This window comes from Enterobacter sp. R4-368 (assembly GCF_000410515.1).
GTDB lineage: Bacteria > Pseudomonadota > Gammaproteobacteria > Enterobacterales > Enterobacteriaceae > Kosakonia.
In genome coordinates this window covers 3,616,336-4,539,081 of the sequence record NC_021500.1, presented here as the reverse complement: position 1 = coordinate 4,539,081, position 922,746 = coordinate 3,616,336, and the positions used below count along the sequence as shown (strand labels likewise).

The following is a 922,746-nucleotide window of genomic DNA, read 5'->3' as shown; positions in this document are numbered from 1 at the left end:
ATAGAAAAACCAATCAAAATCAACATGATAAGTTTGACCAGAAGGCTAGCCTTCAGGAACAAATCAAGGATGTTCATGTCAGTCACTGCTTAAACTCCGCGACAATAGACTTGGGAAGCGCACGAGGCTTCATTAAGAGTGGATCAACACAGACAATCAGCGCTTCAGCTTCGTTCAGCACTTTATTCTCTGCATTGACAATCCGCTGCGAGAAAACCATCGAGGTTCCGCGCATTGATGTAATTTCCGTTTGGACTTCGAGCATGTCGTCGAGTCTGGCGGGTGCAAAATACTCCAACGTCATTTTGCGTACCACTAACGCAATGCGTTCAGCCAGCAGAGCCTGTTGACTCAAGTGATGGTGACGCAGCATCTCAGTGCGGGCTCTTTCATAAAAAGCAACGTAGTTGGCATGGTAAACCATGCCACCGACATCGGTATCTTCGTAATAGACCCGAACCGGCCATCGAAACAGCGTTGTATTCACTTTACATCCCGGTAATGCAAAAAAAGTTAGAGCTTTTAAACTTCGCTACTATACGCGCGGGCAAGATGCTTTGGAATGGGTTGAGGTAAACGGAGAGTAAAAATTTATGGGCTTTTGCAAGCCCATGAGGATAGCGGATATTTCTTATTCAAAAGAAGAAGAAAACAAGCCCGGCAAGCATTACGACAAAAGCGACTGGCGGGCAGAAAAAACCCTGCCAGTGAAGCGCGCGCGGGCGAAAGCCAACACCGTGAACAACACCGGCGCATACCGCCCACATTAATAACAGCCCGTGCCAAATCTCCAGCTCGCTGGTTTTGGCCGCGAAACGGGAGGGATCCCAGAAGATACAGCCCGCCAGCAGTAATGCCATTATTAAGGAAAGGGCCCTTAACGGGCCCTTGTCCATTACCGCATAGAGTTTTGCGATAATTTTTTCCATCAGTGTTCTTCTTTCCCGGCTTTGGTCGCTTCAACATGTTCCAGCGCCAGCGCGGTAATCACTCCGAAAGCACAGGCAAGAAGCGTTCCTAAAATCCATGCGAAATACCACATATTCTGCTCCTTACTTAATACATAGAGTGGGTATTGCTTTCAATGTGCTCTTTGGTAATGCGACCGAACATTTTCCAGTAACACCAGATGGTGTAAAGCAGGACAATCGGTACAAAAACCAGCGCCACATAAGTCATCAGGTTCAGCGTCAGCTGCGTCGATGTCGCGTCCCACATGGTCAGGCTTGCTTTCAGCATGGTGCTTGACGGCATGATGAACGGGAACATCGCGATACCCGCAGTCAGGATGATGCATGCCAGCGTCAGTGAAGAGAACACGAACGCCCAGGCGGCTTTATCCAGACGCGCCGTCAGCACGGTCAGCAGTGGCAACACCACACCCAGCGCCGGCACCAGCCACAACACAGGCATGTTGTTGAAGTTAGTCAGCCAGGCTCCCGCCTGTACCGCCACTTCTTTGGTCAACGGGTTAGACGCGGCATGATGATCTATCGCGGAAGTCACCACGTAACCGTCGATACCGTAAACCACCCACACGCCCGCCAGTGCGAAGCAAACCAGCGTAACCAGCGCGGCAATTTGCACCGTGGCACGAGCACGCAGATGCAGTTCGCCAACGGTACGCATTTGCAGGTATGTCGCGCCCTGGGTCAGGATCATCGCCACGCTCACCACGCCGGCCAACAGACCAAACGGATTCAGCAACTGGAAGAAGTTACCGGTGTAGAACAGGCGCATATCGTTATCAAGATGGAACGGCACACCCTGCAGCAGGTTGCCGAATGCCACACCGATCACCAATGGCGGAACAAAGCTGCCGATGAAGATGCCCCAGTCCCACATGCCACGCCAGCGCATATCTTCAATCTTCGAGCGGTAATCAAAACCAACCGGACGGAAGAACAGTGAAGCGAGCACAAGGATCATCGCCACATAAAAACCGGAGAACGCGGCAGCGTAAACCATCGGCCAGGCCGCAAACAGCGCGCCACCAGCGGTGATCAGCCAAACCTGGTTACCGTCCCAGTGCGGCGCGATGGAGTTGATCATCACGCGGCGTTCGGTGTCGCTACGACCCAGCACACGGGTCAACATCCCCACGCCCATGTCGAAGCCGTCGGTGACCGCAAAACCAATCAGCAGAATGCCAACCAGCAGCCACCAGATAAAACGTAATATTTCATAATCAATCATTTGACGACTCCTGTCTTAGCGTGCCGGCTGAGAAGCCACGGTGGACTGCTCGTAGTGATAGCGACCTGTTTTCAGACTGCTCGGCCCAAGGCGAGCAAATTTGAACATCAGGAACACTTCCGCCACCATAAACAGCGTATAAAGGCCGCAAATCAGAATCATGGAGAACAGCAGATCGCCAACGGTCAGCGATGAGTTCGCAACCGCGGTCGGCAACACTTCACCAATCGCCCACGGCTGACGGCCATACTCGGCAACAAACCAGCCCGCTTCAATAGCAATCCACGGCAGCGGGATGCCATACAGCGCAGCGCGCAGCAGCCATTTTTTCTCACCGATGCGGTTACGAATCACGGTCCAGAAAGAGGCAGCGATAATCAGCAGCATCAGCACGCCAGCGGCCACCATTATACGGAACGCGAAGTACAGCGGCGCAACGCGCGGGATGGAGTCTTTGGTCGCTTGCTTGATCTGCGCTTCGGTCGCGTCTGCCACATTCGGCGTATAGCGTTTCAGCAGCAGGCCATAACCAAGATCTTTCTTGATGTTATTGAACTGGTCACGAAGGGCCTGATCGGTAGAACCTGCGCGCAGTTGCTCCAGCAACTGATACGCTTTCATACCGTTACGGATGCGCTCTTCGTGCTGCACCATCAGATCTTTAAGACCAATAACCGGCGTATCAACAGAACGGGTGGCGATGATGCCCAGCGCATATGGGATCTGGATAGCAAATTTGTTCTCTTGCTTATCCTGGTCCGGCACGCCAAACAGGGTAAACGCCGCCGGTGCAGGCTGGGTTTCCCATTCGGCTTCAATCGCAGCCAGTTTGGTTTTTTGCACGTCACCCATTTCGTAACCGGATTCGTCACCCAGCACGATAACAGACAGCACTGCGGCCATACCGAAGCTGGCAGCAATAGCGAAGGAGCGTTTAGCAAAAGCGATGTCGCGACCGCGCAGCAGATAGTAGGAGCTGATACCGAGGATAAAGATGGCACCGCAGGTATAACCAGACGCAACAGTGTGAACGAATTTCACCTGCGCTACCGGGTTAAGTACCAGTTCAGCGAAGCTCACCATCTCCATACGCATGGTTTCAAAGTTGAAATCAGAAGCAACCGGGTTTTGCATCCAGCCGTTTGCCACCAGAATCCACAGTGCGGACAAGTTGGAGCCAAGAGCCACCAGCCAGGTCACTGCCATGTGCTGTACTTTGCCCAGACGATCCCAACCGAAGAAAAACAGACCTACAAACGTAGACTCGAGGAAGAAGGCCATCAGACCTTCAATGGCCAGCGGCGCACCGAAGATATCCCCAACATAATGGGAATAGTAAGACCAGTTAGTCCCGAACTGGAACTCCATCGTCAGACCGGTAGCCACGCCCAGTGCGAAGTTGATACCAAACAACTTGCCCCAGAACTTGGTCATATCTTTATAAATCTGTTTGCCGGAGAGGACGTAGACCGTTTCCATAATTGCCAGCAGGAACGCCATACCGAGCGTCAGTGGCACAAACAGAAAGTGGTACATCGCGGTCAAGGCAAACTGTAAGCGCGACAGTTCGACTATATCTAACATTATGACTCCTTGCTCATCGCATGAAGACTCCGAGAGTAAACCCCGTTAGCGAAGGTTCACACGCATGCCCCAATACAAAATTGCTGCACTGTTTTATTCACGTCACATAAAGCGTGACAATGAATGAAAAAAGTTACAACCAGGTTAATAAAAAACTCGAATTGATCTCTCGAATATATTACTCCGCAAATCCCTTACAATAAAAAGGTTTTTATTGAGTTAGTTTTACGTTTTTCGACAGTGATCAATTTATAGCGAATTTACCACTTTTGCACCAATTTGATCGGCGACAATTTAACGATTTTCAGCATCTTTTCCAAGCTTTTAAATATTGATTTAAATCAATTTTATTCAGCATTGTTAATTTTGTATCCGGTGTAGAATCACAGTAAAAACATTGTTAACAACATGTTCATTTTAACGCCATTCATGGTTATCAATCGGCGGGTAAAGATAAATAATGGCGACTTTATTTAACGTTTATCATTCATGTAAAAAATGAGACAACTGCGGCAACTTAAAGGGGGCGTAAAATTAGAGCGGATGATTATCTTGTTTATTTTACAATTATTTCACTTTCGCGATTATCATACTTAACACCGCGCAGTGATTATTCGTTATATTTCCTGGGACATTAATACCCTTTTATTTTACAGGTTATTACTGACAAGCATCCAGCGCCGGGTTGCCCCCCAGACGATAAGCGCCAGCAACGTCACTGCTGCGCCAAGCAAGCAAACCCCCTGCCAGCCGAAAACAGCATAAATCGCCGTCGTTGCCATGGCACCCAGTCCGCTGCCGAGAGCGTAAAACAGCATATACAACGCCACCAGTCTGCCGTGTTGCGAGGCGTGGGTACGCAAAATCAGGCTCTGATTGGTGACATGCAGCGCCTGGCCGCCAAGATCGAGCAAAACAATACCGAGGATAAATAACGCCAGAGAGTGTTGTAACTGTGACAGCGGCCACCAGGCCAGCAGCAACAAGAGGAGCGCCAGTAAACTCGTGCGCTGCGCATTGCCGCGATCTGCTTCGCGCCCGGCTTTTGCCGCTACCAGCGCGCCCGCAACGCCCGCCAGGGCAAACAAGCCAATTACCGTATGGGAGAAACCAAACGGTGCGGTACTTAACGGCAGCACCATTGCGCTCCAGAAAATATTAAAAGCGGCAAACATCAACAACGCCAGCACACCACGGATTTGCAATACGCGATCCGTGCGTAACAGACCCAGCATTGAGGCCATCAAACGTAACCAACTGACAGAAATCATCGCGCTGCGCATAACAGGTAACCGCCGCCAGAGCAGCAGCAATAACACCAGCATCAGCGATGCCGAGACGCCATAAACCGCGCGCCAGCCCGCTAAATCGCTGATAATACCGGCAAAAACTCGCGCTAACAGCAGACCGATAAAAACGCCGCCTTGCGCCGCACCCACTACCCTGCCCCGTTCCTGTTCATTAGCAATGCTGGCTGCGCTGGCAATCAATCCTTGTGTCATTGCCGTGCCCAGCAACCCTGTTGCCAACATGCCGGCAAGCAACACCGCTGCCGATTGTGCCAGCGCGACAGCGGCGAGCGCACCCACCAGCACCAGCAACTGCACTAACAATAACCGACGTCGCTCAACAAGATCGCCTAATGGCACCAACAGCAGTAAGGCCAGCGCCGATCCCACTTGCGTTGCCGTCACCACGCCGCCGACAGCCGCCTGGCTGATCGCAAAGCTCTGTGCCAGTGCATCCAGCAACGGCTGCGCGTAATAGACATTCGCCACACATAAACCGCTGGCCACGGCAAACAGGGCGATGACACTGCGCGGCGTTGCCTGTGCGTTTTTATTCATACTTCCATCCCGGTTGCAAAACGAAACTAGTTGAAGGGTAGATAAACCAGTTTTAAAATGCAACCAGAATACTAACCGGAGATTCACCATGCCACTGAATACTCAACCTTGCCCCGTCGCGCGTTCTGTCGATTTGATTGGCGATCGCTGGGCACTCCTTATCGTGCGTGACGCTTTTGATGGTGCGCGACGTTTTGGCGATTTTCAGCGAGGTCTTGGCGTGGCGCGCAATATTCTTACCGACAGGCTACGCAAACTGGTGGAAGCGGGTATTTTCACCACGCAGCCAGCGTCAGACGGCACGACGTATCAGGAGTATGTGCTGACCAAAAAAGGCGAGTCGCTGTTTCCGGTGGTCGTGGCGCTACGCCAGTGGGGCGAACAGCATCTTTTTGCACCGAACGAGCCGCATTCCGTGTTGATTGATAGCCAAAGCGGCGAAGTCATTCCGCCGATGCAACCGCAGGCGGCAGACGGGCGTATCCTTAGTGCGGCAAATACGCAGGTACGTAAACTGCAGCCATAAAAAAGGCCGCTACGGGAGCGGCCAACCATGTCGAAAGGATACTTGCTCCCCTACATGGAGGAGCAATGAGGTTTTATTTGATAACAGATTTCAGCGCTTCGCCGATATCGGCCAGGCTACGTACGGTTTTCACACCCGCCGCTTCCAGAGCAGCGAATTTCTCGTCTGCGGTGCCTTTACCACCGGCAATGATGGCGCCTGCGTGGCCCATACGTTTGCCTTTCGGCGCGGTCACACCAGCGATATAACCCACAACCGGTTTAGTCACGTGATCTTTAATATACGCCGCAGCTTCTTCTTCCGCGCTGCCGCCGATCTCACCGATCATTACAATCGCTTCGGTCTGCGGATCTTCCTGGAACAGTTTCAGGATATCGATAAAGTTTGAACCCGGGATCGGGTCACCGCCGATGCCCACACAGGTGGACTGGCCGAAACCGTAATCTGTGGTCTGTTTAACCGCTTCATAGGTCAGCGTACCGGAACGGGAAACAATACCGACTTTACCAGGCTTATGAATATGGCCAGGCATGATACCGATTTTGCACTCGCCTGGGGTGATAACACCCGGGCAGTTCGGGCCAATCATGCGCACGCCAGCTTCGTCCAGCTTCACTTTCACCGTCAGCATATCCAGCGTCGGAATACCTTCAGTAATGGTGATAATCAGTTTAATGCCCGCATCGATGGCTTCGAGGATCGAGTCTTTGCAGAACGGTGCCGGAACATAGATCACGGTAGCCGTCGCGCCAGTTGCTTCAACCGCTTCGCGCACGGTGTTAAACACCGGCAGGCCAAGGTGCGTGGTGCCGCCTTTGCCTGGCGTAACGCCGCCAACCATCTGGGTGCCATAGGCAATTGCCTGCTCGGAGTGGAAAGTCCCCTGGCTTCCGGTGAAGCCCTGGCAGATAACTTTGGTGTTCTTATCAATCAAAACAGACATTATTTCCCCTCCACTGCGGCAACAACCTGCTGTGCTGCATCCGTCAGACTTTTCGCTGCAATAATATTCAGGCCGCTGTCCGCCAGGCGTTTCGCGCCCAGTTCAGCATTGTTACCTTCCAGACGCACAACCACCGGTACGTTAACACCTACTTCTTCTACCGCGCCGATGATACCGTCAGCGATCAGGTCGCAACGCACGATACCACCGAAGATGTTAACCAGTACCGCTTTCACGTTCTCATCGGAAAGGATAATTTTGAACGCTTCGGTCACGCGCTCTTTGGTCGCGCCGCCGCCCACATCCAGGAAGTTCGCCGGTTCGCCACCGTGCAGTTTCACGATGTCCATGGTGCCCATCGCCAGACCTGCGCCGTTGACCATACAGCCGATGTTGCCATCCAGTGCAACATAGTTCAGTTCCCAGTGCGCCGCCTGCGCTTCGCGCGGATCTTCCTGCGACTGGTCGCGCATTTCGCGCAGTTCCGGCTGGCGGAACAGAGCGTTGCCGTCAGCACCCAGTTTGCCGTCGAGGCAGATCAGATCGCCCTGTTTGGTGATCACCAGCGGGTTGATTTCAATCAGCGCCAGATCGCGCTCAAGGAAAATGGTCGCCAGACCCATGAAAATCTTGGTGAATTGCTGAACCTGCTTGCCTTCCAGACCCAGTTTGAACGCCAGGTCACGCCCCTGATACGGCATCGGGCCGGTCAGCGGGTCGATGGTGGTTTTGTGGATCAAATGCGGGGTCTCTTCCGCCACTTTCTCGATTTCCACGCCACCTTCAGTGGACGCCATGAACACGACACGGCGAGAGCTACGGTCAACCACCGCGCCCAGATACAGCTCTTTGTCGATATCGGTTGCCGCTTCAACCAGAATCTGGTTTACCGGCTGGCCGTTCGCGTCTGTTTGGTAGGTCACCAGGCGTTTGCCCAGCCAGTTTTCCGCGAAGGCGCGAATATCTTCTTTGCTGTTGACGACTTTTACGCCGCCCGCTTTACCACGGCCGCCGGCATGGACCTGGCATTTAACCACCCAAGGGCCTGCACCGATTTTGGATGCCGCTTCTTCGGCTTCACGCGGGGTAGTACAGGCGTAACCAACCGGAGTCGGCAGACCTGACCGGGCAAACAGTTGTTTCGCCTGATACTCGTGTAAGTTCATGTGTTCTATCCATCCTTCATTTAATTTGTCACGCCGGATGACGGCCTACAAAGCAGGTGTTCGTTATAGTGGCCCGGCAACGGACGTCGCCGGGCTAAGGACACTAGACGTCCAGCAGCAAGCGAGTCGGATCTTCCAGCAGCTCTTTGATGGCTACCAGGAAACCAACGGATTCGCGACCGTCAATCAGACGGTGATCGTAAGAGAGCGCCAGGTACATCATCGGCAGGATCTCAACCTTGCCATCAACCGCCATCGGGCGATCTTTAATGGCGTGCATGCCCAGAATCGCACTCTGCGGCGGGTTGATGATCGGTGTAGACATCAGCGAACCGAACACCCCACCGTTGGTGATGGTGAAGTTACCGCCAGTCAGATCGTCAACGGTCAGTTTGCCGTCACGGCCTTTCACTGCCAGCTCTTTGATTTTCTTCTCGATATCCGCCATGCCCAGCGTATCGACATCGCGCAGCACCGGTGTTACCAGACCACGCGGCGTGGAAACCGCCATACTGACATCGAAATAGTTGTGGTAAACCACGTCATCGCCATCGATGGACGCGTTCACTTCCGGGTAGCGTTTCAGCGCTTCAACCACTGCTTTCACGTAGAAAGACATAAAGCCCAGGCGGATACCGTGACGTTTTTCAAACGCGTCACCGTACTGCTTACGCAGATCCATAATCGGCTTCATGTTGACTTCGTTGAACGTCGTCAGCATGGCGGTAGAGTTTTTCGCTTCCAGCAGACGCTCGGCAACGCGTTTGCGCAGACGGGTCATCGGCACACGTTTTTCGGTGCGGCCAGCCAGCGGTGCCACCGGGGCGCTCGCCGGAGCAGCAGCTGGTTTTTCCTCTTTCGCCGGTGCTTTCGCCAGATGTTTCTCAACATCTTCGCGTGTAATACGACCGCCAACGCCCGTGCCTTTGATAGCGCTGGCTTCGAGGTTGTGCTCAGCCAGCAGGCGACGGATCGCCGGGCTCAGTGCATCATTGTTTTGCTCTTCCAGCGAGGCCTGCTGGCGCTGTGCCGGTGTGGACTCTTTCTCTTCAGATTTGGCACTGCTCTCTTTACCAGAGCTGTTGCCCTCTTTCAGGCGGCCCAGGATCTGGCGGGAGGTCACAGTGGTGCCTTCATCTTCCAGCACCGCGTCCAGAATACCGTCTGCCGACGCCGGTACTTCCAGTACCACTTTGTCAGTTTCGATTTCGACCAACACTTCGTCGCGTCGTACGCTATCGCCTGGTTTTTTGTGCCAGGTCGCAACGGTCGCGTCAGCAACGGACTCGGGCAGATCGGGAACAAGAATATCTACGCTACTCATTATTTATCCTTTAATTAATCGACGTTCAGCGCGTCATTTACCAGATCTTGTTGCTGTTTCTGGTGAACGGACAGGTATCCCACCGCCGGAGAGGCGGAGGCCGGGCGACCTGCATAACGCAGAGCGGCCCCAAACGGAATCACATCACGGAAATGATGCTGGCTGCAGTACCAGGCGCCCTGGTTAAGCGGCTCTTCCTGGCACCAGACAAAATCATGTACGTGAGCGTAAGGTTTCAGCGCTTCCTGCACCGACTGGTGCGGGAACGGGTAAAGCTGTTCGATACGCACAATCGCGACATCTTTCTGGTCGTTTTTACGACGCTGTTCCAGCAGATCATAATAGACCTTACCAGAGCAAAGGATCACGCGCTTAACGCCTTGCGGATCAAGATCATCCACTTCGCCAATCGCCGGCATAAAGGTGCCGTTCGCCAACTCATCCAGCGTGGAAATCGCCTGCGGATGACGCAGCAGCGACTTCGGCGACATCACCACCAGCGGACGACGCATACCGCGCAGCGCCTGGCGACGCAGCATGTGGTAAACCTGCGCCGGGGTAGACGGCACGCAGACCTGCATATTTTGCTCAGCGCACAGTTGCAGATAACGCTCCAGACGCGCGGAGGAGTGCTCCGGGCCCTGGCCTTCATAACCGTGCGGCAGCAGCATCACCAGGCCACACATACGGCCCCATTTCTGCTCGCCGGAGCTGATGAACTGGTCGATAACCACTTGCGCGCCGTTGGCGAAATCGCCGAACTGCGCTTCCCAGATGGTCAGCGTGCGCGGCTCTGCCGTGGCATACCCATATTCAAACGCCAGTACCGCTTCTTCGGAGAGCACGGAGTCCCACACGCGGAACGCCCCCTGCGAATTGTGTACATGGCTCAGTGGCGTATAGGTAGAACCGTTCGCCTGGTTGTGGATCACCGCATGGCGATGGAAGAAGGTGCCGCGACCGGAGTCTTCACCGGACAAACGTACCGGAATCCCTTCATCCACCAGCGTGGCATACGCCAGTGTTTCTGCGCCGCCCCAGTCGAACAACTTCTCGCCGCTCGCCATCAACTGGCGGTCAGCGTAAATCTTCGCCACGCGGGACTGCATTTCGATGGCTTCCGGCACCGTACTGATGCGTTTTGCCAGCTCCTGCAAGCGCTTCATTTCCACCTTGTTCGGGTAGCTCTCATCCCACTCGTGGTTGAGGTACGGCGACCAGGTAAAGGAGTGCATATTCATCGGACGCCATTCGGCGACCACACACTCACCCGCATCCAGCGCATCGCGGTACAGGTTTACCATTTCGGTGGCATCTTCCAGCGTAATGGTTTTTTCCTGCTCCAGGCGATCGGCGTAGATTTTGCGCGGCGTCGGGTGTTTTTTGATTTTCTGGTACATCAGCGGCTGGGTTGCGCTCGGCTCGTCGGCTTCGTTGTGGCCGTGACGGCGGTAACACACCAGGTCGATAAAGACATCGCGTTTGAAAGTATTACGGAAGTCGAGCGCCAGGCGAGTGACGAACGCCACGGCTTCCGGATCGTCCGCATTAACGTGGAAAATCGGCGCCTGCACCATCTTACCGATGTCGGTACAGTATGGCGTAGAGCGCGCATCCAGCGGGTTCGAGGTGGTGAAGCCCACCTGGTTGTTAATGACGATACGCACCGTGCCACCCACTTCGTAGCCGCGTGCTTTCGACATGTTCAGGGTTTCCTGCACCACGCCCTGGCCCGCAACGGCGGCGTCGCCGTGAATGGTGATTGGCAGCACTTTATTGCTGCTCGGTTCGTCAAGGCGGTCAAGACGCGCACGAACGGAACCGATAACCACCGGGCTGACAATCTCGAGGTGTGACGGGTTAAACGCCAGCGCCAGGTGTACCAGGCCGCCTTCCGTTTCCACATCGGACGAGAAGCCCATGTGGTATTTCACGTCGCCGGTGCCGAGGTGTTCTTTATGTTTACCGGCGAATTCGTCAAACAGATCCTGCGGCTGTTTACCCAGCACGTTAACCAGTACGTTCAGACGTCCGCGGTGCGCCATACCCAGCACCACTTCACGGGTACCGCTCTTGCCCGCATGACGGATCATCTCTTTGAGCATCGGCACCAGCGCATCGCCGCCTTCCAGCGAGAAGCGCTTCGCACCGGGGAATTTCGCGCCCAGATAACGTTCAAGACCTTCTGCGGCCGTCAGTTCAGTCAGGAAGCGTTTTTTCTCTTCGCTGCTGAAGCTGGATTTACCGGCTGCGGATTCGATGCGTTGCTGGATCCAGCGCTTCTCTTCGGTGCTGGTGATATGCATATATTCCGCACCGATCGAACCGCAATAGGTCTCTTTCAGTGCGTTAATCAATTCGCCCAGCGGCATGGTGTCTTTGCCAATCGCAAAAGACCCCACGTTAAAGCTGTTCTGGAAATCGGCTTCCGTCAGATCGTGATAAGCCGGATCGAGATCGGGAACCCTCTCTTGCTGCCACAATCCCAGCGGATCGAGGTTCGCATGTTGATGACCACGAAAACGGTATGCGTTGATAAGTTGCAGGACTTTAACCTGCTTCACATTGGTGTCGGGGTCGGAAATAGAGGAAGAGTAACGTGAAGCATCTTTCGCCAGCTGACGGAAATAATCACGCGTCTTGGAGTGGAACTGATCCGGTTTGACTCCGGTGCCCGGTAACTGCTGGAACATAGAACGCCAGTTTGCATCTACCGAGTCAGGATCGGTTAAGAAGTCTTCATAGAGCTGTTCTATCCAGCTCTGGTTCGACCCAGAGAGGTAAGAAGAGTCCAGCCAGGCTTTCATTGCGCCGTTCTGCATCGTGATCCCTTAAGCATTGTTATGCTTACTTCGCCGTGGATAACTACGACGTACACCCGTTAGCGCACGTCCCAGGGTTCACTTGCGGGCTCTTGGTGGCCCGCGAAGGAACCTTTAAAAACTGCCTAATCTTCGCTGTCCGGGCTGCGACTGCGTTGGCTACCTTTGCTTACTCTGGTCACATAGTTGACTATGCTCCCAGGGATGCGCTCAGTTGCCGCCTTGTCTCGCACCAGACATCTCGATTATGTCTACTGTGGCGGTTTTTAAAGGTTTCCTGCTTCCTTGTTACCCGGCGGCGCTAACGCTGCCGGGCAAAAAAAACATCACTATTAATGTAGGCCGGATACGCGTCAGCGCCATCCGGCACTGACATTTATGCGCTTCGTTGCAACAACATCGACTTAATATGGCCGATGGCGCGCGTCGGGTTCAGCCCTTTCGGGCATACACTGACGCAGTTCATAATGCTGTGGCAGCGGAATACACTGAAAGCATCGCTTAACCCTTCCAGACGGTTATCGGTTTCCGTATCGCGGCTGTCGATCAGGAAACGGTACGCCGCCAGCAGACCGGCCGGGCCGATAAATTTGTCCGGGTTCCACCAGAACGACGGGCAAGATGTCGAGCAGCAGGCGCAGAGAATACATTCATACAAACCGTCGAGTTTTTCACGCTGATCAGGTGACTGTAAGTGCTCTCTTGCTGGCGGATTTTGCCCATTATTCAATAAGTAAGGCTTAATCTTCTCATATTGGGCGTAGAATTGTCCCATGTCCACCACCAAATCGCGGATTACCGGCAGACCAGGCAGAGGACGGATCACAATCTTCTGTTTGCCGTTGCCCAGAGCGGAAATCGGGGTGATACACGCCAGACCATTCTTACCGTTCATGTTCAAACCATCGGAACCACACACCCCTTCACGGCAGGAGCGGCGGAACGACAGCGTAGGATCTTTTTCTTTCAGCTGCATTAACGCATCCAGCAGCATCATGTCACGCCCTTCTTCGCCTTCAAGGGTGTAATCCTGCATGCGCGGCGCGTCATCAACGTCCGGGTTATAGCGATAAATCGAAAATTCGAGTTTCATTATCCTGTCTCCGCATTAATAAGTACGAATCTTCGGCGGGAATGCCGGACGCAGTTTCGGTTCCATATTGACGCTGCGACGCGTCATGGACTCCGTTTCTGGCAGATACAGGGAATGGCACAGCCAGTTTTCGTCGTCACGATCCGGATAGTCGAAGCGGCTATGCGCGCCACGGCTCTCAGTACGGAAGTTTGCGGAGACCGCCGTTGCATACGCGGTTTCCATCAGGTTATCCAGCTCCAGGCACTCAACGCGCTGGGTGTTAAATTCGGTGGAGGTATCGTCCAGACGGGCGTTTTTCAGACGTTCGCGGATCACTTTCAGTTGCTCAAGCCCTTTCGCCATCGCATCGCCTTCGCGGAAGACCGAGAAGTTATGCTGCATACACTCTTGCAGCGCTTTACGAATGGTGACCGGATCTTCGCCATTGCGGTTGTTGTTCCAGCGGTTGAGGCGCTCAAGGGAACCTTCGATATCAGACTCGCTGGCATCGCGCAGCGCGCCCTGCTCGGCGATAGACTCTTGTAAATGCAGACCTGCCGCGCGACCGAACACCACCAGATCCAGCAGCGAGTTACCGCCCAGACGGTTAGCACCGTGTACGGATACACAGGCAATTTCACCTACGGCAAACAGCCCCGGAATGACGACATCTTCGCCTTTCTCGTTCACCGTCAGCGCCTGGCCAGTGACTTTGGTCGGAATACCGCCCATCATATAGTGGCAAGTCGGGATGACCGGGATCGGCTCTTTCACCGGGTCGACGTGTGCGAAGGTGCGCGACAGTTCAAGGATCCCCGGCAGGCGCGATTCCAGCACCTCTTTACCCAGGTGATCGAGTTTCAGTTTCGCGTGCGGGCCCCACGGGCCGTCACAGCCGCGACCTTCACGGATTTCGATCATGATGGAACGCGCCACCACATCACGACCCGCCAGGTCTTTGGCGTTTGGCGCATAACGCTCCATAAAGCGCTCGCCATGTTTGTTCAGCAGGTAACCGCCTTCCCCGCGGCAACCTTCCGTTACCAGCACACCCGCGCCCGCGATACCGGTCGGGTGAAACTGCCACATTTCCATATCCTGCACCGGTACGCCTGCGCGCAGCGCCATACCCACGCCGTCGCCGGTATTGATATGTGCGTTGGTGGTGGACTGGTAAATACGGCCCGCGCCGCCGGTCGCCAGCACGGTTGCACGCGCTTTGAAGTAGACCACTTCACCGGTTTCAATACACAGTGCGGTACAACCCACCACCGCGCCATCCTGGTTTTTCACCAGATCCAGCGCGTACCACTCGGAAAAGATCGTCGTGTGATTTTTCAGGTTTTGCTGATAAAGGGTGTGCAACAGCGCATGACCGGTACGGTCCGCTGCGGCTGCCGTGCGCGCCGCCTGCTCGCCGCCGAAGTTTTTCGACTGGCCGCCAAACGGGCGTTGATAGATACGGCCATCATCGAGACGGGAGAACGGCAGACCCATATGTTCCAGCTCAAGAATCGCTTCCGGGCCGGTTTTACACATATATTCAATGGCATCCTGGTCACCGATGTAATCGGAACCTTTTACCGTGTCGTACATGTGCCATTCCCAGTTATCTTCATGGGTATTACCCAGCGCAACGGTAATACCGCCCTGCGCAGATACGGTGTGAGAACGGGTTGGAAAGACTTTAGAGAGCAGCGCACAGGTTTGCCCGCTCTGGGAAATTTGCAGCGCCGCGCGCATACCTGCGCCACCGGCACCAATAACAACAGCATCAAATTCTCTGACTGGCAGTTTCATTACACACCCCACACCACAACGAATCCATAAATCACGTAAGCCGCGAGTGCAACGACGATAGCCAGTTGCAGAACCAGGCGCACAGCCAGCGGTTTAACGTAGTCGGTCAACACCTGCCACATGCCAATCCAGGCATGGATCAGAATCGAAAACAGCGCCAGCAGCGTGAAGACTTTGGTGAAAGCGGAGGAGAAAAACCCAGTCCATACCACCCAGGTCAGATCGCCGTGCGTGGCAAAAAAACCGACCATATAGATGATGTATAACGTCAGGACGATGGCAGTAGCACGGACAAGAATAAAATCATGTACGCCGTTGCGTCCTAATGCGGAGGCGTTGCTTACCATACGAGGACTCCTGCGAGAATTGAAAGCACGACAGTGATTGCAAAAGAGAGATTAGCGGAACGCTTTCCTGCTTCGAAGGTTTCTTCCAGCCAGCCAAAATCCATTAACATATGGCGAATACCGCCCACAGCGTGATAAGCCAGCGCTGTCAGGATGCCCCAGAAAATGAATTTAACGAAAAAGCTGCTCATGATGGCAGAGGCGGTCAGGAAGCCCTCTTCGGACGACAGCGACAGGCCCAATAACCACAGCAGAATGCCAACCGCCACGAAAGTAATGACGCCGGAAACGCGGTGGAGAATGGAAGCTATAGCCGTAACAGGAAACCGAATTGTTGTCAGATCCAGATTGACAGGTCTTTGTTTTTTCACATTTTTTATCATGAATAACGCCCACATGCTATTCTTATAGTTTCCTTCCTCCGGTCTGCGTGCGGGTCAGACAGCGTCCTTTTCTATAACTGCTCGTCATGCAAAAAATTAGCTTCCAGATGCTAAACGACAGGTTACAACGCTGGGTGGCTCGGGATTGCAGGGGTATTCCGGAGACCTGGCGGCAGTATAGGTCGTTCACAAAATCATTACAATTAACCTACATATAGTTTGTCGGGTTTTATGCAGAACAGTGACCCCCATCACGATAACAACATTCTTTTAAATTTTAATCATCTGATTTGACAAAAGTTAAACATTCTTGTTACAAACTACGCCAGAAAGGGCTTATAATTCGCAAAAGTTATGGGGTCTTACTTTCACCTGAGAATAAGTTATGTAACAGTGTGATGGTATTGACCGATGTAATCAGGACAGTTATTAGTGGTATACAGGTTTGATAAATTCGGACTGCTAAGACGCTGATTTGCTGTTTTTTCACTGTGTTTTCAATGTGTACTTGCACGCGCCCATCGCTCTGTACCCTGGTACCTCCTCTCAACAGAGCTGCGAGCTAAATAACAAACTGGTAACGTTGACGGGCAGTTGAATGCAAATCCGGTGACTGGCGGTCTTAAGCAATAAGGCGCTAAGGAGACCGTAAATGGCTGATAAGAAAGCAACCATCACCTACAATGGTGACGCTGCTATTGAACTGGATGTGCTAAAAGGCACGCTCGGTCAGGATGTGATTGATATCCGTAGTCTCGGTTCAAAAGGGGTATTCACTTTTGACCCAGGTTTTACCTCTACCGCATCATGCGAATCGAAAATCACCTTTATCGACGGTGACGAAGGTATTCTGCTGCACCGTGGTTTCCCTATCGACCAACTGGCGACCGAATCCAACTATCTGGAAGTCTGCTACATTCTGCTGTACGGCGAAAAACCGACGCAGGAACAGTTTGACGAATTCAAACTGACCGTAACGCGCCATACCATGATCCATGAGCAGATCACCCGTCTGTTCCACGGTTTCCGTCGCGACTCGCACCCAATGGCGGTGCTGTGCGGTGTGACCGGCGCGCTGGCCGCGTTCTACCATGACTCACTGGATGTTAACAATCCGCGTCACCGCGAGATTGCCGCGTTCCGCCTGCTGTCGAAAATGCCGACCGTTGCGGCGATGTGTTACAAATATTCCATTGGTCAGCCGTTCGTCTACCCGCAGAATAACCTCTCCTACGCCGGTAACTTCCTGCACATGATGTTCTCCACGCCGTGTGAACCGTATGAAGTGAACCCGGTGCTGGAACGCGCAATGGACCGCATTCTGATCCTGCACGCCGACCATGAACAAAACGCTTCCACCTCTACCGTGCGTACCGCTGGCTCTTCTGGCGCGAACCCGTTCGCCTGTATCGCTGCGGGTATCGCCTCCCTGTGGGGACCGGCACACGGCGGCGCCAACGAAGCTGCGCTGAAGATGCTGGAAGAGATCAGTACCGTGAAACACATTCCGGAATTCCTGCGCCGCGCCAAAGACAAAAACGATTCGTTCCGTCTGATGGGCTTCGGTCACCGTGTCTACAAGAACTATGACCCGCGGGCGACCGTGATGCGTGAAACCTGCCACGAAGTGCTGCGTGAGCTGGGCACCAAAGATGATCTGCTGGAAGTGGCGATGGAGCTTGAGCACATTGCGCTCAACGACCCGTACTTTATCGAACGTAAGCTCTACCCGAACGTCGACTTCTACTCCGGTATCATTCTGAAAGCGATGGGTATTCCTTCTTCCATGTTTACCGTTATCTTCGCGATGGCGCGTACCGTGGGCTGGATTGCACACTGGAACGAAATGCACGACGACGGCATTAAAATTGCCCGTCCGCGTCAGTTGTACACCGGTTATGAAAAACGCGAGTTCAGCTCCGATCTGAAAAAAGATTGATAGCTAACCCGCAGAAAAAACGCGCCTTCAGGCGCGTTTTTTATTTCAATGCTGACAAGCCGGGCACCAGTAAAACGGCCGGGACGACATGGTGGTTTTCGCAATTATCCCGCCGCAACGCTCGCACGGTTCGCCTGCGCGGTGAAACACCTTAAAGCGAAACAGCGCGCCGTGGTGTTTATTCTCATCCACCACGCCGCGTGTCTGGTACGACAAACGCGGAATATCCAGCAGCGCATGCGCTAACACGTCGAGTTGTTCTTCGCTTAGCTGCGAAGCGTTACGCTGCGGTGCCAGGGCGCTTTGCCAGAGAATTTCGACGCGCAGGTAATTTCCCAGCCCGGCAAGAAAGGCCTGATCGAGCAATAACCCGGAAAACTGGCGACGGCGAAAACGGGGAGATAACAACCGCGCTTTTACCTGCTCTACGGTTAGCGTCATATCCAGCACATCCGGGCCAACACGCTGTAAAAACGGATGCTGCGCCAGTTGTTCCGGTGTGAGTAACGCAATGTCCGACGCGCTGTACAGCAAAATCGCCTTCTGCTCCGTTTGCAGCCGCACACGCAGCACACGGTTGGTTTGCGGGATCTCACCTGCCCCGACCACACGCCAGACGCCGTAAAGCTGGTTATGGCTGTAAAGCGTCAGTCCACCGGAAAAATGCGTCAGAAGCGCTTTTCCCCGCGTTTCAATGTTCTCAACGTACTGCCCCACAAGATCAGCGGCGAAACCTTTCAACGACGGCAGGCCAAACCAGACATCCGTCAATGGTTTGCCTTTAACAGCGGCTTCAAGCGTATCCGCCGCCCGGCGGATCTCCGGTCCTTCCGGCATAAAAACTCCTTGCGTTAGTGGGCGGAAATCATCACACCACGTTGGGCAAAGGCACCGTGTAAGCGGCGGGCAAACAGCAGCGCGTGCTCGCCATCACCATGCAGGCACACCGTTTGCGCCTGCACATTAACAAACTCACCGGTGACACACCTCACCCGCCCTTCCAGCACCATGTCCAGCGTTTGCGCCAGCGCCAGATTGTCATCATCAATCAGTGCGGCAGGCTCACTGCGCGGCACCAGCCGACCATCGCGAAGGTAGCCGCGATCGGCAAACACCTCCTGGCGCGTACGCAAACCATAACGCTCTCCGGCACGAATTAACTCGCTGCCCGCCAGCCCAACCAGAATCAATGCGGGATCCGCATCGTAAACCGCTCCGGCAATGGCATCGGCCAGCGCCACTTCATCCGCCGCCTGGTTGTAGAGCATACCGTGCGGTTTCACATGGTGCAGTTTGCCGCCTTCGGCACGCACCATCGCCGCCAGGGCACCAATTTGATACAGCATCTGCGCATAGACAATATCCGGTGGCAGGTGCATCGGCGTACGGCCAAAATTCTCCCGATCCGGAAAAGAGGGATGGGCGCCCACCGCCACACCGTTACGCAATGCTTCGCGTACACAGCTCAGCATGGTTTGCGCATCCCCTGCGTGAAAACCGCAGGCGATATTGGCGGAAGAAACAAGCTGGAGCAGCGCCGCATCGTTGCCGCAGCCTTCGCCGAGATCGGCGTTTAAATCAATCTTCATTGTGCAGACGCCATGCCAGTTGATCGAGATAGATACGCTGCTCGCGCCGCGCCTTCAGTGCCTCATCCAGCGAGCACTGGACAAAGTGTATCGGCTGCCCGAGTGGGATTTGCGCCAGATGGTACATATCCGCCTCGATAATGCAGGCAATTCGCGGGTAGCCGCCTGTGGTCTGGGCATCATTCATCAGCACTATCGGTTGCCCGTTAGAGGGAACCTGCACGACGCCCGGCAACAAGCCGTGGGAAAGCAGTTCGCGTGACGTAGTGCGCACCAGCGGCTGGCCCTGCAAACGATAACCCATGCGGTTACTCTGCGGGCTTATCTGCCACGGCAAACGCCAGAGCGCCTCCTGCGAGGCGCTGTCAAATTCGTGATACTCCGGCCCAGGCAATGCGCGAATACGGTTGCCCCACAGCAACTGTTTTACCCCTTGCTGCGTGTGAAAATGACGGACAGGTTCGCCCAGTGGCAACACATCGCCATCGCGCAATAATCGCCCTTCCAGCCCGCCGATAGCGGTTTTCAGATCGGTACTGACCGAGCCCATCACCGCAGGTACTGCAAAGCTACCCGCTATCGCCAGGTAACTGCGCACGCCATGCAGCGGCCTTTTCAGTACCAGCCGCTGCCCGGCTTTTGCCGCAAATCGCCAGCCGGTCCACACCGCTTTGCCGTCAAGTTTCGCCTCACAGCCTGCGCCAGTGAGCGCAAACCAGACATCGCGACCAAACTCCACTTCGCACTGACCGAAGGTGATTTCCAGCGCCGCCGCCTCCGGCGCGTTTCCCACCAGCGCATTGGCAATTTGCAACGCGGGTTCGTCCAGCGCGCCACAATAACTGACGCCGGACTGGCGCAAGCCAATACGTTTGCCGCCCTGCAAGGTGGTATACATTCCCGCGCGGATAATGTTCAGCATACGCCCTCCTTGCGCGGCACAAACCGCAGCGTATCGCCCGGACGTAATAGCACCGGCTCCGGCAAGCGCGGGTTGAATAACGCCAGATCGGTACGACCAATCAGGTTCCAGCCGCCGGGTGTTTCCAGTGGGTAAATGCCGGTTTGCGCGCCGCCAATGGCGACAGAGCCGGCGGGAACGCTCACTCGCGGTTCAGCGCGGCGCGGTGTGGCGAGCGCCTCCGGCATCCCGCCCAGATAAGGGAAACCAGGCTGGAAGCCAAGAAACCACACCACGTAATCGACAGAAGCATGCAGCTCAACAACCTGCTTTTCCGTCATCCGGCAGTGTTCCGCCACCAGCCCCAGATCCGGCCCGGCCGCTTTGCCGTACAGCACCGGGATCTCAATGGATCGTGACTCGGGCTCCAGCGCCTCGCTCTCTTCCCACCAGCGCTGTAAACGCTCAATAGCGTCGAGCGCCAGCGAATGCGGATCGCGCAGCACCACCGTAATGTTATTCATCCCCGGAATGGCTTCCACCACGTCCGGCACGTCCGCCAGCCGCTGCGTCAGCCGCCAGATACGCTTTTGCGTCGCCAGTTGTACCGGAGGCTCCAGCTCCAGCACCACCGCGCTTTCACCTAACAAATAACACCGTGCTCGCTGCACTTGTACTCTCCTTACGCCGGGTTCGGAATATCGATAAACGTGACGTCAAGATCGGTATTTTCATTCAGCCAGTCGCTGAGCGCGCGAATACCACCGCGCTCGGTAGCGTGGTGACCCGCAGAGTAGAAATGCAGCCCCTGTTCACGGGCAGAGTGAATGGTCTGCTCGGAGACTTCGCCGGTGATAAACGCATCAACACCGAAACGGGCCGCTTTATCAATAAAACCCTGCCCGCCGCCGGTACACCAGGCAACGCGGGTGATTTTTTCCGGCCCGGTATCGCCACACCACAGCGGCTTGCGCCCGAGACGCGCTTCAATCCACGACGCCAGCTCCAGCCCCGGAACCGGCATGGAGAGTTCGCCCCACGGCAGCAACTCTTCAATTTCGCCCATTACGTTAATGCCGAGCAACGCCGCCAGTTGAGCGTTATTGCCAAGCTGTGGGTGCGCATCAAGCGGCAGGTGCCAGCCGTACAGGTTGATGTCATTGGCCAGTAACGTTTTCAGGCGATTACGCTTCATCCCGCGAATGATCGGCGCTTCGTTTTTCCAGAAATAACCGTGATGCACAATCACCGCGTCCGCCTGCTGGCGTACCGCTTCGTCCAGCAATGCCTGGCTTGCGGTCACGCCGGTGATAATTTTCTGTACCGTTTCCCGCCCCTCAACCTGTAGCCCGTTCGGGCCGTAATCACTGAACGCCGCACTGTTAAGTTTTTCGTTAATCACTTTTTCCAGCTCGGTATTTTTCATCATCACTCCTTTACGCTTTACGGGCAGCTTCATAGGCCGCCAGCGTGGCGGTACGCGCCTGTTTATGGTCAACAATCGGGCGGGGATAATCGAGTTTTACCCGGTGTTTATCCGCCCAGTCCCAGGGTTGATGCACCGATTTTTCCGGCACATTTTTCAGCTCCGGTAGCCAGTGGCGAATAAACGCGCCGTCAGCATCAAACCGTTCGCCCTGCGTGGTCGGGTTAAAAATACGAAAATAGGGAGCCGCATCGGTGCCCGTCGAGGCCGCCCACTGCCAGCCGCCATTGTTTGCCGCGAAATCGCCATCGATCAACTGCGACATAAAATAACGCTCCCCATGGCGCCAGTCGATAAGTAAGTCCTTGACCAGAAAGCTCGCGGTTATCATCCGTAAGCGGTTGTGCATCCAGCCGGTAGCGTTCAACTGGCGCATCGCCGCATCAACAATAGGGTAGCCGGTATTGCCGCGTTGCCAGGCTTGCAGATGCCCGGCGTTTTCCTGCCACTGCACCTTATCAGTCCAGGCTATAAAAGGACGATGCTTACAGAGTGCCGGATGATAGGTCATCAGATGGCGATAAAATTCGCGCCAAATCAGCTCATTCAGCCACACGGCTCCCGGTCCGCCGTCGAGCGCCCGCGGTTGTTCAGCCAGCAGACGATGCAGGCACTGGCGCGGTGATAACGCGCCAGTCGCCAGACACACCGACAAGCGGCTGGTGCCTTCGATTGCCGGGAAATCGCGCAGCTGCTCATACGCCGCCGCCTGCTGCTGGCAAAACTGACGAAGCCGTGCGAGAGCGCTTTTCTCATCGGCCGGGAACAAGTTTTCGTCAAATTCCTGCTGCGGATAATCAAGCGTAATCGGTTTTATTGCGACCTCGACGCCTTCACGCGGGTGCGGTGCGGCGACACACTGAGGCAGATCCGCTTTCAGCCGACGCAGAAAGGCATTTTTAAAGGGCGTAAAGACTTTATACATCTCATGATTGCCGGTCATCACGCTACCAGGTGCCAGCATCACGCTGTCGTCAAAACCCTGGCAGGCAACATTTGGCAGTGCCTTTTCGACGGCCACGTCACGCTGTCGTTCGTTAAATTCGTATTGATAGTTATAAAAAAGATGGCTGACTTGCTCGCGCCCACAGACATCCACCACCGTTTGTACGCTGTCGGTAAAATCTGCCGCTTCCCGGTAGATCAACGGAATGCCCTTTTCCGCCAGCGCCTGCTGCAAGGCGTTGAGATGCGCATTGAGACAGGCAGCCTGGCGTGGCGCCATATTATGTTGCCGCCACTGTGCCGGCGTGGCGATAAACAGGGCTTTTACCTGCGCGTTATCGCTGCGACAGGCAGCAGCAAGCGCAAGATTGTCGTGCACGCGCAAATCCGCGCGAAACCAGACCAGATGGGTGGTCATACCGCTCCTAATATCCTTAATGTAAGCACCGCGCCTTTGGCCGGGGAGTTGACATGGCGTAGCCCGGCCAGGGACGCGTCGGGAAATTCAACCATATAGTGTTTGAGTAAGGTCTTCGGTGCAAGCCGTGGCTGGGGTCGCTGGCGATAACATTCAATCAGCGTGGAGAGAGCTGGCTGCTGGCGGGCATAAAGCGTTTGATAAAAACCAGGCATCAACGCCCTGGTATGATTGCGCCGCGTGGTTAGCGCCAGGCGGGTCGGAGCAAATATCTGGCGGGCAGAGAGCGACTTAGCCGCGAGCGCAAGCCCTGTATAACAACCGTAAAAAAGACGGGTTTCCCGGACAAACAGGCATGAATGCCAGCGGGGATGTTCTCGCGCATTACGGCTCCTTTTTCTACCCCGGTAAGGGTAGTCACAGGCCGCAGATAAAAAAAAGCCACCGCAAAAGCGGTGGCGATGAGGTTTGCTGTGTGTCGTCGATTAATAAAAGTCGCAGGCTACTTTCTCTGCCTGCTCCATCCACACCGGTTTATCGCTGGTTTTTGCCCAGACGCGATGCAGATAGCTATAAAAACGTGCGCGGTCTTTCCAGAACAACATTACCGGCAACGCCAGCACACCCGCCAGAACGGCGAAAGCACGTCGCATCAACACAATATGAGCCGGAAACGCTTTGTATGTGTCCATAATTCTCTCCCCTTTGTCAGGCCGGTAAGCAGCACCGGAAAATAATTAGCCCCCACTGAAACTCACTAACGTAAAAACCAGGGCGGCACTGAAATCTGGTTAAAATAGTACCGTTTTGTTTGTAATTTTACTACTCATCCGACCACTATTTTTTGTCAATTTAGGCTTTATTTACATTGAGCCGGTAAATAAGTTACAAAATGGTTAAATTAATACTAACCATCAGTTAAATTGTGGATTATTTGATAAGCAGGGCTGCCCGGGGAAAGGGACAACGCGCATTCACACCACTCCCCCTGCTCATTCCGCGCGATTTTTATATTTTTTTTACACCTCGCCCGCCGATTTTTGCGAAATCTTTGCGTCGAAAATTCTACTTTTTCTGCACATCGTTAAATCACCCCGGAGGTGGATTGTGAGTGCAGGCGTAGTAATCGGCATCGTGCTGGTTTTCCTGTTATTGGGCTATCTGGTTTATGCCCTGATCAACGCGGAGGCTTTCTGATGGCCGCTCAGGCGTTTCTTCTGATTGCCAGCTTTCTGCTGGTATTGTTTATCCTCGCGCGTCCGCTCGGTTCGCTGCTGGCGAAAATGATCGCCGGGCAGCCGCTGCCCGGCGTGCGCGGTGTGGAAAACCTCCTCTGGCGCGGGCTTGGTATCGATACCCGTGAAATGAACTGGCGGCACTATTTACTGGCGATTTTGTGGTTGAACATCTTCGGCCTGGTGCTGCTGTTTGCGATGCTGATGCTGCAAGGCATTCTGCCGCTTAACCCACAAAACCTGCCGGGGCTCTCCTGGCACCTGGCGCTGAACACCGCCGTCAGCTTTATCTCCAACACCAACTGGCAGGCGTACTCCGGGGAGAGCACCCTGAGCTATTTCAGCCAGATGGCGGGACTGACGGTACAAAACTTCTTATCCGCCGCGACGGGTATTGCTGTGGTCTTTGCGCTGATCCGCGCTTTTTCACGTCGCAGTATGGAGACGCTCGGTAACGCCTGGGTTGATATCACGCGCATTACCCTGTGGCTGTTGCTGCCCATCGCACTGCTGATTGCTCTGTTTTTTATTCAGCAAGGGGCGCTGCAAAACTTTTCGCCGTACCAGGCTTATACCTCGCTGGAAGGTGTGCAACACCTGATGCCGATGGGGCCTGTTGCGTCGCAAGAAGCGATAAAAATGCTCGGCACCAACGGCGGCGGCTTCTTTAACGCCAACTCGTCGCATCCGTTTGAAAACCCTACAGCCTTAACCAATTTTGTGCAGATGCTGGCGATCTTCCTGATCCCGGCGGCGCTGTGCTTCGCTTTTGGCGATGCGGTCGGCGATCGCCGCCAGGGACACATGTTGCTGTGGGCAATGTCGATTATTTTCGTCATCTGCGCCGGGATTGTGATGTGGGCGGAGTTGCAGGGTAACCCGCACTTCCTGACGCTCGGCGGCGACAGCGCCATCAATATGGAAGGGAAAGAGAGCCGTTTCGGCATTCTGGCCAGCAGCTTGTACGCCGTGGTCACCACCGCGGCCTCTTGCGGCGCGGTCAACGCCATGCATGACTCGTTTACCGCGCTTGGCGGCATGATCCCGATGTGGCTGATGCAGATTGGCGAAGTGGTGTTCGGCGGCGTGGGTTCGGGTCTTTACGGCATGCTGCTGTTTGTGCTGCTCGCAGTGTTTATCGCCGGGTTGATGATTGGCCGCACACCTGAATTCCTCGGCAAGAAAATCGACGTGCGTGAAATGAAAATGACCGCGCTGGCGATCCTCGTCACCCCGGCTCTGGTGCTGATTGGCACCGCGCTGGCGATGATGACCGACGCCGGTCGCAGCGGCATGTTCAACCCCGGTATTCACGGCTTTAGCGAAGTGCTGTACGCCGTCTCATCTGCCGCCAATAACAACGGTAGCGCCTTTGCGGGCTTAAGCGCCAATACGCCGTTCTGGAACTGTTTGCTGGCGTTTTGCATGTTCTTTGGCCGCTTTGGTGTGATTGTGCCGGTGATGGCGATTGCCGGTTCGCTGGTGGCGAAGAAAATTCAACCGACCAGCTCCGGCACGCTGCCAACGCATGGTGCGCTGTTTATCGGCCTGCTGATCGGCACCGTGTTACTGGTCGGCGCTTTAACCTTTATTCCAGCCCTGGCGCTTGGCCCGGTGGCGGAATACCTGCAATTTTAAGAGTGGCGGAGACGCGTTATATGAGTCGTAAACAACTGGCGCTTTTCGAACCGAATCTTGTTCGCCAGGCGCTGATGGATTCCGTGACCAAGTTAAGCCCGCATGTGCAGTGGCGTAACCCGGTAATGTTTATTGTCTGGATTGGCAGCGTGTTAACTACCCTGCTGGCGCTGGCAATGGCGACCGGTCATCTCGACGGCAGCGCGTGGTTCACCGGCGCGATCAGCGTGTGGCTATGGGTGACGGTTCTGTTCGCCAACTTCGCCGAAGCGCTGGCCGAAGGCCGCAGTAAAGCGCAGGCCAACAGCCTGAAAGGGGTGAAAAAGACCGCCTTTGCCCGCAAACTTCGCGCCCCGCAGCATGACGCGCAAATCGACCACATTCCGGCGGAAGATCTGCGCAAAGGCGACATCGTGCTGGTGGAAGCAGGCGACATTATCCCCTGCGATGGCGAAGTGATCGAAGGCGGCGCGTCGGTGGATGAGAGCGCGATCACCGGGGAATCCGCACCGGTGATTCGTGAGTCCGGCGGCGATTTCGCCTCAGTAACCGGCGGTACGCGTATTCTCTCTGACTGGCTGGTGATCCAGTGCAGCGTTAACCCTGGTGAAACCTTCCTCGATCGCATGATCGCGATGGTGGAAGGCGCGCAGCGGCGTAAAACGCCGAACGAAATCGCGCTGACCATTTTGCTGGTGGCGCTGACGATCGTGTTCCTGCTGGCAACGGCAACGCTGTGGCCCTTCTCCGTATACGGCGGCACGCCGGTGAGTGTCACCGTGCTGGTTGCCCTGCTGGTATGTCTCATCCCAACCACTATCGGCGGACTGCTTTCCGCGATTGGTGTCGCGGGGATGAGCCGCATGCTGGGGGCAAACGTGATTGCCACCAGCGGTCGCGCGGTGGAAGCGGCGGGCGATGTCGATGTGTTATTGCTGGATAAAACCGGCACCATCACGCTGGGTAACCGCCAGGCGTCAGACTTCCTGCCCGCCCGGGGCGTGGATGAAAAAACGCTGGCCGATGCCGCGCAGCTCTCCTCGCTGGCGGACGAAACGCCGGAAGGCCGCAGTATTGTTATTCTGGCGAAACAGCGCTTTAACCTGCGCGAGCGCGACATGCAGAGTCTGCAAGCGACCTTTGTGCCGTTCACCGCGCAAACCCGGATGAGCGGGATTAACGTGCAGGACCGGATGATCCGCAAAGGTTCCGTCGATGCCATTCGCCGCCATATCGAAGCGAATGGCGGTCAGTTCCCGGCTGATGTCGAAGCGCTGGTCGAACGCGTGGCGCGCCAGGGAGCAACGCCGCTGGTGGTTGCCGAAGGGGCAAAAGTGCTGGGCGTGATTGCGCTGAAAGATATCGTCAAAGGCGGCATAAAAGAGCGTTTTGCTCAGTTACGCAAAATGGGTATTAAAACGGTGATGATCACCGGTGATAACCGCCTGACCGCCGCCGCGATTGCCGCTGAAGCGGGTGTCGACGATTTTCTGGCCGAAGCGACACCGGAAGCCAAACTGGCGCTGATCCGCCAGTATCAGGCAGAAGGCCGGCTGGTAGCGATGACCGGCGATGGCACCAACGACGCCCCCGCGCTGGCGCAGGCGGATGTGGCGGTCGCGATGAACTCCGGTACACAGGCGGCGAAAGAAGCGGGCAACATGGTGGATTTGGATTCCAACCCCACCAAGCTGATTGAAGTGGTGCATATCGGCAAACAGATGCTGATGACGCGTGGTTCGCTGACCACCTTCAGTATCGCTAACGATGTGGCGAAGTACTTCGCCATTATCCCGGCAGCGTTTGCGGCGACCTATCCGCAACTGAATATGCTCAACGTGATGCACCTGCACTCCCCGGCGTCGGCGATTTTGAGTGCCGTTATTTTTAACGCGCTGGTGATTGTGTTTCTGATCCCGCTGGCATTGAAAGGGGTGAGCTACAAACCGCTGACCGCCTCTGCCATGCTGCGTCGCAACCTGTGGATCTACGGGCTGGGCGGTTTGATCGTGCCGTTTATTGGCATCAAAGCGATCGACCTTATTCTCACGCTGTTCGGCCTGGTGTAAGAGGAAGATAAAAATGGCTTTATTACGTCCCGCATTTCTGCTTTTGATACTCTTTACCCTGATTACCGGCGGGCTTTATCCGCTGCTGACTACCGCGCTGGGGCAGTGGTGGTTTCACGATCAGGCCAACGGCTCACTTATTCGTGAAGGCGACAATGTGCGTGGCTCTCGCCTGTTAGGCCAGGATTTTACCCAGCCGGGATATTTTCATGGTCGCCCTTCCGCCACGGCGGACGCGCCTTATAATCCTATGGCGTCCGGCGGCAGTAACCTGGCGGGTAGCAACCCGGAGCTGGATAAAGCAGTGGCGCAGCGCGTCGCGCAACTGCGGGCCGACAACCCGCAAGCGGATACGCATGTACCGGTAGAACTCATTACCTCCTCGGCCAGCGGCCTTGATGGTCAGTTATCTCCGCAGGCCGCGGAATGGCAGATCCCGCGGGTGGCGCAGGCGCGTAACCTGCCGGTGCAGGTGGTGGCGAAACTGGTGGCGCAGCACACCTCAACGCCGCTGGTGAATTTTATCGGCCAACCGGTGGTGAATGTGGTGGAACTTAATCTGGCGCTGGATGCGCTCAAGGACAAATAAAGCATGACTGATGAGCCTTTGCGCCCCAATCCCGACCGCCTGCTGGAGCATGCCGCCACCGCGCACCGGGGCAAGCTAAAAGTCTTTTTTGGCGCCTGCGCCGGGGTGGGGAAAACCTTTGCGATGCTGCAGGAAGCACAGCGGCTGCGGGCGCAAGGGCTGGATATTCTGATTGGCGTCGTGGAAACCCATGGTCGAAAAGAGACCGCCGCGCTGCTGGAGGGGCTGGCAACGCAGCCCGCCCGGCGTATTCACCATCGCGGACGCTTAATTCAGGAGTTTGATCTGGACGCCGCCCTTGCGCGGCGTCCGGCGCTTATTTTGATGGACGAGCTGGCGCACAGTAACGCGCCCGGCTCGCGCCACCCGAAACGCTGGCAGGATGTCGAAGAGCTGCTGGAAGCGGGAATTGATGTTTTTACCACCGTCAACGTTCAGCACCTCGAAAGCCTGAATGACGTGGTCAGCGGCGTGACCGGGATTCAGGTGCGCGAAACGGTGCCGGACCCCTTCTTTGACAGCGCCGATGAAGTGGTGCTGGTGGATTTACCGCCGGATGACCTGCGCCAGCGTCTGCACGAAGGCAAAGTCTATATTGGCGGTCAGGCGGAACGCGCGATTGAGCACTTCTTCCGTAAAGGCAACCTGATTGCCCTGCGCGAACTGGCGCTGCGCCGCACAGCCGATCGGGTGGATGACCAAATGCGCGCCTGGCGCGACCGCCAGGGCGAAGAAAAAGTCTGGCACACGCGTGATGCGATTTTGCTTTGCGTCGGCCACGGCGCAGGCAATGAGAAGCTGATCCGCACTGCCGCACGCCTGGCGGCCAAGCTCGGCAGCGCCTGGCATGCGGTGTATGTCGAAACCCCAACGTTGCATAAACTGCCGGAGCCGCAGCGGCGGGCGATTTTAAGTTCGCTGCGTCTGGCGCAGGAGCTGGGCGCAGAAACCGCCACCCTTTCCGATCCGGCGGAAGACCGCGCCATTTTGCGTTACGCGCGCGAACATAATCTCGGCAAAATTCTGATTGGCAGACGCAACAAACGCCACTGGTGGAGCCGGGAATCCTTTGCCGACAGGCTCGCCAGGCGCGCGCCGGATCTCGATCTGGTGATTATCGCGCTGGAAGATGCGCCGACTCCCCTGCCCGCCCGCGCTGGGGATATTCGCCCGTTTATGGATCGCTTTCGCGTGCAGCTTAAAGGCTGTCTCGTCGCGCTTGCGCTTTGCGCCGCCATTACCCTGATAGCTATGCAGTGGCTGACGGCATTTGATGCCGCCAACCTGGTGATGATCTATCTGCTTGGCGTGGTGCTGGTGGCGCTGTTTTTTGGCCGCTGGCCCTCCGCTTTCGCCACGGTAATTAACGTTGTCAGCTTCGATCTCTTTTTCATTGCCCCGCGCGGCACGCTGGCGGTGTCCGATGTGCAGTACCTGCTGACCTTTGGCGTAATGCTGACGGTAGGCCTGGTGATAGGCAACCTGACGGCCGGTGTTCGTTACCAGGCGCGCGTGGCGCGCTACCGGGAGCAGCGCACCCGTCATCTGTATGAGATGTCAAAAGCGCTGGCGGTTGGACGTAGCAATCAGGATATCGCCGCGACCAGCGAAACCTTTATCCACTCCACGTTTAATGCGCGCAGCAAACTGCTGTTGCCGGACAGCCACGGCCAGCTGGCGGCTGTGACGCAGACGCACGGCATGACGCCGTGGGATGACGCCATCGCCCGCTGGAGCTTTGATAAAGGCCAGCCTGCCGGCGCGGGCACCGATACGCTGCCCGGCGTGCCGTATCAAATTTTGCCGTTAAAAAGCGATCAAAAAACCCATGGCTTGTTGATTGTTGAACCGGCGAATCTGCGCCAGTTAATGATCCCGGAACAGCAGCGCCTGCTGGAAACCTTCACCCTGCTGGTCGCCAGCGCGCTGGAGCGCCAGGCATTAGCCACCAGCGAAGAGCAGGCGCGGCTTGCCAGCGAGCGCGAAAGTATTCGCAACTCGCTGCTGGCGGCGCTGTCTCACGATCTGCGCACGCCGCTGACCGTGCTGTTTGGTCAGGCGGAGATCCTCACACTGGATCTGGCGAGCGAAGGTTCAGCACATGCGCCGCAAGCTAACGAAATCCGCCAGCATGTGCTGAACACCACGCGGCTGGTGAACAATTTGCTGGATATGGCGCGCATCCAGTCCGGCGGCTTTAACCTGAAAAAAGAGTGGCTGACCCTCGAAGAGGTGATTGGCAGTGCGTTGCGAACGCTGGAGCCAGGGCTTGGCGGCCAGCATATTGCGCTCGACCTGCCCGATCCGCTGATGCTGGTGCATGTTGACGGCCCGTTGTTTGAGCGCGTGTTGATTAATCTGCTGGAAAATGCGGTGAAATATGCCGGGCATCGCGCCGAAATCGGCATTACCGCACACAGCACGCCGGACCAGTTAACGCTGGATGTGTGGGATAACGGGCCGGGGATCCCAGCAGGTCAGGAAGCGGCGATTTTCGATAAATTTGCCCGCGGAACCAAAGAGTCTGCCATTCCCGGCGTTGGGCTGGGGCTGGCGATTTGCCAGGCGATTGTCGAGGTGCATGGCGGCACCATCGCTGCCCGCAACCGTCCGCAAGGCGGCGCGCTGTTTTGTGTTACACTTCCACGGGAAACACCGCCGCAACTGGATGAATTACCTGAGGATCTGTGATCAACGTTCTGATTGTTGAAGATGAACAAGCTATCCGCCGTTTTCTGCGCACCGCGCTGGAAGCCGAGGGGCTGCGCGTCCATGAAGCAGAAACACTGCAGCGCGGGTTAATTGAAGCTGCCACCCGCAAGCCGGATCTGGTGATCCTTGATTTAGGGTTGCCGGACGGTGACGGGCTCGACTTTATTCGTGATCTGCGCCAGTGGAGCAACATGCCGGTGATTGTGCTCTCTGCGCGTACTGAAGAGAGCGACAAGATCGCCGCGCTGGATGCGGGTGCCGATGATTATCTCAGCAAGCCGTTTGGCATTGGCGAATTGCAGGCGCGCCTGCGCGTCGCGCTGCGCCGCCATGCAGCAGCCACACCTGATGAGCCGGTGGTCACTTTTTCAGATATCCGCGTCGATCTGGCTAACCGCCGCATTCAGCGCGGAGAGGAAGAACTTCATCTCACGCCGATTGAGTTTCGCCTGCTGGCGGTGCTGCTCAATAACCACGGGAAAGTCCTGACGCAGCGCCAGCTGCTTAGCCAGGTCTGGGGTCCTAACGCCGTGGAACACAGCCATTACCTGCGTATTTATATGGGGCATTTGCGGCAAAAGCTGGAGGTTGATCCGGCGCGCCCTCGCCATTTACTGACGGAAACAGGTATCGGCTACCGGTTTATGCTCTGACGGCGTATCCTTCTGATTTTTTGGGAGGGGAATCATGAGTACCTGGTTAATTTATGCCTTGCTGTCGGCGCTGACCGCTGCGCTGGTCGCCATTTTCGGCAAAATCGGTTTACAACATCTTGATGCCAATACCGCCACCGCCATCCGTGCGGTGGTGATGGCGATTTTTCTGGTTGGCGTGGTGGTGGTTCAGGGCAAGCTGTCGCTGATTTCGACGGTATTCGCCGATAAAAAAGCGTTGCTGTTTGTGGTGCTAAGCGGCGTAGCCGGTGCGCTGTCGTGGCTGTTCTACTTTATGGCGATCAAAACCGGGAATGTATCGCGCGTGGCGCCGATTGATAAGCTCAGCGTGGTATTTGCGGTGATTCTGGCGGTGGTGCTGTTTGGCGAGAAAGTTTCTCTCATTTCTGGCGCGGGTGTGGCGTTGATTACCGCCGGTGCGCTGATGGTGGCGCTGGGGTAATTAAAAACAGGCTCCGGGAGGAGCCTGTGCGAATATTATCGGGATATTTGACGACTAAACATTCGGGAGAAAAGGCCGCCTTTCTTCGTTGGAGTTGTAGGAGGTGAATTAGGTAACCTCATCTTAAATACAATCCGTTGAGTGGAGGGTTTATCCTTCGTCTGATAGGTTAATAGTCTGCTACCTGAAGCATCGAAATTCGTCGCGTCAAGATATGTCGTTTGTTCGACTGTCGCGCTAAAACTCCCCTCTGCCAGATATTCTTCAGTATCCATATTTTTCATTTCGAACTGTTGCCTGGAGGTGATGCGGTACACATCCCCCTCATGAACGATTAAATGTTCAGGTTTGCTGTCACGTTTAGCCGAAAACGTGTTGTCATCATCAACACGCCTTACGCCATAAAGCTCAATAGCAATATCTGCAAGGTGCCCCTGATGAGCCACCGTAGAAAGGATTTTTTTATTTTGCGGAGAGAAAAACTGATCAACGTCTGCCGCTGAGAATGGAATATCCATACCGAGTGCGGCATAGGAAGTAGTATAAACAGAGCGATGGAGATCTTTGGCAAATGCCTCAGAAACAGCAGCCCCTTCTTCAACCAATTCTGATTCGTGCGTGGGCTGAAAATGAGGGATTTTTCGTTCCCAACTGATAGTGATACTACGCGAGCTGGTTTCACTCCCCTCAGAAGCGGGTTCATCCTGGATATTTCCTCTCACTATCACCGGGTTGTTTTCCGATTCGATAAAGCTATCTGGTACATGAAGTAATCGATCCAGTGCAGCGAATTCATTATTACCGATCAGTTCCCCGAAACTTCTGGAAGCTAAGATCGGCGCTCGCCCATCCGGATCTTTTAGCGTCAAGGGATTGTTATGTACCATGCAGAATAAATTTAGCCCTCCCTCTGGGTCCGCACTGAGCCAACGTCCGCCCCACGGCTGATAATAGCGATAGCCGTAATAATACAACCCTGTGGCGTCAAGCTCTTTGCTCGAATAACGTAAGGTTTTGTAGCTGGCTTCCGTTTGATTACGGGCCACCAGTAGCGCCGTGCCGCCGAAGGGATAATACTCTTCCTGACTAATGAGGTATCCGTCCCCATCGACCTCCAACTGGCAGCTACCGATCAGGTTGCCATAGCTCCAGCGTAGTTGGTCATTTGCGCTAATATCGCCTGGTAAGCCACTTTCCCAATGCAATGCCCTCACTTGTACCTGGTCGGCAACGCTGGTAGTGATCACCTGTAAATTCTCCGTCACGGTGCCGCCATTGGTGGTTGTTCGCCATTCAAGACCAGGCAGGTAAATCACCTTTTGTGACCGATAACCGCCACCAGTCTGTTGACTAGTCACTTTGATAATACGCTGGCTGCGGGCATCGTAACGATAGCTTTCGCTGTCATCGCTGCCACTGTTGCGCACGACTGGCACAACTTTCTGTAGTTCGCCTCGCGGGGTCCAGGTCAGTGGCTGACCAGAGAAGAGAACGGTTTGCTGACCGCCATAGGTGAAAAGAGTATCTACTTGCGCAGGATCCTCTGTCAGACTACTCAACACGGCCCGATTGCTACTATTGCTGACAGTCATCGTCGTGGTATAGCTATTGCCGGAGGCGGGTGCGCTTTGTTGAATCTGTATCAGATTGTTGCCGGTATCATAACGGTATGTGCGGCTGTAGTTAGTGTAAGTAGCATCATCGAAGGAAGAAAATACAGGGAGAGCACTGCTTTGTTGCCTTGCATCCGCCATTTCACGACCAGTTGCCCTGATCAATTGATACAGGCTGTCATAGCGGTAAGTACACCTGGGCACGATTTCTTGATTACGCCAGAAGCGTGTCTCTTCTGCATCGTTGCTGACCACCAGTACATTACCTACTGGATCATATTCATAACGCAAATCTTGCAGTACTTTCGCACCGGAAGGGTGAGTCGTTGGACGCTCGGTTTTAATACCAACCAGGCGCTGAGTTTCCTTTTCGTAGGTCCAGGTCGTCATCACACCATTACCGTGTAGTTCTACGAGCTTTTGCCCTGCGGCAGAATAGGTTATTGATGTGACAATGGGCTGCTCTTTACCACCGTTGATTGTCAGCCAACATGATTTCACCAATCCTGCCACATCGTAAGCAATGCGTTGCACATTGCCGACAGCATCAATGGTGGCGAGGACACTTCCGATGGCATCAACGGTAGTCAACGTGGTGTAATTCTCACTCGCCAACGAATCGTTCCAGACAGAAATATCACTGCCCTGCCAGTCTGCAAAAGTATTTGCATCTTCAGCACCCCGCAACAATCTGCGTGTAACGGATAGAGGAACGCCATGAAGTGAAAAAACCTCCACCTGGACCAGGCCTACGGGATCATAATGGCTGATACACTGGCCAGAGAGATTGTTATCCTGCTCACTTTGCGTATTGCTACCGTAGACAAATCTTTCCATTACTCGAGCATTATCTCCCGCTACCTGCTCCGTCAAACTCAGCAAGCGGCCAGGCAAAGTACTTTTCTCATACTGCCAGGAGCGGGTCAGTGAACGCTCACGTTCACCATGGAAACCAATATTTGTAACGGAAAGAAAAATACGTCCGGCATTGTCGTTCAACGCAATTGTGGTTCCCGCATCAGAACTCTGCTCACAGAGTACATGCCCTAACAAATCGGTCATGTAGATAAAATTCACCTCCCCGTTAACATATAAACGAGGGTCTGCACTCTGTTGCAAAAAGCCCCGCGCATTGAACCCATGCCTGGCTATACGTTCGCTGGTAACTGCCGGGGTGTCGGGGTGCCGGCAGTACGCAATATTGCGGACATTTAGTCCACGGTTATCAAGGACTTTGACTGATGGGGTTTTTCCAAAAATCGTCAACATAAGCATTCTCCTGTCGTTTTTATCGAGGCGCGAAATCTGCGGATCGATTCAAAATGAGTTAATGGCAAAATAATAAAGTTCGCCACTCAAGCACAGGAAAGGAGGGGAAAGTCACTGAGGTAACATCTTAAAAAACAAAACAAAAAAACGGGAACGCTAAACGTTCCCGTACAAATTAAGATTTTTCATTACCCTGGGGGTATGTTGAGCTATGCGTTTTTCAGCACTTCGCTGACAATCTCTACCGCTTCTTTTTCGATCTGCTTACGGTGTTCAGCACCGAGGAAGCTTTCACAGTAGATTTTGTAGGCGTCTTCGGTGCCTGACGGACGCGCGGCGAACCAGCCGTTGTCGGTCATCACTTTCAGCCCGCCAATGGATGCGCCGTTGCCCGGTGCCGCAGTAAGACGCGCGGTAATCGGATCGCCTGCGAGGGTGCTGGCGCTAACCATTTCCGGAGAAAGCTTAGACAGTGCCGCTTTCTGTGCGGAAGAGGCAGAAGCCTGCAAACGGTTGTAGCTCGGCGCACCGAAACGTTCTGCCAGCTCATCGTAGTGCTGCTGCGGGTTTTTCCCGGTGACGGCGGTGATTTCCGCAGCCAGCAGGCACATGATGATGCCGTCTTTATCCGTTGACCACGGGGTGCCGTCGAAACGCAGGAAAGAAGCACCCGCGCTCTCTTCGCCACCGAAGCCGAAGCTGCCATCGTGCAGACCATCAACAAACCATTTAAAGCCGACCGGAACTTCCACCAGCTTACGACCCAGGTCATTCACCACGCGGTCGATCATCGCCGAGGAAACCAGCGTTTTACCAACGGCAACGTCTTTGCCCCACTGCGGACGGTGCTGGAACAGGTAGTTGATCGCCACCGCCAGGTAGTGGTTCGGGTTCATCAGACCAGCCGGAGTAACAATGCCGTGACGGTCGTAGTCCGGATCGTTGGCGAAGGCCAGATCGAACTTGTCACGCAGCGCCAGCAAGCCCGCCATGGCACACTCGGAGGAGCAATCCATACGGATAACGCCATCTTTATCGAGATGCATGAAGCGGAACGTCTGATCGACCTGATCGTTAACAATGGTCAAATCCAGCTTGTAGTGCTCAGCAATACGTTTCCAGTACTCGATACCGGAGCCGCCCAGCGGGTCAACACCCAGTTTCAGGCCCGCTTTCTGGATAGCCGCCATATCGACGATATCCGCCAGCCCTTCAATAAACGGCTGTACCAGATCTTTTTCCGTCACATGACCAGACGCCAGTGCGGCATCAAGCGTAATGCGTTTTACGCCTTTCAGGCCATCTGCCAGCAGTGCGTTAGCGCGATCCTCGACCACTTTGGTGACGTTGGTATCAGCCGGGCCACCATTGGGTGGGTTGTATTTGATACCACCATCTTCCGGTGGGTTATGCGACGGCGTAATAACGATACCGTCCGCCTGCGCGCCGCCGTTTTTGTTGTGAACCAGGATAGCGTTTGAGACGGCAGGCGTCGGCGTGAAGCCGTTATTTTCCTGCACGATAATGTCCACACCGTTGGCTGCCAGCACTTCCAGCACAGAGATAAACGCCGGTTCAGACAGCGCGTGGGTATCTTTACCCACATAGCACGGGCCGGTAATACCGTTTTTCGCACGCTCTTCGGCGATAGCCTGAGCGATGGCAAGGATATGCTGCTCGTTGAAGCTGTGGCGACCTGCGCTGCCACGGTGGCCGGAGGTTCCGAACTTCACCGCATGTTCTGAATTTCCGACTTCCGGTTTCAGCACGTAATACTGCGCAGTAAGCTGCGCGACGTTGATTAAATCGCCCTGTTGTGCAGGTTGACCCGCACGCGGATGGTTAGCCATTGCCTGGTCCTTTCAATGCAAGGATTAAATTGTGCCGCAAACTTTTTCAATCAATTCCGCGGGGAACTGCATTGATTGCATGATGTGCTCGATCATGCTGCATTTACGACCCGTATTGGTATTAGTGATGACCCAGTAAGGGGTGTTCGGCACCTGTTTCGGCTTGGTTTGATTGCCGTTTTGCAAAAGCGTTTGCTCGTTCGCGGCAAAGTATACGCGGGTGCGCCCATGCAGAGACTCAGTGGATTCCGTAAACCCTTTTTCATCCAGTAAGTAGAGTGTAGACAGCACCAGCAGGAAACGATTGACCGCCTTTTTCTGCTCGGCATATTCATCAGACAGAAGCAGCTCGCGAACGGCACGGACTTTGTCTTTGGCGGTGTTGGCCGGTTTACTCCCTTCAACGGTGCTGACAGTACGCGTCTCTTTTACCGGCGCGAGGGAAGCGGCAGGCTGTGATGATTGAGGTACGGCGGAAAATTTTAACATACGCCGTAAAATGTCGGATGCGCTCTCGCCAATGTGCTTCGTGTGGCTGGCAATATAACTGTAGAGCTCATCATCAACTTCGATCGTTTTCATCTTAATCCAGTGCGATATCTTATCTGAATACAAGTGTTGGGATTATAAAGTGAAATCTCAACAGCGGATAGCGTCAAACCAGGATGGCGGCAAAACTAAGAGTAATTCTTAACCTTGCGGCCGGGCGGCAGAATGTTCAACATAATAACCTAACCCGAATGAGTGAAAAAAAGAACTTTGCCATGAAATTGAATACGCGCGCGCAAACTGCGCAACATCCGCACAACAATTCTCCGATCGTCCTTGTCCACGGTCTTTTTGGTAGCCTCGATAACCTTGGCGTGCTCGCCCGTGAGCTGGTTCAGGATCATGATGTGTTGCAAGTGGATATGCGTAACCACGGTCTTTCAGAACGCGCTTCAGAAATGAACTACCCGGCCATGGCGCAGGATCTGCTGGATACGCTGGATGCCCATCAGCTTGATAAAGCGACCTTTATTGGCCACTCCATGGGTGGTAAAGCGGTGATGGCGTTAACAGCGCTTGCGCCGGAGCGTATTGATCAACTGGTGGCGATTGATATTGCACCAGTGGATTACCAGGTGCGACGCCATGACGAAATTTTTGCCGCCATCAATGCGGTGAGCGATGCCGGGGCATCCACTCGCCAGCAAGCCGCTGCCCTGATGCGCGAACATATAAATGAAGAAGGTGTCATTCAGTTCCTGCTGAAATCCTTTGTCGACGGCGCATGGCGTTTCAATGTGCCGGTGTTATGGGATCAATACCCGCATATTGTCGGCTGGGAAACGATTCCTGCATGGCATAAACCGGCCCTGTTTGTTCGCGGGGGAAACTCCCCTTACGTCACTGAAGCCTACCGTGACGCGCTGCTGGCGCAGTTCCCGCAGGCGCGAGCACATGTGATTGCAGGTGCAGGTCATTGGGTACATGCCGAGAAACCCGATGCGGTTTTGCGCGCTATCCGTCGCTATCTCGCTGAAAAGACAAATTGATTAAAAAGGCGGCGACTGGTCGTTTCAACGCGCCCGGTCGTTGGCGTGTCCGTTGTGCTGATGTATGATGGCGCGCTATTCAGCCCGGGCGCGCCGCCCGATTGCTTGTTTTTCCCGTAGTATGTTTAGACCATGGCTAAAGAACAAACGGACCGTACGACACTAGATCTGTTCGCGAATGAGCGTCGCCCGGGACGGCCGAAGACAAACCCGCTCTCGCGCGATGAACAGTTGCGCATCAATAAACGCAATCAGCTAAAACGCGATAAAGTTCGTGGGCTTAAGCGTGTCGAATTAAAACTCAACGTGGAAGCCGTCGATGCGTTAAACGAGCTGGCAGAAGCGCGAGATATGAGCCGCAGCGAGCTTATCGAAGAGATGCTGCTGGCGCAGCTGAAAGCATTGCGCGGCTAGCGAATCCTCCGAAACATCATCGAAATAACACTTTCATGTGTCATACAGTGCAGTCCGACGCGATAGCAGTTTCCGCGTGCTTCCCTGTTCTGCTATGATTGCCCTTATCTGTGGGCGTAGCGCCACCACCATACTCATTAAGTTTCAAGAGGTTATTTTACTCATGGCAATTACAGGCATTTTCTTCGGCAGCGACACCGGTAACACCGAAAACATCGCGAAAATGATTCAGAGTCAGCTTGGTAAAGACGTTGCCGACGTACATGACATTGCCAAGAGCAGCAAAGAAGATATCGAAGGGTATGACATTCTGTTGCTCGGCATTCCTACCTGGTACTATGGTGAAGCGCAGTGCGACTGGGATGACTTTTTCCCGACGCTGGAAGAGATCGACTTTAACGGTAAATTAGTTGCGCTGTTCGGCTGTGGCGACCAGGAAGATTACGCGGAATACTTCTGCGATGCGCTGGGCACCATTCGCGATATCATCGAACCGCGCGGCGCGACCATCGTTGGCCACTGGCCGACCGCGGGCTACCATTTTGAAGCCTCTAAAGGTCTCGCGGATGACGACCACTTCGTTGGCCTGGCGATTGACGAAGACCGTCAACCCGAGATGACCGCAGAACGCGTACAGAAATGGGTAAAACAGGTTCGTGAAGAGCTGCACCTGGACGATATCATTAACGCCTGATTTTCTACGGCGTAATCTGTGGGTTACGCCGTATTAATAGATAAAAGCAATGGAAATAATTGCTACAAATTTTTAACTTTTTTCTCCATCGCTGTACAATGAGCCCTGCTAAACTGGGTGCCGTCGCAAAGGACTTTGCTGGCGACACCACGTTTTATAAGCTTACTTTACTTGAGGGCTTGCAGTTTTCATCCAGCCATGGCAGTTCTATAATGAGACGCATTACCCCAGGTGCATTCCTTATAACTTCCGCTAAGGAAGTGAATCGTATAGCAACAGGACAGATTCCGCATGACTGACAACAATACCGCATTAAAGAAGGCCGGCCTGAAAGTCACGCTTCCTCGGTTAAAAATCCTTGAAGTGCTTCAGGAACCGGATAACCATCATGTCAGTGCGGAAGATTTATACAAACGACTGATCGACATGGGCGAAGAGATCGGGCTGGCAACGGTTTACCGTGTACTGAACCAGTTCGACGACGCCGGGATTGTGACCCGTCATAACTTCGAAGGCGGCAAGTCCGTTTTTGAACTGACTCAGCAACATCACCACGATCACCTGATCTGCCTCGATTGCGGCAAGGTGATTGAATTTAGTGATGACTCCATTGAAGCGCGTCAGCGTGAAATTGCCGCGAAACACGGCATTCGCCTGACTAACCACAGTCTTTACCTTTACGGCCACTGCGCCGAAGGTGACTGCCGCGAAGATGAACACGCGCACGACGCGAAATAACTGCTTTTGAAACCTAAAAAGCCAGCCTGACGGTTGGCTTTTTTTTGCCTGCAACATTGGCAATAAAAGAAAAAACCCGGCAAGCTCGCGCCGCTGGGTTTAATCGCTGCATCACATTACGCTTTTACGCTATCGACACGGCTAAAGCGTTTACCGTCCGGGCTGGCGGTGCGCACCTGCACTTCCCCGCTCACCTGCGGACGCGCTTTATCGTCGTAGCGCTGCCAGTTTTTGCCGCCGTCGGTTGAGAACTCAACCACCATGCCAGGGAAGCTGGTATTGGCTTCAAGTTTTCCACCGACCACGCGCGCGCCCGGTACTGGCAGGCGGTAATGAACCCCAGCCTTATCCAGTTTCGCCAGTTCGCGATGACCTAACAGGTTCGCAAAGCGTTGCCAGTCACGTTCCAGCGCTTTCACATCCACCATATGTGTCACGCCGCCTTTGTATTCACGTCCGGCTTTGTAATCCTGCTCCCAGCCCGCACGATGCCATGCGCGTTCAGCCACCGAAACCATACGTGGATAGATCATGTACTCCATCTGCTTATCGGTGCGCACCACTTCGCTCCACAGCTGCGCGGAAAGGCCATACGCGCCCGGCCACGGTTTATCGGACTTCGCGCTAAACGGGTTGCCATCGCGATCGAGCGTGGTTTCCGCGTTCTGCGGCATGTTGTCCGGGGCGAAGCTGAAAATCTTACGTTCATCGCTAAAACGCGTGCCCCAGTAATAGCCGCTTTCCGCCGGGTTGACCTCATTCGGGAAGTCGAGATACACGTAATCAGGATTGGAGACGACAACACGGAAACCTTTATTCGCCCAGTCATTCACCGAGTCAAAACCGCCCCAGTAGAGCGTATCCCAGAAGTTAACATTGACATGATCGGTGGCGAACACCGACGCGTCTTTGGCATCTTTCAAACCGTCCTGCCACGCCTGCATAGTATCAATGCCGTGTGCTTTCACCAGCTTGCTGACTTCCACGCCGAAATAGCTGGAGAGATGTTCAACATCGGCAACTTTGCCCTCTTTGATCATCGCCTGGCAGGCTTGCGATTTCGCCCATGGCTTATCCTGATTGCTCTGATCGATAATGCCTTTGCCCGCTTCCGGTTTTTTCTGATCCGTATAGCCTGTACCCAGATAGATATTTTTCGCTTCGTCACCGCCAAAATGCCAGGTATTCAGCGGCAGCCCGGCTTCTTTATGCATTTGCTGGATTTCGCCAATCACTTTGTCCACAAAGTTACGCGACGAATCAAGGCACGGATTGAGATAGCCGGTACGGTTATAGAACTGCACACCGGTGGTGTTCGAGGTGTCTGTCGGATCCAGCAGACGATATTGATTCGCCTCTTTCTCTTTGCCCGCTTTCATCAGGCGATCGTAACGCGCTTCCATCGCGATCACCGCTGCACGCGCATGAGCTGGCATATCGATTTCCGGGATCACCTCAATCTGTCGCGCTTTGGCGTATTTGAGGATCTCGATGTAATCCGCACGGCTAAAGTGGCCGCTGCCGTTGTTGTTACTATCCGGCCCGGAGCCCAGCTGTGGCAACAGGCACGTTTTCTCACTCAAATCATGACAACGTTTGCTGCCGATATCGGTCAGTTCCGGCAAGCCGGGGATCTCAATACGCCAGCCTTCATCATCCGTAAGATGGAAATGGAATTTGTTGAGTTTGTACGCCGACATCTGATCCAACAGACGCAGCACCGCCGCTTTACTGTGGAAGTTGCGACCGACATCCAACTGAATGCCGCGGTAGTCAAAACGCGGCGCATCTTTCGCTTCAAGCGCGGCAATCTTCATCTCGCCCGTAACAGGAACGAGCGACAGCAGCGATTGCAAACCGTAGAACACGCCCGCCTGATCGTAGCCGGTCACCACGGTTTCCTTCGTGCCAATGTGCAGACGGTACGCGCCAGAAACCGCCTCATCGCCGCTAAAGACGTTGCTGGCAATTTCAGTCCGCAGCGGATAACTGCCCTCTTTCACCCCCAGCAATGCAAAACGCGATTTCACTGCATCCTGTGCATCGGCACTCAGAGCTGAGAGATCCAGTTTCACGCCCTTACTCAGGTCGACATCCTGCCCGTGGATGTTAACGTGCTGCGGTGTTGGCACAATCTGACCACGTAGCGATGCGAGGTTTAGCGTTTTCACATCACTATTTTTCTCAAAGCGCGCCTCGGCAGTCATCAGGATATTTTTGTCGTCCGGCGTGCGTTTCCACTGATTATCAAGCGGTGTAACGAAGCGGGATAAATCTTCCGTGTCCGTATTGGCAATGACTTTCGCCGTCGCGCCGTCGGCGGTGACGTACCAGCGCGGCAACACATCGGTGATAAACAGCTGCCAGTATTCATTGATAATCGGGATCTCTATCGCCTGCCTGGCCGGGAAACCGGTGAATTTGTCGGTAGGTTCCAGCTTATGCAGGTCGCCCATAATGTGGGTTACTTTGAACTGCTCGTTTGCTACCTCCAGCACCGGGCGAATGCTGTGAAAATAGATGGCCCACGCTTTGTCGGTTACCGCGTCGCCATTATTGGTCAGTGTGATCACCGCTTTGTTGCAGGAAGCCCAATCGGCGCCGAGTTTCGCGCAGTCAACGCCGTGTTGCGCGGCGAAATTATCTTTCACCGCATAGTTAAGATGAAACTGGCTGATAGCATCCACGGTACTCTGATTCGCCAGCGCCGCAGTGCTGCCCAGCATCGCCAGTACGGCACTGGCGAGCATACTTAAACGAACTGTTTTCATTACGTATTCCTTGTAGTTTGCCGGGCCGAACCCGGCATGCGCTCATCAGAAAATGGTAAACGGTGCGATAACCATAAACTTCACATCGCGCTCATCCTGGAAGATGTTGCCATAACCGCCGCTGTAGCTCGGGATGTCGGAATGGTTGTCGTACTGGGTGAAGTGCAATTTGAACATCGTGCCTTTCGCACGCCCTTCCTGCAGGGTGTAAATCGCATCGAGGCTGTAAGAAGACTCTTTCAGGCGGTAGTTCGGATCGTAATAGGCATCTGGCGTTGCCATATCTGCGGGTTTCGCATCCCAGGCGTAAGCGTAAGACGCGCCCACCGTCCAGCCCGGCAGGTTCCAGTTTTTCAGGTCGTACATCGCACCGAAGAACACCGCTTTTTCGCCGTTGGCGTTAAAGTCAGAGCGGTTATCCCACCAGATATCCAGCCGACCGTTGGATGAAGCGTAAGTCGGCGTCATACGTTGCAGGAAGTAGCCCTGCTGACCATCCGCTTTTACCCACGTTCCTTCCAGACGCAGATCGACCTGCCCCACTTTGTAGCCAAATGTCAGCGCCTGCAGCCACGCCGTGCCGTCATAAATATCGTTTACGCCGCCATTACTGACTTTGTCGCGTGTGCCATAGAACTGGTAACTGGTGCTCAGCGGGCTGCCCGCGATATCGAATTTGTAGCTGGCTTTTGCGAAATATTGATCGACATACCCCTGAGCCTGACCAAACGCGGCTTCCAGGATCAGATCGTTTTTAAAGTCATATTTCGCGCCAACCGAATGCAGGTAATCAACTTTGGTCTTTTTATCGTTTTGATAGAACTTGTCCATCTCGATATGCCACGGCGATTTGTACTCGTTGGTCCACATGTAGGAGAAACTCAACGCCCCGGCATCGCCGTAGTCAAAATTCGCCCCGGCTTCAGCGCCCTGATAAGTGCCTGGCATAAAGCTCCAGTGCGGCGCTAACAGCGTCTGGCCGGTTGGCTGGATGTAACCTGCGCGCGCCCATACCGGGCCATATTTAAATTTCGCCGCGGCTTTATACAGGCTGACCCCGCTCTTATCACCTGACCAGTCTTCTTTGTAGGCTTTATTGCTGGAGGAGAAAGCGATTTCGTTCGGATGCGCGCTGTCGCCGTTTTCCGCCATCTCGATGGCGGTGAAGGCAGCAATATCCAGACCAAACATATCGGCGGCGTAACCGGACTGGAAATCCAGGTTCGCGTTCCATGTCGAGTGGGAAAGGTTGGTTTTGTATTTATCTTCCAGAACATCTTTGCGGTCACGTTCACGCTGCCAGTAATAGATACCGCCGGTGAGCGTGGAATCATCGATAAAGCCTGCTGCATGAGCCTGTGGAGAGACAACCCAGCCCGACATTGCTGTGACACCGGCGATTGCCAGCGCCAGCGTACTACGTTTGCCACTAAACGTACGCATGAGTGATTCCTTCTAGACGTATTAAAAAATCGCCGGAGATGACGAAAAAAGGTCAAATAGTTTAGGTAGTTACGAAAACCCCCGAATTCACTACCGACTTAAGACTATTTTTCGCGACGCGAATTATCAATGTTTTTTAGCGGCAAAATGACAGGATTATGACGAAGAGCACATATTCCGTAGTGTTTTGAAACATGTTACATAAAACAGGAAAACAACAAATAAAAATCGAAAAAACAAAGACATTAATACTAATTGATAGCGATTACACATTAGAATCGACTTTTAAAACCACAAAAATGCTTTCCATCTGTTCAGTAAAAGCATCAATGAGAAGACACATTAATTCGCGTCGCGAATGTATATAAAGTGTAACAAGCTAATGGATAAGCAAAAAAAAGCGCCGCTGAAAGCGGCGCTTTAACCCAATTGTTTCTGGTTGACTTACTCAGTCGCCGATTTTCGCCCAGGTATCGCGCAGACCCACGGTACGGTTGAACACCGGTTTGGAAGCGGTTGCATGACGGCTATCAAGGCAGAAATAACCTTCACGTTCGAACTGGTAAGCTTTGCCCGCCTCTGCTTCTTTCAATGACGGTTCGGCGTAGCCTTGCTTAATAACCAGCGATTCCGGGTTGATGGTCGACAGGAAATCTTCGGCCGCCCCCGGATTCGGGACGCTGAACAGACGATCGTAAAGGCGGATTTCGACCGGCAGCGCATGCTGTGCGCTCACCCAGTGAATAACCCCTTTCACTTTGCGACCATCGGCCGGATCTTTGCTCAGCGTGTCCGCATCGTAAGAACAGAAAATAGTGGTGATGTTGCCGTCGGCATCTTTCTCCACGCGTTCTGCTTTGATGACATAAGCGTTACGCAGACGAACCTCTTTACCCAGTACCAGACGCTTGTACTGTTTGTTGGCTTCTTCGCGGAAATCTGCGCGATCGATCCAGATTTCACCGCTAAACGGCACGTCACGTGTGCCCATTTCCGGCTTATTCGGATGGTTCGGCATGCTAACGATTTCGCTGCTGCCCTGCGGGTAATTTTCGATAACCAGCTTCACCGGATCGATAACCGCCATTGCACGCGGTGCGTTTTCATTCAGATCTTCACGGATGCAGGACTCCAGAGAAGCCATCTCAATGGTGTTGTCCTGTTTGGTGACACCGATACGTTTGCAGAATTCGCGGATAGAGCCTGCGGTGTAACCACGGCGGCGCAGACCGGAGATGGTCGGCATACGCGGATCGTCCCAGCCTTCAACATGCTTGTCAGTGACCAGCAGGTTCAGCTTGCGCTTGGACATCACAGTGTATTCCAGATTCAGGCGCGAAAATTCGTACTGGCGCGGGTGAACCGGAATGGTGATGTTATCCAGCACCCAGTCATACAGACGGCGGTTATCCTGGAATTCCAGCGTACACAGTGAATGAGTAATGCCTTCCAGCGCATCGCTGATGCAGTGGGTAAAGTCGTACATCGGGTAGATGCACCACTTGTTACCGGTCTGGTGATGTTCGGCGAATTTAATGCGATACAGCACCGGATCGCGCATCACGATAAACGGTGACGCCATATCGATCTTCGCACGCAGGCACGCTTTACCCTCTTCGAAGCCACCCGCGCGCATTTTTTCAAACAGCGCCAGGTTCTCTTCCACGCTGCGATCGCGATACGGGCTGTTCTTACCCGGTGCCGTCAATGTACCGCGATATTCGCGGATCTCATCAGCGGAGAGCTCGTCAACGTAGGCCAGGCCTTTGTTGATAAGCTCGATCGCGTATTCGTACAGCTTGTCGAAATAATCCGAGGAGTAGCAGATATCGCCAGACCAGTGAAAGCCCAACCATTGCACGTCGTTCTTAATAGATTCAACGTATTCGATGTCTTCTTTTGCAGGGTTTGTGTCATCGAAACGCAGGTTGCACTGCCCCTGGTAATCCTGGGCGATACCAAAGTTCAGGCAGATCGATTTCGCGTGGCCAATGTGCAAATAACCATTTGGCTCCGGCGGAAAACGGGTATGGACGGTAGTGTGCTTACCACTGGCCAGATCTTCATCAATGATCTGGCGAATAAAGTTAGTCGGGCGGGCTTCTGCCTCACTCATCACAGGTTCCTCAAGGCGTAAACAACATATAACGGCATATGATCTAATAAGAGGACGCAGGAAACAACCTTTACTTATACAAATCACTGATGCCCGGAAGAAAGGTATTCAGCTACGTCCTGCGCTTGTCGGCAGCGTAAATCTTGCGTGGTCGGTTTAAGGATGACCGGGCTCGCTATCTCATCGCCCTCGCCGTTTTGCGGAACATAACCCGGCGCTTCAATACACCAGCCCCACGAGTAGAAATTCGTCCCGTGCAAAAAGAAAATCATATTTTCCCACTGGGATTTTTTCTCCACGTCGATATGCCCTTGCCGATCGGCTCGAAACGCTTCCGGCGGCGGATAGTACCCCGGCGGTGAACGCCCGGTGCTGACCCACATCATTGCCGTTGAGATCGGTTCCCCGGCCGGATTACGCACATCCACTTCATAGTGTGGACGCAGCGTGGCGTAACGTGGAATACAGCCGCTTAACGTCAGTGCGATAAAGAACGCGCAAATTATCCTTTTCATATCATCCCCTTGATAAAAGCGACATCAGTATGGCACTGATTAAATGCAAGGCAAAAAAAAGCGGCGGAGGATATTCCCCCGCCGCTTAAGGCATGAAAGCTTACTCAGGAGCTATTAGCCTTTAATTTCATACAGCGGAGTCTGACCAGCAACCACCGCGCCCTGCGCCTTGATAACCAGACCGCTAAAGTCGTCGATATTGCTGACCACCACCGGGCTAATCATTGAACGGGCATTCGCGTTGAGGTATTCCAGATCCATTTCGAGGATCGGCTGTCCCGCTACCACTTCCGCACCTTCTTCAACCAGGCGAGTAAAGCCCTGGCCGCCCAGCGCCACGGTATCAATGCCCATATGGACAACGATTTCCGCACCTTTCTCGGTTTCCAGGCAGAAGGCATGGTTAGTGTTGAAGATTTTCACAATGGTGCCCGCAGCCGGAGAAACCACGGTTTTATCCGTCGGTTTCACTGCCACGCCATCACCCACAGCTTTGCTGGCAAAGGCTTCATCCGGCACTTGATCCAGCGCCACCAGTTCACCGGTTACAGGCGATACCAACTCAGCGATGGTTATCGCGTTCGGTACCGCCTGCGGCTTTACCGATGCCGCCGGAGCCGCTGCCGGAGCAGCATTGGCTGCAGCCGGGACATCACCTGCCGTTCTCATCGCGTCGGCAATTTTTTCCGCCACGAAACCAACGATAATCTGCACGCCGGTTTTGTTCAGGCGAATAACGCCTGAGGCGCCAAGACGTTTCGCCATGGATTCGTTCACCAGCGAAGAGTCTTTCACCGTTAAACGCAGACGAGTGATACAGGCGTCAATACCAGTCAGGTTAGAAGACCCCCCAATCGCGGCGATATACTGACGCGCCAGGCCACTCACATCCTGCTCGGTGTTACCGCTGACATTCATATCCTGACCATCCGCTTCGTCGCCGGAAACAGCCAGTTCGCGACCCGGAGTCAGCATGTTGAACTTGGTGATAGCGAAACGGAAAACCACGTAATAGATAACGAAGAACACCAGACCTTGCGGGATCAGCATCCACCACTGGGTCGCCAGCGGGTTACGCGAGGAGAGCACCATATCCACCAGACCGGCGCTGAAGCCGAAACCGGCAATCCAGTGCATGCTCGCGGCGATAAATACGGAGATCCCCGTCAGCACTGCATGGATCACATACAGTACCGGCGCAACGAACATAAAGGAGAATTCCAGCGGTTCAGTGATACCGGTAAAGAACGAGGCAAACGCGCCCGCCATCATGATACCCAGAACTTTGGCTTTATTTTCCGGACGTGCGCAGTGGTAAATCGCCAGCGCCGCGCCCGGCAGGCCGAACATCATGATCGGGAAGAAACCGGCCTGGTAACGGCCAGTGATACCGACCACCGCTTTACCGGCTTCGATAGACTGCGCGCCACCAAGGAAGTTAGGAATATCGTTAATACCTGCTACGTCAAACCAGAACACGGAGTTGAGCGCATGGTGCAAACCGACCGGAATTAACAGGCGGTTAAAGAAGGCGTAAACGCCAGCGCCCACGGAGCCGAGTTTCTGAATGCTTTCACCAAATTCCACCAGACCGCTAAACACGACCGGCCAGATATACATCATGATGAAAGCAACAACGATCATAACAAACGAGGTGAGGATCGGCACCAGACGGCGACCGCTAAAGAAGGAGAGCGCTTTCGGCAGCTCAACGCTGCTAAAGCGGTTATAGAGTTCAGCGGCAATAATCCCCACCAGAATACCGACGAACTGGTTTTTGATTTTGCCAAACGCGGCCGGAACTTGATCCGCCGGGATTTTTTGGATCATTGCCACTGCTGCCGGTGAACAGAGCGTGGTCAGAACCAGGAAGCCGACAAAGCCAGCCAGCGCCGCAGCACCATCTTTGTCTTTTGACATACCGTAAGCGACACCCACCGCGAACAGCACGCCCATGTTATCGATAATGGCGGAGCCGGACTGGATGAAAAACGCCGCCAGTGCGTTTTGACCACCCCAGCCAACCGGGTCAATCCAGTACCCGACACCCATCAGAATTGCCGCCGCAGGCAGCGTGGCGACAGGCACCATTAGCGCACGGCCGATCTTTTGCAGATAACCTAGAATACTCACTTTTATTCCCCCTATGAACCCGATGAGAGCTCACTGAAACAGTCGTTTTTTATTGTGTCACTAACCCTGAAATCACGGCTATTTTCTCACTACCTGACAGAGTGTGTGAAAAATTAATTCGCCTCGCAAATTAAAAGCGTATTTTCTGTGATTAAAATCACTAAGTATCGTCAATCACCCTCCCAATCACTGGCAAACAGGTAAAACTTATTTTATGATTAAAAATATCAGGACGGATTGCTCCCTTCTCTCTGTCGCGAACCAGGTTACGCTTAACGCTGAGTTAGCACGCATTCCGCCAACTTTCTTCATTTAACTTTAGAGGTGAACAATGAGACTGATTCCCCTGGCGACAGCTGAACAAGTCGGCAAATGGGCAGCCCGCCATATCGTCAATCGTATCAACGCGTTCAAACCAACCGCAGACCGTCCGTTTATTCTCGGCTTACCAACCGGTGGAACTCCGCTCACCGCGTACAAAGCGTTAGTTGAGATGCACAAAGCAGGCCAGGTTAGTTTCCAGCATGTTGTCACCTTTAACATGGATGAGTATGTCGGCTTGCCGAAAGATCACCCGGAAAGCTACCACAGCTTTATGCACCGAAATTTCTTCGATCACGTTGATATTCCGGCTGAAAATATTAACCTGCTCGATGGCAACGCGCCGGATATTGACGCAGAATGTCGCCGTTATGAAGAAAAAATCCGCTCTTACGGCAAAATTCACCTGTTTATGGGTGGCGTAGGCAACGATGGGCACATCGCGTTTAACGAACCGGCGTCTTCGCTGGCCTCGCGCACCCGTATTAAAACCCTGACCCATGACACTCGCGTGGCGAACTCTCGCTTCTTTGACGGCGACGTTAATCAGGTGCCGAAATACGCACTGACCGTTGGCGTGGGTACGCTGTTGGATGCGGAAGAGGTGATGATCCTGGTGCTCGGCGGCGTGAAAGCGCAGGCGCTGCAGGCGGCTGTTGAGGGCAACGTTAACCACATGTGGACTATCAGTTGCCTGCAGTTACACCCGAAAGCCGTCATCGTCTGTGACGAACCGTCCACGATGGAGCTGAAAGTGAAAACGTTGAAATACTTCAACGAGTTGGAAGCGGAAAATATTAAAGGTCTGTAAGTCAGTTCCCGCTCCGCGAGGCGGATCCTGCGGAGCGGTGTACCTAGTTAACCGGGGGTCGTTATGTATGCTTTAACCCAGGGCCGAATCTACACCGGCCATGAAATTCTGGATGACCATGCGCTGGTCATTGCCAATGGTCTGATTGAACGCCTTTGTCCGCTGGCTGAGCTGCCAACAGGAATTGAACAACGCTCGCTGAATGGTGCCATCCTTGCCCCCGGTTTTATCGACGTGCAGCTCAACGGCTGTGGCGGCGTACAGTTTAACGACACCGCAGAAGCCGTTAGCGTAAAAACGCTGGAAATCATGCAGCAAGCAAATGAGAAATCCGGCTGCACCAGCTACCTGCCGACGCTGATTACCACCAGCGATGAATTAATGAAACAGGGCGTGCAGGTAATGCGCGATTACCTGGCTAAATACCCGAATCAGGCGCTGGGCCTTCATCTGGAAGGGCCGTGGCTGAATATTGTTAAAAAAGGCACGCACAACCCGGAATTCGTGCGTAAACCGGATCCGGCATTAGTCGACTTCCTGTGCCAGAACGCCGATGTGATCACCAAAGTTACGCTGGCCCCGGAAATGGCGGGCACCGAGGTGATTCACCAGTTAGCTGACGCGGGCATCGTGGTTTCTGCCGGTCACTCCAACGCAACGTTAAAAGAAGCAAAAGCCGGTTTCCGCGCCGGGATCACGTTCGCCACACATTTATATAATGCCATGCCGTACATTACCGGCCGTGAACCCGGTCTGGCAGGCGCAGTGCTTGATGACACAGACGTTTACTGTGGCGTGATTGCAGATGGCCTGCATGTCGATTACGTTAATATCCGTAATGCTAAGCGATTGAAAGGCGACAAACTTTGCCTGGTAACTGACGCGACAGCACCAGCAGGCGCGAATATTGAGCAGTTCATTTTTGCTGGCAAAACAATATACTACCGTAATGGACTGTGCGTGGACGAAAACGGAACGCTGAGCGGTTCCTCCCTGACGATGATCGAAGGGGTGCGAAATCTGGTAGAGCATGTCGGCATTGCGCTGGATGAAGCGCTGCGTATGGCAACCCTCTACCCCGCTCGCGCCATTGGCGTTGACGAAAAGCTGGGAAGTCTCGCCGCGGGGAAAGTGGCGAACCTGACGGCGTTCACGCGCGATTATAAAATCATCAAGACCATCGTTAATGGCAACGAGGTCGTCACTGCATAAAGAGACGGTATGACATCAGGCGGACAAGCTCAAATCGGTAACGTTGACCTCGTAAAGCAGCTTAACAGCGCGGCGGTTTACCGCCTGATTGACCAACACGGCCCCATTTCGCGCATTCAGATTGCCGAACAAAGCCAGCTTGCTCCCGCCAGCGTGACAAAAATCACGCGCCAGCTCATCGAACGCGGGCTGATCAAAGAAGTCGATCAGCAGGCCTCCACCGGGGGCCGCCGCGCTATCTCCATTGTTACCGAAACCCGCAGTTTCCAGGCTATCGGCGTGCGCCTCGGGCGTTACGACACCACCCTGACCTTGTACGATTTAAGCAGCAAAGTGCTGGCGGAAGAGCATTATCCGCTTCCCGAACGTACCCAGGAAACGCTGGAACACGCGCTGCTCAATACCATCAGCCACTTTATTGAAACCTGCCAGCGTAAGATCCGCGAACTGATCGCGATTTCCGTTATTCTGCCGGGCCTGGTAGACCCGGAAAGCGGTGTGATTCGCTATATGCCGCATATTCAGGTTGAAAACTGGGCGCTGGTGGAAGCCCTTGAAGAACGTTTCAAATTGACCTGTTTTGTCGGGCATGACATTCGCAGTCTGGCGCTGGCCGAGCACTATTTTGGGGCAAGCCAGGATTGTGAAGACTCCATTCTGGTGCGCGTGCACCGCGGGACGGGCGCCGGGATTATCTCTAACGGGCGCATTTTTATCGGTCGTAACGGCAACGTCGGCGAAATTGGACACGTGCAAGTCGAGCCACTGGGCGAACGCTGCCACTGTGGCAATTTTGGCTGTCTGGAAACTATCGCCGCCAATGCCGCAATAGAACACCGCGTTCGTCACCTGCTGGAACAGGGCTACCAGAGCCGCCTGACGCTGGAAGATTGCTCTATCAAAACCATCTGCAAAGCCGCCAACAAAGGCGATGCGTTGGCCTGTGAAGTGATTGAATATGTTGGTCGCCATTTGGGTAAAACCATCGCCATTGCCATTAACCTGTTTAACCCGCAGAAAGTGGTGATCGCCGGGGAAATTGTTGACGCAGAAAAAGTGCTGCTCCCGGCCATTGAGGCGTGCATTAACACTCAGGCGTTAAAAGCGTTTCGCAAAAACTTGCCGGTGGTGCCTTCCGCGCTGGATCACCGCTCGGCGATCGGCGCGTTTGCGCTGGTAAAACGCGCTATGTTGAACGGTCTGCTGCTGCAACGTTTGCTGGAAAACTAACAGCGTCTATCGTTAATACTTATTTTTTATCCGGACAGTCCATGACCATTCAGAATGTAATCTGTGATATTGACGGCGTGCTGATGCACGACAACGTTGCCGTACCGGGTGCTGCGGAGTTTATCTCCCGCATCCTTGAAAAAGGCATGCCGCTGGTATTACTGACCAACTACCCTTCGCAAACGGGCCAGGATCTGGCGAACCGCTTTGTCTCCGCGGGGATTGATGTGCCTGCCAGCGTCTTTTATACCTCGGCGATGGCGACCGCCGATTTTCTTAAACGCCAGGAAGGGAAAAAAGCCTATGTGGTGGGCGAAGGCGCACTGATCCACGAGCTTTACAAAGCTGGTTTTACCATTACCGATATCAACCCGGATTTTGTCATCGTTGGCGAGACCCGCTCCTATAACTGGGAAATGATGCATAAAGCAGCGTTCTTCGTGGCGAACGGCGCGCGCTTTATCGCCACCAACCCTGACACCCACGGTCGTGGATACTACCCAGCCTGCGGTGCGCTGTGTGCAGGTATTGAAAAAATTTCCGGCCGCAAACCTTTCTATGTCGGCAAACCCAGCCCGTGGATTATCCGTGCGGCGCTCAACACTATGCAGGCGCATTCCGAACAGACGGTGATTGTGGGCGATAACCTGCGCACCGATATCCTGGCGGGCTTCCAGGCCGGGCTTGAAACCATCCTGGTACTCTCTGGTGTGTCGCGCATCGATGATATCGACAGTATGCCGTTTCGCCCGTCGTGGATTTACCCCTCGGTCGCGGAAATCGACGTTATCTAAACTTCACCACGTCTTCGGGCGTGGTTTTTTATTTTCACCCCTGCCAAAAAGAACACCATTCAATAAAAAGCGCATTATTTTGCCGATCCATCAATAACAGAGTCTTATGCATACTCTTTTTTCAGCATTCAATAATCATCATTGCACTTTTTACTTTCAGCGCGGTAAAAGGCTTGCGCGCTGCCCCGTTTTTGCGGCATTTTGACTGCAAGCACACAACATTACAGCTTTGCACTCAAGGTTAACGGAGAAGTCTATGTGTTCAATTTTTGGCGTACTGGATATTAAAACCGACGCAGTCGAATTACGTAAAAAAGCGCTGGAATTATCCCGACTGATGCGCCACCGCGGCCCGGACTGGTCCGGTGTTTATGCAAGTGATAAAGCCATTCTGGCGCATGAACGTCTGTCTATTGTTGACGTTAACGCCGGGGCACAGCCGCTCTACAACGAGAAGAAAACACATGCGCTGGCAGTGAACGGTGAAATTTATAACCACCAGGCGCTGCGCGCAGAATATGGCGACCGTTACGCATTCCAGACCGGTTCTGACTGTGAAGTGATCCTCGCGCTGTATCAGGAAAAAGGGCCGGAATTCCTCGACGACTTGCAAGGTATGTTCGCTTTCGCCCTGTACGACAGTGAAAAAGATGCTTACCTGATTGGCCGCGACCATATCGGCATTATCCCGCTGTATATGGGGCACGACGAACACGGCAACCTGTACGTGGCGTCAGAAATGAAAGCGCTGGTGCCGGTTTGCCGCACCATTAAAGAGTTCCCGGCAGGCAGCTACCTGTGGAGCAAAGACGGTGAAATCCGCTCTTATTATCAGCGCGACTGGTTTGACTACGATGCAGTAAAAGACAACGTGACCGACAAAGCGGAACTGCGCCAGGCGCTGGAAGACGCGGTGAAAAGCCACCTGATGTCCGATGTGCCGTACGGCGTGCTGCTTTCGGGTGGTCTGGATTCTTCGGTCATTTCCGCGATCACCAAAAAATTCGCAGCCCGTCGCGTTGAAGATCAGGAGAAATCAGAAGCCTGGTGGCCGCAACTGCACTCCTTCGCCGTGGGTCTGAAAGGCGCGCCGGATCTGAAAGCGGCGCAGGAAGTCGCCAACCATCTTGGCACCGTGCACCATGAAATTCATTTCACCGTGCAGGAAGGACTGGATGCGATTCGCGATGTGATTTACCACATCGAAACCTATGACGTGACGACGATTCGTGCCTCGACGCCGATGTATCTGATGTCACGTAAAATCAAAGCGATGGGCATCAAAATGGTGCTCTCCGGCGAAGGTTCCGATGAAGTGTTTGGCGGTTATCTCTATTTCCATAAAGCGCCGGATGCCAAAGAGCTGCACGAAGAAACCGTGCGTAAACTGCAGGCCCTGCATATGTTTGACTGCGCCCGTGCAAACAAAGCGATGTCCGCCTGGGGCGTGGAGGCGCGCGTGCCGTTCCTGGATAAAAAATTCCTCGACGTGGCGATGCGTATCAACCCGGAAGACAAAATGTGCGGCAGCAACGGCAAAATGGAGAAACACATTCTGCGCGAATGTTTTGAGTCCTACCTGCCGGCAAGCGTGGCATGGCGCCAGAAAGAGCAGTTCTCCGACGGCGTGGGTTATAGCTGGATCGATACGCTGAAAGAAGTTGCCGCGCAGCAGGTTACGGATCAACAACTGGCAACGGCCAGCTACCGTTTCCCGTACAACACGCCAGCATCGAAAGAAGCGTATCTGTACCGCGAAATTTTTGAAGAGCTGTTCCCGCTGGCAAGCGCGGCGGAATGTGTTCCCGGCGGCCCGTCCGTTGCCTGTTCTTCCGCAAAAGCGTTTGAATGGGACGAAGCCTTCAAAACCATGAACGATCCGTCAGGTCGCGCGGTTGGTATTCACCAGTCAGCTTATTAATAAGTAATGGTTATTCTTACAGGCCCTGCGGGGCCTGTTGTTTTTTGTGCGCTGATTTAATGAATAAAATCAATTTTCGCCCAATAAAGCGTCATGCTGTTCGCAACCTAACCAAACAGTCACATTCCGGCAATTTTCGATGAAAAAGGTATTGACGCTGTAAGGCCCAATACGCATAATGCGCCCCGCAACGCCGATAAGGTAACGCGAAAAAAGATGGCTACGTAGCTCAGCTGGTTAGAGCACAGCACTCATAATGCTGGGGTCACAGGTTCGATTCCCGTCGTAGCCACCATCTTTTTTGCGGGAGTGGCGAAATTGGTAGACGCACCAGATTTAGGTTCTGGCGCCGCAAGGTGTGCGAGTTCAAGTCTCGCCTCCCGCACCATTCCCAGGTAAGCGTTGCACGGATGGGGTATCGCCAAGCGGTAAGGCACCGGTTTTTGATACCGGCATTCCCTGGTTCGAATCCAGGTACCCCAGCCATCTCTTCTTCGACTCCTGCGAAACGCACTAGTCGTTGGGGTATCGCCAAGCGGTAAGGCACCGGTTTTTGATACCGGCATTCCCTGGTTCGAATCCAGGTACCCCAGCCAGTCGATGACTGGAAAAGCAGTAAAACTTGGCTACGTAGCTCAGCTGGTTAGAGCACAGCACTCATAATGCTGGGGTCACAGGTTCGATTCCCGTCGTAGCCACCATATTTAAGGTCTAATGTTAAGACGTTAAACCTGAAAAAAGATTTGTTGGGGTATCGCCAAGCGGTAAGGCAGTGGATTCTGATTCCACCATCCCGAGGTTCGAATCCTCGTACCCCAGCCATCTCAAAGACGTTTGCTTTCGCGAACGCACTTTTGGGGTATCGCCAAGCGGTAAGGCAGTGGATTCTGATTCCACCATTCCGAGGTTCGAATCCTCGTACCCCAGCCACACAGTGCAAAAAAGCTCGCTTCGGCGGGCTTTTTTGTTTTCTGCACATCCCCGGATGTTGGTAGTTAATCACTGCATAAACCGTATGGTAATTTACCCGCCTCTCTCCTCTGAGCCAGCATGATGAACTATCAAAACACTGCCCTGTTAATTTATGCCCCGCTGTATTTACTTTTTGTGGTGACCGGTTTCGGTCTTGCTTTTATGGGCCTCTCCGCGCCGATCTTTTATGGCCTCTGTATTGGGTTGATCTTCCCGGTTGTCATATCCATGCGTCTGCATACGCTGAGCGAAAGCGGCCAGGCCCTGCTGCTGAAAGAGACAACTCACTGGACGGTGTATGTGCAGGGCATTCCGGTGCAGGAAACACGCTCATCGCTGAAAAATCCCTGCTTTTCTACGCCACAGCGCCTTCAGCAATTCTGTATGCGGACACTGCTCGCCAGGCTCGTGCTGCAAGTTGCGTCTGTCGCGCTACTGGTGCAACAGGCCAGCGCAAACCCGCTCTCCCCTGGGTATGGGGCGGCAGCCTTCGTGGCGCTGATTATTCTGCTGGTGCCGCTTTACCGCACAGTGCTGTTGCTGCGCAAAATGCACAATGGTGAATGGGCGCTGCAACAGCTTGAAGGGATTGATGGGTATCAGGCCTTTTTTATCGACAAAAAAGGCGCGCACACGGCACTGGATAAGTTATTGGCCATTATGTGAGTACTGCGGGCGCTGCGCCCGCAGACCTTTTATAATCCTAATGCGTACTTCAGCGCCTGCCGTTTCAGCACACCGGCGCGATCCGCCGCCATCAGACCGATATTGCGCAGCAGCCGCACCGGACCGAGGGAGTTACTGAATCCGGCGTAAAACAGATCCATCCCGCTTTGCATAATAAAGTTATCCGCCATACGTCGCGTCTGATAACGCTTCAACACCGCGTGGCTGGCCCAGGCTTCCGCCTGCACACGCGCGCTGGTCAGCACATCCAGCAGCGCATCCACATCGCGATACCCCAGATTAACGCCCTGCCCGGCCAACGGATGAATGGTATGCGCTGCGTCGCCCACCAGCGCCAGCCCCGGCCTGACATACTGCAGAGCATGGCGGCGAGTCAGCGGAAAAGAGGCCGCAGCAACCGGTTTAACGGCACCTAAGCGCGCCGGGAAATGTCGGGCAATCTCCTGCTCCAGTTGCGCCATCGTTAATGTCTGCAACTGACGAATACGCGCCGGGCTGTCATACCACACCAGCGATGCCCAGTTATCAAACAGCGGTAAAAAGGCATGCGGACCAGCAGGCGTGAAATGTTGCCAGGTGCTGTCACCCGCTTCGTGTTCGCACTGAACGGTGATCAACATGCAGGATTGCTGATACTGCCAGGCGTGAATGCCAATTCCCGCCGCTTGTCGTACCCAGGAATTCGCGCCATCGGCCCCTACCACCAGTTTCGCGGTTAACGTATCACCATCCGCAAACGTTAATTGCTGATGCGCATCGTGCGCATGCAGCGCGGTTAATTCTTTCGCCGTAAGTAGCGTTACCTGCGGGTGCGCCTGTAACGCCTCCCACAGCGCACGCTGGAGCACCGTGTTTTCAACCATGTAACCGAGCAGCGGCAACTTCAGCTCGCGAGCGTCGAACAGCACATGCGCATTTTCCCACTCCCAGGTTTCCAGTTGCCGATAAGGGTGACAGCGCATGGCCTGAATGTTCTCCCAGACGCCCAGCCCGCGGAGTAACGCCACCGATGCGGCACTGATTGCCGAAATACGTACGTCCGGCGGTAACGTTGCATCAAACGCCGCGGGTTCCTGTTTTTCAATCACGGTCACGGCAAAACCATGTTGCGCCAGCCCCAGCGCCAGCGCTCCGCCGACCATTCCGCCGCCAACGATGGCAACTTCAGTGGATTGATTTGTCATGGCTACTTGTCCTTCAACGAGAATCCGTTAAGTTTACCGGATTTTTTACCCCTTGAGGCTGACAACCGTCATACTGGTCAGCACGCGACCAAAGCATTACAATACGCGGCCTGCAATCCTGGCTGATACCCGTCATACTCAGGGTATACGAACTTAAGCAAGAGCAAGTCGATGACAAAAAAACTCCACATAAAAACCTGGGGCTGTCAGATGAACGAATACGATTCATCGAAGATGGCCGATCTGCTGGATGCCACGCACGGCTATCAACTGACCGAGGTGGCGGAAGAAGCGGATGTGCTGCTGCTTAATACCTGCTCAATCCGTGAAAAGGCTCAGGAAAAAGTCTTCCATCAGTTGGGCCGCTGGAAGCTGCTGAAAGAGAAAAACCCCGATCTGATTATCGGTGTTGGCGGCTGCGTGGCGTCTCAGGAAGGCGATCATATTCGCCAGCGCGCGCACTATGTCGACATTATTTTTGGGCCACAAACCCTGCACCGCTTGCCGGAAATGATCAACTCCGTGCGCGGCACCCGTAGCCCGGTAGTCGATATCAGCTTCCCGGAAATTGAAAAATTCGACCGTTTGCCGGAACCGCGCGCCGAAGGTCCGACCGCGTTTGTATCGATCATGGAAGGCTGTAACAAATACTGCACTTACTGCGTGGTGCCTTATACCCGTGGTGAAGAAGTCAGCCGCCCTGCCGATGACATCCTGTTTGAGATCGCGCAACTGGCGGCGCAGGGCGTGCGTGAAGTGAACCTGCTCGGCCAGAACGTGAACGCCTGGCGCGGTGAGAACTTTGACGGCAGTATCGGCACCTTTGCCGAACTGCTGCGTCTGGTGGCGGCGATTGATGGTATCGATCGCATCCGTTTCACCACCAGCCACCCTATTGAGTTCACCGATGACATCATTGACGTCTATCGCGACACGCCGGAGCTGGTGAGCTTCCTGCATCTGCCGGTGCAAAGTGGTTCTGACCGCATACTGAATCTGATGAGCCGCACGCATACCGCGCTGGAATACAAAGCGATCATCCGTAAGCTACGCGAGGCGCGCCCGGACATTCAGATTAGCTCCGACTTTATCGTCGGCTTCCCGGGTGAGACCACCGAAGATTTCGAAAAAACCATGAAGCTGATTGCCGATGTTAACTTCGACATGAGCTACAGCTTTATCTTCTCCGCACGCCCGGGCACGCCCGCTGCCGATATGGTAGATGATGTGCCGGAAGAGGAGAAAAAACAGCGCCTGTACATTCTGCAAGAGCGTATTAACCAGCAAGCGATGGCCTGGAGCCGCCGTATGCTTGGCACGACGCAGCGCATCCTGGTGGAAGGGACTTCGCGTAAGAACATCATGGAGCTGTCCGGCCGCACCGAAAATAACCGCGTGGTGAACTTCGAAGGCAAGCCAGAGATGATCGGTAAATTTGTCGATGTGGAAATCGTCGATGTCTACCCGAACTCCCTGCGCGGCGTGCTGGTGCGTACCGAAGAAGAAATGGGTCTGCGTGTGGTGGAATCGCCACAATCTGTTATTGCCCGTACGCGTAAAGAGAACGACCTCGGCGTCGGTCTGTACCAACCGTAATACCACCGGCCTGCCATTTCTGGCAGGCCTTGCTTTTCCCCTCGCCGACCCCAACATCTTGCGCAATGCTTGCGACTTCTTTATATGCCGTGAATAATTCCCTAATGGGCATAGCCCTCGACACATCGAAAAGAGGAACAGTTTGAATATAGATACGCGTGAAATTACCCTTGAGCCAGCGGACAATGCACGTCTGCTAAGTCTGTGCGGCCCGTTTGACGACAACATCAAACAACTGGAGCGGCGACTGGGCATCGAAATCAACCGCCGCGATAATCACTTCAAACTCACCGGACGCGAAATTTGCGTTAATGCCGCCGCCGATATTCTGCGCACCCTGTATGTCGATACCGCGCCGATGCGCGGCCAGATCCAGGATATCGAACCGGAACAGATCCATCTGGCTATCAAAGAAGCGCGCGTGCTGGAGCAGAGCGCCGAGAGCGTGCCGGAGTACGGCAAAGCGATTCATATCAAGACCAAGCGTGGTGTGATTAAACCGCGCACGCCGAACCAGGCGCAGTACGTCGCCAATATGCTCGATCACGACATCACCTTCGGCGTTGGCCCGGCGGGAACCGGTAAAACTTACCTCGCGGTCGCCGCAGCAGTGGATGCACTGGAACGTCAGGAAGTACGCCGCATTCTGCTGACGCGCCCGGCGGTAGAAGCAGGTGAAAAACTCGGCTTCCTGCCCGGCGATCTCAGCCAAAAAGTCGATCCTTATCTGCGCCCGCTGTATGACGCGCTGTTTGAAATGATTGGCTTTGAACGCGTCGAAAAGCTGATTGAGCGCAACGTCATTGAAGTCGCGCCGTTAGCCTATATGCGCGGTCGTACGCTAAACGACGCGTTTATCATTCTTGATGAGAGCCAGAACACCACCATCGAACAGATGAAGATGTTCCTGACGCGTATTGGCTTTAACTCCAAAGCGGTGATTACCGGCGATGTCACGCAGATTGACCTGCCGCGCAACACCAAGTCCGGTCTGCGTCACGCCATTGAAGTGCTGGCGAACGTCGACGAAATCAGCTTTAACTTCTTCCACAGTGAAGATGTGGTGCGCCATCCGGTGGTTGCCCGCATCGTTATCGCCTATGAAGTCTGGGAAGAGGCCGAACAGAAACGTAAAGCAGAACTGGCCGCCGAGCGCAAACGCGAAGCCCAGGAGCAGGAGCAGAAATGAGTCAGGTGATCCTTGATCTACAGCTGGCATGTGAGGATAACAGCGGCCTGCCGGAAGAAGCGCAGTTCCAGAAGTGGCTTGACGCCGTTATCCCACAGTTTCAGGAAGAAGCGGAAGTCACCATTCGCGTGGTCGACAATGCGGAAAGCCATGAACTGAACCTGACCTACCGCGGGAAAGATAAGCCGACTAACGTGCTCTCTTTCCCGTTTGAAGCGCCGCTGGGCATCGAAATGCCGCTGCTTGGCGATTTGATCATTTGCCGCCAGGTTGTGGAACAGGAAGCCCAGGAGCAAGGCAAACCGCTGGACGCACACTGGGCGCATATGGTGGTGCACGGTAGTTTACACCTGCTCGGTTACGATCATATTGAGGATGATGAAGCCGAAGAGATGGAAGGGATCGAGACAGAGATAATGCTTGCTCTGGGCTATGAGGATCCGTACATTTCCGAGAAAGAGTAAGTTGGCGCGCAGATTGCTGCGCTCCACTCGCTAAAAATGCCGTCCGGCGCTGAGTTTACGCGCGACGAGCGACAGATTAACCAACACGAGAACCCACACGACGCCATGAGCGACGATAACTCACACAGTAGCGACAACACCACCAACAAAAAGGGATTCTTCTCCCTTTTACTCAGCCAGCTCTTTCACGGCGAACCGAAAAACCGTGATGAACTGCTGGAACTGATCCGAGACTCCGGGCAGAACGAGCTTATCGACAACGATACGCGCGACATGCTGGAAGGGGTAATGGATATTGCGGACCAGCGCGTTCGCGACATCATGATCCCCCGCTCCCAAATGATTACCCTGAAACGCAACCAGACGCTGGACGAATGTCTCGATGTCATTATCGAGTCTGCCCACTCGCGTTTCCCGGTGATCAGCGAAGATAAAGATCACATCGAAGGGATCCTGATGGCTAAGGATTTGCTGCCTTTTATGCGCAGCGACGCCGAAGCGTTCAGCATGGAAAAAGTGTTACGCCAGGCGGTAGTGGTGCCGGAAAGCAAGCGTGTTGATCGCATGCTGAAAGAGTTCCGTTCCCAGCGCTACCATATGGCTATCGTTATTGATGAGTTCGGCGGCGTTTCTGGTCTGGTGACGATTGAAGATATTCTCGAGCTTATTGTCGGCGAAATCGAAGACGAATATGACGAAGAAGAAGATATCGATTTCCGCCAGCTTAGCCGCCACACATGGACAGTACGCGCACTGGCGCCGATTGAAGATTTCAATGAAACCTTCGGCACCCACTTCAGTGATGATGAAGTAGACACCATTGGCGGTCTGGTGATGCAGGCGTTTGGTCACTTGCCTGCGCGCGGCGAATCGATTGACATTGATGGTTACCAATTCAAGGTCGCTATGGCTGATAGTCGACGTATTATTCAGGTCCATGTCAGAATGCCGGATGATTCTCCGCAACCGAAACTGGATGAGTAATGTAAATGGTATTTGCCGCATTGTTTGAGCGCCAGCGCATACGTCTGCTGCTGGCGTTGTTATTCGGAGCCAGCGGAACGCTGGCTTTTTCTCCTTATGACTTCTGGCCCGCCGCACTTATCTCTCTGATTGGTCTGCAGGGTTTAACCCTGAATCGCCGCCCGTTGCAGGCTGCCTGGATTGGTTATTTCTGGGGGCTTGGCCTGTTTGGCAGCGGTGTGCACTGGGTATATGTCAGCATCGCCCAGTTTGGCGGCATGCCTGGCCCGGTCAATATCTTCCTCGTGGTGCTGCTGGCGGCCTATCTGTCGCTCTACACCGGGCTATTCGCCGGTATTTTGTCGCGTCTGTGGCCGCATACTACCTGGTTGCGCCTGGCCGTTGCCGCGCCGGTTGTCTGGCAAATTACCGAGTTCCTGCGCGGCTGGGTGCTGACCGGTTTCCCGTGGCTCCAGTTTGGTTACAGCCAGATAGATGGGCCGCTGAAAGGTCTTGCGCCGGTGCTTGGCGTTGAAGCAATCAATTTCTTACTGATGGTGGTGAGCGGTCTGGTGGTACTGGCGATAGCGCAGCGTCGCTTGCGCCCGCTGGTTGTCGCCGTCGTGTTGTTTGCTCTGCCCTTCCCACTGCGTTATATCCAGTGGTATCAACTGCTGCCGGAGCGCACCACTCAGGTGTCGATGGTGCAGGGGAATATTCCACAATCAATGAAGTGGGACGAAAACCAGCTACTCAATACGCTGAAAATCTACAGCGAAGCCAGTGAGCAGGTGATGGGTAAATCGCAGCTGATTATCTGGCCGGAGTCTGCCATTCCGGATCTGGAAATTAACCAGCAACGCTTTTTAAGCGCCATGGATAATCTGCTGCGGGCAAACAACAGTACGCTTATCACCGGGATTGTCGATTCACGTCTCAATAAGCAAAACCGTTACGATACCTACAACACCATCATTACGCTGGGCAAAGACAACGCTTATAGCTACAGCTCAAGCGATCGCTACAACAAAAACCATCTGGTACCGTTTGGCGAGTTTGTACCGCTGGAGTCGATTCTGCGTCCGCTGGCCCCCTTCTTCGATTTGCCGATGTCCTCATTCAGCCGTGGCGCTTATGTGCAGCCTCCGCTGTCGGCGCATGGGCTAACGCTGACGGCGGCAATCTGCTACGAAATCATCCTTGGCGAGCAGGTACGTGATAATTTCCGTCCGGAAACCGATTTCTTGCTGACCATCTCAAACGATGCCTGGTTTGGCAAATCCATCGGCCCGTGGCAGCACTTCCAGATGGCACGGATGCGTGCGCTGGAACTGGCGCGCCCGCTGTTGCGGAGCACCAATAATGGCATCACGGCGGTCATTGGCCCGCAGGGTGAAATCCAGGCGATGATCCCGCAATTTACTCGTGAAGTATTAACCGCGAAGGTGACGCCAACCTCTGGTCTCACGCCGTATGCCCGCACGGGTAACTGGCCGCTGTGGATTATCACCGCCTTGCTGGGCTTTGGCGCCCTGGTGATGGGCTTGCGTCAACGCCGCCGTTAATCCCTCTCCTCGTTGTTCTGCCCGGTGGCGATCTGCTTGCCGGGCATCCTCTCTTCGCTACACAAAATTTACGATTAGGCCGTTTTGGCATGCGGTTTGCTTATATCTATCAGGCAGCTATGTAATCCGCTTATGTGCAACTTATGTCGCACCAGCAGGAAACAGTAGCAGCACCAATCTGGTGCAATGGAAGATTTTTGCCTCTAAACGGTGCGGCGCGCCTCGCAAAAATAAACAATACCGCAGCAAAATCTTTACATTAAGCCAGACTGAATGTAACAAACACACACGACACTGCACGATATTGTCGCAGAACAACAAAAACACAATACACACAATGGGTATCAATACGCGTCTCTGGCGCTGACGATAAAGGAGTCTGGATATGCAATTACGTAAACTGGCCGCCGCGATGCTGGTGATGGGACTGTCCGCCGGTCTGGTGCATGCTGAAGATGCAAAACCTGCCGACGCAGCGCCGGCTGATCAACAAGCTACACTGGCTAAAATTGCTAAAAACGGCGTTATCGTCGTCGGTCACCGCGAATCTTCCGTACCGTTCTCCTACTACGACAATGAACAAAAAGTCGTGGGGTACTCCCAGGACTACTCCAACGCTATCGTTGAAGCGGTGAAGAAAAAACTGAATAAGCCGGATCTGGCGGTAAAACTGATTCCAATCACTTCACAAAACCGTATCCCGCTGCTGCAAAACGGCACCTTCGATTTTGAGTGTGGTTCCACCACCAATAACGTTGAACGTCAGAAACAAGCGGCGTTCTCTGACACCATTTTCGTGGTTGGCACACGTCTGCTGACCAAAAAAGGCGGCCCGATTAAAGACTTCGCCGACCTGAAAGGCAAAGCGGTTGTTGTGACTTCCGGCACTACCTCAGAAATCCTGCTGAACAAGCTGAACGATGAGAAGAAAATGGATATGCGCATTATTAGCGCGAAAGACCATGGCGACTCGTTCCGTACGCTGGAAAGTGGTCGTGCGGTGGCCTTTATGATGGATGACGCCCTGCTGGCGGGTGAACGTGCGAAAGCGAAAAAACCGGATAACTGGGACATCGTTGGCACACCGCAATCGAAAGAAGCCTACGGCTGTATGCTGCGTAAAAACGATCCAGAGTTCAAAAAGCTGATGGATGACACCATCGCTCAGTTGCAGACATCCGGTGCGGCGGAAAAATCCTTCGATAAATGGTTTAAAAACCCAATTCCGCCAAAAAACATGAACCTCAATTTCGATCTCTCTGACGATATGAAAGCGCTGTTCAAAGAACCGAATGACAAAGCTCTGAACTAATTAAAACCATTAGGGGCGGGTTTACCTGCCCTCTCGATTGTCGAAGTAGCACGGACAGACTATATGCTGAGTGGTCGTTCCCCACTCAACACGAAAACTCGCTCTTCACACAATCTTCGAGGGTAGCGCTGCTACCCTTTTTTTTCCGGAGTAGATTTATGTCCATAGACTGGAACTGGGGGATCTTCCTGCAACAGGCCCCGTTCGGCAACACCACCTATCTTGGCTGGCTATGGAGTGGTTTTCAGGTCACTATCGCGCTTTCCGTGACGGCCTGGATTATCGCTTTTCTGGTCGGTTCCCTGTTTGGCATTCTGCGTACCGTCCCTAACCGTTTCTTGTCCGGCATTGGCACCCTTTATGTCGAACTGTTCCGCAACGTGCCGCTGATTGTGCAGTTTTTTACCTGGTACCTGGTGGTACCGGAACTACTGCCAGAAGATATCGGCATGTGGTTCAAATCAGAACTGGATCCGAATATCCAGTTCTTCCTCTCATCAATGATTTGTCTTGGGCTGTTTACCGCCGCTCGCGTTTGCGAGCAGGTACGCGCGGCGATTCAGTCGCTACCGCGCGGGCAAAAAAATGCCGGTCTGGCAATGGGGCTGACGCTGCCGCAAACCTACCGTTATGTGTTGCTGCCAAACGCTTATCGCGTGATTGTGCCGCCGATGACCTCGGAGATGATGAACCTGGTAAAAAACTCGGCCATCGCCTCCACTATCGGCCTGGTCGATATGGCCGCGCAGGCGGGGAAACTGCTGGATTACTCGGCACACGCATGGGAATCCTTCACTGCCATCACCGTCGCGTATGTGGTGATTAACGCCATCATCATGCTGGCGATGAACCTGGTTGAACGCAAAATTCGCCTGCCGGGCAATATGGGGGGCAAATAATCATGTATGAGTTTGACTGGAGTTCTGTGATCCCTTCCCTGCCCTATCTGTGGGCCGGGCTGGTGGTGACGCTGAAAATCACCGCTATCGCTATTGTGGTCGGCATAATCTGGGGAACGCTGCTGGCGGTGATGCGCCTGTCGACTTTCGCCCCGCTGCGCTGGTTCGCCAAGAGCTACGTGAACGTGTTCCGCTCCATTCCCCTGGTCATGGTGCTGCTGTGGTTCTATCTGATTGTGCCGGGCTTTCTGCAAAACGTGCTTGGCCTGTCACCGAAAACCGATATCCGCCTGATTTCCGCGATGGTGGCCTTCTCAATGTTTGAAGCGGCCTACTACTCAGAAATTATTCGCGCCGGCATCCAGAGTATCTCCCGCGGGCAGTCCAGTGCCGCACTGGCGCTGGGGATGACGCACTGGCAGTCGATGAAGCTCATCATTCTGCCGCAGGCGTTTCGCGCCATGGTGCCGCTGCTGCTTACGCAGGGGATCGTCCTGTTCCAGGATACCTCGCTGGTGTATGTCCTGAGTCTGGCGGATTTCTTCCGCACGGCCTCAACAATTGGCGAGCGTGATGGTACGCAGGTCGAAATGATCCTGTTTGCCGGTGCAGTTTATTTTGTTATCAGTCTTAGTGCTTCGCTGTTGGTCAGCTGGCTGAAGAAAAGGACCGTCTAATGATTTCCCTGAAAAATGTTTCTAAATGGTATGGTCACTTTCAGGTGTTGACCGATTGCTCCACCGAAGTGAAAAAAGGCGAAGTGGTGGTGGTTTGTGGGCCGTCCGGCTCCGGTAAATCCACGCTGATTAAAACCGTCAATGGTCTGGAACCGGTGCAAAAAGGCGAGATTCTCGTCAACGGCACCAAAGTGAATGACAAGAAAACCGATCTGGCAAAGCTGCGTTCTCACGTCGGGATGGTGTTTCAGCACTTTGAACTGTTTCCGCACCTGTCGATTATCGAAAACCTGACGCTGGCGCAGGTAAAAGTGCTCAAACGTGATAAAGCCGCCGCACGGGAAAAAGGGCTCAAGCTGCTGGAGCGCGTTGGTTTGTCAGCGCATGCGAATAAGTTTCCGGCGCAGCTCTCCGGCGGCCAGCAGCAACGTGTGGCGATTGCCCGTGCGCTCTGTATGGATCCGGTGGCGATGCTGTTTGATGAGCCGACTTCCGCACTCGATCCAGAGATGATCAACGAAGTGCTGGATGTCATGGTTGAACTGGCAAACGAAGGCATGACGATGATGGTGGTGACCCACGAAATGGGCTTTGCCCGCAAAGTAGCGAACCGGGTGATCTTTATGGATGAAGGGAAAATTGTCGAGGATTCAGAGAAAGACGCCTTCTTCGATAATCCGAAATCCGAACGTGCAAAAGACTTTCTCGCAAAAATCCTGCATTAATAACCTGCGCCTGCCCGCTCCGGGCAGGCGCTTTCTGGATTATGGTTCGAACGGGCGGCGCTGGAATTGGTCATGTCCGCATTTCGGGCATAACGGCAACACATCCGGCGTATATACCGCCAGATGAAAGTGGCACTTCTCGCAGACCAGATTCCCGAGTCCTACCACTTCGCCGCTGTGATACACACCGTGGTGATTGAGATCCTGGAATACTTCACGCCACTCAAGCTGCGTTTTATCGGTGATATCCGCCAGTTCCTGCCAAATACTCTCTTTAATCACCCGCATAAATACGCTGTCGGTGACTTCTTCCTGGCTTTCGCTGTAACTGAGGGCGAACTCCTCCAGATCGCGGCGAATGGCGCGCATCAGCTCGTCAACCTCGGTGCGCGTTAACTCACCGGTCTTCGCCACGCGCAGGCGCGCTTGTTCAACCAGGGCGTCAATATCACGCTCTCCATTGCGTAGACGCTCGGTCAACGCCGCCACCAGTTCACGGTAAAAATGAGCAACCTTGTTCATCGTTTCGCCTCCCGGTTCAGTAACTCTCTCTAATGGTAGACGTTATTTCTTCCTCGCTGTGCCGACTCGCCCGCACTGTCGACAAAAAATTCGCCGCCAACGGCTGCGGCAATTTCATTCCCGCCTCGCGGAAAGGCTGTTTTGAGAGTGGCGTTTGGGCTATGCTATGCCTTTCGAAAAATCACGTAACAACGCTACATTTGTAGCTGTAGCAAAAACAGGACTACTGGCTGCCATGCAAGAGCAATACCGCCCGGAAGATATAGAATCCAAAGTACAGCGCCACTGGGAAGAGAAGCGCACATTTGAAGTCACTGAAGACGAGAGCAAAGAGAAATACTATTGCTTGTCGATGCTCCCCTATCCTTCTGGCCGACTACACATGGGCCACGTCCGTAACTACACCATCGGCGATGTGATCTCCCGTTATCAGCGCATGCTGGGTAAAAACGTGCTGCAGCCGATTGGCTGGGATGCGTTTGGTCTGCCGGCTGAAGGCGCGGCGGTAAAAAATAACACCGCACCGGCACCGTGGACTTACGACAACATCGCGTACATGAAAAACCAGCTCAAAATGCTGGGTTTCGGCTATGACTGGAGCCGCGAGCTGGCGACCTGCACCCCGGAATATTACCGTTGGGAACAGAAGTTCTTCACCGAGCTGTACAAAAAAGGTCTCGTCTATAAGAAAACCTCCGCGGTGAACTGGTGCCCGAACGATCAGACCGTGCTGGCGAACGAACAAGTTATCGACGGCTGCTGCTGGCGCTGCGATACCAAAGTTGAACGCAAAGAGATCCCGCAGTGGTTTATTAAAATCACCGCTTATGCTGACGAGCTGCTGAATGACCTGGATAATCTGGATCATTGGCCGGATACGGTGAAAACCATGCAGCGCAACTGGATTGGCCGTTCTGAAGGCGTGGAGATCACGTTCGACGTGCAGAACAGCGACCAGAAACTGACGGTCTACACCACGCGCCCGGACACGTTTATCGGCGCAACTTATCTGGCCGTTGCGGCAGGCCATCCGCTGGCGCAGCAAGCCGCCGCGAGCAAACCGGAGCTGGCGTCCTTTATCGACGAATGCCGTAACACCAAAGTTGCGGAAGCCGATATGGCGACGATGGAGAAAAAAGGCGTTGATACCGGCCTGAAAGCCATTCACCCGCTGACCGGGGAAGCGATTCCGGTATGGGCGGCAAACTTTGTGCTGATGGAATACGGCACCGGTGCGGTGATGGCCGTTCCGGGTCACGATCAGCGCGACTACGAATTTGCCACGAAATACAATCTGCCGATCAAGGCGGTCATTCTCAACGCTGACGGCAGCGCGCCGGATCTGAGCGAACAAGCGATGACCGATAAAGGCGTGCTGTTTAACTCTGGCGAATTCGACGGTCTCGACTTTAACGCTGCTTTTAACGCCATTGCCGACAAACTGGCGGCCAAAGGCGTGGGCGAGCGCAAAGTGAATTTCCGTCTGCGCGACTGGGGCGTTTCCCGTCAGCGTTACTGGGGCGCGCCCATCCCGATGGTGACGCTGGAAGATGGCACCGTTATTCCAACGCCGGAAGATCAACTGCCGGTTATCCTGCCGGAAGATGTTGTCATGGACGGTATCACCAGCCCGATTAAAGCCGATCCTGAGTGGGCGAAAACCACCGTCAACGGCCAACCGGCGCTGCGCGAAACCGATACCTTCGACACCTTTATGGAGTCTTCCTGGTACTATGCGCGTTACACCTGCCCGCAGCACAACGAAGGCATGCTGGACCCGAAAGCGGCAAATTACTGGCTGCCGGTAGATATTTATATTGGCGGCATCGAACACGCCATCATGCACCTGCTCTACTTCCGCTTCTTCCACAAACTGATGCGCGACGCGGGCATGGTGAACTCCGATGAGCCTGCGAAACAGCTGCTGTGCCAGGGCATGGTACTGGCCGATGCGTTCTATTACGTGGGTGAAAACGGCGAGCGTAACTGGGTTTCGCCGAAAGATGCCATTGTTGAACGTGACGAAAAAGGGCGCATTGTCAAAGCGACCGATCCGGCAGGCCACGAGCTGGTTTATACCGGCATGAGCAAAATGTCCAAGTCGAAAAACAACGGTATCGACCCGCAGGAAATGGTTGAGCGTTACGGCGCGGACACCGTGCGTCTGTTCATGATGTTTGCATCGCCAGCCGATATGACACTGGAGTGGCAGGAATCCGGCGTAGAAGGCGCGAACCGCTTCCTGAAACGCGTCTGGAAACTGGTTTATGAACATACCGCTCGGGGTGCTGTTGCCGCACTGGATCTGGCTGCGCTGAGTGAAGACCAGCAAGCCCTGCGTCGCGACGTGCATAAAACTATCGCGAAAGTTTCCGATGATATTGGTCGTCGTCAGACTTTCAACACCGCTATCGCGGCGATTATGGAGCTGATGAACAAACTGGCGAAAGCGCCGCAGGAGAGCGAGCAGGATCGCGCCTTAATGCAGGAAGCCCTGCTGGCGGTGGTACGTATGCTTAACCCGTTCACCCCACACGCCAGCTTCACGCTGTGGCAGGAACTGGGCGGCGAAGGCGACATCGACAACGCACCGTGGCCGGTAGCTGATGAGAAAGCGATGGTTGAAAACACCACGCTGGTTGTCGTCCAGGTCAATGGTAAAGTGCGTGGTAAAATTACTGTTGCCGTTGACGCGACGGAAGAACAGGTGCGTGAACGCGCAGGCCAGGAACATCTGGTAGCAAAATATCTTGATGGCGTGACCGTGCGTAAAGTGATTTACGTACCGGGTAAACTGCTTAATCTGGTCGTTGGCTAAGCGCGGGAGGAAGCGTGCGATATCTGGCTACATTGTTCGTATCACTGGCGGTGCTAATCACTGCCGGATGTGGCTGGCATCTGCGTAATACCACGCAGGTGCCGAGCGAAATGAAAACGATGATCTTTGACTCCGGGGATCCGAATGGCCCACTGAGCCGCGCGATCCGCAGCCAGTTGCGTCTGAACGGTATTAGCTTGCTGGAGAAAGGATCAACGCGTCAGGACGTGCCTTCGCTACGTCTTCTCGCATCAAGTATCACCAGTGACACGGCTTCTGTTTTCCAGGATGGCCGAACTGCGGAATATCAAATGGTGCTGACCGTAAACGCCAGCGTACTGATCCCGGGTCATGATATTTACCCGATCAATACCAAAGTTTATCGTTCCTTCTTTGATAACCCGCAAACGGCACTGGCGAAAGCCGCAGAGCAGGAGATGATCGTTCAGGAGATGTACGACAAAGCAGCCGAACAACTGATTCGTAAACTGCCTAGCGTACATACGGCAGATGCGAAAAGCACGCAGGACGCCGCCACCTCGACGACTGGCTCCTCTTCCACGCAACCGGGTAGCTAATGCTCAGGTTGTATCCGGAACAACTCCGCGCGCAGCTTAATGAAGGGCTGCGCGCGGCGTATTTACTCCTCGGTAATGATCCGCTGCTGTTGCAAGAGAGCCAGGACGCCGTGCGTCAGGTCGCCGCTGAACAGGGCTTCATCGAACACCATACCTTTACACTGGATGCCAGCACGGATTGGGATGCGATTTTCTCCATCTGCCAGGCATTGAGTCTGTTCGCCAGTCGCCAGACGTTACTGTTACAGCTGCCCGAAAATGGCCCAAACGCGGCTATCAATGAACAGCTGGCAAAGCTGGTTAGCCTGCTGCATGACGACCTCATTTTGACGGTGCGCGGAAACAAGCTGACCAAAGCGCAGGAAAACGCGGCATGGATAACGCAGTTAAATAATCGTGCCGTGCAGGTAAGCTGCCAGACGCCGGAGCAGGCGAATCTGCCGCGCTGGGTTGCCGCCAGAGCAAAGCAAAACAAACTGGAACTGGACGACGCCGCCAATCAGTTACTTTGTTATTGCTACGAAGGAAACTTACTGGCACTGGCACAAGCGCTGGAACGCCTGGCGCTGCTGTGGCCGGATGGCAAACTCACCCTGCCCCGCGTGGAACATGCGGTAAACGACGCGGCGCACTTCACACCTTTCCACTGGGTTGATGCGCTACTTGCCGGGAAAAGCAAACGCGCGTTGCACATTCTCACCCAGTTGCGACTGGAAGCGTGTGAGCCTGTGATCCTGCTGCGTACCGTGCAACGCGAATTGCTGTTACTGGTGACATTAAAACGCCAGTCAGCACATACGCCATTGCGTGCGCTGTTTGACAAGCATCGGGTGTGGCAAAACCGCCGGGGTGTCACGGGCGATGCGCTTAATCGCCTGAGCCTCGATCAGTTACGCCAGGCAGTCCATTTGCTGAGCCGCATTGAGCTGATTGTGAAGCAGGATTTTGGGCAGTCGGTCTGGGCCGAGCTTGAAGGGCTTTCTCTGCTACTCTGTCATAAGGCACTGGCAGACGTTTTTATTGATGGTTGATATGAATCAGTTGCAGGCACTGTTTGGCGGTACATTCGATCCGGTCCATTATGGACACCTGAAACCTGTGGAAGCGCTGGCGAACCAGATTGGCCTTTCCAGGGTGATCATCATGCCCAATAACGTGCCGCCACACCGCGCACAACCGGAGGCCAGCAGCCAGCAACGCAAAAAAATGGTCGAGCTGGCCATTGCCGACAAGCCCTTATTCACCCTTGATGAACGCGAACTTCGCCGCGACACCCCATCATACACGGCGCAAACCTTACAAGAGTGGCGGGAAGAGCAAGGTACGCGACACCCACTGGCGTTTATCATTGGCCAGGATTCACTGCTCACCTTCCCCACCTGGCATCACTACGAGACCATTCTGGATAACTGCCATCTGATTGTCTGCCGCCGCCCGGGTTACCCGCTGACGATGGAGCAGGAAGCGCACCAGCAGTGGCTGGAAGCCCATCTCACCACCAATCCTGAAGAGCTGCATGTTTTACCCGCCGGACGGATTTACCTTGCCGAAACGCCGTGGTTCAACATTTCGGCAACGCTTATCCGTGAACGGCTGGAGCACGGTGAAAAGTGTGATGATCTGCTCCCTGAGTCCGTCCTGGCATATATCAACGAGCAGAGTTTGTACCGCTGATCACCGCCGCCATGGCAGCGATGAGCCGATCATTCTCCCTTTCGCTTCGCACCGCCACACGATAATAGCGCGCATCGAGCCCTGGATAATTGGCGCAGCTACGAATCAAAATATGGCGGGAAAGCAAGGCCTGTTGTAACTCCAGACCCGGCACGTCACAGCGCAAAAAAAGATAGTTTGCACAGCCAGGCCAGACCGTTAACCCCGACAGCACACTTAGCGCGGCGAACAGACGCGGACGTTCGTTATTGAGCCAGTTCCAGCTTGCCTGCTGATAGTCACTGTCCTGCAAAATTACCTCACCGGCGAGCGCGGCAAAGGCATTGATGGACCATGGCATCTGCGCATCGCGCATAGACCGGACTTGCTGTTCGTTGCTGCCCAGCACATACCCCAGTCGCAGGCCAGGAATGGCGTAAAACTTGGTGAGTGAACGCAGCACCCAAACGTGCGGATTGTTTGCCAGATAAGGAATAAAACCTTCGCGTTCAGCAATAAAATCCATGAAGGCTTCGTCGAGGACAAGCGTAATTTCCAGCGATTTACAACGGGCGGCAATCGCGTGCAGCAGAGCCTCGTCCGGCAACAAACCGGTGGGGTTATTGGGTGTACAGAGAAATAAACAGTCGAGATCGGCGGTCAGCGCGCCCAGCAACGCATCAGTAAGCTGCCAGCCATCACTCTCACGTAATTGATAGTCGCGAATCCCGCAGTCCACCAACGCCAGCGCCCGGCGATACTCGGCAAACCCAGGCGTTATCAGCATCACTTGACGTGGCTTAAGCATGTTGACCAGCGCAAAGATCGCTTCCGTTTCACCATTTCCGGCAAGTATCCATGAAGCGGGCACCTGGTGATGAGCCGCCAGTACCTGATGCAGACGCTGATACTCAACATCCGGGTAGCGCTCGGCGAGCGACAGATTATTTTGCAACGCATGTTTAAGCGATGCCGGCATGCCAGCCGGATTAATGTTGGCACTGAAATCAAGCAACTGCTCCGCTGATATCCCCAACAATTCTGCCGCCTCACGCGTGTTGCCACCATGCGCACTGTGAAACAAAGCCATCTTCCGCTCCGGTTAAAAGCCGTTATCTTAAACGAAAAAGAGGCCGTGATTGAGGGCGCGATGGTAAACTTTGCGCACAAATCCAGACGGGAGACCATCATGCGACTCTGGCTGATACGCCACGGAGAAACCGAAGCGAATGTCGCCGGGCTTTATAGCGGTCATTCACCGACTCCGCTGACGCCCAAGGGGCTGGCGCAGGCGAAAACTCTGCGCGATCTACTCGCTCATGTACCCTTCGATTATGTGCTGTGTAGCGAACTGGAGCGCGCGCAGCAGACGGCCGCGCGCGTGCTGGAATCGCGCACGCTGACCGTTCATACCACACCATTACTCAATGAGATGTTTTTTGGCGACTGGGAAATGCGCCATCATCGCGATTTAACGCGAGAAGATCCGCAAAACTATGCCGCCTGGTGTACCGACTGGCAGCACACCGTTCCTACCAATGGTGAAGGATTTCAGGCATTTTCTGCACGAATTGAGCAAGTTATTGCGCTCGTTGCCGATATAAAAAGTCAGCACAAGAATGTGTTGATCGCCAGCCATCAGGGAGTTTTGAGTTTGTTGATCGCCCGCTTGCTCAACATGCCTGCTGCATCACTGTGGCATTTTCGTGTTGATCAAGGGTGCTGGAGCGCTATTGATATCCATGATGATTTCGCCACGCTGCGGGTATTAAATAGCCGGGCAGCATGGCACGCGGACGATGCATAGCCTGTTTTTCATGCATCCTATTCACACCACTGATTCGGTCATTGACACGCCCTCACAGGCTGTTATCCTCCGCGCGCAGAAATTGTTTTACAAAAATGGCAATGCAATCACGCGCCCGTGATGGGATGATAGCCAACTTTTAAACTTGCCGGGTCTCTCATACCCCGACAATCGATGCAGTTCAGGTATAATGTCAGGCCGTTCATTAACAGTACATTTTTTACTCACCCCAGGGGGAACACTTGCAGGGTAAAGCACTCCAGGATTTTGTTATCGACAAAATTGATGACCTGAAAGGTCAGGATATCGTCGCCATTGACGTTCAGGGTAAATCCAGTATCACCGACTGCATGATTATCTGCACCGGTACATCTACGCGTCACGTTATCTCTATTGCGGATCATGTGGTGCAGGAATCGCGCGCCGCCGGCATGATGCCGTTGGGTGTCGAAGGTGAAAGCGCCGCGGACTGGGTCGTTGTCGATTTAGGCGATGTGATTGTCCACGTCATGCAGGAAGAGAGCCGTCGCCTGTATGAGCTGGAAAAACTCTGGGGTTAATGCGTGAAACTGCAACTGGTCGCCGTCGGCACGAAAATGCCGGACTGGGTACAGACAGGTTTTAGTGAATACCTGCGCCGCTTTCCAAAAGATATGCCGTTCGAGTTAATCGAGATTCCGGCGGGAAAGCGCGGCAAGAACGCAGATATCAAACGCATTCTCGATAAAGAGGGTGAACTGATGCTAGCCGCGGCTGGCAAAAATCGTATCGTTACCCTTGATATTCCGGGCAAACCCTGGGATACGCCGCAGCTGGCAAACGAACTGGAACGCTGGAAGCAAGACGGGCGCGATGTCAGCTTGCTTATTGGCGGGCCGGAAGGGTTATCCCCGGCCTGCAAAGCGGCGGCAGAACAAAGTTGGTCACTCTCTGCGCTAACGTTACCTCACCCGCTGGTGCGCGTGCTGGTTGCCGAAAGCCTGTATCGCGCATGGAGTATTACCACCAACCATCCTTATCACCGTGAGTAACGACGAGTCTTGGGTAGATTAAGCAGCGGATGAAATTACAGAATTCTTTTCGCGACTATACGGCTGAGTCCGCGCTGTTTGTGCGCCGGGCGCTGGTCGCTTTTACGGGGATTTTGCTGCTTACCGGCGTGCTGGTAGCCAACCTTTATAACCTGCAAATCGTCCGTTTTGCGGACTACCAGACCCGCTCCAACGAAAACCGCATCAAGCTGGTGCCTATCGCGCCCAGCCGCGGCATTATCTACGATCGCAACGGCACGCCGCTGGCGCTGAACCGCACCATCTATCAGGTCGAGATGATGCCGGAGAAAGTTGATGATGTGCAGCAAACGCTGGATGCCCTGCGCGATGTGGTGGATCTGAATGACGACGATATCGCCAACTTCAAAAAAGAGCGCTCACGCTCGCACCGCTTCACCTCAATCCCGGTAAAAACTAACCTGACGGAAGTCCAGGTGGCGCGCTTTGCGGTAAACCAGTACCGTTTTCCCGGCGTTGAGGTCAAGGGCTATAAGCGCCGCTTTTATCCGTATGGTTCCGCGCTGACGCACGTTATTGGCTACGTGTCGAAAATTAACGATAAAGATGTCGAACGGCTGGATAAAGAGGGCAAGCTGGCAAACTACGCTGCCACCCACGATATCGGTAAACTGGGTATTGAGCGTTATTACGAAGATGTGCTGCACGGTCAGACCGGTTATGAAGAGGTGGAAGTCAACAACCGCGGCCGCGTGATCCGTCAGCTCAAAGAGGTGCCGCCACAGGCAGGTCACGATATCTACCTGACGCTGGATTTAAAACTTCAGCAATATATTGAAACGCTGCTCGCCGGCAGCCGTGCCGCTGTGGTCGTGACCGATCCACGCAATGGCAGCATTCTCGCGCTGGTGTCGATGCCAAGCTACGACCCGAACCTGTTTGTCGATGGCATTTCCAGCAAAGATTACTCTTCACTGTTAAACGACCCAAATACGCCGCTGATCAACCGCGCCACACAAGGGGTTTACCCGCCTGCGTCGACGGTGAAACCGTATGTGGCCGTTTCCGCACTCAGCGCCGGGGTGATCACGCGCAATACCAGCTTGTTCGATCCCGGCTGGTGGCAATTACCCGGCTCGGAAAAACGTTACCGCGACTGGAAAAAATGGGGTCACGGCCACCTGAATGTTACCAAGTCGCTGGAAGAATCCGCCGATACCTTCTTCTATCAGGTCGCCTATGATATGGGCATTGACCGCCTGGCAGAATGGATGGGCAAATTTGGCTACGGTCACTATACCGGCGTTGACCTCTCGGAAGAGCGCGCCGGGAACATGCCAACCCGCGAATGGAAACTGAAGCGCTTTAAAAAGCCGTGGTATCAGGGCGATACCATTCCAGTAGGGATAGGCCAGGGTTACTGGACAGCAACGCCATTGCAGATGAACAAAGCGATGATGACGCTGATTAATGACGGCGTTGTTAAAGTGCCGCACCTGCTGATGAGCACGGTAGAAGATGGCAAACAAGTGCCGTGGCAACAGCCGGCACAGCCGCCGGTGGGTGATATTCACTCTGGCTACTGGGAGATTGCCAAAGATGGGATGTATGGAGTAGCCAACCGTCCGAACGGTACGGGTCATAAGTATTTCGCCAACGCGCCGTACAAAGTCGCGGCGAAATCCGGTACCGCCCAGGTCTTTGGCTTGAAAGCCAACGAAACCTATAACGCCCACCGTATTGCCGAACGTCTGCGCGACCATAAACTAATGACGGCATTCGCCCCTTACGACAACCCGCAGGTCGCCGTCGCCGTCATTCTGGAAAACGGTGGCGCTGGTCCGGCGGTGGGTACGATTATGCGCCAGATCCTCGATCACATTATGCTTGGCGATAACAACACCGAGCTGCCAACGGAAAACCCGTCCACGGCAGCAGTGGAGGACCAATAACATGACGGATAATCCGAACAAGAAATCGTTCTGGGATAAAATCCACATCGATCCGGTGCTGCTGCTGATTATCCTTGCGCTGCTGTTTTACAGCGCGATCGTTATCTGGAGCGCCAGCGGCCAGGATATCGGTATGACCGAGCGCAAAATCGGCCAAATCGCCATGGGGCTGATTATCATGGTTATCCTGGCGCAGGTGCCGCCACGCGTCTATGAAGGTTGGGCGCCCTATCTCTACATTTTCTGCGTCGTGTTGCTTGTCGCGGTGGACGCTTTCGGCGCTATCTCAAAAGGCGCGCAGCGCTGGCTCGATTTGGGCGTGGTGCGTTTCCAGCCTTCAGAAATAGCCAAAATAGCCGTACCGTTGATGGTGGCGCGCTTTATTAACCGCGATGTCTGCCCGCCTTCGCTGAAAAATACCGCAATCGCGCTGGCGCTGATTTTCGTGCCGACGCTGCTGGTGGCGGCGCAACCGGATTTGGGAACCTCGATCCTCGTGGTGCTCTCCGGGCTGTTTGTGCTGTTTCTTTCCGGGTTAAGCTGGCGATTGATTGGCATTGCCGCAGTGCTGGTAGCGGCATTTATCCCCGTGTTGTGGTTCTTCCTGATGCATGATTATCAGCGCCAGCGCGTGATGATGCTGCTCGATCCGGAAACCGATCCGCTCGGCGCGGGCTATCATATTATTCAGTCAAAAATCGCCATCGGCTCTGGCGGTCTGAGCGGTAAAGGCTGGCTGCATGGAACCCAGTCGCAACTGGAGTTTCTGCCCGAACGCCATACCGACTTTATCTTTGCCGTGCTGGCAGAAGAGCTGGGCCTCATCGGCATCCTGATTTTGCTGGCGCTATATGTGTTGCTGATTATGCGTGGGCTGTGGATTGCCGCCCGGGCGCAAACCACGTTCGGACGCGTTATGGCCGGTGGTTTAATGTTGATTTTGTTCGTTTATGTGTTCGTAAATATTGGTATGGTGAGTGGTATCCTGCCAGTGGTGGGCGTTCCGCTGCCACTGATCAGTTACGGGGGTTCTGCCCTGATCGTACTCATGGCCGGGTTTGGTATCGTTATGTCGATCCATACCCACAGGAAAATGTTGTCAAAGAGCGTATAAGAGGTGGGCAATGCGTAAGCAATGGCTTGGGATCTGCATAGCAGCAGGATTACTGGCGGCATGTTCGAACGATGATGGTCAGCAGCAGACGACCGTAGCGCCGCAACCTGCGGTGTGTAACGGCCCTGTCGTTGAAATTAGCGGTGCGGAGCCTCATTACGAAGCGCCTGTCGCCACGGCGAATCAGGATTATGAACGCGACGGTAAGCGCTACAAAATTGTGCAGAATCCGGCGAACTTTAGCCAGGCGGGTTTTGCGGCGATTTACGATGCCGAACCCGGCAGTAATTTGACCGCCTCCGGCGAAGCGTTCGATCCGATGCAGCTTACCGCAGCGCATCCGACACTGCCCATACCGAGCTATGCGCGTATCACCAACCTGGCGAATGGTCGCATGATCGTGGTGCGTATTAACGATCGCGGCCCCTACGGTAACGATCGCGTAATTTCCCTGTCGCGCGCGGCAGCGGATCGACTGAATACCTCCAATAACACCAAAGTGCGTATCGATCCGATTATCGTTGCGCAGGATGGTTCCCTTTCCGGCCCGGGTATGGCGTGTACGAAAGTTGCACAGCAAACCTACGCCTTGCCAGCGCGTCCCGATCTTGGCGGCGGTCTTGGCAGTGTCTCTTCGGCTCCGCAGCCTGAAGAACCGCAGGGCAACGTACACGCGATCAGCAATGATACGCTGAAAAGCGACGACACCACTGCTGCGCCGGTACGTAGCGGTGGCTTCCTGGGCGCGCCAACCCCACTCGCCGCTGGCGTACTGGAAGGAAGCGCTAATACTTCCACCGCGACAGTAGCGCAACCTGCAACAACATCTGTGACGCCAACGGCTACGCCGGCCGCGCAGACTGCTCCGGCTGTACAAACTTACACACCGACGCGCACTTCGCCCGTTACAGCACCGGGTTCGGTACAGGGCAACGTACATACGGCCGCGCCTGCCAGTAGCGCTGCGGCGGCAAGCAGTGGCGGTTATATGGTGCAGGTGGGAGCCGTCAGCGATCAGACCCGTGCTCAGCAATATCAGCAGCGCCTGGCGCAGCAGTTTGCGGTTCCTGGCCGCGTCACGCAAAACGGTGCTGTCTGGCGCGTACAGTTAGGGCCGTTCAGCAACAAAGCGGACGCCAGCGCGTTGCAGCAACGTCTGCAAAACGAGGCGCAATTGCAGTCATTTGTCACGAATGCCCAGTAAACTTGCGAAGGTGTCTGACTTTGTCAACTTATGTCAGCAACATTAACAAAGTCATGCTGAAAGTCAGATGCCTGCATGTATAGCTTTTGCTATAGTAAGGCACTTTTTTAACTCCATCACGGATGTCGTTGTTCGACCATGAAGACCACTTTTTCCGTTCGTTTTATGCAGCGCCTGGCGCTCACCACGGCGCTGACTGCAGCCTCTCTTTCCGCTGCGCATGCCGATGACCTGAATATTAAGACCATGATCCCGGGCGTTCCGCAGATTGACGCGGAATCCTATATCCTGATCGACTATAACTCCGGCAAAGTGCTGGCTGAGCAAAACGCCGATGCGCGCCGCGATCCGGCAAGTCTGACCAAAATGATGACCAGCTATGTCATTGGCCAGGCCATGAAAGCGGGCAAATTTAAAGACAGCGATCTGGTCACGATTGGTAACGACGCCTGGGCGACCGGCAACCCGGTGTTCCGTGGCTCTTCCCTGATGTTCCTGAAACCTGGTATGCAAGTGCCAGTTTCCCAGTTGATCCGTGGTATCAACCTGCAATCCGGTAACGATGCCTGCGTGGCGATGGCCGATTATGTGGCGGGCAGCCAGGACGCGTTTGTCGGCCTGATGAATAACTATGTGAAAGCACTGGGCCTGCAAAACAGTCACTTCCAGACCGTACATGGCCTGGATGCTGATGGTCAGTACAGCTCCGCGCGTGACATGGCGCTGATTGGTCAGGCGCTGATCCGCGATGTGCCGAACGAATACTCCATTTATAAAGAGAAAGAGTTCACCTTTAACGGCATTCGTCAGACCAACCGTAATGGCCTGCTGTGGGATAACAGCTTGAATGTTGACGGGATTAAAACCGGTCATACCGATAAAGCGGGTTATAACCTGGTGGCGTCAGCGACCGAAGGCCAGATGCGCCTGATATCTGCTGTAATGGGTGGTCGCACGTTTAAAGGCCGTGAAACCGAAAGCAAGAAACTGCTGACCTGGGGCTTCCGTTTCTTTGAAACTGTAAGCCCAATTAAAGCCGGTAAAGAGTTTGCTTCAGAGCCTGCATGGTTTGGCGACAGCGATCGTGCTTCGCTGGGTGTTGATAAAGACGTGTACCTGACCATTCCGCGCGGCCGTATGAAAGATCTGAAAGCCAGCTATGTGCTGAACACCAGCGAGCTGCACGCACCGCTGCAGAAAAATCAGGTGGTTGGCTCTATTAACTTCCAGTTGGATGGCAAAACCATCGAACAGCGCCCGCTGGTGGTGCTGCAGGAGATCCCGGAAGGTAATTTCTTCGGCAAAATCATTGATTACATTAAATTGATGTTCCATCACTGGTTTGGCTAAAAATTGAACACTTGAAAGTGTGATTTCCGTCCCCATATACTTAGCATCTCAGAAAAACTCCTGCCCTTGCGGCAGGAGTTCTTATTTTTTACGCCGGAGCTGACATGAAAACCAATCTTAAAGAACTGCTTGAATTCCCGACTCCTTTTACTTACAAAGTGATGGGTCTGGCGAAACCAGAGCTGGTTGATCTGGTGGTTGAAGTGGTACAGCGCCATGCGCCAGGTGATTACTCTCCGCAGGTAAAACCGAGCAGCAAAGGCAATTACCACTCGGTATCCATCACCATTAACGCTACGCATATTGAGCAAGTTGAGACGCTGTACGAAGAACTCGGCAATATCGAAATTGTTCGTATGGTGCTGTAATTGTTCATCACGTTACCCGGAGCCATTCGGGTAACGTTTTCGCTGTGATATACTTCCCCCACTCTTTTTCTCCCCCGGGGATGCCGTTTTGTCTCAGGACACCATTCTTATCCGCAATCTTGGTTTGCAGCCTTATGATCCGATTTCTCGGGCAATGCATGAATTCACAGATGCTCGCGACGAGACGACGCCGGATGAAATCTGGCTGGTAGAACACCATCCCGTCTTTACGCAAGGCCAGGCTGGTAAAGCCGAACATGTGCTCGCCCCGGGGGATATTCCTGTGATCCAGAGCGATCGCGGCGGCCAGGTAACCTACCATGGACCTGGCCAGCAGGTAATGTATGTACTAATTAATCTGAAGCGGCGCAAAGTAGGCGTGCGCGAACTTGTCACATTGCTGGAAAATACCGTTATCAATACGCTGGCCACACTCGGGATTAACGCACAGGCGCGCGCTGACGCACCGGGTGTATATGTGCAAGGCAAGAAAATCTGTTCCCTGGGTCTGCGGATCCGTAAAGGGTGCTCATTCCATGGCCTGGCGCTGAATATCGATATGGATTTGGCGCCGTTTATGCGCATCAATCCTTGCGGTTACGCCGGTATGGAAATGACCCAGGTCAGCCAACTGGTGGAAAATAGCGATATGGATAAATTAAGGACGATTCTTATCCAGCAATTTTTAGCGCTACTAAACAATCCACCGCATCAATATATGAGCGCTTAATATATCATGTATAGAAGCCCGCATTTTGTGCGGGTAGTTATTTATTTGGCCTGTTAGCGCTTTACAATAGAAGCTATATTCTCTATTTTCAACCTGCCTGCTTTGTCGGGAAAATTAGCATTAAAGCACGTTGCCAGGCTTTGTATACACGCTCCAGTCCAATCTTTTTTTAGTGTATTGTCTGGCCTCGCGATGAAAAACTACGTCATGATGACGAGAGACAGGATGTTTACTCAAGTTAATAATCAACAAAAAAAATAAATTCAACTATCATTCAGATTTTGAATGAATACGGAGCACAAGCGTGGATAATAATAACCTGCAGGAAAAGCGAATAACCGTGCGCCCCGACGATGATAAGCCGCAAGTCTTCAGAACGCTGCGCAATATTGATCTCAATTTACTGACTATTTTTGAGGCAGTATATGTGCACAAAGGGATAGTCAACGCGGCGAAAGTGCTCAATTTAACGCCTTCCGCAATTAGCCAGTCCATTCAAAAATTACGCGCAATATTTCCCGATCCGCTTTTCATTCGTAAAGGTCAGGGCGTGACGCCTACGGCTTATGCTTCCCATCTGCACGAATATATCAGCCAGGGACTGGAGTCTATTCTTGGCGCATTAGATCTGACCGGCAGCTATGACAAACAACGTACGATTACCATCGGCACGCCACCATCGATTGGTGCATTAGTTATACCTGTTATCTTCCAGGCAATAAAAGAGAGTTCGCCGCATCTGATGATGCGTAATATTCCTGTTAATGATGCGGAAAGCCAGCTCAGCCAGTTTCAAATCGATTTAATTATTGATACGCATATTGCAGGCTCTCGTACCATTAATCATCACGTCCTCTATAGCGACCGTGTCATGCTGGTTTGCCGCAAAGGGCACCCTTGTTTAAATGGGCCGATTAATGAAGCGGTTTTACAACAGTACGAACACACGCTGCTCATGCTGGAAGGGCAAAATCTTAGCGGGCTTCGCCAGCGTGTACAGGATCTTTTCCCTGAGCGTCAGGTAAGCTTCAGTAGTTACAATATGTTTACGATTGCGGCACTGATCGGCAACAGCGATATGCTGGGATTAATGCCGGCGCGGCTGTTTAAGTTATTCAGTTGCTGTTGGCCGCTGGTTGAAATTGATTACCCGCCAATCAGTAACGAGCACCTTGAAATCTCGCTTTTTTACAATAAGTTGAGCCTGCGTGATCCGGTGCTGGAAAGCGTTATTAACGTTATACGACGGGCTTTTTAACGCCCGTCCGTGCCAGGCGAAAGCGCTAACCCTTATTGGGCATTTGGCACAAAACAACAACTATTTTACAAATTGCCCCGTTGTCAGGCTGCTTTCTATCCCCCATCAATGGTATACTGCACGCAAGTTAATTCAAAAATAGTTGATAAATACAACATTCATTTGAATTGAAATGCTTACTTCGTTATCCGCAACTGGAACACGCACGCTATGAGTAAACCCATTGTGATGGAACGCGGTGTTAAGTACCGCGATGCCGATAAAATGGCGCTTATCCCGGTTAAAAATGTGGCGACAGAGCGCGAAGCCCTGTTAAGAAAACCGGAATGGATGAAAATCAAACTCCCGGCCGACTCCTCCCGTATCCAGGGTATTAAAGCAGCCATGCGCAAAAACGGGCTGCACTCTGTGTGCGAAGAGGCTTCCTGCCCGAACCTTGCTGAGTGTTTCAACCACGGTACGGCAACCTTTATGATCCTTGGTGCTATCTGCACGCGCCGTTGCCCATTCTGCGATGTGGCACACGGACGTCCTGTGGCGCCGGATGCCAACGAACCGCAAAAACTGGCGCAGACCATTGCTGATATGGCGCTGCGTTATGTGGTTATCACCTCTGTAGACCGTGACGATTTGCGTGATGGCGGTGCTCAGCATTTTGCTGATTGCATTACCGCCATCCGTGAAAAAAGCCCATCGATCAAAATCGAAACGCTGGTGCCGGATTTTCGAGGCCGCATGGATCGTGCGCTGGATATCCTCACCGCCACGCCGCCGGATGTCTTTAACCACAATCTGGAGAACGTGCCGCGTATTTACCGCCAGGTTCGCCCGGGCGCGGATTACAACTGGTCGCTGAAACTTCTGGAGCGTTTTAAAGAAGCACATCCGGAAATCCCAACAAAATCCGGTCTGATGGTTGGCTTAGGTGAAACCAACGCAGAGATCATTGAGGTTATGCGCGATCTGCGCCGTCACGGCGTGACGATGCTGACGCTGGGCCAATATTTACAGCCAAGCCGCCATCACCTGCCGGTACAGCGCTATGTCAGCCCGGATGAGTTTGACGAAATGAAAGAGGAAGCACTGGCGATGGGCTTCACCCATGCGGCGTGTGGCCCGTTCGTTCGTTCCTCTTACCATGCCGATCTGCAGGCAAAAGGCGTGGAAGTGAAGTAATACTTGCTTACACAGCAGACAAAAAAACCGGCTTCTGCGCCGGTTTTTTTTCGCCTGTCAAAGCCGCTGTTACTCTTTGTGAGAGAGTTTTTCTGCTGTGACTTCGTCAGCTTTTTTCGCTGCATCATCATCATTCATGGCTTTTTTAAAGCCCTTGATGGCTGCGCCCAGGTCACCGCCGAGCGTACGCAATTTTTTGGTTCCAAACAGCAGAACAACCAGTGCGGCCACAACCAGCAGTTTGGTAATACTAATCTCACCCATAGATACCTTCTTTCGTAAAACAGGCTGCAAAAAACGCCATTATAACCGGACTTCATTAACGGTCATTCGACGCGCGCACACAATAGCAATGTGTAACGAGATGAATCAAGTGTTGTTTAAAAAAACATCACACTAAATGTGGTGCAGCGAAACGGCGATTACGTAACACCGGCAGTGCCTCGCGGGTCTGCACCACACGTTCAGGCGAGACCTCGGCGAAAATAAGCTGTGGCACTTGCGCCGCCGCCGCAACCGTCACGCCCTGCGGATCAACGACCCGGCTCTGCCCGATATTTTTATTGCCGCATTCGCCTGCCGCGACAATATAACATGTTGTGTCCAGCGCCCTTGCCGAGAGCAGCGTCGCCCAGTGCTGCTCCTTGAGGGGACCGCGTACCCAGGCGGCAGGCAACACCAGCAGTTCTGCCCCTTGCAACGCCAGCGACAAAGCCAGCTCCGGGAAACGCAGATCGTAGCACGTCATCAACCCGACCTTCATGCCCTCCACCTCAATCAACGGCGGAATATCGCGCCCGGCGTCCACCCGCGCAGATTCCTGCATGTTGAATGCGTCATACAAATGCAGCTTGGCATACTGCGCGATCACCTCTCCACCGCGCAATACCACCAGCGTATTAACTGCCCTGCCCTCGGTTGACGGAACATGCACCGTCAACACCGTCGTCAACGCATTACGCTGGCTCTCCGTACGCAACAGGCTCAGAAAGCCGCCATCAAGCGTCTGCGCCGATTTGACCGAAAGGTGTGGGTCAGCATCATCTCTTGCCAGTAATGCCTCTGGCAGCACCAGCAGCGACGCCTGACGAGCTGCCGCCTGTGCCATCAACGCAACACACGTCTGCGCATTGGTCCGCCAGTCTGGCGTGACCGCAAATTGCCCGGCTGCAACAATCATCTTTAGTCCTCTCGCTTCGTCGCGATAGCCAGAAAATAGCCGCGACGCTAAACTCAACACTCTAACAAATCAAATAGCAGGATCTCACGGTGTTACAACTTCTTTTAGCGGTATTTATTGGCGGTGGAACCGGCAGCGTTGCGCGCTGGATGTTAAGCATGAAACTTAATCCGGCGCATCAGGCGATCCCTGTTGGGACGCTCACCGCCAACCTGCTCGGCGCGTTTATTATCGGTATGGGGTTAGCGTGGTTCAATCGGATGACGCACATCGATCCCGTCTGGAAAGTACTGTTAACCACCGGTTTTTGTGGCGGTCTGACTACCTTTTCTACCTTTTCCGCGGAAGTGGTGTTCTTGTTACAGGAGGGGCGAATTAACTGGGCGCTGCTGAACGTGGCGGTAAACCTGCTGGGCTCGTTTGCTATGACGGCACTGGCGTTTTGGCTATTTTCCTCAGTTAACGCAAACTGAAAGGATAAAAAAACCCGCCTTACGGCGGGTTTTGGAATTCTTACTGTACGTACGTAGCTGAATTAAACAGGCATTACGTTCGCAGCAGATGGGCCTTTGGCACCGTTAGTGATTTCAAACTCAACGCGCTGACCTTCAGCCAGGGTTTTGAAACCATTGCTCTGGATTGCAGAGAAGTGTACGAACACGTCTTTGCTGCCATCTTCCGGAGTAATGAAACCGAATCCTTTGGATTCATTAAACCACTTAACGTTACCTTTAATCTTAGACATCAAAATTACCTTTACATGAAAAATCGACACAAATGCTGTGTCGGGTATCAGTACAACAATTGTGACGACTTTTGTCCAGTCGTTATTCGTGAAAAAGTGATAAATGTCGCTAACTTTTTTGCAAAAGTGAGTTTATTCCGCGTTTTAGGCGATGATTAAAATTTGTACATCGCCTTAACACCGCATTTGCAGCTAAAACTGAAAGCGCATCCAGGCAAAGTAAACGTTCCCGTTGTTATAGGTGCCCGGAATGTAGGTCATCTGGAAGGTCGCCGGGCCATAACCGATAGATGCCAGCGGCAACAGCACCGGAACGGGAATGTACTTCCAGTTATCACGCGCGGTAAACCCGGCCGTATAACCCAATCCCAGACGGAAGTTATCATCTGCCAGCGGACGCCATGTTTTCTCCCATCCGTAGCCGCCAATCGGCTCCCATTTGTTAAATGAATCTTTAAATGCCATCAGATAGAGGCCGTGCCAGTTCCCTTTTTCGTCCCAGCGTGACTGACCAAAACCCGCGCCCCATGGACGTTCGTTATAGCGGTCCGTTTTCTCCTTGTCATAGGCGAAACGCGCATGCCAGGTGATAGCAGGAACATAGAGATCATAATGCTCTGGCTGCTGCCAGGTTTGCTTCACATTGTCAGTAAAACTCGAGAACCAGGAATTCTCTGCAGCAAGCGCTGTGGTAACCACCGAAAACTGGCAAAATAAAGACAAAATAATAGCTAAAAACTTCTTATTTACAGACACCGTATTTATTCCATGTTATGCAACAACGTATATTCTTGGGCATGTTATCTGAATGGTTCCTTAACAAGATCGGATTAATTCTGAAAAAACCTACGGAATAATCGCAGTATTACGTCACTAAACACAGAATATCGTTCAATGCGCCCCATCACAGGGGCGCAAAAAAGCGACTAACGTTTGCGATGCAGTAAGAAATAAACTGCCGGGATAACCAACATCGACAGCAAAGGTGCCGTTATCATGCCGCCAATCATTGGCGCAGCGATACGGCTCATCACCTCCGAACCGCTGCCACCGCCCCACATAATGGGAAGCAGCCCCGCCATAATCGTCGCAACCGTCATTACCTTTGGCCGCACGCGGAGTACCGCACCTTCATGGATTGCCTGTAGCAGTACCTTATTTCCCCCCTCCGGTTCACGTGTGCGATATTTCTTAAGCGCGTGATTAAGATAGAGCACCATAATAACGCCGAACTCTGCCGCCACGCCGGCCAGAGCAATAAAACCGACCGCCCCCGCAACGGATAAATTATATCCCAGCAGCCACAATAACCAGACACCGCCAATCAACGAGAATGGTAATGTCCCCATTATTAACAGGGCATCAGATATACGCTTAAAGGTAATAAATAGCAGGACGAAGATAATCATTAGCGTTACCGGCAAAACGATTTTCAATTTTGCCGTGGCGCGTTCCAGATATTCAAACTGTCCGGACCACGAGAGCGTGACCCCCTGTGGCAGTTTCACCTGCTGCGCTACACGCTGCTGCATCTCGTCCACTGCCGATTTCAAATCGCGACCGCGCAGGTCAACGTAGATCCAGTTTGAGAGGCGCGCGTTCTCGCTTTTCAGCATGGGCGGCCCCTCTTTCACCACGATATCCGCCAGTTCACCTAACGCGATCTGGCTGCCATTTTCGGTGATCACCGGCAATTTACGCAAATCATCGACGTTATCTCGTATTTCTCGCGGGTAACGTACATTGACAGGATATCGCTCCCGCCCCTGCAGCACTTCGCCAATATTTTCCCCACCAACCAGCGTAGAGACCAGCGATTGCAACTCTTTTACCGACACACCATAACGCGCAGCCTGCTGCCGGTTAATGTTGATATCGACGTAGCGCCCCCCCGCCAGACGCTCGGCCAGTGCCGATGTTACGCCTGGCACTGTTTTCACCACCTGCTCGATTTGCTGCGCCACACGTTCAATATCAGCAATATTATTGCCGTTCACCTTAATCCCCACCGGGCTTTTGATCCCGGTTGCCAGCATATCCAGGCGGTTACGGATAGGCGGCACCCAGACATTGGCAATGCCCGGCACCCTGACGGTTTTATCCAGTTCTTCCACCAGTTTTTCCGGCGTCATGCCTGGCCGCCACTGGTCGCGTGGTTTAAAGCGAATAGTGGTTTCCAGCATGGTTAATGGGGCAGGATCGGTCGCGCTCTCTGCTCGGCCTGCTTTACCAAACACGCTCGCCACTTCCGGCACGCTTTTAATCAGCCGGTCAGTCTGCTGCAATAAACGCCCGGCTTCCCGCGCAGAGATCCCCGGTAACGTCGACGGCATATACAGTAAATCGCCTTCGTTGAGCGGCGGCATAAACTCACTGCCCAGCCGACTCAACGGCCATAACGTTGCCAGCAACAGCAACAACGCCACCGCCAGTGTCGCTTTCGGCCACGCCAGCACTTTATCCAGCAGTGGCTCATACAGGCGAATCAGGAAACGGTTAATGGGGTTGGCTTTCTCATCAGGGATCTTGCCGCGAATAAACAAGCCCATCAGCACCGGAACCAGCGTGATACCAAGCCCGGCCGCTACAGCCATCGCCCAGCTCTTGGTGAATGCCAGCGGCGAGAACATACGCCCTTCCTGCGCTTCGAGTGAAAACACAGGAATAAACGACAAGGTAATGATCAGCAGGCTGCAAAATAACGCCGGCCCCACTTCGACTGCAGCCAGTTCTGAAAAATGCCAGTAATCCGCTCCGGTCGGCTGTCGATCAGGGTTATCGTGCCGCCACTGCTCCATCACCTTGTGCATATTCTCGATCATCACAATGGCCGCATCCACCATTGCGCCGATAGCAATCGCAATCCCGCCAAGCGACATGATATTGGCGTTGATGCCCTGGTAATGCATGACGATAAACGCGCCGAGGATCCCCAGCGGCAGTGACACAATTGCCACTAATGCCGAACGGAAATGGAACAGGAACAGCGTGCAAACCAGCGCAACAACGATAAATTCCTCAATCAATTTATGCGTCAGCGTTTCAACCGCGCTCTCAATCAGTGTCGAGCGATCATAAACCGGTACGATCGCCACACCGTCGGGCAGCGTTTTTTGCACCTCGCTGAGTTTCGCTTTCACTGCATGAATGGTATCGAGCGCGTTTTTGCCATAACGCATAACGATAATGCCGCCCGCGACTTCACCTTCGCCATTATATTCCGCCACGCCGCGGCGTAGCTCAGGCCCCAGGCGCACCGTCGCTACATCTGAAAGCATCACCGGTACACCATCCCGGCTGGCGATCACTATCTGGCGAAAATCCGCCAGTTGCCGCAGGTAACCGGTGGTGCGCACCATAAATTCGGCTTCGCCCATCTCCAGCAGCGCACCGCCGCTCTCCTGGTTCGCCGCCTGCACAGCGCTGACGATCTGTTCATGGGTAATATTCAGCGCCCGCATTTTCGCGGGATCCGGCACAATCTGATATTGCCGAACCATACCGCCAACACTTGCCACTTCCGCAACGTTCGGCACGGTTTTAAGTTCAAATTTCAGCGTCCAGTCCTGCAACGCGCGCAAATCCGCCAGATTATGTTTACCGCTGCGATCCACCAGCGCGTACTCATAAATCCAGCCCACACCGGTTGCATCCGGCCCTAACCCAACGTTCACGCCTGCAGGCAATGAAGACTGGATTTGGCTTAAGTTCTCCAGCACACGAGAACGCGCCCAGTAGAGATCGGTATCATCATCAAACAGCACATAGACATAGGCATCGCCAAACATCGAGTAGCCGCGCACCGTTTTCGCCCCCGGCACGGAAAGCATGGCGGTAGTCAACGGATAAGTCACTTGATCTTCAATAAGTTGCGGCGCTTTACCCGGATAGCTGGCACGAATAATCACCTGTACATCGGAGAGATCCGGCAGAGCATCCAGCGGCGCGCGCTGGATTGACCAAATCCCCCAGCCGGTGAGCACCAGCGCAGCCAGCAGGATTAACAAGCGGTTACGCAGCGAGGCGCGAATCACGGCAGCAATCATTTCATCGTCTCCTGCGTGGGCATCAGATGAGTAATGACAGCACCCTGCTCGTCATCGAGCGTAAAGCTGAACATCACCTTATCGCCCACTTTGATGGCGGGTTCAGGCTGTTTAAGAACGAAGTCCATCGTCATCGCTCCCCAGTTCAGCGCCGGGATCGGCTGGTGCGACAGCGTGATGCTGCCAGCATCAATTGCTTTCACCACACCGGTTGCGTCGTAGGTTTGCACTTTCTTCGCGGGAGTTTGCGGCGCCTGTTGGTGCGGCAGTGCGCTACGCAAGCTCGCTTCTGAGTCAATCAGGAACTGGCCGGAGGTCACGACCTTATCGCCCTCCTGCAATCCGGACAGCACTTCGGTCCAGCCCTCTGCCTTACGCCCGGTGGTGACGTTAACGGCCTGGAAATGCCCGTCACCCGTCGCCAGTAACACGCGGCTTGCCGCACCGGTTTCAATCAGTGCCTCTTCCGGAATAGCCAGTACCGCGGGCTGTTGCGCCGAAGCAGGCTGCGTTACGGTCAGGAACATGCCGGGTTTAAGTTTTTGCTGTGGGTTATCCAGCACGATACGCGCTTTCAGCGTCCGGGTGGTGGTTTCAAGCTGCGGCAACAACTCACTGACGCGGCCGTGAAACTGCTCACCCGGCCAACTACCCGATGTGGCAATAATTTCGCTACCCGTAGTAAGCGCCTGCGCCTGGCTTTGCGGATAATCGACCACCAGCCAGACAGGATCAAGGTTCGCCAGCTCAAAGAGAACTTGCGTAGCGGCAACTTGCGCGCCTTCACGGGAATCAAGTTTCACCACATAGCCGTCACGATCGGCGCGCAGCGTGAGCCGGGTTTGCGGTTTCCCGCTACGCTCAACCGCGCGAATAATGGCATCCGGCATAAATTGCAACGCCAGCCGCTCGCGGGCGGCGCGCGTCAGTTCGCCATCGCCCAACTGGCGCACCGCCAGATACTCCTGCTGCGCCGTTGTCCATTGCGGGATCCACAGTTGCGCCAGCGCTTCGCCTTTCTTCACCCACTGTTGCGGCGCGCGGACAAACAGTTTTTCCACCACGCCCGCCGCCGGAGACGGCACGCTCTGAATGCTGCGCTCATCGGTGGTTACCGTGGCAAAGGCGGAAAACTCGTCAGCAAGCGCGCGTTTTTCCACCTTCGCCGTCGTCATCCCCAGGTTTTGCTGCTGCTGCGCACTGACGCTAACACCGCCGCTGGCAGGTGTTTCATCGGCATAACGCGGCACCAGGGGCATATCCATAAACGGGGATTTACCCGGCTTGTCAAAACGCTGATCCGGCACCATCGGATCGTACCAGTAGAGCACTTTTCGTTGTGTTGTTTGCTCGCCTGAAGCCGCAGGCGCACTATGCTGGCGACCGGCGAAATACCCTACGCCCGCCGCCAGGCAAGCCGCAATCACGACGGCTAAAATCGTTTTTTTCATTACCTTAACTCCTGCGGGATCAGCCAGCGGATTGCGGCCCATTTCTGCGCCATCTCTTTCTCGGCCTGGTTCACGGCCAGTTCGCTATCGAGCACATTACGTCGGGCCTCCAGTAACCCGGAGAGATCCGATTGCCCCGAACGGTATTGCGCCGCCAGTAACGTGGCCCGCTGACGAACCAGCGGCAGCACCTCGTCACGCTGGCGCATCCACAGCGTTTGCGCGGCGTTATATTCGGCAATGAGCGAATGCAGCTGTGCGGCGTGATCGCGCTCAGCCAGCGCCAACTGGTCGTTAGCCTGCATAGTGCGGGAAACATCAGCGGCGTGATCTTTATCCTGACGGTGCGACTGGAACAGCGGCAGATCGACGGTAAACATCACCCCGGCCATATCTTCATACCCTTCGGCGCGGCGTCCGTACCACACTTCCACCTCGACATCCGGAATGGCGGCAATGGCGGATTCGGCGGAACGGGCTTTCGCGCTGTTAGCCATACTGGCCGCAGCGATAATGTCCGGATGCTGCGCAATGCCCTGCTCCAGCGTTTTTTCATCCGCGGGCAGACGTTGATACCGTGGAATCTCGCCGGAAACGGCACTCACATCCTCGCCAGTCAACTGCGCCAGGCGAGTTTGCGCCAGTTGCACATCGCGTTCGGCGAGCGTGAGCTTGTCGCGCATTGCACTCAGGCCAACCCGGAAAGCCAGCACGCTGTCAGGTGCAGCATTGCCAGCTCCCACGCTGGCGCGCTGCGCGCCCTGCTGGCGTTCGGTTTCTGCCAGCAGTTTGCGTGCGGTCTGCAACGCCTGTTGTGAAAGCGCTAAGTCGAGCCACGCCTGGGCGGTGTCGCGCTGTAAATTGGCGCGCACGACGGCAGATTTGGCGCTAACACTTTGCGCTTCGGCTAACAACGTATCGGCTTTACGATCGCGTTTTTCGGCGCTGACATACTGCTGCATGATCCCGATCCGCTGCATCGTCATCCCTTCGCGGGTTAAACGGCGATCGTTGTTGCCCTGTACCGGGACGTTTTCAATACCGAATTTCAGCTTCGGGTCGGGTAACTGGCGGGCAGAATCTGCCATCGCATCCAGCGCCTGCGCTTCGTTGCGGTTAGCGGAAAGTTCGGCGGAATAGCGCTCAGCGGCGGCAAGGGTTTGCGTCAGCGTCAGTGACTCCGCCTGCGCGGCGGAGCACATCAGTCCAAGCAACACCCCGCCGAGCCGCAGGCTCAGCGAGTAACGTTTCATTGTTGCCCCCGGTTAGCGTTGCGGCGTTAATGAAACGAGCTGGTAGCCGTTTTCGCTTTGTACAAAGCTGAACTCGACCTTATCGCCCACGTTCACCGGTGCAAACGTGCTGCCTTTGGCCAGGGCAAACTGCATGGTCATTGGCGGCCAGTTCAGCGCGGGAATAGCGTGATGGGCAATAGAAATCGCATCGGGGGTAATTTTCTTGATAACGCCCTGGCTTTGATAGGTCTGCGCTTGAGCGTGCATGGCACCATGCGAAGACATATCGTGCATGCCGTGCATTGCGGGCATATCTTCCGCGTGAGCGGCAAGGGAGAAAAACAGCACGCCAGAGAGCATGCAAAGAAGAGAAGAACGCATAATAAAACTCCTGTTAAACAATGAAATTAATAAAATTCAAGGGATTAACAGGTTTTTATTCACGGAACCGGCAAAAACGAATCGTTGCCGGCGGGCCTATCGCGGGAGGGGTTAACGACCATCCGTCATGCGCGACGGGGGAACAAACAGGTTCAGCGACCACCAGCGTCAGCGAAACGGGCAGCGCTACCAGTGAAGCGTTATCGGTATCTTTTTGCGCCAGATCCGGTACACAATGCTTTTCGCACAGCGGCGTTTTCATCATGTCCATATGCGGCGCGCTGTCCGACATCATCATTCGATGGTCCATATGCTGAACCAGCATATGTTCACCCTGCACGCTGACACTGCAGTCATGGGAAGCGAGCGCCACCTGGCTTTGAATCAGCAGCCAACCAAACGCCAAAAGCAGCATCAATAGATGCCGCTTAATAAAGCGCAATCGGTATAGCCAGCCTGCGTGCATAACGTCGCCATGGGTGAAAGGAAAGTAACGGCGAGTATAAGCAGCATTATTTTTAATTTTAAAGCGTTTTTTAACTAATTTACGCCCGGAAATAAAGCGCAACCGAAACCGTTAAATTCATTAACTTATCAGCACCTTTTAAATAACAAATTTATCATTTCCTATTAATCCCAGTTATTGCTTAAGCAGTATTAATTAAGTGGGGTGATAACAATTTGACGCGATTATTCGCTCAACACATCGCTTTGTTGATTTTAATCATCTACCCGCTGGCTATTATTCGGCACATTGCGTTGCCAGTTTTTTTACTTACTTTTCATTCAGGTCAACCTCCGGGGCCAACAACATGTTATTAACACTCATTGAACTGCTGATAGGCGTGGTGGTGATTGTCGGCGTGGCGCGCTACATCATCAAAGGCTACTCCGCCACCGGCGTGCTGTTTGTCGGCGGTCTGGCGCTATTAATTGTCAGCGCACTGATGGGCCACAAAATATTACCAGGCAGCGCCGCCAGCACTGGCTACAGCGCTACCGATATTGTCGAATACATTAAAATCCTGCTGATGAGTCGCGGTGGCGATCTCGGCATGATGATCATGATGCTGTGCGGGTTTGCCGCTTATATGACCCACATCGGCGCCAATGATATGGTGGTGAAGCTGGCTTCGCGGCCGCTGCGCTTTATCAACTCGCCTTACCTGCTGATGATTGCCGCCTATTTTGTCGCTTGCCTGATGTCGCTGGCGGTCTCTTCCGCAACCGGCCTTGGCGTGCTGTTGATGGCAACGTTGTTCCCGGTGATGGTCAACGTCGGTATCAGCCGTGGTGCGGCGGCAGCCATTTGTGCTTCTCCGGCGGCAATCATTCTTTCGCCCACCTCCGGTGACGTAGTGCTGGCCGCGAAAGCCGCAGAGATGCCGCTTATCGACTTCGCGTTTAAAACCACCCTGCCCATCTCTATCGCGGCGATTATTGCCATGGCGATTGCCCACTTTTTCTGGCAGCGCTACCTGGATAAAAAAGAGCATATCGTCAGCGAAATGCTGGATGTGAAAGACATCACCACCAACGCGCCCACCTTCTACGCCATCCTGCCGTTTACGCCGATTATCGGCGTGCTGATTTTCGACGGCAAATGGGGCCCGGAACTGCATATCATCACCATTCTGGTGATTTGTATGTTGCTGGCGGCAGTGCTGGAATTTTTACGTGGTTTCAATACACAAAACGTCTTTTCCGGGCTGGAAGTGGCTTATCGCGGTATGGCTGACGCGTTTGCTGGCGTGGTGATGTTGCTGGTCGCCGCCGGGGTTTTCGCCCAGGGGTTAAGCACCATTGGCTTTATCCAGAGCCTGATTTCGATTGCCACCTCGTTCGGTTCAGCGAGCATTATTTTGATGCTGGTGCTGGTCACGCTGACCATGCTGGCGGCAATGACCACCGGTTCCGGTAACGCGCCGTTCTACGCCTTTGTCGAGATGATCCCGAAACTGGCGCACGAATCCGGTATCAACCCGGCTTACCTGTCGATTCCAATGTTGCAGGCATCCAATCTTGGTCGCACCATCTCTCCGGTTTCCGGCGTGGTAGTTGCCGTGGCGGGGATGGCGAACATATCCCCGTTTGAAGTGGTAAAACGGACTTCGGTACCAGTGATCGTCGGTCTGATTGTGGTGATCATCGCCACCGAAGTATTAGTCCCGGGTGTCGCAGTACATTAATTTATAAATGCCATTTATGAAAAAGCGCCTGCCCGGCGCTTTTTTTATGGTTTAATAACGCATGGCAATTACCCGGATACATCCATCAGGAACCGATATGTTTATAAAGGGATTCTTCACCTGCGCAAGCCTTGCCGCAACGCTGTTCTCCGTCGCTTATGCCGCACCGCTCAAGCCCACACAGTATGGTGACTTTGACCGCTATGTTCTGGCGCTCTCCTGGCAAACCGGTTTTTGCCAGAGCCTGCACGCGCAAGGTCGCAATGAGCCCGATGAGTGCCGGCCGCAAAAAGAACCCGCCAACAAAGCCGATTATCTGACCGTGCATGGCCTGTGGCCTGGCCTGCCAAAATCCATCGCCGCGCGCGGTGTCGACGAGCGCCGCTGGATGCGCTTCGGCTGCGCTACACGCCCGATTCCAAACATGCCGGAGGCGAAAGCCAGCCAGAAATGCGCCGCGGCGGAAACCGGCCTGTCGCTGGAAGTTGCTAATAAACTCAACGCCGTCATGCCGGGCGCAGGCAGCACCACCTGCCTTGAGCGTTATGAATACGCCAAGCACGGCGTCTGTTTTGGCTTCGATCCGGACGACTATTTCGGCGCGATGGTACGCCTGGACACAGAAATCAAACAGAGCGCGCTCGGCCAGTTTCTGGCGGAAAACTACGGGAAAACCGTCACCCGTGACGCATTCAACGCCGCCGTCGCGAAAGCCTACGGCGATCAAAGCGTGAAAGCGGTGAAGCTGACCTGTAGCGGCAACCCGGCGTGGCTGACGGAAATGCAGATCGCCATCAAAGCCGGGGCGATAAATGCACCGCTCGCAGCCACCTCTTTGCTGCCGCAACCGCACCCCGGCAACTGCGGAAACAGCTTCGTGATTGATAAAGCGGGCTACTGATAAATCATAATTCCGGCAAATGTGCGCGGCATCACTTCACAGCGCGCTGCCGTGTCAGTATTATCCCCTTTAGACAAACCCTCGCTGCCAGTCGGCGAGGGTTTTTCTTTGGATCAATCACCTGACATGGAGTACCAGATGTCCAGACCTGCCATTATCATTAATGAGCGAGACGCCGAGCGCCTCGACCGTCTGCTTGAGCAGCCCGCTCACGCTAACCTGCCGGTCGCGGATGCGCTAAATGAAGAGTTGGATCGCGCCCAGATGTGCGCGCCAGAAGCGATGCCACATGATGTGGTGACGATGAACAGCACGGTAAAATTCCGTGAGCTGAAAAGCGGTGAAGAGCGCGTGCGCACGCTGGTTTATCCGGCGAATGTGACCGACAGCGCCAGCCAGCTTTCGGTGCTTGCGCCTGTCGGCGCAGCGCTACTGGGTTTGCGCGTTGGCGATACCATTCACTGGGAACTGCCGGGCGGCACCACCACCGACCTAGAAGTACTCGAACTGCTGTACCAGCCCGAAGCCGCAGGCGATTTCATGCGCTAAGCCCCGCCCTGCGTTGTTATGCAGAGGATGCGCCCGCATCCTCTTTCCGTTCCCGCCCGTTTATTCTTCAGATTTGCCATCCAGGCAGCAAAATATTCCTCCCGTTTATGATTCAATCAGAAGGACATAATCTACAGGGAGAAACGTTTATGTATCAGACAATCATTATGCCGGTCGATGTTTTCGAAATGGAGTTAAGCGACAAAGCCGTGCGTCACGCTGAGTTTCTCGCGCAGAGTGAAGGCGTTATCCATCTTTTGCATGTACTACCCGCCTCCGCCAGCCTGAGTCTGCACCGTTTCGCCGCTGATATACGCCGTTTCGAAGAGCATCTGCATCAGGAAGCGCAAACACGCCTTAGTACCATGATCACGCACTTTCACATTGATTCTTCACGCATTCATGTTCATGTCCGTTCTGGGAACGTGCGCGATGTGGTCAATGAGTTAGCCGAAGAGTTGAACGCTGATATGGTGGTGATTGCCTCGCGCAATCCGTCCATCTCCACCCACCTGCTCGGCTCGAACGCCGCGAATATCGTGCGCCACGCGCACATTCCGGTGCTGGTGGTCAGATAAAGACGCTCTGGCGTGAAAAAAAGAGGCTACCGTTGGTAGCCTCTTTACATTTGCAGGTATTGTTTACTTTCTTATTTTTGCTTACGCAGTTTTCGTGCGGATAAGGTAGTCAAAGGAACTCAGAGAGGCTTTGGCACCTTCACCCGTGGCAATAATGATCTGTTTGTACGGCACCGTGGTGCAGTCACCGGCGGCAAACACGCCTTTCACGCTGGTTTCGCATTTCGCGTCGATAATAATTTCGCCCATGCGGTTGCGCTCAATCGCGCCTTCCAGCCAGGTGGTGTTCGGCAGCAGACCAATCTGCACAAAAATCCCTGCCAGCGCCACGCTGTGAACATCGCCGCTCACACGGTCGCGGTACTCAAGGCCGGTCACTTTGCTGCCGTCGCCTTTCACTTCGGTAGTCTGCGCGTTCAGAATAATGTCGACGTTTTTCAGGCTGCGCACTTTGTCCTGCAACACCTGGTCAGCTTTCATTTCCGGGGCGAATTCAAGCAATGTTACGTGCTCGACAATCCCCGCCAGATCGATAGCCGCTTCCACACCGGAGTTACCACCGCCGATCACCGCCACGCGTTTGCCTTTAAACAGCGGGCCGTCGCAGTGCGGGCAGTAAGTCACACCTTTGGTGCGGTATTGATCTTCGCCCGGCACATTCATGTTGCGCCATTTCGCGCCGGTGGCAATGATAATGCTGCGCGCTTTCAGTACCGCGCCTGACGCGGTTTCAATCTGGTGCAGACCGCCTTCCACCGCCGCAGGCACCAGTTTGCTGGCGCTCTGGCTGTCAATCACATCGACGTTGTAATCCGAGACGTGCGCTTTCAGCGCGCCCGCCAGTTTCTGGCCTTCTGTTTTCGGCACAGAAATGTAGTTTTCAATATCCACGGTATCCAGTACCTGGCCGCCGAAACGCTCGCCCATCAGGCCGGTACGAATGCCTTTACGCGCTGAGTAAACCGCCGCCGCCGCACCCGCCGGGCCGGAACCGACAATCAGCACGTCGTAAGCGTCACGCTTGTTCAGCTCTTCCGCCGCGCGTTTTTCCGCACCGGTATCAATTTTGGCGACAATTTCGGTCAGCGTCATACGCCCCTGACCGAACTCCTGGCCGTTAACGAACACGGCCGGCACACCCATCACGTTACGATCGGTGATTTCGTTCTGGAACGTACCGCCATCAATCGCCGTGTGTTTAATGCGCGGGTTCAGCACCGCCATCAGGTTCAGCGCCTGCACCACGTCCGGGCAGTTATGGCAGGAGAGCGAATAGTAGGTTTCAAACTCAAAATCGCCATCCAGATCGCGGATCTGCTCAAGCAGCGCCTGCGCCTCTTTTGACGGATGACCACCGGTCCACAGCAGCGCCAGCACCAGAGAAGTAAATTCGTGACCCAGCGGCGAACCGGCAAAACGCGGGCCGTTATGCGAGCCAGGGTTAGTGATCAGGAACGACGGTTTACGCACCGCCAGGCTATTGTCTTCTTTAAAGGAGACCTTGTCTGACAGTTCAGCGATTTCGCCCAGCAGTTCTTTGATTTCTGCCGATTTCGCGCTGTCATCCAGCGTAGCAATCAGCTCAACAGGTTTAGTCAGTTTCTCAAGGTAGGCCTTGAGTTGGGTTTTCATAGTAGTGTCGAGCATAACGTTCTCCCTTAAAACATCATCATGCAAGCCGAATTGTTTAAGGCTGCATCAATGCAACTTGCATCATGGTGCTGAATAAAACGGGCACCCAAAAGTACCCGTTTGCCAGATAATTTCCCCAGTATTTCGCGCCAGAGCAAGGCGGCTAGCCTGAGCGTCCCCGGGAGCTTACACCAGTAAGTGACCGGGGCGAGCAGGCGACGCCAACGCCGCTATGGCGTGAAAGACGACAGGAAATTTAGATTTTACCAACCAGATCCAGGGACGGAGCCAGCGTCGCTTCACCCTCTTTCCATTTCGCCGGGCACACTTCACCTGGGTGAGAAGCCACGTACTGTGCTGCTTTGATTTTACGCAGCAGGTCAGATGCGTCGCGGCCGATGCCTTCAGCGGTGACTTCGATAGCCTGGATGATGCCCTGCGGGTCAACAACGAAGGTGGCGCGATCGGCCAGACCTTCATCTTCACGCATGTTGTCGAAGTTACGGGTCAGGGCGCCAGTCGGGTCGCCGATCATCGCGTATTTGATTTTCGCGATGGTTTCGGAGCTGCTGTGCCACGCTTTGTGGGTGAAGTGGGTATCGGTGGAAACAGAGTAAACGTCCACGCCCAGTTTCTGCAGCTCTTCGTAGTGGTCAGCCACGTCGCCCAGTTCAGTCGGGCATACGAAGGTGAAGTCAGCCGGGTAGAAGAAGAAGACGCTCCAGCGGCCTTCGGTATCTTTCTCGGTTACTTCGATGAACTCACCGTTTTTGAACGCCTGGTTTTTAAAAGGTTTAATCTTGGTATTAATTAAGGACATCTATACTTCCTCCGTGTTTTCGTTGGGGTGTAAGTTAACGAACTTCGATTGATTGAGCCAATGCGTTTGCTTTATCAAATCAATAAGTGTTAGCTAACAACCCGCAACGAGCAACCTTGTGAACGGCTGAATTGCCAAAAGTAAAAAGGCCACCGCGACGGGTGGCCTCGATACCTGAAATACCCGTGGGTAACTTCAGCGCCAGCAAGCTGGCTTTGCGTTGCGCTCATAACCTGTTGGTCATCAAGCGTTGTTGATTACACCACTGCGGGCACGTGAGGACAATGCCTTGCCCGGCGGTCTTACCGATGGTTGTGATAGGTTTTCTCTACCCTTGCTCTTTCCCACTGTTTTTATAAGGATTTTTATGCTCAAGCGCCTGTTAATGCTGACCCTGCTCCCGCTGACTCTGCACGCCGAAGAACTGCCCGCGCCGGTAAAAGCCATTGAAAAACAAGGCATCACCATCATTAAATCCTTCGACGCGCCGGGCGGCATGAAAGGCTATCTCGGTAAATATCAGGAAATGGGCGTCACCATTTATGTCACGCCGGACGGCAAACACGCTATCTCCGGCTACATGTACGACGATGCAGGCACCAACCTGAGCGAAAAGCTGATCGCCAAAGAGATTTACGCCCCGGCAGGCCGTGCACTGTGGCAGCAGATGGAAAAAGCCGACTGGCTGCTGGATGGCAAAAAAGAGGCACCGCGCGTGGTGTACGTCTTTGCCGACCCGTATTGCCCGTACTGCAAACAGTTCTGGCAGCAGGCACGCCCGTGGGTGGAATCCGGCAAAGTGCAGATCCGCACGCTACTGGTTGGCGTGATCAAACCGGAAAGCCCGGCAGCCGCAGCAGCGATTATGAGCGCGCAGGATCCGGCAAAAAGCTGGCACGACTTTGAGCAGTCGAACGGCAAAATGGCGCTGACGTTACCGAAAAGCGTACCGCCGGAAATGATGAAAAAGCTCAACATCAACCAGAAAATCATGGATGACCTTGGCGCGAACGCCACGCCTGCCATTTACTACATGAATGAAGACAATGTGTTGCAGCAGGAAGTCGGTTTGCCGGACGCGGAAAAACTGAACACGATTATGGGCGAGAAGTAAAAGCAGTCACGGCGGCGCAGGCAGCACCGCCGTTGACCTGTTACAGCTTACACAGGCGCTCTGCCGCCGCCAGCAGCGTCGATTCCTGTTTCGCGAAGCACAGACGAATCAGTTTGTGCGGGAAAGGATCGGCGCAGAACACCGACAGCGGGATCGCCGCCACGCCAACTTCTTTGGTCAGCCACTGGCAGAAACTCACATCGTCCAGATCGGAAATCGCACTGTAATCCGCCAGCAGGAAGTAGGTGCCTTCGCACGGCAAAATCTCCAGCTTGCTGCGGCTGAGTGCATTGACCAGCACATCGCGCCGCGCGCGGTAAAACTCCGGTAGCTCACGATAATGTTCCGGCTCGGCGCGCAGCATATCCGCCAGAGCCAGTTGCGCCGGAGTATTCACCGAGAACGTCAGATACTGATGAACCTTGCGCAGCTCCGCGCTGATGGCGGCAGGCGCCACGCAGTAGCCCACTTTCCAGCCCGTCATATGGTAGGTTTTGCCAAATGACGACACCGCCACCGCCCGCTCGCGCAATTGCGGATGCGCCAGCACGCTGGCATGTCCCTCTTCGGCAAAACAGATGTGCTCGTAGACTTCATCGCTCAGCACATAAATTTCGTGTTCGGCAATCGCCTGCCACAACGCAGCGAAATCCGCCTTTTGCCACACCGTCGCCGACGGATTGTGCGGCGTGTTCAAAATCACCAGCCGCGTGCGGTCGCTGAGCAACCCCGCAAACTGCTGCCAGTCGACGCGAAAATGCGGCGGTTGCAGCGCAATGCGTTTCAGCACCCCGCCGGAAAGCTCGACCGCTGGCGCGTAACTGTCATAGCTCGGATCAAAGCAGATCACCTCATCGCCCTGGCGCACCAGCGCAGTAATCGCCGCGTACAACGCTTCGGTCGCCCCGGCGGTGACGGTGATATCGGTATTCACGTCCGGTTTATGCCCGTACAGCTCGGCGGTTTTATCGGCAATCGCTTCACGCAGCGCCTGCACACCGGTCATCGGCGCGTACTGATTCGCCCCCTGTGCCACATGAAACGCCAGCCGCTCCTGCAAATAGCGTGGGCCGTCGAAATCCGGGAAGCCTTGCGACAGATTAATCGCCTGGTGCTGCTGCGCCAGGGCGCTCATTTGCGTAAAGATGGTAGTGCCAAGCGCGGGAAGTTTACTTTGTGGAATCAGTGCATTATTGCTCATTATTAGCTGCCTGCCTGTGATACGCGTGTTGCCGCCACTATAACACGATGCTAGTATTTGGCAATCAAGACGCTTAGACGTCTATACGATAACAATATTCCTTATAAGGAAGGGTGATGACAGACAACCTGCAACTCCAACAACTCGTTGCCGCCTGCCACTGGATAGGCGCAAAAGGCTGGGCACCCGCTACCGGCGGGAATATGTCCGTACGCCAGGACGCCGACTGGTGCTGGCTGAGCGAATCCGGCAAAGACAAAGGCAGCCTGACCACGGCGGATTTTTTGCAGGTGTCGATTGCCGATAACCATGCCCCTTCCGGTCGTAAACCCTCGGCGGAAACTGGCCTGCACACCTTGATTTACCGCCTCTACCCGCAGGCCAACGCAGTGCTGCACGTACACACTGTGAACGCGACGGTGCTGTCTCGGGTGGAGAAATCCCCTGCCCTGCTGCTGAACGGTTTTGAGATGCAAAAATCCCTGAGCGGCCAGACCACGCACCTGGACACCGTGCCGGTGGCCATTTTCGACAACGACCAGGATATCGACGCGCTGGCGGCTCGCATCGCCGAGTATGCGCAGACCCATCCGCTGCGCTATGGTTTTCTGCTGCGTGGCCACGGGCTAACCTGCTGGGGGCGCGATGTCGCCGAAGCCCGCCGCCACCTGGAAGGGCTGGAGTTTTTATTTGAATGCGAAATGCAGCGTCGCCTGCTGGAGAGACCATGATCCGCGCTATCGTTACTGATATTGAAGGCACCACCAGTGATATCCGCTTTGTGCACAACGTCCTGTTCCCTTACGCCCGCGAGCGCCTGGCAGCGATTGTCACAGCCGAGCAGTACAACGAACCGGTGAGTACGATCCTGGATAATCTGCGGGAAGAGATCGCCCGGCCACAAGCCAGCACCGCCGAACTGATTGACGTGCTGTTTGCTTTTATGGATGAAGATCGCAAATCAACGGCGCTGAAAGCGTTGCAGGGCATTATCTGGCGCGACGGTTATGTGAACGGAGATTTCAAAGGCCATCTTTACCCGGACGTGTTGCCCCAGCTTGAGAAATGGAAAGCGCAGGGTATTGATCTGTATGTATATTCCTCTGGCTCGGTGGCGGCGCAAAAACTGTTATTTGGCTACAGCGACGAAGGTGATATTACTCCTCTGTTCAGCGGGTATTTCGACACGCTGGTTGGCGCGAAACGCGATGTGCAGTCGTACCGCAATATTGCTGCGCAGATTGGGCTGCCGACCGCGTCCATTTTGTTCCTCTCCGATATTCACCAGGAGCTGGACGCCGCCGAAGCGGCAGGTTTTCGCACCACGCAACTGATTCGCGGCGATGATGACGCAGCCAGCCATCATTACCAGGTTCCCTCTTTCAGCAACATTAAGCCGGAGCAGATCCCTTCATGAGCGCACTGACGATTTACACCGATACCGATGCCAGCACGCCGGTGTGGCACAGCACCGACGCCACAGAGATCCAGCAAAAACTGAACGCCAAAGGTGTGCGTTTTGAACGCTGGCAGGCCGACCGCGATCTCGGCGCAAACCCGACACCGGAAACGGTGATCACCGCTTACCAGCACGCCATCGACAAATTGGTGGCCGAGAAAGGTTATCAGAGCTGGGATGTGATCAGCCTGCGCGCCGATAACCCACAGAAAGAGGCGATGCGCGCCAAGTTCCTCAATGAACATACGCACGGCGAAGATGAAGTGCGCTTCTTTGTGGAAGGCGCGGGCTTGTTTTGCCTGCACATCGGCAGTGACGTTTACCAGGTGCTGTGCGAGAAAAACGACCTGATCTCCGTTCCCGCCGGAACCCCGCACTGGTTTGATATGGGCTCAGAGCCGAACTTCACCGCCATCCGGATTTTTGATAATCCAGAGGGGTGGATCGCGCAGTTTACCGGCAGTGAAATTGCGGATGGGTATCCGCGGTTGGGGTAGTAAGTAATATAAAACCCAACCTACCGGTTGGGTTAAGTCATTGGCATAGATTAAATATCATATATTATACTTCGATTATTATTTAACGCTTATAGGCACTTAATTTTTAATTGGATAAATACATAATTTTAACTATTTGTAAGTACAGGGTTTTCTGTTAAAGTTTACATGTAGAAATATATAGTTTACTTTGGTGGAGTTATCGTATGGACGTAAAACAATGGTTACCCGAATTTCAAGTATCAGCAGAATCTGACACTCATCTACAAAGTTATTTTCTTCAGCGACCAGAAGTTGACAAAATTATAAATGGAACCTCGTGGTTAGTTTTAGGTAGAAAAGGAGTTGGCAAAACAGCAATATATGAATATTTGAAAAACAGCCAACCCACCAAACTTAACAATTACAATACTATTTGCATTAACTTTAATGATTACCCTTGGCCTGCTCATAACCTTTATAAAGAAAGCTTGGCTGGCGAATTATCTGCGTATCAGAAAAGTTGGAAATACCTTTTTTATATTAAAGCCTTAGCAAAACTAATTGAGATAAAACAAACAAAGAACGAACCCTTAAACAAAGAATTAAAATGGGCTCTAAAATATCTCAATGAAGTATATGGAAACCCAGACCCCACACTCACTGAAGTTATAATTTCCAAAATTATAAGAATTAGTAAAATCAAAGGTCCTGGCGTAGATACAGATGAAATAGATTTAGATATGGGAGAAATTTCTTTTGAAGACATTCCTGAAAATGCACAGCTAAAACAAAAACTTCGCTCCAATGCGTTCTCCTTGCTTTCATATTTTGAAACTATCTTTCAAAATAATTCCGGTCAACATAAAATCATAATTGCACTGGATCAACTTGACGAGAACTGGTTATCGGGTGAAATTGAGGAATATAGTAAAGTATTAATTAACCTACTCAATGTTTGCAGGAATATTTCCCAAGATTTCAAAGTAAATAAAAACCTCAAGATAATAACTTTTTTACGCTCCGATATATATAATTCATTGAAATTTAACGATAAAAATAAGTTACTTCAAGACCGTTCAGTAACTATTTCATGGGATAATGATAGCCTCGATGAAATGTTCTATGAAAGAATAAAAAAATATGCACCTAAAAATTTTGATTTAGGAGAAAGCTCAGGTCAAAAAACCTCATGCTTATTTGAAGCTAAGTTTGTCAGACAAGGAACGCCGGTATTCAAATATGTCACAAGACGCTCCTTTTTTAGACCAAGAGATGTAATAGTTTATTTAAACAAAGTAAGAGAAAACCATCGTACTAATAGTAGTGGACTATATACCACACCTGAATTGTATGATGCTGATCATGACGCTTCTGCAAGTGTATATAATGAGTTGATTGATGAGTGGTCAAATCAATTCCCTGAGATAGACGATCTTCTCAGCGTATTACAACTTATTCAAGTAGAGTCATTTACCTACGACGATTTTGTTAATAAGCATAGCTCAATTTTCTCTTGTAACTCCCCCTCAAAGGCACAAGAACATCTTTATTTTCTTTTCAATAATTCAATCATTGGACAGAAAAAACAGGGGCGGTGGGAATATGTATGCAGCACGCCCGAATTGAAACTAAACATCGAAAGAGAATTTCGAACTCATCACGCTTTAAAATATAGATTACAACTTCTTGAAAGTCGGCCAAACCAAAATATCTAACCAATCAGATAAAGAACAAGAACCTCATTAGATTGAGGTTCTTGCTTCAAATACCCCTAAATAATGCGAGTTATATATTGCACCGGATGTTCCTTTTTATTTCTCTTGATTTTATTTAGAAGAAATTTTCCGTTTATCCAATTCCCTACGCAGTAGCCGCTTGATCCACCCGGCTTTGTTGTCATCGCCGTCTTCTTTCATCGCAATTGCCAGCCTCTCTGACAAATCAGCATCCAGACGGAGTTGCACCACGTATCTTTCTTTTTGGTTTTCTTTGGTTGACATTGGTTGTCACTCCTGTATATTTTAAATGCTGGTGTTCAATGTACACCAACGTAGTGAATTTCTAAAGCAACGCCCCGAAGTGCGGGAACACTGTCGAGGCGTCTAACCACATCATTACTGGAGGTAATGTATGGCTGTTGCCAATGGTATCACGCATGGGTATTCAAAGCCCAACCCCTTCTCAATTAACGCTTTTGTTTGTCTTTCTGCTGTTCGTTTCTCCGCTTTGCCGGAGGTGCGCTATGCTGCCTGACACCGATATTCTCTCTTCTGAAATGAGCGATATTTTTCGCAAACTGGACACCTCAAACCTGAGCGAAGAAGAGATGCTGCAACTGGCAAACGGTTGTGAAGATCACATCGCCGGGCTTTGCCACGGTCTGCACTTTTTGGGCAAAACCTTCGTCTCCTTCGCCGACAGCGACGTGCTGGAGTTTTCCCGCGAAAGTCTCTGCCAGTTAGGTCACGGATTAAAAACCACTGCTACGCTTCTTCCTGCGCTGATGGAGCTTCATCAAATCACTGAACGGAAAATCCACGCAGAAGAGTATCTGATCTAACCCCACAAGGCTCCCGTTAGCTCTTTTGGGAGCCTGCTCGGTTTTTCATTTTCCACGCCTTGCGATAAGCCCCCATTTTGCGTTGCAATTCGCGCTGTCCAATCTTATCTTTATGTACGGATTTAATCCGTACATAAACTGACAAGATTATTGGTAGATCTGCATAAAGCAGGCTGCCGGGGAGAGTAACGCTATGCCCGCACTGAAAAAGCAGCGCATCGATCTGCGATTGACCGACGAGGATAAAAAAATGATCGAAGAAGCGGCGGCAATGACCAACCAGACGATCACCCAATTTTTGGTGAGCAGCGCCTCGGAACGCGCCGCAGAAGTCATTGAACAGCATCGCCGTCTGGTTCTGAATGAAGCGTCATGGAACCGGGTGATGGACGCTATCGAAAACCCACCCGCACCGAACGACAAGCTTAAACGCGCCGCAAAACGTCTGCAAAACAGGGAGTGAATCGTGGACAAGCTGACCATTGAGATGTTCTCAGGAGAGACAGAGTATGAAACGGGTGGTTTTGATTGTGGTGAGATCTCGCTCAATACCTTTTTAACCCAGCATCTCAAGCGCCAGCATGACGGAAAAATTTTACGCGCCTATATCCTGCAAACAACAGCTTCCAGGCCGCGCGTTTTTGGTTATTACACATTGTCGGGCGGGAGTTTCGAGAAAGAGCAACTGCCAACCAAAACGCAGCAAAAAAAAGTGCCTTACCGCACTGTTCCGTGCGTGATGTTGGGTCGTCTGGCTATCGATAAATCACTCCAGGGAAACGGCTGGGGAGAAATGCTGGTCGCACATGCCATGCACGTGGTTTACAACGCCTCACTTGCTGTCGGTGTCCATGGATTATTTGTCGAGGCTCTCACGGACAGTGCCAAAAATTTTTATGAAAAACTGGGCTTCATTCCGTTAGCCGATGGTAATCAGCATTCGCTGTTCTATCCGACAAAATCTATTGAGCGCCTGTTTGAAGAGTGAACGCTCTCCAGCCATAGCGAATTACCCTATACCCTTCACTATCTCCTCTGGCTCCAGCCCTACCAGTCTTGCCAGGTGGACAAATTCCACCACATCCAGCCTTCTCTCACCTTGCTCGATTTTGGCGATAAAGGATTGTGGGCGACCAGGCGCTTCGGCAAGTTGCGCCTGCGTGATCCCCCGTGTTTTGCGAGCTTTTTTAAGCGCCGTGATAACGTGTCGGTACTCTTGCGCATAGACAGTTGTCATTTGCCACACTCCTTTTCACACTTTCGAAACGGCTTCTTCCTGTCTCTTTAGCATCGCAACACTTGCTACCTGTTAACGCTACCTCATGACCCCCCGCCGCGTCTTTTTGTCGCCAAACATTTGTGATCCCTGCGTAATAGACCACGCCCCGCACTGGCAATCTCCCACGCCACCGGCGACACTCTTTAAGCCGCCAGCACAGATAAAGGAGCGAAACATGACGGGTGATTTTTACTGGATTAACGAACCGCAGCAGTGGCGTGAAACGCAGGGCAAAATGGAAGTGGTCACGGATGGCAGCACCGATTTCTGGCGCAAAACCTGGTACGGGTTTGAGCGCTTCAGCGGCCACGGTTTTGTGCGCGATGTGACGGGTGATTTCACCTTTCAGGTACGGATTCAGGCGCGTTTTTCCGAGCTGTATGACCAGGCGGGCGTGTTGTTGGTCGCCGACGAACAGAACTGGCTAAAAGCCGGGATTGAGTTTAACGATGGCGCGCCCGCCATCGGCAGCGTGCTGACGCAGGGTTATTCAGACTGGGCGACCGGTATTTTCCCCGGCGACGCGGGCAATTTCTGGCTGCGCCTGAGCCGCAAAGGCGACGCGCTACGGCTGCAATACTCCACCGATGGTCACATCTGGCCGCTGCTGCGGCTGTGCCATTTTCCCCACTCGCGTTGCGCGGTTGGCATGATGTGCTGCACACCGGAACGCAGCGGTCTGGAAGTCGTCTTTTCTGAAATGGCGTTCACGCCGCTGCTGGAAAAAGATCTCCACGATCTGAGCTAGGTTCACCAGCATATCAGCGCCTCAAGTACAACGCAGGCAGTCGACGCGTTATTGACGTTACAGGCTGCCTTACCCAGCCAGGCCGAGAAAAATATTCACTCATAAATATCCTTTTCTAATAATTCCGTTGATAAACTTTTTCTTGTGCTACACATTATTTCAGTTTTACTAAACTCTCGCGTTAAATAGTGGTAAAAATACAGAATATATTATTCACTCAATAACAACACGCTTTGAATATATTATATAGATAATACTTTTAGCCATTTCATTAAAAATTTAGCGCTTGTATTTAAAGGTTATTTTCCCGAACACTTACCAAGCTAATGAAAAAGTAAAACTCACCTCTCTTTTTATTCATTTCGCTATGAAGGTTTCACTTTAGTCGCCGATAAAAATAGTGTTCCCCTGGATATGGAAAGTACCTGAGGCTGTTATGACCATTATTAAGAAATTATTAGTCGTGTTTGCTATAACATTTGTTGCCATGATTGTGCTCGGTGGTCTTAGCATCCGGGCACTAGATAATGCGCAATCACGTTTCGATTACGTTGTTGAAAATAGCTTACCGAGTATCAGTAAGCTCAGCGAGGCGCTCCAGCACCGCGAAGAGGCGCGTCGACAAATCCTGATGTCACTGTTGGTCACCGATGAGGCAGTGTTTACCAAACATATGGCGCAAGCGAAAGATGAGCTAAATAAAACCAACGAGATATTTAAATATTATCGTGAAAAGCTTATTAGTGACGACATTGATGCACAGCAATTAAAAAAGACGCAAGATTCCTTTGATGACTATTTGCAAAAAGCAGAATCCATGGTTGGTGTTTATCACAGCGAAGGTGTTGAAGCGGCTCGAAAAATGGTTTCTGATGGCGGTATAACTGCCAATGCCTCTGTTGCTCTGAGCGCAAATATTAAAGATATGCTGATTCATAATTATAATATTGCTGCTAAATACGCCGAAAATAACCATGCACAATATATCAATACTTTTTGGCTATTAGTGGGAACCATTATCTTTTTGCTGGCGTTAATTGCCGTATTTGCTTCGTCAATTCTGAGCTATTTAAACAAGGGTTTAAAAAGCCTGCAAAAAAGTATGGAAACCATCAGCAGCACGCTGGATCTGACGCTTAAAGTTGATCTGCATAAAAAAGATGAACTGGGTGCAACTGCCAGCAGTTTTAATAACCTGATGGAGAAAATCCGCGAAGTGTTGAGCAGCGTAAAAGATGCCAGCAATGAAGTGGATGTCGCGGCGAGCGAGATCGCCAAAAGCAATGATGACCTGTCATCCCGCACCGAATCGCAGGCCTCGTCGCTGGAGCAAACCGCCGCCAGCATGAACGAATTGTCAGCCACGGTGCGCCACAATATGGATAACGCCCAGGAGGCGAATGCCTTTATTGGTCGCGTACAGTCGATGGTGAATGAAAGCCATCGTGAGCTGAGTTCCCTGCAAAAATCCATCGACGATATTTCCGCCTCTTCGGCCAAAATCTCTGAAATCACCGATATTATCGACGGCATCGCCTTCCAGACGAACATCCTCGCGCTCAACGCAGCGGTGGAAGCCGCCCGTGCCGGTGAGCAGGGCAAAGGCTTTGCGGTGGTGGCCGGCGAAGTGCGATCGCTCTCGCAGCGTTCCTCGGTGGCGGCACGCGATATTCGTGGTTTAATCGATGAAGCCATCAAGAATGTCGGTCAGGGCGTCAGCTATGCGGCCAACGTGACCACGCGGATGAACGAGGCGCTGGGCGCGGTTGATGAAACCACGGTACTGATTAACCAGGTGAATAACTCTTCAACCGAGCAGAGCCACGGTATTGAGCAGGTTAACGTGGCGGTCAGCCAGATGGAGGGCAACCTGCAGCAGAATGCCGCCATGGTTGAAGAGATGGCCACCGCCGCGAACTCACTCAGCCACCAGGCCGGTAAACTGCTTAACGATGTAAACGCCTTTAAGCTGTAACCCATCATTGTCAGGCAAGTGCCCCCTACGCACTTGTCTGACAATCTTACCTCTCTCCGGCCTTCCTCGATAAATCCCCCAAATATTTACTTTCGATGCATTCCCCCTGAAACTGCTTAGCAGCAGTGCCAGACTCTGCTTTGCAACGCAACACAAACAGAAAATCACACAGGCCTACTTTGACATGGTATTGCGGGGCGCTGGGCCATAAAAACCCTGGCGGTTTGCGTAGCTAAAACGATAAAAAAATCGTTGAGTTAATTCGTAAGCGTGGTTTTTATATACCCTTTGAAGCGAACAGAAAAAGGATTAGCCTTCTGCCATGCAAATCATAAAAATTGCACTTGTCATCGTATCGCTATCAATTTTCAGTGCGGGTGCCATCACGCTTGATTCAGGCAAAGCTATCCAGCAATGCCTTACACTGCCTGCCTATGGTGATGAAAAAAACCAGACACAATGCAAAGAGGACTTAAAAAATAAATCAGAAAAATCACTACAAGAAACAATCACTAAGATAAAAACACGGATAAACAACGATTACGATACGCCCTATCACCTTAATGATCCTGAAGGCAGTGAGATAAAAGATCTGTTTTGGGAGAGATTTAATAAATCTCAACAGCTTTGGATCGCATCACGAAATGAGTTCTGTGCAGCGTCAGCGTTATTAGTTGGCGAGTGGGCGGCAAGTCAGGATGATTTACAGACGCAATGCATTATTAATCAAAACACTGATCGCGAGCAGTTATTAAAGGCGACCTATATAAAATAAGCCGCCAGGCGCCTTTATGCCGGAGTATTTTTGCTGTCGCAGGAAATAAATCTGGTGGTGATCTTCCCGGCTTCTACAGTAAGCCTAACGCTTCCGGTAAATGGCTCATAAACGCGGTTTTATCGGCTGGATAGTACCGCGATAACTCAATAAATATCGCCGTCAGGTGATGTTTATCATCTGCGTTTAATGTTTGCAGTTCAGCGGCAACCTGCTCCAGCGCGTTGATGGCGGCGTCCTGATCCAGTTGGTTTTCATCGGTGAACTCAAGGAAAATAGCCAAATCGGCGACCACCTTCGCCAGCGCAATTTCACAACGTGTTGGCAATTTCACCTCTCCTTATGGATGCATTTTCAGTTTTTTCGGCGCAAATATCACAAAGCGGAACCGCCTTCTTTAACAATCAGCGCTTTCATATGTTCAATACTGAAAACACCCCATTTACCGCCGTAGTCGTTAAAAATCTCTACGGCAAGGCGGTACTCCTCTTCGCTGATGGGCGCGTCTTCTTCGACGATATAATCGCAGATTGTTTCAAATGCTAAGCCGCTTTCACCGAAATCGACATATTCAATGGCAAAGCGCAGTTTCTCTGCATTCACGCGGCCAGCAAAACGCGCACCAAAGGTTTTAATGCCCTCGCGCATTATGATCCTCTTTTTTCCCGCGATTCGTTGACCAGCGCGCAAACCACCGGCACAGATACCGCCAACAAAAACAGCATGATGCTGATCATTGCGTTACCCGCGTTTTCACGCCAGTTACCAAGCAGCGCCGAAAGCAGAAAAAAACCCACACCGCAGAGCAGCATCACTTTGCCAAAAAGGCGGTTTGCCCGATACCAGGCCGTGTCATCCCGCAAGGTTAGCGCGGTGCGCACACCGTAAAAACGATTGGGTTTAATACGTTGTCGCGCCAGCGGAATAGCAATCGCCATTAGCACCAGCATCCCAACGCTGAGGGAGAGAAAGATGTCGTTCATTGCAGGCTCCTTATGCTGAGCAGACATACATTCCGGACGTTTGTTATGGCAAAACATCATGTGCCCGACAACGGGATAAAGCAACGGCTATCCCTTGAGCGGGATCGCGCATATGTTTAGCGGAGGGATAGAAACCCGCACACCGGATGGTGCACGGGAAAGTGCGAGGCTTAGAAGAAGGTCAGCAGGCTGAGGTTAAAGCGGTTGTCCTGCGATTCGCCGCTTTGATTGCCGCGCGCGTACTCCAGCGTTAGCAAGGCGCTGTTCGGGCTCGCGGCCTGGCTGGCGCTCAGGCGCAAACCGGCACCATACGCGCTACCGTGCACCTCTTTTTTCTCCAGCGCCGTCGGTTTTGCCTGGCTTACCGAACCCAGCGAACCGAAGACGTATGGCATTACCGCGCTGCCAAAGTCGGGTGCCCAGGAGAACGCACCCAGCGGCTGCGGTAAGCCAACTTCAGCACGCGCGGCCAGGGCGCTATCTCCGCTGACTGTGCCGGAATCAAACGCCGACAGCCAGCTGCTGCCGCCAAGTGAAGCCTGCTCAGAGGACGGCAGGGCCTGGTCAAACGAGGTCTGCGCCAGGCCAGAAAGGGAGAGTTGTACTTTGCCATCCACCAGCGGCTGCCTGTAGTTCATGGTCAGCTCCAGTTTCTGGAAATCGGGATCGGCACCGTTTCGGCTCATCGGCAGATCGATGGTGCCGTGGCGTGCGCCCAGGCCGTCGATACCAAAAGAGGCTGTCAGGCTGGAGGCGAAACGCGCGTCAAAATCGGTGGTGTAATCCATCGACTGCGCCACGCGTACAATGCGCAGACGATCCTCGGTAAACGGCACGTCGGTGTTATTGAACTGCAAGTGCTGCGTTTCGTTTTGCACATCCAGCGACAGCAAAGTCGAGGTGTTAAAATCACGCGCACGCACCCAGTGGTAACCCAGGCGTGTCGACAGGCGCTGGAAATGATCGCGCGAGGTCAGCCCGCTGTCGGTTTTCGGTTTGGTGCGGCTGTCCACCCCTTCGACGTTCATCCACAAACCATCTGTGCCAAGCGGTACAACCACGCCGAGCGCCCACTGGCGGTTACGCGGCTGCGTATCCGTAAACGGGTTATCGCCGCGCGGGTAACCGTTCAGGCGCGCGTATACCTGCTCGCCAAAACCCGTCAGGTTATTAAGCTGCCCGCCAAGCCCGAGTGAGTATTTACCCAGTTCGTCAGAAAGGCCGTTATCAAAGGTGACCAGCCCGGCAAGCGGATCGTAGCGGCCATCAACAATCAGCACCGTTGAGCCCGGTTTGCTGCCCGGTTTGAGGGTCGATTTCAACATCACGCCCGGCGTGTCACCCGCCAGCAGCAAACGCCGCTCGAGCGCTTTACGGGTTAAATGTTTCTCGCCCACCAGCGGTTGCAACAGGCTTTCCACCCGGCGGCGCGCGGTGTCCGGCAGCGCAGAGGCATCCACTTTTTCCACGTAACCGTCGGTTACCACCACGCGCAGCGGCGCACCATCTTTGATTTGTTGCGGCGGCAGGCTGACGCGCGCCAGCAAGTAACCCGCTTTGATGTAGGCGGTTTCCAGTTCCTGCGCGGCGGCAAACAAATTCGCGGCAGAGACGCGGCGACCTTTGACGCGCGATTCAATGCGCGCCGTTTCGCTCGCTAACTGCGGAAAACCGCCTTCAACCAGCAGACCGGCTGGTGTGACAAACAGTTTTTCCGCGCCGTTCGGCGCAGTAAGCCCGGTGGTGGCAGGCAGCGTAATGCCGCCGCCAGTGTGCTGCTGAACCGGCGCATAAGAGGGTTGCACCAGTTGGCCGGCGCTGGGAGCCGCCATCGTGGTTCCTGCGTGTAAGCTCGCGGCGATACTCAGGCTCAGCAATGTCGGTGCTAAAAGTGAAGAGTGTGAAAATAAACGCATGAGTTATCTCTTATTTTTACTTGCCGGAGCAGGAAAGGGCTAAATCGGCGCCCATGGAACAAACCGCACCCGCCAGGCGAGGATCCGCCGTGGCGATAACCGCGTTATCCGCGCTACCAGCGCTGCTGGCATCATGGGTCACCAGCATCGTGTTACCGGTTAACTGACGCGTCACATCCTGCGCAAAGACACGGTTGCCAATGGTGGCGGCTAACGGCGTCGCTACCGGTGTTGATGTCGGAGTTGGGGTTGGCGTGCCCGGCTGGTCATTTACCACAAGCGTACCGTCGATATAGTTGATGGTGTAATTACCCAGCCCGTTACCGGTGGCATTGGCGGCAATCACCGCGTAACTGCCCGCAATGGCGGTGCTGTCTGCGCCGTCACTGGTGACATCCACGTGCGCGATCGCATCGCTGTTCAGCAGGCCGCTGGCGCTATAGCCCAGTTGCGCAGTACTACCGACCGTTTTGCTGCCACTATTCGCGGTGATGGTCAGCGCAGCAGGTGTCACGTTCAGCGTGCCGTTGTAGCTAATAACGTAGTTGGACAAACCGCTGCCGGTTGCACCGCTACCATTGATGCCGTAACTGCCAACATTAGCCGTCGCCGCTGCACCTGCGCTGCTCAGCGCCACGCCGGTCACCGTGTCGCCATTGAGCAGGCCGAGCACGCTGTAATCGCTCAGGCTGATAAGGTCGCCGTAGGTTTTGCTGGCGTTGCCGGCGTTAATCACCAGTTGTGCTGGCGTCACGTTCAGCGAGCCTGCACCGTAGCTGATGGTGTAATTCGACAAGCCGCTGCCGTTCGCATTGCTGGCGTTGATGGCATAACTGCCCACGCCTGCGGTGATGGCGGCCCCTGCGCTGTTAAGGGCGACATTCGTTACCGTATCGCCGTTTAACAAGCCCACAATGCTGTAGCCACTTAGGTTCGCCGCATCGCCATAAACCTTGCTGGCGTTCGCGGCGGTGATGGTCAGCGTCGCGGGTGTGACGGTCAGGTTGCCGTTGCGATAGACAACGTTGTAGTTACCAAGCCCGGTGCCTGTCACGTTGCTGCCCACAATGCTGTAGCTGCCAACGTTAGCCGTGGTGGCAAAGCCCAGGCTGGTATAGGTCAAGCCGTTCACGGAATCGCCATTGACCAGGCCTTGCGCGGAGTAATTCACACTTCCCGGGAACTGACCATACACTTTGCTGGCGTTAGCCACGTTAACGGTCAGCGTAGCTGGCGTCACCGTGGCGCCAACGCCCACAATGCTGGCTGGCTGCCCGTTGGGTTTAAGCGCGCTGACACCGGTAGTGTCCAGTGCATAGCTGCCGACGTTATCGGTGCTCTTAAGCCCGTTTGTCAGACTGCCGCTGATAGCGTTCCAGAACCCGGCACCGTAGTAAGTTGTAATCGGGTTCGTACCGTAGATAGCAGTTTGCGCCACGCCAACAATACCGGACACGCCGAACAGCGCCGGTGTAGCGGAACCGGTGGCCGGTGCCCAGACTTTATTATCCAGCCCGATAAAATTCGCGCTGTTGTTCATTTGCGCGGTGGTTAAACCGGTGATCGCTTCCGTACCGTTGGCACCGCGCCCAATGCCTGCCGCGACGTTATCGCTATTCCAGTAGAGGTTACTCTGCGTTCCGCTACCGCTTTTGGAACCCACCACCCCGCCAATCGCGCTGGGTGTGGAGGTCACGTTGATGGTATTGGTTGCAATGCTATTGCTGATCGTTCCGGTGTTACTGCCTGCCAGTCCGCCTGCCTGCGCGTTCAAACCGGCGTTAATCACGCCGGAGGAGTAGACGTTGTTGATACTCCCGGCGTTATTACCGGTCAGCCCGCCGACATAACCAATCGCACCGCCCATCCCGCTGCCGGTAACGCTACCGGAAACGTAGCTTGCGCTAATCGTGCCGCCCGCCATGTTGTAGCCGGTCAGACCGCCGACATACTGCAAGCCGTTGCCGCTGGTGCCGGAGAGATTCAGGGAGCCGTCGAAATAACTTTGCGTAATGTTTTTGCTGTTCTGCCCGACCAGACCGCCCCAGTAAGACCAGTTAGAGCTGTTCGTCGCGCTAATTGACGCCCCGGAACGGCTGTAGGAGATCTGCCCGGCGTTGTTACCCACCAGCCCGCCCATGTAGGCTGTGGCATCGGACGAGCGGGTCAATGAGCCAAGCACCGTAGAATAGGCGATAGTGCCGGTGTTGTAGGCTGCCAGCAGTCCGGCGTAGAACGGCGATGTCGAAGACGCGGTGAGCTGCGCCGAGTTCAGCCCCATATTGCGGATGGTGCCGGTGTTATAGCCAAACAAGCCAACATAGGTATCCGCACTGTTAATGGTCAGGCTGGAGATGGTGTGCCCAAGCCCCGTGAAGATGCCGCTAAACGGCGCACTGGACGAGACGCCAACCAGTGAAGAGGTATATGTGTTGCCAATAGCAAGAATGTTTTGCGCCAGCGCGTATTTGCCGCCAAGCCCGGTGCTGTCAATGGCATCGAGATCCGCCATCGTGCGGATCAACGTGTAATTCTGCCCACCAATGGTCAATGAGGCATTCGCGCCAGGTATTGTTATCTGTTTGCCGGAGAGCAGCGTGTAATCTTTGCCGATGCCATAGTTCAGCGCCAGGCCCGCATTCGCTCCGGTCGCCGAGATATTACCGTTAAGAATGATGTTGCCAGCCGCCGCCAGCGTTAAGGTGGTGTCGGTCGTCCAGCCAAGGTTCGTGGCAAGCGTGATGTCGCCATTCTGGCTGCCGGTCGAGCCGGTGGAAACCGTGACGTTGGCGGTCGAGAGCGCGTTTTGTAACGTGGTTACGTTAATAACACTATCGTCCGCGCTGGCGCTAAAACCGGAGCCACTATCCGCCGCCGAGGAGATGACCACGTTATGCGGATCCAGCAGCAGATTGCCGAATTTGCCGCTTTGCGCAGAGAGATCGGTGCTGCCGCTATAAGCCAGTTTGGCTTTGCCGGAGACTTCCGCTTCGCCACCTTTACCGGTGCCCGCGCCGCGTGCGCTGATTTTACCGCTGAAGGTTGTCTGGTTATCCGACCACACCACCACATCGCCGCCATTGCCCTGGGCTGTCGCATCAGCGGTGATACGGCTGGCGCTGTCAATGTGTGTATCCGTGGCGCGTTGCGTGCTGCCTTTGCCCTGACGCTCGCCGCCAATGTTAATGTTACCGCCGCCGGTTTTGCCGGAAGCGTCCACTTTCGCCCCCGCCAGTGTAATGTTATCGCCGGTGACAGTGATTTTCCCGCCTGCGCCGTCGCCCGATTTCGCGCTCAGCGTGCCGGAAAGCACCACATTGCCGCCTTCACCGCCGCCAATGACGATGGAGCCGTTCTGGCCGCTGACGCTGTCGGCTTCGACCACGCCGCTCAGGTTGATGGCGTTACGCGCCGCATTGCGCGCCGTGGCGGCTGTCATCACCACCGAGCCGCCCTGTGCCGACACCGTGCCGCTATTTTGGATCAGCGCCTCTTTCATGCCGGAATTACCCGGTACAGCGACCTGCAGGAAGCCATCGCCGGAGAGATCCAGGGTGGCAGATTCGCCCGCGCCAAGCCCCACTTTGCCGACCGGGACGTTGATTAAGCCGTCGTTTTTGACGTTGCCGCCAATCAATGCGGCATAGCCGCCGCGACCAACGCTTATCACGCCTGCGTTGCTCACTTCAGCCGATGAACCGTTGCCGGTGAAGACGCGCTTCCCTTTGAGGAAGTCTTCATCTTTGATGTCCAGCGTCGAGGCAACAAAGCCGCCGCCGGTTTTCACCGTGCCACCCGGTGTAATGGCGATACCGTTCGGGTTCACCAGGTAGACCTGACCATTAGCCGTTATCGAACCGGCGATGGTGGATTTTGTTGTGCCTGTGACGCGGTTAAGAATGGCGGAAGAGCTGCTCGGCTGAACGAAATCGACCGAATTGCCCTTGCCGACGGAGAAACTGTTCCAGTTAACGATCGCCGTGCCGGAGTGCTGGTTCACCGTGACGGCGGAACCATTTTGCCCAATGGAGACCTGCCCCGCCGCGACATTCGCACCGGTGGGCAACTCGCCCGCCAGCGCCGGTGCGGCGCAAAGGGCACTGACAAACAGCGCGATAAAACGTTTTGTAAAAACCGGTGGCGTATTACTGCCCTGGTGCTGAGCTGAAGAACGGCAAAACGATGATGTCATGAGCATCATTCCTGTGATGGCAAGAAGAGTAATGGGGTGTTTACTCGCAAGCTGCTCTTTGCAGAGCAACGTTACATCCCTTGCAGATCAACAGGTCTGAACTGTCGCTATCGCAGAATTATGTAAATGCGCCGTAACAATAAGGTTATCGTCACCTTAAGATAAATCTTTATCATTTCGGACATATCTCGTTGCATATTTTCACAAACAAAAATAAGCGATTGATTAGCTGAATGTTCTGCCGGGTAGCAATGTGCTGACCCGGCCAGCCGGAGTGATCAATGCTGGGGCGTTACGCGGTTGATGCCCATCGCCATCACCTGTGCCGGGTCGAACAGCGACAAACTTTCCACCTGCGAAAGCAGCAGTACTTTGCGAAAATCGAGCGCCGAGCGTGGTTCTGAAGCAAGGTCGATACCATGCTCGTCATACCAGGCGCTGTAGTTATGCTCGACGTGCAGATCGAGGGTGTTTTCATCGCGATAGCCGCTAAGCATGGGGATCAACACAATGTTGTTCGCATCGCCGCTATCAAAGGTGGCCGTGTGGATCATGCCAATGTAAATGCGTTGTGACTTGAGGGTGATCCACGCCAGATCGCCCTTCTCCATACACTGATAAATCAGCCCTTCCACGCCGTTAGCGCGCGAGAGGTGTTTATACAACTCGCGCCGACCGTTGCTGTCGAGCCTGGCGCTACCGGACCAGTTCGAGCGCCACAGGCAAAACAGCACTGCAAACGCGAGCATAATCACCACCGGCGCCTGGATGCCTAAAAAGCTCCAGTTCATAAAGCTCATATGCAGGTGGTGCTGCTCCGGGCCAAACACCGCTGGCCACGCGTTCATCACCGTAGAGGTGATCAACAGACACAGCCACAGTAGCCCCGTCGCCAGAATCCCCTGTAACACGAAGACGCAGCCATACAGCGCCACGAGGAAGTAAACATCCCAGCCGAAGCTGCGTTTGAATTTAAAACGGGTGGAGAGATCGTGCGAGGTATACCAGTAGCCACAAACCATTAACACCATAAAGATAGCGGTTCCCATGCTACGCCCTCTTCAACGTGTCGACGTGGCGTTTGAAATCTTCCTGCACGCGCTGGCAATGAATATTCACCGAGGTATTGCCATCGGCATCAACCACAATGCGTTCGCCATCTTCAATGGCATCCTGAATGTCGTTGTGACTCATCACCTGTAACAATCGGTCCGGGCTTGCGAATAATGAATACAGCATTTTTTTCATTTCGTACCTCCGCAGCCAAGTATAGAAACCCTGCCGCGTGTATGGCGTTTTTCATCCGGATTCTTACTGCCGCACGGCTTTTCGCTCAGGTTGTCACTTTTACGCAACAGGTTGTCCGTTACGCGGGGGCGACGAATAGTCGCGGCGTGGAAACTGACACCACACCCTGCGGAGACCCGAAAAATGTTAATGACCCCTGCTGAAAAATATCAACGCCACATGCCTGTAACGCTGCGCGATCGCCGCTGGCCGGATAACACGCTGACCCGCGCTCCGCGCTGGCTCTCGACCGATTTGCGCGACGGCAACCAGGCGCTCGCCGAGCCCATGGACGCCGCGCGGAAACTGAAATTCTGGGAATTGCTGCTGGACTGCGGTTTTAAAGAGATTGAAGTCGCTTTCCCGTCCGCGTCGCAAACGGATTTCAATTTCGTGCGCCAGTTGATTGAGGAACACCGTATTCCGGACGATGTGACCATACAGGTGTTAACCCAGGCGCGGGAAGATTTGATTACCCGCACGTTCGCCGCGCTGCAGGGCACGAAGCGCGCCACCGTGCATCTGTATAACGCCACCGCCCCGGTATTCCGCGAGCAGGTTTTTCGCCAGAGCCGCGAGGAGATCGTCGCGCTGGCGGTAAACGCCGCGCGGCAAATTCGTACCCTTTGTGAAAACGCGCCAGAAACCGAGTGGGTTTTCCAGTACTCGCCGGAAACCTTCTGCTTTACCGAAGCGGAGTTTGCACTGGCGATTTGCGAAGCGGTGGCCGATGTCTGGGAACCGGGGGCGACACGACCAATGATCGTTAACCTGCCCGCCACGGTGGAAGTGAGCACGCCAAATGTCTATGCCGACCAGATTGAGCATTTTTGCCGCCACTTCTCGCGCCGCGAGCAGGTGTGCATCAGCGTGCATACCCATAACGATCGCGGCACCGGGATTGCCAGTGCGGAACTGGCGCTGCTCGCCGGTGCGGAGCGCGTGGAAGGTTGCCTGTTTGGCAACGGTGAGCGTACCGGCAATGCCGACCTGGTGACGCTGGCGCTGAATCTTTATACCCAGGGCATCGCGCCGGAGCTGGATTTTAGCCAGATGAAAAAGGTGGTTGAGATCGTCGAAGAGTGCAACCAGTTGCCGGTAGCGCCGCGTCATCCCTATGCCGGAGAACTGGTGTTCACGGCCTTTTCCGGCTCTCACCAGGATGCGATCAAAAAAGGCTTTGCCGCGCGGCAAAACACCCCGAATGCCTTCTGGGAAGTGCCCTATTTGCCGCTCGATCCGGCGGATATTGGCTGTAGTTATGAAGCGGTTATCCGCGTCAATAGCCAGTCAGGCAAGAGCGGTGCGGCATGGCTGCTGGAGCAGAACCACGGCCTGAATTTGCCGCGCAAACTTCAGCAGGAATTCAGCCAGCATGTGCAAAACGCGGCGGATGCGAACGGAAAAGAGATGTCGCAAATGGCTATCTGGAACCTGTTTCGCCAGACTTACGGGCTGGTGGAACATCCGCCACTGCAACTGATTGAATATGTCTGCACCAACCAGCCAGGGCAGCGCACCACGTTACAGGCGGAGATCCTTTGCCACGACAAAAAACTTAAACTCGACGCCAGCGGCAACGGCTTTCTTTCCGCCGCCATCACCGCCCTGTGCCGCAGCTTGCAGGTGGAGATCAACATTGAGAGCTACCACGAGCATACACTCGGCAAGCACAGCGACAGCCGCTCGGTCGCCTATATCTGCTGTGAGGATAAACACGGCGCGCGCGCCTGGGGTGTCAGTATCGATAGCGACATTACCCGTGCGTCGTTGCAGGCGGTGTTAAATGCCGCTCAGCCGTTCATTACGAAGTAAAGTAATCGCCGGGCGGCACGCCCATTACCCGGCGAAACATGGCGCTGAAGGCGCTGGGGTTGGCGTAGCCGCACTCCAGCGCCACCTGCGTGACCGGCTCACCCTGCGCCAGCCGGGTTAACGCGGCCAGCAAACGCGCCCGCCGTAACCATTCGCTGAACTGTAAACCGGTCTGCTGGTAGAAATGGCGCGACAAGGTGCGCCCGCTCATGTTGACCTGGCGGGCAGCGTTTTCCAGCGTCCACTCACCCGCCGGATCGCGCCGCACCGCGTCACAAAGCTGCCTTAACCGCGCGGAAGTGGGTTCCGGCAGGCAAAACGGCAGCGTATTCATCAGGCGGATTTCATCCAGAATCAGTTCGTAAATGCGCTCCGCACGGCTGCCAGCCTGATACGCCTGTGGCAATTCCAGCGCATTAAGAATCAGCGCGCGCAGCAAATCGCTGACCCGCACCACCTGGCAGACCACCGGTAAATCAGCCCGCGCCAGCGGTTCGACAAACACGCCGCGCGCCTGCACTTCCCCGTCAATACGCAGCGCATGAGACACCTGCGCTGGGATCCACACGCCACGCCCTGGCGGCACAATCCACATGCCCTGCTGCGTTTCCACGCGGATCACGCCACTCAGGGTGTGGATCAGCTGATCGCACGGGTGAGTGTGCCAGTGCTCATGCTCCCCGTGCCGGTAATCATGGGCGTAGGGGATCACTGCGCGTTGGGAAAAATCGAGGGCAAATGTCTGTTTCACGGCGCGACCGTTGTTATGTTGCAGGGTGACATTACCTTAATCACCGCCGCGCTCGCTGTCATTTATTTCTCCCGGCACAGCGGGCAGTTGTGGCAATATTCCACTGGCGTTGAGGCTTTGTAATAAAAACAGCAGGTGCGGCGAAAACGCACCATCTTGCCCGCTGCGCTCTTTTGCGCAGGCCGACGAAAGCGCCTGAGCGGATTCCAGGGCGCAGCAAACAGATCGGGTGTGGCGGCGTCCAGCAGCCAGGCGAAATCCGCCTGCTGGCGCTGCGTCTGCTGCGCGTTCAGCCCCTCCATTCGCCCCTGGTAGAGCGAGTAAACACGCACGGCGGTGTTTTCCCACAAAATAGCTTCCGGCAGGCCGCTTACCCGCGCCAGGCTCTGCCACAACGGCGATAAATAGTCGCGAAACAACGCGCCAACCACCGTTTCGCGCCATGCGTCGCGCTGGCCGGAAAGGTAATGCGTTACGTCAACATCCACCGGCAGCGACGAGCTCCACAGCCCGTTGTCGTGCGCATACTCCACCCGGCTGGCGTCAAGGCTTAACGGCAAGCCTTTATCAAACACGCTCATTGCGTACAGCACATTGCCGGTCGCGAGGAATGCCAGCCGTTTGGCGAGCAGCGACGCGGCAATCGCCAGATCGGGCGCGCCAATCAGCGGCATCACCCGCGCTAACAGCGCGCGACAGCTTTGTGCATCCAGTAGCGCCTGTGCCGGTACGCTGCGCGCATCGGCTTGCGAGCGCGAACGCAGACGGAAAGTGTGTTGCAGGTACGAACGCTCTTCAACCGTCAGCATCGGACGCTCCCGGAAAAGGAATGCACAACGGTGTGTGGAAGAAAGGATCGTCGATGATGCGACAGCGCAGATTAAACACCTCGTTGACCAGCGTTTCGGTCATTATCTGCTGCGGCGCGCCCTCGGCATAAACCCGCCCGTCATGGATGGCGACGAGGTGATCGGCATAACGGCAGGCGAGGTTGAGATCGTGCAGCACCATCACAATGGTTTTGCCCTGCTGCCGGTTGAGCTGGCGCAACAGTTCAAGGATCTCAATCTGGTGCGCCAGATCGAGATAGGTGGTCGGTTCATCCAGCAAGAGTGTCTCCGTGGCCTGCGCCAGCGTCATGGCAATCCACACGCGCTGGCGCTGCCCGCCGGATAACGCATCCACCGGGCGATGCTGCAATGCGTCGGTTGCGGTCAGGCGCAGCGCGGCATTCACCTGCTGCTCATCCTCTTGCGACCACTGGCGCAGCCAGTTCTGATACGGAAAACGCCCCAGACTCACCAGCTGACGCACCGTGATACCTTCCGGCGCGACAGGCGTTTGCGGCAAAATGGCCAGCTTGCGGGCAATTTCCGCCGTATTGCTGGCGTGAATGTCCAGGCCATCGAGAATAACGGTGCCGGAATGCGGCGTCAGCAAGCGCGCCATGGCTTTAAGCAGCGTGCTTTTGCCGCAGCCGTTGCTGCCAATCAGCACCGAGACTTTCGCGCCAGGCAGGGTTAAATCCAGCGCGTTAATCACCTGCCGCTGTTGATAGCTGACGCTCAGTTTTTGCGTTGAGAGAGACACATTTTCCCCATCAGATTACGTCCGCTGCCGAATCAGCAGCCACAAAAAGAACGGCGTACCGGCCAGCGCCACAAAAATCCCTGCCGGTAAATCAGCAGGCCGGAATAGCGTTCTGGCGAACAGGTCAGCGATAACCACCATACTGCCCGCGCTACAGACGGTGACATACGCCTGGCCGAAAAAGCCATTGCGCACCACAAGCCTTGCCAGGTGCGGCGCAATCAGCCCGACAAACGCCATCGCCCCCACCTGCGCAATCGCCCCGCCGGAGAGCACCACACAACTTAGCAGTAACAGCACCCGCAGCGGCTGCACCCGTACGCCAAGGCCGGTGGCCAGCGCGTCGTCCAGTTGCAGGGTTTTCAGATAGCGCGCCAGAAACAGCAGCACCGGCAACGCCCACACATACACCGCCAGCAGGCGCAGCACTTTGTCCCATGTAGCGGCATACACGCTGCCGCTCAACCATATCCAGGCGGAAAAGGTGGTGGTCAGCGGGCTGAAGACCAGCACCAGCGTCACTACCGCGCCCGCCAGGGCTGAAACGCCAACGCCGGTGAGGATCAGCCGCAAGGGTGTCAAACCGCTGCGCCACGACAGCAGAAAGATCAGCCCGACGGCGCAGGCCGCGCCGCCCATCGCCGCATACGGCAAGGGCGCGCTGCCATATTGCAGGCTGAAAAAGGAGAGCCACAACAACGCCCCGGCACTCGCCCCGGCGGTCACGCCGAGCGTATCCGGCGAAGCTAACGGGTTACGCACCAGCGTTTGCAGGATCAACCCGGCAAGTCCCAGCCCGCCACCTGCCAGCATCGCCAGCGCCACGCGCGGCAGACGCAACTGGTGCAGAATAAAGCTGTGCGCGCTGGCATCCGGCTGCACCAGCAGCCGAAGCGTTTGCGCCAGCGAGATCGCCACATCGCCAGTGTTCAGTGCCACCAGTGCGACCAGCAAAGTCATCGCCGTACAGCCGAGTAATCGCGGCAGTAAACGCCGGGAGTAGTGGTGGGAAAACGGCCCGCAGCGCAAAAGCTGACTATCCGGCATGATTCCCCCTGCGTTGCGCCAGCAGGATAAAAAACGGCGCGCCCATCAGTGCGGTCATCACCCCGACCGGCAGCTCCTGGGGCAAAATAACCACCCGCGCGGCGATGTCGGCGGCCAGTAGCAGTAACGCGCCGAGCAGCGCGCAGGCCGGAAGCGTATAGCGCAGGTCGCTGCCAAATAACTGGCGCGCCATATGCGGCACCATCAGGCCGACAAAACCGACATTTCCCGCCAGCGCCACGGCGCAACCCGCCAGCCCCACTACCAGCATGCTCGCCAGCAGACGCACCAGCGCAATGTTCAGCCCCAGCCCACGGGCAATCTCTTCTCCGGCGTTGAGCACGTTCATCTGCCCGGCGAAAAAGCAGGCGGCAACCACCAGCAGCGCACCGGGGAGCAGCATCGGGTAGACGAGCTGTACGTCATTGCCCGCAAGGCTACCGGCCAGCCAGAACAACATGGTGTCGAGACTTTCCTGATCGATAACAAGAATGGCCTGGGTAAAGGCATTGCACAGCGCAGTGATCGCCACACCCGCCAGCACCAGCCGCAGCGGATTAAGCTGCCCGTTGCTGACTTTACTGGTAAACCACACCAGCGTGCCGGTGGCGCAGGCACCGCTAAACGCCAGTAACAGCGTGATCCACGGGTCGCCGATGGCAAAAAAACTGCCCGCCAGCACAATTAACAGCGCCGCGCCCGCATTGACACCAAACAACCCCGGCGAGGCCAGCGGATTGCGGGTCAAGGCCTGCATCAACGCCCCCGCCACGGCGAGAAATGCACCAACGCCAACAGCCAGCACTGTGCGCGGCAGGCGCGAGGTGCGAATAATAATATCCACCGCGCTGGTGGGATCGGCATGCAGCAGCGCCTGCGTCAGTTGGCTGAGTGAATAAAACCGCGCGCCGGTCATCATGCTGAGCAACATCAGCATTACCAGTAGCAGGCCGCCGAGCAGAAAACGCCCACTCATACGCGCCCCCGGTTGAGTGCCTGTTCAACATCACGGAGGATCTGGTTGGCGCCAAGAATGCCGCCGGATAAGCTCCACGGCACGCTATCCACTTCCCACAGTTGCCGCGTTTTCACCGCGCGCAGTTGCTGCCACAGCGGGTGCGCGGTGAGGGCGTGGTACTGTCGCGTGATGGCCGGGCTGTTGGCCCGCAGCAAAATAAAAAACAGATCGGCATCCAGCAGCGGGATATTTTCCATGCTGGAAAAGCGCAACGACGCGCTGTGCGCCTGCATGGCCTGCACATTCCAGGCAAATCCCACTTCAGACATCACCGAGCCGGGAAAGCTGTTCGCCACATAGCTGCGAATGTGATCGGGGCGCACTTCAATTACCGACACCTGCGGCGCACGCTGCCCGGCAAAACGTTGTTGCAGCAAGCTGCGCAGCGTGGCGATACGCGCATCCCAGTGCTCAAGGAGTTGTGCGGCGGAGCTGGTCAGGGCCATTTTTTGCGCCACCACCGTCAGCGTTTTTTTGAATTCAAAGACATCGTCGAGCAGCGTAACAGGTGCGATTTTCGCCATCAGCGGCGCGACATCCTGATGGCGAAAGCGGGAAGCGAAAATGATATCGGGTTGCAGCAGCGCGATTTTTTCCAGCGCAGGCTGCGTCTCCAGCCCCAGTTGCGGCACGCCGGAAAGCTGCGGGCGCAAATAGCGATACACCGGTTTTTCCGCCCAGGATTCAACAATGCCGCAGGGCGTAACGCCCAGCGCGGCCAGGCTGTCGGTGGCCCCCTGAAACAGAGAAACCGCGCGCGGTACGCCGGGTTTGGCAAACAGCAATGGTGAGACACTGCACAACAGTAGCGCCTGTAAGCTGCGTCGGCGCGAAAGAGAGAAAGCGAGTTCGTTTTTCATCATCCACTCAAACCGCCCCGCTAACCGGGGCGGTGACACTCAAAAATCGAGACTGTAGCCCAGCGTCGCGGTGCGACCCCGACCGGCGAAATAGCGATCCGGATCGACAGACGCGCTTTGCGAATAGTAGGTGATGTACTGTTTATTCAGCAGGTTAGAAACCCCAAGGCTCACCTGCCCGTACGGCAGCTTGTAGCCGACCGCCGCATCCACCAGCGCATAACCGGAAAAGTCTTTTTCCGCATCGTCGAATGTCTTGCTGAGCGCCCAGTTGGCTTGCAGGAAGGTGCTCAGTTGCGCATTCCAGTTTGCCGACCAGCTGGCGATGATGCGATCCGGGGCGATATTTAAGCCATCGAGTTTCGCATCCAGGCTGCCGTTGTCATCGCTGTCATACCGGCCGCGCATGTGTGACCACGACAAGGTCAATTTGTGATCGGCATTCGGGCTGTAACCGGCGCTCACTTCCACACCGTCAATCTCGGTCTTTTCGCGACGGGCGACAAACGCATCGTTGACCAGCTCAACGCGGCTGCCGAGCTTCGAGGTGGACTGGTAGTAACTGGCTTCGAAATCAAACGGCGCGTGTTGTACGCGAAAACCGATTTCGCTGTTTTTGGTGACGATCGGTTTCAGACCGTTGTAGTCATCCAGTTTGATGCCCGGCGTGTCGATGCCGCGCAGCACGCGTCCGACATCCGGCACGGTAAACCCTTCGCTGTAGCTGGCAAACAGGCTTAACGGTTCAACCGGTGTCCAGACCACACCGGCGTTATACAGCGTCTGGTCGAACGATGGCGTGCCCCCTTCTACCGTCACGCGGTCGTTGGCCCACACGGTTTGATAACTGTCGATATTCAGCCGGGCATATTCATAGCGAACACCGCCGCTTAATTTCACCGATTCAACCGGCGTGTATTCCAGTTGCAGGAACGGAGACAGATCGGTGTAGTTAATTTCCGGAACGTAGGTGCGCCCGGTAGCCCATAAATCCTGTTTCGAGTTATCAAACAGGGTATCGAAACCCACCGTCGCTTTAATGCGGTCATCCCAGAGATCGTCTTTGGTGAGCGCGATTTTGCTGCCGTACTTATCGGTATACGCACGGCTCTGATCGTACAACGTGCCGAGGGGAGCAATAGCCGGATCCTGGAACGACGAGGAGTTGGTCGCGCCGAACAGCGCTTCATAGCGCTGATAATAGGCCAGCGCCGTCAGCTTCATGCCTGCCAGATTGTAGTTATCGTAGGTGGCTCCTACCGTCCACACATCGTTATGCGGCGCGCTGCCCGGCGGGTTACCTTTTTTCGAGGTGGTTACTTCACCGTCATCGCGATCGCCTCGCACGCTGACATAGTTATCTTTGTTTTTCAGGCGGTAACGGTTAAGGCTCAACTGTACGCGCTGATCGTTATCCAGCCAGTAACCCACTTTCGCCAGCAGATCCCAGGCGCGGGAGTCCATCAAATCGCCCTGCGTGTTATCTACGCCAATCGCGTGGTTATTGGCGTCTTTGAACAACCCCTGATCTTCGTAGCTCAGGGCGAAGAGGTAATCGATGTACTCTTCGCTGCCGTTGATGCTGTAGTTGGTTTTATAGGAAAGCGTATCGCGGTTAAATTCCGCGGTGGGCGTGGTGGTTTCCACGCTGACATGCTGGTTGACGGTGCCCGGTTTCGCGCGTTTGGTGATGATGTTGATCACCCCGCCCGTCGCGCCGACGCCGTTGCTGGCGTTCGCCCCTTTGATCACCTCAATGCGCTCGATCATCGAGGCGTCGATGGTATGCATTTCGCGCCCGGTCGGGCGCAGCGGGTTTGATTGTGGGATCCCGTCAATCATCACCAGCGGTGTGCGCCCGCGCAGCGTTTCGCCGCTGCCGGACATTTTCTGCCGTGACGGTGAAAACGACGGCAGCAGGTTGCTGAGGATCTGCGAGGTATCGGAGGTAATTTGCCGCTGCTGGGCAATCTCTTTTTCGCTGATGACTTTGATGACCTGCGGGGAATCATTACGCGAACCGTCGGTGCGGGTGGCGGTCACAATCAGTTCATCATCACTGTTTTTCGCATCCTGCGCATAAAGTGGCGAGGCGAAAAGCAGAGCCATCGTGCCGTATAAAGGGGAAATTCTCATCTAAACAACCCTCAATTTTTATTATTCCCCACCGTTTGCGGGGATCATTCCGTAACAAAATCAAATGACAACAATAAGAAACATTTTGATACCGATTATCATTATCGATAAAAGAATGTAAAGTGAATATTTTCCAGGCGAAATTGAGGGCCGCCTGAAGAGCGAGACGTGAATGGAACAAACACAACACATAAGCAAAATTAATTAAATTTTGTGTAAGCGGTCTACCCTTTAACAAGCAGATCCTGTGGCTTATCCCGATTGTTTCCACCAAAAGGAACGACCAATGCAAACACTCTCCGGGCCATCGCGCGCGACGCTTGCGCTTTACGAACTCTTTAATCCGCTGCCTACCGGCTTTTTTGTGGCGGCGTGGATCTTCGATATTCTGTATCTCAAAACCTTTCAAATTATGTGGACCGACGCGGCAAGCTGGCTTATCGCCATCGGTTTGTTGATTGCCATCCTTCCCCGGCTCATCAACCTTGTGCAGGTTTGGGTAACGCAGCGCCATAGCGTTACAAACGCGGAAAAAATCCATTTCTGGCTCTGGATGCTGGCGATTGTGCTGGCGATTTTTAACGCCTTTGTGCACAGCCGGGATGCTTACGCGGTGGTGCCGCTTGGCGTGATCCTCTCAACGGCGGTAGTGATTTTGCTGCTGATTGCCCATCTTCAACTCGCCCTGCGCATGCGTGTCCAGTAAGGAAACAAACCATGAATATGCCTAATCGCTTACTGACCGTTGCCGCGCTCACCGCCCTGCTCACCGCCTGCGATCAGGGGGCAAACATAGACCCGATGAAACAAATTGGCTCAGAGCCAGAGTTGCCAAAAGCACAGAATTTCCTGTTGCCGCCTATGCAGGTGCCGGAGGGCGTGGCGTGGAAAGCGGGAGAAACGCCAACAGTCCCGCAGGGGTTAAAAATCGAAAAAATAGCGGATGGCCTGCTGCACCCACGCCAGCTGTACGTTTTGCCGAATGATGACATTCTGGTCGCCGAAGCCAATGCCCCGGCAAAACCGACCACGCGCCCAAAACAGCTGATTATGGGTCTGGTGCAAAAAGCCTCCGGCAAAGGCGGCCCCGGCGGTAACCGCATCACGTTGTTGCGTAACGCTGGAGGCACATGGCAAAAGCACACGTTTATTGAAAACCTGTACTCGCCGTTTGGCATGCAGTTGATTGGAAATACCTTGTGGGTCGCCAATGCCGACAGTCTGGTGAAATTCCCGTATCAACAAGGAGAAACCACCCTCAGCGTGCCGGGAGAAACCGTCACCGAACTGCCCGGCGGACCGATTAACCACCACTGGACAAAATCCCTGCTCGCCAGCCCCGACGGCAGCAAACTCTATGTAGGCGTGGGTTCCAACAGCAATATCACCGAAAACGGTATCGGCGCGGAATATCGCCGCGCGGCGGTGCTGGAAGTGGATGCCGCCACCGGCGCGAGCCGGATCTATGCCAGCGGGCTGCGCAACCCGACCGTGCTGCAATGGGAGCCAGAAAGCGGTGCGTTATGGGCGATCGTCAACGAACGCGACGAAATTGGCTCCGATCTGGTGCCGGACTACATGACATCGGTAAAAGAGAAGGGTTTCTACGGCTGGCCATATAGCTACTTTGGGCAGCACGTGGATGAGCGCGTCAAACCACCGCGCCCGGACTTAGTGGCGCAGGCCATCAAACCGGATTACGCGCTTAGCTCGCATGTCGCACCGCTCGGGTTCTTGTTCTATACCGGCGACAATATGCCGCAATATCGCGGCGGCGCGTTTATCAGCGAGCACGGAAGCTGGAACCGGAAGCCGCTCAATGGCTACCAGGTGGTGTGGGTGAAATTTGCCAACGGCAAACCGGTTGGACAACCGCAGCCGGTGGTGACCGGTTTTCTTACCGATGATCAGAAACAGGTGCGCGGGCTACCGGTCGGGCTGGCGATGGATAAACAAGGCGGCGTGCTGATTGCCGACGATGCCGGTAACGCCATCTGGCGAATCAGCGCGCGCTAATCTTGTCGCTGCCTGTTCCCTGCTTTATAACGTTCAGACACGCTTAATGGATGAAAACGATGGATAGCAGATTGCAGGCAGCGATTGCGCTGCGCAAACAGGGTCAACACGATAAAAGCCGTCAGGCGCTGCAAGCGCTGGCAGAAGAGCCCGCGCTACGTGCGCAGGCGTTGCTCAATATCGCCTGGTCGTATGATAACGAAGGCAAAGAGCGCGACGCCGAGCCTCATTACCTGGCGGCGCTTGCGGCCGGATTAAGCGGTGAAGATAAGTTCGAAGCGCAGTTTGGGCTGGCGTCAACGTGGCGCTGCCTGGGCAAATACGCACAGGCGAAAAGCTTGTTTGAAGAGATCATGGCAAGCTGGCCGCAGGCCACCGAAGTGCGGCCATTTTATGCTTTGTGTCTGCACAATCTTGGCGAACACGACAACGCCATTGCCGTGCTGCTGGCGTCGATTATTGAGCATCCCGACGCCCGCACCGAACCCTATAAAGCCGTGCTGCAGCATTACGCGCAGCATCCGCATCAACGCTGGTGACCGGTGTAGCGGTGCTGTTTGCCGCAGTGGACGGCGCGCTGGGACTAGCTTGCCTGATGGGTTAAACCGTCAATAATCACCTGCTTCATCCCTTGCGAGCAGGGTTCCACGCGCCCGCGTACACCGTAGACCTGCGCCAGACTTTCCGGCGTTATCACCTCGCCCGGCACGCCGTTCGCCACTAACTCGCCTTGCTTCAGGATCAGCACATGGTCGCCGTGGCGCAGCGCGATATTGATATCGTGCACCACCACCACGGTGACGATATTGCGGCTGCGCGTTTCCCGCTTCACCAGATCCATCACGTGGAACTGGTAGTTGAGATCCAGCGCGCTGAGTGGCTCATCGAGCAACAGCAGTGAAGGTTGGCGGATCAGCGATTGCGCCAGCCCGACTAACTGTTTCTGCCCGCCGGAGAGCTGATCGAGGTAGTGCAGCGCCAGATGCTCGATACCGAGCTGGCGCAATAGCGACATCACTTCGGCCTGCTTTGCCGCGCTGTGTAAGCCGCCGGAAGCACGTTGTGCGACGATAATCGACTCCAGAACATGCAAATGAACGCCCGCTGGCAGCGATTGCGGCAGATAGACGACCTGCTCGGCGCGTTTTGCAAACGGCTGGCGGAGCAGGTCTTCGCCATCGAGCAGCAATTCCCCTTCTGCTTTGTTCAGCCCGGCCATTGCCCGCAGCAGCGTCGATTTGCCGCTGCCGTTTGGCCCAAGCAGAATTGTCACTTTGCCGCGCGGCAAATGGGAAATATTGAGATCGCGAATAATCTGTCGCTTGTGATACCCCGCGCCAAAACCGCGCAGGCTCAGGCCGCTCTGGCTCATACACTCCCCCGGTGGCGCACAATGATGGTGATAAAGAACGGCACGCCAACCAGCGAGGTGACAATGCCCACCGGAATAATCACCCCATCGATCAGGTTTTTGGAAACGATAGAAGCCAGCGATAACACCAGCGCGCCAATCAACGCGCTACCCGGCAGATAAAAACGGTGATCCTCGCCAAACAACATGCGGGCGATATGCGGAGCGACCAGGCCGATAAAACCAATCGGGCCGACAAACGCTACCGACAGCGCCGACAAGATACTGATGCGCAAAAGCGTTGCCAGCCGCAGACGACGCACGTTAATGCCAAAACTTATCGCCCGATCTTCGCCGAGGCGCAGCGAGGTCAGTTTCCATGAACTGAGCATCGACAGCGGCATGATCACCGCCAGCGCCAGTAGCAAAATGCCAAGTTTCTCCCACGACGCGCGGGCAATGCTGCCCATGGTCCAGAACACCAGCCCCTGCAGCGTGTCTTCGTTGGCGATAAATTGCAGCATCGACACCAGCGCGTTGAAGGTAAACACCAGCGCGATACCGAACAGCACCACGCCGGAGGTCGCCACCTGCGTCCAGCGGGTAATACCGTCCAGCAACAGCGCCGCCAGCAGCGCAAAAAGAAACGCGTTCGCCGAGATAAACCACTGCCCCGGAACGCCGGGAATACCGATACCAAGTACAATCGCCAGCGCCGCGCCAAACGCCGCCGCCGACGACACACCCAGCGTAAATGGGCTGGCTAACGGGTTATTCAGGATGGTTTGCATCTCCGCGCCCGCCAGCCCCAGCGTCAACCCAACAATGATCGCCATCAGCGCGTACGGCATGCGGATATCCCAGACAATCACCCGCGTTCCGGCATCGGCGCTCGCCGGGTCAACCAGCGTTTGCCACAGCGTATCCAGCGGCAAACCAGAGGGGCCGAGGGTGAAATCCAGCAGCATTGAGGCGGCAATGAACACCATCAGCAGCGCCAGCAAACTGACGCGGCGGCGAAGGATCACGCGGTAATTGAGCATCAGGCTGTCCGCAGCCGTTTCCTGCCTCTGCTCGTTTGTTTCCAGAATGGTACTCATTTGCCCTGCTGCCAGCTATAGACGAAGTTGTTATCCGGCAGTTTGGTGAAGTTTTTGATGATGTGATGGTAGGTCGCATCCGGGTTCAAATCCGCAAACGCCTGCGGATAGATATCTTTCGCCAGATATTCCATACCGACAATGTTGTACGGATGATTGTAGAAGTGGTGGTAAACGCCATACACACGTTTTGCGCTGACCGCCGGGATCTGCGCGACACCGGTGCGTTGCAGCAGCACCTGCGCCTGTTTATTGACCTCATCTTGTGAGACGTTCAGCCCGAGCGGCAGCACCTGGCTGTTGCCCCGTTTAGAGCCGGTCATGATATAGACATCCGGGTTGGCGCTGATGAGTTTTTCAAGCGAGATAAACCCGGTTGCGCCCGGTAGCAGCTCAGAGCCAAGGTTCTTCGCGCCGACCGCTTCAACCAGCCCGCCCCAACCGCTGTGCCCGTGGGTAAAGCAGCAGCTATCCGCGTTACCGGCCAGCGCTTCGACGAATACCTTCGGTTTCGGGTTGATGGCGGCGGTTTTCTGCTCAATCGCTGCTAATTGCTGGCGATAATAGGCGGTGTACGCCGCCGCGTTGCTTTCGCGGTTAATCACTTTACCCAGCAGATCGATACTCGGCGCAGTGTCTTTTGCCGGGTTCACTTCGTAATCAACAAACAGTACCGGAATGTGCAGCGCGGTCAGTTTAGCCAGCACGCCGCTATCGGCCAGCGCCGGTTTCGCGCGCAACTGCGCAATCATCAGATCTGGCTGTTTCGCCAGCACGCTTTCCAGATCAACATTGCCTTTATCGCTAAAGCCCATGTCCATAATGCGGGTCGCTTCCGGCCACTGGGTTTTCAACATTTCCCAGGTGGCAATGTCCTGTTTTTTCGCCAGATTGTTCCATGCCACCAGCCGTTTAAACGGATTGTCGCGATCCAGCAGCGCCATCGTCATGATGTCGCGCCCGTCCTGCAAAATAATGCGTTGCGGTTCGTGTTCAATGGTCACTTTGCGGCCATCGAAATCGGTTACGGTGAGCGGATATTGCGTGGCGTGCGCCAGCATGGGAACAGCGAGTAAAGCGGAGAGCACGAACGTAAAGATTGATTTCCCTTGCATAAAAAAACAACCCTGCAGATAGTCAGATATTAATGATTTTGATAATTATTATCATGTCAAAATAAACGAAACATATACAACATCAAAAAACAGGCTGACCGCAACCCCGCGTTAACATCCTGATTCGTTTTCTCTTTTGCTGACATCGTTTCTTACGGATTTTCACCGCCGCGATGGATTACCTTCGTGCTTTGCCAAAAACCTGCGGAAACCGCCGATGAAATACTCCCTGCTTCTCTTGCTGATAACCTTTATCTCCAGCGTGCGGGCGGATGATGCCGTCCGACTTCACTGCCCGACACGCGGCAACCTGACGGTCTCTTTTTTTGACTACAACCTGATAACCATGAAGTGGAGCGACCATTTTCAGGTCGCGGCGGGCAAAGAGCGCAGCAAAACCAAAGCGGGCGTCCCGTTCTGGAGCACCACGTTTGGTAACGGCGACAACTTAGCCTTTTTCCCGGATTCCGGTCAGTACTATCTTTTTTATGCTGGCGCGAATGCGCCTGAACAGTGCAGCGAGCTGGGCAGTTTTGTCTACCCGGTGATCACCCCGCCGCGCTATGACAAAAACGCCAGTACGCCGCAAAGCCAGGCCAGCACCATTGATAAGGATGTGATTTTGCTGCACCCGGCGACCTGAATTTCCCCTACCCAATCCAGTAGCCTCCCTTTGTGACACGCCGCAAGGCGTGTATGCTGCCAGCGCCGCTGCGGCATACAGGGAGGTCATCATGCAAAAATTCATTATGTTGATAGTTATCGTGCTGCTTTCGGGCTGCGCGACGACGTCGCCAATGCCGGAATGGGACAACATCACCGCGCTGGAAGTGCGCCAGGATCGCATCACCGCCTATTCCGACCATTACGCCTACAACTTCATCCGTAACGATCCGCATGCTGATGCCTACGCCCGGTACGCTGAGTTTTATCAGGAGTTTGCCAGCCATGTTCCCGGCGTTGCCGTGAACTTTGTGGTGAAAGATAAAAAGGTGACGGCTGAGTACAAAGCGCTCGTTGATGCCTCCGGGCTCAGTGCCGCGCAAATTGAGCGCCTGCGTTATCACTACGGGGCAAACATTATTGAGCCGAATAAAAAGCTGGCGGTGACCTTCAGAGCGCAGGGTGACGTGGTCTACATTCTGCAACACCCGTACGGCCCTGATACCCGTACGCTGGAAAAACCGGTGACCGTCACGATTAACGACACCACCAAACAGCATGTCTCGTGGACGGCGCCCCTACTGATCCCGGCGTTTCCACTGATTATGATTTACGGCTGCGCCACCGGGCCGTGCGTGTGATCGGCGCCGTTTCCCGCATAGAGAGTTACCGCCGTCTGGCAAGCAAACAGCGGTGTTAAGCCGGTACGTTGGTAATTAGCGTGGCTGGAAGATCCCGTTCGCCACATCAGCAGGTGTCACCACGCCGCTGTCAAGTACCCAGCCGCTGATGAGCGCCGCCGGTGTGACATCAAATGCCGGGTTGTAAACCCGCGCATTTTCCGGCGCCCAGTTCACTGCGCCAAAACTCCCGGCCACCCCGGTCACTTCCGCGGCAGCGCGCTGCTCAATGGGAATGGCATCGCCATTCGGGCAGTGCGGGTCGAGCGTGGTTTGCGGCGCAGCCACATAAAACGGGACGTTGTGGAATTTCGCCAGTACCGCCAGCGAATAGGTACCGATTTTGTTCGCCACATCGCCATTGGCGGCAATGCGATCGGCACCAACCCATACCGCATCCACCTGCCCTTTCGCCATCAGGCTGGCGGCCATGGAATCAGTAATTAACTGATACGGCACCCCCAGCTCGCCCAGTTCCCAGGCCGTTAGCCGCCCGCCCTGTAATAATGGGCGGGTTTCATCCACCCATACATGGGTAATTTTTGCCTGCTGATGCGCCCGCGCAATGACACCCAGCGCGGTACCGACACCCGCTGTCGCCAGCCCACCGGTGTTGCAGTGGGTCAGCAGTCGGCTGCCCGCTTGCACCAGCGCGCTGCCCGCTTCGGCAATGTTGTCGCACAACTGTTTATCTTCTTCGACAAGCCGCAGCGCTTCGGCGGTTAACGCCGCCACAAAGTGCTCCTGCGTGAGCGCCTGTTTCATGCGATCAAGGTTATTCATCAGGTTCACCGCCGTCGGGCGCGCCGCGCGCAACGTTTCCAGCGCCTGCGCCAGTTGGTCGCGGTTTGCGCCCTGTTCTGCCAGCAGCGCCAGCAATAAGCTGGCAGAAAGGCCAATCAACGGCGCGCCACGCACCCGTAGGGCATGAATATGGCCGACAAGATCCTCTACCGTGCTGGCCGGTAGCCACTGTTTCTGCTGCGGTAAGGCCTGTTGGTCGAGAATAAATAATTGATTGTCGGCGACTCGCAGGCTGGTGGTCTGTAATGGCTGCATTGCGTTAAATCCCTGTTGCGTTGTTGTAGCGTATTGTGTCAGGATGACATTCGGATGTATAGACGTCCAAATGGCTTTATTAGCAAAAGAGGATCGAGGCAATGTCGCAATACCGTACCTTCTCCGCCCGCGATGCCGTGGCGTATGCACGACAATTTGGCGGCCTGGACAACCCGTCCGAACTGGTGGACGCACAGGAGGTGGGCGACGGTAACCTCAATCTGGTGTTCAAAATCTTCGATACCCAGGGTGTGAGCCGCATTATTGTCAAACAGGCGCTGCCCTATGTGCGCTGCGTGGGTGAATCCTGGCCGTTAACGCTTGATCGCGCCCGGCTGGAAGCGCAAACGCTGGTCGAACATTACCAGCACAGCCCGCAGCATACGGTAAAAATCCACCACTTCGACCCGCAACTGGCGGTGATGGTAATGGAAGATCTCTCCGATCATAAAATCTGGCGCGGCGAGCTCATTAACAATGTGTTTTACCCGCAAGCGGCTGCGCAACTGGGCGAATACCTGGCGCAGGTGCTGTTTCACACCAGTGATTTTTACCTCCATCCGCATGACAAAAAAGCACAGGTCGCACAGTTCATTAACCCGGAAATGTGCGAAATCACTGAAGATCTGTTCTTCAACGATCCCTACCAGGTTCATGAGCGCAACAACTACCCGGCTGCGCTGGAAACGGAGGTCGCCGCCCTGCGCGATGACGCGCAACTGAAACTGGCGGTCGCGGCGCTTAAACACCGCTTCTTCTCTCACGCCGAAGCACTGCTGCACGGCGATATTCACAGCGGCTCGATTTTTGTCGCCGACGGTAGCCTGAAGGCGATTGACGCCGAGTTTGGTTACTTTGGCCCCATCGGTTTTGATATCGGCACCGCCATCGGCAACCTGCTGCTCAATTACTGCGGTTTACCAGGGCATCTGGGCATTCGCGATGCGGCCAGCGCGCGTGAACAGCGTCTGACCGATATTCAAACCCTGTGGACCACCTTTGCCGAGCGCTTCCAGGCGCTGGCGCGAGAGAAAACCCGCGACGCGGCGTTAGCGCAACCGGGTTATGCCAGCGCCTTCCTGAAAAAAGTGTGGACCGACGCGATCGGTTTTTGCGGCACGGAGCTGATTCGCCGCAGCGTTGGGCTTTCACACGTCGCCGATATCGACACCATCAACGATGAAGCGATGCGACACGCCTGCCTGCGCCACGCCATCAAGCTCGGTAAAGCGCTGATTGTCATCGCCGAGCGTATTGAGAACGTCGATGAGTTGATTGCCCGCGTGCGTCAGTACAGCTAACGCAGCCCTCTCCCCCTGTCGGGGGAGAGAACCTCACTACCCGAGATACTCGATTATCGACAACCCGCCGTTGTAATCGGTGCTGTAGATAATGCCGTTCGCATCAACAAACACATCGCAAGACTGGATCACGCGCGGGCGTGCAGGCCGCGTATCCATCATCTTCGCTGGCGCGGCAGGCACCAGCGCGCCGGTTTCCACCGGACGATACGGGTTAGAAATATCGTAAGCCCGCACGCCCGCATTCTGGTAAGTGGCGAAAATCAGCGTCGAGCTGATAAAGCTGCCAGGGCGATTTTCGTGCAGGTTGTGCGGCCCGAAATGCGCCCCTTTCGCCACATAATCGGTTTCGTCCGGCTGCGGGAACGTCGAGATGCTTACCGGATTTGACGGCTCACGAATATCAAACAGCCAGATCAGCTTCTCGCCATCTTCCTGATTGTCGAGCACCGCTTCATCCAGCACCACCAGCAAGTCCCGGTCCGGTAGCGGCAGCGCGGTGTGCGTACCGCCGCCAAACGGCGGGCTCCAGTTGCGGTGGCTGATCAGCTTCGGCTGGGTTCTGTCTTTCACATCCAGTAGTGTTAACCCGCCGTCGCGCCAGCTGCCGTACGCCGTATCCCCGGCGATAATCGCGTGGTGTAGCGCATAGCGTTTGCCTTCCGGCCACGCTGGCGTTTCCCCTGCGGCCTGGTTCATTCCCGGCAGCCACCAGCGCCCGGCAACCTGCGGTTTACGCGGATCGGCCAGATCGATGGTCAGGAAAATGTAGTCGGTAAAGCCGTCGATCAGCGCCGAGACATACGCCCAGCGCCCGCCCACATACCAGATACGGTGAATGCCGATGCCGTTGAGCGACAGAAAGCTGATTTCGCGCGGTTTATCGGGCGTGGAGATATCAAAAATGCGCAGCCCGGCGCTCCAGCCTTTGTCCTGCACATCGCTGACCGTCTCGCCGACCGAGCGGGTGTAGTAGACCTTTTCATCGGCAAAGCGCGCATCGGCGAACAGATCGCGCGCGTTGATTACTAAAAGCAGATCGTCATGGGCTTGCAGATGCACATTCCAGGTGCCCGGCGGGGCCGGGACGTAGCCGGCGGCTTTCGGTTTTTTCGGGTCGCGCACATCCACTATCGAAAACCCCTGCGACACCATATGCCCGATATAGGCAAAGCCACGGTGCACCATCAGTTGCACACCGTCCGGGCGACCGCCCTGATCGCTGTGACCAATCAGCCGCATATTGCGGCTGTATTCAGGACGCGGTAATTCACTCGCCATGTCCGTTCCTTACTTGTTTTTCGCTTCCAGCGTGGCGAACCACGGCGCGATAAAATCTTCCGTCTGGCCCCAGCCGGGAATGATTTTGCCGAGCGACGCCACATTCACCGCGCCCGGCTGGCTTGCCAGCAGCGCTTGCGGAATGGCAGCGGCTTTAAAATCGTAGGTGGCAGGGGTCTGTTCACCGGCAATTTTATTGGCGATGAGGCGCACATTGGTGGCACCAATCAGTTTCGGATCCACCGCCACGCTTACTTTCCACGGGCTGCCCGACTCGCGCATCAGTTGCAGATCCTGGTTGGAAACGTCGATGCTGTAGAGTTTGATCTCGGTGCGACCGTTCTCTTTCAGCGCTTTATACGCGCCCTGGCTGAAGGCATCCCAGGTGCCCCAGATTGCATCAATCTGCCCTTTCGGGTATTTCGCCAGCACCGCGCCCACTTTGTTGGCCGTGTCGCCCTGCACATCGGAAGAGACCGCGCCAATCGACTCCAGCTCTTTAATGCCTGGATTGGCTTTCAGCAGCTCGGCGTAGGCGGCCTGGCGGCGCTCCATCGGCGGGAAACCGGCGACCCACAGTTTGATAATGTTGGCTTTGCCGTTGAAATCTTTCACCAGCTCGCCAAAGGAGAGTTTGGTTAGCGAGGCGTCATCCTGCTGCGTCACCGTCACGCCCGGAATTTCACCGTTAACAGCGGTATCAAACACCGCCACTTTGATGCCCGCAGCGACCGCTTTTTTAATCAGATCGGTGGAGTACGGATCGCGCCCCTGCGACAGAATAATGCCGTCATATTTCTGGCTGATCGCCTGGTTAACGAAATCCTGGAATTTGGCGTCGTCACCGTTGCTCAAAAAGGTGCTGATTTTAAAACCGAGTTTTTTACCTTCCTGCAACGCGCCGGAGACAAACTGGGTGGTATTATCGTCTGAACCCAGGTTGCGGATAAGCGCAATGCGTATCGGGCCGTGGTGATTAGCAATGGCGTCCGGCACCGGCGCAGGTGTCGTGGCGTGTCCTGGCAGCGCGCTCAGTAAGCCCAGCGCCAGCAGTGAGAGTGCAATTTTTTTCATCTGTTTTCCCCTGAAGAATTAACGACGCTGGAAGTAAGTCAACGCAAGGGCACCGGCCAGCACCAGCCCCTTAATAATGTCCATCGCGTAATAGGGCACCGACAGCATCACCAGCCCGTTTTGCAGCACACCGAGAATAACCGCTCCCACCAGCGTGCCGAGCGCATTCGGTTTGCCGGAACCGGCGAGCGAGAAACCGATCCACGCCGCCGCCACCGCATCCATCAAATAACCGCCACCGGCGTTGACCTGCGAAGAGCCAATGCGTGACGCCAGCAGAATGCCGCCCAGCCCCGCCAGCAGCGAGGCGATAACATATGCCGCCACTTTATAGCGCGTGGTACGAATGCCGGACAGGCGCGCCGCTTCCGGGTTGCCGCCAATGGCATACATGCGACGACCGTGGGTGGTCAGCGACAAACCCAACTGCGCGACAACCGTCACCACCAGCATAATGATCACAATGGTCGGCACCTGGCCGAGCAGACCAAACGCCGCCGGAATGGTGCCCTCCGCCATATCGCCGCTCGGCAGCACCATATTTTCGGTAATCGAACCGCCATAGCTGTAGGTCATTGCCACACCCTGAATCACAAACAGGCTGCCAAGCGTCGCCAGCATGTCGGGAATGCGCAGCACCACAATTAAAAAGGCGTTGAACAAGCCCACCAGCGTACACAGTGCCAGCGTGATAATGATGGCTTCGGTGGTACCAACGCCGTGCCAGACAAACAGCGAAATCACCAGCGCATTCGCCAGTGAGGCGGTGGAACCGACCGACAGATCAAACCCGCCGATGGTCAGCGAAATAGAGACACCAATCGCAATCACCGTGACGATGGCGATCGAGCGCAAAATGTTGATGATGTTGAAGGGATCGAGGAAGTTGTCCGACGCCACGCCAAAGATGGCGATAAGCGCGACCACGGTAAGCAACATGCCCCATTTATAGAGAAAATCAAAAAACTGCTGGCGGGGCGTCGCCGCCGCATTGACTGACAGGGCCTTACTCACGGCGCCGTTCCTCCGGTGGAATAATAAAGAAGCGTCTCTTCGCGGGCATCCTCGCCCTGCACTTCCGCAACAATGCGCCCATCCCACAGCACACAAATCCGGTCACACAACCCCACCAGTTCGGCGAATTCACCCGAGGCGTAAATCACCCCTTTGCCTTCGCGCGCCAGGCCATCAATCAACTGGAACAGGTCGGTTTTCGCTTTCACATCCACGCCTTTGGTCGGCTCATCGAAAATCACCACATTGGCGTGACCGCGCAGCCATTTGCCAATCGCCACTTTTTGCTGGTTGCCGCCGGAAAGACGGCGCAGCGTTTGCCCCGGCCCGGTAGTGCGTACGCCAACGCGGGCAATCACTTCCTGCGCCCAGCGCCAGGCCTGGCGATGCGCAAAAAAGCCCCAGCGCGAGAAACTGTTATCCGCGCTAATGGACAAATTCATACTCACCGGCTCATCAATAAAAATGCCCTCTTTGCGCCGCTCTTCCGGCACCAGCGCCAGCCCGCGCATCACGGAATCGGCCGGATCGCGCGGCCGCCACGGTTGGTTATTCAGCTCGCCACGGTTGATTCGGCTTTTACTCGCACCGAACAGCGCTTTACACAGCTCGGTTTTCCCCGCCCCCGCCAGACCGGCAATGCCGAGAATTTCCCCTTTACGCAGGCGCAGCGAGATATCTTTCAGCAGCCCCTCGTCGTGCAAGCCGTCAATGCTTAGCAGCACTTCATCACTGTGCGGTGGACGGGCTGGCGGGTAGATGTCGCTCAACTCATGACCGAGCATCTTCTCGACAATCGCTTCGCCGCTCAGGGTGTGCATCGGGCCGGATTCAATCAGTTTGCCGTCGCGCAGCACCGTTAAGGTGTCGCAAATCGCGTTCAGTTCGTGGATGCGGTGCGAGATAAACACCACGCCAATGCCCTGCTGTTGCAGGCGTTTGACCACGGTAAACAAGCGCTCACTTTCATGCTGATCGAGCGGTGCGGTGGGTTCATCAAGAATTAAAAAACGGCAGTGGTGCGAAAGCGCGCGCGCCAGCAGGATCTGCTGCTTCTCCGCCAGCGTGCAGCTATCGATCGAACGTTTTACATCAAACATCACATCGAGTTGCGCCAGCGCCTCGCGCGCCGATTTTCGGATCTCGCCCCAGCGGAAACGATGTCCGCCTTCCGCCAGCTTATCGAGCATGATGTTCTCGGCAATGCTCAAACCCGGGATCAGCGCAACATCCACTTCCTGCTGCACCAGATGAATGCCCAGCTGTTTGGCATCGCGCGGGGTGCGAATCGCCACCGCCTGGTTATTGATGGCGATTTCGCCTTCGTAATGGTCGTATGTGCCGCACAGCACCGCCATCAGCGTCGATTTCCCAGCGCCGTTCGCGCCGGTTAAGGCATGCACCGAACCGCCGCGCAGGGAGAAATTGACATGCGACAGCGCCTTAAAGCCGCCAAAGGCCAGGCTTATGCCGCGCATTTCGAGGTGGTTGCTGCTCATTCGCACGCTGTTCCTGCAATTAATAGGTTGATTTAACGAATTTTTCACAGCCTCGCTTGACTGGCAACGACAGAAAATGCATAAGATAAAGCTAAATATTATTAGCCATCCGGATGTCCAGACATAACATCGGGTTAGCGATCACGCACAAGGACACAACACATGAGCAGCACTGATATCCGCGTCGTACCCGGCCCGGCCAACTACTTTTCCCACGCTGGCAGCCTCGCGCGGTTGCATGATTTCTTCAGCGCAGAACAACTGGCGCGCGCGGTATGGATCTATGGAGAGCGCGCCTTTGCCGGGGCAAAAGCGTTTTTGCCGCAAGGGTTTAACACGCCGGGCGCGAAACACATTTTGTTTAAAGGCCACTGTAGCGAGCACGACGTGAACGAACTGGCGCAGCAGGCGGGCGACGATCGCGCGGTGGTGATTGGGCTTGGCGGCGGCGCCTTGCTGGATACCGCCAAAGCGGTGGCGCGCCGTCTTGGTTTACCGGCGGTCGCCATTCCGACCATCGCCGCCACCTGTGCGGCGTGGACGCCGCTGTCGGTGTGGTATAACGACGCTGGTCAGGCGCTGCACTTTGAAATTTTCGACGACGCCAATTTTCTGGTGCTGGTTGAACCGCAAATCATCCTGAATGCGCCTGCGGAATATCTGCTGGCAGGCATCGGCGATACGCTGGCGAAGTGGTACGAAGCGGTAGTGCTGGCACCACAACCAGAAAAGCTGCCGCTCACCGTACGTCTGGGGCTAAACGGCGCGCTGGCGATCCGCGATGTGTTGCTACAGAGCAGTGAACAAGCTCTTGCTGACCAGCAGCGCGGCGAGGTGACGCAGGCGTTTCGCGATGTGGTGGATGCGATTATCGCCGGGGGTGGGATGGTCGGCGGGCTGGGCGAGCGTTACACCCGCGTTGCCGCCGCACACGCGGTGCACAACGGTTTAACCGTGTTGCCGCAAACGGAGAAATTCCTGCACGGCACCAAAGTAGCGTATGGCATTCTGGTGCAGAGCGCCCTGCTCGGCGAGGACGATGTGCTGGCGCAGTTGATTAACGCCTATCAGCGTTTCAACTTGCCGACCTCGCTGGCAGCGCTGGACGTGGACATTAATAACCGCGCGGAGCTGGATAAAGTGATTGCTCACACTCTGCGCCCGGTGGAGTCGATTCACTACCTGCCGGTGGAACTCTCCGCCGATACGCTGCGCGCGGCGTTTGAAAAAGTGGAAGCGCTGTCGCGCTAATCGCCCTTCTTTGCGTAATGCCGCCGGTAAACGCCTTACCGGCGGCATTTTCTTTTACGCCCGCAGCGGTGTACCGCGAACCGGGCGATCGCCCGCCACGAAATAATCCGCATTGCTGCGCGGCAGCGGCGTGCGGCCACGGATGTTATCGGCAATCTTCTCGCCAATCATAATGGTGGTGGCATTGAGGTTACCGGTGATGATCAGCGGCATGATCGAGGCATCCACCACGCGCAAGGCTTCCAGCCCATGAACACGCCCTTCGCCATCGACGACCGCCATCTCATCGCTACCCATTTTGCAGGTGCCGCACGGGTGATAGGCGGTTTCGGCATGGTTACGCACAAACTCATCCAGTTGCTCATCGCTCTGGCACTCAATGCCCGGGCTGATTTCCCGCCCGCGATATTTGTCCAGCGCCGGCTGGTTGATGATCTGCCGGGTGATACGAATCGCGTCGCGGAATTCGTGCCAGTCCTGCTCATGGGCCATGTAATTAAACTGAATGGCCGGATGCTGGCGCGGATCGCGCGATTTCAGACGCACAAAACCCCGGCTTGGCGAGCGCATCGAACCCACATGACACTGGAAGCCGTGCGCTTCTACTGCATTTGAGCCGTTGTAGTTAATCGCCACCGGCAGGAAATGGTACTGAATATTCGGCCAGGCGAACTCCTCGCGGCTGCGGATAAACCCGCCGCCCTCGAACTGGTTGCTGGCCCCAATACCCGTGCCGTTAAACAGCCACTCCGCGCCAATTTTCGGCTGGTTCCACCACTTCAGCGCCGGATAGAGCGACACCGGCTCCTTGCACTCATATTGCAGGTACATTTCCAGGTGATCCTGCAAGTTTTCGCCCACGCCCGGTAAATCATGCACCAGCGGAATATCGAACTGCCGGAGCAGCTCAGCGGCACCGACGCCGGAGCGCTGCAAAATTTGCGGCGAAGCAATCGCTCCGGCGCAGAGCAACACTTCCCGGCGCGCATGCACCTCATGTGCCGTGTCGCTGGAGCCCTGCAAATAGGCCACGCCGACAGCGCGTTTCCCCTCAAACAGAATGCGATCGGTGGTGGCATGGGTAATGATTTTCAGGTTCGGCCGCGTTTTTGCCATGTCGAGATAGCCGCGTGCGGTGCTCGAGCGGCGGCCTTTCGGCGTGACAAAGCGATCCATCGGGCCAAAACCTTCCTGCTGGTAGCCGTTAAGATCGTCAGTGCGCGGGTAACCGGCCTGCACGCCCGCCTCAATCATCGCGGCGAACAACGGGTTGTTGCGCGGCTTGCAGGTAGTGATGCTGACCGGGCCGTCGCCACCGTGGTAATCGTTCGCGCCGATATCGCGCGTTTCCGATTTACGGTAATAGGGCAGACAGTCGCGGTACGTCCAGTGCTCAAGACCCGGCTGCTGCGCCCAGTTATCGAGGTCCATCGCGTTGCCGCGCACGTAGCACATGCCGTTAATCAGCGATGAACCGCCCAGCCCTTTACCGCGCCCGCACTCCATGCGGCGATTATTCATGTGCGGCTCAGGTTCTGTTTCATAGGCCCAGTTGTAGCGCTTGCCCTGCAACGGGTAAGCCAGCGCCGCAGGCATCTGCGTACGGAAATCAAAACGGTAATCGGGACCACCCGCTTCGAGCAGCAGAACATTCACATCGCTCTCTTCGGTCAGTCTTGTTGCCAAAACGTTCCCTGCGGATCCGGCTCCAATGATGATGTAATCAAATTCCATTCGTCGCTCCTCAGGTTAAAACTTTATTCAAAATACGGACTGAAAACGGCTCAGCTCGAGCTGGACGGATTTGACCTGCGTATAGTTTTGCAGCGTCATCAGGCCATTTTCGCGCCCAACGCCGGAGTGCTTGTAGCCGCCCACCGGCATTTCAGCGGCGGATTCCCCCCAAGTGTTGATCCAGCAAATACCGGCTTCAATCTGGTGAATGACGCGGTGCGCACGGTTAAGATCTTGTGTCACCACGCCCGCCGCCAGGCCGTAATCGGTAGCGTTGGCGCGGCGCACCGCTTCCTCTTCGCGCTCATAGGTCAGAATCGACATCACCGGACCGAAGATCTCTTCACGCACGATGGTCATCTCATCGCGACAGTCGGTAAATACGGTGGGTTCGACCCACGCCCCGTGGTCGAAGTCACCGCCGGTCAGACGCTTACCGCCGCACAACAGGCGCGCGCCTTCGTTGATACCGCTTTCGATATAACGCATCACGTTGTCGCGGTGCGCAAAACTGACCAGCGGCCCGAAATTGGTGTTCAGATCGTTGACATTACCGGCCTTAATGCGCGCCACGCGCTCAACGATTTTTGCTTCGAACGCCTGCTGCAAGGCCTTCGGAATAAACACGCGCGTGCCGTTGGTACACACCTGGCCGGAGCTGTAGAAGTTCGCCATCATGGCGATATCGGCGGCGAGATCGAGATCGGCGTCGTCAAAGATAATCAGCGGCGATTTACCGCCCAGCTCCATGGTCACGTCTTTCAGCGTTGAACCAGCTGCATTCGCCATCACTTTCTTGCCGCTGGCAACGCCGCCGGTGAAAGAGACTTTGTCGATGCCCGGATGGTCGGTCAGCAACTGTCCGGTCACCGCGCCGCTGCCGTTCAGCACGTTAAATACGCCGTCTGGCACGCCAGCTTCGCTGTAAATTTCCGCCAGTTTCAGCGCCGTGAGCGGCGTGACTTCGCTCGGTTTAAAGATCATGGCGTTACCGGCCGCCAGCGCAGGCGCAGATTTCCACAGCGCAATCTGGATCGGGTAGTTCCACGCGCCAATCCCGGCCACCACGCCAAGCGGTTCACGGCGTGTGTAGACAAACGAGGTGTCGCGCAGCGGAATTTGCTGGCCTTCAAGAGAGGGGATAAGCCCCGCGTAATACTCGAGTACGTCCGCGCCGGTGACGATATCAACGGCCTGGGTTTCGCTCAGCGGTTTGCCGGTATCCAGCGTTTCCAGCGCCGCCAGTTCATCATTGCGCTCGCGCAGAATATCGACGGCGCGGCGCAGGATGCGCGAGCGCTCCATGGCGGTCATCGCGGCCCAGATTTTCTGCCCTTTTTGCGCACTGGCAACGGCGCGATCGACATCGCCCTGCCCGGCTTCGTGCACCTCGGCCAGCACCTCGCCGTTCGCCGGATTGATGGTCTGGAATGTGTTACCCGCCGCAGCCGGGACGTATTGACCATGGATATAGAGCTGCTGTTCTGCGAATCGGGACATACTTCCTCCTTCTCAGTGATTCGTCGCGCCAGCCAGTTGCTGGCGAATGAATTGGGTGGTGAGCGTTCTGGCAATGTCCAGGTTAAAGGGTTTGCCGCTCAGCGCCGCGCGAAGCCAGAGGCCATCGATCAACGAGGCAAGGCCATGCGCCGCCAGCCGTGCCTGTTCACGCGGTAGATCGCGGCGAAACTCCGCCGCCAGCGTGGAGAACAGTCGGCGGCTGCTGACGCGCTCCAGGCGACCAAGCTGCGGCTGATGCATACTGCTGGCCCAGAAATCGAGCCAGGCTTTCATCGCCGCGCTGTGTACCTGGCTGTCATCAAAATTGCCTTCGACAATCGCCAGCAAACGCGTTTCGGTACTGGCCTGCGCGAGCGGTTTTAATCGCTGCGCCACGGCGTCGCGCAACTGGCGGGTGATGTCGCGCATGGTCGCTTCCAGCAGACCATTTTTGTCCCTGAAGTAGTGGCTGATGATGCCGGTCGATACGCCAGCGCGGCGCGCAATTTGCGCAATCGTGGCGTCGTTAATTCCTACTTCGTTAATGGTACTCAGGGTCGCATCAATCAGCTGCCGACGGCGTATCGGCTGCATTCCCACCTTTGGCATGGCTCCATCTCCACCGCAATGTAAGGGCCTTATTTAATCTTTTTTTGATTGCACGTTCAATATAAAAAAAGATTTTGTTAGGATACTGTGCTTCAATTGTTAAATAAACGAAGCGGGAATGTATAAGCTAAATACGGCGACGCAAACCGTGAGAACAGAGAGGAGCAAACGCGATAAAACAACCGATGTTTGGCGTTAATCTTTTGAAAAATTACAGGAAATTAACCAGAGGTAACCGATGATTAATCCACCTGCCAGTGAAAAAGACAGAATCAATCCCGTGGTGTTTTACACCTCTGCCGGACTGATTCTGACATTTTCACTGGTCACCATTTTGTACAGCGATTTCGCTGCGACCTGGATCCAGACTACCGTTAACTGGGTCTCCTCCACCTTTGGCTGGTATTACATGCTGGCCGCGACGCTCTATATCGTCTTTGTTATCTATATGGCCTGCTCGCGCTACGGGGCGATTAAACTCGGGCCGGAGCAGTCCAAGCCGGAGTTCAGTTTGCTGAGCTGGTCGGCGATGCTGTTTGCCGCCGGGATCGGTATCGACCTGATGTTCTTCTCCGTCGCAGAGCCGGTGACGCAATATATGCAGCCGCCGGAGGGCGCAGGCCAGACGATGGAAGCCGCGCGCCAGGCGATGGTGTGGACGCTGTTCCACTACGGTTTAACCGGCTGGTCGATGTATGCGCTGATGGGGATTGCGCTGGGCTACTTCAGCTACCGCTATAATCTGCCGCTCACTATTCGTTCTGCGCTGTACCCTATTTTCGGTAAACGCATTAACGGCCCGATTGGCCACACGGTGGATATTGCGGCGGTGATCGGCACCATTTTTGGTATTGCCACTACGCTCGGTATTGGCGTGGTGCAGCTTAATTACGGGCTGAAAGTGCTGTTCGACGTGCCGGAAGGGCTGACCGCGCAGATGGCGCTGATTGTGCTGTCGGTGGTGATCGCTACCATTTCGGTCACCTCCGGGGTGGATAAAGGCATTCGCATCCTTTCGGAACTGAACGTGGCGCTGGCGCTCGGGCTGATCCTGTTCGTGCTGTTTATGGGCAAGACCGATTTCCTGCTCAACGCGCTGGTGCTCAATGTTGGCGACTACATCAACCGCTTTATGGGCATGACGCTCAACACCTTCGCGTTTGATCGCCCGACGCAGTGGATGAACAGCTGGACGCTCTTCTTCTGGGCCTGGTGGGTCGCATGGTCGCCGTTTGTCGGGCTGTTCCTTGCACGTATTTCCCGCGGGCGCACCATTCGCGAGTTCGTGCTCGGCACGCTGATTATTCCGTTTACCTTCACCCTGCTGTGGTTGTCGGTGTTTGGTAACGCCGCGCTGTATGAAATCATTCACGGTGATGCGGGGTTCGCCCAGGAGGTGATCGCCCATGCCGAACGCGGGTTCTACAGCCTGCTGGCGCAATATCCGGCGTTCAAACTCAGCGCTTCTGTCGCCACCATTACTGGCCTGCTGTTTTATGTCACCTCGGCGGATTCCGGCTCGCTGGTGCTGGGCAATTTCACCTCGAAGCTGAAAGATATCAATAGCGATGCGCCGAACTGGCTGCGGATTTTCTGGTCGGTCGCTATCGGCGTGCTGACCATGGGCATGCTGATGACCAATGGCATTTCCGCGCTGCAAAATACCACGGTGATCATGGGCTTGCCGTTCAGTTTTGTGATCTTCTTTATTATGGCCGGGCTGTATAAATCGCTGAAGGTGGAAGATCACCGCCGTGCCAGCGCCAGCCGCGAAACCGCACCTTATATTCCGGCGAGCAACGATCGCCTGAGCTGGAAAAAACGCCTCTCGCGGCTGATGAATTATCCGGGTACGCATTACACCCGGCAGATGATGGAAACGGTGATTTACCCGGCAATGCAGGATGTGGCAAAAGAGCTGGAACTGCGCGGCGGACGGGTATCGCTTGAAAATGTCGCGCCGGAAGAAGGCCAGCCGCTGGGCTACCTGGATCTGCGCGTCCACCTCGGTGAGGAGCAGGATTTTGTCTACCAGGTATGGCCGCAGCAATACTCCGTACCGGGCTTTACCTACCGCGCACGCAGCGGCAAATCGCACTACTTCCGGCTGGAAACCTTCCTGCTGGAGGGCAGCCAGGGCAATGATTTAATGGACTACAACAAAGAGCAGGTGATCATCGACATACTGGATCAGTACGAACGCCACCTGAACTTTATCCATCTGCACCACGAAGCGCCGGGCAATAATATTGTTTTCCCTCAGCCATAACGCAACGGGCCACTTCGGTGGCCTGTTTTTACGGCGCAGGCCACAATCCCATTGCCATACGCGCAACGCCGAGCAGAGTTTCCCGGCTCGCGCCATCGCGCGCCTGAATCGACATCCCCTGCTGAATGCTGACATACAACCGGGTCAGCGCATCGATATCGGTGGTCTCAGGTAACTCGCCGCGCTGCTGCGCCTCGCTCAGGCGCGCTTTTAGCTGCGCAACGCCGCCATTACGCAACTGACGAACCCGCTCGCCCAACCGTTCATGGCCTTCGCTGGCAACCGCTGACAGCGTCACCATGCAGCCATGCGGCAAATCGCAGCGGGTTAACACCTCGGCCGATCGCTCCAGCCACGCCGCAATGGCTTTTTTCGGCGATGGCTCGCTTGCCATATCGCCCCAGATCGCTGGCGCAACGCACTGTTCGTAGTGCTGCAACACCTCGTCGTAGAGATCTTCTTTGCTACCGAACGCCGCATACAAGCTGGGCGATTTAATGCCCATCGCCTCATACAGATCGTTCATAGATGTCGCGGTGTACCCCTTCTGCCAGAAGAGTTTCATCGCGTTGTTCAGCGCCTCGGTACGGTCAAATTCCCGTGGTCTTCCCCGGCTCACTTTCGCCTCCTCGCATTTTGTGCTGATCGGTATATTAATAAGATTGACGAATGTATGGAAGCCTGTTTATTTTAATTATGTATCAATCGACACATAATTACGGAGCCACCATGTCACATTCACTTGCAGGAAAACGCGCGCTGGTCACCGGTGCGAGCCGCGGTCTGGGAAAAGCCATCGCCTTAACGCTGGCGCGGGAAGGAGCGGACGTCGCCATCACCTGGGAGAAATCCGCCGATAAAGCACAAGCCGTTGTGGAAGCGATCCGCGCGCTGGGGCGTAACGCCGTGGCGATCCAGGCCAACAGCGCCGAACCACAAGCTGCCCGCGCCGCTGTTGATCAAACCGTGCAGCAACTCGGCGGGCTGGATATTCTCGTTAATAACGCCGGCATCGCGCGCGGTGGCCAGTTAGAAGCGATGTCGCAGGAGGATATCGATGCGATGATCAACGTGAATATTCGCGGCGTGGTCTACGCCACCCAGTCGGCCATTGCACACCTGCCCGACGGCGGGCGCATTATCAATATCGGCAGTTGCCTCTCCGATCGCGTGCCGTTTAAAGATATCGCCATTTATTCGATGACCAAATCCGCGCTGAACTCATTAACACGCGGGCTGGCGCGGGATTTGGGCCCACGCGGGATCACCGTGAATATGGTGAAACCCGGTTCGACGGACAGCGATATGAACCCGGCGGACGGCGAAGGCGCGGAAGAGCAGCGTCGTATGATTGCGCTGGGGCATTATGGTGAAGCGCAGGATATCGCCGAAGCGGTCGCTTTCCTTGCAAGCCCGGCGGCGAAGCAGATTACCGGGGCCGATATTGTTGTTGATGGCGGCACCAACGCCTGATCCTGGCGAAAATAACCGGCCTATAGCTGAAAGCTTTCCGGAAGCACCAGCCTGGCTGGGGGTTTTCTGTAGATAAAGAAAAGCGGCGCATGTGCGCCGCTTTTTGAGCAAGACGAGAGTTAACAGCAGCGTGCGCCGCCCTTTCCACCGTAGCGCGCATCCTGGCGCTCGCGGAAAAACTCCTCATAAGTCATCGGCGTCTGCTCCGGGTGCGTCACGCGCATATGCTCGACATAGTTGTCATAATCCGGAACGCCAATCATCATTTTCGCCGCCTGGCCTAAATACTTCCCGGCTTTTGAAAGCGTATCGAACATAAACCCCCCGCGTTACGCGATTAATGCACACTTTTTGCCTGGCCGACAATCTGCTCAACGTCGCCCGTCATTTCCTGGTACGGCGTCTCGTTCGCGGTCGGTTGATCCTCTTTCAGCGCCGCCAGCGCGGTTTTCAGCGAGTAGAACGCCAGTACCACCACCACGACCATAAAGAAGATGGTCAAGCCAGCATCGAGACGGTTGTTAAACACCAGTTGCGCCAGTTGAGACTGGGTATATTGCGCCGGAATATTGCCGCTGTCGATCATCGCCTGGAACTTGTTGGCGATGGCCAGGAAGCCGACTTTCGCATCCGGGCTAAAGGCTTTTTGCCAGCCTGCGGTGAGCGTACAAACCAGCAGCCAGGCGGTTGGCAGCAGTGCCACCCACGCGTAACGCTGGCGTTTCATCTTGAACAGCACCACCGCACACAGCATCAGCGCCATGCCCGCCAGCATCTGGTTGGCGATGCCAAACAGCGGCCACAGGGTGTTAATACCGCCGAGCGGATCAACCACGCCCTGGTGCAGGAAGTAGCCCCACGCCAGCACACACAGCCCGGTCGCCAGCAGGTTCGCGGGCAGCGATTCCGTGCGTTTGAGGTTCGGTGAAATCACGCCCAGCAGATCCTGCAACATAAAGCGCGCCGCGCGTGTCCCGGCATCCACCGCCGTCAGAATAAACAGCGCCTCAAACAGAATGGCGAAGTGATACCAGAACGAGACATCCATCAGACCGCCGAGCGCGCCGTGCAGGATATAAGCCATGCCCACTGCCAGCGTCGGCGCGCCGCCGGCGCGTGAAATGATCGACTGCTCGCCCACTTCGCTGGCAATCTGCCTGAGCGCATCCGGGGTGATACTAAAGCCCCAACCGCTCACCACCTGCGCCGCCGACGCTACTACATCGGTGGTGCCCGCAGGGGCTAAGACCGCCATCGGGCTGTTCATCGCAAAGTAAACGCCCGGATCGATAATGCACGCCGACACCAGCGCCATGATCGCCACGAACGACTCCATTAGCATGCCGCCGTAACCGATAAAACAAGCCTGCCCTTCGCTGGCGAGCATTTTCGGCGTGGTGCCGGAGGAAATCAGCGCATGGAAACCGGAAACCGCGCCACAGGCAATGGTAATAAACAGGAACGGGAACAGATTACCGGTCCACACCGGGCCAGTCCCATCAACAAACTTGGTCAGCGCAGGCATGGTCAGCGTCGGGCGCATGATCAGAATGCCAATCGCCAGGCCGATAATGGTGCCAATTTTCAGGAAAGTAGAGAGGTAATCACGCGGCGCCAGCAGCAGCCACACCGGCAGCACCGAGGCGACAAACCCGTAGCCCACCAGCATCCACGTCAACTGCACGCCGGTGAAATCAAAGTACGGTGCAATCGCCGGGTTTGCGGCCACCCAGCCGCCAGAAATAATGGCGAACACCAGCAGTACCAGGCCAATCACCGACACTTCGCCAATCCGCCCGGGGCGCAGATAGCGAATGTAGATACCCATAAAAATCGCCAGCGGAATGGTAAAGGCGACAGTGTATGTTCCCCACGGGCTGTGGGTCAGCGCTTTGACGACAATCATCGCCAGCACCGCAAGGATAATCACCATGATCATAAAGGTCGCCACCAGCGCAATCACGCCAACGGTCGGCCCCATCTCCGCTTTCACCATCTCACCGAGCGAACGCCCGTCCCGACGGGTGGAGATAAACAGCACCATGAAATCCTGCACCGCACCGGCCAGCACTACGCCTGCGAGGATCCAGATCATGCCCGGCAAATACCCCATTTGCGCCGCCAGCACCGGCCCTACCAGCGGGCCTGCGCCGGCAATCGCCGCAAAATGGTGACCGAACAGCACTTTTTTGTCTGTTGGCACGTAATCAAGACCATCGTTGTAGCGCACCGCCGGAGTCATGCGCGTCGGGTCAACCTGTAGCACACTTTTAGCGATATACAGGCCGTAAAAACGGTAAGCGATAAGGTAGATACAGACCGCGGCCACCACGATCCACAGCGCGTTGATCTGTTCGCCGCGGTTAAGCGCGATATAGCCGAGGGCGAATGCGCCAACCAGCGACAGCACGCCCCAAATAAGGTATTTCCCTGAGTTGTTCATAGCGGGTATCCGTTGAGAGACAGAGAGATGTTACATTTTGTATCTATATCAACTCGCGGATTTTAACAACTTTGAAACATGGGAAATTTGCCCTGCCACCAGGCATTTACCTGATTGTGTTACCGGGATCGCAAGAATGCGCCCTCTCCTGTCAAAGAGAGGGCGAGATTACCCCAGCACCGCCGTGCTGAGACGACAGGTGCAGCAGCGTCGGCCTTGTTCGTCAAACACCACAATTTCCCAGCTTTGGTTCTGCCGGCCAAGATGCAGCGGCTGGCAAACGCCGCGCACTTTTCCCTGCGAAACCGGGCGATGATGGGTGGCGTTTAATTCCGTGCCCACCACGCACTGGCCGTCGCGGGTCATCAGGTAGCCCGCCATCGATCCCAGCGTTTCCGCCAGCGCCGCCGAGGCACCACCGTGCAGCAGACCAAACGGTTGATGCGTGCGGCTGTCTACCGGCATTTCCGCTTCAAGGAAATCACCGCCGATGCGGGTGTAAGTAATCGCGAGATGCGCCACCAGCGTGTTTTCGCTGGTGGCGTTCAGTTCATCAAGGGTTAAATGACGTTTCCAGATCATCTACGCCCCCAGCGTCGAGCCGCCATCCACCACGATATCCTGCAATGTGATATGGCTTGCCAGATCGGAAGCGAGGAACAAAATGGTGTTCGCCACTTCCTGCGGGCGGGCGATTTTCCCCAGCGGGATGCCGAGCTTGAACTGCTCGCCAAAACCGCGAATACGCTGCTGTTCGGCGTCATCGCTCACCCACAGCAAACGCTGCATGTCGGTGTCGGTCGATCCCGGTGAAACCACATTGCAACGTACATGGCTTGCCGCCAGCTCAAGGCCAACGGTGAGTGCCAGGCTTTTGAGCGCCGCTTTCGATGCGCCATACGCGCTCATGCCGATACGCGGCGTGTGCGCCGCGTCGGATGCGACGGTGACAATCGCCCCGCTCTGCTGACGCCGAAATTGCGCCATCGTCTGCTGAAACAGGTTAAACGCCCCGCCGACGTTAACAGCGAAGGTGCTGTGCCAGGCGTCTGGTGTCAGTTCATCAGTGGCGGCCATGTGCAACACCCCGGCGGCGTTGACCAGCACATCCAGCCGCTCGCATTGCGCCAGCACGCGCTGGCAAACCACCTGAACTTGTGCGGCGTCGGCAACGTCCAGCACTTCACAGGAGAAAGGGTAATCCGTGCCGCCAAAGGCGAGATCGAAACCGATCACGTGCGCGCCCGCCCCGACAAACGCCTTCGCCGTGGCATAACCGATGCCTTTACCGGCCCCGGTCACCCAGACAATTTTGCCGGTAAAATCCAGACCAACCATTACTTCACCTCACGCGAAAGCAGCGTCCACCAGGCGTCAATGGTCGGGTTTTTCGCCAGCATCACAAAGTCGATATCGCCATGTACTTTGCGCCAGCGCGCGGCGAGCGCCATCATGCGCACGGAATCGAGGCCGTAGTCGATGAGATTCTCGTCATCTAACGGTTCGTCGGACTCATCCAGCAGCGGCAGGATCAGCGTGCGTAATGCCGCTTTGCTGCCCGGCACAGCCAGTAATTCTTGCGTCATCACCACGCGACCAGCACGCCCGGCGACATAATTAAGCGACATCAAATGCTCTTCGCGGCTGAAATCCGCCAGCGCGTCGGCAACCATAAACGGTTTGATATCGCGCATAAACGCATCGGTGGCGGTGATCATGCAGCCAATGTGTGAATACACCCCGGTGATGAGTAACTGGTTACGGCCGGTCTCTTTGAGCATCTGCTCCAGCGGCGAGCGGTGAAACGCGCTGTAGCGCCACTTCACCAGCACGGTGTCGGCCTCATCCGGCGCGAGCGCAGCAACAATTTTTTGCTGCTCCGGCGAGCGGGTTAAGCCTGGCCCCCACATATCGTTGAGCAGCGCCCGGTCTTCATCGTTCTGCTCTTTCGGCTGCGCGGTGTAGTACACGGGAATAGCGTTTTGCTTGCAGAAATCACGCAGTGCGGCGATGTTCGCCACCACTTGCTGCATCATCGGGCAGTTTTCGCCCCAGAAGTTAACAAAGTAATCCTGCATATCATGGATCAGCAGCGCCGCACGTTCCGGCTCAAACGGCCAGCTCACTTTGTTTTGCGGGATATCGGCCGCGCCAGGCAGCGCGTAGCCCTGTAGTTTTGGAATCGCCATCTTCTCTCCTTTACGCCGGTGCGCGTTGCGCTAACCACTGACGTAACTGTTTTTTATCGACCTTACCCACCGGCGTCAGCGGCAGCGCGTCCACGCACTCCACACGATCCGGCAGTTTGAACTCGGCAACGCCCTGCTCTCGCAGAAAGCGGCGGACAGCTACCGCGCGCAGCGGCGTTTTCACCACCAGGTAAGCGCAGCTTTTTTCACCCAGCAGGCTGTCTTCCATACTGACCAGCGCGGCGTGGATCACCGACTCATGGCGCAGCAGCAGGTTTTCGATCTCCTCGGCGGCAATCTTCTCGCCCCCACGGTTGATCTGATCTTTTTCCCGTCCCTGCACGGTGATATAGCCCTGTTCGTCGATCGAAATCAGATCGCCGGAGCAGTAAAAACCGTGTTCGTTAAAGGCGCTGGCATTATGTTCCGGGCTATTAAAGTAGCCGCGAAAGGTGTACGGGCCGCGCGTCATCAGGCGGCCAACGTGGCCTGGCGGCAGCAGATTGCCGTTTTCATCCGCCACCCACACTTCATCATCCGGGCACATCGGGCGGCCTTGCGTGTTGATAATGCGGTCAAAGGGATCGTCCAGACGGGTGTAGTTCACCAGCCCTTCCGCCATGCCAAATACCTGCTGCAACTGGCAGCCGATCTCCGCCGGAATACGCGCCGCAAGCGTTGCCGATAAACGCGCCCCGCCGACCTGCAACAGCCGCAGCGAGGCGAGTTGCGCATTGCTGCCCCACTCGGCGATCGCCTGTAACCACAGGCTTACCGCCGGCGGCACCAGCGCGGTAACGTTAATCTGGTGTTTTTCAATCAGCGGGAAGCAGAGCGTGGCGCTCGGATCGGCAGCCAGCACCACGCAGCCTCCGGCGTGGAAGACGCCAAGCGCGCCGGGTGAACTCAACGGGTAGTTGTGCGCCGCCGGCAGCGCGCAGAGGTAACGGGTTTGCGCGTTAAATCCGCAGATCTCGTTACTGCGCACAATGCTGTAGTAGTAATCATTGTGTGTGCGCGGGATAAGTTTTGGCGTGCCGGTGCTGCCGCCAGAAAGCTGGAAAAACGCCACTTCATCGGCGGGCGTTGGCGTGGCGATAAAATTATCTGCCGGGCGGGCAATGGCGTCTTCCAGCGCCTGCTCGCCGCTGTCGCCGCGCAGCAGCACAGTGCGCACCGACGGGTGCTGTGCAACAAACGCGGTGAGGAAATGGTCATTCTCAAATAGCGTATGCGCGCGATCGGCAATCAGCAGCGCCGGTGCGATTTGCGCGGCATACGCGTTCAATTCGCTGCGCTGATGGCTGAACAGCGCGTTGACTGGCACCACGCCGATTTTCAGCAGCGCGAAGAAAACAATGTAGAACTCGCTGACGTTGCCCAGCTGCACCAGCGCGGTTTCCCCGCGCCTGATGCCCTGCGCCTGTAACGCCGAGGCCAGATTGTCTGCGGCATCGTTAAGCTGGCGGTAGCTCAAGCGGCGTTCGCCCTCGATCACCGCCGTGGCATCACTGCGCGCGTGGCGGGTCAAAATATCGGTCAGCGGTAAATCCTGCCAGTAGCCCTTTTCACGGTAACGCTCGGCGAACTCGTGCGGCCAGCGGGTAAACGGAATGGTCATGGTTGATCCTCAGTGCAAACCAAATGCGTTCAGCATGGTGGTCAGCTTGACGCCGGTTTCGCGCCACTCGGAAAGCGGCGAAGAGGCCGGAACAATCCCGGCACCGGCGAACAGACGAACATGGTTATCGTGAAGCCGCGCACAGCGAATAGTGACCACCCACTCGCCGTTACCCGCGGCGTCGCACCAGCCAACGATGCCGCCAAACAGCTCACGGTTGAACGGCTCCAGCTCGGCAATCACCTGTTTCGCCACCTGGTGCGGGAAGCCGCTCAGCGCGGGCGTCGGGTGCAGCAGGCACGCCAGCGTCAGCGCGTTTTCCCCGGCGACTGCAGTGCCGGTAATCGGCGTGGCCAGGTGCCATAAAGTGGGGGTAGTGACCAGTTGTGGTGATTCCGGCAATGTCAGGGTTTGGCTGCGCGGCTGCAGCACGTTTTTCATCGCCTGCGTCACCAGTTCGTGCTCGTGCCGATCTTTTTCCGAAGCCAGCAGCTTGTTACCCGCTTCGCGGTCAAGAATGTCGTCCGGCTGGCGGCGGGCGGAACCGGCTAACGGCAGCGAACTGAAGTGCTCCTGCTCTTTGCGCAGCAACAGTTCCGGGCTTGCGCCCAGCAGTACGCCGCCATCCGGTAGCGGAACGTGGAAGTTGTAACTGGCCGGGTTCTGGGCAATCAGGCGTTCTAACAGCACGCCGCTGTCGATACGGCGGTCGGTGGTTAACTCAATCAGACGCGAGAGCACCACTTTATCGACTTCCGGCGTGGCGGTGCGCGCGGCGGCATTCGCCACCATCTGCATAAACGTCTCCTGCGATGGGATCGCCTGCTGCGCTGTGACGTTCGGCATCGCGCCACTGGTGAAATAGCGCGCGGATCGCTGTTTCTCCGGGCGGGAAAAGGTTTGCCAGCTGTGCGGGATAAACAGCGCAGATGGCTGGGTGGTGTCGAAGGGGATCGCGCCAACCATCACCGGGTGGGCAATGCCCTGCGCTTTCGCATCGGCAAACGCCTGAGCCAGTTTTTGCTGGAAAGCACTCTCGGGCGCATCGCCGCCCGCGGCAGGCTCGCAAAAACGCGCCACGCACCCGGAGGTGGTGAAACTGCGGTACGGCGACATAAAGAAAAACTGATCCGCGGCCAGCGTCTTCGCAGACTGCCGGGTTTCCTCAGCCAGGGACGTATCCATATCATCCTCCAACAGTGATAAATTAACTAATAATGATTATCATTTGTGTTTTTGAGTCGGTAAGATAAAAAGTTATTGCCCGCTCTGTCAACAGCAGATTGTTCTCTCGCGCGGCGAATGCTTGCATCTGCTTCATTCAGATATGAAAATGAGAAGCATTAACTTCAACAAAAACAGGATATGCGTTGTGAGATGCTCTTTTTTGCGCTGTAAGCCCTTAGTGTTTTTAGGAATTTTTGTTTTAGGAATTACCTCAGCGATGGCGGCAGAGTGGCCTCGCCAGGTCACGGACAGCCGTGGAACGCACACGCTACCGACTAAGCCGCTGCGTATTGTTTCCACCAGCGTGACGCTCACCGGTTCGCTACTGGCGATTGATGCGCCAGTTATCGCCAGCGGCGCGACCACGCCAAATAACCGTTTTGCCGACGAACAAGGCTTTTTGCGCCAGTGGGGGGAAATTGCCCGGCAGCGTAATGTCGCGCGGCTTTACATTGGGGAACCCAACGCTGAAGCCGTCGCTGCACAAATGCCGGATTTAATCCTGATCAGCGCCACCGGCGGCGACTCCGCGTTGCCGCTGTATGATCAGCTATCAACCATCGCCCCGACGCTTATCATCAACTACGACGACAAAAGCTGGCAGGCGCTGTTAACGCAGCTTGGTGAAATCACCGGTCACGAAAAAGAGGCGGCGGCGCGTATCAGCCAGTTCAATCAACAGCTTGCGGACGTTAAAGCACGCATGAAACTGCCGCCGCAGCCGGTCAGCGCGCTGGTCTATACCCCGGCGGCACACAGCGCCAATCTGTGGACTGAAGATTCCGCGCAGGGCCAATTGATGCAGCAACTGGGCTTTACCCTCGCGCCGTTACCGGCGAATCTGCACGCCAGTCAGAGCCAGGGGAAACGTCATGACATTGTCCAGTTAGGCGGCGAGAATCTGGCCGCCGGGCTGAATGGCGAGGTGCTGTTCCTGTTTGCCAGCGACCAGAAAGACGCGGATGCGCTCAGCCAGAACCCGCTGCTGGCGCACCTGCCTGCGGTGCAAGATCACCGCGTGTACGCACTCGGCGCGGAAACTTTCCGCCTTGATTACTACAGCGCCACCCGCGTGTTACAACGCCTGGCGGCGCTGTTTAGTTAATCAGGCTTCGGCGGCGGGCTGCACCTGGCGAAAACGCCGCAGCTCGCCAAGCACCACCACCAGCAACACGCCCACTATCGCCAGCACAAAACCGCTGATGCTCGCCGATGCGGCGGGCGTCATCATTGACCCCATCGCGCCCAGCAGCGCGGCACCAATGGCGTCACCCGTGACGTTTTGCGCCGTCCATAAACCGTTAATTCGCCCGAGCATCGCTTCCGGAGTTTGCGTTTGCAACAGCGTGTATTGCAGCAGCGAACTCACCGCCGTCAGCCAGCCGCACAGCGCCAGAAACAGCACGCCCAGCGCCCAGACGGGCATCAGGCTGAATAAACCGATGGCGATAAACGCGCCAACGGACGCCAGCAGCATAATCACGCCGGGGCGCTCACTGTGCGCCAGCTTGCCGCTGGTTAACGCGCCAATGGCCGCGCCGAGCGGCAGCGCGGCATACAGCAAGCCAATTTCTGCCGCCGACATGTTCCAGCTTATCGCCAGCGCCGGGTAGAGCACGCGCACCGCGCTTGCCATCGTCAATAACCCACCAAGCAGCGCGATGCCGCCAATCAAAGGGTTGTGCAGTAAAAATTGCAGGGCGCTAAGTAGCGATTTCAGCGGGTGCTCGCGCGGTTGTGGCGGTGGCGGTAATGCAGGCAGGCTCAGTAACGGCAACAAGGTGATAAACGTGCCCGCCGCCGCCAGCCCGTAGTTCCACGCCACACCGCCGGTTGCCAGCAACAAACCGCCGCACATTGGCGAAATAACGGAACCCAGCCGCACCGTCAGCATGGTAATGGCGCCAGCGTGCATCAGGTTTTCCCGCCCGACCAACGCAGGTGTCGCCGCCAGCAGCGCCGTTACGCCCAGCGCGCCGAAAAAACCATCCCACAAACCGAGCAGATAAATTGCCAGCAGCGAAGGCTCCGGCAACAACGCATTCAAATACAGGCCAATAAAACCGACGCCGCAGGTGGAACGCGCCAGCAGAATCAGTTTCTTGCGTTCAAAACGATCCGCCAAAACACCACCAAACATCAGGCCGACGAACATGGCGCTACCGGTCAGCGTAACGGCAAGGCCAACTTGCCAGCTGGAGTGGGTCATCGCCTGGATTTGTACCGGCACCGCTACGCCCAACAAGCCCAGCGAGAGAATCGAGATAAAACGCGCCAGAAATACCGCGCGAAAAGCCGGATGCGTACGCAGCAGACTCAGGTTCAACAGCCAGGATTGTTGCTTCATTCCAATGCCTTAAATACACACTTTCTATGTCCATTCGCAGGCTGTGCATGGTAACATACCAAAACAAGATCGATAACGATAATTAATATCATTATCAAATTTGGGACGTTTTATGTCGTGTTCTGCTTTCCCGGCGCGCCCCGTTACCCTCGCCGGGTTATTGATATTGCTGGTTGTCGCCATTGCACTCAGCCTGTTTATTGGTGCAAAACCTCTGCCCGCCGCGGTCATCATCGACGCCCTCACTGGCGTCTGTCAGAGCGCGGACTGCACCATCGTCAACGATGCCCGTTTGCCGCGAACGCTGGCAGGTTTACTCGCGGGCGGCGCACTGGGCATTGCCGGGGCGTTAATGCAAACGCTCACGAGAAATCCGCTCGCCGATCCAGGCTTACTCGGCGTTAACGCCGGTGCCAGCTTCGCCATTGTGCTCGGCGCGGCGCTGCTGGGCGCTGTCTCCCCTGTCGAACAACTACTGCTCGCCTTTTGCGGCGCACTGGCGGCGTCGCTGCTGGTCGCTTTTACCGGCAGCCAGGGCGGTGGGCAACTCAGCCCGGTTCGCCTGACGCTGGCGGGCGTAGCGCTGGCGGCGGTGCTGGAAGGATTATCCAGCGGTATTTCATTGCTTAACGCCGACGTTTATGACCAGTTGCGCTTCTGGCAGGCCGGTTCGCTGGATATCCGCACCCTGCAAACGCTAAAAATTGTTCTGATCCCGGTGCTGCTGGCAGCGTTCATGGCGTTGATGCTGAGCCGCGCGCTTAACAGCCTGAGCCTCGGCAGCGACACCGCCACGGCACTGGGCAGCCGCGTGGCGCGCACGCAGTTGCTCGGTTTAGTGGTGATCACGGTGCTGTGCGGCAGCGCGACGGCGGTTGTCGGCCCGATTGCCTTTATCGGCCTGATGATGCCGCACATGGCGCGCTGGCTGGTGGGCGCGGATCACCGCTGGTCGCTGCCGGTCACACTGATTGCCACCCCTGCCCTGTTATTGTTTGCCGATATCATTGGCCGCCTGCTGGTGCCGGGCGAACTGCGGGTTTCCGTAGTCAGTGCCTTTATCGGCGCGCCGGTATTGATCGTGCTGGTGCGCCGCGCACGCGGAGGCAACTTATGATGGCGCCCTCCCGCCGCCTGCTCGGCAGTTGCGTGTTTATGGTTATCGCCGCGTTGCTTTTAGCCAGCTGGGGTTTACGCAGCGGTTCGGTGACGCTGGCATTTTCACAGGTGCTTGACGTGCTCACCGGCGACGCGCCGCGTGCCATGCAACGGGTCGTGATGGAGTGGCGCTTGCCGCGCGTGCTGATGGCGCTGCTGGTGGGCGCAGCGCTTGGCGTGAGCGGCGCGATTTTCCAGTCGCTGATGCGTAACCCACTCGGCAGCCCGGATGTGATGGGTTTTAACACCGGTGCATGGAGCGGCGTGCTGGTGGCGATGGTGCTGTTTGGTCAGCATCTGGCCGCTATCGCACTGGCGGCGATGGTCGGCGGTATGCTCACTTCGCTGGTGGTCTGGCTACTGGCCTGGCGCAACGGCATTGAGACATTCCGCTTGATCATCGTCGGTATTGGCATTCGCGCGATGCTGGTGGCGTTTAATACCTGGCTGTTGCTGCATGCCTCGCTGGAAACCGCGCTCTCCGCCGGGCTGTGGAACGCCGGGTCGCTCAATGGCCTGACCTGGGCGAAAACCGTCCCTTCCGCACCGATCATGCTGGTGATGTTTCTTTTTGCCGCCCTGCTGGCGCGCCGTATGCGGCTACTGGAAATGGGCGATGACAGCGCCTGTGCGCTCGGTGTCAGCGTTGAGCGTTCGCGCCTGATGCTGATGCTGGTGGCCGTTGCACTCACCGCCGCCGCAACAGCACTGGCGGGGCCGATTTCGTTTATCGCACTGGTCGCGCCACATATTGCCCGGCGCGTCAGCGCCACTGCACGCTGGGGATTAACCCAGTCCGCGCTGTGCGGTGCGCTGTTGTTGTTGCTGGCGGATATGATTGCCCAGCAAGGTTTTACGCCTTATCAGTTGCCGGTCGGCGTGGTGACCGTCAGCCTCGGTGGCATTTACCTTATCGCCTTGTTAATTCAGGAGTCTCGCAAGAAATGACCGATTTATCTGCCCGTTTGCGCGGCGAAGCGCTCACTCTTGGCTACGGCAAAAAAGTGGTGGCTGAACACTTAAGCGTGGCGATCCCCGACGGCCATTTCACCGCTATTATCGGCCCTAACGGTTGCGGGAAATCCACCTTACTGCGCACGCTGAGCCGCCTGATGACGCCCGCGCAGGGCCATGTTTATCTTGATGGCGAGCAGATCCAGCGCTATGCCAGCAAAGAGGTGGCGCGTCGCATAGGGTTGCTTGCGCAAAACGCCACCACACCCGGCGATATCACCGTGCAGGAACTGGTCGCGCGCGGGCGCTATCCGCACCAGCCGCTGTTCACCCGCTGGCGCAAAGAGGATGACGAGGCGGTGCAGCGGGCGATGCGGGCCACCGGGGTGGAAAGCCTGGCCAGGCAGAGTGTCGATACGCTCTCCGGCGGGCAACGCCAGCGCGCATGGATTGCCATGGTGCTGGCGCAAGAGACGGCGATCATGCTGCTTGATGAGCCAACAACCTGGCTGGATATCAGCTACCAGATCGACTTGCTGGAACTGTTGAGTGAGCTGAATCGCGAGCAGGGCTACACGCTGGCGGCAGTGCTGCATGATTTGAACCAGGCTTGCCGCTACGCCACGCATCTGATTGCGCTGCGCGACGGCAAAATTGTGGCGCAGGGCGCGCCAAAAGAGATTGTGACCGCTGAGCTGATTGAGGCGGTGTATGGCATGCACTGCATGATCATTGACGATCCCATCGCCCATACCCCGCTGGTGGTGCCGCTCGGGCGTTGCGGGCGGTAATCACATCGGGTGTTATTTACATAAGATCGGTATTACCGCTAAGCCCCCGCATTTTGCGTCATCGTTCTCTGAACGTGTTTACTGACAAATTTTTTGGGCACCAGCACCTGAGGCCGGTACATGACCGAAAGCACGAGATCAAACTCCTGCGGTGTTCTGGCGCTCAATCTTTTTTTCTGCCCCTCTGCGTATAAATTTTTCGCACTATTGACTATTCTGTAAGCCAGGCCCTCTTTAAGATCTTTAATATCAAAAACGGTTTGATTAGCCGCTTTCGCTATTTTTTTCCGATTTAAAAAATTTATATCTGACTTATTCTTCAGTAGAGCGAGTTGCCTTTCCAGCCCCGTTTTTTTATGGCGGACATCAAACAGTAAGGTATCGTTAATGGCGACATGTGCATAATTCATATATTTATAATTCACGGTTTCACGTAGTGGAATTTCATATTTATTACCCCCCAGCGCACTGGTTAACTTACCTTTCGCCCCTACGACTTCCAGTGAAAAAAAGGAAAAGTCGTCCGTTTTTAATTGTGAAATATCTACCGGCGTGCTATTCAATTCATTAAAAATTATTTTTTTCTTTTCCAATTCGACTCTTGAATAAAAAACACCTTTAGATAAATCTGCATTAGAAAAGTGAACCAAATTAAAATCTATTCTCTGAAACCGATTAATAAAGCCAGCTGCTTCAGGTGATAAAATCTTATTGGCTGATTTTATATCTTTTAAATTCTGTTTTGCTCGTTGCAGAAAGGATGCATAATCACTGAACCCACTCCATAATTCGCCTTCCGCCATTCTCTGGTAACTTAAATTCGCCCGTTTCTCTGGAGAAATACCCCACCATTTAAATGAGAACAGACCTGAATCATCGCTTAATACAATGGGATTGTTATTAACCATCTGATAGATGTTTATCCCGTCCACCGTCCCCGCCGGGTCAGCGCTCAGCCATCTTCCTGCCCATATACTTGCAGTTCAATTACACGGCCTTGTGGGATGCGTTGGGCCGGGAGCAGAGCAATACGCTGACAACGGCGCTGCATGACAATCGACGATCCAGTCGCGCATACCCTGCCGGGACGGGGTATGCGACAGTGCCATTTATTTGCTGAATTAAAGAATGGTCGCTCTCCTTAAGCTTAATTGCCGCTGATGCTGTGGGGTGATGACATAGCGTTTATTCACTTTGATTAATCCCCAATCCCCGGATCCGAAACGGGGCATTTTGTTCCAGTGTCGCGGCTGTGAGATAAGATTCTCACGGAAAAAGCCCCGCCACTCATCTTCATCTTCCGCTATAGTCCATTCACCATCTTTAACAATCGCCACCGGGAAGGGACCCGGCATAGCGACATCACGAATATAGCCCCCATGTTCCGCAACATCCTCAAACTCTTGCTGCCACATATAGGGAACGAAATTATTCTGTGCCCCGTGACGCACAGGATTCATATGAATTTTTTCGTAAGGGCGAGCGGGATCGAGGATCGAAATATATCGGTTGATACTGTTGATAATTTGCTTCTCTTCGGCACTACCGACACCAGGCGGCCTGCGGGTACGTTTTAAGATGATGTCATGCATATCGTAATCCCCGGTATAGGGAACAATATCTCCTTTACTGCGGGCAAGATTAAAAGCATGCAGATCCTCTGAACTCGTTAGCGATAAAGGAAAAGGCTCATCCACCCCTGCCTTAACATTGTGTACCCAGACACCGCTAATCGCGTTGCCCTTACCTTTCCAGTTTCCCACCAGACCAATTAATCCGGCCTCTGTGGCAATATCGCGGATCTCATCCGCCTTTTCACCATATGCCGCTTCCAGCGAGCGAGTCTTGATAGTTTTCTCGAGAATGTTATGGCCTTTCGCTGCGGCTCCGCTATTAAGAGCGTCAATGGTATAAACACCCGCCTCTCTGAAGCTAATAATAGCTTCATGCAGTTCCGAGACGACTTCTATCGCAGCCATGTGTTGAGAGGCAATGAACTCCATCGCTACCTGCCTTCTGGCGGCGTTTCCGGTCGCAATGAGCCCGTTGTCATCGCGTTGACTGGCAGGGTTATTGCGCACCATCTGGAACAGGTTCAGCCCGTCCACCGTCCCCGCCGGATCTGCCGAGAGCCACCGTCCCGCCCACGGCTGATAATAGCGGTAGCCGTAGTAATAAAGCCCGGTGGCGTCCTGCTCCTTGCCGGAATAACGAATCGTTTTGTAATCCGCCTCCAGCTGGCTGCGCGCGGCAAACAGCGCCGTACCGCCAAACGGGTAATACTCCTCCTGGCTGATAAGCTCACCACTGCTGTCCACTTCCAGACTGCTGCTGCCGGTCAGGTTGTCGTAGCTGTAGCGAATCTGGTCATTGCTGATGCCTTCAGGCTGCCCGCTTTCCCAGTGCAGCACCCGCACCTGCGCGCGTCCGGCCACGCCGACGGTTATCACCTGTAATTCTTCGGCTGCGCTGCTGCGCAGCTCCAGACCCGGCAGGTAAACCACCCGTCTGGTCTGCGTGCTGTTGCCGGTCAGCTGCGCGGTGATTTTGACGATGCGCTGGCTGCTGGCGTCGTAGCGGTAACGTTCGCTGTCGTCCGCTGCACCACTACGGGTGACGGGCGTGACTTTTTGCAGTTCCTGACGCGCCGTCCACAGCAGGCTCTGCCCCGGTAAAAGCTCTTTCTGCTGACCACCGGCAGTGAACAGCGCCTCCACATCCGCCGGGTTTTCGGTGAGTGTGCTGAGTACTGCGCGGTTACTGCGGTCGCTGACTGTAACTGATGTCGTGTAGTTATTGCCGGATGCGGGCGCGCTGTGCTGAATTTTCGTCAGATTACCGGCGTTATCGTAGGTGTAAGTGCGGGTGTAGTTTGTGTACGTGGCGTCATCAAAAGAGGAATACGCCGGAAGGTTGCTGCTCTGCTGTACCGCACTGGCCATTTCACGCCCGCTGGCACTGACCAGCTGGTACAGGCTGTCGTAGGCGTAGTGATTTTCGGGAACGACTTCCTGATTGCGCCAGAAACGGGTCTCCTCGGCATCATTAGTAATCACCAGCACATTGCCCACCGGGTCATACTCGTAGCGCAAATCCTGCAGTACTTTTGCATTCGTCGAACGTTCAGTTTTGATACCGACCAGACGTTGGGTTTCGGCTTCATAACTGTATGTTGTCACCACGCCGTTGCCGTGCTCCTCGCGCAGCTTCTGCCCGGCGGCGGACCAGGTCAGGGATTTCACAATAGTCTGCTCTGAACCGCCATTCACCGTCAGCCAGCTTCCCTTCAGCAGCCCCGCAACATCATAGGCCACGCGCTGGATATTACCTTTCGCATCGGTGGTGGTGAGTACATTCCCGGCGGCGTCCACCGTGCTGGTTGTGGTGTGGGTTTCGCCCGCCAGCAGGTCGTTCCACACGGAAGCATCCGCACCCTGCCAGTCTGCTTCGGCATCGTCCGGCAGCAGCTGGCGGGTAACGGCAAGCGGCACACCGTTCAGGGAAAGGCTGGTCGTGGAAAGCAGGCCTGCCGGGTCGTAGTGGCTGACAAGCTGGCCGGCAAGGTTGTGGCTCTGTTCATCTGCGGAATGACCGCCCCGGACAAACCGCTCCGTGACGCGCGCGCTGCCACCGGCAACCTGCTCGGTAATGCCGAGCAACCGCCCCGGCAGGTCTGCCTCTTCATACTGAAAAGTGCGGGTAACGGCGGCGGTGCGGTCATTCTCTGAACCAATATTGCTGACCTGCAAAAACGCCCGCCCGGAGGCGTCATTCAGGGCAATCGTGGTTCCGGCATCGGCACTTTGCGTGCGCAGCGGTGCGCCGTCCAGGTCGGTGAGATAACTGAAATTCGCCCGCCCGGCGGCATACAGACGCGGGTCGGCGCTCTGTGACGGCAAACCGCGCGCATCAAACTGATGGCGGGTGATGCGCTCGTCGGTGGTGTCCGGCGTTTCCGGATGGCGGTGATAAACGATGTCACGCACCGCCAGGCCACGGTTATTCAGCACCACGACGGTCGGGGTTTTAACATAGAGGGAAGTCGTCACAACGCACTCCGGGCGAGTGAAAATACTGCTTAAATTATAAGCAGCAAAAAAAGAACAGCCGTGGGATTTGCTACATGAAACATCTGAAATGCAGACCCCTCCTTACCGAGAGGCCCGCGGAACATCACTGCGCTAATATTTCCCTTAACACCGGCCCAATATGCTCAAACGCCTGCGGCGAGATAATCTCGACGTGGGCGCAATCCTGACGGTAAACCTCCAGTTCACGAACCCACGGTGCCCAGGTTGTGTGCGGATCGGTGCCTGCGGGTAAGGTGCGCCCGGCGACAAACAGCGTTGCTTTCCCGTCAAATGGCAGGCTGTGGGCGGTGGTCAGCAAGCGAACCGCATCGGCATAGTTGCCCTCGATAACGGAGAACAGCTCGCCGGAGGCTTGCCCCTGCTGCGCGGCGAGAAACGCCTGACGCTCGCGTTCAATCTCTGCCAGCACTTCCGGATCCAGCCCGTTTGCCTCTTTCTCTGCCCAGTTTTGCGTTTCCGGCGGCCAGGTATCGAGCAGCCCGAGGAACGCCACGTCCTCACCCCGCTGCCGCAGACGCGCGGCAATGCCCTGCGCTAACGTGCCGCCGAGCGAATACCCGAGCAGGTAATACGGCCCGTGCGGCTGCTGCGCAAGTAGCGTCGCCAGGTGTTGCTCACAGGCTTCGTCTAACGTCGCGGCCTGTTGCAGCGGGCCATCCGGTCGCGGTGACTGAATACCGGTGATCGACCAGCGCGGCGCAAGGTGACGGGCCAGCACGCTAAACTGCCAGGCAAAACCGGACGCCGGATGGAAGCAAAACAGGGTCGGCCCGTCGCTCTGCCGCAATGGTAGCAAGGTTTCCAGCCCCAGCCGCCCGGTCTGCTCCGCCGAAAGCGCTTGTTCGAGCAACGCGGCAAGTTTTTCTACCGTGGAAGCGACCATGATTTGCCCTGGCGTGACCTGCCGTTCGCACTCGCGGCTCAGTTGCGCCGCCAGGCGCATCGCCAGCAACGAATGCCCACCGAGCGCGAAGAAATCCGCCTGCGCGTCGTTCACTTCGCATCCGAGCAAACCGGAAAATGCCTGCGCGATCAGCGTTTCCATACCGGCGTTGAGCGGGCGACCGCCCTGCTGCACCGCCAGTTCAGGCAGTGGTAACGCTTTTCTGTCGAGTTTACCGTTGGCGCTCAGCGGCAACGCGTCCAGTTGCACCAGCAACACCGGCACCATATGCGGCGGCAGTTGCTCACGCAGTTGCGCCAGTAGCGCCGTTGTCTCCAGCGGCTGTGCGGAGGCAGAAACCACATAACCGACTAACTGGCGTGCATCGCCGCCGCTGGCGGTGGCCTGATTGAAGACACAGGCATGTGCCACCGCCTGAGCCACGTCTGGCAGCGCCAGCATAGCACGGTCGATTTCACCTAATTCAATGCGCTGACCGCGAATTTTCAGCTGGTCGTCGCTGCGCCCGAGGTATTCAACCGCGCCATTTTCCAGCCAACGTGCGACATCACCGGTGCGATACATGCGTTCGCCTGCGGCAAACGGATCGGCGATAAAGCGGCTGGCGGTGAGATCCGAGCGACCAAGATAGCCCTGCGCCAACTGGATGCCGGTAAGGTAGAGATCGCCCGCCACGCCCGGCGGCACCGGACGCATCATCGCATCCAGAATGCGCAGCCCGGTGTTCCAGACCGGGAAACCAATCGGCACGCTGTTGCCGCGTACACCCGCCAGCGCTTCGCCATAAGCCGGATACCAGCTCACATCCACAGCCGCTTCCGTCGGGCCGTATAAATTATGCAGCGGCGCGCCAGTCAGCTGCTGCCATTCGCGACAGAGCTCGGCAGGCAGCGCTTCGCCACTACAGAACACCTGTTTTAGCGTGCGGCAACTGCGCTTTGCGCTTTCCGGCGTGAGTGAGGCGACAAACGCGGCCAACATAGACGGCACAAAATGCGTGGTGGTCACGCCGTAATGGGTAAAGAAGTCCTGCAACGCTTGTGGATCGCGGTGCGCATCCGGTTCCGCCATTACCAGCTTTGCCCCGGCGATAAACGGCCACCAGAACTCCCACACCGACACGTCAAAACTGCACGGCGTTTTCTGCGCCACCACATCCTGCGCGGTGAGCGGGTAGCTTTCCTGCATCCACAGCAGACGGTTGACGATAGCGGTTTGCCCGACCATCACCCCTTTTGGCCGCCCGGTGGAGCCGGAGGTGAAAATGATGTACGCGGTATGCTCCGGACGCGCCAGATTGAGCGCGTCGCTGCCGTGGGTTTCCAGCGGGGCTTCGTAGCAAAAATGACGAAGCGCGGGAATATCGGCAAAGCGCGCCCGTTGGTTCTGCGCAGTGATCAGCAGACGCGGTTTGGCATCGTCGAGCATCATTTTCAGCCGCTCGTCCGGGTAACCGGTATCCAGCGGTAGCCAGGCGGCACCTGCTTCGACAATGCCGTGTAGCGCCAGCGTCAGGAACACCGAGCGCGGCAGCGCCACCGCCACGCTGTCGCCGGGCTGAACACCAAGCTGGCGAAGCTGGTGCGCCAGCGCCACAACCTGCTCGCGCATTTCGCGATAGCTAAATTGCCACTGCGCATCTGCCAGCGCGGGGGCATCCGGCGTTTTCGCCGCCTGCGCGGCAACCAACGCGCTTAAGGTGGTAGTCGGCAGTATCTTGCCGGTATCGTTAATGTCTGCCAGCCGCTGCGCTTCTGGCGATAAGAGCAGCTCAGCATCACCGCAGCGCAGATGTGGATTTTCGGCAAACTGCCTGAGCAGATGCGCCAGCCGCCCGACGTGTGTTTTTAAGGTGGATTCATCATAACGGCTGCGGTTCGCCAGCACTTCCAGCGATAACCCACCCTCTTCGTGCGGGAAGAGAGCGATTTCCAGATCGTTCACGGGGCCGGTCGCCAGCGTGTGCGTGGTGCCTTTAATGCCATCAACATCCAGCAGATAATCAAACATTTTGACGTTAAATACCGGGCCGAACAGCGGCTCGTCGCCCGCTGCACGCCCGACGTCACGCACAATTTGCTCGGCGTCATAACGCTGGTGGCGACGCATCGCTTTCAGGCTGCCTGCAAGCGTTGTCGCCAGCGCGGAGAGCGTTTGAGTACCATCCAGATGAATGCCCAGCGGCAGTACGTTGAGCACCGGCCCGGTAGCGGTTAACGCCGCCGAGCCCATGCGGCGCATAAAGATAAACCCGGCGGCATAGTCGGTGCGTCCGCATAGCCGACCAAGCCACAGTGCGGCCAGCGCCAGCGCCAGATCGGCGGGTGAATGGTGGCTAAAAGCCTGGGTTACGCGGCGAAATGCCCCGGCCTCCATCGCCACGTTGAGACGTAAAATATCGGTTGTTGCCGCGCGCCCCGGCAGTGGCGTGTCGGAAAGGGAGACCGGAGAGGGTAACGCGCTGCGCTGCTGCGCCCAAAAAGCGCGGTCACGCGGCCAGGCATCGCTTTCACGGTAGCGCTGATACTCTTCCACCACCCCGGCAAACGGCGTAAAGGGCGATGCCGGTGTTGACTCACCGCGTCGCCATGCGCTGTAAATGGCGGCAATCTGGCGGGTAATTGCCGGAAAACTGAAGCCATCAACCAGTAAATGGTGATAACGCTGATACCAGTACCAGTGCTGCTCGCCCACGCGTAACAGTTGGTGGCAAACCAGCGGATTACCACTCTCCACGCGCAGGTTTTGCGCCAGGTCGGCCTGCATTATCTGTAATGCAGCAACGTGCGGTTGGCGGCTGTCACGCAGATCGACGATCGCCGGCAGGGCAAAGACATGAGCCTCGTCGACCCACTGCCACACTTCGCCGTTCTCCTCTTCAAAGCGCATACGCAGCATATCGGCCTGCGACAAACCGCTGGCAATCGCCTGTGCCAGCAGCGCGGCGTCGATATCGCCCTTCAGTTCAACATAGTGCGCCACGCTCCAGGCGTTGGGCAGCGTGGAGAGTTTTTCCGCCATCCAGATCCCCGGCTGTGCGGCGACCAGCGGTAAACGTTGGGTCATTTTCCGCTCCTCATTGCGCATGGTGCGCCGGGGTTAATGTTTGCCAGTTTGCCGCCAGCCAGGCGTTGCAGTCGTCCTGCGGTTGCGGCTCGCACACCACGTTCCAGCCTGCGGGAAGCGCGCACTGCGCGGGCCACAGGCTGAACTGCCGCCGGGTATTTTGCAGAATATAAAATTGCCCTTGCGGGTTATCGAAGGGGTTGGTGAATTCCATAGCAAACTCCTGTCGTAGAAAGGTGCGTTTAACGGGCGCGGGTAAGCGGCTGCCAGAGGGTGATAAGCCCGGAGGTCAGCCCGCCGCGCCAGCAAAGCGCATCGTGTCCGCCGTCAACCTGACGCCAGAAAACCGACTGCTGTGTGCGTTGTAACAGGGGAAAAAGCGCCTCGTTGGCGCGAAAAATCAGCGGTTCGCGCACCCCGGCCTCCAGCACAATGCGCAGGCCTTGCGGGTTCAACTCACCATTTTTAAGGTGTTCGATAATGATGCCGTCACGCTCGCCGCCGCGATGCGGCCACCAGAACGATCCGGACTGGCTCAACACGCAGCCAAACCGCTGCGGCCAGTGCAGCGCGGCATAAAGTGACGACAGGCCGCCAAAACTCTGCCCGGCCACCACGGTGCGATCCGCGCTGTCGCTGAACGGCGCAATGGCACGGACCTGCGGTAATAACTCGTCCTGTACCGCCAGCCAGAAATCGGCATTGCACGGCAGCTCCAGGCTGCGGTGGGCGTTATCAATCACATCAATCAGCACATACACCGCCTCCGGCAATTGCCCGGTGTTGGTCAATGCAGCCAGCGCAGGCCATACCGGCATACTTTGCGCCCAAAACTGCCCGTCGAGCAGGATCGCCAGCGGGCGTTCAGCGCTATGGCTGTTGCCGGTAGTGTAAACCCAGACGCGGCGCGTGTTGTTCAGGCGCGTACTGCGCCACAGGTGTTGCGGTTCGTTGAATGGCGTATCCGTTTCGCGCCAGCCAGGCTGTAACGGTGCATCGGGCATTTCCAGCGCCGAAACGGGATGGCCACGCCCGCCGCGCCAGCTTTGCGGATTGAGCGGATCGGCAATTGCGCGCGGCAATAGTTTTCGCCAGCCTTCGCGCAGCGCGGTGCGATCCGGCGGCGTAAGCGTGAAAACGTCGGCGGCGAAATCGTCGCTGTTTTGCGAAGGAATCAAGCAGTAGCTGCCGCGCCAGCTGGCGGCAAGCGTGGTTTTCCAGTACCAGACATCGGTTCCGGCAATGCGCGTCAGCGATTGCGGCGTCGATTTTTGATGGTGATCGGTCACGCCGGTAATGTAGATCCACACCTGGCGCACGCGGGAGGTTGCTTCTGTCCCGGCGGGATCGCGCCACCAGAAAGTGACCTCATAATTTCCCTGCGCGTTTTTGACCCATTCGGGCCCCTGTTTCGACTCCCACCAGGCATCACTTCCCGTTGTTGGCGTCACGGCTTTCACCTCAAATATGCTGTGGAAATTTTTGCTTGCAGATCAAAAAATATCGATAATATTATTGATAATTATTTTCATTTGCAATAGCGTGTTGGCGCGCTGTGGGAAGCGCGTCTTTCACTTAAAACGGCCGCCGTGGGCGAATTTTCTCAGGAGTGAGCGCCTCGCTACGAGCTGGCTTCATCATGCCGCCTCCTCTCCCCTGGGAAAGGAATTGCCGGGGATGCGGCGACGAAATGCAGGTAAAAAATGAATAACAAAATCAAATCCCTGGCCGTTCTGGTCAATCTGGGGATCTACGGCGTTGCTGTGCCAGCGTTGGCGGCAGAAACCCGCACCGCTTCTGGCGAAGAGACGATTGTTGTCACAGCTGAGCAGCAAAATTTGCAGGCACCGGGCGTTTCCACCATCACGGCAGACGAAATTCGTAAGAACCCGCCTTCCCGTGATGTCTCCGAAATTATCCGTACCATGCCCGGCGTGAACTTAACCGGTAACGCCACCAGCGGTCAGCGCGGGAACAACCGCCAGATCGACATACGCGGCATGGGCCCGGAGAACACGCTGATTCTGGTGGATGGCAAACCGGTCACCAGCCGTAACTCCGTGCGTCTTGGCTGGCGCGGCGAGCGCGACAGCCGGGGCGACACCAACTGGGTGCCGCCGGAGATGATCGAGCGTATCGAAGTGATTCGCGGCCCGGCGGCGGCGCGCTACGGTAACGGCGCGGCGGGCGGTGTGGTGAATATCATCACCAAAAAAGAGAATACTGGCGAATGGCACGGCTCGTGGAATACCTATTTCAACGCGCCGGAACACAAAGATGAAGGGTCAACCAAACGCACCAACTTCAGCCTGAGCGGCCCGCTCGGTGGCGATGTTAGCTTCCGCCTGTACGGCAACCTCGCCAAAACCCAGGCCGACGCGCAGGACATCAACAAAGATCACCAGTCGGAACGCACCGGCACTTACGCCAACACCGTCGTTGCCGGCCGTGAAGGTTCAATCAACAAAGACATTACCGGCGTCGTGCGCTGGGATTTTGCCCCGATGCAGGCGCTGGAGTTGCAGGCCGGTTACAGCCGCCAGGGCAACCTCTACGCGGGCGATACGCAGAACACCAACAACGACAGCAGTACCAATAACTACGTCAATGAAAACTATGGCAAAGAGACCAACCGTCTCTATCGCCAGAACTACTCGGCGACGTGGACCGGCGGCTGGGATAATGGCGTCACCACCAGCAACTGGGTGCGTTATGAACACACCCGTAACTCACGCATCCCGGAAGGGCTGGCGGGCGGTACGGAAGGCCTGTTCAACGCGCAAAAATTCTCTGATATCGACTACAGCGATCTGTTGCTGCACAGCGAAGCGAGCGTACCGTTTGAACTGCTGTTCAAGCAGAACCTGACGCTCGGCGCCGAGTGGGATCACCAGAGCATGAAAGATTCCACCTCGAATACCCAGACCTTTATGGGTGGCAATATTCCGGGTTACAGCAGCACCGGCCGTAGTCCCTACTCCAATGCCGATATCTTCTCGGTGTTTGCCGAAGACAACATTGAGCTGACCGACAGCACCATGCTCACTCCGGCGCTGCGCTTTGATCACCACACGATTGTTGGCAACAACTGGAGCCCGTCGCTGAACTTGTCTCAGGGCCTCGGCGACGATTTCACCCTGAAAATGGGCATCGCCCGCGCGTACAAAGCACCAAGCCTGTACCAGACCAACCCGAACTACATTCTCTACAGCCGTGGTCAGGGTTGCTACGCGGTCACCGTGGATGCTAACGGCCGAGACATCGGCTGTTATCTGCAAGGTAACGACGATCTGAAAGCGGAGACCAGCATCAACAAAGAGATTGGTCTGGAGTTCAAACGTGACGGCTGGCTGGCGGGTGTCACCTGGTTCCGTAACGACTACCGCAACAAGATTGAGTCAGGCTACTCGCCGGTTGGGCAAACCTCTATCAAGAGCGGCAACTCAAACCTGAACACCTATATCTACCAGTGGGATAACGTGCCGAAAGCAGTGGTGGAAGGGTTAGAAGGTGCGTTGAATGTACCGGTAAGCGAGACGGTAAACTGGACCAACAATGTCACCTACATGCTGCAAAGCAAAAACAAAACCACCGGTGAGCGTCTGTCGATCATTCCTGCATACACCTGGAACTCCACGCTGAGCTGGCAGGTTACTCAGGATGTTTCGCTGCAATCCACCTTTACCTGGTACGGTAAACAGCAGCCGAAGAAATATGACTACAAAGGTAACCGCGTCACCGGTTCCGCCACCAACGAAGTGAGCCCGTACAGCATCGTTGGCCTGAGTGGCACCTGGGACGTGACCAAAAACGTCAGCCTGACGGGCGGTGTCAGCAACGTGTTCGATAAACGTCACTGGCGTGAAGGTAACGCCCAGACCACCGGCGGCGGCGCAAACTGGATGTACGGCGCGGGTGCCGCAACGTATAACGAGTCGGGCCGCACCTGGTATATGGGGGTAAACACCCGCTTCTAACCGCTATCCGCCCTCTCCCCCGCCGGAAGATCCCCCGCTTCCCCACGGGGAGAAGGGCACTTACGTTATCAAGCGATGGCAAAATGAAACGGCACGCCACCTGAAACGGTGCGCGTGCCGGATTTATCTTTTGCCCGGACAACGCCACCGGGCGGGGTTTATCAGAACGCTTCCCAGTCATGTTCCGGCGCTTTGCTGCCGCCTGCAAGCGCAGGTCGGCGCAAGGCTTTCCCCGCTTTTGGCGCAGCCGCTGACGGTTTGCCGGTAGCCCCCTGCTCTGCATCGCCTGGCAGTTTAAACACCGAGACAATTTCCGTTAACTGGAACGCTTGATGCTCCAGCGAAGCGGAAGTGGCGGAAGATTCTTCCACCAGCGCGGCGTTCTGCTGGGTCACGCTGTCCATTTGCGAAATCGCCGTGCCAACCTGACTAATCCCTTTGCTCTGCTCCACGGACGCCGAGGCGATCTCGCCCATGATATCCGTTACGCTGGTGACGGAACGCAGGATGTTGTCCATCGATTCGCTGGTCAACGTCACCTGGTCAAAACCGTTATTGACGTTCGTGACCGACTCATCGATCAGCACTTTGATCTCTTTCGCGGCTCCAGCGCTTCGCTGCGCCAGATTACGCACTTCGCTGGCGACCACCGCGAACCCGCGCCCTTGCTCACCGGCACGCGCCGCTTCAACAGCGGCGTTGAGCGCCAGGATATTGGTCTGGAACGCAATGCTGTCGATGACGTTAATGATGTCGGTGATTTTCTGCGAACTGTTGGTGATATTTTTCATGCTGGCGATGACCGCCTGCACGCGCTCTTCCCCTTTGTTCACGGCGGCTGACGCCACGTGTGCAAGGTTGCTGGCTTCGCTGGCGTTGTCGGCGTTCTGTTTGACCACCGCGCTCAGCTCTTCCATGCTGGCGGCGGTTTGCGTCAGCGCGGCGGCTTGTTCTTCTGTGCGCGAAGAGAGGTCGGTGTTACCGGACGCAATTTCGCTCGCCCCCTGGTAAATTTCACCCGCGCTGTTACGGATCTGCGTAACGGTGTTCACCCAGTTGTTCTGCATGGTTTCCAGATAGGGAATCAGTTGCCCCACTTCGTTGTTGCCCAGATCTTTTGTCGGCTTATCCAGCTTGCCCACCGACAACACCTGCAGATGTTGCTTAACCCACTCCAGCGAGCGCGCCAGGCACAGCGCCAGGTAACGCTCGGACATCACCAGCATCGCCAGGCCAATGATCATGGCGATGATAATGATGGCGCGCGTCAGCGAAACCCAACTGGCAATACGCGCGTTAGCGGCGGATTTCAGCTCGTGAATTTGCTGGTTATACGCGACGATCGCCTGTGAGAATCCGCTGCGCAGCGGGCTGAACTGCGCTTTCGACAACTGGTTATAACTCTCGGCATTGTCGGCTTTAACGGCGGCGAACATCGGCGTAATGGCCTGATTAAACAAGTTCAACGAGCTGTTATAGATATTATCGATGGCCTCGGTGCTGATATTCGCATGATCGGTCACTTTGAACTGATTCAGACCGTTTTGCAGAAAATCGATATCTTTGCCGATACGATCGAGGGTTTGCTGGTAGTTTTGCGTATCGTTATTAGCCTGGAAAACCAGCGCGCGGTCCATCAGCAGTTTGACCTGGTAATAGCGATCGCTGGCGTTGTTGATGATGTCGCCGTTAATTTGCTGAACGTTGGTGAGTTCCACTTCATCGGTTAAGGCGCTCAACGCATGTAACGAATAAAACGAGACACCGCCCCAGAGCAAAGTGAAAATGACCAGGATCGCCAGCATTGCGACCTTGATTTTTAAATTTCGAATAAAGTGCATAAAAAACCCCGGTAAATAGTTGTGAAATAACGTTTTAAAGCAGCGTTCTCCTCGCTGTCATAAACCCCATCGGCTAAGTTTCCGGGTTAATTAAGAATAAAAAGAAGTAAGGCAATAACCTTTCTATTGAAATGGTGATAACACGTAGTTTACCGTGACTTAACTTTTGAAACGGAAGTAAAGTGGTAATTTGGCAAGCGTTTACCCGGTAAAAGATGTCGAATTGCGTGGCGCGCGGAAGGGGTAAAGCGGGGGCATCGGCGGATACCGATGCCACGTTCATTAAGATGACGAGGGAGCAAAGAAGGCGCTGAGTTTTTGTTTTTGCCTGCCCTGCTCGTCAAAGTTACTGGCCGCCAGCCAGGCGGAAATCGCCGCGTCGCGCTGCGGCCATTCGCTATCCAGCATGGATAAATAGTCGGTATCGCGGTTGCGCCCTTTACGCACCATATGCTGGCGAAAACGCCCTTCCCAGCTAAAGCCGAGACGTTCGGCAGCGCGGCGGGAAGCGACATTGAGCGTGTCACACTTCCACTCTACGCGGCGGTAGTTGCAGGCAAACGCGTGGCGCAGCATCAACCAGATGGCTTCCGTTCCCAGCACGCTATTTTTCATGCGCGGTGACCAGGTGACATGGCCGATTTCCACCGAGCCATTTTGTGTGTTGATGGCAAGCCAGGCGACAACGCCGAGCGCCTCACCGCTGGCACACTCCACCACGGCGAAAGGCGCGATGGTGGTGTCGATCATTTTACCCACCACCCATTGCGCCATGCTGTCCACGGTTTGTGGGCGCTCACCCGCCAGCCATGTCCAGTCGCTCTCGTTTTCCGCCTGAGAGTAAGCGCGCAAAAGATCGTGCGTGTGTACCCTGGCGTCAAGCGGTTCCAGCCGACAGTATTGTCCGTGCAACACGCTGCGCGGCAGCGGCTGGACGCCGTGCCAGTGCGGCAACATGTCACCGACGGTTTGACCATAATGATTCAATTCCGGCACTTTTTTCTCCCAGGCAAAAAAGTTAAACAGAAAAAGAGTGTTTTAACAGCAGTTAAGCCCGGAATATAGTGCCTAAAATTGGGGGGGGAGTGGAGAAAAATCTCTTTGAAATCAGAGGACTGACCAGATTTGGCATCAGAATAGTCTGATGCCTTTACATTTACTGACCAAAGTGACCAAATTGAGCCAAAACCTGGTCAAAAATGGCCATTCCCTGCTGGACTTCTTTCGCGCTCATTATGCAAGGTGGCACCACATGAATGCGGTTTTCGACAACAAAAGTTAACATTCCGGCTCCGGTTAGCGCCGCCTTGATCGCAGCCATCTCTGTCGCGGCTAAAGGCGTTTTGGTTTTGCGGTTGCTCACCAGCTCCAGCGCCTGGAACATGCCGCGACCGCGCACCTCGCCAATCAGCGGATGTTTTGCTGCCAGAGCCTCCAGCGCAGGACGCAGAACGCCGTTGCCGATCTCTGCCGCATTCTGCACCACGTTCTCCTCTTTCATCGCATCAAGCGTGGCGACAATCGCCGCCATCGCCAGCGGATGCCCGGAATATGTCAGCCCACCGGCGAAGAAATGGTCGTCAAAGTAGTGAGCAATCGGCGCGGAAATCAGCACACCGCCCGCCGGCACATAGCCCGCATTCACCCCTTTGGCGAAGGTGATCAGATCCGGCACGATGCCATCCTGTTCGAAAGCAAACCAGCTACCGGTACGGCCAAAACCGGCCATCACTTCATCAAGGATCAGCACAATGCCGAACTCATCAGCCAGCGCGCGCACGCCCTGCATATACCCGGCTGGCGGCACCAGAATGCCCGCCGTGCCGGGAATGGACTCCAGCAGGATCGCCGCAATCGACGACGGCCCTTCGCATTCAATCATGCGGCGCAGATGCGCCAGCGCGCGTTCGCACTCTTCGGTTTCACTGACGGCATTAAATTCGCTGCGATACAGGTACGGGTTAAAGAAGTGAACATGCCCGCGCGAATACTCATTTGGCACACGTCGCCAGTCGCCGGTCGCCGCAATGGCGCTGCCGGTGTTGCCGTGATAAGAGCGATAGGCAGAGAAAATTTTGTCACGCCCGGTGTACAGCCGTGCCATGCGAATGGCGTTTTCGTTGGCATCCGCCCCGGCGTTGGTGAAAAAGACTTTGCTGAAGCCTTCCGGTGCCAGCTCCACAATGCGTTTTGCCGCTTCGCCACGCGCCAGGTTGGCGGTGGCCGGCGCAATGGTTACCAGCGTTTCCAGCTGCGCTTTCATCGCCGCCAGCACGCGCGGGTGTTGATAACCAATATTGACGTTCACTAACTGGCTGCTGAAATCGAGGTAGCGGTTACCGTCGTAATCCCACAGCTCGCAGCCTTGCGCCCCGGCAATCACCATCGGGTTGAGGTTGCCCTGCATCGACCATGAATGAAACACATATGACCGGTCCAGTTGACGCACGTCGTCGTTCGTTATCGCCATCTCGTTGTGAAGTGCCAGTTTCATGCCAGATCCTCTCATGCCGTTGTTGTTGTCTGCATCATGCTGCGCGCCATAAAGAGGCGGGTAGAGCCAGTCGGCTTCGCGGGATGTGACACCCGTGTCACACGTCAGTGGCGTAACTGGCACTGTCTGGCAGGCGTGAGGATTTTTATAGTGGCGCAATAACCCTGCACAGGAGAAGAGAACAATGGCAGCGAAAAACGTGGTGTTCATTACCGGCGCGACCTCCGGATTTGGCGAAGCGGCGGCGCAGGTTTTTGCCGACGCGGGATGGGCGCTGGTATTGAGCGGGCGTCGGCTTACGCGTCTGGAAAACCTAAAAGAACGCCTGCATGGCAAGGTGCCGGTGCACATTATTGAACTCGATGTCCGCGATAACGCCGCGGTAAAAAAAGCGGTGGCCGAACTGCCTGCAGCATTTGCCGATATCACGACGCTTATCAACAACGCCGGACTGGCGCTCGCCCCACAGCCCGCCCAGAAAGTGGAGTTGCAGGACTGGCAAACGATGATCGACACCAATGTTACCGGGCTGGTTAACGTGACACACGCGCTACTGCCCACGCTGATTGCGCACGGTGCGGGGGCATCGATTATCAATATTGGCTCTATCGCCGGGCAGTGGCCCTACCCTGGCAGCCATGTGTATGGTGCGACCAAAGCCTTTGTGAAGCAGTTTAGCTACAACCTGCGCTGCGATTTACTGGGAACGGGCGTGCGGGTAACCGATCTTGCGCCGGGGATTGCCGAAACGGAATTTACCCTCGTCCGCACCAAAGGCGACAAAGCGGCGTCTGATAATTTGTATCGCGGCACAACGCCGCTCAGCGCGCAGGATATTGCCGGGCAGATGCTCTACATCGCCACCCTGCCGGATCATATGAATATTAACCGTGTAGAAGTGATGCCGGTGCGCCAGGCCTGGCAGCCGTTTGCCATCGACAGGGATTAAGCTGGCGTGGTCTGAGCCACAAAATAAAACGCCCCGGCATAAATGCCGGGGCCTGCTTTTATTCTTTTTTCCTGGGTGTTTAATCGTTTTACCCCGCCCGGCGCTTATCTCCGGCACTCACTCTTAGGTGGCGTTAGCTCTTTATGGGGTGAGACCACAATAGTCCATCGGAATGTTCTGAACAATAGTCTTTTGGTTGCAATTTTCGGTTTTTTGATGCTCATCATAATTTGCCGGATCCTCCCGGAAACCCGCGTGACGACGGTCACTCATCAGCAGGCGCTAACAATTTTCGAGCCGCAGAAAACAGACGAAGCGTGACGCGTATCGCGATGCGAGCGCAAAAGTGATGAATTTTTCGCCGCCATTGTCGATAAAAGAGGCAATGCGTTATGATTGCGCCATTCGGAATTTGACTTAAATCCTTCAGACGTTTACAAAAGATACTGCCTTCCTTAAGTCCGACTTGCGTCTTTCCCGTTTTCGTCCAGGCTTCCATTTTACCCAGCGTAAAAATGGTGCGGATTGACCGGTTCAGATTTGCGTTTTACCGACTATTTTAAGATTTGCAGGCATCTGTAAGTGGAGTATCGCATGTTCTCTTTTGTCGCCCGGCAGGCGATTTTTGATGCAAATATGAACACAGTCGGTTACGAGTTGTTGTTCAGAGACAGTATGACGAACCGGTTTCCCGACGTTACGCCGGAGTACGCCACTGCCCAAATTATTGTCGAACAGTTTCTGGGCGCACCGCTGGGCCGTCTGAAAGAGTACAGCGCGATCTTCGTTAACTTCCCCTATGAACTGCTGATACAAGGGATGGCGGAAACGTTGCCGAAAGACCGCGTGATTGTGGAAATCCTCGAAACCGCCAAACCCACGCCTCAGTTGCTCAACACGGTAAAAAAACTCTCTGCGCACGGCTTTCGTATCGCGCTGGATGACTTCGCGTTAGGCGACACCTGGAACGCGTTTTTACCTTATATCAGCATTATCAAATTCGACGTGCGGGAAAATACGCCGGACGAGATCAGCGGCTATATCAATGCCAAAGCCCATTTGCTGAAAGACACCATATTTCTTGCCGAAAAGGTGGAAACCCAGGAAGAGTATGAGTGTTTCCGTAATATGGGTTGTACGCTGTTTCAGGGGCATTTTTTCAGCAAGCCGGTGATCCATTCAACCAATAAACTGTTTCAGAATCAGGAAATCACCTTAAAACTGATGAAAGAGGTGAATGCCGACTCGCCAGATTTTGGCCGAATCGAAGCCCTGCTGAAACAGGATCTGGCGCTGTCGTTTAAGATCATGCGCTATGCACAAAATATTGTCTTCAACGCGCGCGGGATTAAAAACTTCCGCAGCCAGTCGTTAAAGGACGTTATTTTTTACCTTGGCACCAATGAGTTACGCCGCTTTGTGCTGGTTTCCTGCCTGACCTCGGTCAACAAAGTAAAGACCGACGACATTTACTACCAGAGCCTGATCCGCGCCAAGTTTTGCGAACTGGCCTCGGCGCACTCCATCAGCCGTCACTCAGCCGATGACGCGTTTATCGTCGGTCTGTTTTCACAGCTCGACAGGATTTTTGAAATGCCGATGGCAGATTTATTAAGCCAGATTGATATTTCCGCCAGCGTCATGATGGCGCTTAAAGAGCAAAAAGGCCCGCTCTACCCTTACCTGCAACTGATTGAGCTGTACGAAAATCACAACTGGGAAGAGGTCAGCGCGCTCGGTCACCGGCTGGGTTTTAACCGCAGCATGGTGGCAGAGCTGATTAAAGCCGCCACCAAATGGACCAACGCTATCCCGTCAGACGTCAGCTAAGCATTTCAGTTTTCGCGCCGGAAAGCCGATTTAATCAGTAGGGTGTTACTTACACCGCTACTTTGTTTCACTCGGCTGATCACTGGACGCACATCATGGAAAAGTTAACGGTATATGGATATCGACTCGGTAACGAATATCAGGTGGAATTCGTGCCTTATAAGCAAAGTCTGACGACCTGCGCGATCCCCGGTAGCTGCACCTATTTACGTAACACCATGAGCAACCTGCTGACCTATCTGCTGGCGCACGCCGTGGGGAATATTGTGGCCGACAAAACGCTGCAGATTCAGGTATGGGAAAATAATGGATTGAGTTGCTCAAGCCAGCGGCTGTGGCAAGTGATGAACAACCTGAAGCGTAAACTGGCGGTATTCGGTTTGCCCGACGACTTTATTCTGCGCGTGGCCGGCAAAGGGTATCTTATCCCGCCGGAAAAGGTGCTGACGCTGTATTGCCGGGAGACGTTTTTTCAGCAACACCTCGCGGTAGATTACTCCGCCCTGTAAGGCCAGATAATTAAGCATAACGCAGCGCGTCAATCAGTAAGCTAAACGCGGCAGTGTGCTGTTTACGGCTGGGATAATAGAGGTAATAGCCGGGGAACGGTTCACACCAGTCGTCGAGTACCGTTTCAAGTTTGCCTTCGCTAACAGCCTGCGCCACGCAATCTTCCGGTACCAGCGCCAGCCCCATACCGCTGGTTGCCGCTTCGACTCTGGAAGCCAGGTTATTAAAGGTTAATTGCCCTTCCACACGCACGCGCATTGGCTGGCCGTCTCTGGAAAACTCCCAGGCATACAGCCCGCCAAGCGTCGGCAGACGCATATTAATACAGTTGTGCTGCTGTAAGTCATGCGGCGTTTGCGGTTTACCATGACGGGAAAAATAGCCCGGCGAGCCCACAACCACCATGCGCCAGTCGGGACCAATTCGCACCGCGACCATATCTCTGGCAACCTGTTCACCAAGGCGAATACCGGCATCGTAGCGCTCACTGACAATATCCGTCAGGGTGTTATCGATAGTTAATTCCACTTTCACATCAGGGTAAGCGTCTAAAAAAGGCTTAATGGCTGGCCACACCGTCGAATGCAATGCGTGTTCGCCAAGCGTGATGCGGATATTGCCGGCCACGCGATCGCGCATATCGGTTAAGGCAATGAGTTCTTCCTCAATCTCTTTAAAGCGCGGGTCAATGCTATTAATTAATGCCTCGCCTGCATCGGTGGGCGCGACGCTGCGCGTAGTACGGGTAAGCAGACGAATTTGCAGACGCTCTTCCAGCCCGCGAATAGCATGGCTGAGCGCCGATTGCGAGACACCTAATTTTGCTGCCGCGCGAGTAAAGCTACGTTCGCGGGCCACCACAATTAAATAGAAAAGATCATTAAAATTATCTTTCAGCATTTCCGCCCCGTGACCAGACCATGAAAATAGCGTTTATGCTACACTTCGGCTGCGTTTTAATATATGTCTATAATTCACTAATCCCGCAATAAAAGGGCTCTGATCGTGAAGCAGGTCACCTCTTTTTATGTTAATAAGCGCCAGCGCCCTTCTTTTTAATGAGCCACATTCATAACCGCAATGAACCATATTACTTAATCAATACGCTTTATTATTCACCACGCATAAACGCACTGAACACCATTAAAATTAACCATGCAGCAGCGGCAGATATTTAATAATTAAACATCCGCTTTTATTACCCACCTTAAATAACCACTTAATCAACCTGCATATTTAACCGCACCTTTTGCCAATAAAAGCCGGGGGGAATTACCCCCGGATAGGGAAAAAAGTAACAGTAGACACAAAAAATGCAATGAGGTTAATAAAGCGTCTTAACGGTAACCGATCAAACGCGGGTTGATATTAGCGATCTGTGCGATTAAAAATAACCCCAAAAAAAAGTTCCAACCGATATTTGTCAATATGTGCTAAAAAGAATTTAAATATTTACACCAGAAGAACTCAGATGATAAACAATATCCTGCAACCTGAATAATCCATGAACCACTCTCATAATTGGCAGTGTATTCTTGTTGTTATTAAAAAACACAGTGGCAAACATCAAGGGTTTATTTATATGAAAATCTCTCAACTGAGTCTTTTCGTCTCTGCTGCGGTACTGTGCTCGTCAGTACAGGCGGCGGAAATATATAATAAAGACGGTAATAAGTTAGACTTATATGGTTTGGTATCAGCAGAACATTATTTTTCTGATAACAGCGGTTGGGACGGCGACCAGACTTATATGCGTCTTGGCTTTCGCGGTGAAACGCAGATTAATGACCAACTGACCGGCTACGGCCAGTGGCAAATGCATATTGACGCTAATAAATCGGAAGGTGATACCAATACGCCACGCACGCGTTATGGCTTCGCCGGGTTAAAATTCGCCAATTACGGTTCAGTGGATTATGGCCGTAACAAAGGTGTTTTATATGACTCCCTCGGTTATACCGATATGCAGCCCGAATTCGATGGCATGACATACGGTTCCGACCAATTTATGTTTAGCCGTGGCAACGGCATGCTGACCTACCGCAATACGGATTTCTTCGGTCTGGTTGACGGCCTGAATTTCTCCCTGCAGTACCAGGGCAAAAATGATGGCGGCGGCGAATCCGGCGCCGGTCGAAATGTATTACGCCAGAACGGCGACGGCTACGGCTTATCCGTGGAATATAACATTGGCGCGGGCGTAAGCGTTGTTGGTGCCATGACCAGCGCCAAACGGACAGAAGAGCAAAATACCGCCACCAATATCCTCGGTAATGGCGATCGCGCCGAAGCCTATTCTGGCGCAATTAAATATGACGCCAATAATATCTACCTGGCGGCGATGTTTACTCAGGCTTATAACGCTTCGCGTTTTGGCAGTGCTTCCGATACGACGACCGCCTACGGCTACGCTAACGAATCACAGATTTTTGAAGCGTACGCCAGCTACCAGTTCGACTTTGGCTTGCAGCCATTCGTGGCGTATAACGCGCTGAAAGGGAAGAATATTGGCAGCAACAGCGCAGGTGATAAATATGGCGATCAGGATATCGAAAAATATGTCGATCTCGGTGCCACCTATTACTTCAACAAGAACTTCAACATGTTTGTTGATTATAAAATCAACCTGATTGATGAAGATAAATTCACCGCCGCCGCCGGTATCAACACCGATGACGTGGTGGCAGTGGGTATGGTTTACCAGTTCTGAACCAGCAAAAAGGCGGCACAAGCCGCCTTTTATTCACCGTCTTTTCCCGCACGTTTTCCTTTCATTACGCTTTTTTCCTTAGCGCTGATGCTGGCGTCGCCAGACGCCGGGCGGCATCTGGTATTTGCGCGTAAAGGTGCGTGTAAAAGTCTGCTGCGAGTCATAACCGTATTTAGTGGAGATAGCCATAATCGACTGCTCAGTCGCCAGCAGTTCATGCGCGGCGCTTTCCAGCTTTTTCTCGCGGATATAGATGCCAAGCGGTATCTGAATCACTTGCTGGAACAGGCGCTGAAGATGCCATTTCGAATACCCCGCCCGCGTGGCGACATCCTCGATCCGTAGCGGCCTTTCAAGGTTATCGTCAATCCATTGCTGGATCTCAAGAATCACCGCGTGTTGCATACCCATGGTTGAAACCTCCTTGAGAACAGGAGCATCCACCTTAGCGGAGTGATACTTACGCAAACATGACGCGAAAATAATAATTTTGTCAGAAATGTCCCTGCCGCAACGCCATATGGCATGGGGCAGCGCGCCCGTCGCGCGGAAACCTGTCAGCGCGTACGCCATCCTGACTGGCCTGCAATGCGCAAGGGAGGCGGCTGAGCGCAGCCTCCCTGTTGCCGTTTTCGGTCAGGCTATAGCGCTTTTGCCTCCCCCGCCCATTCGCGCAGGAAATGCGCGGAGCAAAGAGCTGGCTCGATAACCGCAATATCGACGCTGACCAGGCCAAATTTAACAAAAGGATCGCGTTCTATGTCATTTTCCAGACTCTGGCTGTCGCTGGCCGTCGCCAGGATAAATCCACCCGGTTTATTTTGCAGCGGCCCGGCGAAAATAATATGCCCTTTTTTGATCATCTCGCCCAGCCACAATTTGTGCGCATCAACATACGCACCGAGAATATCCGGTTCACTGGCGTAAGTAAGCGTAATTGCATATAACATAATTTATTTTCCGCAGGTTAATGTAATGGCAGCGCAGCAATAATGTTATTAATTGCCGATCGCGCGGCGGCAATGTGCTGGTGTTTAATGTCATCCCCTTTCGAGGTACCTTCCGCGCGGATAATATGAATAGCGTCAATACCCAGAAAACCGAAAAAGGCACGCAGATATTTCTCCTGGAAATCCATGCCATCAAAAGGCGGCTGTAAATAAAAGCCGCCGCGGGCTGAAATAATCAACACCTGTTTTCCCTCCGCCAGCCCTACCGGCCCGGTGGCGGTGTACTGAAAGGTTTTTCCCGGTTGCGCAAGCCTGTCCAGCCAGGCTTTTAACTGACTGGAAACGGAGAAGTTATACATTGGCGCCGCGATAACAATCAGGTCATGCGCCAGGAATTCATCGACCAGTTGCTGTGAAATCTGGTGCTCCGGCTGCCTGTCGCTTGTCGGTTGACTACCGGGAACAACGCGAAATCCGGCGGCAATATCTGCGGTTAAATGGTTTATTTCGTCGCGAACCACATCGCGATAGGTTATTTCCGCTTGCGGATAATGCGCTTTTATTTCCCGCATAACATCAGCGGAAAGTGCGCGAGTGACGGAATGGTCACCCGAAATACTGGAATCAATATGCAGAATCTTCATCATACTCTCCGACAATAAACACAGCAGTTATTTAAAGGATTTAGCAGCAGTATCGATAAATTTCGCCACCGCTTCGGGTTGCGAAACCATAGACAAATGTGAACTGTTAACGCTATATACCGTGGCGTGGATCTGTCTGGCTATTTTCTGCTGAACGGCGGGTAACAAAGCATGATCGTTTTCGGTCAGCAAATACCAACTCGGTTTATTTTCCCAGGCGGCATGAGTGATTTTTCCCTGAAATGCCGCGAGGGCGATCGGTTGTGAAACCGCAGCCAGCGCCCGGACATTGCTGGTTGAAATATCGTTCGCCATCACCTGTTGAAACTGGCTGGCATCATCTAACCACACCAGCCCTTGCGCATCCGGCGTTAACCCTCTCATTGGCGCGTTAAGCCGCGCCAGTAAATCCGTCACCGATTCCCCCGTAGCCGGTGCCAGCGCCGAAAGGTAGACCAACCCCCGCACGTGGCTGTTATTACCAGCCTGGCTGATAACCGCACCGGCCCACGAATGACCGACCAGCAGCACATCGCCGTGCTGGCGTGCCAGCACACGCCCGGTGGCGGCGACATCATCATCCAGCGAGGTCAGCGGGTTTTGTACCGCCGAAACGTGGTAGCCCATGTTTTGTAAGCGCTCGGTCACGGCGGCCCAACTGGAGCCGTCCGTAAACGCGCCGTGTACCAACACAATATTTTTAATCGGCTGCGCGGCCACCTGCGCCGACATCACGCTCAACATGGCCGCACAAGATGCCGCCGTGATAAACCGTTTTCCTTTGCGAAAAGCGTCCCGCATGTTCTCTCCCGCCACGTATTGATGAAGTTATAAACACCATGCGCAGAGTGTAATCAGGGGTTTCTGGCGTGGTAAGATGGCGAACTTGACATTAAACAGGCAAAATCAGACATAACGCGGAGAACCACAATGCAGATAGCGATAATGGCCACGGCAGGCAGCATGATGTCTGCGATTAGCGGGCTTGCGGATATGTTCTGGATAACCAACCAGCTTCTGCCCGCCAGCATTGAAGCCAGCCGGTTCAGGATCGCCATTGTCAGCCCTGACGGGAAGCCGGTCGCGGACGCGCAAGGTCGCACGATTGCGGTGGATGGCGCGTTTGCCAGCATAACCGCGCCCGATGTGATTCTGGCCTGCGGCATGGCGCTTGGCGGCAATAAACTGCCTGCGCTGACCAGCCCGGAAGCCGTCGCGTGGTTGCGCCAACAGCATCAGCGCGGTGCGAAAATTGGCGGCGCCTGCGCCGGGGGGTATCTGCTGGGTGACGCCGGATTGCTGGATGGCAGAGAGTGCGCCACCACGTGGTGGCTGTATCCCACTTTCCGCGCCCGCTATCCGCGCGCCAAAATGGTGTGGGGCAAAGCGTTAATCGAAGAGCGCAACGTGATCACCACCGGCGGACCGCTATCGTGGGTGGATCTGGCGCTGCACATTATTCGCCAGCATGCCGGGGACGAAGTGGCAAGAATGGCAGCAGATATGACCGTTGCCGACAGCCAGCCAATCTCCCAGCAAATCTATGCGCCGCGCGGCTTTTTAAACACCATTGATCCGCTGTTACTGCGCGCCGAACAGCTTATCCGCTATGAAAATCCGGCCATCACCGTCGAAGCACTCGCCAGCGCGTTGAATCTCAGCCCGCGCACCTTGCACCGAAAACTGGCCGATTTAACCCACGAAAGCCCTAAACATTTTATTACGCGTGTGCGCATAGAATCAGCCTGCCTGCTGCTTGAAAACCCGTCAGCCAATATCAGGCACGTCGCCGCCGCGTGTGGCTATACGGAAGATACGGCGTTTCGCAAAGCCTTTAGCCAGCTCATCAACATGACACCTGCGCAGTACAAGCACTGGGCTGCCGCGCGAAACACGAAGCACGGGCATTAACGCCCCGCCGTTGCGGCATTTTTGTCGTCATGGCGGGGTTATCTGATCGTTTTACGAAACGCTGCATGTCCGGTTACGGGAATTCTCTTCACCGCCAATGTGCCTACAATGGGCGGCACCTGCACAACAAGAGAGAATAACCATGGTATTTCAGGCTGGGCTGTACTGGATAATCGATCCGCTCTGCGGCTGGAGTTATGGCGCACTGCCGCTGATTAACCGCACGGCTGAACACTTCACTGAACGACAACATATTTTGCCCGGCGGCCTGTTTATCGACGCGCAGCGCCGCCGCCTGGACGCCGACTGGCTGGCCCATGTGCACGAACATGATGATCGGATCGCGAAATTAACCGGTATGCCGTTTGGCCGTGCTTATAAAGAAGAGTTGCTCGCCCGCCACGGGTTGCTGCTCGACTCGCTACCGGCCACTCGCGGTTTGTTAGCCTTACAGCAATCTGGCGAACCGGCTGACGCACTGCACTTTCTTAACGCCATTCAGACAGCCTGGTATCGGGACGGCCGTGATATCACCCGCGATGAGGTGGTCAATGCGGTGATTCAGCACGCCACCGGTCTGCCTGTTGTCAACGGTCAGGTGGCGGAAAGCGAAGCCCGCGCCGCCATTCAATATGGCCGCATGGTCATGGCACAAGCCGCCGGAGCGGGTTTCCCCTGCGCCGTGTTGGTGCAGGAAGATGGCCGTTACACGCGGCTTCCGGTCGGCCAGTATTACGGCAATCCGGATGCATTTATGGCGCTCGTAAAAACATATCGTTAAAGGAACTCCACCATGAACCGTAAACTACCCGGCGTATTGCTGATGCTCGCCAGCGCCTCTTCTGTTGCCGCACCGTTACAAGTGCAGGTTTATAACCCGCAGGAAAAGGCGATTTTCGCCGTCTCATCCACGCTGGTTTCTGGTCCTACGGAAGCCATTTTGTTTGATGCGCAATTCAGCGTGAAAGATGGCGAAAAACTGGTGGAGATGATCAAAGCCAGCGGCAAAACGCTCAAGCAAGTGGTGATCACCTCCGGCGATCCGGATTTCTATTTTGGCCTTGAACCGATCGTTAAAGCCTGGCCGCAGGTCATGGTGGTTGCTTCGCCGGCGGTGGTGAAACATATCGAAGCGACAAAAGAGGCCAAGCTGGCGTACTGGGGACCGCAGATGAAGGACGGCGCGCCGCACACCTTAACCGTACCGACAGCGACCACGGCGACCCACTTTACTATCGATGGTGAAACGCTGGAGCTGCGCCATCCGCAAAGCTATGCGGCTTATGTCTGGATCCCGGCGAATAAAGCCATTCTCGGCGGCACGGCAATTTCCAGCGGCATCCACGTCTGGAGCGCCGATACGCAAACTCCGGCTGCACGTGCGCAGTGGCGTGACGTACTGGGCGAAATGCAGCGCCTGAAGCCGCAGCAGGTGATCCCCGGTCATTACCTGGGGGCGCGTCCCGCCGGTGAGCAGGCCATTACGTTTACCCTTAATTACCTCGATACCTTCGAGCAGGCGCTGAAAGCGAATAACACCTCGGCGGGCGTTATCAAAGCAATGAGCGCCGCTTATCCGAAGCTGGCAGAAGCGGGTTCACTGGAGCTGAGCGCAAAAGTGAACACCGGCGAAATGACGTGGTGATCGTCACGCGGAATCCTGATTTCCCAGGGCAGAATTTACGCATCATCTGCAATATTGTTCCGCACACGCCGGGCGCGGCGTGATGAATTAAACGCCGCGTCATGAACAAGATAAGGGGGGCCACTGCGTCCCCCTTATCCATTCCTGCAGCTCCCGCAACTCGCACTATGCTCACCTTCCGCGTGCCGATCGGCTGTCGGCTCGCGTCGGGATGACGCGTCCCCTCACACCTTCCGGTGCGATCAGACATTGTGTTTTAAATCCTCAAAAGCCCTGGCGTGGCGAATTAAAAAAGCGTCACCGTTAATTGGCAGGCGTAGTCGTCGTCGTTGTGCTGGTTGAGGTATTGCTGCCGTTATCTCCCCCGCCCATTGATAATAAAAGCAAACCGGCTACGGCAGAAACAACTGCCACGCCGGTGACGGCTGAACTGCCAACTGCATATTCCGCTGCATTCTCCCCGGCGGCTTTTCCTTCTTCTGCGGGCGCTGCGTAGCAAATTTCAGAAATAACAAATACGAAAGCGATAATAATGTATTTTAAAAGCACCATAATCCTGTCCTCATATTTATTTGGGATCATCTGCACTTTAAATCGCCATCGCAAAAACGGATCGCAAAATAGGACATTCCTCGACAATATGAAAACAAATGGGAGATTCCTCAGCGAAACCAAATTATCTCAACGGATGCACATTTCGCTTAAAAATAAAAATAAGATAATCCTCAGTTAACAATTTTTTAGCAGTATGATAGAGATCAAAGAAGACATAGAAGAACACCACAAAGGATTGAGAAAAATTTCAAACTGCAAATTTTACACACGCACATCCAGACGCTCCAGGAGGGTGTAATATGGAAAGAAAAATAGATGTCATATTATGCAAAATCACCTGCTCTTATACCAAAAAAGGCATCACGCAATTAGTTAATGAAATCAGAAACGGCAGTGGTTTGCACATTGGAATTAACTTTACAGCTCCTTATTCTGGCCGGGGAACATTAGTGGTAACCAAAGGTAATTTTATACCCTTTACGTTGGCACATACACCTATGATTGTGATACCCGATAAAGTTCCGGTCAGCGTTTTAATGGACATATTAACCGAATTTGTTTACGGAAGAGTCAGCCAGCATGTTAAGACGATCCGTCTGGGAAGGCGCGAAATTGCGATTCTTAAAGAGATGATTTTCGAAAAAAGTGACGAGGAGATTTCAACGCTATTAAACATCAATAAAAAAACCGTTTCATCGCACAAGGACAACATAAAAAAGAAAATCTCCGCGAGTACAAAGATTGACATTTTCTATGCGTTTAGCATTTTTTCCTTTACCGACTCCACATTAAATGAGAGTACGAGTGAAGATCCACTTTTTATGCCGCCGGGCGAGCAAATAAATAGAATGGTCGCTTACGGCTAAGAAAGAAAAATAACTACAACACTCAGCAAAATAAAAACCAGGACGCAACATGAAATTGCCTTTTTATCCCATCGATAAAAAGGCAATTCACATTAAATACCGTTAAGTCTTCTTGCCGTATTTACGCGGTTGACCCACTTTTCTTGAGCGTACAAGTCGAAAGTGCCTGTAAAAAGAATACGCGATAACGATCAGCAGCACGCCTATCAAGGCCAGGTTCATCATCACCATTTTAGTTTCACTCACAACGGGCGGGCTTTCATTTAACCGATAAATAACCGCAGCCGTCAATAGCTGACCAAAAAATAAGACTGGCCTCAACAGCACAAATAATTAAATGCTAATGATGAGATTAAACCTAAGGAAAACAATGGCGCTGCCGCGCATTGCCAGCACGAGTACGCAACACCGCTATTATCTTTAGATTTTTCATCGTTATTACCCGGCGAATTCCCCACATAAAATGGCTATTTATTCTGGCACGCTGGTTAACTGCTGGCGGATAGCATCAATAAACAACCGCAGCGCGGCGTGTTGATGTTCCCGAGACTGATACAGGCCATAAATCCCCAATCGTTGCGGTTCGAGATCGGGTAACACCCTGACCAGTTGGCCATTATTCAGCGCCTCCTGCGCTTCCCGTTCCGGCACCAGCGCCAGCCCGCACCCGGCAATCGCCGCATCGCGCAGCACCGCCGAGATCCCCGCGCTCAGATTACCGTTCGCCATCACTTGCCACGTGTTTTGTGCGCTGTCGGTGAAGTGCCACGACTGCCCGGCGAAACCGCTATAGTGAAGACAATTGTGGTGCTCAAGCTCGTGTACCGTGTGCGGAGTACCGTGCAGACGCAGGTAATCCGCCGATGCGCAAAGTACCGAGCGGCACTCGCCGAGACGGGTGGCTATCGCCCCTGCTTCCGGGTTATTGGTGATGCGAATCGCCAAATCGATGCGTTCACCAATCAGGTTGACCGGGTGGTTTCCCACTTCGACTTCGATTCTTAACGCCGGGTAACGCGCCAGAAAATCCGGCAGTACCGGCCCGATAATGTGGCTGGCCGTGAAGTGGGCACAGGCGACACGCAATGTGCCGGAGGGTGTTTCCCGCGTCGATTGCCCTTCGATATCGCCAAACAGCGGCGCGAGTTGCCGCGTCTTTAGTAGCGTATTTTCCCCGGCAGGCGTAAGCGTCAGGCGGCGAGACGAACGATGAATAAGCCGGGCGCCCGCCCATTTTTCCATCTCATCAAGGTAGCGGCTAACCATCGGGCGAGAAATACCCAGCGCCCGCGCAGCGGCGCTCAGGCTTCCCAGCTCGCAGATGCGATTAAACACCACCACCGCCATCACTCTGTCCATCTGTTCACCTGTTCGGTTTGTGAAACGTAACGCGCATTGTTTCAGAAATGTGCCAGGCAAAACAGCCTTCCTCGCATACCTTGTGTTTTGAGTACCGCGCGCGCTTCCCGCTTTTTGTGTAAGTCCGCGTTCTGTGACGCTGCCGTTTTAACGTCACATGGTGATGAAATGGCTGTCATGCCAACGAAGGCGCATGACATCTGGCGATTTTTCAACCAACAATGTCAGTCCTTTGCGCACGATGTTACTCATCGGTGTACTGCGCTTTACGACACCTTCTTATCTTCGCGCCTGCAATTTATGCATAAAGTTTACAGGCGGTGTGCCGTTAGTCATATCGGTGGGCCAATGCTTTGGCAATGCAAATACCTGAATGTGTTTTGAGCGGGAAACCGTGGATGAGAAAAATGATACGAAAAATATTGTTACTGCTGTCTGTTTTATCGATTGGCTATTACGCCTACTCATATTCTACGGTAATGGCAGATTTACCTTTCACGTACCAGGTGCAGAATGTCTTCACAATAGTCATGTGCTCGGTGTTTGCAGCACTGTTATTTGTATCAAACAATAAAGAACTATTGTTTTTGCTAAATCGTTACTATTGCTCATTCAGCATAAGAAAAACAAACGATAGCGATAACTACACCATTTTATTCTGTTTCATGTTTCTGTCTTACGCGCACTATTATCTTTCCAGCCTGTTCTTCAGGTTAATACTGGATGTAATAGTAAAAATCAGCTCACTGGACTCCTTCCTGGCGATCAATATTTACACTTCACTGTTATTTGCAGCAAACTGTTTATTGTTTGTGGTTTACGCAATCCCTGTTGTGCGGGCACTTATAAAGCGGAACGCTGAAAAAACGTCTGTAGTTTCTACCCAACAGGACGAATAAACAGACCTGCGATGCAACGATCGCTCCTTTGCAGCCCATAAAAAACTGGCGCGAGTTCGCCAGCACTTTTTTGTTAGCCGGGGTGCCATTTCAATATTTTTTCACTTCTATTCAGTAAGTTACCTACATTCTGACCGTTTGGATTATGTTTGTGCTTTCCGCGCACGCGCAGAGTTATGCAATCAAATGGATACGTTACCCTCCCCGGATAAAAGGTCTACGCCAAAAACCCGATTTGTTTTTTTATTTCCACCGTTATCTTTAAGTGATTATCGGATGAACACAAGGTAGCGGATAATATTTAAATCAGCTCAAATGGGTTGATATAAATATGACGTCACTATACCGACCGTTTATCTCCAGTGAGAGGCGCGTTGTTTTTTTTGATGCGCATCCGATAACCAAAATTAAATACCAGCAGTGCACGATAAACACCCATCGTAATCATGAGGAGATAAAGAGATGCCATCTATTTATTATCGCGGTGATAACCGTGTTATTTCAGAAATACAAAAAACCGGGTTCCAACCGCGCATTGAATCGTGCCGCGGGCGAACTCCAGCCCAGGCAATTGCCTATATTCAGCAGCTTATTGTCACCAACGGTTTTAAAAACCTTGTGGATATTGGCGGTTACATCATAAGTAATTCTAAAGGGGATTCTGTCTCGACCTCCTGTATTGAAGATGGCGCTTCTTATGGCAAACATAAATATCGCATCACCGCCCCGAAGAGTGCGCTGTTTTTTGAATTTAATCTCGACGGCAGCGTGGGAGCACAACTGCCCGATCAAGGGCATATGTATGGACGCAAGCCGTACTATATTTTAACCGACGCGAACCCTGACTTAAGCCAATACGTTATTGTTGGCACCAGAACAGCCACGCAGGAAGCCACCTTTTTTACTGATATACCCAGCGACTGGATCTCGTTACTCAGCTAACCGGATCGTGCAGCCCGGCTCGACGCGAAACAGTGCTCTCCTGTTTAGTGAGGGCACCGCTTAGGCATGAATTACCCCATGACATCACTGTGCCAGGTTTCCCTTTTCGTTAATCCGCACCATGGCATTCTGCGCACCGGTTTGCCGCGCTGAACAGCGAATAAGTGCATGTCACAGCCGGACGGCTGCGATCATGCTGTGCAACGTCCTGCCGGCGTCTGATTCACACCGTGAAACGACGCGCAATGCGCATCCCGTTCTGTGCCTGCCCCCCCTTTTAGTAAACGCTGGTTAAACGGCACGCCGCTAAATCCCTGGCCGCAGTGTAAATTTTCCGCGTCCACTGCCGATAGCAATAGCAGAAGTGCCACTTTGACATTGACGTTGAGCAGAACACATTATGAAAAGACATCCCCTTTCCTGCCGCGCGCTGCGCGCCGCCGGATACGATCCAAACTCCTGCGTACTTGAGCTTGAACACAGCAACGGCCGGGTTGAGCAATATCTTGGCGTGCCCCCCAAAACCTGGCAGGCATTTTTGATGAGCCACGAGCAGGAAAACTATTTTCGCGAGCATATCGCCAGTAGCTACCTGAAAATTACCGTCGAGCAGGCAAATCGCAGCCGTTTTTAACCGCTGATGCGGTAATTTTTTGCCCGCGTTTGTGCTAACGTTGTCTGCCCGCAGACGATGCGGTTTGGTGCGTGTTCATGCTGGCGACAGCGTAACGAGGTGTTATGAGAATTGGTATTGCGTTTCCTATCCTGGTTTTTATTGTCGCCGTCGCCTTTCTGACGTGGTTTATCGCTGGCGGTTACGCCACGCCAGGCAGCTAACGCCCGGCGTGTTGCGCCATCGGGCGACAGATAAATATCATGGCCAGTGCGCTGAGCAACGGGATCAGCGCCAGCCACAACCAGGCGATACTCGCTGCCGCAGAAGGGGTCAGCGCGTTATCCAGTTGCCCACCTAACAGGAAGTTTCCCGCAAGCACCGTCACGCCCCCCATCGACGCCAGTGCGCCATAATGCGCGCCGAGGTTCTGGTTATCCGCGAACCATGGCACCAGATCTTTCCCCACCGGAACAATCAGCATTTGCCCGAGCGTTAATAGCGTCACCATGCAGGCGGCGGGTACATAGCGCTGCCAGGTTTCCGGTGCCGGCGTCGCGGCAAACAGTGCAACGCTGATAAATGACGCAGCCAGTAGCGCAAACCCCACCGGCAACATGCGTGCCGCGCCAACACGGCGGGCAAGCCGCGCCAGCGGCATCTGTAACGTGATGATGAGCACCGACGCCAGCATAAAGAGCGGGCCGAGGGTTTTCTCGCTGCTGCCCGAGCGGCTCAGCTCAACCGGCAACGCCAGGTAAAGCTGGTTATAGCTGAACAGATAAGCACTGTAGGCCACCATAAACGCGACAAAACGCGGTTTGCGAAAAGTTTTCCACCACGGTAGCACATGCAGCGTTTCCGTTTTCCCGTTGCCACCCGGCAGACAGAAAAAGAGCACCAGCAGCGCAACCATAAACACGCCCGCTCCGGCCAGCGCCACGCGCTGGAAACCAAAACCGGCAAGCAGCGAACCCAGCAGCGGCCCGAGCACCGTGCCCAATTCGCCGCAAATGGCGAACAGCGCGAACCACTCAGCGCGGCTGCGCTTTCCCGCTTTTTCACTCTGCGTGCCCGCTTTCGCCAGCAGCGCTTCGATGGACGGGGAAAACAGCGCCCCGCCAACGCCGGTTAAACAGGCGCCCAGTACCACCGGCAGCAGCTCCCCGCCAAACGCCAGCAGCAGATACCCGCTGATACGCACCACGCAGCCGCACAGAATAATGATCCTTGCGCCAAAGCGGTCGGATAACGCGCCGCCTAATAAAAACATGCCCTGCTGAGAGAAAGTGCGCAGACCGATGATCAAGCCAATCAACGAGCCAGAAAGCAGCAAATCGTCGCGCAGATAGATCGCCAGAAACGGCACCACCGCATAAAAACCGATATTAAAAATCAGCTGGCTACCGGCGAGCAGATACGGCGAGGTCACTTTCGACGGGGCAGAAATTTGGGCAAGCATGAAGGATCCAGGTCAGCAAAACGCGCAAGGGTCTTTAATACCGGGGAAATTTCCTGCTGGCAACTCTCTTTAAACACACATTGAAAACAAGGTGTTCATTGATAATCCCCCATATTGACAAGGCCCATGCCGCTCGGTATAAGAGCCGCCATAAGAATGATTTGCATTTACAAAACTAATACTTTCTCAAGGTCATGATGATGCCAATGTTTAAAAAATCGTTGTTTGCACTGGGGATGTTGTTTGCGGGTTCCGCTCTGGCGCAAGCCACCCATTATCCGCTGACCATTGAAAACTGCGGAGTGCAGGTTACGTTCGACAAAGCGCCGCAGCGCGTGGTGGCGCTGGGGCAGAACACGGCAGAAATCATGCTGCTGCTTGGTTTGCAGGACAAAATGGTGGCCAGCGCGTTCTGGCCGACCAAAGTGCTGCCGCAGCTTGCCGCGCAGAATGCCAAAGTGAAAGTGCTGACGGTCGAGATCCCAACGCTTGAGTCGATCATTGCCCAGGAGCCCGATTTCGTGGCCGCCCAGTTGCCGATCCTGCTGGGGCCGGACAGCAAAGTGGCGAAGCGCGAAGATTTGTCCGCCATTGGCGCAAACAGTTATCTCTCACCGGGAGTCTGCGCAACCAAACAGGATAACGGCGATATTTACGGTAGCCGCCATACCCTGTGGAACCCGTCGCTGCTTTATAAAGAGATCAGCGATCTGGCCGAAATTTTCGATGTACAGGATCGCGGCGAGAAGCTGATTGCCGGGTTTAAACAGCGCGAAGAGGCGCTGCGCAGTAAGTTCGGCCACGGCAAGAAAAACCTGTCGTTTGTCTTCTGGTTCTCCAGCGCCTCGCCCTCGGCGGATGCCTATGTCGGCGGCAAGAATAGCGCTTCCGGTTATATCGCCAGCCTGCTTGGCGGGCACAGCGCTATCACCTCGGAAAGCGAGTGGCCGACACTCAGTTGGGAAAGCATTATTGCTTCTAACCCGGATGTGATTGTTGTCTCCAGTCTCGATCGTAACCGCTGGGCGCTGGACAGCGCGGAAGAGAAGATCAAATTCCTGAAAAGCGATCCGGCGGTCAGCCAGCTTGAGGCGGTGAAAAAAGGCCATATCGTGGTGATGGACGGCCAGGCGATGAACCCGACCATCCGTACGTTCTACGGCGCAGAACAAGTGGGCGCACAACTGGAGAAGTTGGGGCTGGATAAATGACCACGCCCTCCCCGGCACTGCTTAAAAAAACGCAGCACGCGGTACTCTTGTTGTTATCGCTGGTGCTGCTCGCACTGGTGATTGCTGTCAGCGTCGGCGTCGGCGAACTGGCGATTCCGCTGAGAACCACCTTTTACGCCGTCAGCAATAAACTGGGGCTGACCAGTGAGCCGCTAAACCGTATCCACGAAACGGTGATTTGGGACTTCCGCCTAAGCCGCGCACTGGTTGCCGCCTGCTGCGGCGCCGGGTTAGCGATTTGCGGCGCGGTGCTGCAAAGCCTGCTGAAAAACGCGCTGGCAGAACCTTATGTGCTGGGCGTGTCCGCCGGGGCATCCACCGGCGCGGTATCGGTGGTGGTGTTAGGTCTCGGCGCAGGCGCGGTGTCGCTCTCTGCCGGGGCATTTGTTGGCGCGTTTGCCGCCTTTTTGTTTGTCGCCGTGCTGACTAACGGCGCGCGCGGCGGTAACGAACGCACCATTCTCGCCGGGGTCGCGGCGTCCCAGCTTTTCAACGCCATCACCGCATACAGCATCAGCACCTCCGCCAGCGCGCAGCAAGCGCGGGATGTGATGTTCTGGCTGCTGGGCAGTTTCAGCGGCGTGCGCTGGCCGGAATTCCAGCTGGTGTTAGTCGTGGTTATCGTTGGTCTGCTGGCGTGCCTGTATCACGCCAAAGCGCTGGACGCTTTTACCTTTGGCGATGACGCTGCCGCCTCGCTGGGCATTCCGGTAGGTGCGGTACGCTTGATTCTCTTTTCCGTTACCGCACTGATCACCGCCACCATTGTCAGCATGGCGGGTTCCATTGGCTTTGTGGGTCTTGTGGTGCCGCATGTGATGCGCTATTTCATCGGGCCGCTGCACCGCCAGTTACTGGTAGCGTGTGCGATGGCCGGTGCGATTTTGATGGTGCTGGCGGATATTGCCTCGCGCACGCTGATTGCGCCGCAAAGCCTGCCGGTTGGCGTGGTTACCGCGCTGGTGGGCGTGCCGTTCTTCGCGGTTATTCTCTATCGCTCAAGGAAATTCGCATGAGTATCAGCGCCAAAAATCTCTGCTGGCGGGCAGGGAAAAAAACCATTGTCGATAACGTCTCGCTTGAGGTAGCAAAGGGCCAGACGCTGGGCCTGCTGGGGCCGAATGGTTCAGGGAAATCCTCGCTACTGCGCATTCTGGCCGGCCTGCGCCGCCCGGATGACGGCAGCGTGATGCTGGATGGCCGCGATGTCGCAACGCTGAGAAAAAAAGCGCTGGCGCAGCGGGTGGCGTTTGTTGAGCAGCATGCGGCGACGGAAGCCAACATTCGCGTGCGCGATGTGGTGAAACTGGGGCGCATTCCGCACCACTCGCCGTTTAGCCCGTGGTCGCACAGTGATGATGAGATAGTCACGGCGGCGCTTGATCGCGTGGGCATGCTTGAACACAGCGAACAGGGCTGGCAAAGCCTCTCCGGCGGCGAACGTCAGCGGGTGCATATTGCCCGTGCGCTGGCGCAAGCGCCGAGCGAAATTTTGCTCGACGAGCCTACCAACCATCTCGACATTCATCATCAAATGCAGTTAATGCGCCTTATCAGCGAACTGCCGGTAACCAGCATTGTCGCGATCCATGATTTGAACCACGCGGCCATGTTCTGCGATGCGCTGATCGTGATGCAAAAAGGGCAGATTGTGGCGCGCGGCACGCCGGACGAGGTGCTCACGGAAGCGATGCTGGCCGAGGTGTTTCAGGTGCGGGCACGCATTGAGATCTCACCCGATCATGGCAAAAAGCATATTCACTTTTTATGAACGCCATTGCGCCAGAACGCGGCACGGTTCTGGCGCAAAACAGGTTTACAGATCGATAACGTTGCGGCTGTCCTGCAATGTCGCATGTAACGATTTCAGCGACACCACCGAAGATTGCTGGGTGATGGCCACAATCGCGCCTAACGATTTATCTAACAGGTCCAGATTGTTCGTTTCCAGCGCTTTGTCCAGCACGGCAAACGTCTGGGTAAGCGAGGTCTGGCGCAGCGCGAAATCCTGATTCAACGCCTCCAATAGCACCTCTTTTTGCGCCTGAATCCGCGCAATTTGCACATCGGTTTCCCTGGTGATTTGATGGCGAGCCGTTTCCTGCTCCGCACGGTATTTTTGTAAATCACGCCAGGCGTCAAAAATCTCTTTCGCCGCCGAGGCCGCTTGTAACGGCGACGCTTTTGCCGCCACTTTCGAGGCGTTAAACAGTGCTTTCATATTATGCCCACCAGAATAAATAAGCTGCGTATCCCATCACGGCCAGAATGCCCGTCCCCACCAGCCCTGAGCTGTCAAAATTAAACAGACGACCTAACGCCCCGGAAAAGCCAGTGAAACTGAACAAAAAGGCAACAAGCGAGGTGTAAGTCCACTCAATGCTGTGCAGGTAATACCCCAGCGCGCCAAAAAGAAGGCACAGCACGATCCACACCAGAAACGAAGGTTCATCATCATCGGCAGTTGCCTTGCGCCGCTGGCTGTCTGCCAGCCAGAAATAGAGCGCGCTCTGCTCGCCAGGTGCGAGAGAAGAGACATCGCTGGTCGTGGTCATGTGATCATTTGCGGCGATCAGGTTTGTCACCAGCGTATTCACACGCTCCTCGGTGAAGGCCTGCGCATGGGAAACCACCGTCACGGATTCCTGCGTTGGGCTATTCTGATCATCCACCAGACGTATTGCCAGCAACTGTTTCATCGCTTTTACCAGCAGTACGGTCTGGAGTTTCAGGAAAACGACACGCTCGTGCGCAACGTTAGTTGAGAGTGCCTGATCCAGCATCTGGTAACTTGTTTTCAGGCGCTGAGCAATACCTTCAATGGTCGAGGCATACAGCGAAATATGCTGGTTAATGGCCTGCGCTACTTCGATTACCGCATTGATTTTTGCCACTTCCTTGTTAACCGCACTGCGATATTCATACGCTTCGGTCAGTTTTTTTTCCGCATTCTGGCTGTATTTCAGCATCGCGAAAATGGCGACCGGAGCCAGCACAATGCCGCCCAGTACCATGGTGCCACCGGCGATCCCTGCGCCACCGGCCGAAAGCGCACCGCCGCCAAACCAGGCCAGCGTGGCGTTACTGGCGGCAGCGCCGGAAAGCGACGCGATCGCAGTGCCGGTAGAGGCCGCGCCGAATGTCGAAACCGCGCTCATCGAGCCGAGGGCGAGCGCCGCGCCGGTCGCTGTCCCTTTCACCCCGGTACCAATGATTTCGGTCATTTTTACCGACTGGGTTTGCAACTGCGGCGCGTCGTAGCGGGCAAAATTATCTAACACATCCTGTGAGACTTTGGTCTCCAGCCGGTTAACTTTTTGGCACTTCTCCAGCACCGACAAGGCCTCAGGGATAATGACATCCGCATAGCGTTGCTTCTGATCGAGCAGCGTGTTGATGAGCGTTGACGATGTATTTCTGGCTTCTTCCAGCCCCTCTTCCGCCAGCCGCGCTTTAAAACGCGCATTCACCACAATCTCTTCTGCTTCTTTTTTTTGCTTGTGTGCTTTAAAAATATTCAGTCCCATCGGTAACCTCGAATCATCCCACTGTGTTCCAGGCATAAAATTGGGTTATCGGCATAATCGGCTGAACGTTAAGTGAAATTTTCCCGACACCGACCACTGCTATGCCGACCGTTCTTTTTATTGCGCGGCCTATCTCTTTGTATTTGTTGCAGAATGCCACGTTTCGCGGGGCTTTATTGCGCCACCTACCAGATCACGTAGCTCGGGTAAAACTGGCGACTCTGCAAAGAAAATAAGTAAATACAATGGGGTGAAAGCGGCGGCCAAACCGTTGCCGGGTGTACTATAGCGGTGAAAACATTCACCGGAGTCAGTAATGAATATCATTGAAATCATCATGTCGGCGGGCAAGGTTTCCGTAGATGTTGCGCTGTATACCTTGCTGCCCATCATGGTGGTGATGCTCATCATGATGAAATACCTGGAGGAGAAAGGGGTTTTAGATGGCATCGTGCGCCTTACCTCCCCCGTTCTGAAACCTTTTGGTATCAGCGGAATGGGGATTTTCGCCCTTATCCAGCTTAACTTTGTCAGTTTCGCCGCGCCTCTCGCCGCCCTGGCGATTATGGAAAGAAGAGGCACCTCCGACCGCCATCTCGCCGCCACGCTGGCCATGTTGTTCGCCATGGGTCAGGCCAACGTCTTTTACCCGCTAACGCCGTTCGGCCTGCACTGGGGGATGGCGATTGTGATTTCGCTTATCGGCGGGCTTGCCGCCTCCACGCTGACCTATTATGTGTCGGGGCGAAAACTCTCCGCTGCCAGCCTGCGCGACGAAGAGGGCGAATTGCACCAGGATAAACCGCGCGCGGGTTTGATTGCGGTGATTAACGGCGCAGGGGCAGATGCCATCCGCTTGTCGCTGGGTTCACTACCGATGCTGCTGCTGTCGTTAACGGTGGTGGGGTTACTGAAAGCCGCGGGCGTAGTGGAAGCCTTAACCACGCTGCTCACGCCGCTGCTGTCGTTTTTCCATATTTCGACGGTGTATGTGTTGCTGGCGTTAACCAAATGTCTGGCGGGCGGGACGGCGTATTTTGGCGTGGCATCCGAAATGGTGCAGCACGGGCAGTTAACGGCTGAGCAAATCAACGCCTCGGCGGGTTTTCTGGTGCAGACGCTGGACTTGCCCGGTATCGGCATCTTTCTCGGCATCGCCAGCCGCTTTGTGCGTCTGTTCCGCTTTGCGCTGCCGGGCGCGATTGTCGGGATACTGGTGCGCACCGTCTTGCATACGGTGATGTTTTAAGCGTACGCCGGGTGACGCATTGCGCACCCGGCAGCCTGTTCTATTTTTTCACCGTATCTTCAAGGAAGAAACGTCCCAGCGGATTCTGGTAGAAACCTTCAATATTCTTCCGCGTCACATTGCGATAGGGGCTGTAGTAGAGATCGATCCAGTTCACATCAGCTTTCGCCATTTTTTGCAGCTCGATATACATCTGTTCACGTTTTTTCGCATCCATTTCTACACGTGCCGCCGCCACCAGCGCTTTCACTTTGTCGTTCTTATAACGCGTCATGTAGTTCATGTTCGTGTCATGGCCGAGCACAAAGGTGGTTTTCTGATCCGGGTCGAGAATGTCGTTGGTCCAGTACATCACCGAAATATCGTACTCACCGGCCACCAGCATGTCCCAGCTCTGGCTGGGGTCAACTTTCTGCAAGTTCACCTTCACGCCCGCTTTCGCCAGCTGCTGTTGCAGTAAAATGGCGATTTGCTCATCCACCTCATCCCCGGCGTTAACCACATAATTCAGCGTCAGATCGCCCGCGCCCGCCGCTTTCAGCATCTGTTTCGCTTTTTCAGGATCGTAAGGGCGACGCAAGTTGTCGTTGTAGTGATAGAGCGCACCGGCCGGAATATAGGAGTTCGCCACCTGGCCGTAACCAAAGGTCACGGTTTTGACAATCGCGTCTTTATCGATGGCAAAGTCCAGCGCCTGGCGCACCTCTACTTTGCCAAGCGCGCCGTGCGAATGGTTGATAAGCAGATGATCTTCGCGGGTTGACGGATCCAGCTCCACTTTCAGGTTGCTATCTTTTTGCAGCGAGGCAATGCGCGAGAACGGCACCGTCAGCGCGGCATCCAGTTCGCCGGCCTGCACTTTCAACATACGCGTGTTGTCATCCGGGATGGTCAGCCAGTCCACTTCATCAAGGCTGACATTCTTCGCCTGCCAGTAGTTCGGGTTCTTCACCAGCACGATTTTTTCGCCGCGCACCCACTCTTTTACGCTGAACGCGCCGGAACCGACCGGTTTTTCCGCGAAGGTTTCTTCGCCTTCGGCTTTCAGCGCTTTCTCGGAGATCACCGACGCGTTCGGCAGCGCCAGCTGTGACAGGAACGGCGCAGAGGGCGATTTCAGCGTCACCACCAGCGTGCGCGCATCCGGCGCTTCGGCTTTATCAATAATGCTGTACGAGTCGCGCCAGAGCGATCCTTCATCACTACGAATGCGCAGCAGGCTGAAAGCCGCGTCGCTGGCGCTTACCGGCGTGCCGTCAGAGAATTTGGTATCGCGGATTTTAAAGGTATAGACCTTGCCATCCGGGGAAATTGTCCAGCTTTCCGCCACGCCCGGTTCCAGTTTGGTGCCGGTTTTATCGACGCGCACCAGCGGATCAAAAACGTTGGAAAAGACCCAGTTATCCGCGTTCTGCGCCGATTTGATCGGATCAAACGTGGTGCTGTCTTCCCGACGGCCAATCGTCAGAACGCCAGCCGCCTGCGCCATTTCACTGACCACACTGAGCGCCAGAAAAACGCTGGCTGCCAATAACTTAACTTGCTTGTGCTTCATCAAAGGATCCCTCAGTCAAAGGAAAAACACTCTTCTCGCCTGCGTGCGTCAGCACACAGGTCCAGGCGTGATCGGCAATCTGCCGGGTCGGGGGTAATGCGCCAGTGCGGCACTGCACCTGCGCGTAAGGGCAGCGCGGATGAAACGCGCAACCTTGTGGAATGGCAACCGGGCTCGGCGGCTCGCCCGTAAGCGTCTCCTGCGGCAACGGTTTATCCGGGTCGATTTCCGGGATGGCGGAGACTAGCGCAGCGGTATAAGGGTGGCGCGGATGGGTAAAGACGGCTTCTGCGGGGCCTTCTTCGACGATCCGCCCGAGGTACATCACCGCCACCCGATCGCACAGGCGGCGCACAATCGCCAGATCGTGGGCAATAAACAGGATCGCCAGCCCCATTTTTTCACGCAGATCCATCAGCAAATTGACGATCTGCCCCTGAATGGAGACATCCAGCGCCGCCACGCACTCGTCGGCGACGATCAACCGGGGTTCGATCGCCAGCGCCCGCGCAATCCCCGCCCGCTGGCACTGCCCGCCGCTCAGTTGGCCGGGTTTGGCTGCGGCGTGCTCCGGGCGCAAGCCGACCAACGTCAGCAGTTCTTCAACCCGTGCGCTAATCCGGTCGCGCGGCACTTTCTGGTGGACGCGCAGCACTTCGCTGATGCTCTCACCTATTGTCTGCCGCGGGTTAAGCGAGGCGAACGGATCCTGAAAAATCATCGCCGTTTGCAGACGCAGCCGCGCGATGTCGCTTTTCAGACCGTGAGTGACGCGGTGGCCGTCGAAACGCACTTCACCATCATTGATCTTTTCTAGCTGCAACAGCGCCCGCCCCAGCGTGCTTTTGCCGCTGCCGGATTCGCCCACTAATCCCAGCGTTTCACCCGCGTGGATTTTGAGCGTCACCTGGTTTACCGCGTGGACCACGCGTTTTTTGCTGAGCAACCCGCCGGAAACCGGAAACGTGACTGAGACGTTATCCGCTTCCAGCAAAGGCCAGTTTGCCGGTGTCGACATTATCCCTCCCGCTGAGTCAGTGGCTGTAAGGCGTGATGGCACGCCGCCGCGTGCGTCAGGCTGTCGCGCCCGAACAGTAACGAAGGCTGCTGCTGACATGCGCTGCTCGCCTGCGGGCAACGCGGGTGAAAGCGGCAGCCGGTCGGGAAGCTCCCTGCCAGCGGCGGTTGTCCATTGATGGTGACCAGCCGTCCCTGCCCGCCTTCGCTGGAGGGCTGGCAATCAATTAACCCGCGCGTGTACGGGTGCAGCGGCTGCGCCAGCACTTCACGTTTGCCGCCCACTTCGCATAAACGCCCGCCGTACATCACCGCAATGCGATCGCAGGTTTGCGCCACCACGCCGAGATCGTGGGTGATCATCACCACCGCCAGGCCTAACTGCTTGCGCAGGGTGCTGAGCAAACGCAGGATCTGCATCTGCACGGTGACATCCAGCGCGGTGGTCGGCTCATCGGCAATCAGCAGCGACGGTTCCGGCGCCAGCGCCACAGCAATCATCGCGCGCTGGCGCATACCGCCGGAAAATTCGTGCGGATAGTTGTTAATGCGGTTTTGCGGATCGGGAATGCCCACCTGGCGCAGCAACTCTTTGGCATCCTCTTTTGCCTGCCGACGGTTAACGCCGAAATGCAGGCGGCGGCTTTCGGCAATCTGCTCGCCAATGGTCATTACCGGGTTTAAGTGGCTGGCCGGATTCTGGAAAATCATGCCAATTTCCCGTCCGCGCACCGCCGACATCTGCGCTTCGCTAAGCGACAACAGATCGCGCCCGCCAAACCACACTTCGCCACCGCTAATCGTCAATCCCTGCCCCGGCAGCAGTCGCATTAGCGCCCGGCAGGTCACGGTTTTTCCGGAACCGCTCTCGCCCACCAGCCCCAGCATTTCCCCGGCCTGCAGCCGGAAAGAGACCTTATCCACCAGCGCGCCATCATCCCCCCGGGAAATGGTCAGTTGCGAGACGTTTAGCAAACTCATACGCGCGCTCCCAGTTTGTCGCCAAGACCATCCGCCAGCAGGCTGAAGCCCATTGCCAGCAGAACAATCGCCAGCCCCGGAAAGGTGGTTATCCACCAGGCAGTAGTGATAAAACTCTGCCCTTCTGCCACCATCACGCCCCACTCGGCCGTCGGCGGTTGTACGCCAAGACCGAGGTAGCTCACCGCCGCGCCGTTTAACAGCACCAGCACGCAATCCGACATGGAAAACACCAGCGCGCCGGTCATGGCGTTAGGCAGCAAGTGGCGAAACAGAATGCGGGCATGACCATAGCCGAGGCTACGCGCCGCCAGCACAAAATCACGCTGCTTGAGGGTTAATACCTGCGCCCGCACCAGCCGGGCGTAAGAGACCCAGCCAACCATCGCCATCGCGATGTAAAAACTGCCAAGACCCGGCCCGAGAATGGCGATAATCGCCAGCATCAACACCAGAAACGGGAACGCCAGAACGATATCGATAATGCGCATGATCAGCGCATCCACCGCGCCACCCAGGTAGCCTGACAGCGCGCCGAGCGTGGTGCCGAGCAGAAATGGAAAGATAACGCCCAGCAGACAGATTTGCAGATCCACCCGCGCGCCCCACAGCACGCGGGAGAAGATGTCGCGGCCAAAGTTATCCGTGCCAAAAAGATGTGCGCTCCCTGGCGGCAGCAAGCTGGCGGTCGCATCCTGGGTTATCGGATCAAACGGTGCCAGCCACGGGGCGAATAACGCGACGCACAGCCACAAGCCGACAATCAACAGCCCAACGCCCAGGGCATGCTGCTGTGGAATAGCGCGGCGACGCAACACGGTCAGTACGCTGATAGCACTCATAGTTTCACCCTCGGATCCAGCGCTACCGTCAGTACGTCGGCCAACAAGTTGACGGCGACTGTGGCAAGGGCAAATACCATCACCACACCCTGCACCACCATGTAGTCACGGCTGAAAATCGCTTTTACCAGCAGTTGCCCCAGGCCCGGAATGGCGAACACGCTCTCAATCACCACCGTGCTGCCAATCAGCCAGCCGATATTCACCGCCAGCAGGTTTAGCGTCGGCACCAGTGAGTTGGGTAACACATGCCGCCAGAAGATGCGGTTTTCCCGCTGCCCGCGCGCTCTGGCGGCCATCACGTAATCGCTGCTCATCTCCATCAGCAGGCTGGCGCGCAGGTTGCGGATCAACACCGCCGACAGCGCCAGCGCGACGGTCAGACACGGCAGCACCATATGGTGCAACTGGTCGGCAAAATCGCTGCCGTAACCGGAAACCGGGAACCAGCCCAGCACCACGCTAAAAACTATGATCATCATGATGCCCAGCCAGAAGGCGGGGAAACCGAGCCCGGCGGTGGTGAACAGGCGAATAAGCTGGTCGGCGATGCGCCCACGCTGACGCGCCGCCAGCGCTGCCAACGGCACCGTAAAAATAACTGCCAGCAGCACGCTGCCAAGCACCAGCCACAAGGTGGGCTCAAGGCGGGAGTTAATCAGTTTTAGGGTATCGATGCGGTAGACGATCGATTTTCCCAGTTCGCCCTGCACCAGATTGCGCAGAAAGTAGCCATACTGTACCCACAGGGGTTCATCCAGTCCGAACTGCGCACGAATGCGCGCCAGTGCCGCTGGCGTGCTGCGCACACCAAGCAGGATGCGCGCCGGATCGCCGGGGATCGCGCGCACCATCGCAAACGTGATGATGCTTATCCCCAACAACACCGGCAGCAGCTGCAATGGTCGGAATAACAGAAAACGGTAACGGTGCATCAGCATTCTCCTGTGGTGCATGCGGGGTCGTAAGGTTAAAAAAACGCCTCGCGATGGTGCGCCACTCCCCTGGTTATCCGCGCCCGGCCTTGTTTGTCGGGCGTTTTCTTTACGCTAGCGGCATCCATGGAGGCTGGGTAGTTAGCAAAAATACTAGTTTTGCTTCTCCCGCGTGACGGCACCGGAATTGCATACCTTCCTCACGCTACGGGAGAAGTCTGCACAAAGCGTGCCCGTGGCGTGGCACCGTCAACCATGAGGGGGAATGATGCGAATAAACATTGAAAACCCTGCTGCTGCTAATGGCAGCAGGCTTGAGGAGGCGTTTGCCGGGCTATTTACCCAGACGCAGGCGCTGGGTTTTGACGCGGTGATTTATGACTACACGCCGGTTCCGCGCTCGCTGGAAGGGGCGCTTATCACGCCGTCGCTGCTGGAGATGCGTAATGTGCCGGAGGATATGCGCCGCTTGTGGTGCGAGCGCGGTTACTACCAGGTCGACCCGGTGCAGCACTTCGCGCTGGAGAGCTGCGCGCCGTTTGTCTGGTCCTATCAACGCCCGGACAGCGGGGCGCTGCATGGCAGGCTGGATGATAACGCCCAGGAAGTGACGCATTACATGCGCGACCACAATATGCCCTGCGGTGCCACGGTGCCGCTGCATTTGCCGCACGGCGGGTTTGTCACCCTGACCGGCATTGTCGCCAGCCAGCAGCAAGCGCGCGATATCAGCGACACGCTGGCGCAATTAACCTTTATCGCCCACCGTTTTCAGGAGTCTGCCTTTCCGCTGTTTGACGCCTCGATGCTCACTTGCCGCCATGTCAAATTAAGCAACCGCGAGCGCGAGTGCCTGGCGTGGTCAGCCGAAGGATTAACGGCGAAAGAGATAGCCCGCAAGCTGCACCGCTCGGTGGCAACCGTGACGTTGCATCTGAATACGGCGGCGAAAAAACTTGGCGCGACCAACCGCGTACAGGCGGTGGTGCGGGCGTTGCACTACCGTCTGCTCGACAGCTAATAACTAGCAATTTTGCTAGTGTTCAGCGCCGCCTTCGGCGTTCTACCCTGAAAGCCAGTTCACTTAACAGGGTAGACGTCAACTATGTATACCATTCGCGAAGGCTACGTTCCCTTCCGGGAGTATCAGACCTGGTTTCGCATCTGCGGCGATCTGCAAAGCGGGCAGACGCCGCTGGTAGTGGCCCATGGCGGCCCCGGTTGCACTCACGACTACGTTGATGCGTTCAAAGATATCGCTGAAACCGGACGGGCGGTGATCCACTACGATCAAGTGGGTAATGGTCGTTCAACCCATCTGCCGGATAAAAGCCCCGATTTCTGGCAACCCGGTCTTTTTCTTGATGAGCTCAATCATCTGCTGCAGGCGCTGGAAATTGCCGATAACTACGCGCTGCTCGGCCAGTCCTGGGGCGGCATGCTGGCGGCAGAACATGCGGTGACGCAGCCACAGGGGCTGAAAGCGATGGTGATTGCCAACTCACCGGCCTCGATGGCGCTGTGGCTGGAAGGCGCGGCGAAGCTGCGCGCGCAATTACCGCCGGATGTGCAGGACACGTTGTTGACCCATGAGGCGGCGGGTACGGTGGATAGCGCAGAGTATAAAGCGGCAAGCCAGGTATTTTATCAGCGTCATGTGTGTCGGCTCGACCCGTGGCCTGCGGAGGTGCAACGCACCTTTGACGCCATGGAGGCTGATCCCACCGTTTACCACGCGATGAATGGTCCCACCGAATTCCACGTTATTGGCAGCATGAAAAACTGGACGATTATCGACCGGTTAAAGCAAGTGCGCGTGCCGACTTTGTTGATTTCCGGGCGCTACGACGAAGCCACGCCGGACGTGGTGCAACCCTTCAAAGACCATATTACCGGGGCGCAGTGGGTGATTTTTGAATCCTCAAGCCACATGCCCCACGTCGAAGAGCGGCCGTTGTGTATGAAGACCGTCAGCGACTTTTTACTGGCCACATGCTGAGGCTGTTTGCCCACACCAGGTTGTGTTGTTAAGCGCCGGCCAGGCGCTTTTTTTATGCGCGCATTGCGGTGTAGAGCGAACAAAGCGCCTGCAAACTTTTGGTGCCGGTGCGCTTCATTAACCCGTTGCGCTGCACACTGACGGTGGTCGGGCTGACACCGCGAATGCGGGCGATATCCTCCACCGAATGTCCACGCAGCAGCAGGCGCATAATTTGCTGTTCGGCGCTGGTGAATTTAAATGTGCCGTGGTTGTAACCCGGCTGCTGATTCTGTGCCGATAACAAACTCATCACTTCCAGCGCCTGACGCAGCTCTTCTACGCGTAACCTTTCGGCCAGACAGAGTTTCACAAGACCAGGGAAAAGTAGCGACAGCGAGTCAAAATGGCGTTCTGAGGAGATAAAAATAGAGTAGTGCGCGGGGGGGCGGGTGAAAAACAGCGAGTACATTTCCACAATGTCCATTCCCGTGGTGACATATATAGCAGGCGCACCACTGCAAAAACGGCTGCCCTTTTCCCGGTTAAGTTGTCTGAGTATTTTCTCAATACCATAAATGAAAAGGCGATCCTTCCCGTAGATAGTCATGTAGGTACTCCAGAGGGTAATGTTTTATTATTTTCCTCTCCGCTAACGGAGGCATGGTCTTTTTTCCTGAATGTGCGGGATGTGTTCAGTCAGATCAAGCGTGATTCTGGCTCGTTTAATGTTTGTTTAGTTTGCGACAACATAAATCACCCTGATTTTCCTTTCCATACTCTCCCTGATGTGCTCAGTGTATTGCATTTTGTGTCAAATGTTCGCCTTTTATTCCAGGAATAAATTTACTGCGCTATTTATTTGGCGGGTAAACCTTACAAAGTTGCATACATGCACCCTTGTATATTTTTTGATTAATTTATTGATTTTAAAGAATTTTAATAAATTAGGATTATCTTTATAATCAGCAAAATAACAATTTTCATTCTACTTTTAAATGTTCGATCTCAGTCTCAAAACATCATTTCAAAATGTGTAAAAGTCCGTTCCACTTGATAGGATAAAGATATCTTGATGCAGACAAAACCGTATTTTGTGTGGTGAATCCCCCTAAGCGGAGGGGTCATGCTGATATGAGGTTATTCTCAATAAAGTTTCATTTTTATGGACGGATTGAGGCGATCGGCACTCAATTCACCGGGAGGCACCCGGCACCACACGCCACTTTAAAAGTAACGTGAGCGTTGCTGTTGTTATCAGCAATCACTGCACCGAAACTATATTTGGCATAATTATTATGCTTGCTAATTATATCAATTTGCACTGAGAGCGAATAAACCATTCCTCTTTGAATTAAAACCATCTGCATTTTTCGCAGAGAACATCTTGTACCTTTTGACTATAAATAATAGGGGATATTATGTTGCGCACTTTGTTATTAGTTACTGTACCTTTTATGAGTATTGCCGCCCAGGCGGTAACATTTGATTATCGCCACGAATTAAATGATAGCGGCGGTAATAATCACAAAGATCGTTTATTAATGTCGCACCGTTTTGCTAACGGTTTTGGTTTATCGCTGGAAGGCAAATGGAAAGGTTCACAAAATAAAGATAAGGCGTATCACGAGACGGTAAGTAATGGTACCGAAGTGGTGGCCAGCTACGTCTATAAAATTAACCCCACCTTCCAGATTGAGCCGGGTTTCTCACTCGACAGTAGCTCCACGTCGAACAGTTATCGCCCGTACCTGCGCGGCAAAGTGAACTTCAGCAATGACGTTGGCGCAACGCTGCGTTACCGCCCGTACTTCAAACGTAACTCCAACAACATCGGTACGGCAAAAGATACCAGCGAAAACGGCTATAACCTGACGGCTGCGGTGTCATGGAAAATTTTCGGTGATTACCAACTCGATTACGAGCTGGATTACAAACATGCCACGTCCGCCGGCGTACTGATTGCAGATAATGAAAACTACGACTGGACGCACGATCTCAAACTGACATACAAACTTGATAAAAACTGGTCTCCGTATATTGCCGTGGGCAACGTTTCCGGCAGCAAATATACCGATGAGCGTCAGACCCGTTATCGTGTCGGTGTGAAATATAATTTCTAATAAATAATTGCAGGGCAGCAAACATAAATAAGGGTTTCGGCAGAAATCCTTATTTTATCTAAGAGGCGAATAATGAAACTGTCAAAAATAGCACTGGCGGTCGGTCTTCTCGGTACCTTCTCCTGCACGGCATTTGCGCAGGAGAGCGCGCGGTTAAGCAGTGTAAAAGCGTTTGCCGATACGGTCATTGATAAAGCCGGTGACAAATATCACAGCAATGTGCCGCTGCTGGCGGATGGCGTGGATCCACGCACCGGTAAGCAGATGGAGTGGGTCTTTCCGGATGGAAAAACGGCGGTACTTTCCAACTTCTCCGCACAGCAGAATCTGATGCGCGTGCTGGTTGGCCTGAGTAACCTGACGGGTGACGCGAAATATAAAAAGCGGGCGGAAGATAATGTCCGTTACTACTTCCAGCACTACCAGGACAAAAGCGGGCTGCTGCTATGGGGTGGGCACCGCTTTATTGATCTGAAAACGCTTGAGCCACAAGGGCCAAGCGAAAAAGAGATGGTCCATGAACTGAAAAATGCCTACCCATACTACGACCTGATGTTTGCCGTGGATAAACCGGCAACCGCCCGCTTTATCCGCGCGTTCTGGAACGCACATGTGTACGACTGGAAAATCCTCGAAACCAGCCGCCACGGCGAATACGGCAAAGAGATGGGCAAACTGTGGGCCAGCCATTTTGAACAGCAACCGCCGTTCTTCGCCACCAAAGGTCTGAGCTTTCTTAACGCCGGCAATGACTTAATTTATTCAGCTTCGCTGTTGTATCAACACGATGGCGAGAAAGGCGCGCTCACCTGGGCGAAGCGACTGGCGGAGCAGTATGTGTTGCCACGCGATAAAAAGACCGGGCTGGGTGTTTATCAGTTTACGCAAGCGCTGAAACGCGCCGAAACGACCGACGACACCGATACCAACTCAAAGTATGGCGATCGCGCACAGCGCCAGTTTGGTCCGGAATTTGGCCCCGACGCGCTGGAAGGCAATATGATGCTCAAAGGCCGCACCAGCACGCTCTACTCCGAAAACGCCCTGATGCAGTTAGCGCTGGCAAAATCACTGGGCGCGGATGGCAACGACATCAAAAAATGGACGCTGGATGGCCTGAAAGCCTTTGCGCATTACGCCTATGATGAGAAAACCAACACCTTCCGCCCGATGCTGGCAAACGGCACCGACTTGTCGAACTACACGCTGCCGCGCGATGGTTACTACGGCAAGAAAGGCACCGTGTTGAAGCCTTACCCGGCGGGGAATGAATTCCTGCTCTCTTATGCCCGCGCCTGGACACTGGCACCGGACGCAGAGATGTGGAAAGTGGCGCGCGGCATCGCCAAAGGCCAGGGGCTGGGTGATATCGGTGAGCCGGGCGGTAAAAACAGCAAGCTGGATCTGAACACTAAAAACAGCGAGCCATATGCCATTTTTGCGCTGATCGATCTCTGGCAATCTACTGGCGACAAAGGATACCTGACGCTGGCTGATAAAGTGGCGGACAATATTCTGGCAACGAAACGGCTGAATAACTTTTTCATCGATGATCCGCAATTTATCTATGCCAATGTCGACAATATTGCGCCTTATGCACTGCTGGCGCTGGAAGCGGCCATGCGCGGCAAACCCGATGCGGTTGCGCCATTCATTAACGGCGCGGGCTTTACCGAAGGCGCATATCTGCTGGCCGATGGCACCGTGCGCTACTCCACGCGTGATGATGAGTTGTTCATGCTCAAACCGGGTGAGCAGTTGAAACCTAACGGTAAAAAGTGATCCCTTCACCTCTCACGGTGCGCCCGTGGGAGGTTTTCTTGCGCCGTTTTTTTCCCTTCGCATGCTATTCTGGCGGCGTTCATGACGCCTTATCAGCGATAATGTCGAACAAAAAATGTATTAATCTCCGCAATCCCGGATATAACAATCCGGCATTTCTCTTGCGTATTATTAGCACGCAATTTTATTTTCCGCAGATTAAATAAGATAGCGACCTTATTATCCGGTCACTAAGAAATAATCATCAAATTGAATTTAATAATACTTAATTCAAATCAAATATTGGTAGCCGATAGAAATAACCTTTTCAAGTAATTGTTGAAAAATAATAGACGCCTGTTATGAATTCAGATAGTTTATGTGATCGAAGTCCAGGAATAATATTCTGCACTCTGATTAATTATATTTAAGTTGATTGAAATCAACATTCACAAAATAGAACATCTTTTCAAAAAGTTAAAAGACCGTTTTATTAACGCCAATCGCGTTCTGGTCAAAATGTCATGGAGGGTGAAATAGCCAGAGAGCTGGGCCAATGCCAACCTGAGGGTAATTTTTATTACCGGGGAAACAACATGAAAATACTTCGCGACATAACTATCCGCAAAATGCTGATCATCATTTTATCGCTTTTCAGCATTATTTGGGGACTGGCAACCGTCCTGACATTTCACAATTTTTCTACTATTGACCAATTACTGACGCAAAACGCCGGGCAAAAAAATGTCTACGCCTTGTTGGTGAAAGGAAACGATCAATATTTCCGCACCGTGACCCGCATGCTGCGCGCCATGGATTACCAGCAAACCGGCGACGACGAAAATGCGAATAAAACATTCGCCTCCGCTGAAAAAGCACTGGCCATTACCCAGGATATGCTGGCAAAGTTTCGCGCCAGCCAGCACCCAGGTGTTGATAGTGAAACCGTTGCCGCCATGATCCGCGACTGGGACGCCCTGCTTAATAACGGCATTGTGCCAATGCTGAATGCAGCCAAAAATAAGCAAACGGATACTTTTCGCGACTTATTTCGTAAAACCTATCCTCCGCTGAGCGTGCAGTTTGGCGCAACCGCGGAAAAATACACACAATCGATTCAGTCCAACGATTTACTGGATCAAACACAAGCCAAGGTGATTTTTAATAAATACGTGCTCGCTGCCGCCTTAATAGCCGGTATCTTCACGCTGTTTCTCACCGACCGCTACCTGGTGAATTTCCTGGTCAAACCGATTCGTGCGATTCAGACACATATGGAAACCATGGCCGCCGGTAAACTGAATCACGAATTGCACGAATTTGGTCGTAACTGTGCGGGCCAGTTGATTCCTTTCATCCGCACCATGCAGGAAAACCTGAGAACCACGGTGGAAACTATCCAGGAGAGTTCGACCAGCATTTACCGCAGTACCAATGAGATCCGAGAAGGCAACGAAGAGCTTTCCGGGCGTACCGATCAGCAAGCCGCCGCGCTGCAACAGACCGCCGCCAGCATGGAAGAACTCACTTCCACCGTGCGTAACAACGCGGAGAACGTGCGCGAAGCCCGTAAACTGACGGAAAACGCTCAGCAGACCGCGCAAAAAGGCGGCGAGATCACCGCGACCGTGGTGAAAACCATGCACGGGATTTCCGAAAGCTCGCAGAAAATTGCTGATATTACCAACGTGATCAACAGCATTTCGTTCCAGACCAACTTGCTGGCGCTGAACGCGGCGGTTGAAGCGGCTCGCGCCGGGGAGCAAGGCCGTGGATTTGCCGTGGTAGCCAGTGAAGTACGTGCGCTGGCAAGCCGCAGTGCGCAGGCGGCAAAAGAGATCGAAACGCTGATTCATGAATCCGTCTCCCGCGTAAAAACCGGAGCCGAACAGGTTCAGGAAGCCGGTGGTGCCATGTCGGTAATTATCAACTCCATTGAACATGTGAATAAACTGATGACGGAGATTTCCGTCGCCTCCGATGAACAAAGCCGTGGTATCGACCAGATTGGCCAGGCAATGACCGAAATGGACGGCGTAACACAGCAAAACGCCGTGCTGGTGCAGGAAGCGAAAGCTAACGCCGTCTCGCTGGAAAAAGAGGCCGAGCGCCTGAATAAAACCATCGCCATGTTTGATTCTGGCCTGAAAGAGAACCGCCGTAGCGCGCAGCCAGGCCGAAGCACGTTACGCCAGTCGCCGCAGCTCGCGCTGGCGTCCTCATCAACAGGTGAGAGCCGTGATAACTGGCAATCTTTCTAAGTAAATCGCTCTCCTTTCACCATGCCCGGGGCTTCACGCTTCGGGCTTTTTTATTTATATAACAGCCACCTAACGCATTAATAATGCAGTGATTTTGATAAATGGCGGAAATATATCTGTGTGCTAAATTTCTCTGTAGACAAATCGGGGAGGGATAACGCATGAAGTTCAATGATGAGCACACGGGACTCATTGGATTAGCCATTGGCGCGGCCGTGATTGGCCTTGTTTCAGAACGCAAAGCCATTAACCGTGACAGCATCGTGCAGGAGATTGAACGGCAAGGCAGAAACCGGGGCGATGGCGTAGAAGATGACGTATTCCTCAAAGCGGCGGAGTTGGTGCGTAAGGGCGTTTAACGCGCAATAGCGGTGAGCCTGGCGGAATAGCAAGCTCACCGATGCATGCGTTATTTAACCGTTCCTTTCACACCGTGCGGTTCGGCACGGCGATACTGCGGCGCGATATGTACCGCACCATGCAACGCGGCGGCGGCGTGCCATGGCCAGCGTGGATCGTAGAGCGCGCCTCGTGCCAGCGCGATAAGATCGGCCTCCCCTTGCTGCAAAATAGCTTCTGCGTGCTGTGGCTCGGTGATCAACCCCACGGCGATAACCGGCATACGGGTCTGCTGGCGCAATGCTTTGGCAAACGGCACCTGATAACCCGCCGTCACCTTAATGCTTTGCAACGGCGAAAGCCCGCCGCTGGAGACGTGAACATACGCGCCGCCCAGCGCTTCAATTTTTTTCGTCAGTACCACCGATTGTTCCAGATCCCATCCACCTTCTACCCAGTCCGTCGCCGAAATGCGAATGCCTACCGCAACGGAAGCCGGTACCGCTTCACGCACGGCGCTAAACACTTCCTGGGTGAAACGCAGGCGATTTTCAAGGCTGCCGCCATACTCATCACCGCGCTGGTTAGAGAGCGGCGAGAGAAACTGATGCAACAAATAACCGTGCGCCGCGTGGATTTCAATCACCTCTATTCCCAGCGCTACCGCCCGCAAGGCGCTGTCGACAAACGCCTGTTTAACCCGCGCCAAATCTTGTTTCGTCATTTCAAGCGGTGGACGTTCTGCCGGATCGTGCGCCAGCGCGGAGGCTGAGATCGTTTGCCAGCCGCCCTCTTGTGGCGAAAGCTGTTTGCCCCCCAGCCAGGGCGCGCTGACCGACGCTTTACGCCCGGCATGCCCAAGCTGGATGCCGATTTTCACCGGCGAGTACTGCCGAATATCCTCCAGCACCACGCGCAGCGCCTGCTCGGTTTCGTCATCCCACAGGCCGAGATCCTGCGGCGAAATTCGCCCTTGCGGCTCAACGGCGGTGGCTTCGATTATCAGCAGCCCCGCGCCGGAGAGCGCCAGATTACCTAAATGAATGCGATGCCAGGCGGTCGCTTTTCCTGCTTCGGCGGAATACTGGCACATCGGGGCAATAACGATGCGGTTATCCAGCGCAACGTCGCCAATAGTAACTTCGGTGAATAACTGACTCATATCTCATCCTTTTCCGGTTTCGCAAATGGCACTCCCGGACGGCTACAGTGTGAATGGTTTGCATGACTTTCAGCCAATTTTCCGGGCTTGTCTTTGGCGGCATGTGCCCTTTTCACGGCATTCACCTTTGATAACACAATGAAATGACTGACGAATTATAGCTGCGTGACGCCGCGTGCTGCGGCCTCATCCCGCCATCTCAACAACAAAGAATAGTCCTGTCGTGTGACCACGCTAAAACCGCCAATCAATACCGCGGCACAGATGTCGTGAAAACGCGCGTCGCTGACCAGTTGCTGCAACGCCTCTCTTAGAGATGCGAGCGTGGCGGCGCTGCTCTGCTGCGCGGTGATCAGCGGCAACCCCGGCGCTAACGGGCTTTGCGCTATCACACGCAGCCCACGCAACAGCGAAGGTTCGTGGCGTTGCAATAAGGCGAACGTCACGCAGTCGATGGCGGCGATATCCGCCGTACGGTTGTGCAGCACCACCAGCGATTGCCGGTGGCTGCCGCTGAAATGGGGAGCATCGGCGAAAAATCGTCCTTCGCCCGCACGTTGCGAAACCAGATAACGCAGCACGTTATAACCTGATTGCGAATCGGCGGAATTACACACTGCGCGACGACCGCGAAAATCCGCCAGCGAAGTCGCGCGTTCCTCATCACGCGTCACCAGCAGGCTGCGATAGCGAAAGCCTTCACAGCCTGGCGCAAGGTAGTGAAAGCAGCCAACCAGTTGCACATCCGGTAATTGCGTTACCAGCGGGTAGCCGCAGGTCTGGCTGAGCAGCACATCGTCATGCCGCCAGTGGGATGGCAGGTCGCTTTGCGGCCAAATCTGCTGCGCCGGAAGCCCGCGCTCCGCCAGCAGTTCGCACAACGCCTGGCCCAGCGCGGCGGTTTCTGGCTGCGCGACGTTATACATCGGCAGGGCAATGTTATTCACTGCGTACTTTGCTTGCGGGGTGTGCATTGACCTCTACCGGGGTAAAGAAAAACTGCCGTAACCATTCACTATAGCCGCGCACCAGAAACCCGCTATTGCGCTGCTGGTACGCCGCTTTGTCACGCAGGTAAACCGTTCGCAGGCCGTACCACGGCACAGCGGGCAGATCGTGATGCACGGAATGGTAGTTGAGGTTAAGAAACAGCAGACGCCACGGCCATGCGGCTTCGTTGATCACCGAACGCGCTAACGGATCGTCGGCTGCGCGGTGTTCGAGAAAAGAACGCACTTTCGTGATAGCCAGCGCCGGGTAGCTCACCGCCAGCACAAACCAGATAACGGAAAAATTACAATGGCTTATCCAGGCAAAGGTCACACCCAACAGCGCACCGTGTACCAGCCACATCAGCATGGTTTTACCTTGCCGCACGCGAAATGCCGCTACCATTCCTGCAAGCAAGTGCGCAATATCCAGCGCCGGAGCCAGCAGTAAACGGCCAGCAAAGGTATTACGCAACTCAATCAGTTTTCGCTGCCAGCGCGTCAGGCGATGCCAGTGTTGGGTGGAAAAATAGTAGGATTCAGGATCATCTTCCGGCAGTGTCAGTAAGTGCGTACGGTGGTGAGCCAGGTGCGAATCGCGATAAATGCCGTACGGATACCACACCGCCAGCGGCATTACCCCCAGCAGTTGGTTAAACCAGGCCCAGCGCGTGGGATGCCCGTGGATCAGCTCATGTTGCACCGACAAATACCAGGTGGTGAAAAGGATCAGAAGCGCGGTGGCCGGCAACAGGCCGAGCGTTTTCCACTGTGCGAGCGTGCCGAACCAACCGCCATACACGGTAACAATCACCAGCCACGTAGGCAGCTCGCTGCGCCACAGCCAGCTGCGTGATAACCGCCGGATGGCGTCCCGTTGTTGTTCATCTAAATAGACCGCGCTGCTTTTCGCCATTCACTCATTGACTCCCCGCATTCTCATGTCGCCACGATGTGAGAGAACGTCGGAAATGACAAAGTATTTAAATGGCTTAGCTATTGCTGAAAATCGCTTAATACGACGGCAACTCAGGCTACTTTGCCACGCGGATCATCCACGTGTTGCAGGGCAACATCGTAGCGAACACCCTGGCGGTTAAGGATGCGCACATTTTTAACTACCGTCGCCAGAGCCTGCAGAAAGGTTGTCGCGTTTTCATGGCGCTGATGGAAGACTTCATCTTTCCAGCCTGCCACCAGGTGATAGGCGTTGGCATCGGCCAAATCCTGCGCGAAAGCATAATAGATACAGCCCGGCAGTTTGCGCGCCGCCGCCATTTCCGGCACCACAGCATCAATAAAGTTTTGCCCGTCCTCAGGATGAACGTGGTAGTAAGTGCTGACAACAATATCGCCAGCCAGGAACCGGTTATGTCGGCACTGGAAAACTCAGGTTTACCGGTATGTTGATAAGGGTTTCTCAGTGGGCAATGAATGGTGCGGCTTGCCGACCGTTACGGCGTGTTAATAAATACCCACAGGCTGGCAAGCCTGCCATCGCGCACGGTGAAAATATCCTCACCGCGGATCAGATTCGGGTTCTCCTGCGGGCCATAACCCCAGCTAACGCGCCCTAAACCGTGGTTCCACGTCACCGGATCGGGGGTGAACGAAAACCCCGGATGCTCACGCTGCACGCGAGAAATCAGTGCCGCGACGTTCTCGAACCCGGTTGCCACATCGGCATAATCCGCCACGAAAAAAGCGTCGGCATAGACATCAGAAAAGGTGGTGACCTGTTGTTCAGGATGTGCGCTATTCCAGATAGTAAAATGCTTGTCGATCAGTTGCTGAGCAACCAAAAGTGCAGAAGTGTGCATGTTCTGCTCCTGCGTTGCGGGCTGGCGCAGCAATGGCCAGCCCGGCGTGGTGAATTAGATTTGCGCCATGCCGCCATCGACGAACAGCTCAGCGCCATTGATAAAGCTGGAAGCATCAGAAGCGAGAAACGCGACCACTTTGCCAATCTCTTGCGGTTCACCTAAACGCCCCAACGGAACCTGGGCTGCCAGCGCGTCAAACAAGCCCTGACGATGCTCATCCGGCACCAGTTCACCTAAACCCGGCGTGCGGACAGGGCCTGGGCTGACCACGTTAACGCGGATACCGCGCCCTTGCAGATCCAGCGCCCATGAACGGGCAAAGTTACGCACCGCCGCTTTACTGGCGCTGTAAACGCTGAAACTGGCGGTGCCTTTCACCGATGTGGTCGATCCGGTGAGAATGATTGAAGCGTTGTTTACCAGCAGCGGGAGCGCTTTTTGCACGGTAAACAGTACGCCGCGCACGTTGGTGGCGAAAATGCGGTCGAAATGCTCTTCAGTAATCGCCCCCAGCGGCAGCATGTCGCCACCACCGGCGTTGGCAAACAGGATGTCGAGTCGCCCGGCGCTTTTCGCAATCTGGGCAAACACGGCATCAAGATCCGCCATTACCGACGCATCGGCGCGAATGCCCGTGGCGCTGGAACCAATACGTTCAACCGCCGCGTCCAGTTCTGCCTGGCGACGACCGGTAATAAAGACGCGCGCCCCCTGCTCTGCCAGTTCTTGTGCGGTTGCCAGACCAATGCCGCTTGTCCCGCCAGTCACCAGTGCGATTTTGCCATTCAGTTGTGTGCTCATGTGGTATTCCTCGGTTCAGTTAAGGGATGTGCCTGCGGCAGACCAGCCTGCCGTCTCAGGTATGGCGCAACTCTACCTCCCCCGTTTTTATTGAAAAATACCGAAAAATTAAAATGACTATTCACCACTATGTATAATCAACATCACAGCAACGGAGGAACTCGCATGGATCAATTACTGGCAATACGCGCTTTCGCCCGCGTGGTCGAGGCGGGGAACTTTACCCGGGCGGCGGATTCGCTGGAGATGCCCAACGCGACATTGAGCAAACTGGTGCAGGAACTGGAAGCCCACCTTGGCGTGCGGTTATTGCAGCGCACCACCCGCCGCGTGACGGTTACGCCGGAAGGGCGCGACTATTATGAAAAAACAACCCGTATCCTGCGCGATCTCGAAGATGTCGACGGTTCATTCAATGCCGCACGCGGAACGCCAGGCGGACAGCTTCGCGTCGATATTGGCGGCTCAACGGCGAAAGATGTGTTGATCCCCGCCCTGCCGGATTTTCTGGCGCGTTATCCGGACATTCGTCTTGATTTGGGCGTTGCCGATCGCCCGGTGGATCTGATTAGCGACAATGTGGATTGCGTGATCCGTGGCGGGCCACTGGACAGCTCCTCGCTGATTGCCCGCCGTATTGGCGCCGCCACGCTCATTACCTGCGCAACGCCGGCATATCTGAAAACATTTGGTACGCCGGCCTATCCCGAAGAGCTAAAAAACGGCCACCGGCTCGTCAGCTACCTCTCGCCACAAACCGGCCGAGCGTTTCCGTTACGCTTTGAGCGCGATGGCGAAAAAACCGAAATTAAAGTGCCGCACCGGATTGGTATTAATGAGAGCAATGCGCATCTCGCCGCCGGTATGGCGGGGCTGGGGATTATCCAGACCTTCAGTTATTCACTCGGTGCGGCGTTAAAAGCGGGCACGCTGGTGGAGATCCTACGCCCGTGGCGGCCAGAGCCGTACCCTTTTCATGTGGTGTATCCACAAAACCGCCACGTTACGCATCGTCTGCGCGTGTTTATTGACTGGCTGCTGGAGATATTTCCCCAGCGAGTGGGGAAATAACCGCAAAATAATCCGCAACGCTTTTATCTGAATCTGTTTATTTGTGCGGGAAAGCGCCAACGCAGCGATAGCGCGTTTCTGCGGCTGCGATTGGCAGCAACGTTATGGTGATATTGAACGGTGAATTTATCGCGCCGCGCATTTTCTCGCAGGCCGACCCCGTTAAAAAACAGGATAGCGATAAGATCTGCAGTTTCAGTTTAATATCAGCAAAACCTGATAACAGGATAAAACCTGCACTTCATCATTTATGCGACACGCTGCGTGCAGCGCAACAAGCGATATCCAGCAATGCAATTATTACTGCACGTAATTAAAAGTTGAGTATGAAAAAGAAACCCCAGCGGAGGGTCAATAAGGTCGATTTTATGACCTCCGATATGAACTGGAGCGTGCTGTGCTTGCTACTAATCGAGAATATTCTCAACAGCGTCTGACGCGGATCAAATTTCTTAGCAGCTTATTGTGGAGAAACCTGAGCCATCAATATGTGGTCATGTTTAATGGAACATTTAGCCATGCTGAAATTGCCGCTTGCGCTAACGCAAATCAAAAAGAAAAAATGCGTCAGTTCAGAGATAACGTTTACCGTTTGCCACAGGCGCTATACCTGTAATGCCTCTTTGTTAAGAAAAATCTGCACCCGGCAAGCGAAAGTCAATGCGAAGATATAGGTTATTTTATGATGAACAAGCGGCATTAACTAACGATTCCGATAAAAATAACCCTTAAATTCTGTGGCTTTTTTAATGCCGCATTGTGACTAAATTAGCCAGAGCCAGATACCCACAAAGTCATAGGGTTGCACAATCACATATATATTTGCTAAAACCTATAATTCCGTATTGATTTTTATGTCGTTATCACTAAAAATTAATTCCGATAGATTATTCATTTTTCCGCACACGGAGTGACGCTATGTCAGAAGCACTTAAATCACTTAATAACATTCGCACCCTGCGAGTTCAGGCCCGTGAGCTTACCCTTGAAGCTCTTGAAGAGATGCTTGAAAAACTGTCAGTTGTTGTTGAAGAACGTCGTGAAGAAGAATCTTCTCTACGTAAAGAACAAGAAGAGAAAGAAGCCAAGCTGGCTGCATTTCGTCAAAAACTGCTGGATGAAGGTATCGATCCAACCGAACTTTTATCCTCGCTGAAAGGACAAACGACGAAATCAAAATCTGTTCGTGCACCACGCCCAGCCAAATATAAGTATATTGATGAAGACGGCACGGAAAAAAGCTGGACCGGCCAGGGCCGCACACCGAAAGTGATTGCCAAAGCACTGGAAGACGGTAAAAAACTGGAAGATTTTGCCATCTAAAAATAAAGGGTTTGTCTTTATCCCACCCTGCATTTTTATCGCTTTCTAACGCAACATCTGCATGCGTTATTGTTCCCCGCCGCCACGGCGGGGATTCTGTTTTTGTTGTTCAAAAGACCACTTCAGCCTGCACGCCAAAACTTATTTGATAATCCTTACCGTCGTTAAAGGTCTGGTTATCGATCTCATGCTCTAACGCTTTCAGGTAAGTACTATAGAGGCGAAGCTCCGGTCGGGAATTAAGAATGCTGGTATCCACTTTATACACCTGCGCCAGCGTCACCTTATAACCAGATTCATCCAATGTGGAATTATTGACACGATTTTTCTGCGTGAAATACCCCAATTCCAGCGCCGTCTGCATGTTTTGATTCCAGATCCATGACGGACGAATAACCGCGCGCGCGGTAGTAAAGTCCGTATGCGCCCCGGTATATGTCGAGTAAAGATCGTGGCCGCGACCATACACCAGCGCGTGCGCCATGATTATCTTCTCACCCAGATAAAACTCCCCCTGATCCACCAACCGCCAGCCAATACCGCCGCTGTGAATACCGTAGTAAGAACTGTTGTAATCAAAATCCGGGTTGGCGCTGGAAATATTCATAATCTGGCTGGCAAGGGAGTTATTTGCCACTTGCAGCGTCAATTCATTTGAGCCTTTCAGAATGGGATTACGCAAAATCGCCTGTCCAAGCCAGGAGGATTTGACCTGATAATAGTCATTATCCGCCTGCGCTTTTTTCTGCTCATCCGTCTGGTTAGCAAACGCATATTTCGCCCCCAGCTCCAGCGTCGCATTTTTTGTCACGGGAAGATTCTTGTAGCGAACTTCAGCGATATTGACGTTAACCTGCGTGGTATTGCTACAGCTGGAAGCGCCTGCGGCGCAGACCGTACTGTAATTATCAATATCGTTACGCGTTATCGCCATACTGAGTGCGCCAACCGGTAGCTTCCAGTTTTCTATCCCTACGCCTGCACCGGAAAGTGTGCGATTGCTTTTCCAGTCCAGAAGCTGAATTTCATATTGTGGCAGCGTATGTTTCCCCACCCAGACCGAAGCCTCTGGCGCAAAAGGAAGTAGCCCATTACCTTCAACATAGAGCTTACTCAGTTTGCCCATACCGCCGCCGGACATCCCTTTTTCAAAGGATTCATTGCTCTGGGTTAACCCGAGATCGCCCTCAAATTGCACGTTCGCCCAGATAGATTTGTCGCCATCGCGCCATGCCCGTTTCTTTAATGACAAGTTATACCAACCGTCATATTCGTTACCAAAACGCCCCAGTGAGCCCACTGCCCAGGATTTTGGTCCCCCATTGGTGGTGGTTGCCCAACCCGAGCGGAAATAACCGGAATATTTAAAACCGGTATCATCCTGCACATACTGGCTTATTTTTTTCAGAGTCGCTGGCGATAGCTCCGGCTCCGTTTTCGCTTGCGCTGCCGTAGCCTGCACCGTTGCACCAGGCACGGCTGACGAGGCAACATTGCGTTGCTGCGCGCGATCTTTTTCTTCATAGGCTTGCAGTTTCTGCTGCGTAACGCGCAACTGCGCTTCCAGTGCCGCCATGCGCTGTTCAAGCGTTAGCTGCTGCGCCGTTGCGCCGCTGCTTGCGCCATAACAGGATAATAACGCCACGGCAATGTACGTCTTTTTAGAAATTATGTTGTTCACTTTCATGAGTTCCCCTCGGTATTGCCCCCTGAAAACAAAAAGACCCGCAACTGACGGAAAATGCTCCGTCAGTTGCAGGTCTCGCCTGAATAAAATCAGTCACGTCCTGTGGGGGTAGATCAATTAACGCATAAACACGTACTTAATAGGTTGCGGCGACAACTGCCCCCGCCGCAAATAGCCTCCCGCCAGCAGCGGGCGTTACACCAGGAGCGCCATTACCGGCTCGCCAAAGCGGGAATGGGACTTATCGCTAATGTGTAATTCGCGCCAGGCTTCGCTGTTGGTAATGACCACGGGTGTCACCGTGTCATAACCCGCCTGTTTAATGTCATCGAGATCGAATGTCAGCAGAAGCTGGCCTTTTTTGACTTCATCGCCCTCTTTCACCTGCATATGGAAATATTGCCCATCCAGTTGCACGGTATTAATCCCGACGTGGATCAGTATTTCCGCGCCCGCCGTGGAGCGAATGCCAATGGCATGACCGCTGGCGAAGGTGCTGGCAATATGGCCGTCGACCGGGGAATAAACTCGTCCTTCATCCGGAATAATGGCAAAACCCGGCCCGACAACGCCTGTCGAAAAAACCTTATCATCCACTTCAGCCAGCGGAATTAACGCGCCAGAAACCGGCGCGGTAATCTGCTCAGGAGCCAGCGCAGCGGTTTTCGGCATCACCGGTTGATGCGCGGTATGCTTTTTTTCACTCGCCGACGCGTCAGGTAGCGCTTGCGCGGAAGGTTCGTCAAAACCCACGATCAGCGTCAGCACCAGGCTGCCAGCAAACGCCATGGCGCAGCCAATAAGAAAGCCGATAAAACCATCGCCGTAGAAAATCGGCAGCGTCAACAGCCCCGGCATCCCCATTGAAATCGCCGAACTTTTGGCGTATCCGACCACCGCACCGCCAAAAGCCGCCGCGATCACCGCACAGATAAACGGTTTTTTCAGTTTCAAGGTGACACCGTAGACACCCGGTTCGGTAATGCCGAACAACGAGGCGATAAAGGTACTGCCCGCCAGCGCTTTCAGCTTTTTGTCTTTTGCCCGCAGCATCACCGCCAGCAAGGCTCCGGACTGGGCGAAAACCGAGGGGCTGGAGGCTGCTTTAAGAAAACTGTGTCCCATCACAGAAATGTCGTTGATAAAGACGGTAACAAAGCCCCAGTGCACGCCGAAAATCACCAGCACCTGCCAGGCAGCAGCCATTAGCGCGCTGGCGATAATCGGGTTGAAGCCGTAAATCGAAACAAATAAAGAGGCGACAAACTCACTGATCGAAATGCCAATCGGCCCGATGGTCATTAACGTCAGCGGCACCATTAACGTCAGCAGGAAAAACGGCGTCAGAATATTGCGCACGCTTTCATGAATATGGCGATTGAGAAAGCGCTCAATTATCGACATCAGCCAGACGCTGAAAATAATCGGGATCACCGAACCGGTATATTTCATCATCACCACCGGCAGGCCAAAAAAGCTCACCGGCTGGCCGCCATCAAATAGCCCTTGAATACTGGGGTAAATGAGCGCACCCGCGATCGACACGGCAACAAAGATATTGGTTTCAAATTTACGTGCGGAGGTGATGGCTAACAGCATCGGCAGAAAATAGAACAGGCTGTCGGATGCGGCATGCAAAATAATATAGGTGCTCTCTTTATTGCTCAGCCATCCGGCCGCCAGCACAATCGCCAGCGCGCCTTTTAGCACACCGGCTGCGGCCATCGCACCTAATAATGGCGTGAATATCCCGGCGACCAAATCGATCAAACGACCTAACAGCGAGGCTGTATTTTGCGACGGCTCCGAAGGTTGTTTCTTTTTATCATCCTCCAGTAATCCTGAGATGGCGCCAAACGCGCGAAATACGTCTGGCACGCGGTTGCCAATCACCACCTGTAATTGGCCGGAGCCATTCACCACGGTAATGACGCCCTCCAGCGCGTCGAGCTCTGCCAACCGCACTTTGCTGTTATCGATGATTTTAAAGCGTAAACGCGTCGCGCAATGTACCAGCGTCGCAACGTTGCTCTCCCCACCTACCAGCTGCAGAATATTTTCTGCCAGTACTTTGTTATTCATAATGAGACTTCCCGTTTCACAAACGACAGTAATAATCAGGACACCCTGGTGTTGCCTGTATCCGCTGGCCAGCTGGAAAAAAGCAAAAAAAAACCTGGATAAAATAGTGTGTAAACACACTGCTTTATCCAGGTCTCGCCCAGAATTTCTCTGGTGACGTCCTTAACTAACGCCCTCTTTCTAACAAGCCGCGCAGGCAATTACCACCGCAAATAACCAATTTGTGAAAATCATCACGCAAATAGCGTTGCCATGGAATTGAGCAGGCAGGCAAATACAGCCCCCCGGTAACATTTATCACTATTATGGGCGGCCTGGCTGAACGACTCTTTTTATAATCATGCCCACAGCATGCTACATCACCTTTGGCGAAACCTGCTTTCTGTTGCCTGGCGGAGCGACGGGAAGCAGATTTTTAAGAGGGGAAAAAACAGGTCACTTACAAAAACGCGATTAAGCATGTTACTGGCGCTCTCCCCTGGTACGGCCAGCACGGGGATCTATTTCGCCCCGCAACTGACACCCGGGCAAAGCGACTTACCCGATGCCAGCGTTACCGCACCATAAACAAAAAACCAAAAACCGCTACGCCGTTCCACATCATTTAGCAGGTGCAGAATGGCGGCTTGCCGTCCCTTTTCGCCTGGCGCTGCGCGATTGTCAGCGGGACGTCATAAACGACAAATGCCGGATGGGCGTAAGCCACATCCGGCATCTCTTGCGCTCACATTACGGCGCTAAGGTTGCCCCATTACTGCTGATCACATCACGATACCAGAAGAAGCTTTTCTTGCGCCGACGCGCCAGCGTGCCATTCCCGGCATCATCGCGATCCACATAGATAAAGCCATAGCGTTTCGACATCTGCGCGGTACCGGCACTGACCAGATCAATCGGTCCCCAACTGGTATACCCCAGCAGTTCCACGCCATCTTCAATCGCCTCTCTGACCTGCACCAAATGCGCCTGCAAATACTGGATGCGGTAATCATCTTCAATTGAGCCATCCTCGGCGGGAACATCTTTCGCCCCCAGCCCGTTCTCCACAATAAACAGCGGTTTCTGGTAACGATCGTGCAGCTCATTGAGTAAAAAACGCAGCCCTTGCGGGTCTATCTGCCAGCCCCACTCGGAGCTTTCAAGGTGCGGGTTGGGGATCATGCGCATGATATTGGTGCGCGAGCTTTGATACAGCTCCGGCTGTGCGGCGGCGCAACCGCTCATGTAATAACTGAACGAGATGAAATCGACAGTCTCTTGCAGATCCAGCTCATCCTGCCCGGTGATATTGAGCGAAATGCTATTTTCGCGGAAAAAGCGGCCAATCCACGCCGGATAAGCACCACGCGCCTGAACATCGCCAAAAAACAGCCAGTCGCGATTTACGCGCTGCGATTGCAATACATCTTCCGGTTTGCAGGTGATCGGGTAACGAATGCCACCCAGCAACATGCTGCCGATTTTGGCATCCGGAATGATTTCATGGCAGGCTTTTACCGCGCGGGCGCTTGCCACCAGCTGATGATGAATGGCCTGATAAATTTCCTGCTTACTTCGCTCACCCGCAAGCCCAACGCCGGTAAACGGCGCGTGCAATGCCATGTTGATTTCGTTAAACGTCAGCCAGTATTTCACTTTATCGCGATAGCGGGTAAAGACCGTGCGCGCGTAGCGCTCGAACAAGTCAATCACCTTCCGGCTGCTCCAGCCGTCATAGTTTTTCACCAACCCGTAAGGCATTTCATAGTGTGAAAGCGTGATTAACGGCTGGATGCCATAGCGGGCCATTTCATCAAACAGTCGGTCATAAAAAGCCAGCCCCTCTTCGTTTGGCTCGCTTTCATCGCCATTCGGGTAGATGCGCGTCCAGGCAATCGAAGTGCGCAGCACGTTAAAACCCATCTCAGCAAATAACTGAATATCTTCCGGGTAGCGGTGGTAAAAATCGATGGCTACATCTTTGATACCGGTGCTGTTCGCGTCACGCTCAACGACATTGCCGTGTATTCCCTGCGGTTGCAGATCGGAAGTGGAAACGCCTTTTCCTCCCTCGTTCCACGCGCCTTCGACCTGGTTTGCGGCAACTGAACCGCCCCACAGAAAACCTTCGGGAAATCTCATTTGCATCGTTACTATCTCCTTTTTCTTGCCGCCGTTAACCACCGCTCAGCCGATTGATATGGATCGTCAGGAACATCACTTCGTCGGTGGTGAGCTGGCACTGGTAATTTTTCTCAACATAATCATTAACTTTCATCGCACAGGCATAGGCGGTCGGCATCATGCCGGTGATCCCCTGATAGATGCTGTCGTCACCGTGCGCAACGGTATTGCGGTTCAGCAAACGCAGTGCGAAAAATTTGAGGTGTGTGATAAGGCGCTGATAATTTAGCGATTCTTCGTCATAGGTCAGGTGCAGATCGTATTTCAGGATTGTCAGCACATCTTTAATGATGGTGGCACTCTGCATGGTGCTTTGCATGTCGCTGTTATTTTTAGCATTCGCCAGATGCAGGGCGATAAACCCGGCTTCATCCTCCGGCAGGCTAATGCCGAGTTTACTGTTGATAAGCTGCAGTGCCTCAAGCCCCACCGCATATTCCTGGGCATAAAAACGTTTAATGTCCCACAGTAAAAAGTTCTTAATCACCAGCCCGTTGGCTTGCCGCTGGATGGCAAAATTTAAATGATCGCTTAACGCCAGGAACAGCGTGTCCTGCACAGTGATCGCCAGCCGCTGCTGAGCCAGCGCAATGATCTGCTGCGTGACAGCCAGGTAAGGGGGAGGAATTTCCGCCAGCAGTTGCGAAAGGACGTCCGCCAGCCCTTCCGACTTTTTGACGAACTGGCTTTCAATCTGGCTGCGGTCGACCTTATCACCCGGTCTTTTGCCAAAACCAATGCCCCGCCCAATGGCTACGATCTCTTCATGCTTTGCATTCATGAGCAGGACAGCGTTGTTGCTGAGTATTTTTTCTACTTTCATTTCAGCTTTCTCACTGTTTAATCCTGATGTTTTTCCAAAAGCGTGCGCCCGGATAAAAAGCAAAAAAAAACCTGACTCCATTGCCGCCACGCAAGGCAACAATGGAATCAGGTTTCGCTCAGTTCTCTACTGATTACGTCCCGGGAACCCTTATAACGAATCAGACGAGGCGGCTCAAGCCTTCAAAACGGGAACTGTGATGATAATCATGGATGTGTGATCAGTGCCCCGATAACCGTGCAATCCCTTGCAGAGTTATACATGTATTTTTTGCGACGGGCGGAAATATTTTACCGGGAACATTGACATACAGCAGAGTAAAAGAATGTTGAATTTAAATCCTTTATCTATATAAAGGCCATCAAGAATTAATCACTAAGCTGTTGCGTTTTATTTAATAAACAAGAATTATTCCGACTCGCTAAACAGGCTTGCTTTAATAAACCGGACTCTAATTGCAAATCAGGTTCGAAACACAACTGATATATATATTTTTCCAGTAAAGAAGGCGCGGATTGCTCGCCAAAACAGCATGCAGGTTCGCACCCATCACTACAGGCCAGACACTTCTCATAAGCCTCGATTAACACCCAGCCCTGAACCAGCGTCAACACCGGAGCAGACTGTAACTCCAGCAGGCAGTCACTGACATAAAGCGAGTAGGCTTCAAGTGCTGTGCGGCTTGTCGCCTCCTTGTCACGCTTTTTTAGCAGCCGCCATATGCGGCCAAAATGACGGACGTGTATCCGGTGAGTATGATCCAAAAACCACGCTTTTGTGAAAGGAGAGCTGCTGTAAGTATGCTTATCTCCTTCATTATCAGCGAATATATTGCAGACGCCCCTGTTCGCTAAAAATAATACCAGAGACATCTTTTGCAGTTCAGAAATATAAGATTTATTCATTGCGTCACAAAAGAATATAAGAATTTACTGTAGCACCCATAATCAATAATACATTTTACATGAAACTTTGCCACAAACATTTCAATGATACTTAATAAAAATTTGTTACCCGTATCCCAAAAACAATACTTAAATAAAACGCAAACTAATGTTTTCTTAATAAATAGACCTAAAGCGGAACATACGAGCAGAGTTTGTACAAACCTGCATGAGTGTGAGGGTAATTGCACGGGCATTCAGCAAATGCCCGTGATGACGGAAAGGCGGCTCCGCTGAGCTTCTTAAAGCTGTTTGCGCAAAAAAATCCGGCTGGTTCCCTCAGGCAGGCAATCAATCCGGCCAAACTCTTGCCAACCATTTTTTTTATAAAACTCAGGGGCCTGGAAACTGATGGTGTAAAGAAAACCAGAGATACAGCCGCGCTTTCTCCCTTCCTCTTCGAACTGCCGTAGTAGTGTTTCGCCTAAACGCTGCCCACGAAGTACTGGCGGAAGATAAACCAGATCAATAAACAGCAGTCCCAGTGACGTACGACCAATCATCCCGCCAATCACTTCACCAGTATTCGCATCTTTAACCAATACGCTCAAAGGCTTACGATCGCTGATACCGGTGATCTCATCATTAAAAGCATTCAGGCCTTGTTCCACCGGAAAAAAATTTGCCGCGACAGCCTGGTCTGAAACGCTGACCACGTAATTTGCCATGATCTTCCCCACACGAAAGCACTCATAGATTCCTTGATTTGCACCAATAAAGATGAAAATTCAGTGCTAAATCCCCGCTAAAGCTTATTTAAATCAGACCGTTATCTTTATTAACCACTTTCTGCTCAAAGTCAGGCTACCGGCGTGTTCACTGAAAGAACCGCTCCGCCGGATAAAACGTTGTAAACAGAAAAAAGAAGGAAAAAAAGTGAAAATTAAAGCATTAGCGCTCAGTGCACTCTCTGTCGCCCTGCTGGCCGGATGTGCGGGAACCAGTACGCACCCGGTAAAGGCCACCAACGGTACAACGCTTGAGGTTGCCACCATTTTTAGCCCGCCTGAAATGAATAACAATCGCTACCCTGATGTAAAACTGCGTGAAGTGAGCCCTGCCCATGCTGGCGCCGGTATGGGGCTTTCGTTACTCAGCGCCGCGCTTGGCGGCGGCGCGGGCAGTGGCGATGCCTTTGATAAAAATAGCTACAAAGGCAACGCGATAGATTCTATGCCGGAACCGACATCGCGCTATTTAAGCCCAAAAGCCGAAGTGAAAATTCGCGAATGGCTCGATAAACAGGGCGGTAATTATGTCTACAAACAGCCGCTGTATATCGCAGCAGCACAGTGGTCGCTGGTCTACACAGATATGTCTGCGGGAAACAGTAATTATGATCTGGCCTACCGCGTGTTGTTCTATAAACGTGCAGAAGATGGCAATATGTTGAGCACGTTTGTAAAAGCGGAATGTGCACCAACGGCGAAAACCGCGCCGCTGGCCGACTGGCGGGCAAATAATTACCAAAAAGTGACGCAAGAAACGCAGAAAATGATGGATGCGTGTCTGCTTGAGCTGGAAAACCAGCTGCCACGACTGTTGAAGAAATAATCTGAAAAAGCCGCAAATAACTGCGGCTTTTCTTCCACTCTGTATTGATGCCTCTGGTTCGAGCCAGACAGCAGTGTTATACCATTGCTGACAGCAATAAATAGCATGCTAATGATGGCACGGATGGCCATACGCATCGGTTATTTAGTCAGAGAGGGATTTTCAGATGAGCAACTCTATTTTTATTTCCAAAAGAATGCGCAATTTCATTTTACTGGCGCAGACGAAAAGCATCGCCAGAGCGGCAGAAAAAATACACATGACTGCGTCGCCGTTTGGCAAAAGTATTGTCTTGCTGGAAGAACAGATTGGTTATCCGCTCTTTACCCGCAAAGATAACAGTATACGTTTGAATAAAGCCGGGCAGGAACTTTATCAGAAACTGTTCCCGGTTTATGAGCGCTTATCGGCAATTGAAAATGAACTTCACTCTTCCGCCCTGCGCTCGCACAAAATCGTTATTGGCGTCGACAATACCTATCCCACCATCATTTTCGATCAACTGTTAAGCCTGGGCGATAAATATGACAATATCAGCACCCAGGCCATCGAATTCAGTGACAACGGCGTGATTGACGACCTGCTTGGCCACCAGCTTGATTTTATTATTTCTCCCCAGCAGGTTTCCCCGCGTGTTCTGGGGCTGGAGAACCTCACGGCTACCGAGTTACCTCCGCTGCGTCTGGGTTTTTTAGTTTCCCGCCGCTACGAGCAAAAACAGCCGCAGGAGTTGCTGCGAGAACTCCCGTGGTTGCAGATGCGTTTTCAGAACCGCGCGAATTTTGAAGCCATGCTCGATTCTCACATGCGCCCTTGTGGGATCCACCCAACCGTTATCTACCGGGCCTACAGTTTTATGGCGAAAATCAGCGCGGTGGAACGCGGGCAGTTTCTTACCGTGATCCCCTATTTCGCCTGGCATCTGGTTAACCCCACTACACTGCGATATTTCGATGCGCCAAACGGACCGATGTATATGCAGGAATATCTCTATTCACTGAAAAACCATCGTCATACCGCCGAAGTCTGTCAGTGTATTAATGACGATCGCGACGATTCGTCCGGTTTAGCCGAGCATCGATCCTGTGTTCAGTAAATTCGTGTGCAATTCGAATACGCGGCTAAGATCGTGATGAAGATGCCCGCCGGGAGCCGTTTCCAGGTAATGATGAAGGTAATCCCGATAGAGTGGGTGTGCGCAGTTATCAATAATGGTGCGGGCACGCTCAATTGGCGACAACCCGCGCAGATCGGCGAAACCCTGCTCCGTAATGATCACTTTGACGCTATGCTCGCTGTGATCAACATGGCTGCACATCGGCACAATGGAAGAAATTTTTCCCTCTTTAGCAATCGAGGGAGCCATAAATACCGACAAATAGGCATTACGCTCGAAGTCTCCACTGCCACCAATACCATTCATCAGGTTAGCGCCCGCGACATGCGTTGAATTGGCGTGTCCGTAAATATCAAATTCCAGCCCGACATTCAGCGCTATTACTCCAAGACGGCGGATGATTTCCGGGTTATTGGAAATCTCCTGTGGTCGCAAAACGATACGCCCGGCGAAAAAATCCATATTGTCGTAAATGTTGCGCAGCGTATTGTCGGAAACGGTCAGGCTGGATGCGCTAACACCGAGGATTTTTCCTGCGGCAAGTAAATGCGCTACCGACTCCTGCAACACTTCGGAATACATCATAAACGCAGGGATGTCCGGGCTTTTACCGAGACGCGCCATCACGGCATTATTGATATTGCCTACACCGCTTTGTAACGGCAGAAATTCGCGCGGAATACGCCCCTGTGCCATTTCATGGAGCAGGAACGTCACAACATTGTCGGCAATTTGCTGGCAGACAGGTTTCGCGCCATCCAGCACGTTACCGGCATCCGGTAATTCGGTGTCCACCACCGCCACAATCTTTTGAGGTTCCACCTGCACATAGTGCAAGCCAATCCTGTCCAATGCGCTAAAAATAGCGACACTGTGGCGATACGGCGGTGCGCCGGGCGTAGCGATATCGGCAAATTCAGCCACCCGCGGGCTGTGGTAGTGATTAAGCTCAATGATGATTTTTTTTGCTTTGCACAACCAGGTCGGCGCGTTGCCAATCCCACTGGAAAGCCAGATTTTGCCATCAGATGTCAACGCCGAGGCTTCGATCACGGCGATATCAATCTCGCCAAAGAAGCCGTAGTTCACCATCTGCGCAACTTCACTCAAATGCAGATCAACAAACTTAACCTGCCCCTGGTTAATTTTTTGCCGCATTCCCGCCGCAGATTGATATGGCGCGCGCCAGCTAACCGCTTCCGCCTCCGATAAGGCATTATCAGCCGCCGCGCTAATAGACGCGCCAGTGAGCAAACGGATTTGAAACGGTTGCTGCATTTGATGCAGCTCCCGTGCTCGCCGAGCGATGGAGGCGGGAAGCGCTTTGGGCGAACCTGCGGCAGTAAAACCACTGAAAGCAACCATGTCATCGTGGTGGATGAGTTCTGCCGCTTCGTCGGCGCTCAGCCGGGGCCATGATTGTTTCATTATCGTCTCCGTTAATTAGCGTCCAAGGAAGTTCGGTTTGCGTTTTTCCATAAACGCGCTCATTCCTTCCTGATAATCCCGGCTGTCATAAACTGCGCGACGCATCCCCTGAATACGCTCAAACTCATCCGAATTCATGGTGTGTGCTTCACCAAGCACGCGTAGCTCTTCTTTAATTACCGCAATAGCAAGCGGTGCTTTTTCCGAGATCTGGTGCGCCATCTGCAAGGTGAAATCTTCCAGATCGCTGGCGTCAACAACATGATTCAGAATGCCAACTTCCCGCGCCCGCTGCGCCGTGATGGGGGCCGCAGTGAAAATCAGCTCTTTAACGATATGGAACCCGGCGTCTCGCGTCAGGTTATGAATGCCGACCAGGTTATAAGGAACGCCGAGATTAACGGGCGTCATAGAGAAAGTTGAAGAGCTGGCGGCAATGATCAAATCGGAACTCATGATCATTTCAAACGCCCCTCCCCAGACACTTCCTTCCACCATGGAGATCACGGGCTTCGGATATTTTTGGATCATACGGGTGATCTGGCGCAGCGGGTCGTCATAAGAGAGAGGATCGCGCCGCCCCGAAGGCAATTCGTGGATATCATGCCCGGCGGAGAAGACTTTCGCACCGTGCGGCGCACGCAGGATCACGCAACGGATCTCCGGCTTGTTAAGGTCCTCCAGCGCCCGCATCAAATCATCGATAAATACTTTACTGAGCGCGTTAAGCTTGCGTGCGTAATTAAATTCAATGACAGCCACTTTTTGAATAATGTTTACAACCACATACTCATACGACATATCAATTCCTTTTTACCGTGCAAAATAGTGATGCTGAAGGTATTCACGGATGTGCTGTAAACCTGTACGCGGTGCTTGCTGATGATTTTTCACCTCATCTAGCGTTTGGTTGAAATCTTCACAGAAAGCGCGGTGGGCATAAAGCTGACGCACCGCCTCTTCTTCAACCTGTTTTCGTAGCCACGTCACGGTCTGCTGCTGGCGCAATAACTTGAGATAACCACTTTTTGTCATCACGTCGTAGAAATGAACAATTGCCTGCCACACATCCTCTATACCGCGCTTTTCCAGTGCGCTACAGCTCAACACCGCTGGTCGCCACGGCGGATATTTGTGGCGAACGATAGCAAGCGCGCTGTCGTAAATTTGCCGGGCGATGGCAACTGCCGCGCGGTTGTCGCCATCATCTTTGTTGATAACAATGATATCGGCCATTTCCATGATGCCTTTTTTGATGCCTTGCAACTCATCTCCACCACCAGCGATTTGCAGCGAAACGAAGCAATCGACTATGCCTGCGACCTCCGTTTCAGACTGGCCAACCCCGACCGTTTCCACTATCACCACATCGTAATTGGCGGCTTCGCACAGCAGTATCAATTCGCCAGCGTGCGGGCTGATCCCACCCGTAGCGCCGCCGGAAGGCACCGGCCGAATAAACGCCGCATCGGCTCTGGCCAGTTCCGTCATACGGGTTTTATCACCCAGCAAACTGCCGCCGCTGAGTGGACTGCTGGGATCGACCGCAATGACCGCCACCCGCTTTCCCAGGCCAACGAGCATCATGCCAAAGGTATTAAGAAAGGTACTTTTCCCGGCTCCGGGTGTCCCAGTGATACCAATGCGTATTGCCCTACCTGTCGCCGGCATAATAGTGTCCAGCAATTGCTGGCTCAGCCTCTGATGCCGTGAAAGTTGACTTTCCACCAGCGTCATAGCCTGTGCAAGCGCTACGCGATCACTCGCGCGTAACCGGCGAACAAATTCATCAAGGGTTTGTTCATTAATCATGGCGCTGACTAATCCGCTTCAATACATCGCGTACGCTTTCCAGCATCGGCGTACCTGGGCCATAAATCGCTGCCACGCCACGTTCACGCAGGAAGTCATAATCCTGTGGAGGGATCACGCCGCCCGCAATCACGCAAATATCCTCACGACCATATTTTCTTAGCTCGTTAATTAATTCAGGAATAAGCGTCTTATGACCTGCCGCCAGCGACGATGCACCAACCACGTGCACATCATTTTCCACGGCCAGCCGGGCAATCTCTTGCGGTGTAGAAAACATAGGGCTGAGATCGACATCAAAACCCACATCGGAATATGCGCTGGCAATGACTTTTGCCCCCCGATCGTGCCCATCCTGCCCCATTTTCGCAATCAAGATGCGCGGACGACGACCATGCTCAGCAAGAAAGTGTTGTGTTTGCGTAATGATGGCGTCGAATTCCGCCGCCGTTTCGCTGTCCTGCTGATAGCTTTGCGTGATCACCCCCGTAACGCATTGGCTGGGAACAAGGTAGCGGTCAAACGCCGCTTCCAGCGCACTGGAAATCTCACCAAGCGTCGCACGCAATCGTGCGGCATGAATCGCCGCAGCGAGCAGATTTTCGTTGTGTTGGGCGGCATGGGTCAGCGCTACCAGCGCATCGTGAACGGCAGCGGAATCACGTGTGGCGCGGATCTGTTCAAGTGCGGCGATTTGCTCGTTACGCACCTTCACATTGTCGATTTCCAGTACCGGCGTAACGGCTTCTTTATCAAGCTTGTATTTATTAACACCGACAATGGTACGTTTACCCTGGTCGATAAGAGATTGCTCGCGTGCGGAAGCCTCCTCGATCATGCGTTTTGGCAAGCCCGATTCGATAGCCTTTGCCATCCCTCCGGCATCATCAATCCGACGGATGATTGCCCGCGCCTCTTTTATGATTTGATCGGTCAGAGATTCGACATAATAGGAACCGCCGAGCGGATCGACGGTGCGGCAAATTTCCGCCTCTTCCTGCAGGATAATTTGCGTGTTACGCGCAATACGCGCCGAAAAATCTGTCGGTAGCCCCAGGGCTTCATCAAACGCATTGGTGTGCAGAGACTGAGTGCCGCCGAGCGTCGCTGCCAGCGCTTCAATGGTGGTGCGAACAATGTTGTTATAGGGATCCTGTTCTGTCAGGCTCCAGCCGGATGTCTGGCAATGGGTGCGCAGCGCCAGCGATTTCGGATTGGTCGCGCCAAACCCGCTAACGGCTTCGCTCCAAAGATAGCGGGCTGCGCGCAGCATGGCGACATTCATAAACAGATCCATGCCGATACCGAAAAAGAAAGAGAGGCGCGGCGCGAAGTCATCAATTTTCAAGCCTGCGGAGAGCGCGGCTTTTATATATTCAATGCCGTCCGCGAGGGTAAACGCCACTTGTTGAATACAGTTAGCTCCCGCTTCTCCCATATGGTAACCGCTGATGCTAATCGTATTAAATTGCGGCATATTGGCAGAGCACCAGGCAATAATATCGGCAATAATCCGCATCGATGGCTTAGGCGGGTAAATATAGGTATTGCGGCAGAGATACTCTTTTAAAATATCATTCTGAATAGTACCGGTTAATTTTTCAGGAGGAACGCCCTGCTCTTCCGCTGCAACAATATAAAACGCCATGATAGGTAAAACCGCACCATTCATCGTCATCGATACCGACATTTTATCCAGCGGAATATTGTCAAAGAGTATTTTCATATCTTCCACAGTATCGATAGCGACACCCGCTTTTCCTACGTCGCCCGCTACGCGCGGGTTATCCGAGTCATATCCCCGATGAGTTGGCAGATCAAACGCAACGGAAAGCCCTTTCTGCCCGGCGGCAAGATTACGCCGGTAAAACGCGTTCGACTCCCTGGCCGTTGAAAACCCGGCGTACTGGCGTATCGTCCACGGTTGGGCGGTATACATTGTGGCGCGCGGCCCGCGAGTATAAGGAGGAAGACCCGGTAGCGTGCCGGTGATTTCCAGCGCGTTCAGATCGTCAGGAGTATATAAAGGCTTAATCGCAATGCCCTCTGGCGTCAGTTTGACCAGCGATTCAACGCGTTTTCCCTTGCGACTGAGCTCTTTATTCGCGACATTTTGCCAGTCAGACATGGTAGCCATAAATATCTCCGTTATTCCAAATCAATAACTCACTGGGAAGAAATAGTAATTTCCACTATCAACATTGTCGCCAGCAAAAAAAGACCTGCGGCGATTCATTTTTTGCCGCAGGTTATATTCTGATTTTCTATCACGCACCAATTAATAGCGTGGGCACGTCGCTTATTTAATATTTATGGGAAAAGAATCGCTCAATCGTTTCCTGTACATGCTCATCAGGATTTTCTGCAATATCCCCTTCTCCAGCGCCATGACGTATATAGTGATTTTGCCCGTGAATCTGCGGGAAAGCGGGTGCCGCCGAACTGGCAGTCGAGGCGAACGTCAAAAGAAGAAAAAACCAGGCTACGCTTAACTTTTTTCCCATCATGCCTATACCTTTCAAGAGAGAGTTAACAGGCAACATACTGAAAGAGAAAGCGTCAGAAAGTGTCAGGGATGTTCAAACCTGTTCCGGCAGTTGTAATTAGCCGTGGGAAATGAAAGAGAGAGGAAACAATAAAAAACCGCCCTCAGGCGGTATGTTTACAGGTCAGACTCTAACGCATCCTGAATCGCATCGGCGAGAGTGGCGACTTCTTGCGAGACGTTACGTAAATCCATCTGGCTACGAATGCCCGCGTTGGCCGTGGTTGCCGAAACCGCCGCTTTTGAAATTTCCAGCGCTGCCTGTACAGCTAATAAGCGCTTTCTGTTTTCTACCGCCTCATCCCCTGTCGCGCCATCAAGATCAAAATATCCTTCTAACATTACTTTCTCCTTCGGGTTTACCAGCAAAGGCCAAGCATACACAGTTGAGCGAGAGGATGAAAACGTAAACGCGTTGCGAGCAGCTTCGTATAACGACGTTATGGCGAATGTTTGAAATAGACAACATGGCGCAAAGCATAACGATAAGAAGGGTTATCGGACGAGGGATCGGGTTTTGTGAGCGTCGTAAAGAAGATACCTGCCGAGTAGCGGCACTGAAAATACGAAAACGTGAAGGCAAAGAGTGCGATTACAGCGCCGGTATTGTTGCCCGGTTGTTCACCCGCTTATGATGTCGTTTGTGAAAAAGCGTTTATCGCGCTGCGCGTTAGCTAAAATCCGGGCAAAAAAAACCGCTCGGACAGAGCGGTAGAAGAACATCACCAGGGAAAATAGGGTTAACGATGATAGCGCGTTAACTATAGTTACTTTCTGTCGCTCTGCCAGTTCAAAAAGCATTAATTAAACCAATTACATAGAGAGCCAATATCTATCAGAAATCGATTACAAATGAGAACAATCTCATTGCCGTCAGGTTAATAATTAGCAAACTAATAAACGTAACGAATATGCATTTGCATCCCTCAGGAGCAGCCCGGATTTCCTATTCCTGAGGGTCTTTTCTTATCAAGATAATTCCCCTTTTCGCTGAAATGAAATAGCGTACAGAAAAGTTATACCCTCCCGAACGGCTCCCTCTACGGCTCACGTAAAAACCCAGCGGCAGGAGCAAGTTTGTATTAACGGCTTCTTTTCCCTCCTATTACAGGCCCGTTATTTTCTACACGCCAACGGCCATTTCAGGGGTACTCAACCATGCAATTCGTCGGTTCGATACAGGCAAAAAAATTTTTATTTGTGGCCTTGAAAAAACCGTTGCAGGAATTATTTATATAAGCGGACAAGCAAAGCTTGCCTTTAAGTTGAACTTTTGAATGGATTATTCAGGAGGTTAAGTTATGGCACTCAAAACCTTGTCAGCACTCCCCGGTTTCACTGACTCTGTTTTTGCTGACCGCTTCAATCGTATCGACCGGCTTTTCAGCCAGTTAACCGGCGACTCGCCGGTGGCATCATTACCTGCTTATGACCTGAAAAAAGTCGATGCAAGCAATTATCAGTTACACGTAAGCGTCCCTGGCTGGAAAGAAGACGAACTCGAAATCGAGACCGTCGGCGGGGTATTAAATGTATCAGGTAAACGCGCGGAAAATGAATCTCATGATGAGCAGGGCTGGATATACAAAGGTATTCGCCGCGCGGATTTCCGTCTGAGCTTTTCGCTTCCGGAACATACTAAAGTGAGCAACGCAAAACTTGAAAATGGCATATTGCAGGTGTCCATTTATCAGGAAATTCCCGAGAGCGAAAAACCACGCAAAATTGCCATTGAAAATACACAAAAAGCCATTGAACATCAGGCTTGATAGCTTTCCTTTTTTCTTTACGGCCCGCGCATGCGGGCCTTTTTCTTACCCTGGCTCTGATACGCTGTTTTGCCGACACGTATAAACTTTTCGCAGAACGTATAACCAGCAGGACGTCGTTGCAATTCATTCCTGCGGCGATTCCACCATCGAGCGACAGCATAAACAAGCCACACGATTCTGGCTCTGCGGAAAAGGAGTACGGGCAATATGTTCAGGGATAGTGTATGGTTGCAGGCCATTTATCAGGAAATACTCTATGCCACAACGCAAAGACTCAAAAAACAATCGCAACTTCCTCACCAAATGCACCTGCCCGCATTGTTCACAACAGTCAGAACACAGCTTCTCCCGAGTTCAGAAAGGCGCAGCGTTAATGTGCCCGCACTGCAGTAAGATCTTCCATCAGGACAAGGCCGCTTTCGCTTAAAACCGAGCTACGTTGAGAAACCGGTCGAAATATCAGGGCCGGTTATCAACCTGGGCGGTCCTGACAAGCAAAAGTCACGGCAATCATTTCGGCCTGAATCACGCCAGCATAATTGTGCAGCAGTAACCGCAGGCCGGCATGCAAAGAGCGTTGGTATGGGTAAATCCGCAGAACTGTCCAGACACTTCATCAGCCGCGTGGTTGTTACCCTCATTAACCGTGTTGCCCACACCACAAAGCGTATCAGCCGTCACCGTGCAAGCATCGCACACCCTTTAAGCCGCGTAGAATGTGCTCTCAATGTTGCCGCCCCAGTCGTGATTACCGCATCAGTTGGTGCCGTTGGTGCCTTATTAATAACGTTTTGAGTATCAATGAATTCAGCCAGACACCTGGCCAGCCTGATGCCGGAAGGATGTATAACCACGACAAAACTATTTCATCCTTCATTATAGAAATCTCGACCATAATATATTCAGGGGTGATGCGGCTAATAACAGGGGCACTTATGAAAAACTTAATACTCAGTGTGATTGCAAAAATCTCGAAAATGGATGCGGAAGCCAAGCTACTCGCAGCTAAAGTGGAAGCTCAGTCTTTACTTATCGGGGCATTACTGCTGACACTTGGCAAAAACGGTGGCATGAATGAAATGCTTGATAATGTAAAAAAAGCAATTAATGCAGCGCTTGATGCGGCTGATATTCCACTGAAATCAGACGCAGAATTACTGATGAATGAATTTAACAATCTTATTCAGTTAACTCAGTTGCTTGAAACAAACGACGCGGAAATTGATATAGAAGCGTTAAAGGGCGCGTCCGATAAAATTTAACACAATTCGCTTATTAATCATAAGGCTGGAAAAATAAACCTCCGGCCTTTTATTTGCGCTGCCACCGGGCCATCTCTTTCCCTGGACCCGGTTGTTGTAAACGCACATGCCCGACAGAGCCAGCCGCAAGGCGTAAAGCCTGCCGATGACCAGCGTTTTCTTTCCCCCCCAACTCAAGTAGCTATTAGCGCAGCTCCCCTTGCAGCCCGGTTAATGGATGGGTGATGTTTCGATTCGCTTGCTAAGGGTGAAATCATCCCGCAGATCTGGTCCATCAGCCGTGACCGGGAGAACCTGACATGTCGACAGTGATGCAATCTTCTGACGCTACTCCGACCTGATACGCCGTACTGATGTTATCCCGATCCGGTTTGGCCGTGGCTCCACTGGTTTTATTTGCCTAACTGAACGATATTAAATATTCACATCACACCGATATTCGCGACAGAACATTCCTTGTTTGTCGGTGAGCGCCACAGTATTTCTTAAGGAGAGGTTATGAAGCCAGTAGAAGACGCGATTAATGACCTGCAGTGTCGTGCTTTAGCGTATGAAATCATTTTTCAGTCCATTTGCTCAGAGTTGCCGCAAGTGTTCATCGAAAAAGCCGCAGAGAACATTCAGCTTAACTTCAAAGCATTTGAATCTGGCACGCATTCTGAAGCAGGGAAAGCAAAGCTTGAAGCAGCGAAAGCGATTGCCTCGAGAATTATAGGAGCAAAGATTTAACCTCTCTCCCAGACTGGATCCTAAGGTGGAGGGGAAGTCACCATCCTTTCTTCTCCGCTTTTTCTCTTGCTGTGTTGTCATGGTTGTTATGGTCAGAAATGGGGTTCGCGCACTCAAAGGCAGGAAACAGGCCTGCTGCTTCACTGACCCGATAGCCTGAAATAAGCGTCCATGATAGCCACGCATGCAAGTCTGAACGCCATCAAGGATTTTCAGTTCGCTACCTTAGACGCATAGACTAACGGGTTAATACGGCCCGGAGTGCCGTTATCTGTTCTTCGATAAATAGAGGGATGGGAAAGCATAGAAGCAGTACGTTGATATGCTCACCTGACACCTGACCATTCAACGGAGCACGCGAAGCAGATTGATTTGATTTTCGGGCCTGATGATCCAAATATGTCCCACAACGGAAATGAGGAGAAAGTGAAGGAAACGTAATGCGTTGATTCTGAATGGTACGCCCTACAGGGTTCGAACCTGTGACCTACGGCTTAGAAGGCCGTTGCTCTATCCAGCTGAGCTAAGGGCGCATTATGTGGATGCTCACCGTTGAGGTGGAAACGCCTGGAATTATACGGTCAGCGCCTGGTGAGTCAATGTATTTTCCGCTGGTTGCTTGCTTAGTGAACGACGCTGCGCATTTTCGCAACACCTGTCCCATTTATGCCCGAAAAGACCTGGTCTTTCTACTTATCCTGATCGCTTCCTGGGAAAAGTCCCATGTCTCTTTAAGTATTCGCGCCTATATCCCCCGCTTTGTGAAGGACAAAATGTTTCCATTAACTAATGTAATGGAGCCTATACGTGACAAATAGAGCAAAACACAAACAAGGCCGGGGTTACCAATGTAAATCAAAACCGATTATACAGCGCGATAATAGTGATGGGATGCTTAACCGTCAGCCAGCTATTCCCGCGACCGGAAACAGGGTTGAACGCGATTACAGTTCGTTTGCGCTGCGGTTATTACACGACCAGACGCGAAACTTAACATTGCCGGGATCAACACGCCAATCCTTGCCTAACCTGCCACTTCACTCTCAGTCTTACACCATTTCTTTTATGGACATCCCGATAATATATCGCCCTGATTTAGCGGTTGAATCATTGAACTTACAGGCTCTTGTGGTGCATGGTGGCGCGCAACATATCCGTTGCCACCACACCGTCACACAACTTCACTCTTCTGGTGTCGCGTTTTTTCTGGACAATCGCACCCGGGAAGCGCCAGAGGCTTTTGCTGATACAGGCTTGCATATTTCCAGCTTACTGGTTGATAAAACGGCAACCTGGCAGCGCCTTTATACGCCCGATATTCTCAAACCGGGCATAAACCAGCCCAGTCATTTTGCTCATATGGCATCCATTACATGGCGCGAAACAGCACAACAGCCGGATGCGCAGTTTGCGCATGGCTTTTTTTGGCCAACACTTTTCGGTCACGAAAAGTGAAATACGTTTGCGAGGGAAAATGCGAACTTTCATCCGTCGGGAAAAAAATCGCCTCCACAGGCCCGATTACCGGGTTTTACCCTATCGGGAATATCCGCCGCCGGTGTTTGACAGGCTGGAACACCTTACTCAGCAGCTTAGTTTCGCCCTGCCTGAATGCATCATCAGCCAGATATTAATTTCAACCGATAGTTTTCTCAGCTATGCCTGGAACAGGGGGCTCTTCTCCGGTAAACGCAACGCCGTGTTTTCATCGCTTGATTCAGCACATCATCGGTTCGCGGAGCCGCATCTCTCGCACCTGATCGTGGATATGGAGAGCCTGCTCACATCGCGTTTTAGCGCCCTGGAAACCCTGCGGCAGCTCGCTTCGCACAATCGCAAACTTCATATCTATCTGTTAGCGACAAAAAGCGACGCGCCACTGTTCAATTTCCTGCGCGCGGCTGGTCCCTTTCGCGTAATAAAACGGGATCTCCCCGTCAAGCCATTCAGGCAGGCGCTGTTGGCTCCTGCCTCACCTGTTGATGTTTCGCGCAAATTTCCGCCGGTAGAGTGGCAGATGTTCACCGCGCTGGCGCAAGGAAAAACGCTGAAACATGTCGCTCAGCTACTCAATCTGCCTTACCATCGCATGGTTTATCGTCTCAACCTACAACTGAGGCAACTTGGGTTGCCCGATCGTCAAAGTTTGCTTCATTTACTGCACCGCTTAACGATAGATGCTAATCACTATTGGGGATAACAGGCGTTGCCATCCTCCTTACCTAAGAAATTACTTAGTCAATTTTTCTTGCCGGGTATGTTTTTTTACATAAAACCAACAATTACAACTATTCCTGGTACTGTCTTTTTTTAAAATCCACTCAGATTCCACCCAAGACGCACGTTGTTATCCAGCGTTGTAGCAATGAAATTGCGATAACAGCGATTAACAATAAGAAAACAATCAAATAATTAAATTGTTTTAACCATTAAAAAGAGCGTAAAAAACCATGCTTATCAAAATCAGCATGCTATCATGCCAAATATTCAATCACCTATTATTGCTCTCAGAACTTCATATTTAGAAATAGCCTTCATGAACTCTTAACGCTTTTCTGCCAGAACTTCCCAGGTATAATTACAGTAACTTATTAATAATTACGATATCTCTCTGTATTAGCACGCAATTGATATTCCCCGCATTCGTAAATCACGAATGAAAATAACTTGGCGAGTAAGGATGCCATCGGTTTTTCAAGGGAATTATTTTTCCTCATAGAATACTTGAAGTTACATTTACCTTTTCGACGTCTATCGCATTTACGCAAAGGCGTAGCGTTAAAAAAACAATCTGAGGCAAAAAGATGAAACCGGCTTCCGTTATCATTATGGACGAATATCCTATTGTCAGGATGTCGATAGAAGTGCTTTTAGAGAAAAACCAGAATGTTAAAGTGGTACTAAAAACGGATGATAGCCGTGCGGCACTTGATTATATCCGTACGCTTCCCGTTGATCTGGTTATTCTGGATATTGAACTCCCTAAAACAGATGGCTTTACTTTATTGAGAAGAATCAAGGCGATACGAGAAGATGTCAATGTGCTTTTTTTATCATCAAAATCTGAATCGTTCTATGCTGCAAGAGCTATTCGCGCTGGCGCTAATGGTTTTGTCAGTAAGCGGAAAGAGCTTAACGATATTTATAACGCCGTAAAGATGATTCTTGCCGGGTACTCTTTCTTCCCATCTGAGACGCTGAGTTATATAAACCAACCGGGCAAAAAGAAAGGAGAACAGCGGGACATGCCGCTTTCTAATAGAGAAGTAACGGTATTACGCTACCTCGCCAACGGATTATCGAACAAAGAAATTGCGGAACAGCTTTTATTAAGCAACAAGACGATCAGCGCCCATAAATCGAATATTTTTTCGAAACTCGGTGTGCATACCATCGTCGAGTTGATTGATTACGCCAAATCACACGAACTGCTATAGCACTATACGCCCGGAAAAAGATTACCGGGCGTATGCTTTATTGAAAATAAAATTAATAGTAATTAATCGCGAAAGTGGCATCGGCATTTGCCGTACCGGGTACAGGATTATCTGCCAGCGCGATGTAATTTGCGTAGAACTGCAGCGTTGCATTGCCATTGCTGTCCACGGCTATATCCTGGCTGGCTGTCGCCAGCGCTAGCGGCGTACGATCTCTGTCGCGCAGCTCAATAGCCACTTTCTGTGCCATCACGCTATCTTTTAACGCCAGCAGTGCCGGGTTGCTGGCGGCTTTCCCCGAAAAGGTGATCGATGCGCTACCTGGCGGGCCCCCCACTAACCGCAAGCTAAAAGGTACCAGTGGCGTGGTATTACCCGCATTTTGCAGCTGTTTGGTTGGCCAACGTCCTAATTGCACCGTTTTGTCGTTGTCGGCCGTCTCGGCATAGCATGTAAAGTCCACTACCGTTGCGCGTAACTGAATGTTGATTTCTCCAAGCGGCGTATCGGCGATCGCAAACGGGCTCAGCCAGCAGCCAACGAGCATGACATGGCGTGGTTTGATAAACATCACGGCTCCTTAATCATAATCAACGCGCAAATAGCCCCGCGCCACAAAATCGCCCTCGGCGGGTTTGAAGCCTGTGACGCTGACCGGCCACGCACTGATATCAACATGCGCAGCGGCGTTGTCATCAAGCTGGAAAGGGATTTTGCTACCCAGCGTGTTGGGGGTAAGCGGATTGCCCTCACGGTCGGCCACGACAAACCCCACATCAGGGTTATCAGAAACCATTACCTGCCCACTGGCTTTTTCCGCTTCCAGACGCATCGAAAGATAGGCCTGAGCGTCAACATTGGTGCACGCTATTGCCACGGTTTTAATTTGCGGATCAACGCCGTTCGGGCGGTTCCCCGGCCCGGCCTGGCTAAAGAGCGCGGCGCCAATTTTATCAAACTCAAATTCAACGACCTGGCCTGCATTGAGTTTGCAGCTTTGCGGCACTTCCACTTTGCCGCTGTAGCTAATGGTATAGACCGGTACCGTGAGGGCATCGATGTCCGTACTGGTGACATATACCCTGAACATGGTTTGGCGCGGGATCGGCACCATATTGATAAACGGCCGCACCACTTTAAGTTTAAAGATAAGCTTCGAGTCCATTACACCAAAAGGTTTCTGATTGGGTACGTTGGGGTGTGTTCCCATGCGGATAAAATTTCTCGGCGGGAAAAAGATGCCGGCGTAATCATCGGTGATGCTCATCGCCCCTTCCAGATAATCATTTAATCTCATGTATTTGTAACCGCCATCAATGGTATGTATCGGCAAGTCAGAGACATAGCTTCGGTAGGTGTAATTCACTTTGGTGCCGGCAGGACAGATAGCCTGGACGCCAACCCAGCCGGATTTTTCCGGCAACGTCACCACCTCACCAACATGGTTATTCCCGCTGGTAAACAGGTTCGACAGGTCATAATAGATATCTGTCGGTATGCCCTTCGCGTTCACACAAATTGTGGCCTGCGTCGACGTCGCTGACAGTAACAACAAGCCGCAAAGCAGTGCATGAAATCTGTTCATAAAATCATCCTTGTTCACAACGGGCGCTTGTCATCACCACCGCCTGTTGCAGGCTGGCTTCCGGTAAGGAGTAGCGAGCAAGGCAGCGCGATTGCGTGCCGTCTCCCCACTGCACCAGCAGTTCACCCTGCAATGGCAAACCGCTTAAATACGCCTGTCCGTCCTCGCCCACCATGCTGGTCACGCCGCTGCCGGTTTCACGTACCACCGAACCAAACGGCACCGGGCGATCGCCACGCATCAGCGAAATCAGTGCGCGTACACCAATCCGGGTGTCAAAGCTGGCACGGACCAGCGCGCCCTGCGTGGGCACGACGCTACTGACGCTGTTTTGCACATCGGTGTGGTTATCCATCGTGTTGGTATCAAGCGCAATGCGGTTGTATCGATAAACGGAGGCATAAGGGACGATGGCGTAGCCTCGCCAGTCGGTTTGCACCCCGGTCTGATTTTCCACCCGCACGCCCTGCGCGCCCGGCGCTTTGATAAGTACGTTGGTATCGCCAAGCGGCTGGCCAAAAGTTACCCCGTCGACATGCGCGACCACGCCACCGCCAAGCTGCCAGTTATATTCGTGCTGGTAGGGATCGTAGTTATAACCGAGGCCGAGCGTGCCCCAGCCGGCCTGCCAGTTGGCACTGGCGCTGCCGCTGTAACCACTTGTACTGCTGTGCCCCTGGCTTACGATGTAACTAAGGTTACGCCCTTCAAGTAAAGTGCCGCCAACCCCGCTCTGCCAGCTATTTTGTCCGTTGCTGTTACGGCTAGCGTTAAGGCTGGCATACGTGTGATCCAGCGCACTTCCCCGGCTGAAGTGCTGCCCGCTCAGAGCGCTAAACGGTACGGAAAGATTCAACGCAATAATACGATCCGTATTATTGATGCCGGGTGAGCGGTTCCACGACCAGGTAAGCGAGTAGCTTATCCCCCGCCAGCCGCTGGCGTAACCAATCTGATACCAACTGCTGGGCTTAACATTGTTCCAGTAAGTTTGTTGGCTGCCGGAAATATACAACGAGCCGTAATCCCCCAGGTTTTGCGAGATATTGACCTGAAAGCGCCCTTTTCTGTTGTTGTTGAGGTTGTGATAGCTAACAAGCACCGGTTTTGGCTTCCGTCCCCCCTCACTTTCGTCCTGATCTTCATACTCATACCCCTCCATGCGGCGATAGGCGACATCACTCAGCGTGTAAAACCCACGCGTTGAGTAGCGATACCCGAGTAGCTGAAAGTTGGTGCCATATTGGTTGAGTGATTTGGCATACAAAAAGCGCAACGATTGCCCCTGATGCGTACTGCCATCCGCCAGTTCACTGCGTGCCTGGGTAAAATCGAGCGATATCGCCCCCCAGCCGCCAAGGTTTTTTCCAGCCCCCAGCACAAAGGCGTTATAACGTTTTGCCAGTTGGGTTCCGCCATAGGCGGTGTAACCGCCCGCCAGGCCGCCGATCACGCTCCCCTGAACAAAAGAAGGGGAAGATTGTTGATCGTTGCCGCTGCGAAAATTCCCGGCCACGAGGTCATATTTAAAGCGTCCTTCACGTTGCAGGATCGGCACCGTCGAATACGGCACCGTATAACGTTGTTGACGGCCATCTTTCTCATCGACGGTAACGTCCAGATCGCCGCTGGATGAGGTAGGGTTCAGATCAGAAATCACAAAAGCACCCGCCGAGACATAACTCTGATAAATGACATAGCCGTTCTGGCGGATGGTTAATTTGGCAGGCGTGCGCGCAATGCCGCGTACGGTTGGTGCGTAACCCTGCAGGCTATCGGGAAACATATTATCGGAAGAGTAAAGGCGCACCCCGCGAAAACCGAGGCTATCAAACACGTCGCTGCCGGTATTACTGTCGCCCATCACCAGCTCGCTTTTCAGCGGGATAAGGGAACGTTGCAACCAGCTTCCGATGGTCTTCCAGCTGCGGGTGTGTTCCGCTCCACTGCTGCTGTAGCGCCAGGCACCATTATTACGCAACCGCCATGGGCCATAATTCAGCCCGCTTTGTAAGCTCAGAAAACCGTTATTGCTGCCGGTGCTGTGGCTCCCTGTAAAGCTATAGTTAAGCAACCCGGCGGTAATGCCTTCGTCCCACTCCTCGGCAGGAATGTAACCGCGCGCGCTGTTCAGCATCGAAGCCTGGGGTAACCCAATATTCAGCCGCATTGCTGAGAAATCAAAAACAGCTTCAGCCCCCGGTATAGCGGTCGTGATATCGATACAGGCGTCACCTTTGTCGGTGAGCAGCGCCGGAAAAGCGCGAATATTAACGCCCAACCGCTTGAGCAAATCGAGAGTGAAGCATGGCATCAGACCACCGGAAGCGGGCGTCGCCCCGTGACGGGCAATATCAAAACGCAGATCCTGGGTGGCGATAAATTCACCGTCGCGCCAGATATCCACCCGATAAACGCCCGGCGGCTGGTTACCTTTTTCAAAGCGTGATAAATCGGCAACGGCAGCGGCATCCTCTGATAAAAACGCCGGGTTGAAGTAGTTCTCAGCGCGGCTCATCGCCGGGTGCAACACCGCCAGCAGCGACAACGCCAGCCGTGAGTAAGCTGAAGGAGACGTACGCTTATTCATAGACATCCCTGTCATTTGTCTCTGTTATGGCAGACCAACGGTTTTCACCGGCGTCAGCGCGCCGTAATCATTCACCGTCTGGAAAGTCACTCCGCCCTGAGCATCAGGCGGAATAAGCAACTGAGCGCGGCCTTTAGGCGCAACCATGACATTGTCGAGCTTCTGTTTGCCCATATGAACATTCACCAGAGTGATGTAATACGCTGAGGGATTAGTGATGTTCAGGTGTTTATCGAGACGCGAAAACTGCAGTTTCGCAGACGCATCCTCTGTTAACCCCGATAGACTTTTCGGGCGAACAAATAGCTTAATGCGAGAGAGAACAGCCAATTGCAGCACATTTTTGTCTGTGGCGTTCTCTTTATTCATCGATGGAATCGCTTTTACGCTCAACCAGAACAGAGATTCGCGGTCGTCGGGTAACGGTTGCCCGGCGTAGATAATACGCAGCGTGTTTTCACTTTCCGGCTCGCTAACAAACAGCGGCGGGGTCACGACAAACGTTTTTTCTTTTTCTCCACGACTATTTTCCACCCATGAATTCACCAGAAAACGTGCTTTTCCATCGCTATTAGAAATAGAAAGCGAGGTCTGCTTATCCCCGGCAGGATAAATAACCCGGGTTGCGCCAAGTGCTATTCCCCCAGCGGCGTTTACTGGCAGCGCGATAGATAATAAAAGACTGATAATCCAACCTGATTTTAAAAAAATGTTCATAGCGCAAATAACTCTTCAGAATATTATGCGGGCCATAAGAAATATGTCAGGGGTAGACCAGCGGAAACCAGACAACAGAATGTAAACGTCGTGTCGTAATACGCTCTGTAATCGCGCGGTAGCGTGCATAAAAATGGATTGCCGCTTCATTAGCGATCGTGGGGAAATAAGAGAGCGGCATGCTGTGTCGCTGCTTTTGATCAAACAGCGCCAGCGTGAGACCTGTCCTCATCATGAATAATTTCCCGCATTACATTGTCAAGCGCCTCGTCCCTGAGGCCATGTCATCCCTGGAAGTAATGGGTTATTCGTATTTCATGATGAACGTCGCATCCGCATTTGCCTGCCCTGGTGTCGCGGTCGCGCTGGTGGCTTTGTAACGTGCGGAGAAGTGTAATGTGTTGGTGCCTTCAAGCAGCGCCTGAGCGGTGGAGAAGCTTGCGCCGTCCGGGCTCAGTGTTTTCGAGGCATTATCAAGAATTTCGATCCCCACCCCGCTTGCCGTTGCACTGTTGTCACTGGAGGTGACCGCCAGTAGCGTATTATCGGCGGCATCGGCCTGGCCCGAGAACGCGACAGAAGCCGTCGGGAAGATGGCAGGATCGCAGTCATTAAGCACAATGTTGAACGGTACAGAGCCGCTGGTTGCCCCTACATCCGGGAATGAAGCGGTGCGATATTGCCCCAGCGTCACTGTCTGGTCGGCGGAAGCAGTGCTGACCGCGCAAGCTGCGTTCACCAGTTCCCCGTCAAAATGTATATTACCGCCGCTTACGGTGTCTGCTTGTACGGCACCTGCCATCAGCATCAATCCAGCAGCAACAGAACTAGCCATTAATTTCATTTTCATAATGTTCTCCTTGAAATAAAAAGTTGCGATTCCGACATCCTGCCGAAAACCGTTTGAGACTTGAATACGCTAAATACCAGATGAAAGAATCTTTTCCTGTGAAGATATAACGCATCGGGAACAACTTATTCGCTTCCCATTTCTTCCCTGGGAAAACACCCAATATTTTTCTCTGTGGACATAACAACTAGCCACAGCACGACAGTAGTGATTTCGTAAAAGTTAAAATATTCGCCATTACTGTCATTACACCAGGTCTGTTCTTATTCGGGCTTAAGAAAAGGCCTGGCTTTTATTTATTAAAGGGATAAGAAATAGCCGTAAACGCCTGTAACAGTGGCTTAATAGCGGACTTTCTTAAGGGTGATGAATTGTTGAAATTTGGTTAACAACCAGCAACGGCGAAGCCCTTGATCTGCTGAGATTTCAGGCGCAGCGGCGGCGAAATCCGCAAACGGTGACTGACAGCGCGCCGCGCTTCTGACAAAATAGCCGCCATCCCCTTAGTTGATATGACAGATGGAATCCTCTCTCTGATGGCAGCAAAGATTATTGATGGTAAAACGATTGCGCAGCAGGTGCGCTCTGAGGTTGCTGAAAAAGTTCGGGCGCGCGTCGCGGCAGGATTTCGCGCTCCGGGCCTGGCGGTCGTACTGGTTGGCAGCAACCCGGCATCACAAATTTATGTCGGCAGCAAGCGCAAAGCCTGTGAGGAAGTGGGTTTCATCTCCCGCTCTTACGATCTCCCGGAAACCACCAGCGAAGCGGAACTGCTGGCGCTTATCGACAAGCTGAACGCCGATACCGCCATTGACGGTATTCTGGTGCAGTTGCCGCTGCCTGCGGGCATCGACAATGTGAAAGTGCTGGAACGCATCGCGCCGGACAAAGACGTAGATGGTTTCCACCCGTATAACGTAGGCCGCCTTTGCCAGCGTGCGCCGCGTCTGCGCCCGTGCACGCCACGCGGTATTGTCACGCTGCTGGAGCGTTACAACATTGACACCTTCGGCCTCAACGCCGTGGTGATTGGCGCGTCCAATATCGTTGGCCGTCCGATGAGCATGGAACTGCTGCTGGCCGGTTGCACCACCACCGTGACGCACCGCTTCACTAAAAACCTGCGCCAGCACGTTGAAAACGCCGACCTGCTGATTGTCGCCGTGGGTAAACCGGGCTTTATTCCCGGCGAGTGGATCAAAGAAGGCGCGATTGTGATTGATGTCGGTATTAACCGTCTGGAAAACGGCAAAGTCGTAGGCGATGTGATTTATGAAGAAGCCGCCGCGCGAGCAGCGTATATTACGCCGGTACCGGGTGGCGTTGGCCCAATGACGGTCGCCACCCTGATCCAGAACACGCTGCAGGCGTGTGAAGAATACCATGATGTAAAAGGCGTTTAAGATGGCAACATTTTCTCTCGGTAAACATCCGCACGTTGAGCTGTGCGATCTGCTGAAACTCGAAGGCTGGAGCGAAAGCGGCGCGCAGGCGAAAATCGCCATTGCCGATGGCTTTGTCAAAGTGGATGGCGCGGTTGAAACACGCAAACGCTGCAAAATCGTCGCCGGTCAAACGGTGAGTTTTGAAGGCCAAAGCGTTACTGTCACCGCGTAATCACGCGTAGCACGCCGGGTGTCGCATCACCGCAGCCCGGCACCTTCTTTCTCCTTCCCCCTGCCATCATCACGGTTAATTACCGATCAACCTCAAAGAATCATTAATTCATCTGGCTAAATGTGAAAATTTAGTTGCAGCCCGTTACGACTTATCCCACGATGAGTAGAACGTTCTACTAAAACGTTCTACTAACAATAACGGCGCCAAAAGAGCGCTACTTCGGGGGAAATCAGCATGAGTCTGATATCAGGGTTTGTTAAATCATTGTCTAAATTGTCGATGATTGGCCGCGCGTTAATGTTGCCAATCTCGTTGCTGCCAGCCGCAGGCCTGTTACTTGCTTTCGGCGATAAATTTCACCTGCCGCTGATGATGAACGCAGGTGGCGTTATCTTCGATAACCTGCCGATGTTGTTCGCCATCGGTTCGGCGGTTGGTCTCGCTTCAGAATCGGGTATTGCGGCGCTTTCAGCCGCGGTATCGGTGTTCATTACCAATATCACTATCGGCACCATGTTAGGTATCACGCCGGAAATGGCCTCGCAGGGCGGAAAATATGCCATGGTGGTCGGCATTCCTACCCTGCAAATGGGCGTTTTTGGCGGGCTGATCTGCGGTATTCTTGCCGCCTGGTGTTATAACCGCTTCCACACCATGCAGTTACCGGAGTTCCTCGGCTTCTTCTCTGGTAAGCGTTTTGTTGCCATCGCTACCGCATTCTTATCCTTTGTGCTCGGCCTGCTGCTGCCCTATGTCTGGCAACATATTCAGGCGGGCATCGATGCGCTTTCCGTTATCGTCAACGGCGATAATCAGGCCGCGTCGACGTTTATTTTCGGTTTAGTGGAACGCGCGCTGATCCCACTCGGTCTGCACCATATCTGGTATCCGTCGTTCTGGTATTCGTTTGGCGATTACACCACGCAGGCCGGCCAGGTGATCCATGGCGATCAGACTATCTGGTTCAAGATGCTGGAAGAAGGCGTGAAATCCTTTAGCAGTGATACCTACCAGAACGCCGGTAAGTTTATGCAGGGTGAGTTCCCGCTGATGCTGTTTGCGCTGCCTGCGGCCTGCCTTGCGATGTACCACGAAGCGCACACCCGCAATAAGAAGATCGCGTTCGGTATTCTCTTCTCTGCGGCGTTGACCTGCTTCCTGACCGGCATTACCGAGCCGGTTGAATTCACCTTTATCTTCGTCGCGCCCATTCTTTACGTCTTTAACGCCATTATGGCCGGTCTGGCGTATATGACGATGTACCTGCTGCACGCGCACATCGCGAAATCCTTCTCTGCCGGATTTATCGACTACTTGTCGTTCGGCATCCTGCCGTCGTTTAACGGTTATCAGACCAACTTCCTTAACGCGGTGATCGTTGGCATCCCGATGGCGCTGATTTATTACTTCACCTTCCGTTTTGTGATCCGTCGCTTCGACGTGAAAACGCCGGGACGCACGGAAGTTACCGCTGTGGCAGATGATAAAACTGACAGCGAACTGGCAACCGAGATCATCGCCATGCTGGGTGGTGCGCAAAATATCGACTCCGTCGGTTCCTGTATCACCCGTTTGCGCCTGGAAGTGGCGAAAAGTGAAATGGTGGATAAAGATGGCCTTAATGGCCTGGGCGCGCGCGGCGTAGTATTTGTCGGTGATAGCGGTATTCAGGTTATTTTCGGTGCGAGGGCGCAATTTATCGCCCAGACCATGTCCACAATGATCGGCAAATAATAAGATACCGGGTTGGCGCGTCCAGTACGCGCCATATCAGGTGGAAAACCGGGAAAATCAGGGAGCGAGTTTGAAGAAAGTCAGCATCATTGATGTCGCTAAACAGGCGGGCGTTTCCGTTTCCACCGTCTCGCTGGTGCTGCGCCAGAAAGGGAAAATATCACAAGCGACGATCGCTAAAGTCCATGCCGCTATCGATGCGCTTGGCTATGTTCACAATGTTGCTGCCGCGAATCTGCGTGCCAATACCTCCAACCTGATTGGGCTTATCCTGCGCGATTTCAGCGACAGCTTCTCGATAAAAGTGATGGCCAGCATCGTGCAGGAGCTGGAAAAACAGGGTTACATGGTTTTTCTCGGTCAGCCGCTCAACGATGGCGATCACCTGGAACGCTGCCTGCTGTCTTTCAAACAACAAGGGGTTGCCGGGGTGATTTATCTCGCCTCAGATACGCGCAGCTCAACGCTTCCCGCCCAAATTCGCGACTGCCCGCTGCCGCTGGTGGTGGTGTCACAGTCGCTGCTCAATGAAGCGTGCAACCTGGTCATGCGCGATAACCGTCAGGCCGCCAGCCTGGCGACACGCTATCTCATCGAACGCGGGCACCGCAACATTGCCTATATTGGCGGCATTGAAGGCGATTTAATGCGCCAGCAACGTCTGCTGGGGTTTCGCACCACAATGACGCAGAACGGGCTGGTAGTACGCGAAGAAGCCACTCCGGCCTGCAGCGACGATACCCGCGCGGCAAGCTACGCTGTCCGCCAGTTACTGGAAAAAAATAGCACTATTACCGCCCTGCTCTGCCACTCGCCAGATGCCATGATTGGCTCCATCGCCGGGATCCACCAAACCGGGCATACGGTGGGCAAAGATGTGTTCCTCTCTCAGCAAGTGGCGCTCGTCGGCTTTGAAGATATGCTGCATGTCAATCTCACCTCACCTTCCTTTACCTATGTTTCGTCCGCCAGTGAAGAGACCGGACGCCAGGCGGCGGGGTTGATCATTCGCAAGCTGAAAGAGCCCGAGTTGCAAACGCAACGCATCACGCTTTCCGGCCAGCTGATTGCCCGCGAGTCTGCGTAATCCGAACACATCGGACAGACAGCGGCGTCCTCGCGAGCGGTAACCTCACGTCGGCTTAAAACCAGCCAGCCCGGTTCTGTTCTGATGAGAAAAGATTCAGAAAACCCCGCAGTTTACCCGCCTGGCGCTTCGGCTATAATTTCGTTTTTCTTCAGAGACCTGCGTTATGCCAACGATTGTTACACATGCTGCTGTCCCGCTTTGTCTGGGGTTGGGGCTTGGCAATAAAGTGATCCCTCGCGGCTTACTGCTGGCGGGGATAGGGCTTGCTATGTTGCCCGATGCCGACGTGCTGGCGTTTAAATTCGGTGTCGCTTACGGCAATGTTTTCGGCCACCGCGGGTTTACCCACTCGTTGCTGTTTGCTTTTGTGGTGCCGCTATTGGTGACCTGGCTTGGGCGAAAATACTTCAAAGCGAGTCTGGCGCGCTGCTGGGCGTTTCTCACCGTGTCGCTGCTGTCGCACAGCCTGCTGGATTCCATCACTACCGGTGGGAAAGGCGTCGGCTGGCTGTGGCCGTGGTCGGATGAACGGTTCTTCGCGCCGTGGCAGGTGATCAAAGTCGCGCCGTTTGCGCTGTCGCGCTATAACACGCCGTATGGTCACCAGGTGATCATTTCGGAGTTGCTGTGGGTGTGGCTACCGGGTGTGATTCTGGTGCTGCTGTTATGGAAAATGCGGCGGGGATAAATATCAACCACCGCCAGTGGTTTTGAAGAGACAACAAAAAAGCGGCCGAAGCCGCTTTTTTTCTTACTTACGACGCCAGGTCGTGCCCTGCGGGCCATCTTCCAGCACGATACCCATCTCGTTCAGACGGTCACGCGCGGCATCGGCTGCCGCCCAGTCTTTCGCTTTACGCGCATCGAGGCGCTGCTGGATAAGCTTTTCGATCTCAGCCACTTCGCTGTCATCCGCCTGCGCGCCGCTTTGCAGGAAGAGATCCGGATCCTGCTCCAGCAGACCCAAAACGCCCGCCAGTTCACGCAGCTTTTTCGCCGCCGCATTTGCGCCCAGCGCATCCCCGTCATGCTTCAGCGTATTCACTTCGCGCGCGAGGTCAAACAGCACAGAATAGGCTTCCGGGGTGTTGAAGTCGTCATCCATGGCGTCGCAGAAGCGTTTCTGGAACAATTCACCGTTCTCAAAATAACGATGTTCGGCGTTATTGCTATCCGTACCACGCAGCGCGTTGTACAGACGCTCCAGCGCAGAACGCGCCTGTTTCAGGTTCTCTTCGCTGTAGTTCAACTGGCTGCGATAGTGACCGGACATCAGGAAGTAGCGCACGGTTTCCGCGTCGTAATACTTCAGCACGTCACGCACGGTAAAGAAGTTGCCGAGCGATTTTGACATCTTCTCGCGATCAACCATCACCATGCCGGAGTGCATCCAGTAATTTACGTACTCGCCGTCATGCGCACAGGTTGACTGGGCGATTTCGTTTTCGTGGTGCGGGAACATCAGATCGGAACCGCCACCGTGGATATCGAAATGCGAACCCAGCTGTTTGCAGTTCATCGCCGAACACTCAATGTGCCAGCCGGGACGCCCTTCGCCCCACGGCGATGGCCAGCTCGGCTCGCCAGGCTTGGACATTTTCCACAGCACGAAGTCCATCGGGTTGCGTTTTACTTCCGCGACTTCGACGCGTGCCCCCGCCTGCAACTGATCCAGATCCTGACGCGAAAGCTGACCATAAGTCGGATCCGTCGGCACCGAGAACATCACATCGCCGTTTTCAGCCACGTACGCATGTTCGCGATCCAGCAGGCGCTGTGTAATTTCAATAATTTCTGCAATATGGTGCGTTGCGCGCGGTTCGCTATCCGGGCGCAGGATATTGAGCGCGTCAAAATCCTTATGCATCTCAACGATCATCCGGTCGACCAGCGCGACAAAACTTTCGCCATTCTCATTAGCGCGCTTAATGATTTTGTCGTCAATATCGGTAATATTGCGGACATATTTCAGCTTATAGCCGAGAAAACGCAAATAGCGGGATACCACGTCAAAAGCGACAAAGGTACGGCCGTGACCGATATGACAGAGATCGTAAACGGTAATACCACACACGTACATGCCGACTTCCCCGGCATGGATAGGTTTGAATTCCTCTTTTTGGCGCGTCAGTGTATTAAAGATTTTTAACATCGAAGATTCCATGTGGACGTGTGTGGAACGAAAACCGCATATATTACCCGTAATTCAAACCCGAAGCAGCACACTTTGCAAGGTGATCCAGCCTCGCGGTTATGCTATAACAAGCGACTATCTCTGACCCACTGGCGGGTCTACGCACTACACTATCAGAACAGGATGCAATAATGGTTACTTTCCACACTAATCACGGCGACATCGTAATCAAAACCTTTGATGACAAAGCGCCTGAAACAGTTAAAAACTTCCTGGACTACTGCCGTGAAGGTTTCTACAACAACACGATTTTCCACCGTGTTATCAATGGCTTTATGATTCAGGGCGGCGGTTTCGAACCGGGCATGAACCAGAAAGTCACCAAAGACCCAATCAAAAACGAAGCCAACAACGGTCTGAAAAACACCCGTGGTACGCTGGCAATGGCGCGTACTCAGGCTCCGCACTCCGCTACCGCACAGTTCTTCATCAACGTGGCTGATAACGACTTCCTGAACTTCAGCGGCGAAAGCATGCAGGGCTGGGGCTACTGCGTGTTTGCCGAAGTAGTTGAAGGCATGGACGTTGTTGACAAGATCAAAGGCGTTTCCACCGGCCGCAGCGGCATGCACCAGGACGTGCCGAAAGAAGATGTGGTGATTGAAAGCGTGGACGTCAGCGAGTAATTGGTGGCGACACTCTTTATCGCAGATTTGCATCTGCAAACAGAAGAACCGGCGATCACCGCCGGTTTTCTGCGTTTTCTGGCCGGTACAGCGCGTGAAGCCGATGCGCTCTACATTTTGGGCGATTTGTTTGAAGCGTGGATCGGCGACGACGATCCGAACCCGCTACATCAGCAAATAGCCCAGGCGATCAAAGCCGTTGTCGATAGCGGTGTCCCCTGCTATTTCATTCACGGCAACCGTGATTTCCTGCTTGGTCAACGCTTCGCGCAAGCCTGCGGTATGCAGTTGTTACCTCAGGAACAGGTGCTCAATTTGTATGGCCGTAGCGTGCTGATTATGCATGGCGATACGCTCTGCACCGATGATGCCGGTTATCAGGCCTTTCGCGCCAAAGTGCACCAGCCCTGGCTGCAAAAGCTGTTCCTCACCCTGCCGCTGTTTATTCGCCGACGTATCGCCGCGAAAATGCGCGCCGGCAGTAAAGCCGCCAACAGCAGCAAGTCGCTTTCGATTATGGATGTAAACCAGCACGCCGTGGTGGAAGCCATGGAAAAACACCAGGTGCAGTGGTTGATCCACGGTCATACCCATCGCCCAGCAGTGCATGAACTCACCGCAAATAACGCGCCCGCTTTCCGTGCCGTTTTGGGCGCATGGCACAGCGAAGGTTCGATGGTGCGCGTCAGCGAAAGCGATGTCGAACTGATTCATTTCCCTTTCTGAATACGCTTGTGATTACGCGTCAAACGCGCGAAACATCGCTACGCAACCGTTTTCCTTGCCCGTTTTACATGCTATTCTCTGTGCCCTCTTATGTAGTCTGAAGCACACCCACAGGAGTTTTGAGACGTATGTCTTCAAGCAACCAACCGGCGCGCATCGCCATTGTTATGGGCTCGAAAAGCGACTGGGCCACCATGCAATTCGCCGCAGAAATCCTCGATACCCTGAACGTTCCGCACCATGTTGAAATCGTCTCCGCACACCGCACCCCGGATAAACTGTTTAGCTTCGCCGAAAGTGCGGAACAAAACGGTTACCAGGTGATTATTGCCGGTGCCGGCGGCGCGGCGCATCTGCCGGGCATGATCGCGGCGAAAACACTGGTGCCGGTACTGGGTGTGCCGGTACAAAGCGCGGCGTTAAGCGGTGTGGACAGCCTTTACTCTATTGTGCAGATGCCGCGCGGCATTCCGGTGGGAACGCTGGCAATTGGCAAAGCCGGTGCGGCCAACGCCGCGCTGCTGGCCGCACAGATCCTGGCGCAGCATGACGCGCAACTGCACCAGCGTCTGGCGGACTGGCGCAAATCTCAGACCGATGAGGTGCTGGATAATCCGGATCCGAGAGGCGCGGCATGAAACAGGTTTGCGTATTAGGCAACGGCCAGCTTGGCCGGATGTTGCGCCAGGCCGGTGAACCGCTCAGCATCGCGGTCTGGCCGGTTGGGCTGGATGACGCGCCGGAAGCGGTGCCGTTTCAACAGAGTGTTATCACCGCCGAAATTGAGCGTTGGCCGGAAACAGCGTTAACGCGCGAGCTGGCGCGCCATCCGGCGTTTGTTAACCGTGATGTGTTCCCGATCATTGCCGATCGCCTGACGCAAAAACAGTTATTCGACAAACTCGAACTGGCTACGGCACCGTGGCAGCTGCTGGCGAATAAAAGCGAATGGCCCGCCGTGTTTTCCCGCCTGGGCGAGCTGGCGATTGTTAAGCGCCGCGTGGGGGGCTATGACGGTCGTGGGCAGTGGCGTTTACGCACAGGCGAAACGGATCAGTTGCCGGACGACTGCTACGGTGAGTGCATTGTCGAACAGGGCATCAATTTTTCCGGTGAAGTATCGCTGGTCGGCGCGCGTGCGCGTGATGGCAGTACCGTTTTCTACCCGTTGACGCATAACCTGCATCAGGATGGCATTTTGCGTACCAGCGTGGTTTTCCCGCAGGCTAACGCCGCTCAGCAACAGCAGGCGGAAAACATGCTTTCTGCCATCATGCATGAGCTGAACTACGTCGGCGTGATGGCGATGGAGTGCTTTGTCACACCGGGTGGGTTGCTGATTAACGAGCTGGCGCCGCGCGTGCACAACAGCGGCCACTGGACGCAGAACGGTGCTTCTATCAGCCAGTTTGAACTGCATCTGCGCGCGGTGGTGGATCTGCCGTTACCGCCGCCGGTGGTCAACAGCCCGTCGGTGATGATCAACCTGATAGGCAGCGATCTGAATTACGACTGGTTGAAACTGCCGCTGGTGCATTTGCACTGGTACGACAAAGAGGTGCGTCCGGGGCGCAAAGTGGGTCATTTGAACCTGAACGATGATGACATGGCGCGTCTGAGTGCCACGCTGGAAGCGCTGGTGCCACTCCTGCCGCCCGAGTACGCAAGCGGCATTGCCTGGGCACAGTCAAAACTGCAGTAATCTCCCGCCGGGGAATTGATCTCCCTTGTTCGGGGCGTAAAATCTGCACGCTGGTGGGATTACCACCAGCGTTTTGCAGAAGGAAGCCCAATGAACGACACCACGGATTATCTCGCCCTCCTGCGGGATGAAACGCCTCTTATTGATGTTCGTGCACCGGTTGAGTTCGCCAAAGGTGCCATGCCTGCGGCTATCAATCTACCCTTAATGAACGACCATGAACGCGCGGCGGTAGGCACTTGCTATAAACGCGAAGGCGCGGAAGCCGCGCTTCGTCTGGGGCATCAACTGGTCAATGGCGAAAGCCCGTAAACAACGCATCGAAGCATGGCGGCAAGCCTGCGCGCAATATCCGCAGGGTTATCTTTGTTGCGCCCGCGGTGGTCAGCGTTCGCATATCGTTCAGCAATGGCTGCGAGAATGCCAGGTGGACTATCCGCTGGTGGTCGGCGGTTATAAAGCGCTGCGCCAGGCCGCCATCGAAGCAACGCAGCAATGCATGCAACGCCCGGCGCTGCTGGTGGGTGGCTGCACGGGAAGCGGCAAAACGTTGCTGGTGCGTTCGCAGCGTAACGGCATCGACCTTGAAGGGCTCGCCCGGCATCGCGGTTCCTCGTTTGGCCGGACGCTGCAACCGCAGCGCTCGCAGGCCAGTTTCGAAAACCAGCTGGCAGCGGCGCTACTGAAAGTGACGCCCGCGTTCTGGCTGCTGGAAGACGAAAACGCCGCGATTGGGGCGAACCATCTGCCAGCCGTGGTGCGCGAGAGAATGGCGCAATCGCCGCTGGTGGTAGTGGAAGATCCCTTTGCACAACGCCTGGAGCGTTTACGCGTCGACTATTTCGTAGAGATGCACGCGGCGTTTATCACCCGCGACGGTGAGGAAGAGGGCTGGCGTCAGTATGCCGAATATCTGCGTCACGGGCTTTTTGCCATTCGCCGCCGCCTGGGATTACAGCGCTACGCGGAATTGACGCAACATCTGGAGAACGCGCTGAGCCAGCAGCAGCGTAGCGGCAGTACCGAGGAACACTTCGCGTGGCTCGTGCCGTTGCTGGAGGAGTACTACGATCCGATGTACCGCTACCAGCTTGAGAAGCGCGCGAAAGCTATTCGCTTTCGCGGCACTTTTGCTGAAGTAGCGGCCTGGCTGGCGGCACACACGGCTTAATGACGATCGCGTTTATCGGCGCGTTTCGCCAGCCAGTCTCCCAGCACCTGGACTATCTGCACCAGAATAATCAGCGCGATAACCGTTACGATCATCACCTGGGTTTCATAACGGTAATAGCCGTAGCGGATCGCCAGATCGCCCACACCACCACCGCCGACAATCCCGGCCATCGCGGAATACCCAATCAGGCTGACGAGCGTAATGGTCAGGCCACGCAGTAGACCCGCGCTGGCTTCCGGCAGCAGCACGGTACAGATAATGCGCAGCGGGCTGGCACCAAAGGCTTCCGCCGCTTCAATAATGCCTTTATCCACCTCACGCAGGGCGCTATCGACCAGCCGCGCATAAAAGGCAATCGCCGCCACAGAGAGCGGCACCGACGCGGCAATCGGTCCAATAGTGTTGCCGAGCAAAAACTGCGTCACCGGCAACAGCAGCACCAGCAGGATCACGAACGGCACCGAGCGGATAATATTCACCAGCACCGTGCTCACCAGATAGACCGCGCGGTTTTGCCAGAACAGGTGCCTGTCGGTAACGAAAATCAGGAAACCGAGCGGCAAACCGCCGACAATCGCCAGCACCGTCGAGATGCTTAACATCTGGAAGGTTTCGCCAAAGGCGAGGCTCAGATCGGCCATTAAATCATCCACGGATCACCTCCACCTGCGCGGTACGGTTGCGAATATAGTCCACGGCGTCACTTACTGCTGCCGGGTTTTCCACCGACGTCAGTTGCACCACCAGAATGCCCAGCGCCCGCTCGCCGATATACTCAATTTTGCCGTGCAGAATATTAACCGCGACGCCAAATTTTACCGCCGCGTCAGAGAGCACCGGCTGCTCAGCGGAGTCACCAATAAACAGGATCTTCAATAATTGCCCTGGCAGATGCTGTTGCAAACGCTCCGGCAAGGTCAAATTCAGCGTGTGCGACACCAGTTGGCGGGTGAAGGGGTGCTGCGGATGGGCAAAAATATCAAACACGTCGCCCTCCTCCACCACTTTGCCGCCAGACATCACCGCCACCCGATCGCAGATCGATTTGATCACGTTCATCTCGTGGGTGATCAGCACAATGGTGATCCCCAGTTGTTCATTGATCTGCTTGAGCAGGGTCAGAATGGTAGCGGAGGTTTCCAGATCCAGCGCCGAGGTTGGCTCATCACACAGCAATACATCCGGGTGATTAGCGATGGCGCGCGCAATACCGACCCGCTGCTTCTGCCCGCCACTGAGTTGCACCGGGTAGCGAGTGGCTTTATCGCTTAAGCCTACCAGTTGCAGGATCTCCGCCACGCGCGGGGCGATTTTACTGCGTTCCCATCCCGCCGCTTTCAGGCTGAAAGCCACGTTTTGCGCCACGGTGCGGGTATGCATCAGGTTGAAGTGCTGGAATATCATGCCTATGCGTTGACGCGCTTTGCGTAATGTGATGCCTTCCAGCGCCGAAATAGCAACACCATTGATTTTGACGCTGCCCTGGCTTGGGCGCTGCAGCGCATTCAGCGTGCGCAGCAGCGTACTTTTGCCCGCGCCGCTGGTGCCCACAATGCCGAAGATCTCCCCCGGCGCAATACGCAGCGTGACATCCTCTACCGCCCGGGTCGCGCTCGTACTGCCGCGCGCTGCGGGGAAATCCACGCATACTTTTTCGATTTCAATCATGCAAACCTCAAACGACAAAAGGCAGGCCGCAGCCTGCCCGTCAAATCAGCCGGAGTGTTACTTTTTATCCGCGCTCTGCATCCAGTCTGGTTTCTGGAACGCACCATAAACATTGTTCGGATCGTCAATTACTGCACGGTAAGCCGGCGATTTAACCACCCCGACAATATCCTTCGCGAACGGTTTGTCGGCGTCTTCCGTGCGCACCGCAATGATGTTTTTCAGGTTCTCATCAAGGTGCTCTTGTTTGAGCGCAGAGGAGAGTTTCAGCCCGGCGGCAATGGCAAAGTTGCCATTCACCAGCGACGCGGTCACACCGTCCAGCGTGCGCGGCAGTTGCGCCGCTTCCAGCGGTTTAAACACCAGCCCTTTCGGGTTGCTGGCAATATCGCGCTCGGAGGCTTTAGTCGGGTCGATGTTATCTTTGATAGTGATAAGGTCGAGCGATTGCAGGAAACGCAGCCCGCGCGCCAGGTTGGTCGGGTCATTGGAGAGCGTCACAATGTCGCCCTTTTTCAACTCATCCAGACTTTTGATTTTGCGTGAATAAAAGCCCATACCCGCCGTCGGCACGGTAATCAGCTTGGTTAATTTCAGGCCTTTATCGGCCGTGAATTTGTCAAAATAGAGGCTGTGCTGGAACAGGTTGGCATCAATACTGCCGTTCGCCAGCGCCATATTCGGCTGTACGTAATCGCTAAATTCACGCACCACCACTTTATAGCCTTTCTCTTTTAACGACGGCGCAATAGCCTGTTTCACCATATCGCCGTATGGTCCAGGTGCGACGCCGAAAACGATGGTGTGCGGATCGCTGCTGGCGTGAGCAAACGGTAAGCCGCAGGCCAGAAGTAATGCGCCGAAGGTCGCGCGCAAGCTGAGACGACGTCCCATAAATTCTCCCTAACGAGTTGAGCTGCTGTGTTGACGCGACGTACAGTGCGGCGCGTTCCATTTTCACCTGATTGATAAGGCTGCTGAATAAGATGGCATAAACACAGCGCAGCGGTAATTGAAATAAATTCAACATGCTGTGAACTATGTCACTGAATGGCGGGGAGATCTTTGCGGGGTAAGGCGATGAAGCATAACGAAAAGCCCTGCCCAAGGTGGGTTTTCTGGCCTTCCGTTATGCTTTTTGTTGCTAAGCATTGCCGGATTTAAACGAAGCGTTAAACCCGGCTGATGCAGACCTCTTAGAAGTCGTAACGCAGACGAACGATGTTCATGTCGCCCAGGTCGTCGGTGCTGCTGGTGAATACGTGTTCGTAATCGACACGGAAACCGTAATCCAGCTGGAAGGTCACACCCACGCCGTTATCAATACGCTGGTAATCACGACCAGTGGTGTATTGCAGACGGTCACCCATGACGTACGGCTGTACGTATTTAAGCGCGTACTGACCGACCGGGATTTTATAACCGGCAAAGTATTCAATACCCCACGCGTCGCCCGCGAAGTAGTTATGAATATCTTTTTTACCGGTGGTCAGATAGTTTTCGTACCAGCCGCCACCGAAGGAGAAGGTCCAGTTATCCGGCGTCCAGCTCAGCGCGGTGCCATAGATATTCTGGCTGTAGGTATCGCTGCCACCGGTGTTGACATTGCGCATATCGGCCTGGGTGTAGTTCCACGCCGTACCCCATGTCAGATCTTTGGCAATGTGGTAATCCACGCCCAGAGAACCGCCGCCTTTACGTTTGTAACGCAGGCCATTGCCACGCAGCAGATCGTTATCAGAGAACAGGTAAGATGCATAAATGTCAGCATCACCGAAGGTGTTTTTGTATTTCAGCATCTTACGTGAACGATAGGAACCGTCGTAATCGCCGTTAATACCGTTACCGGAAGCCTGGGCTTTCATGTCGTAATCCCAGATATCGGTTTTCGCACCGACCACATCGTAGTACACGCTGTTCTGCTGACCGAAGGTCATCGTACCCCAGGTCTTACTTTTCAGACCGGTGTAGAGCATACGGCGGGTGGTATTATGCGCGCCGTCTGCATAGTGGTTATCCCAGTCGAACAGTGCCGGAATGTTCACACCCAGCTCGTAGTAGTTAACCCAGCTAATATCATCGAACAGGTAGTAATCGGTCGCAAAACGGAAACGGGTGCCACCGTCATAGCCGTTGCGTTTGAAGGAGCCTTTATCACCGTCGCCCATCATGTTATCGAACTGCGGACGAATAGAACCACCAACGGTGAAGTTCAGGCGGCTTAATGGATTACCGGCCTGCGGATCTTGCTTAAGTACAGTAATTTCCGCCTGAGTTGCAAAAGACATCAATGCCACTGCTGCGCCGATGGCTGTCGCCAGGGCGGTTGTTTTTATTTTCATGGTTTTTCCTTGATGGATAGACACCACTAGTAAGTTACTAGCGGCGAAATATTAACGTCTAAAAGCTTCTATTTGGTGGGGTTTTTTTGTTGTTTTGTGCTGGTAAATAATTGCCAGGGGAACTTTTACACTTTGAAACATACGCACACCGATAGAATTATCGGCATGCGTTTCGTTGAGCAAATATTGATGAAGGGATTAATTACTGAATTGACGAAACAGTGCTTTTCCTTTAAGCAAACGCGCGCCAAGCCAGCCGCCGCATAGCGAAAGCAGTAACGCGCCGCACAACGGTAACGTTGCCCACAAACGCCAGTCCGGCTCCCACGGGAAATCAAACACCCTCGTTTGCAGCACCGCCAGCGCGGTTTCCGCGCCCATCGCCGCGACCAGCCCGGAGACCAGCCCCAGCAGCGCGAACTCACACCACAACGTGGTTCGCAGCAGCCGCTTGCCCGCGCCGAGCGTGCGGTAAACCACCAGCTCCTGGTGACGCTGACGCATACCGACTTGTACCTGCGCGAGCAGCAGCAACACGCCGCAGGCCGTGACCAGCACGACCATCACTTCCAGCGCCCGGCTGACCTGCTCAAGCACCTGACCGACCTGTTTTAAAATCGCGCCAATATCCAGCAGGCTGATGGTCGGGAACTCCCGGTTCAGTTGCGTTAACATGCCGTTGCCGTTCTGCCAGCGGAAACTGGTGAGCCAGCTCTGCGGCTGGCCGTCCAGCGCCCCCTGGGGGAAGATAAAGAAGAAATTTGGCCGCAGGCTTTCCCAGTCCACTTTGCGCAGGCTGCTGATGGTGGCGCTGAATTCCTGCGTATCGCCCATAAACGTCACGGAGTCGCCCAGCTTCAGGCCTAACCGCTGCGCCAGCCCCTCCTCAACCGAGACCTCCCCGTCTTTCGGCGGCCAGTGTCCGGCGGTGACCGGGTTATGATCCGGGCGCTGCTGAAGCCAGGTGAGATTGAGTTCGCGGTTCAGCGCCTCATCCTGGTTGCCCTCCGTCGACTGGCCGTTAATTTGCGTCATCCTCGCGCGCACAATCGGGAAGAATGCCTGGGCGTCAACATGGTGCTCAGAAAGAAACGCTTTCAGCGGTGTCACTTGTTCCGGCGCGATATTGATTAAAAAGTAGTTCGGGCTTTCCGGCGGTAACTGCTGTTGCCACCTGTCCAGCAGATCGCCGCGCAGCACCAGCAGCATCGCCAGCAACATAAAGGAGAGCGAAAACGCCGCAAGCTGGCTCAGCGTTGACCACGGCTGACGCAGCAGTCGGTTCACCGCAAGACGCAACGGCAGCGCTTTAAATGTCAGTCGTTTGAGCACATTAAGCAGCAGCCAGCCCACCACGCCGCACAGCAAGGCCAGCACCACCGCGCCCGCCAGCACAGCCCACAGCAACATACTGCCGCCCATCAGCCAGCCGAGTAGCAGCACGGCTACCGCGCAGATCACCGGCACGTAGAGCTTCAGCGGCCAGACATTGGCCACCGCATCACGTCGCAGCACACGCAGCGGCTGCGTCGCCAGCAGCAAGCGATAGGGCCGCAACCCCACCAGCAGCGAAATCACCACCATCGCCCCGACCGCCCACAGCCACGGCCACAAACTTGCGGGCGGCAGCGCAGCAGGCAGCACCGGCTTGAGCAGCACCATTAAAACGCTTTCGAACACCAGCCCGATGACGCCACCGGTCACCACTGACAGCGCCAGTACCATTAACCACTGCCCGACAATCAATTTGCGTAATTGCGCGCGGCCCGCACCAAGGGTTTTCAGTACCGCCACCAGATCGTAGCGACTACGGCAATAGTGCCCCATCGCCACCGCGACGGCGGCAATTGCCAGCAGCAGCGTTAATAGCGCAGATAACAACAGGAACTGCTGCGAACGCTGCAAGGATTTGCCCAGTGCGCCTTCATCCTGCTCCAGCCCGTACCAGCGGTGCTCCGGTTTCAACTGCGGCAGCAACCATTTTTCGTATGCATCTAATTGCGCGGGTGTGCCGCCAAATTTTACCCGCCAGCTGACGCGGCTACCCGGCTGCACCGCACCGGTTTTCGCCACATCGGCAATATTCATCAACAGACGTGGTGCCATCTGAAAAGGGTTAAAGCCTGAATCCGGCTCCTGTATCACTTCTCCGGCGATACGCAATGTGGCATCCCCCACATCAATAGCATCACCGGTTTTTAAATTGAGCAGCGCCATTAACCGTGGCGCCAGTAACACCGTTCCCGCTCGCGGTTTTAACCCCGCCGGGCTGGTTTGCAGCTCACCATAAAGGGGGTAAATGTCATCAACGGCTTTCACATCGGCTAATTGCGGCGTGTCGCCAGCAAAAGTCATGGTGGCAAAACTGATTTGTTCGCTGACTCGCAGCCCTGTTTTTCGCGCTTCATCCAGCCACGCCTGGGGTATCTCACGAGAGCTGCGTAGCGCTCTGTCGCCCGCCATAAATTCCCGGCTCTGCTGGCTGAGCCCTTTTTCCATGCGATCGCTAATGTTGCCGAGCGCCAGCACACAAGCCACCGCCAGACTTAGCGCCATCCAGACAATCAGCAGCGACGGCGAGCGCCATTCGCGCCAGAACCAACGGGCTATCATGCATCCTCCCGCAGTTCACCATTGACCAGCCGCAACCGCCGATCGCAACGCGCGGCAAGCTGCGGATCGTGCGTTACCAGCAGCAGCGTGGTGCCATATTGTTGATTCATGGAAAAGAGCAAATCAGCGATCTTGTCGCCGGTTTGCCGGTCGAGATTGCCGGTAGGTTCATCGGCGAACAGCACCGACGGTCGGCCATTAAACGCGCGAGCCAGCGCCACCCGCTGTTGTTCACCGCCGGAGAGCTGCGCAGGCAGATGATCCAGCCGTTTACCCAGCCCTAACTCTTCCAGTAACGCTTTCGCGCTACTGCGGCTTTGATTGCTGTTTTCGCCGCGCAGCAAGGCCGGGAGTTCAACATTTTCCAGCGCATTTAGCGTGGGAATGAGCATAAAGGATTGAAAAACAAAGCCGACATTTTGCGCACGCAGTTGCGCGCGCGCCTCTTCATCCATCTTATGCAGAGGTTTGCCGAGCAGGTTCACCTCGCCGCTACTGCCATCGTCTAACCCGGCGAGGATCGCTAATAAGGTGGACTTTCCGGAGCCGGATTCGCCAATCAGGGCGATGGTCTCGGCTGGTTTGACAACCAGCTCAACTCCGGTAAGGATGGAAAGCTCATGCTCCCCCTGACCGACGGACTTCTTAAGATGATGAACTTCAACAATGTTTTCCGCTGGCATTTGCCCTTCCTGTTTTTGCTTTTGTTAACCTTTCGCGCCGCGGCAGCGGACACGTTACTGATTCTTGGCGACAGTCTGAGCGCCGGATATCGCATGGCGGCGAATGCCGCGTGGCCTGCGCTGCTCAATGACAAATGGCAGCAAAAACCGACGGTTATCAACGCCAGCATCAGCGGCGACACCTCGCAGCAGGGGCTGGCGCGCCTGCCTGCGCTGCTTAAAGAGCATCAACCGCGCTGGGTGCTGGTGGAGCTGGGCGGTAACGATGGTCTGCGCGGTTTCGCGCCGCAGCAAACAGAGCAAACGCTGCGCCAGGTGGTGCAGGCGGTGAAAGCCGCCAACGCGCAACCGCTGTTAATGCAAATTCGGCTCCCTGCCAACTACGGTCGCCGCTATAATGAAGCCTTTAGCGCCATTTATCCTAAGCTTGCCAAGGAGTTGGATGTTCCTCTGCTGCCATTTTTTATGGAAGAGGTCTATCTGAAACCGCAATGGATGCAGGATGATGGCATCCATCCCAACCGCGATGCGCAGCCGTTTATTGCAGACTGGATGGCAACGCGACTGGCGCCTTTAGTTAACCACGACTCCTGATTGTTCAGGCACGCCCCCAGGTAAAGTTATGCAAAAAACGGTCTTAATAACAGGATGTTCCAGCGGCATCGGGCTGGAAAGCGCACGCGAACTGAAACGTCAGGGTTTTCGCGTGCTGGCGGCCTGCCGTAAACCGGACGATGTCGCCCGGATGGCAAGCGAAGGCTTTACCGGCATTTTGCTCGATCTTGACGACGCGCAAAGCGTGATACGCGCCGCCGCCGAAGTGATAGCGCTGACCGACAATCGCCTGTACGGGATCTTCAACAACGCCGGATACGGTGTTTATGGCCCGCTCGATACCATCAGCCGCGAACAGCTGGAACAGCAATTTTCCAGTAACTTTTTTGGCACTCACCAGCTCACCATGCTGTTGCTGCCTGCGATGCTGCCGCACGACGAGGGGCGCATCGTGATGACCTCCTCGGTGATGGGGCTGATCTCAACGCCAGGCCGCGGCGCTTATGCCGCCAGCAAGTATGCGCTGGAAGCCTGGTCGGACGCTTTACGAATGGAGCTACGCCATACGGGCATCAAAGTGAGCCTGATTGAACCCGGCCCGATTCGCACGCGCTTTACCGACAACGTGAATCAGACACAACGCGATAAGCCGGTGGAAAACCCCGGTATCGCCGCACGTTTTACGCTGGGGCCGGAGGCAGTCGTCGCCAAAGTGCGCCATGCTTTTGAGAGCAGCAACCCGAAAGTGCGCTACCCGGTAACGCTGGTGACATGGGCGGTTACCTTTTTAAAACGCCTGCTGCCAACGCGCATGATGGATAAAATTTTGCACGGGTGAGTTGAAGGCGCGAAGCCTGTCCCCCATGTATGACGAAACAGTGAAATAAAGAGAACTTAGTATGTCTGCACAGAATATTGTCAATATTACCGAAATGAACCTGCAACAGGTGCTGGAGCAATCCGTTGCCACGCCGGTGCTGTTCTATTTCTGGTCCGAACGCAGCCAGCACTGCCAGCAACTGACGCCGGTGCTGGAAAACCTCGCCGCCCAGTACAACGGGCAATTTATCCTGGCGAAAGTCGATTGCGACGCAGAGCAGATGGTGGCATCGCAGTTTGGCTTACGCGCCATTCCTACTGTTTACCTGTTCCAGAATGGCCAGCCGGTTGACGGTTTCCAGGGGCCGCAGCCGGAAGACGTGATTCGCGCGCTGCTGGATAAAGTGCTGCCGCGCGAAGAGGAGCTGAAAGCACAACAAGCTATGCAGTTGATGCAGGAAGGCAAACACATCGACGCGCTGCCGCTGCTGAAAGAGGCCAGCCAGTTAGCGCCGCAAAACAGCGAAATCACCCTGCTGCTGGCAGAAACGTTGATTGTGTTGAACCGTGCGGATGAAGCCGAAGCGGTGCTGAAAGCGGTTCCGTTACAGGATCAAGACACCCGTTACCAGGGCCTTATCGCGCAGATCGAACTGCTGAAAAAAGCCGCGGATACGCCGGAAATCCAGCAACTGCAACAGCAGGTTGCAGACAACCCGCAGGACGCGCTGCTGGCAACACAACTGGCGCTGCAACTGCACCAGGTGGGCCGCAACGAAGAAGCGCTGGAACTGCTGTTTAGCCACCTGCGTAAAGATCTGGCTGCGGCAAACGGTGAAGCGCGCAAAATGCTGCAAGAGATCCTGGCTGCGCTCGGCACCGGCGACGCGCTGGCATCGAAATACCGCCGCCAGCTCTACTCCCTGCTCTACTAATTCCCCTGCTAAATTTGGCGATCGCGCTGTTTTAATCGCTAATTCGGGCTAAGATGGCATCAAATTAAACAGGAGGTTTTTTTGATGCCAATCGTCATTCTGGTTCTTATCTTCGTCGCGCTGGTGGTGGTTATCTCCGGTGTGAAAATCGTCCCGCAAGGCTTCCAGTGGACTGTGGAACGCTTTGGCCGTTTCACCCGTACGCTGCAGCCAGGTTTAAGCCTGGTGGTGCCGTTTATGGATCGCATTGGTCGTAAGATCAATATGATGGAACAGGTTCTCGATATCCCCTCGCAGGAAGTTATTTCCAAAGACAACGCCAACGTCACCATTGACGCAGTGTGCTTTATTCAGGTAATCGACGCGCCCCGTGCCGCCTATGAGGTGAGCAACCTGGAGCTGGCGATCATCAACCTGACCATGACCAATATCCGTACCGTGCTCGGCTCAATGGAGCTGGACGAAATGCTCTCGCAGCGCGACAGCATCAACACCCGTCTGTTGCATATTGTGGATGAAGCCACCAATCCGTGGGGCGTAAAAGTCACGCGTATTGAAATCCGCGATGTGCGCCCACCGGCGGAATTGATTGCCTCAATGAATGCGCAGATGAAAGCGGAACGTACCAAACGCGCTTACATTCTTGAAGCTGAAGGGATCCGTCAGGCGGAGATCCTCAAAGCCGAAGGGGAAAAACAGTCGCAGATCCTCAAAGCGGAAGGCGATCGCCAGTCGGCGTTCCTGCAGGCAGAAGCGCGTGAACGTTCGGCAGAAGCCGAAGCCCGTGCCACGCAGATGGTCTCTGAAGCGATTGCCGCCGGGGATATTCAGGCAGTGAACTACTTCGTAGCGCAGAAATATACCGACGCGCTGCAACAAATTGGCTCGGCGAACAACAGCAAAGTGGTGATGATGCCGCTGGATGCCAGCAGCCTGATGGGCTCGATCGCCGGGATCGCCGAACTGGTGAAAGACAGCGCCGGCGAGCGTAAAAAATGATTGCCACTCTGCTGCTCGAACATACACACCTCGCCTGGCTGGTGCTTGGTGGCCTGTTGCTGGCTGCGGAAATGCTGGGCGGTAACGGCTATCTGTTGTGGAGCGGCGTCGCGGCGGTGGTCACCGGGTTGCTGGCGTGGGTTATTCCCTTCGGCTGGGAGTGGCAGGGTGTACTGTTCGCCGTGCTGACCATGCTGGCCGCCTGGCTGTGGTGGCAATGGCTTTCGCGGCGGGTAAAACAGCAAAAACCCGCCGACGCGTCGCTGAATCTGCGTGGGCAACAGCTCGTCGGCCGCCGCTTCCAGCTTGATAACGCACTGGTGAACGGTCGAGGCCATATGCGTGTGGGCGACAGTTCGTGGCCGGTCAGCGCCGACGACGATCTCGCTGCCGGAACGCGCGTTGAGGTAACGGCCGTTGAAGGCATCACCTTACGCATCAAAGCCGTAAACGAATAACAATAACGCAAGGATTCAGGGAATGATAAAACGCCGTCGCCTCGCGCTGGGCTTGTGTCTCTCCTTTACCGCCAGCGCACCCGCGCTGGCGTCGTCTGATATCGATAGCTGCACATGGGGGAGCACGGGATGTTTCATCACCAGCCCGCCGGTGCTGGGCATTGATACCGATACCCGCGATAACCTGCTGCGCCTGGTGGATGAGCAAAAAGGATTTTTGCCACTGCGCCAGCCCGTACCGCAAGATTTCACGCGCAGCCGAAGCTTCTATTTCGGTATTCATCACGATGACACTACCGCCCCGGCAGCAACGGCGGACCCCGTTTCCAGTGACGACACCCTGCGCCAGCAAATGAAAGCGCTGGGCATCAAACCTGATGATCAAATTCCTCCCGCGCTGTTGCGCCTGATCGCCGAAGGTGACGCGGCGCAGACAGTAACTGGTGAAGGTTTTGCATCCGATGAGATGGAAAACCGTTTTGTGTCGCGTAATAACGAGACACTTTCTGGCTTTTTCGCCGCCCTGCTGGACGAAAAAGCCTTAACACCGGAACAGCGCCTGGCGCTGGCGAAAGCGCGAACGGCAGCGGATGGCCGCGGTGAAGTCATTATCAATGCACTAAGTTTCCCGCAAGGTTCAGTTGCTCTCGGTTTCCGTACCTATTTACACGGCGCTAACGCTTTCTATGCCGGTGATTATGACGCCGCCGCGCAGGATTTTACCGCGCTGACCGGCAGCCCGCAGCCGTGGCTTGCCGAAACGGCCAGCTATATGTTGATGCGCACCGCGCTCAACGCCAGTAGCGCGAATGCCAACGGTGAATATGGCGATTTCGATGTCACAAAAGTGGACAAATCCCAGGCGCAGAAAGCACGGGATGCAGCGCTTCATTACCTGAAAAGCTGGCCGCAGGGCCACTACGCAGAATCGGCGCAGGGGATGTTGCGCCGTATCAACTGGTATTTGCAGGACTGGAACGCGCTGGCGGCGCTCTACGAACAGGCGCTGTCACAGACGGCCAGCGGTGATGCGTTAATCGCGCTGGTCAATGAAAGCGACAACAAACTTCTCGAATGGGGCGGTGATGATTTTATCAGCACGCCGGATGCCTCGCTGATGACCTTTATCCTGACGCTGCGCCGCCTGCGCGATAACAAATGCGATGAAAAGCATCCCTGTATCGATCAAGCCTGGCTCGACAGCATCAAAGCCGATTTCGACAAAAATAAACGCGGCGATCTGTGGAATTACCTGCGTCTGAAGCTGGCTTTCAGCAAACAGGATTACGCCACCGTGCGCAGCGCCATCCCCCCTGCGCAAACACTGGCACCGCACAATATTCTCGCGTTTAGCGAGCAAGTGCTGTACGGCGAAGCACTGATGGCGGAAAAACAGTGGCCGGAGTCCAAAGCGCACTGGCTGCATCTTTTGGAGCTGAGCAAAGATGTCGAACAGCAGCAGTTGTTGCAGGCCAAACTGGCGGCAACGCTGGTGGAAAGCGACGCGCTGGCGCAGATTTTTACGCCTGACAGCAAGGTCACGAATCTGCGTTACCGTTCCTTAGTGCTGAAAACCAAAGCACCACGCGAATTACTGCGCCAGCAGGCCAGCAATGGGCCGAACAACGAAGAGCGCACCATCGCACTGCACACGCTGCTGACGCGCGATTTGACCGAAGGGCATTACGCCGACTGGTTACAAGACAAACAACTGATCGCCGCGATCGCACCGCCGGTCACTGGCGAAGCGTTTGATGACGTCAATCTGAGCGCATTTACCTGGAAAGGCACCGACAAAGAGAGCGTCTACTTCTGCGCTGCGCTGGAAAAAACGGTTACTACCCTGAGCCAGAAAGCGCAGGATGGCCATGCGCTGAACTGCCTCGGCGAATTTTTCCGTATCACGCAAACCCGCGTTAACCGGGAAACCGACCAGTGGGGTAACGACGCGCTGGACGACGCAACAAAGCTTAACGCTGCGCCCGGCGTCGCGCACCGTCTGGCCTGGTATCAGCAGGTTATCAACGATGCCAAAGCCGAGCCGGAAGATAAGAGCTACGCGCTGTATCGCGCCGTAATGTGTTACGCCCCCTCCGGTTATAACGATTGCGGCGGCGAAGACGTCGATAAATCCGTGCGTAAAGCATGGTTCCAGCAACTGAAAAGCCGTTATCCGGGAAGCGTATGGGCCAAAGAGCTCAAATATTACTGGTAATGGCGCTGGCAGGTGCGCTGCTCTGCCCTGCGGCGTTATCCGCTCAGGGGAAGGCAGCAGCGTACTGGTTATGGTCTGGCGTACGCCCCACGCAAACGCTGCGTGATGCCGATATTGTCTACCTGCATCAGGGCGATGTCGTCAGCGTTGCCGGTCAAACCGTGTTCGAGCGTAAAGGGCTGCCAGTCAACCAGCTTACCTTTCCGCGCATCTGGCTCACGGTGCGTTTTACCACGCTGGACGTGCCGGATGCGCTGTTGTTACGTCTTACCCGGCTGTTAGCTCGCTGGCAAGCGGCGGGAAACCATGTCGTCGGGTTGCAGGTGGATTTCGATGCCGCCACTCACCGCCTTGGCGATTACGCGCTGTTTTTGCACCGTCTGCGCCAGACGCTGCCAGCAGACTACGCCCTGGGCGTCACCGGTTTACTGGACTGGGCGAAAACCGGCAGCGTGCAAACCCTTAACGCATTGCCGGTAGATGAACTGGTGGTGCAGAGCTATCAGGGGCGCAGCACCGTTGCGAATTACACCGACTACCTGCCCGCACTTTTAGCGTTACGCATCCCGTTTAAACTGGGTCTGGTGCAGAACGGCGCGCGTGATACACACGAAGAGCAGCAGCTCGCCGCCTCCCCGTGGTATCGCGGCACGGTGACATTTATGCTCAACCCTTCGCGTAGTGGCAGCAGCCAGAAAGGTTATCAATAATCGGGCAATCGGCGCTGTCGTCACCGGGGCAGGAATCCGCCAGTGCCAGCAGTTGCACACGCATCTGTTGCAGTTCGCCAATATGCCGCTCGATCTCGGCCACTTTCTGTAACGTGCGCGCTTTGACATCTGCGCTATGACGGGCCGGGTTATTAAACAGATTCACCAGCTCGCCGCACTCTTCAAGATTAAATCCTACCTGCCGCGCCTGGCGCAGCAGCGTCAACTCATTCAGGTGTTGTTGGTTGTAGCTGCGGTAGCCGTTTTCGCTGCGCAGCGGCGGTGTCACCAGCCCTTTCTCTTCATAGAAGCGAATCGCTTTGCTGGTTAAACCGGTTCTTTTTGCCACATCGCTGATATTCACGTTTTCCCCCCTCACTACCAGAACCTGCGCTAACCACTATAAATGGCTGCTATGTAATAAAACAAATATATCCATATTGTTAATGGTTTTTTATTTACCCACCTTGCCGCTTCGCTATAACATGTGGCCGGATATTTCTAAGAATGATAAATGATTTACACACAGGAGTGGTTATGAGTGATATGGCGTTTTGCCGTGGTTGCGGAAAGCAAATACATAAAGAAGCGGTGGCTTGCCCGCAGTGCGGCGCGCCTCAAAACACCGCCGGGAAGAAAAGCCGAATTTCTGCTGCGCTGTTCGCCTTCTTTTTAGGTGGTTTTGGCGCGCATAAATTTTATTTAGGGAAACCATGGCAGGGGATCCTTTATCTTCTGTTTTGCTGGACCTTTATTCCGGCGATCATCTCTTTCATCGAATTTATTATTTATCTGTGCAACTCCGATCAGGAATTTGCCCGTAAATACGGTTGAGTTTTACCCCGCCGGTAATAAACAAACCCCGCCTTGTGTGGGGTTTGTCGTTTATGGAACACCTGTCGCCTCTTTGTCATGATAAAACCTTGACCTTCCCCTTGATGGAAGGTTTAAGCTTCTACACAGTCACTATTGAAGCACCACAACCAAGGAGATTAAGTATGTCTCATACCATAGCGCTAGATCTGGATGGCCTCTCCTGCGGCCATTGCGTAAAACGCGTCAAAGAGAGCCTGGAAAAACGCCCGGATGTAGAACAGGCAGACGTCACCATTGAACGTGCGGAAGTCACCGGCAGCGCCAGCGCTGACGCGTTGATCGAAACCATCAAAGAAGCCGGATATGGTGCGAGCTTAAGCCACCCAAAGGCTAAACCGCTGGCAGAGTCATCACTCCCGTCGGAAGCACTGACAGCGGCCACACCTGAGCTTCCGGCAGCCAGCGAGCTTGATGACAGCCAACAACTGTTGATCAACGGCATGAGCTGCGCCAGTTGTGTCTCCCGGGTGCAAAAGGCCTTACAGGCCGTACCGGGCGTTACGCAGGCACGGGTCAACCTGGCGGAGCGCACCGCGCTGGTTATGGGCAGTGCCCCCGCCGCTGAATTAGTCAGCGCCGTAGAGAACGCAGGCTACGGCGCTGAAGCCATTGAAGATGACATCAAACGCCGCGAGCGCCAGCAGGAAACCGCGCTCGCCACCATGAAACGCTTCCGCTGGCAGGCGATTGTCGCGCTGCTGGTTGGCGTGCCGATCATGGTGTGGGGCATGCTCGGCGATAACATGATGGTCACCGATGCCAACCGCACGCTGTGGCTCATGCTCGGTATTGTCACGCTAGCGGCCATGATCGTAGCGGGTGGCCATTTTTACACCAGCGCCTGGAAAAGCCTGCGTAATGGCACGGCGACCATGGATACGCTGGTGGCGCTGGGGACAGGCGCGGCCTGGCTCTACTCCATGAGCGTCAATATCTGGCCGCAGTGGTTCCCGATGGAAGCGCGTCACCTTTATTACGAAGCCAGCGCGATGATCATCGGTTTGATTAACCTCGGCCACATGCTGGAAGCCCGCGCGCGACAGCGCTCGTCTAAAGCGCTTGAGCGTTTATTAGATTTAACCCCGCCCACCGCACGCGTGATCACCGCCGACGGCGAGAAAAATGTACCGCTGGCGGACGTTCAGCCGGGTATGACGCTGCGCCTGACAACGGGCGATCGCGTGCCGGTGGATGGTGAAATCAGCCAGGGCGAAGCCTGGTTCGATGAAGCCATGCTTACCGGCGAACCGGTGCCGCAGGAGAAAAGCACCGGCGAGAGCATTCATGCCGGGACGGTAGTACAGGACGGCAGCGTGCTGTTTATCGCCAGCGCCGTCGGCAGCCACACCACGCTGTCGCGCATTATTCGCATGGTGCGCCAGGCACAAAGCAGCAAGCCGGAGATCGGCCAGCTTGCCGATCGCATTTCCGCCGTGTTTGTGCCGGTGGTGGTCGCTATCGCCTTGTTCAGCGGCGCTATCTGGTACGTCTTCGGCCCTGCACCGCAAATTGTCTACACGCTGGTCATCGCCACCACGGTGCTGATCATCGCCTGCCCTTGTGCGCTGGGGCTGGCAACGCCGATGTCGATTATCTCCGGCGTCGGTCGCGCGGCGGAGTTTGGCGTGCTGGTTCGCGATGCCGATGCGCTGCAACGCGCCAGCACGCTGGATACCATCGTGTTTGATAAAACCGGCACCCTGACGCGCGGCAAACCGGAAGTGGTGAGCGTGAAAACGCTGGATATCGACGACGCAACGGCGCTCCGTCTGGCGGCGGCGCTGGAGCAAGGTTCCAGCCATCCGCTGGCGCGGGCGATTATCGAAAAAGCAGGCGCGCAGACGCTGCCGGTGGTCAATCAGTTCCGTACACTGCGCGGGCTGGGCGTGAGCGGTGAGGTCGACGGGCACAGTGTGCTGCTTGGCAACCAGGCACTGCTGGCTGAGCAAAACGTGGATACCCGCGCGCTTGATGATGAGCTGAACGCTCAGGCAAGCCTGGGCGCCACGCCGGTACTGCTGGCAATTGACGGGAAAGCCGTGGCGCTGTTGGCGATCCGCGATCCGTTACGCGAAGACAGCATCGATGCGCTGCAACGTCTGCACCGTGAAGGCTACCGCCTGGTGATGCTGACCGGTGACAACCCCACCACCGCCAACGCTATCGCTAAAGAGGCGGGTATTGATGAGGTGATCGCCGGCGTGCTGCCGGATGGCAAAGCCGAGGCGATAAAAAACCTGCAACAGCAGGGCCGCCAGGTGGCGATGGTTGGCGATGGCATTAACGATGCGCCCGCGCTGGCGCAGGCCGACGTGGGGATCGCGATGGGCGGCGGCAGCGATGTGGCAATCGAAACCGCCGCCATCACGCTGATGCGCCACAGCCTGTTGGGCGTTGCCGATGCGCTGGCGATTTCAAAAGCGACGCTGCGCAATATGAAACAGAACCTGCTCGGCGCGTTTGTCTACAATTCGCTGGGTATTCCGATTGCCGCAGGTATTCTCTGGCCGCTAACCGGCACATTGCTCAATCCGGTGGTCGCAGGCGCGGCAATGGCGCTCTCGTCCATTACCGTAGTCAGCAACGCCAACCGGTTATTGCGCTTTAAACCTCATCAGTAAATGCCACAGCCACAACCCCGCCGTTTATCCGGCGGGGTTTGCACCTTCTGGCCGCGCGCGCTAGCATGAGATTTTTCACTCAGGAAGCGCGTATGAGCCTGTTTCAACGATTGAAAACCTTTTTTCTTGCGCTTCGTGTGCCTCATTACCGCTGGCCTGCACTGGATGTGGATTTGCCCGGCGGCCGCCATCTGCACCTGGTGGGCAGTATTCATATGGGCACCTACGGTATGTCGCCGCTCCCGGCGCAGCTCCTGCAAAAACTGCGCGATGCCGACGCGCTCATCGTGGAAGCGGATATCGCCGGGTCGGATTCACCGTTCGATAATCTGCCGCCGGTCGAACCGCTTGAGCAACGCCTTCCCCCTGAACTTCTTACCCGGCTCGACAACACGCTGCAAACCCTGTCGCTTCACCGAGATGAATTCGACCAGCGGCCCGCCTGGCATATCGCGCTGGTATTGCAGGCCACGCAGGCACAGCGGCTGGGGCTACGCCCGGAGTACGGCATCGACTATCAGTTGCTACAGGCGGCGCAGCAGTATCACGTCAATATCATGGAACTGGAAGGCACCAGCAGCCAGCTGGATATCCTGCGCAGGTTGCCGGACGAAGGAAATGAACTGTTGCAGGATACCCTGACCCACTGGCACGAAAATGCGCGTTTATTACAGGTGATGATGAGCTGGTGGCTGGAAAATCCGCCCGCAGAAGATGAACTGACGCTGCCATCAACATTCAGCCAGCCGCTGCATGATGTTTTGATGCACCAGCGTAACCAGGCGTGGTGCGAGCGTTTGTTTGCGCTGCCACCAGGGCGCTATGTGGTGGCAGCAGGCGCCCTGCATCTCTATGGCGAAGGGAATTTACCGGCGTTGCTGCGCGAAAGAGCGGCGCAATAGCGCAAGATGGTACTATTTTCGCGCACGCGAGCAGGCGTATGCTAAGCGCCGTGAGATGACCGTGGTAAGAAGGATTATTATGACACCCGCCGTGAAGTTACTCGAAAAAAACAAGGTTCCCTTTCAGGTACACACTTACGATCACGATCCCAATGAAACCAACTTTGGTGATGAAGTGGTGCGCAAACTGGGGCTGAACGCCGATCAGGTCTATAAAACGCTGCTGGTGGCGATCAATGGCGATATGAAACATCTTGCCGTTGCGGTCACGCCGGTTGCCGGGCAGTTAGATCTGAAAAAAGTCGCCAAAGCGCTTGGCGCGAAAAAAGTCGATATGGCCGATCCGCTGGTCGCCCAGCGCACCACGGGTTATCTGGTGGGCGGCATTAGCCCGTTGGGGCAGAAAAAACGTCTGCCGACGCTGATTGATGCCCCCGCGCAAGGCTTCGCTTCCATTTATGTTTCCGGCGGCAAACGCGGGCTGGATATTGAACTGGCGGCGAGCGATCTGGCAAAAATGCTGGACGCGAAATTTGCCGATATCGCCCGCCGCGATTGACGGATAAGGAGCTGGTTACTGCCAGCTCACCTCCCCTTTAGGTTCGTAAGCATTCACATCCAGCGGTGAGTTTTTCTGGATGTACTCTTTCAGCACTTCAGCGTCAATAAAACCGGTATTCACATAGCCTGCTTTATCATCCAGACGCGGATAGCCATCACCGCCGGTTGCGTTGAAGCTGAGCGTTGCCAGACGGTAGCTTTTCGCCGGATCGACCGGTTCGCCTTTGATTTTGAGATCATTGAGCTTGCCGCCTTTCGCCACAAAACTGACGTTGGCGAACTGCGGATACGCGCCTGAATCCGGCTTCATTTGCGCCACCGCGGTGAGGTAATCCGTCAGCTCTTTACCGGTCAGGTTGACATACACCAGCGTGTTGCCGAACGGCTGCACTTTCAGCACGTCTTTGTAAGTAATGTCGCCCGCCTCGATAGAGTCACGCACCCCGCCGCCACTCATCACCGCCAGATCCGCGCCGGTACGCGCCATTTGCGCGGCGAGGATCACATGTGCGAGGTTGGTTTGCACAAAACGCACTTTGCTGCGATCGCCTTCCAGATGACCATTCGCGTTACCGATTTTCACCTCTAACTGCGCTTTACCTTTGTTCTGGAACGGCGTTAACAGAGAGAGCATCTGCGGGTTTTCAGCAATTTCCGGCGTGTAGAGTACGCGCTCGCTTTTGCCGTTGTCGTAGGTGACCTTCTTCTTCAGGTTGACCGGAATCAACTGGTAACGCACCAGTTTCATCTCGCCGTTACGGAACTGGAAATCCGCGCGGCCGACATATTTGCCCCACTCATGCGCCTGCACAATCCAGATGCCATTTTGCTGATCCGGCGCGCACGGCGTCCCAGGCACGTAATCGACCTGTTTTTTATTTTCAGACGCCATGCAAACCGGATCTTGTGAGTGACCACCCACAATCATTGCCAGCGCGCCTTTTGGCAGGCTGCGTGCCATCTCCACATCGCCCGGCGCATTCGAGCCGTGCTCGCCGTTGTCGTAATGGCCCATATGCGTGGTCGCCAGGATCACATCCGGTTTTTCGTTTTGCTTCAGCTCAGCAATCACCAGCTTCGCTTCGTCGGCCGGTTTGCGGAATTCGATATCGGTGAAAAACTCCGGGTTGCCGATTTTCGCCGTGTCGTCGGTAGTTAAGCCAATAACGGCAATTTTCAGCCCCTGGCGATTAAACATCATCCACGGTTTAAACAGGCGCTCGCCGGTGCTTTTCTGGTAAATGTTGGCGGAAAGGAACGGGAACTTAGCCCATTTCTCCTGCTGGCGCAGTACGCTGAGCGGGTTGTCGAACTCATGGTTGCCCACGGCCATCGCATCGTAGCCAATCAGGTTCATGCCGCGAAAATCGGGTTCGGCATCCTGTAAATCCGATTCCGGCACCCCGGTGTTGATATCGCCGCCGGACAGCAGCAGCACGCTGCCGCCTTCGGCCGCTACCTCTTTGCGAATGCCATCAACCAGCGTTTTCTGCGCCGATAAACCATATTCGCCGTAATCACTGCGCCAGAAATGACCGTGATGATCATTGGTATGCAGAATGGTGATGTTATAGGTCTTATCCTGCTCGTAAGCCTGTACCTGCCAGCTGGCAACGCCCATCGCCGCCAGCAGACCCAGCATAATGCTCTTCTTTAACAATCTCATGCTTCCCTCCCTGACCCATTGATAAACTGAGAAATTACAGCGCCTGCCAATAATAGACAAATATGTATTCAGAATCGCAACTTCCTTCAAACTTTCAGCAAAGGTATGGTAATCAGAGAATCATTACCGTGCTTTATCCCTAACCTCTTCTGACAACATACGTGGTATTTATGGCAATCAGTGAAACGTCGCAGACACCGCCTGCTGCGCGCACCTCGTTCGGTATTCTTGGCGCTATCAGCCTCTCGCATCTGCTTAACGATATGATCCAATCCCTGCTGCTGGCGATTTATCCGCTGTTGCAGGCCGACTTTGTATTGTCGTTTGTACAGATCGGTTTTATCACGCTGACCTTCCAGGTCGCTTCCTCGCTGCTGCAGCCAGTGGTTGGCTATTTGACCGATAAACACCCGATGCCGTGGTCGCTGCCCATCGGCATGTGTTTCACCTTAAGCGGTCTGGTGCTGCTGGCGCTGGCGGGAAGTTTTACCACGGTGCTGGTTGCTGCTGCGCTGGTAGGAACGGGTTCATCAGTGTTCCACCCGGAATCGTCGCGCGTGGCGCGCATGGCGTCTGGCGGGCGTCACGGGCTGGCGCAATCCATCTTTCAGGTCGGCGGCAACTTTGGGGCCTCGCTTGGACCATTGCTGGCGGCGGTGATCATTGCGCCTTACGGCAAAGGCAATGTTGCCTGGTTTGTGCTGGCGGCCCTGCTGGCGATTATTGTGCTGATGCAGGTAAGCCGCTGGTACGCCGCGCAGCACCGGGTGAATAAAGGTAAAAAACCCGTTTCAGTAATCAATCCACTGCCGCGCAACAAAGTGGTGCTGGCAGTTTGCGTGCTGCTGATCCTCATTTTCTCGAAATACTTCTATATGGCGAGCATTAGCAGCTATTTCACCTTTTATTTAATGCAAAAATTTGATTTGTCGGTGCAAAACGCCCAGATGCATCTGTTTATCTTCCTGTTTGCGGTGGCGGCAGGCACGGTTATTGGCGGGCCTGTGGGTGATAAGATTGGCAGAAAATATGTGATTTGGGGCTCTATCCTCGGCGTCGCGCCATTTACCCTGCTTTTACCCTACGCAACCCTCTTCTGGACCGGGATTTTAACGGTGATTATTGGTTTTGTGCTCGCCTCGGCGTTTTCAGCCATTCTGGTTTATGCTCAGGAGCTGTTACCAGGCCGTATCGGCATGGTTTCCGGGCTGTTTTTTGGTTTTGCCTTCGGGATGGGCGGCCTTGGCGCAGCAGTATTAGGGCTGGTTGCCGATCATACCAGCATCGAATTGGTCTATAAAATATGTGCTTTCCTGCCTTTACTCGGCATCCTTACCATATTCCTGCCCGATAACCGCCCGCAACACTGATTTATTCACGGCCAAAGTATGACTTTGGCCGCTGCTTTCTCTTGCCTGCCCGTGCCTGGCGCATGATTTCTGTTACGGATACTCTACAGGCTATCTTTTTTCAGCTAAATTGCCATTTTCTTCATAATTCAACAATTATTCATAAACATAGTGGCGAAAACTGTCATAAACTGTAACGCAGTTGTCGGTTTTTAACCGTGGGATCCACGCACCAACGAAAGGAGACGGAATGCATCACGCCACACCGCTTATCACCACCATTGTCGGCGGCCTTGTGCTCGCTTTTATCCTCGGCATGCTTGCCAATAAACTGCGTATTTCTCCACTGGTGGGCTACCTGATAGCGGGTGTATTGTCCGGGCCGTTTACGCCGGGCTTTGTCGCCGATACCCAACTCGCGCCGGAGCTTGCGGAGCTGGGCGTGATTTTGTTGATGTTCGGCGTCGGGCTGCATTTCTCGTTGAAGGATCTGATGGCGGTAAAGTCCATCGCCATTCCCGGTGCGATCGCGCAGATTGCTGTTGCGACGCTACTGGGTATGGCGCTTTCCGCAATGCTGGATTGGTCATTGATGACCGGCATTGTCTTTGGGCTCTGTCTCTCCACCGCCAGTACCGTGGTGCTGCTGCGCGCGCTTGAGGAGCGGCAGCTTATCGACAGCCAGCGAGGGCAAATCGCTATCGGCTGGCTGATTGTAGAAGATCTGGTGATGGTGCTAACACTGGTGTTGCTGCCTGCCGTCGCCGGAATGGTGGAAAAAGGCAATGTCGGGCTGGCATCGCTGGCGGTGGATATGGGCATCACCATCGGCAAAGTGGTGGCCTTTATCGCCATCATGATGCTGGTTGGCCGCCGTCTGGTGCCGTGGATCATGGCGCGCAGCGCGGCGACCGGCTCACGCGAGCTGTTTACGCTCTCCGTGCTGGCACTGGCGCTCGGTATCGCTTTTGGCGCGGTGGAGCTGTTTGATGTTTCGTTTGCGCTGGGCGCGTTCTTCGCCGGAATGGTGCTTAACGAATCCGAGCTGAGCCACCGTGCGGCGCACGATACGCTGCCGCTGCGCGACGCGTTTGCGGTGCTGTTCTTTGTCTCCGTCGGTATGCTGTTTGATCCGCTGGTGCTCATTGAGCAGCCGCTGGCGGTGCTCGCTACGCTGGCGATCATCATCTTTGGTAAATCTGTTGCCGCGTTCCTGCTGGTGCGCATGTTTGGCCACTCGCCGCGCACCGCGCTGACCATCGCCGCAAGCCTTGCGCAGATCGGTGAGTTCGCCTTTATTCTGGCGGGCCTCGGCATGTCGCTGAACCTGCTGCCGCAGGCCGGGCAAAATCTGGTGCTGGCGGGCGCTATCCTGTCGATTATGCTCAACCCGGTGCTGTTCACACTGCTGGAAAAGTACCTCGACAAAACCGAGACGCTGGAAGAGCAAACGCTGGAAGAGGCTATCGAAGAAGAGAAACAGATCCCGGTCGATATCTGCAACCACGCGTTGCTGGTAGGTTTTGGCCGCGTCGGCAGCCTGCTGGGTGAAAAACTGATGGCACAAGGCATTCCGCTGGTGGTGATTGAAACTTCACGCACTCGCGTGGATGAACTGCGTGAGCGTGGCATCCGCGCGGTGCTGGGCAATGCCGCTAACGAAGAGATCATGAACCTGGCGCATCTCGATTGCGCCCGCTGGTTGCTGCTGACCATTCCAAATGGTTACGAAGCCGGGGAGATTGTCGCCACCGCGCGTGAGAAGTGCCCGCACATTGAAATTATCGCTCGTGCGCACTACGACGATGAAGTGGATTACATCACCGAACGTGGCGCGAATCAGGTGGTCATGGGCGAGCGCGAAATCGCCAACACCATGCTGACATTGCTGGAAAAACCGCCGGCTGAAGAAGCCGTAACGGGTTAATCCAAAAAAGCCGGAGTGCTTACGCTGCTCCGGCTTTGTCTCATCTTATTGTCTGCCCGGCTTCGTCGGGCAATCACATTAACGTTCCCAGTATGCCTCTTCGAGGCTGTCTTCGCGTTCCGGCAGACCGCGCGTTAAACGCGGCGAGTGCTGGTTCAGCACCTGGTAACTGACGCGATTGGCGTATTTGCACACCTGTGCCAGCGAAGAGTACGTCAACCAGTTGAATTTGTGCTTGCTGGAGTTCGGCACGTTGGTACGGTGGTAGTTGTTGGCGGTGATGTCATGCAGCAACGCCGCCAGCGCGCCATCGCCCGCGCCGTTGGTATTCATGATTTTTTCCGGCCCGCCCATATACGGCGCAATGTGCGAGTAAATGCGCAGCGGATGTTCACAATCTTTGTGGCGCAGCGCACGGCTGAACTCGTACTGGTTAAATTCGGCAATCGCGCCCGGCAGCAATGGATGCTGGGTTTTGCGCTTCGCTTCGTCTTCGGTGAAACCGGCCATATACAGACCAACTGGGCCTGCGGTACACAGGACGAGATCAACCCAATCCAGCGCTTTATCGGCCGCCAGCAGCGGATCGCTTTCGCCGGTCAGCGCGTGGCCTTCCTCTTCATTCATCGCCAGGATCGAGACGTTCTCTTTAAGGAAATCACGCCACCACTGCGGGTTATCGGCAATCACATATTTGGTGCCGAGCGTCAGCACCACCGGCACGTTATGCTTTTTGGCGTACGCCACCGCCTGCATGGTGGCTTCCGGCATCGGTTCGCCGGGATTACAGCGCACCAGGTAAGAGGAGAGCACCAGCGCAGACGCTCCGGCGATCACCGCTTCCGGGATGCTCTCCGGGCGCAACTGGTTCATATGGCCAGGGCTGATAGCAAAGGTGCGCTCGCCGCTGTCGCTAATCAGCGTGAAACAACGACCAATGGCGCCATCGACGCCTTGCAGATAGTTGAGATCGGTACGGCTGGAGGTGTTACACAGGTAGCGGTAGGCATAACTGCCGATTTTCACGTTGTCGCACATAACACCAAGCAGCACCGAGCGGTCATCCGCCAGCACAGAGTAATTATGCATGGTATTGCCGATGGTGCCCCCCGCGAACTGGTGCGTGATCAAATCGTTCCTGACCAGTTCCTGATAGAGCGCTTCCGCGACATCGTCGGCGATCACCAGTGAATGACCGGCACTGAGGCCGTAACGGGTAATAAACGCATCATCCACTTTCGCCTCGATATCCACCAGCGTCTGGTCGATACCGACAACCCAACACGTACCGGATTCGCTCTCGGGCTGAATTTGTTGTAACAGCGGGTCGCGGGCGTTAACGGGGAAATAATGCTTGGATTTACGTTTACCGGGAAATTTCATGATTGTAATTAGCGCCATACATTCGGGCCGGGAATGTTAACACACTCTCAGCCCGCGCTGCGATCAGCGATATTTGGCCGTCAGATTGACCATCATCTCGATATGTTCAGGAGAATCATTAAGCGCCGGAATGTACTCATATTTTTCGCCACCGGCTTCCAGGAAGAATTCGCGGTTTTGCACGGCGATCTCTTCCAGCGTTTCCAGGCAGTCGGCTGCAAAACCCGGGGACATCACCTGAATATGCTTCACACCTTTTTCGCCGAGCATTTTCAGAGTTTCATCCGTATATGGCGTTAACCACGGTTCGCGACCAAAGCGTGACTGGAACGTCATCATCACTTTTTCCGGCGGTAAGTCGAGCGCAGAAACCAGCTCGCGCGTCGTATCGCGACAGCGCTGCGGGTAATCATCCCCTTCTGCCGCATAACGCTGGGGAATACCGTGGTAAGAGAGCAGCAATAAATCCGGCTCGCCATGCTGCGCAAACGAGGCACGCACGCTATTGGCGAGCGCAGCGATGTAATCCGCATTGTCGGCGTAGTCGCGAATAAAGGAGACGCCCGGAATATGGCGCTTTTTCGCCAGAATGCGCGCCAGCTCGTCCCACACGGCGGCAACGGTAGAACAGGAGTATTGCGGATAGAGCGACAGCACCACAATATGCTCGACCCCTTGCGCCAGCAACTCATCGACCGCGCTTTCCAGCGACGGCGAACCGTAACTCATCCCAAGCACGACCGGCACGTCAGGCAAGCGCGCTGCCAGTGCCCGCTGCTGCCTGCGGCTGTAAACCATCAGCGGTGAGCCCTCTTCCATCCAGACAGATTGATAGAGTTTGGCGACGCGGGGAGAACGAATAGGCAGGATCACACCGCGCAGTAGCGGCCACCACAATAAACGCGGCGTATCGACCACACGTCTGTCACTCAAGAATTGCCGCAGATAGCGTTTCACCGCTTCGGGGGTCGGGGCATCGGGAGTGCCCAGATTGGCAAGCAGGATGCCGGTTTTCGCCTGACTCATTCACGCCTCTTAACCTTTTGAATGGTTGGTAATTGTAGCGTAAAAGCGGTTAAACGGAACCCATTGCTGCGATAGGTAAGATGAGAAAAATTCTCACCCGGAGACTCCGGGTGAGCGGGCGCGATTAGCCGAGGATTTTTTCCAGCTCTGCGCGTACATCAGCAACGGCTTTGGTGCCGTCGACTTTCGCATAGCGCGTGTTACCCGCCTGCGCTTCTTTCTGGTAGTAGCCGATCAGCGGCGCGGTCATCTGATGGTATTCCACCAGGCGTTTACGCACGGTCTCTTCCTGATCGTCTTTACGCGTGGTCAGCTCTTCGCCGGTCACGTCATCTTTGCCTTCCACTTTCGGCGGGTTGAATTTGATGTGGTAAACGCGACCGGAAGCAGCGTGTACACGGCGACCGATAATGCGATCGACGATCAGCTCGTCCGGCACATCGAACTCAAGAACGAAATCAACGTTGATGCCGGCTTCTTTCATCGCGTCCGCTTGCGGAATGGTGCGCGGGAAACCGTCCAGCAGGAAACCATTGCGGCAATCTTCCTGGGCAATACGCTCTTTCACCAGTGCGATAACCAGCTCGTCAGTGACCAGCTTGCCCGCGTCCATGATGTCTTTTGCCTGTTTGCCCAGTTCGCTGCCAGATTTAACAGCGGCGCGCAGCATGTCACCGGTAGAGATTTGCGGAATACCGTATTTCTCCATGATGAACTGAGCCTGAGTTCCTTTACCCGCGCCCGGAGCGCCAAGCAGAATAATACGCATTGCGAAAATCCCCTCAAATGTTGGTTCAATTTTTCAAAAAGCGCTAAAAGATACCACCAGAACGACCCACGCTCAAGGAAGCGGGATCGGCTGAAACGGTTAATGATACGTTTTCTTATCATGCGCAAGGCATAAACGGAAAAGTGCCCGGTAACATCAACCCGGCGCAAATAAGTCCATTGAGAAATAAAAAAAGGGGCCAATGGCCCCTTATCGGTATCAGCTCAAACGCGGCTTATGAAACCAGTAACTGGTTCATGCGGCGAATAAACTGGTTCGGATCTTCCAGCGTACCGCGTTCAGCAAACAGCGCCTGATCCAGCAGTAACTCGACCCATTCTTTAAACTGGGTTTCGTCCTGCGTGTCAGCCGCGCGTTTCACCAGGGCGTGATCCGGGTTGAGTTCGAAAATGTACTTCACTTCCGGCGCATTCTGGCCCGCCGCGGCGAACAGTTTCGCCATCTGGGTGCTCATTTCGTCGGCATCGGTCACTACCACGGCTGGCGTATCGGTCAGACGGTGAGTCAGGCGCACTTCTTTCACACGATCGCCCAGCAGCGTTTTCACGCGCTCAACGAACGGCTCCAGCGCTTTTTCAGCTTCTTTTGTGCTTTCATCCACTTCGTCTGCCAGTTTATCCAGCGAAGCGTCGGCTTTGGCAACTGACTGGAACGGCTTGCCGTCGAACTCGGTCAGGTAGCTCATCATCCACTCGTCGATGCGATCGGAAAGCAGCAACACTTCGATGCCTTTCTTACGCAGCAGCTCCAGATGCGGGCTGCTCTTCGCCGCGGCGTAGCTGTCGGCGGTGATGAAGTAGATTTTTTCCTGCCCTTCTTTCATGCGCGACACATACTCTTCCAGTGACACAGTTTGTGCGGAAGAGTCGTTGTGCGTGGAGGCAAAGCGCAGCAGTTTGGCGATGGTTTCCAGGTTCGCGTGATCTTCGCCCGTGCCCTCTTTCAGCACCAGGCCAAACTGTTGCCAGAAGGTCTGGTATTTTTCCGCGTCATCTTTCGCCAGTTTTTCCAGCATTTGCAGCACGCGTTTGGTCAGCGCGGTGCGCAGGCTGCGCGTCACGTTGCTGTCTTGTAAGATTTCACGGGAAACGTTGAGCGGCAGGTCGTTGGAATCGACCAGGCCACGCACAAAGCGCAGGTAGTTCGGCATGAACTGCTCGGCTTCGTCCATGATAAACACGCGCTGAACATAGAGTTTCAGGCCGTGTTTATGATCGCGGTTCCACATATCCCACGGTGCCTGCGACGGAATGTAAAGCAGGCTGGTGTACTCCTGTTTACCTTCCACACGGTTGTGGCTCCAGATCAGCGGATCGGTAAAGTCGTGGGAGATATGTTTGTAGAACTCGTTGTATTCCTCGTCTTTGATTTCCGCTTTGTTACGCGTCCACAGGGCCTGCGCTTTGTTGATCTTCTCCCAGGAAACCACGGTTTCGCCGTCTTTCTCTTCCTGTTTTTCGATCTCTACCGGCAGCGCAATATGGTCGGAATACTTGCTGATGATCGAGCGTACGCGCCAGTCGTTGAGGAAGTCGTCTTCCCCTTCACGCAGGTGCAGCGTGATTTCGGTACCGCGATCGGCTTTGGTGATATCGGCAACGGTGTATTCACCCGCACCTTCGGATTCCCAGAACACGCCATTTTCAGCGCTTTCACCCGCCGCGCGGGTGCGCACGGTCACTTTATCGGCAACGATAAATGCCGAATAGAAACCGACGCCGAACTGACCAATCAGCTGGCTGTCTTTCGCCTGATCGGAACCCATGGATTCCAGAAACGCCTTGGTACCCGATTTTGCAATCGTCCCCAGGTGGTCGATCACTTCATCGCGCGTCATACCAATGCCGTTATCGGCAATGGTCAGCGTACGGTTCTCTTTATCAAAGGAGACGCGCACGTGCAGATCGCCATCACCTTCGTACAGTTCCGGTTTGGACAGCGCGCGGAAACGCAGTTTGTCCGCCGCATCCGAGGCGTTGGAGATAAGCTCACGCAGGAAGATTTCTTTGTTCGAATAAAGAGAATGGATCATCAAGTGCAGAAGCTGTTTCACTTCAGACTGAAAACCGCGAGTTTCTTGTCCTTTCATTGGGAAAACCTCAACAATGCCATTTACAAGGTAAAAATGCGTTGAGGGAGAAGTGGGGATATTGGCGGGAATTTTCAAGCGGAGGCAAAAATTTCTGCCTCCGTTTGGTTAAAAACGAATCTTGTGGCGGCCGGCCAGCGAGTGCGACAGCGTCGTCCCGTCAACCATTTCCAGTTCGCCGCCCACCGGCACGCCGTGGGCGATACGGCTGGCTTCCACACCATACTGCGCGCAAAGCTCAGCTATATAGTTAGCGGTCGCTTCACCTTCTACCGTCGGGTTGGTGGCGAGGATCAGCTCCTGGATTTTCTCGGACGCCAGACGCTGCTCCAGCCGGTCAAGGCCAATGTCGTCCGGGCCGATACCGTCGAGCGGTGACAGATGCCCCATCAGCACAAAGTAGCGACCAGAGAACTGCCCGGTCTGCTCAATGGCGTAGATATCTGCCGGGCTTTCCACCACACAGATTTGACCGTTTTCCTGGCGGCGCGGGTTGCTGCAAATGTTGCAGACTTCCTGCTCGGTGAATGTGCGGCAATCGGCACAGTGGCCGATTTCCGACATTGCCCGAGTGAGCGCCTGTGCCAGCCGCATGCCGCCGCTGCGATCGCGCTGCAACAGCGTAAACGCCATACGCTGCGCCGACTTCGGGCCAACGCCCGGCAGGCAGCGCAGTGCTTCCATAAGCTGCGTTAACAGCGGGCTGGTCTGCATCAGAACGGCATCTTAAAGCCTGGCGGCAGCGACATACCGGAAGAGACGGAGGCCATTTTCTCTTTCTGCGTTTCGTCAATGCGGCGAGCGGCATCGTTAAAAGCAGCGGCAACCAGATCTTCCAGCATCTCTTTGTCGTCTTCGAGCAGGCTCGGATCGATCTCCACGCGACGGCAGTTATGTGCGCCGTTGATGGTCACTTTCACCAGACCCGCGCCCGATTCGCCGGTCACTTCCAGCTGCGCGATCTCTTCCTGCATTTTCTGCATTTTTTCTTGCATCTGCTGGGCCTGCTTCATCAGGTTACCCAGACCGCCTTTTCCAAACATAGGCTTCTCTCTTTAGCTGTGGTGACTAACCAGAGTGATAAGTCACATTCAGGGTTGAAAACGGGTAGCCGCAGCTGCCCGTCAAAGGGGGCGGATACTCTCTTCGTCCAGATCCGCATCGAAAAAGCGTTGCAGCGTCTGGATGTTGCTATCCGCAATGATCGACTCGCGCGCCTGCGCAAGTTTTTCCTCATAGATTGCCTGGCGCCACTCCAGCGGCGTACGCACTGCCGGATTATCATCTTCAATGATAGTCAGTTCAACCGCCGCGCCATGTAATTCACTCAGCGCCTCGCCCAGCGTTTTCAACGCGCCCTGCGAGTTTAGATGGCGCTGAGAACTACGCAAATGCAGGCATATCCGTTCGCCGTCCTGCTCTTTCCAGGCGTTCAGCGCAACCTGCTCGACCAGTTTCGGCAATTTAAGCTGGCTGACTTCTTTCGCCCAGGCGTCGCGTTCTATCGCTTCTTCCGCCAGTTTTTTCGCCAGCTCTGGCGTTTTTTCATGCTCGAGCGCTTTTTTCAACGCTTTTGGCGTGGCGACAACTTCTTTTACCGTTTCCACGACCGTTGTCGCTTTCCAGCGATAGGCTTCTTTTTTGGCCGGAGCCTGTTCGAGCGCCGACGGAGCCGGACGCGATTGCACGCGCTCGGTCACCGAAGCCAGTCGTTCCAGCGCGGCGTTACTCACCGGCCGCGCGCGGGTTGCGGCTGCCGGTTCACTCTTTTTTGCTTTGTCGGCTCCCTGCGCGCGTTGCAGTTGTCTGCGCGCCGCCAGCACCTGGCTGGTCGCGTCGGGCATCGCTACATCTTGTGGCGGTGGCATCTGCGAAGGCATTTGCGGTGCGACAGCAACCTGCTGCGGCGCGACTACCGCCGTGGGTGCCACGGGAGCAAAAGAGTGTTGTGTTGCTTCCGGCGCGGCCAGCGGCATCCGCGGGTGGAAAGCCAGCGCGCGCAGCAGCGTCATCTCGACGCCCATACGCCTGTCCGGCGCAAACGGCAGCTCTTTGCGGCCAATCAGCAACGTCTGATAATAGAGCTGCACATCGGCAGGCGGTACCGTACGGGCCAGCTCACGCAGACGGTGTTCAACCGGCGCCATATCGCTGCCAAGCGCCGAAGGTGTGAGCTGAACCATCGCGATGCGGTGCAGTAACGTTTGCATTTCCAGCAGCAACGCATCCCACTCAACCCCGCGCGAGGCCGCATCGTTCACCAGCGCCATTGCGCGTTCGCCGTTGGCGGCGACGATCGCTTCAACCAGCGAAAGCGCCTGGTCGTCATTGAGCGTGCCGAGCATAGAACTGACCACGTCGGCGGAAAGCTGGCCGTTGCCGCTGGCTATCGCCTGGTCGGTCAGACTCAGCGCATCACGCAGGCTGCCGTCAGCGGCGCGCGCCAGCAGTTGCAGCGCGCGGGGTTCGTGTTCGATCTTCTCGTCGTCGAGAATATGTTCGAGCTGGTTACGGATCTGGTCGACATCCAGCGCTTTAAGATGGAACTGCAGGCAACGAGAGAGAATGGTCACCGGCAGTTTTTGCGGGTCGGTGGTCGCCAGCAGGAATTTGACATGTTCGGGCGGCTCTTCCAGCGTCTTTAACAGCGCGTTAAAGCTGTGACGCGAGAGCATATGCACTTCATCGATGAGATAAACTTTGAAACGCCCACGCGCCGGTGCGTACTGTACGTTGTCCAGCAGATCGCGCGTGTCTTCCACTTTGGTGCGCGAGGCGGCGTCAATCTCTATTAAATCAACAAAGCGGCCCTGCTCGATTTCGCGGCAGTTATCACAGACGCCGCACGGTGTGGCGGTGATGCCGGTTTCGCAGTTAAGCCCCTTCGCCAGCAAGCGGGCAATAGAGGTTTTTCCGACACCACGGGTGCCAGAAAACAGATACGCATGATGGATGCGTCCTGAGGATAAGCCGTTCGCCAGTGCGGTCAGCACATGCTCCTGGCCGACGACGTCAGCAAAAGTTTGTGGTCGCCATTTTCGGGCTAAGACCTGATAACTCATTGGCAGGCTCTGAAACGCTGGAAGGTGGATTTACGAAGGGATAATGCTAACACAGCCAGGCTGTGAATACACTCCATCCCTCAGGCGTGAGGAATGGAGGTAATTGGTGTAAACAGCGCGATTAATGCCCCGGGAACGGCACCAGGCTGTAGCTGGTAATGCCCTGTTTTTGCAGGCGCTGTTCGCCGCCGAGGTCGAACAGATTAATGATAAATGCGGCGTCGGTTACTTCACCACCCAGACGGCGAATCAGTTTTACGGTCGCCTCAATGGTGCCGCCGGTTGCCAGCAGATCGTCCACCACCAGCACTTTATCGCCTGGCTGGATCGCATCAACGTGGATCTCTAACTGATCGGTGCCGTACTCCAGCTCATAGCTTTCGGCGATGGTTTCGCGCGGCAGTTTACGCGGTTTACGCACCGGTACAAAACCGACGCCCAGACCAAGCGCGACCGGCGCGCCAAACAGGAAACCGCGCGCTTCGGTACCGACAACTTTGGTGATCCCGGCGTTTTTATAACGTTCAACCAGCAGTTCAATGCTGAGAGCGTACGCTTTCGGGTCTTCCAGCAAACTGGTGACATCACGGAACAGGATGCCCGGTTTCGGGTAATCCTGAATGCTTTTGATGCTGTTTTTAAGAAATTCAAGCTGCTGCGCAGTCGCTGTCATGGATTTTTTGCCTGATAGAAACGGTATTACTCACGGTACGCGCGTTGAAGGCTTGATGTAACCACTGATTAACATTTAATCAGCCGCACCCGTGCTCGAAAACGCTCGAATTTACTGGCAGTCCGCCACAATTGCAACTGCCTTCGCTGCGCTTTATGGTTTTTGTTGCTTTGCGTCAATCACCGGAATGCGCCACATAAAGAAAAGCAGACAGGCCAGAATGATCAGTAACAGAATTCGAACCCATAGCATGTTCACGAAATATAATGAAATGGCGAACGTAACCAGGATGACCGCAATCGCACGCGGCTTCGCGCCCGGCGGCATCGCACGGTACTGCTGCCAGTGGCGCAGATAGCCACCAAACCAGGAACGGTAGAGTAACCACTGGTGAAAACGCGGCGAAGATCGGGCGAAGCACCATGCTGCCAGCAATATAAAAGGAGTGGTTGGGAGCAGCGGCAACACCACGCCGAGCGTACCAAGGGCTACCGCCAACCAGCCTATGATGATTAAAATAGTGCGTTGCATAATGCGAATCGTTATCAGGATGAGCGGCTAATGTAGCACAGTCAGGATGATTTACAGGGGGAAGACGCGTGAAAAGCGCCGTGCTTTTACAGAGGCTGGAACAACAACTCGCGACGCTACGCCAGCAGGTCGCACCGCTGGCGCATCACGCCACGGTTAGCGCCCGTTTTGACAGGCATCTTTTTCAAACCCGCAGTACGCGGATGCAATCTTATCTTGATGAAAGTACAGCGAATATGGCGGCGTTACGCCACGCAGTTGAACATGGGCGGGTAGAACAAGTGGTCTGGCTGGCGGAGCATTTGACCGCGCAAATCGCGGCGTTGACGCGTGAAAGCGCCGTCTGGTCGTTACGCGAGTGGGATCACGCATCGCCGGGCATCGCACGCTGGCAGCGCAGACGCCTGAAGCATCAGGAGTATGAGCGTCGGCTGCTGGCAATGAAACAAGAACGCGAACAGCGTTTGCGCTCGGTCACTACGCTTGTTGAACAGCAACAGTTGCAGAAGGAAGTTGAAGCGTTTGCCGGCAGGCTCACCCGTTGCCGCCATGCGCTGGAGAAGATTGAAGGCGTGCTGACGCGCTTAACCCGTTAACCCAGGAGAGAGAATGTCACTGGAAAATGCCCCGGATGAGGTCAAGCTGGCGGTGGATTTGATTATGTTGCTGGAGCAGCATGATATTGCGCCTGAGCTGGTGCTCAAGGCGCTGGAGATTGTTAAAAAAGATTTTGAAAATAAACAACTGGCTGCCCCTCTTCCGTAAGAGGGGCCATATTTTTACTGCCCGACCGACGGTGTCGGATCGTCACCTTTTAGCTCACGCTTCACTTCGGTCAGCTCATCACCTTTACCATTACGCAGGTGCACTTCCAGCTGATTGAAGGCGATATCAATATTATTCTCGCGACACAGTTTATCGATGGTGCGGTTGAGCTCATCCACCGTATAGCTGCGATCGCGCAGTTCACGCACATACAGACGCAACTCGTGATCCAGCGTACTGGCGCCAAAAGTAGTGAAAAAGACGGACGGTTCCGGATCGTGCATCACTTTTGGATGCTCCATCGCCGCTTTCAACAACACTTTTTTCACCTTATCGAGATCTGAACCATAGGCCACGCCAATGCGGATCACCACGCGGGTGATGGTATCGGACAATGACCAGTTAATCAGACGTTCGGTGACGAACGCTTTGTTCGGGATGATGACCTCTTTGCGGTCAAAATCGGTAATGGTAGTGGCACGGATACGGATTTTGCTGACCGTACCGGAGAAAGTCCCAATTGTTACCGTATCGCCTATGCGCACCGGGCGTTCAAACAGAATAATCAGGCCGGAAACAAAGTTACCGAAAATTTCCTGTAAGCCGAACCCGAGACCAACCGACAACGCCGCTGCCAGCCATTGCAGTTTATCCCATGAGACGCCAAGCGAGCCGAACACGGTTAACGCGCCAACGGCAATAATGACGTAATTAAGGATAGTAGTGACGGCATAAGACGAGCCCTGGCGCATATTCAGCCGCGAGAGGATCAACACTTCCAGTAAGCCCGGTAAGTTGCGGATTAGCGCCCATGCCACCACAAAGACAATCACCGCAAACAGCAAGCTGCCAAGCGTCACGCTTTTCGTCACCGCCGCACCAGCTTCAGTGCCGTTGTAATGCCACAAGGTGATACTGTCGAGATAGGCGAAAACGGTGATCAAATCAGACCAAATCGCCCAGAACACCACGCCAAACAGCGCGACCATCACCAACATCGTGATACGCAATGTTTGCTGGTTAACCTGTTCCAGCGCAATGGTCGGTTCTTCTTGCGGTTCAGCCCCTTCTGCGCCCTCTTTCACCATATTCTGCCGACGCGCCAGCGCACGACGATACGCAATACGGCGTGCCGCTACGCTTAACCCTCGCAGCACCGTCTGGTAAAGCAGGTTCCAGATAATGACCAGGTAAACCGTTTCAATCCAGCGCCCGGAGAGGCGCAGCGTGGTGTAGAAATAACCTGTCGCCGTCAGCACCATTAAGGCAATCGGTACAATCGCCAGCACGGTGACCGTCACCAGACGAATACTGTGCGACTCTTTATCACGCCAGCTTTCGCGGAACATCGGCCACACCAGCGCGGTGATCACCAGCAAGTTGACCAGAATGACAAACTGCCCGATCACATCATCCATCAGATGCAGCGGGGAGAGTTCTGATACCACCGACCAGAAGTGCAGCGGCAATAATGCCAGGCTGATACGCACAATCTGCCGACGCCAGTGGCTGGTAAGCTGGGCGGGCATATTAAAGTGACTGACCGCAACGCCGTCTTTTTCCAGCACTTTCCAGCACAGGCCAAATACCAGCCAGAACAGCGCCAGTTTTTTACTGAATGCCCACAGCAGCTCGCTAATGTTTAGCTGCATGGTAAGCAGGATCAGCCCGACTGCCAGGATCAGCAAACAGACTGGCAAGGCCCGAATCAGATCGATAAAGATCGCTTTCGGCGTATGCAACTGGCTGTCGCTTCGCAATTGCCCGACCTGGGCGGCAAGTTTTGCCTGGTAGTTTTTCAGCCAGCGCAAACGCCAGCGGATCAGCCCGGCAATCAGTAATAATGGCAAACCGGCCAGGAAAGCAATGGCCACCGCTGGCCAGGCTTTTTCCCAGTTAACGGTGATTTTGGTGCTTTTAATCTGGTCGCGTAGCGCTTTCGGAAAAGCTTTGAACCACTCCCAGTCCATCGGCTTATTGCTGTTTACCCAGAAGATTTGCTGGGTCAGGATCTCCTGCAAGCTTTTCGACACGCTCATCAATTGCTGCTGATTCACCTGCAAGTTGATGGCCATCATGAGCTGGTTGCCAAGCTGCTTGTTCAGTTGATCGAGCAGTTCGCGGCGCATATCCACCACCTGCAACAGCGCGTCATGGACTTCGTCGTTAACCTCGGTCTGATGCCCTTCTTCCAGTTTGGCGACAAAGTTATCGCTCTGGAACAGGGCATCACGCTGCTGGTTGATATCGAACTGCTCAAGACGCAGATCCGCAATGCGGTTGGTCATATCTTCCAGTTCATCCGCCGACGGTAAGGTCTGCTGTTGCTGGTAGAGAATACGCGACAACAGCAAGCTGCCTTTCAATACGGAAATCTGTTCTTTTATATTGCGCTCAGACTGCAACGCACGATCGAGCCAGTTTTTCACCTTGATATTCTGCTGCACCAGCGCGTTACCGCTCTCTGTCGCGGCAATCAATTTCTGGCTCAGTTGATGGTTAATATCCAGCTCTTGTTTTACCAGCGGGTTCGCCTGGATACGCGCCGTTTCGTCCGGCGTGACCGCTTCTTGCGCGGTTTTTTCGGTTAGCGTCAGGCGCTTGCTGTTTACCGCTTCCTGCAATAACTGGAGCTGGTGTTCAAGGCGGTTACTGTTCGCAGTAACGTAATCGCGCTGCTTTTGCAGCGTGTCTTGCAATACCGTGTTGCCTTCCAGGCTTTTGCGCAGCTGCTCGATCTGCGCATTGAGCAATGCCTGCTGTACCAGCAACAAGTTTTGCTGCGAAGGACGCAGTGCGCCCTCGCCCGCTGCGGTGCCGTTCAGACGGTTGCGAATTTGCTGCAACTGCTGCGAAGCGGAGTACATAGAATTCTGCACACGCTCCGGCTGAGTCTGTAATGACACCAGTTGGCTGTTGTAATTGGATAAGTCGTTTTGCGCGGTTTGTAGATCTTCCAGCAGTTGTGTCACGCGGGATTCCAGCTGGCGCAGGGAGAGCGAGGCCAGCGTTTTACGCGTCTCGTCGTCGTTGTCTTTATCGTTAAGCGCGTTGAGCGCATCCGTTGCCTGGCGCAGTTTGTCTGGCGCTTGTGCGACTTTCTGCTTGAGCAGCGCGGTTTCTTGCTTGACCCGGTCAATTTTGTCGAGCGTGTCCAGCGTCTCCGTTAAATCCTGGATAACCAGTTTGTCCTGCGCGGAGTGCTCTTTTTGCTTATTCAGCGCGTCAAGCTGGCTTTGCACATCGGTGCGGGAAGGCAAATCGTTGGTTGTCTGCGCCCGGGCGACATTACTCGCAAGGCAAATAAAGACAAGAAACAATGCGGCGGCAAAAGCGGCGAACGTATTTCGCGTGCGATAGTTGTGCAACATAATTTGAGCGATCGTTTTCTGTTCGGGAAGGCGGCCGGAATAGCCACGCGCGCAAGAATATCACGCTGTTATGCAACAACCTAGCGAAGTGAGAAGCCTCCAGGAGAAATCCTGGCGGCTTGCAATGTTATGCGTTGAGCGCGAGCGGCTCAGCGCGCAGCGTCGGGCAGAGCTGGCACATCTCAAGCAAGACAGAAACGTAATCACGCGCTTCTTTTTTGAGGTCAAAAGATTGCGGGGCAAAGAGCCAGTTTTCCATAATCCCTGAAATATAGGCGCGTATAAGCACTGCGACGCGGCGGGTCAGTAAATTGTCCGGCAGCAATTTTGCCTGCATACATTCGCGGAGTGTAAGCTCGATTCGATCATAACTTTCCAGGCACAAATTCCGCTGCGCTTCTTGCACAATCGCCATTTCGCCGACAAACTCACATTTGTGAAAAATGATCTCCATCATTAAGCGACGCCGTTCTTCAACAACTGTTGCTTCAAGGATATAAACCAATATTTCTCTTAATACAGAGAGTGGATCGTCGGGGAATTTTGCCCGATACTCAGTCTCAAGATCGCTAATACTGGACTCTGATAGCTCCCATATTTCACTAAACAAATCCGACTTGTTTTTGAAGTGCCAGTAAATCGCGCCGCGAGTCACGCCTGCCGCCTGCGCAATTTCAGCCAACGAAGTTGCAGAAACGCCATTCTGCGAAAATAGACGCATGGCGACATCAAGAATGTGCTGACGAGTCTCCAGCGCCTGTTGTTTGGTTTTTCGTGCCATATGTTGGTGAATTTACAGGAGTCAGATTTACATACATTTGTGAATGTTTGTACCATAGCACGACCATAATATAAACGCAGCAATGGGTTTTTGGGCCATTGATCCATTGATCAATTTGAAATCGGACACTCGAGGTTTACTTATGAACAAAAACAGAGGGTTAACGCCTCTGGCGGTCGTTCTGATGCTTTCGGGCAGCTTAGCGCTTACAGGATGTGACGAAAAACCTGCGCAGCAGGGAGCAGGCCAGATGCCAGAAGTTGGCGTCGTAACGGTCAAAACTGAACCTCTGCAAATCACCACAGAACTGCCGGGCCGAACCAGTGCGTACCGCATCGCAGAAGTCCGCCCGCAGGTTAGCGGCATTATCTTAAAACGCAACTTCACGGAAGGCAGTGACGTTGAAGCTGGTGTCTCGCTCTATCAGATTGATCCGGCAACTTATCAGGCTGCTTACGACAGCGCGAAAGGCGATCTTGCTAAGGCGCAAGCTGCGGCGAATATCGCGCAGATGACCGTGAATCGTTATAAAAAGCTGCTCGGCACCAAGTACATCAGCCAACAGGATTACGACACCGCGCAGGCGGATGCACAGCAGGCTAATGCGTCGGTTGTCGCCGCAAAAGCAGCGGTTGAAAGCGCGCGTATCAATCTGGCTTACACCAAAGTGACCTCGCCAATTAGCGGCCGCACCGGTACCTCGAACGTAACGGAAGGCGCGTTAGTGCAGAGTGGGCAAACGACTGCGCTGACTACCGTGCAGCAGCTTGACCCGATCTACGTTGATGTAACCCAGTCGAGCAACGACTTCCTGCGCCTGAAACAAGAGATGGCCAATGGTTCTCTGAAACAGGAAAACGGCAAAGCGAAAGTGCAACTGGTCACCAATGACGGCATTGAGTATTCGCAGACTGGCACGCTGGAGTTCTCCGGTGTGACCGTAGACCAGACCACCGGTTCTATCACGCTGCGTGCTGTGTTCCCGAACCCTGACCACACCCTGCTGCCGGGCATGTTTGTGCGCGCCAGGCTTGAAGAGGGTGTAAACCCGAACGCGATGCTGGTTCCGCAGCAAGGCGTTGCCCGTACACCGCGCGGCGATGCAACGGTGATGGTTGTGGGCGAAGGTGACAAAGTTGAAATCCGTAATATCACTGCGACCCAGGCCATTGGCGACAAATGGCTCGTAACGGATGGCCTGAAAACCGGCGATCGCGTGATCATCACGGGCTTACAAAAAGTCAAACCGGGCGCGCAGGTGAAAGCGCAGGAAGTGACTTCTGACAATAAAGAGCAAGCCCAGGCCGGCGGCCAGTCAGAAAAACCGAAGTCTTAACTTAAACAGGAGCCGTTAAGACATGGCTAAGTTTTTTATCGATCGCCCCATATTTGCGTGGGTTATCGCGATTATCATCATGCTGGCGGGGGCGCTTTCGATCCTCAAATTGCCGGTAGCGCAGTATCCGACGATCGCGCCACCGGCAATTCAGATCACGGCTTCCTACCCAGGTGCTGATGCGAAAACGGTGCAGGATACCGTAACGCAGGTTATCGAACAGAACATGAACGGTATCGATAACCTGCTGTATATGTCCTCTGCCAGTGATTCCTCTGGTACGGTGCAGATCACTATCACCTTCGATTCCGGTACTGATGCGGATATCGCGCAGGTTCAGGTGCAGAACAAACTGCAGCTGGCGATGCCGTTGTTACCGCAGGAAGTACAACAGCAAGGCGTTAGCGTTGAGAAATCATCCAGTAGCTTCCTGATGGTTCTCGGTATGATCAGTACCGATGGCTCAATGACGCAGGAAGATATTGCCGACTATGTGGGCGCGACTATTAAAGATCCGGTCAGCCGTACTGCGGGCGTGGGTGATGTTCAGCTGTTTGGTGCGCAGTATGCAATGCGTATCTGGATGGATCCGAACAAACTCAATAACTTCCAGCTGACACCGGTTGACGTGATTACGGCTATTAAAGCGCAGAACGCCCAGGTAGCGGCTGGTCAGTTAGGCGGTACACCGCCGGTGAAAGGGCAGCAGTTGAACGCCTCCATCATCGCGCAGACCCGTCTGACCTCGACCGAAGAGTTTGGCAAAATCCTGCTGAAAGTGAACAGCGATGGCTCGCAGGTTCGTCTGCGTGATGTCGCGAAGATCGAACTGGGCGGCGAAAGCTACGACGTTATCGCCCGCTACAACGGTCAACCGGCAGCGGGTCTGGGGATTAAACTGGCAACCGGCGCGAACGCACTGGATACCGCCGAGGCAGTACGCGCGACTATTGCCAAACTGGAACCGTTCTTCCCGCACGGTCTGAAAGTGGTTTACCCGTACGACACCACCCCGTTCGTTAAGATCTCGATTAACGAAGTGGTGAAAACGCTGGTTGAAGCGATCGTGCTGGTGTTCCTGGTGATGTATTTGTTCCTGCAGAACTTCCGCGCAACGCTTATCCCAACCATCGCGGTGCCGGTGGTGCTGCTCGGTACTTTCGCCATACTCGCCGCGTTTGGCTACTCGATAAACACCCTCACCATGTTTGGTATGGTGCTGGCGATAGGTCTGCTCGTGGACGACGCCATCGTGGTGGTGGAAAACGTCGAGCGTGTGATGATGGAAGAGGGCTTGCCGCCGAAAGAGGCGACACGCCGCTCGATGGAGCAGATTCAGGGCGCGCTGGTCGGTATTGCGCTGGTTCTGTCAGCCGTATTTATCCCGATGGCCTTCTTTGGTGGTTCTACCGGCGCTATCTATCGCCAGTTCTCGATCACTATCGTTTCTGCGATGGTGCTCTCTGTACTGGTGGCGTTGATCCTGACGCCTGCGCTGTGCGCCACGATGCTGAAACCGGTCGCAAAAGGCGATCATGGCGAAGGCAAAAAAGGCTTCTTCGGCTGGTTCAACCGCATGTTCGAGAAGAGCACGCACCACTACACCGACAGCGTGGGCAACATCCTGCGCAGCACCGGTCGTTATTTGCTGCTCTATATCATTATCGTTGCGGGCATGGCGGTGCTGTTTGTGCGTCTGCCAAGTTCGTTCCTGCCGGATGAAGACCAGGGTGTATTTTTGACCATGGCTCAGTTGCCTGCGGGTGCGACTCAAGAACGCACGCAGAAAGTGCTGGATGAAGTGACGAAGTATTATCTGGAAAACGAGAAAGACAACGTTAACTCCGTCTTTACCGTTAACGGTTTCGGCTTCTCCGGTCGCGGTCAGAACACCGGTCTGGCATTCGTTTCGCTGAAAAACTGGGATGAACGCCCAGGTGAAGCGAACAAGGTTCCGGCCATTGCGGGCCGTGCCAGTGCGCACTTTGCATCGATTAAAGATGCGATGGTCTTCGCCTTTAACCTGCCAGCGATTGTCGAGCTGGGTACGGCTACCGGCTTTGACTTCCAGTTAATCGATCAGGCCAACCTCGGTCATGAGAAGTTAACGCAGGCGCGTAACCAGTTGTTTGGTGAAATCGCGCAGCATCCGGATCTGCTGGTCGGTGTGCGTCCTAACGGACTTGAAGATACACCGCAATTCAAGATCGATATCGATCAGGAAAAAGCGCAGGCGCTGGGCGTCTCAATTAGCGATATCAACACCACGCTGGGAGCAGCATGGGGTGGGAGCTACGTTAACGACTTCATCGACCGTGGTCGCGTGAAGAAAGTGTACGTGATGTCGCAGGCGAAATACCGCATGTTGCCAAGCGACATCGGTAACTGGTACGTCCGTGCAACCGATGGTCAGATGGTGCCGTTCTCGGCCTTCTCCACCACGCACTGGGAATATGGTTCACCGCGTCTGGAACGTTACAACGGTTTACCGTCAATGGAACTTCTTGGCCAGGCGGCTCCGGGTAAAAGTACCGGTGAAGCAATGGCAATGATGGAAGAACTGGCCAGCAAGTTGCCTACCGGCATCGGCTATGACTGGACGGGGATGTCCTACCAGGAACGTCTCTCCGGTAACCAGGCGCCAGCGCTGTACGCCATTTCGCTGATTGTGGTCTTCCTCTGTCTGGCGGCACTGTATGAGAGCTGGTCGATTCCGTTCTCGGTCATGCTGGTGGTGCCACTGGGGGTAGTTGGCGCATTGCTGGCGGCGACTTTCCGTGGCCTGACCAATGACGTGTACTTCCAGGTAGGCCTGCTGACAACCATTGGCTTGTCGGCGAAGAACGCGATACTTATCGTCGAATTCGCCAAGGATCTGATGGATAAAGAGGGTAAAGGGCTGATAGAAGCGACGCTCGAAGCAGTACGTATGCGTTTGCGCCCGATTCTGATGACGTCTCTGGCGTTTATCCTCGGGGTACTGCCGTTGGTTATCAGCTCCGGTGCAGGTTCCGGCGCGCAGAACGCCGTAGGTACCGGCGTAATGGGCGGCATGATCACCGCAACCGTACTGGCAATCTTCTTTGTTCCGGTGTTCTTTGTGGTGGTCCGCCGCCGCTTTAGCCGCCGCAGCGAAGATATCGAACATAGCCACAAGGTTGAGCAGCAGTAAGTTTCTCAGTCTCTATATTAGAAAAGGCCGCGCTTAGCGGCCTTTTTCACATCAACGCATTCGTCCATAAACGGCCATTAAAAGCATTTATTGTCTGTTTGTTTATTTTATGCTGCAAATATAAGGCATATAATTACTGTGTATTTGGGATAAAACTTTGATCGCCAGGTAATACTCTTAATTAACTAGTACAATCAGATTAAGTCAGAAAAATCCTGGTATAAAAATATTCCCATTTGAGGAATAATCTCAATTGCGCTAACTTAATGAATCGTAAGGATGCGCTAACAATAAAACGCATATCCGCGACATTTTATCTCCATTGAGTCGTTTGCTATTTCGTCCATTTTGGACAGAAAAACATATTATTTGTAATTTTTCATGATGGCACCATGAAATCCTATTCAGACTAGCTTATAGTTATATCAACATCATAAAGCAGCCTGTGTCTCTGGTCAGAGCAGAAGTTTCCCATCCTGAAACAGCGTTTGGTTAGTAAAAAATTACCACTCAGAAGGGGATGCGTTATGGACGAATACTCGCCGAAAAGGCATGATATTGCGCAGCTCAAATTTCTCTGCGAAACGTTGTACCATGATTGCATCGTTAATCTTGAAGAGAGCCATCATGGATGGGTTAACGATCCTACTTCAGCAATCAATTTGCAGTTAAACGAGCTGATAGAACACATAGCCACTTTCGCACTTAATTATAAAATTAAGTACAATGAAGATAATAAGCTGATTGAACTGATAGACGAATACCTCGACGATACGTTTATGTTGTTCAGTAGCTATGGCATAAATACACACGACTTACAGAAATGGCGTAAAACAGGTAACAAATTGTTCCGCAGTTTCGTCAATGTAAGCAAGGCTAATCCTGTTAGCCACTCTTGTTAATTTTTCAACACTAAGGTGAAGGTATGTCCGAAAAACCATTAACAAAAATTGATTATTTGATGCGTTTAAGACGCTGTCAGACAATTGATACCCTTGAACGTGTAATTGAAAAAAATAAATATGAACTTCCCGACGAGGAACTCGCGGTGTTTTATTCAGCAGCGGATCATCGTCTGGCAGAACTGACCATGAATAAGCTTTATGACAAAATCCCCTCCTCCGTGTGGAAGTTTGTGCGCTAATTATCCTGAATGTTTATCGAAGATTTTTCTACCGCAACATGGCGTTCAACCTTGGTGACAGGTGTATCCGCTCCCAATGAATGATGAAAAACAAAAAATGACAGCCGGCCTGCCCTACCGCCCGTCTGATGAAACCTTGCGTGCCGACCGTCTGCGTGCCCGCCAGTTGCTTCATCGCTATAACCATTCAGGCCCTGAGGAAAAAGCTGAACGCAAAGCCATTCTCAAAGATCTGCTTGGTAAAAGTGAAGATGCTTACATTGAACCCAGTTTCCGCTGTGACTATGGGTACAATATTTTCCTCGGTAAGTCGTTTTACGCTAATTTTGATTGCGTGATGCTCGATGTCTGCCCTATTCACATCGGCGACAATTGCATGCTGGCACCTGGCGTGCATATTTACACAGCAACGCATCCGGTTGATGCCGCTGAACGCATAAGCGGCATTGAATATGGAAAGCCCGTCACCATTGGCCATAACGTCTGGATTGGCGGGCGAGCGGTGATTAATCCTGGCGTCACAATCGGGGATAACGCCGTGATTGCTTCCGGTGCGGTTGTGGTCAAAGATGTACCACCCAATGTGATCGTCGGCGGTAACCCGGCGCAGATCATCAAAACACTGCCCCCCGCCGCGCGGTAACTGTTATCGTTTTTTGTGCTGAAACTGTTACTTTTTTCATACATGGTGGCAACTTAAAATAGGCTGTCCACCTGCAAAACAGTATCAACAAAGGCGTAAGATGACAGAGATACAGCGGCTGCTCACCGAAACGATTGAAGAGATAAATCAGCGCGAGAAACGGGATAACCGGCCGCGCTTCAGTATCAGTTTTATCCGCAAACATCCTGGCTTGTTTATCGGCATGTATCTGGCCTGGCTGGCTACGCTCGCCGTGATGCTGCAGTCCGAAACCCTCTCCGGTTCGGTATGGTTGCTGGTTGTGCTGTTCATCGTGCTAAACGGCTTTTTCTTTTTCGATGTTTACCCGCGCTACAACTACGACGATATCGATGTTCTCGATTTTCGCGTCTGTTATAACGGCGAGTGGTACAACACCCGCTTTGTACCTGATGGTTTGATTGAGGCCATTCTTCACTCGCCGAATGTGGATGAGGAACACAAAGCGCAGCTACAGAAAATGGTTGAGCGTAAAGGCGAACTCTCTTTTTACGATGTTTTCACTCTTACCCGCCCTGCTGGCGCACAATCAGCCGGTTAAGCGCACTTACCGCCGCCAGAAACCGCGCGGCGGAGGTATTACCGTAACCCAATACCAGCCCACTTGATGCCGCGTTTTGCTCAAGCCAGAAACGGCTTAACGCATGCGGCGCAAGCTGGAGTTGATGCGCTTCGCGAACAAGAGCCTGATCGTCAATCCCCGGAATCGACAACGCTAAATGCAGCCCACCGCCGCCACCATATACATGATGATCAACCCGCATTTCGCTGTGTAACGCCTCCAGCAAATGTGCCTGCCGCTTGCGGTAAAGACGCCGCATCGCCGCCAGATGGCGCGTGTAATGTCCCTCTTCAATAAAACGCGCCAGCGTTAGTTGCTCTGCCCGGTGGCCCCCGCGTAATAAACTACCAATAACCGGCGCAGCAACCTGCGCCAGGGCGGGCGGCATGACCATAAAGCCAATACGTAGCGATGGAAACAGCGTCTTGCTGAATGTCCCGATATAGACCACCGGCGGATGAGCCACCATGCCGAGCATCGCGGGAATAGGCTCGCCCGGATAACGGAACTCGCTGTCATAATCGTCCTCGATAATCCAGCTCCCCGCACGACGGGCATAATCCAGCAACGCCAGTCGCCGGGTTGCACTCATCACCTGGCCTAAGGGATATTGATGCGACGGCGAGGTGTAAATAATGCGCGGCGTAGTTGCCTTCACATCCAGCCGCATACCTTCGTTATCGACACCGATTCCCGTGACATTTAACCCCGCCGATAAAAACGCGGTTTTTGCACCGCCATAACCAGGCTCTTCCACCCACGCTTCATCACCGGCATCGCACAACAAACGCACACACAACATCAGTGCTTCCTGCGCACCTTCAGTGATCACAATCTGTTCGGCGTCACAATGAATACCGCGGGAAATCGCCAGATGGCGCGCAATCGCCGCGCGCAGACGCAGTTCACCGGCAGACGCGCCATAATTCAGCAACGTGTTGCCCTCGTCGCGCCATACTCGCTCCATCAGACGCCGCCAGATAGCCAGCGGAAAATAGTTGGCGGCGGGAATACCGGGAGTGAATGCCAGCGCGGGTGAATTACGCTGAACACCGCCGGGTAGCTGTTGTACGCCGCGCGCCAGCCTGACCGGTGGCGGCGTCTGCGGTGAACGTTCAACATTTGTCAGTGTAGCGACACGCGTTCCTTGCCGGTCACGCAATACATATCCTTCCACCGCCAGTTGCTCAAGCGCCGTGTTAACGGTATTGCGCGAAAGCACCAACGCCTGCGCCAGCACGCGCGACCCCGGCAACAGGCTGCCCGATTTTAACCTGCCATTACGTATCGCATCACGCAGCGCCAGATAGAGCGTCCGCTGCCGCGTCACTCCCGCGCGCGCCGCCAGTGGCTGGCGCAGTAGCGCATATAACTCATCGTCCGGAATGTTCATTTCACGCTCTCAATCGTGGCCCCATAAGACTATAGCGGTATGGCTCTTTTTAGGGAACCAGTACCACGTTACGCTGGCGGCATATCAAAAGGAGCCACAAATGAACGCATTCAACGTGTATCAACAGCCGATCGGTGCAGCGCTGCCGGGCTGGCAGCCGCGACCTTTCCCCGAGCGCGTAGTGCTGAAAGGCGATTATTGTCGTCTCGAACCCTTGCAACCAGGACACGCCGCCGCGCTGTTTCAGGCGCATCAACGTGCAGGCGACAACCGTAGCTGGACATGGTTGTTGCGCGAACCCGAGCAGGATGAAGCCGCATTTAGCGCGTGGGTCACCAGCGTATGCGACCTTCGCGATCCGCTTCATTTTGCCGTTATCGATAAGCCAACCGGTTTGCCGGTTGGCAGCTTATCGTTGATGCGCATTGATGAAAAAAACGGCGTGGTGGAAGTGGGCAGCGTGCATTTTTCGCCCCTGCTAAGCCGTACCCCGGCATCGACAGAAGCCCAATGGTTACTGATGCGCTACGTTTTTGACACGCTTGGCTATCGCCGCTATGAGTGGAAATGCAACAGTCTGAATGAACCTTCACGCCAGGCAGCGCTGCGCTTAGGTTTTCAGTTTGAAGGCCGCTTTCGTCAGGCACTGGTGAGTAAAGGCCATAACCGCGACACAGACTGGTTTTCAATTATTGATAGTGAATGGCCTGCCGTGGATAGCGCGCTGCAACGCTGGCTTGCCGCCGATAATTTCACGGCTGACGGCAAGCAGCGTTATTCCCTGGCATCGCTTCGCGCTTAGCGTCTTTTCTTTTTACCCTGCACGGCTTTGAAGCGCGGGTTAGATTTGCAAATCACATACAAACGCCCCTTGCGCTTAACGATTTGGCAGTCAGGGTGGCGTTGCTTCGCGCTACGTAGTGAATTCAGCACCTGCATCATTTACTCCTTTTTATCGGCAAAAAAGCGGCCATAACGCTGCTGGAAACGCGCCGCGCTGCCTTCGTTAGCAATCACTTTCTGTTTACCGGTGTAATACGGGTGCGAAGCGGAAGAAACGTCAATCGTGACGTACGGATACGTCACGCCTTCCAGTTCAATTTCGCGGTCCGTTTTAATGGTCGAACCCACTTTGAAATACTCATTGGCGCTGGTGTCGTGAAACACAACGGTACGGTAATGGGGGTGGATATCAGGTCTCATTATTCACTCTTTTGTTTTGTTATAACATAACAAAAGTCTATCGAACTTATTTGCCCATTTCAAGCGTTCCGCGTTATGCGTTTTTTGCAAAAGCACTTGATCCTGCCCGGTCATAAATTAGAAAAGAACGTTATTGGTTGAAGTGTTTGTCATAAGGCAAGCTGTGACGACACCCAAAATGTGAGGAAAAGAAAATGCGCTGTTGTTGCCGCCGAACCCTGAGCCAGAACCGACATCTTTTTAACGTCCCCGGAGACCACAATGACCGCGACAACACTGCCTATTCTCGATCTCGCCCGCTATACGCAACGCGCTGAGCGCGACACCTTTCTTGCCGACCTGCGCCATGCCGCGCGCGATATCGGCTTCTTTTACCTTATTAACCACGGCGTCGATGACGCGCTACAGCAGGCTGTCCAGCACGAAGCCCGGCAATTTTTCGCGCTTTCTGATGCGCAAAAACAGCAAGTGGCGATGATCCACTCTCCGCATTTTCGCGGCTACAACCGCGCAGCATCAGAAATCACCCGCGGGCAGCCTGACTGGCGCGAACAGTTTGATATTGGCGCGGAACGCCCGGCTTTGCCGCTCAGTGAAAATGACCCGCGCTGGCGACGGTTACAAGGCCCAAACTTGTGGCCAACGGCGCAGCCGACGCTAAAACCCGCCCTGCTTAACTGGCAACAGGCAATGACCAACATGGCGATCACCTTGCTGCGCGCCTTTGCCGAAGCACTGCACCTGCCAGCCAACGCCTTTGATGCGTTGTATGGCAGCAAGCCCAACGAACACATCAAACTGATCCGCTATCCCGGCCAGCAAAACACGCAGAGCTCACAGGGCGTCGGCGCGCATAAAGATTCGGGTTTCCTCAGTTTCCTGCTGCAGGACGAGCAAAAAGGGTTGCAGGTCGAAATCGAACCCGGCCGCTGGATCGATGCGTTACCGCTGCCAGGCAGCTTTGTGGTCAATATTGGCGAGTTGCTGGAGCTGGCGACAAACGGTTATCTGCGCGCCACCGTGCATCGCGTGGTATCGCCCCCGGCCGGCCAGCAGCGCCTCTCTATCGCCTTCTTCCTCGGCGCGCAACTGGATGCCGTCGTCCCGCTTTACACACTGCCACCTGAGCTGGCACAGGAAGCGCGCGGGCCAGAGAGCGACCCACAAAATCCGCTACTGCGCGACGTGGGATGGAACTACCTGAAAGGGCGTCTGCGCTCCCACCCGGATGTGGCGGAACGCTATTACCGCGATGTGCTGCGCGAACGCACAGAACAACTGATCGTCTAATAACAACACAGGAACACACATCATGAAACATGCCGCATTCACTCTGGCAGGGGTTGCACTGTCTCTTTCACTGGCCTGGTCTTCCGCCCAGGCTGCCGCTCTGCGCGTTGCTGCCGACCCGGTACCACACGCGGAAATCCTTAATTACATCAAAAAGATCGACCCAAAACTGGATCTGCAAGTTGTCGAGCTAACCAGTGGTGCTAACGCCAACGAACTGCTGGCGAACGGCGACGTCGATGCGAACTATTTCCAGCATGTTCCTTACCTGAAGGATCAGGAAAAAGCGCTGGGCAAAACCTTTTCGGTTGCCGCGACGGTACATATCGAACCTCTGGGTATTTACTCGCACAAATATAAAGATTTCAAATCGCTGCCCAATAACGCCACCGTAGCCGTACCGAACAACGCCACCAACCTGAGTCGCGCGCTGTTTCTGCTGCAAGCGCAGGGATTAATAAAACTCAACAGTAAGTTCACCGACCCGGCAACTACGCTGGCAACGCCGAAAGATATTGCCGAAAACCCAAAACATCTGAAGATCCTTGAGATCGAATCGCCGCAGATCCCACGCTCGCTGGATGATGTCGATCTGGCGGTAATAAACGGTAACTACGCGCTGGAAGCCGGGTTAACCCCGGCGAAAGATGCGCTCGGCCTGGAGAGCGCGAGCCACAACCCGTATGCCAATATTCTGGTTACCAACCCGCAGTTGGCTAACGATCCGCGCATCAAAGAACTGGCGAAAGATCTCACCTCGCCGCAGGTGGCGGAGTTTATCCGTAAGCAATATAACGGCTCGGTGATCCCGGTCGCGCCGCAGTCATGATAGAGATTGAAGGGCTGAGCAAAACCTATGCCGGAACAGGCCGACCGGCGCTGAAAGAGGTCTCGCTGAGCGTACCGAAGGGGGCGATTTACGGCATCCTTGGGCGCAGTGGCGCAGGCAAAAGCACGCTAATTCGCTGCCTTAACTTGCTGGAGCGGCCCACGGCGGGCCGCATTATTATCAACGGCAACGACATCACGCAGTTAGACAAAGCGGCATTACGCGAGCATCGCCTGCGCACCGGCATGATTTTCCAGCACTTCAATTTACTGCATGCGCGCACAGTGGCCGACAATATTGCCGTGCCGCTGGAAATTGCCGGTGTTGCAAAAGCGCAGCGCCAGGCGCGCGTCGAAGAGCTGCTCTGGCTGGTCGGCTTGAGTGAAAAAGCCGATGCCTTTCCCTCGCAGCTTTCCGGTGGGCAAAAACAGCGCGTCGGTATCGCCCGCGCGCTGGCGACAAGGCCAGACGTGCTGCTGTGCGATGAAGCCACCAGCGCGTTAGATCCCCAAACCACCGCGTCTGTGCTTGAGCTGCTGGCAGATATCAACCAGAAACTGAAGCTCACCATAGTGCTGATCACCCACGAGCTGGAAGTGGTGAAAACCCTGTGCGATCACGCCGCGCTGCTGGAAAACGGCGAGCTTATCGAGAGCGGAAAAATCGCCGATTTGCTGGTCGCGCCGTGGTCAAAACTGCGCCAGGCGCTACTGCACGATCCAAAAGCCGAACAGGCGTTTTTAGCCCGCCATGGTTTTAACGGGAGGCCGTTATGCGTGGTCGCATGAGCTGGGACGATCTCTGGCCGCTGCTGCTTAACGGCACACTGGAGACGATTTATATGGTTGGGCTGGCGGCATTTTTCACCGTACTGATCGGTTTGCCCGTCGGCGTGCTGTTATTTGTCTCCCGCGGTAACGGGCTGGCACCAATGCCAAAACTGAATGCCTTGCTGGGTGCGGTGATTAACTTTGGCCGCTCACTGCCTTTTATTGTGCTGCTGATTGCGCTCATCCCTTTTACCCGCGCGCTGATTGGTACCACGCTTGGCAGCACGGCGGCCGTGGTGCCGGTGACCATCGGCGCATTTCCTTTCTTCGCACGGTTAACGGAAAACGCGCTCGATGAAGTGGATTACGGGCGTATTGAAGCCATTCTTTCGATGGGCGGTAATCTGTGGCATGTGATTGCCAAAGCGCTGCTGCCGGAGGCGTTACCTACCCTGCTGGCGAGTATCACGCTTACTATTGTTATGCTGATTGGTTTCTCGTCGATGGCTGGCGTAATTGGCGGCGGCGGTCTTGGCGATTTGGCGATTCGTTACGGCTATCAGCGGTTTAACGATCAGGTCATGGTCGGCACAGTGGTGATTCTGGTGGCGCTGGTGCAAGGGGTACAAATGGCGGGAGACAGGCTGGTGCGCCGCCTGGCGCACCGACGATAAGGTTACTCTTGCGCCTCTTTACCCACGAGCAAGGTGGTCAGCACAAACGATAGGACAAGCGCGATGATCACACCTGAAACCGCAAAGACAAAGTACGGGCCAATATAGGCCGGTAGGCTGAAAATGCTCGACAAAATATAGCCATACAGCCGCACGCCGAAGAAGGCGATGAACGCAGAGGCCAGCGAGCTTGCGACGGTGGCGGCGATAAAGGCTTTTTTGTAACGCGTCAGTACGCCAAACAGCGCCGGTTCCGTGATCCCGAGCAGCGCGGAGATAGCCGCCGACAGCGTAACGGTTTTGTCCTGGCGGTTTTTACTCAACCGCCAGATAGCAAACGTCGCCCCGGCAATCGCCATGTTTGCCATAAACATCATCGGCATCAGCATGTCGTAACCGCGCTCGCTAAAGTTCTGTAAGGCAATCGGTGTCATCGCGTGATGCATCCCGGTGAGGATCGCCACCGGGCGAATCGCGCCGACAATCAGCCCGGCAAAACTCGCCGACACGCCAAACAGCCCTTCAATAAACCACGCCAGCGCTTTGCCCAGGTAAATACCAATCGGGCCAATCACCACCAGCGCCGCCAGCGCGCCGAGAAACAGCGTCAATGTTGGGGTAAAAACGGTTTTCAACACATCAGGCATGATGCTATCGACCCAGCGATGAATGTAACTTAACGCGAGGATCGAGAAGATAACCGGGATGACGCTGGCCGAGTAGTTAAACACCGACACCGGCAGCGCATTAAGCAACCAGAACGCGCTGACCGCGCCATCCTGATGTGTTGCCAGCGCTTTTGCCGCCTCAATCAGCGACGGATACATCAGGCAAGCGGCAATCGCCGCTGCGAGATATTCATTGGTCTTGAATATTTTTGCCGCCGAAACCGCAAGGAAAAACGGCAGGAAATAGAAAACACCGCTGGCGATAAGATCGATAACCATCACCGTATCGCTTTTCGCCGATACCACTTTTAGCGCAATCAACCCGGCCAGCAGACCTTTAATCATCCCGGCACCAGCAATGGCGGGCACAATCGGCCCAAACACGCCAGATACCGTATCCATAAACATCGACACCAGGCTTTTGCGCGCTTTCCCCTGTCCTGCCGCGTGTTCTGGTGCCTTACCCAGCATGGCCAGTAGTTGCTCGTACCAGCTATTCACTTTTGGACCAATCACAATCTGGAACTGGTCACTTTGCAGTTGTGCGCCCAGCACGCCCGGCAGTTTTTTAATTTCGTTCTGATCCACTTTGTCATCGTCGATCAGATCAAAACGTAAGCGTGTCATGCAGTGCCAGACGTTGTTGATATTATCCCGTCCGCCCACCAGGCGAATAATATTGCCGATGGCTTCTTGCGTCCCCATAAAAACTCCTGCCTGATGTGTTGTCGTTTTACTCATTGCCTCAAATGGTAGAGAAAGCCAAATTTTAAAACAAACCAATAAAATATGAATCGCATCACAATTACCAATCAACAAGCCATAAAAACGCAACAAACCTTAAATTGGTTTGGTTTTTAATTAAAAAAGGAAGCAATAACTGACCAAAAAATTTATTCCACAAAACAGTTTACCTTTCGCCAAAATTAGGGCGAAGATAATAGCCCTCACTCGCTTATCTCACGTTGTAAAGGAGTTCCCGTGACGCCCACGCTTATCCAGAATATCGAATGTTTTATCACCCGGCCCGACCGCCACAACCTGGTGGTAGTGCGGGTGACAACCGATAAAGGCATCTCGGGGCACGGCTGTGCCACTTTCCAGCAACGCCCACTGGCGGTGAAAACGCTGGTCGATGAATATCTGAAACCCTTGCTGATAGGCCGTGATGCCAACAACATTGAAGATCTCTGGCAAATGATGAACGTTAACGCCTACTGGCGTAACGGCCCGATCATGAACAACGCCATCTCCGGCGTTGATATGGCGCTGTGGGATATCAAAGGTCAGTTGGCGGGCATGCCGCTGTACCAGTTGCTCGGCGGGAAATCACGGGATGCTATCGCCGCCTACAGCCATGCCAGTGGCGAAACGCTGGAAGAATTATTCACCGCCGTCGACAAGCTGGCGGCTCAGGGCTATCGCCACATTCGCTGCCAGCTCGGTTTTTACGGCGGTACGCCCGCGCAACTGCATACGCCGGAAAATCCCACAACCGGCGCCTATTTTGATCAGCAGGAGTACATTGCCAACACCGTGGCGATGTTTAAAGCGTTGCGGGAAAAATATGGTTATCGTTTGCAGATCCTGCACGATGTTCACGAGCGCTTATTCCCGCAACAAGCGGTGCAGTTAGCAAAGCAGCTTGAGCCGTATCAGCCTTATTTTATTGAAGATATTCTGCCGCCAGCGCAAAGCGCATGGCTGGATCAAGTGCGCCAGCACAGCAGTGCGCCGCTGGCGATGGGCGAGTTGTTTAACAACCCGGCAGAGTGGCACGAGTTGATTGTCAATCGCCGCATCGATTTCATCCGCTGCCACATTTCGCAGATTGGCGGCATCACACCGGCATTAAAACTGGCGATTCTGTGCCAGGCATTCGGCGTACGGCTGGCCTGGCACGGGCCGGGAGATATGACGCCCATTGGTGTGGCGGTGAATACGCATTTGAATATTCACCTGCATAATGCGGCGATCCAGGAGTATATCCCCCGCTCCGCCAGCACAGACGCGGTGTTTCCTGGCGCGCCGGAAGTCAAAGATGGCTTCGTCTATGCGCCGGAAAAACCGGGCATTGGCGTCAGTTTCGACGAGCAGCAAGCGCTGGCGCACCCTGGCATCTATCGCCCGCATGAGTGGACGCAAAGCCGCCTTGCCGATGGCGCCATCCACACGCCGTAACGTCAGCCACCACCCTGGCGGAAGGTGAGGTTTTCGCGGTTATGCGGAATGACATACGTACAGGTGTAGTTGATATCAATAATGTCGCTGATCTCATACACCTGCCCGCCTTCCAGGATACTGCGATTACTAATATGCATTGCCGGGCTGCCCTTTTTACAGCCCAACAGCACCGCCTGTTCGCGGCTCACGCTCACCGCCCGGTAGGTGGTCAGGAGATGTGAGATCCGGTAGCCTTTGCCCAGCACATACTGCTGGATCGAACGTTCAATGATCTGCTGGTTGAGATCGGCAAACCCTTCCACCGGCATGCGGGAAATCTCAATCTGTACCGCTTGTTCGTCGACAAACCGCAGGCGGCAAAACTGCCAGATAAAGCTCTCTTCGTTCAGGCCAAAGATTTGCTGTTCATCACGGTCCGGACGCTTTTTATGCAGGCTAATCATGCGAAAACGAATCTGATCAAAACGCTTTTCGGTGATGGAGTTGTAAACCAGCGGATTGCTGCGCGCCTGCTCGTTAATCCAGATGCCGGAACCCTGCACAATATTCACCACACCAATACTCGCGAGTTTTTCCAGCGCCTGTCGGATAGTAAAGCGCGAGACGCCATACTCCTGAGCCAGTTGGCGTTCAGGCGGGAGTTTGCGCGGGCCAGGCGCGCTGATTTGATAAATTTTGCTTAGCAAATCCTGGGTCACAAACTCTTTTTTCTTCATCCTTTCTTTCCTGAAAGAAAACAATCGCTGCCGCGTGTTATAACATCAGCGGCTAAAAGATACTCCTCGTTTATCAGTATCAAAGAAGGATTTTTGATCATGACCAACCGACGACTGATGAGTCTTGCGACAGTTGCTCTGGTGCTCGCCATTTTCCTGCCGGTGAGCCTGAGTATCTGGATGAGTCACCGCCAGGCTGAAGAAAACTTTATGAATGATCTGGACGCGTACTCTACGCTGGCAGAAATGCGTACCCAACGCGTCATCAACCAGAGTAAAGCCGCGCTTCGTGAGCTGGATGCCTACGATGGCGCGCCCTGTACGCCAGAACATTTGTTGACGATGCGGCGTATTTCTTATTCATGGCGCTATGTGCGCGAAGTTCTTTATATGAACGGGCTGCAACCGATCTGCTCATCACTACAAGCCGACAGCCATATTCCGCCTTTTCCCGAGCCCGGGAAGATCACCACCGATGGCTTTCGCGCCTGGCTGACTCGCCACAACGATCTGGGTCTGGCGAAATATATGGTCGCGATCGGCAGTGCGCACTATGTGGTGATGGTCGATCCGACGTCGTTTATTGATATTTTGTCGCATGGCACCGCCCCCGTTTATATCGCGCTTATCAATACCAAAACGCACCAGCGCATTGCCGGAAGCCCCCGGCTGACTGCGGCCAGGCTGGCACAAATAAACCAGCAGGGTCCAACGCGCATCATTACCAATGGCGAGGTCTACCGGATCGAGCGCGATGCGGACATGGGGCTGGCAATTGTTACCTGGATGGCGATTGCGCCGCTGGAAAAAAACTGGCATCGGTTACTGATGATTTGGTTGCCACTCGGTTTGCTGGTAAGCCTGCTGCTCGCTTTTGTCATGTTAAGGCTGCTGCGCCGTTTGCATTCACCGCGCGCGCAGTTGCAGGACGCCATTCACGGACGCGAAATTACCGTTTTTTTTCAACCGATTGTTGAGCTCGATAACGGCAAGATAGTCGGCGCGGAGGCGCTGGCACGCTGGCGGCAGAAAGATGGCAGTTACCTTGCACCAGATATTTTTATTCCGCTGGCGGTGCACAGCGGTCTGATGCCGCAGCTGACCAAACTGGTGGTCGAAACCGTATTTTCCACCCTCGGATCCTGGCTGCACCAACACCCGGAGCAACATATTTCGATTAACCTTGAGCCGGCGGATCTGCTTGATCCCACACTGCCGGATCTGCTGGCGCGTCTCATCGCCCAGTGGCAGCTCTCGCCAACACAAATCGCCCTTGAACTCACCGAACGCGGTTTCGCCGATCCGGCGGTGAGCGGCCCGGCAATCAGTGCGCTGCGCGCCGCCGGACACGCAATTTACATTGATGACTTTGGCACCGGCTATTGCAGCCTGAGCTATCTGCAAAATCTGGATGTCGACATCATCAAAATCGACAAATCGTTTGTCGATGCGCTGGAGTACAAAGCCGTAACGCCGCACATCATCGATATGGCGAAAGCGCTCAGGCTGGCGATGGTGGCGGAAGGCATTGAAACCGAAGGCCAGCTTCAGTGGCTAAAGAAGTATGGCGTGGAGTACGGTCAGGGCTGGCTCTACAGCAAAGCGCTGCCGCCTGACGCGTTTATTCAGTGGGCGGAAAACAACCTGCGCGCCGCCTAGTTTTGCTACTGTTAAAAGTGGTTTAACACGCGGAGGAAGCATGATGAAAAAGCAATCCTGGCCGCTGCATGATGTCCGGCACTGGCTGGAACCCGGCCCGGTGGTGCTGCTCAGCAGCCACTGGCAAGGGCAAAACAATATTATGACCCTGGGCTGGCACACGATTCTGGAGTTTACGCCGTCGCTGGTGGGCTGCATGATTTCAGCGGGAAACGCCAGTTTTGCGCGCATTCGCCAGAGCGGTGAATGTGTGATTAATCTGCCGGAAGCCAGCATGATTGATACCGTTTCACGCATCGGTAACTGCACCGGCGATGACGTCGACAAGTTCGCGAAATTTGGCCTGACGGCAGAAAAGAGCGACAAGGTCAGCGCGCCGTCGATAAAAGAGTGTTTCGGGCAGTTCGAGTGCCGGCTCTACGATGACGCGATGGTGGATAACTACAACTTCTTTATTTTTGAAGTGGTTGCCGCACGGGTTAACCCCCAGCCGGAGTGGCCGCAAACCCTGCATTATGTCGGTGGGGGCGTATTCCGTACAGATGGCGACGTGCTGGAGTGCAAGGCGCTGTTTACCAAAGTTTCCTGAGCGGCCACTTATTCGTCAAGAATGGGAACGAAGCCCCCGTAAATCAAACGCTTGCCGTCAAAGGGCATCTCGTTGCCCAACTCGCGCATTCGCGGGTCAGCCATGATTTTCTGATTCGCGGCGTCGCGTATCTCTTTTGATGGATATTCAATCCAGCTGAAGACGACCTCTTCGTTGTCTTCAGCTTTCACGGCCATGCGAAAGTCGGTGAAATTACCGTCGGGAACATCGTCCGCCCAGCATTCGACAATCCGCGTGGCGCCATACGCTTTAAACAACGCGACAGATTTTGCTGCCAACTGGCGGTAGGCCTCTTTTTGATCGGCCGGCACGGCAACCACAAAACCATCAACATACTTCATGAGTTGATCTCCGAAGTGGCCGTGCGGCAGAACACCCCCGCCGCATCAGGCCCGATAAGTTTAGTCTTGCCGCCAGCAAAAGGCGTAACGCACCTTGTCCGTGTTGAGAATAAACTCTGCCGACACGCTTGGGCTCCAGGAGTCATCGCCGCCGACTCCCATATGGAACGCATCAACATGCAGCCAGCAACCATCCTCTTCACGCAGCAGATGATGATGTGTGGTTTCGCGCAGTTGCTTATCGCTGTAGCGCCCCAGCGAGAAGTGGAAATCGCCGTCCAGTCGATGCGCGCCATAGCGCAACATGCGCGTATCGCAACGCAGGCCATTCTCGCCGGGGAAAATATAGGGCGTATGCAGCGCAGCAAGCGGCAATGTCCACAAACCCTGGCGCGCCGCCAGTTTACGGTCGGGGTAGTTTTCATGCGGCCCTAACCCTAACCAGCTTGCCTGCGAATGGAGTTCTGCGAGCTGGCAAACCAGGCCGACACGCGCCGGTGGCGGAATATCGGTTGCCACCTGTACCTCCACGTCACCGTGCAATACACCGTGGCTATCAATGCGCCAGCGTTTATGGCTGATAAACGCCGTTTTTCCCGCGCCCACCCAGCAATGTCCCGTATGAATAACAACGTCTGCTGCCCCCTCTTCCGCCTCGCAATAGAGCAACTGCGCATGCAGGTCATACATGCCAGCCGCTTTCCAGCGCTCTACCCAGGCGTTAGGATCAATGCGCGTCACTTCGCTGATGCCGATATCGTTGTCCAGCGGCGCGCGGGCAAAGCAGTCCATGAGCGGCGTTAACAGCGTCGGTTGATCATCGCGCCACCACTGCACCAGGTTGCCGCTTTGGCGACTGAACTGCCAGCGCTGATGACCAGCGCTGACTGTGTAATCCAGCTCGCTCGTCTGCAACGCCGGACACGCACCTTTAACCTCACGCGGCGCACTATACAGCGGGGCAGGTAAACGCCACTGATCCCACGCGCAAAGGTGTTCCGCCGCCGACCAGCGCGTTGCCGCCCGCTGGTAAACCTCGACATTCAGCCATACATCTCCCGGGATCGCATGCAGCTCAGGGAGCGTGAGCGCAATTTTCTGTTTTCCTTGCGGCGCGATATCGAGTGCCGTTTCTCCCTGTGCCAGAACCTCGCCATCACGCTCCACGCGCCAGCGCAGGGACTCGTTATCGGCAGCGCGGAACAGGTATTCGCTCTCCACCTCAATAACCAGCGGCTGGGTACTCAGCAGGCTGAACTGGAAAAATTGCTGGGCGCGCTGCGCTTCATACAGCGCCGGATGCGGTGTTCTGTCCGGGAAAACCAGCCCATTCATACAGAACTGTCGATCATTTGGCGTATCGCCAAAGTCACCGCCATACGCCCAGAACGGTTGTCCGTTCTCGTCCTTTTTCGTTAGCGCCTGGTCGACCCAGTCCCAGACAAAACCGCCCTGCAAGCGCGGCGCGGCGCGAAAGGCCTGCCAGTATTTGGCAAAGCCGCCGAAGCTGTTGCCCATCGCGTGGGCGTATTCACATAAAATCAGCGGGCGGTTTTCATCCGGCAAACCGATCCACTTTTTGATTGACCACTTCGGCACCGCCGGGAATGGCTGATCCTGGTCAACGCGCGCATACATTGGGCAAACAATATCGGTTGCGGCGGTGTTCGCCCCGCCACCTTCATACTGCACCGGGCGCGTCGGATCGGTGGTTTTCAGCCAGCGATAGAGCGCATCGTGGTTCGCGCCATGCCCAGACTCATTTCCCAGCGACCAGATGATGATCGATGGATGGTTACGATCGCGTTGCACCATGCGGGTTACGCGTTCGCTCATCGCCGGAAGCCAGAGCGGATCGTCAGCGAGACGGCTCATCGGCACCATACCGTGGGTTTCGATATTGGCTTCATCCACCACATATAAACCGTATTCATCGCACAGCTGATACCACAACGGATGATTGGGATAGTGAGAGCAGCGCACCGCATTAAAGTTATGCTGTTTCATTAGCTCAATGTCGCGACGCATGGTGGCTTCATCTATCGCCTGCCCGTTTTCCGGGTGGTGCTCGTGGCGGTTAACGCCACGGATCAGCAACGGTTTTCCATTAAGTTTCAGCAAGCCGTTGCTGATCTCAACCTGGCGGAACCCGACATTACAGGCTTCCACTTCCAGTACATTTCCCCGTGCGTCGAGCAGTGTTAGCGTCAGGCGATAAAGGTGCGGCGTTTCAGCGCTCCACAACAATGGAGAAGCCACCGGCAACGTGACGCTCAGGCGCTCTGCCCAGCATCCGCGCTCATCAACCACTGCGCTGCCCGGCGTTTGTTGCGCTTCGGCGATTTTTTCTTCCCCTCGCCATAACGCAAAAGCGACGCGGCAATCGGTAAAATCGCCTGCAAGCCGGGCATAAACCTGCAACTGCCCGTGAGTCAGTTCCGCATTTAACTGCGTAACGTGGTGAAAGTCGGCAATGTGCGTGACGGGCTTACGCTGTAGAGAAACGTCACGGAAAATGCCGCTCATCCGCCACATATCCTGATCTTCCAGGTAACTGCCATCGCACCAGCGCAGCACCATCACCGCCAGCCGGTTCTCTCCGACCTTCAGTGCCTGACTTAAATCAAACTCAGCAGGCAGGCGGCTGTCCTGTGAGTAGCCGATCCATTGCCCGTTACACCACAGATAAAAAGCCGAGTTCACCCCGTCAAAAACAATACGGGTTTGCCCGTGCGCCAGTTCTGATTCGCTCACCTCGAATGTGAGCGAGTAACAACCGGTCGGATTTTGTTGTGGTACAAACGGAGGATTTACCGGGATCGGGTAAGTGACATTGGTATAAATCGGCGTATCGAAACCCTGCATTTGCCAGTTTGAAGGGACTGGCATTACCACCGCATCAGCGCAATCTTCCTCGATCCACCCTGCCGGCACCGCTTCTGGCGCAGCGAAAAAACTGAATTGCCATTGACCGTTGAGTAAGCGGCGTGCGGGCGATGGCGCGTTATCACGCGCAGAGACTTCATCGCGCCAGCTGCGCATCGGCGCATGCGCGGGTAAACGGTGCCAGTGCGTGAGGACCGGGTTCTCCCAGTCGCGGCGGGAGAGAAGCGAATTTAACGCGGAAGCAGACATAAAAACCTCATTTTGCGAAGCGCTCACAATTAACGGCACAATGACGCATTTTTCACCACAGGTAAAGCCGGTAGCAGGATCAAAGCGAAGGGGATCACAAAAGTGTTAACGGCGATCCAGCATCGCAACCTGCTGCGCCAGTTCGTTTAAGCGTCTGGCAAGGGTTTCACCACTCAGTTTCTGTTGCCGGGCTGGCGCGGTGGAGTGGCGTTCGATGAGCATCACCGGCAGCCGCGTTTGACCTGTGACATCGCCCTGAGCTGACGGGCTGAGTAGCCAGTCGACGCTTCGCTCCCCGGCCTCTTTAAATGCCTGACGGATAGTGGTGAGCGGTGGGGAAAACCAGGCGCTATCGGCGGTATCGTCATAACCCACCACCGAGATCTGCGCCGGCACATCAATTCCTTTCTCGACGCAGGCGCGGATAACGCCAAGCGCCATTTGATCATTTGCCACCAGCACCGCGTCGGGTAACTGGCTGCCCGCAAGCAAACTGTGCGCTTTTTCATAACCGGAAGCCGCGCTCCAGTCACCGTGCGCGCTGGCACAAGGCGTAAGCCCCGCCTGCTGGAGCGCCGTCAGCCAGCCAGCAAAGCGGGTGCGCGCGGAAACCGAAGTCTGCGGCCCGCCGAGTAACGCAATCTGACGGTGCCCCTGCGCCAGCAGATGTTCTACGCCAAGCCGCGCGCCTTGCATGGCATCAAACACCAGGCTGTTCACCGCGGCCGTCTCGCCAACATCCAGGAACAACACAGGCGTGGGTACCGCCTGCGCCGCGAGTTGCTGCGCCAGCGCATCATCAAGCGGCACGTTGATCAACACGCCTTCAACGCGCTGCGCCAGCAGTTCCTGTAAGGCAGCCGAGCAGCTGGCTGCATCGTGCTGCTCCAACATAGAGATGATCACGCTGGCCGCGGCCTGGCCGGCGCGGGATTTTACCGCCGACGCGATTTGCGATGGCGCATGCAAAGCCAGATCGGTCGTCAACAAACCGAGCGTTTTTGTGCGTTTACCTGCCAGTTGCTGAGCACCGCGATTGGGGATGTAATGCAGTTTCGCCATTGCAGCGAGCACTTTCTCGCGCGTCCTTGGCGAGACATGTGCCGCATCGTTAATCACGCGCGAAACGGTCTGGTAAGAGACGCCCGCATGGCTGGCGACATCATAAAGAGTGATGGTTTTCATAGCGCTTCCCGGCTGCAAACAGTTTTCCAGTATACCCGGTTTGCAGGTCAGTGCCTGTGAGCGCTTCGGAGAAAATACCAGACGGGGCTAAATACAGTGGAAGGATATTGTGCGGGAAAAGAAATAGCGACGAGCCACAAAAGGCTCGTCGGAAACATCATCCGTAATGTGCATTTGAGATGGTTACGTATTTTTATTATGAAACCACCATCACATTTTTTAATGCAATTAAAATGACAGTTTCATGACAAATACATTACTGCTGACGCGGGATCGGGAAGCCTTTTATCGAAATAATAAAGCTGTGCCCTTCTTTTTTAATTTTCGCTCCGGCGTCGCACCAGTCTGATGCGATGCGAAAAAACTCATCACTTCCGATATTCCAGTCCAGACGAACTTGTTTAACAAAACCTGAGCGCAGCAGCTCACAGGCTTCGCCATAGTTGCTGGCGGTTGATAGCAGTTGTTGGTTCATTTTTTCTTCTTCAGAAGTTTACGTAACGCTTTAATTTCTTTAGGAGTTAACGGAGTAGAACTCTCTTCTTCGGTATGCTGGTTATCAATGTCGTCTTCCGATACTCCCGCCTCTTCCGCAGCCTGAAAAGCCAGCAGCAACAGTTTTTCTGTCGCGGTACCGAGATTTTCACTATTTACTTCTGCGTAATGACGAAGTTTCTCTTTTAGCGCTTCATCAATTTTGACGTTTAATACAGCACTGGCCATGATTATCCCTTCTTGTGTGAATAAACATGCTAATTAATACACGAACTTATGGAACTGATCCAGAAATATATTTCAGAATTATAACAACTTAAAAAAACCCTAGATTAATCTGCCTAAGAATTATGACAAAAATATTAAATTAACATGTCATTTAAATGACAAATAAATCTGCGTAAATAAATATATCGACAATGAAATTTAAATAACCTGCCAGCCTCCTGCGGCTGACAGGTTTCAGCGGTGAAAATTATTCCATTCATCGCGCGTGATCTCCCAAAGCTCGGTGTCCAGTTCTCCGGAGACGTATTGCCCTTTCTCGCAGCGAACCAGCCGCATTCCGCTACGTTCAGAAATCTTTTTCGAACGCGCATTCGCCACGGCTTTCGGTGCGCGCAGCACATCGCGATCGAGCACATTGAACCAGTAATCATTCACCGCATGGCAAGCTTCCGTCATATAGCCCTGCCCTTGCCACTCCGGTGCCAACCAGAAACCCCGGTTATTATCTGGCGTATTCATTAAGCAAATAACCCCCATCAACTCTGTCGGGTCTGCTTTGCGACGCAGCGTCCAAAACCAGCCGTCCCCTGCGCGGTTTGCCGCCAGCGCAACATTATCTACATAATGCTGCGCGGCACCTTCCGGGTAGGGCCAGGGCACACTGGCTATCAGGTAGCGTACGATTTCCCAGCGCGGGAAGATACGCTGAATTTGCGTAGCATCTTCCGATGCCAGCGGCTTGAGAAGAAGTCTTGCGGTTTCGAGCTCGGGTGTTGCCATTGACCATCACTCCTTTTCAACGCCAACGGATGTTGTTACACCAGAATCCCCTGGTCGTTTTATAAAGTAAACCGCCCGCTCAACACCAAAATTGATGGGGTGAATGGCGCAGCGCATTGCAGTGAATACACATTTATAAGGCTGGCTCGCTTTGTGGCTCAGGCTTTCGCGTTGGTTTCTGACGAAACCACGGCAGGCAAAGCTGGATCAGCGGGCCAATCGCCAGTGCGTAAACCACCGTGCCCACGCCAACGGTTCCCCCCAGCAGCCAACCGATAAACAGCACAGAAACTTCAATCGCCGTGCGGATAGTCCGCACCGACCAGCCGGTGCGCGCATGAATACCGGTCATTAACCCATCACGCGGTCCGGCACCAAACCCCGCGCCAATATACATTCCGGTCGCGATGGCATTCACTACCACGGCGCAAACCAGTAAGGTGCCGCGAGCCACCAGCGAATCCAGCACCGGCATCAGCGACAACGCAGCATCGGCGGCCAGACCTAATACAATCACATTACTGATCGTTCCCAATCCGGGCCGCTGGCGCAGCGGGATCCACAGTAGCAGCACCAGCGCACCGGTCACGATCATCACCGTACCAATATCCAGCGATAGCAATTTCATTATGCCTAAATGAAAGACGTTCCATGGGTCCGCGCCCAGATCCGCGCGTACAAACATGGCGGTAGAAACGCCGTACAGAACCAGACCTGTATACAGTTGAATTAATCGACGCAGCATTATTTTTCTCCGGTTGTCCAGGCTTTCATCTTTACCGGAAATGGACTTATTATTAATGTCCAGTTTTCAAATAGTGGACTGTATATGTCATCACGCCGTCTGGGTAGCCACTCGTTACACCGTCTGTTGGGCCACTGGCAACAACCCGCTTCGCGTACGCCGTTATGGCGACAACTAGCCGACGCGCTGCGCCTGCTGATCCTTGATGGCAGGCTGGCAATGGAGACACGCCTTCCCGGAGAGCGTGAACTGGCCTCAATGCTCGAGATCAGCCGCACAACCGTTGCCAGCGCACTCGCACACTTGCGTGATGAAGGTTATCTGGAAAGCCGCCACGGCAGTGGCTCGCGCGTGATCCTGCCCGATAGCCGCGCGATACCCACGCTAAGCACGGCGGGCACAGCACTCGATCTCTCCACTGCCGCGCTCAGCGCTGGCCCGGAAATTCACCAGGCTTATATCCATGCGCTGGCGGCCATTCCGCCTTATCTTTCCCGCACCGGTTACGGGCAATTAGGTGTGCAGGCATTGCGCGAAGCGATTGCCACACGATACACCGCCCGCGGCTTACCCACGCATGCTGATGAAGTGATGGTAGTCAATGGCGCGCTCAGCGGTCTGGCGCTGATTCTGCGCATGCTGACCGGGCCCGGCGATCGCGTGGTGGTCGATCACCCGACCTATCCGCTGGCGATTGCCGCCATTCAGGGAGCGTCGTGCAGGCCGTTTGGCGTTTCTTTACCACAAACGGGCTGGGACATCGACGGTTTCGCCGCGACGCTGGCGCAGACCGCGCCACGGCTGGCTTATTTAATGCCTGATTATCACAATCCAACCGGCCGCTGTATGGATATCGCCACGCGCAGGGCCATCGTCAGCGTTGCCGCGCAAGCGCGCACCACCCTGGTGGTTGACGAAACGATGGTGGATTTATGGTACGAGTCTCCGCCGCCACCGCCAATGGCGGCGTTTGATAGTAGCAGCACGGTAATTACGCTCGGTTCGGCGGGGAAAACGTTCTGGGGTGGGCTGCGTTTAGGGTGGATCCGCGCCTCATCGCGAACCATTGCTACGCTGGTGCAGACGCGCGATACGCTGGAACTCGGCTCACCGCTGCTGGAACAACTGGCAACGCTATGGCTGATGGAAAATGGCGAAAACTTTCTGCCCGCGCGTCGCGATATGCTCAAAGCACGACGCGATCGCTGTGCAGCGCTGCTGCGGGAACACTTCCCCGACTGGCGTTTCTCACTGCCGGAAGGCGGCCTCTCTTTCTGGATAGAATTGCCCGATATGCTGGCAACACAGTTTGCCGCCCGTGCAGAAACGATTGGTATCCACCTCGGCGCTGGCCCGCGTTTCGGGCTGACAGGGGCGTTTGAGCGTTATCTGCGTATCCCTTTCGCGCTGGATTCAAATGAGCTGGAAAACGCGCTACTGCGACTTAAACCCTTGTGGCTGGCGCTTCGCGAAACGCAAGCGCCATTAAAACGTAGCGTGGTGTAAAACTCAGGCCGCAGGCGCTGTCAGCGGCTTTATCGACTGGCTGTTAACCCAGCCAGTGGTGCTTTTCCCTGACTCGCTAATAAACTGGATCTGCGTCCAGCCCTGCCCGGTTTTCAGCACCCCCACCACATCATCTTTGACAATCCACGCCTTGCGCCGCGTGCTGGTATCCGGTGTGCTGCTGAGATAAACCCGTTCATCAACCACTTCGGCGAGAGAAACCCATTGTGTCGACTGGGTTTTACTCAACTCAATCCCCTCGTTGATCTGCGGCACCATCACATTCATGCAGCCGTCATGGTTTTGCCCGTTCACAATCTTCAATGTCACGCCGTCCACCGTAGCGGAAAGATGCCCCGGCAGCACATCGGAAGACCAGCTGGAAATTTCCGCCTCCCCGGCCGGAGAGACGTTACCCGCCAGCGCAAAGGAGCAGTTTCGCGTCATGCCAACACCCATGGTTTCAGAGTAGTAGCCCATAACCTGCCCGGAGGGTGATACCGCCAGTTGCAGCCCTTCATAAACCCCTGACTGCAACGTAGCGGCAAAAGATGCCGTCGATACCGATAACGTCAATGCCAATACGATGTTGCGCATACTCCCTGCCCTTTTATCAGCATTATTTTTTGCGGCTACAGCGTACCGTTTCTGCATAAAAACATCACCAGTGAACCCACGCGTTTTCCCCCACCAAAAAAGGTAAAAAAGGCTAAGGTTGAAAGACCCGTTTGATTTGTCTTGATGAGGAAAGCGATGGCGGAAAAATTAATGGCGCAGTGTCACTGCGGCGCGGTGGCGTTTTCTGTGCAGCTTTCGGACGGTTTTAACACTGTGCGGCGCTGTAATTGCTCTTTTTGCCGAATGCGCGGCGCAGTTACCGTGTCGGCCCCGCTCTCGGGCATTGAGGTGATTAAAGGCAAGGATAAATTGACCGAATATCGCTTTAACACCGGAACAGCTGTGCACTATTTTTGCTCGATTTGCGGCATCTACACCTTCCATCAGCGGCGCTCAAACCCGGATCAGTATGGTGTCAATGTGGCCTGTATTGCCGGCGTTTCGCCCTTCGACTTTGCGCAAGTTCCGGTTTCAGAAGGTGTTCATCACCCTTCGGATGGCGGAGAAGATGGCATTGCGGGGTATTTGCGTTATTCACGCGAGTGAGAAAAACAAAGGAAGCAGAATTGGGTGGGGGCCCTGCCAGCTACATCCCGGCACACACGTCATCTGCCCTGGCTGCTTCCTTCCGGACCTGACCTGGTGAACAGAGTAGCGTTGCGGGAGAACCAACAGAGCCCCCATTGAGAGCGTTGTTAACCAACGCGCTGGCGCATTATCCCTATCCGGGATGGCAATTGCAAGCCGCGCCGGGGCGGATGCTGGTTTCTTGCGCAATCCCCTCTTCACAGCACACGATTGGCTGTTTATGCTGCCTCTTCTTCCTTCAGGACATCACAATGGATACACAGGACTCTTTCCCGCAGCGAGTGTGGCAAATCGTTGCCGCCATACCCGAAGGCTATGTCACGACCTATGGTGATGTGGCGAAGCTGGCCGGTTCACCGCGCGCGGCACGCCAGGTGGGCGGCGTGCTGAAACGCTTACCGGAAGGCAGCACATTACCGTGGCATCGGGTGGTGAATCGTCATGGTTGTATCTCGCTGACCGGGCCGGATCTACAGCGTCAGCGTCAGGCGCTGCTGGCGGAAGGCGTGGTGGTGTCGGGAAGTGGGCAAATCGATTTACAGCGTTATCGCTGGATCTATTAAGGCTCCTCCCAACCGGGAGGAGCACAATCAGATTAGTACTGCGTCGGCGCAGGTGTCGCTTCCGACGGGTTTACCTGAGTCGGAGAAGTGGAAGGCACTGTTGTTGCCGCCCCACCACTTTGTTGCAGCGGCACAGCGGTTTGCTGTACCGGCACCAGCGTCAGGTCAACTTTTGTACCGCCCTGGTTGATAACCGGCTTAACCGTATCGGTAATAAAGACGATTTTGTTGTCAATGGTAATCGCCGCGCTCAGCAGGATGCGGGCGTTGGGCTGAATATCCGCCGGGTTAAATGGCAGCACAAAGCTAAACGGTGACTGTTTACCTTCAGTACGGACAGCTTTCTGCGCCAGTACCTTCGACGGCGCATCTGCCTGCGAAGCATCAGAAACCGTCACGGTGAGTACCGCGTTTGGCGGCAACGCCACTTTCTGACGGATCCAAACCGTACCCGAAACATTCGGTTGCGTGATCGCCGGTTTATTTGTTGCCGCAGGTGCATTTGGGTTGGGTGCAGGTGTCGGAATATCGCCGCCCTTTTGGGCGCAGGCAGACAGCGCGACCGCGACTGCTAAACCACTTAACATGTGCACGAGTTTCATTGATTTCTCCTTATCTTCAATGCACCGGCAGGCGTTTCGCCCGCCAGGATGTGTGGTCAAACCATCGTAACCTGAACAAGTGTGGCACACGTGCGGGATATATTCCTGCAAACTGCCATCTATTCAGATTATTGAACCCATCGGACCAGCAATTTTTCCAGGTTATACTATTCGGATAATTCGCTCCGTCAGCCGTTATTAATTTGAGGAAATCTATGAGTCAGGCGTTATCCAATCTGCTGGCATTACTGAACCTGGAAAAAATTGAAGAGGGCTTGTTTCGCGGGCAGAGCGAAGATCTCGGCTTGCGCCAGGTTTTTGGCGGCCAGGTCGTCGGCCAGGCTTTGTATGCCGCCAAAGAGACCGTTCCTGCCGAGCGCCTGGTGCATTCGTTCCATAGTTACTTTTTACGTCCGGGCGATAGTGAAAAACCGATTGTTTATGATGTGGAAGTGCTGCGTGATGGCAACAGTTTCAGCGCCCGACGCGTTGCGGCCATCCAGAACGGCAAACCTATTTTCTATATGACCGCGTCGTTCCAGGCACCGGAAACCGGCTACGAGCACCAAAAAACGATGCCGCCGGCACCGTCGCCGGATTCACTGCAATCCGAAACGGATATTGCCCGCGCGCTTGCCCACTTGTTGCCTCCGCAGGCCAAAGAGAAGTTTCTCAGTGACAAGCCTCTGGAGATCCGCCCGGTTGAGTTTCATAACCCGCTAAAAGGCCACGTTGCCGATCCTACCCGCCAGGTATGGATCCGCGCAAACGGCACCGTGCCGGACGATTTCCGCGTGCATCAATATCTGCTTGGATATGCTTCGGACTTTAACTTCCTGCCGGTTGCGCTTCAGCCGCATGGTGTGGGCTTTCTTGAGCGTGGTATGCAGGTTGCCACCATTGACCACTCCATGTGGTTCCATCGCCCGTTTAATATGAACGAGTGGTTGCTCTACAGTGTGGAAAGTACGTCAGCTTCCAGCGCTCGCGGTTTTGTGCGCGGTGAGTTCTATACGCAAGAGGGTGTGCTGGTGGCCTCCAGCGTGCAGGAAGGCGTTATGCGCAATCGCAACTAACTGCGCTTTAAATGCTTTAAAAAGAAAAGCCTCCGATCGGAGGCTTTTTTATGCTCAGGAGATAACTCAACGTAATCAGGCGTTATAGGCGTTTTCGCCGTGGCTGTTCACATCCAGCCCTTCACGCTCTTGCTCTTCCGGTACGCGCAGACCTACCGTCATGTCCGCCAGTTTGTAGCCGATAAAGGCCACCACGCCAGACCACACGATAGTGATGGCAACGCTTTCCAGCTGCACCAGCACCTGATGGCCCATGGTCACACCTTCAGCGAAACCGACACCGCCCAGCGACGTAGACGCGAAGATACCCGTCAGGATACAACCGACGATGCCGCATACACCGTGCACACCGAAGACATCGCACGGGTCATCTACACGCAACATACGTTTCAGCGCAGTAACGCCCCACAGCCCAGCCAGACCGGCAATCAGCCCCACAATCAGTGCGCCGCCGACACCCACATAACCACAGGCCGGGGTGATACCAACCAGACCCGCGATGGCACCAGAACAAGCACCGAGCAGAGACGGCTTGCCGCGCATTGCCCATTCGCCAAATACCCACGCCAGAATAGCGGCCGCAGTAGCAACGACAGTGTTCACAAAGGCCAGCGCCGCGATTTCGTTCGCCGAGCTTGCAGAGCCAGCGTTGAAGCCAAACCAGCCAACATAGAGGATAGCGGTACCAGTGAAGACCATCGGCAGGTTATGCGGTTTGAATGCTTCTTTGCCAAAGCCCACGCGTTTACCAATCAGGTAAGCACCCACCAGACCTGCAATCGCGGCGTTGATGTGAACAACCGTACCGCCCGCGAAATCCAGCGCGCCGTGGGTTGCCAGCAGACCGCCGCCCCAGACCATGTGTGCAATCGGCACGTAAGAGAGCGTCAGCCATACCACCACAAAAATCAGCACCGCAGAGAAGCGAATACGCTCAGCCAGCGCGCCGACAATCAGGCCAACGGTGATACAAGCGAAGGAACCCTGGAACGCCACGTGGATATACTGATAAATGCTGCCCATCACGGCTTTCAGTTCGATGTTTTTCAACATTGCCCAGTTGAAGCTGCCGAAGAAGCTGTTGCCCTCGCCAAATGCCAGCGAGTAGCCATACACCACCCACAGGATGCACACCAGAGCGAAGGTGACGGCAACCTGCGTCAGCATTGACAGTACGTTTTTACCGCGGATCAAACCGCCGTAAAAAAGCGCAATGCCCGGAATGGTCATAAACAGCACCAGCGCGGTGCAAATCATCATAAAGCCGTTGTCGGCTTTATCCGCCACAGCGGGAGCCGCCATCGCCAGGCCTGGCAGCAACGCCAGCGAAGCAAGAGCTGTTTTTAATGTTGTGTTTTTCATTGTTCCGATCCCCATCACTGTGTGTCTTGTATTACAGTGCCGCTTCGTCGGCTTCGCCGGTACGAATACGAATGACGCGTTGCAGCTCGGCAACGAAGATTTTGCCGTCGCCAATTTTTCCGGTGTAGGCCGCTTTGCTGATCACATCGATCACTTCATCGAGTTGATCGTCAGCGATCGCCACATCAATTTTCACTTTTGGCAGGAAATTGACGCTATATTCCGCACCGCGGTACAGCTCAGCGTGACCCTTCTGACGGCCAAAGCCTTTCACTTCAGTTACGGTCAGCCCTTGAATACCAATAGAAGAAAGCGCTTCACGCACGTCTTCAAGTTTGAATGGCTTAATCACCACGGTAACCAGCTTCATAGATCCCCCTCCAGTCGAATTCGATAATGGCCGCAGCTAACACGCAATAGACATTGCAATCGTTGTGCCAGGAATGAAAACAGGGAAGATTTCAGGTTGTTAGTGCGCCCGGACGGGCAGAGCAAGAAAGGGGAAAAACTTTGCTTATGATTCGGCAGGTTAAGCGCAAAGAAAAACGCACCATGACAGTGCATGGTGCGTTACTTTTTTGCACCAACAGAGAGTCCGTGAAGGTGCGTGCTTAATTTTGGTGCATCAGGCGATAAGCGACTCTTCGCGCGCGCTGGCAGCCAGCTCCTCACCGGCAAGCTGTAACTGATACATCTGCCAGTAACGGCCCTTCGCTTCAAGCAGTTGCTGATGAGTACCGCGCTCAACCGCCTGGCCGCGATGCAGCACCAGAATCGTTTCTGCCTCAACAATGGTCGATAAACGGTGGGCGATCACCACCAACGTCGTATGCTCACGCACGGCCGCCAGCGCGTGCTGAATTGCCTGTTCGGTGCCGGAATCGATGTTCGCTGTCGCTTCATCCAGAATCAGGATCTGCGGCGTATCAACCAGCACGCGCGCCAGCGCCAGCAGCTGTTTTTGCCCCACCGAGAGGTTATTACCCTGCTCGCCCAATCGTGTGTAAATACCGTCGCTCATCGTGCGCGCCAGCTCAGCTAACTGCACCGTTTCCAGCGCTTTCCACACCTGTTCTTCGCTGATTTCACGCCCCAGCGTCACGTTAGCGTAGAAGCTGTCCGCCAGCACTACCGGATCCTGCTGCACCATCGCCACACCTTTGCGCAGCGGCGCATGCCCTAATGCAGACAGAGGACGCCCGTCCAGACGGATCTCCCCTTTCGTCAGCGGGTAATAGCCCATTAACAGGCTGGCCAGCGTACTTTTGCCACTGCCGGTGTGCCCGACCAGCGCGACAAAACTGCGCGGCTCCACGTGCAAGGAGATATCCTGCAGCACCAGTTGATCGTCGCGGTAAGCAAAAGAGAGATTGTCGATATCGATAGACCCGCTTTGCAGCGGCGCGTCATCATAGCCGTAAGTCTGGCGCGGCCTGTCCATCAGCTCGAACACGCGCTCACCGGCGACTACCGCCTGCTGCAGCATTGACTGCTGCGTTGTCAGTTCAATCAACGGCTCGTTAAGACGCCCGAGATAGCTGATGAAGGCATACAGCACCCCAACCTCTACCGTGCCTACGGACGAGAAACCGAATAGCATCAGCAAGCCACACAGCACCAGCGCGGAGAAAAGGCTCAACAGCGGACGCAGCAAAAAGCCGTCCAGCCGCAGGGTTTGCATGCGGGCGATATAGTGCGAACGGCTGGATTCGCTCATTCGTTCCCCAAAACGCGCCTGCTGGCGAAACTGCTGAATAACGCTCATCCCGTTGATGATTTCGTTGAAACCATCATTGATATCCGCCAGATAAGCACGCATGCGCCGCACAATCGGCGTGCTGTAACGCTGGTAAAGCAGCATCACTATCAGCACCGCCGGGAAAATCGCCATCGCTACCAGCGCCATGCGCCAGTCGAGGCTAAACATCGCTACCAGCATCGCGCCAATCAGCGCCGCGCTGCGCAACACCGTTGCCACCACCGTGACGTAGAGATCGCGGATCACTTCAGTATCATTGGTCACGCGCGAAATAATCTGCCCGACAGGCTGGGTGTCAAACGCGCTGAGCGGCTGACGCAGGGCGGCATCCATCACATCGGTACGCAACTGTTGCACCACGCCGACCGCCGCCTGGTTAAACAGCAGCGCTTGCGCATAATGCAGCAGGGCCGCAAGTAATTGCAGGCCGACATACACCGCCGCCATCCCGGCAACCATGCCGAGCGGCAGATAGTTTTTCGCCACCATATTATCGATAAAGTAGCTGATCAGCGCCGGGCCGGAGACTTCGGCAATCGCCGCGACCCACAGCATCAGCACCGCTTTAGCCAACGGTTTGCGCCACGGCGAGCCGTATTTCAGCAAGCGTTTCAGCGTTGGCCACTGTTTGGTGAAATTACGCATCAACCGCCTCCTGCGGAACATCATTCAGCGCCGCCTCAAGTTGCTGATAGCGATACATATCGCGATACCAGCCCGGCTGGCGCGCCAGTTGCTCGTGCTGGCCGCGTTGTGCGATGTGCCCATGCTGCATGACAATAATCTCACTGGCCTCGGTCAGCGCCGACAGGCGATGCGCGCTGATAATAACGGTGCGCCCTTCGCCCCACTGGCGCAGGTTGTGCAAGATCTGGTGTTCAGTACGCCCATCTACAGCGGAGAGCGCATCATCAAGGATTAAAATCTCCGCATTCAGCAGCAGCGCACGGGCAATTGAGATCCGCTGTTTTTGCCCGCCAGAAAGCATCACGCCGCGCTCACCCACTTCGGTGTCATACCCCTGCGGCAAACGCAGAATATCGTCGTGCACGCTGGCAAGTTTCGCCACATGCTCGATCTCCTCCTGCGTCGCGCCAGGTTTACCCAGCGCAATATTGTTGCCCACGGTATCGGAAAAGAGGAATGGCGTCTGGTTGACCACCGCCAGCCGGCTGCGCCAGGCGTCCAGTTGCAGGCGCGTCAGGGGGATATCATGAAAACGGATATCGCCCTGCTCAACATCGAAATGGCGCTGAATCAGAGAAAGCAATGTGGTTTTCCCGGCGCCTGTCGGGCCGCAAATGCCCAACATCTGGCCTGGCGCCAGCGTCGCTGCCACGTTGTTAAGCACCGCGCTCCCGGTCTGCGGGTAACGAAATTCACGGATGGCGATATTCAGGTTACCGCGCCCTTCCGGCACCGGTTCGGTGCCGTCATTCACTACCGGTGCTTCCGCCAGCATATCGCGGATACGGCTATAAGCCGCGCTGCCGCGCTCGACGATATTAAACATCCACGCCAGCGCCAGCATCGGCCAAATCATCAGCCCCAGATACATAGCGAAGCTGGTTAACTGGCCGAGCGTTAAGGAACCGTGCACCACCATCCAGCTACCGCCGCCAATCGCCAGCATATTTGCCATACCAATGGCGATATAAATGGTGGGATCAAAACGGGCATCAACGCGCGCCACGCGCATGTTTTTTGCACCGGTATCTGCCGCCTCACGGCTGAACAACGCCGACTGGCGATCCTCCAGACCAAACGCTTTGATCATGCGAATGCTGGTCATGCTCTCCTGGGTTCGATCGTTTAACGCGGAAAACGCCGCCTGCGCCAGCTTAAAGCGCTGATGCAACTGATCGCCGTAACGCTTGATAACCAGCGCCATAATCGGCATCGGTAATAGCGACAGCAGCGTGAGCTGCCAGCTGATTTGCGTTGACATCACCACCAGCACCACGCAGCCCATCACCAGCGAATCCACCAGCGTCAGCACCCCTTCGCCCGCGGCAAAAACGACGCGATCGACATCGTTGGTCGCGCGGGCCATCAAATCACCGGTGCGGTGGCGGAGATAAAATTCCGGATGTTGTCGGCTCAACTGACGGTAAAAATCTTCCCGCAACTCAACGGCCAGTTGATAGGATGCACCGAACAGCCAGACGCGCCAGACGTAGCGCAGCAAGTAGGTGACAATAGCCACAGCGACTAAAACACCTACCCACATCCACACTTGTTGCGAGGTGAAGTGCTGTTCGGTGACGCCATCCACCACGATCCCCACCACTTTGGGCGGGATAAGCTGCAAGATAGCAATGATAATAAGTAAGGCGACAGCCCCGAGATAGCGTTGCCATTCCCGGCGAAAGTACCAGCCTAACTGAGCAAATAATCGCACGCGGTTACATCCTGAACGTGATTTTCCGGCAGTGAATTACTGCCGCGAGGGTTATTCAATGGGCAAAGCCGTGGTGTATTTTATCTGTTCCATGGCGAAGCTAGAAGTGACATCTGACAGCCCCGGAACGCTGTTCACCAGCTTCTTGTAAAAGTCGTCATAGCGTTTCATATCTGCCACCTGCACACGCAGAAGATAGTCGTATTCTCCCGCCATGCGCCAGAAACCGAGCACTTCCGGCATCTGCGTGACTTCGTTAACGAAGCGACAGTACCAGTCGCTGCTGTGATGCTGGGTTTTGATCAGCACAAATGCCGTTAAATTTAACCCCAGTTTTTCGGCATCCAGCACTGCCACCCGACCGAGTAAAATGCCGTCATCTTCCAGCCGCTTCAGACGTTTCCAGCACGGTGTGGTGGTCAGATTAACGGCATCTGCCAGCGCCTGCAAAGAGAGCGAACAATCCTGTTGCAGCAGCGAAAGCAGTTTGCGGTCAATTTTATCTAACATTACCCACCTCAGGAGAATATTTTTCTCTTAACAGTCTAATACAAAGGCGAAATGACAACCCTTTTTTCTTTCTCTTTCGCTAGACTGGGCACAAAATGACAAACGGATAACCACCATGAATAGCAACTGGGTTAAATACGCTATCAACGAAATTAATGCGGACGCACAGCGCTCAGCAGATACCCATTTGATCCGCCTGGCGTTGCCGGGTTTTGCAGGCATCAACCTCTATTTAAAAGATGAAAGCACTCACCCGACCGGCAGCCTGAAGCACCGTCTGGCGCGCTCGCTGTTTCTTTACGGCTTATGCAACGACTGGATCAAAGAGGGCACCACGATTATTGAAGCCTCCTCCGGTTCCACGGCGGTTTCAGAGGCGTGGTTCGCACGGCTTTTAGGTTTACCGTTTATTGCCGTGATGCCGCACTGTACGGCGAAACGCAAGATTGAGCAGATTGAGTTCTACGGCGGTCGCTGCCACTTTGTCGATAGCGCCTGCGAGATTTACGCCGAGTCCGAACGGCTGGCGAAAGAACTGAACGGTCACTATATGGATCAGTTTACTTTTGCCGAGCGCGCAACCGACTGGCGTGGCAATAACAACATTGCCGACAGTATTTTCCGCCAGATGAAAAATGAACCGCATCCGCAACCCGACTATATTGTGATGAGCGCGGGCACCGGCGGGACCTCCGCCACCATTGGCCGCTATATTCGCAGCCAGGGGTATGACACCCAGTTGATGGTGGTCGATCCTGAAAATTCAGTGTTTCTCGACTACTGGCAGCATCGCGACGCCAGTCTGCGAAGCGCGGTAGGCAGTAAAATCGAAGGCATTGGCCGCCCGCGTGTGGAACCCTCGTTCATTGCCGACGTTGTTGATGAGATGCTGCGCGTGCCGGATGCGGCAAGTATTGCCACCGCGCAATGGCTGGAAACGCAACTGGGGCGCAAAGTGGGAGCATCCACCGGTACCAATATGTGGGGCGTGTTGCAGCTTGCCGCGCGGATGCGTGAAGAAGGCCGCAGCGGCTCTATCGTGACGCTGCTCTGCGATAGTGGTGAACGCTATCTGGACACCTACTACAACCCGCAATGGGTAGCGGCGAACTTTGGTGATATTGAGCAGTGGAAAGCCGAAATCACCCGCCTTACGGCATAAAAAAAGCCAGGCAGTAGCGCCTGGCTCGCTGGAAAGATCTTTTCATTCGGGGGAATAAGGAAGATTGGGTGTGTCCAGCCAGTGGGTCAAAAAGTGTGATACTGCCTGATCCCGGCAGTGTCCAATTACCGGTAAATGGGGTAGCGCCGCACGCAGTTGCGGCATGGCGTTGCCCATGATCATTCCTTTTCCGACGCTTTCGAGCATCTCTCTGTCATTCATCGCATCGCCGAATGCCATGCAATCCTGCAACGAATAACCCAGCGTTGTGCTGAGCACCGCCAGCGCCGAGCCTTTATTGCACCCCACCGGCAGGATTTCCAGGCAGTCCATCGCGGAGAAACACAAGTGTGCGCGTGCGCCCAGCACCTCATTTAACTGAATGCGCAAACGGCAAAGATCGTCGTGATCGCCAACAAAGCAGATTTTGGTCACGTCATGCGCGGACAGGCGTTTGAGATCGGTGAGCTGGTAGGTAAACCCGCTATAAAGGTGCGCCTGCAATGTCTCTGGCAACGCTTTGTCGGTCAACCAACCCGAATCATTGAAAACATGGACAGTGGCCTCGGTTTCCCAGCGGCTGTGCAGCACCAGATCGGCCACTTCCGGGCTGAGATCCTGGCGATACAATACGTCACCTTCACGAGAATGGATCCGCGTACCGTTGCCGGTAATTAAAAAAGCGTCAATCGCGATAGCGCTAAGAATACGGCGCATCTCCAGCGCGTGACGCCCGGTGGCAAAAGCGAGCGTCACCTCCCGCTCATCCAAGCGCCGGAGGGTTGCTAAGGTTTGGTCGCCCAAACGATGGTCGGGCATTAACAGGGTGCCATCCATGTCAAAAGCGGCCAGACGTGCCATGATTTTTCTCCGCGTGTAGTGCGTTTTTGTGAAGTTCAGTGTTGTGTTCCAGTATTGCGTGGGATATACGGAAGTAATAGTGAATAGATAAAAATTATTGTTCCGGGTTTATGCGACAACTCAATCGGCTTAATCAATACCAGCGTCTGTGGCAGGCATCCGCCGGGGAGGCGCAATCCGTCAGCATTGGTGAACTGGCGGCGCGCTGTTTTTGCAGCGAGAGGCATATGCGCACGCTGCTGCGCCAGATGCAGGAAGCAGGTTGGTTAAGCTGGCAGTCGCAATCCGGGCGCGGCAAGCGCGGCGAGCTTCATTTTCTCGCCACACCTGAATCCCTGCGTAGCGAAATGCTGGAGTTCGCGTTAAACGCCGGGCAACAGCAGAACGCGCTGGCGTTAGCGCAGCTCGATCCTGACGATCTGCGCGCGTTGCTCAATCCCTTTCTGGGTGGCTTATGGCAAAACGAAACGCCGACGCTGCGTATTCCCTATTATCGCCCGCTGGATCCGCTGGTACCGGGCTTTCTCCCCGGCCGTGCGGAGCAGCATTTAGCCGGGCAGATTTTTAGCGGCTTAACGCGTTTCGTCACGCGCAGTTTCCAGCCGCAGGGCGACCTGGCGCATCACTGGGATATCAGCCCGGATGGCTTGTGCTGGCATTTTCATCTGCACTCAACGTTGCACTGGCATAACGGCGACGCCGTGACGGCTGAACAGTTGCAGGCGCAACTGCACAAGCTGCTGACGCTGCCCGCCTTGCAAAAGCTATTTGCCAGTGTCGAACGCATCGACATAACGCATCCCTGGTGTTTGACCTTCAAGCTGCATCACCCGGATTACTGGCTGGCGCACAGGCTAGCCAGCTATGGCAGCCGTCTGGCGCACCCGCAGCAGCCGATGCTGGGCACCGGGCCTTTTCGGCTGGTGACATTCAGCCGGGAACTGGTTCGCCTGGAAAGCCACGACTATTACCACCTGGGCCACCCGCTGCTTAAAGCGGTGGAATTCTGGATAACCCCGCAACTCTTTGAGCAAGATCTCGGCACCAGTTGTCGGCACCCGGTACAGATTGCCATTGGCGAGGCCGATGAGTTGCAACACTTGCAGCCGGTGAGTAACAGTATCAGCCTGGGGTTCTGCTACCTTACTCTGCGCCCGGGTGCACGGTTGAATGACGCCCAGTTACGCAGGCTGGTGCAGATTATTCATCACTCTTCGCTGCTGCAAACGCTGCCGCTGGATGAGAATCTCATCACGCCAAGCCAGGAGCTATTACCCGGCTGGCAAATGCCAGACTGGCCCACTGAACAGGTTTCGCTACCGGGCAAACTTACGCTGGTTTATCACTTACCCGTGGAGTTACATACCATGGCGGAACAGTTTAAGCGGCATTTGCAGACACTTGGCTGCGAGTTGACGGTGATTTTCCATGACGGCAAAAACTGGGAAGGTTGTACTCATCTCGCCAGCGCCGATTTGATGATGGGTGACAGGCTGATCGGCGAAGCGCCAGAATGCACGCTGGAACAGTGGTTGCGCTGCGATCCGCTGTGGCCAAACCTGCTGAGTACGCAACAATTTGCGCATCTGCAAGCCACACTGGATGCGGTTCAACGCCAGCCCGACGAACAGCAGCGCAACCGCGCACTACAGGATGTTTTTTATCACTTGATGGACAACGCCATTCTCACGCCGATGTTTAATTATCAGTACCGTATCAGTGCGCCGCCGGGCGTGGAAGGGATCCACTTAAATACGCGCGGCTGGTTTGATTTTGCCAAAGCCTGGCTCCCTGCCCCATTGCTGTGAAGAAGCTGGTCGCTGCCAGTCGCTCGCGCTACCATAGCGCTTTATTTGTCATTGTCAGGAAGAATTATGAAACGTGCCGTTGTTGTGTTTAGTGGCGGACAAGACTCCACAACCTGCCTGATCCAGGCGTTACAGCAGTACGATGAAGTGCATTGCGTAACCTTTGATTACGGCCAGCGCCATCGTGCTGAAATTGATGTGGCACGAGAACTGGCGCTAACGCTGGGCGCACGCGCGCATAAAGTGCTGGATGTAACGCTGCTGAATGAACTGGCGGTGAGTAGCCTGACGCGCGACAGCATCCCGGTTCCGGATTATGAACCCGACGCGACCGGCATTCCGAACACCTTCGTACCGGGGCGTAATATTCTGTTTCTGACGCTGGCCGCCGTGTATGCCTATCAGGTGCAGGCGGAAGCGGTGATCACCGGCGTATGCGAAACTGATTTTTCTGGTTATCCCGACTGCCGCGATGAGTTTGTTAAGGCGCTAAATCATGCGGTTAACCTGGGCCTGGCAAAAGAGATTCGTTTCGAAACGCCGCTGATGTGGATTGATAAAGCCGAAACCTGGGCGCTCGCTGATTACTGGGGCAAGCTGGATCTGGTACGCAGCGAGACACTGACCTGCTATAACGGCATCAAAGGCGATGGCTGTGGGCATTGCGCAGCCTGTAACCTGCGCGCCAACGGTTTACAGCACTACCTGGCGGACAAACCCGCCGTGATGGCGGCAATGAAACAAAAAACCGGGTTGAAGTAATCACAATACATGGCCCGGTGAGTATGCTAGCCACCGGGCTTTAGCCTGATGGCGGCATTGCTTTATCCGAACGACGAAACGACGCGAAAAGGATGAATTAATCGCCTTCGCGGATCATCTTCTCAAGCCTTTCTCTTAATTCACCTTCCAGCGCCAGGGCTTTTTGCGTTTTGAGATCGATACAGACGAACGTCACCAGCGCATCAGCAACCATTTGCCCCTCAGGGTTCAATGTCACCGCCTGGCTCAGTACACCGCTTTTGCCATTAATCTGCTGCACATGACTGGTCACTGTAAGCACATCGCCCAATACGGCCGGACGGCGATAGTTGATATTGATATTGACCACCACGAAAGCGATGTTGTTGGCAGTCATCCATTTAAAGCTCTCGTTGTTTTCCAGCCCATCCCAGCGCGCCTCTTCAAGGAACTCAAGATAGCGGGCATTATTCACATGTTGGTAGACATCAAGATGAAAACCACGAACTTTGATTTGCGTCTGCATAGCGCTTTAACCTTCACTGTTTATAGTTATAGAGACAGAGGTCATACTGGTATGACCTCTCTATTCTGGCAAAGATTAGCGACTACGCAAGCGGCTTACAGCTTCAGATTCGACAAATTACGTTCAACCAGCGTCCCTCCTATGCCTGGCACCTGCTTAAGATCGTCTACAGATTTAAACGGGCCGTACTCTTCCCGATAGCTGACAATCGCCTGGGCTTTCTTGATACCCACGCCATTCATGACCCGCGACAGCTCTTCCGCCGTTGCGCTATTGATACTCACCCGGGTACCACCTTCATCATCCGCGCTTTTCGCCGCATCCTGTGCTTTGGTTTGCGCTGATGTGGCGGTATCGCTTTTACTTTGCTGCGCAGCGGGTGGCTTAGCCACAGCAGAAGGCGCTGCCAGCGCACTATGGCTCAGCGTCGCGCAAGCGAAGGACAGCGAAATTAAGAGTGCTTTGATTCCATGTTTCATTGTGTTTCTCCTTTGTTTTCAACGCCAGGCAACAATAACCACAACAAAGGACGCAGACAAAACACAAACATTCAAAATGGAAAAGGCCGCGAAAGCGGCCTTTAAGGTTTGCAGAGTATTACTCTTTTTTTGCGAGACGCATCGAGCCTTTTTATTGCTGTGGCTCAGCGACGATGTCACCCAGTTTGATCTTCGCTTCTTTACGCAAGTTGCTCATCAACGCTTCAAAAGCGATTTGTGCATTGTTCTGCGTGATGCCCTGCACCATCGCTTTCTTCTGCGCATCCGGCATCGTGCCTGCTTTCACTTCGTCCAGCGCCATGATAACGACATTGCCTTGCTGATCGTTAGCGGTACCGAAGGAAGGTTTATCTTTTGCTGGCAGCGGCAGATTAAACGCCGCCTGGCTTACCGGATCCTGGCCAGTACGTGCCAGCGTTTTCGCCTCACCAAAGCTCAGCCCCGCCGCTTTCAGCGCATCATCACCTTTACCGGCTTTCAGCTCACCCAGCAGTTTATCCGCATCGAGTTTTGCTTGTTGCTCCGCTTTGTTGTGCTTCACGATATCGCTGACCTGAGTTTTTACCTCGTCCAGTGGCTTGATCGCTTCGGCTTTGTGATCGGAGATACGCAGCACAAATGCGCGGTCACCATCAACGGTGATGATGTCGGAGTTGCTGCCCGGCGTGCCGTTCTGCCCTACCAGACCACCATTGAAAATGGCATCGCTTACTGGTTTGAAATTCAGCTCTTCCGGCAGGTTATCGCGACCGAACCAGCCGGTCTGTACTGCTTTAGCACCAGCAGCCTGCTCCGCACCTGCCAGCGATTCGTTATCGTTGCTCGCCGCTTCGCTCACTTTCTGCTGCAGCGCGTACCATGCATCCAGCGCTTTTTCCTGTTTCACTTTCGCTGCCAGTTCATCACGCACATCGTTCAGCGGTTTCACCTGCACAGGCTGGATATCATCCAGACGTGCAACCAGGTAACCCACCGAAGATTTAATGACACCAGACAGCTGGCCTTTCTCTTTCAAACCGGCATTTTTAAGCTCTTCCGGCGTGGTGGCGTCTTCAAGCCAGCCCATATCACCGCCGTTACGCGCAGAGATAATGTCCGCAGATTTCGTTTTTGCCAGAGCCGCAAAGTCCGCGCCTTTTTTCAGCTCATCCAGCACCGCTTTCGCTTCATCTTCCGTTTTGGTCTGGATAATGCTGTAGCGATTACGCTGCGGCTGCGTGAACTGATCCTGATGCTGATCGTAATAGGCCTGGATTTGCTCGTCGGTGACGTTTTCCTGCATCGATGCAGCATCCAGCTTGATATAGCTTACGCGGAATTGCTCCGGCGAAACAAAGCGGCTCTTGTTCTGATCGTAATAACTGGCAACTTCTTCATCGCTTGCGGTCTGCTTCGCCGCCAGCGCGTTGACATCAATCACTGCCTGGCGCACAACACGCTGTTGAGCGACCAGTGCAGCCAGCTCGTCAGTCTCACCTTTGAGCATGAAATCAGTACCGGCAACGGCGTTAACCAGCTGCTGCGAGGTTAACTGGTTGCGCAGCGCCTGAGCATATTGATCGGTGCTCATCCCCATCTGGTTTACGATGGCGCTGAAGCGATTGTTATCAAATTTACCGTTAGCCTGAAATGCCTGAGTAGCGAAAATCGCTTTTTTCACCTGATCATCGCTAATGCCAAGACCAAGGCTTTTTGCGTACTGGTCCAGCAGCGCTTCATCAATTAAACGATTAAGCACTTGCTGGCGCACAGATTTCATGTAGTTTTCGTTGGCCGCCAGCTCCGAGAACTGATCGCCCAGCTGTTGCGCCATGCGGTTGCGCTCGCTATTCACCGCATTTTCAAACTGTGAACGGCCGATTTCCTGACCATTTACTTTTGCGGCGTAATTATTGTTACCGCCAATCAGGTAGTTACCTACGCCAGTCAAAATGAATGACACGATAATCAAACCCAGAATGATCTTGAGCACGACGTGATTTGCCGCCGCGCGTAAATTGTCCATCATGGTGTAACAACACTCCGCTGTAGGTGACTGTAGATCTCAGGCAGCTCAAGTTGCCCGCTGCGTGTAAACGCGTATTTTGACAAGAAAACGGGGCAATTGTTAGCCCGCATCGCGTATTAACTCGCAGAAAGTGCGTTTGCACAAATAAAAAAGGCACATCTCGCGATGCGCCCTTGTAGTTTGTCGCTATCCCTTCAAGGGGAAGGCGATCAGTTTACTGCGTCTTTCAGTGCTTTGCCTGCGCGGAAACCAGGAACTTTAGCCGCAGCAATGGTGATTTCTTTGCCGGTCTGAGGGTTGCGGCCTGTACGGGCAGCACGCTCTTTAACAACAAAAGAGCCAAAACCTACCAGCGCTACGTCGTCCCCGGATTTCAAAGAATCAGTAACGGCAGCAATAAAAGCATCTAACACACGTCCAGCCGCAGCTTTAGAGATGTCAGCATCTGCGGCAATCTTGTCTACCAGTTGAGATTTATTCACTCTACTCTTCCTCTCTTTATAATTTATATCGCACCTGAATCCTTCACAGCGCGACCGCGCAGCAGTTATATCAGGCCTGTCATGCCCTTACAACACCAGTTGATGATGACACACCCAACCAGCAATCTAAATTAGCTATACAAAAAAAGGCTGGCAAGTCCGAAATCACTCACCAGCCTTGTTTTTATTAACGCACTTTGCGCAAGGTCACTATTTTGCCGTTACGACTTGCATACCAAAGGGTTCATTCTGCAGCGCGAGGGCGAGAACTTCTTCAATACGCTTGACCGGATGGATATCCAGATCGGCTACAACGTTGTCCGGGATCTCTTCCAGATCGCGCTTGTTTTCGTAAGGAATCAGAACAGTCTTAATGCCCCCACGATGCGCCGCCAGCAGTTTTTCCTTCAGTCCGCCAATCGGCAGAACCTGTCCACGCAGGGTGATCTCCCCTGTCATCGCCACGTCTGCACGAACCGGGTTACCGGTCAGACAAGAAACCAGCGCGGTGCACATCGCAATACCTGCGCTTGGGCCATCTTTTGGCGTCGCACCTTCCGGCACGTGAACGTGAATATCACGTTTTTCATAGAAATCGCCGTTGATACCGAGTTTTTCCGCGCGGGCACGCACAACCGTCAGCGCCGCCTGGATAGACTCCTGCATCACTTCACCCAGAGAACCGGTATAAGTCAGCTTACCTTTGCCTGGGACACAGGCGGTTTCAATGGTCAGCAAGTCGCCGCCCACTTCCGTCCAGGCCAGGCCGGTGACCTGACCCACACGGTTTTCATCGTCCGCTCGACCGTAATCAAAGCGCTGCACACCAAGGTAGTCATGCAGGTTTTCACCGTTGATTTCGATATGCTTCAGAGACGGATCCAGCAGCAGCTGTTTCACCGCTTTCCGGCACAGTTTCGAAATTTCGCGTTCCAGACCACGCACACCCGCTTCGCGGGTGTAGTAACGGATAATGCCAATGATCGCGCTGTCATCAACGGTCAACTCACCCGGTTTCAGTGCGTTACGCTCAATCTGTTTGGTCAACAGGTGACGTTTGGCAATGTTCAGTTTTTCGTCTTCGGTGTAACCAGAAAGACGGATCACTTCCATACGGTCCAGCAACGGCGCAGGAATATTCATAGAGTTGGAGGTCGCAACGAACATAACGTCGCTGAGATCGTAGTCCACTTCCAGATAGTGATCGCTAAATGCCACGTTCTGTTCCGGATCCAGCACTTCCAGCAGCGCTGAAGCCGGATCGCCGCGCATATCGGACGACATTTTGTCGATCTCATCGAGCAGGAACAGCGGGTTTTTCACGCCCACTTTTGCCATCTTCTGAATCAACTTACCCGGCATAGAACCGATGTAAGTACGGCGGTGACCGCGGATTTCTGCTTCATCACGTACACCGCCCAGCGCCATACGGATGTATTTGCGCCCGGTAGCCTTCGCTATCGACTGACCCAGAGAGGTTTTACCTACCCCCGGCGGTCCAACCAGGCACAGAATCGGCCCTTTCAGTTTGTTCATACGGCTCTGAACCGCAAGGTACTCTAGGATGCGGTCTTTGACACGTTCGAGGCCGTAATGGTCGGTATCAAGGATTTCCTGCGCCTGGCGCAGATCTTTTTTGACCTTGCTACGCGCGTTCCACGGTACTTGCACCATCCATTCGATATAGCCGCGCACCACGGTTGCTTCCGCAGACATCGGCGACATCATTTTCAGCTTTTGCAGCTCCGATTCGGCTTTTTCTTTTGCCTCTTTCGGCATTTTCGAAGCGTCGATTTTACGCTTCAGCGCTTCGTTTTCGTCCGGCGCGTCATCCATTTCGCCCAGCTCTTTCTGAATGGCTTTCATCTGTTCATTCAGATAGTACTCACGCTGGGATTTCTCCATCTGCTTTTTCACGCGATTGCGGATGCGTTTCTCAACCTGCAGCAGATCGATTTCAGACTCCATCATCGCCATCAGATATTCCAGACGTTCGTTGACGTCGGACATCTCCAGCACGGACTGCTTATCCGCCAGCTTCAGCGGCATGTGTGCAGCGATGGTGTCAGCCAGACGCGCAGGATCGTCGATGCTATTGAGCGACGTCAGCACTTCTGGCGGGATTTTTTTGTTGAGCTTGATATAGCCTTCAAACTGGCTGATCGCAGTGCGCACCAGCACTTCCTGCTCGCGCTCATCGATAGCCGGCGAGTCAAGGTATTCTGCTTTCGCTGAGAAATGCTCACCATCGTCAGCAAGCGTGGTAATGCGCGCGCGCTGAAGCCCCTCGACCAGTACTTTTACCGTGCCATCGGGCAGTTTCAACATTTGCAAAATAGACGCCACGGTCCCGACGGTGAATAGATCGTTTACACCCGGCTCATCCGTTGAGGCTTCCTTCTGTGCAACCAGCATGATTTTTTTATCATGGTCCATGGCCGCTTCCAGACAACGGATAGATTTTTCCCGTCCCACAAATAACGGAATGACCATGTGCGGATAAACCACCACATCGCGCAACGGCAATACGGGGATTTCAATGCGTTCAGAACGCTCAGGATTCATAGAGCTCTCTCTTAGTTTAAAGTCCGCCAGGTAATCAGGTGACGTGACTGTGCAACACGCACCATTAACATGTAAAGCAGTATATGGGGATGTTTCCCACACATTCAACGCTGTGTTTACGGAAAAATAAAAGGGGAGATAAAATCCCCCCTTTTCGATTAACTGATTGTAAGATTTGGTTAATTATTCGCCAGACGCCTGCTGCGCTTCCGGTTTGCCATAAATCAGCAAGGGTTTGGTTTGACCCGCGATGACCGACTCATCAATCACCACTTTCTCGACATCTTCAAGTGATGGCAGATCATACATAGTGTCCAGCAGCGCGGCTTCAACGATAGAACGCAGCCCGCGAGCGCCGGTTTTGCGCACCATTGCTTTCTTCGCGATAGCGTCGAGCGCTTCGTCGCGGAATTCGAGATCCACGCCTTCCAGGTTGAACAGCGCCTGATACTGCTTAGTCAGGGCATTTTTAGGCTCTTTCAGGATCTGAATCAGCGCTTCTTCACTCAATTCACTCAGCGTGGCAACAACTGGCAGACGGCCGATGAATTCAGGGATCAGACCGAATTTAATCAAATCTTCCGGTTCAACCTGCGCCAGCAGTTCGCCTTCGTTGGCTTTTTCAGATTTTCCTTTCACCGTCGCGCCAAAACCAATGCCGGAGCCGGTTTCAACACGGTGAGAAATCACTTTATCCAGGCCTGCGAACGCACCGCCACAGATAAACAGGATCTTAGAGGTATCAACCTGCAAAAACTCCTGCTGCGGATGCTTACGTCCACCCTGCGGCGGAACCGCAGCCACGGTGCCTTCGATCAGCTTCAGCAGCGCCTGCTGTACACCTTCGCCGGAGACATCACGGGTAATCGACGGGTTATCAGACTTACGGGAGATCTTGTCGATTTCATCGATGTAGACAATCCCACGCTGCGCTTTCTGCACGTCGTAGTCGCACTTCTGCAACAGTTTCTGAATGATGTTTTCTACGTCTTCACCCACGTAACCTGCTTCGGTTAACGTCGTAGCATCGGCCATGGTGAACGGGACATCCAACAGACGCGCCAGCGTTTCCGCCAACAGCGTTTTACCGGAACCCGTTGGCCCGATAAGCAGGATGTTACTTTTACCCAGTTCAACGCCGTTGCTGGTGTCGCCATTGCGCAGACGTTTGTAGTGGTTATATACCGCGACCGCCAGCACTTTTTTCGCCTGCTCCTGACCGATGACATAATCATCAAGGTGGTGGCGAATTTCATGCGGGGTCGGCAGCGCGCTGCGCTCGCGATGCGGCGCAACCTCTTTAATCTCTTCGCGAATAATGTCGTTACACAGATCCACACATTCGTCGCAGATATACACGGATGGCCCAGCGATCAGCTTACGCACTTCATGCTGGCTTTTGCCGCAAAAAGAGCAGTACAACAGTTTGCCCGAACCATCTTTGCGTTTATCTGTCATGAGTCAAAACCTCTTATCTGTTCTTTGTGCCGCACATGACGACGCATATGCCATTCCAGGCGCAAAACGTTACTCAAGCGTGTGCCGCTTGTACTCATTAGTATAGCGGCACCTGCAGCCTGAGCTTAGTTACGATGGGTTAAAATTGAATCAACCAGCCCGTATTCCACCGCCTCTTGCGCAGCAAGGAAGCGGTCACGTTCTGTATCGCGTTCAATTTGTTCTAAAGATTGACCTGTATGATGCGCCATAAGTTCATTCATGCGCCCTTTCACTTTCAGAATCTCGCGCGCGTGGATTTCAATATCCGTCGCCTGGCCCTGATAGCCGCCCAGCGGCTGGTGAATCATCACACGTGAGTTTGGCAGGCAGAAACGTTTGCCCTTCGCACCCGCCGTCAGCAGGAATGCGCCCATTGACGCAGCCTGGCCCATACAAATTGTGCTGACGTCCGGCTTAATAAATTGCATGGTGTCATAAATTGACATCCCTGCGGTAATTACCCCGCCAGGCGAGTTAATGTACAGGTAAATGTCCTTTTCCGGGTTTTCCGCTTCCAGAAACAGCATTTGTGCCACAATCAGGTTCGCCATGTGGTCTTCAACCTGACCAGTCAGAAAAATTACGCGTTCCTTGAGAAGACGGGAGTAGATATCGAAAGAGCGCTCACCGCGTGAGGTCTGTTCAATAACCATTGGCACCAGGGCCATATGGGGTGCAAAGTTGTCTCGTTCGCCGCTGTATGACATTTCCGTCTCCTGGATAAAAAATTAACAAACCTGCTGTACTGATTGTACTTGAGTGAGTGGGGTCTGACTACGACGCCTCACGGACGGATTATCAGCCAGAGTCTTTTCTGTCGCTATTCCCTTAGTGGGGATGACATTACCTGATTTCAAGCATAACAATCTTTTGCTGTTACGCTAACACTGAAACGCCCTTTTAGCACAGATCTGATAGTCCTGATGCGATAAAAAAAGCCCGTCACCAGCAAGCAGGTGACGGGCTTATTGCTTTTAGCTATCGCAGAAGTCGATTAAGCCTGTTGGTTCATCAGTTCGTTAAAGGAAGTGGCTTTTTCAGTCACTTTCGCTTTTTCCAGAACCGCTTCAACCGCTTGTTCTTCCAGCGCAACGTTACGCATGTTTTCCATCAGCTCTTTGTTTTTGCTGTAGAATTCGATCACTTCTTTCGGATCTTCATATGCAGAAGCCATCTCTTCGATCAGGCCTTTAACGCGCTCTTCGTCAGCTTTCAGCTCGTGGGTACGAATAACTTCGCCCAGCAGCAGACCAACCACAACACGACGTTTTGCCTGCTCTTCGAACAGCTCACGCGGCAGTTCCAGAGCTTGTTTCTCGTTGCCACCGAAACGCTGTGCAGCCTGACGGCGCAGAACGTCGATTTCGCTGTCAATCAGTGCGGCCGGAACGTCGATTTCGTTCGCTTTCACCAGGCCTTCAATCGCCTGAGATTTAACACGGTTACGCACCGCGCCTTTCAGCTCACGCTCCATGTTTTTGCGTACTTCAGCGCGCAGACCCGCAACGGAGCCATCTTCCACGCCAAAGCGTTTGATGAACTCTTCGGTCAGTTCCGGCAGTTCACGCTCTTCAACTTTCTTCAGGTTAATGACGAATTTCGCCGCTTTACCTTTCAGGTTTTCTGCGTGGTACTCTTCCGGGAAGGTCACGTCGATGGTGAACTCTTCGCCCGCTTTGTGGCCTTTAATACCGTCTTCGAAACCCGGGATCATACGACCCTGGCCCATTGCCAGTACGAAATCAGTGGCTTTGCCGCCTTCGAATTCTTCGCCATCAACGGAACCAGTGAAATCAACGGTCACGCGATCTTCAGCGTCAGCAGCGCCGTCTTTGTCTTTCCAGGTCGCCTGCTGCTTGCGCAGCGTTTCCAGCATGGTGTCCACGTCAGCATCGGTCACTTCAACAACCGGTTTTTCAACTTCGATGGTATCCAGCGCTTTCAGCTCAACTTCCGGGTACACTTCGAACTCTACAGAGTAGGTGAAGTCTTCGCCCAGTTTGTATTCGCCCGGAACATAGTTCGGCGCGCCAGCTGGGTTGATTTTTTCCTGAATGATCGCATCGATAAAGTTGCGGCTCATCAGATCGCCCAGAACGTCCTGGCGAACAGACGCGCCATAACGCTGAGCAACAACGGTCATCGGTACTTTACCCTTACGGAAGCCGTCAATACGCACTTTCTTCGCTACGTTGACCAGCTCGCTCTTCACAGCGGTCTCGATGCTGTCAGCAGCGATTGTAATCGTTACACGGCGCCCAAGGCCCTGAGTGGTTTCAACTGAAACTTGCATCTTGTTACCTCAAAAAATCACAGTGCTCGGTCAACTCTACTCTGCGAAGCAAACCGTTTCGCTTGCAGAACCGGGATGTTCTCTCAAATCAGATATACATTCCCTGTCGTCAGAATCATCCCGAAGACATTCCGAAAAATAAGACGCAGCATTATAGCGGCATCACAGATATGAGTCGAGAACGGGAATGTCGCAATGGTGCGTCATTTTTCACACTTCTGAAGCAATTTCGCTCAAAAAACTGCGTTTCTCGCTCAAAATTCAGACAAAACAAAACGGCCCGTAGGCCGTTTTTACATAATCTGCATGCAACATACTGGAAAAGTTTGGGCTGTTGCAACCAGGTTTTCTACGCGATGCTTCCGGCGCCGCGACAGGCTGGCGAGGTCAGCAGGGTATCCTGCAAACCTTCCCACTCCTTAAGTGTGTAAGTATGCAGAGCCAGTGCATGAATCGTCGTAGACAGTTCATCTGCCAACGTGCCGTAAATCATGCGATGACGGTTAAGAAAACGCTCTCCGGTAAAACGGTCGCTCACCAGTACAACTTTGAAGTGACTTTCAGAACCTGCGGGGACATTGTGACGATAGCTCTCGTCAACAACCTCAAGAATGAGGGGCTCAAACGCCGCCTTCAGCTTTGCTTCTATTTGTTCACGCATCATCATGATATTACACCTCCGACAACGCTGAGATGCCAGCCATCTCTTTAAATGTTAGCCGCTTTTACCGTCTCTATAACAATAAAACAACAAAAAATTAGCGTTCGTCCTATTTTCCCGCTCAAGGGGATGAACTCTACTGAAAGCAGCTTTTTTTGCGTGGCATCACCCATAAAACGGTTTTTGACGGCAAAAAAAGCACAAGACGATGAATTTCCATGCATTGAGGACTTCCTCTTAACAGCGGCAATGTTATGATGGCGAGAATTTTCCCCCAGAAGCTTAGATCCTTGAGAGCCTGAACATGTTTAAAAAACTACTCTTTCCGTTGGTCGCTTTATTTATGCTGGCCGGGTGCGCAACCCCGCCGACAACACTTGATGTCACCCCAAAAATTACTCTGCCGCAGCAGGATCCAAGCCTGATGGGTGTCACCGTGAGCATCAACGGTGCCGATCAGCGCCCGGATCAAGCGCTGGCCAAAGTGACACGCGATAACCAGCTGGTTACCCTGACAGCCTCCCGCGACCTGCGTTTCCTGCTGCAAGAAGTGCTGGAAAAACAGATGACCGCGCGCGGTTATATGATCGGGCCGAACGGCGCGGTAAACCTGCAGATTATTGTTAACCAGCTATATGCGGATGTCTCTCAGGGCAACGTCCGCTACAACATCGCGACCAAAGCGGATATCGCAATCATCGCGACTGCTGCGAACGGCAACAAGATGACCAAAAACTACCGCGCAAGCTATAACGTCGAAGGTGCATTCCAGGCTACCAACGACAAGATTGCCGGTGCGGTTAACAGCGTGTTGACTGACACCATCGCTGATATGTCTCAGGACACCAGCATTCACGACTTCATCAAGCAAAACGCCCGTTAATCTTTTTCTGGCCCGGTTTTCCGGGCCAGTTTTTAACTCATGTCCAGTCACTACTTACGCATCTTCACCCAACCGAAATCAGCCATCCTGCTGATTCTGGGTTTTGCTTCCGGTTTGCCTCTCGCCCTGACCAGCGGCACGCTCCAGGCGTGGATGACCGTTGAAAACATCGATTTAAAAACCATCGGTTTCTTCTCTCTGGTCGGCCAGGCTTACGTGTTTAAGTTTTTGTGGTCGCCGCTGATGGATCGCTACACGCCGCCTTTACTCGGGCGTCGTCGCGGCTGGCTGCTTCTCACGCAAATTCTGCTGCTGGTGTCGATTGCCGCAATGGGTTTCCTCGATCCGGCCAACCATCTGCGCTGGATGGCGGCGCTGGCTGTGCTTATCGCTTTCTGCTCTGCGTCTCAGGATATAGTGTTTGACGCATGGAAAACGGATGTGCTGCCGCTCGAAGAGCGAGGCGCAGGTGCGGCAATAAGCGTGCTGGGCTATCGACTCGGAATGTTGGTTTCCGGAGGACTGGCTTTATGGCTGGCGGATCGCTGGCTCGGCTGGCAAGGAATGTACTGGTTGATGGCCGTGCTACTGGTCCCGTGCATTATCGCCACCCTGCTCGCACCGGAGCCAGAGGATGTGATTCCGGTGCCAAAAACGCTGGAACGCGCCGTTGTCGAGCCGCTGCGTGATTTCTTTGGGCGTAACAACGCCTGGCTTATTCTTCTATTAATAGTGCTGTACAAACTGGGCGATGCGTTCGCCATGAGCCTGACAACAACATTTCTCATCCGCGGCGTTGGTTTTGACGCCGGAGAAGTGGGAGTGGTGAACAAAACGCTGGGGCTTATCGCCACGATTATCGGCGCGTTGTTTGGCGGCGTACTGATGCAGCGGTTATCCCTGTTCCGTGCGTTGTTAATTTTCGGCGTACTGCAGGCCATTTCGAATGCCGGTTACTGGTTGCTTTCGATAACGGCGAAAAGCATTTTTACGATGGGTTCAGCCGTCTTTTTAGAAAACTTGTGTGGCGGCATGGGGACTGCGGCGTTTGTTGCGCTATTAATGACGCTCTGCAACAAATCCTTCTCCGCAACGCAGTTTGCTCTGCTCTCGGCGCTATCGGCGGTTGGACGCGTCTATGTCGGCCCGCTGGCTGGCTGGTTTGTTGAAAGTTACAGCTGGTCGACGTTCTATCTCTTTTCGATTGTGGCCGCGCTTCCCGGTCTGTTATTGCTGATGCTGTGCAAAAAAACACTGGCATTTACGCAACAGAGTGAAAGTTTTCTCTGCAGAACGGAATACGCTACGGCCTACCGGCTGGCGCTGCGCATACTGAGCGCCGGTTGCGTACTGTTAGGATGCTGGCTGCTGGTGTTAATGATCAACGCCACAGGGTTCACCGACTGGTCTTTCGGCACCACGCTGCTGGAATGGGGCGCACTGTTAGCGTTTATCGGCATTGTGTTTGGCGGTGTGTTGGATCTACTGGCGCTACGTAAAACAGAGTTACTATAACGTGTTAAAACGACGTGATAAAAAAGCGCCTGCTGGCGCTTTTTTTGGCGTCAAAGCCTCGAAATGTTAAAAAACAGTAAAATGGCAAATAAAATCGCTTAAGAATATATTTACTGGCTATTTTCCTATTAAAATCAGGCCACCAAAAAATAAAAACGACCTAAAACAATTCACCGCAGTTATTATTATGTTCAATAATTAAACACCGCATCTTTTTAGCAAATCGCCTAATTCCAATTGAGCAAATAAAAAAATCTTAATTGTTTTGTGCCTTATAAATTAAAGGCTACTCTTTAACGATTCAGCACGGTTATTAATTGTTGGGTTTCAAATTCGTTCCAATAATGTTCGATATTTGCTGGATATTTGTTAAATAAATGTATATTTAACTGATTGGTTATACCAATTTACCCCCTGGACTGATTGTCATGTAATTTTTCCGTTATAATCTCACTCTCTGGCAGTGCGAATCGCTTTTTTTACAGATTGTTGCATTCGATGTGACATAAACGGCAAAAGCCAGTAACACCTTACTGACACGGAGCCAATCATGTTTACAGTAACGTAACCTTTCCGTAAAATGCCCGCACACTTTAAGCGCCACCAGATCCCGTGGAATTGAGGTCGTTAAATGAGACTCAGGAAATACAATAAAAGTTTGGGATGGTTGTCATTAATCGCCGGTACTGTTTTACTCAGTGGCTGCGATTCTGCACTTCTTGACCCCAAAGGACAGATTGGACTGGAGCAACGTTCGCTGATACTGACGGCTTTTGGCCTGATGTTGATTGTCGTTATTCCCGCCATCTTGATGGCCGTTGGTTTCGCCTGGAAGTATCGTGCGAGCAATAAAGATGCGAAGTATAGCCCTAACTGGTCACACTCCAATAAAGTGGAAGCTGTGGTCTGGACGGTACCTATTCTGATCATCCTGTTCCTCGCCGTATTGACATGGAAAACCACCCACGCGCTCGAACCGAGCAAACCATTAGCCCATGACGAACAACCGATCACCATTGAAGTTGTTTCTATGGACTGGAAATGGTTCTTCATCTATCCGGAGCAGGGCATTGCTACCGTGAACGAAATCGCCTTCCCGGCTAACGTTCCGGTTCAGTTCAAAGTGACCTCCAACTCCGTGATGAACTCGTTCTTTATCCCGAAACTGGGTAGCCAGATTTATGCGATGGCCGGTATGCAGACTAACCTGCATCTGATCGCCAACGAAGCTGGTACCTACGATGGTATCTCCGCAAGCTACAGCGGCCCGGGCTTCTCGGGTATGAAGTTTAAAGCAATTGCTACGCCGGACCGTGCCGCATTCGACCAGTGGGTCGCAAAAGCGAAACAAGCTCCGAATACCCTGCCGGATATGGCAGCGTATGACAAACTTGCTGCGCCAAGCGAATACAACAAGGTTGAATACTTCTCCAGCGTGAAACCCGATTTGTTTAAAGACGTTATCAACAAATTTATGGGCCACGGCATGAGCATGGACATGAACCAACCGAAGGGCGAGCATAGCGAGCACGAAGGTATGGAAGGCATGGACATGAGCCACGCGGAAACCTCTCACTAAGGGGTCGAGGAAGAAAACGATGTTCGGAAAATTGACACTGGATGCAGTCCCCTACCATGAACCCATTATTGTGGTTACGGTGGCTGCCATTATCATCGGTGGCCTGGCATTACTGGCCCTGATTACTTACTTCGGTAAGTGGAACTACTTGTGGAAAGAGTGGCTGACTTCGGTTGACCACAAAAAGCTCGGTATCATGTACTGCATCGTCGGTATTGTGATGCTGATTCGTGGCTTTGCTGACGCCATCATGATGCGTAGCCAGCAAGCACTCGCCTCGGCGGGTGAAGCAGGCTTCCTGCCGCCGCACCACTACGATCAGATCTTCACCGCCCACGGCGTGATCATGATCTTCTTCGTAGCAATGCCGCTGGTTATCGGTCTGATGAACGTGGTGATCCCACTGCAGATCGGCGCTCGCGACGTGGCGTTCCCGTTCCTCAACAACCTGAGCTTCTGGTTCACGGTTGTCGGTGTGATCCTGGTTAACCTGTCTCTCGGCGTGGGTGAATTCGCGCAGACTGGCTGGCTGGCTTATCCGCCGCTATCGGGAATTGAATACAGTCCTGGTGTCGGGGTTGATTACTGGATTTGGGCACTTCAGCTCTCCGGTATCGGTACGACGCTGACCGGTATCAACTTCTTCGTGACCATTCTGAAGATGCGTGCGCCGGGCATGACCATGTTCAAGATGCCGGTATTTACCTGGGCATCACTGTGCGCCAACGTGCTGATCATCGCCTCGTTTCCGATCCTGACTGTCACCATCGCGCTGCTGACCCTGGACCGCTATCTGGGTACCCATTTCTTCACCAACGAAATGGGCGGCAACATGATGATGTACATCAACTTGATCTGGGCCTGGGGCCATCCGGAAGTGTACATCCTGGTTCTGCCGGTATTCGGTGTGTTCTCGGAAGTCGCCGCGACCTTCTCGCGTAAGCGTCTGTTCGGTTACACCTCGCTGGTTTGGGCGACCGTGTGTATTACCGTACTGTCGTTTATCGTTTGGTTGCACCACTTCTTCACCATGGGTGCAGGCGCGAACGTTAACGCCTTCTTCGGTATCGCCACCATGATTATCGCCATCCCGACCGGGGTGAAGATCTTCAACTGGCTGTTCACCATGTATCAGGGCCGTATCGTGTTCCATTCAGCAATGATGTGGACCATCGGCTTTATCGTGACCTTCTCTGTGGGCGGTATGACCGGCGTACTGCTGGCGGTACCGGGCGCGGACTTTGTGCTGCACAACAGTCTGTTCCTGATTGCTCACTTCCATAACGTCATCATCGGCGGTGTGGTATTTGGTTGCTTTGCGGGTATCACTTACTGGTGGCCGAAAGCGTTTGGCTTCACCCTGAATGAAACCTGGGGTAAACGCGCGTTCTGGTTCTGGATCATCGGCTTCTTCGTAGCATTTATGCCGCTGTATGTGCTGGGCTTTATGGGTATGACCCGTCGCCTGAGCCAGCAGATCGATCCGCAGTTCCACTCAATGCTGGTGGTTGCCGCTTGCGGCGCTGCGCTGATTGCCTGCGGTATTCTGTGCCAGTTGATTCAGTACTACGTCTCCATCCGCGACCGTCACCTCAACCGTGACCTGACCGGTGACCCGTGGGGCGGCCGTACGCTGGAGTGGGCAACCTCTTCTCCGCCGCCGTTCTACAACTTCGCTGAAGTGCCACACGTTCATGAGCGTGATGCATTCTGGGAAATGAAAGAAAAAGGCGAAGCGTACAAGCAACCTGCGCATTATGAAGAAATTCATATGCCGAAAAACAGCGGTGCGGGCATTGTTATTGCCGCTTTCGCAACGGTGTTTGGCTTTGCCATGATCTGGCACATCTGGTGGATGGCGATCGTCGGTTTCGCTGGCATCGTAATTAGCTGGATTGTGAAGAGCTTTGACGAGGACGTGGATTACTACGTACCGGTTGCAGAAATCGAAAAACTGGAAAACCAGCATTTCGATGAGATCAAAAAGGCAGGGCTGAAAAATGGCAACTGATACTCTGACGACTGCGAACGCCCACGCGCACGAACATGGGCACCATGATTCAGGACCGACCAAAGTCTTCGGTTTCTGGATCTACCTGATGAGCGACTGCATTCTGTTCTCGATCCTGTTCGCGACCTATGCCGTGTTAGTGAATAACACGGCGGGTGGCCCGTCGGGTAAAGACATCTTTGAACTGCCGTTCGTTCTGGTGGAAACCGCCCTGCTGCTGTTCAGCTCCATCACCTATGGCATGGCGGCGATCGCCATGTATAAGAACAACAAAAGCCAGGTTGTTTCCTGGCTGGCGTTGACCTGGCTGTTCGGCGCAGGCTTCATCGGGATGGAACTCTATGAATTCCATCACCTGATTGTTGAAGGTATGGGTCCGGATCGCAGCGGCTTCCTGTCAGCGTTCTTCGCGCTGGTTGGCACCCACGGTCTGCACGTGACCTCGGGTCTGATCTGGATGGCAGTGCTGATGTTCCAGATTTCCCGTCGCGGCCTGACCAGTACAAACCGTACGCGTATCCTGTGCCTGAGCCTGTTCTGGCACTTCCTGGACGTCGTATGGATTTGTGTATTCTCAGTCGTTTATCTGATGGGGGCGATGTAATGAGTCATTCAACCGATCATGGCGCTTCCCACGGTAGCGTAAAAACCTACATGACAGGTTTTATCCTGTCGATCATCCTGACGGTGATCCCGTTCTGGATGGTGATGAGCGGTACTGCGTCCCACGTGGCGATTCTCGGCACTGTGCTGGTGACAGCGGTGGTACAGATTCTGGTGCATCTGGTGTGCTTCCTGCACATGAACACCAAGTCTGATGAAGGCTGGAACATGACGGCTTTCGTCTTTACTGTGCTGATCATCGCGATCGTGGTGGTAGGTTCCATCTGGATTATGTGGAACCTCAACTACAACATGATGGTTCGATAAGAGCGGCGAAGTATGTTTAAGCAATACCTGCAAGTCACGAAACCGGGCATTATTTTTGGCAACTTGATCTCCGTGATAGGGGGATTCCTGCTGGCCTCTAAAGGCCACATTGATTACCCCCTGTTCATCTACACGCTGATTGGTGTGTCGCTGGTGGTCGCCTCTGGTTGTGTTTTTAACAACTACATCGATCGTGACATCGACAAAAAGATGGAACGGACGAAAAACAGGGTGCTGGTCAGAGGGCTGATCTCGCCAAAAGTCTCGCTGGTTTACGCCGCCTTGCTGGGTATTGCTGGCTTCATGCTGCTGTGGTTTGGCGCCAACCCGCTGGCCTGCTGGCTCGGGGTAATGGGGTTCGTGGTATATGTGGGCGTCTACAGCCTGTATATGAAACGCCACTCCGTTTACGGTACGCTGATTGGTTCACTCTCCGGCGCTGCGCCGCCGGTGATTGGCTACTGCGCCGTCACCAACGAGTTTGACAGCGGCGCGGCGATCCTGTTGGCGATTTTCAGCCTGTGGCAGATGCCTCACTCGTATGCCATCGCGATTTTCCGCTTTAAGGATTATCAGGCAGCGAATATCCCGGTACTGCCGGTGGTGAAAGGTATTTCCGTGGCGAAAAACCATATCACGCTCTACATCCTGGCGTTCGCTATCGCCACCTTGATGCTGTCGCTTGGCGGCTACGCCGGTTACAAATACCTGGTCGTTGCCGCAGCGGTAAGCCTCTGGTGGTTGGGTATGGCGCTGCGTGGTTATAAAGTTGAGGATGATAAGGTGTGGGCGCGCAAACTGTTCGTCTTCTCCATTGTCGCTATCACCTCGCTCAGCGTGATGATGTCGGTCGATTTTATGGTGCCGGATTCCCATAACCTGTTGACCTACGTCTGGTGATCCAAACCGCCATTATAAAGGGTGCTACGGCACCCTTTTTTCATGCCCAAACGCCCCGCTCTACAGGTAATATTTGTTAATTAAGCTGTTATTTACCCCGCCCTGCCCCCGCACTACACTATGTCCGGTTTTCAAATTGAGGTGGTAATGAACGATTATAAAATGACGCCAGGCGAGTTGCGCGCCACCTGGGGTTTAGGGACTGTATTCTCACTGCGCATGCTCGGCATGTTTATGGTCCTGCCCGTTCTGACCACGTACGGTATGGCGCTGCAGGGCGCCAGTGAAGCACTCATCGGTCTGGCAATTGGTATTTATGGCCTCGCGCAAGCCGTGTTTCAAATTCCCTTTGGCTTGCTTTCTGACCGCATCGGCCGCAAGCCGCTTATCGTTGGCGGGTTAGCGATTTTTGTCGCCGGGAGCGTGATTGCCGCCCTTTCCGATTCTATCTGGGGCATTATTCTTGGTCGCGCATTACAAGGCTCCGGTGCCATCGCCGCCGCTGTTATGGCGCTTCTTTCCGATCTCACTCGCGAACAGAATCGTACCAAAGCGATGGCCTTTATCGGCGTTAGTTTTGGCGTCACCTTCGCCATTGCCATGGTGCTTGGCCCGATTATCACGCATCAGTTGGGTTTGCATGCGCTGTTCTGGATGATTGCCGGGCTGGCAACAGCCGGTATTGCGTTGACTATCTGGGTCGTGCCAGACAGTCAGCAACATGTGCGTAACCGCGAATCCGGCATGGTGAAAGACTGTTTCCAGATGGTGATGGTCAACCCGAAGCTGCTAAAACTCAACTTTGGCATTATGTGCCTGCATATCCTGCTGATGTCGACGTTTGTTGCCCTGCCAGGCCAACTCGAAGCCGCCGGTTTTCTCGCACCGGATCACTGGAAAATCTACCTGGTCACTATGCTTATCTCTTTCGTTTCGGTGGTGCCATTTATTATCTACGCCGAAGTGAAGCGCCGCATGAAGCGCGTTTTCGTGTTCTGCGTGGCGCTGCTACTGATTGCGGAAATCGTGTTGTGGGGCGCGGGGCCACATTTCTGGGAAATCGTCATTGGTGTACAGATCTTTTTCCTCGCCTTTAACCTGATGGAGGCATTACTACCCTCGTTAATCAGCAAAGAAGCGCCCGCAGGCTATAAAGGCACGGCGATGGGGATTTACTCCACCAGCCAGTTTATCGGCGTGGCAATTGGCGGCGCGCTCGGCGGCTGGGTAGATGGTCTGTTTGATTCACAAACGGTATTTCTTGCCGGTGCATTGCTGGCGATGGTCTGGCTGCTTGTCGCAGGCACCATGCAGGAACCGCCCTATGTCAGCAGCCTGCGCATCGCGATCCCGGAAAATGTCACCATCAATGAAGCGTTGCAAAAACGTTTGCTGGCAACAAAGGGAGTAAGTGAAGTATTAGTGGTTGCCGAAGAGCGTAGCGCTTACGTCAAGATTGACAGTAAGGTCACTAACCGCTTTGAGGTTGAACAAGCCGTAGCGGGTTAACGCTGCGACACGCTCTCTCCGCCAGGGAGAGAGCGCGCACATTAATCGCGGAAGTTTTTGAACTGGAACGGCTGGCCAAGATTACCGCCGCGCACCAGTGCCATAACAGACTGCAAGTCATCACGGGATTTCCCGGTCACACGAATTTCTTCGCCCTGAATCTGCGCCTGCACTTTCAGCTTGCTGTCTTTAATCAGCTTGATGATTTTCTTCGCCGTCGCTGCATCAATACCCTGTTTCAGTTTTGCTTCCACGAACCAGGTCTTGCCGCTGTGTACAAACTCTTCCGGCACGTCCAGCGACGCCCCTTCAATGCCGCGTTTCAGCAATTTCGCGCGTAAAATATCCAGAAGCTGGTTAACCTGGAAATCGGATTCGCTCAGAACTTTAATGGTCTGTTTCTCTTCGTTCAGTTCAAACGTGGCTTCAACGTTGCGAAAATCAAAGCGAGTCCCTACTTCACGGGTCGCATTCTCAACGCCGTTTTGCACTTCACGCATTTCAACTTCGGAAACGATATCGAAAGATGGCATCTTTTCTTCTCCCTCTGCATTTGTTGCGTTGCATAATACCCGCAACGAGGCATAACTCAACTTGTAATACGGGAAGCTTAGCCGACAGCGCTATAATGGTGAAAGCAACACCTGGCGACGTTGCAGGTGAGGAGGATAAATGAGAATTACCGTACTCGGATGCGGTGCTTTAGGGCAATTGTGGTTAACCGCGTTGTGTAAAAAGGGACATGAGGTACAGGGTTGGTTGCGCGTGCCACAGCCATTTTGCAGTGTGAATGTCGTTGATGAAGACGGCTCAATATTTAACGAATCCCTGACGGCCAACGATCCTGAATTCCTGGCGCGTAGCGATTTATTGCTGGTGACGTTAAAAGCGTGGCAAGTTTCCGATGCGGTGAAAGGGCTGGCAGCAACACTCTCACCTTCAACCCCCGTGCTCCTGATTCACAACGGCATGGGCACTGTCGAAGAGTTGAAAGCACTGGCGAATCCGTTACTGATCGGTACGACTACTCATGCTGCGCGCCGTGATGGCAATGTTATCGTGCACGTTGCCAGCGGTACCACGCACATTGGTCCGGCGCGACAGCAGGATGGCGAGTTCAGCTATCTGGCCGACATCCTGCAGGATGTGCTGCCGGACGTGGCCTGGCATAACACGATCCGTCCGGCGCTGTGGCGCAAGCTGGCGGTGAACTGCGTCATCAACCCGTTAACCGCGCTGCATGACTGTAAAAATGGCGATCTGCGAGCGTTCCCGGAGGAGATCCAAAAGGTGACGCGTGAAGTTGCTGCGGTGATTGAACGTGAAGGCCACCATATTTCTGCCGATGATTTACTGAGCTACGTGAATCAGATTATTGAAAACACGGCAGAAAATATCTCATCTATGCTGCAGGACGTACGCGCGATGCGCCATACCGAGTGTGATTATATTACGGGTTACCTGCTCAGGCGCGCCCGCGCGCACGGTATTGCGGTGCCGGAAAACGCCCGTCTGTATGAAATGATTAAACGTAAGGAGAGTGAGTATGAGCGCATCGGCTCTGATATGTCTCGCCCCTGGTAGTGAAGAAACCGAAGCGGTCACCACTATCGATCTGCTGGTACGTGGTGGAATTGCCGTTACTACCGCCAGCGTCGCCAGTGATGGCAATCTGGTCGTTACTTGCTCACGCGGCGTAAAACTGCTGGCGGATGCGCCGTTAGTAGAAGTAGCCGATGGCGATTACGACGTGATTGTGCTGCCCGGCGGTCTGAAAGGGGCGGAGTGTTTTCGCGATAGTCCGTTACTGGTGGAAACCGTGCGCCAGTTTCACCTCTCGGGCCGTATCGTCGCCGCAATTTGTGCTGCGGCGGGCACCGTGCTGGTGCCGCATGAGATTTTCCCGCTGGGCAATATGACCGGCTTTCCTGGCCTGAAAGAGACTATTCCCGCCGAACAGTGGCAGGATAAACGCGTCGTGTGGGATCCGCGCGTTAATCTGCTCACCAGCCAGGGGCCGGGTACCGCCATCGATTTTGCTTTGAAAATTATTGATTTACTGGTGGGGCGCGAAAAAGCGCACGAAGTGGCATCACAGCTGGTGATGGCTGCCGGAATTTATAACTACTACGAAGCCTGAAAACAAAAAGCCCGGCGGTGCGATGCCTGCCGGGCTTTCAATGCAAAGTAACGCGAAAGCTGCCGGAAAAGGTCACCCTCTCCGGCAGTTTTTTATGGGCGATAAACTTTAACGTTGGTAAAACCCTGCTCGCGCAGATAGAGCGCCTGCAGACGGCTCATCACGCCGCGTTCGCACCACAGCAACCAGGTTTTGTTCTGATCGAGGTCGCCAAATTTGGTGCTCAGTTTATAGAACGGCAGCGAAACCACGTCGATCCCTTCCAGCTTCAGCGGTTTGTCATCCTGTTCATCAATAGAGCGGATATCCAGGATCACATCGTTCGGGCCAAAACCGTTGACCGTTTCAACTTCGACCACGGTTTCCTGGGTCTGCTGGGCGATTTCGCGGATATCGATATTGCTCGCTTCAGCGACCACTTTATCTAGGATGGAGAAGTCGAAATGTTCCTCTTCCGCTTCGATTTTCGCCTTCACCGCTTTTACAGTTGGGCTTTTCGAGATCACACCACAATACTCCGGCATGGTACGGGCGAAATCTTCAGTACCGATTTCACGCGCCAGATCGATGATGTGCTCTTTATCGTAAGAGATAAGCGGGCGCAAAATCAGCGTGTCAGAAACGTTGTCGATTAAACGCAGATTGGTCAGCGTCTGGCTGGACACCTGGCCCAGTGCTTCACCGGTCACCAGCGCCTGCACGCCGTAGCGTTCAGCCACTTTTGACGCTGCGCGCACCATCATGCGTTTCAACACCACGCCCATCTGGCCATCATCCACTTTTTCGAGGATTTCACCGACCACTGGCTCAAAGTTGATCGCCACAAACCGTACACGGTGAGAACTGCCAAAACGGTTCCACAAGTAGTGTGCGACCTGGCGAACACCAATTTCATGCGCGGCGCCGCCCAGGTTAAAGAAGCAGTAGTGTACGCGGCAACCGCGACGCATCAGCATATAGCTGGAAACGCCGGAGTCGAAACCGCCGGAGATGAGCGACAGCACATCTTCCTGAGTGCCGATCGGGAAACCGCCAATACCCTCATAACGGCCTTTCACTAACAGCAGGCGATCGTCTTCGATCTCCAGATTCACCGTCACATCCGGGTGAGTCAGTTTGACGCGCGCAGAGTCGACATGCTGGTTCAGACCGCCGCCGACGTAACGTTCAACTTCAATCGAGCTAAACTCATGCTTGCCGCGGCGTTTAACGCGCACGCAGAAGGTTTTACCTTCGATCTGCTCGCGGTACTGCACCAGCGCTTTCTCAAAAATGTCGTGCAGCGAGGTGAAAGGAACATCTTCCACTTCGAGAATATGGTGGATGCCCGGAATACGGGTCAGCGCGTCGCGGATAGCCAGGCGCTGATTTTCATCTTTGGCGCGCACTTCGATATGATCCCAGTGGCGGACAACGGCGAGGGTCTCGTCGTAGTGCTTCAGAACGTTACGAATGTTCCCGGTCAAAATTTTAATAAAGCGCAAACGCACAGATTGGCTTTTGATGGTGATTTCCGGGAACAATTTAATGATAAACTTCATGGCGGCAATGGTTCGTTGGCAAGCCCGGCTGGGCCTGTATAGGAAAATAGTACAGCAGCCCCATACCCGCGGCTGCATCCAGGCGCAGGAGTATACCACCATCGCAATAAAGCTGCGCACATTGCATTACCATTGCGCGTTATTTGCTAAGCGCCGTGACTTCGCTACCATAGCTACGTTGAGCCAGAACAATAGAAGAGTCAGACATTCACTATGCCAAAGAAAAACGACGCACCGGCCAGTTTTGAAACAGCGCTAAGCGAACTGGAACAGATTGTCACTCGTCTTGAAAGCGGCGATCTACCGCTTGAAGAGGCACTCAATGAATTCGAACGCGGCGTGCAACTGGCGCGCCAGGGACAGGTGAAACTCCAGCAGGCGGAACAACGCGTGCAGATCCTGCTCTCTGATTCACAAGAGGCTCCCCTTACGCCTTTTGCTCCGGACGCTGAATAAATGGATTTCGATCAACAGCTACAGGCCTGTGTCTCTCAGGCCAATGAAGCGCTGCGCCGATTTATCGCGCCACTGCCCTTTCAGAACACTCCTCTGGTTGAGGCCATTTCCTATGGCGCATTATTAGGCGGTAAACGTCTGCGTCCTTTTTTGGTTTATGCCACAGGCAACATGTTCGGCGTTAGCCAGCAAACGCTGGATGCGCCTGCAGCGGCGGTGGAGTGTATTCACGCTTACTCGCTGATCCACGACGATCTGCCCGCCATGGATGATGATGATCTCCGCCGGGGTTTACCGACATGCCATATTAAGTTTGGTGAAGCCAGCGCCATCCTCGCGGGTGATGCGTTACAAACTCTGGCTTTCTCTATTCTTACAGATGCGCCCATGGCAGAAGTCGATGCGCGTGACCGGCTGGCGATGGTTTCGGAACTGGCTCACGCCAGCGGCGTCGCAGGAATGTGCGGCGGCCAGGCGCTGGATCTCGCAGCGGAAGGCAAGCGGGTTTCGCTGGCTGAACTGGAGCAGATCCATCGCCACAAAACCGGCGCGCTGATTCGCGCAGCGGTGCGAATGGGCGCGCTAAGCGCTGGGGATAAAGGCCGCGAAGCCCTGCCATTGCTCGATCGCTATGCCGAATGCGTTGGTCTGGCGTTCCAGGTTCAGGATGACATTCTGGATGTTGTCGGCGATACTGCGACGCTTGGCAAACGCCAGGGCGCTGACCAGCAACTGGGGAAAAGCACCTATCCCGCACTACTGGGCCTTGAGCAAGCCCGGACAAAAGCCCGCGACCTGATTGACGACGCCCGGCAAGCTTTAAGCCTGCTTGCGGCACAGTCGCTGGATACGACGGCACTGGAAGCACTGGCGAATTACATAATCCAGCGTGATAAATAACGAAAACACCACGATGAGTCTCTGATGAGTTTTGATATAGCCAAATACCCGACGCTGGCGCTGGTTGATACCACGCAAGAGTTGCGCCTGCTGCCGAAAGAGAGCCTGCCGAAGCTATGCGACGAACTGCGCCGCTATCTGCTCGACAGCGTGAGCCGCTCCAGCGGGCACTTCGCCTCCGGGCTTGGCACGGTTGAATTGACCGTCGCGCTACATTACGTCTACAACACGCCGTTTGATCAGTTGATCTGGGACGTGGGCCACCAGGCGTATCCGCATAAAATTCTGACCGGACGTCGTGACAAAATCGGCACCATCCGACAGAAGAACGGGTTGCACCCTTTTCCCTGGCGCGGCGAAAGCGAATACGACGTGCTGAGCGTTGGCCATTCATCGACGTCCATTAGCGCCGGTATTGGTGTCGCCGTCGCGGCGGCAAAAGAAGGCAAACAGCGCCGCACCGTCTGCGTGATTGGCGATGGCGCGATCACCGCTGGCATGGCATTTGAAGCCATGAACCACGCGGGTGATATCCGCCCGGATATGCTGGTGGTGTTAAACGACAACGAGATGTCGATTTCAGAGAATGTCGGCGCGCTGAATAATCACCTGGCGCAGCTGCTCTCCGGCAAGCTCTACTCCACGCTGCGCGAAGGCGGCAAAAAAGTGCTTTCCGGCGTACCGCCGATTAAAGAGCTGATTAAGCGCACCGAAGAGCACATCAAAGGCATGGTGGTGCCGGGTACGCTTTTTGAAGAGCTGGGCTTTAACTATATCGGCCCGGTCGACGGTCACGATGTGCTGGGTTTAGTGCAGACGCTGCGTAATATGCGCGATCTGAAAGGCCCGCAGTTCCTGCATATCATGACCAAAAAAGGGCGCGGTTATGAACCGGCCGAAAAAGATCCGATCACTTTCCACGCCGTACCGAAATTCGATCCGACCAGCGGAACGCTGCCAAAAAGCAGCGGCGGCATGCCGAGCTATTCGAAGATTTTCGGCGACTGGCTGTGCGAAACCGCGGCGAAAGACAGCAAGCTGATGGCGATCACACCGGCGATGCGTGAAGGTTCCGGCATGGTCGAGTTCTCACGCAAATACCCGGATCAATACTTTGATGTGGCGATTGCCGAACAGCACGCAGTGACATTTGCCGCAGGTCTTGCGATTGGCGGCTACAAGCCGGTGGTGGCGATTTACTCCACCTTCCTGCAACGCGCCTACGATCAGGTTATTCATGATGTGGCGATCCAGAAACTGCCGGTGCTGTTCGCTATCGACCGCGCCGGGATCGTTGGCGCAGACGGCCAGACTCACCAGGGGGCGTTTGATATTTCGTATCTGCGCTGCATCCCGGGGATGGTGGTGATGACACCGAGCGATGAAAACGAATGTCGCCAGATGCTGTTTACCGGCTATCACTACGCAGATGGCCCAAGCGCGGTGCGCTACCCGCGCGGTAATGCAGTTGGTGTGCCGCTACAACCGCTGGAAAAAATGCCTATCGGCAAAGGTGTGGTGAAACGCCGTGGCGAAAAAGTGGCAATTCTTAATTTTGGCACGCTATTGCCGGAGGCCGAAAAAGCCGCCGAAGCGCTGAACGCCACGCTTATCGATATGCGTTTTGCCAAACCGCTGGATGAGGCGTTGATTCTGGAAACCGCCGCACACCATGAATCGCTGGTAACGCTGGAAGAAAACGCCATTATCGGCGGTGCAGGTAGCGGCGTGAATGAAGTGCTGATGGCCCACCGCAAACCTGTACCGGTGCTGAATATTGGGCTGCCGGATTTCTTTATCCCGCAGGGCACGCAGGATGAAGCCCGCGCTGAAATAGGCCTGGATGCCGCAGGCATTGAATCCCGCATCAGAAACTGGCTTGCCTGACCCTCCCCCATCCGCTCCTGCTATGCTTAAACGTACGTTTTGACAAGCAGGAGTGGAACCATGCAATACAACACATTAGGAAAAACAGACCTGAAGGTTTCCCGCCTTTGTCTGGGCTGCATGACGTTTGGCGAACCGGATCGCGGTAAACACGCCTGGACTTTGCCCGAAGAGAGCAGCCGCCCCATCATCAAACGCGCCCTGGAAGGCGGGATTAACTTTTTCGATACCGCAAACAGCTACTCAGACGGCAGCAGTGAAGAGATTGTTGGCCGGGCGCTGCGTGATTTCGCCCGCCGCGAAGATGTGGTCGTCGCGACCAAAGTGTATCACCAGGTTGGCGACCTGCCCGAAGGCCTGTCACGCGCGCAAATTTTGCGCTCCATTGACGACAGCCTGCGGCGTCTTGGCATGGACTATGTAGATTTACTGCAAATCCATCGCTGGGATTACACCACGCCTATCGAAGAGACACTTGAAGCGCTGGACGAGGTTATAAAAGCCGGCAAGGCCCGCTATATCGGCGCATCATCAATGCACGCCCGCCAGTTTGCCCAGGCGTTAGCGTTGCAGGAGCAAAACGGCTGGGCGCGCTTTGTCACCATGCAGGATCATTACAATCTGATCTACCGCGAAGAAGAGCGCGAGATGTTGCCGCTGTGCTACAAAGAGGGCGTAGCGATTATTCCGTGGAGCCCGCTGGCGCGCGGTCGTTTAACGCGCCCGTGGGGGGAAACCACTGCGCGTCTGGTGTCGGATGAATTTGGCAAAACACTATACAGCGAAACGGATGACAACGACGCGCAGATCGCCGAGCGGCTGGCGGGTGTGGCAGAAGAGATTGGCGCATCGCGCGCGCAGGTCGCGCTGGCGTGGCTGCTGAGTAAACCCGGTGTTGCCGCGCCGATTATCGGTACATCGCGTGAAGAGCAACTGGACGACTTGCTGGGCGCGGTAGATTTAACGCTGAAACCGGAGCAGATAGCCGAGCTGGAAACGCCATATAAACCGCATCCAGTGGTTGGCTTTAAGTAAACGCGAAACCTCCCTCTCCCGCCGGGAGAGGGAAAGCTCAGATAAGGCCAGGCGGCCAGTGATGGCCAATCAGATAGAGCAGCCCGGCGGCGATGATCCCGGCGACAATATCATCGACCATGATCCCCATTCCGCCGTGAACATTGCGATCAAACCAGCGGATCGGCCACGGCTTCCACATATCCAGAATACGGAACAGCACAAACCCCACGGCGACCCATTGCCAGTCATTGGTCGGGAGGGCCATGAGCGTTATCCACATGCCGATGAACTCATCCCAGACAATACTGCCGTGATCGTGCACACCCATATCTTTTGCTGTCTGGTGGCAGAGGTAAACGCCAAGCGAGATCCCAAACATCACCAGCAACGAGTAGAGCTGCCAGGGCAAAAAGGTCATCGCCCACCAGAAGGGAATCGACGCCAGCGATCCCATCGTTCCCGGAACGATGGGGCTTAAACCGCTACCAAAGCCAGTAGCCAGCAGATGCCAGGGGTTGCGTAAATTGAGACGGCTTTTAGCCACATCTTTAGTGCGCGGCAAAGTGGTCATATCCTTTCCAGTCAAGCGTCACGGCTTTGCCGTCACGGGTGAAATGCAACCCTTCAATATCCGCACTGATCTGCCCGATACAGGTAAAAGGCGCACCCAACTGACCAATCGCAACATCCAGCGCACCGCGGTTCAGCTCCGGCACGGTAAAGCACAACTCGTAATCTTCCCCGCCGGAAAGCGCCCAGCGCAGTGCCTGATCCGGCATGACATGGCGGCGAACGGCGTTGGAAAATGGCAACGCATCCAGATCGATACGCGCGCCGCAGCCGCTGGCTTTCAGCACATGCGCGAGGTCAGAAATAAGGCCATCGGAGAGATCAATCGCCGAACTTGCGAGATTGCGCAGCGCCTGCCCCTGCAATACGCGCGGCGTTGGTCGCAGATGGCGCTTGAGCAAATACTGTGCATCAGCGCTATCGTTCACGGCTAAACGCTGTTGCAAAATCGCCAGCCCGGCAGCGCTGTCGCCCGGCGTGCCGGTGACGTAAATCCAGTCACCCGGCTTTGCGCCAGAACGTTTCATTGCCCGCCCAACCGGCACATAACCATGAATGCCAATCGTCATCGACAGCGGGCCACGCGTGGTGTCGCCGCCAATCAGTTGCATATCGTAGTAATTGAGCTGTTCGAACAGGCTGTCACTAAAGGCTTGCAGCCAGGCTTCATCCGCCTCGGGCAGCGTCAGAGCCAGCGTTAACCACGCCGGATCGGCACCCATCGCCGCCAAATCGCTGAGATTCGATGCCATCGCTTTGTACGCCAGATCGGCCGGATCGATATCCGGCAGAAAATGGTTGCCCGCCACCAGCGTATCGACGCTTATCGCCAGCGTCTGTTTTTCGGGAACATTGAGTAGCGCGCAGTCGTCGCCGATGCCAGTTTCTACATCGCGACGGGAATTTCGTACGCGGTCAAAATAACGGGCAATCAGGGAAAATTCGCCGCATGCCATACGTTATGCCTCTGTAGAAAAAAGAAAAAGCCGGAACCGACGCGCAACGTGCAGCGCCAGTTTCCGGCTTGCGGATCACTTCTTGTGGGGACGGATCGCAGGTGCGGCTTTATCCAGCACGCCGTTAACAAACTTGTGGCTGTCTTCAGCGCCGAAAGTTTTTGCCAGTTCGATAGCCTCGTTGATTGCCACTTTGTACGGCACATCATCACGTTTGGACAGTTCGAACAGTGCGATACGCAATACCGCTTTCTCGACCTGGCCCAGCTCTTCGAGCAAACGGGACAGGTAAGGCTTCATTAAGCCATCGAGATATGCGCTATTAGTCGCCACCCCGGTCAACAGCTCGCGGAAATACAGGACGTCAACATCTTTCACGTCTTGCTCTGCCAGGAACTGGTATTCAACATCAGAGATGTCGTTCTGGGACAACTGCCAGGAGTAGAGCGCCTGGACGGCACACTCACGGGCGCGGCGACGAGCAGCAGGTTTCACGGAATTCCCCTTACAAAAATCAGGCCTTGATGGCTTTCAATACATTAATCATTTCAAGCGCGGTCAGTGCGGCTTCCGCACCTTTATTACCGGCTTTGGTGCCAGCGCGTTCGATGGCTTGTTCAATACTTTCAGTGGTCAGCACGCCGAAAGCCACCGGGATCTCACTGTCCTGGGCAACATGCGCCAGGCCATTGCTTGCACCACCAGCAACATATTCAAAGTGCGCGGTACCGCCGCGGATCACGGTGCCAAGTGCAATCACCGCGTCATATTTGCCGGTTTTGGCCAGCGCACCTGCCGCCAGCGGCAGTTCGTAAGCGCCAGGCACCCACACAACGGTGATGTTGTTATCTTTCACCTGACCGATGCGTTTCAGCGCATCAACCGCGCCTTCCAGCAGGCTGTCGTTGATGAAGTTGTTGAAACGCGCAATGGTGATGGCGACGCGAGCGTCCGGAGCAGCAACGTTGGCTTCAATAATGTTCATACACTTCCTTCACAGGTTCAGTTCGGACCCCGCAGGGGGGCGGATTTTAGCATAATATTTTACGCGCTGCTTCCCTTTTACAGCAGGCATCACGCATGAGTGAGATGCAGGCAGACATCCGGGCCAACCTGACGTATCTCATTGAATTTAAAGTGTGGTGCGTCCGCAAGCGCCGATAACCCCGGCAGCACGCACAGACCGCGCGCATCGCTGCCTAACAGTGTAGGTGCCAGATAGACAATCAGCTCATCCACCAGGCCTGCCTGCAGTAACGCGCCGGCAAGGTGCGCACCCGCTTCGACCCACACACTGTTGATCTGCTGTTTGCCGAGCAGCATCATCAGCGTGACCAGATCGGCGTGGCCATTATGTTCCGGCACAATAATTTCACGCACATTTTCAGGCCACTGGCGCGCATCGGCGCGCGTGCGGGCAAACCAGGTTTCTCCCGGCAGGCCAACTAACTGATGCTGCGGTGTCACCCGGTTCTGGCTGTCGACAACAATGCGTACCGGTTGGCGCAAATTTTCCTGCGGGTAAAGCGCCTGCGTATCCGCATTTAACTCTGCCCAGCGCACGGTCAGCGCCGGATTGTCCGCCAGCACCGTTTCGCTGCTGGTCAGTATTGCGTGGCTTTGCGCGCGTAAAAGCTGTACATCACGGCGCGCCTGCGCTGAGGTGATCCACTGACTTTCGCCGCTGGCCATCGCGGTACGGCCATCAAGCGACGCGCCAAGCTTGAGTTGCACGTAAGGGAACCCGGTGCGCATGCGTTTGAGAAAGCCTTTATTCAGCGCTTCGGCTTCACTCATCATTAACCCGTGGCTGACTTCAATGCCCTCCTGCTGCAAGCGATACAAACCACGCCCGGCAACCTGTGGGTTCGGATCCTGCATTGCGGCAACCACGCGCGCAACGCCGGCATTAATCAGCGCTTCACAGCATGGCGGTGTGCGTCCGTGATGGCTGCACGGTTCGAGCGTGACGTACGCCGTCGCGCCGCGAGCCCGTTCGCCCGCCATGCGCAGCGCATGAACTTCCGCGTGCGGTTCGCCAGCGCGGTAATGAAAACCTTCGCCGACAATTTCGCCATTGTTGACAATTACGCAGCCGACACGCGGGTTCGGGTGAGTTGTAAAACGCCCGCGCTGCGCCAGTTTCAGCGCCCGCGCCATGTACATTTCGTCGTGCATGATTAGTCCTGTAGACGGGCGATCTCTTCGCCAAATTCGCGAATATCTTCAAAGCTACGGTAAACGGAGGCAAAGCGGACATAGGCCACTTTATCGAGCTTTTTCAGCTGCTCCATCACCAAATTGCCAATCATCTTACTCGGCACTTCCCTTTCGCCGGTTGCGCGAAGTTGTGATTTAATGTGATTCAGCGCCATTTCGACGTCATCTGCGCTGACCGGGCGCTTTTCGAGCGCTTTTAACATGCCACGACGCAGCTTCTCTTCATTGAAAGGTTCACGCACATCATTGCTTTTCACGACGCGCGGCATCACAAGCTCCGCCACTTCAAAGGTGGTGAAACGCTCATTGCAGACCAGGCACTGTCGGCGACGGCGAACGGATGAACCTTCACCCACCAGGCGAGAATCGATAACTTTGGTATCCACGGCGAAACAGAATGGGCAATGCATACGGCGTCCTGATGTTAGAGTTAACTGAAATCTATTTTACCCTGAACTGGCATGACAACAAAGGCAGACCGTTTTTGAGACAATGGATCGATGGCAACGAGGCCGTTGCGATCTACCATTACAGAGAAGATCCTATCCAAGGAAACAGACACAATGACAAGACGTTACCTAAGAACCCTGTTACTGGGAAGCCTTTTTGCCCTCAGTGCCTGCGCCCAGCAAAGCGAAGTTCGCCAGCTTCATCAAAGTGTCAGTACGCTAAATAATGAAATGAGCAAGCTGAACAAAGAGACGGTGAAAATCACCCAGCAGAACACGCTGAATGCCAAATCCGGGAGCGGCGTTTACCTGCTGCCCGGTGCGAACACGCCCGCCCGCTTGAATAGCCAAATCGGTATGCTGCGAATGTCGTTGCAAAATATCGCGCCGAATGCAGCGGGAACCCGCGTCGTGTTGCGGATCCAGGGCGAATCCAACGATCCGTTACCGGCTTTTAGCGGCACCGTTGAGTGGGGACAAATTCAGGGTACCACCGAAAACTATCAGGAAGTGAATGTACAAAACCAACTGATTAACGCACCGGCCAGCACACTCGCACCGAGCGACGTTGATATACCGCTGCAACTTAACGGCATCACGCCAGAACAGTTAGGCTTTGTTCGCATTCACGATATCCAGCCCGCCAATTTGCAGTAACATCCGGGGCGACGCTGTCGCCCTTACTTACTCTCTGTCATGCATTTTCTTCTTTATTGTCATCTCTTCATCACATTCACCAATTTGCAATATCGATAAATGCCAGTACAATCGCCGTCGTTTATTGCACGCAAACGTGAACGCAATCGATTACGCGTGTGTCAATAATGTGAAACAACACATATTTTTGTGAACGCGGATACTTATAATAGGCGCGCAGAAATATGAAACATTTAGAAACTCCATGCGTGCTTTCTTTCACTCCCGTCTGGGATCTCAATCAGTGGCGTAATGATGAAAAAAACAATTCTCGCAGCCGGTGCTGCTCTGGCGCTTTCCGCTTCTTTTACTGCTAACGCAGCGGAAAACAGCAAACCTGAATACATTTCCGACTGGTGGCACCAGAGCGTAAACGTGGTGGGCAGCTACCACACCCGTTTCGGACCTGTTCCACGTAACGATACTTATCTGGAATATGAAGCGTTCGCCAAGAAAGATTGGTTTGATTTCTACGGCTACCTGGATGCGCCGGTCTTCTTCGGTGGTAACACCGGTGCGAAGGGGATCTGGAACCACGGTTCGCCGCTGTTTATGGAAATCGAGCCGCGTTTCTCTATTGATAAGCTGACTGGAAGCGACCTGAGTTTCGGTCCGTTCAAAGAGTGGTACTTCGCCAACAACTACATTTACGACATGGGTCGCAACGCCTCCGGTCGCCAGAGCACCTGGTACATGGGCCTGGGTACCGACATCGACACCGGTCTGCCGATGAGCCTCTCCCTGAACGTCTATGCGAAATACCAGTGGCAGAACTACGATGCGCCAAACCAGAACGAGTGGGACGGTTACCGTTTCAAAGTGAAATATTTCGTGCCGATCACCAGCCTGTGGGGCGGCCAACTGAGCTATATCGGTTTTACCAACTTTGACTGGGGCTCAAAACTGGGTGACAGCCGCTACTATGTTAACGGCGAACAGTTCCGCACCAACAACTCGATTGCCTCCAGCCATATCCTCTCCCTGGGCTATGATCACTGGCACTACTCTGTGGTTGCGCGTTACTGGCACAATGGCGGTCAGTTCAAAGATGATGCAGCCCTGGGCGATAGCTATGTGCGTTCTACCGGTTGGGGTGGTTACCTGGTTGTTGGTTACAACTTCTAATCCCACTGCATTGCAAAAAGCCGACCGATGGTCGGCTTTTTTATTGAAAGCGCGCTTTCTGCAGGTTAACGAAATCCTGCATCGATCTGTCCGCGCGTTCCGTAAATGTCTTGCCTGTAAAAGCGACCGACGTGCAGCGATCGAGACGAAAACAACGATAGTCATCACGTAACGTACACCACGACACCAGTACCCACACGCTTCCCATAAACGACAACCCTAACGGATGGATCACCCGCTCCGAGGCTTTTCCTTTATCGTCTTCATAATGCAGATGCAGCTCCTGACGCAGCCGCATCGCCTGGTGCATCACATCAAACCAGACGCGTACCTGCGGGTATTTATCAAAATTGGGTGAAACGATGCGGTTGCGTTCAGCCGTAATGCGCTTGTCGTAGGGTAGCACTGCCAAAAGTTTTTCCTGCGCCGAACCGGCAGCCTGTGCCAGCGTATCGCCGCTCCAGGTTTGTAACATACCGATAGCGGCAATTAATGCTTCAACTTCCAGACCGGTAAACATTAACGGCGGCAAATCGAAACCGGGCAGCAAACGGTAGCCACTACCCGCTTCGCCCTGAATCGGTACGCCGGAGAGCGACAAATCGCGAATGTCGCGGTAGATGGTGCGTTCAGAAACCTCCAGCCGCTCGGCCAGGAGCGCCGCGGTCACGCGACGCCGGGTACGCAAAACCTGAACTATCTGAAACAATCGATCAGCACGGCGGCTCATAACTTATCCGGTTGAGGAAAAGCCCGCGCTTTCAGCGCGGGCATCAGTGGTTCATGCAGGTTGATGCAGTCCAACCCGGTTACCCTCACTGTCAATAATCAGGGCAATAGTACCAATGCCCTGCGGCAATACTTCCGGGCCAAAACAGCATTCACCGCCCTTTTCACGCACGCGCTCCAGCGCAGCCGCAAGGTTTGCCGTCGCCAGATAAACCACTGTACCACCGCTTACCGGCTGGAACATTGGCCCTTTTACCAGCGCACCGCCGGTGGCGGGTTTGACATGGGGAAATACCGCCATTTCGATACCGGCTACGCTCTCATGGCGAAACTGACCGCCCAATACATGCTCATAAAACGCTACCGCACGATCCAGTTGCTGTACCGGCAATTCAAACCAATTCACTAATGTGTTCATGCTCTGTTCCTCTGCGTTAAAAAAATCAACACAGCGAGTCTGCCAGAGGGCTACTGACAGCATATTGTCAGTAGGGATCGTCTTACTATTTTCCGTTCCGCCGCGATAATTATCCGAAAAATATAATTAATCAAAGCATTAATGAGCAGGCTATATATTCAAAGCCAAATGATATCTATAAACTCCGCCCCCTGCCGTAATGGGTAGCCGACCCAAACAGGAATTACACGCTAAGGAACAGGGAACGATGTGGGCAGTTGAAATGCAGGCCGTCAGTAAAAGTTATTTGTTAGGACAGGTTCGTGTTGATGCATTAAAAGAGGTGACGCTCAACATTGCAGCAAAACGGTTTACCGTATTATCCGGTCAGTCCGGCAGTGGCAAAACGACACTACTGAACTTAATCGGCGGCATCGATACGCCCGACAGTGGCCGTCTGGTGATTGCCGATCGCGAAATGAACAGCCTCAATGATGACCAGTGCAGCGCTTTTCGCGCCCGTAACCTTGGATTTATCTTTCAGAACTTCAATCTTATCCCGGTGCTGACCGCACGTGAAAATGTCGAAATTCCACTTCTCGCACAGCATCGAACGGCGGCCTGGCGCAAACAGGCGGTCAACGACATGCTCGAGAGCGTCGGCCTTGGCGATAAAGCCGATTCATTGCCGAACCAGCTCTCTGGCGGGCAGCGCCAGCGCGTCGCCATCGCCCGGGCACTTATTCACCGCCCGGTGCTGGTGGTGGCCGACGAACCCACGGCGAATCTTGACAGCAAAACCGGCAAATCCATTTTACAGCTGTTACGGCGTTTGCAGCAGGAGCATGCCGTCACGGTGGTGTTCTCTTCCCACGATCCGCAGGTGATTGCCGAGGCCGATGACCTGTATGTCGTCCACGATGGCAGTGTGAACGGCCCGGGGGCTTGATAAGGAGAGAACATGCTGAAACTAAAAACGCTGAAACACGCGCTGCGCAACCTTCTGCGTAACCGTCGCCGTACCTTATCAACGCTTTGCGCCATCGTGGTGGGCGCCGTCGGTATTCTGCTGTTTGGCGGTTATAACCACTCGATCAAATACAGTTTGCAAACGACTTTTGTGCGTAGCACCGGTCATCTGCAAATCCAGCATCGGGATTATTTACTGCACGGTACGGGAAACCCGGCGCAATACAGCATCCGCCATTACCAGAAAGTGATGGATATCATTGCCCACGATCCGGTACTGCAACCAATGCTCACCGTCAGCACACCAGTGCTCATGCTGACAGGCATCGCCGGGCATTACGCGGTCGGGACGTCACGTCCGGCACTTATTTACGGCAGTGAAGCCGCAGGAAAAGTACAACTGAACAAATGGGACGAATACCACCTCGGGGATTTCCTGCAAAACCGCCAGATATACTCTGGTGCCGCAGCGGATTCGGCATTTATTGGCGGCGGTCTGGCGCGTTTGCTGCAACTGTGCAACCTCGCCAGAAACCAGCCTTGCAGTGCTCCACCAGCCAAAGAGAACCACGCCGCCGATCTCCCAAGCGATCTTTTGCAACTGTCACAACAAGCGCGGCAGGCACACGCTGCGGACAGTGATAATTACATCGAACTGCTGGCGGCTTCCGGTAACGGTGCGCCAAATATTGTGCGCGTTAAAGTGGAAGGGATTCAGCCGCAACCCGCTCGCGAGCTGGATGATAGCTTCGTCGGCATCCACCTGCACCAGGCGCAACAACTGCTGTTTGGTCAGGAGACGCCAGGCGTGACGGCAATCATCCTGCAACTGCACAGCACCTCGCAACTGGCGGCAGCGCGAGCGCGTCTCCAGCAGCTTTTTACCAGCGAACTCGCGGATTACCCACTGGCAGTATACGACTTCACCGAGCTACAGCCGTTGTATAACCAGGTGCTGAAAATGTTCGCCAATATGCTCAATTTCATGCTGGTTCTTATCCTCGCCATCGCATTATTTACCGTAACTAACACCATGGGAATGGCGGTAATGGAGCGCACGGTGGAGATTGGTACGCTGCGTGCTGTCGGGCAGAAACGGCGTGATATCCAGCGCCTGTTCCTCAGCGAAGGCTCGCTCCTGGGGATGTTTGGCTCGATTATCGGGGTCATCGTCTCTTTATTGCTGGCGTTTCTGATTAATCACGCCGGGCTTACCTGGCAGCCTCCCGGCGTGACAGTGCCAATCAGGATCCATATCAGCGTGTGGGGAGAGTGGGCAATGATTAGCAGTGTGGTCGGTGTGTTGTTGCTAATAACCGTGATCTCATCGTGGTGGCCTGCACGCCGCGCGGCGAATGTCTCGATCGTCGAGGCGCTGCGCCATATCTGACTCCTGCCCTTCATCTATTAACAAGGAAGAACGTCATGCAATTGCAAAAGAAACCACTGGCACCATTGTGCCTGGTGTGGCTCCTGTTGGCCGCTATGCCAGCAAGTGCCGCGCTTGATGCGCAACAAATCCTGAAAAAAAGCGACGAGGTGCGTAACCCGGATCGCTCCTTTAGCCTGGTCACAACGCTCATTAGCTATAAAAACGGCAAGCAGAACGACACCAGCAAACTGGTACTTTACTCGCGCGCATCGCCGAATGGCGGCCAATTCCGCAGCCTGCTGCGCTTTATCAGCCCGCAACGCGATGCGGGTAAATTGACCCTGAAAAGCGGTCGCGATCTCTGGCTTTATGACCCGGCAAGCCAGGCGAGCGTGCCAATTTCCCCGCAACAGCGCCTGTTGGGGCAAGCGTCTAACGGCGATGTCGTAACAGCAAACTGGGCTGAAGATTACAAGGCAAGCCTGCTGGCGGAAGAGCAGATCATGGATGGTGAAAAGCAAATGCGCGACTGCTACCACTTGCATTTGGTCGCAACCAATCCGGACGCGCCGTACCCTTCGATGGATCTTTGGGTCGATAAAAACGATTTCAAAAGCCGTAAAGCGGAGTTTTACGCCGTTAATGGCAACCTGCTGAAAACGACCTGGTATCGTCGCTACGAACCCGCGCTGGGCGGTGTGCGTCCCACCGAGGCGGTGATCATAGATGGCGTCAACGCCCAGCTTGTTACTGTTCTGCGCCAGCAGAATTTTGCCTGGCGGGATGTTCCGGAAGCGTGGCTACAACGCGATTATCTGGCGCACTTTAAGGATACAGATCAATGAAGGCAACGCGCGCGCACTTAAGCTGGTTCATCGCACTCGGCGCGCTGTGCAACGCCTCTGCCAGCGCACAGCAGGACAGCACCATGGCGGCGCTTGAACTGGCGGATAAAACCGAGTTTACCGCCGTGGAAAACAAGGCGCTGAGTGCACTACTCGAAATTGCCGGTAGCCTGAATGAAAACAGCGCCAAAGAACAACGCGTGTCACTGGATATGCGTTGGGACAAAAACCTGTTACGCAACTGGCGGGTTGTACTTTCGAACCGCTTCGACAGCCGTTTCTCCAGTCATCTGCGCCAAAACCGCAATATCAATACGTTGCGTGAAGCCTGGCTTAGCCATACGCTGACCTCTCAGGCTTCCATCGATGTCGGGCGCATTAACACCCGTTATGGCGTTGCGCTGGGCTATAACCCTACCGACTTTCTTGGTCGTGGTACGGTGCGTTCAGCCATTTCGGCCGATCCGGAGTCGTTGCGCAGTAACCGTCTGGGCAATGCGATGATCCGTTTGCAAAAGTTTTGGGACAAGGCGGCTGCAACGGTGATCTGGTCGCCAAAAATCAGTGCCAGCCGGCGGCAGAACAGCGCCAGCCTGGACTGGAATGCCAGTAATCCCCGGGAACGCGTCTTGCTGGCGGGAAGCTATCGCTTTGCCGAAAACCTTAATCCGCAATTGTTGCTGCTGCAGGAAGAACACCGCTCTGCACAGTTGGGCGTAAATCTTTCGCGGGTGCTGTCGCGCTCCGCGCTGGTCTATGCTGAATGGGCGGGAGGACGCCAGCCCTTCAACTGGCAGGAAGCGCTGCCCGAAAGCCAGTGGGATACGGCGTGGCGTAACCGTGCAGCCGTTGGTTTAACCTGGACTGGCGAGAACCATCTAACTCTGCGCCTGGAGGGCCACTATAACGGCAGTGCCGACAGCAAAAAGGCCATCTCCGCACTTCGTGCCGCGCCCCCTTATATTGCCGCGCAGATTGCCGCCGCTCCCGCAGACAGCACAGCGCAGCTAGCACAAGACGGGCTGACACCACGCCGTGGTGCACTATTTCAGGCATACTGGAAAGACATCGCCGACCAGTATGATTTCAATCTGATTTGGCAGCGGGATTTGCAGCGCCAGAAAAATATGGGATTTGTGGAGCTAAGGCGTCACCTGAATTCGGTGGATATCGCCCTTCAGTGGCAAAAAATCTACCGCGCTGAGGTGAAAAAGACTTATAGCGTGCAGCCAGACAGGCGCTGGCAACTCTCCGTGGATTACTATTTTTAAACTGCGTGATATTGCCGGGGGCGTCATCAATCCCCCACCCGCAATGACAATACGAATAACCTGACTCATCACCTCAACAATTGTTGAATGGGAATCTATCCATTTCAGGAATATAACGAGCAGCCCTGAAAATAACGTTGACGGTTTATTTATCACACCTTACAAACCAGGCTTAAATATAATGGTCATTTTTCTTACTGGTCAGATAGAAAACAGGAATAGAACATCGTATCTTCTCTATCCCGCTTACATTCCTCAGGCAGGTTTAGGAGGTTAATCTATGTCCATTAATATTTTAATTGTGGATGAGCATGCAATTATACGTCGGGGAATGACCTCGATGATTAACTCACTAAAAAACAGCAATCTTAATACCGATAAACTTGATATCGACGTTATCGGTGATACCAATGAGCAAACAGAGCTTCTTGATATTCTCGCCAGTAAAAAAGTGGATCTTCTCTTTCTGGGTTATGGCCTGCACACCATTAAAACCGGTAACCCTGTGTCGGAGCTCGATGGCGTTGCGCTGGTGAAATGGATTTCAAGCCGTTATCCCAATACAAAAACTATCGTTTTATCTCCTTATAACAATACGAATCTTATTCGTATTGCGCTGGAGGCGGGTGCCAAAGGCTATATCAGCCGTAACACCAGCGAACGAACGCTCTGGCGTGCCATTACTACCGTGCTGATGGACGAAGTCTATATTGAACGAGGGCTAATGGATTCACTTTTCCGCCGCGATGCGCTGGCACCGCAGGAATTATCAACGCGCGAAAGTGAGGTTTTACGCTTACTATGCCGCGGGCTTTCGTTAACAACGATTTCCAAACGCATGAATATCAGTATTAAAACAGTCAGCGCACATAAACTCCGCGCCATGGGAAAACTAAATGTGCGAACGGATTGCCAGCTTTACTGTTTATTATTTCAGACGCGGATGTTTGATATCGCCATGTAAAACGCTGTCCCGCATTTAATCTATTACCCGGTAAATGAAAAGGCCTCTGTATTTTCCCACTCAGGCCTTTATGTAGAACTTTAAAATTATCACCGGTTATTTAATCCATTTATTGATAACTTCCTGACTGCAAGGCTTGAACAAACAGCCATCCATTCCTGCCGCGATGCACTGTTCAACAACCTCGGCTTGCGCAATGGCGGTAAACCCCAACAGGGTTGCACGCGTCTCTGCGGAGCGCAGCTCTTCCGCACGTATCAGCTTTGCAAGCGTGAAACCATCCATCACCGGCATGTTGCAATCAATCAGTATGTAATCGTAATTGCGGGTCATCAGCCAAAGGGTTAGCGCTTCTTCTCCATTCGTTGCTTCGCTGACCTGATGACCGAGAAATTCGAGTTGATGACGCAACAACATAAGGTTCGGCGGATAATCATCAACAATGAGTACCCGTTTAACGCCAGAAGATGAGCGCCTTACTGGCGCAATCGACACGAGCTCAGCGGGATTTATCGCCACAGCAGGCAGGCGCAAGCGCACATGGACCGCAGTACCTACGCCAGGAGTACTTTCCAGCGTTAATTCGCCTTTCATCAGTTCACACAGGGTACGGCAGATAAACAGCCCCAGCCCTGAGCCGAGCCGCGAGGCGTCTTTATCGGAACCCAACTGGGTGAAGGGTTTAAAAAGCCTTTTTTGGTCTTCGGGCGTAATCCCAATGCCGGTGTCTTTAACGGTCAGCGAAACCGCAATCATCCCCTCAACAGCCGGTTCATGTTTTAGAATGACCTCTATTGAACCTTTGCGAGTAAATTTAACCGCATTACTTAGCAAGTTAGAAAGGATCTGTTTATAACGATGAGGGTCAATTTTTAGCAGACATCGATCGCCACCTTCGACGTGCATATTAATAGTTAGCTGTTTTTGATCGGTCGCCTCTTTGAATAACAGCGCCACCGAGCGTGTCAACGCAATCAGCTCCTCTTTTCGCGGCGCTATTGCCATACGGCCCGATTCAATCCGTGAAATATCCAGGATATCCCCCACGACAGCGAGTAAATTTTTTGCGGCATCGTGCGCAACTTCCAGCATGGGCTGTGACTGTTGCGCCAGCACATTCTGTTTAATTTGCAGTTCCAGAATGCCCAGGATTGCGTTTAACGGCGTGCGAATTTCATGACTCATCACCGAGAGAAAATTCGTCTTCGCCCGGTTTGCCGCTACGGCTTCATCCCTCGCTTCATTCAATTGCTGAATAAATTCCTGCCGCTCGGTCATGTCTATCCAGCCACTTAAAACACCATTGTTTCTGCCATCGCTCCCGTGAAAAGGAATAATCCAGTAAAAAACAGTGCGTGATTGCGCAGAGTGGTTAAACATCAGCAATCTGTCACGCATGTGCGGGACATCTGTGGTAATCACCCGTTGATAGTCCCGGTGAAACTCGCGGATCATGAAATCCGGCAAAGGCAAAACATCGACGGTTTTCCCATACACCTCTTCGCGCGTGACGTTCATCTCTTCCAGATAGCGGCTATTACAACTGACAAGCTCCCCGCGTAGATTACGCACCGCAACCGGCCAGGGGACGGAAAACATCATATTGCTCATGCAGGAGAGTTGCTCTTTAAGCCGCTGCTGCATACGTATGCGCTGGTTGACCTGGCGTCTGAGCGAAATAATCCACAGCATCGAGATGACAACAATCGCCAACATCATCAGGCTAATGACCTTGATATGACGACGCCCGCCCTGCCAGAACACGCTCTTTTGCGCAGCAAACCCAGCATTATTCACCGGAAACGTGTTCACGACTGCCGACCCGACAGGAGACGTTGCTTGAGCTATTTGCTTTTCTGCCGCTATGCTGCCGGAAATATCGGCTGTATAAAAAGCGATATTTGTCGGACGAGCATTAACTACGAGGCAGCAAGTAAAGAGGAGCGATAATAAAAAGATGCACCACTTAATACGGTGAAAAATAAAAGAAGACATTCGCTTTTCCCGTTTGCAATTGCTGGTCGATGCAATATGTAAAACCTATTAATAATTCGACGCGAGCATACTCACAGTAAATCAACCAAATAATAAAACCAGTTGCTTATAATCTTTAAACATGAGCGAAATAAAACGCTGACGCATTTTAGAAATACTCCCTTGATTTATAACTCCCTCATTAATCAACTTCGGCAATTGTTCCATCACAATGCAGCAGCGTATCGCCCGGCGCATTCCCAAAAGATACCAGGAAGATTTCATTCGGTGGGCAAGCCTGGCGATCTGAAGAAGTGTTCCAGCCCGCGCGATGATTTCGAGTTGTTGAATATCACTGGCCAACGCTTGCAAAAGTTTAGGGAGCATTGCATCAATGACTGGCTGCTGATGATTCGCCAGCTTATGTAATTCATGCAGTTCCGGTTGTGCCATATCCCTCGATTGAGATGCGCAGCGTAAGCGCGCTTCAGATAAAGGAAAATACAAAATATGATCGAAACCTTTCAGACGCAGCATTGATTCTGTTTCTGCCTGTTCATCGTCTGTGCAGGCCAGTAATAACGGAGGTAGCGTTAATTCTCCTGCCAGTTCCGCTGCGAGTAGCTTCTCAACTAACGCAACACCTGAATTTGCATTCTCGCTTAAATCGACCAGTAGCGCGTGCCAGACGTGACGGGAAAGCGCATCATGCGCATCGCTTATATTCACAGTAGCGATATTTAAATCACTGCAAAAACGCAGCTGTTGGGCGAGAGTGCGCTGCTGTTCAGCACTGTACGTCGCAAGTAGTGCCTGCATTCCATGCATAACAAACTCCGTGTCTTTAACTTGTTAATCCAATTTGCTGTAAGTATTGATAGAGTTCGTACTCGGAGGTGACACCCAGCTTACGCATGGCACTTTTTTTCTGTGCGCTGACGGTTTGTTTCGTCCTGTTAAGCCGGGTACTGATATCGTTCACTGTCATACCGCGCAGTAACAGGCGCAGCACCTCATTCTCTTTTGGCGTTAGCTTCACCTCAAGTTGCGCTACAGCGTCCACTTGCGGCGTATTCGTTTTTGGGGAAATAGCAGGCGAGGTGAGCGCTTGCAATGTCTGTAATAGCTTTGTCGACAAACTGGCTTTATTTAATACCCTGTGCACTCCGAGACGGAGTAACGAGTGCTGAATTCCGGGGTTATTGATCATCGAAACGACAATTATCAGCAAATCTGGCCAGCGTCTTTTTAATAATTGAATGAGCGCCAGACCATCGTTGTATCGTTCTCCGGGCATGCTGAGATCGGTTATCAGAATATCGGTTGCGTGTTGCTCCAGCTTTGCCACAACTTCATCGGCGGTCCTGGCTTCATCAATGATGAGGTATTGCGCGGAAAGTGGTGCGAGCAACGTTCTCATCCCCATTAAATAAATAGGATGATCATCAGCAATCAACACTTTTTTAGTTTTCAACACGCTTACAAATCTCTGGTCACAGCCATAGCATTACGAGTTCTCGCACTTTAACAAAAAAAAATGGCAATGCAGAATGAATATTGAATAAAGGAAAGGCGCTCACATTTTATAAAAATAAAAAAAGCAGATTAATATCTTTAATAAATAAACACTCTTTTATTATAAATAGAAAAAATACTACAGATAAAAAAACCGCAGCACATGGCTGCGGTTTGTTCTGTGCAACGAATGTTTACGGCAGAATAGACGGCTGATCCGCCCCTTCTTTTTCCACTTTCTGCTGCAGTAAATGCTCGCGCTTCATCCCCATTTTCAGCGCCAGAGCAGACGCGACATAGATAGACGAAGCCGTACCGATGGAAACACCGATAAGCATGGTCAGTGAGAAGCCCTTCAGCATTGCGCCGCCAAAGAGATAAAGCATCAAAATCACGACTAACGTCGTACCGGACGTGATCAACGTACGGTGCAATGTTTGCGTCAGAGAGATGTTAAAGATCTCGTATGGCGTACCGCGGCGGATCTTGCGGAAGTTCTCACGAATACGGTCAGATACCACGATGCTGTCGTTAAGCGAGTAACCAATTACCGACATCAGCGACGCCACGATGGTCAGGTCAATCTCAATCTGGAACAGCGAGAGTACGCCCATCGTGATAATAACGTCGTGCGCCAGCGCGATAACCACGCCCGCCGCCAGACGCCACTCAAAGCGGAAACCGACATAAACCAGAATACTGATCAACGCGACCAGCAGCGCCATCCCACCGGTCTGCGCCAGATCTGCGCCCACGCTCGGACCGACAAACTCAATACGTTTTACAGCAGCATTCTGGCTGGTCGCTTCGTTAATCACGCTAACGACTTTACTTCCCAGCACCTGGCCACCGGTTTCGCCCTGAGCAGGCGGCATACGTACCATGATGTCGCGGCTGCTACCGAAGTTTTGCAGCAGCGGCTCCTGGAAGCCCGCTTTCTCCAGCGCGTCACGCATCAAATCCATATCCGCTGGTTTTTCCAGCGAGATTTCGATAACCGTACCACCGGTAAAATCCAGGCCCCAGTTAAAGCCGCGAACGCCCATCACAACGATGGAGAGGATCAGCAGCGCGCCGGAAATGATAAAAGCCCAGTTGTCCCAGCGCATAAAGTCCCAGACTTTACGGCCGTGGTTCAATTGTTCAACAGTATAATCCTGTGCCACAACGCACTCCTCAGATAGACAGCTTGTTAATGCGTTTGCCGCCGTACAACAGGTTGACGATGGCACGGGTACCGACAATAGCGGTGAACATTGAGGTCGCCACACCGATACCGGTAGTGATCGCAAACCCTTTAATTGAACCAGTACCTACCGCGTAAAGGATAAGCACTTTGATCAACGTGGTGACGTTCGCATCGAAAATGGATGAAAACGCGCCCTGATAACCTTCATGAATCGCCTGCTGCACCGAACGGCCATTGCTCAGCTCTTCTTTAATACGTTCGTTTATCAAGACGTTAGCATCCACCGCCACCGCAAGGGTTAACACGATACCCGCAATCCCCGGCATCGTCAGCGTTGCGCCAGGCAACAGCGACATAATGCCGACAATTAACACCAGGTTGGCAATCAGCGCGGACGTGGCGATCAGACCAAACTTCTTATAGAAGAAGATCATAAAGATGATGGAAACCACCAGACCTGCCAGGCACGCTTCCAGACCCTGCGTGATGTTCTGCGAACCAAGCGTTGGGCCAATGGTGCGTTCTTCAACAATCTGAATCGGCGCAATCAGCGCACCGGCACGCAGCAGCAGGGAGAGCTGACGCGCTTCGTTCGGGTTGCTGATACCGGTAATACGGAAGCTGTTGCCAAGGCGAGACTGGATATTGGCGATGTTAATCACCTCTTCCTGTTTCACCAGCACCGCACGTCCGTTGGCATCTTTTTTACCGCTGTCTTTGTACTCCACAAACAAGGTCGCCATCGGTTTACCGATATTGTCCTTAGTGAAGTTAGACATGATGTTGCCACCCGCGCTATCCAGTGAAATGTTAACCTGCGGTTGGTTGTACTCATCCTGGCTGGACGTGGAGTCGGTGATATGGTCACCGGTCAGGATCACGCGTTTGTACAGCACAACGGGCTGACCTTCGCGCGTCTGTTTCACTTCGGAGTCACCCGGTACACGGCCAGCGGCGGCGGCGGAAGCATCCACACTGCTGTTAACGAGGCGGAATTCCAGCGTCGCAGTAGCACCCAGAATCTCTTTCGCACGCGCGGTATCCTGAATCCCCGGCAGCTCAACCACGATACGGTCAGCGCCCTGGCGCTGTACCAGTGGCTCAGCCACGCCCAGTTGGTTTACACGGTTACGCAGAATATTGATGTTCTGCTGAACGGCATATTCGCGGGCTTCGCTCAGACGAGCATCGCTCATCACGGCGCGCAGTACGTTGTCGCCCTGATTGGAGATAACGAGATCGCGGTGGCGGGCTGTCAGGTAAGCATTCGCCTGATCGCGCGCCGCGCTGTCGCGGAACTGAATGCTCAGGCCATAGTTATCTTCCTTACGCACGGTGGTGTAAGGAATGCCTTTGTCGCGCAGATCGCTGCGCAGGCTGTCCATGTTTTGTTCCTGCAGTTTACTGAGCGCTGTTTGCATATCCACTTCCATCAGGAAGTGCACACCGCCGCGCAGATCGAGACCGAGTTTCATCGGTTCGGCTTTAATGGCGGTCAACCAGCGTGGTGTTGCCGGAGCAAGGTTAAGCGCGACAACATACTGATCGCCTAATGCGCTGACCAGCACTTCACGGGCGCGCAGCTGCGTATCAGTAGAATCGAAGCGAGCAAGAATCGCGCCCTCTTCCAGTGCCACAGACTTCGCGTTGATTTTTTCTTTTTGTAGATCGTTCTGGACCTGGATCAGCGTTTGCTCACTGGCGGCGACACCGCGCACGCCAGTGATCTGAACAGCCGGATCCTCACCATACAGGTTGGGAAGTGCGTAAAGCAGGCCGACGATAATGACGACGACCAGCATAATGTACTTCCACAAAGGATAACGGTTTAACACGGCAGTTCCCTTTCGGAAAACAATAGATTACAGCGCCTTCATCGTGCCTTTCGGCAGAACGGCAGCTACGAAGTCACGTTTGATTACCACTTCGGTGGTGTCGTTCAGTGCGATAGCAATGTAGCCAGTGTCTGCTACTTTGGTCACGCGGCCGATCAGACCACCATTGGTCAGCACTTCATCACCTTTGGCGATGGAGTCCATCAGCTTTTTATGCTCTTTCGTGCGTTTTTGCTGCGGGCGCAGGATCATGAAGTAAAAAATCAGACCGAACACCACCAGCATCGGAATCAACGTCCACTGGCTTTGGGCTGCCGGTGCGCCTGCTGCTGCTACCGCATCAGAAATAAAAAAGCTCATTCAAATTCCCTCATTATTAAATTAATCAACGTTCAAAGGTGGTACAGACCGCCCCTGACGCTGGTAAAAATCCGCGACGAAGCTCTCTAATTTACCCTCTTCGATAGCCTTGCGTAAACCAGCCATTAAACGCTGATAATACCGCAGGTTATGAATGGTATTGAGACGCGCGCCCAATATTTCGTTGCAACGGTCGAGATGATGCAAGTAAGCAAGAGAATAATTGCGACAGGTATAGCAATCACACTCGCTATCAAGCGGGCCGGTATCGCTTTTATATTTCGCGTTACGGATTTTCACCACGCCATTGGTCACAAACAGGTGACCGTTACGGGCGTTGCGCGTCGGCATCACGCAGTCAAACATATCAATGCCGCGTCGCACGCCTTCAACCAGATCTTCTGGTTTACCAACGCCCATCAGGTATCGTGGTTTGTCTGCGGGGATTTGCGGGCAGACATGCTCCAGAATACGGTGCATATCTTCTTTCGGCTCGCCCACAGCCAGACCGCCGACAGCGTAGCCATCAAAGCCAATCTCTACCAGACCTTTGACCGAGATATCGCGTAAATCTTCGTAAACGCTGCCCTGAATAATACCGAACAGCGCGTTTTTGTTACCCAGCCCATCAAAACGCTCACGGCTGCGTTTCGCCCAGCGCAGGGACATCTCCATAGAGCGTTTCGCGTAATCCCAGTCCGCCGGATACGGCGTACATTCGTCGAAGATCATCACGATATCGGAACCGAGATCGTACTGAATCTCCATCGATTTTTCGGGATCGAGGAAAATAGGATCGCCGTTGATCGGGTTACGGAAGTGCACGCCCGCTTCGGTGATCTTGCGGATGTCGCCAAGGCTGAACACCTGGAAACCGCCGGAATCGGTAAGGATTGGGCCTTTCCACTGCATAAAGTCGTGCAGATCGCCGTGCAGCTTCATGATCTCCTGACCCGGGCGCAGCCACAGGTGGAAGGTGTTGCCAAGGATAATCTGCGCGCCGGTGGCTTCAACTTCTTCCGGCGTCATCCCTTTTACGGTGCCGTAAGTGCCTACAGGCATAAACGCGGGCGTTTCAACCACGCCGCGATCAAACACCAGACGACCGCGGCGGGCGCGTCCGTCAGTGGTATCCAGTTCAAATTTCATTTCTTCTCCAGCATCAGAGAAACAGTCTGATGATAACTATCCCGTTGCGGAATCACTCCACAACTTCGAATTAACCAATACGCACTCAAGGCGTATTGGCGCAGCCAGATTGGGCACGCACAGCGTGCAGCAACCGGAGCGACACGCGGTACGTATCGCGTTGTTAAGGACGCTCTAAAATGGCTTGCGGATTGTACGTGATAAACATCGCATCCCCGTAACTAAAAAAGCGATATTTCTCTGCAACTGCGGCGCGGTACGCATTCATGGTGTGTTGGTACCCGGCGAAGGCGGAAACCAGCATGATCAGTGTCGATTCCGGCAAGTGGAAGTTGGTGACCAGCGCATCAATCACCCGGTACTGGTAACCCGGATAAATGAAAATCTGCGTATCGCCGAAGAACGGCTCGATCAGATCTTTTTTTGCTGCCTGCGCGGCGCTTTCCAGCGAACGCACGGACGTGGTTCCCACGGCGACAACCCGATTGCCGCGCGCTTTTGCCGCCAGCACCGCGTCAACAACCTTTTGCGGCACTTCGGCGTATTCGGAATGCATAATGTGGTCTTCAATGCTGTCTACGCGCACTGGCTGAAAAGTTCCCGCCCCCACATGCAGCGTCACAAACGCCATCTCGATGCCTTTATTACGCAGACGTTCCAGAAGTGGTTCATCAAAATGCAACCCTGCCGTCGGTGCGGCCACCGCGCCAGGCTTCTCGCTGTACACGGTCTGGTAGAGTTCACGGTCCGCGTCTTCATCCGGGCGGTCAATATAGGGCGGCAGCGGCATATGGCCGATTGCGTTAAGGATATCCAGCACCGGGCGTTCGTCGTGAAATTCGACTTCGAACAGCGCGTCATGCCGCGCCACCATCGTCGCCTGAATATCTTCCGCATCACCCAGCAGCAGTTCCGCGCCCGGTTTCGGCGCTTTAGATGCGCGAATATGTGCCAGAATACGTTTATCGTCGAGCATACGCTCAACCAGCACCTCAATCTTGCCGCCGCTGGCTTTACGACCGAACAGGCGTGCAGGAATTACGCGGGTGTTATTAAACACCAGCAGATCGCCGGGGTTGAGCTTGTCGAGCAAATCGGTGAAAGTACCGTGCGTCAGCGCGCCTGTCGGGCCATCCAGCGACAGTAAGCGGCAACTGCTGCGCTCAGGCTGCGGATAGTGGGCAATCAGGGATTCGGGCAATTCAAAGGAAAAATCGGCAACGCGCATGACACTAACTCGATACATATTTAAGAGGCGGGTAGTCTAGTGCCCACGCCCCTTCGCTGCAACCGTTAGCCGCTTTTGGACAAACAATAAGCATGAATTTTTTAGCACACCTGCACTTAGCCCATCTTGCCGACAGTTCCCTGCCCGGCAACCTGCTGGCGGATTTTGTTCGCGGCAACCCACAAGACCTCTACCCGATGGAGATCGTTGACGGGATCCAGATGCATCGCCGTATCGACGTCATGACCGACAACCTGCCGGAAGTCAAAACCGCCCGCGAGTGGTTCCGCCCGGAAACCCGCCGGGTTGCGCCGATCACGCTGGATGTGATGTGGGATCACTTCCTCTCCCGCCACTGGGCGCAAATCTCGTCGGATTTCCCGCTGGAGGATTTTGTTCGCTACGCCCGTGCGCAGGTGGCGACGATCCTGCCTGATTCTCCGCCGCGATTTGTTAATTTGAACAATTACCTTTGGTCAGAGCGCTGGCTGGAGCGCTACCGCGAGATGGCCTTTATCCAGAATGTGCTTAACGGCATGGCGAACCGTCGCCCGCGGCTGGACGCACTGCGTGACTCCTGGCAGGATCTGGACGCCAACTACGCCGCACTGGAGTCGCAATTCTGGGCGTTCTATCCGCGCATGATGGCGCAGGCCAAAGATCAGCAGCTTTAACGCTTGCACTGTGTGGGCATTACGCTATTTTGGAAAGCGTAATTACAGAAGCAATCGATAGATAAAACCTATACCAGCGATTGTCAGTGGCGCTTTGAGCTACCCTACCCCTCTCCCTATACTGGCCCGCGTTGCGTTCTATTAACCTTGTAAATCACAGGAGTACATATGGTACTGGTTACTCGTCAGGCACCGGATTTTACTGCCGCAGCCGTTCTGGGCAGCGGTGAAATTGTTGAAAACTTCAACTTCAAACAGCACACCAACGGTAAAGCGACCGTGCTGTTCTTCTGGCCGATGGACTTCACCTTCGTTTGCCCGTCTGAACTGATCGCTTTTGACAAACGTTACGAAGAGTTCAAAAGCCGCGGTGTGGAAGTGGTCGGTGTCTCTTTCGACTCCGAGTTTGTTCACAACGCATGGCGTAACACGCCGGTTGAGAAAGGCGGTATCGGCGCGGTGAAATACGCGATGGTCGCTGACATCAAACGTGAAATTCAGCAGGCTTACGGTATCGAGCATCCGGACGCGGGCGTTGCCCTGCGTGGTTCTTTCCTGATCGACAAAAACGGCATCGTGCGCCACCAGGTCGTCAATGACCTGCCGCTGGGCCGTAACATCGATGAAATGCTGCGCATGGTTGACGCGCTGCAGTTCCACGAAGAGCACGGCGAAGTGTGCCCGGCTCAGTGGGAAAAAGGTAAAGAAGGGATGAACGCCTCTCCGGACGGCGTGGCAAAATACCTGAGCGAAAACGTCTCCAGCCTGTAATTAGCTGCATTGATAAAGGCCCGCACTGCGGGCCTTTTTTATGGAAAGCTGAAAACAACGCCCGGTGGGCGTCGTCGTCAACAAGTTTGGGTCGGCCTTATTGTCTTTGGATAGCAAACCAGCCCTATGGGCCGCGGCTGCTTGTTAAGTTCCGGCACAGCGTTCAGGGGCGAAACCAATACCCCCCCCCTTAACAAGCGGATCGCTATTCGCGTGTCTTTACTTCACGCCAGATACGCAGAGCCATCCATACCAGCACCGCAACCCCCAACAGTAAGACACCCCACACCAGCAAAGCTTTCCACGTCTGCTGGCGATCTGCTGGTGATGTCGCCGTTAGCCGTTCCTCGCCGCCAAGCGCCACCCGATCCTGCACCTGCACTTCCGGTATCGCCGTAAGATCGAGCTGTTTACGCAACGCTTCCGGGATCAGGCCTTCCATTGTCACCGCAGCAGGCGCCGCTGCACGGTTACCCCACGCCAGCATAAACGGCCCCTTGCCCTGCGCATTAAAGACCAGCGATTGTCGGTCGCGGCTGCCGGTCACCTGCGGCAATGCTTCGGGTAAACGGGCATCAAGCGTGGTGATGCGCACCGCCTGCACGACATCGCCTGGCAGGCTGAGCGGCGCGGAAACACGCCCATTAAGCGCCCACAGCACCGTTTTACTTAACGGTTTCCACTCGCCATTGGCGCTGCTACGCCAGTCAATCGCCACCGGCAACACGCCCTCTTCAGCAAGCCTCACCGATAGCGCGCTTAATGGCTGCGGTTGCGTCCACTGATACTGCGCTTCGGTTGGGGAAATCCGTTGTTCGCGGCCTGCCATTTCCACCTGTTCCAGCGGTGTTGGCTCACTACCAGGCCGCGCGGTGACCTGCGTAATCGTCACTGGCAGGTTCGGAGTATCAAACACCATCAACAAATAACGTACACCATCGGCAGGCATCGGCTGGTCGAGGTTAATCTGATCGAGCGTCAACCGATCGCTGCCGCTCGCCAGCTCCATCACCGGTATGTCTTGCTGCAATGTCGTCCAGTTGCGCATATCGCTGCTGAAAAAGAGCGTCACTTTGCCACGCCAGTTTTTTACGGGCTCCGACCAGGCCAGCTTCAGTTGCGCGAGAGTGAAGTTTTCCTGCGTATTTTCCGGGAACGCCAGCAAATAGCTCTGTCCGACCACCTCGTCGGGCTCGCCCTCAATACGAATATCGACGCCGGACGAGGAGTGCAAACGCACCACATTTTGACCTTCTGTGCCAGTGTCAACCGGCGACGTATCCAGCGGGAACACGCGCAGCGCAATAGGCTCTGGCGCACGCGCGGTGGCACGCTGTGTTTCCAGCGTAAACGGCACACGCTCGCCATCGTGGTTAAACACCCGCACATCACGCAGATCCGGCCAGACGCTCTGCGCGTAAGTATCCTGCGGCAGATTGACGCGATACCAGGATGCCGGTTGCGGTAGATCGAGTGTCGCGCCAAACGCGTAATCCTGTGGTGAATCCGGAACAGCTTCACTGCTTATCGCCGCGCCTGCAGTTGTCACCAGTGCGGCCAGTAGTAATCCATGCCACTTTTTCATTGCTCTTCTCCCTTGTCCTCTTCCCGCACGGCTTTTGGCGGCAGGGGTGAAAAATACCCCACAATCAGCACCAGAACCGCCACGCCAATAAAGGCAATTGCTCGCGAAAGCCCACCGCCGCCGGCGCTGTCAACCAGCATTAATTTGAGCAGCACCACGCCCAGCAACACACTGCCGCACAACCATTGCTGGCGCGTATGCTGACGGGTGGCGCGGATCATCACCACCAGCGCGATCAGCATCCAGAACAGCGCAAAGCTGGTCTGAATCAATCGCGACTGCCACAGGCTTTCACTCTCCCAGGCCACGTCGCCGTAATAAGCCAGCAGACGCAGTAACACCCCGTTTAGCCACCAGAAACCAAGCGCCGCCAGCACCCACGGGCGCGCACGCCAGAGTTGCGGTGCAATGGCCGGATAGTGCGCTTCGGCAAAACGGCTGTACAGCCAGACGCCGAGCAGTGCAAACGCCGCGCCCTCTTCCAGCGGGTTAATAATTGGCAGATAGGTCATGCCCATCACCACCCCGTCGCTCAGATTGGCATACACCAGCAAACACAGCAGCACAGGGATCAGCGGTAATAATCCCAGCGCGCCATACAGCGCGGGCCAGACGCGCCACGGCCAGAACTGACGGCGAATAGCCGCCAGTGCCAACGCAATCACCACACCACCCGCCGCCATGGGCAGCCCGAGCTGCCAGGGTTCGTTCCCCCACGCCAGCCCATCGACGAACCACCACAGCTCAGTACCTGCCGCCAGTAGCAGCATCCATAACAACGCGATATGCAGCCCCTGCGACAGCCGCGCGGGTATCGTTTCTCTCTCGCGATAAAGCAGCAGGAACGCGGCAGGCAGCGCAACACACCAGGCCAGATTCGGCCAGCCCGCTGCCAGCAGGTGCCCCTGGGTCATAATCTGCCAGACCAGCATGACTGCCATTCCCGGCCATAACAGCCAGCGGGCGTAACCCAGTTCCGGCCACGACCAGCGCAAGCTGCCCGCACGCCATAACCATACGGAAAGCGCCAGCAACGTCAGCACGCCAAACCCGTTGTCGACAGAGGTTGGCAGCGCAGCCTGAGACGCCCCGCCGAGGGCAACGACCCAAAACACGATGCCGCCCACCAGCAATAGCCAGCTTCCCTCTTGCCGCAGACCACGCCACAACCAGGAGGCTGCCAGCCAGCATGCGCTGAGCACGGCGAAGATCAGCAACGTCGACACGGCGTTAATGCCGTCCGCCGCCGCCCACAGCGCGCTGCACAACGCCAGCAGCAGTAAGGCGCTGCCGCTGTAGCTCATGCGGCGCAGATTTTGCTGCGCGCCAAGCCACAAAATCCCCAGCCCTTCCAGCGCCCAGGCCATCGCCGTCCAGCGCGCCGACAGCGCCAGCGGAATGGCGAGCGTGGCAAACGCGCCGCCGAGCGCCAGCGCCGCCAGTACCAGCGGTTTTGCGGTCGCCGGGAAGCGTTTAAGCGCCAGCATCGCCAGCGCCAGGTAGAAAAGACCAAAGCCCAGTGCGCTAAATGCCGGGCCATAATGCCAGTGTTGCGTGATGGCGTACTGCATGCCAAAGCCCGCCAGTGGCGGGGCAAAGAGTAAAACGCCGTCAATAATGCGCTCGCCCCGGCGCTGTGCGCGCAGCGAAAGCGCCACGCTGAGTACACCGAAGATGAGAATGTTAGCCATCAGGAACAGCTGGCAACTGAGGTAGAATTCCGGACGATAATTATCCATTCCCCACAGCCCGGCAACGCCGAAAGTGAAGACCATGCCGAGCAGGTTCAATTCGCGCCAGTGCTGCCAGATACTGATGGCGAGAATGCCCACCGACAGCAGCAGGTAAAACGAGAAGAGCGCAATATGGCTGCCGCCGCCGGTAGAGAGCAGGATCGGCGCGAGATAGCCGCCAAGGCTTGCCAGCAACGCCAGGCTCAGCGCTTTTTGCAGTACCGCCAGGCCAACGCTCGCCGCACAGATAACAATTAACAGCACAAAGGCCAGCGTCATCGGCAGCATCTGCCACAGACGAAACGCGCCAAAGACGGTGAGATAGAGTGCGCCAACCGCGCCGCCTTGCAGTATCAGGGCAAAGACCGTCTGTTTATGTCGCAGCCGCCAGCCAAGCCCGAGCAGCACAATCGCCGCCAGCGCGACGGCGGCCAGCCGCAGTTCCAGCGGGAACAACGCATATTCCACGGTGTAGCGCAGCAGGAAGGAGAGGCCGATAAACAGCAGGATAACGCCCAGTTTTGCCAGCGGGTTGCCCTGCATAAACCAGCGCACCAGCGACGTTACCATTCCCCACGATGCGGTTTCCGGTGTTTTTGTCGTTACGGCAGGTTCGTCAATAGCAGGCGCGGACATAACCGGCGCAGGTGTTTCGGTTTTGCGTCCCCACGGGTTTTCCGCCGGCGCGGTCGGTTCGACTTTTCGCCCCCACGGGTTTTCTACCGGCGTAACGGGTTGAGGGATTTCAACCGGTTTAATGGGATGCGCAATTTCAGCCACAGCCACTGGCGTTGATTCACGGCTTTCCGGCGTCGCCGAAAACTGCCGTTCCAGTATGCTCAGCCGCTGACGCAGTTGTTGCAGTTCATTCTGGGTGGCAATGCTGCGCCGCCAGGCGGTGATAGCCACAATGGGCACCACCACCAGTGCCAGAAACAGCACCACCACGCCAAAGAGTAAAAGACCATCCATGTACTATCGCCTTCGCTAAAGGGGAGACGTAATGCCCGCCCCTTTTCGCGTGGCGATTCAGGCGGCGGACCAGACAGATGCGCTAATGGCTGAAAGCGTCAGCACATCATCCTGTAGCGTACCTGTACCTTCCTGAAGCCGCCAGCTTTTCCCCCGTAACAGCGGTGAATCCTCCAGCACAACTTCACAGGCTTCTCCGCGGTTAATGGCGACCATAACCCGTTGCTGACGGTAAACGCGCAAAAATACCAGCACATTGTCGTGCGCGTAAATCACCAGACAGCCGCCGTAGCGCAACGCCTGTGAACGTGAACGCAACTTCGCCATGCGCTGATAAAGCGCCAGCAGCTTGCCATCCTGGCGCTTTTGGTCCCACGGGAACGGCTTGCGGCAAAACGGATCGTTAGCGCCATCCAGCCCCACTTCGTCGCCGTAATAAATGCACGGCGTACCCGGCCAGCTAAACAGCCAGACCACCGCCAACGGTAAGCGCGCAATGTCATTGCCGAGCACGGTTTTAAAGCGCGGCGTATCGTGGCTGTCGAGCTGGTTAAACATGCGTAATTGCTGCTGATGCGACAACCCGGCGCGGTAGTTATCCATCCATGCCGCACAGGTTTGCGCATCGATTTTTTGCGGATCATAAGAGAGATCGGTCTTCGCCAGAAAAGCCCACACCGGCAGGGTAAAACCGCGATAGTTCATTGCCGCGTCTTCAGCATCTGCCTGCAACCACTGGCGTGCATCGCCAAAATGTTCGCCAAAGACATACGCCTGCGGCTGAGTCTCTTTCGCCGCCTGTGTAATGCCCGTGACATGGCGCAAATTGTTACGCGCCCCGCCATCTTCGCCCAGCATATGCACCACATCCAGCCGCCAGCCATCCATCTGCCACGGCGCTTTCAGCCAGTGGCGCACCACGCTCTCTTCGCCCTGATAAATTTCATCAACTAACGCGGGCGACTGGTAATCGAGTTTCGGCAGGCTCGCATAGCCCAGCCAGTCGCGGGCGTGGCCGTTCTCATCAAAACTGAACCAGCTACGCCAGCGTGAGTCCGGGTTGTGACAGGCTCCGCCCGTTGCGCGGTTGTGCCGGTCGAACCAGGCGTGGGAATCACCGGTGTGATTAAAGACGCCATCCAGAATCAGCTTCATGCCTGCTTCGCGCGTGTTATGCCGCAGGCGCAGCAACGCCTCATCACCGCCAAACTGCGGGTCAACATGGCGATAATCTTCGGTGTCATATTTGTGTACGCTGGGGGCGACAAATACCGGGTTAAGGTACAGCGCGGTGACGCCGAGCTTTTTCAGGTACGGTAGTTTCTCGCTGATGCCGTCAAGATCGCCGCCATAAAAGGTCGAACCGCCCGCTTCGCCAGTCAGTGGATCGTCCCATTCACGCATGACGATCGGCTGCCCGGCCGCATCGTGATGATAGATTTTGTCTTGCTCTTCGCCGCGCGGCAGGCTGCGGGCAAAGCGATCCGGGAAAATCTGGTAGAACACCTGATCCGCCACCCATTGCGGCCCGCTGTCCGGCACATCAATGGCGAACAGCTCAAGCCGCGCGGGTGGAAAGTGGCTAAAGCCCTGCGGGGTAAACCAGAGCTGGCGGTTTTCCCATAGCAGCTTAAAGCTGTAGCGACGGCGCGGCTGCCCGCTCGTCACATCAATCGCGGCACGCCAGACAGTCACACCATCGGCTGTTGGTTTGCGCGCGCGATGCATCACCACCGGCGTCTCTTCGTTATCGATTTCCGTCCGCAGCGTCACCCGCTCCGGCAGCGAAGTACCGGTTAACCAAAGGCTAATAACTAATTGATCCTGGTTCTGTTTCACAAACGGCGCGACGGGCAAATGCCATGCATTCAACATCAAAAAATCCCCTTTGCTCAAAATGACGCCACTCTTCCACAGCGATTCTCGCACTGCCTCCTTCTTTCCGCTTTTTTCCGGGGGTGAGAGAGAGGGCGCAGATGGAATTTGGCGAGAGGGTCACCAGCCCTCGCCGTGCGGCAGCCCGGAATCGCAGACAGACGCGCTTGTATCTTGATAAAAACTATAGATGAATAAGTGATTTAAACTGAACGGCCACGCTGAGCCGGGAGAGAGAAAGGCTTTTTATGGCGTATGAAAGAAGAGCGCGGAGGCCGCAGAGAGGCTAATGAATTCGCGGCTGCGTCATTGATACCGGCGCAAACCACCCTGCTTCAGGGAGAAAAATAGCGGCCGCCAGTAACATCATCACCAGCGGCACAAGCGCTGCCGGATAAGCATACCGCTTATCCGGCACGGTTGGTTATCAGGCTTTGCGGCGTTTAAACATCCAGCCAATCAGCAGCAGCACAATCCACGCGAAACCGACATACAGCGAGATGCGGGTGTCCGGGTGCCAGCCAATCAGCGCGATAATAAACACGAGGAAAATCAGCCCGGCAACGGTAGTGGCCACACCGCCCGGAACTTTGAATTTCAGCGCTTTCACTTCATCAGCGGAGAGGCGGCGACGGAAACCAATCTGCGAGAGCAGAATCATGATCCACACCCACACCGTGGCGAAAGTCGCCAGCGAAGCAATCACCAGGAAGACATTTTCCGGCATGATGTAGTTCAGATAGACCGCCAGCAGCAGCGCGACCGTCATCACCATTACCGTTACCCACGGAATACCGCGGCGCGAGGTTTTGGCGAACATCTTCGGCGCGCTTCCCTGCTCGGCCATGCCGTGCAGCATACGCCCGACACCAAACACGTCGCTGTTGATCGCGGAAAGCGAGGCGGTCAGTACCACAAAGTTAAGAATGCTGGCGGCAAAGGTGATGCCCATATGCTGGAAGGTCAGCACAAACGGGCTGCCGTCTGTTCCTACCTGATTCCACGGGTAAATGGACATAATCACAAATAGCGTCCCGACGTAGAACACCAGTATGCGCAGCGGCACTGAATTAATGGCGCGCGGGATCGACTTTTCCGGATCTTTCGCTTCACCGGCGGTGATACCGATGATTTCAATACCGCCGTAGGCGAACATCACCATTTGCAGCGCCATCACCGTGCCGAGCCAGCCATTGCTGAAGAAGCCGCCGTGGCTCCACAAGTTGCTGATGCCGGTCGGTTCGCCACCGTTGCCAATGCCCCAGATGATGATGCCGAAACCGGCGACAATCATGATGATGATCGTGGCGACTTTGAAGAACGAGAACCAGAACTCCAGTTCGCCGAACACCTTCACGCTCATCAGGTTAATGGCGCAGATAATCAGCACCACGCTCAACACCCAAATCCAGTGCGGCACCGTCGGGAACCAGACGCCCATATAGATGCCGAAAGCGGTCACATCGGCAATGGCGACAATCAGGATTTCAAAACAGTAGGTCCAGCCGGTGATATAACCAGCCAGCGGGCCGAGGTTTTCCTGCGCGTAGCGGGAGAAGGAGCTGGCAGAAGGGTTATGCACGGACATTTCGCCCAGCGCACGCATAATGATATACGCGGCGACACCGCCAATAATGTAAGCCAGCAGCACGCTTGGCCCGGCCATTTTGATGGCGTCTGCGGAACCGTAAAACAGCCCGGTGCCAATCGCTGAACCCAGCGCCATAAAGCGAATGTGGCGGGTGCTTAGCCCACGCTTCAGCTTATTAGTACTTTCCATCGTTTCCACTGCCATTATTCAACACAAAAATAAAAAACCACGGAGCGCGTACCCCGTGGTTAAACAAACCGTGTTTGCTGCTGTTAATGCGCGCTGGAAGTCACTTGCCGTCCGGCGGCGCGATCCCAGATTGCGGCCAGAATCACCATCACCAGACCCGGCATCAACCAGGCCAGTCCCTGCTCCGCCAGCGGCAAGCGCTGTGTCCAGGCAGGAAGGTGTTCAGCAAACGCGGAGGCTTTCACGCCGTCAAGGATACCAAAAAGCAGGCTGATAAACATGGTCGGTGCGATAACGCGTGTTGAACTGTTCCAGAAGGAGCGGGTAAAACTCAGCACCACCAGTACGATACAGGGCGGGTAGATCATCGTCAGCACCGGAATCGAAATCTGAATCAGGTGGCTCAACCCGAGGTTGGACACCGCCATCGAGAAGATACCCAGAATAAACACCAGCGCACGATAAGAGAGCGGCAGATACTGCGCGAAAAACTCGGCACAGGCGCAGGTCAGGCCAACGGCCGTCACCAGGCAAGCGATGAAAATCAGCGCCGCCAGCAGGAAGCTGCCCGCACCGCCGAAAGTGTGCTGAACGTAAGCATGCAGAATGGCGGCACCGTTGGCAGACTGATCAACCAGCGAAGAGCTGTCTGAACCCAGGTGGAACAGCGCCAGATAAAGCAGCGTCAGACCCACGCCCGCCATCAGGCCAGCCCAAACGGTGTAACGGGTCAGCAGACGCGCTTCGGTCACGCCGCGCGAACGCGCCGCGTTGACAATCACAATGCCGAAAACCATCGCACCCAGGGTGTCCATCGTCAGGTAGCCGTTGACGAAACCGTTGGAGAAAGAGGCGTTCTGGTAGGCGTCCAGCGCATGGCTGATGGAACCCGCCGGCCAGACAATCGCGGCGATCGAGAGGATAGTCAGCGCGATGATTTTCAACGGGGCAAGGAAGTTACCCACGGTATCAAGCAGTTTGCCCGGATAGAGCGACACCAGGATCACCAGCGCGAAGTAAACCACGCTGTAAATCAGCAGCGGCATTGCGCCTTCGCCAGTCAGCGGTGCAATCCCGACTTCAAACGAGACGGTTGCCGTACGCGGCGTCGCAAACAGTGGCCCAACTGCCAGATAGCAAACCGTCGCCAGCAGAACACCCGCCACTTTACCAATCGGCGTGCTCAGGCTATCGACGCCACCACCCACTTTCGCCAGCGCGACAACGGTGAGCACCGGCAAACCCACAGCGGTAATCAGAAAGCCAAACGCCGCCGTCCAGACGTGTTCACCCGCCTGTAAGCCGACCATCGGAGGAAAAATAATGTTACCTGCGCCTACGAAGAGGGCAAAGGTCATAAAGCCCAGAGCGACTATGTCTCGTGGTTTTAAGTGATGGGTCATAAGTTTTACTGCCTGTGGATGTGGTGTCGTAAAGTGATGAATTATTGGCCTTTCCCGACCGAACAATAAAACGCCAATTGCGTGAAAAATCAGCGGGAAATGCTTTATGTACAACGTGGCGAAGAATAGTTTTTCGATTTACCACGCAAACACAGTCGGTCTGACAATGTATGGGGCGCAATTTAAACGCTTATAACGTTTAAAGGCAAGGTGGGATCGCAAAACCAGATGTTTATGCTGCATTGCAAAAAACAAGCAGTCAAATACTCCATTTATAGGAAAAACACATGGCTGATCATGCGAACAAAAAAGCAGCAGACGTACAAAATACGTTTCAGCTGTGGTAGACGGTGCGGGAAAGCGGCCTGTTTTCGCAGGCCGCTGGAAAGATATGCTGACAGCGCCTTCAGGAAGCGGCTTTTTTGGCAACCAGACGTTCCGGCAGGACAAAGCTAAAGCGGGTGCCCTTGCCCGGCTCGCTGACGATATCAAGGCGGCTTTCGTGGTGATTTACCGCGTGTTTGACAATCGCCAATCCAAGACCGCTGCCGCCAGTTTGCCGCGAGCGGGCTTTATCCACCCGGTAGAAACGTTCGGTCAGGCGCGGAATATGTTCTGCGGCAATGCCCGGTCCGTTATCTTCCACGCTAAATTCAGCGCCCTGCGGTACATGCTGCCAGCGCACAATAACGTGTGTGCCCGCTGGCGTGTGGTTGACGGCGTTATACACCAGATTAGAAATTGCGCTACGCAGCTGCTCCTCGTTCCCGAGCACTTTGAGCGTGTTATCCACGTCAAACGTGAACGTGTGTTTTTGCTGGCTGAGGGTTTGCGCTTCCCGTTCGACAACCCGCAGCATCATCGGTACATCAATGGTCTCGTTAGGGGGTAGCGTCGGTGCGGCTTCGATTTTCGACAGCGTGAGTAGCTGACGCACCAGCCCTTCCATCCGCGACGTTTGTTCACGCATGGTGTGCAACGCTTTTTCGCGCGGCGCCCCTTCCAGCGTTTGCTCCTGCATCATTTCCAGGTAGCCCTGCAGCACCGTTAACGGGGTGCGCAGTTCATGACTGACGTTAGCGAAAAAGTTACGCCGCGCGCCTTCCAGCTGGTGCATTTGCGTCACATCGCGCGCCACCATCAGCAGTTGTTGCTCGCTGTAGGGCATGACGCGAATCTCAAGATGCCGCCCATTATTTAGTACCAGGTGCAGAGGTCGGCCAAACTCCTGGTTCCTGATGTATTTCGTAAATTCGGGGTAGCGCAGTAAGTTAAGGATATTCTGGCCATTATCGTCCGGCCAGCGCAGCCCCAGCATCTGCTGCGCGAGACCGTTACACCAGAAAATCGCCCCTTCTTCCGTGGTGAGGATCACCGCATCCGGCAGCGATTCCGCACCGCTGCGAAAGCGTTTGATCAAATTTCCCAGTTCGCGGCGGCGCTTTTTGTTACGCATCTGCATCTGGTGTAGCCCGTAAAGTAGCGGCTCCCAGCTGCCGGTTCCCGGCGGCGGCGTCATGCTTTTATCGACCCATAACCACCAGGAAAGACGCAGTAAATTCCAGAAATGCCAGATCAGCAACCCGGTTACCGCGGCGAACAAAAACCAGGGCAGGTAACCGAAAATCGCGCCGAGAATAAAGGCGGGGATACAACAAAGGAGGAGCTCCAGCACCAGCCTTTTCCATGACAGCCGTTCCAGCACGCGTCACACTCCTGTCAAATTTCAGAAACGGGTCGAAAAACGATATCCCGTGCCGCGCACTGTTTGCACCATACGATCGTGGCCGCTGTGTTCCAGCGCTTTGCGCAGACGGCGAATATGCACGTCCACGGTTCTGTCTTCAACGTAAACGTTGGTTCCCCATACGTGGTTCAGCAGCTGTTCGCGGCTATAAACACGTTCCGGGTGAGTCATAAAGAAGTGTAAGAGTTTAAACTCTGTCGGTCCCATATCCAGCGGATTTTCACCGGTCATCACGCGGTGTGAGGAAGGATCGAGGCTCAGCCCCTGCATTTCAATCACCTCTTCCACCGCCATCGGTGAAATACGGCGCATCACGGCTTTAATACGCGCGACCAGCTCTTTCGGTGAAAATGGCTTGGTAATGTAATCGTCCGCCCCCGTTTCCAGACCGCGAACGCGATCCTCTTCCTCCCCGCGCGCGGTCAGCATCATCACCGGAATATCACGGGTCATCGCTTCGCGTTTAAGATGTTTAATAAACTGAATGCCAGAACCGCCAGGCAGCATCCAGTCCAGTAAAACCAGGTCGGGCCAGGGTTCGTTAAGTTGGTTCACCGCGCTGTCATAATCTTCAGCTTCCACCGGTTGAAAACCATTTTGCTCGAGCACGAAGCACACCATTTCACGGATTGGTGCTTCATCTTCTACGACCAGAATTCGTCTCGCCATAATTCGCCCTGTTTTAATTAAGTCGTCAGTATATGTAGCGGCGCCATTATGCGTCAGTTTTATGACAGATTTATGAATAAGATGACCGCTATATGACCCGCCCGGTGGCCGTGTGACAACGCAAATTTGCGTTCGGTTATGTCCCTCATCTGCTTAATGTTTATAATCTGCTTTACGCTTTTTCGCCATGGAACCGCTATGCGCATCATTCACACTTCAGACTGGCATCTGGGTCAAAACTTCTACAGTAAAAACCGCGCCGCCGAACATGACGCTTTTCTCGACTGGCTGCTCGCCGCCGCCGAAACGCATCAGGTGGATGCCATTATTGTCGCAGGCGATATTTTTGATACCGGTTCCCCGCCAAGCTACGCCCGCGAGCTTTACAACCGCTTTGTGGTCAAACTCCAGCAGACGGGCTGCCAGCTTATCGTGCTGGCGGGAAACCACGATTCCGTGGCCACGCTGAATGAATCAAAAGAGATCCTCGCTTACCTGAAAACCACCGTGGTGGCCAGTGCAGGTACCAGACCATTCCTGCTAAAACGCCGCGATGGCGAACCCGGCGCGGTATTTTGCCCGGTGCCGTTTTTACGCCCGCGCGACATTACCGTTAGCCAGGCGGGGCTTTCCGGGCAACAAAAACAGCAGCATTTACTGGCGGCGATCACCGATTACTATCAACAACAATTTACTGAGGCCTGTGAACTGCGCGGTGACAAACCACTGCCGATTATCGCCAGCGGCCATTTAACCACGGTGGGTGCCAGTAAAAGTGACGCGGTGCGTGATATTTATATCGGCACGTTAGACGCCTTCCCTGCACAAAATTTTCCCCCTGTGGATTATCTCGCACTCGGCCATATTCATCGCGCGCAGAAGATTGGCGGCCTTGAGCACATCCGTTACTGCGGTTCGCCCATTGCGTTGAGCTTTGATGAAACCGGGAAAAGCAAAAGCGTCAATCTGGTGACATTCGCCGAAGGTAAGCTCGCCGATGTCACGGCGCTGGAGGTGCCGGCAACCCAACCGTTAGCGGTGATCAAAGGCGATTTCGCTGAAATCTGCCGTCAGTTAGAACAGTGGCTCAATGCCCCCGCAGAGCCACCCGTCTGGCTGGATATTGAAATCGAAAGCCATGAATATCTGGCGGATATGCAACGCAAAATCCAGCTGGTAACCGAAGATTTGCCGGTCGAAGTGCTGCTGGTGCGCCGCAGCCGCGAGCAGCGCGAACGAATTCTTTCCGGCGAGTTACGCGAAACCTTAAACGAATTAAAAGTGGAAGAGGTGTTCGCCCGCCGCCTTGCGCTGGCAGAACTCGACGACACACAAAATGCACGGTTACACACGTTGTTTAGCGAAGCGCGCCAGGCGTTGGATGAGGAGAATGAAGCATGAAAATCCTGAGCCTGCGGCTAAAAAACCTGAACTCGCTTAAAGGCGAGTGGAAAATAGACTTCACCGAAGAGCCGTTTGCCAGTAACGGTTTATTCGCCATTACCGGCGCGACGGGCGCGGGGAAAACCACGCTGCTCGACGCTATCTGCCTGGCGCTGTACCACGAAACACCGCGCCTGAGCACCCTTTCGCAATCGCAAAACGATTTAATGACCCGCGATACGGCCGACTGCCTGGCCGAGGTGGAGTTTGAAGTGAAAGGCGTCGCCTACCGCGCGTTCTGGAGCCAGAGCCGCGCCCGCGGGCTGCCGGATGGCAACCTGCAAGCCCCGCGCGTTGAGCTGGCGGCCTGCGCCGATGGCAAAATCCTTGCCGATAAAGTGAAAGATAAGCTTGATCTTACCGCCTCACTGACCGGGCTGGATTATGGCCGCTTTACCCGTTCTATGCTGCTGTCGCAGGGGCAGTTTGCCGCGTTCCTCAACGCGAAGCCGCGCGAACGCGCCGAGTTGCTCGAAGAGCTGACCGGCACCGAGATTTACGGCCAGATTTCCGCCATGGTGTTTGAAAAACACAAAGCGGCGAAAACCCGGCTGGAGCAGTTGCAGGCGCAGGCAAAAGGCGTGGAACTGCTTAGTGATGAGCAGCGCCAGCAGCTTGCGCAACGTTTGCAGGCGCTTACTGACGAAGAGCAACGTTTGCTGGCAGGGCAGCGCGACATACAGGCGCAGGCCAACTGGCTGAACCGCGACGCGGAGTTACGCGCCGCGCGCGGACGCGCGCAGGCCGCACTGGTACAGGCTCAGCAAGCGCTGGCCGGTGCCCAGCCGCAATTAGCGGCGCTGGAACGTGCGCAACCGGCGCTGCAATTGCGCCCGCTATGGGATCGGCTTGAGGAGCAGCGTAAAGCGCTGGTTCGCACCCGCGCACAAAGCGAAGAAGTAAATACTCGCTTACATGCCAGCCTGTTACAGCGCGCACGCATTCGTTTTAGCGCCCAGCAGCAGCATGCAACATTGCAGAAAACGCAGAAAACGCTGGAAAGCTGGCTTGCTGAGAATGCCCGTTTTGAGCGCTGGCAGAACGAATTAACCGGCTGGCGCGTGTTGTTCAACCAGCTGGAAGAAGAGAAAAAACAGTGGCTCGGCCTGCAACAGCGTGTGCAGACTTACGAAGCGAAACTGCGCACCTTGCCTGAATCGACACTGGCAATGAGCGCGGAAGAGACGGCTGCGGCAATGGCGTTGTGCGCGCAAAACCGCCCGCTGCGCCAGCAACTTACCGCCCTGCATGCCCGTTTTGCTCCGCTGCGCAAACAGCTGGCGCAGCGCCAGCAGAGCTTGCTTGATTTACGCGCCGAGCAGGAAAAGATCAGCGCTGAACTGGCGCGCAAACGCGAGCTGTATAAAGAGAAAAACCAGCTGCTGACGGAAGTCACGACCATTTGCGAGCTGGAAAACCGCATCAAAGATCTGGAAAGCGAGCGCGCACGTCTGCAACCGGGTCACCCTTGCCCGCTGTGTGGCGCAACCGAACATCCGGCGATCGCGCATTATCAAACCCTTGAGCCAGGCGTCAATCAGGCACGGCGCAGCGCGCTGGACCTGGAAGTGCGCCAGGTCAAAGAGGATGGCGTCGCGCTTGGCGAGCGCCTGAAAGGGTTGGCTGAACGCTACGAAAAAGATGAGCGCGAAGTGAAAAACCTGCAACAGGAGGAGCAAAACTGGTTGCAGGAGTGGGCAAAAGCCTGTGCCGCGCTCAGCGTCACGCTGGAGCCGCATCGCGAGCTTACCAGTTGGCAAAGCGCGCAGGATGCTTATGAACATCAGCTTTACTTGCTAAACCAGCGCCAGACACTGCAGTTGCAAATCCGCGAACTTCATCAACAAAGCGAGCAGTATCAACAAGCTGTGGTTGCCCGCCGTGAAAAACTGGCGACCACGCTGCAGCAGCTGGATCTGACCCTGCCAGCGGAAGGCGAAGAGGAGCCGTGGCTGGCGGCGCGCACGCAGGAAGCCGAACAATGGCAACACCAACAGCAGCAGCTCAGTGCGCTGCACGAAAAGATGGCGCAGCTCACGCCGATCCTTGAGACGCTACCGGAAAGCGACACCGCCAGCGACGGGCAGACAGTAGCGCTGGAAGGCTGGCGGAAAGTACACGATGCCTGTCTTGCGCTGCAAAGCCAGTGGCAAACCCTGCACCAGCAACTGGCGCAAGAGGAGCACACCGCAGGCGCGCTGGAGCAACAATTTGCCGATGCGCTGGGGAAAAGCGTTTTCGCCGATCATCAGGCCTTTCTCGACGCCCTGCTCACCGAGCCTGAACGCCAGCGCCTTGAGCAGTTACGCCAGAAGCTCGACAGCGAATGCCAGCAGAAACAGGCACTAGCGAACAGCGCTGAACAGGCGCTAAATGCGCACCAGGCACAGCCGCCTGCGGCACTCGCCCCGGATGCCACGGTTGAAAGCATTGGCCTGGCGCTGGAGGCTATTTCGCGCCAGCTTCGGGAAAACACCACTCGTCAGGGTGAATTCCGCCAACAGCTGAAACAGGACGAAGATAACCGCAAGCGCCAGCAAAACGTATTGCAGGAGATGGCGCATGCCAGCGTGCTGTATGACGACTGGGGACATCTGAACGCGCTTATCGGCTCCAGAGAGGGGGATAAATTCCGCAAATTCGCCCAGGGTTTAACGCTGGATAACCTCGTCTGGCTGGCGAACAACCAGCTTAATCGCCTGCATGGTCGTTATCTGCTGAAACGCAAGGAGAGCGACGCCCTGGAGTTGGAGGTGGTGGACACCTGGCAGGCGGACGCGGTACGCGATACGCGCACCCTTTCCGGCGGCGAGAGCTTCCTGGTCAGCCTGGCGCTGGCGCTGGCGCTCTCCGATCTGGTGAGCCATAAAACCCGCATCGACTCGCTGTTCCTCGATGAAGGTTTTGGCACGCTGGACAGTGAAACGCTGGATACGGCGCTGGATGCCCTTGACGCGCTGAACGCCAGCGGCAAAACCATCGGCGTGATTAGCCATGTGGAAGCGATGAAAGAGCGCATCCCGGTGCAGATCAAAGTGAAGAAAATTAACGGGCTGGGCTACAGCAAACTCGACGGGAAATTCGCGGTGAGTTAAAAATAAGGGCGCGTGCAACCGCGCCCTTGTTGTTTATTCGCCCTGCGGCCACAGCCATGCCGCGCCGCGTACACCGCTGGAATCGCCGTGCAGCGCTTTGCGGATCGGCGTTTCGCACTCACCGCCAAATACCCAGTTGCGCAGCAGAACCGGTACGGTCTGGTAAAGCCGCTCGACGTTACTCATGCCGCCGCCCAGCACAATCACATCCGGGTCAAGAATGTTCACCACATGCGCCAGTGATTTTGCCAGCCGCAGCTCGTACCGGCTGATCGCCAGTTCCGCCACCGCGTCCTGCTCGTCTACCAGCCGCATGATTTCATGGCCTTTGAGTGCCTTGCCACTAAGGCGCTGATAATCCGTGGCAAAGCCGGTGCCGGAAATAAAGGTTTCAATACAGCCCTGCTTGCCGCAATAACAGGGGACTTCGGTGCGGTAGCGTAGCTCATCCTCATCCATCCACGGCAGCGGATTGTGACCCCACTCGCCTGCGGTGCCGTTACCGCCGATGTGCGCGTGGCCGTTAAGCGCGACGCCGGAACCGCAGCCGGTGCCGATAATCACCGCGAACACCGTTTGCGCACCGGCTGCCGCGCCGTCCACCGCCTCGGAAACCGCCAGGCAATTGGCGTCGTTTGCCAGCCGCACTTCGCGGTTTAACCGCTGGCTCAAATCCTTATCGAACGGTTTACCGTTCAACCAGGTTGAATTGGCATTTTTCACCACACCGGTGTAGGGCGAAATCGAACCGGGAATGCCCATGCCTACCGTGCCGCGCTGCCCGGTCTCTTTTTCCGTGAGATCCACCAACGAAGCGATTAGCTCAATGGTTTGCCAATAGTCACGCGGCGTGGCCTGGCGGTGGCGAAACAACTCTTCGCCTTGTTCGCCCAGCGCAATAATTTCTGTTTTTGTACCACCTAAGTCGATACCGATACGCACATCAAACTCCTCATAGTGGACCACGCATTAGCAATGCAACGGCAGCGACAATTCGCTATCATGCCCGCTGCATTTAACGACAAGGCCGTGGAAAAAATCATGCTGTGGTTCAAAAATTTAATGGTATACCGTCTCAGCCGCGATGTTGCGCTGCGTGCGGAAGAGATGGAAAAACAGCTTGCCCCACTATCGTTTACTCCATGCGGTAGTCAGGATATGGCGAAAACCGGATGGGTTCCACCGATGGGTTCACACAGCGACGCGCTGACCCATAGCAACAACGGTCAGATTATTATCTGTGCGCGTAAAGAAGAAAAAATTCTGCCGACGCCGGTAGTCAAACAAGCGCTGGAAGCAAAAATTTCCCGTCTTGAAGCCGAGCAGGGTCGCAAGCTGAAAAAAACCGAAAAAGATTCGCTGAAAGACGAAGTGCTGCACTCCTTGCTGCCGCGTGCGTTCAGCCGTTTCAGCCAGACCATGATGTGGATCGACACCGTGAATGGTCTGATTATGGTCGACTGCGCCAGCGCCAAAAAAGCGGAAGACACGCTGGCGCTGCTGCGTAAAAGCCTCGGTTCGCTGCCGGTCGTACCGCTGGCGATGGAAAATCCTATCGAACTGACGCTGACCGAATGGGTGCGTTCCGGTACGGTAGCGCAGGGTTTCCAGTTGCTGGATGAAGCAGAGCTGAAAGCGATGCTGGAAGATGGCGGCGTGATCCGTGCGAAAAAACAGGATCTGGTGAGCGATGAAATCGCCGTACACATTGAGGCGGGCAAAGTGGTCACTAAGCTGGCGCTCGACTGGCAGCAGCGTATCCAGTTCCTGATGTGCGATGACGGTTCCGTAAAACGCCTGAAATTCTGCGATGAGCTGCGCGATCAGAACGAAGATATCGATCGCGAAGATTTTGCCCAGCGTTTCGATGCCGATTTTATTCTGATGACCGGCGAGCTGGCGGCGCTGATTCAAAACCTGGTGGAAGGCTTAGGCGGCGAAGCGCAGCGCTAACCTTTTCCCCACAGACAAACGCCCGGATTTTCCGGGCGTTTTGCATTACAGGTAACGGCAGAGGTAAGAACTCGGTTCCGCCACCTGCAAATGAAATTCGCTATGGCCAGGTACGTTGAACACTTCACCCGCAGCGTAAGCTTTCCATTCGGTTTCGCCCGGCAGCAGTACATTCAGCGCGCCGCTTACTACCGTCATCTCTTCCGGCTGCGCGGTGCTGAAAGTGTATTCCCCTTCCGCCATGACCCCAACGCTGGCACGGCCAGTGCTGCTGCTGGTAAAACCAATGGATTTCACTTTACCGGAAAAGTATTCGTTACTTTGAAGCATGAACTGGCCCTTATAAAGAAAATGTATGGAAAAACACTATAGAGGCCGGGCTTTGCTTCTGTCACGAGAAATTCACACGGTTGCTGGCCTAAACCAGCAGTTCAGATGCCAGCCGCGCGGCCAGCACGTTCGATAACAAAACGGGTACATCCAGCGCTTTTTGCAGCAAATCGCGGTGATATTGATGGAAACCAAGACAATCCAGCATCAGCACATCCGCACCGCGCTCAATAAGCTCTTTACCCGCGGCAATTAATTCCTGTTCTGTCGCCAGGTAAGGATGGGCCAGCACGTAGTAAGGTTCATTTTCCAGCACTTGCCATTTTTTCTTTTGCTGCGCCATCAGTTCGGGAATGGGCACCATCACGCCCACCTGATGCCCGTCAACAATGGAAGCGACCAGCGGCGGAATAATGCGCTGCGGCTCAAGCAAAATCGCGTTACGCGCAACAAAACCGCGAATATCAGCGGTACTCATCAGCAAAATGACATCGTAACCCTGGTTATCCAGCACCTCGATGATACCTTGCAGATCGCGCTCCACTTTCTCGCGGGAAACCATCCCGAGGCTGTCATCGCTTAATCGAGTGGGAATGGCGTGCTCCCCGGCACCAACGGCGTATTCACGTCGCACCTCATCCGGATCCATTTTTCCCAGCAGGCTGAGATGGGTGATCTGCTCTTCTGAAACGTGCTCCGCGAGGAGCGGGAAAATCTCTTTTACCGGCACCACACCTATGGTGAGGATCGCCAAGGTCGCGCTCATTTTCTACTTTCCGCCTTTCATCACTGCTTGTTCTTATTCGCTCTCGATCACGCCGTTTTGACGGCTGTTGTGTAAAGAGAACATGCCACTCCTGTGTTCATATAAATTCCAGTAACCATAAAAGAGTAACCGCTGGCTATTATTCAGCCAGTTTAAAAACGTGACGTAGATCCTTTTTTGTAATGTTCAGGAAATCATCCAGCCTGCAAGACGCGGCTTAGCTTTTGTCCGGATCTTCATAACGCCGTTTGGCGTCCAGAGCTTCCTGCTCGGTGGGGTGTTCACTAATTAAGGTGTCCGGTTTCGGATGGTCGGCGCGCAGTTCATACCAGGTCACTGTCGGGCCATTCGCACCTTTTTCAACGGCGACAACACGGGCTTCACGCGGATATGGCGGTTTGGTCGGCATAGCTCTTCCTCATTTTGCGGGTCGAGCAATAAGTATAGACAAACGTTTCGCTAACTGGCGCGCGCCAGTTGCAATGCCGCTTCAATATCAGACACCACCTTATCCGGCGACTGCGCTGCATCCACTACATAATGCGCAGCTTCACGGTACAACGCATCGCGCTGCGCCAGCACTTCACTGACCTCTTCGCTGATGGGCTTACCGGTTAGCGTCGGGCGTTGCCCCTCCTCGGGAAAAGCCTCCAGCCGGTCAGCCAGCACATCGACCGGCGCGCAGAGATAAATCACCACGCCGTGTTCACGCATAAAACGGCGGTTGTATTCGCGAAGGATAATCCCGCCGCCGGTCGCCACCACACGTGATGGCGCGCTAACCGCTTCCAGCGCGGCGGTTTCCCGTGCGCGAAATCCGTCCCACCCTTCCTGTTCAACAATCGCTGCGATGGTCTGTTGGGCATTTTCCTGCAACCAGTAATCGGTATCGATAAACTGGCATCCCTGCGCCAGCGCCAGCGTCCGACCAACTGTCGTTTTACCGCAACCACGTGCGCCGATAAGAAAAATGGGGAGCGTCATGAGCAGGTGTTCCCTCCGGGTCCTGCACAGTGCAGGACGGAAAATAAGACAGCGATAATATCACCAAACTAGTACGAAATTCATCGTAAAATTAACGTTACACTTTTATGTCTGCGCCGATAAAAACCTCAAGCGAAACCAGAGTTAATCTGGGTTTCATCTGTAAAGATTCTATGGCAGCACGTGTCGCGGCAACCTTACTGAATGTAACACAGGCTGGCAAGCCCGCAAGGCGGCAAACAGTAACATATCAAACGGGGATGCGCAGAATTTACTCGCTCTGGCGGCGCTTGTCGGCCAGCAACCACTTATCCAGCTCGGCGGCAAACTGCTGGCGATCCCGCTGTGACAGACTGTCCGGGCCACCGGTTTGAATACCGCTGCTGCGCAGGGTATCCATAAAATCGCGCATCGTCAGCTTTTCGCGAATAGTTGCCTCGCTATAGCGTTCACCGCGCGGGTTCAGCGCCGCCGCGCCTTTTGCCAGCACTTCCGCCGCCAGCGGAATATCCGCCGTTATCACCAAATCACCGGCTTCGCACAGCCGAACAATTTCATTATCGGCGACATCAAAACCGGCAGGCACTCTGATGGAGCGGATCACCCGCGACGGCGGCACACGCAGGTTTTGATTCGCCACCAGCGTTAACGGCGTCTGTGTGCGCTCGGCGGCACGGAATAAAATCTCTTTGATTACGTTCGGACAGGCGTCCGCATCAACCCAAATCGCCATCGTTACTCCTTTCTGGTTTTGGCGCATTGTCGCTTTAATTTCCTGTCGGGGAAAGGAGAGATCCTTTCGCCCTCGCCGCCAATCCACGTTAAGCTATATCGCACAAACATTTACAAGCAGAGAGACGGATGTGATGGAGAAGAAAATCGGTTTTATCGGCTGCGGTAACATGGGAAAAGCGATTGTTGGCGGCCTGATTGCCAGCGGTCAGGTGCTGCCGGGGCAGATCTGGGTGTATACCCCATCGCCGGAGAAAGTGGCTGCCCTGCATGATCAGTTTGGCGTGAACGCCGCGCAAAGCGCGCAGGAAGTGGCGCAGATTGCCGATATCGTCTTTGGCGCTGTCAAACCGAACATTATGGCTAAAGTGCTTAACGATATCGCCTCCAGCCTGAACAAAGAGACGCTGGTGGTCTCCATCGCCGCCGGCGTTACGCTTGATCAGTTAGCGCGCGCGCTCGGCCACGACCGCAAAATCGTCCGCGCCATGCCCAACACCCCGTCGCTGGTGAATGCGGGCATGACCTCTGTGACGCCTAACGCGCTGGTCACGCCGGAAGATACCGCCGATGTGCTGAATATCTTCCGCTGCTTTGGTGAAGCGGAAGTGATTGCCGAACCGATGATCCACCCGGTGGTTGGCGTCAGCGGCTCCGCACCGGCATATGTGTTTATGTTTATCGAAGCGATGGCCGATGCCGCTGTGCTGGGCGGGATGCCGCGCGCGCAGGCCTATAAATTTGCCGCACAGGCGGTGATGGGCTCGGCAAAAATGGTGCTGGAAAGTGGCAAGCATCCGGGCGAGCTTAAAGATATGGTCTGTTCGCCTGGCGGCACCACCATTGAAGCGGTAAAAGTGCTGGAAGAGAAAGGATTCCGCTCTGCGGTGATCGAAGCGATTGCCGCGTGTATGGCGAAGTCTGACAAAATGAGTAGCTAACTAATGCGCCACGCGATGTCGCGTGGCGCGATTTCTCAGGCCAGCATTTCGCTGGCGGCATGCATGCTAATCGGTTGCTGCATTTTCAGCAGTAAGCCCGCCGTTTCACTGTACTCGCCGCAGCTCAGCACCGCTTTCAGTACGCCTTCTTCGCCGTAGAGCACGGCAAAACGTTTATTATCAAACGATCCCAGCATTTTCATACTGTCCCACTCACGGGTGTAACCGAGATATTCAAAGCGGTTACCAAAGTGGGTCGTCCAGAAAAAGGGCACCCGATCAAAGGTGTGCCGTTCACCCAGCATATTCAGCGCGGCGAGGCGTCCCTGCTGCTGCGCCACACGCCAGTGTTCAATGCGACGACGCCCTTCCGGGGCCGGGTAGCTGGCGATATCCCCTACCGCCCAGACATCCGGCGCCGCGCTCAAGGTTTCATCCACCGTCAGGCTGCCATCTTTTTCATGAGGCAGATCGTGCGCCATATCGGTCACCGGTTGCACACCCGTGGCAAATACCACTACGTGTGCTGGTACGGAACGACCATCTTTTAACGTTACGCTCCGCACATGGCCGTTCCCCTCCAGCGCCGCCGGTTCGCCGGTAACAAACTTCACGCCGTTCTGTTTATGCAGATCCATAAAATACCGCCCCACCTCCTCACCGAACTGCGGTACAAACGGCAGCGCATGGCGCGATAACACCGTCACGTCGATATCCTGATTACGCAGCGCCGCCGCCAGTTCCATGGCGATAAAACTATTACCGATCACTACCAGTTGCTGCTCCTGTTCGACTTCATTGAGCAGACGCTCAGCCTGGTGGATACCACGCAGCACATGCACACCCGCCAGGTGGTTGCCGGGAATATCTGGCCATACTGGCTGTCCGCCGGTGGCCAGCAGTAGTTTGTCGAAAGCGATCTGTCGGCCACCGGCAAGCGTAAGCTGGTGAGCGTGGCAATCAATATTCGCCACCTCTTCACGCAGGCTTTCGACGCCGGGCTGGCTGTAAAAGGCGCTGTCCAGTAAGTGGGGAACGTCACTGATTTTCATTTTTCCCGCCGGAACGAATTTGCTCAGCGCGGTGCGATCGTAGGGCGCATCATCTTCTTTATCGATCAACACCAGGTGACCGTTAAACCCGGCGTCACGCAGCGTTATCGCCGCCGCACTGCCTGCGGCACCTGTTCCCAGGATCACGGCGGTTTGCGGGCGCTCGCCACGGATAAGCGAATGGCTGGCGGGAGAAAGTGGACGCGGGTTCACCAGTACACGATTTTGCTCAAGCATCACCGGATACTGCTTGAGGTTTTGCAGCGCCAGCGGTTCACGCCATTCGCCATTGGTGATATCAAACGCGGCTTTATGCCACGGGCAGACCAGTTTGCCATCGCACACGGCGCCCTTCTCCAGCGGCCCGCCTGCGTGCGGGCATTTACTCTGAAAGGCGCGAACTTTCGCCCCGGTGCGGATAAGGATCATTGAGGTGCCCGCGACATCCACTTTGACCGGTTGGCTTTCCGGTAAGGCATTAAGTTCAGTAACATATTGATAGTTCATCAATTTGCTCCCGTGTCAGTGTTGCGAAAACGGGCGTAACGCCAGACAGCGCACAACCACGAGGAAAAGGGAAAATAAAACGAAGCTCACAAAGTAAGCCTGGCAGAGATTAGCGGGCGGGCAAAAAGACGGGGCAAATTCCGAAAAGAGGGTGAGCAAAACGCGATGCTCACCCGATGCGTTATTGCGGTTTTTTCAGGCAACCGCTCATAAATTTACTGCGATCTTCGCCTTTCAGGGATTGTTGCGTCGCCTGGGCATTACATTCGCGCATCCGCTGCTGCTGCGGCGTCAGGCTTTTTTGTCCGGGCTCAGTTTTGGTGTTTTTCAGGCAGTCACTCATGTATTTCTTACGGGCGTCTCCCGCCAGGGTTTGCGCCGTCGCCTGTTGATTGCAGAGGGTCATACGTTGTTGTTGCGGGGTCAGTGTTTTTTCGGCGGCGCTTAACGCCGTGACAAACAGCAGACCGAAAACGAGGGTAACCAGTAATGTTATTTTCATAGCACCATCCTTCTCTTAATGTGCCTTTTAAGGATGGTACTAATTGGTGAAAAAACCACCCGGCAGCAAAGATTTACCGCCGGGAGGCTGTTACTTCAGATTCAGAGCTGCTTTCATGGTGTAGAACAGATCGGTCTGATCTGTCAGCCCCACCACGTTGCCCGCATGCGGGCCGTAAGCCGCGATGCGAACCTGCGTTCCGGTATGTTCCATCGACTCCTCTTCCGAGTTGCCGTAAGTGATGGCCATTACCGCGCCGTCTTTGGTGTTCAGTGCCTGGCTTAAGCCTGGCGCTTTGGTATCTGCCGGAATGATCTGGCTGGCGTGGGCATGATCCGCCGTCACGATCACCAGCGTATTGCCATCTTTTTTGGCAAATTCCAGCGCTTTCTGCACAGCTTCGTCGAGATCAACCGTTTCACCGATCTGACCGCACGGGTTCGCCGCGTGATCCTGTTTATCGATCGACGCGCCTTCCACTTGCAGGAAGAAGCCTTTCTCATTTTTGCTGAGCAAATCAATAGCTTTTTCCGTCATCGCCGCCAGTGTTGGTATGCTGTCGGTGCGTTTCGCGTTGGGCGTACAGGTCACGGCAGGTTTATCAATATTGCCGTGCAGCGAGGCTTTTGGCCCTTCCCAGCGCACCGGCATATTGCCGTCAGAGAACAGCCCCAGCAGCGGTTTATCCTGGTTAGCTTCGCTGATCGCCGCCAGCGAAGAGGCATCACCGACCAGCTGGTAGCCGCGCGCCTGCGCCTGTTCACGCAGCGTTTTCCCTTTCCACTCACCAGCGGTCGCGGTTTCGCTAAAGGTTTTCGCGCCGCCGCCCAAAGTGACATCCGCGCGGGCGTTCAGCAGTTGTTCGGTAATCGACCCTTTACCGCCTTTCTCCAGCGCGTTAAGCGCACATTTCTCACTGGTCACCGTCGGGCCGTAGCAGCGGCGTGAGATAACGTGAGAAACCAGCGCGGCGGGCGTAGCGTCTTGCAGTTCCGCAGTGGAAACGTTGCCCGTCGCCAGACCGGCGGCTTTGGCCATCTCCAGAATGGTGGTGTGATCTTTATCGTGAATGTCGACGCCGAGCGCACCGTTATAGGTTTTCACGCCGGTGCTCCAGGCCGTGGCCGACGCGGCGGAATCGGTGACGTAATCCGGCTTGCCGGTTTTTTTGTCCAGCGAATAGTGTGTGTACTGGCCGGTCAGCGGCAGTGCGTCAATACCTTTAAAAAATCCACCGGCCCCTTCGGCGTAATTTCGCGCGGCGGTAATTTCGGAATCCCCCATGCCATCGCCAATCAGCAAAATAATATTTTTGGCGGGCTTATCCATGAGGGAATCACGCAGAGCAGCGGTTTGGTCACCGCTTAAACGGCGCGCACCACCAGGCGTGGAAATATCGCCGTGAGCAGCACGATTATCAAGAACCGGTGCCGACGTCGTTTCGGCATAAATAGCAGGGGTAAACATCAGAGGTAATAATGCAAGAAATAATGCGCTCTGTTTCACTTTAATATTCTCCATGTACAAATACTTAAAGAAAATAAAACAGAGCGACTATAGGTAGCGCAGATGACAGTGATATGACAGTGCAGGCAGCGCGTCAGAGGTTTAGCTGCGCGGGTGCCTTAAAAGCTTTTTTACGTACTGTTGCAGCAACTCCGCGTCCTGATGGGTAACGTGCGTTCCCGGCCGGGCTTCTTCCAGCGCCCCTTCAATACTCTGAATTAACGCCTGTTGTTCCGTCGTCGCCATCTGGCGCAGCAGCGCGGTCACCACGATTTCCAGCGCTTCAACCTGAGCGACCAGTTCTTTCGACTCTTCTTCTTTTTCTGCCAGCTTGACCAATAACTCTGCAATGAGATTTTTCATAGCGCTATTTCCTTACGAGATTTCAAAGACGTTAGCATTGAGTTTTGATGTTGCAAAGTAGATACATGTATTATTTTTGCGGATTTTCTCACAACGCTTAATAGTCATTTAAAAAACAGGGCTAACGAAACGTTTCTCCCGCTTCGATGGCAAATCCTTTGAGTGGCTTAGCGATAAATAAAAAAAAGCGCCTGGCTTATTTGCATAAGAAAAAACGATAGTAAGGCCGAAGCAGACTTATATTATTTCGGCCCTGTTGCGTTAGCGTTTTATCCGGCGAAACGCCAGCAGTAATTGCCAGAGATTAATAAACACCACCACGGCCGTGGCGGCAAATACCCAACGGAAACCCGCCATCGCGGATACGGTGGCTCCCATCAGCGGCCCGGCAACATTTCCCAGATACATAAACGATTGGTTGTACCCGAAAATACGCCCGGTGACCTGATCGCTGGAGTATTTCAGTAGCAACGTCTGCACGGCGGGCAGCATGGCGCCATCGGCAAAACCCAGCATAAAGCGCAAGATCCCAAGCTGGAGCGGCGACGTAACAAACGACATGGCGAAGAACAGCACCACGGCCACCGCCATCGTCGCCATTAAAATGCGCGATGTACCAATGCGATCCCCCAATTTGCCGAGGCGCGGGGCGGAAATCAGCGCCGAGACACCGGGCACAGCAGCGATAAGCCCGCTGAGAAAAGCAATGTTAGTGGTATGCGGTGACAAAGATTGAATAAACAGCGCCAGGATCGGGCCGATAGAGCCGTTGCACAGCTGAATCACCATGGTGGTGATAAACAAACTGATCACCAGCGCCGGGTACGGCAAGGTAGAGAACACCGCCTTGCCGCTCAGGCGATCGCCCTTTTTCACCGTCGGTCTGACGCCCTCTTTAATTAAAAACAGCGTGACGAGGAAACTCACGATCAGCAATATCGCCGTGATAAGGAACACCATGCGCAGCCCCACATGGTCGGCGAGAAAACCACCCATCAGCGGCCCGCCAATCACGCCGCTTATCTGCGCCGTGGAGAGCGTACTTAGCGCCCAGCCGCTGCGCTCGCGCGGCACCTGCGAAGCCACCAGCGCCATCGCATTGGGAATATAACCAGAGGTCAGCCCCATCACGCCGCGCAGGATCAACAACTGCCAGACATTGGTGGCAAACGCCTGTAACAGAATCGCGATCGCCATCCCTAACGAGGCGCGCAATAGCATCAGTTTGCGCCCTTTCCGGTCCGCCAGACTGCCCCACATGGGCGAAACAATCGCCGAAACCAGAAAGGTGATACTGAACGTTAAGCCTGACCACATCGACAGCGCTTCATGGGACGTCACGCCCAATTGCGCAACATATAACGGCAAGAACGGCAGAATTTGGCTGATGGCCAGCCCGGTGAAAAAACAACCGAACCAGACCGAGATAAGATTGACCTTCCAGGATTCCATAAGTACGCGTAATTATTGAGATTTTGACAAACAGCGCACAGGTTAACAAGAATGCGCCAGCGATGAGTCACCAGAGATGCGGTGACGGCGATTTCGGTATTTTATCTGTCAGCTTGCGTTTCATGCCGCCGCCCGGAGGAGAAACCCCATTATTGACAGTGGATTATGCTTAGCGACAGAGGCCAAAGCCGCGCATGCCAAGATGAAAATGGTTAGCGTGAGCCGCGTTGTACTCCGGCCCAAGGCCGTTACCGTAATAGCCGCAACTGGCGCTTAACATTGCCCGCAGCCACGGCTGTGTTCGCGCCTGCCGCCAGCCCTTCAGTACCGTCACGGACTGGCCATTCGCCAGTCGAAAACCACTGAGATCAAGCGCTTCGGCGCTGGCATGCTCGCTACGTCGCGCATCGGCGCGGTTGTAGATATTGCGACACGCATAGCTGCCAAGATGATCGATACGCGTAAGCTGGCTGCCCATAAAGCGTTCGGTGAGTGGCCGCGCCTGTTGCTCGACAAACAGCGCGGAACTGAGCGCCAGCGGGCAACTGGCGAGAAAACTGCTGCTCAGTTTAACCGCGCCAAAGTCGCGTACCCGTACGACATTGGTTAACGGGCAATCTCCGGCACTGTCGGCAACCGGAGCCGACGAGATCAGGCGTTGCTGGTTCGCCTGCGACAATAATTCCGCACAGGCTTGCGGCGGCAAGCGGCGCAGTTTGAACTGCGTAATGCGCCCGGGCGGGTCGCTAAGCTGTAACGGCGCAAACGGGTTGTAGTAAGACGGCAACGCGCGGTAGCCAACCCAAATCACCGCCAGAAGGATGCACAAAACAATCAGCCCTTTCCCGCTCACGTCGCCTCCTTCTGGTTTCCAGAAAACATTATGGCAGAAGGCCGCGAATCGTGCGTTTTGACGTGCTATGGTATGTGCTTTGTGAATTCAGTGTGAGTGAACGGAGAAATGGCAAAACTGCGGGTAGGGGTCGTCTTTGGCGGCAAATCAGCGGAACATGAAGTGTCGTTACAGTCGGCGAAAAATATCGTCGACGCCATGGATAAATCACGCTTTGACGTGGTGCTGCTGGGGATCGATAAACAGGGGCAGTGGCATGTCAGCGATGCGAATAATTACCTGCTAAACGCCAACGATCCGGCGCGTATCGCCTTAAACCCCTCGGAAAATAGCGTGGCGCTGGTGCCGGGGATCCAACAGCAACAACTGATCCAGGCAGAAAACAGCACACCGCTTCCGAATGTCGATGTGATCTTCCCGATTGTTCACGGCACGCTGGGCGAAGATGGTTCATTACAGGGTATGCTGCGTCTGGCGAACTTGCCGTTTGTCGGCTCCGACGTGCTCGCCTCTGCAGCCTGCATGGATAAAGACGTCACCAAGCGCCTGTTACGCGACGCCGGGCTTTCCATCGCCCCGTTTATCACGCTAACTCGCGCCAATCGCGGGCAGATTAGCTTCAGCGATGTGCAAGCCAGGCTCGGTTTGCCGCTGTTTGTTAAACCCGCCAACCAGGGTTCCTCCGTGGGCGTCAGCAAAGTGACGAATGAAGCGCAGTACCAGGCGGCGGTCAACCTGGCGTTTGAATTCGATAAAAAAGTAGTTGTTGAAACCGGCATCAAAGGCCGTGAGATTGAATGCGCCGTGCTGGGTAATGACTCACCGCAGGCCAGTACCTGTGGCGAAATCGTGCTTAATAGCGAGTTTTACGCCTACGACACCAAATACATCGATGAAAACGGGGCTCAGGTGGTTGTGCCCGCCGACATTGATCCGGCAATCAACGATAAAATCCGCGGCATTGCCGTGCAGGCTTATCAGGCGCTGGGTTGTGAAGGGATGGCGCGCGTGGATGTGTTCCTGACGCCGGAAAACGACGTAATCATTAACGAAATCAACACGCTGCCAGGGTTCACCAATATCAGCATGTACCCGAAACTGTGGCAGGCGAGCGGCATTGGTTATAGCGAGTTAATCACGCGCCTGATTGAGCTGGCTATTGCGCGCCATCAGGCTAACAGCGCGCTGAAAATTACCGTTAATAACTAATTACTGCGGTTTATCCGCCGTCTCCTCGTCCTCCGGGCGGCGGCGGATAATTAACCCGGCCAGCCAGAAACCAATCACCCAGGTTACCAGCCCCACCGCGTAGGTTTGCCAGCCTTTGGCTTCAAACCCCAGCAGCCCGACCACGCCATTCAGAATAAATATCAACCCAATCGCAAACGCGTAATAGTGCCAGTCACGGCGAATTTTTACAGGCAGCTTCATGACAACTCCGGCAGTCAAAACGGCATCATCGCACAACCGCCGCTTACCGTCTGTGGCGTATGCGGAAATTCTGAAATGTTACCAAGGTAATTAAAACGTTACAGAAATGTGAGCATCGGCAAAAATCATCCAACTGGAATCATTCCCGGGGCGAAATTATCACCATTCTGATGTTGACAAAGCGGTACAACTGCCAAAATTACCGTCAGTTGAGGCCACGCGCCAACTACATCGAGCGTTAAAAAGTAAAGAGTACCGGAGGTCTTATGGCTGACTTTACTATGTCAAAACCCTTTAAGGGCGCAAAACAACGTGACACCTCCAGACCGGGTAATATTGCTTACGCCGTATTCGTACTACTCTGCTTCTGGGCGGGTGCGCAGCTGCTGAACCTGCTGGTGCATGCACCGGGCGTGTTCGAGCATCTGATGCAAGTGCAGGACACCACCCGCCCGCACGTAGAAATGGGAATGGGCGTCGGCACGATTTTCGGTCTTGTGCCTTTCCTCGCGGGAAGCGCCCTGCTCGGCGTCATCTTCCTTATCTTACGCTGGCGACACCACCATTCGCGCTAGTTCTGCGCCATGCAGGCGGCCCGACGATCGTCGACGCGCTTCGCAAACCATGCTGTTGTCAGGTTGCGCGTGATCTTCGGGCTTTCCAGCTTGATCCCCGGCAGTACCTCTCTCGGCAATGGTTTGCCGCTTTTCTTCTCGGCCAGCCGATAAACTTCGCGATAGAGTTTGGTCTCTTCCAGCTTGTCGCTGTCTCCGCGCTCCAGTTGCCGACGGATATCACGATCGCTCATGCCCAGCGAAGCGCCCAGTTTGCGCACGGCTAATTCCGTGCTACCCGCATCGCTGCTGCCGTACAAAATCAAATCGCCGTCGAGCGCCAGTTTCACACCGGTCGCTTTGCTGATGGCGTTCTGAAACGCCGCGTTACGGCTGGCATACAGCCCGGCGTTAAAATCGGCGAAACGGTAGATGGGTGCGGTGTAACTGGCCGGGTAGTTGAGCAGATGATAGGTGCCAAACCATAATCCACCGCGGCGGCTGAAGACCTCCTGGCGCACGGTGCCTTCCATTTTCCACGGATAACCGTCCGTATGCTGCTCGGCAAAGGCGATGCTAATCTGCATCGGCCCGCCGGTGCGCACTGGGTTGAGCGAACCAAACAGTTTCTGCCCCATCGGCACCATGCCAATGAAGTCATCAAAAATGGCGCTGAGCTCTTTTTCGGTGCGCACTTTGTCCAACCGTTCGCTGTAGCTTTTACCGTTCGGCGACGGGATTTTCAGCGCGGTATGCACCAGCATCGTTGGGATGTGCATCCGCTCGGCGCGCTTATCGATCTCTTTCCAGGCAATTTTATTCAGCCCCGGCACCACCGGATCAGACTGGTAATTGGATTCCTGCTGCGCCACCGCCAGCACCGAACAGATATTCTCCAGCGTCGGCGACAGCTTCTGGCTGCTAAAGGTTGTCGCCAGATCCTGCGCCCAGCCTTCGCGATCTTTCACGCTGGCGGGAATGGTTCGCCGCACCACGCTTGCGACATCCATCGGCTTGTTCTGCTGTTGTTCCAACGCTTTTTCTTTTTCAGCTTCGGCTTCTTTTTGCGAAAGCGAGCCCTGCGTACTACACCCGGCGAGAATCAACGTCGCCAGCAACCAGCCAAAACGGGGGACGTAAACCATAACGTTCCTTGTGTTAACCAAAAGTATGGGGCACAGGCTGGATCTCCTGCCCATCCAGCGCACGCTCAAAACTGCGTAAACGTTTATAGATAGACATCAGCTCCACCAACGTCGTCCAGGAAGAGATCAAATACTGGAACGAACTGCGCACCTGCTCGAACACGTTGGTTATCTGGCGCATCAGACCGAAAGTGATAGCCCCGGCGGCAATCGTCGGGAACAGCACAATCAGGCCAACCACCACATCAACCTGCATGTACAGGATACGGGCGATATTGAAATACATATAGTGGAAATAGAGCCGGAAATAGTTACGGCGCACGGCGGCGAACAGCTCTGTAACGGTATGCGGCCTGGCGCGACCGGCATCATCTTCGCCGTAGACCAGCTCTTTACGGTAAGCCGCTTCCACGCGCTGGTTTTTAAACGCCAGACCCGGCAGTTTGATGCCCACAAACGCCAGCAACACGGTGCCGAGCAATGCCCAGCTCACGGCGGCAATCACCAGGCCATAAGCGATGTGCCCAACCACTGGTATCTCTTGTACATGCGGCGACAACGCCACCAGCACCGGCAAAAAAGCGATCAACGTCATGATAGCGTTAATAAAACTGGTGCCCATATCTTCAAGCGTCGAGGCGAAACGCATGGTGTCTTCCTGCACGCGCTGCGCCGCGCCTTCGATATGGCGTAAACGCTCCCAGTGCGCCATATAATATTCGTTCATCGCCGTACGCCAGCGGAACACATAGTGGCTGACGAAAAAGTTATTGAGCACCGCCACCGTTACGGCAATCAGTGCGATCCACAAAAACACGCCAATCTCGCTGTACAACTGATGAATGCTGACTTTGTTCGGCGCGCTGAGTGCGGTCTGGATAAGATCGTAAAACGGCTGATACCAGGCGTTAATGGCGACATTCACTTCCACCAAAAACCAGGTCACAAAGATAATTAACGCGGTGCCGAGAATCGACCAGCGCTGCCAGCGATGCGGCGAGAGGGTAAACCAGAACAGCGCAAACACGCCGACACAAAGCAGATAGTAGGCATAAAACAACAGATAGCCAGGGCTCCAGAAACGCGCGGCGCTAATCGGCACATCCGCAGACGCACCGGTGAGACGCATCAACCACGCTTCACCACCGGCCTGCCAGAAAACCACGGTAATCGCGGTCCAGATGAACACCGACAAAAAGAACAACGCCGGTTTCGGAAAGAAGGACTTAAACATAATGCTCTCCTGCTCACTTCTTATTATTTACGACAAATGCTGTGCATCACTGTGTGTAAGCCCCTGAATGGGCCGCGACAAAAAAAGCGCCGCGAAATGCGGCGCCGTCTGGTTAAATCTGACCTGAGCTTAACGCCTTAGTTCGTTTGCCATTCGTGAAGAATTGTTTCGACGGGTTTCACTAACACCGGGTTGCCCGGCACCGTTAACGTGCGCCACACCTCGTTATAGTGATCGATTAACACCGTGGCCTGCGCCGCCGGGCGATTCGCCGTGGTGTGCGCATCTTGCGCGACGGTAATGGCGTAGCCACGGCTGGCGCCATTTTTCAGCGTGGTATCCACGCAGTAATCAGTGGCACACCCGCACATCACAAAAGCGCGAATGTCATGCTCATGCAGCACGCTTTCGAGTGTGGTGTGATAAAACGCGTCGCAGGCGGTTTTGGTGACATACAGTGCGTTCGCCGGTTGCGTCAGCTCCGGCAGAAGAGCAAACCCGTCGCTGCCCTCTTCCAGCTCACCAGCCTCAGCATGTTGAATAAAAATCACCGTATCCGCTGCCGCGGTCAGTTGATTAATACGCGCCACGCAGTGCTCACGCTGAATACGCTCTGTGGCAAACACGCCGTTTTGCATATCCACCACCATCACTACCCGTTGACTTGCCATTACCTGACTCCTGAGTGTGGGAAAGAAAGAGGTTATCACAGCCGCCTTACACCAGAGTCATAGGGAAAAAATTTCATATTTACCCATCGTTACGTATTAGGGCGAAATAACACGCTTATTGGTGCTTTGCATCGAATCGCCGGGTAGTATAAATATCCTCTATCGTTCCCATTCTTATATGGATCCCCTTCGTTGAAACGTTGTCTGCTTTTCTCCGCGTTGCTCTGCACGCTGAGTATGTCCAGCGCCCGTGCGGCGCAACAATCTCCCGATCCGGTATTTGCCTCTGACATTGTCGATCGTTACGCCAACCACATCTATTACGGTAGCGGTGCGACCGGGATGGCAATGGTGGTCATCGACGGTAACCAGCGCGTGTTCAGAAGTTTTGGTGAAACCCGTCCGGGCAATAATGTGCGCCCGCAGCTGGATTCGGTTATCCGTATAGCTTCGCTCTCCAAGCTGATGACCAGCGAAATGCTGGTGAAACTGCTCGATCAGGGCCGGGTACGTCTTGACGATCCATTAAGCAAATATGCGCCACCTGGCGCGCGCGTACCGACCTACGAAGGCACGCCGATCAAGCTGGTTAACCTCGCGACCCATACCAGCGCCCTGCCGCGTGAGCAGCCTGGCGGCGCCGCGCACCGCTCGGTATTTGTCTGGCCAACGCGCGAACAGCGCTGGAGCTGGCTCTCCACCGCGAAGCTAAAAACCGCGCCGGGCGCGCAGGCGTCTTACTCCAACCTGGCCTTTGACCTGCTGGCCGATGCGCTTTCTCAGGCGGCCGGAAAACCCTATCCGCAGCTATTTGAAGAGCAGATAACCCGCCCGCTGGGGATGAAAGACACCACCTTTACGCCGTCGCCGGATCAGTGCAAGCGTCTGATGGTGGCGGAAAAAGGTGCCAGCCCGTGCGATAACACGCTGGCAGCGATTGGCAGCGGCGGCGTTTACTCCACGCCGGGCGATATGATGCGCTGGATGCAGCAGTTCCTCTCGTCCGATTTCTATACCCGCAACAGCCAGGCCGATCGGATGCAAACGCTGATCTACCCGCGTAATCAGCTCACCAAGGTGATTGGCATGGATGTTCCTGGCAAAGCCGACGCGCTGGGTCTTGGCTGGGTCTATATGGCACCGAAAGACGGCCACCCAGGCATCATCCAGAAAACCGGTGGCGGCGGCGGTTTCATCACCTATATAGCGATGGTACCGCAGCATAACGTCGGCGTCTTTGTGGTGATGACCCGTTCACCGCTGACGCGCTTTACCAGCATGAGCGACGGCGCGAACGACCTGGTCAGCGAGCTGAGCAACAATAAGCCGCTGGTGGTCCCGGCCTCCTGATGCGGCAAAAGGCAGGCGGTTTGCCGCCTGCCTTCCCCTTTTAACAGCGATTTTGGTAAAACAGCCCGCCGCCTTTTCGGCTACAATGCCGCCATCTGTTCCACAAACATCAGGCATACCATGACCGATTTAATTACTCGCCCCCGCCGCCTGCGCAAATCGCCTGCGCTGCGCGCCATGTTTGAAGAGACAACACTGAGCAAAAACGACCTGGTGTTGCCGATCTTTGTTGAAGAAGAGCTCGACGATTACAAAGCTATCGCCGCTATGCCGGGCGTGATGCGCATTCCGGAAAAGTATCTGGCGCGCGAAATCGAACGCATCGCCAACTCCGGGATCCGCTCAGTGATGACCTTTGGTATTTCGCATCACACCGATGCGACCGGCAGCGATACCTGGCAGGAAAACGGCCTGGTGGCGCGGATGTCGCGCATCTGCAAAGAGACAGTGCCGGAAATGGTGGTGATGTCCGACACCTGTTTTTGCGAATACACCTCGCACGGTCACTGCGGCGTGTTGTGCGATCACGGCGTGGATAACGACGCCACCCTGATTAACCTCGGTAAACAAGCGGTGATTGCCGCCGCGGCAGGCGCCGATTTCATCGCGCCATCGGCGGCGATGGACGGCCAGGTGCAGGCGATCCGTCAGGCGCTGGACGCGGCGGGCTTTACCGATACCGCGATCATGTCCTATTCGACTAAATTCGCCTCATCCTTCTACGGTCCGTTCCGCGAAGCAGCGGGCACGGCACTGAAAGGCGATCGTAAAACCTATCAGATGCACCCGATGAACCGCCGCGAAGCGATTCGCGAGTCGCTTATCGATCAGGCCGAAGGCGCAGATTGCCTGATGGTGAAACCGGCTGGCGCTTATCTCGATATCCTGCGTGATATCCGCGAGCGTACCGAGCTGCCGCTGGGCGCTTATCAGGTGAGTGGGGAATACGCGATGATCAAGTTTGCCGCTCAGGCAGGCGCGATTGATGAAGACAAAGTGGTACTGGAAAGCCTGGGTGCGATTAAACGCGCCGGCGCGGATTTGATTTTCAGCTATTTCGCCCTCGATCTCGCCGAACGCGGCATCCTCTGAACGAAGCGGGCCTGGCCCGCTTTTTTTTGCCTTTGCTTCTGATTCTCCTCGCGTCTTTAAAGTGTCATTTATTCATTGTAATGAAATGTAAGCGTCATCTTCGCCCTTTACTGTCATCGGCAAGACGGGAGGAGGAATCACCATGTTTAGTCTCGACAATGTACTTGAGGATCTCTGGCCACAGGCCAGGCCAGCACCCTGGCAAAAAAATCTGCTCAGACGCCTGCTCTATGAGCAAGAGTTTCAGCAGTTCGCCGCGCGCCACCCCCACCTGAAAGGGCTGGATATGGTGGAACAAGTACTCGAACATCTACAAATCCGCTGCACCGTTCCCGCTCACTGCCTCGAACAAATCCCTGAACATGGCCCGCTGGTCATCATTTCCAACCATCCGACAGGCACGCTCGACGGGCTGGCGCTGATGTACGCGGTTTCCCGCGTTCGCCGCGATGTGAAAGTGGTCACCAATCGCATGCTGACGCACCTTGAGCCGCTCAGCTCGCTGTTTATTCCGGTGGATAACATGGGTGGACGTACGCGTAAATCCTCATTGCAGCAAATGGAAAACCATCTGCAAGGCGGCGGCGTGTTGATCTTCTTCCCGGCCGGGGAAGTTTCGCGCCTGACGCGCAAAGGCATTCGCGACAAAGGCTGGCACGCCGGGTTTATTAAACTGGCCAGCAAATTCCGCACCCCGCTGCTGCCGGTATGGATTGACGCGCGCAACAGCGCCCTGTTCTACGCCAGCGCGATGGTCTCTGAAACGCTGCCCTTTTTACTGCTTATGCAGCAGATGTTTCGCCGGCGCGACAGCGCGCTGCCGATCAAAATCGGTGAACGTATTCCCTGGGACAGCTGGCACACGCCGCAGCTCGCGCCGCGCGAGCTGGCCGATAAGTGTCGCAAACATGTCCTGCGTCTTGGCAAGGGATTGCCCGGCCCCTTCAAAACCGAGTGTGCCATCGCACGTCCGGAAGAGCGCATTACGCTGCGCCGGGAGCTTAACAACGCCGAATGCCTCGGCCGCACCGCTGATGGCAAGGTCATCTATCTGTGGCAGCGTAAAGGGCAGGAAGATGCGCCGCTGCTGCGCGAACTGGGGCGACTGCGTGAAATCGCCTTCCGCGCGGTGGGCGAAGGCAGCGGTAAACGTCGTGATACGGATAAATATGACGACGATTACCTGCATCTGATTTTGTGGGATGAGGCCGATCTGGAAATTGTCGGCGCTTACCGTTTTATGCCAACCGCGCAGCAAATGGCGGCGCGCGGTGTAGAAGGGTTATACAGCTACAGCCTGTTCCATTACGACGATCGCATGGCGGATGTGCTGCGCCACGGCATCGAACTGGGGCGCAGCTTTATTCAGCCGCGCTACTGGGGACGTCGCGGGCTGGATTATCTGTGGTCGGGTATTGGTGCCTATCTGGCGCGTTATCCGCAGTATCGCTACCTGTTTGGCCCGGTCTCTATTTCCGGCGGTATGCCGCCTGCGGCGCGCGATCTGCTGGTGGCATTCTACCGCCTGTGGTTCCCGGCAACCTGGCCGCTGGCGTCATCGCGCCGCCCGTGGCCTGCCAGCATGCCGGAAGTGCTGGCGCAGTTTACCGGCGATGATTACACCGAAGATCTGACGCGGCTGAAATCGCTGCTGGGAAACCTGGGCTGCGGCATTCCGCCCCTGTATAAACAATATTCCGAACTGTGTGAGCCAGGCGGCGTGCAATTTATTGATTTCGGCTGCGACCCGGATTTTAACAACTGCGTGGATGGCCTGGTGCTGGTGGATTTAACGCACCTGAAAGCGAACCGCTACGAGCGGTATATTGCTGCGCATCTGCCGCAGCCGGAAACAGAAACGGCATAACGTAAACCTGCACAAAATACAAAAGCCGTCGCGTTATGCGTGACGGCTTTTTAACGGATCCTGTCAGCCATGCACCAGCCGCAACTGTGCTCGTCGGCTATTTAAACGAGGGTTGTCGGTAAAAATGACATATAAAATGGGTCGCCAGGCCATGACGTCCTCCTTTGCTAAATATCATCCTGGGTTTGGCTGAAAATTATTGTGTCAAACTAAAGTGCCAGACAATTCAGGTCAACCCATTATTCCGGATTAGATTTAACATCAGGTTATTACGCTAATGATATGTGTTGCGCCTCACAAAAAAAGAAATAAATCACGCTGTAAAATCAACATGTTAAGTTATTGTGAATTACGCCATTTAAATAACATATCATCACTTTAATTAAAGCCTGATATGACAAAAAAGGGTTAAGAATAGTCGGATTTAAATTTCCAGTTATTCCCTATAACATTTCCAGAAACCGGGCTATCGCCTTTTTTTATTAATCCGTCGGCAATTAATTTCACCTTAAGCAGCATATTCGCCAGTTTCACCATTGCAGGGCAGTCTGCACCAGAATCCGATCTGCCACGGTGCAAGCCATGCATCATTTCAAAGCCATAATTATTTAACCAATTAATTAATAAAGGAATATATCTTTTGGCACCGCCTTTGCACCTTTACTGCTAACTGTATTCAATGGCGAGGCAGTAAAGCATGAGCACACAAACAACACTAAAAAGAACACTGGGCAGCTTCCGTCTGTGGGGCATTGCCGTCGGGCTGGTGATTTCAGGGGAGTATTTTGGCTGGAGCTATGGCTGGTCGCAGGCTGGCACGCTCGGTTTTTTGATTGTCGCACTGTTAATTGCCGCGATGTATTGCGCCTTTATCTTTAGTTTTACCGAGCTGACCACTGCCATTCCTCATGCCGGTGGCCCTTTCGCTTACGCGTACCGCGCATTTGGGCCAACGGGCGGGTTTATTGCCGGTTTTGCCACCTTAATCGAGTTTGTTTTCGCACCTCCGGCTATCGCAATGGCGATTGGCGCGTACCTGAACGTGCAGTTCCCGTCGCTGGATGCGAAATGGGTGGCGTGCGGCGCATACCTCATCTTTATGGCGCTGAACATTCTCGGCGTCGGCATTGCCGCGACGTTTGAGCTGATTGTCACCCTGCTGGCAATTTTCGAACTGCTGGTGTTTATGGGCGTGGTGGCACCGGGCTTCTCCTGGGGCAACTTTACCGCCAACGGCTGGGCAGGCGCAGAGAGCTTCAGCAGCCTGGCGCTGCCGGGCATGTTTGCCGCGATCCCCTTCGCCATCTGGTTCTTTCTCGCCATTGAAGGCGCTTCTATGGCAGCGGAAGAAGCCAAAGATCCGAAACGCACCATTCCGCGTGCACTCGGCGGCGGTATTCTGACCCTCACCGTGCTGGCGGTTGGCGTGATGATTTTTGCCGGTGGCGTTGGCGACTGGCGCACGCTGTCGAACATTAACGATCCGCTGCCGCAGGCGATGAAAGTAGTGGTCGGCAACAGCAGCGGCTGGCTGCATATGCTGGTGTGGCTCGGCTTGTTTGGCCTGGTGGCATCGTTCCACGGCATCATTATGGGTTATTCACGCCAGATCTACTCGCTGGCGCGCGCGGGCTATCTGCCGGCAAGCCTGGCAAACCTCAACCGCAAAACCCGCACGCCGCATCTGGCGATCCTCGCCGGGGGCGTGGTCGGGATTGCGGCGATTTTCTCCGACTCGCTGGTCACCATCAGCGGCATGCCGCTCACCGCCTGTATTGTGACGATGTCCGTTTTCGGGGCTATCGTTATGTATATCACCTCAATGGCCGCGCTGTTTAAGCTGCGCCGCAGCGAACCGGAACTTGAGCGCCCGTTTAAAGCGCCACTGTTCCCGTACGCCCCCGCGTTTGCGCTGGGCATGGCGGTGCTCTGCCTGGTGGCGATGGTCTGGTACAACACGCTGCTGGCACTGATCTTCGCGCTGATGATGCTGGGCGGCTATATGTGGTTTCGTAAAACGGCGCACGCGCGTGAACGTGCCGAGATGGACCCGCAACTGCGGGCGCTCTCCTGAGGAGACGGAATGTATAAAACCACGCTGGCTCACCGTACTTATCAGTTCGACAGCCTGAAAACGTTGATGGCGAAAGCCTCCCCGGCGCGATCCGGGGATGTGCTGGCCGGGGTGGCGGCGCAGTCGGCGGAAGAGCGGATGGCGGCGAAAATCGCCCTTGCGGATGTGCCGCTACGCGAGATCCTCGCTTCACCGCTCATCCCGTACGAAGACGATGAAGTGACGCGGTTAATCATTGATACCCACGATAGCCGCGCGTTTGCCCTGATTGCCCATCTGACGGTGGGCGAATTCCGCGACTGGCTGCTGGCCGACAGCACCGATACCGCCACGCTTAGCCATGTTGCCACGGCGATCACTCCGGAAATGGTTGCCGCCGTCAGTAAGCTGATGCGTAACCAGGATTTGATCCTCGCCGCCAGCAAATGCAGCGTGATCACCCGCTTTCGCAACACCATTGGCCTGCCCGGCCATCTCAGTGTGCGTTTGCAGCCCAATCACCCGACTGACGATCTGAAAGGCATTGCCGCCAGTATGCTCGATGGCCTGCTGTATGGCGCGGGCGACGCGGTGGTGGGCATCAACCCGGCCAGCGACAGCCTGCCGGTACTGCAAAAGCTCAACCACATGATGGCAGACATCATTGAGCGCTTTGACATCCCTACCCAGTCCTGCGTGCTGACGCATGTCACCAATACCATCCAGTTGATTGAACGCGGTGCGCCGGTTGATTTGGTGTTCCAGTCGGTGGCGGGGACGGAAGCCGCTAACAGCGGCTTTGGCATCAACCTGGCGCTGTTGCAGGAGGCACATGAAGCGGCGCTGAGCCTGAAGCGCGGCACGCTGGGCAACAACGTAATGTATTTTGAAACCGGCCAGGGCAGTTGCCTCTCAGCTAACGCGCATCACGGCGTCGATCAGCAAACCTGCGAAGCGCGCGCTTACGCGGTGGCACGACATTTTAACCCGCTGTTGGTCAACACCGTGGTTGGTTTTATCGGCCCGGAATACCTCTACGATGGCAAGCAGATCATCCGCGCCGGTCTGGAAGATCACTTCTGCGGCAAACTAATGGGACTGCCGATTGGCTGCGACGTCTGCTACACCAACCACGCTGAAGCGGATCAGGACGATATGGACACGCTGCTGACGCTGCTGTGTACCGCCGGGCTGACCTTCCTGATTGGCGTACCGGGCGCGGATGACATCATGCTCAATTACCAGAGCACCTCGTTCCACGATGCGCTCTACGCCCGCCGCCTGCTGGGGCTGAAACATGCGCCGGAGTTCGCCGAGTGGCTAACGAAGATGCAAATTATCGACACCCACGGTCAGTTGCGCCTGACTGGTGCAAACCACCCGCTGCTGACCGTTATGCCACAAGGAACGCACGCATGAATGGACCCGATGCCTGGACACTGCTGCGTGAGTTTACCGATGCCCGCATTGCGCTGGGGCGCAGCGGCGCAAGCCTGCCGACGCGGGAGGTGCTCAACTTTGGCCTCGCGCACGCCCAGGCGCGTGATGCCATTCACCAACCGTTCGACAGCGAAAACCTGGCGCAACAACTCCATGCGCTTGGCTTAAAAACGCTGGATGCGCACAGTGCCGCTGCCGATCGGCATATCTACCTGAACCGCCCGGATCTGGGCCGCCGATTGAGTGATGAGAGCCGCGAAACCCTTGCCGCACATCGCCCGCCCGCGCACGATCTGCTGCTGGTGATTGGCGACGGGCTCTCTTCCCACGCCGTACACCGTCAGTCTGTCGGGCTTATCACCGCCCTGCAGCCCTATCTGGACACGCTGGGCATTTCCCTGGGGCCCATCGTGCTGGCGCACCAGTCGCGCGTGGCGCTTGGCGATGACATTGGCGAAACGCTGGGCAGTAAAGCGGTGGCGATACTGATTGGCGAGCGTCCGGGGTTATCCTCGCCGGATAGCCTCGGCGTCTACCTCACCTGGAAACCCGCGCGCCAGCGCATTGAATCCGAGCGCAACTGCATCTCTAACATTCGCCCGGAAGGGCTCAATTACGAGGCCGCCGCGTTTAAGCTCGCCTGGTTGCTGGAACAGGCATTTCTGCGCCGTCTCACGGGTGTGCAACTGAAAGACGAAAGCGACAACCCGGCGCTGCACGGGCGCGTGACACCCCGTATTACGCGCTGATCTCAACACAGAGCGCTGGCGTGACGAAGCGCTCTTTCTCCCCTCGTCATCTACACTCTTTACGTTATTTACGGCGAACCCGTGGAGGGCGTATGGAGAAAAAAAGCAGCGCTGACGCAGAGCGAACATGGCCCGTGAAAGATAACCCCTTCTGGCTGCATGTTGAAATGCAGGTGCAAAAATGGGGGGCGATAGCGCTTATCGCCATTGTGATTGCCGGGCTGTGCGGGCTCTTTTCACAAGGCTGGCTGAGCAAAAAAACGGCGACCAGCGCCGATCACCGTCTCACCGTCGAGTACGACCGCTTTGGTCGGCTACAAAGCGATCTGGATATGCAGATAACCGCCAGTGCTACGGCCGACAACCACATCACTTTCACCCTGGGCGGCGATTTCATGCACGATTTTGAGATCCGCACCCTGCAACCACAACCGCTCAACATGTTCAGCCGCAGCGGCGAACTGGTGCTGGAATATACCCGCCCCGCCGCCGATAAACCGCTGACCGTATGGCTGGGGCTGACACCGCTCGGCGTCGGTAACAGCACGCAGCGGATTGCAGTGAATAACGCCCCCCCGCTTACCCTGACGCAGTTTATCTGGCCCTGAGGAGAACGCGATGGACATGGTATTACGCGCGATAGCTATCTATCTGGTACTGATGGTGGTATTCAAAATCGCCGGGCGCCGGGCGCTGCTACAGATGACCTCTTTTGATCTGATTTTGCTGCTGATCATCAGTGAAGCCACGCAACAAGCGCTACTCGGTAATGACTTTTCCGTGACCGGCGCGGCGCTGACCATTATCACGCTGGTGGTGGTGGATATCTTATTTGGCACGCTGAAGAAGTATGTCAAAGGGGCGGAAAACCTGATCGACGGCACGCCGGTGGTGTTAGTGGAGAATGGTCAAATGCTGGAAAACAAAATGCGCGAAGCCGATATCACGCGCGACGACATTATGGTGTCAGCGCGAAATAACCAGGGCATCGCCGATCTGGCGGAGATTAAATTCGCCATTCTTGAGCGCAACGGCCATATCTCGATTATTCCCAAAAACTCATCATGACTTTTCGCTCGCTATACTTTGCTTACCGAGTCACAACCGACTTTACGAAAAATAGCTTATGAATGAAGATATTACCTTAACGAACAACATGAATGCGCTGCTCTGCCTGCCTATCCCAATGCTGGCAGCGCAACTGGGTGAGTTGCTTACCCAAAAACAGCTACGCGTTACCACGGCGGAATCCTGTACCGGCGGACAAATCGCCACTGCGCTGTGCGCCGCAGGCGATACGCCAGCCTTCTTTGGCTGCGGGTTTGTTTCGTTTACCGATGAAGCGAAAAGTACCCTGTTGCATGTCAAACGCGAAACGCTGGCGCGCTGGACGGCGGTGAGCGAGCAGACGGCCAGCGAGATGGTGCAAGGCGCTTGCGCGGTCAGCCATGAACCGGTCGGGATTGCGGTCACCGGTTATGCCGGCCCGGATGGCGGCGAAGATGGCACGCCGGCCGGAACCGTGTGGTTTGCCTGGGCGCTACCGGGACAAGCGCCGATCACGGCGCTGCGCCACTTTGCCGGGGATTGCGAAAGCGTGATTGAGCAGTCGGTGAAATATGCGCTGGCAACATTAATAACGTTATTAAACCGCTAACCTTTTCACTCCGCCGCGCGTCGTTATGTCGCGCGGGCCCATTTCGACCATCACGCGGTAAATCCTCACTCATCAGGCCGCACAGCGTTACGTCCGCGATACCGTGGCAAGCAGGGAGCTTAATTTGGTATTCCACCTGCCTGGTATTACGCGAGGCTAACAGTCCCCCATCCTCTGTTGCGCCACGCCGAAGCGCCTTGAAAAGCCGCGCCAACACTCACACGTTTCTGTGATGCGCTACGCTTGGTTAATAAATAAAAATCTGAGCGAGGAGCCGCCCATGAACGACACGCAGACCCTTTTTCCACGCCTACAGCCGCATGCAGACCCGCAAGATCCGCACCTTTTCAACTGGGCGAAAAACGCGGTACTGGCCAGCAAAAACGCCGTTATCCATGTGGAAAATGAAGCGCAGTTGCAGCAGGTTATTGCCGCCGCTGCCGGGTGCGTGCGGGTGATGGGCAGTCGCATGTCGCCTGGGCGCATGCTGAAACTGAGCCAGCCGGGCGATACGCTAATTGATATCTCTGCGCTGCGCGGTGTGCTGGCGGTGGATGACGACAGCGTAACGTTTGGCGCCGGGACGCAGCTGCACGAAGTGTTTGAACTCCTCAGCGTCATGAACCGCATGCTGTACGCGTCGCCGGGAGTGATCGATTCACAAACGCTGGCAGGCGCCATTTCAACGGGGACCCACGGCCAGGGCATGCAGCAAAGCTCGCTGGCGGATGAAGCGCTGCGTATCCGGCTGGTGGATGCTGCCGGGCAGATCCACGAGCTTGACCGCCAGCAACCCGCGTTTGCCGCCGCGCAACTGGCGCTCGGCACGCTGGGGGCGATTACCGCCGTCACCCTGCGCACGCGCCCGGCAACGCTGTATACCTGCTTTAAAAGCGCCAGCAGCGCCGGGAATCTTGCGCAAGACTTGCTTAGCTGGAACCAGCAGTGGGCGTTCAGCAAAACGTGGTGGTTCCCGGATGAAAACAAAGTTCACACCTGGAACGCGCGCGAATCCACCGCCGATGAAATGGCGCTATGGCGCGATAATCATGGTGATCTGGTGGAACGGGAAGAGACCGACACGCAGATGAACGACACGGTGGAAAAAACGCTGGAGCAGATGCATGACGACACCAATATTGTTGATGAAAACGGCAAGCCGTTTCGCACCGTAACGCGCTTTAAAGACTTTTCAGATGTGATTGGTGATATCTACCAGGTGTTCTGCCGGGGTATCGCCACGCCGCAAATCAATATTGAGATCGGTATTCCACTGGCGCGTGCCCCGGCGGTGATTGCGCGCATTAAAGCGTGGCATCAGCAATCGCACCCGCATATGCACTATCCGATTATTTTGCGCTGCACCGGGCCTTCCGGAGCATGGCTAAGCCCGGCCTGGCAGCAAGCGACCTGTTTTTTTGGCTTTGTGGTCTATTACGCCGAAGACGGCTCACTCTCTGAAGAAGGGCTGGCGTTTCTGCGCGCCGCCGAACAGTTGCTGGCAGAAGAAGGCGGGAAGCCGCACTGGGGGAAATACTTCGATCCGACTTTATACGACTGGCCAACGCTCTACCCGCAATGGACGGCGTTTCAGGCTATACGCCAGCGTTTTGATCCGCAGGGCAAATTTCTCAACACCTTTATGACGGAGCTGTTGTCATGAGCGCCGCATTCGCCTGGGTAACTCTCCTGACGCAGCCAGATTACCTGCCGGGTGTAGAAACACTGCACCGTTCGCTGCGCGCCAGCGGTTCGCCGTGGCCGCTGGTGGTGATGGTTACCGACGCCATTGACGACAGCACGCGCCAGCACCTGAGCGCCCAAGGCTGCAAAGTGCGGGAAGTGCCGGTTATCGGCCCCGATCCCACGCTTGAAAGCCGCTATGCAAACGCCCGTTTTGCCGACGTGTGGAGCAAACTGGCAGTGTGGACGCTTGAGGAATACCAGCGAGTGGCGTTTCTCGATGCCGATATGCTGGTGCTGCAAAATATGGATCACCTTTTTGAACTGCCACTGGCCGCAGGCACCATTGCCGCCTGCCATGCCTGTCGCTGTAACCCTAACCATATCGAAAGCTATCCGGCGAGCTGGCGGCCGGAAAACTGCTATTACAGCTGGTGTACGGACGCGCAAATGCATGCCAACCCACCGGCGTCGCTGGATAACTACCTGAACGGCGGGTTTCTGCTGCTCACGCCGGATAATGCCCTTTATCAGCAGATGATGGCGAAGCTGGCTGAGAAAGCCGATATTTCGGGCTATGTTTTTGCCGAGCAGGATTTTCTGAACGAAGTGTTCCGCGACCGCTGGCTACCGCTGCATTATGGTTATAACGCCTTAAAAACGTTGCCGCTCCAGCATCCGCAAATGTGGGATTTAGCGCAGGTAAAAAACCTGCACTTTATTATCGATAAACCCTGGGAAAAGCGGCCCGAACCCGGTGACAAGGGATATGAACTGCATCGATTGTGGTGGAAATATGCGTAACCGCCAATGAGCGCGCCATTGCCGGAACGCGAACATGCCGCGCCCTTTGCATTTACCGTTCCGGCCAATGATGTTCCTGCGCGGCGGCCAGCAGCCAGTCGCGAAAGGCGTGGCAAAGGGGTTCTAACAGCGCCGATTTATCGTAAATCAGCAGCACCCCGCCGCTGTTCTCCAGCGGGTGCAGGATACCTTCACTCCCGGCCTGCACCGTGCGGCGAAAAGCAAAATCGATCCCTTCTCTTTTCAAATCAACGTCCCGCGTAGTGGTAGTGATAAGCACCTCGGCATGCGGGTAATAACGTTCAAAGCCGCCAAGCCTTGGCAGCAACCAGTGCATGGCAAACTCCGTTGAACAACTGACGCTCACACGGCGGTGCGCCGCCGCGTCAATTAACCGGTGGGTGGCTTGTGAAATCTGATGAAAGGCAGGCTGAATAGCCCGCAGGTAAATTTTCCCTTCCGGCGTCAGCGTCAGCACGCGCGAACCGCGCATAAACAGCCGTACATTAACCCAGGCTTCCAGTTTGGCAATCTGCTGGCTCACTGCGCTGGCGCTGATGGATAATGCCGCTGCCGCCGCTTTCATACTGCCGTGTTGAGCGACAGCATTAAAACAGATGAGCGCCTGCAAAGGCGGTAAGGTCATTGCCGATCTCCGCATCAGTTAAGTCACACTAAACTTTAGCAAAAATACGGCTTCATCAGCCAACAGTGGCGTTTATCAGACCAAGAGAAAAAGCGGCGGCGTGTCCCCGCCCGGATGCGGGATCACTTCGCCCCCGGCACCGTACCACGGCGCGATAAGCGGTGGCTGAATCACCTGTTCCGGCGTGCCTTGTGCCACCCGTTTTCCCCGGTGTAACAACAAGATCCTGTCCGCCCACCGCGCAGCAAGGTTGAGATGGTCAAGCGCCGCGCAAACAGGCAATTTGCCACTCAATGTCAGCCGCAGCAGCAGGCGCAGCGCCTGCTGCTGATGGTAAAAATCGCGCGCCGAAGTTGGTTCATCCGCCTTCCGGGCCGTCATGATGCCCACAGCGGCGCGAGGCAGGATGGCTTGCGGTGCCTGAAGCCAGATGTGCGCGCCAGAGTATTGATAAGAAACAGAGCCGACCAGTAGGCGTCAATTTGCGTTCGATAAACAAACCAGGCCGTTGAGATACGCGCGAGTCTCTTCAAGGCGTTGCTGTAACAAACTGAATAATAAATAAAAAGGCCGCCGTAGCGACCTTTTTATTTATTTCTTCACCGGTTGGGGTTTTTTATCCCCCGATTCCGGCGCTTCACGAGGGTCATCTTTTTCAACGTTGAACACGAAACCTCCTCTCGTTGCCTTCAGTTCACTCACTATAGATCCTCCGCTGTTATAGAGGCCAGGCGGCAGGCAAAAAAATACCATAAGGCCCGGTAGCCGCTGCGACACCGGTTGGGTTGTAAACGCCTGATGGATGAAATGCAGATAAATCATCAATAACATCAATGTGTTAACGATAAAAAAATTCATTCGAAAAGATCGGTTTATTTCATCGCAACTCGCTGTTTTATAGCGATTTTCCTGTTGAAATTTGCTAATAATTAGCACGCTTATTGTTAGTAACGAAAATGCAATTGCATGCCTTCAGGTACAACGCGGATTTGCCGGCCTGAAGGTTTTTTTTATTCGTTTTCAATGCGCTAAAAATTATTCTGATCGTTTTCGTAAAAACGAATGACTGAAAGTTTCCTGTCTCTTTCAGCGGCATAACTTGAAAAGAAGAGTTCTCCGCGTTGAAGAAGCACAACGCCGTTAGAAAGGTGAAAAGGATTTATTGATTATTGCCTTTTGGGGATTGTTTGCGGCTGGCCATTTTATGCACAAGACGTTTCTTGTAAGGTGGGAGACGTAAATCAACTGCTTCGGTAAAATTAATGGCAATTACTTCGGCAGGATGGTGAGAATCTTCAATTAAATGAGTAGATAAATGCTCAGATAAATCTTCAGGTAATGTGCATATCCTCTCACCCTCATCATTATTTTTCGAACTCATCAATACCTCTATCTTCTTATTTTCAAAACAGTGTTAATTAAAAAATAAACGAGCCGTTTCCGGCCCGCTGCCATTCTGAACTTTACAGATAATATAAAGAACTAGCGAAACGGCTATTTCTGGCCACCGCCGTGGCTATTTTTACCACCTTTTTTACCGGCTTCGGATGCACGTTCGGGGTCATTTTTAAAATTACCACCGCTGTGCTGACCACCTTTACGCCCCGCTTCTGACGCTTTTTCACGATCTTCAGCGAAATTACCGGAACCGCCTCTATGTTCGGCCATGTTATATCTCCACATCTCGTTTTCGATATAATCGATACGGTTAATAACCCATATCAATCGCGTTGGAGTCTTAAGTCTGGCTATTTATCACGATTAGTCAATTGATCACCCGAAAATATATCAATATAAAAACAACAATCTTTAAAGAAATATTTAAACACATATGTTGCATTAAAAATAAATCTTTATAGTTATAAGCGGGTTAGTAAAATTTCTCTCGCCTAATAAAAGGACAGATGTGATGAATTGTGTAAATAAAATGGTAGGGATAAATATTCTGTGCACACTTATCTTATGACGCACAAATATTATGGAGATAAATCATGCATACAGAACATCAACGATGCGCAGAAGCCTGTTATCAATGCGCTGCGGCTTGCGAACACTGTGCGCTTTCTTGCCTGCAGGAAGAGAATATCGACATGATGCGTGAGTGCATCAAGCTGGACGTACAATGTGCCGCCCTGTGCCGCCTTGCCGGTCAATTTATGGCGCTGGAAAGTAAGCATTTACCCTCGCTGTGCCGGATTTGCGTCGATGTGTGCAGAGCCTGCGCCGAAGAGTGCAGCCGGCATCAACATCAGCACTGCCAGCAGTGCGCTAAACGTTGCCGGGCTTGCGCACAAGCGTGCCTGCAAATGGCGGCGTGAAATGCACTGCGAAAAGGGGGCGCATTGCCCCCTTCCTGTTTTATCCATACCAGGTGTTTATCAGCGCAAACCCCAGCGCCGTCATTAAAATCGATCCCGTTACATGCACCAGCACCGAAGCCAGCGCCCACGCATAGTTACCCGTTTGCAACCGGGTAAAAATCTCCAGCGAAAAAGTGGAAAAGGTGGTCATGCCGCCGCATAAGCCTGTGGTGATCAGCAGCCGCAAGTTGGGATCCAGATGCGGCTGGCGGGTAAAGAGTGCCAGCGCGCCGCCAATAATCAGCCCGCCGAGTAAATTTACCAGCAGCGTGCCGGGCGGCAGATTGGGAAACAGCGTATTTAAACGAATCGCGAGCAGCCAGCGGATCACGCAGCCTGCAGAACCACCGATGATTACGGCAAATAAAGATTTGAGCATGTTTTTCCTCATCAACAAAAGTGCGAGGCATGCAGGGAACACCAAAGGAAAACGCCCGACATGCCTCATGACAGAGACATACCAGGCGTCATCAGCTTCTCAGGGAAGCGGTTGGGTCAGGTGGAACGCCATCACCTGAGCACGCATTGTTGACGATTTCACACGTTCGGGCAAGTTACAGTAAGCCTAAGTGTTCAACCAGAATTGAGCTGCCGATGCAGATAAGCACAACACCGCCGAGCACTTCCGCCCATTTACCGATCGTCGTGCCAAGAAAACGCCCCAGTAGCATCCCGGTGGTAGCCATGATGGTGGTCGCAAGGCCAATCATCAGCGCCGTCGTCACAATGTTCACATTGAGAAACGCCAGACCGACACCAACGGCCATCGCATCAAGGCTGGTAGCGATAGCGGTGGTGACCAGCAACCAGAAACCGTGGCGGCGCGGCGCTTCGGCTTCTTCATCCGCAGTTTTACTCACTCCTTCTTTCATCATGCGCACACCAAGCACAAACAGCAGTACAAAGGCTATCCAGTGATCCCACTGCATAATGTACTGGCTGGCGGCCAAACCTGCGGCCCACCCAATAATTGGGGTGATGGCTTCAATAACACCAAAAATCAACCCGGTGCGTAGCGCTTCGCTCACCAGCGGACGTTTTAACATCGCCCCTTTACCGATAGCGGCAGCAAAAGAATCCATCGACATGCTGAAAGCAAGAATACTTATTGCGTAAAAACTCATTGCTGACCCCTAAATGCCCACAGGCGAAGGCAAAAACGCAGACGCTGCGAAAAGAGCGGCAAGAATGCCATAGCCGAATAAAAAACGCAAAAATTACTTATTAATCATAAACATATAGATATTGCTATGTTTTATAGCGCTGGCTATGTTGTACGGCGCCCCACTCATTTGGCTGGTGAATTGAAAGCGATGTGGCATTTGATTTTGTTATATTATAACATTTCACTTCGTAACAAATGATAACCAGGGAGCGCAATATGATCATGAAGAAATCAGCCTTTGTACTTGGCATGGGAGTGCTGCTAATGAGCGCACCGACGTTGGCGCATGACCACCACCACGGCAAACCGCTTACAGAAGTGGAGCGTAAAGCCAGCGAAGGCATTTTTGATGATAAGGACGTAAAAGACCGGGCATTGTCCGATTGGGACGGGATCTGGCAATCCATGAACCCGTATCTGCTCAGCGGCGATCTTGATCCGGTGCTGGAGAAAAAAGCAAAACAAGGTGGTAAAAGCGTTGAAGAGTATCGCGCCTATTACCAAAAAGGTTACGCCACCGATGTAGAAATGATTGGCATAGAAAACAACGTAATGGAATTTCACGTTGGCAAAACGGTCAATTCCTGCCGTTATGATTACGCGGGCTATAAAATCCTGACTTACTCCTCCGGGAAAAAAGGCGTGCGTTATCTCTTTGAATGTAAAGACGCGCAATCAAAAGCGCCAAAATATGTGCAGTTCAGCGACCATATTATCGGCCCGCGCCAGTCGCAACATTTCCATATTTTTATGGGCAACGAATCGCAAGACGCGCTGTTAAAAGAGATGGATAACTGGCCGACATATTATCCGTACAATATGACTAAAGCGCAGATTGTTGACGAAATGCTCCATCACTGATGGTTTCACCGCGGGCGAAAAATCCTCTTGCCCGCGGAAGGTCATCCTCAAACGCATTGTCCACCATTCTCTTAATCGGCGCTCCGTTCGTTCAGCTTGATTAATACCGGCCACAACCGCAGCGTCGTGTCGATAATCTGCTGCAGTTTATCCAGACTGACACCTTCGCGCGCGCTGACCGACATGCCATGAATAATACAGCTTAAAAAAAGCGCGGTGGTTTGCACATCTGTTGGCGACGGGATCTCACCACGCAACTGGCGTTGCAGCAAAAAAGCCAGCAGCGTTTGCTCCTGAGCCGTTTGCCGTTCCCGGATAGAGTCCGCTATCGGTTCCGATGAAGCGGAAACCGTGACAGAAGTGTTGATTAAAAAGCAGCCTGCCGGAGTATCACTACCGGCAAAACAATTGGCTAGCGCGTGCAGATAATCGCACAACGCCTGCTCAACCGTTTTCTCTTCGCAGAAAAGCGCTGCCCGGTGTTTAGCGGAAAAGCGAGCCATATAGCGATCAAGCGCGGCTCTGAACAATCCCTCTTTATTGTTAAATTCCGCATACAGCGTCGGTGCTTTTGCGCCAGTGGCTTCAACCAGGTCTGCCAGCGATGTGGCTTCATAACCCTGCTGCCAGAACAGCATCATCGCTTTATCCAGCATTGCGTCCCGATCGAAAATTTTTGGCCGTCCGCGACCTTTTCTCGTACAGCATGTGACGTCGGTTGCCATTGTTCCTCCCTCGTTCACATCAATTTAGTTAATAATCATTATAAAAACATTACAAAGCGGCTGACCAGCGGAAATTTTTCGAAAAAATACACGACATATCCATTTGAATAATAAGTTGTTTTAAATTATTTAAACGATCATTATAAAAATAGTATTGACGAGTGATGCAGATCACATTTATGATTTACCTATCGATCGTTAAGTTAATACTTACGACCTCACACAAATCCAGATTCAGAAGGCAAAATTATGAAAACCATCAAATCCCTGATCGCTGTCGCTGTACTTAGTTCCCTCTCTTTCGCAAGCGTAGCCGCCGTCGAAGTGCAGTCCACTCCGGCTGACCAACAAAAAGTGGGCGTGATTTCTGCCAATGCCGGCACCAATCTCTCCTCTTTGCAAAGCGAACTGGCGCAGAAAGCCGATGAAATGGGCGCGAAATCGTTCCGTATTACTTCCGTGACCGGCCCGAACACCCTGCACGGCACCGCGGTGATTTACAAATAAACGCTGCCGTATAAAACCAGCATTCACTACAGATGTTGAATCGGGCGTTATCGCCCAGCACAAATAAAAATTTAAGGAATAACATTATGAAAACCATCAATTCACTTGCTGTCGCTACTGTGCTTTCCGTCCTCTCATTTGGCGCTTTCGCTCAGAGCGTAACCGCCACGGCGTCCACGCTTGACGAAGCGGAATCCTTAATTGCTGCCAAAGCACAGCAGGCAGGCGCTTCATATAAAATCATTGAAGCCAACACTAATAATAATGTTCATATGACGGCTGAACTGACCAAATAAGTCTGCCGTTGTCGAACAACACACTCTAAGCGCCTGCGGGCGCTTTTTTTATGGGTAAAACGGTATTTTCCGTAGCGTGAATATCAGGGAGGGAATGTTGAGAGGTCGACTCATTTCAATAGCACTGTCTTTTTTAATTGGTATGGGGTGTTAATTTCCATCGTATTTATCACACCCCGTTTAAATTACTGAGTGGGATTACGTGGATCGGTTCTCAAATGGGTATCACCGTTAGTATTCATATTGGCATAATTAGCCGCAATTAACGCCAGACCTCTGTAATCGGCAATACTGTCAGCCCTGGAAGATACGAGGGCCGCACTTGACTTCCACAGCAGATTTACGCGGTTACTTTTCAGATATACCTTAGCGTCGTATGCATTGAGTGCTACCGCTGTTCCATACGATGTATTGGTGACAGTTGTGTCATATGCCCCGGTAATTCCATAGGTCGGTGTGTAGACCGTCGTTGCGCTGCCTGTAGTGTTCGACGTTAAGTTACCGCCACCGAGATAGTTATATGTGGTATTGGCATTTCCGTATGTCGTCGCTGAACTAATACCGGTCTGACCATAGATCGGCACAGTGACATTCCTTGTGCTGGTCACCTCCCCACTTCTTGCAAATCCTAATAATATTCCCTGATCGGCTTTTTCCGGCTCGTTAACTTGTATATATCCCTGACGTGTCAGCGATGCAGAAACTACTGCGGCAATTTGATTGTATTCAATTTGGTTAGCGTCATAGAGCGCCTGACTGGCTGGCAGGATGATGAAGCGCTTCCCTACACTCTGGCCTGAAGATAACGCATTTACCGTTACGAGTGGTTGTTGAGCGCATCCACTTAAAATCGAAATAGACAATAGAGCTATAAGTTTTCTCATCACGATCATCCCTATCAATAAAATGGCGATAAATTCAACATGTGTACATGATGTTATGAACTTGCCATTAATATACACGCCACAAATTTTATTTGCGCGCACCATGTGTAGGTCCTGCTAAATACAAAATATATCTTTAACGGGAGAGGATGAGATATTTCCGATTTACGTTCTATCAGCTTCACGAGATATGCAGCGCCGGATTATTTAATCCAGCCTGTTGTTATTGCCATAAATGAATTATCGACAATGAAGCGAGGGGATGAAATGACGCGATGTCGCGTTACGTCTTGCATGCTCAACACGGAAAAATGCCGGGTCGGACAAAGCAAAATCAATGAATCGTAACTCGTTAATTTTGAAGGGGAAAGTGGTGCCGATAATAGGAGTCGAACCTACGACCTTCGCATTACGAATGCGCTGCTCTACCAACTGAGCTATATCGGCCCTGCGATGTGTTCACGAGCGTGAATCACGGAGTAGAAGGTTAAAACTAAGCGGGTGATGCGTCAATGCCCTTGGGAATCAACCGGCTACTTTTGCATCACCCTTTTTCAATTAAGCACGAATCGTGTCGTCGCCGAAGCCAATCCACTTATAGGTTGTCAACGCTTCCAGCCCCATCGGGCCACGCGCGTGCAGCTTTTGCGTGCTGACAGCGACTTCTGCTCCCAGGCCAAACTGCCCGCCGTCGGTAAAACGCGTAGACGCATTCACATACACTGCGGAGGAGTCCACCTCGTTGATAAAGCGGTCTGCATTGCGCAGCGTACGCGTGAGGATGGCATCAGAGTGCTGAGTGCCGTGCTGGCGAATATGATCGATGGCGTCATCCAGACCCGCCACGATTTTCACATTCAAATCCAGTGATAAAAACTCGTCGTCATACTGCTCCGCTTTTACCGCTTCCACTTTTGCCGGGCCGTTTTGCAACAGCGCCAACGCCTGTTTATCAGCATGCAATGTCACGCCACTTTCCGCCATCTGCTTACTCAGCGCGGGCAGGAATCGCTGCGCGATATCCTGATGCACCAGCAGTGTTTCCACCGTGTTGCAGGTACTGGGGCGTTGGGTTTTCGCGTTAACGATGATTTTTAACGCCGGATCGATTTCCGCAGAGTCATCAACCACGATATGACACACGCCGATACCTCCGGTGATCACCGGGATGGTCGACTGTTCGCGGCACAACTTATGTAAACCAGCGCCACCGCGCGGGATCAGCATGTCGATGTATTTATCCATGCGCAGCATTTCATTCACCAACGCGCGATCCGGGCTTTCGATAGCCTGCACCGCGCCGGCCGGTAAGCCGCACTCTTCCAGCGCCTGCTGGATAACTTTTACCGTGGCGGCGTTGGTGCGCCAGGTCTCTTTACCACCGCGCAGGATCGCGGCATTACCGGTTTTCAGGCACAAAGAAGCGACATCCACGGTGACGTTAGGACGCGCTTCATAAATCACACCAATCACGCCCAGCGGCACGCGCCGGCGCTCAATGCGCAATCCGCTGTCCAACAGACCACCGTCAATCACCTGGCCTACCGGATCCGCCAGTTTGCAAACCTGGCGCACATCATTGGCGATCGCGGTTAAGCGCGCCGGGTTGAGCGCCAGCCGGTCAAGCATCGCGTCGCTCAGCCCGTTGCGGCGAGCTTCCAGCAGATCCTGTTCGTTCGCGAGCAGGATCTCTTGCGCCTGCGCTTCGAGATAATCAGCGATTTTTTCCAGCACGCGATTTTTCTGGCGGCTGGAGAGCAATGCCAGCTTGTATGACGCTGCTTTGGCAGCGATGCCCATTTGTTCCAGCATACTTCTGCTCCTTAACGGGTAATCATGTCGTCGCGGTGCACCGCGACAGGGCCATATTCGTAGCCCAGAATGGCGTCAATCTGCTGCGAATGTTGCCCGGCAATGCGACGCAGCGCATCGCTGTTATAACGGCTTACGCCGTGGGCGATATCGCGACCTTGCAGATTACGAATGCGGATCACTTCACCACGGGAAAAGTTGCCTGTCACGCTTTTAATGCCTTTGGGCAACAAGGAGCTGCCGCGTTCCAGAATGGCCGCCGTTGCGCCTTCATCAACGGTGATTTCACCGGCAGGCGGCGCGCCAAAGATCCAGCGTTTACGGTTTTCCAGCGGCGACTCCTGGGCGTGAAAGCGCGTGCCGACGGAAATCCCTTCCACAACATCGCCAATCACGCCTGGCTTGCTGCCCGCAGCGATAATGGTGTCGATCCCCGCGCGGCAGGCAACGTCAGCCGCTTGCAGCTTGGTGCCCATCCCGCCCGTACCGAGGCCGGAAACGCTGTCCCCGGCAATCGCGCGCAGCGCATCGTCGATGCCGTAAACGTCTTTAATCAGTTCCGCGTCCGGGTTGCTACGCGGATCGGCGGTAAACAGGCCTTGCTGATCGGTCAGCAGTAGCAGTTTGTCGGCACCGGCAAGGATAGCGGCGAGCGCGGAGAGGTTATCGTTATCGCCGACTTTGATTTCCGTGGTGGCTACGGCGTCGTTTTCGTTAATCACCGGCACGATATTGTTGTCGAGCAGCGCACGCAGCGTGTCGCGCGCATTGAGGAAACGCTCACGATCTTCCATATCGGCGCGCGTCAGCAGCATCTGCCCAATATGAATCCCGTAAATGGAAAATAGTTGTTCCCACAGTTGAATCAAACGGCTCTGCCCTACCGCCGCCAGCAGCTGTTTCGACGCGATAGTCGCGGGGAGTTCCGGGTAGCCCAGATGCTCGCGTCCGGCGGCAATCGCGCCAGACGTCACAATTACAATTCTATGCCCGGCGGCGTGTTGCTGTGCGCACTGGCGCACCAGTTCAACAATATGGGCGCGGTTCAGGCGACGGGAACCGCCCGTTAAAACACTGGTACCGAGTTTTACCACCAGCGTCTGGCTGTCACTCATGATTCTCTGCCGTTTTTTTAAGGAAATATAAGGAAAGTAAATCGTCGTCAGACGTTGTAACAGGAGTGAGAGCGATTGCCAACTGCCAGAGCTGTCAGCCCACTTTTTTGTTGCGCGGGATCAGCAAGCGTAGCGGCAGGATTTGACACTTTTATGGCAAATACAAAAAAACATAACTTTTTAAAAATATTCTTAATTTGTCATAAATCTTTAATTTCGCAGCGTTAAAACCCTTCCTGTTTTTCACGGGGCGTATGCCCAGCGAATATTAGCGCGTTAGTCAAATCAGGAATCAAAATGAAAAAGAGCACTCTGGCATTAATGGTGATGAGCGTTGTCGCTTCTGCTTCTTCTGTTCACGCAGCCGAAGTTTATAACAAGAACGGCAACAAACTGGACGTGTACGGCAAAGTAAAAGCCATGCACTACTTCAGTGACGATACCACCAACGACGGTGACAAAACTTACGTGCGTTTCGGCTTCAAAGGCGAAACACAGATTAACGATCAGCTGACCGGTTTCGGCCGTTGGGAAGCTGAATTTGCTGGTAACAACGACGAAACCAACAACAACAACTCAGCGACCAGCCAGAAAACCCGTCTGGCGTTTGCGGGTTTGAAAATCAAAGATTTTGGTTCTATCGACTACGGTCGTAACCTGGGTGTGCTGTACGACGTGGCTTCCGTAACGGATATGTTCCCGGAATTCGGCGGCGACGGCATGACCCGTACCGACGACTTCATGACCAAACGTACCACTGGCGTTGCAACTTATCGCAATACCGACTTCTTCGGCATGATCGACGGTCTGAATATGACCCTGCAGTACCAGGGTAAAAACGAAAGCAACCGCGCTGTCAGCAAACAGAACGGCGACGGCTGGGGTACTTCACTCTCCTATAACTTCGGCGGTAGCGCGTTCAGCCTGATTGGCGCATATGCGAACTCTGACCGCACCAACGCGCAGAACACCGCCGCGTTTGGTCGCGGCGAGAAAGCCGAAGCGTGGGCAACCGGCGCGAAATACGACGCTAACAACCTGTACATCGCCACCATGTACGGCGTCGCTTACAACATGACACCAGTATCTGCCGCAGCGAGCACCGGGCTGGGTTCAGGTTTTGCTAACAAAACCGAGAACTTCGAAGCGGTTGTCCAGTACCAGTTCGACTTCGGTCTGCGTCCGTCTCTGGGTTATGTCCTGACTAAAGGCAAGGACCTGGAAAAAGGTGTTGGCGACGAAGATCTGGTTAACTACATCGACGTTGGCGCAACTTACTACTTCAACAAGAACTTCTCGGCGATGGTTGACTATAAAATCAACCAGCTCAAAGACGACAACAAGCTGGGTCTGGCGAATGACGACGTTGTTGCCGTTGGCGTGACTTATCAGTTCTAAGTTGCAGTAACTGTAATACCCCTCGTTATATTGAATGCCCTCGCAAGAGGGCATTTATTTAACCTGATTCAGGTGAAAGGCCGGGAAACTGCGGCCAGGCCCGATAAGCGCAAGCTATCGGGCATTTTTTATGCGGGGAGTTACGCGGTGAGCTTCAATTGTTCTTTGAAGTTTTCGGCAGGTTCCAGCTTCAGCTCAAGTGAAGCCAGCAGGGTTTTCGCACGTTCGTGAAAATCGCGCAGCGTGTGCTCTAAACGATCGGTCACTTCCTGATCTTTTATCGCCGTAGGTTTCCATTGCCCTTCTTTATCAAAAAGGCCGAACTGATAACGGTAGGTAAAACGTGTCTCCTGCGCTTCCATTTCCATCCACCAGCCCCAGAACTCTCGTTTTTCCGGCGCGGGTTTAACATTCACGCAAACTGCCAGGCAATCAAAGAAAAAACGGTTCTCTTCGCATTGCTCTTCGCGGATATAAGGCCCCAGCGCAGTAAACTTTTTAATCAACCTGCTTCTCGGATGTCCACTCGGTAACGTCATTGCGATCTCCTTTTGTGAAGCAACTGTTTTACCAAACCGATAGAATTTATCAATCTATTAACGAAAATGATGGTTGATCCATCCGGTTATTTGTTGCAACGCCTTATCAAAATTTCGATAAACCGGGTTAAACGGGATTTCCAGCAGTTTGCCGTTGCCAGATGACGAGGTGATTAAACGCGACTCCTCCTCCGGGCTGAAGGGATCGTTTTGCCAGTAACCGGAAAGCATCGGCGTGGGGCAACGTCTGCCGAGTAAACCCTGGGTTTTCAGCGAATAGCGATTCAGCTCCACGCGCAGCGCCTCGTCGGAGGCGTCGTGCATCCCCAGGCGGCTGGCGAGCACATCCAGATACATCTCCGGTACGCGTCCCTGGCGCTGCGGATCGCTTAACAGTGCATGCACCACCGGCCCAAGGCAAGCCACCGCTTTCAGGCGCGAAGATTCAAGGTATGCCAGGCGCACCGCCACATTCGCGCCAAAGCGAAAGCCAAACGCCGCCACCCGCGTGTGATCGATCCAGGGAATGTTCGGCAGCGCCTGCAGTGCATGCTGATGCAGCAGGCTGGAATCCTGTGTCAGTTTCCACTTCGAAGAGAAGCCAACCGACGGCATATCCAGCGTCAGCATCGCGATGCCTTGCGGCGCGAAATAGCGTTCAAACAGGGTGTAATAGTCGCTTTGCAGGCTATCCAGCCCGCCGCACATTAATACCGTCGGAAACGGGCCATTGCCAGGCGGCATATGCAAAAATCCGGTGACCGGCGTGCCGCCGGGAATGGCGAACTGCAGCTCTTTGATCTCGCCCGGCAGACGCTGCACCGCCTCTTCATACGCGCGGTTCGCCAGCGCTTGCGCCTGCTCAGCGAGCGAATCACCTTTAATATGAGGATAAGCGGCAATGCTGAACAAACTGGACGCATGCAGCCAGTGTTTGCCACTGATCTCCGGCGCGGGTTCCTGCATCGCTTTTTGCTGCCACGACATAGCCTGCACGGACCATTCATAGATCCAGTTGCCGTTACGGTAACCCACCACCGTGTCATACAATTCCGGGTCAGTGCGTTCAGCCTGGCTCATCACAATGCGCGCCTGCACTTCGAGGATCTCTCGCGGATCCACGCCGCGCCAAACCCACATCAGCCGGTTGAGCATGCGATACCAGTGCGGCACATTTTTGCCATCAAGGGTCGACAGAATCGGCGATTGCGCGCCACGATTAAACCGGCGTACCAGCGTGGAAGTTTCAGGGTGTTTGAAGCGGGGTTTGAATAACGTTTCGCTAAGATTGGGCTGTGACATTGCGCGCAGGCTCCATGTATCTATCACCGGCGGTTATTGTAACCTGTTGCGCGCTAAAAAAAACAACGCCCGGCAAAACCGGGCGTGAGCAAATGTTTCAAAGCAGAATTAACGGCCGCTGATTGGCGGCACAAACACCACACCCATATCCCACGGCTGCTCAATCCAGGTGTCCTGCGGGATATCGATCACGTAATCGTCAACCAGCGGGCGACCTGCCGGTTTGGCGAAAATAGTGACGAAATGCGCTTTGGGATACATTTCACGAATGGCGACAGCGGTACCGCCAGTGTCCACCAGATCGTCGATCACGATAAAACCTTCGCCGTCACCTTCTGCGCGTTTCAGGACTTTCAGCTCGCGCTGGTTGTCGTGGTCGTAGCTGGAGATACATACGGTATCAACATGACGAATGCCCAGCTCACGCGCCAGCAATGCGCCTGGCACCAGACCACCACGGCTTACGGCAATAATGCCTTTCCATTGTTCTGAAGGCATCAATCGGGCGGCCAGTTTGCGTGCGTGAATCTGCAACATGTCCCAGGTGACGACGTATTTTTCGCTCATGTGAAGTGTCCCAGCCTGTGTTTTACGGCTTAAAAATTATTCGAGGGGGAAATAGGTTGCGCGAGATTATAGAGATCTGAAGCGCTAAAAACCAGTATTACCCGGCATTACCGGCGCTTTTTCCGCGCACTGGTGCTCGCAGCGCGGCAATAAAGTGTTATTCTCAACGCCATCTCGCAAGCTGACGGCTTGCGATGTTCGTTTATTTAACCCTGTGACCTGCAAGGTATGTTGCGCAGGCTCTTCGTAAGGAGACTCATCGTGTCTGAACTGTCTCACCTATCGCCACAGCCGCTGTGGGATATTTTTGCCAAAATTTGTTCTATTCCGCACCCGTCCTACCATGAAGAACAACTCGCCGGTCACATTATGGGCTGGGCGAAAGAAAAGGGGTTGCATGCGGAACGCGACCAGGTTGGCAACATTCTGATCCGTAAACCAGCCACCGCTGGCATGGAAAACCGCAAGCCGGTAGTTCTGCAAGCACACCTTGATATGGTGCCGCAGAAAAATAACGACACAGTACACGATTTCACCACCGATCCGATTCGCCCGTATGTAGACGGTGAATGGGTTAAAGCGCGCGGCACCACGCTCGGCGCGGATAACGGCATCGGCATGGCTTCCGCGCTGGCGGTGCTGGCAGATGACAGCGTTGAACACGGTCCGCTGGAAGTGCTGCTGACCATGACCGAAGAAGCAGGCATGGATGGCGCGTTTGGTCTGCAAGCGAACTGGCTGCAGGCGGACATTCTGATTAACACCGACTCTGAAGAAGAGGGTGAAATCTACATGGGGTGCGCAGGCGGTATCGATTTTATCACCACCCTGCCACTCACCCGCGAAGCCGTACCGGCCGGGTATGAAACCTTCAAGCTGACGCTGAAAGGGCTGAAAGGCGGCCACTCTGGTGCCGAAATTCATGTCGGTTTAGGTAACGCCAACAAACTGCTGGCGCGCTTCCTGGCCGGTCACGCGGCGGAGTTGGATCTGCGTCTGCTGGATTTCACTGGCGGTACGTTGCGTAACGCGATTCCGCGCGAAGCGATTGCTGTTTTCGCCATTCCGGCAGATAAAGCCGCGCAGCTGAAAACGCTGGCCAACGAATATCAGGCAATCCTGAAAAACGAGCTGGAAGCCAAAGAGAAGAATCTGGTGGTACTGTTGGACAGCGCAAGCAGCGATAAAGCGGCGCTGACCACCGCCTCGCGCGATACGTTTGTGCGCCTGCTGAACGCGACGCCGAACGGGGTTATTCGCAACTCTGACGTCGCCAAAGGCGTGGTAGAAACCTCGCTGAACGTGGGCGTGGTAACGCTGCAAGACGACAACGCCGAGATCATCTGCCTGATCCGCTCGCTGGTAGATAGCGGGAAAGATTATGTGGTGAGCATGCTGGAGTCACTGGGTGCGCTGGCGGGAGCGAAAACCGCACCGAAAGGCGGCTACCCGGGCTGGCAGCCGGACGCGCGTTCACCGGTGATGGCGCTGGTGCGTGAAACTTATCAGCGTCTGTTCAACAAAACGCCGAACATTCAGGTGATCCACGCGGGTCTGGAGTGCGGTCTGTTCAAAAAACCGTACCCGGATATGGATATGGTATCGATTGGGCCAACCATCACCGGCCCGCACTCACCGGATGAGCAAGTGCATATCGAAAGCGTGGGCCATTACTGGACCTTGCTGACCGAATTGCTGAAAGCGATTCCGGCGAAATAAGCTTGTTGTCCGCGCCGCCCGGCGCGGACATTTTCCCCGACTCTACACTGCCTTAAATGCCATCCCTTTAAACGCGCGCAGCGGGTTTCTCCCCGTTCAATCTGCGGGTGAAACAATCGACCTTCCGATTTCAGCCTCGCGCATTCAGCATCCTTTATTTGTTGCAGATGATGAGCAATCAGCAAGGTTGCCAGCCGTTTAGTAGAAATATTTTCCGAAGCGAGATGGCAAAGAGAATTGCCCGTATCTCCTTTTATATATGAACAAATAAAAGGGATCGGCAGACGAAACCGGGGTTACAGGAACGACAAAGAGACATCAGGGCACGGTGAAATTCTTGTGCAGTAATGTGAAATAAACGTCGGGGATAAAGAAGCGTGTAATAGATCCGTAGCGTAATTTTATAGCCCTAACACCAGTTGCCGTTCCAGTTGGGGATCAAGCAGCGTGACATGCAGCCCAACCAGCCGGACACCGCGCCCGCTGCGGCGGTCGTTCCAGGTTTTTTGCGCCGTCGCCAGTAAATCCTCTTTATTTAACCGCGGCCAGACATGCTCCTGAGTCGTAAGCTGGAAATCATTAAATTTCAGTTTTACCCCCTGGCGAGCAATTAACAGATCCGGTTTTACTTTTGCCAACCGCCGCTCAAGCTCAGGGTAGAGATGTTCGATAATCGCTTCGCACTCTTCCCAGCTGTGAATATCTTCCGCCAGCGTCCGCTCCACGCCCACCGATTTACGCAACCGTTCGCTGTTAATTTCCCGCTCGTCAATGCCCTGACTGCGCTCCCATAAAATACGGCCGAATTTACCAAAGCGTTTAAGCAGCATGGCCAGGTCGCTCTTTTGCACATCTTCACAGGTGCGCAGCCCCAGCGTTTCCAGTTTTGCCGCTGATACCTTCCCCACACCGGGGATTTTGCCGAGCGGTAGCGTGCGCAGAAACGCCGGGACATCAGCGGGAGTAATCACATATTGCCCGTTGGGTTTGTTGAGATCGGAGGCAATTTTGGCGAGAAACTTCACCGGTGCAACGCCCGCCGACGCAGTCAGTTGGGTTTCATTAAAAATGGTCTGGCGAATCTCCTGCGCCATTAGCGTCGCCGAACCGTGGCAGTGCGGGCTATCGGTAACATCAAGATAGGCTTCATCCAGCGAGAGCGGTTCAATACGCGAGGTGTAGCGAGAGAAGATATCGCGGATCTGGTTAGACGCTTCTTTATAAGCGTCAAAACGGCCGGGCAATAGCGTGAGGTGCGGGCAGAGTTTAAGCGCCATCGCTGTTGGCATCGCGCTGCGTACGCCAAATTTGCGTGCCGGATAGTTCGCCGTGCTGATCACGCCGCGTTGTACCCGGCTGCCGCCGATAGCGATGGGAATATCGCGCAGGGCCGGGTTATCGCGCATCTCAACCGCCGCGAAAAAGCAGTCCATATCAACATGTATGATTTTGCGCATGCGTATGCCCTCACAGAATACTGGATAAGTATACAGCACACTTACAGCAATTGAGAAGCCAGTACGTAAATCCGACGAAAAGAGAGGAATATAAGCGGTAATTCAGGCTTTTTACTCGCATAATAGTCGCCAGCTTTCGGCCAAGCGTTTGATACATAATCCTCAATCTTATTCGCGCGAGACAAAAGCGAAGCCAATAAAGAGGCAGCGTGAAAGACGACGTAGATTGGGGCTTGCGAAAAAATGCCGTAATGCTAATGTGGGCGCTCCAAAACAGAATAGTCTGAATTTTGGGCTTCTTTTGCCGTCCTGGCAATGTGGTATTAGCTTTATCAAGGAAACAAGTAGTATGCGCAAAATCGCATTATTTATTGCGATGCTTCTGCTTCCGTGCGTCTCTTTTGCTGGCCTGGTGAGCAGCAACGGTTCAGTAACGCCGGTCAGCAAAGAATATAAGCAGCAGTTGATGGGGTCGCCGGTTTATATCCAGATCTTCAAAGAAGAGCGCACCCTTGATCTTTACGTCAAGATGGGCGAGCAATATCAGTTGCTCGACAGCTACAAGATTTGTAATTACTCCGGCGGGTTAGGCCCCAAGCAGCGCCAGGGTGATTTTAAAAGCCCGGAGGGGTTCTACTCCGTACAGCGCAGCCAGTTGAAGCCGGATAGCCGCTTCTATAAAGCCATTAATATTGGGTTTCCGAATAACTACGATCGCGCCCACGGCTATGAAGGCAAATACCTGATGATTCACGGCGCTTGCGTGTCGATTGGTTGCTACGCAATGACGGATTCCGGTATTGATGAGATCTTCCAGTTTGTTACCGCCGCGCTGGTTTTCGGACAGCCGAACGTGCAGGTGAGTATCTATCCGTTCCGCATGACCGACGCCAATATGCAGCGCCATAAGTATTCAACGTATGCGGATTTCTGGAAGCAATTGAAGCCGGGTTATGACTACTTCGCCACCACCCACCAGCCGCCGGTTGTCTCGGTCGTGGATGGTCGCTATGTGGTTAGTAAGCCGCTGAACACCGCTGTTCAGCCGCAGCTGGCGTCAAACTACACGCTCCCCCAGGCAAAATAATGCCCATTCGCCTGGCATAATCTTTTGCCAGGTTTCATTGCCGGTTAACGGCTGGGTGGCAATCACGGTAACCACATCGTTTGGTGTGGTTTCCCGCTGAAAATCAATTTCCACATCCTGATCCAGCAGCTTCGCTACGCCAAACGGCGCACGGCGGGTGATCCAGAACAGATTGGTCGAACAAAACGCCATCACATAACGCCCGTCCGACAGCAGCATATTAAAAACGCCCTTCACGCGCAGTTCCGTTGCCAGTGCCGCAATATATTTAAACACTGCCGCCATATTGCCCGGTGTGCGCGGGTAGCGTTCGGTCAGCTTGTGCAATAGCCAGCAAAAGGCTTTCTCGCTGTCGGTTTCGCCAATGGGGCGGAAATTACCGGTCTCCAGCGATTTATAACCTGTGAGCTGCCCGTTGTGCGCATATGTCCAGTTGCGCCCCCAAAGTTCGCGGGTAAACGGATGGGTATTTTCCAGCGCCACTTCGCCACGATTCGCCTGGCGAATATGGGCAATCACCGAACGGGATTTGATCGGATAGTCCTGTACTAATTTCGCAATAGGGGAATTAAAACTCGGTTGCGGATCTTTGAACGTGCGACAGCCCTTGCCTTCGTAAAAGGTAATGCCCCAGCCATCTTTATGCGGCCCGGTTCCGCCGCCACGCTGGACGAGACCGGTAAAACTAAAGCAGATATCGGTTGGCACATTTGCGCTCATACCGAGCAGTTCGCACATACACACCCCCACACAGCGCCCTTATCAGAGAAGGCGTAATTAGTGCAGCCAGTTGGCATACGGACAGTGCGCCGATTCACTGCACACAGACAGGATCTCGGGCACTGCCGGAGTCAAAAAGGCAAAATCGCCTTCCTTAAGCCTTAACCATCTCTTTTTCAATCAACTGAATCAGGATATGGATCACTTTAATGTGAATTTCCTGAATACGGTCAGCATAACCAAAATGCGGCACGCGAATTTCAACATCTGCGCTGCCCGCCATTTTGCCGCCGTCTTTACCGGTCAGGGTGATCACTTTCATTCCCTTCTCACGCGCCGCCGCAACCGCTTTGATCACGTTGCCGGAGTTACCGGAAGTGGAGATCCCCAGCAGCACGTCGCCTTCGCGGCCAACGGCTTCCACATAACGGGAGAAAACATAGTCGTAACCGAAGTCGTTGCTGACGCAGGAGAGATGGCTCACGTCAGAGATGGCAATCGCCGGGTAACCCGGACGGTTTTCACGGTAGCGCCCGGTTAACTCTTCTGCGAAATGCATCGCATCACAATGCGAGCCGCCGTTACCACAGGACAACACTTTGCCGCCGGCTTTAAAGCTGTCGGCCAGCAATACCGCCGCGCGCTGAATAGCGTGAATATTGGCATCATCTTTCAAGAAGTTCGCCAGCGTTTCGGCCGCTTCGTTCAGTTCGTTACGAATAAGATCCTGGTACATGAGGATATCCTTCAGCATAAATGTAAATAACACTGCGCAGTGTACCGGATACTATTCCAGGCGAGAAGTTAAAGCCGTAGCGCCCCGTCGTTTTCATTTTCCGTGCGCAAAAAGCCCTCAACAATGTGAACCAGGTTGTAATTATTTTGTAAACACATTGCTAAAAGAAATCACATCCACTACAACCAATACATCACAAGTGGTCAGACCTCCTACAAGCAAGGGAGCTTTTCTTTATGATGATTTTGAGCATTATCGCAACGGTTGTTCTGCTCGGCGCGCTGTTTTACCACCGCGTTAACCTGCTGCTCAGCAGCGTGATCCTGCTGGCGTGGACCGCCGCGCTGGGCATTGCGGGCCTGTGGTCTAACTGGGTGCTGCTGCCGCTCGCGATTATTCTGGTGCCGTTTAACCTGCCGCCGATGCGTAAAGCGTTGATTTCCGCACCGGCATTCCGTGGTTTCCGTAAAGTGATGCCGCCAATGTCGCGTACCGAAAAAGAGGCCATCGACGCCGGGACAACCTGGTGGGAAGGCGATCTGTTTCGCGGTAACCCGGACTGGAAAAAACTGCATAACTACCCGCAGCCGCGCCTGACCGCCGAAGAGCAGGCATTTATCGACGGCCCGGTGGAAGAAGCCTGTCGCATGGCGAATGACTTCCAGATCACCCACGAAATGGCCGATCTGCCGCCAGAACTGTGGGCGTTCTTAAAAGAGCACCGCTTCTTTGCGATGATCATCAAAAAAGAGTACGGCGGGCTGGAATTCTCTGCTTATGCCCAGTCCCGTGTGCTGCAAAAACTCGCGGGTGTCTCCGGTATTCTGGCGATCACCGTCGGCGTACCGAACTCCTTAGGCCCGGGTGAATTGCTGCAACACTACGGCACCCAGGAGCAAAAAGATCACTATCTGCCGCGCCTGGCGCGCGGTGTAGAAATCCCCTGCTTCGCACTGACCAGCCCGGAAGCTGGCTCCGATGCGGGCGCCATTCCGGATACCGGCATCGTTTGCATGGGTGACTGGCAGGGCGAACAGGTGCTCGGTATGCGCCTGACCTGGAACAAACGCTACATTACGCTCGCGCCAATCGCTACGGTTCTGGGGCTGGCGTTCAAACTCTCTGACCCGGATAAACTGCTGGGTGGCGAGGAAGAATTAGGCATTACCTGTGCGCTGATCCCCACCTCTACGCCGGGCGTGGAAATTGGCCGCCGTCACTTCCCGCTGAACGTGCCGTTCCAGAACGGCCCGACCCGCGGCGACGATATTTTTGTGCCGATTGATTACATTATTGGCGGGCCGAAGATGGCTGGTCAGGGCTGGCGTATGCTGGTGGAATGTCTGTCGGTAGGTCGCGGTATTACGCTGCCGTCCAACTCCACTGGCGGCGTTAAATCCGTTGCGATGGGGATTGGCGCGTACGCTCATATCCGCCGCCAGTTCAAAGTGTCGATTGGTAAAATGGAAGGCATCGAAGAGCCGCTGGCGCGCATTGGCGGTAACGCCTACGCCATGGATGCAGCCGCATCGCTGGTGACCTACGGCATTATGCTCGGTGAAAAACCGGCGGTGCTTTCGGCAATCGTTAAGTATCACTGTACCCACCGTGGTCAGCAGTCAATCATTGATGCGATGGATATTGCCGGCGGTAAAGGCATCATGCTCGGCGAGGGCAACTTCCTGGCGCGTAGCTACCAGGGTGCACCGATCGCCATTACCGTAGAAGGCGCGAATATCCTCACCCGTACCATGATGATCTTCGGCCAGGGCGCTATCCGCTGCCATCCGTATGTGCTGGAAGAGATGGCCGCCGCGCAGAATAACGACGTGGACGCCTTCGATAAACTGCTGTTCAAACATATCGGTCATGTCGGCAGCAATATGATGCGCAGTTTCTGGCTCGGCCTGACACGCGGTTTAACCAGCGCCACGCCAACCCGTGACGCCACCAAACGTTACTACCAGCATCTGAACCGTGTGAGTGCCAACCTCGCGCTGCTCTCGGATGTGTCTATGGCGGTGCTTGGCGGCAGCCTGAAACGCCGCGAACGCATCTCGGCACGTCTCGGCGATGTGTTAAGCCAGCTCTATCTCGCCTCGGCGGTGCTGAAACGCTATGACGACGAAGGCCGTCAGGAAGCGGATCTGCCGCTGGTACACTGGGGCGTGCAGGATGCGCTCTACCAGGCGGAACAGGCAATGCATGATTTACTGGAGAACTTCCCGAACCGCTTTGTGGCGGGTGCCCTGAGCCTGGTGATTTTCCCGACCGGTCGTCACTACCGCGCGCCGTCCGACAAACTGGATCACAAAATAGCGAAGATCCTGCAAACCCCGAGCGCAACGCGTTCACGTATTGGTCGCGGCCAGTACCTGACGCCGAGCGAGCATAACCCGGTCGGCTTGCTGGAAGAGGCGCTGGTTGATGTGATGGCAGCGGATCCGATTCATCAGCGCATCTGCAAAGAGTTAGGCAAAAACCTGCCGTTCACCCGTCTGGACGTGCTGGCTCAGCAGGCGCTGGCAAGCGGGCTGATTAATCAGGAAGAGGCCGCGCTGTTGAACAAAGCCGAGGTCAGCCGCCTGCGGAGTATCAACGTTGACGACTTTGAACCGGAGGCACTGGCGACTCAGCCGGTGGTAAAAACGCCGGAGAAAGTGCGTAAACCGGAAGCTGCCTGACGCAGTAAGCGGCTGAAAACCCTCTCCTCTTATCGAAACCCGCATCATGCGGGTTTTTTTATTTATCCTCATGCTACAGTGTGCAGGTGCTGTCTTACGGGGAGTTGCTATTGTGCCTGGTTTAAAAATTACGCTGTTACAACAACCGTTAGTCTGGATGGATGGCCCCGCTAACCTGCGCCATTTCGATATCCAGTTAGAAGACGTCACCGGGCGTGATGTGATTGTGCTGCCGGAAATGTTCACCACCGGTTTTGCCATGGAGGCGGCGAAACAATCCATGCCGCAAGATGAGGTCATCGCCTGGATGCGGGATAAAGCCCAACAGACCAAGGCGCTGATCGCCGGTAGCGCCGCGCTGCAAACCGAACGCGGGCCGGTCAACCGCTTTCTGCTCGTCGAACCGGAAGGCAAAGTGCACTTCTACGATAAACGCCATCTGTTCCGCATGGCCGATGAGCACCACCATTACGAAGCGGGTAACGAGCGCGTGGTATTTGAATGGCGCGGCTGGCGCATTCTGCCGCTGGTCTGTTACGACCTGCGCTTTCCGGTGTGGTCGCGCAACCGCAATGATTACGATCTGCTGCTTTATGTTGCCAACTGGCCAGCGCCGCGCTCGCTGCACTGGCAATCGCTGCTGGTGGCCCGCGCGATTGAGAACCTCGCCTGGGTGGCGGGCTGTAACCGCGTCGGCACCGATGGCAACGGTCATCACTATCGTGGCGACAGCCGGGTTATCAGCCCACAGGGCGAAATCATCGCCACCGCCGAGCCGCACCAGGCGACGCGCATTGACGCCGAGCTGTCACTCAGCGCGTTACGGGAGTACCGCGAGAAGTTTCCCGCCTGGCAGGATGCCGATCCCTTTACGCTGGGGTAAGACGATCCCCTCTCCCCGCCGGGAGAGGGGGCTCATCAACTCACTAACGCCTGTCCGTCTTTGCGGCTTTCGGTCGCTGCGACATAGTGGCCTTCCGGCATCCGGTAAATGACCTGCGCGCCGCCAAAGTTATAGCCAGCCAGCGGATCTTCTACCGTTATCACATGCCCGCGCTCACGCAGCGCCGCAATCACGTTGCGATCAAAGCTTGATTCCAGCGCCACTTCACGCCCCTGAATCACGCGCCAGCGCGGCGCATCAATCGCCGCCTGCGGGTTTTGCCCATGCAACATAATGCGCAGCGCCATCTGCACATGTCCCTGCGCCTGCATCGGCCCGCCCATCACGCCAAACGACATGAGCGGTTTACCATCGGCCCCCATCGCAAAACCGGGAATAATGGTGTGGAACGGGCGCTTGCTGCCCGCCAGTGCATTCGGGTGTTTTGGATCAAGCACAAAACCGCAGCCCCGATTTTGCAGGCTGATACCGGTGTCCGGCACCACAACGCCGGAGCCAAAACCCATAAAGTTGGACTGAATAAACGACACCATCATGCCGCTGGCATCAGCGGTAGAAAGATAAACCGTGCCGCTTTGCGTCGGTGCGCCATAGACAAAATCAGACGCGTTATCGGGGTCGATCAGCGCCGCACGCGACTTCAGATAGTCATCACTGAGCAGCAGTTCGGCGGCAAACTCCAGGTGTGCGTCATCGGCAACATAGCGGTCAAGGTCGGCCAGAGCCAGCTTCATGGCTTCAATGGCAAGGTGCAGCGACTGCACAGAGTCCGGGTGATAACGCCCCATATCGCACTGCTCAAGAATGCCGAGCGCAATCAGCGTGGCGATCCCCTGCCCGTTCGGCGGTAACTCCTGCACAGAGCCGCCGGCGAACTCACGCGACAGCAACGTGACCCAATCGGCTTTGTGGTTCGCCAGGTCAGCCTCGCTCAGGTGCGCACCGTGTGCTTTGGCGAATGCGGCAATCTTCTGTGCCAGCTCACCGCGATAGAAGGCTTCACCGTTAGTCTGCGCAATCAACTCCAGCGTGCGCGCCTGCGCCGGATTACGGAAAATTTCACCGATCTTCGGCGCGCGCCCGTCAGGTGCAAAGCAGGCGCTAAAGCCTGGCTGATCTTTGAGTTTGTTATAGCCGCGCTGCCACAAGTGACCAATCAGCGGCGAGACGGGAAAACCGTGGCGCGCATACTCAATGGCCGGTTGCGCCAGCGTGGTCAGCGGCAGTGTGGCAAAACGTTCCGCCAGCGCCACCCAACCTGATACCGCGCCCGGCACGGTGACGGCATCCCAGCCCAGTTCTGGCACTGCCGTTTTCCCGGCGAACATATCCGCATGCCAGCTCGCGGGCGAACGCCCGGAAGCATTCAATCCGTGTAATTGCGTGCCATCCCAGACAATAGCAAAGGCATCGCTGCCGATCCCGCAGCCGGTCGGTTCAACGACGGTGAGCGCCATCGCGGTGGCAATCGCCGCATCCACCGCGTTACCACCGAGTGCGAGCATACGCATCCCGGCCTGCGCCGCCAGCGGCTGTGAGGTGGCAACCGCGTTGCGGCCAATCATCGGCGCGCGATGTGAGGCGTAATTTACATTGAAATCAATCGCTTTTGTCATCAGAACTCCTTAGTCGTGGCGCGGATCGAGCGCGTCGCGCAGCCCGTCGCCGAGTAAGTTAAATCCCTGCACGGTCAGAAAGATGGTTACGCCGGGGAAAATAGACATCCAGGGAGCCTGTTCCAGAAAGCCCTTCGCGGTGTTCAGCATTGCCCCCCACGACGGATAGGGCGGCTGCTGGCCAAGGCCGAGAAACGACAGGCTCGCTTCGGTAATGATCGCCGAAGCGATCGCCAGCGTGGCCTGCACGAGGATCGGCGACATCACATTCGGCAGCACGTAGCGCAGGATGATCCAGCGATCCGGCAGACCAATCGCCCGCGCGCCGTCGATATACTCTTCGTTGCGAATCGCGATCACCTGGCCGCGCGTCAGGCGGGCAAAGATGGGCATCGCCGACAAGCCAATGGCGATCATCGCATTGGTCAGGCTGGGGCCAAGAAACGCCCCCAGTGCGATAGCCATAATCAGAAACGGACAGGCGAGCAGCGCTTCGATAACGCGGGAAATCACTCCATCCCAGACGCCCTGGAAGTAACCCGCCAGCAAACCGAGCGGTACGCCAATCACCACGGCGATCACCACCGACACACACCCCGCCAGCAGTGAAGTGCGCGCCCCCCAGATCATGCGCGAGAGAATATCGCGCCCCAGCTCATCGGTGCCGAACCAGTAAAGCTCCGACGGCGGTTTGCGTACTGCCAGGAAGTTCGCTTTGACCGGATCAAACGGCGCGATCCACGGCGCGAACAGCGCAATCAGCACAAACACGCCGACAATCACCGCGCCAATCACCGCGCTACGGTTAGCGAGGAATTTTTTCAGTACCCGGTTTTCCGTACGCGGCAGCGATGCCGCCACGCCGGTGGTGGACAGTTCTGCCATTATTCACTCCGCATTTTCGGGTTGATTAACACATACAGCACATCCGCCAGCAGGTTCAGCGCGAGAAAACCGATTGCCACCACCAGCACGACACCCTGCACCACCGCGTAGTCACGGTTGAACACCGAATCGACAATCATCTTGCCGAAACCTGGAATGGTAAACACCTGCTCAGTCAGCACCGCGCCCCCCAGCAGCTCGCCAAACAGCAGCGTGGTCAGGGTGATCACCGGCACCAGCGCATTACGAAACGCATGCTTCATGATCACCGCTTTTGGCAGCAACCCCTTCGCGCGTGCGGTGCGAATATAATCCGCTTTCAGCACCGCAATCATCGACGCGCGAGTATGGCGCATTAACGTCGCCGCCAGCCCCGTTCCCAGCACCAGCGCGGGCAACAACAGCGTGCGCAAGTTCTGCAATGGATCTTCACTAAATGGCACAAAACCAGACGCCGGCAGCCATTGCAGGTTGACGGAAAAGATGAGGATAAACAGGATCCCCAGCCAGAAATGCGGCACCGAAATGCCGGATATCGCCACAAAATTAGCGCCGTGATCGATCCAGCTATTCCTGTTCACCGCCGCCAGAATGCCCATGCTGATGCCGAACAGCAGCGCAATAACCATCGCCAGCAGCGACATCTCAAGCGTCACCGGCAGCTTGGTGGCAATCAGGTGCGTGACCGGCTCCTGCGTACGCAGTGAGACGCCAAGATCGCCCTGCAATGCGCGGGTTAGCCAGTGAAAATATTGCACCGGAATCGGCGCATCCAGGTTCAGCTCCGCGCGCAACTGGGCGATGACCGCCGGATCGCGCTCCTCGCCCAGCATCGCGGTGAGCGGATCGCCGGGTAGCAGCTTTTGCAGCCCGAACACCATCATGCTGACCAGCAGCAAGGTCGGAACGGCGAGCAGCAGGCGTTTGCAAATCAATTCCAGCATGGTTTCTCCAGGCGACGCCGTTTAGTTGGCAAGCGACAGACCCGCCAGACGCACAATGCCGTCCGGGTAAGGTTTAAAGCCCTGCACTTTTTTGTTCATACCAAACAGGCGCGGTTCAAAGTAGAGGTAGGCAATCGGCATATCGGTTTGCAACTGCTTCACGACCTTTTCATACAACGCCTGACGGGTTGCCGGATCGTTGTGCAGACGCGCCTGCGTCAGCCACTCATCGACCTGCGGGTTGCTGTAGCGACCATCGTTAAGCGTCCCTTTGCTATTAATGAAGCCGAAGATGCTGCCATCGGGATCGGGGCGACCAGACCAGCCGGAGTAGCTAAGCTGAAAATTGCCGCTTTGCTGCCTGTCCAGCAGGGTGGCGAATTCCGTCATCTGCAGATTGACATTGAAACCGGCTTCGGCGGTCATCGCCTGCAACACCTGGCCCACTTGTTGTGACGTCGGGTTGTTCGGCACCAGCAGTGAGACGGTGATCGGCGTCTTCACCCCTGCGGCTTGCAGCAGCGCTTTGGCTTTTTCCACATCGCGCGGGGGCACCGGCAATTTGACGTGATACGGGCTGACTGGCGAAAACGCCTGGTTCGCCGGGGCGTATAACCCTTCGAATACCACCTGGTTGAGTGCATCGCGATCTATCGCCAGCGAGAACGCCTCACGCACGCGCGCATCTTTGAACGGATCGTTAGCCGGGACGTTGCCGTTATTGATATTAAACGTGATGCCCTGATACCCCAGCCCTGTCACTTTCGCCAGGTGAAGTTTGTTGTCGGCCTCTACGGTTTTCACATCGCTGGCGGCAATCCCTTCGGTCAGATCGAGATCGCCCGCACGCAGGTTCGCCAGTCGCACGGAGGCATCCGGGATCGGCAGGTAGATAACTTTGTCGAAGTGGTACGCACCTTTGTTCCAGTAGTTATCAAAACGCGATAACACAATGCGGTCTTGTGAAACGCGGCTGTCGAATTTATACGGACCGGAACAGACCGGGTGGGCGGCAAAATCCGCTTTCTTCGCCGCCACGGGGGCCAGCATCGCGCCGGCGCGATCGGTTAACTGCATCAGCAACGCCGAGTCCGGCGTTTTCAAATGCAACTTAATTTGCAGCGGTCCGCTGACCTCCACCGACTCGATAGAGGAGATTTCACTTTTTCGCAGCGAACCAGGCAGCGTCAGCGCACGATCGAGACTGAATTTCGCCGCAGCGGCGTCAAACTTCTCGCCATCGTGGAAGGTCACGCCCTCACGCAGATCCATGGTCAGGGTTTTGCCATCCTCGCTCCACGACCAGGCCTTCGCCAGCCCGGGCACCACTTTCAGGTTTTCATCCACGTCCACCAGCCGATCGCACAGTGAAGCGAAGACAAAACGGCCATAGTAAGTACGCGCCAGGTGCGGATCGAGCATATCCGGATCCGCGCCAAGACCCACGCGCAGCACACTTTCAGCCTGGGCAGGCAGTGCCGCGCCCAGCAACATGACACTTCCCAGAACGGTCAAAAGCGAATTTCGCATCATCATTATTGTTTCCTTTAAGGGGAGGAGTGAGAGGCCGCGTGTTCAAACAGCGCGCGACGGCGCAAGAACGCGGCTGAGGGGGGAGCAATCTGAATCACGCTGCGGTCGCGGTTAATCTCCTGCCAGCGATGACAAGAGACCTGGCGACCACCTTCGAGTACCTGTGTGATGGGCTCACGTTGCTGGCACTCGTCTGTCGCAAACGGGCAGCGGGTATGAAAACGGCAGCCCTGCGGCGGGCTTGCGGGATTGGGTAAATCACCCTGCAACAGCGGCGTTTCGCGCACAATGCCGGGCTGCGGTTGCGGAGCAGACGCCATCAGCGCCTGGGTGTAGGGATGCAACGGCGCATCGAAGATCTCATCCACCGTTGCCATTTCCACAATTTGCCCAAGGTACATCACCGCCACGCGGTCGCTCATATGGCGAATCACCGCCAGCCCGTGCGCGACGATGATCATGGTTAAACCAAGCTGCTGTTTCAGCGTCTCCAGCAGGTTGACCACCTGCGCTTGCACCGACACATCCAGTGCGGAAACGGGTTCATCGCCAAGCAGCAATTTCGGCCCGGAAGCCAGCGCGCGGGCAATGCCAATACGCTGGCGCTGGCCGCCGGAAAACTCATGCGGGTAGCGTCTGGCCCACGCCGCAGGCAGACCCACGGTGCCAAGCAGCTCGGCAACGCGTGCCTGTCGTTCCGCTTTACCGATTTTCTGGTGCAACCACAGCGGCTCACCAACAATCTGCTCTACCGTCATACGCGGGTTGAGCGAAGCAAACGGATCCTGAAAGATAATTTGCAGCTCGCGCCGAAGCTGGTTTAATCGCGCGCCGCTGGCATGGGTGATCTCCTCTCCCTGGTAGTAAACGCGCCCTTCGGACGCCGCCAGCAAACGCAATAGCAGGCGACCAAGCGTCGACTTTCCTGAACCGGACTCCCCCACAATCGCCAGCGTTTCGCCCGGGTAAACCGCCAGGGAAATACGATCCACCGCCGTGACATAACGTTTTGGCGCAAACAAGCGGGTTGGCCCGGCAAAACGTTTGCTCAGGTCGAAAGCTTCGAGGATCGGCGTGCTCATGCGGTTTCTCCCAGCGCGATGTGCTGTTCAAGTGGCACACGGAAACAGGCCACCAGATGGCCCTTCCCTTGCGGTGTCAGTGGGGGTTTTTGCTGCTGGCAGCGTGCCTGGGCAAACGGGCAACGGGTGGCGAAACGGCAGCCTTGCGGCATCGCTTCCGGTAACGGCACCGCACCGGGAATGGTCGACAGTTGCCCTTTGCGCGCCCCCAGCGAGGGAATCGATCCCATCAGACCAATGGTGTACGGGTGCTGTGGGTCGGTAAAAATCGCCTCCACGCTGCCCTGCTCCACTACTTGTCCGGCGTACATCACCGCCACCTGCTGCGCCACTTCCGCCACCACACCGAGATCGTGGGTGATCATCAATACCGCCGTGCCGGTTTCGGCTTTCAGGGTGTTGAGCAGCGCGAGGATCTGCGCCTGAATTGTTACATCCAGTGCGGTTGTCGGTTCGTCGGCAATTAACAGGCGCGGCTTGTTGATGAGTGCCATCGCGATCATCACGCGCTGGCGCATACCGCCGGAAAGCTGGTGTGGATACGCTTTCAGGCGCATCTCCGCTGCCGGGATCTGCACTTTTTCCAGAATGTGGAGCGCCGCCTCGCGCGCCGCATTCGCCGACACGTTCTGGTGGCGTATCACCGCTTCGCTGAGCTGGTCGCCGAGCGTAAACGCCGGGTTGAGCGAGGTCATCGGTTCCTGAAAAATCATCGCCAGTTCATTACCGCGCAGGTCGGCATATTCGCGCGCAGTGAGCTGGCGCAAGTTGCGCCCGCGAAACTGCATCTCACCGCCAAGGATCTGCGCACTGGCGGGCAGCAGCCCCATCAACGCCAGCGAGGTAATACTTTTGCCGCAGCCGGACTCACCGACCAGCGCCAGCGTTTCTCCGCTTTTGACAGAGAGCGAAATCCTGTCCAGTACGCTCACCGGGCTGCCAGCAAACTGCACTTCCAGGTTATGCAGACGCAGCACCGGCGCAGCCTCTTTAAACGGGATCGTCGTCATGGGGTATCGTCCTCAAGATGAATGGCCTGGATCAGCGCATGTTGCAGGTCGAGCAGGTGTTCGCGCATCGCCGTCGCCGCCTCATGCGGCTGGCGCTGGCGAATGGCAATCATGATGCGGTGGTGGTGATCGTTGTAGCGATCCACTTTCGCTGGCGTTCGCGCCAGCTCACGCAGATGGTGCCAGGCAGGTTCGCGCCGCACCGCGTCAAGCGTGTCAAAAAGACCGAGCATCAGACGGTTTCCTGCCGCCTCGGCGATAGCCCGGTGAAAAGCGCTGTCCCACAGCTCATTCAGATCCGGATCATCCGGGTTAACGTTGTCGATGCGTTCCAGCATGCGCTGCATCAGCGCCAGATTTTCCGGGCTGGCGCGAAGTGCCGCCAGCCGCGCAAGACCGGGCTCAATTTGCAGTCGGGCTTCCATCACTTCCAGCATATTGGTTTGTTGCACCAGTCCCTGTAGTGCAAGAGGTGCAACCGGTGCCGCAGGGCCAATAAAGGTGCCTTTGCCCTGTTTGCGCCAGATCCGCCCCTCCTCTTCCAGCACGTCCAGCGCGCGACGCACTTCGCGTCGCCCGACGCCTAAGTTTTCCGCCAGTTCACGTTCCGTGGGCAGAGGAGTCCCTGGTGTTGACTCATGCTGGTGAATTAGCCCACGAAGTTGTTCCAGCGCCGTACTGGAATTTGCCAGATAGCGTGACGGTTTTTCCATATTGGTTCATCCGCGTTTCGCGTTATCTTTTTATTTAATTACAGACAGTTAGTTCTCATGCCGTCTGTACGCCTCGTTATTGACTAAGCAATTCGCGAACCAATACGGCATTGGTTCGATAAATTTTTGTTAATACTTTGATTTATTAATGTTTATTTTTTGGCTAAGGCAGAGGGGGTAGCAGACACCTGCGGATGCAGTCGATGAAATGCACAGTTAGCGTGCAAACCATGCACTAAAAGGGAAGAAAGAGACCAAAGGGGGAACGACCTGAACACGACAGGGACGTAGTGATGAGGAGGCGAAATGACCCGTTCTCATCACTACGTCGAAGACAGAAACCAACACAACCTGCCGCGCCTGCCAGCCCGGCCTGTTCTCAGCATGGCGAATTCACTATCACAACGGCCACGGTTCAGGTGCGCCCGAACAGAATGGCAGGCTGATATTTTTACCGTGATCCCCGATAACCGCACGCTGACACGGTAGTAACAGCTTGACGCTACGCCGCGTGAATAAGCCTTCCTACCGCAAGGCTCAGGGCGCGCAGCGCCTGGGCGACATCGCTACAGGCCACGCTTTCCGCCGGGTGATGGCTGATGCCTTTATAACAACGCACAAACAGCATGGCGGAAGGCCAGCGCTCCGCAATGGCGATAGCATCATGTCCTGCCCCACTCGGCAGAGATAAAACTTTCCCCTGCACGGTGTGTACCGCATCGGCCAGCTCTTCACGCAGTGGCATATCACACGGCGTGGCGGCGATGGTGTAAAAAATGTCGTGGCGGAACTCAAGCCTGCGTTGCCGGGCGATGCGGGTGGCTTCATCCAGCAAGTGGTTGAGCAACGCTTCGCGCTTATCATCCTGTGGGCTACGGATATCGAGCGTAAGCCCAACTGCGCCGGGGATCACATTCACCGCGCCGGGTTCGCATTGCAATGTGCCAACGGTGGCAACCATCTCCGGGCCAGCCTCGATCGTTGCCTGTTCGATAATCTGTATCCATTCGGCGGCAGCGGTCAGCGCATCACGGCGATGACGCATCGGCACCGTACCGGCGTGCCCGGCCTCACCGGTAAAACGGCAGCTAAGACGCCGCGCACCATTGATGGCCGTGACCACGCCGAGCGCCAGATCCGCGTCTTCCAGCACCGGCCCCTGTTCAATATGCAGCTCCAGATAGGCGGAAAAATCCCCGACCGGGCGCTGCGCTGTAGCAATCTGCGCGGCATCCAACCCGGCCTGTTCCAGCGCCTGTGCCACGCTGATACCCTGCGCATCTTCACAGGCCAGCCACGCTTGTGGCCAGCTGCCGGTCAGCCCACGGCTACCCAGCAGCGCGATGTTAAATCTTGTGCCCTCTTCGTCAGCAAAACCGACAATCTCGATCGCCTGCCTGCCGCGCAGGTTAGCCCGATTCAGGCCATCAACAACTTCAATCGCCGCCAGTACACCAAGCATGCCGTCGTAACGCCCGGCATCGCGCACGGTATCAAGATGCGAACCAAGCAGCAGCGCCTGGCCTCCCGCTTCGATACCTTCGTAACGGCCAAAAATGTTGCCGACCGCATCCTGCCAGGTGCGCATCCCCGCCTGCTGCATCCACCCGGCAACCAGCGCATTTGCCTGCAAATGCTGGGGCGAGAGATAAACACGGGTAAGCTGACCCGGCGTTTCGCTGATTTGCGCCAGCGCGTCACAGCGTTGCATAACCCGGCTGGCAGCTTGTGCGGCATCGAAAGGTGTCATCATTAACTGACTCCTTCGTAAATGTCCCATGCCGCCTGCATACCCGCTCCCTGAATGGTGCGAAAACCCAGCCGGTTCAACACCGCTTCCAGCGCGGTCAGCGTTTGCAGCACGCAATCTTTGCGCGCGTTATAGCCCATGGTGCCGATACGCCAGATCTTGCCCTGCAGCGGGCCAAACGAGGTGCCAATTTCAATATGGAAATCATCCAGCAGACGTTTACGCACCTCTTCGCCATGCACTTCCCGCGGGATTTGTACGCCGAGGACGTTGTTCATCTTGTGCCGGATATCGCCAAACACTTCCAGCCCCATGCCCTGGATGCCCGCCAGCAGCGCGCGCCCGTGCAGTTCGTGGCGTGCAATCAGCTTATCCATCCCCTCTTCGAGCATAATGCGCGCGCATTCGCGGGCGGCGAACAGCATGCTGGTCGCTTCCGTGTGGTGATTCAGACGTTCCGGCCCCCAGTAATCCATCACCATGCCGAGATCGAAATAGTTGGAGTAGATCATCTCCTGTGCGCCGTCCTGATGCGCCTCGGTGCGAATGCCCTGTTCTACGCATTTGCGCGCCCGCACGGCAGCTTCCATTCGTGGGCTGAGGGTAATGGGCGAGCTCCCGGACGGGCCACCAAGGCACTTCTGCAACCCGGCGGAAACGGCATCCAGGCCCCACGCATCGCTTTCTAACTGGTTACCGCCGAGCGAAGCGGTGGCGTCGGTATAAAACAGCACATCGTGGCGGCGGCAAATCTCACCTAATTGCTCCAGCGGTTGCAGCATGGTGGTCGAGGTATCGCCGTGTACCGTTAGCAGCAGGCGCGGCTTGATGCGAACAATGGCATCTTCAATCTGATCCGGGCTAAACACCTCGCCCCACGGCACCTCGATGGTGTGGACTTCAGCGCGGCAGCGGCGGGCAATTTCACACAGCAGATGACCAAAACGGCCAAACACCGGTACCAGCACCTTATCCCCAGGGCGAATGGCGGAAACGAGGATCGCCTCAATACCCGCGCGAGAGGTACCATCCACCAGCATCGTCCAGCGGTTTTCCGTGCGAAACACCTCGCGGTAAAGCGCCATCACTTCATTCATGTAGCCGGTCATCACCGGATCGTATTGCCCTATCAACTGGCTCGCCATCGCCCGCAGAACACGCGGGTCGGCGTTGATTGGCCCCGGCCCCATCAACAGGCGCGAAGGTGGATTAATTTGCGGGAACTGCTGGAAATCAAACATGGGCGCGTCCTTTAGTCTGCGACAGCGTGAAATATGAAACAAAAGATTCTTTGAATTAATTTCTGCAACTAATGTGCCACAGACAAAAAAACGACACCAGCGCTGGATAGCCGCTATTTCATGCCAAAAACCATAAGAAAACGGAGCGCTTAACGCCCCGTCATAACACATCAGGATGGTGCAAAAGCACCTTTATGGTGCATTAACGGTGTTCAAGCTCATCCAGTTCATCGTACAGGGAAGCGATGTGGTGAATGCGCTGACGCCCTTCGCTCAGCGCGGTGTGCAGCACGGCATTGGACAGCAAATTAACCAGGCTCATGGCGCTGCTGTAGCTGTCGAACGCGGAGACGCTCTCCAGCGGCAAACCGATGTGCCAGCGGCACAGCGGCTTAATGCTGGCCGCCTGCGGCTCACTGATTGCCAGCAGCGGAATGCCCTGCTGATGCAACACCGCCAGCAGCGGGCGCACCACGCGCGGGCGGCGGCGAAACGCCACCACCACCACCATATCCTGCGGAGTGATATCGACCACTTCTTCCGCCAGCGTCTGCCCCGGCTGCGGCATCAGCAGCACCTGACCACGGCTTTGCAGCAGCTGCTGGCGCAGGTGTAACGCCACAGGGGCGCTGTTACGCAGCCCCAAAATAAAAACCCGCTTCGCGGTATTAAGCGCGGTGACGATTTCGGCGAATTGCCCGGCATCCAGCGTATTGACCCACAGCGTCAGGTTCGCCATCTCCTGCTTGTAATGGCGCGCCAGCAATGTGTTGCCCTGCACCGCGTCGCGGTTCTCGGTCAACGGCATACCGCTCTGGCGCAGCGTGCGCAGTTCATCGCGCATCTCTTTGAAACGATCGTAGCCGAGGCGCTTAAACAAGCGGCTGACAGTCGCTTTCGATACCCCGCTCAAGCGCGCCAGCTCGGCGCTGTTATAGCTCACCAGATCGTCGAAATGATCGATGATAAACGAGGCAACCCGTTGTTCCTGCGGGGATAGCTCGTCAAAGCTCGCCCGTAAACGCTCATCCAGCTGCTGCATAGCTTCTCCTGCAACTTTTGTTTCAGGCTAAGCTGACACAGTGAAACGCCTGTCGTCAATCTGGAACAGCTCTTGCTTAGTGTTCTGCACTTACCCGCAAAAACAGGAAGCGTGACGATGCAAAGTAATATGGCCCCCTCCGGCATGGCGGTGACACCGCACCATCTCGCCAGCGAATCGGCGTTGTCGGTGTTGCGCCACGGCGGCGACGCGATTGAAGCGATGGTGGCGGCAGCAGCAACGATTGCAGTAGCCTACCCGCACATGAACGGCATCGGTGGCGATGGCTTCTGGTTGATTGTGCCGCCAGAAGGTGAACCGCTCGCCATCGACGCCAGCGGCGCGGCCGGACAACACGCAACGTGCGAATTTTATGCCGGTCACGCACATATTCCCCATCGCGGTACGCTTGCTGCGCTGACCGTACCCGGCACGCTCAGCGGCTGGGATGAGGCGCTGAAGGTCTCCGCCACGCTCGGTGGCGGGCAGCTTCCGCTCTCACGGTTACTGGCCGATGCGATCCGCTACGCCGCCGACGGCATCCCGGTGACCCAGTCGCAGGCCAGCGCTACGCAAAGTAAATATGCGGAACTGGTGGATATCCCCGGTTTTGCAGACACCTTTTTACCGCAAGGCAACGCCCCACTGGCCGGCAGCCGCTTTTGCCAGCCGAAACTCGCCCGCACGCTGACCCAGCTTGCCACCGAAGGGCTGGAGAACTTTTACCGTGGCTCGCTGGCGCAGGTGATCGCCCGTGAAATGCAGACGTTGGGTTTGCCCGTGACCGCCCAGGATCTGGCGAACCATCGCGCCCAGCGCCGCGTGCCGTTGAAGCTCAGCCATAGCCAGGGCGAAATTTTCAATATGACGCCGCCGACACAGGGGCTGGTATCGCTGGCCATCCTCGGCATTACCGACCATCTGGAGATGGCGCAGGCCAGCGACGTGCAGACCATTCACCGCATTGTGGAAGCGACCAAGAAAGCCTTCGCCCTGCGCGATCGCTACATCACCGATCCGCGCCACGTCACGCTGCCGGTACAGAGCCTGCTGGAACAAGCGCCGCTGGAGCAACTGGCGGCCAGCATTGATGAGCAACGCGCCGCGCCCTGGGGTCAGGGGAAAGGGCCAGGCGATACCGTGTGGATGGGAGTTATCGACAAAAACGGGCTGGCGGTGTCGTTTATCCAGAGTATTTATCACGAATTTGGCAGCGGCGTGGTGCTACCGGAAAGTGGCGTGCTGCTGCAAAACCGTGGCGCGGCCTTTAGCCTCGATCCGGCACATCTGCTGGCGCTGATGCCTGGCAAACAGCCGTTCCACACCTTAAACCCCGCCGCCGCGCGGCTGAAAGACGGGCGCACGCTGGTTTACGGCACCATGGGAGGTGACGGGCAGCCGCAAACGCAGGCCGCTATTTTTACCCGCCATGTCATGCAGGGTATGCCGCTGCAGGAGGCGGTTTGCGCCCCGCGCTGGTTGCTGGGCCGCACGTGGGGGCAGCTTTCCGATAGTCTGAAACTGGAAGGACGCTTTAGCGAAGAGACATTTCAGGCGCTGCGCGCGCTGGGCCATGACGTTGAGTGGTTGCCGGGAATGAGCGAAGCCACCGGGCACGCAGGGGCGATTGTGCGCCACCCCAGCGGCATGCTGGAAGGGGCTTACGATCCGCGCAGTAACGGCAGCGCAGCAGGGTTTTAAGGAGCAATGATGAATACACCATTTGACTGGCCGACCTATATCCGACTGATGGAACAACTGCTTGATGTCCCGCTGGATGATGCACGCCGCGCCGAACTGGAAATCCAGCTCGCCAGAATCGCCGCGATGGCGCAACCGCTGATGGCCTTTACGCTGCCGCATCGCCAGGAAGGCGCAGGAGAGTACCGGTTATGAATTTATCGATTGCTGATATCCAACGCGGTCTGCGGGAGAAAAACTTTAGCGTCAGAGAACTGGCGCATCGCCAGCAAAGCGCAGGAGAGTGCCGGTTATGAATTTATCGATTGCTGATCTTGCAGCGGGATCTGCGGAAATAAACTTTAGCGTTAGAGAACTGGCGCATCGCCAGCAATGCGCAGGAGAGTACCGGCTATGAATTTATCGATTGCTGATATCCGGCGCGGTCTGCGGGAAAAAACCTTCAGCGCCTGTGAACTGGCGCAGCAGACGCTGGCGCACGTTGAGCGCGACAATTCACGCATCAACGCCTTCACCGCCATCACTGCTATGCGAATGCTGGCTGAGGCCGCGCAAATCGACCGGCAAATCGCGAAGGGCGAAGCATTGCCCGCGCTGGCAGGCGTGCCGTATGGAGTAAAAAACCTGTTTGATGTTGAAGGTGTCACCACGCTTGCCGGGGCGAAACTCTTCAGCCAGCAGCCACCAGCTACGGAAGATGCCTTCGCACTTCGCCAGTTGACGCGCGCGGGCGCGATGCTCGCCGGGGCGCTGAATATGGATGCCTACGCCTATGGTTTTACCACCGAAAACAGCCACTACGGCGCAACGCGCAACCCACGCGATCCAGAGCGTATCGCGGGCGGCTCGTCCGGCGGTTCGGCGGCAGCTGTCGCCGCGGGGATGGTCAATTTTTCGCTCGGTAGTGACACCAACGGATCAATTCGCGTACCCGCCTCCCTGTGCGGTATTAACGGGCTGAAACCGACATTTGGCCGTCTGTCGCGTAGCGGTAGCCATCCGTTTGTCGCCAGCCTTGATCATATCGGCCCGCTGGCGCGTAGCGTTGAGGATTTAACGCAGGTGTATGACGCTTTGCAGGGTCACGATCCCGACGATCGCTGGCAGTCCGATCGCGCCAGTGATGCCGCCTTGCCGCAGTTGCATGGGGAAAGCAGGCTGCGCTGCGCCGTGCTGGAGGGGTATTTCACCACCTGGTGCGATGATGATGCGCGCAAGGCCGTTGCCCGTGTCGCGCGAGCGCTGAATGCTGACAATGCGATAACGCTGCCGGAAGCGGAACTGGCGCGAACGGCGGCCTTTTTGCTGTCGGCAGCGGAAGGCGGCAACCACTATTTACCCGCCCTGCGCACCGACGCTGACGCGTTCGAACCCAATTCGCGCGAACGCCTGCTGGCGGGCGCGATGACCCCCTCGGCCTGGTACACGCAGGCACAGCGCTTCCGCGCCTGGTTTCGCGACAAAACATTGCCGCTATTCGATGACGTTGATCTGCTGTTAGCCCCGGCAACGCCCTGCTGTGCCACGCCGATTGGCGCACAGACTATGCATATCAATGGTGTCGATTTACCCATAAAAGCAAGCATGGGGATGCTGACGCAGCCAATCTCCTTTCTTGGCTTGCCGGTGGTCACCGTGGCGCTGAAAACCGCCAGCGGTTTACCGACAGGCGTACAGATTATTGGCGCGCCCTGGCAGGAAGCGCGCTGTTTACAGGCGGCATGGCGGCTGGAGCAGGCCGGTCTTCTTTTTCCACAGGATGCAGCATGACCCGAGATAATGTTGATCGCCCGGCGATCCTCAATGAAGTGACCACCGCGTTTTACCGCTATGAGCAGGCGCTTATCAGCAACGATATCGATGTGCTGGACGAGTTGTTCTGGGATGACGCACGCACCGTGCGTTACGGCGCCACCGAAAACCTGTACGGCATTGCCGCGATCCGCGATTTTCGCAACGCTCGCCCCTCAAGCGGGCTTGAGCGCGTGCTACGCAATACCACTATCACCACTTTTGGCGATGATATGGCGGTAGCGAGCACCGAGTTTACGCGGGAAAACAGCGAGAAAATTGGCCGTCAGATGCAGACCTGGGTGAAGTTCCCGTGGGGCTGGCGCATTGTGGCGGCGCATGTGAGTGTGATGGGGTAACAATAGCCCTCTCCGGTAAAGGAGAGGGAGAACATTAACCTTCGTGCAGCCCGCATTCGCGTTTCAGGCCAAAGAAGCGGGTCTCTTCTTCTGCCATGCCTGGCTCCCATTTGCGGGTGGTATGCGTGTCGCCCACCGAAAGGTAGCCCTGATCCCACAGCGGGTGGTAGTTCAGCCCGTGTTTTTGCAGATACTGGTAGACCGTGCGGTTATCCCAGTCGATGATCGGCAGCACTTTGAACACGCCGCGCTGAATTGCCAGCACCGGCAATGTGGCGCGGCTGCCGGATTGCTCGCGGCGCAGCCCGGCGAACCAGGTTTTCGCGTTCAGTTCGGCCAGCGCGCGGTTCATCGGCTCAACTTTGTTGATGTGATTGTATTTTTCAATCCCTTCAACGCCCTGCTCCCACAGCTTGCCGTAGCGTGCCTCCTGCCAGGCCGGGCTCTGCTCGGCGCGGTAGATTTTCAGGTTCAGCTTGAGCTTATCCGTGAGCTCGTCGATAAACTGGTAGGTTTCCGGAAACAGGTAGCCGGTATCGGTGAGGATCACCGGGATATCCGGACGCACCTGGTTTACCAGATGCAGGCTCACCGCCGCCTGAATACCAAAACTTGAGGAGAGCACATATTCACCCGGCAGGTTTTCCAGCGCCCAGGCGACACGCTCTTCAGCGCTGAGTTTCTCAAGCTGCGCGTTGGTTTCAGAAAGCTGCAGTATGCGGTCTACTTTGGGCAGCTCGTTTAGCGCGTTCAGATCGAGTACGGACATATTGACCTCTCTTATCACCTCTTCCTCCCCGATCGGGGAGGAAGGAATCAGGCGTTATTCCCAGAAATCCCGCGCCGGATCGAGCACCGGGCGGATAATTCCAGCGCGGATGGTGAAGTCGCCAAAACCTTCGCCCTCCTCACGCTCGTGCGCCCAGCGTGCGACCAGTTCGTCGATAGCGCCAAGGATTTCGGATTCAGTAATGTTTTCGCGGTACATGCGCGGAATGCGTGTACCACTGCGATTACCGCCGATATGCAAGTTATAGCGTCCCGGCGCTTTACCCACCAGTCCGATCTCCGCCAGCATCGCACGACCGCAGCCGTTCGGGCAGCCGGTCACACGCAGCACAATATGGTCATCGCCCACGCCGTGTTTTTCCATCAGCGCTTCGACTTTATCGACAAACGAAGGCAGGAAACGCTCGGCTTCCGCCATCGCCAGCGGGCAGGTCGGGAATGACACACAGGCCATGGAGTTTTCGCGCTGCGGTTTTACCGCGTCCATCAGCCCGTGGCTGCGCGCCAGTTTTTCGATCTTCGCTTTCTGGCTTTCCGGCACACCGGCGATGATCAGGTTCTGGTTAGCGGTAATGCGGAACTCGCCTTTGTGGATCTTCGCAATTTCCAGCAAGCCGGTTTTCAGCGGTCGTCCCGGGTAATCCAGAATACGGCCGTTTTCAATAAACAGCGTCAGGTGCCATTTGTTGTCGATGCCTTTCACCCAACCGATGCGATCGCCACGACCGGTAAATTCATACGGACGGATCGGTTCAAATTTGATCCCGGCGCGGCGTTCAACTTCCGCTTTGAAGGTTTCAACGCCCACGCGCTCAAGGGTGTATTTGGTTTTGGCGTTTTTACGATCGGTACGGTTGCCCCAGTCGCGCTGCGTCGTAACCACCGCTTCCGCGACCGCCAGCGTGTGCTCCAGCGGCAGATAACCGAACTCGCTCGCCGTGCGGGCGTAAGTTTTCTTATTGCCATGCTCGATAGACAAACCGCCGCCAACCAGCAGGTTAAAGCCCACCAGCTTGCCGTTTTCCGCAATCGCCACGAAGTTCATATCGTTGGCGTGCAGATCGATGTCGTTCTGCGGCGGGATAACCACCGTGGTTTTAAACTTACGCGGCAAGTAAGTCTGGCCTAAGATCGGCTCTTCATCCGTGGTGGCCACTTTTTCCTGATCGAGCCAGATCTCAGCATAAGCCCGGGTGCGCGGCAGCAGATGTTCGGAGATCTTTTTCGCCCATTCGTAGGCTTCAGCGTGCAGTTCAGATTCGTACGGGTTCGAGGTACAGAGCACGTTACGGTTCATGTCGTTGGCGGTCGCCAGTGCGTCCAGCCCAACGGAGTGCAGCATCTGATGCGCCGGTTTCACATTTTTCTTCAAAATGCCGTGAAACTGGAACGTCTGACGGTTGGTCAGGCGGATGCTGCCGTAAATGGTGTTGTCATGGGCGAATTGATCAATCGCCTGCCACTGTTTGGTGGTAATAACGCCGCCCGGCAGGCGGCAACGCAGCATCATCGCGTGGCGCGGCTCCAGCTTTTGCTCAGCACGCTCGGCGCGGATATCGCGATCGTCTTGCTGATACATGCCGTGAAAACGGATCAGCAGAAAGTTGTCGCCTTTGAAGCCGCCGGTCAGACCGTCATGCAAATCTTCCGCAATCGTACCGCGCAGGTAGTTGCTTTCGCGTTTCATGCGTTCGGCGTCGGTCAGTTTGCCTTCGACCACCAGTGGGCCGGGGTGTTTTTCGCTCATTAGTAGACATCTCGCTGATAACGGCGCTCAACGCGCAGCTCACTTAAAAATTCATCCGCCGCTTCGGTGTCCATGCCACCAAATTCGGCAATCACATCCAGTAAAGCCTGCTCAACGTCTTTCGCCATGCGATTGGCGTCGCCGCAGACATAAATGTGCGCGCCGTCGTTGATCCAGCGCCACAGTTCCGCGCCTTGTTCGCGCAGTTTGTCTTGTACGTAAACTTTTTCTTTTTGATCTCTGGACCAGGCCAAATCGATGCGGTTCAGCACGCCCTCTTTCACATAGCGCTGCCACTCAATCTGGTAGAGGAAATCTTCGGTAAAGTGTGGGTTGCCAAAGAACAGCCAGTTTTTGCCTGGCGCTTCATCGGCGGCGCGCTGCTGCATAAAGGCGCGGAACGGCGCAATACCGGTGCCCGGCCCAATCATAATCACCGGCGTTTGCGGGTTCGCCGGCAGACGGAAATTATCGTTATGCTCGATAAATACGCGAACTTCGCCCTCTTCTTCTACGCGATCGGCGAGGAAGCTGGAGGCACCGCCCGCGCGGGCGCGGCCTTCGACGTCATAACGCACCACGCCAACGGTGATATGTACTTCACTCTCCACTTCTGCCTGCGAAGAGGCAATAGAGTAAAGGCGCGGCGTCAGCGGGCGCAGCAGGCCAATCAGCGCGTCCGCATCCAGCTGCGCCGGAGAGAAACGCACCATATCGACAATCGGCGTGGTCGCGGCGTAGTGCTGCAACTGCGCTTTATCACCGACCAGCGGCAGCAACGATTCGCTGCGCGTCAGGGTGGCGTAATTTTCCACAATATTGGCGGTGTTGACCGTCAACTCGAAATGCCACTGCAACGCTTCGGCAAGCGGCAGGGTTTTGCCATTGACCGTGACGGGCTCATCACCTTTCAGCCACAGCAGTTCAACCAGCTCTTTGACTAACGCAGGATCGTTCTGATACCAGACGCCGAGCGCATCGCCCGGCTGGTAACGCAGACCGGAGTCGCCCAAATCGATCTCGATATGACGCACATCTTTTTCTGAATTACGCCCGGTGATTTTCTGGTTAACCGACAGGCTTGCACTCAGCGGTGCTTCTTTGGTGTACGGGCTGGAGACGATTTCATTCACCGCACCGCTGGCGGCAACAGCAGCTTGCACAGGCGAAGAGGCTGGCGCACGGGCTTTCAGCACTTCAACCACACGGGCGCGCCACTCTGCGGCGGCGGCCTGGTACTCCACATCGGCATCGACGCGATCCAGCAGACGTTCAGCCCCCAGCTCAGCCAGTTTGCTGTCAAAATCTTTCCCGGCCTGGCAGAAAAACTCATACGAGGTGTCGCCCAGACCGAAGACCGCAAAAGCGGTGCCATCCAGTTTTGGCGCTTTTTTCGAGAACAGGAACTTATGCAGCGCAACAGCTTCTTCCGGCGCTTCGCCTTCACCCTGCGTTGAAGCAACGACGATCAGCAGATTTTCGTTGGCGATCTGTTTGAATTTGTAGTCGCCCGCGTTGACCAGCGTAACATTGAGTTTCGCGGCCAATAAATCATCGCGCAGCGCTTCGGCTACACGGCGGGCGTTACCGGTCTGCGAGGCGGAAATCAGCGTAATAGAGGACGCTTCTGCGACCGGCGTCGCAGCGGCAACCGCGCCAGCTGGCTGCTGATTCAGCACGCCCCAGAAATAGCCGGAAACCCAGGCGAGCTGGGTGGGTGTTAAATCAGTGGTGGCCGCCTGGAGGCGCGCCAGTTGCTCCGGGCTAAGCGGAAGCAACGCGGAAGGTGGGACCTGGGTCGTCATGCGTCGTATTGTTCCAGTAGCAATTCCCTTTCGTCTTTCGCGCAGCCTGTGAACGCGCCAACGCCGCGAAATCCATGGGGATATAATTTTAAAAAAGTGAAGTGAAACTAAGGTTAACGGTGGGGATAATAACAATTAAAGAAAGGTTGGAAATAATAAATAACCAAATGGACTAACCTGTTTTAGTTATAGTTGATAACACTAAAACAGGTTAAATAACTTATTGAATTATATTGATAAAACGAATGTATTGCGGTTCGGCTTCTGTCGTAACCGCTTTTAGTGATTTTAATTAATGCTAAAAAAGGTCATTTCCGCTACCATGCGGCGGTTTTTTTGGAAGCCTGAGAGTTCATTATGTCGACCACGTTGTTTAAAGATTTCACTTTCGAAGCCGCTCATCACCTGCCGCATGTCCCGCAGGGGCACAAATGCGGTCGTCTGCATGGCCACTCGTTTATGGTGCGCCTGGAGATCACCGGCGAGGTGGATCCTTATACCGGCTGGATTATGGACTTCGCCGAGCTGAAAGCCGCGTTTAAACCGCTTTACGAGCGCCTGGATCACTACTATTTGAATGAGATCCCAGGGCTGGAAAACCCCACCAGCGAAGTGCTGGCGAAATGGATTTGGGATCAGATGAAACCGGTGGTGCCGCTGCTGAGCGCGGTGATGGTAAAAGAGACCTGCACGGCGGGTTGTGTTTATCGCGGCGAATAAACGATTTTCGTACCGTCAACCTGCGAGCCGGCCAGCCCTGCGGGTTGACAGCACATTTGTCCACGCTTTATCTGCTCCGCTCACCCTCTCCGGTCTATTTAACGCACCAGATAGCCGCCATCAACGACCAGTAAATGACCATTTACATAATCTGAGGCGCGGCTGGCGAGAAAAATGACTGCGCCCATTAAATCCTGCGTATCTCCCCAGCGCATAGCCGGTGTGTGATCAATTCCCCATTTATATTGTTTGCGATCGTTACGAATGATCTGCGTGATATCCGTGGAAAAATATCCCGGCGCAATACCGTTTACCTGAATATTAAATTGCGCTAATTCGTCGCAATAGGCTTTTGTTAAACCGGCCAGCGCATGTTTTGTCGCGGAATAGGCGGGAGATCCCTGTTGACCTAAAAATGAACGCACCGAACAAATATTGATAATTTTTCCGCGAAGGTTTTTCGCCATCACTTTTGCCGCTTCATGACATAATTCAAAGGCGGCTGTCAGATTCACGTTAATCATCGGATCCCAATCAGTGCGATTAAACTCCCAGACATTATTCATTTTGCAGATGCCCGCGTTATTTACCAGGATATCAACCGTACCAAAACGTTCGCAGCAGGCGGCAATAATTTTTTTTGGCGCATCTTTTTCAGTGATATCAATCGCCATGAATTCAGCTTCTGCCCCCTGCTGCTTAATGGCTTCTTCTGTTTCCCCGCTGTCATCACTGATAGCGGGAATAAAAACATTTGCCCCCGCTTTCGCCAGTGCGACAGAAAATGCCTGCCCTAACCCACTATTACCACCGGTGACAATCGCAGTTTTACCCTGCAAGGAAAAAAAACTCATTGAGAAATTATTAATTGATCTTATTGACATTACTTGTTCCAAAATCCTTTTAGAAAAAGCGAAACCTCATAATAATGAGACAAACTTATTTTGAGAGATAAAACAACGAATGACTTCTATCACAGTAAAACAATGTTACATTTGATAAAGGTCAAATTTAAATTACCACCACAATTTACTTCGGAATAATCACCAATATTTAGCTTGCGTATTAATAAAAAACCCGCCAGCGGCGGTTTTTTATTAAGCAATATTGAGATATTTGTGCGTCTGCATTGACAGCCGCCAGTTGCGGGCAATACAGGTTTCAATACACAAGCGTGTCGCATCCTCTTTCTGGCTTATCGGCTGCAAGGCGATTACCCGCTGCTTATCATCGTGCAGCTGCGCCAAAAGCTCGTCCAGCGCTTCAATATCGCGCACGCGGCCAACAGGGTGCTTAATCTCATCGGCGCGTTCCAGCGCCTGCTGGAGGACATCATAACCGCCGCGCATATTTACTTTCGGCGATACGGTGACCCAGGTGGCGTGCGACGTACGAACGTCGTGCGTGCCGCTGGTTTCAATCTGACAGCTATAGCCGTTGTGCTCCAGCAATGTGGTCAACGGGGTGAGATCGTGAATGCAGGGTTCACCGCCGGTAATCACCACATGGCGCGCAGTCCAGCCCTGGCGCTGGATAATGGCGAGCAGATCTTCACTGCTTGCCGCGCCCCATTTATCGCTCTCTTTGGTCTTTGCGAGAATGCTGTACAGCGAAACCTCCCGATCCGCGAGCTTATCCCAGGTGTGTTTGGTATCGCACCAGGCGCAACCAACCGGGCATCCCTGTAAACGAATAAAAATGGCGGGAACGCCGGTGAAGTAACCCTCGCCTTGCAGGGTCTGGAACATCTCGTTAATCGGGTACTGCATCGTCGCTCTTATTAGCAGGGAAAAACGCCATTATTGCAGATAACCCGCAGGGGATCATGTGCCATTTGCGCCGCGCACGGCGGGCTATTTAACCTGCTGATAATGAAAACTATCAGTTATGGCAAATTGTCATTACCTGCTATCAGCCGCTATCCTATGGCGGTACTTTCTCTGGTTTGCCCCGCAAGGATGATGCAAATGGCGCGCATATTGGCCCTGTTGCTGGTGCTGAGTTTTACCCTTCCGGCGCTGGCTGTGCCTGTTCCACCGATGAATGGCGTGGTTAACGATCCCGAAAATCAGTTAAGCCTCTGGCAGCGTAAGGCGCTTATCCGGCAGGTGAGCGATCTGAATGCCCGCACGGGTACGCAAACCGCCGTACTGCTGATATCCACGACAAATGGCGAAACCATTGAACACTTTGCTAACGCGGTTTTTAACCGCTGGCGGCCTGGCGATGCCCGGCGTAATGATGGCGTGCTGGTGCTGGTCGCCTGGCAGGACAGAAAAGTGCGTATCGAGGTAGGAAGCGGCCTTGAGGGCATGTTAACCAACGCGCTGGCGAAGCAAATCATTGATGAATATATGATTCCAGCCTTCCGGCATGACCTGAATACCGGAATTGTGCGCGGCGTTGAGGGGATCAGCACCGTGCTTGCCAGCCAGCCACTGCCCAAAGCTCAACCCCCGTCATTTTTCGAGCAAATGGCTGCCTGGTTTTCCCTGTGGAAGAGTTTAATTATATTGGCGGTGGTTATCATTGCCCTGACGGTCAAAGGCAAAATCCTCACGCTGACAGGACTGTTTCTTATCGCCTGCCCTCTGGCCGTGATTTTGTTCGCTTACAGTGAACAACACCCTTTGCTGCTGCCTTTTACGATATTCTGCGCTGCCGTGCCCGCCTTTATTTTGCTGATGATTTTGTGCGTATGGTTGATTTACCCGCAGCGGCTTACCGCCGCAGGCCGGCAAAAATATCGTGAGAGCAGGCAACTTACTTATTCGCGTGGAGGCGAGACCAGCACCGACACGACCACTTATACCAGCAGCGAGAGTTCCAGCCATAGCAGTAGCGACAGTTCTAGTGGTGGTGGCGGTTCGAGTGACGGCGGCGGCGCTTCGGGGAACTGGTGAGTCATAAAGCGCAAAAGAAATGGTGTAACCAGATATTATTTATTTTACATTTTGAATTGAATTTATAAATAATTTGCAGGCTAACAAAATAAAAATAATCCATTAAATATCATCGATATAAATATTTCCCACAGCGTGACGGAATCTTTTTATTTTATTGGTTGTCGTAGACAAATCCCCTGCGTTTTCTTCCTTAAAACCAGCTTAAGAAACCCCGTTTTTGTACGCCATTTTATTGATATGGCGTTTAGCTTTCTGTGCCTACAATCCGCCAGAACAACCATGATGAGAAAGCGTTGATGAATACATTATTGATTACGGGTGTCACTGGGTTTCTTGGCGGGGCGGTATTAGAAAAAATTCTTCACGACAATCTACCGATGAATTTATTGCTGCTGGTTCGTGCCGAAGATAGCGAAGCCGGGCTTGCGCGCGTTAAAAGCAATATGCGCAAGTTCAACCTCAGTGATGAGGTACTGAACTCACTTTCAACGTCGCAGATCCTGCTCGGTGATTTGGGCGAACCAGAAGGTTTTATTACCGATCCACGGCTGGAAAATGTCACCCACGTACTGAACTGCGCAGCGGTGGCCTCTTTTGGTAACAATCCGCTGGTCTGGAAAGTCAACGTGGAAGGCACGCTGACGTTTGCACGCCGGATGTCGCAAGTTGCCGGGTTACAGCGTTTTCTGCACGTGGGCACCGCGATGTCATGCACCCCGGAACCGGATTCACTGGTACCGGAAAGCAGCGAGTTTCGCGAGAATGCCGAGCATCTGGTGACCTATACGCACTCCAAATCCACTATCGAACAACTGATGCGCAAAGAGTGCCCGCAGTTGCCGCTGGTGATCGCACGTCCGTCGATTGTTGTCGGCCATACCAGCCATGGCTGCACCCCGTCTACCAGTATCTTCTGGGTGTTCAGCATGGGACTGATGCTGCAAAAATTTATGTGTTCGCTGGAAGATCGCGTGGATGTGATCCCGGTGGATTACTGCGCCGACGCGCTGCTGATGCTGCTTAGCGGAGAGATTGCACAGGGTGAAGTGGTGCATATCTCGGCCGGGGAAGAGAATAGCGTCCGCTTTGCCGATATCGACAGGGCAATGGCGAAGGCACTGGAAAAAGCCCCGGTTGGCGATAAATACGCGCAGGTGAGCTATGAAACGCTGGTGAAAATGCGCCGCGAGTTGAAGGATATCTTCGGGCCGTGCAACGAGCGCCTGATGCTGAAAGCGATGCGTCTTTACGGAGCATTTGCCACGCTTAACGTGCGTTTCAGCAATGACAAGCTGCTCAGCATGGGTATGCCGAAGCCGCCGCGCTTTACCGATTATATCGCCCGCTGCGTGCAGACAACGCGCGGTCTGACGATTCCGCAGCAGATGGAAGTCGACTTTAAGTAGTCAAAAGCCCAAAAAAATGCCAGTCAACTGACTGGCATTTTTATTTGATCAACGCTTAGCGATTACGCCTGGCCTTTGATCTCTTTACGACCGTTGAACGGCGCTTGTTCACCCAGCGCTTCTTCGATACGAATCAGCTGGTTGTATTTAGCAACGCGGTCAGAACGGCTCATAGAACCAGTTTTGATCTGGCCTGCAGCGGTACCAACAGCCAGGTCAGCGATGGTAGCGTCTTCAGTTTCGCCAGAACGGTGAGAGATGACAGCGGTGTAGCCAGCGTCTTTCGCCATTTTGATCGCAGCCAGCGTTTCGGTCAGAGAACCGATCTGGTTGAATTTGATCAGGATGGAGTTAACGATGCCTTTTTCGATGCCTTCTTTCAGGATTTTGGTGTTGGTTACGAACAGGTCGTCGCCAACCAGCTGGATTTTGTCGCCCAGCACTTTGGTCTGGTAAGCAAAGCCAGTCCAGTCAGATTCGTCCAGACCATCTTCGATGGAAACGATCGGATACTGTTTGGTCAGATCTTCCAGGAAGTGAGTGAACTCTTCAGAGGTGAACGCTTTGTTGCCTTCGCCAGCCAGAACGTATTTACCGTCTTTGTAGAACTCAGATGCTGCACAGTCCATCGCCAGAGTGATGTCTTTGCCCAGCTCGTAGCCCGCAGCTTTAACCGCTTCAGCGATAACAGCCAGTGCTTCTGCGTTGGAACCCAGGTTCGGCGCGTAGCCGCCTTCGTCACCCACAGCGGTGTTCATGCCTTTGGATTTCAGTACTTTCGCCAGGTTATGGAACACTTCTGAACCCATACGTACAGCTTCTTTCAGGGTTTTCGCGCCAACCGGCTGAATCATGAATTCCTGAATGTCGACGTTGTTATCAGCGTGCTCACCACCGTTGATGATGTTCATCATCGGAACCGGCATGGAGTATTTACCCGGGGTGCCGTTCAGTTCAGCGATGTGTGCGTACAGCGGCAGGCCTTTAGAAGCAGCAGCAGCTTTAGCGGTAGCCAGAGAAACAGCCAGGATTGCGTTCGCGCCGAAGTTGGATTTGTTTTCGGTACCATCCAGATCGATCATGATTTTGTCGATGCCGGCCTGGTCTTTCGCGTCTTTACCCATGATTGCCTGAGCGATCGGGCCGTTAACCGCGCCAACCGCTTTCAGTACGCCTTTACCCATGAAGCGGGATTTGTCGCCATCGCGCAGTTCCAGCGCTTCGCGGGAACCAGTGGAAGCACCTGACGGCGCAGCAGCCAGACCTACGAAACCACCTTCCAGGTGTACTTCGGCTTCAACAGTCGGGTTACCACGGGAGTCGATGATTTCACGACCGATGACTTTAACGATTTTGGACATTAGGTTTTCCTCAGTACAAGTTAAACTAAAACTCCAGACAAACAACGCGTACCGATGGTACGCGTTGCTGTTGTAACTTTTTTACTTCGCCTGGCGCTTCTGATACTCGCTGGCGGCTTTCACAAAACCGGCAAACAGCGGATGTCCATCACGCGGCGTAGAAGTAAATTCCGGGTGGAACTGACAAGCGACGAACCACGGATGATTCGGCACTTCGATGATCTCGACCAACTGATCATCCCCGGAACGGCCCGCAACACGCAGACCCGCAGCTTCGATTTGTTTCAACAGCATGTTGTTGACTTCGTAACGATGGCGATGGCGTTCAATAATGGTTGGCGCGCCATACAGCTGGCGAACCAGGCTGTCATCACCAAGCTGGCACTGCTGTGCGCCGAGGCGCATGGTGCCACCGAGATCGCTCTTCTCCGAACGCTGCTCAACGTTGCCGTCTTCGTCACGCCATTCGGTAATAAGCGCCACAACCGGGTATTTACAGTCTGGCACAAATTCCGTGGAGTTGGCGTTCTCCATTCCGACTACGTTACGAGCAAATTCAATCAACGCAACCTGCATACCCAGGCAAATACCCAGGTAAGGAATATTGTTTTCACGCGCATAGCGTGCGGTGGCGATCTTGCCTTCCACACCGCGGTAGCCGAAGCCGCCAGGGATAAGAATGGCATCAAGACCTTTCAGGATCTCTACGCCACGCGTTTCAACATCCTGCGAGTCAATCAGCTCAATGTTGACGGTTACGCGGTTTTTCAGACCACCGTGTTTCAGTGCTTCAATAACCGATTTATATGCGTCCGGAAGTTCAATGTACTTACCGACCATACCAATGGTGACTTCGCCTGACGGATTCGCTTCTTCGTAAATAACCTGTTCCCATTCGGCCAGGTTTGCTTCCGGACAGTTCAAGCTGAATCGTTTACAAATATAATCGTCCAGCCCCTGGGATTTCAACAGGCCCGGGATTTTATAAATGGAATCGACGTCTTTCAGAGAAATCACAGCTTTTTCTGGAACGTTACAGAACAAAGCAATTTTTGCGCGTTCATTAGCAGGAACCGCGCGATCGGAACGGCAAATCAGAATATCTGGCTGAATACCGATAGAGAGCAGCTCTTTAACAGAGTGCTGCGTCGGCTTGGTTTTCACCTCACCGGAAGCCGCCATATAAGGCACCAGCGTCAGGTGCATGTAGAGAGTGCGCTCGCGGCCCACTTCTACCGCCATCTGACGGATAGCTTCAAGGAACGGCAGGGATTCGATGTCACCCACCGTACCGCCGATTTCTACCAGCGCAACGTCATGGCCTTCGCCACCGGCAATAATGCGCTCTTTAATCGCGTTGGTGATGTGCGGAATAACCTGTACGGTTGCACCCAGATAGTCGCCACGACGCTCTTTACGCAAAACCTCGGAGTAGATACGACCAGTGGTGAAGTTGTTGCGACGGGTCATTTTGGTGCGGATAAAACGCTCGTAGTGACCCAAATCCAGATCGGTTTCAGCGCCGTCTTCGGTAACGAACACTTCACCATGCTGGATTGGACTCATAGTCCCTGGATCGACGTTAATGTACGGATCCAATTTCATCATGGTGACGTTGAGGCCACGGGCTTCAAGAATGGCTGCCAGGGAGGCTGCGGCAATGCCTTTACCCAGAGAGGATACGACCCCGCCGGTCACAAAAATATAGTTCGTTGTCATGCTGAACCTGAGAAGTTAGGTTTAAAAGACGATGGAATAACCAGGACGGGAAAGCAGTATACCCGATGATGGTCTACGCCACAAACTTTCATTGCCCCTCTCCTCTGTTCTTCAGGCCGCATCTGCATTGGCTTCTGTCACTCACCCCAGACGCGGCGCATTTCGCTGCGTCTGAAGATTCGCTCGGTTGCCGCCTTGCTGCGACCCGAATTACTCGAAGAGGCGATTCTCAAGGCATTTCAACAAACTTAAGGAGTGTGAAAATAGCCACTTTTGGGTAAATGTTTTTGACGCAAATCAAGCGCTTGTTATTTAAAAAATCACACAAATCGCGCTTACTGGAACAAATGCTTTAAAGATCATGTTCCTGGCGTTTTACCTGTTGCCAGACATTTTCCATTGTTTCCAGATCTACACCGGTCATTTCCAGACGGCGTTCGCGCACAATACGCTCAACTTCGCGAAAACGCCGCTCAAATTTCAGGTTGGCTTTTTGCAACGCCACTTCTGCTTTGACGCCAAGATGACGCGAAAGGTTGACGGTCGCGAAGAGCAAATCGCCGACTTCCTCTTCCAGTTTCGCTTCATCAACCACCGCTTGTTTGGCTTCGTCCATGACTTCGTCGATCTCTTCGTACACTTTATCAAGCACCGGGCCAAGCGACGTCCAGTCAAAGCCGACGGTAGAGCAGCGTTTCTGGATTTTGTGCGCGCGCATCAGCGCAGGCAGGCTGTGGGGAATGTCGTCCAGCGCTGAGTGCTGAGATTTTTCTGCACGCTCTTCGCTTTTAATTTGCTCCCAACGCGCCAGCACTTCCGTGCTGTTTCCCGCATGCGCATCACCGAAAATATGCGGGTGACGACGCTCCAGTTTGTCGCTGATAGCGGCGCAAATGTCGTTGAAACCGAAACGCCCTTCTTCCTGCGCCATCTGCGCATAAAAAACCACCTGGAACAGCAGATCACCGAGCTCACCGCGTAAATCGTCAAAATCTTCGCGCGAAATAGCGTCCAGCACTTCGTACGTCTCTTCCAGCGTGTAAGGCGCAATGGTGGCGTAAGTCTGCTCTTTGTCCCACGGGCAGCCGTTTTCCGGGTCGCGCAGGCGTTGCATAATCCCGAGCAGACGATCGATTTGAGTCATGAGAAATTCCTGGTAATAAGTGTTGAGCCTCGCCCATCAAGGCGAGGCTCGGATGAAGAGAAAATCAGCCACCGTGCAGGCGGCGAGCGTCGATGACGTCCGGCACCTGGTTGAGTTTGCCGAGCACGCGGCCCAGCACTTGCAGGTTGTAGATTTCGATATTCATATCGATGGTGGCCAGCTGTTCTTTGGTGTCGCTGCGACTGGCGACGCCGAGCACGTTCACCTTCTCATTGGCGAGAATTGTGGTGATGTCGCGCAGCAGACCGCTACGGTCATTCGCCGTGACGCGCACCACCAGCGAGTAACCCGCCGAGTAGCTTTCGCCCCAGACGGCATCAACGATACGTTCCGGCGCCACGTTACGCAGCTCTTCCAGTTGATCGCAGTCGGCGCGGTGAATAGAGATCCCGCGCCCCTGAGTAATAAACCCGACGATTTCGTCCCCCGGGATCGGCTGGCAGCAACGCGCAATATGGTGCATCAGATTGCCTACGCCTTCGACAACGACGCGGCCATTGTCTTTGCTGCGGCTTTGCGGCGTGTACGTTTTCTGTTGCAGCTGCTTCAGCGCGGCGGCGTCCTGCTCCTCCGCGCTCGGTTTATTGAACTGCGACTGCAGGAAATTCACCATCTGATTGAGACGGATATCCCCACCGCCAATCGCCGCCAGCAACTCGTCCAGTTCGTTAAAGTTGTAGCGCGGCAGCAGGAATTTTTCCGCCTCTTTCAGGCTGATGCCAAGATGCGCCAGTTCGTCGTCGAGGATCTGACGCCCCGCAAGAATATTTTTGTCGCGATCCTGTTTGCGGAACCAGGCGTGGATCTTCGAGCGTCCACGGCTGGTGGTCACATAGCCCAGGTTCGGGTTCAGCCAGTCGCGGCTTGGGTTCGGTTGCTTCTGGGTGATAATTTCGATCTGATCGCCCATCTGCAATTGATAAGTGAACGGTACGATGCGCCCGCCGATCTTCGCGCCGATGCAACGGTGCCCGACATCGCTGTGAATATGGTAAGCAAAATCCAGCGGCGTCGAACCTGCAGGCAAGTCCACCACATCGCCTTTCGGGGTAAAGACATACACACGGTCGTCGAATACCTGGCTGCGAACTTCGTCGAGCATCTCGCCGGAATCGGCCATCTCTTCCTGCCAGGCGATCAGTTTACGCAGCCATGCAATGCGGTCTTCGTGCGCCGAACGCGGGCCGCCAACGGTAGCGGTGCCCTCTTTGTACTTCCAGTGCGCAGCGACGCCAAGCTCTGCATCTTCATGCATCTGCCGGGTACGAATCTGGATTTCAACGGTTTTCCCGCCCGGTCCAAGCACTACCGTGTGGATAGACTGGTAACCATTCGGCTTTGGGTTAGCAACATAGTCGTCAAACTCATCCGGCAGATGACGGTAATGGGTGTGGACAATCCCGAGCGCAGCGTAGCAGTCCTGTAAACGCTCGGCGACGATACGCACGGCGCGCACATCAAACAGCTCATCAAAGGCGAGGTGTTTTTTCTGCATTTTGCGCCAGATGCTGTAGATGTGTTTCGGGCGGCCATACACTTCCGCTTTGACGCCTTCGGTCTTCATTTCGGCACGCAAATGCCCGACAAATTCGTCGATGTAGTGTTCGCGATCGATACGGCGTTCGTGCAGCAGCTTGGCGATGCGTTTGTACTCCGCCGGATGCAGATAACGGAAGCAGTAATCTTCCAGTTCCCATTTGAGCTGTCCGATGCCCAGCCGGTTCGCCAGCGGGGCGTAGATATTAGTACACTCTTTCGCCGCCAGTACGCGCTCATCTTCCGGCGCATCTTTCACTTCGCGCAGATGAGCGATACGTTCCGCCAGCTTGATAACTACGCAGCGGAAATCATCCACCATCGCCAGCAGCATACGACGAACGTTATCGACTTGTTCGGAGGAGACGGAATCGGTGTGGGTGGCTTTCAGCTGGCGGATAGCCGCCATATCGCGTACGCCATGGATCAGGTTGACCACCGACGTGCCGACGCTTTCGCGCAGCACCTCTTCGCTGACCACTTCCGCATCGGCCAGCGGGAACAGCAGCGCCGCACGCAGCGTGTCGGTATCCATGCTCAGCATGGAGAGGATCTCCACCATCTCGACGCCGCGCCACAGCAGTAATTCCGCGTTCGGATGTCCCTGTGTTTGTCGCAGACAATATGCCCAGGTTTCGGTTAAGCGTTCACACGACGGCTGACTGGTGATGCCCAGACTCGCGATCCATTTGGCCGGATCGAATTCACCCGCTTTGTTCAAATGCGCACTGCGTACCGCAACCATTGTCCTCTCCTTTCAGGGACCGGGCCTGTCGAACTCGACAAGCCGAAATTAATCATTTGTGATTCACAAACAACACCATCGATTCCAGGTGGCCAGTGTGCGGGAACATGTCCAGCATCGCCAGCCGCTGGATCTGGTAACCCGCATCCAATAGCGCTTCACTGTCGCGGGCAAGGGTGGCGGGGTTACAGGAAACGTACACCACTCTGCCCGGCGACAATTTTAGAATATGTTTCATCACTCCGGCAGCGCCTGCGCGTGCCGGGTCGAGTAAAACTTTGTCAAATCCACGGCTTGCCCAGGGCTGTTTCGTGACATCTTCCTCCAGATTTTCATGAAAGAATGTCACATTCTGCAAGCCATTCTGTTGCGCGTTATCCTGTGCTTTCGCCACCAAATCGGTGACGCCCTCCACACCGACCACGCTGGCCGCGCGTTTCGCCAGCGGTAGCGTGAAATTGCCCATGCCGCAGAACAGATCCAGCACCCGGTCGCCGGGCTGCACATCAAGCCACTCCAGCGCTCGCGCCACCATCTGCTGGTTAACACCATCGTTAACCTGAATAAAGTCCCGCGGGCTGAACGTTAAGCGTAGCCCGTCCGAGCTGTACCAGGGAGATTCTCCGCTAACCTGTTCCAGTATCTCGCTTTGTGGCGCGAGATACAGCGAGAGTTCCTGAGAATGCGAAAACTGTTCCAGTTTTTCTCTGTCTGTTGCACTTAATGCAACAGTGTGACGCAAAACCATTAATGGGCCATTATCGGCTTCCACCAGCTCAACATGTCCAAGCTGACGCACGGCCTGCAACCCGCTCAGGCATTCACGCAGCGGCGCCAGTAATGCCTCAAGACGGGGCACCAACACCGGGCAGCGCGTGATATTAATAATGTCGTTACCGCCCGCTTTACGAAACCCCATCTCCAGACACTGGCTTTTGGGCTGCCAGTTCAGGCTGAGCCGCGCGCGACGGCGATAGCCCCAGGGTTCGCCCGCAATCACTTCATCGACGTCCCGTTTCATCAAACGCGCCAGCGCCGCACTTTTGCTGCGCTGTTGCAGGGCAATACTGGCATGCTGCTGCTGGCAGCCTCCGCAGACGCCAAAATGCGGGCACAGCGGCATAACGCGCTCGTCGCTATCATTCAGGCGACGTTTCACCTCACCGCGTGAAAACTGCCGCTTCTCCTCTTTCAGCACAATGTCCGCCGTTTCGCCAGGTAACAGCCCGGGGATGAACAGCGCTTTCCCGTTATGGCGCGCAACCCCCTGCCCAAAGGGATCAAGATCAGTTACGGTTACGGTTACTTTTTGACTAGTCGTCACACGTCGTTTTGCAGAGTAGAATTGCGCCATTGCAGGGATTTATCTCATTTACAGATTAATGGCCTAATTCTCCCATAACGGAACTCCATGACCAACTACAGCTTGCGAGCACGCATGATGATCCTGATTCTGGCGCCCACCGTGCTTATCGGTGTGCTGCTCAGCATCTTCTTTGTCGTTCACCGCTATAACGATTTGCAGCGTCAACTGGAAGACGCCGGTGCCAGCATCATTGAGCCGCTGGCGGTCTCGAGCGAATACAGCATGACGTTGCAGGACAAAGATGCGATAGGCCAACTGGTGAGCGTTTTGCATCGCCGCCATTCCGATATTGTGCGGGCAATTTCCATTTACGATGGGCAGAATAACGTATTCGTTTCCTCTAATTTCCTGCTTGATGGCGATAATCTCCGGCTGGCGGAAGGGCAACCTTTTCCGCGCAGGCTCAGCGTCTCCCGGCGCGGCGATGTGATGATCCTGCGCACGCCCATTCTTTCCGAAGGATTTACGCAAACCAACACCGCGCTACCAGCGGATAAAATTACCGGCAACATGCTCGGCTATGTGGCGCTGGCGCTGGATCTCAAATCGGTTCGTTTGCAGCAGTACAAAGAGATTTTTATCTCCAGCCTGATGATTTTGTTCTGTATAGGCATTGCGCTGATTTTCGGCTGGCGCTTAATGCGCGACGTAACCAGCCCGATCCGTAATATGGTCAACACCGTTGATCGCATTCGTCGCGGGCAGCTCGATAGCCGCGTGGAAGGTTTTATGCTCGGCGAGCTGGATATGTTGAAAAACGGCATCAACTCAATGGCGATGTCGCTGGCGGCCTACCACGAAGAGATGCAGCACAACATTGACCAGTCCACTTCCGATCTGCGTGAAACGCTGGAGCAGATGGAGATCCAGAACGTCGAGTTGGATCTGGCGAAAAAACGCGCCCAGGAAGCGGCACGCATCAAATCTGAGTTCCTCGCCAATATGTCCCATGAGCTGCGCACACCACTGAACGGCGTGATTGGCTTTACCCGCCTGACACTGAAATCTGAGCTTAACCCCACGCAGCGCGATCACCTGCTGACGATTGAACGTTCGGCGAACAACCTGCTGGCGATCATTAACGACGTGCTGGATTTTTCCAAGCTCGAGGCGGGCAAGTTAATTCTGGAAAGCATCCCGTTCCCGCTGCGTAATACGCTCGATGAGGTGGTCATCCTGCTGGCGCACTCGGCGCACGACAAGGGGCTGGAACTGACGCTGAATATCAAAAACGATGTGCCGGATAACGTAATTGGTGACCCGCTGCGTCTGCAACAGGTGATCACCAATCTTGTCGGTAACGCCATCAAATTCACCGAACATGGCAATATCGACATTGTGGTTGAGAAGCGCGCCATCAGTAACAACAAAGTGCAGGTTGAGATGCAGATCCGCGATACCGGCATCGGCATCCCCGAGCGCGATCAGTCGCGGTTGTTCCAGGCGTTTCGTCAGGCCGATGCCAGCATCTCTCGCCGCCACGGCGGCACCGGCCTGGGGCTGGTGATAACCCAAAGGCTGGTCAATGAAATGGGCGGCGATATCTCCTTCCATAGCCAGCCAAATCGCGGATCCACCTTCTGGTTCCACATTAATCTCGATCTCAATCCAAACGCCATCAGCGAAGCGCCTGCCACAGGCTGTCTGGCGGGCAAACGCCTTGCCTATGTCGAGCCCAATGCGACAGCCGCGCAAAGCACGCTGGACGTGTTGCACGAAACGCCGCTGGAGGTGATTTACAGCCCGTCGTTCTCGGCGCTGCCGCAGGCGCATTACGACATTCTGCTGATGGCGATTCCGGTAACGGTGCGTGAACCGCTCAACATGCAGCACGACCGCCTCGCACGGGCCGCCGCCATGACCGATTACCTGCTGTTAGCGCTGCCTTGCCATGCGCAGGTGAACGCCGAGGAGCTGAAGCAAGATGGCGCGGCGGCCTGTCTGCTGAAACCGCTGACCACCACCCGCCTGCTGCCCGCGCTCACAGAATATTGCCGTGCGACCCGGCTCACGCAGGCTCAGCCGGTAGATGAAACAAAACTGCCGATGACGGTAATGGCGGTGGACGATAACCCGGCCAACCTGAAACTCATCGGCGCGTTGCTGGAAGATCAGGTGCAGCATGTCGAACTGTGTGAAAGCGGTATACAGGCCATTGAGCGCGCCCGCCAGCTACAGTTCGATCTGATCCTGATGGATATTCAGATGCCGGACATGGATGGCATTCGCGCCTGCGAGCTAATTCGCCAGTTGCCACACCAGCAGCAAACGCCGGTCATCGCCGTTACGGCCCATGCGATGGCCGGACAAAAAGAGAAACTGCTCAGCGCCGGGATGAACGATTATCTGGCGAAGCCCATTGAAGAAGATAAGCTGCGCAGCCTGCTGCGCCGTTATAAGCCCGGCCCGGATATCGGCAGTTGGCTGATGCCACCGGAACAGGCAGTAGCACCGGCGGACATCGTAGTTGACGCCGACACCACGCTCGACTGGCAACTGGCGCTGCGCCAGGCTGCCGGGAAATCGGATCTGGCGCGCGAGATGCTGCATATGCTGGTCGAGTTCCTGCCGGAGATCCGCAATATGGTGGAAGAACAGCTGGTTGGCGAAGCGCCGCAAGGGCTTTCTGAAGGGATCCATAAGTTACACGGCAGTTGCGGTTACAGCGGCGTACCGCGGCTGAAAAACCTCTGCCAGTTGATTGAACAGCAGTTACGCAGCGGCGTTGCGGCCGAAGAGCTGGAACCGGAGTTTCTGGAACTGCTCGATGAGATGGATAACGTCACCCGCGAAGCACATAAATTGCTGGGGTAGCCTGCCGCATAACCGCTGGCGGGAGTTGAGGTTGGACACGTTGTGTATCCGCGAGTGGATAAACAACGCATTGATTATCCACTCAGCGTACCAGCGCCAGGCCAGTGAGGATGCGCTGATACAAGCCCGGTAAGCCTGCATGCTACCGGGCGGTTTGCGTTACAGCTTCTGCCCTGCTTTCAGCACTGCCGCCACGTTGCGCGCGGTCATGCGGACATTTTCGCCGGCATTTTCCAGCGCGTCTTCCAGCGAACAGACCTTGTAGATCACACTGAACACCGCATCGATACCGTGATGGTGTACCACGCCAACATCGGCGGTCAGGCTGCCGGCAATGCCAATAACCGGAATATTATGGCGCTTCGCCACTTTCGCCACGCCCACCGGCACTTTGCCGTGCACCGTCTGGCTATCGATACGCCCTTCGCCGGTGATCACCAGGTCAGCGCCAATCACGTACTCATCCAGCGCCAGCGCATCGGTGACAATCTCGATACCCTGGCGCAACTCTGCGCCGCAAAACGCATACAGCGCGGCACCCATCCCCCCTGCCGCGCCGCCCCCCGCCAGGTGCAGCACGTCCAAATCCAGGTCGCGGGCAATGATCCGCGCATAATGCCCGAGCGCTTTATCGAGCCTTTCGATCATCTCCGGCGTTGCCCCTTTCTGCGGGCCAAACACCGCCGACGCGCCCTCTTTTCCGGTGAGTGGATTGGTCACATCGCAGGCCACTTCGATACGGCACCCGGCAAGGCGTTTATCCAGTTGCGCGGTATCAATTCGCGCCAGCGTTTCCAGCGCCGCACCACCCAGCGCAATCTGCTGGCCATTCTCATCCAGCAGCTTTGCGCCCAGCGCCTGCACCATGCCAGCACCACCGTCATTGGTCGCACTGCCGCCAATGCCAATGATGATATGTTTAACGCCCGCGTCCAGCGCATGGCGAATCAACTCGCCGGTGCCCCACGACGTGGTGATGAGCGGGTCGCGTTTGGCCGGGGGTACCATTTCCAACCCGCTGGCGGCGGCCATTTCGATAAAAGCGGATTGCTCGTCGCCAGAAATCCCGTAGAACCCTTCAGCCTGCTCGCCGAGCGGGCCTTTTACCGCAACCTTAACGATACGCCCGTCGGTAGCGGCGACCATGGCTTCAACCGTCCCTTCGCCACCGTCCGCCACCGGTATTTTGACGTATTCCGCCGTGGGGAAAATTTCACGAAAACCGCTCTCAATCGCGGTCGCCACATCCAGGGCACTTAAACTTTCTTTGTAAGAGTCTGGTGCGATCACAATTTTCATAAGCCATCCTTACGCATATTCACGGCTTTAAGCATACACCCAGCAAAGATGTGGAAATGCCAGCCCCCGCAAGGACTGGCAATTTCATCAACGCACCATGCACGGACGTTTGTTATCAAATTTCCAGTTCGGGATCAGGTATTGCATTCCCATTGCATCGTCACGCGCGCCGAGGCCATGTTTTTGATACAGCTCGTTGGCTTTCATCACCTGGTCCATATCCAGCTCTACGCCAAGACCCGGTTTGTTTGGCACCTGCACCATCCCGCCTTTAATTTCGAACGGCTGTTTAGTCAGGCGCTGGTTGCCCTCCTGCCAGATCCAGTGCGTATCGATTGCGGTGATATTGCCCGGTGCCGCAGCGGCAACATGGGTGAACATCGCCAGCGAAATATCAAAGTGGTTATTCGAGTGCGAGCCCCAGGTCAGACCGAACTCGTGGCACATTTGCGCCACACGTACCGACCCCTGCATGGTCCAGAAGTGCGGGTCAGCCAGCGGGATATCCACCGATTGCAGTGACAGCGTATGGCCCATTTGACGCCAGTCGGTGGCAATCATATTGGTGGCGGTCGGCAGGCCGGTCGCGCGGCGGAACTCCGCCATCACTTCACGACCGGAGAAGCCCTGTTCCGCGCCGCACGGATCTTCTGCGTACGCCAGCACGCCTTTCAGGTGCTTACCAATTTTTATCGCTTCATCCAGTGACCAGGCACCGTTCGGATCGAGCGTGACGCGCGCCTGCGGGAAGCGTTTTGCCAGCGCGGAAATCGCTTCGGCTTCTTCCATTCCCGCCAGCACGCCGCCTTTCAGTTTGAAATCGTTAAAACCATATTTCTCATACGCGGCTTCTGCCAGACGCACTACGCGATCCGGCGTCATCGCCTCTTCGTGACGCACGCGATACCAGTCGCACTTGTCATCCGGCTGGCTCTGGTACGGCAGCGGCGTTTTTTTGCTGTCGCCAACGAAGAACAGGTAACCGAGCATCTCTACTTCGCTGCGCTGCTGGCCTTCGCCAAGCAGGGAAGCGACGTTCACACCGAGGTGCTGACCGAGCAGATCAAGCATCGCCGCTTCAATGCCGGTCACCACGTGGATCGTAGTACGCAGATCGAAAGTTTGCAGGCCACGGCCACCGGCGTCGCGGTCGGCAAAGTTATTGCGCACGGTGTTGAGGATATTTTTGTACTCACCCAGCGTCTTACCGACCACCAGCGGAATAGCGTCTTCCAGCGTTTGACGGATTTTCTCGCCGCCGGGGATTTCCCCCACACCGGTGTGGCCGGCGTTGTCTTTAATCACCACGATATTGCGGGTGAAGAACGGGGCGTGCGCGCCGCTCAGGTTCATCAACATGCTGTCGTTGCCCGCAACCGGGATAACCTGCATGGAGGAGACAACGGGTGTCGAACTGTATGTGCTCATTTTTTTTAATCCTTTTGGTCTATCAATGACGTCCAAAAACGGGGCGTTTTTTGTCAAACGTCCAGCCTGGGATGAGGTACTGCATCGGGCCTGCGTCATTGCGCGCGCCGCCGGGCAGCGTCTTGTATGCCGCGTGCGCTTTTTCGATTTGCGTCCAGTCGATCTCTACACCAAGGCCTGGCGCATCGGGTACGGCGATTTTTCCCTGGCGGATCTCCAGCGGCTGTTTGGTCAGGCGTGCGTCGCCCTCCTGCCAGATCCAGTGCGTGTCGATGGCGGTCGGCGTTCCCGGTGCTGCCGCGCCAACGTGGGTGAACATCGCCAGCGAGATATCGAAATGGTTGTTGGAGTGGCAGCCCCAGGTTAATCCCCAGTCGTCGCACAGTTGCGCCACGCGTACCGCGCCGGAAAGCGTCCAGAAGTGCGGATCCGCCAGCGGGATATCCACCGCGTTTAGCATCACCGCATGGCCCATTTCACGCCAGTTGGTGGCAATCATATTGGTCGCTACCGGCAAGCCGGTGGCGCGGCGGAACTCCGCCATCACTTCACGACCGGAAAAGCCCTGTTCCGCGCCGCACGGATCTTCCGCGTAGGTCAGCACATCATTAAGGCCTTTGCACAGGCTGATGGCTTCGTCGAGCAGCCAGGCGCCGTTGGGATCAACCGTGATGCGCGCGTCCGGGAAGCGTTTTTTCAGCGCCCGCACGGTGTCGATCTCTTTTTCGCCCGGCAGTACGCCGCCCTTGAGTTTGAAATCTTTAAAGCCGTAGCGATCCTGCGACGCTTCCGCCAGGCGCACGACCGCATCGCTGTTCATCGCTTCCTGATGACGCAGGTGATACCACTCATGGCTGCCAGGCGTCGCGGCCAGGTATGGCAGATCGGTTTTGGTACGATCGCCGACATAAAACAGATAACCCAGCACCGTCACCGCATCGCGCTGTTTACCGGGGCCAAGCAGTTCGCACACCGGGACGTTCAGCGCTTTGCCTAACAGATCCAGCAGGGCGGCTTCCAGTGCCGCCACCGCATTCACGCGCAGCTCAAATGTCCAGGCACCTTTTCCGAAAGTGTCGAAATCCGCCGCCTGGTTGCCTTTGTGTACGCGCTGCACCACTTTATTCAATCGCGCCACTTCCTGCCCCACCACCATCGGCGTGGCGTCAACCAATGTTTTGTAGATCACGTCGCCGCCCGGCGCTTCACCGACGCCAGTGTTGCCGGCGTTGTCGGTGAGCACCACGATGTTGCGGGTGAAGTAAGCGTTATGCGCGCCACCGATGTTCATCAGCATGCTGTCATGCCCGGCCACCGGAATGACCTTCATGTCGGTGATAATGGGGCTTGCTTGCGTATTCATCATTCACGTCCTGTCACAGGTTTCAGCACGATACGCTTGATATCCCCCACCAGAACCAGGTAACTCAGTACCGCCACCAGCGCATGGATACCGACATAAATCAGCGCGCCATTAAACGAGCCGGTCGTGCCGACGATGTAGCCAATGGCAATCGGCGTCACGATGCCGGAGATATTGCCGAACATGTTGAACAGACCGCCGCTCAGGCCGCTGATCTCTTTCGGCGCGGTATCTGCCATCACCGCCCAGCCCAGCGCACCGATGCCTTTACCGAAGAAAGCCAGCGCCATGAAAGCGATAATCAGCGTTTCGGAGTTGGTGTAGTTGCAGAACACCATGCTCATGGAGAGCAGCATTCCCAATACAATTGGCGTCTTACGCGCCACGTTCAGCGAGCCGTAACGGCGCATTAACCAGTCGGAAATAATCCCGCCCAGTACCCCCCCCACAAAACCGCAGATCGCCGGGATTGAAGCAACAAAACCTGCTTTCAAAATCGACATGCCACGTGCCTGCACCAGATAAACCGGGAACCAAGTGATAAAGAAATAGGTCAGGGCGTTAATACAGTACTGGCCCAGATAGACGCCGATCATCATGCGGGAACCCAGCAGCTGTTTGATCTGTCCCCATTTTTCTGAGAATGGAACATGGTGCGCGCTTTTCGCCTGATCCATATTGATCAGTGCGCCACCTTCAGCAATGTACTCCAGCTCTTTTTTGTTTACGCCCGGATGCTGGTTCGGCTCGTGGATCATTTTCTGCCACAGGAAGCTGATGAAAATGCCGAGACCGCCCATAAAGAAGAACACATGTGACCAGCCCACGGCGTGCGTCAGCCAGCCCATGATCGGCGCGAAGATCACCGTCGCGAAATATTGCGCGGAGTTAAAAATCGCCACCGCCGTGCCCCTCTCCTGCGCCGGGAACCAGGCTGCAACGATGCGGCTGTTGCCCGGGAAGGAAGGAGATTCGGCCAGACCGACCATAAAGCGCAGGGTGAAGAGCGCAACGATGATGCCGAAGCCGCTAAAGATATCGACGAAACCTTGCAGCAAGGTAAACAGCGACCAGGTGAAGATAGACCAGAAATAGACGCGTTTTGATCCGAAGCGGTCAAGCAACCAGCCGCCCGGTATCTGGCCAATCACATAAGCCCAGGAAAACGCGGAGAAAACATAACCCATACCGACCGGATCCAGGCCTATCGCTTTGGACATCTCTGAACCGGCAATCGACAACGTGGCGCGATCGCCATAGTTGAAGGATGTGACGATAAACAGCATCACCACTATCCAGTAGCGGGCATTGGTACGCTTTTCAGCGCCGCTCGCCGCCTGGCTAAATGTACTCATGGTTGTACTCCCGAAGCATAAATGTTCTTTTGTCCATTCATCCTGTACGGCGCAACCTGTAGGGGAAGACAGGATGATGTCATTGTGTTTTTGCTGCTCCTGCCGGGTTTGCCACACCCGGCGGGCCGCGTTTTTTTTACTGGCGAGAAAAAGTATATGGAGCGCCTTTTCAACTCTCACCGTGCAACAACACAACATTCGCCGGGCGCGGCTATGCCCTTTAAGGCATTAGCCCAGGCGGATGGGGAGTACTTCACGGAAATGAAAATGGAGCAGACCGAAGGTGGTCAAAAGAGAGGCAGCGTTAAAGAGTGTGAAATGCGTCGCTTGACGCGGCAAAAAGAGAAGTTTCCTCCCCGCGTACGGAGAGGAAGACAGCTTATTTCAGCAGGGTCGCCCAGTGCTCAACCCACGGATTAGAGACGGTTTCCGGTTCCGGGTCTTCGCTGGCGTCAATCAGCAACATCTCGCCGATACGCTGTGCACCTTGCTCTTGAAGCAGGGCATCAAACTGCTTACCCCCGCCGCAGAAATGGGCGTATGTGCTATCGCCCAGGGCAATCACGCCATAGTGCAGATCGGGCTGATACCCCACGGTATCGCGCAGATAATGGAACAGCGGCGCAATACTTTCCGGCAAATCGCCCTGACCGGTCGTGGAGGTCACTATCAGCGCGTAATTGCCTTTGTTGTTTTCCCAGTCGCTGGCTTCGGGATCTTCAAATACCGTCGCCTTGTGGCCCTGCGCCTGTAAGATCTCCTGCGCTTCTTCCGCCACCAGCAACGAATTGCCGTACATGGTGCCAACAAAAATTCCGACCTTCGCCATAGCTCATCACTCCTTGCGTGATTCCTGATTGCCCTCATCCTGGCGGCTCACTGGCAAGAACTCAACCCTTTCATTTTCAGGGAGAAGCCCGCGCCAGCCAAAGTGCGACAGCGCGCCCATCCAGGTTCCATCCAGCCCGGCGCGGATCGTTAACGGCTCGCCGGTAAAAGGGTGAGTGAGCGTTAACTGGCTGGCATGCAGCATCAAGCGGTTGCAGCCAAAGTGTTCCGCCGCGCTACGATTTTGCCGCAAATCGCCGTGTTTACTGTCGCCAATAATCGGATGGCGCAAATGCGCCAGATGGCGACGCAATTGGTGCTTGCGGCCCGTTTTCGGTTCCAGTTCAACCAGACCATAGCGCGTGGTGGGAAATTTGCTCGTCGCCACTGGCATTTCGCACGTTGCCAGCCCGCGATAGTACGTTACGGCTGGCTGCGCCTCTTTATCGGCACGGGCGAACTTGTCGGCCACTTTATCCAGCTCTTCTACCAGCGGATAATCCAGCAACGCCTCTTCCATTAGCCAGCCACGCACAATGGCGTGATAGCGTTTTTGAATCTGATGTTGCTCAAATTGCTGTGCTAAGCGGCGACCGGCCTCGCTGGATAAGCCCATTAACAACACGCCGGAAGTGGGCCTGTCGAGGCGATGGGCGGTAAAAACGTGCTGGCCGATTTGGTCACGTACCGTTTGCATGACCACCACTTTTTCATCGCGATCTAACCAGCTACGGTGAACCAGCCAGCCGGAAGGTTTATTCACCGCCACCAGCCACTCATCCTGGTAAATAATCTCCAGCATCAGGCGCTTTCGTCGCTGAACAGCGCATCGAGCTGCTGTAAATGCACCAGCATCACTTCACGGGATGGATGGGTCGCCTCAAGGGCAATTTCATAGTATGGCGCGATGGCGAATGCCTGCGGCAAAGGCTGTTGACTATCCAGCAGAGCGTGCATACGCGGAATAAGCACCCATTGCAGCCATTCGAATGGCTCAAGGGTATCCATGCAAAAAGGCTGCGTGCTTTCAAAGGCGCTTGCCGCTGGCGCGTTGGTTTGCCAAAGATTCTGTTCGCGCAGTTGCGCTTCGAGAAGATGAAGTTGCTCACGCACACGTTGATGTTGAGTCATATAAACCCCCGGAATAATCAGACTGGCGCGCAGCATACCAAAGAGCGGAACAAATAAAAAAAGGGAGCACTGTAAAAACAGTGCTCCCGGTTCGTTTCGCAGCAGTCCCGCTACTCGTATGCTCCCTGCTCATCCATGAAAACTTTTCCTGCGGTCTCCTGACCCGTTCATCCTTAAACAGCGCATCTTGCTCACACCACCCCGATGTGACTTGGCCTCATCCGTAAAGCGTGTCCTGGATCTTCCTGATCTGCCGGGTATCCTTACCGGCTCTCATTCTCCGTCCTGGAGGTGTCCGTTAACGCATTCCAGCGATGTCCCTTTGCTTCGTCCTGAAGCCTTTCCTTGCAGCACCGTCCTGGTGAGTCCTCGAAACAACATCATCCTGATGTACGCTTCGTTGTCAGACTCCGTGTCGACACAGATAGAATCACCGATTCCGTGACGTCTTACAAGAAGACTTAACACAAATTCAGCTTTGAATGAAACCATAGCAGGAAAAGGGTTTTAGATTAACCTCATGATTTATATTAATTATGAATGAGAAGGCGCATCAGAATTATGGAAAAAGACCTGGCGATCTCTTACAGGTCGTGTAAGAGATCTCTCACAAGATGAGTAGTATTGAGGATTACACAACGGGTTCGAGCTGGTCGAGGAATGCCGCGAGGCTTGGGGCGAGAACGGTGCGCTGACGCGTACCCAGCGTCTCTTTCACCACTTCGCCGCTCAGGTTACACAGCGAAATCACATCCAGTTCGCTGTCGAGCGTAGCAATAAAAAGTGTAGGCGATAACTTCAGTCTTTTTTGCGTAACCAGGTGACCAATCAGATTTTCCTGCATACGCACGAAGTCATCCTCACTCCACGTTTGCAGCAGCGTCAGCGTCAGTTCGCCAAAACGCGCGGTCATATCACCGGCAAATTGTGTGGTGTAAAAGGTATGGAGCGGCGTTTGTACCACAATTTCCATGGCCTGTTCAATTGGGTTTACATTTCGTTCTGGTACGAACGGTTTTGGCTGCCAGATAACGTATTTGTCGGTGGAAGAAATAATGCATGGCGAGGGAATACCGTAAAGCGCTTCGCTTTGCGGCCAGCTGTCTCGCTGTGTGTGCCACGCATTACAGTAACGTTCCGTAAAGGCTTTCAGGGCATGCGCCGTCTCTTTTTCCACCGATTTCTCTCTTCACATAAGCCAGGATAAACTCTGCGTCATAGTTTACCTGCAAAATGGCGATGAAACATGTCCTCTTATGATAACCATCAGGCGCTGGCTGGCCTGACGCTTGGCAAAACCACCGATTACCGCGACACCTATGACGCCAGCTTGCTGCAAGGCGTTCCCCGTTCGTTAAACCGCGATCCGTTAGGCTTAAAAGCCGACAGCTTGCCTTTTCGCGGCGCGGATATCTGGACGTTGTATGAGCTCTCCTGGCTCAATGCGAAGGGTTTGCCGCAGGTGGCGGTTGGCCACGTTGAGCTGGATCACGCCAGCGTCAATTTGGTGGAATCGAAAAGCTTCAAGCTCTATCTCAACAGTTTTAACCAGACACGTTTTGCCAGCTGGCAAGAGGTACACGACACGTTGCAACGTGATTTAAGCGCCTGCGCGCAAGGCACCGTGAACGTGGTGCTGTATCGCATTGATGAGCTGGAAGGGCAGCCGATTGCGCATTTCCCTGGGGTCTGTATCGACGACCAGGATATTGAGATCGCAAATTACGAATTTGACGCCGCGCTGTTAACCGATGCCGCCAGCGGAAAGGTTGTGGAAGAGACGCTGGTCAGCCATTTATTAAAATCGAACTGCCTGATCACCCACCAGCCAGATTGGGGCTCAGTGCAAATCCAGTATCGCGGCGCGCAAATCGACCGTGAAAAATTGCTGCGCTACCTGGTCTCTTTCCGTCATCACAATGAGTTTCATGAGCAGTGTGTCGAGCGCATCTTCACGGATATTCTGCGTTTCTGCCAGCCTGAAAGCCTGAGCGTGTACGCGCGCTATACCCGACGCGGCGGGCTGGATATCAATCCGTGGCGCACCAATACCGATTTTGTCCCTGCAACCGGTCGGTTAGTACGCCAGTAAATCACAACTTTTTATCGCTCTGCGCGGAAGATCCCACGCGACAGGTTGTTAAACGTCATAAGCCAGGGCTATTGTAATCACGGGAAAGATAAAATTTTCGTCCCGTAAGGAGTTCACTTGATTACACATATTAGCCCGCTTGGCTCAATGGATATGCTGTCGCAGCTGGAAGTCGATATGCTTAAACGCACGGCCAGCAGTGACCTGTATCAACTGTTTCGCAACTGCTCGCTCGCTGTACTGAACTCAGGGAGCCAGACCGACAGCAGCAAAGAGCTGCTCTCCCGTAACGAAAGTTTTGATATCAACGTGTTACGCCGTGAACGCGGCGTAAAGCTGGAGTTGATCAACCCACCGGAAGAGGCCTTTGTCGACGGGCGCATTATCCGCTCGCTGCAGGCCAACCTGTTTGCTGTTCTGCGCGACATTCTCTTCGTTAATGGTCAGATACATAACGCCGGACGCGTTCAGCATTTAAATCTGGAAAGCTCCATTCATATCACCAACCTGGTCTTTTCCATTTTGCGTAACGCCCGCGCGCTGCATGTCGGCGAAGCGCCGAGCATGGTGGTCTGCTGGGGCGGCCACTCGATTAACGAAACCGAGTACCTCTACGCGCGCCGCGTGGGAACCCAGCTTGGCCTGCGTGAGCTGAACATTTGTACGGGCTGTGGCCCAGGCGCGATGGAAGCGCCCATGAAAGGTGCCGCCGTCGGTCACGCGCAGCAACGCTATAAAGAGGGCCGTTTTATTGGCATGACCGAACCATCGATCATTGCCGCTGAACCGCCAAACCCGCTGGTCAACGAACTGATCATCATGCCGGATATTGAAAAACGTCTGGAAGCGTTTGTCCGTATCGCGCACGGCATCATCATCTTCCCGGGTGGCGTAGGCACGGCGGAAGAGTTGTTGTATCTGCTGGGGATTTTGATGAACCCGGCCAACAAAAACCAGGTACTACCGCTGATCCTGACCGGGCCAAAAGAGAGTGCGGACTATTTCCGTGTGCTGGACGAATTTATCGTTAACACGCTGGGCGAAGCCGCGCGACAACACTACACCATCATCATTAATGATGCAGCTGAAGTGGCGCGGCAGATGAAAAAAGCGATGCCGCGCGTGAAAGAGAACCGCCGTGAAACCGGGGATGCCTATAGTTTCAACTGGTCTATCCGTATCGCGCCGGATCTGCAGGTGCCGTTTGAACCGACGCACGAAAATATGGCTAACCTGAAACTTTATCCGGATCAGCCGGTAGAAACGTTAGCCGCGGATCTGCGCCGGGCGTTCTCAGGCATCGTGGCGGGTAACGTGAAAGAGCACGGCATTCGGGCGATTGAGGAGTTCGGCCCGTATAAAATTCATGGCGATAGCGACATGATGCGCCGTATGGATGACCTGCTACAGGGCTTTGTCGCCCAGCATCGTATGAAACTGCCAGGCAGCGCGTACATTCCTTGCTACGAAATCTGCGCCTGATCTTCCAGGGCGACGTATAAATCGCCCTTATACCTCGGATTTTTTCCCTGTATAACTCGCATGCCTATCACCAGCATATTCCTATGTTACAGCGCCCCTCAAATGCCGATAAATCACTGCGATAGCGGTTTTTTACAGGGCATTTATCGTCTTTCAGCGGTGTGCGTTTGATCGCAAATCTTGCTGGTGATAGCCTTCGCGCCCATAAATTTCATCTCTCGATCATTAAGCAGAGAGATGGTCTAAATATATCCACATAAAAAGTGATTTATTGCAATTGCGATCCCGATCACTGATAGAGTCATAACATAAATGTATCTTTCCGCCGCAAATAATTGCGGAAAGAAATTATAAAAAAACCGTGATTGACCGAATTTAATATTACCGCCAGCCTGTCAGGCATTGTATTCGCCCGTCATGCCAGCATTTTGCTTTTCCCAGGAGATTTATAAATGGAAACCACTCAAACCAGTACGCTGGCCACATCGGCTACACGAAGTTCATGGCGCAAAACGGATACCATGTGGATGCTGGGCCTGTACGGTACTGCCATCGGCGCTGGTGTACTGTTCCTGCCAATTAACGCCGGCGTTGGCGGTTTAATTCCGCTGATCATCATGGCCATCCTCGCTTTCCCAATGACTTACTTCGCACACCGCGGTCTGACTCGCTTTGTGCTGTCGGGTAAAAACCCGGGTGAAGACATCACCGAGGTGGTTGAAGAGCACTTCGGTATCGGCGCGGGTAAACTGATTACCCTGCTCTACTTCTTCGCTATCTACCCGATCCTGCTGGTCTACAGCGTGGCGATCACCAACACCGTTGACAGCTTTATGACCCACCAGTTGGGTATGACGCCGCCGCCGCGCGCCATTCTGTCGCTGATCCTGATTGTCGGCATGATGACCATCGTGCGTTTTGGCGAGCAGATGATTGTAAAAGCGATGAGTATTCTGGTGTTCCCGTTTGTTATCGCCCTGATGTTGCTGGCGGTTTACCTGATCCCGCAGTGGAACGGCGCAGCACTCGACACGCTGTCTTTGAACAGCACTTCCGCGACCGGTAACGGCCTGTGGATGACCTTGTGGCTGGCTATTCCGGTGATGGTGTTCTCCTTTAACCACTCGCCGATCATCTCCTCGTTTGCGGTAGCAAAACGTGAAGAGTACGGCAACGAAGCAGAGAGCAAATGTTCACGTATTCTGGCGTTCGCACACATCATGATGGTGCTGACGGTAATGTTCTTCGTATTCAGCTGCGTACTGAGCCTTTCTCCGGCTGACCTGGCATCGGCGAAACAGCAGAACATCTCGATTCTTTCTTACCTGGCAAACCACTTTAACGCACCGATCATCGCCTGGATGGCACCGATCATTGCGATGATCGCCATCACCAAATCTTTCCTCGGCCACTATCTGGGTGCGCGTGAAGGTTTCAACGGTATGGTGATCAAGTCCCTGCGTGGCAAAGGTAAAAGCATCGAAATCAACAAGCTGAACCGCATTACCGCGCTGTTTATGCTGCTGACCACCTGGGCTGTAGCAACCTGGAACCCGAGCATCCTCGGAATGATTGAAACTCTGGGCGGCCCGATTATCGCGATGATCCTGTTCCTGATGCCGATGTACGCCATCGCCAAAGTACCGGCAATGCGTAAATACAGCGGCAAAATCAGCAACATCTTCATTGTTATCATGGGTCTTATCGCTATCTCCGCGATCTTCTACTCTCTGTTCAGCTAATCTCTTTCGCGCCGCTCTCCACGGGCGGCGCGACTCTCATTGCAATGGATAATGCGTCATGATCAGCGTATTCGATATTTTTAAAATCGGCATTGGCCCTTCCAGCTCGCATACCGTTGGCCCAATGAAAGCCGGTAAACAATTCACTGACGATCTGATTGCTCGCCGCATGCTGCACGACGTGACCCGTGTAGTAGTAGACGTTTACGGTTCCCTCTCTCTGACTGGTAAAGGGCACCATACCGATATCGCTATCATTATGGGTCTGGCGGGTAACCTGCCGGATAGCGTTGATATCGATGCTATTCCAGGATTTATCCAGGACGTAAACACGCACGGCCGCCTGCTGCTGGCTAACGGCGAGCACGAAGTCGAGTTTCCGGTCGATCAATGCATGAACTTCCATGCCGATAACCTCTCGCTGCATGAGAACGGCATGCGTATTACCGCGCTCGCGGGCGACAGGGTTCTCTATAGCCAGACCTATTACTCCATCGGCGGCGGTTTTATTGTCGACGAAGAACATTTCGGCCAGACCAACAACGCGCCTGTCGCCGTACCTTATCCGTACAAAAATGCGGCGGATCTGCAACGTCACTGTCAGGAAACCGGGCTTTCACTCTCTGGTCTGATGATGAAGAACGAACTGGCGCTGCACAGCAAAGAGGAGCTGGAACAGCACCTCGCACGCGTCTGGGAAGTGATGCAGGGCGGTATTGAGCGCGGAATTACCACCGAAGGCGTGTTGCCGGGCAAATTACGCGTGCCGCGCCGCGCCGCGGCGCTGCGCCGTATGCTGGTCAGCAGCGATAACACCAGTAAAGATCCGATGCAGGTCGTCGACTGGATCAACATGTTTGCGCTGGCGGTTAACGAAGAGAACGCCGCCGGTGGTCGCGTGGTGACTGCGCCAACCAATGGCGCGTGTGGCATTGTGCCGGCAGTACTGGCTTATTACGACAAGTTTATTCGTCAGGTGAACGCGAATTCACTGGCTCGCTATCTGCTGGTCGCCAGCGCGATTGGCTCGCTCTATAAAATGAACGCCTCCATCTCCGGCGCGGAAGTAGGCTGCCAGGGCGAAGTGGGTGTTGCCTGTTCGATGGCCGCCGCAGGCCTTGCGGAACTGCTCGGCGCAAGCCCGGCGCAGGTCTGCATCGCTGCGGAAATCGGTATGGAACACAACCTCGGTCTGACTTGCGATCCGGTCGCAGGCCAGGTACAGGTTCCGTGCATCGAGCGCAACGCCATTGCGTCAGTAAAAGCGGTAAACGCCGCGCGTATGGCGCTACGCCGTACCAGCGAGCCGCGCGTATGCCTGGATAAAGTCATCGAAACCATGTACGAAACCGGAAAAGATATGAACGCCAAGTACCGCGAAACCTCACGCGGTGGGCTGGCGATGAAGATCGTGACCTGCGATTAAGCCCTGCCAGATGCCTCGTTTTGCGAGGCATCTTCCTGATTATCCCCCGCTTCATAGCCTCACGCCGCACGCGATGTTACCCTTAGGCACGATTTCAAGGAGGGTATCTGTGGCTCATCTGTTAATTGTCGACGCGCTTAATCTTATCCGCCGGATCCACGCGGTACAGGGATCGCCCTGTGTAGACACCTGCCTGCACGCGCTGGAACAAGTCGTTGTTCACAGCCAGCCGACGCACGCTGTGGCGGTATTTGATGATGAGGCTCGCAGCCAGGGCTGGCGTCACCAGTTATTACCCGACTATAAAGCCGGGCGACCGCCCATGCCGGAGACGCTGCATGCCGAGATGCCCGCTTTGCGCAGCGCTTTTGAACAGCGTGGCATTCGTTGCTGGGCCACGCCGGGTAACGAAGCGGACGATCTCGCCGCGACGCTGGCGGTAAAAATGGCGCAGGCCGGGCAGCAGGCGACAATTGTTTCCACGGATAAAGGCTATTGCCAGTTGCTTTCCCCAACCATTCGTATCCGCGATTATTTTCAGAAACGCTGGCTGGATGCGCCCTTTATCGCGCAGGAATATGGTGTCACGCCGCAACAATTGCCGGATTACTGGGGGCTGGCGGGGATCAGCAGTTCTAAAGTGCCAGGCGTTGCCGGTATTGGCCCGAAAAGCGCCACCCAACTGTTAAACACCTTCCCGACGCTGGAAGCGCTGTACGAGAATCTTGCGGACGTGCCGGAAAAGTGGCGGCAAAAACTGGAAGCGCATAAAGCAATGGCCTTTACCTGTCGCGATGTGGCGCGACTGCAAACGGATCTGCAACTGGACGGCAATTTACAACAGCTGCGGCTGACACGCTAAGTAAAGCCCGCTCGGTGGCGAGCTATTCGCTTTGCTTCAGTCCTTATTTCAGCCCTTATAAGGATGGTGCTTTAGCCAATGTTCGGCGATATCCTGGCGACGGCAGATCCAGACATCGCTGTGGCTTTGCACGTAATCAAGAAAACGCTGCAGTGCGCGAAAGCGCCCGGGCCGCCCGAGCAGGCGGCAGTGCATGCCAATCGACATCATCTTTGGCGCATACGCCCCTTCTTCGTACAACACATCAAAACTGTCTTTCAGATAGGTATAAAACTGTTCAGCGGTGTTAAAACCCTGAGCCGTGGCAAAGCGCATATCGTTGGCATCAAGCGTATACGGCACAATCAGATGCGGCTTCCCTTCCACCGTGGTCCAGAAGGGTAAATCATCGCCGTAATAGTCGCTGTCGTAGAGAAAATCGCCCTGCTCGACCACCAGCTTACGGGTGTTTGGGCTGTCGCGCCCGGTGTACCAGCCAAGCGGCTTTTTGCCAAACAGCGTTTGCAGGATCTCAATCGCCTGCTGCATGTGCTGGCGTTCGGTTTGAATATCAAGATCCTGATAATGGATCCAGCGCCAGCCGTGGCTTACCACATCGTAGTCTGCCGCTTTGATCGCCTCGACGATTTCCGGGTTACGCGCCAGCGCCATTGCCACGCCAAAAACCGTGAGCGGCAGGCCACGTTGCTGAAAAGCCTGATGAATACGCCAGAATCCTGCGCGCGATCCATACTCATACAGCGAGTCCATCGACATATGCCGCGCGGGATAGCTGGCAGCGCCAATAATATCTGACAAAAATTGCTCTGAACCCGCGTCACCATGCAGCACATGGTTCTCGCCGCCTTCTTCAAAATTAAGGACAAACTGGACGGCAATGCGCGCGCCACCCGGCCAGCGGGCATGCGGCGGTTTTCCCGCATAACCCGCCATATCGCGGGGGTAGTCGGCGGTGAAATGCCAGAAAGGTTTGTCCGTTGCTGATTGCATGCTGATTCGACCTCTTTACGGGGCCGCTTTCAGCAAAGCTGTTCGAAACATCCTGAAAGCGGCTTTTTATTGGGATACGCGAGATCGCCGTATTTGCTGGTGCCAAGCCCCAGCGAGAGAAGGGATTCCACCATCTTCACCGCGGCCGTAACGCCGTCGATCACAGGCATGCCAAGCTCTTGCGTCAACTCGCTGGCAAGGTTCGCCATGCCGCCGCAGCCCAGCACAATGGCACCGCTATGATCTTCCCGTTTAGCTTGTATACAACGTTCGCGTACCTTTTGCTGAGCAAGACCCGTGCCATCTTCCAGCGCCAGTACCGGTAAATCGATAGCATGCAGCGCGGCGCAGTGATGTTCGAAGCCATACTGGCGCAATAAATGACGGGCGATAATCACCGTGCGTGGCAGCGTGGTAACAATCGAGAACCGCGTCGCCACAAGCGTTGCCATGTGCATAGCCGCTTCAGCAATACCGATAACCGGCCCGCTCGCCAGCTCGCGCGCCGCCAGTAATCCGGGGTCACCAAAACAGGCAATCACGTGTCCCTGTGCGCCCTGGGTTTTACCCTGTTTGATTTGCTCCAGCACGCCAATCGCCGCAATGGCTTCATCAAAATGTCCTTCGATTGATTCCACACCCTGCGAGGGGCAACTGGCGAGAATGGTGGTGCCAGGCGACGCCACGCTGCGCGCCGCGCTGGCGATGGTAGCGGTCATTTCCGGGCTGGTATTGGGATTGATAACTTGTATACAAAACTGGCTCATCAGTGTTCTCCTGGCGCACCAAACAGGCGGGCGAAGTCAGGTACTGTCTCGCCGCTGCGCTCAAAGCGCAGGCTGGAAACAATGAGATCAAAGTGGTGGGCCATCGCATCACTGAGCCCCGGCAGATCCTTTTTACGCAGCAGCGTAACCAGTTGGTCATGATCGTCACAGCGGCAACCGCGCTGCCAGGGCGCGCCCCAGGCGGCTATCACCAGCGACGAACGCTGCGCCAGCGTGGTAATAATGTCAGTCACCACCGCATTACCGGAAATGGCCTGCAGCTGGATATGGAAAGCCGCAGAGTGGCGGATAGCCGCCGCGCCATCATGGTTTTGATGCGCCTCTTCTTCCTGCACGATGATGTTTTCCAGCCCGGCAAGGTGTGGCGGCTGAAGATGTTCCAGCACCAGCGGCAGGTTGGCGCATTCGATCATTTTACGGGTAGTAAAGATAGCTTTTGACTCTTCAACGCCAGGGTTGGCGACAAATGCACCACGTCTGGGCGTCATGGTGATCATTTGCACCGTCGCAAGGCGGGTTAAGACTTTGCGGATCCCGGTACGGCTGACGCCAAAAACTTCCGCCAGCGCCTCTTCCGGCAGTTTACTTCCCGGTGGCAATTGATGTTCAACGATGGCGGTCATTAACGATTGCCAAATGACATGCTCTTTATCTTCCAGATCTGCAGGGGTTCGCAGCCCTATTTGCTGGTTCATAGCGCAATTCCTTTGTTACTCAATTCATCTATTTTTGTATACACCGTTAATTTATTTTGTATACAAAAAATTAAAACCTGGCCTGGTTAATGCAATGAGGGATAGCAGACAACACGTCACTATCTGTATTCAGAGGAGCAGAATCCATGCCAAACCTTGAACCAAATTACGATGCCCGCTACAGCCCACGTCTGACCAATGAAGATTTAGCGCCGACCCGCCATCAGACCTGGAGCTGGTACAATATTTTCTCTTTCTGGATGTCCGATGTGCATAGCATGGGCGGCTATGTGGTCGCAGCCAGCTTCTTCGCCTTAGGGCTTGCCAGCTGGCAGGTGCTACTTTGCCTGCTGTTGGGGATCTGTATTGTGCAGCTGTGCGCAAACCTGGTGGCGAAACCGAGCCAAATGGCCGGTGTGCCGTATGCGGTGATCTGCCGTCAGGCATTTGGCGTATTCGGCGCGAATATCCCGGCGGTGATCCGCGGGTTGATTGCGTTTGCGTGGTACGGCATTCAGACCTATCTGGCCGCCAACGCGTTGATGCTGGTGATCCTGAAGTTTTGGCCCGCCCTTACTCCCCTGACCAACGGCCATTTCCTTGGCCTGTCACATTTGGGCTGGCTCTGTTTCGGTATTATGTGGGTGCTGCAAGCGCTGGTGTTCTGGCACGGGATGAGCGCGATTAAACGCTTTATCGATATCGCCGGTCCGGCGGTATACGTGGTGATGATGGCGCTGGCGGGATGGATCCTCTGGCAAACGGGTTTCGACGGCATCTCTTTTACCCTCGCCAGCAAACAATTGACGGCAGGTGAGCAAACCTGGCAGATGATCACCGCAACGGCGTTAGTGGTTTCTTACTTCTCCGGCCCGCTGCTCAATTTTGGCGATTTTTCCCGCTACGGTAAAAGCATGCAGGAGATCCGCCGCGGCAACCGCTGGGGACTGCCGTTTAACTTCCTGCTGTTTTCCATTGTCACAGTGGTGATTGTTTCCGGGACCCAATCGCTGTTTGGCAAGATGATTACCGATCCTATCGAAACAGTGAGCCATGTTGGTAGCAGCCTGGCGATGGCAATTGGCCTGCTGACGATGATCACCGCCACCATCGGCATCAATATTGTGGCGAACTTCGTCTCCCCGGCCTTCGATTTTTCTAACTGTTCCCCGCAAAAAATCAGTTTCCGTACCGGCGGGATGATCGCGGCGGTCGGCTCGGTACTGCTGACGCCGTGGAATTTGTTCCAGTCTCCGGAGTTGATCCACTACACGCTGGATGTGCTCGGCGCGTTTATTGGCCCGTTGTTCGGTATTTTACTGACCGATTTTTATCTGATTAAACGCGGAAATGTGTTTGTCGACGATCTGTTTACCGACTCGCCAAACGGGCGTTACTGGTACAAAAACGGCTTTAACCCGAAAGCGATTGCTGCGCTGGCGCCATCAGTGGCGGTTGGGCTGATTATTAGCTTTATTCCGGCACTGCATGAAGTGGCCAACTTTAGCTGGTTTATTGGCGCGTTCCTCGGGGCGGGATGCTACCGCTTTCTGGCGCGTAACGAACGCGAAGGTGTGAGCAGCACATTTACCGCTCAGCGCGTGGCGGCAAAGGAGTAGAAACGACGAAGGCCTGAATCATTGCTGATTCAGGCCTTCTGAATAGTGGCGGAACGGACGGGACTCGAACCCGCGACCCCCTGCGTGACAGGCAGGTATTCTAACCGACTGAACTACCGCTCCGCGTTGTGTTCCTGTTAGGGAACGAGGCGCATATTACGGATTGCACCTGATGTCGTCAACGCTTTTTCCATCGTTTTGAATTGTTTGCTGCAAAAATCACCCGTGCGGCGATTTTCCTGCGTTCACAAAACGATTTTACCCGCGCCACAGGCAGCTTCCGCCCTTCTTCTGCACTAAATCGAGCCGTGATTCATGGGCCATCAGCTCCTCATCGCTGGCTAAAACCACGCGCAAGCGGTTTGCCTGACGAACAACACGCTGGATCCCCGCATCGCCTGTTTGCGTTTGCCCTTCGCCTTCCATCGCAAATTTCATCGATGTCTGGCCGCCGGTCATCATCAGATAGACATCAGCAAGGATTTGGGAATCGAGTAATGCGCCGTGCAGCGTACGTTTGCTGTTGTCTATTTCGTAACGCGCGCAGAGCGCATCAAGGCTGTTACGCTTGCCGGGGAACATTTTACGCGCCAGCGCCAGGCTGTCGGTAATTTTGCAAAACGTTTCGGTTTTTGGAATACCGCGGTTCAGCTTGCTGAACTCGTAGTCCATAAAGCCGATATCAAACGACGCGTTGTGAATGACCAGCTCCGCACCGCGGATATACTCAATAAACTCATCGGCGATGTCGGCAAAGGTCGGTTTATCGAGCAGGAATTCGTCGGCGATACCGTGAACGCCAAACGCTTCCGGATCCACCAGCCGGTCAGGCTTGAGATAAATATGGAAGTTGTTACCGGTCAGGCGGCGGTTGATCACCTCCACCGCACCGATCTCAATAATCTTGTGCCCTTCATAGTGGGCGCCAATCTGGTTCATACCGGTGGTTTCGGTATCGAGGACGATCTGTCGTGTAATTGCTGTGCTCATAGCGGCCATTTATGTCAGACTTGTCGTTTTAAACACAGGAAGTCTACCAGAGATGCTTAAACAGGTAGAAATTTTCACCGACGGATCTTGTCTTGGCAACCCGGGTCCGGGCGGTTACGGGGCGATTTTACGCTATCGTCAGCATGAAAGATTGTTTAGCGAAGGCTACCGTCTCACCACCAATAACCGGATGGAACTGATGGCGGCTATTGTCGCACTGGAAGCGTTAAAAGAGCATTGCGAAGTGGTGCTCAGTACCGATAGCCAGTATGTGCGCCAGGGGATCACGCAGTGGATCCATAACTGGAAAAAGCGTGGCTGGAAAACAGCGGAAAAAAAACCGGTCAAGAATGTCGATCTCTGGAAACGACTCGATGCGGCGTTGAGCCAACATCAAATCCGCTGGGAATGGGTTAAAGGCCACGCAGGTCACCCGGAAAACGAACGTTGCGATGAACTGGCGCGCGCCGCCGCGATGAACCCAACGCAGGAAGATGTGGGCTATCAGCCCGAGAGTTAAGACTGGCGGGTCGCGCCCACGGGCTGGCGAACCCGGGGTTTGCTGAGGCTCGACTTCATGGGGTTTAGCGTAAGCGGAATGGTGCGTTTGCGCGCAACAATAAGCTGCATACACCCCAAAGCCGGTAAATGCGTGCTAAGCAGTTTCCCGCCCTGTTTCGTCCAGGGCAGGACGCGAAAGCGGCTATAATGTAACACCTCGAAATTGAGCAACGACAGCCAGTCAAACTGGCGCATCAGGGTGAACATCCGGCTTTTTACCGCGGGTGATCGGCGCGCAAAAGGAACCGCTTTGCAAAGCCCAAGCAGGCTAATCGGGTTGAAACCGCTCATTACCAGCCAGCCGTCGTCAATTAACACGCGATCCACTTCCTGCAATAGCCGATGCGGATCGGTACACCAGGGAAGCGTATGTGCCAGCAAGCAGGCATCCACCGATTTTTCTGCGAACGGTAAATGCAGCGGATCGGCTCTGACCTGCGCTGGTTCGCCGCTAAGGGAAACATTGACCTGGTGGGAAATAGCGCAGCTTTCGGCATTGATTTCCGCGCTCAGATTGCCGATCTTAAGCAAATGAAATCCATACATTTTTGCAAACCACGGCTTAAGTTCTCCTTCCAGCGCTTCGCGATAATACGCGCCTTTAGGTAAATCGCCCCAGCTTGCCGGTGCGACCAATGTCTTAGGAGTCCTTGCCGGTTTCATCACAACCTTCCGCTACGCTTTGAGAGGTAATTTATGAATCTTAACAGTATTCCGGCGTTCCAGGATAACTACATCTGGATGCTGAACAATGATGATGGACGCTGCCTGATTGTCGATCCAGGCGAAGCCGCACCGGTATTACGCGCATTAGAAGAAAACCAGTGGCAACCGGAAGCTATCTTGCTTACTCATCATCACAACGACCATGTTGGCGGTGTGAAAGCGTTGCGTCAGCATTTCCCTGATGTGGTGGTTTATGGGCCGGAGGAAACGCAAGATAAAGGAACCACACAGATCGTTAAAGAGGGGGACGTTATCTCCGTTTTAGGACATGATTTTTCCGTCTTTGCCACGCCAGGTCACACTTTAGGACATATCTGTTTCTTCAGTTCTCCTTATCTATTTTGCGGCGACACACTCTTTTCGGGTGGCTGTGGGAGATTATTTGAAGGGACGGCAAGCCAGATGTATCAATCCTTTTGTAAGATTAATGCGCTTCCGGATGATACGGTGATTTGCTGCGCACACGAATATACTTTAGGGAATATGAAGTTTGCGATCAGCATCTTACCGCAGGATCCTGCACTTAACGAATATTATCGAAAAGTTAATGAGTTACGTGCGAAAAATCAAAAAACACTCCCCGTAATTCTGAAAAATGAACGACGAATTAATTTATTTTTACGCACGGAAGACACTGATTTAATTGATGTAATTAACCAAGAAACAAAGTTGCAACACCCAGAGGAGCGTTTCGCATGGTTAAGGTCAAAGAAAGATAACTTCTGATATTTCCGGGTTGCCTTTTAAAGACGACGCCGTTATCATCGCTCGTCTTTTAAGCAACTACTATTGACACACACATGAAGGCAAAAGCGATCTTATTCGCCTCTGTCTTGCTTGCTGGGTGCCAGGCGTCTAACCATGACGGTACGGTACAACAGCATGCACAGAGCCTTTCTGCAGCTGGTCAAGGGGAAGCAGGGAAGTTTACTAGTCAGGCGCGGTGGATGGACGATGGAACATTCGCCGCCCAGAATAACAGTGACTTGTGGACCTCCATTAGCGACGAGCTAAAGATGGGAATTCCGGAAAATACCCGGATTCGCGAACAAAAACTCAAGTATTTAAGCAATAAGAGCTATCTCCACGATGTAACTTTACGGGCAGAGCCGTATATGTACTGGATAGCAGGGCAAGTTAAAAAACGTAACATGCCCATGGAACTGGTACTACTACCCATAGTGGAGAGCGCTTTTGACCCACACGCGACGTCTGGCGCCAATGCCGCAGGCATTTGGCAGATCATACCGAGCACCGGGCGAAATTATGGTTTAAAGCAGACTCGCAGCTACGATGCGCGTCGTGACATTGTGGCCTCTACCACGGCCGCGCTTGACATGATGCAGCGTCTTAACCGCATGTTTGACGGCGACTGGTTACTGACAGTCGCTGCTTATAACAGCGGTGAAGGTCGCGTGTTGAAAGCGATGAAAGCCAATAAATCGCGGGGTAAACCCACCGATTTCTGGTCGCTTTCATTGCCGCAGGAAACCAAGATTTACGTGCCTAAAATGCTGGCTTTGAGCGATATTCTCAAAAACAGTAAGCGCTATGGCGTGAGTCTGCCAACACCAGACGAAAGCCGTGCGCTGGCGCGAGTCAGACTGAGCAGCCCGGTTGAGGTCGATCAGTTGGCGGAAATGGCCGGGATTTCGGTGAACAAACTGAAAACCTTTAACGCTGGCGTTAAAGGTTCGACGTTAGGTTCAGCGGGTCCGCAGTACGTGATGGTGCCGAAGAAACACGCCGATCAACTGCGTGAATCGCTGGCATCAGGCGAAATCGCCGCCGTACAGCCAACCCAGCTGGCGGATAACACCCCGCTGACAGGCCGGAGCTACAAGGTTCGCTCAGGCGATACGCTTTCCGCCATCGCGGCGCGTCTCGGTGTTAGCGCAAAGGATATCCAGCAGTGGAATAACCTGCACGGTTCGAACCTGAAAGTGGGCCAGAGTCTGACGGTAGGCGCAGGTAGCAGCGCGCAGCGTCTCGCCAGCAACAGCGATAGTATTACTTATCGCGTACGCAAAGGTGATTCGTTATCGAGTATTGCGAAACGTCACGGCGTGAACATCCAGGATGTGATGCGCTGGAACAACGATACCGATAATCTGCAGCCAGGCGATCAGCTGACCCTGTTTGTTAAGAACAGCGCCACACCGGATTCCTGATACAAACCGATAAAAAAGCACCGTTTCTCCACGGTGCTTTTTTTTGTCCATAGAAAACCCCCAGCCAGGCTGGGGGTTCCGGAAAACTTTCAGCTTTAAGCCAGTTATTGCCTGCTTGTCACCCCTCAAGCCAGTTTACCTGGGGTAAATTCCACCAGCAGCGGGTTGTGATCCGATGCGCGCGTGACCAGCACTGACGCTTCCTGCACATTCAAACCACGATAGAAAACAAAATCCAGCGGACGACCAAAGGCGCGGCGGCGATTGTCATCGGTAAAACGAACTTGTCGCAACGACATATCGCGCGTAAAGCGATAGAGCGCATTCATCCTCGGCCGGCTCCAGGCGTTGAAATCCCCTGCCATAATCACAGGTCCGGCGTGGCGCATAATCTGATCGCCAATTGGCAACAACTGCTTGCTGTAGACATCCACTCCCAGACTGAAATTCACCGCATGGACATTCACTACCATCAGGTTACGTAAATCAGGCAGCGGGTACACCGTGACCAGCGCTGATTTCGCCAGCCGTAAAATCGGTTCCCGCTCACGTAGCGGGCAGCAATAGACCGGGTGAGCGGACGAAAGCGTCATGACGCCAGAGGGATGTTGCGGCAGCACAAACGCGGGAACCTGATCGGCAGCAAGATAGTTAGTGGTCGCAAACCTGACAAGTTCCGGTGTGGTTTGCGCTTCCTGTAACAGCACGAGATGCGCGTCTTTGCCAAAACTCTGCAGCACCGATAACCATTCGGCGCGCTGCTGCTTAAAGATATTCCATACCAGCACACGGATTTTTTCGTCGCTGCTTAAAGGCACACCTGCAGGCAACGCTTTGCCGATGCTCGCGAAAGACCCCGGCGGTAAAATTCGCTCCGCTGGCTGTCCGGCAACATATCGCATGGCATAGGTATTTTTTGGCACTTTCGGCTTCAAACCTCATTGATTTCCACACCCGGTTACCGGGTGGTCATTCAGTTATAGGGATTTTAGCGCACACTTTCAACGCACAATCGGCAGAAAAACCACCGGTTATAGTTAGTGAGCGCTTATTAATGCCGCCAGCGCCGCGCGTGCGTGGCATCGCAGGCTTCAACATGGTTAAATAGCGTATGGATGAATAATATCGTTGCAGTGTTGCTACAGAGGCAATAATGAAAACCACCTCAGAAGAACTCGCGATTTTTGTGGCTGTTGTCGAAAGCGGCAGCTTCAGCCGGGCAGCGGAACGCCTGGGACAGGCGAACTCGGCGATCAGCCGTGCAGTAAAAAAGCTGGAGAACAAGCTGGGCGTCAATTTGCTTAATCGCACCACGCGCCAGCTCAGTTTAACCGAAGAAGGTGAGCGCTATTTCCGCCGCGTACAAAGCGTATTGCAGGAGATGGCGGCCGCAGAAACAGAGGTGATGGAAACCAAATCCACGCCGCGCGGCACGCTGCGCGTTGATGCGGCAACGCCGGTGGTGCTGCATTTCCTGATGCCGCTGATTAAACCGTTTCGTGAACGCTACCCGGAAATCAACCTTTCTCTGGTCTCAAGCGAGACGTTTATCAATTTGATTGAGCGTAAAGTGGATGTGGCTATCCGCGTGGGGAAACTGACGGACTCCAGCCTGCGCGCCCGCCCGCTGTTCAAGAGCTATCGGAAAATTATCGCCTCACCGGATTACATCGCTCGCTATGGCAAGCCTGAAACAGTCGAAGAGCTGCGCAATCATGTGTTACTCGGGTTTACCGAACCGGTCTCCCTTAACACCTGGCCGATTGCTTCTGCCGATGGTCAATTATTTGAAGCCACGCCGGATATCTCCTCAAATAGCGGAGAAACGCTTAAACACTTGTGTCTGAGTGGCAACGGTATCGCCAGTTTATCGGACTATATGATTGATAAGGAGCTGGCAAGTGGGGAACTGGTGGATTTGCTGGCGGATAAGCGCCTGCCGGTAGAGATGCCTTTTAGCGCGGTCTACTACAGCGACCGGGCGGTGAGTACACGTATTCGCGCCTTTATCGATTTTATCAGCGAACATCTGCCGCAATAACGACAACGGGAGCATGACACTCCCGTTAAACTCTTGATTAATCCCACTTCGGTGCGAGGCCTTCCGGGCTGACCAGGCGGTCATTGCAATCAAGCTTCGCGATTTCCGCTTTATCTTCTGCATCCAGTTTCAGCGACTGTGCCAGCAGGTTGCTTGCCAGATTCTCACGCTTGGTCGAAGACGGGATTACCGCATAACCTTCGCCCATCGCCCACGCCAGGATAACCTGCGCGGGTGTAGCATTATGTTTCTTCGCGATACGGCCAATCACTTCATCTTTCAATGCCTTACCATACGCCAGCGTCATGTAAGAGGTGATATGGATACCGTGCTGTTTCGCCCAGTCAACGACTTTGCGGTTTTGCAGATACGGTGACAATTCAATCTGGTTAGTAGCGATGTTTTCCGCGCCCACAGCGGCAATGGCCTGCTCCATCAGCGGAATGGTGAAGTTAGACACCCCAATCTGGCGCGTCAGCCCCTGCGCTTTTGCCTTCATCAACTCATGCATAGAGACATCAACCGCCACAGCTGCGCCCGGAGACGGCCAATGAATCAGGGTCAGATCAACATAATCCGTACCTAATTTTTTCAGACTCTCTTTCAGGCTGGGGATCAGTTTGTCTGCGCCCAGATTTTCGGTCCAGATTTTGGTGGTGATAAACAGTTCTTCACGCGCAACGCCGCTCTGTGCCAGCGCTTCGCCAATGGCAGCTTCGTTACCGTAGATCTGCGCGGTATCAATCACGCGATAGCCCAGTTCAAGGGCATTTTTCACAGAAGCGATAACCGCTTCGTCAGTCAAACGGAAGGTGCCAAGACCAAATGCAGGGATAGCCATAAGAATTCCTCTTTCTGATTTCGTATTGTTTCGTTGCGCTGATTATTCCCCGCTTCAGTGAGGGGAAAAAGAGGCGAAAACGCATAGGTTTTTTGCCGGAGAAGCAAAAGTAAGGAATTCAGGGCGCAAAGATAGTCACTTGCATTTTGAAAGTCACTATGTCACCGTAAGCGCAGAATCTAACCAGTAACCGGGTCAGACCATGAAAAATGAACCGCTTTGCAACGCTCCCTGCCCCATCGCCCGCAGCTTAGGCCGCATTGGTGACAGCTGGAGCATAATAATCCTGCGTGACGCTTTAGCCGGTTTCACACGTTTTGATGAGTTCCAGAAAAGCGCGAATGTCGCCCCCAACATTCTCTCTCGTCGTCTGAAAGAGTTGGTTGATGACGGGCTGCTGGAAAAAGTGAGCTACAGCACAACACCGCCGCGCTATGAATATCACCTGACGGCTCTCGGGCGCGATTTTCGCCCGGTGATCCTTGCTCTGGTGGAATGGGGGAATCGCCACTTCTCGCCAGAAGGCGCGCAAATAGAGTTAGTTGAGCGTGAAACACAGCGCCCGGTCGAGACCATTCTCATTGATAAAGCAACCGGCGAACCCATTACACCGGAGAAATATGCCCTGGTGCCTGGTCCTGCGGCTGCACCGGTTATCCATTACCGCCACGATTATTTGCAACGCAAACGCACGGGCGATAACACGCAAAAATTCGCCCCGCTTCACCATGTGAGCCGCGATCATGACGCGCAGTAACAAGAAAAAGGCACTCACTCTGCTGCTGTTAGCCGCAGCGCTGGTAGCCGCTGCGTGTTATGGCGTGTACTGGTGGCAAAGCGGGCGATTTATTCAATCCACCGACGATGCCTACGTGGGTGGTGATATCAGCGCCATCTCCAGTAAAGTGTCCGGTTATGTCCAGCAGATTGCCGTTCAGGACAATATGCTGGTCAAAAAAGGCGACCTTTTAGTCCGCCTTGATGACAGGGATTACCAGGCTGCACTGGCGAAAGCCGCTGGCGAAGTCGCCGCGCAACGGGCGGCGCTGGCTGATATCGCCGCGACGCGTCAGTTACAGCTGGCAACCATTGAAGGCGCAACAGCATCGCTGGCTGCTGCTAAAGCGGTGAGTGAGAAGTCAGCCAATGACAACCGCCGTTACAGCGCGCTGGTCATGTCCAGTGCCGTTTCTGCGCAGGTGCGGGAAAACGCGGCTGCGGATTATCGCCAGGCACGTGCGCAGGAGAGCAAAGCGCAGGCGGATAACGCTGTCGCCACGCGCCAGCTGGCCGTGCTTGATGCACGGGAAAAACAGACGCAAGCCGCGCTGCAACAGGCCCTGGCGAATCTTGAAATCGCGAAATTAAACCTGAACTATACCGAGATCCGCGCCCCGTTCGATGGCGTTATAGGCAATCGCCGGGCCTGGACCGGCTCCTTCGTCGGCGGCGGCATGCAACTGCTTTCACTGGTTCCCGCAGAAGGCTTGTGGGTCGACGCCAATTTCAAAGAGAGCCAGCTAGCCCATATGCGCCCAGGGCAACGAGCGACCATTGTGGCGGATGTTATGCCGGGTCGAACGTTCTACGGCCATGTTCTCAGCGTTTCCCCCGCGACCGGTTCACGATTTAGTCTTCTCCCGGCAGAAAATGCCACCGGAAATTTCACCAAGATTGTCCAGCGTGTGCCCGTGCGTATCGCGCTGGAGGGCGAAGCGGCAAAACTCGGCGTATTGCGCCCCGGTTTTTCTGTCATCGTTACCGTTGACGAAAAGAGCGCGCAATGAGCACCACCGATGCGGTACCGCTGCAACCGGGCGTTTCAATGCCGGTGAGTCAGAAAGTATTTGCCTTCGCGACAATGTGTGTGGGCATGTTTATCGCCCTGATTGATATCCAGATCGTGTCGGCGTCGCTACGGGATATCGGCGGAGGGCTTTCTGCCGGCGATGATGAAACAGTATGGGTACAAACCAGTTATCTGATTGCCGAAATCATCATTATTCCCCTCTCCGGCTGGCTGGCGAGGGTGATGTCCACGCGCTGGCTATTTGCCGCCTCCGCCGCCGGGTTTACGGTGATGAGCCTGCTCTGCGGCTGGGCGTGGAATATCCAAAGTATGATCGCTTTTCGCGCATTACAAGGGCTGGCGGGTGGCTCGATGATCCCGCTGGTTTTCACCACCGCCTTTGCCTTTTTCCAGGGAAAACAACGCGTCATCGCTGCTGCGACGATTGGCGGGCTGGCATCGCTGGCACCAACGCTCGGCCCCACCGTCGGTGGCTGGATAACCGAGAACTTCAGCTGGCACTGGCTGTTTTATATCAACATCGTACCGGGGATTTATATCACCCTCGCCGTGCCACTGCTGGTAAAAATTGATACGCCAAATCCGTCGCTATTGCGCGGCGCGGACTATCTGAGCATTCTGCTGCTCGCGGTATCGCTGGGCTGTCTGGAATATACCCTCGAAGAAGGCCCACGCTGGGGCTGGTTTGACGACAACACATTAGCGATGACTGGCTGGGTGGCGTTGCTGTGCGGCATCTTTTTTGTTGTTCGCACGCTACGCCATACGCAGCCGGTGATGGATCTGCGTGCGCTGAAGGACAGAACGTTCACGCTGGGCTGCTACTTCTCGTTTATGGCAGGGGTTGGCATCTTTGCTACGATCTATCTAACGCCATTATTTCTTGGCACGGTGCGCGGCTTTAGCGCGCTGGAAATTGGTCTGGCGGTGTTTTCCACTGGCCTTTTTCAGGTGCTGTCGATCCCGTTCTATGCGTGGCTTGCGAATCGGGTCGATCTACGCTGGCTACTGATGGCAGGGCTGCTTGGATTTGCGTTGTCGATGTACAGTTTTATTCCGCTCACCCATGAATGGGGAGCGCAAGAACTACTGTTACCGCAAGCATTTCGCGGCCTGGCGCAACAATTTGCGGTTGCCCCGACGGTCACGTTGACGCTTGGCAGCCTGCCGCCGGCGCGGCTAAAGCTGGCATCAGGTCTGTTCAATTTAATGCGCAATCTGGGCGGCGCGATTGGCATCGCCTTGTGCGGTACCGTGATTAATGACCGAACCAATTTGCACTACAGCCGCCTCGCGGATCATCTCAATAATGCCTCTCTTTCCGTCACGGAATTCGTTCAGAGCAACATCAGCAGATTGGTTAGCCAGGGGATTTCACCCGATATCGCCAGCAGTGCTGCGCTAAAGAATCTTTCGGCCATCACGTTGCGTGAGGCCCGGACACAAGCGTTTTCAGATGCTTTTTATCTGATTATGTTAGGTTTTTTAATCGCTGCGCTGCTGGTTCCCTTAATGAAAAAACCGCAAACAGCGTGAAATTTCAGGAGAATTGATGATGAGCGTTTCAACAAAACGCATCGTGGTAACAGGTATGGGAATTGTCAGCCCGCTGGGTTGTGGTGTCTCGCACGTATGGCAATCGCTATTACAGGGAAAATCCGGGATTTCCCGGCTTGCAGATGAGGTTGTCGACGATATTCCCTGCAAAGTGGCAGGTCAGGTTCCGTCTATTGAAGAGGATCCGCAGTACGGTTTTGATCCACTGGTGGCTATTCCCGCCAAAGAACGCAAAAAAATGGATCGTTTTATTGAGTTCGCGCTGGTAGCGGCAAAAGAAGCTCTGACGCAGGCGAACTGGTTTCCACAGGATCAAGCGAAAAAAGATCGTACTGCCACGGTAATTGCGACCGGGATCGGTGGGTTTAACGAAATCGCCAATGCTGTGCGCACAACGGATGATCGTGGGCCGCGTCGACTCTCCCCTTTTACCATCCCCTCTTTCCTCGCCAACCTCGCTGCCGGGCATGTTTCCATTGCGCATGGCTTTCGCGGCCCCATTGGCGCACCGGTTACCGCCTGTGCTGCCGGTGCGCAGGCCATCGGCGATGCCGCACGCATGATCCGTAGCGGTGAAGCGGATATTGCGTTGTGTGGTGGCAGTGAAGCGGCAATACACCGGGTTAGTCTTGCCGGTTTCGCGGCTGCAAGAGCACTTTCAAGCAGTTTTAACGACGATCCAACAGCAGCATCGCGGCCATTTGATCGCGATCGTGATGGTTTTGTAATGGGAGAAGGCGCTGGATTGCTCGTTATCGAATCGTTGGAACATGCCCAGGCACGCGGTGCGACACCGCTGGCAGAACTGGTAGGATACGGAACCAGCGCGGATGCATATCATCTGACGGCAGGCCCGGAAGATGGTAACGGTGCGCGTCGCGCCATGGAAGCAGCCATTCGCCAGGCTGAGATTACCACTGCGGACATTCAGCATATCAATGCGCATGCGACCTCAACACAGGTGGGTGATAAAGGAGAGCTGGCGGCGATTAAGGGGCTTTTTGGTGACGCTCCGGTTGCAATTACCTCAACTAAATCCGCAACGGGCCACTTGTTGGGCGCAGCAGGCGGTATCGAAGCTATTTTCACTATCCAGGCTTTACGTGATCAGGTTGTACCGCCAACGCTGAATTTGCATCACCCTGATACCGAGGCAGAAGGGCTGCATTTAGTTGCGCTGACTGCGCAGCCGCTGGAGATACGTTATGCCTTATCAAATGGCTTCGGATTTGGTGGCGTGAACGCCAGCCTGCTGCTGAAACGCTGGGAGTGACATACGGCAAAAAGGGCGCGATTGCCCTTTTTTATAGAAATAACAGACGAAAAAAAACCGCATCTCGTTAGAGATGCGGCTCTTAAATGAGTGGCGGAACGGACGGGACTCGAACCCGCGACCCCCTGCGTGACAGGCAGGTATTCTAACCGACTGAACTACCGCTCCACCGAATTTCTTCACAACCACCGGTTTGTTGCCCCGGTTTCACTGCTAATTTGATGCCTGGCAGTTCCCTACTCTCGCATGGGGAGACCCCACACTACCATCGGCGCTACGGCGTTTCACTTCTGAGTTCGGCATGGGGTCAGGTGGGACCACCGCGCTACTGCCGCCAGGCAAATTCTGTTGTCAGACCGTTCTCACGCCCTGACATAATCTGTATCTCGCTGAAAATCTTCTCTGTCTCTCACGCCAAAACATCTTCGGCGTTGTAAGGTTAAGCCTCACGGTTCATTAGTACCGGTTAGCTCAACGCATCGCTGCGCTTACACACCCGGCCTATCAACGTCGTCGTCTTCAACGTTCCTTCAGGAGACTTAAAGTCTCAGGGAGAACTCATCTCGGGGCAAGTTTCGTGCTTAGATGCTTTCAGCACTTATCTCTTCCGCATTTAGCTACCGGGCAGTGCCATTGGCATGACAACCCGAACACCAGTGATGCGTCCACTCCGGTCCTCTCGTACTAGGAGCAGCCCCCCTCAATTCTCCAGCGCCCACGGCAGATAGGGACCGAACTGTCTCACGACGTTCTAAACCCAGCTCGCGTACCACTTTAAATGGCGAACAGCCATACCCTTGGGACCTACTTCAGCCCCAGGATGTGATGAGCCGACATCGAGGTGCCAAACACCGCCGTCGATATGAACTCTTGGGCGGTATCAGCCTGTTATCCCCGGAGTACCTTTTATCCGTTGAGCGATGGCCCTTCCATTCAGAACCACCGGATCACTATGACCTGCTTTCGCACCTGCTCGCGCCGTCACGCTCGCAGTCAAGCCAGCTTATGCCATTGCACTAACCTCCTGATGTCCGACCAGGATTAGCTGACCTTCGTGCTCCTCCGTTACGCTTTAGGAGGAGACCGCCCCAGTCAAACTACCCACCAGACACTGTCCGCAACCCGGATTACGGGTCCACGTTAGAACACCAGCCATTAAAGGGTGGTATTTCAAGGGCGGCTCCACGCAGACTGGCGTCCACGCTTCAAAGCCTCCCACCTATCCTACACATCAAGGACCAGTGTTCAGTGTCAAGCTATAGTAAAGGTTCACGGGGTCTTTCCGTCTTGCCGCGGGTACACTGCATCTTCACAGCGAGTTCAATTTCACTGAGTCTCGGGTGGAGACAGCCTGGCCATCATTACGCCATTCGTGCAGGTCGGAACTTACCCGACAAGGAATTTCGCTACCTTAGGACCGTTATAGTTACGGCCGCCGTTTACCGGGGCTTCGATCAAGAGCTTCTCCTTACGGATGACCCCATCAATTAACCTTCCGGCACCGGGCAGGCGTCACACCGTATACTAAGCTACCTACTTCTTTTGCAACCCACTCCCATGGTGTGACGGGCGGTGTGTACAAGGCCCGGGAACGTATTCACCGTGGCATTCTGATCCACGATTACTAGCGATTCCGACTTCATGGAGTCGAGTTGCAGACTCCAATCCGGACTACGACGCACTTTATGAGGTCCGCTTGCTCTCGCGAGGTCGCTTCTCTTTGTATGCGCCATTGTAGCACGTGTGTAGCCCTGGTCGTAAGGGCCATGATGACTTGACGTCATCCCCACCCTTCCTCCAGTTTATCACTGGCAGTCTCCTTTGAGTTCCCGGCCTAACCGCTGGCAACAAAGGATAAGGGTTGCGCTCGTTGCGGGACTTAACCCAACATTTCACAACACGAGCTGACGACAGCCATGCAGCACCTGTCTCACAGTTCCCGAAGGCACCAATCCATCTCTGGAAAGTTCTGTGGATGTCAAGACCAGGTAAGGTTCTTCGCGTTGCATCGAATTAAACCACATGCTCCACCGCTTGTGCGGGCCCCCGTCAATTCATTTGAGTTTTAACCTTGCGGCCGTACTCCCCAGGCGGTCTATTTAACGCGTTAGCTCCGGAAGCCACGCCTCAAGGGCACAACCTCCAAATAGACATCGTTTACGGCGTGGACTACCAGGGTATCTAATCCTGTTTGCTCCCCACGCTTTCGCACCTGAGCGTCAGTCTTCGTCCAGGAGGCCGCCTTCGCCACCGGTATTCCTCCAGATCTCTACGCATTTCACCGCTACACCTGGAATTCTACCTCCCTCTACGAGACTCAAGCCTGCCAGTTTCGGATGCAGTTCCCAGGTTGAGCCCGGGGATTTCACATCCGACTTGACAGACCGCCTGCGTGCGCTTTACGCCCAGTAATTCCGATTAACGCTTGCACCCTCCGTATTACCGCGGCTGCTGGCACGGAGTTAGCCGGTGCTTCTTCTGCGGGTAACGTCAATGAATAAGGTTATTAACCTTACTCCCTTCCTCCCCGCTGAAAGTACTTTACAACCCGAAGGCCTTCTTCATACACGCGGCATGGCTGCATCAGGCTTGCGCCCATTGTGCAATATTCCCCACTGCTGCCTCCCGTAGGAGTCTGGACCGTGTCTCAGTTCCAGTGTGGCTGGTCATCCTCTCAGACCAGCTAGGGATCGTCGCCTAGGTGAGCCGTTACCCCACCTACTAGCTAATCCCATCTGGGCACATCTGATGGCAAGAGGCCCGAAGGTCCCCCTCTTTGGTCTTGCGACGTTATGCGGTATTAGCTACCGTTTCCAGTAGTTATCCCCCTCCATCAGGCAGTTTCCCAGACATTACTCACCCGTCCGCCACTCGTCACCCGAGAGCAAGCTCTCTGTGCTACCGTTCGACTTGCATGTGTTAGGCCTGCCGCCAGCGTTCAATCTGAGCCATGATCAAACTCTTCAATTTAAAAGTTTGATGCTCAATGAATTAAACTTCGTAATGAATTACGTGTTCACTCGTTGAGACTTGGTATTCATTTTTCGTCTTGCGACATCAAGAATCCAGTCACCCTGAGTGCCCACACAGATTGTCTGATAAAATTGTTAAAGAGCAGGTGCGACGCGCTTTAGCGCTCTGTCGCGAGGTGGCGTATATTACGCTTTCCTCTTTCAGAGTCAACCCTGATTTTCAGGATTTTTTCTCTTCAACCGAACCGGCTGTTTGTGTGAAGTGATTCACATCCGCCGTGTCGATGGAGGCGCATTATAGGGAGCCCGAGCTGAATGACAAGCGGAAAAACACATTTTTATTTCAACCGCTCATCTTTTCGTCATAAAGGCTATTTTTGGTGCTTTTTGATGGCTGCTGGCAGCTCCGCAAGGCTATTAATCACCCAATCGGCGCTATTTTCAGCTTCCGGCGTGACGGGTTTCCCGGTGCGTACCAGTACTTTTGTTCCTACTTGTGCAGCAGATGCCGCCTGCATATCTTCCAGCTTATCGCCAACCATATAAGAAGCAGCCATATCAATGTGCAGAAAATCGCGCGCCGAGATGAGCATGCCCGGGTGCGGTTTACGGCAGTCACAAACCTGACGGAACTCTTCTACTGTTCCCTGCGGGTGATGTGGACAATAGTAGATACCATCCAAATCAACGCCGCGATCGGCTAAAGACCAGTCCATCCATTCGGTTAACGTTTCAAACTGCGCCTCGGTGAATTTGCCGCGTGCAATACCAGACTGGTTAGTCACCAGCACCAACGCATAACCCATTTCTTTCAGTTCGCGCATGGCGTCAATAACGCCATCAATAAATTCAAATTCATCAATCTCATGGACGTAGCCGTGATCAACATTAACAGTGCCATCACGATCAAGAAAAATAGCGGGTACAGCAGCAGGCGGTATCGAAGCTATTTTCACTATCCAGGCTTTACGTGATCAGGTTGTACCGCCAACGCTGAATTTGCATCACCCTGATACCGAGGCAGAAGGGCTGCATTTAGTTGCGCTGACTGCGCAGCCGCTGGAGATACGTTATGCCTTATCAAATGGCTTCGGATTTGGTGGCGTGAACGCCAGCCTGCTGCTGAAACGCTGGGAGTGACATACGGCAAAAAGGGCGCGATTGCCCTTTTTTATAGAAATAACAGACGAAAAAAAACCGCATCTCGTTAGAGATGCGGCTCTTAAATGAGTGGCGGAACGGACGGGACTCGAACCCGCGACCCCCTGCGTGACAGGCAGGTATTCTAACCGACTGAACTACCGCTCCACCGAATTTCTTCACAACCACCGGTTTGTTGCCCCGGTTTCACTGCTAATTTGATGCCTGGCAGTTCCCTACTCTCGCATGGGGAGACCCCACACTACCATCGGCGCTACGGCGTTTCACTTCTGAGTTCGGCATGGGGTCAGGTGGGACCACCGCGCTACTGCCGCCAGGCAAATTCTGTTGTCAGACCGTTCTCACGCCCTGACATAATCTGTATCTCGCTGAAAATCTTCTCTGTCTCTCACGCCAAAACATCTTCGGCGTTGTAAGGTTAAGCCTCACGGTTCATTAGTACCGGTTAGCTCAACGCATCGCTGCGCTTACACACCCGGCCTATCAACGTCGTCGTCTTCAACGTTCCTTCAGGAGACTTAAAGTCTCAGGGAGAACTCATCTCGGGGCAAGTTTCGTGCTTAGATGCTTTCAGCACTTATCTCTTCCGCATTTAGCTACCGGGCAGTGCCATTGGCATGACAACCCGAACACCAGTGATGCGTCCACTCCGGTCCTCTCGTACTAGGAGCAGCCCCCCTCAATTCTCCAGCGCCCACGGCAGATAGGGACCGAACTGTCTCACGACGTTCTAAACCCAGCTCGCGTACCACTTTAAATGGCGAACAGCCATACCCTTGGGACCTACTTCAGCCCCAGGATGTGATGAGCCGACATCGAGGTGCCAAACACCGCCGTCGATATGAACTCTTGGGCGGTATCAGCCTGTTATCCCCGGAGTACCTTTTATCCGTTGAGCGATGGCCCTTCCATTCAGAACCACCGGATCACTATGACCTGCTTTCGCACCTGCTCGCGCCGTCACGCTCGCAGTCAAGCCAGCTTATGCCATTGCACTAACCTCCTGATGTCCGACCAGGATTAGCTGACCTTCGTGCTCCTCCGTTACGCTTTAGGAGGAGACCGCCCCAGTCAAACTACCCACCAGACACTGTCCGCAACCCGGATTACGGGTCCACGTTAGAACACCAGCCATTAAAGGGTGGTATTTCAAGGGCGGCTCCACGCAGACTGGCGTCCACGCTTCAAAGCCTCCCACCTATCCTACACATCAAGGACCAGTGTTCAGTGTCAAGCTATAGTAAAGGTTCACGGGGTCTTTCCGTCTTGCCGCGGGTACACTGCATCTTCACAGCGAGTTCAATTTCACTGAGTCTCGGGTGGAGACAGCCTGGCCATCATTACGCCATTCGTGCAGGTCGGAACTTACCCGACAAGGAATTTCGCTACCTTAGGACCGTTATAGTTACGGCCGCCGTTTACCGGGGCTTCGATCAAGAGCTTCTCCTTACGGATGACCCCATCAATTAACCTTCCGGCACCGGGCAGGCGTCACACCGTATACGTCCACTTTCGTGTTTGCACAGTGCTGTGTTTTTAATAAACAGTTGCAGCCAGCTGGTATCTTCGACTGATTTCAGCTCCATCCGCAAGGGACTTCACCTACGTATCAGCGTGCCTTCTCCCGAAGTTACGGCACCATTTTGCCTAGTTCCTTCACCCGAGTTCTCTCAAGCGCCTTGGTATTCTCTACCTGACCACCTGTGTCGGTTTGGGGTACGATTTCGTGTTACCTGGAGCTTAGAGGCTTTTCCTGGAAGCAGGGCATTTGTTACTTCAGCACCGTAGTGCCTCGTCATCACGCCTCAGTGTTAAAGTGTTCCGGATTTGCCTGGAGCACACACCTTCACGCTTAAACCGGGACAACCGTCGCCCGGCTAACATAGCCTTCTCCGTCCCCCCTTCGCAGTAACACCAAGTACAGGAATATTAACCTGTTTCCCATCGACTACGCCTTTCGGCCTCGCCTTAGGGGTCGACTCACCCTGCCCCGATTAACGTTGGACAGGAACCCTTGGTCTTCCGGCGAGCGGGCTTTTCACCCGCTTTATCGTTACTTATGTCAGCATTCGCACTTCTGATACCTCCAGCATGCCTCACAGCACACCTTCGCAGGCTTACAGAACGCTCCCCTACCCAACAACGCATAAGCGTCGCTGCCGCAGCTTCGGTGCATGGTTTAGCCCCGTTACATCTTCCGCGCAGGCCGACTCGACCAGTGAGCTATTACGCTTTCTTTAAATGATGGCTGCTTCTAAGCCAACATCCTGGCTGTCTGGGCCTTCCCACATCGTTTCCCACTTAACCATGACTTTGGGACCTTAGCTGGCGGTCTGGGTTGTTTCCCTCTTCACGACGGACGTTAGCACCCGCCGTGTGTCTCCCGTGATAACATTCTCCGGTATTCGTAGTTTGCATCGGGTTGGTAAGCCGGGATGGCCCCCTAGCCGAAACAGTGCTCTACCCCCGGAGATGAATTCACGAGGCGCTACCTAAATAGCTTTCGGGGAGAACCAGCTATCTCCCGGTTTGATTGGCCTTTCACCCCCAGCCACAAGTCATCCGCTAATTTTTCAACATTAGTCGGTTCGGTCCTCCAGTTAGTGTTACCCAACCTTCAACCTGCCCATGGCTAGATCACCGGGTTTCGGGTCTATACCCTGCAACTTAACGCCCAGTTAAGACTCGGTTTCCCTTCGGCTCCCCTATTCGGTTAACCTTGCTACAGAATATAAGTCGCTGACCCATTATACAAAAGGTACGCAGTCACACCCCGAAGGATGCTCCCACTGCTTGTACGTACACGGTTTCAGGTTCTTTTTCACTCCCCTCGCCGGGGTTCTTTTCGCCTTTCCCTCACGGTACTGGTTCACTATCGGTCAGTCAGGAGTATTTAGCCTTGGAGGATGGTCCCCCCATATTCAGACAGGATACCACGTGTCCCGCCCTACTCATCGAGCTCACAACCTGTGCATTTTTGTGTACGGGGCTGTCACCCTGTATCGCGCGACTTTCCAGACGCTTCCACTAACACACAAGCTGATTCAGGCTCTGGGCTGCTCCCCGTTCGCTCGCCGCTACTGGGGGAATCTCGGTTGATTTCTTTTCCTCGGGGTACTTAGATGTTTCAGTTCCCCCGGTTCGCCTCATTAACCTATGGATTCAGTTAATGATAGTGTGACGAGTCACACTGGGTTTCCCCATTCGGACATCGCCGGCTATAACGGTTCATATCACCTTACCGGCGCTTTTCGCAGATTAGCACGTCCTTCATCGCCTCTGACTGCCAGGGCATCCACCGTGTACGCTTAGTCGCTTAACCTCACAACCCGAAGATGTTTCGTGAAACATCCGCGTGTCGCGAAAATTTGAGAGACTCACAGAACAGTTCGCACTGTTCAGTGTTTCAATTTTCAGCTTGATCCAGATTTTTAAAGAGCAAATATCTCAAACATGACTCGTGAGTCAGTTTTGAGATACGGTGGCAACGCCTTTCACACATTCCCGCGCAAGTGGCGTCCCCTAGGGGATTCGAACCCCTGTTACCGCCGTGAAAGGGCGGTGTCCTGGGCCTCTAGACGAAGGGGACGTAAAGTCTCGCTCGCAAGACGCCTTGCTATTCACTTTTCATCAGACAATCTGTGTGGACACTGCAGGGGCAGGTTCTTTAAGGTAAGGAGGTGATCCAACCGCAGGTTCCCCTACGGTTACCTTGTTACGACTTCACCCCAGTCATGAATCACAAAGTGGTAAGCGCCCTCCCGAAGGTTAAGCTACCTACTTCTTTTGCAACCCACTCCCATGGTGTGACGGGCGGTGTGTACAAGGCCCGGGAACGTATTCACCGTGGCATTCTGATCCACGATTACTAGCGATTCCGACTTCATGGAGTCGAGTTGCAGACTCCAATCCGGACTACGACGCACTTTATGAGGTCCGCTTGCTCTCGCGAGGTCGCTTCTCTTTGTATGCGCCATTGTAGCACGTGTGTAGCCCTGGTCGTAAGGGCCATGATGACTTGACGTCATCCCCACCTTCCTCCAGTTTATCACTGGCAGTCTCCTTTGAGTTCCCGGCCTAACCGCTGGCAACAAAGGATAAGGGTTGCGCTCGTTGCGGGACTTAACCCAACATTTCACAACACGAGCTGACGACAGCCATGCAGCACCTGTCTCACAGTTCCCGAAGGCACCAATCCATCTCTGGAAAGTTCTGTGGATGTCAAGACCAGGTAAGGTTCTTCGCGTTGCATCGAATTAAACCACATGCTCCACCGCTTGTGCGGGCCCCCGTCAATTCATTTGAGTTTTAACCTTGCGGCCGTACTCCCCAGGCGGTCTATTTAACGCGTTAGCTCCGGAAGCCACGCCTCAAGGGCACAACCTCCAAATAGACATCGTTTACGGCGTGGACTACCAGGGTATCTAATCCTGTTTGCTCCCCACGCTTTCGCACCTGAGCGTCAGTCTTCGTCCAGGAGGCCGCCTTCGCCACCGGTATTCCTCCAGATCTCTACGCATTTCACCGCTACACCTGGAATTCTACCTCCCTCTACGAGACTCAAGCCTGCCAGTTTCGGATGCAGTTCCCAGGTTGAGCCCGGGGATTTCACATCCGACTTGACAGACCGCCTGCGTGCGCTTTACGCCCAGTAATTCCGATTAACGCTTGCACCCTCCGTATTACCGCGGCTGCTGGCACGGAGTTAGCCGGTGCTTCTTCTGCGGGTAACGTCAATGAATAAGGTTATTAACCTTACTCCCTTCCTCCCCGCTGAAAGTACTTTACAACCCGAAGGCCTTCTTCATACACGCGGCATGGCTGCATCAGGCTTGCGCCCATTGTGCAATATTCCCCACTGCTGCCTCCCGTAGGAGTCTGGACCGTGTCTCAGTTCCAGTGTGGCTGGTCATCCTCTCAGACCAGCTAGGGATCGTCGCCTAGGTGAGCCGTTACCCCACCTACTAGCTAATCCCATCTGGGCACATCTGATGGCAAGAGGCCCGAAGGTCCCCCTCTTTGGTCTTGCGACGTTATGCGGTATTAGCTACCGTTTCCAGTAGTTATCCCCCTCCATCAGGCAGTTTCCCAGACATTACTCACCCGTCCGCCACTCGTCACCCGAGAGCAAGCTCTCTGTGCTACCGTTCGACTTGCATGTGTTAGGCCTGCCGCCAGCGTTCAATCTGAGCCATGATCAAACTCTTCAATTTAAAAGTTTGATGCTCAATGAATTAAACTTCGTAATGAATTACGTGTTCACTCGTTGAGACTTGGTATTCATTTTTCGTCTTGCGACATCAAGAATCCAGTCACCCTGAGTGCCCACACAGATTGTCTGATAAAATTGTTAAAGAGCAGGTGCGACGCGCTTTAGCGCTCTGTCGCGAGGTGGCGTATATTACGCTTTCCTCTTTCAGAGTCAACCCTGATTTTCAGGATTTTTTCTCTTCAACCGAACCGGCTGTTTGTGTGAAGTGATTCACATCCGCCGTGTCGATGGAGGCGCATTATAGGGAGCCCGAGCTGAATGACAAGCGGAAAAACACATTTTTATTTCAACCGCTCATCTTTTCGTCATAAAGGCTATTTTTGGTGCTTTTTGATGGCTGCTGGCAGCTCCGCAAGGCTATTAATCACCCAATCGGCGCTATTTTCAGCTTCCGGCGTGACGGGTTTCCCGGTGCGTACCAGTACTTTTGTTCCTACTTGTGCAGCAGATGCCGCCTGCATATCTTCCAGCTTATCGCCAACCATATAAGAAGCAGCCATATCAATGTGCAGAAAATCGCGCGCCGAGATGAGCATGCCCGGGTGCGGTTTACGGCAGTCACAAACCTGACGGAACTCTTCTACTGTTCCCTGCGGGTGATGTGGACAATAGTAGATACCATCCAAATCAACGCCGCGATCGGCTAAAGACCAGTCCATCCATTCGGTTAACGTTTCAAACTGCGCCTCGGTGAATTTGCCGCGTGCAATACCAGACTGGTTAGTCACCAGCACCAACGCATAACCCATTTCTTTCAGTTCGCGCATGGCGTCAATAACGCCATCAATAAATTCAAATTCATCAATCTCATGGACGTAGCCGTGATCAACATTAACAGTGCCATCACGATCAAGAAAAATAGCGGGTACAGACTTTGCCACGGGTTTGCTCCTGAAAAAGGCATATGTCCTTAGTATCTCATGTTTCGCTACACAGGAAAGTGCTCATCGTTGATGAGTGACATTGATTTAGACGTCTGGATGCCTTACCATCCGCTCTGTTTACGGCTAAAAGTCGTAACCGGCAGAAGAAAATGCCACGGCTAACTCTCATACGATAAAAATAATCTAATGATTAAACTTTCGAATATCACCAAAGTGTTCCAGCAAGGGAACCGTACGATTCAGGCGCTGAACAACGTAAGCCTGCACGTTCCAGCTGGTCAAATTTATGGCGTTATTGGCGCGTCTGGTGCGGGGAAAAGTACGCTTATCCGCTGCGTCAACTTACTTGAACGTCCATCACAGGGCAGCGTTCTGGTTGACGGCCAGGATCTGACGCAGTTGTCAGAAGCGGAATTAACCAAAGCGCGCCGCCAAATTGGCATGATCTTCCAGCACTTTAACCTGCTCTCTTCGCGAACCGTTTTCGGTAACGTTGCTTTACCGCTGGAGCTGGATAACACCTCGCGCGACGAGATCAATCGCCGGGTAACAGAACTTCTCGATCTGGTGGGTCTGGCTGATAAGCACGACAGCTACCCTGCCAATCTTTCCGGCGGGCAAAAACAGCGCGTCGCCATTGCTCGAGCGCTGGCCAGCAACCCGAAAGTGTTGTTATGTGATGAAGCCACCAGCGCACTGGATCCGGCAACCACACGTTCTATTCTTGAATTGCTCAAAGACATTAACCGTCGCCTCGGGCTAACTATCCTGCTCATTACGCATGAAATGGATGTGGTAAAACGCATTTGTGATTGCGTGGCGGTAATCAGCAACGGCGAACTGATTGAGCAGGATACGGTGAGCGAAGTGTTCTCCCATCCGAAAACACCGCTGGCGCAGCAGTTTATCCAGTCCACACTGCACCTCGACATTCCGGAAGATTACCTGCAACGCTTACAGGCGCAGCCGCAAACGGACAGCGTACCGATGCTGCGGATGGAGTTTACCGGTCAATCCGTCGATGCCCCGCTGCTGTCGGAAACGGCGCGTCGTTTTAACGTGAACAACAATATTATTAGCGCGCAGATGGATTACGCGGGCGGCGTGAAGTTCGGCATTATGCTGACCGAAATGCACGGCACCCCGGAGGATACCCAGGCCGCAATCGCCTGGCTGCAAGAACACCACGTAAAAGTAGAGGTACTCGGTTATGTCTGAGGCAATGATGTGGCTTTTTGCCCGCAGCATCTGGGAAACGTTATTTATGACCTTTGCTTCAGGCTTGCTGGGTTTTATCGTCGGGCTGCCGTTCGGCGTGCTGCTATATGTGACGCGTCCGGGTCAAATCATGCAAAACCCTGGGCTGTATCGCGTGATTTCCGCGCTGGTGAATATTTTCCGATCCATCCCATTTATCATTTTGCTGGTGTGGATGATTCCTTTCACCCGCGTGATTGTTGGTACATCTATTGGTCTGTATGCCGTCATCGTTCCACTGACCGTAGGCGCCGCGCCGTTTATTGCCCGCATGGTAGAAAATACTCTGCTGGAGCTGCCTGCGGGTCTGATTGAGGCATCACGCGCTATGGGCGCAACCCCGATGCAGATCATCCGCAAAGTTCTGCTGCCGGAAGCGCTGCCGGGGCTGATTAACGCGGCGACCATTACGCTGATTACCCTGGTGGGTTACTCAGCGATGGGCGGTGCCGTTGGTGCGGGTGGTTTAGGTCAGTTGGGTATCCAATACGGCTATGTGACCTACAATCCATTAGTGATGAATACCGTACTGATATTGCTCGTGGTTCTGGTTTACTTAATTCAGTTCGCTGGCGATCGTATCGTCCGGGCTGTGACGCATAAATAACGTTACACACAACATAACAACTCAGATAGAAAGGAAAATATCATGGTTTTTAAATTCAAGACCTTTGCAGCAGTTGGTGCTCTGCTGGGTTCTCTGGCGCTGGCTGGTTGCGGCCAGGACGAAAAAGATCCGAATCACATCAAAGTCGGTGTGATTGTGGGTGCCGAACAGCAAGTTGCTGAAGTCGCACAGAAAGTCGCAAAAGAGAAATATGGCCTGGACGTTGAGCTGGTTACCTTTAACGACTACGTGCTGCCGAACGAAGCGCTGAGTAAAGGCGACATTGACGCGAACGCTTTCCAGCATAAACCGTATCTGGATCAGCAGATTAAAGACCGTGGTTTCAAACTGGTTCCGGTCGGCAACACCTTCGTTTACCCGATCGCCGGCTACTCCAAAAAAATCAAAGCCCTGTCTGAGCTGCAGGATGGTTCTCAGGTAGCCGTTCCGAACGACCCAACCAACCTCGGCCGTTCCCTGCTGTTGTTGCAAAAACAAGGTCTTATCAAACTGAAAGATGGCGTGGGTCTGCTGCCAACCGTGCTGGATATCACCGAAAACCCGAAAAACCTGAAAATTGTTGAACTGGAAGCCCCGCAACTGCCGCGTTCCCTGGACGATGCGCAGATTGCGCTGGCGGTCATCAACACCACTTACGCCAGCCAGATTGGCCTGACGCCGGAAAAAGACGGCATCTTCGTTGAAGATAAAGACTCCCCGTACGTCAACCTGATCGTTGCGCGCGAAGATAACAAAGACGCGGAAAACGTGAAGAAATTCGTGCAGGCTTACCAGTCTGACGAAGTCAGCGAAGCGGCAAATAAAGTCTTCAACGGCGGCGCAGTGAAAGGCTGGTAATCTCCTCAGTCTGTAATATCATTCAAGGCGGGCGCAAGCCCGCCTTGTCATTTGTGCACGCGCCTGATTCAATAAGCGGCGTTAAGAAAATTACTTCGAGGATATATTATGCGTGCTTTACCGATCTGTTTATTAGCACTCATGTTAAGTGGCTGCTCCTTGCTAAGCAGATCTCCTGTCGAACCTGTAAAAAGCACCGCTGCGGCGCCAAAAGTAGAACCGGAGAAACCGAAAGTCACGCGCCCTGTCCCTGTACGGGTCATTACGGATGCCACCGAGCTGGTCGGTAAACCGTTCCGCGATCTGGGCGAAGTTACCGGTGAATCCTGCCAGGCCAGCAATCAGGACTCTCCGCCGAATATTCCTACCGCGCGTAAACGCATGCAAATCAATGCATCTAAGCTGAAAGCTAACGCGGTTCTGCAGCACAGCTGCGAAGTGACCAGCGGCACGCCGGGTTGCTACCGCCAGGCGGTTTGCGTAGGTTCTGCACTGAATATCTCATCCAAATGAGTACATTTGCTTTCGAGCAAATCGGCGTTATCCGCTCACCGTATAAAGAGAAGTTTGCCGTACCGCGCCAGCCAGGTCTGGTGAAACACGGCGGCGGCGAACTTCACTTGCTTCCTCCTTATAACCAGCCCGATGCCGTGCGTGGCCTTGAAGAGTTCAGCCACCTGTGGGTGCTTTTCGTGTTTCATCAAACGATGGAAGGCGGCTGGCGACCAACCGTGCGCCCGCCCCGGCTGGGAGGAAACGCGAGAATGGGGGTTTTCGCCACGCGTTCAACCTTCCGGCCTAACCCGATCGGCATGTCGCTGGTTGAGTTGCACGGCATCCGCTGCCAGAAAGATCAGGTGATTTTACAACTTGGCAGTCTTGATCTGGTCGATGGCACGCCGGTGGTGGATATCAAGCCCTATTTGCCGTTTGCTGAAGCCTTACCCGATGCGCAAGCTAGCTACGCGCAACAGGCACCTTCTGCTGATGTAGCCGTCACTTTTACGCCGGATGTTGAAGCGCAGCTTAGTGGGCTTGAAAAGCGCTACCCGCATTTCAAAACCTTTCTGTGCGAAGTGCTGGCGCAGGATCCGCGCCCGGCTTATAAGAAAGGGGAAGAGCAGGGAAAAACCTACGCCGTCTGGCTGTTGGATTTTAATGTGCGCTGGCGCGTAACCGATGGCGGCTTTGAAGTGTTTGCGCTCGAAGCGCGCTAATTTTATCCCCCTCTCTTTTGGCATCTCTGCCAGGCTGATAAACTAAACCACTTTTTTCTGTGTCAGGCCTGTCTTAGGCCTGTTCCGATTGTCCAAATGGAACCGTAACAACATGCGTACTAGCCAATACTTGCTCTCCACTCTGAAGGAGACGCCTGCCGACGCCGAAGTCATCAGCCACCAGCTGATGCTGCGCGCCGGGATGATCCGCAAACTGGCCTCCGGGTTATACACCTGGCTGCCAACCGGTTTGCGCGTTCTGAAAAAAGTCGAAAACATCGTGCGTGAAGAGATGAATAACGCCGGTGCGATTGAGGTGTCCATGCCAGTAGTGCAGCCCGCCGACCTGTGGCAGGAAAGCGGCCGCTGGGAGCAATATGGCCCGGAACTGCTGCGTTTTGTCGATCGCGGCGATCGTCCGTTTGTCCTCGGCCCAACGCATGAAGAAGTGATCACCGACCTGATTCGTAACGAGCTGAACTCGTACAAGCAGCTGCCGCTGAACTTCTTCCAGATCCAGACCAAGTTCCGTGATGAAGTGCGCCCGCGTTTTGGCGTCATGCGCTCACGCGAATTCCTGATGAAAGATGCCTACTCTTTCCATACATCTCAGGAATCGTTGCAGGAGACGTACGATGCAATGTACGCCGCCTACAGCAAAATCTTCAGCCGTATGGGTCTGGATTTCCGCGCCGTACAGGCAGATACCGGCTCGATCGGCGGTAGCGCCTCGCACGAATTCCAGGTGCTGGCGCAGAGCGGTGAAGACGATGTGATCTTCTCTGACTCCTCCGATTTTGCCGCCAACATTGAGTTTGCCGAAGCGCTGGCACCAAAAGAGCCGCGCGCCGCGGCAACGCAGGAAATGACGCTGGTTGACACACCGAACGCTAAAACCATCGCTGAGCTGGTTGAGCAGTTCAACCTGCCGATTGAAAAAACCGTGAAAACCCTGCTGGTTAAAGCCGTTGAAGGCAGCAGCTCCCCACTGGTTGCGCTGCTGGTGCGCGGCGATCATGAGCTGAACGAAGTTAAAGCGGAAAAACTGCCGCAGGTTGCCGCGCCGTTGACCTTCGCCACCGAAGCGGAAATCCGCGCGGTAGTGAATGCAGGCCCAGGCTCGCTCGGCCCGGTGAACATGCCGGTTCCGGTTGTGATTGACCGTACCGTTGCGGCGATGAGCGATTTCTCTGCTGGCGCGAATATCGATGGCAAACACTACTTCGGCATCAACTGGGATCGTGATGTAGCGACCCCAGAAGTGGCAGATATCCGTAATGTTGTTGCCGGCGATCCGAGCCCGGATGGCAAAGGTACGCTGCTTATCAAGCGCGGTATCGAAGTCGGTCACATCTTCCAGCTGGGCACCAAGTACTCCCAGGCGCTGAATGCCGCCGTGCAGGGCGAAGATGGTCGTAACCAGATCCTGACCATGGGTTGCTACGGTATTGGTGTAACGCGTGTTGTGGCTGCGGCCATTGAGCAGAACAACGACGAGCGCGGGATCATCTGGCCTGACGCCATTGCGCCGTTCCAGGTCGCGCTGCTGCCAATGAACATGCACAAATCTTATCGCGTGCAGGAACTGGCGGAGAAACTCTACGCCGAGCTGCGTGCGCAGGGTATTGAAGTGCTGATGGACGATCGTAAAGAGCGCCCGGGTGTGATGTTTGCCGATATGGAACTGATCGGTATCCCGCATACGGTGGTGATTGGCGATCGTAACCTCGACAACGACGATATCGAATATAAATACCGTCGCAATGGCGAGAAGCAGCTGATCAAAACCGGGGATATCCTCGATTATCTGGTCAAAGCCATCAAAGGCTAAGCGCCCCAACAAAAAGCCCCGCAATGCGGGGCTTTTTTATAACTACCGAAATACCACGTGACGGGCATCTGGTTTTGGCGCTGCCTTATTATTACTGGGTTTAAATCAAGCATGACCAACAGGTTTCATTTTAAGCGCAGGTTTCGCATGCCCTTCACGCTAATCATGCCGCCTTCTGTAAAGGCGGTTTTTGCACTGCTAATGCTTAATCATCACAACCTTTATTGGGGCTAAACTTACCGCGCTTATTCGTCACCAGCACTTTCTGCGCCGCACCGGTGTCCGGGTTTGGCTCAACGGTGAAATGCCCTTCGACCACCAGCAGAATCGGTTTGGTTTCTGTTCCGCGCGCTGCCGCATAGTCGCGCTCAAGCTGCGCATTGCTGGCAACAGCTACCTTCTTGCCGGTTGCACAATCGGTAAATACCGCCGCATCAGCCATGTACATATACATGCCGCGCATCGCCATTGGCGTTGCCGGTAGCGCGGCTTTTACTGGCTGTAACGTGTAATTGAGCTGAGAAGTGATGGGGTTGCCTTGCTGGTCCAGCATCTCCAGCGCATCGCCTTTGGCGCGGAAAAAGGTTTTATCACCGTGCGTATCAGTGAGGATCAGTTTATCCGCCGTGCGCGCCCAGTTACCATACGTGGCAAACACCGAGGGCGCTTTTCCTCCCTGATAGCGCTGGTTCATCACCCAGCTCCCGTCTTTCTCCAGAAACAGAGAGGTTTCAATCCCTTCGCAATCCGCGCAGGGCAAAACACCGCGCCAGCTTTGCTGCATCGGTTTCAATTCTTCAACTTGTGTTGGCTGTACCGTCTCAACATCGCCACGGTTGTTACATCCGAAAAGCGCAAAGAGCGTACACCCCGCCAGCACCGCTAAAATCGCTTTTTTCACACCCAATTCCTTATGCCCGATTCTGTTATTACCCGTCAGCCTTCATGACCCCGAACTTTACCGCGTAGCGCTTTTACCGACGACTTTTGCGCCTTGCCCGATAACCGGCGCTCTTTCGATGCGCGGGTTGGGCGCGTTGCCCGACGGCTCTTTTGCACGACGGTTAATTCTTTAATTAACGCCACCAGGCGAGCGATTGCTGCTTCGCGGTTCATCTCCTGGCTGCGATATTCCTGTGCTTTTATCACCACCCAGCCTTCGCTGCTAATCAGATGGTGCGACGCCTCCAGTAAACGCGCTTTGTAATACTCTGGCAGGCTTGAAGCCCGGATGTCAAAACGCAGGTGGATCGCCGTTGAGCTCTTATTGACATGCTGACCGCCCGCGCCCTGCGCACGCACCGCCGTGATTTCCAGCTCTTCGTCAGCAATGGCGACCGAACGGGAGATCTCAATCATTGCGGCTGCTGCCAGGCTTCAAGGTGGATCTCCAGATTCTGGCTCTCGTCCGATAACCAGATAGCGCCATCCTGTAACGTCGCTTGCAGCGTCATGGTACGATCGCTGGCAAACGCGCTCAACCCGGCCAGTTGCACATCATCCAGATACCAGATGCTCAGATTGCTAAATGCCGCGCAGCGCGACTGATTCTGCTGCCACCAGATCTGCGCCGCGCGTGAATTATAGGTAAAAAGCGCCACCTCTTTCGCCTGTGAGCAGGCTTTCTTCAGCCGTTTTTCCTCCGGCAGCCCCAGCTCAATCCACAGATCGATACCCAGATAATCATTGCGTAGCCACAGTTCCGGTTCATCGTCAGCACTGAGACCGCGGGTAAATTGCAGACGTTCATCCGCATATTTCATCCACGCCAGCAGGCGCAGCATCATGCGTTCTTGCGTCTCAGAAGGATGGCGAGCCAGCGTCAGCGTTGCATCTAAAAACTGATTACGATCCAAATCGGCAACGTTCACCGTCGCTTTATAAATTGTCGCTTTTAATGCCATGTCACCGCTCCTTCATAAAATGGTCGCTATTGTAGCGAATATAAGCATAAAGCGCTGTTATCTCTTGTCGCAGTGGATATTCATCGCCCTGATAATGATGAATAAGCTGTGGTATAGTCACCTTGCTAAACAGAGTTTAACTTCGTAGGCTTAGTGTTATCTCACAGTAAAGTCAGGTTGCTGACAGGAGGTGATGTGAACAATTATTGTGAGTTAGTACGCAGACGTTATGCGGAAATCGCCAGCGGAGATTTAGGGTATATCCCGGATGCGCTGGGGTGCGTGTTGAAAGTGCTGAATGAAATGGCGTCGGATGACACCCTTTCAGAGTCGGTCAGGGAAAAGGCGGCGTATGCTGCCGCGAACTTACTGGTGAGCGATTATGTCAATGAATGATGCCTATCAACCCATCAACTGTGATGACTATGACAACCTTGAACTCGCCTGCCAGCATCATCTTTTATTGAAGCTGGAAATGAAAGACGGCGAGGTGCTCAGCGCCAAAGCCAACGATTTAGTCTCACGTAAAAATGTGGAGTATCTGGTGGTTGATGTCGCAGGCGCCGCGCGCGAACTGCGTCTCGATAAAATTGCCAGCTTCAGCCATCCTGAAATCGGCACCGTTGTGGTGAGCGAGTCCTGACATTTTGCGGGCAGCGCCTGTTGCCCGTTATCTTCGCCACGCCAGCCGTACGCCTTTTTGCTCCGCGCTTTTCGCCCCTTCTCGCGTAACGAATAACCCCGCCGCCGCCATCAACGTTTCACCATAAAACAGCAGCGGCGTGGTATCGCGCCGCCAGGGCGCCACGCCAAGTTCCTGCCAGATTTTCTTCAGCTTGCGCCCGCCGCTGCGCCCGACGATATGCAACATACCGGGTGCCTGAAAGCGGATCGAAACCGCCTCATCAGCGTTGGGGGGGCGAATTTCCCCACCCGCCACTAGCAACAGCTCACCAAGACCCGCCGGTAATGTTAGCGGCTCGAAAGGTGCCAGCCACGGCAGTTGCGTATCACGCTGGCTTTCAATGGCGCGGATCCACCACAAGCACGACTGATAACGACGCACTTCGAACTCACCAAGTCGCAGACACGGTGAGGCATCTTCTCGCGCCAGCGCCACTTCCTGCCACAAGCGATCAAGCATGGCACGTGATGGCATGACCGCGCCGCGCTGCGCCAGCCAGCGACGCAGCAGCGCCCGACGGCGCGCATCGCTTAGCGTATAAAGAGGGACAAGCTCCAGCGCCCCTTCAGCCGTCGTCGCCGCATCAAGTTCCGCCGCCAGTAGCTCATCAAGTAACTGCTCTTGTTCGCCACACAGCGCGGCACTTCGCGCAACAGCGTCGGCGAAATGTGGCCAGCGTGCCGCCAGCACCGGTAAAACCTGCAAGCGTAAAAAATTGCGATCGAAGCTGGCGTCGGCGTTACTTTCATCCTCAATCCATGACAGCGCATGGTGAAGCGCCCACTGGTGCAGCTCATCGCGAGTTTGTGTCAGTAAGGGTCGAATAAGCTGAGTGCCGGCAAAAGGCATACTTTCGGGCATGGCCGCCAGCCCGGCAGGCCCGCTGCCGCGTTTTAACGCCAGCAGGAACGTTTCACACTGATCGTCCAGATGCTGAGCCGTTACCAGCACGTCACCGGGCAGCAGTGCCTCCGCAAATGCCTGATAACGCGCGCTGCGCGCCTGCGCTTCAATCCCTTCCCCGTTGTTCACCAGTTGAACGCGAACGACGCTGAGCGGGATCTGCCAGCGCGCGCAAATATCCTCACAATGCTCCGCCCAGGCGTCGGCGTGCGGGCTAAGCCCGTGGTGAATATGAATGGCGCGCAGCTTGAGTTCGGGTAATTGCTGTCGCCAAAGCATCAATTTATGCAGCAGGACGGTTGAATCCAGCCCACCGCTAAACGCCACCAGAAACTGGCGCGATGTGGTCGGCATTGATGCAAAGAAGGGCGTGGTCATAGCGATTATCAAAACGGAGTAATGCCCGGCACGTTACCGGGCATTAGCGGAAGTGGCAAGTATTACTGCTGGTAAAGCTCGAGCGGCAGGCCATCAGGATCGGTAAAGAAAGTGAAGCGTTTATCGGTGTAAGGATCGATGCGGATCTCTTCGCACTGCACACCGTGAGCCGCCAGATGCGCCACTGCCTTGTCGATGTCATCAACGCTAAACGCCAGATGGCGCAGCCCGCAGGCTTCTGGTCGGCTGGGGCGCGCAGGCGGGAACGGGAAAGAAAACAGCTCAATCACATACTGGCCGTTCAGCGCTAGGTCGCCTTTCCATGAATCACGTGCTTCGCGATAGACCTCGCTTTGCAGCGTAAACCCGAGGATATCGCAGTAAAACGCTTTGCTCTTCGCGTAGTCCGTGGCAATGATGGCAATATGATGAACCTGTTTTAAACCCAGCATAGTCTCTCCTTTTTTGATGCCAGAACGTTACGCCTGCCGGTGTTTGCCCGCAATAGCTCAGCGGTTTTTTAGGACTCGTACCCGATAAACGCCCTCTTCGTCCCGCTTCGCGCCATGAATATCCGTCTCAAAACCGGGATAGTGGCGGCCAATAGCGCAAAGCATCAGCAGGAAATCCAGCACGGCTCTGCTCGCTTCGGTGATCATTTCACCGGGCATCACCAGCGGCACGCCTGGCGGATAAGGCAGGATCATATTCGCCGAGATTCGTCCTATCAGTCGCTCAAGCTCAATGGTTTCCACCTCGCCCTGAATTTGCCGCTGCCAGGCCTGGTGCGGCGTCAGTTTCATTTCCGGTAATACATCAAACGCTTGCAGCATTAAACGTGGAAGATCGTGCTGGCGGATGAGCTTATGGATCCCCTGAGCCAGATCCTGAATGCGCATATTGCGGTAGAAATCCGGATCTTCGGCGTAGAGATCCGGCAGCATATTCTTCACGCGCAGATTCAGATCGTAGGCGCGTTTAAACTCCATCAATCCGCGCAGCAACCCCATCGCGCGGGTTTTATCAATGCCAATACTGAACAAAAACAGCAAGTTATATGGCCCGGTTTTCTCAACCACCACACCGCGCTCATCGAGGAACTTCGCCACCAGCGCCGCCGGGATCCCCTCGTCACTCATGTTCCCCAGCTCGTCCATCCCCGGCGTCAGGATGGTCACTTTAACCGGATCGAGAAACATATGGTCGGCATCCGCATCGCGAAAACCGTGCCATGCTTCACCGGGCGCAACCGGCCAGCAGTCCGCCTCTTCAATCTCTTCTGGCTGCCAGATATCAAAGAACCAGCCATCGGCTTCATCTTTCAGCCGCTGAACTTCTTTACGGAAATGCAGCGCGCGCTCGACGGAACGGTTAATCAGACGTTTGCCGGGATTACCGCGCAGCATCGCAGCCGCCGTTTCGATGGAGGCCACCAGCGGGTAACTCGGCGAGGTGGTGGTGTGCATCATAAATGCTTCGTTAAAGGTGTCTTCATCATATTCACCTTTAATATGAATCAGCGATGCCTGTGAAAATGCCGCCAGCATTTTGTGCGTCGACTGGGTTTCAAAGAACACTTTTCCTGGCACCCGCTCGCCACTCATGCCGCTTTTCCCGGCGTAGATCGGGTGAAAATTGGTATAAGGAACCCAGGCAGAATCGAAGTGGATCGACGGCACATCAAGCGTCTTTTTGATCCAGTCGGTGTTATACAACAGTCCGTCATAAGTGGAGTTGGTGATCACCGCATGTACCGGCCAGCGTGCGCCCGCCGTTTTTGCCACCTTCTGTTCGATGCTGGCATGGGTAAATTCACGACGAGGGATCCCGCCCAGAATCCCCAGCGCATTGCGCCCGGGTTTCAGCCATAGCGGCGTAACGTCGCTCATCATCAGCAGATGTGCCAGTGACTTATGGCAGTTACGATCAATCAACAATGTGCTGCCGGCCGGTGCGGCATACATGCCGACGATTTTATTCGAGGTCGAGGTGCCGTTGGTCACCATGTAGCTCTGCTCCGCGCCAAAGGTGCGGGCGATATACTCTTCGGCTTCCAGATGCGGGCCTGTGTGATCCAGTAACGAGCCCAGCTCCGTGACCGAAATAGAGACATCTGCTTTTAACGTATTGCCACCGAAAAAATCGTAAAACAGGCAGCCAACCGGGCTTTTCTGATAAGCCGTGCCCGCCATATGCCCCGGCGTACAAAAGGTATATTTGCCTTCTTTAACGTAGGTAAACAGCGCGCGGGTAAACGGCGGCGTGATGGTTTCGAGATACTCGCGGGTGTACTGGCCGATACGCGTAGCAATATCCTCGGACACACCCAGCGCATACTCGAAAAACCATAGCGCCATGCGCATATCCTGGATGCTGACGTCCATCGTCGAGTGGGTATTGATAAAGGCGTACAGCGGGAGATATTCGTTAAGCTGATTGATTTCGCTGCACAGATCGAGGGAGTACTCATCCCAGTCAAAGATAACGCCGCAGATGCGCGGGTTGTGTTCGATAAATTTCAGTAAGTCGGTGCTGTTTTGCGGCCAGATAAGTTGAAAGCCCTGGGCCTGTAATGCCTGCTCAAGCTCCTTAATTGGCTCATCTTTATAGAAAACGCCATGTGGTCCCATGATGGCAATAATATTCACGGCTACCTCCGTTAAAAACCTTAGCTAAGCATAGTTGAGCTAAACGGCAGGTATAAAAAAAGCCGCACAGCGGTGCGGCTTTTCAGAGTGGGATGAGGATCAGGCGTAGCCGTAGCTCATCAGACGCTGGTAACGGCGGTTACGCAGATCGTCTTTGCTCAGCACATCCAGATCGGCCAGATCGGCCAGCAGTTGTGCTTTCAGCGACGCCGCCATCGCTTCCGGGTTACGATGAGCACCGCCCAGCGGTTCCGGAATGATCGAGTCGATCAGTTTCAGTTCTTTCAGACGCGGGGCGATAATCCCCATCGCTTCGGCAGCCAGCGGCGCTTTATCGGCGCTTTTCCACAGAATCGATGCGCAACCTTCCGGGGAGATAACAGAATAGGTGCTGTATTGCAGCATATTCACTTTATCGCCCACACCAATCGCCAGTGCGCCGCCGGAGCCGCCTTCGCCAATCACTGTGCAGATAACCGGCACGCTCAGGCGGGACATTTCACGCAGGTTACGCGCGATCGCTTCAGACTGACCACGCTCTTCCGCGCCCACGCCCGGATAAGCACCCGGCGTGTCGATAAAGGTAATGATCGGCATGTTGAAGCGTTCTGCCATTTCCATCAGGCGCAGCGCTTTGCGATACCCTTCCGGTGCAGGCATACCGAAGTTACGGCGGATTTTTTCTTTGGTTTCGCGGCCTTTCTGGTGGCCGATGATCATCACCGGACGCCCATCCAGACGCGCGATACCGCCAACAATGGCTTTATCGTCAGCGTAAGCACGATCGCCAGCCAGTTCGTCGAACTCGTCGAAAGCCAGGCGGACATAATCCAGGGTGTATGGACGCAGCGGATGGCGAGCCAACTGCGCGACCTGCCATGCGCCAAGATCGGCGAAAATTTTACGTGTCAGCTCAACGCTTTTCTCACGCAGACGATGCACTTCTTCGTCGATGTTAATATCCAGTTTTTCATCCTGACGGCCAACGGCGGTCAGAGAATCGATTTTCGCTTCCAGCTCAGCAATCGGCTGTTCGAAATCAAGGAAATTCAGACTCATAGTATTCCTGTATTAGTCAAACTCCAGTTCCACCTGCTCCGAACCTATGAGGCCACGCAGATCGTTGAGTAAACGATCGCTCGGAGAGACACGCCACGTTGCGCCGAAGCGTAATCGCGCGCGCGCATCCGTCCTCTGATAGTAGAGATGTACTGGAATGGTTCCCGAACGGTGGGGTTCCAGAGACTGACGGAGTCGGTTTAAAAGCTGGTCATCAATTTGCCTGTCCGTCAGCGAGATAGCAAGCCCACGGGCATATTTTTCCCGGGCTTCGTCAATGTCCATCACTTCGCGGGCGGTCATTTTAAGCCCCCCACTGAAGTCATCAAAGCTGACCTGTCCGCTGACGATAAGTATGCGGTCTTTTTCCAGCAGTTGCTGGTATTTATCCAGGGCATCAGTGAACAACATCACTTCAAGACGCCCGGAACGGTCATCCAGGGTACAGATGCCGATACGATTGCCGCGCTTGGTGACCATAACCCGCGCGGCAATGACGAGCCCCGCCGCCGTGGTCACTTTCCCACGTTCGGTCGGATGCATGTCTTTCAGCCGGTAGCCTCCGACATAGCGCTCAATTTCTTTTAAATACTGGTTAATCGGGTGACCTGTCAGGTACAACCCTAACGTTTCACGCTCGCCATCCAGCACCACCTGTTCCGGCCACGGCTGGCAACTGGCGTAGGACTGCTCGATCTGCTCCGGCTCTTCTGCCAACACGCCAAACATATCCGCCTGCCCAATCGCCTCGGCTTTCGAGTGCTGATCGGCGGCTTTCAGCGCATCGCCCAGCGCGTTCATTAGCGCAGCTCGATGCGGGCCAAGGCGATCAAACGCCCCGGACATAATCAGCTTTTCCAGTACACGACGATTGAGTTTTTTGATGTCGGTACGGGCGCAAAGATCGAACAATTCGCGGAAGTAGCCACCGTTGTTGCGCGCTTCAATGATCGCTTCGATCGGGCCTTCCCCCACGCCTTTGATCGCGCCGATGCCGTAAACAATTTCGCCATCGTCATTAACGTGGAAATGGTACAGACCTGAGTTGATATCCGGCGGCAGAATTTTCAGCCCCATGCGCCAGCACTCATCGACCAGGCCAACCACTTTCTCGGTGTTGTCCATATCGGCAGTCATTACCGCCGCCATAAACTCGGCCGGATAGTGCGCCTTCAGCCACAGCGTCTGGTACGACACCAAAGCATAGGCGGCAGAGTGCGATTTGTTAAATCCGTAACCTGCGAATTTTTCCACCAGGTCGAAGATTTTCATCGCCAGTTCGCCGTCGATACCGTTTTTCTTCGCGCCATCTTCAAAAATCGAGCGCTGCTTGGCCATCTCTTCCGGCTTTTTCTTACCCATCGCACGGCGCAGCATATCTGCGCCGCCAAGGGTGTAACCCGAAAGCACCTGCGCAATCTGCATCACCTGTTCCTGATACAAGATGATGCCATAAGTTGGCTCCAACACCGGCTTCAGGCTCTCGTGCTGCCACTGAACATCCGGGTAGGAGATCTCTTCACGCCCGTGTTTACGGTCGATAAAGTTATCCACCATGCCTGATTGCAGCGGACCCGGACGGAACAGCGCCACCAGAGCGATCATATCTTCGAAGCAGTCAGGCTGCAGGCGTTTGATCAGGTCTTTCATGCCGCGGGATTCAAGCTGGAAAACCGCCGTGGTTTCCGAGCGTTGCAGCATGTCGAAACTTTTCTTGTCATCCAGCGGAATAGCGGCGATGTCCAGCGGCGGCTCGCCGTTCTTCTCGCGCCGGGCGTTAATCATCTCTAGCGCCCAGTTAATGATGGTCAGCGTACGCAGCCCGAGGAAGTCGAACTTCACCAGGCCCGCATATTCCACGTCGTTTTTATCGAACTGGGTAACCGGATGCTGACCGGCTTCATCACAATACAGCGGCGCAAAGTCGGTAATTTTGGTTGGCGCGATAACCACACCACCGGCGTGTTTCCCGGCGTTTCGCGTCACCCCTTCCAGCTTGCGCGCCATATCGATCAGCGCTTTGACCTCTTCGTCGGCTTCGTAAATTTCTGGCAGTTGCGGTTCGGCTTCAAACGCTTTAGCCAGCGTCATGCCCGGATCCGGCGGCACCAGTTTTGAAATTCGGTCGACAAAGCCATACGGGTGGCCAAGCACGCGGCCAACGTCGCGGATAACCGCTTTCGCCGCCATGGTACCAAAGGTGATGATCTGTGATACCGCATCGCGCCCGTACATATCCGCCACGTGCTCGATAACCTGGTCGCGTTTTTCCATGCAGAAATCGACGTCGAAGTCAGGCATCGACACACGTTCCGGGTTAAGGAAACGTTCGAACAGCAGGTCAAACTCCAGCGGATCGAGGTCGGTAATTTTCAGCGCATACGCCACCAGCGAACCCGCACCGGAACCACGTCCCGGCCCTACCGGTACGCCGTTGTCTTTCGACCACTGGATAAATTCCATCACGATGAGGAAGTAGCCCGGGAACCCCATCTGGTTGATAACCTGGAGTTCAATATCGAGACGTTCATCGTAAGGCGGGCGCTTTTCGGCGCGCACGTTTTCATCCGGGAAGAGAAATGCCAGTCGTTCTTCCAGCCCCTCTTTGGATTTCGCCACGAGGAAATCCTCGGTGGTCATATCCCCCGTCGGAAACTGCGGCAGGAAATATTCGCCAAGACGAACGGTGACGTTACAGCGTTTGGCGATTTCGACCGTATTCTCCAGCGCTTCCGGGATATCCGAGAAGAGCTCGCACATCTCCTCTTCGCTGCGCATGTATTGCTGCGGCGAATAGTTACGCGGGCGTTTGGGATCGTCGAGGGTAAAACCGTCGTGGATCGCCACGCGGATCTCATGGGCGTCGAAGTCGTCGGCATCAATAAACCGCACATCGTTGGTCGCAACAACCGGCAAGTCATGCTCTTCTGCCAGTGCGACAGCGGCATGCAGGTAAGACTCTTCGTCCGCTCGCCCGGTACGGATCAGCTCCAGGTAGTAGCGATCGTGAAAATGGGTTTTATAGAACTCAAGACACTGCTCAACCAGTGCGCTATTGCCGCGCAGCACGCTTTTACCCACGTCGCCCATGCGCCCGCCGGAAAGCAGAATCAGCCCTTCATTGAGTTCCAGCAGCCAGTCACGGTCAATCCACGGGCCGAGCGCGCCATAACCGCGCTGGTAGGCGCGCGAAATAAGCAGCGTCAGGTTTTGATAACCGGTGTTGTTGATAGCGAGAACGGTGAGCTGCGTCAGCTCGTCGCCAAGCAGATCGCTTTGCACATGAAAATCAGCACCGACGATAGGCTTCATCCCGGCACCGTGCGCCGTTCCGTAAAACTTCACCAGACCACACAGGTTGGTAAAATCGGTGATCGCCAGCGCAGGCATGCCGAGCGCGGCCGCCTTTTTCACCAGCGGTCCGGTTTTCGCCAGCCCGTCAATCATGGAATAGTCGCTATGCACCCGCAGGTGTACGAAACGTGGTTCAGCCATTTTTAGATCCCAGCCTGGTTTATTTCACGTTCACAAGAATCAGGACGCAAGACCCAACGCGCGTTTGACCGGCGCAAAGCTGCGTCGGTGATGCTCGGTTGCGCCGTGCTCCGCCAGTCTCTCCAGATGGAAAGCCGTAGGATAGCCTTTATGCTGCGCAAAGCCATATTGCGGAAAAATGATATCAAGTTCGGCCATCTCCGCATCGCGGGTCACTTTGGCGAGAATCGACGCGGCGCTGATTTCTGCGACACGGCTATCGCCTTTTACCACCGCCAGCGAAGGCATCGGCAAAGCCGGGCAACGGTTACCGTCGATCAGCACGAACTCAGGCGCAATTGCTAGCCCGGCAACAGCGCGCTGCATCGCCAGCATGGTGGCATGCAAAATGTTCAACTCGTCAATTTCATGCGGTTCCGCGCGGCCCAGGCTCCAGGCCAGCGCCTTCTCTTTGATCTCATCGCAGAGCGACAAACGGCGTTTTTCGGATAATTTTTTAGAATCGTTCAGACCGATAATAGGACGTTCAGGATCGAGGATCACCGCCGCTGTTACTACCGCGCCCACCAGCGGGCCGCGACCGACTTCATCCACACCCGCGACCAAATGCGTATGCGGATAAACAAACTCTATCATTGTGCTAACTCCAGTACGGCGTCAGCCGCCTGTTCATCGGCATTGCAGCGAATCTGCAAATGCAATTCGCGGAAAATGTCGTGCATCTCGTGGCTGGTTTTGCCGTTGGCCAGTAAGGGTTCCAGCGCGGCAGCAAGCGCCCGGGGATTGCATTCATCCTGGAGCAACTCTTTAACCAGCTCACGCCCGGCAAGCAAGTTTGGCAGCGACACATAGGGCGTTTTTACCAGACGTTTTGCCAGCCAGAAAGTGAATGGCTTCATACGATAGCCAACTACCATCGGGCATTTCGCCAGCATGCACTCCAGCGCAGCGGTCCCCGAGGCCAGCAGCGCGGCGTCTGCGGCGATCATCGCTTCCCGCGCCTGGCCATCAAGCATATGCACCGGCAGCTCGGGTGCGACTTCCGCTTTAATGCGCTCAAACTGTTCACGCCGTTTCGCATTGACCAACGGCACAATCACTTCAAGATCGGGGTAGCGCTCACGCAGCAACTGGGCGGTACGCAGGAAGTCCGCACTCAGCATTTCGACTTCCGCCCCGCGACTGCCCGGCAGTAAAGCCAGACAATGCACGTTATCAGCAATCCCAAGGTGCGCCCGCGCCGCGTTCTTATCGGGATCCAGCGGCATGGCATCCGCCATGGTATGGCCGATAAAACGGCACGGTACGTTAAATTTATCGTAAAACGCTTTTTCGAAAGGCAGAAACGCGAGCACCAGGTTGGTGGCTCTGCCGATTTTGAAAACGCGTTTTTGTCGCCACGCCCAGACGGACGGACTGACATAGTGGATGGTTTTAATACCCTGCTTTTTCAGATTGCCTTCGAGGGTAATATTGAAATCCGGCGCGTCGATGCCGACAAAGACATCCGGTTTCAGTTCGCTAAAACGACGGGTTAAATCGGCGCGGATATGCAGCAGACGGCGCAAACGCCCCAGCACCTCAACGATGCCCATTACCGCCAGCTCTTCCATTTCATACCAGGCTTCGCAGCCTTCGGCCTGCATACGCGGCCCCGCGACCCCGACAAAACGAGCATTCGGCAGGCGAGCTCGCAGCGCGCGGATAAGACCGGCACCAAGAATATCGCCGGAGGTTTCTCCGGCGACGAGGGCTATCGTAAGAGGACGCGCGTCGATCATTAACGGATCAAACCACGTGTTGAGCGCTCAAAGAACTGCATAAATGCGTCAACTTCCGGGTGCTTCGCAGCAAGCTCAGCAATTTCCGGTTTCGCCTCTTCCAGCGTTTTACCGCTGCGGTACAGCAATTTGTACGCATTACGAATAGCCACTAACGCTTCTCTGCTAAAGCCGCGACGTTTCAGACCTTCAATGTTCACACCAAACGGTGTGGCATGGTTGCCCTGAGCGATCACGTAAGGCGGTACGTCCTGGGCAACGCCGGAACACCCGCCAACCATCACGTGCGCACCGATAATGCAGAACTGATGCACTGCGGTCATGCCGCCGATGATGGCAAAGTCGTCGACGGAAACATGCCCCGCCAGCGTCGCGTTATTTGCGAGGATACAGCGATTTCCAACCGTACAATCGTGCGCAATGTGCGCGTTGATCATCAGCAGGTTATCGCTGCCCACCTTCGTCAATCCACCACCCTGTACTGTGCCACGGTGGATGGTGACGCTTTCGCGGATGCGGTTGCGATCGCCAATTTCCACACGAGTCGGTTCACCAGCATATTTCAAATCCTGGTTCACCTCGCCGATGGAGGCGAACTGATAAATCTCGTTGTCACGACCAATGGTCGTATGACCATTCACCACGACGTGAGATTTCAGTACGGTACCGTCACCAATTTCAACGTGAGGTCCCACAATACAAAATGGGCCAATATGAGCGTTAGCACCAATAACGGCACCGTCTTCAACAATGGCAGTAGGATGAATAAAGGCGGTTTTATCAATCACGTATCAGGCCTCCCGGCTACGTGCACACATCATAGTAGCTTCACAAACAATTTTACCGTCTACCAGCGCAACCCCTTTAAAACGGGTCAGGCCACGGCGGGTTTTTTCGAAAGTGACTTCCATGATCATCTGATCGCCTGGCACAACAGGACGCTTAAAGCGCGCTTCGTCGATACCGGCGAAGTAATACAGCTCACCCGGCTCCAGTTTACCAACGCTTTTAAACGCCAGAATACCGGTTGCCTGCGCCATTGCTTCAAGAATCAGCACGCCCGGGAAAATCGGTTTGCCAGGGAAGTGCCCCTGGAAAAACGGCTCGTTTACCGAAACATTTTTGACTGCGCGCAGAAAACGACCTTCTTCAAAATCCAGCACGCGATCAACCAGTAAGAACGGGTAGCGGTGCGGCAGAAGCTCCAGGATCTCTTCAATGTGCAGAGTATGAGTGTCAGTAGTCAAAATACTCTTCCTGTCCAAATATACTAAAAGGCAATAATAACACGGCCCGCGGCAATCATAAGAATGCCAACAGGCCGGGAAGTATATACACTTTATTCTTCGAGGTGCAGAGGCTTTTCTGTCCCGCGAATTCTTCTGTGTACAAGCGTTATGCGGATGAATTATTCGTCTTGTTGATTAACCTTGCGCTCGATAGCTTTCAGGCGCTTGCTCATATCATCAATATTCATCACCAGGGCTGCGGTTTTTCGCCACACTTTGTTCGGTTGCAGCGGGATACCTGAGGAGTAAATACCCGGCTCAGTGATAGGACGCATGACCATCCCCATCCCCGTTACGGTAACCTTGTCGCAAATTTCCATGTGCCCGTTGATTACGCTGGCGCCGCCAATCATGCAATAGCGACCAATTTTTAAACTACCCGCCATGATGACGCCACCGGCAACCGCAGTATTGTCGCCAATCACAACGTTATGTGCAATCTGACACTGGTTATCAATGATGACGCCGTTACCAATGCAGGTATCATCCAGCGCACCACGATCGATGGTCGTACATGCACCGATCTCAACGTTGTTGCCGATAATGACGCGACCAAGCTGTGGGATTTTAACCCAGTTGCCACGATCGTTGGCATAGCCAAAGCCATCGGAACCTATCACCGTGCCGGATTGGATCAGGCAATTTTCACCGATCTCAATCTCATGGTAAATGGATACATTGGCCCACAGACGCGAACCCGCGCCAATTTTCGTATTTTTCCCAACGAAGCAACCCGGACCGATGACCACGTTATCGCCCAGGCTAACGCCAGATTCGATCACGGCGTTCGCGCCAATTGCTACGTTGCTACCCAGCTGAGCCGTAGGATCAATCACTGCTCCAGGCGCGATGTTCTGCGCAGGCTGCGGCGTGGTATCAAGAATTTGCGCCATACGTGCGTAGGTCAGGTAAGGATTTTTTACGACCAGCGCAGCGCTGTTGGCAAAGGGAAGATCGTCCTGCGTCATTACAACGGCAGAGGCCTGACATGCGGTCAGGTGTTCACGGTACTTAGGATTGACCATGAAAGTGATGTGGCCCGCTACGGCAGATTGCATGGACGCAACGCCGGTGATGACGATATCGCCATCACCGTGTAGTTCTGCATCCAACTGCTGAGCTAAATCAGCCAGTCGAATTGAAGGCATTACTTATTTAACCTGTTTCAGTACATCAGCGGTGATGTCTTTAACATCGTTGCTGTTGTAAATAACGGCGTTGGAAGGAATAACCAGATCAACACCCTGATCAGAAGCCACTTTTTTCACTGCGGTCTGGATACGAGTCACCAGCTTGCCACGTTCTTCATTAGAACGACGGGCCTGATCCTGCTCGAAAGCCTGCGCTTTTTGAGCGAATGCCTGGCGACCAGAAGTGATGTCTTTTTCCAGCTTGCTGCGATCGCTTGCCTTCATCGTGGAACCATCGCGCTGCAAACGCTGTGCTTTTGCTTGCAGGTCGGATTCCATGCTTTGCAGTTCGCTCGCGCGGCCGCCGAATTCGTTTTTCATGGTCTGAGAAACGCCGGAAGTCTGCGCAACCTGCTGCAGCAGGCTACCCATATCAACAATCGCAATTTTGTCAGCGGCCTGAGCTGACGCAGCCATTGCCAAACCGAAACCTGCAGCTAATAACAACTTTTTCACAATTAACTCCTTACCATCCCGTTTGTACCCGGAGGTACAGTTCTTTGCGTGGCCGGGCTTTCCATTGAAAGCCTCAGCCATCACTACACTGCTGGTGCATTCCATTGCAGTACGGCGTTACCAGGTTTTACCGATGTTAAACTGGAACTGTTCCGCTTTGTCTCCATCGTACTTTTTAAACGGCTGGGCGTAGGAGAAAACCAACGGCCCCAATGGGGACATCCATTGTAATGCGATACCGGCAGACATGCGGATATTGCTCGGATCGCTATAATCCGGAATACCCAGCGCTTTCATCTGCGCGGTATTTTGCCAGTTTGTATCCCACACGCTACCCGCATCCCAGAAGAACGAGGTCCGCACAGAGTTGGCGTATTTATCACTGATAAACGGCGTTGGTGTAATCAGCTCGGCGCTGACAACGCCCATTGCGTTACCGCCCACCGCATCATTAGACTTACAGAGCGAGTCTGCAACGGTATTCTTACAGTTGCTTTGGTTGTTGCCACCGTAGTAAACCGCTTTCGGACCAATGTTGTTGGACTGGAAGCCACGCACAGTGCTGGAGCCACCTGCGTAGAAGTTCTCATAGAACGGCAGCTCTTTGCCACCTAAACCGTCACCGTAACCCCAACGTGTACGGCCTAAGACCACCCATTTGTGATCGTCGTCAATCGGGAAGTAAGACGCAGTGTCGACAGTGACTTTGTAGAACTCGTTATCCGAGCCCGGAACCGTCACTTTACCGTTCAGGTTGACGCGTGAACCTTTCGTCGGGAAATAACCGCGGTCAAGGTTGTTGTAAGTCCAGCCGTAGTTAAAGGTGAAATCATCCGCCGAATAACCGTTGCTGTCGTTCTGCGTGCTGGCATTCTGCCCCACGGAATCCAGGTAACGCCACATTGCCACCTGCGGTTCCATCTTCGACAGGCTGTTATGAACATAGCCTAAACCAGCGCGCAGCGTGTTGTATTCGTTGATCGGGAAACCGAGCGTACCATCAAGACCGTAGCTCTTGTTGGTATAGGACGACAGATCCGCATCGTCAGCTTTAAAGTCGTTATAGAAGATACGACCGCCAAGGCTCACGCCATCAACCGTAAAGTACGGGTTGGTAACGGAGAACTCGGAGTAGGTCTGGTAGTCGTTTTTGGTTCCGCTGATACCAACGGAATAACCGGTACCTAACCAGTTATCCTGCTGAACGCCAACCTGGAAGCTGACGCCGCTTTCGGTACCGTAGCCAACGCCGAAGTTGAAGCTACCGGTGTTACGCTCTTTCACCTTATAGACCACATCAACCTGGTCCGGGCTACCCGGGATACGCTGGGTTTCCGTATCGACAGTTTCAAAATAGCCCAGGCGGTTCAGACGCTCTTTACCCTGATCGACCAGATCGCTGCCCAGCCACGCACCTTCCATCTGACGCATTTCGCGACGCAGTACGGAATCTTTAGAGGTGTCGTTACCTTCAAAGCGGATCTTACGCACGTAGAAGCGGTTGCCAGCATCAACGTTGATATGCAGCTTAACCGTTTTGTCCGTGTCGTTGATTTCAGGCTGCGACTGAACGCGCGGGTAGGCGTAACCATAGCGACCGAGAAGCTTTTTAATGTCATCTTCCATTTTGGTCACTTTGGCGCCGTTATACAGCTCGCCCGGCTCGATTTTCGTCAGGCTTTCAATTTCCGCAGAGTGGCCTGCGAGATTACCGCTAACCTGCACACCAGAGAGTTTGTACTGATCGCCCTCGGTCACGTTAACAGTAATGTAAATGCCTTTTTTGTCCGGCGTCAGGCTAACCTGCGTCGAATCAATGTTGAAACGTGCGTAACCGCGATCCAGATAGTAGCTACGCAGCGTTTCCAGGTCGCCCGCCAGTTTCTGTTTCTGGTATTTACGATCGCCGACAACGTTCCACCACGGCACTTCATCACGCAGCTGGAATGTGGAGATCAGCTGTTCCGTCGTGAAGGCATGGTTGCCGACAATATTAATCTGTTGGATTTGCGCGGAAACGCCTTCCTGGAAGACCAGCTTCAGGTCAACGCGGTTACGCGGCAATGGGGTGACGACAGCTTTGACGCTGGCGCTGTACTTACCCACGCTGTAGTAGAAGTCTTCCAGCCCTTTTTCGATATCGGAGAGGGTGGTGCGATCCAGTGATTCACCCACACGGACGCCAGAAGCTTCAAGGTTCTGTTTCAGCATGTCATCTTTCACCGACTTGTTGCCGGAGAAGGTGATGCTGGCGATTGTCGGGCGTTCTTTCACCTGAACGAGGAGCGTATCACCATCACGCAGGACACGAACATCCTCGAAGTTGCCGGTGGCAAACAACGCGCGAATGGTGTTACTGATATCTTCATCATTCACCGTATCGCCAGGACGAACTGGCATACTGAGGAGGGCCGCACCAACGGCGACACGCTGTAGGCCTTCGAAATGAATATCCTTCACTACGAATCCATCAGCACCGTATACGGTGGCGCTGCTAAACAGCAGCGACGCTATGAGCAACTTTTTCATCGCCATCGTTATTATGCGTTCTTCCTAACAAACTCTCTTACAAGCGAGAGAAATCATTGAAAAGTGCAAGCCCCATTAACAGCACCAGCAAGATAGAGCCAATGCGATAACTAAAGTCTTGAACTCGCTCGGATACCGGTCCGCCCTTCAGCTTCTCAATCGCCAAAAACAGCAGATGCCCGCCATCAAGAACAGGCAGAGGGAACAGGTTAATGATGCCTAAGTTCACGCTGATTAAAGCGAGGAACATCAGGTAGTAAATCAACCCGAACTCCGCTGACATCCCAGCCCCCTGAGCGATAGAAATCGGCCCACTGAGGTTGTTCAGTTTTACATCACCGGTGATCAATTTCCCCAACATACTGACCGTTAGCTTCATCAACTGCCAGGTTTTATCCGTGGCTTCAACAATGGCGCTAAATGGCCCGTACTGGCGTACTGTTTTGTATTCATCTGGCAGAGGAATGACTTTGGGCACCACGCCCGCAAACCCTTCTGCCTTGCTACCGGGCTTTGTATCCGGTATCAACGTCAAAGACAAGGGAGCCCCTTGTCTTTCCACTTCCAGCGCTAACGACGTACCTGGGTTATCCCGTACCAGCGTAACGAACGTCATCCACTGCGTTAACTGCTGACCATCGACTTTAACGATCCTGTCGCCAGCTTGCAAACCCGCTTTGCTGGCAGCGGAACCGGGTTGCACCTCCGCAAGCACCGGTTCAAGCTGTGCCGCACGGGGACGGATCCCCAGCGACATAACCGGATCGTCTTTATCAGGCGCAAAGGCCCAGTGACGTAAATCCAGCACCTTATCCTGGCGATTGTTACTGCCGAATGGCGCTACGCTGACGGTCGTCTGGCTATCGCCGATTTTAGACACCAACTGTAAGCGCACAGCATCCCAATCAGGCGTTTCGATGCCATCAATCGCTTTAAGTTCCGTGCCAGGTGCAATTTGCGCGTTTGCAGCGATAGAGTTGGGCGTTATTTCACCAACAACCGGACGAACGCCAGGGACACCGATGATAAACACCAGCCAGTAAGCGAAGATGGCAAAGATAAAGTTAGCGATGGGGCCGGCAGCGATAACGGCGGCACGCTGGCCGACCGTTTTATTATTGAAAGCGTAGTGGCGCATTTCCGGCGTAACCGCCTCAACGCGCTCATCCAGCATTTTGACATAACCACCCAAGGGGATCAGGGCGATGACGAATTCGGTGCCGTGTTTGTCGGTGCGACGCCAGAGCGCTTTACCAAAACCGATGGAAAAACGCTCAACCCGCACGCCACAGCGGCGAGCAACCCAGAAATGGCCAAATTCATGCACGGTGATCAATACACCAAGCGCAACAATGAACGCCGCCAGATTCCAGAGAATGCTCAGCATAAAACCTTCCGTCAAATCGTCCTGAAAACCAGCAATAACAGGCAGGCAAATACAGGAACTGCCGCTGTCAGGCTGTCAATGCGATCCAGTATACCGCCATGACCCGGAATAAGATGCCCACTATCTTTAATTCCGGCTTCACGCTTGAACATACTTTCCGTGAGATCGCCCAATACTGAGGCTAACGCCGCGACCACCGAGCAAATAAAGAGCGTAGATGAGGTTACATCCAGGTTCGCCCAAGCACCATAACCCCAGGAGATAATACCCGCAGTCAGCAGGCCCCCCAGGAAACCTTGCCAGGTTTTCCCCGGCGAGACTTTCGGTGCAAGTTTATGTTTGCCAAATAGTTTGCCAAACATATAAGCGCCTGAATCTGCTCCCCAAACGAGGATCATCACGTACAACAACCACAGCGCGCCGCTGTAGTGGTTTACATCGTAATGCCACACGCGCAGCGCCAGCATGCCCCAGAAAAAAGGGATAATCGTCAAGATACCGAAAATCAGGCGCAAAATTTTAGAGTGGCGCCACGCCGCAGCGGATGACGGGTAACTGAGGACTAACACCAACGCCACCAGCCACCAGGCCAGAGAGGCCCAGAGCGAGAACGTCACCAGCGGATGATGGGTATTATGGTGATATTCCGGCAACGTAAATAGCATAAGGGCGAGTAAAAACCCGCATAATACGGCCAACCAAACCCGCTGAGTCCGGGACGTAAAGCCGCTCAGTTGCCCCCACTCCCACGCAGCGAGCATGCAAACAGCGAGCGTAACGATCGCAAATCCCACCGGCGGCAGCAAAAAAAGCGCTGCAATAACAATGGGTATCAATACAAAAGCAGAAATCAGGCGATACTTCAGCAAAAGCAACCCCCATCAGGCTTTGTCGCCACCTGGCTCGGTACCGCCGAAACGACGCTCTCGATTGGCAAAGGCATGCAGCGCACCTTCAAAGTCTTGTTCATCAAAATCGGGCCAAAGAACATCTGTAAAGTAAAGTTCGGCATAGGCAATTTGCCAAAGTAAAAAATTACTTATGCGATGTTCCCCACCAGTCCTAATCACTAAATCCACGGGAGCCAGCTCATGCATGCAGACTTGCTTATTGAGCGTTTCTTCATCAATTTGATCCGGGCGCAACAGCCCTTCCTGCACCTGCTCGGCAAGCTGCCGGACTCCCTGTACGATATCCCAGCGCCCACCATAGTTCGCTGCGATATTCAGCGTCAGCCCGGTGTTCTGGGCAGTTAACGCTTCCGCTTTGCGGATTCTCTCCTGCAAACGCGTATTAAAACGACTGGTATCGCCAATAATGCGTAAACGCACATTATGGCGGTGCAGGCTTTTTACTTCGCTATCCAGCGCCCACACAAACAACTCCATCAGCGCACTTACTTCCTGCGCCGGGCGATTCCAGTTCTCGCTACTAAAAGCATAAAGCGTCAGTGCATCAATACCATTATTGGCGGCAAAAGAGACCGCACGGCGTACAGACTTCGCTCCGGCCCGATGACCAAAAGCCCGAAGTTTCCCTTGTCTTTTCGCCCAGCGACCATTGCCATCCATAATTATCGCTACATGGCGGCAGCCATGCGTTGGCAAACTTTCGCTTATCGGTTGGTTAGCAGACAACATAACGCGTTTTAGTCCCTGAAAAGGATTTAGCGGTACTCAGGAATACAAAAGCCTTTACGCAAAAAAGCCGTGTAAACCACGGCTTACACCAAACGCCATAATACCAACTGGCAATTTTGTGGCGCAGACTATATCACCGAAGCCCAACGCTAACAAATAGCACCGTCACTCATCGCTGTAATATCACTGGCTTGCGAGGCGCATCACTTGTTTTTGCGCAACATCGCGTGCCTGTGCATCCACAGCCAGCACGTCATCAATGCTCTGCGGTTCGCGCAAATCCATCTGTTCAAGCACAGAAAGATTCAGGGCAGCAATATCTGTGAAACGGATAGCCGATGCCAGGAATGCCGAAACAGTGACCTCATTCGCCGCATTGAGCACCGTTGTTGCCGCCTGCCCTTCGTCCGAAGCATCAATGGCCAGCTTCAGGCAAGGATAGCGGTCAAAATCGGGCTGCGCGAAACTTAACGAACTTAGTTTGCAAAAATCGAGGGCATTAACACCTGACGGCACTCGTTCCGGCCAGGCCATCGTATGAGCGATGGGCGTACGCATATCCGGCTCACCCAGTTGTGCCAATACACTGCCATCCTGGTAACGCACCATGGAGTGGATCACCGATTGCGGGTGAATCAACACTTCCATCTGACGGGCAGAGGCATTAAACAACCAGCGCGCTTCAATGTATTCCAGACCTTTATTCATCATAGTGGCGGAGTCAACGGAGATCTTGCGCCCCATTGACCAGTTCGGGTGCCGACACGCCTGATCCGGCGTCATTGCGGCCAGATCGGAAAGTGGGGTCTCCCGGAACGGGCCACCAGACCCGGTAAGCAGAATAGACGAAACGCCATTCTGCTCCAGATCAGCGTACCCCAGGTTATGTTGAATTGTTTCCGGTAAACTCTGAAAAATAGCGTTATGCTCGCTGTCTACCGGCAAAAGCTGCGCCCCGCTCTCCTTCACCGCCTCCATAAACAGACGGCCGCACGTCACCAGAGCCTCTTTATTCGCCAGCAGCACCGTTTTCCCGGCACGAATAGCCGCAAGCGTTGGTACCAGGCCCGCAGCGCCCACAATGGCCGCCATCACCTGATCGACGCCGCTTAGCGCCGCCATTTCACAGGCTGCCTGTTGGCCGCTCAGCACGTCTGTTCGGCTACCATGTTCCCGCAAAGCACGCTTTACCTGTTGCGCGCTTTCGTCATCGTCCATCACCGCAAATTTGGGAGAAAACTCAAGGCACTGCTCAACCATGCGGGTAACATTTTTACCGGCAACCAGCGCAGTAACGGAGAAACGATCGGGATTGTGGCGAACCACGGCCAGCGTGCTGCAACCAATAGAACCCGTTGAGCCCAGAAGAGTTAAATGCTTCATGAAACGCTCGCAACGTTGCAAGGATAAAAAGCAAAACGCCGCCAGCAAAGCCACTCTCGCGGCTCTCTGTACGGCGTTTTAGTCGGTTTGTTTCGAATCAGAACTGCATCAGTTCCGCTTCTTTATCCGCCAGCGCCGCATCCACTTTTTTGATTGCAGCATCGGTCAGCTTCTGTACGTCATCCTGAGAACGACGATCGTCGTCTTCACTGATCTCTTTATCTTTCAGCAGTGCTTTCACTTTATCGTTCGCGTCACGACGAACGTTACGAACCGCAACGCGCGCTTGTTCAGCTTCGCCGCGTACAACTTTGATCAGATCTTTACGACGCTCTTCGGTCAGTGCCGGTAGCGGAACGCGAATATCGCTACCCGCAGAGCTCGGGTTTAAACCGAGATCGGAGGTCAAAATGGCTTTTTCAACAGCCGGGCTCATTGAGCGGTCAAACACGTTGATTTTCAGCGTACGGGAGTCTTCAACGGTAACGCTCGCCAGTTGGCGCAGCGGAGTCGGCGTACCGTAGTATTCCACAACGATGCCATCGAGCAGACTCGGGGAAGCGCGACCAGTGCGCACTTTGCTGATTTGAGTTTTGAACGCTTCGACGCATTTATCCATGCGTACTTCAGCATCTTTTCTGATATCGCTAATCACGTTACGGATCCTTGAAATCTTGTCGCAGGCAGGCCATACGGCGGGTGTGCTAAGTATAGCCTGTTCAATTTTTGGCACCCTGAAGATGCCAGAAAGAACTGCTCAATAAATTAAAGCGGAATCTTACCTTTATTTATTGCTTACGGGAATTATTCCGTAATCAATGTGCCTTCTTTTTCGCCCATGACAACGCGACGCAGCGCGCCAGGTTTGTTCATGTTGAACACGCGAATCGGCAGTTTATGGTCGCGAGCCAGCGTAAAGGCCGCCAGATCCATCACTTTCAGTTCTTTATCCAGCACTTCGCTGTAGCTCAGCTGTTCGCACAGCGTGGCAGTCGGATCGAGCACCGGATCGGCAGTAAACACGCCGTCCACTTTGGTCGCTTTCAGCACCACATCCGCTTCAATCTCAATACCGCGCAGGCACGCCGCAGAATCGGTAGTAAAGAACGGGTTACCTGTACCGGCGCTGAAAATGACCACGCGGTTGTTACGCAGCAGGCTAATCGCCTCCGCCCAGCTGTAGTTGTCGCAAACGCCATTTAACGGGAACGCGGACATCAGACGTGCGTTCACATAGGCACGATGCAGCGCATCACGCATTGCCAGGCCGTTCATCACGGTCGCCAGCATACCCATGTGGTCGCCCACTACGCGGTTCATCCCCGCTTTCGCCAGACCCGCCCCACGGAACAGGTTGCCGCCGCCAATCACCACGCCAACCTGAACACCCAGTTCAACCAGCTCTTTAATTTCCTGCGCCATACGGTCAAGAATGCTTGCGTCAATACCGAAGCCTTCGGATCCCTGGAGCGCTTCGCCGCTCAGCTTAAGCAGAATGCGTTTGTAGACGGGTTTTGCATTGGTAGCCATGTTTCTTTCCTGAGACTGTCAACAATTGGACGGGGGTTAATACCGGCGCTTATGATACGTCGCCTGCCAGCGCAAACACTAGTGTGCTGGCTGATTTTCAGATGAAGGGCATAAAAAGAAGCCGCCCTCAGGCGGCTCCTTTTATTGATTAAGACTGCTTGGACATGGCAGCAACTTCTGCTGCGAAGTCAGTCTCAACTTTCTCGATGCCTTCGCCCACTTCGAAGCGGATGAAGCCAGTTACGTCAGCGTTGTGCTCTTTCAGCAGCTGAGCAACAGATTTGCTCGGATCCATAACGAAAGGCTGGCCAGTCAGAGAAACTTCGCCGGTGAATTTCTTCATGCGGCCTTCAACCATTTTCTCTGCGATTTCTTTCGGTTTGCCAGACTGCATGGCGATGTCCAGCTGAACCTGGTACTCTTTTTCTACGACTTCAGCAGATACGTCTTCCGGTTTAACGAATTCCGGCTTGCTTGCAGCGATGTGCATTGCCAGCTGTTTAACCAGCTCGTCATCAGCGCCTTTAGCCGCAACCAGAACACCGATACGTGCGCCATGCTGGTAAGAACCCAGCACTTCGCCTTCCAGCGCAGAAACACGACGGATGTTGATGTTCTCACCGATTTTAGCAACCAGTGCAACGCGCTCTTCTTCGAACTGCGCTTTCAGAACTTCAACGTCAGTGATTTTGCCAGCAACCGCTGCGTCCAGAACTTTGTTAGCAAATGCCTGGAAACCACCGTCTTTTGCCACGAAGTCAGTCTGGCAGTTAACTTCCAGAATGATGCCGTAGGTGCCGTCGATTTTGGTGATGATCACGCCGTCAGCAGCAACGTTGCCTGCTTTTTTCGCCGCTTTGATCGCACCAGACTTACGCATGTTCTCGATCGCCAGCTCGATGTCGCCGTTCGCTTCAGTCAGCGCTTTTTTGCAATCCATCATGCCTGCGCCAGTACGTTCACGCAGCTCTTTTACCAGGGATGCGGTAATTTCAGCCATTCTTTATTCCTCGGGAGAGATATGACCTGCACGGTTTGCAACCAAACAGGCTTAAAAGTGAAAAAGGGGGCCATTAACAGGCCCCCTAACCAAACTCGGTACTACCTGCTCAATAAGGGGCTCAACGAGCGTGCCTTATTACTCAGCTTCTACGAAGCTTTCTTCCGCCTGAGTAGCCAGATCCGAAGAACGGCCTTCACGAACGGTAGCAGCAACGGCATTCAGGTACAGGCTAACAGCACGGATTGCGTCATCGTTACCCGGGATAACGAAGTCAACGCCGTCCGGATCGGAGTTGGTATCAACGATAGCAAATACCGGGATACCCAGGTTGTTTGCTTCTTTGATTGCGATGTGCTCGTGGTCAGCGTCGATAACAAACAGTGCGTCCGGCAGACCGCCCATGTCTTTGATACCGCCCAGGCTGTTTTCCAGCTTGTCCAGCTCACGAGTGCGCATCAGCGCTTCTTTCTTGGTCAGCTTGTCGAAGGTACCGTCTTGAGACTGAGTTTCCAGGTCTTTCAGACGTTTGATGGACTGACGAACGGTTTTCCAGTTAGTCAGCATACCGCCCAGCCAGCGATGGTTCACGAAGAACTGGTCGCAGCTCTGTGCAGCTTCTTTCACCGCTTCGCTTGCAGCGCGTTTAGTACCAACGATCAGGATTTTGCCTTTACGAGCAGCAATTTTGTTCAGCTCAGCCAGCGCTTCGTTGAACATCGGTACAGTTTTCTCAAGGTTGATGATGTGAACTTTGTTACGCGCACCGAAGATGAACGGCTTCATTTTCGGGTTCCAGTAACGGGTCTGGTGACCAAAGTGAACACCAGCCTTGAGCATGTCGCGCATGGAAACAGTTGCCATGTTTAAAACCTCTATATAAAAGTTGGGGTTATGCCTCCACGTATCCCATATTACCGACCCCGAAGGGCACCCCGGAATATGTGCCGATACGTGTGTGTTATTACACAAAGTGAGATTTGTGGCCCCTATCCCAAAACAGGAACGGAAGTCCGGCGCGCTTTATACCATAAAACACTGCCGGAAACCAATAGTTGTTGACGCAGAGTGCTGTTAATGATTCTCGATTTGGCACAACACTTGCCCGACTGTTACCATTGACAGCACTAATCCTGGTATAGTCGAAAAAATCGACACTGATGGACACATTCCATGGCTATCTCTATTAAGACACCTGAAGAAATCGAAAAAATGCGCGTCGCGGGCCGACTCGCCGCCGAAGTGCTGGAAATGATTGAACCGTACATTAAGCCGGGCGTCAGCACGGGTGAACTCGATCGCATCTGCAACGACTACATTGTCAATGAGCAGCATGCCATTTCCGCCTGCCTGGGTTATCACGGTTTCCCGAAATCGGTGTGCATCTCTATTAACGAAGTGGTGTGCCACGGTATTCCGGATGACGAAAAACTGCTGAAAGATGGCGATATCGTCAACATCGATGTGACCGTGATTAAAGACGAGTACCACGGCGACACCTCCAAAATGTTTATCGTCGGTAAGCCGACCATTCTGGGGGAGCGTCTGTGCCATATCACGCAGGAGAGCCTCTATCTGGCGCTGCGCATGGTCAAACCGGGTATCCGCCTGCGCACCCTTGGCGCAGCAATTCAGAAATATGTTGAAGCCCAGGGCTTCTCTGTCGTGCGCGAATATTGTGGTCACGGTATTGGCCGCGGCTTCCATGAAGAGCCGCAGGTGCTGCACTATGATGCTGACGATGGCGGTGTAGTGCTGCAAGCGGGCATGACATTTACCGTCGAGCCGATGGTAAACGCGGGCGATTACCGTATTCGCACCATGAAAGACGGCTGGACGGTGAAAACCAAAGACCGCAGCCTGTCTGCGCAGTATGAGCACACAATTGTCGTTACTGAAACCGGCTGCGAGATCCTGACGCTGCGCAAAGATGACACCATCGATGCCGTGCTAACCGCCGCCTGATTCTGACATTGCTAAATACGATAAACGGTCCGCTCTGCGGGCCGTTTTTTTTACCACTCTCCCCTGCAGCGTCATACATATAAACGACTTTTCATTTTTCATTATCTCTTTTAAGTTGTTTTGCTATGCATATGCACTCCAGACGGGTGGCCCATAATGAGCAACATCACTTCAGAACAATTTGTCAGCGCGGTACAACCCACCCTTCCCGGCCAGCCTGAATATCCAGGCGTTTGGTCACAAGACGAATTCCAGTGCGCCAACATCAAAGCGCATATCGAGGCTTTCCAGCAGTGGCTCGGGCACGTCTTTGATGCCGGTATTTCAGCCGAGCAATTAATCGAGGCGCGCACCGAATTTATTGATCAACTTCTGCAACGCTTATGGCTGGAGTACGGTTTTGGCGACGTCAGCGATACTGCGCTGGTAGCGGTCGGCGGTTACGGTCGCGGTGAGCTGCATCCGTTATCGGATATTGATTTACTGATCCTCAGCCGCAGCAAACTTTCCGACGAACAAGCGCAGAAAATTGGCGAACTGCTCACGCTGTTGTGGGATGTCAAACTCGAAGTGGGACACAGCGTTCGTACGCTGGATGAGTGCTTACAGGAAGGGTTATCGGATCTCACTGTCGCGACCAACTTAATTGAATCACGTCTGCTGATTGGCGACGTCGCGCTGTTTCTGGAACTGCAAAAGCATATTTTTAGCGACAGCTTCTGGCCATCGGAAACCTTTTTCCCGGCAAAAGTGGCGGAACAAAACGAGCGCCACCAGCGTTATCACGGCACCAGTTACAACCTGGAACCCGACATAAAAAGCAGCCCTGGCGGTCTGCGCGATATTCACACCCTGCAATGGGTTGCCCGCCGTCACTTTGGTGCCACGTCGCTGGATGAAATGGTGGGCTTTGGCTTTCTGACCGAAGCCGAGCGCAATGAGCTGAACGAATGTCTGCACTTGCTTTGGCGTATCCGTTTCGCGCTGCATCTGGAAGTGAGTCGCTACGACAACCGCCTGCTGTTCGACCGCCAACTGAGCGTAGCGCAGCGTCTGAATTATGTTGGTGAAGGCAACCAGCCTGTCGAACATATGATGAAGGATTTCTTCCGCGTCACCCGCCGCGTCGCGGAACTGAACCAGATGCTGTTACAGCTTTTCGATGAAGCGATTCTGGCGTTGACTACCGACGAGAAACCGCGCCCGATTGACGATGAATTTCAACTGCGCGGTTCGCTTATCGATCTGCGTGACGAAACGCTGTTTATCCGTGAGCCGCAGGCCATCCTGCGCATGTTCTATATTATGGTGCGCAACAGCAACATTACCGGCATCTACTCCACCACGCTGCGCCACTTGCGTCACGCCCGCCGCCATCTGACGCAGCCGCTGTGTTATATCGCCGAAGCGCGCTCAATTTTCCTCAGCATGTTGCGCCATCCAGGCGCCGTCAGCCGTGGTCTGCTACCAATGCACCGCCACAGCGTGTTGTGGGCCTATATGCCGCAGTGGTCGCACATCGTCGGTCAGATGCAGTTTGACCTCTTCCACGCTTATACCGTGGATGAGCACACCATTCGCGTATTGCTGAAACTGGAAAGTTTTGCCAAAGAAGAGACGCGCAATAAGCACCCTCTATGCGTGGAACTGTGGCCGCGTTTAACCCACCCGGAGCTGATCCTGATTGCGGCGTTGTTCCATGATATCGCCAAAGGCCGTGGCGGCGACCACTCCGTACTAGGGGCGCAGGATGTGCTGAAGTTCGCTGAATTACATGGGCTTAACTCACGCGAAACCCAGCTTGTCGCCTGGCTGGTGCGCCATCATCTATTGATGTCGGTCACCGCCCAGCGCCGTGATATTCAGGATCCGGAAGTCATCAAGCAGTTTGCCGAAGAGGTGCAAACGGAGAACCGTCTGCGCTTCCTTGTCTGCCTGACCGTGGCGGATATCTGTGCCACCAACGAAACCCTGTGGAACAGCTGGAAGCAGAGCCTGCTGCGCGAACTCTATTTCGCCACTGAAAAACAGCTGCGTCGCGGCATGCAAAATACGCCGGATATGCGCGAACGCGTGCGCCATCACCAGCTTCAGGCGCTGGCGCTGCTTCGTATGGACAATATTGATGAAGAGCAATTGCATCAGATTTGGGCGCGCTGTCGGGCGAACTATTTTGTTCGCCATAGCCCAAACCAGCTTGCCTGGCATGCGCGCCACCTGCTGCAACATGATCTGAGCAAGCCGATGATTTTGCTCAGCCCACAGGCCACGCGCGGCGGCACCGAGATCTTTATCTGGAGCCCGGATCGCCCGTATCTGTTTGCAGCGGTGTGCGCCGAGCTTGATCGTCGCAACCTGAGCGTTCACGATGCGCAGATTTTTACCACCCGCGACGGTATGGCAATGGACACCTTTATTGTGCTGGAACCGGACGGCAGCCCGCTCTCCGCCGATCGCCACGACGCGATTTGTTTTGGGCTGGAACAGGCCATTACACAGCACACCTGGCAGCCGCCGCAACCGCGCCGTCAGCCTGCCAAATTGCGCCACTTTACCGTCGATACCGAAGTGAATTTCCTGCCGACACATACCGACAGAAAATCGTTTCTTGAATTGATTGCCCTTGACCAGCCAGGGCTACTTGCCCGCGTCGGGCAGGTGTTTGCGGATCTGGGAATTTCGCTGCACGGGGCGAGAATTACAACCATTGGTGAGCGAGTAGAAGATTTATTTATAATCGCGACTGCCGACCGGCGTGGCCTTAATAATGCGCTGCAAAAGGAGGTACAACAACGGTTGACAGAGGCCCTCAATCCAAACGATAAAGGGTGATTATTTTTTTACACAGATGGAAAGAGTAAACAATGCAGCAGTTACAGAACGTTATTGAAGCCGCTTTCGAGCGTCGCGCAGAGATCACCCCGGCAAATGTCGATACCGTTACCCGTGAAGCGGTGAATCAGGTTATTGCCCTGCTCGATTCCGGCGCGCTTCGCGTCGCAGAGAAAATCGATGGTCAGTGGGTCACCCACCAGTGGCTGAAAAAAGCGGTTCTGCTCTCTTTTCGCATTAACGATAACCAGGTTATCGACGGTGCGGAAAGCCGCTACTTCGACAAAGTCCCGATGAAATTCGCCGACTACGACGAAGCGCGTTTCCAGAAAGAAGGCTTCCGCGTAGTGCCGCCAGCAGCGGTGCGCCAGGGCGCGTTTATCGCCCGCAACACCGTGCTGATGCCGTCTTATGTCAATATCGGCGCCTATGTTGATGAAGGCACCATGGTTGACACCTGGGCGACCGTCGGCTCTTGTGCGCAGATCGGTAAAAACGTTCACCTCTCCGGCGGCGTCGGTATTGGCGGCGTTCTCGAACCGCTGCAGGCAAACCCGACTATCATTGAAGATAACTGCTTTATTGGCGCACGTTCTGAAGTAGTCGAAGGTGTTATCGTAGAAGAAGGTTCTGTTATCTCGATGGGTGTGTACATCGGTCAGAGTACGCGTATTTACGATCGCGAAACCGGCGAAGTGCATTATGGCCGCGTACCGGCGGGCTCAGTGGTTGTTTCCGGCAACCTGCCGTCTAAAGATGGCAAATACAGCCTGTATTGCGCAGTAATTGTGAAAAAAGTGGATGCGAAAACGCGCGGTAAAGTAGGTATTAACGAACTGCTGCGCACTATCGATTAAGTCTGTCCCTCTTCCTGTCCGGAAGAGGGTGATATATCCCGCCTTTTTTGCATTCACAGGTGGCAAAAATAGATTTTTTCGTTAATTATTCATAGGTTATGTTGAGCTTAAGGGTACCGCTATGTACGATAATCTGAAAAGTTTAGGCATCACCAATCCCGATGAAATCGATCGCTATAGTCTCCGCCAGGAAGCCAATAACGATATTCTGAAAATCTATTTTCATAAGGATAAAGGCGAGTTTTTTGCCAAGAGCGTCAAATTCAAATACCCGCGCCAGCGTAAAACCGTTGTCGCCGATGGTGTCGGCCAGGGGTACAAAGAAGTGCAGGAAATCAGTCCTAACCTGCGCTATGTAATTGATGAATTGGATCAAATCTGCCAGCGCGATCGCACGGAAGTGGATCTGAAACGTAAGATCCTGGACGATCTGCGCCACCTGGAAAGCGTTGTGACTAACAAGATCAACGAAATCGAATCCGATCTTGAAAAGCTGACACGCGGGAAGTAAATCGCGGGGTCTATCGCATTGTGCCGGGCTAACGACCCGGCACAACATCACTTTAATGTTGTTCGTCTAACTGCAGCGCCACATACAGCAGCAACCTGTCGTCGAAGTTTCCTAAATCCAGCCCGGTCAGTTCCGAGATGCGGTTCAAACGATACTCCAGCGTATTGCGATGGATAAACAGCGCCTTAGATGTTGCCAGCGGCTGCACATTGTGGCGAAACCACGCCGCCAGCGTACGGCGCAACAAGCCGTTATTATCCATCGCTTTTAGCCGCGACAACGGGCGTGCCAGCTCGTTGGCCTGCCAACCACCGCGTAAGCTGTCGAGCAACACCGGTAACATCAAATCCTGGTAAAAATAGCTACGGCTTTCCGGCATACGCTGTTTACCCACCATCATGGTGGTGCGCGCCGTACGGTAAGAACGGGCAATGCTGCCAGGGCCGGTGAAGTAATTACCCAGCGCGACACGAAAACGCAACTGGCCGTTCTCTTTCATGCGCGTGATCAGCTGTTCCACCCGCTTGCGGTGATCTTCGGCATCCCAGCGACCAAACTGGTTAAGCGCTGGTTTCAGCACCACCATTTCGGTCAGCGAAACAATGGCAATCAGATTGTTGCGCTCAGGGGTGGTGAGGGCATTTTGCAGTTGCTGCAACTCGGCCATGGCGCTATCCACGCCCAACTGGCCGCTATCCACTTCCACCACCGCCACCACGCGCGGCTGGTTTAAATCAATGCCTAAACGCTGCGCCCATTCGGTCAATGCGGGCGTGTGCTCTTCCGCCTGGATCAGGTTCATGACCAGCTCTTCGCGCAAACGGCTATCCTGCGCCAACAGATGCATCAGACGGGATTGTTCCAGCATCATCTCGGCGGTCATGCAGACTAATTCGCCGTATTTGCGCAACGTTTCCGGTTCACCCGTCAGGCCAATAACACCCACGATTTCCCCTTCAAGACGTAACGGCAGGTTGATACCCTGACGCACACCATGCAGATGGCGGGCAACCGCATCGTCGATATCCACCACGCGGCCTTGCGAGAGCACCAGTAACGCGCCTTCGTGCAATTCACCAATACGTTCGCGGTCACCACTACCAATGATGCGACCCCGTGCATCCATCACGTTAATGTTCGTATCAATGATGCGCATCGTGCGCGCCACGATATCCTGTGCCATTTTGGTATCAAGATGCCAGCCAGCCATGTAACCCTCCCGTGTGCAGAGCCCAAGCATAGGGAAGAAAATTCCCGTACGCACTGTGCAAATGCACAAAGCGGCATTCAGAAGTATGGAGTTGTGGAAGGCTTCACAAAACAGAGGAAAGGCCCTCTTCCCGTGGTCCGGGAAGAGGGTTTACAGCGGATTACTGCATCAGCAGATAGATAGAGGTGTCACCGCGTTGAATGTTCAACGCCAGCACCGAAGGTTTACTGTCGAGGATTTTGCGCAGCTCAGCGATATTTTTCACCGGCTGCTGGTTCGCGCCGACAATCACATCGCCTTTTTTCAGGCCAATCTGCGCAGCCGGGGTATTGGCTTTCACCGAATTAACCACCACGCCGCCGTCTTTGCCTTTGTTGCTCATTTCCGCGCCTTCAATACCGCTGAAGATGGTGCTGGAATCAACCTGGTTCTGGCTGCTCTGCTGCAACTCGAGCGTAATATTCACCGGTTTGCCATCGCGCAGCAGGCCAAGTGCAACTTTGCTGCCAATCGGCATAGAACCGACTTCTGCACGCAGCGCAGCAAAGCTGCTAATCGGTTTACCGTTCAGAGATGTAATCACATCCCCTGCTTTCACACCGGCTTTCGCGGCGGCGGAATTCGGCATTACCTGGCTGACAAACGCCCCGCGCTGCGCATCGACTTTCATCGCTTTCGCCAGCTCGGAATTGAGTTCGGTACCCATAATACCCAGCTCACCACGGCGAACCTGACCGAACTCGACCATCTGCCCGGTGAGGTTTTTCACCATGTTACTTGGGATCGCAAAACCGATACCGATGTTGCCGCCATCCGGTGCGAGGATCGCGGTGTTAATACCGATCAGTTCGCCGTTCAGGTTCACCAGCGCGCCACCGGAGTTACCGCGGTTGATCGCAGCATCCGTCTGGATAAAGTTTTCATAGTTTTCCGCATTCAGGCCGCTGCGACCCAGTGCGGAGACAATCCCGGAAGTGACCGTTTCACCGAGACCAAACGGGTTACCAATCGCCACGGTGTAATCCCCCACGCGAAGGGCATCGGAGTCCGCCAGTTTAATCGCGGTCAGGTTTTTCGGATCCTGAATCTGAATCAGCGCAATGTCGGAACGCGGGTCTTTACCCACCACTTTGGCGTCAAATTTACGCCCGTCACTTAATTGCACTTTGATGGTGTTAGCGTTATCGACCACATGGTTGTTAGTCACCACATAGCCTTTCGCCGCATCAATGATCACGCCGGAACCCAGCGCCATAAATTTCTGCTGCTGGCTATCACCCTGCCCGCCCGGTGCGCCGCCGCCCTGACAGAACGGCGAGCTCTGGAACGGAGAGCCTTCCTGGCAGAACGGTGAATTATCACCAAAGAACTGCTGGAAGTTACGCGGCATACGCGGCGTGTTTACCGTGGTGCTGCCTTCAACATTGATACTCACCACCGACGGCATCACTTTTTCCAGCATCGGCGCGAGGCTAGGCATTTGTTGTGATGTCGCAGCTGTAGACGATGCTGTTTCCGCTGCCATAGCCGACAGAGGAGACAGCGCTAAACTTAAACTCAAAGCCAGTGCACTCATTGCTAACGTGGTTTTTTTCATGTCTCTCACTCTTTACCGATTAACGCAAACTGCTGTGTATGTGTCACTCAGAGTCGATTTATAGCGTGAAGTTCCGGCATTAAGTGTCTGGAAAAAGTAAAAATTTATTGTCGTTCTTTACAATTCAACGGCATTATTCCACCGCCATCAAACGACGATATTCATCCCATGAATATAGATCCGTCATCCCGCTAATATAATCCTGAATTAATCGACAACGGTGATAATACTCCAGCACCGGGTACTCTGCCGCGTCGGGCGATAATTTGCTCACCGCCTCAACGTAGGCTAGCCGGTGGCGCGTCGAAAGTTTTTGAAACAGGCGCGATTCAATCGGGAAACGACGCAAACGCTCTTTTTCCACCAGCTCGGCAAAATCCGCCGTCGATAATTGTAACAGCGGACGGTAAATATCCAGCAAACCACTGATAACGCGATAGCCCTGTAATTCGAGCTGCTCAACGTCGGGATGGCTGAACACCTGTTTTATGGCGACATTTTTATATAATTCAAGTAGCTGACTAAAGCTGCTTTCATCTTCCAGTAACGCGTGATTGAATTCACCGTTGAAAATCTGCGGCAAGTTATCAATAAAACGCTGTGCCGCGTACGGTACCAGTTTATTCAGCGTATTGACGCGCAGATACATGAAAAATTGATCTTCCGCGCTGCGGCTCATCGAATTAGCGCGTGATTTATCCCACGCGTTTTCGACCACCTGCGCAAACAACGATCCTTTTTCATGCTCCCCCCAGGCGTCATAAAGATGCTGATAAAGTTGTTCCGCGCTAAATATCCGTTTTTCTACCGCATCTTCTAAATCTGCCACGCAATAGGAAATATCATCCGCCGCTTCCATTATCCACGTCAGCGGAAAGCGACTGTAAGTATCAAGGTTTAATTCTTTACGCAGCCGTTCTACATAGCCTTCTTCAGAAAAATAGTAGCCCGGTTTTTTCATTAAATAACTGTGTGAGGCTGGCGGCTCGCCAATCCACCACGCCGGGCGCGTATATTTTAAAATACAGCCGACCTGCGCCCAGGTCAGGTTCATACGCATTAATGTATGCACCAGGCGGATCCCCTGCGCGTTACCTTCAAAATGGCTTAAATCATGGCGCACTTTCCGGCGTAATGCGTTCAGCGTGTCTTCGCCTTCACGCAATTTAAGCGCCACCACTTCGCAGCGATCGTCCGACAGCGGTTGGCTCACCGCATCATCCGGCGCCAGGCGCTGACGAAACCAGTCATTGATTGCCGCCTCGCCGAAATGGCCAAAAGGCGGGTTGCCGATATCATGCATCAGGCACGCCATCTCAACGATGCTTTCAAACGGCCCGGTCAGTTCATCCAGACCGTAGGTTTCCAGCAGGCGCTGCTCTTTCAGGCGGCTCAAAATCTCTTTGGCGATATAACGCCCCACTTGCTGAACTTCCAGCGAATGCGTCAAACGCGTGCGCACCGCCGCGTTACGCTCCAGCGGGAAAACCTGTGTTTTTTGCTGTAAACGTCGGATGGCGGCAGAGTTGATAATGCGCCCACGATCGCTTTCAAAGATGCGCAGTATTTCACGTTCGGTTTTTACACCCTGCGGCGAACGGTAGCGGCGGCGCCAGTTTATCTTGTTGCGAAAGTCGATCTCTGCCATTTCCTCTCCTGTGCTTAGCGTCACGGGATATCATGCAATTGTGTATGCCATGATAGACTATGCCCTGAAAACGTAATCCTGTCTTATCACATTAGCGAGTATCTCCATGAAAATTGGCATTATTGGTGCAATGGAAGAAGAAGTTACGCTGCTGCGTGACAAAATCGAGAACCGTCAGACGCTGAACGTCGGCGGGAGCGAAATCTACACCGGTACGCTGAATGGTACAGAGGTTGCGCTACTGAAATCCGGCATTGGTAAAGTGGCTGCCGCCATGGGCGCGACGCTGCTGCTGGAGCGCTGCCAGCCGGATGTGATTATCAACACCGGTTCCGCCGGTGGCCTTGCAGCAACGCTGAAAGTGGGCGATATCGTGGTTTCCGACGAAGCGCGTTATCACGATGCTGACGTGACCGCTTTTGGCTATGATATTGGTCAATTACCCGGTTGCCCGGCGGGTTTCAAAGCGGATGACACCCTGATTGCCGCAGCAGAAGCCTGCATTGGTGAGCTGAACCTGCATGCCGTACGTGGCCTTATTGTGAGCGGCGATGCCTTTATTAACGGTGCCGAAGGCCTGGCGAAAATCCGCCATAACTTCCCGCAGGCGATCGCCGTTGAGATGGAAGCGACCGCCATCGCGCACGTTTGCCATAACTACAGCGTACCGTTTGTGGTGGTTCGCGCTATTTCCGACGTGGCGGATCAGGAATCCCACCTGAGCTTCGATGAATTCCTGGTTGTGGCTGCGAAGCAATCCAGCCTGATGGTTGAAACCCTGGTACAGAAACTGGCGCGTGGTTAACTCTCTTTTCAGGGCGCTTGCCGCCCTGCTTATTCTGCTCCCGGCGTGGCTTTTCGCCGCGCCGCGTGTTATCTCACTTTCGCCAGCCAATACCGAACTGCTTTTCGCTGCGGGCATTACACCTGTCGGCGTCAGTAGCTATTCCGATTACCCGCCACAAGCCGCGCAGATTGAGCAGGTGGCAAGCTGGCAAGGGATGAATCTGGAACGTATTGTCGCGCTGAAACCGGATCTGGTGCTGGCATGGCGTGGCGGTAACACCGAACGTCAGGTGAATCAACTCAAGCAATTCGGTATCACCGTGATGTGGGTGGATGCGATCACCATTGAGCAGGTCATCGAGACGCTGCGTAAGCTCAAAGTATATAGCCCGCATCCGCAGCAGGCGGAACAGGCGGCGCAGAAGCTGCTTTCCCAGTACAACGAATTGAAAACCCGCTACGCCAGCCTGCCGAAAAAGCGTGTGTTCCTGCAATTTGGCGCGCAGCCGCTGTTTACCAGCGGAAAAGGCTCGATTCAAAACCAGGTGCTGGAGCTGTGCGGCGGGGAAAACATCTTTGCCGCCAGCCGCGTTCCCTGGCCACAAGTGAGCCGTGAACAGGTGCTGGCGCGCCAGCCGCAGGCGATCGTGGTGGCAGGCGATGAAAAAGAGATCCCGCGAATCGAACAGTTCTGGCGAAATCAGCTCAATGTACCGATTATTTCTCTGCACGGTGACTGGTTTGAACGGGCAAGCCCGCGTATTATCCTCGCCGCTCAACAACTCTGCACTGCCCTTGCGCAGGTGAAATAACCGGGGAATTCACCATGCTGGTTTACTGGCTGGATATTATCGGCACCGCCGTATTTGCTATATCAGGCGTTCTGCTGGCGGGAAAACTGCGAATGGATCCGTTTGGTGTGCTGGTACTCGGCGTCGTGACCGCCGTTGGTGGCGGGACGATCCGTGATATGGCGCTGGCCCACGGCCCGGTATTCTGGGTTAAAGATCCAACGGATTTAGTGGTGGCGATGGTGACCTGCATGTTAACCATTGTGCTGGTACGCCAGCCGCGCCGCTTGCCGAAATGGATATTACCGGTACTGGATGCCGTCGGGCTGGCGGTGTTTGTCGGTATTGGCGTAAATAAAGCCTTTCTCGCCGAAACCGGCCCGCTGGTGGCGATTTGTATGGGCGTGGTAACCGGTGTTGGTGGCGGTATCATTCGTGACGTGCTGGCGCGCGAAGTGCCGATGATCCTGCGTACCGAAATCTACGCTACCGCCTGTATTGCGGGTGGCATTGTGCATGCAACGGCGTATCACTTCTTTGCCGTACCGCTGGAAACGGCAAGTATGCTGGGCATGGTGGTCACGCTGGTTATCAGGCTGGCGGCGATTCGCTGGCACCTGAAGTTGCCCACGTTTGCGCTGGATGAATCAGGCAGATAACAAAAAAGCCGTGTCAGTGACACGGCTTTTTATATATGAAGGATTTATTAAATACTGAATGAAGAGCCGCAACCACAAGTGCTGGTCGCATTCGGGTTAGTCACCACAAAGCGGGAACCTTCCAGACCTTCAGTGTAATCAACTGAACCGCCAACCAGATATTGCAGGCTCATCGGGTCAACCACCAGGCCAACGCCCTGCTTCTCAATGGTCATATCACCATCGTTGATTTGATCGTCAAAGGTAAAACCATACTGGAAGCCGCTGCAACCACCACCGGTGATGTAGACACGCAGCTTCAGATTTGGGTTATCTTCGTCCGCAATCAGGTTTTTTACTTTGTTGGCTGCTGCGTCGGTAAACTGCAGCGGCAACGCTACGTCATCACTCATGTCTTGCTCCCGTTGATACTGCGATCTGGTCAAATAGTAACCCGACCTTTTCAGCTATTATCCAATACGCTACTAAATCGTTCAAGTATTCTCCCGCGGCAACTCGCGTTCGCGAGCCGCATCCTGCCTGGCAAGCGTACGTGCCAGGATCGCGGAATAGAGCGGTTTTCCGCCCAAAAACTGTGCTAACAGTGTCGCACCAAGACAGGTAATGATCATTGGCAAAATAAGCTGATAATTGTCAGTCATTTCCAGAACTAGCACGATGCCGGTCAGCGGCGCACGCAGCGACGCGGCCAGTAATGCGCCCATTCCGGCAATGGCGAATGTCCCCGCATCGAGCTGATAATGCGGAAAAATCGCGGCACTCGCGCTGCCAAACGCCATGCCTAATACCGTGCCAAGCGCCAGCATCGGCGCAAATATGCCGCCCGGCGCGCCAGAGCTAAAACAGAGTAACGTGGTTGCCACACGAATCAGGAAAATAAACAGCAGTGCGCCAACGGTATAGTTTCCGGCGGTCGCAATCGGGATAAGCGCAAAACCCCCGCCGGAAAGCGCAGGTGCAATCAACCCAAGCACGCCGCAACAACCGCCGATGACACCGCCAATCAGCACCCATTTCCCGGTATGCCCGCCGTGGATACGCTGAAACAGATCCTGGGTGCGCAACACCAGCGTGTTAAATAGCGGTCCGATGCCGCCAAAAATCATGCCCAACACCAGATAGAGCCACAGTGTATTAACCGGCGCATTGCTGAGCTTACCGACGTCAATTACTGCCGCCTCGCCGTTAAACACGCGAAAGACAATGCTCGACATAATCACGCCGGTGAACACGGCTTTAATTGAGATCAGGTTGTAATGAAACTGCGAACGCATCTCTTCAATGATGAAAAGAATACCCGCCAGCGGTGCATTAAACGCGGCAGAAAGCCCGGCTGCCGCGCCGGTCGCCAGCAACGTATGACGTGCTTCACCGCTGCGCAGGCGAAACAGATCGCTCATCATGCGCCCGATATTGCCGCCGATCTGCACGGTTGGCCCTTCCCGCCCCAGCACCATGCCCGCGCCAAGTGTTCCCATCCCGCCGAAAAACTTAACCGGTAAGACTCGCCACCAGCGCACCGGACGCAGTTCCTCCAGCGCACCTTCAATTTCCGGGATCCCCGAGCCGCCGGCTTCGGGCGCGAATCGCCGCACCAGAAAATAGCCAATCATCGCCAGCACTGCCGAGCCAATAAATGCCAGCGGCCACACCAGTGCGCTGTCCGCCATCTGCGCCAGCGCGCCAATACGTGCGTTCAACACCGCATTCACGGCTTTTTCAAAAAATACGCCCACTAATCCTGTGACTGCGCCCGCGACGGCGGCAACCAGCAAAATCGCCAGTGGCGTTTTATCGCGTTGCAGCATCTGGCGCATGATGTTGCGGCGTCGCCGTTGCTCAACCTGCTGCTGTTCAAATGAAGGGATTTGCGCTGACATTGATTTTCGATAAGTAATACAAAAGAGGCATTTTACCCGGCAAGCCTCAGCGCGTCGCGGGTAAAATCCCTGCAAAATATGTCGTTTCACCGGGGCAAAACTTTCATAACATTCCCGTAATCACATAGAATGACCGGCATTGATTTTTCCACGAACCAGGAATGAAAAGCATGAGTAAGTCTGAAAACCTCTATAACGCAGCGCGTGAGCTTATCCCGGGCGGTGTGAACTCACCGGTACGCGCCTTTACCGGCGTGGGCGGTACGCCGCTGTTTATCGAGCGTGCTGACGGTGCTTATTTGTATGATGTCGACGGCAAAGCCTATATCGATTACGTCGGTTCCTGGGGCCCTATGGTGCTCGGTCACAACCACCCGGCAATTCGCAACGCGGTGATCGAAGCGGCCAGCCGCGGCCTGAGCTTTGGCGCGCCTACCGAAATGGAAGTCAAAATGGCGCAGCTGGTCACCGAACTGGTGCCGACCATGGATATGGTGCGCATGGTGAACTCTGGCACCGAAGCGACAATGAGCGCTATTCGTCTGGCTCGCGGGTTTACCGGCCGCGATAAAATTATCAAATTTGAAGGCTGCTACCATGGCCACGCCGACTGCCTGCTGGTGAAAGCCGGTTCCGGTGCGCTGACGCTGGGCCAGCCGAACTCACCGGGCGTTCCGGCCGATTTCGCTAAACACACCCTGACCTGCACCTATAACGATCTCAGCTCGGTACGCGCGGCGTTTGAGCAATATCCGCAGGATATCGCCTGTATCATCGTCGAACCGGTCGCCGGAAACATGAACTGCGTGCCGCCGCTGCCGGAATTCCTGCCGGGCCTGCGCGCGCTGTGCGATGAGTTTGGCGCGCTGCTGATTATTGATGAAGTAATGACTGGTTTTCGCGTCGCGCTGGCGGGTGCACAGGATTATTACGGTGTGACACCGGATCTGACTTGCCTTGGCAAAATTATCGGTGGCGGCATGCCGGTCGGCGCATTTGGCGGGCGTCGCGAGGTGATGGACGCGCTGGCACCTACCGGCCCGGTCTACCAGGCGGGTACGCTCTCCGGTAACCCGATTGCCATGGCGGCAGGCTATGCCTGTTTAACCGAAGTCGCCCAGCCGGGCATTCACGCCACGCTGACCGAACTGACCACGCAACTGGCCAACGGTCTGCTGGACGCCGCGCAGGAAGCCGGCATTCCACTGGTGGTCAACCATGTCGGTGGGATGTTTGGTCTGTTCTTTACCGATGCCGAAAGCGTGACCAGCTATCAGGATGTGGTGAAGTGCGACGTAGAACGTTTTAAACGCTTCTTCCATTTGATGCTGGAAGAAGGCGTATACCTTGCGCCGTCGGCGTTTGAAGCGGGCTTTATGTCTGTCGCGCATAGCGAAGAGGATATTGACAACACCATCGACGCTGCACGTCGCGTGTTCGCCAAATTGTAATCGGCGAAGCCTCTCCCCGGCGGGAGAGGCTCTCTTTTAGCGGCTCTGCTTTCTCAGCAAATAGATAAAGTATGGCGCGCCGATAAAGGTCGACAGCAACCCGGCGGGGATCTGAAACGGAAACAGCAGCATCCGCCCGCACCAGTCGGCAAACACCAGCAGTACTCCCCCCACCAGCGCTGAAATCACCATATGCGGCATTGTGCGACGAAACCCCATCATCCGCGCGATATGCGGTGCCATCAGGCCAACAAAACTCAGCGGGCCAATGGTCATGGTCGCCGTTGCCGTGAGCGCTGCTGCCAGTAACAACAGGCCGACGCGCGACGGTGTCAGCGCCATCCCGACTGAACGCGCGGTGTCACCACCAAGCGGTAAGATCGTTAACCAGCGGCGACACAGCGGTGTCAGCGCCAGCAACATCACCATCATCACGCCAGTACGCCAAACCTGTTCGCCAGAGGCATTGTAAGTGCTGCCGGAAATCCACGTCAGGATCTTTGCCATGCGCGGGTCACCGCTTGCCTGTAACATCATCAACAACATGGTAAACGCTGTGCTCAACGCCATCCCTGCCAGCAGCATACGGTGCGGCGAAAAGCCACCGCGCCCGGCGGCAACCATGATAATCAGCAACGTCACCGCGGCCCCCAGGCTCCCGGCGGGCATCAGCCAGCCAAACGCGTTACCCGGTACGAAGAACAACATCAATACCACGCCAAACGCCGCGCCTGAGCTTATCCCCAGCACTTCCGGGCTGGCCATCGGGTTGCCGGTCAGGCGCTGAATAATACACCCCGCCACCGCCAGCATCACGCCGGCGGTGAGCGCAGCGACAATGCGCGGCCAGCGCCACGGCATCAGTTCGTCGAGCAACTGTCCGCTGGCAAAATGCCAGCCTGTCGCGTCACGCCCGAACGTCAGCGCTAGCCCCATCGCCAGCAACAGAAGCACGAAACCGCCCAACGCAAACCACTGAACGTGCTGGCGCTCAGCCGCCACGTTATCCCCGGCATCCATCGCGGGTGCGCTCATGCTGCGCAGCCGTGGCAGCAACCACAACAGCAACGGCGCGCCAATCAGCGCAGTGATCGAACCGGTGGAAACTTCCATCCACACGCGAGTCAGCCACCAGATAACTTGATCGGAGAGCCAGAGGATCAGCGCGCCAATCAGCGGTGCCAGCAGCAAGCGCGACAACAAGCGACGTGCGCCGAGCATTTTCGCCAGTAGCGGCGCAAACAGGCCGATAAAACCGATAATGCCGACCGCATTGACCAGCAACGCACTCAACGCAATCGCCAGCGTCAGGGCCGCCAGGCGCGCCAGCGACAGCGCCAGGCCAAGATTACGCGCAACGCCGTCATCCAGCCCCATCAGCGTTAGCGGGCGCAACAGCAGCAGCGTTAACACCGCACAACCAAGCAGCTGCGGCCACAAGCGCTGCACGATGCTCCAGTCGGTTTGCGTTAGCGTCCCGGTGCTCCATAAAAACATGCTTTGTAGTTGATCGTGATGGAACAGCGCCAGCAGTTGGTTAATCGCCCCGCAATAGAGGCTCACCACCAGACCGGCGAGGATCAGCGTCACCGGCGACAAACGCTTTCCCCAGGCCACGCCAAACACCAGCGCGCCGACTGCACATGCCCCGGCAAGCGCGGCAAACTGTGAAGCCAGCACGCCGGGGATCGACCACAGCGTGGTAATGGTGATGCCCAGTTGCGCCCCGGTTGCCACGCCCAGCGTTGTCGGTTCGGCAAGCGGGTTTCGCAGCACCTGCTGAAACAGCACACCGACCAGGCCAAGCCCGGCACCGACCAGCAGAGAAATCACCAGACGCGGCAACAGGCTGTAGTGAAACAGCATCTGATCGATAAGGTTGATGTCCGGCGCGACGAAGGCCTGCGCCCACTGCGCGCGCGGCAAAGCGACGGTTAAATTGTTCCAGCTAAGCACGGCAGCGGCGATAAAAAGCACCGTCAGCAGCAACGCGGGAAAAGGCGAAACACGTCGGTTCATGCCCGGCCTCCCAGCGCATTATCCAGCACGCGGGTAAAATGCATCGCCGACAGCGTTGCGCCATAAAACCAGACCGCCGGCACCCGCTGGAAACGCCCGGCGCGCACGAAGGGCATCGCCTGCCACAACGGCGTCGCCATCAGTTTTTGCATATCCTGCTCGTTACCGTGATCGAAACAGATAACATCAACGTCTTTGTATTCCGCCAGCCGATCGATACCCACCGCCACGCTGCCCCAGAAAGAGGTTTCGCCGTGCCAGGCGTTACGAATGCCCACGCTATCGAGCACTTCCTGGAACAGGCAGTTCGGCCCGAACGCCAGCACATGGCGCGGGTCGAGCAAGGTGATCATCAATAAAGGGCGATCGCCGCGACGTGCAAAATGCGGTTTTCGCGCTTCAATGAGGGCATCAAATTCGTCGAGATGTTTTTTCGCGGCGGCCTCCAGATTGAGGATCTGCGCCATCTCGTTTAACGAGTGCTTCGCCATGGCGAGCGGCTTTTTACCATCGCTAAAGGTGAAGCCGCGCCCCGGCGCGATTTGCGCCAGCTTCGCTTCGGAAGGGCCATAACCTGCCGACCATACCAGCCAGGAGGGTTTCATTTGCGTCAGCAATTCGAGATTCGGCTCGGTACGCAGCCCAACGTCAATCACCGAAGCGGGCAACGCAGGCTCGTTGACCCACAAGTTGTAACTCTGCACATCCGCAACGCCATAAGGCGCGACGCCGAGCGCCAGCAGCAATTCAACCGGCAACCACTCCAGCGCGACAATGCGCGTCGGATCGATCGCCGCGGCGTGCGCGTTGCGCATGTTCCACAACAGGGGAGAGAGCGCCATCGCCGTCAGTAAGCGACGACGGCTAATGTGATGTAATCCAGTCATCAGTAAACAAAACTCACCGGTGCTGCCCCCGCAGGATGCGGCAGGATCCCCATCGGGATGCCGTAAATGTGTTCCAGCGTTTCGGCGCGCATTAATACGTCCGGCGTGCCTTCGGCGATCATCTCACCACCGCGCAGCGCCACCAGATAATCGCAATACCGCGCCGCCATATTGATATCGTGCAGCACGGCAATCACCGTCAGCCCGCGCTGCTGGCTCAAGCGGTGCACCAGCGCCAGCACATCCACCTGATGGGCGATGTCCAGCGCCGAGGTAGGTTCATCCAGCAGCAGGCAGCGGCTGTCCTGCGCCACCAGCATGGCGATCCACGCGCGCTGGCGTTCGCCGCCGGAGAGACTATCGACCAGGCGGTGCGCCAGCGGCTTTAAGCCCACCAGCGCAATCGCTTCTTCCACTTTTTCTCTGTCGGCAATGCCAAAGCGCCCCAACGCCCCGTGCCACGGGTAGCGGCCAATCGCCACCAGTTCACGAACCGTCATCCCTTCCGCCTGCGGCAACTGCTGCGGCAAGTAGGCCACTTTGCGGGCAAAGGCTTTGCTGCTCCAGCTAGCGAGCGGCTGCCCATCCAGCAAAATATCACCGTCCGAGGGCGGCTGGTGACGGCCAAGCATTTTCAGCAGTGTGGATTTTCCGGAGCCGTTGTGGCCAATCAAACCAGTGACTTTACCCACCGGAAAGGTCAGCGACAGCGGGTGCAGCAGCGTGCGGCCGGGCACACGAAAGGTGACATCGCTGAGTTGAAAGGTGGTATCGGGAAGCGTGTTGTTTTCCTGCATGATTGCCAACTTATAAATGGGCACGGCGAACCGTGCCCGAAGAGAGATTAGAAGCGGAAGGTTGCCGTCGCCACCACCTGGCGTTCTGCGCCCCAGAAGCAGCCGTAAGTGTTAAAGCAGCTTGCGACGTATTCACGATCGAGCAGGTTGTTGACGTGAACCGCCACGTTGGAGCCAGCCATACCGAAGCGAGCCAGATCGTAACGAACCAGCGCATCGACAACCGTGTAGCTACCCACCTTGAAGGAGTTCGCCGGATCGCCATAGCTGGAACCCGTCAGGCGAGCGCCGGTGCCTAATGTCAGGCCCGAGAGCGCGCCGTCGTAGAAGGTGTAGTCGCCCCACAGCGATGCCATGTGTTTTGGCACCTGCGCCGGGGTGTTGCCTTTGTAATTGGTGTCGGTGGTGTATTCCGCCTGCGTATAGGTGTAAGAACCGACCATATTCAGGTTGGCTGACAGCGCCGCTTTGGCTTCGATTTCAACGCCGCGCGCGCGAATTTCACCGCCTTCAACCGACCAGAAAGAACCTGCTGGATCGGCCATCAGGTTGTTGCTCTTGGTGAGCTGATAGACCGCGCCGGTCAACACAACCGGACGATCTTTGGGGCTGTATTTCACACCGGCTTCGTATTGCTTGCCTTTCGACGGCGCGAAGATCGCACCGCTCGCCCCTGAAGTGGACGCCGGTTCGAACGATTCGCTGTAACTGAAATACGGCGTTACGCCGTTGTCGAACAGGTAGTTAACGCCACCGCGCCAAGTGAACTGGTTATCGTCGCGTTTCGTTGTGGTGTCGGAGGTGCGGTTGTACGCGCTCTGTTTAGCCCAATCGTAACGTCCGCCCAGCGTCACCAGCACTTTATCCCACTGCGCCTGATCCTGAGCATAAAGCCCCGTTTGCTGCTGGCGGTTCAGGATCTGATACGCACCGGAAGGCGTGGAATGCGCGTCGAAGTCGAAATCGCTGCGATCCAGATTGTAAATATCCGACGGCGCAACAGAACCGGCATAACCAAACCATGAATTGATGTCATTGCGCATACGCATGTAGTCGACACCGGTCAGCAGGATATGATCGATATCCCCGGTGGAGAAGGTGCTTTGCAGTTGCGTATCAACAGAGAAGTTCTGCAATTTCTCGCTATCAATCACGTACTGGCGTGTCAGGTAATGTCCCCATTCAGACTGGGCGATACCTGCACACGGGCTAGTTGATGGATTGCCGGAATAGAGCGGATCCGAGCACATGCCATAACCGTACACGCTGTTTTGCGAGGTTTTATTTTGCGCGTAACGCAGATTCTGGCGCACGGTAAAGGTGTCGTCGAACGCGTGTTCGAAGCTGTAACCCACCATTTTCTCATTACGGGAATAGGTGTTGTTCTTCGCACCTTCGTTGAAATCGGTCGATAAACGCTTGCCGTTTGGCAGCGGTTCAACGGTTCCCTCTTTCGGCAACCAACCGTAATAACCGGTATCCGGCTCGTTCTGGAAATAGGACAAGAAAGTGAAGTTGGTCTTGTCATCAGGACGCCAGCTAAACGATGGCGCAATGGTGTAGCGCTGTTCTTTTGCCCCTTCCTGCTGTGCGTTAGCAGAACGCGCCAGCCCGGTTAAGCGGTAGGAGAAAACACCGTCATCATCCAGCGCGTCGCTAAAATCAAAGCCGGTCTGGAACAGGTTATTGGTGCCGGCTTTAAACTGTACTTCATACAGCGGCGTGGTGGTCGGGCGCTTGCTGACCATATTCAACAGGCCACCCGGGCTGCTTTTTCCGTACAGCACGGAAGTGGGGCCGCGCAGAATTTCCGCACGCTCAACCATGTAAGGATCAATTACCGCGTCGTTATAGAAGTTGCCCTGCATCTTCAAACCGTCGAGGTAGTTGTTCTGGCTCTGCCCGTCGGCGGCAAAACCACGAATAATCAGGTAGTCATAGGTATTGGAGGCGCCACGCGTACCGACAGCGACACCCGGCGTATAACTGAGGGCTTCTTTCACGGATTTCGGCTGATGCAGCGCGATCTCCTCGCTGGTCACCACCGAGATGGATTGCGGCGTTTTCTCCAGCGGCATATCGGTTTTCGTCGCCGTCGCCGTGTGTTTCGCGGCGATGGTCGCCGCCGGTCCCCATGCGCTTTCCTGCGGAGCGGCGCTGGTGGTAACGGTGATGGTTTCTTCTTTTTGGGTTGTTGCAGCCTGTGCGTAAACAGACATGCCGCTAACCGCTGTGGCTACTACAACCGCGATTTTACGCAGCGTAGTGTTGACTGGCTGAGCAGTGTTAGGACGCGCCATTAGTTTATCTCTGATTCAAATGAGTGAACGATAACGTAAACGAGAATTATTATTATGACCGCAGCATAATATGCGAAGCGCTGTGCGCATAGCAAGCAGTAAGCCGCCTGAAACGGCCTGAAGGATGAAGAAATAACCAGACGAAAAGCAGGTGGTTAACAAGGGTTTAATATAACGTTATTTGCATGTTTAGGGCGTTAAAAAACCCCCGATGTTGCCATCGGAGGTTTCAGGTTTTGTCACGGCAGAAAGTTAGTTACCGCCGAACATCTCTTTGATCCAGCCTGCGACACCATCGCTTTTCTGCTCCTGCTGCGGCGGCTGTTGAGGCTGCTGCTGCGCGGGTTGCTGCGGCTGCTGGGACTGATCAAACGGGTTGCCGGTTTGCGGCTGCACTTGGTTTTGCTGGCACAGCGTTTCCGGGCTGGTCGTCCAGACCGGAAGCTGGCGCACACCGCCACCGCCGCAAACGAAATTACCCATGTCATCAACACCCATATTGGTGATGTCTTCCGGCGGCGTCAGATCCAGCGGGATCGGCGACTGGTTTTCCAGATAACGCTGGTAAATCGCCATCGCGCCGCTGGCACCATACAGCTTCGTCGGCTGGTTATTATCGCGGCCAACCCAGGTAATGGTCACTTCGCGCCCGTCGATACCCGCAAACCAGGTATCGACGTTGTTGTTGGTAGTACCGGTTTTACCCGCCAGATGCAGGCCCGGATACTTCGCGCCAAGCTGGCGCCCAGTGCCGCGCTGGACAACCTGCTGCATCGTCCACAGCGTCATGTACGCCGCCTGCGCCGGTACGGCACGTTCGGCCTGCGGGAAGCTCTGATACAGCACCGTGCCATCTTCAGCAATCACCGAACGCAGCGCGGAAAGCGGTGCGCGGTTACCGCCGCTGGCGATGGTCTGGAAAGCCTGCGCCACTTCAATTGGCGTCAGGTTCAGCGCACCAAGCAGCATAGACGGCATGCCGGTCAGCTGATCTTTCGGCGCGCCGAGTTTCTGCCAGGTGTCCGTCACCGCAGGCAACCCTACCGCCATCCCGAGGTTCACTGTCGGTACGTTCATCGACCGGGTCAGCGCATCGACCAGCATCACCTGGCCGCTAAAACGACGGTCATCGTTTTGCGGTGCCCACACCTGGCCGTTAGACAAGCGCAGTGAAATCGGCGCATCGGCAATCCAGGTATTCAGGCGATAGATATTCGGCTGGCTTAGCGCCGTCAGGTAGGTTGCCGGTTTCGCCAGCGAACCAATGGAGCGGCGCGCCTGCATCGCACGGTTATAACCCGCGAATTGCGGCGTCGCACCGCCGACCATCGCGCGCACTTCACCGGTGTAGCGGTCGACCACCACCATTGCCGTTTCAAGATCGGTCAGCTTGCGCTGTTTGATCAGCAGCGGAATACCTTCCACGGCGGCTTTTTCGGCGGCGTCCTGCGCCACGGAATCAAAAGTGGTGAAGATCTTCACGCCGGAGAGATCTTTCACTTTATCACCGAGCTTCGCTTGCAACTCCTGACGCACCATCTGCATAAACGCTGGCTGCGGTGAAATCACCCCGCCGCGCGGCTGCACGCCGAGCGGACGCGCGCTCAGCATGTCATACAGCTCCTGGTCGATAACGTTCTGCTGTTGCAGCAAGCGCAGCACCAGGTTACGACGCTCCAGCGCCAGTTTCGGGTTACGCCACGGGTTATAGATTGACGCACCTTTAACCATCCCCACCAGCAATGCCTGCTGATCAAGGCTCAGCTCTTCCACCGGGCGGCCAAAATAGTAGAGGCTCGCCAGCGGGAAACCGCGGATCTCGTTGTCGCCGCTCTGACCGAGGTACACCTCGTTCATATACAGCTCAAGAATACGATCTTTGCTGTAGCGGGCATCCATAATCAGCGCCATATAGGCTTCGTTGGCTTTACGCCAGTAGGAGCGCTCGCTGCTGAGGAACAGGTTTTTCACCAGCTGCTGCGTCAGCGTACTCGCCCCCTGCACGGTGCGTCCGGCGGTCAGGTTCGCCAGCACCGCACGGCCAATGGAGTAAAAGCTGATGCCGTCGTGCTCGTAAAAGTGGCGGTCTTCGGTCGCCAGCAGCGTATCCACCAGCAGATCCGGGAAGCCATTGCGCGGCACGAACAGGCGCTGCTCGCCATTAGGCGAAGAGAGCATGGTGATCAGGCGTGGATCGAGGCGGAAGAAACCGAACTGGCGGTTGCTGTCCATATTCTCGATGGTTTCCAGACGAGAGCCGTCAAAGGTCAGACGCGCACGCACCTGCCCCTCTTTACTGTCCGGGAAATCAAACGGACGGCGGATCATCTCAATGCTTTTCGCCTGCACAGTAAACTCGCCGGGACGCGTCATCTTCGTCACCTGGCGGTACTGAGTAGCTTCCAGCAGTTTCACCATCTCGTTTTTACTGATTGCCATATCCGGTTCGAGGTTGACCATACGGCCATACACCGCGGCAGGCAGTTGCCAGACTTTTCCGTCGATACGGGCACGGATTTTTTGATCCAGATACACGCCATAAATGGCGCACAGCACGGCCAGAACGATGGCAATTTTTAACAGCAGCCAGAACCAGCCGCGTTTGCCGCGTGGCTTCTTGCCTTTGCCTCTTCCTTTTTTCGGCATCGGTTCCTCGTCTTCATCGTCATCTTCATACTCGTCGTACTCCTCTTCCCGAAGTCGACGACGGCTGATTTTCTCTTTCGCCGGACGCGCTGGTTTACCCTTGCGTCCAATTGGCTCGCGGTCATTCCCCGCCATGCTTTACTCTCCGCAACTTTCAGGCGCAAGGGCCTGATTCTCAACTCTTCCGCACCGGGGCAGAAGAAGAAATCTCTCAATTTATCGCACGGTTCGATGGCGAAAAGCCCATCCCTGTTACGAATACTTTTTAGTGCGCCGCGTCGGTGCCGTATTGGCCGGATCGTCCGGCCAGACATGCTTCGGGTAGCGCCCTTTCATCTCTTTTTGCACTTCGCGATACGCGCCTGCCCAAAACGCGCTTAAATCACGGGTGATTTGCAGCGGACGTTGCGCAGGGGAAAGCAGCTCCAGCACCAGCGCCACGCGCCCTTGCGCGATGACAGGCGTTGTCGCTTCGCCAAACATCTCTTGCATGCGCACCGCCAGCGCCGGCGGGTTATCTTCGTGATAACGAATCGCTATCCGGCTTCCCGTCGGCACAGTGTAATGCGCAGGCAGCTCACTATCCAGACGTTGACGTAATGACCACGGCATCGCATTTTGTAACGCCTGGCTTAAATCGAGCGCTTTCAGCTCACGCAGCGAACGAATACCGCTCATTTGCGGCAATAACCACTGCTCAAGGTTCTCCAGCAACGAAGCCTCATCGACCGCTGGCCAGTCCACTTCCGGCAGCCACTTCGCCGCACAATGCAAACGCAAACGCAGTTGCTCGGCGTCCGGCGTCCAGTTCAGCACGCGCAAGCCTTTATCACGGATACCGTTCAGCATCGCCCGATGCAACTCCTCTTCGGAGGGTTTCGCCAGCGGTTGTACTTTTAATGTCAATTGGCCTATCTGGCTGCGGCGAAAGGCTTTTAACGTGCCCTGTGCCTCGTCCCACTCAACCGTGTCGGACTGCTGCAATAAATGGGGGCAGCGGGTGACAAGCGCGTCGATATCCAGCGGCAGCGCCAGCAAAATCCGCGCATCCGGTGATGCGCTACCCTGCAACAGCAGAGGTGCTATCAGCCATTCGTGACGGTTGAGCGCATCATCGGCGTCCAGCGTTGCGCCCATGCCGTTCGCCAGTTGATAGCGACCTTCCTGTCCGCGCCGGCGGGCAATGCGATCGGCAAAGGCGCTTGCCAGCAACGGCGCAAGTACGGTGTTGTCCGGCTCGCCATCGCTGCTTTTCAGGCGGCGAGCCAGCTGGCGCGCGCGCTGCTGCCAGTTCGGCTGGTTGCGTGAAAACACCGCGCTCAAGTCACTATTTGCGCCGCGTGGTGGCTCTTCCAGAATCGCCGCCAGCTTCGCCGCCGTGGCAATTTCATCGCGACCATTTGCCGCTGCCAGCATCGCAGCCAGGCGCGGCTCGTTACCGAGCGCCGCCATGCGCTGCCCAAACGGCGTCAGTCGCCCGTCCTCAAGCGCCTGCAACTGGCTGAGCAGCTTGCGCGCCGCCGCGAGATTTACCGCTGGCGGCAGATCCAACCATTTGAGCTGGGCAGGCTCCTGGCATCCCCACTGGATTAATTCCATTAACAGTCCGGATAAATCACTACTCACTATTTCAGGGCTGCTCTGCGCCGCCGCGCGTTCCGCCTGCTCTTTACTCAGTAAATGCACACAAATGCCAGGCTCAAGACGACCGGCACGTCCGGCACGCTGCGTCATCGAAGCAACACTAATGCGCTGCGTCACCAGCCGGGTTAAACCGCTGCGGGCATCAAACCGCGCGACGCGCTCCTGAGCGCTATCCACCACCAGGCGAATGCCTTCAATGGTCAAACTGGTTTCGGCGATATTAGTCGCTAGCACTACTTTTCGCTGCCCGACGGGCGCGGGCAAAATGGCTTTGCGCTGCTCACTGAGCGGCAGCGCACCATAGAGCGGGCAGAGCAGAACATCGCTACCGACGCGGGAAGCCAGTTGCTCCTGCACACGCTGGATTTCCCCGACGCCCGGTAAAAACAGCAGCAGCGAACCGGGTTCATTACGCAGTAATTCAGCGGTCGCCTGGGCGACGGCTTCATCAAAACGAAGATGAGAAGGCAACGGTTGATAACGCTGCTCAACGGGGTACGCCCGCCCTTCAGACACAATGGTCGGGGCCTCTGGCAACAACGCCTGCAAACGGGCATTATCGAGCGTTGCCGACATCACCAGCAGTTTGAGGTCATCGCGCAGCCCTTGCTGCACGTCTAACAGCAATGCCAGGGCGAGATCCGCTTGCAGGCTGCGCTCGTGAAATTCATCGAGGATCACCAGCCCAACGCCGCTGAGTTCCGGATCTTGCTGCACCAGCCGCGTTAAAATGCCTTCCGTCACGACTTCGAGCCGGGTATTTGGCCCCACGCAGGTTTCCGCACGCATCCGGTAACCCACGGTTTCGCCTGGTTTTTCATCAAGCAGCTCCGCCAGCCGCTGTGCCACATTGCGTGCCGCCAGCCGACGCGGCTCAAGCAGCAAAATACGGCCAGTAATGTCGCCTTGTTGCAGCAGCTGCAACGGCAACCAGGTCGATTTCCCTGCGCCGGTGGGTGCGCTTAACAACACCTGTGGCGCGGTGAGCAGGGCAGAAAGAATGTCGGGCAGAACGGCGGCGACTGGCAGTGAGGACACAAAAGCTCCGGAGGGTTAACATAAGCCGGCCAGCAGTATAACATCGCCGTAAACCTTTGACCTCGAGCCCGCCATGTCTGAACCAAAAAGGCTGTTTTTCGCCCTTGAACTCCCTGCGGATATTCAGACGCAGGTGGTGCAATGGCGTGCGCAACAGTTCCCGCCGGATGCGGGGCGGCCGATTGCAGCGGCGAATCTGCATCTGACGCTGGCGTTTCTCGGCGAAATCAGCGCGGAAAAACAGCGCGCACTGGAAGCGCTGGCCGGCCGGATACGCCAGCCCGGTTTCACGCTCACGCTGGATGATGCCGGGCAATGGCTGCGTTCGCGCGTCGTCTGGCTCGGTTCACGCCAGCCGCCGCGTGGGTTGCTGCAACTGGCGGATATGCTCCGCGCCCAGGCGTCCCGCAGCGGATGTTATCAAAGCCCGAAGCCGTTTCACCCGCACATTACGCTACTGCGCGACGCCAGCCATGCTGTCACGATCCCACCGCCGGGTTTTCGCTGGTCGTTTCCGGTGACGGCGTTCGCATTGTATGAATCACAATTTATCCAGGGTCGAACCCGCTACACGCAGTTGCATCGCTGGACGCTTAAAAAATAAGGATTTTCCATGGATTTTTCCCCGCCGCTTAAATCCGCCACGCTGATTCAGCGTTATAAACGTTTTCTTGCGGATGTGATCACGCCTGAAGGGGAAACCCTCACGCTGCATTGCCCGAATACCGGTGCGATGACCGGTTGCGCGACGCCAGGCGACACGGTCTGGTATTCCACGTCGAATAATCCTAAGCGCAAATATGCCCATACGTGGGAATTATCCCAAACCCAACAGGGGGCATTTATTTGCGTCAATACTCAGCGGGCAAATATGCTGACAAAAGAAGCAATACTTGCTGACCAGGTGCCTGAACTCAGCGGATATAGCGCGCTGAAAAGCGAAGTAAAATATGGTGCGGAAGGTAGCAGAATTGATTTTCTGTTACAGGCGGATGACCGGCGCAACTGCTATATTGAAGTGAAATCGGTCACGCTCGCCGAGCAGCAGTCAGGCTACTTCCCGGATGCCGTCACCCTGCGTGGGCAGAAGCATTTACGGGAATTAATGAGCGTCGCGGCCAACGGCGATCGCGCGGTAATTCTGTTTGCCGTTCTGCACTCTGCCGTTGAACATTTTTCTCCGGCACGCCATATTGACGAGGAATACGCACGATTATTGAATGAGGCACAACACCGGGGGGTAGAAGTTATCGCTTATAAAGCGGAACTTTCTGCCGATAATATCACTCTTAAGTTGCCACTACCTTTTACGGTATAAAGGCAAGCTTTTGACGAGTAAGTGATTTGGTCGCGTGCGCAAATACGCTTTTCTTCACAGGGTTGTCAAGTGTTACGTTTAGATATTTGCCATCCGTAAAAGCATCTGCTATTTATAGCGGCCTGATTTTTCCCCCACACGGGGATCGATAGTGCGTGTTAAGGAGAAGCAACATGCAAGAAGGGCAAAACCGTAAAACATCGTCCCTGAGTATTCTCGCCATCGCTGGGGTGGAGCCGTATCAAGAGAAACCGGGCGAAGAGTATATGAACGAAGCCCAGCTGGCGCACTTCAAGCGTATTCTTGAAGCATGGCGTAATCAACTTAGGGATGAAGTCGATCGCACCGTCACGCACATGCAGGACGAAGCAGCTAACTTCCCCGATCCGGTCGACCGTGCCGCGCAGGAAGAAGAGTTCAGCCTCGAACTGCGTAACCGTGATCGCGAGCGCAAGTTGATTAAAAAGATCGAGAAGACGCTGAAAAAAGTGGAAGACGAAGATTTCGGCTTCTGCGAATCCTGTGGCGTTGAAATTGGTATCCGTCGTCTGGAAGCACGTCCGACTGCCGACCTGTGCATCGACTGCAAAACCCTGGCGGAAATCCGCGAAAAACAGATGGCGGGTTAATCCCCTGACGTCTTCAACGGCGCACCGCTAAGGCGTGGTGCGCCCTATACGGCGGGATCGATTCCCGCCTATATTTTTGCCAGCGACATGCCTGAATCACACTATATTGGGCGCTTTGCGCCATCCCCATCCGGTGAACTGCATTTTGGTTCGTTAATTGCTGCTCTCGGCAGCTATCTGCAAGCCCGCGCCAGCCAAGGCACCTGGCTTGTTCGCATCGAAGATATCGATCCCCCCAGAGAAGCTCCCGGCGCGGCAAACACCATTCTTCGCCAGCTTGAGCATTATGGTCTGCACTGGGACGGCGACGTGCTATGGCAATCCCGTCGCCATGACGCCTACCGCGAGGCGCTCGCCACCTTACAACGCAAAGGGCTGAGCTATTTTTGTACCTGCACGCGCGCCCGTATCCAAAGCATCGGTGGCACCTACGACGGGCATTGCCGGACATTACAAAATGGCCCGCAAAACGCCGCCGTACGGCTGGTACAGCAGCATCCGGTGCTGCACTTCGACGATAAATTACGCGGGCGCATCACCGCCGACGAAAAACTGGCGCGGGAAGATTTTATTATTCACCGCCGCGACGGGCTGTTTGCCTACAATCTCGCGGTGGTGGTCGATGACTATTTTCAGGGCGTCACAGAAATTGTGCGCGGCGCGGATCTGATAGAACCCACGGTGCGGCAAATCTCCCTTTATAACCAGTTTGGCTGGCCGGTGCCGACGTACGTTCATTTGCCGCTGGCGCTCAACGAGCAGGGAAATAAGCTTTCCAAGCAAAACCACGCCCCCGCGTTGCCTGAAGGCGATCCGCGCCCGGTAATAATCAGGGCTTTACAATTTTTGAACCAGGATGTAACAAATGAGTGGCAGGATCTGCGCATCGACGCGCTGCTGCAAAAAGCGGTGGAAAACTGGACGCTTTGCCGTGTGCCGGATGCCGTGGATGCGAATACAGCATTCTCAAACGGCTCGCGCTGAGCTATGATTAGCCGCTATTTTTTTGTCCTGACGTTTGACACTACCGAGGTGTACTATTTTTACCCGAGTCGCTAATTTTTGCCGCAAGGTGCTAAGCCGCGAAGAGAGCATGGTCGTTGAGGCTATGGCCCAACCGCAGATGACGGTTATTCCGCGTGAGCAGCACGCTATTTCCCGCAAAGATATCAGTGAAAATGCGCTCAAGGTGCTCTATCGTCTGAATAAAGCGGGCTACGACGCTTACCTGGTAGGCGGCGGCGTGCGCGATTTATTGCTGGGCAAAAAACCAAAAGATTTTGATGTGACCACCAGCGCAACGCCGGACCAGGTGCGTAAACTGTTCCGCAACTGCCGCCTGGTTGGCCGCCGTTTCCGCCTTGCGCATGTGATGTTCGGGCCGGAAATTATCGAAGTCGCCACCTTCCGTGGTCATCACGACGAACAACAAACCGATCGCACCATCTCCCAGCGCGGGCAGAATGGCATGCTGCTGCGTGACAACATTTTCGGTTCCATCGAAGAAGATGCCCAGCGCCGCGACTTCACCATCAACAGCCTTTATTACAGCGTTGCTGATTTCACCGTGCGTGATTACGTCGGCGGTATGCGTGACCTGGAAGAGGGTGTGATTCGCCTGATTGGTAACCCGGAAACCCGCTATCGCGAAGATCCGGTGCGCATGCTGCGCGCGGTGCGCTTTGCCGCCAAGCTCAATATGCGTATCAGCGAAGAGACCGCCGAGCCAATCCCGCGCCTGGCAACGCTGATTAACGATGTTCCTCCGGCGCGCCTGTTTGAGGAATCGCTGAAACTGCTGCAGGCCGGTTACGGTTACGAAACCTACCGTTTACTGCGTGAATATGGTCTGTTCCAGCCGCTGTTCCCCAGCATCACCCGCTACTTCACCGAAAAAGGCGACAGCCCGATGGAGCGGATTATTGACCAGGTGCTGAAGAATACCGACAACCGCATTCGCAACGACATGCGCGTCAACCCGGCGTTTTTGTTTGCTGCGATGTTCTGGTATCCGCTACTGGAAAACGCCCAGCGCATTACCCAGGAAGGCGGTCTGGCCTATTATGACGCTTTCGCGCTGGCGATGAACGATGTGCTGGATGAAGCGTGCCGTTCACTGGCGATCCCAAAACGCATCACCACGCTGATCCGTGATATCTGGCAGTTGCAATTGCGGATGTCCCGTCGCCAGGGCAAGCGCTCATGGAAACTGATGGAACACCCGAAATTCCGCGCGGCTTATGATTTACTGGCGCTGCGCGCCGAAGCCGAAAATAATGGCGAGCTGCAACGTCTGGCGAAATGGTGGGGTGAATTCCAGGTTTCCGCACCGCCAGCTCAGAAAGATATGCTCAATGATTTAGGTGATGAACCGGCAGAACGCCGTCGCCACCGCCGCCCGCGCAAACGCACGCCGCGCCGCGAAGGTAGCGCATGACCCTCGCGTATATCGCGCTCGGTAGCAACCTGGCATCACCGCTCGACCAGGTTAACGCCGCGATGACCGCCCTCGGAGAGATCCCACAAAGCCGCATCGTGGCGGTCTCTTCGTTATATCGCACTCCCCCGCTTGGCCCGCCGGATCAACCGGACTATCTCAACGCCGCCGTGGCGCTGGAAACCGACCTTACGCCAGAAACGCTGCTCGATCACACGCAACGCATTGAACTCCAGCAAGGCCGCGTACGTAAAGCAGAACGCTGGGGACCGCGCACGCTCGATCTCGATATCATGCTGTTTGGCAATCTTACCCTGAATACCGAACGCCTGACGGTGCCGCACTACGACATGAAAAACCGTGGCTTTATGTTGTGGCCACTGTTTGAAATTGCGCCCGATCTGCACTTCCCGGACGGCACATCGTTGCAGGAAATTCTTGCGAACCTGAACGCGCCGAAACCCAACGCCTGGTAATTTCCCGCTTTCGTCACGCCCCGCGCTCACCGCTTGCCTAAAATCATTGCCCACCTGTTGGTTGCTGCTAGAATGCGCCAGAATCGCTTTCGACTATCAGGAAACGCTATGAAACCCACCACCATCTCCTGGCTGCACAAGTGCAAGCAGGAAAAGAGACGCTTCGCCACTATCACCGCATACGACTACAGCTTCGCGAAACTGTTTGCCGAAGAAGGGATTAACGTGATGCTGGTTGGTGATTCGTTAGGGATGACGGTACAAGGTCACGACTCCACCCTGCCGGTAACGGTTGCCGATATCGCTTATCACACCCAGGCTGTTCGCCGTGGCGCACCGGCCTGTCTGCTGCTCGCCGATCTGCCGTTTATGGCCTACGCCACGCCGGAGCAGGCGTTTGAAAACTCCGCCGTGGTCATGCGCGCAGGTGCCAATATGGTGAAAATCGAAGGCGGCCGCTGGCTGGCGCCGACGGTGAAAATGCTGACCGAGCGCGCCGTGCCGGTGTGCGGCCACCTGGGTTTGACGCCGCAGTCTGTTAATATTTTCGGCGGTTATAAAGTTCAGGGGCGCGGTGACGCGGCACAAGGGCTGCTTGACGATGCGCTGGCGCTGGAAGCCGCTGGCGCGCAACTGCTGGTGCTGGAGTGTATTCCGGTCGAGCTGGCGCAGCGCATCACGTCGGCGTTAACCATTCCGGTAATTGGTATTGGCGCAGGCAATGTCACCGACGGCCAGATTCTGGTGATGCATGACGCGTTCGGCATTACCGGCGGGCATATCCCGAAATTCGCGAAAAATTTCCTCAATGAAGCAGGCGACATGCGCGCAGCGGTCAGGCAGTATGTTGCCGACGTCGAATCCGGAGCCTATCCGGGTGAAGAACATAGTTTCCATTAAGGAGCCTTACTGTGTTGATTATTGAAACCCTCCCGCTGCTGCGCCAGCACATCCGCAGGCTGCATCAGGAAGGTAAGCGTATTGCGCTGGTGCCAACGATGGGCAACCTGCACGATGGCCATATGAAGCTGGTCGACGAAGCGAAAGCCCGCGCCGATGTGGTGGTTGTGAGTATTTTCGTTAACCCAATGCAGTTCGACCGCCCGGATGATTTAGTGCGCTACCCGCGCACCCTGCAGGAAGATTGCGAAAAGCTGAACAAGCGCAAAGTCGATCTTGTTTTCGCCCCCGCACCAGCAGATATCTACCCGCAGGGCACCGACACACAAACGTATGTTGATGTGCCGGGTATCTCCACCATGCTGGAAGGCGCAAGCCGTCCTGGCCATTTCCGTGGCGTGTCGACTATCGTCAGTAAGCTGTTCAACCTGGTACAACCGGATATCGCCTGTTTTGGCGAGAAGGATTACCAACAGTTGCAGTTGATCCGCAAAATGGTGGCCGACATGGGCTACGACATTGAGATTGTCGGCGTGCCGACCGTGCGCGCAAAAGATGGCCTCGCGCTGAGTTCGCGTAATGGCTATCTCACCGCCGAACAGCGCAAAATTGCCCCGGCTCTCAGCAAAGTGATGAATTCGATTGCCGATAAACTGCTGGCAGGCGAGCGCAATGAAGAAGAACTGATTGCCATTGCCGGGCAGGAGATCAACGACGCGGGTCTGAGCGCCGATGATATTCAGATCCGCGATGCAGATACGCTGCTGGCGCTGTCTGAGGACAGTAAACGCGCGGTGATTTTGATGGCGGCATGGCTTGGTCAGGCGCGGCTTATCGACAACAAAGTCGTTGAGTTAGCCCGCTAGACAGGGCGAAAAAATCGGGCAATACTCCACTCCTGGCTTGCCCTTACGCCCGTCAGGACGTGGCGCGAGCACACGAGGGATTCGCAGGGAGCCGCCCTCCATTTTCAGGTTAATTATCAGTAATGAAGGTTTAACTTATGATTCGCACGATGCTGCAAGGCAAGCTCCACCGCGTCAAAGTGACGCAGGCCGACCTGCACTACGAAGGTTCCTGCGCGATTGACCAGGATTTCCTTGAGGCGGCCGGTATTCTGGAATACGAAGCCATCGATATTTATAACGTGACCAACGGCAAACGCTTTTCTACCTACGCGATTGCCGGCGAGCGCGGCTCACGCATTATCTCGGTTAACGGCGCGGCAGCGCACTGTGCGGACGTCGGCGATATCCTGATTATCGCCAGCTACGTCACCGTGCCGGATGAAGTTGCCCGTAGCTGGCAGCCGAAAGTGGCCTATTTTGATGGCGACAACGAGATGAAACGCACCGCGAAAGCCGTGCCGGTTCAGGTTGCCTGATGCCCTACCCCTGCGGCTGATTACTGATCAGCCGCGACATTGTCTCCAGCGAATCCGTTCTCAGCACGTACAACCTTTTCAGTAAAAACGGGTTATCTCCCGGTTTCACCTTGCCACGCACCGTGGTCACCGCCAGATGAAAACCGGCGTCATTCGCCGCTTTCACCGCTTTGTCGTCATACGCGCCAAAGGGATAGGCAAGGTAAAGCACATGCGGGTTGAACTGCGCCAGTGCGCGGCGCGAGCGTTTAAAATCGAACAGAATATTGTGATAGTTGCGGCTGAGCAAAATCGGGTGCATGGCATCATCAACCCGGTGCAGGAAATGGGTATGTGACTGCACATCGAACACATCCTGAATCTGATTCAGCTCCGACACGCTCATAAACTGCAGGAATTTCGGATCCCACGGCTGCGGCTTGAGCTTAATACGTGACGAAATGATAAACGCTGTCGCTTTAAAACCGTACTCGCGCAGGATCGGATAAGCGTAACGGCTGACCGACTTCAGCCCATCATCAAAGGTGATCACCACCGAACGCGCGGGCAAATTCATGCGGTTACGTACATAACCTTCCAACTGGTACATCGACAACGTGGTGTAACCCTGATCGCGCAGCCAGGTCATCTGGTTGGTAAAAGCACGCACCGAGGTGGTGGTCGAGGTGTGGCGAAAGCGGGTATTTTCTTCATCGCGCAAGATGTGATGATAAGTCAGCACCGGAATGCCGCTATCTTCTTGCGCATCCAGGCTGCTGATCCACGCCAGCCTGTTGCCGATGCGGATCTGAAACCAGGTCTGGTTCAGGCGGTCTTTTAGCTTATCGATTATCGGGTAACGCAGGTTTTCCGCCAGCGTGCCAACCTGTTTACTGGTGATATCCGGCGACGTGTAGAGCGGCGTATCCTGCCAGGTGATCAGATTTTGATTACTGAGCGGCTTATTCAGATCGCCCAGCGTATCTTCTACCCGCTCATTACCTGACACCGTGCCAAGATGGCCTCTGTCGATAAACCCGCTGCCGAAACCAAAGCGAAACGCGTAATAATCTTCCGCCCCCGGTACCACCGCCAGGATCTGACCGGCGCGAATATTACCGACGGTAACGACTCGGTCCCCCACCTGCGCCCAGATATTGGCATCTTCGGTGGTTTGCATATAGCGCGCGGGAATGCGTTGTTCACTGACAATACTGGCAGATGCGTTCAAGGCAACCAGCAACAGTAAAAGGGTAATCAAACGAGACATGAGACGGACCGAATAGAAAAACTGCACCTATTGTAGCAACAGAACGGGAGAAACCAACGGCAATGAGCAGGCTAAAAAACAGCCTAATCCTCAGGATTGGCTCTCTTCCAGAGAAGAGAGCCGTTGCAAACGGGATCAGCTACGCAGCCCGCGTCCGCGGTTAATCAGATACCAGCACAGCAGGTAAAAGACGATGATAAACACCACTAAAACCCCCACGGTGGTAAACAGCGGCACATCGGAAATGCCGAGGAAACCAAAGCGGAAGCCGCTAATCATGTACACGATCGGGTTGAGGTGCGACAGCGCCTGCCAGAATGGCGGCAGCAGCGTCAGGGAGTAAAACACCCCGCCCAGATACGTCAGCGGCGTCAACACAAAGGTCGGGATCAGGCTGATATCATCAAAGGTTTTGGCAAATACCGCATTCAACAGCCCGGCCAGTGAAAACAGCACCGCCGTCAGCAGCAGCGTCAGACCAACAAACAGCCATGAATGTACCTGAAACGGCACGAAAAACAGCGAAACCGCCGTGACCAGGATGCCCACACACAGCCCGCGCGCCACACCGCCGCCAACATATCCGGCGATAATGACATGCGTCGGCACCGGTGCCACCAGCAGCTCCTCGATATTGCGCTGGAACTTGGCGCTAAAGAATGACGACGCCACGTTGGCATACGCGTTGGTGATCACCGCCATCATGATTAAGCCCGGCACGATAAACTGCATGTAGGTAAAGCCGTGCATTTCACCGATACGCGAACCGATCAGGTTGCCGAAAATAATAAAGTAGAGCGTCATGGTGATCACCGGCGGCACCAGTGTTTGCACCCAAATGCGCATAAAACGCTGGATCTCTTTGTACCAGATACTCTTCAGCGCCACCCAGAACAGCTGCATCATGCGCTTTCTCCTTTTCTGTCATGAACCAGCGTGACAAACAGCTCTTCGAGACGGTTGGCTTTGTTACGCATACTCAATACCTGCACACCCTGCGCGCTAAGCTGGCTGAACACGCTGTTCACGCCCTGCTCACGCAGCACTTCCACCTCAAGCGTGGACGTATCCACCAGCCGGTATTGATACCCTTCCAGCTTCGGCAGCGGGCTTTTCGGCGCTAAATCGAGAATAAAAGTTTCCGATTTCAGCTTCGACAGCAGCGCTTTCATCGAGGTGTTTTCAATCAGATCGCCACGCTGAATGATGCCGATGTTGCGACACAGCATCTCGGCTTCTTCCAGGTAGTGCGTCGTCAGAATAATGGTGGTGCCTTTGTCATTGAGATCTTTCAAAAAGCCCCACATTGAGCGGCGCAGTTCGATATCGACACCCGCGGTTGGCTCGTCGAGGATCAGTAGTTTTGGCTCGTGCATCAGCGCGCGGGCAATCATCAGACGGCGCTTCATACCACCGGAAAGCATCCGCGCACGTTCGTTGCGTTTTTCCCACAGATCAAGCTGAGTCAGGTATTTTTCGCTACGTACGAGGGCTTCTTTACGATCGACGCCGTAGTAACCTGCCTGGTTAACGACTATCTGTTGCACGGTTTCAAACGGGTTAAAGTTGAACTCCTGCGGCACCAGCCCCAGTTGGCGCTTCGCGTTCACCACGTCTTTTTCGAGGTCGTAACCAAAGACGCTAACGCGCCCGGAAGATTTATTTACCAGCGAGCTGATAATGCCAATGGTGGTGGATTTGCCGGCACCATTTGGTCCGAGAAGCGCGTAGAAATCGCCCGCTTCTACTTGTAAATCAATGCCGCGCAGCGCCTGAACGCCGCCCGGATAGGTTTTTTTAAGCTGCTCAAGCTCCAGTGCAATGGTCATGAATTATCACTTACCTGTTTTCTCACACTCGATGTGTGGTTTAAAAAGACGGAGAGTTCACCTATATTAGCGCAACGCACTTATCTGGTTACAGGTCGTTAACCTCCATGAAAGACATAGATACACTCATCAGCAACAATGCACTATGGTCAAAAATGCTGGTGGAAGAAGATCCTGGATTTTTCGAAACACTGGCGCAAGCACAGAAGCCGCGCTTTCTCTGGATTGGATGCTCCGACTCACGCGTACCCGCAGAACGTCTTACCGGGCTCGAACCGGGTGAACTGTTTGTACACCGTAATGTTGCAAACCTGGTTATCCATACCGATCTGAACTGCCTCTCCGTAGTGCAGTACGCGGTGGATGTGCTGGAAGTTGAGCACATTATCATCTGCGGTCACTACGGTTGCGGCGGCGTGCAAGCGGCGGTTGAAAACCCGGAACTGGGCCTAATCAACAACTGGCTGCTGCACATTCGCGATATCTGGTTTAAACATAGCTCGCTGCTGGGCGAAATGCCGCCGGAGCGTCGTCTCGACACGCTGTGCGAGCTGAACGTGATGGAACAGGTCTACAACCTGGGCCATTCAACCATCATGCAATCCGCGTGGAAACGTGGCCAGAAAGTGACCATTCACGGCTGGGCCTACGGCATTCACGATGGTCTGCTGCGCGATCTGGACGTCACCGCCACTAACCGCGAGTCGCTGGAACAGCGCTATCGCCAGGGCGTGTCAAACCTGAGTCAGAAACACAGCAACCACAAATAACAATCGGGGCCATTATTGGCCCCGTTTTTTTTACTCGTCCAGCATTACCACTTTGCCGACATACGGCAAATGGCGATAACGCTGCGCGTAATCAATACCGTAACCCACCACAAACTCGTCCGGGATAGCAAAACCGACGAATTCGACCGGCACATCCACTTCACGACGCGACGGTTTATCCAGCAGGGTACAAATCGCCAGCGATTTTGGCTCGCGCAGGCGCAGGATCTCGCGCACTTTCGACAGCGTGTTACCCGAATCGATAATGTCTTCCACGATCAGCACATCTTTGCCACGAATATCTTCGTCGAGATCTTTGAGGATTTTCACATCGCGGGTGGTGGACATGCCGCTGCCGTAGCTGGAGGCGGTCATAAAGTCGACTTCGTGCGACACCTGCACTTCACGGCACAGGTCAGCCATAAACATAAACGAGCCGCGCAGCAACCCAACCAGCACCATTTCGCTGCCGCTATCTTTATAACGCTCAGTGATTTGACGACCCAGCTCAGCGATACGCGCTTTGATCTCCGCTTCCGGGATCATCACTTCAACAGTGTGTTTCATTTTACTAACCATATGATTTAGAGAGTAAATCACTCAATACCGGTGCTTAAACCAGTGATTGAAACGCAAGGTGCGCAGTATACCAGCAAAAAGATTGTTGCGGGTTATTCCGCTACAAAGCTCATTTTGTGATGACGGTCACACTTGTTAACTCCTATAATTACTTGCTATCAAAATATTAACAAATCAACGGATGTGTTTTATGGCGGAAACAAAAACTCAACGGTCGCGGCTGCTTGTCACGCTGACGACGCTCTTTGCAGCCTTCTGCGGGCTGTATCTTTTAATCGGTGGGGTCTGGCTCGTCAGCATTGGCGGTTCCTGGTACTACCCCATCGCCGGTCTGGTCATGCTCGGCGTGACATGGCTGTTGTGGAAAGGGAAGCGCGCCGCGCTGTGGCTGTATGCCGCCCTGTTGCTGGCAACCATGATTTGGGGCGTGTGGGAAGTCGGTTTCGACTTCTGGGCGCTGACGCCGCGTAGCGATATCCTCGTCTTCTTCGGCATCTGGCTGATTCTGCCGTTCGTCTGGCGGCGGTTGATTGTGCCTTCCAGCGGTGCGGTAGCCGCGCTGGTGGTGGCACTGTTAATTAGCGGTGGCATTCTCACCTGGGCGGGTTTTAACGATCCGCAAGAAGTTCACGGCACCCTGAGCGCCGATGCCACACCGGCAGCGCCGATTTCACAGGTGGCCGATGGCGACTGGCCAGCCTATGGGCGTAACCAGGAAGGCCAGCGCTACTCTCCGCTGAAACAGATCAATGCCGATAACGTGAAAAACCTGAAGGAAGCCTGGGTGTTCCGCACCGGCGACCTGAAAATGCCAAACGATCCCGGTGAAATAACCAACGAAGTGACGCCAATTAAAGTGGGCGACACGCTGTTCTTGTGTACCGCGCACCAGCGTTTGTTTGCGATTGATGCCGCCACCGGCAAAGAGAAGTGGCATTTCGATCCGCAGCTGAACACCAATACTTCGTTCCAGCATGTGACCTGCCGCGGTGTTTCGTATCATGAAGCGCGCGCCGATAAGGCCAGCCCGGATGTCGTTGCTGACTGCCCGCGCCGCATTATTCTGCCGGTGAACGATGGTCGTCTGTTTGCGCTGAATGCGGATAACGGCAAGCTGTGTGAAACCTTTGCCAACAAAGGGATCCTGAATCTGCAGACCAATATGCCGGATACCACGCCGGGTCTGTATGAGCCGACGTCTCCGCCGATCATCACCGATAAAACCATCGTGATTGCCGGTTCGGTAACGGATAACTTCTCCACCCGTGAAACCTCTGGCGTTATCCGTGGTTTCGACGTGAACACCGGTAAACTGCTGTGGGCCTTCGATCCGGGCGCGAAAGATCCGAACGCGATCCCGTCGGATGAACACACCTTCACCTTTAACTCGCCGAACTCGTGGGCGCCTGCGGCTTATGACGCGAAACTGGATTTAGTCTATCTGCCGATGGGCGTCACCACCCCGGATATCTGGGGCGGCAACCGCACACCGGAGCAGGAACGCTACGCCAGCTCGATCGTCGCGCTGAACGCCACCACCGGTAAGCTCGCCTGGAGCTATCAGACCGTACACCACGATCTGTGGGATATGGATATGCCATCCCAGCCGACGCTGGCGGACATTACCGTGAACGGCAAAACCGTACCGGTTATTTATGCGCCGGCGAAAACCGGTAACATTTTCGTCCTCGATCGTACCAACGGTAAGCTGGTGGTTCCGGCACCGGAAAAACCGGTTCCGCAAGGCGCGGCAAAAGGCGATTACGTAGCCAAAACCCAGCCCTTCTCCGAGCTGAGTTTCCGCCCGACGAAAAACCTGAGCGGCGCGGATATGTGGGGCGCCACCATGTTCGACCAACTGGTGTGCCGCGTAATGTTCCACCAGATGCGCTATGAAGGTATCTTCACGCCGCCATCTGAGCAGGGCACGCTGGTATTCCCGGGCAACCTGGGGATGTTCGAATGGGGCGGTATCTCCGTTGATCCAAACCGTCAGGTGGCGATTGCCAACCCAATGGCGCTGCCGTTTGTGTCAAAACTGATCCCGCGCGGTCCAGGCAACCCGATGGAGCCGCCGAAAGATGCGAAAGGTACCGGTTCGGAATCCGGTATTCAGCCGCAGTATGGCGTGCCGTTTGGCGTGACGCTGAACCCGTTCCTCTCGCCGTTCGGCCTGCCTTGTAAACAACCGGCCTGGGGCTACATTTCCGCACTGGATCTGAAAACCAACCAGGTGGTATGGAAAAAACGTATTGGTACACCGCAAGACAGCATGCCGTTCCCGATGCCGGTTCCGGTGCCGTTCAATATGGGGATGCCGATGCTCGGCGGCCCAATTTCCACCGCCGGTAATGTGCTGTTTATCGCCGCGACCGCAGATAACTACCTGCGCGCTTATAACATGAGCAACGGTGAGAAACTGTGGCAAGGCCGTTTGCCGGCTGGTGGCCAGGCGACACCGATGACTTATGAGGTTAATGGCAAGCAGTACGTGGTCATTTCCGCAGGCGGTCACGGTTCGTTCGGTACCAAAATGGGCGATTACATTGTCGCTTATGCGCTGCCGGATGACGCGAAGTAATCTCTCTTCTCCCTGACCGGAAGTCGTTATAAAAAATCCCCTCTGCCATCTGGCATGAGGGGATTTTCTTTTTTGCAGTCGCCTGCCGCCGGAGAAAGCGGAAAGTGAAGCGCTAAACCGTAAAGCCTAACATCATCCCGGTATCTTCATGCTCCAGCAGATGGCAGTGCGCCATATAGGCAAATTCTTTCGGCGCATCATGCTGGAAACGGACTAACACTTCGCTGCGCGCGCCATACACTTCAACCGTATCTTTCCAGCCTGCGCGATGCGCCGCTGGCGGTTTGCCATTTTCCGACAGAATACGGAACTGCGTGCCGTGAATATGGAACGGGTGCAACATCATGTCGCCCTCGCCGGAGATCACCCAGCGCTCATATTGCCCTTTCCGCGCGGCAAATTGTGGTTTCGCCATATCAAAGGCTTTGCCGTTGATGCGGTTGGCGTTATGGAAATCAAAACCGTTGCCGCCGTGGTTCATCTGGCCGCTACCCATTTGCATGTTACCCATTTGACTATGGTCCATCTGACCATTATCCATTTGCATCTTGCCCATCTGGCTATGGCCCATCTGACCATTATCCATTTGCATATTGCCCATCTGGCTATGGTTCATCTGGCCATGACCCATTTGCATATTACCCATCTGCCCGTGGCCCATCATCCCGGCCATCGCGCTATCGCCATACTTCTGCTGTAGCGCCTGCATACCCATCATGTCGAGCATCGGATCCATCGACAGTTGCAAGGTGCGCTGCGTTAATCCTTCAAGCGCGGGTAAACCCGGCAGTGTCGCCAGCGTATCCGGTAACGTGCCGGAAGCGGTCACCTGTAATGGCTGGATGCGCAGCACCGGTTGCGGCTGGTCAAACGGCGCAACGGTCATTCCCATCTGCTGAACCGGTAAGGTCAGCAGATCAAATGGCTTACCATTGCTGGTATCGACCAATACTTCAAAGCGCTCGCCCATCAGCACCGGTAACTCGCTCACTTTCACCGGCTCCCCAAGCAAACCACCGTCGCTTGCTACCACATACAACGGGCGTTGATCGCTGGTGGCAAACTTCAGTGAACGCGCATTGCAGCCGTTCAACAATCGCAAGCGCAGCCAGCCGCGCGGGGCGGAATGTTGCGGGTAAATGGCACCGTTGGTGAGCAGCGTATCGCCAAACCAGCCAACGGCTGCGCTCATCACATCCAGTTGGTAATCAATCTGGCCGTTGGCGGCGAATTTTTTGTCCTGCACAATGACCGGTACATCATCAATGCCCCACTGTTGCGGCAGGCGCAACTTACGGCTGTTTTCATCCTCAATCAGCACCAGCCCTGCTAACCCCATCGCCACTTGTCGACCGGTTTTGCCGTGTTGATGCGGGTGGAACCAACATGTCGCCGCCTGCTGTGTCGGGGTAAAGGTCACGGTTCGGCTACCACCGGGTTTAATAATGCCTTGCGGCCCGCCATCGACTTCGCCCGGCACCTCAACGCCGTGCCAGTGCACGGTGGTCTCTTCGGCCAGCGTATTGCGGATCTCAACGGTGACCTCACGCCCCTGACGGAGCTGAAGCGCCGGGCCTAACAGCGCACCGTTGTATCCCCAGGTAGCGGCGCGTTTATTGCCAAACAGGGTTTCACCTGCCTGCACCGTTAACGCAATACGGTTTTGCGCGTCGGCGGCGAGTAACGGTGGTACAGGCAATGCGGGGCGCTCAGCGGCGAACAGCGAACGGCTCCATAACGGCAGCGCGCTCATCACCCCCAGCGCAGCGGAATATTTCAAGAAATCTCGGCGTTGCATGGGCATTTCCTTATCGATTGCAGGTCATCTTTTGAGCTTAAACCCTCCCCCTGCCGGAAGGTCAAGAAAAGAGACAATAATAAATATCGTCGCCATATCCGGACTGTGCTAACGTTTAAATTCCGTTACGCCGTGGTAGAAATAATGAAGACGTTTTTCAGAACAATTGTCCTGGGCAGCTTGCTGGCTGTCTCCGCCAACAGTTATGCACTGAGTGAATCCGAAGCTGAAGACATGGCCGATCTCACGGCAGTGTTTGTATTTTTGAAAAACGACTGCGGTTATAACAACTTACCGAATGGGCAGATCCGCCGCGCACTGGTTTTTTTCGCCCAGCAAAACCAGTGGGATCTCAGCAACTATGACACGTGGGACATGAAATCGCTTGGTGAAGAGAGTTACCGCGATCTGAGCGGTATTGGCATTCCGACCGCGAAAAAATGTAAAGCCCTCGCCCGCGACTCCCTGAGCCTGCTTGCCTACGTCAAATAACGGTGAACTTTTGACCGTGCATCGCTAATCAGAGTTAGCTATGATGTTGCGCCCGTTTTTAGCGGGTGTTAACAGAGGAGCTACCGATGGCCGATAACAACGTATGGCAAGAGACGCTGCACGACCATTTTGGTCAATACTTTGCCGTTGATAAGGTGCTGTATCACGAAAAGACCGATCATCAGGATCTGATTATTTTCGAGAACGCCGCTTTTGGCCGCGTTATGGCGCTGGATGGCGTGGTACAAACCACCGAACGTGACGAATTTATCTATCACGAAATGATGACCCATGTTCCGCTGCTGGCACACGGCCACGCGAAACACGTGCTGATCATCGGCGGCGGCGACGGCGCGATGCTGCGCGAAGTCAGCCGCCATAAAAATATTGAAACCATCACCATGGTAGAAATCGACGCTGGCGTCGTCTCTTTCTGCCGCCAGTATCTGCCAAAGCACAATGCAGGCGCCTATGACGATCCGCGTTTTACGCTGGTGATCGACGACGGCGTGAATTTTGTTACTCACACTGACCAGACGTTTGACGTGATTATCTCGGACTGTACCGATCCTATCGGGCCAGGCGAGAGCTTGTTTACCTCTGCGTTTTATGAAGGCTGCAAACGCTGCCTGACCCCTGGCGGGATCTTCGTCGCGCAGAACGGCGTCAGCTTCTTACAGCAAGATGAGGCGGTCGACAGCTACCGCAAGCTCGGCCACTATTTCAGCGATGTCGGCTTCTATCAGGCGGCGGTGCCAACCTATTACGGCGGCATTATGACGTTCGCCTGGGCCACGGATAACGAGGCACTGCGCCATCTCTCCACCGAGATTATTGCCGCTCGTTTCCGCAACGCCAATCTCACCTGCCGCTACTACAACCCGGCGATTCATACGGCAGCCTTTGCCCTGCCGCAATATTTACATGATGCACTGGCTGCACAGTAACACTAAGGGGGTGATAAAAATTGAAAAAGCTTAAACTACATGGCTTTAACAACCTGACCAAAAGCCTGAGTTTTTGTATCTACGACATTTGCTACGCCAAAACCGCAGAAGAGCGTGATGGCTATATTGCCTATATCGATGAACTCTACAACGCCAACCGTTTGACGGAGATCCTCACGGAAACCTGTAACATCATTGGCGCCAACATTCTGAACATTGCCCGCCAGGATTACGAGCCGCAGGGCGCGAGCGTAACCATTCTGGTCAGTGAAGAGCCTGTCGACCCGCAGCTTATCGACAAAACCGAGCACCCGGGCCCGCTGCCGGAAGCCGTCGTCGCGCATCTGGATAAAAGCCATATCTGCGTACACACCTATCCGGAAAGCCATCCGGAAGGTGGTTTGTGCACCTTCCGCGCGGATATTGAAGTCTCAACCTGCGGCGTGATTTCACCGCTGAAAGCGCTGAATTACCTGATCCACCAGCTCGAATCCGATATCGTCACCGTCGACTACCGCGTGCGCGGCTTTACCCGCGATATCAACGGCATGAAACACTTTATCGATCATGAGATTAATTCGATTCAGAACTTTATGTCGGATGATATGAAATCGCTGTATGACATGGTGGACGTCAACGTGTATCAGGAAAATATCTTCCATACCAAGATGTTGCTTAAAGAGTTCGACCTTAAGCACTACATGTTTCATACCAGACCGGAAGATTTGACGCCGCAAGAACGTAAAGAGATCACCGAAGCGCTGTGGAAAGAGATGCGCGAGATCTACTACGGCCGCAACATTCCGGCCGTGTAACGCACCAGGGGCGCAAGGACGCGCCCTGATTAACGCTGCTGGAGGAACTGCCGGTAAGCCGCCACCACCTGAAGAAAATCCTCAACGCCACACAGCGAAAGGCTCTCTTCGTCGTAGTAACTCATTCCCTCTTCCATTTCATCGCCGGAAAATTCCAGCTGGTTCGCGCGGATCATCACCTCTTCGCCATCCAGCCACAGCGTGTATTCATGGCCCGCGCGTTGCCAGGTACGTTCGCTGCCTTTCACCGTTTTCGCCGCCTGCTCCACTTCATCAAGCAGCGCCAGGTTCTCTTTCACTTCTTCATTGAACCAGTGCCCCACCACTTCGTGGCCCATCGACATGCGCACCTTTACCACTCCGGTGATATCACGCAAAAATTCGTAATCCATAATCGCTTCCTCATGCAGGCCAGATAGCCGCCTATGCTGTAATTATCGCAGCACAATACAAGAAAAAAAGCGCAGCGGCCGGAAGCGAGGAAAAATAACCGCTCAGGCGTGGAGAAAATAAGCGCGGCAGGCTTTTTAGCGACGGGAATAACAACAGGCGGGCAAAAAAAAGCCACCCCGCAGGGTGGCCTTCGTTATCAGACGGCAGTCTGGAAAATCACGCCGTCCGCTTTTTCGGTGTACTGGTTCAACTGGTCAAAGTTGAGGTAACGGTAAGTATCGACAGCGGTTTTATCCACCTGCGCCATAAAGTTGAGATACTCTTCCGGCGTTGGCAGTTTACCGATCAGCGCCGAAACCGCCGCCAGCTCCGCAGAAGCCAGGTAGACGTTCGCACCGGTACCTAAACGGTTCGGGAAGTTACGGGTTGAGGTGGACACCACCGTCGCGCCGTCTGCAACACGCGCCTGGTTACCCATGCACAGGGAGCAACCCGGGATCTCAATACGCGCCCCGCTCTTACCAAACACGCTGTAGTAACCCTCTTCGGTTAACTGCGCAGCGTCCATACGGGTCGGCGGCGCTACCCACAAGCGGGTCGGCAACTGGCCTTTATGGCTATCCAGCAGTTTACCGGCAGCGCGGAAATGACCGATGTTAGTCATGCAGGAACCGATGAACACTTCGTCGATGCTTGCGCCCTGAACGTCAGAGAGCAGACGCGCATCGTCCGGATCGTTCGGTGCACAGAGGATCGGCTCTTTGATTTCCGCCAGATCGATCTCGATCACCGCCGCGTATTCCGCGTCGGCATCCGCTTCCAGCAGTTGCGGATCGGCCAGCCATTTCTCCATGCCCTGGATGCGGCGCTCCAGCGTACGGCGGTCGCCGTAGCCTTCGGCAATCATCCACTTCAGCAGCACGATGTTGGAGTTCAGATACTCAATAATCGGCTCTTTGTTCAGCTTAATGGTACAACCAGCAGCGGAACGCTCAGCAGAAGCATCGGTCAGCTCAAACGCCTGCTCGACTTTCAGATCCGGCAGACCTTCGATCTCCAGAATGCGGCCGGAGAAGATGTTTTTCTTACCTTTCTTCTCAACGGTCAGCAGACCCTGTTTGATCGCGTACAGCGGGATCGCATGCACCAGATCGCGCAGTGTAATACCCGGCTGCATTTTGCCTTTAAAGCGCACCAGCACTGATTCCGGCATATCCAGCGGCATCACGCCGGTCGCAGCGGCAAACGCCACCAGACCTGAACCCGCCGGGAAGGAGATACCAATCGGGAAACGGGTATGCGAATCGCCACCGGTACCAACCGTATCCGGCAACAGCATACGGTTCAGCCACGAGTGGATAACGCCGTCGCCCGGACGCAGAGAAACACCGCCACGGTTCATAATGAAGTCCGGCAGCGTGTGGTGCGTGGTCACGTCAACCGGCTTCGGATACGCCGCCGTGTGACAGAAGGACTGCATCACCAGGTCAGAAGAGAAGCCCAGGCACGCCAGGTCTTTCAGCTCATCACGCGTCATCGGCCCGGTGGTGTCCTGAGAACCCACAGAGGTCATTTTCGGTTCGCAGTAAGCGCCAGGGCGGACACCGGCCACACCGCAGGCACGGCCAACCATTTTTTGCGCCAGCGAATAACCACGGTTGCTTTCCGCCACGTCTTTCGCCTGACGGAAAACGTCGCTGTGCGGCAGGCCCAGCGCTTCACGCGCTTTGGTGGTCAAGCCACGACCGATAATCAGCGGAATACGGCCACCGGCGCGCACTTCGTCAATCAGCACTTCGGTTTTCAGCTCAAAGCTCGCCAGCAGTTCGCCGGTTTCGTGATTACGGACTTCGCCTTTGAACGGGTAAACGTCAATGACGTCGCCCATGTTCAGGCTGTTAACATCCACTTCGATCGGCAGCGCGCCGGCATCTTCCATGGTGTTAAAGAAAATTGGCGCGATTTTGCCGCCGAGCACCAGGCCGCCGCCGCGTTTGTTCGGCACAAACGGAATGTCGTCGCCCATAAACCACAGCACCGAGTTGGTGGCGGATTTACGCGAAGAACCGGTGCCCACAACGTCGCCCACATAGGCCAGTGGGAAGCCCTTTTTCGCCAATGCTTCAATTTGCTTGATCGGGCCAACGCTACCCGGCTGATCCGGCTCAATGCCTTCACGGGCGTTTTTCAGCATCGCCAGCGCGTGCAGCGGGATATCCGGGCGCGACCAGGCATCCGGTGCCGGGGAGAGATCATCGGTGTTGGTTTCGCCCGTGACTTTGAACACGGTAACAGTGATTTTCTCGGCCAGCGCCGGGCGGCTCAGGAACCATTCGGCATCGGCCCAGGACTGCATCACCTGTTTGGCGTACACGTTGCCCGCTTTCGCTTTCTCTTCCACATCGTAGAAGTTATCGAACATCAGCAGCGTGTGGGACAGGGCTTTGGCGGCGATCGGCGCGAGCTTTTCGTTGTCCAGCGCGTCAATCAGCGGATGAATGTTATAGCCGCCCTGCATGGTGCCCAGCAGTTCGATCGCTTTTTCAGGGGTAACCAGTGGGGAGGTGGCATCGCCTTTGGCGATAGCGGCAAGGAAACCCGCTTTTACATAGGCAGCTTCATCAACGCCTGGTGGGACACGGTTAGCCAGCAGGTCAATCAGAAATTCTTCTTCGCCAGCAGGCGGGTTCTTCAGCAGCTCGACAAGCCCTGCCATTTGGGTTGCATCTAATGGTTTTGGCGCAATCCCCTCAGCGGCACGTTCAGCTACGTGCTTACGGTATTCTTCTAGCACGACGGTTCTCCTCGCTCTCATTGTCATAATGCGGCAGGCGTTTCTCTTCACGCTCCTGTGAGACAGCAGTTTGTAGGGTAAATCCGCGAACCGCGTCGGGCAGCATAGCAGGATTTTCAGGGGGTGTTAATCTGTTTACAAAAAAGCAACATTAAATACTTGCTGAATCGTTAAGGACGGAATAAAGCAGGCGGGAGAAGGTTTTAACGACAGAGAATCCTCGCCCACTGGAATGAAAAACGGCCCCGCAGGGCCGTTTGGTTACATAGCTGTTACGCCGAACCTAACAACGAACGCACATTACTGTTGGCATACTTTTCCGGGGTGACGGTTTGATCCACCAGCTTACCCAGTACGTATTTTTGCACCGTTGAGCGGTTGTTCACCTGCTCGTTATGACCGACGCTTGCCAGTTGCCCGCGACCGTTATAGTTGAGCGTGGTGGTGTTCTCTTCATCGTTTTCCACCAGATGGTAGAAGTAGTTTTGCGACGACTTCATTTTGTTCAGCGCCAGCGGAATCGACGGGTCGATAGCCTCATGCCAGGCGGCGCTCAGATGGCTGCGTGCCGTCTGCTTCACGGTTTTTGAGCCGTCATCACGTGTCTGCTCTTCGGAAGACTGCGAGGCGGTATAAGCGAAGCGATCTTTCTCTTCTTCATGCAACGGATTAGGTGATTTCTCGGTTTGCACGAGCGACAGCGAAAAATCATTCAGCCCGCTTAATTGCGAAACGCCACTCGTATCAAGGGTGAGGTTTTGGCCTGTGGTGACTTTGGCGCTTTCCGCATCGCGAGTGGTGTTCAGCGCGCGGAATACAGATTTCATCGCTTCCATCTGGCCACGATCGCCATTTCCGGCAATACGCGCTTTATCGAATTTATCGTCATACGCCTTCAGCGCCAGCTGCTGTTGGCCGTAGCTGCCGGAGAGCGCAGGTTTGGACATATCGCTGCTCATCTTCAGCGAATAGTCGCCATCCTGGTAGGCAACAGAGCGCGCTTTGTCATCGGCATGGAAATTAAGCGACTGCAGCGAATCATCGCCATTGCGTATATCGGTTTTCAGATCGACAGATTTCAAGCGGTTGCTGTCAAAGTTGGTTAAACCGGAGATATCCAGTTTCGGCGGTTGCTGCCCCAGTCCGCTGAGCGCTTTGCTTAACGCACTGCCGAGGTTCGCCACTGCCGCCGCATCATCATCATTTAGCGCCTCGCCCTCCGTTTTCACCTCAACCGCGATGCCGTTGTCCTGCTGGGTCATCGTCAGGTGAACAGTCGAGCCGGATTGGGTGGCGATACTGAGCGTCACCGCTGATTTGTTCGCACCGGCGCTGGCCCCCATATCTGTGCTCACCCCGGTCAGTGCCTGGGTGAAATCGCCACGGTTCTCCTTCAGATTGCCAAGCAGCGCGCTGCCAAGGCCTGCCATCGAGGAAACCGAAGCACTGCCCAGTGCCGATTGCATCAGCCCCTCAATAATGGGGTTGGACTGCTGTGCAACACCGGTGCTCATTTTTTTCGGTGACAGGCTATAAACCGCCGAAATTTCTGAAGTCTGGCTACCGAACATCACTTTCGCCGAGGTGTTATTGTTAGCGACGGCGTTATTACTGCTGGCGGCTCGTACAGCAGCGCCAACCTGTGTTGTCGCGTTCACGCGCGTAACAGAAGGCAGCTGTAAGGCAAAACTAAGTCCGCGGATCATGACGATGAAACTCCCTCTCTCACCGATAGTGGTAGTCATCTACCATCGGCAGTTTTTGCACAATCTTTATACTTTGCGGATGAAAACCCTGAATTCATCACGAAACACAATAAAAAAAGCGAGCCAGTTCCCTGACTCGCCTATTTCAGGCTACCCATGCATTCATCATGTGGAATGCAAAGGCGGCTTACATAATGTTAGCGACAGATTTCGCCAGCTGCGCTTCGAGAACCGGTTTGGCTTCTTCGAATTTCAGGTTCACTTTATTCGCGTTAGACACAACACGCGTCTGGTATTTCGCGCGGTTACCTTCTTCGGTGCTGGTTTGCAGCTTGATACCGGAAGTACCCTGACGCAGCGCTGCCACGTTGTCGGTGGTCACTTTCGCTTTGCTGCGCTCAGAGATTTGCAAATCGGTAACCATGGTGAAGTTAACGTCTTCGACCATGGCATCGGCTGCCAGCCCAACCAGGCCCGCCGCCAGACCTACACCCAGTGCCGCGCCGGAGGAGTTGCTATTGTACGCAGTAATACCCGCGCCAAGCGCCGCACCCATCGCCGCACCTTCGTAACCACTTTTCAGGTAGCCCTGGGTTTCACGCAGATCCATTTTGTCGGCTTTCAGCACGTTGGCCTGGATCCAGTAGTAAGCGGTATCCGGGGAAGAGGTCACTTTGTAACCTTTGTCGGTCAGCTCTTTTGACAGCAGCGTCTGCAAGTTGCTCATGTCTTTATCAGAGGTGTTTTTAACCTGGATATACACGGTTTTCTCAGAGGAGGGCTCCAGCCAGATGGTCTGGCTCATCTGGGTTTTCACGTCCAGATTACGTTTTTTCACCGCCGTGGTCATCGCACCACAACCCGACAGCACGAACGCAGCCAACACCACACCGACAACAGCGACTTTTTTATAAGACATAACGATTCCTTTTTTCATTCCAAACCAGGGATAAGAACTACAAATGCGGCAAACGCCGGACGGGAGCAATGAAACGAGGAAAAGTCACACAGTCCATGTCATGACGGAGCCAGAGGTGCGGGCTTGCAGCCTGCGTTATATAAAAATTCTTGGCTGAGTTATCGGCATTTTACGGAATAATCTGAGTGGAAAATGCCTACTAAAACTTATAGTTAGGTGAAAAAGGAATAAATGAGGGAAAAAGGCAAAAAAAAGCAGCCCGCAGGCTGCCTTATCTTAAACTGGCGAAACTTACTTTTTCTTCGCTTTCGGGTTCGGCAGGTCGGTAATGCTACCTTCGAACACTTCAGCCGCCAGACCGACGGATTCATGCAGCGTCGGGTGCGCGTGAATGGTCAGCGCAATGTCTTCCGCATCACAGCCCATTTCGATAGCCAGACCGATTTCACCCAGCAGCTCGCCGCCGTTGGTGCCGACAATCGCGCCACCGATAACACGGTGCGTCTCTTTGTCGAAAATCAGTTTGGTCATACCGTCAGCGCAGTCAGAAGCGATAGCACGGCCGGAAGCAGCCCACGGGAAGGTGGCGGTTTCGTAGCTGATGCCTTTCTCTTTCGCTTCTTTCTCGGTCAGACCCACCCATGCAACTTCCGGCTCGGTGTAGGCGATAGACGGGATAACTTTCGGATCGAAGTAATGTTTCTTACCGGCGATAACTTCAGCGGCCACGTGGCCTTCATGCACGCCTTTGTGCGCCAGCATCGGCTGACCGACGATATCGCCGATAGCGAAGATGTGCGGCACGTTGGTGCGCAGCTGTTTATCAACACGGATAAAGCCGCGTTCGTCCACTTCCACGCCTGCTTTGCCAGCGTCGAGGTTTTTACCGTTCGGCACACGGCCGATAGCCACCAGCACGGCGTCGTAACGCTGCGCTTCAGCAGGGGCTTTTTTGCCTTCCATGGAAACGTAAATGCCGTCTTCTTTCGCTTCAACGGCGGTCACTTTGGTTTCCAGCATCAGGTTGAATTTCTTACCGATGCGTTTGGTGAAGACTTTAACGATGTCTTTGTCTGCGGCCGGGATAACCTGGTCGAACATTTCAACCACGTCAATCTCTGAACCCAGCGCATGGTACACAGTACCCATTTCCAGACCGATGATACCGCCACCCATAACCAGCAGGCGTTTCGGTACGGATTTCAGTTCCAGGGCGTCGGTAGAATCCCATACGCGCGGATCTTCATGCGGAATGAACGGCAACTGGATCGGACGGGAACCCGCCGCGATGATAGCGTTGTCGAAGTTGATCACGGTTTTGCCGTTTTCGCCTTCCACTTCCAGGGTGTTCGCCCCGGTGAATTTACCCAGACCGTTAACCACTTTCACTTTACGGCCTTTGGCCATACCCGCCAGACCGCCGGTCAGCTGAGTGATAACTTTCTCTTTCCAGGTACGAATTTTGTCGATATCGGTTTTCGGCTCGCCGAAGACGATACCGTGTTCAGCCAGCGCTTTGGCTTCTTCGATAACTTTTGCAACGTGCAGCAGCGCTTTAGAAGGGATACAACCCACGTTCAGACAAACACCGCCGAGAGTGTTGTAACGTTCAACGATGACGGTTTCCAGACCTAAATCAGCGCAACGGAAGGCAGCAGAGTAACCTGCCGGGCCTGCCCCAAGTACCACGACCTGAGTTTTGATTTCAGTACTCATCATGACCTCTTATTGATTTCCGGCGGTCAGGGGTACTTCATGTCGCCCTTCATCCACCGGGACGTTCTATCCGCCCGCAGTTTACAAAATTGTTAACAATTTTGAAACAACAAACGGCAAACGATTTGTCCTTTTGCCCCTGATAACCCCAACAGCCTTATGAGATTACCAGAAAAAAGCCGGCCGTCAGGCCGGCTTCTTCGATTACATCACCAGACGGCGAATGTCAGACAGCATGTTGTTGATGATGGTGATAAAGCGCGCACCATCAGCACCGTCAATCACACGGTGGTCGAAGGAGAGCGAAATCGGCATCATCAAACGCGGTACGAACTCTTTACCGTTCCAGACCGGCTCCATTGCAGATTTGGAGACGCCCAGGATAGCGACTTCCGGCGCGTTCACAATCGGCGCGAAGTGGGTAGTTCCCAGGCCGCCGATGCTGGAGATGGTGAAGCAACCGCCCTGCATTTCGCCTGCGGTCAGCTTACCGTCACGCGCTTTCTTGGAAATCACCGTCAGTTCGCGGGACAGCTCGGTAACGCTCTTCTTGTTCACGTCTTTAAAGACCGGAACAACCAGACCGTTCGGGGTATCCACCGCAACACCGATGTTGATGTATTTCTTCAGTGTCAGGCGCTGACCGTCTTCAGACAGCGAGCTGTTGAAGCGTGGCATCTGCTCAAGCGCAGCAGCGACGGCTTTCATGATGAAGACAACCGGGGTGAATTTCACATCCAGTTTGCGCTTCTCAGCTTCGGCGTTCTGTTGTTTACGGAACGCTTCCAGATCGGTGATATCGGTTTTGTCGAAGTGCGTAACGTGCGGGATCATCACCCAGTTACGGCTCAGGTTCGCACCAGAGATTTTCTGAATACGGCCCAGTTCCACTTCTTCGATTTCGCCGAACTTGCTGAAGTCCACTTTCGGCCACGGCAGCAGACCCGGCAGAGAACCGCCAGTCGCGCCAGCGGCAGGTGCGGATTCAGCACGTTTCACTGCGTCTTTCACGTAAGCCTGCACGTCTTCGCGCAGGATACGGCCTTTACGACCAGTGCCTTTCACTTTCGCCAGGTTAACGCCGAATTCGCGCGCCAGGCGGCGGATCAGCGGAGTAGCGTGGACGTAAGCGTCGTTTTCCGCGAAGTCAGATTTACCTTCTGCTTTCGCAGCCGGTGCCGCAGCAGGTTTAGCAGCCTGAGCCGGGGCAGCAGATGCCGGAGCGGCAGCCGGAGCCGCGGCAGGCGCAGCGCCTTCCACTTCGAATACCATGATCAGCGAGCCTGTGGAGACTTTGTCGCCCACGTTCACTTTCAGCTCTTTAACAACACCGGCGAACGGTGCCGGGACTTCCATAGAGGCTTTGTCGCCCTCTACGGTGATCAGAGACTGTTCAGCGGAGACTTTGTCACCCACTTTCACCAGCACTTCGGTCACTTCTACTTCGTCACCGCCGATGTCAGGTACGTTGACTTCTTTCGCGCCAGCCGCAGCTGCCGGTGCGCTCGCCGCAGCCGGAGCGGCTGCCTGAGCCGGAGCCGCAGCAGGTGCAGCACCCGCCACTTCGAAGATCATGATCAGCGAGCCGGTAGAGACTTTGTCGCCGGTGTTGATTTTGATCTCTTTCACGGTGCCTGCGAACGGCGCCGGAACTTCCATAGAGGCTTTGTCGCCCTCTACGGTGATCAGAGACTGTTCTGCCGCAACGGTGTCGCCCACTTTCACCAGAATTTCGGTGACTTCAACTTCGTCACCGCCGATGTCAGGGACGTTCACTTCTTTCGCTGCCGCGGTTGCTGGCGCAGCAGCGGCCGGAGCGGCTTCTTTCTTCTCTTCTGCCGGAGCAGGTGCAGCGGCTGCTGCACCATCGGCGGAATCGAAAATCATGATCAGTTTGCCCGTCTCGGTTTTGTCGCCAACAGAGACTTTGATCTCTTTAACAACGCCAGCCTGCGGAGACGGAACTTCCATAGAGGCTTTGTCGCCTTCTACGGTGATCAGCGACTGTTCAGCGGAAACGGTGTCGCCCACTTTGACCAGAATCTCGGTGATTTCAACTTCATCAGACCCGATGTCCGGTACTTTGATTTCGATAGCCATTATCTCTTTACCTCTTACGCCAGACGCGGGTTAACTTTTTCTGCATCGATGTTGAATTTGGTGATTGCTTCCGCCACCACTTTCTTGTCGATTTCGCCACGTTTAGCCAGTTCGCCCAGTGCTGCTACCACCACGTAAGAAGCATCAACTTCGAAGTGGTGACGCAGGTTTTCACGGCTGTCGGAGCGACCGAAGCCATCAGTACCCAGTACGCGGTAGTCATCAGCCGGTACGTAAGTACGAACCTGCTCGGCGAACAGTTTCATATAGTCAGTTGATGCCACAGCCGGTGCGTCGTTCATCACCTGAGCGATGTACGGAACGCGCGGCGTTTCCAGCGGGTGAAGCATGTTCCAACGCTCACAATCCTGCCCATCACGCGCCAGTTCAGTGAAGGAGGTGACGCTGTACACGTCAGAGCCCACGCCGTAGTCGTTCGCCAGGATCTGCGCTGCTTCACGCACGTGACGCAGGATAGAACCGGAGCCCAGCAGCTGAACTTTACCTTTGCTACCGGCAACGGTTTCGAGTTTGTAGATACCCTTACGGATACCTTCCTCGGCACCTTCCGGCATCGCCGGCATGTGGTAGTTTTCGTTCAGCGTGGTGATGTAGTAGTAAATGTTCTCTTGCGCTTCACCGTACATACGTTGCAGACCGTCATGCATGATGACTGCTACTTCGTACGCATAAGACGGGTCGTAAGAGATACAGTTCGGGATAGTCAGCGACTGAATATGGCTGTGACCATCTTCGTGCTGCAGACCTTCGCCGTTCAGGGTCGTACGACCCGAAGTACCACCGATCAGGAAGCCGCGAGCCTGCTGGTCGCCAGCCTGCCAGCACAGGTCACCGATACGCTGGAACCCGAACATGGAGTAGTAGATGTAGAACGGGATCATCGGCAGGTTGTTGGTGCTGTAAGAAGTCGCAGCCGCCAGCCAGGATGCGCCAGCACCTAGTTCGTTGATGCCTTCCTGCAGGATCTGACCTTTCTCGTCTTCTTTGTAGTAAGCAACCTGCTCACGGTCCTGCGGGGTGTACTGCTGGCCGTTCGGGCTGTAAATACCAATCTGACGGAACAGACCTTCCATACCGAAGGTACGCGCTTCGTCGGCGATGATCGGCACCAGGCGATCTTTGATCGACTTGTTCTTCAGCATCACGTTCAGGGCACGCACGAAAGCGATGGTAGTGGAGATCTCTTTATTCTGCTCTTCCAGCAGCTGGGAGAAGTCTTCCAGCGCAGGCAGATCCAGTTTTTCGGTGAAGTTCGGCTGACGAGACGGCAGGTAGCCTTTCAGCGCCTGACGACGTTCGTGCAGGTATTTGTGCTCTTCAGAACCTTCCGGGAAGGTGATGTAAGAGAGGTTTTCAACCTGCTCATCGGTAACCGGAACATTGAAACGATCGCGGATATAACGCACGCCGTCCATGTTCATTTTCTTAACCTGGTGAGCGATGTTTTTACCTTCTGCGGTATCGCCCATGCCGTAACCTTTGATGGTGTGGGCCAGGATAACAGTCGCTTTGCCTTTGGTTTCACGCGCTTTTTTCAGTGCCGCGTAAACTTTCTTCGGATCGTGGCCGCCACGGTTCAGGGCCCAGATCTGCTCATCAGTCCAGTCTGCAACCAGCGCTGCGGTTTCCGGGTATTTACCGAAGAAGTGCTCACGCACGTACGCGCCATCTTTGGATTTGAAGGTCTGGTAATCGCCGTCGACGGTTTCGTTCATCAGCTGGATCAGTTTACCGCTGGTATCTTTACGCAGCAGCTCATCCCAACGACCGCCCCACATCACCTTGATAACGTTCCAGCCAGCACCTGCGAAGATACCTTCCAGTTCGTTGATGATTTTGCCGTTACCGGTTACCGGGCCATCCAGACGCTGCAGGTTACAGTTGATGATGAAGCACAGGTTGTCCAGTTTTTCACGGGTGGCGATGGTGATAGCGCCTTTGGATTCCGGCTCATCCATCTCACCGTCGCCGAGGAAGGCGTAAACGGTTTGCTCAGAGGTATCTTTCAGACCACGGTGTTCCAGATATTTCAGGAACTTCGCCTGATAGATCGCACCAATCGGGCCCAGGCCCATGGATACGGTCGGGAACTGCCAGAATTCCGGCATCAGTTTCGGGTGCGGGTAAGAGGAGAGGCCTTTACCGTGAACTTCCTGACGGAAGTTGTTCATCTGCTCTTCAGTCAGACGACCTTCCAGGAATGCACGTGCGTAGATGCCCGGAGAGATGTGGCCCTGGAAGTACACCAGGTCGCCGCCGTCTTTCTCGTTACGCGCGCGGAAGAAGTGGTTGAAGCAAACTTCATAAACGGTCGCGGAAGACTGGAAGGACGCCATGTGGCCGCCCAGCTCAAGGTCTTTTTTGGACGCGCGCAGAACCGTCATGATGGCGTTCCAGCGGATAGCTGAACGAATGCGGCGTTCCAGTTCCAGATTGCCCGGGTATTCCGGTTCATCTTCAACGGCAATAGTGTTTACATAGTTGCTCGCCCCTGTGCCAGCTGCCACTTTCACACCGCCTTTGCGGGCTTCAGAAAGGAGCTGGTCAATCAGATACTGAGCACGCTCAACACCTTCTTCACGGATGACCGATTCGATCGCCTGTTGCCAGTCGCGAGTTTCGATCGGATCCACGTCATTTTGGAAACGTTCTGACATGGGGGGTATTCCTTATCTATCTAATACGTTGATTTGTCTGGAACCTGTCCCATTGCATTCTCATGCCTTTTCGTTCAAACCACAAAAGTGCAATAAGACAGGTTCTGCGTTTAGTTGCCGCGCTCTAAAGTTTGGCGCTGGTGTTACAACTCTTCCGGTACAACCTGCACCAGAAAATCTTAATTCTTTCTCTGCTCTAACCGGCGAAGCGAGCGTTCACGACGGCTCTGCTCACGGCTACGATCCAGCAAAATCTCTTCAATAAACGCCAGGTGGCGGTGCGACGCTTCACGCGCCTCTTCCGGCTTCCCGGCCATGATCGCCGCGAAAATACTCGAGCGATGGTTGCTGACAAGCGGCAGCATTTCGCGGCGCGCGTACAGCAATTCAAAGTTCTGACGAACGTTTTGCGCCAACATGGGCTCCATGCAGCGTAGCAGATGAAGCAGCACAACATTATGTGCCGCCTCGGTTACGGCTATTTGATACTGCACGACGGCACTGGATTCCGCGTCCAAATCCCCGGACTGCTGCGCCCGCTCAATGGCCTGGTGCAGCTCGCTGATCCGCGCTTTGTCTTCATCGGTGCTGCGCAGCGCCGCGTAATATGCAGCAATGCCTTCCAGCGCGTGGCGGGTTTCAAGCAGGTCAAACTGGGATTCGGGATGATCGGCCAGAAGCTCAACCAGCGGATCGCTGAAGCTTTGCCACAGACTGCTTTGGACAAAAGTACCGCCACCCTGGCGACGAAGGAGCAGGCCTTTCGCTTCGAGGCGCTGAATGGCCTCGCGCAGTGAAGGACGAGAAACATCGAACTGTTTGGCCAGTTCGCGCTCTGGAGGCAGTTTCTCGCCGGGACGCAACGTACCTTCGAGAATCAAAAACTCCAGTTGCTGCTCAATCACATCGGAAAGTTTTGGTTGGCGGATTTTGCTGTAGGCCATTGTTCCCTGTCTCTACCACTCGCCCGGAGTAAATTGGTCTTACCAATTTCATGTTCTTGACGCTAAAGTAACAAAGTATTCACCTTCTGTCCATACAGGTTTTGATTGAAATCAGGAAACCACGCACATTTTAACAATGTTACAGAAATAGCGTTTCAAAGATGTAACCTTGCACAAATGCCTCGTTTACCACGAAAGAGGCAGTTTTAACTTTCCTGAAACGCCAATTAAGGCATGTGAACCGATTCAGTTCGCCAATATATGAATAAATATTCTTTTAATTCGCATAAAACAAAGAAATAAGGCCATTGAGGGAGTAGATGGGGTACGCAGAAACGGTTTCTTTTTTATCCGCTCGTCATCAGAGTTTCATAAAGCAGATGCATTCCCGCGCACTTATCACTATTCTGAGCCCTATGAAAGGGATTGACGAAAAAACACGTCGACATTTCGTAAACAAAAAAATACAAAAAACGGAATTTATTTATTACACGCAAACCGCAGCGTACAAATAACAACCACACACGAGGTTTCATAATGGAAGGTCAACAGCACGGCGATCAGCTAAAGCGCGGCCTTAAGAACCGCCACATTCAGCTTATCGCGCTGGGTGGCGCTATTGGGACTGGCCTGTTTCTGGGCAGCGCATCCGTCATTCAATCTGCCGGTCCGGGGATAATTCTGGGTTATGCCATTGCCGGTTTTATCGCGTTTCTCATCATGCGCCAGCTTGGCGAAATGGTGGTTGAAGAGCCGGTAGCAGGCTCATTCAGCCACTTCGCTTACAAATATTGGGGCAACTTTGCAGGCTTTGCTTCCGGCTGGAACTACTGGGTGCTGTACGTGCTGGTGGCGATGGCGGAGCTTACTGCCGTCGGGAAATATGTGCAGTTCTGGTGGCCAGAAATTCCAACATGGGTTTCCGCCGCCGTGTTCTTTGTCATTATCAACGCCATCAACCTGACCAACGTGAAAGTGTTTGGTGAGATGGAGTTCTGGTTCGCCATTATTAAGGTTTTCGCGGTTGTCGCGATGATCGTATTTGGCGGCTGGTTGCTGTTTAGCGGCAGCGCTGGCCCGCAGGCTACCGTGCGTAACCTGTGGGAACAGGGCGGTTTCCTGCCGCACGGCATCGGTGGGCTGGTGATGATGATGGCGATCATCATGTTCTCCTTCGGTGGTCTGGAACTGGTGGGGATCACCGCCGCAGAAGCCGATAACCCGGAACAAAGCATTCCGAAAGCCACCAACCAGGTTATCTACCGCATTCTGATTTTCTATGTGGGTTCGCTGGCTGTGCTGCTCTCCCTGCTGCCGTGGACGCGTGTTACGGCTGACACCAGCCCGTTTGTGCTGATCTTCCATGAACTGGGTGACTCGTTTGTGGCCAACGCGTTGAACATTGTGGTGCTGACTGCCGCGCTCTCTGTTTATAACAGCTGCGTGTACTGCAACAGCCGTATGCTGTTCGGTCTGGCGAAACAGGGCAACGCGCCGAAAATACTGCAACACGTGGATAAACGCGGCGTGCCGGTGAACACCATCATCACCTCTGCGCTGTTTACCGCGCTGTGTGTGCTGATCAACTACTTCGCCCCGGAATCCGCGTTTGGTCTGCTGATGGCGCTGGTGGTTTCCGCGCTTGTGATCAACTGGGCGATGATTAGCCTGGCGCACATGCGTTTTCGCCGCGCCAAGCAGCAGCAAGGGGTTACGCCGCGCTTCCCGGCGCTGTTCTACCCGCTGGGGAACTGGATCTGCCTGATCTTTATGGCAGCGGTACTGGTGATCATGCTGATGACAGACGGCATGGCGATCTCCGTCTACCTGATCCCGGTGTGGATTGCCATCCTCGGCGTCGGCTACCTGCTGAAGCAGAAAAACGCCAATACCGTGAAAGCGCATTAATCCTTACCCACTCCCCCTCTCCCGCCAGGGAGAGGGGTGTTATCACTGTGTTACCTTCCTCACACTTTCCTTTCCATAGCCATTTTGTCCATCTCTGCGGCCTGATCCTGCTACGCAAACAAAAATTTACAGACAAATACTTCATGCCATATCTCAAAGGGAGAACCGGCAATGGACAACAACAAACTGTCTGTTAAAGAAAAGATTGGTTATGGCATGGGCGACGCCGGATGCAACATTATCTTTGGCGCTATCATGCTGTTTGTTAACTATTTCTATACTGATATCTTCGGCCTCGCACCTGCGCTGGTTGGGGTATTACTGCTGTCGATTCGCGTGATTGATGCGGTGACTGACCCGCTAATGGGGGCGCTCGCTGACCGGACACAAAGTAAATATGGCCGTTTTCGCCCGTGGCTGTTGTGGATAGCCGTACCTTACGCCGTCTTCAGCGTGCTGATGTTCACCACGCCGGAATGGTCTTATAACAGCAAAGTTATCTATGCCTTTGTCACCTATTTCCTGTTGTCGCTGACCTATACCGCGATCAATATCCCCTACTGCTCGCTGGGCGGTGTTATCACTAACGACCCGAAAGAGCGCGTTGCCTGCCAGTCGTATCGCTTTGTGATGGTCGGCATTGCCACCCTGCTGTTGTCGCTCACGCTGCTGCCGATGGCCGAGTGGTTCGGCGGTGCGGATAAAGCCAAAGGCTACCAGATGGCGATGACGGTGCTGGCGTTTATCGGCATGTGTATGTTCCTGTTCTGCTTTGCCACCGTGCGCGAACGTATCCGCCCGGCGGTGCCAACCAATGATGATCTGAAAAAAGATTTCAAAGACGTGTGGAAAAACGATCAGTGGGTGCGCATCCTCCTGCTGACGCTCTGCAATGTTTGCCCTGGTTTTATCCGCATGGCGGCCACCATGTATTACGTCACCTGGGTGATGGGGGAAAGCACCCATTTCGCGACGATGTTTATTAGCCTTGGCGTGGTCGGCATGATGCTCGGCAGTATGCTGGCAAAAGTGCTGACCGACCGCTGGTGTAAACTGAAAGTCTTCTTCTGGACCAATATCGTGCTGGCGGTCTTCTCCTGCGCCTTTTACTTCTTTGACCCGCACGCCACGGTGCTGATTGTGGTGCTCTACTTCCTGCTGAACATTCTGCATCAGATCCCTTCCCCGCTGCACTGGTCGCTGATGGCGGATGTCGATGATTACGGCGAGTGGAAAACCGGCAAACGCATTACCGGTATGAGCTTCTCCGGCAACCTGTTCTTCCTGAAAGTGGGGCTGGCAGTTGCCGGGGCGATGGTCGGTTTCCTGCTCTCCTGGTATGGCTATGACGCCGGAGCCAAACAGCAAAGCGCCAGCGCCATTAACGGCATCATGCTGCTGTTTACCATTATTCCGGGCGTCGGCTACCTGATCACCGCAGGCGTGGTGCGCTTACTGAAAGTCGACCGTGAATTGATGAAACAGATTCAGGCGGATCTGGAAAAACGCCGCGTCAACTACCATGAACTGACCGAAAATCAGCATTTACCGGCGGGCGATAACGTAAGGAATGCATAATGGAAAACTGGCCGAACCCGTTTATTGAACAGCGCGCTGACCCGTTTATCCTGCGCCATCAAGGCGAGTATTACTTCGTTGCCTCGGTGCCGGAATATGACCGGCTGGAGATCCGCCGCGCCAGTACGCTGGAAGGCCTGCGGGATGCCGAGGGCGTGGTAGTCTGGCGCAAACCGCAAAGCGGCCCGATGAGCGAGCTTATCTGGGCACCGGAGCTGCATCACATTGATGGCAAATGGTATCTCTACTTTGCCGCGACCTGGACCAAAGCGCTGGATGCGCTGAATATGTTCCAGCACCGCATGTTCGTTCTGGAGTGCGCGGATGCCGATCCGCTCTGCGGTCGCTGGGTCGAAAAAGGCCAGGTAAAAACGCCTTTCGATACCTTTGCGCTCGATGCCACCACCTTTGAGCATCAGGGGAAACGCTGGTATTTATGGGCGCAAAAAGCGCCGCATATTGCCGGGAACTCCAACCTCTACCTGGCGGAAATGGAAAACCCGTGGACGCTGAAAGGCGAACCGGTAATGTTAAGCAAACCGGAATTTGACTGGGAGTGTCGTGGTTTTCTGGTCAATGAAGGCCCGGCGGTATTGTTCCACGGCGATAAACTCTTTGTGAGTTATTCCGCCAGCGCCACCGACGAAAATTACTGTATGGGCTTGTTGTGGATCGATATCACCGCCAACCCGCAGGATCCCAAAAACTGGCATAAATCGCCGCAGCCGGTGTTTAAAACCAGTTATGAAAACCACCAGTACGGCCCGGGGCACAACAGTTTTACGCAAACGCCGGAAGGGGAAGATGTGCTGGTCTATCACGCACGGAATTACACCGAAATTGAAGGCGATCCGCTTTACGATCCCAATCGCCATACCCGCCTGAAAACAATTCGCTGGCAAGAAAACGGGATGCCCGATTTCGGCATCCCGGCAGCGGATAATCAGTGATACTGCGGCACGCGGTTAAATCAGCGTGCCGTAAATCGTTAACAGCGCCACCACGACCACCAGCACCAGCGACGTTTTTTTCGCCATTGAGACAGCGGCTTTCGGCGTTTCGACTTTATCGGTGTGCGGCTCGCGCGCCAGCGAGAACTGCGCAAGACGCGTCAGCACCTGGTATTGTGAAGTATGGCGATCGCCCAACGACGCAAACCAGGCCGGGAGCGCTTTTTCACCGTGTCCGACCAGCGCGTAGACCACACCCGCGAGGCGCACCGGTATCCAATCCAGCAGATGCAAAATGGCGTCAATGCCAGACTGCTGACGCTCGTTTGGCGTTTTGTAACGCGCCAGCCAGTATTGCCACGCACGCAATGAGGCGTAACCGACCAGCAACACGGGTCCCCACGACGCACCGACGATAAACCAGAACATTGGCGCGAGATAAAAACGGAAGTTGATCCATACCAGCGCGTTTTGCAGCTCGCGCAGAAACTCGCGCTCGTCGCAGCCTGGCGGCACGCCGTGGATCAGCGTCAGCTCATTCGCCATTGCCGTGTGGGCATGTGCGTCATTGCGCGCTGCCGCTTTCAGATAGGCGTGATAGTGCAGCCGCACTTTACCCGCGCCGATACACAACACGCCGAGCAAAATCCACACCACCAGCAGCGGAACATTGAAAAACAGCCCATACAATGCGCGCAAAATCAGGAAGGTGACCAGCATCGCCAGCGCGGTCATCAGCAACGTCCTGAACATGGAGTAGTGTTTTACCCGCCGGAACAGCACTTCCATCCGATGATCCAGTTGCCAGTGCTCGCCCAGTTTAAACAGCCGTTCTGCTGCTAATACCAGCAACAGGGTGAATAACGTCATGGCATCTCCTTTTCTGACATACCGGCAACCAGCGCACGAAATCTCGCCCAATCAAAAGCCGGCCCGGGATCGGTCTTGCGTTCGGGGGCGATATCGCTATGCCCGGTCATATTGTCGGCAATCGACGGGTAAAGCTCAATCACCGTTCGTGTCACTGCCGCCAGCTGGCGGTATTGCGCATCGGTATAAGGCAGATGATCGGTGCCCTCAAGCTCGATACCAATGGAAAAGTCGTTACAGCGTTCCCGCCCATGATACGAAGAGACGCCTGCATGCCAGGCGCGTTTATCAAAAGGCACATACTGCACAATCTCGCCATCACGGCGAATCAGGCAGTGTGCGGAAACGCGCAGATGAACAATCTCTTCGAAGAACGGATCGGCGCTGGCATCCAGCGTGCCGGTGAACAGCGCGTCTATCCACGGGCCGCCAAATTTACCGGGGGGCAAGCTAATATTATGTACCACCAGTAATGAAGGCTGTTCATCGTCCGGGCGGCAATCAAAATGGGGAGACGGCACATGCCGCGCCTCAACCAGCCAGCCCTTGCGTAACTGCATAAGGAACTCCTTATAGAGGATGGTGCTGAAACACGCTTCAGAGTAGCATGTTTGCACTGTGTCCCGTAATGGCGTTGCCAGCAGGACATCACCTAACTTTGTGATTCGTTACCCTTTTTGGAGTTTATCATGCCGCCTCGCCGCTATAACCCCGATCACCGACGTGACGCGCTGCTCGAACGCATCGAGCTGGATATCCCCGCCGCCGTGGCTCAGGCCCTGCGTGAAGACCTGGGTGGAGAAGTCGATGCAAATAACGACATTACCGCACAATTGTTACCGCCAGAGAACCGCTCTCATGCGGTGATCATCACCCGTGAAGACGGCGTATTCTGCGGCAAGCGCTGGGTTGAAGAGGTCTTTATTCAACTGGCGGGCGATGATGTCGCCATCACCTGGCATGTCGCGGATGGCGACGTGATTCACGCTAACCAGCCGCTATTTGAGCTTGAAGGCCCTTCGCGCGTGTTGTTGACCGGCGAGCGTACCGCGCTCAATTTTGTCCAGACACTTTCCGGTGTCGCCAGCGAAGTACGCCGCTATGTGGATCTACTCAGCGGTACTAAAACACAGCTGCTGGATACCCGCAAAACGCTGCCGGGGCTGCGCACCGCCCTGAAATACGCGGTGCTATGCGGTGGCGGCGCGAACCACCGGCTGGGTCTATCCGATGCATTCCTCATCAAAGAGAACCACATTATCGCTGCGGGTTCTGTACGTAAGGCTGTTGAGCAAGCCTTCTGGATGCATCCGGATGTGCCGGTTGAAGTCGAGGTGGAATCGCTGGAAGAGCTGGATGACGCCCTGAAAGCCGGCGCGGACATCATCATGCTGGATAACTTCGCCACTGAACAAATGCGCGAAGCCGTGAAGCGTACCCATGGTCAGGCACGGCTGGAAGTTTCCGGCAACGTGACGCAGGAAACCCTGCGCGAATACGCCGAAACCGGTGTTGATTACATCTCGGTCGGGGCACTCACCAAACATGTTCGCGCGCTCGATCTGTCAATGCGCTTTCGTTAGTCCTCACTTTTGAACGGGCCACAGGCCCGTTTTTTTTGCGTGCTAACTCGCACCTTTTTTGTTGTGAACTGCAATTTCATCAACAACGCTGGAAGCCTCTTTCCCACTCTTCTTTTTGCGTCTCGCCAGCCAGTCCAGGCGCTGACAGAGTAGCGGCTCAAAACAAGGAGCCGTTTATGAACAGACAGCAAGGATTCACCTTAATTGAGCTGATGGTGGTTATTGGCATCATTGCCATTTTGAGCGCTATCGGTATTCCTGCCTACCAAAACTACCTGCGTAAAGCCGCGCTAACCGACATGCTGCAAGCCTATGTTCCCTATCGCACCGCAATCGAGTTATGCGCGCTGGAGCGCGGTGGCTTAGATACCTGCGATGCCAGCAGTAATGGCATCCCCGCGCCGACAACCACGCGATATGTTTCTGCCATGAGCGTTGCAAAAGGCATCGTCACGCTGACCGGGCAAGAGAGCCTGAACGGGCTGAGTGTGGTCATGACGCCACAGTGGAACAGTGCCGAGGGGATGCAGGGTTGGACGCGCACATGCAATACGCAAGCGGATAGCGCACTGCAACAGGCTTGCGAAGATGTTTTCCGTACCGGACGCTAAGGAGCAGCAATGAAAGAGGACAAACTTATCGCGCTCTGCCAGCGCCACAATGCGGTTGTGCTCAATAACGAAATCGATGTGCTCACTATTGCCGTTGTGGATAGCCCCAGCACAGAGCTGATGGAATCGCTGCAATTCGCGGTGCAAAAACGCATCGATATCCGCTGCTGGACACCGGAACAGATGGATAAGCACCAGCAGGTAACCGCGCAGCCCCCAGTACCGGTAATACAAGAGCCCAAAGAAGAGAGCGGCTCTGCGGTAGAAATTTTAAACCACACGCTGCAACAGGCACTGATGCTACGCGCTTCCGACATCCATTTTGAGCCCGGCGAAACCCAGTATGTCATTCGCCTGCGTGTTGACGGGGTACTGCATGCTTTAACGCCGCTCCCCGGCACACTTGCCAGCACCCTGACAGCAAGGCTAAAAGTGCTCGGTAACCTTGATATCGCCGAACGACGTCTCCCGCAGGATGGACAGTTCAATGTCGAGTTGTCAGGGCAGTCTGTTTCGTTTCGTATCGCAACCCTGCCCTGCCGCCACGGCGAAAAAGTCGTCTTACGGCTTTTGCACCAGGTTAACCAGGCGCTGGAGATCGCCGCCCTTGGTATGACGGAAACGCAAATGGCGCTCTTTAATAACGCGCTGGCGCAACCACAGGGGCTGTTGCTGGTCACCGGGCCTACCGGCAGTGGTAAAACAGTAACGCTATACAGCGCACTTCAGGCGCGTAACAAGCAGGAGGTCAACATCTGTAGCGTTGAAGATCCGGTCGAGATCCCGCTGAACGGTTTGAATCAGACGCAGATAAACCCGCGTGCCGGGTTGACCTTTCAAAGTGTGCTGCGCGCCTTACTGCGCCAGGATCCCGATATCATCATGGTCGGCGAAATCCGCGATGGCGAAACGGCGGAAATCGCCATCAAAGCCGCACAAACCGGCCACCTGGTGCTGTCGACATTGCACACCAACTCGACCAGCGAAACGCTGGTGCGCATTCAGCAAATGGGGGTTGCGCGCTGGATGATCTCTTCCGCGCTTTCGTTGGTTGTCGCACAGCGGCTGGTGAGAAAACTGTGCCCGCATTGCCGCAAGCTGGGAGTGGAAAATATCCATTTGCCCGACAATCTGTGGCCGCGCCCGCTGCCTCGCTGGCGCGCCGAAGGTTGTGAGCAGTGCTATCACGGTTTCTATGGACGCGTCGCGTTATTCGAAGTACTCGCCATCACCCCGGACGTTCGCCAGGCCATCGCCAGCGATCTCAGCGCGGATGAGATCGAACAGCGGGCACGCGCAGGGGGGATGACTACGCTTTTTCAGCATGGCTGCCTCGCCGTTGAACAAGGGCTGACCACGCTCGAGGAGCTGGTACGCATATTGGGTTTCCCTGATGGCAAGTAAACAACTCTGGCAATGGTCCGGGCTCGAAAAAAGCGGTGAACTGCAAAGTGGGTTGTTCTGGAGCGAAAACCGCACCAGCACACTGTTGCTGTTGAACCAACAGCAAATTCATCCGCTTGCGATAAAGCGCTGCGTCATACGGCGCGCACTCTGGAAGCCGGAACACAGCAGCCAGTTACTTCATCAACTGGCAACCTTACTGCGGGCAGGACTCACGTTGCCGGAAGGGTTACAACTTCTGGCTGAACAGCATCCTGCAAAGCAGTGGCGCGCATTGTTACATCATCTGGCACAAGCGCTGGAGCAGGGTGAAACCTTCTCCGCTGCACTGCGCCAATGGCCAGAAGTGTTTCCACCGCTCTGGCTGGCAATGATTCGCACCGGTGAATTAACCGGCAAGCTGGATGAGTGCTGCTTTAAACTCGCCAGCCAGCAAAAAGCGCAGCGAGAGTTAACACTGAAAGTGAAAAAAGCGCTGCGCTATCCGTTAATCATCCTCGCACTGACTGCCGTCGTGGTGCTGGCCATGATCTATCTGGTACTACCGGAATTCACCGCCATTTACCGGACATTCAATACCCCGCTGCCGATGCTGACGCGAGGTGTCATTGCGGGTGCTGCGATCATGCAGCAAGCGGCACTGCCCTTAATGGTGTGCGCATTATTAACAAGCGGTGTTTTACGGATGCTGCGCAACCATACAGGCTGGCAACGCCATCGGCAGCGGTTACTACTGGCAAGCCCGATCATTGGCCCGCTGCTTCGTGGCCAGCGCCTGAGCCAGATATTTACCGTCCTGGCACTGACACAGCGTGCGGGGATCGCGTTTTTGCAAGGGCTGGAGAGCGTACGGGAAACTCTCTCCTGCCCTTACTGGCAGGCGGTGCTGCAACGCGCGCATCAGGAAATTACTCAGGGTGCGGCTATTTCGGCAGCGTTACAACAGAGTGGTGAATTCCCACCATTGTGCATTCAGTTGGTTCGCACAGGGGAAGTTTCTGGCGCGCTGGACAGCATGCTGGAGAATCTGGCCCGGCATCATAGCGAACAAACCCAGCGTCAGGCTGATGGTCTGGCCGCAGTGCTGGAACCGCTATTACTGGTGGTTACTGGGCTTATTATCGGGGTATTAGTTGTGGCAATGTATTTGCCCATCTTTCATCTGGGAGATGCGATGAGTGGTGGCGGATAATGCAGGCGCAACGCTGTGCGCCTGCAAACTCGTCAGAGGCTATTGAAAACGCGGTTTTCCTGCTCCTGAACGCGGATAAAGGTGGTGCGTTTGGTCAGCTCTTTCAGGCGGGAAGCGCCAACATAAGTACAGGCTGAACGCAAACCACCGAGGATATCGCGTGCGGTATTTTCCACCGGGCCACGCAACGTCAGCTTCACGGTTTTGCCTTCCGCCGCGCGGTAACCTGCAACACCACCAACGTGGCGATTCATGGCGGATTCGGAGCTCATGCCATAGAAAAGCATGTATTTCTCACCGTTTTCTTCAACGATGGTTCCACCGCTCTCTTCATGACCCGCCAGCATACCGCCGAGCATAACGAAATCCGCGCCGCCGCCGAAAGCTTTCGCCACATCGCCAGGTACGGTACAGCCACCGTCACTGACAATCTGCCCCCCGAGGCCGTGAGCCGCATCGGCACACTCGATCACCGCAGACAACTGAGGGTAACCGACGCCGGTTTTTACGCGAGTGGTGCACACAGAACCCGGGCCGATACCCACTTTCACGATGTCGGCGCCGGAAAGAATGAGTTCCTCACACATTTCACCCGTGACGACGTTACCGGCACAGATAGTTTTATTCGGCCAGGCTTCACGTGCTTTAGCAACGAACTGCACGAAATGTTCTGAGTAACCGTTCGCCACATCGATGCAGACAAAATTCAGATCTGCATGTAACGCGAGGATCTGTTTGGTTTTTTCGAAATCGGCATCGGATGTGCCAGTAGAAACCATCACATGACGCAGCACATCTGCAGACTCACGCTGAATAAAGGCTTTCCAGTCTTCAACAGAGTAGTGTTTGTGTACAGCGGTAAGAATATCGAAGGACGCCAACGCTTTCGCCATCGCGAACGTGCCAACGGTATCCATATTGGCAGCGATAACGGGTACGCCGGACCAGTTCATCCCGGAATGTTTAAATGTGAATTTGCGCTCCAGTTCAACATCGGAACGGCTTTTGAGGGTAGAACGTTTAGGGCGGATAAGAACGTCTTTGAAACCTAATTTCAGATCTTCTTCAATACGCATGTGTGCAGATTCCTGGGGTTAATGGCGACATGACAAACTCACAACTCCAGTGACGCTATCATACGCGCTAATAAGGACCGTGCAAGACTGCGAAATTCTCTTTTTTTACGCTACAATCCTATAAATTTACCTGGTGAACAGGCAAGTTTGGGTTAATTGATTTCATTGTCGCTTGCTTTAATCACAACTAACTGAATAATTTAATAATTATATTAGCACTTTTGCGTTTTTCTCTTATCAGAGATGGCAAAATACCGTTACGAAAGCAGGAAAAAAGACGCAGAGTGGTGAATGGCAGGCTATTTTAGGACTAAGTGTTATGGGGTATACGGTCGCGTTAACTGGCGGCATCGGCAGCGGTAAAAGCACCGTGGCAAATGCCTTTGCTGCATTGGGTGTTAATGTTATCGACGCGGATATTATCGCACGTCAGGTTGTGGAACCCGGAACCGAAGCATTACGCGCCATTGTCGGACATTTCGGCGCTGAAATGCTGCTCAAGGACGGATCACTGAATCGTCGTTTGTTGCGCGAACATATTTTTGCATCCCCAGCCGATAAAGCATGGCTAAACGGTTTGCTCCACCCGCTTATTCAAAAACTGACCCAGCACCAGATTGCGCAAGCGACGTCACCTTATGTACTGTGGGTTGTTCCGTTGCTGGTGGAAAACCAGCTTTATGATAAAGCCGATCGCGTTTTAGTCGTCGACGTCCCGGTTGAGACACAAATTTTACGCACCATGCAGCGCGATGGTGTCAGCCGAGAACATGCAGAAAAAATTCTCACGGCTCAGGCCACGCGTGAAGCGCGACTTGCCATCGCGGATGATGTTATTGACAATAATGGCGCACCAGATGCGATAGCATCGGATGTTGCCCGCCTGCATGCAGCCTATCTACGTTATGCTTCGCAGGCCGTATCACAGGAAAAACCGTAATGCACACCCACATCCTTTTTGAACATCCGCTTAATGAAAAGATGCGTACCTGGCTGCGCGTTGAGTTTTTACTGCAACAACTTTCGGTTCATTTACCGGTGAGCGATCACGCAGACGCGCTGCACTTTTTCCGCAACGTAGGTGAATTGCTGGATGTGTTTGAGCGGGGCGATACCCGCACTGAATTACTGAAAGAGCTGGAGCGTCAGCAACGTAAACTGCGCGCCTGGAGCGAAGTGCCCGGCGTTGATCTCAATCGTATTGAGGCTATCCGCCAGCAGTTGAAAGAGAGCGGCGCTGTGTTGATGACCGCACCACGCATCGGTCAGTTATTACGTGAAGATCGCCTGATTGGGCTGGTGCGCCAGCGCCTGAGTATCCCCGGCGGATGTTGTAGTTTCGATTTGCCCACGTTGCATATGTGGCTGCACTTACCCCAAGAACAGCGCGATGCGCAAATCGAAATATGGCTTGCAAGCCTTGAACCGCTGCGCGCAACGCTATCGCTGATCCTTGATCTTATTCGCAACGCTGCACCATTTCGTCGCCAGACCAGCCTGAATGGTTTTTACCAGGATAATGGCGAAGATGCCGACCTGCTGCGCCTGCAATTGCCTTTGAAAGAGCGTTTATATCCACAAATTTCCGGCCATAAGAGCCGCTTTGCTATACGTTTTATGCCCCTCGACAGCGAAAACGGCCTGGTACCGGAGCGGCTTGATTTTGAACTGGCCTGCTGTTAAGGAGTTCTGTAATGACTGAAGCTACGATGGTTAACTGCCCAACCTGCGGCAAATCTGTGGTCTGGGGTGAAGAAAGCCCGTTTCGCCCCTTTTGCTCCAAACGCTGCCAGCTTATTGACTTAGGCGAATGGGCTGCAGAAGAGAAGCGTATTCCAAGTTCAGGCGATCTCTCCGACAGCGATGACTGGAGTGAAGAGCAGCCGTAATCGCCAACAAACCAGCTGGCGTGTTGCTTAGCGCTGCGCCAGCCTGGTAATAACGGGTTCATTCGCCGGCGGGAAATCTTCCGCATTCAGCTTATCCTGCGCTATCCACTCGCCTGGTTGTCCCTCTTTACCCCAGGGCTGCCCTTCCCAGCGCTCTACCAGCCAGAACCACAACGTGATATGGCGATCCGGGAACTGATATTCCAGCTTATCAAACAGTACCGCTTCAACAGGTGTTATACCCACTTCTTCCTGTAATTCGCGGATCATGGCCTGCTCAGGGGTTTCACCGGCTTCAATCTTGCCGCCGGGGAATTCCAGTTTATTTGCCATATGCGCATCGGCGGCTCGCCGGGTAATAAAGATTTCTCCTTGCGGATTACGGATGATCCCTACGGCGATGTTGAGTATTTTCATTCTGCAGATCCCATAAAAAAGGCGCAGATATCTGCGCCTTCGTAATTATTATTAACGCGTTATGCCAGACGCCCGTGGCACTGTTTGTATTTTTTACCGGAACCACACGGGCACGGATCGTTGCGCCCTACTTTGCGTTCGCCAGTTTGTGCGGCAAGTTCTGCCGCAGCGGCGGATTCGTCATCCTGGTGGCTCAGTTGCTGCATCTGCGCCAGACGTTCAGCTTCCTGACGGCGCTGCTGCTCCATCTCTTCCACTTCTTCCGGCATACGCACCTGTACCTTACTCAGCGTGCTGATGACTTCGTATTTCAGCGACTCCAGCATCGCAGCAAACATGGCGAAAGATTCACGCTTATATTCCTGCTTCGGATCTTTTTGCGCATAACCACGCAGGTGGATACCCTGACGCAGATAATCCATCGCCGCCAGGTGCTCTTTCCACAAGGAATCAAGCGTTTGCAGCATTACGCCTTTTTCGAAGTGACGCATCATCTCTGCGCCAACAACTTCCTCTTTGCGCTGATAGGTTTCAACCGCGCTTTGCAGAATACGTTCACGCAGCGTTTCTTCATGCAGATCCGGCTCTTTATCCAGCCATTCTGCGATCGGCAGGTCGAGATCGAAGTCGTTTTTCAGACGTTCCTGCAGACCAGGAACATCCCACATCTCTTCCAGAGACTGCGGTGGAATATGGCCATCAATAGTCGCTTTAAAGACATCTTCACGAATGCTGGTAATCGTTTCGCTAACATCAGATACGTCCAGCAATTCGTTACGCTGGGTGTAAATCGCGCGACGCTGATCGTTGGCCACATCATCGTATTCCAGCAGTTGCTTACGAATGTCAAAGTTGCGGCTTTCCACTTTACGCTGGGCGTTGGCAATGGCTTTGGTGACCCACGGGTGTTCAATCGCTTCACCCGGCTTCATCCCCAGCTTACGCATCATGCCGGAAACACGGTCGGAGGCAAAAATACGCATCAGCGCATCTTCCATGGAGAGGTAGAAACGGGAGGAACCCGCATCACCCTGACGACCAGAACGACCACGCAACTGGTTATCGATACGGCGTGATTCGTGACGCTCAGTACCGATAATGTGCAGGCCGCCCGCCGCCAGCACTGCATCGTGACGCACCTGCCAGTCGGCTTTCACTTTGGCGATTTGCTCAGGCGTTGGATCTTCGATCTCAGCCAGCTCAGCCTGCCAGCTCCCGCCCAGCACGATATCCGTACCACGACCGGCCATGTTCGTCGCAATGGTCACCGCACCGGTGTATCCCGCTTGCGCCACGATATCTGCTTCTTTGGCGTGGAATTTGGCGTTCAGAACGTTGTGTTTGATTCCCGCTTTTGTCAGCTCATTGGACACAACTTCTGATTTTTCGATGGAGATAGTCCCCACCAGCACTGGCTGTCCTTTAGCTGTACGCTCTTTAATGTCTTCGATAATCGCCTGAATTTTTTCCGCTTCAGTCATATAGACCAGATCCGGCATATCTTTACGGATCATTGGGCGGTTAGTCGGAACGACAACGGTATCCAGTTTATAGATTGAACTGAATTCGAACGCTTCGGTATCCGCAGTACCGGTCATCCCGGCGAGTTTTTCATACAGGCGGAAATAGTTCTGGAAGGTGATCGAAGCCAGAGTCTGGTTTTCATTCTGGATTTCCACGCCTTCTTTGGCTTCAACGGCCTGGTGCAGACCATCGGACCAGCGACGACCCTGCATGGTACGCCCGGTGTGTTCATCAACGATAATGACTTCGCCATCTTTCACGATGTAGTCAACATCGCGGGTAAACAGCGCGTGGGCACGCAGAGCAGCAGTGACGTGGTGCATCAGCATGATATTCGCAGGAGAGTAGAGCGACTCGCCTTCTTCCATGATGCCTTCTTTTACCAGCAGCTCTTCAATCAGCACCAGACCACGTTCGGTCAGGGTAACCTGACGCGCTTTCTCGTCTACGGAGAAGTGGCCTTCACCCTGGAAAGTGTCAGAATCTTCTTTCTCCTGACGAATCAGATGCGGGATGATTTTGTTCACTTTTTTATACAGATCGGAGCTGTCTTCCGCCGGACCAGAGATGATCAGCGGAGTACGCGCTTCATCGATCAGGATGGAGTCGACCTCATCCACCAGTGCGTAGTGCAGTTTACGTTGCACGCGTTCTTCAGGGCTGAACGCCATGTTATCGCGCAGGTAATCGAAGCCATATTCGTTGTTTGTACCGTAAGTAATGTCAGCGGCGTAGGCTTCGCGCTTAGCGACAGACGGCATGCCCGGCAGGTTGATGCCAACGCTCAGGCCGAGGAATTCAAACAGTGGACGGTTATTTTCGGCGTCACGTTGCGCCAGATAGTCGTTCACCGTTACGACGTGCACGCCTTTACCGCTCAGGGCGTTCAGGTAGGCCGGCAATGTTGCGGTTAATGTTTTACCTTCACCGGTACGCATCTCTGCAATACAGCGATCGTTAAGCACCATACCGCCCAGCAGCTGCACGTCGAAATGGCGCATGCCGAACACGCGTTTACTCGCTTCTCGCACGACGGCGAACGCTTCTGGCAGCAGGCTATCTACGCTCTCGCCTTTTTCCAGACGCGCGCGAAACTCAGCAGTTTTACCTTTCAGCTCGTCATCGCTGAGCTGCTCCATCGCCGGTTCCATGGCGTTAATCTGGGCAACAGTTTTACGCATGCGACGCAGCGTACGATCGTTACGACTACCGAATACTTTAGTTAACAAATTGGTAAGCATAATAAAAATCTCAAGCGCCCCGTTTTACGGAGCTAAAAAATGGATAAAAAGACTCGTTTTTTTAGCTGAGACGCTGAGGCCCGGCGCGGATACCTTGTACCTGGCTTATCCAGGTGGAAACGCGAAACGCGGTATGCGGTACGAAGGTGGTTTGGGCTGCAAGACGAACAATTGCTGGCGGCTTACTTTCCAGCGTCAGCAGCGCGCTGAGCGTGTCCAGCAAAGCAAGATGGTGTGCCTGAATCGGCAACGGCTCTTCCGTTGCCACCGGCAGCGCTTGCGGTACCATGGCGAACGAAAGGTGGCGAATAACGGTGCGAATGGCATGTTGGTGCCAGTAGTCGACGGTGAAATTCGGACGACGTTTGGCTTCCAGCAAGGCAAAGCTGCTGAAATTGACCGCGCTGGCGTTATCGTGATTGCGGGTCGTTTCGCGTGCTGGCTGAGCGGTTTCTGTATTGCAGGCAAGTGCAGGCAAACCAAAACTCGCCGCGACCATCCCTAATAAGAGATGCGGCCAGAAATAGCGTCTGCCAAATTGTCGCCAGCGCGTCAGTATTCCGCTCACTTGCTCCACCCTAAAATCACACCTGTCTCAAAATGCGTCAGTGTATGTCGTTTTGCGCCCCAAATCTTACCACTAAAGCCATCACGCCACAGCAGTATTCGGGCATAGCAAGGCAGAAAACTGGACAGGAAAGCAGCAGTCGCGCTAAAAAAAGCGGGAGAAAGGTTTTGAATTTAATCCGCGCACCGGCGTTTTTGATGAAATGCACAAATAAAAACGACTGGTTTCCCTGACCGGAGAGAGTGCCAGGTTAACCAGTCGATTTTGAGGTTATGGCGTTACGCCAGAACCATTGACGGGGCTTTGAATGCCAGCGGCAGTTCTGCTTCGTCTTCGAAAGTGACATATTCCCAAGCTTCCTGTTTCGCCAGAACAGCCTGCAACAGTTTATTATTCAGCGCATGACCAGATTTATAAGCGGTAAATGCACCAATAATATTGTGACCACACATGAACAGATCGCCAATGGCATCCAGCATTTTGTGGCGAACAAATTCATCTTCGAAACGCAGGCCGTCTTCGTTCAGTACGCGATAATCATCAACTACGATGGCACAATCGAAGCTACCGCCCAGGCACAGTCCACGAGACTGGAGGTATTCGATATCACGCATGAAACCGAAAGTACGCGCGCGACTAATCTGGCGCATAAACGCGTCGGCAGAGAAGTTCATTGCGTAACGTTGCGTACTGGCATCAATTGCCGGGTGGTTAAAGTCGATGGTGAAGTCGAGTGTGAAACCGTTATGCGGTTTGAACTCAGCCCACTTGTCACCGTCTTCAACGCGCACCGTTTCTTTGATGCGAACAAATTTTTTGGCGCTGTTCAGCTCTTCGAGCCCTGCATCCAGCAGCAGGTAAACGAATGGTGCTGCACTGCCATCCATAATCGGAATTTCCGGCGCGTCAACTTCAACAATAATGTTGTCGATGCCTAAACCCGCCAGAGCAGCATTCAAGTGCTCAACGGTGGAAATCCGCACGTCATGCTCGTTGACCAGACAAGTACAGAGCATTGTATCACGCACAGATTTAGCATCAGCCGGGAAGTCTACCGGTGGATTTAAGTCAGTGCGACGATAGATGACCCCGGTATTTGCCGGCGCAGGGCGCAACGTCAGTGTGACTTTTTTGCCGGTATGTAAACCGACACCAGTCGCCTGAACGATACGTTTAAGTGTCCTTTGTTTGATCATCGTATAATCTCGCCTAATTACCAATCCATCCAAATTGTATAACACAATCAGACGGCCAGTTTAGCACAAAGAGCGACGAAGCCCAACTTCCAGCAAATTCTTAATCGGCTTGTTTACGCAAAAACGCTGGAATATCCAGATAATCAGGCTCTTTGGTGGTCTGCGGCGTATTGTCGTTAACCACTTTCGCTGGTTTCTGCTCCTGCTGCATCGGCTGCATGCCGTGCTGCTGATAGCGATCCATTACCGGCTGCTGCGCTTGTTTATTGGTGACCAGGGTAATTTCCGGACGCTTGTCCATACCGATACCGGTCGCAACAACAGTAACACGCAGTTCGTCATTCATATCCGGGTCAAGGGAAGTACCGATAACCACGGTTGCGTTATCCGATGCAAACGCACGGATAGTGTTACCCACAGTCTCGAACTCATCCAGACGCAGGTCAAAGCCCGCCGTAATGTTAACCAGCACGCCTCGCGCACCAGACAGATCGATATCTTCCAGCAGCGGGCTGGAAATCGCCATTTCGGCCGCTTCTTCCGCGCGATCTTCGCCGCTGGCAACGCCAGAACCCATCATCGCGTAGCCCATTTCGGACATCACAGTACGCACGTCAGCAAAGTCGACGTTCATCAGACCCGGGCGCGTAATCAGCTCGGCAATACCCTGCACTGCGCCTTTCAGAACATCGTTCGCCGCACCAAATGCGTCCAGCAAAGAAATACCACGACCCAGCACTTTCAGCAGTTTGTCGTTAGGGATGGTAATCAGCGAGTCCACATGCTTGGACAGCTCAGTAATCCCCTGCTCCGCAAATGCCATACGCTTCTTGCCTTCAAAATTGAAAGGCTTGGTCACGACAGCAACGGTCAGGATACCCAGATCTTTTGCAACTTCAGCCACTACAGGTGCCGCACCGGTACCGGTACCGCCGCCCATTCCCGCTGCGATAAAGACCATGTCAGCACCTTCCAGCGCAGCGCGCAGCGCTTCACGATCCTCTTCCGCCGCGTTACGGCCAACTTCAGGGTTTGCCCCAGCGCCCAGACCTTTGGTGATACCACCACCGATCTGAATGGTTTGCCCCACCGCTGTTTTACGCAACGCCTGCGCGTCGGTATTCACCGCGAAGAACTCAACCCCTTCGATGCGCTCGCGCACCATATGCTCTACGGCGTTACCGCCGCCGCCACCGACGCCGATGACTTTAATCACCGCGTCGTTGGTTAATTCCATCGGTTCAAACATAATCTCTCTCCGTTGTGCCTGTCGCCTGAAACCGCTAATTCTCTACGGTCTCTGAAAAAAATTAAAACTCTTTTCGCAGCCAGCTGTTGATTCTTTTGAACCACGAACCCACTGACACGCGTTTTTCAACTTCTGCTTCACCACTTAAATGGGTCTCTTTCCCGTAGTGCAGCAGCCCCACCGCCGTTGAATAATACGGCTCCTGGGCGTAATCCGTTAAGCCAGTAATATTGAGCGGCGCACCAATACGCACCTGTGTATGGAACACGCGCTGCGCGCAGGCCGCCAGGCCTTCCATTTGCGCAGCACCGCCAGTCAACACAATCCCCGCCGCCAAATGATGCTTCACACCTTGTTGGCGAAGCTGTTCTTGTAACTGCAAAATTTCGTCGTTCACCAGGTTGAGCAGCTCGGTGTAGCGCGGCTCGATAACGTCTGCCAGCGTCTGACGCTGCAGGCTACGCGGCGGACGGCCGCCGACACTCGGCACCTCAACGCTCTCGTCTTTGCCAACCAGCGACCCCAGCGCACAACCATGGCGAACTTTAATCGCCTCTGCATCGCTCGGCGGTGTACCAAAGGCATAGGCAATGTCGCTGGTTACCACGTTCCCGGCATAAGGGATAACTTTGGTATGACGCAGCGCACCGCCGGTATAAACCGCCATATCCATTGTACCACCGCCGATGTCGACAACGCAGACACCCAGCTCACGTTCATCTTCAGTCAGCACGGAGTAGCTGGAAGCCAGTCCGGCAAAAATAAGTTGGTCAACTTTCAAACCACATCGTTCAACGGCTTTAACGATGTTTTTCGCCATGTCGTTATGGCAAGTAATCAAATGCACTTTCGCCTGCATGCGTACGCCGGACAGACCTACCGGGTTTTTGATCCCTTCCTGGTAGTCGATAGCGTACTCCTGCGGAATCACATGTAAAACACGGTGTTCATCGCGCACGCGGACCGATTTAGCCGTATGCACCACGTTTTCCACATCTTCCTGCGTAACTTCTTCTTCCGAAATCGGCACCATACCAATTTCGTTCTGACAGCTAATATGTTTCCCCGAGAGCGCAAGGTAGACCGATGAAATCTGGCAATCGGCCATCAATTCAGCCTGATCGATAGCGCGCTGAACGCATTTCACCACCGATTCCAGATCGTTCACTCCGCCTTTATCCATCCCACGAGACGGACAACTGCCTACGCCAATGATATTCACAATACCGTCGGGCAGAACTTCCCCTACTAAAGCGGCGACCTTCGCGGTGCCAATCTCCAGTCCTACTACCAGTTTTCTGTCCGTCGCCTTGATCATTGTTGCTCTGCCTGTGCCTGATTCTGTTGTGCCTGATTTTGCTGCTGATTCGGTTCCTGAACAGGGGCCGCTTTCCAGCCTACGGCCGCACCTGAGTCATAGCGTAAATCCACGTAGCTAATCTCTTTGCCATCCGTTTGCGCCTGTTGCTGGAGCACCGGGTAGAGTTCCACAAAGCGCGCCAGACGTTTCATCGTATCGCCACGGCCCAGATTAAGCTTGATGTCATTGCTGAGCGTTACTTGCCATGAACGCCGCGCGGTCATCGCCGCCTCTTTTAACGTGAATTTATCCTTTGCCAGCACTTGCCCCATGTCACGGTAGCCCTGTAATACTTCGCTTTCACTCCCTTCAGGGCCGTACAACATCGGTAAAACCTGTTTACTGGTACGTTCGGCCGGCACGCTAAATGCGTTGCCGTCCACATCGACCATATGTTGATCATTCCACCGTGCAATGGGCACATATTCAACCAGATGAATCTTCAATTCGTCTGGCCACTGTTTTCTGACGCTCGCCTGCTTGATCCAGGGCAGACGTTCTATCTGGCTTTGAATGATATTAACGTCCTGCGTCATAAACGTGCCGGGCGCGCCCAACGCCAAAATAGACTGGCGAATATCATCGTTGCGGGTGTAATGGCGATCGCCTGTCAACACCAGCTTTGATAACGGCAAACGCTGCGCGTCGTCCATCCAGCCCAGTACCACCCAGCCACTCACCAACACAGTGCACAGCACCGTCAGCAGGAATAGGATACCTGCAAGACGCGTTCCATTGTTGCGGCGGGAGATTTTAACAGCCTCCGCTTCGCGGTTTCGCGTGTTCAGCGCAGCCTGTGACATATCACTCCGCCAATTCCAGAATGCGAACAACTAACTGGGAGAAACTCAGCCCCGCCTGACGTGCCGCCATCGGCACCAGACTATGGCTGGTCATTCCTGGCGACGTGTTCGCTTCCAGCAAATAAAACTGTCCATCGCTGTCCAGCATGACATCAATACGGCCCCAGCCACGACAGCCTAAAATTTGCCAGGCTTCACGCGCCAGGGCTTGTAATGCTGCTTCATTGTCCGCTTCCAGACCTGATGGGCAAAAATACTTCGTCTCATCAGAGAGATATTTCGCCTCATAATCATAGAAGATTCCCGCCGGTTGAATACGAATCGACGGTAAAATTTCATTTCCAAGCAATGCGACGGTAAATTCCGGCCCACAGAGCCATTTTTCGATCAGAACTTCATCATCATGTTGAAATGCAAGCGCTAATGCTGCATGCAGTTCTTCTTTTTTATCGACCTTTGACATCCCGACGCTTGAGCCTTCGCGGCTGGGCTTGACAATAACAGGTAACCCCAGCACCTCAATCCGTTGAATATCAATAATTTTCAGGCCTGATTCAAATTCGCCGCGCGTCAGTGCTACCCACGGCGCGACGGGCAACCCTGCCCCTTGCCACAACAGCTTGCTGCGCCATTTATCCATCGAAATCGCCGAGGCCATCACACCGCTTCCGGTGTAGGGAATATCAATTAATTCCAGCAGCCCCTGCAGAGTACCATCTTCGCCGCCGCGGCCATGCAGGGCGATAAACGCTTTACTGAACCCCATCTCTTTCAGGCGGGTGACATCCACATCGCGCGGATCCACACCATGCGCATCAACACCGCCTTCACGCAAACCTGCCAGCACCGCTGCACCGGAATTAAGCGAAACGTCACGCTCGGCGGAGGTTCCGCCCAGCAGAACCGCTACTTTCTCAGCCACGGCGCTCCTCCTCCACAGCCTGCGGTTTCAGTTTGCTCTCGGCCAGGCTGCGCGCAATCTTCCCGACGTTACCGGCACCCTGGATCAGGATCAGATCGTTACCGGTCAGCACCGGAGCCAGCATCGCGGCAACCTGCGCCGGATCGGAGACCAGAATCGGATCGATCTTGCCGCGTCCGCGAATAGTGCGGCACAGAGAACGGCTATCTGCGCCAGGGATCGCTGCTTCGCCCGCCGGATAAACTTCCAGCATCAACAGCGAATCCACCTGGGTCAGCACATTGGCAAAATCGTCATACAGATCGCGAGTACGCGTATAACGGTGCGGCTGAAACAGCATCACCAGGTTTTTATCCGGCCAGCCTGCACGCGCTGCTTTGATAGTGGCGTCCACTTCTGTCGGATGGTGACCATAATCGTCAACCAGCATCGCGGTACCGGCTTTACCGTTTACATCTTGCAGCGGGTATTCACCGAGGAAGTCGAAACGGCGGCCTGTGCCCTGGAAGCTTTCCAGCGCGCGCAGGATCGCGTCATCTTCGATCCCCTCTTCCGTCGCTACCGCAACAGCCGCCGCCGCGTTTAACGCGTTATGGCGACCAGGCGCATTCAGCGTCACGCGCAGTTCCGGTTTATCCTGGCGCACCAGCGTAAAGTGCCCTTGCGGACCAACCTGGCGGTAGTTTTCCACGCGAACATCCGCATCATCGCTAAAGCCGTAGGTCGTAATCTGGCGACCTACACGCGGCAACAGCTCCCGAATCACCGGATCGTCGACGCACATCACCGCACGGCCATAGAACGGCAGGTTGTGCAGGAAGTTGATAAAGGTCGTTTTTAAATTCTCGAAGTCGCCCTGGTAGGTATCCATGTGGTCAGCTTCGATATTGGTGACAATCGCCACCATCGGTTGCAGATGCAGGAACGAGGCATCGCTCTCGTCCGCTTCAGCAATCAGGTAACGGCTGTGCCCCAGGCGCGCATGCACGCCAGCGGCTTTAACCAGGCCACCATTAACAAAAGTCGGGTCCAACCCGGCTTCTGCATAAATACTTGCCACCATCGCGGTGGTGGTCGTTTTGCCGTGCGTACCAGCAATGGCAATGCCGTGGCGAAAACGCATTAATTCCGCCAGCATCTCTGCACGGCGGATCACCGGAATGCGCGCTTCATGTGCCGCGACGATTTCCGGGTTATCGGCTGAGATCGCGCTGGAAACCACCACTACGCTCGCATCGCTTACGTTTTCCGGGCGGTGGTTGAAATAAATCGTGGCGCCAAGCGACGTCAATTGCTGCGTAACCGGATTGGGCGCCAAATCGGAGCCGCTAATCTGGTAGCCTTCGTTGGCCAGCACTTCGGCAATACCGCCCATGCCAGCACCGCCAATGCCGACAAAGTGAATGTGCCGGACGCGACGCATCTCGGGCACGATTGAACGCAGTTTCGCCAGTTCTTGTGTATTCATTCTCTAAACGCCATCGACTACTTAAATTTGCGCGACGCAAAAGGCGTCGCCAGTATTTATGCCTGAGCTGCCAGGCTCACTTCGTTTGCCACCCGTTCGGTCGCATCCGGGATCGCTGCTGCGCGCGCGCGTTCGGCCATCTCCAGTAATGCTTCGCGGTTCCAGCCCGCGAGCGTTGCAGCCACCGCATCTACGGTGAATTGCGGTTGCTCCAGAATCTTCGCCGCGCCCGCTTTTTCCAGCGGCAAGGCATTCCAGTACTGCTGCCGGTCTTTGTGCTGGAACGGTACAAACAGCGCCGGTAAACCTGCTGCGGCGATCTCGCTAACCGTCAACGCCCCAGAGCGGCACACCACCACATCCGCCCACGCATAGGCTTGTGCCATATCGTCAATAAACTCAGTAACTTTATGCTGAGGTTCGCCAGCGCTTGCATAAGCTCGCTCAACCTCCTGCTGGGCACCTTTCCCGCTCTGATGCCAGATAGTGACCGCGGCCCCTAACTTTGACGCAACCTGCGGCATCGTCTGGTTAAGTACGCGCGCGCCTTGCGAACCACCAACAACCAACACCCGCACCGGGCCTTCACGACCGGGCAAACGTTGCTGTGGCAGCGGCAGCGCCAACACATCGACACGCACCGGGTTCCCCACCACTTCCGCTGTCGGGAAAGCGCCCGGAAATGCCTGCATCACTTTGGTGGCGATTTTCGCCAGCCATTTGTTGGTCAAACCGGCAATGCCGTTTTGCTCATGCAGCACCACCGGAATACCAAGCGACCAGGCCGCGAGCCCGCCGGGACCGGAAACATAGCCGCCCATCCCCAGCACCACATCAGGCTTAAAGCGTTGCATAATGGCGCGCGCCTGACGCCAGGCATTGAAGATACGCACCGGCGCCAGCAACTGCGCCTTAATACCTTTGCCGCGCAGACCAGAGATGCGGATGAAATCGATCTCAATGCCGTGCTTCGGCACCAGATCAGCCTCCATGCGATCGGCGGTTCCGAGCCAGCGCACTTGCCAGCCCTGATCCATTAAATGGTGCGCGACCGCAAGACCGGGGAATATATGCCCGCCGGTACCGCCTGCCATCACCATTAACCGCTTTGGTTGACCACTCATCACACACCTCGAGTAAACGCCTGGGCTTTCTCCAGACGCGTTTCATAATCTATGCGTAGCAGCAGCGTAATCGCCACTGACATAATTAATAAACTGGAACCACCGTAACTGATAAGCGGCAGCGTTAACCCTTTGGTCGGCAACATACCCGCCGCCGCACCAACGTTAACCAGCGCCTGGAAGCTAAACCAGATACCTATTGAGCAGGCCAGAAAACCAGAAAAACGATGATCGATTTCCAGCGCTTTACGCCCGATAGACATGGCGCGGAAAGCGACGAAGAATACCATTAAAAGTGCCACTACCACACCGATATAACCGAGTTCTTCGCCGATAATGGAGAAGATAAAGTCGGTGTGCGCTTCCGGCAGATACTCAAGTTTCTGAATCGAATTACCTAAGCCCTGGCCCCACAATTCACCGCGGCCAAACGCCATTAATGACTGGGTAAGCTGATAACCGCTACCAAAGGGATCTTCCCACGGGTTCCAGAACGACGTTACGCGGCGAATACGATAAGGTTCGGCAAGGATCAGCAGTACCACTGCGGAAATACCCATCCCGATAATGGCGATGAACTGCCACAACTTCGCCCCCGCCAGGAACAGCATCGCCAGCGTGGTGATAAACAGTACAACCACCGTACCAAGGTCCGGCTGCGCCAGTAACAACACCGCCAGCACCAGGATCACGCCCATCGGTTTTAAGAAGCCGCGCAGGTTGTTTCGCACTTCGTCTACTTTGCGCACCAGGTAGTTCGCCAGATAGCAGAACAGCGACAGCTTGGTGAACTCCGCTGGCTGGAAACGCATCAGCCCGAGGTCAATCCAGCGCGATGCCCCGTTGATCGAACTCCCCACAACCAGCACCACCAGCAGCATGATGATCGCGGCGATCAGCATTGCTGAGCTGTATTTTTGCCAGAAATCCATTGGCAGCCGCAATGTCACCATCGACATACAAAACGCCAGGAACAGATACAGCGCGTGACGCTTGGCAAAGAAGAAGGGATCGTCCGTCAGACGCTGTCCAACTGGCATCGACGCCGACGTCACCATGATAAAGCCGATTGCCGCAAGGCCCAACGTCAGCCACAGCAGCGTGCGGTCATACATGACCAGGCTATCAGTGTCCTTCTGTCGCGAGCCCATGACCCAGCCTTTTAACGCCGTAAACAACCAGGCCAGGATACTCAATCCTGGCAGGCGCGGCATTCTTGGGCGGGGGAGCGTTAAACGCATCAGCCTAACTCCTGCGCCAGACGGGTAAAGACATCACCCCGTTGTTCAAAATTTTTAAACTGATCGAGGCTGGCGCAAGCGGGTGACAACAGCACCATATCGCCCGGCTGTACACGTGTCGCGATGAGCCGCATGGCCTGATCCATTGTCTCGGTTTGTTCCGCGATTTCCGGGCGCAGCGCCGCCAGCTCCGCGCCGTCACGGCCGAAGCAGTAAAGACGAATACGATCGCCGCTCAGGTAACGCTTCAACGGGGAGAAATCTGCCGATTTCCCGTCACCGCCGAGCAGCAAATGCAGTGTACCGTCGACATGCAGGCCGTTCAGCGCCGCTTCGGTACTACCGACATTCGTTGCTTTCGAGTCGTTGATCCAGCGCACGCCGTTATGCTCCAGCGCCAGCTGGAAGCGGTGCGCCAGTCCGGTAAATGTCGTCAGCGCTTTCAGACTGCTGGCGCGCGGTAAACCGACGGCATCCGCCAACGCCAGCGCTGCCAGCGCGTTGGTGTAGTTGTGCTGGCCGCTCAGTTTCATCTCAGCCACATTCAGCACTTTCTCACCTTTCACGCGCAGCCAGGTTTCACCCTGTTGGCGGTTTAAGTGGTAATCGCCGACATCAACGCCAAAACTGACACAACGTTCATCCGCGCCGCGTACCGGCATCGTCAATGCGTCATCAGCATTCACGACACACACTTTCGCGTTTTCATAGACGCGCAGCTTGGCAGCACGATATTGCTGCAACCCAAACGGATAGCGATCCATATGATCTTCCGTGACGTTCAGGATGGTGGCCGCCGCCGCGTGCAGGCTGGAGGTGGTTTCCAGCTGGAAGCTGGAAAGCTCCAGCACATAAAGTTCGCGCGCATCGTCGAGGAGCATCAACGCTGGCAGACCGATATTACCGCCGACCCCGACGTTCACCCCGGCAGCTTCGGCCATCTCCCCGACCAGCTTGGTCACGGTACTTTTGCCGTTGGAACCGGTAATCGCGATAACCGGTGCCTGCGCTTCACGGCAAAACAGCTCGATATCGCCAACAATCTCAACGCCAGCGTCTGCCGCCGCGCTCAAAGAAGGATGCGCCAGCGCGATGCCTGGGCTCGCAACAACCAGATCGGCGGCCAGCAACCAGTCATCGTTAAGACTACCAAGATGGCGCTCCACCGCCTCCGGCAGCTTGTCCAGCCCCGGCGGAGAAACGCGCGTATCCATCACACGCGGTGTGACACCGCGTGCGAGGAAAAAGTCCACGCAGGAAAGGCCTGTGAGACCCAAACCGATGATGACGACTTTTTTACCCTGGTAATCAGCCATGATTAACGTACCTTCAGCGTTGCCAGGCCAATCAGCACCAGCATCAGCGAAATAATCCAGAAGCGCACGATCACGCGCGGTTCCGGCCAGCCTTTCAGTTCATAGTGGTGATGAATCGGCGCCATACGGAAAATACGTTGGCCGCGCAGTTTGAATGAACCAACCTGCAAAATGACCGACAGTGTTTCCACCACAAACACCCCGCCCATGATCACCAGCAGGAACTCCTGGCGCAGCAGCACGGCGATAATGCCCAGCGCGCCGCCCAGCGCCAGTGAACCGACATCGCCCATAAAAACCTGTGCCGGATAGGTGTTAAACCACAAGAACCCTAACCCAGCGCCGACAATCGCCGTACAGACAATCACCAGTTCCCCTGCATGACGCAGATAAGGAATGTGCAGATAGTTAGCAAAATTCATGTTGCCGGTCGCCCATGCCACCAGCGCAAAACCGCCGGCAACGAAAACCGTCGGCATAATCGCCAGGCCATCCAGGCCATCCGTCAGGTTGACCGCGTTACCGGTGCCAACAATCACGAAATAAGCCAGCAGAATGTAAAACATGCCCAGTTGCGGCATCACATCTTTAAAGAACGGCACCACCAGCTCGGTCGCGGGGGTATCTTTGCCCGCCAGATAGAGCGCAAACGCTACGCCCAGCGCGATAACCGACATCCAGAAATACTTCCAGCGTGCAATCAGGCCTTTGGTGTCTTTGCGCACCACTTTGCGGTAGTCATCGACAAAGCCAATCGCACCGTAACCCACCAACACGACAAGAACACACCAGACGTAGGGGTTGGATGGGTACGCCCATAGCACAACAGAAACCACAATCGCGGTCAGGATCATGATCCCGCCCATCGTCGGCGTACCGCGTTTGCTGAAGTGCGATTCCGGGCCGTCGTTACGTACAACCTGACCAAAAGAGAGTTTTTGCAAGCGGGCAATCATGCGCGGCCCCATCCACAAGGAGATGAAGAGCGCGGTCAGCAGGCTGACAATGGCGCGAAACGTCAAATAGGAAAAGACGTTAAAGCCGGAATAATATTTGACCAAATGTTCGGCCAGCCACACTAACATGTCCCGTTCTCCTGTAATTCGCGTACCACCTCTTCCATGGCGGAGCTACGTGAACCTTTCACCAAAATAGTAATAATTTTCTGCTCAGCGATGAGCGCCTTTAAGCGCGCTGTTACTGCCGCTTTATCGTTAAAATGCTCGCCTACGCCGCTGGCTTTGCTCAACGCTTTGCTCAACGTGCCGACGCTCAGAACTTTATCAATGCCGACGGCTTTCGCCGCTTCACCGACCTGGATATGACACGCTTCGCTCTCATCACCCAGTTCGGCCATATCGCCAACCACCATCACCCGGTAACCCGGCATTTCGGACAACACATGGGCAGCCGCGGTCATAGAACCAACGTTGGCGTTATAGGTGTCATCCAGCAGCAGTTGGTTTTCACCCAACTGCACCGGGAATAAGCGCCCCGGTACGGCTTTCAGGTTTGCCAGCCCGCGTTTTACCGCGTCCAGGCTTGCGCCAACCGCCATTGCCAGCGCCGTTGCTGCCAGCGAATTGGCGATGTTGTGGCGACCCGGCAGTGGCAGAGTGACATCCACATTGCCGGTTGGGGTTTGCAGCGTGAACTCAGTGCCATGTGAAGTCACATGCACATTCGTCGCGGTAAAATCGCTGTTCGCTGCGTTGGGTGAGAAGCGCCAGACTTTGCGATCGCCAATGATGCTCTGCCAGTTCAGCCAGTCATTATTGTCAGCATTCATAATGGCGATACCGTTAGCGGGCAGACCGGTGTAGATTTCGCCTTTCGCTTTCGCCACACCGGCAAGCGAGCCAAAGCCTTCCAGATGCGCGGCCGCCAGGTTATTGACCAGCGCCGCTTCCGGGCGCGTCAAGCTAACAGTCCAGGCGATTTCGCCCTGGTGGTTCGCCCCCAGTTCAATCACCGCAAAATGGTGCTCTTTGGTCAGGCGCAACAAGGTCATTGGCACGCCGATATCATTGTTAAGATTGCCGGCGGTGTAGAGCGTATTGCCGCATTCGCTGAGAATGGCAGCGGTCATCTCTTTCACTGACGTCTTGCCGGAAGAACCGGTCAGCGCCACCACGCGCGTTGGCACTTGCTGGCGAACCCAGGCAGCCAGTTCGCCAAAAGCCTGGCGGGTGTCCTGCACCACTAACTGCGGCAGGTCGATATCCAGTTTTCGGCTCACCAGCAGCGCGCCCGCGCCCCCTTCTTTCGCTTTGTCAGCGAAGTCGTGAGCATCAAAACGCTCGCCTTTCAGCGCAACAAACAGGCAGCCCGGCGTCAGTTTACGTGTGTCGCTGGTTACCGCCTCAATCACCACATCCTGGCCGTGCAGTTCCGCGTGCAGCGTGCGGGTAAGTTGACTCAGCGCTACGCTAATCATGCTACTACCCCCAGCAAACGCGCCGCGGTGACGCGGTCGGAGTAATCCAGACGGCGTGTACCCACAATCTGATAATCTTCGTGGCCTTTACCGGCCAGCAGCACGACATCGTTCTCTTTGGCTTGCATGATGGCATTGGTCACCGCTTCTGCCCGGCCTTCCACCACGCGAGCCTGACCCGCATCCAGCATGCCCGCGAGGATGTCATTAATAATGGCGCGCGGCTCCTCGGTACGCGGATTGTCGTCCGTCACCACCGGTACATCAGAGAACTGCTCAGCAATCGCGCCCATTAATGGACGTTTGCCTTTATCGCGATCGCCGCCACAGCCAAACACGCACCACAGCTTGCCAGTGCAGTGCAGACGCGCCGCCTGCAGCGCTTTTTCCAGCGCATCCGGCGTATGGGCATAATCCACCACCACGGTGGGTTTACCCGGCGCGCTGAACACTTCCATACGACCGCAAACTGGTTGCAGACGTGATGCGCTTTTCAGCAGTTCACTCAGCGGGTAACCCAGCGCCAGCAACGTCGCCAGCGCCAGCAGCAGATTGCTGACGTTAAACGCACCCATCAGGCGGCTTTCAATTTCACCTTCGCCCCATGAGGAGTCGAAATAGATCGTCGCACCGCTGTCGTGATAATCAACGCTCACGGCTTTCAACCAGCGACCATGACAGTCCGGATTGATATTGTCTTCCATCGATACCGCAACGGCGTCCGGTAATTTGGCCAGCCAGCGACGGCCAACTTCGTCGTCGGCATTAATGATCGCCTGACCATAATGATGTGAAGAGAACAACAGCCATTTCGCGGCTTCGTAGTTCGCCATATCACCGTGATAATCCAGGTGATCGCGGCTTAAATTGGTGAACACGCTGGCGGCAAATTTCAGTGCCGCCACGCGATGCTGTACCAGACCATGGGAAGAGACTTCCATCGCCGCAAAGGTCGCGTTTTGCGCCGCCAGTCCGGCAATGACATGCTGAACGTCGACAGCAGATCCGGTGGTATTTTCCGTCGGTACGACGTTACCCAACAGACCGTTGCCCACCGTGCCCATCACCGCGCTGGTTTCGCCAAGCAGTTGACTCCACTGCGCCAGTAACTGTGTGGTGGTGGTCTTACCGTTAGTACCGGTTACGCCGATAAGACGTAATTGCCCGGAAGGCTCACCATAAAAACGGCCTGCCAGCGCGGAAAGGCGCTCATTTAACTGGCTGAGGTAAATGACCGGAACGCCGTGCATTTCACGAACTTCACCGTCATTCGCTTCATCTTTCGCTTCAGCAATAATGGCAGCAACACCTTGCGCAATCGCCTGCGGGATATATCGACGCCCGTCCGCCTGATGACCGACCACTGCCACAAAAAGATCGCCCGAGGCAGCCACACGGCTGTCGAGTGTCATCTCTCGTAGCGCTCGCGCAGGTAGCATTGGCACCCACGGAGCGAGAAGGTCGCGCAAATTACGATCTGCCACCTGATCCCTCGCCTTGATTAATTACAAATTCACTTTTTTCGCCCGTGGTCAGCGCATCCGGTTCAATGTTCATGGTGCGCAGAACGCCACCCATGATGGCACCAAAGACCGGCGCGGACACGGCGCCACCGTAGTATTTACCCGCTTGCGGATCGTTGATAACCACCACCAGCGCAAAGCGCGGGCGGCTGGCAGGCGCGACGCCAGCGGTGTAAGCAATGTATTTATTGATATAGCGGCCATCGGGGCCGACTTTTTTCGCCGTACCGGTTTTAATCGCGATACGATAACCCTTGATGGCGGCTTTCACACCGCCACCGCCTGGCAGCGCCACGCTCTCCATCATGTGCACCACGGTACGGACAATGGATTCGTTGAAGATGCGTTCGCCCGGAACTGGCGGATCAACTTTGGTGATCGACAGCGGACGGTAGATGCCGTAGCTGCCAATGGTTGCGTAGACTCGCGCTAACTGTAACGGCGTTACCATTAGCCCGTAGCCGAAAGAGAAGGTGGCCCTCTCTATGTCAGACCACCGTTGTTTTTGAGGAAATAAGCCACTGCGTTCCCCGACCATCCCCAAATTGGTCGTTTTTCCCAGGCCAAAACGTGAGTAAGTATCTACTAACGCTGAGGAGGGCATCGCTAACGCCAGCTTAGAAACACCGACGTTACTCGACTTCTGTAAGACCCCGGTGAGGGTTAATTCGCTGTATCGCGCCACGTCTTTGATTTCATGGCCGTTAATACGATAAGGCACCGTGTTCAGCACCGTATTTGGCGTCACCACGCCGCGCTGTAACGCGGTCATAACCACCATCGGTTTCACGGTGGAACCCGGCTCAAATACGTCGGTAATGGCGCGGTTACGCATCGCGTCTTTCGATGTGCCGGTGAAGTTGTTTGGGTTATAGGAAGGACTGTTGGCCATTGCCAGCACTTCGCCGGTGTTCACATCCACCAGCACAGCGCTGCCCGACTCTGCTTTGTTAAACGCTACGGCGTTATTCAGCTCGCGATAGACCAGCGCCTGCAAACGTTCATCAATACTTAATGCGAGATTGTGCGCCGCCTGGCTATCGGTAGACGAAATATCTTCTATCACGCGCCCGTAGCGGTCTTTACGCACAATGCGTTCGCCCGGCTGACCGGTGAGCCATTTATCAAAGCTCTTCTCAACGCCTTCAATGCCCTGGCTGTCGACGTTGGTAAAACCGATGAGGTGAGCAGTCACTTCTCCGGATGGATAGTAACGGCGAGACTCTTCACGCAGATGAATCCCGGGTAATTTCAGCTTTTTAATGTAATCACCGAGATCCGGGTTAACCTGACGCGCAAGATAAATAAAGCGCATCTTCGGGTTGGCATTGATGCGTGAAGCAAGCTGGTCGAGCGGCATATTCAGCGCGTCAGAGAGCGCTTTCCAGCGATTATCGAGCGTCACACCACCCGCATCGTGCAACTCTTTCGGATCCGCCCAGATGGCTTTCACCGGGACACTCACCGCCAGCGGGCGGCCAGAACGGTCGGTTATCATCCCGCGCGACGTCGCCACTTCTTGTACACGCAGGGAACGCATATCCCCTTCACGCACCAGCATGTCCGGATTGACGACTTGCAGGTAGGCAACGCGTCCGAGCAGAAACATCAGTGCCAGCAGAATACAACCGCAAAGCAACGCAAAACGCCAACTGACAAAGTTGGCCTGTTCTTCCTGGCGTTTCGGTTTAAGCGTTTTCGCCGCTGCTTTCATGCGTTGCGTGATTCCTTATTCATCTCTATTTCTGCACCACAATATTTTCCTGTGAGGGATCGACATGCTGCATTTGCAGCTTCTCTGTGGCGATCCGTTCAACCCGGCTGTGATCGCCGAGCGCATTCTCTTCAAGGATCAGGTTGCGCCATTCGATATCCAGCGCGTCGCGCTCAATAACCAGTTGTTCACGCTGTGCGGTTAATAAACGCGTGTGATGGGCGGTAGTGACCACCGTCACTGCCGTCATAATGATGCAAATGAACAAGCAGAGTGGCAGTTTCCCAAATCGCAAAAGATCGTCGCCGATCACGCCAGGCAAAGCATGGCGCTCGTTGCTTCCTAACGATCCCTTCACTTTGCTCAGGGTCTCTGTCACTCTGCCGATCATGCGTTCGTCCTCTCTGCAATACGCAGAACTGAACTACGGGCACGTGGGTTTTCAGCCACTTCTTCTTCGCCCGGCATCAACTTTCCTAAGGCTCGCAGCTGACGGCCACCCAGTTTCCTGAGTTGCTCTTCGGTCATCGGCAACCCGGCAGGAACCTGCGGGCCACGGCTTTGCTCACGCATAAAGCGTTTCACAATGCGATCTTCCAGTGAATGGAAGCTGATAATCGAAAGCCGCCCTCCCGGGGCAAGCACGCCGAGCGAGTTTTTTAGCGCCAGCTCTATCTCCTCCAGTTCACTGTTCACCCAAATGCGCACCGCCTGGAAGGTACGGGTCGCGGGATGTTTGAATTTGTCTTTCACCGGCGTTGCCGCCGCCACCACTTCCGCCAGCTCTTTGGTGCGGGTCATGGGATCGAGACGGTTGCGCTCGACGATGGCGCGGGCAATACGTTTGGCAAAGCGTTCTTCACCAAAGGTTTTTAAAACCCAGGCGATGTCGGCTTCATCAGCAGTTTGTAACCATTCGGCGGCAGACTGACCGCGAGTGGGATCCATACGCATGTCTAACGGGCCATCACGCATAAAGGAAAAGCCGCGTTCCGGATCGTCAAGCTGCGGTGAAGAGACGCCAAGATCGAGGAGAATGCCGTCAATCTTGCCAATAAGGTCGCGCTCGCTGACATAATCAGCAAGCGCAGAAAAGGGACCATGAATGATGGAGAAGCGGGGATCATCAATGGTTTGTGCTACAGCAATCGCCTGCGGATCGCGATCGATCGCCAGCAAGCGTCCTTCCGCTCCCAGTTGGGAGAGGATCAAGCGCGAGTGACCACCGCGACCAAAAGTGCCATCGATGTAAATGCCATCCGGACGAATATTCAGGCCGTTAACGGCCTCATCCAGCAGCACCGTCGTGTGTTTAAAATTTTCCATCATCATTACAGAGACAAATCCTGCAACCGATCCGAAAGCGCTTCGGAACCCGATTGCTCAGCGTCGATATCTTCCTTGACCTGTTGATACCAGGTCGTTTCGTCCCACAGCTCAAATTTATTGAACTGCCCGACCAGCATCACTTCTTTCGTTAATCCGGCGTGTTGCCGTAAAACAGGCGCAATCAAAATGCGCCCGGCGCTATCCATCTGGCACTCGCTGGCATGCCCCAGCAACAAACGTTGTACGCGCCGTTCGAGCGGGTTCATGCTCGACAGACGCGACAGTTTTTGCTCGATAATTTCCCATTCGGGCAAAGGGTAAAGCAGCAGGCATGAGTGACGGATGTCAATGGTGCAAACCATTTGACCGGAGGCATTCTCCTGCAGCAAATCCCGATATCGGGTGGGAACGGATAACCGCCCTTTGCTGTCGAGATTGACTAACGTCGCTCCACGGAACATTTCCGATTCACCCCCAGGTGACCCTTTTACACCACTTTATCCCACAAATCCCCACTGAGGGAGTTTACGGAGCGGAGGAAAAGCTTGTCAAGCCAGCGCAATGGCTAACCAGAACAAAAGATCCCTTATTCGCAGCGAATATCTGCGTCGGTGAAATAGTGCTCAGCTTACGAGGCAAATTAACGTCATGAATATTTGCAAGAAAAAAAACAGAATATGCGCACGCGCGTTTAAAACCATTCAATTTCTGCGCGCGAAATATAAAGTGTCAGTTTGCGACGCGGGCGGCATTTTAAGACATATTGAAGAGAGTTAACAGCACCAGTTACATCAACGCACGCACAGCGCGGCGGCACTTCCGCAATGATAAAACCTTAACGCGATAAATGGACGTTAATTCAATGCACGTGGCCTTTTTTAGATGTAACAATTCAATACAAAAACCGGGATAAGTTACTTCTCAATTACCCTTTAAAAATGTTTTTTAAGGAATGGGCAAAATAAATTAACAGCAGCCATTGGGAAATTAAGGATTTATCTTAGGAGAGTCTTAACAATAATTTGATTAAAGGTGAGAGATGAATAGTAAAAAGGCAGCTGTCGCTGCCTTTCACCCGAAACTATACCCGGCTAAGTATGCCGCGACGGTAAAGATTACGGCGAATACGGCTAAGCCCCGCTTTCGGTTTGCGTGGCTCATCAAGGCTTGCCAGCACGATCTCCAGCACGCGTTCGGCCACATCGCGATGACGCTGCGCCACCGCGAGCACCGGGCATTGCAGGAAATCCAGCAACTCATGATCGCCGAAGGTGGCAATCGCCAAATCAGATGGCAACTTGCCGTCGCGACGCAACGTCACATCCAGCACCCCCTGCAATAAGGCAAACGAGGTGATAAACATTGCTTGCGGCATCGGGTTGGTTTCCAGCCATTTCTCAAACAGTTGCGCAGCGGCTTCCCGCTCATAACTGTTGGCGTAGAGATACTGAACCTCGCGCGGATCGTCTTTCCACGCGCTGCGAAAGCCCTGCTCACGCAGGAAGCTCACCGATAACTCCGGCAAAGCGCCAAGGTAAAGCACACGCTCCGCCGGGAATTTACGCAGCTCTTCCGCCAACATTTCCGAATCATCCTGATCGGCACCGACGACACTGGTGAAGTGTTCACGATCCAGCGCACGATCGAGTGCGACGATCGGGAAGGAGTCATTCGCCCACCGTTGATAGAACGGATGCTCCGGCGGCAGAGAAGTGGATACAATGATCGCGTCCACTTGCCGTTGCAGCAAATGTTCAATACAACGCATTTCGTTGTCAGGCTGATCTTCAGAGCAGGCAATCAAAAGCTGATAGCCGCGCTGACGCGCCTGGCGCTCCAGATAGTTGGCAATACGCGTGTAGCTCGTGTTTTCAAGATCGGGGATAACCAACCCAATCGAGCGAGTTCGTCCTGCTCGCAGCCCAGCCGCCACCGCGTTCGGGTGGTAGTTATGCTCACGAACAACCGCCATCACTTTCTCGACGGTTTTGTCGCTGACACGATACTGCTTCGCCTTACCATTAATGACGTAGCTGGCCGTGGTTCGTGAGACGCCGGCTAGCCGGGCGATTTCATCCAGTTTCACAATTGCCCCTTAAAATAGTGCACTCCATAACCTTTTTAGGGATATAGGCTAATTTCCATAACATCTAAGCGCAGAATACTCACTGCGGCAACCGCTTTCGTATCGGGTTCCGTATGATTTCGCAAAAAAAAGCCCGGCGTAAGAGGCCGGGCAGATAAATGGAGAGAACGATCACGATCAACGCATGATTTTGTCGCCGCGCGACAACCCCACCACGCCAGACCGCGCGACTTCAACGATTTTTGCGACATCGCGGATCGTCGCCAGAAACGCATCCAGTTTGTCGCTGGTTCCGGCAAGCTGAACCGTATAAATAGAAGGGGTAACGTCAATGATCTGCCCACGGAAAATTTCCGCGTTGCGTTTCACCTCTTCGCGCCCGTAGCCGCTGGCCTGAATTTTCACCAGCATGATCTCGCGCTCAACGTACGCCCCCTGCCCCAATTCATTGACACGCAGAACATCAACCAGTTTGTGCAGTTGCTTTTCGATCTGTTCGAGCACTTTCTGATCGCCAACGGTCTGGATCGTCATTCTTGATAACGTCGGATCATCGGTTGGCGCAACAGTCAGGCTTTCAATGTTGTAACCCCGCTGAGAGAACAAACCAATCACGCGCGATAACGCGCCCGATTCATTTTCCAGTAATACAGACAATATCCGGCGCATAATCAGGTTCTCTCCGTTTTGCTTAACCACATCTCATCCATACCGCCACCGCGGATCTGCATCGGATAAACGTGTTCACTACCGTCAACGGTAACATCAACAAACACCAGGCGATTATTCTTCACCTGTTCCAGTGCTTCAGCGAGTTTCGCTTCCAGCTCATCCGGGCGCGTAATGCGGATCCCAACATGGCCATAGGCTTCCGCCAGGCGGGCGAAATCAGGTAGTGATTCCATATACGATTGCGAATGGCGACCAGAATAAATCATGTCCTGCCACTGCTTCACCATGCCCAGGTAACGGTTGTTCAGATTGAGCACCAGCACCGGCAATTCGTACTGTAAAGCGGTAGAAAGCTCCTGAATGTTCATCTGGATACTGCCATCGCCGGTCACGCAAATCACCGTCTCATCCGGCAACGCCATCTTCACGCCGAGCGCCGCAGGCAAACCGAATCCCATCGTGCCCAGCCCGCCAGAGTTGATCCAGCGGCGCGGCTTATCAAAGCGGTAGTAAAGCGCGGCGAACATCTGGTGTTGGCCGACATCTGATGTCACGTAAGCCTCACCTTTCGTCAGGCGCCAGGCCGCTTCGATCACCGCCTGCGGTTTAATGCTCTCACTTTGGGTATCGTATTTCAGGCACTGGCGGGCGCGCCATTGATCGATGCGCAGCCACCAGTCGCGAATCTCATCTAACGGCTGCGGATACGCTTCCTGATCCAGCAATTCCAGCATCTGTTCCAGCACCAGCCGCGCATCACCAACAATCGGAATATCTGCCTGCACGGTTTTGGAAATAGACGTCGGATCGATATCGATATGCAGCACCGTCGCATCCGGGCAATATTTCGCCAGATTGTTGGTGGTGCGATCGTCAAAACGCACGCCAACGGCAAAGATGACATCCGAATGGTGCATCGTCATATTGGCTTCGTAAGTCCCGTGCATGCCCAGCATGCCGAGCGCCTGTCGGTGGGAAGCAGGAAATGCCCCCAGCCCCATCAATGAAGAGACAACCGGTAAATTCAGTTTTTCAGCAAGCTGGCGTAGTTGTACTTCACAGGCTGAATTGATCGCGCCACCGCCAACATAGACTACCGGCTTTTTCGCCGCCGCCAGCGTTTGTAAAGCGCGCTTAATCTGGCCTTTATGTCCCTGCGTTGTCGGGTTATAGGAACGCATGCTGACGGATTCCGGCCAGACGTAAGGCAGCTTATTGGCCGGGTTCATAATGTCTTTCGGCAAATCCACCACTACCGGTCCAGGGCGACCGCTGGCGGCAAGCCAGAAAGCTTTCTTTAATACACCGGGAATATCTTCCGTTTGCTTGACTAAAAAACTGTGTTTTACCACCGGGCGGGAGATCCCCACCATGTCGCACTCCTGGAAAGCATCATAGCCAATCAGCGACGTTGCAACCTGACCGGAGAGCACCACCAGCGGAATAGAATCCATATATGCCGTAGCGATGCCGGTAATGGCGTTGGTCGCGCCGGGGCCGGAAGTTACCAGGACCACGCCCACTTCACCCGTCGCCCGCGCCAGGCCATCGGCCATATGTACCGCCGCCTGTTCGTGGCGAACCAGCACGTGTTCAATACCGCCGACGGTATGCAGGGCATCGTAGATATCAAGAACCGCGCCTCCGGGATAGCCGAATACTTTCTTTACGCCTTGATCGATAAGCGATCGGACGACCATCTCGGCTCCAGACAACATCTCCATGCTTTGCCTCCAGGCTTACGTTTGTCGACTGACGGCGAAAATCATTTCCGCGCTGTCGCTCTGTTCAGAACAGGAAATCCCTGCACTCTGATTATGAATGGCAGTTACCATAACCGCTCAAAATCTGGCAGGCAATTAGCAAGCCCTTGCGGTGAAGCCTGTACAAAAGTGAAAAAACGACGTCAGAAACGCAGAATTGGTGGAAACATCTGTGATAAGCAAAGACGATGACCATTCATCATCCGAATACGAAGTTGTCCAGTAATTGATCCATTTTTGCAACATCGTCTGTCATTGCGACAGACGTAAATCAGGATAAAATACTGCCAGAAAAAAACAGAGCAGAATAACCAAACGCTTTCACCGCTGGATGATTCTGCCCACTGGCTAATGGCTACACACCGACACCAGAAGCTCTTCCATCCATTGATGGCCCTTATCTCTGCCTGCGGCTTCATGCCAGGAGAGGTAACATGTGCGGCTCTTCAGATCTAACGGGAGCGGCAGCATCGCTAAATCCAGCCCTTCAGCAAATGTCTTCACTAACCAGCGCGGGGCAATCGCCACCAGATGAGTTTGCGAAACCACGCTTAATACGCTGGTCAGCGCCATCCCCTGATAAGCAATACAACTGCATTTATCTACGCTGTCATACCATGGCTGGCTAAATGACGCGTACCGGTCCAGCGAAACCACCGCATGCTGTTCTCTGAAGATGGCGTTTTCTGTGGTGAGCGCATTGAGGCGGGGATGCTGATGGCTGACGACCAGTACCATTTCATCATTAAATAGTGGGATACATGAAAATTCAGGCCGGCGAAACTCTTCGTAGCCAATCACAAACTCAATTTCCTGATAACGCAGCTGGTGCTCGGTGCTGTGATTAAGATCGGATTTAAATACTAAATTAATACCGGGGGCAATTTTCTCTACGCGATTGTAAATCGCTGACGTTAAAAGATTATCCAGCGGGCTACAAACACACAGATTAAATACACGTTCACTACTAAGCGGATCGAATCCGGAACCGGGCAGTTCATTTTGCACCAATTGCAGCGCCTGGCGGATAGAACCAAAAAGTTGATACGAGCGCGCCGTTGGCTGGATCCCACGCCCATAGCGAACAAAAAGTTCGTCATTAAACATGACTTTAAGCCGCGCAACAGCATTACTTACTGCGGGTTGCGACATTCCCAGAACATGTGCCGCGCGGGTGATATTTTGTTCCTGCATTACTGCATCAAAAACAGTCAATAAATTGAGATCGACAGAACGTAACTGCGGTTTCCCCTCTTCATTAACATGCTGATTATAAACATCTTCACCAGGTATTTTGCAATCCGTCGTCATCATGAGCTCCCTCGACCTGCGTAATAATAATATTCAGGAAGATGATTTATCACGCATATAACATTATTAGAAGTACGGTGTGACAAATTAGGAATATATAAAGCTCCTGTTTTATTTTCCAGGCGAATGAAAATTAACTTTTTCATCTTAAATTAAGGGAGTTCTTCATATATTTTTACCTTACCAAACATTCTGTAATCACAATAAAAATATATCTCAATCGCTGTTTTCCTTTACCCATCACTCGATTATTCACTTCGCTTTTACGGAAGACTTTAAATACTACGTAACGCCAGATACAACCGGTAATGCGTAAGCATGAAAAACGTATTTCCATCGTATAGGCAGAATTATTAACTAAAGCGCAACAAAATAATCGGCGCTCTTAAGCTACGCTTTTCAGACGAGGGGTTGACATTAACTTACGTATCCAGTACCACTAAAAGCATATCGCATTCACCTGGAGCATGATTCATGATTCGCAACGTCGGTTTCGCTGGTCTACTACTACTAAACGCATCTCTCGTGCGCGGTAGACCGGTGGGCGACATTCTGAGTTGAATCGTCCTTCCAGTTAAGATTAAGAACCCGCGCCTTGGCGCGGGTTTTTTTATGCTCGTAGCGAGGCGACCTAAGAGACAAGGACCTAAACCATGAGCCAGCAAGTCGTTATTTTCGATACCACATTACGTGATGGTGAACAGGCGTTACAGGCGAGCCTGAGCGTGAAAGAGAAGCTGCAAATCGCCCTGGCGCTGGAGCGTATGGGCGTTGATGTAATGGAAGTGGGTTTTCCGGTCTCTTCCCCGGGCGATTTTGAATCCGTACAAACCATTGCGCGCCAGGTAAAAAACAGCCGCGTTTGCGCCCTCGCCCGCTGCGTCGAAAAAGATATTGATGTTGCAGCAGAGTCGTTAAAAGTTGCCGAAGCGTTCCGTATCCACACATTCATTGCCACCTCGCCAATGCATATCGCAACCAAGCTGCGCAGCACGCTGGATGAAGTGATTGAACGCGCCATTTACATGGTTAAACGCGCTCGCAACTATACCGACGACGTGGAGTTCTCGTGTGAAGATGCAGGTCGCACCCCGATTGGCGATCTGGCGCGCGTCGTTGAAGCCGCCATCAATGCCGGTGCGAAAACCATCAACATTCCGGACACCGTGGGTTACACCATGCCGTTCGAGTTCGCCAATATCATCTCCGGTCTGTACGAACGCGTACCAAATATCGATAAAGCCATTATCTCTGTTCACACTCACGACGATTTAGGCTTGGCCGTGGGCAACGCCATCGCCGCAGTACACGCCGGCGCACGCCAGGTAGAAGGCGCAATGAACGGTATCGGCGAACGCGCCGGTAACTGCTCGCTGGAAGAGGTGATCATGGCAATCAAAGTGCGCAAAGACATCATGAACGTGCACACCCAAATCAATCACCATGAAATCTGGCGCACCAGCCAGACCGTCAGCCAGATTTGCAATATGCCGATTCCGGCGAATAAAGCCATTGTTGGCACCGGCGCATTTGCCCACTCCTCCGGTATTCACCAGGACGGCGTGCTGAAAAACCGCGAAAACTACGAAATCATGACCCCGGAATCCATCGGTCTGAATCAGGTTCAGTTGAACCTGACCTCCCGTTCCGGGCGCGCTGCGGTGAAACACCGCATGGAAGAGATGGGCTACAAAGAAGCCGATTACAACCTGGATAATCTGTACGACGCTTTCCTGAAGCTGGCGGATAAAAAAGGCCAGGTCTTTGATTACGATCTGGAAGCGCTGGCATTCATTAATAAACAGCAGGAAGAGCCAGAACATTTCCGCCTGGATTACTTCAGCGTGCAGTCCGGCTCCAACGATATCGCCACCGCGTCTGTGAAGCTGGCGTGTGGCGAAGAGATCAAAGCCGAAGCCGCCAACGGCAACGGCCCGGTCGATGCGGTCTACCAGGCCATTAACCGTGTGACGGCCTATGACATCGAACTGGTGAAATACGATTTGAGCGCCAAAGGCCAGGGCAAAGACGCGCTGGGTCAGGTTGATATCGTGGTGAACTACAACGGTCGCCGCTTCCACGGCGTCGGTCTGGCGACCGATATTGTGGAATCCTCCGCCAAAGCCATGGTGCATGTACTGAACAACATCTGGCGCGCCGCCGAAGTCGAAAAAGAGTTGCAACGCCAGGCTCAGAACAAAGAAAACAACAAGGAAACCGTGTGATGTCGAAGAATTACCATATTGCTGTGTTGCCGGGTGACGGTATCGGTCCAGAAGTAATGGCACAAGCGCTGAAAGTTCTGGAAGCCGTACGTAACCGTTTTGGTATGCGTATTTCCACCAGCCATTATGATGTCGGCGGCATTGCCATCGATCGTCACGGTAACCCGCTGCCGCAGGCCACGGTTGAAGGCTGCGAACAAGCCGATGCGATTCTGTTCGGTTCTGTCGGCGGTCCGAAATGGGAAAATCTGCCTCCGGCGCAGCAGCCGGAACGAGGCGCGTTGCTGCCGCTGCGTAAACACTTCAAACTGTTCAGTAACTTGCGCCCGGCAAAACTGTATCAGGGTCTGGAAGCATTCTGTCCGCTGCGCGAAGACATCGCCGCCAACGGTTTCGACATTCTGTGCGTGCGCGAACTGACCGGCGGCATCTACTTCGGTCAACCGAAAGGCCGCGAAGGTAGCGGCCAGCATGAAAAAGCATTTGATACCGAGATCTATCACCGTTTTGAAATCGAGCGCATTGCGCGTATCGCGTTTGAATCAGCGCGCAAACGCCGCAAAAAAGTCCACTCGATTGATAAAGCCAACGTGCTGCAAACCTCGCTGCTGTGGCGCGAAATCGTCAACGAAATCGCGGGCGAATACCCGGACGTTGAACTGGCGCATATGTATATCGACAACGCCACCATGCAGTTGATTAAAGATCCGTCCCAGTTTGACGTGCTGCTGTGTTCCAACCTGTTCGGCGACATTCTTTCCGACGAATGCGCCATGATCACCGGTTCGATGGGCATGCTGCCTTCCGCCAGCCTGAACGAACAAGGTTTTGGTCTGTATGAACCGGCAGGCGGCTCCGCGCCGGATATCGCCGGGAAAAATATCGCCAACCCGATTGCGCAGATCCTGTCGCTGGCGCTGCTGCTGCGTTACAGCCTGAATGCAGGCGACGCGGCTGACGCCATCGAAGGCGCTATCAATCGTGCATTAGAAGAAGGCGTGCGCACCGGCGACTTAGCCCGTGGCGCCGCCGCTGTCAGTACCGATGAGATGGGCGACATCATCGCTCGTTATGTCGCTGAAGGGGTGTAATCATGGCTAAAAGTTTGTACGAAAAGTTATTTGACGCCCATGTGGTCTATGAAGCGCCAAACGAAACCCCACTGTTGTATATCGACCGCCATCTGGTGCATGAAGTGACATCACCGCAGGCGTTCGATGGGCTGCGCGCGCACCACCGTCCGGTGCGCCAGCCGGGTAAAACCTTCGCGACGATGGATCACAACGTCTCGACACAAACTAAAGACATCAACGCTTCCGGCGAGATGGCGCGCATTCAGATGCAGGAGTTGATCAAAAACTGCAACGAATTCGGCGTTGAACTGTATGACCTGAACCACCCGTATCAGGGCATCGTCCACGTAATGGGGCCGGAACAGGGCATCACCCTGCCGGGCATGACCATCGTTTGTGGCGATTCCCACACCGCCACCCACGGCGCATTTGGCGCGCTGGCTTTCGGTATCGGTACATCGGAAGTGGAACACGTTCTGGCGACGCAAACCCTGAAGCAGGGTCGCGCCAAAACCATGAAAATTGAAGTCAAAGGCACGGCCGCACCGGGGATCACCGCGAAAGATATCGTGCTGGCGATCATTGGTAAAACCGGCAGCGCCGGCGGCACCGGGCACGTGGTTGAGTTCTGCGGTGACGCTATCCGTGCGCTGAGCATGGAAGGCCGTATGACGCTGTGCAATATGGCGATTGAGATGGGCGCAAAAGCCGGCCTGGTCGCCCCGGATGAAACCACCTTTAACTACGTGAAAGGTCGTTTGCATGCGCCGAAGGGCAAAGACTTCGATGATGCAGTGGCCTACTGGAAAACCCTGCATACCGACGAAGGTGCGGTTTTCGACACCGTAGTTACGTTGCAGGCCGAAGAGATCGCCCCGCAGGTAACCTGGGGCACCAATCCGGGTCAGGTTATTTCAGTGACCGATATCATTCCCGATCCGGCCTCGTTCGCCGATCCGGTTGAGCGCGCTTCAGCAGAAAAAGCACTGGCCTACATGGGGCTGAAACCTGGTGTACCGTTAACGGAAGTGGCTATCGATAAAGTCTTTATCGGCTCCTGCACCAACTCGCGCATTGAAGATCTGCGCGCAGCGGCGGAAATCGCCAAAGGGCGCAAAGTCGCGCCGGGCGTACAGGCGCTGGTTGTGCCTGGCTCCGGTCCGGTGAAAGCACAGGCGGAAGCCGAAGGTCTGGACAAAATCTTTATTGAAGCCGGTTTTGAATGGCGCTTGCCGGGCTGCTCCATGTGCCTGGCCATGAATAACGATCGCCTGAATCCGGGTGAACGTTGCGCATCGACCAGTAACCGTAATTTTGAAGGCCGCCAGGGCCGCGGCGGGCGCACGCATCTGGTTAGCCCGGCGATGGCCGCCGCCGCCGCCGTGACCGGTCATTTCGCTGATATTCGCAGCTTGTAAGGAGAACAACCATGGCAGAGAAATTTACCCAACATACCGGCCTGGTCGTTCCGCTGGATGCCGCGAATGTGGATACCGACGCCATTATCCCGAAGCAGTTTTTGCAGAAGGTCACGCGCACCGGTTTTGGTGCCCATCTGTTTAACGACTGGCGTTTTCTGGATGACAAAGGCCAACAGCCGAACCCGGAGTTCGTGCTGAATTTCCCACAATACAAAGGCGCATCGATTTTGCTGGCGCGGGAAAACTTTGGCTGCGGTTCGTCACGTGAACACGCGCCGTGGGCGTTGACCGATTACGGTTTCAAAGTGGTGATTGCGCCAAGTTTCGCCGACATCTTTTACGGCAACAGCTTTAACAACCAGCTGCTGCCGGTAACGTTGAGCGATCAAGAAGTGGATGAGCTCTTTACGCTGGTGCAGAACAACCCGGGCATTAGCTTTGAGGTGGATCTGCAAGCGCAAGTGGTGAATGCGGGCGGAAAGTCGTACAGCTTCTCGATTGACGCCTTCCGCCGCCACTGCATGCTGAACGGTCTGGACAGCATCGGTCTGACGTTACAGCACGACGATGCCATCGCCGCTTACGAAAACAAACAGCCCGCTTTTATGCGCTAGCCAACAACAGGCCCGGTTTCCGGGCCTTTTTTCGTTTATACGTCTTTAACGCGGCTGGTCAGCCACAGCGTCAGCACTGAAATCACCGCAATGCCGATATAAACCGCGCCGTGACCAAAGCTTTGCGCCAGCGCGCCCTGGATCACCCCGGCCAGGATCACGCCGGTCGAAATACTGTTGGTAAACAGCGTGGTCGCCGAACCTGCCCGCCCAGGCATCAGATCCTGAAACCACAACATGCCAATCCCGGCGATAATCCCGATAAACACCGCATTAAACAGTTGCAGGGAAAGTAACGCCGTCTGGCTGTGGAAAAAAATCAGGCCAATGTAGAACAACACACCCGCCGCAACCGCGGTGAGCATCATGCGCCGTTTACCGATGCGTTTGACAAAAAAGCCCGCCAGGATCATCGCTGGGATCTCCAGCCCTGCCGCCGTACCCATTAAAATCCCGGCCAGTTTGTCGGGTAGCCCTAATTCCAGGCTAATCCACAGCGGCATATCAATGATGTACATGGTGTTGCAGGTCCACATCAGCGTGGAGGCAATAAACAGCATGCGTACATTTTTATCGCTCCAGCCGCTGACCTGCGTCACCGCCACGTCGGCGGGCTGTTCAACACGCGCCACCGAAGGCAGCCAGAACGCCACCAGCACCAGGCTGATAACGAAAATCCCGGCGGCAATGGAAAACATGGCGGTAAAGCCGTAATTAAGCGCCAGCATAAACGCCAGCGGCGGGCCAATCACCCACGCCAGCGAGAGTTGTGCGCGCATGACAGAACTGAACATCACCACTTCACGTGCAGAACTGTCCGCATACTCACGCGCCAGCGCGAAAAGCTGCGGCATGGCGGTATTTGCCAGCGAGGCCAGCAGCACACCGCAGGTGATAAGCGTCAGATAGTGGCGGTTAAAGGCGAATAACAGCGCATTGCCCACCGCCATCAGGCAACAAAAGAGGATCAGTTTGCGCCTGTCGCCCTGGTTGTCGGATCGTTTTGCCAGCCCAAGGCTGACCACAATCCCGGCTATGGCGTTGACGGTATAAAACAGCCCAACCCAGAACGGCTCAGCGCCCACTTCCCGGCTCAGGAACAAGCTGAGCGTCGGTGCCTGTAGCGCTCCGGCAACTCCCATCATAAAGGCGACGATCATAAAAGCGACGTAAACGCCATTAAGGCGGCGTCCCATCGTCATTAACCAGAGCATGAATATTTCCTTGTTAGCACGGCAAAAAGGGAAAGCGTAAAAAGCGGCTGTCAGCATAAAACGAAAAAAGCCAGCAAAAAACATTTTGCTGGCGGGTGCATTCGCACTTAATACTCAGTCACACATGATTTCGGCGATTCAGTCTTTCGAGACCGGCGTTGTCACTTCCCACTGCATCAGCTCTTCCAGCATTTTCAGGCGCTGCCGTGCGCTCAGGCGGGCGAGCCAGCCCGCATCCTGCGTGGCGTGAAAATAGTCCAGATAAAACCGTCGTATGGATGATCTCAGCATATGACCTCCTCGCTTTCATCGCAGAGAAGTATTGGCTTAATATAGGGATTAATAAATTGCTGAGTTTTTATCAGGAGTTCCCCTTTTATGTCGTCCGGCCGCCTGCAACAACAGTTCATCCGTCTGTGGCAATGCTGCGATGGGAAGTCACAAGAAACGACGCTTAACGAGCTGGCGGAGCTGCTTAGCTGTTCGCGCCGCCATATGCGCACCCTGCTCAATACCATGCAGGAGCGCGGCTGGCTGACCTGGGATGCTGAAGCCGGCCGTGGCAAACGTTCGCGGCTCACCTTTCTATATACCGGCCTTGCGCTCCAGCAACAGCGCGCCGAAGACCTGCTGGAGCAGGATCGCATCGATCAACTGGTGCAACTGGTCGGCGATAAAAAGGCCGTGCGCCAGATGCTGGTTTCGCATCTCGGCCGGAGCTTTCGCCAGGGGCGACATATCCTGCGGGTCCTTTACTACCGGCCACTGCGTAACCTGCTGCCAGGTAGTGCATTACGTCGTTCCGAAACCCATATAGCACGGCAAATCTTCAGTGCGCTGACGCGCATAAATGAGGAAAACGGGGAACTGGAAGCGGATATCGCCCACCACTGGAAGCTGATTTCCCCGTTGCACTGGCGATTTTATTTACGCCCAGGCATTCATTTTCATCACGGCCGCGAACTGGAAATGAGTGATGTGATTGCATCGCTGGAGCGCGCCACGGCTCTGCCGCTCTACTCACATATCCGCGAAGTGATCTCGCCGACGCCCTGGACACTGGATATCCATCTCAGCCAGCCGGATAACTGGCTGCCGTGGTTGATGGGGCATGTGCCGGCAATGATTTTGCCGCGTGAATGGAACACGATAAGCAACTTCGCCAGCCAGCCGATTGGTACTGGCCCTTACGCCGTGACGCGCAATACCACTAATCAGTTAAAAATCCACGCCTTTGATGACTACTTCGGCTTTCGCGCCCTGATCGATGAAGTCAACGTCTGGGTGTTGCCGGATCTGAGCGATGAACCGACCAGCGGCCTGACGCTTGAGGGGCCAACCGACGGCGAAAAAGCGGTGGAAAGCCGCCTCGAAGAGGGCTGTTATTACCTGTTGTTTGATGCGCGATCCAGTCGTGGCGCGAACCCGGCGGTCAGGGAGTGGGTCAGCCATGTGCTCTCCCCCACTAATCTGCTGTGGCACGCCAATGAGCAGTACCAACGCTACTGGTTCCCGGCTTACGGTCTGCTGCCGCGCTGGCACCATGCCCGCCCCGGTAGTGGTGAAAAACCAGCGGGTCTGGAAACCCTGACGCTCACGTTCTATCGCGAACATAACGAGCACGAAGCGCTGTCACGTACCATGAGCACGCTGCTGGCCGAACACGGCGTGAAGCTGATTGTGCAGGAAGTGGATTACGAGGAGTGGCATCGGGGCGAAGCCGGGAGCGATATCTGGCTTAACAGCGCCAATTTCACGCTGCCGCTGGATTTCTCGGTGTTCGCCAACCTCTACGAAGTACCGCTGCTACAGCACTGTATTCCGCTCGACTGGCAGGCAGATGCGGCAAAATGGCGCAACGGGGAGATGAATCTTGCCGTCTGGTCGCAACAGTTGCTCGCCAGTAAAGCCATCGTACCGCTGATCCACCACTGGCTGAGGATTCAGGGACAGCGCACCATGCGCGGGCTGCGCATGAACACGCTGGGCTGGTTCGACTTTAAATCCGCCTGGTTTGCGCCACCGGATCCATAAGGCTTTCGCATTTTTTACCAAATCATTACAATAGCGGCGTTCTCAACGGGGTGCTACGCCATGCGCGTGTGCTGAGAAAATACCCGTCGAACCTGATCCGGATAACGCCGGCGAAGGGATTTGAGGCTGCCTCTCAAAATCCTTTGCCACCCATTTTGAGGTGCAAAGTGTTAAAAAAATCACTGCCGTTCCTGCTGCTGATTGCAGCGCCTGCTTTTGCAAAACCTGTTCTGACCGTTTACACCTACGACTCCTTTTCTGCCGACTGGGGGCCAGGGCCTGCGGTAAAAAAAGCCTTTGAAAGCGACTGCAACTGCGAGCTGAAATTCGTGGCACTCGAAGATGGCGTTTCGCTGCTTAACCGCCTGCGCATGGAAGGCAAAAACAGCAAAGCCGACGTGGTGCTGGGGCTGGATAACAACCTGCTGGAAGCCGCGACACAAACCAAACTGTTCGCCAAAAGCGGCGTCGCCACCGATGCGGTTAACGTGCCTGGCGGCTGGAAGAACGACACGTTTGTACCGTTCGACTACGGCTGGTTCGCGTTTGTCTACGATAAAAACAAACTGAAAAACCCGCCCAAAAGCCTGAAAGAGCTGGTCGAAAGCGATCAGAAATGGCGCGTTATCTACGAAGATCCGCGCACCAGCACGCCAGGCCTCGGCCTGCTACTGTGGATGCAGAAAGTCTATGGCGACAACGCCCCGCAAGCGTGGCAGAAACTGGCGGCCAAAACGGTCACCGTCACCAAAGGCTGGAGCGAAGCCTATGGTCTGTTCCTGAAAGGGGAAAGCGACCTGGTGCTGAGCTATACCACTTCTCCGGCTTACCACATTATTGCCGAGAAGAAAGATAACTACGCGGCGGCGAATTTCAGCGAAGGCCACTATTTGCAGGTAGAAGTTGCCGCCCGCACCGCTGCCAGTAAACAGCCGGAACTGGCGGAAAAATTCCTCAAGTTTATGGTTTCGCCCGCGTTCCAGAACACTATCCCGGGCGGTAACTGGATGTACCCGGTCACCAATGTGACGCTGCCTGCAGGCTTCGACCAGCTGGTGAAACCGCAAACCTCGCTGGAATACTCTTCGCAGGAGGTCGCGTCCCAGCGTGCAACCTGGATTAATGCATGGCAACGCGCCGTCAGCCGCTGATTGCTGGCTGGCTGCAGCCCGGCCTCACCGCTGCCACATTGATGGTGGCGGTGGCGCTGGCAGCCTTTCTTGCCCTGTGGCAAAACGCCCCGTCCAGCGGGCTGGCTGATTTTTTCCAGGACAGCTACCTGTGGCATGTGGTGCGCTTCTCCTTCTGGCAAGCGTTTCTCTCCGCGCTGCTCTCGGTCATACCGGCGATATTTCTTGCCCGCGCGCTCTACCGGCGGCGTTTTCCTGGCCGTCTCGCCTTACTGCGCCTGTGCGCCATGACGCTGATCCTGCCGGTACTGGTCGCCGTGTTCGGCATTCTCAGCGTGTATGGCCGCCAGGGCTGGCTGGCAACGCTCTGGCACGCGCTTGGTCTGGAGTGGACATTCTCGCCATATGGTTTACAGGGCATTTTGCTGGCACACGTCTTTTTTAATTTGCCGATGGCCTCGCGCCTGCTGCTGCAAACGCTGGAGCAGATCCCCGGCGAGCAGCGCCAGCTTGCCGCACAACTGGGTATGCGCGGCTGGGCATTCTTCCGTTTTGTCGAGTGGCCGTGGTTACGCCGCCAGATCCCGCCGGTCGCCGCGCTGATTTTTATGCTCTGCTTCGCCAGTTTCGCCACCGTGCTGTCGCTGGGCGGCGGGCCGCAGGCCACCACCATTGAACTGGCCATCTACCAGGCGCTCAGCTTCGATTTTGATCCCGCCCGCGCAGCCATGCTGGCGCTGATCCAGATGATCTGCTGCCTCGGTCTGGTGCTGCTCAGCCAGCGGATGAGCAAAGCGATCGCCGTGGGCAGCCACCAGATTACTGGCTGGCGCAACCCGGAGGATCGGCTGTTCAGCAAGGTCGCGGATATCACATTGATTGTGCTGGCTCTGTTATTACTGCTGCCGCCGTTGCTGGCAGTGATTGTCGATGGCCTCAATCTGAGCCTGATGAAAGTGCTGGCAGAGCCAGTCCTGTGGCAAGCGGTGTGGACGTCGCTGCGCATCGCGCTGGGCGCGGGGCTGTTGTGCGTCGTGTTGACCATGATGTTGTTGTGGAGCAGCCGGGAGTTACGCGCGCGCCAGCAAATTATGGCCGGGCAAGCGCTGGAAATCAGCGGTATGTTGATCCTCGCGATGCCTGGGATCGTGCTGGCGACGGGCTTCTTTCTGCTGCTCAATAACAGCGTTGGTCTGCCCGCTTCCGCCGATGGCATCGTCATTTTTACCAATGCGCTGATGGCCATTCCTTATGCGCTGAAAGTGCTGGAAAACCCGATGCGCGATCTGACTTCCCGCTACAGCATGTTGTGCCAGTCGCTGGGAATGCAGGGTTTTCAGCGTCTGCGCGTGGTCGAATTACGCGCGCTGAAACGCCCGCTGGCCCAGGCGCTGGCATTTGCCTGCGTGCTGTCGATTGGCGATTTCGGCGTGGTGGCGTTATTTGGTAATGACGACTTTCGCACGCTGCCATTTTATCTCTATCAGCAGATTGGGTCGTACCGCAGCCAGGACGGCGCAGTGACCGCACTCATCCTGCTGCTGCTGTGCTTTTTCTTATTCACCGTGATTGAAAAACTTCCGGGCCGCCATGTTAAGACTGACTGATGTCACCTGGCTTTATCACCATCTGCCAATGCGCTTTTCCCTCTCTGTTACCCGGGGCGAGCAGATTGCCGTTCTCGGCCCAAGCGGCGCGGGAAAAAGCACGCTGCTGAACCTGGTAGCCGGGTTTCTTACTCCCGCCAGCGGCACGATAACCATCGCAGGCGAAGATCACACGCATACCACGCCCTCGCAGCGCCCGGTATCGATGCTGTTTCAGGAAAATAACCTCTTTACTCATCTCACCGTGCGGCAAAACATCGGGCTGGGGTTAAACCCGGGTCTGAAGCTAAATAGCGACCAGCAGCATAAACTGGAGCAGATCGCCGAAACCATGGGGCTGGAATCACTGTTGGCACGCCTGCCGGAGCAGCTTTCCGGTGGTCAGCGTCAGCGCGTGGCGCTGGCGCGCTGCCTGGTGCGTGAGCAGCCGGTGTTATTGCTTGATGAACCCTTTTCCGCACTCGACCCGGCGCTGCGCCAGGAGATGCTCGCGCTGGTACAGTCAGTATGTCAGCGACAGCGGTTAACGCTGCTGATGGTGTCGCACAGTGTGGAGGATGCAGCGCGGATTGCCGAACGTTCGCTGGTGATTGCTGACGGGCGCATTGCGTGGGATGGCAACACGGACGCGTTGCTCAGCGGCAAATCATCCGCGTCTGGTTTGCTGGGGATTCGCGGTCAGTGACCGCGAACAACGTCGCCTAAGATGTTGAGGTAAATCGGCATCAGCGGGTGCTGCGCCAGCGCGATCGCCGCAGCGACAGCAACCACCAGCGTGCCCGGTGCCAGCCACAACAGGCGGCGACGTGGCAGGTAGTTTGTCAAACGGTCAACACCGGATTTCCCCGCGCGCCATAACCGCCAGCACAACCAGCAGGCCAGCCACAGCAGCAGCGCGGTCAGCAACAACAGCCATTTGAAGTTACCGCTTTGCATATCGGCGGGAATATCAATTGCCGCACCGGCCAGAATACCGGGCAGGAAGTAGAACGGCGGCCATAGCAGGCAGCCAACAATATTCGGCGGCAAAAACTTGCGGATGGGCAGATCCAGCATGCCGGCAACCATCGGGATCAGCGGGCGCGTCGGCCCGACAAAACGCCCAACCAGAATGGTAAATACGCTGTGCTGATGCAGCGCGTGTTCGGTTTTATCGAGCAGCGCTTTGTTCTTTTTCATAAACGACCAGCGGTGCAGCGGCCCCTTAAAACGCCAGCCCAACCAGAAGGAGATCCAGTCGCCTAGCAGGCAGCCAACAATCCCCGCCAGCCACGCATGCCAGAAGTTCACTTCGCCGCTGCCGATCAGCGTGCCGAGCGCCGCCATCATTACCGTGCCGGGTAAAATCAGCCCGACTAACGCCAGCGACTCAAAAAACGCCACCAGCATAATCGCCGCCAGCGAATACATGGCGGATTGGGTAACAAAGTGTTCCAGCAGCGCTTCCATAAGGTGTCCTGTTCAGAATGAACGCTGGATTCTCCGGAGGTCATCCGCGAGCGTCAAGCTTTCAATTATCTGAAAATTTTACCGGTTATGTCACATTGCAGAACCTTTCATTGCCATTCTTTACTTTTTATTCACATCCCGCGCGGAATTCACTGGGGCTGGCACCGGTGCATTTTTTAAAAACCCGCGAGAAATAGAGCTGATCGTCAAAACCAACATTGCGCCCGACGCTGGCAATCGGCATTCGCGTGGTGCTAAGCAGTAATTTTGCCTGGCTGATACGCTGATCCTCGCGCCAGCTCAACACACTCACGCCCAGTTGCTGACGAAAAAGGTGTGACAGGCGTGAAGGCGACAAGCAAACATGCTGAGCAACGCTTGCGATATCAAAATGGTTATCCGCCAGGTGATCGCTAATGTACTGGCAGGCGTCGCGCACGCGGTTATCCAGCGGCGGGTGCAGCGATTCGTTAATCGCTTCCATACGGCGCAGTAGCAGTTGCTCCAGCAGATTTATCGCCAGATGTTCCGCATAGCGCCCGACACTTTGCCCGGCGTCGATAATTTGCGCGAAAAGTTCACGAAAACGCGCCATATGCGCATCATCAGGACGGTAAAAACCGGTTTGCGCGAACAGTGTCGGCCAGTTCAGCCACTCGTGCCAGTAGGCGCGTGGACGGAAGTAAACCCACTGGTGATACCACTCGCTGGCGTCGGGGTGGCGGCCATAGTGGTGAATTTCTCCCGGCGGGAAAAGCAGGATATCGCCAGGGCGGCAAACAAACTGCTTGCCGTGGTTCATCACCACACCCTCGCCGCGCACGGTGAGATTCAGGATATAGCCCTTCATGCCCAGCGGTCTGTCGATAAAAAAATCGAGATAACCGTCGGCTTCAATGGGGGTCAGCCCCGCCACCAGATGCGCATTAAACGAGTACCCTGGCAGCAGTGGATCGTTCTGTAATTCAGCCATAAACGCAATACTCCCGTGCCTGGTAAAGAAACCAATTGTCCATATTGAGAATCCCGTCATTCCTCAGCCGCCCGCAGGCAAAGGGCGTAAACACGCCAATTGTCTAATCCCGCCAGACAAAAGCGATTACGCCTTTTTAACGCCGCTGAACAGGGCAAAAAGGGATAACGGAAGTGTCTATAAAGGCGGCAGAAATGTCCACATCGAATTTTTGCACGGCGTCACACTTTGCGATCCCATAGCATTTTAATCCATAAGATTAGCGGATCCTGCCTGACGGTTTTTGCCGCCGCTCACTATCGTTTTTCTAACGGTTATTCTTCATGGAGCAAGATACATGGCAATCACAATTGGCCTCGATTTCGGCAGCGATTCAGTACGTGCGCTGGCGGTAGACTGCACATCCGGGGCGGAGATCGCCACCAGTGTCGAGTGGTATCCACGCTGGCAGGAGGGGCGTTATTGCGATGCGCCGCATAACCAATTTCGCCACCACCCGCGCGATTACATCGAGTCGATGGAAGCGGCACTGAAAAGTGTGCTGGCAGAACTGAGCGACGCGCAACGCGCCGGGATCAAAGGCATTGGCGTCGACAGCACCGGTTCAACACCGGCGCCGATTGATGCCGAAGGCCGCGTGCTGGCGCTGCGCCCGGAGTTTGCCGACAACCCGAACGCGATGTTTGTGTTGTGGAAAGATCACACCGCCGTCGAAGAGGCGGAAGCCATTACCCGCTTGTGCCACACCCCCGGCAAAACTGACTACTCGCGCTACATCGGCGGCATTTACTCCAGCGAATGGTTCTGGGCAAAAATCCTGCACGTTACCCGCGCGGATAGCGCCGTCGCGCAGGCTGCCGCCTCCTGGATCGAACTGTGTGACTGGATCCCCGCCCTGCTCTCCGGCACCACGCGTCCGGAAGCGATTCGTCGCGGGCGTTGCAGTGCCGGGCATAAATCCCTGTGGCATGAAAGCTGGGGTGGCCTGCCACCTGCCGCGTTCTTCGATGAACTCGATCCCATCATTAATAAACACCTGAACTGGCCGCTGTTTACCGACACGTATACCGCCGATATTCCCGTCGGCACGTTGACGGCCGAGTGGGCGCAGCGCCTTGGTTTGCCTGAATCCGTAGTGGTTTCCGGCGGTGCCTTCGACTGCCATATGGGCGCAGTTGGAGCAGGCGCACAACCGAATACGCTGGTGAAAGTCATCGGTACATCTACCTGCGACATTCTGATTGCCGACAAACAGAGCGTTGGCGACCGGGCGGTAAAAGGCATTTGCGGCCAGGTTGATGGCAGCGTAGTGCCGGACTTTATCGGCCTCGAAGCCGGGCAGTCCGCCTTTGGCGATATCTATGCCTGGTTTGGCCGCGTGCTTGGCTGGCCGCTGGAACAGCTCGCGCAGCAACATCCAGAGCTGAAAGCGCAGATCAAAGCCAGCCAGAAACAACTCTTACCTGCGCTGACCGATGCGTGGGTAAAAAATCCATCGCTCGATCACCTGCCGGTGGTGCTGGACTGGTTTAACGGTCGCCGTACGCCAAATGCCAACCAGCGTCTGAAAGGGGTGATCACCGATTTGAATCTCGGCACCGACGCCCCGGCGCTGTTTGGCGGGTTGATTGCCGCAACCGCGTTCGGCGCGCGCGCCATTATGGAGTGCTTCACCGAACAGGGTATTGCCGTCGACAACGTAATGGCGCTCGGCGGTATCGCACGTAAAAACCTCGGCGTGATGCAGGCCTGCTGCGATGTGCTGAACCGCCCATTACAGGTAGTTGAATCTGAACAGTGCTGCGCACTGGGTGCGGCGATTTTCGCCGCCGTCGCCGCGCAAGTGCATGCCGATATCCCGGCGGCGCAGCTGAAAATGGCCAGCGCCATCGAAAAAACCCTGCAACCGACCGCGCAGGCGCAACAGTTTGAACGCCTCTATCGCCGCTATCAGCAGTGGGCGAAGAGCGCCGAGCAACACTATCTCCCTTCAGCCGCGACAGTCTCGCAGGCCGCGTTAACTCATTAAGGACAAGATCATGACTATTTTCGACAATTATGAAGTGTGGTTCGTCATTGGCAGCCAGCACCTGTACGGGCCGGAAGCCCTGAAACAAGTGACGAAGCACGCCGAGCAGGTGGTCAACGCCCTCAATGCGGAAGCGAAACTGCCTTGCAAACTGGTGCTGAAACCACTGGGTACCACGCCGGATGAGATTACCCACATCTGCCGCGATGCCAACTACGATGACAAATGCGCCGGGATGGTGGTGTGGCTGCACACCTTCTCACCGGCGAAAATGTGGATTAACGGTCTCGCTATCCTCAATAAGCCGCTGCTGCAGTTCCACACCCAGTTCAATGCGTCCCTGCCGTGGGACAGCATCGATATGGACTTTATGAACCTCAACCAGACCGCGCACGGCGGCCGCGAGTTCGGCTTTATTGGCGCGCGTATGCGTCAGCAACATAGCGTGGTGACGGGACACTGGCAGGATAAACACGCCCATCAACGCATCGGCGCGTGGATGCGCCAGGCGGTGTCTAAACAGGATACCCGCCAGCTGAAAGTGGTACGTTTCGGCGACAACATGCGCGAAGTGGCGGTGACGGACGGCGATAAAGTCGCAGCACAAATCAAGTTCGGTTTCTCGGTCAATACCTGGGGCGTGGGCGATCTGGTGCAAGTAGTGAACGCCGTGAGCGATGGCGATGTCAACGCGCTGGTTGATGAGTATGAAAGCAGCTATCGCCTGACGGCTGCCGCGCAGGTTCATGGTGACAAACGCCAGAACGTGCTTGACGCCGCCCGTATCGAACTGGGTCTGAAACGCTTCCTCGAAGAGGGCGGTTTCCATGCCTTCACCACCACCTTTGAAGATCTGCACGGCCTGAAACAGTTACCGGGCCTGGCGGTACAGCGTTTGATGCAACAAGGCTACGGCTTCGCCGGTGAAGGCGACTGGAAGACCGCCGCGCTGCTGCGCATCATGAAAGTGATGTCCGGCGGGCTGAACGGCGGCACCTCCTTTATGGAGGATTACACCTATCACTTTGAGCACGGCAACGATCTGGTGCTCGGCTCGCACATGCTGGAAGTCTGTCCTTCTATCGCCATCGACGAAAAACCGACGCTGGATGTGCAGTACCTCGGTATTGGCGGCAAAGCCGATCCGGCACGTCTGATTTTCTCCACCAAAACCGGCCCGGCGATTAACGCCAGCCTGATCGACTTAGGCGATCGTTTCCGTCTGTTGGTGAACTGCGTTGAGGCGGTGAAAACCCCGCACGATCTGCCGAAACTGCCGGTCGCCAACGCCCTGTGGAAAGCGCAGCCGGATCTGCCAACCGCCTCTGAAGCGTGGATCCTCGCCGGTGGCGCGCACCACACCGTCTTCAGCCAGGCGCTGACGCTCGACGATATGCGCCAGTTCAGCGAGCTGCACGATCTTGAGCTGACGGTTATCGACAACGACACCCGCCTGCCTGCGTTTAAAGACGCGCTGCGCTGGAACGAAGTGTATTACGGTTCAAAACGTTAACAGGGAACACCCGGCCTGCTGCGGCAGGCCATCTTTCCTGGAGGAACGCATGTTAGAAGCATTGAAACAGCAGGTGCTGGAAGCCAACCTGGCGCTGCCGAAACATCACCTGGTCACGCTGACATGGGGCAACGTCAGTGCCGTTGATCGTACAAGCGGCCTGATGGTGATTAAACCTTCTGGCGTCGATTACAGCGTCATGACCGCTAACGATATGGTGGTCGTCAACATCACCACCGGCGAAGTAGTTGAAGGCACGAAAAAACCCTCTTCCGATACGCCGACTCACCGACTGCTGTACCAGGCGTTTCCGACCATCGGCGGCATTGTGCATACCCACTCACGCCATGCCACCATCTGGTCGCAAGCTGGTCAGCCGATCCCGGCAACGGGCACCACCCATGCCGACTATTTTTATGGCGAGATCCCCTGTACCCGTAAGATGACCGACGAGGAGATCAACGGCGAATACGAATGGGAAACCGGCAATGTGATCGTCGAGACTTTTGAGAAAAAAGGCATCGATCCGGCGCAAATGCCCGGCGTGCTGGTGCATTCTCATGGCCCGTTCGCGTGGGGCAAAAGCGCAGATGACGCGGTACATAACGCCATCGTGCTCGAAGAAGTGGCCTATATGGGTATTTTCTGCCGTCAGCTCGCGCCTGAGTTACCCGCCATGCAACAAACGCTGCTGGATAAACACTATTTACGTAAGCACGGCGCGAAGGCTTACTACGGCCAATGACTGTATAAAACCACAGCACCCAACAACAAACCAGGCTATAATCTCGCCTGGTTTTGTTTTATGAGAGACGGCTGTGGCGCAGGCGCAAGAAGGTTTTATTTTAACCCGACACTGGCGGGATACCCCCGGCGGAACCGAGGTCGAGTTCTGGCTGGCGACGGATAATGGCCCGCTGCGCGTCGTGCTGCCACCGCAAGAGTCGGTTGCTTTTATTCCCGCCGCGCAGGTGGAAAAGGTTAAGTTGCTGCTGCGAACCGAAAAGCAGTGGCGCTTAACGCCGCTGAACCTGAGTGACTTTCACCGCCAGCCGGTATATGGCCTTTACTGCCGCGCCCATCGCCAACTGATGCGCATTGAAAAAATGCTGCGCGATGACGGTATCACCGTTTACGAAGCCGATATCCGCCCGCCGGAACGCTTTCTGATGGAGCGCTTTATTACCGCGCCGGTGTGGGTTGACGGCACGCCACAAGGTGCCGCGCTGGTTGATGCGCGGCTGAAACCCAGCCCGCACTATCGCCCGCCGCTGAAATGGGTGTCGCTGGATATCGAAACCAGCCGCCATGGCGAGCTTTACTGTATCGGCCTTGAGGGCTGCGGGCAGCGCACGGTCTATATGCTCGGCCCGGAAAACGGCAGCGCTCAGGGGCTGGATTTTGAGCTGGAGTATGTTGCCAGCCGCCCACAACTGCTGGAAAAACTCAACGCCTGGTTTGCCGCGCACGATCCGGATGTGATCATTGGCTGGAACGTCGTGCAATTCGATTTGCGCGTGCTGCAAAAAAGCGCCGAGCGCTACCGCGTACCGCTGACGCTCGGGCGTAACGGCGGCGAGCTGGAGTGGCGCGAACACGGTTTTAAGAATGGCGTCTTCTTCGCACAGGCCACCGGCAGGCTGATTATTGACGGGATTGAAGCGCTGAAATCGGCGTTCTGGAACTTCTCCTCGTTCTCACTGGAAGCCGTCTCCAGAGAGCTGCTTGGCGAAGGCAAAGCGATTGATAACCCGTGGGATCGCATGGATGAGATCGACCGGCGCTTCGCCGAAGATAAACCCGCGCTCGCCACCTATAACCTGAAAGATTGCGAACTGGTGACGCGTATCTTTCACAAGACGGAGATCATGCCGTTTTTGCTGGAGCGCGCTACGGTAAACGGTTTGCCCGTTGATCGCCACGGCGGCTCGGTGGCGGCCTTCAGCCACCTCTATTTTCCGCGTATGCACCGCGCAGGCTATGTCGCGCCAAATCTCGGTGGCGTGCCGCCGCAGGCCAGCCCCGGCGGTTATGTAATGGATTCGCGCCCCGGCCTGTATGACTCGGTGCTGGTACTGGATTACAAAAGCCTCTACCCCTCTATTATCCGCACTTTCCTGATCGATCCCGTCGGCCTGGTTGAAGGCATGGCGCAGCCGGATAACGCGCACAGTACCGAGGGGTTTCTTGGCGCATGGTTTTCGCGTGAAAAGCACTGCCTGCCGGGGATTGTCGGGCAGATCTGGCACGGGCGCGATGAGGCCAAACGTCACGGCAATAAGCCGCTGTCGCAAGCGCTGAAGATCATTATGAATGCGTTTTACGGCGTGCTTGGCACCAGCGCCTGCCGCTTTTTCGATCCGCGGCTGGCATCGTCGATCACTATGCGTGGCCACGAGATCATGCGCCAGACCAAAGCGCTGATTGAAGCGCAGGGTTACGATGTTATCTATGGCGACACGGACTCCACCTTCGTCTGGCTAAAGAAAGCCCACAGCGAAGAGGATGCCGCTCGTATTGGCCGCGCGCTGGTTGAACACGTCAACGGCTGGTGGTCGGCGCATCTTAAAAGCCAGCAACTGGAAAGCGCGCTGGAACTGGAGTTTGAAACCCATTTCTGCCGGTTTCTGATGCCCACCATTCGCGGCACTGAACAGGGCAGCAAAAAGCGTTACGCCGGAATGATTCAGGAAGGCGAGAACCAGCGCATGGTGTTTAAGGGGCTGGAAACCGTGCGTACCGACTGGACACCGCTGGCGCAGCAGTTCCAGCAAACGCTCTACCTGCGCGTGTTTCGCAATGAGCCTTATCAGGACTATGTGCGCGACACCATTGCCAGCCTGATGGCGGGCGAACTCGACGATCAGCTTATTTATCGCAAGCGCCTGCGCAGAGCGCTTTCCGAATATGAACGTAATGTGCCGCCGCACGTGCGCGCTGCACGGCTGGCGGATGAAGAGAACCGCAAACGGGGTCGCCCGGCGCAGTACCAGAATCGCGGCACCATCAAGTATGTCTGGACCACCAGCGGGCCAGAGCCGGTGGATTACCAACACTCGCCGCTCGATTACGATCACTACCTGAGTAAACAGTTACAGCCGGTTGCCGAGGGAATTCTGCCTTTCATTGACGACGACTTTGCTACACTACTTACAGGGCAGCTGGGACTCTTTTGAGATTTACTTATCGCGTTTCCCGGCTTGCAACACTACCGCTATACCCTGGCTATTTCAGGTTTGTGCCGCCATACGGCGCGAAAGACGGCAGGTATAGGTAGTGACGAAAGGGATTGCTTCCTTTACCATAGCGCCCTTCCTTTTTCTGGCCCCAAATTTTATACGCCCGCCTGCCTTCAGGCGGTGACGAACTATTGCCTGCAATTTGAGATATAGAGTTCATTTATGCCCTTTACACTTGGTCAACGCTGGATTAGCGACACGGAAAGCGAACTCGGACTTGGCACAGTCGTCGCAATGGATGCGCGCACGGTCACCCTCCTTTTTCCGGCCACGGGTGAAAACCGTCTGTACGCTCGCAGCGACTCTCCGGTTACCCGCGTGATGTTCAACCCCGGTGATACGGTGACCAGCCATGATGGCTGGCAGCTCACAATTGAAGACGTAAAAGAGGAAAACGGGCTGCTCGCTTACACCGGCACACGCCTGGATACGCAGGAAAGCAATGTCACCCTGCGCGAAGTGTTGCTCGACAGCAAACTGGTGTTCAGCAAACCGCAAGACCGCTTATTCGCCGGGCAGATCGACCGTATGGATCGCTTCGCGCTGCGTTTTCGCGCACGTAAATACCAAAGTGAGCAGTACCGTATGCCGTGGAGCGGCTTGCGTGGCCAGCGCACCAACCTGATCCCGCACCAGCTGCACATCGCTCACGATGTGGGCCGTCGCCATGCGCCGCGCGTGCTGCTGGCAGATGAAGTGGGTCTTGGGAAAACCATTGAAGCCGGGATGATCCTGCATCAACAACTGCTTGCTGGCGCGGCTGAGCGCGTGCTGATCGTGGTGCCGGAAACCCTGCAACATCAGTGGCTGGTTGAAATGCTGCGCCGCTTCAACCTGCGTTTTGCCCTGTTTGACGATGAGCGTTACGCCGAAGCGCAGCACGATGCCGACAACCCGTTCGATACCGAGCAACTGGTGATTTGCTCGCTCGATTTCGTGCGCCGCAACAAGCAACGCCTGGAGCACCTGTGCGACGCCGAATGGGATCTGCTGGTGGTCGACGAAGCGCATCACCTGGTGTGGAGCGAAAACGAAGCCAGCCGTGAATATCAGGCAATTGAGCAACTGGCCGAGCGCGTACCGGGCATTCTGCTGCTGACCGCCACCCCGGAACAACTGGGGATGGAGAGCCACTTTGCCCGCCTGCGCTTGCTGGATCCGAACCGTTTCCATGATTTCGCCCAGTTCGTTGAAGAGCAGCAAAACTACCGTCCGGTCGCCGACGCCGTGGCCCTGCTGCTGGCGGGTGAACGCCTGAGCAACGATGACCTCAATATGTTGAGCGATCTGGTGGGCGAGCAAGATATCGAACCGCTGCTGCAAACCGCCAACAGCGATCGCGAAGGCGCGGCTGCCGCGCGTCAGGAACTGATTTCCATGCTGATGGATCGACACGGCACCAGCCGTGTGCTGTTCCGCAACACCCGTAACGGTGTAAAGGGTTTCCCGAAACGCGAGCTGCACACCGTTAAGCTGCCGCTGCCGACGCAGTATCAGACGGCGATTAAAGTCTCCGGCATTATGGGCGCGCGTAAAAGCCAGGAAGAGCGTGCCCGCGATATGCTCTACCCGGAGCAGATTTATCAAGAATTTGAAGGCGATACCGGAACATGGTGGAACTTCGACCCGCGCGTTGAGTGGCTGATGGGCTATCTCACCAGCCATCGTTCGCAAAAAGTGCTGGTGATCTGCGCCAAAGCCGCCACCGCGCTGCAACTGGAGCAGGTACTGCGCGAACGCGAAGGTATCCGTGCGGCGGTGTTCCATGAAGGTATGTCGATCATTGAACGCGATCGTGCAGCGGCGTGGTTCGGCGAAGAGGACAGCGGCGCGCAGGTTCTGTTGTGCTCGGAAATTGGCTCTGAAGGGCGTAACTTCCAGTTCGCCAGCCATTTAGTGATGTTCGATCTGCCGTTTAACCCGGATCTGCTGGAGCAGCGCATCGGTCGTCTGGATCGTATTGGTCAGGCGCACGATATTCAGATCCATGTGCCTTATCTGGAGAAAACCGCGCAGTCCGTGCTGGTGCGCTGGTATCACGAAGGGCTGGACGCCTTCGAGCACACCTGCCCGACCGGGCGCACTATTTACGATAGCGTTCACAATGAGCTGATTAACTACCTGGCGGCACCGGAAGATACTGATGGTTTTGATCAGTTGATCAAAACCTGCCGTGAGCAGCACGACGCGCTGAAAGCACAGCTGGAACAAGGCCGCGACCGCTTGCTGGAGATCCACTCTAACGGCGGCGAAAAAGCACAGGCGCTGGCGCAAAGCATTGCCGAGCAGGACGACGACACGGCACTTATCGCCTTCGCCATGAACCTGTTCGATATCATTGGTATTAACCAGGACGATCGCGGTGAAAACATGATCGTGCTGACGCCATCGGATCACATGCTGGTGCCGGACTTCCCGGGTCTGCCGGAAGATGGCTGCACCATCACTTTCGATCGCGACGTCGCACTTTCGCGCGAAGACGCGCAGTTTGTCACCTGGGAACATCCGATCATCCGTAACGGTCTGGATCTGATCCTTTCTGGCGATACCGGCAGCAGTACGATTTCGCTGCTGAAAAACAAAGCGCTGCCGGTCGGTACGCTTCTGCTGGAGCTGATCTACGTGGTGGAAGCACAGGCGCCGAAACAGCTACAACTTAATCGCTTCCTGCCATCGACGCCGATCCGCCTGCTGGTGGATAAAAACGGCACCAACCTCGCTGCTCAGGTGGAGTTCGAGAGCTTCAACCGCCAGCTCAGCGCGCTGAATCGCCATACCGGCAGCAAGCTGGTGAACGCGGTGCAGCAGGAAGTCCACGCCATTCTGCAAAAAGGTGAAACACAGGTGGAAGCCGCCGCACGCGAGCTGATTGACGCCGCGCGCAGCGAAGCGGATGAAAAGCTGTCGGCGGAACTGGCGCGCCTGGAAGCGTTAAAAGCGGTTAACCCGAACATCCGCGACGACGAACTGACCGCCATTGAGAGCAACCGCCAGCAAGTGCTGGAAAGCCTGGCGCAGGCGAGCTGGCGGCTTGATGCGCTGCGTTTGATTGTTGTGACGCACCAATAACGGAGCCCCAATGGTGATGGAACCCTACAATCCACCGCAGGATCCCTGGCTGGTTATTCTTTATCAGGATCAACACATTATGGTCGTCAACAAGCCCAGCGGCTTGTTGTCGGTGCCAGGGCGTCTGGATGAGCACAAAGACAGCGTGATGACGCGGATTCAGCGCGATTTCCCGCAGGCGGAATCCGTACATCGCCTGGATATGGCGACCAGCGGTGTGATTGTGGTGGCGCTTACCAAAGATGCCGAGCGTGAGTTAAAACGCCAGTTCCGCGAACGTGAGCCGAAAAAGCAGTATCTGGCACGCGTTTGGGGTCACCCGGAAAAAGCCGAAGGGCTGGTGGATTTACCGCTGATTTGCGACTGGCCGAACCGACCAAAGCAGAAAGTGTGTTTTGAAACCGGCAAAGCGGCGCAGACCGAGTATGAAGTGCTGGCGTTTGAGGAAGATGGTACCGCTCGCGTACGTCTGAAGCCGATTACCGGGCGCTCGCATCAACTGCGTGTACATATGTTAGCGCTAGGGCACCCGATCCTCGGGGACCGTTTTTACGCCACGCCAGAAGCGCTGGCAATGGCTCCGCGCTTGCAACTGCATGCTGAGACGCTAACCATCACCCATCCGGCGTTTGGCAACAGCATGACGTTTAAAGCACCGGTAGATTTTTAAATCACTCTCCCGGTCTGACGACCGGGAGAGTTTTATGGCGTTAGCGAAAACCCTTCTGCTCGCGAATCAACTCGTAAGCCTTCTGAATTTCCTGCGCTTTTTGTTTCGCCATCTCCATCATCTCCGGCGGCAGACCTTTCGCCACCAGTTTGTCCGGATGATGTTCGCCCATCAGCTTACGGTAGGCGCGCTTGATGGTGGTCGCATCGTCTGACGGTTTCACCCCCAGAACATTACAGGCATCTTCCAGCGTCGGGCCACGTTGCGCCTGCTGCCAGCCGCCACCGCCCGCTTGCTGCTGGTGCTGATAACCACCGCCAAACTGCGCCCCGCCCTGCATCATGCGCAGAAACTGATCGAATTGCAGACGCGAAATCCCAAGCTCTTCAGCGATCACGTACAGCACTTCGCGTTCGCTGGGGTGCAAAGAGCCATCGGCGAAGGCGGCCTGGATTTGTATTTCCAGAAACATCCTAATCAAGTCGAAACGTCCGAAGCAGACGCTGCGAAACTGACGCATCTTGTCGCGTAACGGGTAATTATCCGTTTTGCCGACGCGAAACGCCTGCTGCGCTGCGCTGCGCGACTCGCCGTGCAGGTTCATGCGATCCATAAACAGGCTGGCGACCTGGATATCCGCTTCGGTTACCCGGCCTTTCGATTTGGTTAGATGCCCCATCACCTCGAAGGTGGTGGCAAAAAAGAGCGTCTGACGTTCGCGCTGGTTGGCAAACCACGCCATTTTCCGGCTGCGCGCCTTGTCAAAAAAGTGCCCGATTAACAACCCAAGAACCGCGCCCCAAAAGCCGCCGCCCATGAAAAGAGCGATGACAACCCCAACCACTTTCCCCCAATACTGCATATACTCCCCAAATCGTCATGCCGTCGGCTAAAATTTGCTTTATCATACCCGTCATTCTATGCCATGCACAGGCGCAGTCTTCTCCCCCTGGCTCGAACGCGGGCAGGATTAAAACTAGCGTTGCAAAGGCGAGTAAGTTAGTCTCAGACCGTTTGCCAGCGTAAAGCCACAGATGACGGAACAACAAATACAACGTATGAAAAAACGTATCCCCACCCTCCTGGCCACCATGATTGGCTCTGCCCTTTACAGCCAGCAGGGGATGGCAGCCGATCTTGCCTCGCAGTGTATGCTTGGCGTTCCCAGCTACAACCGCCCCCTGGTACAGGGCGACACCAATAATTCGCCGGTGACGATCAATGCCGATCACGCAAAAGGCAACTACCCTGACGATGCCGTTTTTACCGGCAATGTCGATATTAATCAGGGAAATAGCCGTTTACAGGCCGATGAGGTGCAGCTTCATCAGCAGCAGCCGGAAGGTCAGACGGACCCGGTTCGCACAGTGGATGCACTCGGTAATGTGCACTATGACGATAACCAGGTCATCCTGAAAGGTCCTAAAGGTTGGTCAAACCTGAACACCAAAGATACCAACGTCTGGCAAGGTGATTACCAGATGGTGGGTCGTCAGGGTCGCGGTACCGCCGATCTGATGAAACAGCGTGGACAAAACCGCTACACCATTCTGGACAATGGGATGTTTACCTCCTGCCTGCCTGGGTCGAACACCTGGAGCGTTGTCGGCAGCGAAGTTATTCAGGATCGCCAGGAGCAGGTTGCGGAAATCTGGAATGCGCGTTTTAAGCTCGGCCCGGTGCCTGTGTTCTATAGCCCGTATCTGCAGTTACCTATCGGCGACAAACGCCGTTCAGGTTTCCTGATCCCTAATGCAAAGTACAGCACGACAAACTATTTCGAGTTCTATCTGCCGTACTATTGGAACATTGCGCCAAATATGGATGCGACGATCACGCCGCACTACATCCATAAACGGGGCAATATACAGTGGGAAAACGAATTCCGTTATCTGACGCAAGCAGGTGCTGGTATTGTTGAACTCGATTACCTGCCTTCAGACAAAGTGTTCCAGGATGAGTACCCTAGCGAAGGGGAGCGTCATCGCTGGCTGTTTTACTGGCAACATGCCGGGGTAATGGATCAAGTTTGGCGCTTTAACACCAATTACACGAAGGTCAGTGACCCGCACTATTTTAACGATTTTTCGTCAAAATATGGTTCCAGTACGGACGGTTACGCTACGCAAATCTTCAGCGTTGGCTATGCATTAGAAAATTTTAACGCCACCGTTTCAACGAAACAGTTCCAGGTGTTTAACCGTCAGAACAGCAACTCTTATTCGGCCTTACCGCAGGTCGATGTTAACTGGTATCACAACGATCTGGGTCCCTTTGATTTCCGCATGTACGGCCAGGCAGTGAAATTTACCAATACCAACTCCAGCCGACCAGAAGCGACCCGTGTTCATCTGGAACCAACGCTCAGTCTGCCAGTATCAAATGAATGGAGCAGTCTGAACACCGAAGTGAAAATGCTGGCGACCCACTACCAGCAGAACAATATCGATAACACCACGTATAAAGAGTCCGTTAGCCGCGTTATGCCGCAATTCAAAACTGACGGCAAACTGGTGTTTGAACGCGATATGGACTGGGCGGAGGGCTACACCCAGACGCTGGAACCGCGCGCGCAGTATCTGTATGTGCCGTATCGCGATCAGAGCCATATCAACAACTACGACTCCTCGCTGCTGCAATCCGACTACAGCGGGTTGTTCCGCGATCGCACTTATGGCGGTCTGGACCGTATCGCCTCCGCGAACCAGGTTACTACTGGCGTCACAACCCGCATTTATGATGAAGCGGCGGTTGAACGTTTTAACGTTTCTGTTGGTCAAATCTACTATTTCACCGAGTCCCGTACCGGGGATGACAACATTAACTGGGAGAAAGACAACAAAACTGGTTCGCTGGTGTGGGCAGGCGATACGTACTGGCGTATCTCCGATCGTTGGGGTCTGCGCGGCGGGGTGCAGTATGACACCCGTCTGAATAATATCGCTAACAGCAGTTCGTCACTGGAATATCGCCGCGATGAAGACCGTATGCTGCAATTGAGTTACCGTTACGCCAGCCCGGAATACATTCAGGCGACGCTGCCAAACTATGCAACCGCAGCGCAGTATAAAGATGGTATTTCGCAGGTAGGTGCCGCCGGAAGCTGGCCGATTGCGGACCGCTGGTCCATCGTTGGTGCGTACTATTACGATACCAATACCAGTAAACCTGCCGATCAGATGGTGGGTTTGCAATATAGCTCCTGCTGTTATGCGATTCGCTTTGGCTATGAGCGCAAAATCAACGGCTGGGAAAATAATCAAAGCAAATATGACAAGGCCATCGGTTTCAACATTGAGCTGCGTGGCTTGAGCTCCAACTACGGTCTGGGGACGCAACAAATGCTGCGTTCGAACATTCTGCCGTACCGTAGCTCACTGTGATCTCTTTGATTTGCAACGTAATCCGCATTGCGGTTAATTGAAATGGAAAAGGTATGAAGAACTGGAAAACGCTGCTTCTCGGTATCGCTATGGTTGCGAATACCAGTTTTGCCGCGCCTCAGGTTGTTGATAAAGTCGCCGCCGTGGTCAATAACGGCGTGGTGCTGGAAAGTGATGTTGATGGTTTGATGCAATCCGTGAAGGCCAACGCAGGCCAGGCGGGTCAGCAATTACCGGACGACGCCACGCTGCGCCACCAGATCCTTGAACGTCTGATCATGGATCAAATCATTTTGCAGATGGGCACGAAAATGGGCGTCAAAGTCACTGACGAACAGCTCGACGCCGCCATCGCCGATATTGCCAAGCAAAACAATATGACGATGGATCAGATGCGTAGCCGCCTGGCCTATGACGGGGTGAATTTCAGCACCTACCGTAACCAGATCCGCAAAGAGATGATCATCTCCGAAGTGCGTAACAGCGAAGTGCGCCGTCGCGTTACGGTGCTGCCACAGGAAGTCGAAGCCCTGGCGCAGCAGGTGGGCAACCAGAATGATGCCAGCACTGAACTGAATCTGAGCCACATTCTGATCCCATTGCCGGAAAATCCGACCTCCGATCAAGTGAACGAAGCGGAAAGTCAGGCGCGTTCAATTGTGGAACAAGCTCGTAACGGCGGTGATTTTGGCAAATTGGCCATCACTTACTCTGCCGATCAGCAAGCACTGAAAGGCGGTCAGATGGGCTGGGGCCGAATTCAGGAGCTGCCGAGCATCTTTGCTCAGGCGCTGAGCACGGCGAAAAAAGGCGATGTGATTGGCCCAATCCGTTCGGGTGTTGGTTTCCATATCCTGAAAGTGAACGATCTGCGCGGCCAGACGCAGAGCATCTCTGTGACAGAAGTTCATGCCCGCCATATTCTGCTGAAACCGTCGCCGATCATGAGCGACGATCAAGCACGTGTGAAACTGGAACAGATCGCAGCCGATATTAAGAGTGGCAAAACTACTTTTGCTAACGCGGCGAAAGAGTTCTCTCAGGATCCGGGTTCTGCAAACCAGGGCGGCGATCTCGGCTGGGCGTCAGCAGATATTTATGATCCGGCCTTCCGCGATGCGCTGATGAAGCTGAAACGCGGCCAGATGAGCGGCCCGGTTCACTCCTCCTTTGGCTGGCACCTGATAGAAATGCTGGACAGCCGTAATGTCGACAAAACCGACGCGGCGCAAAAAGACAGAGCCTATCGCATGCTGATGAACCGTAAGTTCTCTGAAGAAGCGGCAACCTGGATGCAGGAACAGCGCGCCAGCGCCTATGTCAAAATTCTGAGCAACTAATGAAAACACAGCGTGTCGTTATCACTCCCGGCGAACCCGCCGGGATTGGCCCGGATCTGGTAGTGCAACTCGCCCAGCGCGACTGGCCGGTTGAACTGGTTATCTGTGCAGACGCAACGCTGCTGACCGACCGGGCCTCGCTGCTCGGTCTACCACTTCAGCTGCGCGGTTACGATCCAACGGCCGCCGCAGTACCGCAACAAGCAGGCACATTAACGCTGTTGCCTGTTCCTCTGCATACGCCCGTCACCGCAGGCGTACTTAATACGCTTAACGGTTCTTACGTTGTAGAAACGCTTGCCCGCGCCTGCGACGGCTGCCTGAGTGGCGAATTTGCCGCGCTGATTACCGGCCCGGTGCATAAAGGGGTGATTAACGATTCAGGGACGCCGTTTACCGGACATACGGAGTTTTTCGAAGAACGCTCTCACGCCGCCAAAGTGGTGATGATGCTGGCAACCGAAGAGCTACGCGTGGCGCTGGCGACCACACACTTGCCTATCAAAGCCGTGGCCGACGCCATTACGCCTGATTTGCTGCGGGAAGTGATCGGCATTCTGCACACGGATCTGCAGCAGAAGTTCGGTATCACCCAACCGCATATTCTGGTCTGCGGCCTGAACCCACATGCCGGTGAAGGCGGTCATATGGGAACGGAAGAGATTGATACCATCATTCCGGTGCTCAATGAAATGCGCGCGCAGAGTATGAATTTAAGCGGTCCGCTGCCGGCCGACACGCTTTTTCAGCCCAAATACCTTGATAATGCCGACGCCGTACTGGCGATGTACCACGATCAGGGTCTGCCCGTGCTAAAATACCAGGGCTTTGGCCGCGGCGTGAACATTACCCTCGGTTTACCCTTTATTCGCACATCCGTCGACCACGGCACCGCGCTTGAACTCGCGGGCAAAGGCACAGCGGATGTCGGCAGTTTTATTACGGCGCTTAATCTCGCCATCAAAATGATTGTTAATACTCAATGAATACTCGCGTCCATCAGGGCCACTTAGCCCGCAAACGCTTCGGGCAAAACTTTCTCCACGACCAGTTCGTGATCGACAGCATTGTCTCGGCCATCAACCCGCAAAAGGGTCAGGCTATGGTCGAAATCGGCCCAGGCCTTGGCGCGCTCACCGAACCGGTGGGCGAACGTCTGGATAAATTAACGGTCATCGAGCTTGACCGCGATCTGGCTGCCCGCCTGCAAACACATCCGTTCCTTGCACCTAAACTGACTATTTATCAGCAAGATGCAATGACCATGGATTTTGGCGAGCTCTCAAAAACGATCGGTCAGCCGCTGCGTGTTTTCGGTAACCTGCCGTATAACATCTCCACGCCGTTGATGTTCCATCTGTTTAGCTATACTGATGCCATTGCCGATATGCACTTTATGCTGCAAAAAGAGGTGGTGAATCGTCTGGTTGCGGGGCCAAACAGTAAGGCGTATGGTCGATTAAGCGTGATGGCGCAGTACTACTGCCAGGTTATTCCGGTGCTGGAAGTACCGCCCACTGCGTTTGCCCCGCCGCCAAAAGTGGATTCTGCTGTGGTTCGTCTGGTGCCGCACGCTCAATTACCGCATCCGGTGAAAGAGATCCGCACGCTGAGCCGCATTACCACCGAAGCGTTTAACCAGCGTCGTAAAACCATTCGCAACAGCCTCGGCAACGTCTTTACCGTTGAAGTGCTGGCGTCGTTAGGTATCGATCCGGCGATGCGCGCGGAAAATATTTCTGTAGCGCAATATTGCCAGTTAGCGAACTACCTGACAGAGAATGCGCCGCCGAAGGAGAGTTAACGTATGATCAATTCGCCCCGAGTTTGTGTCCAGGTACAAAGCATTTACATCGAGTCTCAGTCCGCTCCCGACGATGAACGCTATGTTTTCGCTTACACCATTACCATCCGGAACCTGGGGCGAACCCCTGTCCAGTTGCTCAAGCGCTACTGGCTTATCACCAACGGAAATGGCCGCGCAACGGAAGTTCAGGGCGAAGGTGTGGTTGGCGTACAGCCGCACATTGAGCCTGGCGGCGAATATCAATATACCAGCGGCGCGGTAATTGAAACGCCACTGGGCACTATGCAAGGCCATTACGAAATGATCGATGCGCAGGGAGAAACCTTCCGCATCGCTATCCCGGTCTTCCGACTCGCCGTCCCAACATTGATCCATTAATACAATGTCTACATACCTTATTGGTGACGTTCATGGTTGCTACGATGAACTCGTCGCGCTGTTAAAACAGGTTGAGTTTTCACCTGGGCAGGACACTTTATGGCTGACGGGCGATCTGGTCGCGCGCGGCCCTGGCTCGCTTGAGGTATTGCGCTTCGTCAAATCACTCGGTGACAGCGTTCGTCTGGTACTGGGTAACCACGATTTGCACCTGCTCGCCGTTTACGCTGGCATCAGCCGCAACAAGCCCAAAGACCGGCTTAATCCGCTACTCGAAGCGCACGACGCTGATGAGTTGATTAACTGGCTGCGCCGCCAGCCGCTGCTGCAAATCGACGAAGAGAAAAAACTGGTGATGGCGCACGCCGGGATCACCCCGCAGTGGGATATGGAAACCACCCGCCACTGCGCGCGCGATATTGAAGCGGTGCTGGCGAGCGACTCTTATCCACTCTTTCTCGACGCTATGTACGGCGATCTGCCGAACCACTGGACGCCTGAGCTCAGCGGTCTTGCCCGCCTGCGCTTTATCACCAATGCGTTTACGCGCATGCGCTATTGCTTCCCGAACGGGCAACTCGATATGTACTGCAAAGACATTCCCGAGCACGCCCCCGCGCCGCTAAAACCGTGGTTTTCGATTCCGGGACCGGTGGCGCAAGAATACAGCATTGCCTTTGGTCACTGGGCATCACTGGAAGGCGCAGGGACGCCTGAAGGCATCTACGCGCTGGATACGGGCTGCTGCTGGGGCGGCGTGCTGACCTGCCTGCGCTGGGAAGATAAACAGTACTTCACCCAGGCGTCGAATCGTCAGATGGATTTGGGCGATGGCGAGGCGATTGCCTCCTGAAAATAATTTCCCCGGCCTGGGCCGGGGAAAGAGAAGAAACCTAACGTTGCCGTGCAACCACGGCCGTAGCGCAGTGAATTAACGGCGCTCAAGGATCTCGAAACAGTAACTGTGAGAATTCTGCGCGTCCGCGTCGTGGAACTCACTGAACACGGAATCCCAGTCGTCCGGATCGTAATCCGGGAAATGGGTATCACCTTCCACTTCCGCATCAATGTGTGTCAGGTACAAACGCTGCGCTTTCGGCAGAAACTGCTCGTAAACACGACCACCGCCAATCACCATGATCTCTTCAGCACCATCGCATTGTGCAATCGCTTCATCAACGGACTTCACCCACTGCACGCGATCATCAGTGCCCGGCTGGCTACTGATCACGATATTCTTACGACCCGGCAGCGGACGACCGATGGATTCCCACGTCAGGCGACCCATCACTACCGGTTTGTTTAACGTATTGCGTTTAAACCAGGCGAGATCGGCAGGTAAGTTCCACGGCATCGCATTCTCCATGCCGATGACGCGATCCACTGCCAACGCCGCAATCAGACTGATCATTTATTCATTCCTGGAAGCCAAAAAATTGCCGCCACTATACGGAAAGCGCAATCTTTCGTCGACGGGGCGCGAGGTAAAGAATAAGAAAATTTTCTATTCTGCTGGCGGCACCGCCCCCCGAATCTGCACCGCCAGCTTGCCAGCCGTGTTGAATCAGCAAGTTATCCGTAAGCGGTAATTTACGCTTGCGGTTTAACCGCTGGTTCGTCTGCGGGATCGCCAGTATGACGCCCCTCTTCCGTACCCTGCCAGCCGTGGCGCTGGGTTAATGACAGATGCGCTCTGTCTTCCGAAATGATTTCCGTCAGCATCGCACTGGTGCGTTTAAACACCGCCGCACGCGCCTGCGTATCGTTTTCCACCTGCGCCATCTCTTCCACCATTGAGGTGTTGAAGCGGCGGAAATGATCGGCGCGTTCACGCGCTTCATATGAACCCAGTCCCAAACCTTCCAGCGCCAGCCTTCCCGTTTTCAGCGCTGCTTCGAAGGTTTCACGCTCCGGTTTCTCGACACCGGCCTGGCGCAAGCGAATGTAGTGATCGACGTCGCGGGCACGGGCAATAATGCGCAGATCCGGGAAATGCTCTTTTGCCAGCTCCGTTAATTGTAGGCTGGCCTGCGGATCGTCGATGGCATTAATTAATACTTCTGCCCGTCCGGCACCGGCAGATTCCAGCAAATCAACGCGTGTCGCATCGCCATAAAACACCTTCATGCCGAATTTACGCAGCGTTTCAATATGATCGGGATCGTGATCCAGAACCACCATCTTCACGCCGCTGGAGAGCAACAAACGCCCGGCGATCTGCCCGAAACGTCCGAACCCGGCAATAATGACCCGCGCGTCTTCCTCGTCGATTTCATCCGCTTCGCGCTCCTGCTGACTACCGGATGCTTCAAGACGGGCCAACAGCACCAGTAACAGCGGCGTTGCGGCCATCGACAGCGCGACCGTCAGGGTTAGCGCTTTCGCCCATTCGCTATCCAGCACCTGTGCCGTTTGCGCGGTGCCAAACACCACAAAGGCGAACTCACTCCCTTGCCCCAGCAGGGCGGCAAACCACAACCGCTGCTTGCCAGGCACACGCAACGGACGAGCAATCAGCCACAGCACCGCGCTTTTGATCACCAAAAAACCGACCAGCAGCAGTAAGATGCGCAGCGGATGCGTCACCAGCGTGCCGAAGTCGATCGACATTCCCACACCGATAAAAAACAGCCCGAGCAGCAGGCCTTTAAAGGGCTCAATATCGCTTTCCAGCGCATGACGATACTCGGAGCTGGCAAGCAACACACCGGCAAGAAACGCGCCCATCGCCATCGACAACCCCGCCTCTTCCAGCAATAAGCCGAAACCGAAGACCAGGAACAGCGCCACGGCGCAGAACACTTCCCGCAAACCGGATCGCGCCACGAAGCGCAGCGCCGGGCGAGCAACATAGCGCCCGATCAGCACCACCAGTGTCAGCGCGGCAACAACTTTCAGCGCCGAAAGCGCGAAGGCGCTGAGCGTCATCGCCCCACCGCTGGCAGCCAGCAAAGGGATCATCGCCACCAACGGGATGGCGGCGATATCCTGGAACAACAACACGGAAAAGGCGCTGCGCCCCATTTGCGATATCGTAAGGTTGCGCTCATTCATCGCCTGCATGGCAATCGCCGTTGATGACAACGCCAGCGTCAGACCGATTAACACCGCGACCGGCCACGGGAGCCCGAGCAGCGCGCAAAACCCGCCGAGTAACAATCCACAACTGGCCATTTGCAGCGCACCACCGCCAAACACCGACGCACGCAGTTTCCATAAACGCTGTGGATCGAGTTCAAGGCCAATCACAAACAGCATCAGTACGACGCCGATTTCTGCAAAATGGAGGATAGATTCCGCGTCGGTTACCAGCCGCAATCCCCATGGGCCAATAATGCCCCCGGCAATCAGATAGCCAAGCACCGATCCCAGCCCCAGGCGCATGGCGATCGGCACGATCAGCGCCGCCGATCCGAGATAGATCAGCGCCTGAATTAACGAATGGCTATCCATACTGCACCTCCTGCCACTCCAGTAAACGTTGTTTGTAATGGCGCGCCTGCGCCTGCAGCGTTTCATCGTCGCAAATAAACGTACAGTGCACAGCAAAAGGCGTCAGCCAGTTCATCCCGCAATAAAGCGCTGTCGCCTGCAGCGGCTGGGAAAGTACATCAAAACCGGGATGCGAGCCGATATCAAAATGGTTGTCGCCCCCCCCCGTCGTCACCGCCCACAACACGCTTTTGCCGTGAAGCGCCGTGCCACCGTGGCCATACGCCCAGCCGTGCGCCAGCACTTTATCCAGCCAGAGTTTGAATAATGGCGGCACACTGTACCACTGCATCGGATGTTGCCAGATAACCAAATCGGCACGGGAAATCGCCTCCTGCTCGGCGGCGACGTCAATATTGAAGTCAGGATAGAGTTCGTACAGAGAACGTATTTCAACGTCTTCCAGCGTCCCTGCCTGCTCAATCATGCGCTTATTCGCATGCGAATGCTGCGGATAAGGATGGGCATAAATTATGAGGATCATTGATTAACCTGTTTTCACTACACGCTTTTTCTTGAAAGTGTAGTCAGTTAATCGTCTGGCTAAAAGCGGTAATCTGTGCGGGAATGAGGGAAAGGCATGCGGTAGCCGGAGCCACCGCAAATGAGGAAGGGATTAGTTATCCAGTTCGCTCATGTTTTTCACCTGATCGCGGTTAATCTGCTCGGTTTTTCCGGTTTCTGCATTTTTATAAGAAACCAGCCCGGTGTCTTTATCCACCTGCGGTTTGCCGTCGGTCACAATGGTGCGGCCATCAGTGGTGCGTACCGCCTGGTTGGAGGAACACCCGGCAACGGTAAACAGTGCTGCTGCAGTAAAAATCGAGGTCATCAGAAGTTTAGTTCGCATGGTTATCTCCCTGCTTTCCAGTGAATTTCATTCGTCTGTTTAGCCATTTTAGGCTAACTCACTGAACGGTGGGGAAAATGCAGAACACTCTGAAGGGGGAGTAGAGAACCCTCTCTCCGCAAGGGAGAGAGGGGGAGCGGATTATTTGCTAATCTGCGCGTGCATTTCCTGCACGGAAATCACTTTTTCTGTGGCATCGGCATTCAGCGCCATCGCGGTAGCAAAGCCGCCGTTCAGCGTGGTGTCGTAGTGCACTTTATACTGTAGTGCGCTACGGCGAATCAGCTTGGAATCCTCAATCGCCTGACGCCCCGCCGTGGTGTTGATGATGTAGGTGTATTCGCCATTCTTGATACGATCCTGAATGTGCGGGCGACCTTCATGCACCTTATTCACCAGACGTGGGTTAATGCCCGCTTCACCCAGCACAATCGCCGTGCCGTGGGTCGCATCCAGTTCAAAACCCTGTTTCAGCAGCTTCGCGGCGAGATCCACCACGCGCTCTTTATCCCCTTCGCGTACTGACAGCAGCGCGCGACCCTGTTTTTTCATGGTCGAGTTACTGCCCAGTTGCGCTTTGGCGAAGGCTTCGGCAAAGGTACGTCCCACACCCATCACCTCACCGGTAGAGCGCATTTCCGGCCCTAACAGTGGGTCAACGCCCGGGAACTTGTTAAACGGCAGCACCACTTCTTTTACCGAGTAGTACGGCGGGATAATCTCTTTGGTGTGGCCTTGCTGAGCCAGCGTTTTGCCGGTCATCACGCGCGCCGCCACTTTTGCCAGCGGCAAGCCGGTGGCTTTGGAGACGAACGGCACGGTACGCGCGGCACGCGGGTTGACCTCAATCAGATAAACTTCGTTATCTTTCACCGCAAATTGCACGTTCATCAGACCGCGAACCTGCAATTCAAACGCCAGTTTCTGCACTTGCTGGCGCATCACATCCTGGATTTCCTGGCTCAGGGTGTAAGCAGGCAGTGAACATGCGGAGTCACCGGAGTGCACGCCCGCCTGTTCGATATGCTCCATGATGCCGCCAATCAGCACGCTTTCGCCGTCGCAAATCGCATCGACATCCACTTCCACCGCGTCGTCGAGGAACTTGTCCAGCAGCACCGGCGCGTCGTTGGAAACGCTGACCGCGGTCATAAAGTAGCGGCGCAGGTCGATTTCGTCATAGACGATTTCCATGGCGCGACCGCCGAGGACGTAAGAAGGACGCACCACCAGCGGGTAAGTGATCTCTTTCGCTTTTTCAACCGCCTGCTCCAGCGCGGTAACCGTAGCGTTAGCTGGCTGTTTCAGTTTCAGGCGTTCAACGGCGTGCTGGAAGCGCTCGCGGTCTTCCGCACGGTCGATAGCATCCGGGCTGGTGCCAATCACCGGCACACCGGCGGCTTCCAGCGCGCGCGCCAGTTTCAGCGGTGTCTGGCCGCCGTACTGCACGATAACGCCTTTCGGTTTTTCGATACGCACAATTTCCAGCACGTCTTCGAAAGTAACCGGTTCGAAGTAGAGACGGTCAGACGTGTCGTAATCGGTCGACACGGTTTCCGGGTTACAGTTGACCATGATGGTCTCGTAACCATCTTCGCGCAGCGCTAGCGACGCATGTACGCAGCAGTAGTCGAACTCAATGCCCTGGCCGATACGGTTTGGCCCACCGCCGAGCACCATGATTTTTTCGCGATCATGGTTCGGATTGGCTTCGCACTCTTCTTCGTACGTGGAGTACATGTAAGCGGTATCGGTCGCAAATTCCGCCGCACAGGTATCCACACGTTTATAGACCGGGTGCAGATTGTACTGATCGCGCAGCTTACGGATTTCCGCTTCGCGCACGCCGACCAGTTTTGCCAGGCGCGCATCGGCAAAACCTTTACGCTTCAGGGTACGCAGGAAGTCAGCGTCGAGACCGTTGATCCCCACGCTTGCCACCTGCTCTTCCAGGCGCACCAGCTCTTCGATTTGCACCAGGAACCAGCGGTCGATATTGGTCAGGTTGAACACGCCATCAACAGACAAGCCCGCACGGAACGCATCGGCGATATACCAGATACGCTCAGCGCCTGCGTCTTTCAGCTCGCGACGGATTTTCGTCAGGGCTTCCGGGTCCTCAAGGCTGACTTTCGGGTCGAAACCGGTCGCGCCCACTTCCAGGCCGCGCAGCGCTTTCTGCATCGATTCCTGCTGGGTACGACCAATCGCCATCACTTCACCAACAGATTTCATCTGCGTGGTCAGACGGTCATTCGCGCCCACAAATTTCTCGAAGTTGAAGCGCGGAATTTTGGTCACAACATAGTCGATAGACGGTTCGAACGAGGCCGGGGTACGCCCGCCGGTGATATCGTTCATCAGTTCATCCAGCGTGTAGCCCACCGCCAGTTTCGCCGCGACTTTCGCAATCGGGAAACCGGTCGCTTTCGACGCCAGCGCCGAAGAACGCGATACACGCGGGTTCATTTCGATAACAATCAGACGACCATTTTTCGGGTTTACCGCGAACTGTACGTTCGAACCGCCGGTTTCAACGCCGATTTCACGCAGCACCGCCATCGAGGCGTTACGCATGATTTGGTACTCTTTGTCGGTCAGCGTTTGCGCAGGAGCTACGGTGATGGAGTCACCGGTATGAATGCCCATGGCGTCGAAGTTTTCAATCGAGCAGACAATGATGCAGTTGTCGTTTTTATCGCGCACCACTTCCATCTCGTACTCTTTCCAGCCAATCAGCGACTCATCAATCAGCAGCTCATTGGTCGGCGAGAGATCCAGCCCGCGGGCGCAAATCTCTTCGAACTCTTCGCGGTTATACGCGATACCGCCACCGGTGCCGCCCATGGTAAAGGAGGGGCGAATAATGCACGGATAACCAACATCAGCCGCCACCGCCAGCGCTTCATCCATGGTATGCGCGATACCGGAACGCGCCGTGTCGAGGCCGATTTTTTTCATCGCAATGTCGAAGCGACGGCGGTCTTCCGCTTTATCAATCGCATCGGCAGTCGCGCCAATCATGGTGACGCCGAACTCTTCCAGCACGCCCTGGCGTTCCAGTTCCAGCGCGCAGTTCAGCGCGGTCTGGCCGCCCATGGTCGGCAGAACGGCATCCGGACGCTCTTTTTCGATAATTTTGCGTACCACTTCCCAGTGGATCGGCTCGATATAGGTCGCATCGGCCATCTCCGGGTCGGTCATAATGGTCGCCGGGTTGGAGTTCACCAGAATGACGCGGTAACCCTCTTCACGCAGCGCTTTACACGCTTGTGCGCCAGAGTAGTCAAATTCACATGCCTGGCCGATAACAATCGGACCAGCGCCAAGGATCAGGATGCTTTTTAGGTCTGTACGTTTTGGCATTGCTCTTTTCTCCTGATTATTTGGCGGTATTACGATACTGCTCGATTAACTCAATAAAGTGGTCAAACAGCGGCGCGGCGTCGTGCGGGCCAGGACTTGCTTCCGGGTGTCCCTGGAAACTAAACGCCGGTTTATCAGTGCGATGAATGCCTTGTAGCGTGCCATCGAACAGGGATTTGTGCGTTACGCGCAGATTTGCAGGCATTGACGCTTCATCAACCGCGAAACCGTGGTTCTGCGCAGTGATCATCACGGTATTGTTATCAATATCTTTTACCGGATGGTTACCGCCGTGGTGGCCAAACTTCATTTTCACCGTCTTCGCACCGCTCGCCAGCGCCAGCAGCTGATGGCCCAGGCAGATACCGAACACCGGAATATCCGTTTCAAGGAAAGTTTTAATCGCCTCGATAGCATAATCGCACGGTGCCGGGTCGCCAGGGCCGTTAGACAGGAAAATGCCGTCCGGATTGAGTTTCAGAACATCCGCCGCCGGGGTTTTCGCCGGAACCACCGTCAGTCGGCAACCTCTGTCTACCAGCATGCGCAGAATGTTGCGTTTTGCGCCGTAATCGTATGCCACAACGTGGTACGGCAACTCACTCTCGCTCTTCGCCGGCGGCAGGTCACCCGCCAGTGTCCAGCTGCCTTGCGTCCAACTGTAGGTCTCCGCCGTTGTGACTTCTTTCGCCAGGTCCATACCGTTCAGGCCCGGGAAGGCTTTCGCTTTTTCCAGCGCCAGCGCGGCATCAACATTATCACCAGCGATGATGCAGCCGTTCTGCGCGCCCTTTTCACGCAGCAGACGAGTCAACTTACGGGTATCAATATCAGCAATCGCCACAATGTTATGGCGCTTCAGATAAGAAGAGAGGTCTTCGGTACTGCGGAAGTTGCTGGCGATCAGCGGCAGGTCGCGAATGACAAGGCCTTGCGCATGTACCTGAGAGGACTCTTCGTCAGCGGAGTTGGTGCCGACATTGCCGATATGAGGATAAGTAAGAGTAACGATTTGGCGGGAATAGGAAGGATCAGTGAGGATTTCTTGATAACCGGTCATTGAAGTATTGAAAACGACTTCCCCAACCGCCGTGCCCGTTGCCCCTATGGCCCGACCGTGAAACTGGGTTCCGTCTTCCAGAACCAATAGCGCTGACTTAATCAAAACACCCTCCAGAGAATATTCACTCACTTTATTTGCATATTAATTCATATTGAGAACCTGAATCAATGCAAATTTGCTTGCCGTGGATTTTTGGCAAACGGCGGCATTCTGGAGAGATGTCGGTTAAAAGTCAACTTTTCTCCGGTATTTTTCTTATTGTTTTACGCCATTGCCTCTTATTATTGGATTTAATCGATAAAAAGATCAGACAAACTCACAGGGAAAACGCTTGCGTGCCGAGAAAATTGCATTTTATGGCGATGGATATCAAAAAAGTAGACCAGATGGTCAAAATTTACAATTGAGAAACATAAAAAAGAGAGATAAACAGAGATTATGGCAGGTTTGGATAAAATGAAGGATGAAAAAGGAAAAATAAAAGGGCAATAAAATATTGCCCTTTGCAATCAATTGATTATGACTGCAACAACCACATCACGATGGGTAATAAATCTTATAAATTGTTGAGATCAAGCACGTCTCGCATATCAAAAAGGCCATTACTCTTTCCTTTTAGCCATAAAGCAGAACGAACCGCGCCATTGGCAAAAGTCATGCGACTGGAGGCTTTATGTGTGATTTCAACACGTTCGCCAATATCGGCGAACATCGCTGTATGTTCGCCGACGATGTCGCCTGCTCGCACCGTGGCAAAGCCAATCGTGCCGGGAACACGCTCGCCGGTATGCCCTTCACGCGCATAAACGGCACACGTTTTTAAATCTTTATTCAGTGCACCGGCAATCGCCTCGCCCATCGCCAGCGCCGTTCCTGACGGAGCATCGACTTTGTAGCGATGGTGCGCTTCGATAATTTCGATATCGGTATACTCACCCATAACTTTCGCCGCTTTCTCCAGCAGCTTCAGCATGACATTGACGCCAACGCTAAAGTTGGCAGCAAAAACAATGGCGATATCTTGTGCCGCTTCGGTAATGGCCTGCTTGCCCGCGTCATCAAAACCGGTAGTGCCAATTACCATTCCTTTACGGTGCTGCCGACAGAAAGCCAGGTGCGTCAGCGTGCCTTCCGGGCGGGTAAAATCGATAAAGACATCGAAATCCTCTTTCACCGCCTCAAGGCTGCTCTGCACGGTCACACCGGTTTTCGCCGCGCCCGCCAGTTCACCTGCGTCGCTTCCCAGCAGAGAAGAACCTTCGCGCTCCAGCGCCGCGCCAAGTTCGACGCCATCCATTGCCAGTGCCGCCTGAATCAGCTGGCGGCCCATACGCCCGCCAGCGCCCGCGATGGCTACGCGGATTGGTGCATCATGCATAGTTGTGCTCTTTTGTTAAAATAATGCGTAAGAATCGTTTCCAGATTAACCAGCCCGTGTCGGAGCCACCAGCCGAAAACGCCGATAATAAGAAATTAATGATATACAGCCGGAAATATCAGTAAAAGGCATGACGTTAAGGTGCCAGCGCCAGCACTTCGGCCACCCAATTGCGAAAACCCTCTACGTCGATTTCCAGCGCCACCTGTGCAGTGGATTGTCGCCCCAGTTTGCCTTCAATATCCACCACCGTTGTTCCTGCGGTATATTGCCCCTGAGTCTCCACGGCAACAAAACAGGGTTTCAGCGTAAACAGTTCCGGACGAGCCAGCCAGGCGATAGCGCAGAGATCGTGCATCCGCAGCCCGGTCTCCATGCTGCCGCTGCGATAGTGGCTAAACAGCGCATGTAACATTTTGCCGGTGTTGTTCAGCGCTGGCAGCGTCGCCAGATATTCCGGTGTCAACGTTGCGCGGTTGGTCACATCCAGCCCGCACATCACGATCTCCAGCCCGCTATTGAACACGCGCGCAGCGGCCTCGGGATCGATAGCGATATTAAATTCGGCATTGGGCGTAAAATTGCCGCGCCCGGCAGAGCCCCCCATCATCACCAGACGGCGAATGTTGAACTGGCACTCCGGGTAGTGCGTCAACAGTAGCGCAATGTTGGTTAACGGGCCGATAGTGACCAGCGTTACCGGTTCCGGCGAAGCCAGCAGTACGTCGCGGATTGCCTGAAAAGCAGGGACAGCCAATGGCTGGCGCTGATGCTCAATAAAATCGTAGCCATCCATGCCGGATTCGCCGTGTACGTCGGCGGCGCTGTACAACGGCCGCAGCAGAGGTGTTGCCGCGCCCTGCGCCAGCGGGATATCCGCATGCCAGAAATTCAGCAGTTGCAGCGCGTTACGGGTGGTTTTTTCCAGCGAAACATTACCGGCAACGGTGGTGATAAGTTTGAGATCGCACTGCGGCGCGAACAGCGCGGCGGCAAGGGCAACGGCATCATCGATACCGGGATCGGTGTCGAGAATCATGGGAAAACGCATCACGCCTCCAGAATTATCCATAAAAAATGCCAGACTCAGTCTGGCATCTTCGCATAAAGTTTCGCGTAAAACGTTATTCGACTTCGCGAACATCCACCCGCAGCTCTTTCGGCACTTCGAAGACAATATTCTCTTCGCGCCCTTCCAGCGGGATCGCTTCGCCGCCGCCCAGTTCCTGCAAGCGGACAATAACATTTTGCACCAGGATATCCGGCGCGGAAGCCCCGGCGGTGACGCCCACGCAGTTAATGCCTTTTACCCATGCCTCCTGAATATCAGAGGCGTCGTCGATGAGATACGCCGCTTTCCCCATCCGCTGTGCCAGTTCGGCCAGACGGTTAGAGTTAGAAGAGTTTTTCGAACCGACCACCAGCACCACTTCCGCCTGCTCCGCCAGCGCGCGCACAGCTTCCTGCCGGTTGGTAGTGGCGTAGCAAATATCGTCTTTGCGCGGGCCGACAATCTGCGGGAAGCGCGCGCGCAGCGCGTCAATCACATCTGACGTATCGTCCACGGAGAGCGTGGTTTGCGTCATAAACGACAGTTTACCCGCGTCTTTGATATCCAGCATGTCGACATCTTCCGGCGATTCAACCAGGTACATTCCCCCTTTCGGGTTGCTGTACTGGCCCATGGTGCCTTCCACTTCCGGGTGACCGGCGTGACCGATCAGAATCGCTTCTTCGCCGCGGCGGCTGGCGCGTGCCACTTCCATATGCACTTTGGTGACCAGCGGGCAGGTAGCGTCAAAGACGGTCAAATCGCGGCTTTTCGCTTCGTTACGCACCGCCTGAGAGACGCCGTGGGCGGAGAAAATCAGGATCGCGCCATCCGGCACTTCGCTGATTTGCTCAATAAAGATTGCGCCACGTTCACGCAGGCTATCGACAACATAGCGGTTGTGCACCACTTCATGGCGCACATAAATCGGTGCGCCGTAGAGAGCCAGCGCGTTTTCAACAATGCTGATAGCGCGGTCAACGCCGGCGCAAAAACCGCGCGGGTTAGCCAACAGGATCTGCATTTGTCTCCTCCAGTGCCGGATCAACTTCCAGCACGTCGATATCAAAATGAACCGTTCTGCCCGCCAGCGGATGGTTGAAATCGACGGTAATCGAATCGCCGTTGACTTCACGGATCACGCCCGGCATTTCGCTGCCGTCCATTGCGGTAAAGAGCATAATCGCACCGACTTCCGGCTCACCGGCATCCATAAATTCACGGCGCGAGAAGTACTGAATCAGATCCGGGCTCGGCGTGCCGAATGCGGCGTCTGGCTCCAGAGAAAAGACTTTTTTTTCCCCGGCTTTCAGGCCAAGCAGATGTTGTTCCAGTCCTTCGGAGAGTGAACCGTCGCCAAGGCGAAACAGCGCCGGTTTGCCATTGTTGCGGGTTGACTCGGCAAGAGAGCCATCTTCGAGCTTAAGCGTGAAGTGCACCAGCACCGCGCTATCGCTCTGTACGGATTTAGACATGCAGGTTGCTCTTTATGTTTTCGTATTGTATTGCCCGGCAGCCTTAGCTTACCGGGCCTACAAAGCGGTTGGCTTATGCTTGTTTCTTCGCGACCGTTGAGGGCAGGAAACCTTCCAGCACAATCAGCGCCGCGCCAATACAAATTGCGGTATCGGCAAGGTTAAAGGTAGCAAAATGCCAGTCGCCCATATAAAAATCGATCATATCGACGACAAAGCCATGCCACAGACGATCAAACAGATTACCCAGCGCGCCGCCAATAATCAGCGCATAGGCGATATTGTTCAGTTTTTGCGAGGCTTTAGCGCGATACATCAGCACCGCCAGCACCACGCAGATACCGATAGCGATACCCGCGAAGAACCAGCGCTGCCAGCCGCCGCTGTCCGCCAGAAAACTGAATGCCGCGCCATAATTACGCGCGTAGTGCAAATTAAGCGACGGGAACAGCGACACCGTATCCCCCAGAGCAAAGTTCTGGAGGATCAGGTATTTGCTGCCCAGATCGATAATCAGCACGACCACCACCAGCCACAGCCAGCGCAGCCCTGTTGAAGAGATCGATTTACTCATCAGGCAAACTTACGTTTTTCGCCGTCACCGGCGACGTTGCTTACACAGCGTCCGCAAATATCTGCGTGTTCCGCCACCTGACCGACATCGGTGGTGTAATGCCAGCAGCGCGGGCATTTCTCACCTTCGGCTTTGCTCAATGCGACTTTCAGCCCTTTGAGCAGCTCGCTCTGCTGTGCATCCGCAGAAGCGCTGGCATAATCCGCAACTTTTGCGCCGGAGGTCAACAGGACAAATCGCAATTCCGTGCCCAACGCCGTCAGCTTCGCTGCCAGTTCCGGCTCGGCAAACAGCGTCACCGCCGCTTCCAGCGACCCACCAACTTTCTTGTCGGCGCGCGCCTGCTCGATAACCTTGTTCACTTCGCCACGCACTTTCAGCAGCTCATCCCAGAAGGCATCGTTCATTGCTTCGCTGTCAGCCAGGCCAAACAAACCTTCATACCATTCACCGGTGAACACATATTTCTCGCGGGAACCTGGCAGATAACCCCAGATCTCATCAGCGGTGAAAGACATGATCGGCGCCATCCAGCGCACCAGTGCTTCACAGATGTGATACAGCGCGGTCTGGCAGCTACGGCGCGCCACGCTGTCCGCTTTCGCGGTGTACTGGCGGTCTTTGATGATGTCGAGATAGAACGAACCCATTTCGATAGAGCAGAAGCGCATCAGGCGCTGTACCACTTCATGGAAGTCATAGGATTCGTAGGCTTTAACGATGTCTTCTTGTGCTGCTTTCGCGCAGCCAACGGCCCAGCGATCCAGCACCACCATCTCTTCCGGTTTCACCATGTCTTTTGCCGGATCGAAACCGTTCAGGTTCGCCAGCAGGAAGCGCGCGGTGTTACGGATACGGCGATAGCTGTCGGCAGCACGTTTCAGGATCTCATCGGAAACCGCCATCTCACTGGTATAGTCAGTAGAGGCTACCCACAGACGCAGAATATCCGCGCCGAGTTTGTTCATCACTTCCTGTGGTGAAACGGTGTTGCCGATGGATTTGGACATTTTGCGTCCCTGACCATCAACGGTGAAGCCGTGCGTTAACACCTGGCGGTACGGCGCTTTGCCTTTCATCGCTGTGGAGATCATCAGCGAGGACATAAACCAGCCGCGATGCTGATCCGAACCTTCCAGATACATATCTGCTGCATGGCCGGCGAATTCCGGGCGCACATCGACAACAGAGGCGTGGGTTGAGCCGGAGTCAAACCAGACGTCCAGCGTATCCGGCACTTTCACATAGTTGTCGGCATCGTCACCCATGATGTCGCGCGGGTCGAGATCCCACCATGCCTGAATACCGTCAACTTCAACGCGTTTGGCGACGGCTTCAATCAATTCCAGCGTGCGCGGGTGCAGCTCTTCGGTATCTTTATGCACGAACAGCGACATCGGCACACCCCAGGTGCGCTGGCGAGAAATACACCAGTCCGGGCGGTTAGCAACCATCGATTCGATACGCGCCTGGCCCCAGTCCGGGATCCACTGCACGCTTTTGATTTCACTCAGCGACTGCGCGCGCAGCCCTTTCTGATCCATGCTAACGAACCACTGCGGCGTCGCGCGGAAGATGATCGGCGACTTGTGACGCCAGCAGCACGGGTAGCTGTGCTGCATTTTTTCAACGTGCAGCAGCGCGCCTTTTTCAGTCAGCAGCGCCACGATGAGATCGTTCGCTTTAAAGACGTTAACGCCATCCAGCGTCGGATAAGTCCCCGGCAGATATGTACCATCCGGGCCAACCGGGTTGGCAATCTCCAGACCGTATTTCAGGCTAATGGTATAGTCATCCGGACCGTGACCACCTGCGGTATGCACCGCGCCGGTACCGGCTTCCAGCGTGACGTGATCGCCAAGGATCGCCGGAACGTCGAAGTCGAGGAACGGGTGCTTAAAGCGCATCAGTTCCAGTTCAGAACCTTTTACCGTACCCAGCACCGAATAATCAGCAACGCCGATGCGTTTCATCACGCTATCGACCAGATCTTTCGCCAGGATCAGCGCCTGACCGTCAATCTGCACCAGCGCATAGTCAAACTCCGGAGAAAGAGAAATTGCGCGGTTCGCAGGCAGCGTCCATGGCGTGGTGGTCCAGATAACCAGCGAGATTGGACCATTAACGGTAGCGGCACCAAATTTAGCTTTCACTGCGTCCTGGTCGACCGCGTGGAACGCGACATCAATAGACGGGGAGGTTTTGTCGTAGTACTCCACTTCCGCTTCCGCCAGTGCGGAACGGCAGTCGACGCACCAGTGCACCGGTTTGGCACCTTTCAGCAGATGACCGTTGCCGATGATTTTACCGAGCGCGCGAATGATATTGGCTTCGGTTTTGAAATCCATGGTCAGGTAAGGGTGCGACCAGTCGCCCAATACGCCAAGGCGGATAAAGTCTTTACGCTGGCCATCAACCTGCGTGGCGGCGTACTCGCGGCATTTAGCGCGGAATTCGGCGGCGGTAAACTTCTCACCCGGTTTGCCATATTCCTGCTCTACTTTCAGCTCGATCGGCAGACCGTGGCAATCCCACCCCGGAACATAAGGCGAGTCAAATCCTGCGAGTCCTTTGGACTTCACAATAATGTCTTTGAGAATTTTGTTAACCGAGTGACCAATATGAATGCTGCCATTCGCATATGGAGGGCCATCATGCAGAATGAAGGTTTTTTTGCCTTTTTTCGCCGCACGGATGATGCCGTACAGGTCATCATCAGTCCAACGCGCCAGCATTCCCGGTTCGCGCTTGGCGAGATCGCCGCGCATCGGGAACCCTGTTTCCGGCAAATTCAGGGTAGATTTATAGTCACTCATCAGATTCTCGGTTCCGTATTTCGGTTTGATTAATACCACCAGGCCTTAAGAAGCCGGTTTAGATAGCCCAAAAAAGTCGCGGGCCGCTACCTCATCTCGGGCGATTTGCGCTTTCAGTTCGTCAAGCGAGGCAAATCGCTGTTCGTTGCGTAATTTTTTACGCAGTACTACATCTATATGGCGCCCGTAGAGGTCCATTACAACGTCAAGCAAATGCACTTCCAGCTGCTGGCGCACACCCGCGACCGTTGGGCGAGTACCAATATTGGCAACGCCGGGAAGGACAGCATCGCCCAGTCCAGCCACTTCGACCGCATATACCCCTTTGACCGGGGAGACCTGACGGCGCAGCGGTAAATTCGCCGTCGGGAAACCAATGGTGCGCCCCAGTTCATCACCGTGCACAACGCGCCCGGAAATGGTAAAGGGGTGACCCAGTAAATTTGCAGCCAGTTCCAGGTTATCTTCCGCCAGCGCCTGACGCACTGCCGTGCTGCTAACACGCACGCCGCCCTGGCAGAAAGTTTGCGTGCTGGTGACGCTGAAACCGTACTTTTCACCGGCCTTCTGTAATAACAAGAAATCCCCCTGGCGACCAGCGCCAAAACGGAAATCATCGCCGACTGCGAGGAATTTCACTCCAAGGCGTTCAACCAGCAAATCGCTGACAAACGTTTGTGCGGTGAGCGCCGCAAAACGGCGATCGAAGCGCACGCAGAGTACGTAGTCCACACCGCAATCGGCCAGCAAGCGCAGCTTTTCGCGCAGGCGGGTCAGCCGCGCAGGGGCTTTTTCCCCGGCGAACAATTCCAGCGGCTGCGGCTCAAAAATCATCACGACCACCGGCAGGCCACGGGCACGCCCTTCAGCGCCAAGCCCTTGTAATAGCGCCTGATGGCCACGATGCACACCATCGAAATTACCAATAGTCAGCACACACCCATGCGGTGCCTGGCTGAGATTATGTATGCCGCGTATCAGCTTCATGTCTGGCTCAAAACAGTGAAAATCGTCGGATTATACCTTGTACAGCGGGCGACGTTAACCGACGATTGCCTTAACAACGCAGAAAGGGGAAGGATTTCATCAGGCTGTCTACCTGTGCCATGAAAATCTGCCTTAGATAACGATTTTTCTGGCGGAAAAGCTGTATTCGCGGCACGCAAGCTGTTAGAATCCTGCGCCATCAATACGTAACGAGCGTTGTACTTTAACGGCGCTTATTTGCACAAATCCATTGACAAAAGAAGGCGAAAAGGGCATATTCCCCGGCCTTTGAATTGTCCATATAGATCATATTTGGGAGTTGGACCTTGGCTAATATCAAATCAGCTAAGAAGCGCGCCGTTCAGTCTGAAAAGGCTCGCAAGCACAACGCTAGCCGCCGTTCAATGATGCGTACTTTCATCAAGAAAGTATACGCAGCAATTGAAGCTGGCGACAAAGCCGCTGCGCAGAATGCATTTAACGAAATGCAACCGATCGTGGATCGTCAGGCCGCTAAAGGTCTGATCCACAAAAACAAAGCAGCGCGTCATAAGGCTAACCTGACCGCGCAGATCAACAAACTGGCTTAATCGCTACGTTGTTGGCTTTGTGAAAAAACCCGCTTCGGCGGGTTTTTTTATTTCTGCGCTGGCGTAAAAAGCGCGGCGTAATCCCGATTGCAGATGCGTTGTACCGCCGGATGCTGAATCATCCGTTCTGCGAAAATAGCGTGGTACTCCTCCATCACGTTTTCCACCCGACCGATTTCTACCATGCGATCGTCAGCATAGAAGTCATCCGCATATAACGTCGGTGCAACAAAAATGGCGTTATGCGCCGCGCCAAAGGCTTTCATCAGCGCCGCATCATCAAACTCACCCAATATTTCTACCTGCAATCCCTGCGCGTTAAACCAGTTCAGCAGCTTACGACCAAGCATTGAACGCCGACCGGGTATTAACAGGCGTCTTTCTTCCAGGCAAGCCGGAAACGGTTTTTTGAGCGTCGAATCACTGCACCAGAAACTGACGCTACACTCGCCAATTTTTACTGAAAACAGCCCTTCCTGCTGCGTGGAATCGATAGGGCAGTCGGAGATAATCATATCAAGCTGATGCTGGCTCAACTGTTCCAGCAGCAATTCATGGGTGGATTCAAAACAGCGTAAGTGAATCTGCTCCCCATCCTGTACAACCGCATCGAGAATACCGCTTACCAGCCTTTTCGAGAGCGCATCGGCGACGCCGACATCAAACAGCAGGTTCGACTCTTTGCGGTAGTTAATGATGTCGAGCATCTCCTGGCTCAGGGTAAACATTTTATCGGCGTAACGGAAAACCAGCGCCCCCAGCTCGGTGGGTTCCAGTCCCCTTCCTTTACGCTTGAAAAGCTTGCCCTGTAAGCGATCCTCGAGCGCTTTGATCTGCCCGGTGATAGTTTGTGGCGTCAGGAAGAGCGCCTCCGCCGCACCAACGACGGAGCCTTCCCGATAGACATGCCAGAAGTAATAGAGATGATTGTAATTTATGTACGACATCGCCCTTTGTCCTGCTCGCCGTCAGGTACGAATAATGCGTGTACGCAGCAGACAATAACCGGTTACCGCAGAGAGAATCGAACCCGTCAGGATCCCAAGCTTGCTCCAGGCAACCATCTCCGCATGCGCGTCGCCAAAGGCCAGCGAGGAGATAAATATCGACATGGTAAAGCCGATACCGCACAGCACGCCTACCGCCATAATCTGTTTGAACACTGCGCCCTGCGGTAACCTCGCCAGCTTCAAACGCAGCGCCAGCCAGCAAAACAGCGAGATCCCAAGCGGTTTGCCAATAACAAGACCGGCAATAATGCCCAACGGCAACACATCTCCCAGCCCGGACAGCGACATTCCATGTAATGAGACACCCGCGTTCGCAAACGCGAACAACGGCAGGATCAGCCAGCCAACCCACGGGTTAATCGCATCCACAAGTTGATGGAGAGGAGAGACACCTTTTTCTTCACGCAGTGGGACAAAGAAACCGACAACCACACCCGCGAGGGTCGCATGCACACCGGATTTCAGTACCGCTGTCCACAAGACAACGCCGACCAGCATGTAAAGGCCAATACGTCGGATATTCAACGCATTCATGATAGCAAGGACAACAATCGCGCCAGCGGCAACGCCCAGCGCCAGTGTTGAGAGGTCGCTTGTATAGAACAACGCGATAATAATAATCGCACCCAGATCATCAATGATCGCCAGCGCCATCAAAAACACTTTCAGCACGGGCGGAACCCGGTTGCCCAACAACGCCAGCACCCCGAGAGCAAAGGCGATATCGGTTGCGGTTGGAATGGCCCAACCATGGCTCGCCAGGGGGTTATCGTGGTTAAACAGCAAAAAGATTAGCGCCGGAGCCACCATGCCGCCGAGTGCAGCAATTACCGGGAATACAGCCTGCTGGCGGCTGGCGAGCGTGCCCTGAACCAGTTCATATTTCACCTCCAGACCGACCATCAGGAAAAAGATTGCCATCAACGCATCGTTGATCCACAGCAGCATATCTTTTTTGATCTCCAGCGAGCCGACTTTCAGCTCAACAGGTGTTTGCAGAAAAGAGCTGTATAAATCCTGCGTAGCACCGAGGTTGGCGCAGAGCATCGCCAGCGCCGCCGCAATGATCAGCACAATGCCACCCGAGGCATCGCTGCTAAAGAAGCGTTGCAATAATTTCATCTTGTTCTCCGATCCCTGTAACGTCGTGGCGGCTATCTTACTCCGCTCTAATCCTCGACAAAATCAGATTATTGTTGCTGATAAACTCTCTTTTTCCGAGCAATTGAAAAGCGGATAAAAAAAGCCCGGCAGAAGCCGGGCCTGATAACGCATCATGAAGAAGGCTTAACGGGTTAAATCATCAAAGAATTTCTTCACGCCGTCGAAAAAGCTTTTGGAACGCGGGCTATTATTTTCGCCTGTCGGGCCGCCAAAGCTATCCTGCAGATCTTTCAGCAGCTGTTTCTGCTTGTCGTTCAGGCCGACCGGCGTTTCTACAACCACGCGACACAGCAAATCGCCCTGTGCGCCGCCGCGAACGGATTTCACCCCTTTGCCGCGCATACGGAACAGTTTGCCCGTCTGGGTTTCGGTCGGTACTTTCAGCTTCACGCGACCATCCAGCGTCGGCACTTCGATTTCACCGCCCAGCGCCGCCATGGCAAAGTTGATCGGCACTTCGCAGTACAAGTTGTTGCCTTCACGTTCAAAGATCGGGTGCTGTTTTACTTGCACCTGAACGTACAGATCACCTGCTGGTGCACCGTGTTCACCCGCTTCGCCTTCACCACTCAGACGAATGCGATCGCCGGTATCCACGCCTGCCGGGATTTTAACGGACAGGGTTTTGGATTTTTCGACGCGGCCATGACCGTGACATTTATTGCATGGATCTTTAATCAGCGTACCCCGCCCCTGACAGTGCGGACAGGTCTGCTGCACGGCAAAAAAGCCCTGGCGCATCTGTACCTGGCCAGAACCGTGACAGGTCGGACAGGTCTGCGGCTGCGTACCCGCTTTCGCGCCGCTGCCGTGGCACACGTCGCACTCTTCAAGCGTAGGAATACGGATCTCTTTTGTGACGCCGCGAACGGCTTCTTCCAGCGTCAAATCCATGTTGTAGCGCAAATCCGCGCCGCGCGCCGCGCGCTGACGACCACGGCCACCGCCGAAAATATCGCCAAACACGTCGCCGAAAATATCGCTGAAGTCCGCGCCGCCGCCAAAACCGCCGCCGCCGAACCCACCACCGCCCATGCCGCCTTGTTCAAACGCCGCATGGCCGTACTGATCGTAAGCCGCACGTTTTTGGGCATCGGTCAGGACTTCGTAGGCTTCTTTAATTTCTTTGAATTTAGCTTCGGCCTCTTTATCGCCCTGGTTGCGGTCCGGGTGATATTTCATGGCCAGGCGTTTGTACGCCTTTTTGATTTCACGCTCTTCCGCTGTTTTCGGAACGCCTAAAATCTCGTAATAGTCTTGCTTCGCCATCGGTTTATCTGCCCCTTAACATACGAGCACGGGCGTGGAGAAAACCCCGACGCCCGTGCTGGTTATCTACCCTGCATCAGGGCGATTATTTTTTGTCTTTTACTTCTTCAAACTCGGCGTCAACAACATCGTCGTCTTTCGCGTTGTTCGCAGAAGCATCAGCGCCCGCCTGCTGTTGCGCGTGCTGTTGCTGTGCGATTTCCAGCAGTTTCTGGGAAGCCTGCGCCAGCGCCTGCATTTTCGCTTCGATGTCAGCCTTGTCTTCGCCTTTCAGCGCCGCTTCCAGCTCGCTCAGCGCAGCGTCGATAGCAGTTTTGTCTTCCGCCGGCAGTTTATCGCCTGCTTCTTCAACCTGCTTACGGGTGCTGTGCAGCAGATGGTCTGCCTGGTTACGGGTCTGCACCAGTTCTTCAAATTTACGGTCAGCTTCAGCGTTTGCTTCAGCATCGCGTACCATTTTCTGGATTTCATCTTCGTTCAGACCAGAAGAAGCCTTGATGGTGATCTTCTGCTCGCGGTTGGTATTTTTATCTTTCGCAGACACGTGCAAAATACCATCAGCGTCGATGTCGAAGGTAACTTCAATCTGCGGCATACCGCGCGGTGCCGGGTTGATACCATCGAGGTTGAACTGACCCAGCGATTTGTTATCAGACGCACGTTTACGCTCACCCTGCAGCACATGGATGGTTACCGCAGACTGGTTGTCTTCCGCAGTAGAGAACACCTGGCTGTGCTTGGTCGGGATAGTGGTGTTTTTGTTGATCAGCGCAGTCATCACGCCGCCCATGGTTTCGATACCCAGCGACAGCGGGGTAACGTCCAGCAGAAGAACGTCTTTCACTTCACCAGTCAGAACACCGCCCTGCACCGCAGCACCGATAGCAACGGCTTCGTCCGGGTTAACGTCTTTACGCGGCTCTTTACCGAAGAACTCGGCCACTTTTTTCTGCACCATCGGCATACGCGTCTGGCCACCGACCAGGATCACGTCGTTGATGTCAGATACGGACAGACCCGCATCCTGCAGCGCAACTTTCAGCGGCTCGATGGAACGGTTAACCAGGTCTTCAACCAGGCTTTCCAGTTTCGCGCGAGTCACTTTGATGTTCATGTGTTTCGGACCAGTCGCATCTGCAGTGATATACGGCAGGTTCACGTCAGTCTGCTGCGCGGAAGAGAGCTCAATTTTCGCTTTTTCTGCCGCTTCTTTCAGACGCTGCATCGCCAGCGGATCGTTACGCAGATCGATACCCTGATCTTTCTTGAACTCTTCTACCAGGTAGTTGATCAGACGGCTGTCGAAGTCTTCACCACCCAGGTGGGTATCACCGTTGGTTGCCAGAACTTCGAAGGTTTTTTCGCCATCAACTTCATCGATTTCGATGATAGAGATATCGAAAGTACCGCCACCCAGGTCATATACCGCGATAGTACGGTTGCCGGTTTCTTTATCCAGACCGTACGCCAGCGCTGCCGCTGTCGGTTCGTTGATAATACGTTTAACTTCCAGACCTGCGATACGACCGGCGTCTTTGGTTGCCTGACGCTGCGCATCGTTAAAGTAAGCCGGAACGGTGATAACAGCTTCAGTTACCGGTTCACCCAGGTAATCTTCAGCGGTTTTCTTCATTTTTTTCAGCACTTCCGCAGAAATCTGCGGCGGCGCCATTTTGGTGCCTTTTACATCAATCCACGCATCGCCGTTGTCGGCTGCGATGATTTTGTACGGCATGATAGATTCGTCACGCTGGACTTCCTCGTCCTGGAAGCGACGGCCAATCAGGCGTTTGATCGCAAACAAAGTGTTTTGCGGGTTCGTCACTGCCTGACGTTTAGCCGGCTGACCTACCAGAGTTTCGCCATCCTGTGTATAAGCGATAATAGAAGGCGTGGTGCGATCGCCTTCGGCGTTCTCCAGCACACGAGCCTGAGCGCCATCCATAATGGCTACACAAGAGTTGGTTGTCCCAAGGTCGATACCAATAATTTTACCCATCTAAACGTCTCCACTAAAAATTCGTCATCATGTGGTTGTGAACCTGTAATAAGGGCGAAACGTGCGGTTTCAACTACCCTGTATTGTTTTTTATTCAGGCTCACACACTGCGGTTGACTACAAGATGGGGTCGCAAGCTCGCGCATCAAGGGGGAGCGGTAAAAAATTTTTTAATTTACACCTGTTCAGATCATAGACAGGTTCAATGGCGCTATTTATGATGCCGCGCCCCGCCTCCTCAATACCGACGCGGGGCTTTCATTTTCCCTTTTCATATTGATTTATTTTGAGGAATTATGGGCAACACTAAGTTGGCTAATCCGGCTCCGCTGGGCTTAATGGGCTTCGGCATGACCACTATTCTGCTTAACCTGCACAATATTGGTTTGTTCCCGATGGATGTCATTATCCTGGCGATGGGCATTTTCTATGGTGGTATCGCACAAATTTTTGCCGGTCTGCTTGAGTATAAAAAAGGCAACACCTTCGGTTTAACTGCGTTCACCTCCTACGGCTCTTTCTGGTTGACGCTGGTAGCGATCCTGCTGTTCCCGAAAATGGGGCTGGCAGAAGCAACCAACGGCCATTTCCTGGGCGTTTATTTAGGCATCTGGGGCGTATTCACACTGTTTATGTTCTTCGGCACGCTGAAAGGCGCACGCGCACTGCAATTCGTCTTCCTGAGCCTGACGGTGCTGTTCGCGCTGCTGGCAATTGGCCACCTGGCTGATAACGAAGGCATTGTTCACGTTGCAGGCTGGATCGGTCTGGTATGTGGTGCCAGCGCAATCTATCTGGCGATGGGCGAAGTGCTGAACGAACAGTTCGAACGCACGGTGCTGCCAATTGGCGAGAAGCACTAATTTCTCCGCGCATAGATAAAACAAAACGGAGCCATTTGGCTCCGTTTTTTTATGATTGCTGTACCGCGCCTTCAGTCACGTTATCCTGGTGATAAAGATCCTGACGCAGCAAAATCCCCAATCCCAGGCCAAGCAGCGACAGCGCCAGCACATACCATGCGGGAGCCATCGGCGAAACGCCCATCAGCATCGTAACGGCAATCGGCGTCAGTCCACCGAAAATGGCATACGACACGTTATAAGAGAATGAAATACCGGTGAAACGCACCTCTGCCGGGAAGGCACGCACCATTACGTAGGGCACCGCGCCCACCACGCCAACGCACAGCCCCACCACGCCATACAAAAGAAACAGCTGCTCAGGATGGCTGCCGACCAGGTGATAGAAAAACCAGCTGGAACAGGCCAGCAGAATGCTGCCAACAATAAAAGTACGACTGGCACCAAATTTGTCCACCAGCAGTCCGGCAGCAAGACAACCCAAACAGAGCATCACAGTGGCGATACTGTTCGCCTGCAGCGTCAGCGCTGGCGCGAAACCATACTGTTTTTGTAGCCAAACCGGCGACATCAGGATCACCACCACAATCCCGGCGGACAACAGCCAGGTCAGCAGCATCGAAACAACCACCGCTTTTTTATGTTTCATTACCACGGATTTGACCGGCAACTCCTGCGCCAACGCTTTTCGCTGCTGGAGCTCAAGGAAAATCGGCGTTTCCTGTAACCAGCGACGCAAGTACATGGCCACCAGACCAAACGCCCCGCCCAACAGGAACGGAATACGCCAGCCGCCATCGTGAATAGCCTGCTGCGTCATGCTGGTGTTTACCAGCGTGGCGACTACAGAGCCGAGCAAAATGCCTACCGTCAGCCCCGCGGTTAACGTCCCACAGGCAATACCGATGCGGCGAGCCGGAACATGTTCTGCCACAAAAACCCAGGCACCAGGCACTTCACCACCAATCGCCGCGCCTTGCAGCACACGCATTAACAGCAGTAGCAACGGCGCAACAATGCCCATCGAGGCATAGGTCGGCAGCAAACCAATCGCCAGCGTCGGCAGCGCCATTAGCAGGATACTGAGCGTAAACATCTTCTTGCGCCCGACCAAATCGCCAAAGTGCGCCATCACAATGCCGCCGAGCGGACGAGCCAAGTAACCTGCGGCAAAAATGCCAAAGGTCTGCACCTGGCGCAGCCATTCCGGGATATCAGCAGGGAAAAAGAGTTCACCGACGACAGCGGCAAAGAAGACGAAAATGATGAAATCATAAAACTCCAGCGCGCCACCCAGCGCGGCCAGCGTCAGCGTTTTATAGTCTTGTCTGTTCAGAGGGCGTGTATAAGTTGACATAGCAAACCGTTTGTAAAGAGGAAGTGTTAATTTAATTATTACGGATCCTGTAAATTAAAAATTACTATACCGTAAATAAATTAACACTCCATAGACGGCACTGCTTATCTCAGAAAAGAATCTTTTTTAGGATAAAATTTCACGCCTCGCGCTCTTAGGCCTAAATGATGCTACAACTTGCGGATCTGTCTCGACGTATGGCCCGTCCAGCAACTGTACACAATACGGTACACTGGCAAAAATACCCGGCACTTTCACTGTACCATCTTCATCTTTAAGCCCTTCCAGCGTCTCTTTTATCGATTTCGGCTGGCCGGGCAAATTGAGGATCAGCGCCTGCTTGCGGATCACACCGACCTGGCGGGAAAGGATCGCGGTCGGCACAAAATTGAGGCTGATTTGCCGCATCTGTTCGCCAAACCCGGGCATTTCGCGATCGGCTACCGCCAGCGTTGCATCCGGCGTTACATCGCGGCGCGCAGGCCCGGTTCCGCCAGTGGTCAGCACCAGATGGCAACTCATTTCATCCACCAGCTCGCACAGGGTTTGTTCGATAATGCTTTGCTCATCTGGGATCAGGCGAGTTTCAATCTGAAAAGGGGTTGTCAGGGCGCCCGCCAGCCACGCTTCCAGTGCGGGCAAACCTTTGTCCTGATAAACGCCGCTGGAGGCGCGATCGGAAACCGAAACTAAACCAATGCGTAGTGTGTCCATATTCATTCCGTGCAAAAAAACAATTTAACGAAATGATACACGCTGAGGGGAAAGGCAAACAGAGCAGAGAGAAGAAGCGTGACCGGGAACCCGGCCACGCCTGATGATTACAGCAGATCGCCGATCATTTTTTCCAGTTTTTCCTGGTCAACGGCAAACTTACGGATACCGTCCGCCAGTTTATCAACCGCCATCGGATCCTGGTTGTGCTGCCACAGGAATTCCGCTTCGGTGATGCGCTCAGGACGCGCTTTCACTTCGCCGGTGTAAGCGAGTTTACGTTCAATGGTGCCCGCGCTTTCAGACAGCTCTTTCAGCAGTGCCGGCGCGATGGTCAGACGGTCGCAGCCCGCCAGTTCAATAATTTCGCCGGTGTTACGGAAACTTGCGCCCATTACCACGGTTTCGTAACCGTGCTGTTTGTAGTACTGGTAGATTTCCGTAACGGAAACCACACCCGGATCTTCTGCCGGTGCGTACTCTTTCTTGTCGGTATTGGCTTTGTACCAGTCGAGAATACGGCCAACGAACGGAGAGATCAGGAACACGCCCGCTTCAGCACATGCGCGCGCCTGTGCAAAGGAGAACAGCAGCGTCAGGTTACAGTTGATACCCTCTTTTTCCAGCTGTTCTGCAGCGCGGATGCCCTGCCAGGTGGACGCCAGTTTGATCAGGATACGATCGTTGCTGATACCCGCATCGTTGTACATTTTGATCAGGCGTTTTGCTTTCGCGATAGACGCGTCGGTGTCGTAAGAGAGACGCGCATCCACTTCGGTGGAGATACGGCCAGGGATCAGTTTGAGGATTTCCAGACCGATATTCACTGCCAGTCGGTCTGTTGCATCAACAACCTGCTGCGCACGATCGCTGCTCTGGCTACGCGCCCAGGTCACGGCGTCGTCAATCAGTTTGCGGTATTCAGGGATTTGGGCAGCCCCAAGAATCAGAGAAGGGTTAGTTGTTGCATCCTGCGGCTGGTACAGCTTCATTGCCGCGATATCTCCGGTATCAGCCACGACTGTGGTGTACTGACGCAGGGAGGTCAATTTATCCGTCATGATAATATTTCTCTTTAAACGATACCCTAATACTCCACGCTAAGACCGACGACGCGTTGCTGCGCCTGGCGCATTAACGCAGCCAGCGCACCTGAACGAGAAGTATGACGAGTATACTTGTTAGGGGGATGTAACCGGTCTGCCCATGATGATAACACGACGCCTTGCCAGCGCAACCGCAGACAATGCTCTGAAAATTGTATGGTAAACTCACTTAATTAATTGCCTGCGAAGTGATGCATACACTCCTGTAGCCACGCCCCAGGCCCCCCCGGCATCAACAAGAGGAATGTTAATGCCTGAATTTTTCTCATTCATCAGTGAAATCCTTTGGGGTTCATTGATGGTTTACCTGCTGGCGGCGGCAGGTATCTGGTTTGCGTTCCGCAGCCGGTTTGTCCCCTTCCGTTTCATTCGCGATTTTGGCCAAAGTCTGAAAAGCAGCCGAGTTGCACAGCCTGGTGCGCTCTCGTCGTATCAGGCGTTATGCCTGAGCCTTGCGACAAGGCTCGGCAGCGGTAACCTGGCGGGCGTGGCGTTTGCACTGACCACTGGCGGCCCAGGGGCGATTTTCTGGATGTGGATTTCCGCCATCATTGGCATGGTCATTAGCTTTGCCGAATGTTCGCTGGCGCAATTGTACAAAGAGCGTGATGACAATCAGCAACTGCGCGGCGGCCCGGCATGGTATATGGAACGCGGGCTGGGCATGCGCTGGATGGGCGTGCTGTTCTCCATCTTTCTGTTGCTCACCTACGGTCTGGTGTTTAACACCATTCAATCCACGGCGATGGCACAAGCCGCGCGTTATGCGTGGAACGTGCCCGGATTTATCAGTGGGATCGCGCTTGCTGCGTGTGCTTTTCTGTTCATGCTCAAAGGGCTTAACAACGTTGCGCGCTTGATGCAGTGGATGGTGCCGGTAATGGCGCTGGCCTGGATTGTCGTGAGTTTTGGCGTCAGCCTGTGGCATGCCAATCTGCTGCCTGCGGTTCTTGTGAACATTGTCAAAAGCGCTTTTGGCTGGCAGGAAGCGGCAACCGGAACCATGGCTTACACCCTGAGCCAGGCCATCACCAGCGGTTTTCAACGTAGCATGCTCGCGAATGAAGCGGGTATGGGATCGTCCCCCAACGCCGCCGCTACTGCGGCATCATGGCCTCCCCATCCTGTCGCACAAGGTTTTGTGCAGATGATTGGCGTCGTAACCGATACCTTTCTGGTCTGTACCGCCAGCGCGTTTATTCTGCTGCTTGCGGGAAATGCGCCAGCTACAGGCGCGATCGGCGGAACGCAATTGATGCAGCAGGCGATGGTGTCACTGACAGGCAGCTGGGGCGCGGGGTTCGTTGCCGCCATCGTTGCGCTGTTTGCATTTACGTCGATTGTGGCGAACTACACCTACGCGGAAAACAACCTGATCTTTTTGCGCCGTAATAGCGCAAGGAATATCTGGTTACTGCGCACAGCTGTTTTGCTGATGGTGCTAATAGGCTCGTTTTTCAGCCTGCCGCTAATCTGGCACGTCGCCGACGTGATGATGGCGTTGATGGCTATTACCAACCTGACCGCGATCCTGTTGCTTTCGCCAGTGGTGAGACTGCTGGCGCGTGATTACCAGCGCCAGCGTAAACTTGGCGTCATGCCGGTCTTTGATCCGAAGCGCTACCCGGAGATCAAACGCCAGCTGGCGCCGGGTAGCTGGGATGACATTCCCCGTTCGTAGCGCTAATCGCAACTATCGATCAAGTCTGTTGGTTTTTTTGCTAAAGTCAGCGGAAATTTCTCGCACAGCAAGGACTGAGTATGCTGATTTTGATTTCACCTGCTAAAACACTCGATTACCAAAGCCCGCTGGCGACCACGCGCTTTACCCAGCCGGAACTGCTGGATCACGCCCAGCAATTGATTAAGACCGCCCGCAAACTTTCTGCGCCGCAAATCAAAGCGCTGATGGGCATCAGCGATAAACTCGCCGATCTTAACGCGACCCGCTTTCACGACTGGCAGCCTGATTTCACCCCGGAAAATGCGCGCCAGGCGATTCTGGCCTTCAAAGGCGACGTCTACACCGGTCTGCAGGCGGAAACCTTCAGCGAGGCGGATTTCGACTTTGCGCAGCAGCATCTGCGCATGCTTTCCGGGTTATACGGCGTGCTGCGCCCGCTGGATCTGATGCAACCTTACCGGCTGGAGATGGGCATCCGGCTGGAGAACGCCAAAGGTAAGGATCTGTATCAATTCTGGGGCGATACCATTACCCACAAACTCAACGACGCCATTGCCGCCCAGGGCGACGATATTGTTATCAACCTGGCCTCTGACGAATATTTCCGATCGGTCAAAACCCAGAAACTGAAAGCCAGGGTAATTAAACCTGTGTTCCTTGATGAGAAGAATGGCAAGTTTAAGGTCATAAGCTTCTACGCCAAAAAAGCGCGTGGGTTGATGAGCCGCTACATCATTGAGCAGCGTTTGACGAAACCGGAGCAGTTAGCGGGGTTTGATAGCGAAGGGTATTTCTTTGATGAAGAAGCGTCCGCGCAGGACGAAATGGTGTTTAAGCGTCACGAGCAGTAAGCGTTATGTTTCCCCTGCCAGCAGGCAGGGGAAACAGAGACATTACGCTTTGCTCATCATCAACTGACGCAGGGCGGAGAAATCCGCAGGCAACTGATGCGAAAGCAGTGGTAAGTCGGCGCGATCGGCCAGCTCTTTTGGCAGCGGCAGGGTTTCTCCCAGAATCTCCTCAACACTCTCTTTGAATTTCGCCGGATGCGCGGTACCGAGGAACAGGCCATACTCTCCCGGTTGCAGTTGATCGCGCAGCGCACGGTAAGCGATGGCAGCATGCGGTTCAGAAATATAGCCCTTGCCTTTCAGCTCGCGGATCGTGGCTTTCGTGGTTTCGTCATCCACCGCTGCATAACCCAGCTCGTTTAAGCGCCAGATCTTACGACGGAACAACTCTTCGACACGCGGCCAGTTATTCGGCTGGCTCACATCCATCGCATTCGACAATGTCGCCTGCGTCGCTTTAGGCTGCCATTGCCCCTCTTTCAAGAAGCGCGGAACCGTGTCATTGGCGTTGGTGGCGGCGATAAAACGTTTGATCGGCAGCCCCAGAGATTTCGCCAGCAAACCGGCGGTCAGATCACCGAAGTTACCGCTCGGCACGGAAACCACCAGTTGATTGCGTGCTTCCTGCGGCAGTTGTGCAACCGCTTCAAAGTAGTAACAAATCTGTGCCAGCAGACGGCTGATGTTGATCGAGTTTGCCGAGTTCAAGCCCAGTGCCGTTTTCAGCTCTTCATCATCGAATGCCTGTTTAACCAGTGCCTGGCAGGCATCGAAATCCGCATCGATAGCGACAGTTTCAATATTACCGCCCAATGTACAGAACAGTTTTTCCTGCAGCGGGCTGATTTTGCCCTGCGGATAGAGGATCACCACACGCACGTTCTTCATTCCGTAGAAGGCATGTGCCACCGCAGCGCCCGTATCGCCAGACGTCGCCGTGAGAATGGTCACCGGTTTGTCGCCGCTGATAGCACTCAGCATCTGCGCCATAAAACGCCCGCCGAAATCTTTAAATGCCAGCGTAGGTCCGTGGAAAAGCTCCAGGCAGCCAACATCGCTCTCCACCGGTTTTACCGGCGCAGGGAAAGCAAACGCTGCACGCACGCGGGCTTCCAGCGCATCCTCAGGAATTTCATCGCCAATAAACGCCGCAAGGATTTTCGCACTGCGGGTGACGAAATCCTGCGCCAGCATCTCATCGACCTCGGTCAGGTTAAATTCCGGCAGATCGTGCGGGAAGAACAGCCCCTGATTTTTGCCAAGCCCCTGGGTGACGGCCTGCGCAAAGCTGACCTGTTCGTTATGATCTTTTAAGTTGTAAAGTTTCATTGGTTATCCCACTACGCGAGCGCCCGCCGTGTCCAGCCGGCAAATATGAACGAAGCCTTCCTGATTTTGCAGATAGTGCTTGCCGAGCCAGTCGGCAACGCGCTGAGCGGTATCCTGCTTGTCGCACAAGGCAAACAGCGTTGGTCCGGAACCCGAGATCCCGCAGGCCAGCGCGCCAATATCCGCCACTGCTTTACGTGCTTCCGCAAACCCCGGCAGCAATTTCATGCGGTACGGTTCGGCAATCACATCTTTCATTAATTTTGCTGCCAGCGCAGGCTGACGGCTGTAGCAAGCATGGATAAAGCCCGCCAGGTGGCGACCATGAGCAATGCAATCCTGGCGGCGATATTGCGCTGGCAGGATCGCGCGCGCTTCGGCTGTCGAGACTTTAATGCCTGGATACGCCAAAACCCACAGCCACTCATCAAAGCCTGGCACCTGCTGGCTGATAATGCCGCTTTCCTCGATCATCAATTGCATGCCGCCGAGGTAGCAAGGCGCGACGTTATCGTAATGCACGCTACCGGAAATACGCCCTTCCAGCTCGCCCATCAGCGCCAGCATGCGTGTTTCGTTCAGCGGCTTACCGCAGAACTCATTCATGGCGACCAGTGCCGCGACCACCGAACAAGCGCTGGAGCCGAGCCCTGAGCCTATCGGCATGTTTTTTTCCAGCGTCATCGCGACGGGAACCTGCTTGCCGATCTCCTGACAAAACAGTTCCCAGCACTGATAAACGATATTTTCTTTCGGCTCAGTCGGTAATTTACTGGCGAAGCGGCCCACATTCTTCAGGCTGAAATGATCGGCTGCTTCCACACTGACATTATCGCCCAACAATGTGCCATCCACAGGCGTAACCGCCGCGCCAAGCACATCAAAACCCACGCTCATATTGGCACTGGAGGCCGGAGCATACACCTTCACCATCTCAGACTCCTAACTTCCAGGACAGGGTGCGCAGCAGGTCGGCGAACACGCCCGCTGCCGTCACATCATTACCCGCGCCATATCCGCGCAGCACCAGCGGTAACGGCTGGTAATAGTGGCTGTAGAACGCCAGCGCGTTCTCGCCGTTTTTCACTTTGAACAGCGGATCGTTGCCATCAACAGCCGCGATTTTCACCCGGCAAGTGCCATCTTCTTCAATGTTGCCGACATAACGCAGCACCTTACCTTCATCGCGCGCTTTTGCGACTCGTGCGGCAAAATCATCATCCAGCTCCGGCAGACGCGCCATAAAACTCTCAACATCGCCTGAATCGTCAAAACTCGCCGGCAACACCGGTTCGATGACGATATCCGACAACTCCAGTTCACGACCGGTTTCGCGCGCCAGAATCAGCAGCTTACGCGCCACATCCATACCGGAGAGATCATCCCGCGGATCCGGCTCGGTGTAGCCCATTTCACGAGCAAGATGCGTTGCCGCCGACAGGCTCACCCCTTCATCCAGCTTGCCGAAAATAAACGACAAAGAACCGGAAAGAATACCGGAGAAATGCTGCAGCTCGTCCCCGGCGTTCAGCAGGTTTTGCAGGTTTTCAATCACCGGCAAGCCCGCACCAACGTTAGTGTCGTACAGGAATTTACGCCGCGATTTTTCCGCCGCGCGACGCAACTGGTGGTAATAATCCAGCGATGAGGTGTTGGCTTTTTTGTTCGGCGTCACAACGTGGAAACCTTCTCGCAGGAAATCCGCATACTGATCGGCCACCGCCTGGCTGGAAGTACAGTCAACAATCACCGGGTTCAGCAGGTGATACTCTTTCACCAGGCGAATCAGGCGGCCCAGGTTAAACGGCTCTTTGGCTTGTGCCATTTCCGCTTGCCAGTTATCCAGATTCAGGCCGTGAACATTAGTCAGCAGCGCTTTCGAGTTCGCCACACCACAAACACGCAGGTCAATATGTTTGTTTTTCAGCCATGTTTGCTGGCGCTTAAGCTGTTCCAGCAGCGCACCGCCGACACCGCCGACGCCAATCACAAACACCTCGATCACCTGGTCGGTGTTAAACAGCATTTGGTGCGTGACGCGCACCCCAGTGGTGGCATCGTCGTTGCTAACGACCACGGAGATTGAGCGTTCGGAGGAGCCCTGAGCAATCGCCACAATATTAATATTTGCGCGCGCCAGCGCCGCAAAAAACTTCGCCGAAATCCCGCGCAATGTGCGCATACCGTCGCCGACAACAGAGATGATCGCCAGACGCTCCATTACCGCCAGCGGTTCCAGCAGGCCTTCTTTCAATTCCAGATAGAACTCTTCGCTCATGGCACGCTGGGCACGGGCGCAATCGGATTGCGGCACACAGAAGCTGATGCTGTATTCCGAGGACGACTGGGTGATCAACACAACGGAAATGCCGTTGCGCGACATCGCGGCAAACACACGTGCCGCCATGCCGACCATGCCCTTCATCCCCGGACCGGAGACGCTGAACATCGCCATGTTATTCAGATTCGAAATGCCTTTTACCGGCAGACCATCTTCATCAGAGGTCGCGCCAATCAGCGTACCCGGTGCTTGCGGGTTTCCGGTGTTTTTGATCAGGCAAGGAATTTGAAACTGTGCGATGGGGGTGATGGTACGGGGGTGAAGAACTTTGGCGCCGAAGTAGGAAAGCTCCATGGCTTCCTGGTACGACATCGACTTGAGCAACCTGGCGTCTGGCACCTGGCGCGGGTCGCAAGTATAAACGCCGTCGACATCGGTCCAGATCTCACAACAATCTGCGCGCAGGCAGGCCGCGAGTACGGCAGCAGAATAGTCGGAACCGTTACGCCCAAGCACCACCAGTTCACCCTTTTCATTCCCGGCGGTGAAACCAGCCATCAGCACCATATGATCCGCAGGAATACGGCTGGCGGCGATACGGCGAGTAGATTCAGCGATATCGACCGTTGATTCAAGGTAATGGCCGACCGCGAGCAATTTCTCAACCGGATCGATAACGCTGACTTTATGACCGCGCGCTTCCAGTAACCCCGCCATGATGGCGATGGAGAGTTTCTCACCACGGCAAATTAACGCCGCGTTAATGCTGTCCGGGCACTGGCCGAGCAGGCTGATACCATGCAGAACGTGTTTGATCTGCGCGAACTCTTGTTCAACAAAAGCTTTTAATTGTGCGAGTGGAAAGCCCGGTTGCGCATCCGCCAGCCCTTGCAGCAGGTCGGCGAAGATACGCTCGGCGTCGCTAATGTTCGGAATCGCATCCTGGCCGCCGATCGTTTTTTCGATCATTGCCACCAGATGGTTAGTAATTTTCGCCGGGGCAGAAAGCACGGTGGCCACCTGCCCCTGCCTGGCATTACTTTCCAGGATATCGGCAACACGCAGAAAACGCTCCGCATTTGCCACTGATGTACCGCCGAACTTCAACACTCGCATGGTTTACCCCTTAATCTCCGGTCGAAAAAAAAGCCCGCACTGTTCAGGTGCGGGCTTTTTTCTGTGTTTCCTGTACGCGTCAGCCCGCACCGTTACCTGTGGTAATGGTGATGGTTGTAATTGTGGTAATGGTGCTGATGCGTTTCATGGATGTTGTGTGCTCTGTAATCATTATCTGTCTGTGCTGTATGCCTATATTGGTTAAAGTATCTGCCTGCTCAAGTCAATTTATTTTTATTTTTCGCCCTTTTGCCGTTATTCCCGGCTGCGCTGGAACAGACGTCACTTTCAACCTATTAGGATCATTCTCGTCATATATCGCAGTGACTTTAACTATAAAAAAACGTTATGTCAGCGATTTACTCGGCGAGTTTTTTTTCGATATCGTGCAGCAAACGATGCAACATTGCAGTGTCACGTTGTTCCAGCAGACCAAGACGCTGATCGAGCCAGTCGGCCATTTTAATGTCATCCGCCACGCCTAATTTTTCCAGTAATCCGCGAGTTCGCAAACGCAACGCCTGCAACTGATTACCGTCAACAGGGGCTGCCTCTTTCGGAGTAAGTTGCATTAAAGATGCTAATTGATAGCAGAAAACCATCACCGCCTGGCCGAGATTAAGTGAAGGATAATCCGCTACCATCGGAACACCCGTTAAAATATCTGCCAACGCCAGCTCTTCATTGGTAAGCCCGGAATCCTCACGGCCAAACACCAGCGCAGCACTACTCAACCACGTGCTTTTCTCTTGTAACAAGGGAACCAGTTCCGCTGGTGTCGCGTAGTAATGGAATTTTGCCCGGCTGCGCGCCGTGGTGGCGATGGTAAAGGGGATATCCACCAGCGCATCGGCAAGGGTTGCATAAGTTTTAATATTATCAAGGATATCGCCCGAGCCGTGCGCCACGCGGCGCGCGCCTTCTTGCAAGTGCGCCTCGCTATCAACGATACGCAAATCACTAAACCCCATGGTCTTCATAGCGCGGGCAGCGGCACCGACATTTTCCGCTCGCGCGGGGGACACAAGAACAACAGCCAATTGCATTTTACTTTCTCTTCTTCCTGAGACCACGGGGAAATGTGACCTTTGTCATCATACTACGCGGTGCGAATTTACAATTATGTAACACAAATCACTGATTTAGCCCTTGTCTACGGTTAAAAAAAGCTAAACTATTTATCAGCGATATTACCTGCTAAGATGTTAACAGAAGGGACTTATCCCTATGTTTATTCATGGCATTTTAATACAGAATTTCCCACTTGTATTGGATTCGCCCTGTTTATCAATTAATATGCGCAACTAGTTGGTTTATTGAAAAATTGTAAGAAACGCTAGCATTTGGCTATCAAGATTTCTCCAAACTGTTAACGTGCTACAATTGAACTTGATATATGTCAACGAAGCGTAGTTTTATTGGGTGTCATTTACGTCTTAGCCTGTTATGTTGCTGTTAAAATGGTTAGGATGACAGCCGTTTTTGACACTGTCGGGTTCAGAGGGAAAGTACCCACGACCAAGCTAATGATGTTGTTGACGTTGATGGAAAGTGCATCAAGAACGCAATTACGTACTTTAGTCATGTTACGCCGTCATGTTAATTTTCGACATGCACCAGGCTGGTCAGGGACTTTTGTACTTCCTGTTTCGATTTAGTTGGCAATTTAGGTAGCAAACATGCAGACCCCGCACATTCTTATTGTTGAAGACGAGTTGGTAACACGCAACACGTTAAAAAGCATTTTCGAAGCAGAAGGCTACGATGTCTTTGAAGCGACAGATGGCGCTGAAATGCATCAAATCCTTTCTGAAAATGATATCAACCTGGTGATCATGGATATCAATCTGCCGGGTAAAAACGGTCTTTTGCTGGCGCGTGAATTACGTGAGCAGGCGAATGTCGCGCTGATGTTCCTGACGGGCCGTGATAACGAAGTCGATAAGATTCTGGGCCTTGAAATTGGTGCCGACGACTACATCACCAAACCGTTTAACCCACGCGAACTGACTATCCGCGCGCGCAACCTGCTGTCCCGTACCATGAATCTGGGCACGGTCAGCGAAGAACGCCGCAGCGTTGACAGCTACAAATTCAACGGCTGGGAACTGGATATCAATAGCCGTTCACTGATTAGCCCGAACGGCGAGCAGTATAAGCTGCCGCGCAGCGAATTCCGCGCGATGCTGCACTTCTGCGAAAATCCAGGCAAAATCCAGTCTCGTGCGGAGTTGCTGAAAAAAATGACCGGCCGTGAACTGAAGCCACACGATCGTACGGTCGACGTGACTATCCGCCGTATTCGTAAACATTTCGAATCGACGCCGGATACCCCGGAAATCATCGCCACCATTCACGGTGAAGGTTACCGCTTCTGCGGTGATTTGCAGGAATAAGCCAGAATAATGATAAAAAAGCGGCGCAAAGCGCCGCTTTTTTATTTCCAGATGAGTAATTCTTCGTCACGCACTGATTGCGGTATTTTCTTCACCGAACCAGAAAGCGCATACCAGTCGATCTTGCGCGTCAGCATCATCACAGCGCTCAAGGCGATAAACAGAACACCGGTGCCGAGCAACAGCGCATTATCTTTGGAGTTCAACAGGCTCCACATCACCGCATCAAGCACTAACAGCGCGATACTAAACGACAAACCCGCACGCCAGCTTTTCAATACGCCCTGTAAATAGACACCGTTCAGCAGTGCACCGAGCAGGCTGGCAACTCCCCAGGCAATGGTGAAACCGGTATGTTCAGAAAGCGCCAGCAGCACCAGGTAGAACATCACCAGCGATAACCCCACCAGCAAATATTGCATCGGATGCATCTGCCGCGCAGTTAAACTCTCAAAAACGAAAAACGCCAGATAAGTCAGTACGATCAGCAAAATCGCGTATTTAACTGCTCTGTCGGTCAACTGGTACTGATCGGCAGGTGTGGCGATGTTGACGCTGAAAGCAGGCAATTCCCAACTTTTGCTGGCAGACAGCCCCCCGGCAGTACGCATTTTGCTGTCCAGATTGTTGGCAAACCAGCTACTTTGCCAGTGCGCCTGAAAACCACTGGCACTCACCGTGCGTTTTTCCGGCAGAAAATCGCCCATAAAACCCGGATGCGGCCAGTCGCCATTCAGTGTCATCTCGCTATTTCGCCCCAGCGGCACCACGGAAAAATCACCGGTTCCGCTCAAACTAAACGCCATAGTCAGCTTCAGCGATTGCTGCAAATTCGCCGTCGACAACGGCATATGCACACCCTGCAGATCGCTTGCCAGTCCGGTTCCTGGTTCAACGCTGAGTGTCTCGCCATTCAACCTGGTGGTACGCAACTGGCCAATACCGCGCGAATCACTCAACGCTAAAACTAGAAATGGCTCGCCAAGGGAGATATTTTCATCGGCTTTGATATCCAGCCGCTTTGGGTCGAATTCCGCATTGATCTCAATGGCGTTGTGCCAGATTTGTCCATCATAAATGCCGATCTTGCGGGTTTCGACCTGCTGTTTGCCGTTGACCATCAGCGATTCTGGTAACCAAAAACGAAGATAACTTTGTTTACGCCGCACCTCTTTGGGAGCCTCGTTATCGTTAGCTTTTTCCAGGGAAACCACCGTTTCAGTTACCGGGATGGCGATCAACGGCCCGACCAATTTTTGACTGCCAGCGCTGCTCTGGCGCAGCGTATCCGTCACATCGTTACGATAATTCGCGCGTTCGCCAATTAAGCCGCTCAGCAGCGTCAGCGGGACAAGCAGAACACAAAGACAACCTGACAGCGTTACCATTTTCCAGAACAGGGGGGATTTCAACATAGCCTTCTCCTTAGTGATGTGCGCAGAGTAGTGAGGCTATGTGTGAAGGATTTGAAGTTATGTGAAGTGTGGGTGAAGTGACAGCCGGGCTTCGCAACCCCCTTGCGGGCGGTTCAGAACGCGAATATCACCATGATGCAGCCGCGCGACTTCCTGGACAAACGCCAGCCCCAGCCCACTGCTTTTTTGCCCGTCGGCTCGCGGCAGCGAGTAGAAGCGTTCAAAAACGCGCTGCATTGCATAATCCGGGATACCTGAACCGCTGTCGCTGACCGTTAACACCAGCGCGTTAGCTTCCTGGCTGGCGCGTAACACCACCACACCGCCAGGCGGCGTAAAATCAATGGCGTTATCGAGTAAATTACCCAACGCCTGGGCCAGCAGTTCACTATCCCCTGCTGCCACAGCATCAGCAGCGTCAATCTGCAGAGTTAAGCCTTTCGCCGACAACACCACACTGCGTTGCTCCTGTAGCTGGCGAAAAAGCATACCGACATCCACTGCCGCAAACGCAATTTCCAGCCGGTTTTCCAGTTTCGCCTGGTGTAACAACTTCTCAACCAGGTTCTGCATGCGGCTATTTTGCGTAAGAATGTTGTCGGTAAAACGCGCCACGACGTCTGGCGGCGGCCCTTCGCGCAGGATCTCCGCCGCGCCGCGAATGGCTGCCAGCGGGCTTTTCAGTTCATGCGTCAGGGCGTAAACATACTGTTCGATATAATTTTTGCCTTCCAGTTTCACACGCATACTTTCCAGCGCCTGCGCCAGTTTACGCAGCTCACTGCTTCCTAAATCGGGTAAAGGAACCGGACGGTTTTCTGTAACGGAATCAGCGTAGCGCGCCAGCTTGCCAATGGAGCGATTGATCCACCAGACCATGACTGCACCAATGAGCAACGCAATGCCCAGCAGCGCGCCGCCGGCCCATAAGATGCGTCGCTCGCTGCGTCTAATCACCGGATCCATCGCGCTGTTTGGCTTACCCACGCTGATTACACCGATAATGCGGCCTTGATCGGTCACCGGGGCGGCAACATACATCACCGTACTCTGCGGGTTACCGGCATCCGCCAGCGAACTACGTGCACCGTAATTCCCGCGCAGCGTCAGCCAGACATCATTCCAGCGTGAGTAATCCTGCCCCAACGCCTTTCCTGACGAATCAAACACCACGCGCCCGGTGCTGTCGGTCATGTAGACGTGATACTCATTGCGAACTTTATGGATCCCGCTGATATGCGCATTGATTGGCTGGTGATTTAACGTCGAGAAAGCCTGCGCCAGGCGCCCATCCTGCGCGTGACCAGAGCGTAAATCTTCGCGAGCCAGCTCCGCCAGCAGCGTCGCGGTATCAATAAGCGTACCTTCGGTGGCGCGTCGTACACCGGGTTTGATCTCCTGAACAAAGATCGACAGCACGAACCATGCGGCAACTGCCACGATCAGGAAATACCCCAGCAACAAGCGCATGCCAATGCGCATCAGCGGATCCCCAGGCTGTAGCCCATACCACGATGCGTATTGATAGGAGTAAGTTCAGCATTGATGGCGCGTAGCTTGGCGCGCAAGGTCTTGATATGAGTATCGACGGTGCGGTCAAAACTCTCCTGAGCATCGCTCCAGACTTGATCCATCAATTGCTGGCGAGAAAAAACACGTCCTGGTGCCAACAGTAAGGTTTTCAACAACAGAAATTCGTAGCGGGTCAGCAGCAGCGTTTCGCCGCACCAGCGAATAATCGCGGCATCCTCGTCCAACTCAAACTGGCCGATTCGCCGCATTTCGTTGTGAAGAGATGCTTTTTGCAGCCTGCGCAACACCGTGCGCACTCTGGCGCATACTTCACGCGGTGAGAAGGGCTTGGCAATGTAATCATCCGCGCCCATCTCCAGCCCCAGCAGCTTGTCGACTTCATCGCTGCGCGCGGTAAGAAACAGCACCGGCAACGCGGGCGCGCGCGCCAGTAGCCGACGACAAAGTTCAAAACCGCTGATATCCGGCAGGCCGACGTCCAGAATCGCCAGCTCAGGCAGACGATGCTGCGCCGCATCCAGCACCGGCAAACCTCGCTCAAACGCGGTGACGGCAAAGCCGTCCTGCTGCAACATGTAAATCAACGTTTCAGCGATGCTGGCTTCATCCTCTACCAGCCAAATCTGCGGTTGCGGCGTAGACATTGGGCTTATTTACTCCAGGGAATAATGGGTACCGCGCTTAAGGCGTTTTTCGGCGATCCTTCGACCACTTTATCGGAATAAGCTAAATATGCCAGAGTGTTACGTTTCGCGTCATAGAAACGCACCACCTGCAATTTCTTGAAGACTAATGATGTTCGTTTCTGGAAAACCACATCGCCCTGCGCCTTACCGTTTTTGATTTTATCGCTCAACTCAACCGGACCAACCTGCTGGCAAGAGATAGCCGCGTCGGACGTATCTTCCGCCAGCCCCAGCCCACCCTTGATACCACCGGTTTTCGCCCGGCTGATGTAACAGGTGACATTTTTCACATCAGGATCATCAAACGCTTCGACCACAATTTTGTGATCCGGCCCAAACATTTTAAACACGGTATCCACGGAACCAATTTGTTCTGCATGTGCAGAGCCCAGCGTGGCCAACACTAATGCAGGAAGGATTAACTTTGTATATTTCATATTGTTACCATTTTTGAATATTACGTTGAGCAACTATTCAGCTTTTAAATGAGAAACTGTTTGCAGATCACTAATTTACAAAATTTATGATGAAAATCAGTCACAATGCGTATTTGTGCACAAAAAAAACACCGAATGCTAAACACCTCAAAACCCGTTATTATCCGTTGCCTGGTATCAGGCGTTAATGCTGTTTTAAGGAAGAGGATATTGTATGGATCAGGCTGGGATCATTCGCGACTTACTTTCCTGGCTGGAAAGCCATCTGGATCAGCCGCTCGCTTTGGATAATGTGGCGGCAAAAGCGGGCTATTCCAAGTGGCACCTGCAAAGGATGTTTAAAGACGTGACCGGTCATGCCATCGGCGCTTACATTCGCGCGCGTCGTCTGTCAAAATCCGCCGTTGCTCTGCGCCTGACTGCCCGTCCCATTCTGGATATTGCACTGCAATACCGCTTTGATTCGCAACAGACCTTCACCCGCGCTTTCAAGAAACAGTTTGCTGTCACCCCTGCGCTCTATCGCCGTTCACCAGACTGGAGCGCGTTTGGCATTCGCCCGCCGATGCGTCTTGGCGAATTTACCATGCCAAAACATGATTTTGTCACCCTGCCACCAATGCATCTTATTGGCACCACCCAGAGCTACACCTGCGCGCTGGAGGAGATCTCCGATTTTCGTAATCAAATGCGCATTCAGTTCTGGCGGGAATTTTTGAGCAATTCACCGAAAATTCCACCGGAAATGTATGGCCTGCACGAGCCGCGCCCGAGTCTGGAAAAAGATGACGAACAGGAAGTGTTTTACACCACAGCGCTAACGCCGGAGATGGCGAACGGCTATCTGAGCAACGCGCAGCCGGTGTTGCTGGAAGGCGGCGACTACATCTCCTTCGCCTATGAAGGTTCACCGCACGGTTTTCAGGATTTCATCCTGACCGTTTACGGAACGTGCATGCCGATGCTTAATCTCACGCGCCGTAAAGGCCAGGATATTGAGCATTTTTACCCGCAGCATGAAGAGCCGCGCGAAGACGGCGAGCCGCCGGCGCACATCCGCTGCGAGTATATGGTGCCCATTCGCCGTTAACGCTGCAACTCATCCAGCGCTGGGGCGTCCAGATGCGAGACGTCTCCTGCGGTTTCCACCACCCAGCCGGAAGCCAGCCACGGGCTTTGTTGATAATCAATACGGGAAATGGAGCAGTTGCGCAGGCGCAGGCGGCGTTCTGCATAAGCCGGGAGCCCAAGGATCGTGCTCACCAGGCAGCCCAGCGCCATACCGTGGCTAACCAGCAACGGGCGGCTTCCTTCGGGAAGCTCCAGGCAGGTTGCCAGCGCCGCGTGCATACGGTCGCTTAACTCCTGCATCGATTCACCATCGGGAATACGGCCATCGGCCGTGCCATTCACCAGTTGGCGACGCCAGCTCTCTTCTTCTTCAGTCAGGGAATCGATATGACGGCGTTCCAGCACGCCCATGTCCAGCTCGCGTAAACGCGGCTCAAAGGTGATATCGCAACCGCAGACTTCAGCGATGATCTCAGCCGTCCGGCGGGTTCGGCCCAGGTCGCTGGCAATAACGTGGGTAATGCCCAGCGCTTTTGCGCGCTCAGCCACCTGCCACGCCTGCTTCTCCCCTTTTTCGGTTAACGGACTGTCTGACTGGCCTTGAATACGACGCTCGGCGTTCCACTGCGTTTCACCGTGGCGAACAAGGTATACCTGTAACATGCTTTTTTATCCATTATACTGCGATGAATTTATTATCTGAGGAAGGTCTCTGTCCGGGGTAAAGAACGCGTCTCATTCCGAACATACCGTTATTGATTATGCACCATGTTGTCTCAGCTACCACCAATCCCGCGAAAATTCGGGCGATTCTGCACGCTTTTAACGAGATCTTCGGCGAAGGATCCTGCCATATAGACGCCGTTTCCGTCGATAGCGGCGTACCGGAACAGCCGTTTGGCAGTGAAGAAACGCGTACTGGCGCACGAAATCGCGTGGTCAATGCCCGCCATGCGCGCCCCGAAGCGGATTTCTGGGTAGCTATCGAAGCCGGGATCGACGAGGGCAGTACGTTTAGTTGGGTGGTTATTGAAAGCAATCATCAGAAAGGTGAAGCCCGCTCGGCAACACTGCCGCTACCGGAGATCATTTTGCAGAAAGTGCACGCCGGTGAAGCGCTCGGGCCAGTAATGTCGCGGTATAGCGGAATTGATGAGATCGGCCGCAAAGAGGGTGCCATCGGCGTTTTCACTGCCGGTAAACTCACGCGCGAAAGCGTTTACCACCAGGCGGTGATTCTGGCGCTCAGCCCCTTTCACAACGCGATTTATCGCTGAGTATTCAGCAGCGTCTGCTCCAGCCATAAACGTAAATCAGCAGGCGCAGCTTTCAGGCTGTTTGAACCTCGAGTAATGGTCGCGATACCTGCCCCCAGCTCGCTTTTCAGCTCACGCTGGCTCATCTCGCCACGCAACAGTTCTTCAATGATCCGCACTCTTGTGCCCAACGACTCGCGCTCATCTGGCGTAAGCATCAGATTAAGCAATGGAATGTGCAGATCCTTTTCATAAGATTGCCGAACCAGATCAACGAAGCGTTGCCACTCCTGATCGCGCTGTTCGGCCATCGCTGCGGAATAGGGTGATTGCTGAGTCATAATTTGCCGCCATGTTAAAGGTTTACTGATGTGTACTCTTTAGCGAGTACACATCATAGCATAAACCACGGAAATCAATAACGGCGCTGCCATTCAGCATCATTAAAGACAACCGGCTTATCTCCGCTCAGGAAATAGCGGTAATAAGCATCATAAGCCAGCACGTTTTTCACATAGCTGCGCGTTTCCGAGAACGGGATGCTCTCAATAAACGCCACCGCATCCAGTTTGCCGCCGCTGTTGTTCAGCCAGCTGCGCACCCTTCCCGGCCCGGCGTTATAGGCTGCCGACGAGAAAATACGGTTATTGCCAAACTGCTGATAAACATATTGCAGATAGCTGGTGCCAATGTTGATATTCGTTTCCGGATCAAACAATTGGCCCGAGTTGCTGTAGCCGGGAATATTAAACATCTTCACCGTGTGCGTGGCGGTACCCGGCATAATCTGCATTAAACCTGCCGCGCCAACCGGGGAGCGCGCCGTTGGGTTCCAGGCACTCTCCTGGCGCGATATCGCCATCGCATAGCTTTGCGAAATTCCTTTTCCACTGGTGTAGCGGGCATAAAGATCGCTATACGCCAGCGGGAAACGCTCTTCAAGGTGATCCCACAGCTTGCCGGCAATCGTGGCCTGCACACTCAGATCCCACCAGTGTTGATCGAAAGCATAACGCGCCAGCTGTGCCTGCTCTTGCTGGGTGCGGCTGGTCACCAGATTCGCCCACTCACTGCGCGCGGTGTTATCAAGCCCCCAGTACATCAGCTCACGAACGCGTGCCATTTCTGCGCCCTGCGTCAGCGTTGGGGAGACATTTCCCTGCGCTTTGTCTATCTGCATCGAGTAATCTTCACCCAACCGCTGGGCGGCGGCCATCGGGTAAAAACCGCGCTGCTTCATCAGGGCGTGGAGGATCTCTTTAGCTTCATCCTCACGTCCGCGCTCCAGCAACAAATCCGCCTGCCAGTAGCGCCACTCGTCTTTCTCTTTTGCGTCCATCGGCAAGCGCGAAAGCCAGGTATTCAGCCCACGACGATCGCCGTTGCCAATCGCCATACGCACCCGGCGCTCCAGCAAAGAGACCGATTGCGAGCGCATGATTGCATCATCACGCCAGCGCGCCTGATCGCTGGTGACGTCATTGCCCATCAATCGCCATGCGACAATATCGCGCAGCGTCTGGGTTTGTTCCTCATTCAACTGTTGTGCTTGCACCAGCGACGGGATCATTAAGCGAGCATTTTCGACATCCTGACGCGCGACGCTTTCAAAGGCTTCCGCCGCCATCTGACGGGTAAAATCCGTTGCGCCGGTGGTGGTAGCAAAGGACATTACGCTCAATGGATTATTGGCAAGGTTGATGATAGCCGCCGAAATGGTTTGATAATCAGGCGGCATCTGCCCGGCCAGCAGTGTCACCAGTTTGGTATTACCCGCTTTCATCGCCAGGCGAATACGCTCCAGAAACGCCAGCGGATCCTGTTTCCCGGAAGCGCGCCATGCGCCAAACAGCTGATCGCACGCGTTGGGCTGGCTTTTACCGCTTAACCACAGCTCTTTCGCACCTGCCCAGGCTTCGTCTGCCTGACCGGTATTCCACTTGGCAAAGTAGTAGTTACATTGTGCTTCGGTAGTCGCAGGTTTCTCCGGGCTGAACGCCAGCAGCCCGCGCCAGTCTTGCCGCCGGGCCAGTTCATTAACAAAGCGAGATTTCAGCGTGCGCGCCGCCGGAAGCGTCGGGTTGGCCTGCACAAAGTTGGTCACCGTAATTGCGGGTTGATTCATCAGATCGTCGGTAATCTGACGATATTGCAGATACGGGTAAAGCGGATACGTTTGTAGCGTGGGCAGTAATTGCTGCACCACGTCCATCTGTTTGTTGTCCCATGCGGTTTTTATCTGCGCGTAACGGTTACGTTGTTCATCCAGTGAATCTGCTCGCGCCACATTGCTGAGGGACAGCAAACAAACGCAGGCCGCCGCGAATCGCCAGGCGACATGTTTAGCTCTCTGCACAGCTCTTTCCTCTTATCTGTCACGTTTTTGCAGCGTCATGCCGCGTAATGCGTTAATGCTAACCGCGCAACTCGTAACGCGCCACGTTGCGCACACTTTTTTACCTTTCTGGCGTGATTTAACACACCTGGCGCGGCTGGCTGGGATTAAGCAACGAAAACGGCTACACTCCGCTGTTGAATACCACTCTCATTACAAAGAGGCGAAGTCCAACGTGGCTCAATTCGTATATACCATGCATCGTGTCGGCAAAGTTGTCCCGCCGAAACGTCATATTCTGAAAAATATCTCGCTAAGCTTCTTCCCGGGCGCAAAAATCGGCGTGCTGGGTCTTAACGGTGCCGGTAAGTCTACCCTGCTGCGCATCATGGCCGGCATCGATAAAGACATCGAAGGTGAAGCCCGCCCACAGCCTGGCATTAAGATCGGTTACCTGCCGCAGGAACCACAGTTGAACCCGGAGCAGACCGTACGTGAATCGGTTGAAGAAGCCGTATCCGAAGTGGTCGGGGCCCTGAAACGTCTGGATGAAGTGTATGCGCTGTATGCCGATCCAGAAGCGGATTTCGACAAGCTGGCGGCAGAACAAGGCAAGCTGGAAGAGATTATCCAGGCGCATGACGGTCATAACCTGAATGTGCAACTGGAACGCGCCGCCGACGCGCTGCGCCTGCCGGACTGGGACGCAAAGATTGCCAATCTTTCTGGTGGTGAACGCCGCCGCGTCGCGCTGTGCCGTCTGCTGCTGGAAAAGCCAGATATGCTGCTGCTCGACGAACCGACTAACCACCTGGACGCCGAATCCGTTGCCTGGCTGGAGCGCTTCCTGCACGACTTCGAAGGCACCGTGGTGGCGATTACCCACGACCGTTACTTCCTCGATAACGTCGCCGGTTGGATCCTCGAACTTGACCGCGGTGAAGGTATTCCGTGGGAAGGCAACTACTCTTCCTGGCTGGAACAGAAAGATCAGCGTCTGGCGCAGGAAGCCTCTCAGGAAGCGGCACGTCGTAAATCCATTGAGAAAGAGCTGGAGTGGGTGCGTCAGGGCGCGAAAGGCCGTCAATCTAAGGGCAAAGCCCGTCTGGCGCGCTTTGAAGAGCTCAACAGCACTGAATACCAGAAACGTAACGAAACCAACGAACTGTTTATTCCACCGGGACCTCGCCTGGGCGATAAAGTGGTTGAAGTCAGCAACCTCAGCAAGTCTTACGGCGATCGCCAGCTGATTGATGGCCTGTCCTTCTCCGTGCCGAAAGGCGCGATTGTCGGCATTATCGGGCCGAACGGCGCCGGTAAATCGACGCTGTTCCGCATGATGTCTGGTCAGGAGCAGCCTGATGGCGGCACCATTACACTGGGTGAAACCGTCAAACTGGCCTCGGTTGATCAGTTCCGCGACGCGATGGATAACAGCAAAACCGTGTGGGAAGAAGTTTCCGGCGGGCTGGACATTATGCGCATCGGTAACACCGAAATGCCGAGCCGCGCGTACGTTGGCCGCTTCAACTTTAAAGGCACCGACCAGGGTAAACGCGTGGGCGAGTTGTCCGGCGGTGAGCGCGGTCGTCTGCATCTGGCAAAACTGTTACAGGTTGGCGGCAACATGCTGCTGCTTGATGAACCGACCAACGACCTGGATATCGAGACCCTGCGCGCGCTGGAAAACGCCCTGCTTGAATTCCCGGGCTGCGCGATGGTTATCTCGCACGACCGCTGGTTCCTTGACCGTATCGCCACCCATATTCTGGATTACCAGGATGAGGGCAAAGTGGAGTTTTTTGAAGGCAACTTCACCGAATACGAAGAGTATAAGAAACGCACGCTGGGCGCAGATGCGCTGGAGCCGAAGCGTATTAAGTACAAACGTATCGCCAAATAAGCCGACACAAAAGCGAATGGGGAAACCCATTCGCTTCACTCCCAAATGCTCAGTGAATTCCTCTACAATAAACGCATAAAAAAGTTTTTTTGTTTTTATACTATCTTTGCCGCGATTCAGAGGCAGATGCATTCATTGCAGAAATAATCTAAAACTAAAATCCTGAATAATAGTCACATCAAAGAATAAATCTCCAGCAATCTCATCGCCATAGATTAATGCTTTTAGCATTCGCCATTTTGTCCCTGGATTGCTTAACGCTAAGACCAGACGCTAACATGATACGCACTACCTTAGTTAATAAATGAACGCATGGTTATAATTAATGCATATCATCACGGAAGATGTTTTTCTTAAAAACGGATTACAAACATTTATTAAGCAAAAAGAAATAACACTGGATAATAACGACGTTATTTTAGACTTTGATAACAACTTTCTTATTATCACGACATTATCGACACTAAACAGAATAATAAAAAGCGACAATCCATTTGAATGTTACTTATTACATTCATTTTTAAAAATTAAGAAAAACACAAAATTAACCGAAATATTCCGCATATTAAATTATAAATCCTGGCGGAAGAAACAAGACCACGAGTGCAGAATAACGCTAACGCGAAAAGAGAGACTGCTGCTTAGCCATATCATTAGCGCAGGTAAAAAGAAAAGTATGCTAATCCACAGCGGGCTGGATATAAAAACGGTCAGTACGCATAAATATAATATGTTGAGAAAGGTGAATCAGCCATCAATCGCTACGCTGACGCAGGTACATAACCGCTGGAAAAATTTTCGCAATCAACCTGCAAACTAACCGATATACAGGCCGCGGAATATACCAGACCGGCCTGCCATTTCAGACTACGGCCCCATTAACTGTTTAACCAGTTCGACGCACTGTAAAAAACGCGAGTCATAATCTGCGGCTTCAACACGTACATACTCGATATTATTTTCCCGCAGCATCGACACCAATAAATCCTGAAACTCCTTGCGATCGACTGAACTGCCGAGGCTTCTCAGGCCATCATTCACCCACGGCGTATTATTTTCCAGCAGGATCACCAGATCAAAACGATATTCATCAATTAAAGCCTGAACAAAAGGGTGCTCGCGGCCTTCATATTTTTTGCAGAACGCCTGCGTGGTGACAAAATCCGTATCGATAAACGCCACTTTATTGGCGTACTTCACGGCAAAATCGATGTACTGCGCATGTCCGAGGGCAATTTTGTCATAATCAGAATATTGCAGCGCAATTTCGTCACCACCAAGATGAGAAAAGACGTAATCGCGGCCATATTCCCATGCGCTGGTGGTATTGAAGATATTGGCGAGCTTATTTACCAATGTTGATTTACCGCTGGATTCTCCGCCCAGAATCGCCACCGTGCGCACAAAAAAGGGCTTTACCTCAGTCGGAATATAATCCCAGTAACGGAAGGGGTTCTCGCGGATTTGCGAACCGCTGATATTCATAAAGGTACGCTTTGGATCGACCAGCACCGCTTCAATTCCCAGATGTTGCCGATACTGCGGCGCATCAGCCTCTTCGGAGGTGTAAATCCAGTTTGGCGTGATCCCTTTTTCGGTCATAAACGCTTTGATGCCTTTACTCCAGACATCCCAGCCGTGCGGATACGGCTCCATCCCCTCTTCGTTAAAGGCATGAATACGGATATTTTTCTGGTACTTAAAGGTCTGTAGCAGCCAACGCAAGCGATCACTTACCGTCGGCTGTTGGGACATCGCGCTGTCTTCAAACAACTCGCGATCGCGGGTTTCGTCATAACCAAGGATGATATGCAGTTCATCCACCTGGCTACAGGCGCGCTGGATCAAGTAGATATGACCAGTGTGCAGCGGGTAAAACTTGCCGAAAACCACGCCAATGCTTTTCTGCCGACGGGGAAACTCAAGATCGAGAAAGCGGTGCAGAGCCTCAAGTTTTTGCGCACTGGGGCTCTTAATTTTGGCATTCAGCAGCTGGCTCAAATAGCCTTTGGTCATACCGCTGGCATCGGCTACCTGCTGTAACGTGCAGCCTTTCTGGCGAATCGCGGTTTTTAAGTAGTCGAATGACGACATTGTTGCCTCCTGCAAAAAAACATTAGCCAATTATAAGTCGTCAAAGACACTTAGCGCATCCGCGAGCTTTTTCACGCCGAAAATTTGCATTCCTTCAGGCACTTTTTTCGGCACATTCGCTGCCGGAACTATCGCACGACGGAAGCCATGCTTCGCGGCCTCCGAAATGCGCTCCTGGCCGCTGGGCACCGGGCGAATTTCGCCTGCCAGCCCGACTTCGCCAAACACCACTAAATCCTGCGGTAACGGCCGGTCACGCAGGCTGGAAACCATCGCCAGCAACAGCGCTAAATCGGCGCTGGTTTCGGTCACTTTGACCCCGCCGACCACGTTGACGAACACATCCTGATCCGCCATCTGCAAGCCGCCGTGGCGATGCAGCACCGCCAACAGAATCGCCAGACGGTTTTGCTCCAGTCCCACCGCCACACGGCGCGGGTTTGACATCATCGAATGATCCACCAGCGCCTGAATTTCAACTAACAGCGGGCGTGTGCCTTCCCACACCACCATCACCGAACTGCCGGAGGTGACTTCATCGCCGCGACTTAAGAAAATCGCCGACGGGTTGCTGACTTCACGTAGCCCCTGCTCGGTCATGGCGAATACGCCGAGTTCGTTAACCGCGCCGAAACGGTTTTTATGGCTGCGCAAGGTGCGAAAACGCGAATCCGCATCGCCGTCGAGCAGCACCGAGCAGTCAATACAGTGTTCAAGCACCTTTGGTCCCGCCAGCGAGCCATCTTTGGTGACGTGGCCGACCATCACAATCGCCACACCGCGCGTTTTCGCAAAGCGCGTCAGATAGGCCGCCGTTTCACGCACCTGCGCCACACTGCCGGGCGACGACTGAATATCGGCCATGTGCATGACCTGAATCGAGTCGATCACCATCAGCTTCGGTTGTTCCTCTTCGGCGATCATGCAGATTTGTTCGATGCTGGTTTCCGACAGCATATTGAGATTGCCGGTCGGCAGCCCCAGACGGTGCGCGCGCATCGCTACCTGCTGTAATGACTCTTCGCCAGTGACATACAACGTTTTCATCTGCTCGGCGAGCTTACACAACGTCTGCAACAACAACGTGGATTTCCCCGCACCGGGGTTGCCGCCAATCAGAATCGCGCTACCGGGCACAACACCGCCGCCGAGCACGCGATCAAACTCTTTAAAACCGGTGGAAAAACGCGGTAGCTCTTCGAGGCTGATATCCGCCAGCTTCTGCACTTTTGATACGCCAGCGCTCCCCGCATAACCGGAAAGACGCTCATTACGCGCCACGGTGGGCGAAGCGGCAACACGCACTTCCGTAATGGTGTTCCATGCGTGACAGGCGCTGCACTGCCCCTGCCAGCGCGGATAATCCGCACCGCATTCATTACAGACAAACGCGCGTTTGGGAGCTTTCGCCACAATAACCTCTACTTCTTATTAATGCTGCCGGAAAGAATACAAAATACGCCCATCAGATCGGCGTGGCGAATAGTGACTTCCGCCTTCTCATTCACTTTGGGTTTGGCATGAAACGCGATGCCAAGCCCGGCGGCTTTGATCATCGGCAAATCGTTCGCGCCATCGCCAATCGCCACCGTTTGCTCCGGCGCGATTTCATACTTTTCAGCCAGTTGCTTCAGCGTGTTGGCTTTGAACTGCGCATCCACGATATCGCCTAATACCTGGCCGGTGAATTTACCGTCCATGATCTCAAGTTCGTTGGCAACTGCCGCCGTTAAATGCAGCTTGTCGCGCAGATAATCGGCAAAGAAAGTAAAGCCGCCCGAGGCGATGGCTACTTTCCAGCCCAATGTTTCCAGCTTCAACACCAGTTGCACAAGGCCTGGCATTAACGGCAGTTTTTCGCGTACTTGCAGCAAAATATTGGCGTCCGCGCCTTTCAGCGTCGCCACACGGCTGCGCAGGCTGGCGGCAAAATCGAGTTCGCCGCGCATCGCCCGTTCGGTCACTTCCGCCACCATTTCGCCGGTGCCGGCAAGTTTAGCGATTTCATCAATGCACTCGATTTGAATGGCGGTGGAGTCCATGTCCATCACCAGCAGCCCTGGCGAGCGCAGATGCGGGATTTTCCCCAGCGGGGCGACGTCCATACCTTCGTCGTGGGCCAGGCGCGTCGCGCGCGGCGTCAACGAACCCGCCAGACGAAGAACCTGATAATCGTCAACGCTCCACGCGGCAACAATCACCATTGCTGCACCCAATTTGCGCTGATAGGTCGTCAGACGTTGCTTATCCAGATTACGTGCGTACAGTAGCCAGCCGCTGCGACCAGCGTGATAGTCCAGAGGCATTACCTCATCACCACTTAAAGAGAGCGGCAATCCCGGCCACTGAGAAACATCATCGGGCAGATCGCACCAGGTCAAACTATTAGGCATTAAAGCTCCTGTAAAAACGTTCGCGCCAGAAAGCATCGGAGGGGAAAATAACGCATGAGGCTACCTTGTAACCAGCGCTTCTGGCAACATTAAGCCTCAAATTTTCAACAGGTGGAATATGGCTCGCGCAAAACTTAAATTTCGGCTGCATCGCGCCGTAATCGTCCTCATCTGTCTGGCACTGCTGGTCGCGCTGATGCAGGGCGCATCCTGGTTCAGCCAAAGCCATCAGCGTCAGCGCAATCCGCAGTTTGAAGAGCTGGCGAGAACGCTGGCGCGCCAGGTGACGCTGAATCTCACGCCGCTGATGCGCACAGAAACCCCGGACGAAAAACGGATCAACGTCGTGCTGCGCCAGCTCACCGAAGAGAGCCGCATTCTGGATGCAGGGGTGTACGATGCGCAAGGCGATCTGATCGCGCGCTCCGGCGAAAGTATTGATGTGCGCGACAGGCTGGCGCTGGACGGCAAAAAAGCAGGCGGCTATTTCAACCAGCAAATTGTTGAGCCGATTCAGGGAAAGAGCGGCCCGCTTGGCTACCTGCGCCTTACGCTGGATACGCACACGCTGGCGACAGAAGCCAAACAGGTGGATAACACCACCAATATTCTGCGCCTGATGTTGCTGCTGTCGCTGGCCATTGGCGTAGTGCTGACGCGCACCCTGTTGCAGGGCAAACGCACGCGCTGGCAGCAGTCGCCGTTTTTGCTGACGGCCAACAAATCCGTACCGGAAGAAGAAGAGCAGCAAAAGAAAGAGTCGCTCTGACCGCTACCGGTAAAAATTACAGGTTACAGAAAGGAAATCTGCTATGTCGACGCTTCGTCTGCTTATCTCTGACTCGTACGATCCCTGGTTCAACCTGGCGGTGGAAGAGTGTATTTTCCGCCAGATGCCCGCCACGCAACGCGTACTGTTCTTATGGCGCAACGCGGACACGGTGGTGATTGGGCGGGCGCAAAACCCGTGGAAAGAGTGCAATACTCGCCGCATGGAAGAAGATAACGTGCGGCTGGCAAGGCGCAGTAGCGGCGGCGGCGCGGTGTTCCACGACCTCGGCAATACCTGTTTCACTTTCATGGCGGGAAAGCCGGAATACGACAAAACCATCTCCACGTCGATTGTGCTTAATGCTCTGAATTCACTAGGCGTTACCGCAGAAGCTTCCGGGCGCAACGACCTGGTGGTGAAAACGGCGGAAGGCGATCGTAAAGTGTCCGGTTCTGCCTACCGGGAAACCAAAGATCGTGGCTTCCACCATGGCACGTTGTTGCTGAATGCCGATCTCAGCCGCCTGGCCAATTACCTCAACCCGGACAAGAAAAAGCTGCAAGCCAAAGGCATTACGTCGGTGCGTGGGCGCGTGGCGAATCTGGTGGAGTTGCTGCCGGGCATTACCCATCAGCAAATCTGTGAAGCGATCACTGAAGCCTTCTTCGCTCACTATGGCGAACGGGTTACGGCGGAGGTTATCTCGCCGGATAAAACCCCGGACTTGCCCAATTTTGCCGAAACCTTTGCCCGCCAGAGCAGCTGGGAGTGGAATTTCGGCCAGGCCCCGGCGTTCAGCCATCTGTTGGATGAACGTTTTACCTGGGGCGGCGTGGAGCTCCATTTTGATGTGGAAAAAGGGCACATCACCCGCACGCAGGTGTTTACCGACAGCCTGAACCCCGCGCCGTTAGAAGCGCTGGCGGCACGTTTGCAGGGCTGCCTCTACCGCGCGGATATGCTGGCGCAGGAGTGTGATGCACTGTTAGTCGATTTTCCGGAGCAGGAACAAGAACTTCGCGAGCTTTCCGCATGGATTGCAAGCGCAGTACGTTAGCCTCTGAGTGGCTGACTACGCCATCCGTTGCGCTATCTGTTCCAGTTGGGCGACTTTATCACCCATTTGCCGGGCGATATGGCGAAACGCCTCACTGATGCGATCATCTGCCGCCACTGTCTGCCTGAATGTTTGCGCCGGTGGGATGGCGAAATTCCACGCTGCCTTGCTGACCGAGGTATCCAGCGCCAGTTCCATAGCATTGCTCCCGAACTGACGGGGGCAAATGCCATCGGCAACATATCATAGGCAGGCCAAACTGACGCGCGATGTTTCGTCCCCATGACCGTCCTAAAAATCCTGAGGTCGCAGCTCGGTGAGATACCATGGCAGACCGTCAAACCACTGCAATCCCCCCTCTTCTAATGTGACCAGACAGCTGCCCAGGGGCCAACATGTGTGTAATTCGCCTCACTTGTAAACATGACGTTGTTCATTAATTCGGCGTAGTGCAAACCGTTCAACACTGCGTACAGGGCGTAACAAGGCATAGCGCGTTGCACGTGCTTTACCAAATTGCAGCACCTGTGGCTCGGTGGCAACCAGCCGTGAAAACGTGGCCTGACTAATCTTTAATGCCTTACGCAACGCCATCGCGGGCTGGGGCCCTTGTTACAGAAGATCGGTAAGCGAACTCATCAGTGAATAGATTTATGAATGGATACTTGAATAAATTCATAGCTCTATTCCTCTGAATTAAAAGGGAATAATAAAAACTATGGACATTAAAATGAATTGATAAAAAGGGCAGAGAACCTGCCCTTAGAAAAGATACTTACGCTTTATCGCCCAGCAGGACAGATTCCAGCGCAATTTTGATCATATCGTTGAACGTGGTCTGACGCTCAGCGGAAGTGGTCTGCTCGTGCGTACGAATATGGTCGGAAACGGTGCAGATGGTCAGCGCTTTCGCACCGAATTCCGCCGCTACGCCGTAAATGCCTGCCGCTTCCATTTCCACGCCCAGGATGCCGTATTTTTCCATCACGTCGAACATTTCACCGTCCGGGGAGTAGAACAGATCGGCGGAGAACAGGTTACCCACGCGCGCGTCTACGCCCAGTGCTTTTGCCGCATCAACCGCGTTACGCACCATATCGAAATCAGCAATCGCTGCGAAATCGTGATCTTTGAAACGCATACGGTTCACTTTGGAGTCGGTGCAGGCACCCATCCCAATCACGATGTCACGCAATTGCACGTCCATACGCACTGCGCCGCAGGAGCCGACACGAATGATTTTTTTCACGCCGAAATCGGTGATCAGCTCTTTGGTGTAGATGGAGCAGGACGGGATCCCCATACCGTGGCCCATAACAGAAATTTTGCGGCCTTTGTAGGTGCCGGTGTAACCCAGCATGCCGCGCACGTTGTTCACTTCGCGGTAGTCTTCGAGGAAAGTTTCCGCAATATGTTTTGCACGCAGCGGGTCGCCCGGCATCAACACTACGTCAGCGAAATCGCCCATTTCGGCATTAATATGTGGGGTAGCCATCGTCAATTCCTTTATGTCGTTGTCGTTGAAACAGAAAGGGCGGGAAGCTCCCGCCCAAAATCATCAGAACATGGCCTTGCCATATTCCATATCAGAGACGCCGAAGTACTTCGCAATCGTCTGACCAATATCCGCAAAGGTGTCACGGTGACCCAGCGAGCCCGGTTTCACTTTCGGGCCGTAGACCAGCACCGGAATATGCTCGCGGGTGTGGTCAGTGCCTTTCCAGGTCGGATCGCAGCCGTGATCGGCGGTAAGGATCAGGATGTCGTCTTCGCCAACCAATTCCATCAGTTCCGGCAGGCGACGGTCAAACAACTCAAGCCCGGCCGCATAACCCGCCACGTCGCGACGATGGCCCCATGATGAGTCAAAATCGACGAAGTTAGTAAAGACGATGGTCTTATCACCGGCTTCTTTCATCTCTTTGATGGTGGCGTCAAACAGCGCATCCAGGCCGGTGGCTTTCACTTTTTTGGTGATGCCGCAGTTGGCATAGATATCGGCAATTTTACCGACCGAAACCACGTGGCCATCTTTCTCTTCGACCAGTTTTTGCAGCACGGTGGCTGACGGTGGTTCAACGGCCAGGTCATGGCGGTTACCGGTACGCTGGAAATTACCTGCTTTATCGCCAACAAATGGACGCGCAATCACGCGGCCAATGTTGTAGCCGCCTTCGGTCAGCTCTTCACGCGCGATTTCGCACAGCTCATACAGCTTATCCAGACCAAAGGTCTCTTCGTGGCAGGCAATCTGGAACACCGAATCGGCAGAGGTGTAGAAAATCGGCTTGCCGGTTTTCATGTGCTCTTCGCCGAGCTGGTCAAGGATCACCGTACCGGACGAGTGGCAGTTGCCAAGATAACCCGGCAGATTAGCGCGTTTCACCAGCTTATCCAGCAGTTCCTGCGGGAAGCTATTCTCGGTGTCGCTAAAGTAGCCCCAGTCGAACAGCACCGGCACACCGGCGATTTCCCAGTGGCCTGACGGCGTATCTTTCCCGGAAGATAGCTCATGCGCCCATGCGTAAGCACCAGTGATTTCCGCGTTGGCGTCCATCCCGGCAGGAATAAAACCTGTTGCGCCTTCGTGCGCCTTCGCCAGACCCAGACGGGTCAGATTGGGTAAATTCAGCGGGCCTTTGCGCCCGGTGTCGGCTTCACCTTTCGCGCAAACTTCAGCGATGTGACCGAGGGTATCGGAACCCACGTCGCCAAAGCGCTCCGCGTCTTCGGTCGCGCCGATGCCGAAAGAGTCCAGCACCATAATAAATGCACGTTTCATATGTTCTCCGTACCTTGTGCTTTGTAAAAAAGCGATCAGATCAGTATACCGCTATTCAGTAATGCGGCGATAGACCGTCGGTGTCTCTTTTGGTGCGCTGTCGCCCATCGAAATAGCCGCTTTCACCGCCTGCGCAGCCTCTTGCCAGCTGGCTTCGTCTTTGGCGTGGATAACCGCCAGCGGGCGCTGGCCATCAACGCGTTCGCCCAGACGCACCATATCGGTAAAGCCGACGCTGTAATCAATAGTGTCCGACGCCTGGCGACGACCACCGCCCATCGACACCACCGCCATGCCCAGCGCGCGCGTATCCATCGCCGTGATAAACCCTTCATCATCGGCATATACCGCTTTGCTGAGCGTCGCGGTAGGCAGGTATTTGGCGTAGTTTTCCACGAAATCGTGCGGCCCTTTTTGCGCCGCAACCATACGACCAAACACCTCGGCCGCTTTACCGTTATCCAGCACCGCTTGCAGCTTCGCCCGTGCGTCGGCGTCATCTTTCGCCAGTTTGCCGGAGATCAGCATCTCCACGCACAGCGCCATAGTGACGTCAAACAAGCGCGGATTGCGGTATTCACCAGTCAGGAACTGCACCGCTTCGCGTACTTCCACTGCGTTGCCCGCGCTGGAAGCCAGCACCTGGTTCATATCGGTCAGCAGCGCGGTAGTCCGCACGCCCGCGCCGTTGGCAACGCCAACAATCGCTTCCGCCAGTTGTTCAGAGAGGGCGTAAGTCGGCATAAATGCCCCGCTACCCACTTTGACGTCCATCACCAGCGCATCAAGCCCCTCGGCCAGTTTTTTGGCGAGGATAGAAGCGGTGATTAACGGAATAGAGTCCACCGTCGCGGTGATATCGCGGGTGGCGTAGAAACGTTTATCCGCCGGAGCCAGCGAATTGGTCTGGCCGATAATCGCCACACCAACATCCTTAATAATCTCGCGAAAACGGTTATCTTCCGGGAAGATATCAAACCCCGGGATCGCTTCCAGTTTGTCGAGCGTGCCGCCAGTATGGCCAAGGCCACGCCCGGAAATCATCGGAATATAGCCGCCGCAGGCCGCCACCATCGGGCCAAGCATCAACGAGGTGACATCGCCCACGCCGCCGGTCGAGTGTTTGTCCACCACCGGGCCGTTAAGATCGAGCGGTTTCCAGTCCAGAACAGTGCCTGAATCCCGCATCGCCATGGTCAGCGAAACACGCTCCGGCATCGTCATGTCGTGGAAGAAAATGGTCATTGCCAGAGCAGCAATCTGCCCTTCAGAAACGGTGTTATCGCGTATTCCGTTGATAAAGAAACGGATTTCTTCATCACTCAGCGCGAGACCATCGCGTTTTTTTCGAATAATTTCTTGAGCGAGAAACAAGGTAACCCCCTGAGGAATAAAGCCGGAAAATCCATTGAGGCCGGGTAACAATGCGCTACCCGGCAATGACAAATTAATAGCTGCTTGCGCTCTTACCGTCGCCGTGGCCCAACGCTTTCAGCAGGCTTGCCAGCAGGCTGGAGGCGCCAAAACGGTAATGACGGGCATCGGCCCAATCGGCACCAAACAGGTCGTCAGCAATGGCGAGATACTGCTGCGCATCTTCCGCGCTACGTACGCCACCAGCCGGTTTAAAACCAACGGTTTTCTCAACGCCCATATCGCGAATCACTTCCATCATGATACGTGCGCTTTCCGGGGTCGCGTTTACCGGCACTTTACCGGTCGACGTTTTAATGAAATCTGCACCGGCTTTAATGGCGATTTCAGACGCTTTACGGATCAATGCTTCCGTTTTCAGCTCACCGGTTTCAATAATCACTTTCAGCAGCACGTTCGCCGCCGCGCAAGCCTCTTTACAGGCTTTCACCAGATCGAAGCCTACCTGCTCGTTACCGGCGATCAGCGCACGGTACGGGAACACCACATCAACTTCATCAGCACCGTAAGCAATGGCGGCGCGTGTTTCAGCCAGCGCGATGTCGATATCGTCGTTACCATGCGGGAAGTTGGTCACGGTTGCGATACGCACATCCGGCGTACCTTGTGCGTTCAGGGTTTTGCGCGCAATCGGGATAAAACGCGGGTAGATACAGATGGCGGCGGTGTTGCCCACCGGGGTTTTTGCCTGATGACACAGGGCGATGACTTTCTCGTTGGTGTCATCATCATTCAGGGTGGTCAGGTCCATCAGTTTCAGCGCACGCAGGCTGCTTGCCGTTAAATCACTCATAATTCTCTCCGACGGCGTAATGCCGGTTTTCTGTTCGGGTTTGTTAGTATTTTAACATCAACCCACATTCACACTTCGACACCCATCACAGTTAATGAAAGTTAAATTCACGTTTGCAAAACCATAATGGGACATTGATCAAACTTTTAAATTCACATCAGTAATGATTGCGCTGACAGGGGACGGGATCAAAAGCGACCAACAGCTGGCTCCGTACACTCATCGCCATCACTCAAGGAAATAAGAGGAACGATGATGTCCCCGTCTGTTGATCCTTTATTGCTGTCACGCTGCCAGCAGATTGTTACCAGCCCAACACTCACACCGGAACAAAAACGCCACTTCCTGGCGCTGGAAGCGGAAAACGCCCTGCCCTATCCGGCGTTGCCGCAAGCGGCACGCGCAGCACTTGATGAGGGCGCCATCTGCGATATGTTTGAAGGGCACGCCCCTTACAAACCGCGTTATGTGCTGCCGGATTACGCTAAATTTCTCGCTAACGGTTCCGCCTGGCTGGAGCTGGAAGGGGCAAAAGATCTTGATGACGCCCTCTCATTGCTGACGATCCTCTACCACCATGTTCCATCAGTGACATCAATGCCTGTTTATCTCGGCCAGCTTGATGTCCTGCTACAACCATATGTGAGAATTCTAACACAACAGGAGATCGATATCCGCATAAAACGTTTCTGGCGCTACCTCGACAGAACGCTGCCAGACGCCTTTATGCATGCCAATATTGGCCCATTCGACACTCCGGTTACGCGTGCTATTTTACGCGCCGATGCAGAACTGAAGCAGGTTGCGCCAAACTTAACCTTTATCTATGACCCGGATATTACGCCGGATGATCTGCTACTGGAGGTGGCGCGTAATATCTGCGAGTGCAGCAAACCGCACATCGCCAACGGCCCGGTGCATGATAATATTTTCACAAAAGGCGGTTATGGCATTGTGAGTTGCTATAACTCTCTGCCGCTGGGCGGCGGCGGGAGTACGCTGGTACGCCTCAATCTGAAAGCGATCGCGGAACGCAGCGCGTCGCTGGAGGATTTCTTCACCCATCAATTGCCACACTATTGCCAGCAACAAATGGCAATTATCGATGCCCGCTGCGATTTTCTGTATCAGCAATCCGGCTTCTTTGAGCATAGCTTCCTTGTGCAGGAAGGGCTGATTGCTGCCGACCGTTTTGTGCCCATGTTTGGTATGTATGGGCTGGCCGAAGCGGTCAATACGCTTTGTGAAAAAGCCGGTCTCGCCGCACGCTACGGCAAAGATGAACAAGCCAACGCACTTGGTTATCGCATCAGTGAACAACTGGCGAGCTTTGTGGCAAACACGCCGGTAAAATACGGCTGGCGGCAGCGCGCCATGCTCCATGCGCAATCGGGTATTAGCTCCGACACCGACACCACGCCAGGCGCGCGGCTGCCTTATGGCGACGAGCCGGATCCGATTACCCATCTGCTCGCCGTCGCACCGCATCATGCGTGGTATCAGGCCGGGATCAGCGATATTTTGACCCTCGATGAAACGGTGAAACGCAACCCGCAAGCCGTTGTCCAGCTCTGCCTTGGTGCGTTTAAAGCTGGCATGCGCGAGTTCACTGCTAACGTAGCCGGTAACGATCTGGTTCGCGTCACTGGTTATATGGTGCGCCTGTCAGATCTCAGGAAATTCCGGGCCGAAGGCTCACGCACCAATACCACCTGGCTGGGTGAAGAGGCCGCGCGTAACACGCATATTCTGGAACGACAACCCCGCGTGGTCAGCCATGAACAGCAGATGCGCTTTCGTCAGTAAAATCCTCCCGTTCTCCTGCGTGGACGGACCAGGCAGCCGGCTGGCACTGTTTTTACAGGGCTGCAATATGCGCTGTAAAAACTGCCATAACCCGTGGACCATTGGCCGCTGCAACCACTGCGGCGATTGTGTCGCAGGTTGCCCACAGCACGCGCTCTCCATTAATGGAGGGCAAGTGGAATGGAACGCTGCGCGTTGCGAGCAGTGCGACACTTGCCTGCGCATGTGCCCGCAACACGCCACGCCGATGGCGCAGAGCATGACGGTTGAACAGGTTGTGGCGCAGATTCGCAAAGTGGCGCTGTTTATTGAAGGCATCACCGTCAGCGGCGGCGAAGCAACGCTGCAACTGCCCTTTTTGCATGCGCTGTTCTCTGCATTACGCCATGACGCACAACTGCGCCATCTGAATTGTCTGGTGGACAGTAACGGGTTACTCAGCGAAACCGGCTGGCGCAAGCTGTTGCCGGTCTGCGACGGCGCGATAATCGATCTCAAAGCCTGGGGCAATGCGCGGCACCGTTTTCTCACCGGACGGGATAACGTGCAGGTGAAAGCCAGCCTGCGGCTACTGGCGGCAGAGAAGAAGTTAGCGGAGCTGCGCCTGCTGGTGATCCCGGAACACGATTATCTGGTACATATCGATGCGCTGGCCGCCTTTATTCATCAACTCGGCGAGGTGCCAGTGCGGCTTAATGCCTTTCATGCGCATGGCGTGTACGGTGAGGCGCAGACATGGCGCAGCGCTACGCCGGAGGATGTGGAACCGCTGGCGCAGGCGCTACTGGAGCGCGGTGTAAAAACCGTGCTGCGCCCGGCGCTATATCTGTAGCGCAAAGAGCCGCTGCGTGTTTTCCAGCAGTGCGTGTGCGATGACATCCGGCGCTTCGCGGCGTAGCTCGCACAACGTATCGAACACCTGCGCGGCACGCTCTGGCCGATTGGGCTGGCCCTGAAAACCATTGAGCGGCATGTCCGGCGCATCCGTTTCCAGCAGTAATGCAGAAAGCGGCAACTGCGCCATTACGTCACGGGTTTTACTGGCGCGCGGGTAGGTAATGGTGCCGCCCACGCCGATGTAATAGCCCAGCTCAACAAAGCGCTGCGCCTGTTGCAGGCTACCGGCGAAACCATGCACTACGCCACGGCGAGGTAAATCATGTTTTTTTAAATGCATCGCCAGCTTGTCATGCGTGCGGCGTGAATGGAGGATCACCGGCAGATCAAAGCGTTTTGCCAATTTTAGTTGCGCGTCTAACACCTGCTGCTGGCGCTCAAACTGCGGATCGTCGCGGTAAAGATCGAGGCCAATTTCCCCTATCGCCACCACTTTCTCGGGCTTTGCCGCGAGCATCTGTTCGAGCCGTTGCAGGCTTTCCTCGCTGTGCTCTTCAATCACAATCGGGTGTAGCCCCAGCGCGGCGTACAGCGCGGTATGCTGGCGTGCTAAGTGGCAAACGCGATCAAAATAACGGGCGGCGATCGCCGGAACAATAATGCGCTCCACGCCAGCGTCGCCCGCACGGGCGATACTCGCTGCTTCATCGCCGGCAAACGGCGGGAAATCGAAATGACAGTGGGTATCGGTAAAGCGGAAACTCACGCCGTATCCTCTTTATTGATGGGTAAATCGTTGGCCTGCACGACGCTGACCAGCGGCGTATCCAGCGCGTCGTTGGCCACCGCAGCCGGTGGAACAACACGCGTCGCAGGCGCGATAATCGGCGAGTGGCGCACCAGCGGCGGGGTTTCCGCCAGCAATTTGCCCACCGTCGCCAGGAAATAGCGCCCGCACAAACGCCCGATTTTATAATCCTCGCGCAGCGCCGGTAAACGGCTGCCCAGCGCCATGCTCTTCAACAACTTAGGCGGATAGATTTCAAAAATACGCAGTTTACCCGGCGGCGCTTCGATAAAGCGTTGGATCGCCAGGTAACTTTTCTCATGGTGCTGCACCAGATTGATTAAGGATTGCAGGCTGCTCTCTCCCAGCCAGCGTTCCATCCGTTTGAACCACTGGGGCGTATAGTACATCTGTGACGGTACGGTACGGATCACCACAATCGTGTTCGCGCCGCGTTTTGCCGCCTCCTGCACCGGAATGGCATCGCTGACACCGCCGTCGAGATAATTAATGCCATCAAGCATCACGCCCGGACGATAAAAGCCGGGGATCGCGCTGGAAGCACGAATCAAATCGAGCCATGTCTGATGAGTAGGGGAGAAATAGGCTGCGGAGTAATCATCCTGCCGACAGGCGCACATGTAAAACTCTTTGCCCGCATCGAAAATCCGCGCGGCGTAGTCCATGGCCAGCGGCATCTGGCTTGAGGTCGATTCAACCAGCCAATCGAGATCGATAAGATTGCCGCCGCGCACAAAGCGCACCGGATTGAAAAATTCCCGCGACGTGGTGTAGCGCATGATCACTTTGCGTGCGTAGCCAGGTTGATTGCAGACATAAGCGGAAAGGTTTTGCGCACCGGCAGAGCTGCCGAAATAGAGATCGAAAGGATTAAATTCCGCACGCATAAACTCGTCCAGAACGCCAGCGGTAAAAATACCGCGCTGTCCACCGCCCTCGCATACGAGCGCGAGCCGACCCGGGCGAAAGGGTTTTAACGCCAGCGGCGCGATGTTGCCGAGCGTAACGGGAATATGCTGGCCCACTCTGCTTTCCTTAATTGATGCGCTGAATATCTCAAAGTAGCGCACTTTTCCCGCAGCCGAAACAGCAAAGCCAGTCACAAGGACTGGCTTTAATGTAACCGAAATTTAAGCGTGTAATACGCTATGGACGCCGACGACCCATAAACAGGCTGACGAGGAACAGGATAATACCGACGATAAAGACAATTTTCGCGGCCCCTGCTGCCGTACCCGCAAGACCACCAAAGCCCAGTGCGGCGGCAATTAACGCGATAACCAGAAATATAATGCCCCAACGAAACATAAAACTCTCCTTTACCATAGTTAATTTCAACCGCTTAAGATGAGCGCTCAGGATGCCCACCGGCGATGTTTTTCCTGGTACGTGCTTGTCATACCCGGCTTGCACCGGGTAGTGACGTTTTCAGGATTAGTTACTTCACTTTGAGATCGTTCTTCACGCTTTTAACGCCGTCGATTGCTTTGGCGATACTTTCAGCGCGTTCACTTTGTGCCTGTGAATCTACGGTACCGGACAACTGCACCACGCCATCGGTGGTTTCAACCTTCACCTTACGGGAAGGGACAACATCGTCGGCCAGCAGTTTTGCTTTGATTTCACTGGTGGTAGCGGTATCACCCGCATAACCTTTCATGGTCTTGTTTTTGCCGTCACGCACATGCAGCTTATCGCTCACAGAAGCCACGCCCTCGACGCCTTTTGCGACGGAGACGGCTTTTTCTGCCTGCGCCTGGCTTTCAACGAAGCCGCTCAGCGTGACCACTTTTTTGTCCGTTTTAACGGAGATGTCCGTACTTTTAATGTCTTCATGATCCACCAGCGCCGCTTTGACTTTCGCGGTGATGGTGCTGTCATCCATGAAACCACCGACTTTATTCATTGAGCTATCGATTGATTCCCCTGCACTGGAAGCAGCATTTTGCGCTTTGTCGGTGGTAGTCTCCGCAGCGAATGCGGAACCACTTGCCAGAACAGAGCCCAGCATTACGGCCAGCAGAGTTTTGGAAATAGTCAGTTTTTTCATAGTCATCGATGTTCTTCCTGTTGGTTTGCCCACTATTTGGGCCACAAGCAGCAACGTGTGCCGCTCTACTGCTGTGGTGAAAACCACCCAATTCAGCAACTGATGGCGCGTTTACAATCCTGTCGCACATCGTGCTAAAGCAGTTGTTAATATTCCTTTGTGAAGAAATGAGTGGATAAAAGACTTTACTTAACGCATTGAACAGGACTTTTATCCACCCGATTTGTCATCACTTTGTTAAATATAGATCACAATCGACAAAAATCATGGCCGGGTGGGTAAAAAACGAACAAATGGAGGCGAAATGACGGGTTTTAAGAACAATCCGCAAGGGGCTAATTAGACAGGAGAAGTGACAGAGCACGGCGTCTACCGTGCTCTGCAGAAGGATTAATGCTCGCGAGTTTTGTGGAAAGTCACTTCCGGATAGCGTTCCTGTGTCAGATTCAGGTTTACCATCGTTGGGGCGATGTAGGTCAGGTTATCACCGCCATCGAGCGCAAGCTGGATTTCGTTCTTGCGTTTGAATTCCTCGAATTTCTTCACGTCAGTGCTTTCAACCCAGCGTGCTGTCGCCACGTTCACAGACTCGTACACCGCTTCCACGTTGTATTCGCTCTTCAGACGGGAAACCACCACGTCAAACTGCAGGACACCCACCGCGCCGACAATCAGATCGTTGTTGGCGATAGGACGGAACACCTGCACCGCGCCCTCTTCTGAAAGCTGAACCAGACCTTTGAGGAGCTGTTTTTGCTTCAGCGGGTCACGCAGGCGAATACGGCGGAACAACTCCGGTGCGAAGTTCGGAATACCGGTGAACTTCATCATTTCGCCCTGGGTGAAGGTGTCACCAATCTGGATCGTCCCGTGGTTATGCAGACCAATAATGTCACCCGGGTAGGCTTCTTCTACATGCGAGCGATCGCCAGCCATAAAGGTCAGGGCGTCAGAGATAATCACATCTTTGCCGGTGCGCACCTGGCGCAGCTTCATGCCCTTTTCATAACGGCCAGAAACCACGCGCATAAACGCCACGCGGTCGCGGTGTTTCGGGTCCATGTTGGCCTGAATTTTAAAGACAAAGCCAGTGAATTTGTCATCATCGGCTTTCACTTCGCGGGTGTCGGTTTTACGTGGCATTGGCGCAGGCGCCCATTCCACCAGACCATCCAGCATATGATCGACACCGAAGTTACCCAGCGCGGTACCAAAGAAGACCGGCGTGATTTCGCCGCTCAGGAACAGCTCTTTATCGAACTCGTTCGATGCGCCCTGCACCAGCTCCAGCTCATCGCGCAGCTGCTGTGCCAGATCTTCGCCCACGGCTTTATCCAGATCCGGGTTGTTCAGGCCTTTAACGATGCGCACTTCCTGGATGGTGTGCCCCTGCCCTGTCTGATACAGGTAGGTTTCATCTTTATAAAGGTGATAAACGCCCTTGAACAACTTACCGCAGCCAATCGGCCAGGTAATCGGCGCACAGGCGATCTTCAGCTCGTTTTCCACTTCATCCAGCAGCTCCATCGGATCGCGGATGTCACGATCGAGTTTGTTCATAAAGGTCAGGATCGGCGTATCGCGCAGACGGGTGACTTCCATCAGCTTACGGGTCCGATCTTCAACCCCTTTTGCCGCATCGATAACCATCAGGCAGCAGTCCACCGCCGTCAGTGTGCGGTAAGTATCTTCGGAGAAGTCTTCGTGCCCCGGGGTATCCAGCAGATTCACCAGGCTGGTTTTATACGGGAACTGCATCACGGAGGTGGTAATAGAGATACCACGCTGCTTTTCCATCTCCATCCAGTCGGATTTTGCGTGCTGGCTGGAGCCGCGGCCTTTTACTGTACCGGCGGTTTGAATCGCCTGTCCGAACAGCAACACCTTTTCAGTGATGGTGGTTTTACCGGCATCGGGGTGCGAGATGATAGCGAACGTACGGCGCTTTGCTACCTCTTGTAAATAAGGAGACAACGTCATAATGAAATCTTCTGTGTAATTGCGCGGCCTGAGGCCTCGCGATGAAATACGAAAAATGCGGCTATTGTACTCAACGGCGGAGTGCAGACAATCAATGTTTACACAGGAGTTGCTCCAGTTCGTTCAGGGACGTGACGGTCCAGGTCGGGTTGATACCTTCAGGCAGCGCGCGATCGTGCGCATTCAACCAGCAGGTCGAAAGCCCGGCGTTAATGCCGCCGAGGATGTCGGATTCCGCCGTATCGCCAACCATCAACACGCGGGCGCGATCCGGGTTACCTGCTTTTTGCAGCGCGTAATCAAAAATCTTCGCATCAGGCTTCGCCACACCGACTTCTTCGGAAATCACTAATAAATCAAAATAGTCGCGAAGACCGGTACGTTCCAGGCGAATTTGCTGCAAGGCAGTGAAACCGTTAGTGATGATGCCGAGTTTCGCTTTGCCTTTCAGGCTGTTCAGTAATGATACTGCGCCTGGCAGTGGTGCGCAGATTTCGGCCATCGCATTCAGAAATGCCTCGTTAAGCGAACCAGCAGGGACGTTCAGGCGTTCAGACCAGCTCTGAAAGCGCTGGGTCTGCAACTGCAATGCGCTGATAGCACCGTTCTGGTAATCCACCCATAGCGGTTTGTTAACAGCTTGATATTCTGCAAAATCCTGATCGGTGAATGTCACGCTATAGTCAAGAAACATCCGTTGTAAGCCGCCAAACGCATCAAAGGTAAACAGCGTTTCGTCAGCATCAAAGAGTATCCAGTCCCATTTCATTACATCACCTTTTTAAATTGCTAAAGCCATCACTATCGCGTCTTCACGCCCATTGGCAGTGGGGTAATAGTTACGGCGAATGGTCGCTTCGTTAAAACCTAAACTTTCGTACAGTGCGATAGCGCCAACGTTAGAGGCGCGGACTTCCAGCCACAGCGTCAGCACGTCGCGAGCTTCCAGTTCATGAATCAGATGTTCCAGCAACTGACGCCCCAACCCTTTACGCTGCCAGGCCGGATCAACGGCGATGTTAAACAGCGTGGCTTCATCAAGCACCACCTGGGTAATGGCAAATGCGGCCATTTCATTCCCGACCATCAACCGGTAGTTGAGATAGCGTTCGCCCTGATTACTGGCCAGCGTTTTTTCGCTCCAGGGGAAGGCATGCGCCCGGGTTTCTATTTGGTATGCGCGGGCTAAATCAGCCGTGCTGAGGGAAGAAATCGTGTTCATGTTCGCAGATTTGTTGCCATAACGCGGCGCGAGCCGCAGGATTTGTGCGTAGCTCATCAACCGGCGGCGTCACAACCTGAGCACCCGCCAGCGCCTGCTGCGCTTCAACACCCAACCACCAACTGTTGCACTGGCTTTCGGGCGGTAGCATGGCGACACGATCGGGCGTCAACTGGAGGACTTGATCTTCTGTCACGGTTAGCGCGCGCAGCACCTCGCTGACCAACGGATCGCTCAGCGTCGGCAAAGTTGGTGAAACCATCACCAACCGGATATGCGCGGGCAGCGAAATAGCAATTTCCCCCTGCAGCGCCGCCGGGCGTCGCAAGGTCCACTGGGTAATGCCCAGTTGCTGTAATTGCCAGTCGCGTCGGGAAGTCATGGTGAAACACTCCTGTATCAGGCGCGCAAATATAACAAACTCGACGAAATTGCGCCATCAACACGCAGCCAGTAAAGACGCAACGCGTAAGATAACGGGCATACACAAAATCATTCATACTGCGCCGAGGCGGCAAGAATGAGGCTCCCGTGGAGATTAACCGGGGGATGAAGACGCAGCCAACAAAGAGGCAGTTTGAAGGATAACGTGTATAATCGCCGCCTGAATTTAAAGAGGAACCATTCATGTCTGCTTATACCCCGGCAAGTGAAGTCTTGCTGCGCCACAGTGACGATTTCGAACCAAGCCGTATTTTATTTGCCGGCGATTTGCAGGATGACCTGCCCGCTCGCCTGGACACCGCTGAAAGCCGTGCCTGGACGCAACAATTCCATCAGTGGCAGACCTTAAGCCCGCAGATGGGTGAACACGCCCGTTATAGCCTGGTCGCCGATAGCGAGACCGTCGGTAACAGCGACACGCTTATTTACTACTGGCCGAAAAATAAACCGGAAGCCCTGTTTCAGTTGATGAACCTGCTGTCGCTACTGCCAGTGGGCAGCGACATTTTTGTGGTGGGCGAAAACCGTAGCGGTGTGCGCAGTGCCGAACAGATGCTGGCTGAGTTTTGTCCGCTGAATAAAGTCGATAGCGCCCGTCGCTGTGGGCTGTATCACGGTCGTCTTGAGAAGCAGCCGCAGTTCGATGCGAACAGTTTCTGGGGCGAATACATACTGGATAACCTGACGATTAAAACCCTGCCGGGCGTATTCAGTCGCGACGGTCTGGATGTCGGTAGCCAGCTTCTGCTGTCGACGCTTACGCCGCATACCAAGGGGAAAGTGTTGGATGTGGGCTGTGGCGCGGGTGTGCTCGCAACGGTCCTGGCCAGCCATTCGCCGAAAGTGCGCCTGACGCTGTGCGATGTTTCCGCCCCGGCGGTAGAAGCCAGCCGCGCAACGCTTGCGGCGAACGGGTTTGAAGGTGACGTTTTCGCCAGCAATGTCTTCTCGGAAGTCACGGGTCGCTTTGACATGATCATCTCCAATCCGCCATTCCATGATGGTTTGCAAACCAGCCAGGAAGCCGCGCAAACGCTGATTCGCGGTGCGGTACGCCATCTGAACAGCGGTGGCGAGCTGCGAATTGTTGCAAACGCCTTCTTGCCTTACCCGGATGTGTTGGATCAAACGTTCGGTTTCCATGAAGTCATTGCGCAGACCGGCCGATTCAAAGTGTACCGTACGGTAATGACGCGCCAGGCGTTAAAATAACCCGCAGGCCCGGTGGAATCCTTCATCGGGCAAATTTCACCACCTCGTCACGACGCGCCCATTTTTACAGCGATCAGCCTCAGTCTGTGCAATTAACTATTGACGAAAAGTTGAAAACATCTAGAATGCGCCTCCGTGGTAACGATACTTCAAGAGTATCGATGGTATGCGAAGGTGGCGGAATTGGTAGACGCGCTAGCTTCAGGTGTTAGTGTCCTTACGGACGTGGGGGTTCAAGTCCCCCCCCTCGCACCATAAACCACGTTGATATCGCTCGCACTGTGCGAAGGTGGCGGAATTGGTAGACGCGCTAGCTTCAGGTGTTAGTGTTCTTACGGACGTGGGGGTTCAAGTCCCCCCCCTCGCACCAACGAGGCGATATCAAAAAGTAAGATGACTGTGCGAAGGTGGCGGAATTGGTAGACGCGCTAGCTTCAGGTGTTAGTGTCCTTACGGACGTGGGGGTTCAAGTCCCCCCCCTCGCACCAGATATCTTATTCTCTCCCTGTATTGCTCCCCTGTTACATCATCATCTTTAGATTCAATAGCATCAGCATCATTGCGCCAACCAGAGCAACGCCTGAAGGCAATAAAATAAAATGGCGTAAACGCTTATGGTAAAGCATGGCGGGTGTAAGTAGTAAGCCCAGAACAATCACCATTCGCCACGCATTGGCTGATAAATCCGCCAGCATCAGCACAGCAACAATCACTCCAGGCACCACAATTCCCCAGCCACTTCCCAGCGCTCGCTGCAACATGGTTTCATCTCTCAAACCGATAATGATAACCAATATCATATGATATCTTTTCTCAATTGTCAGCCTGCGGTCATACGGTCGTATGAAGATTACTCATCATCTAATGACAGTCATTCAGGAAGGTGATAAATTAAGCGCTGCTTAAATCTAAATCCAAATCACTAATTTTTCGCAATGACAGTTTCATTGCGTTACTTCTTTTTTCCTTTGACTCATAGCGCAGTAGTATATTGCGGATAAATAACGATTTTTAGGTATGACATTACAAACCTGGCAATCTCTATGTAATAAGAGATATCGATTGTCCCTACGACTCTTTTTACTGCTCAACGCAATCTCAGCTTTGTTCTCTATTGCTCTGCCGCTCTACAATCAGCGCGCGTTCACGTTTCCCGTGTGCGCTATCTTTGCGGCGAGCATTATGCTGCCCGTCTGGCAAAAGTGTTATCCAAAAACAAAAATCAATATCACATTCATCTCACTTATATTTGGCTGCCTGTGGGCATGGCATGTGATAACCAAAGTCAGGTTACTTAATGACAACGCCTCTACCTACCTGCTTATAGCCTTGCTAAGCGTGCTTTTTATCGGCTCGATCGCATTTTCAAATAACATTGTCGCCTTTTTGCTGCACTCTTTGCCGGTCTTCGTGACATGTCTGTGGTTTAGCGAAGGGGAAAGCGCAATCAGGCTTATTTACACCTTTGCGCTGCCAGTGTTGGGGATCTCTATCCAGCATGCGATCCAAAAACGTAACGATAGTTTTGCCCTTGCACTGATGAACCGCCTGATGCAGGAGCGTAAAACGCTAAATGATCTGAGCATGCTTGACCCACTAACCGGCCTGTACAACCGTCGTGGTTTGCAACACAAACTTGATAACTTGCTGGCCGTTGATGAGAGTTCGCGTTTCGTCCTGCTGCTCGATATTGACCACTTCAAAGCCTACAACGACCACTACGGACACATGATGGGCGATCAGGCGCTTATCCGTGTTTCCGCCGCTTTACGCGACGCCGTGCGTTCCCGTGATATCGTCGCGCGCTTTGGCGGCGAAGAGTTTATGATCCTGCTGAATAACGTTGATGTTGAGCAGGCTCGCCTTACCGGAGAGCGCATCCGCCAGAAAGTGTACGATTTAAAAATCCCGCATATGTTTAACGAAAGCGTCGCCACAAACGTCACGATCAGTATCGGGATTGCGCCACTTGTCGATCACGATATTGATGCGGCGCTTTCGCTCGCCGATAAAGCGTTATATGAAGCCAAACATTTAGGTCGTAATAACATTCTGGTGAGTGGCGAGCTGCGTGTCGCCTGAGGTGCGCTCAGCGCTAACTTTTCGATAAAAATGTTGCTATCGATTTTACCTCTGGCTAGGATTAGCAATCATTATCATTTAGATTTGCTATCGGCTGGCGCTATGACCTATCGCACCGCATCGATCACCGAAAACATTATCTGGCGAAGCCGACTCACTGATGAGCGTGATTCGCTGGCAAATGCCATGCGGGAAACTATCGCCAGCACCCGCGAGTATTTGCTCGATTTTATTCGGCTGAATGAACCCGCGCCGTACAAAGCAATGACACTGGCTGAGTGGGCGCACCCTGCCGCATTACAGTCACTTATCGCCACCTACTCCGATCATATTTACCGCAACCAGTTGACGCAGCAACGTGAAAACAAACCGTTGCTATCGTTATGGGCGCAGTGGTATCTCGGGTTGCTGGTACCGCCACTATTATTGACGTTGCTGACGCAAAAAAGCGCCACTAGTCTCTCCCCGGAACATTTTCATGCCGAGTTCCATGAAACCGGCCGCGCCGCGTGTTTCTGGATTGATGTGCAACGGGATAATAAGTTGTCGTCATGCGACGACGCGCAGCGTATATGCGCATTAACGACGCAGGCGATCCTCCCGGTAGTTCAGGCGCTGGAAGCCACCGGCGATATCAACGGTAAACTTATCTGGAGCAATACCGGCTATCTGATTAACTGGTGCCTGGGGGAACTCATCCCAAAACTAGGTGAAACGCGTGTTGCCGCACTTCGCCAGCTTTGCTTTTTCGAAAAGCAGCTCGCTGACGGCAGTGATAACCCTTTGTGGCGCACAGTTGTTATGCGCGACGGCGCTCTGGTGCGTCGCACTTGCTGCCAGCGCTATCGCCTGCCCGATGTTCAGCAGTGCGGTGACTGTACGCTGAAATAAGCAGAGGGCGATAAATCGCCCTCTTCGTTTTTATTCGACACCATCACGCAACCTGCTTATCTTCCTCTGCGCGTTGTGCCTCTTCAGCTTCCTGTTCCAGCAACTGTTTCTCATACACTTTAAAGAACGGGTAGTAAATTATCGCAGACACACAGGCCAGCAGAACGACAAGGATCGCCGCGCGGAAATCCCAACCTAACGCCCATGCACCGCCAATCGGCGCAGGTGCTGTCCAGGGTACGACCGAGATGACGCGGCCAATCAGATCCAGTTTCATTGCCGCCCAGGCAATAATCGCATTAAGAGTCGGAGCCAGCAGGAATGGGATAAAGAACACAGGGTTCATTACGATGGGAGTACCAAAAATAACCGGCTCGTTGATGTTGAACAAACTCGGTACCACGCTCAAACGCCCGATCGAACGCAAATGCACCGAGCGGCTACGCAAGTAGCAGAACACCAGTCCCATGGTCGCCCCGGATCCGCCAATCACAATAAAGAATGTCCAGAACGCTTCCATAAAGATATGCGGTAACGGTGCACCTTGCGCCAGCGCACTCTGGTTAAGCCCGAGGTTCGTTAACCAGAACATCTGCAGCATCCCGGAAACAATCGCCGCACCATGAATACCCGCAAACCACAATAAATGGCCGATGATCACCGCCAGCAAAATCGCAGGTAGCGAGTCCGCCGCCGCCACCAGTGGTTTGAATAGCGCCATAATGGCTTGCGGAATTAACATGTTGAACTGCGTCTGGATAAGCAGGCTCAGCGGATAAAGGGTAAGCACCACGACCAAAACCGGGATCAGCAAATCAAAAGAGTTTTTGATCATTGGCGGCACCTGGTCTGGCAAACGGATGCCTATATTGTGCGCTTTCAGAAAACGCATCATTTCAACGCAGTAAACAGCCACCAGGATCGCGGTAAAAATACCGGTGCCGCCCAGACTATCAACTGGCAATGTGCCGTTGGTTTTGGGTGCTGCGACCAGTAAAAAAGCCATCAGCGACAGCATCGCGCACATAAACGGATCCAGCTGATGCGACTTCACATAATGTTTACCGAGATTGTAAGCAATCGCCGCACAGATATAGATAGACATAATGCCCATCGTCATATCAAAAGGCGTAAGGATCCGCCCTTCATACTGCTTCGCCAGGTCCAGCCATGTCCGGGCAAAACCCCACGTCGTATCTGGCGAAAATGGAGGGTATGCAAATACCAGCAAGAATGAGCCCACTATCATAAACGGCATCGCGGAGATAAAACCGTCGCGAATCGCCATAACATGACGCTGGGAAGAGATGCGTCCGGCTACCGGACTGACATAATTTTCTATAAACCGGAAAATAAGATTAAACGCAGCATGGTTGGCAGACATAGTAGATCTCCTATCAGGCTAACAAAGTAAGCGCATCAGCAACCGTTCTGCCGTGCAGCGATCCATGTTTTTGACGTGAAACCATGCAGGTTTTCGAACCAGCATTACAGCAAAGTTGAGTAGGTTTCATAGACGGCTCTTTTTTAATTTTATGAACAGAGGGAAATGACAAAATGAGTATTAACCCGGCTTGTTAACACTGCAACCGGTTACTGTAACCGGTTTCCGCGATTGTGAAGAGGATCGAGAATCTGGCAGTAAGATGTTTGTTATGCCCGGTTATTTACACGCATAACAGGCTTGTGACAGATTAATGGCGGTCATTTGCTGGAGAACATCATGAGTTTGCAGTCCGTACGGCAGTTCTTTGCCGATAACGCCCCCGACATCGATATTATTGAACTTAACCAAAGTACAGCGACCGTGGCACTCGCCGCCGCCGCGCATAATGTCGAACCAGGGCAAATCGCAAAGACACTGTCGTTAAAAGTGAAAAACGAAGTGATATTGGTCGTCGCGAAAGGTGATGCACGCCTTGATAATAAAAAACTAAAAAATACCTTTGGCGCGAAAGCCCGAATGCTAAGCAGTGATGAGGTTGTCACCATTACCGGACATCCAGTCGGTGGTGTCTGCCCGTTTGGGCTGGAAAACCCGTTGCAGGTATATTGTGACGTGTCGTTAAAACGCTATCAGGAAGTGTTACCGGCCGCGGGAGCAATTCACAGCGCGATTCGTATTTCTCCCGACAGAATGGCGCAATTAACACACGCGAAATGGATTGATGTGTGTCTGTAGTTGCCTAACAAAGCGCCAGGGATAGCCTGGCGCAGTTCCCAAAAAAACGTTTACATTAACTCCGATGCGGCCCGCGCGCAGGGTGGCTTCCATGTCAGAATATCCGCCGCATCAAGCAAACCGACATCTGATGTGACCCCCAGCTTTGCCATTGCGTTGAATTTATGCGCTCGAATAGTTTTCACATTACGATCCAGCTGCGATGCAATTTCGGCAACAGAAAACCCCCGCGTCATGTAGTTCAGAATTTCCCTTTCTGTCGGGCTGAGCATACGACACTGGCTCACATACCAATGGTTAATCATGTTTTCGTTAATGCGCCGCGTCTCCCCAAACAACGTGACCAACTCCTCCAGTAGCACAGCAAGGGGGGATGATTTACTTAATATCCCGTGCAACCGTGAGGGGGAGAGATGCCCAACCAGCCGCGCTTCACGGTTGTCTCCCGCTAATACAATGCGTTGCATTCCTGGATGAGAAAGGGAGAGTAAATGCAGACACATCAAGCATTCCAGCCGTTCTTTCCGTTGACCAAAAAGGGAATAGATGACGGAAAAAAACGAAGTCTGTTTCAGCGCCTGCCGAAACGCCGAATGATCTTTAAAAAAATAAAATTGATAGTGATTAATAGCAGATTCATCAAATAAATGTCGTAGGCCCTCCCCGCTCATTATGCATTTTTCTATGATGGCAACATTTCCCTTCTTCCTGGTATTTTCCATTCATTATGCTCTCCGTCCGCCGTACCAAAATCCAGCTGTTTCATTCCCTGACTGCTATTAATCCATGTATACAAATCTGCATTACTACGTAGTGATAACCGCCGCATTGCGCTATTTTTCTGCGCGCTGACTGTTTTATTACTTTTTTTAAGCAGCGTGGCAATTTGATTAATCCCCCATCCTTTTCCAAGGAGGCGTAACACTTTGCGCTCAGACAACGTTAACATTGCGTTCGAAAAAGAATTGTCGGTGTGTTTATGCCATCCTGAAGTCAATAAGGTTTGGCTTATATTCTCAACATTCTTATGCCCATTACGAATGGCGTCAATTACGCCCTCTATCGGTTCCACATCTGCCAGCAAGGTCGTTTGGGGCTGCATAAGAAGCTCAGCGGCCACAGGGTAGAGGCTGCGCGAAACGAAGAATAGCCAGCGTGCGTTATCGCATTGAGGAAACAGTGAATAATATTGCTGACAGCTTTTTCTTGCATAACGCTGCTCCCCTGATAAGTCAGTGATTATCAATCTGGCGCATTTTAATTTAAGCAGTGCAACCTCTTCCACTGATGAATAATAATTGAGTGCATATTCCGGGAAATGTCGCTCAAGAATGCCGCCAATCCCGACCCTAAGTATCGGCGTTTTGCTGATGATAATCCCCTGATTGCCGTCTCTCGATAGCATAAAACCTCCGCTTCCATTTGCGCGTTCTATCAACCTTATTTATAAGTATTTACTCAGTTAATACTCATATTGCGTAAAGTAGCAGCACCGTTTTGATGGAGCTGCCATAAAATTGGCACAGTTTATGAATGGAAATAAATATAATGTACTGAATTATAATATCCACAAGTAGCGTGTCAACATTACACAATGCGCATTAAAACATCCGATACATTATTAATAATAAAATAAGAAATTTAAAACAGTCGGCACATATTGAGATAAGATAAAAGCAATCATCTTAAATAATATATAAGATCTTATTAACGCTAACTTCATCATTATTCTCAGCTAAACAGAAAAAAATCTGCTGTTTCTTTTCTGTTATTACTTCATTCTTAACATGCGATAAGCTCTCCTTTTGAACATGAACAAGCGTGATTTAATGCACAATTCTTGATCTTTCTTAGCGCCATCCAGCCGGTGTCCTGTGCTAAAAATAGGCTTTCCGCTCCACCCTTCGTGAGCGCCAGTGCAACAATACCAGGGTAATCATGCAAACAGACCAGTCATCACAGCGGGCCATTACGCGGCTGTGCATTCAGTGTGGCCTTTTTTTGTTACAGCACGGCGCAGAGAGCGCGCTGGTTGAGGAGCTTTCAACGCGTCTGGGACTGGCGCTGGGTATGGACAGTGTTGAAAGCTCGATTTCTTCCAATGCCATTGTTCTTACCACGATTAAAGACGGAATGTGCCTGACATCAACCCGTAAAAATAGCGATCGCGGCATTAATATGCACGTGGTGACGGAAGTTCAGCATATTGTCATTCTCACTGAACATAAGTTATTGGATTGCAAAGACGTCGAGAAGCGCTTCGCTCAGGTCAAACCCTTACGCTACCCGCGCTGGCTGGTCACGCTGATGGTGGGTCTCTCTTGTGCCTGCTTTTGCAAGCTCAATAACGGCGGCTGGGATGGTGCTTTTATAACTTTTTGCGCCAGTAGTGTCGCGATGTATGTCCGCCTTGTGCTGGCAGGTCGCCACTTACACCCGCAAATCAACTTTTGTATCACCGCTTTTGTTGCTACTACGGTTTCCGGCTTGATGCTGACGCTGCCCGTTTTTCTGCAATCATCCACCGTTGCGATGGCCGCCAGCGTTTTACTTCTGGTACCGGGGTTTCCGCTGATTAATTCGGTTGCCGATATGTTTAAAGGACATATCAATACGGGCCTTGCACGCTGGGCTATCGCCAGCTTATTAACGCTTGCCACCTGTATTGGTGTGGTAATGGCAATGACATTGTGGGGATTACGCGGATGGATGTGATTTTGTTCATCCTGGCGCTGGCGCAGGATATGTTACTGGCGGCCATCCCTGCCGTTGGCTTTGCCATGGTATTTAACGTGCCGCACCGCGCTCTACCGTGGTGCGCGCTGCTTGGCGCGATTGGCCATGGTTCGCGCTTCGCTATGGTGCACTGGGGATTCAATATCGAATGGTCGACTTTTGCCGCCTCAATGCTGGTCGGCTCGATTGGCATCCACTGGTCACGCTGGTATCTGGCGCACCCGAAAGTCTTTACCGTGGCGGCGGTGATCCCTATGTTTCCGGGCATTTCCGCCTATACTGCAATGATTTCGGCGGTCAAGATCGGCCATTTTGGCTACAGCGAAGAACTGATGATTTTGCTGTTAACGAACTTCCTGAAAGCATCATCGATTGTCGGCGCACTCTCTATTGGCCTGTCGATTCCTGGGCTGTGGATTTATCGCAAACGCCCCCGCGTATAAGGTCAGTTCTTCCGCCACGAATTCCGCCTCTAATGAAGCGCGAATTCCGTGGTGGCAATGTTGCCACAGAGGCTTACTGCTATTGCGTAACGTGCTGCGTAATTCCATGAAGCAGCTGGGATTCTTCCTCAAAGCGGCGATTTACCAAGCACAGTAAACAATGTTCATTTTCACGTGATCGACAACATTTGCGCCTTCGCAATTTTTTGCAAAGTCCCGGCTCTGGTCGCGAAGCGCCATTATCATGCTGAAACAGCAGGCAAATTTTTGTGGGAATACTTTTTCGACAAAAATAACTTGCAATAAAATCGCGTGCTATCTATATTCAATCTCATGAAGAAGACATCGACTCCAACCGCGAATGCGCAGCTCGCGTTAGATAACCAGTTTTGTTTTGCACTGTACTCAACAAATCTGGCGCTGCATAAGCTCTACCGGCAGCTCCTGGCGCCGATGAATCTCACCTACCCGCAATATCTGGTGATGCTGGTGCTGTGGGAGAAAGATGACATCACGGTGTCGGAAATTGGCGAACGCCTGTTTCTCGACTCCGCCACGCTGACGCCGCTGTTGAAGCGTCTGGAAAGCGCCGGGCTGATTCGTCGTCAACGATCGCGCCAGGATGAACGCCAGGTGGTGATCACCCTAAGCGAAAGCGGGCGTGACTTGCAGCAACAAGCGACGTCGATTCCGGAAGCAATCGGCTGTGCAATGGCTTGTGATAGCGCAACGCTTGCCGATATCAAGCAGCAACTGGAACGGCTTCGCCAACAATTTCAACGGGCATAATCTCCCTTTACAGGGAGTTTATCCCCAGTAAAAAATAGCACGCTATTTTATAGCAAACACTTCAGATAATAAGGAACCTGCCATGTCTTTAGAAAAAGTTGTTTACACCGCCAAAGCCAAAGCAACCGGAGGCCGTGATGGTCGCGCAACCTCTTCCGACGGCGTACTGGATGTCAAACTGGGCGTGCCGAAAGAGATGGGTGGCGCTGGCGGTGAAGTTACTAACCCGGAACAGCTGTTTGCTGCGGGTTACTCTGCCTGCTTCCTCGGTGCAATGAAATTTGTCGCCGGTCGCGACAAAATCGCCATGCCGAAAGATGCGTTTATCGAAGGCGAAGTGGGTATCGGCCCTTTGCCGACCGGCTTTGGTATTGAAGCAAAACTGAATATCCACCTGCCGGGGATGGATGCCGCTGAAGCCAAAAAACTGGTCGATGCAGCACACATTGTTTGCCCCTATTCCAACGCCACGCGTGGCAACATCGACGTTACGCTGAATATCATTGCGTAACGCAAAAAAGCCAACGTTATTGGAAAATCACAAGCCGGGGAAACCCGGCTTTTTCACGCTGTTCTGCCCTTTGCGCTCCCTGTGTTACTATGTGTGATTATGCCTGTGTGAAAAAAACACAGTGCGCCGTATCCGTAGTAATCCTGTTTGAGAACGCGTTATGTCTTCCAGAATCCTGACGCCGAATGTCATTGGTATTGATGAATTTGTGCGCGATCCTGCCTGCGTGCTGGCACGCACGGAAGGCGGCGCCATCGCCGTTTTTGCCAATAATAGCCCCGCGTTTTACGCTATTACGCCGCAGCGCCTTGAACAACTTCTGGAGCTCGAAGCACAGCTTGCGCGACCGATGAGCGACATTTCGCTCGATGCACAATTCTATGAAGAACCAGCCGCCGCGCCGGTAAATGTGCCAATGGGCAAATTCGCCATGTATGCGGGCTGGCAGCCGGATGCTGACTTTCAGCGCCTGGCGGCGATGTGGGGCATTGCGCTGGCGCATCCAGCCACGCCGGAAGAGCTGGCCTCGTTCGTGGCCTACTGGCAGGCCGAAGGTAAAGTTTTCCATCACGTCCAGTGGCAGCAAAAATTGGCGCGCAGCCTGCAAATAGGCCGTAGCAACCAGAACGGCGCGGCAAAGCGGGATATTAACGCCCTGTCCGAACCGGATAATCAAATCCCACCAGGTTTTAGAGGATAACGATGAAAAACGTCGGCGAATTGATGAAGCGACTGCAAAAAATGATGCCTGCCAACACCAAGCCTGCTTTTAAAACCGGCGAAGAGTTGATGGCATGGCAGAAGCAACAAGGCGAAATCCGTTCGGCGGCGCTGGAGCGCGAAAACCGCGCCATGAAAATGCAGCGCACCTTCAACCGTTCCGGCATTCGTCCCCTGCACCAGAACTGCTCTTTCGATAACTATCGTGTTGAGACGGAAGGCCAAATGCGGGCGCTGAGCCAGGCACGGCAATATGTAGAAGAGTTCGACGGTAACATCGCCAGTTTTATCTTTTCAGGCAAACCCGGAACCGGCAAAAACCATCTGGCAGCGGCTATCTGTAATGAACTGCTGTTGCGGGGGAAATCGGTGCTGATTATTACCGTTGCCGACATTATGTCGGCCATGAAAGAAACTTTTGGCAACAAGGAAAACAGCGAAGAGCAGTTGCTCAATGACTTAAGCAGCGTTGACCTGCTGGTGATTGATGAAATCGGTATGCAGACGGAATCCCGCTACGAGAAAGTGATTATCAACCAGATTGTCGATCGTCGCTCTTCGTCCAAACGCCCGACAGGCATGCTGACCAACAGCAACCTGGAAGAGATGAATAAGCTGTTGGGCGAACGCGTGATGGACAGGATGCGTCTCGGCAACAGCCTGTGGGTGATCTTCAACTGGGAAAGTTACCGCAGCCGCGTCACCGGTAAAGAGTATTGAGAGTTTTCCCATCCGTGGCGCGCCCGCGCCCGGGTGTATACTGGCCGCCTTTGTTGATACCAGGATCTGCTCTCGATGAAATTCCTCCAACACCTCCTTTGCAGCGCCGCACTCGGTAGCGCACTGCTTACCGGCTTCGCGCAAGCCGCCTCCTGGCAGGATACGCTTTCCAGCGCCGCCAGCGAACTCAGCCAGAAATCGACTACATCTCAATCCCAGCAAGGGGGTCTTTCACTCTCCTCCCTGACGGGTCTGCTTAATGGCGGTAACCAGGCGCTCAGCGCTGACACTATGAACAATGCGGCGGGCGTGATGAGCTGGTGTGCGAAAAATAAGCTCTCCAGCCTGACCAACACCGAAAATGTGAAAAACCAGGTGCTGGATAAACTGGGTCTGGGTGCCGCTCAGCAAAAACAGGACACCAATTATCTGGAAGGGATCCAGGGCATGCTGAACACCAAAAACGGGGAACAGCTGAATCTGAGCAACATCGGTAGTACGCCACTGGCGGAAAAAGTGAAATCCAAAGCCTGCGATATCGTCCTCAAGCAGGGCGTTAACTTCCTCTCCTGATATCCCGCCGCGTTCAGTCAGAGCGCGGCGTTATCCTTCCCCGCTTTACCGAAACGCCGCCAGTGCGACGGCTATCACTATTACGCCTTTCTAAACCAATTCTGAATAAGTACGCCACAGAGTGACACTACAATTGCAGATATGTGACATGAACATTAAATTATACGCCCTGTTACAAAAATTAATGGCCAGCAATATGCCTGGCGTTGATGAGGAATAACGGTTGTCCGAGTTGCTCTCTATCGCGCTGTTTCTTGCCTCTGTGGCTATCTATGCCTGGAAAGCGGGCCGTAATACCTGGTGGTTTAGCGCCACCCTGCTGGTGCTGGGTCTTTTTGTCATCCTGAATATCACCCTTTACGCCAGCAATTATTTTACCGGCGACGGCATCAACGACGCGGTGTTATACACCCTGACCAACAGCCTGACAGGCGCGGGGGTCGGCAAATATATGCTTCCCGGCGCGGGGTTAGTATTAGCGCTGGTAGCGGTGTTTTGCGCGCTCGGCTGGGTGCTGCGCCGTCGTCGCCATCTGCCACACCATTTCGGCTATAGCTTACTGGCACTCGCACTGGCGCTCGGTTCGGTGGACGCCAGCCCGGCGTTCCGCCAGATAACCGAGCTGGTAAAATCCCAGACGCGTGAAGGCGACCCTGACTTCGCCACTTTCTATAAAGTACCGACAAAGCAGATCCCCAACCCCAAACTGAACCTCGTTTACATCTACGGTGAAAGTCTTGAGCGCACCTATTTTAACGAGGAGGCGTTCCCCGGCCTGACGCCGGAACTGGGCGCGCTAAAAGAAGAAGGCATTGATTTTAGCCATACCGAACAGCTACCCGGCACCGATTACACCATCGCCGGCATGGTCTCTTCGCAGTGCGGCATTCCGCTGTTCGCGCCGTTCGAAGGCAACGCGTCGGCCTCCGTTTCCAGCTTCTTTCCGCAGAATCTTTGCCTTGGCGACATCCTGAAAAATTCCGGCTACGAAAACCACTTTATTCAGGGCGCTAACCTGCGTTTCGCCGGGAAAGATGTGTTTTTAAAATCTCACGGCTTTGATTACCTGACCGGAGCAGAAGAGCTGAAAAACGAGGTCGCGGACCCGCATTACCGTAACGACTGGGGTTTTTATGACGATACGGTGCTGGATACCGTGTGGAAACAGTACGAGGAACTCTCCCGTTCCGGTAAACGCTTTTCGCTGTTTGCGCTGACGGTGGATACCCACCACCCGGACGGTTTTATCTCGCGCGGCTGCGAACGTAAAAGTTATGCCTACGATGGCAAGCCGAACCAGTCATTTAGCGCGGTAACCTGCAGCCAGCAAAATATCGCCGCGCTTATCAACAAAATCAAAGCGTCGCCGTGGTTTAAAGACACGGTGATCGTGGTGTCATCGGATCATCTGGCGATGAATAACACCGCGTGGAAATACCTCAACAAGCACGATCGCAGCAACCTGTTCTTTGTGCTGCGCGGCGATGAACCGCAGCAAGATATCTCCGGTATTAAGCGCAGCACCCTCGATAACGGCGCAACCGTGCTGGATATTCTCGGCGGCGATAATTTCCTCGGCCTTGGCCGCAGCAGCCTCTCCGGGCAGTCGCTTTCGGGTATTTTCCTCAATATGAAAGCGAAAATGCTGGCGTGGAAACCGAACATTATCCGGCTGTGGAATTTCCCGAAAGAGATGAAAGACTTCACCATCGATACAGATAAACAGATGGTGGCGTTCTCTGGCAGCCAGTTCCGTTTGCCGTTGCTGGTGCGGGTATCGGATAAAGTTGAACCGCTGCCGGAAAGTGAGTATTCCGCACCGCTGCGCTTCCAGCTGGCGGATTTCGCCCCGCGCGATAACTTCGTCTGGATCGACCAATGCTACAAAATGGCGCGTTTATGGTCGCCGGAACTGGCGCTTTCTACCGACTGGTGCGTCTCGCAGGGGCAACTGGGCGGCGAACAGCAGGTCCAGCGTGTCGACAACGCGCAGTGGAAAGGGAAAACCGCGTTTAAACAAACGGTGATCAGTAGCGATCGCTACCAGAAAAACGTCGATACCCTGAAGATCCTCGACGATAGCATTCGCTACAAAGCCGACAGTTTTATCTTTAACGTGGCAGGCGCGCCGGAGGAGATAAAACAGTTTAGCGGCCTCTCTCGTCCGGAAAGCTGGGGGCGCTGGTCGAATGCCAATCTGGGCGAAGAAGTGGCGATCGAATATAACCAACCGCTACCGGAACAGTTCGAGCTGGTGATCACCGCCAAAGCCTTTGGCCCGAATGCTAACCGGCCGATTCCGGTGCGCGTTGGCGATCAACAACAAACGCTGACGCTGGGTAATGAGCTCAGCACCACCACGCTGCACTTTAGCAATCCGTCTCACAGCAACCGGCTGGTCATTGTGCCGCCGGAACCGCAATCGACCAATGAAGGCAATATTCTTGGTCATTCGCCGCGTAAACTGGGTATTGGTCTGGTGGAAATCAAAGTGGTGAACCGTGAAGGCTGACCGCTACAGTTCCGCTTTCATCTCGTACTGGCTGATGGCCATAGTGGCGTAGCCCGCGCGCTGGAACAGGGATGAAAAACGCTCTGGCACCGCCACGGTGGTTCCAAGCGCCGGAATATGCTGGTTCAACGCCTGCAGCAACTCGCAGGCAAACCCTTTGCGCCGGTACTCTGACTCCACATAAATAAACCGCAGCAGGGGTTTACCACCGAGGGTGGAAACCAGCGCATAAGCATGTTTGCGGTACTCGAACGCCCGCGCCGGCAGCGATACCGCAGTGAGCGGATCCACCTGCCACGGTAGCCGGTCATGGCATTCACTTATGGCGCTGCGCACCACTTCCAGCGGATCGCGCGCCTGTAACGTACCATTCTCTTCAGCTACATCCTCACGTCCCTGGTAGCCAAACAGCGGCTGAACGGTGGCAAACCCCAGCGCATGATAAAGGGCGATACCGGCATGATTATCGCTCATGACTTCCAGCCACATCTGGCGAACACCTTTCGCACGCAGCCCCGCCATCAACGGCGGCAATATTTGTCTGCCCACGCCCTGGCCGCGAAATGGCGGGCAAATCGCAAAGGCCGCCAGTCGGGCGCAATCGCCACGCCGGGCAATCAAAGCCACAGCGGCAGGCGTGTCGCCCGCCAGCCAGACGCAGGAATCGACGAGGCTTAAACCTTCGGCAAGAAAGCGTTGTGCAAAAACATCGGGCGGCAGAGAAAACGGAACGCGATAACCTTCAAAACAGGCACCGGTGATAGTGGTCAGCGCTTCGCAACTATAGTGGATGGCAGGAACAGCGACGAGGTTCATAGGGCTTCTCCGCGACATGATGCAATGAGCATAGCACGGTGACGCGGGAGAAAATGCGCCCTGTGTGACAGGGCGCAAATAACGATTAGAAGGTTTCCCAGTTCTCGCCCGCGTCGGTCGCGGCTTTACGCGGCAGCGCGGTTGCAGGTTCCGCTTTCACAAAACTGGTTGGCGTTGCGCCAGCGTTTTTACGCTGGTCTTGCATGATGCGGAACACAGAAACGGCCTGCGTCAGGCGGCTGGCTTGTTCTTCCAGCGCTGCCGCAGCAGCGGCAGACTCTTCCACCAGCGAGGCGTTCTGCTGGGTAACGCGATCCATTTCAGCAACGGCCAGACCAACCTGGTCAATGCCGCGGCTCTGCTCATCGGAGGCAGAGGCAATTTCGCCCATGATGTCGGTAACACGCGTAACGGCGTTAACGATCTCATCCATGGTTTCACCGGCGCTTTCCACCAGCGTGGACCCCACTTCAACGCGGCCCACAGAGTCCTCAATCAGGCTCTTAATTTCGCGGGCTGCCTGGGCGCTGCGCTGTGCAAGGTTACGTACTTCACCCGCAACTACCGCAAAGCCGCGACCCTGTTCACCCGCACGCGCCGCTTCGACCGCAGCGTTAAGCGCCAGAATGTTAGTCTGGAAGGCAATGCCGTCGATCACGCTGATAATATCTGCGATTTTCTGCGAACTGGCGGTAATGTCGCGCATTGTCTGCACCACGTTATCCACTACTTTACCGCCTTTTTGCGCGGTCTCGGACGCGCTCAGCGCCAGGTGGCTTGCCTGACGGGCGTTTTCGGCGTTCTGTTTCACCGTGGCGGTCAGCTCTTCCATGCTGGCTGCAGTCTCTTCCAGAGAAGCGGCCTGCTGTTCCGTACGGGACGAAAGGTCGTTGTTACCTACGGAAATTTCGCTGGCACCGCTGTAAATGGCGTTGGCACCGTTACGGACATCGCTAACGGTACGCACCAGTTCGCTTTGCATATGCCGCAGGCTGTCTGCCAGCACGCCCATTTCATTGGAACCCTGTACTTCAATGCGCTGCACCAGATCGCCACCGGCAATATGGCGGATATTGTCGATCAAGTGGTTGAGCGGCTTAATCAGCGCCCCTTTAATCCCCACCCAGACACAGACGATCACCGCCAGTACCACGATCAATACGGTGATAATCACCCACACCGCAGAACCGTAGGAGCTTTCGCTGTCGCGAACCGCTTGTTCATACAGGCTGTCGTTCTGCTTCAAGTAGTTAACGTATTGTTTCTCAAAACCATCCTGATAACTCTGGGTCGGCTGGTCAAAGAAGTCATTGATCTTACCGGCACCCAGCAACTGGATCAGCTCCGCCAGGGCGTTGTGGTAGATATCGTAGTTACGTTTGATCTCTGCTGCGGCTTCTTCGCTCTGGCGCGGATCGCGCGGCAGCGCCTGGTAAGCATTCCAGTTCGCTTCCGCCTGTTTCAGCGAGGTGCTGGCAATCTGCATCAGATCCGACACGGTCGCGCCGCTGCCGATATTGCTCTGATCCATCATGTAGCGGATACCCGCGCGGTTAAGGGTGTTACGGGTTTGCAGCAGCGCAACCCAGCTACCGTTCAGTGTGGATTGCTGCTGGCGAATGGTTTGTAAGACGGTGAAGTTTTCTTTGTCCTGTTTCAGCGCGTTAAAGAACAAGCCGCCGGAAGTGAGTTGTAACAAGCCAAATAAAGCCAATACCAGCAACAAACTGGTCACAAGTTTAATACGAGTCAACATGTTTTCTCTTTCCCTATAAACAGATACCAGGTTTTCGGCCTGGCATAGGAAAACTTTATGGTTTAACGTGCTATTTTTTCGCCAGTTATACATGGATTACAACCCGGCAGAATTCGCTCCCTTCCTTGCAAGACAACGACTTAGCGTGACATACATCACAGTTCAGCCAGCGTTTTCCTGCCCTCAAAACCGCTTATGACGCATCCGTTACCGCTCACCGCCTTTTTCTAACCACTCAGTCAAATCGCTGCCGATTCGCGCGCGTAATTTGCCATCATGAATGCCAGCATTTCAGCCAATTCAACATTTCAAATCCCATTCACTGTTTCTGTTAAAAACCAGGTCTGATATGGATACTAAAAAACTACTCAAGCACATACCCTGGGTCATCCTCGGGATAATCGGTGCTTTTTGTTTATCCGTTGTCGCATTACGCCGTGGCGAGCATGTCAGCGCGCTGTGGATCGTGGTTGCGTCCGTTTCCGTTTACCTTGTGGCCTACCGCTACTACAGCCTTTACATCGCCCAGAAGGTGATGAAACTCGATCCAACCCGTTCCACGCCGGCGGTAATCAATAACGACGGCCTCAACTATGTGCCAACCAACCGCTACGTGCTGTTTGGTCACCACTTTGCCGCTATCGCCGGCGCAGGCCCGCTGGTAGGTCCGGTACTGGCCGCGCAAATGGGCTACCTGCCGGGTACGTTGTGGCTGCTGGCGGGCGTGGTGCTGGCCGGTGCGGTGCAGGACTTTATGGTGCTGTTTATCTCTTCACGCCGTAACGGCGCGTCTCTTGGTGAGATGGTGAAAGAAGAGATGGGCCGCGTGCCGGGGACCATCGCGCTGTTTGGCTGCTTCCTGATTATGATCATCATCCTCGCGGTGCTGGCGTTGATTGTGGTGAAAGCGCTGGCGGAAAGCCCGTGGGGTGTCTTCACTGTCTGCTCAACCGTGCCGATTGCCCTGTTTATGGGTATTTATATGCGCTTCCTGCGCCCGGGACGCGTTGGTGAAGTCTCGGTTATCGGTATTGTGCTGCTGGTGGCCTCCATCTGGTTTGGTGGCGTCATCGCGCACGATCCTTACTGGGGCCCGGCGCTGACCTTTAAAGACACCACCATCACCTTTGCGCTGGTGGGTTACGCCTTTGTCTCTGCACTTTTACCGGTGTGGCTGATCCTTGCCCCGCGCGACTACCTGGCGACCTTCCTGAAAATCGGCGTGATCGTCGGTCTGGCGCTGGGCATCGTGATCCTCAACCCGGAACTGAAAATGCCTGCGGTGACGCAATACATCGACGGTACTGGGCCACTGTGGAAAGGTGCGCTGTTCCCGTTCCTGTTTATTACCATCGCCTGCGGCGCGGTATCTGGCTTCCATGCCCTGATCGCGTCCGGTACCACGCCGAAACTGCTGGCTAACGAAACCGACGCACGCTTTATCGGTTACGGCGCAATGCTGATGGAATCCTTCGTTGCAGTGATGGCGCTGGTTGCCGCCTCCATTATCGAACCAGGTCTCTACTTCGCCATGAACACACCGCCAGCAGGGCTGGGCATTACCATGCCGAACCTGCATGAGCTGGGCGGTGATAACGCGCCGATGATTCTGGCGCAACTGAAAGATGTCACCGCGCACGCAGCGGCAACCGTCAGCTCGTGGGGCTTTGTGATTTCGCCGGAGCAGATCCTGCAAACCGCAAAAGATATCGGCGAGCCGTCCGTACTGAACCGCGCTGGTGGCGCACCGACGCTGGCCGTTGGTATCGCGCACGTGTTCCACAAAATCATCCCGATGGCGGACATGGGCTTCTGGTACCACTTCGGTATTCTGTTTGAAGCGCTGTTCATCCTCACCGCACTGGATGCCGGTACGCGTGCGGGCCGCTTTATGCTGCAGGATCTGCTGGGTAACTTCGTGCCGTTCCTGAAGAAAACCGACTCGCTGGTAGCCGGCGTCATTGGTACTGCGGGCTGCGTGGGTCTGTGGGGTTATCTGTTGTACCAGGGCGTGGTTGATCCGCTGGGCGGCGTGAAAAGCCTGTGGCCGCTGTTCGGTATCTCTAACCAGATGCTCGCGGCCGTCGCGCTGATGCTGGGCACCGTGGTGCTGGTAAAAATGCAGCGTACCAAATACATCTGGGTCACCGTGGTTCCTGCCATGTGGCTGCTGCTGTGCACCACCTGGGCGCTGGGTCTGAAACTGTTCAGCACCAACCCACAACTGGAAGGCTTCCTGTATATGGCTAACCAGTACAAAGAGAAGATTGCCGCCGGTGGCGGAGATCTGACCGCGCAGCAGATTGCCAACATGAACCATATCGTGGTGAACAACTACACCAACGCCGGGTTGAGTATTCTGTTCCTGGTGGTGGTGTACAGCATCATCTTCTATGGCATCAAAACCTGGTTGCAGGTGCGTAACAACACCGTGCGTACCGACAAAGAAACGCCGTATGTACCGGTGCCGGAAGGCGGTGTGAAAACCTCTTCACACCACTAAACCAGTTGCCGGATGACGCTACGCATCCGGCATATAACGCGTGATGATGTAACCACCGTTGAGGGTGGTTACATCTGTTTCGCAGGCGTCATTGGCGCAGCCAGGTTGAACACTGCCCGTTCAAAATAGCAAGCAAAATAGCCTGCCTCTGCGGGCTTCACATATATCTGAGAAGAATGATGTTTGGTAACTTAGGCGAAGCCAAAAAATACCTCGGTCAGGCGGCAAAGATGCTGATTGGCATCCCGGACTATGACAACTACGTTGATCATATGAAAACCAACCATCCGGATAAGCCGTACATGACTTACGAAGCGTTCTTCCGCGAACGCCAGCAGGCGCGTTACGGTGGAGACGGCAAGGGCGGTGTCCGCTGTTGCTAAAGGAGAATCTATGACCCCGATTGCAGTAACGTTGTTGACCGGTTTTCTCGGCGCCGGCAAAACCACCCTCTTACGCCATATCCTCAATGAGCAACACGGCTACAAAATTGCCGTTATCGAAAATGAATTCGGCGAAGTTTCTGTTGATGATCAACTGATTGGCGATCGCGCCACGCAAATAAAAACCCTGACCAATGGCTGTATCTGCTGTAGCCGATCCAATGAGCTGGAAGATGCGCTGCTGGATCTGCTCGACAGCCTCGATCGTGGCGATATCGCCTTTGATCGGCTGGTAATTGAGTGCACCGGCATGGCCGATCCGGGGCCGATCATTCAAACCTTTTTCGCCCATGAGATCCTTTGCCAGCGCTATCTGCTGGATGGCGTCATTGCGCTGGTCGATGCGGTACATGCCGATGAGCTGATGAATCAGTTCACGCTGGCACAGTCACAAGTGGGTTATGCCGACCGTATTCTGCTGACCAAAACGGATGTCGCAGGCGAGTGTGAAAAACTGCGCGAACGCTTAAGCCGCATCAACGCCCGCGCGCCGGTTTATACCGTGACGCATGGCGATATCGAGCTGGCGCAACTGTTTAATACCAATGGTTTTATGCTGGAAGAGAACGTGGTGGCGGCAAAACCGCGCTTTCACTTTATCGCCGACAAGCAAAACGACATCAACTCAATAGTGGTCGAGCTGGATTACCCCGTGGATATCAGCGACGTCTCCCGCGTAATGGAAAACCTGTTACTGAGCTTTGCCGAAAAATTGCTGCGCTATAAAGGCATGTTGTGGATCGATGGCGAGCCAAACCGCTTACTGTTCCAGGGCGTACAGCGCCTTTACAGCGCAGACTGGGATCGCCCGTGGGGCGACGACGCGCCGCACAGCACACTGGTGTTTATTGGCGTACAGCTACCGGAAGATGAGATCAGAGCAGCATTTGCAGGTTTGAAGAAATAACGCCTGCGGCTTCCCCCTCCGGCGAGGGGGAAGAAAGATTAAACATTACTGGCGTACCACCACCAGCTTCTGATTCACAAATTCTTTGATGCCTAAATCAGACAGCTCGCGACCGAACCCGGATCGTTTCACCCCGCCGAAAGGCAACTCAGCGGCGGTATCCGTCAGCCAGTTGATATAGACCATGCCGGTTTCAATGCGTGACGCCATCTGTTTGGCACGCTGAATGTTGCGGCTGAAGATGGCTCCGCCAAGGCCATAGTGTGAATCGTTAGCCAGGCGTACCGCTTCTTCATCATTATTCACCACATAAATTTGCGCCACCGGGCCAAAGAACTCGTCATAATAGGCCGGGTTGTCGCGCGTAATGTGCGTCAAAATCGTGGGTTCGAAGAAGTTGCCTTCGCTGTTCGCTGGTTTGCCGCCGAAGTGCAGTTTTGCCCCGTTTTGTACCGCTTCACTCACCTGTTTGCTCAATGTATTGAGCGCCTCTTTCGAGGAGAGCGGACCAAGTGTGGTGCTTTCATCCTGCGGGTCGCCCATTTTCACCTGCTGGAAAGCCTCGGTGAACTTACGCAGGAACTGATCGGCAATATCCTGATGAATAATAAAGCGTTTCGCGGCGGTACAGACCTGCCCGGCGTTCGCCAGACGCGCTTGCACACCAGTCTCAACCGCGTTTTCCAGATCCGCATCGTCCAGCACGATAAATACGTCGTTACCGCCAAGCTCCAGCGTCGATTTCTTGATGTGTTTCGCCGCCTGAGCCGCCACCGCGCTACCGGCTTTTTCCGATCCGGTCAACGCTGCACCTTGCACACGCGGATCGGCAATGATTGCCGAAACCTGATCGGACGAGATAAACAGGTTCGTCCACGCACCTTCCGGTGCGCCCGCTTCGCGCACCAGCTGCGCAAAGGTTTCTGCGCACTGCGGCACGATGCTGGCATGTTTACAGATAACCGGGTTACCGGCAGCCAGATTTGGTGCCAGTACACGCATCAGCTGGTAATAAGGGAAGTTCCACGGTTCCACCGCCATAATCACGCCGATCGGATGATGCTCCACCCACGCCTCTCCCAGCGCCGTTTCATACTTAACGGGCGCCAGGAATTGTTTCGCGTTATCCGCGTAGTAACGGGCTATCTGCGCGCAAATCTTCACTTCGCTGCGGCTCTGCTCAATTAACTTGCCCATCTCCCGGCTGGCGATTTTCGCCAGTTCTTCCTGCTGGTTTTCCAACAGATCGGCAAGTTTATGCAGTATCGGCAACCGCTGTTCAATATTTCCCTTAGACCAGGACGAGTGATACAGCGCATCGGCCTGACGTAACGCCACTTCGATATCGGCGTCGCTATGATTGGGATACTCTTTAATGAGCTGGTTGTTAAAAGGATTCACTGTCTGGTAAGCCATATTTGTCTCCTTATTTACTGCTTAGGGTAATAAGGGTAGTAAAAACGACTGGGCCTGAAAGTAAAGTTGGGTATATACAGACGTTTCTGATACAGAAAATAAAAAGTAAATAGTGCTTTTATAAATGGCACTAACATTAACGCTGCAGAAGCATTAGTTATAATAAAAAATGAACATCCTCACTTTATTTTTTCGGACTTCATTGCATTACTTTTCAGTCTATTTACATGTTTACATGTGGATTTTGATTTTATTTCCTGGTGTTTGGTACCTGTTTTGAGTGTGAATGCGTTGGCGCACATCCGCACCGCTAATCACAATCTCTATTGACAAGGAATAGTGGTCATGACTGTTTTGCAGTCTCTATGGTTTATGTTGAATCAGCCCCCCTTTAAAAAAATAAATTTAACAGTCAGTTAAGTGACAACTCATCCAAAAAAAACATTGTAATCTCCGGCAATTCGTTTAGTGGGTGACTGGCTGGAGAAAGCGGATTTTAAAATCGATGCGAAGGTAGGTATTAAGGTTACGAACGGCTGTATTGCTATCGCCGCAAAATAATGCCCCGAGCATCTAATCGGGGCCCTGATTATATTGAGCAATATTATTCAAACAATCCAGTATCAGTGCCGATATCGGTAAATACTGCGATTCTCTATCTTTATTGATGCAATAAATTAAAAAAATAACTACCACCGAAATGTTTTTCACGACTAACCAGCAAAAACACTCCACGCATCTGTTCTATGCTTTAAAAAGAGCCATTAACAGGAGGGAACATGAGCATTCGCGGCATCGATCATATTGGTATCACCGTCCCGGATATTGAAGAGGCGACCTGTTTTCTGATTGACGCGCTGGGGGCGGAGCTGATTTATCAATCCGTCGCGCCAGAAGATAAGAACCTTGATAACGAGGCGCAGCAAAAAACGCTACGCCTGGCGCCAGGCACGACTATCAAAGCGATACGCATGTTTAAACTTCAGCACGGCCCCGGCATCGAACTCTTCGAAATGCACGGGCCAGACCAGCGCGAGCCGCTGCGGGCCAGCGATTTTGGTCTGCAACATTTTGCGGTCTACAGCGATGATATCGGCGCTGCGCTGCAACGCTTTGATACAGCGGGCGGCGAGGTATTTACCACGCCGCAGCCGCTAGGTTTTCCCATGGAGAAAGGCGCAGGAAACTGCTTTTGCTATGGCCGCACGCCCTGGGGCAGCATCGTCGAGTTTATTACCTGGCCCATGCCGATGCCCTATGAACAGGAGACCACGCTGCGCCGCTGGAAGCCATAAAATCAGCCCAGCACATCCTGCACGCAGGCTTTAAACACTTTCACGCCGAGCGCCAGCGCGTCGCGGTCAAAGTGCATCTCCGGGTGATGCAGACCCGGCAGCAGGTTGGCACCGAGCCCCCAGAAACCGCCTTTCACCTGTGGGCGCAGGCGCAGGTAGTGGAAAAAGTCTTCGCTGCCGGGTGTGGATTTTGGCGCGGTCAGCCCCGCATCGCCAAACACGCTGTGAATCGCGCGGGAAACCACCTCAGTTGCCTCGTCATCAATGATCGCCGCAGGCATCTCTTTCAGAATGCGGATCTCAGCCCGTGCGCCGTATGCCGCCGCACTGCTTTCAATCGCGCGCAATACCTGCGGTTTTAACGCAGTCATGGCGTCGTTTTCCGCCGCACGCAAATCCCAGCACACCAGTGCTTTATCAGGAATTGAGTTGGTCACCCCGGCGTCACAGAGAAAGCGCGTCGCTTTCGCGCTCCAGGTGAGCGATGGCGCAAGATGAATGCCGTTTACCGCCTGCACTGCGTGGGCGGCGGCGTCCAGCGCGTTCACACCTAAGTGGGGCCGCGCCGCATGTGCCGCTTTGCCGTGGAACACTACTTCCACCGTGGCAGACGCCGAGTAATACATGGCTGGCACCGCCTGGCCCATCGGGCACTCTTCCAGCGGACGCAAGTGGAAACCAAGCAGCATGTCGACATCGTCCAGCACGCCAGCCTCCGTCAGCGCAATCGCCCCGGTACCCAGTTCCTCCGCGGGCTGGAAGATGAACTTCAGCTTGCCTTTTTTTACTACTCCTTCGGCGATCACTTCCTGCGCGGTGGTCAACACCACCGTGGAGTGCCCATCGTGCCCACAGGTGTGGCGCGCGACATGCTCACCGTCAATGATATGCCCGAGCGCATCCATATCGGCGCGCAGCGCCAGCACTGGCCCCGGTTTACCGCTGTCCAGCACCGCGACAATGCCGGTTGTGTTATTGACCTGGCGCGTGACCTGATAGCCCGCCGCCTCCAGTACCCCGGCGATATAAGCGGAGGTTTTATACTCTTCGAACCCGAGTTCCGGGATCTGATGCAGGTAATTAAAATGCTCAAGTGTGCGTGACACGTCTTACTCCTTGGTACTCAGGCAATAACGCGCATAATCAGCATGGCGATTACGGCATTGAGAATGCTGACCGCCATCAGTAACGGCCAGTACTTCTTCGGCACATCGGCTACGCCCAACAGGCGGCCCATATACTGTAGCTGCGAACCCATTAAAAAGATGGCGGGCGCGAGAATGGTGATTTGCCCCATATCAAGCTGGCCTTTGCTCAGCAGGCTGACCGCCACGCCGGTTCCCGCAGAAGACGAAAGCCAGGCGGTGAGCAACACGGTAATCGCTTCCCCCGGCAGGCCGAACAGCCCCATTAACGGCGCGCAAAGATGGCCAATAATCTGCATCACGCCGAGTAAATTGAGCATTTCGGCGATTACGTAGGCCATTAATACATTCGGCATCAGATTATTAATGGCAATATTAAAACCCTTACGCGCACCAATAACGAAAATATCGAACGGATTACCAGAGACTTTTGCGGAATTATTCATTGTCGAAATCTCGCTTATAAACAGTATTTAATGCCAGACGAACCACGGCTGCGCCCACGAATTTAAGGACAAACATTAAAACCAGCGGAACAATAATCGGGATAGTTAATGACGCGAACATCGCTGAGCCAATCGAAAAATAGTTATTGATTAAGCCCGCGCCGGAATATTGCCACGACCCCATAATCACCACGTCTTTACGGGTAATTTTATCGCTGTCGTATAACTCTTTGGTTAATGCCGCCCCGGCATCGGTACTTTGCAGGTCGGTAATCAGCGCCAGCCCCGTATAGCCCGGAATACCCAGCAGCGGTTTAAGCAAGGGTGTCAGCAATTTATGCGCCGCGCGGATCGCGCCGTAATGGGTAAAAATCTCCAGCAACCCCAGCGCCAGCATGACCGTTGGCACCAGCGACAGCGCGAACAAGAAACCGGCCTTCGCGCTGATGCCGCCGCTGCCGATAAAGGTGTTGGTTTCCGGTGTCTTCATCGTGCCGAACGTGCCGCCCAGCGTGGTGAAGTCAAACGCGCCCAGCCACGCCATCCCCTCGACTTTGAAAAAGAAGCCGGAAAAAACCAGCAGAACAATCACTAACGAAATCCAGGCGCCAGGCCCGACTTTCCACTCTTCCGCGTGCTCTTTCGCGGGTTGCTCCAGCGTTTTCGATTCACTCATAACATCTCTCTTTGAAATAATCAGATGACAATGACTTATTACTAAGCAGGATCCGTGCCTGAATAGCCCGACGCTAAAATAAAAACCTTTTACTGCGAATTATTACGCAACAAAAAACCTTCCCGTGAAATACCGAGAATTAAAAGCAAAGTAACTAAAAAATTATTTAATTAAGCATTAAGAACATCCTAATAAAATAATTTCTCACCGTTATCGGGCACCCTTTTGGTGCAAAAATGCAGATTCAGTTTTTCACTTTCTTTCACTCACAAAACAGGGCGGTTAATTTGATTATCACTATTCAATCTGGATGATAAATATCCGCTTATTGATGTTATTGTTGCTTTCAGGTCAACAGTTGAAAAGGAATGTGGCGAATGTTCCAGGACAAGCAGGTGGGTTATTTATATGAAGTGGGTAACCAGGGTGGGATCCGTCGCGCAGCGGATATCCTGGGTGTTAACCCGTCCGTGGTCAGCCGCCAGATCGCGCAACTGGAGCGTGCGCTACAACTTCCGTTGCTGGAGCGGCGCGGGCGTAACGTGGTATTAACCGAAGCGGGACGCCTGCTGGCGGAAGACTATTTTGCCAGCCGCCAGCGACGCGAAAAGCTGGAAAGCCAGTTAAAAGATCTGCGCCATATGCGCGGCGGCACCATCTCGGTGCGCATTGGCGGTGGGCTGATCACCGCCTTTATCGAAGGGGTAATGCGTGAGTTTGCCAAGTCGTACCCGCAGGTTTTTGTCGATATTGTGGTGGGCAGCATGCAGGAGATGCTCAATGACATCGTCAGCGGCGAAGCGGATATGGCGCTGGCCTTTGGCCCAATCGGTTCGCCGGAACTCAAGCGCCACAGCTTTCAGTGGGGGCCGATTTGCGCCGTGGTCTCGCCACAGCACCCTATCGCGCAGCGGCAAAGCATCACCATTGAAGAGCTGGTCGACTATCCATTAATAGCCCTGACGGAAAATTTCGGCCTGCAACGCCATATGAATGCCATGTTCAAAAGCCAGGGTTTGCAATTTCATCCAGCGTATCGCTGCAACCAGTTCTCCACCGCGATGGGGCTAAGCCAGGCGGGATTGGGCATCTCGTTTATGACCGCTTATGCCGCCGCCGATCCCATTCGCCTTGGTGCGCTGGTCGCTGTACCGCTCGATCATCCTGTCGCCAGTAGCGCTCAGTGCCACCTGCTGCGCAGCTCCGATCGGCGTTTTACGCCAGCCGCCCACCATATGTGGCGGCTATTGCATAATGCCTTTCGCGATAAATAAAGGGGTGTGGTATACCAGAAAGCCGACCAGACGAGGCAAAACATGTCGATGACGCGCGATATACAGCAATCATTTTGCCGCCCGCAGGCATTACCCGGCGTTGAGCTGCGCAGCACCTGGCGTAGCCGGCAAGCCTATAAGCGCCATCGCCATGCTGAGCTTTCAATCGGAGCAATTGTTGAGGGGCAAACCCGCTGCCTCTGCAACGGGCAGGAATACCTGCTCCAGCCGGGCGATCTGATGGTCATTCCACCGCACGCGCCTCACGGTTGTAACCCCTTCGCCGGGCAACCACGCAGCTACCATATGCTCTACCTGCCGCATGAAAACAGCCAGCAGCAGGTCATTCGCGACCCTGTGTTATTCCAGTTGTACATGCGTATCGTGGCGTTGATTGAGCGTGACGACTCGCTGCCATTACCCGCCGCACTCGATGCCCTGCTCAGCGCCTTACCTCGCGGTTCGCATCACTGTGCGCCGCTGCGACCCGTAAGCCAGCAGGTGCTGGCGGCGTTAACCCACGATTTGCAGCAACCACCCACGCTTGATGCGCTGGCCAGTGCTTTTTCCCTGCGCAAAGAGACGCTCATCCGCACCTTCAGGCAGGACACCGGCCTGACGCCGGGCAGCTTTTTGAATATCGCGCGCGTTGAGTTTGCCAAAAGCCGCCTGCGCGCGGGCGATACGCTGGCGGATGTCGGCTACCAGAGCGGGTTTGCCGATCAGAGCCATTTCCACCGGACCTTTGTGAACTACACCGCTGCCACACCGCGCCAGTACGCGTTTGGCCGATCAATATCCGACAATAAATAGCGCCGACGCGCCGCTAAGGTGAACTTCACTTTTTTTGTGGAGGTCACTATGGCGTTGTTTCCCACCGCGTTTCCGGCACTGGCGCTGGCGCACTTTGTCGCCCTGCTCAGCCCCGGCCCGGATTTCTTTCTGTTAATGGGGTTTGCGATCCGCTATCGCCTGCGCGGCAGCGCCGGGCTGTGCGCGGGCATCGCCGCAGGTAATGCGTTTTATATCCTGATAGTGATTATCGGGGCGAGCGCGCTGCGCCAGTTCACGGGGCTCTTTAGCGCCATTGAACTGCTGGGCGCGATCTATTTGTTGTGGATTGGCTGGCACCTGCTGCACAGCCGCGCGCAGACGCTTAGCGTCAATGAAACCCGTCAGCCGTGCCCGAGCCTGCGGAAACAGTTTTTACTCGGGCTTGGCTCCGCGCTGCTCAATCCCAAAAACGCGCTGTTTTACCTTGCGCTGATGACCGCCCTGCTCGGCCCGGACGTCACGCTGCTCCAGCAGTCGGTGAGCGGCCTGTGGATGGTGATGGTCGTATTAGTGTGGGATCTGGCCGTGGTATCGTTGATTGGCCAGCCCGCCGTGCAAAAGCGGCTGAGGCAAAGTGTGTGGTGGATAGAGCGCGTCGCAGGCGCGGTGTTAATGGTGTTCGGGACGTCGATTTTGTGGAGCATGCTGCGTAATCTGCTTAGGATTTAACCTTTTGCAAGAACCCGGCGTTGGGTTATATGCTTAAACCATGAATAAATTCGCAGAACTTAAGCGCGCCAAGCGTCTGGCGCTGTCGTTGTTGCTGGTTGCGGCCGCGACGTTTATCACCACACTGTTCCTGCCGCCCAACTTCTGGGTAAGCGGGGTGAAAGCCATTGCCGAAGCGGCGATGGTCGGCGCGCTGGCGGACTGGTTCGCGGTGGTCGCGCTGTTTCACCGCGTGCCGTTCCCGTTTATTGCCCGCCATACGGCGATTATCCCGCGTAATAAAGAGCGGATCGGCGACAACCTCGGCCAGTTCGTGCAGGAAAAATTTCTGGACACGCAATCGCTGGTGGCGTTAATTCATCGCCACCAGCCTGCGCAGATGATTGGCGTCTGGTTCAGCCAGCCCGAAAACGCCCAGCGAGTGGGCGTGCATCTGTTGCAGGTGATGAGCGGCTTTCTGGAGATGGCCGACGACAGCCGCATCCAGCGTCTGTTACGCCGCGCGGTGCACAAAGCCATCGACAAAGTGGATCTCACCGAAACCAGCGCGCTGCTACTGGAAAGCCTGACCCGCAATAATCGTCACCAGAAATTACTGGATACCGTCATTGCGCAATTGATCGCCCTGCTGCAACGGCAAAGTAGCCGCGATTTTATTGCCCGCCAGATTGTGCGCTGGCTGAAAACCGATCACCCGATGAAAGCAAAGATCCTGCCTACTGAATGGCTGGGCGAGCAGAGTGCCGACTGGGTTTCCGAGGCGGTCAATTCGCTGCTCGATGATGTCAATGCCGACAGCACGCATCAGATCCGCCAGGCTTTCGATCGCGCGACGATGAAGCTGATCGCCAATCTGAAAAGCGATCCGGAAATGGCCGAGCGCGCAGAAAACATCAAAGAGTATTTGAAAAACGATGAGACGTTTAACCGCTATGTCGGCGAAATGTGGGCGGATCTGCGCAACTGGATGAAAGCGGATATGCAATCTGACGATTCGCGTATGCAAAAACGCATCACCGACGCGGGCCTGTGGTTCGGCGAAACGCTGCTGGCGGATGGCGCGCTGCGCGCCTCGTTAAATGAACATCTGGAACAAGCCGCGCACCGCGTGGCGCCGGAGTTCGCCGCGTTTCTCACCCGCCATATCAGCGACACGGTGAAAAGCTGGGACGCGCGGGATATGTCGCAGCAAATCGAGCTGAATATCGGCAAAGATCTGCAATTTATCCGCATCAACGGCACGCTCGTCGGCGGAACGATCGGCCTTATTCTCTATTTACTGTCGCAGTTGCCCGCGCTGCTGCACGTTAGCGCTTTCTAATTTTCCAGGAGAAACGATGGCCGACATTACCCTCACCACCAGCGAACGCGAGCAGTTACGCAAAAAATTGCAGACCTACTGTGAGCAGAATTTTGAGCTGGAACTGGAGCAGTTTGACGCCGAGTTCTTTATCGACTTCATTGCCGAACAGATTGGCCCGGCTTTTTATAACGCAGGCATCGACGAAGCGATTCGCACACACGCGCTCTACAGCGAGCGTATTCAGGAAGAGATGGATCTCAAAAAAATAATCTGACTTTGCTGAAAATAGTTTTTTCCCCTTTTCATCCGCCGGAGATCAATATTTCCACACTTTTTGCATGACTATAATGCGGCCTCTTTTCAAACTCTCCCGTGTCACGGGGAAGGAAAATCATGTCGCTTATCACCGCCCTGCCAGATCTTTTTGAACAGTTTTCTGAAGCCCGCCAGAAAGGTTTTCTCACCGTGATGGATCTCAAAGAGCAAGGGATCCCGCTGGTTGGTACCTACTGCACCTTTATGCCACAAGAGATTGCCATGGCCGCCGGCGCGGTAGTGGTTTCCCTCTGTTCCACCAATGATGAAACCATTGAAGAAGCGGAAAAAGACCTGCCGCGCAACCTCTGTCCGCTGATCAAAAGCAGCTACGGCTTTGGCAAAACCGACAAATGCCCCTACTTCTACTTTTCCGATCTGGTGGTGGGTGAAACCACCTGCGACGGCAAAAAGAAAATGTATGAATACATGACGGAATTCAAAGCCGTCCATGTCATGCAGTTGCCGAACAGCGCAGCAGACGCCGCTTCCCGCGCGTTGTGGAAAGCCGAGATCCTGCGCTTACAGCAGGCGATTGAGCAACGTTTTGGTCAGCCGATTAGCGAAGCAGCGCTGCGCGAGGCCATCGCGCTGAAAAACCGCGAGCGCCAGGCGCTGGCGAATTTCTACCGCGTCGGGCAGCTCAATCCACCAGCGATCAGCGGCGCGGATATTCTGAAAGTGGTGTATGGCGCGACCTTCCGCTTTGATAAATCGGCGCTGATCGATGAACTGAACACCACAGCGGCGCGGATCCGCGAGGAGTGGCAAGCAGGTAAACGGCTGGATCCTCGCCCGCGTATTTTAATCACCGGTTGCCCGATTGGCGGCGCGGCGGAAAAAGTGGTGCGCGCCATTGAAGAGAACGGCGGCTGGGTGGTGGGGTACGAAAACTGTACCGGCGCAAAAGCCACCGAGCGCTGCGTCGAGGAGAGCGGCGATGTTTACGACGCGCTGACCGACAAATATCTGGCAATCGGCTGCTCCTGTATATCCCCTAATGATGAGCGCCTGAAACTGCTCAGCCAGATGGTCGACGAATACCAGGCCGATGGCGTTATCGATGTGATTTTGCAGGCCTGCCACACCTACGCGGTGGAGTCGCTGGCGATCAAACGCCATGTCCGTCAGCAGCACAACATTCCCTATATGGCCATTGAAACGGATTATTCGACAGCGGATATCGGGCAGCTCAGCACCCGCGTCGCCGCGTTTATCGAGATGTTATAAGGAGCGGGCGTGACGTTTACCGTGGGTATTGATTCCGGCTCGACCACCACCAAAGGCATTTTGCTCCAGGGCGAGACGATTGTGCGGCGCTTCCTGTGCCCGACCTCGTTTCGCCCGGCGACATCGATTGTCGAGGCATGGGAAACCCTGTGCGAAGGGCTGGGTGAAAAACCCTTTCTGACGCTGACCGGTTACGGGCGGCAACTGGTCGATTTCGCCGATAAACAGGTTACCGAAATCTCCTGCCACGGCCTCGGCGCACGTTTGTTGCTCGCGCAAACACGTACGGTGATCGACATCGGCGGGCAGGACAGCAAAGTGATCGCGCTGGATGAACAGGGCAATCTCACCGATTTTCTGATGAATGACAAATGCGCCGCCGGAACCGGGCGTTTTCTGGACGTTATCTCGCGCACGCTGGGTACGCAGGTAGAGCACCTGGACGCCATCACCGACGGCGTGGAGCCGCATCCGCTAACCAGCATGTGTACGGTGTTTGCCGAATCCGAAGTGATCAGCCTGCGTTCGGCAGGTATCGCACCGGAAGCGATTCTCGCCGGGGTGATCAACGCCATGGCGCGCCGCAGTGCGCATTTCATCTCGCGGCTTTCCACGCAAGGGCCATTGCTGTTTACCGGCGGCGTCAGCCACTGCGCCACTTTCCGCCGCATGCTGGCCGGGCATCTGGCCAGCGATGTTTTTACGCATAACGACGCCCAGTACGCGGGCGCGCTGGGCGCGGCGTTAATCGGCCAGCGGCAGAGGAAACGTTAATGGCGGAATACCTATTGCTGTTCCACACCACACCCGGCGTGCTGCAAACGCGCAAAGCGATGCAGTCGGCGGGGATCGCTTTTCGCGTGCAGGATATTCCGCGCCAGCTCAAAGGCGGCTGCGGATTATGCATCCGTTTTCACAGCGAAGCGGATGTGGTCAATCAGTGGCTGATACCGAATATCACCGAGGCGGTTTATCGCTGTGACGGTGACGAATTCACGCGAGTGGGATAACGAGCGGGCGCTGCAGACGACCTGTAAAACCGAGTCTGCACAGTGCCTTAGGCCCGATAACCACCGTGTTTTTGGGCGCATTCCCGCTTACTATTCCTCAATCACAAACCGTGTGGCGTCGAAGCGATTCAGGATCAGGTGTACCAGATAGATCATCGTTAGCGTCGCCAGCAGCGCCACCGTCACGGAAACGATGCGATAGAGATCGCTGAACACTAAATCCGTATCCGGGTGCAGGTTCTGTCCAAACATGATGCCGATGGTGGTTACACTGGCAAAACCGACGCCCGCGCCAACTTTCTCCATCACATGCAGCCGCGCGCTGAACGCCAGCCCGAGGCCAATCAACGGCATCATCAGCAGCATATGGCTACTGTGGTTGTAAAGGATCAACTGCACCAGCAGGATATAGAGACAGGCGAGCACCACACCGACCACGCGCCACACAGAACTCATTACCGCGCCGCGATAATGCATCGGGAACAGGATCAAGATCCCGGCCATCAGCGCGGATAACGAATCGCTGAGATCGCTCAGTTGAAAAACCACAAAGATCATCGTCGCCACAGTGCCGGAGAGCAGCGATTCGTGGCGCACTCGCGCGGCATTTTTCTCGATCATCGGCGGACGGGTGCGCGGCTCGACATCCGGGATCAAATAGTTCATCAGCGCACTCAGCGCCACCGCCATGATGCTGGCTTCAACATTGGAAAACAGCAGCGTGTGCCAGTCGCTTGAGGGGTAGCTCATAAAGTTGAGCATCGTACTCTGGCAAACCACGCCCGCCGAGCCAAACAGAAACAGCGCACCTTTGCTCATAAAGCGAAAACGCATCACGTACAACGCAAACACCACCAGCGTCATGATCACCGGCCAACGCGACAAATAGCCGATGATAAGCACCATTTCGATGCAGTTAATCACCGCACTGAAGATGAACTGTTTCGCCACATGGCGGTTGAATACCGGCACCAGCGATAACAGCATCACCGGGTAGACCACGTAAAACACGCCGTACTGGGTGTTATAAAAACTCGATACGCTGAGCGCTATCATCCCGGCAAAAACGATGCGCAGCGTCTGGCGAAAGTCATTCGCCGTGTAAACGATATTGCCGTGGGGCGTGAAAACCCGCGCCAGCGTATTAATAGACATAGTGCAACAGGCTCACGAGATGGATTTGCAGGCCCGAGAAGAAGCGCGCAAACACCCCTTCGCTGTTATACAACTGCACCGTGGCGCGCGCACCGGTCGGGAGTTCTTTCGGCAACGATTCATCCAGTGCGACGTGGATGCGCATACGCTGTGCGTCACGCACCCAGCGGTTAGAGGTTTGCGGCTCTGAAAGCTCGCCGTTCACCGCCTGTTGTCCGGCCAGTACCCCGGCATCGCTGCTGGTGACATGCGCTTTGAATACATGGCCCGGCAGCGCATCAAACACCACCGCCGCATCGGTGCCAACGCGCGTATGACGCAGGCTCTTCTCACGAAAATCCGCCACGATATCGGTTTCATCATGCACCAGCGCCAGTGCGGCATTTCCGGTCGCGGCATAAAATCCGGGGCTTAATTGCAGGTTACTTACAGTGCCATCGGCTTCGGCGCGAACCTGCGTCCAGCCCTGATTCAGTTGTGCCTGTTGCAGGGCATTGCGATATTTTTGCAGCGTCACGTTGCGGGCGTCATCGCGATCGCCGCGTTCAATATTTAGTGCATTAATCGAGGCATTCAGATTGTTCACCGACTGCACGCTGCTCTGCCAGGTGGTGCGCACTTTATCAAGGTCAGACTGCGAAACATTGTGAGTAGCACTCAGGTTCTGATAGCGCTCAAAGGTCATCCGATCGTTTTGCGCGGTAAGCTGCGCCGTCTTCAGGCTGGCCTGCGCGGCAACGATTTGCGCATCCAGTTGTTGATTAGTGAGCTTTGCTTGTGCCAGCGCGATTTGCGCGGCTTCCACCTGGTTGTTAAACGGCGTGGCATCCAGTTCGAACAGCAGATCGCCCTTCTTCACCTGGCTGTTATTTTGTACGTACACTTGCGCGACATAGCCGGAAACGCGGGCGGAAACCGGCGTGACCACGCGCATCACGGTGGAATCCGGGGTCAGCGGGATCCAGATATCGGCAACGATAAAATAGACAAACATCAGCAGGAAAGAGGCAATACTCACCCTTACCCAGCGGGCAAACTTTTGTTCTGGCGTCATGATTTTCTTATTCGGTTTGGTTGTCTTCTTCGCGCATCGTACGCAAATTACAGGCGATTTGATTCAATGTGTCGCTAAAGGCGAGCAGCTCTGCTGGCGGAATATTTTCCGCAGCCCGCAACTGGCAGGCTTCGATCACTTGCGTGATTTTACCCAGCATATGCGTCCCCCCGGCGGTGAGCGCCAGCAGGCGAATGCGCTTGTCGTACGGCGATGTCGTACGCACAATCAGCCCCTGTTTTTCCAGCTGTGTCAGCGTGCGCATCAGCGGCGGCAGCTCAATGCCCTGCACTTCCGCCAGTTCGCTGACGGAGACGTTATCCCCTAACTGGTGAAGCTGCATCAGTACCGTCCAGCCCGACTGCGTGATGCCCGTGTCGCTCAATGCGTGATCGATAGTGGCACGCCACTGACGCACAACCATCGCCATGCGCATACCCAGCGGTCGGCGGGCGAACAGCTCATCTTCAGTCATCGCGATCCCCTCGTTTCACAGGCGGGGTACGATAATAGTTATCAGGGTAAGTATCAAGAAACGAGGGTGGCAAAGAGCATAGATTGCGAAAAGAGCGGAATTGTCCCACCCTGTTTTTTAAAAAATAAATTACCGTCTGGAAGATCTTTTCTACCAGCATCAATATTTATTTAATGAAATTATATCCTTAGATATACATTAATAAATTCCATCTCGCAAATATATTAAAAATCACCTCGCAGCATACTCATAATTTCCAAATCAAAAGAAAATGGGTGGCAATATTAATTGTCCACGCTGTACATTAATCCAATATTTACTAAAAAACATCATTTCACCGAAACAGAAACCAATATATCCTGAGCATGTTCTCTGGCTTTTTCCTCACAGTCAGCTTCAATTATTTTATCGGAAGTTTCAAGGAAATCCTTAGCTAAATGAAACGTGTCAACGAATGTGTCCCACTTCATTCCGGCAATAATAGAATTTTGATTATGGGCTATTTCATTGCGAATACGCTCAATAGCCTCCATAAAGATTTTAAATCTTTTTTTACTTTCAAATGAAAATGTTGATAAGAAATCATCATTACTCATCAGAATAGTCTTTTTATCACATAACTGAATGCACTCCAGTAATGAAATAGCATCATTCGACGACTGCCTTTGCGCGTGAACATCTCGAGCTTGCTTGAGGCGATTTTCCTTTAATTTCTCAGTCCATGAATCATCAGGAAAGTAGGCACTTATCCAATAGGTCATATGCATCTCTACCAGAGAGACGATGCCAAAAAGATAGGTTCTGGGAAGGGGTTTATTCAGATCAGCCCGGGTAACAATTCCTGTGATATGCCCTTTACTGGTGACATATTTGTAAGGATCGTTTTCTAATAACGTTAATAAATCAACAATAGGCACATCCTCACTAATTAAACAAGATTCGTCAATTTTCTCCATAAATTGCTTTACAAAACCATCCATTAACGCATCTTTCCTGACCTGGCCGATAACAATGCCTTGATCATTAACAACCGCAGTAATATCAAAGTCGCGCTTTTCTAAAGCATATCTTGCATTACTCGCCTCATCATTTTCTTTACAACATAAAATCGGCTCAAATATAAGGGTTAATGTAATTTTGTCTACAAAAATAGCGTGTAGAGAATCGAATCTCGTACCTTTCCTTCTGTATCCTGTAACTGGCGACATCCAGAGTTGCGCACCCATATTAAGCTCCTTTTTGTTTATTAATCCCACCTGCAGATCTTTATAATAAGAGAATACCTTCCAGAAAATAAAGCGAACAAAAAATATATCACCCTTTTTAATAATTTTATGATAGGCGTGATAACCGCGTAAGTGCATGAAGCAAAAGAGTAAAAATACTTATTAATCAAAAAACACCATCCCCTTGTACGGTTTCTCACGGCACGCTTTCAACCGCCGGGCAAGGTTGCCGACATGTGCTTCGAGCTTGTGCCCGTCGGGATCGAGGAAATACCAGGAGTCTCCTTCGCTTTTGTTCACTTTCCAGCTCACCACGCCAGCCTGCTCAAGGCGGGTGACAAAGCGGGCGAAATCGCGCTCATCAACGCTGAACGCATAATGGGTGTAGTCACTTTGTGCTGGCGGTACATACTGACGCTGCGCGTCGACAGATAAGCAAAGCCACAACTCACCGCAGGTCAGATAAGCGCCGTTATCCCAGCACGCATGGAGTTTCAGACCAAGAAGTTGATGATAAAAATCGACGCTGCGGGCAAGGTCGCTAACCGCCAGGGTCAGGTGGTTAAGGCTGTTTAACATGCTTTGCACTCCGGCCTGAAAAAGAAAAACGCTGCACCTGGCAAAAGTGCTGAATGCCGCGTTTATCGGGCTGCGAATTACTTCGCCTCTTTCACTTCCGAAACGAATTCTGGTAAGTCCCAGGTGCCGCCCGCACGCACATAGCGGCACATGCCGGAGGTGGATTCGCTGCTCTTGCGGAAGGTTTCACCGTCCCAGACCCACTCTGCCGAAGCCCAGCAGTCGCCAATGCCGCGACCACGCTGGCCCAACGAGATCACGCCATCGCTGTAGTCAGACGCGGAGTTAGTTATAAATTGCGGCGTTCCCTTCAGCGCTTTATCCACCACCCAGTAGCCATAACCTTCGTTGTACGCCCCGCGCCAGCAAAGAGTGGAGATCAGCACCTGTTTGCCATCCAGCGGTGTCAGGGTAATGTCGTTATCACCGTCGATAACCGGTTCCTGCGGGGAGACAAGGCGGTCACACTCGTTACCGCTGGTGAGTGCCGCCAGCAAACGCGGTTTCAGCGCTGCGGTTTCGGCTTTGGTGAGCGTGCGATCTTCGCCGCCTTTCACTTCCACCGCCTGGATCACCGGTGCAGCAACCGCAGGCGTCACCGAACTCTCCGCTTTATCGCCCTTTTTACTCAGCGCGCCAGGTGTGCCCACGCGCCCTTGTACGTCATCAAATTTCAGCAACACGGCGTATGCGCCGTCGCCGGAGAGCACAAACGGTTTCGCGCCGCCTTTGAATTCAACTTTACCGCTACCTTTCACGGCATCGATCATGCTGCGCGCCTGCGCATCAGATAAACGCCAGCTATCGTTATCCTCGGTAGCGATCTCGCCCTGTGATTTACCATCGATCCACAGGCTGAGCGTTGCCTGTTGCGTGGTTTCATCGGCGTCCATTTCTGCCAGCACCACATCAACGGTCACCGGCGTGTCTGGACCGGCTTTTCGCGTAATCAACACCGAACCGCTGGACTCTTCTTCCGCGCTGTAACCTGCGGCACGGCAGGTAAGAGTGTTATCGCACACCACTTCCCAGTCTTTATGGTCAAACGAGACGCCGCTTTGCTCCGCCAGCACGGGCGCACTTAGCGTTGCTGTCATCACCAGCGCCGCTTTGATACTGCTTTTCATGCCATCACTCCATAATGAGAAATGCGCACAGTGTGCAGAAATTATGTGTCAGGGAGAAGTGTATTTTGGCGGGCGTGAAGAGAAAAAAGGCGAGAAAAAAATCTCGCCTCAAGGTCGCTAACAAACTTAATCCAGATCCAGTTCGCCGTAGGATTTCACCACGCGGGAAACGATGCCGTAATCAATGGCTTCTTTGGTGTTCATCCAGTAGTTACGGTCGGTATCCTGCTTCACTTTGTCTACCGGCTGGCCGGTCGCTTCAGCGATCATGCGGTTTACGCGCTCCAGCGTGCGGATGATCTCTTTCGCTTCGATTTCAATGTCGCTTGCCTGACCGCGAACGCCGCCCAGCGGTTGATGGATCATAAAGCGGGTGTTCGGCAGCGAATAACGGTGCTCTTTTTTCGCCGCCAGCAGGATGGTGATCCCGGCGCTTGCCACCCAACCGGTGCCGATGATGTGCACTTCCGGGGTGATGAATTTAATCATGTCATGAATGGTATCTGCCGCTTCAACATGACCGCCCTGGCTGTTGAGATAGATCTTAATCGGCGCATCGCTGATACCCTGCAACAGCAGTAACTGAGTGACTACTTTTTCTGTCAGCGCCTGGTTGATCTCGCCAGAGATAATGATCGAGCGGGCATCCAGCAGTTTTTGCTGCATCAGCTGCGAGACGTTACCAGTCTCTTTCTCTTTTTTCTCGTCGTCTTCGTTCATAAAGTGCATGCGCTTTCTCCCCTTCAGGTTGTGGAGCTAAGCATAGCCCAACGCCGGTTGGGCGGAAATAACAAGATGTTATCTCCGCGCGTTATCGCACTTATCACAGTTCACTGCGGCGTAACCCCAGGTCTTTTAGCTGCTCGTCGCTTAATGCGCGCAGCAGCCGCCGCGTTTTTACGCGCTCACGCAGCCGTTGCAGTTTGCGCCAGAGTAAAACAAACCCTAAAAACGGGCGGTTGGGTCGATTTTCAAAAAATTCCATGATGCTCTCCTCGCCTAAAAAGAGCTCTATCTTCGCCGTTCTCGCCCATTACAATACAGATTCAGAAATTACTTTTTTTTAACATACAGATCGCTTAAAACAAGGTCTGAATCGCGAATTTCACCCTAATCTGTACTGGTTATTAAATCTGTATGGTGAATTTTAAGGATACAGCATGACACGCTACCAACATCTGGCCACGCTGCTGGCAGAACGCATTGAACAGGGATTGTATCGTCACGGCGAAAAACTGCCGTCAGTGCGCAGCCTGAGTCAGGAGCACGGCGTGAGTATCAGCACCGTGCAGCAGGCTTACCAGGTGCTGGAAAGCCTGCAACTGATAACGCCTCAGCCGCGTTCCGGCTACTTTGTGGCGCCGCGAAAGGCAAAACCGCCGGTGCCCGCGATGTCGCGCCCGGTACAACGGCCGGTGGAAGTCACGCAGTGGGATGAAGTGCTGACGCTGCTCGACGCGCGCACCGATAAAGCGATTGCTGCGTTTGGTGGCGGCGCGCCGGATATCACCCAGCCCACGCTTAAACCGCTGTGGCGCGAGATGAGCCGTATCGCCCAGCACCAGGTGATGGAGGCGTTAAGCTACGACACGCTGCCGGGCCGCCTTGAACTGCGTGAACAAATCGCCCGGCTGATGCTGGACGGCGGCGCATCGGTCAGCGCCGACGATATTGTCATCGCCAGCGGTTGCCATCCGGCGCTGGCGCTCGCCTTGCTGGCGGTGTGCCAGCCGGGGGATATTGTCGCCGTTGAATCCCCCTCGTATTACGGCACGATGCAGTTGCTGCGTGGTTTGGACATTAAAGCTATTGAAATTCCGACCGATCCCGAAACCGGCATCAGCGTGGAAGCCCTGGAGCTGGCGCTGGAACAGTGGCCCATTAAGGGCGTGATTCTGGTGCCGAACTGCAATAACCCGCTCGGCTTTATCATGCCGGACGCGCGGAAAAAGGCCGTGCTGGCGCTGGCGCAGCGCCACGACATCGTGATTTTTGAAGACGATATTTACGGCGAGCTGGCAGCCGAATACCCGCGTCCCAGCACGATAAAATCCTATGATATTGATGGCCGCGTGCTGCTGTGCAGCTCTATCACCAAAACCGTGGCGCCGGGACTGCGCGTCGGCTGGATTGCGCCAGGGCGTTATCTGGATCGGGTGCTGCATAAAAAATATGCCGCCATCGGCACCAATGTGCCGGGAACACAACTGGCGGTTGCGGCGTTTATTCGCGACGGTCATTACCATCGGCATGTGCGGCGTATGCGCCAGGTCTATCAGCAGCAACTGGAAACTTACACCTGCTGGGTGCGCCAGTATTTTCCCTGCGGTATCTGCGTGACACGCCCGCAAGGCGGTTATTTACTGTGGGTCGAGTTGCCGGAAACCGTCGATATGGTCTGTGTTTCCCGCGCGCTGTGCCGCCTGAAAATCCAGATTGCGCCCGGCTCGTTATTTTCCGCGTCTGGCAAGTACCGTAACTGCCTGCGTCTGAATTGCGCCCTGCCGCTGACCGACGCCAATCGCGAGGTGATCAAACAGTTGGGCGAGGCAATTCATAACGCGCTGGAGGCGTGAATTCAGAGCACGCGTTTGCCTGTCAGGATACGGCGCGCGCCGAGGTAGTGATCCTGCCAGTAGTCATCAAGAAAATGGCTGATACGGATATTCAACCCGCGGCGCGGCGCTTCGATAAAGCGGTTATGCCCCAGATAGACACCGACATGATCGACCGGACCGCGTAATTTGCTGCGAAAGAACAGCAAATCGCCCTGGCGCAAGTTCGCGGTTTTTACCCGCATCAAGCGCTTGTCATGGAACATGGCTTTAGTGGTGCGGGGTAATTTATTACTCAGCACTTTGTTGTAGGCATAGAACACCAGCCCACTACAGTCGAAACCGCGCGCTGGCGAGACGCCGCCATAGACATAAGGTTTACCCAACTGTTTTTTAAGGTGCTGCACAACCTTGTCAACTTTAGACTTACGCGTCGCCGCCAGTGTCTCTTCATGGGTGATCTTGCGCTGTTCGGCAAGCATTGTTGGCCCCTGTGTACGGCTAACCGGTTTAGACTGCGCGCAACCGGTCAGGAACACAGAAAGCAAAATAAGAAAAAAAAGCCCCAAAAACCCGCGGAGCACGCTCTGCCTGGGGGCAACGATGGATGATACAGTTAAATATTTCACAATATTAATACTAATAAAAATAAAGGGTTAAAATCTTAAATACATTTTTCATTCCTTAGCGGAAGAAGAAACGTACTTATTCGTCAAAAAACGCCCGTAACTTTTGCACTATTACTTTATTAAGCTGACAAATACGGGCTTCTGTCAGTCCAAGCATTGAGGCAATCTCTTTCAGACTTAATTCATGGTGGTAATACAACCCCAGAATCGTCTGTTCACGCCGGGTCAGGCTTGCTATCGCGCTTTTTAGTGCGCGGCTATTCACGACTTCCGCTTCAAGCGGGCGGCTTTCCAGCGCGTGGGAATGGAGATCGTTATCCAGGCTCTCCAGCTCACTGGCGGAGTCGAGTAATAAATAGTGCTGATACTCCTCTGGTGTAATAGAAAGCCGTTCGCTTAATTCATTAAAATTCGGCACATAGCCAAGTTCACGCGCCAGCTCACGAATGGCGTCGTTGAGCTTGTACATCTTTTGGCGCAGCCGCCGTGGACGCCAGTCCTGCTGGCGTAGCTCGTCAAGAATTGCCCCACGAATGCGCTGGATGGCGTAACCGGCAAATTGCGCATCAGGTTGTCCATAACGACGCAATGAAAAGAGCAAACCCGTCAGGGCGACTTGCCGCATATCGTCTTTATCCATGACGCTGCTGGTCTGCCAGGCGAATTGTTTCACCACTTTATGCACCAGCGGCAAATAATCGCGGACATAGCGCGCTTCATCGGGAAACGTTACCGTTTCAGAGGAAATTACACTCATCATTATTAAATGGCGCAGACTAGATTTATTACATAAAAACAGACGGATGCTGCTTTTGTATTCTTTAGGCTGACGTTTCTCATTAGTTCAATGGGTAAAAAGATTAATTAAATAAACAACAATAAATTAACATCACACAATCACAATAAGCGGGACTGCACGGCTTCCCACCTTAACTGGTGTAAAAAGATACATCACATCCCCTATTCTTAATTCCCCGAAAAGCGGCAATTAATGAATTTGCGTGTAATTCATCTATCGCACAGTAGTATTATTAATATCTCATATGGAATGATTACTGGGGCCAGAAGATTTGCTCACGCGCCTTCACGTTAATTAATTCTCAATTACAGTACATAACCTTAATAATCACTTGTTCCATGATGGAGCTACTTGAAATTCGTTATGAAAAAACATTGTTGTGCCATTAACAATTGGATAATTGATTTGCCTTCCGGCTCAATTATTCATTTAGTCACCGGAGAACATAAGCGGCTGGGCGCGTATCAGCTTAAACTGCTGGATCTGTTGCAACAGAACCCGGGTAAGGTTTTTACACGGGAAGAGCTGACCAACCAGGTCTGGGAGGGGCGGGTTATCGGTAATAACAGCCTGCCAAACGCAATTCACGCCCTGCGCGCGGCGCTGGAAGATGACGGCAAACAGCAACGCATTATTCGCACCGTGCCTAAACGGGGCTATGTACTGGATGCAGAATATTGCCAGCAGGTTGAAAGCCCACAAGAAGATATTTCATTAAATAATGAGAAATCTCTCACAGAAGTGAGCACCGCCAATACGCAGCCGCTCTCTTCTGACGTGGTTTATGAAACGCCTGAGCAATCAACACGCTATCCCCGGGGAGCCTTCGTATCGCTATTGCTGGTGGCAGTACTTTTTATCGCCTTTATCGGTTATTTGACAATCGATCGCGGTCAGACGATGAAAGCTGAAGAGCTGGCAAAAAACGTGTATAGCAATATTCGTCTGTATACGCTTGTTGAACCCGGCGAGCGTCTGCAGGATCAAGCCACGGTCTACAACCGGCTCAAAGACACCTATCACCTTTTAAATGAGCAGATAAAAAAGAAATCCATCAACCTGAGCATCTATTCACGAAGTAATAACCAAACGCTGAACTTTACCCTGCGCTTACACAGCACCTGTGGGCAGAATATTCTGGCGATGCAGATCTACCAGTGGCGGGCCAATTTAGCTTCGCTTAATGAATTGATACTTGAAGAAACGCGGAGAAAACTCGATGAAATGGTGCCTTGCAAGACCGCATAAGTACGGCGTAATGCTGTTGCTCACGACGCTGATTGTCGCTGCCTGTGGCTATTTTTGGCATCGTTCGCAGCCGGCATTAAAACCGGGCAGCAACATAACGCAGCAATTCGGTTTTTACGATTTGCCGCAGCAGCAAAAAGAGCTCTATGACGTCCAGTTGTCCACCGTTGGAGAGACGATCGTAAGCCATGTCAGCAGTCCGAATAACCCTCAGTTCAGGCTCAAAGGGAGTTTCGTGCAGAAAAAACAGGCGGGTGAGAAACGCTTTTTTACCTACACACCTGTTCATTTCGCCCCCTCTCCGGACACCCCGTTGCTTGCCAGCAACATTGATTTACTGATGCATTCGCAAGTGCGTATGCAGCAACTTTGGCCAGATGGCGTGCCGCTGGTCACTATGCAAAACGGAATGATCTTTCTCTACCCGCTGGACGACAAGTAGGGAAAGGCTTAGGGCTGTTATCACGCCAGCTTACCAGACCAGGATTCACCGCCAGCCAGCAATGTTTTCCCATTAGTAATGGCCAAATATCATTAAGGCTGGCGGCATGCTCTATCGCACGATGGTAAGCATTTAATAACACAGGGTAATAGCTGGCGTTAACCGCATAGGCTGCAGCGCTCACGGCGTGATGTACACGAGCGATACCAGGTAGCGTCAGCAGCGGCGAGGAATGCTGATAATGCCCCCCCAACAGCAACGCATGCCAGTCCAGTCGATTAAGGCTCGCAAAGATACGATTCGCCTGCGCGAACACCCTTTCATCCTGCACCAGTTGAAAGTCGGCATCGAACAGCAGGACATTGTTCCACCCTTGCCGTTGCGCTTCGCTCAATACCATGCAATGTGTCTGTAATTCAGCCAGTCTGCCATCGCTGCCCGACGCTCTGGCAACGGGCCAGAGTTGTTCCGCGCTTATACCTGCCTGGCTTAACGCTGCACATTGCGCACCGAGCAATGCCTTATCCTGCGCATTAAAGAGCACCGCTACCTTTGCAAAACTGCGCCACTGTAAATTGCAACGCAACGACAGTTGCGGGCTCTGCCAGAGAGGGAAATTAGCGGCGTAATTCACTTTATGCATAGCATCATCCTTGCAGATAACAGGCGTCATAATGGTATTTGTGACTGACCACAGATTGATAAAGCCGGAGGGTCTTTTAACGCAGACAGGTTGAAAAGTCCCATCAATCAATGACATTAAATAATTAAGTCTTAGAAAACATACCAGTAAGTAAAATCTGTCTGCACTATTGCCGTATGAACGGCGTCACATTTCTGGCGTAATAAGCAAATAAGAATAAATTATTCTTATTAAACATTTTATGAGTAATATATTATTCCTTAACAGGTGCCTGAGCCACAGTGCAGCAGGCAAATAACAGCAAAACCGAGTTGAGCGAAACGTTGATGAACATTGATCTCTCCAGACTGACTACCGAAGGCCGCAATACCGCCAGCGCTGACATTGACATGCTTGATACCGAAGCGATGTTGAGGGTTATCAACCGTGAAGATCAAAAAGTGGCGTTGGCGGTGGAAAAAACGATCCCGGCGATCGCCCAGGCGGTGGACGCGATTGTGGCGGCTTTTCAGAAAGGTGGACGCTTGATTTACTGCGGTGCCGGCACCTCCGGGCGCCTTGGGATCCTTGATGCCAGCGAATGCCCGCCGACCTATGGCACGCCGCGCGAGCAGGTGGTTGGTCTGATAGCAGGCGGCCATCGCGCCATTTTGCAGGCGGTAGAAAACGCCGAAGACAGCCTGACGCTTGGCGTTGACGATCTTAAAGCGCTTAATTTTAACGCTAACGACATCCTGGTCGGCATCGCCGCCAGTGGCCGTACGCCATATGTCATTGCGGCGATGCAGTATGCACAAAAACTCGGTGCGACTACCGTGGCGCTGACCTGTAATGCAGGCAGTGAGATGGCGCAAATCGCCGATATCGCCATCGTTCCGGTGGTGGGCGCAGAAGTCGTTACCGGCTCGTCGCGAATGAAAGCCGGAACAGCGCAGAAACTGGTGCTGAATATGCTAACGACCGGCGCGATGATCCGCAGCGGCAAAGTGTACGGCAACTTAATGGTCGATGTGGAAGCCACCAACCAGAAGCTGGTGCAGCGGCAAATCAATATCGTAATGGAAGCGACTGATTGCGACAGCGAAACCGCAACTCAGGCGCTGAAAGCCTGCGACGGGCACTGTAAAACCGCCATCGTCATGGTGTTAGGCGGGCTGAGCGCTGATCAGGCAGCACGCCTGTTAGCCGACAACGGTGGGTTTATTCGCCAGGCGCTGGCTCACGCGGGAGTCAACTAATGGCCAAAATCAGCGAGCAGTTTATTGCCACAGTCCTGCAATTGGTGGGTGGCAAAGAGAATATTAAAACCTGCGGCAACTGCATGACGCGGCTGCGTCTGACGTTAAACAACGATGCTCTGGTTGATAACGCCGGACTTAAAGCGCTGCCTGGCGTTCTTGGCGTGGTCAATAGCGAGGATCAGTTGCAAATCATCGTTGGCCCCGGCAAAGCGCAAACGGCGGCAGAAATGATGAGCGCGATGACAGGCGGTGCCAGCGTGCCTGTGGAAGCGGCGTCGCTGAAAAGTATCGCCAGCGATACCAAACAACAGATGAAAGCGAAACAGACCAGCGGCGTGCATCAGTTTCTGGCGAAGTTTTCGACCATTTTCACCCCGTTAATCCCTGGCTTTATCGCCGCCGGGATGCTGCTCGGCTTCGCTACCCTGATTGAGCAAAGCCTGATTATCAATGCCGCCGAAAAAAATGCCACGCTTGTCCATATCGTTGGTTATATGAAAGTTTTCGGCAAAGGACTGTTCACCTTCCTGCCGATTTTGATTGGCTACAACGCGCAGAAAGCCTTTGGCGGCAGCGGCGTGAATGGCGCAATTATCGCCGCGCTCTTTGTGCTCGGTTACGATCCGAAAGCGACAGTGGGCTATTTTTCCGGCATCGATAACTTTTTCGGTATGGGTATTGATCCGCGCGGCAACATTATTGGCGTGCTGATCGCAGCGATCATGGGTGCCTGGATCGAGCGGCAGATCCGTAAATTCATGCCGGATAACCTCGACATGATCCTCACCTCGTTGCTCACGCTCCTGATTACCGGCGCGTTAACCTTCACGGTGATCATGCCGATCGGCGTTGAGCTGTTTAAAGGCATGTCGTGGCTATTCCTGCACCTTAACGGCAACCCGTTCGGCTGCGCGGTGCTGGCCGGGCTGTTCCTGATTGCCGTCGTGTTTGGCGTGCATCAGGGTTTTATTCCGGTCTATTTCGCGCTGATGGATGCGCAGGGCTTTAACTCGCTGTTCCCGATCCTGGCGATGGCGGGCGGCGGCCAGGTGGGCGCGGCGCTGGCGCTTTATTTCCGCTCGGCGCGCGAGTCGATTCTGCGTAATCAGATCCGTGGCGCGATCATTCCCGGCCTGCTCGGGGTGGGCGAACCATTGATTTACGCCGTCACGCTGCCGCGCGTAAAACCGTTTGTCACGGCCTGTATCGGCGGGGCCTGCGGCGGTTTCTTTATTGGCACTTTTGCCTGGTTCGGTTTGCCGGTTGGGCTCAACACCGTGTTTGGCCCTTCAGGCCTGGTGGCGCTGCCGTTGATGACCTCCGGACAGGGGATCTACACGGGAATGGCGGTCTATGCAGCAGGTGTGGTCGTCGCTTACGTGTGCGGTTTTCTCGCGACCTGGTTCTTTGGTCACAAAAACGTGGATTTGAGCTAATACCAGGCTTTCACCCGGCGCAAAGCCGGGCGAAATCTCTGCATCAGAAGCGGTACGAGAGGCTGCCGACGATACTGCGTTCCGCACCGAAATAGCAGTAAGAGAGTGAGTTACACGCCGCGACATAGCGTTTGTCAGTCAGGTTGTTGACGTTAACCTGCGCGCTCAACCCTTTCAGTCCCACATGGCTCAGGTCATAACCCACCGCCAGATCAACCAGCGTGTAAGACGGCAGCGTGTGCGTGTTCTGGCGATCGGAGGTGATGCCATTGACATAGCGCACGCCGGAACCGACGGTCAGCCCGTTCAGCGCCCCCTCTTTCACGTCATAACTGAGCCACGCACTTGCCTGGTTACGCGGCGCGTACACTGCGCGGTTGCCCTGCTCCTGCGCGCTGCTCTTCTTGTAGCGAATGTCGTTGTAAGTGTAAGCAGCCTGCAAACGCAGGTTATCCGTCAGTTGCCCCACCGCTTCCAGTTCCACACCTTCGGATTCGATCTCGCCAATGGAACGGTAGGGATCGGTCGGCTCCACTTTGGTGGCGATGTTCTCCTGATTGATGCGATACACCGACGCGCTGTACATGGTTTGCGAGCCTTCCGGCTGGAACTTCAGCCCCGCTTCCCACTGTTTGCCCTTCATCGGTTGCAGGATCTTGCCGTACTCGTCGGTAAAGCTGGTCGGCGTGAACGCGGTTGAGTAGCTGACATAGGGCGCAAAACCGCTATCAAACAGGTACATCAGCGCCGCACGGCTGCTGAAGTGGTTCTTATCCAGCGTATCGCTGGTGTCGTTGATCTTATTGACGTTGGTGATCTTCACCTGATCGTGACGACCGCCCAGCGTCAGACGCCATCTGTCGAGTGACATCTGATCCTGGATGTAGATCCCGGTCTGCTCAAGTTTGTGCTTTTCGCGGCTATAAACGCTGATCGACAGTGGATCGGCACCATAAACCGGGTGGAAAGCATCGATCGCCGGGAAGTCGCCCGTAGAGGCGGTGACATTATTGCTGCGACGCTGATAATCCACGCCAAACAGCAAGCGATGGTTGATAACGCCAGTATCAATGCTGCCATCGATCTGGTTATCCAGCGTCACCGCTGAGAGCGATTCATCCGAGCCGGAGTACCCCCGGTTCAGTTCGGTATCATTCAGCCATCCGGCAGCGTACACCTGGTTAAGATCGACGGTGGTGTGCAGGTAGCGCAGTTTCTGGCGCACCGACCAGCCGCTGTCGAAGGCGTGTTCAACGTTATAACCGACCATATTTTCGCGGCGATCATAGTTGTCGTAATCGTCTTCGCCTTCAAAGAAAGTGTTGGAAATTTTCTTGCCCGCGTGCGGCACCACGGTGCCTTCATACGGCAAACCGGAGTGGCTGCCACCTTCGGGATCGCGATGCAGGTAAGCCATCAGCTCCAGGCGCGTGTGATCGGTAATACGCCAGGTCAGGCTCGGCGCAATGGCGTAACGCTGCTCTTTCAGGTGGTCAAACTGCGAATCGGCATAGCGCGTCATACCGGTTAAACGCACCGCCACCCGGTCGTTATCATCCACCGGGCCGGTGACATCAAACGCCGCGCCGCGCTGGTTGTTATTTCCGGCAAACAGCTTCACTTCGCCGCCGGGATCAAACGATGGTTTGCGCGAATTCAGCGCCACAATACCGCCTGGCGATGAACGGCCATACAGCACGGATGCCGGGCCGCGCACCACTTCCACGCTATCCAGGAACCACGGATCGATAACCAGCGAGCTGTGAGAGTTGGTGTCACCCATCATTTTCAGCCCGTCAAGATAGACGTTATCCAGGCTACCGTCAGAAAAACCACGCAGCACGATATAGTCAAAACGGTTGGATGCGCCAATCTGGTTGCTGTAGACACCCGGCGTATAGCTCACCGCCTGACGCACGCTGATTGCCCCCTGCTCTTCATACTGCTGGCGGGTGACAATCGATACCGCCTGCGGTGTTTCGATATCCGGCGTCTCCAGCTTGGTCGCGCCACTTTGCATTTGTGAAGTCACTACCACGGTATCGTTGCCGGGGGGGGTCTCTTGCGCCATCACCGTTACGCTCATCCCGCCGGTTATGCAGCCAATCATCAGCGCCAGTCGCGTTTTTGCGAACATGAAAATCTCCAGAAGCCATTATTATTGTAAATAAGAATTATTACCCTTTTGAATTCGCCGATAGCTATGCGCAGTGATGATTCACGTATGCGCGATGATAAAATCGCGCACGCATCGGCAACGCTGGTCTACACAGGAGAAAATCAGGAGGCGCGGATTTCGCTGGGTGCCATACCGTAGCGGCGGCGAAACGCGGTGGAAAAGTTGGTGGCGTGCTGATAACCGGACATCCACGCGGCCTGCTGTACGCTGTAGCCTTCCGCCAGATAGCGACGCGCCAGTTCAAGACGGCAGTCGCGCAGATAATCAAACACAGAGTGGCCGTACGCCTGGCGGAACTTCACGCGCAGGCTGCTGGCGCTCATCGCCGCCAGCTGCGCCAGTGCTGCCAGGGTGTACTCTTTTTCGGGGTGCTGTTCCAGCAAACGGCGTATATTTTCCAGCCTCTGCTGTGCACCACACTGAACCGGGCGGCGTCTCTCCTGCCCCTGCATGCGCTGCGACAGCGCGTTGCCCAGCAGTTGCAGCATCACGCCTTCCAGCATCAGTTGGCGGGAGAGCGCAGGCAGTGAGGCTTGCTGCGTTTGCTGTAAACCTGACAGTAAAAAGCCCGGCACCTGCCATAAAAAGGTCGGGGCACCATGCGCTTCCCACTGTTGTAAAAGTGCGCTGAGGAGCGGTGATTGCCAGCAGCTTTCCGGATCGACGCCAAGTGATAATGTGCGCAGATGGCAATCCGCCAGATGGCTGGCGTTCATCACCTGGTGCTCGCTCAGGCGCGAGGTGAACGCCATGCCGGCGCGCACGACAAACTCTTCCCCGTTCAGGCGCAGCATCACGCTGCCTTCCAGCACCACCAGCATGTAGAGCGGGCAACTGTGCAGCGAGGTCGTTTCATAAGGTTGCAGAACGCGAATGTCAGAACGAGTAAGGTTGATGCCAGAAGAGAGCGTCATCTCTTCAACATCGCCCTGAATCACAATGCGCTGCGCCTGACTGAAAAGACCGGTTGTCAGCGACGGGAAGCGGTAATCAATCCCATAACGCTCGCCAAAACCAATAAAGTCTTCAACTGAAAAGTGTCTTTTTTGCATAGACGGCAGCCATCGCTATCTGTCGAACCCTCAACCCATGCGCGGGCGAAACGGCCTACACCTTACCATTCGCCCTGATGCGCTTCAATAATGTTGAGAATTATTCTCACATACGCATTAACGAGAGTTAATACTGTCGGCGTTTGCCAACACAGCGAGAACCTGCTGGCGCAACCATTTATGTCCGGGATCGCGGTGCAGCCGCTCATGCCAGAGCATCAGCATGTCGAAGCCCGGCAGATCAAGAGGTGGATCAACCACCTGCAACGCGCCAGTGGTGGCGACAAGCCGCTCCGGCAGCACGGCGACCAAATCCGTGCGCGCCAGCGCATCCAGCATAAACAGGAAGTGCGGCACCGAAAGCACCACATTGCGCGTTAACCCGCGAGCCGCCAGCGCGTCGTCCGTTGCCGCCTGAAAACCACCGCCATCCGGCGAGACAATCACATGCTCCAGCTGGCAGAACTGTTTGAGCGACGGGCGACGTTTAAGCGCCGGATGGCCTAAACGGCCGGCCAGCACATAGCGCTCAGTGAACAATAACCGCTGGTGCAGCGACGCCGGCGCACCTTCACGCAAATGGAAGAACAGATCGATATCGCCCTGCTCGGCCTGGCGCTTAATCTGGCCGGGGTTAAGCTCAAACACCGCGAGGCGGCTGGCGGGCGCGTCGCGACGCAAAGTGCCAAGCAGCGGCAGCAGCACCGCCGATTCAGTGTAATCCGTCGCCGCAATGCGCCAGGTCACACTGGCGCGGGCGGGGTCAAACGCGTTGACTGGCGACACCGCGCGCTCCAGCGCTTCCAGCGCCTGGCGTAACGGTTCGCGCAACTCGTCCGCCCGTACTGTCGGCTGCATACCGCGCGGGCCGGGCAGCAGCAGCGGATCGTCAAAGATCTCACGCAACCGCGCCAGTTGCACACTCACCGAAGGCTGGGAAAGATTCAGCCGCTGCGCCGCGCGCGTGACATTGTGTTCACGGAGCAGGACATCAAGCGTCAGCAGCAGGTTCAGATCCAGACGGTTGAGATTAATCATGGCTATACCTGTGATATCAGCAATTAATTTCTACTATATCTGCGCTTCACCTACCCTGCAGCTTCAATCTTATTGCCGGGAGTTGTTATGAATGTCTTGATTGTTTATGCCCATCCGCAGCCGCATTCCTTGAATGGCGCGCTGAAAGAATTCGCCGTGCAGCATCTTGAAAAAGCAGGTCACCACGTCGAGGTTTCCGACCTGTACGCCATGCAGTGGAAAGCGCCGCTCGACGCAAACGACAGCCTCGATGCGCCCGTTGGCGACGTTTTCAATCCGTCGGCAGATTCAAAACACGCCTTCGAACAGGGCCGACAATCTGCGGATATCGCCGCCGAACAGGCCAAACTGCTGTGGGCCGACGCAGTGATTTTCCAGTTTCCACTGTGGTGGTTTTCGATGCCCGCCATCATGAAAGGCTGGTTCGACCGCGTTTACGCCTGCGGTTTTGCCTACGGCGTCGGCGAGCACAGCGACACGCACTGGGGCGATCGCTACGGTGAAGGCAGCCTGGCCGGTAAGCGCGCCATGCTGCTGGTTACCGCTGGCGGTTGGGAATCGCACTACAGCCCGCGCGGCATCAACGGTCCTATCGACGACATTCTGTTTCCGATCCAGCACGGCATGCTGTTTTATCCGGGCTTCGCGGTGTTGCCGCCGCTGGTGATTTATCGCACCAGCCGCGTTGATGACGCGCGATTCGCCGCCCACCGTGAAGAACTGGCACAGCGGCTGGATACGTTATGGCAGACGCCACCGCTGCCGTTCCGTCAGCAAAACGGCGGGGATTACACCATTCCGGCGTTAACCTTGCGCCCGGAGATTGCGCCGGGCGAAAGTGGGCTGGCCATTCATCAGCAAAGAAAAGATTAAACGCATAAAAATAACCGGCGTCGATAAATGGCGCCGGTTTTCTCTATTTGCAATCCATCACAATCTCTTCAAATTAATAGCAACGTTCTTCGCTATTATTTTCTGGCACATTTCTCCATTGTTTTTCATTATTTCTTCATAATATCAAGTTTTGTAAATTCCAATAATTTGCGCAGGAAATGTTTACGCGAAAAATATAACTTCGTTTAATCTATTTGATAGTTGAGAACGATCACTCTCAAAAATCAATCAATCGAGGGTTCCCGATGCCGCCGAAAACCACGCAGGAACAACGCCATCAGCAGCGTAAAGATGAGATTATCGCCGCCGCCCGTCGGCGTTTTCGCGTGAGCGGCTTTCACGCCGCCAGCATGTCGCAAATCGCCCTTGAAGCCCAGCTGAGCGTCGGGCAGATCTACCGCTATTTCAGCAGTAAAGACGCCATTATTGAGGAGATTGTTCGCCGAATCATCGACTACCGCATCGCCGAAATGGAAAACAAAGCCGAAACCACGCACCTGCCGGAGGTGCTGGCCTGGCGGCAAACGCTTAGCCCGGATGACGACGCGTTAATGCTGGAGATGTCTGCCGAAGCGACGCGTAACCCGCAAGTTCAGGCGATGATGGTCGAAGCCGACGCCCGCATGTTTAACAATGCCTGCAACCATATGCAGAGCCGACATCCGCAGTTAAGCGCCGAACAGGTGCGCTGCTGCGTTGAATTGCTGGCTGGCCTGATGGAAGGTGCGACATTGCGTCGTTTAACGCCGCAAAAATGCGACCCGGCGCAGTTAAAAGAGCTGTATCAGGAAATTATCACCATGATATTTCTGCCAAAGAAATAATCCGACAAATATAAATCCGCGCTTATTTCCAGACCGTCGGAAATAAGCGCCAACTCGCCTGCTTATTATCCCGTTTTAATAACGGGCAGGCTTCGCTTATGCCAGGAAAATAGTCATGAAGTTAATAACTACAACGTTGATGGCCGCATTCGCGCTGGTTGGATGCGATAACGCCATACCACCTGCACAACACCCCACTCAGGAAGTCGGCGTCGTCACCCTGAAAAGCCAGCCGCTCGCCGTGACCAGCCTGTTAACCGGGCGTACCGCCGCGTCACTCTCCGCAGAAGTGCGGCCGCAAGTTGGCGGCATTATTCAAAAACGCCTGTTTACGGAAGGCGATACGGTAAAGGCCGGGCAGGCGCTTTACCAGATCGATCCTTCCAGCTACCGCGCCACCTTTGATGAAGCCGACGCCGCGCTGAAACAGGCGCAGGCGCTGGTGACGTCCGATTGCCAGAAAGCCACCCGCTACGCGCAACTGGTGAAAGAGGATGGCGTCTCGCGCCAGGACGCTGACGATGCGCAGTCCACCTGCGCGCAGGACAAAGCCAGCGTGAGCGCGAAGAAAGCGGCGCTGGAAAGCGCGCGCATCAATCTGAACTGGACCACCGTCACTTCGCCGATCAGCGGGCGCATTGGCATCTCATCCGTCACACCTGGCACGCTGGTCACGGCGGAACAAACCACGGCTTTGGCGACCGTACGCGGGCTCGACACCATGTATGTCGATCTCACCCGCTCAAGCGTCGATCTGCTGCGCCTGCGCCAGCAAGCGCTAGCCAGCGACAGCAACACGCTCGCCGTCACGCTGACGCTGGAAGATGGCAGCACCTACAGCGAAAAAGGCCGCCTGGCGCTGACCGAAGTCGCCGTCGATGAATCCACCGGCTCCGTCACGCTGCGCGCGGTGTTCCCCAACCCACATCAGCAACTGCTGCCGGGGATGTTTGTGCGCGCCCGTGTGGAAGAAGGGGTGATGGCAAACGCGATCCTCGCGCCGCAGCAAGGCGTCACGCGTGATGCGAAAGGCAATGCCACTGCGCTGGTGGTCAATGCGCAGAATCAGGTTGAGCAGCGCAACATCGAAACCGGCGATACCTATGGCGATAAATGGTTAGTCCTGAAAGGTCTGGAAAATGGCGACAAGCTGATCGTCGAAGGCACCGATAAAGTCGCTGCGGGATCGACTGTGAAAGCCGTTGAGATCCCGCAAGACAATGGAGGAAAAGCCTGATGTTCTCCAGCTTCTTTGTGCGCCGCCCGGTTTTCGCCTGGGTGATCGCCATCCTTATCATGATGGCCGGTATTCTGGCGATCCGCACCTTGCCTATCGCGCAGTACCCGGATGTTGCGCCGCCTGCAATCAAAATTAGCGCCACCTATACCGGCGCATCGGCACAGACGCTGGAAAACAGCGTCACCCAGGTTATCGAACAACAGCTTACCGGGCTGGATAACCTGCTCTATTTCACCTCTACCAGCAGCTCCGATGGTCAGGTGGATATTACCGTCACCTTTGAGCAGGGCACCGACCCGGATACCGCGCAGGTGCAGGTGCAAAACAAAGTGCAGCAGGCGGAATCCCGCTTACCGACGGAAGTCACCCAATCGGGCGTGACGGTGGTGAAATCCCAGAGCAACTTCCTGTTGATCATGGGGCTGTACGATAAAACCGACCGCGCCACCAGCTCCGACATCGCCGACTGGCTGGTGAGTAACATGCAAGATCCGCTGGCGCGCGTGAACGGTGTCGGTAGCTTGCAGGTGTTCGGCGCGGAATACGCGATGCGAATCTGGTTGGATCCTGACAAACTCGCCTCGTACTCGCTGATGCCATCCGATGTACAGAGCGCGATTGAAGCGCAAAACGTACAGGTTTCTGCCGGTAAAATCGGTGCGCTACCCTCTTCCGGTCAGCAGCAGCTCACCGCCACGGTGCGCGCCCAGTCGCGTCTGCAAACTGTGGCGCAGTTCCAGGACATTATCATCAAAAGCGAGAGCAGCGGCGCTGTCGTGCGGGTGAAAGATGTCGCGCGTGTTGAAATGGGCAGCGAAGATTATGTCGCTTCAGCGAAGCTGAACGGCCACCCGGCTGCCGGTCTGGCGGTAATGCTGGCGCCCGGCGCGAACGCGCTGGATACCGCGACACGCGTGAAAGATAAAATCGCCGAATACCGCCACAGCATGCCGCAGGGTTACGATGTGGCGTACCCGAAAGACAGCACCGAATTTATTAAGATCTCGATTGAAGATGTGGTGCAAACGCTGATTGAAGCCATCATTCTGGTGGTCTGCGTGATGTACCTGTTTTTGCAGAATATCCGCGCCACGCTTATTCCTGCGCTGGCAGTGCCGGTGGTGTTGTTGGGGACGTTTGGCGTGCTGGCGCTGTTTGGCTACTCGATCAACACCCTGACGCTGTTCGCTATGGTGCTGGCAATCGGCCTGCTGGTGGATGACGCCATTGTGGTGGTGGAGAACGTCGAGCGCATCATGCGCGACGAAGGCCTGCCCGCCCGCGAAGCCACCATCAAATCGATGGGTGAAATCTCCGGGGCGCTGATCGCGATTGCGCTGGTGCTCTCCGCCGTCTTCCTGCCGATGGCTTTCTTTGGGGGTTCCACCGGGGTAATTTACCGCCAGTTCTCCGTCACCATTATCTCGGCAATGACGCTGTCGGTCATCGTTGCGCTGACCTTAACGCCAGCGCTCTGCGGCTCGATAATGCAACACAGCACGCCACATAAAAAAGGGTTCTTCGGCGCGTTTAACCGCTTTTACAACAATACCGAGCACAAGTATCAACACGGTGTATTACGCGTGCTGCGCCGCTCGGTTACCGTGGTCGGCACGTACGCTGTACTTTGCGCGGCCATGGCATTTGTGATGTGGCGTCTGCCTGGTAGCTTCCTGCCAACAGAAGACCAGGGCGAAATCATGGTGCAGTTCACCCTGCCCGCCGGGGCGACTGCCACGCGTACCGACGCGGTGGCCAGCAAAGTGACCGACTGGTTCCTCAACACGGAGAAAGCCAACACCGAAGCCATCTTCACCGTGACCGGTTTTAGCTTTAGCGGCAGCGGGCAAAATGCCGGGATGGCCTTCGTTTCACTGAAAAACTGGTCGCAACGTAAAGGGGCGGAAAATACCGCACAGGCGATAGCCCAACGCGCCAGCCGCGAGTTAAGCAGCATCCGCGACGCCAGAATCTTCGCCATGACGCCACCTTCGGTGGACGGCCTCGGTCAAAGCAACGGCTTCACCTTTGAATTGCTCGCCAGCGGCAGCACCGATCGCGACCAGTTGCTGAAACTGCGCAATCAGTTGCTGGCGAACGCTAATCAGAGCAGCGAACTTACCGCCGTGCGTGCCAACGCGCTGCCGGAAACGCCGCAGTTACAAGTCGATATCGACAGCAACAAAGCGGTGGCGCTGGGACTGTCACTGAGCGATGTCAGCAACACACTCTCCAGCGCCTGGGGTGGCACCTATGTGAATGACTTTATCGATCGCGGACGCGTGAAAAAGGTCTATATCCAGGGGGAAAGCGATTCCCGCGCCTCACCTTCGGATTTGGATAAATGGTTTGTGCGCGGCAGCAATAACGACATGACCCCGTTTTCAGCCTTCGCCACCACGCACTGGGAATACGGCCCGGAAACGCTGGTGCGTTACAACGGTTCCGCCGCGTATGAGATTCAGGGTGAGAATGCCAGTGGCTTCAGCTCCGGCGTGGCGATGACCAAAATGGAAAACCTCGCTAATGCCTTACCCGCCGGGACAACCTGGGCATGGAGCGGCTTGTCATTGCAGGAAAAACTCGCCAGCGGCCAGGCCATGAGCCTGTACGCTATCTCAATTATGGTGGTGTTCCTGTGCCTTGCGGCGCTGTATGAGAGCTGGTCCGTACCGCTTTCGGTGATCCTCGTTATCCCGCTGGGCTTGCTGGGCGCGGCGCTGGCGGCGTGGATGCGCGGGTTAAGTAATGACGTTTACTTCCAGGTCGCACTGCTGACCACTATTGGCCTGTCGTCGAAAAACGCCATCCTGATTGTTGAATTCGCCGAAGCGGCAGTACACCAGGGCAACTCTTTGTCACGCGCGGCGCTGCGTGCCGCGCGAACTCGCCTGCGTCCGATCATGATGACGTCACTGGCGTTTATCGCCGGGGTCACACCGTTGGCCATCGCCACCGGGGCAGGCGCGAACAGCCGCATCGCTATTGGCACCGGCATCATCGGCGGGACGCTCACCGCGACGCTGCTGGCTGTCTTCTTTGTCCCTCTGTTCTTTGTACTGGTGAAAAAATTGTTCACCGGTAAACGCGCACGTCAGGAGTAATCATGTTGCGTATCAGTGTTCTTTTCTTCGCCCTGCTGAGTGCCGGTTGTGTCTCTCTCGACCCGACTTACCAGCGCCCGCAGGCCCCCGTTCCCGCGACGTTACCGGGCGCGCAAGGCCAGGCAAAAGCCGTGGCCGCCGACTGGCAGCAGATCGTTAACGACAGCCGACTGAAACAGGTCGTCAGCAATGCGCTGACCCATAACCGCGATGTGCAAAAAGCGATTGCCGACATCGATGCCGCGCGCGCGTTGTATGCCGAAGACCGCGCCGCGCTGTTCCCGACGCTAAACGCTGAGCTCAGCAGCACTCGTAGCCGCACCGTTGCCACAGGCTTAAGCAGCAGCGCCGAAGCCGATGGCGCGGTTTCCAGCTTCGAACTGGATCTGTTTGGCCGTAACCAGAGTCTGACCCGCGCAGAGCGTGAAACCTGGCTTGCCAGCGAGTACACCGCGCAAAACACGCGCCTGAGCATGGTGGCGGAAATCACCACCGCCTGGGTGACGCTGGCGGCGGATAACAGCAATCTTGAACTTGCGAAGCAGACGATGGAGAGCGCGCAAAACTCGCTGAACATTGTAAAACGTAAACAGCAGATCGGCGTGGCCGCCGCCGGTGATACCGCCGATGCCATGGCGGTGTTCCAGCAGGCGCGCGCCAGCGTCGCCAGCTACCAAACGCAGGTGGCACAGGATAAAAACGCGCTCAATTTACTGGCGGGCGACACGGTAGCGGAGTCGCTGCTGCCGGGTACGCTGGAGAGTCTTGCCGACAACAGCATTACGCTGACACCGGCGGGCGTGTCTTCTTCCGTGCTGCTGCGCCGCCCGGATATTCAGGAAGCGGAGCATAACCTGAAAAGCGCGAACGCCAACATCGGCGCGGCGCGGGCGAACTTCTTCCCGACCATTTCGCTGACCGCCAGCGCCGGGGTAGGCAGCGATTCGCTCTCCTCTTTGTTTAGCCACGGCCTGCAAGTGTGGTCTTTCGCGCCGTCCATTTCGCTGCCGCTGTTTGCCGGGGGTAAAAATGTTGCGCAGTTGCGTTACGCCGAAGCAGAGAAAAAAGGGCTGATCGCGACCTATGAGAAAACCATTCAGAGCGCGTTTAAAGATGTTGCCGACGCGCTGGCGCGGCGCGAAACACTCAACGAACAACTCGACGCGCAGCGTGAATATGTCGCTGCCGAGCAGAAAGCGCTGGATATCGCCCAGCGCCAGTACAGCGCCGGAACCGGCGATTACTTGTCGGTGCTGACCGCGCAGCGCGCGCTGTGGACGGCGAAATCGTCGCTGATTTCGCTACAACAAACCGATCTGCAAAACCGCGTCACGCTCTGGCAATCGCTGGGCGGCGGCGTCAGTTAACCCTTTTGCGCCGGGCTGCCCGGCGCGTTTTTTGGAGCGGTTAAGCCACGGATTTCTCCCGCCGTTGCTATCGTGTTGGGTATGCTGATGTTTGTCTTTGACGGCATCGGCGATGAAGCGATGTGGAAAATGAGCCTCGCGATTGTGATGGCTTCCAGCGCCGCGCTGGTTATTGATCGGTATGGGCGTCGTCAGGGTTGAAGAAAAGCAAAACAATGCAATTGGATCGCCCGCCGGATGACTGGGCTGCACTGCTAAAAGCCTGCCAGGCTTACCCCTTCTTCCCGCCCGGTTTTAACCCACGGTGAAACTCATTAATGCGTTTTACCGTTTTAATTGCCCGCTGCGACGTGGCGGACGCCACCGACAAGATGATCATTTCCAGACACAGCAGCACGGTGCCATGTAGCGGGATTTTGCCCTTCTCGCCGCCGCGCGGAACGTGGATCACCACATCGGCTTGCTGGCTAAAACGTGAATCAACAGCGTTGGTCAACAAAATCACCGGGATCCCCAGCCGCCGCGTCTCTTTCAGCGTGGTCAACCCTTCCCGGTGCGCCGATTTCTGCGCCATCATCACCAGCACATCGCCGCGCTGCAAATTGATAAGCTGCTCCGACAGGGCAATGCCGGTGCGGTTAAGCGGGGATGTGGGTAACCCGATGCGGCTGAACAACCGCGCGGCGTACTCGGCGAGGATCCCCGATGCGCCGATGCCGAAAATCGCCACCTGTCGCGCCTCGACCAGCAGCGCCACCGCCTGGGCAATCGCGTAGCGGTTATCCGGCGCGGAGAGGATTTCGCAGGTATGCTGGTGCCCTTCGATCACGAAATCGATGCCGGAATTGACGTCGCACGAGAGCGCATTCACCGTGGTGCTCATCTTTTCCGCCGAGGAGATCGACGGGCCGAACCAGTGCTCAAGCGTCTGCTTCAAATCGCGAAGCCCGGCGAAACCGAGCGCCTGAATCGCACGCACCACCGTGGCATCGGAGGTTTGCGTCGCGGCGGCGATCTCCATTGCCGTTTGCTCCAGCACCCCTTCGCGGTTTTCATTGATATACCGCGCCACCGCCTGCAAACGCGGCGACAGCGTATGCGCCCGCGCCCGAAAGCGTTCCCCATACACATCCACACGAGTTTTCGCTTTTTTGGTGTTCAGCATCGTGCGCCCTTATCTGGCCGCCGGTAACGGTCGACCGGCAATGTGTGACTGCACCTGCGCCACCATCAGGCTCAGTGAGGCAAACGAGTTGGAGATCGCTTCTTCGCGCGAAATCAGCACGTAATGCCCGCGGCGACAAGCAGTGAGGAAATCACACCAGCCCGGCATCACCGCATCCATGGCCGCCATTTCATCCTGTGGTTTACCGCCGGTATCGCCGCGCCAGGTGGCAAAAACGAAATCGGCATCCAGTTCCGGCAACCGCTCGGCGCTGACGTCGATGCGCCCGCCGTCAGGGATGCTGTCGATAAGCGGCGGAAAACGAAAACCGGCATCACGCAGCACGCGCCCCAGCGAGTGATAACTGTGCAGTGCGTTGATTTTCCCGTTGTTAGCCTGAATAACCGACACGGTTATCTTGCTGGTATCAATGGTTTTTTTCAGCGCAGCGATCTGCTCATGATAACGGCGCTCAAGGAGCGCAAAGCGCGCCTGCGTACCGGTCAATTGCGCCAGCTTGCGATAGATCTCCGGTGCACCGCCCTCCAGATGATCGATGCTGACGGTGGGCGCAATTTTCGCTAACTGCTCAACCGGCGTGTTGCGACTGGGCTCGGTGATGATCAAATCCGGTTTTGCCGCCGCCACCGCTTCAATGTCGATATCCGCTGAACCAATAAATGTCATCGCCGAATTGCCAAAATCGACACCGGTCAACATGCCGCTGGAGCGCAGCACATGCGTGCCGTCCGGGCGCGTCCGTCCGTGGCTGGCGACCGGCGGTACGCCAAGCTCAATCAGCGGAATAGTGATATCGAGATCGTGTAACGACACAATGCGTTTCGGGTGCAATGGTACCGTCACCACGCGCCCGAGATCGTCGGTGAAAACCTGTGTCGGTTCCGCGGCGCTGGCACTCAGACCAACCAGCACTAGCAGCGAAAAAAGTAAGCGCATACAAGACCTTTAAGCGTTATAAACGATCGCGCCGCTGCCACAGCAGCAGCAAGAAAAACGGCCCGCCAATCAGCGAGATAACAATCCCGGCGGGGATTTGCAGCGGCGCAAAAGCCAGCCGTCCGAGCGAATCCGCCAGCAACACCAGTAACCCGCCCAGCATTGCGCTTCCCCACAGCAGCGCACGTTGGCCGCCGCGCAGCAGAAAGCGCGCCATATGCGGGGCAATCAGGCCAACAAAACCGATACTGCCCACGCAAGAAACGCTGGCGGCGGTGAGCAGCACCGGCGCGATAAAGCGCAGCAGTTGAAGGTGCGCAAGGCGCACGCCCAGACCGGTCGCCGCCTGATTACCGAGCAACGCCACATCCGCCGCGCGCGCGGTTACCAGTAAAATCAATGTTGCCGGAACCGCCCAGCACAGCGCCACCATCAATAACGGCCAGGTGGCAGCATGCAGACTGCCCGCCAGCCACATCATCGCGGTTTGCACATCGCGCACATCGGCGTTGGTCATAAACGCGCCAATCCCGGCGGCGAAGGTCCAGGAAACGCCAATGCCGAGCAGCACAAAGCGCGGGCGGGAAACATCGCGCGCCAGCGCCATCACCAGCCCGGCAGCGAGCAGTCCCCCCGCCATACCGGCCAGCGGTCGCCAGACTACACCAACGGCCGGAAAGCACAGCACCAGCGTGAGCACGACTACGCTCGCCCCCTCTTTCACGCCAATCAAGCCAGGATCCGCCAGCCCGTTACGGGTGATCGACTGCATCGCCGCCCCCGCCATGCCGAGCATCGCTCCGCACATTAGCGCCATCAGCACGCGCGGCAGTCGAATGTCCCACACCACGTATTGCTGCTCGCCGCTCAGCGCCTGAGGGAAAAATAACGCACGGCCAATAGAAGATGCCGGAACCGGCAACGAACCTTGTGTCACGCCCGTCAGCAGTAACGCCAGCGCCACGATGGCGAGCCCCAAAAGCCACATCAGCACATGCGGGCGCAGCAGGCGCGAAAAAGCACCAACCCGCAAGCTGCACAATCCGGCGCGCTGCAACAGGCTGCTCATTTGAAAAACCTCGCCGCCAGCGCGATAAACAGCGGCGCCCCTACCAGCGCGGTCATCACACCAGTTGCCAGTTCCTGCGGCGCCAGCAGCGTGCGGGCGGCGATATCTGCCACCAGTAATAACAGCGCGCCGCCCAGCGCCGAAAGTGGCACAACCACACGTAAATCATCCCCGGCGAGACGGCGCACCATATGCGGCACCACCAGGCCAATAAAACCAATCGGCCCGGCGACCGACACCGCCGCACCGCACAGCAGCGCAATCGCCACCAGCGACAATGCACGCGTTCGCATCAGCGACACACCTAAACCCCGCGCCATGTTGTCGCCCAGCGCCAGCATGTTCAGTGCCGGAGCCAGCCATAACGCTATCGCAAAACCGATAACAGCGGCCATTGCCGCATGCTGGATCTGTGCCCAATTCAACCCGGCGAGATCGCCCGCCAGCCAGGTGCGCATAGTGAGCAGCGTTTGCTCATCAAGGATCAGGATCGCTGCGGTAATTGAGGAGGCAAACGCCGACAGCGCCACGCCGCACAGCGTCACCTTCATCGGCGTAAAACTCGAACGCCCGGCAGCCGAAAGCGCCATCACCAGCGAAAAGAGCAATGCAGCGCCGCCTGCGGCAATCAACGGACGGCTGAATGCGGCATCGCCGGAGCTAATGCCGAGCGCCGTGCAGGCCACGACCGCCAGCGCGGCACCGGAATTCAGCCCCAGAATATGCGGCTCGCCTAAAGGGTTGCGGATGACCGATTGCAGCAGCGCACCGGCCACGCCAAGCGCGGCACCGGTGAACAGTGCCGCCACCAGACGCAACAAACGCAGGCTGATAATGACGCGATGATCAAAGTTGCGCGGATCGAAATCCAGCAGCGCCTGGATGACCGTCGATGGCGCGATATAGCGCGCGCCAAGGCCAAGATGCGCGACCGATGCCGCCAGCACTACCAGTGTCAGCAGCAGTGAGGCCACACCCACGCGCCCGGCACGACGGCGGGCAGAAAACGCGACGCTACTCATGCGCTTGTTCCGTCCGGTTTACGAAACGGCATAAAAAAGGGCTTACCGGTCAGCGGGTTAATCGACATCTGCACATCAACATCAAATACGCGTTTGATCAGCTCAGGGGTACAGGCATCGCCTTCGTGAATCACCCCTTGTAAGCGCCCCTGTTTCAGGAACACCAGCGTGTCGGCGTAGTTGACCGCAAAATTGAGATCGTGCAATACCGCAACCACGGTGCGTCCATGATCGCGGGTCAGGGAATGTAGCAGTTCGAGGATCTCCACCTGGTAGCGCAGATCGAGAAACGTTGTCGGCTCATCGAGCAGGATCACCGGCGTTTGCTGCGCCAGCGCCATTGCTATCCAGCAGCGCTGACGCTGCCCGCCGGAGAGGCTGTCTACCGTTTGATGGGCGAATTCTGCAGTGCCGGTCAGATTTAGCGCGTCAACGACTGCCTGTTCGTCTTCTTCAGACCACTGGCGCATAAAGCTCTGCCACGGAAAACGCCCGCGCGACACCAGTTCAAAGACGGTGAGCCCTTCCGGCACAATCGGCGATTGCGGCAAAATACCTAACTGGCGGGAAACGGCTTTAGTGGGTTGGTGATGAATGGCTTTGCCATCAAGCAGCACGCTGCCGCCGAGCGGTTTGAGCATCCGGGCGATGGTGCCGAGCAGTGTGGATTTGCCGGAGCCGTTCGCGCCGACCAGCACGGTCATTTTCCCCGTAGGGATCGAAAGCGTAATGTCGTTGACAATCACCTTGCTGTGGTAGCCCGCCGACAGGCTTTCCAGCACGATCCCTTGCCCTGCGGCTTGATTTTCCACTTGCTGTGGCATGTTGACTCCTGCGCCGCAAGCTCATGAAAATAGCCGCGCACTAAACCATCAAACAAAAATAAATCTCATTCTCTTTTCGATATTGCCGTTTGCCGCTGTAGTAGTCAAGTGCCGTAGAAAGCGAAACCAACACCCCTTTATTTTGTGTTACTACAGAAAAACCGCCCCACAAGAATTAAAAATAATTCTTTTATTTTCAATAAACTAATAAAAATCCATCACAACTTATCGAGTTGCATTTCACGCCTGAAACCGCTGTAGCAAATTTCTTTCATTTTACGTTTACTACTACAAAGCCTCATGATTGAATGATTCTCAATTACATATCCGACGCTGTAGATTGCAGCAAACGGGTAGATTCGCGCAATCGGGCAATAAAGATAAAAACGTTCACTCCTGCGTTGTTCAGGGTTTTTCGGGAAAAGTAGAATAAATGGCTGAGTTAACTCGTTGTATTTCCGGGCTGAAAGGGCGCGCGCTGTTTTCAGCGCTCTTTTTGGGGTCGGCTTTCACTCCTTTGACACATGCGGCAGATAAGCCGGAACAAAGCAAAGACGGCGATACCCTTACCGTGCTGGCGGGCGCCTCTTCCGCCGATAAACAGGCGACTTCCGGCTACCAGCCGCTCAGCTCGTCCGCCGCCACGCTGACGTCCATGCCGCTGCTGGATATTCCGCAGGTGGTCAACACTGTGAGCGATAAAGTGCTGGAAGATCAACACGCCACCAGCCTTGACGAAGCGCTGTACAACGTCAGCAATGTGGTACAAACCAACACGCTCGGCGGCACGCAGGATGCGTTTGTGCGTCGGGGATTTGGTGCCAACCGCGATGGTTCAATTATGACCAACGGCCTGCGCACCGTGGTGCCGCGCAGTTTTAATGCCGACGTATCTCGCGTTGAAGTGCTGAAAGGCCCGGCGTCCACGCTGTACGGCATTCTCGATCCCGGCGGGCTTATCAATGTGGTCACGAAACGTCCGGAAGCCCAATTCGGCGGCTCCGTTTCCGCCACCTCTTCAAGTTTTGGCGGCGGAACCGGCCAGTTTGATGTTACCGGGCCGATTGAGGGTACGCGGCTGGCCTATCGCCTGATTGGCGAGTATCAAAATGAAGATTACTGGCGCAATTTTGGTAAAGAGAAAAGCACCTTTATTTCGCCCTCGCTGACGTGGTTTGGCGATAACGCCACCGTCAACGTGCTCTACTCGCACCGCGATTACCAGACACCGTTCGATCGCGGCACGATCTTCGATCTCACCACCAAACAGGCGGTGAACGTCGACAGAAAAACCCGTTTCGATGAGCCGTTTAACATCACCGACGGTGAATCCGACATCGCACAGTTGAACGCCGAGTACCGCTTTAACAGCGAATGGACCGGGAAAGTGGAGTACGGCTTCAGCCAGGATAAATACAGCGATAATCAGTCACGCGTGATGGCTTACGATGCCGCCACCGGTAATCTGACGCGCCGTGTAGATGCCACGCAAGGATCCACGCAGCGTATGCACACCACGCGGGCTGACCTGCAGGGTAATGTGAACATTGGCGGTTTTTATAATGAGATCCTCACCGGCGTTTCGTATGAATATTACGATCTGCTGCGTACTGACATGATCCGCTGTAAAAACGTCAAAGATTTCAATATTTATAACCCAGGCTATGGCAATGCCCGCAAGTGTACGTCCGTTTCCGCGTCCGACAGCGATCAAACTATCAAGCAGGAGAGCTACTCGGTTTATGCGCAGGATGCGTTATACCTGACCGACAAATGGATCGCCGTCGCCGGGATGCGCTACCAGTATTACACCCAGTACGCCGGGAAAGGCCGTCCGTTTAACGTCAATACCGACAGCAGCGACGAAAAATGGACACCGAAATTTGGCCTGGTCTACAAACTCACGCCATCGGTTTCGCTGTTCGGTAACGTAGCGAAAGCCTTTATGCCGCAGTCGTCCATCGCCAGCTATATCGGTGACTTACCGCCAGAAACCTCCACCTCTTACGAAGTGGGTGCAAAATTCGATCTGTTCGACGGCGTTACCGCCAATATTACGGCGTTTGACATCCATAAGCGTAACGTGCTGTATCACGAGATCATCGCCGGTGATACCGTGGCGAAAACCGCCGGTCGCGTGCGCTCGCAAGGTGTGGAAATGGATCTCGCCGGTGCATTGACGCCGAACATGAATGTCATTGCCAGCTACAGCTACACGGCGGCGAAAGTGCTGGAAGATCCCGATTACGCCGGTAAACCATTGCCGAACGTGCCGCGCCATACCGGTTCACTGTTCCTGACCTATGACATTCATAATGTCTTTGCCGGAAATACGCTGACTCTCGGCGGCGGCGGTCATGGCGTTAGCCGCCGCTCTGCTACCAACGGCGCGGATTATTACCTGCCGGGCTACGCGGTTGCCGATGCGTTTGCCGCATACAAAATGAAACTGCAATACCCGGTAACGTTGCAGGTCAACCTGAAAAATATCTTCGACAAGACGTACTACACCTCGTCAATAGCCACCAACAACCTGGGCAACCAGATTGGCAATCCACGCGAAGTGCAGTTCACCGTCAAAATGGATTTCTGATCTCCTCCCGTGAACCGGTGAGAAAGGTGCCCCGCAGGATGCGGGGCTTTTTTTGCCCATAACACTCACCTTCCCGCCAGCGCCTCACAGTGAACACCTGTTCACTAAACAGTCATTTGCGCGCCATCCTATTGCAGCATTTTTTTCACAGACTCTCTGGCTTTCGAACCCCGTAAATTCGTTTTCAGAAACTTATGAGAAAATACTGGCTTCCCTGGCTGATCCTGTCGCCGTCACTGCTGTTTCTGGCGCTGTTTACCTACTTTCCGCTATTTCGCTCGGTGTACGACAGCCTGTTCGATACCCGCATGACAACGCAGGATGCGCCGTATGTCGGGCTGGGAAATTTCGCCCGCCTGCTGGATGACAGTGTGTTCTGGCAATCGCTGTTCAATAACCTGATTTATCTGCTGCTGACGGTGATCCCGGGCGTCGCGCTGGCGCTGCTACTGGCGGTGGCCTTGTGGGAAAACCACCGCATCAACCGCTGGCTGCGCACCGCCTTCTTCTTCCCGATGATTATCCCGATGGTCAGCGCCGCCGCGCTGTGGCTGTTTATCTTTATGCCCGGCCTCGGCATGCTCGATCATTACCTGGCGCAACTGTTTGGCCCGATGAACAACAACTGGCTGGGGCGCAGCAACAGCGCGCTGTTTGCGCTGGCGCTGATTGGCGTCTGGAAGTTTGCCGGTTATTACATGCTGTTCTTTCTGGCCGGATTACAGGGCATTCCCGCGTCCACGCGTGAAGCGGCCCTCATGGAAGGGGCAACCTCAACGCAGGTGTTCTTCAGGGTGACGCTACCGCTGCTGCGCCCGACCATCAGCTTTGTTGTTACCACCGCACTCATCTACTCGATTACTCAGATCGATCACGTCGCGGTGATGACGCGCGGCGGGCCGGACAACGCCACCACCGTGCTGCTCTATTACATCCAAAACCTCGCCTGGGATACCCACGATCTGGGCAAAGCCTCCGCCGCCACGTTTTTGACGCTGGTCGGGCTGTTCATCTTCTCGCTGGTTAACCTGAAACTGCTGGAAAGAGGAGCGCATTATGAGCGTTGAAATCACGCCTGCCATCAATCGCAGCACGACCGTAGCGCGACCGTTGTGGCTGCGCCTGCGCTACTCCCGTCCGGTAACGCTTGCGGTGCTGATGGTGTGCCTGGCGCTGCTGTGGGTGAGCCCCTTTATCTGGATGCTTTCGTCTGCTTTCAGCGCCACCACCTTTGGTGAAGGAATGGCGTCGATTCTGCCGCGCTTTCCGCTCACGCTGGATAACTTCCGCGACGCGTGGAACAGCGCCAACTGGCTGAGCCTCTACGCTAACACGCTGATTTTCGCCTTTGGCACCTTCTTCGTGCAGCTATTCACCATCACCACCGCCGGTTACGTCTTTGCCTGCCACGAATTTCGCGGCAAGAAAACACTGTTCATCCTGTTTCTGGTGCAACTGATGATCATGCCGGTAGTGATGATGATCCCCAACATGCTGACACTCAAAACCTTCGGCCTGCTCAACACCCTGACCGGCGTGATGATGCCCTATTTCACCTCGGCGTTTGGCGTGTTCCTGATGCGCCAGGCGTTTCTCGCTATCCCGAAAGAGATCGAAGAAGCGGCACTGATGGAGGGCTGCCGCTGGTGGCAGGTGCTGTTCCGCGTGATGTTGCCGATGTCGTGGCCGTCGGTGCTGGCCTTCGCCACCGTCAGCATTACCTACCACTGGAACGAGTATTTATGGCCGCTGATGATGCTCAACGACCCGGACAAACAGGTGCTGACGGTCGGCCTGGTGTCATTCGCCATGGGCGCGGAGTCGGGCGGTCAGTGGGGAATGATCAGCGCCGGGACGCTGATGGTCTGCCTGCCGCTGATGGTCGCGTTTATCGCTTTTCAAAAGCAGTTTCTCCGGAGCTTTGGCTTTTCCGGGATTAAATAAGGAGTTGAGTGATGTTTTTAGCGCAAATTTCAGATACCCACTTCCGCAGCCAGAACGAGAAGCTGTACGGCTTTATTGATATCAACGCCGGAAATGCCGATGTGGTATGCCAGCTTAACGCGCTGCGCGAACGCCCGGATGCGGTCGTGGTTAGCGGCGATATTGTTAACTGCGGCCGTCCGGAAGAGTACCGCGTGGCGCGCCAGATCCTCGGTAGCCTCGACTACCCGCTGTTTGTTATTCCTGGCAACCACGATGACAAAGCCCACTTTCTCGAATATCTGCATCCGCTGTGCCCGCATCTGGGCAGCGATCCGCAAAACATGCGCTATGCGATTGATGATTTCGCCACCCGCTTGCTGTTCATTGATTCAAGCCTCGCCGGGGAATCGAAAGGCTGGCTGACCAATGAAACATTGAGCTGGCTGGAAGCGCAGCTTAGCCAAAGTCAGGACAAACCCACCGCTATCTTTATGCACCACCCGCCACTGCCGCTCGGTAACGCGCAGATGGATCGCATCGCCTGCGAAAATGGCCATCAATTACTGAAATTAGTGGAGCGCTTCCCGGCGCTGACGCGCATTTTCTGCGGTCACAACCATAGCCTGACCATGACGCAGTATCGCCAGGCGACGATTGCCACCATCCCGGCGACGGTGCACCAGGTGCCGTACTGCCACGAAGACACGCGCCCGTATTACGACATGTCGCCGCCGTCATGCCTGATGCACCGCCAGATTGGCGAGCAGTGGGTCAGCTACCTGCATCCGCTGTCGCATTACGCTGGCCCGTGGTTATACAACGAAAGCATCAGCTGCCCGGTGGATGAGCGTTAAGCCCATGTTAAGACTGCAAAACATCAGTAAACAGTTCGATGGCAAAGCGGCGCTCAGCGCGCTGACGCTGGATATCCACGACGGTGAATTCGTGGTGCTGGTTGGCCCTTCCGGCTGTGGGAAAAGTACGTTGCTGCGGCTGATTGCCGGGCTGGAGAGCGTCAGCGACGGCGCGATTCTGCTCGACAATGACGACATCACTTCGCGTTCACCGCGCGAGCGCAACTTCGCGATGATCTTCCAGAACTATGCGCTGTTTCCGCACCTTTCCGTGCGCGACAACATCACCTTCGGCATGAAAGTGCGCAAGGAAGAGAAAACGAGCTGGCAACCGCGCCTCGATCGCGTGGCGCAGATGCTGCAGCTCGACACGCTGCTGGACAGAAAACCGGCCAAACTCTCCGGCGGCCAGCGCCAGCGCGTGGCGATGGCACGCGCAATTGTGCGTAACCCGAAGCTGTTTTTAATGGACGAGCCGCTCTCCAACCTTGATGCGCGCCTGCGCACCGAGGTGCGCGACAGCATAATGGCGATGCACCAGCAGCTCAAAACCAGCACCATTTATGTCACGCATGATCAGACCGAAGCCATGTCGATGGCCGATCGCATTGTGGTAATGAATGGCGGCCACGTGCAGCAAGTAGGTCGCCCGGAGCACCTGTATGCTCACCCGGCAAACCTGTTTGTCGCCGGGTTTATCGGCTCACCGGCGATGAATCTGCTCTCGCTGCCGTGCGCCAGTGGCAACGTGCTGCTGGACGAGCAACACCTGCCGTTACCGCCTCACGCGCGCGATGCCGCCGATGTATGGCTGGGCATTCGCCCGGAACACATTACCGATACGCCGGAAGCGGGCCAGTTGGTGCTGCCCGCCACGGTGATTCAGCGTGAACTGATGGGAGCCGATTATCAGCTCCACGTCAGCACGCCAATTGGCACCCTGCGCTATATCCGCCGTCACAGAGGCGATGTGCCCAATAAAGGGGACACACTCCGCGTCGGTTTTTCACCCCTTGATAGCCATCTTTTTGATGCGCAAACCTTGCTTAACTTACACCAGGAGAAAGACCATGCCTAAGCCTCTGCCAAAGACACTGCGAGTGCTTACTTACGCCATTACCCTTGCCATTAGCGGCACTGCTATCGCGCAGGAGAAGATTGATTTCATGTTTCCGGCCCCGGTGGACGGCAAACTGACGATGGAGATGACGCGCATCATCAAGGCGTTTAACGATTCGCAAAAAGACGTGGAAGTACGCGGGATTTTCACCGGCAATTACGACACCACCAAAATGAAAGCCGAATCCGCGCAGAAAGCGGGCCAGCCCCCTGCGCTGGTGATCATGTCCGCCAACTTCACCACCGATCTGGCGCTGAAAGATGAAATTCTGCCGATGGACGAACTGTTCAAATACGGCGACAAAAAAGCGGGTGATTTCCTGCAAAATGCGTTCTGGCCAGCCATGCACAAAAACGCGCAGGTAATGGGCGTGACCTATGCCATCCCGTTCCACAACTCGACGCCGATTCTGTACTACAACAAAACGATGTTTGACCAGGCGGGCATCAAACAGCCGCCGCAGAACTGGAAGGAGCTGCTGGACGACGCGAAGAAACTCACCGACCAGAGCAAAGGTCAGTGGGGCATTATGCTGCCCTCCACTAACGACGATTACGGCGGCTGGATTTTCTCCTCGCTGGTGCGCGCCAACGGCGGTAGCTACTTCAACGAAAACTATCCCGGCGAAGTCTATTACAACGCACCGACCACCATTGGCGCGCTGCGCTTCTGGCAGGATCTGATCTACAAAGACAAAGTAATGCCCTCCGGCGTGCTGAACTCCAAGCAGATCAGCGCTGCGTTTTTCTCCGGCAAGCTGGGAATGGCAATGCTGAGCACTGGTGCGCTGGGCTTTATGCGTGAGAACACCAAAGATTTCGAGCTGGGTGTGGCGATGATGCCCGCGCAGGAGCAGCGCGCGGTGCCGATTGGCGGCGCCAGCCTGGTAAGTTTTAAGGGCATTAATGACGCGCAGAAAAAAGCGGCTTATCAGTTCCTGACCTACCTCGTCAGCCCGGAAGTCAACGGGGCCTGGAGCCGTTTCACTGGTTACTTCTCACCACTGAAAGCCTCTTACGACACCGCCGAGATGAAGGAGTATCTGAAGCAGGATCCGCGTGCGGCGATTGCGCTGGAGCAGTTGCAATATGCCCACCCGTGGTATTCCACTTACGAGACGGTCGCGGTGCGTAAAGCGATGGAAAACCAGCTCGCCGCCGTGGTGAACGACGAGAAAGTCACCCCGGAAGCCGCCGCCGAAGCCGCGCAGAAAGAAGCCGATACCTTGATGAAGCCATACGTTGAGAAAACGGCACTGCAAGCAGTGAAATAAGCCATTCCCCCCCGCAAGGACGCGGGGTAGTTCTCCTTTTCCTCGATAATTTTCTCTGTCTTTCCCGTATCATTTGAACACCAGCCAAAGGGTTCACGCGTTTGCGGTATCGGTTTGTCGCCAACACGCGTCACGTGAAAAAGGTTGTTCAATTTGCTTCACCGGTAAGGGCGTTATCCAGCAATGATTGATGAGAAAGCAGCTATTGAATCCGCGAAAGCGTACGCGTTAAAAAATTTCATCAACTTCTGGGACTATGATATGCACCTTGCGGCTCTTGTAGAGCTCGACGGTGTTCAGTATTGGGAAATCAAAACCAACCTGGCTTCACCGCCTGGCACGCCATTCTATGAGCAAATCTTGCCCTCGCCGATTCGGTATTACGTCAATCCACACACCGGGGAGTGCGTCGGGTATAAAACCCATCGGGATAAACAGATTAGCCAGCGAAAGAGGTGATAAGTATTGAGCAAGCCCCAGTAAGCATTTACTCACACGCCAGCCCCTGTGAATACTAAAACGGCTGGCGTTTCCGCCTTACTCTTCCCGCGCCAGAATTTTATCTAAATATGCCGCTAACTGGTGACGCTGCAGATAGCTGGTGACGTCGCGTTCCCAGCCTTTGCCATCGCCGAGTACCGCGCGGCTGTGTGTCGGGGCGTAAAGATAACGGGTGTCATACAGGTTCAGCAGCGACTGGTTCATTGCATCAATATTGGCACCGGTTTTTTTGCACTTCTCCTGCTGGATAGCCAGCGCGCGCAGCACCCGCACCCGCGTCTCTTCATCGGGCGTATAACGCTGTTCGCTGAGTTCACTGAGCACCAGAAACTGCGGCTGAATGCCTTCTGCCAGCGCCGCCTGCAAACGATCGTGCCCGTCGAGAATGACAAACGACGCCAGCCCGGCGATAAACCACACCAGAATCGGCGGCAGCTCGCCTTCGCGGCATTTCTTGCGCCACCACTTCACGCGCCCGCTGTCTGGCTCTACCGGGTAACGCGCCAGCAGCAGATGACCGTTCCACCACCAGTCGACAAACGTCACCTTTTCCGGGTTTTGCAGATCGGGGAAATCCTCACTCCACAACGACCAATTGACGCTGATTTGCGCGCTGCTGGCAGGCGTATGAAACCGCCACTGCGCAAACGGTAGCGGCTTATTCAGCACATACGGTGCTGTCGGTTTGACTTGTTCCATTGGGCGCAGCAACCAGCGGCGCGGTGCCAGTAGCGGTGTGGGCGCCTCCATCAACTGGCGGGCAAAATAACGACACCAGTGGCTTATCCAGTTCGCTTCGCCTGCGCGTTTGGCGCTTTCCACATCGGCAGAAGAGATGGCAGGCAATAGCAGTTGCTGAGCCGGATGATCGGCATTAAACACCAGCCAGACACCGGAGTGATCGTTGAGCATGGTGGCCCAGAACAGCGTCTTGCCGTTGACCTGTAACGCCATGCGCCCGTTGTGCCCGCTTTGCATCTCCATTGCCTGACCGTCGCCTTCACGCACCATCAGTTCCAGCCCCTGCCAGCTCTCATTGCGATCAAGAAGATCCTTCCACCAGTAATCTGTCATGCCATTCTCCCTGCCAAGTGAACGAAAAGTGTAAAACACCATGCAGCCCACCATAACCCTAAAAATAATCTGCCTTTATGAGCAGTTGAACAGTTTCTCGCCACCCGTTTCGGTATCTTTATCGCTCAACTCACTGACAAGGAGCACACCATGTCTCACACCGAATCTCACTGCCACTCCTGCGGAATGCCGCTATCCGCACCGGAAGCCCGTGGCCCCAGCGATAAATATTGCGTCTGGTGTACCGACAGCGAAGGCCAGCTGAAATCCTGGGAAGAGGCCGTTTCCGGCCTTGCACAGTACCTGGATTCCTGGCAGCACGTCGGCAACGAAGAAGCACGTAAACGCGCCGTTCGTTACCTGACGTCAATGCCCGCCTGGGCTGACAGGGCCTGATAACTCCCCCTTACTTTGCCGGGTCTGTTGCCCCGGCAAATGCCGCCGGATAAGGATCGACCGGTTTCAGGTCGGCCTGCGGTTTGCGCAGCGCCGCCTCCCAACCGCCGGTTTCGTCGTTGAGATTGATCTCGCGGCTGAACTGATCAAAGTCGCAGGCATCGAGCTTCGCTTCAAAGTTACGTTTGTGCTGGATAAATGCAGCGAGCTGATCCTGATCCAGCGACTGCGCGAGATAAGGGTAGTGAATGCGCAGTTCGGTGGTGCCGTGCTCTTTTAGCAGATGGTTGACGCGGCCAAACAGCCGATCGACGCGCCCTACGCGCTGCTCGTTGTCGCCGGGTGTCCAGGCAATCCCGTAATGATGTACCTGGTTGCACTGCAAATGCAGGTTCACCCCTTCCTGGAATACGGACGTTGCCACCAGCACGTTGGGATAAAAGGGGCTGTTGAACCCGAGGATCAAGCGTTGTCGGTTATCGGTTTGACCGCTGGCGTACCACGCCGGGCTTGAGAGGCTGGTCAGTTCCCGCCACGGTGTCTTCCAGTCGGCCAGCGGGTGATCGGTGATTTTTTCACACATCGCCTCGAAGGTTTCAATGCCATTGATGAAATAGCGCAGCAGTAACGATCCCGGCAGTTTATCGGCAATGCTGGCGGTAAAATCACGGTAACGCTTTTGCACATCCGACGTGGTGCTCTGGCGACTAAAGCGGATAAACCAGCAGTAGAGTTCAATCATTACCGGGCTGGCGAAGATGTAGCCCGTTTTAAGGTAGTTGGCGAGGTTTTCCACAATCGCCGGATTGCTTGCCTGCCAGTGGCGAAGCTGCTGCTGACAATGCGCGGGCAATAGCAGAAACATCATCCCCCAGGCCGTTTGCAGCGGTTGCTCATAACGGTTTTCTTGCACCTTTTCGCTACGTGCAAGAGGCTGCGCGGTGGGCCACGTTTGCAGGCGAACATCGCGCGCCGCATCGCCAAAGTTATCGCGCTGGCGATCGGTAAGCCGGTAATAGGTGGCATATTGCGCACAGCAATAATCCGCCGCGGGTTCCAGAAACAGCGAGAACAGGCTTTCGGCCCGGCGAAAACGCTGGCTCACGTTGGTGCAATCGGTTCGTTTCTCACCGCTTTTTTTCACGACAAACAGATCGGCGATTTTCGATGAGAGCTTCAGCTCATTTTGCTTGCGCTCGTTGAGTTCCTCGTCGTCGTCACTACTTTCCGCTTCGTCATCAATGAACTCTGACGCCTCCTGCAGCACGTGCGCCGCCTGCGTTAAGCGATTGAAATATTTACGTGACCAGCCGCTTTTGCGCCATGCTTTTAGCGTCTCATCCGGCGATTCAACGCCCCAGGCAGCGATTATCTCCCGCGCCATCAGCTCGTCATATTCGGCATTAACGCGCTGGGTGATTTCACGCACCGAGGGGATGCGGCGCACAAACACCAGGTGTTTATCGCGATACAGCGGGCGTGGTGCAGTAAACAACTGTTCAGGCACGCATTGTTTAACCAGCGCGCCATATTTCGGGTGATCCGGAAAGCGGTGGTAGATATCCTGAAACGCTTGCGTCAGCTCTGCCAGCAAGCGTGAGTCCGGTGCCTGGTGAAAGGCGTCTTTCGCCATATCGTCCGAATTCTCTTCACCACTTTCGCTGTCCTCTTTTGCCACAATGCCCGTCGACTCAAACCCTTCGAGATAGCCATACTGGAACTGGCGGCGCTCACCTTTTGCGCCCAGCGTCTTTACCAGCTCGCGCTGGTAGAGGGCGAAAAAGAGCTCCGCATCCGGGTTGTCGGTAAAATCCGCCGCCGTCGCCTGTTCATGGCGATAGTTATATTTGTTGTTGGTTACGCCCTTTCCCTGCATTTGTCGCAGGCGGCGAATGGCAAAGGTTTTTAACAGCGTTTTGGCGTCGCCGTCGGGGCTAATCGCGTCCGGATCGACGAAGTAACGCAAAATATCGGCGACATTACGCGATGAAGAGTGATTCGGCGTCGCGGTGAGTAATAATGTTCGCTGCCCTAAGCGGTTATCGTCCTCGCCAAAAAAGCGCTTCGCCGCCGCCGCGCGCTGGGATTTGCCATCGCGGTTACGAAAGTAGTGCGCCTCATCAATGATGATGAGATCAAATCCCTGTTCGCCCAGCGTGGCTTTAATCTGCGCATGGATTTTCCCGGCCTGGCGCGCGGCGCGCTCCTGCACGTTCTGCTCTTTTTTCTCCCACTCCGGCACCAGCCCGCTGAGCGAGTGAATGGTGGTCAGGTAAAAATTGCCTCGTGATTCGCGGATATCCTGCTCCAGCTCGGGCAACCTTGTGAAAATACGCGCCTCGTGCACCGGCTCCCTTTGCGCGTTACAAATTTTCGAATTTTTAGCGCGATAGTGATGCAGCAAAAAGGTTTTGTATTCCCGTTTCCAGTGCAGGCAAATGTCTTTATTGGGCGCGAGGATGAGGATTTTCGCATCGGGCTTTTTATGCCAGAGCTGGAGCATCACACCAATCGCCTGAAAGGTTTTGCCCATCCCCACTTCATCGGCCAGCAACGCCAGCCGACGTTTCGCCAGAATGTTCCACAGCCCGGCGACACCTTCAGCCTGACGCGCGGCCATTGAAGACTCCTGCGCATCGTATTGCCAGTTGTCCTGCGAGGCGTCAAAACTCATCTTTTCCGCCACCGCCTGCGGCGTGATGGCTTTCCAGTTATCAGGCTTCATATCCACACCTTTGCTTTATTGCGTCGAGGTACTGCTGGCGCTGTTTTCCTTTCACCGGTAATGGCGGAATGTCGATGACAAGCTTCGGCCACGCGTGGGCGGCGAGGCTCTTTTTGCGGTAGCGCTTTTTCGCCAGCTGGCAGAGGCTTTGCACCTCGTTGGCCATAAACCAGCCAAACAGCGTTCCTGGTTGCGCGACGAGATGTTCGCGGACTTTCTCCACCAGCTCGAGCAAACAGCCAGGGCAGGTAAACAGCCAGTAGTGCAGCGAGGCATCATCGTTCAGGGCTTCGAGTTGTTCGCGGCGTTTTTCCAGCGCGTAGAAAAGGCGGAAATAGCTGGTGGCGCTGGTCTGCACCTGCGGCTTTTCCTCAGGCGGCGCATCCTCTGCCGAATCACCATCGCGCAGTGTTTCACGCAGGTGCACCGCGTCGTTGTCCTGCGGATCAACATCACTGATATAGCTGTTCAGAAGATCGTGCAGCGAGTCAAAACCGTTCACCCGGCGAAACGCCTGCCCCACTTCATGAATAATGCCCTGCCAGTCCGCCTCGCCGGGGCGGATGACGGTATAAAAGTGCTGGGTTAACACCTCATCCGGCTGATCGGCAACCAGATCGCGCAACGCAACCAGTGACTTACCGCGCCAGCGCAGGGGAATCACCTGCGCGATACCCGGCAGGCGAAGCGCATACTGCGCGGTGGATTTGTCGTCAAACCATTCGCCGGATACGCTGTATTTGCCCGAACGCCAGTCAAATTGCACCTGTAAATCAAAGGGTAACTGATCGGGAATTTGCAAAGCCTCGGCTTCCAGCAACTCGGCACTGGCGAAATCGAACACCTTTTCAGCCAGTACATCACCGACGATGTTTGTTTTCGGCGAGACGCGATGCACAATGCCCGCTTCGATGTTCCGGTGCGCCTCGTCTGTACTGCCTACGTTGAGGCTGCTGCAGCCCGGCGCGGTGAAATTCCACGAACCGATCGCCAGTCTTGCTGAGCTTTTCCCCGTCGCCATCCAGATTTTGGCGTGAGTGAGTTCTGAGCGCTCGTCACGCTCCAGCGGGTTTTTACACAGACGTAACTGACCGGATTGGCGCAAGGCTTCCACCTCCTCCCCGCCTGGCGTGCGCAAAAACCGCCCGTGCGCCAGATCGGGAACCAACTCGACGCTCAGCGCCGGGTTACCAAAAGCATGGGATAAAGAGCCGATAAAACCCGCTAAATCTGCGGCCAGGTAAGGCGACCAGACGGAGAGTTTTTTAATGGTATCGCCATTTGCCAACGCTTTTAGCAACGAGGGACCGGAGAGGGAATGAATAAAATCCCAGTCAGGATCGTCATGGGAAAATTTCCGCCGCACCGGGAACGCGTCGTCGACAACAATATTCGGGTCTACCAGCGTAAAAAAGGACTTAATCTGCTGGTACTGCTTGTTGGTACTGACACGGCGAAAATCGACCGCTTCCTGATTGCGCCCCCAACCGCTGAGTGTCAGGTTCGCGCTGCCCGCCCCGAGGATAATATCGCCGTGGATATCCTCGATATAGAGCACTTTGGGGTGAAAGAGGCTGTTGCGGGCATCCAGATGCGGCGCAATCTGTCGCACGGACACTGGCAGCACCGCGATGGAGGTGCGCTTATGCTGCTCCTGGGTTATCAGACGCTTATCGCAATAGATGCGAAAATCGATCGTTTTGCGGGTGAGATCGAATTGCAGACGTTCAAACTCGCTGCGGTTTTTCGGCGGCTCTTCCAGGCCCAGTACCGCAGGTAGCAGGTGCGTTTCAATAAAACTGATATTGATATTAAAGCTGGTCAGCCAAACCCGTTTGATCTCGCCAAGCGTCGCCAGTTGCGCTTTCAGTTCGTTGATTAATTTCACTTTTCTTCTCCACGCAACCCTTTCAGCATATAGCGGAACTGCGGGATGTAATACCCATTCACCCAGTCATCATTCTTGCGATCCTCATGCATCGGACGCGCAGGAACCTGCAACGTTAGCGTTTCGCCAGTAAGCGTTATCCATGGTAGCTGACCGCGGCTTTGCATCACATACTCATGATATTTGAGTAATTCAATGGCTTGCGCAGCAACAGAAGGTGCCTGCGCAACATGCAACAAACGTTCAAGGCGGGTATGCGCCGTGCCGGAAAGTGCGGGCAGCAGCGTCTTATCGTTTATCACCTGTTCAGCTCGTTTCGGTAACGTATGATCATCCAGCCCACGCTGTGCCCAGAACTGGCGAATATCCTCTAATGTCTGTTTTTTACGCTGGCAAATCCCGGCAAATAACAGATCAATCGCCGCCAGATAAGGTTCAACATGCACGATATGGCGCAACAACCGGCGATCGGCTTCGTTATGGCTAAGATGTAGCGCCCGGTGATAAATATCTGCCGCAGGCAGTTTTTCCTTCGCCTGTTCAAGGGCGTGATACAGCGCACCGCTAGCGCCTTCGCGTAAGCGGGTCATCTCAAACCAAAAATCCCTGGCGTAGTTACCCACATATTCCGACGAGCGAAAAGCCTGGACATACGCCTGAGTGAGTTTTTTATCGATATCGGCAAAGTGAAGCGTCAGATCCCGTTTGAGGCGCACGCCAAGCTGCGTTTTCAGGCAGTCGCATAACAGGCGAAAAAGCGTTTTTAGCTGCGGTGTTTGCAAAATAAATTGCCCGGCCTGTTCCCATGCGGATATGCCTTCTACCAAATGATAATGATATTTTTGATCGAAGAAGTGCATATTCATCATCGGCGTTTTATAACGCCCGTTGGTGCCGAGAAATAATTGCTGGGTCAGCAGTTGGCTATCCGATCCGTGGCCGAAAATAAGCGGGGGATTATTAAAATCTGCGAATAGTTTGCGGGCTTTAACGATGCCCAGCACGCCGGTGGTGACAACACCCTTTTTGCTCTGGCTATCGCACATCGACAAGGTGTAAATATTCTCTAAGAAAATCAAACAGGCGTGCGTCAGTTTTACATCGTTTTTGCCGCCATAGATTTTTTGTAATGCGTCGCTGAGCTGTGTTTTATCGTCGCCGAGAACGCTGCGAATAACATAATGGTGAAGCAAATTGAGTGTGTAGTGACGAACATCATTGGCGACTGAACTAATACGGTTGCGAAAAATCTGCTGCCCGAAAGAGGACCAGACAATCAATTGACCAAGTGGATCAATATTCAATTCACCGCTGAGTGATTCGTCATATTCCGTAATAAAACGCTGAAGATTCATTAAAATTTTATTTAAGGAAAAACAGGCAGTTATTATCCTCTTTTTACCTGCTCCATGACATCCTCATCTTTGGTACTTTACAGGCAGGCGGGCGCTCTACAGCTTCTTACGCCGATCTTCCTGCAAATATAATCTTTTAAAAATCAAACAGTAAAACGTTATCGCGCATTAATTTTATAAATTTAGCTTGCAATCAAATAGCGCACTACTTAAATTACACTCCACAGCCGGACACAACGGCACCTAACACAACCAACTAAATAGCACGCGATACAATCGCAAGGGAGATAAGATGTCACGTTCATTACTGATTGCCATGAGTTTAGTTGCCTCCAGCGTTTCCACCGCCTGGGCCGCCGATGCGCCAACACCGACCGCGGGGGTGGCGAAATTTCTTTCCGCGCTGAACAGCAGCGGCGGCAAACCGATTGAACAACTTTCCCCGCACGATGCCCGCCAGGTGCTGATTGGCGCCCAGCAGGGCGCGAAACTGCCGCCAGCCGATGTCTCGGAGAAAACCATCACCGTTAACGGCCAACCGCTTAAACTGACCATCGTTAAACCACAAGGCGCAACCGGAACCTTGCCGGTGTTTATGTTCTTCCACGGCGGTGGCTGGGTGCTGGGCGACTATCCAACTCATGAACGTTTAGTTCGCGATCTGGTGACTGAATCCGGCGCGGCGGCAGTGTTTGTTAACTACACGCCATCACCGGAAGCGCACTTCCCGGTAGCAATTAATCAGGCGTATGAAGCGACCCGCTGGGTTGCCGAGCATGGCAAAGAGATTGGCGTTGATGGTTCACGCCTGGCGCTGGCTGGTAACAGCGTGGGCGGCAATATGGTCGCTGCCGTTGCCTTGCAGGCCAAAGAACATCACACACCAGCGATTCGTTACCAGGTGATGTTCTGGCCGGTTACCGACGCGCGCTTTGAAACTGGCTCCTATAACCAGTTTTCCAGCGGCTATTTCCTTAGCAAAAACATGATGAAATGGTTCTGGGATAACTACACCACCAAAGAGAGCGACCGCCGCAACATCCTCGCTTCCCCGCTGGAAGCCAGCAGCACGCAGTTGAAAGGCCTGCCGCCGACACTGATTCAGACCGCCGAACTGGACGTGCTGCGTGATGAAGGTGAAGCATTTGGTCGTAAACTGGATGCTGCAGGCGTGCCGGTGACGGTCACCCGCTATAACGGCATGATCCACGACTACGGCTTGCTGAACGCACTCAGCGAAGAACCCACCGTGCGCACCGCCTTATCACAGGCCGCATACGAACTGCGCACCCACCTGCAATAAGCCCCACGAACCCACCTTACGCGGTGGGTTCTTTTATTTTGGCCGGGTTCGCCTCGTCATACGCCGCCTGCGCGGCCAGCACCGCATCCATATTGTGCTCCACCCAGTGCGCCAGCACGGAGACGGTTTCCGTCAGCGTGCGGCCCAGTGGCGTCAGGCTGTACTCCACCGACACCGGCACGGTGTAAAACACCTGGCGGGCGATAATGCCATCGCGCTCAAGTTTGCGCAGCGTCTGGGTTAGCACCTTTTGGGTGATCATGCGGATATCTCGCTTCAGGCCGTTAAAACGCATCGGGCCATTTTCCAGCCGCGCCAGCACCAGTAGCGCCCATTTATCCGCCAGGCGTGCCAGCATATCGCGCGTCGGGCAGCGGTTATCGTAGATATCGTAAGGAATGGACGGCTTAATCATAACGACAAACTCTCGTAGTAGGTTTCCTTGAGGAAACGTAGTGCCCCTGGAGTGCCTTCTTCCGCAACCGGAACCGGATGTGTATAACTCAAAGCTTAAGTTTCTATTTGATACTAAGGTGCCAGAAATGGCAAAAGTTCTCCTGCGCAATAGTGAGGAATAAAAGGATGATTACCCGGCTGAACAAGGCGTTTCTCAGTCTCACCACGCACCCGGAATTTGGCAAGCTGCTGTTGCGTCTGACATTTGGTGTGTTGATGCTGTTCCACGGCGTGGCCAAAGTGCAACATGGCATCGGCTGGATTTCCGACATGCTGGTGGCGCAGGGCTTGCCGGGTTTTATTGCTTACGGCGTATTCATTGGCGAAATCATTACGCCAGTGCTGATTATTATTGGTCTGTTTACTCGCCAGGCGGCGTTTATTTACGCCTTCAATATTCTGGTCGCCACATTACTGGTCGGCATGGGGAAATTCTTTACCCTGACCAATGTTGGCGCATGGGGTCTGGAAAGCGAGGCGCTCTATTTCCTGGGTGGTTTAAGCATTATGTTTTTGGGCGCGGGGAAATACACCCTGTTTGCCGGGAAAGAAAAATGATGGTGGTCGTGCAAACTGGTTTGTACGACATCTCTCTTCGATAGGGGAAAATTATGTCTACGGTTGTGATCTATTATTCCGGCTACGGCCACACCAAAGCAGTGGCGGAGAAAGTGGCAGAAGGCGCCAACGCACAGCTTATTGTTATTGATAATAACGGCGATATTCAGGAGAGCGACTGGCAATTGCTGAATGACGCAAAAGCGATCATTTTCGGCGCGCCAACCTATATGGGCGGCGTACCGTGGCAATTTAAAAAATTCGCCGACGCCAGTTCAAAAGCATGGTTCACCCGCGCCTGGCAGGATAAAGTTTTCGCCGGTTTTAGCAACAGCGCCAGCCTGAACGGCGACAAACAAGTGTCTTTGCAATACCTGCAAACGCTGGCCTCACAGCATGGCGGCATCTGGGTAAGCCTGGGCTTGCTGCCCGCGAATACGCTGGCCGCAACACGCCAGGACATCAACAACCTCGGCGGCTCCGTTGGCTTGCTGGTGCAGTCTCCCTCTGATGCCGGCGCAGACCAAATCGCCTCCGGCGATCTGGATACCGCAGTGAAATTCGGTCAACGCGTCGCGGATATCGCTCGCCGGTTTAACTGAGTTTTTCGGTAATTAATAAGAGAAAGCCAGGGAAACCTGGCTTTTTTGTAGATATTTACAGCATCTTTTTAATGTTCTGTCGAAATGCTCAGGGCAGCAAACTCCCCCTGCACCCACTGTTTAAACTGCTGCACATCTTGCCGCTGAGCTTTCTCGCGGCTGGTCACAAAGTAATAATTCCCGCCGGGTAAGTTGCCGGGCAACGCGATACGCAGCAGCTTCTGCGCCAGCGCATTCTGGATCAGTAACTCACTGGCGAGCAGCACGCCCTGCCCGGCGATAGCCGCCTGAATCGCGTGCGTCTCATCATCAAATCGAATGCCGGACTGCACCGGTAAATCTGCCGGACCAAACGCCGCTTGCCAGTGTTGCCAGTCCGGCTCCGGCGTCGGGACATGGCGGTTTTCGATATGAAACAGCGTTAAGCCCACCAGATCTTGCGGGCGCTTGAGCGCCAGTTGCGGGCTGGCGACCAGCACAAAGCGATCGCGATATAACAATGTATTATCCAGCGTCTCGTCGGCCTGCATACTGTATCGGATCGCGCAGTCAGCCATTGCGCCGCGCACATCCACCAGATCGGTGCTGCTGTGCAGACGCAGCTCCAGTTCAGGGTGTCGCTGATGCAGCGAAGGAAGTCGCGGCACCAGCCAGTTGGTCAGGAAGTTGGAGGTGGTGCTTAGCGTTAACGCCCCCGGCAGACTGGCACTGTCGATGGCATCAACCGCTTCGCGCAGCGTGGCAAACATATTCCCTGAAGCACGAAACAGGATCTCTCCGGCAGCCGTTAAGGTGACAGCGCGCGCCGAACGGTTAAAAAGCCGTTGGTTCAGAGACGCCTCCAGCACGCGGATCTGATGGCTAATTGCCGTTGGCGTCACGCCAATCTCCTCCGCCGCCGCTTTAAAACTGGCATGGCGGGCAACGGCATCAAAAGCGCGTATAGCGGAAAGCGGCGGTAAACGGCGTGTGCGCATAGCTGAATTTAACTCATCTTTTGCTGAGAAATATGACTTTGCCTTGCCCGCAAAGCAAGGCGTAGCCTGTTATGCATCTGAAGTAACCATGAAGATTACTCACCCTTTGCAGATTAACAGGAAAAACCCATGACGCAACTCAACGCACTGGCTGCGCCCACCTCAACACGCTATTTTGCGCTGCTGGCTCCCGGCATCGCCCAGGCGCTGATCGCGCTGGATTACGCCATCGTCTACGTTGCGCTGCCAACGCTGGCGCACGATTTACAGCTCTCGCTTAGCGCTATGCAGTGGGTGGTGTTGCTCTACGGCCTGACCTTCGCCGCGCTGCTGTTGCTCGGCGGAAATTTGTGCGATCGCTTTGGCGCTCGGCGCATTTACAGCGCCGGCATGGCGCTGTTTTTACTGGCGTCCGCCCTCGGCGGACTGGCATACAGTAGCGAACTGTTGCTGGTTGCCCGCGCCGGGCAAGGCATCGCCGCCGCGCTACTACAACCAGCGGTTCTGGCGCTGATCGGGCAACGCTTTCACGGAGAGTCGCACCGCCGCGCACTGGCAATCTGGAGTGCGATTGGCGCACTCGGGCTGGTGGCGGGCGTGGTGCTCGGCGGCGTACTGACAACGCTAAGCTGGCGGGCGATCTTTTTTATCAACCTGCCGCCAGGCTTGCTGGCGCTGTGGCGGGTGAAGCGCGATTTTCAACACCTGATCCCACAACGTGAAACGGCACGTTCCGGCGCTGGTGCGCTGGTTGGCTGCGCGGCCGCTGGCGCGCTGGTATGGGCGTTAATGCGCTATGGCGAAACGGGCGCGGAAGATTTTCTCGCCAACCGGCTGGCGGCGGCGATGTTGTTGCTGTTTATTTTGCATGAACGCGTTGCCCCGCAGCCGCTGTTATCACGCACCTTGCGCAATCTGCCAGGCTTACAAAGTGGCTGGCTGAGCAGCGCCTGTTATATGGCGAGCGTCGGTAGCCAGTTCTACGCCATGACACTGTTGTGGCAACAGACATTACAGCTCGATGCCGTCACCACCGGGCTGCTGTTTACGCCACTGGCGCTGCTGATTGTGGCGGGCAACGCGCTTTACACCCGGCTAACGGCGCGTTATGCCAGCGCAAAAGTGCTAATGGCAGGATTTGCCAGCGCTGCGCTCGGCCTGTGGCTGCTGGCCATTTCGCTGCAAGCCCCCCTCTCGCCCGCGTTTATGCTCGGCATTGCGCTGAGTGGTATTGGCCACGGATTGGTTTACCCGGCAATGTTCGCCGTGGGGTTAACGGCAGTGCCAGCGCATCAGCAGGGTCGCGCCAGTGCGCTGATGATTACCAGCCAGTACATCGCCGGAGCGATGATGCTCGCGATCATTTCCGTGCTGCTGGGCGCAAAGCCGGATTTAACCGCGTGGTCAACCGTGTTTCATCTGCTGTGCGGCGCAGCAGTGGCGGGAATGATGATCGCACTCTGCGCACGAGAGCACCAATAGCGCGGTTACGACTTATTCCACTTCTCGCAAAATGCGTCGATACGTTCATCCTGAAAATCAGCCAGCCGCTCGATGATGGTCTCCAGCGGCCAGTCCCACCAGGCAATTTGCTGCAACTGATGGCCGATGTGCGGCGCGAAGCGTAAGCGGATCGTTTTTGCCGGGACACCACCGACGATGGTGTAAGGGGCGACATTTTTACTCACTACCGCACCGGCGGCGATCACCGCACCATCACCCACGGTGACGCCAGGCAACACAATGGCCGCATGGCCGATCCAAACATCATTGCCGATGGTGACGCTGTCGCCACGGCGACGCGCAAAAAAGTCGTGATCGCGCGTGGCGCTGGCAGAGTAGTACTCGGGGCAGTAGGTGATGCGATGCTGCGACGGGCGTTCCATCGGATGATTGGGCGCACCGATACGCACGTTGTTGGCGATCGCCACAAATTTACCGATCTGCGCATCGGCGACGGTGCAGTATTCCCCCAGGTAGGAGAAATCCCCCAGCGTGGCGTACTCCATCAGGCTGTTGGCCAGCACTTCACACTGCTGGCCAATTTTGCATTCGCGTATGCGCACGCTGGGGTCTATCCAGGTTTCAGCGAGTTTTACGAGCTTCATCGGTGGTTTCCCTCATGACAGATCGCGCTACTGTATGCCGGTTCTGTGTAGGGAAAATGACGGGGGACGGGATATATTTAACGGTGTTGCGATGTGGCGGTGGTGAAATGCGGAGGGAGGGAGGGAGGGAGGGATTTTGGGTCAGGGTACCTCTCAGAGTATTATAAAGCCCCCACTTATTGGTCTCTCGCTGTTTATTTGGTAAGCAAATATAGTGATAGTTCTCTTGAAGACTGGAAGATATGTTTGAAGAGTCAGTGAATTGCCATGGCATAATCCAGACACTTTCGAACCATTAATAATATTGGTTTCGCTTTCCGTTCTTGCATGGCATAACAGCATCTACGTTTTCCCATTATTTATTATGACTTGTCTCAACTTACATGATCAGTACGCTACTGTTTACTACCACATGGGGCTTTATACGCATTTCTACCCGGGTAAGAAATTCTCTACGGCCACTTTCTGCATATAAATACTCTCCCGATCGGTCATTTCTTATAGAAAATGAGCTCACACCCTCAATATAACTGTGTATATTTTCGTGCTGACCACTTTTCAGGTTATATTGAATCCAACCGGAAGCAATGCTGTATGAAAAATTGAACACAACAGCCATAATCGTCACTATATTCATATAAAAAGCAACCGGCATCTTTATCCAAACAAACAGGGGAACTCTCAAAAAAAGCCAGAAGCTCTAATTCATCAGGACTACTTTTAGTAAACATTATTTCTTAACCCCATTTTTGATAATAATAGTGATAAATTTTCGGAATGATTCCCAATCATAAACATTGTCTGTAATACTGATTTTTTATCAGATAGCCCAATGAAAAAAGCCGCTGAACAGGTCACCAGCGCTTGATTAAGAGCATCATTCTTTGATGAACTTAGTACATTTGTAAGCACACCTGTTTTACCTCCACGTACTTTTTGAGATTTCCGGGCTTGGACGTATTCCTTGTAGAAATATTTTTAAAAACATGATTTCATTTTAGCGAGATAGATTACCAAATAGTATTTACTCCTTTAGGTTCTCATAAAATTTGATGACACTTTCCATATCAGTACTCCATTCTGAGATTTTCACACCATCTTCATTATGGGTAATGCGAGGCTCTATGAATTCATTTATTTTTTCAGCAGAAAAGGCTTTACACTCATCAAGAAATAATATTTTATTTTGTACAAAAACTTTAACACCACAAAAATATAAAACCCATGTAAATATAAAATTTGCATTATCAGGCTCATACATTGAGACAGCTAAAGCTGCATGATTCCTATTTTTAATACCCTGTTCAAGAGACACAAGCCAATTCTTTTTATAATCATTCAGAGTCCAATATGAAAGAGGGATGTTCATTGCTTCTTTATAGTCGTTTATTACTATTGCTGCTGGCAAAACTAGTTCGCCCTCAACATGTACAACTTCTTTTTCTGGAAAAATACCAAACATAATTAGCCCTTAATCCTGTTTAAATTTTCATCATAAGTTCCCATCCTGTTTCCTTTACGATCAAACATTTTCCAGCCATTTGTTACATTATGGCTATCAATATCAGGTGTAATATAGGTTTTACCGTCAAAGTATGCAGGTTGGCCATGTGAATTAAATGGTACTTTATATGGAGGAATTCTGGGACCAAATCCCAAATTTTTAGCGGCTTTATCGGCTTCTTTTCCTTTAAGGGCTAGATAAGCCAAATCATCTATACTTGGACCATCAGGGATTGGTGTAATCGTTGTATTACCGCCAGTATTTGGGTTACCGTCCGGGTTAGCTGTATTTGTTGCTCCCTGTTCAAAAGATTGATCAGAACCGGTATGCGTTGCTCCCTGTTCACCACTCCGGTCAGGATTAACTAATTTCCCACCTATCAGATCCGGATTATAAATCTGGTCTCCAGCAGTATCGGTAAGCTGTTGCTTCTTGTCGTACTCCGAATAACATACCCGTCCGAACGTACATTCAGTCGCGTTGTCCAGCCAATCTATCCACGTTTTAATTTTTTTATTGATCTTCTTGGCTGCATCCTCCCTGGCTTTCGCCATCACTACATCGCCTGGCAAGACACCGTATGGAGCCGGCCGTTGCTCATCATCATATCCCTCAGTGTTGTTTTCAACCGTCGTTTTCCCGGCTTGCGCCCCCGCTATAGCATTTGCACCACTGTCGCCGACCAACGCACCCGCCAGCCCGGAAGCAAGCGTCGCCAGCGCTGAAACGGTTTGTTTCTGTTCCTCACTCAGTTTACTGACATCTTTTATGCCCCACGCGTCGAGGGCAATTATCCCGGCCAGTTCGCCCGTTGCAGCTCCCGCTGCTGCAGTGGCTGCGTTTTTTCCGCTCGCCGCTGCCAGTGCCGCATTAACCACGGCGTGAGCGATAACTTTCGCTGCATCATCGTTTACATTCTGCCCGATGAGATAAGCAATTTCCGGCGCAGCGGCACCTGCGAGAGCGGCTTTAATATCGCCACCAGCCAGCGCCTGTATCGCCGCCGTGGCAGCCGTTATTCCGCGCTGAAGTGTACTTCCCGTACCGTATTGCGCTTCTGCGGTTCTTCCCGCCTGGTCAGCTATTTCTTCTTTCGTCGGGTTAAGTTTGCCATCCCTTGCCAGCGTTTCTCTCGCCGCTTGTAGCGCCGCGGGATCGTTCTTCGCCCTTTCTTTGGCAATCGCGCCTTCGGTCCGCACAATATCCGCGACCTGCGTACCGATCTCGCCGATCATCTGTGCGGTCTGCAGACGCCGCTGCTCTTTTTCTTTGTCGAAGATCGGGTCGATGCTGCCGTTGGCATGTTCGGTATCGCGGCTCAGCGTGGCGACATCCTGCTGCTGGCCAGCCTTGTCGCGGATCACAATCGTACCGTCGGCCACCGCCGACTGCGTGGTGCCTTCGGCGTGCCCCTTACCATTCATGCCTGCCAGCATGACATTGGCCATATTCCCGAGCACATTGCCGACCATACTGCCGCTAGTGCTGAACCCGGCACCCTGATGTTCCGTTTTGAAATCCGCTTTGTTGTTGATATCCGTGAAGCCCAGCGTGCCGGTATCAAGCCGGTTTTTATCGGCCTCAGCCCGGCTGGCGAGCACTGCGCCGTCCAGTTGCGTGTGGTTGCCCACCGTGACATCAAAGCCACCTTTACCCGCGAAGATCCCGGTCTGTTCCTGCACCGAGTCATAATTGCTCTTCATTTTGTCGCGGCTGTAGCTGAAGCTGCCGCCCAGCCCACCACCACCAAAGGTGTAACTCAGCCCGGCGCTGACGCTCTGCTGTTTGCTGTTGTAGTTATTGCTGTCCTGCAGGCTGCTCAGTGTCAGGTCGCGTCCGACATCGGCTGTGACTTTATCGCCATTAACCTGCGCGCCCTGCAGCAACGTATCGCGACCGCTCTTCAGGGAGATGTTCTGCCCGGCATCCAGCGTGGTTTCATTCCATCTTGTGCCGTTGCCTTTCTCGTTCCCCTTCGACGCGTTCCCACTGGCCGACACCATAAACCCGGCACCATCTTTACCAGCGACAATCCCGACGCCAATTGAGCCACCCTTACTGGAATTGCTGCCGGTGGTTTTCTGCGTATCCGCCGCGCCCGTCAGGGTGATGTCTCGAGCCGCGTCCAGCGTGAGGTCTTTCCCGGCTTTAAGCTGGCTGCCCGCAACCGTAATATCACCGCTGTTGGCGGCATTGCCTTTGCCGGTGGCGGAGATGGTGAGATCGTTGCCTGCGTTAAGTGTGCTGCCGGTGGTGGTGTCCTGCTCGGAATGCGACGTGGATTTCGACGACTGCCCACCAATGGAAACCATCACACCAAACGAGCCGTTCTTGGTTGCATCATCAGAGCCGGATTTCGCCGCCGCCAGGCGTGAAGCCTGCGAGGCCTGAATCCCGGAAAGCACGGCTTTGGTGCCCTGCAATGCCGCGAGGCGACCGTCACTCTGATCTTTTGCCGCCATCGCCGTGGAGGCAGCCGTATTCACCACATCCCCCACCGCACCGGAAAGCGCCAGCGTCAGTCCACTGCTTTTCTGCTCGAATTTCTGATCGGTGGTGCGTTTGTCGTGACCGGGATCGATAACCACGCTGTCGCCGCTCAGGGCGAGATCGTTTTTGGCAATAAGGTCTGAGCCGCCGACATGCAGTTGATTACCAGCGCTGACCATCACATCGCCGCCGTTACTGCCCACGGTGCTCATGCTCTGGCTCTGGGTGGTGCCTTTCTCTTTCAGATCCTGTTTGGTTTTACTGGAACCGATGGTGAAACCGATCCCACCGGAGCTCATCAGGCCGCTCTTTTTCTTCTCTTTAAACTGCCAGTTCGAGTCGGTGTTGGTGGCGGCGGTGATATCTACATTATGCACCGCACTGAGCGTCACATCGCCATCGCCCACCACGGATGAGCCTTTCACCAGCAGGTCATTGCCGGATTTCACCATCACGTTATCACCGCTGAGCAGCGTTCCGGATTCACGGGTGGCGCTCTGCTCGGAAATGGTGTGCGTTTTGGTTTTACTGAGGAAGCCGCTTTTGGTTTTGGTCTCTTCTTTGTAGTGATAATCGCTTTCGGTGGCGGTGGTCAGATTGATGTCGCGTCCGGCCTGCACGCCGATATTGCCTTTCGCGTTAACCTGCGCGGCTTCGGCGTTCATATCACGTCCGGCGAGGATCACCGTGTTAGTGCCGCTGGCGATCTCGGTGCCCTGCTGGCGCACCTGCTCGTTAATCACCGTTTTCTTGCTAGCTTTGTAGCTGTCGCCCTGGGTGGTGGCTTCCGCCAGCAGATTGACGTCGCGCCCTGCCTGCATGCCGACCTGCTGTTCAGCCGCCAGCCCGGCGGCCTGCGAGTTGATGTCCTGGCCTGCGGTGAGTATCAGGTTATTGCCTGCGCTGACGGTGCTGCGATCGAGGCCGGTGCTGTGGTTTTCGCTTTTGCCGCTGTGGCTGTTGTTGCGGGTCTGCTGTGCGTCGAGGTTCAGATCGTTGCCCGCTGACAGCTTCGCGTTTTTCCCGGCGCTGACATCGCTGGCGCTGAGCGTCAGGTCGTTGCCCGCCTGCATGCCAAGGTTGCCGCCGGCCGTGATACCACTTCCCTGATACGATACCTGCTCGTGGCCCGTTGCCGTCTGACGGAGATAACCCGCTTTAAAACCGGACTGGCTGTACGCGTCATTTTTCTCGATCGCGTTGACGGCGATATTGCCACCGGCATCCATCAGCAGATCGCCGCCCGCTTTCAGCGTAGCGCCGGTCAGGATGATATCTTTACCCGCTGCCAGCGACAGGCCATCCGTTGCGGTGATGCCAGCGATACTGCCAAGCGTGGTGTTTTTGAGGCTGACCGACCCATATTTGCTTTTCGCATCCAGCGAGAACTGATCGGCCAGCGTGACGTTATTAATGCTGCCGTCGAGACTCTCCAGCGCCACGGTTTTGCCGCTGATGGTGGAACTGAGGTTGCTGATATCGCCAATGGCGCTGAGACTGACGTTGCCGCCCGCTTTCATCAGCGCATCGTTGCTGTTGGTGATGGCCCCGCCGCTCTCCACGCTGAGGTTGTTTCGCGCCAGCAGCGTACCGCCGGTGTTGGTGACATTCCCTCCTTCGAGGCTGACATTGTTCCCGGCAATCATACTGCCGTTATTGACCGTGACATCTTTCGGCGACAGGTAGACTTTCGGGATCATCACCGTTTCGCCATTGATGATGGCGCTTTCCCACCACAGGATGCTGTGGTCGAGCGCGGCGATTTGATCGGCATTGAGCGCCACACCAAACTGCAGCCCCAGCGACTGCTGCGCGTTAGCGGCGTTATCCATCAGGTAACGCATCTGGTCCAGATCGGAACCGATGCCGTTCAGGTAACGGTTACCGGTCTGGTTCAGCACGACGTTACTGACATAGCGCGTGTCAAACGCCGCATCGCCGAGGAAGCGATAGTCATGATCCGGGTTAAGTTTGATGCGATCCAGCATGTAGGCAGAGCCGAGAAACTGCTTCTCATCGGTATAAGTGCTGCTGGTTTCGCGCGGGGCGGCAGACGGCGTCACGCCGAGCAGTTTGTTCAGATCGCCAAACAGCGCCGGATCTAACTGGCCAAGCCCGTCCAGTTTCGGGTTAACGGTGATGAGGTACGGGCTTCTCGGGTTAGCTGACACCACAAAGTAGCCGTTATTACCGGAAGGCAACGGGTAGGCACTGGTATCAACGGCTTTCCCCTGATGCGCGTCAAGCGCGCCAGCGTGGGTGTCTTTCAGTACCGCACTGGTGACGCCCGCGCTCGCCAGGCTGCCCGCGCTGCCGAGGCTGGCGCTGCTTTTCTGCTGGCTGCCAATGTTTGCCAGCGCGGCACCATTTGCGCTGGCGTTATCCAGCGCGCCGCCGCCGTTAATCTGCTGCAGGGCGTTGTGCAGTTGATCCTGCCACTGCGGGGAGTTCACAGTCACCGGCCCTGCGGCGAGTGCCTGTTTTGCCACGCTAGCGCCAATACTCTGATTGCTCAGGGTATTCAGTGATGGAGCGGTAATGGTGCCGCTGACGCCACCGGCATTGGCGGTTGTGCTGGTGTTACTGATATTGCTGCTGAAGTTGGCGCTGACATTGCCACCGGCTTGGATAACAGCGCGATAAATTTGGCCATCTTGCTGTATCGTCTCCTGTCCTTTGAGACTATATGTAATTTGTTGGTCTTTGGAGACCGTCCTGTTCTGGGCGTAATAATCATAATCCTTATCGCTACCTATATACTCGTAATAGAGATAGTCTGGATCATCTTTGTAATGCCTTCCGTCCTGATAGATCTTCAGCTGGCGATTATTGCCTTCACCTATAATCTCCGGAGGATGATCGCTTATTATCGTGTAATTTCTAAGCGATGGGTTTTCTTTAAATTCATACACATACTGCGTTGTTGCTATACCACTCTGGTAGCTTGCATTATTAAGATTACTTCCGGTAAGAGTGATATTTCCGGTGGCATAGATACTGGATGCCTGATTATCTAAAACATTCATCGAACCATAAAGGTTACGTCCCGAGGCAATATTGGCTGCCCCTCCAGAGCTGGTTACAGTCGTCTTGATCTGCGAAGAAATTAACTTCCTTGTGGTGTACTCAGCAGCAGGTTCATAAATGTAGCGGGCGTAATATTCACTACCTCCGCTGCCATTGGGGCCATTACTTCCTCCGGTACGAACATCCCACGAATAGAAAAGTACATTGTACTGAGGGATATCTTCAGCATTTACCTTAATGGTGGGAGTCGGAGTCACCGCTGAACTCTGGATCGTGGTCTGTTGTACACTCAATCCATCCCGCTGATTCAGCAGATGCCCGGTATTAATGGTGATATCGCCATTTCGCGTTTCAATAGTGCCGGAGGTGTTCACCACCTCGCTGTTAGCATTGCCCGCCGCGTCGCGCTGCAGCCTCAGGTTGTTGCCCGCCAGCATATCGCCGCGCTGGTTGGTGATGCTGCCGGCGTACAGCGCCAGGTTATTCGCCGCGTACAGTAGCGCGGTGTTGACGATACTACCCGGCGCACTGAGCGTCAGGCTGCCGAGTGTGCCGGCAAAGCCGTTCGCCGTGATGTTGCCCCGGCTCGCCAGCGTCACATCGCCGCCGCCCTGCAGCGAACTGTTGCCGTTCAGCACGATGTTGCTGCCGCTTAACGTACTCGTGCCGCTGCCGGTGGTGATTTGCCCGTTGTTGGTCAGTTGCCCGCCCGCACTCAGGTTCACCGCCTGGCCCTGCATCACGCTCTGGTTATCTATCGCACCGTTACTGGTGACACTCAGGGTTTTCCCCGCCGCCAGCGCGGTTTTACCGGTAAACGCATCGGCCAGTTGCAGCGTCAGGTTGCCGAGCGCCACGATTTGCCCCAGCGCGTTGAGCCCGGTTACCCCCACAAACAGGTCTCCACCGCTGAAGAGCCTGCCGGCGGCGGACTGGTTCATCTGCGCGGCGTTCACCGTCAGCTGGCGGCTGCCCAGCAGCGTGCCGTTGTTGGTGAGTTGACGGTAATTCAGCGTCAGGTCGTTCGCCTGAGTGGTGCCCTGGTTCGTGAAGGTGTCGCCGGTGAGTGTCATCCGGTCAGCCAGCAGCGTACCGGTCGCGGCATTGTTCGCCGCATTCAGAATGAGGTCGGTTGCCTGTAGCCAGCCTGCGCCGCTGTACTGCGGCGCAGTCAGCGTCAGCGTCCCGCCGGAGAGCAGTTTCCCCTCGTTGCGCGCCTGCGTGGCGGCAGTCATCCGGGTGTCACCCGCGCCCTGAATCAGACCGTAGTTGAGCAACTGCGGCGTGGTGAGCGTCAGCCCCTGCCCGCTGACCAGCTCCGCACCGGCGTTATTGGTGAGTATGTCTGCGCTGACGGTCACGCCGCCGCCCTGGATGTTACCGGCGTTATCGACACGCTGTGCCGTCAGGTTCAGCGCCCCGTTGCCGGCAAGCTGCCCGCCCGCCTGCTGGGCGAACGCACCCGTGAGCGTCGCGGTCAGCCCGTCGCTGCCGCTGATGGCACCATTGTTCGTCAGCGAACCGGCACTGAGGGTCAGGTTTTTCGCCGCCCACTGCCCGCTGTTCGTCAGCGACAGTGCCTGCAGTGCCGCCGTGCCCATGGCGGTGATTTTGCTGCCTGCAGCGGACGTCAGGTCACCGGCAAGCTGAAGATTAAGTGCCCCGGCGCTCTGAATGGCACCGCGGTTATCCAGCGACTGCGCCGCCAGCAGAATGTTATTGCCCTGCCAGGTGCCGGTGTTGTTCACGCTCCCGGCGGTGATATCCAGCGTGCCCTGCGTCAGTAGCGAGCCAGTGTTAATCAGCTCCAGTTGCGGGGCAGCCATCGCCATCCGCGCCATCAGGGTCGCCGTGGTCTGGCTGTTATCCAGCGTCAGACTGTCGAGGCCGGTCAGCGTGCCGTTGTTGGTGATACGGCCTTCATGTGCCGACAGCGTTTTGCCCTGCACGCTGCCGTTGTTGGTGAGTTGTTGCCCGCGCAGGGTGATGTCCCCGGCGCTGAGCAGTTGTCCGTCGTTATTCAGCGTCTGCGCACGGAGCGTCATCGCGTCCTGGCTGGTAAGCGCGCCCGGCAATGTCAGCATGCCCGCCACATCCGCATTCAGACTGCCCTGGCTCAGCAGCGAACCGCCGAGCGTCCAGTCATCCGCCGTCACACTGACCCTCCCGCCCTGCAGGGTGCCTCCGGTATTCAGTTGCCCGGCGTTCAGCGTGAAATCGCCGCCGCTCAGCGTGCGCGAGTTCGCGCCGGTGATGAGCGTACCGGCGTTCAGCGTCAGACCGTGCGTACCCTGCCACAATCCATTGTTGACGAGTGTGCCGGCATCCAGTGCCAGCGTATCGCCGGTGAGGCGCCCGGCGCTGGTAATGGCGTCCGCCCGCAGGTCTGTTACGCCGCCGCTGACCATCTGCCCGTCGCTGGTGAGTGCGCCGCTGTAGACACCGCTCAGGCCGTGCAGTCCGTTGATGATGTTGCTGTTGTCGAGCGTGGTGCCGGTGAGGGAAATCGTATCGCCCTGCAGCGTTCCGGCGTTACTCAGGCTGCCGCCGTCAAACGTCAGCGCACCACCGGAAAGCCAGTTACCGGAGGCGGTGTTGATGATACTGCCTGCGTGCGCCTGCGCCTGCTGCGCGCCCTGAATCAGGCCGCTGTTGGTCAGCCTGTTGCCGGTCAGGGAAACGGTGTTGCCGGCAATCTGTCCGCTGTTGCCGAGCGCATCCGCGCGAAGCAAAGCCGTATGGTGCGCCAGCAGCGTGCCGCTGTTGTCCAGTGTGCTGTCAGAGGTGATATCCAGCGCGTCCGCTTCCAGGCTGCCACTGTTCACCAGTTTGCCGGCATGAAGCGTCAGCGCATCCTGCACATACAGCAGCCCCTGGTTTTCCAGCGTATCGAGGTTTACATCAAGCAGCCCGCCGCTTGCCAGCTGACCGTTGCGCCCATTGAACAGGCTCTGCGTGGCGAAGGTCAGGCTGTGATTGCCCTGCAGAATGCCGTTGCTGGTTATCACTGGTGCCGTCACGGCGAGGTCGTTTGCCGCCAGCGTGCCGTCGTTGTTCAGCTGTGCCGCGCGGATATCCGCCTGGCCCTGGCTCAGCATCTGCCCCTGGTTAGCGAGTGTGCCGGTAACCTGTACGTTCAGCGCGTCCTGCGCCTGCACCGTGCCACTGTTATGCAGGCTGTCCGCTGTTGCGGTCAGGGTTTTCCCCTGCATCCGGCCCGCGTTGTCCAGGGTTTTACCCTGCAGTGCCAGACTGCCACCGCTGACAAGCTGCCCGTCCGCGGTAGTGGTCAGCGTGTTGCCATCCCACGTCATCCCGTCCGTCCCCTGAATCAGACCGCTGCTGTGCAAATCGCCGTGCAGGGCGAGCACTTTCGCCATCAGCGCGCCGCTGTTCGTACTGTTCTCTGCTGTCAGCGTCATCCCCTGCCGGCTGACCACCTGGCCCTGGTTATCCAGCGTGCCGCTGACCGTGGCAGTCAGGCCGCTCTGCCCGAGAACCGTGCCGGTGTTCATCCACTGACCGGTCGCGAGGTTCAGCGTGTCACCCTGTATCTGCCCGGCGTTGTTCAGCCGGTCATTTTTCAGCGACACCGCGCCGTTACTGAGCAGCAGGCCGCCCTGCTGGTTAGTCAGCGAGGTACCGGAAGCGGTCAGCAGCGCCGCGCCCTGCAGCGTGCCGCTGCTGGTGATGTCAGCGCTGTTCAGCGTCAGGTTTTTCGCGGCAATCAGGCCGCTGTTGCTCAGTTGCGGGGCATTCAGCGTAGCGCTGTCGCCCGCAACCATGCGCCCGTCCGCCGCGTTATTCACCTGTTGCGCCAGCGTCAGCAGCAGCGTGGTGGCACTCAGGTTGCCCTGGTTATCGAGGGTCTGCCCGCTGAGGTTCAGCGTGCCCGCCGTCGCCAGCGACCCGCCGTTGGTGGTGTTCTGTACGTTAAGCGTCAGCGCATCATCGCCCTGCACGCTGCCCGTATTACTGAGCGTGTTCGAGGTGATGTCGGTGGTTTTTGCCGCCAGCACGCCACGGTTGCTAATGTCATCCGCCGTCAGGCCGAGCGTATTATCCGCCAGCAGCCGCCCGCTGTTCTCCAGGCGGGCGTAGTCACTGAACAGGCTGATACCATTGATTTCGCCGCTGCTGGTCAGGCTGTTGCCGTGCAGACGCAGGTCACCGTCGGTGGTGATTAACCCGCTGTTGTTCAGTTGCGGAATGGCAAGCGTCAGGTCTTTTGCGGAGTACAGCGTGCCGCCGGTGAGGTTTTCCAGCCAGTCCGTCTGCAGGTTCAGAGCCTGTGTGCCCTGCAACAGCCCGCTGCTGGTGATATGTGTGCTGCCGAGGCTGAGCGTATCCGCAACCAGCGTACCGCTGTTGTTCAGCGCACCGGGGGCGGTCAGGGTGATGGCTGACGCATTCGATTTCCCGCCGTGACTGACGGATTTTGCCGCCACGCTGAGCGTGCCTTTCGCCGCGTGAGTGCCGTTGAGGGTTGCAGTGTTATCTGCCGCCAGCGTCAGAATACTGCCGCTCTGCAGCTGAGCCTGCTGGCGGGTCTGCAGGTCAGTTGCTTTCACGCTCAGGGCTTTACCGGCATTCACCTGCCCGCCGATATCAGCGGTGGTCTGCGCGGTCAGCGTCACATCGCCTTTCGCGGTAATAGTGGAGCCGGTGCCGGTGGTCAGCGCGCCGGCCTTCACGTTCAGGGAATCGTCAGCGGTCAGGGTGCCGTTGTTCTGTACCCCATCGCCGGAGACCGCAAGCGTCTGCCCCTGCAGTGTGCCGCCGTTATTCAGCGTCGAGGTGGTGGCGGTGAGATTGCCTTTTGCCGCTACCGTCCCCTGGTTATCCAGCCGGGCGACCGTAAGCCGGGTATCACCTTCGGATAGCAGCGAGCCGCTGTTGTGCAGCGCATCGCCGGTCACACCCAGCGACTGGCCCTGGAATGTTCCGCTGTTGTTCAGCGTGGACGCCGAGGCGGTGAGCTGATTTTTCGCGGCGATGGTGCCCTGATTATCCAGCTGTCCGGCGGTAATGCGGGTATCCCCCGCCGCCATCAGCGTGCCGCTGTTCTGCGCCGTCTGGCTGTTAATCTCCAGCGCCTGCCCCTGCAGAGTGCCGCTGTTGTTCAGGTTGCCTGCGGTGGCCGTCAGTTGCCCTTTCGCCGTTATCGTGCCGGCATTATCCAGCTTATCCGCCGTTATCCGGCTGTTGCCGCCGGCGGTCAGTTCACCCTGCCAGCTGATACCCTGCGCATCCAGGGTGGCGTTACCCGCCGCACTGAGCTGGCTGGCCGCATCACCATTAATCTGTTTTGCGCTGAGCGCCGTCTGCCCGGCGGCGATTTTGCTGACGGTAAGCGCGGTATTCCCCGTCGCAGCCAGCGTCAGTTTGCCGTCCGCCGCCAGCGTGGCGGTGTTCAGCGCCATATCCTGCATGCTGTTAACCGCGATATCACCACCCGCTTTATGGCTGCCGGTGAGCGTCACGCCGTCGCCCTTCGCCGTCAGCGACCCGCTGGCAACGCTCTCCCGGACGGTCATTTTCCCGTTCGCATCAAGCGTGATATCGCCCTGGCGCGCCGCCAGATTGCCGAGGTTCACCCCCACGCCTTTTTCCGTGGAGACCAGGTGAATACGGTTGGCATACATGCCGCCGAGTGCGCCGGTATCCACCGCCACCACCGGTGCCGCGCCCTCGCCGTTGATAGCGGTCGCCTTACCGCTGGCATCCACCCGGTTCGCCCCGGTGGTGACCGTTAAATCCTTCGCATGTATAGCAGCGTTGACTTCGGTGGCACGGGAAATCAGTGACAGCGCATCGCTGCCGCTGGCATTCAGCCCCTGGCCTTCGACGGTGATGGTGCCTTTTGTCACCTCGAGAGCCGAGAGGTTGCCCGCCGCGTCAAACTGTGGTTTGCCGGTGGTCAGCGTCGCATTCGGCGTGTTGATAAAGCCGCAGCCGTTACAGGTGATGCCGTACGGGTTGGCGACCATCACATTGGCGGCTTTCCCCGCCACTTCGGTGTAGCCCTGCAGCTGTGAGCGGCTGCCACCGGTCACTTCGTTGATAATGCCCTTCGCTTCCTGCCCGGCCTTCAGGTTCGGGTTGTTCTGGATAAGCCCGCCAAGCTGGGTCTGGTTCAGCTGTCCGGTGGCGTTGTTGAGGATGAGCCCCTGCTGGCCGACGTTGTATTCGTTAAACTGGTTGTGCGAGATGCCCGCGCCGTTGGGTGGAGCGATGTTCACCACCGGCACGCCGTTGCCGGCTTTGTCCATGCTGGTCGGGCCGGTCGGCGTGATGGCCGCCGCGAAGGAAGGTGCCACGGGCTGCCAGACCAGCAGGCCGATAATCAGCCAGCTGAGTGCGCGCTGCGAGAAACGAACCGGTTTATCGGTATTCATCCTTGTCTTCCTTTAAAAAGTGACAGCCACACGCCAGTTAAATGTCAGGTGGTCCGGGCCGAGCCAGTCCGGGTAACGCAGAGGTGTGCCGACAGAGACCTGGCTTGCGAACCAGCGCCCGGCGCTGCCCAGTCCTGCCGCGGCGCCCCAGAGCGTGCCGGCGGCATACCGGTCAAGCCGGTCTTTCTCCAGCCAGCCGCCATCAAGCGCCGCGGTGGCGCTTATCTGCCCGAGCACCGGCAGCGTGAACAGGGTGTAATTCACTTCGTTGCGCCAGTAACCGCCGTTGTCGCCGGAGATGTACTGCTCTTTGAAACCGCGCACCGAGCTTTCACCGCCAAGCGTCAGGCGCTCGCTGCCGTAGAGCCGGTCCGGCGACCACTGCCCGTACAGGCTGGTCAGCCACAGCAGGTCGCTGGTGAGCGGGCGCTGAAAACTGGCGCTGAGGCTCCCCTTGCGGAACTGCGCGCGCGGCACATCGCCGGTTTTACCTTCATCGGTTTCGGCGTTAAACCACGGCATGCCGTGGCTGTAGGTCGGGTTAAAGGTCGCCACGCCGCCCAGCAGTTTCTGCGTGTGGCTGATGCCAAGCTGCAGGCTGGAAAGATTGCGCGTGCTGCTGACCAGCGGGGCCTCGTTAAGCCAGTTGCGCGATGCGCGCTGTGTGATGCCGGCGCTGAGCGCGGTTTTGATGTCGCCGTTGCGGAAAATAACGCGCGAGAGGTTCAGGCGGTGGGTTTTCGTATCGCCGGTGGAAACCCACGGAAACCCCTGACTGATGATGGTGGTGCGGTAATTGCTCCAGGCGTAGCTGTAATCCAGCAGGCTGTAGCCGTACGGAATACTGACCCCGGCCTGAAAATTCTGCGCGTCATACCCGGTGGCGAAATCGCTGATGCGTCCGCCGCTGACAAACCACTTATCCGCCAGCCCCAGTAAATTATTGCCGGTCAGTGAACCGTTCAGCTGATTTTCACCGGTGCTTTTCTGCCCACTGTTATCCAGAGACACAGAGGCACTTAACGGAAATTCCGGCGTGGCGGTTAAATTCACGGTGGAATAACCGGGTTCGCTGTCCGGCACGATTTCAATCTGCACCGGCTGGCTGCGCAGACGGTTAATCTGCTCCATGCCCTGTTCTATATCCCGCAGGTTGAGAACTTTCCCCTCCAGCCCCGGAAATACCATTTTCAGCATGCGCGGGGATTCACCTTCCAGGTGGATATGACGTAATTTCCCCTCCAGCACCACAATGCGTAATTCGCCGTGGGATAAATCCTGCTCGGTAAGAAACGCGCGGCTGGTAATATAGCCCCGGCTGATATACCAGTCGGAAATGGCGGCGGTGAGTCCGGTTATTTTCGCCATATTCAGGCACTGGTTCTGCCAGGGAGAGAACAGCTTCTGCTGCGCCCTGGCGTTAATAAGGGTGACGCCGGAAAGGGTGATGGTGTGAATATCAAAACAGGGGCCGCCGGCCTGCGCGTCAGACGGGGTGCGGCCTGCGCGCGGCAGCGGTGTGGCACGTTCCAGTTCATCGCGCTGCTGCTGGTTCTGGCGCAGCAGTTGTTCCTGCTGCTGACGGACAGCATCACGATCCGCCGGTGATAATGGCGCAGCCTGCAATGCCGCCGTCACAAAAAATAACACCACCACTAAATAGCGCACGTTAGCCCGTCCCTGACCAGAATAAATGACACCCTCACCAGTAAATTTTGGTTAGGTTAGTTTTAATCATCATTTTTAAGTATTTTCTTATGGGCTTAATGAAAAAACAATATTCAGGACGTAAATAGAGAAAAGCTATTAAAATTTAGTTTTAGCGCCGGATATATTCCGGCTTCATTATTTAGAGTAACTTCCCCTCCCGCACCACAATGTGTAATTCGTCGTGGGATAAATCCTGTTCGGTGAGAAACGCGCGGCTGGTAATATAGCCCCGGCTGATATACCAGTCGGAAATGGCGGCGGTGAGTCCGGTTATTTTCGCCATGTTCAGGCACTGGTTCTGCCAGGGAGAGAACAGCTTCTGCTGCGCCCTGGCGTTAATAAGGGTGACGCCGGAAAGGGTGATGGTGTGAATATCAAAACAGGGGCCGCCGGCCTGCGCGTCAGACGGGGTGCGGCCTGCGCGCGGCAGCGGTGTGGCACGTTCCAGCTCATCGCGCTGCTGCTGGTTCTGGCGCAGCAGTTGTTCCTGCTGCTGACGGACAGCATCACGATCCGCCGGTGATAATGGCGCAGCCTGTAGTGCTACCGCTGCAAATAATAAAGACCATGCCAGATAACGCACGCTGACCATCCATGAGAAAGAGAATATACGTCACCCCAAAAATTCAGTTTTGGTTAGGTATTATTAGAACAGGTATTTCCTGTATATTCCTATTAAAAAGCTGCAAAGACAATCACCGCGCAATAAAACGGACAGAATGAATAAATAATTTTATTTTAGTTGCGGATATATTCGGTGTGATAACGATGCTTAAAGAGATTAATAATAAATATGACAGAAATGCTACACTTTCAAGAAATAAATAAGACAGTGATTACCCACAAATAAACGGGAAGCATAAATATAATCTCATTCGGGAAAATCTTCAGGCAGGATGAGATAGAGAGAAGTGCTGACTGCGCCTACAGTGAGCTACATTCTTCTCCAGGTCACATCTGTTGCGGAAATCGTACTAGCGATTGGAGGGCGAGTATTTAACAAAAAAACGGTGAGACATTGATTCTTGCAACGTGACAATCGGCATTTATCCTTGCTTTCACATATCGTTGGACAAAGAGTGTTAAGGGACACTACGTTGCGTTTGAAGTCACTCTAATCCCGGTGATCGCCTTTTTTCGATCCTGACGAATATTCAGCTCTGAATACTTGCCCGCTTCGGGGCAAAGTGGATATTGAGCACATCGTGATAAGTTGCCTTCTGCGAGCAGGTCATCTGGCCTGGGGCCGATCACCGGGTGTCTACCTCAACTTGGTTCAAGTCGGCGAAAACATGAACGGCTGCTATATTCCAGCCCACAACCTCCAAAGGTACAAATATCGGATACGGATAAACGGTTTTATACTCAAGAAATCAGGGAGCGAGAAAGATACCGGAGTCTGGGTATAAAAGATGATGAACGACCGAAGAATAGAGCTGAAGTCTGGAATAACACCCATACTGCAACGTTGGAAGATTATAAAATAAACGAAAAAACACATCCTTTATATACACCAGAGGCTGAGGAAGCGTATCGCAAAGCGGAGGAGGGAAAATAATGTTAGATCTTGAAAATATTTATAAAAATGAGAGTGTGGAAGATATTCTCTTGCATTTCGCGCTGCGCACTCCTTATCCAGTCATTGATCGCATGTTTGTTCGTTACAAATTTGAAGTAATTTCAGAAGGTAAGTTGTTACAAACGTTTCAACGATTGATCCGTGAAGGTAAATTGGTAGAAAACGAAAATCCTCTTCCGGAAAAAGGCCCCAACTGGAAAGAACCTGATTTTGTGACACAAAAAAGATACGGCATTGAATGATCCACCTGACAAGCCGCTGAACAGGGGCTTGCCACAAGTTGCATTTTCACTATCCAGCCATCACACGTGCAGTAAACTTCGGCAGTTAGCATGACAGCAATTTTAGCTCCACCAACGGCATGTCTGTATCCCGCTGCGGAGCCGCCTTGTTCCCGTCCTTTATTATGAGTGCCAGCAGATCGGATGTGTCTGGATTATCAGTGTCCAGTACGATTGAGATGGTCATTTACTGCCGCAGTAAGCGTATGATGTAAAAAGCCAAACACCGGCATACACCTGAGTACCTGGCCATGAAAATTTTACTCAAATCTCTGCTGATCGCTGCTGCCTTTTCCTCGGTCTCTGCTCATGCAGGCACCACAATCTACCATGATGGCGATACAACCTATGTGGATAGCGATGAGGGCAGAACCACTTATCAGAATTTAGGCGGCACCGTATTCGGTAGTGATGGCAGCATCACCTACCAGAGCGGTGATCGAACTTTTTCGCATGATAAAGACGGGCATACCACATCATATTACGAAAGCAGTGGCATAGTTTTCGGTAGCGATGGCAGTAGAAAGCAAACCATTGGCAATTATACTTACATCACAGACGCAAGCGGCAAAAAACAGATTTGTTATGACGAGGGTCCCAGGACGATCTGTATGTGAACATTCCCGGTGGCTGAATTGATCTCATCTTCCCCTGATTCTGTGCAATGACGTCAATACTGACACAGACCGGTACGATGCCGGTCTGCTGCACACAATCGTTTGCTACATCATCTCGATATACAGGAACCCGGTAAAGACTGGTTTTTTGCTGCTTCCACTGGCTGGACAAGCCTGTGACGGATCGGGCACGTCGGTACTGTGCTTTGTATGGCCACAAGCAGCTGCTGTGACGAAGCCAGCCCAACCAATACTGTGATTATTATTTTTTCATTTCTGTAGTTTCATAAAAAACAGAGATCTACAATGTGAATTTTCGTATGTTCTTTTTCCGCACTTTTGGTGCTAACAAGGGTATCACGTGAATACGATGAGCGTACTGGCTCCTCTGGGGGCGGGTGTACTGGCATGGGCAATTGCAGGATGTACCATATCCGGTAGTATGCAAGATAAAAAACATAGCAAACTGGTGTCCAGAGTTTCGGGGATCCTGGGAGGAGCTTTTATTGGTTTTGTCTGTTTGGTCGCAACAATAATATTTGTTCATGATTCTGAGAGCCCGAAACCGGAAGAAGAGACAACGAAGACAGTACCTGCCGCAAAAGATTACGACGAATCCCACATAGTTACATTCAAAGTGAGTATTGAGACATATGTTTCAAGACTGAATTCATTGTTAGAAAGGCTGCAAACAGGCTACAAAGCTGATTTTCAGACTACGGAAACAGATATATATTTTGATGGATTTTATAAATTTGACGAATGCAACAGAATAGGAATTACAGCAAATAAATTTAATCATAATGTGAATCGCCACGGATAATCTAGACACTTCTGAGCCGTTGATAATACAGGTTTTCATATTCAGCCGGTGGCATCTGCTCGCTCGAACCATGCCGACGCTTACTGTTATAAAACATTTCGATGTAATCAAAAATATCGCTTCTGGCTTCGTCTCTCGTTCCGTAGATCCTTTTCTTAATCCGTTCGCGTTTCAGTAGCTGGAAAAAGCTTTCCGCAACCGCGTTGTCGTGGCAGTTACCGCGACGACTCATGCTGCCTTCCAGACCGTGTGATTTCAGGAACGACTGCCACTCATGGCTCGTGTACTGACTGCCCTGATCAGAGTGAACCAGTACCTGCTTTTGAGGATTACGCCTCCACACCGCCATAAGTAATGCGTTCAGGACAATCTCTTTTGTCATGCGGGGTTGCATTGACCAGCCGATAACTTTTCGGGAGAACAGGTCAACCACCACGGCCAGATACAGCCAGCCTTCGTGGGTTCGGATGTAGGTTATGTCCGTCACCCAACGCTCATCCGGTGAGTCCGGATTGAACTGCCGCTGGAGCCTGTTGGGTGTCACGATGCTGGCTTCGCCTTTACGTGCTCGTGGGCTACGGTACCCAACCTGAGCTTTTATTCCGGCACGCTTCATCAGCCGCCAGACCCGGTTCACTCCGCACTGCTGTCCGGTATCACGCAGATCGAGATGGATCTTGCGATAACCATAGACGCAGCCAGACTCAAGCCAGAACTGTTTGATCTGCCCGGTCAGCATCTGGTCTGTCTGGTGACGCTGCGAATGTGGCTGCTGAAGCCAGAAATAAAATCCACCCGGATGGACATCCAGAACCCGACAGAGCAAACGAACAGGCCAGCAACGGCTGTTGTCGCGGGTAAAGGCGTACCTCAGTCGGACAGCTTTGCGAAGTACGCCGCGGCTTTTTTTAATATGTCCCGTTCGTCCGTAACCCGCTTCAACTCTTTCTGAAGACGGCGGATCTCGGCCTGAGCATCTGACTGTTCATTATGAGTGGAAGAATCCGGGCCGTACTTCTTTATCCAGGCGTAAAGACTGTGAGTGGTGATATCGAGACGTGTTGCAACACTGGAAACAGAATGACCACGATCAACAACCTGTTTGACTGCTTCAATTTTAAACTCTTCAGGATCACGCTTACCGCTCATGGGTATCTCTCTTTAAGTCATCTTAAATGACTCTGAGGTGTCTGTTAAAACCGTGGCGATTCACCTCAAAGCAGCAAACCTCTCAAAAAAATATAGTTACAAAGATTTTGAAATGGCTTTTTGGATGATTGGTACTTGTAAAGAACAAGCGCAATTTCAGTGGCCGTATAGCTTGCACTTGAGGTGCCTGCGGGTATGATCTTGCGACATACACCACTAAAACGAATTCGTGGCGGCACTTTTAGCCTGCCCCTGTGTTTTCCGGAGGATTTACATGAACAACGCTGAACAGCTATTCCTAAACGAGCTGGATAACAAATTCTGGAAGGCGGCTGACAAGCTGCGCGCCAACATGGATGCCGCCAACTACAAGCATGTAGTGTTAGGGCTTATCTTTCTGAAGTATGTCTCCGATGCTTTTGAGGCTCGCCAGCAAGAACTGATCACATTGTTCCGCGATGTCGGCAACCCGGACAACATCTACGCCATGTCGCGCGATGATTACGACTCCGACGAAGATTACGCACAGGCGATTGTTGATGAACTGGAAGTCGAAGATTACTACACCGAAAAGAACATCTTCTGGGTGCCGAAAGCCGCACGCTGGGATACGCTTAAAACGAAAGCGATTCTGCCGACCGGTACGGTGCTGTGGGTGGATGAAACCACCGGACAGGATGTGAAGCTGCGCTCCGTCTCCTGGCTGGTGGACAACGCGCTGGATGAAATCGAAAAAACCAACCCGAAACTGAAAGGCATTCTGAACCGCATTAGCCAGTACCAGTTGGGCAACGAGGTACTGACCGGGCTGATTAACACCTTCTCTGATGCCAACTTCAGCAACCCGGAATATAACGGTGAGAAACTGAGCTTAAAGAGCAAAGATATTCTCGGCCACGTATACGAATATTTCCTCGGTCAGTTCGCGCTGGCGGAAGGTAAGCAGGGCGGCCAGTATTACACGCCAAAAAGTATCGTCACCCTGATTGTTGAAATGCTGCAACCGTATAACGGGCGCGTGTATGACCCGGCGATGGGTTCCGGCGGGTTCTTTGTTTCCAGCGACCGTTTTATCGAAGAGCACGCGGGCGAGAAGCAGTACAACGCCGCCGAGCAGAAGCGCAATATCTCCGTTTACGGCCAAGAGTCCAACCCGACCACCTGGAAGCTGGCGGCGATGAATATGGCGATCCGGGGTATCGACTTTAACTTCGGCAGCAAAAACGCCGATACCCTGCTGGACGACCAGCACCCGGATCTGCGTGCCGACTTCGTGATGGCAAACCCGCCGTTCAACATGAAGGAGTGGTGGAACGCGAAGCTGGAAAACGACGTGCGCTGGAAATATGGTACGCCGCCGCAGGGCAACGCCAACTTTGCGTGGATGCAGCACATGATCCACCACCTCGCGCCAAAAGGTTCGATGGCGCTGCTGCTGGCGAACGGCTCAATGAGTTCCAACACCAACAATGAAGGCGAAATCCGCCGCAACCTGATTGAAGCGGATCTGGTGGAATGTATGGTGGCGCTGCCAGGGCAACTGTTTACCAACACCCAAATCCCGGCCTGCATCTGGTTTCTGACCAAAGATAAATCTGGTGGCAACGGCAAAGCACACCGTAAAGGTGAAGTGCTGTTTATAGACGCGCGCCAGATTGGTTATATGAAAGATCGCGTGTTGCGTGATTTTAGCCGTGAAGATATCGCCAAAATTGCCGAGACCTTCCATGCATGGCAATCGGATAAAGACTACGAAGACGAAGCCGGATTCTGCTTCTCGGCAACGCTGGAAGATATTCAGAAAAACGGCTTTGTATTAACCCCTGGGCGCTATGTCGGTGCGGCCGAGCAAGATGAAGATGATGAACCGTTTGCCGAGAAGATGGCACGACTGACGGCGCAGCTTAAAGATCAGCTCGAAGAGAGTGCGAAGCTGGAAGCACAGATTAAGGCGAATCTGGGAGGGCTGGGTTATGGATTTTGATGAATATAGTTTTGCAGATTTATTGTCCAATATTGTTGACAATAGAGGGAAAACTTGTCCAGTAGAAGATAAAGGTTTCCCATTAATAGCGACAAATTGCATCAAGGATGACTCATTATATCCTGTTTTCGAGAAAGTTAGATTTGTATCAGATGACACATATAAAAATTGGTTTCGAGGTCACCCAAATGCTGGAGACATAATTTTTGTATGTAAAGGTTCTCCTGGACGTGTTGCATGGGTGAAAGAACCTGTTTCCTTTTGCATTGCCCAAGATATGGTCGCAATACGTGCAGATCAAAGATTAGTTGATCCTATGTTTTTATTTTTATTGCTTCGTTCTGAGCAAGTGATTAATAAAATAAATAACATGCATGTTGGTACTTTAATCCCTCATTTTAAAAAAGGTGATTTCAAAAACCTCTATCTTTCAATACCTAGAAATCTGAAAATTCAGAGGGCCATTGGTTTGTTTTATTTCTCTCTTAGTGAAAAAATTGAGAAGAATAAAGAAATCAACCAAACCCTCGAACAAATGGCACAAGCCTTGTTCAAAAGTTGGTTTGTTGATTTTGAACCCGTAAAGGCCAAAATTGCGGTACTGGAAGCGGGCGGTTCGCAGGAAGATGCAACGCTTGCCGCCATGACGACCATTTCTGGGAAAGATGCGGATGCGCTGGAGGTTTTTGAGCGTGAACATCCTGAGCAGTATGCCGAATTAAAAGCCACGGCAGAACTTTTTCCGTCGGCGATGCAGGACAGTGAGTTGGGGGAAATTCCGGAAGGGTGGTCGATTAAACCATTAGATGGAATCGCAACCTATCAAAATGGGTTGGCGTTACAAAAATTTAGACCAGAGAATGAGAATGACTTCCTTCCGGTTGTGAAAATCGCACAGTTGAAGAAAGGTTTTTCTGATGGTGAGGAAAAGGCATCTCCAAATATCAAACCTGAGTGCATTATTGATAATGGGGATGTCGTCTTCTCATGGTCAGGTTCGTTGATGGTGGATATTTGGTGCGGCGGCAAAGCAGCTCTTAATCAGCATTTATTTAAAGTCTCATCTACCAAGTACCCTAAATGGCTTTACTATAAATATACAGCCCATCATCTCATTGAATTTCAGCGTATAGCTGAAGCAAAAGCAGTAACAATGGGACATATAAAACGAGAGCATTTGTCCCAAGCAAAATGCCTCATACCTTCATCTGAAACAGTTCATGCTTTTACACCTTTTTTCGAACCGGTACTAAATAAGGTTATTTCTAATCGGTTAGAAACTCGGAAACTTGAAAATATCCGCGACACCCTTCTCCCCAAACTCCTTTCGGGCGAAATCACCCTGCCTGAAGCGGAGCAGGCGGTAAGCGAGGTGGAAAATGTATAAAGTCGATACGCCGACCAATAGCCTGCACTCGTTGCAGGAGGTGTCTTTTAGTAGCCTCGGTTTTACCGAGCGCTATCATCTTCAGGAGTGGTTGGCGAAGAACCCTCAGGCGTTGACCCGCGATAATGATGATGAACTGCTGATCATCCAGAAAGAGTTCGCCGGTTTTGACGACACCAAAGAGCGCCTCGACCTGCTGGCTATCGATAAACAGCGCAACCTGGTGATCATTGAAAACAAGCTTGATGACTCCGGGCGCGATGTGGTGTGGCAGGCGCTGAAATATGCCGGTTACTGCGCCAATCTGCGCAAAGAACAGATCCTCGACATCTTCCAGCTCTATCTCGACAAATACGAGCCGGAAGAGACCCGTCCGGCGGCTGAAGTGATGGCTGAGTTTCTGGAGTGCGAAAGCCTGGATGAAGTGCAAATCAACCAGAGCCGCACCCAACGAGTGATGATGGTGGCGGCCAGCTTCCGCAAAGAAGTGACCAACACCGCGTTGTGGCTAATGCAGTTTGGCCTGCGGGTGCAGTGTTTTAAGGTTAAGCCGTACAAATTCAACGACGATGTGTTTGTTGATATCCGCCTGGTGATCCCGACGCCGGAAGCGGAATCCTTCATGATTGGCATGGCGCAGAAGGAAGCAGAAGAGCAATCTACCAGCGGCGGAGTTAAAGCTATCTTGATGGTCCGCAAAGCCTTCTGGACCAAAACCCTTGAACGTCTTAAAACCAGCTCCTGCACGTTGTACAACAATATCAGCCCTTCGACCGACCATTGGATCAGCGCGGGTTCCGGTATCAGCGCCGTTTCATGGAACCTGATTTTCAGTAAAAAAGAGAGCCGCGTTGAGCTGTGGATTGCCAAATCCTCTGCGGAGAGTAACACCTTTGCGTTTAACTGGCTCTATGAGCATAAAGAGACAATTGAAAACACCTTTGGCCATGCGCTGAAGTGGGAGCCGTTGCCAGGCAAAAAATCGTGCCGAATCTCTTTCGCCACGCCTGCCACCAGCCTCGACGAGAGCAACTGGCCAGAGATGATCGACTGGCTGCTGGTCAACCTGACGGCGTTTGAAAAAGCGCTCGCTCCCTTTATTGCCCCACTGAATATGGCGCTAAAAGATATTTCCAACGCGCCGGAAGAAACGGAAGAACCTGAGACAGAGGAAGCCTGATGCTGAGCGAAGACGATTTAGAACAGCAATGCCTGCAATGGTTTGTTGAACAGGACTGGGAAGTGTTGCACGGGCCCGACATTGCGCCGGATGGCGATAACCCGCTGCGCGCCTCATTTCATGATGTGTTTCTGCGCCCGGTAATGCTGGAGCAGCTGCAAACCATCAACCCTCATCTCCCTGTTTCCGTGCTGGAAGAGGTTATATTGCGGATTACCCGCCCCGAAAGCCCGGATCTGGTCGTCAGCAATAAAGCCTTCCACCATCTGCTGCTCGACGGAGTACCCGTTGAGTACAAACGGGATGACAAGGTTATCCACGACAACGCGCTGTTAATGGATTTTAACCATCCAGACAACAACCGCTTTATGGTCGTGAACCAGGTCGCCATTCAGGGAATAAAGCAGGTACGTCGCCCGGATGTCATTGGCTATATCAACGGCCTGCCGGTGGCGGTGATCGAACTAAAAAGTCCGATTGATGCTAACGCCGATATCTGGGCGGCGTTTAATCAGCTACAGACCTATAAAAATGAACTCAGCGACCTGTTTATCTGCAACGAAGCGCTGGTGGTGAGCGACGGGCAGAATGCGCGTATCGGCTCACTGACAGCTGATGAAGAGCGCTTCCTGCCGTGGAAAACCGTGGCTAACGAAGACGATAAGCCACAGTTTGACTGGCAGCTAAAAACGGTAGTGCAGGGTTTCTTTAATCGTGCGCTTCTGCTCGATTATATTCGTTACTTTGTGCTGTTTGAGTCTGACGGCAAACGGCTAATCAAGAAGATTGCCGCTTACCATCAGTTCCACGCGGTGCGTGAGGCGGTTGCGGCCACGATTGTGGCGTCTACCGGCAAACATCTGCCGCTACGCAGCAACATTACTCCGGGCAGTAAAAAAGCAGGCGTGGTGTGGCATACCCAGGGCTCTGGCAAAAGTATCTCCATGTGTTGCTATGCCGGGAAACTGCTGCAACAGGCCGAAATGAACAACCCGACGATTGTGGTGGTGACGGATCGTAACGATCTCGATGGGCAGTTATACGCCACCTTCTGCCAGGCACAGGATTTATTAAAGCAGACACCATTGCAGGCCAACGATCGCGATGAATTGCGCGAGCTGCTTAATGCTCGTGAATCAGGCGGCATCATCTTTACCACCGTGCAGAAGTTTGCGCCGCTGGACAGCGAGCAGAGCCATCCGGCACTCAATCAGCGCAGCAACATAGTGGTGATTTCCGATGAAGCGCACCGTAGCCAGTATGGCCTGAGTGCCACGCTGGACCGCGAAACCGGGGTCTATAAATACGGTTACGCAAAACATATGCGCGACGCGCTGCCGAATGCGTCGTTTATGGGCTTTACCGGTACGCCGATTGCGTCTGAAGATAAAGATACCCGTGCCGTATTCGGTGATTATGTCTCTATCTACGATATTCAGGATGCGGTGGATGACGGCGCGACTGTGCCGATTTACTACGAATCCCGGCTGGCGAAACTCGACCTGAATCATGAGGAACTGGAAACACTCTCCGACCAGGTGGATGAGCTGGTGGAAGATGAAGAGACAGGCCAGCAGGAGAAAACCAAAGGTGACTGGAGCCGTCTGGAAAAGCTGGTGGGTTCTGAGCCGCGTATCAAACAGGTAGCCGCCGATCTGGTTCAGCACTTTGAAACACGCAATGCGGCCATGAACGGCAAGGCGATGATTGTGGCCATGAGCCGTGATATCTGCGTGAAACTGTACGATGCCATCGTGGCGATACGCCCGGAATGGCACAGTGAAGACGTCGAACAAGGGGCGATCAAAGTCATCATGACCGGATCGGCGTCAGATAAAGATCATCTGCAATCGCATATCTACAACAAACAGACCAAAAAACGCCTGGAAGCCCGCTTTAAAGATCTGAACGATCAGCTGAAACTGGTGATCGTGCGGGATATGTGGCTGACCGGATTTGATGCCCCATGCTGCCACACCATGTATATCGACAAACCGATGCGCGGCCATAATCTGATGCAGGCAATTGCCCGCGTTAACCGCGTTTTCCGGGATAAACCCGGTGGGCTGGTGGTGGATTATATCGGCATTGCCAACGAGCTGAAGCAGGCACTGAAAACCTACACCGACTCAAAAGGCAAAGGACAGACGACGGTCGATGCCCGGGAAGCCTTTGCTATTCTGCTGGAAAAAATGGATGTCATTCATGGAATGTTTGCCCGTTCGGCAGGTAAGCCGGGGTTTGATTACACAGGCTTCTCCCGCGATCCGCTGGCCTTCTTGCGTGATGCCGTGAACTACATTCTGGGGCTGGATGACGGTAAAAAACGTTATCTTGATGTCTCGCTGGCGATGAGCAAAGCCTGGTCATTGTGTAACACCATTGATGAGGCCAAACCTTTACAGGAAGAGTTCGCGTTTCTTTCGGCGATCCGAGTTGGGCTTATCAAACTTGATCCGAAAGCCAAATTTAGCCAGTCAGAGAAAAACTCGCTGCTGAGTAAAATTCTTGATAATGCTGTTGTCGCAACAGGGGTTGAGGATGTTTTTGCTTTGGCCGGATTGGATAAGCCAAACATAGGCTTGCTGTCGGATGAGTTCTTGGAGGAAGTGCGGGAAATGCCGCAGCGTAATCTGGCTGTAGAGTTGCTGGAAAAACTGCTCAATGACGGGATTCATGCACGTTCCGGTAATAACGTAGTGCAGCAGAAGAAATATTCTGACCGCTTAAAGGCTGTGCTGGTTAAATACAACAACCGTGCTATCGAAACGGCACAAGTTATTGAAGAGCTGATCCAGATGGCTAAAGAATTCCAGGAGGCAATGGCACGTGATGATGCGCTGGGCCTGAATCCGGATGAAATTGCTTTCTACGATGCGTTAGCTGAAAACGAAAGTGCCGTGCGTAAGCTGGGAGATGACATCCTTAAAAAGCTAGCGATTGAAGTGACAGCTCAATTACGAAAATCCACAACTGTTGACTGGCAGGTCCGTGAAAGCGTGCGTGCAAGACTGCGTGTTCTAGTACGCCAAACGCTACGTAAATATAAGTATCCACCGGATAAAACGCCTTACACAGTTGAATTGATACTTAAGCAAGCTGAAGTCGTTTCGAATAGCTGGACAGTCTGAGAGAATGCAGCAAAGCTCAATAACCGAAACACTATGAACTTACTGGAAACAGAAATGATCAAAATAGGTTTCTGGATCGTCTTTCGTTGGAGCTAGATCATGAGCATCTATCGTGTCAAAAACAAAGCCAAACTTAAAAAGTATTTAAAAATCAAATCGTTAATCATCTAAAAAAGTTAATGTAGCGGTATTGACACCGAAGATGCTTTAATAGGTTCTATGCAAAAAGTCAACCATGAGCACATTATGACTAACAATGATATCGTACAAAAACTCTGGAACCTTTGTGATGTCTTACGTGACGATGGTATTAGTTACAGTGATTATGTGACTGAATTAGTGTTTCTACTATTCATAAAAATGGCTCATGAGAATACTGCAGCCGGCATCATCAAGGAACACCCACTCCCAGCAGGTTGTCGCTGGGAGGATATCGCTGGTAAATCGGGAATAATCCTGCTCAATGATTACAAGCGAATTCTACGATGCTTATCTACAGGTAAAAATGACGATGGTGAACTTGCACATGAAGATCCGCTCATAGAGGCTATTTATTCAAATGCTCAGACCCGTCTCAGTGAGCCCAAACGTTTAGAGCAAATAATCAAAACACTGAATCAAATCGATTGGTCTAGCGCTCAAAAAGATGGGCTAGGTGCTTTGTACGAAGGTTTGTTGGAAAAAAATGCCAGCGAAACAAAATCCGGTGCCGGACAATATTTTACGCCTCGAGCACTAATCAACTGCATAGTACGATGCATCAAGCCACAAGTTGGCGAGCTTATTCAGGATCCTGCGGCAGGTACCGGTGGATTTTTAGTTTCAGCTGAACAGTATATGAGATGCAATACAGATAACTATCAAAGACTCTCTTCTAACGCTTTAAAATTTCAAAGAAATATAGCTTTTACTGGCGTCGAGCTAGTGCCTAATACTCGCAGACTCGCACTAATGAACTGCCTTCTTCACGGCATGGAAGGAGGCAATGAAGGCGTAGTGCATCTAGGCAATACTCTCGGAGAGGCAGGTGAGGCATTAAGCCCAGCAGATGTTATTCTCGCTAACCCTCCTTTTGGTAGCAGCATGCGTGAGGATATTTCCAATTCACGTATTTTTAAGTACAGTACAACCAACAAGCAGTTGGCTTTTTTACAGCATATTTATAGTAATTTAAAACCTGGTGGCCGAGCAGCTGTAGTTTTACCTGATAACGTCCTGTTTGAAGGAGGATTCGGAACCCTGGTGCGTCGCGACTTGATGAATAAATGTAATCTGCACACCATATTGCGCCTGCCTACAGGCATTTTTTATGCCCATGGTATAAAGACCAACGTGTTGTTTTTTACCAAAGGTAGTGCTACGGATCGATATCAGGAAGAGAATTGTACACAAAATGTCTGGATATATGATTTGCGTACAAACATGCCAAATTTTGGAAAACGCACACCTTTTGGTGATTCCACCGTAGGCTTCGCAAAAAAAGACTTTGGCAAAGACCCTCACCTTGGTGCATTTGAAAAGGTCTATGGTAATAATCCAAACGGAACAAGCCCTCGCACTGAAGGTGACTGCAACTTAGACGTTAGAGTAAATGACAATAAAAATGCGACTAAAGAAAACCAAAACTCTGAAAAACAGCTTATTCACTCGTATTGGCGTAGTTTCACTCGAGAGTGGATCCGTGATATCAAAAATGATTCGCTAGATATTAACTGGGTAAAAGAAAACGAAAATATAGATGTTGCAATACAGCCAGAACCTGAAGAACTTTTAAGTCAAGCAAAGGTAGAACTGAATATTGCGTTAAATGAGTTAAATATACTGATATCTGCGCTAGAAGGAGCAAAAATATGAATCGAGCAGTTTTACCTTCTGGCTGGAAAACCGTCAAAGTAGGAAGCATTGCTCGAGTGATAAATGGTGCAAATATTCCCTCAAAATATAAATCCAAATCAGATGGAAATATCCCTGCATATAAAGTTTCAGACATCATAGAAGCTATTTTAAATAAAAATGGTAATTTAATAACCGCTAATCACCTCATTGATAATGAAAAAATTGCTGAGTTAAAAAGCGAAATGTTATCGATAGGAACTACTGTATTCCCAAAAAATGGTGAATCCGTAAATTTAAATAGAAGAGCTTATGTTCTGAAAGAGGGATTCGCTGACAATAATGTCATGGCAATTTTGCCTGATCATTGGGAAAGTTCACGATTTATTTACCACTTTATGCGGTCGGTTGATCTGCGGGATATGTCTCGATCAACTACAGTACCTTCTTTACGAAAGGAGGATATTGAGAATTTAGCGATTGCATACCCATCACTCAACGAACAAAAATTCATTGCCAACTTGCTAGACTCTTTGCTAGCTCAGATTGAAACTACCACTACGCGCGTAGAACGTATCAGGGCCATCTTAAGAAATTATCGGCAAGCCATATTAACTAAGGCTTTCAACGGGACATTAACAGCTGAATGGCGAAGAGAGCATAAGAAACTTAAAAAAATCAGCTTATCTGAGATCAGCGATTACTGGGCAGCGAAGAACCAAAAAAATAATAAAAAGTCACCAATCCCGAAATCTCACCACATAGATCTAACCGAAAATATTCCTATCACATGGTTATCCACAACAATAGGCCATGTTTTTGACGTCCAGATTGGTGCAACACCAAAACGTAATATTCATGAATATTGGAATGGCGATCTCCCATGGGTCAATAGTGCAGAAGTTGCCTTTTGCAAGATTAGCTCCACAAATGAGACAATTACCGAGCTGGCTCTGAGTAATACGTCAACAGCAATACATCCTCCAGGTACCGTTATGCTTGCACTAAACGGTCAGGAGAACGTGAGGGGTCGTGCAGCTATTTTGGATATTTCAGCCAGTCATAGCCAGAATACTGCTGCTTTGCGCATCCCTGAAGGGTATGTGATGTCTGAATTTTTGTATTTTTTCTTGATGCAGCAACATGAACACATACTGCGTTATGGAGTGGGGAGCATACAACCAACTTTGAATAAAAGTCTTGTTCAGTCCCTAGCATTTAAACTTCCACCACTTGAGGAACAAATTCAAATTGTCCGCCACTTAGAAGAACTCTTCGACCTTTCTGATCGCATAGAAAAAAAGCTGAACGCAGCTTTAGCTTCTATCAGCAATCTTAACCAATCTCTGCTGGTCAAAGCTTTTTGTGGCAATCTCACATCACACTGGCGTGCTGCTAATCCGGACTTAATCGCTGGGGATAATTCCGCCGAAACCTCACTTAACAAAATAAAAACAGAGCGTGAAGCAAAACTACCGCCCAAAAAAAACCGTGAAAAAAAGGCTAACTGATGCGCATCTTGTTAATACACCTGCAAGGACAGTATAAAGGGTTAAAGGATCAAATTTTTAACTTTAGTGAGACTGAGGGCAACATCGTTGCATTCATTGGGTTGAACGGTTCTGGTAAGTCACAACTTCTTGAACTGATTGCGGAAACATTTGGTTATCTGGAACGTTATTTTCGCAGTGATTTTAAATGTCGTAACTGGTTTCCTTCTGTTGCCATTGAACTTCAGTATTGTAACCAAGCCTATGATTCTGATAGGACAACATTTGTCTATACCGTGAACATTAATAACCATGGACAAGTTTCTATAAGTCGTGATGGAAGCCATTTGGATCTGAATGATCCAGTTAATGAAGGAGTTAGAGAGGAGATTTTACCTAGTCACATCGTAGGTTACTCTTCAGGACTGAATGAAAATCTCCAAAGACCATTTATGAAAAATACAGTTCAATATCTGGACGTTATGAACATTAAACGCGCTTGGGAGCGTCGATTATCAATTATCAATGAAGCACGAAATACGATCGGGAAACATCTAACCGAATCTGACCTAGAATTGTTTGGAAGCCAATTCTCTGAAGCCTACCTTTACTACCAAGGTCGATATCCTGCGTTGTTTCCAGATTTGCCTGTAGGTTCAAGTGTATCAGACAACTTAAGCATTGGCCTACGACCAACGGCACTACCTCGGCTTAAGTATTTTGACCAAGATACTACGGCGTTAATGCTGGCCAGTATGGGAATGACGTCTGATACCGAACAAAAGGAAATATGGAAAAATAAACAACGGTTTAACAAAATTCATTCCGTAACACTACGTTATGATCTTCGTAAATTTACTTATGACTCGGGAGCGTTATTAGATATTGCCAAGCTGATAAAAAGTATCCGTAGCATCGATCCTAGTAGCTATAATCCATTATCGGGTGTAAGTGAAACATCAGAAGAGTTTTACAACCAGTTTGAACTCGATTATTTGGGAGGTGAAATCACCATTGACTATAGTGCTCGTAATATACAAGAAGTACTTTCTGATAGTTTCTTTACTCCACAGATATTGTTCGAGAAGCTGTATCGTTTGCAACTTCTAGCTGCTGATTTTTGGATGGGTGAGACTAAACGTCAGCTTAGACAAGATAGCTTTGTTCTTTCGGTCAAAAAACCCCAAAAATGGAAGTCCCCTATTCAAGTATTGTCATTGAAGCTTACCGATGGTGATAATTGTATCGAATTTGATGATTTGTCTGATGGTGAAGCTCAGCTTATCCAAATTTTATCAATGGCGTCTATATACAAGGATAGCCGAACCCTCTTCCTCTTAGATGAACCAGAAACACATCTAAATCCATCTTGGCGTACGTATTTTCATTCCTATATTGAAGATGTAATTTGTGCTGATAATGATAGAGTTCAATTATTTATTTCAACACACTCCCCTTTTATGGTGTCGTCCCTAAATCGAAAAAATGTTTACCAGTTTAGGCGAAACAATAATGGAATTATTGATATGCAAGTTGTGCAAAATGAAACATATGGTGCTTCATTCGATGTATTGATAAAAGATCTTTTTGAGCTTCGCTCACTGATCTCACAAAGTGTAGTTGATGAAATCCGTGAGCAGCTGAAACTTGGAGACGGACATGCCAAAGAATGGATTGAAAACAACCTTGGTTTATCCGCTGAAAGAGCATATCTACTAAGGAAATTAAGTTAATTATGCTGTTTCTATTATCTCCTAACTCACCACGATTTCAGGTATTTGTATTACTCAATGCGGAGCTACTGCATTTCATCGAACATTCAGTTTCTTCCGGAATCTTCCGTGAAAATTTATTTACTGAAGGTGAAGTCGGTAAGGCTTGCTGGAATAATTCAAAGGGCAATAATCAAAGAGCTAAGAATGATCTAACTAAAGAGAAATTCGAAAAGCTATATATAGAGTTACAGAAAACTACTGAAGGTGTGCGGAGCCAGTTATTTGAATCAATTCGTGATAATCAAAATCTACAACTTTTTTTCAGCAACCCTAATAGAGGAATTCTGGATTTTTTACCAAAAACATGTTTTGAAGCTTTAAAGAATGTTACAACTCATCTTTATTGTTCGACTAAGGATATCCAAGCAATAAAAGATCAGGCGGGTGGGGTAGATATAAACGCCCACTTTAATGCTTTTCGCAATGACGGAGTAAATGGAAATATCTGTAAAGCCTGTGGGATGAGAGAACTTGCACCTTTCAGGGCTGGTGTTCAAGAAGAGGAGCAGTGGCGTGCAGATTATGATCATCAACTCTGCAAATCGAAGTATCCGATTTTTGCCGTACACCCTGATAATCTTATTCCATTATGTGATGTTTGCAACCAAGATGCAAAGAAAGCAAAAGATCTTTTCCGAGATAGCAACAGTAATAATCGGTTATCATTTTATCCTTATTTAGAAGAAGCCAGAAATTTTATAGATATTGATATAGAAAGGCTTAGAGATCCGGAACCAATGATCAGTGTTATCTGGTCAACTATGGATGAAGAGCTTATTAACAAGCTGAACACTTGGGATGAGATCTATGAGATCCGCAGTCGGGTTGAGGGTAAGTTAAGATCGCTTGAATTGGTTGTTGAGGATGAAATTCATCCTATTGATTTATCCGATCTTCAGGAACAGTTAATTCGTAGGGCCAGACCTATCCCTGAAGCTACTCTTAAACGAAAAGAGTGGGCATTCTGGTACCAGAAATTATTTTATCTATTATCTCAAATCGACTTGGAGCCATTTGAAGAAAAACTTGTTTTTATTCAACAGCAAGGGCTCGATGGTGGTGAATATATATTGGGTGAAGATTAAGATTCACTCATTACGCTCTTCATATTTAGTTTATGTTAGAGCAGTTAATTTTGCTTGAGTGTTAAGTGTCATTGCGAATGACACAATACTTTCGCTATGGGGAATATGTACATTACATAACCCTATCAGTTTTATTTTTTCAATCTCAATAAACAATTTATCAAGCTAAGAACTACTTTCATTAAAAACCAATCACAAAATATAATTTGTTAACAAAATCAGAAGATTGCTGAATTAACGACAAACCTCATAAATATCAAAAAATTCATGAAATGTCGGCTGATTGTTTATCAGCCGGTTTTCCATATCAACTTAATAAATAACTAACGCAGATGTATTACATTTATTTTACCAAAGCAGTTTATTTAGAATTTTCTACGTTTCACTCCTCGTTCTTAAGACGATAAAATACTTTACATATGTACTGTAATTACGATTTAATTTAGCTAATAATTAGCTTTTCTTCTATTACTATACTTAAAACTCTTTATCCATTCTTTTTCCCAAAATCAAACGGACTAATTCCCTTCTCTCGATTCACATCCAGATAATCTGCCCACCACTGCACCATCAGCCTGCGCTCCCCCAAATGCTCTGCCTTATGAATGTAAGCCGCACGCACGGAGTTACGTTCCTGGTGACTCATCTGTCGCTCTACCGCATCCTTCGACCATAATCCCGACTCAATCAAGGAACTACAGGCCATAGTTCTGAAACCATGACCACATACTTCAACTTTCGTATCGTAGCCCATAACTCGCAGCGCCTTATTCACCGTGTTTTCACTCATCGGCTTACGTGGATCATGATCACCTACGAAAATCAGCTCACGGTTTCCACTCATGCTTTTGATCTTTTCAAGAATGGTCAGAGCCTGACTTGATAAAGGAACAAGATGAGGAGTACGCATCTTTGATCCTCGATGTGAATGTTTCACACCTTCCAGTGGTTCACGTTCCCCCGGAATCGTCCACATAGCAATTTCAAAATCGACTTCTGACCAGCGTGCAAAACGCAGTTCACTAGATCGAATGAATACCAGCAACGTCAGCTCCACAGCTAAGCGTGTTAGTGGTCTGCCGGTATATGTGTCGATACGATGAAGTAGTTCAGGAATACGATTAAGTTCTAGCGCAGCGCGATGTTGCCGTTTTGCTGTAGCAACCGCTCCAGCGATCTCTTGTGCGGGGTTATAATCGATTAAACCGCTTTGCACGGCAAATCGCATAATTGCTGTTGTTCGTTGCTGTAAACGCGCCGCAACCTCAAGACGTCCAGACATCTCTACGGCTTTAATGGGAATAAGTAAATCTCTGGTTTTTAACTCAGCGATATTCCGCTTCCCAATCGCATCGAACAGATTATCTTCCAGACTCTTAAGAACACGGCCACTGTGCGACTCAGACCACTTTTGATTACTGGCATGCCAGTCTCTGGCAACAGATTCAAATGTGATGACTTCTTTAGCCTGTTCTTCTTTCACTGCACGTTTATGTTCACGAGGATCGACACCGGCAGCAACAAGCTTTCTGGCCTCTTCCCTCTTTTGACGAGCATCAGCTAATGACGTTTCAGGATAAACTCCAAAAGCCATCAGGTGTTGCTTACCACCGAAGCGGAAACGGAAGCGCCAGTATATGGAGCCGTTAGGGTGTATCAGCAAAAACATGCCATCACCGTCTACTAGTGAGTATTCCTTCACTTCAGGTTTTGCCGAACGCACTTTGGTATCAGTCAGGGCCATGATGGTATTCCTTCCATATGCTGCCGTGAGTATATAAGCATTATCGAACCAGCATATATACTCGGTTCTATACTCACAAGCATGTTGATGTGGGGTAACTCAGATTGACGTCGGTTGACTGAAAAGCGGGTTAAGGCCTTGCGGGGACTGGATTTTAGGCATAAAAAAAAGACCTCAGTTGAGGTCCATTTACATACTTATGGTGCGAAGGCCGGACTCGAATTTAACACCCAATAGACTGATATCAATGTAGTTTATAAGAAGGAATAATTATTTATACCCACACTTGTACCCACAAGTTAAAATCCGTACAAAAAATAGACACTACGAGTGGGTATAAAGCCATACCAGTAGAACACCGATATGGCTACCAAAGCAAGATTCAGGCAGGCAGGAAAGTTTTCTTCAGAGGTACCAAAAGTTTGGTCTCAATATCCACTTGCTCATAGTTCTCAATAAGCGCACGGACGAGATCATCAAGCGTCCAGAGCGTTAGTGGTATCGTCGAACGGTCGGCTTCATATCGAGCATCTTTCGTAAAACCCCCTGTACTGACATAAAGCCCGCGATCGTCTTTATGGCGACCGCCGATAAAGCTGCGGATCTGTTGGCTTCCCATTTGCTCCCTGCGATGTTTTACCTCAACGATAATACGTGGATTTTCAAAACCGAATCCATCAGGTGAAGCAATGATATCTTTACCCCGATCGGCTCCCGCAGGTGAGACCTGCGTTTTATAGCCCATACTGCGTAAAACTCCGGCAACCAGATTTTGCATCTCGTCCCAGTCAAGAGAGTTGATGCGATCTTTGATACCTTCAAACGCGAGCATTTCCATATCGCGGAGCGGATCAGAAACGACCTCATCTTCATCCATCGCAATTGGATTCTGAGTAATCACATCTACCGTAGGTTTCTTATCCTGCAAAAGCTCTTCTAGAGCATATTCCGGAAGCTGGAAAACCGTCAGCGTAGAACCCAATGTGTTTTTCGTAGCAACGGATAGTCGATCGCGGTCAATTTCTTGAGTATTCCATTTAACCTGTCGAGCGATTCCCATCCCCTCTTCTACCCATTCAGGGTGGTACTGGAAATCAGATGTAACCTTACCTAGCAGATAAGTACGGTTGGCTGGCGAATAGGTAATAACCCAATCACCCTTTTGGATCTCATTAACAAAACGCCAGACCTGCGATGCACCAGAACGGGCTGTTCCCAGCTTCGTTAAAGGGTCTGCTTCCTGGTATAAGGCAAGTAGCTGAGCTCGGGACAGGCCGGGTTTGACTAATGGAGCCAGCTGAGACCAACCGATGCCTACAATTTGCTTATCGCGAAAATCGTCATAGAGCTTGCCACCATCGCCGCGGATCATCCACATTCTGTTGTCCATACCCGTCCTTTCATGAGGAAAAGAAATTATGCTGGATCATAAGCTTGTTAGCCGTAGGCGTCAAAACCACCAACAACGACGGCCCAGCATTCTCGGATTGTACTTGCGATAATGTGCCCAGTTAAAATTACAGCTCCAATTTGCATGATGTTTCGTCCATATACCAGCATCGGCAGGTGCTTTTTGGAGTGAGTAAATAAGTAAGACTGCAATGTGAATCAGGGAGGCTATTCCCAATGTTCACCGTGCCGCGCTAATACGATTTCTTTTCAATAAACCAGTTGCCTGTCGCGCCCGCAGAATATCGACCGCCCGCAGATATGGGGACTGTTCTTGCCAGTTGAATCCCCTGCGATCAATACGAACCAGCCCGTACTTTTCCACCAGAAAATTAACGGCATCGGCCAAAGATATACCGGCATCGATATGTTCCTGAATTACCGTTTCATCACTGAATGGTGTGTCGTTGAGTGTCAGGCCATAATGTTGTTCCAGCAGGCGTGCAAGCAGCATTTGCCACACTGCCACGGGCGACAGACATAGCGTCACCGCCTGCGGAGTTGTTGCAGGTAGAGTTTTCATATTTGCTCTTGTGGAGTTAGTTAACGTTGAGTGGGGTAAACGGCGATGTATACGTAGCCGTAACTGCCAAGGGTATCGGCTTCGCAGGTGAAACCATTGTGGTACAGGGTGACACAATAGGCATGGCTAGGGTTCATTTCACCAGTGGTAAGCATTGACTCCAACTGGCTGATAAAATTCGGAAATACCACATCCAGCTTAAGACATTCTGCTTCGCTGAATTTACCGGTAATACTGGCTCGGTCAGCCAAATAGTGCAGCCAGTTGCCCTCCTGAACCAGACGTGCTCCCAGGCGCGGCGTGATATCCCGCTGCAGTCCCCATGTGGTGTTGCTCATTTATAACCTCTTTATTTTCAGTTCAGGATGATACTCATCAGACAGGCATACGGTCCGTTGCGGTCCTGGCGGCGTTCGGCGTATACCGCCAGCACGCCGGGAATGTCAGGAACTACCTTACCGGTGTAATGACAGACACTGCCGTGCCACTGGTATCTGCTGGTGCAGTATCGAAAAATGCAGGAGGCCGGATGCTGACGGTAAATCGCCATCGCCCGGCGTTTACTGACAATTCTCATGTCATACCTCAAAGCAGACCGTGTTCAGCGAACGACAATATCTGCGTGCCACCGACGATGAGATGGTCAGGCACACGGATATCAACGAGCTGAAGCGCCTGCACCAGACGCTGCGTGATGGTCTTATCTGCCTGGCTGGGCGTGGTGTCGCCGGAGGGATGGTTATGCGCCAGTATCACTGCGGCTGCATTGAAATACAGGGCGCGTTTGACCACCTCACGGGGATGTACCTCGGTGCTGCTGATGGAACCGGCAAATAGAGTTTCATGGGCAATCAACTGATTCTGTTGATTCAGATACATCACCATAAACTCTTCACGCTCCAGCCCCGCCATTTTCAGTTTCAGCCAGTCACGAGCTGCTTGGGTAGAGGTAAATGCCACGCCTGTTTCGTGCAGATGTCGGTCAAGCAGGTTAAGAGCTCGTTTTACTGTCCTCAGCGTGTTCAGGGACAGCGAGCCATACTGCGGATGAAAAGATGTACCCATTTTCTGTTTTCCGTTAAGTAAGGAATATTGATGAGGGAAGTATTACTTCAAAAGGCCCGCTCTCTTACCATACAGTTTCAGGGCCACACTAAAGGTTGGGTCGATGGCTTCGAACCATGCCCAGACAGTCGTGATGCCTGTTCCCGCCGGAAAATGTAAGAAAGGCTCGCTTATAACCACTTCGTCATCCTCCTCTGTTACCGGAGCGTGTTTTAGCAACTCCCACAGGGCATCAGACCGGGACAGTTCTTCACTGTTCATTACGATCGCTCAGTCAGTAATGCGAATAATTGCGTTGGATTCAGGGTGCTGCAGGGCATAATCCCGCAGGCGGTAATAGTGCTCAGTCATGGCATCGCATTCGGTGCGACAGGCGTGATGGCTGTATTCAATCAGGCAGACAGCGATGCCTGCGGCTTCCACGCTCATTTCCGCACTATTGCCGTTCATACTGTTGAACAGAGGCCATTTATCGTCACTGTCAGCATCAGGGGCAATAAACGCTCCGCCATTACTGAGCGTGTAAAAGGACCAGATACCACCGCTGTATTCATCACAGAAGCGGTCCATCCAGGCGAAAATGCGTGGTTCCAGCGTTATCCACTGCGGGATGGAGCCAAAGAGTTGAGGCCAGAAATGGATACGCTGTTCGTCAGGAACTGACGTGGCGGTAAGGTTGAGTTGCGGTTCTTTCGCGGGTACCAACTCGCATTGAGTTTGTGTCGTCATGGATTTTCTCCGTAAATAAAAAACGCCAGCGGCGATGGCTGGCGTACAAGGGGGTAAAGAACGTGTGCGAATGTAAAATGACTTCTGATGAATAGCAGTGGTCAGTCAAAGGATGAAGCTATGGGGTACCGTCCCGTCGGAGACCGCGATTAAGGCAAGCTTCGGCACTTGTTGCAAAACACTATGCCGCGAGGCCATCCGGCTTTCAGAGTCACGAACAACCAAGTGGAAGTGACTGGCCTGGTTGCCCTCGATCGTGATGTTGCGATAGAGGGCTGTGATTACTTCAGTGTACTGGCGGAGCAAAGGTTCAGATGGTAATAGAGAAAGTTATGACATTTCCTCATGCCTTTAAATGCATTAACCCCCGGCGCTAAAGCGACAGGGGCTGATGATTTGAAAAATATTGAGTCTTATTGTTATCAGTCAACCCTACTGCTGACGGTTTTGCTTCGCTTTATCCCACGAAGGGCGATTTTTGCCCGAAAAGGATTTGACCAATGACCAGTATTCAATCGGAAACTGTTTAACCAGTTCACCATGAAGACGAACATCAATGGTTCGATATTGACCATTGTTCATTGTTCCTTCAGCAAATATGGCGTCTTTGCTGCATGTTCCCGTATCATACTGGCTCCAAAACTGCTCTGGTCTGCTGACAACGTAGAAATCCCCCATGGCACACCCGTTGAGCGATTTATGATTAATCACTGCCACCAGATTTGTAGTATTCATCACAATGACACACGTACCTGGTTTTCCATTACAAACGTTCCCCAGTAACCTTCCGCTGTTGTCTTTCAAGTCCCAAATCGTTTTGGCTGAATCATCTTTTTGTACAGATTTTTCCTTGGGCGCTAAGGGAGCGATGGTTGTGGTAGCAACATTTTCATCTTTCAGCAGGAAATTGGTAATGTCCTTCGGCGGGTTACCCATTAAGGTGGCTTTATTACCTTCTATGTAAGCTGATGCGGCAGTTTTGGTGACTACGTCGTATATGAAATTAAAGTGGGTAAAACAGTCGCTGGCACAAATAGTTCCCGTCACCACGGTATCGCCGTTATATTTATATGATCTTATCGGGGATTCGGTTCCATTGAGTGCGCCAGTGCTGGTGAAGGCATTTTTAATCCCGATAGTACGCAAGTTCCCGGCAAGGGCTTCTGCAAATGCTTTGTCTGATTTATACAGTTCGCTAGGATAAGGGCAATTATCGGTACATGTGGCTGCCACCTCCATCGGGGTGGCATTAACGTTAAAGCTTAAAAATAGTGTTAAGGCAATAAGTAGTATTTTCATAGGTATCCTCTTTAAATGTTCAAAAAGATAAGTTGTTAACTATCGACAGACCTCTTAACTAACTTAAATAAGGTGGTTAGATGAGGCAGTGTTATCCGCATCAGTCCTGTCAGCATGAGCGTCGGTGATATCGTCATCGGGCATATTGTCGTGACGTACATCATTTTGCTCGTTATGCCAGATCATTGTTTTTCCTTGTTAACAGAGGTTATTGAAGCAGAGTCCTGCCCGGTTCCTCCTAAAAGGGCTCAGGAGACAGGACTTCGCGGATACAACTGAAGTGCGGAAGAGCCCGGATAAAGCCAGCCTGTGTGGTTAACTGGCTGAGACGTTTTCTCGGGGTAAACGTGGTGTTCAGGACTGTGACCGCATGAATGGCTGCGAGAGAGTGCACGGTGATATGCCCGTTCAGTTCACCTGTGAGGTACCAGCAACCGTCGAGTAATATCAGGCGGTACGGAGCCAGGCCGTCACAGCGCTCTCCCTCAGCCAACAGCAGTATGCGCTTACATGCGGTAATGGCACTGACGAGACGGTAGAACACCAGTGCGATGGCCGGTGACACAGACTGTGGCGGTTGCCATACCAGACAGGGCATCCCTCCTGCAGTGAGCAGCATGCCCGCCAGACGCCGGTCCAGCCCAGGAAAGATATCGCCCAGACCAGCCCTGTGTGCAAAGGTCAGCGCATCCAGCTCGCCCTGTACGCCCCCACCGGTGCTGCGCAGGCGACACTGCCCCCGTCGATACTCTAGGTCGAGGTACATCAGCCGTTCGCGAAAATCTCGTCGCAGGGTACGGACTGACACACCAAACTCTGCAGCAAGCCGCGCCATGTTCAGCGTTTCACCGGCAACCAGGCGGCTGATTATCAGTGACAGCCTGACAGCCAGCCGGTCGTGACGGCGCTCTGCCTGTGTCATCTCGAATCTCCGTAATAATTAACTGACTGAATATGAAATGATTCTAAAGAGGGGGGCGGACAGGGTATGGACATGGAATGAACTATTTTTTATCTGCCACCGGAGGCAGGCCCGACGCGGCACACCGTGAAATGCGGTGATAAAACACTCTATCCACTGGAGGTAAAACGGACAGGGAGTGTCCTTTCCTAACATGCTGATAACAAGCTCAGGACTGAAACCCACCCAGCATCGCTTCAGCCATCACCCAGAGGGCCCGGTTGAGCCTCACATCTCCGTCGATACCACGCACGGCGCGGGTATGCGTTCGCCCGCCTTTTGCACTCCGACCACTGAGCCCGCCCTTAATCAGGTTCTCCTGAATACGCTGATAAGTGGTCCACAAGTCATTGCTCGCATCCTGCCAGCGCCGGGGGGAAAGCACCTGAGGTGCTGTCACCGGCTGGTGGTCCTCACCGAAACGGTACGTCAGTGCAGCCTGTGCCAGAGCCTGTTGTGCAGGTGGCGGCAGCATAAGCGACTGCATGGCATCCCGCTTCTCTTCCACACGGTCAAAAATCCCCAGTACTTCATAAGCCCCTTCAATCACCTGACTCACCACATCCCCTTTGTGTGGCACCCGCACCTCGCCAAACGACTCACCGCAGACGAGGCCGTTCTGGCATACCGCACGGAATAATCCCGGTAGCATCTGATACGAACTGGAGCCATCATGGGAGTTGAGCAGAATAATTTCCGGAACCTGTTTGCCGGTAATCTGCCCTTCCCGACGCAGGCGCATCATGTGCTTCGTATGTTCACGACGACCAGGATCACGCACGCGGGTCTGACAGGCAAAGAACGGCTGAAAGCCCTCCTGCTGCAGACTGTCCAGCAGAGAGATGGTGGGTATATATGTGTATCGTTCACTGCGGGATTCGTGTTTGTCCTCGCTGAACACGCTGGGCACCACGCGAAACAGCTCTTCACGGGTTAATGGACGGTCACGACGGATAAGGTTTGCTGCGCCAAAGCGCGAAGCCAGACGGGTCATAAGCAGACTCCTCATGATGGAAAATAAATACAAAAAGCCCCGCCGCAAAGTCGCGGCAGGGCTCAGGAAACTACGAGTTAGATTAGAAGGGTTAACTTTCAGAAGAAGAAACTCCAGACTGCACGAGCGACTGATACCACGATGTCGCGTACAGACTGGATGACTGTCCGAACCGGGTCCGGTATCAGGGGCATGGAACTTACTGTGTCCAGCACCGAGCCGACCGTTTCACCAAAATCGTCACGGGCTTTTTTATTAACGGCATCGGTACGAAGTGGAGCACAAAGCTGTACAGCCACCGGACTGCTAGCCTCACGCGGCAGACAACGAATCATCCGCTCAGCCATCACCCGCAGTCCCCATTGCAGACGAACTGACACCGCACAGACTGGGTTTACCGGCTGGAACAATTCATGCAGGAGGCAGATTTTGCGGCTGATATTTTGCTTCTGCTCCGTGGATAGTTTATTGCCACTGCTGGTGGGTTCGACCTTATCCGACTGGCAGATAACAAACAGCACTTTATGCCGGTAAGACTCACCGATCACCTGACGGTAAAAATGTTCATCCACCGCAAGAGCCCGGTCATCGGCCTTAATAAGCCACAGTACCAGGTCGAGCCGGGGAAGTTGCTTACGGTACAGCGTGGCATATTCCGCATCACGCGCATTGCTTTCCCCCACACCGGGTAAATCCACTAGTGTCATGTAGCGTTTTCCCACCTGCAGGTGAAAGCGTAAGGGTTCGCGTGTGCAGGCTGTAATATCACTGACCGGCGACACCTCCCCGGCAAACAGTGCATTGCACAAGCTGCTCTTGCCCGCGCCGGTTTTCCCCATAATGCCTATTACAGGCTCGTAGTGGGTTAACTGATTTATCTGCTGCAGAATGCGTTCAGATACCCATTGGGGCAAGCTATCAAGCGAGTTCTGCAGGAATAGTTGTCCTTCATTTTTATTCATAGCACTTTCTCAGACAGAAAAAGAAAATCCCCATTCCAGTGAAGGAGTGGGGACGGTTCGTAGAGATAATATCTGTCTGAAAATATTTGGATTATTGCTTCCATATATCGTAAGGGAAGTTCACTGTAAAATCTCCTTCTTGGCTGGCTGAATAGTTTGAGTTTTCTTTGCGCATTGCAGCCATAAATAGATACCCGTCAGCAATTTTTGTTAGCGGAGCCCATGAGAGATGCAACCGATTTTTGTTTTTAAGATTTCTTTTCATGTAATCATTAATGCCGCAATAAAAGAAATCTTCCTCTCTTACAAAACACAAAGAATTAATATCGAAACAGTAGTTATCGACAATTAACGACATGAAGTTAATTATAACTGATGTGTACATTCCCTCTTCAAGAGGGTCAGGATAAAAAACACAAATATAGTGGCCATTATCAAAAGGCCTATATATTTCGACTAACTCACTTACTTTTAATTTGAATTTTTCTCTAAGGTCAAACCACAATTCTCTATCGGGCAGTGAAAATCGAATTGTACCTTCACTTACAAATACGTAGGAAATCTTTTTTATACTTTGATAAAAATACCTAAAAAAAACCTCATCCTTAGATACTTTAGCTTCTACTTCTTTAAGCTCATATGCAAATAAATTTAATAATTTAGTCTCCATTTCTCTTTTTAAGCTGTTTTGAAAAACCAGATAATCAAGAGCGGGTGATATTGAATCAAGCAAATCAGAAATTACTTTCGATCTTGAGACTCCATAGCTTTTCGCATATCTATCAATTGTATTAATTGTCAACTCACTATCTGAGTTAAATGTTATTCTCATAATGGTTATTCGTTATGCAAATTTAAGAATGTGCATAACGATAACATAAAAGCCTCATTTTGTTGCGATGCGAGTCACATTTCACCCGTAAGATGGTGGTAGCATAACCCTGTTCCTCATCAACGCTGATCCAGCCGATGGAGTAGCCAATACATAATTCTTACGTTATCGCCGATTGTTATATCGAACAAGGACCATGATAAACACCTCTCGATGTTTACTGAAAATGTTTAATCCAACGCATTCAGGATCTCGTTATCGGGTGTGAGTCTCATTAGCTATCAGAATGGGGGTTACTTGTCCGAATTTGATAATTAAGGTTAATTGGTATTATAGGAAAGTAGATCTCAGCATATTACAACTATCCCACCAGTAGATGGTACATTACTAGCAGTAAAAAACTGGATCAGCTAGACAGGTAACATTCTTGATTGCATTACAAAAAAAAACAGTTACTACTGTTCCTTTGGGCTCATCCAAAGGAACAACACAATGCAGAGACATTTCCCACACTTTAAAAAATCACTCCCAATGATTTCTTGCTGAATATGATTAACCACCATCTGAATAAGATCCTTGAATGTCAATCAATAATACTGGCATTTCGAATGGATTTTGATTACCACCGTGGTACTAACCGATTCATTCGTAATTCCTCATTTGAGATACAGGATGATCTCCGGGAATTAACTCAGGCTGTAATGCAAATGCCTCCTCTCTGCGGTTGCTTCTGGGTGTTGGAATGGACAAAAACAAATGCTATCCATGCTCATGCCATTTTTTATCTTAAGGGGCAAAAGCACCAGAAGTCATTTCCGTTTATTCAACAGATAGGTGACTTGTGGCTGAAGATAACTAACGACGAAAGGAAATACGAACGTTGTAAACCGAAGGACTGCTACCAGGACAACATCAATAACGTCGTTGACTATTACAACGACGAAGACGTTAAAAGTTTGAGGCGTATTGCCAGCTATCTAACGAAAGAATCCCAGAAGAATGGTTATCTGATTTGGGATGTAATGTGGTTCCTGAACCTGCAAGATAGGGCCGCCCCAGAAAAACAGAATAAGCTAACGACACTTTTTTACAGCACCACCGGTACCTATGCCGGAGTGGGCAGCAGTAATTCATAAACCGACTCCGGTCCCCTTTAGATACCGGAGAGCCCAGTTATGACCAGTAAACCTTCCCTGCTTGAAGATCAGTTTGTCGATATGGCTTTTATCACCCGGCTCACCGGGCTAACTGATAAGTGGTTTTACAAGCTCATCAAAGATGGAGTATTTCCAAAACCCATCAAACTGGGGCGCAGTTCCCGCTGGCTACAGAGTGAAGTCGAAGCCTGGCTTCAGGCCCGTATTGAAGAATCCCGCACTTAGCGTAAAGCCCTTCTCCACGCGTCAACAAAAATCCTGACCATCATGCCTTAACCGCGCCTCGCGGAGACTCACGGCTGCCTGTCATTTATGTATTAAGGAATATCAAAATGAACAATTCACCTTTGCTCAACCATTATCAGACCTGGCTTGATGATTTTACTCGTATTAATGTGTTCCACGGCTTATACCATCAGCAAATAACGCAGTGGCACCGACTGACTATAACGTCCTGCCTGATACCGGAAGGTCATTCAGTTGAAGTAGTGCTCCCCCAGCGCCTGTTGCCGTTAACCCGCACCGGGCTTGTTGAGTCGTGTACTACCATTCCCCGTCTGACCAAGAACATCGATTATTCCCTTCTGCCCGGAGTACTGCTCAGCGAATGTTACCGACTGGGAAAAAGTCGACTGGCGGACCAGTTGCAGATGTTGTTCCGTTTGCATGTACAGCCAGGCTTACGCCAGACGCTGACATTGCTGTGCTGGTGTGAACTGGTAACGGGCAAGGATATGAAGGAATGGTATGAACTGCACCTGTCGCTTCCTGACCCCCTGAAGCAATGGCTGGCAATAAAACAGCGTACGTACCGGGGCCTCAAGGCTCTCGCTGATGATTACATCCGAGCCACCCGACCAGTGTGAGGACCGGATCATGCAAATACCCAAATGCTATATCGCACAGCGTAAAACGGGTGAGATCGTCGCAATCAGCCAGCTTAATTCAGTTGATGATGAATGGTTCTGCCACCATTGCCGATGCCCGTTGATTTCCCCCCCCCCACAAGAACGTCATCGCCTTGGTTCGAACACGACATCCTTCACAGACAACCGGAAGCAATGCTGCAATGCCACTATCTCGCTCCCGTCAATGGAAGGCCTTCAGCAGTGGCGAAGCTACAGCGTCTTCTGGCACAACTGCCTCCAGTCATTACAGCAACCCAATGGCAATGCACTATGGGCGGTCTGTCATATGGCGGCGAGAAACGCTGCCCTCAATGCAGAAAAGGGATATACAGTCGGGAGATACGAATTTAGCGATACGTACCAGGCAATCATAGGATTGATTAGTACACCAGAAAATTATTATATGGGGGCATATAACTTCGGAGTAAAAATCAATCACTTTCCATCATCCGGCCTCTGGTGCTGGTGGATTGGTCATTAGTAACCCATGACGGGTTGGTAATATTAATTAAAGGACTTATATATAAACAATATCATCTCAACATCATACCTATATACGGTCACTCATACACGACAGCCTTAATGGCTGGTATTACCACCCTTTAAATCCTTAATCCCTTTAACTGCCTATTACGGGTAAGGCTTTGCCCTGCCCGTAATTCATTACCCAAGGAAAATTATATGATTGATGATATCCGTCTCGATAGGCGGCACGCACCATTCAACACCACTTACCTACAGCGTATTCTACGCGTTATAAATAACGCGACTGTAGAGCACGCACGTACAATGGCGGTACGGGTAGACCTGCGTCTTCCTGACAATATGCTCATTAACCGACAGGGCCTGATATCTCGCTTCATTGAATCCCTCGATGCGAAGATTGCAGCACGCTACAGAAGTAAGTTGAAGCAGGGTACACGAACGTATCCATGCCACCTTCGCTATGCCTGGGTTCGGGAGGTAGGTGAGATTAATCAGAAATCGCATTACCACATGGTGTTGTTCGTGAATAACGATACGTTCAATGGACTAGGGAGTTACAAAGAAGACGGGACGGGCCTGGCGTCTCTGATACGGGAAGCCTGGCTAAGTGCTTTACAGCTTAGTCACCGCCTAGAGCACTGGACACTAGCCCGCTTTCCCGATAATCCACTTTATTACTTGGATATTAACTCACCTGGTTACAGTGAGGTTTATGATCAACTGACGTTTCGGTTAAGTTATTTTGCGAAAGAGCGCACTAAAGATTACAGCAGGGAGGAACGATCTTTTGGATGCAGTCAAAGCTAATAGGCTCGATATTACAACATTATAAACATTGGTTTTGACCAAGTTATAATGCACTGGTTACATCGTACTTTACCCTCATCGGCATAGTCTCAACGCTTTCAACTTGGTAAACTCTCGCCTAATTTCTCACGCCATAGGCAGCGTTTCAGCACTGGTGCTTGTTACCCCCTGGCGCGTTCTCAGTATTGTTTTCACCGGACACCATATGGCTATCAAGAAGAACGAACTTTACTCCTCCCTTTGGGCGAGCTGCGACGAGTTGCGTGGCGGAATGGATGCTTCACAGTACAAAGACTATGTGTTGACCCTACTGTTTATGAAGTACGTCTCTGACAAAGCTAAGGGCAACCCTTACGCGATGATTGAAGTGCCGGAAGGGGCAAGTTTCGACGATATGGTTGCTCTCAAAGGCAACAAAGAAATTGGCGAAAAAATTAACAAAACCATCAGATTACTGGCTGAAGCTAATGACCTGAAAGGTGTTATCGACATTGCCGACTTCAATGATGAGGACAAGCTGGGTAAAGGCAAGGAGATGATCGACCGCCTTTCCAAGCTGGTGGCAATCTTCGAAGGGTTGGATCTCTCAGCCAACCGCGTTGATGGAGACGATCTGCTGGGTGATGCCTACGAATATTTAATGCGTCACTTTGCTACAGAGTCAGGTAAATCCAAGGGGCAGTTTTATACCCCGGCAGAAGTGTCACGCATTCTGGCGAAAGTAATTGGCATCAGTAAACAGACACCACAGGATGCTACCGTTTATGACCCTACCTGTGGTTCAGGCTCACTGTTGTTGAAAGCCAGTGACGAAGCCGGTCCGAAAGGACTGACCATTTATGGTCAAGAGATGGATTATGCGACCAGCGCACTGGCACGCATGAACATGATCCTGCATGACAACGCTACCGCTAAAATCTGGAAAGGTAACACCCTGGCCGATCCACACTGGAAAGATGGCAGCGATAATCTGAAAACCTTCGACTTTGCTGTAGCTAACCCCCCCTTCTCCAACAAAAACTGGACCAGCGGGCTGGATGCTGCAAACGATATTTTTGACCGTTTTGTCTGGGGTATACCACCAGAAAAGAATGGTGATTATGCTTTCCTGTTGCACATCATCAAGAGCCTGAAAAGTACCGGCAAAGGTGCTGTGATCTTACCTCACGGCGTTCTGTTCCGTGGCAATGCCGAAGCGCGTATTCGTGAAAATCTGCTCAAACAGGGTTATATCAAAGGCATCATTGGCCTGCCCGCTAACTTGTTCTACGGCACGGGTATCCCAGCATGCATCATTGTCATCGATAAAGAAGATGCCCAGCTCCGAGCGTTCAACGCTAATGGCGAGAGTCAGCAAGGCATCTTTATGATCGATGCCAGTAAGGGCTTTGTTAAAGACGGCAATAAAAATCGCCTTCGCGCCCAGGACATCCATAAAATTGTCGATGCGTTTAATCGTGAGCAGGAAATCCCCCGCTTCAGTCGCATGGTCCCGCTGTCAGAAATTGCGGCCAACGACTTCAACCTCAATATCCCTCGCTATATCGACAGCAGCAATCCTGAAGACCTGCACGACCTTTCTGGTCATTTGGCTGGTGGCATCCCCGATCGTGATATCGATGCTCTTAGTGCTTACTGGAAAATTTTCCCGACTTTACGTCAGGAACTGTTCGAACCTGCCCGGCCTGGTTACAGCAATGCACGAGTCGAAGCAAGTGAAGTAAAGACCACTATCTTGGCACACCCGGAATTTGCCGCTTTCAGAGCTGGGGCACTTTTACCCTTTGAAAAGTGGTTTGCAGGCTGTCAGCTTGAAGAAATTGCTCGTGGAGACTCACCGAAACAACTGATTGAAGAAATTGGTGAGCGACTTCTCGCTGCTTATGCTTCAGAAACCACGACTGACGTACCGCTGCTTGAGAACTATACAATTTATCAGTTACTGATGGATTACTGGACGGAGGTGATGCAGGACGATGTTTATGTCCTGAGTCAGGATGGTTGGCAGGCGGGTAAAATGCTTCGCGAACTTATTGTCGAAAAAGGCGAAAAACTCAAAGAAACGCCAGATCTAGTAATTGGTAAGAAGAAGTATAAGGCTGAACTCTTGCCGCCAGCCCTTATAGTGGCTCGCTATTTTGCTACCGAGCAACAACAGCTCGAGCAACTGCAGGTGGCTTATGACGAAGCAGTGCAAGCGCTGGAAAGTTTCCTTGAAGAAAACAGCGGTGAAGATGGGCTACTTGCCGATGCAATGAACGACAAAGAAAAGGTAACCGCTGCCAGTGTTAAGGCTCGCCTTAGAGTTGCCACGGATAAAGAGGAAAAGGTAATACTGAAATCTGCTCAGACGTTATTCGATGCTGAAACCAAAGCCAAAAAAGCGAATAAAGAAGCACAGGAACGACTGGATCTTGCGGTATTTTCTCAATATCCAAAGCTCAATGATAACGACAGTAAAATTCTGCTGGTACAGGATAAATGGAAGGCTAGTTTGGCTGGTGCCCTAGAAGCGGAGATTGAGCGTGTCACGCAACGATTAGCAAATAGAGTGAAAGAACTGGAAGAACGTTATAGTGCGGCTCTGCCTGATCTTATTAAAAATGTGGATGAGCTAGAAACCAAAGTTGCAGCTCACCTTGAGGCAATGGGGCTGGAATGGGCATGATTCGAGAACAGTGTGACAAAATGGAAATGAACGGAACATCCATGCCGCAAGTATCATTTCCGGAGGGTTGGGAGTTAAGATTACTTGGAGAGCTTGCCACTATTTTTTCTGGGGGAACTCCTAACCGAAAAAATCCCGAATACTGGGATGGTGATATTCCGTGGGTTACTACAACCCTAATTGATGGTGGTGAGATATTTGAAGCCAATGAATTCATCACACAAAAGGGATTAAAAGGATCGTCTGCTAAATGGTGCAAAGCTGGCACCATTTTAATGGCTATGTATGGTCAAGGAAAAACTCGCGGTAAGGTTGCACTTCTAGGGATTGATGCAACGATAAACCAAGCCTGTGCCGCTATCGAATTAAGCGAATTGTGCTCAAAGGAATATGTTTTACATCTGTTGGTATCAAAATATGAACAAATAAGAGAGTTGAGCAACTCTGGGGGACAAGAAAATCTAAGCAGCGGAATTATAAAAAATTTAGAGATTATTCTCCCTCCTCAAAAAGAACAAATAATCATCGCTAATGTACTATCCGATACAAATGCACTAATTACTGAGTTTGAGCAGCTGATCGCCAAAAAACAGGCAATCAAAACCGCCACCATGCAGCAACTGCTGACTGGCCGTACCCGCTTACCTCAATTTGCTAAACATCCTGATGGTACTAGCAAAAGCTATAAGGCCAGCGAACTTGGGTCGATTCCGGAAGATTGGAAAGTTTTGAGTGTTGGTCAGGTATGTGATTTACTAACAGGATTCCCTTTCTCCAGCAATAAATATTCTGACTCTGGCATTAGGTTACTTCGCGGCTCAAATGTTAAGCGTGGTATCACTGATTGGAGTGATGGTATTACCCAGTATTGGCCAGAGATCAGTGCCGACATTAAGCAATATGAGCTTTATGCTGGAGATATAGTTATTTCCATGGATGGTTCCTTAGTCGGCAGAAGCTTTGCTCAATTATCCGATAGTGATTTACCTGCAGTATTATTACAGCGAGTAGCTAGGGTTAGAACTAGTTTCGTTGATCAAGGCTTTTTAAAAGAATGGATTTGCAGTCAATTTTTCACTGAACATTGTGACGCTGTAAAAACAGTCACAGCAATTCCTCATATAAGCCCTCAGGATATTAGAAGTTTTAAATTCTTGATGCCACCTACAAATGAAGAACAAACAGCCATCGCCAACATCCTCTCAGATATGGATGCTGAACTCACAGCGCTAGAGCAAAAACTAGCCAAGGTCCGCGATATAAAACAGGGAATGATGCAACAGCTGCTGACCGGACGCATCCGTTTACCATTGGATCACCAGCCATGAAACATACCCTTGATAAGACAGTTCTGTCCGTCAAGGGTCTTTTGAGCCTGACTGACGTAGCCATTCCGGCCTATCAACGTCCTTATAAATGGACGGTAAAAAATATCAGTGAACTGTTTGCGGACATAAACAGTCATCTCGATAAATCGGCCTACCGCTTGGGCTCAGTAGTGTTTCATCAGCCTGAGAGCAATGAAGAACCTAGACTGGATATCGTCGATGGTCAGCAACGAACTTTAACATTAATACTGGCAGTATGGGCCATTATCGAAACCCGACTTGCTGAATTGGAACGTCAGGATTTGCAGGAAGCGCTAACCCAGCTAAAGCCCTCCGTTGAAGGTTTTATGGGACGGCAACGCTTTGCCAGTCAGGTATCGGAATACAATCTGTACCAGAATTATCAGGAGCTAAAACGCAGGGTTAGCCATCGAGAATTCAGCGAGCAACATATTGATTTTCTCCTCAACCGCTGCCAGTTGGTGGTCTTTGTGCTGACTGACCTGTCTGAAGCTTTTCAGTTCTTCGACTCACAAAATGCCCGAGGGCGGGATCTGGATCCACACGATCTGCTTAAGGCCTTCCATCTACGTGAGTTCGCCAGCCATGAGGTAGAACTGAAAGCTGCATCCGTTGCTCATTGGGAAGGATTGCATAGTGATGACCTGGCTAATCTTTTCGCATCCTATCTCTACAGGGTACGTCAGTGGTCACAGGGGAATTCAGCTCGTTTCTTTGGTAAGGATGAGGTTGGCCTATTCAAAGGGATCAACCTTGACCAGATTGGTCAGTTCCCTTATGTAGAATCTTTGCGCATGGCTCACCATTTTGTGGATGACTATAACAATCAGTACCAGCGCAAGATTGATGGCCAGAAAATGCGTTTCCCTTTCCATCTCGATCAGATGATTATCAATGGAAGACGCTTTTTCGAAATGGCGGAACACTATCAGCAACAGGTATCGGCAATTATCACCAGTGAGCATGTCAGCACGCACACTCAAAAGTCGTTAATGATTCAGGGCACAGCCCTTGGTGAAATGGCAACCCGGATACTAAGAACGTTAAATAGCTATAGAAATCGCTATCGAACAGGGGATCAATATATACGCACTATGTTTGATTGTGCTCTGATCTTTTATATCGACAAATTTGGTGGGCAGTCGTTATCTGCTGCAATTGAAAAAAGCTTTATCTGGGCCTACAGATGCCGAATCCGACAGCAGGTGGTACAGCTAGCGACTATGGATAAGTACGTGCTGGAAAATAATCTTTTCCGGGTAATCAAAGAAGCCAGAGTACCTGGTGATGTGCTATCTATACCATTACTCACAATTCGGGCTTCAGAAAATAATAATAACCGCCGTACCGGTAACTATGAGCAAGATGAGCTGGTGAGGCTGTTCAAGGAGATGAACTACTATGAGTGATGCAAAGGTAACATCCTTTACGGTCAGAGCATTACTGGGCGATGCATCTCGTTATCTTATCCCCATGTACCAGCGTAACTATGCCTGGGGAGAGGGTGAAATCACTCAACTTGTGCAGGACATTCTCGACTACCAGCAAAAAAGCCTTCATAGTCCACTTCCTCAAACTTACTACATCGGTACGTTGGTCGTGTTCACTCGCTCTGATGGGCAGTCAGAGATAATCGACGGACAGCAGCGTTTCACTACCCTATCCCTTCTTGCTAACTGGTTAAAAAAGCATGCAGGCCACACGCTGGATATGAACTGGTATCGGGGCCTCAATTTAGGTTTTGAGAGCAGACCCAAATCTGGCGAAACATTTGAGCGACTCTGGCAAGGTGTGGAACCGCATAAACTGCGGAGCAAGGAATTTAACGAAGGGCTGATCAATGGCTATGAACTTATTGGCAAGGTACTACGCGACTTGAAACTAGTTGGCGAGTCATTAAATCATTTCTGTACCTACCTGTTCGACCATGTACAAATTGCCCGAATAGAAGTGCCTGCCGATACCGACCTCAATCATTTTTTTGAGGTGATGAACAACCGAGGTGAGCAACTCGAAAAGCATGAGGTTGTGAAAGCACGGCTCATGGCGATACTCAACCAAATAACAGATCCGCAGGAAAGACAAGGCAGCCTTAACACCCTTTCACGAGTATGGGATGCCTGCGCAAACATGGAACGTTATGTCCAGTATGGTTTTACACCAGCCGAACGTCATCAATTATTTGGGCAGGAAAATTGGGGGCAATTTGTGCCTCCTGATTTTAATTCTCTAGCTGGCATGCTTATCCCATCGACTTCGGAGCTTGGCAAAAGAGAGAACCAAACAAACCGCACACTGGCTGACATCATCAAGTCATCTTCTATCGTAAGTGGTGAAAGAAGTGAAGAAGATGAAGGTAGCTCAGAGCGATTTAATAGTGTGATCAACTTTTCCAACTTCCTGCTCCATGTGCTGCGTATCTATAGCCAAACTGGGAAGGTCAGAGTGGATGTTCCGCTTGACGACAAACAATTAATCGAACAGTTCGAACTTCGACTGTTAAAGCAGAATGACCCGGTTAAAGCGGTACAGGATTTCGTCTTTGCACTTCTCAAATGCAAATACCTTTTTGATCAGTTCGTGATAAAACGAGAGTTCGCGAAAGGTAGCGATAGCTGGAGTTTGAAACGCCTGCGTTGGTATTCGGAAAAGAGCACCAGTTATACCAATACGTTTAATGAAGATGATGGTAGCTATGTAGACATCAACCGACAGATTCTGATGCTACTTTCCGCATTCCATGTTTCAACCCCTACTCTGGTTTATAAACACTGGTTGAATGGAGCTTTGTACTATCTGTTTAATGCCCATTCCACTGAAAACCAGATAGATGCAAGGAAGTACCTCGGGTATCTGGAGCATCTCGCCTCCTCGTTTGTCTTTCAAAACTTCCTGGCAGAACAAGAACCAAAATCATATTTTGAGATTATCTACGGTAAAGAGCTACATCTCCAACCTGTGGTACTGTCGGACAAGATTAAGAAGAAGATGCGCTTTGGGATGATAGCAAACAACCTGGTATTCAATTACCTGGACTACTTACTCTGGTGCCGTGACAGACATAAAGCTGAAGTAGTCAAACGTTTCGAATTTACCTTCCGAAGCTCAGTAGAGCATTTCTATCCCCAGCACCCCATGGATGGCTATAGGACATTACCAGATACATCGTTGCATACCTTCGGCAACCTCAGTCTGATTAGCCACAGCAAGAATTCGCGACTTAGTAATTTCCAGCCAAAACAAAAGCAAGAGTACTTCGAAGCGAGCCTTGAGCGTAATGAAATTGATAGTCTGAAACTGCTCGCCATGATGGAGCTGATGAAGAAGAACAATCAGTGGGGGGAAGAAGAAATCGCCACTCACGAAGCGGAAATGCTGGCAGTGTTAACCAGTGGTAGTGATAGCGTATTTAGGGAGGTGTTATGAACAGTGTTGGTCAACGTGAACGCATGACACAAAAACGTGTTATCCAGTTATTCACCGATCATCTCGGTTATCACTATCTTGGTAACTGGCACAAAAGAGAAGACAACCGGAACATCGAACCAGGCTTAGTTTCTGCCTGGTTAACGAAATGCGGCGTTTCAGAAGTCCTAATCGCCAGAGCATTACGTCAACTAGATCGAGCCGCAAGCCTCGGTGAAGGCCGTATCCTCTATGATGCAAACAAAGAGGTCTATCGCCTGCTACGCTACGGCGTGAAGGATAAAGAAGGTGCTGGTGAGCAGAATCAAACCGTGTGGCTGGTGGACTGGAAAAATCCAGAAGCCAATGATTTTGCTATAGCTGAAGAAGTGACCTACAACGGTGAAAATAAAAAGCGCCCGGATTTGGTGCTGTATGTTAACGGTATTGCGCTTGGTGTCATTGAGCTAAAACGTTCTACAGTTTCAGTTTCAGAGGGCATCCGCCAAAACCTCGATAATCAGCAAAAAGCCTTCATCCGCAACTTCTTCACTACCATCCAATTGGTGATGGCCGGTAATGATTTAGAAGGGCTTCGCTATGGTGTAATCGAAACGCCGGAGAAATATTACCTTCAATGGAAAGAAGCCGCGGAATCACCTCACGCCTACATGCTTGATCGTCACCTGGCTCAGATATGCAATAAACAGCGCCTGCTGGAATTGATCCACGACTTTATCGTTTTCGATGCTGGAGTGAAAAAAACCTGCCGTCATAACCAATATTTTGGCGTCACTGCAACAAAACCGTTTATTCAACGCAATGAAGGCGGGATTATATGGCATACCCAGGGCAGTGGTAAAAGTCTGACAATGGTTTGGCTGGCAAAGTGGATCAGAGAAAATATTACCGATAGCCGAGTTTTAATCATTACCGACCGTACAGAACTTGATGAACAGATCGAGAAAGTGTTTAACGGTGTGGAAGAAGAGATCCTTCGCACTCGGAGCGGTGCGGATCTGGTGACTCGCCTGAATCAAACCAAACCCTGGCTTATATGCTCACTCGTGCATAAATTTGGTCGTCAGGAAGAGGATGACAAAGACGCTGACACGGACGATTTTATCGATCAAATGAAACGAAATATCCCTGCCGATTTTAGCCCGAAGGGAAAATTATTCGTGTTTGTGGATGAGTGCCACCGAACCCAATCCGGCAAATTGCATTCGGCAATGACAAGCATTTTGCCAGATGCACAATTTATCGGTTTCACCGGTACCCCGCTGATGAAGAAAGATAAGAAGAAGTCAGTGGAGGTCTTCGGGCCTTATATCCACACTTATAAATTTGATGAAGCAGTCAATGATGGGGTTGTACTGGACCTGCGCTACGAAGCTCGTGACATCGATCAGCGGGTCAAATCTCAGAAAAAAGTCGACCAGTGGTTTGATGCTAAGACATCTAAACTTTCTCGCCTTGGCCAACAGCAACTCAAGCAGAAATGGGCTTCGATGCAGAAGCTGTTGTCGAGCCGCTCGCGGCTGGAACAGATTGTGGCTGACATCCTTCTCGATTTTGAACAAAAGCCACGACTCGCCGACGGCCGCGGTAACGCTATGCTGGTTTGTTCCAGCGTCTATCAGGCCTGCAAATGCTATGAGATGTTTAGTGAAGCTGGTTTTGCCGGTAAATGTGCGATTGTGACGAGCTACCAGCCAAATGCCAGTGAGATTAAAGGCGAGGAGAGCGGTGAAGGACTGACTGAGAAACTGGCCAAGTACAACATCTATCGCAAAATGCTTGCGGAGTATTTTGAACAGCCTGAGGCTGAAGCAGCCAAACGTGTAAGTGATTTTGAAAAAGAGGTCAAACAACGCTTCATTAAAGAACCGGGCCAGATGCGCCTTCTGATAGTCGTTGATAAGTTATTAACTGGCTTTGATGCTCCTTCAGCAACTTACCTCTATATCGACAAGAAAATGGCTGATCACAACCTTTTCCAGGCGATATGTCGCGTTAACCGGTTGGATGGTGAAGATAAAGAATACGGCTATATTGTCGACTATAAAGACCTTTTCCGCTCATTGGAAAAAACAGTTCAGGACTACACCGCAGAAGCCTTTGATGGCTACGACAAAGAAGATGTAGCCGGTTTATTGAAGGATCGATTGCAACAGGCGAAAATCGATCTTGATGGTGCTCTGGATGCCGTTCGCACCCTCTGCGAACCAGTAAAAATGCCACGCAATCAACTTGATTATCAGCATTATTTTTGTGGAGAATCAGGGGCGTCGATAGAGCAGTTATCTGAGAAAGAAGCTTTACGTCTGACATTGTATCAATCCGTGGCAAAGCTTATCCGTGCTTTTACCAATCTGGCAGGTGAGCTAACAGATGCTGGTTATAGCGAGCCGCAGGCAAATCAAATCCGCATTGATGTTGAGTTTTATACAAAAGTCCGCGACGAAATAAAAATATCCAGTGGAGATTTCGTGGACATGAAGCAGTTCGAGCCAGGTATGCGGCAGATGCTGGATCTTTGGGTGGATGCCGATCCTAGTGAAACTCTTATGGATTTTGAGGAACTAGGGCTGCTTGAGTTGATTATTGAACGCGGAGAAGAAGCACTGGATGGACTTCCAGCCGACATGCGTGGCAACCAAGAGGCGATGGCTGAAGCGATTGAAAATAACGTTCGCAGAACTATTGTTGATGAAAACCCCGTCAACCCGAAATACTACGAAAAAATGTCGGTGTTGCTTGATGAACTGATCGCACTTCGTCGTCAACAGGCGATTTCCTATCAGGAGTATCTGGAGCACGTACGTGAACTGGCGAAGCAGGTTAAACATCCGCAGTCAGGTAGTAAAAGTACTTATCCAGCAAGTATTGATACCCTCGCCAAGAAAGCGTTGTTTGACAACCTCGGGCAGGATGAAGTCTTGGTGACAAAGATAGATGCTGCAGTCCGTCACACCAAAAAGGCCGACTGGTACGGGGATCGTTTTAAAGAACGCGAGATTAGTTTCGCTATCGCGGAAGAGATTAAAGGTTATTCAGTGACGGTCGCAGATGTAATGGCCCTGGTGAAGGCACAGAAGGAGTATCGCTGATGCCATTGGTTACCTTTGGTGAGCTCACTCTCGATTTGCAGCGTAAGCCAATCAAAAACCTGCATATCAGCGTACTGCCTCCGGATGGCCGAGTGAGAGTATCGGCCCCCGTCTCACTGTCAGACACAGCTATCAGGATGGCTGTTGTCAGAAGGCTGGTATGGATCCGACAGCAGCAAGCACAATTTCAGGCTCAGCCGCGCCAGAGTGAACGAGAAATGTGTAGTGGCGAAACACACTACCTTTGGGGAAGAGGATATCGGCTGGATGTAGTTTTAGTAGATAAGCCCGCTGAAGTGAAACTTCAGGGTCGTTGGATACGCATGAAAGTACCTCCACATTATGATACGGCCCAGCGGGAAGCTGTTCTCAACCAGTGGTATCGCGGTATTTTAAAACAAAGACTGCCTAAGTTAATGGCAAAATGGCAGCAGGAAATTAAAGTTGAAGCCAGTTATGTTGGCATCAAGCGAATGAAGACTAAATGGGGTAGCTGTAACCCCCAAACCGCACGTATCTGGATCAATCTCGAACTGGTGAAAAAACCTCCTGAATGCCTTGAATTCATTGTGGTTCACGAGCTAGTTCATCTACACGAACGCAAGCACAATGAGCGTTTTATCGGCCTGATGAACATGTACCTCCCGAACTGGCGCGAACACAGAGCTAAGTTGAATAAGATGCCCTTGGCTTATAATCACTGGGGATATTGAAATTTAATCAGAAAATGGTTGATACTATTGCATCAACCATCTCCATCAATTATCAATAAAATCTTTCATTTCTCTTTCTAATTCATGCAATGTTGATAGTAGTTCCTCACGCTGTTGACGTAAGCTCTCAAGATCAACAAAAGCCTGCTCCTCATGCTTCTTAACATACCGAGATATATTTAAATTAAAATCATTTTCTTGTATTTCATCAAAAGAAGCAACATGTGAAAAATTACTGATACTACTTCTTTCAAAGTAGCATTCTGATACCTTCTCAATGATTTCATTTGTTATTAAATTGCGCCCCTTTACGGGTTTAGCCAAATCAGATGCGTCGATGAACACAACATTAGAATGTTTTTTATCTCTCCTGAAGATCAAAATGGCGCATGGTATCCCTGTCCCAAGAAGCAACCTATCTGGTAGACCTATTACCGCATCTAACAACCCTTCACTAACTAAATTTTTCCTTATACTCTCCTCTTGACCTCCACGGAACAATACCCCGTGAGATACCAGTATGGCCATTCTACCAGTTGCACTTTTAAGTGTTGAAATCATGTGCAAAATAAAGGCATAATCACCCTTAGACTGAGGTGGAAAACCTAAATTAAAACGACCATAATCATTATGTATTAAATCATCATGATTCCAACCGATAATATTGAATGGAGGGTTAGAAGCAACTACATCAAACTGTATCAATCTATTATCTGTATCCAGAAGCTGAGGGTTAGATATTACATCCCCCCATTCTATCCGACTATTAATTTCGTTATGGATAATCATATTCATTTTAGCCAAGGCCCAACTGGATCTATTAGCCTCTTGACCAAACAAGGTATAGTTATTGCTTTTAAAGGATTTTTTTATTTTTTCCCCTAGGGTAATTAAAAGAGAACCAGATCCACAAGTAGGATCACAAATACTATCTCCATCCTTAGGCTGCAATAACTCTGCAAATAGTAACGAAATACCTTCTGGAGTATAAAAATCTCCACCCCTCATCGCCGAGTCAGATGCAATCTTTTCAAAAAGATATCTACATGCTACTTTTATCTTTTCATTACCACCTTGAATATAACCAAAATTCATTTCAGGACGTGCAAAAATAGCGAGTAAATTAACAAGCATTCGATCTCTCGCTGATCTTGCACCAAAATTAACCGTCGCAAATTGTATAGACTCGAATAAATAACCACCTCTACTTTGACAGACAGAATCAATAGCCTGATCAATTAATTTCAGCGAGTCGTCAATCCTCTCGCCAATATAATCACCATGATTCTTAGCCTCATGATATATTTTATAAAAACTCGCATCCTCTGGTACTCGAGAAACAATCTCTAACAACCCAGAATATTCTTCATTAATTAAATCATATTCATAATCAGCCTTAACATCAGAAATATATTTCAGCAATAACATTGAAAATATATAATCTTTATAAGAAGATGAGTCAACTTTCCCTCTAAACAAATCACAAGCAAGTAAAAGTGATTCATGAAGCGCCTTCATCTCACTCATTTTCTAACTCCTCGCTATTAATGATACTTTCACATATACCATCAAAGAGCATATCACCATTTTGTATTAGTGAATTATAAACTGTTTTTTGTTTATTCCAGTTTCTATTAATAGAACCAATCTTTTCTTGAACCCCCAAATTTGGAAGTTTAACAGTCATTTTAGAAACTGTTTTTGAATTAATTTTACTAATACTAGTACCTTCACTCAAACTGCGAATATGTTTACTTCCAGAAGTAGAGTTTATATACCAATGTAAATAATGTGGCAGTATTAGATTATCATTACATCTAATTACTGCTAACTGATTGGACGTAATGATTGGTTTGCCTAAATTTCCTTCGATAATCCCAGCAGAAAACACAGGCCCCCGCAGACGTAATAAAATATCATTAGGGAAAAGATAATGCTTCTCAGGATTACCCTCTGGGATAACAGAGGTTAAAGCACCTAGATCTAAAATGCCGTCAAGTCCAATATCTTTCGTCTGGATAAGATAACAGGAGCCTTGCTCACCAGCATCTTGTATCGCCGATTTAAAGGGCATCCCTAAGCGGATCTCAGCAACACTCTCTAATGTAACAATTTTATGCATAAGTAAGTTAGGGAGATTACTCTCCCTTTCCTCCAGTAGTTTTAAGCACAATCGAGTGTTTCCAATTCACATCCCCAACACGTACATCTAAATCCATCTGCAATGAGGAAAAGGAGAGCGCGTGTACCAGCATAACAATACAAGCCATATTCCCCCCCTTACTTATTGACTTTTTACGCAGGGATTGATATTTTTTCTCGTTCATTTTGTTAGAGCCTCTCAGAGCGGTTTTAATCAGAATGTTTCGGGTAAATAGCAGCGGCAACTGCTATTTACTCCCTCTCTTACCTAGGTAGTAGCGTCGTACTAGGTCAGTGAGAAGACTATAACAGGTTACAGAGAATTTATGCAATAGTAGCGTCGTACTACTTTTTCACAATGTCATTGCCGCTATGCATCATGGGCTCACTAACCTCATGATTATTCTCATTTATCTTGCGAATTCATGATAGAAAAATATTTAGGTGTTACTTTCCAAAATCAAACGGACTTACCCCTATTTCCCGATTCGCATCCAGATAATCCGCCCACCACTGCAACATCAACCTGCGCTCCCCCAGATGTTCCGCTTTATGGATGTAGGCAGCCCTAACAGAGCTACGCTCCTGATGGCTCATCTGCCTTTCTACAGCATCCCTCGACCACAAACCCGATTCAATCAATGAGCTACAGGCCATCGTCCTGAATCCATGCCCACAGACCTCCGTTTTCGTGTCATAGCCCATCACTCGCAGAGCCTTGTTAACCGTATTCTCACTCATGGGTTTACGCGGATCGTGATCTCCTACGAAGATCAGGTCACGGTTCCCATTCATGCTTTTGATCTTTTCCAAAATAGCCAGAGCCTGCTGCGATAAAGGAACAAGATGTGGAGTCTTCATCTTGGATCCACGCTGAGAGTGTTTAACGCCTTCCAGCGGTTCACGCTCACCAGGAATCGTCCACATGGCTGTTTCAAAATCCACTTCTGACCAGTGTGCAAAACGTAGTTCACTTGAGCGGATAAACACTAACAAAGTGAGCTCGACGGCTAATCGAGTTAAAGGCCTGCCGGAGTAATGATCAATACGATGAAGTAGTTCAGGTATACGGTTAAGCTCCAGTGCCGCACGATGCTGTCTTTTCGCCGTAGCAACCGCACCGGCAATTTCTTGTGCAGGGTTGTAATCGATTAAACCGCTCTGAACGGCAAAGCGCATAATCGCGGTAGTCCGCTGCTGTAAACGGGCGGCGACTTCAAGACGCCCGGATGACTC

Annotated in this window: 826 protein-coding genes, 16 tRNA genes, 4 rRNA genes, 1 other RNA gene, 8 pseudogenes, 2 riboswitches and 4 other annotated features (2 of these 861 cut by a window edge); of the genes and pseudogenes, 381 read left to right on the top strand and 474 right to left on the bottom strand. The window is 54.1% G+C overall.

Features of this window, described 5'->3' with window-relative positions:
* From tolQ to H650_RS21135, 7 genes are all read right to left on the bottom strand, one after another.
* On the bottom strand, positions 1-86 hold the 5' portion of the coding sequence (gene tolQ, locus H650_RS21160; protein WP_044489595.1) for a Tol-Pal system protein TolQ. 607 nt of this gene lie to the left of the window's left edge; the window shows 86 of its 693 coding nt (coding positions 1-86); it begins with the start codon at positions 84-86; the stop codon falls past the left edge of the window.
* Positions 83-487: a tol-pal system-associated acyl-CoA thioesterase gene (ybgC, locus tag H650_RS21155; RefSeq protein WP_020457061.1), complete on the bottom strand. Its 405-nt coding sequence runs from the start codon at positions 485-487 to the stop codon at positions 83-85. The genes tolQ and ybgC overlap by 4 nt, the downstream gene beginning before the upstream one ends.
* A gap of 148 nt (positions 488-635) precedes the next feature.
* Positions 636-929, bottom strand: a complete 294-nt coding sequence (ybgE, locus tag H650_RS21150) for a cyd operon protein YbgE (protein ID WP_020457060.1) — start codon at positions 927-929, stop codon at positions 636-638.
* Entirely contained in the window at positions 929-1,042 is a 114-nt protein-coding gene (gene cydX / locus H650_RS24925) for a cytochrome bd-I oxidase subunit CydX (RefSeq protein ID WP_004100325.1), read from the bottom strand. The genes ybgE and cydX overlap by 1 nt, the downstream gene beginning before the upstream one ends.
* 14 nt (positions 1,043-1,056) lie before the next feature.
* Entirely contained in the window at positions 1,057-2,196 is a 1,140-nt protein-coding gene (cydB, locus tag H650_RS21145) for a cytochrome d ubiquinol oxidase subunit II (protein ID WP_020457059.1), read from the bottom strand.
* A 15-nt stretch (positions 2,197-2,211) separates the two neighbouring features.
* A complete protein-coding gene (gene cydA, locus H650_RS21140; RefSeq protein ID WP_020457058.1) occupies positions 2,212-3,780 on the bottom strand; it encodes a cytochrome ubiquinol oxidase subunit I in 1,569 nt (522 codons plus the stop codon).
* 650 nt (positions 3,781-4,430) lie between these two features.
* Positions 4,431-5,627 (bottom strand): MFS transporter, encoded by a 1,197-nt coding sequence (locus H650_RS21135; protein ID WP_020457057.1) that lies wholly within the window; start codon positions 5,625-5,627, stop codon positions 4,431-4,433.
* Between the two features lie 88 nt (positions 5,628-5,715).
* Between H650_RS21135 and H650_RS21130 the strand changes: the two genes are divergently transcribed.
* Entirely contained in the window at positions 5,716-6,153 is a 438-nt protein-coding gene (locus H650_RS21130) for a winged helix-turn-helix transcriptional regulator (RefSeq protein WP_020457056.1), read from the top strand.
* Positions 6,154-6,226: 73 nt separating this feature from the next.
* On the opposite strand, the gene sucD is transcribed toward H650_RS21130, so the two are convergent.
* The 8 genes from sucD to sdhC all read right to left on the bottom strand — a co-directional run bounded on the left by sucD (position 6,227) and on the right by sdhC (position 16,028).
* Entirely contained in the window at positions 6,227-7,096 is an 870-nt protein-coding gene (gene sucD / locus H650_RS21125) for a succinate--CoA ligase subunit alpha (protein ID WP_020457055.1), read from the bottom strand.
* Complete coding sequence (sucC, locus tag H650_RS21120) at positions 7,096-8,262, bottom strand: ADP-forming succinate--CoA ligase subunit beta (RefSeq protein WP_017455943.1); 1,167 nt, start codon at positions 8,260-8,262, stop codon at positions 7,096-7,098. The genes sucD and sucC overlap by 1 nt, the downstream gene beginning before the upstream one ends.
* Before the next feature lie 103 nt (positions 8,263-8,365).
* Positions 8,366-9,586 (bottom strand): 2-oxoglutarate dehydrogenase complex dihydrolipoyllysine-residue succinyltransferase, encoded by a 1,221-nt coding sequence (odhB, locus tag H650_RS21115; protein WP_020457054.1) that lies wholly within the window; start codon positions 9,584-9,586, stop codon positions 8,366-8,368.
* Positions 9,587-9,600: 14 nt separating this feature from the next.
* Complete coding sequence (sucA, locus tag H650_RS21110) at positions 9,601-12,408, bottom strand: 2-oxoglutarate dehydrogenase E1 component (RefSeq protein ID WP_020457053.1); 2,808 nt, start codon at positions 12,406-12,408, stop codon at positions 9,601-9,603.
* Between the two features lie 376 nt (positions 12,409-12,784).
* The gene (locus H650_RS21105) at positions 12,785-13,501 is read right to left on the bottom strand and encodes a succinate dehydrogenase iron-sulfur subunit (protein WP_017455940.1); all 717 of its coding nucleotides are present in this window, start codon (positions 13,499-13,501) and stop codon (positions 12,785-12,787) included.
* 15 nt (positions 13,502-13,516) lie between these two features.
* Entirely contained in the window at positions 13,517-15,283 is a 1,767-nt protein-coding gene (sdhA, locus tag H650_RS21100) for a succinate dehydrogenase flavoprotein subunit (protein WP_020457052.1), read from the bottom strand.
* On the bottom strand, positions 15,283-15,630 hold the full coding sequence (sdhD, locus tag H650_RS21095; RefSeq protein WP_020457051.1) for a succinate dehydrogenase membrane anchor subunit: 348 nt from the start codon (positions 15,628-15,630) through the stop codon (positions 15,283-15,285). The genes sdhA and sdhD overlap by 1 nt, the downstream gene beginning before the upstream one ends.
* Positions 15,624-16,028 carry a succinate dehydrogenase cytochrome b556 subunit gene (sdhC, locus tag H650_RS21090; RefSeq protein WP_017455937.1) on the bottom strand — a complete coding sequence of 135 codons (405 nt, stop codon included), beginning with the start codon at positions 16,026-16,028 and terminating at the stop codon, positions 15,624-15,626. Before sdhC ends, sdhD begins: the two co-directional genes overlap by 7 nt.
* Positions 16,029-16,303: 275 nt before the next feature.
* Here sdhC and H650_RS26250 point away from each other — a divergent pair, with 275 nt between their 5' ends.
* The gene (locus H650_RS26250; protein WP_436873314.1) at positions 16,304-16,462 is read left to right on the top strand and encodes a hypothetical protein; all 159 of its coding nucleotides are present in this window, start codon (positions 16,304-16,306) and stop codon (positions 16,460-16,462) included.
* Between the two features lie 203 nt (positions 16,463-16,665).
* On the top strand, positions 16,666-17,952 hold the full coding sequence (locus H650_RS21085; RefSeq protein ID WP_017455936.1) for a citrate synthase: 1,287 nt from the start codon (positions 16,666-16,668) through the stop codon (positions 17,950-17,952).
* A gap of 45 nt (positions 17,953-17,997) precedes the next feature.
* Here H650_RS21085 and nei read toward each other — a convergent pair whose 3' ends face one another.
* From nei to H650_RS21050, 8 genes are all read right to left on the bottom strand, one after another.
* Positions 17,998-18,789, bottom strand: a complete 792-nt coding sequence (gene nei / locus H650_RS21080; RefSeq protein WP_020457050.1) for an endonuclease VIII — start codon at positions 18,787-18,789, stop codon at positions 17,998-18,000.
* A 14-nt stretch (positions 18,790-18,803) separates the two neighbouring features.
* The gene (gene pxpA / locus H650_RS21075) at positions 18,804-19,541 is read right to left on the bottom strand and encodes a 5-oxoprolinase subunit PxpA (protein ID WP_020457049.1); all 738 of its coding nucleotides are present in this window, start codon (positions 19,539-19,541) and stop codon (positions 18,804-18,806) included.
* The gene (pxpC, locus tag H650_RS21070) at positions 19,531-20,463 is read right to left on the bottom strand and encodes a 5-oxoprolinase subunit PxpC (protein ID WP_020457048.1); all 933 of its coding nucleotides are present in this window, start codon (positions 20,461-20,463) and stop codon (positions 19,531-19,533) included. The genes pxpA and pxpC overlap by 11 nt, the downstream gene beginning before the upstream one ends.
* Complete coding sequence (gene pxpB / locus H650_RS21065; RefSeq protein WP_044489594.1) at positions 20,457-21,113, bottom strand: 5-oxoprolinase subunit PxpB; 657 nt, start codon at positions 21,111-21,113, stop codon at positions 20,457-20,459. Before pxpB ends, pxpC begins: the two co-directional genes overlap by 7 nt.
* 11 nt (positions 21,114-21,124) lie before the next feature.
* Complete coding sequence (locus tag H650_RS21060) at positions 21,125-21,868, bottom strand: type 2 GTP cyclohydrolase I (RefSeq protein ID WP_020457046.1); 744 nt, start codon at positions 21,866-21,868, stop codon at positions 21,125-21,127.
* Positions 21,869-21,878: 10 nt separating this feature from the next.
* Complete coding sequence (gene phrB / locus H650_RS21055; RefSeq protein ID WP_020457045.1) at positions 21,879-23,291, bottom strand: deoxyribodipyrimidine photo-lyase; 1,413 nt, start codon at positions 23,289-23,291, stop codon at positions 21,879-21,881.
* Positions 23,288-23,545 carry a DUF1722 domain-containing protein gene (locus H650_RS24915; RefSeq protein WP_286141487.1) on the bottom strand — a complete coding sequence of 86 codons (258 nt, stop codon included), beginning with the start codon at positions 23,543-23,545 and terminating at the stop codon, positions 23,288-23,290. Before H650_RS24915 ends, phrB begins: the two co-directional genes overlap by 4 nt.
* Before the next feature lie 231 nt (positions 23,546-23,776).
* The gene (locus H650_RS21050; protein ID WP_017455929.1) at positions 23,777-23,983 is read right to left on the bottom strand and encodes a YbfA family protein; all 207 of its coding nucleotides are present in this window, start codon (positions 23,981-23,983) and stop codon (positions 23,777-23,779) included.
* Positions 23,984-24,398: 415 nt separating this feature from the next.
* Between H650_RS21050 and kdpF the strand changes: the two genes are divergently transcribed.
* The 7 genes from kdpF to H650_RS21015 are packed head-to-tail and all read left to right on the top strand — an operon-like array spanning position 24,399 to position 32,650.
* Positions 24,399-24,488 carry a K(+)-transporting ATPase subunit F gene (kdpF, locus tag H650_RS21045; protein ID WP_020457044.1) on the top strand — a complete coding sequence of 30 codons (90 nt, stop codon included), beginning with the start codon at positions 24,399-24,401 and terminating at the stop codon, positions 24,486-24,488.
* A complete protein-coding gene (gene kdpA, locus H650_RS21040; protein ID WP_020457043.1) occupies positions 24,488-26,164 on the top strand; it encodes a potassium-transporting ATPase subunit KdpA in 1,677 nt (558 codons plus the stop codon). Before kdpF ends, kdpA begins: the two co-directional genes overlap by 1 nt.
* A 20-nt stretch (positions 26,165-26,184) precedes the next feature.
* Entirely contained in the window at positions 26,185-28,233 is a 2,049-nt protein-coding gene (gene kdpB, locus H650_RS21035; RefSeq protein ID WP_020457042.1) for a potassium-transporting ATPase subunit KdpB, read from the top strand.
* A 13-nt stretch (positions 28,234-28,246) separates the two neighbouring features.
* Positions 28,247-28,822 carry a potassium-transporting ATPase subunit KdpC gene (gene kdpC, locus H650_RS21030; RefSeq protein WP_020457041.1) on the top strand — a complete coding sequence of 192 codons (576 nt, stop codon included), beginning with the start codon at positions 28,247-28,249 and terminating at the stop codon, positions 28,820-28,822.
* A 3-nt stretch (positions 28,823-28,825) separates the two neighbouring features.
* Positions 28,826-31,513 (top strand): two-component system sensor histidine kinase KdpD, encoded by a 2,688-nt coding sequence (gene kdpD, locus H650_RS21025; RefSeq protein WP_020457040.1) that lies wholly within the window; start codon positions 28,826-28,828, stop codon positions 31,511-31,513.
* Complete coding sequence (gene kdpE, locus H650_RS21020) at positions 31,510-32,187, top strand: two-component system response regulator KdpE (protein ID WP_020457039.1); 678 nt, start codon at positions 31,510-31,512, stop codon at positions 32,185-32,187. Before kdpD ends, kdpE begins: the two co-directional genes overlap by 4 nt.
* A gap of 34 nt (positions 32,188-32,221) precedes the next feature.
* Positions 32,222-32,650, top strand: coding sequence for an EamA family transporter (locus H650_RS21015; protein WP_020457038.1), 429 nt, complete (start codon positions 32,222-32,224; stop codon positions 32,648-32,650).
* A gap of 35 nt (positions 32,651-32,685) precedes the next feature.
* On the opposite strand, the gene H650_RS21010 is transcribed toward H650_RS21015, so the two are convergent.
* From H650_RS21010 to seqA, 3 genes are all read right to left on the bottom strand, one after another.
* Positions 32,686-35,532, bottom strand: a complete 2,847-nt coding sequence (locus tag H650_RS21010; RefSeq protein WP_020457037.1) for an RHS repeat protein — start codon at positions 35,530-35,532, stop codon at positions 32,686-32,688.
* A 209-nt stretch (positions 35,533-35,741) separates the two neighbouring features.
* Positions 35,742-37,382, bottom strand: coding sequence for a phosphoglucomutase (alpha-D-glucose-1,6-bisphosphate-dependent) (gene pgm / locus H650_RS21005; RefSeq protein WP_020457036.1), 1,641 nt, complete (start codon positions 37,380-37,382; stop codon positions 35,742-35,744).
* 24 nt (positions 37,383-37,406) lie between these two features.
* The gene (seqA, locus tag H650_RS21000; RefSeq protein WP_020457035.1) at positions 37,407-37,964 is read right to left on the bottom strand and encodes a replication initiation negative regulator SeqA; all 558 of its coding nucleotides are present in this window, start codon (positions 37,962-37,964) and stop codon (positions 37,407-37,409) included.
* 182 nt (positions 37,965-38,146) lie between these two features.
* Between seqA and ybfF the strand changes: the two genes are divergently transcribed.
* The 4 genes from ybfF to fur all read left to right on the top strand — a co-directional run bounded on the left by ybfF (position 38,147) and on the right by fur (position 40,766).
* The gene (gene ybfF, locus H650_RS20995) at positions 38,147-38,920 is read left to right on the top strand and encodes an esterase (protein ID WP_020457034.1); all 774 of its coding nucleotides are present in this window, start codon (positions 38,147-38,149) and stop codon (positions 38,918-38,920) included.
* Between the two features lie 132 nt (positions 38,921-39,052).
* Positions 39,053-39,334, top strand: a complete 282-nt coding sequence (ybfE, locus tag H650_RS20990; RefSeq protein WP_017455918.1) for a LexA regulated protein — start codon at positions 39,053-39,055, stop codon at positions 39,332-39,334.
* A 163-nt stretch (positions 39,335-39,497) separates the two neighbouring features.
* Entirely contained in the window at positions 39,498-40,028 is a 531-nt protein-coding gene (fldA, locus tag H650_RS20985; RefSeq protein ID WP_189660080.1) for a flavodoxin FldA, read from the top strand.
* A gap of 291 nt (positions 40,029-40,319) precedes the next feature.
* Complete coding sequence (gene fur, locus H650_RS20980; protein ID WP_007373881.1) at positions 40,320-40,766, top strand: ferric iron uptake transcriptional regulator; 447 nt, start codon at positions 40,320-40,322, stop codon at positions 40,764-40,766.
* 116 nt (positions 40,767-40,882) lie between these two features.
* On the opposite strand, the gene H650_RS20975 is transcribed toward fur, so the two are convergent.
* From H650_RS20975 to nagE, 5 genes are all read right to left on the bottom strand, one after another.
* Positions 40,883-43,537, bottom strand: coding sequence for a beta-N-acetylhexosaminidase (locus H650_RS20975; protein WP_020457032.1), 2,655 nt, complete (start codon positions 43,535-43,537; stop codon positions 40,883-40,885).
* A gap of 45 nt (positions 43,538-43,582) precedes the next feature.
* Positions 43,583-44,980 (bottom strand): chitoporin ChiP, encoded by a 1,398-nt coding sequence (gene chiP / locus H650_RS20970; RefSeq protein ID WP_020457031.1) that lies wholly within the window; start codon positions 44,978-44,980, stop codon positions 43,583-43,585.
* 448 nt (positions 44,981-45,428) lie between these two features.
* Complete coding sequence (gene glnS, locus H650_RS20965; protein ID WP_020457030.1) at positions 45,429-47,096, bottom strand: glutamine--tRNA ligase; 1,668 nt, start codon at positions 47,094-47,096, stop codon at positions 45,429-45,431.
* 83 nt (positions 47,097-47,179) lie between these two features.
* A complete protein-coding gene (locus H650_RS20960; protein ID WP_020457029.1) occupies positions 47,180-47,611 on the bottom strand; it encodes a membrane lipoprotein lipid attachment site-containing protein in 432 nt (143 codons plus the stop codon).
* 114 nt (positions 47,612-47,725) lie between these two features.
* Positions 47,726-49,744 carry an N-acetylglucosamine-specific PTS transporter subunit IIBC gene (nagE, locus tag H650_RS20955; protein ID WP_020457028.1) on the bottom strand — a complete coding sequence of 673 codons (2,019 nt, stop codon included), beginning with the start codon at positions 49,742-49,744 and terminating at the stop codon, positions 47,726-47,728.
* Between the two features lie 331 nt (positions 49,745-50,075).
* Here nagE and nagB point away from each other — a divergent pair, with 331 nt between their 5' ends.
* The 13 genes from nagB (at position 50,076) to H650_RS20890 (ending at position 57,671) form a co-directional block, all read left to right on the top strand.
* Entirely contained in the window at positions 50,076-50,876 is an 801-nt protein-coding gene (gene nagB / locus H650_RS20950) for a glucosamine-6-phosphate deaminase (protein ID WP_017455911.1), read from the top strand.
* Between the two features lie 63 nt (positions 50,877-50,939).
* Positions 50,940-52,088, top strand: a complete 1,149-nt coding sequence (nagA, locus tag H650_RS20945) for an N-acetylglucosamine-6-phosphate deacetylase (RefSeq protein WP_020457027.1) — start codon at positions 50,940-50,942, stop codon at positions 52,086-52,088.
* 9 nt (positions 52,089-52,097) lie between these two features.
* Positions 52,098-53,318 carry a DNA-binding transcriptional regulator NagC gene (gene nagC, locus H650_RS20940; protein ID WP_020457026.1) on the top strand — a complete coding sequence of 407 codons (1,221 nt, stop codon included), beginning with the start codon at positions 52,098-52,100 and terminating at the stop codon, positions 53,316-53,318.
* Positions 53,319-53,359: 41 nt separating this feature from the next.
* Positions 53,360-54,112 (top strand): HAD-IIA family hydrolase, encoded by a 753-nt coding sequence (locus tag H650_RS20935; protein ID WP_020457025.1) that lies wholly within the window; start codon positions 53,360-53,362, stop codon positions 54,110-54,112.
* Between the two features lie 256 nt (positions 54,113-54,368).
* Positions 54,369-56,033: an asparagine synthase B gene (asnB, locus tag H650_RS20930; protein WP_017455907.1), complete on the top strand. Its 1,665-nt coding sequence runs from the start codon at positions 54,369-54,371 to the stop codon at positions 56,031-56,033.
* Positions 56,034-56,251: 218 nt separating this feature from the next.
* Positions 56,252-56,328, top strand: a tRNA-Met gene (locus tag H650_RS20925).
* Between the two features lie 8 nt (positions 56,329-56,336).
* Positions 56,337-56,421: transfer RNA gene (locus H650_RS20920), tRNA-Leu, on the top strand.
* A gap of 23 nt (positions 56,422-56,444) precedes the next feature.
* Positions 56,445-56,519: transfer RNA gene (locus H650_RS20915), tRNA-Gln, on the top strand.
* A gap of 35 nt (positions 56,520-56,554) precedes the next feature.
* Positions 56,555-56,629: transfer RNA gene (locus H650_RS20910), tRNA-Gln, on the top strand.
* Positions 56,630-56,657: 28 nt separating this feature from the next.
* Positions 56,658-56,734: transfer RNA gene (locus H650_RS20905), tRNA-Met, on the top strand.
* A 46-nt stretch (positions 56,735-56,780) separates the two neighbouring features.
* Positions 56,781-56,855 (top strand) — tRNA-Gln (locus tag H650_RS20900).
* A 33-nt stretch (positions 56,856-56,888) separates the two neighbouring features.
* Positions 56,889-56,963 (top strand) — tRNA-Gln (locus tag H650_RS20895).
* A 120-nt stretch (positions 56,964-57,083) separates the two neighbouring features.
* Positions 57,084-57,671 carry a hypothetical protein gene (locus H650_RS20890; RefSeq protein ID WP_020457024.1) on the top strand — a complete coding sequence of 196 codons (588 nt, stop codon included), beginning with the start codon at positions 57,084-57,086 and terminating at the stop codon, positions 57,669-57,671.
* A 29-nt stretch (positions 57,672-57,700) separates the two neighbouring features.
* Here H650_RS20890 and ubiF read toward each other — a convergent pair whose 3' ends face one another.
* Positions 57,701-58,876: a 3-demethoxyubiquinol 3-hydroxylase gene (ubiF, locus tag H650_RS20885; protein ID WP_020457023.1), complete on the bottom strand. Its 1,176-nt coding sequence runs from the start codon at positions 58,874-58,876 to the stop codon at positions 57,701-57,703.
* Between the two features lie 171 nt (positions 58,877-59,047).
* On the opposite strand from ubiF, the gene miaB reads away from it, so the two are divergent.
* The 9 genes from miaB to gltL all read left to right on the top strand — a co-directional run bounded on the left by miaB (position 59,048) and on the right by gltL (position 68,266).
* Positions 59,048-60,472, top strand: coding sequence for a tRNA (N6-isopentenyl adenosine(37)-C2)-methylthiotransferase MiaB (gene miaB, locus H650_RS20880; RefSeq protein ID WP_020457022.1), 1,425 nt, complete (start codon positions 59,048-59,050; stop codon positions 60,470-60,472).
* Between the two features lie 142 nt (positions 60,473-60,614).
* On the top strand, positions 60,615-61,661 hold the full coding sequence (locus H650_RS20875) for a PhoH family protein (protein ID WP_020457021.1): 1,047 nt from the start codon (positions 60,615-60,617) through the stop codon (positions 61,659-61,661).
* Positions 61,658-62,125: an rRNA maturation RNase YbeY gene (ybeY, locus tag H650_RS20870; protein WP_020457020.1), complete on the top strand. Its 468-nt coding sequence runs from the start codon at positions 61,658-61,660 to the stop codon at positions 62,123-62,125. Before H650_RS20875 ends, ybeY begins: the two co-directional genes overlap by 4 nt.
* Positions 62,126-62,230: 105 nt before the next feature.
* On the top strand, positions 62,231-63,109 hold the full coding sequence (corC, locus tag H650_RS20865; RefSeq protein WP_044489811.1) for a CNNM family magnesium/cobalt transport protein CorC: 879 nt from the start codon (positions 62,231-62,233) through the stop codon (positions 63,107-63,109).
* 5 nt (positions 63,110-63,114) lie between these two features.
* On the top strand, positions 63,115-64,653 hold the full coding sequence (gene lnt, locus H650_RS20860) for an apolipoprotein N-acyltransferase (protein WP_020457018.1): 1,539 nt from the start codon (positions 63,115-63,117) through the stop codon (positions 64,651-64,653).
* A gap of 385 nt (positions 64,654-65,038) precedes the next feature.
* Complete coding sequence (locus tag H650_RS20855) at positions 65,039-65,965, top strand: amino acid ABC transporter substrate-binding protein (protein WP_017455899.1); 927 nt, start codon at positions 65,039-65,041, stop codon at positions 65,963-65,965.
* Positions 65,966-66,123: 158 nt separating this feature from the next.
* Positions 66,124-66,864 (top strand): amino acid ABC transporter permease, encoded by a 741-nt coding sequence (locus H650_RS20850; protein ID WP_020457017.1) that lies wholly within the window; start codon positions 66,124-66,126, stop codon positions 66,862-66,864.
* Between the two features lie 2 nt (positions 66,865-66,866).
* Positions 66,867-67,541, top strand: coding sequence for a glutamate/aspartate ABC transporter permease GltK (gene gltK / locus H650_RS20845; protein WP_020457016.1), 675 nt, complete (start codon positions 66,867-66,869; stop codon positions 67,539-67,541).
* On the top strand, positions 67,541-68,266 hold the full coding sequence (gene gltL / locus H650_RS20840; protein WP_020457015.1) for a glutamate/aspartate ABC transporter ATP-binding protein GltL: 726 nt from the start codon (positions 67,541-67,543) through the stop codon (positions 68,264-68,266). Before gltK ends, gltL begins: the two co-directional genes overlap by 1 nt.
* A gap of 39 nt (positions 68,267-68,305) precedes the next feature.
* Here gltL and H650_RS20835 read toward each other — a convergent pair whose 3' ends face one another.
* On the bottom strand, positions 68,306-68,788 hold the full coding sequence (locus tag H650_RS20835) for a zinc ribbon-containing protein (RefSeq protein ID WP_020457014.1): 483 nt from the start codon (positions 68,786-68,788) through the stop codon (positions 68,306-68,308).
* A 235-nt stretch (positions 68,789-69,023) separates the two neighbouring features.
* Here H650_RS20835 and leuS point away from each other — a divergent pair, with 235 nt between their 5' ends.
* The 4 genes from leuS to nadD are packed head-to-tail and all read left to right on the top strand — an operon-like array spanning position 69,024 to position 73,858.
* Positions 69,024-71,606 carry a leucine--tRNA ligase gene (gene leuS, locus H650_RS20830; protein WP_020457013.1) on the top strand — a complete coding sequence of 861 codons (2,583 nt, stop codon included), beginning with the start codon at positions 69,024-69,026 and terminating at the stop codon, positions 71,604-71,606.
* Positions 71,607-71,620: 14 nt separating this feature from the next.
* Complete coding sequence (lptE, locus tag H650_RS20825; RefSeq protein WP_044489592.1) at positions 71,621-72,184, top strand: LPS assembly lipoprotein LptE; 564 nt, start codon at positions 71,621-71,623, stop codon at positions 72,182-72,184.
* The gene (gene holA, locus H650_RS20820) at positions 72,184-73,215 is read left to right on the top strand and encodes a DNA polymerase III subunit delta (RefSeq protein WP_020457011.1); all 1,032 of its coding nucleotides are present in this window, start codon (positions 72,184-72,186) and stop codon (positions 73,213-73,215) included. The genes lptE and holA overlap by 1 nt, the downstream gene beginning before the upstream one ends.
* Position 73,216: 1 nt before the next feature.
* Positions 73,217-73,858 (top strand): nicotinate-nucleotide adenylyltransferase, encoded by a 642-nt coding sequence (gene nadD, locus H650_RS20815; protein ID WP_110093705.1) that lies wholly within the window; start codon positions 73,217-73,219, stop codon positions 73,856-73,858.
* On the opposite strand, the gene cobD is transcribed toward nadD, so the two are convergent.
* Entirely contained in the window at positions 73,833-74,927 is a 1,095-nt protein-coding gene (gene cobD, locus H650_RS20810) for a threonine-phosphate decarboxylase CobD (RefSeq protein ID WP_020457009.1), read from the bottom strand. The two genes, nadD and cobD, sit on opposite strands and share 26 nt — an antisense overlap.
* A 99-nt stretch (positions 74,928-75,026) precedes the next feature.
* Between cobD and H650_RS20805 the strand changes: the two genes are divergently transcribed.
* From H650_RS20805 to lipA, 11 genes are all read left to right on the top strand, one after another.
* A complete protein-coding gene (locus H650_RS20805; RefSeq protein ID WP_044489810.1) occupies positions 75,027-75,644 on the top strand; it encodes an adenosylcobalamin/alpha-ribazole phosphatase in 618 nt (205 codons plus the stop codon).
* A 242-nt stretch (positions 75,645-75,886) separates the two neighbouring features.
* On the top strand, positions 75,887-76,204 hold the full coding sequence (gene rsfS, locus H650_RS20800) for a ribosome silencing factor (RefSeq protein WP_017455887.1): 318 nt from the start codon (positions 75,887-75,889) through the stop codon (positions 76,202-76,204).
* Between the two features lie 3 nt (positions 76,205-76,207).
* Positions 76,208-76,675 (top strand): 23S rRNA (pseudouridine(1915)-N(3))-methyltransferase RlmH, encoded by a 468-nt coding sequence (rlmH, locus tag H650_RS20795; protein ID WP_017455886.1) that lies wholly within the window; start codon positions 76,208-76,210, stop codon positions 76,673-76,675.
* Positions 76,676-76,704: 29 nt separating this feature from the next.
* Positions 76,705-78,606: a peptidoglycan DD-transpeptidase MrdA gene (gene mrdA, locus H650_RS20790; RefSeq protein WP_020457006.1), complete on the top strand. Its 1,902-nt coding sequence runs from the start codon at positions 76,705-76,707 to the stop codon at positions 78,604-78,606.
* 1 nt (position 78,607) lies between these two features.
* Complete coding sequence (gene mrdB, locus H650_RS20785; protein ID WP_020457005.1) at positions 78,608-79,720, top strand: peptidoglycan glycosyltransferase MrdB; 1,113 nt, start codon at positions 78,608-78,610, stop codon at positions 79,718-79,720.
* Positions 79,721-79,730: 10 nt separating this feature from the next.
* Positions 79,731-80,924, top strand: a complete 1,194-nt coding sequence (rlpA, locus tag H650_RS20780) for an endolytic peptidoglycan transglycosylase RlpA (RefSeq protein ID WP_020457004.1) — start codon at positions 79,731-79,733, stop codon at positions 80,922-80,924.
* 138 nt (positions 80,925-81,062) lie between these two features.
* Positions 81,063-82,274, top strand: coding sequence for a D-alanyl-D-alanine carboxypeptidase DacA (dacA, locus tag H650_RS20775; RefSeq protein ID WP_020457003.1), 1,212 nt, complete (start codon positions 81,063-81,065; stop codon positions 82,272-82,274).
* Positions 82,275-82,378: 104 nt separating this feature from the next.
* On the top strand, positions 82,379-82,642 hold the full coding sequence (ybeD, locus tag H650_RS20770; protein WP_017455881.1) for a DUF493 family protein YbeD: 264 nt from the start codon (positions 82,379-82,381) through the stop codon (positions 82,640-82,642).
* A gap of 88 nt (positions 82,643-82,730) precedes the next feature.
* Positions 82,731-83,372: a lipoyl(octanoyl) transferase LipB gene (gene lipB, locus H650_RS20765; protein WP_017455880.1), complete on the top strand. Its 642-nt coding sequence runs from the start codon at positions 82,731-82,733 to the stop codon at positions 83,370-83,372.
* Positions 83,373-83,676: 304 nt separating this feature from the next.
* Positions 83,677-84,630 (top strand): YbeF family transcriptional regulator, encoded by a 954-nt coding sequence (locus H650_RS20760; RefSeq protein WP_020457002.1) that lies wholly within the window; start codon positions 83,677-83,679, stop codon positions 84,628-84,630.
* Between the two features lie 210 nt (positions 84,631-84,840).
* Positions 84,841-85,806, top strand: coding sequence for a lipoyl synthase (gene lipA / locus H650_RS20755; RefSeq protein ID WP_020457001.1), 966 nt, complete (start codon positions 84,841-84,843; stop codon positions 85,804-85,806).
* 69 nt (positions 85,807-85,875) lie between these two features.
* Here the strand turns inward: lipA and tatE are convergent, their stop codons facing one another.
* Together tatE and H650_RS20745 are read right to left on the bottom strand one after the other, a co-directional pair.
* Positions 85,876-86,070 carry a twin-arginine translocase subunit TatE gene (gene tatE, locus H650_RS20750; RefSeq protein WP_017455877.1) on the bottom strand — a complete coding sequence of 65 codons (195 nt, stop codon included), beginning with the start codon at positions 86,068-86,070 and terminating at the stop codon, positions 85,876-85,878.
* A gap of 127 nt (positions 86,071-86,197) precedes the next feature.
* Positions 86,198-86,986: a deaminated glutathione amidase gene (locus H650_RS20745; protein ID WP_020457000.1), complete on the bottom strand. Its 789-nt coding sequence runs from the start codon at positions 86,984-86,986 to the stop codon at positions 86,198-86,200.
* Between the two features lie 89 nt (positions 86,987-87,075).
* Between H650_RS20745 and crcB (H650_RS20740) the strand changes: the two genes are divergently transcribed.
* Positions 87,076-87,459: a fluoride efflux transporter CrcB gene (gene crcB, locus H650_RS20740; RefSeq protein WP_017455875.1), complete on the top strand. Its 384-nt coding sequence runs from the start codon at positions 87,076-87,078 to the stop codon at positions 87,457-87,459.
* 62 nt (positions 87,460-87,521) lie between these two features.
* Here crcB (H650_RS20740) and cspE read toward each other — a convergent pair whose 3' ends face one another.
* From cspE to H650_RS20705, 7 genes are all read right to left on the bottom strand, one after another.
* Positions 87,522-87,731: a transcription antiterminator/RNA stability regulator CspE gene (gene cspE, locus H650_RS20735; RefSeq protein ID WP_007373839.1), complete on the bottom strand. Its 210-nt coding sequence runs from the start codon at positions 87,729-87,731 to the stop codon at positions 87,522-87,524.
* A gap of 192 nt (positions 87,732-87,923) precedes the next feature.
* Complete coding sequence (gene pagP / locus H650_RS20730) at positions 87,924-88,457, bottom strand: lipid IV(A) palmitoyltransferase PagP (protein ID WP_343180337.1); 534 nt, start codon at positions 88,455-88,457, stop codon at positions 87,924-87,926.
* A 200-nt stretch (positions 88,458-88,657) separates the two neighbouring features.
* A complete protein-coding gene (locus H650_RS20725) occupies positions 88,658-91,777 on the bottom strand; it encodes an efflux RND transporter permease subunit (RefSeq protein ID WP_020456998.1) in 3,120 nt (1,039 codons plus the stop codon).
* Positions 91,774-93,228 carry an efflux RND transporter periplasmic adaptor subunit gene (locus H650_RS20720; protein WP_020456997.1) on the bottom strand — a complete coding sequence of 485 codons (1,455 nt, stop codon included), beginning with the start codon at positions 93,226-93,228 and terminating at the stop codon, positions 91,774-91,776. The genes H650_RS20725 and H650_RS20720 overlap by 4 nt, the downstream gene beginning before the upstream one ends.
* The gene (locus tag H650_RS20715; RefSeq protein ID WP_020456996.1) at positions 93,228-94,481 is read right to left on the bottom strand and encodes a TolC family protein; all 1,254 of its coding nucleotides are present in this window, start codon (positions 94,479-94,481) and stop codon (positions 93,228-93,230) included. Before H650_RS20715 ends, H650_RS20720 begins: the two co-directional genes overlap by 1 nt.
* Positions 94,482-94,493: 12 nt before the next feature.
* Positions 94,494-94,844, bottom strand: a complete 351-nt coding sequence (locus H650_RS20710; protein ID WP_238328360.1) for a copper-binding protein — start codon at positions 94,842-94,844, stop codon at positions 94,494-94,496.
* A gap of 55 nt (positions 94,845-94,899) precedes the next feature.
* Positions 94,900-95,310, bottom strand: a complete 411-nt coding sequence (locus H650_RS20705; RefSeq protein ID WP_044489809.1) for a hypothetical protein — start codon at positions 95,308-95,310, stop codon at positions 94,900-94,902.
* A 346-nt stretch (positions 95,311-95,656) separates the two neighbouring features.
* Here H650_RS20705 and dcuC point away from each other — a divergent pair, with 346 nt between their 5' ends.
* From dcuC to uspG, 4 genes are all read left to right on the top strand, one after another.
* Positions 95,657-97,033 carry an anaerobic C4-dicarboxylate transporter DcuC gene (gene dcuC, locus H650_RS20700; RefSeq protein ID WP_020456993.1) on the top strand — a complete coding sequence of 459 codons (1,377 nt, stop codon included), beginning with the start codon at positions 95,657-95,659 and terminating at the stop codon, positions 97,031-97,033.
* A 97-nt stretch (positions 97,034-97,130) separates the two neighbouring features.
* Entirely contained in the window at positions 97,131-97,934 is an 804-nt protein-coding gene (gene rna / locus H650_RS20695) for a ribonuclease I (protein ID WP_020456992.1), read from the top strand.
* A gap of 138 nt (positions 97,935-98,072) precedes the next feature.
* A complete protein-coding gene (rnk, locus tag H650_RS20690) occupies positions 98,073-98,483 on the top strand; it encodes a nucleoside diphosphate kinase regulator (RefSeq protein ID WP_017455866.1) in 411 nt (136 codons plus the stop codon).
* A 149-nt stretch (positions 98,484-98,632) separates the two neighbouring features.
* Positions 98,633-99,061, top strand: coding sequence for a universal stress protein UspG (gene uspG / locus H650_RS20685; protein ID WP_017455865.1), 429 nt, complete (start codon positions 98,633-98,635; stop codon positions 99,059-99,061).
* Positions 99,062-99,142: 81 nt separating this feature from the next.
* Here uspG and ahpF read toward each other — a convergent pair whose 3' ends face one another.
* The gene (gene ahpF, locus H650_RS20680) at positions 99,143-100,708 is read right to left on the bottom strand and encodes an alkyl hydroperoxide reductase subunit F (protein ID WP_020456991.1); all 1,566 of its coding nucleotides are present in this window, start codon (positions 100,706-100,708) and stop codon (positions 99,143-99,145) included.
* 241 nt (positions 100,709-100,949) lie between these two features.
* Complete coding sequence (gene ahpC / locus H650_RS20675; protein WP_002894394.1) at positions 100,950-101,513, bottom strand: alkyl hydroperoxide reductase subunit C; 564 nt, start codon at positions 101,511-101,513, stop codon at positions 100,950-100,952.
* Positions 101,514-101,880: 367 nt separating this feature from the next.
* Between ahpC and dsbG the strand changes: the two genes are divergently transcribed.
* The gene (gene dsbG / locus H650_RS20670; protein ID WP_020456990.1) at positions 101,881-102,627 is read left to right on the top strand and encodes a thiol:disulfide interchange protein DsbG; all 747 of its coding nucleotides are present in this window, start codon (positions 101,881-101,883) and stop codon (positions 102,625-102,627) included.
* A gap of 40 nt (positions 102,628-102,667) precedes the next feature.
* Here the strand turns inward: dsbG and H650_RS20665 are convergent, their stop codons facing one another.
* Complete coding sequence (locus H650_RS20665; RefSeq protein WP_020456989.1) at positions 102,668-103,828, bottom strand: pyridoxal phosphate-dependent aminotransferase; 1,161 nt, start codon at positions 103,826-103,828, stop codon at positions 102,668-102,670.
* Between the two features lie 116 nt (positions 103,829-103,944).
* On the opposite strand from H650_RS20665, the gene H650_RS20660 reads away from it, so the two are divergent.
* The 4 genes from H650_RS20660 to H650_RS20645 all read left to right on the top strand — a co-directional run bounded on the left by H650_RS20660 (position 103,945) and on the right by H650_RS20645 (position 107,481).
* Positions 103,945-104,559 (top strand): methylthioribulose 1-phosphate dehydratase, encoded by a 615-nt coding sequence (locus tag H650_RS20660; RefSeq protein WP_020456988.1) that lies wholly within the window; start codon positions 103,945-103,947, stop codon positions 104,557-104,559.
* Positions 104,556-105,245: an acireductone synthase gene (gene mtnC / locus H650_RS20655; RefSeq protein WP_020456987.1), complete on the top strand. Its 690-nt coding sequence runs from the start codon at positions 104,556-104,558 to the stop codon at positions 105,243-105,245. Before H650_RS20660 ends, mtnC begins: the two co-directional genes overlap by 4 nt.
* Positions 105,242-105,784: a 1,2-dihydroxy-3-keto-5-methylthiopentene dioxygenase gene (locus H650_RS20650; protein WP_020456986.1), complete on the top strand. Its 543-nt coding sequence runs from the start codon at positions 105,242-105,244 to the stop codon at positions 105,782-105,784. The genes mtnC and H650_RS20650 overlap by 4 nt, the downstream gene beginning before the upstream one ends.
* A 206-nt stretch (positions 105,785-105,990) precedes the next feature.
* Positions 105,991-107,481, top strand: a complete 1,491-nt coding sequence (locus tag H650_RS20645; RefSeq protein WP_020456985.1) for a P-loop ATPase, Sll1717 family — start codon at positions 105,991-105,993, stop codon at positions 107,479-107,481.
* 111 nt (positions 107,482-107,592) lie between these two features.
* On the opposite strand, the gene H650_RS25795 is transcribed toward H650_RS20645, so the two are convergent.
* Positions 107,593-107,766, bottom strand: a complete 174-nt coding sequence (locus tag H650_RS25795; RefSeq protein ID WP_020456984.1) for a hypothetical protein — start codon at positions 107,764-107,766, stop codon at positions 107,593-107,595.
* 130 nt (positions 107,767-107,896) lie between these two features.
* Here H650_RS25795 and H650_RS26090 point away from each other — a divergent pair, with 130 nt between their 5' ends.
* The 4 genes from H650_RS26090 (at position 107,897) to H650_RS20630 (ending at position 109,314) form a co-directional block, all read left to right on the top strand.
* Positions 107,897-108,019, top strand: coding sequence for a hypothetical protein (locus H650_RS26090; RefSeq protein ID WP_286141449.1), 123 nt, complete (start codon positions 107,897-107,899; stop codon positions 108,017-108,019).
* The gene (locus H650_RS20640; RefSeq protein WP_020456983.1) at positions 108,009-108,326 is read left to right on the top strand and encodes a hypothetical protein; all 318 of its coding nucleotides are present in this window, start codon (positions 108,009-108,011) and stop codon (positions 108,324-108,326) included. Before H650_RS26090 ends, H650_RS20640 begins: the two co-directional genes overlap by 11 nt.
* 193 nt (positions 108,327-108,519) lie before the next feature.
* Positions 108,520-108,789: a type II toxin-antitoxin system TacA family antitoxin gene (locus H650_RS20635; protein ID WP_020456982.1), complete on the top strand. Its 270-nt coding sequence runs from the start codon at positions 108,520-108,522 to the stop codon at positions 108,787-108,789.
* Between the two features lie 3 nt (positions 108,790-108,792).
* Positions 108,793-109,314 carry a GNAT family N-acetyltransferase gene (locus tag H650_RS20630; protein ID WP_020456981.1) on the top strand — a complete coding sequence of 174 codons (522 nt, stop codon included), beginning with the start codon at positions 108,793-108,795 and terminating at the stop codon, positions 109,312-109,314.
* Between the two features lie 21 nt (positions 109,315-109,335).
* Here H650_RS20630 and H650_RS20625 read toward each other — a convergent pair whose 3' ends face one another.
* Positions 109,336-109,563, bottom strand: a complete 228-nt coding sequence (locus H650_RS20625; protein ID WP_020456980.1) for a helix-turn-helix domain-containing protein — start codon at positions 109,561-109,563, stop codon at positions 109,336-109,338.
* 217 nt (positions 109,564-109,780) lie between these two features.
* Between H650_RS20625 and H650_RS20620 the strand changes: the two genes are divergently transcribed.
* The 3 genes from H650_RS20620 to H650_RS20610 all read left to right on the top strand — a co-directional run bounded on the left by H650_RS20620 (position 109,781) and on the right by H650_RS20610 (position 113,103).
* Positions 109,781-110,353, top strand: a complete 573-nt coding sequence (locus H650_RS20620) for a DUF1349 domain-containing protein (RefSeq protein WP_020456979.1) — start codon at positions 109,781-109,783, stop codon at positions 110,351-110,353.
* 436 nt (positions 110,354-110,789) lie between these two features.
* Positions 110,790-112,328 (top strand): methyl-accepting chemotaxis protein, encoded by a 1,539-nt coding sequence (locus tag H650_RS20615; protein ID WP_020456978.1) that lies wholly within the window; start codon positions 110,790-110,792, stop codon positions 112,326-112,328.
* 322 nt (positions 112,329-112,650) lie between these two features.
* Positions 112,651-113,103, top strand: a complete 453-nt coding sequence (locus H650_RS20610) for a lysozyme inhibitor LprI family protein (protein WP_020456977.1) — start codon at positions 112,651-112,653, stop codon at positions 113,101-113,103.
* Between the two features lie 73 nt (positions 113,104-113,176).
* Here H650_RS20610 and H650_RS20605 read toward each other — a convergent pair whose 3' ends face one another.
* The 7 genes from H650_RS20605 to H650_RS20575 all read right to left on the bottom strand — a co-directional run bounded on the left by H650_RS20605 (position 113,177) and on the right by H650_RS20575 (position 121,442).
* Complete coding sequence (locus H650_RS20605) at positions 113,177-113,437, bottom strand: hypothetical protein (protein ID WP_020456976.1); 261 nt, start codon at positions 113,435-113,437, stop codon at positions 113,177-113,179.
* A gap of 41 nt (positions 113,438-113,478) precedes the next feature.
* On the bottom strand, positions 113,479-113,751 hold the full coding sequence (locus H650_RS20600; RefSeq protein ID WP_020456975.1) for a MafI family immunity protein: 273 nt from the start codon (positions 113,749-113,751) through the stop codon (positions 113,479-113,481).
* Positions 113,751-114,086, bottom strand: a complete 336-nt coding sequence (locus tag H650_RS20595) for an SdpI family protein (protein WP_020456974.1) — start codon at positions 114,084-114,086, stop codon at positions 113,751-113,753. The genes H650_RS20600 and H650_RS20595 overlap by 1 nt, the downstream gene beginning before the upstream one ends.
* Positions 114,087-114,256: 170 nt before the next feature.
* Positions 114,257-115,918: a ShlB/FhaC/HecB family hemolysin secretion/activation protein gene (locus H650_RS20590; RefSeq protein ID WP_020456973.1), complete on the bottom strand. Its 1,662-nt coding sequence runs from the start codon at positions 115,916-115,918 to the stop codon at positions 114,257-114,259.
* A gap of 100 nt (positions 115,919-116,018) precedes the next feature.
* A complete protein-coding gene (locus H650_RS20585) occupies positions 116,019-120,194 on the bottom strand; it encodes a beta strand repeat-containing protein (RefSeq protein ID WP_020456972.1) in 4,176 nt (1,391 codons plus the stop codon).
* Between the two features lie 278 nt (positions 120,195-120,472).
* Entirely contained in the window at positions 120,473-121,243 is a 771-nt protein-coding gene (locus H650_RS20580; protein WP_020456971.1) for a hypothetical protein, read from the bottom strand.
* 1 nt (position 121,244) lies between these two features.
* On the bottom strand, positions 121,245-121,442 hold the full coding sequence (locus H650_RS20575; RefSeq protein WP_020456970.1) for a hypothetical protein: 198 nt from the start codon (positions 121,440-121,442) through the stop codon (positions 121,245-121,247).
* A 183-nt stretch (positions 121,443-121,625) separates the two neighbouring features.
* On the opposite strand from H650_RS20575, the gene leuA (H650_RS20570) reads away from it, so the two are divergent.
* Complete coding sequence (leuA, locus tag H650_RS20570) at positions 121,626-123,296, top strand: 2-isopropylmalate synthase (protein ID WP_020456969.1); 1,671 nt, start codon at positions 121,626-121,628, stop codon at positions 123,294-123,296.
* Here leuA (H650_RS20570) and H650_RS20565 read toward each other — a convergent pair.
* The 7 genes from H650_RS20565 to H650_RS20535 all read right to left on the bottom strand — a co-directional run bounded on the left by H650_RS20565 (position 123,286) and on the right by H650_RS20535 (position 130,698).
* On the bottom strand, positions 123,286-124,047 hold the full coding sequence (locus tag H650_RS20565) for an AraC family transcriptional regulator (protein ID WP_020456968.1): 762 nt from the start codon (positions 124,045-124,047) through the stop codon (positions 123,286-123,288). The genes leuA (H650_RS20570) and H650_RS20565 overlap by 11 nt on opposite strands.
* Positions 124,048-124,109: 62 nt before the next feature.
* Entirely contained in the window at positions 124,110-124,856 is a 747-nt protein-coding gene (locus H650_RS20560) for an IucA/IucC family C-terminal-domain containing protein (protein ID WP_020456967.1), read from the bottom strand.
* Positions 124,843-125,637, bottom strand: a complete 795-nt coding sequence (locus H650_RS20555; protein WP_020456966.1) for an ABC transporter ATP-binding protein — start codon at positions 125,635-125,637, stop codon at positions 124,843-124,845. Before H650_RS20555 ends, H650_RS20560 begins: the two co-directional genes overlap by 14 nt.
* Before the next feature lie 15 nt (positions 125,638-125,652).
* Positions 125,653-126,684, bottom strand: a complete 1,032-nt coding sequence (locus H650_RS20550; protein ID WP_020456965.1) for a FecCD family ABC transporter permease — start codon at positions 126,682-126,684, stop codon at positions 125,653-125,655.
* Positions 126,674-127,660, bottom strand: a complete 987-nt coding sequence (locus H650_RS20545) for a FecCD family ABC transporter permease (RefSeq protein ID WP_020456964.1) — start codon at positions 127,658-127,660, stop codon at positions 126,674-126,676. The genes H650_RS20550 and H650_RS20545 overlap by 11 nt, the downstream gene beginning before the upstream one ends.
* On the bottom strand, positions 127,657-128,565 hold the full coding sequence (locus H650_RS20540) for an ABC transporter substrate-binding protein (protein ID WP_020456963.1): 909 nt from the start codon (positions 128,563-128,565) through the stop codon (positions 127,657-127,659). The genes H650_RS20545 and H650_RS20540 overlap by 4 nt, the downstream gene beginning before the upstream one ends.
* A 36-nt stretch (positions 128,566-128,601) precedes the next feature.
* Positions 128,602-130,698, bottom strand: a complete 2,097-nt coding sequence (locus H650_RS20535) for a TonB-dependent receptor (RefSeq protein WP_502690845.1) — start codon at positions 130,696-130,698, stop codon at positions 128,602-128,604.
* A gap of 286 nt (positions 130,699-130,984) precedes the next feature.
* Between H650_RS20535 and H650_RS20530 the strand changes: the two genes are divergently transcribed.
* Genes H650_RS20530 through H650_RS20520 form a run of 3 tightly spaced genes read left to right on the top strand, consistent with a single transcriptional unit; the run spans position 130,985 to position 133,253 of the window.
* Positions 130,985-131,404, top strand: coding sequence for a DUF2231 domain-containing protein (locus tag H650_RS20530; RefSeq protein WP_020456961.1), 420 nt, complete (start codon positions 130,985-130,987; stop codon positions 131,402-131,404).
* An 11-nt stretch (positions 131,405-131,415) separates the two neighbouring features.
* Positions 131,416-132,714, top strand: coding sequence for a PQQ-dependent sugar dehydrogenase (locus H650_RS20525; RefSeq protein ID WP_020456960.1), 1,299 nt, complete (start codon positions 131,416-131,418; stop codon positions 132,712-132,714).
* A gap of 59 nt (positions 132,715-132,773) precedes the next feature.
* A complete protein-coding gene (locus H650_RS20520; RefSeq protein ID WP_020456959.1) occupies positions 132,774-133,253 on the top strand; it encodes a tetratricopeptide repeat protein in 480 nt (159 codons plus the stop codon).
* Between the two features lie 44 nt (positions 133,254-133,297).
* Here the strand turns inward: H650_RS20520 and H650_RS20515 are convergent, their stop codons facing one another.
* The 3 genes from H650_RS20515 to H650_RS20505 are packed head-to-tail and all read right to left on the bottom strand — an operon-like array spanning position 133,298 to position 136,280.
* The gene (locus H650_RS20515) at positions 133,298-134,086 is read right to left on the bottom strand and encodes an ABC transporter ATP-binding protein (RefSeq protein ID WP_020456958.1); all 789 of its coding nucleotides are present in this window, start codon (positions 134,084-134,086) and stop codon (positions 133,298-133,300) included.
* A complete protein-coding gene (locus tag H650_RS20510) occupies positions 134,083-135,111 on the bottom strand; it encodes a FecCD family ABC transporter permease (RefSeq protein WP_189660120.1) in 1,029 nt (342 codons plus the stop codon). Before H650_RS20510 ends, H650_RS20515 begins: the two co-directional genes overlap by 4 nt.
* A gap of 50 nt (positions 135,112-135,161) precedes the next feature.
* Positions 135,162-136,280: an ABC transporter substrate-binding protein gene (locus H650_RS20505; protein ID WP_020456956.1), complete on the bottom strand. Its 1,119-nt coding sequence runs from the start codon at positions 136,278-136,280 to the stop codon at positions 135,162-135,164.
* 217 nt (positions 136,281-136,497) lie between these two features.
* Between H650_RS20505 and H650_RS20500 the strand changes: the two genes are divergently transcribed.
* Both H650_RS20500 and H650_RS20495 read left to right on the top strand, forming a co-directional pair.
* Positions 136,498-136,923 carry a hypothetical protein gene (locus tag H650_RS20500; protein WP_020456955.1) on the top strand — a complete coding sequence of 142 codons (426 nt, stop codon included), beginning with the start codon at positions 136,498-136,500 and terminating at the stop codon, positions 136,921-136,923.
* Between the two features lie 91 nt (positions 136,924-137,014).
* Positions 137,015-137,584 carry a hypothetical protein gene (locus H650_RS20495; protein WP_020456954.1) on the top strand — a complete coding sequence of 190 codons (570 nt, stop codon included), beginning with the start codon at positions 137,015-137,017 and terminating at the stop codon, positions 137,582-137,584.
* 75 nt (positions 137,585-137,659) lie between these two features.
* Here the strand turns inward: H650_RS20495 and mtnA are convergent, their stop codons facing one another.
* Positions 137,660-138,682 (bottom strand): S-methyl-5-thioribose-1-phosphate isomerase, encoded by a 1,023-nt coding sequence (mtnA, locus tag H650_RS20490; RefSeq protein WP_020456953.1) that lies wholly within the window; start codon positions 138,680-138,682, stop codon positions 137,660-137,662.
* A gap of 101 nt (positions 138,683-138,783) precedes the next feature.
* On the opposite strand from mtnA, the gene mtnK reads away from it, so the two are divergent.
* Positions 138,784-139,983, top strand: coding sequence for an S-methyl-5-thioribose kinase (gene mtnK, locus H650_RS20485; protein ID WP_020456952.1), 1,200 nt, complete (start codon positions 138,784-138,786; stop codon positions 139,981-139,983).
* Positions 139,984-140,019: 36 nt separating this feature from the next.
* On the opposite strand, the gene H650_RS20480 is transcribed toward mtnK, so the two are convergent.
* Genes H650_RS20480 through H650_RS20465 form a run of 4 tightly spaced genes read right to left on the bottom strand, consistent with a single transcriptional unit; the run spans position 140,020 to position 144,851 of the window.
* On the bottom strand, positions 140,020-141,264 hold the full coding sequence (locus H650_RS20480; RefSeq protein WP_020456951.1) for an LVIVD repeat-containing protein: 1,245 nt from the start codon (positions 141,262-141,264) through the stop codon (positions 140,020-140,022).
* A 9-nt stretch (positions 141,265-141,273) separates the two neighbouring features.
* Positions 141,274-142,338 carry a sugar ABC transporter substrate-binding protein gene (locus H650_RS20475; RefSeq protein ID WP_020456950.1) on the bottom strand — a complete coding sequence of 355 codons (1,065 nt, stop codon included), beginning with the start codon at positions 142,336-142,338 and terminating at the stop codon, positions 141,274-141,276.
* An 18-nt stretch (positions 142,339-142,356) separates the two neighbouring features.
* The gene (locus tag H650_RS20470; RefSeq protein ID WP_020456949.1) at positions 142,357-143,352 is read right to left on the bottom strand and encodes an ABC transporter permease; all 996 of its coding nucleotides are present in this window, start codon (positions 143,350-143,352) and stop codon (positions 142,357-142,359) included.
* The gene (locus tag H650_RS20465) at positions 143,349-144,851 is read right to left on the bottom strand and encodes a sugar ABC transporter ATP-binding protein (RefSeq protein WP_020456948.1); all 1,503 of its coding nucleotides are present in this window, start codon (positions 144,849-144,851) and stop codon (positions 143,349-143,351) included. The genes H650_RS20470 and H650_RS20465 overlap by 4 nt, the downstream gene beginning before the upstream one ends.
* A gap of 162 nt (positions 144,852-145,013) precedes the next feature.
* On the opposite strand from H650_RS20465, the gene H650_RS20460 reads away from it, so the two are divergent.
* Positions 145,014-146,102 carry an oxidoreductase gene (locus H650_RS20460; protein WP_020456947.1) on the top strand — a complete coding sequence of 363 codons (1,089 nt, stop codon included), beginning with the start codon at positions 145,014-145,016 and terminating at the stop codon, positions 146,100-146,102.
* Positions 146,103-146,156: 54 nt separating this feature from the next.
* Here the strand turns inward: H650_RS20460 and betA are convergent, their stop codons facing one another.
* From betA to betI, 3 genes are read right to left on the bottom strand one after another with little or no spacing between them, the layout of a single operon-like run.
* Positions 146,157-147,836, bottom strand: a complete 1,680-nt coding sequence (gene betA, locus H650_RS20455; protein ID WP_020456946.1) for a choline dehydrogenase — start codon at positions 147,834-147,836, stop codon at positions 146,157-146,159.
* A gap of 27 nt (positions 147,837-147,863) precedes the next feature.
* The gene (gene betB / locus H650_RS20450) at positions 147,864-149,336 is read right to left on the bottom strand and encodes a betaine-aldehyde dehydrogenase (protein WP_020456945.1); all 1,473 of its coding nucleotides are present in this window, start codon (positions 149,334-149,336) and stop codon (positions 147,864-147,866) included.
* Between the two features lie 12 nt (positions 149,337-149,348).
* Positions 149,349-149,945: a transcriptional regulator BetI gene (betI, locus tag H650_RS20445; protein WP_044489591.1), complete on the bottom strand. Its 597-nt coding sequence runs from the start codon at positions 149,943-149,945 to the stop codon at positions 149,349-149,351.
* Between the two features lie 238 nt (positions 149,946-150,183).
* Between betI and H650_RS20440 the strand changes: the two genes are divergently transcribed.
* Positions 150,184-152,214: a choline transporter gene (locus H650_RS20440; RefSeq protein WP_020456943.1), complete on the top strand. Its 2,031-nt coding sequence runs from the start codon at positions 150,184-150,186 to the stop codon at positions 152,212-152,214.
* Between the two features lie 28 nt (positions 152,215-152,242).
* Here H650_RS20440 and H650_RS20435 read toward each other — a convergent pair whose 3' ends face one another.
* On the bottom strand, positions 152,243-152,833 hold the full coding sequence (locus tag H650_RS20435; RefSeq protein ID WP_020456942.1) for a TetR/AcrR family transcriptional regulator: 591 nt from the start codon (positions 152,831-152,833) through the stop codon (positions 152,243-152,245).
* Between the two features lie 110 nt (positions 152,834-152,943).
* On the opposite strand from H650_RS20435, the gene H650_RS20430 reads away from it, so the two are divergent.
* Positions 152,944-153,687: an SDR family NAD(P)-dependent oxidoreductase gene (locus tag H650_RS20430; RefSeq protein ID WP_020456941.1), complete on the top strand. Its 744-nt coding sequence runs from the start codon at positions 152,944-152,946 to the stop codon at positions 153,685-153,687.
* A 119-nt stretch (positions 153,688-153,806) separates the two neighbouring features.
* On the opposite strand, the gene H650_RS20425 is transcribed toward H650_RS20430, so the two are convergent.
* The 7 genes from H650_RS20425 to entC all read right to left on the bottom strand — a co-directional run bounded on the left by H650_RS20425 (position 153,807) and on the right by entC (position 161,125).
* A complete protein-coding gene (locus H650_RS20425; protein WP_017455812.1) occupies positions 153,807-154,004 on the bottom strand; it encodes a YbdD/YjiX family protein in 198 nt (65 codons plus the stop codon).
* A gap of 20 nt (positions 154,005-154,024) precedes the next feature.
* Positions 154,025-156,130 carry a pyruvate/proton symporter CstA gene (cstA, locus tag H650_RS20420; RefSeq protein WP_020456940.1) on the bottom strand — a complete coding sequence of 702 codons (2,106 nt, stop codon included), beginning with the start codon at positions 156,128-156,130 and terminating at the stop codon, positions 154,025-154,027.
* A 168-nt stretch (positions 156,131-156,298) separates the two neighbouring features.
* Positions 156,299-156,712, bottom strand: coding sequence for a proofreading thioesterase EntH (entH, locus tag H650_RS20415; protein ID WP_020456939.1), 414 nt, complete (start codon positions 156,710-156,712; stop codon positions 156,299-156,301).
* Positions 156,713-157,468 (bottom strand): 2,3-dihydro-2,3-dihydroxybenzoate dehydrogenase EntA, encoded by a 756-nt coding sequence (gene entA, locus H650_RS20410; RefSeq protein WP_020456938.1) that lies wholly within the window; start codon positions 157,466-157,468, stop codon positions 156,713-156,715.
* Complete coding sequence (locus tag H650_RS20405) at positions 157,468-158,319, bottom strand: isochorismatase (protein WP_020456937.1); 852 nt, start codon at positions 158,317-158,319, stop codon at positions 157,468-157,470. The genes entA and H650_RS20405 overlap by 1 nt, the downstream gene beginning before the upstream one ends.
* A 10-nt stretch (positions 158,320-158,329) precedes the next feature.
* On the bottom strand, positions 158,330-159,940 hold the full coding sequence (gene entE / locus H650_RS20400; RefSeq protein ID WP_020456936.1) for a (2,3-dihydroxybenzoyl)adenylate synthase EntE: 1,611 nt from the start codon (positions 159,938-159,940) through the stop codon (positions 158,330-158,332).
* Between the two features lie 9 nt (positions 159,941-159,949).
* The gene (entC, locus tag H650_RS20395) at positions 159,950-161,125 is read right to left on the bottom strand and encodes an isochorismate synthase EntC (RefSeq protein ID WP_020456935.1); all 1,176 of its coding nucleotides are present in this window, start codon (positions 161,123-161,125) and stop codon (positions 159,950-159,952) included.
* Between the two features lie 259 nt (positions 161,126-161,384).
* Here entC and fepB point away from each other — a divergent pair, with 259 nt between their 5' ends.
* A complete protein-coding gene (fepB, locus tag H650_RS20390; protein WP_020456934.1) occupies positions 161,385-162,272 on the top strand; it encodes a Fe2+-enterobactin ABC transporter substrate-binding protein in 888 nt (295 codons plus the stop codon).
* On the opposite strand, the gene entS is transcribed toward fepB, so the two are convergent.
* Positions 162,273-163,514 (bottom strand): enterobactin transporter EntS, encoded by a 1,242-nt coding sequence (entS, locus tag H650_RS20385; RefSeq protein WP_020456933.1) that lies wholly within the window; start codon positions 163,512-163,514, stop codon positions 162,273-162,275.
* Between the two features lie 112 nt (positions 163,515-163,626).
* Between entS and fepD the strand changes: the two genes are divergently transcribed.
* The 3 genes from fepD to fepC are packed head-to-tail and all read left to right on the top strand — an operon-like array spanning position 163,627 to position 166,417.
* On the top strand, positions 163,627-164,631 hold the full coding sequence (fepD, locus tag H650_RS20380; protein WP_044489589.1) for a Fe(3+)-siderophore ABC transporter permease: 1,005 nt from the start codon (positions 163,627-163,629) through the stop codon (positions 164,629-164,631).
* On the top strand, positions 164,628-165,620 hold the full coding sequence (fepG, locus tag H650_RS20375) for an iron-enterobactin ABC transporter permease (protein ID WP_020456931.1): 993 nt from the start codon (positions 164,628-164,630) through the stop codon (positions 165,618-165,620). Before fepD ends, fepG begins: the two co-directional genes overlap by 4 nt.
* The gene (gene fepC / locus H650_RS20370; protein ID WP_020456930.1) at positions 165,617-166,417 is read left to right on the top strand and encodes an iron-enterobactin ABC transporter ATP-binding protein; all 801 of its coding nucleotides are present in this window, start codon (positions 165,617-165,619) and stop codon (positions 166,415-166,417) included. The genes fepG and fepC overlap by 4 nt, the downstream gene beginning before the upstream one ends.
* A gap of 863 nt (positions 166,418-167,280) precedes the next feature.
* Here the strand turns inward: fepC and H650_RS26245 are convergent.
* The 5 genes and pseudogenes from H650_RS26245 to fes form a co-directional block, all read right to left on the bottom strand.
* A pseudogene (locus tag H650_RS26245) lies at positions 167,281-167,388 on the bottom strand (RHS repeat-associated core domain-containing protein); the annotation flags it as partial.
* A 150-nt stretch (positions 167,389-167,538) separates the two neighbouring features.
* On the bottom strand, positions 167,539-170,466 hold the full coding sequence (locus tag H650_RS20360) for an RHS repeat protein (RefSeq protein ID WP_020456927.1): 2,928 nt from the start codon (positions 170,464-170,466) through the stop codon (positions 167,539-167,541).
* A 124-nt stretch (positions 170,467-170,590) separates the two neighbouring features.
* Positions 170,591-174,478: an enterobactin non-ribosomal peptide synthetase EntF gene (gene entF / locus H650_RS20355; RefSeq protein WP_020456926.1), complete on the bottom strand. Its 3,888-nt coding sequence runs from the start codon at positions 174,476-174,478 to the stop codon at positions 170,591-170,593.
* 10 nt (positions 174,479-174,488) lie between these two features.
* A complete protein-coding gene (locus H650_RS20350; RefSeq protein ID WP_020456925.1) occupies positions 174,489-174,692 on the bottom strand; it encodes an MbtH family protein in 204 nt (67 codons plus the stop codon).
* A gap of 28 nt (positions 174,693-174,720) precedes the next feature.
* Positions 174,721-175,929, bottom strand: coding sequence for an enterochelin esterase (gene fes, locus H650_RS20345; RefSeq protein ID WP_020456924.1), 1,209 nt, complete (start codon positions 175,927-175,929; stop codon positions 174,721-174,723).
* Positions 175,930-176,181: 252 nt separating this feature from the next.
* Here fes and H650_RS20340 point away from each other — a divergent pair, with 252 nt between their 5' ends.
* Positions 176,182-178,455: a TonB-dependent siderophore receptor gene (locus H650_RS20340; protein ID WP_020456923.1), complete on the top strand. Its 2,274-nt coding sequence runs from the start codon at positions 176,182-176,184 to the stop codon at positions 178,453-178,455.
* A 161-nt stretch (positions 178,456-178,616) separates the two neighbouring features.
* Here H650_RS20340 and H650_RS20335 read toward each other — a convergent pair whose 3' ends face one another.
* The 3 genes from H650_RS20335 to H650_RS20325 form a co-directional block, all read right to left on the bottom strand.
* Complete coding sequence (locus H650_RS20335) at positions 178,617-180,296, bottom strand: methyl-accepting chemotaxis protein (RefSeq protein WP_020456922.1); 1,680 nt, start codon at positions 180,294-180,296, stop codon at positions 178,617-178,619.
* 282 nt (positions 180,297-180,578) lie between these two features.
* Positions 180,579-181,292: a GNAT family N-acetyltransferase gene (locus H650_RS20330; protein ID WP_044489588.1), complete on the bottom strand. Its 714-nt coding sequence runs from the start codon at positions 181,290-181,292 to the stop codon at positions 180,579-180,581.
* Positions 181,293-181,452: 160 nt separating this feature from the next.
* On the bottom strand, positions 181,453-182,790 hold the full coding sequence (locus H650_RS20325) for an aspartate aminotransferase family protein (RefSeq protein ID WP_020456920.1): 1,338 nt from the start codon (positions 182,788-182,790) through the stop codon (positions 181,453-181,455).
* A gap of 184 nt (positions 182,791-182,974) precedes the next feature.
* Between H650_RS20325 and H650_RS20320 the strand changes: the two genes are divergently transcribed.
* From H650_RS20320 to H650_RS20305, 3 genes are all read left to right on the top strand, one after another.
* Positions 182,975-183,739 (top strand): SDR family NAD(P)-dependent oxidoreductase, encoded by a 765-nt coding sequence (locus H650_RS20320; RefSeq protein ID WP_020456919.1) that lies wholly within the window; start codon positions 182,975-182,977, stop codon positions 183,737-183,739.
* A gap of 594 nt (positions 183,740-184,333) precedes the next feature.
* Complete coding sequence (locus H650_RS20310; protein WP_020456917.1) at positions 184,334-185,569, top strand: EAL and HDOD domain-containing protein; 1,236 nt, start codon at positions 184,334-184,336, stop codon at positions 185,567-185,569.
* Positions 185,570-185,664: 95 nt separating this feature from the next.
* Positions 185,665-186,078, top strand: a complete 414-nt coding sequence (locus H650_RS20305; protein ID WP_020456916.1) for a winged helix-turn-helix domain-containing protein — start codon at positions 185,665-185,667, stop codon at positions 186,076-186,078.
* Positions 186,079-186,088: 10 nt separating this feature from the next.
* Here H650_RS20305 and H650_RS20300 read toward each other — a convergent pair whose 3' ends face one another.
* Positions 186,089-186,979, bottom strand: coding sequence for a LysR family transcriptional regulator (locus H650_RS20300; protein ID WP_020456915.1), 891 nt, complete (start codon positions 186,977-186,979; stop codon positions 186,089-186,091).
* A gap of 682 nt (positions 186,980-187,661) precedes the next feature.
* Here H650_RS20300 and ompC point away from each other — a divergent pair.
* Positions 187,662-188,789 carry a porin OmpC gene (gene ompC, locus H650_RS20295; RefSeq protein ID WP_044489806.1) on the top strand — a complete coding sequence of 376 codons (1,128 nt, stop codon included), beginning with the start codon at positions 187,662-187,664 and terminating at the stop codon, positions 188,787-188,789.
* A gap of 78 nt (positions 188,790-188,867) precedes the next feature.
* On the opposite strand, the gene H650_RS20290 is transcribed toward ompC, so the two are convergent.
* The 4 genes from H650_RS20290 to H650_RS20275 form a co-directional block, all read right to left on the bottom strand.
* Entirely contained in the window at positions 188,868-189,200 is a 333-nt protein-coding gene (locus H650_RS20290; protein WP_020456913.1) for a helix-turn-helix domain-containing protein, read from the bottom strand.
* A gap of 230 nt (positions 189,201-189,430) precedes the next feature.
* A complete protein-coding gene (locus tag H650_RS20285; RefSeq protein ID WP_020456912.1) occupies positions 189,431-189,739 on the bottom strand; it encodes a YciI family protein in 309 nt (102 codons plus the stop codon).
* Between the two features lie 17 nt (positions 189,740-189,756).
* Positions 189,757-190,383, bottom strand: a complete 627-nt coding sequence (locus tag H650_RS20280) for an FMN-dependent NADH-azoreductase (protein WP_020456911.1) — start codon at positions 190,381-190,383, stop codon at positions 189,757-189,759.
* 27 nt (positions 190,384-190,410) lie between these two features.
* A complete protein-coding gene (locus H650_RS20275; protein ID WP_020456910.1) occupies positions 190,411-191,184 on the bottom strand; it encodes an alpha/beta fold hydrolase in 774 nt (257 codons plus the stop codon).
* 129 nt (positions 191,185-191,313) lie between these two features.
* Between H650_RS20275 and H650_RS20270 the strand changes: the two genes are divergently transcribed.
* The 3 genes from H650_RS20270 (at position 191,314) to H650_RS20260 (ending at position 193,939) form a co-directional block, all read left to right on the top strand.
* Positions 191,314-192,294: a GlxA family transcriptional regulator gene (locus H650_RS20270; RefSeq protein WP_020456909.1), complete on the top strand. Its 981-nt coding sequence runs from the start codon at positions 191,314-191,316 to the stop codon at positions 192,292-192,294.
* Positions 192,295-192,436: 142 nt separating this feature from the next.
* Entirely contained in the window at positions 192,437-193,075 is a 639-nt protein-coding gene (locus H650_RS20265; protein ID WP_020456908.1) for a DsbA family protein, read from the top strand.
* 12 nt (positions 193,076-193,087) lie between these two features.
* A complete protein-coding gene (locus H650_RS20260; RefSeq protein WP_020456907.1) occupies positions 193,088-193,939 on the top strand; it encodes a Vmh family MBL fold metallo-hydrolase in 852 nt (283 codons plus the stop codon).
* 303 nt (positions 193,940-194,242) lie between these two features.
* Here the strand turns inward: H650_RS20260 and yjbE are convergent, their stop codons facing one another.
* Positions 194,243-194,491 (bottom strand): exopolysaccharide production protein YjbE, encoded by a 249-nt coding sequence (gene yjbE, locus H650_RS20255; protein ID WP_020456906.1) that lies wholly within the window; start codon positions 194,489-194,491, stop codon positions 194,243-194,245.
* Positions 194,492-194,793: 302 nt separating this feature from the next.
* On the opposite strand from yjbE, the gene H650_RS20250 reads away from it, so the two are divergent.
* Positions 194,794-195,360 carry a LuxR C-terminal-related transcriptional regulator gene (locus H650_RS20250; protein ID WP_020456905.1) on the top strand — a complete coding sequence of 189 codons (567 nt, stop codon included), beginning with the start codon at positions 194,794-194,796 and terminating at the stop codon, positions 195,358-195,360.
* Between the two features lie 471 nt (positions 195,361-195,831).
* On the opposite strand, the gene H650_RS20245 is transcribed toward H650_RS20250, so the two are convergent.
* Positions 195,832-196,719 (bottom strand): LysR family transcriptional regulator, encoded by an 888-nt coding sequence (locus H650_RS20245; protein ID WP_020456904.1) that lies wholly within the window; start codon positions 196,717-196,719, stop codon positions 195,832-195,834.
* Positions 196,720-198,080: 1,361 nt separating this feature from the next.
* On the opposite strand from H650_RS20245, the gene H650_RS20235 reads away from it, so the two are divergent.
* The 3 genes from H650_RS20235 (at position 198,081) to H650_RS25790 (ending at position 199,397) form a co-directional block, all read left to right on the top strand.
* Positions 198,081-198,560 (top strand): hypothetical protein, encoded by a 480-nt coding sequence (locus tag H650_RS20235; RefSeq protein WP_020456902.1) that lies wholly within the window; start codon positions 198,081-198,083, stop codon positions 198,558-198,560.
* Positions 198,561-198,960: 400 nt separating this feature from the next.
* Positions 198,961-199,194 (top strand): KTSC domain-containing protein, encoded by a 234-nt coding sequence (locus H650_RS20230; protein ID WP_020456901.1) that lies wholly within the window; start codon positions 198,961-198,963, stop codon positions 199,192-199,194.
* 104 nt (positions 199,195-199,298) lie between these two features.
* Positions 199,299-199,397, top strand: a complete 99-nt coding sequence (locus H650_RS25790) for a YoaK family small membrane protein (RefSeq protein ID WP_017455774.1) — start codon at positions 199,299-199,301, stop codon at positions 199,395-199,397.
* Here the strand turns inward: H650_RS25790 and H650_RS20220 are convergent.
* The gene (locus H650_RS20220) at positions 199,394-200,635 is read right to left on the bottom strand and encodes an MFS transporter (protein ID WP_020456900.1); all 1,242 of its coding nucleotides are present in this window, start codon (positions 200,633-200,635) and stop codon (positions 199,394-199,396) included. The genes H650_RS25790 and H650_RS20220 overlap by 4 nt on opposite strands.
* Before the next feature lie 206 nt (positions 200,636-200,841).
* On the opposite strand from H650_RS20220, the gene eitA reads away from it, so the two are divergent.
* From eitA to eitC, 3 genes are read left to right on the top strand one after another with little or no spacing between them, the layout of a single operon-like run.
* The gene (eitA, locus tag H650_RS20215) at positions 200,842-201,846 is read left to right on the top strand and encodes a siderophore ABC transporter substrate-binding protein EitA (protein WP_020456899.1); all 1,005 of its coding nucleotides are present in this window, start codon (positions 200,842-200,844) and stop codon (positions 201,844-201,846) included.
* The gene (locus tag H650_RS20210; protein ID WP_020456898.1) at positions 201,843-202,883 is read left to right on the top strand and encodes a FecCD family ABC transporter permease; all 1,041 of its coding nucleotides are present in this window, start codon (positions 201,843-201,845) and stop codon (positions 202,881-202,883) included. The genes eitA and H650_RS20210 overlap by 4 nt, the downstream gene beginning before the upstream one ends.
* On the top strand, positions 202,880-203,638 hold the full coding sequence (gene eitC, locus H650_RS20205) for a siderophore ABC transporter ATP-binding protein EitC (protein ID WP_020456897.1): 759 nt from the start codon (positions 202,880-202,882) through the stop codon (positions 203,636-203,638). Before H650_RS20210 ends, eitC begins: the two co-directional genes overlap by 4 nt.
* 45 nt (positions 203,639-203,683) lie before the next feature.
* Here eitC and H650_RS20200 read toward each other — a convergent pair whose 3' ends face one another.
* Entirely contained in the window at positions 203,684-204,088 is a 405-nt protein-coding gene (locus H650_RS20200) for a hypothetical protein (protein WP_020456896.1), read from the bottom strand.
* 1 nt (position 204,089) lies between these two features.
* Positions 204,090-205,394, bottom strand: a complete 1,305-nt coding sequence (locus H650_RS20195; protein WP_020456895.1) for a hypothetical protein — start codon at positions 205,392-205,394, stop codon at positions 204,090-204,092.
* 316 nt (positions 205,395-205,710) lie between these two features.
* On the opposite strand from H650_RS20195, the gene H650_RS20190 reads away from it, so the two are divergent.
* Entirely contained in the window at positions 205,711-206,643 is a 933-nt protein-coding gene (locus H650_RS20190; RefSeq protein WP_020456894.1) for a nucleoside recognition domain-containing protein, read from the top strand.
* A 40-nt stretch (positions 206,644-206,683) separates the two neighbouring features.
* Here H650_RS20190 and H650_RS20185 read toward each other — a convergent pair whose 3' ends face one another.
* The 5 genes from H650_RS20185 to H650_RS20165 are packed head-to-tail and all read right to left on the bottom strand — an operon-like array spanning position 206,684 to position 211,973.
* On the bottom strand, positions 206,684-208,198 hold the full coding sequence (locus tag H650_RS20185) for an ABC transporter substrate-binding protein (RefSeq protein ID WP_020456893.1): 1,515 nt from the start codon (positions 208,196-208,198) through the stop codon (positions 206,684-206,686).
* Positions 208,179-209,216, bottom strand: coding sequence for an ABC transporter ATP-binding protein (locus H650_RS20180; protein WP_020456892.1), 1,038 nt, complete (start codon positions 209,214-209,216; stop codon positions 208,179-208,181). The genes H650_RS20185 and H650_RS20180 overlap by 20 nt, the downstream gene beginning before the upstream one ends.
* Positions 209,216-210,196 carry an ABC transporter ATP-binding protein gene (locus H650_RS20175; protein WP_020456891.1) on the bottom strand — a complete coding sequence of 327 codons (981 nt, stop codon included), beginning with the start codon at positions 210,194-210,196 and terminating at the stop codon, positions 209,216-209,218. Before H650_RS20175 ends, H650_RS20180 begins: the two co-directional genes overlap by 1 nt.
* Positions 210,193-211,038 (bottom strand): ABC transporter permease, encoded by an 846-nt coding sequence (locus H650_RS20170; protein WP_020456890.1) that lies wholly within the window; start codon positions 211,036-211,038, stop codon positions 210,193-210,195. Before H650_RS20170 ends, H650_RS20175 begins: the two co-directional genes overlap by 4 nt.
* A complete protein-coding gene (locus H650_RS20165) occupies positions 211,035-211,973 on the bottom strand; it encodes an ABC transporter permease (RefSeq protein WP_020456889.1) in 939 nt (312 codons plus the stop codon). Before H650_RS20165 ends, H650_RS20170 begins: the two co-directional genes overlap by 4 nt.
* Before the next feature lie 265 nt (positions 211,974-212,238).
* On the opposite strand from H650_RS20165, the gene H650_RS20160 reads away from it, so the two are divergent.
* On the top strand, positions 212,239-212,994 hold the full coding sequence (locus H650_RS20160; RefSeq protein ID WP_020456888.1) for a LuxR family transcriptional regulator: 756 nt from the start codon (positions 212,239-212,241) through the stop codon (positions 212,992-212,994).
* A gap of 84 nt (positions 212,995-213,078) precedes the next feature.
* Positions 213,079-213,972, top strand: a complete 894-nt coding sequence (locus H650_RS20155) for a proline iminopeptidase-family hydrolase (RefSeq protein WP_020456887.1) — start codon at positions 213,079-213,081, stop codon at positions 213,970-213,972.
* Positions 213,973-214,024: 52 nt separating this feature from the next.
* Here H650_RS20155 and H650_RS20150 read toward each other — a convergent pair whose 3' ends face one another.
* Complete coding sequence (locus H650_RS20150; protein WP_020456886.1) at positions 214,025-214,561, bottom strand: helix-turn-helix transcriptional regulator; 537 nt, start codon at positions 214,559-214,561, stop codon at positions 214,025-214,027.
* A gap of 811 nt (positions 214,562-215,372) precedes the next feature.
* On the opposite strand from H650_RS20150, the gene H650_RS20145 reads away from it, so the two are divergent.
* The 4 genes from H650_RS20145 to H650_RS20130 all read left to right on the top strand — a co-directional run bounded on the left by H650_RS20145 (position 215,373) and on the right by H650_RS20130 (position 220,455).
* Positions 215,373-216,074: an oligogalacturonate-specific porin KdgM family protein gene (locus H650_RS20145; RefSeq protein WP_044489587.1), complete on the top strand. Its 702-nt coding sequence runs from the start codon at positions 215,373-215,375 to the stop codon at positions 216,072-216,074.
* Between the two features lie 72 nt (positions 216,075-216,146).
* Positions 216,147-217,856, top strand: a complete 1,710-nt coding sequence (locus H650_RS20140) for a pectate lyase (protein ID WP_020456884.1) — start codon at positions 216,147-216,149, stop codon at positions 217,854-217,856.
* Between the two features lie 575 nt (positions 217,857-218,431).
* Positions 218,432-220,096 (top strand): methyl-accepting chemotaxis protein, encoded by a 1,665-nt coding sequence (locus tag H650_RS20135; RefSeq protein WP_020456883.1) that lies wholly within the window; start codon positions 218,432-218,434, stop codon positions 220,094-220,096.
* Between the two features lie 161 nt (positions 220,097-220,257).
* On the top strand, positions 220,258-220,455 hold the full coding sequence (locus H650_RS20130) for a hypothetical protein (RefSeq protein ID WP_020456882.1): 198 nt from the start codon (positions 220,258-220,260) through the stop codon (positions 220,453-220,455).
* Between the two features lie 50 nt (positions 220,456-220,505).
* Here H650_RS20130 and H650_RS20125 read toward each other — a convergent pair whose 3' ends face one another.
* The 6 genes from H650_RS20125 to H650_RS20100 all read right to left on the bottom strand — a co-directional run bounded on the left by H650_RS20125 (position 220,506) and on the right by H650_RS20100 (position 225,210).
* The gene (locus tag H650_RS20125) at positions 220,506-221,597 is read right to left on the bottom strand and encodes an NADH:flavin oxidoreductase/NADH oxidase (RefSeq protein WP_020456881.1); all 1,092 of its coding nucleotides are present in this window, start codon (positions 221,595-221,597) and stop codon (positions 220,506-220,508) included.
* 155 nt (positions 221,598-221,752) lie between these two features.
* The gene (locus H650_RS20120; protein WP_020456880.1) at positions 221,753-222,571 is read right to left on the bottom strand and encodes a phosphate/phosphite/phosphonate ABC transporter substrate-binding protein; all 819 of its coding nucleotides are present in this window, start codon (positions 222,569-222,571) and stop codon (positions 221,753-221,755) included.
* Positions 222,537-223,502 (bottom strand): fatty acid desaturase, encoded by a 966-nt coding sequence (locus H650_RS20115; protein ID WP_020456879.1) that lies wholly within the window; start codon positions 223,500-223,502, stop codon positions 222,537-222,539. Before H650_RS20115 ends, H650_RS20120 begins: the two co-directional genes overlap by 35 nt.
* Positions 223,503-223,615: 113 nt before the next feature.
* Positions 223,616-223,876 (bottom strand): antibiotic biosynthesis monooxygenase, encoded by a 261-nt coding sequence (locus tag H650_RS20110; RefSeq protein ID WP_238328359.1) that lies wholly within the window; start codon positions 223,874-223,876, stop codon positions 223,616-223,618.
* A 164-nt stretch (positions 223,877-224,040) separates the two neighbouring features.
* Complete coding sequence (locus tag H650_RS20105; RefSeq protein WP_020456877.1) at positions 224,041-224,406, bottom strand: nuclear transport factor 2-like protein; 366 nt, start codon at positions 224,404-224,406, stop codon at positions 224,041-224,043.
* Positions 224,407-224,460: 54 nt separating this feature from the next.
* Complete coding sequence (locus tag H650_RS20100) at positions 224,461-225,210, bottom strand: glucose 1-dehydrogenase (RefSeq protein WP_020456876.1); 750 nt, start codon at positions 225,208-225,210, stop codon at positions 224,461-224,463.
* A 165-nt stretch (positions 225,211-225,375) separates the two neighbouring features.
* Here H650_RS20100 and H650_RS20095 point away from each other — a divergent pair, with 165 nt between their 5' ends.
* The 3 genes from H650_RS20095 (at position 225,376) to H650_RS20085 (ending at position 227,604) form a co-directional block, all read left to right on the top strand.
* Positions 225,376-226,281, top strand: a complete 906-nt coding sequence (locus H650_RS20095) for a LysR family transcriptional regulator (RefSeq protein WP_020456875.1) — start codon at positions 225,376-225,378, stop codon at positions 226,279-226,281.
* A 397-nt stretch (positions 226,282-226,678) separates the two neighbouring features.
* Positions 226,679-226,897: a hypothetical protein gene (locus H650_RS25785; RefSeq protein ID WP_189660079.1), complete on the top strand. Its 219-nt coding sequence runs from the start codon at positions 226,679-226,681 to the stop codon at positions 226,895-226,897.
* Positions 226,898-227,199: 302 nt separating this feature from the next.
* Positions 227,200-227,604: an H-NS family histone-like protein gene (locus H650_RS20085; protein ID WP_017455745.1), complete on the top strand. Its 405-nt coding sequence runs from the start codon at positions 227,200-227,202 to the stop codon at positions 227,602-227,604.
* Positions 227,605-227,713: 109 nt separating this feature from the next.
* Here the strand turns inward: H650_RS20085 and H650_RS20080 are convergent, their stop codons facing one another.
* From H650_RS20080 to H650_RS20060, 6 genes are all read right to left on the bottom strand, one after another.
* Complete coding sequence (locus H650_RS20080; protein ID WP_020456873.1) at positions 227,714-229,291, bottom strand: carbohydrate porin; 1,578 nt, start codon at positions 229,289-229,291, stop codon at positions 227,714-227,716.
* A 195-nt stretch (positions 229,292-229,486) separates the two neighbouring features.
* On the bottom strand, positions 229,487-231,373 hold the full coding sequence (locus H650_RS20075; protein ID WP_020456872.1) for a beta-glucoside-specific PTS transporter subunit IIABC: 1,887 nt from the start codon (positions 231,371-231,373) through the stop codon (positions 229,487-229,489).
* A 729-nt stretch (positions 231,374-232,102) separates the two neighbouring features.
* Positions 232,103-233,500: a glycoside hydrolase family 1 protein gene (locus tag H650_RS20070; RefSeq protein WP_020456871.1), complete on the bottom strand. Its 1,398-nt coding sequence runs from the start codon at positions 233,498-233,500 to the stop codon at positions 232,103-232,105.
* Between the two features lie 28 nt (positions 233,501-233,528).
* Positions 233,529-234,359, bottom strand: a complete 831-nt coding sequence (gene licT, locus H650_RS20065) for a BglG family transcription antiterminator LicT (RefSeq protein WP_044489803.1) — start codon at positions 234,357-234,359, stop codon at positions 233,529-233,531.
* 368 nt (positions 234,360-234,727) lie between these two features.
* Positions 234,728-235,264 carry a FlhC family transcriptional regulator gene (locus tag H650_RS24900; RefSeq protein WP_110093650.1) on the bottom strand — a complete coding sequence of 179 codons (537 nt, stop codon included), beginning with the start codon at positions 235,262-235,264 and terminating at the stop codon, positions 234,728-234,730.
* Positions 235,265-235,545: 281 nt separating this feature from the next.
* Positions 235,546-235,971: a GNAT family N-acetyltransferase gene (locus tag H650_RS20060; protein WP_017455739.1), complete on the bottom strand. Its 426-nt coding sequence runs from the start codon at positions 235,969-235,971 to the stop codon at positions 235,546-235,548.
* Between the two features lie 208 nt (positions 235,972-236,179).
* Between H650_RS20060 and H650_RS20055 the strand changes: the two genes are divergently transcribed.
* The gene (locus H650_RS20055) at positions 236,180-236,857 is read left to right on the top strand and encodes a hypothetical protein (RefSeq protein ID WP_020456869.1); all 678 of its coding nucleotides are present in this window, start codon (positions 236,180-236,182) and stop codon (positions 236,855-236,857) included.
* 166 nt (positions 236,858-237,023) lie between these two features.
* Positions 237,024-237,953, top strand: coding sequence for a LysR family transcriptional regulator SrsR (srsR, locus tag H650_RS20050; protein WP_020456868.1), 930 nt, complete (start codon positions 237,024-237,026; stop codon positions 237,951-237,953).
* Here srsR and scpC read toward each other — a convergent pair.
* The 6 genes from scpC to H650_RS20020 all read right to left on the bottom strand — a co-directional run bounded on the left by scpC (position 237,924) and on the right by H650_RS20020 (position 244,101).
* Positions 237,924-239,402 carry a succinyl-CoA:acetate CoA-transferase ScpC gene (gene scpC / locus H650_RS20045; protein WP_020456867.1) on the bottom strand — a complete coding sequence of 493 codons (1,479 nt, stop codon included), beginning with the start codon at positions 239,400-239,402 and terminating at the stop codon, positions 237,924-237,926. The two genes, srsR and scpC, sit on opposite strands and share 30 nt — an antisense overlap.
* 15 nt (positions 239,403-239,417) lie before the next feature.
* Positions 239,418-240,203 carry a methylmalonyl-CoA decarboxylase gene (scpB, locus tag H650_RS20040; RefSeq protein WP_020456866.1) on the bottom strand — a complete coding sequence of 262 codons (786 nt, stop codon included), beginning with the start codon at positions 240,201-240,203 and terminating at the stop codon, positions 239,418-239,420.
* Between the two features lie 12 nt (positions 240,204-240,215).
* A complete protein-coding gene (gene meaB, locus H650_RS20035) occupies positions 240,216-241,214 on the bottom strand; it encodes a methylmalonyl Co-A mutase-associated GTPase MeaB (RefSeq protein ID WP_020456865.1) in 999 nt (332 codons plus the stop codon).
* The gene (gene scpA / locus H650_RS20030; RefSeq protein ID WP_020456864.1) at positions 241,207-243,351 is read right to left on the bottom strand and encodes a methylmalonyl-CoA mutase; all 2,145 of its coding nucleotides are present in this window, start codon (positions 243,349-243,351) and stop codon (positions 241,207-241,209) included. Before scpA ends, meaB begins: the two co-directional genes overlap by 8 nt.
* A gap of 166 nt (positions 243,352-243,517) precedes the next feature.
* Entirely contained in the window at positions 243,518-243,721 is a 204-nt protein-coding gene (locus H650_RS20025; RefSeq protein WP_020456863.1) for a hypothetical protein, read from the bottom strand.
* Between the two features lie 155 nt (positions 243,722-243,876).
* Positions 243,877-244,101 (bottom strand): hypothetical protein, encoded by a 225-nt coding sequence (locus H650_RS20020; protein ID WP_017455732.1) that lies wholly within the window; start codon positions 244,099-244,101, stop codon positions 243,877-243,879.
* A 959-nt stretch (positions 244,102-245,060) separates the two neighbouring features.
* Here H650_RS20020 and H650_RS20015 point away from each other — a divergent pair.
* From H650_RS20015 to H650_RS20000, 4 genes are all read left to right on the top strand, one after another.
* A complete protein-coding gene (locus tag H650_RS20015; RefSeq protein WP_020456862.1) occupies positions 245,061-245,528 on the top strand; it encodes an Hsp20 family protein in 468 nt (155 codons plus the stop codon).
* 259 nt (positions 245,529-245,787) lie between these two features.
* Positions 245,788-245,958 (top strand): YnfU family zinc-binding protein, encoded by a 171-nt coding sequence (locus tag H650_RS26025; protein ID WP_216848957.1) that lies wholly within the window; start codon positions 245,788-245,790, stop codon positions 245,956-245,958.
* 508 nt (positions 245,959-246,466) lie between these two features.
* Entirely contained in the window at positions 246,467-246,793 is a 327-nt protein-coding gene (gene iraP / locus H650_RS20005; RefSeq protein WP_020456860.1) for an anti-adapter protein IraP, read from the top strand.
* 498 nt (positions 246,794-247,291) lie between these two features.
* A complete protein-coding gene (locus tag H650_RS20000) occupies positions 247,292-247,522 on the top strand; it encodes a hypothetical protein (protein ID WP_020456859.1) in 231 nt (76 codons plus the stop codon).
* 456 nt (positions 247,523-247,978) lie between these two features.
* Here H650_RS20000 and H650_RS19995 read toward each other — a convergent pair.
* Positions 247,979-248,055 (bottom strand) — tRNA-Arg (locus H650_RS19995).
* Positions 248,056-248,329: 274 nt separating this feature from the next.
* On the opposite strand from H650_RS19995, the gene H650_RS25780 reads away from it, so the two are divergent.
* The 3 genes from H650_RS25780 (at position 248,330) to fimZ (ending at position 250,959) form a co-directional block, all read left to right on the top strand.
* Positions 248,330-248,977, top strand: a complete 648-nt coding sequence (locus H650_RS25780; protein WP_189660078.1) for a hypothetical protein — start codon at positions 248,330-248,332, stop codon at positions 248,975-248,977.
* Positions 248,937-249,722, top strand: coding sequence for a fimbria biosynthesis regulator FimY (gene fimY, locus H650_RS19980; RefSeq protein WP_238328358.1), 786 nt, complete (start codon positions 248,937-248,939; stop codon positions 249,720-249,722). The genes H650_RS25780 and fimY overlap by 41 nt, the downstream gene beginning before the upstream one ends.
* Positions 249,723-250,326: 604 nt before the next feature.
* The gene (fimZ, locus tag H650_RS19975) at positions 250,327-250,959 is read left to right on the top strand and encodes a fimbria biosynthesis transcriptional regulator FimZ (protein ID WP_020456855.1); all 633 of its coding nucleotides are present in this window, start codon (positions 250,327-250,329) and stop codon (positions 250,957-250,959) included.
* A 52-nt stretch (positions 250,960-251,011) separates the two neighbouring features.
* Here the strand turns inward: fimZ and sfmF are convergent, their stop codons facing one another.
* The 6 genes from sfmF to fimA form a co-directional block, all read right to left on the bottom strand.
* Complete coding sequence (gene sfmF / locus H650_RS19970; protein WP_020456854.1) at positions 251,012-251,530, bottom strand: fimbria assembly protein; 519 nt, start codon at positions 251,528-251,530, stop codon at positions 251,012-251,014.
* 9 nt (positions 251,531-251,539) lie between these two features.
* Complete coding sequence (gene fimH, locus H650_RS19965) at positions 251,540-252,544, bottom strand: type 1 fimbria D-mannose specific adhesin FimH (protein ID WP_020456853.1); 1,005 nt, start codon at positions 252,542-252,544, stop codon at positions 251,540-251,542.
* Positions 252,545-252,548: 4 nt separating this feature from the next.
* On the bottom strand, positions 252,549-255,134 hold the full coding sequence (locus H650_RS19960) for a fimbrial biogenesis usher protein (RefSeq protein ID WP_020456852.1): 2,586 nt from the start codon (positions 255,132-255,134) through the stop codon (positions 252,549-252,551).
* Positions 255,135-255,158: 24 nt separating this feature from the next.
* On the bottom strand, positions 255,159-255,851 hold the full coding sequence (gene fimC / locus H650_RS19955; RefSeq protein ID WP_020456851.1) for a type 1 fimbria chaperone FimC: 693 nt from the start codon (positions 255,849-255,851) through the stop codon (positions 255,159-255,161).
* 46 nt (positions 255,852-255,897) lie between these two features.
* Positions 255,898-256,086, bottom strand: coding sequence for a fimbrial protein (locus H650_RS19950; protein WP_020456850.1), 189 nt, complete (start codon positions 256,084-256,086; stop codon positions 255,898-255,900).
* 69 nt (positions 256,087-256,155) lie between these two features.
* Positions 256,156-256,701 carry a type 1 fimbrial major subunit FimA gene (gene fimA, locus H650_RS19945; protein WP_020456849.1) on the bottom strand — a complete coding sequence of 182 codons (546 nt, stop codon included), beginning with the start codon at positions 256,699-256,701 and terminating at the stop codon, positions 256,156-256,158.
* Positions 256,702-257,237: 536 nt separating this feature from the next.
* Between fimA and folD the strand changes: the two genes are divergently transcribed.
* The 5 genes from folD (at position 257,238) to H650_RS19920 (ending at position 261,833) form a co-directional block, all read left to right on the top strand.
* Positions 257,238-258,104, top strand: coding sequence for a bifunctional methylenetetrahydrofolate dehydrogenase/methenyltetrahydrofolate cyclohydrolase FolD (gene folD / locus H650_RS19940; RefSeq protein WP_020456848.1), 867 nt, complete (start codon positions 257,238-257,240; stop codon positions 258,102-258,104).
* Position 258,105: 1 nt separating this feature from the next.
* Positions 258,106-258,318 carry a ribosome-associated protein YbcJ gene (gene ybcJ / locus H650_RS19935; RefSeq protein ID WP_017455715.1) on the top strand — a complete coding sequence of 71 codons (213 nt, stop codon included), beginning with the start codon at positions 258,106-258,108 and terminating at the stop codon, positions 258,316-258,318.
* Positions 258,319-258,555: 237 nt separating this feature from the next.
* Positions 258,556-260,055, top strand: a complete 1,500-nt coding sequence (locus tag H650_RS19930; protein WP_044489584.1) for a PTS transporter subunit EIIC — start codon at positions 258,556-258,558, stop codon at positions 260,053-260,055.
* A 70-nt stretch (positions 260,056-260,125) separates the two neighbouring features.
* Positions 260,126-261,142, top strand: coding sequence for a Mal regulon transcriptional regulator MalI (malI, locus tag H650_RS19925; protein ID WP_020456846.1), 1,017 nt, complete (start codon positions 260,126-260,128; stop codon positions 261,140-261,142).
* Between the two features lie 166 nt (positions 261,143-261,308).
* On the top strand, positions 261,309-261,833 hold the full coding sequence (locus H650_RS19920) for a metal-dependent hydrolase (protein WP_044489583.1): 525 nt from the start codon (positions 261,309-261,311) through the stop codon (positions 261,831-261,833).
* Between the two features lie 63 nt (positions 261,834-261,896).
* Here H650_RS19920 and cysS read toward each other — a convergent pair whose 3' ends face one another.
* On the bottom strand, positions 261,897-263,297 hold the full coding sequence (cysS, locus tag H650_RS19915; protein ID WP_020456844.1) for a cysteine--tRNA ligase: 1,401 nt from the start codon (positions 263,295-263,297) through the stop codon (positions 261,897-261,899).
* Positions 263,298-263,470: 173 nt separating this feature from the next.
* Between cysS and ppiB the strand changes: the two genes are divergently transcribed.
* The 5 genes and pseudogenes from ppiB (at position 263,471) to mnmH (ending at position 267,564) form a co-directional block, all read left to right on the top strand.
* Positions 263,471-263,965, top strand: a complete 495-nt coding sequence (gene ppiB, locus H650_RS19910; protein WP_020456843.1) for a peptidylprolyl isomerase B — start codon at positions 263,471-263,473, stop codon at positions 263,963-263,965.
* A gap of 3 nt (positions 263,966-263,968) precedes the next feature.
* Positions 263,969-264,691, top strand: a complete 723-nt coding sequence (gene lpxH, locus H650_RS19905) for a UDP-2,3-diacylglucosamine diphosphatase (protein ID WP_044489801.1) — start codon at positions 263,969-263,971, stop codon at positions 264,689-264,691.
* A gap of 128 nt (positions 264,692-264,819) precedes the next feature.
* On the top strand, positions 264,820-265,329 hold the full coding sequence (gene purE, locus H650_RS19900) for a 5-(carboxyamino)imidazole ribonucleotide mutase (protein WP_020456841.1): 510 nt from the start codon (positions 264,820-264,822) through the stop codon (positions 265,327-265,329).
* Positions 265,326-266,393, top strand: a complete 1,068-nt coding sequence (purK, locus tag H650_RS19895) for a 5-(carboxyamino)imidazole ribonucleotide synthase (RefSeq protein WP_020456840.1) — start codon at positions 265,326-265,328, stop codon at positions 266,391-266,393. The genes purE and purK overlap by 4 nt, the downstream gene beginning before the upstream one ends.
* Positions 266,394-266,483: 90 nt before the next feature.
* Positions 266,484-267,564, top strand: a pseudogene (mnmH, locus tag H650_RS19890) (tRNA 2-selenouridine(34) synthase MnmH).
* On the opposite strand, the gene H650_RS19885 reads toward mnmH, so the two are convergent.
* The 6 genes from H650_RS19885 to ybbA all read right to left on the bottom strand — a co-directional run bounded on the left by H650_RS19885 (position 267,561) and on the right by ybbA (position 274,873).
* A complete protein-coding gene (locus tag H650_RS19885; RefSeq protein WP_020456837.1) occupies positions 267,561-268,220 on the bottom strand; it encodes a methionine ABC transporter permease in 660 nt (219 codons plus the stop codon). The pseudogene mnmH and the gene H650_RS19885 sit on opposite strands and share 4 nt — an antisense overlap.
* Entirely contained in the window at positions 268,213-269,235 is a 1,023-nt protein-coding gene (sfbB, locus tag H650_RS19880) for a virulence-associated ABC transporter ATP-binding protein SfbB (protein WP_020456836.1), read from the bottom strand. Before sfbB ends, H650_RS19885 begins: the two co-directional genes overlap by 8 nt.
* Before the next feature lie 57 nt (positions 269,236-269,292).
* Positions 269,293-270,129, bottom strand: a complete 837-nt coding sequence (locus tag H650_RS19875; RefSeq protein WP_020456835.1) for a MetQ/NlpA family ABC transporter substrate-binding protein — start codon at positions 270,127-270,129, stop codon at positions 269,293-269,295.
* Positions 270,130-270,431: 302 nt separating this feature from the next.
* Entirely contained in the window at positions 270,432-271,577 is a 1,146-nt protein-coding gene (locus tag H650_RS19870; protein ID WP_020456834.1) for a porin, read from the bottom strand.
* 198 nt (positions 271,578-271,775) lie between these two features.
* The gene (gene ybbP, locus H650_RS19865; RefSeq protein WP_020456833.1) at positions 271,776-274,190 is read right to left on the bottom strand and encodes a putative ABC transporter permease subunit YbbP; all 2,415 of its coding nucleotides are present in this window, start codon (positions 274,188-274,190) and stop codon (positions 271,776-271,778) included.
* A complete protein-coding gene (gene ybbA, locus H650_RS19860; protein ID WP_020456832.1) occupies positions 274,187-274,873 on the bottom strand; it encodes a putative ABC transporter ATP-binding protein YbbA in 687 nt (228 codons plus the stop codon). Before ybbA ends, ybbP begins: the two co-directional genes overlap by 4 nt.
* Here ybbA and tesA point away from each other — a divergent pair.
* The 7 genes from tesA to H650_RS19825 all read left to right on the top strand — a co-directional run bounded on the left by tesA (position 274,844) and on the right by H650_RS19825 (position 281,564).
* A complete protein-coding gene (gene tesA, locus H650_RS19855) occupies positions 274,844-275,467 on the top strand; it encodes a multifunctional acyl-CoA thioesterase I/protease I/lysophospholipase L1 (RefSeq protein ID WP_020456831.1) in 624 nt (207 codons plus the stop codon). The two genes, ybbA and tesA, sit on opposite strands and share 30 nt — an antisense overlap.
* 28 nt (positions 275,468-275,495) lie before the next feature.
* A complete protein-coding gene (locus tag H650_RS19850) occupies positions 275,496-276,266 on the top strand; it encodes an SDR family oxidoreductase (protein WP_020456830.1) in 771 nt (256 codons plus the stop codon).
* Positions 276,267-276,327: 61 nt separating this feature from the next.
* Positions 276,328-277,182, top strand: a complete 855-nt coding sequence (locus H650_RS19845; protein WP_020456829.1) for a co-chaperone YbbN — start codon at positions 276,328-276,330, stop codon at positions 277,180-277,182.
* Between the two features lie 84 nt (positions 277,183-277,266).
* Positions 277,267-278,181 carry an SPFH domain-containing protein gene (locus H650_RS19840; RefSeq protein ID WP_017455696.1) on the top strand — a complete coding sequence of 305 codons (915 nt, stop codon included), beginning with the start codon at positions 277,267-277,269 and terminating at the stop codon, positions 278,179-278,181.
* Positions 278,178-278,639, top strand: coding sequence for an NfeD family protein (locus H650_RS19835; protein WP_020456828.1), 462 nt, complete (start codon positions 278,178-278,180; stop codon positions 278,637-278,639). Before H650_RS19840 ends, H650_RS19835 begins: the two co-directional genes overlap by 4 nt.
* Positions 278,640-278,661: 22 nt before the next feature.
* The gene (locus tag H650_RS19830) at positions 278,662-280,854 is read left to right on the top strand and encodes a PA5441 family protein (protein ID WP_020456827.1); all 2,193 of its coding nucleotides are present in this window, start codon (positions 278,662-278,664) and stop codon (positions 280,852-280,854) included.
* Positions 280,824-281,564: a DUF3142 domain-containing protein gene (locus tag H650_RS19825; protein ID WP_044489582.1), complete on the top strand. Its 741-nt coding sequence runs from the start codon at positions 280,824-280,826 to the stop codon at positions 281,562-281,564. The genes H650_RS19830 and H650_RS19825 overlap by 31 nt, the downstream gene beginning before the upstream one ends.
* Here H650_RS19825 and cueR read toward each other — a convergent pair.
* Positions 281,521-281,928, bottom strand: coding sequence for a Cu(I)-responsive transcriptional regulator (cueR, locus tag H650_RS19820; protein ID WP_020456825.1), 408 nt, complete (start codon positions 281,926-281,928; stop codon positions 281,521-281,523). The two genes, H650_RS19825 and cueR, sit on opposite strands and share 44 nt — an antisense overlap.
* A gap of 173 nt (positions 281,929-282,101) precedes the next feature.
* Between cueR and H650_RS19815 the strand changes: the two genes are divergently transcribed.
* The 4 genes from H650_RS19815 (at position 282,102) to ybaK (ending at position 286,522) form a co-directional block, all read left to right on the top strand.
* On the top strand, positions 282,102-282,398 hold the full coding sequence (locus H650_RS19815; RefSeq protein WP_017455691.1) for a TM2 domain-containing protein: 297 nt from the start codon (positions 282,102-282,104) through the stop codon (positions 282,396-282,398).
* A gap of 164 nt (positions 282,399-282,562) precedes the next feature.
* Positions 282,563-285,061 carry a copper-exporting P-type ATPase CopA gene (copA, locus tag H650_RS19810; RefSeq protein WP_020456824.1) on the top strand — a complete coding sequence of 833 codons (2,499 nt, stop codon included), beginning with the start codon at positions 282,563-282,565 and terminating at the stop codon, positions 285,059-285,061.
* Positions 285,062-285,153: 92 nt separating this feature from the next.
* Positions 285,154-285,963 carry a TraB/GumN family protein gene (locus H650_RS19805; RefSeq protein ID WP_020456823.1) on the top strand — a complete coding sequence of 270 codons (810 nt, stop codon included), beginning with the start codon at positions 285,154-285,156 and terminating at the stop codon, positions 285,961-285,963.
* Between the two features lie 79 nt (positions 285,964-286,042).
* Positions 286,043-286,522 (top strand): Cys-tRNA(Pro)/Cys-tRNA(Cys) deacylase YbaK, encoded by a 480-nt coding sequence (gene ybaK / locus H650_RS19800; protein WP_017455688.1) that lies wholly within the window; start codon positions 286,043-286,045, stop codon positions 286,520-286,522.
* Between the two features lie 15 nt (positions 286,523-286,537).
* On the opposite strand, the gene ushA is transcribed toward ybaK, so the two are convergent.
* Positions 286,538-288,166 carry a bifunctional UDP-sugar hydrolase/5'-nucleotidase UshA gene (ushA, locus tag H650_RS19795; protein ID WP_020456822.1) on the bottom strand — a complete coding sequence of 543 codons (1,629 nt, stop codon included), beginning with the start codon at positions 288,164-288,166 and terminating at the stop codon, positions 286,538-286,540.
* Between the two features lie 194 nt (positions 288,167-288,360).
* Here ushA and H650_RS19790 point away from each other — a divergent pair, with 194 nt between their 5' ends.
* Positions 288,361-289,560 carry an MFS transporter gene (locus tag H650_RS19790; protein ID WP_020456821.1) on the top strand — a complete coding sequence of 400 codons (1,200 nt, stop codon included), beginning with the start codon at positions 288,361-288,363 and terminating at the stop codon, positions 289,558-289,560.
* A 229-nt stretch (positions 289,561-289,789) separates the two neighbouring features.
* Positions 289,790-291,466, top strand: coding sequence for a YbaL family putative K(+) efflux transporter (gene ybaL / locus H650_RS19785; RefSeq protein WP_020456820.1), 1,677 nt, complete (start codon positions 289,790-289,792; stop codon positions 291,464-291,466).
* Between the two features lie 78 nt (positions 291,467-291,544).
* Here the strand turns inward: ybaL and H650_RS19780 are convergent, their stop codons facing one another.
* The 9 genes from H650_RS19780 to H650_RS19740 all read right to left on the bottom strand — a co-directional run bounded on the left by H650_RS19780 (position 291,545) and on the right by H650_RS19740 (position 301,020).
* Positions 291,545-292,849 (bottom strand): inosine/guanosine kinase, encoded by a 1,305-nt coding sequence (locus H650_RS19780; RefSeq protein ID WP_020456819.1) that lies wholly within the window; start codon positions 292,847-292,849, stop codon positions 291,545-291,547.
* A gap of 63 nt (positions 292,850-292,912) precedes the next feature.
* Complete coding sequence (gene hemH / locus H650_RS19775; protein WP_020456818.1) at positions 292,913-293,875, bottom strand: ferrochelatase; 963 nt, start codon at positions 293,873-293,875, stop codon at positions 292,913-292,915.
* A 124-nt stretch (positions 293,876-293,999) separates the two neighbouring features.
* On the bottom strand, positions 294,000-294,644 hold the full coding sequence (gene adk, locus H650_RS19770; protein ID WP_020456817.1) for an adenylate kinase: 645 nt from the start codon (positions 294,642-294,644) through the stop codon (positions 294,000-294,002).
* Between the two features lie 235 nt (positions 294,645-294,879).
* Entirely contained in the window at positions 294,880-296,754 is a 1,875-nt protein-coding gene (gene htpG / locus H650_RS19765; RefSeq protein WP_020456816.1) for a molecular chaperone HtpG, read from the bottom strand.
* 108 nt (positions 296,755-296,862) lie between these two features.
* Positions 296,863-297,468, bottom strand: coding sequence for a recombination mediator RecR (recR, locus tag H650_RS19760; RefSeq protein ID WP_017460002.1), 606 nt, complete (start codon positions 297,466-297,468; stop codon positions 296,863-296,865).
* Positions 297,468-297,797 carry a YbaB/EbfC family nucleoid-associated protein gene (locus H650_RS19755; protein ID WP_007373594.1) on the bottom strand — a complete coding sequence of 110 codons (330 nt, stop codon included), beginning with the start codon at positions 297,795-297,797 and terminating at the stop codon, positions 297,468-297,470. Before H650_RS19755 ends, recR begins: the two co-directional genes overlap by 1 nt.
* Positions 297,798-297,878: 81 nt before the next feature.
* Complete coding sequence (dnaX, locus tag H650_RS19750; protein ID WP_044489580.1) at positions 297,879-299,816, bottom strand: DNA polymerase III subunit gamma/tau; 1,938 nt, start codon at positions 299,814-299,816, stop codon at positions 297,879-297,881.
* Positions 298,482-298,546 (bottom strand) — a sequence feature (DnaX frameshifting element). Its footprint overlaps the gene before it by 65 nt.
* 121 nt (positions 299,817-299,937) lie before the next feature.
* A complete protein-coding gene (apt, locus tag H650_RS19745; RefSeq protein ID WP_017459999.1) occupies positions 299,938-300,489 on the bottom strand; it encodes an adenine phosphoribosyltransferase in 552 nt (183 codons plus the stop codon).
* Between the two features lie 153 nt (positions 300,490-300,642).
* A complete protein-coding gene (locus H650_RS19740) occupies positions 300,643-301,020 on the bottom strand; it encodes a DUF454 family protein (protein ID WP_020456814.1) in 378 nt (125 codons plus the stop codon).
* A gap of 68 nt (positions 301,021-301,088) precedes the next feature.
* On the opposite strand from H650_RS19740, the gene priC reads away from it, so the two are divergent.
* Complete coding sequence (gene priC / locus H650_RS19735) at positions 301,089-301,616, top strand: primosomal replication protein N'' (RefSeq protein ID WP_020456813.1); 528 nt, start codon at positions 301,089-301,091, stop codon at positions 301,614-301,616.
* A gap of 13 nt (positions 301,617-301,629) precedes the next feature.
* Positions 301,630-301,785: a pleiotropic regulatory protein RsmS gene (gene rsmS, locus H650_RS24890; RefSeq protein ID WP_020456812.1), complete on the top strand. Its 156-nt coding sequence runs from the start codon at positions 301,630-301,632 to the stop codon at positions 301,783-301,785.
* Between the two features lie 14 nt (positions 301,786-301,799).
* Here rsmS and mscK read toward each other — a convergent pair whose 3' ends face one another.
* Both mscK and acrR read right to left on the bottom strand, forming a co-directional pair.
* Positions 301,800-305,156 (bottom strand): mechanosensitive channel MscK, encoded by a 3,357-nt coding sequence (mscK, locus tag H650_RS19730; protein WP_020456811.1) that lies wholly within the window; start codon positions 305,154-305,156, stop codon positions 301,800-301,802.
* 127 nt (positions 305,157-305,283) lie between these two features.
* Entirely contained in the window at positions 305,284-305,937 is a 654-nt protein-coding gene (gene acrR / locus H650_RS19725) for a multidrug efflux transporter transcriptional repressor AcrR (protein WP_020456810.1), read from the bottom strand.
* A gap of 142 nt (positions 305,938-306,079) precedes the next feature.
* Here acrR and acrA point away from each other — a divergent pair, with 142 nt between their 5' ends.
* The 6 genes from acrA to H650_RS19695 all read left to right on the top strand — a co-directional run bounded on the left by acrA (position 306,080) and on the right by H650_RS19695 (position 312,812).
* Positions 306,080-307,273 (top strand): multidrug efflux RND transporter periplasmic adaptor subunit AcrA, encoded by a 1,194-nt coding sequence (acrA, locus tag H650_RS19720; protein WP_020456809.1) that lies wholly within the window; start codon positions 306,080-306,082, stop codon positions 307,271-307,273.
* 22 nt (positions 307,274-307,295) lie between these two features.
* Entirely contained in the window at positions 307,296-310,445 is a 3,150-nt protein-coding gene (gene acrB / locus H650_RS19715) for a multidrug efflux RND transporter permease subunit AcrB (protein WP_020456808.1), read from the top strand.
* Positions 310,446-310,972: 527 nt separating this feature from the next.
* Complete coding sequence (tomB, locus tag H650_RS19710) at positions 310,973-311,347, top strand: Hha toxicity modulator TomB (protein WP_020456807.1); 375 nt, start codon at positions 310,973-310,975, stop codon at positions 311,345-311,347.
* 23 nt (positions 311,348-311,370) lie between these two features.
* Complete coding sequence (gene hha / locus H650_RS19705; protein ID WP_017459990.1) at positions 311,371-311,589, top strand: hemolysin expression-modulating protein Hha; 219 nt, start codon at positions 311,371-311,373, stop codon at positions 311,587-311,589.
* A gap of 76 nt (positions 311,590-311,665) precedes the next feature.
* Positions 311,666-312,232 carry a maltose O-acetyltransferase gene (maa, locus tag H650_RS19700; RefSeq protein WP_020456806.1) on the top strand — a complete coding sequence of 189 codons (567 nt, stop codon included), beginning with the start codon at positions 311,666-311,668 and terminating at the stop codon, positions 312,230-312,232.
* Between the two features lie 100 nt (positions 312,233-312,332).
* Positions 312,333-312,812 carry a YlaC family protein gene (locus tag H650_RS19695; protein ID WP_020456805.1) on the top strand — a complete coding sequence of 160 codons (480 nt, stop codon included), beginning with the start codon at positions 312,333-312,335 and terminating at the stop codon, positions 312,810-312,812.
* Here the strand turns inward: H650_RS19695 and pdxR are convergent.
* The gene (gene pdxR, locus H650_RS19690) at positions 312,778-314,226 is read right to left on the bottom strand and encodes a MocR-like pyridoxine biosynthesis transcription factor PdxR (protein WP_020456804.1); all 1,449 of its coding nucleotides are present in this window, start codon (positions 314,224-314,226) and stop codon (positions 312,778-312,780) included. The two genes, H650_RS19695 and pdxR, sit on opposite strands and share 35 nt — an antisense overlap.
* A 100-nt stretch (positions 314,227-314,326) precedes the next feature.
* Here pdxR and H650_RS19685 point away from each other — a divergent pair, with 100 nt between their 5' ends.
* Positions 314,327-315,028, top strand: a complete 702-nt coding sequence (locus tag H650_RS19685) for a GNAT family N-acetyltransferase (RefSeq protein ID WP_020456803.1) — start codon at positions 314,327-314,329, stop codon at positions 315,026-315,028.
* Here H650_RS19685 and ykgO read toward each other — a convergent pair.
* Positions 315,025-315,165: a type B 50S ribosomal protein L36 gene (gene ykgO / locus H650_RS19680; RefSeq protein WP_025263710.1), complete on the bottom strand. Its 141-nt coding sequence runs from the start codon at positions 315,163-315,165 to the stop codon at positions 315,025-315,027. The genes H650_RS19685 and ykgO overlap by 4 nt on opposite strands.
* Before the next feature lie 3 nt (positions 315,166-315,168).
* On the bottom strand, positions 315,169-315,429 hold the full coding sequence (locus H650_RS19675) for a type B 50S ribosomal protein L31 (RefSeq protein WP_017459984.1): 261 nt from the start codon (positions 315,427-315,429) through the stop codon (positions 315,169-315,171).
* Between the two features lie 261 nt (positions 315,430-315,690).
* Here H650_RS19675 and H650_RS19670 point away from each other — a divergent pair, with 261 nt between their 5' ends.
* The 4 genes from H650_RS19670 to H650_RS19655 are packed head-to-tail and all read left to right on the top strand — an operon-like array spanning position 315,691 to position 318,992.
* Positions 315,691-316,719: an isopenicillin N synthase family dioxygenase gene (locus H650_RS19670; RefSeq protein WP_020456802.1), complete on the top strand. Its 1,029-nt coding sequence runs from the start codon at positions 315,691-315,693 to the stop codon at positions 316,717-316,719.
* A 22-nt stretch (positions 316,720-316,741) separates the two neighbouring features.
* Complete coding sequence (locus tag H650_RS19665) at positions 316,742-317,548, top strand: MetQ/NlpA family ABC transporter substrate-binding protein (RefSeq protein WP_020456801.1); 807 nt, start codon at positions 316,742-316,744, stop codon at positions 317,546-317,548.
* On the top strand, positions 317,545-318,336 hold the full coding sequence (locus tag H650_RS19660; protein ID WP_020456800.1) for a methionine ABC transporter ATP-binding protein: 792 nt from the start codon (positions 317,545-317,547) through the stop codon (positions 318,334-318,336). Before H650_RS19665 ends, H650_RS19660 begins: the two co-directional genes overlap by 4 nt.
* Positions 318,333-318,992 carry a methionine ABC transporter permease gene (locus H650_RS19655; protein WP_165501864.1) on the top strand — a complete coding sequence of 220 codons (660 nt, stop codon included), beginning with the start codon at positions 318,333-318,335 and terminating at the stop codon, positions 318,990-318,992. Before H650_RS19660 ends, H650_RS19655 begins: the two co-directional genes overlap by 4 nt.
* A 2-nt stretch (positions 318,993-318,994) precedes the next feature.
* Here H650_RS19655 and H650_RS19650 read toward each other — a convergent pair whose 3' ends face one another.
* A complete protein-coding gene (locus H650_RS19650; RefSeq protein WP_020456798.1) occupies positions 318,995-320,365 on the bottom strand; it encodes a PTS transporter subunit EIIC in 1,371 nt (456 codons plus the stop codon).
* Between the two features lie 276 nt (positions 320,366-320,641).
* Between H650_RS19650 and H650_RS19645 the strand changes: the two genes are divergently transcribed.
* Entirely contained in the window at positions 320,642-321,841 is a 1,200-nt protein-coding gene (locus H650_RS19645) for an enolase C-terminal domain-like protein (protein ID WP_020456797.1), read from the top strand.
* Between the two features lie 2 nt (positions 321,842-321,843).
* Here H650_RS19645 and H650_RS19640 read toward each other — a convergent pair whose 3' ends face one another.
* Entirely contained in the window at positions 321,844-322,560 is a 717-nt protein-coding gene (locus tag H650_RS19640) for a GntR family transcriptional regulator (protein ID WP_020456796.1), read from the bottom strand.
* Between the two features lie 99 nt (positions 322,561-322,659).
* Here H650_RS19640 and pdeB point away from each other — a divergent pair, with 99 nt between their 5' ends.
* Both pdeB and H650_RS19630 read left to right on the top strand, forming a co-directional pair.
* Positions 322,660-324,219, top strand: a complete 1,560-nt coding sequence (gene pdeB / locus H650_RS19635; protein WP_020456795.1) for a cyclic di-3',5'-guanosine monophosphate phosphodiesterase PdeB — start codon at positions 322,660-322,662, stop codon at positions 324,217-324,219.
* 43 nt (positions 324,220-324,262) lie between these two features.
* Positions 324,263-324,808, top strand: coding sequence for a flavin reductase family protein (locus tag H650_RS19630; protein WP_020456794.1), 546 nt, complete (start codon positions 324,263-324,265; stop codon positions 324,806-324,808).
* 8 nt (positions 324,809-324,816) lie between these two features.
* Here H650_RS19630 and H650_RS19625 read toward each other — a convergent pair whose 3' ends face one another.
* The 7 genes from H650_RS19625 to yczE form a co-directional block, all read right to left on the bottom strand.
* The gene (locus tag H650_RS19625; protein ID WP_020456793.1) at positions 324,817-325,170 is read right to left on the bottom strand and encodes a DUF1428 domain-containing protein; all 354 of its coding nucleotides are present in this window, start codon (positions 325,168-325,170) and stop codon (positions 324,817-324,819) included.
* Positions 325,171-325,230: 60 nt separating this feature from the next.
* Positions 325,231-328,305, bottom strand: a complete 3,075-nt coding sequence (locus H650_RS19620) for a beta-galactosidase (protein WP_020456792.1) — start codon at positions 328,303-328,305, stop codon at positions 325,231-325,233.
* 105 nt (positions 328,306-328,410) lie between these two features.
* Complete coding sequence (locus H650_RS19615; RefSeq protein WP_020456791.1) at positions 328,411-329,490, bottom strand: LacI family DNA-binding transcriptional regulator; 1,080 nt, start codon at positions 329,488-329,490, stop codon at positions 328,411-328,413.
* 256 nt (positions 329,491-329,746) lie between these two features.
* Entirely contained in the window at positions 329,747-329,965 is a 219-nt protein-coding gene (locus tag H650_RS19610; protein WP_020456790.1) for a hypothetical protein, read from the bottom strand.
* The gene (locus tag H650_RS19605; protein WP_017459970.1) at positions 329,962-330,213 is read right to left on the bottom strand and encodes a hypothetical protein; all 252 of its coding nucleotides are present in this window, start codon (positions 330,211-330,213) and stop codon (positions 329,962-329,964) included. The genes H650_RS19610 and H650_RS19605 overlap by 4 nt, the downstream gene beginning before the upstream one ends.
* A gap of 234 nt (positions 330,214-330,447) precedes the next feature.
* Complete coding sequence (locus tag H650_RS19600) at positions 330,448-330,993, bottom strand: GNAT family N-acetyltransferase (RefSeq protein WP_020456789.1); 546 nt, start codon at positions 330,991-330,993, stop codon at positions 330,448-330,450.
* A gap of 133 nt (positions 330,994-331,126) precedes the next feature.
* Positions 331,127-331,738 (bottom strand): membrane protein YczE, encoded by a 612-nt coding sequence (gene yczE, locus H650_RS25475; protein WP_020456788.1) that lies wholly within the window; start codon positions 331,736-331,738, stop codon positions 331,127-331,129.
* A gap of 84 nt (positions 331,739-331,822) precedes the next feature.
* Between yczE and yczR the strand changes: the two genes are divergently transcribed.
* Positions 331,823-333,244, top strand: a complete 1,422-nt coding sequence (gene yczR / locus H650_RS19590; RefSeq protein WP_020456787.1) for a MocR-like transcription factor YczR — start codon at positions 331,823-331,825, stop codon at positions 333,242-333,244.
* A 3-nt stretch (positions 333,245-333,247) separates the two neighbouring features.
* Here the strand turns inward: yczR and H650_RS19585 are convergent, their stop codons facing one another.
* The gene (locus tag H650_RS19585) at positions 333,248-333,841 is read right to left on the bottom strand and encodes an SH3 domain-containing protein (protein WP_020456786.1); all 594 of its coding nucleotides are present in this window, start codon (positions 333,839-333,841) and stop codon (positions 333,248-333,250) included.
* A gap of 156 nt (positions 333,842-333,997) precedes the next feature.
* Between H650_RS19585 and H650_RS19580 the strand changes: the two genes are divergently transcribed.
* Positions 333,998-334,408, top strand: coding sequence for a GFA family protein (locus tag H650_RS19580; RefSeq protein ID WP_020456785.1), 411 nt, complete (start codon positions 333,998-334,000; stop codon positions 334,406-334,408).
* A gap of 31 nt (positions 334,409-334,439) precedes the next feature.
* Here H650_RS19580 and ffs read toward each other — a convergent pair.
* Positions 334,440-334,536: signal recognition particle sRNA small type (gene ffs / locus H650_RS24875), an RNA gene on the bottom strand.
* Positions 334,537-334,701: 165 nt separating this feature from the next.
* Here ffs and H650_RS19575 point away from each other — a divergent pair.
* A complete protein-coding gene (locus H650_RS19575; RefSeq protein WP_020456784.1) occupies positions 334,702-335,013 on the top strand; it encodes an MGMT family protein in 312 nt (103 codons plus the stop codon).
* Between the two features lie 32 nt (positions 335,014-335,045).
* On the opposite strand, the gene H650_RS19570 is transcribed toward H650_RS19575, so the two are convergent.
* Entirely contained in the window at positions 335,046-335,615 is a 570-nt protein-coding gene (locus H650_RS19570) for a YbaY family lipoprotein (protein ID WP_020456783.1), read from the bottom strand.
* A gap of 215 nt (positions 335,616-335,830) precedes the next feature.
* Here H650_RS19570 and tesB point away from each other — a divergent pair, with 215 nt between their 5' ends.
* Positions 335,831-336,691: an acyl-CoA thioesterase II gene (tesB, locus tag H650_RS19565; RefSeq protein WP_020456782.1), complete on the top strand. Its 861-nt coding sequence runs from the start codon at positions 335,831-335,833 to the stop codon at positions 336,689-336,691.
* A gap of 75 nt (positions 336,692-336,766) precedes the next feature.
* On the opposite strand, the gene amtB is transcribed toward tesB, so the two are convergent.
* The 5 genes from amtB to H650_RS19540 all read right to left on the bottom strand — a co-directional run bounded on the left by amtB (position 336,767) and on the right by H650_RS19540 (position 342,723).
* Positions 336,767-338,053: an ammonium transporter AmtB gene (amtB, locus tag H650_RS19560; RefSeq protein ID WP_020456781.1), complete on the bottom strand. Its 1,287-nt coding sequence runs from the start codon at positions 338,051-338,053 to the stop codon at positions 336,767-336,769.
* A gap of 31 nt (positions 338,054-338,084) precedes the next feature.
* On the bottom strand, positions 338,085-338,423 hold the full coding sequence (gene glnK, locus H650_RS19555; protein ID WP_002891893.1) for a P-II family nitrogen regulator: 339 nt from the start codon (positions 338,421-338,423) through the stop codon (positions 338,085-338,087).
* Between the two features lie 255 nt (positions 338,424-338,678).
* Positions 338,679-340,457, bottom strand: a complete 1,779-nt coding sequence (locus H650_RS19550) for a SmdB family multidrug efflux ABC transporter permease/ATP-binding protein (protein WP_020456780.1) — start codon at positions 340,455-340,457, stop codon at positions 338,679-338,681.
* Positions 340,450-342,213, bottom strand: a complete 1,764-nt coding sequence (locus H650_RS19545) for a SmdA family multidrug ABC transporter permease/ATP-binding protein (protein WP_020456779.1) — start codon at positions 342,211-342,213, stop codon at positions 340,450-340,452. The genes H650_RS19550 and H650_RS19545 overlap by 8 nt, the downstream gene beginning before the upstream one ends.
* Before the next feature lie 51 nt (positions 342,214-342,264).
* The gene (locus H650_RS19540; protein WP_017458897.1) at positions 342,265-342,723 is read right to left on the bottom strand and encodes an Lrp/AsnC family transcriptional regulator; all 459 of its coding nucleotides are present in this window, start codon (positions 342,721-342,723) and stop codon (positions 342,265-342,267) included.
* 115 nt (positions 342,724-342,838) lie between these two features.
* On the opposite strand from H650_RS19540, the gene H650_RS19535 reads away from it, so the two are divergent.
* Positions 342,839-343,885, top strand: coding sequence for a PLP-dependent cysteine synthase family protein (locus tag H650_RS19535; protein WP_020456778.1), 1,047 nt, complete (start codon positions 342,839-342,841; stop codon positions 343,883-343,885).
* A 42-nt stretch (positions 343,886-343,927) separates the two neighbouring features.
* Here H650_RS19535 and cof read toward each other — a convergent pair whose 3' ends face one another.
* Entirely contained in the window at positions 343,928-344,746 is an 819-nt protein-coding gene (gene cof, locus H650_RS19530) for an HMP-PP phosphatase (RefSeq protein WP_020456777.1), read from the bottom strand.
* A 110-nt stretch (positions 344,747-344,856) separates the two neighbouring features.
* Here cof and H650_RS19525 point away from each other — a divergent pair, with 110 nt between their 5' ends.
* Together H650_RS19525 and queC are read left to right on the top strand one after the other, a co-directional pair.
* Positions 344,857-346,554, top strand: a complete 1,698-nt coding sequence (locus H650_RS19525) for an SgrR family transcriptional regulator (protein WP_020456776.1) — start codon at positions 344,857-344,859, stop codon at positions 346,552-346,554.
* Positions 346,555-346,620: 66 nt separating this feature from the next.
* A complete protein-coding gene (queC, locus tag H650_RS19520) occupies positions 346,621-347,316 on the top strand; it encodes a 7-cyano-7-deazaguanine synthase QueC (protein WP_020456775.1) in 696 nt (231 codons plus the stop codon).
* 97 nt (positions 347,317-347,413) lie between these two features.
* Here queC and H650_RS19515 read toward each other — a convergent pair whose 3' ends face one another.
* The 9 genes from H650_RS19515 to bolA all read right to left on the bottom strand — a co-directional run bounded on the left by H650_RS19515 (position 347,414) and on the right by bolA (position 357,836).
* A complete protein-coding gene (locus H650_RS19515; RefSeq protein WP_020456774.1) occupies positions 347,414-347,821 on the bottom strand; it encodes a YbgC/FadM family acyl-CoA thioesterase in 408 nt (135 codons plus the stop codon).
* Between the two features lie 95 nt (positions 347,822-347,916).
* Entirely contained in the window at positions 347,917-348,300 is a 384-nt protein-coding gene (locus tag H650_RS19510; protein WP_020456773.1) for a helix-hairpin-helix domain-containing protein, read from the bottom strand.
* 151 nt (positions 348,301-348,451) lie between these two features.
* A complete protein-coding gene (gene ppiD, locus H650_RS19505) occupies positions 348,452-350,329 on the bottom strand; it encodes a peptidylprolyl isomerase (protein WP_020456772.1) in 1,878 nt (625 codons plus the stop codon).
* 209 nt (positions 350,330-350,538) lie between these two features.
* The gene (gene hupB, locus H650_RS19500; RefSeq protein ID WP_017458889.1) at positions 350,539-350,811 is read right to left on the bottom strand and encodes a nucleoid-associated protein HU-beta; all 273 of its coding nucleotides are present in this window, start codon (positions 350,809-350,811) and stop codon (positions 350,539-350,541) included.
* Between the two features lie 210 nt (positions 350,812-351,021).
* Positions 351,022-353,376, bottom strand: coding sequence for an endopeptidase La (gene lon, locus H650_RS19495; RefSeq protein WP_020456771.1), 2,355 nt, complete (start codon positions 353,374-353,376; stop codon positions 351,022-351,024).
* Positions 353,377-353,559: 183 nt separating this feature from the next.
* A complete protein-coding gene (clpX, locus tag H650_RS19490) occupies positions 353,560-354,834 on the bottom strand; it encodes an ATP-dependent protease ATP-binding subunit ClpX (protein WP_017458887.1) in 1,275 nt (424 codons plus the stop codon).
* Positions 354,835-354,959: 125 nt separating this feature from the next.
* Entirely contained in the window at positions 354,960-355,583 is a 624-nt protein-coding gene (gene clpP / locus H650_RS19485) for an ATP-dependent Clp endopeptidase proteolytic subunit ClpP (protein ID WP_017458886.1), read from the bottom strand.
* 287 nt (positions 355,584-355,870) lie between these two features.
* Positions 355,871-357,169, bottom strand: a complete 1,299-nt coding sequence (gene tig / locus H650_RS19480) for a trigger factor (RefSeq protein ID WP_020456770.1) — start codon at positions 357,167-357,169, stop codon at positions 355,871-355,873.
* 349 nt (positions 357,170-357,518) lie between these two features.
* On the bottom strand, positions 357,519-357,836 hold the full coding sequence (bolA, locus tag H650_RS19475) for a transcriptional regulator BolA (protein ID WP_017458883.1): 318 nt from the start codon (positions 357,834-357,836) through the stop codon (positions 357,519-357,521).
* 298 nt (positions 357,837-358,134) lie between these two features.
* On the opposite strand from bolA, the gene H650_RS19470 reads away from it, so the two are divergent.
* The 8 genes from H650_RS19470 (at position 358,135) to H650_RS19435 (ending at position 367,157) form a co-directional block, all read left to right on the top strand.
* On the top strand, positions 358,135-358,713 hold the full coding sequence (locus H650_RS19470) for a lipoprotein (protein ID WP_017458882.1): 579 nt from the start codon (positions 358,135-358,137) through the stop codon (positions 358,711-358,713).
* Between the two features lie 39 nt (positions 358,714-358,752).
* Positions 358,753-360,228, top strand: a complete 1,476-nt coding sequence (gene ampG, locus H650_RS19465; protein WP_020456769.1) for a muropeptide MFS transporter AmpG — start codon at positions 358,753-358,755, stop codon at positions 360,226-360,228.
* Between the two features lie 631 nt (positions 360,229-360,859).
* Positions 360,860-361,807, top strand: coding sequence for a cytochrome o ubiquinol oxidase subunit II (gene cyoA / locus H650_RS19460; RefSeq protein WP_017458879.1), 948 nt, complete (start codon positions 360,860-360,862; stop codon positions 361,805-361,807).
* A 19-nt stretch (positions 361,808-361,826) separates the two neighbouring features.
* Complete coding sequence (cyoB, locus tag H650_RS19455; protein WP_020456767.1) at positions 361,827-363,818, top strand: cytochrome o ubiquinol oxidase subunit I; 1,992 nt, start codon at positions 361,827-361,829, stop codon at positions 363,816-363,818.
* Positions 363,808-364,422 carry a cytochrome o ubiquinol oxidase subunit III gene (locus tag H650_RS19450; protein ID WP_017458877.1) on the top strand — a complete coding sequence of 205 codons (615 nt, stop codon included), beginning with the start codon at positions 363,808-363,810 and terminating at the stop codon, positions 364,420-364,422. The genes cyoB and H650_RS19450 overlap by 11 nt, the downstream gene beginning before the upstream one ends.
* On the top strand, positions 364,422-364,748 hold the full coding sequence (locus tag H650_RS19445; RefSeq protein ID WP_017458876.1) for a cytochrome o ubiquinol oxidase subunit IV: 327 nt from the start codon (positions 364,422-364,424) through the stop codon (positions 364,746-364,748). Before H650_RS19450 ends, H650_RS19445 begins: the two co-directional genes overlap by 1 nt.
* 12 nt (positions 364,749-364,760) lie before the next feature.
* Positions 364,761-365,648, top strand: a complete 888-nt coding sequence (gene cyoE / locus H650_RS19440; protein WP_017458875.1) for a heme o synthase — start codon at positions 364,761-364,763, stop codon at positions 365,646-365,648.
* A 147-nt stretch (positions 365,649-365,795) separates the two neighbouring features.
* Positions 365,796-367,157, top strand: a complete 1,362-nt coding sequence (locus H650_RS19435) for an MFS transporter (RefSeq protein WP_020456766.1) — start codon at positions 365,796-365,798, stop codon at positions 367,155-367,157.
* A 41-nt stretch (positions 367,158-367,198) separates the two neighbouring features.
* On the opposite strand, the gene H650_RS19430 is transcribed toward H650_RS19435, so the two are convergent.
* A complete protein-coding gene (locus H650_RS19430) occupies positions 367,199-367,690 on the bottom strand; it encodes a YajQ family cyclic di-GMP-binding protein (RefSeq protein WP_020456765.1) in 492 nt (163 codons plus the stop codon).
* Positions 367,691-367,829: 139 nt separating this feature from the next.
* Between H650_RS19430 and panE the strand changes: the two genes are divergently transcribed.
* Positions 367,830-368,741, top strand: a complete 912-nt coding sequence (gene panE, locus H650_RS19425) for a 2-dehydropantoate 2-reductase (protein WP_020456764.1) — start codon at positions 367,830-367,832, stop codon at positions 368,739-368,741.
* A complete protein-coding gene (yajL, locus tag H650_RS19420) occupies positions 368,704-369,297 on the top strand; it encodes a protein deglycase YajL (protein ID WP_020456763.1) in 594 nt (197 codons plus the stop codon). Before panE ends, yajL begins: the two co-directional genes overlap by 38 nt.
* 92 nt (positions 369,298-369,389) lie before the next feature.
* Here the strand turns inward: yajL and thiI are convergent, their stop codons facing one another.
* Positions 369,390-370,838: a tRNA uracil 4-sulfurtransferase ThiI gene (thiI, locus tag H650_RS19415; RefSeq protein WP_020456762.1), complete on the bottom strand. Its 1,449-nt coding sequence runs from the start codon at positions 370,836-370,838 to the stop codon at positions 369,390-369,392.
* Positions 370,839-371,051: 213 nt separating this feature from the next.
* On the opposite strand from thiI, the gene xseB reads away from it, so the two are divergent.
* The 4 genes from xseB to H650_RS19395 are packed head-to-tail and all read left to right on the top strand — an operon-like array spanning position 371,052 to position 375,116.
* A complete protein-coding gene (xseB, locus tag H650_RS19410; protein WP_017458869.1) occupies positions 371,052-371,294 on the top strand; it encodes an exodeoxyribonuclease VII small subunit in 243 nt (80 codons plus the stop codon).
* Positions 371,295-372,194 (top strand): (2E,6E)-farnesyl diphosphate synthase, encoded by a 900-nt coding sequence (gene ispA / locus H650_RS19405; RefSeq protein WP_020456761.1) that lies wholly within the window; start codon positions 371,295-371,297, stop codon positions 372,192-372,194.
* Between the two features lie 24 nt (positions 372,195-372,218).
* A complete protein-coding gene (dxs, locus tag H650_RS19400; protein WP_020456760.1) occupies positions 372,219-374,081 on the top strand; it encodes a 1-deoxy-D-xylulose-5-phosphate synthase in 1,863 nt (620 codons plus the stop codon).
* Positions 374,082-374,141: 60 nt separating this feature from the next.
* Complete coding sequence (locus H650_RS19395; protein ID WP_020456759.1) at positions 374,142-375,116, top strand: aldo/keto reductase; 975 nt, start codon at positions 374,142-374,144, stop codon at positions 375,114-375,116.
* 37 nt (positions 375,117-375,153) lie between these two features.
* On the opposite strand, the gene pgpA is transcribed toward H650_RS19395, so the two are convergent.
* From pgpA to nrdR, 6 genes are all read right to left on the bottom strand, one after another.
* Positions 375,154-375,669 carry a phosphatidylglycerophosphatase A gene (gene pgpA / locus H650_RS19390; protein ID WP_020456758.1) on the bottom strand — a complete coding sequence of 172 codons (516 nt, stop codon included), beginning with the start codon at positions 375,667-375,669 and terminating at the stop codon, positions 375,154-375,156.
* On the bottom strand, positions 375,647-376,624 hold the full coding sequence (gene thiL / locus H650_RS19385) for a thiamine-phosphate kinase (RefSeq protein WP_020456757.1): 978 nt from the start codon (positions 376,622-376,624) through the stop codon (positions 375,647-375,649). The genes pgpA and thiL overlap by 23 nt, the downstream gene beginning before the upstream one ends.
* A 75-nt stretch (positions 376,625-376,699) precedes the next feature.
* Positions 376,700-377,119, bottom strand: a complete 420-nt coding sequence (gene nusB / locus H650_RS19380; RefSeq protein ID WP_017458863.1) for a transcription antitermination factor NusB — start codon at positions 377,117-377,119, stop codon at positions 376,700-376,702.
* Between the two features lie 19 nt (positions 377,120-377,138).
* Complete coding sequence (ribH, locus tag H650_RS19375; protein WP_020456756.1) at positions 377,139-377,609, bottom strand: 6,7-dimethyl-8-ribityllumazine synthase; 471 nt, start codon at positions 377,607-377,609, stop codon at positions 377,139-377,141.
* An 89-nt stretch (positions 377,610-377,698) separates the two neighbouring features.
* Positions 377,699-378,802 (bottom strand): bifunctional diaminohydroxyphosphoribosylaminopyrimidine deaminase/5-amino-6-(5-phosphoribosylamino)uracil reductase RibD, encoded by a 1,104-nt coding sequence (ribD, locus tag H650_RS19370; protein ID WP_020456755.1) that lies wholly within the window; start codon positions 378,800-378,802, stop codon positions 377,699-377,701.
* A 2-nt stretch (positions 378,803-378,804) separates the two neighbouring features.
* Entirely contained in the window at positions 378,805-379,254 is a 450-nt protein-coding gene (nrdR, locus tag H650_RS19365; protein WP_017458860.1) for a transcriptional regulator NrdR, read from the bottom strand.
* Between the two features lie 153 nt (positions 379,255-379,407).
* Between nrdR and H650_RS19355 the strand changes: the two genes are divergently transcribed.
* The gene (locus H650_RS19355) at positions 379,408-379,950 is read left to right on the top strand and encodes a SadB/YajI family lipoprotein (RefSeq protein WP_017458859.1); all 543 of its coding nucleotides are present in this window, start codon (positions 379,408-379,410) and stop codon (positions 379,948-379,950) included.
* Positions 379,951-380,244: 294 nt separating this feature from the next.
* Positions 380,245-381,114 (top strand): nucleoside-specific channel-forming protein Tsx, encoded by an 870-nt coding sequence (locus H650_RS19350; protein WP_020456753.1) that lies wholly within the window; start codon positions 380,245-380,247, stop codon positions 381,112-381,114.
* A 40-nt stretch (positions 381,115-381,154) separates the two neighbouring features.
* Here H650_RS19350 and H650_RS19345 read toward each other — a convergent pair whose 3' ends face one another.
* Both H650_RS19345 and H650_RS19340 read right to left on the bottom strand, forming a co-directional pair.
* Positions 381,155-381,844, bottom strand: a complete 690-nt coding sequence (locus H650_RS19345; protein ID WP_020456752.1) for a helix-turn-helix transcriptional regulator — start codon at positions 381,842-381,844, stop codon at positions 381,155-381,157.
* Positions 381,845-381,895: 51 nt separating this feature from the next.
* Positions 381,896-382,261, bottom strand: coding sequence for a VOC family protein (locus H650_RS19340; RefSeq protein WP_020456751.1), 366 nt, complete (start codon positions 382,259-382,261; stop codon positions 381,896-381,898).
* A 247-nt stretch (positions 382,262-382,508) separates the two neighbouring features.
* Between H650_RS19340 and H650_RS19335 the strand changes: the two genes are divergently transcribed.
* The 5 genes from H650_RS19335 to H650_RS19315 all read left to right on the top strand — a co-directional run bounded on the left by H650_RS19335 (position 382,509) and on the right by H650_RS19315 (position 387,661).
* The gene (locus tag H650_RS19335; protein ID WP_020456750.1) at positions 382,509-383,189 is read left to right on the top strand and encodes an ABC transporter ATP-binding protein; all 681 of its coding nucleotides are present in this window, start codon (positions 382,509-382,511) and stop codon (positions 383,187-383,189) included.
* Between the two features lie 12 nt (positions 383,190-383,201).
* Positions 383,202-384,599, top strand: a complete 1,398-nt coding sequence (locus H650_RS19330; RefSeq protein WP_020456749.1) for an ABC transporter permease — start codon at positions 383,202-383,204, stop codon at positions 384,597-384,599.
* Positions 384,600-384,634: 35 nt separating this feature from the next.
* On the top strand, positions 384,635-385,426 hold the full coding sequence (locus H650_RS19325) for an outer membrane lipoprotein-sorting protein (protein ID WP_020456748.1): 792 nt from the start codon (positions 384,635-384,637) through the stop codon (positions 385,424-385,426).
* Positions 385,423-386,697: a hypothetical protein gene (locus H650_RS19320; RefSeq protein WP_020456747.1), complete on the top strand. Its 1,275-nt coding sequence runs from the start codon at positions 385,423-385,425 to the stop codon at positions 386,695-386,697. The genes H650_RS19325 and H650_RS19320 overlap by 4 nt, the downstream gene beginning before the upstream one ends.
* A gap of 280 nt (positions 386,698-386,977) precedes the next feature.
* Positions 386,978-387,661: a LuxR C-terminal-related transcriptional regulator gene (locus H650_RS19315; protein WP_020456746.1), complete on the top strand. Its 684-nt coding sequence runs from the start codon at positions 386,978-386,980 to the stop codon at positions 387,659-387,661.
* A 96-nt stretch (positions 387,662-387,757) separates the two neighbouring features.
* Here the strand turns inward: H650_RS19315 and H650_RS19310 are convergent, their stop codons facing one another.
* From H650_RS19310 to queA, 8 genes are all read right to left on the bottom strand, one after another.
* A complete protein-coding gene (locus tag H650_RS19310; RefSeq protein WP_110093648.1) occupies positions 387,758-389,656 on the bottom strand; it encodes an ATP-binding protein in 1,899 nt (632 codons plus the stop codon).
* 81 nt (positions 389,657-389,737) lie between these two features.
* Positions 389,738-390,463 (bottom strand): Hpt domain-containing protein, encoded by a 726-nt coding sequence (locus tag H650_RS19305; RefSeq protein WP_020456744.1) that lies wholly within the window; start codon positions 390,461-390,463, stop codon positions 389,738-389,740.
* 16 nt (positions 390,464-390,479) lie between these two features.
* Positions 390,480-391,112: a response regulator gene (locus tag H650_RS19300; protein ID WP_020456743.1), complete on the bottom strand. Its 633-nt coding sequence runs from the start codon at positions 391,110-391,112 to the stop codon at positions 390,480-390,482.
* A 232-nt stretch (positions 391,113-391,344) separates the two neighbouring features.
* Positions 391,345-392,316: a protein translocase subunit SecF gene (gene secF, locus H650_RS19295; protein ID WP_020456742.1), complete on the bottom strand. Its 972-nt coding sequence runs from the start codon at positions 392,314-392,316 to the stop codon at positions 391,345-391,347.
* Positions 392,317-392,326: 10 nt separating this feature from the next.
* On the bottom strand, positions 392,327-394,174 hold the full coding sequence (gene secD / locus H650_RS19290) for a protein translocase subunit SecD (RefSeq protein ID WP_071925261.1): 1,848 nt from the start codon (positions 394,172-394,174) through the stop codon (positions 392,327-392,329).
* Positions 394,175-394,201: 27 nt separating this feature from the next.
* Positions 394,202-394,534 (bottom strand): preprotein translocase subunit YajC, encoded by a 333-nt coding sequence (yajC, locus tag H650_RS19285; RefSeq protein WP_020456740.1) that lies wholly within the window; start codon positions 394,532-394,534, stop codon positions 394,202-394,204.
* Positions 394,535-394,555: 21 nt separating this feature from the next.
* On the bottom strand, positions 394,556-395,683 hold the full coding sequence (gene tgt, locus H650_RS19280) for a tRNA guanosine(34) transglycosylase Tgt (RefSeq protein WP_020456739.1): 1,128 nt from the start codon (positions 395,681-395,683) through the stop codon (positions 394,556-394,558).
* 163 nt (positions 395,684-395,846) lie between these two features.
* The gene (queA, locus tag H650_RS19275) at positions 395,847-396,911 is read right to left on the bottom strand and encodes a tRNA preQ1(34) S-adenosylmethionine ribosyltransferase-isomerase QueA (RefSeq protein ID WP_020456738.1); all 1,065 of its coding nucleotides are present in this window, start codon (positions 396,909-396,911) and stop codon (positions 395,847-395,849) included.
* Between the two features lie 92 nt (positions 396,912-397,003).
* Between queA and acpH the strand changes: the two genes are divergently transcribed.
* Complete coding sequence (gene acpH, locus H650_RS19270; protein ID WP_020456737.1) at positions 397,004-397,585, top strand: ACP phosphodiesterase; 582 nt, start codon at positions 397,004-397,006, stop codon at positions 397,583-397,585.
* A 168-nt stretch (positions 397,586-397,753) separates the two neighbouring features.
* On the top strand, positions 397,754-398,356 hold the full coding sequence (locus H650_RS19265) for a peroxiredoxin C (RefSeq protein ID WP_017458841.1): 603 nt from the start codon (positions 397,754-397,756) through the stop codon (positions 398,354-398,356).
* Between the two features lie 205 nt (positions 398,357-398,561).
* Here H650_RS19265 and H650_RS19260 read toward each other — a convergent pair whose 3' ends face one another.
* The 7 genes from H650_RS19260 to phoB form a co-directional block, all read right to left on the bottom strand.
* Entirely contained in the window at positions 398,562-399,941 is a 1,380-nt protein-coding gene (locus H650_RS19260; RefSeq protein WP_020456736.1) for a DUF3999 family protein, read from the bottom strand.
* Positions 399,938-402,646, bottom strand: coding sequence for a DUF2339 domain-containing protein (locus H650_RS19255; RefSeq protein ID WP_020456735.1), 2,709 nt, complete (start codon positions 402,644-402,646; stop codon positions 399,938-399,940). The genes H650_RS19260 and H650_RS19255 overlap by 4 nt, the downstream gene beginning before the upstream one ends.
* Before the next feature lie 57 nt (positions 402,647-402,703).
* Positions 402,704-404,521 (bottom strand): maltodextrin glucosidase, encoded by a 1,818-nt coding sequence (gene malZ, locus H650_RS19250; protein ID WP_020456734.1) that lies wholly within the window; start codon positions 404,519-404,521, stop codon positions 402,704-402,706.
* Between the two features lie 427 nt (positions 404,522-404,948).
* Positions 404,949-406,301 carry a proline-specific permease ProY gene (gene proY, locus H650_RS19245; RefSeq protein WP_020456732.1) on the bottom strand — a complete coding sequence of 451 codons (1,353 nt, stop codon included), beginning with the start codon at positions 406,299-406,301 and terminating at the stop codon, positions 404,949-404,951.
* Between the two features lie 83 nt (positions 406,302-406,384).
* Positions 406,385-407,704, bottom strand: a complete 1,320-nt coding sequence (brnQ, locus tag H650_RS19240; RefSeq protein ID WP_044489577.1) for a branched-chain amino acid transporter carrier protein BrnQ — start codon at positions 407,702-407,704, stop codon at positions 406,385-406,387.
* Positions 407,705-408,110: 406 nt separating this feature from the next.
* A complete protein-coding gene (phoR, locus tag H650_RS19235) occupies positions 408,111-409,409 on the bottom strand; it encodes a phosphate regulon sensor histidine kinase PhoR (RefSeq protein WP_020456730.1) in 1,299 nt (432 codons plus the stop codon).
* Positions 409,410-409,430: 21 nt separating this feature from the next.
* Positions 409,431-410,120: a phosphate response regulator transcription factor PhoB gene (gene phoB, locus H650_RS19230; RefSeq protein ID WP_007373472.1), complete on the bottom strand. Its 690-nt coding sequence runs from the start codon at positions 410,118-410,120 to the stop codon at positions 409,431-409,433.
* Between the two features lie 198 nt (positions 410,121-410,318).
* Here phoB and sbcD point away from each other — a divergent pair, with 198 nt between their 5' ends.
* On the top strand, positions 410,319-411,521 hold the full coding sequence (sbcD, locus tag H650_RS19225) for an exonuclease subunit SbcD (protein WP_020456729.1): 1,203 nt from the start codon (positions 410,319-410,321) through the stop codon (positions 411,519-411,521).
* Positions 411,518-414,658 (top strand): exonuclease subunit SbcC, encoded by a 3,141-nt coding sequence (sbcC, locus tag H650_RS19220; RefSeq protein ID WP_020456728.1) that lies wholly within the window; start codon positions 411,518-411,520, stop codon positions 414,656-414,658. Before sbcD ends, sbcC begins: the two co-directional genes overlap by 4 nt.
* Before the next feature lie 33 nt (positions 414,659-414,691).
* Here sbcC and mak read toward each other — a convergent pair whose 3' ends face one another.
* A complete protein-coding gene (gene mak, locus H650_RS19215) occupies positions 414,692-415,600 on the bottom strand; it encodes a fructokinase (protein WP_020456727.1) in 909 nt (302 codons plus the stop codon).
* 99 nt (positions 415,601-415,699) lie between these two features.
* On the opposite strand from mak, the gene rdgC reads away from it, so the two are divergent.
* Complete coding sequence (gene rdgC, locus H650_RS19210) at positions 415,700-416,611, top strand: recombination-associated protein RdgC (protein ID WP_044489799.1); 912 nt, start codon at positions 415,700-415,702, stop codon at positions 416,609-416,611.
* A gap of 45 nt (positions 416,612-416,656) precedes the next feature.
* On the opposite strand, the gene ppnP is transcribed toward rdgC, so the two are convergent.
* The 5 genes from ppnP to H650_RS19185 all read right to left on the bottom strand — a co-directional run bounded on the left by ppnP (position 416,657) and on the right by H650_RS19185 (position 419,424).
* The gene (gene ppnP, locus H650_RS19205) at positions 416,657-416,941 is read right to left on the bottom strand and encodes a pyrimidine/purine nucleoside phosphorylase (protein ID WP_017458829.1); all 285 of its coding nucleotides are present in this window, start codon (positions 416,939-416,941) and stop codon (positions 416,657-416,659) included.
* A gap of 88 nt (positions 416,942-417,029) precedes the next feature.
* On the bottom strand, positions 417,030-417,707 hold the full coding sequence (locus H650_RS19200; protein WP_020456725.1) for an AroM family protein: 678 nt from the start codon (positions 417,705-417,707) through the stop codon (positions 417,030-417,032).
* A gap of 217 nt (positions 417,708-417,924) precedes the next feature.
* Entirely contained in the window at positions 417,925-418,116 is a 192-nt protein-coding gene (yaiA, locus tag H650_RS19195) for a protein YaiA (protein ID WP_017458827.1), read from the bottom strand.
* Between the two features lie 50 nt (positions 418,117-418,166).
* Positions 418,167-418,691, bottom strand: coding sequence for a shikimate kinase AroL (gene aroL / locus H650_RS19190; RefSeq protein ID WP_020456724.1), 525 nt, complete (start codon positions 418,689-418,691; stop codon positions 418,167-418,169).
* A gap of 271 nt (positions 418,692-418,962) precedes the next feature.
* A complete protein-coding gene (locus H650_RS19185; RefSeq protein ID WP_020456723.1) occupies positions 418,963-419,424 on the bottom strand; it encodes a YaiI/YqxD family protein in 462 nt (153 codons plus the stop codon).
* Positions 419,425-419,557: 133 nt separating this feature from the next.
* Between H650_RS19185 and proC the strand changes: the two genes are divergently transcribed.
* Positions 419,558-420,364 (top strand): pyrroline-5-carboxylate reductase, encoded by an 807-nt coding sequence (gene proC, locus H650_RS19180; protein ID WP_020456722.1) that lies wholly within the window; start codon positions 419,558-419,560, stop codon positions 420,362-420,364.
* Positions 420,365-420,399: 35 nt separating this feature from the next.
* On the opposite strand, the gene H650_RS19175 is transcribed toward proC, so the two are convergent.
* The 6 genes from H650_RS19175 to H650_RS19150 all read right to left on the bottom strand — a co-directional run bounded on the left by H650_RS19175 (position 420,400) and on the right by H650_RS19150 (position 426,599).
* A complete protein-coding gene (locus H650_RS19175) occupies positions 420,400-421,923 on the bottom strand; it encodes an FAD-dependent oxidoreductase (protein ID WP_020456721.1) in 1,524 nt (507 codons plus the stop codon).
* A gap of 181 nt (positions 421,924-422,104) precedes the next feature.
* The gene (gene psiF, locus H650_RS19170; protein ID WP_020456720.1) at positions 422,105-422,425 is read right to left on the bottom strand and encodes a phosphate starvation-inducible protein PsiF; all 321 of its coding nucleotides are present in this window, start codon (positions 422,423-422,425) and stop codon (positions 422,105-422,107) included.
* Positions 422,426-422,515: 90 nt separating this feature from the next.
* On the bottom strand, positions 422,516-423,946 hold the full coding sequence (gene phoA / locus H650_RS19165; protein WP_020456719.1) for an alkaline phosphatase: 1,431 nt from the start codon (positions 423,944-423,946) through the stop codon (positions 422,516-422,518).
* A gap of 87 nt (positions 423,947-424,033) precedes the next feature.
* Positions 424,034-424,294, bottom strand: a complete 261-nt coding sequence (gene iraP, locus H650_RS19160) for an anti-adapter protein IraP (RefSeq protein WP_017458820.1) — start codon at positions 424,292-424,294, stop codon at positions 424,034-424,036.
* A 261-nt stretch (positions 424,295-424,555) separates the two neighbouring features.
* Positions 424,556-425,746: a multidrug efflux MFS transporter gene (locus H650_RS19155; RefSeq protein ID WP_020456718.1), complete on the bottom strand. Its 1,191-nt coding sequence runs from the start codon at positions 425,744-425,746 to the stop codon at positions 424,556-424,558.
* A gap of 169 nt (positions 425,747-425,915) precedes the next feature.
* Entirely contained in the window at positions 425,916-426,599 is a 684-nt protein-coding gene (locus H650_RS19150; RefSeq protein WP_020456717.1) for an extensin-like domain-containing protein, read from the bottom strand.
* A 108-nt stretch (positions 426,600-426,707) separates the two neighbouring features.
* Here H650_RS19150 and ddlA point away from each other — a divergent pair, with 108 nt between their 5' ends.
* Positions 426,708-427,808, top strand: a complete 1,101-nt coding sequence (ddlA, locus tag H650_RS19145) for a D-alanine--D-alanine ligase (protein ID WP_020456716.1) — start codon at positions 426,708-426,710, stop codon at positions 427,806-427,808.
* Here ddlA and H650_RS19140 read toward each other — a convergent pair whose 3' ends face one another.
* Positions 427,809-428,030: a DUF2754 domain-containing protein gene (locus H650_RS19140; protein WP_017458816.1), complete on the bottom strand. Its 222-nt coding sequence runs from the start codon at positions 428,028-428,030 to the stop codon at positions 427,809-427,811.
* 266 nt (positions 428,031-428,296) lie between these two features.
* On the opposite strand from H650_RS19140, the gene H650_RS19135 reads away from it, so the two are divergent.
* Positions 428,297-428,605, top strand: a complete 309-nt coding sequence (locus H650_RS19135; RefSeq protein WP_017458815.1) for a DUF2755 family protein — start codon at positions 428,297-428,299, stop codon at positions 428,603-428,605.
* On the opposite strand, the gene H650_RS19130 is transcribed toward H650_RS19135, so the two are convergent.
* The 3 genes from H650_RS19130 to H650_RS19120 all read right to left on the bottom strand — a co-directional run bounded on the left by H650_RS19130 (position 428,602) and on the right by H650_RS19120 (position 431,634).
* Positions 428,602-429,729 (bottom strand): DUF1615 domain-containing protein, encoded by a 1,128-nt coding sequence (locus H650_RS19130; protein ID WP_020456715.1) that lies wholly within the window; start codon positions 429,727-429,729, stop codon positions 428,602-428,604. The two genes, H650_RS19135 and H650_RS19130, sit on opposite strands and share 4 nt — an antisense overlap.
* A gap of 13 nt (positions 429,730-429,742) precedes the next feature.
* Entirely contained in the window at positions 429,743-430,963 is a 1,221-nt protein-coding gene (sbmA, locus tag H650_RS19125; RefSeq protein WP_020456714.1) for a peptide antibiotic transporter SbmA, read from the bottom strand.
* A 137-nt stretch (positions 430,964-431,100) separates the two neighbouring features.
* Positions 431,101-431,634 (bottom strand): isochorismatase family protein, encoded by a 534-nt coding sequence (locus tag H650_RS19120; RefSeq protein WP_044489576.1) that lies wholly within the window; start codon positions 431,632-431,634, stop codon positions 431,101-431,103.
* 192 nt (positions 431,635-431,826) lie between these two features.
* Here H650_RS19120 and ampH point away from each other — a divergent pair, with 192 nt between their 5' ends.
* The 11 genes from ampH to H650_RS19065 all read left to right on the top strand — a co-directional run bounded on the left by ampH (position 431,827) and on the right by H650_RS19065 (position 444,329).
* A complete protein-coding gene (gene ampH, locus H650_RS19115) occupies positions 431,827-432,984 on the top strand; it encodes a D-alanyl-D-alanine-carboxypeptidase/endopeptidase AmpH (RefSeq protein WP_020456712.1) in 1,158 nt (385 codons plus the stop codon).
* A 120-nt stretch (positions 432,985-433,104) separates the two neighbouring features.
* Entirely contained in the window at positions 433,105-434,076 is a 972-nt protein-coding gene (gene hemB, locus H650_RS19110; RefSeq protein ID WP_020456711.1) for a porphobilinogen synthase, read from the top strand.
* A gap of 142 nt (positions 434,077-434,218) precedes the next feature.
* Positions 434,219-435,943: a bifunctional ornithine lipid synthase OlsF gene (gene olsF, locus H650_RS19105; RefSeq protein ID WP_020456710.1), complete on the top strand. Its 1,725-nt coding sequence runs from the start codon at positions 434,219-434,221 to the stop codon at positions 435,941-435,943.
* Positions 435,944-436,640: 697 nt separating this feature from the next.
* The gene (gene eat, locus H650_RS19100; protein ID WP_020456708.1) at positions 436,641-438,017 is read left to right on the top strand and encodes an ethanolamine permease; all 1,377 of its coding nucleotides are present in this window, start codon (positions 436,641-436,643) and stop codon (positions 438,015-438,017) included.
* Between the two features lie 9 nt (positions 438,018-438,026).
* On the top strand, positions 438,027-439,415 hold the full coding sequence (locus tag H650_RS19095) for an ethanolamine ammonia-lyase subunit EutB (protein ID WP_020456707.1): 1,389 nt from the start codon (positions 438,027-438,029) through the stop codon (positions 439,413-439,415).
* The gene (gene eutC / locus H650_RS19090; protein WP_020456706.1) at positions 439,412-440,185 is read left to right on the top strand and encodes an ethanolamine ammonia-lyase subunit EutC; all 774 of its coding nucleotides are present in this window, start codon (positions 439,412-439,414) and stop codon (positions 440,183-440,185) included. The genes H650_RS19095 and eutC overlap by 4 nt, the downstream gene beginning before the upstream one ends.
* Before the next feature lie 92 nt (positions 440,186-440,277).
* Positions 440,278-440,793, top strand: a complete 516-nt coding sequence (locus H650_RS19085) for a hypothetical protein (protein ID WP_020456705.1) — start codon at positions 440,278-440,280, stop codon at positions 440,791-440,793.
* A gap of 10 nt (positions 440,794-440,803) precedes the next feature.
* Positions 440,804-441,253, top strand: coding sequence for a DUF421 domain-containing protein (locus H650_RS19080; protein WP_017458803.1), 450 nt, complete (start codon positions 440,804-440,806; stop codon positions 441,251-441,253).
* Between the two features lie 58 nt (positions 441,254-441,311).
* On the top strand, positions 441,312-441,842 hold the full coding sequence (locus tag H650_RS19075) for a 2-oxo-tetronate isomerase (protein ID WP_020456704.1): 531 nt from the start codon (positions 441,312-441,314) through the stop codon (positions 441,840-441,842).
* 280 nt (positions 441,843-442,122) lie between these two features.
* The gene (locus tag H650_RS19070) at positions 442,123-443,505 is read left to right on the top strand and encodes a D-arabinono-1,4-lactone oxidase (RefSeq protein ID WP_020456703.1); all 1,383 of its coding nucleotides are present in this window, start codon (positions 442,123-442,125) and stop codon (positions 443,503-443,505) included.
* Positions 443,502-444,329 (top strand): glycosyltransferase family 8 protein, encoded by an 828-nt coding sequence (locus H650_RS19065; RefSeq protein ID WP_020456702.1) that lies wholly within the window; start codon positions 443,502-443,504, stop codon positions 444,327-444,329. The genes H650_RS19070 and H650_RS19065 overlap by 4 nt, the downstream gene beginning before the upstream one ends.
* A gap of 52 nt (positions 444,330-444,381) precedes the next feature.
* Here H650_RS19065 and H650_RS19060 read toward each other — a convergent pair whose 3' ends face one another.
* From H650_RS19060 to H650_RS24865, 5 genes are all read right to left on the bottom strand, one after another.
* On the bottom strand, positions 444,382-444,975 hold the full coding sequence (locus H650_RS19060; protein WP_020456701.1) for a LysR family transcriptional regulator: 594 nt from the start codon (positions 444,973-444,975) through the stop codon (positions 444,382-444,384).
* 75 nt (positions 444,976-445,050) lie between these two features.
* Positions 445,051-445,356: an ATP-binding cassette domain-containing protein gene (locus H650_RS19055; RefSeq protein ID WP_189660077.1), complete on the bottom strand. Its 306-nt coding sequence runs from the start codon at positions 445,354-445,356 to the stop codon at positions 445,051-445,053.
* A 210-nt stretch (positions 445,357-445,566) separates the two neighbouring features.
* Positions 445,567-445,644 (bottom strand): hypothetical protein, encoded by a 78-nt coding sequence (locus H650_RS26020; protein WP_244173025.1) that lies wholly within the window; start codon positions 445,642-445,644, stop codon positions 445,567-445,569.
* 490 nt (positions 445,645-446,134) lie between these two features.
* The gene (locus H650_RS25775) at positions 446,135-446,356 is read right to left on the bottom strand and encodes a hypothetical protein (RefSeq protein ID WP_189660076.1); all 222 of its coding nucleotides are present in this window, start codon (positions 446,354-446,356) and stop codon (positions 446,135-446,137) included.
* Positions 446,357-446,469: 113 nt separating this feature from the next.
* Positions 446,470-446,643: a con-10 family general stress protein gene (locus H650_RS24865; RefSeq protein WP_020456698.1), complete on the bottom strand. Its 174-nt coding sequence runs from the start codon at positions 446,641-446,643 to the stop codon at positions 446,470-446,472.
* 323 nt (positions 446,644-446,966) lie between these two features.
* Here H650_RS24865 and H650_RS24860 point away from each other — a divergent pair, with 323 nt between their 5' ends.
* Positions 446,967-447,293 (top strand): four-helix bundle copper-binding protein, encoded by a 327-nt coding sequence (locus H650_RS24860; RefSeq protein ID WP_071925260.1) that lies wholly within the window; start codon positions 446,967-446,969, stop codon positions 447,291-447,293.
* 40 nt (positions 447,294-447,333) lie between these two features.
* Here H650_RS24860 and crcB (H650_RS19045) read toward each other — a convergent pair whose 3' ends face one another.
* Positions 447,334-447,714: a fluoride efflux transporter CrcB gene (gene crcB / locus H650_RS19045; protein WP_020456697.1), complete on the bottom strand. Its 381-nt coding sequence runs from the start codon at positions 447,712-447,714 to the stop codon at positions 447,334-447,336.
* Positions 447,715-447,789: 75 nt separating this feature from the next.
* A riboswitch (Fluoride riboswitch) is annotated at positions 447,790-447,859 on the bottom strand.
* A gap of 30 nt (positions 447,860-447,889) precedes the next feature.
* Complete coding sequence (gene mntP, locus H650_RS19040; protein WP_044489575.1) at positions 447,890-448,459, bottom strand: manganese efflux pump MntP; 570 nt, start codon at positions 448,457-448,459, stop codon at positions 447,890-447,892.
* A 257-nt stretch (positions 448,460-448,716) separates the two neighbouring features.
* Between mntP and zinT the strand changes: the two genes are divergently transcribed.
* Positions 448,717-449,361, top strand: coding sequence for a metal-binding protein ZinT (zinT, locus tag H650_RS19035; protein ID WP_020456695.1), 645 nt, complete (start codon positions 448,717-448,719; stop codon positions 449,359-449,361).
* 71 nt (positions 449,362-449,432) lie between these two features.
* Here the strand turns inward: zinT and H650_RS19030 are convergent, their stop codons facing one another.
* On the bottom strand, positions 449,433-450,086 hold the full coding sequence (locus tag H650_RS19030) for a TetR/AcrR family transcriptional regulator (protein WP_044489574.1): 654 nt from the start codon (positions 450,084-450,086) through the stop codon (positions 449,433-449,435).
* A gap of 249 nt (positions 450,087-450,335) precedes the next feature.
* Between H650_RS19030 and bhsA the strand changes: the two genes are divergently transcribed.
* Both bhsA and H650_RS19020 read left to right on the top strand, forming a co-directional pair.
* Positions 450,336-450,593, top strand: coding sequence for a multiple stress resistance protein BhsA (bhsA, locus tag H650_RS19025; protein ID WP_017458786.1), 258 nt, complete (start codon positions 450,336-450,338; stop codon positions 450,591-450,593).
* An 86-nt stretch (positions 450,594-450,679) separates the two neighbouring features.
* Positions 450,680-450,889 (top strand): YdgH/BhsA/McbA family protein, encoded by a 210-nt coding sequence (locus H650_RS19020; protein WP_017458785.1) that lies wholly within the window; start codon positions 450,680-450,682, stop codon positions 450,887-450,889.
* 185 nt (positions 450,890-451,074) lie between these two features.
* Here the strand turns inward: H650_RS19020 and H650_RS19015 are convergent, their stop codons facing one another.
* The 4 genes from H650_RS19015 to proB form a co-directional block, all read right to left on the bottom strand.
* Positions 451,075-451,878, bottom strand: a complete 804-nt coding sequence (locus H650_RS19015) for a hypothetical protein (RefSeq protein ID WP_020456693.1) — start codon at positions 451,876-451,878, stop codon at positions 451,075-451,077.
* 266 nt (positions 451,879-452,144) lie between these two features.
* Positions 452,145-452,220 (bottom strand) — tRNA-Thr (locus H650_RS19010).
* Positions 452,221-452,331: 111 nt separating this feature from the next.
* Positions 452,332-453,585, bottom strand: a complete 1,254-nt coding sequence (gene proA, locus H650_RS19005; protein ID WP_020456692.1) for a glutamate-5-semialdehyde dehydrogenase — start codon at positions 453,583-453,585, stop codon at positions 452,332-452,334.
* 11 nt (positions 453,586-453,596) lie between these two features.
* On the bottom strand, positions 453,597-454,700 hold the full coding sequence (gene proB, locus H650_RS19000; RefSeq protein WP_020456691.1) for a glutamate 5-kinase: 1,104 nt from the start codon (positions 454,698-454,700) through the stop codon (positions 453,597-453,599).
* A 297-nt stretch (positions 454,701-454,997) separates the two neighbouring features.
* Here proB and phoE point away from each other — a divergent pair, with 297 nt between their 5' ends.
* Complete coding sequence (phoE, locus tag H650_RS18995) at positions 454,998-456,098, top strand: phosphoporin PhoE (RefSeq protein ID WP_020456690.1); 1,101 nt, start codon at positions 454,998-455,000, stop codon at positions 456,096-456,098.
* A 140-nt stretch (positions 456,099-456,238) separates the two neighbouring features.
* On the opposite strand, the gene crl is transcribed toward phoE, so the two are convergent.
* From crl to gpt, 3 genes are all read right to left on the bottom strand, one after another.
* Positions 456,239-456,637: a sigma factor-binding protein Crl gene (crl, locus tag H650_RS18990; RefSeq protein ID WP_017458780.1), complete on the bottom strand. Its 399-nt coding sequence runs from the start codon at positions 456,635-456,637 to the stop codon at positions 456,239-456,241.
* Between the two features lie 57 nt (positions 456,638-456,694).
* Positions 456,695-457,939, bottom strand: coding sequence for an esterase FrsA (gene frsA / locus H650_RS18985; RefSeq protein WP_020456689.1), 1,245 nt, complete (start codon positions 457,937-457,939; stop codon positions 456,695-456,697).
* A gap of 108 nt (positions 457,940-458,047) precedes the next feature.
* The gene (gene gpt, locus H650_RS18980) at positions 458,048-458,506 is read right to left on the bottom strand and encodes a xanthine phosphoribosyltransferase (protein ID WP_003863205.1); all 459 of its coding nucleotides are present in this window, start codon (positions 458,504-458,506) and stop codon (positions 458,048-458,050) included.
* 261 nt (positions 458,507-458,767) lie between these two features.
* Here gpt and pepD point away from each other — a divergent pair, with 261 nt between their 5' ends.
* Positions 458,768-460,225 carry a cytosol nonspecific dipeptidase gene (pepD, locus tag H650_RS18975; protein WP_020456688.1) on the top strand — a complete coding sequence of 486 codons (1,458 nt, stop codon included), beginning with the start codon at positions 458,768-458,770 and terminating at the stop codon, positions 460,223-460,225.
* A gap of 42 nt (positions 460,226-460,267) precedes the next feature.
* On the opposite strand, the pseudogene prfH reads toward pepD, so the two are convergent.
* Positions 460,268-460,431, bottom strand: a pseudogene (gene prfH / locus H650_RS26015) (peptide chain release factor H); the annotation flags it as partial.
* A gap of 195 nt (positions 460,432-460,626) precedes the next feature.
* On the bottom strand, positions 460,627-461,682 hold the full coding sequence (dinB, locus tag H650_RS18970) for a DNA polymerase IV (RefSeq protein WP_020456687.1): 1,056 nt from the start codon (positions 461,680-461,682) through the stop codon (positions 460,627-460,629).
* Between the two features lie 349 nt (positions 461,683-462,031).
* Between dinB and dpaA the strand changes: the two genes are divergently transcribed.
* Positions 462,032-462,769 carry a peptidoglycan meso-diaminopimelic acid protein amidase gene (dpaA, locus tag H650_RS18965; RefSeq protein ID WP_020456686.1) on the top strand — a complete coding sequence of 246 codons (738 nt, stop codon included), beginning with the start codon at positions 462,032-462,034 and terminating at the stop codon, positions 462,767-462,769.
* Here the strand turns inward: dpaA and H650_RS18960 are convergent.
* Together H650_RS18960 and lpcA are read right to left on the bottom strand one after the other, a co-directional pair.
* The gene (locus tag H650_RS18960; RefSeq protein ID WP_020456685.1) at positions 462,740-463,507 is read right to left on the bottom strand and encodes a class II glutamine amidotransferase; all 768 of its coding nucleotides are present in this window, start codon (positions 463,505-463,507) and stop codon (positions 462,740-462,742) included. The genes dpaA and H650_RS18960 overlap by 30 nt on opposite strands.
* Positions 463,508-463,643: 136 nt before the next feature.
* Positions 463,644-464,225, bottom strand: a complete 582-nt coding sequence (lpcA, locus tag H650_RS18955) for a D-sedoheptulose 7-phosphate isomerase (RefSeq protein WP_017458774.1) — start codon at positions 464,223-464,225, stop codon at positions 463,644-463,646.
* A 236-nt stretch (positions 464,226-464,461) separates the two neighbouring features.
* Here lpcA and fadE point away from each other — a divergent pair, with 236 nt between their 5' ends.
* Together fadE and H650_RS18945 are read left to right on the top strand one after the other, a co-directional pair.
* Positions 464,462-466,909, top strand: a complete 2,448-nt coding sequence (fadE, locus tag H650_RS18950) for an acyl-CoA dehydrogenase FadE (protein ID WP_020456684.1) — start codon at positions 464,462-464,464, stop codon at positions 466,907-466,909.
* 112 nt (positions 466,910-467,021) lie between these two features.
* On the top strand, positions 467,022-467,792 hold the full coding sequence (locus tag H650_RS18945) for an amidohydrolase (protein WP_020456683.1): 771 nt from the start codon (positions 467,022-467,024) through the stop codon (positions 467,790-467,792).
* A 35-nt stretch (positions 467,793-467,827) separates the two neighbouring features.
* Here H650_RS18945 and H650_RS18940 read toward each other — a convergent pair whose 3' ends face one another.
* The 10 genes from H650_RS18940 to H650_RS18895 form a co-directional block, all read right to left on the bottom strand.
* Positions 467,828-469,429, bottom strand: a complete 1,602-nt coding sequence (locus H650_RS18940; RefSeq protein WP_020456682.1) for a gamma-glutamyltransferase family protein — start codon at positions 469,427-469,429, stop codon at positions 467,828-467,830.
* Positions 469,430-469,438: 9 nt separating this feature from the next.
* Positions 469,439-470,314 carry an ABC transporter permease gene (locus tag H650_RS18935; RefSeq protein WP_020456681.1) on the bottom strand — a complete coding sequence of 292 codons (876 nt, stop codon included), beginning with the start codon at positions 470,312-470,314 and terminating at the stop codon, positions 469,439-469,441.
* Entirely contained in the window at positions 470,314-471,258 is a 945-nt protein-coding gene (locus H650_RS18930; protein WP_020456680.1) for an ABC transporter permease, read from the bottom strand. The genes H650_RS18935 and H650_RS18930 overlap by 1 nt, the downstream gene beginning before the upstream one ends.
* Positions 471,259-471,279: 21 nt before the next feature.
* Positions 471,280-472,794: an ABC transporter substrate-binding protein gene (locus H650_RS18925; RefSeq protein ID WP_020456679.1), complete on the bottom strand. Its 1,515-nt coding sequence runs from the start codon at positions 472,792-472,794 to the stop codon at positions 471,280-471,282.
* A gap of 11 nt (positions 472,795-472,805) precedes the next feature.
* Positions 472,806-473,873: an ABC transporter ATP-binding protein gene (locus tag H650_RS18920; protein WP_020456678.1), complete on the bottom strand. Its 1,068-nt coding sequence runs from the start codon at positions 473,871-473,873 to the stop codon at positions 472,806-472,808.
* On the bottom strand, positions 473,870-474,883 hold the full coding sequence (locus tag H650_RS18915; protein ID WP_020456677.1) for an ABC transporter ATP-binding protein: 1,014 nt from the start codon (positions 474,881-474,883) through the stop codon (positions 473,870-473,872). The genes H650_RS18920 and H650_RS18915 overlap by 4 nt, the downstream gene beginning before the upstream one ends.
* On the bottom strand, positions 474,880-475,596 hold the full coding sequence (locus H650_RS18910) for a FadR/GntR family transcriptional regulator (protein WP_017458765.1): 717 nt from the start codon (positions 475,594-475,596) through the stop codon (positions 474,880-474,882). The genes H650_RS18915 and H650_RS18910 overlap by 4 nt, the downstream gene beginning before the upstream one ends.
* A 502-nt stretch (positions 475,597-476,098) precedes the next feature.
* Positions 476,099-477,349 carry an allantoate amidohydrolase gene (gene hpxK, locus H650_RS18905; protein WP_020456676.1) on the bottom strand — a complete coding sequence of 417 codons (1,251 nt, stop codon included), beginning with the start codon at positions 477,347-477,349 and terminating at the stop codon, positions 476,099-476,101.
* Complete coding sequence (locus tag H650_RS18900) at positions 477,349-478,587, bottom strand: pyridoxal-phosphate-dependent aminotransferase family protein (protein WP_020456675.1); 1,239 nt, start codon at positions 478,585-478,587, stop codon at positions 477,349-477,351. The genes hpxK and H650_RS18900 overlap by 1 nt, the downstream gene beginning before the upstream one ends.
* A gap of 202 nt (positions 478,588-478,789) precedes the next feature.
* Positions 478,790-479,629, bottom strand: a complete 840-nt coding sequence (locus tag H650_RS18895; protein WP_020456674.1) for a MurR/RpiR family transcriptional regulator — start codon at positions 479,627-479,629, stop codon at positions 478,790-478,792.
* A 117-nt stretch (positions 479,630-479,746) separates the two neighbouring features.
* Between H650_RS18895 and ggt the strand changes: the two genes are divergently transcribed.
* The 4 genes from ggt (at position 479,747) to hpxZ (ending at position 483,480) form a co-directional block, all read left to right on the top strand.
* A complete protein-coding gene (ggt, locus tag H650_RS18890) occupies positions 479,747-481,330 on the top strand; it encodes a gamma-glutamyltransferase (protein ID WP_020456673.1) in 1,584 nt (527 codons plus the stop codon).
* 9 nt (positions 481,331-481,339) lie between these two features.
* On the top strand, positions 481,340-481,525 hold the full coding sequence (hpxX, locus tag H650_RS18885) for an oxalurate catabolism protein HpxX (protein WP_020456672.1): 186 nt from the start codon (positions 481,340-481,342) through the stop codon (positions 481,523-481,525).
* 198 nt (positions 481,526-481,723) lie between these two features.
* On the top strand, positions 481,724-483,100 hold the full coding sequence (locus H650_RS18880; RefSeq protein ID WP_020456671.1) for an AtzE family amidohydrolase: 1,377 nt from the start codon (positions 481,724-481,726) through the stop codon (positions 483,098-483,100).
* Positions 483,097-483,480 (top strand): oxalurate catabolism protein HpxZ, encoded by a 384-nt coding sequence (hpxZ, locus tag H650_RS18875; protein WP_020456670.1) that lies wholly within the window; start codon positions 483,097-483,099, stop codon positions 483,478-483,480. Before H650_RS18880 ends, hpxZ begins: the two co-directional genes overlap by 4 nt.
* A gap of 34 nt (positions 483,481-483,514) precedes the next feature.
* On the opposite strand, the gene cysH is transcribed toward hpxZ, so the two are convergent.
* From cysH to cysJ, 3 genes are read right to left on the bottom strand one after another with little or no spacing between them, the layout of a single operon-like run.
* Positions 483,515-484,249, bottom strand: a complete 735-nt coding sequence (gene cysH / locus H650_RS18870; protein WP_017458757.1) for a phosphoadenosine phosphosulfate reductase — start codon at positions 484,247-484,249, stop codon at positions 483,515-483,517.
* Positions 484,250-484,303: 54 nt separating this feature from the next.
* A complete protein-coding gene (cysI, locus tag H650_RS18865; protein ID WP_020456669.1) occupies positions 484,304-486,016 on the bottom strand; it encodes an assimilatory sulfite reductase (NADPH) hemoprotein subunit in 1,713 nt (570 codons plus the stop codon).
* Complete coding sequence (gene cysJ / locus H650_RS18860) at positions 486,016-487,821, bottom strand: NADPH-dependent assimilatory sulfite reductase flavoprotein subunit (RefSeq protein ID WP_020456668.1); 1,806 nt, start codon at positions 487,819-487,821, stop codon at positions 486,016-486,018. The genes cysI and cysJ overlap by 1 nt, the downstream gene beginning before the upstream one ends.
* Before the next feature lie 357 nt (positions 487,822-488,178).
* On the opposite strand from cysJ, the gene queD reads away from it, so the two are divergent.
* A complete protein-coding gene (queD, locus tag H650_RS18855; RefSeq protein WP_017458754.1) occupies positions 488,179-488,541 on the top strand; it encodes a 6-carboxytetrahydropterin synthase QueD in 363 nt (120 codons plus the stop codon).
* A gap of 98 nt (positions 488,542-488,639) precedes the next feature.
* Here queD and H650_RS18850 read toward each other — a convergent pair whose 3' ends face one another.
* Both H650_RS18850 and queE read right to left on the bottom strand, forming a co-directional pair.
* Entirely contained in the window at positions 488,640-489,425 is a 786-nt protein-coding gene (locus H650_RS18850) for an SDR family oxidoreductase (protein ID WP_044489573.1), read from the bottom strand.
* Positions 489,426-489,638: 213 nt separating this feature from the next.
* The gene (gene queE / locus H650_RS18845) at positions 489,639-490,310 is read right to left on the bottom strand and encodes a 7-carboxy-7-deazaguanine synthase QueE (RefSeq protein ID WP_020456666.1); all 672 of its coding nucleotides are present in this window, start codon (positions 490,308-490,310) and stop codon (positions 489,639-489,641) included.
* A gap of 198 nt (positions 490,311-490,508) precedes the next feature.
* On the opposite strand from queE, the gene H650_RS18840 reads away from it, so the two are divergent.
* Both H650_RS18840 and H650_RS18835 read left to right on the top strand, forming a co-directional pair.
* Positions 490,509-491,444, top strand: a complete 936-nt coding sequence (locus tag H650_RS18840; protein ID WP_020456665.1) for a TPM domain-containing protein — start codon at positions 490,509-490,511, stop codon at positions 491,442-491,444.
* A gap of 299 nt (positions 491,445-491,743) precedes the next feature.
* A complete protein-coding gene (locus H650_RS18835) occupies positions 491,744-492,853 on the top strand; it encodes an SDR family oxidoreductase (RefSeq protein ID WP_020456664.1) in 1,110 nt (369 codons plus the stop codon).
* 62 nt (positions 492,854-492,915) lie between these two features.
* On the opposite strand, the gene eno is transcribed toward H650_RS18835, so the two are convergent.
* The 5 genes from eno to rlmD form a co-directional block, all read right to left on the bottom strand.
* A complete protein-coding gene (gene eno, locus H650_RS18830) occupies positions 492,916-494,214 on the bottom strand; it encodes a phosphopyruvate hydratase (protein WP_020456663.1) in 1,299 nt (432 codons plus the stop codon).
* Between the two features lie 81 nt (positions 494,215-494,295).
* Positions 494,296-495,933, bottom strand: a complete 1,638-nt coding sequence (pyrG, locus tag H650_RS18825) for a glutamine hydrolyzing CTP synthase (protein ID WP_020456662.1) — start codon at positions 495,931-495,933, stop codon at positions 494,296-494,298.
* 352 nt (positions 495,934-496,285) lie between these two features.
* Positions 496,286-497,077, bottom strand: coding sequence for a nucleoside triphosphate pyrophosphohydrolase (mazG, locus tag H650_RS18820; protein ID WP_020456661.1), 792 nt, complete (start codon positions 497,075-497,077; stop codon positions 496,286-496,288).
* Between the two features lie 64 nt (positions 497,078-497,141).
* Positions 497,142-499,379 (bottom strand): GTP diphosphokinase, encoded by a 2,238-nt coding sequence (gene relA, locus H650_RS18815; RefSeq protein WP_017458746.1) that lies wholly within the window; start codon positions 499,377-499,379, stop codon positions 497,142-497,144.
* Positions 499,380-499,431: 52 nt separating this feature from the next.
* The gene (gene rlmD, locus H650_RS18810) at positions 499,432-500,733 is read right to left on the bottom strand and encodes a 23S rRNA (uracil(1939)-C(5))-methyltransferase RlmD (RefSeq protein WP_020456660.1); all 1,302 of its coding nucleotides are present in this window, start codon (positions 500,731-500,733) and stop codon (positions 499,432-499,434) included.
* A gap of 57 nt (positions 500,734-500,790) precedes the next feature.
* Between rlmD and barA the strand changes: the two genes are divergently transcribed.
* A complete protein-coding gene (barA, locus tag H650_RS18805; protein WP_020456659.1) occupies positions 500,791-503,559 on the top strand; it encodes a two-component sensor histidine kinase BarA in 2,769 nt (922 codons plus the stop codon).
* Between the two features lie 159 nt (positions 503,560-503,718).
* Here barA and H650_RS18800 read toward each other — a convergent pair whose 3' ends face one another.
* The 8 genes from H650_RS18800 to syd form a co-directional block, all read right to left on the bottom strand.
* Entirely contained in the window at positions 503,719-504,858 is a 1,140-nt protein-coding gene (locus H650_RS18800) for a glycerate kinase (protein WP_020456658.1), read from the bottom strand.
* A gap of 87 nt (positions 504,859-504,945) precedes the next feature.
* Entirely contained in the window at positions 504,946-506,286 is a 1,341-nt protein-coding gene (gudD, locus tag H650_RS18795; protein ID WP_044489572.1) for a glucarate dehydratase, read from the bottom strand.
* A gap of 22 nt (positions 506,287-506,308) precedes the next feature.
* Positions 506,309-507,649 (bottom strand): enolase C-terminal domain-like protein, encoded by a 1,341-nt coding sequence (locus H650_RS18790; protein WP_020456656.1) that lies wholly within the window; start codon positions 507,647-507,649, stop codon positions 506,309-506,311.
* Complete coding sequence (locus H650_RS18785; RefSeq protein WP_020456655.1) at positions 507,649-509,004, bottom strand: MFS transporter; 1,356 nt, start codon at positions 509,002-509,004, stop codon at positions 507,649-507,651. Before H650_RS18785 ends, H650_RS18790 begins: the two co-directional genes overlap by 1 nt.
* Positions 509,005-509,383: 379 nt before the next feature.
* Positions 509,384-509,833 carry a flavodoxin gene (locus H650_RS18780; protein WP_020456654.1) on the bottom strand — a complete coding sequence of 150 codons (450 nt, stop codon included), beginning with the start codon at positions 509,831-509,833 and terminating at the stop codon, positions 509,384-509,386.
* Between the two features lie 6 nt (positions 509,834-509,839).
* Positions 509,840-510,634: a tRNA pseudouridine(65) synthase TruC gene (gene truC, locus H650_RS18775; RefSeq protein WP_020456653.1), complete on the bottom strand. Its 795-nt coding sequence runs from the start codon at positions 510,632-510,634 to the stop codon at positions 509,840-509,842.
* Complete coding sequence (locus H650_RS18770; protein WP_044489794.1) at positions 510,634-510,963, bottom strand: YqcC family protein; 330 nt, start codon at positions 510,961-510,963, stop codon at positions 510,634-510,636. The genes truC and H650_RS18770 overlap by 1 nt, the downstream gene beginning before the upstream one ends.
* A 631-nt stretch (positions 510,964-511,594) precedes the next feature.
* Positions 511,595-512,140 carry a SecY-interacting protein gene (syd, locus tag H650_RS18765; RefSeq protein WP_020456651.1) on the bottom strand — a complete coding sequence of 182 codons (546 nt, stop codon included), beginning with the start codon at positions 512,138-512,140 and terminating at the stop codon, positions 511,595-511,597.
* 69 nt (positions 512,141-512,209) lie between these two features.
* Here syd and queF point away from each other — a divergent pair, with 69 nt between their 5' ends.
* The 5 genes from queF to xni all read left to right on the top strand — a co-directional run bounded on the left by queF (position 512,210) and on the right by xni (position 518,567).
* Positions 512,210-513,055: an NADPH-dependent 7-cyano-7-deazaguanine reductase QueF gene (gene queF, locus H650_RS18760; protein ID WP_020456650.1), complete on the top strand. Its 846-nt coding sequence runs from the start codon at positions 512,210-512,212 to the stop codon at positions 513,053-513,055.
* A 117-nt stretch (positions 513,056-513,172) separates the two neighbouring features.
* Entirely contained in the window at positions 513,173-514,537 is a 1,365-nt protein-coding gene (gene ppnN, locus H650_RS18755; protein ID WP_017458733.1) for a nucleotide 5'-monophosphate nucleosidase PpnN, read from the top strand.
* A 452-nt stretch (positions 514,538-514,989) separates the two neighbouring features.
* On the top strand, positions 514,990-516,279 hold the full coding sequence (locus H650_RS18750; RefSeq protein WP_020456649.1) for an HAAAP family serine/threonine permease: 1,290 nt from the start codon (positions 514,990-514,992) through the stop codon (positions 516,277-516,279).
* A 58-nt stretch (positions 516,280-516,337) separates the two neighbouring features.
* Positions 516,338-517,705 carry an L-serine ammonia-lyase gene (locus H650_RS18745; protein WP_020456648.1) on the top strand — a complete coding sequence of 456 codons (1,368 nt, stop codon included), beginning with the start codon at positions 516,338-516,340 and terminating at the stop codon, positions 517,703-517,705.
* Between the two features lie 109 nt (positions 517,706-517,814).
* The gene (gene xni, locus H650_RS18740; protein WP_020456647.1) at positions 517,815-518,567 is read left to right on the top strand and encodes a flap endonuclease Xni; all 753 of its coding nucleotides are present in this window, start codon (positions 517,815-517,817) and stop codon (positions 518,565-518,567) included.
* A gap of 48 nt (positions 518,568-518,615) precedes the next feature.
* Here xni and puuE read toward each other — a convergent pair whose 3' ends face one another.
* From puuE to H650_RS18725, 3 genes are read right to left on the bottom strand one after another with little or no spacing between them, the layout of a single operon-like run.
* Positions 518,616-519,557, bottom strand: coding sequence for an allantoinase PuuE (gene puuE / locus H650_RS18735; protein WP_020456646.1), 942 nt, complete (start codon positions 519,555-519,557; stop codon positions 518,616-518,618).
* Positions 519,558-519,586: 29 nt separating this feature from the next.
* Entirely contained in the window at positions 519,587-520,324 is a 738-nt protein-coding gene (locus H650_RS18730) for an aspartate/glutamate racemase family protein (protein WP_020456645.1), read from the bottom strand.
* On the bottom strand, positions 520,324-521,040 hold the full coding sequence (locus tag H650_RS18725; protein WP_020456644.1) for a GntR family transcriptional regulator: 717 nt from the start codon (positions 521,038-521,040) through the stop codon (positions 520,324-520,326). The genes H650_RS18730 and H650_RS18725 overlap by 1 nt, the downstream gene beginning before the upstream one ends.
* Before the next feature lie 146 nt (positions 521,041-521,186).
* Here H650_RS18725 and H650_RS18720 point away from each other — a divergent pair, with 146 nt between their 5' ends.
* Positions 521,187-522,659 (top strand): NCS1 family nucleobase:cation symporter-1, encoded by a 1,473-nt coding sequence (locus H650_RS18720; protein WP_020456643.1) that lies wholly within the window; start codon positions 521,187-521,189, stop codon positions 522,657-522,659.
* A gap of 46 nt (positions 522,660-522,705) precedes the next feature.
* Here H650_RS18720 and H650_RS18715 read toward each other — a convergent pair.
* Both H650_RS18715 and dnaQ read right to left on the bottom strand, forming a co-directional pair.
* A tRNA-Asp gene (locus H650_RS18715) sits at positions 522,706-522,782 on the bottom strand.
* 135 nt (positions 522,783-522,917) lie between these two features.
* Positions 522,918-523,649, bottom strand: a complete 732-nt coding sequence (gene dnaQ, locus H650_RS18710; protein ID WP_020456642.1) for a DNA polymerase III subunit epsilon — start codon at positions 523,647-523,649, stop codon at positions 522,918-522,920.
* 52 nt (positions 523,650-523,701) lie between these two features.
* Between dnaQ and rnhA the strand changes: the two genes are divergently transcribed.
* A complete protein-coding gene (rnhA, locus tag H650_RS18705; protein WP_017458724.1) occupies positions 523,702-524,169 on the top strand; it encodes a ribonuclease HI in 468 nt (155 codons plus the stop codon).
* Here rnhA and H650_RS18700 read toward each other — a convergent pair.
* Entirely contained in the window at positions 524,166-524,873 is a 708-nt protein-coding gene (locus H650_RS18700; RefSeq protein ID WP_044489570.1) for a class I SAM-dependent methyltransferase, read from the bottom strand. The two genes, rnhA and H650_RS18700, sit on opposite strands and share 4 nt — an antisense overlap.
* Positions 524,874-524,906: 33 nt before the next feature.
* Here H650_RS18700 and gloB point away from each other — a divergent pair, with 33 nt between their 5' ends.
* Both gloB and mltD read left to right on the top strand, forming a co-directional pair.
* Positions 524,907-525,662 (top strand): hydroxyacylglutathione hydrolase, encoded by a 756-nt coding sequence (gene gloB / locus H650_RS18695; protein WP_020456640.1) that lies wholly within the window; start codon positions 524,907-524,909, stop codon positions 525,660-525,662.
* 74 nt (positions 525,663-525,736) lie between these two features.
* Positions 525,737-527,107: a murein transglycosylase D gene (mltD, locus tag H650_RS18690; RefSeq protein ID WP_044489569.1), complete on the top strand. Its 1,371-nt coding sequence runs from the start codon at positions 525,737-525,739 to the stop codon at positions 527,105-527,107.
* 125 nt (positions 527,108-527,232) lie between these two features.
* On the opposite strand, the gene H650_RS18685 is transcribed toward mltD, so the two are convergent.
* Positions 527,233-528,030 (bottom strand): endonuclease/exonuclease/phosphatase family protein, encoded by a 798-nt coding sequence (locus H650_RS18685; protein ID WP_044489793.1) that lies wholly within the window; start codon positions 528,028-528,030, stop codon positions 527,233-527,235.
* Positions 528,031-528,260: 230 nt separating this feature from the next.
* Here H650_RS18685 and yafC point away from each other — a divergent pair, with 230 nt between their 5' ends.
* Positions 528,261-529,148: a DNA-binding transcriptional regulator YafC gene (yafC, locus tag H650_RS18680; RefSeq protein WP_020456637.1), complete on the top strand. Its 888-nt coding sequence runs from the start codon at positions 528,261-528,263 to the stop codon at positions 529,146-529,148.
* A gap of 37 nt (positions 529,149-529,185) precedes the next feature.
* On the opposite strand, the gene dkgB is transcribed toward yafC, so the two are convergent.
* Positions 529,186-529,989: a 2,5-didehydrogluconate reductase DkgB gene (dkgB, locus tag H650_RS18675; RefSeq protein ID WP_020456636.1), complete on the bottom strand. Its 804-nt coding sequence runs from the start codon at positions 529,987-529,989 to the stop codon at positions 529,186-529,188.
* A gap of 202 nt (positions 529,990-530,191) precedes the next feature.
* Here dkgB and H650_RS18670 point away from each other — a divergent pair, with 202 nt between their 5' ends.
* From H650_RS18670 to fabF, 4 genes are read left to right on the top strand one after another with little or no spacing between them, the layout of a single operon-like run.
* Positions 530,192-530,746, top strand: a complete 555-nt coding sequence (locus tag H650_RS18670) for a winged helix-turn-helix transcriptional regulator (protein WP_020456635.1) — start codon at positions 530,192-530,194, stop codon at positions 530,744-530,746.
* Positions 530,733-531,776 carry an HlyD family secretion protein gene (locus H650_RS18665; RefSeq protein ID WP_020456634.1) on the top strand — a complete coding sequence of 348 codons (1,044 nt, stop codon included), beginning with the start codon at positions 530,733-530,735 and terminating at the stop codon, positions 531,774-531,776. Before H650_RS18670 ends, H650_RS18665 begins: the two co-directional genes overlap by 14 nt.
* Entirely contained in the window at positions 531,773-533,335 is a 1,563-nt protein-coding gene (locus H650_RS18660) for a DHA2 family efflux MFS transporter permease subunit (RefSeq protein WP_020456633.1), read from the top strand. Before H650_RS18665 ends, H650_RS18660 begins: the two co-directional genes overlap by 4 nt.
* Positions 533,336-533,354: 19 nt before the next feature.
* Positions 533,355-534,629: a beta-ketoacyl-ACP synthase II gene (gene fabF / locus H650_RS18655; RefSeq protein WP_044489792.1), complete on the top strand. Its 1,275-nt coding sequence runs from the start codon at positions 533,355-533,357 to the stop codon at positions 534,627-534,629.
* 91 nt (positions 534,630-534,720) lie between these two features.
* Here fabF and H650_RS18650 read toward each other — a convergent pair.
* The 3 genes from H650_RS18650 to gmhB (H650_RS18635) all read right to left on the bottom strand — a co-directional run bounded on the left by H650_RS18650 (position 534,721) and on the right by gmhB (H650_RS18635) (position 538,542).
* Positions 534,721-534,797: transfer RNA gene (locus tag H650_RS18650), tRNA-Asp, on the bottom strand.
* 55 nt (positions 534,798-534,852) lie between these two features.
* Positions 534,853-534,968 (bottom strand): 5S ribosomal RNA (gene rrf / locus H650_RS18645).
* A gap of 109 nt (positions 534,969-535,077) precedes the next feature.
* Positions 535,078-535,950 (bottom strand) — a sequence feature (23S ribosomal RNA rRNA prediction is too short).
* Between the two features lie 43 nt (positions 535,951-535,993).
* Positions 535,994-537,599, bottom strand: a sequence feature (most likely nonfunctional fraction of RNA operon).
* 373 nt (positions 537,600-537,972) lie between these two features.
* Positions 537,973-538,542, bottom strand: coding sequence for a D-glycero-beta-D-manno-heptose 1,7-bisphosphate 7-phosphatase (gene gmhB / locus H650_RS18635; protein WP_044489791.1), 570 nt, complete (start codon positions 538,540-538,542; stop codon positions 537,973-537,975).
* Between gmhB (H650_RS18635) and H650_RS25470 the strand changes: the two are divergent.
* Positions 538,529-538,741 (top strand): annotated as a pseudogene (locus H650_RS25470) (beta-ketoacyl-ACP synthase II); the annotation flags it as partial. The gene gmhB (H650_RS18635) and the pseudogene H650_RS25470 overlap by 14 nt on opposite strands.
* A gap of 91 nt (positions 538,742-538,832) precedes the next feature.
* On the opposite strand, the gene H650_RS18630 reads toward H650_RS25470, so the two are convergent.
* The 6 genes from H650_RS18630 to gmhB (H650_RS18605) all read right to left on the bottom strand — a co-directional run bounded on the left by H650_RS18630 (position 538,833) and on the right by gmhB (H650_RS18605) (position 544,915).
* Positions 538,833-538,909, bottom strand: a tRNA-Asp gene (locus tag H650_RS18630).
* Between the two features lie 55 nt (positions 538,910-538,964).
* Positions 538,965-539,080: ribosomal RNA gene (rrf, locus tag H650_RS18625) — 5S ribosomal RNA — on the bottom strand.
* Between the two features lie 96 nt (positions 539,081-539,176).
* A 23S ribosomal RNA gene (locus H650_RS18620) occupies positions 539,177-542,084 on the bottom strand.
* A 191-nt stretch (positions 542,085-542,275) separates the two neighbouring features.
* Positions 542,276-542,351: transfer RNA gene (locus tag H650_RS18615), tRNA-Glu, on the bottom strand.
* An 84-nt stretch (positions 542,352-542,435) separates the two neighbouring features.
* Positions 542,436-543,975 (bottom strand): 16S ribosomal RNA (locus H650_RS18610).
* The 16S, 23S and 5S rRNA genes sit together here with 2 tRNA genes alongside, the layout of an rRNA operon.
* 373 nt (positions 543,976-544,348) lie before the next feature.
* On the bottom strand, positions 544,349-544,915 hold the full coding sequence (gene gmhB / locus H650_RS18605) for a D-glycero-beta-D-manno-heptose 1,7-bisphosphate 7-phosphatase (RefSeq protein ID WP_020456629.1): 567 nt from the start codon (positions 544,913-544,915) through the stop codon (positions 544,349-544,351).
* A gap of 189 nt (positions 544,916-545,104) precedes the next feature.
* Here gmhB (H650_RS18605) and metN point away from each other — a divergent pair, with 189 nt between their 5' ends.
* The 6 genes from metN (at position 545,105) to proS (ending at position 550,688) form a co-directional block, all read left to right on the top strand.
* The gene (gene metN, locus H650_RS18600; RefSeq protein WP_020456628.1) at positions 545,105-546,136 is read left to right on the top strand and encodes a methionine ABC transporter ATP-binding protein MetN; all 1,032 of its coding nucleotides are present in this window, start codon (positions 545,105-545,107) and stop codon (positions 546,134-546,136) included.
* A complete protein-coding gene (locus tag H650_RS18595; RefSeq protein ID WP_017458024.1) occupies positions 546,129-546,782 on the top strand; it encodes a methionine ABC transporter permease MetI in 654 nt (217 codons plus the stop codon). Before metN ends, H650_RS18595 begins: the two co-directional genes overlap by 8 nt.
* A gap of 42 nt (positions 546,783-546,824) precedes the next feature.
* Complete coding sequence (gene metQ / locus H650_RS18590) at positions 546,825-547,640, top strand: methionine ABC transporter substrate-binding lipoprotein MetQ (protein ID WP_020456627.1); 816 nt, start codon at positions 546,825-546,827, stop codon at positions 547,638-547,640.
* A gap of 108 nt (positions 547,641-547,748) precedes the next feature.
* The gene (rcsF, locus tag H650_RS18585; protein ID WP_020456626.1) at positions 547,749-548,153 is read left to right on the top strand and encodes an envelope stress sensor lipoprotein RcsF; all 405 of its coding nucleotides are present in this window, start codon (positions 547,749-547,751) and stop codon (positions 548,151-548,153) included.
* Positions 548,150-548,857: a tRNA (N6-threonylcarbamoyladenosine(37)-N6)-methyltransferase TrmO gene (gene tsaA, locus H650_RS18580; protein WP_020456625.1), complete on the top strand. Its 708-nt coding sequence runs from the start codon at positions 548,150-548,152 to the stop codon at positions 548,855-548,857. The genes rcsF and tsaA overlap by 4 nt, the downstream gene beginning before the upstream one ends.
* Positions 548,858-548,969: 112 nt before the next feature.
* Entirely contained in the window at positions 548,970-550,688 is a 1,719-nt protein-coding gene (gene proS, locus H650_RS18575; RefSeq protein ID WP_020456624.1) for a proline--tRNA ligase, read from the top strand.
* A 205-nt stretch (positions 550,689-550,893) separates the two neighbouring features.
* On the opposite strand, the gene nlpE is transcribed toward proS, so the two are convergent.
* Genes nlpE through H650_RS18560 form a run of 3 tightly spaced genes read right to left on the bottom strand, consistent with a single transcriptional unit; the run spans position 550,894 to position 552,592 of the window.
* On the bottom strand, positions 550,894-551,589 hold the full coding sequence (gene nlpE / locus H650_RS18570; protein ID WP_020456623.1) for an envelope stress response activation lipoprotein NlpE: 696 nt from the start codon (positions 551,587-551,589) through the stop codon (positions 550,894-550,896).
* Between the two features lie 35 nt (positions 551,590-551,624).
* Positions 551,625-552,047: an alternative ribosome rescue aminoacyl-tRNA hydrolase ArfB gene (arfB, locus tag H650_RS18565; RefSeq protein ID WP_020456622.1), complete on the bottom strand. Its 423-nt coding sequence runs from the start codon at positions 552,045-552,047 to the stop codon at positions 551,625-551,627.
* Entirely contained in the window at positions 552,044-552,592 is a 549-nt protein-coding gene (locus H650_RS18560; RefSeq protein ID WP_020456621.1) for a YaeQ family protein, read from the bottom strand. Before H650_RS18560 ends, arfB begins: the two co-directional genes overlap by 4 nt.
* A 195-nt stretch (positions 552,593-552,787) precedes the next feature.
* On the opposite strand from H650_RS18560, the gene H650_RS18555 reads away from it, so the two are divergent.
* Together H650_RS18555 and rof are read left to right on the top strand one after the other, a co-directional pair.
* Complete coding sequence (locus H650_RS18555; protein ID WP_017458016.1) at positions 552,788-552,988, top strand: YaeP family protein; 201 nt, start codon at positions 552,788-552,790, stop codon at positions 552,986-552,988.
* Positions 552,975-553,235, top strand: coding sequence for a Rho-binding antiterminator (rof, locus tag H650_RS18550; RefSeq protein WP_017458015.1), 261 nt, complete (start codon positions 552,975-552,977; stop codon positions 553,233-553,235). Before H650_RS18555 ends, rof begins: the two co-directional genes overlap by 14 nt.
* A 27-nt stretch (positions 553,236-553,262) precedes the next feature.
* On the opposite strand, the gene tilS is transcribed toward rof, so the two are convergent.
* The 20 genes from tilS to rpsB all read right to left on the bottom strand — a co-directional run bounded on the left by tilS (position 553,263) and on the right by rpsB (position 576,809).
* Positions 553,263-554,558, bottom strand: a complete 1,296-nt coding sequence (tilS, locus tag H650_RS18545; protein ID WP_020456620.1) for a tRNA lysidine(34) synthetase TilS — start codon at positions 554,556-554,558, stop codon at positions 553,263-553,265.
* A 62-nt stretch (positions 554,559-554,620) separates the two neighbouring features.
* On the bottom strand, positions 554,621-555,010 hold the full coding sequence (locus H650_RS18540; RefSeq protein ID WP_020456619.1) for a VOC family protein: 390 nt from the start codon (positions 555,008-555,010) through the stop codon (positions 554,621-554,623).
* A 57-nt stretch (positions 555,011-555,067) separates the two neighbouring features.
* Positions 555,068-557,206, bottom strand: a complete 2,139-nt coding sequence (locus H650_RS18535) for a lysine decarboxylase LdcC (protein WP_020456618.1) — start codon at positions 557,204-557,206, stop codon at positions 555,068-555,070.
* 99 nt (positions 557,207-557,305) lie between these two features.
* Positions 557,306-558,265 carry an acetyl-CoA carboxylase carboxyl transferase subunit alpha gene (gene accA / locus H650_RS18530; protein WP_020456617.1) on the bottom strand — a complete coding sequence of 320 codons (960 nt, stop codon included), beginning with the start codon at positions 558,263-558,265 and terminating at the stop codon, positions 557,306-557,308.
* 12 nt (positions 558,266-558,277) lie between these two features.
* Positions 558,278-561,760, bottom strand: coding sequence for a DNA polymerase III subunit alpha (dnaE, locus tag H650_RS18525; RefSeq protein WP_020456616.1), 3,483 nt, complete (start codon positions 561,758-561,760; stop codon positions 558,278-558,280).
* Positions 561,761-561,799: 39 nt separating this feature from the next.
* Positions 561,800-562,396, bottom strand: a complete 597-nt coding sequence (gene rnhB / locus H650_RS18520) for a ribonuclease HII (protein WP_020456615.1) — start codon at positions 562,394-562,396, stop codon at positions 561,800-561,802.
* Positions 562,393-563,541, bottom strand: coding sequence for a lipid-A-disaccharide synthase (lpxB, locus tag H650_RS18515; protein WP_020456614.1), 1,149 nt, complete (start codon positions 563,539-563,541; stop codon positions 562,393-562,395). Before lpxB ends, rnhB begins: the two co-directional genes overlap by 4 nt.
* Entirely contained in the window at positions 563,541-564,329 is a 789-nt protein-coding gene (gene lpxA, locus H650_RS18510; RefSeq protein WP_020456613.1) for an acyl-ACP--UDP-N-acetylglucosamine O-acyltransferase, read from the bottom strand. The genes lpxB and lpxA overlap by 1 nt, the downstream gene beginning before the upstream one ends.
* A gap of 3 nt (positions 564,330-564,332) precedes the next feature.
* Positions 564,333-564,788 carry a 3-hydroxyacyl-ACP dehydratase FabZ gene (gene fabZ / locus H650_RS18505; RefSeq protein WP_017458006.1) on the bottom strand — a complete coding sequence of 152 codons (456 nt, stop codon included), beginning with the start codon at positions 564,786-564,788 and terminating at the stop codon, positions 564,333-564,335.
* A 161-nt stretch (positions 564,789-564,949) separates the two neighbouring features.
* Entirely contained in the window at positions 564,950-565,978 is a 1,029-nt protein-coding gene (lpxD, locus tag H650_RS18500; protein ID WP_020456612.1) for a UDP-3-O-(3-hydroxymyristoyl)glucosamine N-acyltransferase, read from the bottom strand.
* 3 nt (positions 565,979-565,981) lie between these two features.
* Positions 565,982-566,476, bottom strand: coding sequence for a molecular chaperone Skp (skp, locus tag H650_RS18495; RefSeq protein WP_020456611.1), 495 nt, complete (start codon positions 566,474-566,476; stop codon positions 565,982-565,984).
* A gap of 117 nt (positions 566,477-566,593) precedes the next feature.
* Positions 566,594-569,011 carry an outer membrane protein assembly factor BamA gene (gene bamA, locus H650_RS18490; RefSeq protein ID WP_020456610.1) on the bottom strand — a complete coding sequence of 806 codons (2,418 nt, stop codon included), beginning with the start codon at positions 569,009-569,011 and terminating at the stop codon, positions 566,594-566,596.
* A gap of 31 nt (positions 569,012-569,042) precedes the next feature.
* Positions 569,043-570,392, bottom strand: coding sequence for a sigma E protease regulator RseP (gene rseP / locus H650_RS18485; protein ID WP_020456609.1), 1,350 nt, complete (start codon positions 570,390-570,392; stop codon positions 569,043-569,045).
* An 11-nt stretch (positions 570,393-570,403) separates the two neighbouring features.
* Positions 570,404-571,261, bottom strand: coding sequence for a phosphatidate cytidylyltransferase (cdsA, locus tag H650_RS18480; RefSeq protein WP_020456608.1), 858 nt, complete (start codon positions 571,259-571,261; stop codon positions 570,404-570,406).
* A gap of 12 nt (positions 571,262-571,273) precedes the next feature.
* Positions 571,274-572,032, bottom strand: coding sequence for a (2E,6E)-farnesyl-diphosphate-specific ditrans,polycis-undecaprenyl-diphosphate synthase (ispU, locus tag H650_RS18475; protein WP_017458000.1), 759 nt, complete (start codon positions 572,030-572,032; stop codon positions 571,274-571,276).
* A 183-nt stretch (positions 572,033-572,215) separates the two neighbouring features.
* On the bottom strand, positions 572,216-573,415 hold the full coding sequence (gene ispC / locus H650_RS18470; RefSeq protein ID WP_044489790.1) for a 1-deoxy-D-xylulose-5-phosphate reductoisomerase: 1,200 nt from the start codon (positions 573,413-573,415) through the stop codon (positions 572,216-572,218).
* A gap of 97 nt (positions 573,416-573,512) precedes the next feature.
* A complete protein-coding gene (frr, locus tag H650_RS18465) occupies positions 573,513-574,070 on the bottom strand; it encodes a ribosome recycling factor (protein WP_017457998.1) in 558 nt (185 codons plus the stop codon).
* A 149-nt stretch (positions 574,071-574,219) separates the two neighbouring features.
* On the bottom strand, positions 574,220-574,945 hold the full coding sequence (gene pyrH, locus H650_RS18460) for a UMP kinase (RefSeq protein WP_017457997.1): 726 nt from the start codon (positions 574,943-574,945) through the stop codon (positions 574,220-574,222).
* Between the two features lie 148 nt (positions 574,946-575,093).
* Complete coding sequence (tsf, locus tag H650_RS18455; protein WP_017457996.1) at positions 575,094-575,945, bottom strand: translation elongation factor Ts; 852 nt, start codon at positions 575,943-575,945, stop codon at positions 575,094-575,096.
* A gap of 138 nt (positions 575,946-576,083) precedes the next feature.
* Positions 576,084-576,809 (bottom strand): 30S ribosomal protein S2, encoded by a 726-nt coding sequence (rpsB, locus tag H650_RS18450; RefSeq protein WP_020456605.1) that lies wholly within the window; start codon positions 576,807-576,809, stop codon positions 576,084-576,086.
* Between the two features lie 309 nt (positions 576,810-577,118).
* Between rpsB and map the strand changes: the two genes are divergently transcribed.
* From map to H650_RS18430, 4 genes are all read left to right on the top strand, one after another.
* On the top strand, positions 577,119-577,910 hold the full coding sequence (gene map, locus H650_RS18445) for a type I methionyl aminopeptidase (RefSeq protein ID WP_020456604.1): 792 nt from the start codon (positions 577,119-577,121) through the stop codon (positions 577,908-577,910).
* A 156-nt stretch (positions 577,911-578,066) separates the two neighbouring features.
* Complete coding sequence (glnD, locus tag H650_RS18440) at positions 578,067-580,742, top strand: bifunctional uridylyltransferase/uridylyl-removing protein GlnD (protein WP_017457993.1); 2,676 nt, start codon at positions 578,067-578,069, stop codon at positions 580,740-580,742.
* Positions 580,743-580,774: 32 nt separating this feature from the next.
* Entirely contained in the window at positions 580,775-581,599 is an 825-nt protein-coding gene (gene dapD / locus H650_RS18435; protein WP_020456603.1) for a 2,3,4,5-tetrahydropyridine-2,6-dicarboxylate N-succinyltransferase, read from the top strand.
* Between the two features lie 121 nt (positions 581,600-581,720).
* Positions 581,721-582,110 (top strand): DUF3461 family protein, encoded by a 390-nt coding sequence (locus H650_RS18430; protein WP_017457991.1) that lies wholly within the window; start codon positions 581,721-581,723, stop codon positions 582,108-582,110.
* A gap of 52 nt (positions 582,111-582,162) precedes the next feature.
* On the opposite strand, the gene cdaR is transcribed toward H650_RS18430, so the two are convergent.
* The 3 genes from cdaR to dgt all read right to left on the bottom strand — a co-directional run bounded on the left by cdaR (position 582,163) and on the right by dgt (position 586,565).
* On the bottom strand, positions 582,163-583,320 hold the full coding sequence (gene cdaR, locus H650_RS18425; protein ID WP_020456602.1) for a DNA-binding transcriptional regulator CdaR: 1,158 nt from the start codon (positions 583,318-583,320) through the stop codon (positions 582,163-582,165).
* Between the two features lie 160 nt (positions 583,321-583,480).
* Positions 583,481-584,917: a serine endoprotease DegP gene (gene degP, locus H650_RS18420; protein WP_044489568.1), complete on the bottom strand. Its 1,437-nt coding sequence runs from the start codon at positions 584,915-584,917 to the stop codon at positions 583,481-583,483.
* Positions 584,918-585,050: 133 nt separating this feature from the next.
* A complete protein-coding gene (dgt, locus tag H650_RS18415; RefSeq protein ID WP_020456600.1) occupies positions 585,051-586,565 on the bottom strand; it encodes a dGTPase in 1,515 nt (504 codons plus the stop codon).
* A 106-nt stretch (positions 586,566-586,671) separates the two neighbouring features.
* Between dgt and mtnN the strand changes: the two genes are divergently transcribed.
* Genes mtnN through H650_RS18400 form a run of 3 tightly spaced genes read left to right on the top strand, consistent with a single transcriptional unit; the run spans position 586,672 to position 588,801 of the window.
* Positions 586,672-587,370, top strand: a complete 699-nt coding sequence (mtnN, locus tag H650_RS18410; protein WP_020456599.1) for a 5'-methylthioadenosine/S-adenosylhomocysteine nucleosidase — start codon at positions 586,672-586,674, stop codon at positions 587,368-587,370.
* On the top strand, positions 587,363-588,163 hold the full coding sequence (gene btuF, locus H650_RS18405; RefSeq protein ID WP_020456598.1) for a vitamin B12 ABC transporter substrate-binding protein BtuF: 801 nt from the start codon (positions 587,363-587,365) through the stop codon (positions 588,161-588,163). Before mtnN ends, btuF begins: the two co-directional genes overlap by 8 nt.
* A gap of 14 nt (positions 588,164-588,177) precedes the next feature.
* Positions 588,178-588,801, top strand: coding sequence for a TRIC cation channel family protein (locus H650_RS18400; protein WP_020456597.1), 624 nt, complete (start codon positions 588,178-588,180; stop codon positions 588,799-588,801).
* A gap of 47 nt (positions 588,802-588,848) precedes the next feature.
* Here the strand turns inward: H650_RS18400 and erpA are convergent, their stop codons facing one another.
* The gene (gene erpA, locus H650_RS18395) at positions 588,849-589,193 is read right to left on the bottom strand and encodes an iron-sulfur cluster insertion protein ErpA (protein ID WP_017457984.1); all 345 of its coding nucleotides are present in this window, start codon (positions 589,191-589,193) and stop codon (positions 588,849-588,851) included.
* Positions 589,194-589,274: 81 nt separating this feature from the next.
* Complete coding sequence (gene clcA, locus H650_RS18390) at positions 589,275-590,681, bottom strand: H(+)/Cl(-) exchange transporter ClcA (protein WP_020456596.1); 1,407 nt, start codon at positions 590,679-590,681, stop codon at positions 589,275-589,277.
* Positions 590,682-590,851: 170 nt separating this feature from the next.
* On the opposite strand from clcA, the gene hemL reads away from it, so the two are divergent.
* Positions 590,852-592,132 carry a glutamate-1-semialdehyde 2,1-aminomutase gene (gene hemL / locus H650_RS18385; RefSeq protein ID WP_020456595.1) on the top strand — a complete coding sequence of 427 codons (1,281 nt, stop codon included), beginning with the start codon at positions 590,852-590,854 and terminating at the stop codon, positions 592,130-592,132.
* 36 nt (positions 592,133-592,168) lie between these two features.
* On the opposite strand, the gene fhuB is transcribed toward hemL, so the two are convergent.
* The 6 genes from fhuB to hrpB form a co-directional block, all read right to left on the bottom strand.
* Positions 592,169-594,151, bottom strand: coding sequence for a Fe(3+)-hydroxamate ABC transporter permease FhuB (fhuB, locus tag H650_RS18380; RefSeq protein WP_020456594.1), 1,983 nt, complete (start codon positions 594,149-594,151; stop codon positions 592,169-592,171).
* Positions 594,148-595,038, bottom strand: a complete 891-nt coding sequence (fhuD, locus tag H650_RS18375; protein WP_044489567.1) for a Fe(3+)-hydroxamate ABC transporter substrate-binding protein FhuD — start codon at positions 595,036-595,038, stop codon at positions 594,148-594,150. Before fhuD ends, fhuB begins: the two co-directional genes overlap by 4 nt.
* Positions 595,038-595,835 carry a Fe3+-hydroxamate ABC transporter ATP-binding protein FhuC gene (fhuC, locus tag H650_RS18370; RefSeq protein WP_020456592.1) on the bottom strand — a complete coding sequence of 266 codons (798 nt, stop codon included), beginning with the start codon at positions 595,833-595,835 and terminating at the stop codon, positions 595,038-595,040. Before fhuC ends, fhuD begins: the two co-directional genes overlap by 1 nt.
* Before the next feature lie 47 nt (positions 595,836-595,882).
* A complete protein-coding gene (fhuA, locus tag H650_RS18365; RefSeq protein WP_020456591.1) occupies positions 595,883-598,135 on the bottom strand; it encodes a ferrichrome porin FhuA in 2,253 nt (750 codons plus the stop codon).
* Positions 598,136-598,387: 252 nt separating this feature from the next.
* Positions 598,388-600,916 (bottom strand): bifunctional glycosyl transferase/transpeptidase, encoded by a 2,529-nt coding sequence (gene mrcB / locus H650_RS18360; protein WP_017457976.1) that lies wholly within the window; start codon positions 600,914-600,916, stop codon positions 598,388-598,390.
* 117 nt (positions 600,917-601,033) lie between these two features.
* Positions 601,034-603,463: an ATP-dependent helicase HrpB gene (gene hrpB, locus H650_RS18355; RefSeq protein ID WP_020456590.1), complete on the bottom strand. Its 2,430-nt coding sequence runs from the start codon at positions 603,461-603,463 to the stop codon at positions 601,034-601,036.
* A gap of 73 nt (positions 603,464-603,536) precedes the next feature.
* Between hrpB and thpR the strand changes: the two genes are divergently transcribed.
* The 9 genes from thpR (at position 603,537) to panD (ending at position 610,607) form a co-directional block, all read left to right on the top strand.
* Complete coding sequence (gene thpR, locus H650_RS18350) at positions 603,537-604,067, top strand: RNA 2',3'-cyclic phosphodiesterase (protein ID WP_020456589.1); 531 nt, start codon at positions 603,537-603,539, stop codon at positions 604,065-604,067.
* A gap of 9 nt (positions 604,068-604,076) precedes the next feature.
* Positions 604,077-604,781: a DNA/RNA nuclease SfsA gene (sfsA, locus tag H650_RS18345; protein ID WP_020456588.1), complete on the top strand. Its 705-nt coding sequence runs from the start codon at positions 604,077-604,079 to the stop codon at positions 604,779-604,781.
* A gap of 173 nt (positions 604,782-604,954) precedes the next feature.
* A complete protein-coding gene (gene dksA, locus H650_RS18340; RefSeq protein ID WP_007373199.1) occupies positions 604,955-605,410 on the top strand; it encodes an RNA polymerase-binding protein DksA in 456 nt (151 codons plus the stop codon).
* An 87-nt stretch (positions 605,411-605,497) separates the two neighbouring features.
* Positions 605,498-606,394, top strand: coding sequence for a tRNA glutamyl-Q(34) synthetase GluQRS (gene gluQRS / locus H650_RS18335; RefSeq protein WP_044489566.1), 897 nt, complete (start codon positions 605,498-605,500; stop codon positions 606,392-606,394).
* A 55-nt stretch (positions 606,395-606,449) separates the two neighbouring features.
* On the top strand, positions 606,450-607,847 hold the full coding sequence (pcnB, locus tag H650_RS18330; protein WP_238328404.1) for a polynucleotide adenylyltransferase PcnB: 1,398 nt from the start codon (positions 606,450-606,452) through the stop codon (positions 607,845-607,847).
* Positions 607,844-608,323: a 2-amino-4-hydroxy-6-hydroxymethyldihydropteridine diphosphokinase gene (folK, locus tag H650_RS18325; protein ID WP_020456586.1), complete on the top strand. Its 480-nt coding sequence runs from the start codon at positions 607,844-607,846 to the stop codon at positions 608,321-608,323. Before pcnB ends, folK begins: the two co-directional genes overlap by 4 nt.
* A 108-nt stretch (positions 608,324-608,431) precedes the next feature.
* Positions 608,432-609,223 (top strand): 3-methyl-2-oxobutanoate hydroxymethyltransferase, encoded by a 792-nt coding sequence (gene panB, locus H650_RS18320; protein ID WP_020456585.1) that lies wholly within the window; start codon positions 608,432-608,434, stop codon positions 609,221-609,223.
* 11 nt (positions 609,224-609,234) lie between these two features.
* The gene (gene panC, locus H650_RS18315) at positions 609,235-610,089 is read left to right on the top strand and encodes a pantoate--beta-alanine ligase (RefSeq protein WP_020456584.1); all 855 of its coding nucleotides are present in this window, start codon (positions 609,235-609,237) and stop codon (positions 610,087-610,089) included.
* Between the two features lie 137 nt (positions 610,090-610,226).
* Positions 610,227-610,607 (top strand): aspartate 1-decarboxylase, encoded by a 381-nt coding sequence (gene panD, locus H650_RS18310; protein WP_020456583.1) that lies wholly within the window; start codon positions 610,227-610,229, stop codon positions 610,605-610,607.
* 4 nt (positions 610,608-610,611) lie between these two features.
* On the opposite strand, the gene H650_RS18305 is transcribed toward panD, so the two are convergent.
* From H650_RS18305 to H650_RS18295, 3 genes are all read right to left on the bottom strand, one after another.
* Positions 610,612-611,856, bottom strand: a complete 1,245-nt coding sequence (locus tag H650_RS18305) for a polysaccharide deacetylase family protein (protein ID WP_020456582.1) — start codon at positions 611,854-611,856, stop codon at positions 610,612-610,614.
* A 135-nt stretch (positions 611,857-611,991) separates the two neighbouring features.
* On the bottom strand, positions 611,992-612,762 hold the full coding sequence (locus tag H650_RS18300; protein WP_017457966.1) for an ABC transporter permease: 771 nt from the start codon (positions 612,760-612,762) through the stop codon (positions 611,992-611,994).
* A complete protein-coding gene (locus H650_RS18295) occupies positions 612,759-613,685 on the bottom strand; it encodes an ABC transporter ATP-binding protein (RefSeq protein WP_020456581.1) in 927 nt (308 codons plus the stop codon). Before H650_RS18295 ends, H650_RS18300 begins: the two co-directional genes overlap by 4 nt.
* A gap of 107 nt (positions 613,686-613,792) precedes the next feature.
* On the opposite strand from H650_RS18295, the gene can reads away from it, so the two are divergent.
* Positions 613,793-614,455: a carbonate dehydratase gene (can, locus tag H650_RS18290; RefSeq protein WP_044489565.1), complete on the top strand. Its 663-nt coding sequence runs from the start codon at positions 613,793-613,795 to the stop codon at positions 614,453-614,455.
* A gap of 30 nt (positions 614,456-614,485) precedes the next feature.
* On the opposite strand, the gene hpt is transcribed toward can, so the two are convergent.
* Positions 614,486-615,022, bottom strand: a complete 537-nt coding sequence (gene hpt, locus H650_RS18285; protein ID WP_017457963.1) for a hypoxanthine phosphoribosyltransferase — start codon at positions 615,020-615,022, stop codon at positions 614,486-614,488.
* A gap of 202 nt (positions 615,023-615,224) precedes the next feature.
* Between hpt and H650_RS18280 the strand changes: the two genes are divergently transcribed.
* Positions 615,225-617,615, top strand: coding sequence for a glucose/quinate/shikimate family membrane-bound PQQ-dependent dehydrogenase (locus H650_RS18280; protein ID WP_020456579.1), 2,391 nt, complete (start codon positions 615,225-615,227; stop codon positions 617,613-617,615).
* 112 nt (positions 617,616-617,727) lie between these two features.
* Here the strand turns inward: H650_RS18280 and cueO are convergent, their stop codons facing one another.
* Positions 617,728-619,413 (bottom strand): multicopper oxidase CueO, encoded by a 1,686-nt coding sequence (gene cueO / locus H650_RS18275; protein WP_020456578.1) that lies wholly within the window; start codon positions 619,411-619,413, stop codon positions 617,728-617,730.
* Positions 619,414-619,557: 144 nt separating this feature from the next.
* Here cueO and H650_RS18270 point away from each other — a divergent pair, with 144 nt between their 5' ends.
* The 3 genes from H650_RS18270 (at position 619,558) to speD (ending at position 621,667) form a co-directional block, all read left to right on the top strand.
* The gene (locus H650_RS18270; protein ID WP_020456577.1) at positions 619,558-619,905 is read left to right on the top strand and encodes a YacC family pilotin-like protein; all 348 of its coding nucleotides are present in this window, start codon (positions 619,558-619,560) and stop codon (positions 619,903-619,905) included.
* Positions 619,906-619,991: 86 nt separating this feature from the next.
* Positions 619,992-620,852 (top strand): polyamine aminopropyltransferase, encoded by an 861-nt coding sequence (gene speE / locus H650_RS18265; RefSeq protein WP_020456576.1) that lies wholly within the window; start codon positions 619,992-619,994, stop codon positions 620,850-620,852.
* A 20-nt stretch (positions 620,853-620,872) separates the two neighbouring features.
* On the top strand, positions 620,873-621,667 hold the full coding sequence (speD, locus tag H650_RS18260) for an adenosylmethionine decarboxylase (RefSeq protein WP_020456575.1): 795 nt from the start codon (positions 620,873-620,875) through the stop codon (positions 621,665-621,667).
* Positions 621,668-621,696: 29 nt separating this feature from the next.
* Here speD and yacL read toward each other — a convergent pair whose 3' ends face one another.
* From yacL to pdhR, 8 genes are all read right to left on the bottom strand, one after another.
* Complete coding sequence (gene yacL / locus H650_RS18255) at positions 621,697-622,059, bottom strand: protein YacL (RefSeq protein ID WP_020456574.1); 363 nt, start codon at positions 622,057-622,059, stop codon at positions 621,697-621,699.
* Between the two features lie 197 nt (positions 622,060-622,256).
* On the bottom strand, positions 622,257-624,854 hold the full coding sequence (gene acnB, locus H650_RS18250) for a bifunctional aconitate hydratase 2/2-methylisocitrate dehydratase (protein WP_020456573.1): 2,598 nt from the start codon (positions 624,852-624,854) through the stop codon (positions 622,257-622,259).
* Positions 624,855-625,126: 272 nt separating this feature from the next.
* Entirely contained in the window at positions 625,127-626,560 is a 1,434-nt protein-coding gene (locus H650_RS18245; RefSeq protein WP_020456572.1) for a hypothetical protein, read from the bottom strand.
* Positions 626,561-626,747: 187 nt separating this feature from the next.
* The gene (gene traT / locus H650_RS18240; RefSeq protein WP_020456571.1) at positions 626,748-627,479 is read right to left on the bottom strand and encodes a complement resistance protein TraT; all 732 of its coding nucleotides are present in this window, start codon (positions 627,477-627,479) and stop codon (positions 626,748-626,750) included.
* A 291-nt stretch (positions 627,480-627,770) separates the two neighbouring features.
* Positions 627,771-629,195, bottom strand: coding sequence for a dihydrolipoyl dehydrogenase (lpdA, locus tag H650_RS18235; RefSeq protein ID WP_044489788.1), 1,425 nt, complete (start codon positions 629,193-629,195; stop codon positions 627,771-627,773).
* A 204-nt stretch (positions 629,196-629,399) separates the two neighbouring features.
* The gene (aceF, locus tag H650_RS18230) at positions 629,400-631,295 is read right to left on the bottom strand and encodes a pyruvate dehydrogenase complex dihydrolipoyllysine-residue acetyltransferase (protein WP_020456569.1); all 1,896 of its coding nucleotides are present in this window, start codon (positions 631,293-631,295) and stop codon (positions 629,400-629,402) included.
* Positions 631,296-631,309: 14 nt separating this feature from the next.
* On the bottom strand, positions 631,310-633,973 hold the full coding sequence (gene aceE / locus H650_RS18225; protein WP_020456568.1) for a pyruvate dehydrogenase (acetyl-transferring), homodimeric type: 2,664 nt from the start codon (positions 633,971-633,973) through the stop codon (positions 631,310-631,312).
* Between the two features lie 179 nt (positions 633,974-634,152).
* A complete protein-coding gene (gene pdhR / locus H650_RS18220) occupies positions 634,153-634,917 on the bottom strand; it encodes a pyruvate dehydrogenase complex transcriptional repressor PdhR (RefSeq protein WP_017457950.1) in 765 nt (254 codons plus the stop codon).
* A gap of 534 nt (positions 634,918-635,451) precedes the next feature.
* On the opposite strand from pdhR, the gene aroP reads away from it, so the two are divergent.
* The 3 genes from aroP (at position 635,452) to H650_RS18200 (ending at position 639,353) form a co-directional block, all read left to right on the top strand.
* Entirely contained in the window at positions 635,452-636,825 is a 1,374-nt protein-coding gene (aroP, locus tag H650_RS18210; protein WP_110093647.1) for an aromatic amino acid transporter AroP, read from the top strand.
* A 171-nt stretch (positions 636,826-636,996) separates the two neighbouring features.
* A complete protein-coding gene (locus tag H650_RS18205) occupies positions 636,997-638,403 on the top strand; it encodes a glycoside-pentoside-hexuronide (GPH):cation symporter (RefSeq protein ID WP_020456565.1) in 1,407 nt (468 codons plus the stop codon).
* On the top strand, positions 638,403-639,353 hold the full coding sequence (locus H650_RS18200) for a glycoside hydrolase family 43 protein (RefSeq protein WP_020456564.1): 951 nt from the start codon (positions 638,403-638,405) through the stop codon (positions 639,351-639,353). Before H650_RS18205 ends, H650_RS18200 begins: the two co-directional genes overlap by 1 nt.
* 15 nt (positions 639,354-639,368) lie before the next feature.
* Here H650_RS18200 and ampE read toward each other — a convergent pair whose 3' ends face one another.
* Complete coding sequence (gene ampE / locus H650_RS18195; protein ID WP_020456563.1) at positions 639,369-640,223, bottom strand: beta-lactamase regulator AmpE; 855 nt, start codon at positions 640,221-640,223, stop codon at positions 639,369-639,371.
* Entirely contained in the window at positions 640,220-640,783 is a 564-nt protein-coding gene (gene ampD / locus H650_RS18190) for a 1,6-anhydro-N-acetylmuramyl-L-alanine amidase AmpD (RefSeq protein ID WP_020456562.1), read from the bottom strand. Before ampD ends, ampE begins: the two co-directional genes overlap by 4 nt.
* A gap of 129 nt (positions 640,784-640,912) precedes the next feature.
* Here ampD and nadC point away from each other — a divergent pair, with 129 nt between their 5' ends.
* From nadC to hofC, 4 genes are all read left to right on the top strand, one after another.
* A complete protein-coding gene (nadC, locus tag H650_RS18185; RefSeq protein WP_044489563.1) occupies positions 640,913-641,806 on the top strand; it encodes a carboxylating nicotinate-nucleotide diphosphorylase in 894 nt (297 codons plus the stop codon).
* 176 nt (positions 641,807-641,982) lie between these two features.
* Positions 641,983-642,417, top strand: a complete 435-nt coding sequence (gene ppdD / locus H650_RS18180; RefSeq protein WP_020456560.1) for a prepilin peptidase-dependent pilin — start codon at positions 641,983-641,985, stop codon at positions 642,415-642,417.
* 9 nt (positions 642,418-642,426) lie between these two features.
* Complete coding sequence (gspE, locus tag H650_RS18175; RefSeq protein WP_020456559.1) at positions 642,427-643,821, top strand: type II secretion system protein GspE; 1,395 nt, start codon at positions 642,427-642,429, stop codon at positions 643,819-643,821.
* Entirely contained in the window at positions 643,811-645,013 is a 1,203-nt protein-coding gene (gene hofC / locus H650_RS18170; RefSeq protein WP_020456558.1) for a protein transport protein HofC, read from the top strand. Before gspE ends, hofC begins: the two co-directional genes overlap by 11 nt.
* 32 nt (positions 645,014-645,045) lie before the next feature.
* On the opposite strand, the gene H650_RS18165 is transcribed toward hofC, so the two are convergent.
* Complete coding sequence (locus H650_RS18165) at positions 645,046-646,089, bottom strand: GMP reductase (RefSeq protein WP_020456557.1); 1,044 nt, start codon at positions 646,087-646,089, stop codon at positions 645,046-645,048.
* Positions 646,090-646,408: 319 nt separating this feature from the next.
* Between H650_RS18165 and coaE the strand changes: the two genes are divergently transcribed.
* Genes coaE through yacG form a run of 3 tightly spaced genes read left to right on the top strand, consistent with a single transcriptional unit; the run spans position 646,409 to position 647,978 of the window.
* Positions 646,409-647,029: a dephospho-CoA kinase gene (gene coaE / locus H650_RS18160; RefSeq protein ID WP_020456556.1), complete on the top strand. Its 621-nt coding sequence runs from the start codon at positions 646,409-646,411 to the stop codon at positions 647,027-647,029.
* Positions 647,029-647,772, top strand: a complete 744-nt coding sequence (zapD, locus tag H650_RS18155) for a cell division protein ZapD (protein ID WP_020456555.1) — start codon at positions 647,029-647,031, stop codon at positions 647,770-647,772. The genes coaE and zapD overlap by 1 nt, the downstream gene beginning before the upstream one ends.
* Positions 647,773-647,783: 11 nt before the next feature.
* Positions 647,784-647,978 carry a DNA gyrase inhibitor YacG gene (gene yacG, locus H650_RS18150; RefSeq protein WP_017457937.1) on the top strand — a complete coding sequence of 65 codons (195 nt, stop codon included), beginning with the start codon at positions 647,784-647,786 and terminating at the stop codon, positions 647,976-647,978.
* A gap of 27 nt (positions 647,979-648,005) precedes the next feature.
* Here the strand turns inward: yacG and mutT are convergent, their stop codons facing one another.
* The 23 genes from mutT to leuO all read right to left on the bottom strand — a co-directional run bounded on the left by mutT (position 648,006) and on the right by leuO (position 675,242).
* Positions 648,006-648,395, bottom strand: coding sequence for an 8-oxo-dGTP diphosphatase MutT (mutT, locus tag H650_RS18145; RefSeq protein WP_020456554.1), 390 nt, complete (start codon positions 648,393-648,395; stop codon positions 648,006-648,008).
* Between the two features lie 59 nt (positions 648,396-648,454).
* A complete protein-coding gene (secA, locus tag H650_RS18140; protein WP_020456553.1) occupies positions 648,455-651,160 on the bottom strand; it encodes a preprotein translocase subunit SecA in 2,706 nt (901 codons plus the stop codon).
* A gap of 61 nt (positions 651,161-651,221) precedes the next feature.
* Positions 651,222-651,728: a secA translation cis-regulator SecM gene (secM, locus tag H650_RS18135; protein WP_189660075.1), complete on the bottom strand. Its 507-nt coding sequence runs from the start codon at positions 651,726-651,728 to the stop codon at positions 651,222-651,224.
* Between the two features lie 278 nt (positions 651,729-652,006).
* Positions 652,007-652,924, bottom strand: a complete 918-nt coding sequence (gene lpxC / locus H650_RS18130; RefSeq protein ID WP_020456551.1) for a UDP-3-O-acyl-N-acetylglucosamine deacetylase — start codon at positions 652,922-652,924, stop codon at positions 652,007-652,009.
* A gap of 100 nt (positions 652,925-653,024) precedes the next feature.
* A complete protein-coding gene (gene ftsZ, locus H650_RS18125) occupies positions 653,025-654,173 on the bottom strand; it encodes a cell division protein FtsZ (RefSeq protein WP_007373153.1) in 1,149 nt (382 codons plus the stop codon).
* 61 nt (positions 654,174-654,234) lie between these two features.
* Positions 654,235-655,491, bottom strand: a complete 1,257-nt coding sequence (gene ftsA / locus H650_RS18120; RefSeq protein WP_017457932.1) for a cell division protein FtsA — start codon at positions 655,489-655,491, stop codon at positions 654,235-654,237.
* Entirely contained in the window at positions 655,488-656,336 is an 849-nt protein-coding gene (gene ftsQ / locus H650_RS18115) for a cell division protein FtsQ (protein ID WP_020456550.1), read from the bottom strand. Before ftsQ ends, ftsA begins: the two co-directional genes overlap by 4 nt.
* A gap of 1 nt (position 656,337) precedes the next feature.
* A complete protein-coding gene (locus H650_RS18110) occupies positions 656,338-657,258 on the bottom strand; it encodes a D-alanine--D-alanine ligase (protein ID WP_020456549.1) in 921 nt (306 codons plus the stop codon).
* Positions 657,251-658,726 (bottom strand): UDP-N-acetylmuramate--L-alanine ligase, encoded by a 1,476-nt coding sequence (murC, locus tag H650_RS18105; RefSeq protein ID WP_020456548.1) that lies wholly within the window; start codon positions 658,724-658,726, stop codon positions 657,251-657,253. Before murC ends, H650_RS18110 begins: the two co-directional genes overlap by 8 nt.
* Before the next feature lie 56 nt (positions 658,727-658,782).
* Positions 658,783-659,850 (bottom strand): undecaprenyldiphospho-muramoylpentapeptide beta-N-acetylglucosaminyltransferase, encoded by a 1,068-nt coding sequence (murG, locus tag H650_RS18100; RefSeq protein WP_020456547.1) that lies wholly within the window; start codon positions 659,848-659,850, stop codon positions 658,783-658,785.
* Complete coding sequence (gene ftsW, locus H650_RS18095) at positions 659,850-661,091, bottom strand: cell division protein FtsW (protein ID WP_020456546.1); 1,242 nt, start codon at positions 661,089-661,091, stop codon at positions 659,850-659,852. Before ftsW ends, murG begins: the two co-directional genes overlap by 1 nt.
* Entirely contained in the window at positions 661,091-662,407 is a 1,317-nt protein-coding gene (murD, locus tag H650_RS18090; protein ID WP_020456545.1) for a UDP-N-acetylmuramoyl-L-alanine--D-glutamate ligase, read from the bottom strand. The genes ftsW and murD overlap by 1 nt, the downstream gene beginning before the upstream one ends.
* A 2-nt stretch (positions 662,408-662,409) precedes the next feature.
* Positions 662,410-663,492 (bottom strand): phospho-N-acetylmuramoyl-pentapeptide-transferase, encoded by a 1,083-nt coding sequence (mraY, locus tag H650_RS18085; RefSeq protein WP_020456544.1) that lies wholly within the window; start codon positions 663,490-663,492, stop codon positions 662,410-662,412.
* Complete coding sequence (murF, locus tag H650_RS18080; protein WP_020456543.1) at positions 663,486-664,844, bottom strand: UDP-N-acetylmuramoyl-tripeptide--D-alanyl-D-alanine ligase; 1,359 nt, start codon at positions 664,842-664,844, stop codon at positions 663,486-663,488. The genes mraY and murF overlap by 7 nt, the downstream gene beginning before the upstream one ends.
* Positions 664,841-666,328: a UDP-N-acetylmuramoyl-L-alanyl-D-glutamate--2,6-diaminopimelate ligase gene (gene murE / locus H650_RS18075; protein WP_044489562.1), complete on the bottom strand. Its 1,488-nt coding sequence runs from the start codon at positions 666,326-666,328 to the stop codon at positions 664,841-664,843. Before murE ends, murF begins: the two co-directional genes overlap by 4 nt.
* Positions 666,315-668,081, bottom strand: a complete 1,767-nt coding sequence (ftsI, locus tag H650_RS18070) for a peptidoglycan DD-transpeptidase PBP3 (protein WP_020456541.1) — start codon at positions 668,079-668,081, stop codon at positions 666,315-666,317. Before ftsI ends, murE begins: the two co-directional genes overlap by 14 nt.
* Positions 668,082-668,106: 25 nt before the next feature.
* Positions 668,107-668,472 carry a cell division protein FtsL gene (gene ftsL / locus H650_RS18065; protein WP_017457921.1) on the bottom strand — a complete coding sequence of 122 codons (366 nt, stop codon included), beginning with the start codon at positions 668,470-668,472 and terminating at the stop codon, positions 668,107-668,109.
* Positions 668,469-669,410: a 16S rRNA (cytosine(1402)-N(4))-methyltransferase RsmH gene (rsmH, locus tag H650_RS18060; RefSeq protein WP_044489787.1), complete on the bottom strand. Its 942-nt coding sequence runs from the start codon at positions 669,408-669,410 to the stop codon at positions 668,469-668,471. Before rsmH ends, ftsL begins: the two co-directional genes overlap by 4 nt.
* A 2-nt stretch (positions 669,411-669,412) precedes the next feature.
* The gene (gene mraZ / locus H650_RS18055; RefSeq protein ID WP_017457919.1) at positions 669,413-669,871 is read right to left on the bottom strand and encodes a division/cell wall cluster transcriptional repressor MraZ; all 459 of its coding nucleotides are present in this window, start codon (positions 669,869-669,871) and stop codon (positions 669,413-669,415) included.
* Between the two features lie 620 nt (positions 669,872-670,491).
* Positions 670,492-671,496, bottom strand: coding sequence for a catabolite repressor/activator (gene cra / locus H650_RS18050; protein ID WP_020456538.1), 1,005 nt, complete (start codon positions 671,494-671,496; stop codon positions 670,492-670,494).
* Between the two features lie 177 nt (positions 671,497-671,673).
* Positions 671,674-672,165, bottom strand: coding sequence for an acetolactate synthase small subunit (ilvN, locus tag H650_RS18045; RefSeq protein ID WP_007373137.1), 492 nt, complete (start codon positions 672,163-672,165; stop codon positions 671,674-671,676).
* A 2-nt stretch (positions 672,166-672,167) separates the two neighbouring features.
* Complete coding sequence (gene ilvI, locus H650_RS18040; protein ID WP_044489561.1) at positions 672,168-673,892, bottom strand: acetolactate synthase 3 large subunit; 1,725 nt, start codon at positions 673,890-673,892, stop codon at positions 672,168-672,170.
* Positions 673,893-674,279: 387 nt separating this feature from the next.
* The gene (leuO, locus tag H650_RS18035; protein ID WP_020456536.1) at positions 674,280-675,242 is read right to left on the bottom strand and encodes a transcriptional regulator LeuO; all 963 of its coding nucleotides are present in this window, start codon (positions 675,240-675,242) and stop codon (positions 674,280-674,282) included.
* 474 nt (positions 675,243-675,716) lie between these two features.
* Here leuO and leuL point away from each other — a divergent pair, with 474 nt between their 5' ends.
* The 5 genes from leuL to leuD all read left to right on the top strand — a co-directional run bounded on the left by leuL (position 675,717) and on the right by leuD (position 680,575).
* Positions 675,717-675,803 carry a leu operon leader peptide gene (leuL, locus tag H650_RS26155; RefSeq protein ID WP_110093646.1) on the top strand — a complete coding sequence of 29 codons (87 nt, stop codon included), beginning with the start codon at positions 675,717-675,719 and terminating at the stop codon, positions 675,801-675,803.
* 92 nt (positions 675,804-675,895) lie between these two features.
* Positions 675,896-677,467, top strand: coding sequence for a 2-isopropylmalate synthase (gene leuA / locus H650_RS18030; RefSeq protein ID WP_020456535.1), 1,572 nt, complete (start codon positions 675,896-675,898; stop codon positions 677,465-677,467).
* A complete protein-coding gene (gene leuB, locus H650_RS18025; RefSeq protein WP_020456534.1) occupies positions 677,467-678,558 on the top strand; it encodes a 3-isopropylmalate dehydrogenase in 1,092 nt (363 codons plus the stop codon). The genes leuA (H650_RS18030) and leuB overlap by 1 nt, the downstream gene beginning before the upstream one ends.
* Positions 678,559-678,560: 2 nt before the next feature.
* Positions 678,561-679,958, top strand: coding sequence for a 3-isopropylmalate dehydratase large subunit (gene leuC, locus H650_RS18020; protein ID WP_020456533.1), 1,398 nt, complete (start codon positions 678,561-678,563; stop codon positions 679,956-679,958).
* An 11-nt stretch (positions 679,959-679,969) separates the two neighbouring features.
* On the top strand, positions 679,970-680,575 hold the full coding sequence (gene leuD / locus H650_RS18015; RefSeq protein ID WP_020456532.1) for a 3-isopropylmalate dehydratase small subunit: 606 nt from the start codon (positions 679,970-679,972) through the stop codon (positions 680,573-680,575).
* A 35-nt stretch (positions 680,576-680,610) separates the two neighbouring features.
* On the opposite strand, the gene H650_RS18010 is transcribed toward leuD, so the two are convergent.
* Positions 680,611-681,789: a sugar efflux transporter gene (locus tag H650_RS18010; protein WP_020456531.1), complete on the bottom strand. Its 1,179-nt coding sequence runs from the start codon at positions 681,787-681,789 to the stop codon at positions 680,611-680,613.
* Positions 681,790-681,927: 138 nt separating this feature from the next.
* A complete protein-coding gene (gene sgrT / locus H650_RS24830; protein WP_020456530.1) occupies positions 681,928-682,080 on the bottom strand; it encodes a glucose uptake inhibitor SgrT in 153 nt (50 codons plus the stop codon).
* A gap of 87 nt (positions 682,081-682,167) precedes the next feature.
* Between sgrT and sgrR the strand changes: the two genes are divergently transcribed.
* From sgrR to thiQ, 4 genes are all read left to right on the top strand, one after another.
* Entirely contained in the window at positions 682,168-683,823 is a 1,656-nt protein-coding gene (gene sgrR, locus H650_RS18005) for an HTH-type transcriptional regulator SgrR (RefSeq protein ID WP_020456529.1), read from the top strand.
* Positions 683,824-683,859: 36 nt separating this feature from the next.
* Positions 683,860-683,960: riboswitch (TPP riboswitch) on the top strand.
* 30 nt (positions 683,961-683,990) lie between these two features.
* Entirely contained in the window at positions 683,991-684,974 is a 984-nt protein-coding gene (thiB, locus tag H650_RS18000) for a thiamine ABC transporter substrate binding subunit (RefSeq protein WP_020456528.1), read from the top strand.
* Positions 684,950-686,560 (top strand): thiamine/thiamine pyrophosphate ABC transporter permease ThiP, encoded by a 1,611-nt coding sequence (thiP, locus tag H650_RS17995; protein ID WP_020456527.1) that lies wholly within the window; start codon positions 684,950-684,952, stop codon positions 686,558-686,560. Before thiB ends, thiP begins: the two co-directional genes overlap by 25 nt.
* Positions 686,544-687,245 carry a thiamine ABC transporter ATP-binding protein ThiQ gene (gene thiQ, locus H650_RS17990; RefSeq protein ID WP_020456526.1) on the top strand — a complete coding sequence of 234 codons (702 nt, stop codon included), beginning with the start codon at positions 686,544-686,546 and terminating at the stop codon, positions 687,243-687,245. Before thiP ends, thiQ begins: the two co-directional genes overlap by 17 nt.
* On the opposite strand, the gene H650_RS17985 is transcribed toward thiQ, so the two are convergent.
* Both H650_RS17985 and araC read right to left on the bottom strand, forming a co-directional pair.
* The gene (locus tag H650_RS17985; RefSeq protein ID WP_020456525.1) at positions 687,239-688,009 is read right to left on the bottom strand and encodes a DedA family protein; all 771 of its coding nucleotides are present in this window, start codon (positions 688,007-688,009) and stop codon (positions 687,239-687,241) included. The two genes, thiQ and H650_RS17985, sit on opposite strands and share 7 nt — an antisense overlap.
* 127 nt (positions 688,010-688,136) lie before the next feature.
* Positions 688,137-688,982 (bottom strand): arabinose operon transcriptional regulator AraC, encoded by an 846-nt coding sequence (gene araC / locus H650_RS17980; protein ID WP_020456524.1) that lies wholly within the window; start codon positions 688,980-688,982, stop codon positions 688,137-688,139.
* A gap of 337 nt (positions 688,983-689,319) precedes the next feature.
* On the opposite strand from araC, the gene araB reads away from it, so the two are divergent.
* From araB to rluA, 6 genes are all read left to right on the top strand, one after another.
* Positions 689,320-691,011, top strand: a complete 1,692-nt coding sequence (gene araB / locus H650_RS17975) for a ribulokinase (protein WP_020456523.1) — start codon at positions 689,320-689,322, stop codon at positions 691,009-691,011.
* A gap of 10 nt (positions 691,012-691,021) precedes the next feature.
* Positions 691,022-692,524 (top strand): L-arabinose isomerase, encoded by a 1,503-nt coding sequence (gene araA, locus H650_RS17970; RefSeq protein WP_020456522.1) that lies wholly within the window; start codon positions 691,022-691,024, stop codon positions 692,522-692,524.
* A 49-nt stretch (positions 692,525-692,573) separates the two neighbouring features.
* Positions 692,574-693,269, top strand: coding sequence for an L-ribulose-5-phosphate 4-epimerase (gene araD / locus H650_RS17965; protein WP_020456521.1), 696 nt, complete (start codon positions 692,574-692,576; stop codon positions 693,267-693,269).
* A 73-nt stretch (positions 693,270-693,342) separates the two neighbouring features.
* Positions 693,343-695,700 (top strand): DNA polymerase II, encoded by a 2,358-nt coding sequence (gene polB, locus H650_RS17960; RefSeq protein ID WP_020456520.1) that lies wholly within the window; start codon positions 693,343-693,345, stop codon positions 695,698-695,700.
* 225 nt (positions 695,701-695,925) lie between these two features.
* Positions 695,926-698,832: an RNA polymerase-associated protein RapA gene (gene rapA / locus H650_RS17955; RefSeq protein WP_044489560.1), complete on the top strand. Its 2,907-nt coding sequence runs from the start codon at positions 695,926-695,928 to the stop codon at positions 698,830-698,832.
* Positions 698,833-698,842: 10 nt separating this feature from the next.
* Entirely contained in the window at positions 698,843-699,502 is a 660-nt protein-coding gene (rluA, locus tag H650_RS17950; protein ID WP_020456518.1) for a bifunctional tRNA pseudouridine(32) synthase/23S rRNA pseudouridine(746) synthase RluA, read from the top strand.
* Between the two features lie 40 nt (positions 699,503-699,542).
* On the opposite strand, the gene djlA is transcribed toward rluA, so the two are convergent.
* On the bottom strand, positions 699,543-700,364 hold the full coding sequence (gene djlA, locus H650_RS17945; protein ID WP_020456517.1) for a co-chaperone DjlA: 822 nt from the start codon (positions 700,362-700,364) through the stop codon (positions 699,543-699,545).
* A gap of 196 nt (positions 700,365-700,560) precedes the next feature.
* Between djlA and lptD the strand changes: the two genes are divergently transcribed.
* The 6 genes from lptD to apaH are packed head-to-tail and all read left to right on the top strand — an operon-like array spanning position 700,561 to position 707,263.
* Entirely contained in the window at positions 700,561-702,885 is a 2,325-nt protein-coding gene (gene lptD / locus H650_RS17940) for an LPS assembly protein LptD (RefSeq protein ID WP_020456516.1), read from the top strand.
* 53 nt (positions 702,886-702,938) lie between these two features.
* Positions 702,939-704,225, top strand: coding sequence for a peptidylprolyl isomerase SurA (surA, locus tag H650_RS17935; protein WP_020456514.1), 1,287 nt, complete (start codon positions 702,939-702,941; stop codon positions 704,223-704,225).
* A complete protein-coding gene (pdxA, locus tag H650_RS17930; RefSeq protein ID WP_020456513.1) occupies positions 704,225-705,211 on the top strand; it encodes a 4-hydroxythreonine-4-phosphate dehydrogenase PdxA in 987 nt (328 codons plus the stop codon). Before surA ends, pdxA begins: the two co-directional genes overlap by 1 nt.
* Positions 705,208-706,029 carry a 16S rRNA (adenine(1518)-N(6)/adenine(1519)-N(6))-dimethyltransferase RsmA gene (gene rsmA, locus H650_RS17925; RefSeq protein WP_020456512.1) on the top strand — a complete coding sequence of 274 codons (822 nt, stop codon included), beginning with the start codon at positions 705,208-705,210 and terminating at the stop codon, positions 706,027-706,029. Before pdxA ends, rsmA begins: the two co-directional genes overlap by 4 nt.
* Before the next feature lie 3 nt (positions 706,030-706,032).
* Positions 706,033-706,410 carry a Co2+/Mg2+ efflux facilitator ApaG/CorD gene (apaG, locus tag H650_RS17920; protein WP_017457892.1) on the top strand — a complete coding sequence of 126 codons (378 nt, stop codon included), beginning with the start codon at positions 706,033-706,035 and terminating at the stop codon, positions 706,408-706,410.
* Positions 706,411-706,414: 4 nt separating this feature from the next.
* Complete coding sequence (gene apaH / locus H650_RS17915; protein ID WP_020456511.1) at positions 706,415-707,263, top strand: bis(5'-nucleosyl)-tetraphosphatase (symmetrical) ApaH; 849 nt, start codon at positions 706,415-706,417, stop codon at positions 707,261-707,263.
* Positions 707,264-707,341: 78 nt separating this feature from the next.
* On the opposite strand, the gene folA is transcribed toward apaH, so the two are convergent.
* The 13 genes from folA to ribF form a co-directional block, all read right to left on the bottom strand.
* A complete protein-coding gene (gene folA, locus H650_RS17910) occupies positions 707,342-707,821 on the bottom strand; it encodes a type 3 dihydrofolate reductase (RefSeq protein ID WP_020456510.1) in 480 nt (159 codons plus the stop codon).
* Positions 707,822-708,000: 179 nt separating this feature from the next.
* On the bottom strand, positions 708,001-709,863 hold the full coding sequence (gene kefC, locus H650_RS17905; RefSeq protein ID WP_020456509.1) for a glutathione-regulated potassium-efflux system protein KefC: 1,863 nt from the start codon (positions 709,861-709,863) through the stop codon (positions 708,001-708,003).
* The gene (kefF, locus tag H650_RS17900; protein ID WP_020456508.1) at positions 709,856-710,386 is read right to left on the bottom strand and encodes a glutathione-regulated potassium-efflux system oxidoreductase KefF; all 531 of its coding nucleotides are present in this window, start codon (positions 710,384-710,386) and stop codon (positions 709,856-709,858) included. Before kefF ends, kefC begins: the two co-directional genes overlap by 8 nt.
* Positions 710,387-710,518: 132 nt before the next feature.
* The gene (locus tag H650_RS17895; protein WP_020456507.1) at positions 710,519-710,752 is read right to left on the bottom strand and encodes a YgdI/YgdR family lipoprotein; all 234 of its coding nucleotides are present in this window, start codon (positions 710,750-710,752) and stop codon (positions 710,519-710,521) included.
* A gap of 141 nt (positions 710,753-710,893) precedes the next feature.
* A complete protein-coding gene (gene carB, locus H650_RS17890) occupies positions 710,894-714,118 on the bottom strand; it encodes a carbamoyl-phosphate synthase large subunit (RefSeq protein WP_020456506.1) in 3,225 nt (1,074 codons plus the stop codon).
* A gap of 16 nt (positions 714,119-714,134) precedes the next feature.
* Positions 714,135-715,283 carry a glutamine-hydrolyzing carbamoyl-phosphate synthase small subunit gene (gene carA, locus H650_RS17885; RefSeq protein WP_044489559.1) on the bottom strand — a complete coding sequence of 383 codons (1,149 nt, stop codon included), beginning with the start codon at positions 715,281-715,283 and terminating at the stop codon, positions 714,135-714,137.
* A 454-nt stretch (positions 715,284-715,737) separates the two neighbouring features.
* A complete protein-coding gene (dapB, locus tag H650_RS17875; protein ID WP_020456503.1) occupies positions 715,738-716,559 on the bottom strand; it encodes a 4-hydroxy-tetrahydrodipicolinate reductase in 822 nt (273 codons plus the stop codon).
* A 136-nt stretch (positions 716,560-716,695) separates the two neighbouring features.
* Positions 716,696-717,610, bottom strand: coding sequence for a ribonucleoside hydrolase RihC (rihC, locus tag H650_RS17870; protein WP_044489786.1), 915 nt, complete (start codon positions 717,608-717,610; stop codon positions 716,696-716,698).
* 73 nt (positions 717,611-717,683) lie between these two features.
* Positions 717,684-718,634, bottom strand: a complete 951-nt coding sequence (gene ispH / locus H650_RS17865; RefSeq protein ID WP_020456501.1) for a 4-hydroxy-3-methylbut-2-enyl diphosphate reductase — start codon at positions 718,632-718,634, stop codon at positions 717,684-717,686.
* Positions 718,615-719,085: an FKBP-type peptidyl-prolyl cis-trans isomerase gene (gene fkpB / locus H650_RS17860; RefSeq protein WP_020456500.1), complete on the bottom strand. Its 471-nt coding sequence runs from the start codon at positions 719,083-719,085 to the stop codon at positions 718,615-718,617. Before fkpB ends, ispH begins: the two co-directional genes overlap by 20 nt.
* 73 nt (positions 719,086-719,158) lie before the next feature.
* Positions 719,159-719,659, bottom strand: coding sequence for a signal peptidase II (gene lspA / locus H650_RS17855; RefSeq protein ID WP_020456499.1), 501 nt, complete (start codon positions 719,657-719,659; stop codon positions 719,159-719,161).
* Positions 719,659-722,475, bottom strand: a complete 2,817-nt coding sequence (gene ileS, locus H650_RS17850; protein WP_020456498.1) for an isoleucine--tRNA ligase — start codon at positions 722,473-722,475, stop codon at positions 719,659-719,661. The genes lspA and ileS overlap by 1 nt, the downstream gene beginning before the upstream one ends.
* 45 nt (positions 722,476-722,520) lie before the next feature.
* Entirely contained in the window at positions 722,521-723,462 is a 942-nt protein-coding gene (gene ribF / locus H650_RS17845; protein ID WP_020456497.1) for a bifunctional riboflavin kinase/FAD synthetase, read from the bottom strand.
* A 326-nt stretch (positions 723,463-723,788) separates the two neighbouring features.
* On the opposite strand from ribF, the gene rpsT reads away from it, so the two are divergent.
* Positions 723,789-724,052, top strand: a complete 264-nt coding sequence (rpsT, locus tag H650_RS17840; RefSeq protein WP_003856458.1) for a 30S ribosomal protein S20 — start codon at positions 723,789-723,791, stop codon at positions 724,050-724,052.
* Between the two features lie 47 nt (positions 724,053-724,099).
* On the opposite strand, the gene nhaR is transcribed toward rpsT, so the two are convergent.
* From nhaR to dnaK, 4 genes are all read right to left on the bottom strand, one after another.
* Complete coding sequence (gene nhaR, locus H650_RS17835) at positions 724,100-724,999, bottom strand: transcriptional activator NhaR (protein WP_020456496.1); 900 nt, start codon at positions 724,997-724,999, stop codon at positions 724,100-724,102.
* Positions 725,000-725,020: 21 nt separating this feature from the next.
* Positions 725,021-726,184: a Na+/H+ antiporter NhaA gene (gene nhaA / locus H650_RS17830; protein WP_020456495.1), complete on the bottom strand. Its 1,164-nt coding sequence runs from the start codon at positions 726,182-726,184 to the stop codon at positions 725,021-725,023.
* A 165-nt stretch (positions 726,185-726,349) separates the two neighbouring features.
* Entirely contained in the window at positions 726,350-727,495 is a 1,146-nt protein-coding gene (gene dnaJ / locus H650_RS17825) for a molecular chaperone DnaJ (protein WP_017457872.1), read from the bottom strand.
* Positions 727,496-727,580: 85 nt separating this feature from the next.
* Positions 727,581-729,494 carry a molecular chaperone DnaK gene (dnaK, locus tag H650_RS17820; RefSeq protein WP_020456494.1) on the bottom strand — a complete coding sequence of 638 codons (1,914 nt, stop codon included), beginning with the start codon at positions 729,492-729,494 and terminating at the stop codon, positions 727,581-727,583.
* 296 nt (positions 729,495-729,790) lie between these two features.
* On the opposite strand from dnaK, the gene satP reads away from it, so the two are divergent.
* On the top strand, positions 729,791-730,357 hold the full coding sequence (gene satP / locus H650_RS17815; RefSeq protein ID WP_020456493.1) for an acetate uptake transporter: 567 nt from the start codon (positions 729,791-729,793) through the stop codon (positions 730,355-730,357).
* A 49-nt stretch (positions 730,358-730,406) separates the two neighbouring features.
* Here the strand turns inward: satP and H650_RS17810 are convergent, their stop codons facing one another.
* From H650_RS17810 to tal, 3 genes are all read right to left on the bottom strand, one after another.
* The gene (locus H650_RS17810) at positions 730,407-731,714 is read right to left on the bottom strand and encodes an MFS transporter (protein WP_020456492.1); all 1,308 of its coding nucleotides are present in this window, start codon (positions 731,712-731,714) and stop codon (positions 730,407-730,409) included.
* A 126-nt stretch (positions 731,715-731,840) separates the two neighbouring features.
* On the bottom strand, positions 731,841-732,428 hold the full coding sequence (gene mog, locus H650_RS17805; protein WP_020456491.1) for a molybdopterin adenylyltransferase: 588 nt from the start codon (positions 732,426-732,428) through the stop codon (positions 731,841-731,843).
* A gap of 107 nt (positions 732,429-732,535) precedes the next feature.
* Entirely contained in the window at positions 732,536-733,489 is a 954-nt protein-coding gene (tal, locus tag H650_RS17800) for a transaldolase (protein ID WP_017457867.1), read from the bottom strand.
* Positions 733,490-733,784: 295 nt separating this feature from the next.
* Here tal and H650_RS17795 point away from each other — a divergent pair, with 295 nt between their 5' ends.
* Positions 733,785-735,215, top strand: coding sequence for an alanine/glycine:cation symporter family protein (locus tag H650_RS17795; RefSeq protein WP_020456490.1), 1,431 nt, complete (start codon positions 733,785-733,787; stop codon positions 735,213-735,215).
* A gap of 80 nt (positions 735,216-735,295) precedes the next feature.
* On the top strand, positions 735,296-736,069 hold the full coding sequence (gene yaaA, locus H650_RS17790) for a peroxide stress protein YaaA (protein WP_020456489.1): 774 nt from the start codon (positions 735,296-735,298) through the stop codon (positions 736,067-736,069).
* Between the two features lie 42 nt (positions 736,070-736,111).
* Here yaaA and thrC read toward each other — a convergent pair whose 3' ends face one another.
* From thrC to yjjY, 6 genes are all read right to left on the bottom strand, one after another.
* Positions 736,112-737,398, bottom strand: a complete 1,287-nt coding sequence (gene thrC / locus H650_RS17785; protein ID WP_020456488.1) for a threonine synthase — start codon at positions 737,396-737,398, stop codon at positions 736,112-736,114.
* A 3-nt stretch (positions 737,399-737,401) separates the two neighbouring features.
* Positions 737,402-738,331: a homoserine kinase gene (gene thrB / locus H650_RS17780; RefSeq protein WP_020456487.1), complete on the bottom strand. Its 930-nt coding sequence runs from the start codon at positions 738,329-738,331 to the stop codon at positions 737,402-737,404.
* Between the two features lies 1 nt (position 738,332).
* Positions 738,333-740,795 (bottom strand): bifunctional aspartate kinase/homoserine dehydrogenase I, encoded by a 2,463-nt coding sequence (gene thrA, locus H650_RS17775; RefSeq protein ID WP_020456486.1) that lies wholly within the window; start codon positions 740,793-740,795, stop codon positions 738,333-738,335.
* A gap of 23 nt (positions 740,796-740,818) precedes the next feature.
* Positions 740,819-740,936: a sequence feature (Thr leader region), on the bottom strand.
* A complete protein-coding gene (gene thrL / locus H650_RS24825) occupies positions 740,875-740,943 on the bottom strand; it encodes a thr operon leader peptide (protein ID WP_110093700.1) in 69 nt (22 codons plus the stop codon). Its footprint overlaps the feature before it by 62 nt.
* 211 nt (positions 740,944-741,154) lie before the next feature.
* Positions 741,155-741,841, bottom strand: coding sequence for a tRNA/rRNA methyltransferase (locus H650_RS17770; protein WP_020456485.1), 687 nt, complete (start codon positions 741,839-741,841; stop codon positions 741,155-741,157).
* Between the two features lie 398 nt (positions 741,842-742,239).
* On the bottom strand, positions 742,240-742,380 hold the full coding sequence (gene yjjY / locus H650_RS25450) for a YjjY family protein (RefSeq protein ID WP_086870418.1): 141 nt from the start codon (positions 742,378-742,380) through the stop codon (positions 742,240-742,242).
* A 94-nt stretch (positions 742,381-742,474) separates the two neighbouring features.
* Here yjjY and arcA point away from each other — a divergent pair, with 94 nt between their 5' ends.
* The gene (arcA, locus tag H650_RS17765) at positions 742,475-743,191 is read left to right on the top strand and encodes a two-component system response regulator ArcA (protein WP_003856501.1); all 717 of its coding nucleotides are present in this window, start codon (positions 742,475-742,477) and stop codon (positions 743,189-743,191) included.
* Positions 743,192-743,232: 41 nt separating this feature from the next.
* On the opposite strand, the gene creD is transcribed toward arcA, so the two are convergent.
* Genes creD through creA form a run of 4 tightly spaced genes read right to left on the bottom strand, consistent with a single transcriptional unit; the run spans position 743,233 to position 747,262 of the window.
* Positions 743,233-744,606 (bottom strand): cell envelope integrity protein CreD, encoded by a 1,374-nt coding sequence (gene creD, locus H650_RS17760; protein ID WP_020456484.1) that lies wholly within the window; start codon positions 744,604-744,606, stop codon positions 743,233-743,235.
* Between the two features lie 57 nt (positions 744,607-744,663).
* Positions 744,664-746,088, bottom strand: coding sequence for a two-component system sensor histidine kinase CreC (creC, locus tag H650_RS17755; protein WP_020456483.1), 1,425 nt, complete (start codon positions 746,086-746,088; stop codon positions 744,664-744,666).
* Positions 746,088-746,783 (bottom strand): two-component system response regulator CreB, encoded by a 696-nt coding sequence (gene creB / locus H650_RS17750; protein WP_020456482.1) that lies wholly within the window; start codon positions 746,781-746,783, stop codon positions 746,088-746,090. Before creB ends, creC begins: the two co-directional genes overlap by 1 nt.
* A gap of 5 nt (positions 746,784-746,788) precedes the next feature.
* Entirely contained in the window at positions 746,789-747,262 is a 474-nt protein-coding gene (creA, locus tag H650_RS17745) for a protein CreA (RefSeq protein ID WP_020456481.1), read from the bottom strand.
* 214 nt (positions 747,263-747,476) lie between these two features.
* Here creA and robA point away from each other — a divergent pair, with 214 nt between their 5' ends.
* Positions 747,477-748,352 (top strand): MDR efflux pump AcrAB transcriptional activator RobA, encoded by an 876-nt coding sequence (gene robA, locus H650_RS17740; protein ID WP_020456480.1) that lies wholly within the window; start codon positions 747,477-747,479, stop codon positions 748,350-748,352.
* Here robA and gpmB read toward each other — a convergent pair.
* The gene (gene gpmB / locus H650_RS17735) at positions 748,349-748,996 is read right to left on the bottom strand and encodes a 2,3-diphosphoglycerate-dependent phosphoglycerate mutase GpmB (protein ID WP_020456479.1); all 648 of its coding nucleotides are present in this window, start codon (positions 748,994-748,996) and stop codon (positions 748,349-748,351) included. The two genes, robA and gpmB, sit on opposite strands and share 4 nt — an antisense overlap.
* Before the next feature lie 98 nt (positions 748,997-749,094).
* Between gpmB and yjjX the strand changes: the two genes are divergently transcribed.
* On the top strand, positions 749,095-749,610 hold the full coding sequence (yjjX, locus tag H650_RS17730; RefSeq protein ID WP_020456478.1) for an inosine/xanthosine triphosphatase: 516 nt from the start codon (positions 749,095-749,097) through the stop codon (positions 749,608-749,610).
* Here the strand turns inward: yjjX and trpR are convergent.
* Together trpR and sltY are read right to left on the bottom strand one after the other, a co-directional pair.
* On the bottom strand, positions 749,601-749,930 hold the full coding sequence (gene trpR, locus H650_RS17725; RefSeq protein ID WP_017457853.1) for a trp operon repressor: 330 nt from the start codon (positions 749,928-749,930) through the stop codon (positions 749,601-749,603). The two genes, yjjX and trpR, sit on opposite strands and share 10 nt — an antisense overlap.
* 74 nt (positions 749,931-750,004) lie before the next feature.
* Entirely contained in the window at positions 750,005-751,945 is a 1,941-nt protein-coding gene (sltY, locus tag H650_RS17720; protein ID WP_020456477.1) for a murein transglycosylase, read from the bottom strand.
* 214 nt (positions 751,946-752,159) lie between these two features.
* Here sltY and ettA point away from each other — a divergent pair, with 214 nt between their 5' ends.
* Together ettA and H650_RS17710 are read left to right on the top strand one after the other, a co-directional pair.
* Positions 752,160-753,827: an energy-dependent translational throttle protein EttA gene (gene ettA / locus H650_RS17715; RefSeq protein WP_071925297.1), complete on the top strand. Its 1,668-nt coding sequence runs from the start codon at positions 752,160-752,162 to the stop codon at positions 753,825-753,827.
* A 325-nt stretch (positions 753,828-754,152) separates the two neighbouring features.
* Positions 754,153-754,647 carry a helix-turn-helix domain-containing protein gene (locus H650_RS17710; protein ID WP_020456475.1) on the top strand — a complete coding sequence of 165 codons (495 nt, stop codon included), beginning with the start codon at positions 754,153-754,155 and terminating at the stop codon, positions 754,645-754,647.
* A 47-nt stretch (positions 754,648-754,694) separates the two neighbouring features.
* Here the strand turns inward: H650_RS17710 and nadR are convergent, their stop codons facing one another.
* The 3 genes from nadR to serB are packed head-to-tail and all read right to left on the bottom strand — an operon-like array spanning position 754,695 to position 758,314.
* On the bottom strand, positions 754,695-755,921 hold the full coding sequence (gene nadR, locus H650_RS17705) for a multifunctional transcriptional regulator/nicotinamide-nucleotide adenylyltransferase/ribosylnicotinamide kinase NadR (protein ID WP_020456474.1): 1,227 nt from the start codon (positions 755,919-755,921) through the stop codon (positions 754,695-754,697).
* A 30-nt stretch (positions 755,922-755,951) separates the two neighbouring features.
* Positions 755,952-757,334, bottom strand: coding sequence for a DNA repair protein RadA (gene radA / locus H650_RS17700; RefSeq protein ID WP_020456473.1), 1,383 nt, complete (start codon positions 757,332-757,334; stop codon positions 755,952-755,954).
* A gap of 8 nt (positions 757,335-757,342) precedes the next feature.
* A complete protein-coding gene (gene serB, locus H650_RS17695; protein WP_017457847.1) occupies positions 757,343-758,314 on the bottom strand; it encodes a phosphoserine phosphatase in 972 nt (323 codons plus the stop codon).
* 118 nt (positions 758,315-758,432) lie between these two features.
* On the opposite strand from serB, the gene H650_RS17690 reads away from it, so the two are divergent.
* Together H650_RS17690 and lplA are read left to right on the top strand one after the other, a co-directional pair.
* Complete coding sequence (locus tag H650_RS17690) at positions 758,433-759,083, top strand: YtjB family periplasmic protein (RefSeq protein WP_020456472.1); 651 nt, start codon at positions 758,433-758,435, stop codon at positions 759,081-759,083.
* 43 nt (positions 759,084-759,126) lie between these two features.
* Complete coding sequence (gene lplA / locus H650_RS17685; RefSeq protein WP_020456471.1) at positions 759,127-760,143, top strand: lipoate--protein ligase; 1,017 nt, start codon at positions 759,127-759,129, stop codon at positions 760,141-760,143.
* A gap of 15 nt (positions 760,144-760,158) precedes the next feature.
* On the opposite strand, the gene H650_RS17680 is transcribed toward lplA, so the two are convergent.
* The 6 genes and pseudogenes from H650_RS17680 to deoC form a co-directional block, all read right to left on the bottom strand.
* Positions 760,159-760,341, bottom strand: a complete 183-nt coding sequence (locus H650_RS17680) for a hypothetical protein (protein ID WP_020456470.1) — start codon at positions 760,339-760,341, stop codon at positions 760,159-760,161.
* 52 nt (positions 760,342-760,393) lie between these two features.
* Positions 760,394-760,737: pseudogene (locus H650_RS26150) on the bottom strand (type II toxin-antitoxin system HipA family toxin YjjJ); the annotation flags it as partial.
* A gap of 181 nt (positions 760,738-760,918) precedes the next feature.
* Positions 760,919-761,638, bottom strand: a complete 720-nt coding sequence (gene deoD, locus H650_RS17675) for a purine-nucleoside phosphorylase (protein WP_017457844.1) — start codon at positions 761,636-761,638, stop codon at positions 760,919-760,921.
* Between the two features lie 63 nt (positions 761,639-761,701).
* Positions 761,702-762,925: a phosphopentomutase gene (gene deoB / locus H650_RS17670; protein ID WP_020456469.1), complete on the bottom strand. Its 1,224-nt coding sequence runs from the start codon at positions 762,923-762,925 to the stop codon at positions 761,702-761,704.
* Between the two features lie 51 nt (positions 762,926-762,976).
* Positions 762,977-764,299 (bottom strand): thymidine phosphorylase, encoded by a 1,323-nt coding sequence (deoA, locus tag H650_RS17665; RefSeq protein ID WP_020456468.1) that lies wholly within the window; start codon positions 764,297-764,299, stop codon positions 762,977-762,979.
* 73 nt (positions 764,300-764,372) lie between these two features.
* The gene (gene deoC, locus H650_RS17660; RefSeq protein WP_020456467.1) at positions 764,373-765,152 is read right to left on the bottom strand and encodes a deoxyribose-phosphate aldolase; all 780 of its coding nucleotides are present in this window, start codon (positions 765,150-765,152) and stop codon (positions 764,373-764,375) included.
* A gap of 255 nt (positions 765,153-765,407) precedes the next feature.
* Here deoC and H650_RS17655 point away from each other — a divergent pair, with 255 nt between their 5' ends.
* Positions 765,408-766,958 carry a YjjI family glycine radical enzyme gene (locus H650_RS17655; RefSeq protein WP_020456466.1) on the top strand — a complete coding sequence of 517 codons (1,551 nt, stop codon included), beginning with the start codon at positions 765,408-765,410 and terminating at the stop codon, positions 766,956-766,958.
* Positions 766,930-767,790 (top strand): YjjW family glycine radical enzyme activase, encoded by an 861-nt coding sequence (locus H650_RS17650; protein WP_020456465.1) that lies wholly within the window; start codon positions 766,930-766,932, stop codon positions 767,788-767,790. The genes H650_RS17655 and H650_RS17650 overlap by 29 nt, the downstream gene beginning before the upstream one ends.
* Here the strand turns inward: H650_RS17650 and H650_RS17645 are convergent.
* From H650_RS17645 to H650_RS17615, 8 genes are all read right to left on the bottom strand, one after another.
* The gene (locus H650_RS17645) at positions 767,779-768,561 is read right to left on the bottom strand and encodes a metal-dependent hydrolase (RefSeq protein ID WP_020456464.1); all 783 of its coding nucleotides are present in this window, start codon (positions 768,559-768,561) and stop codon (positions 767,779-767,781) included. The genes H650_RS17650 and H650_RS17645 overlap by 12 nt on opposite strands.
* Positions 768,558-769,628, bottom strand: a complete 1,071-nt coding sequence (locus H650_RS17640) for a patatin-like phospholipase family protein (RefSeq protein ID WP_020456463.1) — start codon at positions 769,626-769,628, stop codon at positions 768,558-768,560. Before H650_RS17640 ends, H650_RS17645 begins: the two co-directional genes overlap by 4 nt.
* 121 nt (positions 769,629-769,749) lie before the next feature.
* Entirely contained in the window at positions 769,750-769,911 is a 162-nt protein-coding gene (locus H650_RS24820; RefSeq protein ID WP_007373037.1) for a DUF1328 domain-containing protein, read from the bottom strand.
* Positions 769,912-770,041: 130 nt separating this feature from the next.
* On the bottom strand, positions 770,042-770,659 hold the full coding sequence (gene osmY / locus H650_RS17635) for a molecular chaperone OsmY (RefSeq protein WP_020456462.1): 618 nt from the start codon (positions 770,657-770,659) through the stop codon (positions 770,042-770,044).
* A gap of 384 nt (positions 770,660-771,043) precedes the next feature.
* Complete coding sequence (prfC, locus tag H650_RS17630; protein ID WP_020456461.1) at positions 771,044-772,633, bottom strand: peptide chain release factor 3; 1,590 nt, start codon at positions 772,631-772,633, stop codon at positions 771,044-771,046.
* Positions 772,634-772,724: 91 nt separating this feature from the next.
* Positions 772,725-773,402 (bottom strand): pyrimidine 5'-nucleotidase, encoded by a 678-nt coding sequence (gene yjjG / locus H650_RS17625; RefSeq protein ID WP_020456460.1) that lies wholly within the window; start codon positions 773,400-773,402, stop codon positions 772,725-772,727.
* Between the two features lie 12 nt (positions 773,403-773,414).
* Positions 773,415-773,855, bottom strand: coding sequence for a ribosomal protein S18-alanine N-acetyltransferase (rimI, locus tag H650_RS17620; protein ID WP_020456459.1), 441 nt, complete (start codon positions 773,853-773,855; stop codon positions 773,415-773,417).
* The gene (locus H650_RS17615) at positions 773,824-774,237 is read right to left on the bottom strand and encodes a DNA polymerase III subunit psi (protein ID WP_020456458.1); all 414 of its coding nucleotides are present in this window, start codon (positions 774,235-774,237) and stop codon (positions 773,824-773,826) included. The genes rimI and H650_RS17615 overlap by 32 nt, the downstream gene beginning before the upstream one ends.
* Before the next feature lie 245 nt (positions 774,238-774,482).
* Here H650_RS17615 and rsmC point away from each other — a divergent pair, with 245 nt between their 5' ends.
* The 4 genes from rsmC to H650_RS17595 all read left to right on the top strand — a co-directional run bounded on the left by rsmC (position 774,483) and on the right by H650_RS17595 (position 775,999).
* Positions 774,483-775,511 (top strand): 16S rRNA (guanine(1207)-N(2))-methyltransferase RsmC, encoded by a 1,029-nt coding sequence (gene rsmC / locus H650_RS17610; RefSeq protein ID WP_020456457.1) that lies wholly within the window; start codon positions 774,483-774,485, stop codon positions 775,509-775,511.
* Positions 775,512-775,679: 168 nt separating this feature from the next.
* A tRNA-Leu gene (locus tag H650_RS17605) sits at positions 775,680-775,766 on the top strand.
* A gap of 28 nt (positions 775,767-775,794) precedes the next feature.
* Positions 775,795-775,881: transfer RNA gene (locus tag H650_RS17600), tRNA-Leu, on the top strand.
* Positions 775,882-775,912: 31 nt separating this feature from the next.
* A tRNA-Leu gene (locus tag H650_RS17595) sits at positions 775,913-775,999 on the top strand.
* 33 nt (positions 776,000-776,032) lie between these two features.
* On the opposite strand, the gene H650_RS17590 is transcribed toward H650_RS17595, so the two are convergent.
* Complete coding sequence (locus tag H650_RS17590) at positions 776,033-776,311, bottom strand: DUF1435 domain-containing protein (RefSeq protein WP_020456456.1); 279 nt, start codon at positions 776,309-776,311, stop codon at positions 776,033-776,035.
* A gap of 217 nt (positions 776,312-776,528) precedes the next feature.
* Between H650_RS17590 and H650_RS17585 the strand changes: the two genes are divergently transcribed.
* Positions 776,529-777,593, top strand: a complete 1,065-nt coding sequence (locus H650_RS17585; RefSeq protein ID WP_044489558.1) for a GGDEF domain-containing protein — start codon at positions 776,529-776,531, stop codon at positions 777,591-777,593.
* 102 nt (positions 777,594-777,695) lie between these two features.
* The gene (gene fhuF, locus H650_RS17580; protein WP_020456454.1) at positions 777,696-778,484 is read left to right on the top strand and encodes a siderophore-iron reductase FhuF; all 789 of its coding nucleotides are present in this window, start codon (positions 777,696-777,698) and stop codon (positions 778,482-778,484) included.
* A gap of 43 nt (positions 778,485-778,527) precedes the next feature.
* Here the strand turns inward: fhuF and H650_RS17575 are convergent, their stop codons facing one another.
* Positions 778,528-779,868, bottom strand: a complete 1,341-nt coding sequence (locus tag H650_RS17575) for a PTS cellobiose transporter subunit IIC (RefSeq protein ID WP_020456453.1) — start codon at positions 779,866-779,868, stop codon at positions 778,528-778,530.
* Positions 779,869-780,207: 339 nt separating this feature from the next.
* On the opposite strand from H650_RS17575, the gene H650_RS17570 reads away from it, so the two are divergent.
* Positions 780,208-780,666, top strand: coding sequence for a YbaK/EbsC family protein (locus tag H650_RS17570; RefSeq protein WP_020456452.1), 459 nt, complete (start codon positions 780,208-780,210; stop codon positions 780,664-780,666).
* A 50-nt stretch (positions 780,667-780,716) separates the two neighbouring features.
* On the opposite strand, the gene bglJ is transcribed toward H650_RS17570, so the two are convergent.
* Positions 780,717-781,337, bottom strand: a complete 621-nt coding sequence (bglJ, locus tag H650_RS17565) for a DNA-binding transcriptional activator BglJ (protein WP_071925256.1) — start codon at positions 781,335-781,337, stop codon at positions 780,717-780,719.
* An 11-nt stretch (positions 781,338-781,348) separates the two neighbouring features.
* A complete protein-coding gene (locus tag H650_RS17560) occupies positions 781,349-782,071 on the bottom strand; it encodes a response regulator transcription factor (RefSeq protein WP_020456449.1) in 723 nt (240 codons plus the stop codon).
* 533 nt (positions 782,072-782,604) lie between these two features.
* Here H650_RS17560 and H650_RS17555 point away from each other — a divergent pair.
* The 8 genes from H650_RS17555 to opgB all read left to right on the top strand — a co-directional run bounded on the left by H650_RS17555 (position 782,605) and on the right by opgB (position 789,670).
* Positions 782,605-783,381 carry a threonine/serine exporter family protein gene (locus H650_RS17555; protein ID WP_020456448.1) on the top strand — a complete coding sequence of 259 codons (777 nt, stop codon included), beginning with the start codon at positions 782,605-782,607 and terminating at the stop codon, positions 783,379-783,381.
* Positions 783,372-783,845 (top strand): threonine/serine exporter, encoded by a 474-nt coding sequence (locus tag H650_RS17550; RefSeq protein WP_017457822.1) that lies wholly within the window; start codon positions 783,372-783,374, stop codon positions 783,843-783,845. Before H650_RS17555 ends, H650_RS17550 begins: the two co-directional genes overlap by 10 nt.
* A gap of 333 nt (positions 783,846-784,178) precedes the next feature.
* Positions 784,179-784,634 (top strand): MarR family winged helix-turn-helix transcriptional regulator, encoded by a 456-nt coding sequence (locus H650_RS17545; RefSeq protein ID WP_020456447.1) that lies wholly within the window; start codon positions 784,179-784,181, stop codon positions 784,632-784,634.
* An 82-nt stretch (positions 784,635-784,716) separates the two neighbouring features.
* Positions 784,717-785,145: an organic hydroperoxide resistance protein gene (locus H650_RS17540; protein ID WP_020456446.1), complete on the top strand. Its 429-nt coding sequence runs from the start codon at positions 784,717-784,719 to the stop codon at positions 785,143-785,145.
* A 160-nt stretch (positions 785,146-785,305) separates the two neighbouring features.
* Complete coding sequence (gene dnaT / locus H650_RS17535; protein ID WP_020456445.1) at positions 785,306-785,845, top strand: primosomal protein DnaT; 540 nt, start codon at positions 785,306-785,308, stop codon at positions 785,843-785,845.
* Between the two features lie 2 nt (positions 785,846-785,847).
* Positions 785,848-786,585, top strand: coding sequence for a replicative helicase loader DnaC (dnaC, locus tag H650_RS17530; RefSeq protein ID WP_020456444.1), 738 nt, complete (start codon positions 785,848-785,850; stop codon positions 786,583-786,585).
* 75 nt (positions 786,586-786,660) lie between these two features.
* Positions 786,661-787,158: a YjjA family protein gene (locus H650_RS17525; RefSeq protein WP_020456443.1), complete on the top strand. Its 498-nt coding sequence runs from the start codon at positions 786,661-786,663 to the stop codon at positions 787,156-787,158.
* A 223-nt stretch (positions 787,159-787,381) separates the two neighbouring features.
* Complete coding sequence (opgB, locus tag H650_RS17520) at positions 787,382-789,670, top strand: phosphatidylglycerol--membrane-oligosaccharide glycerophosphotransferase (RefSeq protein ID WP_020456442.1); 2,289 nt, start codon at positions 787,382-787,384, stop codon at positions 789,668-789,670.
* Between the two features lie 3 nt (positions 789,671-789,673).
* On the opposite strand, the gene H650_RS17515 is transcribed toward opgB, so the two are convergent.
* Both H650_RS17515 and tsr read right to left on the bottom strand, forming a co-directional pair.
* The gene (locus H650_RS17515; protein WP_020456441.1) at positions 789,674-790,486 is read right to left on the bottom strand and encodes a GNAT family N-acetyltransferase; all 813 of its coding nucleotides are present in this window, start codon (positions 790,484-790,486) and stop codon (positions 789,674-789,676) included.
* An 85-nt stretch (positions 790,487-790,571) separates the two neighbouring features.
* The gene (tsr, locus tag H650_RS17510; RefSeq protein WP_020456440.1) at positions 790,572-792,242 is read right to left on the bottom strand and encodes a methyl-accepting chemotaxis protein; all 1,671 of its coding nucleotides are present in this window, start codon (positions 792,240-792,242) and stop codon (positions 790,572-790,574) included.
* Positions 792,243-792,591: 349 nt separating this feature from the next.
* Here tsr and btsT point away from each other — a divergent pair, with 349 nt between their 5' ends.
* From btsT to yjiA, 3 genes are all read left to right on the top strand, one after another.
* Positions 792,592-794,745: a pyruvate/proton symporter BtsT gene (gene btsT / locus H650_RS17505; protein ID WP_020456439.1), complete on the top strand. Its 2,154-nt coding sequence runs from the start codon at positions 792,592-792,594 to the stop codon at positions 794,743-794,745.
* A 179-nt stretch (positions 794,746-794,924) separates the two neighbouring features.
* Entirely contained in the window at positions 794,925-795,128 is a 204-nt protein-coding gene (locus H650_RS17500) for a YbdD/YjiX family protein (RefSeq protein WP_020456438.1), read from the top strand.
* A 10-nt stretch (positions 795,129-795,138) separates the two neighbouring features.
* Positions 795,139-796,095: a GTPase gene (gene yjiA / locus H650_RS17495; protein ID WP_020456437.1), complete on the top strand. Its 957-nt coding sequence runs from the start codon at positions 795,139-795,141 to the stop codon at positions 796,093-796,095.
* Between the two features lie 45 nt (positions 796,096-796,140).
* Here the strand turns inward: yjiA and H650_RS17490 are convergent, their stop codons facing one another.
* Complete coding sequence (locus tag H650_RS17490; protein WP_020456436.1) at positions 796,141-797,511, bottom strand: NAD-dependent succinate-semialdehyde dehydrogenase; 1,371 nt, start codon at positions 797,509-797,511, stop codon at positions 796,141-796,143.
* Positions 797,512-797,970: 459 nt separating this feature from the next.
* Between H650_RS17490 and H650_RS26145 the strand changes: the two genes are divergently transcribed.
* On the top strand, positions 797,971-798,072 hold the full coding sequence (locus tag H650_RS26145) for a SymE family type I addiction module toxin (RefSeq protein ID WP_071925255.1): 102 nt from the start codon (positions 797,971-797,973) through the stop codon (positions 798,070-798,072).
* Positions 798,073-798,290: 218 nt separating this feature from the next.
* Entirely contained in the window at positions 798,291-798,806 is a 516-nt protein-coding gene (locus H650_RS17485) for a VOC family protein (RefSeq protein WP_020456434.1), read from the top strand.
* A gap of 2 nt (positions 798,807-798,808) precedes the next feature.
* On the opposite strand, the gene H650_RS17480 is transcribed toward H650_RS17485, so the two are convergent.
* The 3 genes from H650_RS17480 to H650_RS17470 are packed head-to-tail and all read right to left on the bottom strand — an operon-like array spanning position 798,809 to position 801,073.
* Positions 798,809-799,912, bottom strand: a complete 1,104-nt coding sequence (locus H650_RS17480; protein ID WP_020456433.1) for a M20 peptidase aminoacylase family protein — start codon at positions 799,910-799,912, stop codon at positions 798,809-798,811.
* A 17-nt stretch (positions 799,913-799,929) separates the two neighbouring features.
* Positions 799,930-800,397, bottom strand: coding sequence for a YjiG family protein (locus H650_RS17475; protein ID WP_020456432.1), 468 nt, complete (start codon positions 800,395-800,397; stop codon positions 799,930-799,932).
* Entirely contained in the window at positions 800,390-801,073 is a 684-nt protein-coding gene (locus H650_RS17470) for a nucleoside recognition domain-containing protein (protein WP_020456431.1), read from the bottom strand. Before H650_RS17470 ends, H650_RS17475 begins: the two co-directional genes overlap by 8 nt.
* Before the next feature lie 377 nt (positions 801,074-801,450).
* Between H650_RS17470 and H650_RS17465 the strand changes: the two genes are divergently transcribed.
* From H650_RS17465 to H650_RS17430, 8 genes are all read left to right on the top strand, one after another.
* On the top strand, positions 801,451-802,347 hold the full coding sequence (locus H650_RS17465; RefSeq protein ID WP_020456430.1) for a LysR family transcriptional regulator: 897 nt from the start codon (positions 801,451-801,453) through the stop codon (positions 802,345-802,347).
* Between the two features lie 42 nt (positions 802,348-802,389).
* Positions 802,390-803,160 (top strand): helix-turn-helix transcriptional regulator, encoded by a 771-nt coding sequence (locus tag H650_RS17460; protein WP_020456429.1) that lies wholly within the window; start codon positions 802,390-802,392, stop codon positions 803,158-803,160.
* Positions 803,161-803,208: 48 nt separating this feature from the next.
* Positions 803,209-803,850, top strand: a complete 642-nt coding sequence (locus tag H650_RS17455; protein WP_020456428.1) for a LysE family translocator — start codon at positions 803,209-803,211, stop codon at positions 803,848-803,850.
* Positions 803,851-803,890: 40 nt separating this feature from the next.
* On the top strand, positions 803,891-805,171 hold the full coding sequence (locus H650_RS17450) for a DUF445 domain-containing protein (RefSeq protein ID WP_020456427.1): 1,281 nt from the start codon (positions 803,891-803,893) through the stop codon (positions 805,169-805,171).
* Between the two features lie 16 nt (positions 805,172-805,187).
* Positions 805,188-805,427: a DUF2164 domain-containing protein gene (locus H650_RS17445; protein ID WP_020456426.1), complete on the top strand. Its 240-nt coding sequence runs from the start codon at positions 805,188-805,190 to the stop codon at positions 805,425-805,427.
* Positions 805,428-805,546: 119 nt separating this feature from the next.
* Entirely contained in the window at positions 805,547-806,698 is a 1,152-nt protein-coding gene (locus H650_RS17440) for a double-cubane-cluster-containing anaerobic reductase (protein ID WP_020456425.1), read from the top strand.
* A 9-nt stretch (positions 806,699-806,707) separates the two neighbouring features.
* Positions 806,708-807,472 (top strand): putative 2-hydroxyacyl-CoA dehydratase activator YjiL, encoded by a 765-nt coding sequence (gene yjiL / locus H650_RS17435; RefSeq protein WP_020456424.1) that lies wholly within the window; start codon positions 806,708-806,710, stop codon positions 807,470-807,472.
* Positions 807,472-807,708, top strand: a complete 237-nt coding sequence (locus H650_RS17430; RefSeq protein WP_020456423.1) for a putative Se/S carrier protein — start codon at positions 807,472-807,474, stop codon at positions 807,706-807,708. The genes yjiL and H650_RS17430 overlap by 1 nt, the downstream gene beginning before the upstream one ends.
* Positions 807,709-807,798: 90 nt before the next feature.
* On the opposite strand, the gene H650_RS17425 is transcribed toward H650_RS17430, so the two are convergent.
* The 8 genes from H650_RS17425 to H650_RS24810 all read right to left on the bottom strand — a co-directional run bounded on the left by H650_RS17425 (position 807,799) and on the right by H650_RS24810 (position 814,309).
* Complete coding sequence (locus H650_RS17425; protein ID WP_020456422.1) at positions 807,799-808,863, bottom strand: DUF2955 domain-containing protein; 1,065 nt, start codon at positions 808,861-808,863, stop codon at positions 807,799-807,801.
* Positions 808,853-809,920 (bottom strand): HlyD family secretion protein, encoded by a 1,068-nt coding sequence (locus tag H650_RS17420; protein WP_110093645.1) that lies wholly within the window; start codon positions 809,918-809,920, stop codon positions 808,853-808,855. Before H650_RS17420 ends, H650_RS17425 begins: the two co-directional genes overlap by 11 nt.
* A 4-nt stretch (positions 809,921-809,924) precedes the next feature.
* The gene (locus H650_RS17415) at positions 809,925-810,392 is read right to left on the bottom strand and encodes a MarR family transcriptional regulator (RefSeq protein WP_020456420.1); all 468 of its coding nucleotides are present in this window, start codon (positions 810,390-810,392) and stop codon (positions 809,925-809,927) included.
* 329 nt (positions 810,393-810,721) lie between these two features.
* The gene (locus H650_RS17410) at positions 810,722-811,618 is read right to left on the bottom strand and encodes a CBS domain-containing protein (RefSeq protein WP_020456419.1); all 897 of its coding nucleotides are present in this window, start codon (positions 811,616-811,618) and stop codon (positions 810,722-810,724) included.
* Between the two features lie 162 nt (positions 811,619-811,780).
* Positions 811,781-812,197, bottom strand: coding sequence for a FosA family fosfomycin resistance glutathione transferase (locus H650_RS17405; protein ID WP_020456418.1), 417 nt, complete (start codon positions 812,195-812,197; stop codon positions 811,781-811,783).
* A gap of 77 nt (positions 812,198-812,274) precedes the next feature.
* Positions 812,275-813,324 (bottom strand): DUF1176 domain-containing protein, encoded by a 1,050-nt coding sequence (locus H650_RS17400; protein ID WP_020456417.1) that lies wholly within the window; start codon positions 813,322-813,324, stop codon positions 812,275-812,277.
* 126 nt (positions 813,325-813,450) lie between these two features.
* Positions 813,451-814,044, bottom strand: coding sequence for an ATP-dependent Clp protease proteolytic subunit (locus H650_RS17395; protein WP_373964282.1), 594 nt, complete (start codon positions 814,042-814,044; stop codon positions 813,451-813,453).
* A gap of 103 nt (positions 814,045-814,147) precedes the next feature.
* Entirely contained in the window at positions 814,148-814,309 is a 162-nt protein-coding gene (locus H650_RS24810; RefSeq protein WP_020456415.1) for a DUF1127 domain-containing protein, read from the bottom strand.
* A gap of 175 nt (positions 814,310-814,484) precedes the next feature.
* On the opposite strand from H650_RS24810, the gene H650_RS17390 reads away from it, so the two are divergent.
* A complete protein-coding gene (locus H650_RS17390; RefSeq protein ID WP_020456414.1) occupies positions 814,485-815,900 on the top strand; it encodes an aminotransferase-like domain-containing protein in 1,416 nt (471 codons plus the stop codon).
* A gap of 2 nt (positions 815,901-815,902) precedes the next feature.
* Here H650_RS17390 and H650_RS17385 read toward each other — a convergent pair whose 3' ends face one another.
* Both H650_RS17385 and H650_RS17380 read right to left on the bottom strand, forming a co-directional pair.
* Positions 815,903-816,361: a C40 family peptidase gene (locus tag H650_RS17385; RefSeq protein ID WP_020456413.1), complete on the bottom strand. Its 459-nt coding sequence runs from the start codon at positions 816,359-816,361 to the stop codon at positions 815,903-815,905.
* A 223-nt stretch (positions 816,362-816,584) separates the two neighbouring features.
* The gene (locus H650_RS17380) at positions 816,585-817,268 is read right to left on the bottom strand and encodes a FliA/WhiG family RNA polymerase sigma factor (protein ID WP_020456412.1); all 684 of its coding nucleotides are present in this window, start codon (positions 817,266-817,268) and stop codon (positions 816,585-816,587) included.
* Between the two features lie 402 nt (positions 817,269-817,670).
* On the opposite strand from H650_RS17380, the gene H650_RS17375 reads away from it, so the two are divergent.
* Positions 817,671-818,555: a winged helix-turn-helix domain-containing protein gene (locus tag H650_RS17375; RefSeq protein ID WP_020456411.1), complete on the top strand. Its 885-nt coding sequence runs from the start codon at positions 817,671-817,673 to the stop codon at positions 818,553-818,555.
* Complete coding sequence (locus H650_RS17370; protein ID WP_233500393.1) at positions 818,527-818,997, top strand: hypothetical protein; 471 nt, start codon at positions 818,527-818,529, stop codon at positions 818,995-818,997. Before H650_RS17375 ends, H650_RS17370 begins: the two co-directional genes overlap by 29 nt.
* Here the strand turns inward: H650_RS17370 and H650_RS17365 are convergent.
* Positions 818,951-819,640: a hypothetical protein gene (locus H650_RS17365; RefSeq protein WP_044489556.1), complete on the bottom strand. Its 690-nt coding sequence runs from the start codon at positions 819,638-819,640 to the stop codon at positions 818,951-818,953. The genes H650_RS17370 and H650_RS17365 overlap by 47 nt on opposite strands.
* Before the next feature lie 326 nt (positions 819,641-819,966).
* On the opposite strand from H650_RS17365, the gene murQ reads away from it, so the two are divergent.
* Complete coding sequence (murQ, locus tag H650_RS17360) at positions 819,967-820,878, top strand: N-acetylmuramic acid 6-phosphate etherase (protein WP_044489785.1); 912 nt, start codon at positions 819,967-819,969, stop codon at positions 820,876-820,878.
* A complete protein-coding gene (gene murP, locus H650_RS17355; protein ID WP_020456407.1) occupies positions 820,878-822,317 on the top strand; it encodes a PTS N-acetylmuramic acid transporter subunit IIBC in 1,440 nt (479 codons plus the stop codon). Before murQ ends, murP begins: the two co-directional genes overlap by 1 nt.
* A gap of 43 nt (positions 822,318-822,360) precedes the next feature.
* Here the strand turns inward: murP and foxA are convergent, their stop codons facing one another.
* The 3 genes from foxA to H650_RS17340 form a co-directional block, all read right to left on the bottom strand.
* Positions 822,361-824,454, bottom strand: a complete 2,094-nt coding sequence (gene foxA / locus H650_RS17350; protein WP_020456406.1) for a ferrioxamine B receptor FoxA — start codon at positions 824,452-824,454, stop codon at positions 822,361-822,363.
* Between the two features lie 143 nt (positions 824,455-824,597).
* On the bottom strand, positions 824,598-825,548 hold the full coding sequence (locus H650_RS17345; RefSeq protein WP_020456405.1) for a helix-turn-helix domain-containing protein: 951 nt from the start codon (positions 825,546-825,548) through the stop codon (positions 824,598-824,600).
* A 117-nt stretch (positions 825,549-825,665) separates the two neighbouring features.
* Positions 825,666-826,586 carry a LysR family transcriptional regulator gene (locus H650_RS17340; protein ID WP_020456404.1) on the bottom strand — a complete coding sequence of 307 codons (921 nt, stop codon included), beginning with the start codon at positions 826,584-826,586 and terminating at the stop codon, positions 825,666-825,668.
* 87 nt (positions 826,587-826,673) lie between these two features.
* On the opposite strand from H650_RS17340, the gene H650_RS17335 reads away from it, so the two are divergent.
* From H650_RS17335 to H650_RS17315, 5 genes are all read left to right on the top strand, one after another.
* Positions 826,674-827,459, top strand: a complete 786-nt coding sequence (locus tag H650_RS17335; RefSeq protein ID WP_020456403.1) for an NAD(P)H-dependent oxidoreductase — start codon at positions 826,674-826,676, stop codon at positions 827,457-827,459.
* A gap of 266 nt (positions 827,460-827,725) precedes the next feature.
* Positions 827,726-828,304, top strand: a complete 579-nt coding sequence (locus tag H650_RS17330; RefSeq protein WP_020456402.1) for a TetR/AcrR family transcriptional regulator — start codon at positions 827,726-827,728, stop codon at positions 828,302-828,304.
* A gap of 115 nt (positions 828,305-828,419) precedes the next feature.
* Positions 828,420-829,541 (top strand): efflux RND transporter periplasmic adaptor subunit, encoded by a 1,122-nt coding sequence (locus H650_RS17325; RefSeq protein WP_044489555.1) that lies wholly within the window; start codon positions 828,420-828,422, stop codon positions 829,539-829,541.
* The gene (locus H650_RS17320) at positions 829,541-832,648 is read left to right on the top strand and encodes an efflux RND transporter permease subunit (protein ID WP_020456400.1); all 3,108 of its coding nucleotides are present in this window, start codon (positions 829,541-829,543) and stop codon (positions 832,646-832,648) included. The genes H650_RS17325 and H650_RS17320 overlap by 1 nt, the downstream gene beginning before the upstream one ends.
* A gap of 2 nt (positions 832,649-832,650) precedes the next feature.
* Positions 832,651-834,015 carry an efflux transporter outer membrane subunit gene (locus H650_RS17315; RefSeq protein WP_020456399.1) on the top strand — a complete coding sequence of 455 codons (1,365 nt, stop codon included), beginning with the start codon at positions 832,651-832,653 and terminating at the stop codon, positions 834,013-834,015.
* 271 nt (positions 834,016-834,286) lie between these two features.
* Here the strand turns inward: H650_RS17315 and H650_RS17310 are convergent, their stop codons facing one another.
* The 5 genes from H650_RS17310 to H650_RS17290 are packed head-to-tail and all read right to left on the bottom strand — an operon-like array spanning position 834,287 to position 839,052.
* Complete coding sequence (locus H650_RS17310) at positions 834,287-835,180, bottom strand: MurR/RpiR family transcriptional regulator (RefSeq protein ID WP_020456397.1); 894 nt, start codon at positions 835,178-835,180, stop codon at positions 834,287-834,289.
* 9 nt (positions 835,181-835,189) lie between these two features.
* Positions 835,190-836,137 carry an iron-siderophore ABC transporter substrate-binding protein gene (locus H650_RS17305; RefSeq protein WP_020456396.1) on the bottom strand — a complete coding sequence of 316 codons (948 nt, stop codon included), beginning with the start codon at positions 836,135-836,137 and terminating at the stop codon, positions 835,190-835,192.
* 16 nt (positions 836,138-836,153) lie between these two features.
* Positions 836,154-837,206, bottom strand: coding sequence for a FecCD family ABC transporter permease (locus tag H650_RS17300; RefSeq protein ID WP_020456395.1), 1,053 nt, complete (start codon positions 837,204-837,206; stop codon positions 836,154-836,156).
* A complete protein-coding gene (locus H650_RS17295; RefSeq protein WP_020456394.1) occupies positions 837,203-838,228 on the bottom strand; it encodes a FecCD family ABC transporter permease in 1,026 nt (341 codons plus the stop codon). Before H650_RS17295 ends, H650_RS17300 begins: the two co-directional genes overlap by 4 nt.
* Positions 838,225-839,052, bottom strand: coding sequence for an ABC transporter ATP-binding protein (locus H650_RS17290; RefSeq protein ID WP_020456393.1), 828 nt, complete (start codon positions 839,050-839,052; stop codon positions 838,225-838,227). The genes H650_RS17295 and H650_RS17290 overlap by 4 nt, the downstream gene beginning before the upstream one ends.
* Positions 839,053-839,485: 433 nt before the next feature.
* On the opposite strand from H650_RS17290, the gene H650_RS17285 reads away from it, so the two are divergent.
* The 7 genes from H650_RS17285 to H650_RS17255 all read left to right on the top strand — a co-directional run bounded on the left by H650_RS17285 (position 839,486) and on the right by H650_RS17255 (position 847,277).
* Entirely contained in the window at positions 839,486-841,645 is a 2,160-nt protein-coding gene (locus tag H650_RS17285) for a TonB-dependent siderophore receptor (RefSeq protein WP_020456392.1), read from the top strand.
* A gap of 194 nt (positions 841,646-841,839) precedes the next feature.
* A complete protein-coding gene (locus tag H650_RS17280; RefSeq protein WP_020456391.1) occupies positions 841,840-842,712 on the top strand; it encodes a carbohydrate ABC transporter permease in 873 nt (290 codons plus the stop codon).
* Entirely contained in the window at positions 842,702-843,589 is an 888-nt protein-coding gene (locus tag H650_RS17275) for a carbohydrate ABC transporter permease (RefSeq protein WP_020456390.1), read from the top strand. The genes H650_RS17280 and H650_RS17275 overlap by 11 nt, the downstream gene beginning before the upstream one ends.
* A gap of 11 nt (positions 843,590-843,600) precedes the next feature.
* Positions 843,601-844,425, top strand: coding sequence for a glycerophosphodiester phosphodiesterase GpdQ (gene gpdQ / locus H650_RS17270; RefSeq protein WP_020456389.1), 825 nt, complete (start codon positions 843,601-843,603; stop codon positions 844,423-844,425).
* A 4-nt stretch (positions 844,426-844,429) separates the two neighbouring features.
* On the top strand, positions 844,430-845,503 hold the full coding sequence (locus H650_RS17265; protein WP_020456388.1) for an ABC transporter ATP-binding protein: 1,074 nt from the start codon (positions 844,430-844,432) through the stop codon (positions 845,501-845,503).
* Complete coding sequence (locus H650_RS17260) at positions 845,496-846,818, top strand: ABC transporter substrate-binding protein (protein WP_020456387.1); 1,323 nt, start codon at positions 845,496-845,498, stop codon at positions 846,816-846,818. Before H650_RS17265 ends, H650_RS17260 begins: the two co-directional genes overlap by 8 nt.
* 183 nt (positions 846,819-847,001) lie before the next feature.
* Complete coding sequence (locus tag H650_RS17255; protein WP_020456386.1) at positions 847,002-847,277, top strand: hypothetical protein; 276 nt, start codon at positions 847,002-847,004, stop codon at positions 847,275-847,277.
* Positions 847,278-847,355: 78 nt separating this feature from the next.
* Here H650_RS17255 and H650_RS17250 read toward each other — a convergent pair whose 3' ends face one another.
* Positions 847,356-848,393, bottom strand: coding sequence for a hypothetical protein (locus H650_RS17250; protein ID WP_020456385.1), 1,038 nt, complete (start codon positions 848,391-848,393; stop codon positions 847,356-847,358).
* A gap of 150 nt (positions 848,394-848,543) precedes the next feature.
* Between H650_RS17250 and H650_RS17245 the strand changes: the two genes are divergently transcribed.
* The gene (locus H650_RS17245; protein WP_020456384.1) at positions 848,544-848,789 is read left to right on the top strand and encodes a zinc ribbon domain-containing protein; all 246 of its coding nucleotides are present in this window, start codon (positions 848,544-848,546) and stop codon (positions 848,787-848,789) included.
* 10 nt (positions 848,790-848,799) lie between these two features.
* Here H650_RS17245 and H650_RS17240 read toward each other — a convergent pair whose 3' ends face one another.
* Genes H650_RS17240 through H650_RS17230 form a run of 3 tightly spaced genes read right to left on the bottom strand, consistent with a single transcriptional unit; the run spans position 848,800 to position 854,757 of the window.
* Positions 848,800-851,514 carry a DEAD/DEAH box helicase gene (locus H650_RS17240; protein ID WP_020456383.1) on the bottom strand — a complete coding sequence of 905 codons (2,715 nt, stop codon included), beginning with the start codon at positions 851,512-851,514 and terminating at the stop codon, positions 848,800-848,802.
* Complete coding sequence (locus H650_RS17235; RefSeq protein WP_020456382.1) at positions 851,504-853,402, bottom strand: phospholipase D-like domain-containing protein; 1,899 nt, start codon at positions 853,400-853,402, stop codon at positions 851,504-851,506. The genes H650_RS17240 and H650_RS17235 overlap by 11 nt, the downstream gene beginning before the upstream one ends.
* Complete coding sequence (locus tag H650_RS17230) at positions 853,399-854,757, bottom strand: hypothetical protein (protein ID WP_020456381.1); 1,359 nt, start codon at positions 854,755-854,757, stop codon at positions 853,399-853,401. The genes H650_RS17235 and H650_RS17230 overlap by 4 nt, the downstream gene beginning before the upstream one ends.
* Positions 854,758-855,049: 292 nt before the next feature.
* Here H650_RS17230 and H650_RS17225 point away from each other — a divergent pair, with 292 nt between their 5' ends.
* Positions 855,050-856,060: an alpha/beta hydrolase gene (locus H650_RS17225; RefSeq protein ID WP_020456380.1), complete on the top strand. Its 1,011-nt coding sequence runs from the start codon at positions 855,050-855,052 to the stop codon at positions 856,058-856,060.
* A 16-nt stretch (positions 856,061-856,076) separates the two neighbouring features.
* Here H650_RS17225 and H650_RS17220 read toward each other — a convergent pair whose 3' ends face one another.
* Positions 856,077-856,475 carry a winged helix-turn-helix transcriptional regulator gene (locus tag H650_RS17220; protein ID WP_020456379.1) on the bottom strand — a complete coding sequence of 133 codons (399 nt, stop codon included), beginning with the start codon at positions 856,473-856,475 and terminating at the stop codon, positions 856,077-856,079.
* A 167-nt stretch (positions 856,476-856,642) separates the two neighbouring features.
* On the opposite strand from H650_RS17220, the gene H650_RS17215 reads away from it, so the two are divergent.
* Together H650_RS17215 and H650_RS17210 are read left to right on the top strand one after the other, a co-directional pair.
* Positions 856,643-857,074 carry a DoxX family protein gene (locus tag H650_RS17215; RefSeq protein WP_020456378.1) on the top strand — a complete coding sequence of 144 codons (432 nt, stop codon included), beginning with the start codon at positions 856,643-856,645 and terminating at the stop codon, positions 857,072-857,074.
* A 53-nt stretch (positions 857,075-857,127) separates the two neighbouring features.
* Positions 857,128-857,676 carry a flavodoxin family protein gene (locus H650_RS17210; protein WP_017457750.1) on the top strand — a complete coding sequence of 183 codons (549 nt, stop codon included), beginning with the start codon at positions 857,128-857,130 and terminating at the stop codon, positions 857,674-857,676.
* 68 nt (positions 857,677-857,744) lie between these two features.
* On the opposite strand, the gene H650_RS17205 is transcribed toward H650_RS17210, so the two are convergent.
* Positions 857,745-858,653 (bottom strand): LysR substrate-binding domain-containing protein, encoded by a 909-nt coding sequence (locus H650_RS17205; protein ID WP_020456377.1) that lies wholly within the window; start codon positions 858,651-858,653, stop codon positions 857,745-857,747.
* A 129-nt stretch (positions 858,654-858,782) separates the two neighbouring features.
* On the opposite strand from H650_RS17205, the gene H650_RS17200 reads away from it, so the two are divergent.
* A complete protein-coding gene (locus H650_RS17200; RefSeq protein ID WP_020456376.1) occupies positions 858,783-860,135 on the top strand; it encodes an MFS transporter in 1,353 nt (450 codons plus the stop codon).
* Positions 860,136-860,140: 5 nt separating this feature from the next.
* Here the strand turns inward: H650_RS17200 and H650_RS17195 are convergent, their stop codons facing one another.
* From H650_RS17195 to H650_RS17175, 5 genes and pseudogenes are all read right to left on the bottom strand, one after another.
* Positions 860,141-860,761: a DapH/DapD/GlmU-related protein gene (locus tag H650_RS17195; RefSeq protein WP_020456375.1), complete on the bottom strand. Its 621-nt coding sequence runs from the start codon at positions 860,759-860,761 to the stop codon at positions 860,141-860,143.
* Positions 860,762-861,785: 1,024 nt separating this feature from the next.
* The gene (locus H650_RS17190) at positions 861,786-862,223 is read right to left on the bottom strand and encodes a hypothetical protein (RefSeq protein WP_020456374.1); all 438 of its coding nucleotides are present in this window, start codon (positions 862,221-862,223) and stop codon (positions 861,786-861,788) included.
* 2 nt (positions 862,224-862,225) lie between these two features.
* A complete protein-coding gene (locus H650_RS17185) occupies positions 862,226-874,180 on the bottom strand; it encodes a hemagglutinin repeat-containing protein (RefSeq protein ID WP_020456373.1) in 11,955 nt (3,984 codons plus the stop codon).
* 12 nt (positions 874,181-874,192) lie between these two features.
* Positions 874,193-875,848 carry a ShlB/FhaC/HecB family hemolysin secretion/activation protein gene (locus tag H650_RS17180; RefSeq protein ID WP_020456372.1) on the bottom strand — a complete coding sequence of 552 codons (1,656 nt, stop codon included), beginning with the start codon at positions 875,846-875,848 and terminating at the stop codon, positions 874,193-874,195.
* 187 nt (positions 875,849-876,035) lie between these two features.
* Positions 876,036-876,482, bottom strand: a pseudogene (locus tag H650_RS17175) (POTRA domain-containing protein); the annotation flags it as partial.
* A 750-nt stretch (positions 876,483-877,232) separates the two neighbouring features.
* Here H650_RS17175 and H650_RS26140 point away from each other — a divergent pair.
* From H650_RS26140 to H650_RS17160, 4 genes and pseudogenes are all read left to right on the top strand, one after another.
* Positions 877,233-877,448: pseudogene (locus tag H650_RS26140) on the top strand (hypothetical protein); the annotation flags it as partial.
* The gene (locus tag H650_RS17170; protein ID WP_020456370.1) at positions 877,448-877,711 is read left to right on the top strand and encodes a hypothetical protein; all 264 of its coding nucleotides are present in this window, start codon (positions 877,448-877,450) and stop codon (positions 877,709-877,711) included. The pseudogene H650_RS26140 and the gene H650_RS17170, both read left to right, overlap by 1 nt.
* Positions 877,712-878,001: 290 nt before the next feature.
* Positions 878,002-878,367 (top strand): hypothetical protein, encoded by a 366-nt coding sequence (locus H650_RS17165; protein ID WP_020456368.1) that lies wholly within the window; start codon positions 878,002-878,004, stop codon positions 878,365-878,367.
* Between the two features lie 370 nt (positions 878,368-878,737).
* Positions 878,738-879,190 (top strand): hypothetical protein, encoded by a 453-nt coding sequence (locus tag H650_RS17160; RefSeq protein ID WP_189660074.1) that lies wholly within the window; start codon positions 878,738-878,740, stop codon positions 879,188-879,190.
* Between the two features lies 1 nt (position 879,191).
* On the opposite strand, the gene H650_RS17155 is transcribed toward H650_RS17160, so the two are convergent.
* Positions 879,192-880,339 (bottom strand): IS3 family transposase gene (locus H650_RS17155; protein WP_110093643.1). Its coding sequence is split into 2 segments (ribosomal slippage): positions 879,192-880,102 and positions 880,102-880,339, totalling 1,149 coding nucleotides; the frame shifts between segments, so codons are not numbered across the junction.
* Between the two features lie 274 nt (positions 880,340-880,613).
* Between H650_RS17155 and H650_RS17145 the strand changes: the two genes are divergently transcribed.
* From H650_RS17145 to H650_RS17105, 8 genes are all read left to right on the top strand, one after another.
* Positions 880,614-882,323 (top strand): class I SAM-dependent DNA methyltransferase, encoded by a 1,710-nt coding sequence (locus H650_RS17145; protein ID WP_020456364.1) that lies wholly within the window; start codon positions 880,614-880,616, stop codon positions 882,321-882,323.
* Complete coding sequence (locus H650_RS17140) at positions 882,313-883,710, top strand: restriction endonuclease subunit S (RefSeq protein ID WP_020456363.1); 1,398 nt, start codon at positions 882,313-882,315, stop codon at positions 883,708-883,710. The genes H650_RS17145 and H650_RS17140 overlap by 11 nt, the downstream gene beginning before the upstream one ends.
* Complete coding sequence (locus H650_RS17135; protein WP_020456362.1) at positions 883,703-884,890, top strand: DUF4268 domain-containing protein; 1,188 nt, start codon at positions 883,703-883,705, stop codon at positions 884,888-884,890. The genes H650_RS17140 and H650_RS17135 overlap by 8 nt, the downstream gene beginning before the upstream one ends.
* Positions 884,890-888,021, top strand: a complete 3,132-nt coding sequence (locus tag H650_RS17130) for a type I restriction endonuclease subunit R (RefSeq protein WP_020456361.1) — start codon at positions 884,890-884,892, stop codon at positions 888,019-888,021. Before H650_RS17135 ends, H650_RS17130 begins: the two co-directional genes overlap by 1 nt.
* A 246-nt stretch (positions 888,022-888,267) precedes the next feature.
* On the top strand, positions 888,268-889,875 hold the full coding sequence (locus H650_RS17125; protein WP_020456360.1) for a class I SAM-dependent DNA methyltransferase: 1,608 nt from the start codon (positions 888,268-888,270) through the stop codon (positions 889,873-889,875).
* Positions 889,872-891,365: a restriction endonuclease subunit S gene (locus tag H650_RS24205; protein WP_020456359.1), complete on the top strand. Its 1,494-nt coding sequence runs from the start codon at positions 889,872-889,874 to the stop codon at positions 891,363-891,365. The genes H650_RS17125 and H650_RS24205 overlap by 4 nt, the downstream gene beginning before the upstream one ends.
* Complete coding sequence (locus H650_RS17110) at positions 891,365-893,077, top strand: AAA family ATPase (protein ID WP_020456358.1); 1,713 nt, start codon at positions 891,365-891,367, stop codon at positions 893,075-893,077. The genes H650_RS24205 and H650_RS17110 overlap by 1 nt, the downstream gene beginning before the upstream one ends.
* Before the next feature lie 2 nt (positions 893,078-893,079).
* Positions 893,080-894,204, top strand: coding sequence for a hypothetical protein (locus H650_RS17105; RefSeq protein ID WP_020456357.1), 1,125 nt, complete (start codon positions 893,080-893,082; stop codon positions 894,202-894,204).
* Positions 894,205-894,691: 487 nt separating this feature from the next.
* On the opposite strand, the gene H650_RS17100 is transcribed toward H650_RS17105, so the two are convergent.
* The 15 genes and pseudogenes from H650_RS17100 to H650_RS17040 form a co-directional block, all read right to left on the bottom strand.
* Positions 894,692-895,948, bottom strand: a complete 1,257-nt coding sequence (locus tag H650_RS17100) for a tyrosine-type recombinase/integrase (RefSeq protein WP_020456356.1) — start codon at positions 895,946-895,948, stop codon at positions 894,692-894,694.
* A gap of 382 nt (positions 895,949-896,330) precedes the next feature.
* A complete protein-coding gene (locus tag H650_RS17095; RefSeq protein WP_490517899.1) occupies positions 896,331-897,320 on the bottom strand; it encodes a restriction endonuclease in 990 nt (329 codons plus the stop codon).
* Positions 897,321-897,578: 258 nt separating this feature from the next.
* Positions 897,579-897,920 (bottom strand): TA system toxin CbtA family protein, encoded by a 342-nt coding sequence (locus tag H650_RS17090; protein ID WP_032608412.1) that lies wholly within the window; start codon positions 897,918-897,920, stop codon positions 897,579-897,581.
* Positions 897,921-897,940: 20 nt separating this feature from the next.
* Positions 897,941-898,258 carry a type IV toxin-antitoxin system YeeU family antitoxin gene (locus H650_RS17085; protein ID WP_020456353.1) on the bottom strand — a complete coding sequence of 106 codons (318 nt, stop codon included), beginning with the start codon at positions 898,256-898,258 and terminating at the stop codon, positions 897,941-897,943.
* Between the two features lie 17 nt (positions 898,259-898,275).
* Positions 898,276-898,497 (bottom strand): DUF987 domain-containing protein, encoded by a 222-nt coding sequence (locus H650_RS17080; RefSeq protein ID WP_032608411.1) that lies wholly within the window; start codon positions 898,495-898,497, stop codon positions 898,276-898,278.
* 8 nt (positions 898,498-898,505) lie between these two features.
* Positions 898,506-898,985: a JAB domain-containing protein gene (locus tag H650_RS17075; RefSeq protein WP_020456351.1), complete on the bottom strand. Its 480-nt coding sequence runs from the start codon at positions 898,983-898,985 to the stop codon at positions 898,506-898,508.
* A 42-nt stretch (positions 898,986-899,027) separates the two neighbouring features.
* A complete protein-coding gene (locus H650_RS17070) occupies positions 899,028-899,246 on the bottom strand; it encodes a hypothetical protein (RefSeq protein WP_020456350.1) in 219 nt (72 codons plus the stop codon).
* A 9-nt stretch (positions 899,247-899,255) separates the two neighbouring features.
* Positions 899,256-899,714: an antirestriction protein gene (locus H650_RS17065; RefSeq protein WP_020456349.1), complete on the bottom strand. Its 459-nt coding sequence runs from the start codon at positions 899,712-899,714 to the stop codon at positions 899,256-899,258.
* 105 nt (positions 899,715-899,819) lie between these two features.
* Positions 899,820-900,026, bottom strand: a pseudogene (locus tag H650_RS24795) (DUF905 family protein); the annotation flags it as partial.
* Positions 900,027-900,146: 120 nt separating this feature from the next.
* Entirely contained in the window at positions 900,147-901,013 is an 867-nt protein-coding gene (locus H650_RS17060; protein WP_020456348.1) for a hypothetical protein, read from the bottom strand.
* A gap of 63 nt (positions 901,014-901,076) precedes the next feature.
* Positions 901,077-901,199: a hypothetical protein gene (locus H650_RS26085; protein ID WP_020456347.1), complete on the bottom strand. Its 123-nt coding sequence runs from the start codon at positions 901,197-901,199 to the stop codon at positions 901,077-901,079.
* Between the two features lie 52 nt (positions 901,200-901,251).
* Entirely contained in the window at positions 901,252-901,935 is a 684-nt protein-coding gene (locus tag H650_RS17055) for a DeoR family transcriptional regulator (protein WP_020456346.1), read from the bottom strand.
* Positions 901,936-902,143: 208 nt separating this feature from the next.
* The gene (locus H650_RS17050; RefSeq protein WP_020456345.1) at positions 902,144-902,968 is read right to left on the bottom strand and encodes a DUF932 domain-containing protein; all 825 of its coding nucleotides are present in this window, start codon (positions 902,966-902,968) and stop codon (positions 902,144-902,146) included.
* Between the two features lie 98 nt (positions 902,969-903,066).
* Positions 903,067-903,930 (bottom strand): GTPase family protein, encoded by an 864-nt coding sequence (locus tag H650_RS17045; RefSeq protein ID WP_020456344.1) that lies wholly within the window; start codon positions 903,928-903,930, stop codon positions 903,067-903,069.
* Positions 903,931-904,021: 91 nt separating this feature from the next.
* Positions 904,022-904,762 carry a YagM family protein gene (locus H650_RS17040; protein ID WP_189660073.1) on the bottom strand — a complete coding sequence of 247 codons (741 nt, stop codon included), beginning with the start codon at positions 904,760-904,762 and terminating at the stop codon, positions 904,022-904,024.
* 608 nt (positions 904,763-905,370) lie between these two features.
* Between H650_RS17040 and H650_RS17035 the strand changes: the two genes are divergently transcribed.
* The 11 genes from H650_RS17035 to H650_RS16990 all read left to right on the top strand — a co-directional run bounded on the left by H650_RS17035 (position 905,371) and on the right by H650_RS16990 (position 919,368).
* Complete coding sequence (locus H650_RS17035; RefSeq protein ID WP_223831778.1) at positions 905,371-905,898, top strand: rolling circle replication-associated protein; 528 nt, start codon at positions 905,371-905,373, stop codon at positions 905,896-905,898.
* A 39-nt stretch (positions 905,899-905,937) separates the two neighbouring features.
* Positions 905,938-906,144, top strand: coding sequence for a helix-turn-helix transcriptional regulator (locus H650_RS17030; protein WP_020456342.1), 207 nt, complete (start codon positions 905,938-905,940; stop codon positions 906,142-906,144).
* A 107-nt stretch (positions 906,145-906,251) separates the two neighbouring features.
* On the top strand, positions 906,252-906,785 hold the full coding sequence (locus H650_RS17025) for a hypothetical protein (RefSeq protein ID WP_020456341.1): 534 nt from the start codon (positions 906,252-906,254) through the stop codon (positions 906,783-906,785).
* Between the two features lie 10 nt (positions 906,786-906,795).
* On the top strand, positions 906,796-907,308 hold the full coding sequence (locus H650_RS26240) for a DUF7828 domain-containing protein (RefSeq protein WP_502690844.1): 513 nt from the start codon (positions 906,796-906,798) through the stop codon (positions 907,306-907,308).
* A 200-nt stretch (positions 907,309-907,508) separates the two neighbouring features.
* The gene (locus H650_RS17020; RefSeq protein WP_020456340.1) at positions 907,509-908,120 is read left to right on the top strand and encodes an inovirus Gp2 family protein; all 612 of its coding nucleotides are present in this window, start codon (positions 907,509-907,511) and stop codon (positions 908,118-908,120) included.
* A gap of 205 nt (positions 908,121-908,325) precedes the next feature.
* Positions 908,326-910,788 carry a type I restriction-modification system subunit M gene (locus H650_RS17015; RefSeq protein WP_020456339.1) on the top strand — a complete coding sequence of 821 codons (2,463 nt, stop codon included), beginning with the start codon at positions 908,326-908,328 and terminating at the stop codon, positions 910,786-910,788.
* On the top strand, positions 910,785-912,116 hold the full coding sequence (locus tag H650_RS17010; protein ID WP_020456338.1) for a restriction endonuclease subunit S: 1,332 nt from the start codon (positions 910,785-910,787) through the stop codon (positions 912,114-912,116). Before H650_RS17015 ends, H650_RS17010 begins: the two co-directional genes overlap by 4 nt.
* A complete protein-coding gene (locus H650_RS17005) occupies positions 912,113-913,546 on the top strand; it encodes a DUF262 domain-containing protein (protein ID WP_020456337.1) in 1,434 nt (477 codons plus the stop codon). Before H650_RS17010 ends, H650_RS17005 begins: the two co-directional genes overlap by 4 nt.
* Positions 913,539-915,563, top strand: a complete 2,025-nt coding sequence (locus H650_RS17000) for a DUF262 domain-containing protein (protein ID WP_020456336.1) — start codon at positions 913,539-913,541, stop codon at positions 915,561-915,563. The genes H650_RS17005 and H650_RS17000 overlap by 8 nt, the downstream gene beginning before the upstream one ends.
* On the top strand, positions 915,560-918,655 hold the full coding sequence (locus H650_RS16995) for a type I restriction endonuclease subunit R (RefSeq protein ID WP_020456335.1): 3,096 nt from the start codon (positions 915,560-915,562) through the stop codon (positions 918,653-918,655). Before H650_RS17000 ends, H650_RS16995 begins: the two co-directional genes overlap by 4 nt.
* Positions 918,655-919,368: a M48 family metallopeptidase gene (locus tag H650_RS16990; protein WP_020456334.1), complete on the top strand. Its 714-nt coding sequence runs from the start codon at positions 918,655-918,657 to the stop codon at positions 919,366-919,368. Before H650_RS16995 ends, H650_RS16990 begins: the two co-directional genes overlap by 1 nt.
* Before the next feature lie 45 nt (positions 919,369-919,413).
* Here H650_RS16990 and H650_RS16985 read toward each other — a convergent pair whose 3' ends face one another.
* The 4 genes from H650_RS16985 to H650_RS16970 form a co-directional block, all read right to left on the bottom strand.
* Positions 919,414-920,895, bottom strand: a complete 1,482-nt coding sequence (locus tag H650_RS16985) for an N-6 DNA methylase (protein ID WP_020456333.1) — start codon at positions 920,893-920,895, stop codon at positions 919,414-919,416.
* Positions 920,888-921,490: a restriction endonuclease subunit S gene (locus H650_RS16980; RefSeq protein ID WP_020456332.1), complete on the bottom strand. Its 603-nt coding sequence runs from the start codon at positions 921,488-921,490 to the stop codon at positions 920,888-920,890. Before H650_RS16980 ends, H650_RS16985 begins: the two co-directional genes overlap by 8 nt.
* Positions 921,491-921,506: 16 nt before the next feature.
* On the bottom strand, positions 921,507-921,695 hold the full coding sequence (locus tag H650_RS16975) for a hypothetical protein (protein WP_001003202.1): 189 nt from the start codon (positions 921,693-921,695) through the stop codon (positions 921,507-921,509).
* A gap of 262 nt (positions 921,696-921,957) precedes the next feature.
* Positions 921,958-922,746, bottom strand: partial view of a tyrosine-type recombinase/integrase gene (locus tag H650_RS16970; RefSeq protein ID WP_020456331.1) — the 3' portion only. Its footprint extends 459 nt past the window's final position; the window shows 789 of its 1,248 coding nt (coding positions 460-1,248); its start codon lies beyond the right edge, outside the window; the stop codon is at positions 921,958-921,960.

Bases quoted from the DNA above. Each gene is read 5' to 3' on its own strand.
- cydA (WP_020457058.1), bottom strand. From the start codon at position 3,780: ATGTTAGATATAGTCGAACTGTCGCGCTTACAGTTTGCCTTGACCGCG.
- H650_RS19435 (WP_020456766.1), top strand. From the start codon at position 365,796: ATGAACGATTATAAAATGACGCCAGGCGAGTTGCGCGCCACCTGGGGT.
- gudD (WP_044489572.1), bottom strand. From the start codon at position 506,286: ATGAGCACATACAGTTCGACACCCGTTGTCTCCTCCATGCAGGTTATC.
- H650_RS20560 (WP_020456967.1), bottom strand. From the start codon at position 124,856: ATGCTGACGGTTGAAGAGCGTTCGTACCTGCAACACACTTTCCGTCTG.
- H650_RS17465 (WP_020456430.1), top strand. From the start codon at position 801,451: ATGTTCCAGGACAAGCAGGTGGGTTATTTATATGAAGTGGGTAACCAG.
- pgpA (WP_020456758.1), bottom strand. From the start codon at position 375,669: ATGACCACTTTGCCGCGCACTAAAGATGTGGCTAAAAGCCGTCTCAAT.
- H650_RS20175 (WP_020456891.1), bottom strand. From the start codon at position 210,196: ATGAGTTTGCTAAACGTCTCGCAACTGACCATTTCCCGGGGGGATGAT.
- mrdA (WP_020457006.1), top strand. From the start codon at position 76,705: ATGAAATTACAGAATTCTTTTCGCGACTATACGGCTGAGTCCGCGCTG.
- tgt (WP_020456739.1), bottom strand. From the start codon at position 395,683: ATGAAATTTGAACTGGATACCACTGACGGACGCGCCCGCCGCGGTCGT.
- H650_RS17795 (WP_020456490.1), top strand. From the start codon at position 733,785: ATGCCTGAATTTTTCTCATTCATCAGTGAAATCCTTTGGGGTTCATTG.
- H650_RS17265 (WP_020456388.1), top strand. From the start codon at position 844,430: ATGTTAAGACTGCAAAACATCAGTAAACAGTTCGATGGCAAAGCGGCG.
- sucC (WP_017455943.1), bottom strand. From the start codon at position 8,262: ATGAACTTACACGAGTATCAGGCGAAACAACTGTTTGCCCGGTCAGGT.
- leuL (WP_110093646.1), top strand. From the start codon at position 675,717: ATGATTCGCAACGTCGGTTTCGCTGGTCTACTACTACTAAACGCATCT.
- rcsF (WP_020456626.1), top strand. From the start codon at position 547,749: ATGCGTGCTTTACCGATCTGTTTATTAGCACTCATGTTAAGTGGCTGC.
- H650_RS24205 (WP_020456359.1), top strand. From the start codon at position 889,872: ATGAATCGAGCAGTTTTACCTTCTGGCTGGAAAACCGTCAAAGTAGGA.
- panE (WP_020456764.1), top strand. From the start codon at position 367,830: ATGAGAATTACCGTACTCGGATGCGGTGCTTTAGGGCAATTGTGGTTA.
- H650_RS20480 (WP_020456951.1), bottom strand. From the start codon at position 141,264: ATGGCGAGTGAATTACCGCGTCCTGAATACAGCCGCAATATGCGGCTG.
- dxs (WP_020456760.1), top strand. From the start codon at position 372,219: ATGAGTTTTGATATAGCCAAATACCCGACGCTGGCGCTGGTTGATACC.
- mraY (WP_020456544.1), bottom strand. From the start codon at position 663,492: ATGTTAGTGTGGCTGGCCGAACATTTGGTCAAATATTATTCCGGCTTT.
- rimI (WP_020456459.1), bottom strand. From the start codon at position 773,855: ATGAACACGATTTCTTCCCTCAGCACGGCTGATTTAGCCCGCGCATAC.
- H650_RS17260 (WP_020456387.1), top strand. From the start codon at position 845,496: ATGCCTAAGCCTCTGCCAAAGACACTGCGAGTGCTTACTTACGCCATT.
- cstA (WP_020456940.1), bottom strand. From the start codon at position 156,130: ATGAACAACTCAGGGAAATACCTTATTTGGGGCGTGCTGTCGCTGGTT.
- H650_RS20495 (WP_020456954.1), top strand. From the start codon at position 137,015: ATGCAAAAATTCATTATGTTGATAGTTATCGTGCTGCTTTCGGGCTGC.
- phoE (WP_020456690.1), top strand. From the start codon at position 454,998: ATGAAAAAGAGCACTCTGGCATTAATGGTGATGAGCGTTGTCGCTTCT.
- miaB (WP_020457022.1), top strand. From the start codon at position 59,048: ATGACAAAAAAACTCCACATAAAAACCTGGGGCTGTCAGATGAACGAA.
- fepG (WP_020456931.1), top strand. From the start codon at position 164,628: ATGATGGCGCCCTCCCGCCGCCTGCTCGGCAGTTGCGTGTTTATGGTT.
- arfB (WP_020456622.1), bottom strand. From the start codon at position 552,047: ATGATTGAGATCTCCCGTTCGGTCGCCATTGCTGACGAAGAGCTGGAA.
- cysI (WP_020456669.1), bottom strand. From the start codon at position 486,016: ATGAGCGAAAAACACCCCGGCCCACTGGTGGTCGAAGGCAAACTGACC.
- adk (WP_020456817.1), bottom strand. From the start codon at position 294,644: ATGCGTATTATTCTGCTTGGCGCTCCGGGCGCGGGTAAAGGAACTCAG.
- H650_RS19445 (WP_017458876.1), top strand. From the start codon at position 364,422: ATGAGTCATTCAACCGATCATGGCGCTTCCCACGGTAGCGTAAAAACC.
- pdeB (WP_020456795.1), top strand. From the start codon at position 322,660: ATGACCAACCGACGACTGATGAGTCTTGCGACAGTTGCTCTGGTGCTC.
- H650_RS19315 (WP_020456746.1), top strand. From the start codon at position 386,978: ATGTCCATTAATATTTTAATTGTGGATGAGCATGCAATTATACGTCGG.
- H650_RS18780 (WP_020456654.1), bottom strand. From the start codon at position 509,833: ATGGCGAAGGTCGGAATTTTTGTTGGCACCATGTACGGCAATTCGTTG.
- H650_RS17230 (WP_020456381.1), bottom strand. From the start codon at position 854,757: ATGAATCTTCAGCGTTTTATTACGGAATATGACGAATCACTCAGCGGT.
- H650_RS16985 (WP_020456333.1), bottom strand. From the start codon at position 920,895: ATGAGTGAGATGAAGGCGCTTCATGAATCACTTTTACTTGCTTGTGAT.
- ybaL (WP_020456820.1), top strand. From the start codon at position 289,790: ATGCATCACGCCACACCGCTTATCACCACCATTGTCGGCGGCCTTGTG.
- folD (WP_020456848.1), top strand. From the start codon at position 257,238: ATGGCAGCAAAGATTATTGATGGTAAAACGATTGCGCAGCAGGTGCGC.
- H650_RS25790 (WP_017455774.1), top strand. From the start codon at position 199,299: ATGAGAATTGGTATTGCGTTTCCTATCCTGGTTTTTATTGTCGCCGTC.
- H650_RS17485 (WP_020456434.1), top strand. From the start codon at position 798,291: ATGAGCATTCGCGGCATCGATCATATTGGTATCACCGTCCCGGATATT.
- rnhA (WP_017458724.1), top strand. From the start codon at position 523,702: ATGCTTAAACAGGTAGAAATTTTCACCGACGGATCTTGTCTTGGCAAC.
- H650_RS17325 (WP_044489555.1), top strand. From the start codon at position 828,420: ATGAAGTTAATAACTACAACGTTGATGGCCGCATTCGCGCTGGTTGGA.
- eutC (WP_020456706.1), top strand. From the start codon at position 439,412: ATGAATGGACCCGATGCCTGGACACTGCTGCGTGAGTTTACCGATGCC.
- H650_RS20340 (WP_020456923.1), top strand. From the start codon at position 176,182: ATGAATAACAAAATCAAATCCCTGGCCGTTCTGGTCAATCTGGGGATC.
- ddlA (WP_020456716.1), top strand. From the start codon at position 426,708: ATGGCAAAACTGCGGGTAGGGGTCGTCTTTGGCGGCAAATCAGCGGAA.
- H650_RS17305 (WP_020456396.1), bottom strand. From the start codon at position 836,137: ATGCGCTTACTTTTTTCGCTGCTAGTGCTGGTTGGTCTGAGTGCCAGC.
- H650_RS20610 (WP_020456977.1), top strand. From the start codon at position 112,651: ATGCAAATCATAAAAATTGCACTTGTCATCGTATCGCTATCAATTTTC.
- H650_RS20230 (WP_020456901.1), top strand. From the start codon at position 198,961: ATGAAAAGACATCCCCTTTCCTGCCGCGCGCTGCGCGCCGCCGGATAC.
- H650_RS24810 (WP_020456415.1), bottom strand. From the start codon at position 814,309: ATGGAATTTTTTGAAAATCGACCCAACCGCCCGTTTTTAGGGTTTGTT.
- H650_RS19845 (WP_020456829.1), top strand. From the start codon at position 276,328: ATGTCTGCACAGAATATTGTCAATATTACCGAAATGAACCTGCAACAG.
- H650_RS21135 (WP_020457057.1), bottom strand. From the start codon at position 5,627: ATGAATAAAAACGCACAGGCAACGCCGCGCAGTGTCATCGCCCTGTTT.
- deoB (WP_020456469.1), bottom strand. From the start codon at position 762,925: ATGAAACGTGCATTTATTATGGTGCTGGACTCTTTCGGCATCGGCGCG.
- H650_RS20505 (WP_020456956.1), bottom strand. From the start codon at position 136,280: ATGCAAGGGAAATCAATCTTTACGTTCGTGCTCTCCGCTTTACTCGCT.
- ubiF (WP_020457023.1), bottom strand. From the start codon at position 58,876: ATGACAAATCAATCCACTGAAGTTGCCATCGTTGGCGGCGGAATGGTC.
- nei (WP_020457050.1), bottom strand. From the start codon at position 18,789: ATGCCGGAAGGACCGGAGATCCGCCGGGCGGCGGATACGCTTGAAGCC.
- H650_RS20595 (WP_020456974.1), bottom strand. From the start codon at position 114,086: ATGAACGACATCTTTCTCTCCCTCAGCGTTGGGATGCTGGTGCTAATG.
- H650_RS24900 (WP_110093650.1), bottom strand. From the start codon at position 235,264: ATGAATAAATCTTATATTTCTGAACTGCAAAAGATGTCTCTGGTATTA.
- H650_RS21085 (WP_017455936.1), top strand. From the start codon at position 16,666: ATGGCTGATAAGAAAGCAACCATCACCTACAATGGTGACGCTGCTATT.
- H650_RS20650 (WP_020456986.1), top strand. From the start codon at position 105,242: ATGAGCGCACTGACGATTTACACCGATACCGATGCCAGCACGCCGGTG.
- H650_RS17105 (WP_020456357.1), top strand. From the start codon at position 893,080: ATGCTGTTTCTATTATCTCCTAACTCACCACGATTTCAGGTATTTGTA.
- mltD (WP_044489569.1), top strand. From the start codon at position 525,737: ATGAAGGCAAAAGCGATCTTATTCGCCTCTGTCTTGCTTGCTGGGTGC.
- entS (WP_020456933.1), bottom strand. From the start codon at position 163,514: ATGAAGCAACAATCCTGGCTGTTGAACCTGAGTCTGCTGCGTACGCAT.
- H650_RS19540 (WP_017458897.1), bottom strand. From the start codon at position 342,723: ATGTTAGATAAAATTGACCGCAAACTGCTTTCGCTGCTGCAACAGGAT.
- H650_RS18900 (WP_020456675.1), bottom strand. From the start codon at position 478,587: ATGTTTGATTTCCAGCAGTTCCCGCAAATTAATCCACCTTCGCGCCTG.
- H650_RS20705 (WP_044489809.1), bottom strand. From the start codon at position 95,310: ATGCACGCAGGCTGGCTATACCGATTGCGCTTTATTAAGCGGCATCTA.
- ileS (WP_020456498.1), bottom strand. From the start codon at position 722,475: ATGAGTGACTATAAATCTACCCTGAATTTGCCGGAAACAGGGTTCCCG.
- H650_RS20305 (WP_020456916.1), top strand. From the start codon at position 185,665: ATGGAAAAGTTAACGGTATATGGATATCGACTCGGTAACGAATATCAG.
- olsF (WP_020456710.1), top strand. From the start codon at position 434,219: ATGTTTAGTCTCGACAATGTACTTGAGGATCTCTGGCCACAGGCCAGG.
- ybfF (WP_020457034.1), top strand. From the start codon at position 38,147: ATGAAATTGAATACGCGCGCGCAAACTGCGCAACATCCGCACAACAAT.
- gpmB (WP_020456479.1), bottom strand. From the start codon at position 748,996: ATGTTACAGGTATACCTTGTTCGCCACGGTGAAACGCAGTGGAACGCC.
- H650_RS17540 (WP_020456446.1), top strand. From the start codon at position 784,717: ATGTCTTTAGAAAAAGTTGTTTACACCGCCAAAGCCAAAGCAACCGGA.
- clpP (WP_017458886.1), bottom strand. From the start codon at position 355,583: ATGTCATACAGCGGCGAACGAGACAACTTTGCACCCCATATGGCCCTG.
- H650_RS17100 (WP_020456356.1), bottom strand. From the start codon at position 895,948: ATGGCCCTGACTGATACCAAAGTGCGTTCGGCAAAACCTGAAGTGAAG.
- H650_RS20280 (WP_020456911.1), bottom strand. From the start codon at position 190,383: ATGAAGATTCTGCATATTGATTCCAGTATTTCGGGTGACCATTCCGTC.
- cydB (WP_020457059.1), bottom strand. From the start codon at position 2,196: ATGATTGATTATGAAATATTACGTTTTATCTGGTGGCTGCTGGTTGGC.
- H650_RS19085 (WP_020456705.1), top strand. From the start codon at position 440,278: ATGGAGAAAAAAAGCAGCGCTGACGCAGAGCGAACATGGCCCGTGAAA.
- H650_RS17385 (WP_020456413.1), bottom strand. From the start codon at position 816,361: ATGCTTGCCGAACAGCGCAAGATCACCCATGAAGAGACACTGGCGGCG.
- H650_RS20015 (WP_020456862.1), top strand. From the start codon at position 245,061: ATGGCACTCAAAACCTTGTCAGCACTCCCCGGTTTCACTGACTCTGTT.
- H650_RS18915 (WP_020456677.1), bottom strand. From the start codon at position 474,883: ATGACGACGATCCCGTTTAAAGAGGCTGCGCCGGTGCTGCGTCTGCAT.
- H650_RS18925 (WP_020456679.1), bottom strand. From the start codon at position 472,794: ATGATGATGCGAAATTCGCTTTTGACCGTTCTGGGAAGTGTCATGTTG.
- H650_RS18835 (WP_020456664.1), top strand. From the start codon at position 491,744: ATGAATACATTATTGATTACGGGTGTCACTGGGTTTCTTGGCGGGGCG.
- H650_RS19030 (WP_044489574.1), bottom strand. From the start codon at position 450,086: ATGGCAACCGACGTCACATGCTGTACGAGAAAAGGTCGCGGACGGCCA.
- pdxA (WP_020456513.1), top strand. From the start codon at position 704,225: ATGAAAACACAGCGTGTCGTTATCACTCCCGGCGAACCCGCCGGGATT.
- proB (WP_020456691.1), bottom strand. From the start codon at position 454,700: ATGAGTGACAGCCAGACGCTGGTGGTAAAACTCGGTACCAGTGTTTTA.
- metQ (WP_020456627.1), top strand. From the start codon at position 546,825: ATGGTTTTTAAATTCAAGACCTTTGCAGCAGTTGGTGCTCTGCTGGGT.
- H650_RS20745 (WP_020457000.1), bottom strand. From the start codon at position 86,986: ATGATTGTTGCAGCCGGGCAATTTGCGGTCACGCCAGACTGGCGGACC.
- iraP (WP_020456860.1), top strand. From the start codon at position 246,467: ATGAAAAACTTAATACTCAGTGTGATTGCAAAAATCTCGAAAATGGAT.
- H650_RS17810 (WP_020456492.1), bottom strand. From the start codon at position 731,714: ATGTCAACTTATACACGCCCTCTGAACAGACAAGACTATAAAACGCTG.
- H650_RS19345 (WP_020456752.1), bottom strand. From the start codon at position 381,844: ATGAGCCGCCGTGCTGATCGATTGTTTCAGATAGTTCAGGTTTTGCGT.
- thrA (WP_020456486.1), bottom strand. From the start codon at position 740,795: ATGCGAGTGTTGAAGTTCGGCGGTACATCAGTGGCAAATGCGGAGCGT.
- H650_RS19815 (WP_017455691.1), top strand. From the start codon at position 282,102: ATGAGTGATATGGCGTTTTGCCGTGGTTGCGGAAAGCAAATACATAAA.
- ppdD (WP_020456560.1), top strand. From the start codon at position 641,983: ATGAACAGACAGCAAGGATTCACCTTAATTGAGCTGATGGTGGTTATT.
- H650_RS19065 (WP_020456702.1), top strand. From the start codon at position 443,502: ATGAGCGCCGCATTCGCCTGGGTAACTCTCCTGACGCAGCCAGATTAC.
- H650_RS17290 (WP_020456393.1), bottom strand. From the start codon at position 839,052: ATGCCACAGCAAGTGGAAAATCAAGCCGCAGGGCAAGGGATCGTGCTG.
- H650_RS19605 (WP_017459970.1), bottom strand. From the start codon at position 330,213: ATGGCCAGTGCTGTATTAAACGTCAAAATTGATGAAGCGCTAAAAGAG.
- H650_RS17215 (WP_020456378.1), top strand. From the start codon at position 856,643: ATGATTACCCGGCTGAACAAGGCGTTTCTCAGTCTCACCACGCACCCG.
- H650_RS20600 (WP_020456975.1), bottom strand. From the start codon at position 113,751: ATGCGCGAGGGCATTAAAACCTTTGGTGCGCGTTTTGCTGGCCGCGTG.
- brnQ (WP_044489577.1), bottom strand. From the start codon at position 407,704: ATGACCCATCACTTAAAACCACGAGACATAGTCGCTCTGGGCTTTATG.
- H650_RS20025 (WP_020456863.1), bottom strand. From the start codon at position 243,721: ATGATGGGAAAAAAGTTAAGCGTAGCCTGGTTTTTTCTTCTTTTGACG.
- H650_RS20425 (WP_017455812.1), bottom strand. From the start codon at position 154,004: ATGTTCGATACGCTTTCAAAAGCCGGGAAGTATTTAGGCCAGGCGGCG.
- H650_RS17295 (WP_020456394.1), bottom strand. From the start codon at position 838,228: ATGAGTAGCGTCGCGTTTTCTGCCCGCCGTCGTGCCGGGCGCGTGGGT.
- H650_RS19015 (WP_020456693.1), bottom strand. From the start codon at position 451,878: ATGGTGCGCGCAAATAAAATTTGTGGCGTGTATATTAATGGCAAGTTC.
- H650_RS19075 (WP_020456704.1), top strand. From the start codon at position 441,312: ATGAATGAAGATATTACCTTAACGAACAACATGAATGCGCTGCTCTGC.
- H650_RS25795 (WP_020456984.1), bottom strand. From the start codon at position 107,766: ATGTCAACCAAAGAAAACCAAAAAGAAAGATACGTGGTGCAACTCCGT.
- nagA (WP_020457027.1), top strand. From the start codon at position 50,940: ATGTATGCTTTAACCCAGGGCCGAATCTACACCGGCCATGAAATTCTG.
- nagB (WP_017455911.1), top strand. From the start codon at position 50,076: ATGAGACTGATTCCCCTGGCGACAGCTGAACAAGTCGGCAAATGGGCA.
- H650_RS17410 (WP_020456419.1), bottom strand. From the start codon at position 811,618: ATGGGTGCGCAACTCTGGATGTCGCCAGTTACAGGATACAGAAGGAAA.
- entH (WP_020456939.1), bottom strand. From the start codon at position 156,712: ATGATCTGGAAACGTCATTTAACCCTTGATGAACTGAACGCCACCAGC.
- queF (WP_020456650.1), top strand. From the start codon at position 512,210: ATGTCCTCTTATGATAACCATCAGGCGCTGGCTGGCCTGACGCTTGGC.
- H650_RS19875 (WP_020456835.1), bottom strand. From the start codon at position 270,129: ATGGGACGTCGTCTCAGCTTGCGCGCGACCTTCGGCGCATTACTTCTG.
- pyrH (WP_017457997.1), bottom strand. From the start codon at position 574,945: ATGGCTACCAATGCAAAACCCGTCTACAAACGCATTCTGCTTAAGCTG.
- glnS (WP_020457030.1), bottom strand. From the start codon at position 47,096: ATGAGTGAGGCAGAAGCCCGCCCGACTAACTTTATTCGCCAGATCATT.
- uspG (WP_017455865.1), top strand. From the start codon at position 98,633: ATGTATCAGACAATCATTATGCCGGTCGATGTTTTCGAAATGGAGTTA.
- H650_RS19615 (WP_020456791.1), bottom strand. From the start codon at position 329,490: ATGAAAACCATCACTCTTTATGATGTCGCCAGCCATGCGGGCGTCTCT.
- dkgB (WP_020456636.1), bottom strand. From the start codon at position 529,989: ATGGCTATCCCTGCATTTGGTCTTGGCACCTTCCGTTTGACTGACGAA.
- H650_RS19805 (WP_020456823.1), top strand. From the start codon at position 285,154: ATGAGCCTGTTTCAACGATTGAAAACCTTTTTTCTTGCGCTTCGTGTG.
- H650_RS19550 (WP_020456780.1), bottom strand. From the start codon at position 340,457: ATGCGTAATTTCACCAAACAGTGGCCAACGCTGAAACGCTTGCTGAAA.
- rnk (WP_017455866.1), top strand. From the start codon at position 98,073: ATGTCCAGACCTGCCATTATCATTAATGAGCGAGACGCCGAGCGCCTC.
- rseP (WP_020456609.1), bottom strand. From the start codon at position 570,392: ATGCTGAGCATTCTCTGGAATCTGGCGGCGTTCATTGTTGCGCTTGGT.
- fadE (WP_020456684.1), top strand. From the start codon at position 464,462: ATGATGATTTTGAGCATTATCGCAACGGTTGTTCTGCTCGGCGCGCTG.
- H650_RS19430 (WP_020456765.1), bottom strand. From the start codon at position 367,690: ATGCCATCTTTCGATATCGTTTCCGAAGTTGAAATGCGTGAAGTGCAA.
- folK (WP_020456586.1), top strand. From the start codon at position 607,844: ATGACCCTCGCGTATATCGCGCTCGGTAGCAACCTGGCATCACCGCTC.
- H650_RS20285 (WP_020456912.1), bottom strand. From the start codon at position 189,739: ATGTTATATGCAATTACGCTTACTTACGCCAGTGAACCGGATATTCTC.
- map (WP_020456604.1), top strand. From the start codon at position 577,119: ATGGCTATCTCTATTAAGACACCTGAAGAAATCGAAAAAATGCGCGTC.
- crl (WP_017458780.1), bottom strand. From the start codon at position 456,637: ATGACGTTACCGAGTGGACATCCGAGAAGCAGGTTGATTAAAAAGTTT.
- H650_RS19135 (WP_017458815.1), top strand. From the start codon at position 428,297: ATGGCTGACTTTACTATGTCAAAACCCTTTAAGGGCGCAAAACAACGT.
- srsR (WP_020456868.1), top strand. From the start codon at position 237,024: ATGAGCAACTCTATTTTTATTTCCAAAAGAATGCGCAATTTCATTTTA.
- fimA (WP_020456849.1), bottom strand. From the start codon at position 256,701: ATGAAAATGAAATTAATGGCTAGTTCTGTTGCTGCTGGATTGATGCTG.
- H650_RS19070 (WP_020456703.1), top strand. From the start codon at position 442,123: ATGAACGACACGCAGACCCTTTTTCCACGCCTACAGCCGCATGCAGAC.
- H650_RS17160 (WP_189660074.1), top strand. From the start codon at position 878,738: ATGAGCGTACTGGCTCCTCTGGGGGCGGGTGTACTGGCATGGGCAATT.
- H650_RS17130 (WP_020456361.1), top strand. From the start codon at position 884,890: ATGCTGAGCGAAGACGATTTAGAACAGCAATGCCTGCAATGGTTTGTT.
- ushA (WP_020456822.1), bottom strand. From the start codon at position 288,166: ATGCTGGGTCTGCTGGCGGCGATGGGCGTTGCCAGCTGGCAGGTACAG.
- H650_RS20550 (WP_020456965.1), bottom strand. From the start codon at position 126,684: ATGCCGGATAGTCAGCTTTTGCGCTGCGGGCCGTTTTCCCACCACTAC.
- leuA (WP_020456969.1), top strand. From the start codon at position 121,626: ATGTTAATGACCCCTGCTGAAAAATATCAACGCCACATGCCTGTAACG.
- H650_RS17545 (WP_020456447.1), top strand. From the start codon at position 784,179: ATGAAGAAGACATCGACTCCAACCGCGAATGCGCAGCTCGCGTTAGAT.
- gluQRS (WP_044489566.1), top strand. From the start codon at position 605,498: ATGCCTGAATCACACTATATTGGGCGCTTTGCGCCATCCCCATCCGGT.
- tig (WP_020456770.1), bottom strand. From the start codon at position 357,169: ATGCAAGTTTCAGTTGAAACCACTCAGGGCCTTGGGCGCCGTGTAACG.
- H650_RS26025 (WP_216848957.1), top strand. From the start codon at position 245,788: ATGCCACAACGCAAAGACTCAAAAAACAATCGCAACTTCCTCACCAAA.
- H650_RS18730 (WP_020456645.1), bottom strand. From the start codon at position 520,324: ATGAGCCAGTTTTGTATACAAGTTATCAATCCCAATACCAGCCCGGAA.
- yczE (WP_020456788.1), bottom strand. From the start codon at position 331,738: ATGCTGCGTCGATTAATTCAACTGTATACAGGTCTGGTTCTGTACGGC.
- H650_RS20430 (WP_020456941.1), top strand. From the start codon at position 152,944: ATGTCACATTCACTTGCAGGAAAACGCGCGCTGGTCACCGGTGCGAGC.
- clcA (WP_020456596.1), bottom strand. From the start codon at position 590,681: ATGTCAGCGCAAATCCCTTCATTTGAACAGCAGCAGGTTGAGCAACGG.
- osmY (WP_020456462.1), bottom strand. From the start codon at position 770,659: ATGACTATGAAAAAACTGACTATTTCCAAAACTCTGCTGGCCGTAATG.
- erpA (WP_017457984.1), bottom strand. From the start codon at position 589,193: ATGAGTGATGACGTAGCGTTGCCGCTGCAGTTTACCGACGCAGCAGCC.
- H650_RS17020 (WP_020456340.1), top strand. From the start codon at position 907,509: ATGATTGATGATATCCGTCTCGATAGGCGGCACGCACCATTCAACACC.
- cysH (WP_017458757.1), bottom strand. From the start codon at position 484,249: ATGTCCGTACTCGATCTGAACGCGCTAAACGAGCTGCCCAAAGTAGAC.
- H650_RS16990 (WP_020456334.1), top strand. From the start codon at position 918,655: ATGCCATTGGTTACCTTTGGTGAGCTCACTCTCGATTTGCAGCGTAAG.
- H650_RS20725 (WP_020456998.1), bottom strand. From the start codon at position 91,777: ATGATTGCTGCCGTGATTCGCGCCTCGCTGCGTAACCGCTTGTTAATC.
- H650_RS17055 (WP_020456346.1), bottom strand. From the start codon at position 901,935: ATGACACAGGCAGAGCGCCGTCACGACCGGCTGGCTGTCAGGCTGTCA.
- H650_RS19755 (WP_007373594.1), bottom strand. From the start codon at position 297,797: ATGTTTGGAAAAGGCGGTCTGGGTAACCTGATGAAGCAGGCCCAGCAG.
- H650_RS20350 (WP_020456925.1), bottom strand. From the start codon at position 174,692: ATGGAATTCACCAACCCCTTCGATAACCCGCAAGGGCAATTTTATATT.
- H650_RS17490 (WP_020456436.1), bottom strand. From the start codon at position 797,511: ATGGCTTACCAGACAGTGAATCCTTTTAACAACCAGCTCATTAAAGAG.
- H650_RS17005 (WP_020456337.1), top strand. From the start codon at position 912,113: ATGAAACATACCCTTGATAAGACAGTTCTGTCCGTCAAGGGTCTTTTG.
- entC (WP_020456935.1), bottom strand. From the start codon at position 161,125: ATGGATACGTCCCTGGCTGAGGAAACCCGGCAGTCTGCGAAGACGCTG.
- yaiA (WP_017458827.1), bottom strand. From the start codon at position 418,116: ATGCCGACCAAACCGCCATATCCGCGTGAAGCCCGTGTTGTCGCCGTT.
- kdpA (WP_020457043.1), top strand. From the start codon at position 24,488: ATGGCCGCTCAGGCGTTTCTTCTGATTGCCAGCTTTCTGCTGGTATTG.
- proA (WP_020456692.1), bottom strand. From the start codon at position 453,585: ATGCTGGAACAAATGGGCATCGCTGCCAAAGCAGCGTCATACAAGCTG.
- dcuC (WP_020456993.1), top strand. From the start codon at position 95,657: ATGTTATTAACACTCATTGAACTGCTGATAGGCGTGGTGGTGATTGTC.
- H650_RS19525 (WP_020456776.1), top strand. From the start codon at position 344,857: ATGCGACAACTCAATCGGCTTAATCAATACCAGCGTCTGTGGCAGGCA.
- yjiA (WP_020456437.1), top strand. From the start codon at position 795,139: ATGACCCCGATTGCAGTAACGTTGTTGACCGGTTTTCTCGGCGCCGGC.
- hemH (WP_020456818.1), bottom strand. From the start codon at position 293,875: ATGAGTCAGGCGAAAACCGGCATCCTGCTTGCCAATCTGGGCACTCCC.
- eitA (WP_020456899.1), top strand. From the start codon at position 200,842: ATGTTTAAAAAATCGTTGTTTGCACTGGGGATGTTGTTTGCGGGTTCC.
- H650_RS26090 (WP_286141449.1), top strand. From the start codon at position 107,897: ATGGCTGTTGCCAATGGTATCACGCATGGGTATTCAAAGCCCAACCCC.
- H650_RS20140 (WP_020456884.1), top strand. From the start codon at position 216,147: ATGAAACTGTCAAAAATAGCACTGGCGGTCGGTCTTCTCGGTACCTTC.
- yacL (WP_020456574.1), bottom strand. From the start codon at position 622,059: ATGGATTACGAATTTTTGCGTGATATCACCGGAGTGGTAAAGGTGCGC.
- H650_RS19310 (WP_110093648.1), bottom strand. From the start codon at position 389,656: ATGTCTTCTTTTATTTTTCACCGTATTAAGTGGTGCATCTTTTTATTA.
- cyoB (WP_020456767.1), top strand. From the start codon at position 361,827: ATGTTCGGAAAATTGACACTGGATGCAGTCCCCTACCATGAACCCATT.
- H650_RS17165 (WP_020456368.1), top strand. From the start codon at position 878,002: ATGAAAATTTTACTCAAATCTCTGCTGATCGCTGCTGCCTTTTCCTCG.
- H650_RS18750 (WP_020456649.1), top strand. From the start codon at position 514,990: ATGGAAACCACTCAAACCAGTACGCTGGCCACATCGGCTACACGAAGT.
- ppnP (WP_017458829.1), bottom strand. From the start codon at position 416,941: ATGCTTCAAAGTAACGAATACTTTTCCGGTAAAGTGAAATCCATTGGT.
- H650_RS20460 (WP_020456947.1), top strand. From the start codon at position 145,014: ATGAGCAGCACTGATATCCGCGTCGTACCCGGCCCGGCCAACTACTTT.
- H650_RS17570 (WP_020456452.1), top strand. From the start codon at position 780,208: ATGAGTTTGCAGTCCGTACGGCAGTTCTTTGCCGATAACGCCCCCGAC.
- H650_RS17430 (WP_020456423.1), top strand. From the start codon at position 807,472: ATGGCGGAATACCTATTGCTGTTCCACACCACACCCGGCGTGCTGCAA.
- H650_RS17090 (WP_032608412.1), bottom strand. From the start codon at position 897,920: ATGAAAACTCTACCTGCAACAACTCCGCAGGCGGTGACGCTATGTCTG.
- H650_RS17285 (WP_020456392.1), top strand. From the start codon at position 839,486: ATGGCTGAGTTAACTCGTTGTATTTCCGGGCTGAAAGGGCGCGCGCTG.
- kdpB (WP_020457042.1), top strand. From the start codon at position 26,185: ATGAGTCGTAAACAACTGGCGCTTTTCGAACCGAATCTTGTTCGCCAG.
- dnaQ (WP_020456642.1), bottom strand. From the start codon at position 523,649: ATGAGCACAGCAATTACACGACAGATCGTCCTCGATACCGAAACCACC.
- H650_RS17365 (WP_044489556.1), bottom strand. From the start codon at position 819,640: ATGCATAAAGTGAATTACGCCGCTAATTTCCCTCTCTGGCAGAGCCCG.
- fimZ (WP_020456855.1), top strand. From the start codon at position 250,327: ATGAAACCGGCTTCCGTTATCATTATGGACGAATATCCTATTGTCAGG.
- thiQ (WP_020456526.1), top strand. From the start codon at position 686,544: ATGTTAAGACTGACTGATGTCACCTGGCTTTATCACCATCTGCCAATG.
- fhuF (WP_020456454.1), top strand. From the start codon at position 777,696: ATGACCTATCGCACCGCATCGATCACCGAAAACATTATCTGGCGAAGC.
- H650_RS18595 (WP_017458024.1), top strand. From the start codon at position 546,129: ATGTCTGAGGCAATGATGTGGCTTTTTGCCCGCAGCATCTGGGAAACG.
- ahpF (WP_020456991.1), bottom strand. From the start codon at position 100,708: ATGCTCGACACTACTATGAAAACCCAACTCAAGGCCTACCTTGAGAAA.
- H650_RS19825 (WP_044489582.1), top strand. From the start codon at position 280,824: ATGGGCCAAAGAGCTCAAATATTACTGGTAATGGCGCTGGCAGGTGCG.
- H650_RS19260 (WP_020456736.1), bottom strand. From the start codon at position 399,941: ATGAAAAAGTGGCATGGATTACTACTGGCCGCACTGGTGACAACTGCA.
- H650_RS19670 (WP_020456802.1), top strand. From the start codon at position 315,691: ATGACCGCGACAACACTGCCTATTCTCGATCTCGCCCGCTATACGCAA.
- H650_RS20270 (WP_020456909.1), top strand. From the start codon at position 191,314: ATGCAGATAGCGATAATGGCCACGGCAGGCAGCATGATGTCTGCGATT.
- hpxX (WP_020456672.1), top strand. From the start codon at position 481,340: ATGAATACACCATTTGACTGGCCGACCTATATCCGACTGATGGAACAA.
- fimY (WP_238328358.1), top strand. From the start codon at position 248,937: ATGGCTTTTTTTGGCCAACACTTTTCGGTCACGAAAAGTGAAATACGT.
- H650_RS19655 (WP_165501864.1), top strand. From the start codon at position 318,333: ATGAGCTGGGACGATCTCTGGCCGCTGCTGCTTAACGGCACACTGGAG.
- H650_RS20635 (WP_020456982.1), top strand. From the start codon at position 108,520: ATGCCCGCACTGAAAAAGCAGCGCATCGATCTGCGATTGACCGACGAG.
- H650_RS19335 (WP_020456750.1), top strand. From the start codon at position 382,509: ATGTGGGCAGTTGAAATGCAGGCCGTCAGTAAAAGTTATTTGTTAGGA.
- scpA (WP_020456864.1), bottom strand. From the start codon at position 243,351: ATGGCTACCATGTCTGACTGGCAAAATGTCGCGAATAAAGAGCTCAGT.
- mscK (WP_020456811.1), bottom strand. From the start codon at position 305,156: ATGTTGCACAACTATCGCACGCGAAATACGTTCGCCGCTTTTGCCGCC.
- kdpC (WP_020457041.1), top strand. From the start codon at position 28,247: ATGGCTTTATTACGTCCCGCATTTCTGCTTTTGATACTCTTTACCCTG.
- H650_RS19320 (WP_020456747.1), top strand. From the start codon at position 385,423: ATGAAGGCAACGCGCGCGCACTTAAGCTGGTTCATCGCACTCGGCGCG.
- trpR (WP_017457853.1), bottom strand. From the start codon at position 749,930: ATGACTCAGCAATCACCCTATTCCGCAGCGATGGCCGAACAGCGCGAT.
- ggt (WP_020456673.1), top strand. From the start codon at position 479,747: ATGCAAAGTAATATGGCCCCCTCCGGCATGGCGGTGACACCGCACCAT.
- folA (WP_020456510.1), bottom strand. From the start codon at position 707,821: ATGATCAGTCTGATTGCGGCGTTGGCAGTGGATCGCGTCATCGGCATG.
- ybgE (WP_020457060.1), bottom strand. From the start codon at position 929: ATGGAAAAAATTATCGCAAAACTCTATGCGGTAATGGACAAGGGCCCG.
- mtnA (WP_020456953.1), bottom strand. From the start codon at position 138,682: ATGCAGCCATTACAGACCACCAGCCTGCGAGTCGCCGACAATCAATTA.
- H650_RS20960 (WP_020457029.1), bottom strand. From the start codon at position 47,611: ATGAAAAGGATAATTTGCGCGTTCTTTATCGCACTGACGTTAAGCGGC.
- lpxB (WP_020456614.1), bottom strand. From the start codon at position 563,541: ATGATCGACGCGCGTCCTCTTACGATAGCCCTCGTCGCCGGAGAAACC.
- H650_RS19140 (WP_017458816.1), bottom strand. From the start codon at position 428,030: ATGAAGCTGCCTGTAAAAATTCGCCGTGACTGGCACTATTACGCGTTT.
- H650_RS17040 (WP_189660073.1), bottom strand. From the start codon at position 904,762: ATGAGAATAACATTTAACTCAGATAGTGAGTTGACAATTAATACAATT.
- H650_RS17140 (WP_020456363.1), top strand. From the start codon at position 882,313: ATGGATTTTGATGAATATAGTTTTGCAGATTTATTGTCCAATATTGTT.
- cysS (WP_020456844.1), bottom strand. From the start codon at position 263,297: ATGTTAAAAATCTTTAATACACTGACGCGCCAAAAAGAGGAATTCAAA.
- H650_RS17045 (WP_020456344.1), bottom strand. From the start codon at position 903,930: ATGAATAAAAATGAAGGACAACTATTCCTGCAGAACTCGCTTGATAGC.
- H650_RS20135 (WP_020456883.1), top strand. From the start codon at position 218,432: ATGAAAATACTTCGCGACATAACTATCCGCAAAATGCTGATCATCATT.
- dnaK (WP_020456494.1), bottom strand. From the start codon at position 729,494: ATGGGTAAAATTATTGGTATCGACCTTGGGACAACCAACTCTTGTGTA.
- btsT (WP_020456439.1), top strand. From the start codon at position 792,592: ATGGATACTAAAAAACTACTCAAGCACATACCCTGGGTCATCCTCGGG.
- H650_RS19780 (WP_020456819.1), bottom strand. From the start codon at position 292,849: ATGAAATTTCCCGGTAAACGTAAATCCAAGCATTATTTCCCCGTTAAC.
- H650_RS17200 (WP_020456376.1), top strand. From the start codon at position 858,783: ATGACGCAACTCAACGCACTGGCTGCGCCCACCTCAACACGCTATTTT.
- asnB (WP_017455907.1), top strand. From the start codon at position 54,369: ATGTGTTCAATTTTTGGCGTACTGGATATTAAAACCGACGCAGTCGAA.
- glnK (WP_002891893.1), bottom strand. From the start codon at position 338,423: ATGAAGCTGGTTACCGTGGTGATTAAGCCATTCAAACTTGAAGACGTG.
- H650_RS19330 (WP_020456749.1), top strand. From the start codon at position 383,202: ATGCTGAAACTAAAAACGCTGAAACACGCGCTGCGCAACCTTCTGCGT.
- djlA (WP_020456517.1), bottom strand. From the start codon at position 700,364: ATGCAGTATTGGGGGAAAGTGGTTGGGGTTGTCATCGCTCTTTTCATG.
- hemL (WP_020456595.1), top strand. From the start codon at position 590,852: ATGAGTAAGTCTGAAAACCTCTATAACGCAGCGCGTGAGCTTATCCCG.
- H650_RS17205 (WP_020456377.1), bottom strand. From the start codon at position 858,653: ATGCGCACACGCCGTTTACCGCCGCTTTCCGCTATACGCGCTTTTGAT.
- H650_RS18430 (WP_017457991.1), top strand. From the start codon at position 581,721: ATGTACGATAATCTGAAAAGTTTAGGCATCACCAATCCCGATGAAATC.
- rsmS (WP_020456812.1), top strand. From the start codon at position 301,630: ATGTCACTGGAAAATGCCCCGGATGAGGTCAAGCTGGCGGTGGATTTG.
- H650_RS19120 (WP_044489576.1), bottom strand. From the start codon at position 431,634: ATGGCAAGTCAACGGGTAGTGATGGTGGTGGATATGCAAAACGGCGTG.
- H650_RS17070 (WP_020456350.1), bottom strand. From the start codon at position 899,246: ATGAACAGTGAAGAACTGTCCCGGTCTGATGCCCTGTGGGAGTTGCTA.
- H650_RS18800 (WP_020456658.1), bottom strand. From the start codon at position 504,858: ATGAAAATTGTGATCGCACCAGACTCTTACAAAGAAAGTTTAAGTGCC.
- ribF (WP_020456497.1), bottom strand. From the start codon at position 723,462: ATGAAGCTGATACGCGGCATACATAATCTCAGCCAGGCACCGCATGGG.
- nhaA (WP_020456495.1), bottom strand. From the start codon at position 726,184: ATGAAATTATTGCAACGCTTCTTTAGCAGCGATGCCTCGGGTGGCATT.
- H650_RS20020 (WP_017455732.1), bottom strand. From the start codon at position 244,101: ATGTTAGAAGGATATTTTGATCTTGATGGCGCGACAGGGGATGAGGCG.
- H650_RS17320 (WP_020456400.1), top strand. From the start codon at position 829,541: ATGTTCTCCAGCTTCTTTGTGCGCCGCCCGGTTTTCGCCTGGGTGATC.
- H650_RS18670 (WP_020456635.1), top strand. From the start codon at position 530,192: ATGAAAAATGAACCGCTTTGCAACGCTCCCTGCCCCATCGCCCGCAGC.
- murC (WP_020456548.1), bottom strand. From the start codon at position 658,726: ATGAATACACAAGAACTGGCGAAACTGCGTTCAATCGTGCCCGAGATG.
- thpR (WP_020456589.1), top strand. From the start codon at position 603,537: ATGTCTGAACCAAAAAGGCTGTTTTTCGCCCTTGAACTCCCTGCGGAT.
- H650_RS19685 (WP_020456803.1), top strand. From the start codon at position 314,327: ATGAACGCATTCAACGTGTATCAACAGCCGATCGGTGCAGCGCTGCCG.
- accA (WP_020456617.1), bottom strand. From the start codon at position 558,265: ATGAGTCTGAATTTCCTTGATTTCGAACAGCCGATTGCTGAGCTGGAA.
- H650_RS17220 (WP_020456379.1), bottom strand. From the start codon at position 856,475: ATGATTAAGCCGTCCATTCCTTACGATATCTACGATAACCGCTGCCCG.
- pdhR (WP_017457950.1), bottom strand. From the start codon at position 634,917: ATGGCCTACAGCAAAATCCGCCAACCAAAACTTTCCGATGTGATTGAG.
- H650_RS19535 (WP_020456778.1), top strand. From the start codon at position 342,839: ATGAATAGCAACTGGGTTAAATACGCTATCAACGAAATTAATGCGGAC.
- H650_RS19840 (WP_017455696.1), top strand. From the start codon at position 277,267: ATGCCAATCGTCATTCTGGTTCTTATCTTCGTCGCGCTGGTGGTGGTT.
- sucA (WP_020457053.1), bottom strand. From the start codon at position 12,408: ATGCAGAACGGCGCAATGAAAGCCTGGCTGGACTCTTCTTACCTCTCT.
- tatE (WP_017455877.1), bottom strand. From the start codon at position 86,070: ATGGGTGAGATTAGTATTACCAAACTGCTGGTTGTGGCCGCACTGGTT.
- thrC (WP_020456488.1), bottom strand. From the start codon at position 737,398: ATGAAACTTTACAACTTAAAAGATCATAACGAACAGGTCAGCTTTGCG.
- H650_RS19675 (WP_017459984.1), bottom strand. From the start codon at position 315,429: ATGAGACCTGATATCCACCCCCATTACCGTACCGTTGTGTTTCACGAC.
- H650_RS20615 (WP_020456978.1), top strand. From the start codon at position 110,790: ATGACCATTATTAAGAAATTATTAGTCGTGTTTGCTATAACATTTGTT.
- acrA (WP_020456809.1), top strand. From the start codon at position 306,080: ATGAACAAAAACAGAGGGTTAACGCCTCTGGCGGTCGTTCTGATGCTT.
- cobD (WP_020457009.1), bottom strand. From the start codon at position 74,927: ATGGCTTTGTTTCACAGTGCGCATGGTGGCAACACGCGTGAGGCGGCA.
- araC (WP_020456524.1), bottom strand. From the start codon at position 688,982: ATGGCTGAATTACAGAACGATCCACTGCTGCCAGGGTACTCGTTTAAT.
- H650_RS20160 (WP_020456888.1), top strand. From the start codon at position 212,239: ATGATGCGAATAAACATTGAAAACCCTGCTGCTGCTAATGGCAGCAGG.
- dacA (WP_020457003.1), top strand. From the start codon at position 81,063: ATGAAGACCACTTTTTCCGTTCGTTTTATGCAGCGCCTGGCGCTCACC.
- H650_RS18305 (WP_020456582.1), bottom strand. From the start codon at position 611,856: ATGTCTCGTTTGATTACCCTTTTACTGTTGCTGGTTGCCTTGAACGCA.
- H650_RS19870 (WP_020456834.1), bottom strand. From the start codon at position 271,577: ATGAAAATAAAAACAACCGCCCTGGCGACAGCCATCGGCGCAGCAGTG.
- creD (WP_020456484.1), bottom strand. From the start codon at position 744,606: ATGTTGAAATCCCCCCTGTTCTGGAAAATGGTAACGCTGTCAGGTTGT.
- sbcC (WP_020456728.1), top strand. From the start codon at position 411,518: ATGAAAATCCTGAGCCTGCGGCTAAAAAACCTGAACTCGCTTAAAGGC.
- H650_RS20665 (WP_020456989.1), bottom strand. From the start codon at position 103,828: ATGAGCAATAATGCACTGATTCCACAAAGTAAACTTCCCGCGCTTGGC.
- H650_RS24865 (WP_020456698.1), bottom strand. From the start codon at position 446,643: ATGGCCGAACATAGAGGCGGTTCCGGTAATTTCGCTGAAGATCGTGAA.
- ybeY (WP_020457020.1), top strand. From the start codon at position 61,658: ATGAGTCAGGTGATCCTTGATCTACAGCTGGCATGTGAGGATAACAGC.
- sgrR (WP_020456529.1), top strand. From the start codon at position 682,168: ATGTCGTCCGGCCGCCTGCAACAACAGTTCATCCGTCTGTGGCAATGC.
- ftsA (WP_017457932.1), bottom strand. From the start codon at position 655,491: ATGATCAAGGCGACGGACAGAAAACTGGTAGTAGGACTGGAGATTGGC.
- H650_RS26240 (WP_502690844.1), top strand. From the start codon at position 906,796: ATGCAAATACCCAAATGCTATATCGCACAGCGTAAAACGGGTGAGATC.
- deoD (WP_017457844.1), bottom strand. From the start codon at position 761,638: ATGGCTACCCCACATATTAATGCCGAAATGGGCGATTTCGCTGACGTA.
- H650_RS16975 (WP_001003202.1), bottom strand. From the start codon at position 921,695: ATGAACGAGAAAAAATATCAATCCCTGCGTAAAAAGTCAATAAGTAAG.
- dapD (WP_020456603.1), top strand. From the start codon at position 580,775: ATGCAGCAGTTACAGAACGTTATTGAAGCCGCTTTCGAGCGTCGCGCA.
- yjjG (WP_020456460.1), bottom strand. From the start codon at position 773,402: ATGAAATGGGACTGGATACTCTTTGATGCTGACGAAACGCTGTTTACC.
- ftsQ (WP_020456550.1), bottom strand. From the start codon at position 656,336: ATGTCACAGGCTGCGCTGAACACGCGAAACCGCGAAGCGGAGGCTGTT.
- murF (WP_020456543.1), bottom strand. From the start codon at position 664,844: ATGATTAGCGTAGCGCTGAGTCAACTTACCCGCACGCTGCACGCGGAA.
- sdhA (WP_020457052.1), bottom strand. From the start codon at position 15,283: ATGAAACTGCCAGTCAGAGAATTTGATGCTGTTGTTATTGGTGCCGGT.
- H650_RS18935 (WP_020456681.1), bottom strand. From the start codon at position 470,314: ATGGCAGAACTGTCCACCACCGGCGTGGCGGCATCGCTGCCGCGTACG.
- ybbP (WP_020456833.1), bottom strand. From the start codon at position 274,190: ATGATAGCCCGTTGGTTCTGGCGCGAATGGCGCTCGCCGTCGCTGCTG.
- betI (WP_044489591.1), bottom strand. From the start codon at position 149,945: ATGCCAAAGGTGGGAATGCAGCCGATACGCCGTCGGCAGCTGATTGAT.
- metN (WP_020456628.1), top strand. From the start codon at position 545,105: ATGATTAAACTTTCGAATATCACCAAAGTGTTCCAGCAAGGGAACCGT.
- nadR (WP_020456474.1), bottom strand. From the start codon at position 755,921: ATGTCGTCATTCGACTACTTAAAAACCGCGATTCGCCAGAAAGGCTGC.
- H650_RS20715 (WP_020456996.1), bottom strand. From the start codon at position 94,481: ATGAAACGTTACTCGCTGAGCCTGCGGCTCGGCGGGGTGTTGCTTGGA.
- hemB (WP_020456711.1), top strand. From the start codon at position 433,105: ATGACCGATTTAATTACTCGCCCCCGCCGCCTGCGCAAATCGCCTGCG.
- H650_RS19625 (WP_020456793.1), bottom strand. From the start codon at position 325,170: ATGAAGTATGTTGATGGTTTTGTGGTTGCCGTGCCGGCCGATCAAAAA.
- H650_RS20165 (WP_020456889.1), bottom strand. From the start codon at position 211,973: ATGCACCGTTACCGTTTTCTGTTATTCCGACCATTGCAGCTGCTGCCG.
- rdgC (WP_044489799.1), top strand. From the start codon at position 415,700: ATGCTGTGGTTCAAAAATTTAATGGTATACCGTCTCAGCCGCGATGTT.
- H650_RS17680 (WP_020456470.1), bottom strand. From the start codon at position 760,341: ATGGAACTGGCGCTGGATACCTCGGTCAGCAAGGCAGCGTGGAATTTC.
- H650_RS17170 (WP_020456370.1), top strand. From the start codon at position 877,448: ATGTTAGATCTTGAAAATATTTATAAAAATGAGAGTGTGGAAGATATT.
- H650_RS20220 (WP_020456900.1), bottom strand. From the start codon at position 200,635: ATGCTTGCCCAAATTTCTGCCCCGTCGAAAGTGACCTCGCCGTATCTG.
- dnaT (WP_020456445.1), top strand. From the start codon at position 785,306: ATGTCTTCCAGAATCCTGACGCCGAATGTCATTGGTATTGATGAATTT.
- amtB (WP_020456781.1), bottom strand. From the start codon at position 338,053: ATGAAAAACACAACATTAAAAACAGCTCTTGCTTCGCTGGCGTTGCTG.
- H650_RS20625 (WP_020456980.1), bottom strand. From the start codon at position 109,563: ATGACAACTGTCTATGCGCAAGAGTACCGACACGTTATCACGGCGCTT.
- mntP (WP_044489575.1), bottom strand. From the start codon at position 448,459: ATGAGTTTTTACGCAATAAGTATTCTTGCTTTCAGCATGTCGATGGAT.
- H650_RS20405 (WP_020456937.1), bottom strand. From the start codon at position 158,319: ATGGCGATTCCAAAACTACAGGGCTACGCGCTGCCTGGCGCGGCCGAT.
- mtnC (WP_020456987.1), top strand. From the start codon at position 104,556: ATGATCCGCGCTATCGTTACTGATATTGAAGGCACCACCAGTGATATC.
- rof (WP_017458015.1), top strand. From the start codon at position 552,975: ATGTCAATGAATGATGCCTATCAACCCATCAACTGTGATGACTATGAC.
- H650_RS24860 (WP_071925260.1), top strand. From the start codon at position 446,967: ATGCATACAGAACATCAACGATGCGCAGAAGCCTGTTATCAATGCGCT.
- dnaX (WP_044489580.1), bottom strand. From the start codon at position 299,816: ATGAGTTATCAGGTCTTAGCCCGAAAATGGCGACCACAAACTTTTGCT.
- H650_RS20075 (WP_020456872.1), bottom strand. From the start codon at position 231,373: ATGAATAACAAAGTACTGGCAGAAAATATTCTGCAGCTGGTAGGTGGG.
- panD (WP_020456583.1), top strand. From the start codon at position 610,227: ATGATTCGCACGATGCTGCAAGGCAAGCTCCACCGCGTCAAAGTGACG.
- pgm (WP_020457036.1), bottom strand. From the start codon at position 37,382: ATGGCTAACCATCCGCGTGCGGGTCAACCTGCACAACAGGGCGATTTA.
- lpdA (WP_044489788.1), bottom strand. From the start codon at position 629,195: ATGAGTACTGAAATCAAAACTCAGGTCGTGGTACTTGGGGCAGGCCCG.
- H650_RS17195 (WP_020456375.1), bottom strand. From the start codon at position 860,761: ATGAAGCTCGTAAAACTCGCTGAAACCTGGATAGACCCCAGCGTGCGC.
- cueO (WP_020456578.1), bottom strand. From the start codon at position 619,413: ATGCAACGCCGAGATTTCTTGAAATATTCCGCTGCGCTGGGGGTGATG.
- H650_RS20250 (WP_020456905.1), top strand. From the start codon at position 194,794: ATGGAAAGAAAAATAGATGTCATATTATGCAAAATCACCTGCTCTTAT.
- H650_RS17035 (WP_223831778.1), top strand. From the start codon at position 905,371: ATGGATTTTGATTACCACCGTGGTACTAACCGATTCATTCGTAATTCC.
- H650_RS17650 (WP_020456465.1), top strand. From the start codon at position 766,930: ATGAACAGCAGATGCGCTTTCGTCAGTAAAATCCTCCCGTTCTCCTGC.
- aceF (WP_020456569.1), bottom strand. From the start codon at position 631,295: ATGGCTATCGAAATCAAAGTACCGGACATCGGGTCTGATGAAGTTGAA.
- H650_RS17135 (WP_020456362.1), top strand. From the start codon at position 883,703: ATGTATAAAGTCGATACGCCGACCAATAGCCTGCACTCGTTGCAGGAG.
- H650_RS20645 (WP_020456985.1), top strand. From the start codon at position 105,991: ATGGACGTAAAACAATGGTTACCCGAATTTCAAGTATCAGCAGAATCT.
- kefF (WP_020456508.1), bottom strand. From the start codon at position 710,386: ATGATCCTCATAATTTATGCCCATCCTTATCCGCAGCATTCGCATGCG.
- H650_RS20545 (WP_020456964.1), bottom strand. From the start codon at position 127,660: ATGAGTGGGCGTTTTCTGCTCGGCGGCCTGCTACTGGTAATGCTGATG.
- H650_RS17515 (WP_020456441.1), bottom strand. From the start codon at position 790,486: ATGAACCTCGTCGCTGTTCCTGCCATCCACTATAGTTGCGAAGCGCTG.
- H650_RS20100 (WP_020456876.1), bottom strand. From the start codon at position 225,210: ATGAGCACACAACTGAATGGCAAAATCGCACTGGTGACTGGCGGGACA.
- H650_RS17550 (WP_017457822.1), top strand. From the start codon at position 783,372: ATGGATGTGATTTTGTTCATCCTGGCGCTGGCGCAGGATATGTTACTG.
- pxpC (WP_020457048.1), bottom strand. From the start codon at position 20,463: ATGCTGAACATTATCCGCGCGGGAATGTATACCACCTTGCAGGGCGGC.
- H650_RS19830 (WP_020456827.1), top strand. From the start codon at position 278,662: ATGATAAAACGCCGTCGCCTCGCGCTGGGCTTGTGTCTCTCCTTTACC.
- H650_RS17275 (WP_020456390.1), top strand. From the start codon at position 842,702: ATGAGCGTTGAAATCACGCCTGCCATCAATCGCAGCACGACCGTAGCG.
- tal (WP_017457867.1), bottom strand. From the start codon at position 733,489: ATGACGGATAAATTGACCTCCCTGCGTCAGTACACCACAGTCGTGGCT.
- sdhD (WP_020457051.1), bottom strand. From the start codon at position 15,630: ATGGTAAGCAACGCCTCCGCATTAGGACGCAACGGCGTACATGATTTT.
- fhuA (WP_020456591.1), bottom strand. From the start codon at position 598,135: ATGGCGCGTCCTAACACTGCTCAGCCAGTCAACACTACGCTGCGTAAA.
- lpxD (WP_020456612.1), bottom strand. From the start codon at position 565,978: ATGCCTTCAATTCGACTGGCTGATTTAGCTCAGCAGTTGGATGCAGAA.
- H650_RS18205 (WP_020456565.1), top strand. From the start codon at position 636,997: ATGGACAACAACAAACTGTCTGTTAAAGAAAAGATTGGTTATGGCATG.
- H650_RS19080 (WP_017458803.1), top strand. From the start codon at position 440,804: ATGGACATGGTATTACGCGCGATAGCTATCTATCTGGTACTGATGGTG.
- ybaK (WP_017455688.1), top strand. From the start codon at position 286,043: ATGACACCCGCCGTGAAGTTACTCGAAAAAAACAAGGTTCCCTTTCAG.
- yjbE (WP_020456906.1), bottom strand. From the start codon at position 194,491: ATGGTGCTTTTAAAATACATTATTATCGCTTTCGTATTTGTTATTTCT.
- queC (WP_020456775.1), top strand. From the start codon at position 346,621: ATGAAACGTGCCGTTGTTGTGTTTAGTGGCGGACAAGACTCCACAACC.
- arcA (WP_003856501.1), top strand. From the start codon at position 742,475: ATGCAGACCCCGCACATTCTTATTGTTGAAGACGAGTTGGTAACACGC.
- ahpC (WP_002894394.1), bottom strand. From the start codon at position 101,513: ATGTCCTTAATTAATACCAAGATTAAACCTTTTAAAAACCAGGCGTTC.
- rluA (WP_020456518.1), top strand. From the start codon at position 698,843: ATGGTGATGGAACCCTACAATCCACCGCAGGATCCCTGGCTGGTTATT.
- ppiD (WP_020456772.1), bottom strand. From the start codon at position 350,329: ATGATGGACAATTTACGCGCGGCGGCAAATCACGTCGTGCTCAAGATC.
- araA (WP_020456522.1), top strand. From the start codon at position 691,022: ATGACTATTTTCGACAATTATGAAGTGTGGTTCGTCATTGGCAGCCAG.
- sfsA (WP_020456588.1), top strand. From the start codon at position 604,077: ATGGATTTTTCCCCGCCGCTTAAATCCGCCACGCTGATTCAGCGTTAT.
- glnD (WP_017457993.1), top strand. From the start codon at position 578,067: ATGAGCAACATCACTTCAGAACAATTTGTCAGCGCGGTACAACCCACC.
- H650_RS20085 (WP_017455745.1), top strand. From the start codon at position 227,200: ATGTCAGAAGCACTTAAATCACTTAATAACATTCGCACCCTGCGAGTT.
- H650_RS18400 (WP_020456597.1), top strand. From the start codon at position 588,178: ATGCTGGTTTACTGGCTGGATATTATCGGCACCGCCGTATTTGCTATA.
- ribH (WP_020456756.1), bottom strand. From the start codon at position 377,609: ATGAACATTATTGAAGCCAACGTTGCTGCTCCGGACGCTCGCGTCGCC.
- H650_RS20720 (WP_020456997.1), bottom strand. From the start codon at position 93,228: ATGAAAAAAACGATTTTAGCCGTCGTGATTGCGGCTTGCCTGGCGGCG.
- queE (WP_020456666.1), bottom strand. From the start codon at position 490,310: ATGCAGTACCCGATTAACGAGATGTTCCAGACCCTGCAAGGCGAGGGT.
- H650_RS20260 (WP_020456907.1), top strand. From the start codon at position 193,088: ATGAACCGTAAACTACCCGGCGTATTGCTGATGCTCGCCAGCGCCTCT.
- H650_RS20525 (WP_020456960.1), top strand. From the start codon at position 131,416: ATGAATATGCCTAATCGCTTACTGACCGTTGCCGCGCTCACCGCCCTG.
- lipA (WP_020457001.1), top strand. From the start codon at position 84,841: ATGAGTAAACCCATTGTGATGGAACGCGGTGTTAAGTACCGCGATGCC.
- H650_RS19350 (WP_020456753.1), top strand. From the start codon at position 380,245: ATGAAAAAAACAATTCTCGCAGCCGGTGCTGCTCTGGCGCTTTCCGCT.
- copA (WP_020456824.1), top strand. From the start codon at position 282,563: ATGTCTCATACCATAGCGCTAGATCTGGATGGCCTCTCCTGCGGCCAT.
- H650_RS25775 (WP_189660076.1), bottom strand. From the start codon at position 446,356: ATGAGTTCGAAAAATAATGATGAGGGTGAGAGGATATGCACATTACCT.
- nrdR (WP_017458860.1), bottom strand. From the start codon at position 379,254: ATGCATTGCCCATTCTGTTTCGCCGTGGATACCAAAGTTATCGATTCT.
- H650_RS19740 (WP_020456814.1), bottom strand. From the start codon at position 301,020: ATGCAACGCACTATTTTAATCATCATAGGCTGGTTGGCGGTAGCCCTT.
- odhB (WP_020457054.1), bottom strand. From the start codon at position 9,586: ATGAGTAGCGTAGATATTCTTGTTCCCGATCTGCCCGAGTCCGTTGCT.
- thiI (WP_020456762.1), bottom strand. From the start codon at position 370,838: ATGAAGTTTATCATTAAATTGTTCCCGGAAATCACCATCAAAAGCCAA.
- lnt (WP_020457018.1), top strand. From the start codon at position 63,115: ATGGTATTTGCCGCATTGTTTGAGCGCCAGCGCATACGTCTGCTGCTG.
- thiP (WP_020456527.1), top strand. From the start codon at position 684,950: ATGGCAACGCGCCGTCAGCCGCTGATTGCTGGCTGGCTGCAGCCCGGC.
- H650_RS17985 (WP_020456525.1), bottom strand. From the start codon at position 688,009: ATGGAAGCGCTGCTGGAACACTTTGTTACCCAATCCGCCATGTATTCG.
- H650_RS19095 (WP_020456707.1), top strand. From the start codon at position 438,027: ATGTATAAAACCACGCTGGCTCACCGTACTTATCAGTTCGACAGCCTG.
- pdxR (WP_020456804.1), bottom strand. From the start codon at position 314,226: ATGAACATTCCGGACGATGAGTTATATGCGCTACTGCGCCAGCCACTG.
- rihC (WP_044489786.1), bottom strand. From the start codon at position 717,610: ATGCGTTTTCCCATGATTCTCGACACCGATCCCGGTATCGATGATGCC.
- sfbB (WP_020456836.1), bottom strand. From the start codon at position 269,235: ATGATTGAAATCGAAAAAGTATGCGTGGATTTCCCCGCAGCGCGCGGC.
- H650_RS21130 (WP_020457056.1), top strand. From the start codon at position 5,716: ATGCCACTGAATACTCAACCTTGCCCCGTCGCGCGTTCTGTCGATTTG.
- pxpA (WP_020457049.1), bottom strand. From the start codon at position 19,541: ATGAAGATTGATTTAAACGCCGATCTCGGCGAAGGCTGCGGCAACGAT.
- tesA (WP_020456831.1), top strand. From the start codon at position 274,844: ATGAACTTCAACAATGTTTTCCGCTGGCATTTGCCCTTCCTGTTTTTG.
- creB (WP_020456482.1), bottom strand. From the start codon at position 746,783: ATGTCTACGCCGCAACCGCAGATTTGGCTGGTAGAGGATGAAGCCAGC.
- H650_RS19580 (WP_020456785.1), top strand. From the start codon at position 333,998: ATGGCGGAAAAATTAATGGCGCAGTGTCACTGCGGCGCGGTGGCGTTT.
- H650_RS17340 (WP_020456404.1), bottom strand. From the start codon at position 826,586: ATGATTAATCTCAACCGTCTGGATCTGAACCTGCTGCTGACGCTTGAT.
- satP (WP_020456493.1), top strand. From the start codon at position 729,791: ATGGGCAACACTAAGTTGGCTAATCCGGCTCCGCTGGGCTTAATGGGC.
- tsaA (WP_020456625.1), top strand. From the start codon at position 548,150: ATGAGTACATTTGCTTTCGAGCAAATCGGCGTTATCCGCTCACCGTAT.
- H650_RS18960 (WP_020456685.1), bottom strand. From the start codon at position 463,507: ATGTGCGAACTGCTCGGTATGAGCGCAAATGTGCCAACCGATATCTGC.
- H650_RS20125 (WP_020456881.1), bottom strand. From the start codon at position 221,597: ATGAGTCAGTTATTCACCGAAGTTACTATTGGCGACGTTGCGCTGGAT.
- H650_RS20320 (WP_020456919.1), top strand. From the start codon at position 182,975: ATGGCAGCGAAAAACGTGGTGTTCATTACCGGCGCGACCTCCGGATTT.
- meaB (WP_020456865.1), bottom strand. From the start codon at position 241,214: ATGATTAATGAACAAACCCTTGATGAATTTGTTCGCCGGTTACGCGCG.
- barA (WP_020456659.1), top strand. From the start codon at position 500,791: ATGACCAACTACAGCTTGCGAGCACGCATGATGATCCTGATTCTGGCG.
- H650_RS20300 (WP_020456915.1), bottom strand. From the start codon at position 186,979: ATGCTGAAAGATAATTTTAATGATCTTTTCTATTTAATTGTGGTGGCC.
- H650_RS19630 (WP_020456794.1), top strand. From the start codon at position 324,263: ATGAAAAAGCAATCCTGGCCGCTGCATGATGTCCGGCACTGGCTGGAA.
- surA (WP_020456514.1), top strand. From the start codon at position 702,939: ATGAAGAACTGGAAAACGCTGCTTCTCGGTATCGCTATGGTTGCGAAT.
- sucD (WP_020457055.1), bottom strand. From the start codon at position 7,096: ATGTCTGTTTTGATTGATAAGAACACCAAAGTTATCTGCCAGGGCTTC.
- fabF (WP_044489792.1), top strand. From the start codon at position 533,355: ATGAGCGTTTCAACAAAACGCATCGTGGTAACAGGTATGGGAATTGTC.
- H650_RS19835 (WP_020456828.1), top strand. From the start codon at position 278,178: ATGATTGCCACTCTGCTGCTCGAACATACACACCTCGCCTGGCTGGTG.
- ampD (WP_020456562.1), bottom strand. From the start codon at position 640,783: ATGCAGTTACGCAAGGGCTGGCTGGTTGAGGCGCGGCATGTGCCGTCT.
- acrR (WP_020456810.1), bottom strand. From the start codon at position 305,937: ATGGCACGAAAAACCAAACAACAGGCGCTGGAGACTCGTCAGCACATT.
- H650_RS20210 (WP_020456898.1), top strand. From the start codon at position 201,843: ATGACCACGCCCTCCCCGGCACTGCTTAAAAAAACGCAGCACGCGGTA.
- yafC (WP_020456637.1), top strand. From the start codon at position 528,261: ATGAAAACCACCTCAGAAGAACTCGCGATTTTTGTGGCTGTTGTCGAA.
- sfmF (WP_020456854.1), bottom strand. From the start codon at position 251,530: ATGTTTATCAAACCACGCCATGTCATGCTCGTTGGCTGCTGGCTGAGC.
- H650_RS20235 (WP_020456902.1), top strand. From the start codon at position 198,081: ATGCCATCTATTTATTATCGCGGTGATAACCGTGTTATTTCAGAAATA.
- nhaR (WP_020456496.1), bottom strand. From the start codon at position 724,999: ATGTCGTACATAAATTACAATCATCTCTATTACTTCTGGCATGTCTAT.
- H650_RS19570 (WP_020456783.1), bottom strand. From the start codon at position 335,615: ATGAAACTCGTGCACATGTTAAGTGGTTTAGCAGTCGCGGTCGCGCTG.
- lon (WP_020456771.1), bottom strand. From the start codon at position 353,376: ATGAATCCTGAGCGTTCTGAACGCATTGAAATCCCCGTATTGCCGTTG.
- H650_RS19185 (WP_020456723.1), bottom strand. From the start codon at position 419,424: ATGGCGATTTGGGTTGATGCGGACGCCTGTCCGAACGTAATCAAAGAG.
- H650_RS19510 (WP_020456773.1), bottom strand. From the start codon at position 348,300: ATGAAACATGGAATCAAAGCACTCTTAATTTCGCTGTCCTTCGCTTGC.
- H650_RS18295 (WP_020456581.1), bottom strand. From the start codon at position 613,685: ATGACCATTGCACTGGAGCTTGAGCAGCTTAAAAAAACCTATCCGGGC.
- ftsI (WP_020456541.1), bottom strand. From the start codon at position 668,081: ATGAAAGCAGCGGCGAAAACGCTTAAACCGAAACGCCAGGAAGAACAG.
- H650_RS19695 (WP_020456805.1), top strand. From the start codon at position 312,333: ATGACAGAGATACAGCGGCTGCTCACCGAAACGATTGAAGAGATAAAT.
- htpG (WP_020456816.1), bottom strand. From the start codon at position 296,754: ATGAAAGGACAAGAAACTCGCGGTTTTCAGTCTGAAGTGAAACAGCTT.
- yajL (WP_020456763.1), top strand. From the start codon at position 368,704: ATGAGCGCATCGGCTCTGATATGTCTCGCCCCTGGTAGTGAAGAAACC.
- ftsW (WP_020456546.1), bottom strand. From the start codon at position 661,091: ATGCGTTTAACGCTCCCCCGCCCAAGAATGCCGCGCCTGCCAGGATTG.
- rpsB (WP_020456605.1), bottom strand. From the start codon at position 576,809: ATGGCAACTGTTTCCATGCGCGACATGCTCAAGGCTGGTGTTCACTTT.
- H650_RS17560 (WP_020456449.1), bottom strand. From the start codon at position 782,071: ATGCTATCGAGAGACGGCAATCAGGGGATTATCATCAGCAAAACGCCG.
- prfC (WP_020456461.1), bottom strand. From the start codon at position 772,633: ATGACGTTGTCTCCTTATTTACAAGAGGTAGCAAAGCGCCGTACGTTC.
- rlmD (WP_020456660.1), bottom strand. From the start codon at position 500,733: ATGGCGCAATTCTACTCTGCAAAACGACGTGTGACGACTAGTCAAAAA.
- panB (WP_020456585.1), top strand. From the start codon at position 608,432: ATGAAACCCACCACCATCTCCTGGCTGCACAAGTGCAAGCAGGAAAAG.
- H650_RS21050 (WP_017455929.1), bottom strand. From the start codon at position 23,983: ATGGACACATACAAAGCGTTTCCGGCTCATATTGTGTTGATGCGACGT.
- leuO (WP_020456536.1), bottom strand. From the start codon at position 675,242: ATGACGACGGATTGCAAAATACCTGGTGAAGATGTTTATAATCAGCAT.
- H650_RS20500 (WP_020456955.1), top strand. From the start codon at position 136,498: ATGAAATACTCCCTGCTTCTCTTGCTGATAACCTTTATCTCCAGCGTG.
- can (WP_044489565.1), top strand. From the start codon at position 613,793: ATGAAAGACATAGATACACTCATCAGCAACAATGCACTATGGTCAAAA.
- H650_RS20475 (WP_020456950.1), bottom strand. From the start codon at position 142,338: ATGAAAAAAATTGCACTCTCACTGCTGGCGCTGGGCTTACTGAGCGCG.
- H650_RS17025 (WP_020456341.1), top strand. From the start codon at position 906,252: ATGAACAATTCACCTTTGCTCAACCATTATCAGACCTGGCTTGATGAT.
- truC (WP_020456653.1), bottom strand. From the start codon at position 510,634: ATGCTGGAGATTATTTACCAGGATGAGTGGCTGGTGGCGGTGAATAAA.
- H650_RS20155 (WP_020456887.1), top strand. From the start codon at position 213,079: ATGTATACCATTCGCGAAGGCTACGTTCCCTTCCGGGAGTATCAGACC.
- bglJ (WP_071925256.1), bottom strand. From the start codon at position 781,337: ATGAGCGGGGAGGGCCTACGACATTTATTTGATGAATCTGCTATTAAT.
- chiP (WP_020457031.1), bottom strand. From the start codon at position 44,980: ATGCGTACGTTTAGTGGCAAACGTAGTACGCTGGCGCTGGCAATCGCC.
- tomB (WP_020456807.1), top strand. From the start codon at position 310,973: ATGGACGAATACTCGCCGAAAAGGCATGATATTGCGCAGCTCAAATTT.
- H650_RS17655 (WP_020456466.1), top strand. From the start codon at position 765,408: ATGTCCCCGTCTGTTGATCCTTTATTGCTGTCACGCTGCCAGCAGATT.
- ispC (WP_044489790.1), bottom strand. From the start codon at position 573,415: ATGAAGCATTTAACTCTTCTGGGCTCAACGGGTTCTATTGGTTGCAGC.
- gltL (WP_020457015.1), top strand. From the start codon at position 67,541: ATGATTTCCCTGAAAAATGTTTCTAAATGGTATGGTCACTTTCAGGTG.
- hpxK (WP_020456676.1), bottom strand. From the start codon at position 477,349: ATGATGACACCTTTCGATGCCGCACAAGCTGCCAGCCGGGTTATGCAA.
- creA (WP_020456481.1), bottom strand. From the start codon at position 747,262: ATGAAATATACAAAGTTAATCCTTCCTGCATTAGTGTTGGCCACGCTG.
- lptD (WP_020456516.1), top strand. From the start codon at position 700,561: ATGAAAAAACGTATCCCCACCCTCCTGGCCACCATGATTGGCTCTGCC.
- maa (WP_020456806.1), top strand. From the start codon at position 311,666: ATGAATGATGAAAAACAAAAAATGACAGCCGGCCTGCCCTACCGCCCG.
- nadD (WP_110093705.1), top strand. From the start codon at position 73,217: ATGAATCAGTTGCAGGCACTGTTTGGCGGTACATTCGATCCGGTCCAT.
- rapA (WP_044489560.1), top strand. From the start codon at position 695,926: ATGCCCTTTACACTTGGTCAACGCTGGATTAGCGACACGGAAAGCGAA.
- yjjY (WP_086870418.1), bottom strand. From the start codon at position 742,380: ATGACTAAAGTACGTAATTGCGTTCTTGATGCACTTTCCATCAACGTC.
- H650_RS19850 (WP_020456830.1), top strand. From the start codon at position 275,496: ATGCAAAAAACGGTCTTAATAACAGGATGTTCCAGCGGCATCGGGCTG.
- H650_RS17145 (WP_020456364.1), top strand. From the start codon at position 880,614: ATGAACAACGCTGAACAGCTATTCCTAAACGAGCTGGATAACAAATTC.
- H650_RS18770 (WP_044489794.1), bottom strand. From the start codon at position 510,963: ATGACTCAACATCAACGTGTGCGTGAGCAACTTCATCTTCTCGAAGCG.
- H650_RS17010 (WP_020456338.1), top strand. From the start codon at position 910,785: ATGATTCGAGAACAGTGTGACAAAATGGAAATGAACGGAACATCCATG.
- malZ (WP_020456734.1), bottom strand. From the start codon at position 404,521: ATGTTGAATGCATGGCATTTGCCCGTCGCGCCGTTTGTGAAACAGAAC.
- H650_RS17475 (WP_020456432.1), bottom strand. From the start codon at position 800,397: ATGAATAATTCCGCAAAAGTCTCTGGTAATCCGTTCGATATTTTCGTT.
- eitC (WP_020456897.1), top strand. From the start codon at position 202,880: ATGAGTATCAGCGCCAAAAATCTCTGCTGGCGGGCAGGGAAAAAAACC.
- H650_RS17335 (WP_020456403.1), top strand. From the start codon at position 826,674: ATGAATGTCTTGATTGTTTATGCCCATCCGCAGCCGCATTCCTTGAAT.
- H650_RS20170 (WP_020456890.1), bottom strand. From the start codon at position 211,038: ATGAGTGCTATCAGCGTACTGACCGTGTTGCGTCGCCGCGCTATTCCA.
- relA (WP_017458746.1), bottom strand. From the start codon at position 499,379: ATGGTTGCGGTACGCAGTGCGCATTTGAACAAAGCGGGTGAATTCGAT.
- hha (WP_017459990.1), top strand. From the start codon at position 311,371: ATGTCCGAAAAACCATTAACAAAAATTGATTATTTGATGCGTTTAAGA.
- eat (WP_020456708.1), top strand. From the start codon at position 436,641: ATGAGCACACAAACAACACTAAAAAGAACACTGGGCAGCTTCCGTCTG.
- H650_RS18660 (WP_020456633.1), top strand. From the start codon at position 531,773: ATGAGCACCACCGATGCGGTACCGCTGCAACCGGGCGTTTCAATGCCG.
- rsmH (WP_044489787.1), bottom strand. From the start codon at position 669,410: ATGATGGAAAATTTTAAACACACGACGGTGCTGCTGGATGAGGCCGTT.
- hpxZ (WP_020456670.1), top strand. From the start codon at position 483,097: ATGACCCGAGATAATGTTGATCGCCCGGCGATCCTCAATGAAGTGACC.
- sbcD (WP_020456729.1), top strand. From the start codon at position 410,319: ATGCGCATCATTCACACTTCAGACTGGCATCTGGGTCAAAACTTCTAC.
- fepD (WP_044489589.1), top strand. From the start codon at position 163,627: ATGTCGTGTTCTGCTTTCCCGGCGCGCCCCGTTACCCTCGCCGGGTTA.
- leuA (WP_020456535.1), top strand. From the start codon at position 675,896: ATGAGCCAGCAAGTCGTTATTTTCGATACCACATTACGTGATGGTGAA.
- nadC (WP_044489563.1), top strand. From the start codon at position 640,913: ATGCCGCCTCGCCGCTATAACCCCGATCACCGACGTGACGCGCTGCTC.
- H650_RS26085 (WP_020456347.1), bottom strand. From the start codon at position 901,199: ATGATCTGGCATAACGAGCAAAATGATGTACGTCACGACAATATGCCC.
- cyoA (WP_017458879.1), top strand. From the start codon at position 360,860: ATGAGACTCAGGAAATACAATAAAAGTTTGGGATGGTTGTCATTAATC.
- thrB (WP_020456487.1), bottom strand. From the start codon at position 738,331: ATGGTGAAGGTGTATGCTCCGGCCTCCAGTGCCAATATGAGCGTGGGT.
- H650_RS17710 (WP_020456475.1), top strand. From the start codon at position 754,153: ATGCATATCATCACGGAAGATGTTTTTCTTAAAAACGGATTACAAACA.
- gpt (WP_003863205.1), bottom strand. From the start codon at position 458,506: ATGAGCGAAAAATACGTCGTCACCTGGGACATGTTGCAGATTCACGCA.
- bamA (WP_020456610.1), bottom strand. From the start codon at position 569,011: ATGGCGATGAAAAAGTTGCTCATAGCGTCGCTGCTGTTTAGCAGCGCC.
- H650_RS17125 (WP_020456360.1), top strand. From the start codon at position 888,268: ATGACTAACAATGATATCGTACAAAAACTCTGGAACCTTTGTGATGTC.
- H650_RS19200 (WP_020456725.1), bottom strand. From the start codon at position 417,707: ATGAGCGCGACCTTGGCGATCCTCACCATAGGTGTGGTGCCGGTAAAA.
- H650_RS20890 (WP_020457024.1), top strand. From the start codon at position 57,084: ATGATGAACTATCAAAACACTGCCCTGTTAATTTATGCCCCGCTGTAT.
- H650_RS19790 (WP_020456821.1), top strand. From the start codon at position 288,361: ATGGCAATCAGTGAAACGTCGCAGACACCGCCTGCTGCGCGCACCTCG.
- entE (WP_020456936.1), bottom strand. From the start codon at position 159,940: ATGACCATTCCGTTTACCCGCTGGCCGCACGAGTTCGCCGAGCGTTAC.
- ybeD (WP_017455881.1), top strand. From the start codon at position 82,379: ATGAAAACCAATCTTAAAGAACTGCTTGAATTCCCGACTCCTTTTACT.
- fur (WP_007373881.1), top strand. From the start codon at position 40,320: ATGACTGACAACAATACCGCATTAAAGAAGGCCGGCCTGAAAGTCACG.
- H650_RS18720 (WP_020456643.1), top strand. From the start codon at position 521,187: ATGCCAAACCTTGAACCAAATTACGATGCCCGCTACAGCCCACGTCTG.
- kdpD (WP_020457040.1), top strand. From the start codon at position 28,826: ATGACTGATGAGCCTTTGCGCCCCAATCCCGACCGCCTGCTGGAGCAT.
- cof (WP_020456777.1), bottom strand. From the start codon at position 344,746: ATGGCACGTCTGGCCGCTTTTGACATGGATGGCACCCTGTTAATGCCC.
- xseB (WP_017458869.1), top strand. From the start codon at position 371,052: ATGCCAAAGAAAAACGACGCACCGGCCAGTTTTGAAACAGCGCTAAGC.
- H650_RS17185 (WP_020456373.1), bottom strand. From the start codon at position 874,180: ATGAATACCGATAAACCGGTTCGTTTCTCGCAGCGCGCACTCAGCTGG.
- H650_RS20590 (WP_020456973.1), bottom strand. From the start codon at position 115,918: ATGGCGGCTCCCAGCGCCGGCCAACTGGTGCAACCCTCTTATGCGCCG.
- H650_RS18895 (WP_020456674.1), bottom strand. From the start codon at position 479,629: ATGCAGCAGCTGGATGAGCGTTTACGGGCGAGCTTTGACGAGCTATCC.
- H650_RS18700 (WP_044489570.1), bottom strand. From the start codon at position 524,873: ATGAAACCGGCAAGGACTCCTAAGACATTGGTCGCACCGGCAAGCTGG.
- ybbA (WP_020456832.1), bottom strand. From the start codon at position 274,873: ATGCCAGCGGAAAACATTGTTGAAGTTCATCATCTTAAGAAGTCCGTC.
- H650_RS19515 (WP_020456774.1), bottom strand. From the start codon at position 347,821: ATGCAGACGCAAATCAAAGTTCGTGGTTTTCATCTTGATGTCTACCAA.
- H650_RS17375 (WP_020456411.1), top strand. From the start codon at position 817,671: ATGAAAAAACATTGTTGTGCCATTAACAATTGGATAATTGATTTGCCT.
- H650_RS20855 (WP_017455899.1), top strand. From the start codon at position 65,039: ATGCAATTACGTAAACTGGCCGCCGCGATGCTGGTGATGGGACTGTCC.
- bhsA (WP_017458786.1), top strand. From the start codon at position 450,336: ATGAAAACCATCAAATCCCTGATCGCTGTCGCTGTACTTAGTTCCCTC.
- H650_RS17065 (WP_020456349.1), bottom strand. From the start codon at position 899,714: ATGACGACACAAACTCAATGCGAGTTGGTACCCGCGAAAGAACCGCAA.
- cspE (WP_007373839.1), bottom strand. From the start codon at position 87,731: ATGTCTAAGATTAAAGGTAACGTTAAGTGGTTTAATGAATCCAAAGGA.
- ilvI (WP_044489561.1), bottom strand. From the start codon at position 673,892: ATGGAGATGTTGTCTGGAGCCGAGATGGTCGTCCGATCGCTTATCGAT.
- H650_RS17075 (WP_020456351.1), bottom strand. From the start codon at position 898,985: ATGGGTACATCTTTTCATCCGCAGTATGGCTCGCTGTCCCTGAACACG.
- betA (WP_020456946.1), bottom strand. From the start codon at position 147,836: ATGGAATTTGATTACATCATCATTGGAGCCGGATCCGCAGGGAACGTT.
- puuE (WP_020456646.1), bottom strand. From the start codon at position 519,557: ATGCAATCAGCAACGGACAAACCTTTCTGGCATTTCACCGCCGACTAC.
- H650_RS21060 (WP_020457046.1), bottom strand. From the start codon at position 21,868: ATGAAAAATACCGAGCTGGAAAAAGTGATTAACGAAAAACTTAACAGT.
- H650_RS20115 (WP_020456879.1), bottom strand. From the start codon at position 223,502: ATGGCGAAAAGCAGCGCGGTCTATTTAGATGAACAACAACGGGACGCC.
- deoC (WP_020456467.1), bottom strand. From the start codon at position 765,152: ATGAGTGATTTAACGGCAAGCAGCCTGCGTGCGCTGAAACTGATGGAC.
- ompC (WP_044489806.1), top strand. From the start codon at position 187,662: ATGAAAATCTCTCAACTGAGTCTTTTCGTCTCTGCTGCGGTACTGTGC.
- araD (WP_020456521.1), top strand. From the start codon at position 692,574: ATGTTAGAAGCATTGAAACAGCAGGTGCTGGAAGCCAACCTGGCGCTG.
- nagC (WP_020457026.1), top strand. From the start codon at position 52,098: ATGACATCAGGCGGACAAGCTCAAATCGGTAACGTTGACCTCGTAAAG.
- H650_RS18540 (WP_020456619.1), bottom strand. From the start codon at position 555,010: ATGCTGGGTTTAAAACAGGTTCATCATATTGCCATCATTGCCACGGAC.
- H650_RS17015 (WP_020456339.1), top strand. From the start codon at position 908,326: ATGGCTATCAAGAAGAACGAACTTTACTCCTCCCTTTGGGCGAGCTGC.
- proS (WP_020456624.1), top strand. From the start codon at position 548,970: ATGCGTACTAGCCAATACTTGCTCTCCACTCTGAAGGAGACGCCTGCC.
- H650_RS20290 (WP_020456913.1), bottom strand. From the start codon at position 189,200: ATGGGTATGCAACACGCGGTGATTCTTGAGATCCAGCAATGGATTGAC.
- apt (WP_017459999.1), bottom strand. From the start codon at position 300,489: ATGACAGCGACTGCGCAGCAGCTTGAATTTCTTAAAAACAGCATCAAA.
- H650_RS21105 (WP_017455940.1), bottom strand. From the start codon at position 13,501: ATGAAACTCGAATTTTCGATTTATCGCTATAACCCGGACGTTGATGAC.
- dgt (WP_020456600.1), bottom strand. From the start codon at position 586,565: ATGGCAGAGATCGACTTTCGCAACAAGATAAACTGGCGCCGCCGCTAC.
- H650_RS18010 (WP_020456531.1), bottom strand. From the start codon at position 681,789: ATGCTCTGGTTAATGACGATGGGACGCCGCCTTAATGGCGTTTACGTC.
- ampG (WP_020456769.1), top strand. From the start codon at position 358,753: ATGTCCAGTCACTACTTACGCATCTTCACCCAACCGAAATCAGCCATC.
- H650_RS17000 (WP_020456336.1), top strand. From the start codon at position 913,539: ATGAGTGATGCAAAGGTAACATCCTTTACGGTCAGAGCATTACTGGGC.
- entA (WP_020456938.1), bottom strand. From the start codon at position 157,468: ATGGTTGGTCTGGATTTTACCGGCAAAATTGTCTGGGTGACCGGGGCC.
- H650_RS19930 (WP_044489584.1), top strand. From the start codon at position 258,556: ATGAGTCTGATATCAGGGTTTGTTAAATCATTGTCTAAATTGTCGATG.
- mtnK (WP_020456952.1), top strand. From the start codon at position 138,784: ATGTCGCAATACCGTACCTTCTCCGCCCGCGATGCCGTGGCGTATGCA.
- H650_RS17030 (WP_020456342.1), top strand. From the start codon at position 905,938: ATGACCAGTAAACCTTCCCTGCTTGAAGATCAGTTTGTCGATATGGCT.
- serB (WP_017457847.1), bottom strand. From the start codon at position 758,314: ATGCCTAATAGTTTGACCTGGTGCGATCTGCCCGATGATGTTTCTCAG.
- fkpB (WP_020456500.1), bottom strand. From the start codon at position 719,085: ATGTCTAAATCCGTACAGAGCGATAGCGCGGTGCTGGTGCACTTCACG.
- H650_RS19155 (WP_020456718.1), bottom strand. From the start codon at position 425,746: ATGGAATCCTGGAAGGTCAATCTTATCTCGGTCTGGTTCGGTTGTTTT.
- H650_RS17225 (WP_020456380.1), top strand. From the start codon at position 855,050: ATGTCACGTTCATTACTGATTGCCATGAGTTTAGTTGCCTCCAGCGTT.
- cydX (WP_004100325.1), bottom strand. From the start codon at position 1,042: ATGTGGTATTTCGCATGGATTTTAGGAACGCTTCTTGCCTGTGCTTTC.
- licT (WP_044489803.1), bottom strand. From the start codon at position 234,359: ATGAAAGTAGAAAAAATACTCAGCAACAACGCTGTCCTGCTCATGAAT.
- coaE (WP_020456556.1), top strand. From the start codon at position 646,409: ATGGGGTATACGGTCGCGTTAACTGGCGGCATCGGCAGCGGTAAAAGC.
- H650_RS19650 (WP_020456798.1), bottom strand. From the start codon at position 320,365: ATGGGGACGCAAGAAGCCATCGGCAATATTATTCGCCTGGTGGGCGGA.
- robA (WP_020456480.1), top strand. From the start codon at position 747,477: ATGGATCAGGCTGGGATCATTCGCGACTTACTTTCCTGGCTGGAAAGC.
- aceE (WP_020456568.1), bottom strand. From the start codon at position 633,973: ATGTCAGAACGTTTCCAAAATGACGTGGATCCGATCGAAACTCGCGAC.
- H650_RS19575 (WP_020456784.1), top strand. From the start codon at position 334,702: ATGGATACACAGGACTCTTTCCCGCAGCGAGTGTGGCAAATCGTTGCC.
- H650_RS20310 (WP_020456917.1), top strand. From the start codon at position 184,334: ATGTTCTCTTTTGTCGCCCGGCAGGCGATTTTTGATGCAAATATGAAC.
- scpB (WP_020456866.1), bottom strand. From the start codon at position 240,203: ATGTCGTATGAGTATGTGGTTGTAAACATTATTCAAAAAGTGGCTGTC.
- rlpA (WP_020457004.1), top strand. From the start codon at position 79,731: ATGCGTAAGCAATGGCTTGGGATCTGCATAGCAGCAGGATTACTGGCG.
- cysJ (WP_020456668.1), bottom strand. From the start codon at position 487,821: ATGACGACCCAGGTCCCACCTTCCGCGTTGCTTCCGCTTAGCCCGGAG.
- H650_RS18245 (WP_020456572.1), bottom strand. From the start codon at position 626,560: ATGATCCGCGGACTTAGTTTTGCCTTACAGCTGCCTTCTGTTACGCGC.
- leuC (WP_020456533.1), top strand. From the start codon at position 678,561: ATGGCTAAAAGTTTGTACGAAAAGTTATTTGACGCCCATGTGGTCTAT.
- H650_RS18725 (WP_020456644.1), bottom strand. From the start codon at position 521,040: ATGAACCAGCAAATAGGGCTGCGAACCCCTGCAGATCTGGAAGATAAA.
- dsbG (WP_020456990.1), top strand. From the start codon at position 101,881: ATGCTCAAGCGCCTGTTAATGCTGACCCTGCTCCCGCTGACTCTGCAC.
- H650_RS18165 (WP_020456557.1), bottom strand. From the start codon at position 646,089: ATGCGTATTGAAGAAGATCTGAAATTAGGTTTCAAAGACGTTCTTATC.
- gspE (WP_020456559.1), top strand. From the start codon at position 642,427: ATGAAAGAGGACAAACTTATCGCGCTCTGCCAGCGCCACAATGCGGTT.
- H650_RS18280 (WP_020456579.1), top strand. From the start codon at position 615,225: ATGGCGGAAACAAAAACTCAACGGTCGCGGCTGCTTGTCACGCTGACG.
- leuB (WP_020456534.1), top strand. From the start codon at position 677,467: ATGTCGAAGAATTACCATATTGCTGTGTTGCCGGGTGACGGTATCGGT.
- hofC (WP_020456558.1), top strand. From the start codon at position 643,811: ATGGCAAGTAAACAACTCTGGCAATGGTCCGGGCTCGAAAAAAGCGGT.
- H650_RS17210 (WP_017457750.1), top strand. From the start codon at position 857,128: ATGTCTACGGTTGTGATCTATTATTCCGGCTACGGCCACACCAAAGCA.
- H650_RS18880 (WP_020456671.1), top strand. From the start codon at position 481,724: ATGAATTTATCGATTGCTGATATCCGGCGCGGTCTGCGGGAAAAAACC.
- H650_RS19305 (WP_020456744.1), bottom strand. From the start codon at position 390,463: ATGCATGGAATGCAGGCACTACTTGCGACGTACAGTGCTGAACAGCAG.
- H650_RS17690 (WP_020456472.1), top strand. From the start codon at position 758,433: ATGGCTCGCGCAAAACTTAAATTTCGGCTGCATCGCGCCGTAATCGTC.
- H650_RS16980 (WP_020456332.1), bottom strand. From the start codon at position 921,490: ATGCATAAAATTGTTACATTAGAGAGTGTTGCTGAGATCCGCTTAGGG.
- H650_RS19355 (WP_017458859.1), top strand. From the start codon at position 379,408: ATGACAAGACGTTACCTAAGAACCCTGTTACTGGGAAGCCTTTTTGCC.
- H650_RS20185 (WP_020456893.1), bottom strand. From the start codon at position 208,198: ATGAAGCACAAGCAAGTTAAGTTATTGGCAGCCAGCGTTTTTCTGGCG.
- H650_RS17445 (WP_020456426.1), top strand. From the start codon at position 805,188: ATGGCCGACATTACCCTCACCACCAGCGAACGCGAGCAGTTACGCAAA.
- tsf (WP_017457996.1), bottom strand. From the start codon at position 575,945: ATGGCTGAAATTACCGCATCCCTGGTAAAAGAGCTGCGTGAACGTACT.
- clpX (WP_017458887.1), bottom strand. From the start codon at position 354,834: ATGACAGATAAACGCAAAGATGGTTCGGGCAAACTGTTGTACTGCTCT.
- H650_RS19340 (WP_020456751.1), bottom strand. From the start codon at position 382,261: ATGAACACATTAGTGAATTGGTTTGAATTGCCGGTACAGCAACTGGAT.
- ppiB (WP_020456843.1), top strand. From the start codon at position 263,471: ATGGTTACTTTCCACACTAATCACGGCGACATCGTAATCAAAACCTTT.
- H650_RS20580 (WP_020456971.1), bottom strand. From the start codon at position 121,243: ATGGGAACCGCTATCTTTATGGTGTTAATGGTTTGTGGCTACTGGTAT.
- gltK (WP_020457016.1), top strand. From the start codon at position 66,867: ATGTATGAGTTTGACTGGAGTTCTGTGATCCCTTCCCTGCCCTATCTG.
- murG (WP_020456547.1), bottom strand. From the start codon at position 659,850: ATGAGTGGTCAACCAAAGCGGTTAATGGTGATGGCAGGCGGTACCGGC.
- H650_RS18560 (WP_020456621.1), bottom strand. From the start codon at position 552,592: ATGGCATTAAAAGCGACAATTTATAAAGCGACGGTGAACGTTGCCGAT.
- H650_RS19055 (WP_189660077.1), bottom strand. From the start codon at position 445,356: ATGACGGCCCGGAAGGCGGATGAACCAACTTCGGCGCGCGATTTTTAC.
- H650_RS20935 (WP_020457025.1), top strand. From the start codon at position 53,360: ATGACCATTCAGAATGTAATCTGTGATATTGACGGCGTGCTGATGCAC.
- murP (WP_020456407.1), top strand. From the start codon at position 820,878: ATGGCCAAAATCAGCGAGCAGTTTATTGCCACAGTCCTGCAATTGGTG.
- ribD (WP_020456755.1), bottom strand. From the start codon at position 378,802: ATGCACGACGAAATGTACATGGCGCGGGCGCTGAAACTGGCGCAGCGC.
- H650_RS19660 (WP_020456800.1), top strand. From the start codon at position 317,545: ATGATAGAGATTGAAGGGCTGAGCAAAACCTATGCCGGAACAGGCCGA.
- phoB (WP_007373472.1), bottom strand. From the start codon at position 410,120: ATGGCGAGACGAATTCTGGTCGTAGAAGATGAAGCACCAATCCGTGAA.
- fhuC (WP_020456592.1), bottom strand. From the start codon at position 595,835: ATGCAGGAAAACAACACGCTTCCCGATACCACCTTTCAACTCAGCGAT.
- betB (WP_020456945.1), bottom strand. From the start codon at position 149,336: ATGTCCCGATTCGCAGAACAGCAGCTCTATATCCATGGTCAATACGTC.
- H650_RS20620 (WP_020456979.1), top strand. From the start codon at position 109,781: ATGACGGGTGATTTTTACTGGATTAACGAACCGCAGCAGTGGCGTGAA.
- H650_RS20275 (WP_020456910.1), bottom strand. From the start codon at position 191,184: ATGCGGGACGCTTTTCGCAAAGGAAAACGGTTTATCACGGCGGCATCT.
- carB (WP_020456506.1), bottom strand. From the start codon at position 714,118: ATGCCAAAACGTACAGACCTAAAAAGCATCCTGATCCTTGGCGCTGGT.
- H650_RS19640 (WP_020456796.1), bottom strand. From the start codon at position 322,560: ATGAAGAAAAAAGAGTTTGTGACCCAGGATTTGCTAAGCAAAATTTAT.
- holA (WP_020457011.1), top strand. From the start codon at position 72,184: ATGCTCAGGTTGTATCCGGAACAACTCCGCGCGCAGCTTAATGAAGGG.
- proY (WP_020456732.1), bottom strand. From the start codon at position 406,301: ATGGAAAGTACTAATAAGCTGAAGCGTGGGCTAAGCACCCGCCACATT.
- H650_RS18790 (WP_020456656.1), bottom strand. From the start codon at position 507,649: ATGAATACGCAAGCAAGCCCCATTATCACCGACATGAAGGTCATTCCG.
- yaaA (WP_020456489.1), top strand. From the start codon at position 735,296: ATGCTGATTTTGATTTCACCTGCTAAAACACTCGATTACCAAAGCCCG.
- H650_RS20325 (WP_020456920.1), bottom strand. From the start codon at position 182,790: ATGAAACTGGCACTTCACAACGAGATGGCGATAACGAACGACGACGTG.
- H650_RS17450 (WP_020456427.1), top strand. From the start codon at position 803,891: ATGAATAAATTCGCAGAACTTAAGCGCGCCAAGCGTCTGGCGCTGTCG.
- H650_RS20975 (WP_020457032.1), bottom strand. From the start codon at position 43,537: ATGAAAACAGTTCGTTTAAGTATGCTCGCCAGTGCCGTACTGGCGATG.
- H650_RS20660 (WP_020456988.1), top strand. From the start codon at position 103,945: ATGACAGACAACCTGCAACTCCAACAACTCGTTGCCGCCTGCCACTGG.
- crcB (WP_020456697.1), bottom strand. From the start codon at position 447,714: ATGCTCAAATCTTTATTTGCCGTAATCATCGGTGGTTCTGCAGGCTGC.
- purK (WP_020456840.1), top strand. From the start codon at position 265,326: ATGAAACAGGTTTGCGTATTAGGCAACGGCCAGCTTGGCCGGATGTTG.
- H650_RS18840 (WP_020456665.1), top strand. From the start codon at position 490,509: ATGGCGCGCATATTGGCCCTGTTGCTGGTGCTGAGTTTTACCCTTCCG.
- H650_RS20000 (WP_020456859.1), top strand. From the start codon at position 247,292: ATGAAGCCAGTAGAAGACGCGATTAATGACCTGCAGTGTCGTGCTTTA.
- zapD (WP_020456555.1), top strand. From the start codon at position 647,029: ATGCACACCCACATCCTTTTTGAACATCCGCTTAATGAAAAGATGCGT.
- murQ (WP_044489785.1), top strand. From the start codon at position 819,967: ATGAACATTGATCTCTCCAGACTGACTACCGAAGGCCGCAATACCGCC.
- H650_RS19450 (WP_017458877.1), top strand. From the start codon at position 363,808: ATGGCAACTGATACTCTGACGACTGCGAACGCCCACGCGCACGAACAT.
- H650_RS17895 (WP_020456507.1), bottom strand. From the start codon at position 710,752: ATGCGAACTAAACTTCTGATGACCTCGATTTTTACTGCAGCAGCACTG.
- H650_RS17280 (WP_020456391.1), top strand. From the start codon at position 841,840: ATGAGAAAATACTGGCTTCCCTGGCTGATCCTGTCGCCGTCACTGCTG.
- H650_RS18920 (WP_020456678.1), bottom strand. From the start codon at position 473,873: ATGAGCACGCCGATCCTCGAAGCTTTCGACCTGAGCAAACGTTTTGCC.
- H650_RS18270 (WP_020456577.1), top strand. From the start codon at position 619,558: ATGAAGACGTTTTTCAGAACAATTGTCCTGGGCAGCTTGCTGGCTGTC.
- H650_RS19585 (WP_020456786.1), bottom strand. From the start codon at position 333,841: ATGCGCAACATCGTATTGGCATTGACGTTATCGGTATCGACGGCATCT.
- queA (WP_020456738.1), bottom strand. From the start codon at position 396,911: ATGCGCGTTGCCGATTTTTCCTTTGAATTGCCCGAATCCCTGATTGCC.
- ftsZ (WP_007373153.1), bottom strand. From the start codon at position 654,173: ATGTTTGAACCGATGGAATTAACCAACGACGCGGTGATTAAAGTCATC.
- speE (WP_020456576.1), top strand. From the start codon at position 619,992: ATGGCCGATAACAACGTATGGCAAGAGACGCTGCACGACCATTTTGGT.
- H650_RS19255 (WP_020456735.1), bottom strand. From the start codon at position 402,646: ATGGATGGTCTTTTACTCTTTGGCGTGGTGGTGCTGTTTCTGGCACTG.
- mtnN (WP_020456599.1), top strand. From the start codon at position 586,672: ATGAAAATTGGCATTATTGGTGCAATGGAAGAAGAAGTTACGCTGCTG.
- H650_RS19325 (WP_020456748.1), top strand. From the start codon at position 384,635: ATGCAATTGCAAAAGAAACCACTGGCACCATTGTGCCTGGTGTGGCTC.
- H650_RS20180 (WP_020456892.1), bottom strand. From the start codon at position 209,216: ATGTCGACACCGGCAAACTGGCCTTTGCTGGAAGCGGATAACGTCTCA.
- H650_RS20070 (WP_020456871.1), bottom strand. From the start codon at position 233,500: ATGCAAATGAGATTTCCCGAAGGTTTTCTGTGGGGCGGTTCAGTTGCC.
- H650_RS20095 (WP_020456875.1), top strand. From the start codon at position 225,376: ATGGATCAATTACTGGCAATACGCGCTTTCGCCCGCGTGGTCGAGGCG.
- purE (WP_020456841.1), top strand. From the start codon at position 264,820: ATGTCTTCAAGCAACCAACCGGCGCGCATCGCCATTGTTATGGGCTCG.
- H650_RS20520 (WP_020456959.1), top strand. From the start codon at position 132,774: ATGGATAGCAGATTGCAGGCAGCGATTGCGCTGCGCAAACAGGGTCAA.
- H650_RS19960 (WP_020456852.1), bottom strand. From the start codon at position 255,134: ATGAATAAGCGTACGTCTCCTTCAGCTTACTCACGGCTGGCGTTGTCG.
- foxA (WP_020456406.1), bottom strand. From the start codon at position 824,454: ATGTTCGCAAAAACGCGACTGGCGCTGATGATTGGCTGCATAACCGGC.
- yjjX (WP_020456478.1), top strand. From the start codon at position 749,095: ATGCACCATGTTGTCTCAGCTACCACCAATCCCGCGAAAATTCGGGCG.
- rsmA (WP_020456512.1), top strand. From the start codon at position 705,208: ATGAATACTCGCGTCCATCAGGGCCACTTAGCCCGCAAACGCTTCGGG.
- H650_RS19920 (WP_044489583.1), top strand. From the start codon at position 261,309: ATGCCAACGATTGTTACACATGCTGCTGTCCCGCTTTGTCTGGGGTTG.
- H650_RS17525 (WP_020456443.1), top strand. From the start codon at position 786,661: ATGAAATTCCTCCAACACCTCCTTTGCAGCGCCGCACTCGGTAGCGCA.
- H650_RS18665 (WP_020456634.1), top strand. From the start codon at position 530,733: ATGACGCGCAGTAACAAGAAAAAGGCACTCACTCTGCTGCTGTTAGCC.
- H650_RS17770 (WP_020456485.1), bottom strand. From the start codon at position 741,841: ATGCAATTGGCTGTTGTTCTTGTGTCCCCCGCGCGAGCGGAAAATGTC.
- H650_RS19470 (WP_017458882.1), top strand. From the start codon at position 358,135: ATGTTTAAAAAACTACTCTTTCCGTTGGTCGCTTTATTTATGCTGGCC.
- iraP (WP_017458820.1), bottom strand. From the start codon at position 424,294: ATGAAAAATCTCATTGCAGAGTTATTGGTCAAGCTGGCAGAAAAAGAA.
- ispA (WP_020456761.1), top strand. From the start codon at position 371,295: ATGGATTTCGATCAACAGCTACAGGCCTGTGTCTCTCAGGCCAATGAA.
- H650_RS17590 (WP_020456456.1), bottom strand. From the start codon at position 776,311: ATGATATTGGTTATCATTATCGGTTTGAGAGATGAAACCATGTTGCAG.
- aroL (WP_020456724.1), bottom strand. From the start codon at position 418,691: ATGACGCTCCCCATTTTTCTTATCGGCGCACGTGGTTGCGGTAAAACG.
- seqA (WP_020457035.1), bottom strand. From the start codon at position 37,964: ATGAAAACGATCGAAGTTGATGATGAGCTCTACAGTTATATTGCCAGC.
- tesB (WP_020456782.1), top strand. From the start codon at position 335,831: ATGAGTCAGGCGTTATCCAATCTGCTGGCATTACTGAACCTGGAAAAA.
- H650_RS19600 (WP_020456789.1), bottom strand. From the start codon at position 330,993: ATGGCAACACCCGAGCTCGAAACCGCAAGACTTCTTCTCAAGCCGCTG.
- H650_RS20060 (WP_017455739.1), bottom strand. From the start codon at position 235,971: ATGGCAAATTACGTGGTCAGCGTTTCAGACCAGGCTGTCGCGGCAAAT.
- sbmA (WP_020456714.1), bottom strand. From the start codon at position 430,963: ATGTTTAAGTCCTTCTTTCCGAAACCGGCGTTGTTCTTTTTGTCGGTG.
- H650_RS18850 (WP_044489573.1), bottom strand. From the start codon at position 489,425: ATGTCAATAAGATCAATTAATAATTTCTCAATGAGTTTTTTTTCCTTG.
- scpC (WP_020456867.1), bottom strand. From the start codon at position 239,402: ATGAAACAATCATGGCCCCGGCTGAGCGCCGACGAAGCGGCAGAACTC.
- araB (WP_020456523.1), top strand. From the start codon at position 689,320: ATGGCAATCACAATTGGCCTCGATTTCGGCAGCGATTCAGTACGTGCG.
- fimC (WP_020456851.1), bottom strand. From the start codon at position 255,851: ATGAACATTTTTTTAAAATCAGGTTGGATTATCAGTCTTTTATTATCT.
- H650_RS17585 (WP_044489558.1), top strand. From the start codon at position 776,529: ATGACATTACAAACCTGGCAATCTCTATGTAATAAGAGATATCGATTG.
- H650_RS19665 (WP_020456801.1), top strand. From the start codon at position 316,742: ATGAAACATGCCGCATTCACTCTGGCAGGGGTTGCACTGTCTCTTTCA.
- ybcJ (WP_017455715.1), top strand. From the start codon at position 258,106: ATGGCAACATTTTCTCTCGGTAAACATCCGCACGTTGAGCTGTGCGAT.
- fepC (WP_020456930.1), top strand. From the start codon at position 165,617: ATGACCGATTTATCTGCCCGTTTGCGCGGCGAAGCGCTCACTCTTGGC.
- H650_RS24820 (WP_007373037.1), bottom strand. From the start codon at position 769,911: ATGTTTCGTTGGGGCATTATATTTCTGGTTATCGCGTTAATTGCCGCC.
- apaH (WP_020456511.1), top strand. From the start codon at position 706,415: ATGTCTACATACCTTATTGGTGACGTTCATGGTTGCTACGATGAACTC.
- H650_RS19060 (WP_020456701.1), bottom strand. From the start codon at position 444,975: ATGACCTTACCGCCTTTGCAGGCGCTCATCTGTTTTAATGCTGTCGCT.
- proC (WP_020456722.1), top strand. From the start codon at position 419,558: ATGGAGAAGAAAATCGGTTTTATCGGCTGCGGTAACATGGGAAAAGCG.
- gpdQ (WP_020456389.1), top strand. From the start codon at position 843,601: ATGTTTTTAGCGCAAATTTCAGATACCCACTTCCGCAGCCAGAACGAG.
- H650_RS20190 (WP_020456894.1), top strand. From the start codon at position 205,711: ATGAATATCATTGAAATCATCATGTCGGCGGGCAAGGTTTCCGTAGAT.
- H650_RS20440 (WP_020456943.1), top strand. From the start codon at position 150,184: ATGATTAATCCACCTGCCAGTGAAAAAGACAGAATCAATCCCGTGGTG.
- H650_RS19610 (WP_020456790.1), bottom strand. From the start codon at position 329,965: ATGAACCAACAACTGCTATCAACCGCCAGCAACTATGGCGAAGCCTGT.
- lplA (WP_020456471.1), top strand. From the start codon at position 759,127: ATGTCGACGCTTCGTCTGCTTATCTCTGACTCGTACGATCCCTGGTTC.
- H650_RS20540 (WP_020456963.1), bottom strand. From the start codon at position 128,565: ATGATGAAAAACGAACTCGCTTTCTCTCTTTCGCGCCGACGCAGCTTA.
- H650_RS17615 (WP_020456458.1), bottom strand. From the start codon at position 774,237: ATGACTTCCCGACGCGACTGGCAATTACAGCAACTGGGCATTACCCAG.
- H650_RS17500 (WP_020456438.1), top strand. From the start codon at position 794,925: ATGTTTGGTAACTTAGGCGAAGCCAAAAAATACCTCGGTCAGGCGGCA.
- H650_RS20145 (WP_044489587.1), top strand. From the start codon at position 215,373: ATGTTGCGCACTTTGTTATTAGTTACTGTACCTTTTATGAGTATTGCC.
- H650_RS17255 (WP_020456386.1), top strand. From the start codon at position 847,002: ATGATTGATGAGAAAGCAGCTATTGAATCCGCGAAAGCGTACGCGTTA.
- H650_RS20150 (WP_020456886.1), bottom strand. From the start codon at position 214,561: ATGACTATCTACGGGAAGGATCGCCTTTTCATTTATGGTATTGAGAAA.
- acrB (WP_020456808.1), top strand. From the start codon at position 307,296: ATGGCTAAGTTTTTTATCGATCGCCCCATATTTGCGTGGGTTATCGCG.
- leuS (WP_020457013.1), top strand. From the start codon at position 69,024: ATGCAAGAGCAATACCGCCCGGAAGATATAGAATCCAAAGTACAGCGC.
- H650_RS19020 (WP_017458785.1), top strand. From the start codon at position 450,680: ATGAAAACCATCAATTCACTTGCTGTCGCTACTGTGCTTTCCGTCCTC.
- H650_RS20515 (WP_020456958.1), bottom strand. From the start codon at position 134,086: ATGAGCCAGAGCGGCCTGAGCCTGCGCGGTTTTGGCGCGGGGTATCAC.
- H650_RS19175 (WP_020456721.1), bottom strand. From the start codon at position 421,923: ATGAACTATCAATATGTTACTGAACTTAATGCCTTACCGGAAAGCCAA.
- corC (WP_044489811.1), top strand. From the start codon at position 62,231: ATGAGCGACGATAACTCACACAGTAGCGACAACACCACCAACAAAAAG.
- H650_RS16995 (WP_020456335.1), top strand. From the start codon at position 915,560: ATGAACAGTGTTGGTCAACGTGAACGCATGACACAAAAACGTGTTATC.
- lpxC (WP_020456551.1), bottom strand. From the start codon at position 652,924: ATGATCAAACAAAGGACACTTAAACGTATCGTTCAGGCGACTGGTGTC.
- H650_RS20530 (WP_020456961.1), top strand. From the start codon at position 130,985: ATGCAAACACTCTCCGGGCCATCGCGCGCGACGCTTGCGCTTTACGAA.
- dnaE (WP_020456616.1), bottom strand. From the start codon at position 561,760: ATGGCTGAACCACGTTTCGTACACCTGCGGGTGCATAGCGACTATTCC.
- dpaA (WP_020456686.1), top strand. From the start codon at position 462,032: ATGCGCAAAATCGCATTATTTATTGCGATGCTTCTGCTTCCGTGCGTC.
- fldA (WP_189660080.1), top strand. From the start codon at position 39,498: ATGGCAATTACAGGCATTTTCTTCGGCAGCGACACCGGTAACACCGAA.
- mrdB (WP_020457005.1), top strand. From the start codon at position 78,608: ATGACGGATAATCCGAACAAGAAATCGTTCTGGGATAAAATCCACATC.
- ispU (WP_017458000.1), bottom strand. From the start codon at position 572,032: ATGTTGTCTGCTAACCAACCGATAAGCGAAAGTTTGCCAACGCATGGC.
- H650_RS17345 (WP_020456405.1), bottom strand. From the start codon at position 825,548: ATGCAAAAAAGACACTTTTCAGTTGAAGACTTTATTGGTTTTGGCGAG.
- H650_RS17190 (WP_020456374.1), bottom strand. From the start codon at position 862,223: ATGTTTGGTATTTTTCCAGAAAAAGAAGTTGTACATGTTGAGGGCGAA.
- lpcA (WP_017458774.1), bottom strand. From the start codon at position 464,225: ATGTACCAGGATCTTATTCGTAACGAACTGAACGAAGCGGCCGAAACG.
- H650_RS20245 (WP_020456904.1), bottom strand. From the start codon at position 196,719: ATGGACAGAGTGATGGCGGTGGTGGTGTTTAATCGCATCTGCGAGCTG.
- H650_RS17110 (WP_020456358.1), top strand. From the start codon at position 891,365: ATGCGCATCTTGTTAATACACCTGCAAGGACAGTATAAAGGGTTAAAG.
- H650_RS19130 (WP_020456715.1), bottom strand. From the start codon at position 429,729: ATGGTTTACGTCCCCCGTTTTGGCTGGTTGCTGGCGACGTTGATTCTC.
- H650_RS17240 (WP_020456383.1), bottom strand. From the start codon at position 851,514: ATGAAGCCTGATAACTGGAAAGCCATCACGCCGCAGGCGGTGGCGGAA.
- apaG (WP_017457892.1), top strand. From the start codon at position 706,033: ATGATCAATTCGCCCCGAGTTTGTGTCCAGGTACAAAGCATTTACATC.
- sgrT (WP_020456530.1), bottom strand. From the start codon at position 682,080: ATGCTGAGATCATCCATACGACGGTTTTATCTGGACTATTTTCACGCC.
- H650_RS17080 (WP_032608411.1), bottom strand. From the start codon at position 898,497: ATGAGAATTGTCAGTAAACGCCGGGCGATGGCGATTTACCGTCAGCAT.
- dapB (WP_020456503.1), bottom strand. From the start codon at position 716,559: ATGCATGATGCACCAATCCGCGTAGCCATCGCGGGCGCTGGCGGGCGT.
- ykgO (WP_025263710.1), bottom strand. From the start codon at position 315,165: ATGCAGGTGCTGAATTCACTACGTAGCGCGAAGCAACGCCACCCTGAC.
- phoA (WP_020456719.1), bottom strand. From the start codon at position 423,946: ATGGAGAATATTAAAGTGAAACAGAGCGCATTATTTCTTGCATTATTA.
- psiF (WP_020456720.1), bottom strand. From the start codon at position 422,425: ATGAAAATAACATTACTGGTTACCCTCGTTTTCGGTCTGCTGTTTGTC.
- H650_RS20535 (WP_502690845.1), bottom strand. From the start codon at position 130,698: ATGAGAATTTCCCCTTTATACGGCACGATGGCTCTGCTTTTCGCCTCG.
- H650_RS19265 (WP_017458841.1), top strand. From the start codon at position 397,754: ATGGTACTGGTTACTCGTCAGGCACCGGATTTTACTGCCGCAGCCGTT.
- H650_RS17440 (WP_020456425.1), top strand. From the start codon at position 805,547: ATGTCGCTTATCACCGCCCTGCCAGATCTTTTTGAACAGTTTTCTGAA.
- hpt (WP_017457963.1), bottom strand. From the start codon at position 615,022: ATGAAACACACTGTTGAAGTGATGATCCCGGAAGCGGAGATCAAAGCG.
- cyoE (WP_017458875.1), top strand. From the start codon at position 364,761: ATGTTTAAGCAATACCTGCAAGTCACGAAACCGGGCATTATTTTTGGC.
- H650_RS20585 (WP_020456972.1), bottom strand. From the start codon at position 120,194: ATGACATCATCGTTTTGCCGTTCTTCAGCTCAGCACCAGGGCAGTAAT.
- murD (WP_020456545.1), bottom strand. From the start codon at position 662,407: ATGGCTGATTACCAGGGTAAAAAAGTCGTCATCATCGGTTTGGGTCTC.
- H650_RS20465 (WP_020456948.1), bottom strand. From the start codon at position 144,851: ATGAGCAGCAACCACCTCGAAATGCGCGGCATAAGCCTGGCCTTTGGC.
- degP (WP_044489568.1), bottom strand. From the start codon at position 584,917: ATGAAAAAAACCACGTTAGCAATGAGTGCACTGGCTTTGAGTTTAAGT.
- H650_RS17575 (WP_020456453.1), bottom strand. From the start codon at position 779,868: ATGTCTGCCAACCATGCTGCGTTTAATCTTATTTTCCGGTTTATAGAA.
- H650_RS18785 (WP_020456655.1), bottom strand. From the start codon at position 509,004: ATGAGTACATTTAGCCAGGCGGCGAGCGGCGCTGAAAAGCGTACCAAT.
- cdaR (WP_020456602.1), bottom strand. From the start codon at position 583,320: ATGGCTGGCTGGCATCTTGATACCAAAATGGCACAGGATATCGTGGCG.
- fhuD (WP_044489567.1), bottom strand. From the start codon at position 595,038: ATGACTGGATTACATCACATTAGCCGTCGTCGCTTACTGACGGCGATG.
- ybfE (WP_017455918.1), top strand. From the start codon at position 39,053: ATGGCTAAAGAACAAACGGACCGTACGACACTAGATCTGTTCGCGAAT.
- H650_RS18910 (WP_017458765.1), bottom strand. From the start codon at position 475,596: ATGGAAAAACCGTCACGCTATCTGGCAAATTCCAGTACGGCGCTGGAA.
- ispH (WP_020456501.1), bottom strand. From the start codon at position 718,634: ATGCAGATCCTGTTGGCTAACCCGCGCGGTTTTTGCGCCGGCGTTGAC.
- secA (WP_020456553.1), bottom strand. From the start codon at position 651,160: ATGCTTACCAATTTGTTAACTAAAGTATTCGGTAGTCGTAACGATCGT.
- H650_RS17395 (WP_373964282.1), bottom strand. From the start codon at position 814,044: ATGAACGAAGACGACGAGAAAAAAGAGAAAGAGACTGGTAACGTCTCG.
- yajC (WP_020456740.1), bottom strand. From the start codon at position 394,534: ATGAGCTTTTTTATTTCTGATGCGGTAGCAGCAGCAGGCGCACCGGCA.
- H650_RS21015 (WP_020457038.1), top strand. From the start codon at position 32,222: ATGAGTACCTGGTTAATTTATGCCTTGCTGTCGGCGCTGACCGCTGCG.
- H650_RS17315 (WP_020456399.1), top strand. From the start codon at position 832,651: ATGTTGCGTATCAGTGTTCTTTTCTTCGCCCTGCTGAGTGCCGGTTGT.
- queD (WP_017458754.1), top strand. From the start codon at position 488,179: ATGTCGACCACGTTGTTTAAAGATTTCACTTTCGAAGCCGCTCATCAC.
- dnaC (WP_020456444.1), top strand. From the start codon at position 785,848: ATGAAAAACGTCGGCGAATTGATGAAGCGACTGCAAAAAATGATGCCT.
- H650_RS17095 (WP_490517899.1), bottom strand. From the start codon at position 897,320: ATGATCCGCGGCGATGGTGGCAAGCTCTATGACGATTTTCGCGATAAG.
- rnhB (WP_020456615.1), bottom strand. From the start codon at position 562,396: ATGATAGAGTTTGTTTATCCGCATACGCATTTGGTCGCGGGTGTGGAT.
- phrB (WP_020457045.1), bottom strand. From the start codon at position 23,291: ATGACCACCCATCTGGTCTGGTTTCGCGCGGATTTGCGCGTGCACGAC.
- dksA (WP_007373199.1), top strand. From the start codon at position 604,955: ATGCAAGAAGGGCAAAACCGTAAAACATCGTCCCTGAGTATTCTCGCC.
- H650_RS20805 (WP_044489810.1), top strand. From the start codon at position 75,027: ATGCGACTCTGGCTGATACGCCACGGAGAAACCGAAGCGAATGTCGCC.
- acpH (WP_020456737.1), top strand. From the start codon at position 397,004: ATGAATTTTTTAGCACACCTGCACTTAGCCCATCTTGCCGACAGTTCC.
- H650_RS21010 (WP_020457037.1), bottom strand. From the start codon at position 35,532: ATGTTGACGATTTTTGGAAAAACCCCATCAGTCAAAGTCCTTGATAAC.
- fimH (WP_020456853.1), bottom strand. From the start codon at position 252,544: ATGAACAGATTTCATGCACTGCTTTGCGGCTTGTTGTTACTGTCAGCG.
- H650_RS17085 (WP_020456353.1), bottom strand. From the start codon at position 898,258: ATGAGCAACACCACATGGGGACTGCAGCGGGATATCACGCCGCGCCTG.
- dnaJ (WP_017457872.1), bottom strand. From the start codon at position 727,495: ATGGCGAAGCAAGACTATTACGAGATTTTAGGCGTTCCGAAAACAGCG.
- eno (WP_020456663.1), bottom strand. From the start codon at position 494,214: ATGTCCAAAATCGTTAAAGTCATCGGTCGTGAAATCATCGACTCCCGT.
- H650_RS17455 (WP_020456428.1), top strand. From the start codon at position 803,209: ATGGCGTTGTTTCCCACCGCGTTTCCGGCACTGGCGCTGGCGCACTTT.
- recR (WP_017460002.1), bottom strand. From the start codon at position 297,468: ATGCAGACCAGCCCGCTGTTAACGCAGCTTATGGAAGCACTGCGCTGC.
- H650_RS17060 (WP_020456348.1), bottom strand. From the start codon at position 901,013: ATGAAAATACTACTTATTGCCTTAACACTATTTTTAAGCTTTAACGTT.
- H650_RS17390 (WP_020456414.1), top strand. From the start codon at position 814,485: ATGACACGCTACCAACATCTGGCCACGCTGCTGGCAGAACGCATTGAA.
- tilS (WP_020456620.1), bottom strand. From the start codon at position 554,558: ATGACCACGCCCTTCTTTGCATCAATGCCGACCACATCGCGCCAGTTT.
- H650_RS17330 (WP_020456402.1), top strand. From the start codon at position 827,726: ATGCCGCCGAAAACCACGCAGGAACAACGCCATCAGCAGCGTAAAGAT.
- yacG (WP_017457937.1), top strand. From the start codon at position 647,784: ATGACTGAAGCTACGATGGTTAACTGCCCAACCTGCGGCAAATCTGTG.
- H650_RS17470 (WP_020456431.1), bottom strand. From the start codon at position 801,073: ATGAGTGAATCGAAAACGCTGGAGCAACCCGCGAAAGAGCACGCGGAA.
- entF (WP_020456926.1), bottom strand. From the start codon at position 174,478: ATGACCCAACGTTTACCGCTGGTCGCCGCACAGCCGGGGATCTGGATG.
- H650_RS17370 (WP_233500393.1), top strand. From the start codon at position 818,527: ATGAAATGGTGCCTTGCAAGACCGCATAAGTACGGCGTAATGCTGTTG.
- H650_RS20130 (WP_020456882.1), top strand. From the start codon at position 220,258: ATGAAGTTCAATGATGAGCACACGGGACTCATTGGATTAGCCATTGGC.
- H650_RS17250 (WP_020456385.1), bottom strand. From the start codon at position 848,393: ATGACAGATTACTGGTGGAAGGATCTTCTTGATCGCAATGAGAGCTGG.
- mog (WP_020456491.1), bottom strand. From the start codon at position 732,428: ATGGACACACTACGCATTGGTTTAGTTTCGGTTTCCGATCGCGCCTCC.
- ampE (WP_020456563.1), bottom strand. From the start codon at position 640,223: ATGACGTTATTCACCCTGTTGCTGGTATTAGCAGCAGAACGGCTGTTT.
- H650_RS17300 (WP_020456395.1), bottom strand. From the start codon at position 837,206: ATGAGCAGCCTGTTGCAGCGCGCCGGATTGTGCAGCTTGCGGGTTGGT.
- H650_RS20200 (WP_020456896.1), bottom strand. From the start codon at position 204,088: ATGAAAGCACTGTTTAACGCCTCGAAAGTGGCGGCAAAAGCGTCGCCG.
- mazG (WP_020456661.1), bottom strand. From the start codon at position 497,077: ATGACTCAAATCGATCGTCTGCTCGGGATTATGCAACGCCTGCGCGAC.
- H650_RS17400 (WP_020456417.1), bottom strand. From the start codon at position 813,324: ATGAAAAGCAGTATCAAAGCGGCGCTGGTGATGACAGCAACGCTAAGT.
- H650_RS18200 (WP_020456564.1), top strand. From the start codon at position 638,403: ATGGAAAACTGGCCGAACCCGTTTATTGAACAGCGCGCTGACCCGTTT.
- creC (WP_020456483.1), bottom strand. From the start codon at position 746,088: ATGCGCATTGGCATGCGCTTGTTGCTGGGGTATTTCCTGATCGTGGCA.
- H650_RS19950 (WP_020456850.1), bottom strand. From the start codon at position 256,086: ATGATGAGGACAGGTCTCACGCTGGCGCTGTTTGATCAAAAGCAGCGA.
- mrcB (WP_017457976.1), bottom strand. From the start codon at position 600,916: ATGGCGGGGAATGACCGCGAGCCAATTGGACGCAAGGGTAAACCAGCG.
- fepB (WP_020456934.1), top strand. From the start codon at position 161,385: ATGGCGGCAGAGTGGCCTCGCCAGGTCACGGACAGCCGTGGAACGCAC.
- H650_RS19395 (WP_020456759.1), top strand. From the start codon at position 374,142: ATGCAATACAACACATTAGGAAAAACAGACCTGAAGGTTTCCCGCCTT.
- H650_RS20120 (WP_020456880.1), bottom strand. From the start codon at position 222,571: ATGCACACCCCGCAAGCAAAGTACGCAGTGAATAACATTGCCCTGCCG.
- frsA (WP_020456689.1), bottom strand. From the start codon at position 457,939: ATGTCACAGCCCAATCTTAGCGAAACGTTATTCAAACCCCGCTTCAAA.
- H650_RS20575 (WP_020456970.1), bottom strand. From the start codon at position 121,442: ATGAAAAAAATGCTGTATTCATTATTCGCAAGCCCGGACCGATTGTTA.
- mutT (WP_020456554.1), bottom strand. From the start codon at position 648,395: ATGAAAATACTCAACATCGCCGTAGGGATCATCCGTAATCCGCAAGGA.
- ftsL (WP_017457921.1), bottom strand. From the start codon at position 668,472: ATGATCGGCAGAGTGACAGAGACCCTGAGCAAAGTGAAGGGATCGTTA.
- thiL (WP_020456757.1), bottom strand. From the start codon at position 376,624: ATGGCATGCGGCGAATTTTCCCTGATTGCCCGTTATTTTGACCGCGTA.
- H650_RS18930 (WP_020456680.1), bottom strand. From the start codon at position 471,258: ATGCTGGAATTGATTTGCAAACGCCTGCTGCTCGCCGTTCCGACCTTG.
- H650_RS20710 (WP_238328360.1), bottom strand. From the start codon at position 94,844: ATGCGTTCTTCTCTTCTTTGCATGCTCTCTGGCGTGCTGTTTTTCTCC.
- H650_RS20835 (WP_020457014.1), bottom strand. From the start codon at position 68,788: ATGAACAAGGTTGCTCATTTTTACCGTGAACTGGTGGCGGCGTTGACC.
- mraZ (WP_017457919.1), bottom strand. From the start codon at position 669,871: ATGTTCCGTGGAGCGACGTTAGTCAATCTCGACAGCAAAGGGCGGTTA.
- H650_RS20080 (WP_020456873.1), bottom strand. From the start codon at position 229,291: ATGAAAGTGAACAACATAATTTCTAAAAAGACGTACATTGCCGTGGCG.
- H650_RS20640 (WP_020456983.1), top strand. From the start codon at position 108,009: ATGCTGCCTGACACCGATATTCTCTCTTCTGAAATGAGCGATATTTTT.
- lspA (WP_020456499.1), bottom strand. From the start codon at position 719,659: ATGAGTAAATCGATCTCTTCAACAGGGCTGCGCTGGCTGTGGCTGGTG.
- H650_RS20850 (WP_020457017.1), top strand. From the start codon at position 66,124: ATGTCCATAGACTGGAACTGGGGGATCTTCCTGCAACAGGCCCCGTTC.
- rna (WP_020456992.1), top strand. From the start codon at position 97,131: ATGTTTATAAAGGGATTCTTCACCTGCGCAAGCCTTGCCGCAACGCTG.
- fhuB (WP_020456594.1), bottom strand. From the start codon at position 594,151: ATGAACCGACGTGTTTCGCCTTTTCCCGCGTTGCTGCTGACGGTGCTT.
- yczR (WP_020456787.1), top strand. From the start codon at position 331,823: ATGTCATCACGCCGTCTGGGTAGCCACTCGTTACACCGTCTGTTGGGC.
- tsr (WP_020456440.1), bottom strand. From the start codon at position 792,242: ATGTTGACTCGTATTAAACTTGTGACCAGTTTGTTGCTGGTATTGGCT.
- H650_RS17050 (WP_020456345.1), bottom strand. From the start codon at position 902,968: ATGACCCGTCTGGCTTCGCGCTTTGGCGCAGCAAACCTTATCCGTCGT.
- H650_RS17245 (WP_020456384.1), top strand. From the start codon at position 848,544: ATGTCTCACACCGAATCTCACTGCCACTCCTGCGGAATGCCGCTATCC.
- H650_RS20195 (WP_020456895.1), bottom strand. From the start codon at position 205,394: ATGGGACTGAATATTTTTAAAGCACACAAGCAAAAAAAAGAAGCAGAA.
- dinB (WP_020456687.1), bottom strand. From the start codon at position 461,682: ATGCGCAAAATCATACATGTTGATATGGACTGCTTTTTCGCGGCGGTT.
- ilvN (WP_007373137.1), bottom strand. From the start codon at position 672,165: ATGCGCCGGATATTGTCTGTATTACTGGAAAATGAATCGGGCGCGTTA.
- H650_RS20265 (WP_020456908.1), top strand. From the start codon at position 192,437: ATGGTATTTCAGGCTGGGCTGTACTGGATAATCGATCCGCTCTGCGGC.
- H650_RS17425 (WP_020456422.1), bottom strand. From the start codon at position 808,863: ATGTCTATTAATACGCTGGCGCGGGTTTTCACGCCCCACGGCAATATC.
- H650_RS18300 (WP_017457966.1), bottom strand. From the start codon at position 612,762: ATGATGCAGCTGTTCTGGGTGGCGCTGAAGAGTATCTGGTACAAAGAG.
- H650_RS20335 (WP_020456922.1), bottom strand. From the start codon at position 180,296: ATGCACTTTATTCGAAATTTAAAAATCAAGGTCGCAATGCTGGCGATC.
- H650_RS17460 (WP_020456429.1), top strand. From the start codon at position 802,390: ATGTCGATGACGCGCGATATACAGCAATCATTTTGCCGCCCGCAGGCA.
- sdhC (WP_017455937.1), bottom strand. From the start codon at position 16,028: ATGTGGGCGTTATTCATGATAAAAAATGTGAAAAAACAAAGACCTGTC.
- H650_RS17380 (WP_020456412.1), bottom strand. From the start codon at position 817,268: ATGATGAGTGTAATTTCCTCTGAAACGGTAACGTTTCCCGATGAAGCG.
- H650_RS20105 (WP_020456877.1), bottom strand. From the start codon at position 224,406: ATGCACACTTCTGCACTTTTGGTTGCTCAGCAACTGATCGACAAGCAT.
- gloB (WP_020456640.1), top strand. From the start codon at position 524,907: ATGAATCTTAACAGTATTCCGGCGTTCCAGGATAACTACATCTGGATG.
- H650_RS17310 (WP_020456397.1), bottom strand. From the start codon at position 835,180: ATGCTGAACACCAAAAAAGCGAAAACTCGTGTGGATGTGTATGGGGAA.
- H650_RS17415 (WP_020456420.1), bottom strand. From the start codon at position 810,392: ATGACTGAAGATGAGCTGTTCGCCCGCCGACCGCTGGGTATGCGCATG.
- bolA (WP_017458883.1), bottom strand. From the start codon at position 357,836: ATGATGATGCGTGAACAAATAGAAGCAAAGCTGAAGGCGGCGTTTGAG.
- zinT (WP_020456695.1), top strand. From the start codon at position 448,717: ATGATCATGAAGAAATCAGCCTTTGTACTTGGCATGGGAGTGCTGCTA.
- H650_RS17405 (WP_020456418.1), bottom strand. From the start codon at position 812,197: ATGTTAAACAGCCTTAACCACCTGACCCTGGCGGTTAGCGACCTTGCC.
- kefC (WP_020456509.1), bottom strand. From the start codon at position 709,863: ATGGATAGCCATTCGTTAATTCAGGCGCTGATCTATCTCGGATCGGCG.
- H650_RS18940 (WP_020456682.1), bottom strand. From the start codon at position 469,429: ATGACAAAAGCGATTGATTTCAATGTAAATTACGCCTCACATCGCGCG.
- pyrG (WP_020456662.1), bottom strand. From the start codon at position 495,933: ATGACAACGAACTATATTTTTGTGACCGGCGGGGTCGTATCCTCTCTG.
- H650_RS17555 (WP_020456448.1), top strand. From the start codon at position 782,605: ATGCAAACAGACCAGTCATCACAGCGGGCCATTACGCGGCTGTGCATT.
- H650_RS18745 (WP_020456648.1), top strand. From the start codon at position 516,338: ATGATCAGCGTATTCGATATTTTTAAAATCGGCATTGGCCCTTCCAGC.
- H650_RS19620 (WP_020456792.1), bottom strand. From the start codon at position 328,305: ATGTCTGCTTCCGCGTTAAATTCGCTTCTCTCCCGCCGCGACTGGGAG.
- rsmC (WP_020456457.1), top strand. From the start codon at position 774,483: ATGTCTGCTTATACCCCGGCAAGTGAAGTCTTGCTGCGCCACAGTGAC.
- leuD (WP_020456532.1), top strand. From the start codon at position 679,970: ATGGCAGAGAAATTTACCCAACATACCGGCCTGGTCGTTCCGCTGGAT.
- traT (WP_020456571.1), bottom strand. From the start codon at position 627,479: ATGTCTTATAAAAAAGTCGCTGTTGTCGGTGTGGTGTTGGCTGCGTTC.